The following is a 922,746-nucleotide window of genomic DNA, read 5'->3' on the forward strand; positions in this document are numbered from 1 at the left end:
GGTAGGAGCGGACGTGTTATTGGGCGATAGCAGCTATTATACTGTGGAAAGAAATGGACAAACTGTTGATATCTATATACCTGGTGACTTTATTGATAAATTATCTGACAAAGAGTCAGCTACTAATTTTATTGATTACAGATTTCCTTATCAGGTTACAAAAGTAGAAAAAGATAGTAACGCTGATAAAGCAGGACTTCAAGCAGGAGATAAAATTATCAATGTCAATGGTCAATCCATCACATATTTTGATGAATTACAAAGTGCATTACTTCAAAATGCAGGGCAAGAAGTTTCTCTAACAGTAATGCGCAATGATAATCCTGATCAAGCGCAAGAGGCAAGCGTACCAGTCACTCTAAATGCTGAAGTAAATGAAAATGGTACACTAGGTTTTTATACAGAACGTCTGGTGGATCTTGCTATGACTGATTATACACTGGCAGAGGCGATACCAAAAGGAACTACAGAAGCTTTTGAAGTAGTCTGGATCAATATCAAGGCATTAGGTAAGATTTTTAGTGGTGAGGTTTCAGCTTCTAAGTCACTAAGTGGGCCTATCGGTATAGCCCAGATATTTGGGGGAACATGGGATTGGTACCGCTTTTGGCGAATCACCGGTTTATTATCAATGGTGCTGGCTTTTATGAACTTTTTACCCATACCTGCACTGGATGGTGGACATGTTACATTCCTAACCTATGAAATCATATCTGGTCGTAAACCATCAGATAAGTTCCTTGAAGGTGCTCAAAAAGTTGGGATGGTACTTTTGCTTTCGCTTATGACATTCGCAATTTTTAATGATATTTTTAAAGTCATCTTTTAGTATTAATTCTTCCTACTTTATAACCTTTAGCCGGCTTGTCCGGCTTTTTTTATTTTCAATAAGGAAATAAGAATCTTTACTGATTGGTATTGGAAAAAATAAAACTTATAGGTTAAAGGTTACCTTTTTGCATGATATGTGTACAAATATATGTAATGAAAAACACAGGTTCGCCAGATTATACATGTACAGTCAGTGTTATACTTTAATATCATTTACTATGCGTATTTAATCTGATGAAGTATAATTAAACAGTTGAAATTAAGAATAACTCATTAGGAGATGGCGAACTATTGCAACTATCAATTAAATTTTTTTCTATAAAATGATGTGTTGAGTAAAATTATTTAATTGATCTGGATGTTTTTTTAACAAGTTTTTATGGTATGTGTTTTTATAGTGCAAACGATTTATTTTTTGCTAGTTATTTGAAGCTCTTTTTGATGATATTCATTTATTAAGACACTAAAGTACTTTATTGTATAATTATAATATTTTTATTAAAATTTTTTACAAAACATGATGTAATATTCTTCTTTTTTTTTATTTTTGTCTTAAATCAATGCATTTACAGTTTTTAAGTATTGTGTGAGATGAAAAATGTTAGCTCTAAATCATATAATTTATTTGGTAAAAAGTTAACATATTTTTTGAAAGCCAATTTTGATATTTTTTTAACTAATAGTATTAACCCTTTTTTTCAATGAACATGATCAGTAAACTAAGGCCAAATCAATATTCAAAGACTCTTATTGTACTGCTGGTTATAGTAGAAACATTAGCTATTGTTTTTTCCTATCAATTTATCTTTTGGTTTTGGCAGGATATTTTGGATTATTCTCAACCAGCGTATAAGTCTTATACATTAGCTTGGTTGCTTTTATGGGTAACTGTTAGCTTACTTACAAACGCTTATACTGTTGAAAACCATAGAAGGATAAAAAAGATATTCGCTTACACTTTCAAGTTAGCGCTCATCCATTTGCCACTATCTGCTGCAGTGGCTATCATTATGGGATTGGATCAGTTATCATTTACCTTTCTGGCTGATTTATATTTGTTATTCATTATTTTCTCCATAGGCATTAAGAGCATTGCTTTATTGTATTACAGGTACATCTGTAACCTAGAAAAGAATAAGCAGAGAGTGGTAATAGTTGGATATACTCCTGCAGGAATGAGTTTACACAAGTATTTTACTGACGGTAAATCATCAGGCTATCACTTTGCCGGTTTTTTTGATAATAATATTAGCAGTCCTCTTGTCGTAGGAAACCTTAAACAACTAAAAAATTACTGCACGCGTGAAAAAATCAACGAAATCTTTTACGCTTTACCTTATGATGATAAATTAATTCAGGACATTTCAAGTTTTGCTGATGAAAACTTCATCCGTTTCGGAGTATTACAGGACATAGGGGGTGTTAAAGTGAAGTCTTTGCATTCTGATATCTATGGTAATGACCTGCCAGTATTGTCAATCAAAACGGAAACTGAAGGGAAGGAAAGTCTAAAATCTGGATATTTAAAAGCAATAAGTGTACTTAGGTCCTTGAACCTTTGAATGATCAGGTAGTAAAAGGCCTTCTTTCATCTCAATGAGAAAAGATATTGGTGATATGATGATATTAAAAAAAGGCTGGATTAAAAATTTTAATCCAGCCTTTTTTTAATTGCTAATTGATTTTCTTTTCTATCTTATTTTAGAACAAGTAGATACAAGTACAGACGTTCATGAAGCACTCTAAGCGCGTAAGTTTACTTTATTTCAATTTCAAACGGTAATCTGGCCTGGGTCCCTTGTAAATTCTGTAGTTCTTTAAGTTGCTTGACAGCGGGGTAAGCAATACCTAACTCTCTTTTTAATCTATAAGCTGAAATTTCCTGATCAAATTCTGACATTATCTGCTCAAGAAAAGTCTTTTTCCTGGGATAGTATTTCACCTGGTAATCGTCTTCAAGTTGGGCCTTCTCCTTCGCGATAGCAATGGCTACATCTAAACCACCGAACACATCAATCAGGTTTTTTTCCATAGCCTCAACACCGCTCCAAACTCTTCCTGATGCAACCGACTTAAGCTGATTTATTGACATATTTCTACCCATTGCGGCTTTTGTGGTAAAATCCTCATACCCCTGTTCTACTTGATTTTGGATTACCTGCTTTTCTCCTGATGACAAAGGACGAGTAAGGCTGAATATGTTTGCAAACTCCCCGGTTTGGACATAATCAGTGGTAACGCCAATATTATTTAATAGCTCTTTTGCATTGGGTATAATACCGAAAATACCTATAGAGCCAGTAATTGTATTAGGTTGTGCAACAATAGTATCACAGCCCATGGCCATATAATACCCCCCAGAGGCTGCTACATCTGACATAGAAGCAATGATAGGTTTTACCTTTTTAGCTAATTGAACTTCTCTCCACATTACATCAGAAGCTAAAGCGCTACCTCCACCTGAATTTATCCTGAGCACTATAGCCTTAATGTTATCATCAAGTCTGGCTTTTCGTATTTCTTTAGCAAAGGTTTCACCACCGATTACATTATTTTCACCTTTACCATTGACAATTGCACCACTGGCTACAATAACTGCAATTCTGTTTCTGGAGTAGTCATCAGCTGTCTGCGCAATAGCCTTTTCATATTTCTTGAGAGATATGAAATTAATATCCTCTGCATCCAATGGTTCATCATCATCAGACTCATGACCAAGTTCTTCAGCAATTTTTTCTATTACCATATCATAATATGCCGTATCGGTTATCAGTTGATAATTTTTAGCTTCAACTGGAGAACTAACTTTCATTGAGTCAGCAATCTGGCGTAAGACAGGTATGGAGATATCTCTCTCACTGGATATCTCTTCTAATATGATATCATATAGATTATTAATATATGCTTGGGACTGTAGACGACTAGAGTCGCTCATATTTGTCCTGAGCAAAGGTTCTACTGCACTTTTAAAGTCGCCTACCCTGAATACCTGTGGTTCAACTCCTAATTTGTCTAAGGTATTCTTGATAAAAGTAACTTCAACCACAAAACCGTTGAATTCAATATTGCCTTGGGGATGTAGATATATATCATCTGCTACAGAGCTTAAGTAATAAGCTTTTTCAGATAAAATCTCACTATAAGCTATGATAAATTTACCTGATTCTTTAAAGTCTAGAAGGGAGTTTCTGATTTCTCTGAGAGAAGCTAAACCACCTAAAGTTATGCCAGCATCTAAGTAAATTCCTTTGATGCGATCATCTTCTTTTGCTTTTTTTAGTGCTTCATTTAGTTCTATCAAACCAATATTCCCATTATTGTTACCTGGAAATAACAATGTATTAAAAGGGTCCTCAGTTTCTCTTTCCACTATGGGCTGGTTTAATTCTATTTTTAAAACAGAGTTTTCTTCTACTTCAACCTCTTGGTCAGAAGCCGCGCTACTGGCAATTCCGATGATTACTAGCGTGATGATTCCGAAAAAGACTAATAAGCCAACAACAGTCCCTAGTACAATTCGTAAAAACTTCATATTAGTTTAAATTTGTTATTCAGATGAATATGAACATTCTTTAAGATTTAAATATATAAGATTTATCCCTAATCTCTCGTGAAGTCAAGCATAGGAATATATTTATTGTTAGGTAGTAATCTCGGTGACCGATTACAAGTTTTAGCCGATACACAAAAAGAAATAGAAAAAACAGTAGGAGCAATCACTAAGGCTTCTAATGTTTATGAAACAGAACCCTGGGGAGTAAGCAATCAACCCTCTTTTTATAACCAGGTTGTGAAAATTGATAGTGAATTATCTCCACACAAGTTGCTGAACTCTATTCAGCTTATTGAGTATAAAATTGGCAAAATAAAACTCGGTAAGTGGAGAGAAAGGCTAATTGATATTGATATTCTCTATTATGATCAATTATTGATTGATGATGAAGAATTAACGCTACCACATCCTGAGATACAGAACAGAAGATTTACTTTAGTGCCTATGTGTGAACTAAATCCGGATTTTATCCACCCTGTGTTTAATAAATCACAAGTAGAACTACTGGCTAATTGTCCGGATGAGCTTAAAGTTTGGTCATTAGATACGACCTTAATATAAGGTTTAGTGTGAGAAAGGTATAAAGAGCTAAAGCATTTGCAAAAATGGAAAGTTCCTAGGCAGAAAAAATGGAAATTAATTTTTCAAGAAGGACTGATATGGGGGCTGATTACATCAACTTTTGCATATTTATGGAAAATCAACTTTGAGCTTTCAAAATTAGAATGGGAAGAAATATTTATCAGTTGGATAATTTTTTGAATCGGAGGTTTGATCATGGCCTATTTTAGGTTTCATGCTCAGGAGATGCGCTCTCAAGAAGTCTTAAAAGAAAATCCAGACCAGAGGATAAATTTTATTTCTCTAATACTTAGCCATTGAAAGGTCAATTGTATCAGCCCAAGCTAAAATGCCGCCCTTGAGATTCAGGAGATTTTTAAAACCATATTTTTCATGAAGTAATTTGATGGCCTGTGCACTTCTTTTTCCCGTACGACAATGAATTACAACCTTTTTACCTTTGTCAATTTGGTTGATATATTTTTCAATTTGATCCAAAGGTATTAGCTGGCCCCCAATATTGGCAATCTCATATTCATAGGGTTTACGGACGTCAATAAGCTGAAAATCTACTTCCTTCTGCATCCATTGGTATAGATCACTGACACTGATATCTTTAGTAGAAAAATCCTGCGAACGGTTTAAACCACAAAATTTGTAATAATCAATGAGTCCCTTCTGGGATGGATGCTCGCCATTTAGAGGGTTTTTCGGATTTCGTTTGAATTTTAAGGTCGTAGTTTCAAAACTAAGGGTATCCAGAATGAAGAGTTTTGCTGACAATGGCGCTCCTATGCCTGTGATGACTTTAATAACCTCATTGGCCTGTAAACTTCCCATGATCCCAGGTAAAACGCCTAGCACGCCCCCTTCAGCACAACTTGGTACTGCATCAGGTGGTGGAGGCGTTGGAAACAAGTCTCGATAATTTGGCCCTAAATTTTTTTCTTGGTCAGTAAAGTTGAAAACTGATAATTGTCCTTCAAAACGATAAATAGAGGCGTAAACATTTACTTTATTTAATAAGACACAGGCATCATTTACGAGATAACGTGTCGGGAAATTATCAGTACCATCAGCTACTACATCATAGGACTTGATGATGTCCAGCGCATTTTCAGAAGTTAGTTTCACATTGTACTTGATGATATCTACAAATGGGTTCTGAATAGAGAGTCTGTTAGCCGCCACTTCAACTTTGGATTTACCCAAATCTTCCTCCGTAAAAAGTACCTGACGTTGTAAATTAGTATGGTCCACAACATCATCGTCTACAATGCCTATAGTCCCTACACCTGCAGCTACTAAATAGGAAAGGAGAGGTGCTCCCAAGCCTCCACAGCCAACCACCAATACACGGGCGTTTTTTAGTTTTTTCTGCCCCTCTATATTGAAATCAGGAATAATTAAGTGTCTACTGTATCGTTCTAGCTCTTCTTTAGAAAACATAGGCATAAGCAGGTTAGTTTATTCAGCTTCCAAACCTTTTTAAGGCGAGCTCCGATACAGTTTGACCAATGGAAAGTGAGGAAGTTGCAGCAGGTGATGGTGCGTTGCATACATTTATGGCTTCATTCTCTTCCAGAATAAGAAAATCGTCTATAAGACCTCCTTTACGGTCGCAGGCTTGCGCACGCACCCCAGCCTCTGCTGCTAGCAAATCATCCTCCTGGATTTCGGGAATAAGTTTTTGCAGTGCTTTGGTGAATGCACTTTTTGAAAAAGACCTGTACATTTCTCCAACACCTGTTTTCCAGTATTTCATAGCAACTTTCTGAAAGCCGGGCCAACTGAGTGTCTCGGCCAACTCTTTAAGGTTGATATCTGATTTGGTGTAACCTTCACGCTGAAATGCAAGTACCGCATTGGGACCTGCCTCCACACCACCCTGAATCATTCTTGTGAAATGTACCCCCAAAAAAGGAAAATTAGGGTCAGGGACTGGGTAAATCAGATTTTTTACAAGGTACTGTCTTTCAGCTTTGATTTCATAATACTCACCTCTGAATGGAATGATCTTAAGGTTCAGCTTCTGAGAAGTTAAACTCGCGATTTTATCAGAATAGAGTCCCGCGCAATTCACAACCAGACGTGTTTGAAATGTACTTTGATCGGTAACAACATGTGTCTCACCTGCCTGGCTAATAATGTCTACTACTTTCTGTCCGGAGTAAATTTTACCGTCATAGTCCTCAATCAATTTTGCGTAGGTTTCAGCGACAGATTTGTAATCTATAATTCCTGTCTGAGGTACAAATATTCCATCAATTCCATTGACATGAGGCTCATGTTCTTTGAGCTCAGCCTCAGAAATTCTCTTGAGGTTTTTGAGTCCATTTTGCCCCCCCCTTTCATAAATTTTATCCAGCTGAGGTACTTCATTCTGGTTGGTAGCTACAATCACCTTACCACATAATTCATAAGGGATATCGTTATTATCGCAGAACTCAAGCAGCATCTGATAACCGCGAATACAATTATTGGCTTTGAGGCTACCTGGTTTGTAGTAAATGCCGGAATGTATCACACCACTATTATGCCCGGTCTGATGTGTAGCAATTTTTTTTTCTTTGTCTATAAGTGCCAGTTTTATTGCAGGCTTTTGTTCTTTTATCTTTAAAGCTGTGGCAAGGCCTACTATCCCTCCACCGATCACAACAATGTCGTATTTCAAGTTTGTTAATATTTATGTCAGACAAGTAAACTTCATTACAATATCATTGAATTAATATTGGTAGAAAAAAATGTTTATACAAGTTTATATCAGTTTAGAAAATGGAATTAGCTCATGATCAATTTTATTCTTGCTTTTCACAATACTAAGCGTACAGATAGTAAACTTATGATTTGTTCGTAGAAAAAGTAGAATGTCAAGTCATGATTGTAGAACTTTCTTAAATAACATACATTCTGTTTAAATAAATGGAATATTTAAGGCTAAGAATACGTTAAGTGATCGGCTTATTGCTAATTTTGACTATGTCTTTGAAGGTAAATCAACTCACAAAAGTTTTTGGAAAACAGGTAGCAGTAAATGCGATCTCATTTGAGGCTAAGGCGGGAGAAATTCTAGGTTTTCTTGGCCCAAATGGAGCGGGTAAAACGACTACCATGAAGATTGCCACTGCTTATTTGCCCCCCACCAGTGGAAGTGTTTCTGTATGTGATCTTGATGTTGTAGAATCGTCTCTGGCAGTAAGAAAACATATTGGCTATTTGCCTGAACACAACCCCTTGTACCTGGATATGTACGTTTGTGAATATCTTCAGTTCATTGGCAGTATGTACCGCTTGTCGGGTAAAACACTTCGTGAGAGAGTAGGGGAGATGATTAACTTGTGTGGATTAGAATTGGAACAAAACAAATTAATAGGCTCTTTGTCCAAAGGTTATCGTCAACGCGTGGGACTGGCCCAGGCATTGATTCATGACCCCCAGGTCTTAATCCTAGATGAGCCTACTACAGGTCTGGACCCTAACCAACTATCTGAAATCAGACGTTTGATCAAAGACATCAGCGCACAAAAAACGGTCATTTTTTCCACTCATATCATGCAAGAAGTGCAGGCTCTTTGTGACAGGGTAGTGATCATCAATCGGGGAAATATTGTGATTGATAGTGATATTAAAGACCTGCAGTCTAAAGAGACTGTTTCAGTGAGTCAGCAACAAATTGTTAGTCTGGAGTTTGCTATCCCACCCGATGTAAAATTGTTAAATCAAATTCCGGGTGTCACAGGTATTGAGACTTTGGATACCAACGCTTTTTTACTGAAAGGTGAGTCAGGTTTTGAAGACTTACGACCTCATATATTTCAGTTTGCCTGCAATCACCAACTTGTTCTGCTGGAAATGAAGCAGCATAAAAATGAAGAGGTCAGTGTGTATGGTAATTCTCTGGAGGAAATATTCCGCAACTTAACCTTAAATTAGGAATCATCCATGTGGCAATTGTTCGTAAAAGAAGTCAATTCCTATCTTAACTCGCTCATCGCTTATATCGTAATCGCTGTTTTTCTCACTGGTACAGGTTTACTGATGTGGGTGTTTCCGGAAACCAGCATTTTGCAGTACGGTTATGCTGATATGTATACTTTATTTTCCTTAAGTCCCTACGTATTTATGTTTCTCATACCTGCGATAACCATGCGAAGCTTTGCGGAAGAGAAAAAAGCCGGCACTATGGAATTGTTGTTAACACAGCCTATCTCAGACATACAACTTATCATGGGGAAGCTCTTTGCTTCCTGGCTTATTGTGGTTTTTGCGCTTATCCCAACTTTGATTTACTACTTTTCAGTGTATCAGCTGGGAAGTCCGGTAGGTAATGTAGATTCAGCAGGTATTGTAGGTTCGTACATTGGATTAATATTATTAGGGGGTGTTTTTACTTCCATCGGAATTTTAGCATCTTCAATCACTGAAAATCAAGTCATTGCATTTATCCTGGCTGTGTTTTTCTGTTTTTTATTATTTAGTGGACTTAGTTCACTGGCTTCATTAGACATCTGGGGAGAAGCAAATTTTGTAATTAGTCAGTTGGGAATTCTTTATCATTATGATGCTATGAGCCGTGGTCTGATTGATTCACGGAATCTGATTTATTTTCTTTCAGTGATGATTCTGATGATTTTGTTGACGCAGTTGATATTAGGAAGCAGAAAGTGGTAAGCAATGCAAACAGTTAAAAAACAGCAATCCAATAAAATAGTGCCTGACAGAAAAGCTATGTGGAAAGACCTTTCTAAGTTAGGCATTGGTCTTGCAATATTGATCGCTATTAATGTAGTAGCACAGCAATATTTTTTTCGTCTGGATCTAACTGAAGAAAAACGTTATAGCATAACAGCAGCTACTAAAAGCTTACTAAAAGAACTAGAGGATAAGGTAGAAGTCATTATCTATCTTGATGGAGAAGTAAACGCAGGCTTCCAACGTTTGGAAAGAAGTGTGGAAGAAACGCTAGAAGAGTTTAATGTATATGCAGGAGATGAGTTGCGTGTTCGTTATGTTGACCCTTTGACAACCGTTGCCAAAGAAGAGCAGCAGGCATTTTTTGCCAGACTTGCTGACTTTGGTATAGAACCTACCTATGTATATGATGAAGAAGATGGACAAAGGAGGCAGAAGCTGATAGTTCCCGGAGCTATCATAAATTATCAGGGAAAGCAGGCGGGAGTGATGCTACTGAATGGAGACCGTGCAGCCGGTTCTGAGGAAGCTCTTAACCAATCCATTGAAAATGTGGAATACGAACTTGCGAAAGGTATCCGTAAGCTTATGGGTACCCAAAAGAAAAAAGTAGGTTTACTGAAAGGTCATGGAGAACTGGAAGGTGTGGATATTGCTGGCTTACTCAATGTGCTCACTGAATATTATGATGTATCGGAGATCAACCTCCCTGAAGTGACCTCAATTCCTGATGTAGATGTGGTGATGATTAACAAACCCTCTGACCACTTTGACAAGGATGCTCAGTACAAAATAGATCAATACATCATGAGCGGTGGTAAAGTGATGTTCTTTATTGATCCTCTACGTATTGAAATGGATAGCATAGGTGAAAATGGATCCATCGCATTTCCTTATGACCTGAACCTTGACGACCAATTGTTTCGCTATGGAGTTCGCATCAATAAAACCTTGGTGCAGGATATCAAGTCAGGTGTATATCCGTTTGTTGTGGGAGAAGTTGGGGGACAACCTCAGATAGTCTCCTTACCCTGGCCTTTTTTCCCAATCGTTAATAAATACGGGGAACATCCGGTAGTAAAAAATATGGATGCCAATTTCCTGCGTTTCACCAGTGAGATAGATACTGTAGCTACAGCGGGAGTGAAGAAAACACCATTAATTTTCACTTCTCAATACTCAAAGGTCTTGCAGACACCCATGATTGTGGATTTAAATCAGTTGAGGCAGGCCCCTCAGCCTGAAAATTTTACGTCAGGTTCCCAAGTCATAGCTTACCTGTTGGAAGGTAGTTTTACTTCATTATTCAAAAATCGTATTCTTCCGGATATTGCTAATCAAAGCAGCTATAAAGATGAGAGCGTCCCTACCAAACTTGTTGTTGTGGCTGATGGAGATTTGATAAGAAATGATATCAACCGAAGCAATGGCAATCCTCTACCCCTTGGCTATGATCCCATAACTGAGAGGACTTATGCCAATAAAGACTTTGTGGTGAATACCTTATCGTATCTGACAGATGAGAGTGGGTTGATCAATGCAAGAAAAAAAGAAATTCAGATACGTCCGCTTGATCAGGTAAAAGTACAACAAAGTGCACTTTTTTATCAAATACTAAATCTGGTTGGTCCTATCCTTTTGATAATTATTTTTGGGCTTTTTAAAGCTTATTTAAGAAAGAGAAAGTACAGTAGATATTAATAAAAAAAGGCATTTCGATAGCGAAATGCCTTTTAATTTTATGTTTTGACTTGGCTAAGCTAAGCCAAAGATAGCATCCATATTTTTAGAGATACTTGATAATCTTTCACGGCCACCTCCTTTAACTTCTGCTGAAGCCCAACCTTCATAACCAATTTTCTCTAAAGCCTTATTAACTTCAGGCCAGTTACAATCGCCCTTCAACAATTCTACATCAAAGCCCTTCCAAATACCCTCATTTTGTTGTTTGGTTCTGCTATATTCTTTTATATCCAGTTTTAATATTCGGTTTCCCAGCGCTTCTATCCAATGTTCTGGCCAGCCGTAACGTACGATATTACCCACGTCAAAATACCAGCCTACCATATCACTATCAAACTCATCAACATATCGGGCTGCCTCTAAGGGACTAAGTAAAAAGTTATTCCAGACATTTTCAAAGGCTATCTTAACACCCGTTTCTTCAGCTACAGGAATAATTTTCTTTATTTCTTCCTGAGAACGTTGATAGGCATCCCGATAACTTACCTGCTGATTAACTACACCTGGCACTAGCAAAACAGTAGTACCACCGTAGGCTTTGCAATCTTTCAAAGCAGTTTCGGTTGCTTTACGACATTTTGCTCTAACTTCGGGATCCGGATCAGAGAGAGGCGCTTTCCAGTGCATAGAATTTATTACGCCTGGTATCTCCAAACCTGATTGCTCTTTTGCCTTGAGTACATCATCAACCTTCAGTTCACTGGGGGAGTCCATTTCAACTCCATCAAAACCAATGTCACGTAGCATTTTAAACTGATCCACAATAGGCATTTTTACATCTACCATGCTGTACTTTAAACTCTTCTTGATTTTTAGTTTAGGAACTACAGCTGATGATGTTGCCTTACTATAAAAAGGAATGCTACTGCCAATTGCAGCAGCACTACTCAATTTCACAAAATCTCTTCGTCTCATACTCATTAGATCAACTAAATTCTGTAATGCCTGGCATGGCCACTTCTGGGGTAGGATACTTAAGATTCCAGCTGTATTGCTCTGTGTCCGGCCCTAGTTTTTCCTGTGAATTCATAGCTTCATCCCAGGTAATTGTTTGCCCGGTATATGCAGCCATTCTTCCCATAATAGCTAACATGGTGCTCTGTGACATATAATCACCATCATTTACAGCTTGATCCTTCCTAATAGCGGCAAACAGTTCATCATGCTCGGTCTGATACATATCATTTGCATCACCCCGGTAACGCCAACGCTCATCGGCATTAATTTCATGGACATTACGAATACAATCCACAACCGCTTTACCTTTGTCTCCCATCACTTCAACAGCATAGCTATTGGCACAGTTAAATTGCTGACGGCTAAAATGAAAACCTTTTTTTCCTCCCTCAAACTCATATACAATAGCAAAATGATCGTAAACATGACCAAATTTAGGGTCGGTTCTTACCTGCCTGCCACCAGTACCCATGCAACTTATTGGTTTTTCATCTCCCAATGCCCAGGCCATCATATCTAAACTATGAACAGCTTGTTCAGCGATATGATCTCCAGAAAGCCAATTATAGTATAACCAGTTACGCATCTGATACTCCATTTCAGTCCAGTCAGCTTGTCTTTCTTTAGACCAGAGCGTCCCTGTATTATAAGTATTGTATACTGTATTGATGTCTCCTACTGATCCATCAAGGATACGACTGAAAGTCTCTCTCTTAGGGTAATGATAGCGCCAGCAGAAGCCACCCATCAAAGAAGTATTTTGCTCCTTTGCCTTTTTTGCTGCATCCATTATTTTTTTAATACCAGGTACATCTACTGCCATTGGTTTTTCACAGAAAACGTGTTTACCGGCATTGACGGCTTCTGTCAGGTGATCGGGACGGAAACCAGGAGGGGTAGCCAGTAATACTACGTCTACATCAGAGGCGATAAGTTTTTTGTATGCATCAAAACCAATAAACTGATGTTCCTGATCAACCTGAACTTTATTGCCGTGAGCCTTAGTCAAGCTTTCCATGCTTTGCTGCATTCTGTCAGGAAATACATCTGCCATCGCTGTAATGACTACATTATCATCTGCTTTAAGTGCCTGATTTGCAGCACCCGTACCACGTCCCCCACAACCAACCAAGCCAACTCTTAGTGTATCTGCATTGATGTTTGCCTTAGCTTCACGGGGGCTGATAAAATTAAGCGCAAGGCCACTTCCAACTGCAGCTGCACCAGTGGATTTGATGAACTTTCTTCTTGAACTGTGAAGAGTGTCGCTATTCTTCTTTTTCATGAGATTTTGTTTATACATATTAATAAGCTGAATATACGAAATTATAGGGAATAGGCTTAAATACAACGCTTATTCTCATGTTTATGCTATTTTTTGAAAGCAAGTAAAAAGCTTACAGAATATCAATTTGAGTAAAATTGCATTATATACATAATTTATATTGCATAATTTGGTAGTGTTTATTGTCGTCTCTAAACATCACTTTATGATACAAAGGTTTACTCAGTGGTACGGTACACGATGGCTTACACTTTGGATGAACTACAAGGCAGAAGTTAGAAAAAAGGGAATAGCATATTATTTAAAGCTGAACAAAAAAAGAGCTAACATCGTAACCTCAGGATTAGCATATAGTAAGCTAAGGGTAAAAGGAGGAAATAAGTTATTAAGCTATTTAAGGTCCAAAATTGATGTTGTGAGTCAACATGAAAATGATTATATGCTAATCAAAAATGCAGATCAGGAAATACTACAGATGGAGGGGATGTTAGGTAAATTGCAAGCAATAAACGAGGTAATTAGTACTGAACAGCCACTATCTGAATTTAAAATTGATTGCGTTATTAATTCCATTCTCAATGACTTGCAGGAGCAGATTATTTCCAGAAATGTTTTTGTGAGAATCTATGCTGAAAACGGTATCAAGCTAGTCTCCAAGCCCAAACTGATTCGCCTGATCTTGGAAAATTTGATTGAAAATGCCATTAAGTATAGCAATATGAGCAATTGCCAGTCTTATGTAGAGATTAGCATCCATAAGGATAACAACAATTTCAGATTTATTATTGAGGATAATGGAATCGGTATAAGAAAGCAATCATTTGACAAAATTTTTAATCTATTTTATAAAGATGTTACGAAGGCTGAGGGAGCAGGCTTAGGCTTATATATTGTTAGGGAGGCTTTACAAAAACTTAATGGTAGCATTGGCCTTGATAGTGAGGAGGGGTGCTTTACCAAAGTTGAAGTGCAAATACCAAATTCAGATATTCAAAAGAAGAAAGCACCACTATATAATAACACCCAATCCATATCTCATGAAAATATTCAGAGTGTATAATAATTTTCTTTTTCGTGATCATGCATTCTGATTGCTCCTTTTATTGTAAGTTCGGTAAGTAAACGGTGGGCCCTTCTCTTTGAGATATTGACGATTTGCATGAACTGTTTTTCAGTAATTTTTTCATGTTTTTGAAGAAAATCCAGGAGTTTTTTTTCATTAAAGCCTGCCCCTTTTAATATATGAATAGCAGAAGGTGAAGCAGGAAGACTACCCTTTTGCATGAGTGTAATCATTTGTTTACTGGCCGGAATACTTTTATCTCTTTGTCTGATGTATACCAGATGTTGATGGTTTTCATCCCTTACCTGATGAGGCTTCTGTTTACTTTCTTTGATACTGACTATCAATACAGTTTTCTCTTCTTCTTCGTCTTCAAACTCTTCGTATGAGAGTCTGATAGGAGGTGAGCAATAGAAGTCAGCAGCAGTATCCAACACATATTTTTCTTCTTCAGGATCAATACCCATAATAGTCTTGTCATCTCTTACCCCAACCAGTATTTTTCCACCTTTAGTATTCGCAAACGAACTTATTGTTTTCGCAATTTTATAAGGATCAGAAATGGTTTGTTTGAAATCTACTTTTTCGTTCTCTCCTTTGTAAATCAGTCTTTCGAGTTTATTCATGCTTTTATAGCTACTTTTCTCAGCTTAAGGATGCTTTCAATATTTTGTTCCTACAACTACTTTAGATTTTAGAATCTGAACTACTCCCTCTGTGTTAAAAACCTCCATCCAGACAATATAGTATCCCGTTTTTACTCTTTTTTTGTTGTCATCTGTACCATCCCAGGTGACAAAACCACTCTCACCCAGAGAATAGTTTGAAACTAATTGTCTGACCAGTTTACCACTGGTGTCGAAAATTTTAAGGTTTCCAATACTCCCTGCTTTTTCAATATTAAAATTGATGGTAGTATAATCACTATGACCGGATTGATCAGGGTAGAATATTGGTGGTATGATGGATAAACTTTTTTGGGAGAAAGTGTTATGAAATCGTTGAGAATTTTGAAACCCAGGGGTTGCATATCCAACTGTGGAAGCAGCAGATTGCCAATATTCAGGATTGTTTTCGTTATCATTCCAGCTGATTCTCTCTAAGGAAACACCCTTACTTTCCTGAATCAGGGGATGGTGCATATCTGGAGAAAACTGTATTTTTTGCATGATGCTATCATGTTCATCTAGCAGCAAAAGTGTTCCTCCATCCACCAGTAAAGGTGGAAAGGTATGACTTTTCCATAGGTGCTCATTCTTTGAGTGGGGATAGTCCCCCTTTAATATTTTTGTGTCTTCCGTGATGGCAAGATAATTTCCAGGAGCAATGACCAGGCTTTCATCGCTAATCAGGCTCTTATTCACAACCTGATCATCCTTTGAAGTAGCTAATGACCAATTTTTGAGATTCAGGTGTTTTTCTGATTTATTGAATAGTTCTACAAAATCAACACCTCCACTTCGGGGATGAAACAATATCTCACTGATTAAAATATCATTTCTTTGATGCACATCCGCTAAGATAACCTTTGCAGTTTCTTTCTGTTGCACATTGCCTGAGCAATCTGATACAAATTTGATGGACAATGTATATTCGGTCCCTGCTTCAAGTGCATTGTCTAGTGTTAGTTTGATCTGATGTAGATTTGGTAAAATAGCAATATGATTGACTCTAATGTTTTCTATCTGAAAATTACTTGGATGATACTCGGCCATGCTAAGTATTTCGTTGTAGGTAAGTATGACAGTCACACTATCGTCAGCTACAGCTTTTAAAAGATGGGGGGCTTGAAGGTCAGGATTACTTTGTTGAACAGAATTTTTACTGCCGGGAGTACCTCCCTTAGGATCTACTGAGGCTGTCCAATTAGACTCTTGCTGACAAGGGAAATCAGTGTCTATCATTTCTAAAGACCATCCTCCCTGATTTTTGTAAGTATCATTATACCAATCTTTATGGTAAGCCATTTCGTGAATCACATCGCCTTCCGTGCTCAACAATCTAAGAGTGTCAGTATTATCATTTAGATTGGGAAACCCAATAACGCCCAAGCAATTGCCAAAATCAGACATTGCGCTTACCTTATTGTTATTGCATAAAATCAAATACTCTCCGGGTGCTATCCATTTATCACCTAATCCTGACTTTTTCTGTGGATCAGCCAATTGTACATCCTTAAGTTGTAATGGGGAGTCACTTGCATTATAAATTTCAACATACTCAGCGTCTGGCAAACTGCTGGTTGAAGATGGTGCTGCCATAACTTCAGTGATAAGTAGCTGCTGAAATTTAGGAGAATTAATTTTTCCAAAAAGATGCTCTGATTGGGGAATTATGTTATGGTCAATGTCCCTTAAGTGCTTGAGAGTAATTGTTTGTAAACTAGTTGGATCAATAGTACTATCAAATAGCAGTTGAACAGATTGTATTTCAGAAAGGTATACTGCTGCCAGTGGTTGTACAAGTGAGTTAAGGGAGTAGTTTTTACTATTTTCAGCATTACTGCTTTCCAATGGTATATCAAAAGAAATGGTAACTGTTGATGCACCGTTCAGTGATACACTTTCCACATGATCCTGAAATGAAAAGGAGATTTTTTGTTGCTTCCCTTCATGCTTGAAGTTGAGTGAATAATCAGTAAACTCATAAAAAGCTTCTGCAAATTCTAGTTCAAGCTCACAATTAGATATTTTCTTTACAGCCTCCGGTACGTACCCATTATTTACAGTAAAATTGCCTGATTTAAGATTAAGCGCTGAGATATCTGACGTGAAACTAAGCAATATATGCTGGTTTGATAATAGCACAAGATGACCGACTTCTGGTGGATTATGTTTAATAGAATGTTCGACTTCAGTTTCCATTTGATTGGTCTGAATGTCACTAAAGTTTTTAATACGGATATTAATGTCTTCAACAATTAAAGGGACATCAAACGTAAATAAAACCTTTTTGGGGCTTAGCTGGTAAAACTTAACTTCTTTTGCCTCATCAGCAGGCTTAAGCATTTCTAAGAAATATTCAGGGGGATAATCTTCAATCAGCAAAGGTTCGTGAAAAACCAGCATGAGCTGTTTTGGCGAATATACATAAGCACTGTCCAACTTTGGTGGAAGCTGATCCAAAAGAAAATCAAAACTTTTTTTTGGGTCGGAGGAATTGGATTGCAGATCTAAGAGTCCATCAAATGCGATTTGATGATTCTTTTCCTGCTCCAAAGCATTTACTAGCGTAAGGTGAAGCTGGTCTTCGTACCAAAAAACATTGGAGTAATTTGCGGTGTCACCATTGATCAAAACAATTAGGTTTTTGAGTGAAACTGTATCAATCATCTCATCAAAATGTACAGCTATCTGATGTGCATCAGTTATTCGTACTTGAGTAAGAGCGGGGCCTTTTGTGTCGTAAAAAAAATGCTCATTAGGTGTGGATAACAACTTATCACTCGAGCTATAAAGGTTATTGATACTCAGTGTATGTGCTTTATTTGGAGAAAGAGAATTTTTCAAAATGAGATGAAATAATCCCGGGTTATCTTTATTTCTGACGACCTTAGAGGGGTTACCTATCTCTCTGTCAATAAAATAGTTAAGAGTTTCAGTAGCTGAACTTTCAGTGGGTACATTTTCAAATAATACATCAATCTGATATGCATTGATGATACTCAGCTTCAATATCTCTGATACATAAACAAATGGTGCTACTTCAGGTGACGCTGAAAGAATTTGATTCTGGTAAATGTCTTCAATCAATACAATACTTAGTATTAAAGTATCATGTAAATCAAAATTTGAAGAAAAGCTTAAGTGCACGCTTAAACTATCTTCACTCAAAACTGCTTTCTTTGGATGTTCATCAAGGGAGAGAATCCTAAAATTACTATCCTTCTCAGCATTTTCCTTCAGCAGCTTTTCTGAGAATTGTACCAGAATTTCGGTGGTATCAATTACTATAATTCTTTCAACTTCAGGGACATGAAGGTCAAGATAAAAACTCTTTTCAATCTTACTGTTATTTCCATTACAGTCATATGCATCAGGTATATAGATTGTATGAAATTGATCTGATCCCAGTTCATTTTCAAAGACAAGTAAGAGTTGAGTAGAATCTTCAGAAACATAGTCGATATGCAGAGGAAATATATTGTTATCTACATTGATCCTTGAAGTATAAGGCTCATTCAGGTAAACTTTTTCGTCAAAAGAGAGTAGCAAGCTATCCTCATTTATTGCTTTAACATGAATAAGTACGGGGCCAATAATGTCTGTTTTATCTGAGAATATACTATTCTTTTCTCCAGGAGTAGCTCCGTTCACATACTGGGAAACGGCCACATTTGCTTGTCCTCCACATGGAGAAGTGATATAAATTCTTTCTAAAGAAGTCCCCTCTTCTAATACCGTGGAAGTATAGCTAATACTATCTATTATGTCCATTGCATCATCCTGCAGTAGAATGCTCCCTCCGGAATTGGATAATGTAGGCCAACTACTTAGGCTGATCACATTGCCATACTGTTCATAAGCATCACGATATTCTGGCTTACACAAAATCACGTACTCATTTGCATGTAAAATAAAGTTGGGTAGTATTTTATCATTGAGATTCCAACCAAGTAAGTCATAAGGATGAGGACCCGGATTATAGATTTCGATAAACTCAGCATCACTCTCGTCAGGAAATTCCCCTAAGCTTGGCGTAGGATCAGGAAAGATTTCATTAATCACTAAGCTCTCCCAACTTGCTTTTACTTTTTCAAAGTAAAATATTTCTATTAAGGTATCTGCAATTGCATTTTGATGCACATCTTCAATATTTTTGATGTTTAGCTGCTGCTTAACAGCATTCGGAAAATCGGATATAAATGTCAGCTTTACCGTATCATTCTCATATGCAATGGCTTCTACTTCATTTCCATTTAGCTGGTAATTGCTTTTTGCTAATGCTGTAGCAGGCTCCAGGGGTTCAGAGAAAATCAATTTAACCTCACTGGCAGAACTTGTAAGCTGATTTTTTAAAACTGGTGCTTCCTGGTCGGGAATCGGTCCCCCGTCAACGATTACATCATCAAAATAAAAAGCATTGGAGCGTGTGGAGGTATACTTACAATAAAAGCCAAAAAACGATGATTGCGTATGCGTGTCATCAAAAGCACTTCCTTCTTCAACGAAGGTAGAAGAGCCGTCAGGTTTAACTTGTAACGACCAGTTACCCTCCAGGTCACGGGTAACTCTTACCTGAATCTTTACTGGTTTGGTATTAACTCTGTCATCCAGGCCATCAATGATTAGGGTTTCATTCAGTCCATCCTGACGGAAGAGACTTACTTCATCATTTGTTCCTCCAATTTTAACAAAATAGCCATTCAAGCTACCATCAAGTTCATGTTGATCAGAGACCAGGTATGTTTTCAGGTAATTTGTTGAAGAAGGGTTCTCGCTTATCTCAGTATGCCAAAGCCACTCACTCTCGCCTATCGCATTTGAGGATGTGCTGATGTAAGCAAAACTTGTTTCTGCCGGTGCATTGAGATGTAATTTTTGAGCACCATCAATCTCATACTTGTCAGTATTTCCTATCCAGGCTGGATTGGCTGTATGATCTCCATCACCGAAGTCATCACTAAATTGTGCTTTAAGTGTACTGTAGGTACACACACATATAATTAGACAGCTGTACAGACTTTTCATTTCGTTTTCATAATACGTTTGTCAGAATCATCTAACAATTTACAAGAAGCCTACTAAATAATAGAGTACATTCACTCAGTAAAACTTACTTAGATGAATATGCAGGGTTTAAAAAAAATTATAATTACGCTATTATTATTTGGGCTTTTTAATGCTGGTAAGTTAAATGCTCAACATATTACTATGGGGGCTGAAGCTGCTGGTTTGGCTTATGCCACCGCTGCCTTAAAGGGGCGCAGCGGGATTTTTGCCAATCCTTCAAGTCTTTCTGCTGTAAGAAATAGAGAAGTATTTGCCGGCTATTACAACAAATATGGTTTTATAGAAGGCATTACTTCTGTAAGTGCAGCCTATCTGCACCCTTTAGCCAATTCTACTGCCGCAGTGAGTTTTACAAGGTTTGGCGATCAGCTTTTTAGTCAGCATATCGTCAGCCTTAGTTATGGACATAAGATTGACCAATTTAGTATGGGAGCCAGATTAAGTGAGCATCAGTATCAAATGGAAGGTGCGGATACACGATTTGTAACCGTAGTGGATATTGGAGGTATCATGCAACTGCTACCCAGTCTTGGATTTGGTATGATGATTACTAATATCAATCAAGCTTTAGTCTCTCGTGAGACTGAAGAAAAAGTGCCTACCATATTAAGTAGTGGGTTTTGTTATCGTCCGGATGAAAAGTTAAGCACTTTGATGGAATTAAGTTACGAACTTGATGAAAGGCCACTTTTCAAATTTGGTTTAGCATACAGTCCCTTAAAAAGCTTTATCATCAGAAGCGGAGTAAATACTGAAAGCATAGGTCAGTTTTTTCTTGGCTTAGGAATGAATCATAATGTAATTGATTTTGATTACGCGTTAGAGACCCATGCATACTTGGGAATATCTCAACAGCTAAATGTGGTATATCAACTCAGGGATCATGGGAAGAAATAGAAGGTGGTGGTTAATTTTTCTGATTATTGGTAGAGGATTTACAGTTTATGCACAGGAATACTCAAGTCTAAACCTCGAAAAGGTACTGGAAAATGTTTTGCAAAACCAATATGAAGAGGGCGTTGAGGGTGAGCAGTTGTATGAAAATCTGATCCAATTCTACCAGGAGCCACTGAACCTGAATAGTGCATCTGCCAGCGATCTGAGGAGGTTTTTCTTCTTGTCAGAAAGACAGATCAACAATATTATTAAGTACAGAGAGTACTATGGGCTATTACTGAGTAAATATGAACTAGCAGTTATTCCGTCGCTTGATGAAGAGGTAATTAATGCTTTATTGCCTTTCATACACATCAAACCACCAGAAAATAGACGCTTGAGCCTGCTGAGCAGATTAAAAGGTGCAGACAACCGGTATTTTATCATTCGGCAGTCATCAGTGCTAGAGGCCAAAAAAGGGTTTATATCAACTGACTCAATTTTAGATAATGATGGTAAAACATATTACGAAGGTAGCCCTGAGCAATTATATACCAGGCTGCGTATTTCAAAACCAGGCAGTATAAGCTTGGGGATTACTATGGAGAAAGATGCTGGTGAAACAATTGACTGGAATCCTGCTCAAACTAAGTATGGGGCAGACTTTGTTTCCGGACATTTTCAGATTGAAAGAGCAGGGCCTTTTGAACAGATTACAATAGGCGATTACAGCTTTCAGTCTGGTCAGCAGTTAGTATTTGGTGGTGGCTTAGGCTTGGGAAAAGGAGCAATGACAGTACGGTCAGTGGGTAGAAGTCAATATGGTGTAAAGCCATATACCTCTAGCACTGAAATGGGCTATTTTCGGGGCGGTACATTAAGCTGGAAATTACCTCTCAGAAAAAAACATCTTCAACTCACGGCACTCTATTCCTCACATGCACAACATGCCAAAATACATTCAGACTTAAGCAATCAGACAAAGTACTTCAATAGCTTTGATCTTAGCGGCATGCATAGAAACAGAGATGAGTTGCTGGATAAAAATTCAGTACATGTTACTTCAACAGGGACAAATTTGCATTACGCCAATCGTTTTCAAAATCTACAGGCTGGTATAAATCTATTGTTTACAACTTATTCTTTACCCTTAATACCTACTTCATCACTCTATAAAAAATATGATTTTGAAGGAAATAACCATGAAATAGGAAGTGTATATTATTCTTATCAGTACCAACATTGGTATTCTTTTGCCGAATTTGCTCTTTCCGGCACAAATCAATATGCTTTTCTGGCGGGAGTGAGCGGAGCACTAAACTCTTACGTTGAAAGTGTTTGGTTATACCGGAATTATAGCAAAGGTTTTTACAGTCAATATGGAAATGCTTTTGGAGAAAATACCAGAAACGTAAATGAAGAGGGTTTGTACTGGGGGCTAAAAATAGAACCTTTGGCAAAACTTACCCTCGGCGCATACTATGATGTTTTCCGCTTCCCCTGGTTAAAATATAGAGTTGATGCTCCTTCAACCGGATATGAGTATTTACTGAGAGCAGATTATCAACTGAATCGTAATACTAAGTTTGTATTGCAGTTTAGAGAAGAAAATAAAGGAATAAATGTAAGTTCAGATACACTGCTTTTCAGAAGTGTGGGTGAAGGTGTTAGAAAAAACATGGTATTTTTATTAGATCACGATATCAATGAAAGATTCGGACTTAAGACACGAATTCATTCCAGTAGCTTTAGTTTAGCTGATTCCTTAACGAATGGGTGGGTAGTAGCCCAGGATATAAGCTATAGTTTAGGACGCTGGAAAGCAGACTCCCGAATAGCGCTTATCAATACAGATGATTACAATAATCGGCAATATCTTTATGAAAATGATCTGCTTTACACGTTTTCAGTGCCCGCTTATGCTGGACACGGTATTAAGTACTATCTGTTATTACGTTACAAAATTAACCGCCATATCAGTAGCTGGGCACGATTAGATAGAATCATGTATGATGATCGTGAAGTGATCGGGAGAGGAAAAGAAGAGATTCAAGCCAGACATCGTACACAACTAAGGACACAGATCATGATAAATTTCTGATGAAAAAATGGTTTAGTGTACAATTAATTTGCGAATGATATGCTTATCATCAATTCCAATTTTTAATAAATAAATCCCTGAAGGTAAATCGGTTACAATTTCACCTGAATAGTTTATACCGCCTTTAATTTGCTTGACAATTTTACCAGCTGCATCATAAATAATGATTTCCTCAAAGGCTTTATTAAGCCTGAAGCTGCCATGTGTAGGGTTTGGAAAAACCAGTAAATCAGCATGTTTTTCTACTACTGGCTCGTCAATCGCATTGACATTCCTGTTTTTGTCAAAACGGGGACGCATCATCAGACTACCATTAAGTGTACTGTCTTGCGCCCATGCACCGGTCACATTATAAAAGATTTTAGAAGTAGCATCGGTATTTTTGTCAAATCCTATAGCAATAAATGATTCGCCCTGCTGCTCGTATCCGATATAAAATGTATCTTCCACCACCACTGGTGATGATAATTCAATTGAAATAAATTCGTTTAACTGATCAGCTGTGGACTGTGACTGTTGAGCCCTCAATATAACTTCCTCCCCAATACTATCTTCCAGTGTTTTCCAGACCATAAGCTGAAAAGGGACTGAAGCCTGATTTCTTGTCAAAGGTGGAAAGTAAATATCTACATGGGTGAGTAAATCTTTTTGGGGAGCATTGAACTGATAGGCAACTTTACCACCGTTTTGATTAATTTCTACACCAAATTCTGCTTCTCCATCATCATAGGCGAAATATTCATCCAGAACATAGGTTGTTCGGACAGTGTCATTCACCCGATAGTCTACCTGCGTATTAAAAACCGTATCTCCGGGAAGGATTTCCTCAATAAGATAGTTATCTCCTGAAGTAATATGAAATTCGGTTTCTATAAATAAAGAATCTTGATCCAGACTTAGAATATTATTTATATCTAATGGATCGGCGGTGATAGTTCGTCTTTCTAAACCCGGAGGAATTGGGCTGAGTGCATTATCATCATTTAACACCTGAATAATATTACCACTCATCTGATCTCTCAACAGTGCCGTAAATCGTACCGGCTGGAGTTGAACGTTTAGATTATAAAACTCAACAGAGGTATTCCCAAGGTAGCTTTCCGGTGAAGCGGCAAACTGCTTCATCGGGACGGCAGTATACTTTCCGAATGGAGATTCGGGTAAGCTCGCCAGTGCCCGGTCAAGATAGGCTGTGTTGGAAGGAGTCCGGCCGCTATTTAGGTAAACATAATCAATATTCCAGGTATCATACGCTCCTGATAAACGGCTGTAGGACTGAAATCTGAATTGGAAGCCACTATGATAAAAGCCAGGATTGATTACCTGTATCATTTCCTGCTCAAAAAGTTCAGTAACAACCGTATCCCCCCCCGACATGGACCATTGGGTTATCCATTGGTTTTGAGCGTTTTTAAATTGCAAACGGATAGAATCTTCAGGGTCGGGAAATTCACCCCTCCCAAATCTTTGCCAGAAGAAACTGAAGTAAACTGACTGTCTTTCATTTGTTGGTATTACAGCTAAATTAATAGGTAAGGAAACCAGAGAGTCAGCAAGCCCTTCCTCTGCTTGAACCTGGCTATATGGCATACCATTTTGATCAACACCATCAAATGTAGCAATACCTACTGTTGGGGGATTAATAGCCAGCCCGGTATTGATTCTTACCGTTTGGCTACCGTCTGCCCAGAGGCTTGAATCTGCTACATAGCGTTCTATGCGGGTGGAATTGGTGTTGGCATATGAAAAGTCATCCCAAAAGGGTAACACCAGTGTGTCTGCCGTCAGTTTTTTTACACGGCTATTGATATTATTTTGAGTATTGCCATTTACAAGATGAAAATAATTCCAGACCTTTTTTGAAGAAGTTTGGGCATTTGCCAGTCTGATACTCCCTAAACACAGGAGCATCATTACAATCATAGGATAAGTTTTACAAAAGTATAGGTTGAACAATTGAATATTATTCAGTTTCACTAATGTCAGTATTCTCTTCCTCTTCTTCATTATCTAGTATGCTATCCTCCTGATCTTCAAGTAAGTTAAGCCATATATCAATTTCTTCTCCTATTCTTACTTTTTTCTCAAAAGTAGGGTTTTGCCGGGCAACCACATAACGTTCTCCAGGTGCAGCGTTTTCTACAATTTCACGCGCATCTTGTCCTGAAAGTGACTGATCCTGGAATAACACGCTCCCCACTTTTAATCCTGAGCCCACTATGATAAATTCTGCTTCTTCCAGGTCCATTCCCTTAACGTCGGGAACTTCCAATACTGTATTGCCTAAACCATCACCCACTACCAGGTCAATTTTTGATCCTTTAGGAATAAAGGTGCCGGGTTCTATGTTATCACCCTCATATTTCTGTTCAAGTACTGCGTTTTGGGCAAGATCAGGTACATATTTAATATTTCCTCTTGTCAATCCATAACTTTCCAGCACAAGTTGGGCATTTTTGACAGAACCATCCACCAGATCAGGCATTTTTACTTTAGGAGGGTTGATCGCGTTAAGGGTGAGGAAAATTTTACGGTTTTCCTTTACCTTAGAGCCAGGTGCTGGATACTGATTGAGTATAGTGAAGGGCTCATATTCAGCAGTAAAACCAGAATCTGCCAGAACTTCGTATCTCAGGTTTCTTTTAGTAAGAAACTCATCTATGTCGTCCTGATGAATGCCCTCAAGATCGGGTACAGTTACTGTTTCACCATGATTGGTTGAATTGGGAAGGTATACATAAAAAAACAGTACGAGTAATGTAATGCCCAATATGATTACAATGCTAAGATGAATCAATACATCTTTTAACGAGTTCACTTTGAACAGATTCATGATATAATTTTTACTTTGTAGTTTCTGATAACGGCCAAATCAAACGATTATTTGCTGATTTACGATCTGATTAATATCCAAACCGGCTGCGCTTATTTGCTGGGGGATAATGCTTTCTCGGGAAAATCCAGGTGTAGTATTCGCTTCTATAAAATAAAATACGCCTTCTTTTACCAGATAATCAATCCGAACCAGCCCCCGACAATTGAGCAAGGTGTATATCTGTTCAGTCAAACGCTGACACTCAGCAGTTTGTTCTTGACTGATTCTGGCTGGTGTTATTTCTTCTGAGTCGCCTTCATATTTGGCTTTGTAATCAAAAAAAGCATTTCTGGACACGATTTCAGTGATTGGAAGTGCTTTCGCCTGACCTTCTTTCAGGTAAACTCCACAGGTCATCTCGGTACCTTTGATATATTCTTCAATCAGAACTTCTTTGTCATGCTCAAAGGCCAGTTGGATAGCAGACGCTAACTGGGATGCTTCATCCACTTTACTGGCGCCAAAACTTGACCCCCCATTATTGGGTTTCACAAAACACGGAAAGCTCATTTCTTCAGCCAGTTGATTTATATTATAGTCCATCTGCTGGTTGAGCATTATCGATTGGGGCGTAGTGATTCCGTAGCTGGCGATTATCCGCTTACATAGGTTTTTGTTGAAAGTAATCGAGCTGGTTATTACATCACAACCAGAATAGGGGATGCCTAATAAATCCAGATACCCCTGAATTTTACCATCCTCACCCGGAGTGCCATGAATTATATTGTAAACAAAGTCAAAAGTGATTTCTTGCCCATCCATGCTAAAGGAAAAGTTGTCTTTATTGATGGGGAACTTTTGTTCACCCACATGGGCAAACCAGCCATCTTTGCTGATGACGATCTGGTAAGGATTAAGTTTTGTTTTATCAATACATTCCATGATAGTGGTGGCACTTTTCATGGATACTATATACTCGTGAGAGGTTCCTCCCGAAGTAACGGCTATATTCTTCTTCATCTTGTGGTTTTTGCGGCAATTTACACCTTTTGAATTACAGCAAAAAAGTTACCATATTCTTATGTAAAGTTTTTTCCCAAGCGAGATGTAAGGTAATCAGAAAAATATTTAGCCCTGGACAGGCATGATCTGATTGGCAATATGTTGCGCCCGCTGAAAAGCTTCCTGGTCAATCCCGGTTTGAGCACGATGTTCCTCAAAATAGGAATGCAAATCAGCGGTTTTAATATTTCCTACCAGCTCCGGTCCGGCCATCGGGCATCCTCCCAAACCATTCAATACCCCATCAAAGTGGCGGCAACCGTTCTGGTAAGCTGCGTCAATTTTTTCATACCAATCCACTGAAGTGGTATGCAAGTGAAGGCCAAATTTCACTTCCGCGAAGTTTGGAATGATGGTTTGAAAAGCTTCAGTTATGGTAGAAGCATTCCCCATCCCGGTCGTATCCGCCAGGGCGATATGGCGCACACCCGCCCAGTGCAATTGATCAATCCAGTGAAGAAGTAATTCGGTATTCCATTCGTCACCGTAGGGATTGCCAAAAGCCATAGAAATATATACCCTTAAATGTTTGTTGTTTTGCCTGCACAGATCCAGCAGCTCCTTTAGCATGTTAAAAGATTTATCAACAGTGCTGTTAATGTTTCTTTCCAGAAAGGTAGGTGAGAAGGAAAAAGGGAAACCAATATAGTAGATTGCTTCGTGCTGACAGGCTTCCTCTGCGCCTCTCAGATTACCCACTATAGCCAATAATTTAGAATATGAATGGGATAGATCCATTTTTTTCAACACTTCTTTTGTATCTCGCATCTGAGGAACTGCCTTAGGAGATACGAAGCTGCCAAAATCCAGCGTGTCAAAGCCTACTTTCAGCAAAGCATTCATATACCTTACCTTATCTTCCGTAGGTATGAAGGCTTTGATGCCCTGCATCGCATCCCTCGGACATTCCGTTATTTTGACAGCATTAGGTGCAGACATAAAATTCAAATTTTAACAGCCAATATGCCTGGAAATAACCATACGTTGAATTTCCGAAGTACCTTCGCCAATCTGAAGAATGCGTTGGTCTCGATAAAAGCGTTCAATGTCGTATTCTTCCATCAGGCCATAACCCCCGTGTATTTGTACAGCATCATCGGCTACTTCTTTGGCTATTTCGGAGCAGTAGAGTTTAGACATGGCTGCTTCTTTTCCAAAAGGTTGATCATTGTCTTTGAGCCAGCAGGCTTTATAAAGTAAGTTTCTAGCCAGCTCTATTTTGGTTGCCATATCCGCAAGCTTAAAGGCTATAGCCTGGAACTTACTGATAGGCTTCCCGAACTGCTGACGTTCCTTGGCATATGCCAAAGCCATTTCATACGCTCCCTGAGCAAGACCTAATCCCATAGCCGCGATAGATAGCCGTCCGCTGTCCAGCGTTTTGAGCATAATTTTAGAACCCTGTCCTCTTTCGCCTAACAGGTTATCTTCAGGTACTTCACAATTGTCAAAAAAGAGCTGGGAAGTGTTAGAAGCACGCCAGCACATTTTATCGTGCATCTCACTGGCCTCAAAACCGGGCGTGTTGCTCTCAACAATAATGGTAGAGAACTCCTTTTCACCACCCTTTTCTCCGGAAACTGCCTGTACAGTAGTTCCGGCAGTGATTTCAGTGGCGCCATTGGTAATAAATATCTTGGAACCATTGATGATCCATTTTCCATCCTTGAGCTTGGCAGTAGTTTTACTGCCTCGTGAGTCAGAACCGGCCTCAGGCTCGGTAAGTCCGAATGCCCACAGTGCTTCACCACTGCAGAGTGCAGGCAAGTACTTTTCTTTTTGTTGCTGGGTTCCGAAGTTATCCAATGGACCAACTCCTAATGAATTGTGGGCAGCGATGGTAGCAGCTTGAGAGCCATCTATGCGCGCCAGTTCTTCTACTGCAATTATGTAGGAAAGGTTATCCATGCCTTGTCCGCCATACTCTTCGGCGATGGTCATGCCACAAAGGCCCATCTCAGCCATTTGTCGGGTAAGCGCTAATGAAAATTTTTCCTGTTTATCCAGTTCTCGGGCAACAGGCTTAATCACCGTTTCGGCAAAATCCCTTACCGAATTTCGCACCATTTCGTGTTGCTCTGTAATATACATGGGTTTCTGTTGTTTGCTTTACTTCATTAAAATCTTAATGCAGCTAAGAAAGTTTTAGGAGGGGCATATTGCGGTCAACCATAGCATCCGGTTCTACATACACTTCATCCACTGTGGCATCATGCGGAGCAATGATGCTGTTTTCCATTTTCATGGCTTCCACTATGAGAAGCACATCCCCTTTTTTAACTTTGTCACCGTTTTTTACATTTAACTGAATCACTTTGCCTGGCATAGGAGAAGAAAGCTTATCAGCAGCTCCTTCTTTTGCACCTTCTTCTATAATCAGCTCACTATCAGCTAATTTGTCAAAACGTCGCATATGAAAGAGCATGCCCTCCAACGAAATCTGTAAGCTTTGGTCTTCCTTTAAAGAAACGTAAGCGGTATGCTCAACTTCATTTAATTGATAAACAATTTTTCCTTCGTCTTTGTGCAGAATTTTAAAGGGAATAGGCTCATTCCCCGACAAAAGCTCATATTCGCCCCCTCTTATTTTCCATACTTCTACATCCATTTCTTCATCTTTTACCGAGACATGAATCGCGGGTAAATGTCGCCAGTAGCCTATTTCCCGCCAAATGCTTTGAGGCTTGTGTGCCGCTTCATGCTGAGCTCTTAACTCAAAAGCTAAACCTGCGGCAATGATGGGTAGAAGAGGAAAATCTTTTTTCTGTACATGCATTTCTTTCAAAAGCCTGGGTGTTTCCTGATCGCAATACTTGGTAGAGATCTGATTCTGTTGAAAGTCTTCTGATTGAAGAAGGTGCAATAAATAATGAGTATTGGTATCAATGCCATGAATTGCACAGTTCTTCAAAGCAGACATACTACCTTTTCTTGCCTGCTCCCGATTTATGCCATACACAATAAGCTTGGCGATCATGGGATCATAGCTGCTTTGGATACGGGCAGAGCCTTCCAGAAAAGTGTCGAGTCGATATTGAGAGGCTTGTGGAGGAGAAAAATACGTAATATCTCCCGGCGAAGGCAGAAAGTTATTCTCCGGACTTTCCGCATAGATCCTGCATTCTATGGCATGTCCTTTTTGCTGGATATCTTCCTGCACGAAGCGCAAAGGCTGACCCGCAGCAATCCTGATTTGTTCAGCCACAAGGTCAACGCCGGTAGTCATTTCAGTGATCGGATGCTCTACCTGAATGCGGGTGTTCATCTCCAGAAAATAAAACTGCTGCTTTTTATCCAGCAAAAACTCAATGGTACCCGCATTGGTATAGGGTATCGCTTTGGCAAGTTGCACGGCCGATTCACATATGGCTTTTCTGGTTCGTGCATCCAGACTGGGAGAGGGGGATTCTTCAATGATTTTCTGATAACGTCTTTGCAGAGAACATTCCCTTTCAAATAAATGCACGAGATTACCCTGCTGATCACCCAGAATTTGAACTTCTATGTGGCGAGGTTCATCCAGGAACTGCTCAACATAAATTGATTCATCTCCGAAATAAGATTTGGCTTCCCGGCTGGTGGATGCTATGGCCTGCTTCAACTGATCAGCTTCCTGTACGATGCGCATGCCTTTTCCTCCCCCACCTGCTGCTGCCTTGATGAGTAAAGGAAAAGGGAGGCCAGAAGCTTTCTCAAGTATTTCCTCTGTGCTCCCCGTAAAGCCTTCAGTGATAGGGACGCCTGCCTCTTTGGCGAATTTGCGGGCGGCAATTTTATTACCCATCAGTTTGATAGCTTCTGAAGAAGGACCTATGAATACGATCCCTGCATCTTCACAGGCCTTCACAAAAATTGGGTTTTCCGACAAAAAGCCGTAACCGGGATGAATGGCATCACAAGCGTACTGCTGGGCAATCGCAATAATTTTATCAATATTCAGATAGGTATCACTGAGTTTGCCTTCTCCCAAAGATACTGCCTCAGTAGCCATGCTGGCATGCAAAGAGGCTTTATCATCTTCCGCGTAAATGGCTATTGTGGAGATGCCCAAAGTATGAGCTGAGCGACAAATACGAACCGCTATCTCACCACGATTGGCTATAAGAATTTTATTGAACATTATGCTTGCAGTGCTTTTATTTTTCAAACGGAAAAATTATTTGTTGATGACATTCTCCCTTTTCCTGATCCAAGAAGGTTTACGTTTTTCCAGAAAGGCAGCCATGCCTTCCTGACCTTCTTCAGAAGCACGTGCATCGGCAATCATTCTGGCGGTGTAGTCAATAGTTTCGTTAAAATTGCTGCTCTTACAAATGTTGAAAATCAGCTCTTTGGTGCTGGCCATCGCCTGAGGAGAATTTGCTCTGAATTCGTTAAAAAGCTGTTCCAGTGCTTCCTCGATTTCTTCATCAGGATAAATATGGTTGACCAAACCTTTATCAAAAGCCTCCCGGCAGGAAAAGCGTTTTCCACTCAGCATCAACTCCCTAGCGTTAAACTCTCCGCTTCGTTTGATCACATAAGGAGAAATTGTGGCGGGTATAATTCCGATTTTGACTTCGCTAAAAGAAAAAGTTGTTTCGGCTGCGCAATAGGCAATGTCGCATGCAGCTAAAATGCCATTGCCTCCCCCAAAAGAAGCACCATGGGCGATGGCTATTGTGGGTTTGCTGAAAGTATAGATCATATAGAAGCAGCGGGCCAGATGCATATTCTCCTGATAATCTTCTTCGTACGAAAGCTTGGAAAAACTTTTCATCCAGTGGATATCCGCTCCGGCACAAAACACCTTACCCCTACCTCTGATCACTAAGGCTAATATGTCAGGGTCATGTTCAACAGATTCCAAACAGTCGATAACATCGGCAATCATGTGATTGTTAAACGCGTTTCTCACCTCTGGCCGATTTAGCCAGAGTGTTCCTATTCCATCTTGAACTTCAAATTCTATATTGTCGTATTTATTCATTTTAAAGATTTGATTGTATCTACATTCTGAAAACGCCGAACCTGGTGTCTTCATATTTTTTGTTGCATGAGGCAGCTATGCCCATCGCCAGCACTTTTCTGGTGTCCAGCGGATCTATGATGCCATCGTCCCATAGCCTGGAAGTGCTGAAATAGGGCGAACCTTCCCGCTCATACTTTTCCATGATTTCCTCTCTCAGTTGACTGGATTCGCTTTCAGGAAACTCTTTTCCTCTGGCCTTGTACTGTGCTTCTTTTACAGTAACCAATACATTAGCAGCCTGCTCACCTCCCATAACTGAAATTCGAGCGTTGGGCCACATCATTAGCAGGCGAGGATCATAAGCCCTGCCTGCCATCGCATAATTTCCGGCGCCAAACGAACCACCAAAAACGATGGTATATTTGGGTACATTCGCATTGGCAACTGCATGCACCATCTTGGCACCATCACGAGCAATGCCATTCCGCTCATATTCTTTACCTACCATAAAGCCAGTGATATTTTGCAGGAAAACCAGCGGAATCTGGCGGTGACAGCAAAGTTCGACGAAATGAGCTCCCTTTAGGGAACTGTCAGAAAATAGAATGCCATTATTAGCAATGATACCTATCGGATAGCCATGTAGATGGGCAAAACCGGTAACCAGGGTAGTACCATATTTGGCTTTGAATTCATGAAAGCGGCTCCCGTCTACGATACGCATAATAATTTCTCTTGCATCTACCGGCTTTTTAAAGTTGAGGGGAGCTATACCGTAAAGTTCCTGTGGATCATAGTAAGGGGCTTCACTGGGCTGTTTTTCTATTATTTGGCGGTAACCTTTGGGTAAAGTTTCAAAAATATTGCGGCAGATTTGTATGGCATGCACATCATTTTCTGCCATATGATCGGCTACGCCCGACATGCTGGTGTGTACTTCGGCCCCTCCAAGTTCTTCCGGGCTTACTTCTTCTCCAGTAGCAGCTTTTACCAGCGGTGGACCTCCGAGGAATATGTGTCCCTGATTTCTGACGATAATGACTTCATCGCACATGGCAGGCACGTAGGCGCCGCCAGCTGTACTGGAACCCATAACTACAGCAATTTGAGGAATTCCTGCCGCTGAAAGCCTTGCCTGATTGTAGAAAAAACGACCAAAATCAAAGCGGTCGGGAAAAACATTGGCCTGATCGGGAAGAAAAACACCACCTGAATCGACCAGATAGACGCAGGGCAGATGATTTTCCATTGCAATCTCCTGTGCACGTATGTGTTTTTTGATAGACTCCTGAATATAGGTTCCGCCTTTTACCGTAGCATCATTGGCTGAAATAATGGCTTCCCTACCATGAATAATACCGATACCAGCCACTACGCCAGCAGCAGGAAATTCATTGTCATACAGGCCGTAGGCGGCCATCGGAGAAAGTTCAAGAAAAGGAGTTTCGGGGTCAAGCAGCAGATTGATACGTTCTCGCGCCAGTAATTTGCCGCGCTTTTTATGTTTGGCTCTGGCACTTTCACTTCCTCCCTGGCTGGTAGTTCGGAGGATAGTTCTATATTCAGCTATTATTTTACGATAAGATGCCTGATGATTCTTAAATTCTTCAGATGAAGTATCGATCTTACTTTCTAAACGGTACAAATCCTAAAAATTAGAGGTTAGTCATATCAACATAATACATGAGAGAGAACGTGCAAATTAACAAAGAGTTAATAAGCTTTGATAAAAAATTGCTACGATTGAATAATCAGTAATATTTTAATAAAATTTTGCGAAAAATACTAAAATATTTGCGTCTAAAGTCTAGGTAAATATGCTTAAACTCTACTCTTTGAGTACTTTATTTGTAGTATTGATGCTGTTACTCAATACTTTGATAATGTACATGCCGCTGGGGAGCGAGCTGAGATCAAATTCGTAGGTCTGATTTAGGGTATATGGATAAAGCTGATTACTTAGTAGTTTACCCTGACTATCCATCAAAAGGATCGTTACATCATCTCTTTCTCTTAGATTAAATGCTACTTTTAACAAGCCATCATTCTCAACACTGCTGACCGAATTATAAGGGTTAGGAAATACCCGGTAAGAATTTTCGTCTAACTTACGGGCTACCGGCTGATCATCTGCTGAAATGTAAAATTCAATATCATCCAGATAAAGGTTGTTGCCATAGGCATTGACTACTTCAAAGGCTATTCGTACATCTGCCATCCCTGCATAATCAGATAGATTGACAAATTCCTGACGCCAATCGGCTTCCTGCTGGGGAACCCAGGCTTCAGTAGAGGTGGTAATTGCCAGGTCAGCACCTGCTCTTTCGTATGCTGTTTGGTAGGATTGTCCGCAATCGGTAGACACTAAAAGGCGAAGCGTATCAGCGTATGACTCGCTAAGTAACGCATAGGATATCTTAAAGAAGACGCTAACTTCATCTACTGTAGTAAAATCAAGGGTAGGGCTTACCAGCATGTCTTGCGCGCCAATGTTTTGGTACTGATACAGATCAATATAAGCAGATAAATTACTAAGGCCTAAGCCCTGCGTGTTAGTCAAATTCCAGCTACGTTCACCATCAGGATTAACTACCTGCCAGGCATTATCAGGGGCTGATGATTCACCAGTCAAGACATCAGCTAAAACGTTGATATCGCCAAATTCCTGAACCAGCGGAACAATATCTGTTTTATCATCCACATAAAAATCAAAGTCAATTTGATTGTCAGATGGCTCTTCATCACTTGCCAGATTGGGATTGAAAATGTTTACCGAAAGCGTATGTAAGCCGACATCCAGGCTAAGTTGCTCCAATGTAAATATTTCACGATCTCCAGGGTTTAGTGGAAATGCATCATATACAAAACTAGTAAGCTCCTGCCCATCAACTTGATAGCTCAGTTCAAAGCTGTTAATAGTAGATGTTCCCTGGTTGACAACTTCTATGGTAGGGGTGGGGGATGGGTTACAGGAGAGATATGCTGGTGAACTTATTTCAGTGATGGCAATATCTAATGCATTTGCTTCTTCAACCCTTAAATGAATATCATCCAGATAAAGATTATTACCGTAATCATTGGTGCCGATAAAAACAAGTTGGACATTATTTTCACCCTGGTAATCGTCCAGAGAAAAATTTAAATTACGCCACTCAGCCCGACTTTCAGGTACGAAGGGAGTACTGCTAGGTGAAACCGTTGCTAATTCAGATCCGCTAGCCTCAAAAAGCACTTCTTCTATCGTGGCACCACAGTCTATTGAAATACCTACCAACAATCCATCTTCTTTTACTTCATTGTCTTCTTCGTAGGTAGCGTAAGCATACCTAAAACTAAGCTGCGCTTCCCTTATACCATTCAGATCGTAAACGGGAGTGTAAAAATAGTCTTTTTCTCCAATTCCGGAATCGTAATCATAATAGTTAAGATAAACAGCCTGATTATCTGGTCCATCAAAGCCCGGAGCTTCAGTAAGTGACCAGGTTGTCAAGTCATCATCATTTTTTATGATTCCTGTATTGATCAGTGAGCTTTCATTGATCTCTTCAAAATCTTCGTGCAGTGGAAGTGATGCTGACTGAGGGACAATAAAATTAACGCTGCTCAAATTATTCAGCGCATTTTCGTCTTCCATATTATTTACCTCAGAAATAAGAAAACTCAATTCGTATGGATTAACATTGGGGCCAAGCTCAAGGCTGGTGAAGTCAAGAATCGTTGATTCACCCGTTTGTAGTGAAGTGTTTGCTTGTAATTCTGTCACAAAATTACCCTGAAGGAAAAGTTGTATACTCAGGCTATTGATCGTATTGGAGCCAGCATTGAAAACTTCAAGAGAAGGCGTAAGCTGACCAGAGCATTCACTCTGCCGAGGAGATATTATTTGTTCTATACCTGCGTCATTGTCAGCCATTTGTGGCGGTTGCAGGGCAGGGGAAGTAAGGAGTGAAGCCCTTCGTGGACTGTTTAGCAGTACAATACGCATGCGCTCTTTCTGGTTCTGCGTAAAAAGATTCATGCATACATCATCTGTATAGTCCATATAGTTCTGATACATGTCAGGACTTCCGCAGCTTATCGGATCAATGGGACAACCGTCAGATTCAGACGATTGTAAAGGAGTGTCTTCTACAAAGTCATCGGCACTACAGTCTCCGTCACCCCAGATGTGTCTCAATCCCAGAAAGTGCCCAACTTCGTGGGTAGTAGTCCTTCCTAAGCTTCCACTTACGGCATTGCCACCACTTCCAAAATAGCGGTAGTCTATCACGATACCATCTGTTTCACGATTGTTGGAAGCATCTTCCAGTCCTTCCAGGTCTGAAACGGGGAATTGAGCAAAACCCAGATAACCATTTCTTAATGGCGCTACCCAGATGTTAAAATAATTTTCTGCTGCCCAGTAGCTGAGTTCACTAAGCGTTCCGGCACTATTGATCCCATAAGAAAGCTGGTTGCCCTCGGTGCGAGTAACGCCATTGGTAACAAAACCATCAGGTGTTTGTTTGGCCAATACAAATTCTATCATTATATCAGCAGCTACCGGTTCAAAGATTGGAAGGGTGGCAACTGTGTCAGCATTTTGCCTCCGAAAGTCTTCATTCAATATTCTGATCTGCTCTTTAATTTGCTCCAGAGGTATGTTGGTGCCTTCACCAACTGCTTCGCCGCGGTGAATGACATGCACAACTACAGGAATTTGTAGCACTTCCAAATCCTGTTGGGTACCCAAAGTTCGTAGTGCGTCTTTGACAGTTTTTTCCTTTTGACTACTGATCCAGCTTTCAAACCTGCTTTTCTTCGCATCCGGCTGTATTCCTGACTTGAGCTGTAGTTGATCGTTGTAAGGAACTGTGCCACACCTATCCTCAGCTAGTTGTGCAAATGCAGGTGTGATGTTAACGATAAATATACATAGACAAAAAAACGCAGGCAGCAGAAATACAGGGAATGTGGTTTGCTTCATATCCAAGGTTTAGCCAGTCAGCTAAGAGGTGCTAAGCACAACAAAAGATAAAGAATTGATTTATGACTGATAACGTCAAGGATCAGGCCATATTGTCAGGAAGTTTAGCACGAGGGTCGTCAGGGCTTGTAATGTTCACCGCCTGTACATCGGTAACTTCGGGCACCTGACGCTTAATGGTTTCTTCAATACCAGCTTTCATGGTCATGACTGACATTGGGCAGGAGCCGCAAGCACCTAAAAGCTCCAGCTTAACGACCATATTTTCATCAACGCCCAACACTCTGACATTACCCCCATCAGTTTCCAAATAAGGTCTTATGTCGTTCAGGGCTTTCTCTACGCGCGTAATGATTTCTTGATTCTCCATTTTGGGCTTATTCTACGTTGATATCAACTTTTTTTGTCTTTCCTAAATTCGCATTTCTGATGGCTACCTGACGGGCAAACTCCTGGGCAAGCTTTTCAAAAGACTGCTGCTCGGGTTTAGGCTCCGCACCTTCTGTATTTAAGACTGCCGGATAACCCCGGTCACCACTTTCACGAATGCTTTGTACCAGCGGAATTTCTCCCAAGTAAGGTACCTGGTTTTTTTCTGCCAGCTCCTTTCCTCCACCTTGTCCAAAAATGTAGTATTTGTTGTCAGGTAGCTCAGCAGGTGTAAAGTAAGCCATATTCTCTACAATACCCAGAATAGGGACATTGATTTGTTTTTGTCTGAACATGGATAATCCTTTACGGGCATCTGCCAAGGCTACTTTCTGAGGAGTAGTCACGATCACTGCTCCGGTAACCGGTACAGATTGGACAAGTGTAAGGTGAATGTCACTGGTTCCCGGAGGAAGGTCAATGATCAGATAGTCCAGTTCTCCCCAGTCCGAATCTCCTAAAAACTGCTGAAGCGCTTTGCTGGCCATGGGGCCTCTCCAAACTACAGCATCATCCTGCGACATAAGAAAACCGATAGAAATAAGCTTGACTCCATACTGGACTAGCGGCTCTATCACATTTTTTCCGTTGATATTCTTAACCTGAGGCTGTTCATGCTCACAGTTGAACATGGTGGGAATAGAAGGCCCAAAAATATCGGCGTCAACCAGGCCTACTTTAGCACCAATTTTTGAAAGTGCTACTGCAAGGTTAGCCGCTACTGTAGATTTACCAACGCCACCTTTGCCTGAGGCTACTGCGATGATATTCTTAACCTGAGGAAGCATTACTGCATTTTTACGCGCAGTGGTGACACTTGAGCTCATGTTGATCTGTACCTGAAGCTCTGAAGATACTTTATCATAAATAGCATCTAGGCAGGCATTCCGGATCATTTCTTTCAAGGGACAAGCTGGCGTTGTCAGCTCTACGGTGAAGCTGACATGCTTACCATCTACTTCCAGATTTTTGATCATGTTGAGGGTAACAAGATCCTGCTTCAGGTCAGGGTCATCTACCGTACTAAGGGCTTTTATAATATCGTCTTTGGTGACAGGCATGTTTATATGATTCTGATTCTTGCAAAATTAATTTAAATGCGGACATTTACATTCTAACTACAAATTTGCACATTGATTAGTGCGTATTGGTAAATTAACTACAAACATACACACTCACAATTACGAATAAAAGGATTCATTGTTGACAGATGATCAGGAAGGAAATCATAGACGAAATTAAGGCAAGGATAGATATCCTTGATGTGATTGGGGATTACGTAAACCTTAAAAAGCAGGGAAGCAACTTCCGTGGGTATAGCCCTTTCAATCAGGAGAAAACACCCTCCTTTTATGTAGTGCCTTCCAAGGGTTTTTTTAAAGATTTCAGCTCAGGAAAAGCCGGAGATGCGATCTCTTTTTTGATGGAATCGGAGGGTATGAGCTATGTAGAGGCGCTCAAACAACTGGGCAAACGCTATGGCATTGAGGTAGAAGAAGAAAACCTCACCGATGAAGAGATGGAAGCCCAGAGTGAAAAAGATAGCCTTTATATCGTGATGAAATATGCTTCCGAGTATTTTCAGGAGCAATTGTGGAAAAACGATGAAGGAAAAGCTATCGGGCTCACTTACTTTAAAGAGAGAGGATTTTCTGAAGATACGATTAAAGCTTTTGACCTGGGCTATAGCCTGGATGAATGGGACGGACTGCTTACCACAGCGACCAAAGTAGGACATAAGCAGGAAATGCTGGAAAAAGCCGGACTCATCATCAGCAGAGAAAGGAAAGAGGGAGTTCGGCACTATGATCGTTTTCGTGGCAGAGTGATGTTTCCCATCCATAATATCAGCGGTAGAGTGATCGCTTTCGGGGCGCGTCTGCTAAAAATTAATCCTGAGGTAGAGCAGCCTAAGTATCTCAATTCACCGGAAACACCAATTTACCACAAAAGTGACGTACTTTATGGTATTTATCAGGCCAAGCAGCAGATACGACAGGACGATAACTGCTTTTTGGTAGAAGGTTATACCGATGTAATTTCGCTTTATCAGGCCGGGATACAGAATGTGGTGGCTTCATCTGGTACGTCACTTACCCAGGAGCAGATTCGTCTGATTGCCCGCTATACCAAAAACGTAACGGTGCTATTTGATGGTGACCCTGCCGGCCTGAAAGCATCCTTCCGGGGAATAGACATGATACTGGAAGGAGGCTTGAACGTAAAAGCGGTGGTTTTGCCGGAAGGGGAGGATCCCGATAGCTATGTTCGAAAACTAGGGGGCAGTCAGTTCCGTGCGTTTTTAGAGGAAAAGCAACAGGATTTTATCTCTTTCAAAACGGCAGTCTTTCAAGAGGAGACCGAGCGTGATCCTATTCGTAGGGCAGAGGTGATACGGGAGATCGTGCAGAGCATTTCTAAGATTCCCGATCCCATCCAACGGCAGGTTTACATCAAAGAGACCAGCGTAAAGCTGGAAATGGATGAGAGCACACTTTTTGCAGAACTAAACAAAATTTATCTCAAGCAGCAGCGCTCAGCTTCCCGTCAGCAGTATTTTGAAGAGAATGAGCAGGAAGTTGCAGATGTGGATTTTGTGCATCCTGATGAGCCTTCGCTTAACGAACCAGCTACGGTAGGCTTGGAAGAAGGAATTCTGAGAAAGGAGCAGGAACTCATGCGGGTACTGGTGATGTATGGCCATCACCCGGTGAAAGAAAACTATATGGTATGCCATTACATCAAAGATGAGCTGGATGATATACAGCTAAAAAATGAGACGCATCAGCAGATATTCAACACCTACTTCCAGCATATAGATGTGCAGAAGAGCCTGATGGAGAAATTTATGATAGAGCAGACTGAGCAGCAAATCTCAAAGCGGGTCATTGATCTGATCGTAGATCATTATATGCCCAGCCCGAACTGGGAAGAACGTCAGGTGTATGTGCCTAAAAAAGATGAGAAGATTCAGAACGTCATTACCCGCAGTATTGATCAGCTTAAGTTTGATGTCATCAAAGACCTGATTGAACAGAAGCGGCAGGAATTAAAACAAACCCAGGACGAAAGTGATCTCATCATCCTGATGACTGAAATCCAGCACCTGATAGCCGTAAAGAGACAGATTGCTGAAAAGTATGGGATAGTGATTTCTTGAGCAGGAGATGGAAGTTGGAAGACCGGATCGCACTGACTAAACTTGGTAAAAGGTAAAACAGGTTTCCTTCTGAATGAAATACAAACACTTCATTAACTTCATTTGTCATTCAGGAGGAATCTTTTTTACTTTAACTACACAGACAGCTTGTATATATGCTTTACTAATATCCGGGCAGCCACCATAATTTTCCTGCGCAATGCGTATGTCTTACAATGCATTGCATTAAACGCGCGCCAGTTAAGTTTTAGTAAAATGTAAAGCCACCCAAAATTCCAAAGGAGTTGGATATAGAGTCAAAGGAATCTTGAATGGGTACATATCCTACTCCTGCTACAAACCTTCTTGAAGAAGTAAGGTGATTTCCATTATACATTCCATACCTGAGTTCAAGAAAAAGACCATAATTATCATTGATACTTTTGCTAACTCCTGCTACCGCTTCCAACCCATATTGTATACTACCTGATTGTAACCACTTAAGATCAAGCTCATCATATATACTCTGGTCTTTTAAAGAAAGTAGAAAGTTAAAAGCAGGTCCCAGGCTAATATAAGGTTTAAATTTACCATTAGGTAAAATCAGATATTTGTAGGCTGGAGTAACTCTTAGTATATTGGTACTTAAACTTAAAGTAGGGTTTGAGTAAAAAGCACTTTGATACTGGAATGCTATTTTGTAAGCCGAATGTCTGGATTCAACGGGTTGAGCCTCAGTAAAAAAACCAAAACTAAAGTTACTACTATTACTGAATGTAGGCGAGAGATAACTTTCTAATTCTTCTGTCCCAGTGAATTTTATTGAAGAGTACTGCAAACCAGCTATTATACCCCATGCTAAAGCAACATCTCTCCTTTTTGTGAAATTAACTTTAAGGGGTTGATTAGTAAGCTCATGGTATTTTTGAAATAAATTGATGAGTGCTATATCCGAATACTTAAGTTTATCAATCTCGTTAAACAAATCAGGCTGATCCCTGAATACATTTTTTAAGATACCCTTATAAGTGTTGGTATAACGAATATATTTTTTCCCATCTCTTTTTGATTCTAGTTTCACATTTGAAAGGGCATAAACGTTGCCATCTTTATCTTCAACCCAGTAGGCATATTCTTTATTATTGGGTAGTCTGAAAAGGCTAGTATTTCCCTCAACCAATTGCTGCAAAAATTTCAATTGCTTTTCATCATTCAAATCAATCTCTTTTGATTTAATTATTTCGTTTTGATTGATAATTATGGTTTTGATACGGGCAGGAGAAAGAACATTCCCCTTCTGATCAATTTTTTGGGTAAACACATACTCGTCTTCGCGTGAAATGTGTACATAACCTTCTAAAGTATCAGCACTTTGGGTTATAATTTGGGCTTCGGAATTTTCAGTTTGGGTATATGCTTTGGTGTTAGTAAGTAGGACTAAGACAAATAAGGTTGCAGTAAGCAGGTTCTTCATTATTCGTGACTAAGATTAATGGGGTTAATGATCATAGTGTTAGCGCATTGCCAATCATAATTGGTACTTCTTCCTAACAGAAGCTATGAAAGACTCACGGCAAAAATAAAGAAACTAATAAAAATTACAGCTAAAAGATTATTTTACCTGAAGTGTCATTTATGATTAAGCTCCCTGATCACCTTACAGGGATTGCCGGCGGCAAATACATCGGAAGGAATATCTTTAGTCACCACGCTGCCCGCCCCTATAATGGTGCGATCTCCTATGCTTACTCCCGGACAAATGATCGCGCTGCCACCCACCCATACATCTTCTCCTATGCTGATGGGCTTGGCAAACTCTACGCCTGAGCTTCTTTCCTTGTAATTGGTAGGGTGGGTAGCCGTATATACCTGTGCGTTGGGACCAAAAAGTGTTCGGCTGCCAATCTTCACTTCCATCACATCCAGCACAATGCAGTTGAAGTTAAAAAATACCCTTTCCCCCACAATCATGTTGCTGCCATAATCACAGTAAAAGGGAGGCTGAAGCCATAAACCTTCGCCAGCATGAGGGATGAGCTCTTTGAGTATACGATTGCGGGCATCCACCTCATCTTCCCGGCTGTCATTGAGCTCTTTGATGAGTAAGCGGGTCCGCATTCTTTCTTCCACCAACTGAGGGTCTAGGGGATCATACAGTTCACCGGCAAGCATCTTTTCCTTTTCGGTTTTCATGCTATAATATTTAGAATTTGATTGAGCTTAAATATACTTAATATCGCATTACAAATACTTACTCAAACTCATACTGCACACTGTCAGGTAGGGGAGTGACATTGAGTTGCATCCATTCTCCGTCAATTTTGATGACGACCATGTGCCGGTCCTTATCGTAAAAGATCGTGCCATCATCACTTTGCTGGAGGGCTTTGTAGTTAACATACTTAGCGCTTTCTTCATAGTTTCGCTCATCATCTCCTTCTGGCTGTACTTTTTGTAGATTATCCTTTCCTATGCTGCCCAGTGTAAGAGCATTGCTCAGTTTTAACGATCCGTAAAAGATGGCTTCGTCCCGGCTAAACATAAAGGAATGCTGGCGAACGTCAGAGCCTATACGAAACCAGTTGTAGGCTGGTGCCGAATGATTGTATACCGTGCCGTAGTAATACATTTCGGCTACGGGCTTGTCCTCCTCCACATGCTTGTTGACCAGCATGGTAATGCGGGATTTGTCATCTGTGGCGTAACCCTCAAAAACATGATAGCCCCAGCGTTTCTTATTCTTCTCATCTTCATTGCCCCGCACCTGTATCATAAAGGGCGTGCTCAGTATTCCATTGACGTTGGTGTACATGGGGGTGAGACTGGTATTAAAACCAAAGCTATACCCTCTGTTATCCCACTTGCTCCAGGTTGAGTCTGTATCTGAATACAGTTCTACCCGCTTCTGCTGCGAGTTTTCCGAACCATCAAGCAGACGGTAATATTGATCTGTTATGGTTTGGGCATGTACAGTTTGTAGTACCGTTAAAAAAAAGCAAAGGAGCAGCAGGTTCTTCATGGGAATTTGTTTGGTTTTTGATGTAAGAGTTATAATAATTATTTTCTTTATTACATACTAATCATCCACTTTTTATCTCATAGCATTGGAAATATCAATAAGAGTAAGCTGCAAAAATGATAAAATAATATATACCTATTATTGGGTATTGTACAGCTATCTATTCTTGCGTAAATTGATTTAAGAATAGTATTTTATAGAAAAACAGTCTAACACTACTGTTTAAAGATTGAAACAAGACTGTTTATATTATTTTTTGCTATACGTATTTGAGGGGGCAAGCCAATTTTATTCTAGTTAATTTGAGAACAGCTGCAAGTAAATTACAGATTGCTAATGAGCTCTAAAGCGCTTGCAGGTTTTTATTAATACTCAGTACTGGCGCATTGAACATTCAGCAAATTCATTCATAAGGTAATTTTTTAATACCCTTTTGACTAAGAATATAGGGTAGCAAAATCAAGCCCCTATCTAATTTCTTCTCCGGGATATGTACCAATATATCTGCTGACAGCAATACATCATTTTCTATAAAAAAGTAATTGCTGATAAGTAAAAACAGCAGGTTCAATACTCTTACCCAAGGCTTGCGCTATCGTGTTACAGCTAAGCTTTGATGCAATAAAAATATTATCCTTTACCCTTTAACCTGAAATTATATGAGGTCCCTTAGACACTATCTGAGTTTTGGAGTGATGTTAATTCTTTTCTCATCAGGAATCAAAGCACAAATTCCCTCAAAAATTGAAAATCATTTGCCTCAGCCATTGCCTTCTAAGTTACAAAAACAAACTATGGGACCTGCTGCCAGAACTTCCAGCTTAACCCCTAAAGATACGAAAGTATCTCAGGTATTATGGGGCTTGCATCAGGCACATCAGCAAGTTTCCCGGGGAGGTTCCTGGAAAGAGTATTGCGAACAACAGGGCTTTAACCAAACGCTGATTCTGGTAGAAGAAAAGGTGGTAATTGAAGCTACTGCGGAACAAGATGGAGAACTTTTGAAATCCACATTAGAAAAGTTGGGGCTGGAACAGGCATCTGCTTTTGGCCGAATGGTATCCGGACTGTTCCCTATTTCCAGAATAGATCAGCTGGAAGAGGTTAGTGGACTTCGGTTTGTTCGTACAAGTTATCGCCCACAAAAGAGAATAGGTTCTGTTACATCTCAAGGAGATGTGGCACAAACTTCTGTCCTGGCAAAGAATGCCTGCGGTATCAACGGGGAGGGTACAATCGTAGGAATATTATCTGATAGTTATAATGCTTTAGGAGGCGAAGCCGAGGGTATTGGCACTGGCGATTTGCCTGGTCCTGGAAACCCGAATGGACATACCACCCCTGTAAATAATCTTCTGGATCTTGCTCCGGGTCAGGGCATAGATGAAGGCCGTGCTATGGCTGAGATAATACATGATGTAGCTCCTGCTGCAGGATTAGCTTTTCATACCGCATGGCTGGGGCAGCCCAGCTTTGCCAATGGAATTCTGAGCCTCGCTGATGATGCCGGAGCCAATGTCATTGTGGATGATATTGGTTACTTAGACGATCCCTTTTTTCAGGATGGGATCATCGCCCAGGCAGTGGACATGGTAGAAGAAAAAGGAGTTACCTATTTTTCTTCAGCGGGGAATAGTGCGCGACAGTCTTATGAGAGTGAATTTCGTCCGGCGCCTGAAGTTCATACACTGACCGAAGGTGATGGATTTCCTATAGGAGACTATGTATTGCATGACTTTAATCCTGGTCCTGATATAGATGTGTTTCAACGGGTAATCATACCGTATGATGCTACTATCACTTTCCAGTGGTCGCAGCCTTATGCCTCTATTTGTCCTACAAGTACGGGGGCGATGAGCGATATGGATATCTTTATTTTTACCGAGGCGGGAGATTTCAGTAGCGCTCTTTTTGGAAGCATTGATGGTAATATTGGTAATGATCCCTTTGAATTTCTCAGTGTGGGAACGGATTTTTATGTGGAGGCCTATATTGTAATCGGCAAATGGGTAGGGACTCCTGAGTTTGATGTAGAACCTGAAGGTCCTAACCCTAATCCTGAGCGGATAAAATACATGTATTTCGGAGGTGAACTACAGGAGGAATATGCGACTTACAGCAGTACAATATTTGGGCACCCCAATGCTTCCGGGGCTATAGCAGTAGGTGCGGTACCCTATTATTACACTCCCCCCTTCGGATCACCGGAACCATTTCCAGAGTTCTTTTCTTCAGTAGGCGGAACGCCCATCTTACTTAGCCCCTGTGGAGATCCTCTTGCGCCTGAAGTACGTGAAAAGCCTGAAGTTTGTGGACCTGACGGTGCCAATACCAGCTTTTTCTATCCCGGAAGTGATGATGAAGGTGATGGCTTTCCGAATTTCTATGGCACATCCGCTTCTGCGCCTCATGTAGCCGGGATCGCAGCTCTGATGAAACAAGCCTCGGCAGCCCTTTCTCCTTCAGAAATTGAGGAAATTCTACAAAAGACTGCGATAGATATGGATGATCCCTTCACCCCCCTGCAAGATACAGGTTTTGACTTTGGTACCGGCTATGGATTTGTTCAGGCTTTTACAGCCTTGTCAACGCTGACTACTTGTACAGGCATTGCAAGTCTGGAGTTATACAATGCAGAATATGACTACCCGATCAAGACATTAAGCGATGGCGCGGTTATTTCTTATTATGAGACTCAGACCAGAAAGCTGGCGATCAGGGCAGTCACCGTGCCCGACAAAGTGGGAAGCGTCGTGATAATGATTAGCGGAGGCTTAAGTTCGCAAGTGATAGAAAATAGTGAACCTTATGCATCTTTTGGAAATCAGGGCTACAACTTTCACGGACGTAAATTTAACTTTGGCGTTTTTGAGGGAGAGGAGTATACTGTAGAAGCCACCGCTTACTCTCTACCCAATGCACAGGGAGAAGTATTAAATACGCTAGCTCTCTCGTTTTTTCTACTGGACGATCCACTACAATCATTTAGCCTGATTAATGCCACCACTGATGAAGAGATCACCACGCTATTTGATTTTGAAATTATTGACATGAGTTTTACTGGCCCTAATCTGAATATACGTGCCAATGCCAGTGATGAAAAGGCAGTTGGAAGTGTGGAGTTTAGCCTGGTAGAAACTGATATCAATATTATTCCTACAGAATTGGTACTAGAAACCGTTGAAAACACACCTCCCTTTGCTCTTTTCGGCAATGTGAATAATGATTATCGAGATGGGTCATTTGAGGAAGGCTTTTATTTCTTGACGGCTACGCCCTACAGTGAAAAAAATCTACAGGGAATGGTGGGTAGATCATTATCACTGATCTTTGCTGTGAGTGAGGATGGCATGCTACCTGAAGAGGTGTCTTCCACTCAGCAGCTTAGCTCCTGGATGGTGTTTCCTAACTCATTAGAGGATCGCGATGTGGGACTTCAGGTTAAGGCAAAAGAAGTTGGAGTTAATGATGGAAAGGTTACTTTTAAGCTGCTCAATCAATTTGGTGATCAGGTATACCATGAACAAACCCAATACTCCAGCACCCAAGGTTACCATCAGATCAATACGCAAAGCCTGAATTTGTCACCTGGCTTATACTATCTGCGTGTAGAAATTCCGGATAAGTCACCGGAGGTCTTTCGGATATTAAAAAATTGACGATACGATTATAATATCATTATTAAGTGCAAAGTAAGTAATACTTAAGTCTAACTGTAAGGCAAAAGCAATTCGTAGTAAAGATGTAGGTTTTGACTATGATGGAGTATTTCAGGCAGAAACGGAAGAAGAAGTCTTTTAGATGGCTGCCGAACATGCGCAGCAAGTGTATGGCCTATTCATGTCTTATAAAAGTTGTAAATTAGGTTGAAAAAAAAAGGGAGGTAAACAGATGGAAGAGAGTTGGGGCATGCAAGAGTTTATGGGAAGTGCAGTAGAAGATAAACGCGAGGCAAAGAGTTTGTCACTGATGGCTGATCGTCTTTTAGCTAACCCTGAGCTTTCCTTTAGTAGTGCAGTAGGAGAGAATTTCCGTAAATCAGCCTGGCGGATATTTTCCAAACAGGAAGTAGACGTCAGCTACGGCCACTATAGGCAAACGAGCAAGCGCTGTGCCGACCAGGATGTGGTTTTGGTGAGTCAGGATACAACAGACTTGAATTATGCCAGTCATGTCGCTACTGAAGGTCTGGGCGACTTAGGCGGCAGTCATGTAAATCCAGGGCTTTGCCTGCATACGGCCATGGCTCTGAGTGAGCAGGGAACGGCTTTGGGCCTGGTAGGACAAAAGCTGTGGCCTCCCCAATCCACAGGACGTACAAAGCAGGTGCAGTTTTATCCTTTAGAAGAAAAAGAGAGTTATCGGTGGGTAGAAGCCCTACAGTGGGTGGATCAGCATTTAGCTAAAGCCAAGAAGGTGATCGTAATCTCCGACAGAGAATCTGATTTTTATGAGTACATGACTGCTCGCCGCTCCAAACATGTAGAATTACTCTTCAGGGCACATCATCTCAACCGAAAGGTGCATTATGAGCAAGAAAAGATGCTTCTTAAAGAAGTGGTTTTTCCCAATACTACTAAAGTAGAAGTTTACCTGCCCAGGACCAGCAAGAGAAAAGAGCGTAATGCTAAGCTGCAGGTAAGCTGGGGTAAGATCACATGCCCTGTCCCTACTTATAAAAAAGGAGAAGATATTGACTTATGGGTGGTAGTAGCTCAAGAAACACATACTCCGGCAGGAGAAGAACCGCGCAGCGAACCGCCTCTGCTATGGTATTTACTCACTACCATCAATATAGAAGATCAAGCTGCTGCTTTGCTGATGATAGATTATTACCGGAAACGATGGGTGATTGAACGCTGGCATATGGTGCTGAAGAGTGGTATGCAGATAGAAAAGCTACAGTTTGATACTTTCACACGACTATCTCATGCCATTGCTATGCTCTGTATTGTAGCCTGGCAATTGATCTGGCTTAAGCATCTGGCAGCAGAAAGTGCCCAATTAGCTGCAGAGAAAATATTTGAACCGCTACAAATAGAAGTCTTAGAAAAGCATAGTGGCAGAAAAGAACTCAGTGTACAGCAGGCATTGATCATCATCGCTGCCCTGGCCGGGTTTACGCCTACTAAAAAGCAGCCCTTCCCTGGAGAAAAAACCATGTGGAGAGGGTGGGCCATCTTCTCTCAACTCTGCCATGGATACCTTCTCGCTTCGCAGATAAATTATGAGACAGGATAAGGTGTATGGCTTGCAGGAGATTTCTCCCGAAGTAGTAAGCCAAAGTAAAGTCCGTGATGCGGGATGAGCCATTAGAAGAGGCTTGAATTTAGTGTGCTTATTTATGCATTGGGCAGAGTAGTTATCATCTGAACGGATTGGCTACGCAAAAATCTGCTCAGAGAGCAAACCAATTGTCTATAGCTTTTGGTTTGCTTCTTTTCTAGTTCGCAGCGTTATACCGGATTAGCTTTGCCGTGACGGTTAAACGGTCTCCATTCTGATCATTCTCCCGCGTGGTCACCAAAATCTGAAAACACAATAGCGTCTGCTCCCCTCATTTTAGCGGCTTTAATCATCTCCTGCTTGATCACTTCCACCGAATAATCCAGAAATTTATCATGGGTCATCTTACCTATGGTGACATACGCTCTGCCAACGTCCTTTTCGTCATAAAATATCTCTAAGTCAGTAGTAGGAGGGTAAGTGTCTCCCAGATAATATATGGAGGGGGCACAGGCTGTCATGAACATGAATATCAAAATGGCAGTGATATGGCTTATGTGTGAGCTTGTGTTTTTTGCATTATTAGTAGTATGAGAATATAGCATTGTCTTTTTAGCTAACAGATTAAAACATTTACAATAATTCACACCCAGAATTAATACGATAACATTTCTTCAGGTGTTGCTCGTTATACACTGAAATGCTTTTTATAAAGCCTGAATACCCCATGACTTATGGTCACCATCATATAGTGAGTACCTATGAATTTGGGGAGTGGGCAGCCAGGGGGTGAAAGATGGAAGTTACAGTCGTCCTGCCTAAACACCCTGAATGTCAAAATAACTTTCCTCTGCTGTCATACCGGAAGCCAGCCGCGCTAGAATATCCAGCAGTGCAATAGTAGCCCCGCTAATTAGGCTACTCAAAGTGGTAATCAGGGCGGGTGGGTTTGCAAAACCTTAACACATTATATGGTGCATGCCTTGATAGTCCTTTTAAAGTATTTACCTATCACCTTCCTTCTTAGGGAAATAGAGAAAACTGATGCATTTCATCACTTTCTCCGCCGGGGAAGATGAAATATCGCGCCGATGGTTCGCTTTCCCTACAGGGGAATGCGATGATTCATGTACAAAGTATGACTTTCCCCTGCGGGGAATGTAATAATTCAGACCAATCTATGATCTGCCCCATAGGGGAAGGTAAGGTATAAGGCCAAAACTTCATATTCCCTTTACACCCCCCTCATAGTCAAGTCCTTAACTGAAGCATTTAAGCCCATTCTCAAAGCTTATTGCTTATTTTATACAACTGCTTACATCGGTGCTTTTGCGATCTGCAAACCGTGGTTTGCTGGCTTTCGGCTCACCTATCTTTGTATAAAAAGCGTATTGCTTATGAGACAGACCATTGTACAGAAGATGAGTCGGATGAGTACTGCTATTGACAATAGCATGAAGTATCCTGAGATTTTAGCGGCACTCAAAAAGGTGGGCTATAACCAGCAAATGATACTGGCAGGTAAGGCAAGCCTTGAAGAGTTTCGCATGTTGCATGAGAGTCAGAGCCAGAAATACGGAGATCAGTTTGAAGTTGGCAAGGCATTCAAGGAAGACATAAAGCAGGCCAAGCAGATACATGCAACCCATCGCAAACTTGCCAAGATTGCCTATGCGTCTGACATATCCATGTATACCCGGCTAGGACTGGGGAAATTTGAAACCGCAGTAGATAGCTGGCTTAATTACGCTGAGAATTTTTATAATGTATTGATCAAAGATAGCAGCACACTACAGGAGTATGGCGTGAGTGAAGAAGAAGTGGCCCAGACCCTGGCTTCCATACAGGCACTGTTTGATGCACGTCATAAACACTTTGCCTGCAAAGGTGAGGCACAGCATGCTACGCATAAGCGCAATGAGGCCATGCGTAAAATGGACGCCTGGATGAGTGATTTTAAGAAGGCCGCACGCTTCGCACTGAGAGATGAACCTGAGTTGCTGGAAGTGTTAGGAATATTTGTGCGTACACACGTTTAATGTAGAAGGTCAAAGATCTGCTGCTGTGGCTTTGGCAGGCCTTTGACCTGTTTTGTATGTAGAAAATAAAATGATGAGCAACAGAAATGACCGAAAAAGTAATAACATCTTTGTGTATGAATCCCCCATTCAGAGCACATGACTAAGGGAGGTAAGCATTAAAATCAATCCCTGAGCCGCAGATTATCTACACTGCTAGTCCACATCACGATCAGGCTAAGTAGGATCAGCGCTAATAAAGTGATTTCGTTGCCGGCAAGGGTGAACGTAAAATGGCTGAAGTCAAGACCGGAGCTTATTTGTAAGAAGCCAATGACAAGCAATAGGGTGAGCAGAAGTCGCATATTTTTGACAACTCTCCTGTCTTTTAACCTCTCAGCAGTACGTTTACTCCAAAGGGTATAAGCCGCCAGCAGTAGCGCGGCGCTTTTTGTCATGCTGAAAGCAGCACGCTGAAATGTAAAATTGCTAAGATCTATCTGGCTAAGTGCTGAAATTAACAATAGCACGATGCCCAGACTCATTACATACCTCAGGTTGTTCATAATATATGGTTTGGATACCGCCTAATATAAAAGGTGTATACACTAAAAGCAAGCTAAGTGTATACACCTTATGGAGGGGTTCTGCTGATGCAGAAAATAAAGGTGAGCTGTTTACAAAAATTTGAACTCGTTTTTCATAAAACCTTAGTTGAGCACCTTATCCTTGCTGGCCATTTTCTCATAATTATAACCTTCCGCCTTACTTAAATGCTGAGCAACTACGGTCAGTAATACACCATAGACCACTTTTGAAGATACATCAGCAAGCGTATAGATAATCTCACGGGCTACTACTCCGGTTTCATTAAAGAGCGCGCCATTGATTCCGGCCAGATGTGGCATCAGGTAGGCACCGGGATAAAGCATCCAGGAGACTACAAACAGCCACCAGATGGCATTTAATGTTTTTTGGGCAGGCAAAGGGATCCCTTCTTTCCCTCGTTAATTACTTTGCGCATCAGCCAGAGGATATGCACGAAGAAAACCGTAGATACCGCACCCCAGATGGCAAATCTTGGGAGGTTAGTTACCTCATAAAATTGTCCGATGTATCCGGTAATGATCATGAATCCTCCTGAAATCCAGAACTGGTTACGTACGCTGGAGAACTTGCTTTTAGTAAGAGAGACTACAAATAAGACCTGAAACAGGAGCATAGGTACATCTATCAACCAATTGAGATAGCGATAGCCGTTATTGAACAGATCCGCACCCGGAGCTAAAAGTACTTTCCCCTTTCCATGTCAAAAACAAAAGCCGTAGTCCAGTTCTGTGCCTGAACGTACAGCAATAGCGAAGCTGAAACCATCACTACTACAGAAAGGATGGAGGAGGTTCTGTAGCGGGGCGCTACCTGTTTGATGGTAAGTACAAAGTACAAGAGACCCGCAAACATCACGGCATAACCTAATGTGAGTACGTGTGATACCATTTGGTAAGCCATCTCTGAATATCCCTGCTCCAGTCCTACATAATTTTCAAAAGTCGCATTACCTAATTGTTCCATATTTGTGTAGATTATAGTGGTATTAGTGAATCATATCAATAACATACAATGGTATTTTGCTTATTTTGTTTAATTAAAATAATTAAAAATGAAACAAAATAAGCATGATTATTCTCAGCGATTAGCTGATATTGAACTTCTTGCGAACTATACATACTAACAAATTGGTGGCTAAGCGCTCGTTATTCACCATAAAAGGCTGCCCTGACATAGTACTGCTTTGGAGAATACTTAGTATCTTCATCAAGCAATGCAATTACCATTATGAATGAGTAAAAACTAACCAGCGCCCATGTTCGGATTAGAAGTACTGGAAGTAGTTATCGGATTAATCTTTGTCTACCTGCTGCTAAGTCTCCTGGCCACCACCCTCAATGAGATGGTGATGAAGTGGCTCTATTCCCGAGGCACTAACCTGAAGATTGCTTTGCAGACGATGCTCAATGATGATGGCAATGAAGATGTACTTTGTCATAAGTTTTTTGAGCATCCACTGATCCAAAAGCTCAGGAGGAAAGAAAAGGGAAGCTTTCCTTCTTACATCAGTAACCAATATTTTTCAAAAGTAATACTGGAGTTACTCTACGCCGAAGAGGGAGGAACTCTGGATAAGGTCAAAGAAGGTATTGGTCGTCTTCCTGAGGGAAAGACCAAAGAAGTATTACACTCATTTCTGTCAGAGGCAGAAGGAAATCTGGAGCAATTCAAGAAAAATCTGGAAGCATGGTATGAGGAAATGATGATGCAGGCTACCTCCTGGTACAAGGCAAGAGTACAGGTCATACTTTTTTTCCTGGGGCTGGTCATCAGTATAGTACTCAACGCTGATACTTTTAAGGTAGCCAAGAAGCTGTCGGTTGATCCTGAAGCCAGAACCGCTATCATCACGCAGGCAGAAGCATTTATGGAAAGTCAGGAGGGGCGACGAGTAGCTGCAACTGAGATGAACATGGATAGCTTACACAGACAAATCTATTATCTTATTGAAGAAGAAATCAGTATGAGTTCGTCGGCACTAGGTATGGGCTGGAATAAAGCGAATTATCCACCCATTATGTTAGGTGAACTAGCGCTTTGGGGATGGTTACGTGCGATTCCTGGCTGGATCGTAACTGCCCTTGCCATTACTTTAGGCGCTCCCTTCTGGTTTGACTTACTCAAACGGCTGATGACAGTACGTGCGGATGGGAAAGCTCCTAAAGAAGAGTAATGTAATGATGTTAAGACCCTGCTTTTATAGGCCTCATCTTGTACGTGCCAGTAGTTTAATGCCGTGAAAACACCACACCAGAATCAAATAACCCAAATACCAAACTATGATATTTCAAATCAAGCTTAAAAGTATTACCATTATTGAAAATGGGAAAGTGAGTGAGGGTGAAGGAAATAACCTGCTTTCTATGTCACTCATTTATCCAAATCCACAAATGCAGGCACCTACCACTGTTATGGAAGTGCAATTACAAGACAATAAAACATTAGATCTGGCAGGCATACCTCTGAAAGATCAGGTCATTTTTAAGGGGCCTATCGTTGGAGAGTCAGGGATAGATGTGGAGATCAGTGCTATTGAAAAGCAGGATAAAATCGCAGCATTGCTACACAGGGTTTTTGGCCAGGCAGTAAATGGTGCCCTAAACCTCATTCCCGGAGGAGGGGTTGTTTCATTAATTACCTCTGCTGCGCGGAATACACTGGCATCGGTTTTTGATCAGACAGCTCCCAAAGAAAGGCTTCATAAGATTGGAAAAGGGTATATGTCTCTTCATAAAAATACCCCTGAAGGGGATTTTGTAGTACAACTTAGTGTACCGGAAGAAGTGAAGCTCATTCAATCATTCATTAATGAACAGGGGCAGCGGGCAACTAAAACCATCACCTTACCTAAAGGCTTTGCTAATGCAATGGTGGTTTTTGATATCAAAAAATTTCCTCTGAGTCAAGGCAGTGGTTCTGAAGGAATGATCGCATAAGTGTGCTGGGCTTAAAATAAGTATGTAAAAGCTAATCTTGTTTTTTTTACTCTTTGAAGAAAACAAATGCTCAAGCTGAGGACTTGTATTAACAAATATTTTTTTATGACAACACTATCCAATTTTTTGTTAAAGTCTTTAAGTGCGGTAGAAACCGTATATGACCAGTCTTCATTTTACGTCAAGAAGAAACTGAGCTTACTAGATCCGCTCATCATTCAAGCATATTTTGGTTTTGGCAATACTGAAAAAGTACTCATTACCGGCCGTGTGCTGGAGGCGGAAGGACAAAAACCACCGCAGGAAGGCGCTAGCCTATGGGAAAATATTCAGACCATGTATCGCCGCTATGAAAGTGATGAGATTCCCCATGTACGCGTGAAAATCTTCTTTCAAGGGCTTGAACAGGTTGTAAAGACTGATAGTGAGGGCTATTTTCATGTGATGCTGGAAGGTTTTGAATTAGAAGATAGCCCGGAGGAGTGGTACGATATATACTTTGAATTACTGGATGAGGTGTATCCGGAACAGGGTGAAGTAAAAGGGCAGGGCAAGGTGCTGATTCCCAATAAGAGTGAATACGGTGTCATATCAGATGTAGATGACACTATTCTGGTTTCCCGCTCATCTGATTTAATCAAAAAAGCCCAGCTTACCTTTTTCAATAATGCACGCACGAGGACACCCTTCAAAGGAGTCTCAGCCTTTTATCAGTCATTGTATGCAGGAAGTGACGGAAAACAGCATAATCCAATCTTTTATGTATCCAGTAGCCCCTGGAACCTGTATGAGCTTCTGGAGTATTTTTGTGAAGTTCATGAGATCCCTAAAGGGCCGTTCTTGTTAAGAGGAATTGGTATAGACAAGGATACTTTCATCAAAAGCGGACATGGAAAGCATAAGATCATCCAGATTACCACACTTTTCCTGCTTTATCCTGACATGCAATTCATACTGATAGGTGATAGTGGGCAAAAAGACCCTGAGATCTACGAATTTTTGAGTAGAAAGTATCCTTCTCACATCAAAGCCATATATATTCGTGATGTTACCCATGACAAAAGGGATAAAGAGGTGCGCGAAATTGCAAAGCAGGTAAAATCCAGAGGCATTGATATGGTGCTGGCCGAAGATACCAGCGTGCCGGCAATCCACGCTTTAGAGCAGGGGTTAGTTACTCAGGAGAGTGTAGAGCATTTGATGGATGCTATCAAACAGGAAGATAAATAAGTGTGAATCCAAAAAATATTTTTCTAAAACTACTTAATCAGTCGGAATCACATTTTGACAGTTGGAGACTGAACCGAAGAATTCGTAAAGGGAAGCTGGGGGAGGTAGTCATTTTCCCGTATTGCGGTTATGGTAATGAAAATAAGATTACCATCAGGGGTAGAGTGATGGAACACAATGGTTTGGCAAAACCTGATTTTAACGATAGTACCTGGACCAACATCAAAGCGATGGTCCGTCGCTATATGAGTCGTGAAATTCCTTTTGTCAGTATCAAAGCTCATTTCCAGGGCTCTCAAGAAATCATCAGAGCAGATGATGAAGGATATTTTCATCTGGAGACCAGCTTTCATGCACCTATAGATGATAATCGGCTCTGGCATACAGTCAACTTCAAGTTATTAGACGAACTTTATCCCGAAACCCGAGAGATCACTGGTGTAGGCGAAGTGATGATCCCTGATAAAAAGTCTCATTTCGGAGTAATATCAGATATAGACGATACCATTCTGATTTCTAAAACTACGCATAGAATTGAGATCATACGCATGGCGATGACAAATAATGCTAAAACAAGAATGCCATTTAAAGGTGTTTCCGCATTCTACAATGCATTACAAAAGGGTAAAGATGGTAAGCAACATAATCCCATTTTTTATGTGTCTAGCAGCCCCTGGAATATGTACGACATGCTAGCTGACTTTTTTGCCCATAACAATATACCCAAGGGGCCGATTCTTCTCAGGGATATTGGAATTAGTGAAACTAAGTTCATCAAAGAAAGACATGCAAGCCATAAACTGGAAAAAATCAGGAGGATACTTTCATTCTATCCCAGACTGAAATTCTTGTTGATTGGTGATAGCGGGCAGCATGATCCTGAAATTTACCAGCAAGTAGTAGAAGAATATCCTAACAGGGTATTGGCTATCTACATTCGTGATGTGAGTACTGCCAGGCGCAATGAAGAAGTGAAACTAATTTCTTCACAGCTCGCTAAGAAAGGGGTAGATCTTATCATGAAGCAGGATACCAGCCAGGCTGCTACCCATGCAGAGCATAATGGCTATATACAGACAGGAAGTAGTAAAATCATCAGGAGAGAACTTGCTAAGGACTTAACCGGTCTATCGTGAGATTACAGTGGGAAGCTTATTGATTACCAAGCCTGTCTTTTACATATTCTATATTTGTCTTCCCATGAGGAGTAGGTTTTCCCTTTTCATCAAGATTAACCATCACTATTTTATCAATAGAGAGGATTTCCTTTCTGGTCATTTTATTACGAACCAGGCAGCGCACCGTTAGTGAAGTTTTACCGAAAGACACAGGTTCTATCCCGATCTCAATAATGTCGCCGACAATGGCTGAGCTTATGAAGTTGATCTCAGAAATATACTTGGTTACCACATGCTGATTTTCCAGCTGTATGATCGCATAAAGGGCGGCTTCCTCATCAATCCATTGGAGTAACCTGCCTCCAAAGAGTGTTTTGTTAGGATTTAAGTCTTCAGGTTTTACCCATTTTCTGGTATGGAAATTCATTCAATCTTTAATTTAAGCGTATAATGATTTTAATGAAGCATGTCTGCATTTAAAAAAAGGATAAGCAGCTTCACTGCTTAATTCTACGTCCTAATAGCCAGATTCGTTTCTCCTTTACTTATAAGTTTAAAAGCTTTACAGTCATGAAAAGACAATTGCGATATAGGTTATTACCCATTTCACGCTTGATTTACTACTTTAATAAATTAAAATAAATAGCTGACATTCAATGTTTTAAACAGTAGATGCTAAACTCTTTATGCAAATAGTAGTTTAATAATCGTCTTGCAAAAAATGGAAAATGCTGATCCTATGTTGTTTTGCGATATGATATCTAGAAGCATTGAATTAGATTCAATAAATAATTAAACTCAGCACTTAAATTTTTAGCCACCCTTTTACCAATACTAAACAATCATGGATGTATTTGAACTCATCAGAAAAGGTGAATTAGAAGGTATAAAGAAATTGATTGAGGAAGACCCAAACCTCATTGAAAAAAAAGACAATAAAGGCTTTCCACCCCTGATTATGGCAAGCTATAGCGATCAGTATGAAATAACTCTTTTTTTGCTGAATGCGGGAGCAAAAGTTGATGCCCGAGATGCTGCGGGAAACACCGCATTGATGGGCGTATGTTTTAAAGGAAACCAGGATATAGCAAAGCTACTGCTGGAGCGAGGAGCTGACGTTAATGCCAGAAATCTGAGTGGAGGTACCGCATTGATCTATGCAGCTACTTTTGGACAGGAGGGAATTGCTGAGCTCCTACTGGAAAATGGGGCTGATAAAACGATCAAGGATTCTCAGGGACATACAGCTTATTCCTACGCCAATTCTAAAGGATTGTCACGTTTAGCTGAAGTACTAAAGGTATAGAATTATAAAATCAGGCTCATGCCTATTAAACCAAATTAATACTGATGAGCCTGATTTTGCATGCTAAAATTTACTGATTATAAGTTGTTAAGTGCTTTTTCAACTTCCATCTTACCACCTCCGATAATTTCAAATGTCTTACGGTAGGTATTCGGGTTTTCAATAGATTCTACAATAGATAGGGCGACATCAGAACGTGAGATCTGTCCTATTTTACCTTTCAGGCTTTCCTGAGCAATAATATGGTTAGTTTCCGGATCATTATTGAGCATGCCGGGGCGAACTATGGTATAGTTAAGATTGCTTTTTTCTAATCTCTCTTCCGATTCCGCCTTAGCTTTCAGATAATGTTGAAGCTTCTCAGGACCCTCTTCGGGATGATCTGTTCCCACGGAGCTTAAAAGAATAAATCTTTCAACACCATTTCTTTCGCATGATTCAATCATTTTGACTGCTCCATCTCTATCCACAGAGAGTGTTTTATCTTCACCGGTGTTGGGACCAGAACCAGCTGCAAATATGACTGCCTCAGCTCCTTCTACTGCAAACTCTATGTCTCCTTCCAGATTCGCAACAAATGGTGTAGCGCCTAGTTTCTCCATTTCGTCAGACTGAGCGTCATCTCTGATCATGGCTAACACATTATGTTCTCTTTCAGTTAATAACTTAACGATTTGTAGCCCGGTTTTACCGTGTGCTCCTGCTACTAAAATATTCATAATACATTGGTTTAAATAAAAAAATAGCTATCTCAAAAAAATGTTTGTGAGATTTATGGTGTAACACGAAGTTGCTTGTAATGTTAAAAGAAACTTCATAGATATTTATTTAGCCCGGAAGCTTAATGGAACATGCAAGGTCTTCTTTTTATTGTTACTGGTAAATAGAAGGAGATAACTCGTTTGTGGAGGGGGAATATAAAATATGAGATTGATTGGACTTTTTATCAAATTTGGGCACAAACAGATAATGTTCTTAAAAGATTGCTCTTACTAAAAATATATCCTGTACAGGATCATCACTTATCAATACATATTACATTTTGTATATTATCATGAGAATTAGCAATAGAAAATTATCAATACTTTTGGCATCTGTCACATATATATTATTTGTCTCCTCAGTAGTACAGGCACAAGAACAAGCTAACATAGAGAAACTTGGTGTTGAAAGGGTAAATCCGGCAGATGTAAAGGCAGCAGAAGACATTGCTGATCAGATACTCACTAAAATGGCTGAAGGAAGTTATTATGAATTTAAAGAGGGTGAGGCCATACCTGAAATTGTACAGTTGTTTACCAAGGACACCCAAAAGCAGGCATATCAGCAAATCAAAGCTCAGGTGGGCGAATATCTCTCTTCATTAGAATTCCAGGAAGCCTATTCTCTCTCCCAGGGTGGCATGGAAGCAACCATATTTCGCTTCAAAGGTGATTTCTCCAAATCTGAGCCTGAAGTAAGGGTAGTTTTAGATCGTGATGATAAACTAGCAGGCTTAAGAGTGTTGCCCTGGACTGATCAGTTGTAGGAGTATAATTTTGCGCAAAAGATCTCTACATTTCGGGTCCAGTTTGTAAGCTTCGTACTTACCAACCGTTAAAGAGTACGGCTTATTCACCAAAAGCAGCGTAGGCTTCTAACTCAAGCTGCATCTTGCGTACCCGATCTTCTAAAGTCTCGGAACTGATCTTCTCTCTTAATCGGTCTACCATGATGGGAAAAGCGAAAGGTGTTGGATAGGAGGGATGCTCAATAATAATACGCTGCTGCCTGATATTTTGCATCACTTCTGCCAATGTAGACTGCTCAACCTGCTGGTACAAAGCTTCTTCCATGGCCTGGGCAATGAGTAGGTTTTCTGGATCATACTCAGTAAATACATCATAGATAATCTGGGCGGTAGCCTGTAAATGTTTGTTGCCTATGGGTTTACCGGGAAAACCCTGAAAAACTAAGCCTGAAATAGCAGCAATTTCTCTAAAACGACGCTTGGCCATCTCAGTACTGTTGACACTCTCCAATATATCTTCCATCAGCCTTTCTTGTGAAAAGAGGTCTAATTCCAGTGCTTCTTCCAGTGGAATTTCTGTATCTGACAGCAATTCAAAGCCATAGTCATTCATGGCAATGGAAAATGAAATGGGTTGAATCTGACTGATCCTCCAGGCTACCAGCGTAGATAAAATTTCATGTACAGCCCTTCCGGCAAAAGGATACATATACACATGATAGCCTTCGCTGGATGTTAACTTCTCAATCAGGAAGTTATGCCGGTCAGGCAGGCATGACCATCTGTCCTGCAAGGCCAGTAGGGGTTGGATGGCCTTCAATTCAATGTCCTGATAAGCTCCTTCAAGAAATTCGTCCAGTTTAAAGCGAATCAGCTCCGAAAGTTGTGAAGAAAGCGGCATCCTTCCGCCAGACCAGGAAGGAATAAGACCACTGGTACCCCGGGCTTTATGCACCAGCACGGTAAGGTCTTTGATGCGCTCAAACCTGAGGTTACGACCGGCAAACCAAAAATTGTCGCCCTTCTTTAGCCGGGCAATAAAGCTTTCTTCAATGGTACCGATAAAGCCACCGCTGGCATACTTTACTTTGAGTACCGGATCACTCACGATGGTTCCCATTGACATACGGTGACGCATGGCAGTCTTCCGGCTCTCTACTTTATAGATGCCTTCCTTAAGGATGACTTTGGCAAACTCATCATATTGCCCTAAGCTATCCCCACCGGTAGTGATAAACTGCAATGCCCACTGCCATTCCTTTGGCGTAAGGTCTTTGAAGCTGTGTGTTCGTTTTACTTCCGGATATACTTCTTCTTCCAGAAATCCTTCACCTACTGCCAGCGTGACAAGGTACTGAACCAATACGTCAAAGGATTTTTCCAAAGGCCTGCGTGATTCATATATTTTTTGCCTGATAGCTTCCTTAATGGCAGCTCCTTCCAGCAGCTCTAATGAGTGGGTAGGTAAAAAATAAATTCTGCTGACAGCTCCCGGCTGGTGTCCACTTCGTCCCGCTCGCTGAATAAAACGGGAAATCCCCTTGGGACTTCCCACCTGTATTACCGTTTCTACGGGACGAAAATCAACGCCCAGATCAAGGCTTGAAGTACATACGACCAGCTTAAGGATGCCCTGATGTAACGCGTCTTCTACCCAGCTTCGTACTGAGCTATCCAGTGAACCGTGGTGCATCGCCATCTGACCGGCAAGCTCAGGCACCTTTGACAACAGCTTTTGATACCAGATTTCAGTCTGGGCACGGGTGTTGGTAAAGAGCAGGGTAGTCTTACTTTGCTCTATAATGGGGATTACCTTATCCATCATCTTGATGCCGAGATGTCCTGCCCAGGGAAATTTCTCAATCTCATCGGGCAGAATGCTTTCTACCACAATTTTCTTTTCAATATTAGACCTGACAATTCGGTTAGGCCTTGGATGGTCGGGGCCAAGAAGAATATCTTTAGCTTGCTCCAGGTTACCAATTGTTGCTGAAACTCCCCATATTTTCAGCTCTTTTTGAATGACTTTGAGCCTGCTTAAACCCAATTCCAGTTGTACCCCTCTTTTGGTTCCAAGCAGCTCATGCCACTCATCCACAATGACACACTTCAGTTTTTTAAACAGTTGAGAGTGCTGCTTCTGACTGATCAGCAGATGCAGGCTTTCAGGGGTAGTGATCAGGCATTCAGGCATTGAGCGCATCTGCTTTTGCCTTTGACTGCTGCTCGTATCGCCGGAGCGGACTTCTACTTTCCAGGGTACCTGCAAAGCTTCGCAGGCCCTCTCCATGGCTTGCCGGATATCTTTGGCCAATGCTTTCAGCGGAGTGATCCAGAGAATTTGCAGGCCGTTACTTTTTTTCTCCTGGAACCGTTCCGGGTTATCCTGAATAAATTCTAATAAAGCAGCCAGCCACAGCGCATAAGTTTTACCACTACCGGTAGGAGCATTTAACAAACCACTTTCTCCCCTCAGATAAGCCTCCCAAACTTCACGTTGAAAAGCAAAAGCTTCCCATCTCTGCTGCTTGAACCATCTAAGTGCCGGGGCTAGTGATTGAGGCTGATCTTTAGGAGTAGGCATGGATATTTAAGGCAAAATAGAAAGGAATGGTTTAGGGCTTGCGGTAATATTAGTTAATTAAATTCCATATATTCCTTTCTGAGTGATCTCCGCATTAACTTGTTGGAAGCTGTACGGGGTAAGGTATCTTTTGCAATTACTTCTTTAATCCTGAAAAGCGGGTTAAGCTCACTGTTCAACATCATTTGCAGATCATTCTTCAACAGTTCTTTATCCATATTTTCATCCTGAGGGATGAAGAATATCAACAAAACTTCCGGCCCTCCACCTTTGGGAGCTACTGTGACAGCGGCACTTTCGTAAACTGCTTTATGTGTATTTATGATTTTCTCTATTTCTACTGCGCTCACTTTAATTCCGCCAAGGTTCATGCTATCATCCGCCCTGCCACGGCTTTTGTAAAAAGTAGTATCCTCTAATAGCTTATGGTATAGCTGGTAATTATCTCCGTGTTTTCTAAGTAGTGTACCATCTTTCAAGCTGGGAGAATCTTTATAGTATTCTTCATGGTGATCACGGTTCAGTAAGTGTTGAGAAAGTCCGATTGAAGGCGGTACGATGAAGACCTCACCATCCCGTTTGGCGTCTATTTTACCACTTTCTTCTTCCCTAAAGATAAGGTCCATGCCTAAAGCTGGGGTGGTGAATGTCGCAGGGGAGGCTGGCTGCACTACAGTTCCTGTGAGGTATCCTCCACCAATCTCAGTACCCCCACAGTATTCAATAATGGGTGCTTTGAATTTTGCTAACCACATCAGGTATAGGTAGTCTTCAACTTGTGAAGGCTCGCCGGTGGAGCTGAGAACACGAACATTCCAATGATATTGCTCCATCATTTGGGTTTTGCGCCACACTTTTACCAGGGAAGGAATAGTTCCCAGTATGCTGATACTCGCTTCTTGCATAAAACTTCCGAAAGCGGTACTGGCGGCTGAACCAGTAAAAAGTGCCAGTGTCGCTTTGTTCATCAGGGCAGCAAAGATTGTCCATGGTCCCATCATCCAGCCCATGCCTGTTGTCCAGGTGAGCGTGTCGGTGGGCTGAATATCATGATGATAGTAAGCATCAGCAGCACACTTTATCGGAGTAAGCTGAGTCCAGGGAATGGCTTTAGGCTCACTGGTGGTTCCTGAAGAAAACAATATACTGATCAGCGTATTGGGTTCGCCGATTACAGGAGAAAAGCTGTCCTTTGCCAGAAAATCTTCCCATAACACATCCTGGGTACGCAAATCTGTTTTTTCCTTTCCAGGAATAATGATTGATGGAGGCACATCTGCCTTTTTAAGTTTAGGATATATTGAAAGATCTTTTCCACCGTAGGTATAACTATCAAAAGCAATTACTGATCGGGCTTCACTACTTTCTACTCTTCTTTTCAGCTCCTGTGGCGAAAAACTGTCAGCAACAAGTACCGCTATCATTCCTGCCTGTATTATTCCCAGATAAGCGGTGACTGCTTCTGTACAAAGAGGCAGGTAGAGTACCACTTTATCACCCTGTTTAAGCCCCTGCTGTAAGAGGCCATTGGATACCCTGTTGCATAATTTCTTTAAATCTAGATAAGTGAGTGTTCGGGTTTCTTGATTTTCATCAGAAGCAATGATAGCTGTCTTTTGCTCATTTGCTTGAAAGCAGCTGTTAATAATATTCAGACGTGCGCCTTCCAGCCATCTTGGGTCTTCAACCCCACCTTGGGAAATATCCAGCACCTGATCATAATGCTGATCAAGTTTGATCTGCAGGGTTTGTATCGTATGATCCCAGAATTGTGCACGATTTTGTACTGACCAGTTATGAAAATCCTGATAACTACTCAGCTTTAATGAACTGATGGATTGATTAATATTGGCGTAGTTCAGCGTACGCTTATCAGGAAGCCATGCAATTCCCAAGGGGTCATTGGCAAAAATACTGTAGTAAATATCTTTGAGCTGGTCAAAGCTTAATAATTCAATGGCTGAGCTACTTATTTGTTGCCAGAGCCTAGCTTTTTGAAGAAAGGTATTTTTAGTTTCATCCTGCATATTTATAGGGTAGTAGGTTGTGTTAGAATTAACTTAATGGAAAGTTATTATCCAAACGCTTAGTAAAGAACAGTAATATTTACTTTATGTATTAAGTTATTGTAGGCACGAAATATTTTATTTAGCTTGAGGTGTTCAATACTGTGATTTTTACAACGACCCAACACCTTTCAATTTCTCTATGCATATCAAACTATTCCTATGTTCACTTATTATGCTTGTCTTGATGTCGTTTAATAAGAAAGATAAGAAGAAAGTAGTTTTTTTTGGCGATTCTATCACTGCAGCAGGTGAAAGTGATCCTTCCGGATATATCAATTTACTAAGAGAGCACATAGATACTGCGGAGTTTCAGCTTATTGGCAAAGGGATAGGGGGTAACAAAGTCACGGATCTGGAAAACAGAATTGAAAAGGATGTACTTTCGCTTGATCCCGACATTGTATTCGTATATATAGGAATCAATGATGTGTGGCATTTTTATGAACCCGAAGGTGCTGTAGGTACTACTATTGAACGCTACGAAGAAGGATTATTTACTATCGCCAAGCGATTAGAGGAACAGGGGAGCAGGATTATCTTCTGTACTCCCACTGTGATAGGGGAAAACCCTTCTTTTGATGGACAAATCAATCAGGAACTAGATCAATACGCTCAAGTAGTGAGAAAAGTCTCTATGGAGACAGGCGCAGAGCTATGTGACCTGAGAAATAAGTTTAAATCTTATTTGAAGAAAAATAATGCTGATGCCCGGAACAGTGGTGTACTCACTTCTGACAGAGTTCATTTGAATAGAAAGGGCAATGAATTTCTTGCAGAGCAAATGTTATTTTATTTGAACCAATGACAAGTAAATTTGCTTGTTTATATTTAATTTAACTAAAGCATTTCATTAAACAATTTTAAATTTCAGTTTAATTTTTTAACAATTTAATTGGATACTTAAAGCTGAATAACACTCGTTATTTTTATAAACAATTTTTTAAACTTGCATTATGATAAAATTTAATAAAGTGCTGTTGGTGGATGACGATGAAGTTTCAAATTTTATCACTACCGAAATCCTCAACACTATAAATCTAGCGGATACAATTCTTGTGGCTTCTAACGGGCAGGAAGCTTTAGATTTGATAGGTCAAGTCACTGATGATAAGGCTGGACAAAATGATAAAGATTGCCCTGACCTAATATTTCTTGACCTTAACATGCCGGTGATGGACGGGTTTGAGTTTCTAGAGGCCTGTGAGCCCTGCAATAAAAATAAACTCAATGTAGTTGTGTTGACATCATCTACCAACCCGAAAGACATTGAAGAAACAAGAAAATTTTCCCAGGTTAAGGGTTACCTAAGCAAGCCACTTACTGCTGATAAGGTAGAAAAAGCAATTCAAAATATATAAAACAGCTTTATCTGCGCACTATTTTGTGTCCAGAATTTTTATGATTTCAATCTCGGTACGGCGGTTGAGTGCGCGTCCATTTTCTTCAAATTTGTTAGAAGCGATGGGTTTGCTTTCTCCAAAACCTCTGGCTGTGATGCGGTCGGCTGATAAACCATAATTCAAAAGATAGTCAGCTACAGCCCTGGCTCTTTTTTCTGATAATTGCTGGTTATACGCATCATCCCCTATATCATCAGTATGCCCATTGATTTGTATTACGATATTGGGTTGAGCTTTGAGTAGGGTATAAATCTGGTTTAGTTCAACCAGAGATTCTTTGCGTATATTAGTTTTGTTAGTGTCAAAAAAGATATTTTTCAAAATACCAATCGTACCTACCTTACTTTCCTGTAAGGCAATATCTATCGTATTATCTTTGTATGACTCCAAGGCTGACGATCTTATATTCTGTGAATAGAACAGATAACCATCACTCTCTACAGTAAGTCCGAGGTTGGTGCCTTCCGGAATGGATATTCTGAATGTACCTGTTTCGGGATCTGAAAAGGTACGTGTCATGACGATGTTCTTTTCATTATCAGAAAGTATAATTTCCGCTTCCAAAAAGTCACCCGTTTCAATATTACGTACTTTTCCTACCAGGAATGTCTCTTTGTCTTTTTTTCTTGACAGCGTCATCAAAGGCGCGTCTTTCTTTTCCTGAATAAAATCTCTTTTATCCATCAGAATAGCATAGATGTCATTTCCGCCCAAGCCATCTTCGCGGGCGGTGGCGTAGTATCCATATTCATTATTTTTTGTGATCACAAAGTAATTATCGTCTTGCGCCGTGTTGATAGGAAAAGCCAAGTTGATAGGAGTGGTCCACTTTTCTCTGAGATATTTGCTCTTGAAAATATCAAATCCCCCCATTCCAAGATGGCCCGTAGAGCTAAAGTACAATGTCTCACCATCAGCATGGATAAAAGGAGCATCTTCGTCCCCTGAAGTATTTATTTTTGGACCTAGGTTGATAGGTTTTCCCCATCTGCCAAAGTCATCTAAAGTAGAGACATAAATATCAAAACCACCGTATCCTCCAGGGCGGTTGCTGGAGAAATACAGTTTATTGCCTTCACCGTTCATGGATATGGAAAGTTCCCGGTAGGGTGAGTTTACTCCTCCTACTGCCTTAGGCTCCCCCCAGCTTTTACTGTTAAAGGTGGAAACGTAAAAATCACCATCTCCTTCATCCATATAGATGAAAAGCTGCTTACCATCAGGTGAGATAGCTGCTCCACACTCATGAAAATTGGTATTTACGGCACCCTTTATTTTTTCAGGGGCAGCCCACTGATTATTTTTTTTGTGTGCGATGTAGATATCCTCATAATAGTTGTTGTCATAAGCCATATCTCCACCAGTAGAGCCTTCTCTTCTGGAAGTAAAAATTAACGAATTGCCATCCGCTGTTATCAGTGGTGCGTAATCCTGATTATCTGAATTAATACTTTTAAGGTTAGTTATTTTTACATCTTTAGGGTTATTGAAATACTCAATGCCAATAGCGCACTGCATAATATGTTGATCAGCAGCAAAAGTATTATCTGTGATTTCACGGTAAGCAGTAAAATGATCTAGCGCTTCCATAAACTGATGGTTGTACTGGTAAGCCAATGCCAGATTGTATAATAGCTGACCTTTGGGGTTGGATATGTTTTCGTATACTTTTTTAAGATAAGGTAACGCTCTGTCTTTATACTTACTTTTCAGGTAAGCCTGACCAATCCTGTAAGCGAGTTCCAGATCACCGGGCTCTTTTTCATCTGCCAGAAGGTAGGTATTGACAGCTTCAGTATAAAAACCATCTTTATAGTATTTGTCAGCCATTTTGATCAGTTTATTGAATGACTGAGCATGGCAATTTATTGAGATTACAGAAAGGAGAACTATGCCTATTAGGTGTTTCATAAACCGTATGCTTTTAAAAAAACGCATACAGCAAGTAGATCGAGTGCTTATAGAATAAAAACTCAGATTTGTTTACAACCTATGGATGTACAATAAGCGATAGTTTTGTAGTACAATTGCTTTCAAAATGTATTCAGCAAAGGGTAACTATTCGTTTCCTTTGAGCCACATTTTAATCAGTGAACGATAGTCAGTGTAATGAATATAACGTTCGTTGGTTAAGAAAAATACCTGAAGCGGGTTTCCTTCTTCAGCATTCAATACCGCGTAAGGGCGTATGTTATCCAGTGTTGATGAAGAAGTGATTTGTTGTGCTTTCCACCTCCCTTTTTCTAATCTTTTCCACTGTTCAATTTCAAATATTCCGTTTTGCTCAGTGGATAAATAGACTATCTCAGGATTCTCATGATCCAAAACCACTCCTCCTGAATAATTCATTTCTCTTTCTACGGTTCCGGCCAATGTTTGAGGAAACCACTTGCCGGCATGAGTGAGGAACTGGCGTTCCCATTGCTTTCCGTTCCATCGTGCATAGTGGTAATAGTGGGAGGAGTCATCAGGAAAAGAGGCATAGGTAAGTACAGGGTTTCCATCATCATCCGCAGCGATATCCCAGATCCAGGCTTTGTTGGATGTAGAACCATCATGCACCATCTCTGCCTGTTGTGGACTGAAGGGCACCTCAGATAAAGATATTATTTTTTCTCCACTGGCTTTATGAAAGTCACCATCCTCGTAATAGGCATAGTAGATACTGTTGGTAGTTTCATTTCTTGGGTGACCATCCGTAAAAGCGATATGAAGCCTTTCACCATCACTATAGACTTTTACATAAGGCCTCCGGTTTCGGTATATTCTTTCAGGCAGAATCAGGATTTTACCTTTCGTCCAAGTCTTTCCGCCATCCTTTGAGATAGAGTAGTTAGGTTTAAAGTCCATACCCCTCCATAATAAAAAGAGCTCATCCTTAACTTTCCATACATTTACATAAGTGTAAGTTTTGGAATAGCCAGCGTAGGTTGTGGTATCATTTAGTGTTAAAGAACGCCTTTCTTCCCAACTGTTTATATTTTCAGGCTCACGACTAACTAGCTGGTAGATAGGTGTTTCACGAGAGTGTTTAGCATAAAAAACCATGATACGTCCATCCTCAGTAAAGTGCAATGCGGGATTATCATGGTCGTCTATTTCCAGATTTTCGTGCAGTACTTCGGTTTCAATTTGATCACTGTTATGATCATAATAGCCAATCAGGATATTGCCGGTTGAGTCTACCCAGGAGGCATAGGTCCTTTGGTGCTTACCTTCATAGTAAACTGCCCTGGGGTCAGAAAACCAACACCAGGCACCATCATCACTAAAGGTCTTTACGGCTGATGGTTCATCAAGTGTTTGTGCTGAAACTTTAATGCAGATAAGGCAATAAGCCCATAGCAGGAAAAGAGAAAATGCTGATAATTTTTTCATAGGTTGTTATAAAACAGTAGAGCACATGCCCGCTACCCTACGTCTCAGTAAAATAGAAAGAGCATGATGCTCCCAAAAATATAAACATCTTCTTAATAGTGAAACCTATGATAATTTAAATGCCAGCTATGCTAATGTTTAGAGAAGTAGTTTTAGCTTCTAAGATGCTTTAGGTGCTCTGCGATAGCAGTAATAGCTGAGTACTTCAATGATTGCTAACCTGATCGCTTGATTGATAGGATAAAACTTATCTGTAAGCCTGTGGTCAACATTGCACAAACGATAATAATAGTTGCGCATAACCGGACTTGCCTTTCCTTCTTTTACCCAATGTTCCGCTTTACTGTATATTTCTGGGAGCTCTGTTTTGATGACACTGCAAGTAGAAAGTCTTTTTACTCCGTATTTATCAAATGCTGCAGAAAATCCGAAAAGGCGACAGATGAGCCCTCTCTGTGGATAAGAGGTGCATTTTCCCTGTCGGCTGTCAACACTGAATGTCTGAAGGATCGCACAAACCTGATCTTCCTGATAGCTTCTTAATTTTTCTAACCACTGTTCAGCCTGATTATTCACAAATAAATGATAGGCAAGTGGTAAAAATTCAAGCACGGTTGCCTCTATATCTGACTTAAAACAACATTTACCACAACCTGCTATGCAGTGCATACCGGTATCTTGACGAAAGGCCTGCATCTCCTGATCCAGTTCCTTATAAAGCTTTTCAACTGCTTTTACTTTTTTCTTGATGGACATATATAATTTTAAACTGAGATTAATACTGTAAATCAGGAAGAAGAGTTGCAGTTAGTATGAAAATAATTTTAGCCTACAAAGAAGGCTGGCGAGAAGCATCTTTCATCTCTTCAGCAATATAGACAAGCTGGACTGAAAGACTACATAAATGTTTAATTTGCTCAATGATTTCGGAAGGCTCATCAAGTATAGGCAGGTTGAATTGAGATTGATTTTTCTTCTTTTTACGCTGCCATTTAAGGAGGTACTCTAAATAGTGTGCAAAAGGGTAGCGCCCATCAAATTGATACTTCCAGACCTGATTCGGGATATTACTTAACGTAACTGATTTGTTCTGCTCTGTTAATATGATAAGCCCTCTTTCTACATCAAACTGATAACTAAAATATTTGCTGATTTTCTTTTCGTGTATTTCTTCCTTCATTTGTATCGCTGAAGGTATGCTGCTTTTATTGTGTTCAGTAGTGTGGGCTACAAATATTAGTTTTCCCCATGCTACCCACTGCCTGAAACCGGGGTACAAGGGGACTCTGGGAAGCTCTTTCTCTAAAAATTCCTGATATTTATGAGGGTATTCAGGATCATGTAAGACGGCAAAGGTATAGTAAAAAATGTTTTCTTTATTGACCGCTTCTGCATCTTTTTTGGCATCGTCATGCGCACGTGTGAGTATCGCAAGCTGATCTTTGAGCTCTTCTATGTAGGCTTTTACCTTTTGATAAATTACTTTTCTTTCAATCGCATCTCTTTCAAGGCGAAGCACTTTTCTCTTGAACTCATCAATTTTTTTGTAGGGTGGGGTAAGTAATTCTACATCAGAAGTAAAGTGGCGTGCTTCTTCTAACAAGTTATTGATTTGTGTTGGATATTTACTGATCACCGGGAGGTCACGGCTCACGCTTTCAATCTTATCAAGGGTTTGTGTAATACCTTCAGGCGGGAAAACAATGAAAGTCTGGTTGTGGGCTTTGGTTTTTTTTTGATAGTGTTCTTTGAAGTTTTTTAAAGTACTATCGCTAATATTTAGCGATGAGGGACCGCTCAGATGCTGACTGTTCAATGGAAAAACAAAAAACTTGTTCCAAAATTTGCTGCCCCACAGATTGACCAGCGGGTATACGTATTGATGTCGTTGACTATATGCTATTGCTGGAATACCTGTATTTTCCTCAGCAATCAGCTTTTCTTCCACATAAGCAAAAACTGAGACATAAGGTTCAAGCTCAATTTTTTTGATTTTTTGTTTGTCAAAAGTCAGCGTGACTCCTTCTTCAGCCATATTGAGTAAATGAGCAGGCCAGTTTATCAAAGGGTCGGAAACATCATTTTTTTTGTGGAGCTTCGCATATTGCCTGAGCACAAATTTAACCTTTTTTTCAAGCAGTTTAGGGTTGATATCAGTAAACCAGGCCTCCATCAGGCGTGCACTTCCCTTTTGGTAGCTGTCAAATATGGACGATTTCTGATCGTAAATAGCAAGATGTTGAAAAAAATCGCTTTCCGGTAAACCTAACCAATAATCCTGTTGATCGGTATAAACGTTTTGCCATTTTAGCTCTTCAAAATCTTTTGTTTCCTCCTGGTTAAATTTTAGGAGGGAAACATCAGTATGTTGAATGTTGGTAGTTTTTGTAGCTTTTGCCTTTTTGATGAGGTACAGCACAGCCAGTCCATCATCTTCATTTTTCAATTCAAGAATGTATATTTCCTGAAAAATATATTCCAGAAATCGTCTGAAATCACTGTGTTTTGAATCGCTCAAAAAATATCCGGGCAATAAACACATTATGATTCCTTGCTCACCCAGGTGGTTTGCAGACCATAAAATTAGTCTTTCCTTTTCTCCTGAAACTTTAGTTTCCAGCTTAAGCTCTTTTTTTAGATTTTAAAATTTGCTGGTCCAGGATGGGAATAGCCTTTTTAATATAAGGGTAAGGATGAGGTAGCCTGAGGTCAAGACAGATAGCGGTAAAGTCATGATCATTTAGCTGTGTTGCGACTACTTGTTTACCCTCTTTTTCAGTAAATAAGTTCGTTTGATGCCCCAGGCCTTGTACATTCAACGGATCCTGCCATTGGGCAGGAAGATGAATTTCACTTTCAGTTTCATGAGCAGATTCGGAAAAACACTTTTGCAGGTAATCAAACAAATCAGTAAAACAGTAAAGACTTCTTTTTTGCTTTACTTCTTCCTGTACATCCTCCTCTACAACCGATAGCAAACTTTTCTCCCAATAGCTTTCCTTAGTATTGATGAACAGAATTTCAATATCTTTATCGTTTATGCTTTTGCCAAGCTTCCGTTTAAGCAGATAATTATTTAACTGATGAAGTTTTGAAATTGCTTCCTGAGAGAGGAGAGGGGGGAAAGTAGCGTATCTGAGGTAATGCCAAGTCGCCTGCTGTATTTCAAGCGGAAAAGCGGAGATCCCTTTATTGATAAAATTATCTCCCAAAGTATTGCGTTGAGAACTTTTTTTCAGATGCTGAATGATATCCTTCAAACTATATAAGGCAGGGGCATTCCTAATCTTCTCCCATTTAGCTTCGTCCTCTAAAAATGAAAACAGGAAAGCGTCAGCAAGAATAATGTGTATGTCTTTTTCATCAAGTTTTGCCGACAAACAGGCTCTGACTTGATCTGTAAAATGTACAAGAAGGGATTGAAAAGGTCTGGACTGTGCTTTTTCCTTTTCAATGTACTTAGTGACTGAATGATTAAGTTGATTGTACTCATTTTTCCATCCGTCAAGCTTTTTTTGTAAGCCGTGTAATGATTCCTCGTCCAGTGCGTATGCAATCCGGAGTTGGTTAAGAAAAGCAATGTGTCTTTTATCTAAAGGCATGTTGAGCAGAGACAAGCGTAGGAATAGCTCAAGAAAATGAGATAATAGGAATAAAAAAAGTTCGGCCATTAAGCCGAACTGATCAATTAAATTATCTTAAGAGGGATTATTGCCATTCATGCCAAGTTTTTCTTCAGCATGTTTGCGTGCTTCTTCCATCTCTGATTCTAAGTCAAAGTGTCCGTTTTCAGTCAAAAAAAAACTACTGATTCTATCTCTCAGCTTGTCGCCAGACTCCGGCGCCAGCAATAAGGCCATGATGCCCCCGGCAATTAAACCACCTGCCAGACCGGCAAAAATAGCAGTGTTGTCATCAGTCTGCTTTCTTTTTGGTTTCAGCAGTAAATGCTGTTGTTCTAAAAGTTTTTCTTTCAAGACTTTATTCATGGCCAGTGCTGAACCGGTCACGTAGCTTATTGTTTTAAGGGCTTCTAAAGAAGGAAACTTTTTTTTCTTCTTTTTGCCGAATGTAAAGTTACTGCTTCCAAATTTCATAGATGAAAAAGTTTAATGGTTTAAAATGTATTCTTTAAATGTAATTTACGATGATTATAAAGATATACAAACGATATCCGAAGGCTGATGTTATGCCTGTTTGAAATAACTGTGTCAATAAATGATCTCAGGCTCTGCATCACTTAGAGCCTGCTCATTAAGTTTCCAGAATTGCGCAGCTACAGCATCAGGATGATACTTTTCATCACTTTTTTGTACAATGCCGTTGACTGTGACAGTAGCCACATGAATGTTAAGCGGCTTGAGCTGTTCATGAAGGCTATAAGCCAGGTTACGGAGACCAGCTTTACCAATTGCTAATGATCCGTAGCTTGGATTAGGATGTATAGACAATCCTCCACCTGTAAAAAATATTTTGCCTTTGCCTGAGTTTTCCATCTCCTGGCTAACTGTACGGCTCGCGATAAGGGCGCCCAAGGTATTAACCCTGAAATCCATCATAAGGTCATCTTCATCCATGGTCATCAGATCCACTTCCCTAACGGCGGCAGCATTGTATACCAGCACTTCAGTGGGGCCTAATGATTCACGAATATATGCAAGGCAGGAGATAAGTTGTTGACTGTCAGATACATCAGCGATGTAATAATAGGCTTCAACCTTGTCCCGCTGCAATTTTTTCTGGTATTGACTTAGTTTTTCATCAGATCTGGAAATCATAGCGATGGTAAAGCCCTGATGACCAAATTTACTTGCAATAGACATGCTGATGCCTTCTCCCATGCCTACAATTGTAAGAATCTTGCTGCTAGCCATATAGTTAAGTATGCATTTTCCCTAAAATAACTTAAAAAGAGTGCTAAAGTTATAGGCCCAAGAGAAGGAATACTTTGCTTTATTGCTGGCAATAATAACAATATCCTGGTTCTACCACATTGATCAAAATCTGGCTATCCACTTGGCTTACTATTAAAAAAGTTACTGAAAAAAAGAAATTGGTACTGAACAGCATTGTCCCAGTAAGCCCAATTATGTTTTCCTGGCCTTTCTATATAATCATGGGGTATATCGTTTTCCAGGAGTTTATGATGGAGACGCCGATTAATTTCAAAAAAGAAATCATCAACCCCACAATCTATGATTATTTTCAACTGAGCTGACTTGATCAGGTCAATCATATTGATCACGGATAGAGAATCCCATCGGGCCGGATATTTTGAATAAGGCCCAAGTTTCTCATCTATTTCCCAGCCGTTGATGTCATAAGTAAGATCAACGCCCCCGCTCATGCTTCCCGCGGCACCAAAGGTTTGCTGATGCCTGATGCCCAGAAACAAGCCTCCATGACCTCCCATACTTAATCCGGTAATTGCTCTGCTGTTTGCTTCCGGTATTGTGCGATAGGCGGAATCCACAAAGTGAACCACCTCATTTGCGATATGGGTTTCGTACTGACTCTGAGGGTCAATAGGGCTATCAATATACCAGCTATTATAACCTCCATCCGGCATCACAACGATGAGCTGGTACTGATCCGCCAGGGAAGGCACTACACTTGCTTTGGTAGTCCAGCCTGCGTAACTGTCACTATAGCCATGCAGAAGGTAAACAGTAGGGTAATGATCAGTAGATTCTGCATATCCCTCAGGGGTGATGACAATGGCTGGAATGTTTTTGTTCATCGCCTCACTATAAATCTCCACTGTATCAATCTGCGCAGCATGTAAAGTGCTAAGCTGGGTGAGTAGTATAAAACTTCCTAGCAGACAGCGAGTCATTTTGTGCATATCCTTTTTTTGCTGTCAATTTAAAGGCTTTTCATTCAATATGGTAGAAAAATGCAATATCTCTTATCCATTGCTTAGTACACTGTAAACTAAATTATACGATATTTTCCATTTGTGTTACATGGCAGTTGTCATTCAGTCGGACGGCCGATGCCGAGGAATCGCAGCGCTCCACGCCGGACGGCGAACCGCCTTTTTAAGACTTTCAAAGATATAGCTAAAGAACCTTCATGCGCTAAGTGCGATGGAGTAGCTTGAAATTTTTCTTCAAACTATTAACAAGATCCCTCCTGGAAGACAAAGCTAAAAATACTGTGTAATTTAGTTTACAAACCACTTTGCCTTCAAACCTAAGCCTATGAGGGGAGAGAGTATAGCCCTATCTTGGTGCCTCAGGGCTAGGGATACTTTGGTGTTCACTTTCCCTTCACCGTCTTGCCCAGGGCTTCCAGGTACTGGGGACTGTCTTTGAGGGCCAGCTTTGCCACGTACATAAATTCCCTCATCCACTGGTCTAGCTCGCGGCTATATTGATCACGTTTTTGCGTAGCCTCTTGTGCGCGTGAGCGGCTCAGTGACTGCTGCACCCGATAGTCCTCAATCGCCTCTATCATGGCGATGGTTTGGTCTACCTCCGACCGGCTGATGTTGTATTTCTTCAGGATGTCGGCCGCCCTATCGTAATGATAGTAGAAAGCCTTCACCTGTCCCAGCCATTCGGGCAGCGATAGTTTACGCGGGCCTTCTATTTTGAGCAGGTCCCAAAGATCGCTACGGCCTTCCAGGGCTATCCGGGCTACTTTCCGGTGCTTCAAATAGCGGGTATTCACCTCACGGCGGGCCTCTTTCATGTCCCGGGTTGCCTTTTTCTGACCGCCCAGATGTTCAAAGTAAAGTGAATCCCACTTTTCAACCTCTCCCAGCAGGTTATCTGCTATGCCCAGTTTGGCCTCATCGTAGCCAAAGCCCTGCATGGAGGATTGAATCTCCGCATGTTGGCGGGTAGCTTCCAGGGAAGTCTGTACCCAACCTTTTTTGTAGTCTTTCTTATTTCGTATCATAGACTGTTGTATGAATTAATAAAGCTGTTGCGGCTCTTTAACACGGGTATAAAGGGGATAGAAGGGCACTCCTTCCTTTTTTTTCCACCAAGCCGGCACAGCATTGAACAACTGCTCAACAAGTCAAAGCTAATTAATAAAATATAATTATATTTTTAAAAAATATAAATAAAATAACTTAACGCTTTAATGAATTTACTTTCTTACATCAGGGCATTGGGGAGCGGAATCAAGGTTTAGTCTTTTGTACAAAAGACAGATCAGTACTGATCTATGACTTGTACGGCCAAAAAACTTGTAGATCAGCACTGATCTATTACATGCGCGGTGAAAAAACTTACAGATCAGTATTGATCTATTACATAGACCGTGCGCCAATGGACAGATCAGACTTGATATATACGTTGGACGACAAAATAACTTATAGATCACTACCGATCTATGCGTTGAACTACCAAATAAACCATAGATGAGTACCGATCTATATGTTGAACCAGCGGAATAAGTATAGAAGGGAAAGTTTCTATAGGTCGGAGTATAGAAAAAAATAGGTATAGGCTTTATATCAGCTTTTGTCATGCTTTGAAAAGTCAACCCTCCTCAGAGTTCCTTACAGGTAACTGAGGGAGGAGGAAGCTGGTAATTCAGTGTCCTCTGCGACAGTTCCACTACGGGGTAACTCTAAGTGAGGCAGAGAAACCCTTTGTTATCGGAGTCATTCCGGAGCTTGTGAAACTTGCAAAGGAATCTTTACCACCTTGTAAGAAGTACAGCCCTGCTGCATGGCCGCCACGGAGTGGTAAAGCCTTCCTGGCCGGACCCTCCAGGCCGGACCTTCCAGGCCGGAATCCCTACGGGGTGACTGAAAGGTTTGTTGCTTTATTTTGTTTCTTGTCCCTTAACTCCCGGCAAACCTCAAGAAAGAAAATTCAGGCATGAACAAATGAGGAAGGTTAAGGCATCCCGGGCAGCTTCTGTTTAGGCCCCCTCTAGCGCGCATCTTCCTGCTGGGGTAACGCGCTTGCATGATGCGTGCTTCAAGTCAACGGGCGTAAAATCACAATTATTTTACATAAAAACCTATAAAAATTAAATATAAAGTCTTTACATTAGATGAGGTATTGCGGATAAAATGCACTGTGCACTTTATACAGATGTTGTAGCAAATAAAAGATAATCATGAATTTCGAACAGATTAAAGAACGAACAAGACCCATAGTCAACAAAATGTCACCTGTATCGGAGGGGTCATTAGATCTGATGAGTGACTTGATTTTAGTTGAAGTTTATGAAAAAGGTGATGTGTTTATTGATAGAGGGAAAAAAAATAACAAGGAATACTTTGTTTATGAAGGCGTCTGCCGGAGCTTTTTGCTAAGCCCGGAAGGTGAGGAAATAACTATATCTTATTTTCTTGAAGGCAGTGTACTCTCTCCGAATAAAACGAGAACAGCTAATCAAATATCTCACCTCAATTTTCAAGCGCTTACAAAGCTAACCGTAGCTAGTTTAAACGCTGACAAGTTTGAGCAGCTAATGATAAATCACATTGACATACGCGAGTTTGGAAATATGGTTTTACAAAATGAACTCCTTGCAAAAGTTGAAAAAGAAATTGCCCTCGCCTCGCTGAACGGGAGAGAAAGGCTCATTCTTTTTAGAGAAAAATATCACTTTCTGGAAAATCTAATCTCACATGTTGACATTGCCTCCTATCTGGGAATTACAAATATTTCCCTAAGCAGGCTCCGTAAAGGACTCTTGGAGTAAAAGATCATCCTTTAACAAATGTTAATGGATTCGAAATCCGCATCATCGATCTTTGTTGTCAACTTAAAAACAAAGAAGGATGCAAGAATTATCAAGTACCCCCGCACAAGGATCTTATGTAGATAAAATTAATCCACTTTGGTATCTCGCAATTGGAGTAGTTACCATGGCCCTAACTCACATGACCTTTAGTATTGAAGTCATGGCTTGGGTTTCAAGTGTTCCATTTTTAATTTATCTAAGTCTCACACTAGGTTGGAAGTCAAGATTAACCTTTTTTCTCGCTTTAGTTTTGGCTTGGTCCTTTGTAGTAACGAAGATTATCAGCGATCCAATTCCATTGGTGCTGGTCTTCCTCTACTCGATCCCAATAAGTTTATTTCACCTGCCGGGATACTTGATCTGGAGTAAATTTAAAAATCAAAAATATGCACTGTTTCTATTTCCTGTCATCATGGTTATTATGGAATGGATTCAATACACTTTTACACCTATTGCCAGTTGGGGAGTAGCAGCATATACCATGCACGATAATGTATCGCTTATTCAAACAGTATCCCTGTTTGGGATGGCCGGTCTAAGCTTTCTGATTTATTGGGTTAATGTCTCAATTGCCAATATCATAATCAAAAGAAAAATCTCTATTCCAACATTTCAGCTCCCGTTAATTGTGCTGTTCCTTTTAATTGTTTTTGGCTCCATCCGATACGACATGAGCAAAGCCAATGGTATTGACACTGTAATTGTTGCAGCAGCTGGAACAGACTCGGAGGCAAGTGGTTTACCATTGCCAACTAAGGAAAGAACTGAACAGACTAAAACGGCATTATTTAAACGAACCAAAACTGCAGCGGACGGTGGTGCTAAAATAATATCATGGAACGAAGCCGCTATATTTATAATGCCTGAAGATGAGAAGGAATGGATTAACTCCATCAAGGAACTAGCTGCTGAACTCAATATCACTTTGGTAGCTTCTTATGTGTCACCCATTTCACAATCTCCCTTGAGATATGAGAACAAGTACCAGTTTATCGATTCGTCAGGAAACATTACGCATACATACCTCAAGCATCAACCCGTACCCGGAGAACCTGCAGTACAGGGAAAGTCACCTTTAAAAGTGGCTGATATAACAGGAACAAAAGTCGGAGCCGCAATTTGCTATGATTATGATTTTCCATATCTGGCAAAAGGGTATGGTGAATTAGGAGCAGATATGGTTATTCTTCCGTCAAGTGATTGGAGAGGCATTGACCCTGTTCATACAGAAATGGCAGCCTTTAGAGCAGTTGAGCAAGGTCACTCGGTACTTCGTTCAACGCGTTTTGGGCTCTCCGCAGCAATTACACCATACGGTGAAATGGTTTCACAAATGAGCAGTTTTGACAATAATGATAAAATCATGTATTCACAACTGCCTACCAAAGGTGTCACTACATTATACTCAGTTATTCAAGATAGTTTCGTCTACCTGTGTATTGGATTCTTGCTGTTATTTATTGTGCTTATGGTTCGATCAAATAAAAGTAAATCAACTATTCAGCCATATTAGCTAATTGAATAAATATGTCGATTTATAAAAACCTGTAATTCATTGCAGGTTTTTATGTTTATCATATTTCCCATACTGTTTTTGAGATGAATGCTTTATATTACTTGCTACAACAACACCCCTCTAGCGCGCATCTTCCTGCCGAGGTAGCGCGCTTGCATGATGCGTGCTTCAAGTCATCGGGCGTAAAATCACAATTATTTTACATAAAAACCTATAAAAATTAAATATAAAGTCTTTACATTAGATGAGGTATTGCAGATAAAGTGCACTGTGCACTTTATACAGAAGTTATGCACTAGGTAAAATTTAAAACCATTTTATGATAAAAGCCAGATGATAAAGCTAAGTATGACAATTCTACTTGTTTTGCTACTATCTGCTTCGCATTTGGCTTTTTCACAAAATTTAGAATTAGCAATTGATACATTAAGAATTTCTAGAGTTATTCAGGAGGGAACAGGTGAGATCACCTTTCATGAAGATGGTCCAGTTCTCGAGATGAAAGTGTCGATCTATAATGACGAAGATTCATCAATATCAATTTATCCTAGTGAAGCTAGATATTTGGTCACTTTCAATTATGCTGGAAAGCATTATCAGAAAGAAATATTTCCGCTTGGATTTATGGATAACAAAAAAATTCAGTTGCCACCAAAAGAAAAGATTAAATTTAGAATAGCAGAAAGACTCTTTTATGGAACACCAGTATTTTCGCCAAATAAAACAGATTACTCAACCGATTTATTGAAAGTTCTACCAACTTTAGAGTTTAAGTACATAGACATAAATTTTTCTTTGGTGGCTTCAAAAGCAGAAATTGTAGAATTAATTGAAAATTAAAACCCAGTGCATAACATTCCATAGCCTCTATGCTTCGGCCGATGGCCTCGCCAGCGGCTATGGTAGCCGTTCTATGCCATTAGGAAAATCAAATGCTGTGAAAGAAGTAAAGATCAAAAAAGGACAAATAATTCAGAGAAAAGGAGACTTGAACAGTAAGGTATATCAAGTTGAATCTGGATTGCTACGCAGCTATACCATTGATACCAAAGGCAAGGAACACATCTTCATGTTCGCTCCGGAAGGTTGGATTATTGCCGATAATGTTCCGCCAGAACAGCCATGCGACCTATTCATTGATGCGTTGGAAGATACGATTGTTATTCAAAGAGTAAAAGACTTTGACTCAGAGCTTGAAGCAAAAAAAATAATCAAACGTCTTGGAGTACTTCAGAAACGGGTGATCATGTTGATGAGTGCTCCAGCCATTGAGCGTTACGAACTTTTCATTCAAACCTATCCGGACATTGTCCAAAGAGTACCTCAAAAAATGATCGCATCTTATCTTGGTATCACACCACAGGCACTGAGTACCCTTCGAGCGGAACTCGCTAGGAAATAAACCATCCTTAAGTCATTTATTCATCTACATGAATGCATTTCCACTTTGGATAGCGGAATTTGGTGCATCATAAAACTTGAAAAAATGGAAATAGGAATTGACAGCTTTGCGGGGGCTCATATTGATCCTAAAACAGGAAAAGTTCTGAATCCAGAATTAGAAATTCAGCAACTTTTGGACAGAATGGTCTATGCTGATGAGATGGGGCTTGATTCGTTTGCTATTGGCGAACATTACAGAAAAGAGTTTTTGGACTCAGCCAATATTGTAATCCTTGCCGCAGCGGCCGCACGAACTAAAAGAATAAAGCTAAGCAGCGCGGTGACTGTTTTGAGTTCTGCTGACCCGGTAAGGGTATTTCAAAATTTTGCAACACTCGATCTAATCTCTAATGGTCGGGCCGAAATCGTGGTAGGCAGGGGTTCATTTACAGATTCATTCCCACTATTCGGTTACAACCTGAATGATTATCACGAGTTGTTCGAAGAAAAACTTGAATTACTCTTAAAGTTCCGGGAAGAAGAAGTACTTACCTGGAACGGAAAATTCAGGTCACCTCTTGTTAATCAAGCCGTTTATCCTCGCCCCTTGCAGCAGGAAATCCCAATTTATAGAGGTGTTGGAGGGAGTAGTGAGTCATTTCATAGAGCAGGAAAACTTGGGATGCCATTAATGGCGGCAGTCATCGGAGGACAGACAGAGAGATTCCGGCCAATGATAGATCTCTATCGGCAATCCTATCTTGAGCATGGTCACCCAAAAGAAAAAATGAAAATTGGCCTTCATTCTTTAGGCTTTTTAGATGATGACCATCAGAAGGCACTGGATATCTATTATCCAGGGTATGCAAAGATGTTTAATGATGTCAGCAAGGAAAGAGGGTGGCCACCAGTGACCCGCGAGGGGTACGATCATCAGACTGACAAACGAGGAGCATTAGTGGTTGGTGACCCGATAGAGGTAGCCGACAAAATCTTGCGACACAGTGAAGCATTAGGAGGAATTGACCGCTTTACTTTCAACATGGATAATACCTTCCTCAGTCATGAACAACTGATGCATGCTATCGAACTAATTGGAAAAGAAGTAATCCCAAGAGTAAATGAAGGCATTCAATCAAAAAAGGGAGCCCCAAGTCCTTCCATTTCTTAATCTACATGAATGCATAGGGGTTCATTATTGCTTTAGTTTGAACTAAATGAAAAAATTAAAAATGACGTTTTGCCAGTGCTTGTTTTTTGTGTTCTAATTATTTCGTGCACCAATGAAAAACAAGCAAAGCATAAGGGTAATACAATAAAATTGGATATGAAAAAGGAAAAGCAGACAGAACTTCATTCAAAATTGGAAAAGCTAAAAGCAAATTTTGCGCTAAAAGCTGATGACAACAGAAAAAGAGCCATCGAGGAACTGATAGAAACTGTTGAGAAAAGTGGAAGCACAACTATTGCAAAACAGGTAGGGGCCATAGCACCAGATTTTACGCTAAACAATGCCTTGGGAAAACCGGTGAAATTGTCCGATTATTTAAAAAAAGGAAAAGTAATTTTAACCTGGTACCGTGGCAACTGGTGTCCATTTTGCAATTTGACACTTCATGCATTACAAGAAGAATTATCAAACTTTAAAGCACATGGAGCTAACTTAATTGCATTGACTCCAGAATTGCCTGATGAATCAATTAGTACTTCAGAAAAGCATGGTTTACAATTTGAAGTTTTAAGTGATGTAGGAAATAAAGTTGCCAAAGAGTATGGAATCGTATTTGAACTTACAGATGAAGTGGCAGGAATGTACAATCAGTCATTTGACTTAAATAACCATAACGGAGATGAGTCTAACGAACTTCCATTAGCTGCCAGGTTAAACGCATTAAAAGTACAAGAATAACATGTAAAGCGTAGCTTTGCCGGATGAATTGGCAAAAGTTTTTTGATAGTGTGCCTGATTTCAGGATAAATCGGCGTAAGAAGCACCAATTGGTGGATATTTTAGTGATAGCCTTATGTGCTATTGTAAGCGGGGCTGACGATTTTGAAGAGATTGAGGCTTATGGGAAACGTAAGGAGTCATTCTTAAAGGGGTTTTTAGATTTACCCAATGGTATTCCATCTCATGACACTTTTAATCGGGTGTTCAAATACATGGACAAAAATGCCTTTGGTGAATGTTTGTATAGTTGGTCTAAAGAATTGTTGAGGTTTATTTACAGTCATATCACCCAAATAAATGTGGATGGTAAAGTGCTCCGAGGTACGGCCAAGGCAGGGTTCAAGAAAAGTGGCATCTGTATTATTAGTGCTTGGGTGGCTGAACAGCATCTGGTTCTAGGACAAGAGAAGGTAGATACTAAAAGTAATGAAAAAATGGCTATTCCCGAACTGTTGAAGTCCTTAGCTCTGGAAGGCTGTTTAGTGAGTAGTGATGCGGCAGGCTGTCAAGTAAAGAATGCCGACCTGATTGTTGAAAAGGGTGGAGATTATTTGATAGCCATCAAAAAAGATCATAAGCATATTTATGAGCAGATCACAGATTGGATGGATAGAAGAAAGATATATTTGCCAGTGGATGAGTGGGTAGATTTTGGCAGTGGCAGGATAGAGCGCAGAAACTGCTATGTTGAATCTAACCTTAAATTACTTGATGACTTGTCAGCATGGAAGCACCTAAAGTCAATCGTAATGATAGAAGCCCACAGAGAAAAAAATGGCAAAACGACCTTAGAGAAACGTTTCTATTTGAGTAGCCTGAAAGCCTCTACTAAAGAGTTTAACCAATTAGTCAGAAATCACTGGAGTATCGAAAACCAGCTTCATTGGAAGTTAGATGTTATCTTCCGAGAGGACAGTAGCAGAACTAAATCGGGGAATGCGGCCGAAAATTTGACTACCGCCCGTAAGCTAGCCTTGCAACTTCTCCATCAGATCAAAGATAAAGAAAGTATTAAGAACAGAAGGAAAATAGCAGGGTGGGATGACCATTACCTAATTCGAATCCTCCAGAGATTAAATCAAAATTAAATGCGTTTAACCTGATTAGCTGCTACTTATATAATTAATGAAGAAGGTGAGATTATCTACGCATTCTTGGATGCAGATTACAGGAACAGAGCTGAACCTTCTGAGATTACTAAATTTTTGAAAGAAAATTAACGATTCAGAAGCGAGTGATCATGTTAATGAGTGCGCCTGCTATTGAGCGTAACGAACACTTCATTCAATCCTATCCCGACATTTTCCAGCGAATACCTCAAAGAATGATCGTTTCTTATCTGGGCATAACACCTCAAGCATTAAGTATGCTGAGAGCTGAGATCGCTGGAAACAGTCCTTGATCTTGCATTTGTTAATCTACATGAATGCACAGGGATTGAGAGCGCCCAATCTTTGCATCAAAAATCAAATTTTAGAATTATGAAAACAAAGAACGTTATAGGCTGGGTAATAGCCGTTTTACTATTTGCTGCCTTCTTAATGGCAGGAATTTCCAAAATTAGCGGACAAGAGGAAATGGTCCAGAATTTTCAAAAATGGGGGTTCCCTTTGGCCTTCATGTATTTTGTAGGTGCGTCTGAGATAGTTGGGGCGATTGGGCTACTTATCAAGAAATTTAGGGGATTGGCGGCTATTGGCCTTGTGCTTCTCATGATTGGTGCCATAGGTACACATATCCTCAATAGTGAAGCATTTGTACCTTCCTTGGTATTGCTGCTATTAACCGGCACTCTTCTGTGGGTAAGAAAAAATAAACTGTCCGGACTTATCCCAAAAGCTCAGACTGCAGATTGAAGGGGCTCCATAAAATGAATTAACAACAAAATTTGAAAAACATGAATAGGTTATAACTCAACAACAAAATAGCAGTGATCACTGGTGGAACCACAGGAATCGGTTTCGCCACAGCCAAAAGGTTTGCGGACGAAGGAGCTAAGGTCATTCTCACAGGAACCAATCCCAAGACTCTCGAAGCCGCCAGATCCGAACTGGGGAGTAAGGCGGAAGTCATCGCTTCGGATGCGGCAAACGAGGGCGACATAAAGAGGCTGTTCGAACAAGTGGTCAGCAAGCACGGAAAGATCGATGTTCTGTTCCTCAACGCCGGTATCGCGTGGTTTTCCCCTTGGGAGGAGCACAGTGTAGAGAACTATGACAGGCAATTTGCTATCAACGTGAAGGGACCGTGGCTGTCCATCAAGCACGGTATCTCAGCTCTCAAGGAAGAAGCTTCAATCATCGTTACTACCGCTGTCGCGAATCAGATGGCAATGCCCGGCTCGAGCGTGTATTCAGCGGGCAAAGCTGCGGTTAAGCAGATGGTTCGAGTAGCAGCAGCAGAGCTATCGCCTCGAGGCATCCGCGTCAACGCAGTGAGCCCCGGCCTAATCGAGACGCCCATCTATGAAAAGTTGGGGTCGTCGGATGCTGAAACGGAGCAAAGGCGTGAAGGTGTTCTGACTCAAATCGCCCTTGGGCGGGTTGGTCGAGCCGAAGAGGTTGCCAATGTCGCTCTGTTTCTCGCGAGCGATGAGTCGTCATATATTCAGGGGCAGGAGCTTGTTGTCGATGGTGGTATGACAATCTAATCCGCATCGCAAGATGCGAAGGAGTGTAATGTAGCTAGTGAACTTGTAGGAGTCTCTCAGCTTAAAAATTGCATGGGAATCACCGGTTCACGTGGCTTTGAAGGAAGCCCTTGAAGGTGTGTGTTGTTGTGGCTGGCGGCCAATTAGACCGCAATAGCATGAATCCTTGACACCGAAAAACCGAGGGTTGAGAGTTAGTCGCGGCTTGGCGAGATAAAGCAATAAAAAGAATTAACAACAAAATTTGAAAAACAATGAATACAGCACTTTGGATTGTTCAAGGACTATTGGCCGCCATGTTTCTCATGGCTGGCCTGATGAAACTGGCTAAATCGAAAGAAGAACTCAAGCCCAAAATGGGTGACTGGGTAGATGCCGTTTCGACACCTGGATTCAAAATCATTGGGTTATTAGAATTTTTAGGTGCAGTTGGTGTCGTATTGCCTATGGCGATTGATGTGCTACCGATACTAACACCTGTTGCAGCCATCGGTCTTGTCATGACTATGCTAGGCGCAATGGGTTTGCATATCCAGCGAAAGGAATATGATGCCATCAAGAAAAACATACCACTCTTGTTGTTTGCACTTTTTGTAGCAATCGGAAGGTTGATACTGCTTCCAGTCAATTAAGAGAAGATAAAGTCAATACAAAAGTTTAAAAAATTAACGCATGAATATCATTATCACAGGCGGACACTCAGGAATGGGATTTGATCTGACCAAAAAACTACTAGCAGAAGGTCATCTAATCGGTCTTATTGTAAGAAGCGAAACTAGAAAACAGGAAACAAAAAAGCTATTCCCCAATGATAGCCAAATAGAAATATTTGTAGCTGACCTTAGTAACCGAAACGAAATTAAAGAAGTAGCCAAAGCCATTAATTCTAAATGGAATCATTTGGATGGGCTATTCAATAATACAGGGGTTTTATTAGATAAACTTTACACTTCAGATTACGGTAACGAACTTCAGTTGGAAATCAATGCCATCAGTCCTTACTTATTGACATTGGAGTTATTGCCTCTTCTAGAAAAATCAGATAATCCATTTGTTGTTAATACGGCTACCGGAAGTTTGGAAAGGAAAAAGTCATTAAACATTCCTTCATTCAAAAAACCAAAAAAGTTCGTGAAGTTAATGGGGTCTTATATGGATTCGAAAATAACTATGGTTACCCTTATGAATCACCTAAGCGAGCAACACCCTAAAGTTCATTTTGTAAGCGTAAACCCAGGATTAATAAAAACAAAAATGTCATCTGGAAGTGGTATGCCTTTCTTCCTTAAACCTATCCGTAATCTTTTGTTCAAATCACCTGAATTTGGAGCGAATAACTTATACAATGGTGCCTTCAACAATCAGTACAAAGACAATGGGTTATTTGTTTCTGATAAAAAGATAAGACCTATTCAAGTAAAAATTACTCAACCCGAAATCGACCTTCTACTTCAAACTTCATAATTATGAAGAAGATATTGGTTTTCGGTGCTTCTAATAGCAAGAATTCTATAAACAAGCAATTAGCGCAAATGGCAGCAGATCGATTGTCGAACACCGACAACTTGCTTGTTGATCTCAACGATTATGAATTACCGGTTTATTCTCTCGACCTGGAGAGAGAACATGGCGTACATGAAAATGCGCTGAAGTTTTATCAATTGATCAAGGATAGCGGTGCGATTGTAATTTCAGTTGCCGAATATAATGGTTTGCATACTTCAGCATTTAAGAACCTATGGGATTGGCTATCGAGAATTCCAATGGAAAAACCCATGAATATTTGGGACAGCAAACCGATGCTTCTATTGTCTGCCAGTCCAAGTAGACGGCCGATGAATAATGTGCTGAAAGTGTCAAAAGAGCTATTCCCTTATTTTGGTGCGGACATTATTGCAGATTTCTATATGCCTTCATTTAACCACTATGTACAGGATAATGAAATCGCTGATCCTCAGTACAAGGAGAAGCTCGATAAGGCCGTTGAACAATTTCAATCCTACATAAACAATTAACTAAATGATTCTGAAAAGTTTTAACCTTATCTTCAAAGTATCAGCTGTCCTATGGTTCATCTGGGGTGCAGTACACATGTTCGCTGGAATAATGACGGATAATTTCATTCTGAGTGGAGACATAGCTGGCGCTGTTAGTGGCGTAGCAGATGCGATCGATCCAGAAACCCTCCAAGCAGATTATCCGGATGCTGCTGGCGCGCTAATTGGCCAGCACGGATTTAACCTTCTTTGGGTCGGACTAGTAACCTTGATCTGTTCATTCTTCATATGGAAAGGAAATAAAAATGCCATTTTCCTGGCAGCTATCGCTGGAGGTTTAACCGACCTGGGATATTTTCTATTTATGGATCTAGGAGGATATGTAAACTTCATGCCTGGTACGGTAATGACAATAGTTTCTTCTTTAGCGATAATTACAAGTTTTTACGCTCACTTTAAAATGAGAAAACAATGAAAGAAATGTGGAACGAACGGTACCGTTCAGCATCCTTTGCTTATGGGAAAGAACCAAATGATTTTTTCAAAGAAGCATTAAATAAATACAATTTATCCGGCAAAGTATTGTTTCCAGCAGAGGGAGAAGGAAGAAATGCGGTTTATGCAGTAAAACAAGGATTAGATGTTACAGCATTTGACATTAGTCAAGAAGGTAAGAATAAAGCTCTTAAACTTGCTGCGTTAGAAAATGTAACTATTGACTATAGAGTAGGCGACTTTTTAACCATGGATTTTGCCGAACATAGTTTTGACGCTTCAGTCTTGATTTTTGCACATTTTCCTCCAAATATCTTGTCTGATTACCATAAAAAGATAGCGAGTTTAATAAAACCTGAGGGCTTGGTTATACTTGAAGGGTTTAGTAAAAACAACTTAACTCTCCGAGAGAAAAACCCAGAAATCGGTGGCCCAAATAAGTTAGATATGCTCTTTTCAAAAGAAAGTATTGCACATGATTTTTCAGACTTTGAAATAATAAAACTAGAAGAGGTAGAAATTGAATTACATGAAGGTTCTTTCCACAACGGAACAGCAAAAGTGATTAGGTTCATTGGAAGAAATTAAAAAAATAAACGGCATACAACAATTAAGGAATCGTGTGGCCGGCACGGCCCAACATGAATCCTGTGTTGACTGCCGCAGTGGAACTGAACCTGCTCGAGGATGTTTGTATGGGGATTAGGTATGATTTAGAGAGGATGCATTGTAGAAGGTAATAAGCCTTCTTTTTTTGTGTTTGGGGTATTAGCGTGTCATTTTACTGGAGCCACCAGATCAGGCCTCAATAGAGCAAGGAAAAAAGTAATGTTTTCCACTAGATAAGACATAGCTTTCCTGTTACGCTCAATAATGCCGTTTTTTCACTGATTGTTCTGTTGTTTTGCGATGCATTCCAGCCTGACTTTCGGCGGAGCCTTCCAGGCCGGACCCGACCATAAAACATACTCATTGTTTGCAGTGTACCAGAACCACAGGCGCAGCACTTACGGTGAGATACCGGTTCTTCCTGATCATCAGAAGAGGGAAGGAGGCCAAGCATTTGCTGGAGACTAGGTAGCTTTTCAGGCTTCCAAAAACTAGAAAGGAAGCCGTAGTGTCTCATCCTGACAAATCCCCTGGGTAGGATATGTTGGCTGAAGCGTCTGATAAACTCTTTATCAGAGAGACTCATCTGTAGCTTCTGTGCTCCCTTACGATAATCCTTGTAGCTGAAAGTAACCTGCCCATTATCCAGGTTAAGTATCCGGTGATTACTGTCGGATCGCCGAGCGATAGCAATTTTGTGGGTGTAACGCCCCAGATACTCAACAACCGATTTAGGATGCTGAAAGGGACGCTTAGCATAAACCACCCACCCCTCTAGCGCGCATCTTCCTGCCGGGGTAGGGCGCTTGCATGATGCGTGCTTCAAGTCATCGGTCTATGGAAATGGCAAGTACATCCTCACCCACTTAGCTGCATTTACAAACCTAAGGTCCACTGGGGGCAAGGCTGAGGAGGTATAACTATTCATCTGCACCGTATCAATCTGAGCGGCATGCAGTGCAGGAAGGCTAAGGAAAGAAAAAAGCTGGCGATTAGCCAGCTTAGTATTGTTATTATAGCCTTGTAGCTCTAGGTTTTAGATCTGTTAAAGTACCAATTTTTACAGGCTCACCGCTTTCTACGCTGTTACGGGCAGCCACACCCAGTAACACTGACATCGCACCATCTCTTGAGCCGGCAGACTGACGGTAGGGGTCAGCCATATCAGGATTTTTGAAGATTTTGTCTTTCAGGCGCGTATCTCCACCTCCGTGCCCACCTCCTGCGTGAGGAATCTGGATCAGCTCAGTATCACCAAAGTTTTTGGTGAGGCGTAGCTCATCATAATCTTTCATTTCCCAGGGTTGAGATTCCTGAATCCAGGCTTCCAGGCGGCCTCCTGTACCATTGAATGCTATGCGGTAGCCTTCATAGGGCGAATAGGTGGTAAGTGAGTAGCTAACCTGTACGTCATTGGCATAACGAATGGATGCTGCCATCTTATCGTAGATGTTTACATCTTTGCGGAAGAGACAATTGTCGCGTATGTAGCCATCATATTCTTCATTGGCTACATAAAGGTTCATGTAATGCTCGTTTTTAGTGATGTCCCAATAAAAGTTACAATCGTCTTTATGTTCACAGGTTCTACACTTTGGACCACGGAATTCGTTGTTTAATCCATAATGCTCAAGTTTTCCGTACGCAAATACTTCTTCAGGTTCGGACTCCAGCCACCAGTTTAACAGATCAAAGTGGTGTGTAGCTTTATGAACGAGTAGGGTACCACTATGCTCTCTTTCACCGTGCCAACGGCGGAAATATGAAGCGCCATGGTCAGTATTGAGGTACCAGTGAAAATCTACAGATGTAACATCACCAATTTCACCCTTCCGAATGAGTTCATACATTCGCTGGCGGTGGGGAGAATAGCGATAATTGAAAGTAACCGTGACATTTTTGCCGGTACTTCTTTCAGCATCCAGAATTGCCTGTACCTTGCGCTCATCTGTTGTCATGGGCTTTTCAGTGATGATATCCGCGCCCATTTCCATTCCTTTAATAATAAATTCGTGGTGCGTGGCATCTACGGTAGTAACGATGAGCGCTTCGGGTTTTTGCTCCGTCATCATTTGTTCAAAATCAGTGTAGGTTTTACAATCCACACCAATGTATTTTTTACCGTAGGCCAGGCGGCCGGGATTAGTATCACATAAACCAACGAACTCTACATTGTCTTTGTACTCCTCTGCAACGCTCTTACCCCACATACTGATACCTCTTACGCCAGTACCTACCAGCGCTATTCTCATTTTAGCTTTAGGTCTGCCGAAAGCAGAAAAACTTGGAGCCATCATAGTACCTGCCATCGCAGCGCCGGTGGTGGCCAGAAACTGCCTTCTATTCGTATTCTTTTCCATACTTAGGTTGTCGTTAAACATATAAAATTTTTAAGGTCAAATGAAGTTGCAATCTTTATACTTACTCAACTGAGACAAGCTAGAAAACTTAAATTTTCATCAAAAAAATAGATTGAAACATTGATTTTGCTGTTAATTTAATGGTTTTTAACTAAAATGCTGAAGATTCAGCAAATAAGTTAAGCACCAAAACTTAAAAAATGAAACCGATTACATTAAAAGCTATTTTTATTGAAAAATTTATTTTAGTCAGGCTGCTTTTTAGTTGTACGCTCATGTTGCTCACAGCCTGTGACACCAGAGAAGGTGAGCAGCTTCCGCCAAATGTAATCGTGTTCTTGGTAGATGACCTGGGCTGGTCTGATTTAGGGTGTTATGGAAGTGATCTGCATGAGACGCCAAATATCGACAGACTTGCGAACATGGGTGTAAAGTTCACAAATGCCTATTCGGCATGCACTGTATGTTCACCTACCCGGGCTGCGATTATGACCGCAAAGTATCCGGCCCGCCTCAATATTACGGACTGGATTGCAGGAAGCATTAATGAATATGGGAAAGTTAAAGTCCCGGATTGGCAAAAGTTTTTACCGCTAGAGGAAGAGACAATTGCTGAATATCTTAAGAATAAAGGTTATCAAACCGCACATGTAGGTAAATGGCATCTTGGTGAAGACTCAATTTACTATCCTCAGTACCAGGGTTTTGATGTAAATATCGCTGGCTATAGCAAAGGCTCACCCCCTTCCTATTTTTACCCCTATGTCAGACCCGGCAGAGAACCCATCCCATACCTGGAAGGGGGTGAAGCAGGTGAATATTTAACTGATAGATTAACCGAAGAAGCGCTGACTTTCATCAAACAAAATCAGAAGGAACCCTTTTTCCTTAATTTTGATCATTATTCCGTCCATACCCCCATACAGGGTAAAGATAGTTTGACAGCATATTATGAAGAAAAGGTGCAGCAAGATTTTATACATAACAATCCTGAATATGCCGCGATGGTGAGTAGCACCGATCAAAGTCTGGGACGAATTGTAGATGCATTAGATAGTATGGATATTCTTGATAATACCATCATCTTTTTTACCAGTGATAATGGTGGTTTGATTCTCTGGGACATCACCTCAAATGCTCCCTTACGTTCCGGAAAAGGTTCTCCTTACGAAGGGGGGACCAGGGTGCCCATGATTGTTAAACCTGCTGGAACATTTGAAGGGGGAACAGAAGTAGATGAGCCGGTAATTTCTATGGATATATTTGCTACGGTCAGAGACCTGTTTAAAGACAATGAAGTTGAAGAGGGATATCATGACGGACAAAGTATACTACCGCTTTTAGAGCAGAGAGAGGAGTCGTTATCCAGAGATGCCCTCTACTGGCATTATCCTCATCATCATGAGGGAGGCTCGCACCCGCATAGTTCTATTAGAGAAGGAGATTATAAGCTAATAGAGTTTCATGAAGACGGTCATCTTGCGCTTTATCATCTCACTGACGACATAGGAGAAACGAATGACCTGAGCAGCGAAATGCCGGAGCGTACTCAGGCAATGTATCAAAAGCTTCAAAAATGGAAAGAAGAAGTGCAGGCCCAGATGCCATTACCCAATCCGGACTATGATTCAATCAGGGCCAAAGAATATTATCCGACCTGGTAAGAGTTAGAAATCAACGATAATCCCTAGTGTGGGTAAAGCTGAACTGTTATCAGTACCTGCTACCTGAATCAGACGCTCAGGAACCAAAATTTGTCCTTCGTCAGATCGCTCCAGCGTGTAAGTGGGTGCATTAGGTAAATTACTACCCAACACATTGGTTACTTCAAGGAATAGATTAAATGTCCAGTTACTAAAGTTCCACTTTTTGTCCACTCTGATATCTGCCTGCTTGTAAGCACTCAGTCTTACTTCACCTAGCTGATCATACTCAAAGATGAAAGTAGGATATGTATCTAGTGAATTATCCAAATCTACCGGAGGGTAGGGGGTAGGGCCCAGGTAACGCACTCTGAGACCAATCTCCCAGTTATTAGGGAGTTTGTATCCTCCGGTAAAGGTGAGCAGATGCCGGTTGTCCCAGATTGAGGGTGAATATTCGTCACTGTTCAAACCTGTAAACTCGCTCCAGTATAGTGTATAAGCGAGTATACCATAGAAGTTACTGGTAAGTTTTTGTTGTAATAGAAATTCCATACCATAACTTCTTCCCAGACCCACACTAGCAATATCTTCATTGCCCAGCACTTCAAAATCACCCCCTAAATTGGCTAATGAAACACCATTACGCATAGACACCGGATAGTTTTCATACTTTTTATAAAATCCTTCCAGGGTAAGGCGCGTGGATTTTCTGGGTAAAAATTCCAGCCCGGTAACCAGATGATCACTTTGAATATATTCGCTGTCCTTATTGGCATAATTTCCGTCATTATCCTTATAGCCAAGAATAGTGTAGGGGGGGATTTTGAAATAACGCCCTACTGACGCATTAAGTGTCCAGCGGGGTGCTACGCTATAAGCCAGAGACATTCTGGGTGAAAGTGTATTGATGAAGTTCATGCCCTCATCCAGAAATGTGTTTCCGTCAACCCTAAATCCAAATGATGGAGTCAGCCTTTCTCCAAAAAAAGGTTTAGATACCTGTCCAAAAATACCGAAGCGATAAAACGATGTGTTTGTCTCATAGTTGAGCTCATTGACAGCATCAGTTGTATTATTAGTATATCGAGAATATTGTGCCAATACACCACTGCTGATCGTCCAGTCACCAGTGAAGTTGGTCATCTCAAACCGGAATTTATTTTCATCTTCTTCAGATTCATTGCTGAAGAGAATTCCCTGCTGATTGACATTATCTTCGTATTGGGTAAAAGTATTATTGAGGATGTTTCCACTTAAGGTAGCTCTGAAGAATCCATTGCCTCCTCTCAGGCGATGCCGCCAGCTCAGCCCGATAGTGCTGGTCCATTGCTGAATTACCGGTACCTGATCCAGCGTTGCTTGTTGTTCCAAGCTATAGTCTTCCGGAGAGTTGATCTGAAAATCATCTATGGAGCCTACGCCAATGAGGTTCAGCTCATTTCTGTCATCTATCTTATGGTTTACTTTGTATTGATAATCCCAGTAATCCGGCAGAAAGGGCAGGCCGATAACTTTAAACAAAAATTGTAAATATGATCGCCTTACTGAGGTGATAAAGGTAGTCCTGGCCAGTTCCCCTTCATCAGGTTTGACCAAAGGCCCTTCAAACGTAAAAGCTGCCTCACTGGCACTGACCCTGATGTTTGCTCTTCTTTCTTTTGCGTTGCCGTTTCTCTGATCAAACTGTAAAACTCCGGAAAGCACATTATCATATTGTGCAGCAAAAGAACTGGTACTTAGGGTAACGCCTTCTATAAATGAAACATTTAACAAACCTACCGGACCACCCGCACTTCCCTGGGTGGCAAAGTGATTGATATTTGGGATTTCCACTCCATCCAGATAATATACATTTTCGTTGGGTGCCCCTCCTCGTATGATCACATCATTTCTAAAGCCTACTGAGCCGGAAACCCCCGGTAGAGATTGCACTACTTTTGCAATATCATTATTACCTCCCGGATAAGTAGCGATTTCTTCCTGCGATAAGCGTTGAATGGAATTGGGTGTCTCAGTAAGCTTTTCAAAAGGACTGGCCTCTACGATTACTTCGCTCAGCTCATCCACCGTTTCGTTCAGTTCAAAGTTAAGTTCAGGATTGCCCCCTGAACGAACAATTATATTGTAGCGGGTAAGGGATTGATAGCCCACATAAGAAGCGGATACATTATAGCTTTGGGTAGGTATGTTATTGATTGTATAGTAGCCATTTACGTCGGTAGTTCCTCCCAGATCTGTGTTTTCAAGTTTGATAGTTACCCCGATCAGTGGTTCTTCTGTTTTAGCATCTATTACAAATCCGCTCAATTGCCCGCTGCTTTGTGCCATTAGATGGTATGAAATGAAAAAAGGCGCAAGCAGAATTGGTATAAATATCTTCATCGCAAAGAATTTGCTACAAATACGTATTAATTTTATTACAATATTGTTATACCTTTTTCTATCCTATTTGTTCAGTAATTATGGGAAAAGAAACAGAAAAAATATTGCAACTACTGAATTACTGGCAAGCGTTCACACGGCAGAATGAGGGGGATATATTTTCATTTGCTAAGTGGCTTACTAAAATAGCAGAAGAGCAGGAGCAAAAAGTTGAAAATGATAGTTCAAGAGATTCTCCTTCGCAGAAATATATACATCATACCTACTCTATTGATGATCAGCTCACATTACTATGGGGCCGTCTGATCAGGTATACACATTTATGGTCACGGAAAGCACTTCAAAATTTGCATATCAATTCAGTAGAAGAATATGGCTTATTGAAGTCAGTTCAATTATTGAAAAAAGCCAGGAAATCTGAATTGATAAAATTCAGCTTACTTGAGAGTACTACATGCTTTGAAATGATCAAAAGGCTTGAAAAGGCCGGCTACCTTAGAGAAACTGTTGATACGCTAGATAAACGATCCCGACTCGTCTCACTAACAGCAAAAGGGAAAAAAACTATTGTTGATGCGGATTTACAAATGAAAAAACTATCCAATCTTTTGATGGGCGATTTAGACGAAGTGCAAAAACACGAGCTATTGGAGATGCTCAGGCAGCTCAATGTATTTCACGAAAACCTTTATCAGGCTGATAAAAACGCATCATTGGATGATATGCTTAATCAAAAGCAACGCTAAGCGGAAGTATCTTGAGGTATACCAAACTCTGTGCTGTTTCTACTGTTAAGATTATATAATCAAACTTTTTAATCTTATGAAAATTACAGGAATTGTTTTTTTGGTAATCGGTTTTTTGGCACTGGCCTACTTAGTTTTTGACTTGTTTGATCCCAACGGAAGAAATGAAGTTTTGCCGTTTTTAAGTCAAACCTGGTCGGCTATTCTCGCTAGCTTTCTGCTAGGAGCAGGCGCAGCATTGCTCGTTGCATCTCAGCCAAAATATAGAAGTAAAAACAAAGAAAAGATTAACTCTTAATCATTTTTTCTTTCTCTTTATACAATCGCCACCAGGGCACGCCCGGGGCATTGTGGTGTTCATAATGGTATCCGAAAAAATAGCAGCTCACAAAAGCCCATACATGGTTTTTTGCCTGAGTAGATGAGTGGTGTTTATTGTTTTTTATGCCTCTATGGGGTAAATACGTGCCAAAATAGAAGAGTTGCAGAGTAGCTAAGATTGAAGGTAATATATAAAAAAGGATTACATTGGGTTTTGGGAAAGCAAGCAGTAAAAGCTCATAAGTAGCTGCCATCAAAAGTATTTGCCAGAGACTTACATATTCCAGCGCAAACTTGATGTACCAGCTAAGGAAATTTCCCTTGTGATAGTCGGGATCCTTTTCAGTAGCTACGAAACGATGGTGCAAATGATGTTTGGGAAATAATTTACGGTATGAGTTAAACGCAAACATACCTGCTGCTATTTTCCCCAGGGTATCATTTACTTTTTTGTGCTTTGAGACCGCTCCGTGCATAGCATCATGAGCGGTGATGAATAATCCAGTGTAGAGATGAGCCTGGATCAGCATAAAAAGGTAAGTGAACGGATTTTTCCAGCTTACTTCAAAAAAGTGAAGAAGACAGAATAAGCTTATAAACCACATAAAAATGATAGACAAACTTATGAATACACCTTTTTCACGATACCAAACCATACCTGTTTTATAGACTTAACAATTTTACTTTCACTTCTTCCATGAGCCACATTGGTGTTGAAGTAGCGCCACAGATGCCTACTGAGTTGGTGGTGGTAAACCAATCAGGGTCAATCTCCTGTTTGCTGGAAATAAAATAAGTGTTAGGGTTTCTATCTTTGCACACACCATATAATACTTTCCCATTGGAAGATTTTGTCCCTGATACAAATAAAATGACATCATAGTTGCCAGCAAAATCTCTTAGTTCTTTATCCCGATTAGATACTTGCCGACATATGGTATCATTTGCATTTACTTCAATTCCAGCATCACGAAGTGTACTGGTGATTTCGTAAAATTTATCTGTACTTTTAGTAGTTTGGCTGTATAAGGTAAGGTTCCTCGGCAGGTCAGCTATGTTCAACTCATTGATATCCTGAAAAACGATAGCTTCCTGTTCGGTTTGCCCCAATAAGCCTTCCACTTCAGCATGTCCGTGTTTTCCGTATATATAAATTTTTTCATGCTTATCGTAACTGTTTCGGATACGGTTTTGAAGTTTTAGCACAACTGGGCAGGATGCATCAATTAACTCCAGCTTATTCTCCAGTGCGATCCGGTAAGTAGATGGAGGTTCACCATGCGCCCTGATCAGAACTTTTTCATTATGTAAATTTCTAAGTGCATCATGGTTAATTATCTTAAGCCCTTTTTTTTCCAGGCGACGAACCTCTTCATCATTGTGAACGATATCTCCTAAACAGTACAAATGCTGATACTCATTTAGAATGTCTTCAGCCATTTCAATAGCGTAAACGACGCCAAAGCAAAAGCCTGAATTCTGATCAATATCTACTTTGAGATGTAACATGACTTATTACTGTTTACTTGAGAACAACAAAAAAATCTTACTTTTAGGTCTAATAATAGTTGAAACGAGCTCTGAAATAAGTGCTTACCAGCAGTGCAAACTTCTGATTGTCTGGTATCCTTATTCTTTGCTCAGCAATTTTATCAGCGGAACAGTTCTTTATTTTCTTGAACAAATTCAGATAATAGATATATGCCAGATAGACACCAAGTTTAGCACCATTGGGCAGCTTCAGGATTCCTCTATAGGCTGCATCAAAATCATCTTGTATATCTTTTTCAATATCACATTTGGCATTTGTAGAAAATGTACTGAAATCCACTCCCGGAAAATAGACTCTGCCTCTCTCAACATAATCAGATTTGATATCCCTTAGGAAGTTTACTTTCTGAAAAGCTGAACCTAATCTTCTGGCAGGATCTTTTAGCTGTTCATAAAGTGCTTTATTGCCTTCACAAAAAACACGGAGACACATCAGGCCAACGACCTCAGCTGACCCATAAATGTATTCTTCATATTTATGATCATTGTAATTCTGCATGTATAGATCCATCTCCATACTCCTCAGGAAAGCTTCAATCAGCTCATTCTCTATCAAATACTCATTCACAACATTTTGAAAAGCATGGATTACCGGGTTCAGACTTATGCCTTCTTCTATAGCCTGAAAAGTTTCATGACTGAACCTATCTAAAAGCGTCTTTTTATCATGAGCATGAAAAGTGTCAACAATTTCATCAGCATACCTTACAAATCCATAGATGGCATAAATTGGATAATGGAAGCGCTTATGTAGAGTTTTTATACCGAGGGTAAAAGAAGTACTGTAATGTTCGGTAATAACTTTACTACATTTAAATGTTGTCAAGTCAAAGAGGGTCATAAATATTGGGCATATTGTTTACTTAAATATAGTCTAACTATAATCTTTGGCAATTTCCTCCGCTACCACTTTACCCGAGATTAGTGATGGAGGGACTCCCGGTCCGGGAACTGTTAACTGTCCTGTATAATACAGATTTTTCACCTTTTTACTCTTTAGATTAGGCTTTAAAATGGCGGTTTGCATCAATGTATTTGCCAAGCCGTAGGCATTGCCTTTAAAGGCATTATAGTCTTTTACAAAATCATTGTGTGCGTATGATTTTTTGAAAACAACCGCGCTTTTCACTTCCTGTCCAATCAGATGTTCCAGTCTGTCCATCACAATATGGTAGTATTTTTCCCTTATTGTTTCACTATCCTTTAGTCCCGGTGCTACTGGAATAAGAAAAAATAAATTCTCATGTCCTTCCGGAGCTACACTAGAGTCTGTCTGAGAAGTTACAGAAAGATAAAATAATGGTTTCTCTGGCCATTTCCTGTTTTGGTAAATATCTTTCGCATGAGGGGTGAAATCTTCGTCAAAGAAGAGATTATGATGTTTGAGCTTATCCAGCTTTTTGTTGAGACCTACATAAAATAATAGGGAAGAAGGAGCCATTTTTCTACTTTCCCAATACGAGTCGCTATAACTGCGGTAATTTTCAGGAAGTAAAGAACTTTCAACGTGATGATAGTCAGCCCCAGCCACAACGACATCTGCAACAAACTCATCACGCTCAGTAATTACCTTATTAATTCTACCCGCAGCAATATCAAATTTTATTACATTTTGATTTAATGCCAGTTTAACTCCTTTATCAAAAGCAACCTCAAGCATACCTTCTATGATTTTGTGCATACCTCCCATTGGGTACCAGGTTCCCAGCTTGATATCTGCGTAATTCATGAGACTGTAGAGTGCAGGGGTATTCTGGGGCAAGGCTCCTAATAGTAATATAGGAAATTCCATGATACGTATGATCCTGTCATCATGAAAAAAAGATCTGATATGCTTATGGAATGACTTAAAAACATCCATCCGGAGTATGTCATAAAGCAGCCGTAAACTTAAAAATTCGTAAACGGATCTACTTGGCTTATACACCAGGTTGTTGATACCCACCTCATATTTATAAGCAGCCTGCTTTAAGAATTTGGCAAGCATGGTGCTGCTTCCTTTTTCAAGGGTCTCAAATAAATCTGCCAACTTATCCAGAGAAGCTGGCAGATCTAAATAGTCTTCCTTACCAAATATTACTTTATAAGAAGGGTCTAACCTTATGAGATCATAAAACTGAGAAGTCGAGTAGCCAAAACTTTCAAAGTATTTGTCAAATACATCGGGCATCCAGTACCAACTGGGCCCCATATCAAAAGTGAAACCTTTTTCTGAGAAAGAACGAGCCCTCCCACCGGCGGATTCGTTCTTTTCAAGAATTGTGACTTCGTGACCTTTCTGTGCTAGATTGGTGGCAGCAGAGATGCCAGAAAATCCTGAACCTATAACTACTACCTTACCTTTTTTCATTCATTTACTAACGCTTCCGTATTATTTAACAGCGTAGTTTTTTAATGTGGATTTAAGTTCTTTCCTGGCTATGTGGATTCTGTTTTTTACAGTACCAATTGGGATGCTCAAGCGATCAGCAATTTCATGGTATTTAAATCCACGATAATGCATCATAAAAGGAGTTTTGTAAGCATCATCCAATTTCGTAATGGCACTTTTAATATCCTTCATTGCGAAACTGGAATAAGCCATATTTTCTGTAATACTACTGGTACTGTTTATATAATGTAAATTATCAGTAGTATCAATGAAAGTATTCCGGCGAACCATTCTCTGGTAATTGGTGATAAATGTGTTCTTCATAATGGTATATAACCAGGCTTTGAGATTGGTACCATCTGTGAATTTATCACGATTAGTAAAAGCTTTAAGAATAGTCTCCTGAAGAAGGTCATTTGCTTCTTCCATATCTTTGGTAAGCTTCAGTGCGAAGGGCTTCAAAGACTTAGACATTTTGTCGAGCGAGTAACTAAATTCAAGTGCTGTCATGGTTAAAAAATTTGCTTGGTTTTGTTTAAGGAAACGTTTAATATATTAAACGTAATTAGAAAAAAATGTTTAATTAAATATATAAAAAAATTAAACAGAATAAAAAAATTAACAAAAAAATTTCAAAACATGCCTTTGCAGGTAGTTGAAAGCGATTTTGTAAAGCTAAAAAATTTGTTTTTTGAATATTATGGAAGTCAAAAAAACAAATGTTTAGGATTAACAATAATTAAGATAAACAAAATAAAATTAAAATGCCAATGAATTCAAAAAATGCATCAATCAGAAATTGAAGTTTAAAAAATAAACAATGCTGTTTACCTGTTATACGAAGAAAATCCACATGTGTTTTCTATGAGCTTGCATATCTTAAAAAAGGTAAAAATTGAATCGTTAATTTTTATTGATGTGAAAGATTTTGCACGCTGTTTTCTTCAACAAATTTAATGATGTGATCAATACGCGTAAACATTTTTACGTTCTGAAAACTTTGATAATTTTTGCCAATGACTTGGTATCCGCTAAGCAGTATTTCAGTCGTTGAGAATGTTTTTGCTAGTTTTTCTACGTATTCATCTACTTGATTTTCAGGAGGTTTGGTTGTAAAAATAGTAAGGATATAATCTGGTTTATGATGTTTATATATTGATTTTAAGTCTTCAAAAGGAAGATTCTGACCAAAATACAGTACTTTGTTCTTCCTTGCTTTTATGATGTAGCAAAGGAATAACAGTGTTAGCTCATGTAACTCCCCTTCAGGCAAAAATAAAAGGTACTTATCTTGGCTTTCAGAGTTTGATACAAATTGACCATCAATAGCTACGATAAGTTTTTGGCGGATTAAGTTAGCGATGAAATGTTCTTGGGAGGGACTAATCGCACCCGTTTGCCAAAGCACGCCTATTTTGGATAGGAACGGATATATAATATTGATCATAGTACTCTCAAATCCAAGTTTGAGAATATTAGTAGCCATTATTTTTTCAAAGCGGTCTTCGTCCAGATCAATCATAGCCAGCGTTAATGCATGAATTTGATCAGGATAACGTAAATTTTTTTCAGTAAGCCTGAACACCTCCTTCAACATTTCATCCTCAGTCATGCCAGCTATTTTGGATATTTTAAATCCATTGTCTTTTAGCAAGGCAATATTAAGGATGAGTTTGAGATCATTGTCATCATAAAAGCGAATATTGGTTTCGGTACGTTTAGGTTCAATAAAATGATATCGCTGTTCCCAAATTCTGAGGGTATGTGCCTTTATCCCGGATAGCTGTTCTAGATCTCTGATTGAATAGTTACTCACTTTTATGGACGTTTATGTATATAAAGGTTTTGTTTTCATTTCTTAAAGAATCTGAATGGTACAATAAACAAACCGAAGGAGACCGCCTTGTCTTTTTGATTCGATTTATGGTGAGCCCTGTGTGCTCTGCTTATTCCATTCAGGTATTTTCCTTTAGGTTTCTTTTTTACCTTAACTCTTCTGTGAATAAGAATGTCATGTAATACAAAGTATGATATACCATAAAGTGATATACCACAACCTAGCCAAAATCTATAATCTAAACTTTGAACGCCTGAGAATATTAAAATAATTGCTATACTTCCAAAGAGAATTGAGAAAAGGTCATTCAGTTCAAAAAAACCTTTTGTATGGACATGATGTGTCTTATGTATATTCCACAAAGGGCCATGCATGATATACTTATGGATAAACCATGAAAAAAATTCCATTCCAGCAAAGCCTACCATCAAAAATGAAATATTACTTATTATATTCATCCTTATTGAACAATCATTAAACAAATATGTTGAAGAAAATTGTTATTTAATAATTTGTAAAATGATAAAAAATATTGCTTGAACAAAAATTACATATTTTGCAAGTACGTTATTTTTATCAAACCTGAGTGAATGAAATAATATCTGTAGCACAAAGGAGATAATAAACCAACCCACATAGTTCTTCAGAGGAATCAAACCTCCGGACCAATTCCAGAAATCCAGGGCAATTGCTACGGGTTCTATCAAGATATCTAAGCCAACCATCAATACACTACCTACCAAGCTAGCGATGAATAGTGATTGGGAAAGAGACCTGGAGATCACTCCACAAGCGTAGGTAAGTATGAGCCAATTAAGCCCGATGATGACGGGTACCTCCATCACTTGAAACCCCAAAGCTTCTCCGTAATTGTATGAACCAAAAATCAACGCTGTTTTTACGCCAATCACTTCAATGCTATATCCCACCAAAAAGGTAGTACATGCAAAAAATACGAAGGGTATGTTCCATTCCCTATGAAAGAAAAATAGTATTAATGAAGTTGTGATTAGGCTGAAAGGGGTAGCTGAAACGAAAAAAGGGTTGGTAGGAGGATAGGCAATACCAAGAATCCCAAAAAAATGCACAGTGGCCAAAGTATATACAGCAATTTTTTTTTGTGCAGCCTCATCTATATTTATTGTTTTCTTATTAAATGGTTGATGCCGAATTTTCATGGTTTATGTCAGAACTATGCTATAAATGGAATATTAACCAATTTTGCCAAGCTTATTATTTTAAAAGTTTAATATCAGGCATGAATCTTTTTTCAGCCAAAAGTCTTTTTTAAGGTATAAGAAAATAAAAAAGCTGCACTTAAATATAGGTGCAGCTCAAAAAAATATTTTATAATAACAGACTGTCAAACATTTACATGTTTTTCTGCATGGTAAGACGAGCGTACCAGGGGACCGGATTCTACATATTTTAATCCTCTCCTGAGACCTTCTTCTCTGAAGTGATCAAACTTATCAGGATGAATAAATTCCGCTACCTCAATATGCATTTTGGTAGGTTGCAGATATTGTCCCAATGTGAGTATGTCAAGCTGGTTTTCTACCAAATCATCCATTGCTTTATATACCTCATCATCAGTTTCTCCCAGCCCAAGCATAATACCCGACTTGCTTCGCATGCCATATTCTTTGATTCTTTTCAGTTGTTCAAGGCTTCTGTTGTATTTAGCCTGAGGCCTAACTCTACGGTAGAGGCGTTCAACCGTTTCTACATTGTGAGAAACAACTTCCTGTCCCCCTTCCATCATGCGATACAGGGCATCCCAGTTGCCTTTAACATCAGGAATAAGGGTTTCAATCGTAGTATCGGGGCTAAGCTTTTTGACTTCTTTTACTGTCTCAAACCAGATTTCCGCACCTCGGTCTTTTAGTTCATCTCTGTTGACTGAAGTAATTACCGCATGCTTGACCCCCATTAGCTTAATTGCTTCTGCAACTCTTTTGGGCTCTTCATCATCATATTCCGGTGGGCGTCCGGTAGCAACCGCACAGAAAGTACAACTGCGGGTACATACATTTCCTAATATCATAAAAGTTGCGGTCCCTCTACCCCAACACTCACCCATATTTGGGCAATTACCACTTTCACAAATTGTATGAAGTTTATATTTATCTACCAGCTTGCGAACATTTGCGTATTCTTTACCAACCGGTAGTTTCACTCTCAGCCAGTCAGGTTTACGCGATTTTTTAGTAGATTCTTCAGGTATTACAGGTAATTCAATCATACTAAATTCTCTATCTTAATACTGTGTAATCATTTCTTTGTCAAAAACAAAGTAAGGCTATTAAAGATTCGGCTGCAAGGATTATGTAAGTAAAACCTAAGATTACTTACGATTACCGTAGAATAACATAATAAAAGCGGAAGGGAAAATTCTTCTGGGGTTGGAGACAGGTACAATATCAACATCGCTGGTAAAGGCTTCTAACTGAAAACCAGCTTCAAATCCGGTCACATCATTTTTAAATGTTCCGAATTCAAAAGACAGCGAAGCTTTTATGTTAGCGCCTACCGCTATACTTGACTCACTGAATCCTTTCAAAAAGGGGCCAGAGCCAATGATCCTGCCGGGATCTAAATCATCACGGTAAGGACGGGTAGTGGTACGGTTATTCGTTTCGGCATATTGTACATAATAGGGCATAACAATACCAAATGAAGGGCCACCGGCAAGTATGGCATTAACCTGCACACCTTGTTGAGGAGCTTTCTTGAAGACTATCCACTCACGTCCATACTCAGGACGAATTGAAAAAAGGTGATTGGTTTTACCTAGAATAAATGTGTTTCCACTGGTACGAGATACTCTTCTTAGTTCTTTTGGGTGCTTCACATTTACGATTTCCAGGCCAAAAGTTTGAAAACGATTGTCATCTATTAAACGGCTAAATTTAATAGCTCCTCCGGCGATTAAACCTGAATTTGTATTTTTGCTGATTCCCCAGGTGAATTCTCTGCTATATGCATAGGTGTCATTTTGTTGCTGAGCCATAAGCGTATTACTTATAGCCAAGAAACAAAGTAATGAGAGTATGATACCTTTATTTTTTTTGTAATTTTCCGCAGCCATATAAATAAATGTAATCAAATTCAATTAAATCACAAATATACTAACGAAGATGCATAGCATAAAGTCTACATATCTTGGAGAATTACGTTGCGAGAATATTCATATCAAATCTCAGAACAAAATTCACACCGACGCACCTACTGATAATAATGGCAAAGGTGAAGCATTTTCACCCACTGACCTTGTCTGTGCATCACTATGTAGTTGTATGATGACGATTATGGGGATCAGAGCACAAAAGAACGACATTGTTCTTGAAGATCTTGAAGCCGATGTTACGAAAGTGATGGCTTCAAACCCAAGAAAGATATCTAAAATCAAAATTGATTTTCGCTTAGGAAAAACCAATGCAACTGAAGAGCAGATTCAAATGCTAAAAGAAGCTGCACTTACATGCCCGGTGGCCTTGAGTTTAAACCCTGAAATTAAACAAGATGTTTCTTTTGCTTTCTGATCAGGCCACGCTGGCTAGTTGCTGACTGATCTCCTGAAAAGAAATACCCATATGTGAATTATGGTAAACACACTTACCGTCTTTGATGACTAATACCTGAGGCGACTGATGGGCTACATCAAAAGTGCTGGCCACGGCATTGGAAATTTCCCTGTTCTTAATCAGATCCAGTAAGTAGGCCTCTGAGCTTTCTGAAAGTTCGGCTTTCCAGGCTCTCTCCAAGCGGTTAAGCGCCATACTACTAATACTACAGCGTGTGCTGTGTTTAAAAATCAGGATTGGGTATTCGGCTGATTTAGTTTTAATTTCTTCTACGATGTTCAGTTTATCTAATTGCTTCCAGTTCATATTTCTCTAATAATACCAAATTTCACTCTCTTTTTTATCATATCTGGGCTTACGATCTTTTTCCTTGATATTTTTAGGTAGATCATTTTGCTTAAAGATATGAGAAATTATTAACCTCCAACGTCTGTATTTCTCTTTTTGTTCATAAGAGGATTTAGTTTTTCCTTTTAGATGAAATACACTGGGGTGCATATCTTTACCCGGCTTGCGATAACGGATATCGCCATCAAATTGGTGCACTTTTTCGGATAGCTTTTTATAATGGCTGGTTCTCACCTTAAGGGTAGGTACTTTGATCTGCCCCTGGTATGATGTGTAGCCAGCGGCTTTATTTTTTTCTTTTTTTACTTTGTACATACCGATAGTTTGCACATAATCAGCATGTTGTTTGGATTTTTTTTCTTGCCTTTTAGGTCTGTATACCTTTTTAGCACCCGTGTATAAGAACATGTATTCAGCTTTATACTGAAATTGTCTTTTTACCATCTTATGGGGAGCTCTCTTTATTTTACCTTGAAAAAGGTGCTGATCTTTGGCAATCTGCTCATAGTCTGTTTTATGCTGTTTGACTTTTAGCGCATACTCAGTACCTACTGCGCCTTCTTTTTTCTTTCTCTTCAGCTTACCTTCAAATTCTGATTCTGCATTAGGGCGAAAAAGTCGTTGCCATAGCGAGCGTTTTGGTAAATGCTGTCCATCTTTAGCCGGAGACCTGGGATATTGATTTGCAGTATGACCGGAGTTGTCAAACTTTGCAGGTTTACTTGCGGGACGTTGATATTTAACTTTTCTCTTAGCTTTTTTTAAAGAAGCGGGACGCCTGTAGTTGTCCCTAGGCTTTGCGTTACTATCTGATGTTTTGGGCCGAGAGTAAGTGTCTTTAATTTTTTTAGGTTTTCTGACAGGCTTTACCTTTACAGGCTCTTTTTTATGCTTTGAAATTTTGACAGTAGGCAGTTTATCTTTTTTGGATTGAGCCATCGCATGCCCGGATAGCAGTAATATCAGCAAGAGACTGAATAGTACAGCTAATAAATGAATAGAATGTAATAATGATGTGGTAATTCTCATTTTCAGAGGTGGTAGCCATTTTTATAGCTCAAAAAATCAGTTTTTTACCCTGCCATTTTTATCAAGCTTTAATTTTTCACCACCTCCTAATTGTCCGCTTTCTTTTTTGATGAGGTGTGAAAAAGAGGGGCACGGCATTACGTGACTTCGGCAGGAACTCAAACAGGTAAAGAATAAAAGCAGTATAATGAGTATTTTAGTGTTGTTTCTGAAGATGGCTGAAGCTTCTTTAGCAAGATGATAATAGCTCATTTTGATATAATTACATATTAAAATAATTATTTAAATATATGGTGATTATACCATTTTGTTTTTGTGAATTGCATGTATTAGTACATCCATAGACTATTCCTGGAAAATGTCTTTTTTATATATCTCTTAAAAATATTTCTCTGACTGTAATGATTTCATTTTTAGCTCGTCTATAAGATTGAAATGAATATTCAAAGTTTTAAAAGCGCGGTCTTTCCGATACAGGGAAAATTGTATCGCCTTGCTAAAATGATGCTTGGCAATGATGAAGAGGCTGAAGATGCCGTTCAGGAGGTCTTGCTGAAACTATGGCTCAATCGTCAGAATCTGAAGAACTACAGAAGTATTGAGGCCTTGGCCATGATCATCACTAAAAATCAATGCTTGGACAAGCTTAAATCAGCGCACTGGAGAAAATCAGAAGTCGGAGAACCACCGGATACAACGCACAGCTGGGACTCCCCCTATAAAACCACTGAACTTAATGATAGTAAGGAAATTTTGATAAAGTTGATGCATGAACTTCCCGAACAACAAAAACTCATCATGCATTTGCGTGACATAGAGGAGTATTCATACGAAGAAATTGAAAAAATTACTGGTTTATGTATCAATAACATCAGAGTAAGCCTATCAAGAGCCAGGAAAAGTATCCGCGAACAGTTTACTAAAGTTAATGCTTATGGAAGCGCAGGAAATTAAATTATTACTGGAAAAATTTTATGAAGGAGAAACCAGCCTGAGTGAAGAGGCTCAATTGAAAAGCTTGTTTGAATCAGATGAGGGTATGGAGGAATTCAAAAAAGATCAGTCTTTTTTTTCAGGGATTAACAGTCTAAAAGAAGAAAAAGAAGGTGATTTTTTTATGCCGGATCGCTTTCTACAAAAAATTGACCAGGAAGAAGAAAAAGTTACAAAGCAAAAAAGTTTGCCCCGCCAAAGGTTGATAGGCATTGCTGCTAGCATTGCCATTCTATTAATTGGTTTTGCCGGTGGAGTATTGTACGAAAAGGAATCTACACCTACTTCAGAAGTTACCGCTTTAAAAGAAGAGGTAGGGGAGATGAAACGTATGCTGATGTTCAACCAACTCAATCAGGTTTCAGCAAGTGACCGTATTATGGCTGTAAATGCTGCCAAATCAATGGATGAGGTAGATACCCAGATTTTAGAAGCTCTTATCTATACCGTAAACGCTGATCCCAATGCGAACGTACGATTAGCAGCGGTAGAGGCGCTAGCGCACTTTGCTGCGGATTCTACTGCGAGTGATGCACTCAAAAGGTCACTCAATACACAATCAGACCCTCTGGTTCAGATTGCAATTATAGACGTATTGGTAGCACGTCAGGAAAAAGATGCTATACCCCAGATCCAACAATTTTTACAACAAAATAACCTTAACCAACTGGTAAGAGAGCAGGCTGAATACGGTTTGAGTCAGCTATTATAGTTAACATTAACCCTAGTTTTTAAGCGTTCATTATGAAAGTACTACCTATATTATTGATGACTTACTTTGTATTTCACTCCGCTATTGCTCAGCAGTACACTGCATCTTTTGATAGCAATACAAATAGTAACATTCTTCATCTCATGATTGAAGGTGGAGAAATCATTGTAGAAGGATATGCCGGTAAGGATGTAGTGATTGTTGCGGATGGATACGAAGCTCCTCCTGAAAAAGCCCGGGGCTTGACCGCACTATATGCTAACGGTAGGCAGGATAATTCCGGACTAGGATTGAGTGTGACCCGAGAAGGGAGCAAGATGCAGCTCATCAGCGTGGGGCATCAGGATATTGACTACACCATAAAAATTCCGGATCAAACTTCTATACTACTTCAGGCAGGACCTCAAAATGATGATATTATTATTCGTAATCTCAAAGGTGAAATTGAGCTAAAAGCTCATTCTGATGATGTTGAACTTGAGGGGATAAGTGGGCCTGTTGTTGCCAATAGTATTAGTGGAAATATCAAACTCAGTTTTGATGAGGTCAATACACATAAGCCAACCGCCATCAGTGTAGTGAGTGGAGATGTAGATATTTTTTTACCTTCTCAGACCAAAGCTGACTTCAAATTAAGTTCTGTCAGTGGAGAAGTATATACAGATTTTGACCTCAGCATGAATTCTGAAAGAGATGAAAACCGTAAACGTAATGGCATGAGAAAACCAATTCATGGTTCAATCAATGGGGGAGGAGTTCCCATTCAAATCAGTACGGTTAGTGGTAATATTTATCTCAGAAAACAAGAATGAGCATTTGTAAGAGAGTAAAACCACAGAAATGATAAAGCAAAAAAAATCCCACGCAATTGCTGGGAATTTTTGTACTTGAATTATTACTACACGACAGATTACTAAGCATTTTCAGTTATATGCAGAAGTACGATGATAATCAAGGTTTACTGAACCTCCTGAAGTTTTCATTGTCACAGGTATTCCTCCACCGTTCATACTCCCTTCGATGTTATTTTTTTCTGCTTCACCAGTAAAGTTGCTCAGCTTGGTATTTACCCGGTTACCGCTTAGATCCAGATCAACTCCTATGTCATGAGGAATAACAGCGTTAATGCTGCCTCCGCTTGTTTTAAGTGTCAGGTAATTATCCAATTCATTAACGTAGGCTTTGATACTTCCTCCGCTCGTACGGGCGTCTATACTACCACTTACGTCTTCTAGTACAATACTTCCTCCTGAAGTATTGAGCCTAAGCTCACCTTTAGCATTATTTGCCCGTATGGATCCTCCGCTGGTTTTGCCATCCATAACACCATCATATTGATTAATATTGATACTTCCTCCTGAAGTGTGAGCCTCGGTATAGCCAGTAATTTCATCAAAATTCAGGCTGCCTCCACTGGTTTTCACATTGTGTTCTCCCTCTATACGAGCCATGCGAATTGAACCCCCACTGGTATTAAGTTTGGCTGATACCTCGTAAGGGACATCCAGCTCAAAAGAAATGCTAAGGTTGTTATTTCCCCAACCACTACCTTTTCTTTCGGATTCAGCGATTATGGTATTTCCTTCCTTACGAATTGATATATTGTAATCTTCCAAAGCTTCTTCCAGATTATCATCATTGCCAAACCAACTAGTTGCTCCGTTCTTCTTTACGTACATCCTAACTTCGACTTCGTTGCCACTGTGTCCGGAAACGGATATGCTCCCTCCAGAAGTGCGAACCATCACTTTAGCAGGAGTATTAATAGAAAAAGTTTTAACCATATACGGGTCTTCTCCTAAAACTTCAGCCTGAGATGAAACAGTCAGACACAACAAGAAAAGCAATGTTATTGCATAAGTACGGTAAGCTTTCATTTTTCTATTTGGTTAAGTTTGAGTTTTAGGTTTCATAATACATGCCATCCTATTAATAGTCTGTATGTCAATGACTTATAATAAAAAAGTAATGTTTTTTTTGTTCATATATGAACATACACGTTCATTAGCGGACAGTAGGTGTTGTGTGTATTTCGGCTTTTGAGGCAGCCTGGCTTTCTCTATTGGAGAAAAAAACCACTAATCCATAAATTCCTATGGCCGTGCCCAGGGGAAAAAAAAGTAAGTAAAAACAACCTAGTGGAAGGATTAAGTCGTTTGCCCATTGCTTCTTCCTGGCCAGACCAATCCCTATTATTAATGAAGGTAAAGCCAATAATAAAAACATCATGACACTTCCAGCCAGAGATATGAGCTTGAACAAGCCGGGCACGTCAAAATACGAGGATGTAAATGGCGCTACAGGTATCGCAAAAAGTACAGCACTGATGAAAGTAAGGAAAACGATCAGTAAAGCTCCGGCAATGATAAATATGATGCCAAGTATTTTTTTTTGGTAGTCCATAATTATAAGCTTTTGACAAATATATGCTAAAGTACTATGCTTTGCAAGGTACTATATATTTTGAACGGTGTAATTTCATTCAAGTTAACATTTGGTACAAAATTTTTTTCAGTATTTATTGCTTGTCTAAAAGTTTATGAAAGTGATGGTCTTTTCATTTACTTCGCCAACAGGAATACATTGATTATTGATTTTGATATGAATGATAAGAATGAAATAGAAAAAGGCGCATCAGAGCGTCTGATTCGTTATTTTGATTTGGTAGAGATAAGAAGTGAGACAAATAGTCCTTTTGAGTACATACAGGAAAAGCTTACAAAAGCGATTGAGTATTTTTTGGCGCATGATATTGAGAAGCTACTCAATATATTATATAGAATAGATGTAGCAGAGAAGGAGGTTAGAGAAGCAATGCTGGACAAAAAACCGGCGGAGCGTCTTTCAAAGTTAGTGATATTAAGAGAACTGCAGAAGGCAGAAACCAGAATAAAGTACCGTAACAATAATCAGCATGGAAGAAATAAGCTGGGATGATTTCAGAAAAGTAGACATCCGGATAGGAACCATAGTAGAAGCAAAGGAATTTCCTGAAGCCAAAAAGCCGGCCTATCAGCTATGGATTGACTTAGGAGAACTAGGCATCAAAAAGTCCAGTGCACAGATAACAGATCATTATCAACTAAATGCCCTGCCTGGTAAACAGGTCATCTGCATCTGTAACTTTCCACCCAAGCAGATTGGTCCATTTATGTCAGAAGTACTGGTGACCGGCTTTGAAGATTCAAAAGGGGCAATCATCTTAGCTACTGGAGATGAAAAAATTCCTAACGGAAAAAAATTACATTAATCCATGACATTTCATGAGCTTTGCGAGCAGGTAAATGGTGCCGTTTTACAGACATACGATCCAGCGCTTAATATATACTATCTGTTGACTGACAGCAGACAGGCTATCATTCAGCGTGAATCTGTTTTTTTTGCGATAAAAGGGAAGAGGCACGATGGACATCATTTTATCAAAGAACTCTATGATAAAGGCTGTCGTCAGTTCGTGCTTGAAAAAGAGCCTGAATCTGAGTTATCCGAAGCAAATATTATTAAAGTCGGGAATAGTGTTGAAGCCCTACAGCAAGTAGTAGCATTCCACAGAAAATTATTTTCCATACCTGTCATAGGGATTAGCGGGAGTAATGGTAAAACCATTGTTAAAGAATGGTTGAGTCAGATTCTGACGCATAAGCATAATGTAGTCAAAAACCCTAAAAGTTATAACTCTCAGATTGGTGTACCCCTATCAGTTTGGCAACTTAATCAAGTGCATGAAATAGGTGTGTTTGAAGCAGGAATTTCAATGTCCGGAGAGATGGAAAAATTACAGAAAGTAATTTGTCCAAGTCTCGGAATTTTCACCAATCTGGGGCCAGCGCATGACAAAGGCTTTACAAACAGGCGTCAAAAAGCTGTAGAAAAAGCAAAACTCTTCTCAGACTGTGAGTACATCATTTATCGGGAAGAGTATGCCTTAATAGCTGATGTCCTAAAGTCTCAACATAGCCCGGATCATTTATACAGCTGGTCCACACAAAATACAGAAGCTGATTTGTGGGTAGCTTTTTCAATGGATAGTAATAAGCCCACGATTATTGAAGTAAAAGACAATGGCAGGGAACAAGGCTTTCGGTTTACCTTTGATTTAAAAGATGCTGCTTCACTTGAAAATGTCATGCATTGTATTGCAGTACTGATCAAATATGGGTGGGCTGAGAATGAAATTCAAGCCGGGATAGATCAGTTGCGGCAGGTAAATATGAGGATGGAGTTGAAAGAGGGGATCAATCAATGTTTCATTCTGGATGATAGTTATAGCAATGATCTGGCTGGCCTCAAAATAGCTTTGGATTATTTGGAACGCCAGACACAGAATCAAAAAAATACGGTTATCATTTCTGACTTGCTCCAAAGTGGATATTATGACAGAGACCTATATGCTGAAGTCGTAAAATTGTTAGAAAATCACTCCATACAAAAAGTAGAACTCATTGGTCCGGGGTTAAAATCTTATCTATCCCATTTTAGAAGTAGTGCCTGGGTATTTGAGCATTACAATACTACTGAAGAGTTTCTGAGTAGTTTTCAACCAAAATCCTTTCAGGGCGAAAATATTTTGGTCAAAGGGGCAAGAGCCTTTGGTTTTGAGCGCATCGTGAAAAAGCTTCAAAAGAAAATTACTGGCACCACTTTAGAAATCAATCTTGACAACATCATACATAATTTAAATTACCACAGGTCACTGCTCCGACCTGAGACCAGGATGATGGTGATGGTAAAAGCTTTTTCATATGGAGGGGCGTCTTTTGAGATTGCTAACCTCTTACAATACCATCGGGTAGCTTATTTGGCAGTTGCGTATGTGGATGAAGGTGTAATGTTGCGAGAGCATGGCATCAATACGCCAATATTGGTGCTTAATCCTTCAGCGGATGCTTTTCCGCTCATGCAAGAGTTTCAACTAGAAGCTGAGATTTATAGCTTCAGGTTGCTAAATGCCTATTCATTGTACTGCAAAAATAATCAGGCCGCTATTCCAATACACTTAAAAATAGATACCGGAATGCATAGGCTTGGGTTTGTACAGGAAGAAACCGAAGCGCTTAAAACCTTTTTCAATGCAAACCCGGAAATCATTGTCAAAAGTATTTTCAGTCATTTGGTAGCTTCCGAAGATGACCAAGAAGATGCCTTTACCCAACAACAAGTACATGAATTTGGGCAGGTATATGATCAATTAATAAGTGTTTTAGGCTATGCACCCATCAAACATATCTTGAATAGTGGTGGTATACAGCGTTTTCCTGAATATCAATTTGATATGGTACGACTGGGCATAGGGCTGTATGGTGTGGATGTAAGCAGTAAAGCACAAGATCAACTAAGACCAATCAGTACACTTAAGACCATTATTTCTCAAATTAAAAGCCTTAAGGTAGGGGAAACGGTAGGCTATAATCGTAAAGGAAAAATAGAAAATCCAAAGCGAATAGCAACGATTGCGATTGGATACGCAGATGGCTTAGACCGAAGGTTAGGAAATGGAAATTTGAGGGTATTTGTAAATGGCTTTCAGGCTCCAACAATTGGTAATATTTGCATGGATATGACAATGATTGATATCACCGGAATTGAAGCTGAAGAAGGAGATGTTGTAACCATATTTGGACAAGAACAATCCGTTTCGGTGCTTGCAGAGGCTATGCATACTATACCTTACGAAGTGTTAACCAGCATTAGTGCACGTGTCAAGCGCATTTTTTACTCAGAATTATAGCATCTCTTCCAGATTGGAAGCGAATGATTCAGACGGTGATCACTCCCATTAACAGCATCAAAAGCTATTTACAGTGCTATACAAAATATAATATTTTATTATATATATGGCTTATAAATAAAATGCTTATTAAATATTCCGCATAAAATATTTTAAACAAAATTAAATATTTATTTAGCAGGCTAATTATTTAATAATATTTTAATAAATCATCATTTCATTTGCAACTATTTAAAACCAAACAGAAAATTTCAGCTAATTATTTTTCAAGCCATATAAGCATGATGTAATAAATTGTGAAAAAACTTTAAATTACAATATTATATTTTGAAAATTAGTTTAGTTTGTTTTAGATTTGATTAATTAATTCTAAAAAGTCAGTATAAAATAAGGTTTTTAGCTTTTATTTATTTACCTCTCATTCATCACGGGCTACAAAATGCTTAGGCTTTTAGAAACTGTTCAATTGATTTAACTATAACTGGTAAACGTATGAGGAACAACTCTACCACTCAATGTTGGGGTGGCATTATCCGGCTTAAACACTACGGGCTGTTGATCGTCACTCTTCTCATGACGAATTTACTCTTCGCACAGGACCGGAAAATTACCGGAACAGTAACATCTGTGGAAGACAAAACTCCATTACCAGGCGTAAACGTCGTTGTGAAAGGAACCAGTGTTGGTACAATTACCGACATTGAAGGAAATTTTACTTTAAATGTTTCGCCTGAAGCCCAGACACTAGTTTTTTCTTTTATAGGATTGTCTATGGAAGAAATTGTTATTGGCAATCAAACTCAGTTCAATATTGCAATGAAGCAGGATGTACAATCTTTATCTGAGGTTGTAGTCACTGCTTTTGGACTTGAAAGAGAGAAAAAAGCACTTGGGTACTCCGTTCAGGGCATCAGCGGAGAAGAGGTTGCTCAGGTACCTACCCAAAGTGTCGTCAACAATCTTTCAGGAAGAGTTGCCGGCCTGCAAGTATCAGGTAATAGTACTCCCGGAGGTAGCCCTGAGTTTGTAATTCGCGGATTTTCTTCAGTGGCTGGTAATAATCAGCCTCTTGTAGTAATTGATGGGGTGCCTATGCAGCAGACTGTCAACAGTACTTCGGGAGAAAGATCCGATAATCAGCAATATGGAGGAGGTATCTCAGAGATAGATCCTAATAACATTGCTGAAATGAGTATATTAAAAGGACCTAACGCTGCTGCACTTTATGGCTCTCGTGCTGCAAATGGTGTAATTCTAATCACTACCAAAACGGGCAAGGGTACTGAAGGAATTGGGGTTGACGTAAATTTCAGTACAACATTTGAGCGTCCGCTGGTCAAGCCTCAGTTTCAGAATATTTATGGCGGTGGGTCAGGCTCTACCTGGTATGCAGATGGCTGGAGTGGAACAGTTGACGGCTATAAAGGTACCGCAGGTACTGATGAAAGCTGGGGGGCACCTATGGATGGGCGTATGGTACGTCAGTGGTGGACCGGTACAGAAGAAGCTCCTTTAGTGCCTGAACCTGACAACTGGGAACAATGGTGGGAAACCGGCCAGACCCTTAATGGAAGTGTGGCAATAAGTTCTGCCAATGAAAATGGTTCTTTCCGTCTTGCTATCGGTAGAATAGAACAAAAGGGGATTGCTTACAATAATGACTACTATCGTAACAATTTCCGCCTGAACACTAATTATCAGTTTACTGATAAACTGACAGTTACTGCATTAGGTGAATACATAAAGTCAGGCTCCGACAACAGAGGTTTTCAAAGCGGATCTCAGTTTATCTGGCATCAGCGTCACGTGAATTTTGACCAGCTGGAAAACTACCGTGACTATGAAGATGTACATATCCAGCCCCCTGGAAACGACGAGCCACCCAACTGGCAACATACTTACTTTACCAATCCTTATTTCTCGGAAGAAACCATGGTGAACCCTAACGAGAAAGACAGATTCCTGGGAAATATTTCCTTGAACTATGAATTTGCCGACTGGTTAAGTCTGATGGTGCGTAGTGGTACAGATATATGGACTGATACACGTATTAATGTAACAGGCTACGCACGTACTCGCTTCTCATTTGACTATGGCAGTTACAATGAAGAAGTACTACGCAGACAAGAAAATAATTCTGACTTTATCTTCTCACTGGATAAAACTTTCGGCGACTTTTCAGTCGTAGGTCAGTTTGGTGGGATTCATCGTACCAATTTCTACAAGCGTAATTATTCTGACGTTAACGATCTTACAGTGGATGGCGTTTATGCGCTGGACAACAACGCGAGCCCTAATACCGATGAGAGTGCTATTGAGGAGTCTGTAGTCAATAGTGTATTTGGTTCCGCTCAGTTTGGATTTAGAAATTATCTCTTCCTAGATGTTACCGGTAGAAACGACTGGTCAAGTACCCTGCCTACCGGATATAATTCTTACTTCTATCCTTCTGTATCACTGAGTGCAGTAGTGACCGATATGCTGGATATCCAAAGTGATGTATTCTCATTCGCTAAGTTACGTGCTAGCTGGGCACAGGTTGGTAATGATGCTGATCCTTACCTACTCCAGCAGGTCTATGATCCTCAGGGCCTATGGGATGGAAGCGTTCCCAAGTTTTCTGTCAGTGATCAGATTGCCAACTCAAACTTAAAACCTGAAAGAACAACAGGTATAGAAGTAGGTGCAGATTTACGTTTTCTTAACGGAAGAATAGGTTTAGATGTAACATACTATGATCAAACCACTGAAGATCAAATTCTTGCAGTAGATATTTCCAGAGCATCGGGCTATGAAAGCCGTGTATTAAATGCTGGTAAAATCACTAACAAAGGGGTAGAACTCATGTTGAGTGGTACCATTTTACAACTTCCCGGTGGATTAAGCTGGGATGCTAGTGTCAACTTTGCTAAAAACGAAAATGAAGTGGTTGAGCTTGCTGATGGGCTAACCTCACTCACACTTTGGAGTATCCGGGGAGCATCGCTTGAAGCAAGGGTAGGAGAGGCTTATGGTAATCTGTATGGTAATAAGTTGGCACGGACTGAAGCAGGTGAAGTGATTTTCCGTAACGGATATCCTTATAATATCCCGGGACAAAGTGTGATAGGAAATATCACGCCCGACTGGATTGGTGGAATCTCCAATACAGTTACCTACAAAGGACTTTCTGTTAGCGCGTTGATTGACATCAAGAAAGGTGGAGATATATATGATATGGGAAGTAGCATTGCTCGTATCACAGGGGTACTGGAAGAAAGTGCGGTAGGTAGAGAAGAAGGAGTGATTGGTCAGGGTGTAATGAACATCGGTACTGAAGAAGCTCCTGAATATATTACCAATGATGTTGTTGCCTCTGCACGTACTTTCTACGGATACTACAGTGGTCGTCAGTACCATGAAGCAGCGGTATTTGATGGCAGCTATGTTAAACTTCGTGAGGCAAGAGTAAGCTATCAGCTTCCGAGTTCATTGTTTAACAACATTTTCTTGAAATCAGCAAGGATATCAGTAATCGGAAGAAACCTGGCTATTTTCCATAGTAATAATCCTCACATTGATCCTGAAATAAGTGCTGCATCTCTTGGATATAATTATGGTCAGTTGCCAAGCACAAGAAGTGTTGGATTTGACATAAATCTGAAATTCTAAAACAGCAGAGAACAATGAAATTGACTATATATACAAAAATAACAAGCCTGGCAATTGCATTTATACTATTGCTAGGTGCTTGTACCGACGATTTTGAGGAAATCAATACCAATCCCAATAAGCCGGTAGAGGTGGATGCTCAGTACCTGCTTCCCTACGGTATTCAGGAAGCAGTGGATAACTACTGGGGTAACAAATCTCGAAACCAGCGGCTCAACTTTGACCATGCCATGTCATGGGTACAGTATCTTACCAGAAATATCTATGAAAATGAAGGTGACAACTATAATGTACAGCCTTCGGTGAATAGTACAAACTGGGAAGTGTTTTATTCTGATGCGCTGGTTACATTTCAAACAATGGAGGAGCTTTCAATAGCTGAAGGTGAAAGCCCCCATACTAACTATGAAGCAGTGGGCATCGGTATGCAGGCATGGATTTTCTCTCTCTTGACAGATGTTTGGGGTGCCATTCCCTATACGCAGGCACTGTCCGGCACTGCGGATGAAGCAATCTATTCACCAGAATATGACTCTCAGGAAGCTATTTACGCAGGTATCATTGAAGACTTGAAAACCGCTAATGAAAAGTTAGATGTTGAGGGGCCTGCCATCCGAGGAGATATCATGTTTGGAGGCGACGTATTGATGTGGAAGAAGTTTTTCAACGCGCTTCGTTTCAAGCTTTTAAACCGTCAGGCTCATCTAGTAAGCTCATCTGCTGCTGAAATGCAAGCAATGCTCGCTGATCCGGCTACTTACCCTATGATTGAGAGTAATGATGAAATAGCCGCATTGAACTATGGTGCTGTGCCTACTAACAACCCCTGGCATGATATCCTTGTGAATCAGGGACGTACTGACTGGAATATCAACAGTACGCTGGTAGATAAGCTAAAAGAACTACAAGATCCTCGACTTGAAGTTTACGCGACCCCCGGCAGTCAGGCTGAAGGAGAATATTCCGGACACCCCAGTGGATTACCAGGAGAAATTGCGACGACTTACAATGGCTACAGTGCAACCATCAACCTGGATGTATTTGCCCAAACTACATCTCCTGCGGTATTGGTAAGCTACGCAGAATTACTTTTCACACAGGCGGAGGCTGCTTTGGAAGGCGATATTAGCGGTGACGCACAAGCTTTTTACGAAGCCGGCATTGAAGCCGCATTCAGCCAGTACGGACTAGAGATGCCAGCCGGATATCTTGACCTGGCTGGTCCTGCTAGCAAAGAGAATATTATGACGCAGAAGTGGATTGCACTTTTTGGACAGGGTATTGAAGCCTGGACAGAATTAAGAAGAACTGGGTATCCGGTATTGCCTGCGGCAGATCCTAGAGCTCAGTTTCAGAATGATGGAGTTCTTCCGACAAGGATTGTTTACCCCTCAACTGAATATTCTTTAAACCAGGCTAGAGTAGAGGCAGGTGTGTCAATGCTCGGAGGAGCAGATGACATGAAAACTTCACTTTGGTGGGTAGAATAAAAACGATAGAAAAAAATATTTTACTATCGTTTGATGTACAAAACTTCAAATAGATAAAAAATGAATAAAATATTTCATATATGTATCGCACTAAGCCTGACAGTACTATTACTCTCAGCTTGCGAAGAAGAATCTGATATGGCATTTGACAGGGTAGCCGCTCCTGTGGTATTACAGTACGATAGTATTGCTCCTGACCAGGCTCAAGCTACTTTTTTTGAACTGGATAAGTCAGGAATCCTTGATCAAAATGTAGGTATTATATACAATCCTGTCTCTAACTTAGAAGTTGAAGTCAGCCAGGCTGGAACAGTGCTGGGAACTTTCACTACGGGTAGCGATGGTACAGTTGTAATTCCTTTCTCCGGTGTACTGCCCAATGAATTTGCTGGCAAGTATGATGGCGTTGCCTTCAGGATTTTCAAGAACGATTTTGATTGATTTTTGTAAGTAATAGGTTGTTTGCATGGAAAAGAGAGGCGTATTTGCGCCTCTTTTTTTATGTCAATTTTGGTAGCCATCAGGAATAAATTAAACGTTTATTGGATAAGCATTTGGGAATGAAATCTATTCATTATACCTTTGCGTCAGACGGGTACAACCAGCTCCTGCTGAACTCCCCCAGGACAGGAATGTAGCAAGGGTAGGCGGTCGTAGCGGTGTGATACCCGTTTTTTTATTTCCATCCCCTAATTTCTCTAAGAAATTTTTTCGTTTTATAAACTCCTGTATCTTTAAGCCATCTTTAGCGCTAAACAAAAACACTATGGAATTTTTTATTGACACTGCAAATCTTGACGAAATCCGTGAAGCCTATGATCTGGGCGTATTGGATGGAGTGACTACAAACCCTTCTTTGATGGCAAAAGAGGGAGTAACTGGACATGAAAATATCATTCAACGCTACAAAGACATCTGTAATATTGTTGATGATAATGTAAGTGCAGAAGTTGTTGCTACAACTTTTGACGAAATAGTAAGTGAAGGCATGGCTCTGGCCAAAATTGACGACAAAATTGTGGTTAAAGTACCTATGATTAAAGACGGTGTGAAGGCTATCAAGAAGCTTACCTCAGAAGGAATTCGTACCAACTGCACCCTGGTTTTTTCACCGGGACAAGCCCTTTTGGCTGCTAAAGCAGGTGCTTCTTATGTTTCACCTTTTATTGGCCGCCTTGATGATATCTCTACTGATGGCGTAGAGTTGATAGAGCAAATCGTGAATATATATCAAAACTACGGCTATGAAACCAACGTTCTTGCGGCTTCAATCAGGCATACAATGCACTTGATTCAGTGTGCTGAAGTGGGTGCGGATGTAGCAACCTGCCCATTAAGCGTTATCACAGGCTTACTTAAACATCCACTTACTGATAGCGGCCTTGAAAAGTTTTTGAGTGATTATCGTAAAGGTAATGCTTAAGACCTAAATTTTTGACGGGTGAATTCAATGTATATCATAAAGGTTAAAGGCAAAGCTAAAATCCCCGATTATATTCAGTTGCGTGACGATAATTTCGTGCTGGTTGCATATTTCAGAGCTGATCGTGAGTTAAAAAAACTTGAGAAATACGGCCTTGAAGGTAAGGATGAAGCACTTAAAGAAGTTATTGAGCGTTTACCTTATGGAAAGCTGCAAAAGCTAGAAATCTAGATGTAATTATGTCTGAAGATTCTCAATTCTTTGATAGTACACCAGTCGTGACAGTAAATAATGCGTGCATCTTCCAGGAGCATAAAGTGGTACTGGAAGATGTGCATTTTAAAGTAGACAAAGGGGAGTTTGTATATCTGGTAGGTAGGACTGGCAGTGGTAAAAGCTCTCTCTTAAGGACACTTTATGCTGACCTCCCTCTTCAACTTGGTGAGATGGAAGTTGCTGGATATTCCATCAAAAATATTAAATCCGGTGAGGTACCTTTCCTCAGGAGAAGGTTGGGTATCATTTTTCAGGATTTTCAGCTTTTTTCCGACAGAACAGTGGATGAAAACCTGTTATTTGTAATGAAAGCAACAGGCTGGAAAGAGCGTTCAAAAATGAAACAACGCCTCAGTGCAGTTCTGATGAAAGTTGGTTTGGGTTCTTCCGGAAACAAAATGCCTCACCAGCTATCAGGAGGGGAGCAACAGCGAGTAGTGATTGCCCGTGCACTGATCAATGAACCTATATTACTTATCGCGGATGAGCCCACGGGAAACCTTGACCCTGAAGTATCATCTGGTATATTGGACCTTTTTCGTGAGATTAATCGCAGTGGAACTACAGTAATGATGGCGACTCACAACTACCAGTTTATCAAGCAGTTTCCAAGTAGAGTGTTAAAATGTGAAAATAACAGCTTATTAGATTCTCAAAAAGAAAACTTTGAACTGATCAACTACTAACGTTACTGTAATAACAGGCTTATAGCATAAACTTGTTGTAAGATTTTTGATCATTTTGCACTTTCTTCTTTACCATGAATGTGATTAAAATTTATCATATTGTTGGTGTTTAAGCAGTGAATTCAAAGACTTTAGAGGATGAAAAAGCGTACAGCACGCAAATGGATTTGGAGTATTTTGGGTACGATGCTTCTTGTCATACTCTTACTGCAGGCTACGCTTTATTTTTTTGGAGACGAAATTCTCAAAGAATCAATTTTATTAGGCTTCAAGCGATACAGCGAGCAAAATTTTCAGCCTGATAAACGCCCTTCACTTGATTTTGATAACCTGAGCATCAATATTTTTACGGGTAATTTTACTGTAACCGGACTTTATTATGCTGGTTACATGAGCAAAGATAGCAGCCAGAATGCTAACGCGGACCATATAAAAATGATGGTGCATGAGGCGAAAGTAAGTGGGATAAAATTTTTAGCGCTCTATAATGAAAGTAAATTAAAAATTAATGAAATAAATTTCTATAAGCCTGATATTCAATGGGTTATTGGTGAGAAAATAGATGCCATTCGTCTAAGTCCTAAAAGCAGAATTGAGCTCATTTCTAAAAATATGGAAGAGCATCTTACCCAATATGTTGACGAAGTATCATTTAAAGCGCTTAATATCGTAGATGGAGATCTGTTTATTACTCAGGAGAATTCACAAATAAGTCCACAAGCGCAAAATTCAGGAATTAGAAATAAGTTTCATGCCCAGGAAGTAAATATCAGCCTGTTTGATTTTTTACTTGATACTTTAAGTTCAGGTAGGAAAAACCGTTTTTTCTTTACCAAAGATATAGACATACAACTGGCAAACTATCAGTTTCTCACTGATAGTCTCTATTTGTTTAAAGCGGATACTTTAGGCTTTTCAAGCAAGAAACAACGGATTTATCTTAAAGATTTAGCCTTACTACCGCTATCTCATCAGGCGAAAAATGGATTAAGTGTATATGTACCGGAAGTGATGCTGACACAGATTGATTGGCGTGATTTATACTTTGATAGTTTGCTCATGGCTGATCAACTGATATTTCAAGAGCCCTTGTTTCATTTTGAAACCAATGAAGATAGTCTAAGCGATAATACACTAGACAAGCTCAAGTCCTTAAACCTCAAGCACTTGTTTGACAGTTTTTCTAAAAAGCTTATCAGATTACAGATTAGTGATATTATAGTAAACAATGGACAGGTTCAGCTAAACAAACTTGATGGAGATACACTCAACCTACTACATGCTGATGGCGTAAACTTATTGCTTGCGAAAATAGATTTTGATAATTCACGAATGCAGGAGGATACGCCGGTTCAGGTAATGCCGCTTGATACAGCCCAAGTAAGTATTCGGAATCTTAAGGTATATCTGCCCGATAGAAGACACTATTTTACCTCAACACATGCATCCCTTAATACTGATCGCATTAGTGACTTTGCCTGTGATATCCATTTTGACTCTTTGATGTTCAAAGCCGGAGTGGATTCATTGCAGCAATTGTTGCAGGCTCCTCCTTCAAAGCCTTTAGCATTTGACATAGGAGTGCCCAAAGTTTCATTTTTTGGGGTACATCTCGCAGATTTTATCAATAAAAAGGCAGCAATATTGGATAGTATATACATCAAACAGCCTGATGTAAAAATTGCTAATTTTTCAAAGCAATCATTAGGAAAGCTTGCTTCGGGTATCCATGTAGAGGATGAGGAAGACCAAGAGAACGTAAAATCGCTACTTTACGATTGGAGTAATGCGAAATTAAACCTTATGCCTGTAATTGCTCCTGGTGATTCAAGTGCTCTTTTTCAATGGTTAAAGGCAGGTCGATTACATATTGATTCTGGTCGTCTGCATATTTTTAAAGCCAATGAAGATTTAAGCGGATTTACACAAATTACCGCCATTGATACTTTTTATGCATATTTGAATGATATAAGTATCGATAAGCTCACAAATGATTCTATATATATTTCTGAGGGGAAAGTAGCGGTATTAGCCAATGAAGTAGATATATTCCTTCAAAAAAGTAAGTTCTTATTGCCGGGAGAAAAAGGTGAAGGTGGAATGCTGGAGGTTGAAGATATGAGAATATCTACCCTTAGCAATGAAGCATATTTTAAAAATATATATTTCTGGACAAACCCTCAGAAGCCACCTTCAACCGAGGTTTGGTTACATAAAATGTACATACCTTATGTGGATTTCAAGCAAGTTAACCTAAAGAAGATCTATATAGACCAAAATGCTGAGATAGCCAAACTGTCCGTATACTCACCCCACATTACACTCAACTACAAAAAAAATAATCTACCCAAAAAGGAGCTGAAGTTTGACTTTAAAAACCTGTATCCACAGTTATCGTCATACTTAAATCAATTATCTGTCCCAAACATACAAGTTCACAACGCCAAGCTTAGGCTTCAGAAAATTAGTAAAAATGGTGTGGAGCCACTTTTTACTACCCAGAAGTTGAACATCAGCCTAAGAGGGTTCTTTTTGGATTCACTTACTCGTATGAACCGTTTGCGTCCCTTTTACGCTGATGTACTGGATGTAAGTGCAGAAAACTATCAGTGGAATTTTTATCCCGAAGATGAGACATATCCTTTGTTAGGAGTAAGAGGAAAGAGTATCAATTATAATTCTTACGAAGGCCAATTAGGGGCTAGTCAGATTACTATGCTCACCAATACCTCCGGTAGACCAGATTTGCAAAGCTTACAACTTTATTGTGAAAAGATCATGGCAGACGATATCAGTCCTTATCATTTGATCCATGATAAGTATTTGCAGGTAGGTAGAGTGATGATCATGAAGCCCGCATACAAGGTACATGAGAAAAAAAGTGTTGAAGACAACCATAATGAAAAGGCAGTAACTAGAAAGTATCTCCAGCCAAATTTAAATCAACTACTGAATAAAAATCTGCAAAAAATTCATCTTCGTTATGTAAGTGTGGAAAAAGGAGAGCTAGATTATGCGCTGAAGCTTGCTCATGATACCCTTAGTTTTGTCAAGGTAGACTCTATAGATTTTAAAGCTAAAGACCTTATCGTGAATCATCAGAAAAGCAGACATCTCCATAATATTCTGTACGCAGATGAAATTGATTTCAGTTTCTTCGCTGATAAAATTTTATCAGACAAATCAGATGAAGGAAAGCAGAAAGTGCTCATTGAAGATGCTTACTTTTCAAGCGGAGACTCCCACCTTCAGATAGCAAAACTTCAGTTTAGTCCACCTCAAAATGTATTTGAGTATAAGGACAAAACACATTTCAGCTTAGATGCACATCAACTGGATGCAAATGGATTAGATTTCAAGAGGGCATATTTGTACGGTGAATTTAAAGTACAAAACATAGATATAAAGCAATCTGATCTTAATGTCTATCTGGGAAGCAGGTCATCTGAAAAAGAGCGCGATGAACTAGGTTCAATACATGAGTTGATATCGCCTTACTTAGAGGAAATAAGCATAAGAACGATTCAATATCCCCAAAGTACACTTAAAGTCTACGACAAGAAAAACGGAAAGTTGAAATTCTCTTCCAACAAGCTTAAAGCTGATATCTCAGATTTTTTTGTGGATCAATCCTCATTTACGCTGAACTTTGGTTCCAATCAATCAGCAACCGCTCAGATGTTTTTTTCAAAAGATATCAATATCAGCATTCAAGATTACAGCCGTTCTCTTGATGACGGGTTGTACATAATGTCAGCTGAGGAAGTAAACATTGAATCAGGAAAGAGCAGGATAGAAGTAAACGGTTTGAAACTTGAGCCTCAGTTGAGTAAAGAGCAAATGTTGAATAGATTCGCTTACAGTAAGTCCGTTGCTAAGTTGCAAGTTGATCAGCTTGAAATGGAAGCAGTTGATTTTGAAGCATTGTTTGAGCGTGAAAAACTGTTGGTAGGAGAAGTAAATATTTACGATCCACGCTTACACGTGTTTAAAGATAACCGTCTGCCAAGAGATGATACAAAAAGGCCCGGTCTTTATCAGGATTTACTTTTCAATCTTAAGCATTTTATCAAAATTGATCAATTGAAAGTAAGAGATGGTGAAATTACTTACGCTGAAAGGGTTGAAGGAGCTATGAATGATGGTAAAATAAGCTTTGACAAGCTCAACCTGACTGCAACGAATATCACTAACGATCCGGTATCAATTAGAGATAGTGTGATGACTACATTAGATGTTAGCGCTAAAGTGATGGGATCAGGTGATCTGAATGCTTCTTTTAAGTTTTTTAACGCCAGCGAAAATCTGGATTTTAGTGTAAATGGTTCATTAGGAAATATGGAGTTAACTGCTTTTAACCAAATACTAGAACCCGTCGCGTTTGTACATATAAAAGAAGGTGTAAATCAGGAGATGAAATTTAATTTTAAGGGTGATAAAGATATGGCTACCGGAAAAATGGAGTTCAGGTACAACAATCTAAGTGTACAGATGATAGACAAAGAAAAGGGCAAAAGTGGGCTAGATGAAAAGCTAGGTTCGTTTATCGCTAATGCATTTGTTGTAAAAGCTAACAATCCAAAAGCAGTATTCCTAAGAATAGGAAATATTGAAAATGAACGGGATAAATCCCGGGCTATGTTTCACTATTGGTGGAAAAGCCTGCTTTCTGGTGTAAAATCTAGTATAGGTTTGGAGAAAAATATGGAAAAAACCAAAGACTTCGCTGAATTAGAAAAAGACTAATGACTATTCACTGGCTTGAGCCCCTTCTGTTGTGCGAGCTTCAACATAAACTGATACGCTTCATCTCTGGAGTTATTTATTTTCCCATCCAGAATCGCTTCCCTGATTTCATTTTTAATTTCACCTACTATTTTTGAAGGCTTCAGCCTGAATATTTCCATAATGTCCTCACCTGAAACTGGAGGCTGAAAATTTCTCACCTGGTCTTTTTCTTCAACTTCAACCATCTTAGCCACTACTTTATCAAAGTTCTGCAGGTATTTCTGTACTTTATTAGGGTTCTTAGAGGTAATATCAGCGCGACATAGTTTCATCAGATCATCCACATCATCACCAGCCTCATAAAGCAGACGTCGTATCGCTGAATCTGAAACCTCATCTTTCACCAGGGCAATAGGACGAAGGTGCAACCTGACTAACTTCTGTACATATTTCATTTTCTGGTCCAGGGGTAGCTTTAATTTTCTAAAAATTTGTGGCACCATACGAGCTCCTTTATCTTCATGTCCATGAAAAGTCCAACCAGCATTTTTATCAAACCTTTTGGTCGCGGGCTTAGCGATATCATGTAAAATAGCTGACCAGCGGAGCCATAGGTCATTGGTGCTTGTAGAAATATTGTCCAGCACCTGTAGTGTATGATAAAAATTATCTTTATGCGCTTTTCCGTTAATAGTGTCTACTCCTTTAAGCTCAATCATTTCGGGAAAAATTAGTGGTAAAAGCTGCGCATGTAAGAGTAGTTTAAAGCCATAGCTGGGCGTTGAAGTAAGAATAATCTTATTTAGTTCATCTGTGATTCTCTCCTGAGATACAATTTTGATTCTTTCCGCGTTATTTATGATAGCGTCAAAGGTATTGGCAGTAATATCAAATTTAAGTTGGGCTGCAAAGCGAACCGCCCGCATCATCCTCAGTGGATCATCAGAGAAAGTAACCTCAGGGTCAAGGGGAGTCTTGATTTGTTTTCTTTTTAAATCTTTGACTCCATCAAAGGGGTCAATGAGCAAACCAAAATTGTCTTTATTCAGGCTGATCGCAAGTGCATTGATTGAAAAGTCTCTTCTTAATTGATCATCTTTCAGACTACCTGAAGTCACATTGGGTTTACGGGATTCTGAGCGGTATGATTCTTTGCGGGCACCTACAAACTCTACTTCAAGATCCTGGTAGCGCAACATGGCTGTCCCAAAATTTTTGAACACAGCTACAGGCGTAGGGATGTGTGACTCTTTTTCTATAGATTTTGCTACATGATTGGCCAGCATTATACCATCTCCAACGCAGACAACATCAATATCTTTTGATGGCCTTTTCAGTATCAAGTCTCTTACAAATCCTCCTACAATATAAGTTTCAAGATTCAGTTCAGTGGCTGAACGCCTAATGATTTTAAAAATTGGATTGTTTGCCAGTGTAGAATTGAAATTCATCATTTTATTGCATCGTCATGGTATGCAAATGTAAGAAGAAGGATTACCTTAGAAAAGTAAAACTACCATCGCTAAAAAGCTTCATAGTTTTAACCTGATTATAGGGGTTATTTTTTTCACTACAATTAATTTCTTTATTGATAGTTAGTGAATTGTCACGCTTAAGTAAGTCGGCAGAAATGGTGATTAACGGCCCGTATTGCTGAACAACTTGCTTAAGCTTCGGACTTTTTACTACTCTGATGCTGATGAACTCATCTCGGTCTAAAGCATTTTGATACTTCTTTTTCGGATAAAGTAATTCAAGAGGTTCCTCAGCATATTCTAACATCTCCCAGGCTAATTCAGGAATGTTGGTCACGAAGCTATGCAAATCTTCTTCTCTACTAATTAATATTGTATAGTGTGGGAGTGTAGAATTATTATCAATGTTTAAATTTTGAATAATTGTGTCAATGCTATCATTGGCAAAAGCATGAGTAGCAATAACGTCTAAAGGAGTATTCCTTAATAGCAAAAGTGCGGTAGATTTGACCTTCAAAACAAAAAATAGTTGATGAAAAATTAAGAAATAGTAATCTTACTTCCTGTAAGAGAAGGGAGAAGTATAATGATTTCTGTACCAACATCAACTTTACTCTTAATTTTAATTTCTCCCCCGAGTTTCTCCACATTAGATTTGGCGATAAAAAGTCCGAGGCCACTTCCTTTAGAGACTTCATTCCCCCTATAAAACATGTCAAAAGCACGTGCAAGGACATGTTTATCCATACCCATACCGTTATCTTCAAATGAAATAGAAATGCTTTTGCCTTGGGTTGAAGCTTTTATTTTAAGTTGAGAAATTTTATTATGCGTAGCCCTGAAATTAATTGCGTTTTCAATAATATGTTGAAACAAAGATATTAATAGTTTTTTACCAGTCATGAGAGATAAACTGGGTAGAATATCTAAGTCAATTTTCATATCACTCATGCCGGGATAATTAGCATAACTGCTCAAAACTTCTTCCAGTAAAGTCTTAAGCGTAACCGATGACACTTCAAAGTTGGGTTGAGAAGAAAGTGAATATTCAAACAAACTCAGAATAGTATGATTGAGTTTGTAAAGGCTCTTTTTGATATGATCCAGGTAGTTTTTAATGCTTTGTAGATCATCTCCAGCCATATCAACCAATTCAAGTAGACCCATTACAGATGCTACTGGTCCTTTCAGGTCATGAGAGACTTTGTAAACTAATGTTTGAAGTTCAGTATTTTTCTGTTTTAAGGCATCAGCAGTAAGTAATACATGCTTTAAGTCTTTAGCGATAAGAATAAATCCTTTCTCAGAATCATTATTATCCTTGAGCAAGGATAGTGATATTGAAACGGGGATGTTATCACCGTTCACATTTACAAAAGAAGTCTCCTGATTATATAAAGACCCTTTATTTGCGATACCTTTCTTTATTTTTTCAATCACTTTAGTATCATCTAAAGTGAAGAGGTTTTCAATGGGTTGACCTAATAGTTGCGACTCATCTATTCCAAGAATTTCTGTGACTTTATTGTTAACTTCTTTAATTAAAAAATGCTCATCAAAAATGATCAGCATGTCTACTATACCTTCAAAAATACTTTTAAGATAATTTTTTGCGATAACGGTAGCTTTCAACTCTTCGCCTAGCATATTAATACCAGAAACTATCGCATCTATTTCATCAAAAGAATCAGATATTTCTATTTTATGATCAAAATCACCACTGGCGATTTTGATAATCATGTTATTAATATCTTCTATCCTGCTTTTTTGAGGCATGTTATAAAAACTTTCTCAACCACTTGATCGCATCTTGATTGTCAGAAAAAACCTTATGCGGAATTTTAGGTTTATTGAAGTTAAAAACAATGGTTGTTAAAACTTTTTCTACTGTACTTGTTTCTACAAGTGCAATTGCTGTAATATTAATCAAGCCCTCACTAAAAAGATATTCTCTAGCTTGTTTATCAATACTTTTAATCCTGGAGCTTTTAATGAGTACTGGTGTCTTCAGGTCGCCAAAATATTCTAATCGTTCTGAGACTATGCGTTTGGCATCATCTAATTTTAAATGAAGATTAGGTTTGTACTGTACAGTGACAATATCATCATTCAATTCAGCATAAAAGTAGTCATTTTCAAATTTTTTATGATTCATTAAACTGAGATTGTGTTATCCTATAATGTATTATCCATTTTTTTGCACTTGAGGTATCCTTAAAAAGTTTAAAAGGATATTTTGGTTGATGGAATTTAAGAAAAAAATTACCCATTATTCTGGTTACAGGGTTACTAATTATTACTGCTAATGCACAAAGATCATCACCTGCTTCCTGAGAAAAATATTCTCTCGTTTCTTTAGGCACTTCTTTTACAAGTGAAATATTAGCAATGGAAGGTAGTTTTCTTCCCTGGGTTATTTGCTTGCGAAAAAAGGTCGCTTTTTTTGCAGCCATTAAATCAATCTTGGAAACTTTATACTTTCCGAAAAGTATACCATCCTCAATTTCAAATTCAACTACATCGTTATCGTATTGTAAAGCGTTCATCTTACAAATAAACAACCTATTCATAGGTATTAACAAATGGGAGTTTCAGGAAACTTACATAGATTTAATAATGAAATTAATTGAACGGTTTAACTACAATTTTGTCTAACTTTATTAAACATATTGTATACAGAAAATTAAGAAAACCAAGGAAACGATAAAAAATGTTATAGATAATCTTCTGTAGATACATAAATGGAATTTTTCTCAATTTTTAGGATTACCGCTATCCATAATTTTATACTTTTTTATTTGCTAAGTACCTCAATCTCAACCCTTATGTTATTACTTGCCATGGGAGAGTCTTTGTCAATAAGCATTTTTTCCCCACCCCAACCTTTGGTTTTTAAACGCTCTTTTTCTATGCCTCTTGATACCAAATAGCTCTTAATCGTTTCGGCTCTATAATGTGAAAGCTTGGTTGAGCTCACTCCTCTTTTACGGTACTCTTTTGTACGTATTATTTCAAAGAAATTTCGCGTTTCCTCTAAAAATAGATAAGCAAGTCCTCTTGAGTTTCCATTGGTATGTCCATGTAAACATATCCTTATATTAGGATTAGCCTGCAAAAACTGATAAACATTTTCTAATTCGTATTTTGATAGCGCACGCATCACTGTTGAGTTTCCATAAAAATAAGTATTATACATGACCTGGTAATCTCCCACTCCCAGGCTCTTCAATCCTATATCAACAAATAGTGTGTCTTGCTTTAAGTAATAGTTTGAAGGTACCAAACTATCAGATTGTTCTTTGATATTCAGGTCTATTTGTGTTTTTCTATAGCCTACCGCTTCAGCAATGATTTGAATAGTATCAATATTAAACGCATTTAAATCAACAGCCCATCCTCTTTCGGAGTCAGTTTTTTCAATCAACTCTGCATGTTTGCCATCCACTACCTGAACTTGAGCGTTTACATATACAGTATCGGAACCTGTTGTATCAAAGGTCCGAAAAGCTACATTTAATATATCAACTGATTTCCGGCTAGTTTTAGTAAGCTCAGTTTTTGATGTTTCAGTTGTTTTTGATTTGGTGTTTTGAGAGGTTGTAGAATCTGCCCGAACAAGATCAACAATAGTTACATTATCATCAATATTCAATATCCAAGCATCCTTATACTGAGTACTCTCTCTCAATTGGTGATATTGGGGGAGAAGATTGTTTTTGGTTTCCCCATAGTGCGAATACACATATATTAGCTGATTATGCTGATGATATTTATAACTAGCCTGTAAACCTTCTTTAATAGCATTCTCAGTAAATCTGCTTGCGTTAGTTTCATATTGAAATACCCCAATCACTAAATATGAGCCAGTATGTAATACTTCAGGCTCTTGATGTAGGCTTTTCAAAGAAGTTGTGATATCAGATGTTGCAGCAGAGCAAATCAAGGAAGAAAAACAAAAAAGTAAATAACCTGATGCAAGTTTAAAATATGCCCTTGTCAATTTCATGCCATATATAATTTGGTAAAAATGAAAGTTTGCAAATACCTTTCTTAAATGGCTTTTTTTTAAGGCTTACTTTATTAGAAATGTAGCATAGGTAATAAATTAGTGGAAATTAGAGCTCTAAAAACATTACGATTCAAAGTTTTACATAACTTTTTTCATACTTGCTTATGAACACTAGAAAAAATATTACCGCATCTTTTTTAATGCTAAGCATCGCTTGTGCTTTAACATTGATATTAGGTTCCTGTAATTCACAAAAAAAAACGGATAAGGACTTCCTCACTGGTATTGATATCAGTTCAGATGATATAAGACAGCATATTTCTATTCTTTCTTCTGACGAATTTGAAGGGAGAATGCCTTTTTCAACGGGAGAAGAAAAAACTGTAGCCTATTTGGAAGAGCAGTTTAGAGAAATGGGACTGCAACCTGGAAATAAGGATAGTTTCCTACAGGCTGTTCCATTGGTAGAGATTGATGCGCAACCTACCAGTGATTTGGTCATTGAAGCAAGCGATGAAACATTAAATCTATCATATCGCAATGAATTTGTTGCGCTTACAAGAAGAGTGACTGATCAGATTGATGTCAATGACTCTGAGTTGGTGTTCTGTGGATTTGGGATTGTAGCGCCGGAATATAACTGGAATGATTATGAGGGCATTGATATGCGTGGAAAAACTGCTGTTGTGCTGGTGAATGATCCTGGATTTGGTTCTGAAGACTCTACTTTCTTCAAAGGGAATACCATGACATACTATGGGCGATGGACTTATAAATATGAAGAAGCAGCTCGTCAGGGGGCCGAAGGGGTGATTATCGTCCATAATACTGCTCCTGCAGGATACCCTTGGGGGGTGGTTAGAAGTAGCTGGACGGGTAAAGCACTTTACCTTCAGCCTGATGATGACAACATGTCTAGGTGTGCTTTTGAAGGCTGGATAGATATTCGCTCGGCACAAAAAATTTTTAAAATGGCTGGCATACAAAATTATTTAGGCATTGCTCGCCAGCAAAGTTTTAAGCCAGTGCCATTGGGAATGTCAGCATCACTATCCATAAATGTTGCGCATAAGTTTGCTACTTCACAAAATGTAATAGCCAAACTTGAAGGTAGTGAATATCCGGACGAATACGTGATTTATACCGCTCATTGGGATCATATAGGGATTAATGAAGCAGTAGATGGTGATTCTATTTATAATGGAGCACTTGACAATGCCAGTGGAGTAGGCGTAATGCTTGAAATTGCTAATGCGTTTGCACAGCTAGAACAAAAACCTGAGCGCAGTGTCATTTTTTTGGCTGTAACTGCCGAAGAGCAAGGACTTCTAGGCTCAGCTTATTACGCAGAACACCCCATCTACCCTTTAGATAAAACTGTAGCCAATATCAATATGGATGGTATCTGGTTTCTGGGACCTATGAAGGATGTAACGGTAGTGGGGTATGGTCAATCAGAGCTAGATGAATATGTAGAAGCAGTAGCAAAAACACAGAACCGATACATAATCCCAGATCCTCAACCCGAGAAAGGCTATTTTTTCCGTTCTGATCATTTCAACTTTGCCAAAGTTGGTGTGCCTGCTCTCTACGCCAGTGGTGAATCTGAACAGGCTGAGCAGGGAAAAGAGTGGACCAAAAATAAAAATGCGGAATGGACACAAAAGCATTATCATCAACCCTCTGATGAGTATCAGCCAGGAGAATGGAATTTTGAAGGAATGGTGCTTGATGCCGAATTATTATTTAATGTAGGTTATCAGTTAGCCAATGAAAGGAATTTTCCTGAATGGAAGAGCGGGTCTGAGTTTAAAGCTGTTCGTGAAGCTTATATGCCTTAGTTCAGATTATAACAATACGCTGAAGGTTATGGGAACTTTTTACAAGTAAAATCCTTAATTAGTTGTCACAGAATATAGAACTTGCTATTTTTGCGGAAAATTAGGGGCCAGTTTCCTAGTTTTAAATAAATAATGTATAACCAAAACTGCTAACCCTATCGCTCTAAGGTTAGTATGTAACTAGAGCTATAATATTAGTATGGCAGAAGAACAAAAAGAAAAGTTTGATTGGGATCAGGCTGATTTACGTGGATTCGGTGAAGAGTATACCGCTGAAGAAAGAGCCAACATGGCTTCCATGTACGATGATACACTGACCCAAGTCAACGAAAATGAAGTTGTTACTGGTACCGTTGTCGGTATCAACGATCGCGACATTATCCTGAATATTGGTTTCAAATCTGACGGATTGGTTTCCTCTTCAGAATTTCGTGATATGCCTGACCTTAAAGTCGGTGATGAAGTTGAAGTATATGTAGAAGAACAGGAAGACGCTCAGGGGCAATTAATTCTTTCCCGTAAAAAGGCTAAAATAGTTAAAGCTTGGGAAAAGATTCAACATGCTCTTGACCATGATGAAATCATTGAAGGTACAGTAAAACGCCGTACTAAAGGTGGTCTTATCTGTGATATATATGGAGTGGAAGCATTCTTGCCCGGATCCCAAATAGATGTTAAGCCTATTCGTGATTTTGATGTATTTGTAGGCAAGAAAATGGAAGTGAAAGTTGTGAAAATCAACTATGCTAACGACAACGTAGTTGTTTCACACAAAGTACTAATTGAGAAAGACCTTGAAGAGCAAAAAGCTCGGATCCTGAATAACCTTGAAAAGGGACAGGTACTTGAAGGAGTGATCAAAAATATGACCAATTTTGGTGTATTTATTGACCTGGGAGGTGTTGATGGTCTGTTGCACATCACTGATATCTCTTGGGGTAGAATCAACCATCCTGAAGAAGTACTGAACCTGGATCAGAAAGTCAATGTCGTGGTACTTGACTTTGACGATGAGAAAAAACGTATTTCTTTGGGAATGAAACAACTTACTCCTCATCCTTGGGATTCACTTTCTGAAGAAATTCAGGTCGGATCTAAGGTGAAAGGTAAGATTGTAAATGTGGCTGACTATGGTGCATTCCTGGAAATTATGCCGGGTGTGGAAGGACTGATTCACGTGTCTGAAATGTCATGGTCTCAGCACTTAAGAAATCCTCAGGACTTCATCAGCATCGGAGATGAATTGGAAGCAGTAGTTCTTACCCTGGACCGCGATGAGCGTAAAATGTCATTGGGTATCAAGCAACTTACCGAAGACCCCTGGACAAAGCAGGATTTACTTACTAAATACGCAGTAGGCACTGTTCATAAAGGTATCGTTCGTAATTTGACCAACTTCGGCTTGTTCATTGAACTGGAAGAAGGTATTGATGGTCTGGTACACGTGTCTGATCTGTCTTGGACTAAAAAAGTAAAGCACCCATCTGAGTTCACAAAAGTAGGTGAAGAACTTGAAGTACAGGTATTGGAACTTGATGTAGACAACCGCCGTCTTGCACTTGGACATAAGCAATTGGAAGAAAATCCTTGGGATACTTTTGAAGACCTTTTCCCAGTCAACTCAGTACACAAAGGTACAGTAATGAGTAAGATTGACAAAGGGGCTTTGGTAGAGCTTCCTTACGGAATTGAAGGTTTTGCTAGTTTCAAGCATCTCAAAAAAGAAGACGGAACAGAACCACAAGTAGGTGAATCTTTAGATTTCAAAGTTGTTGAGTTTTCTAAGGAGGATCGTAGAATCGTACTTTCTCATTCTAATGTACATGCTGAGGTTGAGGAGAAGCCTGCTACACCAGCCCCTTCTTCATCCGGTAGTGGTGGAACTAAGAGCAAGAAGAGTAAAGGTAAACCTAGTGGTGGAGGTGATGCCGGTGATACTCTTGGTGATTTAGAAGCACTTTCAAGTCTAAAAGAGCAAATGCAGGAAGAGCAGAAAAAAGCTGCTCAGGAAAAAATGGACAAGAAAGAGCAGGAGCAAACTAAATCCAAAGAAGCAAGTTCAGAAGATGAGGATGAGTCCTCTGAAGAAAAATAAGGATAATCAGGTAGAGGGATATTTATCCCTCTACTTCCTTAAAACTTTTGTATAAATCATCAGGATTTATACCTTTGCACCCCAGATAAATATTAATGTAAAAGGTCGCGTGGCCGAGTGGTTAGGCAGAGGTCTGCAAAACCTCCTACAGCGGTTCAAATCCGCTCGCGACCTCAAGCCGGGATTTACCTCCCGGCTTTTTTATTGCATATACATAGATCAACCAGTGAAATACCAAATTTAAGATGCTTTAAGAAGTTGTGATGACATGCTTAAATAAAAGTAAAGACACTGAATCAGAAAATATTAACTTTTGGTATAGCAAGAAATTGTTCCTGAGCGCTTCTATTTATACTGATTCTAAATTTGCCCTCTCAGTATATTTTGCTTTTGCTAAAATATTGGTAATCAATTAATTGTGTGTTAAGATTGCACACTATCAAAGCATGTACCAATTTGGTTGAAATATGTTTGAAATCAATTGTTCGCGTATTACTTTTGTGGGTGTTTAAAATCACGGGAAATAATGTTGAAAAATAGATTAGACTGGCATTTTTGTAAATCTTACGTACTTAGTTACCTCTTTATTTGTCTCGCCTTCACTTTTTGCTTTTCCGCTTCTTACGCCCAGGAGGATGCTTCTCAGGAAGCCCCGGCTGAAGCTGCTGCATCTGCTGATGGAATCCCTACTGACGAGGCTGCTATAAACGAAGGTAAAACCTTATTTAATAATAACTGTACCGTTTGCCACGCCATCAATGATAGGCTTGTGGGCCCTGCATTAAAAAATGTGCATGAGCGTCGCGACTTAGCCTGGCTACAGCAATTCATCAAAAATTCTCAAGCAGTAATTCAGAGTGGAGATGATTACGCAGTAAATCTTTATAATGAATACAATAAAACGCTGATGCCTGCTTTTGATTTTTCGGATGAGCAGATCGCATCAATTATTGGGTATATAAAGAGTGAATCTGCGGCACCAGCTCAGGCCGCTGATGCTGAAACTGCTGATGGACAGGTGTCAGCTGATGGAAGTCAGGCTGGTGGAGGGATATCCTCCGACTCTCTTACTATTATTCTGGTAGGATTGTTAGTTGTGCTGGTACTGATACTCGTTGTATTAATACTTATCATCTCAGTATTAAGCAGGTTTTTAAGTCAAAAAGAAGACCTGGATGAAGAGGATAGAGAAATTCTCAGCCAAAAAACAGACGTAAAAAAGGTAGTCACCAGTAAGCCTTTCATCGGTATATCTCTGTTTCTTTTTATGGCAATTGCTGTAAAGCTGGTGATTAACGGATTGTACTCTGTAGGGGTTCAGCAAGGGTACCAGCCTAAGCAACCTATTGCTTTTTCCCACGCACTTCACGCTGGTCAATATGAGATTGATTGTCAATATTGCCATACTGGTGTAATGAAAGGTAAGTCAGCCAACATACCTTCGGCCAATATTTGTATGAACTGCCACCAGCAAATTAAACCAGAGTCGCCAGAAATTCAGAAAATATACGCTGCAATAGATTTTGACCCTGATACACAAACTTACGGTAATAATCAGCAGCCTATTGAATGGGTAAGAATACACAACTTGCCTGACCTGGCTTATTTTAATCACGCACAACACGTTAACGTTGGTGGGTTAGAATGTCAAACCTGTCATGGGGAAATACAGGAGATGGAAGTGGTTTACCAACAGTCTCTGCTTACGATGGGATGGTGTATCAACTGCCACAGAGAAACTCAGGTAAATGCTGAAGGAAATGATTACTACGATAAACTCTTAGAACTACATGAGTCTGCTGAGGGTAATGAACCAATGAGAGTTGAAGACATCGGTGGTCTTGAATGTTCTAAATGCCACTATTAATCTTCTTCTTACTTAAAACGAAAAGACTTTATCAACAAGATGGCAAATAATAAAAAATACTGGCAAGGGTTAGAACAACTCAGAAATGATAGTGAGTTTGTTAAACATGCTAATAAAGAATTTCCGGAATACTTGCCTTTAGATGAAAAGAAGCGTAATGGTGAAGTATCAGATGGTAGTTCCAGGCGCGATTTTCTTAAAATGATGGGGTTTGGTATTAGTGCAGCTACATTGGCCGCCTGCGAAGCACCCATCAGAAAAGCTATTCCTTATGTAGTTAAACCTGTAGATGTAGACCCATCAATCCCAAATTACTATGCTTCTACATATTTGGATGGTGGTGAATATTGCAGTGTTGTAGTTAAGACAAGAGAAGGTAGACCGATAAAACTAAAAGGTAATGAGCGCTCCAATGTTACTTTAGGAGGAACCAATGCTCAAGTGGAAGCCTCTGTTTTATCGTTATATGATAAGCAAAGATATAAATCACCCCTGGCTAATGGTGAAGCTACCACCTGGGAGGAATTAGATAATGCAATTAAAGCTGAGCTGAGAAAAGGCGGAAATAAAGCACTGGTAAGTAACACAGTGTTAAGCCCTTCTACGCAAGCCGCAATCAATGGTTTGTTGGATGCTTATCCGGGTTTGAGTCATATAATGTATGATAATCAGTCCGCTGATGGGATTTTAGATGCTTATCAGTCAACCGTGGGTCAAAGAATTCTTCCCACACATGATTTCAGTAAAGCCAATGTCATCGTAAGCTTTGGGGCTGATTTTTTGGGAACCTGGATAGCGCCAATATCTTTTGCTAAGCAATACGCACAAACAAGAAAAGTAAGCCGAAGTAATACTGATATGTCTAGGCATTATCAGTTTGAAGCTAACTTATCTATGACTGGTGCAAATGCAGATTACCGTACCCAGATTAAACCTTCACAGGAAGGGTTAGTAATTGGTAAACTCTATAACTTGTTAGCAGCCAAAGCGGGAAGAGCAACTGCATCTTTTAATGATGCTGGAGAAATAGCTCATTTGGAAGCAGCTGCGAATCAATTGTGGACCAATCGTGGAAAGTCTATCGTTGTTTCTGGCTCAAATGACGTCGCTATCCAAAGATTAATCATAGCCATCAACGATATGTTGGGAAGCTATGGCAGCACTTTGGATATTGATAGACCATCTTACTACCGCAAGGGAGATGACAAAGCGATGGCCAAGCTCATCACTGATGCCAATGCCGGAAGAATTAACGGTTTAATATTTTTTAACTGCAATCCTGTTTATGATTTTCATCAGGGAGAAGCATTAAGTGCTGCTATGGAAAAAGTAGCGCTTAAGGTCACTACTGCTGAAAAGCCGGATGAAACAGCAGTTTTATGCGAGTACATTGCTCCTGATCATAACTTCCTGGAATCATGGAATGATGCCGAACCACAGAGAGCAAGGTTTAGCCTGGCCCAACCTGCCATTTCTCCGATATTTAATACCAGACAGGCGCAATCCTCCTTTTTAAGCTGGGCTAATGCTCCTGAGACAGATTATTATTCATATATAAAGAACAACTGGAGAGAAACCCTATTTCAAGCTCAAAACGATGAAAATGATTTTGATCGGTTTTTCGATAAGGCGCTCTATGAAGGTGCACTTGAGTTTGACAGCACGGTTCCTTCTCCCGGTATACAGTCGGTAGGTTTTCCAAATGAAAACCTTGCAGTAAATGTATCCGGTGTTACTTCCAGTATCAATAGTACCTATCAGCCCAGTGAAGGTATTGATTTAGCTTTCTATCAAAAGGTTGCTATCGGCAATGGACGTCAGGCAAATAACCCCTGGCTACAGGAAACGCCAGATCCTGTTTCAAAAGCCTGCTGGGATAACTACCTTACCATGTCTCAGAAAATGGCAGAGGAGATGGGGGTAGAATATAATGAAGGAAAAACGAATTATGCTAAAATAACAGCGGGTGAACAAACTGTGACCCTACCGGTATTGGTGCAGCCTGGACAGGCTGAAGGTACAGTTGGTGTAGCTGTGGGTTATGGCAGAAAAGTAGCCGGGAAAGTAGCTGAAGGTGTAGGCGTAAATGTTTATCCGTTAGCTCCTCAGATAAATGGTTACTTCGCTAACTATCACCCAGATGTGCAAATTGAGGTAGTGGATGAGATTTACAAAATAGCTCAGACACAAACGCATAATACATATATGGGGCGTGAGACCATTCTACAAGATGCTTTGTTGAGTGAGTACAAAGAAAACCCCAAGGCTGGACGTTTCGAGCCCATGATTGCAACGGCTGAAGGTAAAAAAGAGCCAAGTTCAATTTCATTGTGGAAAGGGCATAAATATCCTAACCATCATTGGAATATGATTATTGACCTCAATAGTTGTATCGGATGTAATGCCTGTACAGTATCGTGTCAGGTAGAAAATAATGTTCCAGTTGTTGGAAGACAGGAAGTGATCAACCGTCGTGAGATGCACTGGTTACGCATTGATCGTTATTACAGCAGTGATGCGGTAGAAGACCTGAAGGATATGGAAATTGCTTCAGCAAATCCTGAAGTAACATTTCAACCGATGCTTTGCCAGCAATGCAACAATGCACCTTGTGAAACAGTTTGTCCGGTAGCAGCTACTACGCATAGCACAGAAGGGCTTAACCAGATGACTTACAATAGATGTATTGGTACTCGTTATTGTGCAAATAACTGTCCTTATAAAGTAAGAAGGTTCAACTGGTTTAAGTACCATGATAACGAGCAGTTTGCCAATGTTAATACGGCAATGAACAATGATCTGGGCAAGATGGTATTAAATCCTGATGTTACTGTGAGAGCACGTGGTGTGATGGAAAAGTGTACTTTCTGTGTTCAAAGGATACAGTTGGGTAAACTTGAAGCCAAGAAAGAAGGCAGAAGACCTACAGACGATGATATAAATACTGCGTGTGCAGAAGCCTGTCCTACGAATGCAATTACTTTTGGAGATATAAATAATCCGGAAAGTGAAGTCTCCAAAATGTTGGCGGAAGAAGTTGAAGGACGAGCGTATCGCGTTCTTGAAGAAATTAATACCAGTCCTAACATCTGGTATCTAACTAAGATAAGAAATAAAGACGAAGAGTCTCCTAATGCATAAAGCCATATAAACAAGAGATTATGGAAATTACTTCTTCAGTAAGAAAACCTCTGGTAACAGGAGGTAAAACTATACATGACGTAACAGAAGATATTTGCCGACATGTTGAAGGTAAACCAACTGTAAGTTGGCTGTTAGCACTGGCCACTTCTTTGGGCGTATTGGTCATTGGGGCATACGCTTTGGTTATGACTTTGTGGGATGGAATTGGAATGTGGGGGCTTAACAAGACGGTAGGTTGGGCCTGGGATATCACAAACTTCGTTTGGTGGGTTGGTATCGGTCATGCTGGAACATTAATTTCAGCAGTACTTCTTTTATTTCGCCAGAAATGGAGAACCTCTATCAACAGAGCTGCTGAGGCCATGACAATTTTTGCGGTAATATGTGCTGCGATGTTTCCAGTTATTCACATGGGACGTCCCTGGTTAGGATTCTACTGGGCTCTACCTCTGCCTAACACGTTTGGATCTTTATGGGTTAATTTTAATTCACCCTTGCTATGGGACGTATTTGCGATTAGTACTTACTTCTCAGTCTCATTAGTATTTTGGTATATTGGCCTGGTTCCTGACTTTGCCAGTATTCGTGATCGTGCAAAGGGAATTGTTTCTAAAACTGTTTATGGCGCATTAAGTCTTGGGTGGACAGGTTCCGCTAAAGCTTGGGAACGTTATGAGTCAGTTTCACTTATTCTTGCTGGTCTTGCTACTCCGCTTGTATTATCAGTGCATACCATAGTATCATTTGACTTTGCCACTTCTGTAATTCCAGGATGGCACACTACGATTTTTCCTCCCTACTTTGTGGCAGGAGCAATTTTTTCTGGCTTTGCTATGGTACTTACACTTATGTTGATCACCAGAAAAGTTTACAAGCTGGAAGATTATATCACTATTAATCACATTGAGCTGATGAATATCATCATCATTGTTACAGGCTCAATTGTAGGTGTTGCATATCTGACAGAGCTTTTCATGGCTTGGTATTCTGGGGTTGAATATGAGCAATATGCGTTCTTAAACAGGGCTACTGGCCCCTATTGGTGGGCTTATGCCACTATGATGACTTGTAATGTGATATCTCCACAGCTATTCTGGTTCAAAAAGATAAGAACGAATATCGTAGCTACCTTTATTTTATCTATCGTAGTGAATATAGGTATGTGGTTTGAGCGTTTCGTTATCATCGTTACTTCTTTACATAGAGACTATCTACCATCCAGCTGGGCAATGTTTACACCTACCTTATACGATGTTGGTGTTTACCTTTTTACTTTTGGACTGTTTTTCACCTGTTTCTTCCTGTTTGCTAAATTTTTCCCAGTAATTAACATGGCTGAAGTAAAAGCAATTCTGAGGTCATCGTCAGAAAAAACAACAGGTAAAGATCCTGTAGAAACAGGCAATGTCCTAAAACCAACTCCTAAAGAAGCTTAATCAATATCATGAAAAATAATAATTATCTGATTGGTGTTTTTAGCGATGAAGATGTACTGCTTAAAGGGGTAAAGTACGTCAGAGAGGCAGGCGTTAAGATACATGAATGTTATACTCCTTACCCTGTACATGGTTTGGGCCATGCCTTAGGTTATAAAAGGTCTAGATTACCTATCGCTGCTTTTATTTTCGGTGTACTTGGTACTTCGCTTGCTTTGCTCATGCAGTATTATATGATGGGCATAGATTGGCCTATGATTATCGGTGGTAAAAATTACACTTCATTGCCAACGTTCTTTCCGGTAACTTTTGAGCTTACCGTGCTGCTTTCAGCTTTTGGAATGGTGATCACATTTTTGGTAGTGAGTGACCTTCGTCCTTATGGGAAAGCAAAAGTATTTGACCTGAGAGCAACTGACGATAAACATATCATGGCTATTGATCTGGGTAAAAACAAACAAACAGAATTCAGTCAAATCAAGAAAATATTGCAAGATTCAGGAGCAGTAGAAGTAAACGAAAAAAGCCTGTAATTTAATGATGAAAATGACACCTAAGAAGAATATAATCATACTGGTACTTGCAGTAGTGTTGGGGGCTTGTTCTGCTGAAGGAGAATTTCCAGGATTAGAATATGCTCCTCAAATGTATCATTCTATCCCTTATGAGCCACTAACTCAGATTAGAGATACAGAACAAGGGGCATGGTTAAGCTCAATTGATAATGAGGTAGGTGAGTTTTATAACTCTAATCCTAACAATCCATTTGGTATGACAATGCGAGAGCCTGCTGCAAACACTGTGCGTAGAAATTCTGGAGATTATCTGCCTTATCGTATTCCTAAAGATAGTATAGAGCTAGCATCGCGGGTTTTGACCAACCCCCTTGACTCATCGGATGCTGTGCTGAAAGGAGGACAAGCACTGTATAATAGTTATTGCTATCCTTGTCATGGAGGAGCAGGGCAAGGTGATGGTCCAGTCGCTGCAGTTTACCTGGGAGTTCCAGCTTACAATGTAGGAAGATACGCAGAACTGACAGAAGGGCATATTTTTCATACGATTACATATGGCAGAGGAAGAATGAATGCCCATGGATCACAGATAGACATCGAAGATCGCTGGAAAATTGTTCGTTATGTTCAGCAATTGCAGAAACAATAAAATAATACAACTCTAAAGTCACGCTTAAAGATGACAGCAGAAAACTTTAATTTTAATGCCGGCCTAAAGAAGAAGATCGTCACTTTAGGTGTAGTGGGAGTAGTACTGTTGATACTGGGGATCATAATTTTGATTTTCAGTGGAGGAGGAGATCATGCTGCTGAAGCAGCTCATGGTGCCCAAGCTGCTCATGGTGGAGGACATTCTGAGTTCCACTGGTACGACCGTTTATACACGAGCTTGTGGATAAATAATGTCTTCTTCACCGGACTGGGAGTAATAGGCTTATTCTTTGTTGCCTTACAGTATGCTTCACAGGCTGGATGGTCAGCCGGAATTAAAAGAATTCCTGAAGCTTTTGGTGCATGGTTACCTTTCGCTGGTATATTAATGTTAGTCGTATTTCTGGTAGGAGGACACACCATTTTTCATTGGACACATGAATACCTGTACGATGAAAGTGACCCTCGTTATGATGCTATTATCGCTGGCAAAAGAGGTTATCTTAATACACCTTTTTTCCTGATCAGAATGGCCATTTACTTCGGGGTGTGGTACTGGATGTATCGCTTGATTCGTAAAGAATCGTTGGCTGAAGACCTGAACGGAGGAGTTACTCATTATCATAAAATGGTTAAGTACTCTACCATCTTTATTGTGTTCTTTGCTATCACCTCTTCCACTTCTGCTTGGGACTGGACTCTATCAATTGATACGCATTGGTTCAGCACAATGTATGGATGGTATAATTTCGCTAGCTGGTTTGTATCTGGTTTAGCAGCTATCACATTATGTGTGGTTATATTGCGCGAAAACGGTTACATCACCATTGTTAGCTCAGAGCATTTACACGACCTGGGAAAATTCGTGTTTGCATTCAGCATTTTCTGGGCATACATATGGTTCGGGCAGTTTTTGTTAATCTATTACGCAAACATCCCTGAGGAAACCATTTACTTCTTAGAAAGGCTTGAAAGTGATTATTATTCACCCTTCTTTTTTGGGACATTAATCCTGAACTTCTTCTTTCCTTTCTTAGTTTTAATGACGAGAGATTCAAAACGTCATACTATATTTTTAAAGATGGTTTGTGTCGTAGTTATGGTAGGGCAGTGGCTTAACTTTTACCTAATGATAACCCCAGGTATTTTAAAAGAAAATGGTAGTTTAGGCTTTGTTGAGTTGGGCACAACTATGATTTATTTGGCAGGATTTCTATTTGTAGTACTGAACAATCTTTCAAAAGCGCCTCTCGTTGCCAAAAATCATCCTATGTTACAAGAAAGTATCCATCATCACACTTGATTTATTAAAACAGCATAGCAATTATGTTTGAATTATTCATAGGTATTGGCGTAATCTTAGTAATCGCCATCATTCTTACCATATTAAGAATATTAAGGTTGGTTAACGTAGCAAGAGGGTCTGATAAAAAGCCAGAATCTTCTTCTTCAAGCAACAAAATAAATGCATTACTTCTTTTTTTATTTCTATTGCTTTCAGCAGCAGCTACCACATGGTATTCTGTAGCAAGGTTTGATAGTTATCAGCTTCCAATCGCTTCTGAACATGGAGTGGTAACTGATAGATTGTTTTGGATAACCATGATAGTGACAGGGATCGTATTCATTATTACCCAGATACTCCTGTTCTATTTTCCTTATAAGTATCAATTCAAAAAGGATAGAAAAGCTCTCTTTTATCCCGACAATAGTAAACTTGAAGTGGTATGGACTGTAATACCCGCAATTGTCTTGTCCATTTTGGTATTTTCTGGATGGAAAGCCTGGTCAGATATTACGGAAAAGGCTCCTGAAGATGCTGAAGTTATTGAAGTTATGGGCTATCAGTTCGGTTGGGAGTTTAGATATCCAGGTCAGGATAATGAATTAGGCGATCACGACTTTCGTTTAATTGACCCCTTGAATATGTGGGGAATGGACTTCACTGACCGCGCATCTTTTGATGACTTTTCATCAAGTACCAAAATGGTTATACCAAAGGGTAAGCCCGTACTATTCAAAATCAGAGCTAGAGATGTATTGCACAGTGTATTCATACCTGAATTTCGTTTGAAACAAGATGCAGTTCCCGGGATGCCAACTCGTTTCTGGTTTACGCCTAACAAAACTACTGCTGAAATGCGCGAGGAATTAGGTGATCCTGATTTTAACTACTATATCTACTGTACAGAGGTATGTGGTAGAGGACACTTCTCAATGAGAAAAATGGTAGAAGTAGTTGAAGCTGCTGAATACGAACAATGGTATGCAGATCAGCAACCCTGGCTTCAAAAAAATCCTGATTATTTGGCCAAAGTGCCAAGCGATATGAAAGAATTGGCGGTAATCAGCGCTGGTTTAGAAAAAGAAGTTGAAGGAAATTAAGCAATAAGCATTTAACAACTTACCTGTATGGCTACAGCAAATATAAGTAATGATTCTTTGGCACATGATAATCATGGGCATGATGAAGAGCACCATCATGGAAATTTTATCACAACCTATATTTTTAGTACTGACCATAAAATGATTGCCAAGCAATACCTGTTATCTGGTATTCTCTGGGCATTTGTTGGTGGTTTATTATCTGTTATTTTCAGACTTCAATTAGGGTTTCCAGATATGAATCTGGAATGGCTTAGGCCTTTATTAGGAGATTGGATCAGTAATACAGGGAAATTAGATCCTGAATTTTATCTGGCTTTAGTGACCATGCATGGTACCATTATGGTATTCTTTGTTCTTACAGCCGGGTTAAGTGGTACATTTAGTAATTATCTGATTCCTCTTCAAATTGGAGCACGTGATATGGCGTCTGGGTTCATGAATATGCTATCATATTGGTTCTTTTTCCTTGCCAGTATCATCATGTTCATATCTCTTTTCTTAGAGACTGGCCCAGCGGCTGGTGGTTGGGTGGTTTATCCACCTTTGAGTGCTTTACCTCAAGCCATACAAGGTTCTCAGGCAGGCATGACATTATGGCTTGTCGCCATGGTATTCTTTATTGCTTCTCAGTTATTAGGAGGTATAAACTATATCACGACCGTTATTAATCTGAGAACTCAGGGGATGTCGTTTTCCAAGCTTCCCCTTACAATCTGGGCTTTCTTTTTAACGGCCGTAATTGGTTTGCTTTCATTCCCTGTGTTATTTGCAGCCTCTTTGTTGCTGGTTTTTGACAGAAGCTTTGGTACCAGCTTTTACTTATCTGAAATTTATATTGGAGGAGAAGCTCTTCCCAATGTTGGTGGGAGCCCAATCCTGTATCAGCATTTATTCTGGTTTTTAGGTCACCCTGAAGTATATATTGTACTTTTACCCGCATTAGGTATCACATCAGAAGTTGTGGCTACCAACTCAAGGAAACCTATTTTTGGCTACCGTGCAATGGTAGGCTCAATGCTAGGTATTACAATACTTTCTTTTGTAGTATGGGCACACCATATGTTTGTCTCAGGACTCAATCCTTTCTTAGGATCAATATTTATGTTCCTTACATTGATTATTGCTGTGCCTTCTGCGGTAAAAGTTTTTAACTACTTAACCACGCTTTGGAAAGGTAATATCATTTTTACGCCTGCCATGTTATTTTCAATAGGTTTGGTGTCTGTATTTATTTCCGGAGGGTTGACAGGTATCTTCTTAGGTAATTCAGCCATCGATATTCAGCTTCATGATACTTACTTTGTTGTCGCTCACTTTCACCTGGTAATGGGTAGTGCATCATTTTTCGGTCTGATGGCAGGTGTATACCACTGGTTTCCCAAAATGTATGGAAGAATGATGAATAGGCATTTAGGATATGTTCACTTCTGGTTAACCTTTGTGGGGATTTATCTGGTTTTCTTTCCAATGCATTATATTGGAATTGCCGGATTTCCAAGAAGGTACTATTCATTCACAACATTTGATCTTTTTGGTACCTTCACTGATTTGAATATGTTCATCAGTGTTGCTGCCATACTTACCTTCTCCGCACAAGCAATTTTTGCTTATAATTTCTTCCATAGCATGTATCGTGGAAGATTGGCACCAGCTAATCCCTGGAAGTCAAATACTTTGGAGTGGACAACCCCTCGTTTTCCTGAACATGGAAACTGGCCAGGGAAGATACCTATGGTTTACAGATGGCCTTATGATTATAGTAAGCCAGGGGCGAAGGATGACTTTATTCCTCAACATATACCCTTCTCAGCTACCCCTGAGTCAAATCTTCCTCATGAGAATGAATTAATAGCAGAGGAAAGAGAAGAAGCCAAAGTGGATTCAAGCACAAATGAGGCTAAAGCCTAACATAACATTCTACAGGAGGCTAAGCTTAATCACCTTAGCCTCCGTTTATTTTCTGATATTCGTTGGAGGAGTAGTCAGAAGTACTGGCTCCGGTATGGGATGTCCGGACTGGCCTAAATGTTTTGGGCAATGGGTGCCTCCAACAACTATAGATGATTTGCCTGAAAACTATAAAGAGATCTATGCTGAGCAAAGAGCAGTTAAAAATACACGCTTTACGACTTATCTAGATGCTTTAGGTTTTTCAAATCTGGCTGATGAAATTAGAAATGACGATAGTATTTTGGTAGAGGCTAACTTTAATGTTACAAAAACCTGGACCGAATATCTTAACCGTTTAGTAGGTGTAATAGTAGGTTTTTTGATATTGGCTACTTTTGTTATTTCTATTAGTTTTATTGGTACAAACCCAAAAATTTTTATCGTTTCTCTACTTTCGTTAGTCGCTGTTGGCTTTCAGGGATGGATAGGATCAATTGTAGTATCAACAAATTTACTACAGTGGATGATTACTGTACATATGCTTTTAGCGCTAATCATATTAGCATTATTGACCTATCAATATGTACTTGCTAGAACGGACAAGCAAGTTTCGCGTACATTTGCACCATCCAAGCTCATTAACCTCATTTTACTGGTGCTGATTACTCTTACTGTTGTACAGGTTGTTATGGGAACTCAAGTACGGGAAGAGGTAGATCTCGTAGCGGAAAAGATGAATTTTACATCCAGAGAGGCCTGGATAGACCAGTTAGGAAGCACCTTCTATTTTCATAGATCTTTTTCTTTGCTCATCGTTTTAGCCCATATTTATCTCCTCTTCAGAGTAGTGAAATATTATGGTAATCAGGGAAACTTAATGAATAATACTTTGGTATTGTTAATAGTCATTTTAGCTGAAGTTTTTACGGGAGTAATTATGGCTTATTTTGCAATACCACGTTTGGCTCAACCTCTACATTTATTATTTGCCTCACTGGTATTTGGTATCCAACTTTATATTTGGATGAAAATTCAAGTGGGTGGGGCAAATGTTAATGTCCGATTTTCTCATAATAAAGATGAAGTAATTAATAATGATAGCCACCAGGTCTACAGTTAAGTTTGGAATCAACGAATTACGTGAAAAGTTAAGTGCGTACGTAGCGCTAATGAAGTTTAGACTTTCATTTTTGGTTGCCTTTTCTTCAGCATTTGGTTATGTGTTAGCAAGTCAGGGCCCGATTGATTTCTTCACACTTGCGGTTTTGAGTTTAGCCGGCTTCCTTATATCAGGTGCTTCTATAACTATCAACCAGATTATAGAGAGAGATTTGGATAAGTTGATGAGCAGAACAAAAAACAGACCGCTCCCTACTAATAAGGTAAGCATAGCAGAAGCAAGTCTATTTGCGCTTCTTAATGCGACTGCCGGACTTTGGATGTTATTACAATTCACCAATATATTAACTGCGGGCTTATCCTTACTTTCTTTGATAGCATACAGTTTTGTGTATACTCCCTTAAAGAGAGTAGGCCCAGTGGCTGTTTTAGTTGGTGCTTTTCCTGGTGCTTTGCCTCCACTTTTAGGGTGGGTTGCATATAGTGGCCAAATAGGGCCAGAAGCTTTGGTATTATTTGGCATTCAGTTTATTTGGCAATTTCCTCACTTCTGGGCAATCGCTTGGGTTGCAGATGAGGATTATAAAAAGGCTGGGTTTAAACTCTTACCTTCAGGAGGAGGGAAAGATCTAAAAACAGCTGTCCAAATTATGACTTATGCGCTTTTCTTAATCCCGTTAGGATTATTACCTCTGAAATTTGGGATCACAGGTATTGATTCGGCAATTGTTGCTACCCTTTGCGGAGCATTATTTCTATTCCAGACATTTCGTTTGATGGTGGATTGTTCACGAAAATCCGCATTGAAGATAATGTTTGGCTCATTTATCTATTTGCCTGTTGTGCAGATAGCATTTCTCTTGGATAAAATTTAGTAGGGATGGAAAATAAGATAGATATAGATAACCTTAATATACGATCTATAGAAGAACCCAGGCAGACGCTTTCAATGCATCCAAAAAAGTTTGCATTGTGGCTATTTATTGTGACTGTAGTAATGATATTTGCCGCACTGACTAGTGCTTATATCGTGCGTCAATCAGAAGGTAACTGGCTTGATTTTGAATTACCACAAAGACTATATATTACTTCAGCAATTATTTTTCTTAGTAGTATCAGTATGCACTGGGCATATGCATCTGCCAGAAAAGATAATCTTGGAAGCTTAAAGGTAAGTATGAGCTTAACTGCTATATTAGGTTTAGCTTTTTTGGTTGGGCAGGTACTTTCCTGGCAGGATATGGTGGCAATGGATGTTTATTTTGTTGGTAATCCCGCTGGTTCTTTTCTTTATGTCCTGACAGGACTTCATGGATTACACATACTTAGTGGTGTAATATTTCTTTTGGTTGTATTAGTAAATGCTTTCCGTTACAAAGTTCACGCAAAGAGCATGGACCAAATAGAAATGTGTGCAACTTATTGGCACTTTTTAGATGGACTTTGGCTCTATTTATTCATATTTTTGCTCCTTAATCATTAATTCACGAGTATACAATGGCTACAACTGCAACAAGCGTAGATGAAGTAAAGCAGAAGAATATCTGGAATGGGGGGGTATCACCTCTAAAAGCCAGCTATGGAAAACTAATGATGTGGTTTTTCCTCTTATCTGATGCCTTCTCTTTTTCATCACTACTTATTTCTTACGGACTAATCAGATATTCATATCCTGCTTATACAGGAGAAGTTGAAAATTTTGAATTCTCACAGGAGTACTGGCCTATTCCTGAAAAAGTTTTTGAAGCTGTACCTTTCCTGCATGGAGTAGAACTCCCACTGGTATTTGTAGGTATCATGACTTTCATTTTGATTTTAAGTAGTGTAACGATGGTACTTGCTGTTGAAGCTGGGCATAGGATGGACCGTAAAGCTGTGGTGAAGTGGATGCTCTGGACTTTAATTGGTGGAATTACTTTCTTGGGCTGTCAGGCATGGGAATGGTCACACTTCATACATGGTACTGATGCAGGCGGTTTGTTTCCTGATGGTTCTGTATTTTTTGGTGCCAATTTAATGCAAAATCAATATGGGCCACCTCTTTTTGCCTCTCTATTCTTCTTTATTACAGGATTTCATGGATTCCATGTATTTAGTGGAGTAGTTCTTAACTTTATTATTTTCTATCAGGCAGCAGTTGGGGTTATGGAGAAAAGAGGTCATTATGAAATGGTAGAGAAAGTAGGGTTATACTGGCACTTTGTTGACTTGGTATGGGTATTTGTATTTACATTTTTCTATTTGATATAATAAGTAATAAGACATGGGTGAATTAGACGAAACCAGTTCCGTAGCCTATCAACCGGCGGATAAAAGTAAAATCAGAAAACTCTGGATGATTGCTCTGATCTTAGCAATTGTGACCGCAATTGAATTTGTACTGGCTACTGTACTTCCCAGAGGACCGTTATTATACTTTACATTCGTAGCACTTACGATAGTAAAAGCATTTTATATTGTTGCTGAATTTATGCACCTGAAAGGTGAAGTCAAGACATTAATTTGGTCAATATTAATTCCTATCATTTTTGTTGTTTGGCTAATTATTGCTTTGTTGGCTGAAGGAGCATCTATCTTTGAGTTAAAGTTCTAAATTAATTTGATCATTAAAATGTACATCTAAGCTAGCAACTGATGGACAATAAACTGAAGACCGGTATTCTGCTTCTAACGTTAGCGATACCGGTTTTTATTTGGCTTTTTCTTAAGTTTTTTGGTAACAATAACTTTGAGTTACCTGTCTATTATACTGAAGGGATAACTACGGTTGCTCATTGCACCTCTAACACTTCACCTCATACTTTACCGGATTTTCAGATGCAAAAAGCTAATGGTGAAAGTTTTAGTTCAAAAGTCCTTGAGGATAAGATATTGTTAAGTTTCTTTTTACCAGACCGTTGTGCCGAAAATTGTGAGTTGGCTCTTGAAATGTTAGCCAATATTCAAAGTGTTTTTTCACAGGAACAAGCATTTCAAATCTTAGTTATTGCAAATGGACAGTACACTACTGATGAGCTTATGTCTTTAAAGAGTCGTTTTAATGCTGTTACTGGGAAGTGGAATTTCATACAAGGTGACAGTCAAAAGGTTGATCATTTAAAAAAATGTGGGTTTGTATTATCATCAGATCAAGAAAACACATTGATCCTTACGGATTCATCACAGAGAATCAGAGGTTATTACAACGGAATTGACCCGGAAGATATTGACAGGTTAAAAGGAGAAATTAAAATTTTAGCGTACATGCAAGAAATTGCTTACCATGATTAATAAAGCCAAAGAAAACAACTATCTGGCGCTTATAGGTATACTTTCAGTTGCGATACCTGTAATAGTGGCTGTACTTATGTTTTCGCCAACGAAGCTGGGACTAGATAGTGACTGGGTTGATTTTTTGCCTCATCTAAATGGACTGATTAACACTGCTACTTCTTTTGCTTTGATAGCGGGTTTAATCTTTATTAAACAGAAGAAGATTAAATACCACAAAACAGCTATGTTAACAGCTTTCGTGTTAGGTTCAATCTTTTTGATATCGTATGTGATATACCATTCAAGCTCAGCATCAACGATATATGGAGACGTGAACGGAAATGGAGTCCTGGAAAGTGTGGAAGCGGAGCAATTAGGTGTTATGAGAATGGTATATTTGGGAGTACTCATATCTCATATAATTTTAGCAGCGATAGTGGTCCCATTCGTATTATTTGCACTGTATTACGCATTAACTGATAAGCTAGTGAAGCACCGTAAAGTGGTTCGTTTTGCATTTCCTATCTGGTTATATGTGTCCATTACTGGTGTGATTGTTTATTTGATGATTAGTCCTTATTATTAGCCATCAACTTAAGACTGCAGAACTCTCAGAGAAATATAAATGTTCTGTCTGAAATGAGCTAGCGTTATGAAAAAGTTATTAAGTCTAATAAGTATACTGACACTTACAGCTTTGCAAGACCTTATGGCGCAATGTGCTATGTGTCGGACTACGATTGAAAATAATGTAAGCGCCGGTGAGACTGCTTTAGGCTCAGGTTTGAATTTCGGAATATTGTATCTTTTCGTAACCCCGTATCTTATCATTGCTGTACTAGCTTTTTTGTGGTACAAGAAAAGTAAAGAGAATGCCAAACAAAACACTGCTTTACGCTTTACTAAATCATAAATGTCCCCGATGTAGACAGGGAGATCTTTTTAAATATAGCCTGTTTGAAAAGCCTCTTCATTTTACTGCAACCAATAAAACTTGTCCTCATTGTCAATTAATTTTTGAGCGTGAACCAGGGTTTTTTTTCGGTGCTATGTACGTAAGCTATGCCCTTACCATGGGGGTATTACTCAGTACTGCTTTTATACTATACAATGTTTTCGGAGATCCTGAACTTTGGGTCTATATCGTCACAGTACCATCAATTGTTTTGCTTCTATTACCTGTTATATTTCGCTACTCACGAACGATTTATCTTCATGGCTTTGGAGGAATAAGCTATAATAATAAGTACCAGGGCTCAGCTGATTAACCAGGTAATTTTGCATTCTATAGCTCGTGCTCTAATTTTAAGTCTCTTCAAATAAATATTTGCGTAAATCAGCTATTCTAATGGCTAGAAAATTTGTTTTGTAATTTTTCGTTCTCATTGCATTTTGACCATGCTGATATATCTTGGAAGATAAAACCTTTAGAAAAATTTATGGGTCATTGGCATAGGTACTCTGGATTAAGGTTTTGAAGGAATATTTCTGAAGAAATGACTTCTAGTTACTTACACGAAGCGTTTTAATATCAAAAAATGCATAGATTTTGAAGTCAGTAATATAACCATGAAGCTGGATCCAACATTATTTCAATTCTTTAAAATCAAGAAGCTGTCATTATTTACAGCGCTTTTGCTTTTACTTTTTGCCTTGGTTTTAAGATTATTTTTTATTGGAGGATTTAGAAGTGAGTCCCAGTATCATCGTGATATCTCAAATAACGTAGAAAGTGCTTTAAATGAAGTAGAATCTGAGTCAGAAGATATCCGGGATGAGATAGTAAATATGGACAGCCTGATGTTTAGTAATTTTGATGAATCCAGGGCCTATCCTTACTATGTATTTCAAGATGGGAGACTTCTTTACTGGTCGGATTATCGGCAAGTTCCAAATTACAAAGACTTAAGGGGATACTATACATATCAATATCGCAATCTGGAAGGTGGCAGCTTTGTTATTCGCAGAGATACTGTAACACATAAAAATGATAAGCTTGAGTATTTTATACTGTTACCTATTTATTATGAAAACAAAATTAATAATAAGTACATCAGTTCAGGATACAATACCAACATTTTCCCTCAAGGTGCAGTAGCAGTTAGCCCCAAAATTAATAATAAAGAAAATCTCATTTCTTATGAGGGCGAACCCATTTTTTCAGTAGAACTCAATAAACCTGCAAGAGGATATAGAGAGCATAAAACCGCTAAGTCCTTTCAAACGCTGCTGAGTGTTCTTATTATATTTTCAATAATACTGGTTTTGTTCAATGTATTCCGCAGTGTTCATTACAACATCACAAAGAAGCATTACGATATCGCTATTACGCTTGTGATGCTGAGCCTTTTAGGGCTACGGTTTATGATGTTATATTTTGAGTTTCCATATAGCATAATGCCCCTTAGATTATTTGATGGAAGGTTTTATGCTTCATCGGGTCTTAACCCATCACTGGGCGACTTACTTCTCAACTCACTCAGCTTACTTCTGATCCTTTTTTATCTCTTTCTATATTACAGGAGGCTTATATTATACCAACAATTGTTTCTACTCAAGCCCAAACTGATTTCCGGTATAGTAGTGTTCCTTATTGTTGCGGGAGTATATGCCCTACATATTCATTATTATACAATTAAATCCATCTACTTCAATTCGCAGTGGACCCTTGATATCACTGAAAGCCTTGATTTTTCATCACTCAAAATTATTAGCCTTGCAATTTTCGTAATCAATACTGTAAGTTTTTTTCTATTTGCACACATTATCTTTCGTACTTTTATTAGCCTGATACCTCGTTCTTTTCTTGAAATGAAGTGGTTGGTAATTATAGCAGGAACATTACTTGGAACCAGTTACCTGGTTTGGAGCGCACCTACATTACCAATCATCCTTGTCAGCATCTTTTACCTCTCACTTTTATACACCTTTCAGTTTCCAAGGTATTTAACCAGGCTAAGCTATATCACTTTTTTGTATCTCTTCAGCTGTGCACTGATTAGTGGCATTACTGGGGCACTAGCGGCATATGATATCAACCAGGTTGACACTTTGGATAATAAACAGAAATTCGCCAATCAGTTACTGGTAGATAATGACGTTTTAGGAGAGTATCTGCTGGATGAAGTTGCTGAAAAAATTAAAGAAGACAGGTTTATTAAAAACCGTATTTACAATACACTTGCGTCAAAAGAAGCTATCCGACAAAAGATCAACCGTATCTATCTTAGTAATTACTTTGACCGATATGATATAGACATTTACCTGTTTAACAGCAGAGGAATTCCTTTAGAAAACGCAGATACGAGTAATTACAAACAGTTTGTAAAGATCACTGATGATATTCGCTTTGAGACAGAATATGACAATATATTTTTCATTAACGAAGCCAGTGATCAGCGTATTTCGCAGGGCGCCCCCAAACGATACATTAACCTGATAGAACTAGAAGATTTTAATACTACTATTGGCTACATAGTTATTGATTTATCTCTAAAGCGTTTCATACCCAATCGCGTTTATCCGGAATTACTCATTGACAGAAGGTATCTACAGTCATATCCCAGTAACGATTATGATTATGCTATTTTCAACGGTGAGGGAGAGTTAACCTATAGCAATGGGGATGACGTACCTTTTCTGAATCTCAATGGATATAATTTTAAACAAAATGTAGATAATGATAAGACAATAAAGAGAGGAGGCTTTGATTATCTGATTGTGAAAGGTAAGGTAAATGAATACATCGTGATTGTTTCCGAAACCTATGCTTTTATCAATTTAGTATCTAATTTTTCATTTCTTTTTCTGCTGCTCGTATTCACAATACTTATCGTACTAGGAGGCTATTCAGTATATTTTTTATTAAAAAATGAGAACTTAAACTTTGCGACCAAAATACAGCTCTACCTGAATGCGGCTTTTTTCATGCCATTATTAGCACTAAGCATCACTACATTAAGTGTAATTAGTAAATCATACAGTGAGGAAGTTGACTCCGAATATTTAAAGAAAGCTGAGCAGATCGGCAGAAATATTATTGATATACTTGACAACTATTTTCAGGGTGAATTGAGTGATGATGTACTGGCAAACACACTTTCGCAAATGTCTAAGTATGCGGAGACCGATGCTAATATTTTTGACATAGAGGGAAAACTGATTGCAACCTCACAGCCGCTGATTTATGAAGATAGCTTGCTTTCTTCTTATATAAACCCCAGGGCTATTGCTAATATCAAGGAAAGTGAAAACAATAAACTTGTCCTGGAAGAGTCGGTAGGAAGTCTTTCTTATAAGTCCTCTTATATCGGGCTAAAATCAGAAAACACCGGTGAGCTTATGGGAATGTTAAGTTTACCTTTTTTTGAATCCAGGAGTCAACTGGAAGAGCAGGTGATTCAGGTCTTAACGAATATTATGAACATCTTTACGATGGTATTTATCGTGTTCCTGATCATTTCCTATCTCGCCTCCATACTACTCACATATCCTCTCAAATATATTACTCAGAAAATTAAGCGAACATCGCTTGCTGATTATAACGAACCACTCTCATGGGATGCCAATGATGAAATTGGACTTATGATAGGAGAGTACAATAAAATGCTGGTAAAGCTGGAAGCGAGTAAGGCTGCACTAGCAAGAAGCGAAAAAGAATCTGCCTGGAGGGAAATGGCAAAACAGGTAGCCCATGAAATTAAAAATCCTTTAACTCCTATGAAACTAAGTTTACAGCATTTAAAGCGTAAACTTCAGGTAGATTTCAAAAAAGGGATGGATGCAACTGAAGTGGTAGAAATGGGAAAGCCTTTTGACAACCTGCTACACCAGATCGATACATTAAGTGATATCGCCAGTTCATTTTCTGACTTTGCCAAAATGCCTACTCCAAAGAGTGAGTACTTTGATTTTGCTGCATTGGTAAATAAAATTACAGGCTTATATACAGAAGAAGAAGGTAACTACATTAGCTTATGTGTTCAGGAGGGCAATTATGCCATTGTTAGTGACCAGCAACTGATGGGGCGTATTTTGAGCAACCTGATTATCAATGCCCGGCAGTCTATTCCCAAAGATCGAACCCCTAAAATTGATATTCATCTTCAGCAGGTAGGGCGTGATAAATTGATTTTGAAAGTTAGTGATAATGGCACCGGTATCGCCAAGGAAATTCAGCATAAAGTTTTTTTGCCAAATTTTAGTACTAAATACGCAGGTTCAGGTATAGGACTGGCAATTACCAAAAGAGGGATAGAGCATGCCGGAGGACGTATTGCATTTGATACACAGGAAGGAAAAGGCACTACCTTTTTTATTGAGCTTCCTCTCGCCATTGATCAGGAGTCTGTGAGCTTCAAAGAATGATCTTTATTAGATTATATATTGCAATTTTTTTGTGTTTTTTTTCCTATGCGCTGATGGGGCAAAATAGGGATGAACAGTCAATAACTAACTCAAGAAGTATTACCCTGCACTCAGCCGTAGATTCTGTCAGGCTGGATAGCCTTTCCATAGTACCGGGTTCTTTGCAAATTTTAGCAGGTGATCAAATACTGGATAATGCCTCATATCATTACGATTACAATACCCATTATCTGCATTTTCATCCTGATGCATTACCAAATGAAGTGACAACAATTCATTACCGGCTACTTCCTTTTTCATTACGACAGACACATGCTCATAAAGATATTTCTATTTATGATTCGACCGCATTTTTCAGGGATGCAGTTGATCATGGAAGCTATAATCTGTTGGGACGGGAAGAACTATTTAAAACACCTAAGCTGTACAAAAGTGGTAGTATCAGCCGTGGAATTTCTATTGGAAACCGACAAAATGTTTTTCTTAACTCCTCACTAAATCTTCAAATAGAAGGTGAGCTCACCGATGAGCTTTTGATACGAGCCTCCATCACTGATCAAAACATACCGGTACAGCCGGAAGGAAATACCCAGCAGTTACAAGATTTTGATAATGTCTATCTGGAATTGTATAATGACGACTTTTCGTTGCTTGCCGGAGATATTGTACTTCAGCAAAGTGGAAATCAATGGCTAGGTAATAGCAGGGTAGGTAATGCTTTGAATACCACCCAAAAGGCCCCTTATTTTTTGCGCTATCGTAGAAATGTTCAGGGAGGAAGACTAACAAATAATTATTCGTTTTCAGAAAATAGTAATGCTGAAACTGAGGTTGGCTTTGCTATTTCCAAAGGTAAATTTACGTCAGTCAATCTGAATATACAGGAAGGCGTACAAGGGCCTTACCAAATCAATTCCCCTGAAAACAGAAATACTGTCAATGGAAACAATCAGTTGATGGCCGCATACTTCATCATAGCAAATAGCGAAAAAGTTTACCTTGATGGTAGACTGTTAGAAAGAGGATATAACAAAGATTATACAATAAACTACAACTTAAGTGAAATAACCTTTACCAGCAGAGTGCTGCTTACCCGATATTCCAGAGTTTATATAGATTACGAGTATGCAGACAGGAGCTTCAGTAGAAGTGTTGTTACTGCCAATCATCGGCAGAATTTTAAACGCTTTAGTTTTTATGTATCCTATTTTCGCGAAAAAGACAATTCCAATCAGGCTCTCGGTTTTACATTAAGTGAAGAGGATAAAAATGGTTTGCGTAAGGCAGGAGACCAGACTAACAATGCATTTGTCCCGGCAGTTGACTCAGCTATTCATTTTCAACAACAGCCTCAATATCAAACGAATAGAAATGCCGAAGTTCCGGGAGTGGGCAATCTTTATCAGATCTTCTATAACAGATTGGATACTGTGGTGAATGGTACAAACTACCAGATATATGAATTTTCTGGTAAAGAAGGAGATTTTAAAGTCGATTTTAGCTTTGTGGGTGAGGGCAAAGGAAACTACGTACTTGCTGGCTCAGCTGTGAACAGTAAGGTTTATGAGTGGGTTCCGCCTGTAGATGGTGTACAAGCAGGAAGCTATGCACCAGTTCGTTTAGTGGTAGCTCCTCAGACGCAACATATGCTCGTGTTCGGTACCGAAACTGAATTAAGCAAAAAAGATCAGTTGAAGGTAGAAGCAGCATTTTCTAAAAATGATATCAACACGCTTTCACATCTGGATGCTGAAGACAATCATGGGAGAGGAATTTTTATTCAATATTCGGGAGATGATAGAAAGTTATTTGAGACCGACTATCATTGGGGAAGTAGCATTAGTTATGAGTATAGGCAAAAGTTCTTCAAGGAAATAGACCCTTATCGGACTATAGAGTTTGAGAGGGACTGGACGCTTAATACAGTTGGTTTTTCAGATACCTCTTCCCTTTATGATGATCACAATTTTACATCCAGAATATTTATTGAGAAAGATGCGCTAAATCAATTTTCATATCAGTGGTTCGCAAGAAATAATGGGGAAGCACTTGCAGGAATCCAGCACCGATCTACTGCAAATAAATCCTTGGGTGATTTTCAGTTTAGAGGGCAGGCTTTTTTCTTACAGAGCAATCAATATGATAAAAAATCCCAGTGGGATAGGTGGTCGCTTGATGTACATCATAGAGGAAAATACATACAGCCGGGTTACAGATACAGTGTAGATAAGAATCAGCAACACTTCCAGGAAGATGATTCAGTAGTTTTCTCATCAATGAATTTTGAAGAACATCTTTTCTACATCAGAAATGCAGACAGCCTGAAAGGTACATTTCAACTGGAATACAGCCTCAGAAAAGATTTTTTGCCTTATCAAGGTAAGCTATTTCAATCTGATCTGGCACAAACCCTCACAGCCTCGACAGATTTACCCTTGAACGAAAAGCATCAAGTCAGTATGCAATTGGCTTATCGTCAACTTGATATGAGAAACGACTCTTTATTCGTAGAAAGTAACATTAGCGGAGGTACTCTGGAAAGCAATACACTGATGGGGCAGTTAAATTGGTCAGGCTCAATGGCTGATGGTGCAATCCATACGGACTTAAATTACAGTCTGGCGAATGGGAGAGAGCCTAAAAGAGAGTTCGTGTATATAAGAGTACCCGTGGGTGAGGGGGCGTATACCTGGAGAGATGATAATGGAAATGGAATAGAAGAAATTGATGAGTTTTACGAAGCACGCTACTTTGACGAGCGAAATTACATGAGGGTTTTTATTCCTACTAACGAATTTATATTGGCTTATACCAACAACTTTAATTTTCAACTAAACATGACGCCCCCGCTTAACTGGTTAGAAAAAGGAGGCGTAAAAAGCTGGTTAGGAAGATTCTCTACGATTACCGCCTGGAGTATAGATAAGCGAATCAATGCGGAAAGTATCACCCAAAGAGTGATACCCTGGTTAGATGCTGAAGATGAAAGTTTACTCTCTATACGCGAAAACTTACGCACTACGCTTTTTTTTAACCGTAGGGAAACATCTTTTGGCGCTGAACTAGGTTTTAGGAATCAAAGAAGAAAACAGCTCTTAAATGGAGGCTTTGAAGAGAGAATCAAGCAAGCTGTACTCATAGGCACAAGATGGAATATTAACCGTCAATGGGGATTCAAGTGGCAGGGAGAAAAAGGCAGCGAGGTTCAGAAATTACAACTCACCCAACAAAATAACAGAAATTTCAATATCAATTTTTTTCAAATATGGCCAGAAATATCATGGCAAGCCGATATGAAAACTCGAGTCTCAGCCAAGTACACCTACATTAATAAGCAAAATCAGGCAAGCAGCATGCATGAAGAGGGCGATGATCATGCAGTGCATCATACTATTGGCCTGGATTTTCGACACACACAGCTAATGAAACATAATATTAATGCCAGTATTGAATACATTGATATCCATTATGACGGTGAAATAAATTCAGCTCTTGCATACGAAATGTTAGACGGACTAAATAGCGGATCAAATGTGAGATGGACAATAAACTGGCAACAATATGTTTTAGAAGGACTTCAATTGGTACTTAATTACTATGGAAGAAAGTCTGAAGAAAAGCCAAGCATCCACTCCGGAAGTGTCATGCTTAGAGCTTTATTTTAAATTTTGCGCTATTCCAAGCCTCTTTTTTTGTAGAAATAATCTCTTGTGAATAAAAAAATACACCTGGAATCGTAGAAAAAATCATTAATATTTTTTTAATATTCTACAAACTCACGCTGCGAATCTACAAATACGTAAACCAGAACTCTTTATGTTTCGTTTAAAGTTGTATAGCTAAACATTAAACAAATTTTTTAATTAGCCATAATCTATTTTCAATGTATAAATATAGTTTTACTTTTTTATTCCTCTTTTGTAGCATTTCGCTCTTGGCACAAGATAAATATCGCGTAGTAGGTACTGTGGTTGATGAAGATAATGATGAAGCCGTAGCCTATGCACAAGTGGCTTTATATGAACCGGGCAGTAGTTCACCCTATGCAGGCGGTATTACACAGGACAATGGTAAGTTCATGATTCAGGCTGAAGAAGGTCAATATGAACTGAAAGTCATTTTTGTTGGGTATGAGGAAAAGAGACTCACTGATATTGTGGTAGAAGACTCACCAGTCAAATTAGGGAATATTATTTTGAGTGCAGATGCAAAACAGCTTGAGGAAGTTGTAATTGAAAGTAATAAAATACGTCGTCCTGTTTCAACTGACTTAGAGGGGTTAAACATCAGACCAGATCAAACCCTATCCAATGTCGGAGGTAGTTTGCTGGATGTACTGAGAAATACTCCTTCTGTAAATGTAAGTCAGGACGGTACAGTATCAATCAGAGGGAGTAGTGGTACCAATGTGTTGATAGACGGAAGAAACTCTGCCCTAGCCTCTGACCTTGAGCAGATCCCCGCCAGTGCTATTGATCAGGTTAAAATCGTAAACAATCCTAATGCAAAATATGATGCCGAAGGAGCAGGGGGAGTAATTAATATTCAGCTGAAAAGAGGAAAGGACCAAGGGACTAATGGTAAGGCTGAAGTCACTTTGGGCACAAGATATAGGCTTAATACTAACCTGAGATTGAACCATAAAACTACTGACTACAATGTGTACGGGGGATACAGTTTCCGCAGTTGGCCTAGAGTAGGTCGTTCTCAGACTACCAGATTAACTTTTGACGATAATCAAAGACTAGAGCAGTACAGCGACCGTGAGAGTCAGGATAAAGAGCATACTATTAATATCGGTGGCGACTATTTCTTAGGGAAAAATAAAATCAGCTACGAAGGAGCTTTCAACATGGAAGATGAAAGCGATTTTGAGAATAATTTCACACAGGTTTTTGACACTGAAACAGGGAATACGCTACTGGAATATAACCGTCAAAACAGAGAGACAGAAGATAATTTTTCAATGGATAATGCCCTGATTTATGAACGCTTGTTTGATCAGAAAGGAAAGGAATTTAGATTTTCTATCAGCCATTCTTTCAGAGACCAGTTAGAAAACCAGGATATTAGTGTGTTTCGTGGAACAGTTGATCCTGAAGGTGAAGTGCCTAATGGTGAAGAACGTTCATTAAATGATGAATACAGAAAGACTATTGTAGCGCAGGCTGACTATGTACAACCTCTGGGTGAAGGAAAGCTGGAAGCGGGCTTAAAGTCTACCTATCGCTCATTTGATAATGATTACCTATACGAAGTATTAGATCAGAATACTGGTGAATGGGTCAATCAGGAGACCGTAAGTAACCGGTTCCTATATCAGGATCAGATTCATGCAGCTTATGCAATATACTCACGGAGTTTTGACAAATTAGATATCTCACTTGGTTCAAGATTGGAACAAACCATCGTGGATACAAAACTGTATAATACGGGTGAAGAAAACGAACAGCAGTACCTGAATTTATTCCCTAGTTTACAGACACTTTACAATATTAATGATCTGAACTCTATTAAATTCACCTATAGCAGAAGAATAGATCGTCCGAATGGTTGGAGGTTGAATCCTTTTCCTGATATTTCCGACTCATTGAATGTAAGAATAGGTAATCCTAACTTACAGCCAGAGTTCATTCACTCTATAGAGTTAGGGCATATGGTACGTTTTGAGAGCGTAGATATTACCTCTAACCTTTTCTATCGTCATGTTGATGGGCAGGTAGACTATATTGTCAGAATTGAGGATGGTATATCGTATCGTCAGCCTGCTAACCTGAATACAAGTCAGACTTACGGTTTTGAATTGATTACAACATCTCAAATTACGCCCTGGTGGAATGTCAACGCAAGTTACTCAATTTTCCAGACAGAGGTAGATGGTAGTAATTTGGGGACAGACCTTACGAACAGTGGACTTTCCTGGAATGCTAAACTAACGACAGATGTAAATCTTCCCTATGGTGTGGATTTTCAACTGACTGGTAATTATACGGCCCCTGAAATAGAAGCACAGGGTAAAGATCTTGCACGTTACTATGCAGATATAAGCTTACAGAAATCACTTTTAAGTGACAAAGCTAATCTCAGTGTAACTTTAAGAGATGTATTTGATACAAGAAGATTCGCTGGAGAGAATTATGGCGAAAGTTTCAGACAAAGTTTTGAATACAAAAGGGAATCCAGAATTCTTCTGGTAAGTCTTGGTTATAATTTTTAAAGAAATTTGATTCATAATAGATAGTATAAAGCTGCTTGAAAAGGCAGCTTTTTCTATTTATATGTATAATAATAAGTGTATATACATATATGCCTGCCGTTAGTGAGTGATTTTGGGATTTGAAGAGATCTTCAAGTATGTTATGTACAAAATTAGCGTAAATTCTGATACAGGATAATGAGAAAGTTATATCTACTTAAGTATTATATGGCTTGCTATTACCAGAAAAAGCTCAGGTGTTTTTTTAATTGATTGAAACTAATACTCATTTTTTTTAGTGTATTTTGTTGAAATGACAAAAGCAAGTTTGATAAATGTGATTCTTTAACTACTTCAATGTTATTTCAGGTACTCATAATCTAAGCATCATATCTACCTTTTGAGGGTGTAATTATTTTACTTTTTTTGAACAAAATCATAATTATTAACGTATTTATAGTGTTATTTTTGTCATTTTTATCTTATATTAATGTACTGAGATATTTTTTTTACTTCTTTTTAAGTGTTTACACTTCAGGTGCGCATCATTTAATTAGCTTGTGTAATGGTAACTTAAGTATTTGTTCAATCGGGTGGTATAAACAGTAAATAATATGCATAGAATTATCAATAGTTTGGCAGTAGCTGAGTATAACAGAAATCTAAAAGCAGTAGAGATTAATTTTAATGGACAGGGTCCTTCCCATCTTTATCACGATACTATGGATATTGCTATGAATATTGCCATGATCCATCAGATTAACTCCTGGCTATTCATAAAAGATGATTTTACTGACATCAGCCATAATGCATTTATTGCTTTTGTGAAAAAGTGGTCAAAAAAGGCTAGTGAGATGTATGAAGCCAATTCTATGAATTATTTATGTAAAGTTGCTCTGATTACATCAGCAGAATCCCATTTGTACCTCCTTTCGGAGCATGAGTGGCTGCAGGATTCAAGAAAAATATTTAAAAACCTCCATATCAAACTATTTACCGAACGCGAGCCTGCTAAGAAGTTTTTAAACAATGATTACTCCACCAGAGTATTAATAGAGTCATGACTTGAGTAGGTCATTCTTTGATTTTTTTACCTTTTGTTAACCCAAATTTTTTATAACATGAATACACTAAATAACTATGATGACCTCATTCTTTGGAAACGAAGATTAGATGAGTGGAAGACTAAGGTAATAGAGCAACAACATTTTCATGAAAACGTGAGCTCTCATCTCAAACATGTATACAGTCGGGCCGAAAAGCATACCAAATCAGAAGTTCTAGCTACAGACCGCTAACAAACTTACTGTACCACCTGCCTGAACTCTTAATGGTACGTTTTTGAGTAGAGTGATCTACATGAACCAATCCAAAGGTAGGCTGGTACCCCTCGGCCCATTCAAAATTATCCGTTAAAGTCCACACAAAGTATCCGGCCAGCGGGACTCCTTCTTGCTTTGCCCGAAGACATTGGGCAATGTACTGCTTAAGATAATGCTTTCGTTGAGGGTCCTCAATCTTACCATTTCGCCAGAAGTCCTTAAATGCTGCCCCGTTTTCAGTGATGATGATTTTATCCAGATTGTATCTTTGATGAAACAATTTCAGAATGTGATAAATTGATTCAGGATATACTTCCCATCGCATGAGGGTTGTCGGAACCCGTCTTTTTTCAGCATCTACCTGGCGGGCGTGGATATAGGGAGTAAAGAATGAGTGACGAATGATTTCACGGGTATAGTTTTGTAGACCTATGAAGTCAAATTCAAACTGAAGGGCTATTTCATCATCGGGGCGCATATACTTTTCTATGCGGTGAAGCGAATGAAAGTAATCTACTGGATAGCCTAAACCTAAGGCCGGTTCAATGAATAACCTGTTGAGTAGAGCATCCACTCTACGCGTAGCACTTAAATCTTTATGGTGATTAGACATCGGCTCTACCATTGTACAAGAGAATGTTGTACCGATTTCCGCTTTAGGGAGGTTTGACCTTAACACGCGTCCTCCTGCCGCCTGGCACATGGCTGCATGATGAACAGTTGAAAGAAAGGGTAACAATCCCTGCATGCCTGGAGCATGTATTCCTAAAAAGTATCCTGCTCCCGTAAAAACCAATGGCTCATTAAGCACCATCCAGTGATTAACCTGATCGCCATACGCTCTGCTACAGGTATCCACAAAATCTGAGAACCAGCCAATGATATCACGATTGGTCCACCCCCCTTTATGGCTAAGCGCAAGCGGTAAGTCCCAATGGTATAAGGTTATCCAGGGCGTGATATCATTTTCCAAACAGCTATCAATCACTCTTTTGTAAAAATCCAGTCCTTTTTGATTTACTGTACCTGAACCCTCAGGAAAAATACGAGGCCATGAAATTGAAAAACGAAAATTATCTATGCCTAATTGTTTGAGTATACCAATATCCTCAGCATAGCGATGGTAAAAGTCACAGGCAGTATTAGCATGTTGATTCTGATAGATTTTACCTTTTTCACTGACAAATTTATCCCAGATGGATAGACCTTTGCCGTCTTTGATATAAGCGCCCTCTGTTTGGTATGCAGCTGAAGATACCCCCCAATAAAAAGAGTCACCGAAATCCTGTACTTGCAACTTAAACTGGTTTTTCTTCTGCTTTTACCCTTAAATGTTTTGTCAGAACCATATCAATGACGTCTTCAGTGATGTCTGGATAGTTGATCTCCAGCGATTTTCCATGACTTACCCACTCCTCAATTTTTGGAACCTGCTTCTTTTTTAAGTTTTTTAGGACAGGTATACCCAGCGTTTCAAGGGCTGCGGCATTACAGTGCTGTTCATACTGGTTTTTCATGGGGATCACCATTAGTTTTTTATTAAGGTACAAAGCTTCTGCCGGGGTTTCAAAACCAGCACCACAAAGTATTCCTTTGCACGAAGCCAAACTCTTAATAAAACTTTCATTATTTATAGGCTTAATTCTCAGGTTTTTAACTTTATGTTTCTGCCGGGTGTGTTTGGAGAAAATGTGCCATTTGACATCACTGATTTTCTTAAGCCGCTTGATCAATTTTTCATCATCGTAGGAGGGAAGGTAAACTGTATAATGGCCTTTGTCTTTAACTTCAGCTTCCCTGATCTCTTTTCGGATTACCGGAGTAAATATATTTTCGTCAAAGGCAGCGAAATGAAAGCCGTACTTCATGGCAGAAGGGGCGTATCGCTTTAGTATCATTTTACCAAAAGCATCACCCTTCTTGGGCTGGGGAGAATGAGCCGCTAAAATAGCACTTTGGTGACTAAGGCTGATGCAGGGAGCTTTTTTCAGATAAGAAGCCCAGGCTGTGACCGGTTCAAAATCATTGATGATGAGATCGTACTTCTCCACCGGAAATTGCTGTATATCTTTCCATAGCTGCCGGGTGTTTGTTTTCTTATAGGTCTCAAGCAAATCAACCCCACCAGATTTTCCAAAAATAAAGCTCATCCCTTTCATCTGATATGCGACTGGATAGGGCAGGCTGACATCAGCCTGTATCCCGCTGATCAAAATATCCAATTCTGTTTTTTGTTGAAGGAGTGGAATGATATCTCTGGCCCTGCTCACATGTCCATTACCTGTCCCCTGGATGGCATACAATACTTTCATGCTTTTTTGAGTTGAAACTCCTGTAATAAATTGGTATATAAAACTGAAATATCCATACTATTATCATCTTCTTCATGATCGTCGTTTTGAAGAATATGGTCATCACCGTATTTATAAAGTGACCATTGACAATTCTGATATTCCAGCGCAGTCAGGTTTTCTACCCAGTCTCCACTGTTCAAATAAGTGACCTCTCCTTCATCAGTAGTGATTTTTCTAATTTCAGGATTATGTATATGACCACAAATCACATAGTCATAACCGTTGGAAATCGCGATGTCAGAAGCGGTAGTTTCAAAGTCATCAATAAATTTGACGGCACTCTTTACACTATTTTTTATCCTCTTGCTGAAAGAAACCTTGCCTCTGCCCACTTTTTCAGAACAGAAATTGACCATTGCATTAAGAAGTATCAGAGAATCGTAACCAATAGCGCCAAGCTTTGCCAGCCATTTGGAGTGTTTCATGGTAATGTCAAAGACATCTCCATGAAATATCCAGGCTTTCTTGCCGTCTAAGTCCAAAACCATTTTATTCACAATTTTGAGGGTCCCCATCGTAAAGCCTTCAAATTTGCGAAGCATCTCATCATGATTACCGGTAACGTAGTAGACATGCACTCCTTTAGACGCCATACTAAATATCTGCTTGATGATTTTCATATGTGTGGTAGGAAAATACCGCTTGCTGAACTGCCAGATATCAATGATATCACCATTCAGGACGAGTATTTTAGGTTGGATACTTTTCAGGTATTTATGTAATTCACGGGCATTGCATCCGTAAGTGCCCAGGTGTACATCAGAAATGATGGCTACATCCAATTGCCTTTTTTTTGAAGACATACTCATTAGTTTTAAATACTGAATTTTTTACAGCTGGCTGTACAGTAAAAGCAGTAAGGCGCGAAAAGGTAGCAGTAAGGGAAAAGTCAGGGTAGACGATATTTTGATTTAGTCTGTAATTCAAAAGTTATCTTTAAAATGAAAAAATCTCCAGTTGAGTTTTTCAAGATCATTTAAATTGATTGCTTAAAGTAATCAAGAAAAAATCACATTCAGGTTAACCCAATTTTATCCTTTGGTTACTAAAAGATGAATATTGATCAGGATTTGACGGCTGGTTTAACAATTATTTAACAGGAGCCATTACACGTAAACTTCCTGCTTTGATGCTGACTCTGATATTTTCATCATTACTCAGATATTCACCATCAATGTGAATAGGAGCCTGGTCTATATTTTCTATACTAAATTCTGTGGTTTGAATAATACGCACATAAGGAGAGTGATGGAGATTCCGGAATAGCGCCATCATGGTGAAGGTAGGAAGGTGAAATGGAGGAAAAGGTCTCACAAGCACAATGTCAAGCAGGCCATCGCTGGCACTGGCGTGAGGAGCGATGATCGCGTTATTGCCGTACTGTGTGGTATTGGCAAAGGCGATGAGGAAATAATCTTCTTCTACAACTTGACCCTGAAATTGATAACGAAATTTTTTGGGGGCAAAAGTTTGAAACTCTTCTATAACACAACGAGCGTACGTCATGTATCCCCGCTTAAGCTGTTCAGCAAAGGTCTTGCTGATCTGCCCATCAAAGCCTACACCAGAGACATTGAAAAAGGTTTTGTCATTGAGCAAGCCTGTATCTAATTTTTTTACCTTACAACTGTTGAGTTGGGCAATAGCCTTACTTACCTGCATTGAAATATCCAGGTACCTTGCAAAGCCATTACCTGAACCGGAAGGAATTACTGCCAAGGTAGTGGGTGAATCTACCAGCGCAGTAGCCACCTCATTGACAGTACCATCACCACCTACCGCAACGACAATATCAAAATCAGCTTTGTTTTCGTCAGTAAGCAAGGGGGCATGGCCGGCATATTGGGTGTACGCAATGTCATAGCTATATTGAAGATGATCAAGGTGTCTTTTGATCAGTTGGGGTAGCAGTTTTTGTTTTCCAATACCAGAAATTGGGTTAATAATAAACAGGCAGCGCTTTTTATTCATTTCCATATTGACTAATTCGCCACAATAATACAACATCACGAATCAGTACTTCTAATGATAGTATAACTAAATATGAATTTTTACAATGTATTTGTTTACGGTACTCTACGCAAGGGAGGTATTAATCATCATATAATCAAGACTTGTGAATGTATAAGTGATCAATATGTGTTAAAAGGATTTAGTCTATATGATTTTGAACAATGGTACCCTTACATGATCAAAAGTGCAAATGATGATTTTGTCATCGGTGAAATATATCAAGTGGATGAGAAAGTAAAACGTAAGCTTGACATTTTAGAAGATGTAGAGAACAACTTATATAAATTTATATATTTGCCATCAGACGAGTTTTATACCTATATAAAGTATGATAAAAATGTTAAAAATTATCAGAAAGTTCACAGTGGTGATTGGATAGCTTATGTACGATTGATAAGTAATGCTGGCTGACCAAAGAATAAGTGTTGCTCTTTTTCTACAAAATTCGTAGAATTTTATACCTGAAATGCTGTGCTTTGCGATTGTCAGATTTATTTTTTTGCTCATGAACTTTCAATTTGTTGGTTTGACCAGATAAGTTGAAGCATGATTGAATTCAGGTGCGCTTTTTGAAAAGGTTATAGGTTAAGTTCGTATTTTTTACCGTTATTGAGTGTAGTTAAACTAATGAAAGGGAGGAAAATTCTTATTGTAGATGACGAGAAAGAAATTTGCTTTTTACTCTCCGCGCTATTAAAACACATGGGTTATTCAACTGATCAAGCCTTTTCTATTGAGGAAGCCATGGCTAAGTTGAAAAAGCAGTCATATGATTTATTTTTTTTAGATTTGAATCTTCCTGATGGTTTAGGCTATCACTTGGCGCCAGTGATTAAAAAATATTGTAAAAATGCAAGAATTGTTATGATTAGTGCTCATGATGGTATGCTAAAACAAATACAATCTGAAGTAGATGGAATTGACCATTTCATAGACAAACCTTTTAATAAGGAAAAAATCAATGAAGCGTTAATAAAACTTAATATGTATAATTATTCCTCAGGTTAGGAAATGAAAATTCATTCTTTTTTTTAAGGATGACTTTATATATTGTCTCAATTTATTGTAAATTAAAACTACTTTTACCTACTATTCTCCTGTTCAATGGCTAAAAAAATTCTAATTGTTGATGATGATCAGGATATCCGCCTATTATTGGATAAGTTTCTAAGCAAAAATGGTTATGAAACCAAAACCGCTTATGACAGCTCATCTGCCATAGAAACACTCAAATCAGGCAAATGTGATCTTGTATTATGTGATTTCAAGTTACCTGATATAAACGGATTGGAGCTTATCCAAAAAATCAAAGTAATCAATCCCGAAGCTGCGCTAATTATAATTACAGGATACTCAGATGTGAAGGTGGCTGTTAAAGCTATTAAACTTGGCGTATATGATTACGTAACCAAGCCCCTTTATCCGGATGAGATTCTTATCACTATAGAGCAAGCGCTTAATAATAAAAAGGATCAGAGCAAACCGAAAAAACCTAAGCAAAAGAAATTTATCATAGGTGACAGCCCTCAGGCAAACCAAGTGATGAAGCATATCAAGCTTATTGCACCGACTGATATGTCAGTGATAATTCAGGGTGAAACCGGTACCGGAAAAGAATTTGTCGCAAATGAAATTCATAATTACAGCAAAAGAAAAGCAGCCCCCTTTGTTGCCATAGACTGTGGCGCACTACCCAAAGACCTGGCTGGCAGTGAACTCTTCGGACATGTAAAAGGTGCATTTACAGGAGCTCTTAATGATAAAGAGGGTAGTTTTGAATCTGCCAATGGTGGAACACTCTTTCTGGACGAAATCGGTAATTTATCTTACGAAAATCAGGTCAAGCTGCTAAGGGTTATTCAGGAAAGAAAAATCAAGAAGATAGGAGGTACCAAGGATATTCCCATTGATGTCCGGCTGATTGTTGCTACCAATGAAAATCTTTCAGAAGCAGTCAAGCAAGGAGATTTCCGTGAAGATTTATACCACCGATTCAATGAATTTAAAATTTATCTGGCTCCGCTTAGAGAGCGTAGCACTGATGTAAAAGTGTTTGCCCGCTACTTCCTGGATAATGCCAATCAGGAACTTGGTAAAGAAGTAAAAGACTTTGAGCCTGAAGTTTTGGCTAAGATGAAGGATTACTACTGGCACGGAAATTTAAGAGAGCTTTATAATGTAGTAAAACGGTCGGTCCTATTGGCACAAACAGATAAAATAACGCTGGAATGTTTGCCTGAGGAAATTAAATCTCCTGTCTATTTTGAACAAAGTGAACCTGTTAGTCAGGAGGCACAAGGTGAACCTTCAAACTTGAAATCAGTCTCTAAAATCGCGGAAAGAGAAGCCATTATCAGTGTACTTGAAAAAACCGGATATAACAAGACCAAGGCTGCGGATGTTCTCAATATAGACAGGAAGACCCTTTATAATAAAATGAAATCTTACAACATAGATCTCTGACATTAGCATTTTTATCGAGTCTTACTGTATATGCATCAAACTTTTGAATATTCTACCCAACTGGTAGAGACAATCATGGATAATACTGATGATGGTATTATTCTTTTTTCGCCTGTTTTCGATCAACAAAATGAAATTGTCGATCTGAAATACATTTTTGTAAACCGTGCAGCTGAAATACTTATTGGTATTGATAGAGAAGCGCTGTTGGAGAAAACTATTCTTAATACCTACACCACGCATAATTTCTCCAATCTATTTGAAGCCTATAAGCAGGCCTACCTGAGTGAGAAAGAGTATCGTAAAGAGAAATATTTTACAGAAGACGGTCTTCAAAAATGGTATAACATTAGCGCGAAGCGGTGTGAGTCTGTCCTTTTGGTGACCTTCAATGATATATCCGGTTTTATGGCATTGATCAATGAAAAAAGCCGGAGCGAAAGCTTATATAGAACATTGATCAGAAGTCTTCCTCACGCAGAAGTTGCCTTAGTAGATGAAAAGTTGAACTTACTACTTTCTGACGGAGCCGCGTTAAAGGCTTTCGGACATCAGCAAAAACTTCAGGAAAAAACGAATTTGGTAGACATCCTTTCTGCCGAAGAAAAAGAGGAAGTGCTGCCGGTACTTAAAGCATGTCTTAAAGGAAAAACAAAGAAGCTGGAAATGGAAAGAGAAAGCGCTCTTTACAGACTCCACTTTATTCCAGTAAAAGATGATGAGCATAGAATTTTTGCTGTGCTCATCGTATCTGAAGATATCGGTATTTTTAATTTTTCCAATGATGAGCTAAGAAACAAAATTTATGAACTAGAAAACGCTAATGAAAGCCTGGAGCAGTTTGCCTATGTTGCGTCACACGACCTTCAGGAACCCTTGCGTAAAATCAGAGCTTTTGGTGACAGGTTGCAATCCAAATATCAGGAGCAGCTAGATGAAACTGCGCAGGATTATATCAACAGAATGCAGAATGCCGCAGGCCGTATGCAGAAACTGATTGATGACCTTCTAAAATACTCACGGGTTGGTCGTTTTCAGGACCCCTTTCAGGAAGTTAATCTTGATGAACTCTTCAGTAACATTATTGAACATCTGGAAGAAAGAATCAATGATAATCACGCGCGGGTAGAAGTCAAAACCTTACCTACTGTACTGGGTGATGTAAGCACACTAGAACAGTTGTTTACTAACCTGCTTACCAATGCGCTCAAGTTCAAAAAGGCAGACCAGGCTCCTTTGATTAAAGTTTGGTCCGAAAATGTTCATGAAGAGGGGGAGGCCAGGCACCAAATCTATTTGCAGGATAATGGAATTGGCTTTGATGAAAAATATTTAGATAAGATTTTTAATATTTTTCAGCGCTTACACGGCCGCAATGCCTACGAAGGCACCGGCATTGGCCTCGCCATATGTAGAAAAATTACAGAGATGCACGGAGGTAGCATAAGTGCAACTGCTAAACTAGGAGAGGGAGCTACATTCATAGTTACCCTACCGGTAATAAGTAAATAAAAATATATAGAAATGAGTACTAAGCAGGCAAAGACAATCACAATTCTGATGGCAGATGACGATCCTGATGACAGGATGCTAACCAAAGAAGCATTAATGGAAAATAAGCTGGCAAACGATCTGCATTTTGTTGAAGATGGAGAAGAGTTGATGGATTATTTGCTTAAAAGAGGAAAGTATAACGAAGATAATGCTCCCAAACCCGGTTTAATTCTTCTTGATCTCAATATGCCTAAAAAAGATGGTAGAGAAGCCCTCACCGAGATAAAAGCTGATCCTACCTTAAGACGTATACCAATTATAGTATTGACAACTTCCAAAGCAGAGGAAGATATATTGAGAACATATGACTTAGGCATAAGTTCTTTTATCACCAAACCTGTGACCTTTGATGATCTGGTAGAAGTGGCGAAAGCCATTGGAAATTATTGGTTTGGCATTGTGGTTTTACCAAATGATAAAGATTAGTGAAAGAAATGCTGAGTGAAGAAATTGAAATATTGGTAATTGATGATGATGAAGATGATTTTGTGATTGTTAATGATCTTCTTTCAGATATTAAAACTGGTAAGTTCAATATACATTGGGAAGCTGATTTTACGCTGGGATTGAAAGCTATTCAGAAGCAGGCTTTTGATATATACCTGATTGACTATCGCCTGGGGGAAAAAAATGGATTAGAGCTCCTTAAAGAAGCCGTAAAATTTAAACCCGGAAAACCAGTCATCATGCTGACCGGACAAGGTGAACCGGAAATAGATTATCAGGCCATGCAGATAGGAGCCGCTGACTACCTTGTTAAAGATGCGATTGATTCTCAGAGCCTGGAAAGAAGTATCAGGTATGCGCTTAGTAATGCTTTTGCGGTAAGAAAACTGTATGAGCAAGAGAAAAAATACAGGGTACTTTTTCAACAGTCTCTAAATGCCATTTTTATTACTGACAGAAACCAGGCGTTGGTGGATGCCAATCCTTCAATGATTTCACTTTTTGGGTTTCAAAAGCATGAGCTTACTCAAAGCCAGCTTGGTGACTTTTTCGTCCGCGATGACTCATACTTAGCTTTACAGCATAAAGTGAATCAGGAAGGGCACGTAAAGGATATGGAAGTTCTCTTGAAAGATAAAAAAAACAAAGAGCACATATGCAATATCTCAATCACTAAGCTTTTAAGCCCCGAAAAAGATTTATTGGGCTATCAGGGTATTATAGAGGATATCTCAGAAAAGAAAAAGGTACAACTGGAACTCATTCAGTTAGAAAAACTCATCATGACTGGTAATATTGCCCGGAGTATTGCGCACGAAGTACGTAATCCACTGACCAATATTAATCTTGCGCTGGAACAATTTTCCTTTGATGATCTGGACAATGATACTTTTGAAGTTTACCTGGAAATTATCAAAAGAAATACAAAGCGTATCAATCAGCTGATCACACAGATGTTACAGTCTTCCAAACCTTCTAACCTTACACTTACCTCTACATCAGTGAATGAAGTATTGGAAATGGCACTGAAACATGCCAAAGATCGCCTCAAGTTACAGGAAATTAAGGTGGTCAAATTATATGACCAGAATTTACATGATATACCATTAGACCAGGAAAAGCTGAGTATGGCTTTTCTGAATATCATCACAAATGCCATCGAAGCGGTAGAGCCGAAAAAAGGAATAGTCACACTAAAAACCACTAAAAACGGCTCTAAACAACTGGTACAAATCTGTGACAATGGCTTAGGTATAAAATCCGACGAAGTTGGAAAGTTGTTTGATGCCTTTCATACCGGCAAAAGAGGAGGGATGGGACTAGGGCTGACATCAACCCAGAATATCGTTCATGCGCATGGTGCTAAAATTTCAATTGACAGCACTCCCGGAAAAGGTTCATGTTTCACAATAATCTTTGATGAGCATTAGGCTTCACTTTTATTTTGTGTGATTACATATGTCAATGCTCAAATTCAAATATATACTGCATATTGTATAATCACTTGAGGAGAGCTATTGTAAATAGCTGTCTAATGAAATATGGATTGACATGAGTTTTACACTGTTACATCTAACATAAAAGGTTCAATCCTTTTTTTGACCTCAGATGAAAGTCCTGCGGATAAGTCAGTTTTTATAGAGAGGGATTTCCCATGCCTGAATTCCATTTCATTAGTGGAGGTATTAATGAATAGCTCCACGATAACAATCGACCTAAAAGTATAAGCACAGATGTATTGTGGAGCTTGCAGCCCTTCAGAAAAAAATGTGTGGGAACGAATGCTGAGACTTAGACAGGAGTGTATATGCTCAAACTTCAATTTTTTCTTAGCAAGCACCTTTAGTTGCTTCTGCCTCAGAACATTGTTGAAGTTGGCACTTCGCCTTACTGATAAACAATTGTTATGCTGAAATAAGGAATCAGGAACTTAGCTTGAAATATTCATAAGGATCAGTTTGTCCCGGCTAGAAACTAATTTTGATCAGAATTATGAGCTTTTTAATTTGAAAAAAAATTAGAATACAATTCATATGAAACTAAGCAACATCCTGACCCTAATCATAGGAGCTATTTTCCTATACGCATGCCAGAATAAGCAGCAAGAAGAAGTAGCGGAACGTGAAGCACGGCAACCCAATATCATTTACATTTTGGCTGATGACCTGGGTTATGGCGATCTGGGGGTTTACGGACAGGAGAAAATTGAAACACCTAATATAGATGCTTTAGCTAAAAATGGCATACGCTTTACACAGCATTATGCTGGCGCACCGGTTTGTGCTCCTTCCCGCTGCGTGTTGCTTACCGGAAAACATATGGGCCACGCATATATCCGTGGTAATGATGAATGGAGAGAAAGAGGAGAGGTTTGGGATTATGTAGCCATGTTTGAAGATTCAACCCTGGAAGGGCAACGGCCGCTACCGGATACCATCACTACATTACCCGCCTTGCTCAAAGAGGCAGGTTATGCTACCGGAATGATTGGTAAATGGGGATTGGGAGCACCTAATACGTCATCTATTCCTACCAAGCGGGGATTTGATTTTTTTTATGGCTACAATTGTCAGCGACAGGCGCATACTTATTATCCATTACATCTCTATGAAAATGAACACAGGGTACTGCTGAACAACGATACAGTACCCCCTAGTGTAGGCTTAGCAAAAGGAGCTGATCCTAACGCCCCATCTTCTTATGCCAGATTTACACTCAATGAATATGCCCCTGAACTTATGTTCAAGCAGATGACAAAATTCGTAGATGAGCATCAACAAAAACCCTTTTTCTTTTACTGGGCTAGTCCAATACCACATATGCCATTGCAAGCGCCCCAAAGATGGGTAGATTATTATGTGGAAAAATTTGGAGGTGAGGAGCCCTATCTGGGAGATAGATCCTACTATCCTCATATGCATCCTAAAGCGGCATATGCGGCGATGGTTTCTTATCTGGATGAAAATGTAGGTAAGCTGGTGAAGCAGTTGAAAGATCTTGGGATTTATGAAAACACACTCATCATTTTTACCTCTGATAATGGTCCCTCCTTTAATGGAGGGACAGAGTCACCCTGGTTTGATAGTGGCGGGCCCTTTGATAGTGAAAGGGGAAGAGGCAAAGGGTATGTGTACGAAGGAGGTATTCGTGTACCCATGATCGCCAGCTGGCCAGCTGAAATAGCCGCTGGAACTACCTCTGATCATATTTCTGCCTTTTACGATGTCATGCCTACCCTTTGCGATGTGGCGGGAATTGAAGCTCCTGAAGATAGTGATGGTATCAGCTTCTTACCGCTGCTCAAAGGTAATGATGCAGAGCAGCAGGCTCATGAATTTCTGTACTGGGAATTTCCCGCTTACGGCGGGCAGTTAGCCATCAGAATGGGTGACTGGAAGTTTGTGCAGAAAAATCTAAATGAAGAGCCTACGCTTGAACTGTACAACCTGGCTATTGATCCCCAGGAAACAAAAAATGTAGCCGAAGAACATCCCGAGCTGATAGAAAAAGCAAAAACTATATTTGAGCAAGAACATACGACTCCTGCTATTGAAAAATTCAGAATTCCTGCGCTGGAAGCAGCTCAGCTTGGTGAATTGTGAAGTCTTTTGTGCTTACAAATTTGTGCTGCGTGGAATGTTTGCAGAACTTAGCATTTTAAAAATCTGAAATACAAAAATGAGTAAACCTACATTACTGGTAATGGCTGCAGGGATGGGAAGCCGCTACGGCAGTCTAAAACAAATAGACGAATTTGGACCATCCGGTGAAACCATCATAGATTATTCTATTTATGATGCTATCCGTGCCGGTTTTGGCAAAGTAGTCTTTGTGATCCGTGAATCTATCCTGGCAGATTTTAAAGTGGTTTTTTATGGAAAATTTTCCGGTAAAATTGAAGTAGACTATGCGCTGCAGGAACTGGATCGTGTTCCTCAGGGGGTAGAAGTGCCTCCTGAAAGGGTAAAACCATGGGGAACTGGCCATGCGGTTTTGGTCGCTGCAAATAAAATTAAAGAGCCGTTCGCAGTTATCAATGCGGATGACTATTATGGTCAGCAGTCTTTCCAACTGATGGCAAATTTCCTTTCTAATCTGGACAAAGAAGTGCATACGCTCATAGGCTATCGCCTAAAAAATACATTGTCCGAGCATGGTTACGTTTCTCGTGGTATTTGTGAAGTGGATCAAGAAGGCTATTTGAAAAGTGTAACAGAGCGGACCCATATTTATATCAAGCCTGATCAAGCTATAGTATACAAAGAAGATGAGGAGGAAGTAAGCCTTAGTGGCGACGAGATTGCTTCTATGAATCTTATGGGATTTACACCCGGTGCATTTGCCCAGTTTGAAGCATCCTTCAAAGCTTTTATCAAAGAAAACGCGGGTCATTTGAAGAAAGAATTTTATTTGCCTACGGTAGTGAATGAAATAATCAATGCGGGTGAAGCTAAAGTAAAAGTGTTGAATACATCAGACAAATGGTTTGGAGTTACTTATAAGGAAGATAAAGCAGTAGCCCAGCACAGGCTGAAAGAACTGGTAGAAGCAGGTGTTTACCCAGAGAATCTTTGGGGAAGTTGAAAAGTCAAATTCAATTTATTTAGTATGGGTATTGGGGATAAATTTCAGGTGGATGAAATCATCAGCAAGTTTAAGGTAGGGGATGATGATTTTGACTATAAGCCTTTTGGTTCAGGCCATATCAATGATACTTTTTTAGTCTTTGATAATCAACACGGAGAGGCAGATGAGGCCACGCAGCGTAAATACCTTCTCCAGCGGATCAATCATGAGGTGTTCAGAGACGTAGATGGGCTCATGCGGAATATGAATTTGGTGACCACCAGACTCCAAAGTGAGTTGGGAAAATCTGAGGAAATGGATTTTACCACGGTGCGCATCATACCTGCACATGACGATAAGCTCTACTACCTGGACTCATGGGGTAACTATTGGAGAATGCAAACTTTTATTCCCAATAGTACGACTTACGATAGGGTTACCTCTGAAAAGCAGGCTTTTGAGGCAGGTTATGCGTTTGGTAAATTCCAGCTCTTGCTGGAAAATATAGATGTCAACAGCTTAAAAGAAACCATACCTGATTTTCATAATATGGAGTACCGCTTCAAAAATTTTGAGGCAGCCCTACAAAAAGATGCGGTCAGCAGAAAGGCCTCCGTTGAGAAAGAGATCCTATTTGCTTTAGCGCGGCAGGAAGAGATGGAAAATCTTTATGAGCAGGTAAAAAACGTAAAAGTCCCTATCCGAATAACGCATAATGATACCAAGTTCAACAATGTACTTCTGGATAAGCATACGCATAAAGCAATTTGTGTCATAGATCTGGACACCGTGATGCCAGGGGTAATTTGGTATGACTTCGGGGACTCTATCCGTACAATCGTCAATACTGCGGACGAAGATGAAGTTGATTTAGCAAAAATTGAAGTAGATATAAATTTTTTTGAAGCTTTTACCCAGGGATATTTACAGGAGACTGCTCTTCTTCTCACCGAACTTGAAGTAAACCAACTTGCTTTTTCCTCTCGCTATATGACCTTCATCATGGGCCTGCGATTTTTGACAGATTATCTCTCGGGTGATGTCTACTACAAAACGAAACATGAGCATCAAAATTTGCAGCGAGCCAGAGCCCAGTTTAAGTTGGTAAGCCAGATGGAAAGAAAATCAAATGAGATGGAAGAAATTGTGTTGAAAACCTATCACCATTTTACGGATCATTCTGTTTCATCTGAATGACATTTTTGAGATAGACCTCAACAAGAAAAGATGTGTTTTGTTTGCTGCATATCAAATTAAAAAACCTTTATTTGTAAAATCTAATTTTACCACAATAACGATAAAATGATTTTAGGCACACTAGACTGGACCATTATCATAGGTTTCTTCATCATCTCTCTACTCATTGGTATTTATGCTTCACGCACTGCCGGCAAAAGTGTCGCGGACTACTTTCTCTCCGGGCGAAATATGCCCTGGTGGCTGCTGGGAGTCTCAATGGTAGCGACTACCTTTTCCTGTGATACGCCCAATCTGGTTACCGATATTGTAAGGCAAAATGGTGTAGCCGGTAACTGGGCCTGGTGGGCTTTTTTGCTTACAGGTATGCTCACCGTGTTTGTGTATGCTAAGCTATGGCGTCGTTCTGATGTAACCACCGACCTGGAGTTTTATGAACTGCGATATAACGGTAAGATGGCCGCTTTTCTCAGAGGATTCCGGGCTTTATATCTTGGCGTATTTTTTAATATTATGGTAATGGCTTCAGTTTCACTGGCAGTGATCAAAATTGGTGCGGTGATGCTCAACTGGCCGGCATGGCAGACTTTACTAGTACTTTTAAGCATTACCGGTCTATACAGTACCATCGGTGGATTAAAAGGTATCCTGCTTACCGACTTCTTTCAGTTCATCATTTCTATGATTGGTACGATCGGCGCGGCAATTATACTGATCAATTTACCGGAGATCGGTAGCCTGGAAACTTTGGTGAATCATGAAAATGTAGTGCCTAAAACCAATATTCTGCCTGATTTTTCAAATATGGATATGGCGATTACATTGTTGATACTTCCTATCGCCGTACAATGGTGGAGCGTGTGGTATCCGGGCGCAGAACCCGGTGGTGGTGGATATATCGCCCAGCGTATGTTGTCTGCCAAGAACGAAAAAGAAGCGGTAGGAGCTACCCTGTTTTTTAATGCCGCGCACTATGCACTCCGTCCCTGGCCCTGGATTCTGGTGGCATTGGCATCATTGATCGTATTCCCAACACTTGAGAGTATGAGAACGGCTTTCCCTGGCATTGATCCTGAAATTATTCAAAATGATTTTGCCTATCCCGCTATGTTGAGTTTTTTACCTACCGGATTTTTAGGTCTTGTGGTGGCTTCCCTGATTGCCGCTTTCATGTCAACCATCTCTACCCAGATCAACTGGGGGTCATCCTATGTGGTGAATGACTTTTACAAGAGGTTTGTCAATCCGGATGCATCTGAAAAGCAACTCGTTTACGTGGGTAGACTCTCCACGGTATTGTTATTGGTGGTTACCGGCTTATTCGCATTATTACTCAGAAATGCGCTGCAGGCATTTGATATCCTGTTACAAATTGGCGCCGGTACAGGCTTAATCTTTATACTACGCTGGTTCTGGTGGCGTATCAACGCCTTTAGCGAACTTGCTGCGATGGTCATTTCGTTTATGGTAGCTTTATATTTAGAGTTTATTCATCCCTATACTGGCTTAGAACTGCCCAGCACCGGAGGAAAACTCCTGCTTGGCGTCGGTATAACTACCGTGGGCTGGTTGATTGTTACTTTTCTCACCCGCCCTACCGATACACCTACCCTAAGAAGTTTCTATAAAAGAGTATATCCAGGTGGGCCGGGATGGAAAAAAGTAGTTGAGGAGGCCGAAAAAGAAGGCGTGATGCTGGATCAAAACCAAAAAGGCTGGGATGTGCCTCAGGGCATCATCTGTATGATATTAGGGGTAATCGCAGTATACAGTGCCCTGTTTGCTACCGGACAGTGGTTGTATTCCAATACAGGCTTAGCATTACTCTTTACAGGACTGGCCATTGTTTCCTCTTTCTTCTTATTTAAAGTCTGGGGAAGAATGAATAAAAAATCATCAGGCGTATTAGCCAAATAAGCTAATTCAAAATTGTAACGTATCCGCTGCGCTTTTTGAGTGTACAGGAGATGCCGAGCGTGTACACGTACGACGTGTACACGTACGGCATGGCAATGCAGGGTGCGAAAGCTAAAAATTTTGTTCAGGCATCGGAAAGCGCTTTCCTGCTTTCAGGATTTTTGTTTCTTGCCCCGGCAGTCGGAGATACTAGGTAAAGTGGTCAATGCTAAGCGCTGTAAAGTTAAAACGTACATATTTCTAAAAGAAAGTTCTGCTTCAGTATACGCTATTGCATGACTTTTTTATTTTTCAACGACATAATGTCAAAACTACCCCCTAGCTATACCTGAGATTGTAAAATTTAAAATAATGTACTAGCTTATTTTTCTAATCAAGGACCGAAGGATTTGGAAGAGTTTGAAATTAGTCTGCTGGTAAAGAAAATAGCCAAAGGGGATAGTGCCGCTTTCAAGCTTTTTTTTGATAAGCTTTACCCCCGAATGTATCGTCTTGCTTTCTTCTATGTCAAATCGGATGTATTAAGTGAAGAACTGGTATCGGATATTTTTTTAAAGGTATGGAACAATAGGAAAAAGCTACCTGAAGTTAAAAAGCTTGATTTTTATCTGTACCAAGCCGTAAAAAACCAATCACTAACCTATCTGAAAAAAGAATCCCAGCTTTCAACCATTGACCTTCCTGCGCTCAAAAGTATGCGAATAGAATATAGTGAGCCGGAGAGTATTATGATTGCCAGAGAACTAGCTGTAAAAATAGAAAGCGCAATCAGTGAACTGCCAGATAAATGTGAGATGATATTCAGGCTTGTGCGTGAGGAAGAAATGTCTTACAAAGAAGTGGCAGAACTCATGGACATATCCTCCAAAACTGTAGAAAACCAGATGAGCATTGCCATCAAAAAATTGAAAGCCACCCTGGATGCTTACCAAAATTCAACATCTGATTCCTCACATATTTCTTTAATGTTTTTGCTGCTTCTCTTAGATATCTTATCCCGTAGCAATTAGTAATTTGGAAAAAACATGTCTGATTGTAGCCTGTAAATAGATTTTTTGTTCTATTTCTACGTATTATTTAAATTTTTTTTATCATCCTTTGGGGGTGCTTGGCTTTTTCATGGTCTATTCTTAAAAAAGCCTGAGAGTGAACTCGTATCTGACACTAATTGCCAAAAAGCTTTCCGGAGAAATTGAACCGGAGGAAGATAAAAACCTTCAGTCCTGGATAGATGCTTCTACAGAAAATAAAAATCTATTCCATAAGCTTAAGGATATCTGGCAGAATGGAAAGCTTGAGCCTAGAATCAGCGGACAGGAGCAGACCTTCGCGAAAATTGCTGATCAATTAGGCCTAGCGAGTCATGAAAATGTATCCCATAACAATCAGCCTGCAAGTTTTAGAAGGTACTGGTTCTCTGCAGCTGCTGTACTACTTCTGTGCTTAGGTACTGCATTATTTTTCTTTTGGCAGGCTACAACTGATCTGCCTGAGGCGGAAACCCTGGTTGAGAACAATTCGGTGGAGCGGATCACAAAAAGTAATTCCCGAGGCCAAAAATCCATCATTCACTTACCGGATGGTAGTGAGGTGAGGCTAAATGCTGAGAGCTATCTGGAGTACACCAAAGATTTTAAGACCTCTCGTGAGATAAAACTAGTAGGTGAAGCTTTTTTTGATGTCGCAAGAGATACCACGCACCCATTTACCGTCACCACAGGTGATATTAAAGTCAAGGTTTTAGGCACCTCATTCAATGTACGGGCTTTTCCTTATGATGAAGAAATGAGTGTGGCAGTAGCCAGCGGAGTGGTAGAAGTGGAAAAAAAAGAAAATCGTAAACAAAGAAGGTTAAGTCAGTTGCATCCTCTTGAAATGGTGGTAGTTAACCACAAACGAGGGGATTTTGAAGTAAGCAGTTTTGATCCTGATAAAATACTTGCCTGGAAGGAAGGGGTACTGGTTTTCCAGAAAGAGTCGTTTGAAGAAATCATCCATAAGCTTGAGCGGTGGTATGGAGTAGATTTTATCATAAAAAGAAGCATGCCGGTCACTGATGGCTTCACGGGTCGTTACAATAATCCCAGCTTAAAAGTGGTGCTGGAAGGCATGAGTTACTCCTCTGATTTTACATATACCATTGAAGGAGATACAGTCATTATTCAATAACAAATAGATCAATGATGAAATACGATAGCAGTTAACATTACCTCTTTGCCCGAAAGTTTACTAAGCGACTATGCGAACATATTAGCAAAAGTAAGCCTCTTAAATTTATTATTCATTAATACAACCTAAGCAATGAAAACAATTTACTACTCTCTACTGGTCAAGTGCTCCAGACATATATTGTTTGGACTGGTCTTGCAGTCTGTACTCTCATGCATGCTTGTCGCCAATGACTTGCATGCCCAACGCGAAAAAAGGAGCATAGAAGATATTTATCTATCTATGGATGCTGAAAACCAAAGCCTCTCTGATGTTTTTCAAAAGATAAGCCAGCAAACGGGCTTTTCATTTGCCTATAATGAACAACTTATTGACCTGAGGAAACGCATCAGTCTGGATGCTGAAAATGCCTCATTGGCAAATATTCTTCGTGAAATATCCCGTCTGGCTGAACTAAAATTCAAAAGGGTAAATGAATACATTCATGTGGGTAAGCTGGAGCGAAATGAAAAAAATACAGTGGAGGAGAAAATAGTCAGTATGAAAATCGGCATTACCGGTAAAGTGACCTCAGATGAGGATGGTGAAGGTCTTCCCGGGGTCAATGTTTTAGTAAAAGGAACCACTACCGGAACCGTAACTGATGTAGAGGGAAATTATAAAATTGACGTGCCTGATGAAGCAAGTGTATTGGTTTTCAGCTCAATTGGTTTTGTGAGCCAGGAAGTAGTGGTGGGCAACCGTACAGAAATTAATGTTACCATGTCGTCTGATGTACAGTCACTGGAGGAAATTGTGGTGGTAGGTTATGGTACTCAGAAGAAGAGCAACCTGACCGGTGCCGTTTCTTCTGTAAAAGCTGAAGAAATTCAGGAAGCACCTTTTACTTCCATTGACCAGGGCTTGGTTGGCAGAGCTTCCGGCGTAATGGTGACGCAAACCTCAGGCATGCCAGGGGCAGTAGCATCCATACGTATCAGGGGAAGCAGCTCGCTTCAGGGCGGAAATGAGCCGCTTTATGTCATAGATGGTTTTCCGGTGTACAATGGAGGAGGCTACGGAAATACTGGCGGTAACGCAAGAATGAGTGGTTTGGCCACAATCAACCCCGCTGACATTGAATCCATAGAAATCCTGAAAGATGCCTCGGCTACCGCAATTTATGGAGCGAGAGCAGCCAATGGCGTAGTTTTGATTACGACCAAAAGTGGAAAAGAAGGTAGGGATCAGATCACTTTTGATGCGTACTACGGGACGCAAAACGTAGTCAGAAAAATTGATGTGATGAATGCCGCGCAATACGCTGATCTGGTCAACGAGGCTTATACCAATGACGGACTGGCGCCGGTTTATGATGCTGACCAACTGGCAGAAATTAATGCTAATCCTGAAGGCACAGACTGGCAGGATGAAGTTTTCAGACCAGCCCCAATCCAAAACTATCAGCTCACCTTTTCAGGAGGGGATAAAAAAACCAACTATTCAATTTCAGCCAATTATTTTGACCAGCAGGGCGTCATTGTCAATTCAGGCTTTAAAAGATATTCCGGAAGGATTAATATATCCCGTAATCTACAGGATAACTTCAGAGTAGGAACCAGCCTGAATGTGAGCAGGACAAATTCAAATGCTGTACGTACCGATGCAGGAGGAACGGCAGGTGTGGTAACTACTGCCATGAAGTTCAACCCCATACAGCCGGTTTATCAGAATGAAGCCCTGGGGGAATATACACCAGTAAACACACCCGGAATTATTCTGGCGAATCCCGTCGCAACTGCCAGAGAGCAGGTGCGAGAAAGTACCATGCTTCGTCTTCTCGGAAATATCTACGGAGAGTGGGAGTTTATTGAAGGACTTACCGCTAAAGTATCTTTTGGTACTGACCTGGTCAATACGAAGTTTGATACCTTTGTGCCTTCCAATATTTTTGAGTCAGGGGGTGTAGCTACGGCAACGGTCAATGGTGGTTATACGACCAACTGGCTGAATGAGAATACCTTACGCTGGGATACTGAAATTATGCCCGGACATTCGCTTTCTGTACTGGGGGGTATCACCTTCCAGCAAAACCTGTTTGAAAATTTATCCGCTTCTTCACAGGACTATGTGAACAATGTGCTGGAAGAAAATTCACTGGGTGCAGGTGCGATTTATAATCAGCCTAATTCATCCAGAACAGAGTGGAGTCTGGTGTCTTACCTGGGAAGAGTGAACTATAACATCGATGAGAAGTACCTGATTTCATTCAATGCACGTGTGGATGGTTCCTCCCGCTTTGGTGCCAATAATAAGTACGCATTCTTCCCCTCAGGGGCAGTAGCCTGGCGCCTCATTGAAGAAGATTTTATTAAGGACATGGACCTGTTCTCAAACCTTAAAGTAAGAGCGAGTTACGGTGTAACCGGTAACCAGGAAATAGGCTTGTATGAGTCTTTGCCTACTTTAACCAATACCACTTATACCTTAGGCAGATCATTGGTGACCGGATTCTATCCCAATAAAATCCCCAATCCTGATTTAAGATGGGAAAAGACATCTCAGTTTGACCTGGGACTGGACTTTGGCTTCTTTCAGGAAAGGTTAAGGTTTACCGCGGATTACTATTACAAAAAGACAACCGACCTCATTTATGATGTTGCCGTACCTTATGTCTCAGGCTTTAACTCTTCACTACAAAATATTGGAAGTATAGAAAATAAAGGCGTAGAGCTATCTGTTGAGAGTGATGTTTTTACCAGTGGTGACTTCAGATGGACAACAGCTTTTAATATCTCATTTAACCGTAATAAGGTGCTGGAACTGGGAGGAGAAGATTATAAAGACGTAGGAGGAGGAGATGGTCACCTGAAGACAGGATCTATACACAGGCTGATTGTAGGGGAGCCCATTGGTCTTTTCTACGGTTATGTTTTTGATGGCATCTTTCAGGATCAGGCTGAACTAAATGCCGGACCTACCAGCCCTACCAACTGGATAGGAGGCCGTCGCTACCTAGACCTGGGCGGACCAGAAGGCACGCCTGACGGAAATGTCAACGCGACTTATGACAGAACAGTAATTGGTGATCCTAATCCGGACTTCTTTGGAGGTTTTACCAATAACTTTTCCTACAGAGGGGTAGAGCTCAATGTATTTATGCAGTATTCGTATGGCAATGATATTTTCAATTACAATGCGATGGAGCTTGAGTTGCCTTCTGGCGGTCAAAATGTATATGCTGACATGGTCAATCGCTGGACACCAGAAAATCCCAGTGATAAATATCCGGTAGCCACTACCAATCGTTCTGCAGTTTTTAGTGATGCTTATATGGAAGATGGATCATACCTCAAAGTGAAAACGCTTACCCTGGCCTATACTTTCCCTAATCTAGTCAGTACTAAGCTTAGTGGACTTAAGGTTTATGCCACCGCGCAAAACCTACTCACTTTCACTGATTATACCGGTTATGATCCTGAAGTAAGCTACCGTGGGGCTACTAACTTACAGTTGGGAGAAGACTTTGGTGGCTACCCCCAGTCACGGACATTTATGTTAGGTGTCAAGATGAACTTACAATAACAAAATTGCAACAAGCATGAAAAAGATATATATATCACTAATAATGTTTATAGGAACCGGTTTTTTGGTTTCCTGTAATGAAGAGTTCCTGAAAGAATCACCTGAAGACCGCTTTGTAATTGACAACTTCTACAGCAGCCGTACTGATGCAGAGGCTGCAGTCACAGCGGTTTACCAGCAGCTTTACAGCATTTATGAAAGACATATTTTTTTACTCAACGCTTTGCCCGCTGATGATGAGAAAAATGGATTGGGAATGCCCAACCAATACCTTCAGAACCTGGAGTATATGCGCTATACTTCTGAAAATCAGTTTACCCGCGAAATGTGGCAGAGGAACTATTCGGGGATTTCACGTGCCAATACGGCCATCATTAACATTCCTAATATCAATATGGATGAAAACTTAAGATCCAGACTGGTAGGTGAGGCTAAGTTTCTACGTGCCCTGTATTACTTCAATCTGGTACGTTTCTATGGCGATGTGCCTTTGATCCTTAAGCTGGAAACGGTGGAGGATGCGATGGGAGAACGCACCCCGGCGGCTCAGGTATATGAGCAAATCATTCAGGATCTCATGGAGGCGGAAACCGTACTGCCAATCTCATACAGCGATTCTGAAATTGGAAGAGCAACCAAAGGGGCAGCGAAAATCCTGCTGGGCAAAGTATACCTGACCATGCATGAGTACCAGAAAGCTACGGATAAGCTGGCAGAAGTAGTAGAAAATGAAGGTACTTACGGCTACGGTCTGCACGAAAACTTTGGCGACAATTGGGAACCTGCTACAGAGAATGGAATGGAGATGGTATTTTCTATAGAGTTTATGGATCCCCCGGGCAATGGAAATTCAGCCATGATACTTCAGGGACCTAAATATTCATTACCCGGTGGTTTCGGTGTATTGGGGCTTACCAACTCCAATGAAGCGGACATACCAACCCGCGATTTATATGACCGCTTTTCTGATGAAGATGAGAGAAAGGCAGCCACTTTTACGACTGATTTTGTAAGTCTGATTGACGGAAGTGTACATACTTCCAGTATTCCGATCTTCACCAAATACTGGGAAGAAGGAGAAAATAATCCGGCCAATAGTGATGCCAATATGCACGTCATCCGTTATGCAGATGCTTTATTGATGTATGCTGAGGCACTCAATGAAATTGGTCAGACGCCAAAAGCACTTACATACCTGAACCGGGTGAGAGAACGAGCTTTCAATAATAGCGAGCACAATTATGTAGGGCTTTCGGCGGATGATTTCAGGACAGCAGTCTGGCTGGAGCGCAGACTGGAACTGGCAATGGAAGGACATCGCTGGTTTGACCTGGTTCGTACAGATAGGTTTATTGAGCGAATGATTGAACATGCAGCCTATGAAGCCTCGGTAGCGGAGAGTAACAAAGTTGAGATTGCTCAAAACATCAAAGACTATATGATACTCATGCCCATTCCTCAGCGGGAAGTTGACTTAAACGGGGATTTACAACAAAACCCCGGTTACTAGAAAAGCCCTGAATTCTTTAAGGAAAGTGTGCTGAAAAGCGACACTTTCCTTTTTTCATATAAATTTGAGTTTATGCTTAGTTTTAAACAAATTCTATTCTTCCTGCTGTGCACACTCGTGGTAAACGTTGTAATCGCCCAAAATACAAAGTCCAGTCTACCGAATATAGTATTAATCTATGCTGATGATTTGGGCTACGGTGACCTGGGAACTTACGGGGCACTACAGTTTCAGACACCCAATCTGGATAAACTCGCTGCTGAAGGCATGCGCTTTACTAACTTTGAAGTAGCGCAGGCCGTTTGTTCTGCTTCACGAGCAGCCATCCTTACCGGATGTTACTCCAACAGAGTAGGTATAGGAGGTGCTTTGAATCCTCATGCAAAAATCGGCTTGAATCCTGAAGAGGAGACCATCGCTGAATTGGTAAAGAGAGCGGGTGACTATTCCACTGCGATGTATGGCAAATGGCATCTGGGGCATTTAAAACCTTTTCTGCCTTCACAGCAAGGCTTTGATGAGTATGTAGGTGTGCCCTATTCAAACGATATGTGGAAGTGGACGTATGATATGCAACTTGCCACAGAAGAAACACATGCCCGCAAGGCAAGTTACCCTGAGCTACCCCTGATGGCAGGGGATACTGTCTTTAAAACGATAGAGGACCTGGAAGATCAGGCGGAATTAACCACTATTTACACTGAGCGTGCCGTTGAGTTTATTAATAATAATAAAGACAATCCTTTTTTGCTATGTGTACCCCATTCCATGCCTCACGTTCCGCTGGCGGTATCCGACAAATTCAAAGGCAAAAGTGAGCAGGGCTTATATGGCGATGTCATCATGGAAATAGACTGGTCGGTAGGGGAGATCATGAAAGCGCTTGACCAGCATAATTTGACTGAAAACACACTTGTGATCTTTACCTCAGACAATGGCCCATGGCTAAACTTTGGTGATCATGCCGGTTCTACCGGAGGGCTGAGAGAAGGTAAAGGAACCAGCTTTGAAGGGGGACAGAGGGTACCCTGCATCATGAGATGGCCTGCACAGATTCCCGGCGGTAGTATCTGCAATCAACTGGCTTCGACCATTGACCTGCTACCTACTTTTGCGGATATGGTAGGCGTAAGCCTACCTGATAAGAAAATTGATGGCGTAAGTATATTGCCGCTTATGAAGGCTGAAAAGGATGCCAAACCTCGTGATATTTTCTATTATTACTATCAGGGTAATGCTTTGGAAGCGGTAAGAAGAGACCACTGGAAGCTGGTGTTTCCTCATGTACACCGTTCGTACGAAGGCTTAGTGCCGGGTCAGGGGGGCGTTTACGGAGATACTCGACAGGTGAAAACAGAGCTGGCGCTTTACGACCTGCGACGTGATCCCGGAGAACGTTATGATGTGCAGCACACTTTTCCGGAAATCGTAGAAGAATTGAAGCAAATCGCAGATGAAGCAAGAGCTGATCTGGGAGATAAGCTGCAAAATGTAGAAGGAAAAAACGTGCGCGAACCGGGAAGAATCAGCAGTCCGTAATCATAATTTAAGTATTATTGAAAGTTGAAAATATTCAGCAAAGTATTGAATTAGGAAAATACATAATTGACCGATAAACAATTTATTAAACTATGAAATCATCCAAAGATTATCTTTTCTGGGTATCTCTATTTTTTGTAGGCTTATTCACTGCTTCCTGTAGCAATGAGACCCAGCAGACACAAGAAAATGAGGGCCCTCCCAATATTATTTTTATCATGAGTGATGATCATGCCTATCAGGCGATTAGTGCGTATGGTCACAACCTCAATGAGACTCCTAACATAGACAGAATTGCCAATGAAGGCGCTCTCTTTACCCGGGCAACGGTTACCAATTCAATCTGCGCCCCCAGCAGAGCGGTGGTGCTTACCGGTAAGCATAGCTTTGTCAATGGTAAGGTAGATAATGTACAGCCTTTCAATTGGGATCAGCCTAATTTTGCCAAGCTGCTTCAGTCTAATGGCTATCAGACAGCCTTGATCGGTAAAATTCACCTGGATGGCTTACCGCAGGGCTTTGACTATTCTATGGTTCTTCCCGGCCAGGGACATTACTATAACCCTGACTTTCTGGTAAACGGAGAAAGACAAAGATTTGAAGGTTATGTTACAGATATCACTACCGATGCCGCGTTAGATTGGCTGAAAGAGAAGCGTGAGCAGGACAAGCCCTTTATGATGATGTATCACCAAAAGGCACCTCACCGTAACTGGAAACCAGCACCCGAATACCTGACACTTTATGACGACAAAACTTTTGATCCACCCTCAAATTATTTTGACGACCTCACAAATTACGAGGGTAGAGGTACCGCTGCCAAAGAGCAGGAAATGGAGATTGACGGTCATGCCAGGTGGGGACATGATTTTAAAATGGTGGTTGATCCTAATGGTGACAGTACAGGTTTTGACCGTGAGCTGGCTCGCTTCAACGAAGAACAATTGCAGCAATGGAATGCGGCTTATGAGCCTAAAAATGAAGCTTTCAAAAAAGCTTTCGCTCCTACCAGTGAATTGGATTTTACCAATGATCAGGCCAAAGAGAAGGAGAAAGAGGTAGCCATATGGAAATTTAACCGTTACATCAAAGATTATCTAAGAACCATTAAATCAGTAGACGATGGAGTTGGAGAAGTATTGGATTATCTGGAAGAAAACGGACTGGCAGATAATACCATTGTAGTATATACTTCTGATCAGGGCTTTTATCTTGGTGAGCATGGCTGGTTTGACAAGCGATTTATGTACGAGCAATCGTTCCGTACGCCCTTGTTAGTCCGCTACCCTAAAGAAATTGAGCCGGGCACCAAGATCAGCAAGCTGGTTCAAAACCTTGACTTTGCGCCCACACTATTAGATTATGCAGGAGTGGAAGCGCCCGAAGAAATGCAGGGAGAATCCTTCCGCAGGCTGGTAAGTGGAGAAACTGAGGATTGGAGAGACGCGGTGTATTACACCTACTACGAATACCCTTCGGTACATATGGTAAAGCGTCATCATGGCGTGGCCACTGACCGCTACAAACTGATGCATTTCTACTATGATATTGATGAGTGGGAAATGTACGACCTGGAAAAAGATCCAAATGAGATGAATAACATTTATGATGATCCTGAATATGCTGAGGTGCAGGAAATGATGCACCAAAAATTTGATGAACTGCGTAATTACTATGGTGATAGCGATGAAAATGATCAGAAATTTCTCAAAGCTTATTTAGATGTGATTGAAAAAAGAAATAACAATTAGTTGTTCTAGTTCTTCTATTATCAACTCTTAAGATAAGGTCATGGCACAAACTTAACTGTTAGCCATGACCTGTTTTTTTTGCTTTTACTTTCAAGATAAAAATCCGCATAATAAAATTTTTAATTAAAAAGCTATTCAATGCAAAAATTTGATAATTAGCTTTAAAAGATGTATTGTTACTACAAACAAGTCAATATTTTGCAGGCCAGGCATGATCATATAGAAAATGAAGACATTTGGTTACAAATGAAACAGGGCAATGGTAAGGCCCTGGTTGAAATTTATGACCTTTATGCAGACTTATTATACAGCTACGGAAGAAAGTTTACGGCTAAGTCTGAGATCATTGAAGATGCTATGCAGGATTTACTCACCGAGCTTTGGGTGAAAAGAGAGAAGTTAAGTGTTCCTCATTCTGCAAAAGGCTATCTTCTGAAAGCATTCAGGCAAAAACTTCTGCGACAGTTATCTAAATACAAAAAGATCAGCTTTCTGGAAAACTACCCGGAAACTATGACAGGCGAAAGTAAAAGCAATGGAATGGCGGAAGAAGATGCAGAACAGATTGTAACGCTAAAAGCCCACCTTAAAAATTCACTCTCGTATTTGAGTCCCAAACAAAGAGAAGCGATCCTGCTAAAGTACACCGAGAATTTAACACATGATGAGATTGCTGAGGTCATGGAAATAAAAAAACAGAGCTTATATAACCTTTTGCATGGAGCCATTCAGAGGTTGAGCGAAACTATGAAACACGAGAGAGCTTCTAATTTTGTGTATTTTCTTTCAGTATTGCTACTTTTTAGCCATTCAAACCCAATTATTTTTTAACAATTTTTTCTTCTTCTGCCGTAGTCAGTATTCGTTGATAAAAAAAATTTTTAATTTTTTTCCTTCATAAGCAGTAGATTTTTATTCCGGCTGCTTCTTGTAATTGTGCTGATCATATAGCCCAATGAACAAACAAGAAACTATAGCTGATCTGATGCTGGATGATTCTTTCCAGGCTTGGGTATATTCCGGAGAGAAAAAATATGATGAGAAATGGCAGAGATGGATACGTGAACATCCTGACAAAGTGGAGGTATTAGAAGAGGCTAAAGTCTTATTGCAGGGATTGAGGGAAGAAAAACACCCATTGCCTGAAGTTCGCAAAGACATACTGCGCCAAGAGCTGATCCGGATTACGCAGCATGCTGACCTGCGAAAAGATGAAAATATTCCTGCGTTTGAAAGTACAGGAAGTCATAAGCGTTTTAAACTGGGCATTGCGGCCTCAATAGCCTTTTTAATCATGATCTCATGGGCTTATTTTCAATATCGGGGAGGGCAATCACAATCGATACACTATAAAACTACTTTTGGCGAGATAAGTTCTTTTGTGCTTCCTGACTGTACTCAGGTTACGCTTAATGGAAATTCTCAACTAACTTATCGTTTCAGTGCATCAGCAGAAAAAGGGAGAGAAGTATGGTTGGCGGGTGAAGGTTTTTTTGATGTAAGTCATATGAACGCAGACGGAGAAGACAAAAACCAGGGGGCGGTAAAATTTACTGTTCATACCGACAATCTGTCGATAAAAGTGCTGGGAACGCGCTTCAACGTAAAATCACGGCATGAAAAAACCCAGGTTGTTCTGGAAAAAGGAAGCATACAATTGGATATTGGCGAGCAGGGAGACCCACTCTTGATGCAGCCCGATGAATTGGTAGAAGTGAAAAGTGGAGAGAGACAAATTAATCAGCAGTTTGTTGAAGCACTTGCTTATACTGCCTGGAAAGAAGGTGTGATCAATTTGGATGCTGCCACTTTTGAAGAAATAAGCAGTGTATTAAAAGACAATTATGGCTTGGAAATTCTCTTTGTAAATGAAAATGTCGCAGACGAAATTAAGTTGAGAGGATCTTTCCCAAGCAGCAACATAGATATACTTCTGGAAGCTATTGCTAATGTTACCCATACTACTATGAAGAAAAAAGGAAAAACTATTGTCTATCAGTAAGCAATGTGCCACTCTTCAAGGGCCCTGAAGATCGCTGGCAAACAACAAACGAATTTATACTACTAATTACAACGCTATGAAAAAATACACTAACCTAATCATTTGGGCCTTGGTGATCATGCTCAGTCCATTGTTTTGCTACAATTTGGCTGCTCAGAATCTCGCCCTTACCACGACCGGAATCAAAATTGGTAACAATGATCATCAGGGTGTAAAAAGCCTGGCTTCAGTGCTTAAGGAATTAGAAAAGAACTATCATGTCAGTTTCTACTATCAGGTTGGGGATGTAGAAAATAAGTTTGTAGAAAAAGACAATCATTTGGTACTTGAAGATGACCTGGAAAAAACGTTAAAAAATTTACTTCAGGACTATGCTTTGGATTTTAAAGAAGTACAAAAGGACTATTACTATGTATTTAAGAAAGTTGAAATAGATTTGCCGGAAAAGGTAAATAAAAAACCTGCATCACAAAGCCAGTATAAAGAAGATAATCAGCCCATACATGCGATGGCATCTCTGCAAAGCTTTATAGCAGATCATACTTCGGCTTTATTACAAAAAACTATCACAGGAAAAGTAACGGATGCTGAAGGTAATCAGCCCTTACCAGGTGTCAATGTACTGGCAAAAGGTACGCTAACGGGCACAGTAACAGATATAAGTGGCAATTATCAAATTACAGTTGCCGATAGTATTACTACATTGGTATTCTCTTCCATTGGTTTTCAAACCACAGAAGTAGCGATAAACAACCAGAGTACTGTCAATGTCTCACTGTCGCCAAATATTCAGGCATTGGATGAAGTTGTGGTAACCGCGCTGGGTATCACGAAAGAAAGCAAAACCCTGGGTTATGCAACAGCCAAAGTAGAACCTAAGGAATTTAACGTAAATCGCACCCCCAATTTTGTTAATTCCCTGCAAGGAAAAGTAGCAGGCTTGAATATTACTTCACTGAGCTCAGGCCCTCAGGGAAGCAGCAAGATACGAATCAGAGGGGTATCCTCATTTGGAGGCAATAACTCTCCTCTCATTGTGGTAAATGGTGTTCCTATCGATAATACCAACTATGGGGTAAATGGTGATGTGTCTGAAGTGGGTAGTAACCGGCGGTCAGATAGTGGTGATGGCCTAAGTAGTATCAATCCCGATGACATTACCTCTATGACTGTCCTGAAAGGAGCGGCTGCCTCCGCATTGTATGGTGCACGTGCTAAAGATGGAGTGATCATGATCACCACCAGAAATAGGGCCAAAGGTTCAGGTATTCAATTGGAATATAATACCAATTACACCATTGATACGCCATTAGATTTTACCGATTATCAATACGAATATGGCCAGGGAGAAGGAGGAATTCGTCCCAATGCACCGCGTCCGGTGTCAGGGGTGTGGAGCTTTGGTGAAAAATTTGAGCCGGGCATGACGCAGATATTGTTTGACGGAATTGAGGTGCCCTATGTTCCCCAGCGCAATAAAGTAAGAGATTATTATCGTGATGGATCTACCTTCTCAAATACGATTACAATTTCATCCGGTAGTGAAAACGGTGGTTTCAGCCTTTCAGCTTCAAATATGGATAGCAAAGCGATTCTACCTGGCTCTAAATATAACCGTAAAACAGTAAACTTAGGCTTTACCCAGAACATCAAAAAGCTCAGTGTATCCGGTAATGTCAATTATTCGCATGAAGAAAGAAAGAACCCACCCAATATAGCAGAGCAGGATTATAGTCCGGTGGTCATTTATACGCTGGCGTCTTCCATGCCTTTAGATCTGCTGGAAAGATACGCATTTGATGAGAATGGAGATGAATTCCCCTATTCCAGGTTTACTAACCGTACCAACCCTTATTTTGCTCTTTCCAGATTTGAGAACAACGTTAGAGACCGTATTTACGGTAACCTGACAGCGCGATATGACTTCACCGACTGGTTGTATCTGCAAGGCCGTGTCGGACAGGATTATTACTCTCGTGATCAGGATTATAATTTACCTACCGGTTCACAGAGACAGTCATCACCTCCACCCGGATTTGTCAACGGTCAGTATGTGCAGGACATACGTCGGGTAAGAGAAATTAATGCCGACTTTTTGATTGGCGCCAACAAAACATTTGGAGACATTGGCATTTTAATAAACGCCGGAGGAAACCAGATGTATCGTCGCTCTGATGTTAATACGATTCTGGGTGAGAACTTCTTCACCAGAGGCTTATATACCATAAGAAATGCCAGCAAGGTGACACCCAATTACGCGATCTCTGAACGTCAGGTAAACTCTCTCTACGCCAGTTCAGAAATCTCTTTCAGGGAGTTTGTATATCTGAATGCCACCGTCAGAAATGATTGGTTTTCAACCTTATCCCCGGAAAACAGAAGCATTCTTTATCCGTCTATCACTGGTAGCTTCGTTTTCTCCCAGGCATTTGCCAATTTACCCAATTGGTTTTCATTTGGTAAGATTAGGCTAGCTTATGCTGAAGTGGGCAGCGATACGGATGTACAACCCTATTCTAATAATCTGTTCTATGATATCAATGCTCAGCAGTTTCCAAATTCTCTAGGTATCGCGCAGCCCGTTGGTGGTATCAGCAATTCGGTTGTACCCAATGCGGACCTTAAGCCGATGCGGGTAACTGAGAAAGAGATTGGCTTGGAAATGACATTATTTGATCATATCAGGTTTGAAATTTCATACTATGATAAATTATCATCTGACCAAATCCTGCAGGCACAGGTGTCTGACGGTTCTTCTTATATCAATCAGCTGATCAATGTAGGCGAAAGTGAGAACAAAGGGGTAGAGATGTTTGCCGCTTTCACGCCAGTTAGAATGAATGCGTTCAACTGGACTGTAAGTGCCAATGCATCATACAATACCTCTAAAGTGCTGAGCTTGGGTGATGATGTAGAAGGGACTTTTATCACCGTTGGCAATGCAGAGTTTCATGGAGAACTAAGGCAGGTGGTAGGAAAACCTATGGCGCAATTGTATGGTTGGGGCTACCTGAGGGATGAGCAGGGCCGGCAGGTCTTTGACTCCAGCAATGGACGTCCCCTGCGTTCTAATGAACAGTTAAACTTTGGTAGCGCCATTCCGAGATGGGTAGGTGGGTTTACCAATATGTTCAGCTACAAAAATGTCAATTTTTCTTTCCTGATTGATTTCAAACTTGGGCACAAGATGATCTCAGGTACGCATACCAATGCTTATCGTCATGGTCTGGACAAAGCTACACTGGTGGGGAGAGAACAGGGCTATGTTGTAGGTGTAGGTGTCAATGAAAATGGAGAAATTAATACCGCACAGGCCCCAGTACAAACCTTTTATGAAACCATAAGAGGTGGTAGAATGTCTGAACAGTCTGTATTTGACGCCGGCTCATGGCAATTACGTCAGATGACCCTGGGCTATGATTTTACACCCATCCTGCCTGCCAACAAATACATTGAAGGATTACAACTCAGCCTGGTAGCTAATAATGTAGCGGTGATCAAACAATGGGTGCCTCACATACACCCTGATCAAAACGGTATCATCTCTGATAATCAGGCAGGTCTGGAAGCAACCGGATTGCCGGTCACGCGAAGCATAGGATTTAACCTAAATGTAAAATTCTAAGAAAAAAACGAACTGATGATGTCATCTTTAAATCAATACGCAATGAATAAATTTAACCTATACTTCTTCAGTACCCTGATGGTTTTTCTCACCTTCAGTGCATGCGATGACGGCTTTGATGAGATGAATACCAATCCTGTAAGATTGACTTCTCTAGACCCGACATTTCAGCTTAACAATGCGATTATCAACAGTGCACCAGTATATAATAACCTTACCTACGAGACTACAATCGTAAAACAAATGATTACTCCTTTTCAGGGGGTAGGCACGGGTGGAAATCTTAATCAGGACAACCGTTCGGCTACACAGGGCAACTGGCAGGATGGCTATCGAAATATTCTCAAAAATATTATTGACGGAATTGCAAATACCGAAGGAGATCCTGAAAAATCAAATTTGAATAACATATTAAGAATCTGGAGGGCTCATGCCTTTTTAACTCTGACCGATACCTACGGAGATATACCCTATACTGAAGCGGGGCGTGGTTATCTGGAAGGGATTATCCTTCCGAAATATGATGATCAGGAATTCATTTATACGGACTTGCTCAATGAACTGGAAACAGCCACCCAGGGCCTGGATGAAGCTAAAGATGCAGTACCCCAGGAAGTCCTTTACAGTGGAAACATTGAGCAATGGAAAAGGCTGGGTAATTCACTTCTCCTGAGAGCTGCCATGCGCCTTACAAAGGTAGACCCTGCTATGGCTGAGCAATATGCTGGTATCGCGATTTCCGGAGGCTTAATGCAGTCTAATGATGATAATGCAGTTGTTCGTCATGATGCTAACTTCAGAAATAACGTAGGCACTAACTTAAATGGTGGGCAGGCACCTTTCTATTATCTGGACGAAGATTTCGTAAACTTTATGCAGGATAATGATGACCCCAGGCTCGCCTCCATTGGGGTAAGATATATAGGAGCCTTAAGTGGTGGGGAACAGACGGAAGAGATCGCTGACCGTACAGCCGATGCTCAAATTGGAATGCCTCAGGGCTATGACAATACTACTATTATTCCGGTAGCGGAAGCCGCGGGTCTGGCCAGTTTGTATAGCTACAGTCAGCTTGACAGAACCAGGCTGGGACATCCTGAAGCCCCCAGTTATTTGGTGACCTATTCTCAAACCTTATTACTTCATGCTGAAGCCGTTGTCAGAGGATGGGCAGCAGGAGATGCGGCAGCATTATTTGAAGAAGGCATTCGTGCCCATATGGAGCAGCTTGCCAGCTGGCCGGGAGATACTGAAATCGCCCAGGCTGATATTGATGCCTATATTCAGGCGCATCCTTTACAGAGTGGGAGTGAGTTAGAACAGATCAATACGCAGTACTGGGTTTCATCCTTTTTGATAGGACCCGAAACCTGGGCGAATTTCCGCAGGAGTGGTTATCCGGTGGTCAGTCCAAATCCTTATCCTGGCAGTGACCTGAAAACAGAAGAGTTTATTCGTCGCCTGACTTATCCGGATTCTGAGCTGACAGTCAACAAAGCACATGTAGATGAAGCTACGAGCCGGCAAGGCCCCGATATTCTGGATACCAGAGTGTGGTGGGATGTAGAGTAGAGAATGCAGGGTCGGGAGTCCGAAGACCGGAGCTGTAAGCTTTCTCCGGACTTCTGCCTTCCTGCTTTTTTACTGATAAAACAGAACAAAACTTTGTAAATGAAAAACTTAAAGCAACGACTGAAGCAGGGAGAAACCCTGAATGGCTGCTGGCTCAATCTTGGAAGTTCGGTTACGGCTGAGATCGTCGGGCTTTCCGGCTTTGACTGGGTACTGATTGATCTGGAACATGGGGCGGGAAGCGAGAAGGATGTATTGCATCAGCTGCAAGCCCTGGAGCATACGCCTGCCGCTCCCCTGATCAGGGTAGAAAGTTATGAGCGGCAACGCTTCCATCGGGTACTGGATATGGGCGCCGAAGGCGTGATGTGTCCAAGAATCAACAATGTGGAGGAAGCAAAACAGGCATTGAGCGCAATGCAGTATCCTCCGGAAGGAAGCCGTGGTGTAGCCAAGATGGTTAGGGCAACCAATTTCGGGAAAGATTTTGATGCTTACCGTAGTGGTGCGAAAGACAATATTTTAGGCGTACTGCAGATAGAAACCCTGGAAGCCCTGAATCATCTGGATGCAATCGCAGCCCTTGCTGGCTTAGATGTACTCTTCATCGGTCCGGCTGACCTTTCCATGGCTTTGGGGATATTTGGACAGTTAGATCACCCTACATTCAAAGACGCACTGAAAGCCATCGTGAATGCTGCTCAAAAGGCAAAAAAGGCAACTGGGATTCTCCTGTTCAATCCTGATGATTATGCTACTTATCATGAAATGGGCATCAGAATGATCGCCTGTGGCGCTGACGCTACTTTTGTCGCCAACGGTGCCCGAACTATGGCTGAAAAACTCAAATCAATGAGAAAGGGTGAAAAATGAAGGATAAACTTAGCATTCCCGAAATCAAAACTCCAACTCCTAAACACTTTATCTTTTCATGACTGACCCCTTATTTATTCTTTTGATTGGAATACTGATTGTTGTAGGAGGTATTATCGGGTTGCGTTTACATCCTTTTCTGGCCTTACTTTTAGGCGCCTTTGTTGTAGCGATGGTGACGCCTACAACTGCGATAGAACAGTATGTATTGAGCAGAGGGGGGACAGCCGCAGCAGCACAGGCACTGGCTGACAAGGCGGTGGGAGAACGGATTGCCATGCAGTTTGGATCTACCTGCGAGAAAATTGGCATCCTCATCGCTATGGCTTCTATCATCGGGAAATGTATGCTGGAAAGTGGCGGTGCCGAACGCATTGTTCGTTCTACTTTGAAAGTTACCGGCATAACTAAAGCGCCACTTACATTTTTGGGGAGCAGCTTTTTTATAGGGATTCCTGTCTTCTTTGATACCGTTTTTTATCTGATGATTCCGTTGGCGAAAGCGATGGCGATCCGCATCGGCAAAAATTATCTGCTTTTGGTGCTCTGTGTCACTGCGGGTGCGGCTATGGCGAATTCCCTGGTACCGCCTACACCTGGACCATTGTTCCTGGTCAGTGAGATGCAAATTCCCATTGGAATGATGATGATTGGAGGTATCCTGGTTGGGATTGTTACTATTATTGTGGGCTATATATTCGCCGCATGGGCCAACAGAAAATGGCCGGTTCCACTAAGAGACTCCATAGAAGCTCCGCTGGAAAAAATAAAAGCATTATCAAGCGGAAAAAGTCAGAGTCTGCCGCCCATTTGGCTGGCTACCCTTCCTATTTTGATACCGTTGGTATTTATCAGTGCCAAAGCTGCGCTAAACACATTCGCAAATGTTCAGACGGATAGCTCTCCGGGAATATTGATTACCATTGTGGATTTTTTGGGAGAGAAAAATATCGCCCTGGTTGCCGGAGCATTGTCAGCGCTGATTATGCTTGCTTTGAAAAATAAAGGGGACAAAAAAGCATTACTCGCATCTGTACAGGCTGCTTTGATGAGTGGTGGTATCATCATACTGATAACTGCAGCCGGGGGGGCTTTCGGGGGTATGTTGCAACAAACAGGTATCAGCGAACGGATAGGCATCCTGACCCAGGATTTTCAAATGGCTTTGATACCTCTTGCATTTATTATCACTGCGGTAGTCAGGACAGCGCAGGGCTCTGCTACGGTAGCCATGATTACGGCATCCGGCATATTGTCAGGCATGGCGATTTCAGGTAACCTGGAGTATCATCAACTCTACATTGGGCTAGCGATCGCCTGTGGTTCTAAACTGATTCCCTGGATGAATGACAGTGGCTTCTGGATTGTATGCAAAATGAGCAATCTCACCGAGAAAGAAGCGCTGAAAACCTTTTCACCATTACTTACCATCATGGGTATCAGCGGACTCATCGTCATTCTTCTTGCCGCCAAAATATTTCCACTGATATGATTTAAAACAGAGCAAATAAGCAACTACTATACATTGACAGACAAATAAATAATTGATTATGGAAAAAATCGGATTTATTGGACTTGGCATCATGGGTAAGCCAATGGCACTCAACCTGGTGAAAGCAGGCTACTCTTTATCAGTACTAAAACAAAGCGGTGCTGCCGATACATTAACTGAAGCTGGAGCCAAAACCTATGCTTCAGCCAAAGAACTGGCTCAGGAAAATGACGTAATCATCACCATGCTTCCGGATTCAGCCGAAGTGAAAGAAGTGGTATCCGGAGCGCAGGGTGTTGGGGAAGGCATCAGAAAAGGCTCACTTTTTATAGATATGTCTACCATCGCGCCTTCTACAGCAAAGGAAATCTATGCTCTGATGCAGGATAAAGGGGTAGAAGCCCTGGATGCTCCTGTTTCAGGGGGACAGGTAGGTGCTGAGTCGGGTACTGTATCTTTTATGGTGGGTGGAAATGAGCAGGCGTTTCAAAGGGCAAAACCGCTCTTTGAAATTATGGGTAAAAATGTAGTCCGCATTGGAGAGACGGGAGCAGGACAAACTACCAAAGCCTGCAACCAGATCATCGTAGGCATGACCATACAAGCGGTAGCGGAAGCTTTTACCCTGGCCAAAAAAGCCGGCGTGGATCTCGTGAAGATGAGAGAGGCATTGCTGGGCGGTTTTGCCCAAAGCCGCATTCTGGATTTGCATGGACAAAGAATCATTGATCAGAACTTTAAGCCTGGTTTTAAAATCAAACTACATCGCAAAGATATGAACATTGCCTTGCAGGCAGGTAAGGAGTTCTCCGTTCCCCTTTATGGTTCTGCCCAGGTGGCTGCCCATATGGATGCGATACTGGCACAAGGAAATGGAGAACTGGATCATAGTGCTATCGCACAGTTTATGGAAGAATTGTCAATTCACTCAAAATAACCTAAAGGGCTAATATCATGAAACGTAGAAATTTTGTTAAAGTCACAGCCGCTGGCTCGGTAGGAGCTTTGGGCTTAAGCGCCGGGCAAAATAAAGCCAAAGCATCTGCCCAATCCACAAAAGAAGTATTGATGAAAGTGGGGTGTCAGCATGGAGGCACGACCAAAGAAAACCTGGAATTTCTTGCCCGTCATGGTGTTTTTCATATTGACGGGGGCTCCCCCAAAGAGATAGCGGGAGTAGGCTGGGACCTGGAAGATTCACTGGCCAAAAAAGAAGCCTGCGAAAAGTATGGCATCACCCTTGAAGCCTATCACCTGCCTTTGTCATCGGCGGGTATTGACAGGATAAGTACGCCTAATATTATGTTGGGCAAAAGTCCTGAGCGTGATCGTGAAATAGAAATGATACAGCAGATGATAGAAGTTGCCGGCAAGACAGGAGTTCGTTTGCTGCTTTACAACACCATCATACTCCCAATACTACGTACTGGCAGAACTGTGGACCCCAGCCGGGGCAATGCCTCTTACAGTACCTGGAATTATGAGGAAGCGGTAAAGCAAGGCTTGGATAAAGAATCCATCACGGGTGGTGGAGCTGATATTGATGAGATTTATGAAAGAATCACCTACTTCCTGGACAGAGTGCTTCCTGTGGCTGAGGAGTATAATGTAAAATTAGGAAATCATATCGCTGACCCTCCCGCACCAGTGGCTTATCGTGGTGTTACCCGCTGGAATAGCCCAGATGTATTTGCCGGTATCAAACGTTTTGCTCAGCTCTATGACAGTCCATCCCATGGTTTTAACCTTTGTCTGGGTTCAACCGCTGAGGGGCTCAGAGATCCCAAAACGGAAATAATACCGATCATCAAATGGGTTGGTGAGCGTAAGCAGATTTTCAATATCCACCTGCGTAACATCAAAGGCGGCTGGAATAACTTCCAGGAGGTCTATCCTGATAATGGAGATATGGACTTTGTACAGGTGGTAAGAGCTTTGAGAGATGTAGGCTATGACGGTATGCTCATGCCAGATCACATTCCTCAGCATGAAGATCCTGCCAGCGGACTTCAGGGACATGCTTTTGCTTTTGGCTATAATAAAGCACTCATCCAGGCCATCGCTGCCGAAGGCATTGAGTAAAAGATTATACTATGGTAAGCCCAGGGCGTGTATGCCCCGGTTGGTGGAGACCGCAGCCGCGGCGGCACGGAGTGCCCCGCACAAACCGGAAATATACCGTAGTAAAGTAAATGACATCAACTAATTTATACCCACCTCAGTGTCAACTGCATCAATGTGCAGGAAACACTCAGAAATTAATAATGAAATGAACAAAATATTTTATGTTTTTCTGTTCGTACTTCCACTGAACCTGGCTTTTGTCCAAAATACTGCTGAGGATGAAGTACTGGATATTGAGAAAAGGCGCTTTCAGGCGATGATCAACGAGGATTTTGATCTGCTGGAAAATTTAATGGATGACCAACTGGTGTACATCCATTCCAATGGCAACATAGATAGCAAAGCTTCTTTTATCAATGCCATCAAGGCGGGGAAAACAGCTTATGACGACATTAAGCTGGAAGAAAGTAAAGTCAGGATTTATGACAAGACCGCGATCATCAATGGGTTATGTGTTTTCCACCAGAAGAATCCGGATGGAAGCCCCAGACAAACCAGGCTCCGTTATACCAATGTGTACATCAAGCAAAAAGGGCACTGGAAAATGGTGAGCTGGCAATCTTATAAAATGAGTTGATAGACCTAAGTCATGTTAAAAAGAAGAGGTTTCGTAAAAGTAATGTCTACCGCTGCCCTGGGAGCTTTGGCCTCAGACCAAAAGCTGACCGCAGGAGAGCCCCACAGCTTATTGAATCATCATATGAAAAAGAAGGAAGAAGTAATTGAGTGGAACGCCCATATCTTTAGCCCTGACCTTAAGAGGTATCCATTTCATCCCAAAGCCACCTACCAGCCGGATGTATCGCAGCAGCCTGAAGATCCACTGGCAGCCTATATGAGCAGATTGGATGAAGAAGGTATTGATAAAGCGGTCATCGTACATCCTGAGCCCTATGGCGATGATCATTCATTAATGCTTGACTGCCTCAAACGTGAACCCGACCGGCTGAGGGGGACAAGTCTTTTTTACCCCAAAGATCCCGATGCCCCGCAAAAACTTGCGGCACTGGTGAAGCTGGAACCACATATCATTTCTACCCGCTTTCATGCCCACAGAGGAAAAGAAAACTACCTGGACAGCTTTGCCGATTCAGGGGTTCGGGCACTCTGGAAACAGGCAGTTGATTTAGGGCTCATCATAGAGCTGCATATTAGGGCCAAATTATGCGAGGCAGGCAGGCGATGCGATAAAAGCTTTCCCGGGCAGTAAAGTACTCATAGACCATCTTGCAGAGCCAGACATGGGTACGGGGGTAGAATTTGCTGATGTATTGGAGCTGGCCAGCTTTCCTGAAGTCTATATGAAACTATCGGGCCTCAATCATTTTGCAGAAGATGCACCACTGTATGAAAGCGCCATCCCATTTACCTCCCGTGTCATCAAAGAGTTTGGTCCGGATAGAATGGTGTGGGGCAGTGGGACACCGCGGATTGTTGATGCACATATGCAAGGCTACAGCAATGCTGAAATCGCTAAAGTGAAAGGAGAGAATCTGAGTAAACTGCTCAACTGGTAATAAAAGCTTCGGCAAAAAGCATTTTGTATTAGAAAAACTTAATTTGAATGTCACATAACCTATATACCTGTATTCATGACCAGCGGAAAATATTCAGACAAAAAAGGACCTAAAATTAAAGAAATCAATATCACTCCTATTGCGGTAGTAGACCCTCCCTTACTCAATGCTGCCGGCTTACATGCACCTTATGCCCTGCGTACCATCGTAGAACTGATTACCGATGACAACATCTCGGGCATCAGTGAGATTCCTGGTAATATCAGCATCAACGCCGATCTGGAAGAGGCCAAAAACCTGGTCATCGGAAAAGATCCTTTTCAACTCAATACGATCAAGCGGGTGCTGGAAAACCATTTTGGAAAAGAATCCGCCAAATTAAGAGGCGATGCGCCCTGGGATCAGAGAAAACTGGTGCACATTTTTAGTGCTATGGAAGTCGCCTGTCTGGATATCATGGGTAAGGTGACAGGGAGACCTGTGGTGGATCTGCTGGGAGGTAAAATGAGGGATAAGGTTCCTTTTGCCGCTTATCTTTTCTACAAATACGAAGGGGCAGGGGGAAAGCTGGAATTCGGTAAAGACCCTTCTGCTAGCGGCTGGGCAGCAGCAAGGCAGGAAGCTGCCATTGATCCGGCAGGTATAGTGGCTCAGGCTCAAGCCATGTGCAAAGCGTTTGGTTTTCAGTCTATCAAGTTAAAAGGAGGCGCTTTTGAACCTCAGCAGGAAGTGGATGCCATGTTTGCGCTTAGAGACACATTCGGTCCGGAGGTGCCCTTGCGTTTTGATCCCAATGCCATCTGGAAACTGGAAACCGGTATAGTGTACGGCCGGAAAATGGAAGGCATACTGGAATATCTGGAAGATCCGGTGAGAGGTCAGGAAAATATGGCAAAAGTGAGAAAAGTGTTGAAGACACCGCTGGCCACCAATATGTGTACTACTTCCTTTGATGACATTCCTTCCAGTATAGCCCTTGGTGCTGAGGATATTATCCTGAGTGACCATCATTTCTGGGGTGGCTTAAGGGCAAGCATGGAGCTGGCAAAAATCTGTGAAACTTTTGGCAGGGATTTGTCCATGCATTCCAACAGTCATTTAGGAATTTCTCTGGCGGCAATGGTACATCTGGGAGCAGCCTTGCCTAAACCTCCCTATCCGCTGGACACACATTATCCCTGGCAGTCGGACGAAGTGATCGTTGGAGGAAGGTTTAAGTTTGAGGAGGGAGCGATTCAGGTGCCCAATGAGCCGGGACTGGGAGTGACACTGGATAAAGAAGCCTTGGCAAAGCTGCATCAGAACTTTCTGGACTGTGGGCTTACCAAAAGGGATGATCAGCTAGAAATGCAAAAAGTAGTGCCCGGCTGGGAGTTCAAAGCGGTACGATGGTAAGAAATTTTATGGAATGGATAGCGTATTTATCCAGAGGTAGCAAAAAGTAAGTGAACTGAATGATTTGGAGAGAAGAAGTGATGTCTGGCAGAAAACTGTATTGAATATGTAGTAATTACATTAATATCCTCTTAAAGGTGGACAGAGCCCGGCAAATAATAAAAAAATGCATTGTTTGACCTATGCATTGAATTCAGTAAACATGTTTAACTGGACTTTGTAGATTCATGCATTACTAAGGGCTTTTTCAGCAATATAAAATTAAAGGATATGCTGATACAGTTGTAATTCTGCTAAATTTTATACTTTTTAAATAAGTAAATGAGTGAAAGCAAGTGCTTTTACATAAAACTAACACAACCTAAGCTATGAAATCATCCTTACACTATCGTCTGGACTTTTTGTCCAGGCTTGTACTGGTGGGGTTTGTCCTTCTATCTGTATTCTCTAGCATGACCATTGCAAAAAATCTGCATTTCAATGAATCAGAGTTAATCAGATCTACCTCACCCAAAATACCTGAAAATGTAATTCCCTTGGAGATAAGTATAAGTGGAAAAGTGACTGACGAAAACGGTCACCCACTTCCTGGAGTGAGCGTCCTTGAAAAAGGAACTACCAAGGGTACCATCACAGATATTGAAGGAGATTATACGTTAAGCGTGACTAATGAGAACAGCATACTTATTTTTACTTTTGTTGGATATTCAAAAAAGGAAGTCGCAATAGGTTCTTCGCTTACCCTGGATGTACAATTGGAATTAGATTCAAAACAACTGGAAGAGATAGTTGTAGTAGGGTATGGCACACAAAAAAAATCTGAAGTAACAAATGCGGTTGTTCAAACTACAGGAGAAGAGATAAAAAAGTCCCCAGCCGTATCTTTGTCAAACTCACTGGCAGGCAGAATGGCTGGACTTTATGTGAACCAAAGGAGTTCTGTACCTGGCTTTGATGATGCACAAATTCTGGTCAGAGGTTTTAACACCTACCGTGATAATTCTGCATTGATCGTAATTGATGGAGTAGCCAATGCAGACCCTGATGGACTAAATAGATTAGATCCTAATGATATTGAGTCTATTTCCGTTTTGAAAGATGCATCAGCCGCCATTTATGGAGCTCAGTCAGCAGGAGGAGTTATTCTTGTGACTACTAAAAGAGGTAAAGTCGGTAAGCCAACCTTCTCTTATACAGGTTCACAGGCTTATCAGTCCCCGACCTCAAAGGTAAATACTGCTGATGCATTAGAGTATATGGGGGTCTTAAACAGTAGCCGAGCGCTAGATGGTACTGATCCGGACTTTCCTGATGAATTGATAGAAAGTTATAGAAACGGAACACTACGGTCTGAAGATTGGTGGGATGCTTTGATAGATGCACCTGTTCCACAAGGCAGGCATTCTTTAACCATGCGGGGAGGAACCGATAAAATAAAGTATTTTACATCGGTGGGAACGGCCTTTCAGGGGGGTATTCTTATAGGGGATGACAAAACCAAACTTAGGCAGTATAACGTAAGAAGTAATCTGGACCTTTCTGTTGCGGACAACTTAAACGTGGGGCTGGACTTGTCACTTAGACAAAAATATACACAGACTCCTCAAACGTCTCCTGGAGGAGATTTACACTTTGCTGTACAGACCAGTCCGCTTAGGGAAGCTTTTATAGATGGGGATACGCGTTATCCTTCTGAAGGTTGGTCACACCTTAATCCTGCGGCCAGGGTACATAGTCCCGGATACCGGAAGTACACTGCCAATGTTATCAATGGTACTTTCAGATACAACTATGACATCCCCTTTATTGATGGTTTGTTCCTAGATGGATTTGCCTCGCTTGTAAAAGTGGTAAACTACGATAAATCTTTCAATTACATTTGGGATTATTATGAGAAAAATACTGAAGGGGAAATCATAAGAAAAGACTCCAGGACTGTAGAAGACATAGGCCTAAGAGAAGACTTCTATCAAAGTCAAAGAATCACCTTAAATACAAAGCTTAATTACAATACGACTATCAATGAAAAACATAATCTAAGTACCTTCATCGCCTATGAGCAGATGGAATATAGTGACAATTACTTTTGGACAGAACGCCTTGGGTTTGACTCACCTCAGATAGATCAACTTTTTGCGGGTAGTACTAACCGTAGTAACTGGAATAATGACGGAGGAGCCAGCGAATCTTCCAGACAGAATTTCTTTGGTCGTGTTACCTACGACTTTAATTACAAATATCTTTTCGGGTTTAATTTTCGCTACGACGGTTCTCCTATTTTTCCTGAAGAAACGAGATGGGGATTTTTTCCCGGCGTGTCTGCAGGATGGGTGGTTTCGGAAGAGGAATTTATGCCAGACTTGTTTAGTAATCTAAAACTCAGAGCCTCATGGGGACAGACAGGCAACGATAGAGTTGATCCGTTTCAATACATCGGTATCTATTCTTACAGCGATGGTACTGTTATAGATGGAGTTGATGCTCGAGGTATTGCAGCTACAACCACCCCTAATCCTAACATTACCTGGGAGGTTTCTGAAAATACCGACATAGGTCTGGAACTCGGATTCTTAGAGGGTAGATTAAACTTTGAGGTAGATGTCTTTAAAATCAGAACAACGAATATTCTGGGGCAAAGGCAAGCCTCCATTCCTGCTTATACGGGGCTGATTCTTCCCGATGAAAATATTGGTGAGATGGAAAATAAAGGGATTGAATTTCAGGCTGCTTTTAGGCAAAATTTTGAAGATTTTACTTTTAGGGCGCAAGGAAATGTGTCATATAACAAAAATACAATTATCTATTTTGATGAAGTGCCTCAGGCTGAGCCATATCAGAAACTAGAAGGTATGCCTTTTGGGTCTACGCTTGTTTATAAAGCTATAGGCATATACAGAACGCAGGATGACCTTGACAACAATGTGAACTACAATAATGCTGGTCTCGGAGAGCTGATATTTGCTGACTTAAATGATGATGGAGTCATAGATGGTAATGATAGGTACAGGTTTGACAGCAATGTCTTTCCAAATATACAATTTGGATTAAACCTAGGTGCTGATTATAAGGGCTTTGACCTGAGCATATTATTTCAGGGGCAGGAAGGAGCAGAATGGAGATTGGACAATGGTTTCAATACCAGCGCGGGCGGAAATGGGCTTGTCTATGTAGCTAATAATAGCTATTCATTGGGTAATATAAATGCTGCTCTCCCTAGAATTCGCCCAACAGGTATAGCATCTGAAGACAGTGATTTTTGGTACCATGATGTGTTCTGGGTGCGATTAAGAACTTTAGAATTAGGATATACTCTTCCTGACTATTTACTATCCAGTCTTAAACTCACAGGCTTGAGAGTATATTTTACAAGTCAAAACCTTTTTATGGTTTATAATAATTTAGAAAAATTTGGATCAGGAGATCCTGAATTTACTAACAGTGGAAAAGGAGCCCAATATCCAAATATGAGGACCTTAGGTTTTGGGCTTAATCTTACTTTCTAAACAGAAAAAGATGAAAAATATAGAATTAAGTAAAAGAATAACCGGCATAACTTTTATACTCTTAGTCGTAGGGTTTATTAGTAATTCATGTAATGATGACCTCCTGAATAAAGAGCCATTGAATGCGATTTCTGAAAATAATGTCTTTAATGACCCCGTTTTCTTACAAAATTATGTTTACAATATATACAATGGAATGCGGCCTCACTGGAACCCTGGCACTGGGACATATATCGGACTAACAGACATTGCCGTAGCACAAGAAACTCATGATAAACTTAGTGGGATCAGGGAATATCTAGCGGGAAATATAACTCCTGATAATATCGCAGATTTAACTGATGTGTGGAATTACCAATATGATTTTATCAGTAGGGCTAATACTTTTTTTGAAATGATTGAAGACTCTGAGATCAAGGAAGCTGATCTTGATCCTATGAAAGGAGAGGTGCACTTTTTAAGAGCCTGGATGTATTTTGACCTTTCCCGTCATTTTGGAGGTGTACCTATCATTACAAAAAGTTACAATCTAAATGATGAATCTTTTGATGAAACTAGAAATACCTACGATGAAGTAGCCCAGTTTGTGATTGAAGAATGTGATAAGGCAATCGGCTTCCTTGATGGAATTTCGGCTGTTCCAGGAAAAATCAGCAAAGAAGCTGCCATGGCGCTAAAAGCAAGAATGCTTCTGTATATGGCAAGCCCGCTTAACAATCCTTCAAATGACCCCTCAAAATGGCAGGCTGCTGAAACTGCCACTAAAGCGGTAATTGATGCTGGATTTTCACTGCACCCAACACATGAAGATTTGTTTTTGCAACCTATCAAAGAAGATGAAACTATTCTTGCCAGATCATTTACTTCTGAAACAAGAATACCCGACTGGGGATACAACTATGATTATTGGCCAAGTGGGTTTGATGCTCGCCAAAGGGTTAATCCAACCCAAACTTTTGTGAATATGTTTCAAATGACTAATGGAGAATATCCTTTCCTTGAAGATGGTATAACTGTAAACACAGCATCCGGCTTTGATCCACAATATCCAAATGTAAACCGAGACCCCAGGTATTATAGTTATATCGTATATCCCGGAGCAGGTCCTTTTAATATCATTGATGGGTCCAAAAGTACCGAACGACTTTATGAATACTGGGAAGACGCAAATCCAAACCCGGACAATCTTCCACCCTATCAAAACCCTAATAAGGTTGATCCTTTGAATGGACAAGAGCTTTTTGATTTTGGAAGAGACTCAAAAACGTACTGGGTTAAAGGATTGACTCCTTTTCATTGGAGGGTACAAACTGGTTATACTTTCAGAAAGTTACTGGATTTTTCAGGCCCCAGAGCAAGTTTTGACTTTGATTACAATCAGATGGTTGTTTTTATGCGATTGGCGGAGTTTTATTTGAATTATGCTGAAATTCAAATCGCCTTAGGAAATGAAGATCTTGCACGTGAGTATATTAATAAAGTAAGAAGAAGAGCATCCGTCAATATGCCAGATATAACAAGTACAGGCGATGAATTGCTACGCGAATACAGAAATGAACGTGCAGTAGAACTTCATCTGGAAGACTCTCGCTTTTTTGACCTCATGAGATGGAAAGCAGCGCCTGGAAAAGTTGACCTTAATCCTATTCGTGGACTTACAAGTGTTACCATGGATTGGACAGGCGCAGAAGAAGGAGATCTGTTAGGAACGCTCAATTATACCTATGGTGATATAACGGCAGCTGATCCCAGGGCACCCTGGCCCGGTGATTATTACTACTTACTCCCTATACCTAGGGAAGAAGTTCAAAGAAGTAATAATAATATTACTCAAAATCCTGGTTACAGTAGCAATTAATATTTCTTGGTATGGCTAACCTTCCAATATTTCACAAAACAAAAGCATAGAATTGAAAAGCAGGTTCACCTGCTTTTCTGCTTCACTATATCTTCCACAATATTAGCTTATTGAAGAAAACCCTAAGCAGGCGATATTATTCATCACTTTTTCGTACGTCTCATTTTCATTTCAGAAGGTATCTATGGAACTAATACTTTTTAAGTTATAGACCATATGCTTGTGTTAAAAAAAATCTGATGAATACTTTATCTCGCATCCAAAATGCACACGGATAAAGAGCTCAGGAACTGATTTAACCCCCAATAATTCAAACTTATTAAATTTGTAAAGTGCTAATCATAGTATTCTTAAGCCATGATGTTTATATTCAAAAGTTTTATCATTAATAGAGAAAATGATAGTGCATTTGATTCTTGAACGCTTAATGTTAGCGGTCTATCCAAGCATAATTCCTATACATACAATAACCTAATACTTAAATAGTCAAATCATGAATGAACGAAAATCTGAGCAGCCAGCTAACTCCCGCAGAACTTTTATCAAACAAAGCGCGGCAGCATCTTCCTTTTTTCTGGTACCGCGCCATGTGCTGGGTGGAGCGGGATTTACAGCTCCCAGTGATCAGCTCAATCTGGCCGCTATCGGTGCCGGAGGTAAAGGTAGAAGTGATATCCTCAATGCGTCCGTAAAAGGCAGGGAAAGGGTAGTGGCACTTTGCGATGTGGATTTCTCCGGCTCGGCATCGGCTTCTGTCAAAGAGTTTCCCAAGGCAAAACGCTATGCCGATTATCGTGAAATGCTGGACAATGAATCTGATATAGACGCGGTTACCATTTCCACACCTGACCATGTACACGGACCAGCGGCCGCTTATGCGATGGAAAGAGGTAAGCATGTATATGTGCAAAAGCCTATGACGCACAATATTCGTGAAGCACGTATGCTCACTCAAATGGCCAGAGATAACAAGATTGTGAGCCAGATGGGTAATCAGGGAGGGTCTAACCCTTTGCTGGGAATGGTGCAGAAATGGATAGATTCCGGCAAGCTGGGAAACATTTCAAAAGTACAAATCTGGACAAATCGGCCCGTATGGCCGCAGGGAGGAGCTATGCCTGAGCCAGAACCAAGCAAGAAACCTCAAGACCTGGATTGGGATCTGTGGCTGGGGCCTGCAGAGTATATGGCTTATACGCCAAACCTGCACCCCTTCAATTGGAGAGGCTGGTGGGATTATGGTACCGGTGCGCTGGGTGATGTAGGTTGCCACCTGATTGATATACCCTTCAGAACATTGGGACTCAAATATCCGACAGATGCTGAGTGTAGCGTAAGCTCAATTTACTCGCAGATGTGGACGCCGGACTACCACCCCAAAGGTTGTCCTCCGTCTTCTTTCATTACCCTGCATTTTGATGCTACTGACAAGAGTAAAGCGCCTATAGAGATGACCTGGAGTGATGGAGGAATAAGGCCTTCCCATCCTGAAATTATACCTGCTGACCATGATATAGGAGGTGCCAATAGTGCAAATGGAGTATTGATCATTGGTGACAAAGGCTTAATTTCTACCAATATCAACGACAGTTCACCTCTTAAGCCAAAACTGTACCTCAATGATGGTACTACCGAATTTGGCCCAGAGTCAGAAGATAACGAAGAACCCGAATATGGCCATCAGCGTATGTGGGTAGATGCCTGTAAAGCAGGTTTTGATAGTGCTGAACATAAGGCGCTTACTTCTTCCTTTGATTATGCAGGCCCTATGACCGAAACCGTTTTGATGGGCAATCTGGCTATCCGTTCATATATGCTACGAAAAGGAAAGAATGACTATTACGGACGTAAAAAGCTGCTATGGGATGGCGAAAATATGGTGATCACAAACCTTAAAGAGGCCAATCAATTTGTAGGTAGGGAATACCGTAAAGGTTGGGAGGTTTAGGAAACATGTGAAAATCAGCCTTAGGCAGAAGTGCCCTATTCTCCTTAAGAGGTTGATACTTTGATTTAAATCCGGCTTACTAATAGTATCTCAATAGATAAATATGTTGTATGCCGGATTTTTTATGCTCTCCTCGGTGTACTATTTTTGCTCCATGAAAAACAGTAAGGAACTTACTAAACGATGGGTAGCTTTAGTGATCAGCCTAATCATACTTATCGTGAATGTATATACACTTGTTGATGCTCTCAAAACCGATGCGGGATGGAAGACTGTCGCTTCATTGATTGCAATAGTAGGAGCACTTGCCTTTGGACTGATTACACTAAAGCAGATCAGAAGCCTGTATACTAAATCAGAAGAAAAATAATCTATTCGGCTTTCATGCAAATATAATCGGAGATTGTCGCTGGGATTATGTTAGAGCAACCACAGACTGACACTCAATCATACTGTACGTTCTATTTGACAAAATGTATCCATTAACCGTATTTCTTTAATGCGTATCACATATATGTATTTTAAAGGTTAAAGTGCCTGTTAATCCGACAAAATAATAATACTGTCTTGATCCGTAAGCGTGAATCTAACTAACAGAAATGACGTATGTACAGAAACAGCTTGTTGCCCCACTTTTAGTTTAGAAGCTCATACAAAGAATTGGCCGTATTAAATACTTAATCCAATAACTATACACCGTGACTTCTATTTTTTTTGAAACCTTTTTATGAGCTTTGCCATACTCACAGGTTGATTTAGTTCATATATTTTATTTCTGATTGGCTACCCTAGCTATCAGTTTGAGGCTTTTGCCAGCTGGTTTTGAATAGAAGTAGGATTGACACTTATCAATGGTTTAATATTACAGGTATACTATAAACATAATGGCTATAGTTTGGTATATAAGCATACCCTCAGCAGTATCATCGCAAATATTTTGTGTATGCCTTGAGTTAGATGTTTGTGATCCTGATCCTGACAATTTACTCTGATTTTAAACTATTCGCCGGATTAAGCAAAGCTGCTTTGATGGTCTGAAAGCTCACCGTGAGCAGCGTAAGCAGCAAAGCACCTGTACCCGCAGCAGCAAATGTCCACCAGCTTAAGTTGGTCCGGTATTCGTAATTATCTAACCAGCCTTGTAAAAGGAAATAAGCCAGGGGGGCAGCAATAATACATGCAGACATCACCAGTACCATAAATTCTTTGGACAGTAATTGCCAAAGCTGACTGACTGAAGCACCCAGCACTTTACGAATACCGATTTCCTTGGTACGCTGCTCCGCTACATATGAAGCAAGACCAAATAAGCCGAGAGAACTGATGAATATCGCCAGCAAGGCAAATAAAGACGCAAGCTTACCAATTCGCTCTTCGGCACGAAACTTTGTATTGTATTCGTTATCTACAAATTTATAATCAAAAGGGGCAGAAGGCACTAACTCGCTGAAGACCTCTTCAATTATTGGTAAGGCTTCCTGGGCTGGAAAATTAGGCTTGATTTTGACAAACAACCAACTGGCAGCATTATCATCATTGAAAATGACAGAAGGGTGAGTAGCTTCATAAGGTGACTCCTTCACCATATCTCTGGTTACTCCTACAATTGTATACTCCTTACGTTCTGCCCAGGAAGGGTCAAAACTGACGACTTCTCCTATGGGGTTTTCCAGCCCCATAAGCTTTAGCGCAGTTTCGTTTACGATAATTGCCGCGGAATCTGTCGCAAAATCATGGGAGAAATCACGACCCTCAACAATATCCCATCCCACTGTATTGCCATAGTCGGATGACACCCAGATCGTGTTAAAAGCCGGGCTTGTATCCTGGGCTTTACCCGGCCAGTTGAATCCTTCATTCCATCCCAGGGCACTGGTAAGAGGACGTGATGACTTTGCGACATCAGCTACAGCATTGGTGCGTATCAATTCGTTACGTAACTGTTCGTAGTTTCGGTAATACTCTGGAGAATTCATCGGGAAAGTGAGCAAGCCTTCACTTTCATAACCTAGCGAGCGATCTTTTACAAATTGAATCTGTTGATAAACGGTGATGGTACCTATAATGAGCGCAATAGAAATGGTAAACTGAAATACCACCAACATTCTCCGGGGAAGCGCCGCCAGCCGTCCGCTCCTGAAGCTGCCTTTCAGTACGCTGACGGCCTGAAAAGAAGACAGATAAAAAGCGGGATAGCTACCGGCAAGTAAGCCAGTTACCACAGTAAATAAAATGAGTAGCCCCCAAATTTCTGGACTGAGCCATTGTAATTGTATGTCCTTACCAGACAATTCATTGAACCAGGGCAGAGTAAGCCATACCATTCCTACCGAGACAATACATGCTATGATAGCAATCAGTAATGACTCACTGAGAAACTGGCTCACCAACTGATGACGCACTGAACCGATGCTTTTACGTATGCCCACTTCTTTGGCTCGCTTTTCTGAACGGGCAGTACTCAAATTCATGAAATTGATGCATGCCAACAACAAAACGAATAGGCCGGTAATGCCGAAGAACCAGACAAACATATACGCTTTGCTCCTGACTTTTGCACCATTTTCAAACTGTGAATGCAGGTGCCACTGGGACATAGGGTGCAGGAATATTTCTGGTTTTTCCCTTGCAGCATCTTCAGGTGCGATATGGGCAGACATTACATCTTCAACGGCTTCCGAGGCTTCCCTGATCGTTACTCCGGATCGGACCTGGGCGTAGGTTCGCATGAAGAAGTTATCCCATACATCTGGTCCCGTCCATTGATTTGTCGAATAAAATAGGTCAAGGGGCATGATAAATTCCAGTTCATAAAATGCTGAATTTGCCGGTAAGTCTTCATATACACCACTTACTTTTACTTCCAAATTAGCGTTGATCGTAATGAGCTGATCTATAGGATTAGCATCGGCAAACAGCTTTTCAGCTAAGTTGGTAGAAATCAATACGGAACGCATATCCTCAAGAGCACGCTGAGTGCCTTTTTGCATTCTTAGACCTAGCATTTTGGGAGCATCAGCTTGCATAAAGCGTCCGGCTGCAGTCAACTTTTTATCTTCCGTGGCTACAACAAATTCTGAAGTCTGAGTCGCAGGTACTACATATTCAAAGTAGCGGTCGTAGGTAGATGTCAGAGTCGTTCCCATGCCAGGGGGCTGGCTGTTATTCGTTTTACGCTCACCCTCATAGGTTGCGTGGTACATGACCTGAACGATTCGTTCATAATTGTCATGATACTTGTTAAAAGATAACTCATCATAAATCCACAGGGCGATCAGCAATGCGACCATCATGCCAGTTGCCAGTCCTCCTATATTGATACACGCGTACTCTTTGTGACTGCTGATGTTTCTCCAGCCAATTTTAAAATAACTTCGGTACATAGCGTAGTGGGTTGGGGTATATGTTGATTTTCTGATGGCAAAAGGTCGCAAATATTGCAGTACCTGATACCAGTAATTGAGCTTTGCGTAAGTAGGTGAGCTTCCTTCAAGCTTGATGTAAAATTTCTCTTGCAGGTCACCCTCTACCTCTTCTTTGAGGTCTTCCCGCAGGAACCAGTGCAGGAAGCGCCGGGCTAATCTGGGAGGTATGGTTTGCTTAGCTTTCATTTTAGTGTTGTTTATATCTGACCACCAAAATTCAGAAAGTCAGGTGCGAATGCAGGGTACTGCTTCCATAATGAAACTTTGAGGTCTCTGGACAATTCCAGGGCTCTGCGCCCATAGGCAGTAATGGTGTAGATCCGCTTTCTTCTCCCACCTCTTTCAGCAGTTGAAGCTCCCATTTCAGAAGTCAAAAAGCCTTTGTCTTCCAGCCTGCTGAGGGTTGAGTGTACTGCGCCGATAGAGATAGACCTCTCAGTTTGCGCTTCAAACTCCTCAGCGATATTAAAAGCATAAGCTTGTTCTCCTAAGATGCCAACCAGTAAGAGCACTACTTCTTCAAAGTCTCCTAAACGTGTTTCTTTCATATGATACTAAATTGTAGAACTAATATAAGCATAGATTTTTATTTGTTATACAATTTAGTAAGAAATCATTAAAATGAATTTATTGATAGTACAGATAATATACAGATAGAATCCCCGAAGCATTGTAAACTGCATGGGCTAGCATGGAAGCAGTAAGTCTACGGGTGTAAATAAATAAAATTGTATATGCAAGCGTTGGTACTAAAATATCAAACCATTCCACTGCATTGGATGGTAAATGTCCGGCTGCAAAGAATAGGATAGACAAACTACTTGCTATCCATAGTCCTAATTTCTGATTTTTGAAAGTACTTTTTAACACATTGATAAAATAGCCACGGTTGAATATTTCTTCGGTAATGCCACCACCTATGATTCCGAGTGCGAGATAAGAGAACAGGCCAATAGCTGTCCCATCCATCACTTCAATCATACCGGAAATATCGCCTCTTTCCGCGCCTCTGGTTTGAGGAATAATCCATAAAAATTGCATCGCCGTCCAGCTAAATCCTGTGAGAAGACCTAAAAAACAATCTACTTTCCAATGGTTACTGCTCAGCCCGATAAAGCTGAAGTCCTTACTCATTAACTTAAGGGAAAAGTAAATGAGGGTGCATACAGTGAAAAACTGAAATAGAGCAATCAATAGTAGATTGATACCGCTCAGCCCTGCGTTCCACTTGCTGATACCTAACAACAGATTGGGAAAGATAAACAATACAAACCCTCCGATGATGGTAAGTACGAAAAGCAGGAGGCTTTTTCCTTTTGAAAGCGTATTTCTTTCAGTGAGTACCTCTGACATTGAAGTGTATGGTTTAGTTTTCAAAGCAAAACCCTTAGTTTCATTCGTCATTAAGACAGTCCACCGGCTTGGCATGGGCTGCTTTAAGGGTTTGTAAGCCTACGGTGAACCAGGCAATCAGCAATGCGATAATACCCGCACCAGCAAAATACCACCAGCTAAGCTCAATCTGAAAGGCATAGTTTTCTAACCAGCGGTGGGTTATCAAATAACTTAAAGGTAAAGCTATACCGATGGCGATCAAAACCATTTTGGTAAAATCAGAGGACAAAAGATAAATGATACTAAAATTGCTTGCTCCCAGGATTTTCCTGACGCCAATTTCTTTAAGCCTCCTTTCTGCGGTAAATGCCGCAAGACCAAAAAGCCCCAGACAGGAAATAAGCATTGCTAATCCGGCAAAATATTTTGAGAGTGTCGAAACTCTTTGTTCCGCTTCATACAATGCCTGATAATCGTCATTGACGAATTGATAATCAAAAGCATAAGCGGGATTAAAGCTTTTATAGAAGTCCTGTATTTGAGCTAAAGTTTGTTGTTCATTGCCCGCCTTTAGTCGTGCTATCACTGTCATCATATCAGTTTTGTTAAGCTTGAAGAAGATTGGCTTTACTTCTTCACGCAGGGACTCATAATGGAAGTCTTCAACAATGCCTATGATCTGGCGTTCTTCGCCCCACAAATTGATGGTAGCGCCTACGGGCTTTTCAAGCCCCATTAATGCGATAGCAGTCTCATTAAAAATAATAGCAGCCGTATCGGCAATGGATGCGGTCCTGAAGCTACGACCTTCCAAAATTTTTAAGCCAAGAGTTTCTATCATATCATAGCCCACACTAAAATTCTGAAACTGTACCACCTGTTCAGGATCTTTGCCAGGCCAGTTTAACCCTATCGTTGAGGATTGATTTCCGATAATGTTCTGTCGCATCGTAGAAGCATTCAATACACCAGGAATACGCCTTAGCTCATCTACAAATGTGTGCATTCGCTTAGCTGTTTCTCCCTCTATAGGAAATGAAATCAAATTCTCTTTTTCAAAACCCAGGTTCTTTTGCTGCACAAAAGTAATTTGTTGGTAGACGACCCAAACGGATACGATCAGTATTACCGAAAGTACAAATTGGAATATGACCAAACCTTTTCGGGCCCATACTTCACCCACATTGCCGTTAAGCTTTCCTTTCAATACTACTGCCGGACTGAAGCCTGATAAGAACAGGGCAGGATAACTACCGGCTAGCAAGCCGGTAAAAATTGTAATGATGCATAGCGTAACCGCCACTGGTAAGCTCAGCTCAAATGAAAGTTGCTTAGCAGTGATGATATTGAACTGGGGTAATAACAATGACACCAATAGTATGGCAGTCATAAGTGAGAGTAATGTCATAAAAACGGATTCGCTCAGGTATTGAATGATTAAGCTGTTGCGGCCGGCACCCACTGCTTTTTTTATCCCTACCTCTTTCACGCGACGGGAAGCCTTGGCAGTAGAAAGGTTCATGAAATTGATGCAGGCAATGAGAAGGATAAAGATGGCGATAATTGAGAAGAGCCTGACATATTCAATTCGGCCCCCGGCTTGTTTACCATCTTCATAGTTCCCGTAAAGATAGGCATCTGAATAGGGGCGTACAAACAGCTTGCGGTGGGTAATGGTCTCGTCTTTTACCTTGAGGTAGTCTTCTATTTTTTCATGAAACCCATTGATATTTGTGCCTCTCTGCAAAGTGATATAAGTATTTGGCCCGGTATTTCCCCAGTTCATCTCCCAGGGACGGATATCCCCAAAAGCCTCAGTTGTCAGCACAATATCAAATTGAGCAGTAGACTGTGCTGGTATATTGCTGAACACACCGGTAATCAGGGCGGGCTTGCTATACTGCAAAAGATGCCATTCCAACGACTTTCCTACAACATCGTCCGTAGTCCCAAACAAACTGATGGCTAATGCCTCTGAGATAACAATTCCTTTTTTATCTTTCAGCACCTGATCTTTGTTACCCAGCAGCAAATCGTAGGAAAAGACAGTGAAAAAGTCTTGACTTACGAATTGGCCTTTCGCTTCTATGCTTTTATTTCCATCAGCATTGTCACTAGTTAAGCTGAAGTTATCGAACCATTCAGCCGGATAAACAGTCACTGCCTGTTCTATTTCCGGCAATTCTTCCAGCATGCTTTGTGCCAGCAGATCGGGAGTAGCCTCAGAAGTATTGATATCACCGGCATGCTTCTGATTTTCCATTACCTGGTACAATTGACTGTCTTTCTCATGAAATTTATCCACTTTGAGCTCATCATTTACCCAGAGATAAATCAACAGTACACAAGTAAGCCCTGATGAAAGCCCGATCAGGTTAATGATGAAAGTACTTCTGAAACGTTGGAAATTTCGGTAGAATAGTAGTAGGTGGTGTCTGAGCATAGGTAAAAATTAAAGCAGCTGATAGTAGAATAAGACTTTCCAAATGTAATGCCATCAGAGAAATAAGCCTTGAAAAGCCATGGTTAACGCATGCTCGGTAAGTAAGTGTTCGTAATCGGCCATGTCATGCCCGATTGCGGGCACATAGTGCGTTTAATGGGATGAACAATCCAGCAGGGTTGAAGTATAGAATTGAATGCATAACCGCCGGCGCTACTGGGAGCAGAAGAGATATGAAACAAAGGTTGTTAAGCTTCCTAGCCTGACTTGACCATGCGAAAGGGAAATAAAAGAACTGCTTTGATAAAGCTGAAAAGTACATTTAAAGTGAAGCCTACAATTCTGAAAGGAAGCAAAATCAGCCAGATCAGGGGAAATAGAAATAGTAAGATTAAGGCCAGTGGCCAGCAGATTGCAAGCAGTATGAACCAAAGGATGATTGCTATGAATGATTTCATAATAGGATAAATTTATCAATTTTTACCCAAATGTCTAGCCAAAGCGGTAAGTCGCTGTAAATGTGCATAGTAAAAGGTGTTCTTTAAATGATAACTGTCCTCATTCGTACAGTTAATGTTCAAATGTGTACGTTTAGGTATATCAATTATCATTCACTTACATGTTTAGATGATTCTTCATACGGTTAATAATACTGCTGAATAGTGACAAGGGTCATAGCGACAATAAAGCAAGTTGGGGATCTCACTCAGCATTTGCGAATTTTTTCAGTTCATTAGTTCCGGCACGTACATCCGCTTTGATGAGACCTGTAAAATGGAGGTAAAGTGTTGATAGGTTTTATTTACGCAAGTGATGGATAGGAGCCATGCCCAGCCCCTTCGGCAGTAATAGTCCTGATGCATGTGCTCACTCATGAGGAGGGCTTGTTTCGTTTTACTTAAAGTTACAGAGGTAAAATTTAGTCTTTTGTCTAAGCTGTCATTCGTAGGACTTGTAAACCTCTGTCTGTACAGCCTCCGCAATTTTGTTTACTTTGCTCAGTAATTTTTTTTCACTGCGATGCTCTCCTACAAATAAACTTTGATTTCCATCTATTTCTATTGCTGCTGAGTACACCTTTTTGCGACCCCTTACCCGTGAAACAAAGCCGTATTCAATACTTTGTGTAATGTGTTTGATATGTATGTCAATGATTTGTTTATAAGGCAGTTTCTCTCCCTTTTTGAAGCCTGTTATCCATAGGTATTCCCGGTATTTTTTATTTTCGGTATCAACAGATAAGCGGTAATGCGTACTGACTAATAAAATACCCAGCATAAATAATACAATGGCTACTACAGGGTACATCATGCTGATGATAACTGACATCAGTAAAAAAGCTAGACCTAAGACAATCATGTGAAAGGGAAAGTAATGATGAGTGTAAATGTCAATTTTATTTTTCATTTTAGAAGTTTCAAGATGCTTTTGTTGTAAAAACAGAGTTGAATTTAACCTTTTTTATACCTGAAATCATTTTATATTCAGTGGGAGTTTGACACATATGAAAACGTATGCCCTTTGCAATTAAAGAATTCCTTAATTAGGTAGCTTATAGAAGAGAAATACCCTGATCAGAGTAAGAGACAGGTATCTTATGCTTAAGAATATTGGCTGTAAGCCATACTTTCTTTAGGAGTAGAATAATGTATATAGATTAATATATGTACCGTCTTATTGAAATCGGGTATAGATGCCGGAATCTAATATTTCTTGCGTATTAGGGCTAATGATATACATTTTAAGCAGGTCTTTCGCTAAAAATTCGTACTTGTACGATTGCTCAAAAAGCGAGTCGTAAATATTTACCTGTCTCAAACCACCGCGCTCATCAAGATAATAATTAAATGAAAATGCGGTGTGTGAACTGAATTTCACAGTAAAATTATGATGGGCATCAAAAGTGATGGAGTTTTCATGATCCACATTTTTCCATGAACCAATGAGTAAATCATCTGCAGCTTGCTCTTCAATGGCATAGTCACAAGCCGATACGAAGGTAGAAAGAATGAGAATGAGGATAGTAATTTTCATACTGAAACAACTTAAGATGTCAGTGGATTACGCATTGATGACAGATACTAAGCTGTAGTTTTTATAGATTTCTATTTAACTGATAAGTATTGCTCTATCAACATTTTTAATTTGCTTTATAGGCCTAAACCACTAAAAAACACCTGTTTTCAGCATGCTATATATTCAATTAACTAATCATTGGAGATTTTATTGGACGTGGAATGAATTAAGTGAAGAAATCAGCGAAAATCAGGTTGTAACTCCTTCCTTTTTGGAATTGAAATGAGAAAGCCTGTATGCTGATCAAGGTCAAATGTTTCAAGTTTTCCCTTATGCTTCTCAATAATATCTTTCGCGATAATCAGCTCAAGCATACCTCGGAAACGATTACCTTTCACATCTTTTAATTCCAGCCTGCCATTATGTTGCAGTACTCTTTCCACAATGCTGATGGGTAATTTGATATCCGCAGATGTGATAGCAATAGAAGTCAAATCATCTGCTGCTTCTTCCGATAGGTGCATCTTTATTTCTTCATCACTATATTTATGTTTTTGAAGATATAATAGTAACTCTTCTATCGCTCTACTGAACTGGTCTTCCTGCACCATGATGATCAAGTCATCAGGAATATCATGCAAATCAACTTCATAAGTTTGATGATATTTATTGTAGATCATATTGCGGCTGCAGTTTTCCAATAAAGCCTTAAGGTTAGTACGTTTTAGATTAATGGAATCCTGATATTTTTGTAACTCTATCAGGCCGATCAGCCCCCGGGTGATGGTTTGTATCTCGCTACCCAAATCAAAAATGGTATCGTAAAAGTTAAGGTGATTTTTATGCTCACCGTTCTTGCTCTCATATTTTAGTACCTCGCTCAGGCCCATGATATTGGCAACTGGAGCGCTCAGTTCATGCGCCATCAAAAAAAGGACGGTATCTAATCCCTTGACCTGGTTTTCTAAAACTTTGGTGTAAGCCTTGTCTGATGTAATGTCACTAATATGTCCTGAGATAAAGTTTACCTCCTGCTTTTTATTGACTACCGGATAAGTACTTAGTTCCATCCACTTGATATCGGGTAAATTATCCGCAGCCTTAAGTTCTACTTTATCATGAAAGTTATTTTTTTCAGACAAGAAGAGGAAAAAGTTATCATACAATTCTTGATAGTCAGAATGAATATATTGCCTTAAATCATCCTTAGATTTATCAGGTACAAAATATGAACCTGACTTATAGTCAAAGAATTTTTTGCTGATAAAAATAGTCTCTTTCTTTTTTCTATCCCATAGGAAAAAAAATATTGGAATTGTATCAATAATACTTTTGTACAAATTGTGCATGCAAAAAAAATTAGGCTTTTAAGCTAATACAGATTCATTAAGCGCTAGCATGAACCATTTATTGTTATGAGTGATATGCTTCTCTAGTGACTTACTTGATTGGGAATGATCATACTGAATGTAGTACCATGATTGGCATTGCTGATGACATCCAGCTTGCCTTGATGAGCCTCAGCGATACCCTTTACCAGGGTAAGTCCTAATCCCCAACCATTAGATTTATCATTGTTGGCGCGAAAATAAAGGTCAAATAGCTTCTTCTGCTGATCTAAGGGAATAGGATTTCCTTCATTGTGCACAGAGAGGATGGTTTGTTCCCCTTCCTGCTGCAAATTTAAAGTGATCACACTGCCTTTAGCACCATATTTATATGCATTGGAGATCAGATTGTCCACCGCCCGACAAATAGCTCCCGAATCCCAGTAACCCATCACTTTATGCTGCAGACACTGAAGAGAAATGCGTTCCCTGACCGAGGGCTTCAGAGAATCTATAGAAACTCTGATATCCTCAAGGAGGTCACTTTTTTCAGGGTGAATCGGAACAGGGTTGCCTGCCTGTATAAGGTTTACATCCAGCAGATTGCTGATCAGCTCATTACCCTTAGCAGTACTTTTAGCGATGCCTTTCAAAATATGATCCACAAACTCATCTTTTACGGGCGAAAGATGCTCATCCAGCAATTCAACCAGTTGAATTGTATTATTAAGTGGGCCTCTGAGGTCATGAGAAAGACTGGCGATAAAGTTATCCCGCATTATACCTTGTTTTTCCAGGTCAGAAAGCAGATTCTCAGCTTTGTCCATAGCTTCTTTTCGCTGGTCAGTGCGAATCTGATAGAAAACCTCGCAGGCTTGTTCTATGGCCTGGTCAATCGCAAACATGATTCCGTCACGTTCTCTTGTTTCTATGTTGTCCCCATATTCATCTATCACATCAAAGATAGTATCTTTAAGCATATGATATTCTTTGATGATATGTATGATGGTATATTGTGTTTTGTGGGCCCTTTCTCTCCCGTGAGATTCACTCTTAAAGACAGGGTTACGGGCATCATCAGACTCTAGGGCTATGATTAATGCTTCAATAAGATTGGGAATATTATTTTTCAGGACAGGTAAGTTATACTGATGAGCATCCGGAATCTTATTACGAACAGAGGTAGTCCAACGTTCAATGATGATCTTTTTGTTAACACTGAGGATATTAGCAGCGCTCATTTTTGTGGTGTGAGGTTATGTTTTTAAGATTGCTAATGTAAAACAACAATTATTAATTGTGCCAAAAAACTGTTCATTGCTGTTTTGAATACTTCAATATCATTTCACTTGAGTATTACCCTTTAGAAAAAAGGATTAATCATAACATAAAAAGATAAGTAAAAAATAATCAATCTCCATTTTTTAGGCATAAAAGCCTTACCACGTAAATAAAATTTGAAGCAATTTACTTACCAGCGAATAGTTAATTTATCCTAAATGAAAGCATGATATGTAAATTAGTAGTAGCATACAATCCAGCCCTGGAGGCTATCTCTTTTACATAGAATTTAACCCATTTCGTCTTGAGGCATCATCGTAATAGCTAGCAGGTCACTTATATGATAACTCTAGACTTTAATAAAGAGCTTGAGCTTTACGATGCGACTAAATGAATGAAAGAGTATACTATTGAATTCTAACTTATATGCGCGTAGAATGCACTAAAACCAGTAGAAATCAGTGTTCTGCAGAGGATCTATCTGCATCTGATTGTACAAATCTGTGCTTTGAGAGTCTAACCACCAGTTTTGATAGGCTGTAGCCGCGGCTTCCTGGGCCTCTTCAAGCTCTTCTGGATTAAAGACATGCTTGCTACGCCTTGCTAGATTAGGGGTCAAAGAAGGAAAACCACCGCTTAAAGCTTTATCCGGCTGGGCATACCTTAGCCGTATGGACTCAACAATCCAGAGGGTGTACAAACCTACTGTACAATTAGGATTATAGAGTGAAGAAATAGGATTACGCGGAAAGTCTGTGATCAGATGCTTATTATTCCTGTAATTGAGTAGAGTAGGGATAGCTTCGGTCGTAAAAGCAGGAAGTTCCACGGCATTATCATATTTACCCGCCTGTAAATCAAACATGTATTGCTCTACCTCGTTTCTGAGCTGCTCACTTTCATTTTTCTCACAGCTGAGATAGCTAAAGCTGAGAAAAAAAAGCAGGATAAAGGAAGAAAAATTTTTCATGCAGTGGGGGGGGTAAAGGCGTTGGTTCTCATGATTTGACTTAGTCTTTTTTAATGATAGCGTATAGAAGATAAAAAAATTTGTTTATCTCACACCTACTCTTTTTGTCATTCTGGGAGAACTTTTTTTTAGTCAAAAAAAGGAAGTTATAGTATGTTCAGCACTGCCTCATACATGTAGCAGGCCTTTACCCTTTAAGTACATGTTTTTTTCTTTTTGGTAAAGATTCCTCATCCTTGCTACGGAATGACACTTGCGCATTTATTGTGGTTACCACTTAAGATTTTTTTTATCTATTATGATAAACAGAAGCCAAATCTTTAATAAAGACACAGGAAATAAGCTGAAGGTTGTAAGTATGAGCAGCTGCATAAATTGAGAAAGATTAAGCATTAAAATGTTCCTCTATTGAGAGTTTTCTGTAAAAAAAACACCTGAGTTGGATATTGAAAAGCAGGTAGCCATTGGTCTGTTGCTTTATTGTAGAAAGTCCTTTGGGACACAGGGCTTGGGATAAGAAAATACAGCTGAAAAGAGATATATGCTGCCGGATGAAGTTCTAAGAAGATAATTTTACCTCACAAACAAAGCTAAGCCGGATGGTTTTAATATCTAAAAAAAAGCTTAACTTTATGATAGCCAGTGAGATAGATGCGTGGAAAGTTAGGAATAGTGATATGATACATAAAATTACTACACAATTCATATGTACAATATAAACCTATAACGCTATGGAAAAAGTCATTCACTGCCGTGATCTGGGCTTCAACTGTGATGGTATCATACGTGCTCAAACAGAGAAAGAAGCCTTACAATTAGCCGCTGATCATGCTCAGAAAGCCCACGGATTGGGAGAAATCACACCCGAGCTTGAGGAGAAATTAAAATCAGTTCTCAGAGAAGAGCATACTGCTACTTTGCTCATGAGATAATTTTTAAACGAGATAAAGCTAAAGCAGGATATACAGGAATATTTGAGCATAAGCTATTCATCGCTTGCTAGAGTAATTTTTAAGTCAAGCAGAAATCAATGAACATAAGCCCCGGCACTTGTGGCTGGGGCTTTTCTCGATTTTACTTATTTGCTCAACATTAAAATCTTCTACTATAAGACAGAGATATAAGATAATCAGCAAATGCGGCGTCACCGTGTCGGGGAATACCCAGCGCATCTTCGGTCTCCTTGTCAGTTACACTTTGCAGTCGGTTTCTTTCCAAAGCGACGGGTATACTCAGGTTGATATTATGCTGTCCTTTCATAAAATTGATGCCAGGTTCAATAGATAGTACATATCCGGGCCTTCTAAAGCCTTCACTTCCTCCTAGGAGGTCTCTCACCGGCACACCTTCAAAACGTGCACCTACTGAAAAAGATAGGCCCGCAAGCCGCATGATGCTTCTGCTGATTCCACCTCTTAGCATATATTGGTCAGGTACGCTCATAATAGCTTCATTGTCCAGCACATTGGCAACCAGCGTCTCACGGTAGGTACGTGCCCCATTTGTCTCTCGCGGATTGATTAAGTAAAAACCAGCGGCATAAAGGTAGGTATGGCTGAAAGCTTCTTTATAAGCATTAAACTCAACAGTCAATCCAAAACCACCATCACCAGGCTGTATAGACTGATCCACGGTACGACTTTCATCCCCTCCATCAGGACCTACATTATAAAAAAGATCTTCAGCTTGATAGTTTCCGGTAGGTAATTTGATTCCGAAACCAACCGCAATATTGCCTCCAGGGTTCCGGTCAAAGTCCAGCAGCCAATAGTTGGCCGAAAGCCGAACATCACTTATTCCGGAGGCATAAGTCTTCTTCCTTTCCTGCTTTACATACTCTCCATTGACCAGTCCGTGTTCATAAAGAGACGAACGGCTGTAGTGGACATAGGGCAGTACCAGGTTGAAGCTTAGGCGGGGGTTGAGTGCGTAGGTCAAAGTCACATCTACTGAATTTGAGATGTTAATTACTTCAGTGTTATTCACCTGACGGTCTACTTCCTCCTGCGTACCTCTGAAATGACGGTCTGATTTGAAGTAACGGTAGGCAGCACCTATTTGCCACTGCCCCTCATGGAGCGCAACATTAGAGCCATCATTTATTGCGCTACAAGTAGAAAAGTGACGAATGGCTACACAGCCCTGGGCATGAATATGCTGAATAGTAATGACTCCCAGCGTGGATAAGCATAGTATTATGAATAAAGATTTTTTCATCTTGATTGGTATGATTGAATAGTTGAGCGATCCTATGATCTTCGGCTATCTTATAGATTTTTTCTAATGTAAGCTGAACATTCAATAGGAAAGCATAAATAGATTAAAAGGCTGTCAAGAAAAGAAAGGGAATAGAAAATCGCACAGTGAATAGCGCATCATACATTATTGCATAGCTACGTTAAGCAATAAATAATACTACTCTCTCAAAAAAACTGTATTGACAGGCCAGGCTGTCCGTATTTTATCTATTTATGATCTTGGAGGCGGGGAAGGAATTGAGATATGATACCTGTATTCTACAACTATTTCTTGCTGATAAGGCTGCGAAGCCAGTAAGCGTTTTGGTTGAACCAACACCCAGAATTCATCAATAATGAAATCTTTGGCAAGTGTTTTCCAGCGTTGAATGCCTTGATGATCCGAATTTAGTGGCTTTTGAATCATGGAAGCTATCCATTCATCTACAGAAGCATCCAGATCAGTTTGTAAGCTATCATTTACATACAAAATGTGTAGTGTATCCTGAGCATATCTTTGCTTTACGATCCGGTAATATTGACCATTGATTTCTACTTTTCCACTGTGGGGCTCATAATGCTGCTGGTCAGGCTGGTAGGGGATTGACAATGGGATTGAAGTATGCTTTAACTCTTCGGCTGTCAATGTCAGATATTCAGAATATACTTTATTGTTCCACTGCTTATCAAGTTGATGACTGAGCGCTAAATAGAAACCATAATAGCCCAGGTGATAAAGGAAAAAGACAAAGAGAAGTGTTATGGCGGCAAACCTACGCATACCTTAGAAATCAATATTAACCGAAATGTAAGGTTTTTTGACTAAAAAATAAAGACTTAGAGCATAGTGTTTAGCAAGTCTCAGAACATTATTTTCCCAGAGGAACTACAAAGCCTAACCAGGGGACGATAATTAAACCATCAACATCATTAAATGGAACAAAACCACCATAATCAAGTGAAAAACGGTTCCATACCGTTCTTCCGCCAATGGAAAATGCTCCAAATGCGCTTCCATCAACGACCACAAAATAGTTTTCTGTGAGCAAATAGCCTTTGGGACTCAGGCGTAACATTCCACCTATGTTGATGAGTGGAGTATCAGCCCATCCGCCATCGGCAAAGCCGTATCCAAGTCCAATGTTAAGGTTTTTATTTCTATCTCCCACTGTCAGCACGCCATAGGCCATTCCAAAGCCCGTACTCCCTTCACCAATTACGGTCCCTACTAATGCACCAACTCCCAGGTTGAGTTTATCTTTCTTTACCGGTACTGATAATTTTGGTGTGATCCAGATAGGTGTAGGAGCGCCAGCAAAAAGGAAGAGTGGAACCATTCCCAGGCCCACTGAAAAGTTATCGCTTACGCCAAAGCTGAGCTGATTAAAAAATATCCAGACATTCTGATAATAGCCTTCTCCCTTACGAAGGCCATAACCATTAGGGGCAAAAAAGTAGCGGGTGGCCTGTGCGTTTTCTGGCCATATTTCTCCATCCTTTACCTCATTTTCACTGAGTTCACGTATACTACGAATGTTTTCAACGGGAATAGTGAGTATCCCCAGGTTTTCAGTTTCCAGTCTCAGTATTTCCTGTGACTGAGAAATGATCTTACCATAATACACATTGCCATCTTTTGTCTCAATCTGCCAAAGTATTGGGCTGGCTTTTTCCTGTGCATTCACGATTTCATAACGATAAAGCATCAGCGTCAAAAGTGACAAAATAAAAGTGAGCTTTATTGAATTTTCCATAATCAATATTACTCAAAAAATATATCATTTATAACAGTTTATAATAAATCGTCTTAAAATTATTTTTTATGATATTCGCAATATTATTGGCTATATGGGAACCCTTTTTTCAAACAGGCATGCTAATACAATTTCATTGCTGAAGCTGAAAAAAAGCCTAGATTTGCCTCAATTTATTGGTTCATACTTAACGCAAATCCTATTGAAAGCCTTACAATTGCTGCTTGTAAATCTGTTACTACTCAGTATTCCTCTTTTTGGTCAGAAAAAAAACGCCGATTACCGCCTTCAACTGAAAAAATCAAACACAGCAATTATTGTTGATGGAAGCATCAATGACGTAGGCTGGGAGCAAGCCCAGGTAGCCAAGGATTTTCATATGATACTACCCATGGATACCAGCCTGGCGAAAGTTAAAACAGAAGTCAGGATGACGTATGATGATAATTTTCTTTACCTCATTGCGGTGTGTTACCATTCTGAACCCGGACCGTATATTGTTGAGTCATTACGCAGAGATTTTTCATTTGGGAAGAATGATAATTTTTTGCTTTTCATGGATCCTTTTGATGATCAGACCAATGGTTTTTCTTTTGGGGCAAATGCTGCTGGAGCACAGTGGGATGGCCTGATGTACGATGGTGGAAGTGTAGACCTCAGCTGGGATAATAAATGGACATCAGAAGTTAAAAATTATGAAGACCGTTGGGTTTTTGAAGCAGCGATTCCATTCAAAACCATTCGCTACAAAAAGGGTATCACAGAGTGGGGCATCAATTTTAGCCGTCTGGATTTAAAAGCTGGCGAAAAGTCTTCCTGGACGCCGGTGCCTCGTCAGTTTCCTTCAGCCTCACTTGCCTATACAGGTACGCTGGTTTGGGATCAGCCTCCTCCCACCGTTGGCGGAAATGTATCTATTATTCCCTATGCACTGGGAGGTGTAAGCCGAGATTTTAACAATGACCTGGATACTGATTACAGGGGAGAGGTTGGGGTAGATGCTAAAGTTGCCATTACCTCCTCTCTCAATCTGGACCTTACAGTAAACCCTGACTTCTCTCAGGTGGAAGTAGATCAGCAAGTGACTAACCTGGATCGTTTTGAACTTTTCTTTCCGGAAAGGAGACAGTTCTTTTTAGAGAATGGCGACCTCTTCGCCAATTTTGGTTATCAGAACATTCGCCCTTTTTTCTCAAGGAGAATCGGCCTGGGCGTGCCCATTCGTTTTGGAGCCAGGCTGAGCGGCAAGGTCAACAAAAACTGGCGAATCGGAGTGATGAATATGCAGACTGGTAAAGTAGAGGAAACGGGTTTGCCTGCACAGAATTTTGCGGTGGCAGCGGTGCAAAGAAGGGTATTTGCCCGCTCCAACATCGGCCTCATTGTGGTAGATAAAGAATCCCTTAACTATACGCCCAGTGATGATCCCCAGATGCCTGAATATTCTCAATACAATCGCAACATCGGACTGGAATATAACCTGGCTTCATCCAATAACCTCTGGACCGGTAAAGCACTTTATCTGCGTTCTTTCAGCCCTGAAGAAAGAGAAAATAATGTGGTGCATGCCGCTAACCTTAATTATGAAAGTAGAAAACTTTCTCTGCGGTGGCAGCATGAATATGTAGGGGAGGGCTATACCGCTGAGGTAGGCTATGTACCCCGCAGAAATTATATCAAGCTCAACCCGGAGGCGGAGTATCGCTTCTTTCCCGATAATAGCTCAGTCGTTAGCCATGGACCTACGATCAGTTCCACCTACTTCTTCAATCACGCTTTTGAGCAGACTGATAATGAGTCTTACTTAGCCTATAATGTCGTATTCCAAAACCGCTCAAACATGAGTGCCTGGGTGGCTCATAACTATGTACAGCTATTGCAGGCGTTTGATCCTACAAATTCGTCGGGAGATACTTTAGCTACTTTTTCCGAACATCACTGGAATGCCTGGGGTACTGAATATGAGTCTACGCCCAACAGTCTGTTCACTTATTCTTTTTCAACACGCTATGGAGGGTATTTCGCCGATGGAAAACGATTAAACCTGACTACAGAAATGGGCTATCGCTTTCAGCCCTATGTAAGTATTTCATTGAGGGCCAGTTACAACAACATACTCTTACCTGAGCCATGGAACAGGAATGAGTTTTGGCTGCTGGGGCCTCGTTTGGATGTAACGATGACCAACAAGCTCTTTTTTACCGCTTTCATGCAATACAACCAGCAGCTGGATAACATCAATCTGAACACGCGTTTACAGTGGCGCTATCAGCCTGCCTCAGACCTGTTTATTGTTTACACAGATAATTACTTTCCAGAACCTTTTGGCGTTAGAAACCGGGCGCTGGTCCTTAAGTTTACGTATTGGTGGAATGTGTAGTTAAAGAAAAGTCCGTTGTGTTTCAACGGACCTTCCCGATTAAGCCTTTATGATGAAGTTACTCAATTAGTGCTTTGATTTCTATCAATTGCTGGTTAAAGCCTTCCAGGACTTCGGCCAGCACCTCTATCTGCGCATCAACTGTCTCCCACTTTCTCTGCTCAATGGCTTCCCTGACTTGTGGTAGTGTTTTGACGCCATAGCCGGTATAAAAGCCTGGGGCATAGATCTGGTGGCGAAACCAGTTACGTCCCGGTAATCCCTCCTCTATGGTAAGTGCTCTTTCGCTGGTATATAACAGTGTATTGAGTTTTTTCAATTCATCATCATCAACATCAGCGGGATTGATATTTTTGAGTTCCATGCTCAGCTTTTCCAGTTGTTCCAGTTCATTCATCAATGGTGCGAAGTTGAAGTGCGGTACTTCTTCTTTAGGTTCAGGGGCTACAAATGGCTTTTGGGGATCTGCTGCTGCTGCGTATATCCCTTCTTCGGCCATTTCGTTTTCTTGATCTGTTTGTTCCCGTATATCGTCTGCCAGCTTCATCACTTCTTCTGCGTAACCCTCTACTGTATTGTAAAAATGAGTAAAGTCAAAGGGTAGTACTTCCGCATTGGCCAGGCGAAGAGAAGTTCTTCCTGCTACTTTGATCAGAGCAATGCCGTAGATAAAATCAGGGTCTTTGAAGCGGGTGTAATGATCATAGGAATCATAAATGGAGTGGTACTCACCTCCCGCGTTTTCACCCCCAAATCCTATGTTCAAAGATGCTATTCCCGCATGCTGGATGAATGGGGTATAATCTGAGCCTGAGCCAAGGGCAGATAGTTTGATGCCATTGCTTTCATCTTCTCCCTGCGTCATGAGGCGCGCGTTTCTTCTCTCCGCTACTGTTAAATCCGTTTGTGGGTCATCCACATCCCGGGCGATCTGGCCAAAAAACTTCTCCAAAGTATGTGAGCCTCCCGCATAAAGAAAACCTCTTCCGTTAGAATCAGAATTGATGTAAGCCACTGCCTTTTCCTTTAACTCGCGCAAATGATCTTCAACCCATTCTGTAGAGCCTAATAAGCCTGGTTCTTCAGCATCCCAGCCGCAGTAAATTAATGTTCTTTTAGGTTTCCAACCCATTTTGACCAGCTCTCCTACCGCTCTGGCTTCTTCCATCACCGCTACCATACCGCTGATGGGGTCATTGGCGCCATTTACCCAGGCATCATGATGGTTTCCACGGATGATCCATTCGTCAGGATACGCGCTTCCTTCCATTTTTGCGATCACATTATAAGCGGGCTGAAGCTGCCAGTCAAATTCAAGCTTGAGATGTACTGTGGCAGGGCCTGGACCTACATGATAGGTAATGGGTAAAGCCCCTTTCCAATCTTCAGGAGCTACCGGACCTTCAAGTGCTGCCAGAAAGGGCTGCGCATCACTATAAGATATGGGTAAGACCGGGATTTTCATCAGGGTAGGGGCTTCACTGCGGTCCAGCCTTTCCGCATTTTCAGTAGCGGCATAGCCGGGGGTCAAGGGATCTCCGGGATAGAGTGGCATGTCCAATACGGAGCCACGCTGTACCCCATGTTTATTTTTGAAAGGCCCTTCGGGATATACATCTCCACGGTAAAAACCATCATCTTTGGGGTCAGAGTAGATGATACAGCCAATGGCTCCTTTTTCAGCTGCCAGTTTGGGTTTAATACCTCTCCACGAACCTCCGTATTTGGCAATCACAATTTTGCCTTCTACATCAATACCCAGCTTTTCCAGTTCTTCGTAATCCGAAGGTATACCATAATTGACAAATACTAGTTCCGCAGTGACATCTCCATTCGCTGAAAAACTATTATATGTAGGAAGTTGCTCTTTCTTCTGCCCTGAAGTCGCATCCTCTTTAAGTGCAGGTTCTTCTAATCTGGCTTTAAATTTTGTTGGTGAGGTCATTTCCAGAATTCTGACCTTCGGCGTAGGGAAGAGTACCTGATACTCAGCCAGCTCAGCATCAAAACCCCATTCTTTAAATTTTGCTACCATGAATTCCGCGTTTTCTTTTCCGTAAGCAGAGCCTACATGATGCGGACGTGCAGCCAGACGTTCCATCCACACATCTAAATTTTGTGATTTCAGATAGCTGTCAAATTTTGCTTCCAGTTTATATTGCTCTTCGGAACTTTCGTTTGTAAAGCCCATAATTTGCTCCTGTTGAGCGAACAGAGAGTTTGATGATAGCAGCATAGCTATCCATAGTGAGGCTAATTTGTGCATATTTATTTGGTTATTTGTGGTTATTTTAGATGAAGAGCTAACTTACTGTGAAATTAAAGTAAAAATATTTGGTGAATATTTATTATTGAAATATTTAATGCTAAAATTTCAAATCTGTTACGGTCACATCATCAGCCGTAATTTGTATTACCTGTTTGGGCGTATCCTTAGAAGAAGAGATGCTTATCAAAGCCAACACATATGTACCGGGTAGAATATTGGTGATTACCGCAGTGGGGACTTCATCCTCATCTACATCTAATTCTACCCTTGCCTTCTTGAAAGCAAGAGCAGGGATAAATTCATCCGTCAATAAACTTTCAGTAGGAAAAATACCCACTTCTACCTCCTCAATCAGAGGATTATCCGGCAATGATGTGGAATTTAGCAGGTTAACGATCAAATCACCCAGCGGATCATAATCGTCATTTGCACAGCCACTGGCAAAAATTATTGCGATGCAGAAGAGGATAAAAAAAATGTTTTTCATGGCTATTTCATTTGAATCATACGAATTTTTAATATAGACCTTACACTTCTGATAGTCTATTTTCCTTATCAAAAACTCACTATATAGAAATATGAATAAAGAGTTTTGAACTTTACACGCCATTTTTCGTTTTTATTTTGTAAATTGGCGTATTATTTATCAATACCGCTTATGTATGCACATGAAATAAGCTCCATCGTTGAGTTGGATGAACTGGCAAAAATTGAAAGCCCTTATGATCTGGTTCGTCTGGCACGTCGAGGAGTGACACGCAATACCTTAAAGACTGTAAGTCAGATTTTAGGTGTTCCCCTCAAAGAGTTGATACCTAAGCTTCCGATTGGCGAACGCACCCTACAGCGTTATACGGAGCAGCAGTATCTACCTTCACATGTAAGTGAACAAATCATTCAGTGGGCGCAGGTAGCGCTCTTTGGCAGGTCGGTTTTTGCTACTCCCTCTGTCTTTCAGCATTGGATGCAGACTTCCAATCGTGCACTGGGAAATGTAAAGCCTGCAGACTTGCTGGATACCCGGCAGGGGGCTGAATTATTATTACAACTTTTAGGACAGATAGAACACGGGGTATATCGTTAATGTATATTTATAGATTGTGTAAAGCGCAGTTCACTGCACTAGACGGATACGGAGCATTTCTGTACGGAGGACGATGGAATTTACCCGGCAAAGCTGTGGTCTACACTGCAGAAAACAGGGCATTAGCAGCATTAGAATTTCTGGTAGGAGTGGAACACCACCGGCAGTTGGGAGAACTTACGATGCTCACCATTGAAGTGCCTGACAATGTAAAAAAAGAGACCATTGGCATAAAAAATTTGCCCGATGGATGGTGGGAGTTTCCTGCTCCGCAAAGTGTAGCCAGGCTAGGGGAGGCCTGGTTGGAAAAAGGAAAGTTTTGCGTGCTCAAGGTGCCTTCAGTTCATATTCCTGATGAGTATAACTATTTGATCAACCCGCGCCACCCTGATTTTGGAAAGATATCAGTAGCAGAACAAAAACCATTTGGTTTTGACCACCGACTGATGCGATGAAATAAAAAGTAGTGATTGATGAAGAATGAATAGGCTGAAGTCACTATCTAAACTTAAAATAGCAAATTTGTAATCTGCAACTATCAATTCCTATCATGAGAAAACTATACTCCTTAATCTTACTATTATTTCTGATTCATACTACCCAGGCACAGAAATCAACCGTAGCACAGGTAGAAGCCTTTACTGCTGAAAACTATGCCTCACTGGATCAGCTATATAAACATTTACACCAAAACCCGGAGTTGTCATCCCAGGAGGAGAAGACTTCAAATTTAATTGCTGAAGAGCTCAAAAGCCTGGGTTTTGAAGTCCAGGAAAAACTGGGCATGCATAACCTGGCAGGAGTTTTCAAAAATGGAGATGGCCCAACGGTTCTGATCAGAGCAGATATGGATGCTCTGCCATTGGAAGAAAAAACCGGTTTACCCTATGCCAGTACAGCGAAAGGAAATAATCCTGCGGGAGAAGAAGTATCAGTCATGCATGCCTGTGGACATGATATTCATATGACTGTCTTCATAGGTACGGCACGTGCGCTGGTAGAAATGAAAGACCAGTGGAAAGGCACCCTAGTAATGGTTGCACAATCAGCGGAAGAGACGGGTTTTGGGGCGGATGCATTGTTTAAAGCCAATTTGTACGATAAAATTCCACTACCAGACTATGCCATTGCCCTGCATGACAATGCTTCTTTGCCTGCGGGTACTATAGGGTATCGATCCGGCAACTTTATGGCTAGCGTTGACATGGTAGATATTACTGTGCATGGTGAAGGAGGACACGGAGCAGCGCCCCATACTACCAAAGATCCTATTGTACTCAGCGCCGAAATGATCACGGCTTTTCAGACTATTGTCAGTCGGGAAATTAATCCGATTGAGCCGGCGGTAGTAACGGTAGGATCAATCCACGGTGGTACAGTACATAACATTATTCCCGACCAGGTGAAAATGCAGCTTACACTTCGTTCTTACTCACAGGAAGTAAGAGATCAGACGGTGGCAGCATTGCAGCGTATTACAAAAAATATGGCTGGCATGGCAGGTTTACCTGAAGAAAAATATCCTGAAATCAGCATACGTGACCCTCAAACACCCGCCACTATAAATGACCCTGCACTTACGGAAAGGTTGGTAGGTGTTTTCAAACAGAACTTTGGTGAAGAAAATGTGGTGGAGACTGCTCCCAATATGGTAGGTGAGGATTTCAGTCGTTTTGGCCTGCAGGAAAAAGATGTACCCATCTGTATGTTTTGGTTAGGTGCTGTAGATCCGGCCAAAGTAAGAGCAGCACAGGAAAATGGTACTTCTCTGCCTTCGTTACACTCACCAAATTACGCGCCTTTACCTGAGCCTACGATCAAGACTGGCGTTAAAGCCATGAGCGCTGCTGCTTTGGAACTATTGAATTGAATGGTGTTTTGGTTCTTGGGTTGATGGTTCTTGATGTTATTGTTGTGATTTTAGGATACTGCATTTGTTCTCAGGATTTTAGGCCAACATCAAAATATGCAGCAGTGTAATAATGTCGCTCAAACGACAACACCTAAAACTATAACTTCATAAAACCCAAAACCAAAACACTTAGAACAAAGAACCAAACACCAAGAACTATATTTTAAACAAATGAAAAACACATTGGCACTAATGCTGTGCCTTACAGCAGGAGGGCTGTGGGCGCAGAATAACGAGCCTGATGAAAATCGCTGGACTCCCGAAGACATCATCAATACCGAACGGATGCAGGAAGTACAGATCTCTCCGAATGAGCAGATGGTGGTCTGGACCAAGGAGAAAGGGGAAAAGGAAAAAGATAAGTTTGTCAGCGATATTTACCTCACCCGACTGGATGTACAAAAGGATGGGGAATATCTCACCATTCCCATGACTAATGGAGATGAGGATGATTATTCCCCCTTGTTCTCTCAGGATAGTGAAACGCTCTACTTTCTTTCTTCCCGAGAAAAAGGTAAAAAGCTGTGGTCCATGAGTATCTATGGGGGTGAACCAAAAGAAGTGCATGAATTTGAAAATGGAATTTCCGATATCAATTTGCTGAATGACAGCACACTCACTTTCACTTCAAACGATGGTAAAACACTGTACGAACAAAAGCTGGAAGAGAAAAAAGACAATACGATCATCGTAGAAGATACGGTACACTGGACTAACCAAAAAGTGTATGCGTTTAACCTAAAAGACAAATCCATAAAGAGACTGACTGACAACGAGCATCCTGTAAGCCAGTACGCGATTTCCAGGGATGGACGTTGGATGATTACTGGTTTGACAATGAGTCCACACTACGCGTCTGATGCCCAGCCCAAAGGTGAGTATTATTTATATGACCTGGAAAGTGGAGAAAAGACCAAAGTGCTGGAGAATTTACAAACACCTGGCAATTTTAAATTTACTTCTGACCATCAGGGATTTTATTTCACAGCCGAACATTCTAGTGACCCTGAGTGGAATGGAGCAGGGATAACTGAATTGTATTATTATTTATTGGATGAGCAAGCGTACGATAAGGTAGATTTAGATTGGGAATGGGGCTTAGGAGGGGACTTTGCATTGACTTCCGACGGTTTGCTGGCTCATCTGGCTCATGGAGCTACCCGTAAACTGGCTTATTTTCAAAAAGATGAGAGTAGCTGGAGTCAGCAACTCATCACACTGAATGGCATGGAACAACACCTGAGCTTCTTTGAAACATCAAAAGATGGTAAAAAACTGGTTTTTGATTATTCTACCGCATCTAAGCTGCCCAAATATTATGTGGCTGACATTCAGCATAAAAGAAACAAGGCTGTTGTCGCAAATTATGATGAGCTGGTAAAGCTGAACCAAAAACTACAAAAAAAGCCAATTGCGCGTGCAGAGATCTTCCGCTGGCAGGGTTATAATGATGAAGAAGTAAACGGCATACTGATTTACCCGGAAAATTATGAAGAGGGTAAAAAATATCCTCTGGTACTTTCCATTCATGGTGGCCCCTCCGGTGTAGACCTTGACCTGTGGACCGAACGCTGGTCTACCTATCCCAACATCATGTCGCAGCGAGGTGCTTTTGTACTCAAGCCTAATTATCATGGTTCTTCCAATCATGGTCTGGCGTTCGTGGAATCTATCAAGAAGAATTACTATGAGCCCGAACTGGTAGACATTATGAATGCGGTAGATGAACTGGTTGACAAAGGATTGGTGGATGAGGACAAACTAGGGGTGATGGGTTGGTCCAATGGAGCTATTCTAACTACCATGCTGACCGTTCGCTATCCAGATAAGTTCAAAGTTGCTGCTCCCGGAGCCGGTGATGTAAACTGGACCTCCGATTTCGGTACCTGCCGCTTTGGCGTTTCTTTTGACCAAAGCTATTTTGGTGGCGCCCCCTGGGATGATGTAAATGGTAAATTTTACAATGAAAATTATATCATCAAGTCACCACTTTTTGAGATGGAAAAGGTGAAAACCCCAACCATTATTTTTCATGGAAGTGAAGATCGGGCAGTACCTCGGGATCAGGGCTGGGAATATTATCGCGCATTACAGCAGAATGATAAAGCTCCTGTTCGCTTTGTCTGGTTTCCTGACCAGCCACATGGCTTAAAGAAAATAACACATCAGTTAAGAAAAATGAATGAAGAACTGGATTGGTTTGATCAATATCTCTTTAAGAATTATGAAAAGAAAAATGAAGCACTCAAATCCGAAAGTCCTATAGCTATGCTCCTGAAGAAGGAAAAAGTAGCGAAAGAGGGCGCGTTGTACGGTAAGCTTTACCAGGACAAGTTGATACCGGAAGTAGTGTCTCTGGGTGAAGATACTATCTCATTGGGTCGCTTTGAAGTAACCAATGCTCAGTATCAGGCATACAAAACTGACCATAAGTTTGATCCAACGGAATCCAACTTCGCACTACATAACGTAAGTAAAGGGGAAGCAGAAGCTTACCTGGCATGGTTGAGTGAACTAACGGGGGAAAGTTATCGTCTGCCCAATGTCAAGGAGGCGACAAAGTGGCATGAATTAGGCCGTAAAAATGCTGAGAAGGAGAATACATTGAACTTTTGGGCAGGATTTGACATTACGCTTGAAGAAGTTTCACTGCTTCAGGAAAAAATTGATGAAGCTAAGCCCTTGCTGCTTAAAGCAGTCGGGAGTCATCCTCCTCTCAAACTTGAGAAAGCAGAAGTATATGACCTCGGGGGAAATGTATCAGAATATCATTCGGAAGGAGAAACCTACGGGTATAGCGCTTATGATTATGCTGACCCTAGTAATGTAGAAGTACATTCCGATCAAGCATATCGCGGTTTCAGGATCGTGAAAGAATCTCAATAATGCATGACTCTTTTAGGGTTATGTTATGTGTCGTAAAGCCAATTAGCCGAGTGGTTGATTGGTTTTATTTTTTAAGAGTAATTTAATGTGCATCTGCAGATAGTGTATGGCACATCTATAAAAAAAGATGCAGGAGGGAGGAGCACAAAAAAAGAACCTGCCAAAAAATCAGCAGGTTCTCTGATGTAAAATAATTGTTGAGCGTAAATTGGTCTTGTTTGATATTTTTGTTAGGAAAGCTCGCTGAATGCTTCCGCAAAAGTTTCCATATTTTCTTTGGTACCAATACTCACACGGCAGTAATGCTGGTTACGGAAATGAACCCGCTTTAGACCAACACCTCTCTTCATCATTTCCAGTACAAAACGATCTCCATCCATACGGATAGGGAAGAGCACAAAATTGGTGTCAGAAGGTATGTATTCGTATCCGGCATCAGTTAAAGTTTTGTACAGCATGTCTTTGGATTCAGCATTCATCTTACGACTATAATCCATAAACGCCTCATCTTTGAGTGTCTCAATTGCTCCATAAGCTGAAGGGCGGGCTAAGCCATTTCCGTCAGTAGCAAAAAGCTCTAGTTTCTTGATATTTTCAGGCGAAGCGATACAATAACCAATGCGTAAACCTGCCATAGCATGAACTTTGGAAAAGGTTCTGGCAACAATCACATCTTTTCCTTCTTTTACCAGGCTGATCATAGATTTTGATGGAGCATCTTTCTGATAATCGATGTAGGCCTCATCAATAAAAATCGGCTTCTTTTTGGAGGCTTCAGCGCAAAAAGATTTGAGTGAAGCGGTATCAGTCAGTCTACCCGTTGGATTGTTAGGGTTACAAATATACACCAGGTTAATATCGTCCTTCACCTGATCCATCATCCTGTTGAAGTCATAGTCCAGATCAGTGTCCAGAGGAGCGGTCACCAGTTCGGCACCATAGTCATTGCAGGCACGACGAATAAGTGACATATAGGTCAGGTCAGCTCCTAATATTTTATTGCCTTTTTTTCCATAATACTGAGCGGCAGCCATCAGTAGTTCAGTAGAGCCCGCCCCTAGAATCACATGATCTTCGGTAACCCCCCACATATCCGCAATCATTTTCTTCAACTCGTCTTTGCCAAGCTTAGCGTACATCCAGCTGTCTTTGATTGCATCCATCATCACTTTTTGCGCTTTTGGAGAAGGACCAAAGGGATTTTCGTTAGAAGTTAGCCGTGCCTTCATGTTTTCAAAATCCCAGGGAGATGCATTTGGAGAGGCAAGCTTACTTACCGTAGCAGCATGGGCAGGTTGTGTAAACTCAAACGGATTACCTAAGAAGGCTCCAGCCATAAGTGCACTAGATTTCAACCAGTGACGGCGGTTAATATTGGTTGACATAGTGAAGAAGTTTGGTGATGAAAGTAAAGTTTAACGTATTGATATGTTATTTATGCAAATAGAAAAATAATATTTGGTAAATAAAAGAAATTAGAGAATAAAAATTAATTTTTATTTTGAGTTTTAGCATATTACGTAACCTATTTGCTTGTGAAAAGTCGCAGCCAGGGCGGCACAGATTGTCCCGCACATACTGAGGCATACAGGCGGTGGACTAATCCCGAGCTTGCACCACTGCTCACCTTCAGAAAAAGTAAGCTGATTTTTTTCAGATATGAGAACCTTCTAAATTACTTGCGGCAAATGCGAGGGCTCGCTTTTCAGACCAGTAATTGTCATTAGCCTTTGCACCTCTTGGCATGAAGCCTACATGACCTCCCTGGGTAGGTGTTTCAAGGAAAATATAGGGATGAGCAGCAAGCATTTGCTGAGGATAGCACTTGTCAGAGAGAAAAGGATCATTCTTCGCATTAACCAGTAAAGTGGGTATACGGATGTCATTCAGATAATAAAGACTGCTACAGTGACTGTAATAGTCCAGCGCATCCTGAAACCCATGAATAGGAGCGGTATAAAAATCATCAAAATCCAAAAGTGTTTTGATCTTATCAAAATGCTCGGTAGAAATGTCATCAGGCATCTTTATTACCTTCTGGCTGACTTTAAGCTTAAGATTACGAAGGAAACGACGATTGTAAATGAAGTTGGCAGGCTCACTGATTTGTTGAGAGCAGGAATGTAAATCCAGAGGTACGGAAAATGCAACCCCTGCCTTAATCACAGGTCGCAATTGACTGCCTGATTCTCCAAGGTATTTGAGGGTAAGATTACCACCCAGACTGAAGCCTACCAGTACAATATTTTGATAGCTTTTTTTTCTCAATGCATGGGCAATTACCAGATCAAGATCATCAGTAGCGCCGCTATGATAAAATCGGAGGGTATGGTTAATTTCTCCCCCACATCCTCGGAAATTCCATGCCAGGGCATCCCATCCGGCACGGTTAAAAGCTCTAACCATTCCTTTGATATAGGGCCGCTGACTATCCCCTTCCAGTCCATGAGAAATAATGACTAGTTTGTCTGACTGTATCTCAGACCAGTCTAGTAATAAAAAATCATCATCCGGAGTAGCAAAGCGTTCTCTTTGGTAAGATATATCCTGTACTTTTCTAAACTGAGAAGGAATAATGGTCTGAAGGTGACCATTAAAAAGCCAGTAAGGTGCTTGGTAATCAGAGTGTTGAATCCAGGGCATGCTTGACTAAATTGGTGTTTTTTCAGTTAAAGAGAATGTTTTATAACTTTGTGCTTTTAGAACTGAGAGACAAGGTAAGTATTTTTAATTGGTTGAATAGTTCAAATTGACCAAACCTTAGCATCTTCTTCCTGTTAAATATTTAGCATGCATATTATTGATATCCTTATTTTTGTAGTCTACATGGTCGCCATGTTGGGCGTTGGTTTTTTCTTTTTTTCCAAAAACGAAGGTACTGACGATTATTATGTGGGAGGTAGAAATATGAGTAGCTGGCATATTGGATTGTCAGTGGTGGCTACCGATGTGGGCGGTGGGTTTTCTGTAGGCCTGGGCGGCCTGGGTTTTGTCATGGGATTATCGGGAGCCTGGATGCTATTTACCGGATTAATCGGGGCCTGGCTGGCTGCGGTCTTTCTCATTCCTTTGATCAAAGGAAATCCAGCTTTTGCGAAATTCTATACCTTTCCTCAGATATTCGGTCATTTCTATGATAAGAAAACCGCACTCTTGGCAGGGTTGATTTCTGCTGTCGGCTATACTGGTTTTACCAGTTCCCAGATACTGGCAGGTGCCAAATTAGCTTCCGGTACTTTTGTTGATTTAGACATGAACATGGCGCTCTGGATCATGGGTGCAGTAGCAGTGATTTATACCGTACTGGGAGGTATAAAAGCTGTGATCTATACAGACACAGTGCAATGGATCATCCTTATGTCGGGGTTAATTTTTATTGCCTTACCAGTTGCTTACACTGCTGTAGGAGGCTGGGAAGCAATTACAGCTACAGTGGCTCCTGAGATGCTGACCTTTACTAACATAAGATGGCAGGACTTGGTGAATTGGGGTGTCACTATCATCCCTATTTGGTTTGTCGCTATGACATTATACCAGCGTATATACGCCTCCCGGGATGAGAAAACTGCCCGAAAGGCATGGTTTCTTGCAGGATTATTTGAGTGGCCAATCATGGCATTTATGGGAGTGACTTTAGGCTTGCTCGCCAAAGTTGGGGCTGACCAGGGCATGTTTGATTATCTGGGAGCTGCGAATGTGTCAGCTACTGATCCCGAAACCGGCCTGCCTATGTTACTGAGAACAGTACTGCCGGTGGGTTTGATGGGACTGGTGATGTCAGCTTATTTTTCTGCCGTACTTTCTACTGCGGACAGTTGTCTTATGGCAGCCTCCGGAAATATAGTTTCTGATCTTCTGTGCCGTCTTCTACCCATCAATGAAGAGGGAAAATCATTCTTACTGATCTCGCAGGGAGTGACTTTTATTCTCGGCGTTTTAGCCGTAGGATTGGCCTGGAAAATGACCAATGTGCTCAACCTCATGCTTTATTCATATGCGTTCCTTGTATCTGGCTTGCTGATACCAGTATTAGGGGCATTGTTTTGGAACAGAGGTAACCCGACTGCGGCATTCTTTTCAATGTTGACAGGAGGATGTGTCACGGTAGGGCTCTCGCTGGTAGTTTCAGCTGAACAAATGCCTTTCGGGCTTGATGCCAACGTATTCGGAATATTCGCTGCATTACTAATCTTTGTGGTGCTCTCCTACGTTGTTCCTAGTAACCAAACTGAAAACAAATCTTTGAAATATTCATAACACATGGAATTTAAATTTATAACAGCCATAGACCGGGCGACAATATTGGTAAAAAATGAAATCGCTGAATTTTTGTATGCCCATTTAGATGAGTTTGGCGATAATATTCTTGACATAAAAAAATGCCTGGACTATGCCCTCAGCAATTACCCTCACCAAGGTGGCTTCGCACTTCTCTCCAAGGAAGGAGATCAGATCACCGGGGCGGTGATTATGTGTCAGACAGGTATGGAAGGCTATGTACCTGAAAACTTACTGGTATACATAGCCGTTCACCGTGACCATCGCGGCAAAGGCTTAGGTAAACAGCTTATGCAGAAAGCCATTGACATGGCAAAAGGAAATATTGCGCTGCATGTAGAGCCAAATAATCCTGCCAAATTCTTGTATGAGAAGCTGGGATTTACCAACAAGTATTTAGAAATGAGACTAGAGAAGAAATAAAGCGTCATGGCCTATATAAAAATGAATAGAGAAAGTCTCAGGCATAATTTCCATTTCCTGAAAGACCTGTTTGATTCAAACGAATTGCACTGGGGAGTGGTATCTAAACTATTATGCGGAAATGAGCTCTTTCTTAAAGAACTGATCAATATGGGAGTAAGAGAAATTCATGATTCCCGCATCAGTAACCTAAGAAAAATTAAATCCATCAACCCAGAGGTACAGACAGTATATATCAAGCCTCCGGCCAAAGAAGCGGTAGAAGATATCATCAGTTATGCTGATGTGAGCATGAACACTGAATATTTTACGCTGAAGCTGCTTTCTGACGAAGCGGTTAAGCAAAAAAAGATTCACAAGGTGATCATTATGATAGAGACAGGGGATCTGAGGGAAGGCGTAATGGGTGATCATCTGATAGATTTTTATGCCCAAATTTTTGAATTGCCCGGCATTGAAATTATTGGAATCGGAACCAATCTGAATTGTCTGCATGGAGTGATGCCTTCACAGGACAAGCTCATTCAGTTAAGCTTGTACAAGCAAATCATTGAACTCAAATTCAACCGAAAAATTCCCTGGATTTCCGGAGGTACTTCGGTGACCATTCCTTTGATTATCAATAAGCAGATTCCAAAAGGTGTTAATCATTTTCGGGTAGGAGAGACTTTATATTTTGGAGTTAATCTCTTTGAAGAGAAGCTCATACCCGGTATGAAAGATGATGTGTTTGAGTTTAGCGCGCAAATCATTGAAATCACTGAAAAGCCCATGTTGCCCATAGGTGAACTGGGGGCAAATCCCCAGGGTGATGTCATGGAAGTTGATTCTAAACTTTATGGACAGACCCATTACCGTGCTATTTTAGATGTGGGCCTGCTGGATCTGGATCCCAAATATATCATTCCGATAAAAGACAACTTTGAAGTGGTAGGTGCCAGTTCTGATATGCTGGTACTGGACTTGAAAAAAAATGAAACGAAGCTTAAAGTTGGGGATATGCTGCGCTTCCGTCTGAAATACATGGGGGCATTGCAGCTTTTAAACTCAGATTACATTGAAAAACGTATAGAATAAATATTCACTTTTGTGTATTGAGTGACCTTGTTTCAGGTCGCTCAATACACATATGATATTATTAACCCTTCCGTACGCCAAAGATTCATAAAAATTAAAGAAGACATTTTTTATGGAGAAATTATCTCCAATCATAGACAAAGTAGTTCCACTACGCCATGAATTACATGAGCATCCCGAACTGTCTGGTCAGGAAATCAATACTGCGGATGCTATCTTAAATTTTTTGAAGCCTACTCAGCCTGATCACATACATACCAATGTAGGAGGGCATGGCATTATCATGACTTACGAAAGTGGAAAGCCGGGACCACACCTGATGTTTAGAGCCGAACTGGATGCATTAAGAATTGAGGAAAAGAACGATATAGCCTATAAGTCTCGCTTTTCTGAAAGGGGCCACCTCTGTGGTCATGACGGTCATATGTCAATATTGGCGGGTTTAGGTTTTTACTTATCCGAATCAAGGCCAGCCTATGGAAAAGTCAGCTTGCTTTACCAGCCGGCTGAAGAAACAGGTGAAGGAGGATCGCAAGTGATTGAAAGTGATGCATGGCAAGAGCAGAAGCCTGACTATTTATTTGCCTTGCATAACCTACCGGGCTTTCCGCTGAACAAACTGTTATTAAAGCCAGGAATTTTTGCTGCTGCTTCTCAGGGCATGAAAACTATACTGAGGGGAAAAACGGCTCATGCAGCAAGACCCGAGCAGGCCAAAAGCCCGGCATTGGCATTAAGCCATATCATTCAGGATTTGCACGATTTCAAATCAGCAAATACTGAATATGATGACTTTGTACTGCTTACAGTAGTGCATGCAGTTCTGGGCACGCCTAGTTACGGAATCACACCAGGACTGGCAGAGCTGGGAGTAACCTTACGAAGTTTTAGAAACGAAGACATGACTACACTGCAACATTGGGCAGAGAGTGTAATCAGCAGATGGGCAAATTCTGAAGGGCTTACTTATGATTTTCAATATTCAGAAGTTTTTCCCGCTACCATCAACCATCCGGAAGCTTATCAGTTCCTCACCGACGCTGTCGCAGGACTTGATGTTAGTAGTGAAGTGTTAGATACTCCATTCCGCTGGTCAGAAGATTTTGGCTATTATACACGCGATTGTAAAACCTGTTTTTTTGGATTAGGCGCTGGCAGAGATACACCTGATCTACACCATGAAAATTATGATTTTCCAGACGAGATTATAGCAACCGGATTACAAGTGTTTACAGCTATAATCAAGAATATTTTAGGTTAATTAATAGCAGGATTTCAATGGTCTAAGTAAGTTGCTTAAGGGTTTTATTTTTTCAACGAACACCTATTGCTATGACTGAACACTTCTTTTACAGTCTTGAACAAGGTTTTATAGATTATATGACTAATCGGCCCTATTGGACAGTTGTATTTGTGTTTTTTCTATCAATATTGGTAGGTTTAGCAATACGATGGGTTTTTGTCCGCTCTTTGAAAAATTACAACCGACTGAAGCCTGGTGTATTAATAGAATCATTCCTCAGAAATCTGAACCGAAGAACGAAAGTCTTTTTTCCGCTACTGGTCTTTTATATTGCTCAGCTCTTTATTGATTTGCCGGATGAAACCACTGATCTTATAATCACTAAAGTTGCTCAGGCAGCACTAATTTTAGGTTTTGGCTGGGTATTATTGAGCTTAGTCAAAGTAGTGGAAGAGGTAGTGTTTGAGCACTACACTGTAAAAAGAGGAGATAGTCTAAAGAGTAAGAAGATACAGACCCAGTTACAGTTTATCAGAAGAGTATTGGTTGTAATTATCGTTGTACTGGTATTATCGGCCATTTTGCTCACTTTTGATTCGGTTCGTAATATTGGTGCTACACTCTTAACGTCTGCCGGAGTTGCCGGAATTATTGTCGGATTTGCTGCACAAAAGTCAATTGCAAATTTTCTGGCAGGGCTTCAGATTGCTATTACGCAACCGATCAAAATTGATGACTCGGTAATTGTGGAAGGAGAGTGGGGGTGGATTGAAGAGATTACCCTTACTTATGTAGTTATCAAAATCTGGGACAAAAGGCGTTTGGTATTGCCTATTAATTATTTCATAGAAAAGCCCTTTCAGAACTGGACACGTACCTCTACCGAACTATTGGGGCCCGTCATGTTATACCTGGATTATACGCTACCTTTAGACGAGCTACGCAATGAACTGGATAAAATCCTTGCCAGGGAAAAACTTTGGGATAGAAAAACCAAAGTGGTCCAACTGGTAGATACTACAGAAAAATGTATTGCGGTAAGAATACTGGTAAGCGCGAAAGATGCACCCACCGCATTTGATTTGCGCTGTATTGTTAGAGAAAAATTAATAAATTTCGTCAGGGAAAAATATCCTGATGCATTGCCAGTGCATAGGATGTTTATGTTAGAACAGTCTACTTAATCCATATCTGTTGAAGAAAAAATTACCATCAGGCCTGAGTACCAAAGAGCGCTTGTACCACATCATTTTTGAATCGGATACACAACCGGGTAAAGCCTTTGATGTTGCCTTACTGATTGCGATACTGCTTAGTGTACTTACTGTAATGCTTGAAAGTGTAAATAGTTTTGCCAGCCAATACGGGAGCACAATCCGTACGGTGGAGTGGATTTTTACTGTAATGTTCACCGTAGAATACATTTTAAGAATCTACTGTGCCAGAAGAAGAACTGGTTATGTGCTTAGCTTTTATGGAATTGTAGATTTGATTTCTGTGATACCAACCTATCTGAGCTTAGTAGTGGTAGGGACACAGTACGTGTTGATGATCCGTATATTAAGATTGTTAAGAGTATTTAGAGTACTGAAGCTTTATCATTTTCTGGGAGAAGCAGAAGTCCTGGGTAGGGCACTCCGCCAAAGTGCTGCCAAGATTACGGTTTTTATCGGGACAGTAATCACTTTAATCTTTATTGTAGGCTCTCTCATGTACCTGATTGAAGGCCCGGAAAATGGTTTTACCAGCATTCCTGTTAGTATTTACTGGGCAATCGTAACCCTGACAACAGTTGGCTACGGGGATATTGCCCCCCAAACAATAGCTGGCCAAACCCTGGCATCAGTGGTCATGATACTAGGCTATGGTATCATCGCAGTACCAACCGGTATTGTATCGGTAGAGATCTCAAAAGCAGACACCAAAAAGCGCAGTGAGAAAAGTAAAGTGAAGTTAGTAAAGGCTGATAGAAAAGCCTGTACGCCACAAAGCCTGACCTGGAAAAAAATAGAGGCCAGGTGATATACTAAAAAATTTGACCAGTAAAAAAATAAGATTTCTTAGCGTAGTTTGATTCCACTTTCGGTAAAGGTGATTTTCTTTTCTTTAAACAGATTGCCGGCAGCTTTCTTAAATGCTTTTTTGCTCATCTGGACAGCTGCCTGTACCTCTTCTGGGCTACTTTTATCATGAATAGGGAGAAACCCTCCTGCCTGCTGTAAAGCTTCCAATAAATCGGTTCGGGCGTTTTTCATTCCTCTTACGCCCTGTTGCTGTAAGCTAACATCTACTTTCTCATCCTCACGTATCTTTTTGACAAATCCCTGCATAACCTCACCAAGACGCACCTCCTGAAAAAGCTCATTATTATAAAGAAGTCCTTCATTTTTACGGTTGATCAGCACTTTATATCCCAGGGGTGTTTGGTCGTAAACCATTAGTTCTACTTCCTGTCCTTCTGACAGATCATCAAGTTCTCTCTGGATAAAAGCCTGAATTTTGGAAATCGCTATAACTCTATCGGTTTTCGGGTCAGTAATAACCCTGACAATTACCTGATCGCCAACTTTTACAGGATGTAATTGCTCCCGATAGGGTAGGAGTAAGTCTTTGTTAATCCCCCAATCCAGAAAAGCACCTACCGTAGTCACATCTTTGACCAGCAAACTCGCAAATTCACCGGAAGTAGCTTTGGGCTGTTCAGTAATGGCAACCAGACGATCTTCAGAATCAGTATAAACAAAAACATTAACGGTATCACCAGGCTTTAATTCACCAACATAACGGTTGGGCAGGAGGATTTCTCCCTGTGAAGATTGAAGGTACATTCCATGGGGAGATTCCCTGTTGACTTCCAGTTCATTATATTCGCCGATCTTAAGATTTGTCATTATTTATAAACTCTAGGGACTTTTTTAAGTTCTATTGTAAACTTTACAAACCCAATGTCGGCAGAAAAATTCTATAGACAAGGAAAAAATCTATTTGATCAGGAAAATTATATCGAAGCGCTGAAAAACTTTCAGCTAGCCCTTAAAGAAAATCCTCAGGATCTGAACAGTTTGTATGCTCGTGCGATGAGCTATTTCAAACTCACTGAATTTGAAAAGGCCATCAAAGATTTTGACCAGCTGGTGATGCAGGTACCTGATAATGCTACTTTCTGGAGCGAGCGCGCAGTGGCATTACATCTTTCCGGGCAAAATGAAAAAGCACTTATAAGCTTTAATAAAGCATTGGCGCTGGAGCCGGAAAATCCATACCGCTACTCCAGCAGAGCTTATGTAAAAGACCATATGAAAGATTATCAGGGAGCTATAGATGATTATACTAAAGCCATTGAGCTTGACCCTGAAGATGCGATCTCATACAACAACCGTGGGTTGGTTGAAGAAAAGTTAGGATACCAGGATAAAGCTAAAAGCAGCTTTAAGCGGGCTGATGAATTAGCCATCCCATCAAAAGAGAATATAGCAAATCAGCAAGCTTCAAATGTCGCTGATCATGCTAATCAAACAGAGTATAAAGATCAGCAAATCATCATAGAGTCAGAAGGGGAAGATACAAGGCCTGCTTTTAGCGAATATGTAAAAGTGATAGCTTCAGTATTCTCCAGCAGGCAAGGCTGGAAAGAGTTTTTGGATTTTGTAAGTAGCAAGTTCAGAAGAAATAATTGATTTTAATTTCAAACCATGTTCATCAATATGTTTAATTTATTTAAGAAGAAATCAGAAGTAGAAAAGCTGCAGGATAAGTATAAGAAACTGTTAGCCGAAGCACACAGTCTTTCACAGAGAGACCGCAAAGCTGGGGATATGAAAATGGCTGAAGCTGAAGAGGTTGCACAGAAAATTGAAAGAATAAAAGATAAGAAGTAAGTAATTTTTTTTGATGCCAGCAGACTGTAAAAATAGGCTCAAAGTAACCATTTGTCAGTTCAGAGGTTAAAACAGTGTATCTAAATTTTTTAAACTATGATGAGGCTTAAACGCTTATTTTCTTATCTGAAAGAATCTTATCTGGAGTGGCAGGGTGATGATGCGTTTCGTCAGAGCGCAGTGATCGCCTATTATTCTATTTTTTCTCTGCCGGGATTGATTATCATAATTGTCAATGTGGCAGGGATATTTTATGAGCAGTCAAAAGTCAGGGGTGAAATTACAAACCAAATTAGTTCTATCATAGGCCCTGAATCCGCACAGCAGGTACAAACTATATTAGAGAATAGTACACAGCAGGGCAGCTCTACAATAGCAATCATTGCTGGTATCGCTACCTTAATATTTGGTGCCACTGGATTATTCTATCAATTGCAATTGTCATTAAATACAGTTTGGGATGTAGAAGCCAATCCTAAAGCTGGGATCAAAAAAATTGTGATTGACAGAGCTACTTCTTTAGGAATGATATTGGCTATCGGCTTTTTGATGATCGTTTCTTTACTGCTTACAGCTTTGATAGGGGTGCTGAGAGACTGGATCAGTGAGATGCTGCCTCCTTTCTTGCTTTATGTATTTTATTTCGCTAATGAAATAGTAGCGCTGGGTATCATCACTGTTTTGTTCGCACTGATCTATAAAATATTACCTGATGTTCAACTCATTTGGAAAACTGTATGGATAGGTGCTTTCGTAACGGCGCTTTTGTTTACGCTGGGTAAATTTGCGCTGGGTTTGTATTTCGGACAAACTGATCCGGCTTCTGCCTTTGGCGCAGCGGGTTCACTTATCTTGATTTTGCTCTGGGTAAATTACTCGGGACTGATATTTTTGTTTGGGGCAGAATTTACCAAGATATATGCGCAAAGGCACCAGCACCCTGTGAAAGTCTCAGGTCATGCGCAGCGAACTGCTGAATATCGGCTTAAGCATGATCAAGTTACCGCGGGTGAATAAAAAAATAATAAAGGTCAATTGGAAGTTACTAACCTTATAGCGTTCGAAATTCTGAACTGTGCAGATAAGCCCAAAGGAAATAATACTCAAGAGTAGCGATTTACCCAAAATGCTCAACTTAATTTTACTTAAAAGTTCAGTAATTAAGTAGTATACAAATGAAAAACAAAACACCCGTTTTAGGCGGGTGTGAAATGATTTATCTGTAAACGATACTATGACGGTTAAATAATCGCCGAAATTTTCCATTTTTTAGCTCAGATAACGGCTTTGGATATCGTTGAAGTCTCGTCTTGTTGATATGGATACTTTCATCACTTTATTTGATATTAATATGCTCACGGTCATATAGTAAATGATCTATGGATTGAATTGAAGATGTCATGGCTAATAAATTTTGGGTAAAAAAATGTAAATGTTGTTTTCAATACACCATAAACAAGGGGGATGCCAAAAGAAAAAAGTAGCAATATGTTGATTAGAAGCTGTTTTGCTGTTGTATATGCGTTCATGAACGGACACTTGATGTGCATGAGTGGACAACCTAAAGAATAATTGTTTTTAATAATATCATGAGGATTTATCGATATTAATTATTGCGGTGTGACCGGTATGTACGTATGATATGTGAGTGTTAAGCTCATGCGATAAGTTTACGCATGACTTTTTAATTTCATACCTTAATCGGATGCGGATTGGAGGTTTGGATTTATTCTCAAATCTTGAAGTAAAAACTTCCATTACTATCCATATGACTACCCACGAGTATCAAAATTTTTCACCAGCAACTTTGAAAATTTATTTACAAAAGAAAGAATAAAATCTCCGGAGCATGCCCGGAGATTGATGGCTCATAAGCCTGATTTCAAATTTTTATCCAAAAAGTCAGTATACTGTTGATATAGCAAAACATAGCTTTCGCCATTGTAGGCGACACCATGTGCCCCCGGAGGATAAATGCGGAGTTCATGGTCAATACCAGCATCTATGAGCGCTTTTACAAACTGAAAGGTGTTCTGTGCATGCACATTTTCATCCATCATAGAATGAGCTATAAACAGCTTTGCTTGAGTGTCGGCAGCATATGTAGTAGATGAACTTTCAATATAGTTTTTTTCATTATCAGACAATAGCCCCATATAGCGTTCGGTATAAATGCTGTCGTATAATCGCCAATCAGTTACCGGCGCACCAATGATAGCCGCTTTAAATACGCCAGGACGATACACAGAAGTAAAGCTTGCCATATAACCACCATAACTATGACCTCTTATTGCCATATTACTACCGTCAATCCAAGGTTTCTCTGCCAGGTAATTGGCAGTAGCGATAAAGTCAGCACTTTCATGCTTACCCAATTGCTTGTACACAACTTTTTCAAATTCACTACCATAGCCACCGCTTCCCCGGTTGTTTACACTAGCTACTACATAGCCTTGTTGTGCCAGGTATTGTTCCCAGCCATTAGCACCAAACTCATTATACACTGACTGCGCTCCCGGACCACCATAAATATTCAATACGAGTGGATAGGTCTTGTTTTCATCAAAATCCTTCGGTTTCACGATATAGCCATCCAGCTTTATACCTTCTTCGGTCGTAAAGCTGAATAATTCCTTTGGACTGTAAAAGTGATTGCTGATAAAGGTATTTACAGATGCATTTTCTACAAGCGTATTAATAAGCTCTCCTTCTTTATTGTACAGCCCGACTTGTTTAGGTTTGTCGACACTTGAATAGGTATCAATGTAATACTTTCCATTAGGAGCCATATCAATAAGGTGTCTTCCGCTTACTTCTGTCAGCTTTTGCTTCTTTTTCCCATTGTAGTTCACACCATATAGTTGCCTTTCCAAAGGAGAATCTTCTGTAGAAGAGTAATATATCTTTTTAGCCTTAGAATCTACCGCGTGTACCAGCACAACTTCCCACTCACCACTGGTAACCTGATTGACTAAATTTCCTTCGTAGTCGTAACGGTACAAATGACTCCAACCATCACGATCTGATATCCAAAAAAACTCATCTGAATCTTTTGGAAAGTAAAAAAGGTCCATAATACCGGCAAAGAAATCAAATACGTCAATCCATGCATCAGATTGTTCTTCCATGATCAGCTTCCCATCTCCTGTAATGGCATTGTGGAAGAATAATTTCAGATGATTTTGAGCACGGTTTAAGTGTACAACTGCTAGTTGCCCTGTCTCTGAGGTCCAGTAAAGTCTTGGGATGTAGCCTCCGTCCAGATCAATTTTCATCCATTGCTGACTATTATCCTGTAGATCAATTACACCCACTTTTACACTGGGGTTTGTATCTCCCACTTTAGGATAAGGAATCTTGTCGTATTTGGGGTGTTGATCACTGTAATCTGAAATCTGGTATATAGGAACTTCTGATTCATCGGTTTGCCAGTAGGCGATGAAGCGACTGTCAGGTGACCATTTCCAGGCTTGTACCAGACCAAACTCTTCTTCATAAGCCCAGCCGAAGCGACCGTTATAGATTTGCCCTTCAGCATCAAATGTCAGTTGAGTATTTTCATTCGTAGCAAAATCATATACAAAGAGGTTCCCATCATGCCCATACGCCACTTTTGAACCATCAGGGGATACTTCGGCCGTAAAAGAATCTTCGGCTACAAGTTTCAGACTTTTGTCATCTACAGAGTAATAATAATAGTCTGCATTACCAGAGTTTCTCCAAATAGGTCTGAACTTAGTCTGAAACAAAATGTATTTAGCATCTCTTGTCCACTGAAATGAGTGGTAGGTAAATGCTTCATCACTACCGGGAAAAGTAAGGTTAGTAGCGTCAAAAACTACCTTTTCATCTCCATTTTTTGGATCATAGGATTTGATAATTTGCTGGCCTTCCTCTGTAGTTTCTATAAAAGAAAAGCGGTTTCCATTTTCAATCCAATTGACACTCCGGGGACCGGATTCACCTACTAATTGAGAAGATGAGAAGAGTGCTTCTCTCAGGTTTTGATAATTTTCTTTCTGTGCAAACAGGCCGTGCTGACTGCTCAGAAAAAAAATAATTATGTAAGTTAAGAGCTTTTTGTATTTTTTTGTGTTACCCATGCGTTAATCACTTTTATCATCATGTAAATTGCCAAGTTAATTTCAAAAACTCAGATATAAAGGCAATAATTTCATGCTGTAAAAAAATGACTAATTTTTTTTCTTATTTTGTGCTTTAAAAAATATTATACGAATGAAGATCAAGCAATTATTACTAGTATCAGTATTTAGCTTCACAACTTGTTTTGCATATGCTACTGATCCTGTTACTGACTCACTTAAGGCAGCACCTACAAACTGGTTTAATCTGGACGCAGAAAATTATTATGTTCAGGGTGTTAGTACTGAAAAAGCTTATGAGTTTTTGAAAGGGCGTAAGTCTGAAAAAGTAATTGTAGCAGTTATTGATTCCGGAGTTGACATTGAGCATGAAGATTTGCAGGAGAAAATTTGGATAAACAGTGATGAAATCCCGAATAATGGAAAAGATGATGATGGGAATGGATATGTGGATGATGTACACGGCTGGAATTTTATCGGAGGAGCTGATGGAACCAATGTAGATCACGATACCTACGAGGTCACCAGAGAATATGTGAGATTGAAAGAAAAGTACGAAGATGTCGCATTGGAAGATATTCCCAAGAAAGAGCTTGCCTACTATGAGGAAATCATGAAAGCCTATGAGCAGAAAAGGTCAGAAATGGAGCAGCAGTATTCAGGTTTTGAGTTTTTTGCTAATAGCTATTTGCGTTCATCCAAGTTGTTGGAAGCATATCTGGACGTTGAAAAAGTAACTGCTGAAATGCTTGGAGAGATCAGTACAGAAGACGAAATTATACAAACTTCTATTTCAATTATGGAATATGCTTTGTCTATGGGCTTTTCTAAAGAGCAGCTGCAAGAGTATGAAGATCATTACAAAAGTGCATTAGAATATGGTTATAATACTGATTTTGATCCACGTCATATTGTAGGTGATAACTATGATGATGTTAATGAAAAGTATTACGGTAACAATGATGTTGACGGTCCTGACTCAAATCATGGAACGCATGTGGCAGGGATAATTGCTGCAAACCGAGAAAATAAATTGGGAATGGAAGGTATTGCGGAAAATGTCGTAATCATGCCCATCCGCGCAGTTCCTAATGGAGACGAAAGAGACAAGGATATTGCCAATGCTATTTATTACGCTGTAGATAATGGCGCGAAAGTGATAAATATGAGTTTTGGAAAGTCGTATTCCCCTCAAAAAGAAGCCGTGGATAAAGCCGTGAAATATGCAGAATCTAAAGGTGTATTATTGGTTCATGCAGCCGGTAACAGCAGTGATGATATTGATGAAGTTTCTAATTTTCCTACCCGCCATTTCAAAGACTCAAGAAAAGAAGCTGAAAACTGGATTGAAGTAGGTGCATCTTCCTGGAAAGGAGAAGAGGAATTTGTTGCTGACTTTTCAAATTATGGAAAGAAAAGCGTAGATGTGTTTGCTCCCGGCGTTGATCTATACTCAACCACACCCGACCAGAAATATGAAAGCAACAGCGGCACAAGTATGGCTTCCCCAGTAACCGCTGGAATCGCAGCACTTTTAATATCATATTACCCTGAGCTTGATGTAGAACAAATAAGAAAAATCATTCTTGAGTCAACTGTAAAGTTTGATAAATTAAAAGTTATGCGTCCAGGTGAAGAAGGCAAACTGGTAAGCTTTGACAGCTTAAGCGCTACCGGAGGTGTTGTAAATGCTTACGAAGCAGTAAAATTAGCTGAATCTTATCAGATAAAAATGGAAGGTAAGTAGTTATAATTTTTGAACTTACTTAAAGCCACTTCTGAAAAGGAGTGGCTTTTTCTTTTAGCAAAATACTCTATCTTTAGATTTTGATCATAAACTAAACAAACTAATGCACAACCTATGAAGCGAAGAGATTTTGTCAAATCCAGTATAGCACTTGGTAGTGCTGTCACTACCAGTGCGGTAACTCCTTTAATAGCTGCGAATAGTCCAATTGTATCCTACGATAAAAGTACTGTCTCTCCTGCTGAGAAACATGATTTTAAGCTCAAGTATGCACCTCATTTCGGCATGTTTAAAAACCATGCTGGTGATGATCCTATTGACCAACTACAGTTTATGGCAGATACTGGTTTTACAGCTTTAGAGGATAATGGTATGATGCGAAGAACTCCGGAAATGCAGTCTAAAATTGGAGAAATGATGTCAAAATTAGAGATGGAGATGGGAGTGTTTGTAGTAGACAAAGGCGGAAATTCACAAAATTCTCTAACAGAAGGTAAACAAGAATATGTAGACATTTTTCTGGATGGATGTCGCAGGGCAGTGGATGTTGCCAAGCGCGTAAATGCAAAATGGATGACAGTGGTACCCGGCAATTTTCAGCGAAATTTGCCCATCGGAATTCAAACAGCAAATGTAGTTGAAGCACTTCGCAGAGGTGCTGAGATTTTAGAACCTCATGGTTTGGTGATGGTGCTTGAGCCACTTAGCGATACGCCAGATTTGTATCTCCGTACTTCCGACCAGACCTATTTGATTTGTAAAGCAGTCAATAGCCCTTCATGTAAAATACTTTACGATATCTATCATATGCAAAAGAATGAAGGACATATCATCCAAAACATAGATTTAACCTGGGATGAAATAGCTTATTTCCAAATAGGGGATAATCCTGGCCGTAAAGAGCCTACCACTGGTGAAATCAATTACAAAAATGTATTCAAGCATATTTATGATAAGGGATATCGTGGTATCATGGGAATGGAGCATGGTAACGCTATGCCGGGAAAAGAGGGAGAGCAGAAACTAATAAATGCTTATGTAGAGGTAGATAGTTTTAACGTATAAAAAAAAAGGTTGCCAGATATGGCAACCCTTTTCGTTTCAATTAAACGCACTCAGTTGAGTATCTTTAAGCTTTGTCCTTCTTTAATCATTAGATAGTTCAGAAAGAAATTTTCATCCTCTTCAGAAACATTTTTTCCATTTTTATCAGCACTAAAAGAACCGCTTAATATTGTCTTTTTCTCTTTTTCGCCTGCATTTAAGCTTTTGAGATGAAAGCTAACCTGAGGGTGGTTACCATCGTTCCAGATATCCACAAAATACTGTTCCTGATCTACAACATTAGTAATCGTTACTTCCTCAAATCCACTATCATTATTGGCCGAAATCAGTTCTTTATTAGGGAGTTCAATGAACATATTTAAATCAATTAATTCTGGAGCATCCCACTCTAAAAATAATTTATAGTCGTTTTCGATAATTTCGTGGCTATAATGTAACATATGTAAATTAGGATGCAGAGTGGCATTACCACTTACAATTCTGTCTAGTCTTATGCTAAAATTCTCTAGCTCTTGCTCAAAATGACTGTCTTCAAGTATCTTTACCTCGATATATGCGTTGCTTTCACCTTTTTTAATTGTAAAAGGAGATTCAGTAAGTAGTTCAAAGTCAGGTTTTTCCACATTAGCATCAGCTTGTACAGCATTTCCACTAATAGTGAAATGAACAAGGGTTTCAGCATTTTGTGGTTTATCCATTTGAATTGGAATTTTTATGAGTCCATCATTTTCACTGCTATACCCATCATTATGATGAAATGATATTGTTGACGGTTCTCCGGAAGCGATATCTTCATCTTTACAAGAACTTAACAATAGTATTGCACAGAAAGAAATACTGAAGAATCTTACAAAATGAATTACAATCATGATAAATGAAATTATTTTTTTTTGTAAAATTCTAATTTTAAATTATACTTTTCAAGTATTTTGTGTGCCGATTAAATAGATGTAATAAAAGTGTTGAAATTGAACTTGCTTACATGAGCAAAAAGAAATTTAAGTTTCCTAGCTGGATGTTTCAAAAAATCTTTTCTTAAGTGAACTTCAACATTGCATCTTTACAAATACCTTATATTAATATGTATCCAGGCCAATTAATTGCCCATATATGCATAGTTGTGATACTTGTGGCCCTAAGCGTATTAAGTAAAAAAATTACGGTTCGCGGGGCTTTACTAGGAGGCTTTATTACATTTTTATTATGGTCAGCATTCGGACTAATCGGATTAGCTACAATTGTAGTATTTTTTATTTTCGGCACTGCAGCTTCAATTTGGAAAAAAAATGAGAAAAAGAAATATAAACTAGAGCAACAGAATGAAGGTAAGAGAGACTATCATAATGTTGTAGGAAATGGAGGAGTAGCAGGTTTATTGTCACTTTTAACATTTTACTACAAAGAGCCAACCCTGCTTTTAACACTTATGGCAATAGCCAGTTTCGCTGCGGCTTTGTCTGACACATTTTCCTCAGAATTTGGGAATATTTATGGAAGAAAATTTATTAATGTACTTACCCTAAAAACAGGGAGTAGGGGGCAAGACGGCGTAATTAGTCTGGAAGGAAGTGTATTTGGTTTTATAGGTAGCCTATTGATAGCTATGATCTTTTATCTGTTTTACAGGAAGTTTAGTTTAGCAACAATAATTCTTCTTTCTGGAATTTCCGGAAACTTCATTGACTCTATTTTAGGCACCAGTTTGCAAAAGAGAGGCTGGCTTAATAATCACTCTGTTAACTTTTTGAGTATTATGTTAGCTTCACTCTTTGCTCTTTTACTATATTACTTATTTACAAAGTGAGTCTCCATTAATATTTTTGTAAGAGGATCAAGGTTGACTTTTAATGGTTGTGCTTTCAATTTAATTTCAAAGCTTTCTACTCTATCATTTAAACTGACTTTAAAGATTTCTAGATCATCTCCTTCATCATAGATTACTCCAACTTCAATAGGTAAGTGGTAAATTATTTTGTTCTCCTGAATTTGTGCTAGCTCAAATTTTAATTTTTTCCCAAACCCTGAATATTTCCACTCTCCTTCAATGATTGGATGTCCTGCAGAATAAATCCAGGTGTTAAAAAACTGATCAAGCTGAATTCCTGAGGTAAGTTCCATTGTTTCTTTGAAATCTTCTGAGTCAGCTATATTGTGACAATACTTTGTATAAAAAGCCTTAATGCCTGCTTTAAAAGCTTTGTCACCAACTTTTTGCCTCAGCATATGTAATACCCATGAAGCCTTTTGGTATGAGTTTGCATTTAAATGTTGAAATAGATTAGTTTCAGATGTGTTCACAATCGGTGAATCAGGAGACTTTCTATAATATGAAAAAATTCTATTTTTGTCATTTTCAAGCATATTTCTCATACTATCAATTCCGTAAGTATGCTCAATATACATATGGGATAGATAGGTAGAAAAGCCTTCGCTTAACCAGATATGCTCCCAATTTTTCTCAGAAACTGCATTACCAAACCATTGATGAGCCACTTCGTGAGCAATTAAACTTTCGATATTTCTGTTCCCATCAACAACTCGCTCATTATAAAATATATTAGAGGCATTTTCCATGCCTCCATATTTTGTTTTTGATTCAACATTGGCGAGCTTCTGAAATGGATATTTACCAATCATTAATGTCATGAAATGCAAAATGTTGGCAGTTGGTTTGAAATCTTCAAAGCTAACATTTCTGTTGTCCGCATATACCCAATGTTGTATCGGAATATTTTGTACGGGCTGATCATACAATACTGCAAATCTTGCGGCTCCAAACACCATTACTTTGGTAGAGATAGGCTGATCATTCACCCAATGCGTAATCTTTTTTTCTTCATTATGATACAAGCCTAAAGAAGATTCTTCTCTTAAGAGTCCGTTTGCAATCACCTTGTATTGTTCAGGAGCAATGATTTTGAACTCACAAGTAGCTTTATCGGAAGGATGGTCTATTACAGGTATCCAGTTTCGTGCACGGTTTGGCCAGTTATCACCAAAAAAAGTTCGCTCTCCATATTCATTTTTTGAGATGATAAGTCCATCACCAGGAATTCCTTTGTAACTAATATGCAATGTACCAAGGTATTCTTTTTCTAAAGGCTTATCTAAAATAATGATCAAGTGTTCTTCTACCTGACGAAAATTTACTGGTTGATTGTTAAGTTTTACTGCAGCTACGGCCATCCCAACACCCTCAGTATCTGATTGTATAAAATCTAATAAGATGGAATCAATTGAAGTTTTTTTAACTTTAAAAAGTAGGTCTGTTTTGCCCGAGATTTGATTATTGAAATCAGAAATTTCAATTTCAAATGTATAATGAAGGGCATCAATCCTGTTCAAACTATTTAGTTCTTGTGCAGTAGAAGCATAAGATCCAATAGACATAAAAAGGAAAAAAGAAAGTAGTTTTTTACTCAACACAAAAAGATAAATTTGGCTTCAAGTTAACCATTAATCTTTATTTATAAGGGCCTTTTTTAAGGGATAGAACTGATAAAATTACAACTGCAATGCTTTTAAAAAAAATACGTAAAAATATTGATTGGATACTTTTGACTGTTTTTATATCGGTAGTCTACCTGGGTGGATGGCAGGCAGAAGTTTTTGGATTTTTGCAGAGAGGAATTTTAGCGACTGGTGTATTTAATGCTTCTGTAGATAAAAAAGATATTTCAGATCAAACGCCACAATTAAACTTTGTTTTGGCAGATATAAATGGGGAAAAAATTCAGCTTGAGGATTATAAGGGAAAAACTGTATTTATCAATTTTTGGGCTACCTGGTGTCCACCTTGTAGGGCTGAAATGCCGGGTATCAAGGCTTTGTATAGCCAATTAAATCAAAAAGATGATATTGTTTTTATAACTATATCTGAAGATGTAGATAAACAGAAGGCAGTAGATTATATATCCAAACAGTCTGTTCAACTTCCGCTTTTTTTTCCCATTTCAAAATTACCTGAGGGTTTTTCTCATCAATCAATTCCTGCAACTTATGTAGTGTCACCTGAAGGTCACATTGTTTACGAGCATGAAGGCATGGCTAACTATGATAATGATACATTTAAGGAATTTTTAGAAAAACTCTAATTGATTACTTTTTTCTTTGTTGGGTGATCTACATTGTCAAAATATTTCTTTGCGGCATCTCTTACTTTGGGTGCTAAAAGTAGGGCTGAAATCATCGTTGGAATTGCCATAAGTCCGTACATTCCATCCACAAGGTTGATAATTGCTGAAATAGAAGCCACCGATCCCAGAATAATGGAAAAAACATAAAAATAATTAAAATAATGTGCTCTATGGGCACCCGCTATGTAAGAGAAACATTTAGTACCATAATAGGATAAGGTAAATAGAGAAGAAAGTGAAAATGTCAACACGCTCAACACCAAGAGGTATCCTCCCAGGTTATTAGTGGGAAGGGCTTTATTAAACGCATTGACAGTTAATGTTACACCATCTGCATCAGTTGTTCTCCAAACATCTGTTATTAGGATGGCAAGTGCGGTCATCGTGCAAACGATTAATGTATCAATGGCCGGACCTAACATAGCAACTAATCCTTCACGAATTGGCTCTTTGGTTTTAGCCGCACCATGGGCAAGTGGAGCTGTTCCTATACCTGCTTCATTGGAGAAAGCAGCCCTGCGAGCACCAATAACGATTACAGCTCCCAATGACCCGCCCAGGACAGCCTTACCTGAAAACGCATCAGTAAGAATTAAGGCGAAACATTCAGGAAGGGCCTCCAGATTAGTAGTAATAATATATACCACAGAAAGCACATATATGACGACCATACCGGGCACCATTTGACTAGCTACCCTGGCAATTCTTTTAATACCCCCAAAAATCACTATTGATACTAAAAATGCAATTACTATCCCCGAAATGAGATTGACAATTAAAGTTTCTTCAGCAATGATATCATTGGGAATTAACACTACATCACGGAAAATCTGTGTGAGTTGATTTGCCTGGAAGACTGGCAAAGGGCCAAAAAGACCTGCAATGGCAAAAAACATGGCAAGAGGTTTCCACTTTTTTCCCAGCCCCTCTTCAATGACATACATGGGGCCTCCCTGTAGTTTGCCAGCACTATCGTGTCCTCTGTACATAATAGCCAAAGAACAGGTAAAAAACTTAGTTGCCATCCCTAGAAATGCACTGACCCACATCCAGAACAATGCACCGGGGCCTCCCATCGTAATAGCAACGGCCACACCACCAATATTTCCCATTCCTACAGTTGCTGCTAGCGCACTTGAAAGCGCTTCAAAATGACTGATTTCCCCGGGTTCGTCAGGATCATCATATTTACCTCTTAACACATTAATTGCGTGCCCTAAATAGCGAAAGGGAAGGAACCTGGAATAGAGCATAAAAAACATACCCCCACCCAGAAGGAGGATTAATAAATGTGTTCCCCAGGCGTATTCACTAAATTTTGAAAGGATTAGCTCTATTAATTTCAATTCGGACTTTTTTTAGTGTTAAATTGATAAGAAGTCCGGTAAATTAGACAATAAGTCAAATAAATGAAAAAATCTTTCAGGCGATTAGTGCTCTCCAGTCCTCAAATCGCTTATATATTTGGCCCGCCATTTTATCATATGATTCCCAATCATCATTGACGTGATATATAGAAGGCAGGTTTTTCGCAAGCAGCGTTTCATAATCTTTATGATAAATACCTCCACCATAATAATAATAAGTGAATAAGTTTCCATTTTCACTAAAGAGCTCATATCCTAAGTAGCCATCCCATATTTCTGAAAGAATTGTACAACTAATCTGACGATTTTTGAATCGGTAAATCTGAGTCTCAGCTTCTTCTTCAAAGTATGGAGAATACAAATCCTGCTCAATGATCCAACCCAGATACATGCCTATGTGTACGTATGCTTGTTCAATAGGTAGTTGCTTAGGGAAATTACCAAGAAAGTGATTTTTAGCATTATCATAAATACTTTTCTTGCTTGATGTTTCTAACTCACTCATGGATATTTTTATTAAAGGTTGTAATGGTTTTGACAAATCTAAATCTAAGAATAGTCTAAAAAGAAGTCTTATTCGGTGTTTTATTACTTTAGTGGAAAATACAGGGACAAAGTGGTATCTTTTGCGTGCCTAAGATGATTTTTTGTAATATGCGGTAAATAATTTCAAAACACATTTATCATAAATGAAACATCCGCTGGAAAACTTTATCAGAGATGTACCAGATTTTCCCAAGCAAGGTATACTGTTTAAGGATATTACCACTTTATGGGAAAACCCATATGCATTTAAACAAGCGATTGAAGCACTTTATGATCCTGTCCAGGATCTAAACATTGACAAAGTAGTTGGCATTGAATCACGTGGATTTATATTTGGTTCTGTCTTAGCGGAGAGGCTTTCGGCGGGTTTTGTCCCTGCACGAAAACCCGGGAAATTACCATCACAAACGATAGCAGAACATTATGCGTTGGAATATGGTACTGATAGTTTGGAAATCCACCAGGATGCTATTAAAAAAGGTGAAAAAGTACTAATACATGATGACCTGCTTGCAACCGGAGGAACAGCAAAGGCAGCTTGTAAGCTTATAGAAAAATCGGGGGGACAAATAATAATGATTTCTTTTTTCCTGGAACTCACATTTTTAAAAGGAAGAGAAAAGCTAGCAAACTATAATATGAATTCAATAATTAAATATTAAAATTGACCATAAACTTTTAAGGTAATATCCCTTATAGGATTTGAGGCATTCTCAGCGATAAACAGACTTGCTTCCGCAATTTGATTGGGAGGTACCCATGCACTAAAATCTGCATCAGGCATGGCATCCCTGTTTTCTGGTGTGTCAATAACACTGGGTACTATCACTGAGGCTGAAATGTTATGTTTTGCGCCCTCAGTGTTTATATGCTCAGCAAGTTTGATAACCAGGCTTTTTGATAAGGCATAAGCTGTTAACCCCTCTGATGCTCCTTTTTCAACCGCAGGTTTTGCGCCTATGAATAATATCTTGCCTCTTTCGGTCTGTTTTAATAGCTGTTTGTAAATCTGTTGTGCACTAATGAATGCAGTTTCAAAATTTAACTGAAACATCTTATGAATTTCTTCCAAAGATGTATCTTCAATTTTGTTCATCCCAAAGCCTCCCACTAAAAGCGCAGAAAAGTGAATATGATGTAGTTTATTCGCGGTGTAATGAACAAATGCTTCAGTCGCTTTTTGATCATTTAGATCCAACGTATACTTCTCAAAATTAGGATGATCTTCAAATTCATCAATCGCTTGTTCAGTTCTAACTGTACCGATCACATAATAATTGGTTTGCAGGAGTTTGCGAATAATTGCTTTTCCCAAATTTCCGGCAGCACCAGTAACAATAGCATTTTTCATAATATATCTTTTTTAATATGATTTAATTCAATTCACACCCTTTACTTACGTAGTAGAAATTACCAAGAGAAACACAAGTATATTGTTTAATTTATGTGAATATTTAATAATATTAATTGTTTTATTGAAAATTAATCAATAAACTAAAGTTAGTGTTTTGTTTACTTCTTACTTCAGAATGTATACATAATTGAGTATAATTTCGTTATGCTTTCGTGTTGGCTAAGGTGATAAGCTGAACTAATTTATCACACAATAGCTTTTAACAATAGACTCCTATCGTATTCTAACATGGTAAAAAGTAGCATGTTATCCTTAATTCCTGTATCCAAGAAATCTTTGATGTTATGAGTGTTTTAGATAAGATTAAAACGAATTACAGTACTTCTTTCAACGAAATGAGTGTATCGGAGTACTTAAAAGAATGCAAAAAAGATCCTCTTCTGTATGCCAAGCCTTCAGAAAGGATATTACAAGCCATTGGAGAACCAGAATTGATAGATACTAAACGGGATCCCAAACTGAGTCGTATCTTTTCAAATAAGGTCATAAAAGTTTATCCTGCTTTTAAAGAGTTTTATGGTATGGAAGATACTATTGAGCAGATAGTGTCTTTTTTCCGTTATTCAGCACAAGGTTTGGAGGAGAAAAAACAAATTCTCTATCTCATGGGACCTGTTGGTGGAGGGAAGAGTTCACTAGCTGAAAAACTTAAGCAGCTTATTCAGGTGATGCCGATTTATGCCTTAAAAGCAGGCGGTCAAATCAGTCCTGTATACGAAAGTCCCTTAGGCTTATTTGCTGACTACAAGAAGGAATTAGAAGATGAGTATAAAATTCCCAGCAGATATATACCTGCATGTATGAGTCCCTGGGCTTCAAAAAGATTAAAAGAATTTGATGGTGATGTAAATAAGTTTACAGTTGTTAAGCTTTACCCCTCAGTTCAAAATCAGATCGGTGTTGCCAAAACAGAGCCTGGTGATGAAAATAACCAGGACATATCTACGCTAGTAGGTAAGGTTGATATTCGTAAGCTGGCGGATTTTCAACAGAGCGATCCAGATGCCTACTCTTACACAGGAGGTCTTTGCCTGGCAAACCAGGGAGTATTAGAATTTGTAGAGATGTTTAAAGCACCTATCAAAGTACTCAACCCTTTACTTACTGCTACTCAGGAAAACAATTATAAAGGGACAGAACCTATAGGTGCTATACCTTTTGATGGTATTATCCTGGCGCACTCCAATGAATCTGAATGGGCAAAGTTTGCTAACGATAAGAAGAATGAAGCCTTTCTGGATAGGATTTACAAAGTTCAGGTTCCCTATTGTTTACGTGTCGATGAAGAGATCAATATTTACAAAAAGCTTATTAGAGAAAGTTCTTTAGATGAAGCGCCTTGCGCGCCGATGACGCTTTCATTGCTTGCCCATTTTTCAGTAATGACCAGGCTAAAAGTGCCTGAGAACTCCAGCCTGTATTCTAAAATGAGGGTATACAATGGAGAGACATTAAAAGAAACAGACCCAAACGCTAAATCCATTCAGGAGTATCGTGATGATGCTGGGATCAACGAGGGAATGAAAGGTGTTTCTACTCGCTTCGCATTTAAAGTACTTTCCAAGGTGTTTAATTTTGATAACGAAGAGTTAGCTGCCAATCCGGTACACCTGCTCTATGTACTTGAGCAAGAGGTGATAAAGCTTGAAATGGATAAAGAAACTGAAGAAAGGTATCTGAATATCATCAAGTCAATTCTTGCTAATAAGTATGCAGAATTCATTGCTGATGAAATACAAAAAGCATATATAGAGTCTTATGGAACTTATGGCCAGAATATTTTTGAAAAGTATGTCATTTATGCTGATTACTGGATTCAGAATAATGATTACCGTGATCCTGATTCCGGTGAGATATTGGACAGAAGTATGCTGAATGAAGAATTGGAAAAAATAGAAAAGCCTGCTGGTATAGCTAATCCTAAAGACTTCAGGGCAGAGGTTACCAACTTTACTTTAAGGTATAAAGCCAATAATGGTGGTAAGACTCCCCGCTGGGATGCATATGAAAAAATTAAAAACGTGATTGAGAAAAAAATCTTCACTAATACTGAAGATCTTCTTCCAGTGATTTCTTTCAATGCCAAAAGCAACGATGAGGATGAAAAAAAACACCGTGACTTTACTAAAAGAATGATGGAAAGAGGTTATACGTCTAAGCAGATTAGAATTCTTGTAGATTGGTTTATGAGAGTGAGAAAGACAATGGCTTAAGACTGATGGTCTAATCCTGATAACTGCACTTATGTATGAGTAACATTATTGATAGACGTAAGAATACGAAAGGTAAATCTACTAACAATCGTCAGAAATTTTTGAAGAGGGTTGAAGATCAGATTAAAGAAGCTATTCCAGATATAATCAGTCAGGAAAGTATAAAGGATAGCAGTGGGGGAGGTAAAGTAAAAGTCCCGATTAAGGGGATAAGTGAGCCCAATTTCAGACATGATCCCCGTTCAGGTAAAAAACATTACATAAGGCCTGGTAACGACAAGTTCTCAGAGGGAGACCAAATACCCAAACCAGAAGGTGAAGGTAAAGGCTCTGGAAAAGGAAAGGGATCCAATAGCCCTGAAGTTACCCAGGATGATTTTGTAGTTATATTGAGCAGGGAAGAATTTCTTAAATACTTCTTTGAAGATCTAGAATTGCCAAATATGGTTAAAAAGTACATGGAGAGTACCACTACTTTTAAAAATCATAGGGCAGGCTATACAAAAAATAGTGTGCCATCACGCCTTAATGTAAAAACCAGTTATCAGCAATCATTAGCACGACAGATCTCAATTGGTGGTGTGTATGCACAAAAAATTAAGAAGCTTCAAGAGCAACTTGCACACGAAAAAGATGAGCAGGTACGCTTAGACTTAGAAACTGAGATTAAAAGGCTGGTAAAATTAAAAGACACTATACCTTTTTTTGAAGATGTTGACTTAAGGTATAATAATTTTGAACGTGTACCACAGCCCGCAACTTCCGCTGTCATGTTTTGTATTATGGACGTATCAGCCTCAATGGGTTACCACGAAAAAGATATCGCCAAGCGTTTTTTCACTTTGTTATATATCTTCCTTACTAAACAGTATACCAATGTAGATATCGTTTATATTAGACATCATACCGAATCTAAAGAAGTAGATGAGGAAGAGTTCTTCAATTCCCGGGAAAGTGGAGGTACAGTAGTAGCTCCATCTTTGAAATTAATGCATAAAATAATGAAAGAGCGGTATGATCCCCAGGTGTGGAATGTATACTGCTGTCAAGCCTCGGATGGAGATGTGTGGTCTAATGGTGATGCAGTAGAGTGTAGCCAGATCTTGAAAAATGATGTTCTTACAGAGATTCAATACATGGCCTACATTGAGATCAAAAACCGTGGACTGGAAGGTTACTTATGGCATGCTTATAAAAAGCTTAGAAAAGTAGAAAACTTTTCAATGAAAAACATCAACGATGTAAGCCAAATATGGCCGGTATTTAAAGCTCTATTTAAAAAGAAAAGTTTGGTAAATGATGATAACTAAACTATGCATCAGCTAAAATAATAGATTTATTTACTATGATGGATAAGGAAAAATTTAAAGAAATGTTTAGCAGTCCTAATTGGGACTTTGAAACTATAAAGGCAGCTGACGAACTGACAAGCTGGGTTGGTAAAGAGTATTTTAAACTGGATACTTATATCAACCAGATCGAGATTGTTACATCTGAGCAAATGCTTGATGCCTATTCTCTTATTGGTTTGCCGACTTCTTATCCTCACTGGAAATTTGGTAAAGATTTCGTTATTAATCAAAGTAGCTATAAGAAAGGCCAGATGGGACTTTCCTATGAGATGGTGATAAATTCCGACCCCTGCATCAGTTACAATATGGAAAATAATTCTACTTGTATGATGCTTTTGGTGATTGCGCATGCCTGCCAGGGACATAATGCCTTCTTCAAAAATAACTATATGTTTAAAGATTGGACTTCAGCTGACTCCATTCTTGATTATATGGTATTCGCCAGGGATTATATTATGATGTGTGAAGAAGAGTATGGGGATGAGGAAGTTGAAAAGGTATTGGATGCCTGCCATTCACTGATGGACCATGGTGTTGATAAGTATAAAAAGCCCCCTAAACTATCTGCTGAGAAAGAAAGAGAGCGGTTAAAACGCTTGACAAAAGCAAAAAAAGAAAACTACAATGAATTACTCAGAACGCTTCCAACCGAAGATGCTCTACTAAAGCAAGAAAAATACAGAAAGCAAAAAAAATATCCACTAGAACCAGAGGAGAACCTTCTTTACTTCATTGAAAAAAATGCTCCAACGCTTCCTATCTGGAAAAGAGAGATTATCAGGATTGTGCGAAAAGTAGCGCAATACTATTATCCACAAACGATGACCAAGGTAATGAATGAGGGGTTTGCTACATTCATGCATTATCATATCATCAATAAATTATTTGACCTAGGTTATCTAGGTGATGGTTTTATGTTGGAGTTTCTCAAAAGCCATAGCGGTGTAATTTTCCAACCAGATTATAATAGCAAGTTCTTTTCTGGTCTGAATCCCTACACCTTGGGCTTTAATATCTTTATGGATATTAAACGAATTTGCCAAGATCCTACTGAAGAGGATAAAGCCTGGTTTCCAGATTTGATTGGTAAGGATTGGTTGGATGAGGTTCATTATGCCATGGAAAATTTCAGGGATGATAGCTTCATCGCTCAATATTTATCACCTAAAGTAATTCGCGATATGAAGCTTTTTGGGATTTTTGATGATGAGGATAATGAATATTATGAAATTAAGGCCATCCATAATGAGAGGGGGTATCGTAAAATTCGTGAGATGTTAAGTAATCAGTATGATAGATCAAATCGTGTACCTGATATTCAGGTTGATCAGGTTGATTTGCATAAAACAAGTAAGCTGACACTTATACATAACATACACGATGAAAAACTTTTGGATGAAGATGAAGCTGATAGCACTGTGAGGCACGTAAGGCATTTGTGGGAGTTTCCAGTAGAATTACATTCCAGAAATAAAGCGGGTATAGACGAAGATTTTTACGAATGTTAAAGCCGCGTATCACTTAGCTTAATTCTTTGTGCTTTTCTAAGAAACTCTATTAGGTGCGAACTCATTTGTGATGAAAGCCTAGGGTCAAAAGTGACTCTTTCAACATTATTAATAAATATTTGTCTGCTTTTGATATCAGCGTTTTTAACGATGTGGAAAATTATTTTCAGGAGTGACTCCAGCGTTTCATGCTGTAGTCTCATGTCAAAAATGATTTGTTTAGTTTTTTCCTGAAAAACAAGTGACGTGTTTTCTATATGTCTGAGTAGTTCTAGTTTCACCTCAAAGTTTGTCCAATATGCCTGTTCACTCATGCTTATGCATAGAATTCAGCCGCTGTATTACCAGCTTCTTTATAGTCTCTGAAGAGTTCGTGTACAGCTTCCGGTCCGGATAAGCCGCTGCATAAAATACAGACTGTCCCTCCATTACCATTAGCAGTTACTCTGGCTCCATGCAATCCTTTTTTATCGCCTTTATCTTTAACCATTTGTACTATCAGATCGGTCTTGTCATTGCCTAATCCGCATGCAGAATAACTCTGATGAGACTGATACATAAGCTCACCCATGAGCTGCAGCCTATTGGAATAATTCTGAAATTCTGTAGTATAATTTCTTAGAATCTGAGCGAATAATTTTATCCTGAAGTTTTCATAAACTGGATGTTTAGTAATGTTTTTGAGAAGATAATTTTTATCCCTGTCAATAAAGGAAATCGGATCTATAATTTTTTTGTATTTCTCTAAAAACTCTTGCCCGTTGATAGTATCTGGCAATGAAGGAAGATGGTTTTTTTCAAAATCGGATGGTGAAATATTGGCAAGGTATCCACCATAGGGTAATTTACTGAAGTCTTGTGTTTCTTTTGCCACTTCCAGATCCCTCAGCGTAGCACCACTATTCAAAGCAATCATCGTATACCCCATAAAAGATGCAGTACGTACATCAGATGATATATCCAGTTTTGTTTCCTGATTTTCACCACTATTGATGCCAACAAAATAGACCTGGTCGGGAAGGTCAATAGGATGATATACCTCATGGGGCTGGCAAATAAGTGGTATTAGCTTGTTTTGCTTACTATGGTGAGCTACGAGCTGATCCATAATACCATTCGCTGTACCAGCTACCAGGTTTTCAGCTTTTTGGGCAATAATCGGGATTTCATAAGTGCTCATATTAAGATTAAGACAGCTAACTATAGCCTTCAATACTGCTACCTGCAAGGAGGCAGATGAGCCAAGTCCTTTACCAATAGGCACATCTGTAGTGATAAGCATATCTATGCCTTCAGGCTTCAGCTTACGGCTATCGTTAAGTATAAGTAGACAACCTACAATATAAATTGCCCATTCTCCACCTTCTTTTTGTAGAATTTGCTCCCGTGTATAATCGTAATTAGGCACTTTAAATTCACCTATCAGCTCTTCATATATTGCTGAAAATGTTTTAATTTCTCCCTGAATGATTGTTTTGATGTTTATTTCGGTATCATCACGATAAGAAATATAGGCAGATGTTTCTTCCATTAATGGTTTCTGGATTAGCAGCGATCCAGAAAAATTTGCTATTCCTCCCATCACATCTAATCTTCCGGGTGCTGTACCCTGAAATACTTTTTGCTGATGAATGGAATAAAATTCTTTTAATATACCTGCGATTTTACTCATACTATTTGGTCCAGTTATTTTTTCTCAGGATGTTCTTTAATACAGGTTCTACCTGCTTTTGAATGTATGCATTAGCATAGGCTATCCAACATACGGGTGTATGTAAATCTAGTGGGACATTCAGATTTTTCCCTTCTATATCCGTAATAATTATACCAGCTTCTTCTCCTATCAGTGATGCGCATACATCGTATGGGTGACATGTTAACCCACTTGGTGTACCATTTTTGCTTAGATTCTCATAAAGTGGCGGACGAAGGTCAGCTGTAAAACGATCATGACCCATGAGCAATTCGTAAAGCTGACCACCACTAGAAATATACTGATCTTCAAAAACGATAGCTTTACCCTCCTTAATTTCAGATAATTTTGAAATAAGTTCTTCCTCCATTCTTGCTAGAATGTCCTTGCCGGGAGGAAAAAATCTTGAGATCTGTGCAAATCCTCCAATGATACTGGATGCATTTGAAGGCTTAAAGTTAAGTGTTGAAATTTCGTTGTTAAACAAATTCCTGCGGAAACCAAAAGCCCCTTGGTTTCTGATCGCATAAAGGGAATCGCTTAAATATGCTTTTGAAGTGGGTATCTCAGTCATAACCGCCACCTCTAAATCTTGTAAATACAAAGGATCACCAAAATATGGGGCAGCAGCAGCCAGAAAAAAAGCGGATCTCTTATTGTACATGATGCCTCTGGTACCATCTATAGGATCCATAATTATGAGCACTCTAACTTGTTCTTCATTAAAGTGAGAAGGAAATACATATTTATCTTTTTCACTACTTAAACCCTCAGCTATTAACTTGATGCCCCCTAATGCTTTAGCATTTTCCTCTAATAATGGAATAATGATTTTTTCAACATCTTTATCAATCTTGTAAATAGTATCTTCTTTAGTTTCTTCAGCTACCTCCCGCAATTCTGTATGCTCGTTATCTTGCAGAGACTGATAAACATAGTCACATACAGCATTCCCTATGGTTGATAATAACCTTTGTACTTCTTCATGATTCATAGTTAAACAATAAAACTGCTTAATTTTGGATTAAAAAATTCATAAAATAGCTTATTAAAGACGTGTCTAAATTTGCTTAGAACCTGCACAAACTAAACCCAATAAGCAACTATTGGATAAGATAAAAAAATTAATAATCTCTTAGCTAGGTAATGATTTTTGATTTAAAGTGCTATTGTTACATCTTTGACCTCTATGAATCAACCAAATATTCAAAATATCATTTTTGATCTCGGCGGGGTTATTATTGATATAGACCCACAGCGATCATTTCAGGCAATTTCTAATTTTAGCCTGGGAAATAAAGGTCATGAACAACAATTATCACTGGACACTCAATTGTTCATAAACTATGAAAAAGGCCTGATTGACAATGACGCATTTAGGGAAGGAATTCGTAAGCTTACCGGAAATACTTCAGTCAAAGACGAGGAAATTGATGAGGCCTGGAATTTAATGCTTTTACAGATCCCATTAGAAAAATTACAAATTCTGGAAAAGTTGAATAACAGGTATAACACATTTGTGCTGAGCAATACCAATGCCATCCATGTAAATGCTTTTAACCAGATCATTCAAAAAAATAGCGGCAAAGCTACCATCAACCATTACTTTAATAAAGTTTATTATTCTCACGAATTAAAACTTAGAAAGCCAGAGCCTGAGATTTACCAATATGTAATTGAGGATATGAAGCTAAGTAGTGGTGATACATTATTTATTGACGACAGACTTGAAAATATAGAAGCAGCCTCTGCATCTGGATTACAGACCTTTCATGTGCAGACAGGCAAAGGTATTGTTGAATTTTTTGAAGATATATGAACCCCAGAACGAAGCGATTAAGTATACACCTCGGATTATTTATTCTTACTTTAATAACTACAACATTGGCCGGAGCTGAGTGGCAGCTTGGCCGGTTTTTATTTTGGGATAAGGATGTATTGACCTGGGATTATTTTGCGAAAGGGCTGGCTTTTTCGCTGCCATTTCTTGGCTTTCTTACTGTGCATGAGTTTGGGCATTACTTCACTGCCAAATTTCATAAAATTAAAGTTACATTACCTTACTACTTACCCCAGTGGTTTGGCTTTTTGCTGGCTCCATCTATCGGAACTTTTGGTGCCTTTATCCGAATAAAAGACTTTGTAAATAGTCGTAAAATATACTTTGACATAGGAATTTCAGGCCCACTGGCAGGTTTCGTGGTTGCGTTGGGAGTCTTATACTATGGGTTCACTCATTTACCTCCTCCTGAGTACATTTTTGAGATACATCCCGAATATGAACAGTACGGCCTAGATTATGCTGAGCATGTGTATGAAGATAATCCAGGGACATTGAGGTTAGGCTCAAACTTAATTTTTGAGTTTTTTAAAGAATATGTCGCTGATCCGGAACGCATGCCAAACGCCTTTGAAATCATCCATTATCCCTGGTTATTTGCTGGTTTTTTAGCGCTTTTCTTTACGGCGATTAACCTTCTACCCATAGGCCAACTTGATGGGGGACATATTTTGTATGGATTAATAGGTAGCAGATTGCACCGTAAGGTTTCCGCTACCCTTTTTGTAATTTTTGTTTTCTATGCAGGTTTAGGTACAGTAAATCCATTTGAACCTATAAATGATATGTTATTTAATGTGCCTTTATATTTAGGTTTTCTTTATATCATATTTTCAAGAGTTACCACTTCTGTACAAACAAATTTTTTAATCGCCCTCTCGGTACTAAGTACGCAATTTATTATTGCCAGCATTGATCCTACGCTAAGTGGCTACCCTGGTTGGTTAGTTTTTGGCTTATTGATAGGAAGGTTTTTAGGCATATACCATCCGCCCGTAATGATCAATTATCCGCTTAGCAGCGGACGAAAGATTTTAGGTTGGATAGCACTGATTGTATTTATCCTTTGTTTCAGCCCATCACCATTCATAATAGAATATTAATTATTTGTGAATTATGAAATATAAGTTGGTGCTTGTTGATAAAGTCATTAGATTTAGGTTGTATATTTTAAAATATGCAAGATATTTATCTGACAACCTATAGTCTTTACTTATGAGAATTGAAATTCCCCGTGAAGTAGAAAGATTCGGTCCAATCATGTTTCATGATGTTCAAAAAGTATATGAGCTGGATGCAGGTCTGAAGTTTACCAAAAATGAAGGAAAAGAAAATTCAACTATTGTCAGACTCTCTTATGAGTCTCTACATGAGATAGAGGAGCAAATGGTCATCGTAGTTCCAGTGATGGAAGAACGTATTAAACTAATTGAAGGTGTACTATCTGGTATTCCCAATGGTTGTCTGGTCGTTATAGTATCTAACAGTCCTCGTGAGCCTATAGATCGGTTTTATATTGAAAAAGATGCAATTGAGCATGCCGCCCGTTTTATGGGCAAACAAGTGCTGGTCGTACATCAGAAAGACCCTGTACTTGCCAAAGCATGTGAGGCTTCAGGATACAAATATATTCTTGACGAAGAAGGTAACATCAAAAATGGAAAAGCTGAAGGCATGATCCTCAGCACCATTATCGGATACCTTACAGGTAGAAAATATATTGGCTTTATAGATTCTGACAATTTTTTCCCTGGCGCTGTGCTTGAGTATGTAAAAGAATACTGCGCGGGCTTTATTCTTACCAAGTCAAAGTACGCGATGGTAAGAATATCATGGCATAGTAAGCCTAAGATTGTAGAATCAAATCTATTCTTTGCCAAACGGGGCAGGGCATCTGAACATACTAATCGAGTATTGAACTCTCTGGTAAGCAATTATACAGGTTATGGAACTGAGATCATCAAGACAGGTAATGCCGGAGAGCATGCCATGACCATGGATTTAGCAGCTAAATTAGACTTCTCATCAGGATACTCTATTGAGCCCTATCACTACATCAACATGCTGGAGCGATTTGGGGGAATTATTGGTAATCCAGAGAAAGATGTACTGAAGAACAGAATTGAAGTCTTTCAGATTGAATCCCGTAACCCTCACCTGCATGAAGTAAAGGGTGATGAGCATGTGAAAGATATGAGTCGCGCTGCTATGGAAGTTATTTACCGTTCTCCCATCTGTCCGGACCCAATCAAGCAAGAGATCATGGATGACCTTTATAATCGGAAACTTCTCAAGCGAGGAGATAAATTATCTGAAACGCTGTCATATTATCCAGCCATCGTAAATGCTGACCTCAAGAAGTTTTTGAAAACTGTAGAGAACCAGCCCTATGCGAAATTTTTGAAGGCTGACCTGAGTAAAAAAATAAAGAATGCCCAGCCCGGATTGATCAGGGACAAGGCAGACCAAAAAGGAGATCATCTGCCCGATCAGGGTAAAGTGCTGGAAATGAAATAGTTACTATAGACAGTTTCAGTAATTAATTCTTCAACCATTATCTTTAGACGTGAAGTGGATCGTATACACCGACCTTGATGGTACCCTCCTGGATTTTCAAACTTATTCATATAAGGTAACTGAGGATACAGTAAAAAAGCTGATTGAAAGAGATGTTCCTGTGATATTTTGCTCATCCAAAACCAGAGTAGAGCAGGAAGTCTACCGTAAGGCTTTACAATTGGATTATCCATTTATTGTTGAAAATGGAAGCGCTATCATTATCCCCCGGGATTTCTTCGGATTTGAGCTGGAATCATTGCACTTTCTTGAACCCTATAAACTTACAACGATAGGAGAGGAGGCGCACTTAGCGTTAATATTAGGAGAGAGTTACCAGTATATCAGATCAATCATTGTATCAGCCAGATCGGAAACTGATGCACATGTTTTTGGCTATGCTGATCTTACATTGGCAGAGATTATGAGCCTGACTGGCCTCGACAAAGCTTCGGCGCTACGCGCATCAAACCGAGATTTCTCTGAGACTTTGCTTAAAGGTATTGATGACTCCAAAAAGTGTAAATCTCTATTTCACATATTGGATGAACAGAACTTACTATGTGTTTCGGGAGGCAAGTTTCATACGGTGATGGGCAAAGGCGGTGATAAAGGTAAAGCCGTAAACATACTTGACCAGCTTCTGACACTGAAGTATGGTGAATTACAAACTATAGGCCTGGGAGATTCAGCGAATGACTTACCCTTGCTAAAAGAAGTAGATCGTCCTTTTCTCGTACAAAAACCTTCGGGTAAGTGGCAGGAAATAGAAGAAAATAGCGTAACCAAAGTAAATGCTATCGGGCCGGAAGGGTGGAACCTGGCGATACAGTCAATCTTTGACATTTAATTCAGCCTCCATAAACATTCAGGTTAAACGCATTTAATTTTTAGTCAAGTTTTTAAGAATGTTTAGCAGATAATTATCATCCCAACCTGCTGTCTTTCTTCTGTTCTTCACGCTTTCCTTATCTTGAACTTGATTGAGCAGTTGCAGAGCTAACTTCCGAGCGGTTGTCATATTCTCAGCAGCATTGCCTGTTTTAGTTCTACTCATATCTTCTCGGAATACAACATCAAGTTTCCAATGCAGATGATTTTCAATGCTCCAATGATTTCTAATGAGTTTATTAAACTCTTTAGCAGTAACCTCTAAACTGCTTAAATAGAAGCGGTTTTCATAGGTAATTTTTCCACCCTTTTCCCGGTTTGCTTCCACCATTATGATTGACTTTAAATGTTTCCATTCTGATAAATCATCTAGTAATGCAAGCTGGGTTTCCACATAACAGACTCTCTTCTCAATGCGGCCACTACCAAAATCTATCCACTCATCAAAGCACATATGCTTTTTTCTTTTACTCATCCAGTCTGTAATCTGCTCATACATATGCTTATGATCTTTCTTGATAGCTATCAAATAGTCTCCTCCTTTCTCTATAATTAAATCGCACGGCGAACCGTCTGCATTCTTGAGCTGGCAACCGGCTGCATCACTGCTCACTAAGGAGCCTTCCAAATCCAAAGACTTCAACAATTCAGGAATAGCGGTCTTTTCATTGCTTTTAGCATCTACTTTTTCCTGACCTAATATCAAGTGGTGTTCGGCTACCCAGGCACTTAATATACAAATGCCGCTCTTCTTAAAGCCTGACTTTGCTGTACCGCAAAGCACCTTACCATCCACGTTGATTTGGACAATACTACTTTTGATAAACCCTAATAACTCCTTAGACCAACGATACAGGCAACCTCCAAAAGCTGATTTGTCCATATATTTGAACACGCGATTAAAAGTGTCATGAGAGGGAATACCATTCGGTAGCTCTAAAAATCCTCTCAAGAATACCTCCTTTCGTTTACCATAGGCTTCTATCTCTTCAAAATCATCTGCTCCACTTACTATCGCACATAAGGCTATGACTAAAATATCTACCAGATTATGCTTCTTGCGCCGATTTATCCTAAAATCAGGAACGCTTCCAAAAACCTTTTGCCAATTCATCTGGCAAAGTTAGCTCTCTCCTCTTTTTTTACATACGTTTAAATGCGTTTAACCTGATAAACATTTAATAATGCGTTTAACTCTTCCAAAGAATTTGCGTCTTCTGCTTTTTTATCATGTCTCCATCGCAACATTCTGGGGAACCTTAAGGCTACACCTGATTTATGTCTGTTAGACTGTTGAATGCCTTCAAATGCGATTTCAAATACCAGTTCCGGTTTTACTGAACGTACGGGCCCAAACCGCTCTTTCGTATTTTTTTTAATAAAATTATCCACTTGCCGAAATTCAGCATCCGTAAGGCCGGAATAAGCTTTAGTAAATGGAACTAAGGTGGCTTCATCTTGTGAAAAGTCCCATACTGCAAAAGTATAATCAGTGTACAAACCCGCCCTGCGTCCTGAGCCCCGCTGCGCGTTTATCAGTACGCCATCAATGGTAAGAGGGTCAACTTTCCACTTCCACCAATCTCCTTTTTTGCGCCCCACCTGATATTCGGATTGTTTACGTTTGAGCATAAAGCCTTCGGCAAAGTATTCCCTGGATTGTTCTCTGAGAGATATCAGCTGAGCTTTGCTGGTGGTTTCTACTATGGTAGAGAGTTGAAACACATTTAGCGTATTACTGATATTGGCATGAAGGCTTTCTAAAATATTACGTCTTTCTGATAAGGGAACATTACGTATATCCTGACCTTCCCACTCCAAAACATCATAGGCTCTGATGACGACAGGAGCGTTTTTGAGTATAGATTTGCTTATGTTTTTTCTGCTAATGCGTGTCTGTAATGCAGCAAAATTTAAAAGTTCTCCGTTTTTATAAGGTAGTATTTCTCCATCAATGACAGTGCCGTCGGGCAGAAATTCTTGCAAGGGATGCAGTTCAGGAAATTTTTCGGTCAGTAATTCCTCACCTCTTGACCAGATAAATAATTTTCCGTTTCTCACTATACATTGCGCTCGTATGCCATCCCATTTCCATTCTATTTGCCAGTCGTCAATACTTTCCAGTTCTTCAAAATCTTTTGTATCCAGGGCATGTGCTAAAAAGAATGGATAAGGTCGGGAAAGTAAATCCTCTTTATTTTCTTCAACTATTAACTTTTGATAGCTCGTAGTATTAGGATTCCAATTACCCATCAAACGATGCGCTACTATGGTTTTATCAATGTTTTCTACTTCAGCAATAGCTCGGATCACATTATTTTGTGAAACGCCTATTCGAAATCCGCTGGTCATAAGTTTGTTAAAAACAAATTTTTCAGCGCTGGTCATTTTTTTCCAGGCAGTGGTGATCTGTTCTTTTTTTTCTTGGTCACTTAGGTCTTCCAAATTCTGCAAAAATGCAATCCAGTAAGACAGACCTTCATCTTGCTGCTCCTGGGCTTCAGGTAATAACAATGCCATAGTCTCCGCAAGGTCACCTACATTAGCATATGATTCTTCAAATAACCAATAGGGTATTTCCGCAAACTCAGTAGTCCATTCCTTTAACAGTGAAGTTCTTACCTGTTTTTTGGGTCGTTTATGCGTAAAAAGTGCTATGGTCCAAAGTTTATCTTTGTCAGATGCTTCCTGGAAGTACTGTTTAAGGAGGGCTATTTTATTATTTGTCTTATTTGTCTGATCTAATGCAGTGAAAAGTGCAGCAAACTCTTTCAAGGCTATTTGTTTTTGTTATTTGTACCACAACTCTGAAAACCTGATAAGGTTATGCATCAATGTTTACATCAGGCTTCTTATCTCACGCCTACCGCATAAGATAAGCACCTTTTTACTGATTCACTTTTTTGTGAAAAATCAACCTAATTCAGTGAGCAGGGACTAGAAATAAATATAAATTGTTATGGATTAATTAATATTTATTAGTAATCGCTCAAAAGATGACTTGATGTCTGTATTCCAAAATTTGATAAATAGTGATATTTAAAAAATATAGAAAAACATTATATCACGAAATAAATAAGCAAGTACAAAGTTCTGGAAACGAATTGATTATGTTCATTTTCTTAGTTTAAAACTTTAAGCATATCCTGGATACAAAAAAGGTGATATCTTAGAATACTTATAAATTTGATAGAAATAATAACTTATCGTTTTGTAACTAAATCAACTGTGTGTAATAAAATTCATAAATAAAAAAGGTAATGTACAATGTATTTGCTGAATATTTGTGCTGTATTCAAGGTATACAAATATTGCCAGTAAGGCCCAGGTACCTTTTAATATTGCTGATGAAAATATTCGGCTCAACCATAAAGTACATTATCATCATTAGTTTGATTTCATCTGCTTGTAATCGCGGAATGATATGTCCTGCTTTTCAGAGTAGTTTCATACTTAATGATAGTATTCGTGACATCACCTTTTCAGTATTAGGCACTGATTCTCTTCCCAGGGAGTACGTGACTGCAAAAAATCGTTTTGGAATAATGGAAGATGTCTCTTATCGTCAAAAGAAAGGTGAACTGAAGACCATTGAGATGATAACCATTTATGATCCCATGTTTCCCCCTGACAGTGTATTGACTGTACCTCAATATGAGGAAGATTCCCTAAAATTAGCTGATCCACAATTAAGCAGTGCGGTAAGCAAATAAAAAAAGCGCTCATAGAAAAGCGCTTTGTTATGGTAGGAATATTGCCTTTATACTACAATATTGACTATTTTCTTCGGCACTATAATTACCCTTTTAGGGGCCTTTCCCTGGGTCCACTTTTGAATCTGCTCTGCAGCAAGCACCTCTTTCTCAATATCTTCTTTAGGCATGTCAAGTGCAAATTTCATCTTGGCACGTACTTTTCCATTCACTGATATAGGATACTCATGAGATGCTTCAATAAGGTACTTTTCTTCAAACTGAGGGAAGCTTTCATGGGTTACACTATGTTCATTGCCCAAACTACGCCACAGCTCCTCAGCAATGTGGGGAGCAAATGGAGAAATAATGAGAACCAGCTTATCCAACACTTCTCTTTTATAACACTTAAGGCTACTTAGCTCATTGACACAGATCATAAAGCTACTTACTGAGGTGTTGAATGAAAGGGTTTCTATATCATCCTGCACTTTTTTTATCGTCTTGTGAAGTATCTTCAGTTCAGCTTCAGTAGCTTTTTCATCTTTGACCAGTAAATTATTGGCATCATCATAGAACAGACGCCAGAGTTTGCGAAGAAATTTAAATACGCCGTCTATTCCATTGGTATTCCAGGGTTTGGATTGCTCCAAAGGTCCCAGGAACATTTCGTACATTCTCAAAGTATCTGCTCCATACTGCTCAATGACATCATCAGGATTAACGACATTGAACTTGGATTTTGACATCTTTTCAACCTCACTACCGCACACATATGCTCCATCTTCAAGAATAAACTCAGCATTCTGTGCATCAGGACGCCACTTTTTAAAGGCCTCAATATCTAGTTTGCCGTCATATACAATGTTGACATCAACATATATGGCTGAGGTGTTATAGTCTTTTCTCAGATTGTAAGAAACGTATTTATTTTCACCGCTAAGTCTATAAACAAAATTGGATACTCCCTGAATCATGCCCTGATTTACCAGCTTTTTATAGGGCTCATCCACAGTTACATAGCCTCTGTCATAAAGAAATTTTGTCCAGAAGCGAGAATAAAGCAGGTGGCCGGTAGCGTGTTCTGTACCCCCTATATACAAATCCACATTTTCCCAGTAACTCTGCTTGGTCTTGCTTACGATTTCCTCTTTGTTATGCGGATCCATATAGCGGAAATGGTACCAACTGGAACCGGCCCAGCCCGGCATAGTTGTAAGCTCATATTCATATTGACCATCATATTTCCAGTCTGCTGCTCTTCCCAGAGGTGGTTCTCCGGTAGGGGTAGGCTTGTATTCATCTACTGAAGGAAGGGTTAAAGGAAGCTCATCACTACTCAAAGGGTGGGGGACACCATTATTAAAATACATAGGCACCGGTTCACCCCAATAGCGCTGACGACTGAAAACCGCATCGCGCATCCGGTAGTTAACCTTAGGTTTACCGACTCCCGACTTTTCAGCCTTCTCATTCACCGCTTTGATTGCTTCCGTAGATTCCATACCATTTAAAAAGCCTGAATTGATCATTTTTCCATGCTTCTTTTCGGTTGGATCTTCCATATCCTCTGTGCCTTCAATCACCGGAATGATGGGAAGGTCAAAATGCTTGGCAAAACGAAAATCACGATCATCAGAAGAGGGTACTGCCATGACAACCCCAGTGCCGTAACCGGCTAGTACGTAATCTGCAACCCAAAGCTGTATTTCTTCTCCATTGATAGGATTGATGACATAACTGCCGGTGAATACTCCTGAAACGGTTTTGACATCTGCCATACGATCTCTTTCAGATCTGTTTTTGGCGATTTCTACATAAGCTTCTACTTCAGCTTTGTGTTCTTTGGTAGTCAGTTGTTCAATTAACTCATGTTCTGGGGCAAGGGTAACATAGGTCACGCCATAAATAGTGTCAGAGCGTGTTGTGAAAGCGGTAAGGACGATATCACTATCTTTTACTTTAAAGTCCAGTTCACACCCAAAAGATTTCCCTATCCAGTTACGCTGCATTTCTTTGAGTGAGTCTGACCACTGTATAGTCTCCAGTCCAGCTAATAAGCGATCCGCATAAGCGGTGATGCGCATCATCCACTGACGCATCTTACGTCGCTCAACAGGATACCCCCCACGTTCTGAAAATCCGTCTTTTACCTCATCATTAGCCAATACAGTACCCAGTTCAGGACACCAGTTTACCACAGTGTCTGACACATAAGTGAGGCGGTAGTTCAGTAAAATTAATTGCTGTTTCTGCTCATCCATCTGCTGCCATTCCTCAGCATTAAAAGTAGGAGTATCTTCATCACAAGCCGCGCTTACGTTTTGGTTACCTTCTTTCTCAAATCTGCTAAGGAGTTCTTCAATAGGTTCTGCCCTGTCTGTTTCCTGATTGTACCAGCTGTGAAAAAGCTGAAGAAAAATCCACTGCGTCCACTTATAGTATGCCGGATCACAGGTTTGCACTTCTTTATCCCAGTCAAAAGAAAAGCCTATATTATCAAGCTGCTCTTTATAGCGTTTGATATTGTTTTCTGTAGTAATAGCAGGATGCTGACCGGTCTGTATGGCATATTGCTCAGCAGGAAGTCCAAAAGCATCAAAGCCCATCGGGTGAAGTACATTGTAGCCTTTCAGGCGCTTATAGCGAGATACTATATCAGAAGCAATATAGCCTAGAGGATGACCAACATGTAAACCTGCTCCAGAAGGGTAGGGGAACATATCCAGCACATAATATTTAGGCTTGCTGGTATCTACATTAACTTTGTAAATCTCTTTTTCTTTCCAGTATTTCTGCCACTTTTTTTCAATCTCACGAAAATCGTATTCAGCCATTACTACGGTTATTTACTTTATATGATAAGTCCGACAAAATTAGAATAATTCGCTAAGAATGTGCACCCGCATTCAAAAAAACAATCAATTTACACGATTAAACATCTTGTCAGTCAATTGTAATTTCTTTGTGTTTTTGTTTCCAGTAATCAGAAAGACGTGCTACAAATTGTTCGGGTGATTCAGAGAGAATTTTCTTACCCAGTGGTTTGGCTAATGATTGGAGTTTTTTTCGTTTTTCGCTCATGATAGAAAAAAGTGCCGCTTCTTCGTCTTTGTTTTCTAAGTTCATACTTTCCGCATAAGTTCGCAAAACTGCTAAATCGTGATCTTCGCCCAGGTAATCTGTGAGCTGATGCAATTCTTTTTCCAATGCTTTCATGGGCTTCTTCCAGATATGCCTTAAAAAACCTATTTCGTAGCGCAGGTATTTACTACGTTTTCTCCACTCATGGAAATTTTCAGTAGTGGGCTTTTTGATGGCTTTTTTCATAGCCTTCTGACATTTGCCGTATGTAATAGCAATGCCTTTAGAAAAAGCAGAAAAGTCATCATTTTTAATTTTCCACCTGGCATGAACCGTTTCTCCCTCTTTCAAATCTTCAAGCAATTTATCCAAAAGTTTCTCCTGATTAATTTGAATCCTGCTGATAGCTGCTTTGCGAGAAGTAAGGTGATTCTTAATGTGTTGGATGGTTTGACCACATAGAGCCTGGTCAACTTCTTCATTGATTTTATTAACGGTATCTAACATAGCAGAAACATCTCTCTCTCCTGAAATTTTACGTGCTATGTCACGATAGTACTTATTGGTACTACGATATTTTTTGTTGCCTATTTCTCCACGAAATAAACGGCTGAAAGCCCGCATTTTTTTCATGGTCTTACGTGCTTCATGAATTGCTTGATGAGGGTCGTCATTCTGCAAAGAGGCTCGACATTCATCCAAAAAACTTTGTAGGATACGTTCAGCATTTGAAGGGACAGTCTCTTTGGGATCAATTCTTAAGCTCATAATAGGGTTAGGTAATGTTCAATAGAAATACTATAAATGAAATATAATAAATGTAGTATAAATATTTTGATGCTAGGGTTAAAGCCCTATAACTTTTAACAAAAACGCATATTCAAAAGCTATTTCTTTAAGGTATTCATACCGCCCGGAAGAACCTCCGTGTCCAGCATCCATATTGGTCTTAAGCAGCAGCAGGTTATCGTCAGTTTTCAGCGCTCTTAGCTTTGCTGCCCATTTGGCAGGTTCCCAATAGCTTACGCGGGGGTCATTGAGTCCAGCAGTGATGAGGATGTGAGGGTATGCTTTTGGACTTACATTGTCATACGGTGAATAAGATCTGATGTACTCAAAAGAGCTTTTATCCTGCGGGTTGCCCCATTCTTCATACTCAGTTACGGTCAGTGGGAGGTTCGGATCAAGCATAGTATTCAGTACATCAACAAAGGGAACTTTAGCCACAATCGCATTGAAAAGCTCTGGTCTTAAATTGATGACTGCACCCAGTAACAATCCGCCAGCGCTTCCCCCGATTGCACAAAGGTGTTCAACATCAGTATATCTTTTATCAATAAGATGTTTTGCACATGCGATAAAATCATAGAAGCTGGTTTTCTTCTTCAACAGTTTACCTGATTTATACCACTCTTCACCCATATCCGCGCCGCCTCTAATATGTGCGATAGCGAAGATAAATCCTCTGTCTAGTAAGCTAATCCGATTTGCATTAAAGTAGGGTTCTGAGTTGATGCCATATGCTCCGTAGCCATACAGGAGTAAAGGGTTTATGGATTGAGGGTTGATATCTTTTTTGTAGACTAAAGAGATAGGCACCCTCGTCCCATCCTCTGATCGTGCAAAAATTCTCTCAGAAGTATACTGCTGTTCGTCATAACCTCCAGCAACTTCGGTTTGCTTAACCATTATTTTTTCACGCTTCTGCATTTCATAGTCATAGACAGTGTTGGGCTTCAGCAGTGAAGTATAATGGAAACGCAGTGTAGTGGTTTTGAAAGTAGGGTTATTGCCACCAAAAACATAAAAGGCAGGCTCGTCATAGGTTATCTGATGGGTATTGAGAGGATCGATAAGGTCAAGCACTTTAATCTGGGTTAGCCCATCAACTCTTTCGTAAATGGCCAGGTGGTTTTCAAATTCATCAATCCCTTCAATTTTAATTGTTGGGTCATAGGGGATCACCTCAGTCCACTGACTTTTATCATGGGCATCCACTGATGCTTTCATTAGCCTGAAATTGGTAGCATTCCAGTTTGTTCTGATATAAAAATCATCATGATGAGGGTGAATTTCATACTCATGATGTTCCTCTCTGGGGTTAAATACAATGAATGTCCCCTCCGGTTGGTGTGCAGGAAGAATCCTTACTTCAGTAGTAATTTTGCTTCCGATATCAATCAGTAAATATTTTTGATTTTTTGATAGGCTAATCGATACAAAAAAGCGCTCATCAGCTTCTTCAAAAACAACCAAATCATCCTCAGGACGAGTACCCAAAATATGCTTCTTTACCTGATAAGGTCGCATAGTATCGTCTAACACTACATAAAACAAAGTTTGGAAGTCCATGGCCCAGGCTGCCGAATCTGAGATATTATTGAGTTGATCTACCATGATCGTATGATCATGCAGATTTTTAAAATACAAGCGATACTGCTCAGACCCATCAGTATCTATGGCATAAGCCAAGGTCTTATGATCAGGACTGACTTCAAATATTCCTAAATGGAAATAGTCATGGCCTTCTGCAAGATGATTAGAGTCCAATAATACTTCTTCTTTCGCTTTTAAAGAACCAAATTTTCGGCAGTAGATACGATAATCTTTATTTGCTTCAGTTCTGGAGTAGTAGTAGTAATCATCTATGCGAACCGGTGCGCTCTGGTCATCCGGAACGATACGCGACTTCATTTCATCATAAAGCTGTTGCTCAGTTTTTTTCTGATGTTTCATGACTTCCCGGGCGTAGGCATTTTCAGCATTGAGGTAGGCAATTACATCAGGATTCTCTTTTTCCTGTAGCCAGGCATAGTTATCAATGATAGGTATATTATGTACTTTTTTAACACTTGCCTTTTGAGGCGCAATTGGAAATTGCTTCATAAAAAAATTGCTTTTAGGCTAAAATAAATAACAGACAGTATGCATCCTATCGGCAATACATCTGCTTGTCTATTCAACTGAATAAAGGCTGATTGAAATGATCAGGGACTAATAATACCGATGATGCGCTAAATACTGCTGCACATAATCACTTACACCCTCTTCCAGGCTATGAAAAGGAGTATGATAACCGATTGATTTGAGCTTGTGCATATCAGCTTCAGTAAAATACTGATATTTTTCTCGTATATCTTCGGGCGTATCTATGAAAGAGATATTTTCTTCTTTGTCAATCGCTTTAAAAACCGCTTTGGTAAGGTCCAGGAAGGTGCGTGCTTTACCACTTCCCAAATTATAGATACCTGAATCCTTCCGGTGCCTCATCAAAAAGTAGCAGACATTTACTACATCCTTGACATATACGAAATCTCGCATTTGCTCACCGTCTCTGTAATCTGGGTTATGAGAGCGGAATAGCTTCATCTCACCTTTTTGCTTAATCTGACCATAGGCGTGCCATATCACAGATGCCATTCTTCCTTTATGGTATTCATTGGGACCATAAACGTTGAAGAACTTGAGTCCAGCCCAGAAAAAAGGCTTTTGCTCCTGGGCTAATGCCCACTTATCAAATTCATTTTTGGATATTCCGTATGGGTTGAGCGGTTTTAACTTCGGAATGATACTCACATCGTCTTTATAACCTAATTCACCTGCGCCATAAGTAGCTGCCGAAGAAGCATAGACCAAAGGAATCTGGTAATTCACACAGCGTTTCCATATCTCTTTGCTATAGTTAACATTAAGCTTGTCAAAAACTGCGGTATCAAACTCCGTAGTATCAGTACGCGCACCGATATGAAAGATAAACTCAACTTCTTCATAATTTAGATCTAACCAGGCAAAAAACTCATCTCGCTCCACTTTTTTCTGAATTTTTTTACCTTCAAGGTTCTTTATTTTTTCCTGTGCTTCGGAGAGGCCTTCCTTGGGGTGGCCCTCTGCAAACTGGTCAACAGCGATGATATGATTAAAATTTTCCTGATTGAGTTTGGCAATTAAGCAGCTACCGATAAAGCCTGCGGCTCCTGTGACAATGATCATAGTTTAGGTTTTTTTGTTTAGTGACTTAATATAGGGAAGGATTCATCTTCTCTTCTTGTTATCAGACTGATATTTCGCGTGCTATTAATTATATTTGCGGCAAAATAAGCAGAGTCTATGATTTATGTAAGCAGAAGAGAGCATTTTAATGCTGCTCACAAACTATATAACCCAAACTGGACCAGAGAGAAGAATGAAGAAGTGTTTGGTCCCTGTGCTAACGATAATTGGCATGGACATAATTTTGAGATGATCGTAACGGTAAAAGGGAAGCCTGATCCCGAAACAGGATTTGTAGTCGATCTTAAAAAATTGAGCACACTGATCAGAGAGAGGGTCATTGAAAAGGTGGATCATAAAAACCTGAACCTGGATGTGGATTTTATGCAGGGTAAAATGGCCAGTTGTGAAATTCTGATTGAAGAAATCTGGAAAATACTGGCACCAGCGCTTAAAGATATCACTGATCGTGGGGTTTTACATGCTATCCGTTTGTATGAAACACCCAACAATTTTGTTGATTTCTTTGGGGAAGGCGTAGAGCCTCATGATTATCTTGCCTACCAAGAATCCAATATGGCGCAAGCTACCCATTAATGAAATTTTATATTATTGCCGGAGAGCGTTCAGGAGATCTTCATGGTGCTAACCTGATTAAGGCATTAAAAAAAGAGGCCACCGCTACTGCTGATGAGATACATATACGGTGCTGGGGTGGAGATGAGATGCAAAAAGCGGGTGGAGACTTGGTGGTTCATTATCGTGAAATGGCCTTTATGGGCTTTTGGGAGGTTTTTACCAATCTTACAACCATCAGAAAATTTATTCAGCATTGTAAAAAAGACATACTGGAGTTTCAGCCGGATGTCCTTATTCTTATTGATTATGCGGGCTTCAATATGCGCATGGCACGCTTCGCCAAGCAGCATAATATACTCACTTACTACTATATCTCACCCAAACTTTGGGCATGGAATCAGGGAAGGGCAAAAAAAATAAAAGCGAATGTAGACAAGATGTTTGTCATTCTGCCTTTTGAAAAGGAATTCTATCTCAAGTTTGATTACCAGGTGGAATATGTAGGAAATCCACTGTTGGATGCCATCAGAGATTTTAAGCCTCAAAAAGGTTTTCGCCAACAATTTGGTTTGGATGAAAGACCAGTGATAGCAGTTCTTCCGGGAAGTCGTAAGCAGGAAGTGAGCAATATGCTCAAAACCATGTTAGGTTTATCAACCTTTTTTCCGGATTATCAATTCGCAGTAGCAGCGGTAAATAACCTTCCTGATGATATGTACAAGGATGCCAGGCAGCAGGAAAATGTGCACGTCATTGAGGGAAAAACATATGATATTCTTCATCAGGCGCATGCGGCGGTGGTAACTTCAGGTACGGCTACCCTGGAAACTGCTTTGTTTGAAGTGCCACAGCTCATCTGCTATAAAACCAGCTTCATTTCTTACCAGATTGCAAAATCGCTCATTAAAGTACCCTATATAGGACTGGTTAACCTTATTGCCGATGAGGAAATTGTACCGGAACTGATTCAGTCCGACTTCAATACAAGCTCTTTACAAAGTGAGTTGCGTAAAATTGTTGCCGATACCCCTGAAAGGAAGGCACAGCATAATGCATATCAAAGGATCAAAAAATTATTGGGTAATGAAAGAGCCTCGGAGAAAACCGCCAGGCTTATGATGCAAAATCTAAAAGAAGGAAAAGCTGTAAAACAATAGAAAAAGAACGACAATTCAAGCCGTTCTTTTCAGTTGAAAATTGTGTTTCTTTTTTAAGAGTTTCTGGCTTTGTTCATCACATAATTTATGCTTACTTCCGAACCATCCTGTCGTTTACTTTCATCAGCGGCTTCCATAAAAGCATAAATTTCTAAAGTTTCCTGAGGTGATACCGGTGGAGTACCGCTTTCAAAAAACTCTACAATTTTGTAAACAAGCTTCTGATATCCTTCAAATGGACCTAAATTTACGGTTTGTTCAGTCCCAAATGCAATGCCACCATAGTCATGCTTACCGGTTCTGCTGCCTCTAAAGGTTCCGAGACGACCATCATTCCAGGTGCCAACCACAATATCTGTATCAGGAGTAGCAAAACGTTGCACCCTACGACAACCTGTACCCATAACAGTAAATAATATCTCGACGCCATGTATGCCGTACCAGTATAAATCAGGGTGGTGCTCTTCCAGTGAAGCCGGGCTAAAGGTCATGGCACCAGTAACTTCACCAGCTAGTTGTTTGTGTCTCACATCCTGTGCTTTTTGAAGATAGCGTAAAGAAGAAGAAGAGAAGATAGGTGTATTGTATTCTTCAGCTGCTTCATATAAAGCGATCGCATCGTGAAGAGAAGCTGTCACCGGTTTATCCACAAACATCCTTTTGCCAGCTTTGAGTACCTGCAATCCTTGTTCCAGATGAGGACGGCCATCATTGGTTTCCAGCAGTATAAAATCTACTTTTTCCAGCAATTGATCAATAGAATCAACAATTTCTACGCCCAGTGCTTTAACCTCTTCCGTATATTTTGGAATACGCTCCACGCTACTGGGAATATCTTTGCTTCCGTAGGGGTAGGCCGCCACGACCTGATATCCTTTTAGCTTTGAATCCTGTGTTTTGTGATTAAACATTTTGGTGAAAGCCGGGCTATGTGATGTGTCCAGGCCTATGATACCAATTTTCTTTCCTTCTGGGGCAGTGGGCTTTTGATGCATATTAAAGTTGGGTAAACTTATTGATAATCCAGCTACACCGGCCTTTTTCATAAAATCTCTTCTGGTGTCCATTGATAGCAAGCGGTTTATGTATTAAACAGAGGGTGCCCAGCCTTCTTCGTATTCCCGCCCCCAATATTTCATAGCTTCGGGATCGTTGATGATAGCACCATTCGCTGGATTGATTTGCAGGCTTCTGCCGACGCGTTGGGCTACATTCCCCAGGTGGCAGATGTGTACACTTTTGTTAGCATCTTCAATATGGGTCCTGGGCTGAATACCATGTCGGATGGCATCTACAAAATTAATGATATGTGCTTTGTCCAGATCAAAGCCGGGGCCTGAAGTATCCAACGCATCTGAAGTAGATTCGTTGACTTCTTTGACAAGCTTATTTTTAAGGTCAAATACTTTGTATCCATTACCTCCATATATTTCCAGGGTGCCATTTTCGCCATGAAAAGATGCGCCCACATTAGAACCATTTATGCTACGACCGTTACTGCTGCGGCTCTCCCAGAAAATAGATTTACCATAAGGAAACTGATAGGTCACGTTTTGAGTGTCTGGTGTTTCCCAATCATCATGATAATGGTAACGCCCGCCACTGGAATCTACTTTTTCTGGATAATCTACACCCAAGCCCCATCGACAGAGGTCAACGAAATGTGTTCCATTGTTCAATAGTTCTCCTGTTCCCCAATGCCAGCGCCAGTGCCATTCATAGTGTACCAGATTATCTAAGTAAGGACGGCGGGGCGCAGGGCCTTGCCACAAATCAAAATCAAGATGACTGGGAACAGGGACCTGTTTACCATGTCCGATTGAGCCTCTTGTGTTTGCGTACCAGCCTTTAGCAAGGTATACCTCACCTATACTACCGGTATGCAATTCATTGATGGCTTCAATAACATTTGGCCAGGACCTACGCTGATTCCCCATCATAATCACCTTAGCGTGTTTTTTGGCGCATGAAACCAGCATCTCTCCTTCTGCCAGGTTGTGACTGCAAGGTTTTTCTACATAAACGTTTTTCCCTGCCTGCAGTGCTAACATGGCCGCGGGAGCATGCCAATGATCCGGGGCAGCAATGACCAGGGCATCTACTTGAGGATCTTCCAATGCCTTTCTAAAGTCTTTTACACCTTGGGGAGCTTCTTCCTGTCCAGCGTCTTTTGTAGCATCAATGCCTTTTTTGATAGCATTATCATCAACATCACATATATAGGCTACTCTACAATCCGGGTTTTGCGCAAAGCCTCGGGCGAGCGCAGAGCCTCTGCTGTTGGTACCCATTATGGCGACATTAATTACTTCGTTTGCTGATGTTTTCAGATAAGTAAATGGAGAAGGAGACAGGCTGATTCCTAATCCGCTCATGCTAGTGTTTTTGAGAAAATCTCTTCTTTTCATACCGCTTTTCATAGGTTGTTTTATGGTTGAAATACTAATTAGCGTTTGCGCCAATATAATTATAAATCAACAAATGGAAGAAAATAGAATATGAGAAGAGATGCATAGAAGCACTATAGCTAGCCATTTCCTAAAAAGCTAAAGGCGGAATGGAATGTTGGTCAGTCTGTAAAAACTTTTTTTTGCATTATTTATGGTAAACGCACATTGCTTGCTTCACAAGTACTAATACTTAAGTTTAACCAGGGGTATTTAATTGTTTCCCTTATAAACTCTATAAGCTTGTACTATTTTTGACCATTTGGATAATAAGGGTTGCCTATAAATATTAATAATTTATAAGTGTAAACCTTTAGCTAACCTGATAAACAAGACGGATGAAAAGTTAAACAATGAATGACGAAAAGGCCTCTTTCATCCTAATTTCCAAATATTATTCTCCTTACCAAGAATGACTTAGGTAGAGGCATGTAAAAAATTAATTACAGCTATCTTGGAATATAACAAATGTGTTGGTCAAAAATTTTACTTTTTTTTATTCCTAAAACTTTAGCCACAATTATTAAAAATTAATTCAGCGGACTATTTAATAGTATATTTTTATAATTATTTAAATAATTACTTTTAACATTTTGGTAAAAATGTATATAAATAAGAATAAATGGTACATATTTTTTGATATGAATATCCTTTCTTAACATATTGCTTGATGCCAGTCAGTTTAGTCTGGCCAATAGTCATTTTATACACTTAATTCCTTAGTTTTTTATGAGAAAAATTCTACTCGGAATGTTGTTTGGCTGCAAAGCCAAATCAGCATTGTATCATGGGGCTGGAATGCTCGCCATTGTGCTTGTTACTTCCAGTATGGTACTGGCGCAAAGCCGAACTGTATCAGGAAAAGTTACCGATGAAAATGATGCGGGACTTCCTGGTGTCAACGTATTAGTACAGGGTACTACTGTAGGTACAGTTACTGATATAGAAGGAAACTACAAAATATCAGTTGATGGAAGTGATGCTACACTGGTGTTTACTTCAGTAGGTTATGAATCCGCATCAGTGGAAGTTGGCAATCAATCCACTATTGACGTAAATCTACTTCCTGACCTAACCCAATTGAGTGAAGTGGTAGTCACCGCACTTGGTGTTGAAAAAGAGAAGAAGTCACTGGGATACTCCGTAAGTGAAGTTGAAGGAGAATCATTGGTACAGGCACGTGAGATTAACCTTGGCAATGCACTATCAGGAAGAGTAGCTGGTGTCAATGTGAGTAGCAGTGCTACCGGTCCGGCAGGTTCCTCTCGTGTAGTGATTCGCGGAAATAGCTCACTAGGAGGCAATAATCAGCCATTGTACGTCATAGATGGTGTGCCTATTGATAACTCTCAGCTGGGGTCTGCAGGAATGTGGGGTGGTACGGACTCAGGAGATGGTCTATCCAGTATCAACCCTGATGATATAGCTGAAATTAGTGTCTTAAAAGGAAACACTGCTGCTGCACTATATGGTTCCCGGGCTTCTAATGGTGTAATCCTGATTACTACTAAGAAAGGAAGTGCCAGAAAAGGGATAGGAGTTGAAATCAATTCAAACCTGGTGTTCGAAAATATCATCAATAATTTTGACTGGCAGCAGCAGTATGGACAGGGTAACAGAGGTGCTAAGCCCACCAGTCAGGAAGAAGCGCTTGCGTTTGGAAATAGTTCTTGGGGTGACCGCCTGGATGGAAGCAGTGTAGTACAGTTTGACGGTGTAAGCAGGCCTTACTCCTACACTGGTGATCCTTATGATGCATTTTACAACACAGGGATGACTCTCACCAACACCCTCTCTCTGTATGGAGGAAATGAAAATGCAAATTATCGTTTCTTCCGCATCTAATCTGGATAACGATGCAGTAATGCCAAACGCTGGCTACAATCGTAAAAACTTTACCATGAACGTTAATGGTAAATTTGCGGAAAGACTTACGTTCTCAGCCAAAGCACAGTACAGCATTGAAGATACTGATAACCGACCTCGTTTATCTGATTCACCAGGAAACGCAAATTTCGCGGTATCTACTTTGCCTGCCAATATTGATGTTACTGATCTGAAAGGAAATCCTGACAAATTAGGGGCGAATGAGGAAGGGGTAGAGCTGCCTTTTAGTGACAATATTTACTTGACAAACCCTTACTGGGGAGCTTATCAGTTCGTCAATAGTGACGAAAGAAATCGTATCATCGGTTCCGCTTCAATTCGTTATGAATTCACGGACTGGTTGTACTTACAAGGCCGTGTAGGTATAGATAACTATACTGTAAGAGGTACTAACCTGGAACCTTACGGTACAGCATACAAGGTTTTAGGTGGAATGAATGAAAATAAAAGAACAGTACAGGAAGTTAATGCCGACTTCTTACTGGGTGCTGACAAACAATTCGGTGCTATTGGGCTGAATGCCTTTGTTGGTGGAAACCAGATGAGAAGATATGACGAAAACATGTCTATCAACGGTCAAAACTTCAACATTCCTTTCTTTCATGCGGTTAGCAATGCGGCTAACCAGAGTCCTTCTTTAGGCTATAGCGAAAAAGGTATCAATTCACTTTATGGCTCAGTAGAGGTGAACTATAATGACTTCTTGTTCCTGACAGTGACAGGTAGAAATGACTGGTTCTCCACCCTTGCAGCGGATAAAAACTCAATCTTTTATCCTTCCGTAGGTACAAGCTTTGTCTTCTCAGATGCTTTCACCATGCCCAACTGGATTTCATTTGGTAAAGTAAGAGGTTCATGGGCGCAGGTTGGTGGTGATACTGATCCTTATAATATCAACTTGACTTATGGATTAGTTGGTCAGGGTCACCAGGGGGCAGCATTAGCTTCAATTACTCAAGGCAATATTCCAAATGCAAATCTACAACCATTGACAGTAACAGAAACGGAAGTTGGATTTGATGTTCGTTTCTTTAATGACCGTTTAGGTATAGATTTCGCCTACTATGATCGTTTAACTGAAAATGATATTGTTAGCGCAAGTATTTCCAGAACTTCAGGGTATACCGGAGTAGTCGTCAATGTAGGTGAAATGCGTAACTCAGGAATAGAGTTATTAGTAACTGGTCAACCGGTAGTAACACCAAACTTTACCTGGGAAGTGATGCTTAACATGGCAAAGAATAACAATGAGGTACTGCAGTTAACTGAGGGTATTGATTTCTTAGCAGGAGACCAGGCACGTTCAAGAAATGTATTTGTACGTCATGCGATAGGTTATCCTTATGCTTCAATATGGGGACGGACTCACAAAACCATCAATGGTCAGAAAGTTTATGATGCGGACGGCCTACCTGTAAGATCAGATGATATTGAACTCTTAGGTTCGGGTGTGCACGACCTTACAGCAGGTATCACCAACTCACTTCGTTATAAAAACTTCACATTCAGCGCTTTAATTGATATTAAAACAGGTGCTGACTTATTTTCTGGAACTAATCTGAATGCCTATTCTTTAGGTTTGCATCAGAATACACTGGAGGGTAGAGAAAATGGCTTAACGCTTTCTGGAGTAGATGAAAGTGGTGAAGCTACCACTTTTGAAGTAGCAGCAGAAAATGTTCAGGATTACTATTCAAGGTTATCATCTGACATCACTGAAGAGTTCATCTATGATGCTTCATTCGCCAAGCTTCGCTCAGTACAATTGGGTTATAACCTCCCTAGCTCGCTGCTTGGACCAACTCCTTTTTCAGCAGCTACTGTATCATTTGTAGGTCGTAACCTGCTGTTATTATGGAGCAATGTAGAGAATATTGATCCTGAGTCTACCTACAATACGTCCAACAATAGTCAGGGACTTGAGTGGTTAGGTGTTCCACAGTATCGCTCCTACGGGTTTAATGTTAATATTAAGTTCTAAGCATATCATTTAAAATGAACTGAAACAATTGAAAAGTATGAAAACAATATCATATAAAATATTTAGTTTGATGCTGGCAGGGCTTCTGGTCGTATCTTCATGCGATACAGATGAGCTGATAGAGTTGAACGAGAACCCTAATGCGGCTTCAGAGATTGACCCTTCTTATTTGCTGGCCAACTCTATGTTAAGAATTTCTGGTGACCGCTATGAAAGCTGGAGAGGGATATTGATTTATTCTTCTACCATGATACAGCACAATGCTGCTTTACAGACTTACTGGTCGGGAGATAAATACCTTTACAATAGCCAATACTCTGGAGCTCTATTTGAAGCGGCTTATCCTAACTATGTAAAAATGCTAGCTGCTGTAATTGAGCAAACCAAGGAAGACCCTACTAAAGGTAATGTGTACGGAATAGCCAGAATTTTATGGGTTTTTGGCATGTCTCGTTTGACTGACATGTACGGAGATATTCCTTATTTTGAAGCAGGTCGTGGATTTTATGATAACACCTTTTCTCCACAATATGATCCGCAGTCAGAAATTTATGCGGATATGCTGATGCAACTGGAAGAAGCTCCCAGTACATTCAATGCATCGCTCACTGATTTAGGTAACAACAGTGTGCAGGATATAATTTACCAGGGCGACCTTGATAAATGGGAAAAATTTGCCAACTCGCTGATGCTTCGTCTGGCGATGAGGTTGACCAAAGTCGATCCTGCTATGGCACAAGAATATGTAGCCAAAGCGATAGCCGGAGGAGTTATGGAAAGTAATGCTGATAATGCGTATGTACAACATACTGATGGTCCAGTTGGTATCAATCAGAATGGTATCGGCCAGGTATTCCTCGCAGATGGAAACCAAAGACTGAGTAAGACTTTCATTGATTTCATGATGGAAGGTAATGACCCACGCATTGAAGTGATTGCTACCCTTAATCAGGATGGTATTTACAATGGCTTGCCTAACGGATATGATGTTAATACCATCAAAGATTATGAAGGTACAGGTGAAGAGGCAGTTCCCTTAGAGTTGTATTCAACTACTAATCCAGCGCTGGTAACGCTTGACGCTCCAATGTTCTTTCAAACGTATGCTGAGGTGGAGTATTTATTGGCTGAAGCTGCAATACGAGGATGGCATAGTGGCGATCCCGAAACTCATTATAACGAGGGTGTGAGAGCTGATATGGAGCATTTTACAACATATGATGAGGGATTAGCCATTTCAGAAGACGCTATCAACCAATACCTTGCTGATAATCCTTATAATGCTGCTGAAGGCTTGGAAATGATTGGAGAGCAGTATTGGGTTGCAACTTTCCTTAATGACTATGAATCCTGGGCTAACTGGAGAAGAACCGGCTTTCCTGAACTGACGCCGGTTACATATCCTGGTAACATAACAAACGGGCAGATTCCCAGAAGACTGAGGTATTTTGAAGGTGAATATGGAAATAACGGTGAGCAGTTACAATCTGCACTTAGCAGACAGGGGCCTGATGAATTTACCACCCGCATTTGGTGGGATACTGAATAGGCCCTTAACAATTAAATGATATAAAAAAAGTGGAGTTCATGCTCCACTTTTTTAGTTTTGGTGCAAAATAAAAGTAGCGGAAATAAACATTAGCAAAACCATTAAAATTATAAATCAGTGAAAATAGAAGTTTGTATAGATTCGGTACAGTCAGCCATCAATGCTGAAAAAGGAGGCGCAGTACGGGTAGAACTTTGCGATAACCTGTTTGAAGGAGGAACCACTCCAAGTGCCGGAGCAATTGCCATAGCCCGAAAGCAAATCAGCATTGGTCTTCAGGTAATTATTCGCCCTCGGGGAGGTGACTTTCTGTATTCTGATATAGAAATGGAGATCATGAAGCATGATGTGCAGACCGCTAAAACTTTAGGAGCAGATGGTGTAGTGATTGGAATCCTAACGCCTGATGGGAAAGTGGATAAAGCACGATGTGCTGAGCTCATCGCGATTGCCCGCCCCATGAATGTTACTTTCCACCGGGCTTTTGATATGACAGTAGACCCTTACGAAGCACTGGAAGATGTCATTGCGTTGGGTTGTAATCGTATCCTGACTTCAGGACAGCAAAAATCAGCCATAGAAGGAAAAGAATTAATTGCTGATTTACATAAAAAAGCAAATGGACAGATTATCATTATGCCTGGAGCGGGTATTGATGAATACAACATCAGTGAGATGAAAGCCTGTGGGGTGGAAGAATGCCATATTTCTGCCCGCAAAGCAGAAAAAAGCGGGATGCAGTACCAGAATCACAGAGTATTTATGGGAGGAACTTTAAGAATGCCTGAATATGAAGTGTTGGTAGCGGATAGTGAGCGAATCAATAAAATGACTAAATAATCAGGCTAATTCCTGGTGTGAATACGCCAGGCCTTTAATAATATTAAATTAAAAAATCACCAGCTTCAGCCCAGTCGGAGGACCGATTATATCTGAAGCTTTCAGATATAATCAATGCTAAGATTTGAACAAACCTTTCGCTTCAATCACATACTGAAGCGGGGTGCTTGCCAATCATATATCAGATGAATAAATCTATAAAATCACAACCCAATGCTTAGAACTTTTCTTTATTTTTTAATTGCAACCTTAGGCATCACTACTGCCTGTGAATCTACCCAAACTGAAACTAATGCCGAAAATATGTCAGCCCAGTCTCCTGAAATCTTCAATGTGATGTCATTCAACATCCGCTATGACAATCCCGGAGATAGTGCGCATGCCTGGCCTTATCGCAAAGAGATGGTCGCCAGTACAATTAAATTTCATGAAGCGGATCTATTAGGCCTGCAGGAAGCACTTGAACACCAGGTACAGTATCTGGATAGTGCACTTACAGAGATGGATTGGGTAGGAGTGGGCCGTGATGATGGCAAATCTCAGGGAGAATTCTCACCGGTTTTTTATAATAAGAATAAGTTTGAACTATTAGACTGGGGAACCTTTTGGTTATCAGAAACTCCCGATGAAATTAGCGTGGGCTGGGATGCCGCTTTACCCCGTATCGCTACCTGGTCAAAATTGTTACTCAAATCAAGTGGAGACTCTATGCTATATATAAACACGCATTTTGATCATAGAGGAGAAAAAGCCCGTGAAGAAAGTGCAAAGCTGATCAGAGCGAAAGCCAATGAGCTTGCTGGAAATTTACCCGTGGTGATTACCGGTGACTTTAATGCCACCCCTGATTCTGCTCCCTATGCCGCCATGACTGAAGGAGAAGATATGGATGATGCTTATGCATTGACCGTACTTCCTCATCATGGGCCTGGCAGTTCTTTCAGTGGATTCGTAACAACTGAACCCCTGCAGGAAAATCGTAGAATTGATTACGTATTTGTAAGTCCTGATGTCAAAGTACTCAAGCATGCGATTCTTACTGATTCAAATAACAATGCCTATCCATCCGATCATTTGCCGGTTTTTGCTGAAGTCAGCCTTAAATAACAAGGGCTACACATCCATGAATTGTACTTCATCTTCATTTGCTGCGAGTAGAGTAGTTTGGGTAAAATGATTAAATTCTCATGCTTTTGATCATCATAATGGCTTAAATTTCATTTGAAACAAACCAGCATAACCCATGAAGCCTTATTACCTACTCCTCTCTTTGCTTGTGTTATGTGTAAACTGTAACTCTGAGCAGCAGGAAACTGAACCCACTGAAGGAGTAAGCAGTGTTAATGCACCTTTTGACTGGAGAAATGCCACGGTCTACTTCCTGCTAACAGACCGTTTCCATAATGGAAAGCCAAACAATGATGTCAACTTTGATCGCACTCGTGAGGCTGCCAGGCTTAGAGGCTTTCAGGGAGGGGATATAGTCGGTATTACCCGAAAAATAGAGGAAGGATATTTTGATAGCTTGGGCGTCAATGCCATTTGGTTTACCCCGGTGGTAGAGCAGATACATGGGGCTACTGATGAAGGAACCGGACTTACCTATGCCTATCATGGTTACTGGGCAAAAGACTGGACGACCCTGGACCCTAACTTCGGCACCATGGAAGAGCTTAAAAAACTCGTTGACACTGCCCATGAGCATGGTATCAGAGTGTTGCTGGATGTAGTTGCCAATCATACCGGTCCGGTGACTGAAACAGACCCGCAATGGCCTGATGCATGGGTGAGAATAGACCCTGCCTGTACCTATCAGGGCTATGAAACTACTGTAGAATGTACGCTGGTTGAAAACCTGCCCGACATCCATACCGGGAGTTTGGAACGTGTGAATCTGCCTCCTTCTTTGGTAAAAAAATGGAAGGATGAAGGACGATATGAACAAGAGATACAGGAGTTAGAGGAGTTTTTTGAAAGAACTGGATACCCCAAAGCACCCAAATACTACCTGATCAAATGGCTAACTGATTATGTGCGGGAGTTGGGCATTGATGGATTCCGGGTAGATACTGCCAAACATACCGAAGCTGAATTATGGGCAGCATTAAAATCTCAGGCAATGGCAGCACTTGTTGGTTGGAAAGAAAAACATGCCGGTCTAAAATTAGACGATAACCCTTTTTGGATGGTGGGTGAAGTTTACAATTACAGTGCGGGAAGCGGTCAAGCTTACGATTATGGTGATACCCTGGTCAATTTTTATGATCATGGTTTTGAATCATTAATCAATTTTGATTTTAAATATGATGCTGAAAACGACTATGAAACTATTTTTAGTAAATACGATAGTCTTTTACACCTGGGTCCATTACAGGATGTCAATATACTCAACTACCTTAGTTCTCATGATGATGGTTCTCCTTTTGACCCCTTAAGACAGAAAAGTGAAGAAGCGGCAAACAAACTCTTACTCAGCCAGGGAGCAGTGCAAATCTATTATGGTGATGAATCAGATCGTCCGTTGGTAATTGAAGGTACAGAAGGAGATGCTACGCTTAGGTCTTTTATGAATTGGGAAGCTATTGCTGAAAACGACAGTGTTCAGCAGGTGCTCCGACACTGGAATAAACTAGGAGTATTCCGCAAAAACCATGTGGCGATAGGAGCAGGGAGGCATAAGCAGTTAGCTACTCAGCCCTACACCTTTTCTCGTACATTTGAGCAAAACAACAATACTGACAAAGTTGTCATTGCCTTGCATAATGATACTGGGAAAAAGGAAATAACCGTAGCATCAGTATTTGAAGATGATACCCCGCTCAGAGATTATTACTCAGGACAGCAACTGATAGTTGTGAATGGAAAAGTAAGTATAGATTCACCTTATCAATACGTGCTTTTGGAAAAAGATTAGGCATAGCTGACTTACAGTACCGCAGTGTTACTGATGGTTCACTTGGGCATGTTTGTTTAACGTTTCTAATTGCAGGGTAAATTCTGTGCCCTTACCATAAATTGAACGAACTTCTATATGTCCCTTTATTTTTTGTAGCGCCTTCTTGGCAATGTATAAACCTAAGCCTGCGCCAGAAGAATTTGAGGAAGACCTGTAAAAAATTTGAAAAATTTTTTCTAACTGTTCAGGCTTGATACCCAAGCCATTGTCACAGAAAGATACATATAAAAGTCCATCTTGTTCTTTGACTTTAATCAAAAGGTAAGGTCTAGGATGTTGGGGTTTTTTAAAAGCAATAGCATTAGCGATAAGGATTTCAAAGATTGTTTTTAATCTTTCAACATCAGAATAAAATATTATATCCTCAGGAATAATGGAATGAATTTCAATTTGAGGATTGTTATCTGAGTCATCAAAACTCTCTTTTACTTCATTGATCAACGCGCTGAAATCAACATAATCAACCTTAACTTCTTGCTTATTATTCTTTTCATATAAGACAACATTATGAATAGACCTGTCTATTTTTTCAAGACATTGATCAATCATCTCCAGGATTTTTGAAGTAGATTCTGAGCTTTTTCTCAACATTTGCGTAAGCCCCATCATCGTGGCTAAAGGTCCTCTCACATTGTGAGAAGCCATATATAAAAAGTGATCTATTTCTTCCTTTGATTGCTTAAGTTGTACATTTAAAACCTTTTCCCTTTTTAGCGCATGTTTAACTTTGAGTTCTTCCTGTTTTCTTTGTGTGATATCCAGGGCAGTGAATTGTATATAGTCCAACTGATTGCGCTCATCGTATTGATAAGCACATTTTAATTCCATCCATACATACTTACTTCGGTGATTCTTTAACCTCACTTCGCAGGCGCTTTGGTTGTTTTCGTGTTGATTGCCGTCAGACAACCTTTTTATTTTGCTTATATCTCCGGGATGTGCTAATGAGAAGATAGTCCTTTCACCGTCCTTATAAAAGTAGATACGGTCAATAGCTTGAGATACTAACATTTGTTTTCAAATTATTGCCGCGTTACAGCAAGTGTGTTTGAGTACAAATGAGCATATACTTTTCATTTCCTCCATCGCTTTGAGCTAAATTAGTGTAAAATTCAAAGCCCAAAGGGGTGCTATTATTAAGTAAAGGCTGTATTATTAATCTATAAACATCTACCAGCATCTATGAAAAGAAGATCCTTTCTTACCCAATCCAGCCTGGGATTACTATCACTTAGCGCTCTTGAGCTTAAGCCTTTTAACAATAGCATAAGTTTCTTTGACGGTAAATCTCAAGAATTAGCTGAAAAAATACTTTTCCTGGGGGATAGTATAACACAAGCGGGCGATTATATCAATTTCATTGAAAGCCAATTGCGCATTGCACAGCCCCAGGCTTCAATTGAAGTTCTTAACCTGGGACTTGGAAGCGAAACTATATCGGGTTTGTCTGAAGATAAACATCCTTACCCTCGCCCTTATCTACATGATCGCCTGGAAGATGTACTTAATTACACACAACCGGATTTGATTTTCGCTTGTTACGGTATCAATTGTGGGATTTATCATCCTTTAGACGCCAGACGTTTTGAGGCCTATCAGCAGGGAATCAGGAAATTAATAAACGCTGCGAAGCAGATACAGGCTGAACTGATCCTGCTGACACCACCTACCTATGCTATAGCCATAGATGACTGGATAGACGCCCGCAATGACCAGCATCGCAACGACTATAGTTATGCGAAACCCTATGCTGCCTATGATGATGTGATGCGCAAGTACGCAGAGTGGATCATGAGTATTCAGGAGGTACCAACCATTGATATCCAGACCCCATTGCGACAGTTCAGATCGGTATGCTATGGTAAAGATGTCATTCATCCCAACCAATGGGGACATCAATTAATGGCACATACGATAATAAGGGATTACAAAAACGTCAACACTATAGTACTGGATCAGCAATGGCAATGGCCTGCCCAAAAAGCAGCTTCTCAGACTCCATCAAATACCTTTACTACCCAGGTTCCAGCGATCAATCATATCGTATTATCTGACAATGAGCGATATAATCAATTCATTAGCGCTCCCCAAAGTTTTAAATGCAGTATAAAAGAATGCCCCGCCGCTTCGTATCAGCTCTATGATGATAACTTTTATCTGGGACAATTGAGTGAGCAACAATTGAAGGCAGGATTTCATATTAGCCCACTCTCCAAAGAAGTGCAGTACCATCAAATTTCCTTTGCAAAAAAAGCTCAGCGTTTATACGAATTAATAGCTGCCAAGAGACAGACATACGATTATGCTTTGTTGCAGCACATTGGTCATCAGCGACCCATGAGCAGAGAGGGATTACCTATCGCTATGGCTGAAGAAAAGAAGAAAGCACTGGAAGAGGAAATGTACAATTTGCTGCAGCAGAACAACTGGATAATTGAGGCTATTCAACTGCCTTGATTTCCATCGTCTATTGCTAGCATCTTCTGTTTGCCGGATGAGTTTATGCCACTGTAGGCTCAGGCAGACTTTGATGATAGCAAAGACGTTTAGGTTTACCTTTAGATTCATTTAGCTACACCCAGGCATTTACTTTATACATAGACTCACTCATACGTACAAAAACAGCAAAGGCTTAGGTTTAGCCAATGACGAAGATTTACAGAATTACCAAGCCCAATTTTATAGAAAATATGCGATGCTGTAATAGCTAAGCCTGTTATGCAATTGAGTATGAAACTACTTGTGAAGAAAAAGTTTAACTAACCTATTTAGAGAATTCAGTTAGAGTATTTAGAAACCAACCATGGTAAAACTTCCTGTAGCATTGGCAATGAACCGTCTACATGATTTGTCGCATTGCCCAATTCAAAAAAACTCACTTTGGATGGTTGTAACTCTTCCATTCTGGAAAAAAAATGCTGGCTGTTACTTATCGGTATTACTTTGTCAGTAGGAACATGATATCCTCTTATTATTGATTCAGCTTTCCAGGGCTGTATGCTGTTAATGGATAATGCTTCTTCCAAAAGAGTATGATTACCTTCTCTTAAAGCAGTGAGAAAATCTGGCTGTACTAACTGCTGTAGATCTTTTGTCAACTGACTTTTAGTTTGTTCTAAGCTTAGCTGGTTGTCAAAAGTATTTTGAATAATTTCTGCATATGGAGATCTAAAATATTGATTAAAGGATCCCGGCCACTCATAGTATAAATGATAAGCAGAAATTAAGTATACCAATAGTTCAGGAGAAGTATATTGCTGATGAGAAGTGATTTCTCTACACAGTGATTGAAGATCAAAGGGACATGCCCCTATTGCGATTACCTCCGCAGTCCAGGGGGGGAGGGGCGAATTCTCCAAAGCTTCCAGGGTAGCCATTGCCTGGTGAGCACCCTGAGAATACCCCAGCATTATTAAAGATGGAAGATACGGTTGTTTGATCGCTTCTAGCATTTCTTTTGAAGCATTAAGCATGTCCATACTATTCTGAATAGTCGCTTCTTTAATAAGATAAGGTAGAACCTGTTTATCTGAATCTCCAAAGCCTACAAAGTCCGGAATAAGATTAATAAACCCCAAGCTTGATAACAATTCAGTACGTGCTGAAAGGTCATCTTCATTTTGATTTATATCAGCATTTGACGAAAGACTTGGTCTAAAACTTAATAGCACAGGTACATCAGTATTTTTTACTGATGGAAGAGAAATATATCCTATTGCCTCTTTAGATTCACCTTTAATGACTGTTTGATAGGTTATTTGATAAACTTCAATATCAAATTGAACAAGGCCGGAATCTATATCATAACCGGATAGAATAATTAAACCTTTAATACTTTGAGCATCTAAATCCCACACCTTTTCATAATGTAAAAGACTCTGAAATTCAGAAGGAGCATCAGTTAGCTTGTCATCCTGACAACTAAAACAAATTAAAATACTCAACAGCAGGCATAAACGCAGCTTGATTGATGACTTAATTACTAGCATTGTTATCAAGTAAGTAGTTAGTAAGGATACTTCAATCGTCTATGACTGATGGTATAGGTCTTTGATTTTATATCCAGTTATATTGAATATAGGACTTATAATTTACTTTAATAAATAACTAACTAAAAGTAGTATTTTCAAAGGGAAGTGTAAATGAGAATTAGTCTAAAATTCAGGGCGCTGTGCAATGAGACTGTGCTTATACTCTTATATAATGATAAGTACGCAACACATGTCTTAGCTTTGGAAAATTTAAAGCCATATGCTGTCCCATGATGCCATAAGGATGAATTTTACGTCCATTTGAAGTTGAGTGATTGGGGAAATAAATTTCTTTTGAACGCATCTATTTGGTGACTGTTTGTTTTTTTCCGAGATTTCCAATACTACATTTTTTAGCGCAAAAGTATCCACAATGCATTGGGAAAAATACCCTCACAAGAAGATAAAACAGACTGTATTTGATGCTCTGAAGAAAAACCTGGACTATCGTACTGAGGATGTATTGGGTTTACCCGCAACCTACCTTGATCCAGAAGTATTTTATCAGGATGCGCCTTTTCTCAAAGATGCTCCCTATATGCAAACCATGGTAGCTAATCCCAATCATATAGGTTGTCATACATTAGGTGATGCTGAACCAGCTTTTTTAGGTACGCAAGCGATAGAAAAAGAACTGATCGGTATTTGTGCTACCCAGATTTTTTCAGCGAAAGAACAAAATTATGATGGCTATGTAGCTTCGGGCGGGACAGAAGCCAATATTGAATCTCTATGGGTACATAGAAATCTCTACATGCGTGAGTACGGAGCACAGGCTCATGAGATCGCTGTAGTTTATTCTGCAGACACCCATTATTCAATCCCTAAAGGTGTAAACTTGCTTCAGCTACAGTCAGTACTTTTGCCGGTAGAAGACGACACCCGAGAAATTGATTTTGATGCTATGAGAGCGCGTATGCACAAAGCACAATCTGATGGGCTAAAATATTTTATATTGATCATGAACATGTCAACCACCATGTTTGGATCGGTGGATAATGTAGAGCAGGCAATGGAGATCATGGAAGGGCTGCCATGCGAATATCGGATTCACGTGGATGGAGCTTATGGAGGCTTTATCTATCCATTTACCAGAACCAATGAGTCTTTAACCTTTAAGAATCCAAAAATCAACTCTTTTTCCATAGACGCACACAAGCTGGTACAGTCCCCCTATGGTACCGGAATTTGCTTGCTTCGCAAAGGACTGATTGAGTACGCGCTCACGGATGAAGCAGAATACGTAAAAGGAAAAGACTATACTTTGGTAGGCAGTCGTTCCGGTGCCAATGCTATTGCGGTCTGGATGATATTGCGTACCTATGGTTCAGAAGGCTGGAAAGCAAAAATCCTCAAACTAATAGATCGTACCGACCGTCTATGTGAAAATCTGGACGAAAGAGGAATCCGTTATTTTAGAAATCCAGCGATGAACATCGTGGCAATACGAGCAGAAGATATACCTGAAACAATAGCCCATGAGTACTTATTGGTACCTGACACCCATGAATCAAAGCCAAACTGGCTTAAAATTGTGGTTATGGAGCATGTTACCCAGGGTAAAATTGATAAATTTCTGTTTGCTTTGGATGGCTGGAAACAGTAAATGATAAAAGTTAAATTAACACCACAACCAAATTTTATCTTATGAAGAAATTAATTTTTGCATTAATGGTATTTGTGTTTGCCTGTCAGAATAACAGTGAGGACGATACCGACACTTCCGTTCAGCAGGAGCCAATTGCTGAAGAAGAAACACAGGAATGGACCACTGTTACAACTGCAAATGAGCCAACTGCTCGTCACGAAAACGCTTTTACTGAAGTTGACGGTAAATTTTATCTGGTAGGAGGCAGGGGCGAACGTCCGGTTGATATTTATGATCCTGCAACCAATCAATGGTCTAAAGGGCAAACACCACCTATTGAGATGCATCACTTTCAGGCGGTATCCTATGATAATAAATTGTATGTAATGGGAGCCTTAACAGGTGGCTTTCCTGATGAAACACCTATTCCTAATATTTACATCTACGATCCTGCTACTGATGCGTGGACACAAGGACCTGAAATTCCTGAAGATAGAAGGAGAGGGGCTGCCGGAGCTTTTGCCTATAACGATAAACTCTATCTGGTAGATGGCATACAGAACGGCCATACAGATGGCTATGTAAACTGGTTGGATGAATATGATCCTGCCACTGATACCTGGACTACTTTAGCCGATGCACCACATCAGCGTGATCACGTGCAGGCTGTTGTAGCTGATAATAAAATTTTCGTTGCCGGAGGAAGAACTACTTCTGCTGCAACCGGGCAGACGATGGAGCTGACAGTACCCGAAGTAGACGTGTATGATTTTGATACCGGAGAATGGTCTACTTGGGAAAATGACATACCTACCGAGAGGGCAGGTACCACCTCGGTAACTATCGGGGATCAGGTGATCGTTATCGGAGGAGAAAGCGGCGCGATGGAACCGGCGCATCACCATGTAGAAGCACTTGATATCAATACCGGAGAATGGACATCATTGCCTTCTTTAAATAAAGGCAGACATGGTACTCAAGGCTTTGTCTTTAACGGTAAAATATACATCGCTGCCGGTAGCGGCAACCGGGGTGGTGGACCGGAACTGACCAGTATGGAAGTGTATGAATAAATAAAGCGGCTGGCTCATCAAATGGGTCAGCCGCTTTAATTTTATAGGTAAGTTCAGGATGTTTATTTCCAGGCACGTCCCGGGTTTGGGGCCTGAAATGTTTCAATACACCCACGGTCCTGTAACGTAACGTAACAAGTTTTGCCGTCGGGGCCACCAAAAGCGATGTTTGATGGAAGCTCACCTTGCATTTTAATTTCATCCAGTATTTTACCGGATGGTGAAACGATTACCACTGTACCTTTACCATGCCTGGTAATGTACAAGTTACCTTCCTGGTCTGTGCGCATACCATCCATACCAAAGTCAGGAAATTCAGTAAGCAGACGCTTGTTACTGATATCACCTTCAGGACTTAGATCATACACCCAGACTTTGCGCTGTACACTTTCATTAATGTACAACTTAGTCTGGTCAGGACTGATTTCTATACCGTTGGTGGTACCCATATTATCTTCTAGTAGGTCTACGGATCCATCGGTATTAATACGCCATAGGTTACCGGTGTTTTCCGACCAATTGGGGTCGCTGGCAAACAAGATGTCATTATCCATGATCGCAATGTCGTTGGGCTGATTCATGCTTTCCTCATGCGCATAGATACTAATGGTCTGCTCATCCATATTTACCTTTAGGATGTTATGTTGGGGATAATCCGCGATGAGCATTTCTCCTTTACTATTAAAGCGGATACCATTGCCGATACTTCCTTCAGGCAGAGAAACAAATAATGAAGCATCCCCATTGGGCGTGACTTTACCAATGGTACCCTGTTCCTTAAAATTGACCGCATATACATTTCCATCATCATCTACTGCCGGACCTTCAATTCCCCGGGTAAAGCTTCCCACAGCAGTAAGGTCTTCTGTATCGTGCTGCGCATTTTCTTCAGAGGGCTCCACCACAATTTTTACACTATCTAAAATTTGTTCATTGGCACTGATCAGCATGCTGACATAGGTTTCTCCGGCATTGATGCCCCTAACAAGGCCCTCTTCATTGACTTCGGCCACCATAGTATTGGCAGAACGCCATGATAGATCTTTTTTATCTACAGCACCAAGTACCGTTATTTCTTTTTCTTCACCTTTTTTTATGGAATAACTCCTCTCATTGATCTTGACTCTTTGACAATTTGCGAGTATTAATAAGAGTAATATGAATCTGATTTTCATCGTATGTAAATAGTAATTAAGTTAGATGAATAAATGCATTGAATGCTGAAAAGTACAGGTTTTATACGAAATACCATAGACTTGCACACATTAGGATTTTTTAATAACAGCGCCACTATTCAAAACGGAAAGTGAAAAAACTAATCTGTATGGGGTATTCAAAATTTTTCTTCAACCTTTATGAAGTGATCAAATAGTTAAGTTATACGCTAATTTAATTTATAAAAGATGTTCAATTACAATTTATCAACGGATATATCTGATCAGATTAGGTTCTCTATCTTGCTTTTATTTGTTTGTTTACTCTCATCCTGCAATCGGAGTCAAATTACTACACCTTTATTTGATGGTGAATCTCTACAGGGCTGGGAAGGTAATCAGGACTTTTTCAGGGTAGAGAATGAGGCAATAGTAGCAGGAAGCTTAGATAAGCTTATTCCCCAGAATGAATTTTTATGCACCACAAAAGAATATGCTGACTTTGACTTAAGGCTCAAAGCAAAACTGGTGGGAAAGGGCGATAATGGGGGTGTTCAATTCAGAAGTAAAAGAATCCATAATAGCTCAGAAGTTTCTGGTTATCAGGCAGATATTGGATTTATCCCTGCAGCCTGGGTGAAAAACTTTGATGAATTCAAGGGTAAAGTTTCTTCTCTTGCAGATGATACTCCATATCCACTGTGGGGAAGCCTGTATGATGAGTCAAGAAGAGCAAAAGTACTTGCCTTAGGAGAGTATAATGACATTTCTGAAGCACTTAAAAAAGAAGATTGGAATGAATTAAGAGTCAGGGCTGAAGGAAACCATATCAAAATCTGGGTCAATAACCAATTGATCACTGCCTATACCGAAAATGAAAATATGCCTCAAAAAGGAGTGATTGGTTTGCAGGTACATTCAGGCCCGCCTCTGGAAGTGTGGTACAAAGATATTGTTATTCAGGAATTGTAAAACAGTTTTTGCTTTTAATAGGATGAGCTCTACTTCAAGATAAAGAATAACCTCAATCTTCAATTATCAGCGCATAATCATCTGAAAAACAGGTGGTTATATGCATTTTGTTAATGATAACTTAAATCGGTATCCTGAGGTATCTATCCAGCTATTGATTACAAAAAAATAAATGAAAACGCGTGGCATAAGCGAGCAGCGCATTTAATTGGAAATGATCAACCAAACTTCAAACGTATTTTATGGACCAAGAAAAAACCATTTCTTATGCAGCTTTTTTGAGAGGGATTAATGTGGGTGGACATAGAAAAATCAAAATGCAGGAATTAAAATCCAGCCTTACAAAAATAGGCCTGCAAGATATAGAGACGTATATCCAAAGTGGGAATGTGGTTTTTAAATCAACTGAGTCGAATTTGTACGTGCTAAGAAAGCAATTTGAAGCCTTAATTTTAGACCATTTTGGGTTTGAGGTAAAAGTTTTACTGAGAAACCAAAAGCAGGTAAATGAGGTTCTTCTTAACAATCCCTATCTGAAAGGTGAAAATAATGAACTCTCTAAATGCTATGTTACACTGCTCACAGAAGTACCAGAATCAGAGAGGGCAGAATTACTAAATGCTATCACTTTTTCTCATGATGAGTTTTATCTTATGAAAGACACAGTATATCTGCATTGCTTGGATGGATACGGCAGGACCAAATTGTCCAATGACTTTTTTGAGAAGAAACTGACGCAATTTGCCACCACCAGAAACTGGAAAACCATGTTGAGAATACAAAACATGCTCAGCGCATAGCTGCTAAGAATTTTGCTCATCAAATTCCATTACAATGCTAAAAACAGAACTCCCCTATATTCCGGAATTTTACGATACCTACATCAATCAGGTTGAAGATAAATATGACCTTCAATCTGCTTTGAAAGCGTATGGTGCAGATTATCTTAATGTTGAAAAGGAGAAATTTACTTTATTAGGAGCTATAACGTATGCTCCGGGAAAATGGACGGTCAATGACATATTGCAACATATGATAGATACCGAAAGGGTCTTTACTTATCGTGCCTTACGTTTTGCCAGAAACGATCATACTGAATTAGCAGGCATGGATCAGAATATTTTTGCTGCGCACACGACTGCAAACGAACGAAGTTTGGCAGAACTTCTGGTTGAGTTCTCGGTGCTTCGTCAATCTACATTACTTCTTTTCCAAAGCTTTAACGATGAGATGCTAAAGCGTGAAGGCGTGTGTTTTGGCAAGAGGATTACAGTTGCCGCCCTGGGCTTTGCCATTGTTGGGCATGGCATTCACCACATGAATATTTTGAAAGAACGTTACTACCCCTTGTTAAAAGGTTAGAAGCGATCTCTTACAAAAGGCTTTCTATTTCATCAAAAGAGGCTCCTACTTTAATGTCATCCTCCAATACAACTACGGGTAAGCTGATATTTCCACGGAAGCCTACCTGCTGTAGCTTGAGTAACATTTGATCCGCATAGCTTTGGTCTTTATCTACATCATAAAATGTATAGGTATATCCGGCAGAATCAAGTTTCTTCTTGAAGTTTACACAGTGGCTACATTCATCACTTCCGTAAACCAAAATTGATTTTTGTGTATCCTGGCTTGCTTCAGCTGTTTCACTTTCTTTATTACTATCAACCATGCATTGCTGCAGGGAGAAAGTGATTATTATCAAAGTAATTATTCTAATCCATTTCATGCGGCAAAAATACTAAGCAATTTTGGCATTGCCTTGATTAAAAGTTTTTTTCTTGAGGAATTCTTAAGCGCTCAATGTATTAAGTGCCGAGATTAACTGTTCCAATTCATCTTTACTGGTATATAAATGCGGTGTAATTCTGCAACCTTTCACCGCCTCAGTGTTAATGGCTACCGTGAAAATATTAAAGTTATCAAAAAGCTTGTCAGCTAGTTCGGCAGGAGCTAAGCCTTTAACACCCACATTGGCAATACCAGATGAACGTTTTGCTTCGTAGGGAGTATTGATGATGATGTTATGGTTATCTTTTACCTTTTCAAGCCAGTAATTTTTTAAGTATCGTAATCTGGCTTGCTTATTGGCGATTCCAATGGTTTTTTGAAACTCAAGCGCATCAATGATGGACAGTTCGGTAGCGCAGGGGTGGGTGCCGATATGTTCAAATTTTCGGATATCATCATCGGCATAAGTATCATCACCAAAAAGAGGCCATACCTTTTCAATTCTGTCTTTACGGATGTACAAAAGTCCCGACCCTAAAGGAGCACCTACCCATTTGTGCAGGCTGCTGCCCAGATAATCACAGTCAAGCTCAGGAATTTTGAAGTCAAGCTGTCCTACGGCATGGGCAGAGTCAGCAATGATCTCTATACCTTTACTGTGTGCCATTTCAGCAATCTTTCTAACAGGCAGTACCTGCCCGGTGATGTTGATCAGGTGCGTCACCAGTATGACTTTTGTATTTGGAGTAACTGCTTTTTCATAGGCATCCACAATCTCCTGATCACTGATGGGATGGAGAGGAAGTGAAATGACTTTATTCACAATCCCGTCACGTCTCGCTCTTTGATTAAAAGTAGCCAACATACTGCCGTAATCCTGATTTGTCATGATTGCCTCATCACCTGCATTCATTTTCAGTCCCAGTATCACCGTATCTAAGGCTTCGGTAGTGTTGCGGCAGATGACGATTTCCTCCGGGCTAACCCCCACAAACTCAGCCATGGCTTTTTTGACTTGCTTATGATTCTCCCATTGCTTTTTTCGCATGTAATAGGAAGGAATCTGATTGATCATCCTGATGTGGGCTTCCTGAGCACTGATGACTGGCTCAGCGGCCAGACTATAATAGCCATTTTCCAGGTTGATAAAATCAGGAGAGACTTTGTATGCTTTCCGCACTTCATCCCAAAATTTTTCATCTGTAGCTACTTGCACAGGCGACCGTTGATTTATTGAAGCGATATAGCTTTTAAAATTCTGGCTATGGGTAAATGGTAGTGTAGCTGCAAAAGCACTTAAGCTTCCCGCTTTTTTTAGAAAGGCACGTCGTGGGTAATACATCATTGTCAGTGGAGTAGGTAAAAAGAGTTGTTAAGGAAATCTAACACCCAGGATTCGCAATTTCAAAAATAAATAGAGAGTAGGGCTAAGCCTTATCTGTTTATAGTTTCTCAGTACAAAGCAGGTACTTTTTTCTCAATAGCTCAACTATCCGAAATATATTTGTTTAAGTTCATGAAGGTTTCTTTTGGATGTAATTCATTGCGCACCTGCGATGCAATTGTCTGTCGGAAGTGGGCTAATGCAATATCGTAAGCAGGGCAGAGATGTGGTCATGCATTGGGCAGGGAGCTAATTGGCTAGGGAAAAATACAATTTACATTGAAGGAGTTTTTGATCTTTATCCAAAAAAGCACTTATTTTCCATTTCTTTCTTGATTTGACTGTTAGATAAGACACCCTATTCCTATGAAGCATTTTACTTCTGTAAATGATGTGCCTGACCTTAAAAGCTTGCTTGAGTCTGCCGCTCAGGTAAAGACTTCACCCTTTTCGGATAAAAACCTATCTACCAATAAGGCTATGTGCCTTATCTTTTTAAATCCCAGCCTCAGAACCCGACTGAGTACCCAAAGGGCAGCGATGAACCTGGGCCTGGACACCGTGGTTTTTGATATGAACCAGGGGGGATGGAACCTGGAGTTTCAGGATGGAAGTGTCATGAATATGGACAAGCCCGAGCATGTAAAAGAGGCTGCCGCCGTAATCGGACAGTATTACGACATTATTGGCATCCGTGCCTTTGCGTATTTACAGAACAGAACTGAAGATTATGCGGAACTTGTCATCAAACAGTTTCAAAAGTACGCAGGTGTTCCGGTGATCAGTCTGGAGTCTCCGGTAAGGCATCCCTTACAGTCACTAACCGATCTGATTACCATTGAAGAGCATAAAAAAGTTGAACAACCTAAAATCGTCCTTAGCTGGGCGCCGCATCCCAAAGCTTTGCCGCAGGCAGTAGCCAATTCATTTCTGGAATGGATGGTCGCTTACGGTCAGGATATTACCCTTACCCATCCACAGGGATACGAACTGGATGAGCAGTTTACGCAAGGCGTAAAGGTTGAATATGATCAGCAAAAAGCATTTGAAGGGGCGGATTTTATCTATACCAAGAACTGGTCATCGTACCAAAGCTACGGTGAGATACTGGAAAAAGGAGATCAATGGATGGTAACTGCCGACAAAATGAAGCTTACCAATAATGCCAAATTTATGCACTGTCTGCCGGTTCGTCGTAATGTAATTGTGGCCGATGAAGTGATAGACAGCGAACAATCTATTGTCGTTCAGCAGGCTGCTAACCGGGTGGTAGCTGCCCAAGCGGTGATTAAAAGTATTTTGCAATCCTAAAAATGTAACTGTGGAAAATATCAAAATATTCAAAATAGGAGGAAGAGTCATTGAGCAGCCCGAACTGCTCAGAAGCTTCCTGAAAGACTTTGCCGGCCTACCGCAACCCAAAATTCTGGTGCATGGCGGGGGGAGATCAGCCACTACGCTGGCCGAAAAAATGGGCATAGAAACCAAAATGGTAGAAGGGCGTCGGGTTACGGACGAAGCTATGCTGGAAATAGTACTTATGGTCTACGGTGGGTTAAACAAAAAAATCACCGCTTTGCTTCAGGCTGAAAACTGCAATGCTCTGGGCCTTACCGGCGCTGATATGAATGCCATGAAAGCCCACAAACGTGCTCCTGATCCAGTAGACTACGGCTTGGTTGGAGATATTGATGAAGTGAATGCATCCGGAATTATAGGGCTTTTAGAGCAGGGCATTGTGCCGGTGATGGCGCCGCTCACCCACGATGGTGAAGGACAGATACTGAACACGAATGCAGATAATATCGCGGGCAGTATCGCACGTGGCTTAGCGAAGCATAAGACCGTTGAGCTATATTACTGCTTTGAGAAGAAAGGGGTAATGGCTGATCCTGAGGATGATACGAGTCTGATTGAAAGAATAACTGCAGATGAATTTACCCAACTTAAAGCGGACGGAATAGTGGTGGAAGGAATGATTCCTAAGCTGGAAAATGCTTTTAAGACGATAGATGCTGGGGTTGAAAAAGTTTGCATTATGCATTACGAAGGTTTACAACATGTGGGAGGTGATATGTTTGAAGGAACAACTTTATGCCTGAAGTAAATACCTCAGCAATTGACTTTCTCACTGACCGGGCGATCGTACTGCTGCAAAAGCTGATCACTACGCCTTCCTTAAGCAGAGAGGAAGATAATACCGCCAATATACTTGCACATTACCTGGAACAGCAGGGACTGAAAGTAAATCGTTTGATGAACAATGTGTGGGTAAGATCCAGCAATTTTGATGTTCAAAAACCCACTATTTTACTGAATTCTCATCACGATACGGTAAAACCGGCTTCCACCTATCGCCGAAACCCCTTTGCTGCTGACATTGAAAGCGGAAAGCTCTATGGGTTGGGTAGCAATGATGCCGGAGGTGCACTGGTCTGTCTACTCCACAGTTTTCTGGCACTGAATGAGCTGCCAGATCGCTCATATAATCTGATCTTTGCCGCCAGTGCGGAAGAGGAGATTTCCGGGAAATATGGAATTGCTGCCTTGCTGCCTGAGCTGGGGAATATTGACCTGGCCATCGTTGGCGAACCTACGGGTATGCAGATGGCTGTGGCCGAAAAAGGCTTGATGGTGATTGACGGTGAAGCCCAGGGGAAGTCCGGGCATGCCGCCCGGAATGAGGGTATTAATGCCATCTACATCGCTCTGAAAGATATTCAAACACTCAAAGATTTTCGTTTCCCTCTTAAATCAGAAACATTGGGCGAGATCCATATTTCAGTAACGCAAATTCAGGCAGGCACGCAGCATAACGTAGTCCCTGATTCTTGTACCTTTGTAGTAGATGTGCGGACACATGAGCAATATACCAATCAGCAGGTACATGAAATTTTACAAAAGGAAGTACATTCCGTACTGACGCCTCGTTCTTTCCGGCTTAATGCTTCTGGCATTTCAATGGAGCACCCCGTGGTGATGAGAGGCAAACAGTTAGGACTAACTGCCTATGGCTCTCCCACATTATCCGATCAGGCATTGATGAGCGGGTTTCCGAGTCTCAAAATAGGACCGGGTTTATCAGAACGCTCTCATACCGCTGATGAATATATCCTGACGGATGAGGTCAGAGAGGGCATACGTATTTATTTGGCACTTTTAGAAGGACTAACAATTTAAACTAAGTAGACCGTGAAAATCTGGGACAAAGGTTTCTCCATAGACAAACGTATAGAAACATTTACCATCGGCAAAGATCGTGAGCTGGATGTATGGCTGGCTCCTTTTGACATTCTGGGCTCCATGGCTCACAGCCGTATGCTGCACAAAATTGGCCTGCTGGATGAAGTAGAACTTCAGCAACTGCTACAAGGCCTGAAAGATATTTATGCAGAAGTAGAAAAGGGTGAGTTTGTGATTGAAGAGGGGATAGAAGATGTACATTCTCAGGTGGAACTCATGCTGACTCGCAAACTGGGTGACGTAGGCAAAAAAGTGCATAGTGGTCGCTCCCGCAATGATCAGGTGCTACTTGATTTGAGATTATATATTCGTCAGGAAATAGAGACTCTGGTTCATCTGACTGAACGGTTGTTCAATACCCTCATCAAGCTTTCAGAAAAGCATAAGGAAGTATTGCTACCTGGTTATACCCATACGCAGGTGGCCATGCCTTCTTCTTTTGGCTTATGGTTTGGAGCCTATGCAGAAAGTCTGGTAGATGACCTTACCGTATTACAGGCCGCCTACAAAGTCTCTAACCAGAATCCACTGGGCTCGGCTGCGGGCTATGGGAGTTCATTTCCGCTTGACCGCAGTATGACCACCCAGTTGCTGGGTTTTGAATGTATGAGCTATAATGTGGTTTATGCGCAGATGGGTAGGGGTAAGGTAGAAAAAACTGTCAGCTTTGCGCTTGCTTCTATTGCGGCTACACTCGGAAAATTGTCGGCTGACGTATGCCAGTACATGAGTCAGAATTTTGGTTTTGTCACTTTACCTGATCACCTCACCACCGGTTCATCTATCATGCCGCATAAGAAGAACCCCGATGTTTTTGAGCTGATCCGTGCGAAGTCTAACAAGCTGCAGGCATTGCCCAATGAGATTTCCCTTATCATTACCAACCTTACTTCCGGTTACCATCGTGACTTGCAGCTGGTGAAAGAAAGCTTCCTGCCTGCTTTTGAAGACCTCAAAGACTGCCTGAGCATCAGTGAATATATGCTCAATCATGTGCAGGTTAATACGCAGATTATGGATGATGAAAAATATACCTATCTGTTTTCAGTAGAGGCAGTCAATCAGGAAGTGCTGAATGGTGTACCCTTTCGTGATGCGTACAAAAAGGTAGGCGCACAGATTGCCGATGGTACCTATCAGCCGATGAAGGAACTGAAGCACACCCATGAGGGCAGCCTGGGCAATCTTTGCAATGATAAGATCACAAATAAGATGAAAGAGGTGCAATCCGCATTTAAGTTTGATCAAGTGCATATAGCCTTAGATTATCTGTTGAAGGATTGACCCATGCTATCAGATGAATGAACCCTATACAGCTAATTTTTGATAAAATCTCCGCTGCCCATTTATGGGAAAAAAAACTATGCTTAAAGCGCAATGAATTTTTACACAAACAGGGGAGTATAGATACTAAACTGTATTATGTGCAGCGTGGCAGTCTGAGGATCTTTGTCATTGATGCCTTGGAGGAGCATACCATTCGTTTTGGTTACCGAGGAAACCTGATCGCTGCGCTGGATTCATTCATTACCGAACAACCTTCTGAACTCTACATACAGGCATTAAAAAGTACTGAACTGCTGGTGATTGGTAAGGCTGCCTTTATGGATATGCTAAACAGTTCTCCAGACAACCTTCAGCTTTGGCATAAGATGCTTGAGCAGATGGTGTATCAGCAGATGGAAAGAGAAAGGGACATTCTCACTGCCAGCCCGTTGGAAAGATATCAACGAGTTTTAAAAAGAAGTCCTCAGCTCTTTCAGGAAGTCGCCCATAAATACATCGCGTCATATTTGCGAATGTCACCCGAAACTTTGTCGCGCCTCAAAAAGTCTTGATTTCAATCAATGTTTTTGCCGTTTGAGATGCTGACCTTTGTCATACAATAAGGTTTGAACAAAAAACTATACTACTGTACATTTCCGGTTTGTGGAGACCCTCCAGGCCGGACACAAACCAGGGCAAACACGCCGTGGGCTAGTGCGGGCCCCCCCGTGCCACCGTGGCCCGCAGTGGCGACTGCCGGTCGCACAGCCCACTAGCAGGCAGTGTACTGTTGTATAATTAAAAAAAATTAGCCCATGAAAATGAAATCAGAACAGTTGCGCATCGATCTTATGGAGTGGACCCATCAACATCTGAATGAAGCGGAAACACTGAAAAAGATGCCTCTTAAGACATTGCGGTGGAAAGCATCAGCCGAGCAGTGGAATGTGTTGGAGTGTATAGAGCACCTGAATCTTTACGGAGATTACTATCTGCCAGAAATTGACAGACAGATCAACAGCAGCAAGTATCCGGCGGAGGAGTTTTTTAAAAGTGGACTGCTGGGTAATTACTTTGCGAAGACGATGCTGCCCCGGGAAAAGCTGAATAAGATGAAGACTTTCAAAGACAAAAACCCTTTGGACAGTATGTTGGACAAGGCCGTACTGGATCGCTTCATTGAACAGCAAAAACAAACCTTAGCACTGCTGGAGCAAAGCAGGCAGGTAAGCCTGAGTCGTACCAAAACCGGCATCAGCATTTCTAAATGGATAAGATTAAAGCTGGGGGATACCTTTAGAGTGGTAATTTACCATAATCGTCGACATATGGTGCAGACGGAAAAGGTGCTGCAGGCTTATAGGAAAGTTGAAAAGACTGCCGTATTCATCAAGTAGAAGCTTTCCGCCAGGTCCTGTGTCTCACAGTACTTTTTTTGCGCTTAAAGTCACCCTTAGTAGCTTATCTAAGCTGGCCCATTATTGAGTAGACTTTATTACATCATGGGCGCAAGAGATAAAAACAAGCTTTGTAGCATCGTCCCAATGACAGATAAGCACTTATACATTACATGTACAGCTAAATAACTTGCAGATGAGTACTTACCCGTTACATAAAGTGTGAAATAAATAGCAGATGAATGCATATCTGTTGTCTGAACCCTCTTACGGACCATTGATAGGCACTTATCTATAGGCTGTTGTATAAACAAACCACAGATGGCATTACTTTCACAGCTTGAGGAAAAAATAAATTGTATTTTGATGATAATTTGCGTCAAAATCGCTCATCAGATGTAAGTAAAGCGCATTAAGGAGAAATAATGCAGTTGACAGGAATGGAATTTGGTATTAATCAATCAGCAAAGCTTCCATCAGCAGTTTAGAGCAAGGGTGATAAAGGAGAAAAATAGAGGAATTAAGCTTATATTGAAGGCTGTATATAGTAAATAGCCGCAATGTGTGCTATCTCGTTGTTGTGCTCCATCGAGAGAAACAGATCAATTTAAAATTTCGTAACTTTAAGATATGGAAAATCCACTAATAAATAGAATCACCGTTAACCCCGAAATTTGTCACGGGAAACCCACCATTAGGAATAAGCGGTACACAGTAGATTTAATTCTCGACCTTTTGTCCGCCGGATCAACTCATGCTGAAATATTGGAAGATTACCCTAATCTGGAAGAGGAAGATATTTTAGCATGTTTAGCCTACGCAACGAAAGTAACGAAGTATTCGAGCTATACTAAAATTTCAGTATGAAGCTGATTGTGGATGCTCAACTTCCAGCAAAGCTTTGTGAAGTACTGAACCAGCTTGGATTAGAATCCATCCATGTCGATGAACTCCCAAAAGGGGATGAAACCCCCGACATGGAAATTACTAAATTTGCTGATCGTGAAAACCTTATTGTTGTAACCAAAGATTTTGACTTTTACCACTCACATATGACTCTAGGGAAGCCGAAGAAGTTATTCCTAATCACAACTGGAAATCTGAAAAATAGACAGTTATTTAACCTATTCAGAAACAACACTTTAATCATTAAGAATGCTTTGAATAGAAGTAGTTTCGTAGAACTAAGTAACGAAGGTATAACCGAACATAAATAAGACGAGAGCACAACATTGCATATAGCTTATGGCGGGTGAACGGCTACCCGCAAGGTTTTCGGCACTTAGCTAAGTTTGTCACGGATGGAAAGGGAAGGGCTTCGAAAATCGCCACAAGTCATATGCTAGGCGTTGTATATCAAAAGGTACGATATACAAACATCCTTTACAGAGTTATAGAAACATCGTTTACACTTTTTAAGTCGCAATTTGAACTCAAATTCAGATTGCCATGCCTTGGAAAGAAACAACGATAATGGAACAAAAAATTGAGTTTATCTGTGAATGGCGTATCGGACAATATACGCTCGCGGAACTTTGCAGAAGCTTTGAAATATCTAGGCCTACTGCCTATAAAATCATAGCCCGATTTGAAAACGAAGGATATGAAGGGCTCAGAGAACTTTCAAGAAAACCTCGTGGAATGCATCCGAATGCGACCGATCAAAAGGTGGTGGAAGACATTCTTAAACTGAAAGAAAGACACAAGTTGTGGGGAGTAAAAAAGATCCACAAACTGTTGTATAACGATTTTTCAGATGAAATGGTCCCAAGTATTTTGACCGTACACAATATCCTGAAAAAACACGGTTTAGTAAGTCCTCAAAAACGTTTGCGAAGAGTCAAACCCATTCGCCCCATTTTTGATCCAAAGCACTGCAATGAAGTGTGGAGCGCGGATTACAAAGGAAAGTTCCTGATGGGCAATAAAATCTATTGTCATCCACTAACCATAGCTGACTCAAAAAGTAGATTTGTATTTACAGCAAAAGGACACTATGACACTATAAAGAAAACCTGGCTTCAGCAAAGGCTGAGTTCACAAAGGTTTTCAGAAAGTATGGTATCCCCAAACAAATCCATACCGATAATGGTAGTCTGTTTGGGTCTGTAAAAGCAATACAACGATTTACCAGGCTATCTTATTGGTTCATTGACTTGGGTATTATGCCGGTGTATTCTGATCCTTCGCACCCTGAACAAAACGGACGGCATGAGCGCATGCATCGTGATTTGAAAGCTGCTTGCGCCAAACCTTCAGCTTATGATTTAAGAGTACAACAAAGACGTTTAAATTGTTTTGTAAAGGAGTATAATCATGTAAGACCCCACGAAGCTTTGGAGATGCAAACGCCTGCTTCCGTGCATGAATTTTCTACGCGTCCTTTTCCGGAAAGAATCTCCAACTTTGATTACGACTCAGAACTGAAAGTCTTGAAAGTAAGCAGGAACGGCTCTGTACGATGGGGCTCTTACAACTGGGTGTATGTATCCGCATCATTGCAAGGAAAATACATCGGAGCTTTGGAGATGGGCAACGGAATTTGGCGTGTGTTTTACAGAAATGTATTTTTAGGATACTTTAATGAAAATGAATTAAGAACTAAAGAACAATCAGTAAGGCTTGAAACGAATCTAGTGTAAACCTTAATCTATAACTTGTGTAAAGGATGTATCTTAACGAACAGCTGGAAAATCTTTATTTGGAGTATTTCTCTACCACATAATCACCCCAATCCGCAATAGATTGTATCAACGGAATTAAGGTTTTACCAAAATCTGTTAAGAAATATTCGACTTTCAAGGGTGGTTTAGATGTGTAAACCTTTCTTTTTATCAAACCATCTTCTTCTAAAGCTTTAAGTTGTAAACTCAATGTTCTTTCTGTGACCGTAGGCATTGATTTTCTTAATTCGCTATACCTCTGTTTTTTACTCATCAAATGATAAAGGATTACTGTTTTCCATTTTCCTCCAATGATACCCATTGTTAAGCTTGCACAACAAGGATATTCTTTATCTCTGAATTTTAATTTTTTGGGAGTAGTCGTATCCATAAATATATACTATCATTTTTGACCGTTATTGCAAAGGTAAATCACTATACTTAGTTTTGCAACTATAATTTTTATAGTAAGTTAAAACACCATTAATATGGAAGCAATGATGATTAATAAATACGGAGAAGATTCTGTATTTGAAAAACAAAAAACAGTAACTCCATCCTTAAAATCTGGAGAGCTACTCATTAAGATAGCAGCATCAAGTGTAAATACAGTGGATACCATGATTAGAAAAATGGGAGAAGATCTACCCTTTTCACCAGACACACCAGCCATTTTAGGAATGGACTTTGCCGGAACCATTGAGTCTATTGCAGATGATGTTACTGATTTTTTTCCTGGTGATGATGTGTATGGATGTGTAGGTGGTCTAGCAGATTTACCGGGTACTCTGGCAGAATATGTTGCCGCTGATCGTAGGCTTATCGCCAAAAAACCAAAAAATATTTCAATGCGGGAAGCTGCGGCTATACCATTAGTTGGTATTACTGCTTATGAGGGATTAATGCGTGCTGGTATCACATCAGGACAAAAAGTTTTGGTGCATGGTGGTTCAGGTGGTGTTGGTCACATAGCCCTACAATTAGCAAAACACTTTGGAGCAGATGTTTACGCTACTGGTAATGGCGAAAATCAAACGAATCTTATCGAACAACTAGGTGCCACTGCAATCAATTACAAAACAGAAGCTGTGGAAGCCTATGTTGAAAAACATACCAATGGTAGTGGCTTTGATATTGTATATGATTCCGTGGGAGCAGAAAACCTAATTAATTCGTTTAATGCCGCTACTCTTAATGGCCATATCGCTACTACAGTTTCTTTATGTGAATTAGACCTCACAATAGCTCATTTTAAGGGGCTTTCGTTGCACGTAGTGTTCATGCTAATTCCAATGTTGCATGATTATAAACGCGAAGAACACGGTGAAATACTCAAAAAGTTAGCAGAAATAGTAGAAGAAGGTGGCTTAAAACCTATTCTGGACGAGCACTTGTTTTCACTTGAAGAAGCTGGAAAAGCACATGCACGCCTGGAAAGTGGGCAGGCTATGGGTAAAGTAGTTGTTGTAAACCACAAAGCGTAATATGCATTCAAGAATCACATATTTCGCACTGGTTTGTACTTTTCTAATAGTGACTTCTTTTAAAGGAGACCAAAGTTCAGAATGCGCTACAAATCCAACCAATAAAGTAGTATTAAGCTCAGAAATCGCCTGGGAGAAATTAAATCCTGCCAGAGGAGACCAAAGTCCACTGGCAGGTACACTTTGGGGCGACAGAAATGGAACGGAAGCTACAGGTTTTTTGGCCAGATTTGCAGATGGATTTTCATCGCCGCCGCATATTCACAACGTAACCTACCGAGCGGTGGTCATCAAAGGTTTAGTTCACAATGACGACCCGAAAGCAGAAAATATGTGGATGGGAACCGGATCATTCTGGACACAACCGAAAGGAGAATCACACATCACTTCCGCCAAAGGAGAGGAAAACATTGCATTGGTGGAAATTGACAATGGACCCTATTTAGTTAGGCCAACAGATCAAGCATTTGACAATGGAGAACGCCCGGTAAATATCGATGCTTTGAACATAGTATGGTTAGACAGTGAAATAACTGATTGGGTAGACCAAAATAGTAATGCGCACATTAGCATCCTTTGGCAAATTAATGAATCAAAAGGGCTTTTTCTGAAACTGCCTGTTGGATTTAACGGGACCATTAAAAGCGATGGCGATGTGATGCGTTCGGTTATTATAAAAGGAGTAATCGACTACGAATTACCACAAACAGAAGAAATAAAAACATTAAATGCCGGAAGTTATTTTACTTCAACAGGCCAAGCCATACATACAATTACTAATAACGCTATTAGTGAGATTATCATGTACATAAGTACTAACGGACGTATTAAAGTCGAGCAGTCATGAAAACTATATTCATAACAGGAAGTACAGATGGCATTGGCAAACTAACTGCTATTCAATTAGCAAAGGATGGACAGCACCTTCTGTTACATGGAAGAAATAGCGAAAAGCTTCAAAAAACAGTGGCTGAGATAAAAGCGCTTTCAGATAATGAAAGCATAAGTGGGTTTGTATCTGATTTATCAGATTTCGGAAGCATCAAAAAAGTGACCACTGCATTGATTGATCAAATTTCAAAAATTGATGTCTTAATCAACAATGCCGGGGTTTTCAAAAGTAGTGTTCATCCGATTCAAAAGGGATTAGATTTACGGTTTGCTGTCAATTTTTTTGCTCCTTACCTGTTGACCCACGAATTAATACCAATACTTAAAAAGAGCAGTTCGCCGAGGGTAATTAATGTAAGCTCAGCAGCACAATCGAGTGTTTCATTAGCAGCATTGAAGGGCGATGAAACACTATCAGCACAAGAAACATACGCACAAAGCAAGCTGGCTCTAACCATGTGGAGTTTTCACCTCGCACAAACATTAGATTTCTTAAATGTAATTGCTGTAAATCCAGGTTCATTGTTGAATACGAAAATGGTGCAGGAAGCGTATGGGCAGTTCTGGTCCTCAGCGGATAAAGGGGCTGAGATTTTATATGACTTAGCTATTTCTGACCAATATTCTAAAAGTAGCGGAAAATATTTTGATAATGATACTGGAGATTTTTCTGAAGCACACAAGGATGCGTATAACCAAAACATGATTGCACGGCTGATTGCTGAAACCGATAAAATTCTTGGTTTGTAAATGAGTGTGTTTTCAAAAAATAGCAAACAAAGAAAAGTAAACCCTGGGTATAATATTTCCATTAGAAACGTAGAGTGTTTCAGTAGCTGTGCCTTTACTGAATCTCGGACCGCTGTAAAATAATATAAAGTCACTACATCAAGATAGTTCACGCATAAGATTTCAGAGCGAAACGCCTGTATGCTAAGTGAGTTCCCGAGCTACACATAGCAGGTAGAATATTCAATAGTTATATTACCTATGAGTTGACGTTCAGTACATTTAAAGTACTCACCCTTGCCAAAAGAAGTTTAGGCAAACTGAATTTTACAAGCCTACCAATCTGCATACTAAGCCTGTAATACAATTATTTCTAACTGCCTGGATTGAAAACCAGATACAGAGGTTTTATGGATTATTTGATTCAATCTATATTATCATACCCAGAAATGGATAGAAAAACTGCCAAGTACATTCTATAAATAACCAAAAGGTAATTTTTAACACACCAGCGAAAATTAAACTAGATCGATAAAAAAAGATTAAGCCAGGTGATGGAAGTAACGAAATCTTAAAAGCAACTGAGCCCACAAATGTGATCTTGAAGTAAACTCATAAAGAATATGAAAACGTCAGGTATTAATTTACATATGCATAAGCTCTCTGATTAGCAGACAAGAAAAGTTTTGTTGTCCGGTTACAAATAAGATAAAAATATGCTTGGATGTTAGTATATTTTTTGTAAAAATTAAATATGATTGAGTTTCCTGATGAAAATCTTTACACTCCGGTAGGTTCAACTAACATAGCCTGGTTATGGGAACAAATGCTTGCCGGGGATAAAGAATCATTTGGGAAAGTTTATCACTACACTTTTCAAAAGCTATATCGCTATGGCTGTAAAATGACTTCGGAAGAAATTGTTGAAGAAGTAATTCAGGAGTTATTTATTAAACTTTGGCATAAGAGAGAACGCTTACCTCAGGTATCTGCCCCCCTGGCTTATTTATTTCGGGCTTTTCGTAATCAGCTATTTAACCAGCTCAGCAAAACGAAGAACAATAACTTTTTACCTTTAGACCAAGTCATAAATTTCAGTTATCAGATCAGTGATGAATCACAATATGCCCAGCAGCGAGAAATTTTACAGCAGGCTATAAATAAGCTCTCTGATCAGCAACGGGAGGTAATTTATCTGTTGTACTTCAATGATCTTAGTGCTGCTGAAGTCGCTGATGTCCTTTCACTTAAAATTCGTACAGTCTATAATACAGCACAACAGGCAGTGAATATGCTGCGCAAGCATTTACAAAAAGATTCATTTGCGTTTCATATGTTTCCTATTGGTTTTCTGCTTCTCTATTTTTTATAAATTTCGCATATATTCCTGCCAGAGAATATTATTTATCTACTGTTTATCTAATCTTTTTTGATAAAATGTAATCTTTAATTTTTTTCTACAACCGGCTGGTAAAAAATCCATCATCCCTTGTCTTAAAGGTGAGAACAAAATACGATGGAAGATCACATAAAAACAGTTGACCAATTACTCAATGATCCAGCTTTTAGAAAGTGGGTGCTTTCACCGGAGTCCGAAGAAGCCCAAGGCTGGCAAAGCTGGATAGACTCCCACGCTGAGCATCGGGCTATTGTAGAAGAGGCAAAAGAGCTTTTGCTGGGGATACAGCCAAAAGTTGAGCGCCATAGACAGGCAGAAGAAAAAGTTTGGTCTGCCATCAGCGAAGGAATCCAAGAAAAAGAGGCTAAGCAGTATACGTTTACTTCCCACGCAAAGTCCCCAGTTTGGAAAGTGGCAGCCAGTATTACTATAGGTTTGTTAAGTACAGCTATACTTTATCTTTGGTTATCCTCTTCCTCCTACATTTCAGTGACTACTACTTACGGAGAAATGCAAGAGGTTAAGTTGCCTGACAGTTCCTGGGTTGTTCTAAATGCCAATTCTTCTTTAAGGTATGAAGCGGATTGGGAAGAAGGTATTGACAGAGAAGTATGGTTAGAGGGGGAAGCCTTCTTCAAAGTGGAAAAAAAGCTTTCAGGCTCAGCTACTCAATCATCAGCAAATTCTTATATCAAATTTACTGTACATGCAGATCCTTTGGATGTAGAGGTTATAGGGACTGAGTTTAGTGTGAATCACAGAGCTGAAAACACCCAGGTGGTACTCAATGAGGGGATAGTACGGGTGAAAGATATGCGGGAAAAGCAGGAAGAAATTATGTTGAAGCCTGGAGAAATGCTCAGTTATAATAATAAGGTGTTGCAACTTAGTCAGGTAGACGCCAGCACCAAAATATCATGGAAAGATGAACTGGTTATTTTTAATGATGAACCTCTGTCTAAAATATTTAAAAGGATAGAAGACACCTATGGTTATACGATCAGGGTATCAGACAAAGCTATTCTGGAACGTAGGTTCTCTGGCTCTTACCCTCGTGATACTGTCAAAGTATTATTAGATAAAATGGAAAAACTGTATCAACTCAACATCACGGAAAATGATAGACAAATAATAATAGATAAGTAGTCCTTTACCCTGAATGGCGCCCGGAAGGTTAGAGGACTACAGCTTACTCAATCGACTTTAAATAAGAATGATATGAAAAACCTAATACGCAACCTAAGTCTGCTCTCGGTGCTACTATACATTTTAGTAGTGCAATCAAAGGCGCAGCATCTTGCGGGTGTATATGATGATACATTGATGCCACCTCTGCAAGATAATAAGAAAACTCTTCTGGAAGTACTTGACAAACTAGAGGGTAAATATGCTATCATATTTGATTATGACCCGCAGTTGATCAATAAAAAGATAGTGGAGCAGGAACTACTGGATAAATACGAAAAAAGCAATAATATAGAAGAGATTTTGAAGAGCTTACTGATACCTCTTGAGCTCAACTACGAGAAATATTCCAGTAATTCTTTTCTCATTTATCCTATTATCAAGCCGATTCAGCAAATCCCTGAGAAGGCTGGTGACCCATCTGGACACTCTCCGGGCAATATTAGAGTCATTGAGAGAATGGGAACTAGTATGTATCAAATTCGCTATGTACAACAAAATATTAGTGGAACAGTGACTGACGGGCAGAGCGGTGATCCTCTTCCTGGCGTCAATGTACTTGCTAAAGGTACTACTACCGGTACAGTAACCGATATAGATGGCAGCTATCGTTTAAGTGTAGAAGATGATGTAAATACTTTGATATTTTCCTCCATTGGATATTTATCTCAGGAAATACCTATAAATAAAAGATCTGTCATCAACATCGCCCTGGAAGAGGATGTTCAGAGCTTAGAGGAAATCGTCGTCGTAGGTTATGGTACGCAACGTTCACAAGATGTAACGGGATCTGTAGCAACCGTAGATCAGAATTCAATAAAAAATGTGCCTGTATCTACCATTGATCAAAAAATGGTGGGGCAGGTAGCCGGGGTTCAGATCCAGCAAGTATCAGGGGCTCCAGGAGCTGGAACTTCGGTAAAAATCCGTGGTAGTGGCTCTCTCGGTGCGGGTAATGAACCCTTATATGTAGTGGATGGTATGCCTTATTCTTCGGGCATGAACCAAACCCTGAATCCGTTAACTTTTATTGATCCCAATAATATAGAATCTATCACTGTGTTGAAAGATGCCTCATCAACTGCCATCTATGGCTCACGTGGTGCGAATGGTGTGATCATGATCACTACTAAAAAAGGGGAGTATGAACAGACTCAAGTAAACTTTTCTTCTATGTACGGAATACAGCAGGTTCCTCAGAAGGGTAGACCTGAGCTTTTGAATCAGAGGGAGTTTGCACAGTTTCAAAGAGACCGAATAGATATTGCTGTAAGACAGACAGAAAACAGAGAGCCTACGCTTGCTGACTACCCTGAAGAATACAGAGACCTGGAGAGACTGAGCGGTAAAGGAACGGATTGGTATGACCTGGTCTTACAGGCTGCTCCCGTTCAGGACCATAATTTCAGTTTATTAAAAGGCACTAAAGATTCAAGAATTAATTTGAGTGTAGGATATTTTAAGCAGGATGGCGCACTCAAATACACTGGATTGGAAAGGTTTAGCGGCAAGCTGGGGATAGAATCCAATATTAGTGAAACCTTCAGGATTGGAGCCTCCATTCAACCTTCTTATATAGAACAAAATCGTGCAAGCACCAATCAGAATAGAAATGATGTCCTGGGCGTAAGTTTATGGGCCAACCCCATATCTACTCCTTACGATGAAAATGGTGTGTTGAAACCATATATCGTCGCTCCTCAGAGTAATTTCCATTCAGCTTGGAGTTTTGCTAATCCTTTGTTTATTCTGAGAGAGACTACGCAGTCTCAAAAGACTTTTCAGAACCTGGGAATAGCTTATGCTGAATGGGAAATTCTGCCCAACTTAAGCGTAAAATCCTCTATCAACACTATTTTAGAAGCCTCAAAATATTTTGGGTATTTCCCCAGTACTGTCGGCTCTCCTAACAGACCTCCGACAGCAGGAACAGGAAGTTCTAGCAATAGCAGAGGAAATAGCTTCAATTGGTTAATTGAAAATACGCTTAACTATGATAAGACCTTTGGTGATCATAGAATCAATTCATTAGTGGGATATACAAGTCAGAAGTTTACATCAAATGGCATTAACCTCAATGCAAGTCCTTATCCTAATGATTTAATTGAAACAATAAATGCTGCACAAGCCATAGATTCTTGGGGAGAAAATGTCAATGAATGGAGCATGATATCTTATTTGGGAAGAATAAATTATGCATTTAAGGATCGTTATCTGTTAACTGCTACTTTCCGATCTGATGGATCATCACGTTTTGGGGTTGAAAAAAGATATGCGTTCTTTCCCTCGGTAGCTGCAGCCTGGAGAGTTTCAGAGGAGTCCTTTTTTAAGGAAAATGATCTGCTTAGTGATATGAAAGTAAGGCTAAGCTATGGAAAGAGTGGGAATAATAATATTGGGAATTATGCCCATCTGGCTTCTATCAATGCCGGCTCATACATTTTTGGTAATACTCAGGTGACAGCAGCAAGCGTAGGTTTATCCAATCCCTTCCTTACCTGGGAAGAATCGCATCAAATTGATGCAGGTATAGACCTGGGGTTATTCAATAACCGTGTCTCTTTGGCAGTAGATTACTACAATAGAAAGAGTAATAATATGCTGTTAGATGATGTGATTCCTGCGATTACAGGCTTTAATTCACAAACTATCAACCAAGGAAGTGTGCGTAATTCGGGGGTTGAAATTGCCCTGGGAGGCTCACCGGTGGTGGGAGATTTTAATTGGAATGTAAATTTGAATCTGGCGTTTAACAGAAACGAAGTACTTTCTTTAAATGATAATTCTGTTCGCATTTTAGCGGGAAATAATGATGGAAATCCTACGCATATCTCAGTAGTAGGCAAACCAATTGGTCAGTTTTTTGGATTTGTATTAGAAGGAATCTACACGGCTGAATATTTAGAAGATCCTGAAGTCATCAATTCACCCCAAGTTTACGAGGGCAATGTAAAATATAAAGATGTAAATGGAGATGGGGTAATCAATGATGTATTAGATTATACGATAATCGGTAATCCTCATCCTGACTTTATTTTCGGATTTACCAACAATTTCAATTATAAAAATTTTGATTTGAGCGTGATTGTCAATGGTCAATATGGAGGTCAGGTGATGAATGGCTTACGTCAGACTACGGATAACTTACAAGGATTTTTTAATGTAGATCGTGACTGGGAAAATCGTTGGAGAAGTAGGGAACAGCCGGGGGATGGCATACATTCCGGCATTCCTCAGGTAAGACCAAGCTGGGGGCACAGGGTTTCTACTCTATGGGTAGAAGATGCCTCTTACCTAAGAGTAGCTAACCTGACATTTGGCTACACTTTTCCTCAAAACCTGATGGAGAATACTGGTTTTATCAAAAATTCACGGATTTATTTTACCGTTCAGAATTTAGCCATGTTTACAAATTATAAGGGAGCTAACCCAGAAGCTCAAGCGGTAAATAGAGACAATACTTTAGCTCCTGGCTTTGATATGACTTCTTATCCTTTAGCTAGAACTACCTCTGTAGGAATCAATCTTTCATTTTAATATTTGAGGGCGGATGCTGCTTATGCAGCCTTTTTTGATGCTTAACAGAAAGCTTCTAATACAAAACATAAGACTATCATGAAAAAATTAATATATATACTCTTCCTATTTCTGATAACTGCTTGCTCAGAAGATTTTCTAACAATCTATCCGGAGTCCACCCTGAATGAAGGTAATTTTTATCAATCGGAAGAAGAAATTATACTTTTGGCTAACGGTTGTTATGTGCCTATGAGAGAATACGAAAAGAATATCCATTGGGTAATGGCAGAACTCATATCAGACAATACGAGCTTCCAGTACAACATTCGTACAGGAGAAGCGGTAAGAGGTGTAATTGACCAGTTCATCATCACATCAGATAACCGTGGGTATTCTGAGTTCTGGGACTTATCATCACAATGGTATTACCCGCACTAACAAACTGCTGAATGAGATTGACAGACCCGGAATAAGCTGGTCAAAAGAGTCCTATAAACATCGTTCTAAAGGAGAGGCTTTATTTCTGAGGGCATTGTATTATTTTAACTTGGTAAGGCAGTTTGGAGGAGTGCCACTGGTACTTCAGCCCATTACCTCTCAAGAAGCCGTCAATATCAAACGGTCAAGCGAAACAGAAATTTATGAAAGTATTATCAACGACCTGAAAGAAGCCTCAATCAGCTTTTCTATGGCTAAGGATGTAGAAGAAAACGGAAGAGCCAACGAACAGGCAGCAAACGCCCTGTTGGGCAAAGTTTATTTAACTCTGCATCGGTACGATGAAGCAGAAGCTGCATTGAACCTGGTGATTCAATCAGGTAAGTATCATCTCCTGCCTGATTATGCTGACCTCTTTGATCCGTCCAATAAAGATTATGAAGAAACAATTTTTGCCATTCAGTACTCAGAAAATAATCGTGAGCTCAGCAATCGTTTTATCTTCATGTTTGCCCCCTGGAGTTCGGGTGGTGAAATTACCAATCGCCCGAATGTTAATATGATATCAGCAGGATGGAACCAGCCCACAGAAGATTTAATCAATGCTTTTGAGCCTGGGGATTTGAGAAAAGATGTTTCTATTAAATTTTGGAATGGAGAGGACTGGGACGGAGAAGTCCGGGATTTGCCCTACTGCGGGAAATATAAAGCCCCTTTAGCCGCCCCAGATGACCGTTCAGGGGATAATTTTCCGGTAATACGTTATTCAGATGTGTTGCTGATGTACGCTGAAGTATTGAATGCGTTAGGACGTACCGGCGAGGCCATACCCTATGTAGAACAGGTAAGGGCCAGAGCAGGCCTCACTGATCCATTAGAAGATTACAGTGCTTCCGCACTGGAAAATCTTATCGCCAGGGAAAGACAGGTAGAGTTTTGCTTTGAAAACCAGCGCTGGTATGATCTGAAAAGAACCGAGAAAGCCGTTGAAGTGATGTCAGCACATGGTATTCGTGAAAATGAAAGAAAACCTTTTCTTTATAATAATGCCTATGAGATAGATCCCCATAAACTTCTGGCTCCTATTCCAGCTGAACAAGTTCTAATCAACAAGCTTGAGCAAAATCCGGGATACTGATCATGGTAAACAAAGATATGATGAAAAACATAAAAAAAAGAGGCGTAAATACCAGACAATCCTTATGCTTTGTCTGCCTTCTTCTGTTAGGATCAATGGCATACGGACAGGCATCAAAGCCCAACATCATCTATATCATTTCAGATGATCAGGCTTGGAGTGATTACAGTTTTATGGGTCATCCCTTTATAGAGACTCCCAATATTGATAAACTGGCTCATGATGGCTTGACGTTTACCCGTGGGTATTCTACTGCGCCTTTGTGCAGTCCTTCGCTGGCCTCTATTATAACAGGCTTATACCCACATCAGCATGGGATTACAGGAAATGATCCCACATTTACTTCTGATAAGAAGCAATATAGTAAGGGATGGCAGGTGGAAAGGTCAAAGCACTATAAAGCATATCTGGATGAGTTTCAAAAACACCCCACAGTTCCCGCCTTATTGAAAGAAAACGGGTACCTTTCCTTTCAATCGGGAAAATGGTGGGGTGGCCATTGGAAGGAAGGAGGCTTTACCCATGGCATGACACACGGAGATCCAGCGAAAGGAGGGCGTCATGGGGACGAAGGTTTGAAAATTGGGAGGGAAGGAATGCAGCCGATCTTTGATTTTATGGATTTGGCAAAAAATCAGGATAAACCATTTTTTCTGTGGTATGCTCCTTTTTTACCCCATTCTCCACACAATCCGCCTGACTTCTTATTGCAAAAGTATTTACCACAGGCACCTACAGAATCTGTTGCTGCATATTGGGCAATGTGCGAGTGGCTGGACATTACCGTCGGACAGCTATTGGATCGGATAGAAGAAGAAGGTTTGACCGAAAATACGATGGTGGTGTATGTCACTGATAACGGGTGGATTCAGGACCCCCATGTTGCCAACAAGTATGCACCGGGCTCTAAGCAGGCCCCACAAGACATGGGGATCAGAACGCCAATCATATTCAAATGGCCGGCTAAGATTACTGCCAAAATGGATACAAGCACCCTGGTCAGTAGTATTGATATGGCGGTGACCAGCCTGGTAGCTGCCGGATTGGACCCTCTGCCGGAAATGCAGGGAATTAATGTGATGGATACCAAAGCATTGCAGGCCAGGGACAAGGTTTTTAGTCTGGATTATTCGCATGATATGATCCATGTTGACAAACCGGAGAAAAGCCTTGAAAGCCGGATGATTATTACAAACCCATGGAAACTGATAGTACCGGATGTTGCCAATTTGCAGGACAAAGAAGTGCAATTATATAATGTCTTCAAAGATCCCTACGAGAAGGAAAATTTAGCGGCTAAACATCCGGAGGTTGTCAAAGAATTAAGAAAAGAACTGGATAAATGGTGGAATCAGGATTTGTGATGATACAATTTTCAACTCATCCCTTGGTGCTGGACAATTAGCTAACATAAAATATAAACCTACAAACCAAGCATTATGATGCAGGCAATAATCTGCATCATAATGCTATCTTGTTTGACCTACAAAAGAATTTTTGTTTTTCGCGATAGATGAGGCTCATTCTAGATCTGATAATAAGATAACACACTTATTCCTACTGTAAGACACTACTGTTTAAGCCGATTGAATCAATGTCCCCAAGCCAATTTATAAAGCAGGGTGGGGAGAAGTACAGCACACGGTAGTTTTTTAGCACCGGCATAGTCAAAACTTTTAATAAACTTCTCGGGCTTATTCTGACCGACATGACCGACAACTTCATGATCAGAACCAATCAGTAATTACATAAGGCATAAACTTTTAAACGAGGCTACTGCTTATGTGGAGCTACTTCATTTGTTGATTAAAAAAATTGAATAGTGCTAGTAATGGTTTTTTAGGAAACGGTACTGCTGATTTATAGAAGGTTGCTTTTGGTTTCTAAAGATAACTTGGATTTCAGCAACCATGATAAAAACAGAAAGATGAGTAGTGGACCTAGCCCTTATCAGAACAAGGTGAGCCAAAAATAAACTTGGAGTAACCCAAGCATTTAGAACTAAAAACTATCCATTTGCAGTAAATATGATAAATAATGATTCAAAATTACTAACCATAGTTTGCTGTATTGATAAGCTGCAATAACAGGTAATAAATTTACTAATCAGTGTAATAAGCTTAATAACACTCACTTAGGAAGGCTATTTAGATTTCAGGCATTAGAAAACATACTAAATCTAGTGCTATGAAATTCATAATAATTCTATCAGTCCTGCTTCTTAGCTGCTCACAAAAAATTAATGCACAACCCATTGTGAAAGTATGGGCAAATGAAGACTCTACTGCGGTAGTTAATATGGTCTTGAAGTATCTGGATCATCTTGATGTACATGAGCACATCTACATCCATATTAGTTTTTCTAAACTGATGCCTAAAAAGCTGGAAGGCTTTACTATAAAACAAACTGCCTTATTGTCATTTCAGGGAGATAAAAAAGGTAAAGTATTCAGAGTAAAGATAGATGCTCAACTGAATCCATTACGACAAAAGTATGTGTTGGCCCATGAGATGATTCATATCAAGCAATATGTTAAGGGTGAACTTCAGCTGCTCTCAGCAAAAAAAGTATTATGGAAACGTAAGCTCTACAGGCAAAGTGACTTCAATCGGCGAAATAATCCATGGGAACAGGAAGCCTATCGCTTAGACAGAACAGTGGTAGAAATATTAAAAGGTCAGCCAGAAGTTGTCCCTCTTACTGCTCTTCAGGATTTCCAATAGGTAGAAGCAATATATTAAGCGATAAAAACACACTACGCTGTTGCTGAAGAAGAACTTTGTTACAAAACCACCAGGGTTTGTAATAATAATACTAACTGGAATTCATGTAAACATTTAGTTTAACGGCTGTAAGTATTTGATTTCCTTCCTATTGAAAAAAGAAGATCAATGGATGTTAATTGTAATATTTACTACCTTCTGCAAAGATTTTCTTGTCGAGGAAGAGAAGTTAAATAGAGCATGATATACATACCAACGCTAAAATTTCTGGCCTATGAAATCCAGGATTGCCCCGATAACAATTTCGTTACTCTTATTTTACCTTCATCCCTGCACTTGTCATGCACAAAATGAAGACTTTCACTTTGAGCAACTAAGCGAGCGCCAAGGGCTTTCCAACAATAATGTTTGGAGTATTATCCAGGACAGTGAAGGCTTTATGTGGTTCGGTACGCTGGATGGATTAAACAAATATGACGGGTATAGTTTTACTGTGCTAAAACCGGATCCGGAGGATCCGGAAAACACATTACATCATAACATCATTTCTGATATCCATGAGGACCGAGAAGGAAGATTATGGGTGACTACGTTTGGAGGTGGGTTCCACCAGATAGACAAATCTACCGGTAAGGTTACCCGCTTTGAAATCAGGGCTAATTATACCGGCTTTTGGAACACTTTAGGTTCCATTTATGAAGATAAAGAAGGTTTTCTGTGGATTAGTGCCGTTGGAGGGGTAGCTCGTTTTGATCCAATCAGCCATCAATTTATGCTCTACCCTCATCCAGCCAGACATGGGATGAACCTGACTTCAATTGAAGACGAAAAGGGCCGGTTTTGGGCGGGTCATGAAAGAGGAGTTTATTTGTTAGATCGGAAAACTGGCGAATACATGCCCTTTTTACTGGATAGCACGTTAGCTCAACAGCCCGGAGTGTGGTCCCTTTACATTGATAAGAAAGGTATACTATGGGCTGGAACAAATGGTGAAGGCCTGTTTTGCTTAGATACTCAGCAAGAACCAACGCGTTTTGCTCGTTTTGATCCTGAAGGGTTAATAAACAAGACTTTTTTTTGGAGTTTTAATGGCATCTATGAAGACCTTCAAGGTTATCTATGGATATCTACTTTTGAAGGCTTGCAACGTATCAATAAAGAAACCCAAGAGGTTTTTACGTTCCCGTATGACCCAATGAAACCGGGAAGTATAAGCCACGAACGAGTTAAGACAGTCTATCAGGATCGTACAGGTGCTTTTTGGATAGGTACTGAGAATGGCGTGAATGTAGCCCATGCAAAAAAATTCCTGACTTACCAGATAACTCCCACCTTACCGTCAGTTTGGCTAAAGGAAAATGAGATTGGTTCACTAGTGGAGGATCACACCGGTATGATTTGGCTGACCAATTCATTGTTTTCCATAAACAAGGAATTGTATCAGTTTGATCCTGAAACAGGCCAGGCTAAACATTTTCCAACCTACCTTTCCCATTCAAGTGAGCGAGCTGCTGGCAATGTATTGTCAGTTTACGAAGATCGTGAAAAAAGACTTTGGGTAGGTACATCAGAAGCTTTGCTACTCCTGGATAGAAATACAAAGAAATTTACCCAGTACTTGACTGATATAACTGTGCAGTGTATTGATGAAGATACATCAGGTATGTTGTGGCTCGGGGGTAACATGGGCATCTCCTCATTTGATCCTGAGTCAAGCCATTTCGAGTATTATCTTTTTGACATAAATGACTCTGCCAGCTTGGCCCCTCAAAGTAACTCCGTAATTCATAGCTTTGATGTAATTGATCTCATCGTCAGTAGTACAGGAGAGATATGGATAGGTTACTTGGGCGCAGGAGTAGATCGCTTTAACTCTCAAACCGGTACATTTACGCACTATTTGCCTGATTCTGATTCACCCAAAGGTAAGCTAAATGATAGAGACTTGAGGGCACTTTACGAAGATAAAGATGGGATCATCTGGATAGGTACTATGCTGGGAGGATTGAACCGCTTTGATCCACTCACCAATAGTTTTGACTATTACACGGAACATGATGGGCTACCCAATAATCATATTGCAAGTATTATAAGCGATAACAATGGCAATTTATGGCTAGGTACAAATCAAGGAATAAGTCGGTTTAACCCTCAAACAAAAGAATTCCGTAATTACGATATCACAGATGGACTGCCTGCCAATCATTTTCAAGGAGGGGATGCATATCGTTGCAACGATAAACTGATGTTTGGAAGTCTCAACGGCTTCACCATATTCTATCCTGATAGTATCAAGAGCAATACGAAAGAACCTCCGGTTTACATCACGAACTTCCAAGTGATGGAAGAAGAAAGAGAAGTTCCCTCACACAGCATCAATCTGCCTTATGATGAAAACTTTATCTCTTTTGACTTTGTAGCACTCAACTATGATGCGCCTGAGAAAAACCAGTATGCCTATATGCTGGAAGGGTTAGATAAAGACTGGGTCCACAGTGATACTCGCCGCTTTGCCAGCTATACCGATCTGGATCCCGGAGAATATACCTTTAGAGTCAGAGCTTCCAATAATGATGGGATCTGGAACGAGGAAGGTACTTTCCTGCAAGTCATCATCCTCCCACCCTGGTGGCAGACCGGCTGGGCTTATGCTTTGTATACTATTTTGGGCTTGGGCCTTTTGTACAGCCTCAGGCAGTACACCGTCAAAAGAGAAAGACTCAAACATGAGCTTAACATACAGCGCCTGGAAGCTGAAAAGATGCATGAGATAGACAGGATGAAAAGCCGGTTCTTTGCCAATATCTCTCATGAGTTCCGTACGCCTCTTACTTTGATTCTCGGCCCTCTGGACAAGCTTTTGACAGAAGCTGATGAATCCAGGAAAGAGCTTTACCAGATGATGGGTCGTAATGCTGCCAGGCTGCTGAACCTGATTAACCAACTACTTGATCTAGCCAAGCTTGAGGCAGGAAGCCTGGAGCTGAACCTTCAGCCTTACGCATTGCTCCCTTTTCTCAAAGGAATTGTCCTTTCTTTTAGCTCACTGGCTGAACGCAAAAATATCAAATATAATTTTCAGTATCCTTTAGAAAACCCAGTCCTGTATATTGATGCGGATAAACTGGAAAAAGTCATCACGAACCTGCTTTCAAATGCCTTTAAGTTTACGCCTACAGGGGGAGAAGTCCTGTTCTCAGCTTTCCTTAAGCAGGAAGAAGGCAAGACAAAAAACTGCCTTCTTGAAATACAGGTAAAGGATTCAGGTATGGGTATTACCGAAGCACAGCAATCCCGGATATTTAACCGCTATTATCAGGCTGACACCACCAAGGAAGAAGGAAGTGGCATAGGCTTATCTTTGGTCAGTGAACTGGTTAATCTGCACCAGGGAAATATATCAGTTGAAAGTGAGCCAGATAATGGCAGTTGTTTTTATGTGACAATACCTCTGGAAAAAGCAGACTTTGAAGAAGTGCAGATCCATGAACATGAAGAACCAATTTCCAAAAAAATTTCAGAAGATACGCTACCCCTTCAAACTACTGAAGACATAGTAGAAGCTCCTCATATTTTGCTGGTAGAAGACAATGAAGATGTGAGAAGTTTCATCAAATATATTTTGCAGGATATGTATCAGGTGAGTTGGGCAGGAGATGGTCAGGAAGGCTTACAGAAAGCAATAGAATATATTCCTGATCTGATCCTGAGTGATGTGATGATGCCTCAGATGGATGGAATCACTTTATGTGAGAAGCTCAGGCAGGAGGAGAAAACTTCGCACATTCCCATCATCATGCTTACGGCCAAAGCCAGTGGTGGTGATAAAATTGAGGGGCTTAAAACCGGAGCGGATGATTATATCATTAAGCCTTTCCAGGCTGAAGAGCTATTGATAAGGATAGAGAACCTGATTACGAGCCGACAACAGTTGAGAGAACAATTAGCCGACAGGTTAGCCTGGAGCCCATGTCTTTGAATATCAACTCAACAGAAGAAAGGTTTATTCAAAAAGTAAGAGAAGTCATGGAAGAGCATATGACAGACTTTTCTTTTGGTGTAGAAGCATTTGGAGAAGCTCTGAATATGAGCAAGATGCAGCTCTACAGGAAATTGAAGGCTCTCACTGACTATACTCCCTCAGAATTCATCAGAACCATGCGGATGAAAAGAGCAGCTGAATTACTGGAGAAAGGAGCAGGGAACATAGGAGAAATCGCTTATATGGTAGGGTATCAGGATCATGCCTACTTTACAAGAAATTTCCATAAATATTATGGAGTGACTCCTTCAGAATATATAATCAGTCATGAGAAACAGTAATAAATTGAATTTACCATGAAGTTGTAGCCTAGATTTGTATCATCGTAAATAAGCATTCAATTGAGTTGCGGCGATAAGCTAGCATAACCAACTTGAGCAACCATAAGTAAGCATGGGTAGTCCCAGAATTAGAAACAGCTTCGGGGCTTTACAACACAGTGAGTAAACTAGTATTAGCAACTACCCGGATATTGCAGCCAAAACGCAATTATGGTAAAAACTGAAAACCTTGTAACAGATAAGATTTATAAAACAAAAGCAGAATTCTAAATGTTAAGCATGATTTAGAATTCTGCGAGCGATCGATTTCCCTAAAGTAATTGTCATCTCATCTCATGATTTAGCTGAGTAAATCAAAAGCAGCTTTATAATAATTTCATGCCTTCAACTAGAAGATAAATGAAAATATATAACACTATAAGTGTGGCGTAAAAACTACGCGATTTCTTTTTTGTTTTACCAATTAATAAACGTTGTAAACTGTACTTATATGTTTTTTCATATGGAGTTTTCATCTTTCTTTTATTTTATCTTAAAAATTATATGCTACAAACTTCTTTTAAGAACCTTATTTGACAGATGTTAAAAAAATAATAGTTCTATTTGACTGATAAACAGAAAACAAATGTCAAGCAGAATGTAATCTTATGCGTAACATAAAGTTAATGATTTCTTAACATAAAATTAACGCAAATGATTTTGGAAAGTTAAATTTGAGTAAAATATCTCATCTAAAGCGAAATATTTACTAATAAAGTTTAGCCTGAAATACATTGAGGAGATTACCCAAATTAAGCCCTATAAAGAGTAGAGGCAGCAAACCCCAATAAGGCGTGCCCAATCAGAACGTTTCGTACCCGCGGCAAGACATCTGATACAGCATTATCATGACAATCGCCATAAATGATCATATCTCTAAGTAAATCAACCCTCAGCGTATATTGTGTATGCTTTGCGTACTTAGTGATCAATAATAATTCTCATGTAGTAAAGCCTGATACCTTAGGTTTGCCTTTACTCAGGCTTGTATAAGTGGTTGATGATTCAGGTTCATCAAATCCACTATGGTTTTCTCTTTTGTTACGATGCTTTGCTATTGTTAGCTGCGACCCAATAAAGAACAGACCTGCTTTTCAAGAAATCCCTGAGGATAATGACTAGAGCCGCAAGTCATTAGATGAAGTAATAATCTCCATTAATATGGGTATAAACCTGTATTTTTTTGCATCAACAAACTAATTAGAATGCAACACAGTTTAAGGTGAGTTGTATTTTTTAAACTACTAGATCTTACACCTTTGCTAAATCCTGAATTATGCACCACCCAGCCCGATGAGCAGTTACAGCTTTCGGTGATTATACCTGCTAAAAATGAAGCACCCTCTATTTTTTCAACATTAAAGGCATTATATGATCAGGTAGATGCTGATGGGAAGCCATTGAACAAACGTCATTACGAGCTTATCTTATTGGTTAATAATTGTACGGATGATACTGCCAGGATAGCCCGCCAGTTTGCCTACAATTATCCTGATCTAGCCTTGCACATCATAGAAAAACATTTTCCGCCAAAGCAGGCGCACATCGGCTACGTTCGACGTATCCTAATGGATGAAGCTTTTTTTCGTTTTTCCCTGTTGAGACGTCCCCGAGGTGTTATCGCTTCTACTGATGGCGACAGTACGGTGGGATCTACCTGGATATTTTATATATTAAAGTCATTTGCGGAAGGTTTAGATGCGGTAGGAGGGCGAATCCTGACTATTCCCCAGTCCTCTGATTATCGATGGTATCACTTGATGGACGTAAAATACAGATTCTTATTGGCCCGACTGGAAACCTTAATTGATCCTTTACCTCACGATCCCTGGCCAAAGCACTTTCAGTTTTTTGGGCCCAGCCTGGCAGTAAGTGCTAAACTTTATGAGCAGGCAGGGCGCCTGCCGGTAGTCCCCTACCTGGAAGATCTATATTTTTACCATGCGATTCAAAAGGTAGATGCAAGGATTCGCCATTGCCCACAGGTAGAGGTATATACCTCTACTCGCCAGCAGGGCCGAGCCAGCCTGGGATTTTCCAGACAGTTACAGGATTGGGCTAGCATGCGACGCCGGGGCGAATTACCTGAAGTTGCCGGAGCACCGGAATGTCAGTTTCGCCTGTACTTACGAAATCGCCTGCGCACCATTTGGCATGATGCTTCATATGCACAATTAACAAATCTTTCTCAGCATATTGGAGTTTCCCTACATGAATTCTACGAGCAGATGATCAGTACGTGCTATTTTGGTACTTTCTTAGATGGGGTGATGCAATCGGAGAAAATACAGGACTATCTGCTGCGTCATTTTCATCCAGTACCGATAGACCAAGCCATCCGACAGCTAAGCCAGCAACTTCCCTTAATTTACACCCGGTCTGCAGTCAGAAGTTCGCCTCCCACAGATCCAGCCTGTATTGCTCATGCCGCTGGTGACGAAGGTGCGTTAGCTGTTGGCTAGTTTGCGCAAAAACGCTAAATGCTTCGTGAACCTCATCGCCGGTTAGCGGATAGTCTTCTACATAGGGTGTCCAGTGTACCAGTAGCAGGTGCCCCCCCGGTAAAAGGGCTTTGCTAATATAAGCCTGTACAGCAGCCAGGTCCTCATGAGACCAGTAGTACCCTACTTCTGAGATCAGAATGAGATCAAAAGCTTGTTCAGGCAGGACTTCGGGGATGCGCATGGGAGCTATACACACATGTGGCTGATCTTTCAGCCGCTCACGGGCCTGCCGCAAAGGAAGTTCGCTGGCATCTATTGACAACAGCTGCTTGCAATAAGGAGCCAGCATTTCGGTAAGCACACCAATAGAGCAGCCTACTTCCAGACCGTAGTCATAGCGGGATTTAGGAAGCGCGTGAATCGTTTCTAAATACTTTTTACGTTCATAGTCGCTGCTGGCAAACTGCCAGGGATCTGGGTCTTGCTCGTACATATTATCAAAGTACTGAGGGGGTAAAGATTGTTTAGGCATGGAGGTAAACTTCAAAGGGTTGTGTGAAATGTGTAATGACTTCGGGCTTGAGGATAAAACCTTCCGGATCATCATCAATCATCCGGGTAGTTTGTGATACGTGTGCCTCTATGGCTTTTTTCTTTCGTTCCAAAGATTCTTCTACTGATAAGCGCCATAGTTTCCCTTCCTCAGGTCGGGGAAGATCTGCTGCCTGTACTGAAGCCCAGGTCCAGATAAAGTATTCCTGCCAGAGGGTTTTCATCCTGCTTTCAGTGAGTGCGGCACGAAGGATTTCCCAGCTTGCCCGGTGGTCGCAGTGAGGATCTCTTCGCCAGGGAAGCAGGATAGTATCTGGTTGGATTCGCTCCAGGTAGGCACGCACTGCTTCCACGGCAGATGCAAATTCAACATGGCCTGGAAAGGGTACCTGTGTATCGGGTAAGCGTAAAAAAAGACTTAATTCCGGATCGGCTCCCAATAGTTTCAAAGCCCTACGGGCCTCTTTTTCCCGTATCACGATTCGTATCGGTGCAGGAAACTTCTCAGAACGTGGGTGTGACATGCTGCCATCACTGACCATCAGAATATGAACCGGCAATTTGCGCCGGCACAGTGCCGCTATTGCCCCTCCACACCCCAGTGTTTCATCATCGGCATGGGGAGCAACTACAAGCGTCTTACCCCACTGGGCTACGGTATCGGTGGGGAAGAGCGGAGCGCGCTCGAATAGTTCTTTAGGACTGAGTAGACCAGTGGTCATGAGCTGGTTGATTTTGTTTGCTTACGTACTCGCCTACCTTTGCCAACGCCTGGTCTGGGGCAGGTTGACGTAAGTAGGTTGTTAGATCCGTATGCAGACGTGCAAAAGGTTGTGGAGGCAACAGGCCTCGTGCCCCTACGCAACGTTCTGAAAGGCGCATTACCTCCAGACTGATCTTCTCAATGGCCATCCGGGTCATGTTTGCGTAATTAATCTGTTGGTCAGTCGTGAGGGGCTGATCCGCTTTTGCTCCGGCTTGTTGTATCCAAAGGTTACCTGACTCTATTAATACAGCTATTTCACCCAATCGCATCTGCTGATAAGGATCTTCTGTACGCTTAAGGTCTTTCAAAAACTTTCTGCAGGCATCATAAATGGCTTCAGCTCCCCCTAAGTGTACTGCTGCAAAACGAATAGCACCCCCACTAAAACAGGGCTGCCTGTGGTAATCGTCAGGGAGGCCCAATAAGTTCTGTTCTTTGAGTTCCACGCCGGTAAAGTCTATTTTGTAGCTCACACTGTCCTGCATACCTAAGGGGTTCCAGAAAGAAGTATCTATCGGTAGATCAAGCTGGTCCAGAGGTACCAAGCACATTTGCCAACCGTCTTCCTGACCGCTTTTCCGGATGAGTCGACCAGTAACAATGGGTCGTCCTACATGCGCGGCTCCGGAGCAAAAAGTTTTGGATCCGCTTAGTACATATCGGCCGTCATTCGTTTCGCGAATGACAATGCCGTCCTGAGCTTGCGTATTCCAAACGCCAAACAGTTGCTGCTCCTGGTAGACTTCCTTATACATATGTTCCTGCTGCGATGCACTGCCAAACCGATGGATCAGGTATAAGGCATTGATGTGTCCTTCGTAAATTCTGCCTACACACAAATTACCCTTACCAATCAGTTTGAGTAGCTGAAGTAAGTGAGGAGTTCTTCTTTCACGAAAATCTAAGGGTTGATTTGGCAGACTAATGTTTAGCAAGCCAGCTTCTCTAAGCAGAGCAAACTCCTGCTGAGGAAATTTTCCTCTGGGAGAACAGGTCGGTGCCCGCATCGCATCCAGCTTTGCACTTACTTCTTCTATCTTTGGCCAGGGTTGATAGGGTGGAGAAAGCAGTATTTCAGTGGGTAGTTCCATTTAATAAGTTTAAAAAATGTGATTACTTATTAATCAAATAAATGCATCACTTGTTTTTAAGAATTGAGTAACTCACTTATTCAGGTATATTCGGACTCAGTATTTACGAAATTATGTATGGACTGCTTTGCCAATAGCGACAAAATAAAATTGTGCCGGACTGGTCTTTTGTGGTATGTGAATAAACCTGATCGTATTTATTCCGATCGTTCAAAAACTTGTTTCTCAATGCCTGATCTGAGAAAGTCGGTACTTCTACTTTTTTGTGTGTTAGCCGAAATCATGCTAGTTAACTATTCTTTTACGTGGCAAACGAAAGCCGTATCGAGGGTTACATTGTCTTTGAAGCTTCTCAGTACGCTTTAGCCAAGTCATAATCTTTTCCATGAGGGACTTTTCTGAGCTTGCGTATGATCCATAAAACCAAAATGCTCATGATGGCAGCAAAGAAACACCATATTGAAATAAGATGGTCCTGGAAATAGATTTTGGTGATAATAAAAGAGGTAATAATCGTAATTCCTAAGAACCAGATCTTTTTGATGCTTGAAACAAATGGAGATAGTGCTATGGGTATAAAATAAAAAGCACTTGTAATCCAACTAAAAGGCTCGTCATACCGAAAATCCTGCGTATAGGTAATATGATTACCGGCTATGCTAGCTTCAGCATGATGAAAAATCAAGATATAAGCAAAGCAAAGCGACACAAATGATCCCACTCCAATCAGTAAAGCAAGCCACTTTCTTCGTCTTGGGTCTTTTTCAAGTAATCTGATGGCGAAAGGAATATATACCGGCCAAACTACCCAGGCAAATAGAAGAAAACCATAAGTGCCAATTTGCTGCCAAAGTAAATATTCCAGATGATGTATTGTTATCCACAGCATCCCTTCCAGACATTGTTGAATGGCAAAAAATAAAGGTATAGCGGCAAGTCCACCTTGTGATGCGGTTGAAGCTTTTTGCATGGCAAATGCACCCACTACTGCAATTACTGCACCTGCTCCAAAACTTGCCTCTGCTGAAAAACACATATCATATTGGGTATCAGTTTGTTAGTTTTTTCGTAATAAAATTGATTATTGTAGTTTAGTAGGTAACGCTTTGTAAAATGACATGAACTATACATCCTTCGGGAAGAGTAGTCATTATTGATTGAATGTAAGGAAAATAAACAGGAATCATCTATGAAGCACATTTATTAAATATATTCATAGTCGGTTATTTCCTGGAATTCATTCCATTCAGTGATTTAGCAGACCATGGTCACTAACCATCGGATAGGTGACTCACCCTGGATTGCTAATTTCTATTTTTTTTAGCAGGTTCAAAGGCATAAATTACTTCCAGCAGTTTAATTAAAATGAACTTTCCTTCAAGCTAAGCTGTCCTTTTGTTTATAGTTAACAGCATGTTGAAAGCATCTATTCACAAATCTACATTGCGTGCTGACCTATCGGTTATGTTTAAAAGTACTATCTAAGATAAAGTGATCCTGCAAGGAAGTCTTACCATTTATTGGCTCCTTCAAGATACAGCCTGACCAGTTCTACTGTATTATGTACATTGCACTTTTGCAGCATATTTGCCCGATGATTAGCAATTGTACGGTCACTTAAGAATAGTTTTTTACCAATTTGCTTTGAATTGAGTCCTTTCGTCAGATAGTCTAATACCTCTTTTTCCCTGGGAGAGAGGTGACTGATTGGGTCCTGATTGTCAATGTGCTGCAGGTTTCTGTTTTTATATCCTTTAATAATAATCTGTCTGATAGAGTGGCTATAGTACTCTTTTCCTTTCCAAATCTGCTTGATGGCCGCTATTAATTCGTCACTTTCAGCATTTTTAGTAAGGTAGCCAGCTATATGGCTATTGAGCGCTTTATACACATAAGCCGGGGAGTCATGCATGGTAAATATGATAGTCTGAGTAGGCAAACCTTTTTGCTTAATTTCCTCTGAGATATCAAAGATAGATGTGCCGGGCATGCTGATATCTGCAATGATAACATCTGGCTGGAGTTCATTTACTTTTAAATGAAGCTCTTCCCCATTGGCGGCGGTTCCAACAATTTCTATTTCATCATCATCAGAAAGAATTGAGGCAGTGCCTTGAGTGAGAATAGCGTGGTCATCTGCTAAAACAACTCTACAATTATCCATCTTGTATGTATTAAATTAAAAAATTGGGTTTAAACAACTTGTCTGAGTTAAAAAAAAGGTTCCTGAATTATTAACTTAATGTTTTTCAGGGGAAATTACAATTATTTAACAAAGTACGTTAAATATGACTGCTCAAGGTGTAAAAGTGTCACTTTGTTATTGAGTATTTATATTAAGCAAAATTGAGCCTTTTTACCTTTTCATAGTATGAAATGAACAGTTCAATAACTTTAATACTTAGCATAATTTGACTGATTCTAACGATAATATAGGCCTTGCTTCCATGCAATATATAATTCACGGACTAACAGAATGTGCATTTCAGATGCACCTGACATCTATCCATGCTGTGTGATGGGTTAAAATAACCTTATGTAAGACCACTTGTTAAATAGAAACATTCAAAAAATGGATAAACCACTTAATCAAATTTGATCACTAACCAAGCATTTTTATGACTCCAATTCCTAATGACCCTAAGCTGGATAGCACAATTGCTTTACTTGCTGATGGCTATACATTTATTTCTAAGCGGTGTCAGCGTTATCAATCTGATGTTTTTCAAACAAGGCTCCTTTTTCAGAAGACGATCTGTATGCGTGGGAAGGAAGCCGCTAAGGTTTTTTATGATACTGAACTTTTTAAGCGAAAAAACGCCGCTCCCAAACGCTTTAACAAGACACTCTTCGGCCAGGGGGGAGTACAGGCTTTGGATGGCCAGCCTCACGCACATCGCAAGCAGATGTTCATGTCACTGATGACCCACGAAGGCTTGGAAGAATTAGTCAATTTAACAGCGAAGCAGTGGGAGAATTATATCAAAAAATGGGAACAGCAAGATCAGATTGTTCTATTTGAGGAGGTAGAGGAAATTTTATTTAGAGCTGTTTGTAGTTGGGCGGGTGTTCCTTTGCAGGAGCCTGAAGTGAAACAAAGAACAAAAGAAATGGCAGCCATGATCAAAGGTTCAGGAGCCGTAGGATTGGAACACTGGCAGTCTCGCTTGTCCCGCAAACGAGCGGAGCAATGGATAGAAAATATGGTGGAAAAAGTACGTGAGCATAAGATGGAGGCTAAGGAAGGCGCTGCATTGCAAGTATTTAGCCAGCATCGCACTCCTGAGGGGGAATTATTAGACAAGAAAATCGTGGCAGTAGAGGTGCTCAATGTACTTCGGCCAACCGTTGCTATTGGAAGGTTTATCGTTTTTGCTGCATTGGCCTTGTATCAATATCCTCAATACCGGCAAAAGCTTGCGGAAGAAGATGGTTTTGTTAAACTTTTTGTTCAGGAAGTTCGGCGCTTTTACCCTTTTTTCCCTTTTGCAGCGGCACGTGTAAAAAGTGAGTTTAGCTGGAAAGGATTTCGTTTTCCATCCGGACAAAGAGTGCTGCTGGATTTGTATGGCACCAATCATGATCCGCGCTTGTGGGAAAAACCGGAAGAATTTAAGCCCGACCGATTTCGTCATCGGGATGAAAACCCCTTTGATTTCATTCCCCAAGGTGGAGGCGACTTTTATACAAACCATCGCTGTGCGGGTGAGTGGGTGACTATTGAGCTGATGAAAGTTGCCTTGCGAAATTTAGTAAGCGCAATGAGCTATCAGGTGCCGGATCAGGATTTGCGGATTAGCCTCTCGGATTTGCCAGCCCTACCGAAAAGTAGGTTTATTATAAAAGATGTGAAACGAATTTGATACTTTTGGGGCCAAATGGCTCATTTTTATCTTGTAAAGATTACTATTGTATATGTATGAATGTCATCTTATTGCTAGGTAGTTATCATTAAGCTGATTTTAGTAATATTTTTACTTCTGACTATCATAAATACCCTCAAACTAAGTCCCTCATCTTTATTTTATAAGAGAGGAGTGTTTCTTTACAGCAAGAAAAGTAAATACGCTCAAGTAGCAAGAACAAAATGCTGGGCGTCAGGTTGATACCTAAACTGATTTTTTGCCTAACAATTTATTTATGGTATCTCATACAAAAACAGCGCTGATCTCTGGTGCTACCAGCGGATTCGGAAGAGAGTTTGTCAAACTTTTTACTCAGGATGGTTATGATGTAATCCTTGTAGCACGCCATGAGCAAGATCTACAGAAGGTAGCTAATGATGTGAAAGCTAAACATCCTAACCGCAATGCCACAGTGATTGCCAAAGATCTATCTGTTCCCGGTTCGGCACAGGAGCTATATGAGGAAGTTAATGCTAAGAATTTGATGGTGGATGTGCTTGTAAATGACGCAGGCTTTGGCAGTCACGGAAATTTTATTGACACTGATCTGGAAAAAGAGCAAAAGATCATGCATTTGAATATGCTTTCTCTTGTAGAGCTCACCAAGCTTTTTTTGAGAGATATGGTCAAACGAAATGAAGGAAAAATACTGCAGCTCGCCTCTGTTGTATCTTTTATGCCGGTGCCTAAAATGGCGGTTTATGCTGCATCCAAAGCTTTTGTGCTTTCTTTTACCGAAGCTTTACAGTATGAACTGAAAGATACCAAGGTCACGATGACCGCTTTATGTCCTGGCGCTGGCGATACCGAATTTTTTGAAAGAGCCAATGCCGAAGATACTCGCATGGTTCAGGATACCAGCTTATCAGATCCGGCCAAAGTAGCCAGAGATGGATATGAAGCGCTGATGAATGGTGATAAGCGGGTTGTATCAGGGGCCAAAAATAAGATACAGGCTTTTATAACAAATTTTGTCCCCGACATTTTTTTGCCGAAGGTATGTCCAAGATGATGAAAGATAAGTCATAAGCATCATTTGGTGATATACTGCTGAGCTACACAAACAAAGAAAAAAGGATGCAAACAAATCATGATCAAGCTATTATTCAGCCGAGGCGTTCATTTTGGACAACTTTCCTGATTGGCGTGGGTATCATGGCGGCAGTGGATGAAATAGTTTTTCATCAGTTGTTGTCATGGCATCATTTCTATGACCAGGCTACACCTGCCATCAGCTTGATGAGCGATGGCCTGCTGCATGCGGCGGAGTTGATTGCGCTGGTGGCAGGCTTCTTTATGCTGGCAGATTTGCGACATCGTCATGCCTTCTCTGTCAAGTATGCCCAAGCTGGGTTTTTCCTGGGCTTAGGTTGCTTTCAGGTTTTTGATGGTCTTGTAGATCATAAAGTACTGCGCCTGCACCAGATTCGTTATGGCGTAGACCTGTTACCCTATGATCTGGTCTGGAATCTGGTAGGGTTTATATTGATCCTGATAGGAGTAGGGTTGCTGTCTCGGGCCAGGAAGTTTACTGCTATCAAAGCTACGGATCAAAACCATTGAGATGTTAGAACACGCACCGCAAGAAAATTTATTTACCTACCTTCCCTGGCTGTTTATATCTTTGATGTTGTTGGCCTATCTCAGGGCAGCCATTGGGCAGATTCATCAGGGGCGACAGTGGAGCCGATGGAGAATCCTCAGTTTCATAAGTGGATGTTTGCTTCTTTATGTAGGGCTGACCCCCTCTCTACAGCCAATGGCGCATCACGACATTCGGTTGCATATGGTGCAGCATCTGCTGATTGGGATGTTTGCACCTCTGGCATTGGTGCTGGCTGCTCCCGTCACTTTGGCTGTGCGTAGCTTGCCCACTTCTACTTCCCGCTTTATCATGCAAGTCATGGGCAGTAAGCCGGTCCGTTTGATAAGCCATCCGCTAAGTGCATTGCTGCTCAATATCGGAGGGATGTACGTTTTGTATCTGACGCCATTGTATGCCACTACTTTGTCAAACCCTTACATGCACCACTTACTTCACCTCCATTTTCTACTGGCTGGCTATCTGTTCTGCTGGTCCATCGCTGGTCCTGATCCTGCTCCCCATCGCCCTGCAATGCGGGTACGACTAATCGTACTTTTTCTCAGTATGGCTACGCATGCTTATCTGAGCAAACTGATGTATGCTTACGAATGGCCAAAAAATACACCTCATCCTACTGAACAAATACAGGCGGCTGCCCAGCTTATGTACTATGGTGGTGATGTGGCAGAAATACTTTTAGCCATAGCCTTCTTCGCCGCCTGGTTCAGGTTTTCCCAAAGTCAGGTAAAAAAACATAAAAAAAGATGGTTTAGCATTTCTAAACCCTTTGCCTATTTATTTTCTAAAAACTAGGCTTGCACTTTAGTAACTTCTGAATGCTCTTATTCCCATTTTAAGAAAGCAAACTGATTGTACTAATGCTGCATATTTCAAAACAAAAGACGCTCCTCCCTATTTATTTTTTTAAATCTTCACATATTAAAAACAGCTTATGAAAAGTACTTCGTTATGGAAAGATACTGCTCAGGAGCAAGCGACATATCCTTCGCTAGAAGAAAACATCTCCGCTGAAATCGTAGTGGTGGGAGGGGGGATAACCGGGCTAACGGCTGCTTATGAGCTGGTGAAAGCCGGAAAAAAAGTGGTGGTGGTAGAAGCTTTCTCCGTGGGTGATGGTACTACCGGCTTATCCAGCTGCCACCTCAATACCCAGATTGACTATGGTTACCAGCATGTGAAGCAATCTTTTGACCAGGAGGTGATGCGTCTGGTAGCCGACTCACGCTTTTCAGCTATCAATTATATAGAAAAACAGTGTACCCAGGAAGGGATGAGCTGTGATTTCAAACGGCTGCCGGGCTTCCTCTATGCAGAGACTGAAGCGCAAGCGCAGTTTTTGCTGGAAGAATATAAGCACGCTCAGGAAGCAGGATTATCAGTGACTCTGCATGATCAGATTCCTTTTCCCTCCACCATCAAAAAAGCTATTGAATACCATGAGCAGGCGGTGTTTAATTCCCAGAAGTATGTCAACCATCTGGCAAAATGGATTTATGCTTCGGAAAATGGACAGGTTTTTGAAAATACCAGAGTAAAGGATATCTCACTAAAAAATAAAAAGGTATTGACAGAGAAGGGGGAAATCAGTGCGCATCAGATTATACTGGCTACGCATCTGCCACTTTTCTTTGACGTATTGCAGACCATGGCAGCTCCCTACCGTAGTTATATACTGGTAGGTGAAGTGGAGCAAAGAGATATGCCGGAAGGTCTATATTGGGATTTGCAGGAGCCTTATCATTATACGCGTTACTATCATCAGGGAGAAAAAACCTGGCTGGCCGTAGGAGGTGCCGACCATAAAACCGGGCACAATGAACAGAATCAGGACAGCTACGAAAAGCTCAAGCAGTATATGCAGGAGCATTTTAACATCAAAAACTTTACATACCAGTGGTCTTCACAGTACTATGAACCGGCAGATGGTTTGCCTTATATCGGATTGAGCCCTTTTAAGAATGTGTATGTGGCCACGGGCTATAGTGGTGATGGGCTGGTATATGGCACTGTGGCAGGTCTGCTGCTGAAAGATTTGATTTTGAAGCAGGATAATGCCTGGGCCAAGGCCTACGATGCACGGCGCTTCAAACCTGTGGCTTCGTTTGGTGAATGGGCCAAGGAAAATATGGAGGTAGTCACTGATTTTGTAAAAGATTATCTGGGTAGCAAGGAAAAGGAGGCTGAAAATATACCCAGAGGTGAAGGAAAGGTAATTTCCAAAGACAACATCAAGTATGCGGTGTACCGCAATGAGCAAAACCAGTTCATTTCACTTTCACCCATTTGTCCTCACCTGAAATGCGTGGTACACTGGAATACTGAGGAAAAATCATGGGATTGTCCTTGCCACGGTAGCCGTTTTACTCCCGAAGGGAAGTTGCTTGTAGGCCCGGCGGTTAGTGATTTGGAGAGAAAAGATTATAATGACAAATAAAAAAGCAGTAATAACAATACATCTGCTTTTTCAGGTATGCATTGTTATCTGCTTTAGAAATTCCCTCATCTACTGACCATCCATTTGCTGGAGTTGGGCATGTACTTCAGGGACTTTAGCCATACCTAGTTCGGGTTCCTGCCCATGAGGCTTGGCAATGCGGAAAGAAAATTTTCCTTTACCATCTATGGACTTACCAGTGGTCCAGCGTGTTTTAGGGTCAGTAGCTTCTGTTGCATCCTTCTTGGTAGACATAAATGCATAGCTGAATTCTGAAGCTTCTTTTTCCTGGGGGAAGCTGTTAGGAATCGGATGTACTTCACCCATTTCTTCCAACACAGCCAGCCACTGGTTCTGGTGCATGGTATCGCGGGCAATCAGGAAAGAAAGCATGTCTTTCATACCAGGGTCATCGGTTACTTCATACAAACGTGTCGCCAAAGCTCTTCCCCCGGCTTCAGCCGTTACATTGGCATGCATATCGGCAGCGATATTGCCGGTGCCTACCACATAAGCACCACTAAAAGGTGTACCTGTACTGTCCACCGCCATCGCTCCCAACCCAGAGGAAAGGATATGACGGGGGTTCATTCCTCCCAGTACCGCCTCTACCACAGGGTTTTCTCCTGCCAGCTTTTCTTTCAGGGCGTAATCAGCACCTTCAAGATTGAGTGCCACTGCGGTGCAGAGCATTTCAATATGCGCCATCTCTTCAGTGCCAGTTTCCAGCAGCATGTCGCGGTACTTCTTAGGTCCACGGGCATTCCAGGCCTGGAATAAATACTGTAAACAGACGCGGATCTCGCCCTCTATTCCACCGATTGCCTGCTGAAGCATTTTGGCAAAGATAGGATTAGGCTTTTCTACCCTTACAGGATACTGTAATTTACCGTCATGATAAAACATAAAAAAATTAGTTAATTGGTTAAAAAATGGTTTGCTGAATATTAAGCATATTACAGTGGTTTTGTCTTGACAAAACTGATAATTGATAAATATTCACTACATAAATGAGAGTAGTAAACTAAGTAGATTGAAAGTTTCAGGTTTCAGGTTCAAGGTATTTTATTTGAAAATTAGATATTCATCATCCTTGTAAATCATAGTAAATTATGTTTCAGTACTTACCAGCCTAACTATTTCTCCATTTGTAGGTTGATAAATCTAATGACACCAAGCTTCTGAAAGCAAAAAATATGAATGTTGCCCCATAACCATTTTTTAAACTTATGAAAAAGAGATTTGACAGCGTGTTAAAAAGGATAATGTATCCTTCCATAGCTGCTACTACTAACATGACGCTTTTTAGTTATGCTGCTTCCTACCTGGTCAACGATCAGTTTAAAGAGCCTAAATTACTGAGTTATTTCTTTTTTACGCCGGGGAAGAAGAAAGCAAATCAACCGCCCATAGGTGGGTTTTTGCTTCATTATCTGGTAGGCGCAGGTTTCGCTGTCGCATATCAGTTTGTATGGAAAAGGTTTTTCAAGTTTCCTGAATGGAAGGATGGCTTAAGCTATGGCGCTTTATGCAGCCTTGTAGGCATGCTGACCTGGAAAATTGTTTTTGCTACCCATCAATCCCCTCCCAGAATCCAGCTCAAATCTTACCTCTTTCATTTATTTATTGCCCACCTCATTTTTGGTGTCACGCTTAGCAAGACAAAAAAATGAGCAGTTATACTTGGATCAAGCGTTGGTGAATTAAAAACTACATTTCCGGTTTGTGGAGACACAAACCGGAGCTTAGACGCCGTGGGCTTGTGCGGGGCACCCCGTGCCGCCGGGGCCCGCAGTGGCGACTGCCGGTCCCACAGCCCACTTTCAGAAAATGTACCGTAGTATGATTAAAAACATTACCTCAGTGGCTTTCTACCCCTTTTTCTTGTGCCTTTGATTGCTCTCTGGATGTATTATTAACAGGGGTCTCAATCATTTCTTTTACTTCCCACATCGTCACTACAGGTACATATCTGATAAAAAGCAGGAACAGAAAAAAGAACAGGCCGATAGAAAAAATAAAGACCCCAACATCATACATACTCGGAAAAAACAATGCCCATGAGGAGGGTAAATAGCCTCGGGATAGGGTGGTGACAATGATCACAAAGCGTTCTAACCACATCCCTATATTGACAAGCAGGGATAAGCAGAAACTGAACATTAAATTTCTTCTGAGGCTTTTGAACCACAACAATTGCGGTAGTAATGCATTAAAAAGGAGCATAAGATAAAAGAATGTCGCATAATCACCGCCCATGCGATAGAACATCATAAAGCCATCAAGCTTGCCTATGTACCAGGCTTTAAAGATTTCAATGAAGTAGCTGATCCCGATTAAACCTGAAGTTAGTATCACCAGCTTGTTCATATTTTCAATATGTCGTACTGTAATATAATCTTCCAGATTAAGAAGTTTTCGTAGGGGGATCAGTAGGGTGAGCACCATAGCAAAACCTGATAAAATGGCTCCAATGACGAAGTAGGGAGGAAAAAAAGTAGAGTGCCATCCTTTAAGTATGGATGTGGCAAAGTCCATAGCAACAATGCTATGTACGGAGATTACCAGTGCAGTTGCCAAACCAGCAATGGTAAGCATAATAGACTCATAGCGTCTCCATTGCCAGGTAGAATTTTCCCAGTTTAAACTAAGGATCTTATACATCCTCTTTTTGAACCCACTACTCATCTCACGTAACTGGGCAAGATCAGGAATTAAGCCAAGGTACCAGTATAGCATTGAGACCAGGAGGTAGGTGAGTATAGCAAAGGCATCCCAAACCAAGGGAGAATTAAAATTCACCCATAAATCTCCGTAAGTATTAGGGATAGGAAATACCCAGTAAAACAGCCATGGACGCCCAAGATGGGCAAGTATGTAAAAACTGGAACAGCTTACGGCGCAGTGCGTCATGGCTTCAGCAGAGCGGTTGATGGAAGTCCTCCATTTGGCCCTACAGAGTAACAGAATGGCAGATATCAGGGTGCCAGCATGCCCAATACCAATCCACCATACAAAATTCGTAATATCCCATGCCCAGTTAATGGATTTGTTTTCTCCCCACATGCCTATGCCATCCCACCAGGTGCGGTACAGACAGTACCCTCCGGCAAGAAGTAAAAGTCCGGAAAGCCCAAACCCAATCATCCAGAATTTCTTTTTATCCTTAATACCATTCAGGATATCGTGGGCAACATCTTTTTTTCTCTTGTTGCCTGCTAGCAGGGCTTGCCTTAAAGAAGATGCTTTATGCATATGAAGATTTACCTAATGTGATGCCTAAAACGCTTAACCAAGCCTCCGGGGGATGGTTTGGCAGCCTAAAGAATTAAAAGTGAAAACAAATTTATAGTCACTTGCTTTAGTAATTAATGAAATACTAGGGCTTATGTTAGAAAGTTTCGGAACTCTGGCTACAATTCTTTTCATGTTTTTACTGCTGACCTTTATGAGTGTAGGAGCAGTAGTGTTTTATAAAAAAATGAGCCATAAAATTGATCGTTGGTTTACCACTATTCAACCCTACCTTTTGCTCGGGTTCCTGCTTTTATTTATTATTTCTGTTACTTACTCAAGCTATCATTACTCTGGCAACTTTCTGCCTTCACCAGCCTCTGAGGAGGGAAGCATGATCGTCCCCTTGTTTAATACCACCTTTATTGTGACTGCCTGTGCCTTTTTTTTGACACAGGTACTGTTATTCTTTTTTGCATTCTTTTACAGAACAAAACAGGGTAGAAAAGTAAGGTTTTTAAAAGGGAATTTTAAGCTTGAATTATTCTGGATTATAGTACCGGCAGGTGTTTTTATTTTCCTGTTTTTGTGGGGGCAAATCCTCTGGTCCCGGATACATGAAGCACCCCAGGAAGAGGTGCTTGAAATAGATGTAATGGCCCAGCAGTTCAGCTGGAAAGTAAGATATCCCGGAGCAGATAAAATATTAGGGGATTCTGATTTTCGCTTTATAGATCAGGTAAATACCATGGGTATTGATATTACTGCTGCAGAAAGCCAGGATGATTTTATTCCTGTCCAGATGCACATTCCGAAAGGCAGGCCTGTGAGGCTTTTATTGCGCTCAAAAGATGTGATACATAGCTTTTACATACCGCACTTTAGAATAAAAATGGATGCCTTGCCCGGCATGCCTAGCAGGGTACACTTTACGGCCAACACCACTACTGCTGAGATGAGGGAAAAGCTTAATGATCCGGACTTTAACTATGAAGTAGCCTGTGCTGAACTTTGCGGAAGAATGCATTTTGCGATGAAGTTAATTTTGGTAGTAGATGAACCGGAGCAATTTGAAGAGTGGTATCATACGCAGCAAAGTTGGGTAGAAAAACATGAGCAATACGCTATTTTTTAATACGTGATGAACCGATTAAATTTTTTTTGTAATGAATTCGGAAACGGAAGGAGGTACTGAGTTTGAAGAAGTTTCATTCCTGCACGGAAAAGACCATGGAAGTAAATTCCTGGTCTTCATTTTTACCTATGTTTTTAGTACCGACCATAAGACTATTGCCAAGCAGTACCTGTTTACTGCAATTTTTTGGGCTTTATTGGGTAGCCTGCTTTCTGTTGTTTTTCGCATACAGTTAGGCTTTCCGGAACTGGACCTGAGTTGGCTTCAACCCGTATTAGGAAACCGGCTAAGCAATGGCCGCTTAGACCCTGAGTTTTATCTTTCTCTGGTGACCTTGCATGGTACCATCATGATGTTTTTTGTGCTTACAGGAGGTTTTCTGGGTACTATGGGTAACCTGCTCATTCCTCTTCAGATAGGGGCGCGGGATATGGCTTCCGGCTTTATGAATATGCTGTCTTACTGGTTGTTTTTTATCTCAGGACTAATCATGTTTTGTTCCTTTTTTGTAGAATCAGGAGCAGCTTCTGCTGGCTGGACCGCCTATCCGCCTCTCAGTGCCCTTAAGGATGCATCAGCAGGTTCCGGGGCAGGCATGAGCCTCTGGATATTGAGTATGGTCATTTTCATTATATCCAATCTATTAACTTCCATTAATTTCATTGCTACTACTGTTAATTTAAGGACACTTGGGATGAGCTTCAGGCGTTTGCCGCTTACCATTTGGGCTTTTCTGTTTACCACCATTCTAAGTTTGCTCTCTTTTCCTGTATTGTTTGTCGCTTTGCTTCTCCTGTTTTTTGACAGGGGCATGGGTACCAGTTTCTACCTGAATGATATCTTTATTGATGGTGCCCCTTTACCTAATAGCGGGGGCAGCGTACTTCTGTATCAGCATCTTTTTTGGTTTTTAGGCCATCCGGAAGTGTATATCGCCATTTTTCCTGCCTTTGGAATCACTTCTGATGTGATAGCTACTAACGCGCGTAAACCCATTTTCGGATATCCTGCCATGGTAGCTTCAATATTTGCGATCATGATACTTTCGTTTTTAGTGTGGGCACATCACATGTTTGTTTCAGGTATGAGCCCGTTCCTGGGGTCCGTATTCAGCCTCACTTCCTTCATAATTGCTGTGCCTTCTGCCATTAAGGTGTTCAATTGGATTACCACATTGTGGAAGGGAAATATACATTTTTCTGCTGCCATGCTTTTTGCTATAGGGATGGTGTCTTTCTTTATTACCGGTGGTCTTACCGGCTTATTTGTAGCTAACCCTTCAATAGATATTGAGGTGCATGATACTTATTTTGTAGTAGCGCATTTTCATTTGGTCATGGGAAGTGCCGCTTTCTTTGGCTTTTTATGTGGTGTATATCACTGGTTTCCCAAGATGTTTGGCCGGATGATGAACAGGACTATGAGCTATCTGCACTTCTGGCTTACCTTCATAGGCGTATACCTTATATTTTTTCCTATGCATTTTTTAGGCATGTCAGGCTTTCCCCGTCGCTATTATTCATTTACCTACTTTGATACTTTTGATACATACATGGATCTGAACGCATTTATCTCAATTGCAGCATTTATCACATTCGCTGGTCAGGGAATATTTTTGCTCAATTTCTTCTATGCGATCTTTTTTGGAAAAAAAGCTCCTGAAAACCCTTGGAGGGCTACCACACTGGAGTGGACTACTCCTGTTAAGGTGAAGGCTGGTAATTGGCCGGGGGCCGTGCCGGTGGTCTACAGATGGGCTTATGATTATAGTGTTCCTGGTGCAGAAAATGATTTTATTCCTCAGCATGTTTCTGATAAAAAGTTGCTTGAAAAGAAGCTGACCAATGAAAGCTAACTCTAAAACCTTTTCTTTAACGCTCTTTATATCACTCGTTCTCGGGTGCCACTTCTTAGCGTATGCTCAAAGAGATAGTACTGAAATATATACTTCGGGAAGAAATCTATTTAGAACCCATTGTAATCCCTGTCATGGGGTACGCCAGGAGAAACTGGGACCGATGTTGGCTAGCATCACCCATAAAAAAGAAGAAGACTGGCTGCTTTCTTTCATCAACAACTCTCAGGATGTAATCCTTTCAGGTGATGCCTATGCTAATTTTCTATTTGAGCAGTATAACCATGTAGTGATGCCTTCTTTTAGTAAACGCATATCTGAAAGAGAAATAAAAGATATACTCTTGTTTATTGAAAATGAATCGCTAAAGCCTGAAGGAGAGACATACGCTTATCCGAAAGTAAGCGATAGGAGCAATAAAGTGATCATGAAAGGTAAAGCGCTATTTAATAAACACTGTATCACCTGTCACTTTGTGGATAGTGAAAATATAGGGCCAGCATTAGGAAGTTTGACCAGAAGAAGGCCTCTTCCCTGGCTTATCGGTTTTATCAGAAATTCTCAGGAAGTGATTAGATCAGGAGATAGCTATGCAGTACATCAGTACAATAGTTTTGATCAGAAAGTGATGCCGGATTTTGAATATTTAAGTAGGGAGGAAATTATAAGCATATTGGATTTTGTGGCTTATTCTTCTGGCTCGCCTTATCCGGTAGCGGGAACCAACAGCAGCATGAATCAAGATGGCGATACTGTGCGGGCAATTTCAAGCATAAGCAAAGCACCGAAATCTGTGAAGCAGGAGAAAAAAATACCCTTTAAAATCATATTGATTGTATTTTCATTAGTGGGTGCTTCGGTTCATGTGTTTATTATTGTCAAACTGTATCTATATCTTAAAGGAGGTGACTATAGTAGAGACCAATAACTTAGCACAATGTATAAGACAAAGGCCTTGAAAGTATGTATAAGAGATTAGGTGATGTAGTGTACGGAGTTTACATCACTTTCATTGAAGCAGCCTGAAAAATATCCTATGTCGAAAGAGGCACAGGCTGATTTTTTTTTATATCCTTCCATAAACTGATAGCTTCTTCATAAATAGATCCTGGCATAATACTTTTTTGCAGCTACTGCTCTTGCATGTCTATTCAGCATAGGCTATTGTGGAGATCAGGGCGTTTTCACTCTGTCGAGAATCCAAACGCGTATGTTGAACAACGATTGGCACATCTGAGATGATCGTACTGGCGTAACTTTTGCCTTTAGGAATCGGTTCCGGATCTTTTAAGTCGTCAAAGCGAATGTGGCTTGTCCGCTTTGCCAGTATTGTAAGCTTGTAAGGCCCGATAGGCTCCCGATCAGGAAAGTATATGGTAATTTCTACGCTTGCATTCTGCTCAGTAGTGTTGAGTATACAGGCAGTTTCATGACTGATAAGTTCTGGTTCAGGTCCATTGCTCCATGAAGGGATATAACCTTCGGCAATTGCCCAAGCTTTTTTTCCTATAATAGTATTCATATTAGTAAATATTTTTCCGCTTAAGATTTTTCACAAAAATGTAGAGATAATAATTCCTGCTTCTCCACCGGATTAATGATATATTGGTTTTTTGCGGGCTCGTTTTTTGGTTTCCATTAAGCAATGTTCTTCTTTTCAGGCTTACACTGAGAAGAAGAACATTACCTTTATATCCCTGCATGATACACCCTTTATGTCAAAATTGACATGATCAGTCTTTGTGGGGAATTACACTCTGTAGCATTTCCTTAAACGTCTGCCTGATAATGCCTTTTTCCTTAGGGTCACCTTTGATCAACGTTTTGCTGTATTTTATCATTTGCTCAAAGGTAAAATGGGGAGGGATAGTGGGTACATTCGGATCTGTCATCACTTCAAATACCACTGGCCGGTCAGCAGATAGTACTTTTTCCCAGCTTCTGGCTACATCTTCGGCCTTATCCACCTTGACTCCCACCAGTCCCAGCATTTCAGCATATTGAGCATAAGGGAAATCAGGTATATCCTGTGATGCTTCATATTCGGGATCGCCAGACATCACTCTTTGCTCCCAGGTTACCTGATTAAGATCGCGATTATTAAGTACCAGAATGATCAGCTTAGGATTAGTCCAGCGCTTCCAGTATTTGGCAATGGTGATCAGTCCATTATTGCCCAGCATCTGCATGGCCCCATCACCCATCAAGGCAATAGCTACACGCTCGGGATAAGCAAATTTAGCAGCGATGGCATAAGGTACTCCCGGACACATAGTCGCCAAATTACCCGATAAGGAAGCCATCATGCCTTCTCTGACCTTTAGGTCGCGGGCAAACCAGTTGGCAGAGGAACCTGAATCGGCGGTAAGTATACATTTCTCCGGCAGGCGAGGGGATAGCTCCCAGAATACACGCTGTGGGTTGATGGGGTCAGCATCATTCATGGCACGAGCTTCTAGCACTTTCCACCAGTCTTTGATCTCTTCAATGAGTTTTTCCTGCCAGGAGCGATCTGCTTTGCGCTTTAAATAAGGAATCAGCGCCTTTAGAGTTTCCTTACTATCTCCCTGCAAGTTGACTTCCATAGGATAACGCAGGCTCAACATACGCCCTGAGATGTCAATCTGTACTCCTCTTGCCTGTCCTTCATCGGGCAAAAACTCAGAATATGGAAAACCTGAACCGATCATCAGGAGGGTGTCGCACTCATTCATCAACTCCCAACTCGGCTTGGTTCCTAGCAGGCCAATAGATCCGGTCACATAAGGAAGATCATCGGGTAGGGCCGCTCTACCCAGCAAGGCTTTGGCGACACCCGCACCCAGTAGTTCTGCCACTTCTTTTACTTCTTCGGCGGCGCCCATAGCTCCTGCTCCGATGAGCATGGCTACTTTTTTACCATCGTTCAGCACTTCGGCGGCCCTGCGGAGCTCATCATCCGAAGGGAGCATGCGGGGAGAGGTGTGGCCTACACCTGTAAACACTGAACCATGTTTCTTGGGTGGTGATGCTACCGCATCCATTTCCTGCACATCGTTGGGAACGATCACACAGGTTACAGTTCTTTCGGTTTTGGCAATACGAATAGCCCTGTCAATGACCTGGCGCATCTGCGCAGGCTCAGTTACCATATGTACATACGCATGGGCGACATCTTTGAAAAGTGAGCTAAGGTCTACTTCCTGCTGATAGTCACCGCCTAACGACATACGCTTCTGCTGGCCCACAATAGCGACTACCGGCTGGTGGTCCATTTTGGCATCATAAAGCCCATTCAGCAGGTGGATGGCACCGGGACCGGAAGTGGCCAGACACATACCCACTTCTCCTGTAAATTTGGCATGCCCACAGGCCATAAAAGAAGCCATTTCTTCATGCCGGGTTTGAATAAACTCTATTTTACCATCGGCACGATCCAAAGCCCCCATAATACCGTTGATGCCATCACCGGGATAACCGTAAATACGTGATATTCCCCATTCATGGATACGGTGAATTAAAAAATCACCTACTTGCTTGCTCATATTTAAATTTTATGGTGAGATGTATATTTCAAAAAATAACCTATCTCTTATAAGTTAATAATTTGCTTTTTGTGTTGTGAAGATAAGAATTGATCATTCTTGCTCGCCTAAATAGGTGAAATGCACTATTTGGCATTGTGTATATAATCTTAGTTGAGATAAAGCTTTATTAAACTCAACCCCTATTTCAAGTCTATATAGCTCATAAAGAGAGTTAAAACTACATCCCTTTAAGGTTTGTTTGGCTAATGGCTTTGGGGCTGGGTCGGAGCGGAAGGTACTGGGGACAAAATGTATGGCTTGAACACCATTGCAGTCCAAATGGTGCTTGCAGCCCATAACGGTTTATTGAACTTGAATTACCAAACTCCTTATCATCAGATAAAATTTAATGTGTGCTATACACAATCTTAAAAACATTTAGCACTTGGTGCTTTGTTATATAAAAAATATGGATGCAATAATTGTGAAAGCGATACTGAGTTTAAGATTTTATATATTAGTATTTTATTTGCTCATTAAAAAAGGCGCCGGACTTTTAGAAAATGACTTTGTTTAATTACAACATTGTTACTGTAAGTATATTCCTGGTAATATGGGATTTGATCATAGTATATTAAAACATAACAGAAAATCAGGCTGATAGCAGTAAAATCGTAAATGATTATTGTTGTGAGTAAGGATATAGAGATAGAAGAAATACAATATACTTCTGCTGTCAGGCAAAAAATAATCGGAATAAAGACGAATTTTTTCAACTATATAAAAATATTATGCAGACTGAAATTAATAAAAGTAAGTATCAGCTACCTATAACAAATTATTTAGCTGCCGGAGGAATCGCAGCTTTGATAGCTATTGTCCTTAATAATATTTACCATTTATCTTACACTGAGATCACCGGAGTAAGTGTAGTGGAAGTAATTAATGTCGCTTCTGTAAGCATCGTAACTTTCGTTACTTTAATGTTGGCATCTCTAGTCTATTATGCTCTTGATCGTAATACCAATAAAGCTACAACAATTTTTATCGTATTAGCTATTTTTCTGACGATCTGTAGCATGGGTACCATGGCTATACCTATTTTTCCTAATAGAGATGAAGTTCCTGAGGGATTTTATGGACTCAGTCTGCCCATGCATTTTATTGCGGGTATTGTTGCCGCGGTGGTTATTCCCGCCTATATAGCTTATAAAGAAGGTAAAGCTAAAGAACATGAACATGCTTAAATGAAACCGAATATGTACCAGTCAGACAGATAAAACTGGCAATTTCAAAATCAATAAGCTGCTTGATAAACACTGAAGAAAGTCATGATTTTCAATTAAAATCTCAGCTACAGCTAAAAAAGCTTATATAGTTAAATGTATGCTTAATCTAATCCAGTGGGCAAGTCACATACATAAAGGCTCTATCAGTCGTTGTTATACCTAGCTTATAGTTGGACTATCATTCCACCACAAGTCATCTTTGTATTGTCACTCTGCAAATCTTCCATCATTTTTATAATGGTTGTGTACAATTTCCTTCCACCTCTAACATACCGACTCCATTTGCCAATCATATTAACATCCCTCAGGAAGCGCTTTTCATTGAGGTAAATCATCTTATACACTGACGTAAGTCATTGTGATGACGAGGGGAACATTCTACCTTAATAAGTATGATGGAAACAATTATTCTTGTCCTCTTATTAGGGGTGGTCATTATTTTGGTCGTAAGAGCATCCAAATCACACCGGCAAAAATCATCGGGAATATCAGATGGACACAAAGTTGAAAAGCTAAAAGAGAGCATTCCTTCTCGTTTTCGGCGGGGTTTACAGGGCGTTGCCCGAAGTGTTGAATATAAGGATATTTCGGATGATGAGGTGGGTTTGGATGAATTCCTGGCTTTTCGTTTGGAAATTGTAGACAAGGAAGGCAATGTACTAGAACTTATTCCAGTAGAAACCCGGGCAAAAAAAATTGTGGGTAGAATAAAAGAAGGAGATACTCTGCTTGTTTTGGGTAAGATCAATCGTCATGGCTTGCTGAAGCCTAAGGAAATCTATAATGTGTCTACTCATTTGGAGATCAGATTAAAGGGATATACCTTTTTCGGAACAGCAATAGGGTGTCTGATGGGATTACTTTTTACGGCTTCTGTTTTTGGCCTGATCGGAGGGGGAGTCTTGTTATTTGATCAAGACCCAAGCTATGGCATTATGATTCTGATAGCCTCTGCAATTTTGATGATTTTTAGTATTTATAGTGGTAATAAATACAGAGGAGGATAAGTGTTTAGGTCACTTATCAGTGCCTCTGCATTTTTTGTGAGGTGAACATCAACTTAAATAATTCGTCAAAATGATTTCTCAAAACCTCTCTACTCGGCATATAGATTATATTGAAAAAGATTTTCTTGATGATACTGGGCGCAGGATTGATACTGACTCCCTGAATATTTCTGCACTGGAGGACGTTCAGCTTTTAAAAGTAAACAGTCTTACTGACTTTTGGATATCTTCCTATGGAAAAAACATTACGCCCCGGCTTTTTATGGAAGACATTCTGGCTGGACTTTATGAAGAAGGGATTCCTTTGGTTTTTGCCATTTTTGCCAGCAAAGATCGGGTTGAAGTACTCATAGGTACCTACGGAGCAGGAAAAGTTTCTGCCAATGATAATTTAGCAATTGTACAAACTTCCCTACTTAGTTCATTCCAAGGAATAGAAATGGAAGTGCAACCTGCTGAAGCTCTCAGCAATAAAATTGATCAATTTAATTTTTCAGGTCTGGTTACGGGAATTCCCTCTTCCAAAAAAGGTTCAGAAGAAAATGGGTATGAAAAAGGTGGTATTGAGCAAATCGAGCGATTGATCAGAGGGTTATACGGAAAGGAATGGGGGTATGTGCTTATTGCCGCCCCAACTACAAATGACGAAATCAATACCCAGTTTAATGCTGTGCTGAATGAAATGCGGGTGATTCTCAATGCCGAAAAAGGAGTAGGTATGGAAAGCCCTATCTGCAAAAGATACAAGAAATTGCTGGAGGTATATTTAGATAAATTGCAGTTGGCCAAAGCCCTGGGCTTATGGCATACTTCTGTGTTTTTATATTCCCGGGATGCTGTTTCACTCAGTCATGTAAAAGCAGTGGCAAAAGCAACTCTGGCCGGGAAAGCATCGCTACCTGACCGAATCAGAACCCATACTTTCCAAGAAAAAATCAACTACCCCGGCCTCATATTAAATCCACCATCCGAAGCTCCGGGATATGTCAGCTATCCTTACGCTTTATCCAGTACCATTAATTCCTCAGATCTGGCTTCTTATGTGCAATTGCCCAGCCAGGAAATGCCAGGGTTTCAAATTAAACCTTATGCACGGTTTAATGTATCTCCCGACCCTAAAAAAGGAGAGAGCATTAACATCGGTAAAATCATCGATCAGGGGAATGAAACAGAAAGCACTTATAACATTGTGCTCAAGCAACTAAAAAAGCATGGACTAATTGTGGGAGGTACCGGTAGTGGAAAGACCAATACTCTTTTCTATTTACTGAAAGAAGCTTGGAAACATAAAGTTTCTTTCATGGTGATCGAGCCAGTGAAGACGGAGTACCGAAAGCTGTTACTGAGCAAAGAAATGGGAGAGGAAGTCCAGGTATTTACCTTGGGTAATAATAATGTTTCTCCTTTCAGAATCAACCCATTTGAAATTATGCCGGGGGTATCTGTCCAAACGCATATTGACCTGCTGAAGGCAGTATTTAATGCTAGTTTTTTCATGTGGGGGCCGCTACCTCATGTATTAGAGCGCTGTATACACGATATATACACCGACAAAGGCTGGGATCTTACCTCCAACCAAAACCCCCGGGGAGTACATAAAAATGCGCATCCTACCTTAACGGATCTGTATCATAAAGTAGATCAAATCGTAGCAAGCCTGGGGTACAGCTCAGAGACGACCATGGAAATCAGCTCTGCTTTGAAGACCCGCATTGACAGCCTGAGAATCGGAGGTAAAGGACTTATGCTCGATACCAGCACCTCTATCCCTTTTGAAAAGCTGATTAACCAACCCACAATTTTGGAACTTGAACCTATTGGAGATGATGAAGAAAAGTCTTTTATGATGGGCTTGATACTAACCATGATGTATGAACATCATATGGCAAAAGGCATCACAGAAGACAAAGGGCTAGTACACCTTACAGTAATTGAGGAAGCCCACCGGTTGTTAGGCAACTATATGTCCGCTAATGCTTTTACTGCCAATGCAAAAGGGAAGGCGGTTGAAACTTTCACCAATATTTTGGCTGAGATTCGGGCTTATGGGGAAGGCTTTCTTATTGCCGAACAGATCCCTACCAAGCTGGCTTCGGATGTCATCAAAAATACTAATTTAAAGGTGATGCACCGGGTAGTGGCCGAAGATGACCGGAAGGTGATGGGAGCCACCATGAATATCGGGGAGCGGGAAACAAAAAAAATCGTTTCCCTAAATGTCGGGGAAGCGGCCGTATACAGTGAAGGTGATGACGGAGCATTTCATGTCAAAGTACCTTACAGTAAGATAGAAGGAGAAGAAAGCTGGAAAGGTAAAGGAGATGAGCTTGTCATCAAAGCCATGGCAAACCTAAAAAAAAAGGTGAAGTATTTTACACCTTTCGTGGGTTGCCAGCAATATTGCGAGGCGATTTGTGAATACAAGAACAGGGGCAATGCTGTTGCGCAAAAACACAGGTTTTATTCGCAGATTCCTCCATTGGTACTTTCATTGATCTCTGAGGTAAATACAGTTGATTCCTTTGTATTACAGATCCTGGAGACGGTAGAAGGAAACACTCAAGATTCAAAGGGTTTACGAGTTTGCAGTATGATTCAGGGCGCTGAAAGTTATTTTAAAGTTTTGGGAAACCGATATCAATGGCCCTTTGAGGAAGCAGTACGTTTAAAAGAACTTTTTTTGGATATCTACTATGATATGATCTGCCAGCACGAGACTTTCGGTGCACAATTACCATCCAGTGCCCTATACCCGGACAAAGTGGATAAGTTCAAGCGTTTGTATGAGCGCTTATGTCAGGGGCAACAACCTACTCCTTTTTGCAGTAAGATTTGCCCCGACAATCGTTGCCTTTACCGGTTCAATATGCAGGAAGCTTTGAATGACGAATATTTTCACCGGAATTTTGTGGAAACCGTCAACCAGGGAGGAGAGCAGCTATGGAAAAACCTGGATAACCTTTGTAAGGAAGCTGCCAGGGAAGCCATATTTCCTAATGGGGGTGAACAAACCAACAAAAAAATAGCGCTGTGTTTTGCTTTACAAAAAAGCTATTCCATAAAGAGTTTTAGCAGGGTGCACATACGGACCATTCTGGAGAAACTCATTGAGACTGAAAAAGATACTGTTATTCATGAAAGCAAAAAACTGAAGTAAAAATGCTTAAAAGAACAAAAACACCAAGAATTTCCAGAGCGGGATTGAATAATATTTCAAGGCGGGGTGATAAGGAGGAAAAGTTTGTGGGGATCAATGGAAATCTGGTCATAGTGAATAGAGCATGGGCTAAAAAAGTATATGACAGCCTCTCCACACAAGCACGTACACTGGTTGACGAAACTGTTAATCATATTTTTTGGCTAAAAAAACCGGAAAGGTGGAATAAAAAGCTTGATCCAAGTAAACCTTCCGATAAACCCTATGTAAAACATTGGCTGGAAATAAGAGACGAGTTGATGGGGAATACTGGACAGAAGTATTGGCGGACAAAAGTTTCGGAATACAAAAAGCTGCGGAAGGATGTGCACAACGAGTTAAGAAAGGCGCCGGTGAAAGCAGAGTTTGGTAGAAGTGCTCAAGTAAGTCAGGTGCGTATCATGGGAAAATCAGACCCTGGTGATATTAAGCAAGCTATTCAAGAGGGAATGAATACCCATGGAGTAGATAAGGTTAAGTTTGCCCTTAACATTTGCAATAATCTTTCTACTGATCATATTAAAAGTCTGTCTAAAACCTCTGATGGATTAGAAGCAGTGTTGTTGTTACAAGGAGCTCTTTTTACTAAGACCAATAAAAAAGTTTTGCAAGAGATTGAAAGAATTGCAAGTACTTTTTCTACTGATTCTTTCCCTGGCCCAACACTTTCAAAGCTTAAGTTGTCACAGGGAATTTTGAGTGAAGGTATGAATGGTAAGCAGTTTTATAATTTTGTCAGAAATAGATTTCTTTTTCCTGGAGCAGATAAATCAGTGACTGCACTTGAATTAGCAAAGCGTCTCTTGAAAAAGCATATCATGGTGGCGAAACAAACTCCCGAAGGTTTGCAAGCCTTGACAGAAATCCGTAAGCAATTGACCATAGGCTCTTATGATGAAGAGAAACAAAAAGAAGCCGAGCTACAATTAAAGCGGATGGGAGAAATTTTGTGTCCTGGATCTACCGGTGAATACAAAAAATCAGCATATGGTATAATAGAAAGATATGGGTACGGCAAGAAACTACGTGTATTTGTTGAAAATGAAATTAGTATAGGAAAAGATAAGGCAGCAATCAGGATTATAGAAGGTTTTTCTGACAAGGATTTGATCAAGGTAGCACATAATGCTGAAGGGAGGAAATCCTTACTTTCTGCCTACAAGATATTAATAGAAAGTAATGAAAAAAATACACCAGAGCAATCAGTTAGGATATTGGATGCCCTGCAGGCAATAAGTAATCTTGATACAACAGAACGAAGAATAGCTAAACAAAACATTCCAATTTTTCCGGTGAGGCATACCTTCTTTTATAATGCTCCTCCTTTTGCCACCATCACAAAGAATGGACAGATACAGGTAAAGTTATCTAATAGGGTAAGGACCTATGAAAAGTTCAAAGCAGAAACCAAATCAATTCCTACTGCTGTATTTCTTCAGGGGAAAAATTTTAAAGCTGAAGAAATAGTAGGCTTTAAACTCTATGATGAGGGTGGGGTTGTAATCTATCGCCCTGCCGCCTATTTACTTGCTGTGAACAAACAAAGTGTGGACTATGCAATAAAAAAAGCAGGAGATATGGCGATGCTTGCACCTGGGAGTATGGGAAGCACTTTCGCAGCAAGAGGATCGGCTAGATTGGTTGAAAAAGCGCTTGATATGTCGGCCAGGGTTATCATTGCCAGTAATCTTTTTGTCATCAGACAAAACCGGGGTTGGCTAATCAAAAACTATGGAGATGATGGTCGGGCCTTTGCCGAAGTTATGGATAGAGCGGAACGTTACGCACAAATCTATGGGCAAGGTAAAATGATTGTTTCACCCATACTTGGTAAACTTCATCAGGCCTGGAAAAGGATACAAGATAGTAATCGTTCATTTAACAAGTCAGATCAGATCAGATATAGAAAAGTCAATGAGGCTACGCAAAAGTTTATGGAAGTTACTGATGATGCCCTTGGCAGAGTAAGAAGACCTAAATCAGAAGGTATTGAAAATCAAGCGTCTTTGAAGCAACTGGATAGTACGAACAAAACGACATCACGGGCATTGATTGAAGCGGAACAAAGGTTCAAAAAATTAGAGCAAGTGGTCACCGACCGGCAGAATCAGGATATGTTAGAGGCCGGTATTGCTTTCAGAATTGACAAGGACAATATCATCATTCATTCCATTGATGAAGATGGATTGGTGTTACACATCGAGAACAAATCAGGCCTGGTATTACCCAGGTTCAATGCGGAGAAAGAATTTACCAGAATGGTAAGAACCTATCCAGAAAGAGAATGGGAACTGATCAAGGATACAAAAGGAAAAAATTTTTATCTGGTGCATGGAGTGGGTGCCTGGGACCGGGGGCAAGTTTGCCAACGAACGATAAAAAGCGAATTTATTGATAAAGGGATCAAGACCCGGTCTATACAACATTATCATCCAAGGAAAGGACAAATAGACTATATTACCATTTTTCCTTCAAAGGATGATTGGATAGTATACTATGATCAGAAAATACACCCTGAAACTACAACTTTTAGTAAAATAAAATATTTAGACTATACTAGCGGTAAGTTAAACACAACTTATTTTACTAAGATCCCCACTCATTATGCAGATATAAGTCCAGCAAAAAGAAAAGTGTTGGAAAAATGGTTTGGGCATCCCCCTGATTCAGATGCTCCATATCTATTAAGATATAAAGATCCCATGCATGGAGAATGGGTGAGTAAACAATTTAAAGATCTAAACGTGTTTCAGGGGTATATCAAGAAACAAAACTTCAGGTGGGTTGAAAAACACACAAAGTTAACGTCAATCAGTAAAGAAAAAACATCTCAAAAAGAATTAAGTGTTAAGAAAGCTCCACTGACTGATAATGTTTCAGAAAGTCTAAAACGGGTAGCAGAGCGGGAAAAGCACCGACTGCAAAATCAAGAAATAATAAAAGAACAAAGAGAAAAGAGATTGAAAGACAGCTTGTAAAATGATCAAACCTGAATTTGTAGCGGTACCCGGAAGCCTTGAGCAAAAAAAAGTTTTAGACGCTCGCTCGAGAAGTTTGAGCATTGCAGCAAGCAGAGAAATATCATCCTGGTCGATGAAGGGTAGGTTTTCTGCAGAATTTTCAGATTCAACTTATAAAAAAAACAAGTGAGCCAAAGAAAGTAATGCTTTTTGACCTTCTAGACATGAGGAGTATGAAATTTTCCTGGGCTTGACTGTAAGTCGCTTGATTGAGTCATTAGTATCTTCCTAATTATTGACCGCGCTGAGGCGACCATCCTTAGCTTATTCTTATTTATTTTAAGATTTTTCTGGCATCCTTAATGACTATTATGTGAAATAGCCCCACTTCTGAAGGACTTCATTGGTTTTTCAGCTTCATAAACTTGTATAAATCAGAAAATAAAAGATAGCAAAACGATGACCAGAATGTAAACAACAAGCCTTATTGCTTTCAGTATCTGAGGCACATACTCATTTTAGTTAGACGTTACTTTCACGTTCTGTTACAGTCAAAAGTCTATAGGTTGATAAACAAATCAAATCCTTTATGTTTGTATTACTATGAATAAAGAACAACTTGAGCAACTTTCAGATGAAGAGTTAAGGGCTTCATTCAGGAAGCATAACATTAACGGTATCATCATATCACTGGCGCTTCTTGGAATTTTTTTACTTGTCTACTTCATCCCCCTGGGTATCAGCCCGGAGCTGATGTATTATCTGTTTTTGGGGCTGATTGTATTGTCAGCGGGTTTCGGCTTATGGTATAACTTCAGTAAACGCAAATATTTTAAAGAATTTAGGGAGCGCGACATTCGTTTTTAAGCATTATACATATACTCATCATTATTTATCCATAATTATCCTTCGTTTCTAAGGCTATCCACAGGGTTTCTTCTGGCAGCAGTAAAAGATTTATAACCTACAGTAAACCAGGCTATTAGCATTGACAATATGAAGGTTATGATGAAGAACCATGCTGATAGTGGAATACGGTACTCAAATGTTTCCAGCCAGGCCTGCATGGTATAGTAGCTTAAGGGAGCCGCGACTAAAAACGCAAGCAATACCAGCATGCTAAACTCTTTTGAGAAAAGGTAGATGATATGATCAATGGTAGCCCCCATCGTTTTTCTAATACCGATTTCCTTTTGTCTTTGGAGTGCCAGATAGGATACCAATCCGAACAAGCCTAAACAACCGATAAAAATAGACAGGAAGACAAAGATTTTGAACGACTGATACATCACATCCTCTATGACATAAAAAGCATTCATTTCAAAGTAATCATCCAGCGATACAGCGGTATAAAAATGATCAGGAAACAAAAGCTCCCATGCATCCTGTACAAATGTAAGTTCATGTGCTGCTTTGGGTTCGTGAAGACTTATAGCTACTGTCTCAATTCTGTCATTGCTATAGTAAAGTAAACAGGGATGAATCTCTTGCTGTAAGGGGGCATTAAAAAAGTCTTCTACTACTCCTGCGATAACAGCTTCTCTTTCACCATCCGTTTTAACCGTATGTCCGACCGCTGCCTCTATTAAGGGAAAACCCAGCGTTTTTACAGCTTTTTCATTTAGGAGAACATTATATGTTTTTAGGCTATCATCAAGAGTTACCAGGTCACTTTCACGAAGGTTTCTCCCGGCTACTAAACTGATGTTAAAGGTTGACAAATAGTTTGGGTCGGTTGACTTACGCTCAATGCCATATTTTTCAGCATCACCAAGCTGTGGATTGTAAATGGAAGTCCAGCTTGTACTGCCTGACAAGGGCGGTCCTGAGCTGAATGAAACTTTATCTACAATACTCTGACTGGTGAGCTGGTTTTTGAAGGATTCAATTTTTTGAGCATCACTTTCCGGAATAAATATGATGTTCAAGTCGTTCTTCCTGAAACCCAAATCTCTTTCATGAACATAATTCATTTGGGTAGCTACTACTATTGTTCCAAAAATCAGTACCTGAGAGATCACAAACTGCACGACAACCAGAGATTTTCTAAGGGAAAACCTCCCGGCAAAGCCAGTGTTTTTTGCATTGATGGATTGCTTAAGTGCTTCAGCAGGACGAAAACCAGCCAGTACATGGGCTGGATAGTAGCCGGCAAGAAATGTGATGAGAAGAGAAAGGCCGATCAGAAAATAGACTACCGAATTTTCAATCTTTAACCCAAAATCAATGACAACTGAGAGGTAGTCATTGAAAGCCTGCACAAATTCTTCAGCGAGATATAGCCCGATCAATGAGGCGGTAACTGTCAGCAGTAGCGTTTCCATCATATACTGGACAACCAGCTGAATTTTAAGGCTGCCTAAAGCTTTTCTGATACCAATCTCTTTGGCCCTTTTTACGGATTGTGCGGTAGCCAGATTGATAAAGTTAATGCAAGCGGTCACAAGCACAATAATTCCCATGCTTACAAAGGCGATGATCAGTACACTTGGCGTAGCGTAAGTTGTCCCTCCATAAAGTTCATCAGTATGAATTTCAGCTAAAGCCTGTAGACGATAGGTTTTTCTCGCAGCAGTTTCTTCATCAAAATATTTTTTTACAAAGCCTACTAATTGTTGTTCCAATCTTTCTTTGGAGTAGCCTTCCTCCAGCCTGACAAAGGTATAGCTACCAGAGCTGGTATTGTTCCATGACGAATACCAGTCTGGAAATATCTTCTCAAACGCTACGAATGGTAATAACACCCGAAAGGTAACATTGGTATTGCGGGGTATGTCTTCCAGAATTGCTGAAATCTGATAAGGCTCTTTTTCAACCATGATCGTTTTACCAATCAGTTCTTGATAGTCACCCCGTTCTGTATAACCGAAGTATTTGTCTGCCAAGGCTCTGGTAAGCACCACCTCATCAGGAGTACTCAGCAAACCCTCTTTCTGACCAGCTAATAATTTGTAGTTAAAAGTAGTAAGATAGTATTGGTCAGCATATGCGAGATCATCTTCTTCAAACATCCGTTTATCTCCGTTTTCTTCAGGGATTTTGACCACTACATTTAGCTGATTAAAAATTTGAGTCACTCTTTTTATTTCGGGGAAATCATTTCTCAATGCCCTGGCCAGGGGAAAGGTAGTATAGCCTTGATGACTTATTCCTTCAGCGCCTTTATAGTCTTCAACTATACGATAGATACGCTCTGAATTCGTATGAAAAGCATCAAAGCTATATTCATGCTTGACAAAGGCATAAATAAAAACACAGCATGCGATGCTCAGTGCCAATCCGGAAATATTTATAAGCGTATTGAATTTATTACGCTTAAGATTTCTCAAAGTGGTGGTCAGAAAATTTCTCAGCATAGGAATAGATGATTAAAGTAGGTATAAGATGGGGTGTTTTGGTTTTAGTTATTCCGTTCTTAAAGTTTCAGCGGGATTAGCGTGTGCTGCCCGGATGGACTGAAAACTCACAGTAAGCCAGGCAATCACCAACGCTATGATACCGGCAAATAAGAAGATACCTAAGCCTAAATTTATGTGGTAGGCAAAATCCTGAAGCCACATGTTCATTGCCAGATAGGAGAGGGGCACTGCTATGACAAATGATATGAGTACCAATCTGGTAAAATCTTTAGAGAACATGTAGACAAGCTGAGATTCGCTTGCACCCAATACTTTTCTAATCCCTATCTCCTTTGTTTTTTGCTCGGCTGTAAACGAAGCCAGCCCGAATAATCCCAGACAGGCAATGAAAAGCGCCAGCCCGCAAAATATCGTAAAGATTTTCCCTATTTTCTGATCTGTCTGATAAAGATTGTCAAATCTTTCATCCATAAAGCTGTATTCAAAAGGCAGTTCCGGGACATACTTTTTCCATTCTGATTCCAGGAAAGCAATACTTTCTTTAATATTTTCCGGCTTGATTCTGAAGGAGATAGCAGCGGTGCTCTTTCCCATCTGATGTTTATCACTGCCAATGACCATTACCATAGGTGAGATTTTTTCTCTCATGGTCTGATAATGAAAATCCTGTACTACACCTAGGACGTGGAAAGAATAAATTTTGTCCGGCTGTTCTCCAAAAGAACTTAATAATTTGCCAAGCGCACCCTCACCGTCATTATTGAGTTCAAATTGTCTGACAAATGACTCATTGACGATAATTCCCATACTGTCTGTACTGTATTCACGGGAAAAGTTTCTGCCTTCTACGATATGCATCCCCATGGTTTCTATATAGTCATAGTCAATACTCCACCAGGGTACGGAAGTGGTATGCTCATCATTGGGGTTTTTGTCTCTGAAAATCGCATTGCTATTATTGCTGATACTATTGGCAGGTAAAAAAGAAGAGATAGTAGCATTTACAATATTGGGGTTTCTTAACATTTCCTGTTTGAAAGCATCAATCTGCTCTCCCAGGTAAAAGGTATTATGTAGCACCAGCACATGCTCCTTGTCATAGCCAAGTTTCATGTCTCTGATAAACTCCAGTTGCTGGTATACGACTATGGTACCTACGATGAGGATGATGGAAACCCCAAACTGAAAAACGACTAAGCCGCCCCTCAACCACGTATTACCAACACCCTTTGAAATTTTACCCTTTAATACTTCTATAGGCCTGAATGAAGATAAAATGAAAGCAGGATAACTACCGGCCATCAGCCCAACCGTAAATATGGTACATATGATAGCTAGTGCTACCCACTCCCAATTGAAGTTAGTAAACTTAAGTTGCTTGGCTGATAAATCATTAAAGTAGGGGAGCATAACTTCAGCCAGGAGCAGTGCAATTACCATTGAAATAGCTGTAAGCAGCATGGCTTCTACCAAAAACTGGAAAATTAACTGCTTACGTTGAGAACCCAGGGTCTTACGAATTCCAACTTCTTTTGCTCTCCCGGCTGAGCGGGCGGTAGACAGGTTCATAAAGTTTACGCAGGCAATAAGCAATACGAAAAAAGCAATGGCCGCAAATATGTAAACGTACTTGATGTCTCCATTGGCTTCCATTTCAACGCGAAGGTTTGAATATAAATGGATATCCAGCAAGGGGTGCAGGGTGTACTTAAAGGTATTACCAGCTTCCATAAATTCATCCATGCTGATGTTGGCAAACTGTTTTAGTTGTGGTGCCGCATAAGTCTTAAAGGTTTCGTTAAGTTTAGCTTCTAATTGCTGAGGGTTAGCATCCTCACGGAGTAAGAGGTAGGTATGAAAATTATTGCTCAGCCACATATCATTTCTACTTTCCTCCAGTGAGGCCATAGAAAACATCACGTCAAAATGGAAATGTGAATTGCTGGGCATAGTCTCAAAGACGCCGCTTATAGTGTATTCAACTTTTTCTCTACCCACTTGAATATTTTTTCCTATAGGAGGATTTTTTTCCCAATCTGCCCCAAAGTATTTCAATGCATTATCTGTACTGATCACAAGGTGGTTTGGCTCAGTCAGCGCGGTTTCGGGATTACCATATAGCATCGGGATGTTAAAAACCTTAAATACGGTAGAGTCAACATAGACCACTTTATTTTCTTGGTAAACCTGATTACCATTATACAGGTTAGTGCCTCCTCTCTGACGGAAACGTACTGCAGAAACTACTTCTGGATAGTTGTCATTTACGGTCTGGGCAAAGGGAGCAGGCACTACCGCATAACTACCTTCCTGTCCGCCCATTTTATAGTATCCATGGATTCTGTAAATCCGATCCGCTTTCAGATGATGTTGATCATAGCTGAGTTCATCTAAGAGGTATGCACTGATCAACAGACAGGTTGCTAACCCAATGGAAAGTCCCAGGACATTAATCAGGGTATAAAATTTCTGTTTGAGTAAATTTCTGCTGGCGACGCTCAGGTAGTTTTTGATCATGATCAGGCTTGTTGGTTAATCTTTCAATTGAAAAAATGTGCCAGCTATGAAAAGCGCCTTTTTTTATCAAAATCAGGCTTTTTGTAGTACTTGACTGTACATTTACGAACATCCTTGTCCAGGAATGAACACAAAGGGGCAATTTTATGATGAGTTTACTCTTTCAGTATATGCCTTAAGATCAGCCTAATTCCAGACATGCGTAGGAAAATCGGTTATTATCAAATTTAATATTTTTACGATTGAATAAATTTTATTAATTTGAGTTAATTGGTATAATTTATTCAATAAATAAGCTATTTAGTTGCGTATAGCGAATCAAAAAGAGTTAAACATTAAATTTTGGATTATGAACACTGTTGAAGTTGAAGGCCTGCATTTTTTTTACTATTTGACCTGGCAATCTCATAATGATGCATCCAGCATAAGTTTTATTCCCAGAGACGAAAGCCTTCAATTAATACTTGATGAGAAGCTCGCTGCTGACAAAGTTCTCTATGACCTTTTTTCTTTTATGGATGAATACTTTTATGAGCTGCGGGATCGTTTTGATTTCATTCCTCTTTTTCAGCAAAGTGTAGAATTGTTTGAAATTAAGATCATTAAGAAAGATATCAGCTCAAAAGAGCTTTCCGGCGTGATTCATGAATATTTGAAAGCAGCATAGGTAATGTTCATCTTTTTGCACTGGCAGATCACATATTGGTCTCGGTGAGAAAGCCTGTGACATACTGATATTCACATTTTCTATTCACCATTTGTGTAACTTTTCCCCACACTGTAGTAGCAATTGGCTTCGCATCTTTGCTTACTTAAACTTTCTTACTTCCTTAAATTTGATTTATAAAAGAAATAATGATACAAACTTTGGATAATTAGGTGAATTAATCATTATGTTCATCATTTAAAGATGCTGGTATCAGGCTTGACATTATGCTAGTAGCATAACCGAAAGCCTATGAAATTTTTAAAATTTACAATTGCATTTTTAGTTCTGACGAGTTCCCTGATTTTTATCATTTCCTCTGAGAAATTCTACATTGATTTGATTCAGTCATTTACGTTTCATGCAATGTTAGGCTACATATTTTTGAGTGCGCTATTTGCGCTATTCCGTTGGAAATATGTCACGTTCGCCGCTTTTTCAGCAAGTTTACTTTTAGCTGTTTATTTACTACCCCATATCAGCGGTGAGTCAAATCCTGCTTACTCAGTAAGTGGAGAAACGTTAAAAGTTGCTCATTTCAATGTATTAGGAAGTAATAGGCATTTTGATGATATCATTAACAATTCAATTGATCTGAATGCTGATATCCTGTCATTTCAGGAAGTAGAAAGAGCCTGGGCGCTTAAGCTAATGGATGGGCTTGAAATGCAGTACCCTTATTTTGCTATTACAGAACACGAAAAGCATGGCGTAGCCATTTTCTCAAAATATCCATTGAAAAATCTTAAAACCTACAAATGGACCGGAGAGCCTACCTTAACCGGTGATGTAGTTTATCAGGATAAAAATGTACATTTCATTACTACCCATACTCTATCGCCCAGAAATCCTGAGCGTTACAAAAACAGGAATGAGCATTTGAGTAAAATTGCTGAATATGTCAAAAATATAAACGGTCCTGTTTTAGCGATAGGAGATTTTAATGCTGTACCCTGGAATAAATATATTGTAAAAATTAAGGAAAGCACTGATCTGGTAGACAGCAGAAAAAGCATTGCTTCTACTTACCCTGCTAACTATCCGCTTGGACTGCCCATAGACTATATTTTACATTCTGACGAACTTAGCTGTGTCAACTTCAAAGCTGTTAATGCGATGGGTTCTGATCATAAGGGGATTGTAGGTGAATATGTATTCAATACACCTACTATGCTGGTAGATATGAATTAATTCGTACGCTGGTAGAGAATTTTACCACCGACTATGGTCATGTCAGCCTGAGTCTTGAGGATTTCATCTTCAGGAATAATCATGATGTTTTGTGAAAAAACAGTAAAGTCTGCCAGTTTACCTACTTCTATACTACCTTTGATATCTTCTTCAAAAGCTCCATAGGCGGCATCAAGCGTATAAGATCTGAGCGCCTCTTTTCGGCTCATCTTCTGTTCGGGTTCAAAACCACCTTCAGGCTCGCCTGCTAAGGTTCTACGGCTTACAGAAGCATAAAAGCTTGGTAATGGATTGAGTGGCTCTACCGGAGCGTCTGTTCCATTCACAATTTTTGCCCCACTGTCCAGTAATTTGCGCCATACATAGGCACCTTCAATGATCCTTTCTTCTCCTAATCGTTCAATTGCCCAGGGACGGTCTGAGGCCATATGTATAGCCTGCATGGCAGGAACGACACCTAGCTCACTGAATCTGGGAATATCTTCAGCACTCAAATGCTGTGCGTGTTCAATTCGGAACCTGTGATCTTCAGCAAATTCAGGCTTTTCGTTAAAGGCTTTCTCATAGTTATTAAGTACTTCGCGGTTAGCCCTGTCGCCGATGGCATGCGAACACAGCTGTAATCCACTTTCTAAGGCTTTAAGTGATGTCTCATAAACACGACTCATGGGTGTAGTATTGTGGCCAAACTGACCAGGCATATCAGCATACTCTTCAAGCAGCCAGGCACCTCTTGAGCCTAATGCTCCGTCCATATAAAGTTTAATGCTGCGAATAGTAAGGAAATTGTTTCCCAGTCCTACAGCAGGTCCATTTTCGTAGTATTCTTTTAGAAGTGTGCTGTCGTTTCCGCTTATCATAGCCCAAAGACGTACTTTCATATTACCTTCTTCTGCCAATTTGCGGTAAGTTTCTTCAATATCTTTGGTAATGCCCGCATCCTGAAAAGAGGTAATGCCATTTACCAGACACTCCTGCATTGCCAGTTCCGCTGCTCTTTCATAACCTTCAGAAGTTGTTTCAGGAATTTTCTCGGTGATTATTCTCATGGCGTTTTCATTAAAAATTCCAGTGGGATTCCCTAATTCATCTTTAATGATTTCGCCCCCTTCAATTTCTATGACCTCAGGTCCTTCCTTTTGTATGTTGACTACACCTGCAATTTCCATCGCTTTGGCATTGGCTAAGGCGGCATGACCACTGGCATGTTTCAGATAAACCGGGTGATTGGGAGCCACTTCACTTAAACCTTGATGGGTAGGAAAACCCTGGACCATTGTAGGGGCCAGGGAATCCCATTTGTCCTGATGCCAGCCTCTGCCGATAATCCATTCTCCTTCAGGGGTATTTTTTGCTGCCACTGCTATCTTCTCCAGCATTTCCTCATAACTCTTCACCTGCAATAAATCCACGTTCATCTTATTCATACCCACACCGATAAAATGGGCGTGCCCTTCTATAAAACCGGGTGTGATGGTTTTTCCTTCCAGGTCAACTACTTCAGTTGCTTCACCAATCCACTTCTGCACACCCTGATTATCCCCTACATAGACGATGGTATCATTGATGACAGCTACCGCTTCTGCTTTGGGCTGAGCCTCGTTGACTGTATATATCTGACCATTGTGGAGGACGAGCGTAGCTTTTTCCTCAGGGTTATTACAGGAAACTGCAATGATGAAAAGCGAAAATATTATGAAATGAGAAAAGAAGCGCATCATATAGTTTGTTGGTAGTGTCATGAAAGATGAAAATACGTTGAGTCTGCCTTTTTGCCAAATTTTATAGCAAAAGCCTGTTAGTGTTTGCTGTGGCAAAAAAAATGGGATCAGGTTTTTTTAACTTACTGTGAGTTAAACATACCTATTTATATCATTCACTCACCCGGGATTATGCTTGTTTCACAAGAAAGATATTGTCGTTCACCGGGCAAATCGTGAAATTAGCACAAAATCAATAATATCAGCATGCAAAAACCAAATCGTTTTTTTTTTACTTCTCTGGGGAGTCATTCTTCTCCTTTTAGTGCTTTTTGCAGGTACTATTTTTTGGAACTAGAAAAGCACTGCTTCCTACATATCCAAAGCACAATTTGACGATATACTGATGGAAGGAATAGCAAGTGAAGTAGTGCTGGTAAGGAATGAAAAACTGGCAGAGATTACGCTTGAGCAGGAAGCTTTGAATAGTGGTAAATATGAAGATCTCCTAAATAATCAGACCTCATTTTCCGAAGTCAATGGCCCACATCTTAAGTTAAAAATTTACAATCTTGATAATTTTGATCAAGACTTTCGAGATGCCCAGAAAAATATCCCTTTAAATGAAAGAATTAACTTTAGCATTGAGGAACGTTCGGGCATAGGAAGTTTTTTGCTGAATTGGGGATTTCTTTTTTGGTTGCTGACAGCTATTCCTATCCTACTTTTGTGGTTAGTTTTCAAATTATTCTGGTCCACCAAACCAAGTAAAAAGTCCGTTCAAGCTGTAAAACAGCAAAATTTAAACGGTTCAGAGTCTGCTGAATACCATCAGCTAAATTTTCCAGTCAAGATCGGGGACAGAACCATTTTTCTCGAAATGTATAACATCGTTTCTTTTCAGGCAAAAGACAAATATGTAAATGTGCTGGATACCGACGATAATACCTATCTGATTGAGCATACGCTCAATGATTTGGAGAATAAGCTACCCCAACAATTTATTCGTATTCATCGCTCGTATATCGTAAACAAGCTGCTGATCAAAGAAATCCGAAAGCATTCTGGCAATAGATTTACTGTACTTCTGAAAAGCAAAAAATCACAACAGCTTGTTTCCAGCCAAAGTTATGCGCCTAAAGTGAAGGCACTGATGAAGTTTTAGGCAAATTCGTAGCCATCTACGTCATCGTAGCTGACGCCTAATTTATCCATCACTTCCTGAGGGCTGCCTTTCCATACATTGGCGGTATTTCCCATGTATTTGAGATCTTCAATACCCATCTTGCTGGTGAAAAATCCAGTAGCCACAAAGTCTCTAAAGTTATTAAAAAAGTTGCCTCCCTGGCTCATTTCAGGCTTAGCGATTTCAGGATAAGCAATCTGATCCAGAATTTGCTTTTGTTGCTTTTCACTTAAGTCAAAAAATGATTTTTCAAACTGATGCATGCTCTCTATGTCCAGCCAGCGTAGACCTCCCCGCATACCGGTTTGGTGCCACGGCTGATCTTTCATCATAAATTCAATGAATTCAGGAACACCCGCATCAGCAGCATTGCCAGAGCGCTCATCAGCGGGAATAATGAGATTGGCTAATACCGTCACGGTTTGCATCTCGTGGTCGGTAAAAAACTGCTGCTCCATCAGCTTTTGATCCGCTTCGCTAATATTCATTTCCTCATTAGCGGCATGCTTATGCTCAGTAACTTCCGCTGTTTCTTCGGGAGTTTCGCAGCCGACCCAGGTTAAACTCGCTAAGGAGGCGGCGGCTCCACTCATATATTTAAGAGAGGTACGGCGGTCCATACCATTTTTATTAGGCTCTTCCATAATTCAAGTATTAGATATTACCTTTCTTTTTCTGGTCAATGATATATTCAGATGTACGCAGTGACAGGGCTAAAATAGTCCAGGTAGGATTTTTGTCAGCCATAGACACAAATGAGGCACCATCAGCGACGAAGAGGTTTTTACAGTCAAATGACTGACAGTACTCATTTACCGGAGCTTTTTTAGCATCCTTACCCATTCTTGCTACGCCTACCTCGTGTATGATTCGCCCGGGTGCGTGAAGTCCATAGTTGGATTCTTCACCAGCCTTGTTCCACAGAAGCTTTCCACCCATGCTGTCAATGATCTCTTCAAAAGTATCCTGCATATGTTTTGCCTGCAGTATTTCGTAATCACTCCATTTGTAGTTGAAACGAAGCACCGGAATACCCCACTGATCAACTACACCGGGATCTATCTCGCAATAGTTGCTTTCCAGTGCAACCGGCTCACCACGTCCGCTGAAGCCCACCATAGCACCGTAAAAACTCCGATAATCGTTTTTCAGTTGAGTGCCATAGCCACCACCACCTTTGGGGCGCTCAGCACCGAAAGCAGCATTATAATTTTGAATGCCTCCCAGAAAACCATAGGAAGGCATGTTCTTGCCTCCCCAGATTTCAATATGATAACCTCTGGGAAAATTTAACTTGGCCTTTTGATTGTCTATCCACCAGGGCATATACATGTGCATGCCTCCGACACCATCTTCATTATATGGGATTCCGTCCATCATCTGGGGAAAGACTCCCGCAAGGTCGCCACCGGTAGAGTCCATCAGGTATTTTCCTACCATGCCACTGGAATTGCCCAGACCGTTAGGATGGCGTGATGATTTGGAGTTTAGCATCAGGCGAGCCGTCTCACAGGCACTGGCAGAAAGCACCACGGCTTTTGCCCTGACAGTATATTCCATATTGTCATCCTTGCTTATATAAGAAACACCGGTTGCCAATCCTTCATCATTGGTAAGTACTTCTCTGGCCATCGCGTTGGTAATCAGGGTAACGTTACCGGTCTCCAGCGCTGGAGGAAGAAGTACAGAAGGTGAAGAAAAATTTGAATGGGTAGAACAACCGCGATTACACTGTGAGCAATAGTGGCAGGCTGCCCTTTTTCCCAAAGGCCGGGTAAGGATTGAAAGCCTGGAAGGGACCACGGGGATATTAAGGGGGTCACAAGCTTTCTTCACCAGCATTTCATAAGCACGGGGTTTGGGAGGAGGGAGGAAATGACCATCCGGCTCATTGACCAGTCCTAAACTGGGATCAAAATTAACCCCAAATACACCAATCATCTTATCTATTCGGTCGTAATAGGGTTTGATATCGGCATAGCTGATCGGCCAGTCATCGCCCAGACCATCAACACTTTTTCTTTTGAAATCCTTTTCCCCAAAACGCAATGATATTCTTCCCCAGTGATTGGTGCGTCCACCGAGCATGCGGGAGCGGAACCAGTCAAATTCAGTGCCTGCCACCCTGGTATAGGGTTCACCCTCAATCTCCCAGCCTCCAAAGGCAGCGTCAAATTCGCCAAAAGGTCTGTGGGTATTCGCTCCTCTGCGAGGAGATTGGTAAGGCCATTTAAACATATCTCCCTGAGCGGAGTCAAACATAGGCCCTGCTTCAAGCAAGGCGACTTTAGCACCGGCTTCAGCTAGCGTTTTTGCTGCCATTCCACCACCAGCACCTGAGCCTACAATACAAACGTCGTAGACTGTTGAACTTTCTTTAATCTGCATTGAGCTGTTTTTTGTGCATAAAATAGGCAGGCACAAAATACAACGCAACCATTTGTACTAAACTTGTTTTGTTTAGAATGAAAATATATAAGCTGAGGAGTGAACCTATATTAGTTACAAAAATGTATCAGAAAATTTTAAAACTGATAACGCAGCTGTAGCACATAATTTCTGCCCAGGTCATCGGCAAAATAGCGAAGACGATCAGTATAGGTACGATAAGAAGTATTCAGTACATTTTTGACCCGGAAACCGATGTTAAAGCGATTGACCTGAGCATTCCAGCCCAGATTGAACATCAGGTAGCATTCAGGAGGTGGTAACAGGTCAAAATTAGATGCGTTTTCGTCAAATATATTAGCATCATTTTCCTGCGCTTCAAGAATTTCTTCAATGCTAACTACAGGGGGTGCCTGAAATTGCTGAAAGGTATAAGAGAGAGATGCATTCCAGCTATGTTGATCTATAAAAGCAAACTTTCGCAGGCTCTGATGATACGAATATTGTATGTTTAAGGGGGGGATGCCCACAAACTGTTCATCATTCGCAATATCTTTTGCCCACACATAACTAAGCATGGCCTGAGAATGAATGTTGGAAGTATGGTAGTACTCAATACTGGCATCCAGGCCTGCAAACAAGGCATCATCCTGATCGTAAATGAAGAAAGGAAAAGCCCCCCTTACGGTCTGGGTAATCCCCGCTGGTTTTGTATAAATATAATTGCGGATATAATTAACATAGCCAGTGAACTCTGCTCTTACCAATTCGTGATTGATCTCATAGGTATTGATCCATTTAATGCCCATTTCAGCAGGAGCGGCCTTATCATCCTGATCCAGAATCTGATCGTTGATAACATCATTGCTTTCATCCATCTGATATCTCCATAAGCCATATTCAATGGAGGCCTGATGTTTACCAAAACTATAAAGCTCTGAAACATTAGGCGGACGCCAGGCTGTACCAATGTTGCTTCTAAAAAGATGATCATTTTGCAAAGGTTTGATCAAACCAAGCGTGGCAGTCATATTTTGGAATGAAAGCTCATTGCGGTATATTTCATTATCAGTCGCTCTTCCACGAATTGAATTGTACTGAAAATCATACCTGAGTCCCCATTCCAGACGCATTTCATCAAGGTTTTTGCTTTCAATCAGGTAAAAACCAATACGGGAGAAATTGTAGTTGGGGATGAAAGGGATGGTATTAGTACCGGGGAGGTTATTGTTGTCCTGGTAAATGGTTTGGATACCCAGGCTTCCTTCCCAAGCAAATAAATCCGGATGCTTCCACTCCAAATCTAGCGTCTGACTCATTAATTCCAGATTAATGGCAGGACTTTCATTATTAGCACCTCGTCTCACATCAAACTCCAGGCGTTGGTTTTTTTGGAAGGCATAGATAAGCTCAAGTGACTGGTTATCACCACTAATCACTCCTTTCAGTTTGAATACATCATGCTGTACCTGCTGCCGGGGGTTATCAATCTGGTAATTGAAGTCAGCCGTATACAGAGGAGGAGATGATTTGATGGCTAAAGCCAGATCTTCCAGATTACCAGTTACTGATCCTCTTAATATGCCCAGGTTTTGGTTAAAATGACTATAGGAAGCATAAAGGTCAAGAGTTTTCCAGTGGTAGCGCGTACCCAGTGACATGCTCGTTTCTCTTTTGCCAGTATTTGAAAGCACATAATCAGGAGCATGTACATCTCCCTGATACGTGTTGGATGCCTGCGCCTGAACACTAAATTTATGAAAGCCCTTTTGCAATCTGATATGTCCATCGGCTGAGCGGCCATTAGACTTTCCTACCAGGTTTACTTCACCGGAAAAAGGGGTAAGTAACTCCAGCTTGTTTGGGTTAATGATCAATACTCCTCCCAATGCATCAGGACCGTAACGAACTGTTGCGGCACCTTTTACCACACTGATCTGATTTGCCATAGATGGGTCAATTTCAGGCGCATGTTCTACTCCCCAGTTTTGAAATTCATGTCTTACGCCATTGTTGACGATCAGTACCCGATTGCTGTGCAAACCGTGAATAATAGGTTTTACTATGTTTTGTCCTGTTTTAAGTGTAGATACACCGCTGATATTACTGGCGAGATCTCCTAATGATTCAGATTGATTCTGTCTAAATGTGTTTGAAGAAAGCTGGCTGACTGTACCGGAAAATAATGCGCCTTCCTGTATATCTCCTTCTACGATCACACTCTCTAAAGTCACACTGTCGGCTGCCATTAAAATCTTCGGAACTTCATGATAGGTATCATGGTGGTGTATCACCTTTTTATAGCCTACATAAGTAACGATCAGGTCAAATTCTTTTTGACAAAGTTTATTGATCATAAAATGGCCATTCTGATCGGTGAAAGTACCTGTTTTGCTCTCTTTCACCTGTACACTGGCATAGGGGAGGGGCTCCTGGGTACGTAGGTCTAACACATAGCCTTCTACATGATACAGACAGCTATCTTTGTTAGCAGCGTTTTCTGGCTGCGCAATAACATTGATAGCAGCAAAAAAAAATAATGGCAGACTTAATAAAAAATAAAGTGGATGCTTCATGAGTGGCTACAAGATTTGCAATAGCCCTTGACCACCATTTCAACCTCCTGCACCTGATAACCTTGTGGAAGGCTTACTTTGGGTATCATTTGTTCGGGAAGGCATGAGGTTTTTCCGCAGGCATTACAAGTAAAATGGATATGTTCCTCATGTATGGCTTCTATACTGCTTTGGTCTGCAGCAGTGAAGTCTTCAGAAACAGTAGTTTGATCCAGTACTTTTCTTATGTGTTCAGATAAGCCATACAAAGCCGCACCGCCATCACTGGGAATAGGATGTATGATGTTTTTCTCTATGAAAGAATTTAATGTACGATATATAGTGACCCTGTCATACTGAGGCAATCTGGTTTCAAGATCTTTAGCCGATAAGGCGAAAGATGCATCAAAAAAGAACACAATAATATCAGTTCTGCACTTGGTAAAGCGCAATTTATGCTGGTGAAATAAGCTTTCCAGAAATTGTTGGTCCATGCCGCAAGTTACTTAATGTGCAATAAAGTTGCATGTAATCAACTGCAAAAATATGGTATTAATTCATTTTAACGCTATCTAAGTAAGCAACATGGTATTGGTAAGGTTGTGAATAGCGATATGTAATTTAATGTACACCCATGAGTCTTAGCGCTGATGATGTAATGATTTATACTAAATGTGATCAATGATGTCCACTACCTGATCTATTTCTTCAAGCGTATTGAAATAATGGGGAGATAACCTGACTACCCAATCTATTCCTTTTTTGTCAAAATCTAGTAGCGCACTGCTCCTGTTTGCAGTAGAATAAATCACATTTTCGGCATCTAGTTTAGCCTGGATCTGCTCCAGGCTTTTACCTTCTTTTTGTAAGCTTATGATATTGCACTTGCGAGTCCCCTGGTCAAATAATCTTACTCCTGATAGTGCAGAAAGCCTTTTGCGCAGATGCCGAGAAATTTTCTGGTTGTATATTTCAATATCCTTCAAGCCAATAAGGTTAGCATACGCTACGGCCTCTTTCAATCCTAACAACAAGGCATAGGGCAGTTCCCAGCTTTCAAACCTTCTGGCATTTTCAAGCATTGAATAATGATTATCCGAATCCCAGTTTGCCCCCCTTAGGTCAATATATAAAGGAGCATATCCCTTCTTCAGGAGTTTGTCGGAAACATATAAAAAGCCGGTTCCTCGTGGACCTCGCAGATACTTTCTGCCGGTAACACTCATGAAGTCACACTTTATTTGTTGTACATCTACGACCATTTGCCCTACAGATTGACAAGCGTCCAGGAGATAAAGCACATCATATTTTTCACAAATTTTGCCTATACCTGCTGCATCCTGCACTAATCCTGAGTTGGTAGGTACATGGGTGATAGCGACAAGTTTGGGATGATGTTTCTGAATTTGCTTTTCCAAATCTTCCAGGTCAATGTCTCCGCTGTTCAGGTTTTTAGCTCTTACAATGCTGATCTTAAATCTTTGCTGTAGCGAAATGAAATGAATCTGGTTGGAAACATAGTCGTCATCTGAGGTTAAGATAACATCTCCTGCTTCAAATGAAAGGGAAGATAAAGCTTTGGCGTATGCCTCAGTAGCACTAAAAGCAAACGCAATTTGATTGGATTCAGCATTGATAAGCTTTGCCACGTCCTGATAAAATGTATTTATCGCATGCTCCTGTAAATCAGCTACTTTATAACCTCCAAGTTTTGCTTCTTCTTCCAAATACTGTTGTATGCCAGCCACTACTTTAGCAGGCATCAAAGAAGAACCAGCACTATTAAGAAACAACTTATTTTGACATGCCGGAGTATCTTTTCTGATTTGCTCAATATTAAACTGCATATCTAAAAATAAAAACTCCTGTCTCAGGAACCAACATTCTTGTAGCCATGCGCTGAAAATCAAGTGGCATAGCAGACTAAGTTTGATAATCCAATCAAACCCCGTATTAGGACTTAAGTGTATTTTCAGGATGCCTTAGTCTGTACCTGATATTTCTTCCTAAGTAACAGTTCAAAAACAAACTAAAAATTTTATGCAATTCGTAGGAACATTAGTTATATTTAGTTGAAGCAGGTTAAAGTCCTTAAAATTGACATGAGGGGAAAATTTCTAAGGGTGCATTGAGATGTCTAATATGATTAAGCATATGATCTTATAAAACGCAAATAAATATTGTTTTTCTGGTCTGATTCAGGAGAATGAATTTTTTACAACTAACACCTAAAACTATGAAATCTATCCTAACGATGCTTGTATGCATATTTCTAGTTCATCCCACTTTCTCTCAATCTTCCATCGGTATATTTGATGAAAACGAAGATATTGGTCAGCCAAGCAAATCAGGAAGTACAAGTTTTGATGAAGCTTCACAGACATATACGCTGAGTGGAGCGGGATATAACATCTGGTTTGAAAGAGATGAGTTCCAGTTTCTTCACAAAAAGCAAAGTGGGGATTTTATCATTACCGCCAATTTTGAATTTGTAGGCGAAGGAGTTGATCCATTGCGAAAGGCAGGCCTGATGATCAGGGAGTCAGTAGACGATGACGCATCCCATGTCAGCGCTGCTGTACATGGTGACGGCTCTACGGTATTACAAAGGAGAGTGCTAAAAGGAGCTTATATGAGAGATCCTGAAGATGACATTTCTGCACCTAAAAAGGGGTATGAAATATTACAGTTGGAAAGAAAAGGAGATATAATTACCATGCGAGCAGCGCACTGGGGAGAGCATTTGCAGGAAATTGGTTCTTATGAAATGTCATCCCTGCCGCATGAAGTGTATACAGGATTGTTTATTACTTCACACAATGAAGATATGGTAGAAGAAGCCAGGTTTTGGAATGTACGTATCACTGAGCCTGTAGAGAATAACTACGATGGTTTTATGGCTTGTCGGCTCGAGACAATGAACGTAATGGATGGTAAAAGAAAAGTGATATATGAAACCTCTGCCGAAGATCGTATTGAGTCACCTAGTTGGTCACCTGACGGACAACACCTACTTACTACGATGGATGGCTTATTGTATACCATTCCTTTAAATGGAGGTGAACCGGAAAAGCTTAATACAGGTGATATTGTCAGAATTAATAATGACCATGGCTACTCTTTTGATGGTGATCAGTTAGCGATCACGAGTAGCCAGAATGTAGAACTTGGCCCCCGGGTTTATGTGCTACCCGCTGAAGGTGGAACCCCCAGACTTCTTACCGAAAAAGGGCCCTCTTACTTTCATGGCTGGTCAGCCAATGATCGAGAAGTTTACTATGTAGCTCAGAGAGACACTACAATTTTTAATATTTATAAAATCCCAGTGAAAGGAGGTGAGGAAGAGCAAATAACAGACAATACCAGTGGATATGTTGACGGGCCTGAAGAGTCTCCTGATGGTAAATATATTTACTATAATGATAATCAAACCGGGACTATGCAGATTTGGCGTATGAAAAAGAATGGTACAGAAGAGGAGCAACTTACTTTTGATGAGTACAACGACTGGTTTCCCCATGTTTCACCCGATGGAGAATGGGTAGCTTTTCTTTCCTATGAAAAAGATGTGCCACCAGATGCGCACCCTTCATACCGTAGGGTGATGATCAGGCTGATGTCATTATCGGGGGGGGCGCCCAAAGTAATCGCAAATATATATGGTGGTCAGGGAACTATGAATGTTACCTCATGGTCTCCTGACAGCAAAAGCATTGCTTTTGTGAGTAATTCAAAGAAATAGATTCAATAGGATTGCAAGCTTTAGATCGTTTATACTCATTGTAAAGGTCAAATACATATTACCCATCAGTAATTTTTCTTCGCAGCCAAATTGCTGATGGGTCATTTTTTCATGCTGTTGTTTGTAAAGCAAAAGGGTCAGATTAAATCAGGTCGTCACCAGCTTTTATTGATGCAGGTGCAGGGTGTGAATAGCTTTAAGATACTTACCGAATTTTATATTAAGCTGTAGTGCGATTTGTATTAACTTTCTGGATGATTGTGTCAACCTTTATTTCAGGGTATAGATCGCTGAGTTGGAACAAAGCTTATTGTTAAAAGGAGAAAGCCTGATCTCTTTGGTACAACATTTTGCAAAGGAAACCAAAGCACAGTTAAGCCATTTTTTTAGGGGCCACCGCCCAGACAGAGGCAGCAGCATTGATCAGCCGGCTGGGTCAATCTTGCCACCAGCTTGGTATAGGTTTTAAGTGCTTCACATTTGATCCATGAGATGAGTAATATTGTTCATTTAGCCAAATGCATCAACCGTGAACAGAAAGGATAAGCAGCCCAGGAGTTTTACCAATTCAACGCTTTTCTTTTTTTGCTGAGGAGCCAATTGATGACAATCAAATCTATTGGGAGATTAGCTGTCTTTTCGGCACAAAAAGTTTTCAACTGTTCAAAAAAATGTCCGCATCCCTAAGCTTGGGAAGCTGAACGTTCCTGAATTCATCCGCTTAAGATCTGTGATACTTTTGTGATACTTAATCCCTAATATTGAGTAAATTAAGTGATATGAAAGAGGTACTTATCGTTGAAGACGATTCTGAAATAGTAGATCTTCTTGAAATTCACCTTATTGATCTGGAATGTAAAATAGAAAAAGCACATGACGGAAATCTGGGCCTGCAAAAAGCCTTGAATCATTGCTTTGATCTGATCATCCTGGACATCATGCTGCCTGGAATAGATGGGTTAGAAATTTGCAGAAAGATCAGAGGAAAGGAGAAATACACCCCCATATTGATGCTTACCGCTAAATCTGAAGAAATTGATAAGATTCTTGGATTGGAAACAGGAGCTGACGACTATCTCACGAAGCCCTTCAGTGTACGTGAATTTATTTCCCGAGTGAGAGCTATATTCAGAAGGGTAGAAATGATACAGGGAAATCAGCAGGAAACCGATAAAAAGAAAGTACTTAAAGCAGATGGTTTACATATGGATGCAGAAAAAAGAAGCGTTGAGATTCATGGGGAGCGTTTAGCGCTTACTCCCAAAGAGTTTGATCTTTTATGGATCATGGCTGCGCATCCGGGAAGAAGTTATAGTCGGCAGGAACTACTCAATCTCGTATGGGGCTACGAATTCAGTGGTTATGAGCACACCGTTAACGCGCATATCAATCGTCTGCGCTCCAAAATTGAAAGAAATGTCTCTGAGCCACAATACATATTGACGACCTGGGGAATAGGTTATCGTTTTAATGACGAATAAATGCCAGTACAACATCAAGCGCACTCACTTAGGCAAAGCCTTTTTTGGCGGATTGCCATTGTGTTATTTATCCTTTTTCTGTTGTTGGGAATATCCTTTATACTTATTACTTCCTTTGCCTCCAAGCGTTATTATGAGGAAACCGCCCAAAGGCTTAATGCTCATGTTGCAGAAGAAATGCTTCTGGAAGTAAATCCCTTTGTAGAGGGGGAAGTGAATGATGAAGCTTTGGGAAAGATCATGCATTCTATGATGGCAGTGAATCCCAGTATAGAAGTATATCTGCTTGCCCCCCAAGGAGATATACTTTCATATGTTGTTTTAGATAAAAAAGTGAAGTTAAAATCAGTGGATATTGGTCCGGTAAAGAATTTTTTGAATTCTGATGGTCAAACTTATACGCTGGGCGACGATCCCCGTAACCCGGGCCGCAGCACTATCTTTTCAGCGGCAGAGGTAAGAGAAGAAGGAAATTTGCTCGGCTATGTCTATATGATCCTTGCCAGCGAAGAATATGATAATGTAATGGCTTCGCTCTGGCAGAGCCATATTTTAAGGATTGGCGCTTGGTCTTTTTCACTGGTTTTGATAGCCGCGCTTATGATCAGCCTTTTGGTTATCTGGTGGCTTACCCGCAGCCTGAGACGGATACAGTATATGATAAGAAAATTTGAGGAGGGAGATTTATCCGCCAGGGTTGAAGTGAGGCAGGATGATGAACTGGGGCAACTTAGCTATTCCATTAATAATATGGCTGATACAATTGTCCGTAATATTGATGAACTCAAACAGGTAGATAAGCTGAGAAAAGAACTGATTGCCAATGTATCTCACGATCTGCGCACACCGCTCTCTGTCATTCAGGGATATGTAGAAACACTAAATATCAAAAAGGATAGCCTTAGCGAAGAGCAGAAGCAGAAATATATGGGTATTATCCTGAACAGTTCCAACAAACTAAAGCGTTTGGTAAATGATCTGTTTGAACTTACCAAGCTGGAATCCAGGCAGATAGAGCCTAAGCCTGAAACCTTTGCTATGCAAGACTTGCTACATGATATCGCCATGAAATACCAGTTCCTGGCGGAAGAAAAATCGCTGAAGCTAGAGACCAAACTGAAGAATACAACTGCGCTGGTATACGCTGACCTGGCCATGATAGAAAGGGTCATGCAGAACCTTCTGGACAATGCCTTTAAATATACACCTCCCAATGGCACTATTAAGATTCATGCTGAGCAATGTGAAGAAGAAGTGTGTATAATGATAAATAATAGTGGCTCTGTCATTCATGAGGAAGAAAAAGAATTAATCTTCAACCGCTACTTCATGGGCAAAGAACCGCGTGTCAATGGTAGTGGTCTTGGCCTGGCTATTGTGAGAAACATTTTGGAGATTCATCACACTAGTATTAAGGTAAAAAGCGATCAGGATGAAGGCACAACTTTCTTTTTTAGCTTACCATTGGTTAGCGGCCAGTAGCCGTTGGATAAATTAAGATTCTGTGGTCAAAAAATGAAATTCGCCCTCTGCTTTCTGCGCTACTAGCTGCTATTCAATGTTTATATTTTGTTAAAACTTATGTGATCTTTTCGTGACAATTGGCGCCTACTTTAGGTAAACCAAACAAAATCATAAACGTCATGAAAAAGATTATTTTATTCGCAACACTCCCTTTCTTTTTTCTTTTTGCCTGTGAGGACAACAGCACAGAAACTGTAACCATTGACAGTAGTGAACCTACTGGTGACTTTATGTCGCAACGTGCTGGCACATTTGTAGAGCAGAATGGTACTGGCACGATGGGTATGGCTGAACTGGGTACTGATGAAGACGGTGAGCAATTTTTATATTTCGGACCGGATTTTCAAACCAACTTGGGTACAGGTACGGTAACCATTTTTCTTTCTACCAGTGAAGAGTTTATGGCTGATCCTGCGCAGGGCAATCCTGATTTAAGGTTAGTGGGTAATGTCAGTATGAACGGAGAGTCCTATTATAAAATATCGCCTGTGGCTGAAAGTAAGTTTACGCATGTCATCCTATGGTGTGCTTCAGCTTCAATACCTTTTGGTTATGCACCTCTTCAGTAAGCCTAAGCGACATGGTCTGGATCCTAAGATACGGACTATGTTTTCATCAGCTGTCTTACTGCTTGTTTGGCTTATTTTATGCAGTTTGTTAATTGCAGAAGAGGCGACTGCACAAAGCGGTTGGGTTAGAAATAAAGGAGAGACATTCACTCAATTGAGCGTTTCTTCTTTTCAATCTGACCGCTACCATAATTTAGAAGGAGAGCAGCTTACTACTACTGATTTTGCTCAGCATCATTTGAATTTCTACGCTGAGTATGGCATTACAGAGCGATTAAGCATTATCGCCAATTGGCCATTCGTGAGGGCACATGGGTTTTCATCTACAGAAACCATTTGGGGAATAGGTGATTTGAGAGTAGATGCAAAGTATGGCTTCTTACAAGAGGTGCTTCCTATTGCCATAAGTTTTGCTATGGAAGCGCCAATTGCCAGGCCGAATCGCTTTGCTGAAAATGAAGACGGATTAGGAAGTATAAATTTGCCTACCGGAGATGGTGAATGGAATTTTTGGTCAGGTATAGCTATCTCAGGCTCACTTGATCCTTTACCAGCTTATATAAACCTTTCGGCAGGCTTTAATAAAAGGACTTCATTTGAAGGCCAGAAGTTTAATGACCAATGGGTAGCGAATGCTCAGTTCGGATACCAGTTTTTTCAAAAAATCTGGTTCCAGCTTTCACTGGGTGTACAAAATACAATAGGTGAGCCCAAAGGTGTGGTGTCTTTTGTAAGAGGAGATGGTACTGCTTTTACCCAATACGGACTAAACTTATCTTATGAGCTGAATAAAGCATGGGGGATTGGGTTGCAATATTATAACAACGCTGACTTTTTAGTAGACAGGGTGAATGTGTACGAATCTCCAACCTTAGGTATCAGCGTATTTTTCCAGGGACAGCTATAGAAGTAGCTCTATCCATCAACAAGTAATTCTTATCCATATGTTAAGCCAAGATCTATATCAAGACCATATACACATACCGGAAGTAATTTCCGCAATGCAGGGGAAGCTGCAAGCATTTAATAAATATGATTTTATCTACCTGGATAGTGCCTCTTCTCAAAAAATATATTATCTGCAGGAAGGTTTGCTAAGGTTAGGAACATATACTGAAACCGGTAAAGAAGTTACGTTCTGCCTGGTTCAGGAAGGCGCGGTTGTCGGAAATTTTTCATTGCAGGCGCAGCAGGGTAGGCCTTTTGCACAGGCATACTCAGAAGTAAAACTTATAGCGTATGCTGAGTGGGAAATCAAATCACTTTTTCAGTCCGATCTCAGTAGCAGTTTTGAAGTATTTAAATTAATGGGCGAACATCTGAGAACGATGGAAGAGCAATTTAAAATGTTAGCATATTGTGACGTTCATGAGAGAATTATACGTTTTGTCCTTTATCTGGCGGATTTGTATGGATATCGCCATCAAAGGGTAACATTTATTCCCCATCATTTCACCCATGAAGACATTAGCAGAGTCATACATACCAGCAGGCAAACTGTCACTGTGTCATTAAGAGAACTTCAAAGGCAAGGCTATCTGAGCTACCGCCGGGGGGAATTCAGGATTTACCGTTATGAAGAATTGATGAAGCTCGTGAATAAGTGTATGAACTGAACATAAGTGCAATTCTACTCCGTGCATATGGTTTGTTTCTCAAATTTTTTACTACCATAAGTATCTTGATATTTATGTTTACCTCCTTTAGTTTTCTTTTGTTTATTGCTTATAAGAATGTTTCAATAGTAAAAAAGAGGGAATATGTTAAATTAATATTCCCTCTTTTCTTTCATTTACATATGATCATTTTTGAGCGTAGCCAGTAAGCTTACCAGATCACGTATTTCCTTTTTGCTAAGAAAGTTTTTCATATCAGGCATGCTTGAGGCAGCATTATTTCGCTTCACAATCTGATCTTTTATGATGGTAGTATCAGGCTGATTACCAATTTTCAACGTAATTTCATGGTCTGTCTCCCCCTGGTAGATACCACTAACCGTTGCTCCACCTTCCATTTCAAGCGTTACTACGCCAAAGCCGGGGGCCAGGCGAGCACTCGGATCAATCAAAGCCTCCAGTAACTGTTCACGGCTGAGCCTTTCACCTACACCATTTAAGCGGGGACCAGCACTGCCCCCATAATCTCCATAGGCATGACAGCGTAGACATTGCGCTGTAGGATGTCGGTAAAGTAATCTGCTACCACGGTCAGGGTCTCCTCCATATAATGCTGCCTGGTATGATGCTAATTGTTCATTTGGCGACATAGATGATTGAATCTCCTCAAACCTCATCTTCAATGCTTCGGAATGAGTACTGTCTATGGCTTCCGCCAATTCTAATTGTACTCCCGGGTGTAAGTTTCCATTTTCTAATTGTTTAAGTAATTGCTCAAAAGTAGCCTGAGTTTCACTTACAGGTAAGCTTCCTAAAGTTAAAAGCGCAGCCTGTTTTTCTTCCACCGTCCTTTTATCAATGACTTCGGAAAGCAATACTACTTTTAAATTATTCGAAATGTCCATCTGCTTCATCAGGTCCAGGCCTGCAATTCTGACCATTTTTTCATTGTCGGTAAGGGCCTCTTCTATGGCCTGATCCATCTGCTCAGTGTTCATGTTGGCCAGCGCCCTGAGGGCTGCTACTCTGACCTCAGGGTCAGCATCATTTTGCAGGACTGCCATCAGGCGGGTAGTCCCTGTTTCAACCTTGAGCTTACCTATGGCCTGGGTAGCACTTAATCGGATAGAGTTTTCCTGATTTGCTGTCAGACTGATCAGGGCATCCCCGGCTTTCATTTTTAGCTCAGAAGCATCTCTTTGCATCTCTCCTCTGTATCGGCCAGTCACCCTGTCCAGCACCGAGGGCCTGGCCCAGGTACTCAGGGTGGCTATGGCTTCTGCCCTCATCTCAGCAGGGGCAGAGGCGCTCAAAGCATAGTCAATCAGGTTCTGCATGGCCTCATCAGTACCTACCCTGAGGTTGGCGTTGATGGCTCTTCTGATCAGCGCCTCATGGGTAAACCTATCTTTTTGCAGCACATCGCCCAATGCGGGCAGGGCTGCTTCAATAGAAAAGTCATCATTGATAGCGCGGGCCGCTTCGGTGACGATGAGTTCATCTTCATCCTCTAAGAAGTTGGTGATCCCCGCATCACCCATTCTTCTGAGTGCCAGCACAGCGCCCATTCTGACAGCACGGGAAGGGTAATCATGTAGCTCAACGATTGCTTCTACATTATTGATTCTGGCGAGTGCTAAACTGGCGGCATGGCGGATGTAGGCATCTTCATCGGCATTGGCTTCCAGCAAGCTGATCAGCGGCTGTACCGCCTCAGTGTAGGCGATTCTTCCCAGGGCTTCGGCAGCGAAGAAACGGGCACGGGCAAAATCATCATCCAGCAGAGCGATAAGCTCATCCCCGGCTTCCTGGTAACGGATATCCCCCAGCCAGCGGGCGGCCTGAGCTCTGATCTCGGGGTCCTTGTCCTGCAGCAGCGGAACAAGGGGTTGCGCAAAGCTGAGGTCCTGCATGCGCGCGATTTGTGCCAGCCCCCAGATGGCATGCACGCGGGCGAGTTGGTTATCGGTTTGAGCGATGTTTTCCTCAAAGGTGGCAGCGCCCTGCTCACCCCGCCTGGCCAGCTCAAACTGGGCTTTCTGGCGAACACGCTGGTCAGGGTTTTTCAGGAGCTGGCTGAGTTGATCCAGAGGAAACTGGGAAAAGTCCTGAGGGAGGATCTCAGCGGTTTGTTTACGCTCCTCCCAGTTGTCACCCCCGGGAGCATCCAGCTTCCAGACTCTGCCATAGTCTTTGGTACCCCAGCCGTCAATCCAGTCGGCCACATACATGCTGCCATCAGGACCGAAGTCCAGCCCGGTAGCCAGCACATTACCCAGAATCTTTTCGGTCTCAGCCAGTTCAAAAGTTGCGCCTTTAGCCTTGAGTTTAAAGGCATGAATCCCGGAACGGGCTGGATTGCCCACAAATTCCGCAACAAAGAAAGTATTTTTCCATTTAGGACTGAGAGCTGTACCAGGATTGTAAACCATACCCGTAGGTCCATTCACAAAATTTTTGATGGTAGGGGTGATGTAGGCTGCCTGACCTTCAAAACGAGGTTTATATAATTCCTCATCCATCCAGACTTTGTATTCATTGTTATCCGGATCACGATATTTACCAAACTGCCAGTTAATGCGCCATCCGGTATCTGAACCGTTCACAATGTAAACCAGTCTTTCGCTTTCTCCCGGATGGTCGCCATCGTTATCCTGGCTAATCAGGTTTCCATATTCGTCAAAAACAAACTCATGCGTATTACGAACGCCCATGGCAAAGACTTCAAAATCGGAGCCATCAGGATTGGCTCTCACAATCACGCCCCGGTTAGGATACTTCCATTCTTTGCCGTCAGGGCCCACTCCATTAAATCCGATATCACCGATACCCCAGTAAATTCTTCCGTCAGGGCCCATTTCCAGGCCTGACATACCATGTGCGCCAAAACCAATATGGATACCGTAACCATGTGAAATAGAAGTTTTTTCGTCGGCAATACCATCTCCATTTTTATCCATCACCCTCCACATATCAGGACCAACTCCTACATATATATCATCTTCATAAGCCATTACGGCACCCGCCACATCGGTGACTTCATCATGAAAATCCTCAATCATCAGTTGTGAAAAATCAGCCAGTCCATCACCATCCTTGTCTTCCAGCCTGAAGATATTTTCTTTTTCAATGGTCATGTCTTTCCAATCATGTGAACCATCACCATTCAGGTCAGCCAACCACTCATTTTTATCGCTGTTTTCTGGAGAAAGGGTCTTGTGTAGAAATGCCCTCTTATCTTCAACGGTTTGCAAGGAAATAGATTCAATCTCCCAATCCTGATGTCCGCGAATGTCAAATTCAGAATTTTCTTGACGGTTAGTACGGGCGTAGAACAGGCGTCCCTGATCATCTACATCAATGGAAATAGGATCAGCAACCAGAGAATCAACCGCCCACAATTTTAAAGTTAGTCCTTCCGAAAGTTCGGGGCTTACCAGAGATTCAATTTTACTGGCCATTTGAGAAACTTCCTGAGCGTTCATTTCTTTGATTCTCAAATCTGTTGGCTCTTCCTTATTGCAGCCGCCTAGGATGAGCAGAAAAAGAAACCCGGAAGTAAATAAGCTAAACAGAAACCGTGATTGAGGAGGGATAAATACTTTTTTCATTTAGATTGTCGTAAAGTTAAATTTGTTGAATACCGATCATTTAACGGTTTAGTAATCAGAGCGTTCTATGCTTTATCAAGTCAGAATATTAAAGCTTAAAATGCTCATTTCCCAAAGTTTTAAAGCTTTTGTCAGGATTAAGATTCTAGGCTGACTGAAAATAATATTCAGTAAGTTGAACATAGTTTCTTGTATTGAATAGTAAGCGAGTCCATTCCGAAAGCTGCACTTTCAATAAAATTGTTATCTTTTGAATTGAATTTTCAATACTTAGACCTAAAGCTACTTTAATTAAACTGAAACCATGAGTATCGTTACCAGAGTGTTTGTTCTATTGATCTTTTTTGTTTTTGCTTCCCTGAATGTATTTGCCCAAAAGAGCTGGAAAGAAATAGTTACAATCAAAGACCTGCATGAAACCTATCCGGAGACCATTGATCGTTTGTTGAGCCATCTTGATCTTGATTATCCGGGGCTGGAAAAAGTAAAAAAGGCGAAAGAAAATGATAAACTTGTAGAGGCAGGTAATTATTTGCTTGATTATTACAGGAACAATACTTCTGCTCAGGATTACAGAAGAAGGCAGCCTGAGCTAACAAATAAAAGTATTGCTGAGGCAGATACAATTTTAAAGAATGTCTTTATCATTCAAAATGTAAGAGGGGAGGTGCCATACGGAGATGATGGTCACAGGGACTGGTATTATAAGGGACCAAATAACGATAGGGAATGGGCCTGGCTATCCAACCGCCACAGTCAGATCAGAAATGTTCTCGATACCTATTTTGAAACAGGAAACCCGAAATACGCTGCATATATTGATACGTTTCTCAGAGATTTTATCATCAAAAGCAGACCTTATCCCGCAGAAAAAAGTAGTACTTCAGTCTGGAGGGGGCTGGAAGTTGCCGCAAGAGCCAAAGTATGGACACAAGTTTTTTATAGTACGATAAACAACGAGTACCTGTCTCCCGCCACTCATTTATTGATCTTAAGTAGCTTGCCTGATCATGCGCATTATAATAAAAACTTTCATGCTGGAAATAACTGGCTGACTATGGAAATCTCTGCGCTGGCTACAGTTGCCGCATATTTTCCTGAATATAAGAAATCAGATGAGTGGATGGATTATGCTATTGATCAGATGGTTGAGAGTATGAAAGATCAGGTATATCCTGACGGTGTACAAACAGAACTGACCTCACACTATCATAATGTATCCCTGCATAATTTTGAGCTCTTTCAGGATATTTGTAAAAAGGCAAACAAAAAATTACCTCCTTTTTTCAACCAGACCATTGAAGCTATGTACAGTTACATAGCGCATGCAGTACGTCCCAGCGGGTTACGGATTTTGAACAATGATGGAGACAAAGGCAGTGATCGTGAAATCATTCTTAGAGGTGCTGAGAAGTTTCAGCATCTTGATTGGGAATATATCATTACCAATGGAGAATCAGGGAAAGAACCGAAAGATGGTCCTTCATACTTTTATCCCTGGGCAGGACAGTTAATTTCCAGAAGCGGGTACGAGGCCGATGCGCATTGGTCATTTTTTGACATGGGACCCTGGGGTAGTGGTCATCAGCACAATGATAAGTTACATATTTCAGTTTCTGCCTATGGAAAAGACCTTCTGGTTGATGCCGGAAGATTTGCTTATACCGGAGAAGTCGCTGAAAAATTCAGGCCATATGCGAAAGGTACTGCAGGACATAACATTTTATTGATTGATGGTAGGGGGCAAGAGCCTGGTCCGACGCATGCACAAGAACCAGTCAAGGAAAAGTATTTCAAGATCTCCGATGATTTTGACTATGCTTCCAGTTCTTTTGATAGCTTTAGCGGTATTGATGGCGACATAAACCACATAAGATCAGTATTTTATGTTAGAAATGAATTTTGGATCGTTGTGGACAAAGTAATTACTGACCGGCCCAGAAAGGTTGATGTCATGTGGCATTGGCATCCCGATTCTAAAGTCGTTCAGGATAACTCAATGGTTAAAACGATTAACTCCGTTGGCAATCTTGGGGTCATTCCGATTGGTGAGCAGGCATTTGATATCCGCTTTGTAAGTGGTCAGGAAGAGCCTGAAATTCAGGGATGGTATAGTCCGGAGTATAATATTTTTAGTCCCAATACAACAAGTATCTATAGTACTAACATTAATGAAAGTAGTACAATGGCATGGCTACTATTACCCTCAGCGGGTGAAGTGCCAAATGTTAAAACTAAAATCATATCTGAGGGGGAAAATGAAGTAATACTGGAAGTGAGTCTGGAAGGAAAAAAATGGCAGTTAACGGTTCCATACCTGAATAGTGAAGAGGCGAATTTGTTGAAGCAGTAGGTACAACAAGTAATTGACCAATAAACTGATCAATCAATCCAAGGAAATAAATTTTGTTCCGTATTAGAATAAGGATACTTCCTGATACTCCAATGCAGTATGTAGGTAAATAAGATTAGAAAAATACTATTACTGTTGGATTGCCAGTTACAACAAAAGCATATTATTTCTAAATTATTTTTATGTTTTAATCCATTTTAATATGTTTGGCGCAAATAAATCAGTTAATTGTTATCAAAGTCAAAATGTAGGGTGATGAAATAGGCAAACATGCCCTCCTGTCTCGAGGGTGGAGAGTACGGGATAAATGCTGAGTCAAATTAGCACCAACCGCTCCTTGGAGGTTCGAGCCCTTCCCCTACAGCACTACCATGAAGGCGAGCTAAATAGCTTGCCTTTTTTTTGGCTAATTTCCATTCAGATTGCATGTTGAGCTTTCTTTTTAGGAATTCTCGTATTGTATTTACGAATGGCAATAAAGAAATTGTTGCTTTTAATACTGCAACCGAAAAATATCAATCTAAAAATGCAAACTGATTACAGACTTCACGCTTTTACCGCAAAAAGTAGAGTATTTAAAGTTTCAATGCTGCTAATTTTAATATTAAGCTGGGGTTGTAATCAGCAGCAGCAAAAAGATAAAAGTGTTGATCTGGAAAAGGCGGATAAAGAGGAATGGATTCCACTTTTCAATGGTAAGGATATTGATGATTGGACAGTGAAAATACATCATCATGAGGTGGATGAAAATTATGCGAATACTTTTAGCGTGGAAGAGGGTATCCTGAAAGTAAGGTATGATGAATATGAAGGAGATTTCAATGATCAGTTTGGCCACCTGTACTATCATCAGCCATATTCATACTATAAACTTCGCTTAGAGTACCGTTTTGTGGGTGAATTACATCCCGGAGCCCCAGAATATACCCTTAGAAACAGTGGAGTAATGTTTCATTCCCAAGACCCGAGAACCATGCCAAAAGAACAAAACTGGCCAATATCTGTAGAGATGCAATTCCTGGGCGGCTTAGGTGATGGAAACCCACGACCGACTGGCAATATGTGTTCCCCGGGAACAGAAGTTATTTTTCAGGGAGAAATGGATCCAAGACATTGTATCAATTCCTCTTCTGAAACTTATGAAGGCGATCAGTGGGTAAAAGCAGAACTAATCGTTCTTGGAGATTCTTTGATTACTCATTTAATCAATGGTGACACTGTTTTACGGTATTCAAAACCGCAAATAGGAGGGGAAGTCGTTAAGGGCTTCAGAGATGAATACAAGCAAGATGGAAAGCTTTTGAAAGAAGGATATATCGCATTACAAAGCGAAGGTCAGCCCATTGACTTCAGGAATATTGAACTGCTCAATCTGGAGGGTTGTATGCATCCTCAGTCTCCAAATTTTAAATCATATTATGTGAAAAATGCTCCTGAGGAGTGTCAGTAATTGTAACTGTTTGGAGCATCAGCAATCACAGGTGAAATCGTCAATATGAGCATAAGAGGGAGCATAGAATTCATCTATTTTAATAACTTTATCAAGTAGGACTTCTTCTCCGGTATTGGTGGATAAGTAGGTAACACTTTCTTTGTTTATCATGCCAGTGATAATGCACGAAATGCTCATAAACTCATGAATGTCAGTAAAATACTGAAGGTTTACGAATCTTTTTTGACTTATGGAGTCCTCTAGGTAGGCTTCAAATTTCATCATTATTTCCGTTTATCTCATCAGTAAAAAAAACCTGTTTTAACGTTAATATTTAACGATAAAACAGGTAATCCGTTTTTCAGTTCAGACTAATTTTCTATCCAGTCCAAAGCCTTATACTTTTCTGAAAAATGAAATACTTTGAGATTAATTTCTTTTGAATGGTCAGCTAGCTTAGCAGCCTCTTCCAGCCAATCTTTAGATGTAACTACTGCTACCTTACTAAAGTCGTCTAAAGTTCCGAGATTTACTTCTAAGAAATCAAATAAAGTATCAACGGTAAAATCATTCATCTCGACATGCTCAACAAACAAATTAAGCTTTTTGCAGGCCTTGAGTTTTTCTTTCATATCGGGAAGCATCGGAATGACGTCACCTTCACTGAAATTTTCATCGAGGCGAAAACCTACAACATTGTCTTTTTGAGACTTGATAGATTCAAGCATATTTTAAGGGTTTAATCTACAGGTGATACAGTTTAAAAAATAGTTTATTAAATTTAAGTTAATGTACTATAATTATTTAAATTTTTTTAAAAAAAGAATGATATATGTCATTTTTATGAGTAATTTTTATTGTTAGTCCGTAAACTGCTATCCTTTATTATAAAATAAAACCCTTGACTACGCTTTATTTTACAGAAGAATTATCGTTATCCTCTACTTTTTCTTATTGGAATGAATATCAAAAAAACACAAATCCCAATTAATAATCGCTTATAGTGTAGAACTGCAAAATAACTGAAATTTTGGCAACACGACTTCATCAGGGTCATGTAAGCCCAACCTTAACAATACATATTCAATCATTACCTAATCAATATTGAAGCGCTTTCTTGACTTTTGTTTTTGTTAATTTACGCATTGAATGACGTTTTATTTTGTAGGAGTGCATCTATTTTAATCCTTTTGCTGGTAATGGACTTAAAATTTTTTATATGTTTGGCACTTGTTTAATTTCAACAGTTTACTGACTATACTACATGAGAAAAATTATCCTTTTGTGTCTAATGGTTTTTTCAACGACCAAAATTTTTGCCCAAAATTCTGGTAACTTAACGGATATAGAATTTATCGCAGGCCACTGGCAAACCAATAAAGACGGAAGTACGATTGAAGCGTTCTGGACTGAAGCTGAAGGAGATAATATGGTAGGGGTTGTGCGTATGATCAAAGAAGATAAAGCTACACTCTATGAAATGTTCGCCATAGAAATGACTGATAGCGGTCTTGAAGTAAAAGTGAAACATTTTAAACCTGGCTTAATCGGTTTGGAAGCCAAGGACAATTATGATCATTATACTTTTTTGGAAAGTAGTAAAGGAAGAGCGGTTTTTGAAAAACAGGGTAATGATATAAGAGTATTGTATGAAAAACGCCCCGGTAATAAATTTGCGATAGCCATCGGTAAGCCAGTGAATGGGGAGTGGAAATTTGAAGATTTCTGGGTATTCACTGAAATGAAGTAAAAATATTCATTTGGAAGGAATTAGAGGCTCAAATCAAAATAACAGAGCCTCTTATTCTGAATTTATATGAGTTCGCCTAGCGCTAAAATACCAGTGTAAGAGATGATGCAGGCGAATATCAATGCAGTAAACAATCCGATATTGAGTCCGATACCTGCTTTATGTTCGCCCATAAGCTCCTTACGATTGATAAGAATCAAGATACAGGCTATCACAAGCGGCAATACAAATACTCCTGCTACCTGTGTCACAATTTGTGCAGCAATGGGATTAGCACCAAGAATGGGAACAGTAAGCCCTAGAAGGCAAGCTATACCAGTCAGAACCCTGAACCTGCTAGAAGCAGTATCTAACTCACCATCACGATAATCAGCTATTAAAAGAGGGGCGACCATCAGAATGGGAAAGATAGAAGAAAGACCAGCACTTAAGGCTCCAACCATAAATATCACCACTGCAAATCTCCCGGCTACCGGTTCTAATGTATTAACCATGTCCAGCACTTTTTCAATGGTCTTACCCTCATAATACATGGCTCCTGTAGCTGCTGCCATGATTGCCATGTTGATGATAAACATGAGTATGGCTGAAGTAAGTGCATCTTTTGACTGTTCCTTTGTATGTTCTCCTGTCCAGCCTTTACCTTTCATAAGCAGCGGACGGACCACAAATGTAGGCGCAGCCATCGTAGTACCGACAAAGGCTGCCACAAGCAGTTTACCTCCGCTAACCTCTGGAACACTAGGTACTAAGCCTTTTACGATATCCGTAGGTTGGGGAAAGACTACAAACAGTGAAATCAAGAAAGACAGCCCCATCAGGGTGACAAAGATAATTAGTACTTTCTCAAAGAAAGAATATTTACCAACCCATAATAAGGAGTACATGACGAGGATAATTACGATGGCGATGCCTAACACTACCCAATAATTCTGTTCCGGTAAGTCTGGATAAAAAATATGAATGGTTTCATAAATGGCATTTGCGCTCAACCCTAATATACCAGACAGAGAATTCCACTGAGCAACCACAATACCAATGACAACCAACATGGCAATGAGTTTACCTGCTTTGAGCTTGGTTTTGAAGCTATAAATTGAAGTCAGGCCGGTAACTACAGCAAAACGTCCATATGCCTCCATAAGTATCCAGGAAAACACACAGCTAAGCAAGAGTACCCATACGAGTTGCATACCAAACTGACTACCAGCCTTTGCCATAGAGGTAACGCTACCGGTACCAACAGTATAACCTATACAAAATATTCCAGGCCCTATACTCAGCATGCCAAGCCAGATTTTCTGAATAAGCGAGGGCTTACGCTCTGAAATGGTTTTTTCGGTTGACATAGCCTTAAGGATTAGTGATGAAGCCCTGATTGCTCAGATAATCAACACTCATTTGCATATTTTTAAAGGCTTGCTCCTTATTATCTACTGCCTGTAGCTCAATGGCTACATATGGTACTTTGTGGGATGACATCACCTGGAATACTTCAGTGAAGCTAAGAGGATTTTCCATCAGTGTAGTTTGCGCCTGTCCGGCTTGGGCAGATTTTAAATGGATATAAAACAAATTATCGGCATGTGCTTCCAAGAACTTGAGAACGCTATCTGCGGGCGGGTGTACACGAGAAACACTAAAAGGATTGGCTGTATCAAATTGCCATCCAACATATGCATTGGTACGGTCAAAGAGATCAGCAATGCCAAAATATGCGGTATCTTCACCAAAGAAAGCTTCAGATGCATTTTCAATGACATATTGTAAATTGTTTTCTTTAGCGATATTGGCAGCTCTATCTGCATACAAAACCAACTGATTGAGTTCATCTTCTGTCCAGCCCTGTTTATCAGGATCGGCAGTGAATTCAGCGAAGCTACCCAGTGAACGAAACGTTCCAGGCCCTTGGAATACAGCAGCATTTTTTACTCCTTTATTAAAGGTTGGCCAGAAGTCATCATCCAGAATTCCTTTTTGGATCGCATAGCTTACTTCTATTTCTTTTTGGCGGGCATAATCAGATAATTCCTGTGCTTCTTCAAGACTGAGATCCGCTTCGGGATCTCTTAGTTCTATCCAAGCGTAGCCTTCATTTGCTGCGTAATCAATCAGTGTTTTTGTGTTCTCCACATTTACTGGCATTACCTGCAAAAAATTCTGAGTTGTAAACCCTAGTTTTAAATTTTGGAGCTCAGTAAACTGCATCTTTTGATCGGTCTCACTGATTTCTTCCGTGGATCTGCTCCCCGATTGACAAGCAAATACTGATAGGACAAGACTTAAAGAGATAGCATTAATTAAGTAAAGTTTGTTGTGTTTAGCTTGGTAGTTCATAGGTTGTTTCATAGTTAAAAAAGAAATATACATCAGTTTGTCCTAAATTCCCCTGAACACATCATAAATTCACATGATCAGGCAGAATTATGATTTCTTATGACGGATACATTCCCAGTATTTATTTGGTTTTTTTAGCTAAGTGGCTATTTTTTCTTTGTGAAGAAGAAATTTTTCAGGCCTGATGGGCGGAAGTGGAGATGCATTATTCATCAAAAGGTATTTCTTGAATTTCTATAAAATGGAGTAACACATGATAGAAACGCATAGGCTTAAGCGCTATTTAATACTGATGATGCCGTTTTTAATGGCATATATGACCAGGCCAATTCTGTTTTTGACTTGTAACTTTTCAAATAATGATTCCCTGTAACCATCTATGGTTCGGGGCGATAGACACATGATATCGGCAATTTCACGGTAGGTTAGCTCAGTAGCGATGTGTTGCATAAACTCTATTTCTCTTTCGTTGAGATGAACGCTGTTTTTTTCTAACCGGGATTCATTATGGATATTATTGATTAATACTTGGCTTACAAATGCAGAATGATAGAAGCCTTCTTTTGAAATCTGCTCAAAAGCTGCATAAAGTTCTTTAGGTTCTGCGTCTTTTAAGACATAGCCTATCGCTCCGGATCTGAGCATATTGATGATGGATATTTCATCATCATTCATTGATAAGGCGAGTATTTTTATATCAGCGTAGTTGTTTTTTAACCATTCAGCAGTTTCGTATCCATCCATGACTGGCATACTGATATCAAGCAGCACAATATCAGGCACTTGTATCTGCTGTACTTTCTCGATGAGTTGTTTCCCATTGTCAGCTTCATAGCAAACATAATAACCTGAAAACCCATTGATCAACTCCACAACACCTTTACGAAAAAGCGTATGATCATCTACAAGAGCTACTGAAATTTTATCACTCGCTGGATTCATAAGGTAATGTTATAATGATTAATGTTCCTTGTTGTGAGGGTGGGGCAGTAAACTTAATATCCGCCCCTATGAGCCTGGCTCTATGAATAATATTTCCCAGCCCGGTGCCTACGTTTTCCCTGGCGATATCAAAGTTGAAACCGATGCCATCATCCTGAAAAAATAGTGAAATATTATTAACCATATAATGAAAGCGCACCAGAATTTTTTTAGCAAAGGCATGTTTGATAATATTATTCAAAATCTCCTGCGAAATTCTGAAAAGTATCAGTTTTTTCTGATCATCTAAAGCTTGAGCTTGACCTTCTGTTGTGATGTCAGTCTCATAAAGACCGGTTTTGTTGATATACTCGAGTTCTCGTTCTATAGCCTGGGGTAGACTTTGTTTTATGATAAATTCTGAATTAAGACGCTTGGAAAGTTCTCTTAGATCTTGAATAGACTTACTGATCAGTTCTTTGGTCGTCTTTAGTTTATCCTCAAACTGGACTTCGTTGATCTCATGTTGTTTGAGCGTACTTAAGTTTAGCTTGGCAAGGGATAAAATCTGGCCTATATTGTCATGAATTTCCTGGGAGAGCGAATTCATCGTATGCTCTTTCACTTCTAGTTGAGCCTTGAGAATTTCCTGTTTGTAGTTGTTTTTTATTTCTTCTCTCTCTCGCACATACTTATGATGTTGAATCTGATGAATAAATATAAAAGCAATAACAAAGGAAGTAACGAGCAATAAAAAAAGTGTTGCAGCAATTACAATTTGTAATTCTCCGGCAATGGCTTGCATAAAAATCCAATAAATAAATAAATACACATAAGGAGGAAAATAAAATTATGTATTTGCCAAAGTAGGTATACTCCTTCTATTTTTTGAACTGTTAAATAACTATAAGTGATAAAGATAAAAAAGCTTCCAGAGTAATATGTAAAAATTCCGGTTACATACCAAAAAAATCTTGATTTAGAGATATTTGAAGCAGCCGGATTTTTTAGTTTTTTCAGGTAGTACATGAAACAGTATACTACAATGATAAAACTCGACACCCCATAAGTCATACTATTAAAGGTATTTAATCCGTCTCCCCAGTACAAGTTTGTCAGAAAAAAAACAATAAAGAATATCAGGTTAAGCCGTGTGATGAACTTTAATTTTCTTGAAATAAACAGTGAATGGAAAAATAAGGATATGATCACAAAAGATAAAATACAGTTGAGGTCATACAAAAAAAGATTATTTCTGATTAGGAACTGATCATAAACGATAGCAACAGAATTGAGTACTGCCTGAACCAGTATATACCATAAAATATAATCTCTTCCCCAGGTCTCACTTTTCATAAAAAGAATAAATAAAAGAAGGACTATAGGAGAGATAGTATCAAGGTAAATGAAAATCTCACTAATATTCATACTTGATTACTTACTACAAATGCACTTGATCAGGGGCATCCGGGAGGACGTGGACACCCTAACTTAAAAATATTGCCAACTTGTTGTCCGGTGCTGTCAATTATAGTTGCTTTTACCTTTGCACTAAATACTTTCTCTTCACCGGGAGTATGGGTAAAACCAAGTGTAATTGAAACAGAATGATCATTTCCCTGAACCTGTAGAGCATTCACTAAGTCTCTGATGTCTTCTAAAGAAAATATATACTCTGAATGATCAGCCATGATTAGAGTAGTTTGAGTAGAATTTGTAGTAATTAAGATTAAAAAAATGGAATATAAAACTGATCAGAAGTACATGCATTCTTTAGTGAAGGGTAACTATCTGGCACACAATAAATAATAAGTTGATTGAATTTCAGAAACGGATTTTTTCTCATAAAATAGGGTAAAACCATTAGCTAATATTGGGGATTTTACCCTAATTTTTAGGTCTTTTTTGCCCTTGATTAAACCGTTTGAAAAGTAGAAATTTAGGTACATTAAGCATTTAACAGACCGGTGAAGGTATTAGTGAAACAGCAAAAAAATATAGCTGGCTAGTAGTTTAATATTTATGTTAAAGTGAATTTAATTGTATCTCAGAGGTGATAAAATTCCCTCAAATGAGATAAAGGTCACCTTTAGTAAGTGCAGGGGCTTGCTGTTTGGTGACCTTTAATTTTTTAGTCAACATAAGGTTTCAAAACCTGATGCCAGATTTCATACCCCTTCTCATTCATATGTAGGTTGTCCTCTATAAAAATGTCATCCATCACTTTGCCGCTATCATCTAATGCCGGATTCCAGACATCTGCATACTCTGTGTTTTCCTGACTTTCCGCATATGCTTTAAGCATAGCATTCAATTCCTCATACTGCGCCTTTAGGTTCCAACGTGCTACGCTTGGTTTTGGGGATATAAAAATGACAGGAGTATCTCCCAGATTTTTTCTGATTTCTTTTCTGAGTTTTTTTGCTCTTTTCAGTATTTTTTTTGGTTTCTCTCCTTTCGCTAAATCATTATCTCCTTCGTAGATAAATATTTTTGATGGTTGGTAAGGATAAATAATACGATCTGTATAATACAAAAGGTCTTGAAAGTCTGATCCTCCAAAACCTCGGTTAAGTACTTTTTTAGAAGGAAAGTATTCGTTTACGTTTTGCCATTTGGCTATTGAAGAACTACCCACAAAGAGAATAGTTCCCGGTTCTATCTCAGTCTTATCGTCCTGCATTTCAAACTTTTGAATAGCAGACTCCCATCTTTCAGGTCCCTCTGCCTGTGCATAGGCATGTATATTGATAAAAGTGATTGTCAAAAAAATTGAAAGGGAATAGATTAGCTTGTTTAACATGTTCATAATGATTTGAAATTAGAATAACATATCGCCTTTGTTAGTTTTACTTGAGCATATTATTATTTTTGAACATACACCTTTTGAAGGTAAAGCACAAACATCAAAATTTTCTATTTACTCATTCTACCTGCTAAAATGAACCATCAACCTAAAGAAATAAAAATACAGGATACAGACTCTAATTTTGAACGAGAAAAACTGACTCGTCCTTTTGGTTTTAAAGGGGGCTATTTGACCGAACTTTGGCAAACGATAGTCGGTTTGGAAAGTTCATCAGGATCTAAAAGTTATGGACTGGCTACCCAGAGTGTGCTTTATGGAGATGCAGACTTATTTGCCTCACATTCAGAGTCAAGTGGCAATTCGCTGATGTATATTCTTACAGAAAAAGCCCTCCAGCTTACCAAACGTACACCCTTTGGCGATCCTGTTGCATTGCAGGACAAAATTATTCCAACGCTTATGGAAGAGGGGCGTGAGCTTACAAAAAAGAAGAACCTTAATAAGAACTTCCTTTATAATGCATTAGTTAGTGTAGATAATGCGGCCTGGCTTGCATACGCTTCTGAGCATAATATTCATAATTTTACTTCAATGATCCCCTCTGAATATCGTGATGCTTTGGCCGTAAAAAACGATAGAATTGCCATCATGTACCAGGTGCCATATGGAATGCCTCTTAACGAAGTTGAAGAAGCAGTGGATACTGGTTATTTCGTAATCAAGATAAAAACCGGTCAAGCGGGTGATGAAGCCGAAATGCTGGAAAAAGATATTCAACGCTTTACCGAAATTCATGAATTGCTAAAAAACAAACGCACTGAACAAACCCCGGATGGTAAACTTATTTACACCTTGGATGCAAATGGGCGTTACCGCAAAAAAGAAAGTATTGAGCGCTTTGTAGATCATGCCAAAAAGTTAGGTGCCCTGGATCAGATTCTAGTTTACGAAGAACCATTTCATGAATCTAATGAAGTGAATGTTGCTGATTTAGGGCTTAGAATTGCTGCAGACGAGAGTATTCATGATGAAAGTGATGCGATTAAAAAATTAGATCAAGGTTACTCTGCTTTTGTTTTGAAAGGTATAGCCAAGACACTTAGTCAATCTTTAAAAATGGCCAAACTGGCCCATGAAAGGAATGTTCCCTGTTTATGTGCTGACCTTACGGTAAATCCTATACTGGTCAATTGGCATAAAAATTTAGCGGCACATCTTCCTCCTTTCCCTGGCTTGGAGAAAATGGGTATGATGGAGACCAATGGAGATATGAATTATATTAATTGGCAGCAAATGTTTGAAGCCCAGCCTTATGCTGATGCTTCTTGGAATGAAAGAAAGCAAGGTGTATTTCAGTTAAATGATGATTTTTACGACAAGAGCGGAGGGATCTTTCAACCTATGCCTCATTATGAAAATATGTTGACGCTAAATATGAAATAAAAAAATCCCTCATCGGCTGAATGATGAGGGATTATATATTGAGCGTGATAAACTAATTAGCCTCTTTTTTCAGCATTTGCCATAAGCTGTGCAGGGATTTTCTCAGCTTTAGGGGCATAAAGTCCGTGTACGGTAAGGTCAATATTTCTCTCCACGGCATTGATTTTAAAATCTTCTATGATTTCATAGACGTCATAATGCATATAGTGCGTTTTGGTCGCATCTATTTCTACAATAGAATCATTAGGGATTTTTGCCAGGTATTGTAGGATGCTTGCTTTGTTTAAGAAAGTCACTTCCTGTGCAAGCTCAATTTTGATCACCGGTTTATTATCCTTATTCATGGTCTTCATGATATAAGGGATACGGAAGTTATTGTAGATGATGAACAATATTGACACCACCAATCCAATACATAGACCTATCAGTAAATCAGTAAATACAATTGCGACGATAGTAACTATGAAAGGAATAAACTGACCTCTGCCTTGTTTTGACATTTTCTTAAATAAAGAAGGCTTTGCTAATTTATAACCTACAACAAATAAAATGGCAGCAAGTGTAGCCAGTGGGATCAGGTTCAATAAATTGGGAATCAGTATTATACTACCCAGTAGAAAGAAGCCATGTAATACTGAGGAAGCTTTGGTCTTTCCACCCGATTGAATGTTGGCAGAACTACGAACAATCACCTGTGTGATTGGTAAGCCACCTATAAGACCTGAAACAATGTTTCCAACTCCTTGGGCTTTCAACTCACGATTGGTGGGAGTTACTCTTTTATAAGTATCCAGTTTGTCAGTAGCTTCCACACACAGTAGTGTCTCTAGACTAGCTACAACAGCAATTACGACAGCTGTTATATATATTTGAGGATTCGTAAGCGCATTAAAATCAGGGAACGAAAAATTTCCAATAAATCCGCTAAAGCTTTCTGCTAAAGGTACATTTACGACTTGCTCAGTAGTAAGTCTTAAGGATGGAAATGATTCAAAAAATATATTAAGCGATACACCGACAATTACTGCGACTAGCGGTCCGGGCAAAAGCTGAAAGATCCTTTGTTTCTTCATAAAGCTCATTTCCCATAACAGTAGAATGGCCAGAGAAACCACTGTAATAATAATTGCTCCGGGAGATATATAATTGAGCATGTTAATCAGTTCTGAAAAGGTATTTTCACCATCTGGTTGTTGAAAAGCCAAATCTCCTTCATAATCAGCATCATATCCAAAAGCATGGGGGATTTGCTTAAAGAAAATGATAATACCAATTGCTGCCAGCATACCCATAATAACTGAAGACGGAAAATAGTAAGCAATAATTCCACCCCGGGCAAAGCCCATTAAGATTTGAATAACACCTGCAATTACTACCGCCACCAGGAATACCTCAAAAGAGCCTAAATCCTCAATTGCTGTTAATACAATAACTGCTAGTCCAGCAGCAGGCCCACTTACACCTAAGGGTGATCCACTTAACGACCCAACTACTATACCTCCGACAATTCCCGCGATCAGTCCTGAGAATAGTGGTGCTCCTGAAGCTAATGCAATACCCAGACAGAGAGGCATTGCAACTAAAAACACCACGATACTTGCCGGAATGTCTTTATTAAAGTTTTTAAATGGATTAAAATTTCTTTCAGTTGAATTCATGTGATTACTTAATTACTAATTATGACATGATGATTGATACGTCATCCAATCTATTCACCATAATGGTAAGATATGTCAATGACTATTCATTGATAATGTGGCAATACTCTCTATTTACAGTATATGCCATTAATAAGAAATAATAGACTGTTCCTCTTATATTTTGGGGGGAGGGGTGATGAGCTTAATTTCAGTACCTATCAAATGATTCAGGTATATAATACATAATGCTGATTCTTCTAGCGCTGATAGGTTTACTGAGAAAACATCGGATAGAGTAAATTCTTTTAAGGCGTCATTCTCCTCTTTTTCTTTCTCCTTTTCACCCTTATTTTCTTCTCCTTCTAAACTTATATCTTCTAATTCCATAAGTTCGGAGTGCTCATAATCATAATTTAGATTAGCGAGTACGCTTGAGGAAATCGCATGAAAAGCCGGACCAGTGAAAACGAGCACCAGTATAATAGATAAAACGTTAGTCAGTAGCTGGCTAAGTTTATGATTAATTAACTTGGTCAGTTCCATTCACTTAAAGTTCTGAACATTGTCCAGTATAAAATACAATTGTAAAAAGATACGAAAACGTAGAAAAAATTTCAAAAATCTTTCCAAAGATTAGAAAATAATAATAGATGTTACGAGATATTTTATCAATTTGTTAAGAAATAATGCATTTTTCTTTCTAAACTTCTTATAGCCTACTTTAAAACCACTGGTCCAACATTTTCATTTCTGATTAAAATAATAACAAATGAATGCCATTACTTCTTCCTGTCATTCATTTGTTTTAATTTTAGTATTATATTGAATTATAACATAAGTAAAACGCATTTTTGCATACGGACTGTTCTTGTTTGATCTATTTTAAATTTTCTGCTACTACTTTAATTCAATATTATATTGATCTCCTTAAAAAGTATAAGCCAATTTAGTAATATCTAGTTCATTTTTTTTTGGACAACTAATGCAGTCTTACGATCAGATTATGAGTAATAAAAATACGGCAACTCAAAAGGTGGGTGTCAAAGAAATTGCAAGAAGGGCAAATGTATCCATAGCGACTGTTGACAGGGTAATTCATAATCGCAATGGAGTATCTGAAGAAACAAGAAAAAAGATACAGCATATCATCAAAGAATTTGATTATCAGCCCAATCTTTTGGCAAGCCGACTGGCATCAAAAAAGGTTTACGAGCTTGCAGTTTTGATTCCTGATGTTTCTACTGATACACTTTACTGGAAGGCACCTCTAAACGGAATAGCAAGAGCTGAATCTGAAATTGCCAAATATGGCATCAACATCAGTAAGTATTTTTATGATTTGAGTGATAAGAGTTCATTCGTTGATTTGAGTGAGGATATACTGAGCAAAAAGGTAGATGGTATTCTTATGGCACCTTCATTTAATGATGAAGCCACTGATTTTTCCATGAAATGTAAAGCCAGGGAGATTCCTTTTGTTTTCATTAATTCAGACGTACCCAATTTGCAAAGTCTTTGTTATATCGGACCTGAATTGTTCAGGAGTGGCTATCTGGCAGCTCATCTACTAAGTTATGGTGTTCATGATGAGGCCAAGATTTTAGTAGTTAATATATCAAGGGAAATAGATCACCATCATCATTTACTACGAAAGGAAGATGGTTTTAGAAAGTATTTTGAAAAACATAACAGAACGAATACGATTATTAAAATTGATGTGCTGGAAACAGAGTTTGTGGCAATTGAACGTTCATTACATAACGTATTCAATAAACATCCTGATATCAAAGCCATATTTACGACCAACTCAAGGGTAGGGGACGTAGGTCATTATATGAAAGCCAACAAAAAACAAAATTTATTATTAATAGGATACGATTATCTGCAAGAGAATATTGACCTATTGAAAAGTGAGGTGATTGATTTTTTAATCTGCCAAAAGCCTGAAGAGCAGGGCTATAGAGGAATAATGTCTTTATATCAACATTTGGTATTGTCTGCTGATGTTGAAAAAAATTATTATATGCCAATAGATATCATTACAAAAGAAAATTATTCTTTCTACACGAATTAATTGAATCTCCGTATTTCGCAAAAGTTCTTCAACTGTATAGCTTTCATGGGAAAAGAATTCAGGGGTGATAAAATGCGATGCTTATAGTAGCTACGGTGCCATTGTCTAATTAATTTAAGCGATACACCGTACTTTTCACAGGCTTGATACTCAGTAAGTAAGCCAATATTTTTTCTCAATAATTTGTCGTTTGAGGCGATAAGGTAAATATAACTTTTTGGATAAAGTCCCTAGTTTGTTCTGTTTCATCCGACGTGGAGCGTAGTCTTATGAGGGGTATGTAAAGCTATATCAGGGAATGACCATTTGTTATATAACTTTAGTTATGTTAAACAAAGAATTTCGTTCATTTACATAATATTCATATGTTGCAGAAAAATTAGGATGAGAAATGCTAGATAGAATTGAAGAAGCGATTGAGAGTATCAAAAATGGAGAAATAATTATTGTGGTAGACGATGAGAATCGTGAAAATGAGGGCGACTTTATCTGTGCTGCTGAATATGTTACTCCTGAAATTATAAACTTTATGGCCATGCACGGCCGGGGATTGATATGCGCTTCCCTGACTGAAGACAGATGTGAAGATCTTGGCCTTGAATTAATGGTAGGAAAAAATACTTCTTACTTTGATACTCCCTTCACAGTTTCTGTTGACCTGATTAGTAAAGATACGTCGACTGGTATTTCTGCAGCAGACAGGGCTAAAACTATACTCGCACTTACCAACCCCAATACTAAACCTGAACAACTGGGTAAACCAGGTCATATTTTTCCACTAAAAGCTAAAAAAGGTGGGGTTTTGAGAAGGACTGGCCATACCGAAGCAGCTGTAGATTTTCCACGTTTGGCAGGACTTAAGCCTGCCGGAGTACTGGTGGAAATTATGAATGAGGATGGCACCATGGCTCGTCTACCTGATCTTAGGAAAGTCGCGGATAAATTCAATCTTAAGCTAGTTTCTATCAAAGATCTAATTGAATATCGGCTTAATAATGAAAGTCTGATACACGAAGAGTTTACCAACACCGTGCTTACTGCCTATGGAGAATTTCAACTTCACGTTTTCAAGCAAATTAACTCCGAAGATGTACATTTGGCTCTTGTAAAAGGGGAGTGGGAAAAAGATGAGAACGTCCTGGTAAGGGTGCATTCAGCGAATCTGTTTGAAGATATATTTGGCACTCATTCACAAAACAGCTCTATACCTAAAGTACTAGAAAAGATCAATGAAGCTGGAAAAGGTATTCTACTATACATGAACCAGGAAAGCATGGGAAACAGTTTATTAAATAAGCTCAAGTCGTTCAGCGGGAAATTACCGGAACATGAAAGCACACTAGATCAACGAGACTTCGGAGTGGGTGCTCAAATACTAAGGCATTTGCAAGCTAAAAATTTATTGTTACTTACTAATCACCCCCGAAAACGAATAGGTTTGTTAGGGTATGGTATCAAAATCATAGATAATGTACCTATAGAAGAGTGAACTGACACACTTTTATTTAAACTTTTGTGTTAATATAGTAAATACAAAGTTTTGATTATGAAGATAAAATTCAGCATACTGTTCTTGCTCTATTTTACTGTGCTTATTGGTTCAGTGAATGCTCAGTACTTTCCTTCTGAAGTATGGCATGAAGGTAAATTGACTTTACTCTCTGGAGATGAAATTAGCGGTAAAATCAAATACAATTTTGAAGCAGATCTGGTACAGGTCAATCTTAATAATACTTTACAAACTTATAGCGCACGTAAAATATTATTCTTTGAAATTTACGATGAAGAAGTGAGTAGATACAGGCAATTTTATGCCTTACCCTATAATGTTCGTCCTAATTATAAAGTACCCATGTTGTTTGAAGTATTGTATGAAAATACGATGACCTTACTTTGTCGAGAATCTGTGGTACAGGAGACAGTTCCTCAATATGGCTATTACAGTTATTACGGTAACAGATATGCAACAAGGTATCGTCTGTCATTTGATTACTTCTTCTTAAACCCAAAAGGTGATATTATTCCTTACTCCCAAAAAAAGGATGATTTATATAATATCTTGTCACAGAATAAAGATAATTTAGAAAAATACGTTAAAGAAAACCGCTTGAAATACGATCGCCATCGTGACTTGGTTCGTATTACTGCTTATTATAATTCATTATTAAATTCTTAAATTTTTCATGGGTAAACCCTTAATTCTGGTTTCAAACGATGATGGCATAACCTCACGAGGTATTAAAGTCCTGGTAAATCTGATGAAACAACTGGGTGAAGTTGTTGTTGTTGCTCCGGATAGTCCACAGTCAGGTATGGGCCACGCCATTACAATCGGTAATACCCTTCGGCTCACCGAAACGGATATCTTTGAAGATGTCATGGCATATAAATGTTCAGGTACTCCTGCTGATTGTGTGAAGTTGGGAAAGTTTCATGTACTCAAGGACCGGAGGCCTGACCTCGTAGTAAGTGGAATCAATCACGGAAGCAATACCTCTATAAGCGTTCTATATTCTGGAACGATGTCCGCAGCAGTTGAGGGTGCAATAGAAGGTTTACCAGCCATAGGATTTTCATTGTGTGATTATGATTCAGATGCAGAATTTGCACATGCGGAAGAAGCGGTAACAAAAATAGCCAGTCAAGTTTTAGAAAAAGGTATGCCTCAAGGCATAGCGCTTAATGTAAATATCCCTCCAAAACAACACGAACGCTTGAAAGGCATAAAAGTATGTCGACAGGCCCATGCCAAATGGCAGGAAGAATTTGACCAGAGGTTTGATCCAAATGGAAGAAAATATTTCTGGCTTGCAGGTAATTTTGTGAATTTTGATAAAGGTGAAGATAATGATGAATGGGCAATCGCTAATAACTATGTCTCTATCGTTCCTTGCCAATATGATTTAACTGCTCATCACGCGATCAGCACTTTGAATGAGTGGTCGTTCAGCTAAAAAGTTTACTTTATTTGATACTAAATTTGATAGCCAAAAAATCATTAGTATTTAACATTAGCACAAATTTTTAAACTCCTTATAATCAGCTATTTATACCCACGACTTTATCAATTGATTTAATTAGCAATGATTCATAATTTTCCCAAAAAATATCCTTTGGGGTTCCATGAGTATAAAATGAACTTCGCATCCTGGGGGCAATCCCAGCTGAAGAAAAATCATTGAAATCCAGTTTTATTGCGCACTTCCAGGGGTCACAAAAGTTTGTCCAGTAAGCATGATCCTGTAAAAAGAATGGCTTTTGTAATGCCATATATTCAAAAATACGGGTAGGAAAGCAGTTCCTAATGCTTTCAACGGGCTGATGTGCTACGATACCATAATCAGCAATTGATACCATTTTTAATATCTCCTGATGCGGCAATGGAGTATTATTAATACGAGCATAGATGTTTTCTTTTGCTTCAGTCTCTATTAATAAATGATTTAGCAAGTTAGTATCAGTAACGTGTCCAATAATTATTAATAGCAAATCTGGATAATGTTTGCTCAATGCATTAGCAAAATTTAACGTTTGCCGAATACCATATATTTCACTAATTGTGCCGTTAAATACTAGCTTAGGTGCCTTATGTCTAAACTTTTCCGGTAAATCGGGGGCTCCAAACTCAAGTTCTAAACATGGCTTATAAGCATTAGGAATCACAATTGAGGGCTTGCTAAAAAAACTAATTTCTTTAGTATATCCTTTTTCTGCTAAAATATTTAGGGAAATATAAGATTGACTGGTTTTTTCAATACACCGAATACCAAAAGCCAATAATCTGATAAGGAATGTATTTTTTTTGTTGGTCAATAAATTTAAAGCATAGTTTTCTCGCACATCATATACCAACTTGATATCTTTATCGAAACAAATGATTTTGTAGGCCATTGCGGCGACCAATACTTCAAAAGTAGTGGCTATTATCAGGGTGGGAGCAATCTTCAAAAGATGGATTAAAATTGATAGAGGAGCAAATAAACGTCTCCAACTCATGTTTGAAAAAGAAAAAAGAGGGTGAAAAACAATTTCCGAGCTGAGAGGTAGATTTTTTGAATTAAAACCTATGATATTAACTTCATATCTATTTGTTTGCTGAAGTGATAGCCCTATTTTTTCGTACATTCTTGTGTCATCCACTGGTTTAAGTACTGAAGCTATTACCGTTTTAATTTTATTACCCATATATATTTAAGTAACAATCTGCATGGAACTCAGAAATTTGATTGAAAAAGCATGGGATAACCGCCATTTGCTTAATGACAAAGATGTAAAAATTGCGATTAAATCAATTATAGACGAGCTTGATAGTGGCACCAAGAGAGTCGCAGAACAAATTGATGGTGAGTGGGTAGTGCATGAGTGGATAAAAAAAGCAGTTATTTTATACTTCCCGATTCAGAAAATGCAGCTTCTTGAATTGGGGCCATTTGAGTTTCATGATAAGATGAAACTTAAGACTGGATATGATAAGATTGGCGTTAGGGTTGTACCGCATGCTGTAGCACGATATGGAGCCTATCTGAGCAAAGGCGTCGTGATGATGCCCTCCTACGTTAACATTGGTGCATTTGTAGATGAAGGCACTATGGTAGATACCTGGGCTACAGTGGGAAGTTGTGCCCAGATCGGAAAGAATGTTCATTTAAGTGGTGGTGTCGGTATCGGTGGGGTACTCGAGCCCTTACAGGCAAAACCAGTTATCGTGGAAGATAATGCCTTTATTGGTTCTCGTTGTATTTTGGTTGAAGGCGTTCATATTGAAAAAGAGGCAGTTTTAGGTGCTAACGTAACACTCACTGCAAGTTCTAAAATTATAGATGTTACTCAGGAAGAGCCTGTGATCTATAAAGGAAAAGTGCCTGCTCGTTCAGTAGTAATTCCTGGCTCTTATACCAAAAAGTTTCCCGCTGGTGAATACCAGGTTCCCTGCGCGCTGATCATTGGAGAAAGAAAAGCCAGCACTGATCTAAAAACGTCACTAAACGAAGCATTACGTGAAAACAACGTAGCGGTTTAAGTTAACAATGGCATTTATTTTGTCACTTACATACTAACAACTTCTAAATAAATTTAAGAGGAAATTGCAGTTGTAAATAAACCAATTATTATAGGTTTGTGTTAACTTATCAATTTCGCAAAAAAAACCATTAAACTATGATGTTTGGAAAATGGATGCTAAGTTTTAGTGTCATTTCAATATTATTTTTTGCTTGTAATAGCAATGAATACAAAATGGCTGATCGCTATTTTGAGCAGGGAGAATATAAGAAAGCAATAGAGCAATATAATGAATACCTGGAATATCAACCCACGCATGTCGAGTCCATGTATAATCGCGGGCGAGCATATGAGGAATTAGGAGAGTTTAAGAAATCTCTAGCTAGCTATGAGGAGGCATTAGAGGTAGATCCCAAAAATGTAAATGCCCTGATGAGCATTGGTAAATACCATTTTAGAAACGAAAACTATCAGGATGCGGCTTTTTATTTTGACAAAGCTTCTCAGATTCACAAAAGTGACGCAAAAGCGCATTATTTAGCGGGGCGTGCATTTCATAAGTCCGGTAAAACCAAGGAGGCCATGGATGCATATAACTCAACAATTAGCCTGGATGACCAGTATGGCGAGGCTTTCCTTTACCGTGGAGCACTTAAAGTATACGAAGGTAAAAAGTCAGCGGGTTGTGAGGATTTCCGTTTAGCAAGCGCGCTAAATGTAGCTGAAGCTCAGGAAGCAATTGATCAGTACTGCAACTAATTCTAATAATACATTATATTCCCCGATTTAAGCAAACTGCGGTGCTAATTGGGGATTTTTTCTACTCATACGATAGTCATAAAAACCAACGCCACTTTTAACGCCTAAATTTCCTGCATTCACCATATTAACGAGTAATGGACAGGGAGCATATTTAGGATTTCCAAATCCATCCTGTAATACTCTTAAAATAGATAAACATACATCTAAGCCGATGAAGTCTGCCAGTTTAAGGGGGCCCATTGGGTGAGCCATGCCTAGCTGCATAATCTGATCTATCTCCAAAACACCGGCTACTCCTTCATACAAACTATAAATGGCTTCATTAAGCATAGGCATGAGTATTCTATTTGAGATAAAGCCAGGATAATCGTTTACAACCAGAGGGATTTTATTTAAGGCTTCCGCAAGCTCAACTATTATATGAGTAACTTCTTCAGAAGTTTTATATCCCTTGATGACTTCCACTAATTTCATCACAGGCACCGGGTTCATAAAGTGCATTCCTATTACCTGCTCAGGTCTTTTGGTATATGAAGCCAGCTTTGTAATTGAAATAGAAGATGTGTTTGTTGCCAGGACCGTATCCTTAGAGCATAACTCGTCAACATTTTCAAAAATTGATTTTTTCACTTCAAAATTTTCACTTACAGCTTCTACTACCAAGTCTGCTTTTTTTACACTTTCAGCTAAATCCGTAGATAAATTAATGTTTTTTAGTGCTTTATCCCTTTCATCCGGCATTATGATTTCTTTTTTTATCTGCCTGTCCAGGTTGTTCTTGATTGTTGATAGTGCATTTTCAAGTATTTTATCATTTAAATCAAAAAGCGTAAGCTTGAAACCATGCTGCGCGAATACATGAGCAATTCCATTCCCCATAGTACCGGCACCTAGCACACATATTTTTTTCATAATACACTGACTTTTAGATTTTTAAGCAAAAAAAATGGAATCTATGATTTAAGGTTACTTTTGTTCAATAATAACCATATTCAATACTTAGAACGAATCTTGCTCGTTATTTTTGTCTGGAATATTTACTTTATCATTTGTTCCTTTGTCATCTGTTAAATACAAAAGAAAATTAATGCTTCGCTACTGTTTTACTGCTTTTTTCATATTAGTCTATACTGGAATCATTGCCCAGGGATACAATCCTGGATTTGGGCTAGAACAACGACACCCATATCCTGTGAGAGCTTTTTTTAATAAATTTTCCATAAACCTCAGTTCCGGATACGGGAGAACTTTTTATAAGCATGAATTCACAGACTTTGACTATGTCAGAAATCAGCAGGGATCATTTCTTATCAATTCAGAAGATTTTGTAGAAGGGGGTACCATTTCTGGCCTGAGTAATTGGTTTTCTGGTATTAGCAGTAGCAATAATATACTTTTAAGTGACGAATATAAGGTAGTGCACTTTGATTCTACTGACAGTCCATTAAGAAGTGGAGGATATAGTATTCCTATTAACCTGGCCGTATACTTTAATATTTTCAGACTAAGATTGGGTGGAGGCGCGAGTATGGAGTTTTTGACTGCCAACGTCCCTGAACCCAAAGATTTCTTGTCTCAATACCCGGACCCGGCACAAGTCAAAAGTCGGATGACCCGCTATTATTTCCTGCTGGGCTATAGTGTGTATGAGTATTATGATTTGGCTTTGGGCGTAGATATTCGTGCTGGTAAAATTAATCGAGGAAGTGGATTTGATGATTATAATATTCAATCTAATCCTTTTTTCAATATAGGAGTAAGCTTTGAAAAAGTATATTCCGAATATTTCAGACTATACCTAAGACCTTCTTACGAGTTCAAAAGTTATCAGATAAGTCTGCCAGCAACCGCAGCCCAACCGGATCTAACCATTACTGACAATGCCTTTCAGCTCACCTTGGGGATAAGCATTAACTATCCTGACATTCCAAGATCACCTATTCCTAATGACAAAACTCAAATGAAGCATTATGTCTCTGATTCTCAAGGAAATAGAATACTAGTAAGAGGTCAGCCATTTTGGAGAAAGCAGGATCCAAAAATAGGAGAGTTATATCCGGAACTACAAAAAAGTAAAAGAAAAAGAAGTATACGCCTCCCATTCTTTAACAAAAAGAAATAAAATTGGATGATTCTTATCAATTTATCCTTTTCCTGCGCTTTCATTCTAGTTTATTAGCACATAAAGGCTATGTGTATTGAACATTTTTTGGTAAATTGCGCTCTTATAATGAGGGCGATTTTTACAAATTTACAAGTAAAGTACCTTTCTAATTAAGAAATAAGAGTTTTAATCCGATTATGGCAGAAGGCGCTAATGAAAATATCATCCCTATTAATATAGAGGATGAAATGCGAGGAGCTTACATTGATTATTCAATGTCTGTAATTATTTCCCGAGCATTACCAGATGTAAGAGATGGACTTAAACCTGTACACCGCCGTGTTCTTTATGGTATGCTTGATTTAGGTCTTACACACACCAAGTCCCACAAAAAATCCGCAAGAATTGTAGGAGAGGTGTTAGGAAAGTATCACCCTCATGGTGACTCTTCAGTGTATGACTCTATGGTTCGTATGGCTCAGCACTGGTCCATGCGCTATATGCTGGTAGATGGGCAGGGAAATTTTGGTTCTGTAGATGGCGATTCACCAGCCGCCATGCGATATACCGAGGCACGACTCAGGAGGTTGGCTGAGGAACTACTTGCCGATATAAATAAAGATACCATTGACTTCCAGGGTAACTTTGACGACTCACTGACTGAACCTGTGTGTCTGCCGTCAAAGTTGCCGAATATCCTGGTGAATGGAACTTCAGGAATTGCAGTAGGTATGGCTACCAATATGGCGCCTCACAATTTAACTGAAGTTATAGAAGGTATTAAGAAATACATTGATAATGAAGAAGTTAGCATCGAAGAGCTCATGCAGTCCATTACCGCTCCTGACTTTCCCACGGGTGGTATCATTTATGGATATCAGGGAGTTAAAAGCGCTTTTGAGACAGGTAGAGGAAGAATAGTATTACGTGCTAAAGCTGACATAGAAGAAACAAAAACTGGCAAGTCTCAAATCATTGTAACTGAAATTCCTTATCAGGTCAATAAGGCCTCAATGATAGAAAAGACAGCTGCTTTTGTCAATGAAAAGCGTATTGAAGGAATTTCGGATATACGTGATGAATCAGATAGAAACGGGATGCGGATTGTCTATGATCTGAAAAAAGATGCTGTTCCCAACGTAGTGCTTAATAACCTTTATAAATATACCCAGCTACAATCTTCTTTTGGCGTAAATAATGTTGCGCTTGTAAAAGGCAGGCCACAGACGCTTAACCTCAAGCAAATAATTACGCATTTTGTGGATCATCGCCACAATGTAGTAGTACGCAGAACACAGTATGAGCTGAATGAGGCAGAAAAAAGACTTCACCTTTTAGAGGGCTACCTTATTGCACTGGATAATATTGATAGGGTTATTGAAATCATCAGATCATCACAAGACCCTGAAACTGCCCGCAACAGCCTGATGGAGTCCTTTGAACTGACTGAAATTCAGGCGAGAGCCATCCTGGATATGCGACTTCAGCGTCTTACAGGTCTGGAAAGAGATAAAATCCAGAAAGAATATGAGGAAGTACAAAAGCAGGTAGAATATTTGCGCCAGATTTTAGCGGAAAGAGATCTTCGTATGCAAATCATCAAAGATGAGCTTGATGAGCTTAAAGATAAGTATGGAGACGAGAGACGTACAGAAATAGTCCATAGTGCTGAAGATCTAAGTACTGAAGACATGATCCCTAATGAGGAGATGTTAATTACGATCTCTCATAATGGCTATTTTAAGCGGACTAATCTCGGCGAATACCGTACGCAGGGTAGAGGAGGAGTAGGCTCAAGGGGTGCTTCTGCAAAAGACGGCGATTTCACCGAGCACTTGTTCATTGCTCATACACATAACTATCTTCTGATTTTTACTGAATTAGGAAAAGTTTTCTGGATTAAAGTCTATGAAATTCCTGAAGGCAGTAAAACTGCCAAAGGCAGAGCCATACAAAACTTGATTAATATAACTCCTGATGATTCTGTTAGAGCAGTTATAAATGTTTCTAATTTAGATGATGCAGATTATATCAATAATTCATTTCTAGTGATGTCAACTAAGAATGGCATGATTAAGAAAACATCTTTAGAAGCATATTCAAGACCTAGAGTAAATGGTATCAATGCTATCACTATCAATGAGGGTGACCGTTTGTTAAACGTAGCGCTTACCAATGGTAAATCAGAAGTCATACTCGCTGTAAAGTCTGGAAGAGCTATTAGGTTTAACGAAAGTGAAGTAAGATCAATGGGACGTACTGCTGCTGGTGTCAGAGGCATTGCCTTAGATGATGATCAGGATGAAGTAGTGGGAATGGTTTGTGTAAATGATCTAGATAAGCATTTGTTAGTAGTATCTGAAAATGGTTTTGGCAAGCGGTCTTTATTGGAAGAATACCGCATTACTAAAAGAGGAGGCAAAGGTGTCAAAACCATGAACATTACTTCTAAGACTGGAACTTTAGTGTCCATTGCCGAAGTTACGGATGAAAATGATTTAATGCTGATCAACAGGTCTGGCATTATGATACGTTTATCTGTTTCTGAGTTAAGAGTGATGGGACGAGCTACACAGGGAGTAAAACTGATCAGGCTTAATAAAGACGACATCATTACTTCAGTAGCCAAAGTTGATAAGCTTCCGGATGATATTGAAGAAGATAATTCAGAAGAAGAAGAAACTAAATAACTATAAATTTTAATTACCTTTTGTAACAAAAGTTGTCACCTATACTGCACAATTATGAAAAAGTACACTTTAAGTTTAATTCTTTGTTTGGCTGTAGTTGTTACATCATTCGGCCAAAATAAAAATGTCAGAAAAGCTGAACGAGCTTTGGAAGACCAGGAGCTAGCTGAGGCGAAAACCTTAATTGACCCTACTATCACTGATGAGCAGACCAAAGATGATGGAAAAACATGGTATATCTATGGTCAGGTTTATCAGGCAATAGCCGAAGATTCCACCAATTCTGTACAAGCCGATGAGCCTTATCAGACTGCACTTGATGCATATCGTAAAGCCAAAGAGCTAGAAGATGAGGGATCAGTTCATTATACTTTTGCGGATCAAAAAATTCAGGAAGTTTGGGCTAAGAATATCAACGCTGGAGCTGAAAAGTATCAGGAACAGGATTTTGAAAGCGCTATACGTAATTTTGATATTGCGAAAATGGCTATGCCTGAAGATACTACTGCTTATATCTATGGTGGCATTTCTGCCCAGCAATCGGGTAACCTTGACATTGCAGCCGAAAATTATGCTTATCTCGTGGATGAGTTAGATTATAAAAGCGAAGACTTTTATAACAGCCTTATTTACATCTATCTGGTTGAGAAAAAAGATAATGACAAAGCGGTTGAATATTTGAGAAAAGCTCAGGAAGCTTATCCTGACAATTCAGACTTTCTGAAAAGAGAGATCAATGTTTTGATTCAGGAAGAAAGCTTTGATGAAGCAGAACAAAAACTCTCACAGGCTATTGAAAAAGAAGATGATAACGCTATTTTATATTACAACCGTGCCTATCTGTATGAGCAAATGGAACGGGGAGAAGACGCGATAGAAAATTATAAAAAAGCCATTGAGTTAGATCCAAATTACTTTGATGCAAACTTCAACTTAGCAGCTTATTACTTTAATCAAGCAGCCGAGATACTTGCAGAAGCTAATAATATGGATCTCAAAGAATACCAGGAACGTGGAGAAGAAATAGAAGGCAATGCAAAAGTATTTTTTGAGAAAGCACTTCCTTACTTAGAAAAATCAAAAGAGATCAAGCCTGATGACGAAAAAACACTCAACACACTACAGACAGTGTACACTCGCTTAGGCATGGATGATAAAGCTGCTGCTTTAGAGTCTGAACTTAGTGGACAGTAATACAGAAACTCTTTTAATTGTAGAGAATATAGCAAAGGAGCCACAAGGCTCCTTTTTTTTGTACATATACATGAGTTTCTTAGCGTAACCTACAACCTTCATTTGATCGGGTATAAGCGAAAGACATACTTATTTAACATAATATAAATTATACAACATTTAGTAATACCCTGAAATAGCTCTACACAACCATTAAAAAGCTATGAAACAGAGCAACTTAGGGACTTTATCCAAAAAGTTATATTTTTCTTACCGCCTCAGACGACAAATTATTGAGAAAATAAATATTGGCCTGCTCACTGAGTATCAGGTCTGTGAAAAGTACGGTGTATCGCTTAAATTGATTAGGCAATGGCGCCGTAGCTACTATAAGCATCGCATTTTATCACCGCTAAATTCTTTTCCTATGAAAGCTAAAAAGTCTCCCCAGGAAGAAATTAAAGCACTCAAAGCCAGATTAGCTGCTACTGAAAAAGCTTACCAAGATGAAAAAGTAAAAGCCAGAGCTTATGAGATTATGACGGTCGCCGCGCGATCGAGATCGCTGAAGAACAGTTCAAGATTCCAATCAGAAAAAAGTCTGGTCCCAATCGGATCGCCGAGCGACAGCCAATGAAGTGATCCGAGAGTTTCCTCTGCATAGTGTAGAGAAAACTTGTCGGCTGTTTGGGGTGTCAAGGAGTGCCTTCTACAAGGCCGAAAAAAGGGTCAACGAACGTTGTCTTCAGGAAGCATTGGTATTAAATGAAGTACGTCTAATAAGGAAAGATCAGCCAAAGTTAGGCACCGAAAAAGTATACCTAAAGATTCAGCCATTTTTGAAAGAGCATGCCATTAAAATGGGTAGAGATAAGCTCTATGATTTGCTGAGAGCCTATCATTTGCTGCCTAAAAGAGGCAGATCTGGCAGCAGAACTACATATTCTAAGCATCACTTTTATAAATATCCGAACCTGGTGAAGGATATGGATGTGCTCAGGCCTAATCTGGTCTGGTGCAGCGACATCACGTACATAAGAACAGGAAATGGATGGAGTTATCTAAGCTTAATTACCGATGCTTATTCTCACAAGATCATGGGATGGTCTTTGCAGCCCAGCCTGAGAGCTGAAGGGCCGGTTGAAGCACTCAAAATAGCTTTATCTTCCATTCCCAGGCGCATCAGAGCTGACTCCCCTACCCGATTGATTCACCACTCAGATCGTGGAATACAATACTGCTGTAGAGAATATGTGAGTCTGTTAGAAAAGCACCAGGTAGATATCAGCATGGCTAAAGAGTCGTATGAGAATCCGATAGCCGAGCGAATCAACGGTATTCTTAAGGATGAATTGCTCCGCCCTGGATATCCCAGGTTTGAACTGGCTCAGAAAGCCATTAAGAAGGCAGTCCGGATTTATAACACTGAAAGACCGCACAGAAGCATCAACATGATGTATCCTGTGGATGCTGAAAACTTAACAGGTCCTATCCCAAGGGTCTGGAAGAAAAATGGCTATAGGGTAAAGAAGAAATCTCAAAGAAATGCAGCCGGTGAAAAGAAAAAAATGACCATAAATCTATCTTAAATCTGTGGAGTAGTTTCAGGGAATCACCATTTTTACTGAGCTGCTTATACTCATTGCAACTTTCTCGACAAATATGAAGACGAAGAAATTATTGTAAATGTAAACTGTTACAGTTTAAAATATGTGAGATGAATTACAGATGCCTCCTTTCGCGAAATTACATGACGGCTTCTTCATCGAGGCTATACCAAACAAATTTTATATGGCTCTCAATAAAAAATCAATACACAATAGAGTTTATTACGGTTAGTTTTTTATGTAGCCCAGCGCTGACATCTGAGGTTGTGCAATCCACAGGCGATATACATCATCCTATCCCTTTTCTGCCATCCGTGTATTCTGACCTGATTCCTAATAATTTTTAGTCTTTTTACTCCAGCAATAGCATGCTCCACCTTAACCCTAATACTTGCAATGAGTGTATTCAGCTCTTTTTGGAAGTTGGAAAGTTCTTTTCCTTTGGGCTTCTTCTCAGGCATGTAAACTTCTACGCCTTCTGCCTTAAGGCCCAGGAAACCCAAGTCCACCCATAGACTATGCCATCGCTCGGCGATCCGATGGTCAGGAAACTTAAGTTCTGCCTGATCATACATGGATTTATCATGTACGCTACCTTCAAAAGTTTCTCCTAAGTAAATAAGCTCTCCTTCAAGGTTGGCAATCAACAGATTTTTCAAAGTATGGCACCCTTTTTTTCCGCTATAGTGATCTTTCTGAACTTGGTAATCTGGTGAACGGCCTATCCTGCGTTCCACTACATCCATAAACATAACCAATTCAACGTAGGCATAGAGGAAATTATAGAACTTATTCACTTCACGATGGGGCATTTTACCCATTTTCTTTAAAGCTTCTTCAAGTAAAAAAGATAGCTGATTTACCCATAAACTAACTTTTCCCTGACTCATAGAGAACATCACTCCATGGTATGCTTGGTTGGGATTTTCTTTCATGTAGCTAAGAATAAAAAGTAACTTATTGACCGGACCGGTCAAACTACTGTCACTTCGTTCCTGATAGCGTACCATCTTGCGACGTTGCCCTTTCATATCGTGATGACGATAATGTTCTTCAACTATTGGCGCAAAATGGTATAATAAATCCATGAATTCCTTTTGGCTTAAGCCAGTTATTGCGTTAAATTGTATAGGGCTGTTCAGTAAGCTGTTTGTTTTTGTCATAATTAATTGACAGCGAATAGCCCTTTTTCATTCCCCTGTAAAATCAACCGTAATATTCTCTAATGGTTATTTTGATAATTTCCTAAATTTTCAAACTCTATCACCTGTACAACTCAATATGAAAATAGAGCCAAAATAGCTTCATAAATAATAAGATTGGATTAAATCAAATATATATGTAGTTGGTTCAGCAATAGAAAGGTCAAATAATTTATAAATAAAAAACTTATGAATAGCTTAAAAAGGTTTGATATGCTTACTTATCAAAAAAGAAGGCAAAAGTTGTCTGAGCAGTTTCAGGATGGTTTGGTCTTGTTGTTTGGTAATGGTGAAAGTAGCATGAATTTTAGTGATAATTGGTATCCCTTTCGGCAGGATAGTACTTTTTTGTATTATACAGGCATAGATACTCCTGACCTGGTAATGCTGATCGATCTGGATGGTGAAAAAGAAATTTTGTTTGGAGATGATGTCTCTATGGATCAAATTATCTGGACCGGTCCTCTCCCTACTGTTGCTGAAAGAGCTAAAATGGCTGGGATTAAGCATTCATCATCTACAAAAGATTTGAAAGTATTTCTTCAAAAAGCTCAAGATAAATCACGTAACATTAGATTTTTACCGCCCTACCGAGAAGAAAGAATTCATAAACTTCATCACTTATTAGATATACCTATTTCCTCCATAAACCAAAAGGTAGCGCAGGACTTAATTCGGGCAGTCATTGCTCAACGTTCCTACAAAAGTAATGAGGAAGTTAATGAAATGGAAAAAGCTATTAACATCTCTAATCAGATGCATCTATTAGCCATTCAATCAGCAAAAGCTGGAATGAGAGAGTATGAACTTGTAGGAAAAGTGAAAGGAAAGGCAATTGCCTGTGGAGGCGATGTTGCCTATCCCGTCATATTGACCATCAACGGACAGACTTTACACAACCACTATTATGGCAATAGCTTGAAAGATGGTAATATGGTTTTAATGGATGCCGGAGCAGAGAATACAATGCACTATGCCGCTGACCTGACCCGCACTTTTCCGGTTAGCAATAAATTTTCTTCATTACAAAAAGATATGTACAATATCGTTTTGGATGCTTATGAGCATGCTGTAAAGTCTTTAATACCTGGAAAACCATTCCGAGATATCCATTTGCTGGCTGCTGAAAAACTGGTCAGTGGATTGGTAGCGTTAGGGTTTATGAAAGGTAAATCCAAAGAGGCAGTTGAAGCCGGTGCGCATACCATGTTTTTTCAGTGTGGCCTGGGTCATATGATTGGCTTAGATGTTCATGATATGGAAGATCTGGGTGAAGAATATGTAGGCTATGATGAATCCGTAAAAAAGAGTAGCGTCTTTGGTCTTAAATCTCTTCGCTTGGGCAAAGCGCTTGAAATTGGACAAACAATTACTGTTGAACCGGGGATTTATATTATCCCTGAATTGATTGACCGCTGGCAGGCAGAAATGAAGTACATTGATTTTATCAATTACGAAAAGTTAAACAGTATTCGTGATTTTGGCGGAATCCGCATTGAAGATAATTTTCTCATCACAAAAGAGGGAAGCCGCAAATTAGGGGACTATCTTCCATTAAAAGCAGAAGAAATAGAGGATTTAAGAAGTTGAATTAAAAAAAAGGAATAGCCCCTGATTCTGGATTTTGACAACATGTTTATGTTAAGCTTATTTAACAAAGACAAGCGTGTCGCTCTGCCATTTCTATTCCTATCAAATTTAGATATATTTATACTTGAGGGTTTTTAAGAATGATTTAAAACCTTAACCCACTATAAATACGCTAACCGTACATTCTAATGTTTTTGTTCAAGTCACCTAGCCTACTCTTTAAGCGCTGTAAATATGCGCTAAGTGTTATATTTTTATTAAGTTTTATTCTTTTTCCAGCTTTTGCGCAAAAGCAAAACGCAACTGAAAACATCATCCTGATCACATTGGACGGCCTTCGCTGGCAGGAAGTTTTCAGAGGAGCAGACCCATTACTCATTGCCCATGCCGATTATGTAAGCGACAGTAGCGAGCTTAAAACTTTATTCTGGAAAAATGCCATCAATGAAAGAAGAGAGGCGCTGATGCCTTTTTTTACCAAGGTGATTGAAAAAGAAGGACAGCTTTATGGGAACCGTGATGCAAACTCAAAGGCTAACCTTACAAATACCTATTGGTTTTCATATCCAGGCTATAACGAAATATTGAGCGGTTTTGGGGATCAGCGTATTGATAGCAATGACAAAAAGCCAAACCGGAATCAAACTGTTCTGGAATATATCAACCAAAAAGAAAGGTATAAAGATAAAGTTGCTGCCTTTGGATCCTGGGATGTATTTCCATACATCATCAACGAAGCAAGATCAGGAATACCGGTCAATGCAGGCTACGAAAATGTAGAGGGTAATAATCTTACCGAACTTGAAAAAATTCTGAATAAACTTCAGCCACAGCTTCCCGGACACTGGTCGACAGTACGGTTTGACGCCTTTACGCATCATTATGCCATGGAGTATCTTCAAAGAGCACAGCCCCGCGTCCTCTATATGGCCTATGGTGAAACTGACGATTTTGCCCATGATGGTAAATATGATGAATACCTTAAAGCAGCGCATCGTACTGACATGTTTATCAGGCAGTTATGGGATTTTATTCAATCTACTGAGCAATATAAAGATAAGACCACGCTCATCATCACCACGGATCATGGAAGAGGTACTGTTCCGTTGGATAGCTGGAAAAGTCATGGTGATGATGTTAAAGGTTCTGATGAAGTCTGGATAGCGATAATGGGTCCGGATACGCCAGTTCTCAGCAAAGAGGAAATTGCCGGACAGTATTACACAAACCAAATAGCTCCCACCCTTGCCGAATTTCTGAAAGTAAATTATCAGCCAGCGCAAAAAAGTGGATCGCCTTTAAGTAAAGCCTTTAAAAGAAATATCAGGACTGGTAAATGATAGCCTTTCATCTTGATTTATAAATAAGCAGCAGGCTATAAAAAGAAAAATTTATTTCCAGCACTCTTACATATTTCACTATTAGTCATTTTTCATCCAAACGGGTTTAGTTTTAGATTGATGAGCGGCACTTAATATTTCACCATATAGTTCGGGCTTTCTTGCGTTACGGTAGCGATATCCACCCGCAAGAGTCAACTTTTCTTTGGTAAGTGTGGCTGTTGTTATTGCATCCTCAAAACTTCTGACTTCGCTTAGAATTTCCCCATAGGGATCAAGGAGCATAGCATTACCATTTTTAAGATGTTCTCCATCGTAACCTATTGGGTTGGTAAATGCATAATAGACACCATTATCGTAAGCCCGAGCAGGAAGCCACCTTAGCAACCATCCCCTACCCTTGGGGCCATCAAACTCCTGACGGAGTGGAACCGGATCTTTTTTTCTGTTTTGCCATAACTTGTCATCAACATAACCTCTACCTGGCATGGCTGATGGTGTGCAGGCTGTTACATGAGGCGCAAATATTATCTCCGCCCCCAATAATGTGGTAGCTCTTACATTTTCAATCACATTATTGTCGTAGCAAATCAAAATACCACATTTCCAACCTTTGATCTCAAAGACCACATACTCATCTCCGGAAGCTAAATATTTGCTGATGAAAGGGTGTATTTTTCTGAATCTTGCTTTTAGTCCTGCGCCATCCACGCACACATATGTATTGAATAATGACTCATCATCATTTTCTACCAAACCGGCGAGAATGGTTACATCATGCTTTTTAGCAATATCAATTAGCGCCTGACAACTTTTTCCATCTGGTACTTTTTCGGACAAAGATCTGATTTGAACTAGCGTCAGGTCTTTCAAAAAAGTATAAGCGGTAATTGATAACTCATGAAAACAAACGACTTCTGCGCCCTTGCTCTTAGCTTCAGATGTTAGCTTGTCTATTACCGATAAATTATAAGTTTTATCACCATCTTTTGGCTCAAACTGTGCTACCGCAATACGAATATCAGACATGGTTTGAATATTATTTCTTAGTGTTCTTCTCCCTTATTTTTGATGTTTACTTTATTTCGGCTACTTTTTGCAGCAATTCTATATCATTATTACTAATATGACTTACGTTTTGCGTAATCTTTTCTATATCCCAATCCCACCAGCGAATTTGTAAAAGTTTATCAATTTGCTCATTAGGAAATCGTTTTTTAATGAATTGGACAGGATTCCCACCTACAACCGAATAAGGAGCTACATCTTTGGTAAGCACTGATTGTGAAGCAATTATAGCTCCATCACCAATTTTTACACCTGGCATTACAGTTACCCCATACCCTATCCATACATCATTACCAACCACAGTGTTTCCTTTATTTGGATAGGTTTTTCCCTCCATTGCTCCTTCCCAGCCATTCCCAAAGATAGCAAATGGGTAGGTGGAAATTGCATCTGTTAAATGGTTGGCACCATTCATAATAAAGGTAACATCAGAGGCGATCATACAAAACTTGCCGATTATCAATTTGTCGCCGATAAAATCAAAAAGATATTTAACATTTTTTTCAAAATTTTCTACATTTTCAAAATCATCATAATAAGTATAGTCCCCCACTATAATGTTAGGATTTGTAATGATGTTTTTCAGAAAGCAAAGGCGATGATAATCCTTGAGAGGAAACTTAATATGTTTATCAGGTCCGTTCATCTTACAAAAGTTTATAGTACTTTTTTAGCTTCCAGCCAAAATAAGAAAGTCAGGGGTAAGTTGGATTTAAATAAATCTAATTATTTGTAACTTTTATAGAGCGATATTCTCATTGAAAATATAAATGAATAAACTTAGCTGTCACTGAGCATTAATATAGCATCTGTCCAGCCTTTGGGAGGCTGAGCGATAATCAACTCATTTTCAATGCTTACTTCTACAGCTTGGGTATACGTTCCCCTCACAGTATTGTACCACTTCTTATAAACAGGCTTAACGGGTTTGAACAATTGAGAGACATTTAAACTAGCAGCAGTATTATCAGGAAAATAAATATAAAGCTGATTATTTTTTTTGGACCTCACCGCCACTTTTCTCAATTCTCCTTCATCTTCCTTCTGCCCTATAATTCCATGAATTGGTTTCCAATCTGGCCAATGGTTATCAAGGCAAAAATTTTTGAAATGTACCATGGTTACTGCACCTTCCATTTCCAACATATCCTGCCAACCTTCAAAAGGACTAAAAAGTGGTCCATTGTTTAAAGAGTCACGAAATCCTCCATATGTATAACCCGCAGCGCCAGCAAAGATAGATTGATATGCCTGTCTACGTATCTGAACTGCAGAAATCACAGCATCGCTATTTTTGATAGGAAACCCCTCGTAGCCCGGTTCACCCATTACCGTAGGCTTAATAGGGTCAGTGATTCTATAGTCTTCCAACACAGATGCATATACATCATTAACATTGGTAAAAGTCTCAATCATATTAAAATCAAGCCAGGCGTCTTTATGAAACCAATCGGAGGAGTTAAGGTAAGGTGCGCCATCCGGATGATAGCTCATCAAAGCAAAATCCCAAAGTGGGCTTTCTTCGTTCCAGGAAACAGTCTCGTCTGTGATTCCATTAAGTATTCCTTCCACCATTGCACGATAATGACCAAGATAATCACCCCCATCATCAGCTTTGACATCTCCTCCCATAAGCCAGATCAGATGGTTTTCATTACGATATCTTTCCCCTAAAAATTTGCCGTAAGCATGCATATCACTGGCAGTAAATACTTCAGCTGAAAATTTACTATGACTGGCATTTACATACCTTCTACCCCAGACCGGCAGTATTGCAAGCATGATATCTCTTTCACTTGCTTCCTTAATAATGAAATCTACATGGTCCCAATAGTCATTTGGATTTGCAGGGCTTCCCCCTTCAACTACCCATGGTTTTGTAGGATCAGGTTTCCCATCAACTTCAGCAAAAGCTTTATGTCCGTATGCATTCTGTGGATTGGTCGTAAAATTGACCGGATCATCTTCACGCTTCCCCCAGAACAGACAAAGCTGTATTACATTATAGCCCTGAGCCTTTCTCTGATCCATATACGCTACTACATCCTCACGATTGAGCCACTCTGACATGCCCCAGCTTGTGTCACCGAGCCAGAAAAACGGGTCTCCGTTGTGGTATTCTAAGTACCTTTGATTTTCAGAAACTTTTAGTATGGGTAAATGATCGTTTTCAGAAAAGAAACTGCTGCAGCTACATACAAAAAAAGATAATGATACGAAAAAATAGTAAATAGCGCTTTTGTCTAATAGGTTATTGTTAATCATTGATTTCTAATCTAGCATCAGGTAAATTGATTAAGATATAGAATAATGAAAACCTAAACAATCACAATAAGGCTAAACAATGCAATTATTAAAAGCTAGAAAATCACAACAGCAGGACATGATTGCAATTCTCACTCAGGCATGCTAAGAAGTCAGATCAATGTACCGGTTACACTCTTCTTAATTACCACAGTATTCTTTTCTCAGTTGATTTGTAATGCTTACGCCTCCCAGCATTCTGGACATCTCCAGCGCATTACAAGCCTCTTCACTGTTTTCGGTTTCAATATGAATCAGCGCCAGATTCTTGTAAGCATGTGAATTGAGGGGATAATAAGATAATGATGTTTTTAGCTCCTGTACCGCTGTTTCCAGGTTTCCGAGCTGAATATTAGCAAAGCAGCGATTATTCCAGGCTGCACCAATTGTCAATGAATCTTGAGCAAGTTGCAAGGTGCTATCAGCGTAAGCTATTGCTTTTTCGTGCATACCCAAACCATTGTTGTAATAGGATAAGTTAAGGGTACCTACCGGATCGTTTGGGTGGTATTTTCTCAATTTTTCTAAAAAATAGAAAGCTGTGTAAAAATTTCCGGCTTCACCAAACATATATCCCAAATGAATGAGTGTTAATCTGTCAGATGGATATTTTTTTAAAATATCAACGTAAGTGTAAAAAGAATAATTGTATTCTTCCAGATATCGGTGAGCTCTTGATTTTAAATGGAGCAGCTTAAGCTGAACAGTATCCACCGGTGGGTTTACATGTAAATAAGCTTCAGTGAAGTTGATTACTTTTCTATAATTTTTTGCTTTGAAAGCTGCTTCAACATCTAATAATACTTCTTGTTGAGCTTGTACAAATGAAACACTGAAAAAGAAAAGACTAAAAGCTAAAACTCTCATAAACACCTCTTAATACCATTAAACTTGCGGTTTGTATCAACAACAAACTGATCATTGTTAATTGATAGATGCGTCTCAAGGTAGTATGATGCGTATTATTATTTACTGGTAAGAAAAGGCTTTACATACGTATGTAGTATTATACAGCCTTGTAAAACAAAAATGGAAGCATACCATCCCTGCAGAACATAAAATTGAAGCCTTATTAAGTAAATTGTAATTATAGACTTATTCCTGTTTTGTCATTGCGCTCTCTTTCATGGCTGTACTATAGATTGCGTTTAATAAACTTTTTTCGCCTTTGGTGTCACTATCTAATTGCCAAAACATAATCCCCCCCAGTTCATTCTCAATAGCAAACTCGGTTTTAAGCTTTAGAGAAAGTGTATCATCATAGGAAATAAAAATGCTGTCCGTAGGATTGTATAAGTAAGGTGCTTTGGCCGTTTCATCCCAATAACGAGTGAAACCATTTTTATTTTCGTATTTATCACGAATAATCTCATAGGTCGCCCAGCCGGTATGTACGCCTTTGTTGGGCTGATAAAGTCCATGATTTTGCGGTGGAACCCCTTTCCAGGCTCTGCCGTAGAATGCACCACCAATGACAATCTGTTGTGGGTCTACCCCTTGTTTGATACAGTAGTTGATTATCCTTTCTGCTGAACGGGGCTGATATAAACTTTGTCCTTCATCTGCTTGAGCTCTTCTTTCCACCACATATTCGTAAAATGGCTGGTCTTTAATATCATCATCAGTGATCATTCCTAACCCGGTATGATGGGCGGTATAGGGTGTACTTCCCCCTACCGCATCATAGGTCATCACATTCATATAATCTGCATACTTCATTACCTCGCTAAGCTCAATGTGATCGTAATAGCGCTGCCAGCCCGCTGATGCAAAAGTCAGGATAAGCTCGGGATTTATATCGTCCATCGCTTCTCGCAATTCTTTCATGAGCAAGGTAAAATTTTGTTTGTCCTCCCGCCTGAAGTCTATGCCGGCAGAACCGATAGCGGGATACTCCCAGTCCATATCAATACCATCCAGTTGATATTGATTAATTAATTCCATTGTGCTGCGAACAAACTTTGCTCTTCCTTCTGCTGTGACTGACATATCAGAGAAGCCTCCGGCAGTCCATCCTCCACAGGCAAGCATTACTTTCAGATGAGGATGATTTGCTTTAGCAGCAACCAGTCTGCTGAGTTTCTCAGGAGCGCGTTCATCAGTAAAGCCCATTTCACCATCTACTACTTTGGAGAATGAGTAGATGATGTGTGTGAGTTGCTCAAGGAGAAGATCTTCTGCTTTAAAATCATCTCTGGGCACATAATAAGCCATGATATTGATAGGTGAATGATGTACCGAAGCTTCCTGCTTTTCAGTTTGAGAAGAATGACAAGCTGAAAGCCAAAAAATAGCAAAGGTCAGAATAAAACAAGATACATATTTTAACATGTTTGAAAACTAGTTTAAGTTACATGATCATTGTGCCTGACGAATTAAATAGCGACAGGGCTTATTACCAATACCGGATTGATGGCAAATGGAGGATTTTTTTTCTACCTGAATGCCTCTGCCTAAAATTAAGATTAAAGCAGTAGTCATTCTTTTACAAAGTTTATAATCACTAACTTGAAATTATATAAATATCAGAGTTATTCTATATCCCTAAATAATATGATTGTCAGTTCACCAAAATACCAGAATCTTTTAATCCATAATAATGACTGATGATATTTTAGTAGTAGGTATCGGATATTCAGCCGGAGGAATACCGCCTCTGAAGCGTTTATTTGAAAATATACCGCTGGGTAGCGGACTATCATTTGTAGTGGTACAACATCTGCAACGTCGTCAACGAAACCGCCTTAAAGATATACTTGAGCCCTCTACTAATCTTGATCTGACTTATGTTGAGGACAGTATCATTATCCAACCTGATCATATTTATTTACTGAAATCTAACCAGTACGTGAAAATATGGGATAATCATCTGTACTTACAGGATCGTAGAGAAGAGGAAGTAGTAAATTATGCAATTGATACTTTTTTTACATCACTGGCTGAGGAGCGGCAACATAAAGCTATAGGAGTTATACTTTCTGGTGGAGGTAATGATGGCACGAAAGGATGTGTCCGTATTTATGAAGAAGGAGGAAAAGTATTAGTACAGTCTCCACAATCAGCAGAGTTTCAATTTTTACCCGCCAATGTCATTGACGCAGACAACCCAGTAGCGGTAGAGAAACGAGAAGAACTGGCAAAAATACTTTTAGAAATTTCTCAAAGTTTGAGATAAAACAAGTGTTTTTATTATCAATTTAATCGCCTGAAAAAACACAAATAGCCATTTTTTGTTCTTCAGTCAAATCACATTAAAGGATAGTTAGGCTATTCTGATTCCGCAACACTAGTATTAAAAATTCATTTTTCTGACTGACTAAATTTATGCATCATTTTTATGTCGTAGGTATCGGATGCTCCAGTAGCAGCATTGCTGATATCAGGGCCTTTTTTTCTAAGCTAAATAGTGAGCCAGAAATGAGCTTTATCATCATTCAAAATCTCGCTCAGCATGCAACCCCTATAGACACTAAAATCCTAGCTGACTGCACCAATTTAGCTATAGTCAATGCAGAACACGGAATTTCCATAGAAAAAAATAAGGTATACCTGATGCCTATTGATCGTAGCCTAAGCCTGCAGCAAAAAAAATTTTACTCTAACGCCAAAGCCAGTCATGTGACACTTTCACATGCTGTAGACACCTGCTTTGCTGACCTGGCAAATGAATTTGAAAATAAGGCAGCGGGTATCCTCTTGTCTGGTAAAGGTACCGATGGTACGCTAGGGATTAGCAGGATTAGTAAAGCAGGTGGTATTGTGATGGTACAAAGTCCTGATTCTACCTCTAACTCAGAAATGCCACAGGTGGCTATCACCAGTGAGTATGCTGAATCAGTAATGCCCCCGGAGGATATGGCTATTTACCTTAATAAATTAATAAATGACGCAAAACAAAATCATGAAGTGGATGATCAGAATAGCATTTCTATAGATGAAGAGCAAATAGAAAGTATTATTAAATTATTAAGCGAGTATTCAAATGTTGATTTTAGTCACTACAAGACCAACTCCTTTATTCGTAGAATAAGGAAGCGCATCTCAATCAATCAAAAAAAGAGTGTTGAAGAATATTATTCTTTTTTGAAAGAGAATAAGCATGAACTGTATACGCTTTATAACAATTCTCTCATTGGAGTTACTAGCTTCTTCAGAAACAAAGAAGCATTTGAAGCTATTGAAAAAGAAGTCATTCCTCGTATATGCGAACATAAAGATTCCTATGAACAAATAAGAATATGGGTGCCGGCATGCGCTACCGGAGAAGAAGCTTATTCAATTGCCATACTAATTGAAGAATACATTCGCGATAACCATTTAAAAGTAGACTTTAAGCTATTTGCCACTGATCTGGATGATAGCGCTTTAGATTTTGCAAGCCAGGCTTGTTATCCTAAAGAAGCACTTAAGAATATATCAGATTTAAGGATAAGTCGTTTTTTTCAGCAGGAATCTTCATTTTATATAGTTGCTCCATCGCTTCGGAAGAAAATACTCTTTGTAAAACATAACCTTTTAAAGGATCCTCCTTTTATCAGGCTTGATTTGGTGAGTTGCAGGAATCTGTATATTTACCTTAAACCCAAAGCACAGCAGAAGATCACGAATATATTTCATTACGCCCTCAAGCCGGGAGGTTTTTTGATGTTAGGTAACGATGAATATTTGGTTGAAACCGAGACTGCTTTTGAAAAAGTAAATAGTAAACAAAGCATTTATCGTAACCTTGCCTCAGTGGAGCATCGTCCCTTAAATTTTGATAGTGACATCAACCTTCCCAACAGAGGATTTATACAAAAATCACTCTCCGAGCCAAGGGGATCAAAGCACACATTTCAGTTTGAAAATCATATGGCCAGTCTGGTCTTGGATGCCTATGTACCCGCTGCCATAGTGGTAAACCTGAAGATGGAAGTAGTTTACCTTCATGGTGAGCTTGAAAGGTTTTTACAACTACCACGGCGGGCAATGAGTCCATCTCTGGAAAAAATGCTTAGTCCTCAACTGCTGATCATTATTAAGAACGGGATTGTAAAATTAAAAGAAGGTAGTATTTATGTGCGTATCAAGGATGTCCCTTTAGAAATTAATAAAGAGAAAAGCCATACAAATATTAATATACGCTTGCTTGGCGGAAGGCATAAGCGACAGCATTTTTTTCTAATTGAATTTGGAACGGAGTCCCATGCAAATGAAAATACGCCTCGGATCAGCAAATCACGAAGTGACATAGAATCTATTGACTATGTTAGCAATCTGGAGACAGAGCTGAAACTTTGTAAACAGGAGCTTATCTCAATTACTCAGGAGCTGGAGGCGAACCAGGAAGAGTTGCAGGCTTCGCATGAAGAAATGCTTTCTTCCAATGAGGAGCTTCAGAGCACCAATGAAGAGCTTCAGTCATCTAACGAAGAGCTATTTACTGCCAACTCTGAGTTAAAACGAAAAATTGAAGAACTGACCCTTCTCAATCATGATATCAATAACCTCTTTGAGAGCACCGATATCGCTATTCTTTTTCTGGATAAAAAACTCAACATCCGTAAATTCACTCCTTCCGTTAGCCAGCATTTTAAAATCAGGGACTTGGATGTTGGAAGACCGCTGACCGACCTGAACCGTAGCTTTAAGGACCAGCATTTTGAAAAAAATCTATATCAAGTCCTAAAGGATGAATCTGTTCTGGAAAAAGAGGTATTGAACCATAATGGTCATTATTTCCTGTTAAGGATTATACCCTACCTTAAAGACAATAAAGGGGGCTCAGGGCTGGTTATAACCTTTGTTGACATATCTGACTTACGGAACGCGAATAAACAATTAGAAAAACTTACCACTGACCTTAAACATTCTGAAGAAAATCTACAATCACTGCTTGATAACTCTCCGGATGTTATCATACGCTTTGATCCACAACTCAACCATTTATTTTTTAATCATACCGCAAAATATTTTTTCAAAAAAAACACGATACAGTTTTCAAATTTTAATGATTACAGTTCTCTACTTTTTGATAAAGCTGAAGGACAAAAGCTGAAAGACAAATTGCTTCAGGTGCTCAGTGATGGTAAAGATAATGAGCTCTATATTACAACTCATCTCAAAAACGTGCCTATCCATTTTTATGTGAAGCTGGTCGCAGAGTTCAATGAAGGAGATATCAATCCGCAAAGCATACTGGCGATTGCCAGAGATATCACGTCTATAAAAAAGGCTGAAGCAGGCCTATATGCCAAAAATAATGAGCTGATTAAAATCAATGAATACCTTGATGAATTTGTCTATGCCATTGCCCATGATTTACGTGCACCTGTAGCTAACTTACTCAGTATCATAAAGCTTTTTGAATCCGATGATCCTCATAATCAGGAACGGCTATTTAGCTTGCTTTCAAAAACCGTTTACCGGCTTGATGCTACGCTTAACGGTCTTATTGACATGATAGAAGTGCAGGAAAAAGGAAGTCAGGAAGGAGAAAACTGTTTGTTTGAAGAAGTAGTTGATGAAATAAAAAAAGAGCTTTTCAGACAGATTGAAGAGAGCGGTGCTGTGGTAAGCTGTGATTTCACCGAAGTATCCAATATAAAGTATAACAGAACATATCTGTACAGTATCATTTTCAACTTACTGAGCAATGCCATTAAGTACCGTAGAAAGGATCATACTCCCATGATTAATATTCAATCTAACAACTTAGATCAGCAGGGAGTCATGCTCAGTATATCGGATAATGGTAAAGGGATAGACCTTGATGCCAATACTAAAGAACTCTTTAAGCCTTTTAGAAGATTTGATAACAGCTCTGAGGGCATGGGTATTGGTTTACACATCGTCAAGAATATGATAGAGAGAAATGGTGGAAAAATTAAGGTAGAGAGCGAACTGGATAAAGGGAGCACTTTCAAACTCTACCTTATTGCTTACTGAACATATAAATGACAGTAGTAATCGCTTACGACAGTTTACTATATAATATAACGATTAATACTCATCAAAATAGCTTTACTAATCATTCTAAAAAAACTAATTTCATATGATTTTTTTACAGTAAACCTACTACTTTTTAATTTGCTATTTATGGAAACCAAACCTGTACTTATTATCGATGATGATGAAATATCTCAGATGGTTTTGTCAGTTCAGTTGGAAAAAATAGTCAACACCGATGATATTATTATTAAAGATGATGGTGCCAAGGCACTGCTTTTTTTAGATAATATTCTAGCGCATCAAAAAGAGAAACCCTGTCTTATTTTTCTAGATTTGAATATGCCGCAAGTTAGTGGCTATGATTTTATCAAAATCTACGAAGAAGTGTATGCCCCTTTGTTGCCAAATGCACAATTAATGATTTTGACCAGTTCAGTTCGTAAGAAAGACCAGGAAATGGCAAAGCATTATCATTCCGTAAAAGGCTATTATAAAAAACCACTTGAAGAATTTCAGTTAAAAGAGATCATGACTATCGTAGAAAGTGTATAAAAGTAAAATAATTGCACATCCAAAGTATGGTAGTAACGCTAATCTGGTGGCTGTGCTAAAATAAAGCAGAACAGACTTACTGGTAGTATCAAGTACTTTTGCTGAATTAGCTTTACCCTCAGTCAATTCCCCTCAAATATGGGGAAAGACTTAAAAAAAACTGTCAACTCATTTAGTAGCATGCTGCTCAGGTGGCCATGTCTCCTATATTTTTATGTGCATTACTACGTTGTGCCCGGGAAATATAAAATAGTCATAATGCACAATTTCTCCTATATTGAAGGCATTAAATACACTTATACGATCACCTCTAACCAAAGCTTATATGAAAATTATCGTACCTCCAATAAAGCTCATTTACTTTACTGCTATATTACCTTTTCTCTTCTTATTTGTATCAAATAATCTCATTGCTCAAAACGGGGTCGGGGTATTAGCCCCCAGCACTGCAGAAGTATATTTTGATGGCAGCCGTGAAATGCTGGAGGACAAATGGACGTATTGGGAGGGGCCCAGGTTAGCTGCAGAGCTTCCTATCAAGTGGAAAATTGTAGAAGATCCAGTAGATCAGGGTACTGCCGTAAATAGCAACGATCCTGCTGCGGCAGGTGGAAAGTATGGTGCTGCTGACATCGTCACGAAAGACAAATTCAGGGATTTCAGGTTACATATAGAATTTTTGATTCAAAATGAAGGAGGCAATAGCGGCGTATATTTACAAAACCGCTATGAAATTCAGGTGCTGGATGGTGACACAACTTCTCACGGAATGGCAGCAGTAATCAATGAAACACCTTCCCCTTACCATGCTTATAATGGTATAGGTAATTGGAACGCCTATGATATAGTTTTCCGTGCCGCTCGCTTTGAAGATGGAAAGCGTACTGAAAAGGCAATGCTCACCATGTACTTCAATGGAAAAAAGGTCCATGAAAATCAAACTATTAACCAGGTATGGGGAGGGCCGAACTCTGGCATAGATGGGGGAAATGATGGCGGCAAAGGGATAAGCGATACCCCTGGTGGATTAAAGTTACAAGCTGAAGGTCATAATGTGCTTTATCGTAATATCTGGATTGAAGAACTTAATCTTGAAAAAGCAGATACTGATTTTTAAAAGGAATACAAAGTTACATATGAATCATTTTTCCTATAAACGGAAACATGTATTTATAAATAATTAAATATCAAAAACACCTTAATCACTTCATACAAAGAGGATTTATTAAATTTTTAGCCAACAATTACTAATTTTACCTGTTCATAAAGTATATTAATACATATATTTTTTGAACTAAATTAATTAGGATATGAAGTTTTTAAGCATATTGTCAGCACTATTGATTTCCACACCATTAGTATACGGACAAGAACGTGAGGTATTTGACAAAGTACTGGATGATGCGGCTCTGGACGAGTACCAAACTTATGCAATTGGCGATGCGTTTACAGGACCAGAAAATAAAGAGTGGGTAAAGTATAGTTCTTTATTGAATAATATGGTTGAAAATTCAGTAGTATATGAGTTTGATACCTATAATTATGATATGATGAACGCAGATGCTGAGCTACTCGTCAATTTTATGATTTTTGATGAAGCTTATGATGATAAAATAGGTTATATGCCAGGCTTCAGACTAGAAAATGAATCTGGTTTTGATGAAACAATTTTAGACAAGCTAGGTGATGGAAGTCTAGTAATCAGCATTACTGATATCTCTGAAGGAAAAACCATATGGAGTGGATTTGTTCCCAATGCGGTACAAAGTGATGCTTCATTAAGAGAGCAACAAAAAGATATACGTCAGTCAGTAAATGACGCCATGGAGGTATTTATCGCGAAAACAAATTTTGCAGATGCTTCAGAAAATCGTTTTGAAATGGCAACTGAACCCGTAAATGATGTTGATCCCGACGAAGACGATAGTAACAATGAACGATAATCAATAAAATGTAATTAAGCTAAGCCGGATTTTATCCGGCTTTTTTTATGGAATAAATTCCTGTTCAGTGTATGGATCTTTTCTGCCTATGGTCTGCTCTCTTAATTTTTTAACGGTTCCTGGCTTGACAGGGTCAGCGGCATTGCTCCACGAATTTCGTATGTAAGTTAAGACCGCCGCAAGTTTCTTATCTGTAAATTCAGGATTGGCTTTCAGACCGGGCATAATTGGCTGCACCATAGGTTCCTGATATACTTTTCCTTTCACAGTTACCGGTCCCTGCAAACCATGCAAGGCCACCAAAATCAGTCTTTCTTCTGATCCGGTAACCCATTCAGACCCATCAAGCGGAGGAGCAATTGGGGTTACACCTTTTCCATTTTCCTGATGACATCCCGAACAGGTATGCTCATAAAGAGATTTTCCTAACACAAACTGTTCTTTTTCCGATTTGCTAAAAGCTTTTCCTTTCATTTGCCGACTGAGTTCAGCATTTGCGATGACTTCTCCCAAAGCATTTAATATCTCGTTATCATCAGAGTTACTTTTTGCAATCATGGCCTGATATTCCTTTTCTTTGCCATAAGTACTACTCACCAATGCTTCTCTGATCAAGGGATCTTCCCCATAGGTTAGTGCAATGTCTCTTAATAAAGGCAGAACTGTAGGTGAGTCATATTGCAAATATTCACCTAAGCTTAAAGCCAACTGTAATTGAATTTGCTGACTGTCATGAGCGGCTAACCCTTTATAAATACGCAATGTTTCATCAGCGAAAGGAGTATGCACATTTCTTTCACCTATCCTTATTGCGGTGGTTTTGACCTTGATATCTTCAGATTGTAAACCGAGCTTAATTATCTCAGGATGAGTTTGTTGAAGCCCCTCCAATGACCATAAGGCATGCATTTGAGTCACCGCATTTCCCTCTTTTACCAAAGCTTTTAGTTGGGGAATTACCGCTGCCTTTCTTTCTACCAAAAGTCTTTGAGCCTCATCACGCCACCAGCCATTAGGATGTGAAAGATACTCAAGCAGTTCTTCATCGCTCACTTGGTTCAGATCAGTATTTTCATTACCCTCAAAAACGTCAACGAATTCATCAAACCAGCTTTTTTCATGGACAATCCTGTAGATTCTTCCCAGTCCTATAGGTTTTTCAAGCCCCCTGGACAAAATCTGCTCTCTCAGGTAATCAGTTACATAGGTTTCGTGCTGGATGATTCCCCTGTACATGTCCACCAGATACAGATTGCCATCAGGACCATTATACATACTTACCGGCCGGAAACGTTCGTCGGTTGAAGCCAGAAACTCTTTACCCTCATATGCAGGTTTTGCTGAAATGTATGCCCCCTCTTCTGCTAAAATATTTCTTTTGACCAGATTACCTGAAGGCTCTGGTACAAATGCATTAGCGTGATATTCTTCTGGAAACTGGTCTCCACGATAAATTACCGGGCCGCTGGCAGCGGTAAATCGTGTTAATCTCCCCTGCTCATCGAGCATCTCATCTTTATACCCTCTGTTGATACCCCGGTTAGGACGGATAGGATATACCTTCTGGTCACTGGCGATTTCCACATTAACGCTCTGTTCGGGATTCATATGTGGATTTCTATTCATCATATTCGGGGGCACGAGGTCTCCTCTCAGCTGGTTGGAATTGGTATTGTAGAAGAGTCTTCCATAATCATCCTGTGCAATACCCCACTGTCCTCTAAATTCTGTTTCCTGTTTTTCCCATACTTTGGATTGAGCATCATACCGATAACGAGCTCTGGATTTTGCGTTATAATACCAGTTGTCCATAGCCCTCAGCATTCCGTTTGGCTGATGCTCTACATTCCCTCCAACAGCATAGACAGAGTCTATCAGGACTTTCTTACCTGCTTTATCGTTGTTATTTTCAACAAACCACAGATTGGGAGGCTCCGCATAAACGATCCCATTGTCTACCATTCTGATCACACGCGGCAGTACCAATCCATCCAGAAACACTTTAGATTGATCCATGCGGCCATCATCATCTGTATCTTCCAATATGACAATCCTACCAGTAGGCTGATCTTCCCCATTTCCCTCAACATCCGGCATGTAACTTTGCATTTCAGCAACCCAAATGCGGCCTTTGCTGTCAAAAGTCATGGCTACAGGATCCTGTATGAGTGGTTCACTGGCAACCAGCTCTAAACGAAAGCCATCTTCCAACTGAAAGGATTGTAAAGCTTCCTCAGGACTTAGCACGGGTGCGGCATGAAACAGCACAGAATCCGGAATCGGCATGGTTTTATGCTCGTCAAAAAGTGAAATGCTACCGGAACTGATGAAAGAAAAGAAAATGATAGAGATGCCAAGAATGGTAATAATCACTGAAAATAATGTTCTTCTTTTCATACGAGAAAGATGAGATGCTTTGGTTGTAATACTAAAATCATATTAGCGCGGGAGAAACGCACAAATAAACTTCTAATATAAGCATTGTGCTAAGCTAATGCGAAATCAAATAATGTTTCTTTGTGAAAATTAAGAAATTCTTTAAGCTCAAGTCAGTTATTAAATTAAAATAGTAGTCAACATGGGAAGGGATTTATCAATATTATTTCAATGGCTTACTTCTTAGTAGTTACTTTTTTATTCTATATGTCTGCCGTTTAATAATTGTTCGTCTAATCTTGAATATCAATTATTTCTTAACTTTTGAGCATATTAACGATGCTTTTATAATGCGTAGCAGAATTTTTTGATATTAAAAAAGCTTAAAAATGGAGTTAAGAAAAATCAGCATAATTGTCATAATAATACAGTTTGCCATGCAATATGTGCATGCGCAAAATACAAACACCTTTCAGCTTCACCCTGAAAACCCTCATTACTTCTTATACCTGAATGAAGCAAGTATCATTGTGGGTTCCGCTGAGCATTATGGTGCCGTGATCAATATGGATTTTGATTATGAAAAATACCTGAATACACTTGGTAAAGAGCAACTCAACAATACCCGGCTTTTTACAGGAGCGTATGTAGAAAAGCAAGGTGATTTTGGCATTCAAAAAAACACCTTAGCACCAGCTGAAGAACGCCTGATTCTACCCTGGAAACGTTCTTCTGAAGCTGGATATGCTTTGGGCGGGAATAAATTTGACCTTAGTCAATGGGATGACGCTTATTTTCAAAGGCTCACAAATTTCATGAAGCTGGCGGCTGAGAATGAGGTGATCGTAGAAGTCACCCTTTTCTCTGCTCATTATGGTAACGGTTGGAGTTACAGTGCCTTTAATCCTCAAAACAATATTAACCAAACTTCAGATGTGCGTTCTGCACTTGTCAATACCTTAGAAAACGGTAACATACTTATACAGCAGGAAAACTATGTCCGTAAAATTGTCAGAGAGCTAAACGCATTTGATAATCTTTATTATGAAATTCAAAACGAGCCCTGGGCAGAAGAGCCAGATATGGTTTTTAACAGAAACCCCTATGGGCCCGATGATGACTGGCGGTCAAAAACACAGGTGGTCTCTCAAAAGTCAAATGCATGGCAAAGCCGTGTGGCTGAATGGATCAGGGATGAGGAAAGTAAGTTACCAAAGCAGCATCTGATCTCTCAAAACATCAGTAATTTTGAGTATCCCATTACAGAACCAGATCCAAATATTTCAATTTTCACCTTCCACTATGCTTTTCCCGGAGCTGTTTACCAGAACTATTACCTGGACCGGGCAATTGGATTAAACGAAACCGGTTTTGCCGGTAAGGCAGACTCTACCTACAGTAGACAGGCCTGGCGTTTCATGATGGCAGGTGGTTCAATTTTCAGTCATCTGGATTATTCATTTTCAGTAGGCTCAGAAGATGGAACAGATACTACCTATGATGCTCCCGGTGGAGGAAGTCCTGCTTTGAGAGAGCAGCTTTTAGTCTTAAAATGCTTTTTTGAAAGCATTGATTTCGTTAAGCTAGCCCCAGATTTTATGACCATAGAATCTTCACCGGGTGCTAAAAGTTTGGCCTTGAGTGATCAGCAATCGCTATGGGTAATGTATATAGAACCCATGGCGTTAAAGTCATACCCTTTAACACTCAACTTACCGGCTGGTGAGTTTCAGGCCGAGTGGATAGCGGTTGAAAGCGGAAAAAAACTGGAAACAACAATGGTAGAAGGCAATCAATTGAATGTACCTGACTTTCCAGGAGAGAAAGCTGTAGTAATTCGTAAAAAGTAAGCAAAATAAATATTCACATAAAAATAACTAATTCTAGTTTACTCAACCATCAAGCTTTTTATCGGTCGGAATTTATTGCTTTTACCCACTGCTATCCCCAGTTTGTATTAATATTATTCCGGTAAAAAAAGTTATTAGACAAGTGCTCTAGCTTTTATTAGGTTTACAGGATCTACTAGCGTACTCAATAGTTTTGGAGAAGGTTTATTTACAGTCAATAAGCTAAATTTTAGCTGACTTTGTATAAATTTACTTATTCACATTGATATAAAGTACTGTTTGTCTTTACAACTTTTTGAGACACATTAATCTTTAAAACAACCTATGCAAAGCCCTAAAGACTATTCAATTGATCATCAGCCTGTTTCTCAACTATTCAGTCAACCACAAAGTGCTGATGAATGGGAACAATACAGGCTTTCTGATGAGCAGGTCACTTTTTTTCATGAAAATGGCTACCTCTCTAATGTCAAATTATTAGAAGAGTGGCAGGTTGACCAATTGAATGAAGAGCTGGCTGCTATCGCAGAGCCTTCACATCCTGGAAATGCTCTTTTTTATGAGTTTCATTCCAACGAATCTTCTGACCCTGATGCAGTACTATTTCATTCTTTAGGACACTGGAGAATTACGCCCGGCTTCCACGATATTCTTTGGAATCCGGCATTTGTGATGGCTGCCAGTCAGTTGCTGGGTAATCAGAGCGTTCGTTTCTGGCACGACCAATTGTTTTGTAAACCCGCATTGCATGGTGGTGTAGTCGCCTGGCATCAGGATTATTCTTACTGGACCCGCACCCAACCCATGCAGCACCTTACCTGCTGGACTGGCCTGGATGATGCCAATATTGATAATGGTTGCCTTTACTACGTTCCCGGAAGTCATAAATGGGGTTTGCTTGATAAGCCGGAGCTTGCCGGTGATATGGAAGGTCTCATGGACTATCTAAATGAAGAGCAAAAGGCTGAGTTTAATCCTGTGCCTATAGAAATGAAAAAAGGCTATGGAACCTTCCACCATCCTTTGATGGTACACGGCTCATATGCTAATACATCAGAAAGATCACGTCGTGCTTTTGTAATCAATGTATTTGCCGATGGAACACTATCTAATACAGATGATGTTTTACTTGAAGGGGTTCCGGTTGTGCACAGGGGAAATAAAATGGAAGGGCAGTTTTTTCCGCTCTTGTATGAGGCTGAAAATTCAGCATCATGACAGAGAGTGATTGGATGTCTTAATTTTTAATATTTCAGCATCCTGTTAACAATCACTAAAACAATTGTATGGTGCTCTGAAAGCAGCATTTGCATTCCAGTAGAAAATATATTAAATATAATGCTAACAGGTTTATTAAAACCAATTTTTTGAGATGGCTTTATCCAATGTTTATATGTGCCTTAAAACTTCAAATTGGCTGGCTTATTTTCTTATATGTTTAATGGGGAGTGTCTTTTTTCTTCCCAGTTGCCGTGGATATGAAAAACCAGCTGAATTCAAGGAAGTAGAAGCGCAACTTCCCGAAAAAGTTGATTACAATCTACATGTCAAGCCCATTCTATCCGATAAGTGTTTTTTCTGCCATGGTCCCGATGAGGCCAGTCAGGAGGCGGGACTTGAACTGGCTACTCCCGAAGGTGCATTCGCTGCGCTTAAAGACAAACCAGGTGAATTCGCAATTGTAGCTGGCAAGCCTGGTAAAAGTGAAATGTTTCACCGTATCACCAGTGAAGATGCTGAATACATCATGCCCCCTCCAGCATCTAACCTCAAACTTACTGTCTACGAAAAAGCCGTGCTTACCAAATGGATAGAAGAAGGGGCTGAATACAAACCACATTGGGCTTTTATCAAGCCGGAAAAACATGACTTGCCCAAAGTAAAACAAGAGGAATGGATACAGAATCCTATTGACCAGTTTGTACTGGCTATGCTGGAACAAAAAGGGCTGCAGCCTTCACCGAAAGCTGATAAAGAAACTTTACTCAGGCGCCTTAGTCTGGATCTCACCGGATTACCTCCCACGATTGAAGAAATTGATGGGTTTTTAGCCGACCATTCCGATAAAGCTTATGAAAAAGTTGTAGACCGATTGCTGGACTCTCCTCATTATGGAGAACGGATGGCGGTAAACTGGATGGATGCTTCTCGTTATGCTGACACCCACGGTTATACGGTTGACCGCTATCGTCCCATGTGGCCCTGGAGAGACTGGGTAATTAAGGCTTATAATGAAAACATGCCTTTTGACCAGTTCGCAAGCTGGCAATTGGCTGGAGACCTGCTTCCCAATGCCAGCCGGGAACAAAAACTGGCTACGGCATACAATCGTAACCATGCCCAGAATATGGAAGGAGGCATTGTGAATGAAGAGTTCAGGGTAGAATATGTGGCAGACCGAACCAATACTTTAGGCACAAATTTTTTGGGCTTGACTGTGGAGTGTGCCCGATGTCATGATCATAAATACGATCCAATTTCGCAAAAGGACTATTATCAGCTATTTGGCTTTTTTAATCAGGTAGACGAAGCCGGGCAGATTTCCTGGGATGATGCCATGCCTGTACCAACTATTTTACTCACTGATGAAAAAGAAGACAGTTTGCTGGCTTTCATTGATCAGAAAATTGCTGAGACGGAAAAAGGCATTGAAAAGATAAAAAAAGAGAAGAAAAATGAGTTTGAGGAGGCTTATAAAAACAGAGCTTTTCCGAAAATTAATAAGGTAAAGGAAGGCTTACAAGCTCATTTTACACTTGATCAATTAAATCAAGGTCAGTTTGCAAGCAGTATTTCTCCTAAACACAAAGGAAATTTAGCAGATCCGGTGCTGGTGGAAGGCAAATTTGGAAAAGCGGTAAAACTTAATGGTGATGAAGCACTAGATCTGGGAGAAGTAGGCGTTTTTGGGCGGGCCAACCCATTCTCTATTTCACTTTGGGTCAATATTCCAGAGCAGTTGAAAGAAGGTGTTATATTTCATAAGGGAAATGGTGCCATACTTTACAATTTCAGAGGCTATCACCTGGCAATACGAGATCATAAATTTGAGCTGTTGATGGCGCATACCTGGCCTTATAATAATATTATCAAACTCTCAACCAGTGCTGCACCCAAAAAAGAATGGATACACCTTGCCGTGACTTATGATGGCAGTAGTAAAGCCAAAGGCTTAAAACTATATGTAGACGGTCAGGAACAGCAAATGCTGACCGAAAAGGATAATCTTTACAAAGACATCCTTTTTCCTGCAATGGACAAAGAACCCGGCTTACAGTTAGGTGCCCGGTGGAGAGGAGTAGGTTTTAAAAATGGCCTGGCAGATGAGATTAAGGTATATGAAAGAGCGTTAAGCGCTCCAGAGATTGCGAGTCTGGCAGGAACAATCAATATTTCAAAAGAATCAACAAATAATGCTGTTAAACAAGGATATTATCATTATTACCTCTCACATCAAGTACCAGCTTACAAAGTTCAGCTGAAAAGGCTGGAAAAACTTAGGCAGCAGAGGAACGATATTGTGGAAGAAGTGGATGAGATGATGGTCATGGATGAGCTGGAAGAAAATCGGCCTACTTATTTGTTGGAAAGAGGTGCTTATGATGCGCATGGAGAAAAGGTAGAGCCAGGAATTCCTGAAAAAATTCTTCCTTTTCCTGACTCACTAAGTCGAGATCGTTTGGGTTTGGCTCAATGGCTTTTTCATAAAGATCACCCTCTTACCTCCAGGGTAATAGTAAACCGCTTCTGGCAGCATTATTTTGGTAAAGGTCTGGTAAGCACAGCCGCTGATTTCGGAAATCAGGGAAATCTTCCCTCCCACCCCAGGCTGCTGGATTGGCTGGCTGTAAAGTTCAGAGAATCAGGCTGGGATATGAAAGCAATGCAGAAGTTAATTGTCATGTCTGCGACCTACCGCCAATCTTCATTGGCGACCCAGGAACTGCTGAAAAACGATCCGGACAATCTATTGCTAGCCAGGGGGCCATCAGGCCGACTCAGCGCTGAAATGTTGCGTGATCATGCGCTGGCTTCCAGTGGTCTGCTGGTAAAAGATATTGGCGGCCCCAGCGTGAAACCCTATCAGCCAGAAGGCTTGTGGGCTTTCAACGGAGCTACCTATATACAGGATCAGGGTCATAAGCTTTTTCGTCGTAGCCTTTATACATTCTGGAAACGTACTGTTCCTCCTCCATCTATGGGAACGTTTGACGCACCCAGCAGAAGCTATTGTGTCGTGGAAAGGCAGCAGACCAGCACGCCCTTACAGGCATTGATTTTGCTCAACGACCCGCAGTTTGTAGAAGCCAGCCGTAATATCGCTTACCGGGTTCTTACCGAAAAAGAAAGCCAGGAGGAAAGAATAAATTTAACCTATCGTCTGCTTACGGGCCGTGAAACTCAAGAAAGTGAAATGAAGGTATTGAAGAAGCTGTTAGAGAATGAAAACGCAAATTTCAAAGACCACCCTGACAAAACAGCAGGCTGGTTGAGTGTAGGAGAAAGCGATCAAATGCCCGATGTATCTCCTCAACTGCTGGCCAGTTATACGGTAGTTGCCAGTGCCATAATGAATTCTGATGCTTTTATCACCAAAAGGTAAATTATCAACAATGTCAAAGAAGAAAGATACTATAAACATTGCAAGTACATTGAACCGCAGAACGTTTCTTTCTAAATCTGCTATGGGTCTGGGAGCTGCTGCATTAGGTTCTATGCTTAATCCTTCAGCGACATTTGGCAAAACTACCTCCGGGGGTATTTTGTCTTCTCCCCATTTTGCCCCTAAAGCAAAAAGAGTCATCTATCTATTCCAAAGTGGAGGTCCTTCTCAACTGGAAACTTTTGATTACAAGCCAAAGCTGGAAAAAATGAATGGAGAAGAACTTCCTGACTCCGTTAGACAAGGACAGAGGCTCACCGGGATGAGTGCCGGACAATCATCTCTGCCATTGGCAGGATCAACCTATTCATTTCAACAATACGGAAAAAGTGGATCCTGGGTGAGTGAGCTTTTACCCTACACCAGCCAGATCGTAGATGAGCTCTGCTTCATCAAAAGTATGCACACTGAGGCCATTAACCATGATCCGGCGATCACATTTTTCCAAACTGGTTCGCAACTTGCCGGTCGCCCCAGTATTGGCTCCTGGCTTGACTACGGGCTGGGTTCTGAAAATGAAAACTTACCTTCTTTTATTGTATTAGTATCTAAAAATGCCGGAGGACAACCGCTTTATGCCCGACTTTGGGGCAATGGTTTCCTGCCTTCCCGACATCAGGGGGTGCAATTCCGTTCCGGCAAAGATCCTGTCCTTTACCTCAATGATCCCAATGGTTACCACAGCAGTGATCGGCGTAGCATGCTCAATTATCTGAAAGAACTAAACAAAGCACAATTAAGCATCTATGGAGATCCAGAAATCCAAAATCGTATCGCTCAGTATGAAATGGCGTTTCGTATGCAAACTTCTGTACCTGAAGTAACAGATATGTCAGATGAGCCAGACTGGGTATTTGATATGTATGGACCTGATTCACGGGACCCTGGCACATATGCTGCTAACTGTCTTATGGCCAGGAGGTTGATAGAAAGGGATGTCAAATTTGTGCAGCTCTATCATCAGGGCTGGGATCAGCACAATGACCTGCCTGCCGGTATTAAAAGTCAATGTAAAAAGACTGATCAGGCCTCTGCCGCATTGGTCAGGGATCTCAAACAAAGAGGTTTACTGGAAGATACGCTGGTCATCTGGGGTGGTGAATTTGGCCGTACCAATTATTCTCAAGGTAAGCTGACCAAAGATAACTATGGGCGTGACCATCACCCCCGCTGCTTCACTATGTGGATGGCTGGTGCGGGAGTAAAAAAAGGCTTTACATATGGGGAAACAGATGAGTTTGGTTATAACATTGTCAAAGACCCTGTTCATGTTCATGATTTTCAGGCTACCTTACTCCATCTATTAGGGATAGATCATGAACGATTGACATTTAAACATCAGGGAAGAAGATACAGGCTTACTGACGTACATGGAAAAATAGTGAAACAGATTCTCAGCTAGGTGACATTTCCAGCTATTTATTGCGTCTATGGGGCACAGCGTGCTCTATACGCAAGCCACTTTATCAGCACAGGGTAACTCGTAACCTAACAAAAATTTTAATCTGGTTTAGCCTGTAAAGAAGCAGTTCGTCAGTAAGATCAGAAATCATTACTTTCTTAAGGGGGAACTGATATTTTTTGTATTTTGATTGATTCAGATATAACAACAACCTATCAATTTTTATGAAAAGAATTTTTCCCCATTCCGGTTTAAGCCGCCGTAATTTTATCAAAAACTCCGCTGCACTAGGAGTTGGATTGGGTTTTACCGGTACTTCAGCTTTTGCCTCATCTTTCAATAAAATTCAAAATGTTCTACCCCGCTGGAGGGGTTTTAACCTGCTGGATTTCTTTTCTCCTGATCCTGACAATTCAAGGCCTCAGACCAAAGAAGATTATTTCCGCTGGATGTCTGACTGGGGATTTGATTTCGTAAGAATTCCGATGGCATATCCTACCTATCTTGATATTGACCATAGCCAGAAAATCACACCTGAACAGGTGTATCACATTGATGTACAAAGAGTAGATCGGATTTCCAGCTTAATTGACTTAGCGCATAAGTACAATCTGCATGTCAGCCTGAATTTACACCGGGCACCCGGCTATTGTGTCAACGCCGGTTTTTATGAGCCCTACAACCTTTGGAAAGATCAGGAAGCGCTGGAAGCCTTTTGTTTTCATTGGAACATGTGGGCCACGCGCTACAAAAATACTTCTTCGGATAAGATCAGTTTTGACCTGGTGAATGAACCCAGCATGCGGGAAGATATGAACGACCAGCACTCTCGCCGTAGTTCTGTACCGGGTGAACTTTACCGCAAAGTTGCCAAAGCAGCTTCAGCAACCATTCGTAAAGCTAATCCTAATCACCTGGTCATCGCAGATGGTAATGATGTGGGTACCAGTGTGATTCCTGAAATCACTGACCTGAACATAGCACAGAGCTGTCGCGGTTACTATCCCGGAATTATTTCTCACTACAAGGCTCCCTGGGCTAATAAAGACCCTGATAGCTTACCGGAGCCTAAATGGCCGGGTACAATAGAGTTTACGGTTCAGGATAGCACCGGCCAAGAGGTTAAGAAACCTATGGTTTTGAAAAGAGAGATGCTGGAGACTTTTTACCAGCCCTGGATTGAATTGGTAAAAAGCGGTGTAGGCGTACACTGTGGTGAATGTGGCTGCTGGAATAAGACTCCTCACGATGTTTTCCTGGCCTGGTTTGACGATGTGCTGGACATACTTACCACCCATAACATAGGCTATGGTATCTGGGAGTTCAGCGGCAGCTTCGGCTTACTGGATTCTGGTCGTGAAGATGTAGATTATGAAGACTGGTACGGACACAAGCTAGATAGAAAAATGCTTGACCTTTTGATGAAACATTAATCCATAAGCTTCTTAAAATCAGACGTTTATATCTAAATTTTCTATCAATCAGTTGATGTGTTGTTACTTTATTTAACAGCCTCAAAATTTGGTTGTATCTCATTTAAAGCTTGGTCCACATCAATGTATATTTCAAGATCTTTTAATGCAATTACCTGGTAGTTGTTATCATGTAAAAATTTCAGATAAATTTCAAAAAGTTTAGGAGGAGTAGTCACCCAATCATGTGCATAGTCTGGTACACCATGTACAGTTAACACGACTACTTTTCCATCTTTTGCCTGCTTAATAGCATTGATCACGCGCTCCTTATCCTCACCAGTAGTGCTAAAACTCGGTATGAGGTAAGGGTGATGAATTAATGGGTCGTAAGCCAGACTACCTCCTGCCCGGGCAAGTCGGTATCCCTGTTTTTTAAGTGTTGTGATAACTTCTTCGTCGGTTTCATAAGCAGGATAAGCGAAAGTAATAGGTTTTTCAAGGCCTAATGCCACACATTTTTCCTCAATATACGTAAGTTCTTTGATCAGTTCAGCTTCATCAATCCGGTTCACATGGGTGTGGTGATGGGTATGATTGGCAATTTCAAATCCCATCTCTCCAAGCTTCTGTATCTGCTCCCAGGACATGTATTTACTTTTATCCTCAAAGTCAGGTGGAAATTCACAAACAAAAAATGTAGCTCCAAATCCATATTTTTTAAGCAATGGACCTACATAAGTAGCATGGGTACTTACTGCATCATCAAAAGTGAGCACCACCAATTTATCAGGGATTTGCTGTTTGAAGAACTGGGAAAACACAGGACCCGCTGATAAACAATGGATCAACAATAGTACGATAATCTTAGGCTGTATTTTGATCATTCTATTGATAAACTTTTCATAATGCCATACAGCTTTCATATCAATAAGTATAAAAAATGAATACTTGCATTCATTATTTTGTGATTCATTCAAAGATACATTTGGCATTTTCAGACAATACTAGTCAATATGAAAAACTTCCTGCAACGCTTTGGTTACAGGTGAATTATCAGGATTGGTTTCCATAATATCTGCCATATAATCCCACCATCTTCTCACCACAGGATGAGATGCCAGCTGATTTCCATCATAATGATCGTCTACTTTTTGAACGGCGAAAAGTGTAAGACTTTCCTCATCCAGATAAATTGAATAGTCATGGATCCCTGCTTCTTTCAGGCTTTGACTTAGCTCCGGCCAGATTTCATCATGTCTTTTCTTATACTCTTCTTCAAAACCAGCTATCAGTTTCATTGTAAATGCTTTGCGCTTCATATCTTATATAGGTTAGCTCTAAATAGTTTTTGCTCTTCTAATTTTTGCAAAATTCACAAAACGATGGCTTCGCCAAAAGACCATAAAGCCTATGCTATCCAGGCAGCAGATCACCTTTCATAATCATCTGATTTTCAGGTCTGTATAAATATTGATTTAAGTAAAATCTAAAACCAGTCTGGATATGTTTTATGGCATACCGTATTCATAAAAATGCAATGCCACTTCTGCTATTCCGTCCTGTTCTATCTGCTATGTATAATGAAAGCAGTACTTATTTATGCCGCAAATAAAGTTTGTTGATCTTCTCTTTGGCTCTCTTTAAACGCATTTTCACCGCACTTTCTGAAAGATTAAGCGTTTGCTGTATATCTTTAATTTGGTGTTTTTCTTTGTATTTGAGTAATAAAAGCATTTTTTCTTCCGGGGTCATTTGCTCTAAAAGTTCCATCAAAACTTTTTCACTTAAAGCTTCACTAATTTCTTCTTCGCTTTCAATGATATCTCCTACTTCATCGCTCAGCTTCTCAGTGATGACACTGTGCACGTTTTTTTTATGCTTCCTCAGGTAATCAATGCAGGTGCTGTGTATGATCGTAAACAGCCAGGTAGAAAATTTGGCCTCATTCCGAAAGTCTTTGATACGTAAAAAAATTTTAATGAGAATTTCCTGCATCAAGTCTTCACTAGCCGCATCCTGCTTTACATAAGAGTTGCATTTTTTAAGAATTTTCTTCTCATGCCTTCGGGTCAGCTCCGCAAAAAACCTTTGATCACCGCTCTCCTTTAACTGATTCGCTAAATCTTCATCACTTAATTTTTCTAATCCAATCATTGTATCATAAGAGTCATTATTTTTTAAAATATAATTAATCATATAATTATCACTCATACATGTGACTTTTGATTTCAGTGCCGTCAAAGTAGTAAAATTATTGAAATCAAGCATGGATGATAATAAACATGTACTTACTGTCAATATAAAGCCCCAGCCAGACGATGTTACCTGTGGACCTACTTGTCTGCATGCGCTGTATAATTACTACCAGGATCACTTAGACATGGAAGTAGTGATCGGAGAAGTACAGCAATTAAAAAGTGGTGGTACTTTGGCAGTTTATCTGGGCATTCACGCTTTACAACGTGGCTATCAGGCAACTATCTATACCTATAACCTTCACATATTTGATCCCACCTGGTTTACCGAAAACACTCAGCTGCATGTTAAGCTGAGACAACAGGCTTCTGTGAAAAGACAATTAAGGATAAAGCTGGCTACGGATGCATATGTTCAGTTTTTAAGCCTTGGCGGTAAAATTTTGTATGAAGAACTTACTCCCAGGCTTTTGAAAAAATATCTGGTAAAACAGATTCCTATTTTGACCGGCTTGAGCGCAACCTATCTGTATCAGTGCGCACGAGAAATTGCTGAGACCAATCAGTATCATGATATCAAAGGGGAACCCAGCGGTCACTTTGTGCTGATCAAAGGTTATGACAGGGACAGCCGTATGGTTCATATTTCTGACCCTTTGAATCCGAATCCGGTAGCCAAAACCGAACAACATTACCAGGTACCAATTGACCGACTTATCAATGCCATCTTACTGGGCATTGTCACTTACGATGCGAATTTATTAATCATTCAGCCGAAAAAAAGTTAAGATGTCTAAACTAATCGTTACAGAAAACCCAAATAACTGGAAATTTAAAATTGAAGGCGTTCAGGTGATTACTCCCGCTGACTATTTCGGAGAGACACAATTATTGAAAGCTAAAAACACAAAAATTCTCAATTTCTGCCGTTCCTATCAGTACCAAAGCCTTGGTTATTATGTATCGCTTCTAGCAGAGGCCAGAGGGCATAAAGTAATGCCTCGTATATCAGCGATTCAGGATTTTCGTTTCCCTTCCCTGATCCGCGAAGACAGCTTAGATTTTGATGAACTGATACAGGATACTTTTAAGCAGGTAAACGAAAAAACAGTTGAGATGCGCATTTATATGGGTAAAACTCAGAATGAGGCTTTCCTGAAACTTGCTTCTTTACTATTCAATCTCCTGCAAACGCCTTTGCTAAAAGCACGATTTGTAAAGAAAGAGAAAAAATGGTTGCTCCAGTATATTCAGCCGGCAAACAATTCAGATATTCCTGATGAGGATAAACCTATACTCCACGCATCACTGCAGGCTTACTTTGAGGGCAAAAAAACATTTGGAAGCAACATATCCCGCAAAAAGTACGACCTGGCAATCCTGGTAAGTCAGGAGGAAAAAACACCCCCTTCCAATGTTAAGGCGATTCAAAAATTCGTGAAGGCGGCGGACAAGACCGGTTTTAGTGTAGACCTCATCACCAAAAATGATCTGAGCAAACTGATCCAGTATGATGCCTTATTTATTCGTGAAACAACGAATGTAAACCATCATACTTTTCGTTTTGCGAAAAAAGCAGAGGCAGAGGGTTTAATCGTCATTGATGACTCTGATTCCATTCTTAAATGCACCAATAAAGTGTATTTAAACGAGGTACTTCAGGCCAACCAGATTCTTACCCCCAAATCTATGATGGTGCGTAAAGAAACCCCCTTGTCTGCATTATATGATTTTGGCTTTCCTCTGGTATTAAAACAACCGGACAGCTGTTTTTCCAAAGGGGTAATCAAAATCAATTCAGAGCCGGAACTGGTGCCGGCCATGCAAAGCCTTTTCCAAAATTCTGAATTACTGATAGCCCAGGAATTTATGCCCACAGCTTTTGATTGGCGTATTGGTATCATCAACAATGAACCACTGTATATCTGCAAGTATTTTATGGCTCGCAATCACTGGCAGATTGTTAACTGGTCAAAGGCTAAGGATAAAGATGGCAAAGCTGAAACATTGACTTTGAGTGAAGCTCCCAAAGCATTGATAGATACCGCCGTAAAAGCTACCAGGCTCATTGGTGATAGTCTTTACGGTGTTGATATCAAAGAAGTAAACGGCCAGTACTTCGTAATTGAAGTAAATGATAATCCGAGTATAGATAGTGGCATAGAAGACAAGATGATTAAGGATCAACTGTATTTAAGCATTATGGATACTCTTTTACAACGTGTCAAATCTAACTAATATGCAAAACCGCAAACCTCTTCATCTTTTCCAGGCCTACGGTGTGGAACTGGAATACATGATCGTTGATAAAAACACACTGAACATAAAACCCATTGCGGATGAGTTACTGAAAGCCGCGGCAGGTGAATATGTTGACGAGTATGAGAACGGATCAGTTACCTGGTCTAATGAACTGGTAAGACACGTAATTGAATTGAAATGTACCCAACCTACTGCTGATCTGTGGAGACTGGCAGACGATTTTGCTACGAATGTAAAGCAGATCAATCATTTGCTGGCCCAATTTGATGCCAAACTCATGCCTACCGCAGCTCATCCCTGGATGAATCCTGCCCAGGAAACTCAGCTTTGGCCTTATGGTAACAAAGAAATTTATGAAACTTATGATCGGATTTTCAATTGTAAAGGACATGGATGGTCAAATTTGCAAAGCACACATTTGAATCTGCCTTTTGCTGGGGATGAAGAATTTGCCAGCTTACATGCTGCAATAAGAGTGCTGATGCCCATTATGCCAGCATTAACCGCCAGTTCTCCTATCCTGGAAGGTGAGTATACCGGTAAAATTGACAAAAGATTAGATTACTACCAGCTCAATCAAAAGCAGATTCCGCTGATTACCGGCAAAGTAATTCCTGAGAAAGCTTTTTGTCAGGCTGATTATCAAAAGCTTATTTATGATCCTATCACCTCGGCTATTAAGCCTTATGATAAAGATAATATCCTGGAAGCCGTATGGTTAAATTCAAGGGGGGCAATAGCAAGGTTTGACCGTGGATCCATTGAAATCAGAATATTGGATATTCAGGAAAGCCCGCTTGCAGATTTGGCAATTCTTAACCTGATTATCCATGTGCTAAAATTACTGGTAGAAGAAAAACTAAGTACTTTTAATGAGCAAAAGTCCTGGTCAGAGGATGCGTTATTCAACATATTTAGCAATGTAATTGAGCATGCAGAAGATACGCTCATAGAAGAAAATAATTATCTTAAACTGCTTGGATGGGATAAAAAAAGGGTAAAAGCAAAACAAATTTGGCTGCACTTGTACAAACTCGTGTTATCCCATTATCCTGAAGCAATCGCGAACTGGGCTCCCACCCTGGATACGCTACTTCTACGAGGTTCATTGGGTAACAAGATTCTCCAACTTACTGACGGCATTTACACTCAAGAGAACCTAAAATTAATTTATAGCGAATTGAGTGACTGTCTGGATGAAAATGAAACTTTTGAAACATGGCAAACTACGCATGTTTCCTGAGCTGTGAGCACGGAGGTTATGAAATACCTCCCACCTATCAACAATATTTCATCGGTCAGGAAGCTATTCTTCAAAGTCATCGCGGATGGGACCCGGGAACACTTGATCTTGCCAAAGTACTTTCAGCAAAGCTGGAGCTTCCTTTGGTGTCCTGTACCATAAGCAGGTTGCTGATAGAGATGAATCGCTCATTAGGACACCCACAGCTTTATTCAGAGTTCACAAACTATCTTTCCTACGAGGAAAAAGCACTACTTATAAAGGAGTTATATCTTCCCTACAGAAATAAGATCACGTCAATTATTGAAAAGAACATAGAAGATAAGCAAACGAACGTACATTTTTCTATACACTCATTTACACCCGTTTATGATGGTAATATTAGAAATCTGGATATAGGAATTCTGTTTGACCCGGGACGAAAGCTTGAGTTAGGTATTGCCAAACAGATAAAACCCGAATTGGTCGATTTATTACCCAGAAGCAAAATATTTTTTAATGAGCCTTACCGGGGAATTGATGATGGACTTACTTCTTACTTAAGAACAAAATACAAGGATAGCAGATATGCAGGTATAGAAATTGAAATCAACCAAAAATGGGTAGGCACTGATCATTTTATAGATATTACCAGAGCAATGGAAATTATATTGAATGGTTTCAAAACCAGAAAGCCAGTGACAAAATAATCACTGGCTTTACTTATTACAAGCACTGAAAACACTGTTAATCAATTCATTCTAATTCATTTTTTTCACTCTCAATATTATCCGCCATCAGCATATTGAGTAATTGATGTAATCTTGTTTTGGTAGCACTGAACTTATGCATCAATTCATAATACTCTTTTTCAAGTAGCATCTCGTTTGTGATTTCAAGATGTTCTCTAACAAAAATTGCAAATAACATCATGCTTTGACGGTTTGCTTTATTGTCCACAAAAAACTTTCTGATCGCATTATTCATGTTATACATGCTGTTCTTTTCAGAAATGAGATACTTATTAAAATGTCTCTGAAAATCATCACATGCCTGAGCAAAAGAAAAGCCTTTTAGTAGTTTCTCTTCAGAAAGCTTGTCTTTATATTCATTATAAAATGATTCAGCCCCATTAGGTTGGATTTCAAGTTCTGGAAAGCGCATCATATTTTTAAGTATTTAAATTTCTATCTTTAATATATATGCAATATAAATAAGAATATTGAAGTTTCAAATTAAAATAGTTCAATTTTATAATTTTTACATTTATTCTTACATCGGTTTTTTACCGTTTTCACATCACGAATTATCCAAAAGGATAATGATCGCGGTTTTGCACAAAAAAAAAGTAGATATTCTTACTGATATAATAGAATTGAGAAGAAGGGCTTTTAGATGTTATATGTGTCCTTATTTAGTTCTTGGGGTGAACCCATTCATTTAAAAAACTAAAGGAGGGTAAGATACCCTCCTAAGTCCATTTCCATCAAGTAAACAGCCCAATTGTTTTTCCAGCGACCGCCGAAGCGGTGTTTCAGTCAAAAAAATTAAAAATGGTCAAGTCAAAAAAATCTGGAATAACAATTTGCAACAGGTATTTCTAATTTCGTGCCTATCCTAATCTGTGCTGATTTTTTAAGATTAGGTGGACATTTTAAAGCGAGATTTCCCCATCAGTGTAGAAAATACGCATCAATTCCACATTGATTTTCCTGATAAATGAAGTCATTCTTAAGTAACGAATTGCTCAATTATGGGTTATAGCATTAAGGATTTGAAAATTTTTTAAACATTAATGATGAATTAGGAGCAAAACCATATAGATCAAAAAAAATCAAAGCATGGGAGACCTAATAATTCATGGATAAGAATGCTATTCTTAGGGCTTCTCATCATATTTGGTTTCTATTTTTTCGGGCAGACCAACAGTAGCACTCAGGTTATCACCTGGCAACAATTGGAAGAAAAGTATTTACAAAAAGGCCAGGTTGAAAGTATTGAGATTATCAATAAAAAAATCGCAAATGTTTATTTGAAGGATAGTGTTAACAAGGCTGATGAAAAGGACACTGGCATATTTGACCAAGGATTAAACAACCCTGATTATCAATATACCCTGGGTTCAGTAGAAACTTTTGAAGATAAAGTGCAAAAGGCTGAAGCCGAATATAACCTTAGTCCTGTCAATGTAAGTTATGTGTATCGTACAAACTGGCTGGAAAACCTGCTTCCCTGGTTATTGCCAATCTTTCTTATTGTGCTTTTCTTTTATTTTATGCGTAAAAGGGCTCAGCAATCTATGGGCGGAGGAAATAACATCTTTTCCATCGGTAAGTCAAAAGCCAAAATATATGATGAAACTAACAAACCTTCTGTAAGATTCAAAGACATAGCAGGACTGGACGAAGCCAAAACTGAAGTTCAGGAAGTAGTGCATTACCTGAGAGATACGCGTAAATATGAAGCTGTAGGCGCTAAAATTCCTAAAGGCATGTTGTTAGTAGGCCCTCCGGGTACTGGTAAAACGATGATGGCTAAGGCTGTAGCCGGTGAGGCGAATGTTCCTTTTTTATCCATGTCAGGATCTGATTTTGTAGAGATGTTTGTCGGTGTGGGTGCATCCCGGGTAAGAAACCTTTTCAAGCAAGCCAAAGAGAAAGCTCCCTGTATTATCTTTATAGATGAAATTGATGCCATTGGGCGATCCCGGGGTAAGGCTAAATCTATGCAAAGCAATGATGAACAGGAAAACACCCTTAACCAATTACTTCAGGCGCTTGACGGATTTGAGACCAATTCAGGCGTAATTGTAATGGCAGCTACCAATCGCAGAGATGTACTGGATAAAGCTTTGCTGAGGCCGGGCCGGTTTGACCGTGAAATATACCTTGACCTTCCAAATCTGGAGGAAAGGAAGGCTATTTTTAAAGTTCACCTTGATACAATCAATGTAAAAAATGACATTGAGGTAAATATATTGGCTGCACAAACTGCAGGATTTGCTGGTGCTAATATTGCCAATATTTGTAATGAGGCTGCGTTGATGGCTGCACGTAACGAAAGAGATTATGTAATTAACTCAAGTTGCGAATTAAAAGGTTAAATGAAGCATAGTCTGCCAAAAGATTGTTAAAGTGAAGTTACCACACTTTACCTAACAATTACATGACAGACTATACTATTGCAATATATTGTTTTATGGACGATTATTTAAAAATCAGCCAACCCCACATAGACATTCGTCGCAAAGTAAGTGATGCGGAGATATTAACTACTGCCCTGCTCTCAGCCCAGTACTTTTATGGCAACCAGCACACTACTTGTCAATACATGCAGCAACATCATGGGATGGCCAAAATAGACAAGTCTAACTTTAATCGCCATCTGCATCGCCTATCAAATACTTTAATCAGGATCTTTTTAGCATTGGGGGAGAGTCTCAAGCAACTCAACACTGCAAGTCGCTACTTAATAGATTCGTTCCCAGTAGCTGTTTGTAAAAACATTCGTATTGGGAGGTGCAAGCTACTAAAACATGAATCTTATCGGGGATACAATGCCTCCAAACGACAGTATTTCTATGGTTTTAAGGTACAGGTAGTTACCACCGCCGATGGTATACCAGTGGATTATTTGATCACGGCTGGTTCTATTCACGACAATACAGCTTTACAAGCTATGTCCCTATCCTTACCTCAAGGTAGTGAACTTTATGCTGACAGTGCTTATACGCATTATGAGTTGGAAGACCTTTATGAAGAATGCGATCAGGTGCGCCTATTGGTAGAGCGAAAATCTAACTCAAAAAGGCAGGATAACGCAGCTATGCGTTTTTTAAAAAAGCATTACAGAAAGCGTATTGAAACCTGCTTCAGCCAAGTTACTGCTCGCTTTCCCGGAAAAATCCATGCAGTTACCCCACAGGGGTTCTTGCTCAAGGTCGTTCTGTTCCTATTTGCTTTTACTTTTAACAAAACATTATCCACAACTTAAATTAATTAATGAAGATATGATAAATGCGTTGGACCGCACAGTGGCTGGTCTGGAGAAAAAGAGCAGGAAGAGATCTGAAGAAGAAAAGGAAATCATTGCTTATCACGAAGCAGGCCATGCGGTAATCAGCCATTTACTTAAAAATGTTGATGATTTAGTCAAAGTAAGCATTATCCCGCGCGGCAGGTCCCTGGGTGCGAACTGGTATATGCCGCAGGAAAGAAATATTGTCACCAAAAAACAACTCTTTGATAAAATGTGTACTACCCTGGGGGGAAGAGCAGCTGAAGAAATTGTTTTTGATGAAATTTCCTCCGGTGCATTGGATGACCTGGAAAAAGTAACCAAAATGGCTTATAGCATGGTTTCCATGTATGGGCTAAGTGAAAAAGTCGGCAATCTTAGTTTTCATGATAGTTCGGGAGAAAATCAACAATCTTTACAAAAACCATATAGTGAATACCTGGGAAAAAAGATTGATGAAGAAGTGCAGCAGGTAATATATAATGCTTATCAAAGAGCAAAATTACTGCTTAGCGATGAAAGAGACGCACTGAATAGTGTTGCTGAGCTACTCTTAGAGAAAGAAGTAATTCTTAAAAAAGATGTTGATAAGATTTTAGCAGAAGAGACTGTATAAGGTTGTTTTATTTTTAGCAAAGATAAACTAAAAAAAGCCTCTGAAACAGAGGCTTTTTTTTAATATAACTGATTCAGACTAATATCTTCAATGTATGGATTGAGGCGTGCGGTTTGAATAAAACCCTCAATCTTATCAACCTGCCCCAGTTCAAGGTTATAAATAATTTCTACAAAAAAATCATTCAATGCATATAGGTCGTGATGGTAGCGAAAACCATCTTTCCTCGCCAAATGACTCCCATGTTTCCAGGTATACTGCGCCTGCCGAGAGATGGTCAGCTTTGAAAAAATATCTATATCCACACAAAAGTATTTAGTAATGCCTCCTCATTTGTCTATTTGTAAAACGAAGATTAAAATTTAATATTCCTATAGTTTCAATAATCTTAATCCGCGTTTCGTAAATTGTTGATTTACTGCTAAGTAAAATAGCTTAGTGTAAATGATCATCCTGCAATATGCAAGCTGCAATATTGTCTTGCTTTGTGATAATTTATTGCTCCATCAAATAAGCTTTGATAAAGTCATCTAGATCTCCATCCAGCACCTGATTAACATCTGTACGTTCTATTCCTGTCCTGGTATCTTTTACTAATTTGTAAGGATGTAAAACATAATTTCTGATCTGAGAACCAAAATCAATCTTATCCTTATTACTTTCTATTTCAGCTCTTTCTGCATTTTTTCTTTCTACTTCTACCTGGTATAGCCTGGATTTCAGCATTTTCATGGCTTTATCCTTATTCTGAAGCTGAGATCGTTCCTGCTGACACTCTACTACTATTCCGGAAGGAGCATGCCGTAAACGAACTGCGGTCTCCACTTTATTTACATTCTGCCCCCCTGCACCACCAGAGCGAAAAGTCTCCCAGGTAATATCTGCAGGATTGATATCTATTTCAATGGAATCATCTACTACGGGATAGACGAATACCGATGCAAAAGATGTTTGCCGCTTACCATTAGCATTAAATGGCGATATTCTTACCAAACGATGTACTCCATTTTCAGACTTTAAGTTACCATAAGCGAACTCACCATTAAACTCAAGCGATACGCCCTTGATACCTGCCGTGTCTCCTGGCTGATAGCTTAGCTGTTTTACATTATAGTGGTGGCTTTCTCCCCACATGATGTACATACGCATCAGCATTTCGGACCAGTCCTGACTTTCGGTCCCCCCCGCACCTGGGTTTATCTCCAAAATAGCACTTAGTTGATCTTCTTCTCCAGAAAGCATTTTTTTGAACTCTAGATCCTCTATGATCTGGAGCGCCTTCTTATATTCTTTATTAATATCACCTTCACTGACCTCATCCAGTTCATAAAACTCATAGAGGGTCTCCAGGTCTTCGTAAGCAGCCTGAGCTTTTTCAAAACTATTGGTCCACACTTTTTTGCTCTGAATGGACTTCATGGTAAGCTCTGCCTCTTTAGGATCATTCCAGAAATCCGGCTGAACACTTATGGCTTCCTCGTCTTCTATTTCACTTTTCTTCTTATCGTAGTCAAAGATACCCCCTCAAGGCATCTACTCTTACCTTTAAATCCTTCAACTGATCTTTAGTCATGGTATTAATGATCAAATAGGGTTAAACAAAAAAAATCCACTTTAATCGGAAAGTGGATTACAATATAATTTTATGCACTAAATTTTATGAATCCATCCAAAACGGTCTTCTTTTTTTCCTCTTTTGATGGCTTCCATTTCCAGCAGCGCTTTGTTAGAAAATTCTCTGGTTTCAACTGGAGGAAGTTCATAGTCAATCCCTTCGTAACCAATGGCTGCAATATGGGCTACAGTAGCAGCAGTACCAGCACCAAAGGCTTCCTCTAAGCTACCTGTTTTAATCGCATCAATAATTTCAGTTACGGTTACTTTTCTCACTTCTACTTCCATACCCCAGTCATTCGCCAATGCTAAGATACTATCGCGCGTTACTCCTTCCAATATGGTTCCACTGGTAGGAGGAGTGATTAATTTACCATCAATCACCAGCATGATGTTCATGGTGCCTGCTTCCTCGATCAGCGTATGAGTTTTGCTGTCTGTCCAGATAAGCTGATCGTAGCCTTCCTTTCCGGCAAGTTGTGCAGGATATAAAGAAGCGGCATAATTACCGGCTGTTTTCGCAGCTCCGGTGCCTCCTTCCGCTGCTCTCACAAATTTGGTCTCTATCTTTACCCTCACCGGTTTACTATAATAGCCTCCTACAGGACAGGTAAAGATCATAAACTTATATGTGAGTGACGGACGCACACCAATATACTCGTCGGCAGCAAACATGAAAGGTCTGAGATAAAGTGAATTTCCCTCTTTATCGGGAATCCAGGAACGGTCCAGCCTAACGAGTTCGTCTAGTCCACCAATAAAAATTTCTTCAGGAAGCTCCGGCATGCACATTCTGATAGCTGAGCGATTAAAACGCTGAGCATTTTTTTCGGGGCGAAAGATTAGGGCGCTACCGTCATCTCCTTTGTGGGCTTTCATTCCCTCAAAAATAGACTGCCCATAATGCAATGCTGCATTTGCCGGACTTAATTTCAGATGCTCAAAAGGCACTATTCTTAAGCCTCCCCATTGCCCATCCACATAATCTGCAATGAACATATGGTCGGAATAAACTTTGCCAAATGGAATATTGTCAAAATCAACCTGATTGATTCTTGAGTTCTGTACTTTCTGAATGGCAATATCAAGTGTTCCTGTCATGACCTTTCACTTTGCTAAAAACAATATTAGTAATAGAGTAATCTAAATCTTTTCAAAACAAAGCTATTGATTTTACGGAATTAATCAGTCTTTATAGATTAAGAAATAGCTTATTTGGAAAAATTATATCATATATACGTTCAGCTAAATAGGCAGGTTTTTAATATTTCGTCTACCCAGATTTTATACATGCTTCCGGATGGATGTAACTGATCATCCACCAGATAATCTTTATTTTGCTTAGCTTTCAAAGATAGCTGAGTGATATCACAATATTGAAAACCATGTTGAAAGGCAAAATTCTTATTGATCTGGTTGTATTGACTAAGTTCCTGGCTGATTCTTTGAGGGTTTTTATCTCTTGCAAATGGTGTAATTCCATAATCAGGAATGGAAATGACAAATACCTGTTGAGATTTATGTCTTACCAATGGCAGCATTATGTTCGCCAAAATTTCCAAATCACTCTGGTAACTTTTGATGCTTTGTCCCCGGTACTGGTTGTTAACACCTATCAGAAGAGAAATCCAGTCATAAGATGTATCAAGTTCACTTATAGAAATCCCATCTATTAACTCAGAAGTTGTCCATCCTGTAGTGGCAATAATTTGGGGAGTCTGCCAGTCTAGCTTTTGAGCAAGTTGTGTTGGCCATCTTTCATTCTCCCGCACCCCTTCTCCAAACGAATATGAATCGCCTAATGCCAGATAGCTGGGTTTACTATCATCCATAAAAACGCTTATTGATTTAGTTCTGATTGAAGTTTTTTAGGCAGCCCCTTTACAACTAATGCATAAGAATCATCAACCCACTTTTGTAAAAGCTTATCTCCTATGCTCCCGGTGAGTAATACTGTATTCCAGTGCTTTTTATTCATATGATAGCCGGGTATGACTTCCTGATATTGCTCCCGAAGTAATTCGGCCTGATCAGGATCACATTTGAGATTTACACTTTCAAACGAATCCACATGGGTGAGTGCGAACATCTTACCTGCAACCTTGAAGACCAAAGTCTGCTCGTCAAAAGGAAATTCCTCAGTTACACCTTTTTTAACGAGACAGAAAGCACGAAATGATTCAATATCCAATTAGAATAGATTTTTGACCACCAGATAAATTACGCCAATTAAAAACATAACAATGGAAATCTTATTGATGCCATGCATCATTTTAAGGTTTACATTATCTGTCCGATTTTTCTCTTTGCTGCGAAAAAAATATCCTCCCACTTCTCCTAATGAGAAAAAATTTTTCCATCCGCTTTTCTTATTATCACTCATAGTTAATGTTTATTTAATTAAGCAGCAATACCAGTAAAACGTTCAATAAGCAATTTGGTCGCTACTCAGGACGTGAAGTAGGCTCGTTCCAACGATCATCTTCTTTGATTAATTGGATGAGTTCATCCACTGCCTGCTCAGAAGGTACACTTCTCTTCACTACATTCTGCCCACGATACAGAGTAATTTTCCCTTTACCCGAGCCCACGTATCCATAGTCCGCATCAGCCATCTCTCCGGGTCCGTTTACGATGCATCCCATGATACCGATTTTGACTCCTTTCAAATGATCTGTTCGCTTACGAATCATCGCCGTGGTTTCCTGCAGGTCAAACAAGGTACGTCCACAGGAAGGGCAAGAGATGTATTCTGTTTTAGACATTCTCGTCCTGCATGCCTGAAGAATACCGAAAGAAATGCTGTTGTTACGCGCAATCATTTCTAATTGTATCTCTTTAGGCTTGGGGGTACCCAGATCCATGCTTAATAAGACGCCATCTCCAAAACCGTCAATCAGCAAGCCTCCCATATCAGTGGCACTATAAAGTTGCACTTTTTCATCTTCTATATCTTCGTACTTGCGCTTGATGATGACTGGAATATTGATTTCACGATTCATCAGCTCATAAAAGAACCTGCGCTGCTCAGGCATGGCATGCGCATTATCAGTATCCAGAATTAATATCAGCTTTTGATCATCAGCAATTTGTTGCCAGAAGCTTTCATCTGTTTCCGGTAAGCTGATTTCTAAAAAATTGGTTTGCCGGTGCGAAGTTTCTCTGTTCTGATATTCATGCCAGCTAAAAAGAGGCAGCTTGTTTAGCTTATCATTGCTGATTAACCATGCCTGATAGTTCAGAATCTCTTTTAGCCCATTAGGTAGCATAAAATCTATAGGCTGATTACCTGAATAAATGTAATCACATCCGATCTCATTCATGGTCCACTTATCGGGCTCAGGTAAATAAAAATGGCCTATACCTTTGAAGTCTTTGTATGTCCAATCTTTTACATTTCGTACGTCCGTGATTACTCTGGGAACATTGTCTCCCCCGATATTACCTACCTCAAAACTCTCCCGCCTGCTATAACTATAAGGATCTTTGGGCACATGCTCAACCGGAAGTATAAGCTGATGCCCCGAACGTTTATCATATCTTTTCACCAAATTATAAGCTACCGGCACCTCATACTCAGGCTCTTCAGTGAGCGAAACCCTCACAGTATCACCCAGTCCGTCTTCCAGCAGCGTTCCTATGCCTACTGCGGATTTGATGCGACCATCTTCACCATCTCCGGCTTCAGTTACTCCCAGATGTAACGGATAAGGCTGCAATCCTTCTTCATCCAGTTTCTGGACAAGCATACGGTAAGCCTGCACCATTACCTGTGTATTACTGGCTTTCATGGAAATGACAATATCATAGTATTTCATCTCCTCACAGATACGGATAAACTCTAAGGCTGACTCAACCATACCCAAAGGCGTATCTCCATAACGGCTCATGATCCTGTCAGACAGAGAGCCATGATTAGTACCGATACGCATAGCTGTACCATATTCTTTGCAGATATGAATCAGGGGTTCAAACTTCTCACGAATACGCTCAATCTCCAGCTGATAAGTATCATCGGTATATTCAATCAGCTCAAATCTTTTCTTGTCCGCGTAGTTTCCAGGATTGATCCGCACCTTTTCCACCAGACGTGCTGCCAGTTCGGCTGCATTGGGGGTAAAATGAATATCTGCTACCAAGGGCACCTTGTAACCTCTCTTCAACAGTTCTTGCTTGATGTTTTCAAGGTTTTGTGCTTCTTTGATACTGGGAGCGGTAATACGGACATACTCACAGCCAGCATCCACCATACGGATGGTCTGCTCTACCGAACCCATAGTATCCATTGTGTCCACTGTGGTCATTGACTGTACTCTGATCGGATTCTCACCTCCCAATGGAATATCCCCAATATAGACCTCACGACTTTGACGTCGGTTGTATTCAGTAAGACTCTGACAGTATTTTTTGAAGGGCTGTACTTCTGATGCTAATATGGACATATGATTATAAGATGAATCTTAATACCATCGCAAAATAACGAAGAATGTATAAATTTTATAAGTAAACTTTGCTACTAATGAAATGTTGTAAATAATGTTTCTAAAGATCGCCTAACTGTGGTCTGATCAACACTTCTTCCATCACTGCCCGGTCAGATAATTTGTAAGCGGTGAGAACAGTTTCGGCAACATCTTCTGACTTCATAAAGCGTTCTTCAGGCAAATCAGTTCCTTCCCAACTGGCGGTATAGGTGGCTCCGGGCAATACTGAAGTTACTCTTATATCGTAAGGCTTCATTTCCTCACGCAGCACTTTACTCATACCTAACATCGCGAACTTGGCAATGCAGTACGATCCGCCATTGGTATAAGGAACGATGCTGGCTGTTGAGCAAATGTTAAAAACATGTCCTTTCTTTCTTTCCATCATGGGTTTAATAAGTGAACGGGTAAGATGGTAAGCGCTGTACAAATTAGTATCTATCATTTGTTCCAGTGCCCCCTCTTCTTCCTTATGAATTTGGCCGGGAATAAATAATCCACTATTATTTACTAAAATTTCAACCGCTATATCAGTAGCATCAATCATCTCAGCAAAAGCTTTGACTTGCATTTTGTCGGACATATCCGTCTGTTGAATGAAGAAGTCAATTGCTGGAAATTTCTCTCTGATTTCTAGCTTTAGTTTCTCTAAGTCACTTTTAGTTCTTGCACATGTAGCAATAGAAAAGCCCTCGGCAGCAAAGCTTTCAATAATCGCTTTTCCAATCCCTTTGGTTCCTCCGGTGACAACTGCTAATTTTTTCATAAAATCCTGTTTTTTACTAACAAAAAAATCTTTTTACGTTATTCCTTTATGAGTTAATGCATATTAATAATAACTATGCAATATCCATATCTAAATCACTTTTATGAGAAGTCTTGGTAAATACGTAATTTTTATCGGTACGCTATTCAAAAAAATGGAAACATTCGGTACTTATGTGAAGCGTACACTTGATGAAGCTATTATCATCGGTATTAATTCATTGGTACTGGTAACCATAGTCTCTACATTTATTGGAGCGGTAACTACGGTACAGACAGCAGCTAACCTGGTCAGTCCTTTTATTCAGGATTTCATCATTAGTACCGTTGTCAGGGACATGACTGTTTTTGAGTTAGCCCCTACGATTACTTCAATCGTTCTGGCTGGGAAGGTAGGCTCAAACATAGCCGGAGAATTGGGTACCATGCGTATTACTGAGCAGGTTGATGCGCTGGAGGTTATGGGAATCAACTCGTCTTCATATCTGGTTCTCCCTAAAATAATAGCTGCCATGCTCATGTTCCCCATGTTATGTGTACTGGCAGGATTTTTATCTATTTACGGAGGTTATCTGGTAGGTACCCTTACAAATATTGTTTCCGGTGAAGATTATGTGTATGGTTTGAGATTTGACTTCAGGCAATATTTTATCTTTATCGCACTGGTAAAATCATTAGTATTCGCATTTTTGGTAGCATCTATCTCAGCATACAAAGGGTTTTATACTAAAGGTGGTGCATTAGAGGTAGGTCAGGCTAGTACCAGCGCTGTTACTAACAGTTGTATTGCGATTTTATTAGCGGATTACCTTGTCGTTGAAGTATTACTTTAAGCTTGTTCCTTTTATGATAGAGATAAAAAATATTTCAAAGTCTTTTGATGGAGCTTCGGTACTGGAAGGTATTAGCGGGACTTTCCAGCAGAGTAAAAACAACCTTATTATTGGTGCCAGTGGTACAGGTAAAAGTGTTTTGCTTAAATGTATAGTAGGGCTGATTCCTCCGGATGAAGGGACTGTTTATTATAACAACAGGGATTTTACCAATGCTGATAAAGATGTAAAAACCGAGATCAGGCGAGAGATAGGCATGCTGTTCCAGGGGGTAGCACTATTTGACTCTCTGAATGTGGAAAACAATGTGAAGTTCCCCATGAATATTCTGACTGACCTTCCGGAAGATGAAAAGCGGGACAGGGTCAATTTTTGCCTTAAAAGAGTCGGCCTGGAAAATGTGAACAAAAAAATGCCTTCTGAGATAAGTGGTGGTATGAAGAAAAGAGTGGGCATTGCCCGTGCCATTGTGAACAATCCCCGGTATTTATTTTGTGATGAACCAAATTCAGGCCTGGACCCTCAAACTTCAATTCTGATAGATGAGCTCATACAAGAAATTACTTATGAGTTTGATATTACAACTGTTGTGGTTACCCATGATATGAATTCTGTAATAGGTATCGGTGATAATGTGATGTTTCTTTACAAAGGTAAAAAACTGTGGGAAGGCAACAATAAGGTAATCCTTGACACAGAGGTGCAGGAACTTAGAGATTTTGTATTCGCAAACAAATTGATAAGCTCTTAATTAAGTAAGTAAACTGTAAATAATATTTTTTTATATATGGAGTCATTACAGCTAGAAGCCACTGACAAAAGTCCGGAGGTAAAACTGAATTCAGAAGATGGAAAAATACTCATTCACGGAATTTCAGACCTGGAAGACGCACTTGCTTTTTACTTTCCTATCATCCAGTGGATAGATACCTATATCAATCATCCTGCAACGCATACTGAGGTAGTCTTTGAGTTTAAATACTATAATACCGCTTCCGCAAAATCTATTTATGAAATTCTGAAAAGGTTAGCAGAAATCCATAAGAGCGGCAATTCTATAAAATTGCGTTGGTTTTACGCTCAGGGAGATGAACACCTATTAAGCGAAATTGAAAACTTCAGCGATATTTCTCATTTACCCATTCAAGCCATTGAAAAATGAATCAAAAGTTTTTTATCAATTGCTTAGACTGCGTTATGCGCTAAGTATAATTACAATTTTTGCTCTATTTTTTCCTTTTATTATGCAGCAAACTTTTTTTCCATTTTTTCGCTTTGGTATGTTTGCTGAACCGGTTACCCGAAAAATTCAGACTGAAACTTTTCATCTGATAGGAGTAAATGAAAAAGGAATGGTGGAGAAGCAGCTTGGCGAAAAAGTCGGAGTGGATCAAAGCAAGCTTAATTACCTTTTAAGAAATTACTATTATCGCGGGGAGGCAGATAAATTCACCAAACAATTTTATCAGCTCTTGCCAGAAGATTTACATGTCGATACTGTTTTAGTCTTAAGGAGCATGCTCAACGATAGTAGTATAATTGCCAGATACCCTAATGGTAAAGGTTCTCCGAAATAAAGTTATTGTTTATACATTTATCTTAATACTGATTCTCTCAGCAGTTTATATTTTTTTCCTGAGAGATTTGGTAATACTGGCATATGAAGACAATGCTCCTTACTGGCTGGAACATCTTATCGAAGTACTGTATCCCAGATTTATTGTTGAAAAGCAACGCTTTGAACTATCTTTTTTTCTGTATAAAGCTGATCAAATACTGATCAGAACACTTTTGGTAACTGCTGGATTAACTATCTCATGCTACTGCATTAGCCCTATCAGCCTGATACGTTACCAGATTCAGTCATTTCCTATCAAGCAGTACAACATACTAATCTTTATTTTCTATGCCGGGCTGCTTTACTTTAGCTGGCGATGGGTATTTGCATTTGATGAAATTGTAAAGCTCGCCCCTTTTTATAAGGGTATATTAATATATAGGTTGTTGCATCTTCCAGTTCTTCCCCTAGGCCTTTTTTATACGCTTTATACCTTTTATATCATTAGTATCCTTAACATTCTTAGGGGATCACGTAAAGTTATCTGGCCTGCCTCAGTAGCATTAATATTAGTGCTTTTTCAAGGCTATATCAACTCATTTGAAAAGGTAGAACACGGACAAGTGACACTAACATACGCAGTCATGTTGATGCCTTTCATGTTCCTCGAAATAAATGATCAGATCCGTTATCGCACTCAACAGAACGATAAAGTACAATCCTGGACGCTATTTCTAATTCAATTCACTATTGCAGCGGTTTATTTTCTCTCCGGATTAGAGAAAATGCTCACCAGCGGGCTGGCATGGGCTTCATCTGACACTTTCAGGACTTATATCACACTTCATGATCAACCATTGGGGATAGAGCTGGCCAGAAATGATGTTATTGCGAGTATACTACCTTTAGGAGCCCTTTTTTTTCAGCTTACCTTTTTTATCATACTGATCAAGCCAAGGTGGAAATATATTTATTTACCCATGGGTATTTTCTTTCATCTAGGCACCAAAATTCTTATGGATATTGGCCCCTATTTCTCCTCCTGGATATTTGTGTATATTTTCTTTATAGACTGGAAAAGGCTGTGGAATAAAGTACTGTCTGCTATAGATAAAAGGCACATAAACAACCAGAAAGGAGCATAAGCCACTTTGTAACGGCTTAAGCTGCCAAAATTGGGTGAAGCTATACTAAGTAAACTAGACAATAATACCACATAAACGACGCAGATGAGCACCAATTCTGGATGAGTTATTTTTCTAAGCTTGACTATTGATATTAAAGCTAATAAACTTATTGATAATACAAGTAAATTTTCAATTCCTGCTACCGTATGTAAAAATGTGCTCCCCTCTCCTGGCAAAGGTCTAAACAAACCACTAATAAATGCTTTTGGAAAATGAGCCAAAAAGCTGCTTACTTTTGGCTTGAGGTTTTCAAAAACGATGTAACCATTATTATCTGAAGCGTATACGCTTAAATTATGGTTTTTAACAATAGCCTGTAAAATGCTATCAGGCTTCAAGTTAGGATGGCTTAGCATTACCCCCCAGAATATTCCTAATGCTAAGACAAAACACGTAACACCCACAAACCATTGTTGTAAAGCAGATAGATTTTTGAAGTATCTTTTGATAGCTTGAAAGAGCAATAGTATCAACATCAAGGGTAGCAATACAGCGGCATAGTAATATTTAAGTAACCATAACAAGCTTGAAGCAAAGATCATAAGTATTGCCACTAAGTATGATTTAATATGCGTATACCTATTGAAATACAGCTCAAGAAATAAGCCACACAATATAAAGATGAGTGACATGCTAACCGACTCTTTCAACAGGCCTGAACTCCAGAAAACTACTGAAGGGAAAAAAATAAATGAAGCAGCGGCAATTTTTACATAAACATGTAAATGTCTAATTAGCTTAAGCACAAACCACCAACTACAAAAGAAACTAAAGAGTGAAATACTGACAGTCATTAGCCAGTAATTTTGCAGTGAAAATATGCTTAGCAAACTTGCTAACTTTGAAAACAACAAAGCACGATCTTGATCTGCGTACTTTAATCCTTCAATCATGTCCGCACTAAAAAGTAATTCAAAATACTTAGATGGATTTGTTAAAAAAAGATGTGATAACAAAACTGAATCTTCGTAATAAGCCAAAGTATCCCCACCCTGATAAAACTGGGTATACAAAAGGCCTAAACTTAAACCCGCAATCACTTTAATTATTAATCCTGGTACAAAAATCCATTGCAGATGTGATAATGCCGCTTGTAAATAAAAACGGCGAAATATTAAAAAATAGATTGTACACTGAATAATGAAAAGTAGGACAAACAATTGACTAACTTAAGTAATAAGGAGGTTGTGATTTTTCATAATGGCACAACCAACTCCACAATTTAGACACTTTTTTGGCGTACAATAGAATTTATAATGTTCTAAAACACCCTGTGATTCAAGCGCAGAGTTGATCCTGAACCCATATTTGATAAATTGTTGTGTGACCCTGTTTTTTTCTGAAGCTATTGATTCTAGTAAATTAATACTATTCTCCATGAATTTTTCATCATTATGATAAACTCCGTATGCGTATCTGATGGGCACAATTGCATTAACAATAATGCTTTCAATACTACTTTTTCCTAACAAGCTAGCATGATTGAATAGGCTATAATGTTTTTTAATTATATGATTAGCTTGGTCAAAAATTTCCCAAATTGCCTTTGCTTCATGTTCATAGATGATAAAATTAAGCAAATTTACTTCCTGCTTAAGCAAAGCGGCAAACTGAGCAATTCGGATTTCAGGGAAGTTAGCTGGCCTAAGGCGTGATTTACGAAACTCGTTCCCATTCATCTTAAACTCATGCATTTTGTATTTTTTGTTCAAATATTCAAGCTTAGTTTTTGCTTCTCTTGTATATTTAAAACTTAATTGGATACTAGAGATCAGGTATAGATATGATAACAGATTAATAAAGGAGTACCTCTCTTTATGAATATGTTTAAAACTAATCTTACTTCCCAATATCGAGAAAGCATCTGCATTGACGTTAAAGCCAAAGGCTTTGCATAAGGAATGTACAGCAATTTGATTCCAATCTTTTTGCTTATGATGCCATAAACTTAATATTTCATTTGCTTTCCTTTCTACTCTTTGCATAGCTGACTTCTGTATTACTGAAAGTCGAACCAGTTCAGAAACATGACTTAATTGTGGAGCACATGTAAGTGTATTGTTAATGCTATTTGCAAAGAAACGCTTGTAGTGTTGCAATATGGTTGGAGCAATTAAAGTATGTAATTTAAGCATAGGAACCAATGTTCCGTCCTGGTGTGATACTTCGGCCTGCCCATCCCACACTACGTGTAGAATTACGTTTTCATAGTTTACATCATTGTGATGATTATGGGTTTTCCAGTCTTTTGGATTGATATGAATTTCAACCGCACCAAACCAAACTAAATCACCAATTTTTACCTGAGCATTATAAAAATCGGGACCAGCATTGTCATTCCTGATGCCAGGATTAATTATGTTTAATGCCTCTCCCTCTGAAGTCTCAAGGTTATTTTTTTCAAAAAGCTGAAACTGCCAAATATATTGTAGTAAATCTTCTTTCATCAACCTCAATTTCTACAATAGTATAAGATTCAGGAAAGAACTTTAGTGCAGTTTTTATAAATTAAAACTTAAGTAATATCGAAAGTATATATTAGTAAAGCGGTAGCGAATTAATCTGCATAAGCAAAGCAAGTACTACCACTTATTTACATTATCAAGATACAGCTTAACTAATTCAACAGTATTGTTAACCTTACATTTTTGTAACATATTAGCCCTGTGGTTGGATACTGTTCGCTCACTTAAAAAGAGCTTTTCGGCTATTTGCTTGGAATTGTACCCTTCAATTAAAAGTAATAATACTTCTTTCTCTCTCTTAGATAATACATTCAGTGGGTTCTGGTTATCAGCGTCCTTTTGTTTGCGATTTTTAAAACCCTTAACAATGATTTGTGTGATGGGTTGACTATAATATTCATCTCCTTCCGCCAGCGTTTGTATCGCTTTCACAAGTTCATCTTTTTCGGCATTTTTAGTCAAGTAACCGGAAATATTACTGTTAAGCGCTTTATAGACATAGTCGGGGGATTCATGCATCGTGAAAATGAGTATCTTAGTCGGTAGCCCTTTTTTCTTAATTTCTGTGGAGATATCAAAAATTGACTTTCCTGGCATTGATATATCAGAAACTAAAACATCAGGCTGCTCAGTTTCAACCAATTTGAAAGCCTCTTCTCCATCTGAAGCTATACCTACTAGCTCTAAAAAATCGTATTCAGAAAGAATTGAAGATGTGCCTTCAGTGAGTATTGCATGATCGTCAGCCAGAACCACTTTATATGTATTCATTCGGTAGTATTAGTTGAAATTGAAAAAAAGCTATTTATGTGTTATCCTTAAGCATGTGATAAAGCTGATAAGATATTTTTTGGGTACAACTTACTAAATTATACTAGAAAAGCTTAATTAAATATAATGAAAGATGCTAGACCGATGTAAATCAAATTGTAAAAAAAGAGTAGATAAGTAATAACTTATTTTAAAAAATTTATTTTGATTTAATGATAAATGTAATCTTACCGGTTGACATTGGTGCTGGTCTTACATTATCAGCAGTTCGACTAAAAGTCACTCTCTCTATCGCTTCCTGATATAACCTTTCTATTGCAGGACTTACCGTTTTTTCTAACGTTTTGACACCAATTACTTCTCCCTGATCATCTATGGTAATTTGAAAAACGATTTTACCATTTTCATTGGATGAATCATCAGGTTTAGGAATATAATCCCAGTTCCAACCCTCCATCTGGAGAGAAGCCCCTTGCCCTGAACCCTTCGCCCCATATATGGCGCGCGCATCAATTTCTCCGGTTTCTTTACCCTTGTCACCTGCTTTATCTTTGTCATTACCTTCATTTGAAGCAGCCGTTTGCTTGGTTTGCTCTTCGGCGGGTTGCTTTGCAACTTCTGCGACTTCATTTTTTTCTGTCACCACTTCAGTGGTACTTTCAGGGACTTTTTCAATCACATCGGGGCTAGGCTCTGGCTGAGTCACGGTTTCTTCAGGCCTTATTTCTTCAATTACCTCAGCGGCTTTTGTTTCTTCCACTTCCTCTACTTCAGCCTCTTGTATTTCTTCCTGTTCTATTTCTTCAACAATAGCGGCAGGTTTAGGCTGTGGGGACTGGCCTGAGCCCGTATTGTCAAGCCCAAAATTGAGTTCAATCCCATACTCAGGAATTGGAGGATCAGGTTCTCTCCAGGCAAGCATAAAAAAAAACAGGAGGAATAGTACTGCATGCACACCAAGTGTCACGAGCATTCCTATTTTTTTGTTTTTACTTTCTTTGTTAGCTGCCATTGTATTGTGTTTCCTTAACAACAATTACTACAGAAGGATAATTCTACTCAGGAATAGTTGCTACTGAAACTTTAGCATTTAATGAACTCGCAATTCCCGCAACTTTCACCAGATGTTCCACTGGAACCGATTTATCTACGTTCAGCACCACTACCCCTTGTTCACTCTGTGAAAGACTACTCGCTATTGCAGCCTCTAATTGAGCAGAAGGTACTAGCTTATCATTAATATAAAACCGAATATCTGGAGTAATTGTTACGCTAACCTTCTGCATAACTATATTTGAAGATTTGCTAGAGGGAAGGTTGACTGGCAAACCAGAAGGGGTAACGAATGAAGAAGTTAACATAAAAAATATAAGCAGCAGGAATATTATATCTGCGATGGAAGAAAAATTGAACGAGGTCTCAATTTTATGTTTAGAGTCAAGATTCATAAGCTTATGTTATCTGGGTTCCTGCAAAAGGTCAATAAAATCAATGGAAGTATATTCCATTTTGTGCACTACTTTGCTCACCTGTGAGACCAGATAATTGTAACCTAGATAGGCAATGATACCAACAGCCAAACCTGTAGCAGTAGTAATCATCGCTTCATATATCCCTGTTGAAAGCAATCTGGGACTTACGTTCCCTTCTTCCTGCGCAATAGCGATAAAAGCCTGAATCATCCCCGTGACTGTACCCAAAAAGCCAATCATAGGAGCGGCACCACTGATGGTAGCCAGTAGATTTAAATTTTTTTCTAATCGGTAAAGTTCTATTTTACCCACATTTTCAATGGATACCTCAATGGTCTTGAGTGGGCTCCCAATCCTGCTGATCCCTTTTTCAATCATTCGTGCTATTGGAGTATCAGTCTGAGAGCAGATCAATCTTGCAGAATTGATATCACCACTAGAAACCAGGTTTTTAATTTTGTCGGTAAACTGCTCAGGTACCTTTGAAGCTTTTTTGATCGTCAAAACTCTTTCCACAAAAATATAAACTGCGAGGATTGACAGTAAGATCAGAGGGACCATTACATATCCACCCTTTAATAATAAATCCCAAACGGTCACTGTTTCATTACCAGCATTGGATAAGGTATCAACAGCAGCCGTGTCTAATTCGGTCTGAATTTGAAGTAATATCATATTAATATTTAAGAACCCAGGTATTGTCTCCATATTGATCTCTGAACTGCTGCACCTGCTGCATGGCTGTATTGAAATCAGTAAAATCAGCTACTGCAATACGGTGCATCAATGGCGCTCTGTCAGTAGGTGATAAAATTCTGGTGCCTATGCCCTCTTCCATTAACTTATTAGCATAGTCCATGGCCAGATCTTCATCTACAAAACTACCAATCACGATGAATGAACGTCCGGTGGGTTCAGAAATTGTAGAGATATCACTATAAGGTATGAGAGAGTTTACTTCTGTCACTGGTTCTTCAGGTGCAGACTCCGGTGTGTCCTCAATAATGGGCTCTGGCTCAGGTTCTACATAAGTGGTAGTTGGTGCTGGTTCCTCTCCAAACCAACTACTTACTTGAGCCATACCATCAAAGAGAAAAAGATAAACTACGAGGCCAACAATAAGAACCAGGCTTAGGATTCCGAATACTATTAAGCCGGTGGATTTTGAATCTTTCTCATCTTCATCATCCTGGTAGTAGTCTTGCTGTTCATTTACAGGGGAATACTCCTCTTCACGTTGCAAAGGGCTGTACTCTGGCTCGGGCAAGCCAAAATCATCTTGATCTTCCTGATTGTAAGACTGTCTTTCATTGTCTTCCATCATCTAATATTACTTTGTGATTATAATTATTATCTGCGAGTTAATGCAGTATTTTCAAAATCACACGCCAAAAATTAAAAATTAATTACGTAGGTATATAAAGTATGAATTCATTACAGGTAATTATTGATTAAAAACTGTATGTGATACCACCCATAACCATTATACCTCTTGAAGGATAGTTTAAATATCTTTCATAGTTTTGGGCAAATATATTTTTTAATTGTAAGAAAGTAGAAAATCTAGGGGAAAATAAATAATCTGCTTTGAAGCTCATGTCAGCGATGGTACCCAGATCTTTTTCAGTGCCAGATGCGAGATTAAGACCTCTAAGCCCTCCTAAGACCATCAATTCAGCATTTATTAATAATTTATCATAAATGTTATATGAGCTTAGTAAACTCAATTTTACATCCGGGCGATGCCAGGGGTTTTCCAACTTGCCCATACTATAGGCAAAATAGTCTCCTCTGATGGTGGTCCGAAAACGATCCTGGCTATTAATATTTAATTCAGCAAAAGCATTGAAAATAAAAACATCGCCGGTATCGTAGAGTATATCAAATTTTGTTGAATCTGAGGCACTGTTAACAAAAAAATACAAGTTTTTGTAATTATTTGCTGAAAATCCAGCATTAAAGCCCAGCAAACTACTTGCTCTGCCTGCTACCCCTCCTCCGAAACTAAAGTTTCTATTGGTATTTGCAAGAGGAACATCCGGTCTCATCCATGGATTTTCGTTGGTAAAATCAAGTAAAGATTTTCTTTCTATATCTCCTGAAAGAGAGGCATATAGCTTAAGTGAATTAGTTAGATGTAGTTGAGCTTCAGCATAAGGATACACATGGAGTTTTTCAGCATTAACAATTGTATCATTTTCATAAACAAAATTTACCCCCGCCTTGACTTCCAGTCCTTCCTGTGGCTCAGTACTTGTGCTGTACTTAAAATATGGCTTAAACCTGAATAGATTTCTACTTATGCTCGTGGGTTCATTCGGAAAAATATCAGCAATATCCTGACGATTCATTGCCCAGATATCCGTCTGAAGCACGAAAGTTAATGGTTCCGCGATGTCCAGACTGGTCAATAAATTGATCCCAAACTGGTTTTCAGTTGCTTCATATGCATCACTCAAACGCTTATAATTAAGCTTTAAACGATAATCAAAAGCGGCATCTACTTCACTTCTTTCTACTCCACCTGATAATGAAATTGTATTAAAAATCTGCTTTATTGAATCTCGGCTAAGCTCTAAGCCAGGCGTATATCCATAAAAGTGATAGCGCTCCCGCTGGTAAGATGCTTCACCAAATAAAGTATGCCCACCTGCAAAATATTTCCCATGCAAGGACAATTTGGTATCACTATTACCTGAGTTACCACCATCTACCGGCCCTTGTCGTGAAGACAAATGCTTAAAATGTACTCCGTAGCTATAGTCTTCACTTCTGGCACTATTTGCATACACTTCCAAATAAGGACTGAGGTAATTGCCAAAACCGGCTTTTATATAATTAGAATATAGTTTTGGCAAAGGGGGTTCTTTAACTTTTAACACCCGGATTGAGGGACTCAAGGGCTGAAGTTTAGGCAAAACTTCTACAAACTGATAATTGATGTCAATTGTTGATTCCTGAACAGGCAATGGAGGGACACGCTCAAATTTTCGGCTCGCTGAGGGAAGTTCTATTTCCCTGCTTTTTTCAATGACAACTTCTGCTTCTTCAATTTCACCTTCTTCCTCCCAGTTCGGATTCTGTTGGGCAAATCCTTTAAATGAATGACTTAAGCTTACTACCAAAAAAATTAATAAAGAGAAGTTTTTTATCATTGAGTTCATAATGTGTGGTATTCCGCATAACTAACGGTCATAGTTACTAAAACGTATGCAGAGAGACAAGAAGCAACAAAACAAAAAAGGTATCCCATAATCCGTGAATTAGTAGACATACCTTCTAAAAAATTATATATGGTTATTAAAGATCCTCTTCTCGTTCTAGCATGAGAATGGAGGCCTGAGGAACGATATAATACTTTTCGTCACCATACATCACTTCAAATGCCCCTTTTTGCAGGAAAATTGCCATATCGCCTTCTTTTGCCTGTAATGGAATATATTTAATTGACTCTTCACGTTCTTTCCAGGGTTCATCTTCTTCTGCGGGTAAGGGAATGGGATAACCTGGTCCGGTCTTCATCACATAGCCATACTGTACTTTTTCCTGTTCATGTACTCCCGGAGGTAGATAGAGTCCGCTTTTGGTTTTTTCGGAGGCTTTCTTAGGCTTTATTAATATTCTATCCCCTACTATTATTAGTTTTTTCAATTTATTATCCGTAGTCAACTCCATTGTAAGTGTTATTAAGCTTATGAAAGATTTCTCAATATCTATGCCTTCAGTGTTTTCACTGCCAATATGACATAAAAAAAGCGAAGAACATTTGCTCCTCGCTTTTTACTGATATAACCCTCAACATAATTACCAACGAAAAACCGCTGCCATTTCAGCATTATCCACGTTTTCAGGCAACATTTCTTTTTCAACAAAGTAAGCATGTCCACCATTAAGTACAGTTTCTACTGCTGATTTGCTGACTAAATCCAAAACATTTGAATCATTATCCTGACGTAGTTTTACAGAATTATCTTCATTATTGATAAATCCCCACTTATGTGTTCCTTTGAGGATAAATAGGGTATCAATTCTTCCATCAACTGCTGCGGGTGCAATATCATCAATCTGATATGATGTTTTTCCGGTTCCTGCCAACTGTTGATACTTTTGTTTAAGCTCATTTTTCAATGCTTCATGCTTAGGATTAATTACGCTTAAACTTTCCTTATGAATTTTATCAGGTTTGGCCTTATCGTAATTCCCAGTCAAGCCCTTTTCGGTAAACTTAAGCTTCTTACTTGCGCTTTTAAAAATAGGGTGTAAATAATCTACACTGGCAAGTACAACAGCTATGCTTTTGTCCTCAATTACCTGCTCCAGAGAATCTTCCAGATGACGGAAATATTCTTTGACGTATGCCTCGTTGAATTCTCCATCACCACCGTGACCATGATAAATAGGTTCTTTACCACCACCCAGCATTGATCCGGAATGTTGTTGTAAATTTTTCTCAAAATCATAGTAACTCAACGCATTCTCAGCGCCCTGAGGCAGACTTTCAGGTAAGTTAACCTCATAAATTTCATTTAGTGAAGCTTCAAACAGCCTTACTTTTCCTAAGCTGGCCGCCAATACATAATACTGCTCTTCCTCCTGATAAGCAGGGATCAACTGCTCTAAATGAAAAGAGTTGCTTAACAGACTAAATTCTTCTACTGAGTAGGGCAACCGGAAGTATTCAAAAAAATCTTCCGCTAGAAAAATTGCCAATCCATGTGATTGGTGGTGCCAAAACTCTGTATCATCAATCAATTTGTTCAATGGGGATAAATACTGAATAGCTTCATCCTCGGGTATATCTTTATTGTTTTTTAGCTGGTTCTTTATGTCTTGCACATGATTTTTGAGAAGCTTGGCATCTTGCAATTCATTAACTTCTTTTCCCTTTTTATGCGTGGGAATATATATACTAATACAGTTAGTCTTTTGAAAATCAGATAATTGTTGAAGTGTTTCTTTACTAACAGTTTCCATATCAAAAAATTTATTTATCTCTTAAAAATATCTACCTTATTAACTTTTTGTAGTATCCATATGTTTGAATGAATCTGATAATTAACAGAAATGAATGAGCTTATTTATAAAAGTCAATCAAAATGTGGATGTACTTTTAAAAATAAAGCTTTGAGAAACGCTGGCAATTATATTTGTATTGCATTGAAAAGCCTCAACTGATCACTAATAAAAGTTAATAAGGACAGTAGTATGATTGGATAAGGGTACAAAGCGTATTATTTTGCGCCACCCATGGAAACATTTTTGATTTTTTTGCACCTTGTTCTGATCTACACAGTTTTTGCGGTCTACGCTGAACGTAAAATATCCGCTTTTATACAGGACAGATACGGTCCTATGGAAGTAGGGTATCATGGCTTATTACAGACTGTTGCTGACTTATTGAAGCTTCTTCAAAAGGAAGATATTAAACCTAAGTCGGCTGACAAAAAGCTGTTTAAAATTGCACCAGCGCTTATCTTCGTCGCTATTTTTTCTGGATTTGCAGTTGTTCCCCTTACTCCTAGTCTGAGCGGGTCTATGGCTGATGTAGGTGTATTTTATCTGCTGGCCATTGTCTCATTAGATGTCATTGGTATCCTTATGGCAGGATGGGGTTCAAATAGTAAATTTTCACTCTTTGGAGCTATCCGTTCGGTCGCTCAAATTATTTCTTATGAAATCCCCCTGGGCCTTAGTGTTTTATGTGTTGTGATGATTTCTCAATCATTGAGTTTACAGGAAATTTCTTATCAACAGGGCATCTGGTGGAGTACCATCAGTGATCAGTCAAATTACTTATTTGGCATTCGTGCCTGGGATATACAGATTACAGAGATCGGAGGTATCCTCACCTGGAACATCTTCAGAGTTCCTATTCTTTTCTTTGCATTTATCATCTTTCTTATTGCTTCTTTGGCTGAAGCGAATCGCGCTCCTTTTGATTTACCTGAATCTGAATCTGAGCTAGTGGGAGGTTACCATACTGAATATTCCGGTTTCAGATGGGCACTCATTATGCTCTCTGAATATGGTATGATGTTACTGGTCAGTTTTTTAGCGGCCATTCTATTTCTAGGTAGCTGGAACACCCCTTTCCCAAACATAGGAAGCCTGAAACTAGCAGCGTGGACAAGTGGTGTACCGGGCACGTGGTTAGCAAATGTATGGGGAGCATTCTGGTTAATTTCAAAAGCAATACTATTGGTATTATTTCAGATGTGGGTGCGCTGGACCTATCCCAGGTTAAGAGTAGATCAGCTGATGATACTCTGCTGGAAATACCTTGTTCCAGCAACGCTACTCCTGGTCTTGCTTTGCGGGGTATGGCGTCTGATGATGATATAAGATAAAGTGGATGAAAATCAATCCCTATATTGAGGTCATACTAGCAGTATGTATCATGGGCTCATCAGGTTTGTTTATCAAAATCCTGAATCTCCCTCCTGTCAGCTTGTCTTTTTTTAGAATGGCGATACCTGCGACGCTACTCTTTATTTATTTTTCTTTTCAGGGAAAGAACCTGTTCAGAGGTTCGTTCAGGCTTATGTTGGTTGGCTCTGTAATGAATGCCGCACGTATCTTCTTATTTATCACCAGTTATACCTATACCAATATCTCCAATGCAGTCATCATACTCTATACCTGGCCTGTTTTTGCAACCATATTTAGCATGATTTTTTTAAAAGAAAAAGTTGCCATTCGCAACCAAATTTTACTATTGCTCCCTATTACTGGTATAGTGCTGATGTTCATTAACCAAACTTTTTCAACTAAGAATGACGATTTTATTGGGATGTGTGCCATGCTGTTATCAGCTATTATTTACGCAATGACAATCATCATATTCAAAAAAGAATCCCATAAGTACAGTGGATATGAAACCGTTTTTTTTCAGAACCTCGCCGGGGGATTTATATTTCTACCCTTTTTTTTACAGACTGACTTTAGCTTCAATTTAAATCAATTAATACTGATTCCTTTGTTTGGAATTATTATCGGCATTGGTGCATTTGGTCTTTTCTTCTCCGCCCTAAAAAAAATCAAAGCTTCAACGGTATCATTTCTCACCTATCTGGAAGTAATTATCGCTACAATGTACGGCGTATTAATTTTTGACGAAAAGCTGAGCTGGAATATCATAGCGGGTGGATGTCTCATCATTATATCCACCATATTAATCAAGAAAAATTAACCGATATACAGTGGGCTAATGTACCTCATAAACTGTTTCCGCCTCTTCCACTTCCATAAGTCCGTCTTCATTGAGCTTCGTTAATTTTACTGGCTTCAGTTCATTGATCAGCAGAGGGTCATATTTGGCGGTCACTCGTACGTAATTTTCGGTAAAGCCATGCATTTGGCCATTTTGTACATCATCCTCAAACAGTACTACACCACTTCTGCCCACATTTTCCTCATAAAATTTTCTTTTCTTTTTCTCTGAAAGTATCCTGAGCATTTTTGATCTTTTGCTACGTTCTTTTTTAGGTACCACGCCATCCATTTCAACTGCTGGGGTATTAGCTCTTTCAGAATAAGTAAAAACATGCAGATAAGAGATGGGCAATTCGTTGAGAAACTGATAGGTTTCCAGAAAGTCTTCTTCAGATTCACCCGGAAAGCCCACAATTACATCAACCCCTATGCAAGCCTGTGGCATAAGTTGTTTGATTTTCTGCACACGGTCTACGTATAGCTCACGTAGATAACGACGACGCATCAACCGTAAGGTCTTGTTTGAGCCAGACTGTAAAGGGATATGAAAGTGAGGAACAAATCTTTGAGATTGCGCAACAAATGCAATAATTTCATTGCTCAATAAATTCGGTTCAATAGATGATATCCTGATTCTGTCAATTCCGGCTACTTCATCCAAGGCTTTTACAAGATCTATAAAACGTTCTTCTCTTTTACCGTTTACAATACCAAAATCACCTATGTTGACTCCTGTTAAAACCACTTCCTTCACATCCGTCTGAGCAATTTCATGAGCTGTATCCACTATATTGTCAATCTTATCACTACGGCTTTTTCCTCTTGCCAGTGGGATAGTGCAGAAAGTACAATGGTAATTACAGCCGTCCTGCACTTTTAAAAATGTACGCGTACGATCGTGTATTGAGAACGCATGCTGATAGGTATTCGCTTCACCTACATCTGAGGCAAGTACTTGTACTGTTTCGCTACGTTTAAAACCATCCAACAGATCCAGTAACCTGAATTTTTCAGCCGCACCCAAAACCGCATCTACACCAGGTATTTCAGCAATCTCTTTAGGTTTAAGTTGAGCATAACATCCCAAAATACAAATGTAAGCATCCGGAGAAATGCTCCTTGCTTCTCGTACTACCTTCCTGCACTTTTTATCTGCATTGTCGGTTACAGAACAGGTATTGATAATATATATATCTGCTTTTTCATGAAAATCCACCTTTTGATACCCACGTTTTTCAAACATACGACCGATGGTAGAAGTCTCTGAAAAATTAAGTTTACATCCTAATGTGTAAAATGCTACTGAACGTCCACTATTCTTCATGCGGCAAATTTAGTCAAATTGAAGAAAGCTTAAAAACTCTTCTACTGAATCTAAAGTTTCCACTCATTTATTTGTATTTCATGCTCAATCAGAACACTTCCTTTACACCAGGGTGATTGCTAACATAATTATGTTGACGAGTAAAGCAAAGAAAAGTGCTATGCTAGCTTTTACTTTAAGGTACATTGACGTTTTCATACTGATCAAATTTAATTTCCTATTGGACATCTCATTTGACAGATGGTTTAAGACTAAGCAGAAATTTATTAATCACGATTGAAAGGTGTTTATAAATTTACGTACGTAATTTTTTTTCTTGTTACGTAATTTTATTTTATTTTAAAAAATTACTAAATAGCAAAATATTATTCTGTTACATGAATTTATATTATCTGTTGTGCGAAATAATATTTTGTATAAATTCTCAAATAAACAGATTGTATTTTAATGAAAAACATAATATTTCTTTAGTTTTATTAAAACATACCAAAAAATATTATATTCGCAACTAATATTATCAATCTACTGTAAATTTAATTAACAATGACAAAATCAAAGCTTGAGTACATTTGGTTAGATGGATATCAGCCAACACAAGAACTGAGAAGTAAATCTAAAATCGTTGATGAATTTGACGGCAAACTGGAAAGTTGTCCCATGTGGTCTTTTGATGGTAGCTCTACTCAGCAGGCCGAGGGAGGTTCTTCAGATTGTATACTTAAGCCAGTCGCTATATATCCTGATCCTGACAGAAACAACGGATGGTTGGTAATGACAGAGGTCATGAATCCGGATGGTACTCCTCACCCTTCAAATGGAAGAGCCAAGATAGATGATGATGATAACGATTTCTGGTTCGGCTTTGAGCAAGAATATTTCATTATGGATACTGAAACTGACCTTCCTCTAGGATTCCCCAGAGGTGGATTTCCCGGCCCTCAGGGACAGTATTACTGCTCTGTGGGAGGGCGTTATACCTGGGGTAGAGATCTGGTTGAAGAGCATCTGGACATGTGCCTCTCAGCCGGATTAAATATAGAAGGTATCAACCAGGAAGTAGCCCCCGGCCAATGGGAATTTCAAAACTTCGCCAAAGGAGCTAAAAAGGCAGGAGACGAAATCTGGGTGGCCCGTTATCTTCTAAACAGACTTTCTGAAAAATACGGATATTATATTGAACTGCACCCCAAACCTGTTCATGGAGACTGGAACGGTTCTGGTATGCATGCCAACTTCTCTAATAGCACATTGAGAAATGCGGGCAGCAAGGAGATCTATGAAAAAGTTTGTGAAGCATTCAGACCTGTAATGGAACATCACATAGAGGTATATGGCGCGCATAATGATCAGCGACTGACCGGATTGCACGAGACACAATCTATCGATGAATTTTCCTACGGTATATCTGATAGAGGAGCCTCTATTCGTATTCCTATTGCTACCGTAAAGAGTGGCTGGAAAGGTTATCTTGAAGACAGAAGACCTGCTTCCAATGCGGATCCTTACAAAGTTGCTGCAAGGATTGTAAAAACAGTGAAGAACGCAGTTTAACGTATAATTGCTTAATACTCTATATAAAAAAGCTGTTCTTCAATTGAGAACAGCTTTTTTATTGTTACTAATCTCATACACTAGAAACTATATTTTGGGATATATCATTGGTCTTGTCATTTCGTAGCGCATCCATCGTGGAGCGACGGATAAATCTTTGACATGTTTATGATCAGCCATGTGGGATAGATTTACAGGGTGAAACTCCTGACAGGATGACTAGTACGAATAAATTCAGTTTACCGTATGCTCAACTATTTATCTTTAGAGTTTCATGCCATTTTATACTTACCGACACATTAATTTCATCATTTTTCACATCAAATATACAGGTAATTAGTAAGTAATATTTCATAATAAACTTTAAAGTTTCCTACACACCTAATTCATAGTTTTGAAAAAGTTCAATTTATTCAACTATGAAACATATTTTACTAATTGTTACAATTGTTTTTTCCCTTCACTATAAATTAACAGCTCAAGTCAATCCAAGATTACTTTTTGATGTCAATCCTTCAGGTGCTTCAAGTAATCCTGAAGATTTTGTTCACATTGATGGATACACATTTTTCATTGCAGATGACGGCTTACACGGACGCGAATTGTGGAAAACAGATGGTACTGAAGTAGGGACGGTGCTGGTCAAAGATATTAATCCTGGATCACATCATGGTTTTAGAGAAGATCCCTACAATAATATTACATATTTGACAATATTTAAAGAAGAGATTTACCTGATTGCAGATGATGGCATACATGGATTAGAACTCTGGAAATCAAATGGTACTGAGGTGGGGACCGTAATGGTCAAAGATATTAATAATGGGAGTAATGAAAGTGGTATCAGTGAGTGGACAGAATTTAACGGAGAACTTTATTTTTCGGCCCAAGATGGTGACAATACTTACGAACTTTGGAAAAGTGATGGTACTGAAGATGGTACATTGATGGTAGAAGGAGAAAATGCAAAAACAACCTTAAGTGAAAGTCCAGAGCACCTTACAGTAATGGATGGTACACTTTATTTTTCGGCCCTTGACCATAACGATTATAAAGTCAAATTATGGAAATATAATGGAAATACAACTTCTATAGTATATGCAGTTGATGCCTCTTACTCATATATGTTAGCAATTGATTCAACTTTATACTTCGTGGGGAATGACGAAATTAATGGTTTAGAAGTCTGGAAAACGGATGGTACAGATTTAGGAACCAAGATTGTTAAAGATATCAAACCTGGAACATCTAATCCAAGAGATAGCTACCCATATTATTTAACTGAATTTAATCAAGAATTGTATTTTCGTGCTAATGATGGAACAGGTTATGATCTATGGAAAAGTGACGGAACTGATCAGGGTACTACAAAGGTCAAAGATTTAGCTTCTCAGCAAAGTGGAATAGGTCCAACCAACTTCGTAGTTTCAGGTAACACATTATATTTTGTAGCTAGCAATGATACCGATGGAGCTGAAGTCTGGAAAACAGATGGTACTGAAGTTGGAACTCAAATGATTAAAAATATTAATTCTTTTGGAGGGAGTCGTCCTGAAAATCTAACTGATATTAATGGGCAGTTGTTCTTTTCAGCATTATCTGATGATGGAACTTACTTATGGAAAACAGATGGTACAGAGATAGGTACTACTTCAATCATAGAAATTTATCAACTCCAAACCTCAGATAAATCAGGTAATTTTACCAATGTGAATGGGCAGCTCTTTTTAGCACATCGGGATAGCTTAAATGGTGTGGAACTCTGGAAAAGTGATGGAACTGAAGAAAATACTAAAATTATTAAAGATATTAATAAAAATGGCTCAGGAAGCAATATTGAACATTTGACCTATAGTCATGGGTTTATTTATTTTTCTGCAAATGGTGAATATACTAAGGAATTATGGAAGACTGATGGGGAAGATGTAAATAGAGTTCATCAAGATGTATGGGTAAACTATATGCATGAATCAAATCCAATAGTTAATTTTAACAAACTTAATAGAATATATATCACTGGAGGATTTAAATATTCTAATGATTTATCTACTATTAGCCCGAATAGTGGTAAAAGCTTTACTATTAAGCATATCTACCCTGAAGTGGGTGGAGCAAGGGTTGAGAATTTGTTTAGTTTTAATGACACAACCTTATTATTTACCGCCGCTGACAAAAATGGACGTGCATTATGGAAAAGCGATGGAACACAACAAGGTGAAGGCACTGTGATGGTAAAAGACATTGCATCCTCTACACATGCATTCACTGACTTTCATAGCTTTACCACTGCAAATAATCTATTATTTTTTGTCACTGAAGATGAGGTTCATGGTATGGAACTGTGGAAAAGTGATGGTACTGAAAATGGTACACAGCTAGTTAAAGATATCAAATCAGGCTCAGGATATTCAGGAAGTAGCAACCCTCTTTATCTTATTGACTATGATAATACTCTCTTTTTTCGTGCTGATGATGGTAGCGGGAGTGAACTGTGGAAAAGTGATGGTACTGATAAGGGTACAGTTAAAGTTACTGACCTCTCAGATAGTTACCTTGGAGGGAACCCAAAGGATTTGGTAGTTTGCGGGAGTTCTCTTTATTTTTCTGCATTTAATGAAATTTCTGGTCGCGAGTTATGGAAGACTGATGGGACAGAAAATGGCACTATACTGCTTAAGGAAATTAAAGCAGGAGTAGATTACAGTAATGGACCGGAAAAACTCTTTGATGCTGATGGCACCCTATACTTTGTAGCAGACAATGGTGAAGATGGAAAAGAGCTATGGAAAAGTGATGGAACAGCGGAAGGCACTTTAATGGTCAAAAATATTAACCTTAATGGAGATAGTAATCCGGAAGACTTTATATTTATAAACAACCGACTATATTTTACTGCAAATGACGGGGTACATGGAGCTGAATTATGGGTTTCAGATGGTACTGAAACAGGTACTGTGCTTGTTGGAGATCTTTATCCCGGAACGTTAGGCAGCGCACCCGCAAATAAAACTCAGCTAAATCAGCAACTATTATTTAGTGCCAATTCCAATGTTGGTGAAGAATTATGGGTATATGATTTGCACAATGAGTTGGCAACTTCAAAAGATAATTGCATTAGTGGTAAAGAAGATCGTCTTCTGTATTTCTCAAAACAGCATTTTACATTCATTGATGAGGATATTATTGACACATTATCAGCTTTAATGATCAGTAGTGATGTTCAGCAAGGTATTTTATTTTTGGACAAAAACCTCAACGGTGCCGTTGATGCAGGAGAAACTATTTGTAATCAACAAGCAATATCTGCTGATGATATCACTAAGCTATGTTTTGTAGGAGAAAGAAATGAATGGGGTGAAGCTCAAGCATATTTTTACTTCAAAGTAAGTGACGGTAAAAGCTTTAGTTATGAAAGTTATCAAATGACAATTGATGTTCTTCCCATTCCTGATGAACCTGTTGTGAGCACTGCAAACACTACCTATGGTCAGTTTAACAGCTCTGGTCTCATTATCAGTCCAAATGAAATTGATATAGGAAGTGATGTCAGTCATTTTAAAATTACTAACATAAAACATGGAAAACTTTATGACTATACAGGAAAATTAGAAATTACTGAGGACTCTTTTATTGACGCCAATACTGCATCAAGAGGCTTATTATTTATGCCTGATACAGTAGGAATTGTACACTTTGATATACAGAGTGCTACAGGTGCTGATAATGATTTATTAGGAGATGGCATAGCAAGAGCTAGTATATTTGTTGAAAAGGCTACGCAAAAAATTTTTCTCCCAGATTATAGCAACATAAATGTAGAATCCAAAATAGTACTTCCAGATACAAGTAATATAGGGATTAAAGTAAGTTATCGAACTGAAGATCCAGCAATACTAAATGAAAACCAGCTTACTTTTAAAAGTAGTAGTGATAGCATAACTATTATTGCAAATAATGAAGGGAATGCTTTCTTTAAAGCATTAACACATACCATTACTTTTAAAGTAGCTAAGCTAGACAACTTTATTACTTTTGAGGGTCCCGATGAAATTATTGTAGGTGACACATTAATACTTATTGCTGCGGCTTCTTCAGATCAAAAGGTACTATTAAAAGCAGATGATCCAGAATTAGTCAAATTAAATAATAATATACTTATAGCTTTAAAGGCAGGCAGCTTAACAATTACCGCTTCCGATAAAGGAAATGAGTTTTTTCAACCAGCTTTGGATGAAATAATGTCAATAAATATCATTGAAAATGAAAGTAATAAATACCCTATTACTTCTATTCATGAGCAAACACTTCCTCAAGCCATTGAATTGTTTCCTAATCCAAGCAATGGAAATATTAAAATTAAGTTAAATGAATATCATTATAAAAATGCAAAAATCAGAATTTATAATGTGATTGGAGAACCTATTTACAATACATCAGTAACATCTAACATTATTGATATTGATATAGTAAATGAAAAAAATGGGATATTTTTTGTGGAAATTTCCCTATCACATAAAGTAGAAATATTTAAGATCATAAAGAATTGAGGTACAAACAAGGCTACTACAAGGTAGCCTTGTTTGTAAATAATTTAACCATCTTCATATTTTAAGAAAACAGCTCCTAGAGGTGGTAAAGTAAGGTTCACTGAGCGAGGCTGGCCGTGCATCGGGATAGGTAAAGTTTCTAAGGAACCGCTATTCAAAACTCCGCTTCCATTAAACTCAACATCATCAGTATTAAATACTTCCTTCATATACCCTTTATTAGGCACACCGATACGATAATTTTCCCTCACAACCGGTGTGAAATTGATGACCACATAGACATTATTTTGTTGCTGATGTCCTTTTCTTACAAAGCTGATCACTGAATTTTGCCAGTCATTAATATCTATCCACTCAAACCCTTCGGGCTGAAACTGAAATTCATAAAAGGCAGGTTCTGAATGGTAAAACTCATTGAGTTGTTTAACCATCCATTGCAATGAACCATGCGGTTTGTACTGGTTTAAGTGCCAATCCAAACTATGGTCATGTTTCCACTCTTGCGTCTGTCCGAATTCCCCTCCCATAAACAAAAGTTTGGTACCCGGATGTGCATACATATATGCATACAAAGCACGTAGGTTAGCAAACTTTTGCCACTCGTCACCTGGCATTTTGTCAATAAGAGGACCCTTTCCATGGACAACTTCATCGTGTGATAATGGTAACATGAAGTTTTCTGTAAATGCATACATCAGGCTGAAAGTAATTTCTCCCTGATGATGGGCACGATATATAGGTTCTTTGGTAAAATAATCCAATGTATCATGCATCCACCCCATCATCCATTTCATTTCAAAGCCTAAACCACCAATTTGTGTGGGCCTGGAGACCATGGGCCAGGCAGTTGACTCTTCCGCGATAGTATGCACATCAGGAAATTCTTCGTCTACCGCGTTATTGAAGTCTCTTAAAAAGTTAATGGCTTCAATATTCTCTCTTCCTCCAAACTGATTGGGGATCCATTCCCCTTCTTTCCGTGAATAATCCAGATAAAGCATGGAGGCAACAGCATCTACCCTAAGACCGTCTGTATGGTATTCCTTAAGCCAGTATAGCGCACTACTGAGCAAAAATGACCTGACTTCATTTCTTCCGTAGTTGAAAATATAACTGCTCCAATCAGGATGATATCCCTGGCGTGGGTCTTCATGTTCAAAAAGGTGTGTACCATCAAAATAATGCAAGCCATGAACATCGTTGGGGAAGTGAGAAGGTACCCAGTCCAGGATAACGCCTATGCCCTCCTCATGCAGGCGATCTACCAGGTATTTGAAATCCTGAGGGGATCCGTAGCGACTACTGGGAGCAAAGTAACCTGTACATTGGTATCCCCAGGAACCATAAAACGGATGCTCCATAATCGGTAAAAACTCTACATGCGTATACCCCATCCATTTGAGGTAGCCTGGAAGATCTTCTGCCAGGTCCCGGTAACTTAAAAACTCTTTGCCATCTTCACCTTTTCGCTTCCACGATCCAATATGAACTTCATAAACTGACATAGGATTATCTTCACCTACATTCTTCTTTCTTTCTTCCAGCCATTTTCCATCATTCCACTGGTAATCTCTATCCCACACTACAGAAGCTGTAAGAGGAGGTACTTCCCAATGAATTGCAAAAGGGTCGCCCTTCTCTACTTCATAGCCATTATTATTAGAGCGGATAAAATATTTGTAGCGTGTCCCTTTACCAATATTCGGTACAAAAACTTCCCAAATTCCCGAATTGTCCCATCGGGATAGCATAGGATTAGCTTCTCTGTTCCATTCATTAAAATCGCCAATTACCGTTACTTTCTCGGCATTGGGTGCCCAAACGGCAAAATATGTACCGTCAACACCATCTTTGTTCATCAGATGCGAACCGAGCTTATCATACAAAGTATAATGCTTGCCTTCATTAAAAAGATAAATATCAAACTCTGTAAGGCGTGTAATATGAGAAGATTCCATAAAAAAAATATTTTTAATCTTATTGTGTTAAAAAGAAAATTGCTATGCCCTGCTACTTAGAACTTTTTTTGGCATCATCTTCCATGAATTTTTTCATGATGTATTTGATCCCTTTCATGGGGATGATTGCCCATGAGGGGCGGTTATTCAACTCATAACCTAATTCATATACTGCCTTTTCAAGAAGAAAAGTCTGAAGAAGTATATCCAGATCTTCCTGATTGTCAGGCAAAAAGTTACTTCCCTTACACCGTTCAATGTATGCTTTCATAAAGATGCCACTCATATAATGATACCATTGCTCAGCCCAGTCATCCAGATATTCAGCTTCACCTTTGGTGAAAGCCTCAGTTCTGAAAAGTCCGTTATAGGCAGCATAATGATAAGAGCGTATCATTCCGGCCACATCTCTAAGTGGAGAGCGCTTCAGCCTTCTTTCACTATAAGCACGTGCCGGTTCACCTTCAAAATCAAGTATGATGAAATCTCTTCCGGTAAAGAGCACCTGACCAAGATGATAGTCCCCATGAGCACGAATTTTCATGGTATCTATCTTATGTGAATATATCTGCTGCATACATTTAAGGATATCCTTGCGCATAGCCTTGATGTCTTCTGCCTCTTTACGTACCGGCTCATCCAGCTTCTTAAGTGTTTTGTCTAATACCTGGAAGGTACCACGTACAGAAGATTGCAAGGAAGAAAAAACAGATCTTTGATAGTGCAATGAAAATGCTTCAGGCTTAAAATCCTTAAGCTCTGTTGAAGAAGCCAATGCCAGGTGCATTTCAGCAGTTCTCAGGCCTAATAAGGATGATCTCTCAGTGGCAGCGCCCCCCATAAACTGCCTGATTTTCTCAGGGATTTTATCATATCCTACCGGATTAACCAGGCTACCCTTCATGGCAGGAGCGTTCTTTTGCTCAGACTGTTCTATTAATACCCGCTCAAAGTACCTTCGTACAACATCACTCATGTATGTCCAGGCATCTCCCTGATTATCTACCAATTCCTGCATCATCCCCAGAACCATATTGTCCTGTTTATTGATATCAAGCTCCAATGCTCCTACGAAACGAGGTACATTCATAAAATTAGCAGTTTCGGTCAGGAAGCGAGTGATCTCAAGGTCAGGATTGATAGCGGCATCCAGCTTACGATACAGCTTGAAGAAATAATCCTTTTCATATATGATAGATGTATTACTTTGTTCGGCACTAAGGACTTTAGAGTTAATATCTTTATTCTTCTCTTTCCAAAGCTTGGCGGCAGATTTATCAGCACTTCCGATGAGGTTAGAGGCATTCTCTTTGCTTTTCTTCTTCTTAACCATAATTTGGAAAAGCATCTGACGAAAAGCCTCATTGTATACAGCATCATACAGATAACCTTTTTGTCCGTCAATTTGAATGGGAGCAATCAAGCCCTGAGAGAAATTGCTTCTTAAAAATCCACTAAATTCATCCGCTATAAACGATACAGGTAATTGATAGTATTCATTTAAGCCTTCGTTATAGCTTACTTCAATCACAAGGAAAGCCCCTACTGAACTTTCAAGAGGGACATTCGCATGATGTTTTACACTTACATTCTGGATCACTCTCGCTTTACCTCCAAACCAACGACATTTAACCAGATAGTCAGGAAGCATACTTTCAATAGAAGCTAAGGTCTTGGGCTTTAAGATGTCTGTCCAGGTACTAATGTTAGCTACTAATTTTTCTTGCACCCCATCACCGGTAGACTCCATAAGTTGAGGTTTCTTAAGCAAAAACCATTCGTAACCATGAGGTGCCAGGGTAAACAAATACGGATTTTCACCTATTCTGGGGAACTTATTGCGGCTAAAAATTTCTATAGGCACATGATCTTTAAACTCTTCCAGGTCCAGTTCCACAGGTTGAGAAAAGCGGGATAAATTCGCTAATACCAGAATTGACTCATCTTCATAAGTACGAGTAAATGCTAGTACTTTAGCGTTTTCAGCCGAAAGAAAATCAATAGTCCCTCTGCTGAATGCCTTATGCTTTTTACGCATACTGATATGCCGCTTCATCCACCACAGTAAGGAATTGGAATTCTTCTGCTGTGTCTCCACATTAACAGCTTCATACTGATACTCGGGATCAAGGATGACTGGCAAATAAAGTTTCTGAGGATTAGTTTCTGAGAAGCCTGCGTTACGATCTGGCGTCCATTGCATGGGTGTGCGTACACCATCACGGTCACCCAGGTAATAATTATCTCCCATGCCTATCTCATCACCATAGTAAATCACCGGGGTACCGGGAAGAGACAGGAGCAAATGATTCATAAGCTCTATCTTCTTACGGTCATTATCCAATAAGGGGGCCAGTCTATGACGAATACCCAGGTTGATTTTTGCCAGCGGATCTTTGGTATAGACTTTATACATATAGTCTCTTTCCTCATCTGTCACCATCTCCAGGGTAAGTTCATCATGATTACGTAAGAACATTGCCCACTGACATGTTTCCGGAATTTCAGGGGTCTGATCCAGTATGTCTGTGATCGGGTAGCGATCTTCCATCCTTACCGCCATAAACATACGCGGCATAATCGGAAAATGGTAATTCATCTGACACTCATCTCCATTGCCAAAATAGGATGCTGAATCTTCTGGCCACATATTTGCCTCAGCTAACAAAAGCGTACCCGGTTTCTTTTTATCAACGTGCTTGCGAAGTTTCTTAAGAAAAGTGTGTGTCTCGGGAAGGTTTTCACAATTAGTACCATCGCGCTCAAATAGATAAGGAACAGCGTCCAGCCTGAAGCCATCTACGCCCATATCTACCCAAAAGTCTAATACCTTGAAAATCTCTTCTACTACTGCAGGGTTATCATAGTTCAGGTCAGGCTGATGGTAAAAAAAGCGGTGCCAGTAATATGCCTGTGCTACCGGATCCCAGGTCCAGTTAGAAGCTTCGTAATCCTGAAAGATAATTCTCACATCACTATACTTATCAGTATTATCGCTCCATACATAGAAATCTCTCTCTACTGAACCGGGCTTAGCCTTACGTGCTCTCTGAAACCAGGGATGCTGATCTGAGGTGTGGTTGATTACTAACTCAGTAATCACACGCAGCCCTCTTTTTTTGGCCTGCTTCATGAATTTTTTAAAATCCTGAATGCTGCCATAATTAGGATTGATATTATAGTAGTCCATAATATCGTAACCATCATCGCGAAGAGGTGAAGGATAAAAGGGTAAAAGCCAGATGGTAGTTACACCCAGATCTTGCAGGTAGTCTAGTTTTTCCAGTAAGCCTTTAAAATCTCCTATTCCGTCACCATTGTTATCTTTAAAAGCTTTAATGTGCAGTTCGTAAATAACAGCATCCTTATACCAATGTAGGTTGTCATCCAATTGAATTGTTTTGGCCATATTTGTTGTGTAGTACTAATTATTGTTCAACTCTAAATACATGGGCTGGCATCTGATACGGGTCTAATTCTACATAGTTCCAGTCACCATGCCAGGTGTAGCGGCTGTAACTTAACATGTCATACACTACATAGGGTGCATGTGGATTTATCCCTATTTCTTCCACAGGAATCCTCACTGAAGCACCGTGTCGGTTGTAAGGATCCATGTTCACAGCAACGATAATTTTGTTGTTGGTCTTCTCGTCGTACTTTCCAAAACACAAAATGTTAGGATTACCAGATTCTGCGAAGTGAATGTTAAATGTATGCTGTAAGGCAGTGTTTTCTTTTCTAATTTTATTGATCCTGGTAATGATCTCTTTTGTCCTGGTTTCTTTATGCCATTCCCAATGTTTGATCTCATATTTTTCTGAATCCAGGTACTCTTCTTTTCCGGGATAAGGTGTATTAAGTCCAAACTCATATACCGGGCCGTAAAGACCATAGTTGGAAGAAAGGGTTGCTGCCAGTATCAGTCGCATGATGAAAGCCGCTTCACCTCCATGTACAAGGACTGGGGGCAGAATATCTGGTGTGTTAGGCCAGAAGTTGGGTCTGAAATAGTCTCTCATCGGCCCCTTGGTGAGTTCCAAGAGATACTCTCGCATTTCCCAGGGATCATTTCTCCAGGTGAAATAAGTATAAGATTGATTAAACCCAATTTTTGCAAGCCTTTCCATCACCCTCGGGCGAGTAAATGCCTCAGCTAAAAATATTACTTCAGGATGAGACGCTCTGATCTCTCCTATGGCCCACTGCCAAAAGGCAAAAGATTTGGTATGGGGGTTATCTACTCTGAAAATTTTGATTCCATGGTCTACCCAATATTGTATCACACTCTTGAGCTCTTTCCATAGGTTCTGCCAATCATCATTCTCAAAATTGATCGGCAGTATATCCTGGTATTTTTTCGGAGGATTTTCAGCATATTGAACCGTACCGTCAGGCCTCCATTTAAACCATTGTGGATGTTCCTTTACGTATGGGTGGTCAGGTGAACACTGAAAAGCAATATCTAAAGCAAGCTCAATTCCATGATTTTCTGCTTCATGAATCAGATGTTGAAAATCATCCATATTCCCCAGTTCAGGATGAATTGCTTTGTGTCCTCCTTCTTCTGCGCCTATTGCCCATGGGGAACCGGGGTCGCCGTGATTAGCGTTAAGCGCATTATTAAGCCCTTTACGAAACTTTCTACCTATAGGATGAATAGGGGGCAAGTAAATTACATCAAAGCCCATCGCTTGAATTTCGGGTAAAAGCTTCACCACATCATGAAAGTTACCATGGCGGCCGGGCTCTGACGCTGCTGATCTTGGGAATAATTCGTACCAGGTGCTGAAGATCGCTTTGTTACGTTCTACCTCTACTTTCAGATATTCAGGATACGTACTTGCATCAGAACGGTCATAATGCTTGTCCATCATCCCGGTAACATCATCACTCAATGCCAGCGAAACCGCCTGATCAATAAAGTCCTGGTGATCGTGCCTCCTGAGGGTATCAGCCCAAGCATAAAGTTGATCTTTGTCCGCATCGTTTAGCTGACTAGCTGTCTTCTCAAGCATCTCAGCCCCTATCAGCAATTCAACATGGATATCCTGCTGGGCCTCATATTTTTTCTTGATACCGTACTGCCATGTAGCAAAATGATCTACGTAACCTAAAATGGTAAACTCAAAAAAGCCGATCCTATCTGGTGTAAAGCTAGCTTTCCAACGATCGTTGATAATAAACTGCATTGGGATCTCCTGCATTTTTTCATCATCTACATGCTTGTAGAGCAATATTGCTTTTACAATGTCATGTCCGTCAGAATATATATCAGCCTGTACTTCAATAGATTCGCTAAGCGCTCTTTTCGCCGGGAATTGACCATTTTCTACTTGAGGTGAAAGGTGTTCTATGACAACTCTTTGTCTTCCTGGTATATTTTGCAAAGTGATAAGGTTTGGTTAGTTATAAAAAAATAAAAAAATCTCTGCAATATTACGTAAACAGCAGTAGATACTAGATTGTTATTTATACATAAAGTATATCTTAATTAATTTATTTTTGATCACTGAATTGCAGAATTAAGCATAAATTTCACCCATCTCTATTCTTTTATCGTATCAAATTCGGTGAGTATTCAGTTATATATTACATATTTCCTAATATGATAAAAAATTATTCGCGAACAAGGAAATATACTACCTAAGTTATTAATCATACGTATATTTCACAACTTACTTTGGTTTTAAGAAAGCTGTTTTTAAAACCAGTTAATCAGATTTTTTTATGGAAAAATTAGTCGGTGCTTATTATCAGGCCAATTCATGCAACTTTTCAGTCTGGGCACCTCATCGCAATCAGGTAAATATTATCATCAACAAAGCAAGAAAAATAGCGCTTGCTAAAGATAATAAAGGATATTGGGAGGCAAATGCACCTGATGTTAGCCCCGGAGATCTGTATGCTATTGAACTTGATGGTGAAATCACTCGTCCTGATCCGGCTTCTATTAGCCAGCCTAAGGGCGTACATGGTCAAAGTCAGGTGCTTGACCGGCAGTATTCCCATTGGACTGATGATGAATGGAACGGCCTGTCTATGAATGAAATGATCATTTATGAACTTCACGTAGGTACCTTTACCGATGTAGGCACCTTTGAAGGTATCATTGATAAGCTTGATTATCTGCTGTCGCTGGGCATAAATACAATTGAAATAATGCCGGTATCCCAATTTCCCGGCACACGAAACTGGGGCTACGATGGTGTATTTCCATTCGCTGTACAGGATTCTTACGGTGGGATGGATGGACTTAAAAAACTTGTAAATCATTGTCATCAAAAAGGCATAGCCTTTCTGCTGGATGTAGTGTACAACCATATGGGACCTGAGGGAAACTACCTTTCTGAATACGGACCTTATTTTACAGATAAATACAGTACTCCCTGGGGCAAGGCCATCAATTTTGATGACGCTTATTCCGATCATATCCGTTCGTTTTTCCTGCAAAATGCGCTGATGTGGCTGGATAATTTTCATCTGGACGGTTTAAGGTTAGATGCAGTACACGCGATCAAAGATTTTGGGGCGAAACATTTTCTACAGGAACTGGCAGATGAAGTAGAAGCTTTAGAAAGAAGGCTGCAAAGACCACTAACTTTGATTGGAGAAAGTGACCTGAATGATCCCCGCTACATAAACCCTTCTGATAAAGGAGGTTATAAGCTTACAGGACAGTGGATAGACGAATTTCACCATGCTTTGCATGCAATAGCCACCACTGAAAGAGATGGTTACTATAGCGATTTTGGTGAGATGCATCATCTACATAAAGCATTTGAGAAGACATTTGTATACGATGGTATTTATTCACCGCACAGAAAAAAAACATTTGGAAGTAGTGCAGAAGAAAACCCTTTCCACCAGTTTGTAGTGTTCAGCCAGAATCATGATCAGATTGGGAATAGGATGATGGGCGATCGGCTAAGCCAACTTGTCTCTTATGAAACACTCAAGCTTTCCGCGGCAGCAGTACTTCTTTCCCCCTACGTGCCTATGCTTTATATGGGTGAAGAGTATGCTGAAGAAAAGCCTTTCCAGTATTTTGTCAGTCATACTGACCCTGAACTGGTAGAAGCAGTACGTAAGGGTAGAAAAAGTGAATTTGCCTATTTTCAAAAAGAAGGCCTTGAAACCCCTGACCCACAATCTGAACAAACGTTCAAAAACTCAACATTAAGCTGGAACTTAGAAGGAGAAAAGCATAAGATGATGCTTCAGTTTTATCAAAAGTTGATAGGCATACGCAAACAACATCCTGCCATGCATGTAACTGAGCGTGATTTCTGCGATTTCATCCTACAGGATAAACTCATCATCATGCACAGACGTGATGATGAGGGCCATCTCTTAATTGCATTGATGAATTTTGGCAGTCAGGAAACTAAGTACCAACTCAAAAATCAACCTGAGTTGTATAAGCTGCTTGACTCATCTGCCTCAAAGTGGTTGGGTCCGGGTGAGAAGCCTTCTTCAAAAAAAGAAGGGGAGGGACAACTCATACTTAACCCGAATTCCGTACTAGTATTATCCAATATCACGCTTTAATTTGTATCGCCCAATAAACTGACTCAGATATTTACAGGTATGAGTAAAAATAAATTTGTTTGTATACACGGTCACTTTTATCAGCCACCCCGTGAAAACCCCTGGCTGAACACCGTTGAAGTTCAGGATTCCGCTTATCCTTTTCATGACTGGAATGAAAGAATCTCTTCCGAATGTTACTCCCGAAATTCAGCAGCCAGGATTCTGGATGGTGAAGGGAGGATTGTAGATATCGTAAACAATTACAGCCGGATGAGCTTTAATTTCGGTCCAACGCTGATGCAGTGGATGAAAAATAAAGATCCTGAAACTTACAAGGCTATTCTGGTTGCGGATAAAGAAAGTCTGAAAAGATTCTCAGGCCATGGTTCAGCGATTGCTCAGTCTTTTAACCACATAATCATGCCATTGGCTAATCGTAGGGATAAGGAAACGCAGGTAATCTGGGGCATTAAAGACTTTGAACATCGCTTTAAAAGAAAACCTGAAGGCATGTGGCTTAGCGAGACAGCGGTAAATACAGATACCCTGGAAGTCATGGCAAAGTATGGCATTAAATTTACAATTCTCTCTCCCTATCAGGCAAAAAATGTGAGGAAGATTGGGGAGAAGGAATGGATAGATGCCAACGGAGCTAAAGTTGACCCCCGCTGCCCTTATCTTTGTAAATTACCTTCAGGTAGAAAAATTAACTTGTTTTTCTATGATGGTCCTGTCTCTCAGGGAATAGCTTTTGAAGGACTACTTAATAACGGAAAAATTTTCGCGGACCGGCTCACCGGTCAGTTAGATATGCAGGATGAGACAAATACCCCTCAGCTCATGCACATCGCTACTGACGGAGAGACTTACGGACATCACCACCGCCTGGGTGAGATGGGACTCTCTTACTGCTTGCATCATATTGAGCATAATGAAGAAGCAAACCTGACGGTATATGGAGAGTATCTGGAAAAATTTCCTCCTGAATATGAAGCCCAGATCATTGAGAATACTGCCTGGAGTAGTACACCTCACCTGGAAAGATGGTCAGAGGATGGGGGTGGCAATACCGGAGGACATCCCAACTGGCATCAGAAATGGAGGAAACCACTACGTGAAGCTTTTGACTGGCTTAGAGACGAAATGATTATTTTCTTTGAACAAGAAATGAATACGCTGGTACGTAAACCCTGGGATGTCCGTAATGCCTACATAGATGTCATTCTGGATCGCTCACGTGAAAACACTGAAAAGTTTGTGAAATTTCATGCAAAGAAACCTCTAAGCCATAAGGAGCAGATTAAGTTCTTTAAGCTATTGGAGATTCAGTATCACTGTATGTTGATGTACACCAGTTGTGGGTGGTTTTTTGATGAAGTAACAGGGATAGAAACCTTACAGGATATTTTATATGCTGCCCGCGCGATACAGCTTGCACAGGACCTTGGTGAAAAGAATTATGAAAAAGAATTTATCAGGCTATTGAAAAAGTGTCCAAGTAATATTCCTGAGTATGGAAATGCTGCCGCTGCCTACGAAAAATTTGTAAAGCCCTCTATTGTAGACATGCATCGGGTGGGGGCGCATTTCGCGATTTCCTCCCTCTTTTTTGAGTATCCTGAAAAGTCTAAAGTTTATAGTTTTGATGTGGACTCCGAGCATTATGAGTTTTACGAAGCCGGAAAATATTCCCTGGCCATTGGTAAAGCAAAGCTAACTTCTGAAGTAAGCTGGGAAGAAAACCTGATCAGCTACTCCATACTTCACCTGGGTGATCACCACTTGTTCGGCGGTGTGCGCGAATTTAATAACGAAGCCTCCTACGAAAGTATGATGAATGAAATTCGTGATGCATTTGAAAAAAGTCGCGTACATGAAGTGGTTGTATTGATGGATAAACATTTTGGCAACCATAACTATTCATTCTGGCATCTCTTTAAAGAGGACCAGAAAAAGATACTGGACAAGGTAATGGGGCATACCATGAAATCAATTGAAAGCAGTTTCTCCGATATTTATGAAGATAATTATTCTTTGATGCAGGCCATGAAAGAACTTGGGTTAACTCCCCCTACCCCACTGAAGTTTTGCAGTGACTTCACCATCAATGCCAAACTTGAAGAAATTTTTAAAGAAGACGATATTGATTATAAAGAGCTGAATGCGATTGTAGAAAGCTTCAAAAGACTGGAAGTGAAAGTGAATAAAGTGGGATTAGACTTTCTGGCCGCAAAAAAAATAAACGGGCTGATGAGCAGGCTTAAAAATTCTCCAGAAGATGTACTCCTGATGAGTAAGATCAGTAAATTTATGGAGGCTACGAAAAAAGTCCAGCTCACGCCCGATTTGTGGCAGGCACAGAATTTCGCATTTCAGCTAAGAAGAAACAACTATCAGCATTATCTGGAAAAAAGTGAAATAGGAGATCAAGAGGCCACTGTGTGGATTGATAATTTTAATGAACTTTTTTCCCACCTGAATATTAAAATTACTGAAGGATCGCTGATGGCTACATAATCAAAATTACAGTTTACTTGTATTTTTTAACCTAAATCAAAATAAGCTATGTATTTACCCAGAGCTACCTACCGGGTACAGCTCCATAAGGATTTCAACTTTCAGCAACTGAAAGAAATTATTCCTTATCTGGATCGCTTGGGAATTTCTACTATTTATGCTGCTCCATTTTTTACGGCAAACCCGGGAAGCATGCATGGATATGATGTACTTAATCCCTTGGAGATCAATCCCGAGATCGGGACAATTGATGAATTTAAAGCCATCGGTCGTGAGCTAAAGGCAAGAAACATGGATTGGCTTCAGGATATAGTGCCCAATCACATGGCATTATCTTCTAATAATCCCTGGATCTACGATATCTTAGAAAAAGGCCCCCACTCCTACTATTACCGCTTTTTTGATATCAACTGGCACTATCATGAAGAAGAGTTTTTCGGCAAACTGATGCTTCCTACACTCGGCGCTCCATTGCAGGAGGTCCTGGAGGCAGGAGAAATACAACTCAAGTTTGATACGCAGGGCTTTTCCATCAATTACTATGATCATAGCTTCCCACTTTGTATGCGAAGTTATGCATACTTGTTATCGCAGGTTTCTGAATTAGTCAGCAAGCAATCTGAGGATGAAGTAATGACCAAAGCGTATTTTTCACTGGCTAAAAGCGTTGAAGAATTTATCAACACGCTACCTGAGGAAGGAAAAAAAGTAGATGGCTGGGAAAATTATAAGCATAAGTTGATCAGCTTAAGTCAAAAGTATCAGGCAGTAGAGGAAGCTTTACAAAGTATAACCCGTGATGTAAATAGCAAGAGTGTGATGCTGAGCAATTTACTCAACGAACAGTATTTCAGGTTATGCCACTGGAAAATCACTGAAGAAAAAATCAACTATCGGCGATTTTTTACTGTCAATGACCTGATTTGTCTGAATATGCAGGACCAGCAGGTTTTTGATGAATATCATCAACTGATCAAAAGACTGATGGATGAGGAATTGATTCAGGGGCTAAGAGTAGATCATGTGGATGGCCTGTTGGATCCAACTTCTTACCTGGAACGCTTGCGAAGCTTAGTCGGCGATGATGCATATATCGTCGTTGAAAAAATTCTTGAAGGTAATGAACTGATGCCCGCTTACTGGCCTATTGAAGGTAGCAGTGGATATGATTACCTGGCACTTTCAAATCAGGTTTTTACGAATAAAGAGGGAGGGCATGCGTTACTATCTCAATACCAAAAAAGTATCGCTGACACCGATTATGAAAGGCTGGTCTATCAGAACAAAAGCTTTATTCTCAACAAGCGGATGTATGGTGAATTGGACAACCTTTTCCGGCTGATGCAGCACTTGGATATCATCCCTGCTCGTGATACGGTTAAAGACGAAACGAAACTGAAAGAGGCACTCGGCCATTTTTTGATTGCCTTCCCGGTGTATCGCATTTATGACCGAAAGTTGCCTTTTTCTGATGAAGCGTTGAAACTTCTCAAAAGCACTTTTGAAACTGCTGAAGATCATGCTCCGGAATTAGGAATTTACTTTCAGCGTCTTAGAGATATTTTTAATGGCGTTGATGACAGGGATGCGAAAAGCAACAGCGACAAATTGTACTTTAATATGAGGTCCCAACAATTTACGGGTCCTTTGGCAGCTAAGGGAGTTGAGGACACTACTTTTTACCAATATTTCCCCCTGATTTCACACAATGAAGTAGGAGATACGCCTGCTCACTTAGGTATGAAGGTAGAGGAGTTTCATACTCTTATTCATTCCCGCGACTTACGTACCATGAACACTACGGCAACCCACGACACGAAGCGGGGTGAAGATACCCGTATGCGCATAAATGTAGTGAGTGAGATACCCGAAGTGTGGCATACAAAAGTAGACAACTGGAGAAAGCTGAACGAAGAATTTCTCTCAAAGGAGGCTGGCTCCAGGCTTCCAGATAAAAATGATGAGTATTTTTTATACCAGACGCTAGTAGGTACATATCCCTTCCATATCTCTCCTGAAGCGGATGAATATCCTCAACGTTTGGAAGCATACCTCCAGAAAGCCCTACGCGAAGCTAAGGTTCATACAAACTGGGCAAATCCTAATGAGGATTACGAAAACGCACTCTTAGATTTTGCAAAGCAGATCATGAAAAATGATGCTTTTATGCAGGACTTCACTTCATTTGCCAAAGATATAGCTTTGAGCGGAGCAGTTAATAGCATGGGGCAAACGCTCCTTAGGTTGACAGCCCCAGGGGTAGCTGATACTTATCAGGGTACTGAATACTGGGACCTAAGCATGGTAGATCCTGATAATCGCAGGCCCGTGAATTATCAGGAAAGAGAGGCTAGCTTTAAAGCGTTAGAAGCCAAATGGCAAGTACAAGCCGAATCACTTCTTGATGAGCTTTGTGATGACCTACTTCACCCAAATATCAAGCTATTTACAATGTATCAGGCACTCAATGCCAGAAAACAGTATAGGCCTATCTTTGATGAAGGTAAGTATGAAGCGGTAGAAGTGAGTGAAGCGCATAAAAATCAGCTATTAGCTTTCCGAAGAGTCACTGGTCAAGGGGAAGCTTTAGTATTGATTCCGTTAAATACGCGCGGTTTACCAACTAAAAACCACTTGCCAATAGGTACAGATTGTTGGAAAGATAGTACGTTACATATGGGTGATGCCCAGGGTGAATGGCATCATCTGTTTACAAATAAAAAAATGATACTTCATGAGCATGCTTCAGTAGCTGAGATTCTCGCTAATTTTCCTGTAGCATTGCTGATTAAAGACTAAACCAAATTATGCTAAAAAATAGAAGTTGCGGAGTACTTCTGCACATTACATCTCTACCCTCAGCTTTCGGAATTGGAGACCTTGGGCCTGAAGCTTATAAGTTTGCTGATTTTATGCTGGAGTCAGGACTCACTTACTGGCAGATTTTACCACTCAACCCGGTTGAAGGAGATAGTGGATATTCTCCTTACAGCGGACTCTCCGCTTTTGCTGGTAATCCCATGCTCATCAGTCCGGAATTACTTATGGATGAAGGTTATCTGGAGGTTCAGGACTTAGAGCATAAGTACAACTTCAGTGAAAGTCAGGTAGAGTTTGAAAAAGTGATTCAGTTAAAAAAACAATTCCTTGACAAAGCATTCATAAACTTTAGCAAAAACGCTACTCCCCGACAAAGCGGGCTGTTTAAAAAGTTTTGTCATGAACAGGCGTATTGGCTGGAGGACTTTGCTGATTACATGGCCATTAAGAATTTTTTCGGATCACAAGCCTGGTATGATTGGCCAACAGACCTCAGAGATAGAGATAAAAAGAGCCTGAAAAAATTCAGGAAAGAATTAAAGAAGGAAATTTATAAAGAAAAATTCCTTCAATTTGTATTCTTCCAGCAGTGGGAAACGCTTAAACTATACTGCAAAGATCGGAGCATTTTATTTTTTGGTGATCTCCCTTTTTATGTAGGTCAGGATAGCGCCGATGTTTGGTCACATACAGAAATTTTTAAATTAGACGATGATAAATCACCTAAAGCAGTAGCTGGTGTACCTCCTGACTACTTTAGTGAAACCGGCCAGCTGTGGGGGATGCCTGTATTTGACTGGAAAAAATTAAAAAAGCGAAATTACGATTGGTGGGTAGACAGAATAGACCATAATCTTAATATGTTTGACCTGATCCGCCTGGATCATTTTCGTGCCTTCTCAGACTACTGGGAAGTTCCTGCCGGCGAAAAAACAGCAATTAACGGCAGTTGGAAAAAAGGGCCGGGTAAAAGGTTTTTCAAAAAATTAAATAAAAAGTATCCTGAGCTGCCTATTATCGCTGAGGACTTAGGTGACATTGACCAGCCAGTTTATGATCTGATGGAGCAGTTTCAACTTCCTGGCATGAAAGTATTACTTTTTGCCTTTGGAGAAGGCATGGCTCAAAATGCATATGTTCCTCATCACCATGTTCCAAATTCAGTAGTATATACGGGTACTCATGATAATAATACCTGCCTGGGATGGTATAGTGAAGCTGCTCCTGAAGAGCAAAAAAACTTTAGCAAGTACATCAACCGTACGGTAAATGAAAAAAACGCGGCCAGTCATATGGTACGTCTTGCGATGTCCTCTGTGGGAAAATTATGTGTTATCCCTATGCAGGATTTTCTGGGTTTAGGAAAAGAAGCGATTATGAACGTTCCTTCAACCGCGCAAGGAAACTGGCTTTGGAGAATGAAACCCCAACAGGCAGATGGCAAGCAAGCCAGAAAAATAAAAGAATTACTAACCCTTTATGACAGGCACCGACCTAATGTTGATCCAGTAAAAATGCCTTGATATTTTGATACACTTTATTGAGGAGCAGAGTCCGGCTTTCAACACTTGCCCACGCTATATGTGGAGTAAGCAGAATTTTGTGGGGGTGCTTAAGCTTGACGAATGGATGCTCTCTGGCAATGGGTTCCTGGGTAAACACATCCATAGCAGCTCCTCTGATAAGGTTCTGGTCTAATGCTTTGCACAGATCAACTTCATTGATGATACCACCTCTTCCGGTATTGATCAGGATGGCATCTTTTTTCATCATTTTGAGCTTCTCGTAATTGATCAAATCTCGTGTGGCATCATTCAGCGGCGCATGTACAGAGATAATATCTGCACTGGTCATCAGGTCTTCTATCTCCAGTCTTTGATAGGTTGAATGCCGATTTTTTCCTGAACTAGAATAGTATACGATTTCACAGTCAAATGCCTCAGCGATTTCCGCTACTTTTTTACCAATATTTCCTAATCCTATGATGCCCAATCTTTTGCCCTGAAGCTCCCAAAATGGAAAACCCAGATAGGTGAAGATATCACTTTTACTATAAGCTCCTGATTTTACATATTCATCATGTAACGTAGGCTGATTTAGCAGGCTTAGTATCATGCTGAAGGTGTGCTGGGCAACGCTGGCCGTAGAATAGTCCTCAACATTTTTTACGGCTATATTCAGTTCTTTTGCAGCTTCCAGGTCAACATTATTGGTACCGGTTGCCGCCACACAAATCAGTTTCATGTCAGGGCTTTGTTCCATTACCTCACGCGGTATTTTCACCTTATTCGTAATGATAATGTCCTGTCCTGCTAACCTCTTTTTTACTTCATCAGGCTGGGTAGTTTCATAGGAAGTATATCTTCCAAATTCCTCAAATATGTTCAGATTGGGGAGATTTCCCACAGTTTTGGTGTCTAGAAAAGTAATATTCATGTCAAAAATATGATGGTGATTAGCATTAAGCTGTTATTAAGGTTTATTTTAAGAATGGGACAGTATTTTTCACCTTGCCGTTCAAAAAATTGTTTTAGTACAACTTAGTATTTATATATTCTAATAATAATTTAAATATTTTCTCTTTTATCATTAATCTCTCTTGCGATTTGTGTCTTTTTTGCAGTTGTCTATAGTAATAAAATACTATATAGCTCCGAGTATAATGCTTTGGGCTGTAATTTTTAAAGCTATAATCATGATATCTACAAAAAAAATATTAATGATTGATGATGATGAAATCAATAATTTTTTAGCCTCAGAGTGGATAAAGATGAATCATCCAGAGTTAGAATTACAAATATTTACTGATGCTTCTTCAGCTGTTAAATATCTGGATGCCTGTTCTTCTGAAAATTTCCCTGACATCATCATATGCGATTTGCTTATGCCAGGATTTGATGGATTTGATTTTCTAAATATATACGAATCGTTTTTTTTCCAGAAATATCTCATGACAAGAATCATTGTACTAAGTGCAAACATTGCTGAAAGAGATAGACATAAATTAGAAGCTTTTGCATGTCTGACTGATGTGTTTATTAAAAAAACTGCTCAGGAAAATTTTCAAATAATTAAAAAGAAATATCTGGATGAGCTTTAGTAAGCTGCTTCAAATTCATCATAACTTGCATTAAGTTCATCACTGCTTAATTTTTTTCCATGATGAATCACAATACGGTAAGTGAAAGTAGTTGATTTTCCAGGTTCCAATTGGAAATTCAGCTGCTCTCTGCCTTCCGTATAGGCCGCACTTCCCAATGGATTTGCTGCAAACAGTCCATAACCTCTCGCCATCCAATGTGTTGGGTGATTTACATTTGAAGGATGATCCATTATGCTCACTGAATAGTTCGTACTATCCTGATCTGAATTTAGCATCACCCATTTTGCTCGGGTACCCCATACAGCATCACCCTCCTGTCCTTTGCTACTGTAATACATACCATTGACCGCGGTATTGTCAATAATTTCCTCCTCATTGATCTGCCCTTCATCTCCAATGAGTTGCTGAGGTTCATCATAAGGCTGCTCCATAAAGCGAGCAACTCTGAATGCCATCATACCTTCTTTAGAATCCTCAAATGTAACTGTATCTTTTAGTGCGCTCAGGGTTGTAATTCTATCTATTGTCCTGAAGTTTCCGTCTCCGCCAAATACTAACCTGGTTTCCTCCAGCAGTAGCGTATCTCCCTCATCACTGATCCAATCAGCAACATAAGTGAGACTGCCTTGCTCCCCTTCCTCCATAGCTCCAATATCGCGATGAACGATTGAACCGTATATTTTATCAGCCCTGCTTTGTGTTTCAGCTGTGCTTGCCCAGAAATCAACCTGATTTACAACACCATGATTCATCCAGTGTCCTACATGATGCAGATGATCGACCTGCTCACCTTCCCTGGGCTCAAGGGGATAACCTCGGGTGACCGTCACGCCATTCGCAGCTCTTACTGGAAAAAGAACAGGTTTTTTCAGTGCAGAATCGTAACGATAAGCAGTGAAAGGCCTACCATCAATGCTGACTTCTACAATTTTTTGGGTTTCATTATGATCAAAACTGACTTTGCTGTTTAGCTTGTCAGTACTTCCCTCTGTTTCCTGCTCAGCGTTTGTGGTTTCTGATTGACAGCTGAATAAGAGAAAAATGATAAGGCTAAGGGAGGAAAAGGCTATTTTCATGGCATAAAAAAAATAAGGCTGAGTAAGCTAATCCTAGCTTACTCAGCCTTAATGAATAAATAGGTATTAAGAAGCTGGTAGCTCTCTTACTTTAATATTTTTATAAAACACTTGATTACCATGATCCTGTAAAAGAATGTGTCCGCTTTCCCATACACCAAATCCATCCCAGTCCTTATACTTGCTGTTGTTAATTTTTTCCTTGAATTCTTCGCTAAAGCGGTCATATTCCAACACTTTTTCACCATTTAACCAGTGCTCTACCTGTCCATCTTTTGAAACGATACGCGCATGATTCCACTCTCCTACAGGGTTAATAGGTTTTGACTGAGGAGCAGCGATCAGATCATACAATGATGATACAGTACGTGTTCCGGGGCCGTTGTTTCCTTTTTTAGCATCAGGATGAACATCATCATCTAGAACTTGATACTCCAGGCCGATAGCAGATTTGTCAGAACTGTACTGCTCTGTCACATAATATTTAATACCACTATTTGCGCCTTCAGTCAGTTTGAAATCCACTACGAATTCAAAATCAGTGTACTCATCCAAGGTAACGATATCACCACCATTACCAGATTCAGCACCGGAAGCTTCCTCCACAACCAGCATGCCATCTTCCACGTACCATCCTTTCTCAGGAAAATTCTCTTTATGTACACCTCTCCAATGATCTACCGAATTTCCATCAAACAATAGTTTCCAGCCGTTTTGTTGCTCATCACTGCTGAGCGTATTTTCCTGAGCTTCTGTACTGGCAGTATTCACAGCTTCAGTCTCAGTAGTTTCAGTCTCAGCGCTTTGCTGGCCGCTGTTTCCGCATGAAAACAGAAAAGTGGCGGCAAAAGCTAAAGTAAAATAGTTTAAAATTTTCATTGTCTTTAAGTTAGAAAGTTGGGTTTTAAGAAAGATTTGTGTTGTCTAAATTAAACTAAAGATTTGATACTTATAATATAAGAATTTTAAGCATGCTTCACCAAGTTCAGATAATGATCTGATTGTTGAAAAATACCCCCGCTTTTATCATAAAACGCTTTTCCAGTAGGAAATAAGCCATTTTCAGCATGCACCCAATCAGCATCAGGATACGGCAAATAATTTATCATTTCCTCCCAATCCCGGTAGTTTTGGTGCCCGTTATTTTCCATAGCATTCATATTTGTAAAACCGGGAAATGTAGGTAAACGAGCTGCCACATTCTTATTCCAGTCAACCAAAACAGGGTTTACCGTAAGGTCTGCGCAAAGGCAGGGAATATTTTTTTCAAAGGCTAGCTGAGCAATTTTAAAAGTCATGCTCAGAGTTTTGGCAATAGGTTTTAATGCTATGCCTTTGTATCCCATTTCTATTCTTTCTTCCGCGTCTTTGTCGGTATGTGCGCTTTCATCCGAAACCAAACGTGCTTCAAATTCGCTCACATCCACCCGATAATCTTCAGGAAATGGCTCCTCCACCACTACGATCTGATCATAAGCACCTATTTTATTGGCATGATCCAACAGTTTTTTTAGTGTATCTTTATTTTCATAACGCCCATTCATGTCAAAGTAGTAAGGAATTTTGCCGTTGGCCGTATGCTGTGTTTCTCCCTTTCCAATAGCATTATGGATCTCAGTTAGCTTCGCTATATCCTGCGCTAACATTTCTTCCTGATTTCCGGGATGTCCTAATTTTATTTTCATGAAAAAATATCCCTGGTCAGCAAGTTCTTTCATCTGGGATACCGGAGTGGCAAAAGAAAAAGAGGGCACACTAATTACATGTTCATGATGCTCAGACATACCCTGACGATATTGTTCAGGAATAAGATCATCAAAATTGGTGATGTTATTAGCATCCGCATAAAGCAACCAGGCCGCATTGTCAAAACCCACCAGCGCATTGAGCACAAAGGTTTTTCTCAGATCTGACAAACCCGTAATTTTTTTTCCATAGGCATATACATCCTCCAGGATATCGTCCAGCAAATCAACCGGAGAAGTGAAGCTCCTCCCCCTGGCAAGTTGCAATGCGTATTCGCCGATGGCATACATAATCGCGTTTCCACCACTTTCAGAATGCATAGCGAATACTCGCGCATCACTCCAAAGTGTGTTTTGTGTACCTAAACCAATCTTGTAGGTCCCATTCTGGTCCTGCATTCCCGCAATGCTTTGCCACACATTGGTCATATAACCACCTTTGAAGCCATATGGCGTAGCGAGCGGTTCACGCTCGAAGTTCGCCCCTACATTTTGTATCGTAATGGTAGCTTTTTTTGAATTGTTGGTATTGAACAGACCTGATCCGGCAAGAGGAGCCAGTCCGGCGATGGTTGCTCCCTGTTGTAGAAACTCTCTTCTGTTTAGGCGTTGCATAATTGGATATAAACAAGTACAGCTGAAAACTAGTAAAGCTGAACCTGTTAAGCAAACATAAACTTCAAGTTGCAGTCAATTTTTTATATCATTGTCAAACAACACTTAAACAGCAAAACCTATGATTCGTGTAGCATTAGCCTCATATGGCATGTCGGGAGAAGTTTTTCATGCGCCCTTGCTGGCCGTTCATCCTGACTTTCAACTCTACAAAATTCTGGAAAGAAACCGGAATAAGTCTCAAGAAAAGTACCCTGAGGTTACTGTGGTCAAAAAGTATGAGGACATACTGCAAGATGAACAAGTAGATGTGGTACTGGTCAATACGCCTAACCCTTTTCATTACGAGATGGCAGAAAAAGCGCTCAATGCTGGGAAGCATGTGGTCATGGAAAAGCCTTTTACCAATACCAGTGAAGAAGCCAAGAAACTTATTGCGCTGGCTAATAAAAAAGAAAAGCTGCTGACAGTCTTTCAAAACAGGCGACTGGACAGTGATTTTTTGACGGTAAAAAAAGTAATTGAAAGTAAACTGCTGGGTTACCTGGTAGAATACGAAGCGCATTACGACCGCTACCGAAACTTTATTCAAGCCAATACCTGGAAGGAAGAAAGCGGTCCTGGTTCCGGAATATTGTTTAACCTGGGTTCACATATGATTGACCAGGCACTTACGCTTTTCGGCCTGCCCGAGCGTCTATCTGCTAAACTGGCTATTCAAAGAGAAGGGGGAAAAACACATGATGCTTACCATCTGATTTTTACCTATGAGAAATTTCAGGTAGTGCTCAAATCCAGCTATCTGGTCAGAGATGAAGGACCTCGATATAAAGTTTTGGGTAATCTGGGCACCTTTACCAAATACGGACTCGACACCCAGGAGGATTGTTTGAAAGCCGGTCAACTACCTCAGGGAGATGATTGGGGAGCCGAGCCACCGGAAATCTGGGGGATGCTGGAAACTGAAATAGATGGTCTTCACTTCAGAGGTGAGGTAGCATCTGAAAATGGAAACTATAATCTGTTTTACGATAACCTATCGGATGCCATACAAAATGGCGCTGAATTGTTGGTAAAGCCAGAAGAAGCCATGCAGGTCATCAGCCTGATTGAACTTGCTGAACAAAGCAATAAGGAAAGAAGAGAGGTGGAAGTAAAGATTTAATTCAACGAGCGCAAATGAAAAAAATCATTTGCGCTAATTTCATCCTATCATTTTTATTCAGCCAAAATAGCAGCCCCAAAAACACCGGCGCTATCCCCCAGTGCTGGTTTAAAAAACTTAGTGTCAAGGCGGTTATTGAATACAAATTTACGGGTTGATTCTACTCCTTCTGTGTAGAGTAAATCAATATTCCCTACCCCTCCTCCTAGCACAATCGCATCGGGATCAAGCAAATTGATCACCACAGAAATTCCCAAACCAAAAAAAATGGGTAAGCCTGTTCATGGTCTTTTTAGCCGCTTCATCTTTTCCTTCCTTATAATTCTGATAGATCTCTTTCAATGACTTGTTTTCATCCGTAAGTGATCTGTAAAATTTTTCAAGCGCAGGCCCGGATAAAATAGTTTCTACTACTCCTTTTCGCCCGGTATAAGCAACACCTCCGGATTCATCCAGAAAATTATGCCCCCACTCTCCCGAGATTCCCTGTCTGCCTCTGAGTACTTTTCCATTCACTACTACCCCTCCTCCTACACCTGTTCCCATAATTACACCGAACACCACATTGGCTTCAGGCATTTCTTTATTCACCACTCCCATTCTGGCTTCTGCCAGCGCAAAACAGTTCGCGTCATTAGCCATCACCACAGGTAGACTTAAGGCCTTCTGCAAATCCTCATGAAAATGCTTACCGTTGAGGCAGGTTGTATTGCTGTTTTTGTGAAGCCCTGACAGCGGATCCACCGTACCGGGAGTACCAATACCGATTTTATCAGCTTGAATGCCAGCCTCTACTGCCATCTGATCAAGCAAGGTTTTAATGCGGGAAATGATATGTTCATAACCTTTTGCCTGTTCAGTAGGGATTCTTTTCCTGAGAATTACCTCGGGATCATTTACACTTTTCAAGATTACTCCTTCTATTTTCGTCCCTCCAAGATCAATTCCCCAAAGTGGTTTCATCATTTTTAGTTTTAGTGTAGTGTTACATAATTTTAAAACTGAAAACCGTAGTCCGTAAACTGAAATGATCAGCTACAAACCCCAACCTCCCCCTTCCCTATACCAATTCCTTCTCTATCTGTTCCAGTGACTTGCCTTTAGTTTCGGGTACAAAGAACCAAACGAATATAAAGCTCAGCGCACTGATGATCGCAAATATTCCAAAGGAGAAAGCGCCCCCTTTATTTTCCAGCATCCAGGGAAAAGTTTGCGTGACCAGATAGGTAGAGCTCCAATGCAAAAACAATGACACTGACATGGCAGATCCACGGTATTTGTTAGGAAAAATTTCGGAAACCACCACCCACATTACGGCAGCATGAGTAGCAGCGAAAGAAGCGATATAACCTAATATTGAAAATAAAACACCATAACCTCCGGCAGTATCTGAAAGAAATGAAAACACGAGGAAGGTAAGTGAAACAGTCATACCTACTGACCCGGCTAGTAAAAGAGGTCTTCTACCAATCCGGTCAACCATATAGATGGCAACGAAAGTAAATGTTAAATTTACTGCTCCGATTGCCACTGTCTGGGCCAGAGCAGATTCAAGACCGGCACCTGCACTGGCAAATATATTGGGCGCATAGTAGATAATCGCGTTGATACCTACCAACTGCTGCAACATAGCAAGGACAATCCCGATCATCATTATTTTGCTCATCTTACCTTTGAACAAATCACCAAAAGCAACTTTTTCGTGCTGATCGTGCAGTGTTTCTTCTATCTCTTTAAGTTCTTCATTTACCTGCCCTTCCCCCTCTAGCTTACGGAGTACTTCACGTGCTTTTTCAGGTTGGTTATTCTTATAAAGCCAGCGAGGGCTTTCTGGAATGAAAAAGAGTAAAATAAAAAACAAAGTTGAGGGAATAGCTTCACTACCCAACATATATCGCCAACTTTCATCACCAAATGAGCTGGCAAACAGCAGGTTGGTAAAGTAAACGACCAAAATACCAATCACAATGGTAAGTTGATTGATTGAAACCAACCGACCTCTCCTATCAGCAGGAGAAATTTCGGCAATGTATGTAGGTGAAAGTGCTGAGGCAGCTCCTACTCCTATTCCACCCAATATTCGCGCGAAAACGAAAAAGGTAAAACTGGTAGCCAGTGCAGTGCCTATGGCTGAAAAGGTAAACAGAACGGCAGTAACGATCAGCACCTTTTTTCTTCCCAGTAAATCACTGGTAAAACCAGCTGAAAAAGCTCCGAGTATACACCCCACAATAACGCTAGAAACGGCCCAGCCTAGTGATACGGAATCAAGGTCAAAATATTTTTGAATGAAAGGATTTGCTCCTGAAATTACAGCGGTGTCAAATCCAAAGAGGAAGCCTCCCAATGCTGCTATAAAAGTGATTGTAATCACATAGGTGTGCTTTTTCATAAATAAAGATTAGGCGTTAGTTAGTTTAGCATTTTCAAAAACGCTTCCAATTTGCAAAAAATAGCTATCAGTGCAAAGCTTAGTTTTTATGCTTTTGATATTTGCTCCATAATGAATGCATTCTTTTAACTCTTTAGTAATTCTTTATATTTGTCAGCCATTAAGTATATTCTTCGTCCTTTTATTGATTATGACCTACAGGTTTGTCCGTGCTTGCATTCGCTGGTTTATACGTTCTTTCTCACCAACAACGTTGATCACAGCTAAGGATAGTCTTCCCACTGATGCACCTTTCATATTAATTTGTGATGCAGATAACCCATATAAAACAGCCTTATTTCTGACCGCCCATGCGAATAAACCACTAAGGTTTATCAAAGCTGTGCATAGGCCACTTAGCTATTTCAAATTACTGGCTTTCAATATTTTACATATTGAACCATTGCTAAAAATCAGTAAGCACCCTAAAGCCAAGGCATATTCACATACTTACTGGAAAGGCGCTAGAGAATTAATCATTCAGAACCAAGTGCCAGTATTTTTTACGTCTCAAAAACATGAGACTATATATGTGGATAAAAGCGTTGCTAAATTAGCCCTTCAAACCTCCTCTGTTTTTGATTTCACCCTTTCTTTAAAAATTATTCCTGTTAAAGTATACAGCCGTTCTGATGGTTTTCTAAGCATAAAATTTCTAAAAGGGATTTCAATAGCTGCTTACGAAAAAGAATATAAACAATGCCCGGCTCGTGCTATTAATGAGATTACCGGCAAACTTCAGGAGGCTTTCACATTATCGGCTTATGCAGATGATAACAAATCTCCTGATTTAACTGCTGAGCTGGTATCGTAATTAATTTTCTTTCATTTATCTGGGCATCTGTTACAAATTCCGAAGAAGATCTATGTAGATGCACAAAAAGTAATTATAATTATTAGTTTTGTAATGCAATCTATTGCATTGCAACACCTATTACGAAAATTGACATATGAAGGCATTTTTAGATAAAAATTTTTTACTGCAATCTGATGTTGCACAGCAACTTTACCATAAGCATGCTGCGGACACCCCCATCATTGATTACCACTGTCATTTACCCCCCGACCAGATTGCCGCTGACAAAAAATTTAAAAACTTAACTGAGATCTGGCTGTACGGTGACCATTATAAATGGCGTGCCATGAGGACCAATGGCATTGATGAAAAATACTGCACCGGCGATGCGGATGATTATGATAAATTTCTGAAATACGCTGAAACTGTACCTTATACACTGCGCAATCCTCTGTATCACTGGACGCATCTGGAATTGAGAAGGTATTTCGGGATTGAAAAAATTTTGAATGGAGATACTGCCGGAGAAATTTATCATCAATGTAACGAACAGCTACAGGAAGATAAGATGAGCTGTAGAAACATTCTGAGGAATATGAATGTAAAAGTGGTTTGTACTACCGATGATCCGGCTGACAACTTAGCGCATCACGCAAAACTCAGAGAAGATGGCTATGAGATCAAAGTACTTCCTACATTCAGGGCAGACAAATCTATGGCAGTTGATGATCCTGAAACTTACCTTGCTTACCTGGAAAAGCTGGAAAAAGCTTCAAATGTAAATATTGCGAGCTATGATGACCTACTGCAGGCTTTGCGTAAAAGACATGACTTCTTTGCGGAAGCGGGCTGCCGCCTTTCGGACCACGGTATCAATAACTTTTTCTCCGAAGAATACACAGCTGAAGAAGTAAAAAAGTATTTTGATCAGCTGAGGTCAGGTAAAAAATTAGATGCATTAGCAGTTGAAAAGCTAAAGTCAGCTATACTTTACGAACTTGCTGTTATGGACCATGAAAAAGGCTGGACACAGCAATTTCATGTAGGTGCCATGCGCAATAATAACAGTCGTATGTTGCGTCAATTAGGCCCTGACACTGGTTTTGACTCCATAGGAGACTATCGTATTGGCGCCCCGATGTCTCGTTTCTTTGACCGTCTGGATGCTACTGACCAGCTGGCCAAAACCATTATTTACAACTTAAATCCCCGGGATAATTACCTGGTAGGTACTATGACTGGGAATTTTAATGATGGCTCTACTCCCGGCAAAATGCAGTTTGGATCAGGCTGGTGGTTTCTGGATCAGAAAGAAGGGATGGAGATGCAAATGAACGCTCTTTCTAACCTTGGATTACTAAGTCGCTTCGTTGGTATGCTTACCGATTCAAGAAGTTTTCTTTCTTACCCCCGACACGAATATTTCCGCAGAATTCTCTGTAACTTGTTGGGCAATGATGTTGTCAACGGTGAGCTGCCCCATGATATGGAGCTGCTTGGACAAACTGTTGAGAACATTTGCTATTATAACGCAAAAGCATTTTTTGCTTTTGATTGATTTTCTTAGACCAATAATTAAATAATAACTAATCACATCCTGTAAAACCTATGCGTAAAAAAGTAGTAACTTTTGGAGAAATCATGTTGCGACTGGCCACGCCCAGCTACCAACGCTTTATCCAGGCCACTGATTTTGAAGCTACCTATGGTGGCGGAGAAGCCAATGTCGCAGTATCGCTCGCCAACTACGGCCTTTCGCCTCAGTTTGTTACCCGACTGCCTCAGAACGATATCGGCAAAGCTGCCCTCTCTACTTTAAAAAAATACAATGTCGGTACCGACTATATCGCTTTTGGCGGAGACCGCCTGGGCATCTACTTTCTGGAATCCGGCGCTGTAAGCCGGGGCAGCAAAGTGGTCTATGACCGAGCCAACTCTGCGCTTTCTGAAATCCAGCCCGGCATGATTGACTGGGACAAAGCCCTGGACGGTGCCGAGTGGTTTCACTGGACAGGCATCACTCCAGCCGTTTCTCAGGGCGCAGCCGATGTCTGCCTGGAAGGCGTAAAAGCAGCCAATGCCAAAGGGATCACCGTTTCTACTGACCTCAACTACCGCAAAAACCTCTGGAAATATGGCAAGAAAGCTTCTGAAGTAATGCCTGAGCTGGTAGCAGGCTGTGACATCATCCTGGGCAATGAAGAAGATGCGGAGAAAGTGTTTGGCATACATCCTGAAGGTGTAGACGTCACCAAAGGCCATGTGGAAGCAGCAGCATATGAGTCGGTCTGTAGCCAGCTGATGGAGAAATTTCCCAGAGCCAGGAAGGCGATCATCACCTTAAGAGGCTCTATCAGTGCCAGCCACAACAGCTGGTCGGGCGTGCTCTACGATGGCAAGCAACTGTATGAAGCCCCTACTTACCAGATCACGCACATTGTAGACCGCGTAGGGGGAGGAGACTCATTCATGGGCGGCTTGATCTATGGCTTGCTCACTTATCCGGATGATGACCAGCAGGCACTCAACTTTGCGGTAGCCGCTTCATGCCTGAAGCATACCATCCACGGAGATTTCAACCTTGTAACTGTAGATGAGGTAGAGAAGCTCATGAGCGGAGATGCTTCGGGTAGAGTTTCACGTTAAATTTAATGGCTGATGAGGAATGACTAATTAATCATTCCTCATTTTTCATCATTCATTCATCAATAAACATTATTCATTACTAAGCAATGGCAAGATTTTCTAGAATTGAAGTGGCGCTTAAAATGAAAGAGACTGGTATTGTACCAGTGTTCTTTCACAAAGATTTAGACCTGTGTAAAGAGGTCGTAAAGGCCTGTTACGAAGGAGGTGTGAGGGTATTTGAATTCACAAACCGGGGTGACTATGCTCATGAAGTATTTTCTGAGCTTAATAAATTTGCCGAAAAAGAGGCTCCTGAAATGATCATGGGAGTGGGCTCTATCAATGAACCCGGTACGGCTTCACTTTATATGCAACTAGGCGCTAACTTTATCGTTTCTCCTGTGCTGAATCCTGAAATGGCTAAAGTATGTAACCGACGCAAAGTTTCCTGGTCACCAGGTTGCGGGTCATTATCTGAAATCTCATATGCTGAAGAATTGGGTGCCGAAGTGGTAAAAATATTTCCTGGCACCGAAGTGGGTGGCCCCAATTTCGTGAAAGGTGTTAAAGCACCACATCCCTGGACGAGCATTATGCCTACCGGTGGAGTTTCACCTACGCAGGAAAACCTCTCTGCCTGGTTCAATGCCGGTGTACACTGTGTGGGTATGGGGTCAAAGCTGATCACCAAAGAAATCATCGCTCAAAAGGATTTTGCCGCTCTACAACAGAAAGTGAAGGAAGCGATGGATATTGTGAAAAGCTTGAGCAAATAAGTAGAGGAAGCAAGCATACAATAACCGAAAACAAGCAATGACAAAACTCAACTTTAGTTCTTATAAAATTCTATTACTATTATTAGTTCTTAGCATTTTCACATCTTGTAATCGTATCGGAGGAGTGCGCACCTTAAAAATTGCGCATTCTAACGATGCCTCACACCCTGTACATCATGGCATGCTTTACCTGGCGGAAAAAGTTGAAGAGAAATCCGGTGGTAAACTCTTGGTAAATGTATATCCCAGCGCACAGCTTGGTCAGGAAAGAGAATGTATTGAGCTACTTCAGATTGGCAGCCTGGCCATGACGAAATCCTCAGCGGCAGTGATGGAAGGTTTTGCTCCTAATTTCAAGGTACTTTCTTTACCCTACATCTTTAGAGACAAAGAACATCAATTTAATGTGCTGGATGGAGATGTAGGAAAGGAACTGATGCTTGAAGGTGAAAAATACTGGCTCAGGGGAGTTACCTTTTATGATGCCGGTAGCCGAAGCTTCTATACCAAAGATGCCCCGGTAGAAGAGCCTGCGGACCTGATAGGAAAAAAAATCCGTGTAATGCCCAGTAACACCGCTATCAATATGGTGCAGGAGTTAGGGGGCTCTCCTACCCCGATTTCTTACGGAGAACTGTATACTGCCCTTCAGCAAGGTGTGGTAGATGCTGCTGAAAATAATCCACCCAGCTTCTTTTTCTCCCGTCATTATGAAGTTTGTAAATACTATTCTTTGAATGAGCATACTTCTATCCCTGATATTTTATTGATCAGTACGATTGTCTGGAATACATTAAATGAGCAGGAGCAACAATGGCTACAGGAGGCTGCTGAGGAGTCAGCAGTGTATCAAAGGGAACTTTGGGCTAAATCAGAGAAGGAATCAATTGAGGCGGTAAAAGCTGCGGGAGTCACTGTTACCTATCCTGACAAATCCAAGTTTGCTGAAAAGGTAAAACCACTTTATGAAACATATAAGGATCAGCCTGAAGTATATGATTTCATTCAAAGAATTCAAGCAGTAAATTGATTGAAATTTCCTATTTACAAAGCTGATTACACAACCCTATGAAATTTAAACATACCCTAGACAAAATCCTGGAAATTGTATTGGTGGGCATCATGGCGATTATGGTTATCAATGTATTGTGGCAGGTTGGTAGCCGTTTTATTCTTCAATCACCCAGCTCTTTTACTGATGAACTAGCACGATACCTCTTGATATGGTTGAGTATTTTGGGAGCAAGTTATGTCACCGGTAAGAGAATGCATCTGTCGATTGATTTATTAGCTCAGAAGGTAAGTGTTGAAAGAAGAAAGTCATTAAACACACTTATATACAGTATTGTAGCCCTATTTGCATTCTTAGCCATGGTCGTAGGCGGTGCAAATCTGGTATACATAGTTTCTTCACTCGGACAAACCTCTCCCGCGCTGGAAATACCACTTTCAACCGTATACATAGTGCTGCCTATTGGAGGAGCAATCATCATTTACTATAGCATCCTCAATATACTTCATCCTGTCAAAGAAGAAGACAGTTCCATTTCAGAGACAGTAGAATAAATACACTGACCTACAACCAGCTTTTTATGTACCTTTTAGAAATCATCATACTTGTTTTAAGCTTTGTCATTTTGTTAGGGCTTGGTGTCCCTATCGCCTTCAGTATTGGAATCTCTGCAATGCTCACGATGATGATAAGCATTTCCGCCATGCCATCATTTACTACCATAGCACAAAGAATGGCTACCGGCTTGGACAGTTTTGCCTTATTAGCCATTCCATTCTTCATACTAGCCGGACAGCTCATGAATCGAGGGGGAATCGCGGCAAAGCTCATAGATTTTGCTAAAGTATTAGTTGGGAAGCTTCCCGGTGGATTGGCTTATGTAAATATTATTGCTGCCATGTTATTTGGTGCTATTTCAGGCTCAGCGGTAGCAGCCGCTTCTGCGATTGGAGGGATTATGAATCCACGCATGGCAAAAGAAGGTTACTCTAAACCTTTTAGCGCAGCTGTCAATATCACAGCTGCTACTACAGGAATGATTATTCCTCCCAGCAACATACTGATCGTATACTCACTGGCCAGTGGTGGCGTATCCATCGCAGCACTTTTTGTAGCGGGATATATTCCAGGGCTTATTGTAGGGCTCTCCTTAATGATCGTTGCCGGTGTTTTTGCTTATCGCAAAGGCTATCCGGTGGGCGAAGGAGCAAGCCTGAAAGAAGCTGTTTTGAAGTTTCTGGATGCAATTCCAAGCCTCGTATTGTTGGTTTTGGTCATTGGTGGTATTATCGCAGGCATATTTACTGCAACTGAAGCTTCTGCGGTTGCGGTATTATACACTTTAATACTATCCATGGTCTTCTACCGCAAAGTAGGCTGGAAAGATCTTCCTGGCATTTTCCTTCAGACAGTAAATACTACTTCCATCGTTATGATTTTGATAGGCACCTCAGTAGGAATGTCCTGGGTGATGTCGTATGAAAACCTCCCCCAGGGAGTAAGTAATGCCTTATTGTCCATCAGCGACAATCCTATCATTGTACTATTACTTATCAACCTCATTTTACTTTTTGTCGGGGTATTTATGGATATGACACCTGCAGTACTGATTTTTACTCCTATTTTTCTTCCGGTGGTCACCGAGTTAGGTATGGACCCGACCCACTTTGGAATCGTGATGGTGCTCAATCTATGCATCGGCTTATGCACCCCACCCGTAGGCTCAGTATTATTCGTCGGATGTAGTGTCGCTAAAATTGGGATTGATAAAGTAATCAGACCGTTACTTCCCCTGTTTATCGCGATGGTAATTGCGCTTATCATTGTCACTTACATTCCGGCCTTAAGTTTATGGTTACCTTCTTTCTTTGGCTTATGATGAATAACTTTAATTTAATATTCTAAGCGCTTACCTTATTCATCATATTGACCAGTTTTTATATTTCAGTTTGTAAATGCCTCTTGTTAATCTAGGAGGCATTTATTATTTTGAGTAAATTTACTCAGAATAACTAGTACAAAACTGAAGAACTTTTCTAATCCCATTTTTATGAGCTTGTAGATTGTTGGTAATCAGCAACTTATGGGCGTATTCCTGCCTGAATAATTTTTCTCGTATTCAGTTTTGAAAATTTTTAATGCTCATACATGTAATATTTGTCCTATTTTATTAAGTAAAAATCAGAAAAAGTAGCATAATATCTTATCAAACGCTTTATTATTCTGTTTTTTCTAAATATTATTCATAAATTTACATGTAAGAATATTTTAATATTATAATATTTTTTATAGATTTAGCGCTCAGTCATCATATCTAATTCCAATTACCCTATGAAAGAGATTCGTCAGTTAGTAAGAATCGTTAGAAAAAAAGGCCAGAGAAGTATACAACTTGTCAACCAAAATTTCAGAAAAAATGAAACTTCAAAAGACAATTTACTATATGAAGGCATTACCAATAACAAATTTCTAAATGATGAATCAGCAGCGCGTGAAGTTTTTGACACTGACCCAGGAAATAGAAACTATCGGAATGCAAAGGGTAAGCTAAAAAACAAATTATTCAATCACCTCTACTTTCTGGATTACGACAAAGAAAGCTATACAACTTATCAAAAAGCTGAATATGAGGCACTTCACAAACTGCATCAGTGCAATATTCTCATCAGAGAAGGTGCCGCAAAAATAGCCATTCGTAACCTACCCCATCTCATCAAAACTGCGCAAGCTTATGAGCTGAGTCTGGTTGCGATTGAAGCACTTACATTATTAAGAAATGAATACGCCAGGCTTGGCAAATTAACTCCTTATAAAGAAACCAACGATGAACTTCAAAAGTATAAAAAGTTTCATGAAGCCAAACTAAGGTGTGAGGATGCTTATTTTGATGTAATGGTTCTAATCAACAAGTCAGTCAGTGCTCAAAACAGGGTGATTGGCCGTGTTCCCAAGGTGATAGATATGATTAGAGGGGAAGCGAAGAAATTCAACAGTCACGGACTGCAAATTCTGGCCGCGAAGCTGGAAATCACTTTTAATAATATTAAGTGGAACTTTAAAGAAAATATTAACCTATGCACTGAGCTGGAGAAAAAGTATCTCAACAAGCCCAATAACGAGATTGAGGTTGATCTGAACCAGAATGCTGTGATCTTTTCAAAACTCCAGGCTTATTTATACCTCACAGATATCAAAGCAGGAAAGGCTTATGCATCACAAAAAATAGATAGAGTAAAAACAGGAAGTAAAATCTGGTTCAGATTTAGTGAATACTACTTTCTTTTGCTCATGAAAGGCCAAAAGTTTAAAGAGGCTAGTAATCTTTTCAGAGCTGTAAGAACCAATAAAAATTACAACTCACTGCCTGATCCGGAAAAAGACCGCTGGCATATTTACAGAGCTTACCTTATTTTCTTTCATGATACCAAGATACTTCGTTGGGGCTTTAACCTGGAAGAGTTTTTAGGTTCGCGTCCGTGTTACGAAAAAGATTATAATGGGTACAACGTAGCTACTTTAGCGATTCAGTTTTTATTCCTGATTCAGGAAGGAAATATCAGCGCAATTAATGCTTGCGTAGATGAAATTGTGAAGTACAAATCGGCTCATCTTGATAAAAGACACAATTATCGCAGTAGCATCTTCATTCGCTTATTAGAAATCGTAATTGATAAGGAATTTGATTACGAACAGATACAGGAGAAAGGAGAAACGTACCACAAAAAATTAGTGAAAACGCCTATTCCTAGCGATTTAAGGCAGGATACTGAAATTGTGCCATATGAAGTATTATGGCAACATATTTTAGATATCATCAAGACAAACAAAGCATACATACATTTTCGCTTCTATAATATGAGTGCCATGTAAATATGTGCTATAATTTTTATTAATTTCTTATCCATTACCTGCCTTTTCTAGTAGATTTGCACTAATGGGTAACGAAAGTTTCTTTCTTCAAATTTTAATCTGGCGTATCAAACACATCAGCAATCGTAATTTTGTGCTGATACTCAGTATTATCGTTGGATTTCTTTCCGGGCTGGCCGCAGTGCTTCTCAAAGAGAGCGTCCACCTCATCCAGTACGCTCTTACTTCTCATTTTGATTATGAATATTCAAACTATCTTTACCTTGCGTACCCGCTCATAGGGATACTAATAACGGTTTTGCTGGCGAAGTATTTTTTTAGAGAACCCTTTGGGCATGGTATCACTGGTATTCTATATGCAATTTCAAGAAAGTCAAGTAACATCAGCCGGTCCAAAACCTATTCAAACTTACTAGGAAGTGCAATCACGGTAGGTTTTGGTGGTTCAGTCGGATTGGAGGCCCCGATTGTGGTTACCGGTTCCGCCATTGGTTCAAATATCGGAAGGCTGGTTCATTTACAGGCCAAGAAAAGGGCATTGCTAATTGGTTGTGGTACTGCTGGAGCAATTTCCGCGATATTTAATTCTCCTATCGCAGGCGTGATATTTAGCATTGAAGTGATTTTGACAGATATCAGTATCAATGCTTTTATACCCTTGCTGATTTCATCTGTAACAGGTTCTTTAACCTCTTTACTACTTTTGGGCGATGAAATATTGTTTTCGTTTACCTTAGAAGACCCTTTTACCGCAATGGATACGCCTTACTATTTCTTTCTGGGCATCTTTTGTGGACTCGTCTCACTTTATTTTACTCGTATTACTTATCAGATTGAAAATTTTTTAAGCAGTATCAGAAACCAGTATAAACGAGCGGTATTGGGAGGACTGGCGTTAGGGTTAATAATTTTCATCTTCCCTCCTATGTATGGAGAGGGTTATAATTTCATCAAATTAATGCTGGAAGGTAATGAGCAGGCTATTTTTGATAATAGCATGTTTTTTCAACGTTTTGGAAATGTAAGCATACTCTTACTGTTTATCCTGGGGCTAATCTTAATCAAACCAATCGCAGCTGCCAGTACAATCGGGGCCGGTGGAAACGGTGGAATATTCGCACCTTCATTATTTATAGGGGCAGTGACAGGCTTCTTTTTTGCCAAATTGGTGAATACTATGGGAATATTTGGCACTGTTAGTCTTAGCAACTTCACCCTGGTAGGCATGTGTGGACTTATGAGTGGAATATTGCACGCACCACTTACCGCCATTTTCCTGATTGCGGAAATCACCAGCGGCTATACCCTTTTCGTACCCCTGATGCTTGTGTCTGCATTATCATATAGTACAATTCTGTACTTTGAAAGATATTCTCTCTATCTCAAATCACTGGTAAAAAAGGGATATCTGAATCCTGACGATCGCGATTTACAAGTGTTAAGCCTCATTGATATCAAAAAGCTGCTGGAAACTGATTTACTTACGATCCGGCCCGATGCCTCTTTAGGGGACTTAGTAAACCTTGTCAGAGTATCCAAAAGAAACATATTTCCGGTGGTGAATGAACAGAAGGAATTGGTGGGGATCGTGACGCTGGACGATATCCGTAAAATCATGTTTGACCATGAGTCTCAGGAAAGCATCAAGGTCTCATCGCTCATGCATGCCCCCCCTGATAAGATATCCACTACCGAGACGATGCAGGAAGTCATGGAAAAATTTGAGAAAACTGGAGCCTGGAACCTTCCTGTTCTCAATGAAGGTAAATATATGGGCTTGATTTCCAAGTCCAGGATTTTCAACGCATATCGTAACAAACTGATGCGCCAGCGTAAAGAATTTTAATTATAGCCAGGCAATCCCATTGTAGCTTTCATATTTTTTTGCTTAATTTTATTAAGACAGAATAATTACATATATGAAGAAGCTTTTATTCATTTTTTGTTTTTCAGGTTTATTTTTTAATGGAAAAGCTCAGGATATCCCTTCTTATTCCTTTGAAGAACTGGAAGAAAAAATTATAACTGAATCTGAAGAACGCGCATTGGTCGTAAACTTCTGGGCAACATGGTGCGCACCCTGCATCAAAGAACTTCCATATTTTGAGAGCTTAACAGAAGCATATGCCCCTGATAAATTAAAAGTATTACTGGTAAGCTTGGATATGGATAAGGAAAGAGCCGTCAAATTTAAAGAGAAGAAAAAATTACAGTCGGATGTAGCTTATCTTGATGAGGTAGATTTCAATAAGTGGATTGATAAAATCAGTCCTGATTGGAGCGGTGCTATTCCTGCTACATTGATGATATCTCCTGAAGGAAACAGCTCCTTTTACGAAGGTGAGTTTACAAAAGAAGAATTATATGAGCAAGTAAAACGTTTTTTCAACAAAACAGATTAGCTATGAAAAGATATGTTGCATTTTTCTCTGTGCTTACATTGATATTTACCATCAGCGCAAATACTGCCAAACAGGAAGGCTATGAGGTTGGTGATTATGCTACAGACTTCAACCTGGAAGGCGTAGATGGCAAAAAAGTATCGCTTAGTGATTATGAGGACGCTGAAGGCTTTATTGTAATATTTACCTGCAATACCTGCCCATATGCCAAGATGTATGAGCAACGCATCATTAAATTACATAAAACGTATGCTGACAAAGGCTATCCTGTTGTTGCCATCAACCCTAATTGTTCAGAGCGATCTCCCGGAGATTCCATGAGCGAAATGAAAAAGCGCGCCCAAGAAAAAGGTTTTGGTTTCGCGTACCTTCAGGATGAAACCCAGGACATCACCAAAGCTTATGGTGCTACCAATACTCCGCATGTTTATATACTGGATAAGGAAAACAGTGGTAAACTGAAAGTGGCTTATATTGGTACGATTGACAATAATTACAAAGATGCTGATAAAGCAAACGTACATTATGTTCAGGATGCTGTTGATGCTTTAATGCAAGGTAATAGTGTACCTGAAACCAATACTAAAGCAATAGGCTGCACAATAAAATGGAAAATGAGCTAATGATTTAAGCCCGCTTGTCGGGCTTTTTTTATACCTTTGAAGTTTATTACTTACAGGAATATTTGATCTATACAGAGACCTATCTATACATTCTATGAAATTTGGTATTGTAATCTTTCCCGGTTCCAATTGTGATGAAGATTTATATTATGTCTATAAAGAAATTCTGAAACTGGATGTTGTAAAACTTTGGCATAAAGAAAGAGATTTAAAAGGCTGTGATTTTATCCTGGTTCCTGGTGGTTTTTCTTATGGTGACTACCTACGTTCCGGAGCCATTGCACGCTTTTCGCCTATAATGGATGCTGTGATTGAACACGCAAATAAAGGTGGATATGTCTTAGGAATATGCAACGGATTCCAGATTCTTACCGAAGCAGGATTACTTCCCGGCACCTTGCTCAAAAACAAAGAGCAAAAATTTATTTGTAAGAATGCATATATCAAACCAGTGTCAAAAACAGCGCTGATGACAGCTAGCCTTGATCACCACAAAGCATATAAAATTCCGGTAGCTCATGCCGATGGTCGCTATTATGCGCCTGAAAATGTGATCAAAACACTGGAAGATAATGATCAAATTCTTTTTCAATACTGTAGCGATAAATGCGAACTTGATGAGCTGAGTAACTTTAATGGTTCAATCCATGCAATCGCGGGTGTCTGCAATAAGGAAAAAAATGTATTTGGATTAATGCCTCACCCTGAGCGAGCATCTGATGAAGCATTGGGCAACACTGATGGAAAAGCCTTACTAGCATCTTTACTTGAAAAAAATCTGGTATGACGCATCCCAATTGCGTAATGGAGATGCGAATGATAAAATTACTTTAGGTAATCGGTCCGCTACCCCCTTGCTGAGGTGCATTGTAATTTTGTTCAAAAGTAAGCAGCATTTTGTGGGTCTGAGAATTTAGTTTCTTCCTGAAGAAGGGCGTCCACCCAATGAAAAAGCCTGTAATCCCTAGTACTTGTCTGGACCATTGGTATAGGTCAAAGCTGTCTTTATGCTGAATTATTTTATCATCTGAATTCAAATTCAACAGAGACGATATTATGTACTTTCCTGACAGTCTTGCTAAAGGTATAGAACGTTTCCCAACGTGCGCTTCTCTTTTAATCAGTAGTTTTTATAATCTGATGCTTTTACACAAAAGTCTGTGCCTTGCTGAGACTGGCAAAGTATCCGCCACAAATGAGTCAGTTAAACTAGGCGGAAGTTGGAAGCCGATGAACCGAATAAGTCAGCCTGATTGCCCTACGGTTTTTTATGCTCTCGAGAAAACTGCGTTAGTCATTAATAGCAGTTATTTACCTTGGAACTACAGATTAGCAGAATAACCTCAACAATGTTTGCATTTTTGAAAACATTCGTGCAGTTTTGGTCGTACTATACCATGAATGTTATTGCTAAAAGAACACTAAGAGAGTTTTGGCTCAAACATCCTGAAGCTGAAGTGGCTCTTAAAGAGTGGCACCATACCGCTGAAAAAGCTACTTGGGAAAAGCCTAGCAAAATAGTAGAAGCTATTGCCAATACGCGTTTTATTGGTAATAACCGTTTTGTGTTCAAAATCAGAGGTAACAATCATTGCTTGGTTGTGAAAATCTTATTTCCGTTTCGGCAAGTGTATGTTCGTTTTGTAGGTACACATGCTGAATATGGTCAGATTGATGCTAATACTATTTAATGAATGCCTTATGGCTCAATTACAAATAACTCCGATTCGTAGCGAGAAAGATCTCAACAAGGCTTTTGCCCGTATTGATCAGCTCATTGAAGCTAAGCCTGATACTGTTGAGTACGAAGAATTGGTCATTCTAGGGGACTTGGTGTATGCCTATGAACAAAAACATCATGCTATCGGTCTTCCCGATCCAATTGATTTGTTAAAAGCTAAGATTGAGGATGGAGACATTAGCCTGGAGGAGCTTAAAGAAATCCTGCCTAACCGATCTACCCGCTCTCTGGTATTAAGTAAACAAAGGAGAATTCCCGTGAAGGCTATGTATGAAATGGTATCCAGAGGATGGTTTCCTGCAGCATCTGTTTTTCTGCCAGCCTATTTTGAAGGCTTTGAAGCTGCTTCTTGATGGGGGGGGGATACGTTCGATATTTTACACTATGTGGGTTAGTTTGACTGCAATCCTACCAACCTTTACCCCCTCTCTAACTCGCAAGAGGCGTAACATATAGTTGAACTAGCGGGAGGAGAGCAGAAGATGTTTGATCAGCTGAATAGTGCATTACAGGAAGGTCATTATCAGTGGGGATTACGATTAGCCGACTATCTACTCCCAACAGACTATGAAAAAACGATAGTTGTTGAAGTGAAGATAAAGTTGTTAAGAGCGTTAGTAGCACAACAAATAAATGCTCCCGCCAGAAACTACTATCTCTCGTATACTTACGAATTGGAGAAAAATATACAGTAGGACATTTAGTTAAGTAATAGCAGCGTATCATTTCTCATTTTTACCATTTTTAGGCGTAGTTTCATCTATCACTCCTATTCTCTTTAGCCTATCTTTGACGAAGTAGATAGTGAATTAGTAGTAATTCAAAACCTGGATAACCATGAATATAGCCGTCACCTCCGCCAGCGGACAACTGGGATCGGCCATTGTTTTGCGACCTAATAATGGCCAGAACGAAATGAAATCCTATAGATCCAATCTGCTTTACTCACTGATACTTGTTTCTTTAGTGATGGTGGGCAAGCTAGAAGCACAAGCTCAACAGTCAGAAAGAAATACAACAATCGCATCAATCGGTGATGCAGTTATGGAAAAGATCGATCTGGCTTTACCTGACGAGCTATATGAAGGTTACCTATTTTGGCACCAGGCAGATGAAATCGACACCGATGTAGTTAATTACACAATGCTTCTTGATACTGAGGGAAAGGTAGTTCATCGCTGGGATAGCGATTTAAATGGAGGAGGGCATACCTCCTACCTGCTGGAGTCCGGTGGTCTGTTACGTACCGGTATTAGGGATCGGGAATGGGTAACGGGGCAGCCCGTGGCCGCTACCGACATTCTACAGATCACAGACAAAACCGGAAAAGCGATCTGGGAGTTAAGTGCCAAGAATATTGATATTAATGGTAACAAAATCACCTTTCACCACGATATGCTACCCATGCCCAACGGCAATATCCTGGTTTTATTCTACGAAGAAATTAGCCTGGAAGAAGCAGCGGCGGCTGGTTGGACTGCTGGCAAGGGCAAAACGGTTTGGTCAGATGGGGTGTTGGAGATCAAACCCGACCTGAAGGGGGATTCCCATGAAGTAGTCTGGTATTGGCGCTTTGTTGACCATGTCATTCAGGATCAAGATGCGAATGCGGCCAACTACGGTGTGATTGCCGATCATCCGGAAAAGATCGATGGTCACTTCCCCAAAAGCTATATGCCAATGAATGCTGTGCGGCAACATTTAAATGGTCTAGACTATCACCCGGGCATGGATCAGATCGTTGTTAGCTCCTTTATCTATAACGAAATCTGGGTGATCGATCACAGCACGACCATCGAAGAAGCCGCAGGCTCCACCGGTGGTCGAAGGGGCATGGGGGGTGATCTACTGTTCCGATACGGTAATCCCGCTGTCTACGCGATGGGCACCGAGGAAGACCGCCTATTCCAGAATCAACACGACGCCAACTGGGTTGATGAAGGTCTCCCTGGAGCCGGCAATATCTTGGTGCTTAATAACAATACCGGCATGGGCGCCATAGCCAGAGTAGGCACTAATGGGGCGGCAGCCGCTGTTACCCAGGAACAGTTGCAAGGTATTAGCAACGTCCATGAAATCAGCCCCACTGTTAATGATGATGGACATTACGTCATAGCCAAAGCTGGAGCCTTTGAAGCGGAGCAAATCTGGTTTTGGGAAAACGATGACTTTTTCGCTCCCTTTCAAGGTGGGGCTCGTCGCTTGCCCAATGGGAATACCCTTCTGACCGATACGGTAGGAAGAAGGGTCTGGGAAGTTGCGCCTGATGGGGATGTAGTCGTTCGATACAAAGGTCCTGCGCCTGCCTTTAAAGCGTTCAAATACTCTGCCGAGCAAGTAGCAGGTTTGCTTGAGTAGTTAAAGTAGATATTGAAATAGAAATATCAAATCATTGGAGAAAAATTATGAGTCAATTATCTCCTTGCCCTACCTGTGGCAGTAAGTCAAAAATAAAAGAAAAAGCAGAGGCTTTAGAAAAAGAATTAATGACGTTAACGAACAGTAAATAAGATGGATTTTCTTAAAAAAAATTACGGCTGGATACTGGTTGCCATGCTGGCAGTACTACCCATGTTCATCATCTTGAATATGGTGAATATTGATTTTGCCAACGGCTTATCCATTACATTGGTTGAAGGTGCCAGTGGTGAAGGTAGAACAACGTTAGAGTTGTTATATCACATCTCCGGAGAGTTTGCCATACGATGGATGACTGCTGTTCTAACCCTAACACCTTTTTTTATCCTTTTTGGTATTTCTAATCTTTTTGTCAGGCAGGCCATGGGGATTGCGACCGCCGTTTGGAGTTTCCTGCACTTTATCATTTTTATCTGGGGGGAAGGTTTTTTAGAGACGTTTACCCAAGTAAACTATATCGCCGGGTTTGTAGCTGTCTTAATTTTAATTCCTCTATTTTTTACCTCCAATAGAAAATTAATGAAGCGGCTAAAATCAAAATGGAAAAAACTACAGAGTCTGGCTTACGTGGCCATCATTCTAAGCTTATTGCACGTGGCTATTTTAGAAAAAACCTGGATAGTTTATGCGGTAATCGTAGGCATTGGCTTTGTGATTAGAATGCCATTGATAAAAGAAAAAGTAATTGCGTTTCGAAAAAACAGAAGAACTGCTACAGCTTAGATAATTAAAAAAATTGATAATTTTCAAGAGGAAATAGTATGAAAATCGCAGTAACATCCGCCAGTGGCCAATTGGGATCGGCTATTGTCAAACAATTGATAAAAGAAATTGGGAAAGAAAACGTCATCGTCATCGCCCGCACTCCGTCACATGCCGAATCCCTTGGCGTGTAAGTTAGAGCCGGAGACTACACCCAAAGAGAACAATTTGACATAGCCTTGCGGGGTGTGGATGTGCTGCTGCTCGTTTCGGGGAACGACGATCCTGAGAAACGGAAGCAGCAACACGCCAATGTGATTGATGCTGCCCGAGTAGCCGGGGTGGGCAAAGTGGTATACACCAGCATTATTGGGCCGGTACAGGATTCTAACTTTTCGCCGATTGTGAAAAGCAATCGCCATACGGAAGAGTATCTAAAAAACAGCGGACTAACCTGGTCGATCGGACGCAACGGAATTTACCTGGAGCCCGATCTGGAATACCTGGATCACTACCGAAAAGACGGTAAGATTACCAACTCTGCTGGAGACGGTCGCTGTGCTTACACCACGCGGGCAGAACTGGCCGACGCTTACGCCCGGATACTCACCGAAGATCAGCACAACGGGCAGATCTACAATCTTACCGGTCCAGCCATCACGCAGTACGAACTAGCGGACTTGATGAACGAGGTGTTCGACACCCATCTGCACTACGAACCGATGAGTGTTGAAGCGTATCGTCAGCAGCGCATCAATGAATTGGGCGACTTTATGGGCACAGTCATCGCGGGCATTTACCAGGGCATCAGAAACGGTGATATGGACGGTGCCCTCCGACTATCAAAAAGCCACGGGTAGAGAGCATATCAGCCTTCTAGAAGCGATGAAATACTTTCAAGCGCAGGCATTGACCTAACATCCACGAACACAAATTTTTTTACTTTAACTCAGCATAATTATGAACCAGTCCTATAAAACATATATCGTATTGATCAGCCTGCTGCTCGCCAGTTTTCCGCTACTGGCGCAGCAAGAAACGGAAGCGACCCGCAAATTAAAAGCCCGAAATGAAGAATTTCGTCCCGACATTATAAAGATCACCGATAATGTATACACCGCGGTGGGCTACAGTGTCTCCAACGTTTCTATGATCATTGGGGAAACCGGATTGATCATCGTAGATACCGGACAGAAACCGGCGGATGCCGAGAAGATACTGGCTGAGTTTCGCAAAATTACCGACATACCGGTGAAGGCTATCGTTTATACCCACGGACACGGGGACCATACCGGGGGAGCCAGCGTGTTTGTAGGAGATGATGCGCCGGAAATCTGGAGTCGTTCCGGTCATTATCGGGAGCAGGAGGGCTTTGACCTAGAAACTCGTACCTTGAAAGAAGCGGGACTTACCATCAATGGGAAACGTGGAATCCGGCAGGCGGGCCTCACCTTGCCCGATGAGTGGCACATCAACAACGGGATTGCTCCGGCCCCTTCTTTTTCAGCCGAAGGGGTTAGCAACCCTGCCGGTAACGTGGGACTTATCGAGCCGACCCGCACTTTTGAGGAAGACCGAGTGAATCTGGACATCGGCGGGGTTCAACTGGATTTAGTAGCGGCTACCGGGGAAACCTACGACCAATTGTACGTCTGGCTACCCCAAGAAAGAGTGATTTTTGCAGGTGACAACTTCTACAAGTCTTTTCCCAACCTGTATACCATTCGGGGGGCACCCTACCGTGATGTACAGGACTGGTATAAAAGTATAGATCAGATGTTAAAAGAAGGGCCAAGACATGTGGTGCCGGGGCATACGCGCCCGATCGTAGGGGAACAGGAAACCGTACAGGCACTAACCAACTACCGGGATGCCATTCAATTTGTGTTTGATAAGACCATTGAAGGAATGAATAAGGGTATGACCCCGGATGAACTGGTCACCTACGTGCAGTTACCCGATTCGTTGGCCGATCAAGACTATCTTACCGAGTATTATGGGGCGGTAGCCTGGTCGGTGCGCTCTATCTTCCAAGGTTACCTGGGTTGGTTTGATGGTAATCCTATTAATCTTGACCCGCTGACACCAAAAGAAGAAGCCCAGCGAATGGCAACCTTAGTGGGCGGAGAAGATCAGCTGTTGGCCACGGCTCAGCAAGCACTCGACGAGAAGGATTACCAGTGGGCGGCCACTCTTACCGATTACTTGTTAGCGTTGGACCCAAATGCGGATGAACCCAAGATAATCAAAGCCAATGCGTTGATTGGTATTGCCGAAAATATGCTGACGGCGACCGGAAGAAATTATACTCTCTCGTATGCTTTGGAACTGAAAAAAGAAGCTGAGGCGAACAGTAAAAAGTGATTGGCTAGCTACCCGCCACTTATCACCACGCTGTATTGACAAATCAGAATTTTATCGTAGCGAGCACTTTGTCATACCGGGTGTTGGCTACCGATAATTTCACCCGTTTGTGTTGACAGCCCCTACTTATTAAAAACACTCATTTCCAGTCAGTTTACGCAAACATTTCTGACTTTTTCAACTTCTTCTTCGCAAACCATACTGGCTTGATTACCAAAATTCTGCCTGATAAAACTAAGGATTTCTGCAATATCCTTATCGCTCAAAAATCTATGTTGCGGCATTACACTGTTATACATTTCACCATTTACTTCAATGCTTCCTTCCAGGCCATTTAGAACAATTTCAATCAACCTTTGTTTGTCACCTTTGACCCACTCTGTGTCTACCAATGGCGGGAATCGTCCTACAGCGCCTTTACCATTTTGCTGATGACAGGTTGCACAATATGTATTGTATAATTTTTGGCCGCTGAGCAATTCTTTTTGTAAATCATCCTGTATTATATCAGGAGTTTTAATATGTGACAACAGCTTACGTTTCTCCATTTCCGCTAAATGTGATTCGCCAAACTTATCTTTTTCTCCTTTGTACATCACTCGCCATATTTTTCCCTGATTGGATTCAGTAATGTATAAAGATCCATCCGGAGCTTCAGCTAGTCCGACGGGACGATATTGGGCATCACTGGTATTTACCAAGGTATCAGTGCCAGTAAATCCATCAGCAAAAACTTCCCAACTACCTTGAGCTATTCCATTTTTGAAAGGGACAAACACCACGATATAGCCCGACTGTGGATAAGGGGCCCGGTTGGTAGAACCATGAAATGCGATAAAGGCTCCATTTTTATACCGCTCAGGAAAATGATCTCCCTGGTAAAATAACAGATCATTGGGAGCCCAGTGTCCGGGAAACCCCATTTCCGGTAAGTCCATATCCTCACATCTACCAACGATCTTGCCATCACCGCCATATTCAGGGGCTAGAACTTTCTTTTGTTGTAACTGGTCATAATAGCAGTAAGGCCATCCGTAGTCTGCCCCTTCTTCAATTTTCAGAAACTCTTCGGAAGGAAGTACTGCACTTTGCCATGCCGTATAACGATCGGGATACAGGCTGTGCAGGTTATCTCTCCCATGCATCATAATATACAAGTGCTCATCAATGGGGTTCCAATCCATAGCCACAACACTTCGGATACCAGTAGCATAGCGCTCACCATCCTTTTGTGTTAAACCAATTTTATCTGCTGTAAAACGCCATATTCCACCATGCTCTTCTAGTTCAGGGCAAGGATCCAGGCCTTCACCATTGGTTGCTCCATTAGGCGTAGCGCTTAGTTCCTGACAGGCATTTGAAGGTGCTCCAAAAGGCACATACATAAATCCATGATTGTCAAATGTTATAGGTTTGGTAATATGCCAATGTACTCCATGCGAATGTTCATCCTTTAACACTGTCTCCTTTTTACCCTTAGGAATCAGATCTCCATTCGTTATTTCCTGACGATAAATTTCAGTAGCAGTGCTGTAGTACAAATAATTATTATGGATAAGCATACCAGTGCCATAGGTAGTCCGCTTACTTCCCTCAGTCCCAAATCTTTGTATGATATCTGCCCTACCATCACCAGTAGTGTCACGAAGTGCGATATTTCCACCCCGGAGGCTGTCTGTAGAGCTCAGTTTGACATAAATATCACCATTATCATTTACCGTAAGATGTCTTGCCCGACCAATGCTGTCAACCACCACCAATGCTTCAAATCCTTCAGGTAAAAAAAGACCTCCATTACCCGGATCAGATGCAGGCATTTGTGGTGATTGATTGCAGGCGTATAAGCTCAATATCAAGCCTAACCAAGTGATTTTTTTCATTTATTATTCATCTATAAATGTTTTCATATTCCGCGAAATCTCCTTTAACATAAAGACTTACTTTTCAGTAAAAATCTGGGCAGAAATTCCATTTAAGTCCCAGGCTATTTTACCTTCACGGATCGTCAATTCAGCTTCAAACTTTTGTTTACCCATTATTCTATTCCCACCAGCATCCACAAAACCAAATTTACCTTCGCGGAGACTCAGTACAGCAATATCTGCTACTGAACCTTCAGTCAGATGGCCCAGATCATCTCTTTGAATTGACTTTGCGGGTTTCCAGGTAGCCCGAAGCAGTACTTCATCGGTAGGCATACCCATGCTTAAATATTTAGACATCACATTCAGCATATCTTTCATACCGGCGTTCATACTAAAACGGTGCAGGTCTGTACCGAATGAGTTGGGCCACAAGTCTTGCTCCAGTGCGGGCATGGCTTCGCTAAACCAAAAACCGGCACCACCGTGTCCCAGATCAAATAAGACACCTCTTTCTTTCGCTGCCATCACAAAGGGGCGTACTTTGTCCTGATCGTCAATGACAGACATACGTTCATCAACTCTTTCAAATGCATGTGTAATGATGTCACCGGGCCTCATCTGTTCAAGTTGGTCTTCCAAAGCATATTGTGGTAAATGACATTCTACAAAAAGAGGCTTATCTACCTGTTTTGCTGCTGCCAATGCCCTTTCAAAAGGAATCCAGGATTCACCTTCATAGTGCCCGATTTTTACGCCTACTATGATTTCTGAATAGCGCTGCATCATTGCTACGGTTTTTTTCACATCCATTTCATCAAGTAGTTGCTGTTCGGGATTCCCACTCATACCCGGACCAGCAATGTTCAAAAAAGCCAGCACCCTGGTTTTGGATTGGTCAATAACTTGTTCTTTAAATTTCGGGAAATTCTTCCATCCGGAGGTACCCGCATCTACTACTGTTGTGACTCCCGCTTTCAGCGTAAAATCATCAGGTGATAAGCTGTAGATTCCGTCAGCGAACTGGTTCATTTTACTGCCAACAAATACGTGGGTGTGGATATCAATCAGCCCAGGACAAACATAAAACCCTTTTACATCAATGACTTTGTCTGCTTCATTTTCAGATATATGGGGGGCAACATGATAAATTCTGCCATCAGCTATGGCAACATCCATAACCGTATCAATTTGATTTTTGGGATCAAACACATGGCCTCCTTTTAGCAGTATATCAATTTGTTGTGCGTGAGCAAAACTCACTAAGCCCACCAGTAAAAAGGCTAAAAGTGCTCTATTACAAGTTGTTAAGAGCGTTGAACTATGGATGTATGTGCTATTCAAGAGCTTCACCTCCCGGAGTTTTCTTTTTCACTTTTCCAACCCTGCATACTGATGCCGTTCAAATCCCAGACTACCTTTCCTGCTCTTAAGGTTAGTTCTGTTTCCAGTTTTTTGTTTCCTGTGAGACGTGAACGTCTTACATCCACAAAACCAAAATCACCTTCATGTAAGTTAAACACGGCAACATCCGCATCCGCTCCTACACTCAAGTGTCCTAATTCCTCACGATCTATTACCTGCGCAGGTGCCCAGCTTGCCCTTAAAATTGCATCCTGAAGACTAAGTCCCATAGCCATAAACTTAGACAGTACATTGCTTAAATCTTTCATTCCCGCATTCATGCTTTGCGTATGCAAATCGGTGCTGATGACATTAGCGACAAAGCCTTGTTCCATCGCTGGTATGGCCTGTCGCCAGGAGAAAGCACCTCCCCCATGTCCTACGTCAAATACAATCCCTCTTTTCTGTGCTTCAAATACAAATGGCTTCACCTGATCATTCTCATCCACAATAGTTTCCCTTTGGCTGGGCCCATAAGAATAAGTATGCGTGAAAATATCTCCGGGACGTAAATGCTCCATGTATAATGATTCAATAGAGAGTGGAGGATCATGTTCTCCGAAATCCACCATCACAGGAACGTCAGCCAGTTCACCTGCTTCAACCGCTTTATCAACCTGAGTGAAATCACCCCAATAATGCGCGGCCTTGATTCCTACCAGTATATCGGGATACAATTGATTAATCATATGGGCAGTCATAACTGGATTCATATCACTAACATCCTGCTCTTCAAAACGCCCATACATACCCGTACCAACGATATTCAAGAGTGCCAAAATTCGTGTTTCCGATTTATCAATGGTTTGGGCTTTGAACTGACGAAAGTTTCTCCATCCGGACGATCCTGCGTCTACTACAGTTGTAACTCCCGAGCGGAATGTAAATCCATCAGGTGCAACACTAGTAGGGCCATTCGCGATGTAGGAACCAGGTTCATTACCGTGGAACACATGGACGTGCATATCAATTAAACCAGGCGTGACATACAACCCACTCACACTGATCACTTTTTCAGCCTTGCTTTCGTCAATGTCAGCTGCTACCTGAGCTATTTTGCCATCTGCAATGCCAATGTCCAGGACAGCATCAATCTTATTTTTGGGGTCAATGACATGCCCTCCTTTCAATAATATGTCAAGTTCCTGAGCGTAAACTGACAGCGGCAATATTAAGCCAAGAAAATAGACTACGACAAACGCTTGCTTATGCATTTCTGTTTAGGTTGCTAATGATATTTTTTAGAACAAGAATTAGGACGATATAGAAGTGATATGTTGACTGATCAGGTTGCCAAGGGAGGTCCTCCAGGAATTACTACGGGGCGGCGTTCTTGATCGTATTTGGCACGTTTGGCAGAAAATTCAGCGGTCAGATATTCCCCCAGATAGATTGAACCTTTAAACATATCTCCTTCAACTTTTCCTGAAAAAAGAAAGCTTATAGCATCTCCTGAAGTACGTTGCCTGCTACTGAGCTTTACCACATCATTTTCTACCATACCTACGATATCCTGCATGCTAAAATCAGCCTTGTGTGTGCCCTGAATCCAGTTCCCATCCTGCTCCAGGAACAAGGCATGATTACTAATACTTGTGAAATAGTTTACTTCTACTTCCCAATGACCACTCACATCTGCTTTGGCGGCAGCAAGATCAGTTTTTCTGGGGCCTCGCTTTTGTGAGAGTACGCCATAAATACGATTAGCGACAACCTCTACATCCTCATCCTTCATTTGATTGGGAGTCACATTGACAGAAGTCATTCCATCACGATCGCGACTTCCGATCGCCACTCTGGGTTTGTTTCTGGCTAGTTCCTCTGCGAGTTCAGCCCCTGTAATATTGAGCTTATCAGGGTCCCAGCTGATATGAAGTACCGGAGCATGGTTAGAAAGACCGCTCGGTTCGGTTACATTACTACTCACTCCTTCAATTTTAGTTACTTTTTTTGCAATCTCATCCAGCCAGCTAAGCCAGGTATTCCATTCCGCTTTGTGGTCACGGGTGGTCCAAGCCTCTACAGCTGCCAGCATGCCCATCATTTCTTCTTTTCCCACTTTATTATCTCGCCCTGGGCCATGATGTGGAGAACTCGCCTGCCAGGCAGACATCAACAAATCTTTATCCCCAAGCAACAAGCCTGCACATTGTGGACCGCATATGGCTTTGCCACCACTGTAAGCAACAATTGTTGCCCCTTTGTCCAGATGAACACAAGGTATGGTAAGGTCTTCAGCGGCTGCATCTGCCAGAATAGGGATATTTTTCGGCTTGGCGATTCCTGCAATTACTTCTAGAGAGAGTGGCTGTCCACTTTCTGAGTTTCTTCCTGTCATGATATAAATCATAGCGGTACGTTCATTGATCGCTTTCTCAAGCTCTTCAGGAGTTTCTACTTCAATCACCTTAACACCGACATTGCGTACTGCATGATCGTATACATTGCGGGAATAGCGAGGAATGATGACTTCAGTTTTTTCAAAGCCGGCAAGGTCAGGGATACGTACCAGCTTTTCCGGATTACCACCAGTTACGCAGGCAGCTGTGACATGTTTGAGACCGGCAGCACAGCCGGAGGAGACCATCCCCCACTCTGCTTTGGTAATTTCTGCCAGGCGTTTACCAATTCCATACGCCAATTCGTCATACTGCACAAAATAACCGGAAGCAGCTTCCATGGCTTCTAAAACTTCCGGTCGCTCAATAGAGCCCCCGATAATGGTGAATGTGCCACGACAGTTTACAATTGTATCTACGCCTATCGCTTTGTAAATATTTTCCTTGCCCTTTTCGGTAGCTAAAGTAGATAGTATACTTTTAGAAGATGAGTTGTTAAGCATTGCTTCATGAGGTAGCACAGTCCCTGCCAGGGGGAGAAGTGAAAGTTGCTTGATAATTTCTCGACGATTCATAATAGTCAGTGCATGTTAAGATTAGGTAGTAAAATTTCCAGCTTTCTAAAAATAGTAAAAGCTGGAGTTAGCAACAATGCTATCTGAAAATAAACACCTGCATCAAACACTTCAGGAAAGCATAATCTTTTTCTGAGGATAATTTTATGTATTAACACCCCAGAAATTAATACATTAGATGAAGCAGACCTGATGAGCATAACTTTCGCAGCGCTGATGATGTATCTGCTGCTAACGTTAAAAGCTACAATAACTATGATGAATATTCATCATAGACACTACATACACAAGCTAAAATATTTTAAAATGTACAAGTACGTTTTTCTGATTTGTTTTTTGATGATGTCTTATGTTGGAAATAGCCAGAAGTTGTATGATCCGGGCCCCAACTCAAACAGCTACAAAGGGATACCCAAAGGTACGCTGACGCAACATTCCTGGGAAAGTAAAATTTATCCCAATACTAGCCGTGAATATTATGTATATGTGCCCGCTCAATACAATCCTGATGAAGCAGCCGCTTTAATGATTTTCCAGGATGGTCACACGTATATTCAAGAAGATGGTGACTTTAGGGTGCCGACTGTCTTTGACAACCTTATCAGTCAGGGCAATATGCCGGTCACCCTGGGATTGTTTATCAATCCGGGACATGATATTAAGCTGGAAAAGCCAGAAACCCCGTGGCGGGCAAGCAACAGAAGCCTGGAGTATGATGATGTATCTGACACCTACGCGCGCTTCCTTATAGAAGAAATGATTCCTGAGCTAAAAAAGCAGTACAATATTTCAGATGATCCCAAGATGAGAGCAATCTGTGGCATTTCATCGGGAGGTATAAGTGCTTTCACTGCTGCCTGGTTTTATCCGGAGCAATTTCACAAAGTGCTGAGCCATATCGGAAGTTTTACGGATATCAGAGGCGGTCACAATTATCCCTCCATGATCAGAAAAAATGATAAAAAAGCTATTAAAGTTTTTCTTCAGGATGGTGAAAATGACCTGAATAACCAATTCGGAAACTGGTGGCTGGCCAACCAACAGATGGCATCCGCCCTGGCTTTTAAAAACTATGAGTATAGATTCGCTGAAGGGAAAGGCGCTCATGACGGCAATCATGGCGGTGCTATTTTGCCGGAATCACTGACCTGGCTATGGAGGGATGTGTCTCCTCAAATCATTAAGTCACAAGTACATCATTTTCCCAAACATACCGAAGATAGTGTGATGATAAGCGGGGAGAGCATGCACTTCAAAGAGATAGAATTTAAAACTGTTTATATGAATAGCGCAGGAGAAGAAGCTGATATTTATGATGAAGAAAGAGAGCAGATATTTATCATCAAGAACGGTGAAGTAAATGTCAAGCTGAAAGGTCGTAGCAAAACGATTGGAAAAAACAGTGTACTGGTATTACTTCCCGGTGATAAGGCTACATTAGCATCTGCTACACCAGAGGCTATCTTTTATACGATGAATTATATTTCCAAGAAAGAAATGGATACTCGCAGAGGCAGGAAAGCTGGTGGATCTGCAATCATTGATTTTGATGCACTAGAATTCAGAGCACATGATAAAGGAGGTGTTCGCAACTTTTTTCACCGGGCAACCAGCATGTGTCCCTATTATGAAATGCATGTCACGAACCTAAATCCGGGAATCAAAAGTCATGAACCCCATACCCATGAGGCTAGCGAAATTATTTTGATGATAGAAGGAGAAAGCGAGATGGAAATAGGAAACGACATTTTCCCGGCCAAGGGAGGAGATGTATATTTTATTTCTTCCAATGTTGCCCATGCGATTAAAAATATTGGGGAGAAACAATGTAGGTACTTCGCTTTTCAATGGGAATAAGATAATGTTCTTTAAAATGATTGTTGCACAAAGTGTATAATATCAATATTTTGCTGATTGCAGTTTTATGCTAACTCTCCTGAAGCTGTAAATAACCTAAACGAACTTTTTACTATGAACTCACGTCGCAATTTTCTGCAAAAATTTTCCAGCGGAGCTTTAATGCTTCCACTTCTTCCTTCTGCCCAACTTTCTGGATTGTACAATGAGGCCTACGAAGGCCCGGTGCTGAAGGTAGCTATCATGGGGCTGGGTAGTTATGCTAACCGGGTAGCTCGAGCCATGGAATCCTGTAAGAAAGCAAAAATTACAGGGGTCATCAGCGGCACGCCCTCTAAAATCAAGGACTGGCAAAGCAGATACAACATTCCTGATAAAAGCTGTTATAACTACGAGAACTTTGACCAGGTAAAAAACAATCCTGACATTGATGCCATCTATGTCATCACCCCTAATGCGCTGCACCACGAGGAGGTAATACGAGTAGCCAAGGCCGGCAAACATGCCATTTGTGAGAAACCTATGGCAATTAATGCGCAGCAGGGACAGGAAATGGTAGATGCCTGTAAACAGGCTAATGTAAAGCTTTTGGTAGGCTATCGCATGCACTTTGAGCCCCACACATTGGAGATAATTCGCATGCGTGAGGCCGGTGAGTTTGGTAACATTAAATTTTTTCAGGGACTTTCAGGTTTTAAAATTGGTGATCCTAGCCAGTGGCGACTGGACAAAGAACTGGCAGGTGGCGGAGCCATGATGGATATCGGTATCTACTCTGTCAACGGAGCACGATACATGGTGGGTGAAGAGCCGGTTTGGGTAACCGCGCAGGAAACCAAAACTGACCCCGTAAAATTTAAGGAAGGGGTAGATGAAACCATACAGTTTCAATTTGGCTTTCCCAGCGGTGCTGTAGCATCCTGTTTATCTACCTATGCAATGAGCAATTTGGATCGCTTTTTTCTAAATGGCACAGAAGGTTTTGGCGAACTACATCCGGCTACGGGTTATGGTCCCACCAAAGGTAAAACACATAAAGGTGAATTAAATCAGCCTGTGGTTACTCACCAGACAGTACAAATGGATGAAATGGCAGGGATAATTTTAGAAGGTAATAAAGCTCCCGTCCCGGTTGACGGAGAAGAAGGCGTAAAAGATCTTAAAATTATTGATGCTATTTACAGGGCTGTAAAAACAGGTAAAAAGGAAGAGCTTAACCTTACATAATACGTATACAATCATGTCTGAATTTGAAAAAAGGGGTAAGTAGCGAACACCTCTTTTTTCTCATTTATTATCTGAGTTTTTTTGGTGTTGATTTGACCTAGATCAATGTGTTAACCCATACCCAACTGCATTTCATGCTTTTGAACAGCTTACCGAAGCCGAAGTAGTCAAAAAGCACAATGCGATCGGTTTCGAGATTATGATAAACACTCATTGTCGTAAGTTTCGCCTGGATATGTTATGGCTGGAGATAGTGAAATAGCAAAAATTTACCTCTCAATTACCAAAGAGTGCTGATTTTGAAAATTGCTACGGCTCTGGAAAATCTGTTAAAGTTGAGCTCCCGGTAAAGTTTGCGTTTTCATGGATCAACCTGGCTATTATAAAAGGTGCAGGCAGAAAAATTGGTTTAAAGTTCTTACACGATAACCTTAACATTAGCGGTAATAAAGTGAGCTGTCCTTTATAGGTTAGGTATTAAGCTTTTTCTGAAGTACAATCATGTGTTTACACAAAATTCCGTTTTCATAAATTGGTTTTGGGTAGTTATCAGTGAAAAAGTTTTTCCTGATCCCTACAATTTCAAAACCTTCTTTTTGATACAGGTATAACTGCATGATTGAGCCATTTGCAGTACCAATGAGCATGTCTTCATAACCCATTTCCTGCGCAATTTTTGCGGCTTCACTCAGTAAATATTTTCCAATACCTTTTCCCTGATATGCTTCAGCAACAGCTATATTTTTGATTTCAATGCTTAGACTTGTTATTTCCTGAAGTACGAAAACAGCAATTATTATATCATCTTTTTCTAACACAAAAATCCTGGCACTATCAATGTATTGCTGAATAGCTTCTCTTTTTTCATCTGCAAGCAGCAAGAGTTCAAAAGGTTTTTCCTCATCTTCATATAACTCCCTAAGCCTGGTATATTGTAATATATCATCGTCCATGGCAAATTGATCATTAAGCTTGAAACCAGTTTGTTTATATACGTGTACCAGGGAATGATGTTAACATGTCTTATTTAACATTAGTCGGTTATATTAGATTTTTTTTTAGATATTTCTGAGCTTAAAATGGTAATTCTGAAACCGTACATTTACTACTGACATCAACTACGACTGCAACACATGACATTAAAAAAATTGCTGGCTAGACTACATTTGATCATCGGACTGGGCGTTGGACTTCTTTTTTTTATCATTGCTTTATCAGGAGCGATTTATACCTGGGCACCCGAGATTGAGCGCATCATTTATAAACAAAAAATAGCAGCCAGGGATACTTCCTTCGTCCCCATCTCAGCACTTAAGTCTACATTAGATCAAGTGTTTCCTGAAGGTGATTTTCGTACCGCCTTCTACCGAAATAAGAGTAGCACTGCTGAGGTCTTACTCTATGCTCCTGGTACTTATTATATTGCTCAGATGAACCCTTATTCCGCTGAGTTAGTACATCTGCAAGATATGAATCAGGGCTGGCTGAATTACATCAAGTTTATCCACCGTAACCTTATGCTGGGAGATATAGGGCGAGAAATCGTACATTGGGTTACGCTTCTTGCCTTACCCATGTTGCTCACGGGTTTGGTCCTCTGGTGGCCATCAAAGCGAAAAGTAAGCAAGCATTTATTCAAGATTAAGTGGAATGCTTCACCAAAAAGGCTCAATTATGACCTCCATAATGTGTTAGGCTTTTATGCTACCTGGATACTTATCTTTAGCATCCTTACCGGAATTTTTTGGGGGTTTGATGCGGTAAAAGAAATACTCAGGGCTGGTACCGCTGAAAATGAAAGCGTGTATGAGATTCCGAAGTCAGATATTAATAATTCAGGAGGGGAAACAGATCAGTTCTTGGTCATGGATAGTTTAATGCAACTGTATCAAAGCCGTTTTCCCAACAAAAATATAAGTGTCAGCAATCCCCATCAGGAAGATGAACCTATTCGTGTGGCACTAATTGACCCCGCCATGCTGGTGTATAATGTTGATCATCATTACCATGACCGTTATTCCGGAAAACGAATTACGGGACACTTTGAACATGGTGTCTATGATCAGAACAGCACTTTTACAACGCTAAATGGACTCGTCTATGATATTCACTTTGGCAACATTTTTGGCTTTCCCGGGAAAATGTTGGTGTGCCTGGCGTCTCTTATTGCTGCTTCCTTACCCGTCACAGGATTTATCATATGGTGGAACAAGAAAAAAAAGAAAATAAATAGGCAGCCTGTTTGATGTAGTTCATACCGGAAGTGTATCCCAAGCATCCTTTTAATATTTAATATATAACATATTTTCAAATCAGATTAGGATCATAAGTCCTTATTTAATCAGCCCTTTGCTATCACTGACGCTGTTGCTAAAGTCATGTTCTGGCATCATTTAAATATTTAAAGGCAGCAAAAGATCTAAACAACCAAGCCATCTGAATACTGTGCATTAATTATGCGAGACGCCAGCGGATGAACCAGATTTTATTATTTCACTTCCAGCCATCCCATACCACTGAAGTATGCATATCAGACTTGACGCAAAGCAATTACTCTGGGGTAATCCATGTAGGGCAGTCTTGTAAATCTATTTTGTAAAGGATATTAATTTCTATTAAGCATTAATTTTTTTATTCATTTCTATTGTGATTCTCTTCAATCACAAAATTATTTAAGCTTTTCAGTCAATCACCTTGTATTTTGTTAAATTTTCCTATTTTTAGATTCACTGCACAACCCTTATTAATATTATGGATCAAGAAAACAGCCTGGGAGACCTCTTTAAAAAATATCCTTTTGATCCGCAGCTTTTGGATGAAGTTTATGGAAAGGATAAAAGCGTAAGAAATCACTACCAGCAGGTACATCAATATCTTTCACAAATAAGCCTCAAGGATTTTAAAGATCTGATTGAGTATGCTACAAGTGCTTCCTTTGATCAGGGGATTACATTTAACGTTTATTCTGATAAAGATCAGGGGGTGGAACGTATCTTTCCCTTTGACCTCTTCCCCAGACTAATTCCCAATAAAGAGTGGGAAACCATAGAAAGAGGAATCATACAAAGGGGCAAAGCTTTGAATCTTTTTCTTCAGGATTTATATAATGACAAAAAGATTCTAAAAGATAAAGTTGTCCCTAAAGAGCTCATCTACTCTTCCAAGCATTACTGTAAGCATGTACATGATTTTTATCCCAACAAAGATATATTTGTTCATGTCTCCGGCACCGACCTGATCAAACACTCTGACGGAAAATTTTATGTATTGGAAGATAACCTCAGATGTCCATCTGGTGTTAGTTATGTACTCTCTAACCGTATAGCCACCAAGAAAACACTGCCAAATCTTTTTTTTAAAAGTGATGTGCAGCCCGTTGTAGATTATCCTGAGATTTTATCAGAAGTACTCACCAGTGTGGCGCCTCATGGTGTGGATGATCCTGTATGTGTCCTTCTTACGCCAGGCATGTATAATTCTGCTTATTATGAGCACTCATTTCTGGCTTTGCAGATGGGCGTACAACTGGTAGAGGGCCGTGATTTATTCGTGGAGAATAATTTTGTGTATATGAAGACTATCTACGGTCCTAAGAAAGTAGATGTGATTTACCGTAGGGTTGACGATGATTTTCTGGATCCCATGGTGTTTCGTAAGGATTCTCTGCTGGGTGTTCCGGGACTGATCTCAGCCTACCGAGAAGGGAATGTCAGCTTAGCCAACGCGATAGGCACCGGCGTAGCCGATGATAAGGCTGTTTACACCTATGTGCCGGATATTATCAAATATTATCTGGGTGAGGACCCAATACTAAATAACGTACATACATACCGCTGTGAGAAAGATGAGGACCTGGCTTATGTGCTGGACAATATTGAGAACCTGGTGGTAAAGCCGGTGGACGAATCAGGTGGCTACGGTATTTTTATCGGAAATATATCCAGCAAAGACGAAATATCGCGATTTAAAGAAGTCATCAAGTCAGAACGGAGAAAGTATATTGCACAGCCTATTATGTCATTATCAGTGCACTCTACCTACATTGAAGACACTAATTTGTTTGAGCCCAGACATATTGATTTAAGAACGTTCTCCCTGACAGGTGATGATATAGAATATGTTTGTAAAGGAGGCCTTACACGGGTAGCCCTACGAAAAGGTAATTTGATTGTAAACTCATCCCAGGGGGGAGGATCCAAAGACACCTGGGTATATCAGGATTAATAATATGATGCTATCAAGAACAGCTAACAGCCTTTTCTGGACAGGAAGGTATATTGAAAGACTGGAACACCTGTCCAGGTATCTAAATGCACAGTACCTTTCATCTGCAGATGCGCCACGAGCACTGAATAAACATATGGCGCTGGAGTCTATGTTGAGCATGGCTAGAGCCACCGATGCGTATTACGAAAGGTATAACCAGATAGAAGACGAAAAAGTCATTCTTTTTCTCACCATCGACGATGAGTATCCATTTTCTATGAAAAATTATCTTTCCCTGGTGAGAGAAAACTCAAGGGGCTTACGGGATAACTTATCTACTGAAATCTGGGAGACCATCAACCGGTTTTATCATTCTTCGGCCAAGTACACCGCTGATACATTTCAAAAAAAGGGGCCCTATGACTATTGTAAGCATATTCTCAACCATGTAAATATCATCAAAGGAGTAGCTGACAATACACTGCTTAGAAACCAATCCTGGTCATTGATCAGAGCGGGAATTAATCTAGAAAGAACCCTGCAAATCTGTAAAATTTTAATTACGAAACTTGAAGATATTAATAAACTTGATACAGATGAGCTGAGCCCTGCTGTGGTTGGCTATCATTGGGCCTCATTACTCCGCAGCGCAGGAGGGTTTGACATGAGCCGCCATTATTACCATGAATCACCAAACCGTGAAAGAGGTGTGGAATTCCTGATACTCAACAACAAATTTCCTAAATCTGTACTTTTTAACCTTAAAGAATTACGACAAAACCTTAAAATTATCAGTGACCATCAAACTGTAACTCCTGATTCGGCAGAGTTTTTTACCGGAAAGCTCATCGCTTATATGGATTACCTGATGATAGACGATATCGTAGAGGAAGGTGCTGAATTTCTTTATAAGCTAGAAAATCAGATAATCCATATTGGTAAAACCTTAGAGAAGCAATATCTGCAATACTAGATGATTGAATATCTCATCACTTATGAAAGTAATAACCGATATGAAGAGCAAGTGCAAGAAGCTTTTTTTGAGTTTCTGGTAGCTCCCCATGAAAATGATACCCAGCGCATTGTCAATGAAAAAAACACGCATTCTGTAGAGGGAACAAGCTTTTACACCAAAAATATCTTTAGCTACAAAAGATATTGCCTGAGGTTGGCAACCCCTTTCAACACTTTAGATTTCCGGTATGAGTGCGTTATGCTAAAGAAACAGGATACATATTTTCCCAGCATGTATGACATGTTACCTCCTGAAGACGAAATTCAGATGCTTGATTCTGAAACATTTCAGATTGAAAACTACCCCTTCCTTAATCAAACCTATTTGACGGATATTTCTAAAAGTGAAGTCCCGGAAAACATGTTGAAAACTTCAGCTATGCCTTTACTTGAATATATACATCAACTCAATCAGCGCATCCATTCATATCTAAATTATCGGTCAAATGTCACAACCCCTTTTACAAGTGCCCGGGAGACACTAATCCGACAGCTAGGTGTGTGTCAGGATTACGCACATTTTATGATTGGTATATTACGAAGCCAGCTTATCCCCTGCCGCTATGTTTCTGGCTATTTACATCAGGGTCAAAACACTATTGGTGCCGGCCAGATGCATGCCTGGGTAGAAGTTCTGTTTCCTAAGTATGGCTGGCTTGGTTTTGACCCCACCAATAATTTATTAGCAGATCATCATTACCTCAAAATCTCAGATGGTCAGGATTATCAGGATTGTCGTGCCATCAATGGTTTTATCAAACCCGGAACAGTTAATTATACAGAGTACGCTGTTAGTGTAGTAGATCAATGAAAGAAACTAGTGCTACGCCTCTGCTATTTTCCGACAGTTTTAATCAACATGCCTTGCTCTACCCTGTCATTTAGGTTTATCCCATTAAGAATTGCCATTTCTTCAAACCGCTCCCGCTCAACATTCAATTTACTGAATACACTGGATAAAGTACCACTTGCAGGAACTTCACGTATGATAATTCTCTCTGCTTTCATATCCAACATTTCAGGATCTCTCAATTCGCTAAAGTTGCGCATACTACTCATAAAGGTGTCACTGTATCTGCTAAAATCTTCTGCACGGCTGATACCCATCAGATAATAGATATTTCCATCATATTGTATCAAATAGGTCAGTGTTCTTATGGATCCTCCTTCCTGGTTTTGATCAGCAACCATCGCAATTGCAGGTAAACCATTGACAGTTAACTCTTTAGACTCTGCGAGCTCAAGTTGATTCTGTGCAAGCACCTCCTTTGCGGTTTCTTCCAATGAAGCGCTTTGCGCTAATCTTAATAGCATTAAAGCATTGCCGTTTCTTTCAGCCAATTGAACTTGTTGGGGAGTATTCTGTATTGTCCATTGATTGGGTATGGGGAATTTAAATTTTAAAACGGGGTGAAAAAATGTGCCGTTTTCCACAAACCCTTGTTTAGGATCTTTTCCATAGACCATCCCGTCAATCATTTTCAGATAACTGTCTCTTTCTACCTTATAGTCAGTTCCTTCCAGTTTACTTTTCCATTTTTCAGCCAGTCTTTGTACTCGCTGCTCTCTGTCCTGAGGGTCAGGATGAGTAGATAAAAAGGTGGGCGTGGCTTCACCACCACCTTGCTGCCTGATATTATCCAGGGTTTGGAAGAAACCGGCCATTTCTGCAGCATCATAACCTATTTTAGTAGCGTATTCTACACCTAATTTGTCGGACTGCCTTTCATGGTTTCTGCTAAACTGAAGAAACAGCAAGCTTATGCCTTGCTGCGCGATGTCCGCAAACTGAGCAAATTCTGGAGATATAACCATGCCTGCTGCTAATCCTACCTGTGCCAACATAGAGTTACTGTACTGCTTGGCTGAATGTCGAGCCGTAATATGGCCTATCTCATGGCCTAATACACCGGCAAATTCTGCTTCATTATTAAAATGTGCCATGATACCCCTTGTAAAATAAACATAACCTCCTGGCACAGCAAACGCATTGATTACCGGGGAATCAACAATTTTAAATTCATAGCTTAGCTTGTCCCTGTGCGATACTTCCACCATTTCCTGGCCGCGCTCCTGAATCATTTTTTGCATCTCGGGATCATCGTAAAGACCAAAGAAATTGACTATTTCAGGATCTGACTGTTTTCCCATAGCGATTTCCTGACTCTTGGAGAGAAGCATCAATTCTTTTTTTCCGGTTACCGGATTGGTTGCACAACTTTCCGATAGTAGAAAAATCATTAATATTATTGCAGTCTGAAATAGCCTCTGTGTTTCCATTATCTTTCTATTTTTCTAACTAATGTTCCAAAATCAATGCAAAGGCAGCGCAGGACCAATGAGAGGGTTTCTGAGGGTAAGGCAATAAGAATGATGTAGACGATTTTCTACATCTTTCTATGAAAAGATGAATAGATAAAACTTTATTTGAACAGGTATATTGAAAAAAATGCTATCACGATTTCACATTTTAAGCCAGAAATGAAAGGAAATGATCAGTTCATACGCGCTAATAGCAGGATAAGGAAATGAGTAAAAAAGAAACTGCAAAAAAAAAGCTGCCAGTAGGCAGCTTACAAATGTTGAAACGAAAATGGGTTATTTCTTCTCATCTAGCTTAATACCATTTTCAACTTCGTTCTTAATTTCTTTGGTTGCGTCTTTAAATTCACGAATACCTCTTCCCATTCCTCTTGCGATTTCAGGAATCTTATTGGCACCAAAAAATACGAGAACAACCAGGAGAATTACCATGATTTCCCATCCTCCCAATCCACCGATGAATAATAACGTTGCTAACATAAGTGTATCTGTTAATTAAATTGTATCTCAGTTTTATCTCATCACAAATAATCTTCTAATGTAACCTTTTTCAATAAAATAAAGTGCTTTGTACGCATAATTTTTACGGTAAAAATACATTCTGGCAGCTCTACCTGTCACCTGCCTAACTGTAAGTCATATGATGCTTACTAATTGTTTAGCTGAAGGATGTGCTCATATATAATAGAAGTTAACACTCATAAGAATCTGAATGTCAATATATTAAGGAGAAAATTATTTTTTCAGATATGGCACTATTTATTTTTTCACTGCGTTACATAATTGTTCTAACGCTTGAATGAAATATTACCGAGAAAATCAAGAATTTAGGAATAAAATTTACAGGTATTGAAACGTTCTTTGGAAGAAAAGATGTTATCAATATGATAAAGAGAAGAAAATAAAAATGTAATAAATTGAAGGAATAGCTTTTTCTACCCCTCCAATTTAACTGAAAAATTGAACAAATTTATACATAGCATAGTTTGGTTTGGTTAGTTTAGCAGAAAGCTCAGGAGCAAGTGTTCTTGAGCTTTTTTTACGTTTTATCTCTATCCAGCCATTGTGATAAATGTTCAGGTACAAAGCTGCACATTTTATTGAATAAATGCTCTGGATTGCTATCAAAAATTGCGATTTTTCTTGTTTCTTCGGCTAGGAAGCCCTCTTCATACATGTGATCAAAGAGTTTTTCCATATGGTCATAGTACCCTTCAGTGTTTAAAATTCCAATGGGCTTTCTGTGCAATGCCAGTTGAGACCAGGTTAGCATCTCAGTAAGTTCTTCCAGTGTTCCAAAGCCTCCGGAAAGTGTGATCACTCCCTCAGATAGCTCTGACATTTTCATCTTGCGCTCGTGCATGGACTCTACTTTAATTAATTGAGTCAAGCCTTCGTGCCCAACTTCTTTTTCATCCAGAAAGTAGGGAATTACTCCGATCACTTCCCCTCCGGCTTCTAGGGCGGCATCAGCCAATGCGCCCATCAAACCTACATTACCTCCACCATAAATAACTTTGATATTTTTTTGAGCCAGCATCCTGCCTACTTCGGCCGCTGTTTCCTTATAAATTAGCTTATTTCCTATTCTGGAAGCACAAAAAACTGCAATACTTTTCATTAATTAGTGTTTCAGAAATCCATTCATTGCGAAGCTACAACTTATCTGATGTACAAGAAAAATTTATTTTGCTTAATTACCATTTTTCTCCTTGGTCTGAGCTATTTGCAGGTATCCGCACAAGCAGCTGATAAGGAGATTATTTCAACCATACAAAAACTTTTTGAAAGTATGCGGAAGGGTGATACATTATTGATTGAGAAAATTTTTGCGCCCAACGCTCAACTGCTTACCGTAATAGAAGAGGCTGGCAAGGTCAGCTTACATGAAGTGTCAATAGAAAAATTCAAGACCGCAGTGGCCAGCCCTCGTACAGAGGTATGGGATGAAAGAATTAAATCTTACGAAATCAAAGTTGATGAAAGGCTTGCTTCAGCATGGACACCTTACGAATTTTATCTGGGGCAAAATTTTAGTCATTGTGGTGTCAATGCGTTTCAGCTCTATAAAGCTGATGATGGGTGGAAAATTCTGGTCATTACCGATACCCGAAGACTGGAAAACTGCCCATGAAGACACACTATATATTTTTTTACTAAAAAAAGGCTAAAAAGCATTACGAACTACTGCCTGTGGATTAAAAATTACTAATATTACATTTCTCTTAAGTTTTTTAAACACTACTAAATCCTTTTTTACTATGAGCACCCCTATCAATGTATTAGTTGTAGGATGTGGAAATATGGGCGCATCACACGCAAAAGCCTATCATAAAATGCCTGAGTTCAATATTGTAGGCCTGGTAAGCCGTGGCGCTGCCAGCCGTGAAAAACTTGCAAACGAACTGGGTGGAGATATTGCTTTGTTTGACAATATAGATACTGCTCTTGAAACCGCTCAGCCAGATGCAGTGTCTATCAATACCTATCCCGACACGCACTATGATTATATACTGAAAAGCTTCAAAGCAGGGGCACATGTTTTCTGCGAAAAACCCCTGGCTGAGACTGTAGAAAAATGCGAAGAAATTGCGAAAGCCGCGCTAGACTACAATAAAAAATTATTGATCGGCTATATCGTAAGGGTACATCCTGCCTGGAAGAAGTTTATAGAGATTGCCAAAACATTAGGAAAACCACTGGTAATGCGAATGAACCTGAATCAGCAAAGCAGCGGCACAACCTGGGAAACCCATAAAAATTTAATGAAATCAATGTCTCCTATTGTAGACTGTGGTGTCCACTATGTGGATGTAATGTGCTTGATGACAGAAGCCAAACCGATACGGGTAAGTGCTATCGGCGCTCGATTGACAGATGAGATACAGGAGGGTATGTATAATTACGGACAGTTGCAGGTTACTTTTGATGACGGATCGGTAGGCTGGTATGAAGCAGGCTGGGGACCTATGATCAGCGAAACAGCTTTCTTCGTAAAAGATGTAGTGGGTCCTAAAGGATGTGTAAACATAATGGACTCTCAAAGTGCTTCTGACGATGTAGATGCACATTCCAAGACCAATGCATTAAAAGTCCATAAAGCTGATCGTGACAACAATGGAAAATTTACTATTCCCGATGAAATTGTCAGTACGGCAGATGAGCCCGATCATCAGGGACTATGTGACCTAGAGCAAGCGCTCTTTTTAAAAGCAATCAAGGAAGACCTGGACTTATCTCAGCACCATCAGGATGCTATCAATAGTATGAAAATAGTACTGGCCGCTGACAAGTCTTTTAAAACAGGAAAAACGATTGAGTTACAATAATCAATGTAACCCATTTCTTGTTATTGGTACATGATTTACATGTTTAACTATTTCGCCAGCTTAGCCTTATTTTTGGCTGTTTTCCTAATCTCACAAACTGAAGACACTGCTTCTGTTAACATCACTGTAGAGGGGCTGAAAAATGATGTGGGAAAAGTAAGAGTAGCAATCTTCAATGACGAAGCCACTTTTCCTAAGAAAAAGCCTTTTAAAGCACAGTTGAAAGCAGCTCATGCATCAGGAACGGTAAAGCTATCATTTGATAATGTTCCCTACGGGGAATATGCCATCGCCGTTTATCATGATGAGAATGAAAATGAAGAGCTGGACACGAATTTTATGGGCATTCCCAAGGAAGCATACGGTTTCTCAAATGAGCACAGGCCCAAGTTTTCAGGACCTGATTATGCGGCGGCCAAAGTAAAAATAAATCTGCCAGAGGTGAACCTTAATGTTACCGTAAAGGAATTCTAATGAAATGTTTGTCCTACGCGAACGATTTCGTTAAATTTTGCAAATTATGTACCTATTACTTTATTAACAGTTTTTAAAGATTATCAATTGAATGAGAAACCTCTTAAATAAAGCTAAATTTGCTTTTTTGCTCTCTATAAAGCCCTTTTTCTTCCGACTCAATCTGCTCAATAAAGGATTGACCTTACTTATCATTGCCATTTTCATTTTACCTTCTCATAAAATCAAATCCCTATGGAATAATGCGAAGTCAGGAGAAGCTTTTGAAGCTTATACCGAGACTATTCCCGGTAGTGAAGTTTCATTTGAAATGATCCCTATCCAGGGAGGTGAATACCTAATGGGAAGCCCTGAGAATGATCCCAATCATCTAGCGGATGAAGGACCTCAGGTAAAAGTAAAAATTGATCCATTCTGGATGGCCAGCACCGAGACAACCTGGGACATGTTTGAAATTTTCGTATTTCAGGAACAGGAAAAACGACTCGCCATGGAATCTGGCGGCCTGGAAAGTGCCAATATTCCTTCTGTGGATGCGGTATCCCGGCCTACCCCACCCTATCTGGATATGAGCTTTGGGATGGGTAAGTATGGTTATCCAGCCATTTGTATGACACAGTACTCAGCTCAGATGTTTTGCAAATGGCTCAGCGCCAAAACGGGAGTTTTTTATCGCTTGCCTACTGAAGCTGAATGGGAATATGCGTGTCGAGCGGGTACTACCACCGCTTACTCATTTGGTGATGATGCTTCTAAACTGGACGAATATGCTTGGTATTATGGCAATACCAGTAATGGCTACGAAAAGATAGGTACAAAAAAGCCTAATCCATGGGGCCTGTATGATATGCATGGTAACGTCTCAGAATGGACTTTGGATCAGTACAATGCTGAATTTTATGCCTCCCTGGAAGATGGTGTCGCAGTACCCTACAATCCACCTACTGAACTATATCCCCGCACTGTGAGAGGTGGGTCTTGGGACGATGACCCTGAGGTGCTCCGCTCTGCCTCCAGAATACCTTCAAATCCACGTTGGAAGCAACAGGATCCTCAGATTCCGAAAAGCGACTGGTGGCATACTGATGCCCGTTTCGTTGGTTTCAGACTGATTAGACCCCTGAACCCACCTTCTGAAAAACAAATTGAAGCTTTCTGGCCTGAACCGATAGAAGATCTTTAATACATATTTACAACAAACCTATTTTCTAATGAAAAATCTGGAATTTAATAAAAGTATTAATCGCCGAAAATTTGTAAAAAGCTCGGCGGCTGCAGCTGCAGGTGGTGTATTTTTAAGTCAGCTCCCCTCGGCGGCAAGTGCTTATGTAGGGGGAAATGAAACCTTACGCGTTGCGGTGATAGGCTGTGGAGGTAGAGGAACTGGTGCCGCAGTACAAGCGCTTAGTGTTAAAGAAGATGTAAAGCTTGTCGCGATGGCAGATGCCTTTAAAGACAGATTAGACGAGAGTTACGATAACATTATGAAAAAGCACGGAAAGTCGGGCCGTGTGGATGTTCCTGAAGAAAACAAATTTGTCGGCTTTGATGGATATAAAAACGCGATAGCTTTAGCGGATGTAGTCTTGTTGGCTACCCCTCCCGGATTTCGTCCCATTCACTTTGAAGAAGCAGTCAATCAGGGAAAGCATGTCTTCATGGAGAAGCCTGTAGCTACCGATGCCCCCGGAGTGCGCAAAGTGTTGGAAGTTGCTCAAAAGGCAAAGCAAAATAAACTCAATGTAGTTGTGGGACTTCAGCGCCATTATCAGCCCAGCTACCTGGAACTGATGAAACGAATTCATAATGGTGAAATCGGTGATATCGTTGGCGGACAGGTATACTGGAACAGCAGCGGCGTATGGGTACGTGAGCGCCAGCCCCAGCAGACGGAAATGGAATATCAGATGCGTAACTGGTACTACTTTACCTGGCTTTGTGGTGACCATATCATGGAACAGCACATCCATAACATAGATGTTGCGAACTGGGCAAAACAGTCTTACCCTGTCATGGCCCAGGGCATGGGAGGGCGTGAAGTACGAACCGGCCCGGATCACGGTGAAATTTTTGACCATCACTTTGTAGAATTTCACTATGAAGATGGGACGATGATCAATAGCCAGTGTCGTCATATTGAAGGTTGTATGAATAAAGTGTCAGAAAGCTTCGTAGGAACCAAAGGTAGAGCAACTACTGACGGGACAACCATGATCACTGATACCAAAGGAAATACACTCTGGAAACACAGAGATAAAAACGACCCCAACCCTTATCAGGTTGAGCATGACAGATTATTTTCAGCAATCGTAAATGGTAACGAATTACTTGCGGATGCCGAAAATGGCGCTAAGAGTACGATGACCTCATTGCTGGGAAGAATGGCAACTTACTCAGGAAAAGTAGTAACCTGGGATGAGGCGCTGAATTCAAATATGAGCCTGATGCCACAGAAATTTAGTTTTGATGCCACCCCTCCGGTTGTGCCCGGTGCGGATGGTAAATATCCTGTACCCGTACCAGGAAAAACCAAAGTGATATAATTATTAATCTTTATTACTGCAGGAAGGTCTTGTCACTACGATAAGACCTTTTTTTGTGCGAAAGCGGACAATAGCGAACGGAAATGAACAACCTTTCTCGTCTGATTCACTTATAATAGCCTCTAATAGCAGTTTTTAAAAGTGGCATATTGATTGGAATCAACTGTTACATATCCTAAACTGATTGAAGCATGAGAACTTTATTATCTTCCTTGGCATTATGTGTAATTTTTGGAGTGCATGGTTATGCTCAACAGACAATTCAGGCTGAAGAAATTCTCAGCCAAATTAACCGAGGAGAAGCAATTGAATACAATAATGTAAAAATTGTTGGTGTGCTGGACTTTACCAATCTTGATAATCGTAGCTCCAAAAAGAAAGGAAGTAGCTGGTTTGGAAGTAACATGCAATATGAAAGTAAGGTAGAAGCTAGTGTCATTTTTCGCAACTGCATTTTCTTGGATGATGTGATTGCCTATTACAATGAGAATGATGACACATATATCGCTCATTTTGAAGATGATGCGATTTTTGAAGAATGTGTGTTTGAAAGCGCCAGCGAATTTAAATATTCAGAGTTTGACAAGCATGCCAGTTTTGCCAAATCATTGTTTGAAAAAGAAGCAAATTTTAAATATTCCGAATTTTCAGATGGCCCGGATTTTAGTGGCTGTGTATTTGATGAGGATGCAAACTTTAAGTATGCTGATTTTTCGGATCAGCCCCAGTATGCCAATGTAGTATTTGAAGATGAAGCCAATTTTAAGTATGCAAAATTTCCTGAGGGTGTGACTTTTCAGAGTGCTGTTTTTAATGACCTGGCTAACTTCAAATATGCCGAGTTTTCATCACCCCTAATTCTGGATCATGTATCTTTTAATGGTGATGAGGATTTTAAGTATACGGAAATAGATGGTAAAGATTTTACCAGCTACCTTATCAAAAACCGATAGCTCATTATTCCAATTCAAGTAATCCCCTAATAAGGCAGCCCAGAGATGAAGCCAGCTGAAATTTCCAGCTGGCTTTTTTTATGTTATGATAGTTTCAGGTCAAAAAGAGAGTTAACCCCCAGTTGCTTATCATTGGTAAAGCCTTCGCCATATGCTGCACCTATGGCATGACCATACTCCTGCCCCCGGGCTTCAACAAATTTCATAAATAAGGGAGTGGTCAGAAAAGTTCCTGGCTCATCACCTTCAGATGCATCAAATTGTGATTTAAAACATCTAATCGCATCCATCTTTGTCTTCCAGTGATCGCTCACATCAACTACGATATCAGGTGCGATATAAACGCTTTGAACCATATGCCAAAGCTGAGCAGGACGCCAGGCTTCTTGTCTCTTACCCTCCTCATCTGTCTCTATCATCCTGAGTCCTGATAGAAAACACGCATTTCGCGTAAGTTCTGCAGCTCTTCCATGATCTGGATGACGATCTTTAATGGCATTGGCAATCACCAATTCAGGCCTGAATTTTCTAATCTTCTTGATCAGCGCTAATTGATGCTCACGATCATCAACAAAAAAACCATCGGAAAAACCAAGGTTTTCTCTTACTGATATTCCTAACACCTTACTGGATGCTGCTGACTCACTGGCTCTGATTTCGACTGTGCCCCGGGTACCAAGCTCTCCGGCTGTCAAATCAAGGATACCCACTTTTTTTCCCATGGCTACATGAGAAGCAATAGTTCCTCCACAGCCGAGCTCCGCATCATCAGGGTGAACAGCTATGACTAGTATATCTAATTTCATTGGAATTTTTCTTAGGTAAAGGGGATTAATAGGCTAAACTTTTACTCAATTTGTAAAGGTAAATGATTAATTATGTTACAAAAAATATCTACTGTGGAGTTCTCACTCTAACAAAAGGTGATATATTAAGTTCGGAAATACAATACAATTATAACTAAAAACCCTTACTGTTAATGCCCCAGAAGAACCCGCTGACCCGAGAGGAGCTTAAGGTATTTGAAACTGTTCCGGATTTATATTTGATTCTTTCCCCAGATCTACACATTCTCACCGCCAGTAATGCTTATCTTTCAGCCACACTCACCCTACGACAAGAGATCGTAGGCAGGCATCTCTTTGAAGTATTTCCTGATAATCCCGAAACACCTGAAGCTAATTCAGTAAAAAATCTTTATGCTTCATTAATAGAAGTGCTGACAAAGATGCAAACCCATCAAATGAAACTCCAGCGCTATGATGTCCCCCGCCCCTCTGCACTAGGAGGAGGTTTTGAAGAAAAATACTGGAAGCCAACGAATACACCTGTGCTGGATGAACTGGGAGAAGTCCGTTACATTATCCACAAAGTTAGTGATGTTACTAAACAAATTAGTGATCATCGTCATATTCAGGATCTTACCGATCGTGAGCAGGCAGCACTGGCAGAAGCTGATTGGCAGCAGAAAAGGCTTATTGATTTTTTTATGCAGGCTCCTGTCGCTATCGGAATATTTGAGGGTAAAGAGCATGTCATTGGGCTTGCAAACCCTCTGATGTGCAAAATCCTGGGGCGCGACTCCAACGATTTACTGGGTAAACCTTTTTTCAATGCAATGCCTGAGCTAAAGGGACAAGGCTTTGATGCTATCCTTTCTCAAGTCTACAACACCGGTAAACCTTTTGAATTTGAAGAATCCCCAGCTACTTTTTTAATGCATAACGGAAAGTTAGAAGAAGGTTTTTACCATACGGTTTATCAGCCTCTCATGAATGTGCAGGGAGAGATCACCGGAATCATCAATATAGTAACTGATGTCAGCGAGCAGGTTAAGGCCCGAAAAAAATTAGAAGAAAGTGAAAATCGCTTTCGCACCCTGCTGGAAAGTATTCCGCAAATGGCATGGACTAACCTGCCAGATGGATCTGTTAACTTTTATAATAAACGATGTCATGAATATACCGGTCTTAGCTTTAATGAAATCTATGGTTGGGGATGGCAACCTCTAGTTCATCCAGACGATTTGGATAAAAGTCTGATTGCTTATAAGGGTGCACTGGAGACTGGGAATGAATTTATAATAGAAAACCGGCTTAAAAGGCACGATGGCCATTATCGTTGGCACCTCAACCGTTCTATTCCCATACAAAATGAAACTGGTGAAGTTATCCTCTGTGTAGGAACATCCACTGACATACACGAGCAAAAGCTGCTTACCCAACAATTGCTGGAAAGCGAACAGTACTTTCGCATGATGGCCGATAATGTGCCAGCTATGATCTGGGTTACCGACCCTGATGGTCAATGTACTTATCTGAATAAACAATGGTACGATTTTACCGGACAGACAGAAGAAATTGGTCTGGGCTTAGGCTGGCTTAAAGCCGTTCATCCTGATGATACCAGCAATACTGCAAACATTTTTTTAAACGCTAACGCAAAGCAGATACCCTTTGACCTAACTTATCGCCTGAAAAGTGAGAGTGGGGACTACCGCTGGGCTATTGATGTGGGTTTACCAAAATTTGATGCTGAAGGTAAATTTGAAGGTTTTGTAGGAGCAGTATATGATATTCACGAACGTAAACTTGCGGAAGAGAGACTGCATCAAATGTCGCAAGAGCTTGTAGCTACCAACGATAAATTGATCGCGGCAAATGAACAGATACAGGCTAGTAATGAAGATTTAGCACACACCAATCAACAGCTTAGCTATATCAATGCAGATATGGATAATTTTATCTATACAGCTTCACATGACTTACGAGCACCTATCACTAATATTGAAGGGTTGATGGACACCTTAATGAGCACCCTTTCGGATGAAAGCAGACAATCTCCTATGATTAATAAATTATCCGGTATGATTACTAGCTCAATTGAACGTTTTAAGAATACCCTAAATGATTTAACTGAGATTACCAAGGTGCAACGCGAAGGTAAAGTGGAAGATTTAGTTGAAATAAATCTCACGAAAGTAATCAGTGAAGTACAACTTGACCTGTCTCAGCAGATTGAAGAAGCTGAGGCTCAGTTTGACTTGAACTTGAAGAACTACACTCCTATCCGCTTCTCCCCCAAAAATGCCCGTAGCATTGTTTATAACTTAATTTCCAACGCCATCAAATACCGATCGCCTCAAAGACAAGTGCTTATCCGGATCAGCTGTTCCATTGAAGACAATTACCTTGTTTTATCAGTATCGGATAATGGACTCGGCATGGACTTATCAGACGAAAGTAAAATATTTGCGATGTTCAAACGTCTGCATGATCATGTTGATGGCACTGGAATAGGACTTTACATAGTCAAAAAAATCATTGAAAATGCAGGTGGAAAAATTGAGGTGCGGAGCAAATTAGGACAGGGCACTACCTTTAATGTTTATTTCAAACAAAATGGTAGCAACAAATATCAATGTTAGCAACTCACAAAACCAATACAGCATGCCGGAATCCTTACTGCTTGATATCTATATGCCTGTCTGAAGGGTCTAAACTTCCCTGATGCATTTCATCAACAGGGGTGGATGTACAATACTACAGATATGATGCAACCAATTCAGGTAAAGGAGCCAAGACTAAGCTGCTTTACCTGAATTTCATTTTTTCATCTCTTAGAATCCCGCCGCCGCATCATCACCACGAGGATCAGCCCCTCCTTCCAAACTTCCATCAGGTAGTACAAGAATAGCATCTACCCTACCGATTCTACCTCTATCAACCAGTGTATGTCCCATCTTCTCTAATGATTCAATGGTAAGGCTATCAAAAGCATTAGTCTCATGATATACGGTATCGGGTTTCCACTGATGGTGAAAACGCTTGGCAGCTACCGCAGCCTGCATACCCATTCCATGTTCTAACACATTGAGGATCGTTTGGTAAACAGAAGTGATGATAGTGGATCCACCAGGAGTACCTACTACCATGAAGAGCTTATCATCTTTCTCAACAATAGTAGGTGTCATTGAGCTCAACATCCGTTTTTCAGGTTGAATCGCATTGGCTTCGCCACCCACCAAGCCAAACATATTGGGATATCCAGGTTTGATGCTAAAGTCATCCATTTCATTATTGAGAAAAAAACCGGCACCGGCAACCACCACTTTGTTGCCATAGCCCCCATTTAGAGTGGTGGTCACGGAAACTGCATTACCTTCAGGGTCAACCACTGAAAAATGGGTAGTTTCAGTAGATTCAGCCAGGGCAGGCTGACCTTCTGATATTTCAGCTGTGGGGGTAGCATTGTCGGGATCAAAACTGCTCATCCGGCCTACATTGTAGGATTTGGTTACCAGTTCGTTCAGGGGAACCGGATAAAAATCCATATCTCCCAAATGGGCCGCACGGTCAGCATATACTCTTCTTTCTGCTTCCACCATCAGATGGACAGTAGGCGCGGTATTATGCCCCATACCATCAATGGCAAACTCCTCAACACTCTGTAGCAGCTGGACTAAGGCAATCCCCCCGCTGGAAGGTGGAGGCATAGAAATCACTCTATAGTTATCATACATGGATTCTACCGGAGTACGGAATTTCGCTTCATACTTAGCAAGGTCTTCCATACTGATGATCCCCCCTCCCCTTTCCATTTCAGCAACGATTTTTTCAGCCGTTTCACCGGCATAAAAGCCTTCTCTTCCCTGATCACGTACCAGTTCTAAAGTTTGTGCAAGCTCTTTCATATAGATAACATCCCCTGCTTTCCATCCCCCTTCTTTTACCAAAAATTTAGGAGTAATCGTATTGGCATCCATGTGCTTTTCCTGATAACGATTCAGGCCATTGGCTTCTTTTTCAGTGAGTTCAAACCCTTCAGCAGCCAGGTCAATAGCGGGCTGTAATAATTCCTCCCAGGGTAGTGAACCATACTTTTCATACGCTCTGACCATACCATCTACTGATCCGGGAACACCTGATGCCAGATGTCCTTTGGTGCTTAGTCCGTCAATCACATTTCTATCTTCATCAAGGTACATGTCCCGTCCTCCCCTTAAAGGTGCCTTTTCTCTGAAGTCCAAAGCATCGGTAGTGCCGTCTGTATTTCTGATCACCATAAAACCACCACCGCCAATATTTCCGGCAGCAGGATATACCACAGCTAATGCAAACTGCGTAGCGATGGCTGCATCTACGGCATTTCCACCTTTTTTCATGATATCTGCTCCGACCTGAGACGCTAATGGATGTGCACTCACTACCATCGCGCTATCGGCAATCAGACCGATGGGAGATGGTTCTTCAGTAGGAATTTCCGGTGCACAGGCAAAAAAGGCAAAAGTCAGGGTAGTGTAAAAGAGAAGTAGGTATTTACCAATCATATCAAATTAATTTTTGTGGTAAATATGATAGTAAAAACTTTAAATTCAAATGATTTGCTCCCTACCTTCTTAATTTTGCCTTGAGCAATACCAAATTAACAGATTTTTATTTTGCTCTAATAATTAAGTGCAAAATTTTCTTCAAGCAAATCTATTGAATTTCCTCCTATAAAAACTTTAAACTGGCCAGCTTCAGCATCATAGCTAAGGTCTCGTTGATAAAAAGCCAGGTCTTCTTGTTTGATATAAAACGTTACTTCCTGAGTTTGCCCTGCCTCTAGATATATCTTTTTAAAAGCCTTCAATTCTTTTACCGGACGGGTTACATTACCTACCAAATCTCTAATGTATAACTGAACCACTTCATGACCAGCTAAATTTCCACTGTTTTGTAGCTTTATGCTCAGCTTAATGGAATCTTGCTGAAGTAAAACTTTACTGCTTAAACGTAAGTCACTGTAAGTGAAGTCAGTATAACTTAGCCCATAGCCAAAAGGATAAAGAGGTGTATTGGGCACATCTAGATACTTGCTGGTGTATTTATTCTCAGCTAATGGTCGGCCAGTCATTTTCTGATTATAGTACAAAGGTATCTGGCCTACATTTCGGGGAAAGGTCACAGGTAATTTACCGGAAGGATTGTAATCTCCAAAAATAACATCAGCAATTGCAGGCCCTGCCTGATGACCAAGAAACCAGGTTTCCAGTATGCTGTCTACATTTTCATCTAGCCAAGAAATCGTTAATGGTCTACCGTTCATTAAGACTACAATGGTAGGCTTACCAAGCTTGTGGATTTCCTTGGCCAGATCCAGCTGATTCCCTGGCAGGTCAATCGTGGACCGACTGGCTGCTTCTCCACTCATTAAAGCTGCTTCACCCAAAGCCAGAATTACAACATCTGCACGCTCTGCGGTCTTTATGGCTTCTTGAAAATACTGTGTAGAATCATCGTTAATATTGGTTCCTTTAGCGTACAATATTTCATGCTGATTTCTCCCTGATTGTTGCAAACCTTCCAAAAGAGAGACTGACTTTTCCCAATCTCCTGCTGCAGACCATGAACCAATCAGCTCTTTTTTATCATCTGCCAGCGGACCTATCAGGGCAATAGTTTGGCCTTCATTCTTGAGCGGTAAAATATCATTTTCATTTTTTAGCAATACGATGGATTTACGGGCAATATCCCTGGCAGCCTCCAGGTGCTCATTAGTCATTACTTCATTCTGCTCTCTCTGTTGGTCAATATACCGATAAGGGTTATCAAATAAGCCGAGCCTGTATTTGGCTTCCAGGATTCTTCTTACTGACTGATTCACTGTAGCCACATCTACTTTTCCTTCTTTTACCAAATCCGGCAGGTATTCGTAATAAACGGCTCCCTGCATATCCATGTCAACACCGGCAGTAATGGCCATTTGTCCGGCATCTTTCAGATCAGCAACTACCCCATGCGCTACCATTTCATTGATGGATGTATAATCAGAGACAACGAAACCTTCAAAATTCCACTCATCACGCAAAATATCAGAAAGTAGAAACTCACTGCCGCTGGCAGGCACACCAAATATTTCATTAAAAGATGTCATGAAAGTTGCAACGCTAGCATTGACTGCCGCTTTGAAGGGTGGCAGGTAAGTATCACGAAGCTCCAATTCAGAAATATCTACCGTATTGTAATCTCGCCCTGCCTGTGAGGCGCCATATGCTGCATAATGCTTGGCACAGGCAAGTATGGTATTCACAGCGGAAAGGTCATCTCCCTGAAAACCCTTGATGCGTGCTAATGCAACCTGCGTTCCCAAATATGTATCTTCACCGGCACCTTCAGCAATTCTACCCCATCTGGGATCCCTCGCCACATCTATCATGGGAGCATATGTCCAGTGCAAACCTTCAGCTGAAGCCTCAGTTGCGGCAATCCGTGCTGATTTTTCCATAGCCGCTAAATCCCAGCTTGCGGCTTCTGCCAGCGGAATCGGAAAGATAGTTTTAAAACCGTGAATAACATCATAACCTAAGAGCAGAGGTATGCCTAAGCGAGTTTCTTCTACTGCGAGTTGTTGTAACTGACGGGTAAATGCAGCACCATAAGCATTGAAAATTGCCCCTACTCTACCGGCTTGTATATCTTCCTTATACCCCTCTCTCATGCTGGGTCCGGTAATATCAATATCACTGGTAAAAAGCGTAAGTTGTCCCACTTTCTCTTCCAGCGTCATTTCATTGATTAAAGAGTCTATCATTTGTGTTGCTTCCCCAGAAATGGGTTTAAGTCTTTGAGCAGCAACTTCTTGAAAGGGAAAGACAATCAACAAAATACCAACGAAAGCAGCATATCGTATCATAAGCGTCTAATAAAAGGTTCAACAAGTTTCAATCAATCATTTTGTCCTTATTTAAGTAAAAATGGATAGCGTGAATACTATAGCATTTCAAATACAGCCTTAATATTGAAAGCCCAATTTGTCCAGTCCTTCCTGAACCTCCGGTGCGGACATAAATAGTTCCCAAAGCAAGCCTGTCCTATGATTTTCTATCATTACGGGAATTGGCCCCTGGTCAATCGCCAGATAGCGAGGTACATACCATTCATGTTCAAAACTGAAAGCATCAAACGGGCCGTATTCTCCTACCAGAGAATCATGCTCGTGATATAAAAATTTTAACATCTGCATACTTTCATCGGGAGTAAAGGGAAATGAAGATAAGGCGGCAGTGGGAGAAATGACTCCTAAATCATGACCAGGGCGATGCCCTGCATAGCCATTGATAGAATAACTGGAGGTCAAGCCCCAACAGTTTTCTCCATAGCCCTCATAACCTTCAGGATTTTGTAGCGCATATTCATAATTTACCAAGGCATGACTTTGGTTTAGCTTCCAATAGTTACCATATCGGTCTTCCAGCTTTCTGGGATCTAAACCCAGATACGAGTAATGCGCCCAGAACAATGGTCCAACCGGGGCGTCATTATTTTCATAATGATCAAGTACAAGATCATATCCTAAATATTCTCTATCTGTCTCAAGATTGCCTGACCTTGCCCATCCTTTGTGATATACCTCTGGCTGTATTCCATGCGTAGGCGATGCTGCAGCCAGTATGTACATGATCAGGCATTCGTTATAACCTCCCACCGGAAAATTCATATCCCAGCCATAGTTGGGTGACCAGTGCCAATACAAAACTTCTTCTCCCTGGGTATACCAATCCCATTCTACGGATTTCCACAGCTCATCTATTTTTGCTGCCAGCGCCTGCTCCGCTTCGCTGCCGTCAATAAAATATTGCCTTACGGTAAGCAGCCCCTGAACCATAAAAGCTGTTTCAACCAGGTCCCCGCCATCATCTTTCTGGCTAAAGGGTTTAACCTTTGCGGTTTCTCCATTGAGCCAGTGGGGCCAGGCTCCATGAAAGCGATCAGCAGTATCCAGGAAATTGACAATCTTATCTAAGCGCTCAAAGCCCTCTTCCCTACTGATAAAACCTCTCTCAATGCCTACAAGAATAGCCATTACCCCAAAACCTGTCCCCCCTAAAGTTACAATGTGTTTATCGTTTTGCGGATATACATCATCGGTGTGGAAGCGCTCTCTCGCCATACCCGAATTAGGTTCGGCACCTTCCCAAAAATAGTTGAAGGTTTGGTATTGTACCTGGTTCAGCAAGGAAGAATCTGTGAGCGTTTTAAGATCATTGACGTCTACGGGTATATCAACACTATTACCGAACTGCTCACTGCTTGTACAGGAAAAGTAGAGTAAAAAAAGCCCCAAAGAAAGGGCTATTGCTGGTTTTTGCATAATCAAATGAAGTTAAGTGATTGCATTACTCCGGTTCTGTCTAATAGCCGGGATTTTGACGCATGGCCCCTTCGGTGATATCTATTTCACTCTGAGGTACAGGAAACAACTCATTTCTACCTGCCTGAAAACCCAGTGGACCAAGCACTTCAACGGCTCTGCCGGTACGTACCAGATCGTAAAAACGCTCTCCTTCCAGTGCCAGCTCGGCACGGCGTTCATCATAGATAAGCTGACGTAATGCAGACTGATCTGTTTCTGTGATTGCCGCTGATGCATCACCAAATGCTCTGCTTCTTACCTGGTTTAGATATTCCAGCGCCTGGGCGGTATTTCCATTTTCATTGGCCGCTTCGGCAGCTATCAATAATACCTCAGCATAGCGCAATATTTTTCGGTTGTAACCAAACTGGGCATCCTGAATGCCAGGCATAAAGACTTTTTGATTATAGGTCTCCAACTGTTCAATCTCTCCACTTTCGTTATAAGTCGTATCGGGTGTTCCTCCATCGCCTACGATTACTTCACCATAGATCGTATCTCCTAAAAAAATGATTGAAGCATCCATGCGAGGATCTCCTTCTTCGTAAAAGTTGATGAGGTCTAAGGTTGGACGTCCAAAACCCCAGCCTTTTCCTACAGGCTCACCATTTACCAGCACAGTACCTCTTACTCCCTGTGTTTGTCCGTACTGGTTACCGCCATTGCTGAAATTGTCCTGGATTGCACTAATTTCAAACACAGCACCCGGCCCTTGTACCTGCGTGGGTGCGAATTCTTCTGCAAATGAATCGGGGAGACTATATTCTCCTGAACTGATTACCGCTTCTGCCAGTGCCTGAGCTTCGCTAAAGTTTTGGCGATACAGGTACACCTTAGCCAGCAAAGCCTGTGAGGCTCCCTGCGTGGCACGTCCTAAATCAGCGTCACCATATTCTGATTTTCTAGGCAAATTCTCTATGGCATATTGCAGGTCAGGAATGATGATCTCATTATAAATCTCATCTCGCGGTACACGAGATAAATTTCTCTCAGGTTTGGAAGACAACACCTTTGGTAAATCTCCATAGGAACGTGCCAGTTCAAAGTAAAAAGCAGCTCTCAGGAAGCGCGCTTCAGCTAACAGACGGCTTTTCAAATTTTCGTCCATTTCAATATCAGGAACCTCTTCAAGTACGATATTGGCTCGGCGTACCCCTACAAATAAGGCTGACCAAATGTTAGAAAAGGCGCCTTCACCTGGTGTGAAGTTAAAATTGTTAATATCTGAAAGAAAAGCAGCATCCGCCGGACTACTACCTTTTACCATGTCATCTGACATGATATCTGCAATGGGAAATCCACCGGTGACAAACCAGGCACGGTAAGCATTATAGATAGCGTTGGTAGCCAATACTGCGTCGTCCTGACTTTCATAAAAAGCTTCGGTGGTTAAATCTCCCAACGGTTCTTTTTCCAGAAAATCTTCACAACTACTTAATACCAATAAGCCTCCAGTTACTAATAATATGATAAATGATTTTATAGTATTCATAATACCTTGATTTCGTGATTATAATGTTATGTTGATCCCTACAGAATAAATGGATGTGACAGGATATTCTCCCAGATCTATTCCCGCAGCAGTGGGACTACCTACTCCAATTTCAGGGGTATAGCCAGAATAATCAGTAATGGTAAATACATTTGTCCCTCTCACATACACTCTGGCCTGCGTGAGGCTTAGATTTTCAGCCATGGCAGCCGGTAGGTCATACCCCAGGGTGACAGTACGCAGCCTGAGAAAGCTTCCATCTTCAACAAAAAATTCTGAAGGCAAAAAATTGACTCCTCCTGCGCTGGCGCGTGGCACACTATTGCTGGTTCCAGGTCCTGTCCAGCGGTCAAGCCATAGTGCCTGATAATTTGCCAAAGCGAAGCGCTGGGCGCGTTTACCGTTGTAGATTTCATTACCTACTTGTCCCTGAAAGTCCATGGCAAGATCAAAGCCTTTATAGCCAAGATTAAAATTGAAGCCATAAATAAAATCGGGTATGGGCGAACCTATAAAGTTACGATCCGCTTCGGTTAAGTTTCCATCTGCTTCTCCTATCAGCTCCCCATTTTCATTTAACCCATTATTATCAACATATCTAAAGTCACCTATTGTCTGGCCTCCAATAGCAGGATAAGTATCTACTTCATCCTGATTCTGGAAAACACCGGCGATCTGATAGCCATAAAATGAGCCCACGGGTTGCCCTACTTCAGTTCTGGTCACCAACTGCCCATTGTTCAAACTACCCCCGGTAATAAATGAATTAACACCGGATTCAGATCCTATTTCTAACAATTCGTTATTTACTGTGGTACCATTGGCGCCAATACTATAGCTAAAGTCACCAATCTGTTCTCTCCAGTTGATATTGAATTCAAAACCACGGTTGAGCACTTCAGCAGTGTTAAACACTACACTTACGAAAGGTCCGTTTCCATAATATCCGGGAACGAAGATGGGAATCAATATATCGCTGGTAGTACGGTCGTAGTAGTCCGCTTCTATATTCAGCCTTCCATCCAAAATACCGATTTCCAGTCCCACATCATATTGTGTGGTTTCTTCCCAGCGTAGGTTTTCATTTGCGGCGACACCTACAGTAGCACCGGGCGAGAGATTTTCCCCGGGTCCAAAGACCGCATCCAGCCCGGTATTGATCAAGGGGAAACGTGCTTCAGCACCTATTCTATCATTTCCGGTTACTCCCCAGCTACCACGTAGCTTTAGCGTGGTAAAGAAATTACTGTTTTCAAGGAATGCTTCCTGGGCGATGTTCCAACCCACCCCTACTGAAGGGAAAAAACCGTATTGATAATTTTCTCCAAAAACAGATGACGCATCCAGGCGACCTGTTACAGTGAGTAAATAGCGGCTGTCATAGGCGTAATTCGCACGAAAGAGAAAGGATTGGATAGCCTGCTGATTACCATTTCCATCGGTCTGTTCCTCATCAACCTGCCCACCGTCAATAAAGCGAAGCGCTTCATCAGCTCTGAGTAGCCCTTCAGTACGGCTCTCCAGAAACTCAAAGCGTTCTTCCTGAAGCGTAAATCCTACTAAACCATCAAAGCGATTAACTCCAATTTCTTTTTGGTAGTTAAGCGTACTTTCCCAGAACCAACGGGTGTCTTCCTCCCTACGCACTGATAAATCACTTAACTGATTTTGCTGGACGGATGACACAAAGTATTCAGGAGTAAAGTTGGTGGATTTGTAAAAGTCAGCGCTCACGCCAAAGCTGCTGCGAAGTCTGAAATTTTCCAGAAAAGTGACTTCAGCAAATATATTACCTACCGTACTCAGTCCGGTGGAATTACTGTTATTGTATTCAATGGCGGCTAATGGATTGGAAAGAGAAGGGACTTCAGAAAAACCACCTTCGGCATTGTAAGGCGCAATGTCCGGACGGGCACGGTAAGCGGAAGCTATGATTCCTCCCGGTTCATTGTTACGCCTGGTACGGGCTACTGAAATATTATGGCCTACCTCAAAGAAATCTGAAAGTTCGTAAGTATTATTTAGACGAAGCGATATACGCTCAAAATCTGATGAAGGGACTACACCTTCCTGGTTAAAGTATCCACCTGCCACATAATACCTCACTTTATCGCTTCCTCCGGAAATAGATAGGTTAGCATCTAAAAGTCCTGCAGGTTCATCAAAAATCAAATTCTGCCAATCCGTATTGGGCACATCCTCAATTGGATATGCAGAGGGATCAATTTCATTGGCAAGAGCTCTCCACTGCGGACCATTGAGCATGTCAATCTTATTGGGTATTGTCTGAAAACCATAGGATACATCGGCATTGATTCTCGCATCCCCTTCTTCCCCTTGTTTTGTCGTGATGATTACTACACCATTTGCTCCTCTCGCGCCATAGATAGCTGTAGCAGAAGCGTCTTTTAATATCTCCATAGAGGCGATATCATCTGAGTTCAGATAATTGATATCTTCTGCTTCTCTTAGAAGAACCCCATCTACGACAAAGAGCGGTGAAGCATCATTCAAAGTACCCGTACCCCGGATACGAATGGAAGGAGCAGCGCCCGGAGCTCCGGAGCTGCTGGTAACCTGCACGCCTGCTACCTTGCCCTGAAGCCCCTGTAAGGGGGATTGTGAAGGAACAGCATTGAGCTCTTCACCATCCAGCTGGGCAACAGATCCTGTCAAATCACTTTTTCGCTGGGTACCATAACCTACCACAACCACTTCCGAAAGTTCTTCCACATCTTCCTGAAGTGTAACATCAATCGTGGAGCGCCCATTGATAGGTACTACCTGATTGGCATAGCCTACAAATGAAAAAATCAAGGTGTCGTTTCCACTGGAAACTCCTATACTGTAATTTCCATCAATATCAGTGACTGTACCTTGACTTGTACCTTTGACCACAACATTTACACCTGGAATAGCGGTTTCGTCCGGCGCTAAAACCTGACCCCTAACGCTCACCTCCTGGGCTAAAACGGGAGTAACAAATGTTATTAAGCATATCAAACAGGATAGGAATCCCCGAAATAACTTTGAACATACTGTAGATATATCCATAAAAAAAATGTTTAAAAAATAACTTAATGGTAAAAAAACGCATAGTGATGCTTACCTATCAAAAAATTAAAAGGAAATAAGTTTAAAAAAAGAATCTATTTTTTTCATATTTATTAAAATTATATCGTTTGAATTATACTTAATTTTCAACTAAGGGTAGACTTAACACCAAGGAATTTAATAAACCTCATTTCTGTTGAAAAAAATAACTTCAATACTGCGAATTCTTAATTGAATTGTAATATTTACATTTATCAAACGAATGTTTTTTTACATGCTGCACTTTCTTCCAATTTTATAGGAAACAGGAAACTGCAATTCAAGCTATGCTAGTTAAATGGCTAAAAAAGGTGACAGCGTTTTCCTTCCTAAACTTGTGATCATAGACATTTTATTAAAGCTTTGAAATTCAAGTATTTATGAATTTTGCTTGAATGAGTTCATTATGTAAATTTGAGTGATGAAAATGGACTTTTTTTCCTATCCGTTAAATACTATTTTTTATGGCCCTCCAGGTACTGGTAAGACTTTACACTGTATTCGTCAGGCAGTAAGAATTGTAGAAAAAATGGATAAGGAAGCCTTCAATAAGGCTTATCCTGCAAATCATGTTCAACTCCTGCAGGAAAGATTTGAAAAGTACCAGAAAGAGGGAAAAATTGCTTTGATAACCTTCCATCCCTCCTTCGCTTATGAAGACTTTGTAGAGGGACTCAAACCTTTCAAAAACGAGAAAGATGACCTTTATTACGATATAGAAGATGGAATCTTCAAGCAGATATGCCTTAATGCTGCTTATTCATTATACCAAAGTCAACAGAAAAGACTCTTGCAGGATAGCGAGGGCAAATACAAGAGAAACTTTGACGCGATCTATTATGAGTTTCTGGATTATCTCAAAAGAAACCTGAAAGATGATAATCAGGAAGTGATATTTGAGACTAAATCAGAAAAGCCACTTTATCTGATAGATATCAATAAAAACGACACACTCCAGTTTCGCTATGGCAGTGGTAGTCGCTCCTATGGCGTCACGAAGTCCAGTATGGCGTTAATGTACAGACGGTTTAGTTCAGTGGAGGAAATTGAGCATGTCAATGAAGATATTCAGAAAGTAACCGGCAAAAGTAATTCAAGCCTCTACTGGTCGGTATTTAACCGTCTTAAAATCTTTGAGCAAACCCGGAATACGACCTACAATTATCTGCTTAGCAATCGTAGACTTATGGGTAAGCCGGTTAATGATGAGCTTTACCAGAATATGAAGCGTGAAATCAGCAATTTCACCTATCACCAACTCAAGCAAGCGGATTTTCAGAAAGCAGGAAATTTTGTGTTGATAATTGATGAGATCAACCGGGGAAATGTACCTGCTATTTTAGGTGAACTGATCACCCTGCTGGAAAATGACAAAAGAGCGGGAAACAAACATGCTCTGAGTACGATTTTACCCTATTCAAGAGAAAGGTTTAGTGTGCCACCCAATCTTTTTATACTGGGAACGATGAATACCGCCGACAAAAGCATTAGTAGTCTGGACAGCGCATTAAGACGTCGTTTTGATTTCCAGGAAATCCTACCCAATGAGAACCTGTTAAATGCCGATAATACTCAAAATCAAACTTCACACGCTTTAGCTGCTGAAGAAAAAGAGAAGTACCAGGCTAAGGGGAAAGAGATTTTTGAGCAGCTTGACTTAGAGAAGATGTTACGCCTGATGAACGCCCGTTTAGTTCGCTTACTGGATAGAGACCATACAATTGGTCATGCTTACCTTTTGCCAGTATTGAGCGCGAAACAGCCAGTATTCAAACTAAAAGAAATATTTTATCAGCAGATCATCCCGCTCTTACAGGAATATTTTTTTGACGATTATGGTAAAATTCAATGGGTAATTGGTCAGTCCTTTTTTGATGATACCCATGATGAGAAAGATTTTTTCTTTCCAAAGTATGATACTGAATATCCGGTACCTGATGACAGTTACGAAAAAAAATCGTATGTTTTACGTCCTTTATCCGATGAAGCATTTTTGGAAGCTGTAAAGAAGATTTATGAGAAAGAGCGGTAACTATATTCAGATATTTGAACATCAGACTTTACGCATCGGGGATGTACAGCATGACATAATATTTACCGAGCAGCACTGGAACCAATTACTTCAACTCAATGAACGTCAATACCCCCCCTATTTTCAGATCATCCACCAGGGCATCAAAGCGCTACACTATGTAGGAGTAATCGCATTAGAAGGCCTGACCTTGGAGATATTGCCCAAGACCAACTCGCAAAGTAGTACTCAGACCCGCCTGCTTTTATTGGATATGTTAAAGGTGAGTGGAAAAATACCTTCCGGAAGCACAAACAGCAGCCTAGCAGATACCAAAGGAAACCTGTTTGATTTTTTTCTCTTCAGCTTCGTCAGTGAAGTAGAAATGCTTGTTTCAAAAGGATTGATCAATCAATATCGTAAGGTAAAAAGAAATGAACCCTCGTTCAAAGGCAAGATTTTAATACAAGAACAGGTGCGAAAAAACTGTGTTCACAAAGAAAGGGTATTTACTGAACATCAGGTGTTTGACAGCCACCACATGCTCAATGCTTTCATTCGCATCGCCCTTGAAAAAACGTTAAAGATAACTTTCAATCAGCAATTGATTTCAAAAGTCAAAAGGCTACTCCCTTACTTTCCGGTAGTTTCACCTCAAGTTGATTTTTCAAAATTGAACCGACTAAGGCTGAGCAGGGAAGAAGCACATTACGAAGAAGCTTTAGATTGGGCACAATTTATTCATAAGCATCTTAAGCCAAAGTTCAGTCCTGGCAAACTGAGATGTCAATGTTTTCTGGTCAACATGCAACAACTCTTTGAAGATTATGTGGTGATCACACTACGTAAGTCAGCAGCCGAATTCGGCTGTAAGATTGAACCTCAAGCGCGCAGCAGGTTCTGGAAGCAAAGAAGTATAAGGCCTGATATGGTATTAACCACTGCTGAAGGTGAAACAGTCATTCTGGATACTAAATGGAAAATGCTTAAAAGCCATGAACCTGATGATGCTGACCTTAAGCAAATTTATATTTACAATCGCTTTTTTAAGGCCAGGCGTGGTATTTTACTTTATCCCCAACAAACCAAGGCAATAAGTTACGCTGCAGATTATCATCATACAGGAGAGTCTCCTATCAGCTGCGAAGTGGCATTCATAGACATGTATACAGAAAATGATTTTCTCCCGGAGGATTGGGCCAAAAAACTGTTTCAGCGCATCATCAATAAAACAACGGTGAGTAGTGAGGCATGATGAACCCAACTCATTTTATACGCTATCCTTTTTTCTCCAGCAGCTTACCAAATGATCATCTACCATGCCGGCAGCCTGCATAAAAGCATAACATATGGTTGAGCCTACAAATTTAAATCCCCTCTTTTTCAGGTCTTTACTTAGTACATCCGACACAGCACTTGTTACGGGAACATCACTGAGTTTTAGCGGATGGTTGACGATTGTTTTATGAGCCGTAAACTGCCATATGTATTGATCAAAAGTACCAAACTCTTCCTGAACTCTTAAAAAGGCCTGGGCATTGGTAATGGATGCTTTGATCTTGAGTTTATTACGTACAATGCCTGGATTATTCATCAGTCGGTGAAAATCTTGATCACCATAGGAGGCAATTTTTTTTACATCCCATTGCTCATAGGCCTTTCGGTAATTTTCTCGCTTCACCAGTATAGTATACCAGCTTAAGCCTGCCTGGGCACCATCCAGGCTAATCTTTTCAAACCATTGGGTATCATCATGAATAGGAATACCCCATTCGTGATCATGATAGTCTTTATAAAGCTGGTCTTTGAGGCACCAGTCACAGCGTTTGGGTTCTTGCTCTATTACCATTTTGATATTTAGTGTTGTTTCCAATCCCATAGCAGTATATCCCAGTCTTCTCCATCCGCCTGGAAATTGTGGATACTTTTAAAACCCACTTTGACATGGGCGCGAACAGACCTCAGGTTTCTGGTAGCAACTTCTGTAATCAAATAATCAAAATCTTGGGATAAATGTAATTTCATGTGTGTATAGAGATCATAAAATATGCCTTTCCCACGAAATGATTTTTCAACACACACCTGCCCCATTACCAGGTAGTTAGTATTATTTATGGCCTTATTTCTGTAATGCAGCGTATTGATCTTTTCAAACATGGGCACCAGCACAGGTACATGGTTGCTATATTCTTTAAGCATTACCAGCGCATAAGCAATCACTACTCCATCTGCTTTACCCACCATATGCCCGTACTTACCTCCGATATCAGCCAGCAGTTGCTGGTCATGATGTACAGTAACAAAGCCTTCATTCATGAGCTCTACCTTGCTAATACTAGATTCTAAATTTTTGTACTGCAAAACAAGAATCTGTTGCAGGGTCTCATCTGTTTTACTCAGTTCATAAGAAATCATCAACAAAGAAAAATAATCTTGTAGATAACAAGATTATAATTTGGCAAAAATTTAAGTAAGCTTAAAAAAATAAGTTAAAGCGGTGCTGTCATACAATTTTAGAGTTGCTTATGAATCCTTTTACCTGTGAAATGCCAGGCACAACATCAGCTCCATTTTATGCTGCAATCAAACTTCTCAAATGGCCTTTTCATTAGGAAAAATAGTCACAAATGCTTAGCTTAAGCAAAGCAGGGCTGGCTTGTGAAAACGATTCATCTATATACTACCTTTCTGCAACCTTAAACAAATTGATCATGAGCGTCTCGCCTGAAGAATACATTGGGACACGGCTGGAAGACCAGATTGAATGGTATAATAAAAAGAGTTCTTCAAACCAGCGCATGTATAAACGTCTTCAGCTTATTACGATCATTTCATCATCCTCTATTCCCTTTCTTTCAGCCTACATCGCTGAGAATAATTACATCGCTATTTTTGTAGGTATCATTGGGGTTACAGTGGCGGCCATCACAGCTGTGAATAGCCTATATAAGTTTCAGGAAAACTGGATTGCTTACCGAAGTACCTGTGAGTCTCTTAAACTTCAGAAATATTTATATCTCACGGGCACCGAACCTTACCATGAAAAAGAAACTTTCAACCTTCTTGTTCAAAACGTTGAAATGATCATTTCCAAAGAAAATGGAAGTTGGTCTAAACAGATGGATAAACAGCCAGACAAATCACCTATTACATCTGCGCCATTAGAAACAAGTGTGGTTTAACATTTAAGGGTCATCAATATTCTTTAAAACCTCATCACAGCCTATTACCCTATTACTATGAAATTTGAGAAACACGCGTTTATCAGTTACGCACACATAGATAACAAACCTATCAGTGATGAAGATGAAGGTTGGATTTCTGATTTTCATGCCTCTCTGGAGTCACTGGTTAGCATGAAGCTTGGTGAGAATGTCAAGATCTGGAGGGACAACAAATTGAAAGGACTTGATATTTTCAGTGATGAAATCGTTGGTCAGTTTCCAAAAACCGCTCTTTTTATTTCTGTTATTTCACCCCGTTATATCAACTCTGAATGGTGCACTAAGGAAATCAAAGAATTTTGCAGAGTCGCCTCAGAAAATCTGGGCATTAGAGTGGAGAATAAATCGCGTATTCTCAAAGTCATTAAGACGCCGGTGAATAGAGAGAAAATGCCTGAAGAAATTGCCGAATCCCTCGGCTATGAATTCTACAAACTTGATGAAAATGGTCGTCCCAAAGAATTCAACAAAATTTTTGGAGGCGAAGCTGAACAGGCATACCTCAATCGGGTAGATGACTTAGCCTATGACATCCAGGAAATCATAAATATGCTTAATGAGTCTCGGACTGACGAGTCTCGGGCTGAAGAGTCTCGGACTGAAGAATTGTCAGTGGATAAGGAAAAATTGACTATTCCACACAGGAAAATCAGTACCATTTATGTAGCACAAACCAGCTATGAACTACTGGAAGCAAGAGACCAGCTTGTAAGAGAACTCAAAGATCATGGCTATCAGGTATTGCCTGATACGAGTCTTTCAATGAATGCTGATCAATTCAAGCAGGAAGTCAGTGATTCTCTGGACAAAAGTCAGCTGGCAATACATTTTGTAGGTAAATTATATGGAGGTATACCCGACGGTCCGGAGGAGAAATCTGCGATCATCTTACAAAATGAAATCGCCGCTGAAAAAAGTAAGTTAAACGGATTGGCACGCATGATCTGGATTGCCAACCTTTTGGGCGTTGAGGATGAACGGCAGAAGAGATTTATTCAAAGCATAAACGAAAGCGAAGAAAGCCAGCAAGGTGCCGAGGTCATTGAAGGAAGCCTTGAAGTATTTAAATCTACCGTGTTTGATAAACTTAGACAGCTTGAAAATCCCTCTCTGACTCCTTTAATAGATGATACCGCTTCTGACAAAAAAATATTTCTGATCTGTGATGCTAAAGACAGGGCAGCCACTCTACCTCTTCGCAAATTTTTGATTTCTAAGCAGTTAGAAGTGAACATACCTCTTTTTGAGGGGGACAGCAGCAGTATTCGCAAAGATCTGGAAGAGAACCTGACTAGATGTGATGCCATTTTGCTTTTTTATGGTAAGGGTGATGAATACTGGAAAAGGAGTAAAATGAGTGAGCTCAGGAAAATAAACAGCTATCCTAGAGAAAAACCTTTGCTTGCCACCTATACCTATCTGGCTGATCCTGATACAATAGACAAGATAGAGATGATTGAACTGGGTATGGAAAATGTCATTAATGGTATGGGTGGCTTCTCCCCTGAACTGCTGGATGAATTACTGAATAAAATAGAACATGTGTCTGTATCATGATATTAACTTCTGTCAATACCAATCCTTTTCCCGGTCTACGTCCATTTAATGAAGAAGAAAATTATCTTTTCTTTGGTAGGGAAACGCAGGTTGATGAACTGATCAACAAGCTGAGTACACACCGTTTTCTGGCGGTAGTAGGTACTTCAGGGAGTGGTAAATCCTCATTAGTGAACTGTGGACTTTTTCCTGCATTACACGGAGGGTATATGCCCAAGGCAGGTAGCAGATGGCGCATAGCAAAGTTTCGTCCCGGCAATGATCCTATTCGGGAAATGGCATTGGCTTTGGCTAAACCTGGCATCCTTTTTCCTACCGCCAGAGTAGGGAAACTCCCCCTTTCAGCAATACTTACGACAAATCTGCAACGCAGTAAGCTGGGGCTGGTAGAAACCTATAAGCAGGCACGTCTGCCATCAGACAATAACCTACTTATTGTAGTAGATCAGTTTGAGGAGCTCTTTCGTTTTCAGAAATTGAGAACTCAGGGAAGAGAAAATGAAGACAATGCCATCGCCTTCGTCAATCTCCTTTTAGAAGCTGTGAAACAAAGCGCACTCCCCATATACATTGTCATTACCATGCGTTCTGACTTTCTGGGAGATTGCTCCAGGTTCAGGGGTTTACCTGAAATGATTAATGAAGGGCAGTACCTGGTCCCCAGGATGAAGCGTAAAGAACGTAAAAGCGCAATCACCGGACCTATTGAAGTAGCAGGAGGTAAAATTACAGATCGTCTGCTCATGAGGCTGATCAATGATGTAGGGGATAATCCCGATCAACTGTCCATTTTGCAACATGCGCTGAACCGGACCTGGGCAGCCTGGGAACAAGAAAAAAAGCCTGAGCAAGCACTGGATTTAAGACATTATCAGGAAATAGGGACGATGTCAGAAGCCCTGGACCAACACGCTGAGAGAGCCTATAAAGAATTGCCAAGCGGTAGGTTAAAGATCGTTTGTCAGAAAATTTTTAAGGCGCTTACTGACGTGGGTACTGAAAGCAGAGGGATTAGAAGACCAACCAAACTTAGTGCGCTCTGTGCGATTGCGGAAGCTTCTGAAGATGAAGTCAAAGAAGTAATAGAAATCTTTCGTAAGCCCAGCCGCTCATTTCTGATGCCTCCCGCAGGGCAAGCACTTGAATCAGATACTATCATTGACATCTCACATGAAAGCTTTATGCGTATCTGGAAACGCCTGATCAGATGGACTAATGATGAACAGGAATCCGTACGCACCTATCAGCGCCTGTCTGATGCGGCCATGCTTTACAAGGAAGAAAAAACCTCTCTCCTTACTGAACCGTATCTCCAGTTTGCATTGAACTGGAGAGAGGAACAAAATACCAATCAGCCCTGGGCAGAAAGATATGATGATAACTTTGATGAAGTACTTGGCTACCTTAGAAAAAGCCGGAGAGAACAACAGCTTAAAGAAGCTGAAGAAAAAGCCGCAATAGAAGCAGAATATAAACGAAAAGAAGAAGAGCAAAAACAAAAAGCAAGACGGGCAAAAAAAATCAATTTGATCGTAGGGATTGCTGGAGGCATCTGCTTTCTACTGTTTATAGCAACCCTTTATTTTTATAACAAAGCAGACGGAAGCTTGCAAACTGCTGAAAACGCGCGCAGAGAATCGGACTCTTTGAAAGCAGAAATTCTGAGAAGAATGGGTTTTACAGATAAATCCGTTTCACTCAATGATATTGAACAGGTGTTCAAAGTCAAAGACATTCAGGATACTGTGAAAATGATTGAAAGTGGAGTAATCAATAGCAGCGATGCTGTATTGTTATCTGAGTATCAAAAACTTATGGGTGACGGAAACAGTAAGTTTTTGAATGAGGATAGTCTACTATCCATAGAAAGAAAAATTGGTATTCTTGAAAGTTATGAGCATGCGCAACAACTGTCAGGTGCTGGGGATGTCACGGTCAGTCAACACCTTAAAGCCTGGCAGAAGGCTGCTTCGCTTAGAAGAAATACTGATGAGTTTAGAGCAGTAAATACTAAACTTAAGGAATATACTGATATCGTTAATAAGTACGCTAACATTAGCAATCAGGATGATATACGCTTTTTGATGCATGAGCCAACGAGAGACGAAATTACCAATCCACCACTCTCACAGGATACTTTTAATGTAGGAAATGGCATACCGATTTATCTCTGGTTTAATGCGAATGATGCACCTAACAATACCGTAAAACTCGCATTTTATTCTGATGGAAAAAAAATTCTATATTCGGATAAGACTAAATCCAGCTTTCCTACCTGGACAGTACAATACTTTAATCCTGAGCAAGCTGAAAAACCTGCTGAAGTAAGGCTCTATAATGGAAGAGGAGATTTAATCGGTAAAAAGTCATTCACCTTAAGTCCATAAATAGCTTCCTTAATTTTTAATACTACAGACTACAGCCTTTCAAATGGATTAAAAACCGATTGATAAATATTTTCAGTTGATCGTTTTATTTCCACGCAGTGTTTTGATCTGATCAACCATGATGTGAACCTTTTCTTTAAGCAATGCCAAGGGTATATCCTCTGTTTGCATGCTTGTGAAAATCCAGTTGAGCATATCTTCCAGATGTATCGAACTAAGTTCTCCATCATCAAGATATCGCATTGACCATCCTAAAAATTTGCGCTCCTTAATACTACCGAAATGAATCAGGTTAATTACCTGATGCCGAATATCCATTTCTATTTCATTCATCAGGTCAACTACCTCTGTCTTGCTACCTTCCAGATATTGAAAAAACATGTTATGCATGAAGCATAAATACCCACTGATGTCTAATCTTTTGTTCTTTTGGATGGCATGTTGGGCAAGTGCTTTGAGCTTTGGCTCATCAAATTCTTCTAAAGCGATGCTGATATATGACAGCGCATAGATATCATTTAACATTGATGTGGCGTTTAGCTATATTAATATAGCCAAACCATTTCAATGATATGCTAGAATTGGTTAAAATGTTTGATCAAATAGCGTCAATAAGGTGACTACCCACGTTTTCAGCATCAAGCATTTTAATGACTTCATCTGTTCATGGATCCTTGCAATTGGTATATCCTTTCCTTTAACGGCATTAACCAGATCAATTTCTGTGTTTAGCACCTAATTGATATTCCATGGCGTGCCTACGCGTAACGGAATAAATTCTCCTTCCGGGCCTCCAATTAGTTCTGCAGGAATTGCCTGCACATCAATTTACCAGTAATGATCCAGCTTGGCATTGGCAGGTAAATCCGGTACGAGCTGTTTGTAGGCATTTTGCCTGAGAGCTTTAGAAGTTTTATTTTCTAAAGCCTTGGCTTGCAGTAAAGCATTATGTTTTAAGCCATAAGAAATACTGCTTTCCAAATCAAAAACCTGCTTATGCTGAGGCTTGCTGGATAAATCCCCTTAAATATTTTGAGTATTTGGGATTGAAACCTCTGACAATAGCAGAAAGAGCATGATAAGTTATCTCATGGCGAAACAGATTTCAATCAAATCACTTATCATGTCTGATTAGTTCTGTACATACAGAACTAATAATGTAAATTTTTAAGTTTCTCTTTTCTTTTTAATTTCTTCCCAGCGCTGAAACATACGCGGTATCTCGGTTTCAAAATAAAGATACATATCTCTCACATCTTTAAGCCCCGGGGTTAATTCGTTTTCCTTACCCGTACGCATTGCTAATACCTGGTTTAAAATATTTACCATTATGCGAAACTTTTCATGAATATTGATTTGTGCCATCCATCTTTCAGGAGCGACTCTGAAATACCTTCTTCTATCTCCGGGAAATGTCTTATAAGTTACCATCTCAGTCTGGTCCAGCGATTTGAGAGTGGTGCTTATTGAACTTTTGCTCGCCTGGAGATGATCCACAATTTCGTCAAAAGAACGGTAGGGAGGGTCTGAAAGCATTAAATATGCCAGCACTCTCCCTGCCATAGGTGTTAAACCAAGTTTATCAAATGACAAGCCTATGTTTTCCGTTTCATGTCTTAATTCTTCTTCAGTCATAACCTATAGTAATCCTGTACGATTATGATTCTATATACGAAAGAAACACAAGTTAGTTTTTTCAGTTCAATAAGTTCTGAACTAAAAACTATTCTATGTTTATCCATTTGTTTTCCTGGGAAGACTTAAATAAAGCGTCCAGTACTTTCATATTTGCGATAGCATCGCTGGGTGGAGTAGGAACTTCGGAATCTTCTTTGATAGCTTTCGCAAAGGCTTCAAATTCAAGAATATACTGATCTTCAGGAGCCAGCAATACTTCTCTGGTACCTACGCTATTGGTCACGCTTACTCTTGTTTCAACATCGGCAGGAGTATTAAAAGGAATTTCAATAGAAATCACTCCACTTGATCCATGTACATTTACCCGCTGATAAGGAAAAGTCTGGGTGCCAATGGTATATTCAGCTCTACTGTCACCAAAATCCAGGATACCGGTAGATAAAGTGTCAGTTTTAAATTCTTCATCATAATGCGTGAGGCTGACCACTCTTTTGGGTTCCGCACCTATCAGGAATCTGCTGGATGAAACCGCATAACATCCGATATCCAAAATAGCTCCTCCCCCGGCCTTGGCCTGGTTGCGAATATTTGAAGGATCAGTGTTGTTGTAAGCAAAAATGCACTGTACCAACTGCACTTTCCCAATTTCTTTCATTCTGATCAGTTCTCTGGCATGCTGCCATTGAGGATGAAAACGATACATAAAAGCTTCCATGACTTTTACTCCTTTTTGATGAGCATAAGCAATACTTTCCGCCGCTTCTTTCGCATTTAAGGCGATGGGTTTTTCACAAATGATATGTTTACCTGCATCAGCAGCCTGCTTGATAAACTGCGCATGAAGGTGGTTTGGTAGAGGAATGTATACAGCTTCCACATTATCATCTGATAGGAGGGCTTCATAGCTCCCATAGGCTTTAGGAATGCCATATTCTCTGGCAGCATTTTTTGCTTTTTCTTCAGACCGTGAAGCGATGGCTGCAATATCTACAAGGGGAGATTTGGCAATAGGAATAGCTATTCTCTTTTGAAAAAATCCTGACACGCTTAATATGCCTAGTTGTAAAGCTTTCATAAAGGTTTGGTATTAGATGAAAAATTGTTAAAAATTGAACTAGTGAAATTAGACAATCGTGTATAATAAGCAAATATGAAAATCGCTATCGTGGGTATGGGACATGTAGGGGCTACAATTGCCTACACTTTGGTTCTTAAGGAAATCGGTGAAGAGTTGATACTGGTCAATAGAAATTTGCAGAAGGCAGAAAGTGACGCCATAGACTTAAGACACAGCCAGGCATTCACTGAAAAATCAATTAAAATCAGCGTAGCATCTCTTGATAACCCGCCAGCGGCAGACGTTTATGTGCTTTGTCTTTCAGTGCCATATGAAAAACATTATAAAAGCCGCTTTGAAATGGCACCCGGAAACTACCGGATCTTTCGTGAAATTATCCCTAAGCTAAGTGCAAAAAACCAGAAGGCGGTCTTTTTGATAGTGACCAATCCGGTGGATGTGATGACTTATTTAACCCTTCAATTGAGCAAACTTAAAGCTGGCCAGGTGATGGGCGTTGGCACGCTCATCGACAGTGCCCGGCTTAGAAAGCGGCTTTCTGAACAAAAAGAAATCCATCCGGATGATATCCGTGCCTATATATTAGGTGAGCACGGGGACACGCAATTTCATGCTTTGAGCATCGCTTTTGCGGGAGGAGAAATTATTACCAATGCCAAGGAGTCTGCTGCCCTCATCAAAGAGTCGGCCAGTTCTGGCTATGAGATTGTGAGAGGTAAAGGATACTCAAATTTTGCCATTGCCATGGCTACTACCCTGATCATAGAAAGTATTTATTTAGACAACCATCGTACCATACCCGTAAGTACACTGATTAACTCATATTTAGACGAAAAAGATGTCTGCCTGTCCCTACCAGCAACTATTGGCAGAAATGGGATACAAAAAGTTTTTCAACCTCAACTTTCTGATGAGGAAATAAACGCATTCAAATATTCTGCAAGTGTGATCAGGAAGGTTATCCAAAAGGTAAAACAAAGCTGACAAAGACCAAAGATACTATTCGCTTAATTGACCTTTTATGAGTATTTTCTAAAGTTCATAAGTATCTTGCCACACTACTTGAATAGAATAAATTATATGCCATTTTCATTAAAACATATTAAAAGAGATCCTCAGATAAAATCAGACAAAAATCCTCCCATGCTAGTGTTATTGCATGGGCTGGGAAGTAATGAGCAGGATTTATTTTCCTTCGCTCCCCTGCTTGATCCTAAATACCTGATATTAAGTGTCCAGGCCCCTATTTCCTATGGCTTTGGTGGATATGCATGGTTTAACATTGATCTGACCAGTGGCATCCCCAGTGCAAATATTCAACAGGTGATGCATGCCCGCAGACAGTTACATAGCTTTATGAATGAAGCCATAGCAACCTACCAACCAGATCTGGATCAGATTTACCTATGTGGCTTTAGTCAGGGAGCGATCATGAGTTATGCTACTGCATTTAGTGAAGCTTCCAGGGTAAGGGGTATTGTGGCTATGAGCGGTTATATTCTTCGGGAAATCACACCACAACTCAGTTTTAAGCCAGAATTAAGAAAACTAAAAATATTTGCAACGCATGGCACAGGGGATCAGGTGCTTCCAATATTTTTGGGTAGAGCGACCAATGACTACCTCAGAACATTAAAACTTGACTATACATACAAAGAGTATGATATGGCGCATGAAGTAAACATGGACTGCTTTAATGATGTTAAAGCATGGCTAGCCGAACAGGTTAACTAATTCTATATAGGGAGGTCAGCAAATTTTGTTTAAAAGGAACCAGCTATCATATATTTTTCGCTTGCCTTCTTTTTTTTCTCCGTAACTATTTTGTCGTCAGCAACTGTCGTTTCTGGCTCATGAGCCTCTAAAGACTCAGCGGACTTGTTGATTAACTTATAATATTTTTCCAATAGCTTAAGCGCTCTTTCCAAAGGTATAGAAGTGTTGCAGCCGTTAATGTTTTTGACAGTGATCACCGGATTCATTGTCTCTTGCGCGTTGAGAATCTTTTCCTCATACTCTTTACCCAGATGCATAATATAGGCAACTTCTGAATACATGATCAGATTTAGCTTGTCATCTGCGTTAAGTGGTTTTTCCATAGGTATTAAATTGATGTAGTGCTGAACCGTATAATCTAAATCCTGAAAGTAAGCTAAAATTGCTTCTTTAGTTAAAAATAATCAATCAGCTTAGGTATAATTTAGCAGATATATAAGCTAACACTTTTTTTTGGCATTTACTTGTATATCAGTGACTTTTTAAGGTCCACTCACCGAAAAAACTTTACCCCGGCGGAGAAAAAAATGATGCCAAGTATCGCTGGAATAATTGCTTTCATAGCGGTCACTTCCGTTTCAAATATCACAATAGGTCCGGAGATCATTGCGTAAACAGATAACATGAGAATAGCAGTACCTAATAATGTAAAAAATATGCCGAATGCTTTTTGAATGTTCATTGAGTGTTCATCTTAGTTTAATACCCTAACTGTTATTCTAGCTGAGTGTTAAGCCTAAACTAATAAGTCTTCTCGGTTTTTATTTACTTCTTATTCTTTATTTTTAAGCAAACACATGTTGCTTTATGAACTATCAACATACCATTGGTCAACATCGCTATCACTTTGCCGACCTCAAAACACTGATGGCTAAAGCAAGCCCTCTTCGTTCAGGTGATCAGATGGCTGAAATTGTAGCTGGGAGTGCAGAAGAAAGAGTTGCTGCACAAATGGCTTTGGCTCATGTGCCCCTAAAAACTTTTCTGGAAGATTTTGTGATCCCTTACGAGAAAGATGATGTCACCCGACTGATTATTGATACGCACGACAGAGAGGCTTTTTCAACTATCAGTCACTTAAGTGTGGGTGACTTCAGAAACTGGCTTTTGGCCTATGAAACGGATGCTAATATATTGGCTAAAATCAGCCCGGGCCTAACTCCTGAAATGGTAGCCGCAGTGAGCAAGCTCATGCGGATACAGGATCTTATTCTGGTTGCAGATAAATGTAAAGTAGTTACAAAATTTAGAAACACCATTGGTTTAAAGGGACATTTCTCTACGCGACTACAACCCAATCATCCTACGGATGACCTCAAAGGAATTGCTGCCAGCTTGTTGGATGGCCTTTTTTATGGAAGTGGAGATGCCGTCATCGGCATTAACCCTGCCACTGATAATGTGCAGACTGTCATACAATTGTATGAAATGCTGGAAGCGGTGATTTTTAAATTTGAGATACCCACACAGGCCTGTGTACTTTCTCATGTGACCACCACAATTGATGCCATACAAAAAGGAAGTCCTGTTGACCTGGTTTTTCAATCCATAGGAGGCACCGAAAAAACAAACCAAAGCTTTGGGGTTAGTATCTCATTACTTCAGGAAGCATACGAAGCAGCGCTATCATTGGGTAGAGGTACTCTAGGCCAGAATGTGATGTACTTTGAAACCGGACAGGGTAGTTCACTCTCTGCCAATGCTCACCATGGCGTAGACCAGCAAACCTGTGAAGCCAGAGCATATGCGGTAGCACGTCATTTTAATCCGCTATTGGTCAATACTGTAGTTGGATTCATCGGACCGGAGTATCTTTTTGATGGTAAACAAATCATACGAGCCGGATTAGAGGATCATTTCTGCGGCAAATTACTGGGCCTGCCCATGGGCTGCGATGTGTGTTATACGAACCATGCCGAAGCAGATCAGGATGATATGGATAACCTTTTAACCTTGCTTTCCAGTGCTGGATGTAATTACTTCATGGGTGTACCCGGTGCGGATGATATTATGCTCAACTATCAGAGCACTTCTTTCCATGATGCCTTATACATTCGCCAATTGTTCGACTTAAGGCCCGCTCCTGAATTTGATGCCTGGCTTCAGAAATGGGGTATAATGAACGATCAACTGAATTTAACTCATAAACCGGAGACACAGCAACTGCTGAATGAAAACCCTTTATTTAACTAGCAATATGTCTCATAGCCCTACTTACCAAGAAGATTTCTGGCAAAATCTCAGACAACATACCGGTGCCCGAATAGCTTTGGGTAAGGCTGGAAGTAGCATTAGTACTGAAGAACTCCTTAAATTTCAGTTGGCACATGCTCAGGCCCGCGATGCTGTACATACATCATTCAACAGAACTGAGCTTATAAAAGAACTAAAACTCATTCATCATGAGGCTATTGAACTGAATACATTGGCTAAAGACAGGCAAAGCTACCTCCTCCGTCCTGACTGGGGAAAAGTTTTGAATGATGAGAGTAAAGCTAAAGTGAGGTCAAATGCAAGTCAGTACGATATATCACTCATCATTGGTGATGGACTCTCAGCGCAAGCCATACACCGTCACATTCCACCACTATTCAAAATTTTGATTCCAAAACTGCGTAAATTAAACTTTAGCTTAGCTCCCATCAGCTTAGTCAAACATGCCAGAGTGGCGATTAGTGATGAAATTGGAGAAGCCTTAAAATGCAGGATGTCAATTATATTTATAGGTGAACGTCCCGGCCTTAGCTCCGCTGATAGTCTGGGTATTTATCTGACCTACTCTCCTGTAGTAGGAAATACCGATGAAAAAAGAAACTGTATTTCTAATGTCAGACCAGAAGGTATGCCCTACATTATGGCAGCAGAAAAGTTGACTTATCTTATAAATGAATCGATCAGGAAAAAGATATCAGGAGTTCAACTTAAAGATGATTTACAAATCAGTTTGAAGAAATAAAATATACATATTCTTTATTCATGATCACGAAATGGAATCATGTGGACGGGTATTTTTAATATTTCTTCAAAATCCTCACCTGATTCACGCATATCATCATCTTCATCATCATAATGCCACTCTAACACCACATCGTTTCCATCAGTATATATTTTTTCGAGTTTTCTGAGTATATCAACCAGACACTTGGAGGAACTCGTATTAAAATATTCTAGTTTTATAACAAATTTGGTATGTGAGTTAGGCTCTTTACGGTACGCATCCATCCATTGCATCACCTTTTGATAAAAATCAACTGAATTTTCAGGAATAGAACGGCCTTCTATTTCAAAAATACCATTTTTAGGATCCAGTATGATTTCAGGCGTTCTGGGAGTCTTGGATTGATATAGACTATTCATGCAATAATTATTAGTGCAGATATAAAAAATGTTTGTGTACCTCTTAATGCCATAAAAGCAATTTAGGTAAGCAAATAAATATAATATTTTGAGCTTTTCTCACTAAAATGTATCCATATCTCTAATAAATAGTTAATGTAAAGAGAAAATGCTAAATATCAATCAACTGTTTTGGAAAAAGCACGTAAGCTTATGACGACACTTTGTTTATGTTTATTTTATAAAAAGTTAAACAACATTTATTATATGCAGTTAGCGAATCATGAAAGTTAGTGTATTTAGAAAAGAACATTTTAATGCCGCTCATCGCTTACATAATCCCGATTGGTCTGATGAGAAAAATAGAGAAGTATTTGGGAAATGTAACAACCCCAACTATCACGGACATAATTATGAATTAATTGTAAAAGTAAGTGGATATCCTGATCCCCAAACTGGTTACGTATGCGATATGAAGTGGCTGAGTGATTTAATCAAGGCAGAGGTAACCAATAAATTTGATCATAAAAACCTAAATTTGGACGTTGAGGAGTTTCAGAAGCTAAACCCTACTGCTGAACATATTGCGATTGTTATCTGGAATAAGCTCAGAGATCAAATTGAAGAAAAATTAGATTTAAAAGTAACACTATATGAAACTGAAAGAAACTTTGTTGAATACCCATCCTGATGAAGAATACAATAATGCTGAAGATATAGGTGATAATCATATTTCTACCTCTACTGACACCCCACTCAGGCCCGATGCATTTGACAGAGATGATAATCTGAAGATTGAGTTAATTGCCAAGCATTTTCGCGAGATCATGCATATCCTTGGACTTGACCTCAACGATGATAGCTTAAAAGGGACACCTCAAAGAGTTGCCAAAATGTATGTAGAGGAAATCTTTAGCGGTATCAAACCTGAAAATAAGCCAATAGCCACACTTTTTGAGAATAAGTATCAGTACAATGAGATGTTGGTTGAGAAGGACATAACCTTCTTTTCAAGTTGTGAGCACCATTTTGTACCCATTACTGGTAAAGCACATGTGGCTTATATTTCCAATGGATACGTCATTGGTTTGTCAAAGATCAACAGAATAGTTCAGTATTACGCCAAACGGCCTCAGGTACAGGAGCGCATGACCGTACAGATCGCTCAGGAGCTAAAAGAAACCTTACAGACTGAAGATGTGGCAATTGTTGTAGATGCAGCCCATATGTGTGTGTCCTCAAGAGGAGTGCAGGATGTAACCAGCAAAACCATTACTTCCTACTATGGCGGTAAATTTGAAAAAGAGGACAAGAAAAAAGAATTTTTGAATTACTTAAAGCTTGAATAAAATGTCTGACTTTAGTGATAAAAATATATTGATTATCGGTGGGACTTCCGGTATTGGGGCTGCCCTGTTTGAAAGGCTGATGGAGACTGAAGCAATTATCTTCATGGCTTCACGCAAACCACCTGATGAAAGAGTAAACAAAAAAGTTAAACATATATCCCTGGATGTTTTGTCATTGGGTGATGAACTGGATGAAGTACCCGATGAATTACACGGTCTGGTTTACTTACCTGGCACCATCACACTCAAACCTTTCCAGGGTTTGAAAGCTGAAAACTTTCTTCATGATTATGAAATCAATGTATTGGGAGCAATTAAGGTAATAGAAAAATGTATCAAGAAACTCAAAGGTGCCGGTGGTTCAAGCATTGTCCTTTTTAGTACCGTTGCAGCTCAGTTAGGCCTTAATTACCATACTTCAGTCGCTGCTGCTAAAGGCGCTTTGGAAGGTTTTGGACGTTCTTTGGCCGCTGAATTTGCTTCTAAGCAGGTCAGAGTTAACCTCATTGCTCCTTCCCTCACTGATACCCCTTTAGCCAAGAACCTACTTTCCTCAGAAGACAAAAAAGAAGCTTCGGACCAACGCCATCCCATTGGCAGATATGGACAACCGGGTGATATCGCAAATATGGCATTTTACTTACTTTCTGACCAAAGCAGTTGGATTACCGGTCAGGTACTGCACGTGGATGGTGGCCTATCTACTCTTAAAACACTCTAAACAGTAGCATTCGTATATAAGAAAAGTTTAACTTTTGAAAATAAGAGTTAAACTTTTTGTATTACCGCATAGTTATTAAAACAGATACTATCAGTGCCTGCCTACGTTATTTTAAATTAATGTTGTATAACGAACGTTTATGATGAGGACCCCACCCGAAGCATACTTGATTTTCAAAGAGGAGCTCAAGAAAGCTGAGATAGAGAAAGCGAAGCTTAAGGATAATTATGAGAGAACATTGAGCGAAATGAAAGATGAACTCAGTTTCCTCAAGGAACAAATCAGTTCTCAGCAAGATATGATGAAAACAACAGTTGAATACGCCACCAGATTGGAAAATGAACTCTCTAAACTGAAAAACCAGATAAGCAATGACCGTTTGAATAGTAACAAAAGCTTTCATTAAACAGAAGTTAAGTCGTACTTACCCAGACAAAGTTTAATCATGAATAATATTGCTGATAATCAACATACAAAATATCAATTTGAAGATTACGCTACTTCAAGATTTGCGCAGGTATCATTTCTTAAGGATAAAAAAATCGTTTTATGTACATTAAAATCCGATTATGTACCTATAAAACACTTTAAAGATACTTTCAGTAAAATCAGTGAGCTCGTTGATCAGGGTTTTAATCAAAAGTTTATTTTTGACAAAAGGTCTCTTAAAGCCTTTCATCAACCTTCCATGGAATGGTATTTTGTGGTTTGGAAGAAAGTAATGTTTGAAAAAGGACTCAAAATTCACCGCAAAATTCTTCCGCCTGAACCATGGTTCAAAAAATCAGTTGAAATAGCAAAACTACAGATCAATCGTGAACATGAGGATTTAATCGTTGACCTACTGGATATTAAGTATTGTAATACAATAGAAGAGGCAGTGGAAAATTAATGGTATATATTAACAGTAATGATATTGCGAAGTACGACAAACGATTTCGTACCAATTTGATTAACGCTTTGACCGGATTTAAGAGTGTATCTCTGCTGGGTACCATCAATGCTGAAGGGATAAGCAATCTTGCCATTTTTAGTCAAATCATTCATGTGGGAGCTAATCCACCTCTGATCGGCATACTTTTTCGCCCACATACAGTAGAGCGACATACCCTCGAAAATATTTTAAGCAATAAAGAATTTACCATTAATCATATCCCTGCATCCCACACTAAAAATGCGCATCATACCAGTGCCCGCTGGGATAAGTCCGAATTTGAGGCTTGCGGTTTTACACCTGAGTACACAGAAATGTTCAAAGCACCCTACGTTAAGGAGTCCAACATCAGACTGGGTTGCTCATTTGTTGAGAGGCAAGACATACAGGCTAACGATACAGTCTTTATCATCGGAGAAATCAAAGAAATATGCCTGGTGGATAGCGTGTTACAGGATGATGGTTTTGTAGATCTGGAAACAGCCGGTTCTATCACCTGCTCCGGCCTGGACAGTTATCATACAACCAACAAAATTGCTCGCTATACTTATGCCAAGCCTGACAAAGAACCAGAGGAACTATAATTTTTTAATATGCCTCAACTTATTGAATTTACATCTGACGGGCTCTACTGTCCACAGGGTGATTTTTTTATAGACCCCTGGAAACCCGTTAAAAATGCGATCATTACACATGCACACGCTGACCATGCCAGATGGGGACATCAACACTATCTTGCGCATGGAGACTCTGCTACAATATTAAAATATAGGCTAGGTACAGATATTAAGCTTGAAACATTGACTTACCATCAGTCAATCCAGATCAATGGCGTAAAGCTTAGCCTTCATCCTGCCGGCCATATTTATGGCTCAGCCCAGGTCAGGCTGGAATATAAAGGTGAAATCTGGGTGGTTTCAGGGGATTATAAACTTGAAAATGATGGATTCTCACCTGCATTTGAGGCCGTCAAATGTCATAATTTTATCACAGAATCTACATTTGGACTTCCTATCTACCGCTGGAAACCACAGCAGGAAGTTGCTGATGAAATTAATCAGTGGTGGCAGGCTAATCAACTTGATGGAAAATCGTCCGTAATCGGGGCATATTCTTTAGGTAAAGCACAGCGTATTCTTCAAAGCGTTGATCAGAGCATCGGTCCAATACTACTCCATGGTGCAGTATTTAATACCAATGAGGCATTGATCAAAGGAGGTGCTAAACTTTCACACCATCCTAAACTTAACGCGAATACCAATAAAGAAACCATTTCTAAAGCATTGGTCATCGCTCCACCTTCTGCACTTAACAGTAGCTGGGTCAGGAAGTTAAAGCCATTTTCCACAGGCATTGCTTCTGGCTGGATGCTCATTCGTGGAATGAAAAGACGAAGAGCGGCAGACCGTGGGTTTGTAGTTTCTGACCATGCCGACTGGCTTGATTTAAACCAGGCCGTAGAAGCTACTGGTGCAGAAAATGTTTATGTGACGCATGGCTATACCTCCACTTTCGCTCGCTGGCTGAGAGAAAAAGGGATCAATGCACACGAAGTTGAAACCCTGTATGAAGGAGAAATGGCTGAGATGAATGAAAGAGAAAATAGTATAGAATAAAAATCAGCTAGCTTTTAAGCTTTCTTTTAATAAGAAAATATGCACCGTCTAAAAGTGCACCCAGAATATAACTTCTTACAGAACGCTGTTGCATCACTTTTAGAACAAGATAACTTATACCTATTCCTACCAATAATCTTATTAATCCATTCATATTTTAAAAATCTTTATTGTTCAAACCCTAAAAAATACTAATTGTTAGAAAGTGATTAAATAAATAGCTTATTCTTTATTAAAGCCTCAATATAAATAAGCTGGAAGAAATCTAAAAATCATTTTTAAAAAGGTCGGGTTATCCTATATTTGCACCGCTATTCGTTAAAAGTCAATATTGAACTTAAATTAATTCATATTTATGCATAGCATTGTATACGTTGTTCCGGCTTTAGGAATTCTGGCTTTGGTTTACACCGCTGTTCGTTCAGCATGGATAAAGCGACAAGATGCCGGTGATCAAACAATGAAGGAGTTAGCTGAATATATTGCCAATGGTGCTATGGCATTTCTAAAAGCAGAGTGGAAAGTCCTCACTTACTTTGCTATTATTGCTTCCATTGTTTTAGCATGGTCAGGTACTTTGGTGGAGACCTCAAGCCCGGTCATTGCCATTTCTTTTGTAATCGGAGCCTTCCTCTCAGCCCTGGCTGGTTACATTGGAATGAACATAGCCACAAAAGCTAACGTACGTACCGCCCAGGCTGCCCGTACAAGCCTTTCTAAAGCATTGAGTGTTTCTTTTGCCGGGGGTACCGTCATGGGACTGGGTGTTGCCGGTCTGGCTGTTCTTGGTTTGGGAGGCTTATTTATTTTCTTTTTTCAGATGTATGTGGTTAGCACCGGTGCCTCTGTCAATGGAATAGAAATGGAAAAAGCGCTTGAAGTTCTTGCCGGGTTCTCATTAGGGGCAGAAAGTATAGCACTCTTTGCGCGTGTAGGTGGAGGAATTTATACCAAAGCAGCAGATGTTGGTGCTGACTTGGTAGGTAAAGTAGAAGCCGGTATACCGGAAGATGATGTCCGTAATCCTGCAACTGTTGCGGATAATGTTGGTGATAATGTAGGTGATGTGGCAGGTATGGGCGCTGACCTTTTTGGTTCTTATGTAGCCACCATTCTTGCGACAATGGTTTTGGGAAGAGAGATAGTATCTGATGACAACTTTGGTGGTATTGCCCCGGTCATACTCCCCATGTTGATTGCTGGTGTAGGATTAGTTTTTTCTATTGTAGGAACTTTGTTTGTAAGAGTGAAAAATGAAACAGACAGTGTTCAACGTGCATTAAACCTGGGCAACTGGTCTTCCATTATATTAACCGTTATAGCCTCGTATTTTATCGTGGATGCTTTGCTTCCTGAAAGTATGGAAATCCGTGGTTTTAGCTTTTCATCTTCGGATGTGTTCATGGCTATTTTTGTAGGCCTGGTCGTTGGTGCGTTGATGAGTATCATTACCGAATACTATACTGCCATGGGACGACGTCCGGTAAATTCTATCGTCAATCAATCTTCTACTGGTCATGCGACTAATATCATCGGTGGTCTTGCAGTTGGCATGGAATCTACGGTGATGCCGATATTTGTACTAGCCGGAGGTATTATTGCTTCTTACAGCTTTGCTGGTTTATATGGCGTAGCCATTGCAGCGGCCGGTATGATGGCAACAACGGCTATGCAATTAGCGATTGATGCTTTTGGTCCTATCGCTGATAATGCCGGAGGAATTGCTGAAATGAGCGGACTTCCTGAAGAAGTCAGGGGACGTACCGATAATCTGGATGCAGTAGGAAATACAACCGCTGCGACCGGTAAAGGATTTGCTATCGCTTCCGCTGCCTTGACAGCATTGGCACTCTTTGCTGCCTTTGTGGGAGTCGCCGGTATTGACAGTATTGATCTTTATAAAGCTCCTGTTCTTGGCGCTCTGTTCGTTGGTGCTATGATCCCCTTTATCTTTTCATCGCTAGCCATTGCCGCTGTAGGTAAGGCCGCAATGGACATGGTACAGGAAGTGAGAAGACAGTTTCGTGAGATTCCCGGAATTATGGAATATAAAGCGACCCCCGAGTACGAAAAATGCGTGGAGATTTCTACGCGTGCTTCTATACGTGAAATGATCGCTCCCGGAGCTATTGCGCTGCTTTCACCCATTATTGTAGGATTTGGGCTCAAAGGCGTTTTTGCTGACACCTCATCAGCTGAAATCCTGGGAGGAATGTTAGCAGGTATAACTGTTTCAGGAGTGCTAATGGGAATGTTTCAGAATAACGCTGGTGGCGCCTGGGATAATGCCAAAAAATCGTTTGAAAAGGGAGTAGAAATTGATGGCAAAATGGAATACAAAGGTTCTGAAGCGCACAAAGCATCAGTTACCGGAGATACAGTAGGAGATCCTTTTAAAGATACCTCTGGTCCTTCCATGAATATTCTAATCAAGTTAACGTCAATAGTGGCTTTGATTATTGCCCCCCATATTTCCGTAAATGAAACCGTACATATGGGTGATCAATTACCGGATGAACCTGTTAAAGAAATTATCTTAACTGCAGAAGAGGTTGAAGCTGAATAGCTTCAACCTTTTTTTAAGATTTTTCAGCTAAATTCCAGATTTTTTCAGCTTTTCTTCCAATCAGCCAGAATGAAGCCCCAAGGATAATAAAGAAGATAACCTTGTGAAGGCTATCCCAGAAATACTCAAAATAACGGGTGTAAATATCAATCAACAAGAATACGATTCCGATATCCCGAGTCATCTTCTTATCGTATTTAAGACCGTATATGATTGCTCCTAATGCCATCAAGGCTAAGGCTATCGCCCAAAAAATAAATTTCAATTGGGAAACTTCTCTCCATGCTGACAGATCCACGTAGTTTCCGAATATTGAAAGTAACCACAAAGACGAAAAAAATGACACCAGGCCAACCATGTAAGTGCTCTTTAAGAACTGCTCAGGCCAGTTCAAGTACCTGAAGATTCGGTATAAGCCAAGAAGGATGATGCCAAAAAATATGAAACGCATGGGATAGTTCATGCCAATAAAAAGATCATCTCCGCCTGACCAATAGGTAGTGGCCGTTCCAAACCAAAGCGCAAAAGCAGCAATGGCCAGATACCAGTTGACACCTGATTTTAGGTATACTCCCACAAAGCCGTAAATCAGTGCAGCCAACAAAATTAATACTGGATAATAACCATCATACATTCCCAGGCTGAATCCTATATAGGTGATCGCAAATGCTGAAATAATTGCTCCAAAAAGGAAAAGTGACTCATTACTAAAAACCTTCTGAGGGTAAGCTTCTCTTCTTTTTACAGCCAGGTAATACAGAAAAGCAGCGAGTACGAAAAAAAGCAGGCTTTTGATCCCATCATGAACATCAAAGACCAGGTTAACTATTCTTTCCAGCCAGTCATCAGTGATCATCAAAGTAGTAGCTAATATGATACACATTACCGCGAAGAAAAAGGCAAGAAATGAAAGGTTCTTCCAATCAAAACTTCCAGATGAGGATTCAGACAAGGCTTCACTTTTGATCAGTTCTTCCACTTTATCGGGGCTTAGCCTTCCTTCATCTTTCCATTTTAGTAGTAGTCTTTTAAATTTTTCTTTTTCTGCTACATTTAAATCCATTGACAATTATTCTTCTATTCAAAATTAGGGTTGAAAGTATTTTCCAATCAATCCAGCCATGAGTCCTGCTGGCAAATGCTTGCTTAAAAAAGAACCAAGGCGATTTGAAAAGCCAGGGATAATTACCGCTTTCTTATCCATCAGTCCCTGTATGGCGGTCTCTGCTACTTCATCCGCTTCCATTATTGCGCCCTTGGAATATTTAATTTTGTCAAAACCCGCTCTCTGAAAAAAAGCGGACGCTGTCGGGCCGGGACACAGGCAGGAAACATTAATCTTATCAGGTTTAAGCTCTTGACGTAAAGCCCGGGAAAAAGTGAATACAAAATTTTTGCTGGCAGCATATACACTAAAATATGGGATAGCCTGGAAAGCCGCCGTACTGGAAACATTCATAATATGGGCATAGGGTACTTCTTTAAGCATAGGTAGAAAAAAATGGCACAATTCAACCAAAACTTGCTGATTTAATTGCATCATTTCAACCATATGTTCTAATGACATATCCTGAAATTTACCCCATAACCCAAAGCCTGCATTATTGATTAAAATCCGGATTGGCCAGTTGTTTTTTTGACAGTGGGTATACAAATGATATGCGGCATCAGGAGATAGCAGATCCGCTGTATAAACCTTAACCACTACTTTGTGTTTACCTTCAATCTCCTTGGCTATTTTTTCAAGTGCTTCAGTTGACCTGGCTACTAATATCAGATTAAAGCCTTCCTGCGCACATCTACGAGCCAGGGCCTCTCCTATCCCACTGCTTGCCCCTGTAATAAGTGTGTAGTTCATGCCTCTACTACTTTCAAATCCCATGCCTCATTCTGATCATAATACAGATGACCTTGATTTATTCGTAAAGGGGATTGAATGTTATTATGGTACAATTGGCCAGTACCTAATCCCTGAGGGATAATTGTGTGATATGTGGCACAAAGTTGAGCAATGGCATTTAGTCCAATATTAGATTCCAGGGCTGAAGTAATCCACCAACCTATATTTCTTTTTTCTGCTAAGTTGATCCACTCCTTCGTCGCTGCTATACCTCCTAATAATGTGGGTTTCAAAATGATATAAGCCGGATTGATCTTGTCTAACACGTCTGTTTTATCCTCTAGTGAATTTTTGCCAATGAGTTCTTCATCCAGGGCGATAGCTACCGGACACTGAATACTCAACTGACGCATTAAATCATGTTGGCCTGGCTTTACGGGTTGTTCAATGGAATGTACATCAAACACTGACAATCTTTGTAATTTCGGGTAAACATCGTCTTCAGTAAATGCACCATTAGCATCTACTCTTATGGTAATCTGATTAGCATCATAGTGCTTTCTGATATATGCCAGCAATTCCATTTCTTTCTTAAAATCAATCGCACCGATCTTAATCTTGATGCATGTAAAACCACTTGCTACTTTTGCTTTTAACTGTTCCAGCATCCAGTCTTTCTCACCCATCCACACCAATCCATTGATTTCAATGGGCTGAAAGGGAGCCTGAGACCATGAATTGGGAAGAACCTGTCTCGTTCCTCCGTTTTTAAGGTCAAGCAATGCTGTTTCAACACCAAAGCGTACTGATGGAAGGTTGATAGCTATATTTTTATCTATCCAATGCAGTATTTCATCTTCAGATTCTAAGCTCAAGTCACTATTATTAAGCAGTTGGCACACGCGGCTTAGTATTTGCTCCATATCATTCCGATCATCCTGACTCAGGCCCTGCAGTGGAGCACATTCACCTATTCCATAAACCTTTGCAGGATATGCTTGGGAAACTTTGATAAAAAAAGAATCTTTGTACTTAAGAACACCACGAGATGTACCTGCTAAAAACTTAAAATTAAGCGTATATTTTTGAAAGGTACTTATCATTTTTACCAGTGTGTTATGTTGTAAATTTTTGCCATCAAAGATATTCCAAAATTAATTAAACAAAGATCATGGCCAACGCTAAAGACGAATTCACCATAGATGCGATCATTGAAATTCCAAAAGGGAGTCGTAATAAGTACGAGTATGACCGCAAGAAGCAAATGATTCGCTACGATAGAATGATTTTCTCTTCTATGTTTTATCCCAGTGATTATGGCTTTATCCCCGAAACACTAGCCGAAGATGGTGACGAAATTGACGTACTTGTTTTAGTCACCGAACCGACTTTCCCCGGCTGTCTGATGGAAGTAAAACCTATTGGTCTTTTCAAAATGTATGACGAGAAAGGTACCGACGATAAAATCCTCTGTGTACCAGTAAGTGATCCAATCTGGAACAAGGTCAATGCCTTGGAGGAAGTTAACCCTCACCTCAAAATGGAGATAGAACACTTCTTCCAGGTATACAAAGATCTTGAGAAAAAGAAGGTGGGCGTTGAAGGCTGGGAAGATAAAGCTGCTGCCTTACACGCAATTCAGGATGCGAAGAAAAGATTCCAGGAAAATGGAATAGGTTGATCGCATTTAAGAGTAATAACCTGGTTTAGGTGCGTCTTTCATGAAGATGCGCCTGAACTGGCTTCCGCTAAGTGCGGCAAAGCCACCGGCTACTCCTCCCACCAGTCCACTAGAGGCTATCATAAATGAGCCGTTAGGTAAGCTGAAAAGATCCGCTATGCGCTCAGAAAGTATACTTGAAGTATCAGCATCTATCAGCCAGGCATAAGTCAGCCAAAGTAATCCTACCCCCAGAAAACCACTTAAAAAATCAATAAAGCCTTTACTTGGCAACCACATATTGACAAGAAAAGCAGCAATTATGACTGACCACCAGGGTAGATAAAGTTCCAGTAAATAACTGAAAGCGATAATTAATATGATCTTGAATAAAAACTTCATAGTTAATCTTCTGAATCTGAGCTTGGAAAAAGGGATTGCTTAAACATAATTCCCCCGCTTTGTTGAACGCCACTTTTCATGAAAAGTAATGGGTAATAAGTCCCATTGGCCCAGTTACCTACCATATTATCATAATAAGGACTGCCGGGGTTACCGGACTGTCCTCCCGGATAAACCGCCCATGCCCTGGGTTGATCCCCTAATGCCACTACCATTTTCCATGACTGTCCGTGACTTCCACTATTGGCAGCGACTATGCTCCTGCCCCCTCCGATCATGAGTTTATCTATTGAGAAGGGTTCTATTCTTAGCAAGTGACGTAATGTGGTATTTTTATAGTTCCCCCAGAAATATTCTTCTTCATGCTCTTCTTCCCATGCGGAAAGTTCTTTTACCGTTTGGGAGAATGACGCTCTCACTACATCCGGCAGCGTTTCAACCACGGTGGTATTTTGCATGTCAAAAAACGCATTGTCAGGAAAGTTCTGCATAATGTACACTGTAGTTTCCTTATTCGGTTTCCTGAGTTCCATAGCTTTTCCATCAAACTCATCCCAGGTGATTGCGTTCAGATTACTCCACCACAGATCAAAGATGCTGGGGGCCTTATAATTGGTATTGTTATAGTAATTCCATTTTTGTAAAATATCATAAGCCTCTTTTTCTTCAGGACTTAAAGTTGCCAGGTCCAGGGTATCCAGCATGACAGGAAGTGATTCAGCAGCAAGGAGGTTGTACGTATCATTCTGTAAGTCCATAAAATCTTTAGGAGTGACATTTCTCATCCTTTTTAGCCTATCATTGATGCGGCGGTTTCTATAGTGCTCATAGGTGATATCGTATACGTAATACGGATAGTTATCTGCTACGGGAACCTGATTCGCAGAGCTGACAAAGCCCCGTTCTGGGTTCAATACATGGGCATTTTGTGTAGTAGGAATATCATATTGCCATTCCAGGGCTGAAGTACTACCATCCATCAGGAACTTACCCTGCTCTTTCCATTTAGCGGGAAACTTTCCCTGCACCCACATCGCAATGTCTCCTGCTGAGGAGGCAAATACAAAATTCTGTGCAGGGCTTTCATACGTCTTAAGTGCCTGGACGAACTCTTCGTAGTTATCTGCCCGATTGAGATTGTAAAAAGTAAGCATTTCAGAAGAGGCATCCAGCGCAGTCCATTTCATAGAATAGCCTCTTTTTTGATTGAGTACTGAATCCGTAGGAAAATTCTGGTCGTAAACCACGGGGCCAAAATGCGTATAGGTTACAGTATCATAAAATGTGCTGCCGTCTCTGATTTTAATTTCCTCTACTCTCTTTTGTACTTTCAAGCGGTTGCCATCATAATAATATTCGTTTTGGAAGCTATCGGTGAAGTGGATCTTATACCAGTCTTTCACATCTCTTCTGGCATTAGTCACTCCCCAGGCAATAGAGTCGTTGAATCCAATAATCACATTGGGCGCACCGGGCAAGGCAACACCCATCACATTCACTCCGGGAGCATTAAGTTGCATGGCATACCAGATGGAAGGCAGATTAAGTCCCAGGTGAGGATCGTTTGCCAAAATGGGCTTACCTGACCTGCTCATATCCCCCGATACTGCCCAGTTATTACTCCCGTTGTCTGGATCTGGCTTATCAATCACCTGTAAAATAAAATCCGTAGTATCAGCAATGGCAACCTTTGGTGTATCCAGTGGAGCTGCTTTAAACCCCCAGCTTCGGCCTGGCGGAATGATAGGTTCTTCCTTTTCTACTGAATCGGGAAATAAAAAATCAAAATGCTCCCTGCCCAGAAGTTTGAGTGCGTTTGTATTTTCAAGATCGTTGTCATAGCCTGAAAGGTCGTCTGCCATGTAGGAGAGCAGTAAAGTTGTTTTAAGCGGTGTCCAGGCCTCTGGGTAATAGTCCAGCAATTTATATTCTATAGGAATATGATCGTAGTTGAGACTATTGATATAGGCATTTACTCCTGAGGCGTATGCTTCTAACTGACTCTTTCCCAATGTAGTACGCATCAACTCTTTAAGTGAATTCTCAGCACCATAGGTAAGCCCCTTACGCCTTTGCATACGGTCATATTGGAGCGCCTGCTCACCTATTATTTCAGAGAGCCTGCCTGCAGCCACATGGGTGATAAATTCCATCTGCCACAAACGATGCTTCGCCATGATATATCCCTGAGCACGATACAGATCAGTTTCGTTTTCTGCGAATATGTGGGGGATCAGTAAAGAATCATAATGTACACTTACAGGTGCTTCCAGAATATCAAGCGTCAGCGAAGGTCTGGTTTCGGGTATGGTTGTTTCAGCATTCTGCCAAAAACCATGAAATGGATCAAGAAATTTACCAAGAGGAGGTACACTATTAATTTTGATAGATAAGGCTACCGTAATGGCAATCGTAATGATGATTGAAAGAAGAAATTTTACGACCTTCATATAGAATTAAGCCTGTATACTCAGCATAGTTAACAAATTAATTTTCTACTATAAAAGTGGAAATGGACTTCAATAGTACTGTAGACGATGTAAAAGAAAAATTAGCAAAAATGTTGTGATTTGCTCAGATTTCTTCACGAAATTAATCATAATCTAATTACGCCAAAATATTTTGCACTAAAAGCAGATGTATTTTAAAATCAACTGAGACTATAATCTTCATATATGCAAATTCAAGGAAAGTCTGAAAGATAACTGTCATTTCTTGGGGTTTCTTTTTTGCATCCCTCCCATGATATAACCATAAGGTTTCAGTAAATCAACTTCATCAAATATCTGTTTCAACATAGCGGTGAACGGGATAAATAGTATCATTCCAGCAATACCCCAAACCAAATTTCCAACAAAGATTGCCAGTATCGTAAACATAGGATTTACACTTACCTTTCTCCCTACGATGTTGGGCGTTATCATGTAACTCTCAAAAGATTGAATAATGATAAAATAGATGACTACGCCAAAAGGATACCATAGTGAATCTTTCATCACCAGCGCAAACAAAGCGGGTAAAATTGAGCCGACCAATGGGCCTATGAAGGGCACAATATTCAGAATAGCCGCGAAGACTGCAAAAAATAATGCGTGCTCTATGTCCATTGCCCACAGCGCAATACTATTACAAGCTGCCAGTATCAAAATAACCAGAAATATCCCTATGATGTAGTTTCTGACCACTTGCTTCACCTTCAGTATGATAGATTCAAGATGATCATCATCTCCCTGAATAGCTTTTAGTGCGAACTTTAATATCTCATCACGGTAAATCAGAAAGAGTACCACAAGTGACATAAAGAGCATAATCTGAATAAAGCTTGCAGTCATCTGGCTGAGTCCCTGGGTGAGAATTTCAGTGTTATTTTCAAGTAGCATACCTAATGCTTCCTGCACAGTATTCATTTCTACCAGGTTAGAATTGCCGGTAAAAGTGTTAAAACGTTCAGCAAACTCAGCAACTAACTCATTTAAACTTTGCCCCAGACTTTGCAGGTCACTTGCAAAACGCTGTGTTTGAGAATAAAAAAAGGTGATGATTCCTCCAAAAATAATGATGGAAAGTAAAAGGCTTATGATAGCGGTTAACCACCGCGGGAAATGGTATTTTTCCAGCCATGTACAGAGAGGTGAAAACAAAATGGCGATAAATCCGGCAAAGACTAAGGGTATCAGCACGGGACGTGCTACCACAAGGATATGGGTAATCAGTGTTACAAGTAAAAAAAATGCAGCCCAGTTAACAATCCTGCTTTGCGATGTAAAAGTTTGCATATAAGTTAAAAAAATGTTCTTCTAAAGAATAGAAGCCTGGTTGAACCATATTGTTCAACAGCTAGTCTTTTTTAGAATAATTTGAAGTTCAGTAATAAATATTTCCCGCAATGTACAAATCAGTTTATCCAGCTAATGCAAAACCTCAGATCATTTGTAAGCTAAGCGGGATATACTGTCTCGCTTAATGAGACGCATGCACTAAATGCAGGAATTGCGACTTAACAGCGTCACTAAACAAATACACTCTACTGTCAGCTTGTATGGAAAACAAGCAATCCTGCCCTTTTCTCCCGCCCTATCTTCACTAATGAATACTTATCTTTGCAGTTTAATTAGGATCGACAAAATATTCTCAAAAGCCTGGCACTGCTGACTTTTATAGGTTTACTTCCATTCTCTTGAAACCGTTTGATTCTCAGTAGGAAAATCATCAGGTACTTCCTGACTAACTTTTCCGGTGGCTACCCATTCAGCGCCTCTCTGCAGCGTAGTGATGAATCCCGCGCATTCCATAGAATAGTCAAAATGCCCCAGCGTAGTATGAAAAATACGCCCTTCTCCATAATTGATTGCCATCAAGGTAGGTACATGCTGTCCCAGACCTTTAACAGTAGGGTCCCAGGGGGGCGCATTGGCCTCTACGTCTGAGTAAGCCGTAGCCAAAATTGTAGCGTTTTCAAATGGCCCTCTCATCCGTTCATATAATTCATCCTGCGTGTGCATCCATGCCTTTGGTAATCCTTTCATAACAGGATGCTCGGGTGCACGAGTAGTAATGAGATATTCAAATTCCGGTCCGTGTGAACCCCCTATGCCGGCAGAATGGTCTTTTTCCAACTCACCTGCTTCATTATAATATACATAAGGACCGCTGGTACTGTCGCGGCCGTCCCAGGCCCCAAGTGCTATCATTTGATTAAATGCCTCCCAGTCGCTCCATAGATTGTTAGCTGCATGTACAATGACCAAGCCACCGCCCTCACTGATGTATTTTTCAAAATCTCTTTGGGTTTCCTCCGGCCATATCGGTGATTGGGCACCAAGATTAGACACTAGTATGTCATACTGGCTGAAGTCAATGGAAAAACGTGATGTTTGTATCGGTTGGTGGGATATCCCATAGGCTGTGGAATCCAAGGGATATTTCTCTATGAAATAAGTATAGGGCTCTGGTCTGGATTTGTTGTATTTAATTCCCAGCCAAACGGAGTCCATGCGGTGGATTTCCACTTCAAACAGTCCTGTCTCCTCCAGATAATCCTGCATCATCATAGTGGTTTTGGGCCATACATAATGGTTATTCTGACCATCAATAATCAAGGCTTTCAGTTTGGATGGAGGAGCTTTTTCTGTATTGCCCTGGCTACAGGCACTCACCAACAGGAAAATTATTAGTATCCAATTCAGATTTATCATATACATGTAATAATAGGTGTAATCAGAGGGCTGTTGCTAAAATTAACCTATGCATAGCATACCCGCAACGTTTTCGTACTAAACTATCTTCTTTATAAGCGTTCGGATTGGATTTACAGCTTTCTTGTAAATGCACTAAGCGAGGGTTGAAAATGATGCTAACGCTTTGTTTCCCTTTAAGCGGTCAGGTGGATGCTAGTTAACCCCTGAGATCTGTAACAACCTAGCTGTCAGACATTTCTTCAGTCCCATTTCACATAATTTTTCCAGTTATGTTGTTCTTTGAATCCCAGCACTTCACGGATTTTACGATTTGAAAACAATGCCTCATGTTCGCCCATTTCTCGGGAAACCGGCACCCCCGGAAAAAAGCGCTCTGCCAGTTCTTTGGTGGGAATGACCGCACCATTATGATCGTTTCCGGCATTGAAAACCTGAAAACCGAGTTCATCTTTTTGTAAACATAAATCCACAATCTGTCCCAGGTCACGCGCATCAATGTAACAGAAGGCATTCCTGCGGCGCACTTCAGGGTGTTTGAAATAATGTGGAAATAATTCAGTGTATTCGTGAGGTTCAACTACGTTTCCAATGCGAAGGGCATAAATATCAAAGCCTGATCGTCGCTGAAAGCTGCGGGCTGTTTTCTCGTTCACCACCTTGGATAATCCATAGCTATCCATGGGATCAACATCATAATCCTCCTCCAGAGGCAGTACTTTTGGGTCAGTTTTGCCATCCGAAAAACAAATACCATAGGTAGTCTCCGAGGAGGCTATCACTATCTTCTGGATGCCTAGCTTTACTGCTGCCTCAATCACATTGTAGGTGCCCATGGTGTTGACCCTAAAAGTTTCATTATCAGCTTTGATTAAAATTCTGGGGACTGCGGCAAAGTGTACTACCGCATCAAATTTTGGTACGCCATTACCCTGTTCCAACTCGTCTAAACCGGCATAGGAACGCATAGCATTAAACATTTGACCAGAATCTGTAATATCAGCGAGCAGATTATCTACCCCCGGGTAATTGAGAGGCTGAAGGTCTACATTCAATACTCTATGTCCCTGTTCTAGCAGGTAGGGAATTACATGCTTTCCTGCCTTTCCTGACCCACCTGTAAAAAAAATTCGCTTTTTAGTCATTTATTGATCTATAGTTTCATGATTGAAATGTTTATGCACTAAGCATTAGTGTACAGCACCTAGCCATCAAATTGGAGATTTATGTTTTCCTGCTGAGCTAAACTACTCCTCATCAATATACTTAACATAAAATAGTCAATCCTCGTTACTCCAAACAGCAGTTTTGTATAATCTATTGTCAGACATAGGGATCACAACAATGCTCCATTTAAATGAACTATGTGCAGACAAATATAATCCGTGTTGCCTGACAAATGTTTTGCAGCAAAAGCCGCAAAACCGAATTGATTGACTATTAAAACCTTAATAAAGATCCAAATATATGGAATCATACGTTTTCCAGTGCATAGCATCATAGCTGTTGTGGCTTCGGTATCACCATTTGAGGTAGGATGTAAGTATGAAAAAATCACTATGCTGTAGATCGTAAGGCTATAACATCTTTTCAGTTAGATTCTGTATCTAAACCTTTTGCTTGTTTACTCTCTATCAGGAATATCAATCACTAAATCTGCATTTAACCCTGTAGCTAAATTTCTGGCATGTTGAACTGCCTTTGCTCTTTTCGTATAAACAAATGACAGTATAGGTTCAGATGCATTTGAATATAATACCAGCCTGAAGTCAGTTACTTTTCCTGAAAAGGTGGGACTAATACCATTGGGATTATTTGTATGCATAAAGCTGATTGAAACAACCTTTACTGTATTGATCAGGGGAAGTGTAGTCCACTCACCAAATTTGAAACCGCTAATAGATGTATACTCCCTGTATCTTTTTCCGGAAAAATCAATAAGTGTCCCACTGTAAGAAGATACGATTGCAAGTCCAAGACCAAGTGCGCCGATACCTAGGCCTAATACCCTTGTCATCGTGTTTTCGTTTGAAAACAATAGCGGGCTTGCCAATACAAAAAGCCCGGCAATGATCAGAAGTACTCCTGGTAGATGCGGGCCTGAAGTAAGGCTTCGCCTTTTAAAGTTGAAAATATTCATTTAAGGAATCATGTGTGGTGCATCATCTTCGCTTGCGACTCTTCTAAATAGTTTAATTGTTTTAATATCTACATTACTCAGACCTTACCCCTCCTAGCTAAACTACTTTCAAGCTCCCCTGTTAATGTGTAATCGCGATGTTTTAGGTGTACGATGTTTTTACATTATATTTAGCGAAAATAGAATAATACAACAACAATTATTGGGATGAACATATACAATAAAATTAAATGGGTACTGAGTATATTATTGGTTTTTGTAATTGTATTGACCACAAACCTGATTGACAAAGATAATTTCAACAGGTTAAGACATTCCATTGTAACTATTTATGAAGACAGACTAATAGCGAATGACTTAATATATGAATTGACTTTGCTGATACAGGAAAAACATATTGCGCTACTGACCTCGGATTCTATATTTTACAAGCAAGAGCGCCTTGAAACCAATGATAAGATTCAGGCCATAATAAGGCGATATGAACAGACAAAAATTACTGAGGAAGAAAGAGAAATTTTCAATCGTTTTAAGAATAATATTGATCGCCTCACCGCTTTAGAAAAAGCATTTATTGCTTCAGGCAAGCCCCATCAGGAAAATTTACTGCATCAAATTAATGCTTTAAAAGAAAACCTCTATAATTTAACTAAGATCCAGCTTAAAGAAGGAAAAAGGCAGATGGTATTTAGTCAGAGAACTATGGATACCATTGAATTATTTACGCAAATTGAAATCATTTTTTTGGTAGTAATGGCCGTACTTATTCAAATCATCATTTTATACAAGCCTCCAAAGCATTAGTTTGCATAGACCAGATGTATAGGTAAAGGAGCTCTAACACCTTTTTTTTGATGCTATGTGCTGATGTTATTTTTCAGAATTTTCACAATACGGTTGTATACAATTTCCGACTGATTCCAGTGGTCCTCTTTAAAAATTAGTGGTATTCATAAACTGAATGACTACAGCTTCAATATCTTTATGGTATTTGGCAATACTCTGGTAGCCAGGCATCAGATCGGTATGCTCGTAAAAGTAGATAGAGGAATAGATTTTCTGCTCTCCTTCTTCAACCAATGAACCATCGTTCAGTGCCCGCAGTAAAATACCTACATTCTCTGCTGAAGCGATCTTGGAGGTAAGCTTTGTGCCATATTTATCCGCCCTGATATCTTCCTCTATGCACACGTATTAGCCACTCATCACTTCATCAACATCTACTTCATGGATAGAACCGAATGTATTTCTGAGTGCAAGCGGGATTAATATACTTTCCTTTATGTACTGAAATTTGCTGTAGCCCGTTACCTCTTCTATAAGTTCTGAGATCAGCAAATAGTTGGTATTTGAATACGCATATTTTGCACCAGGTTCAAAATCAGCCGGCAGATCCAGTACACGTTCCAGCGCTTCTTCACTGTTCTCTGGCGGGTTTATCCAGAAGTTCGGGGTGTCCGTTAAATTAGGAATGCCAGACCGATGCTGTACTTTCATCCTTAAAGTAATTCTTTCGGCATTTTCAATTCTTCCCACCAGTTCTGGAAAGTAATCGGCCATTGTTTTATCCAGATCCAAACGACTGTCACTGACCAGTTTGGTGATTGCTACCGCATCGTACAATTTGCACTAGTCATAAACAAACTATAGCAAAGCGGAGGAATAATCCGAGAAATCAACCATTGACATGATGAAGCAGGTTTCATCATGTCAATGGTTGATTTGTTCCTTACCAAAGTTAGGTTTTTTTATGGATTCATATGCTTTGTTAATACCTTCCTGATTGTCAGATATCACTATCAGTGTGTCCTTGGCATGAATTTCTGTAGAACCACTGGGCGTGATGTATTTTTCACCTCTGATGATCATGGCAATAATGGCTGTTTTAGGGAACTCCAGCTCTATGATCTTCTTGCCCACCGCATAGCCATCCTTTTCTATGGTAATTTCTTCCATAGCAGTCTTGGCGGTTTCTGACAAGAATACATCAAGAGGCGCCCTGGGTTTGGCTTTTTCAGGCAGGGAAACGTGCAGCCATTTGGCGATTACCGAAAGTGTGGTCCCTTGCAAAAGCACTGAGGTTAAAGAAATGAAAAATACAATATTGAAAATCATATCCGCTTTTTCAATGCCTGCCAGTAGCGGATAGGTAGCAAATACGATGGGTACTGCACCTCTCAGACCTACCCAGGAGATATACCACCTTCTTCTCCGTTTCATTTTAAAGGGTAAGAGACTTAAAAAGACACTAATAGGGCGAGCCATAAAAATCTGGAACAGTGCAATGAGCAGGCCAATACCGACTACAGGTAATATGTGTGAAGGAAAAACCAGCAGTCCCAGGGTAAGGAACAATACTATCTGCATCAACCAGGCCAGACCGTCAAACATTTTCATGATGGTTTTCTTATGGATCAGTTCCTGGTTACCCAGATAGACCGCACAGAGATAAACTGCCAAAAAACCATTCCCTCCTACAAAATCAGTAGCTGAAAAAGTGATGAACATCAGGGCAATCACCAGTACCGGATAAAGACCCTCAAAATCCAGCATTATCTTGTTGATGACCAATTTGCTTAGCTTGCCAAACAGGAATCCCGCCAATCCCCCAATGATCATCTGCCGTAAAAAAAGGGGGATGATAGAGACCAAACTTTGATCAGGGTTGATTACCAGCCCCAAAAAAGCAATGGTAAGTACATAAGCCATAGGGTCATTACTACCGCTTTCCAGCTCCAGTGTGGGACGCAGATTGGTTTTAAGTGCAAGACTTTTGGAACGAAGGATAGAGAACACAGCCGCGGCGTCGGTGGAGGAGACGATAGCTCCCAGCAGCATTCCCTCATAAATCGTAAAATCCGTAATCGCCCATACAAAAACCCCTAAGGATAAAGTAGTTAACAAAACACCCAGCGTGGAAAGGGATATCCCCTGCCACAAAATCGGCTTTATGGACCCCCAATGGGTATCAAGTCCACCGGAGAAAAGAATAAAATTAAGCGCAATGATGCCAATAAACTGAGCAGATTTAGGATCATCAAAATAGATCCCCCCTATCCCTTCCGAGCCAGCTAGCATGCCGATGATTAGGAATAATACCAAAGTAGGGACGCCAAATCTGTAGGAAGTCTTACCCGCAATAATGCTAATGAGTAGTAAGAGCGATCCTATCAATAATATATTCTCAATGGTAATGGTCATGTATATACAATCTTAAAAAATTCTATCAGCAGGCAAAGATATAAAGTTAAGCATGAAAGACTTTGTAGTTCGGCAGATACTAAAATCTTTTTAGCGAATATTAAAGCAGCCTATACACAACTTACTTTTTGTAAATAATTCTTCTGCTTCTAATTAATAAAATTGCTTTTTTTTGCTTTCAAACGTGTAATATATAATTTTGTGTGCATTAATTTCAAATCCAAAAACTACTTTTACCGCATATATATTGATTTGAAAAGACAGTTTTTCAGAAATCGTTGCTATCAGATTAGTGGTAGATATATTTACATAATTTACTTTTGCTCAATTGATGGGGCAATGCCAGGCATGTAGGTATTATTCTATCCGACTCTATGCTGAGCAGTATCAAATCCTTTTATCAGCATATAGACAATTAGCTCTCACTGATCCTTATTGGCGTTAGAATCATTATTCCAAAATTTCGTTTACATGCTTTGTTTCATATGCTATTGTGCAACGACATTTAACTATTTTGCAGTGGGGCCGAGCCCGCCATGAGTCTCCTAAATTGTAAGCGTTTGCATTTTATTTTCTTGAGTAAGTCGCTATTCTGAAACCTAAATCGTCTATTCTAAAAGAGTAAGGGTGACTTCTTCTTCGAGTTGTCGCCATTACACTCCTTTCCTGGTCGCACCAACCACCACCCCGAAAAACACGATAGGTTCCGTAAACAGTTTCATCATAAATGTCTGAACACCATTCCCAAACATTTCCTAACATATCATACAGTCCCCAAGCATTAGGTTTCTTTTGTGCAATTTCTTGCGTCCGATGATTGGAATTGTCTTTAAACCAGGCAATTTCATTCAATTCTCCGTACCTAATGCCTGGAGTTCCCGCTTGACAAGCATATTGCCATTCAGCTTCTGTTGGTAATCGAAACCCATTAGCATTTGGATCAAAGGCAACTTTTTCGGTGGCTAAGTCACTGGTATAGCATTTGTTTTTCCCTAAAAATTCAGACAGGCGATTGCAAAAATTTATCGCTTCTAGCCATGAAACTGTCTCAACTGGTAATTTATCCCCTTTAAATGCCGATGGGTTTTCGTCAGTAATTGCTTTAAACAATGCCTGGGTAATTGGATATTTGGAAAGTTCAAAGCTTTCGATAGTAACTGACCAGGATTTCTTTGTTCGGTCGTCTTTCATTTTTACAGTACCTGACGGAATAGTCACAAACAATTCGTCAATTTCTGCTCTATCTATCTTTTGGTTTACCTTTTCCACCTTGTTTTTTTTATACCAACTGACCTTTCTGCCAAACGAAGAAGCCGGGTTCGGGTTTAGCTTTTTAAGCTACGGATAGAGATAATTTACCCCCCCTTCACTTACAGCACACAGGACCGACATTTCCATTTACTTTGAGACTGAAGCCGTCTATTTTATCATATGCAGGTTCCGCAATACTGTTTTGGTAATTTCCTTTCTACAATTTCCAAAATCAGGATTGATGGTATTACGGTCTTTAATCAGGCGAGTGGCAAAAAAATATACATCATCCTTTTGCTCAATATATCCAATCCACCAACCAGTATCTTTTCCACTATCCCTTGTCCATCCTGTTTTTGCCCTTAAGACATACTCTTCTGTTTTTTCCTCTATCATTATTTCTTTCAAGGCCTTGAATGAGCTTTTAGAAAAAGGGAGTGTCTCTTCATACAGTCCGATTAATAGCTCAATCTGATTTGCAGGAGAAATAGCAAGCTTACCGAAATTCCAAAAGTCTGGATCATCTATGGATACATCCGCGTTCCCATAATGGGCCTGAGTTAAAAATCTTTTGTACTGCTCCTTACCAATTTCTTTCGCTAATTCTACATATGCCCAACCTGCAGATAAACGGAATGCCTCTTTCATGTTCATGTCATGATAAATGTCTGGTCGATATCCATATTTCACAGTATCTGTTTTGCCAGGCCATTTAATAATTTCATTCACATCAGCTACGACGCCTGATTCAAGAGCAATCAGTGTATTGATTACTTTAAAGGTAGAAGCTGGTAAAGTCCCCTTATGACTGTCATGAATGTCGTTGGATATCCATTTTTTGGAATTATAATCATATAGGGTGATACTTCCATTGATGTTACAATCTTCAAATGGTTTTGCTAGGTTCAACTGCCCGTAAAGTGGGCCAAAAGTAAAAAGTAGCAGGAATAAGCTTGCTGATTTCATGTATAGTCTGGTTAAAATTGTTTCTTTTGACATAGCTGCCTGCCGACGCCGGAGGGTGAACTACTATTATTTTCTTCCTAGCGGTTAATAATTAAATCTTATTTATATCTATTCAGTCAAGATGTAAAGTTAATAAGCCGCGTTCCTATCTGTATGCAAAGCTTAGTAAATATTTATTATCTCAGTGGCTTTCATTTCCCCCATGATTTCCGGTTTGTGAGACACAAACCGTAGTGTTGGCCGTAGGCTTGTGCTCCTCCTCAGCCTTAGCTGCAAGCGGCCGCTGTTGTGGGAGAGCTAAGCTTTATAATATTATTCATTGTCTTCTGGCGACACTTCCATTGGGGCTGTTCCACAGAGACAATTCCATTGTGCGTGACACTGAGGTTGGTTAATGACAGACGTCCCTGCAGTTCATTCCGTAGCACGGCGGAGGAATCTTCTCCCCCCCTACAGTTCCATGTCTTTCACAACGTACAAGATCCCTTCGGGATGAAAGGAGGAGCTAGTGTGGCGAGGCCAGCAACAGCAATCTACCGTGTGATGAAGTACTGAACGTATATTAAAGTATCAGACCTGAACAAAGCTTCCATTTCAATTACAGACTGCGCGTCCCGGACTACGCGTCCCGGACTGTAGTGAGTTTCTCAGTGAGCTTAACTTAATACCATTGTCAAACGCTTGCCAGTCTATAACACATATGCCCACAGGTAAAGGCACAAAAGGTCTCTTTTGTAATGTAATCATAAAAAGTAAGCATTTGTTAGTGATCTATGCAGTAGGTGACCATCAATTAGTAAGTATATCATTCATCACGCTCCGCTTTGTTTTTTGGAAAGGAATGAATGTATCAGGTTTAAGTTTGGAATAAGGAGTGATCATTTTTAAAGCATTTCTCAGCACGGCAAACCTGGAATAAAATCTCATTTCCCAATCTTCCGTACTACTCATCAAGGAGGCTTTAGTAGGATTTAGGACGGGTCCGTAATAAATGGTGTCTATTTTATTTTGCTGGGCATAGTGCATTGATTCTAATATCATATTTTCATAGGCATGGTAGTTTGATTTACGCGTACGATCAAAAGCACCAGATAGGCAATGCAAATTATTTTGGCATTGAACAAAAGAATGATAACCTACCATCGCCCCATCTAATGTTGCGATCAGGTGCACTAGATTGGAATCCTCAAGGCTTCCGCTTTTATAAGCCATATTTACATAATTGTCCTGATAAGGAGTCTGTACCTGTAACTTTAGCGTAGCTAAAAACTGCATTGCTTTATGTAAAGTATCCTTATCCAGCGCTCCACGGACTGTACTTATTACTCCTCCTTTGTTTTCAAACTTACGTTTTTTCTTTCGTAAATTTTTGTGCTTTGCGAGCATCAGCTCAACCGGAGTGTAGGAATCAATCTCCACCAAACCACAATCGCATAAAGGCGAAGAAGTATAACCAGCTGCGGGACGTTCTACACTACTTTCCAATACCAGCCCATATAAGTATTTCTCGTTTAGGTATGCAATTGCCTGTTGATAAAATGTAAACAGATCCAACTCGTCGCTCACAAAGCCCCTGTTCGTATTGCTGTCCACCATTACTCCATTCCTGGTCCAGAAGTATATAGGAATTTGCGGGGCATTGATAAGCGTAGCCAAAGGATTGTCAAAGAAGGAATGGGCTGGTTTTCTGCATTCAATAATGTAAGCTACACCTACTAACAGATTATCATAGTACCCACGTAAAACTTTGGGGATGGTGTAAGCCGTAGAAGTTTCCAGCATACCATTAAGGATAAGCCAAACAGTTTCATCCCACTGGTTGGCGTTCAGGTAAGTAGTGAAATGCATTTGTTCTCTGGGGCTCACTAAATTTCTGTCCAGTGTAAAGCGAAGACTAGGTTGCTTAAGTGTCATGATTGATAGGGTTGAGCTTAAAGATTTGATTCAGTTGGTATTGATGAACAGACAATATGATCTGCTTAAGAAATATTGTCTTTATCGCTTCAAACGCTCACTTTTTCTGTCGCTCTCACACAGTCCGGGATATGGAATATTAACTTCATCCAGTTGGGCATGCTACCCATTCCCCATTCTTTTAAGTTAGGAGATATGCGCTAAAAGCTCAAGACAAATATGTGAATTTAACTTTCTGCTATTCAGCCCTAAGACATTTGGAAAGGGTATTTTGTCTCTGTACTACATCGACTGTGAAGGGATGATCTTAATTCACTTAGCATCATCTCCCTTTTCTTTTTTCGGATTACGGCCTGCTTCCTTCAAGGCCCGGTCAATGATCCACTCCAGCTGACCGTTGACGCTTCTGAACTCGTCAGCGGCCCACTTTTCTACCGCTTCCTTCATTTCCGGACTCACCCGCAACACAAATGGCTTCTTCTTGGCCATAAAATATAGTTCATTATTTATTGATACAAAGTACCAGTATTGACCACCGGAGATACATCTTTATCCGCGCAGAGCACTACCATAAGATTACTCACCATAGAAGCTTTTTTCTCTTCATCCAGTTCAATGATCTGCTTCTGGGCCAGCTCTTCCAATGCCATCTCTACCATACTCACCGCACCTTCCACGATTTTCTCTCTTGCCGCCACAATCGCGGTAGCCTGCTGACGGCGTAGCATGGCGCTGGCGATCTCTGAAGAGTAGGCCAGATAACCGATGCGGGCTTCGATCACATGTATACCTGCCATCTTCAGCCGGTCAGACAATTGATTTTCCAGTGCTTCATTCACCTCATCTACCCCCGATACCAAAGTAATCTCATCTTCCTCATTAAAGTTATCATAAGGATAAGAATAGGCCAGTTTTCTTACCGCCGCATCCGACTGCACCTTCACGAAATTCTCAAAGATATCCACTTCAAAAGCCGCTTTATAGGTATCTTCTACCTTCCATACCAGTATCACGCTAATCATAATCGGGTTACCCAGTTTATCATTCACTTTTACCCGTTCACTGTCAAAATTTCGGGCCCGCAAGGAGATCTTCTGACGGCTATAAAAAGGATTGGTCCAGAAAAAGCCATTCTTTTTAACCGTTCCTACATAGTCGCCAAAGAGTACCAGTACCCTGGATTCATTGGGATAAACCATAAAAAAGCCTCTGACAAAGAAAGCAATGCCTACAATTGATAGCGCAAATAACAATGGGTTTTTGGTGATGGCCGCAGCCAGCAGTATTACACTTACTAAAATGAAAGCAACGACTGCCATAACATAACCTGAGAGGGCTGATACTTCTTTTTCCTGTTTCATGGGTGTATTGTTTATTGTTGATGGTCAAATCGTGCTGCCGATGCAGTAAATAGTAGCTTGATTCATCATCCCCGCTACTCGTATCAGATCATACCAAAATAAAATGGTCAAAATTAATATTAAAATGATATCATTAATATATCAAAATAAATTGATATCAACAATACTTTTATCTTTCTCTCTTACCCCTCTCAGTGTATTCCTTCCTCAGGATTAGTCGCAGAAAACGCTGAGATTTACCAAATGTCCTAAAACTTTTTTCTTCTTCCGCAATGCTCAATACGCGCAATAATCATCAGAATATTGTAAAATGAAGTGTGGAAACTGGGAGTTATAATGCTGCTTAGTGCGTTACCATGCCTACAAAAAAAACCACCGCATTGAATGTGGAACACAAACAATACGGTGGTTAGCATTTCGGGTTAACTATTCAGTTAACTTATGCTTAGGGATTCACCGGACTAGCTTCGTCTTTCAAGCTTACGGCACTGACGTTTTTCTCCTGTACCATGCGGTTAAACTCAGGAACTTCCTGGTTGACTACCTTTCTGAACTTCTGCAACTGGGCATCAATCTGTTCGGTAATCTCATTTTTAAACGCAACAGCCTGCTGTGTAGGGCGGAAATGTCCGTTGCCCACCTGTAAACCTACGTTAGCCAGTTTATTATTCAGCTTTATCGGGAAATTTAGCGGATCCTGACGGCTGCGGTTCTTGGTCTGATACAGTTCTTTTTCTATTTGTGTAATCTGCTGGTCAATCGCCTCTGCTTTATCCACGATCTCCTGCATATTTTCCTTTCCTTTTACTCTTTCTACAACCGTATTCATCTGCTCCCTGATATTGCGGATACCCTCAATAGTCTGATGGGTTTCGGTCAGCTTGTCTCTTACCGAGATCAGAAAATCAAACTGTGCCTGCAGGTCGGCAGGGGTAGAAGTCCAACGTGGATCAGCCAGAATTTTAAAACTCTGCCCCGTCACCTGACCATTGACTGTCAATTCTACCTGATAGGTACCAGACAGCGCTCTTGGTCCGTTCATGCCCCCTCCCCAGAGTATCATACCTTCAAAGCTTTTGGCATCAGGATAACTCATATCCCAGTTGAAAGTATTGAAACCCTGCTCAGCTTCCAGCTTTGCTTTGCTAAGATCATCTTCATTTTCAGCATAGTCAGTGCTAAATTCTCTGATTAGTTTACCATTGTTCTCCTTAATCTTCAGGCTTACAGTAGTAGCTGAATCTACTTCATTTCTGAGGTAGTAATGGATCATCACGCCTTCCGGATGGTTAGTACCCTCTGTAGGTGAGTCCCCGCGCTGACCGCCATCCATCAGATAGCTGTCCATCGGCTTATAGAGGTGATAATTACTGCTGGCCACCTGCTCATTCAACTGATGCAAGGGGGTAAGGTCATCTATGAGCCAGAAACTACGTCCCTGGGTAGCGGCAATCAGATTGTTTTCCTTTACTGTCAAATCAGTAATCGGCACAATGGGCAGATTTAACTGAAATGGTGACCAGCTTGCACCATCATCAAATGAAACATACATACCTGTTTCTGTACCGGCATACAACAAGCCCTGTCGTTTGGGGTCTGCTCTAACTACCCGGGTAAAATGTTCGGACTCAATGCCATTCACTATCAGCTCCCAGCTCTTGCCATAGTCTTTGGTCTTATACAAATAGGGCTGAAAGTCACCTAACTTATATCTGGTACCTGCTACATAAGCTCCTCCCTCAGTAAAAGGATCAGCTTCTAAGCTGTTGATCATCATCCACTCCGGCATATCGGGGGGAGTTACGTTTTCCCAATTGTCACCTCCATCTTTACTCACATGAATCAGTCCGTCATCAGAACCTACCCAAAGCAAGCCTTCTTCATAGGGAGATTCTATGACCGCGAAGATGGTCGCATAATATTCCACGCTGGTGTTGTCTTTGGTGATAGGACCACCGGAAGAGCCCAGTTTGGTGGTATCATTACGGGTAAGGTCAGGACTGATCTCTTCCCAGCTTTGTCCTTCATCGGTAGTGACATGCAGATGGTTGGAAGCTGCATACATCTTATCAGGATTATGTGGTGAGAAGAAGATCGGATAGTTCCACTGGAAGCGGTACTTCAGGGACTTGGCTCCATAACCCATGGGGTTATCCGGCCAAACATTAATCAGTCGGATCTGATTATTATCATGGTTAAGTCGGGACAAAAATCCTCCATAACTACCGCCATAGACGATATCGTTATTCTCAGGATCTATGGCCAGGTGGGCACTCTCACCACCGGCAGTTTCCTCCCAGTGATTTTCATTGATGCTATAATCGTCCGTACGGTGCAGGATACGGATGGTAGAATTATCCTGCTGGGCACCATAGATGCGGTATGGGAAATGATCATCGGTAGTTACCCGGTAAAACTGTGCGGTAGGCTGATTGTGGTAAGTAGTCCAGTTCTCCCCGCCATCTTTACTTACCTGCGCTCCCCCATCATCAGCGATGATCATCCTTTGGTTATCTTCGGGCGCTATCCATAGATCGTGATGATCTCCGTGGGGTGCGTTAAAGGATTCAAAGGTTTTACCTCCATCTTTAGACTTGTGATAGCTTACATTTAGCACATACACTAAGTCTTCATCTTCAGTATCGGCGTAGATACGGGTATAGTACCACGCCCTTTGGCGCAGGCTACGGTCATCGTTGGTTTTGGTCCAGCTTTTACCGGCATCATCAGAACGAAAGACTCCCCCATTGTCGGCTTCAATAATTGCAAACACCCTTTCGGAATTGACCGGTGAAACTGTTACCCCTATAATGCCCAGTGTACCTTCAGGCATACCTTCATTATCCGAAATTTCTGTCCAGCTATCACCGGCATCGGTGCTTTTCCAGAGTGCGGAGCCTTCTCCCCCACTTTCCAGGCTGTAAGGTGTACGCTGAATTCTCCAGGTACTGGCGTACATGATACGAGGATTGTTAGGATCTAACACCAGATCAACTGCTCCGGCATTGTCATTGGCATAGAGCACTTTCTCCCAGCTTTCTCCTCCATCTGTAGAGCGAAACACACCTCGCTGTTCATTGGAAGCAAAGAGATTACCCATAGCCGCCACATAAACGATGTCAGGGTTTTGCGGATGAATTCTGATTCTACCAATCTGGCGGGTTTCATTCAGTCCGATGTTCTTCCACGTCTTACCGGCATCCGTAGATTTCCATACGCCATAGCCGAAAGAGACATTACCCCTTACGGTTTTCTCTCCCCCTCCTACGTAGATTACATTGTTATCATATTCGCTAACGGCAACTGCTCCGATAGAACCTCCGAAATATCCGTCAGTAATATTTTCCCAGCTCTGTCCTGCATCTTCAGTTTTCCATACGCCACCACCCGCTGCGCCAAAGTAAAAAAGATCCGGATGTCCGGGTACACCCGTTACCGTCGCGGAACGACCTCCTCTGTAGGGTCCGATAGACCTCCATTCCAATCCGTTGTAGAGCGCGGTATCATAAGAAAGCGTGCCTGCCTGTGCACGATTTCTTCTTTGCGCGCTTAAATCATAAGAAAAAATAAGCGTAAGGAAAAGTAAAAGCACAATTCCTCTACCGCCCCATCCTGCGTTGTAGCTATGCATCATTAATAAAAAGTTAGGTTAATATAGTGAGGCCTGAATATAAGGCTATTTGCCTAGATTGTGGAAATGAACAAGCTAAAAAGTCAAAAGGACAGAATTATATATATATAAAGGGATACTATAAATCTTTACTTAGGGTAAAGCTAAAAATACTTCCTTTCTGGAAAGTGCTTTCTCCCTCTAAAGTTCCTCCATGCTTCTCCACAAACTCTTTGCATATCATCAAACCTATTCCCGCTCCTTTTTCTCCCACAGTACCTCGTGTACTAATTCGCTTGCTCCAGTTGAATAAGTTTATAATTTGCTCTTTTTTCATCCCTACGCCACTATCTTTGATACTAATTTTGTGGAATTGATCATTTTGTGTGACTGTGATTTCAATGACACCCTCATCTGTGAATTTGTTAGCGTTTTGAAGGAGATTACGGATAATAAATTTCAGCATGACATGATCTCCAAGGATCATATAGGGTTCACTGAGATGACAAATGACACTATTCTTCTTATGTAAAGTGATGAGTTGCAAATGACTGATGACTTCCTGAATCAGACTGTCCAGTTGTAGAGGTTGATAAACTACCCTACTTTCCTTCATGTGCATACTACCCCACTGTATGAGGTTTTCCATCAGGTCCAGCGTAGAATTCAACATTTCAGTAATACCCTTTCTAAACTGTATAGATTCTATTTGATCAAGGATATTGAGATTAGAGACTTCTATAAAACCTTTGAGCGTAGTCATAGGACTTCTCAGGTCATGGGAAATAATAGAAATCAATTTGTTACTGACCAAATTTAAGCGTTTGAGTTCTTTATTTTGCTTATGTATCTTTCCTATTGATTTTGTCAGATCCAATACCTGTAGCTTAAACTCTAATTGCTGCATTAGCTGCTTTGCGATTACTTCCAGCCCAAAAATCTGATCCTTGGACAGGGTACGTGCTACCGTATCTAATACGCATAAATTACCCACCCTATATCCTTCAGAAATAAAGATGGGTATTGCTAAATAAAAGCGTATTTTTGGTACACTCAGTACCATTGGGAGTTGTGCAAACCTTTCATCCGCACGGGTATCCTCTACCAGCACAATATCGTTTGTATGCAGAGTCTGCATACAAAAGTCTATCTCAAAAGGGGATTCTATAAAATGTATATCCGCTTTTGCTTTGAACCATTTTCTTTCCTTTTCAAAGATGGTAAGAACAGCATAAGGGGCATTACAATGCAGGGATGCTAGTCTGAGCAGATCATCAAAATCATTCTCCGGGGAAATGTATTGATGATCACGTAAATGCTTACTGTTTAAAGTTTGTGACTCTAATGTAAGATCAGAATTTCTATTCATTTTAAGTGTAGAATCCGGCATATGGCTGGATATATTTGTAAATAAATCATTTAATATTAGACATATTAATGATTTATGACAAGCAAGCGTTTTATACGCTCTGTAACATTTGTGAAATAAAGAGCAAAAATTTAGAGCATTACTTAATACTTAAGTAATGTTGCCAGGTATTGATCATTATGGTCTTCTGTGATCAACTGGAATTTCCATCCTTCCTGCCCGGCTATTTTCTTCATCGTCATCGGATCAATATAGAGCCAGGAAAACCAATCGCCTTTTTTTCCCTTGTATTCGTACTGATAGCGTATTTCCCCATTGTAAGGATGATGTTGGTCTCTTATGTCCGGATAGAGGTAAGAAAGATCGCTGGAGTCAAAAATGATTTTTCCATTGGGTATTAGCCACTGATGTGCCTCACGAAGAAATGTACGAAGCCCTTCCATGTCTCCTACAATACCTATCCCATTCATCATCATGAGTAAGGTGTCGTATTGATGTGCTATGGGTTCCCAGATGGATTGACATAATAAGTTACTCAGCCCCCGGGCTTTCATGATCTCAATGCAGGATGAGGACTGTTCAAGACAATGTACTTCCTTGCCTTTTTCGTATAAATATATCGCATGACTACCCACCCCCGCCCCGATATCCAAAATCTTCCCTTTACATAAGTCCAGTGCACGAATTTCTATGGCAGGAAAATCTTCTTCTTCCCGGAAGAACCAATCTACCGGCATTTCTTCAACTGCATTATAACTGGTATGAAGATAAAGGGTGGCAGCTTCTCCTTTTTGGTAGTAATCTAATAGTGCTTTTCCGTAGACATCGGATGTATCAGGGCTTGATCTTGCCATTGCGGGTTAAAATAAAGAACGACTTTAAATAAAGCCGTTCTAAAGAAATAATAGGTATGGTTTTAAAAATCCGCTGACTTTCCAATTTCCAGCAGTTGTAGTTCTTTGCCTGCATTTTTAAAAGTTTCAATCGCTTTCTGATGATCAATTCTGATGTTGGGGAATGTGTCATAATGAACCCCCATCACTTTATCACACTGGATGAAATCGCAGCAGGTGATCGCATCTTCTATGCCCATGGTCAGGCAGTCGCCGATGGGTAAAATTGCCAGGTCTAATTTAGCGAAACGTGGAATCAACTGCATATCAAGCGTAAGCGCAGTATCGCCAGCATAATAAAAATTTGTATCATCTGACATGATGATGAAGCCTCCTGGATTACCACCATAGGTGCCATCGGGAAGCACTGAGGAATGTATCGCATTAACATATTTTATCTTACAGAAGTCCAGGCCAATGGCTCCCCCGTGATTCATGGGTATGGTATCTTCAATTCCTTGCTCCCCAAACCAGGTTACAATTTCAAAATTTGAGATGATGGGCGCATTCGTTCGTTTTGCGATATCCATAGCATCTGCCATATGATCCTGATGTCCGTGACTTACTAAAATATAATCTGCCTCAACTTTTTCGGGATCCACATCTTTTGCTAGCTCATTGGGGGTGATGAAAGGGTCAAAAAGAAGCTTTTTTCCTTTGATTTCAACTGCAAAACAGGAATGTCCATAATAGCTAAGTTTCATAAATTACAGGTTTAGTTAAAAAATTAGTGATCTACTTATGCTTAACCACTAAACATATATATGGTTGGTTAAAAAAAACGTGAAGAGGAATGTACAATTGATGCAGTTCATGCATAATTTAAAACAAGATTGAAACTAATACTCTTCAGTTTCTTCATCATCAAATGCCTTCTGAATTTTGTTATCAGTATCATTGAGTTTCGCACGACAGTAATTGATCAAAGTAAGGGCACGTTCAATCTTTTCGGAAAGAAGGTCCACGTCCATACTGTCACTCTCTACTTCATTAACGATAGTTTCTAACTCATCCAGGGCTTCCTGATATTTCAGTTCTTTACTTTTTTTCTTTGGGCTCATTTTTTTCTCGGTTCTTGATATATTCAACCTTACTTTGCAAGAGATGTTTCTCGCTTATGGTTTCCAACAGATCGCCTTTCTTTAGTTCATGCACTTGGGATAAAGACGTACCATTTACTGATGTGTAGGTGAACCCCCTTTTCAGGATTTGTTCGGGATCTGAAGCGATAAGAAACTTCTGATAATGGCTTAGTTTTTCGCTGATATTTCCTAAGCGTTTCTGAGAATCTGAGTGAAGTTTTTTTCTCATCATTGTCAGCTTTTCCGACTCTCCTCTGATTTGCTGTTTGCTGAAGTACTTTAAACGCTGCTGCGTCTGAGCTAGCTGATGACTTTCGTGCTGCATGATATTGTGAGCGGCAAACTTCAAGCTATTGCTAAGGTTATCCAGCATGTAGCTGTTTTCCTTAAGGCTAAACTGGGCCTGCTGTGCAATGCGATACCAGAGGTTTTCCAGTTTCTCATCAAAACTCAGGGCACCATTGATCAGAAATTCAGCGACGGCAGTAGGAGTTTTCATTTGTGTATGGGCTACCAGGTCAGCCACTGTCTCATCTCTTTCATGTCCTATGCCGGTAAATCACGGGCAGTGGAAACTGAGCTATATGGGCAGCAATTCCGTAGGTATCAAAACAGTCCAGGTCTACCTGCGCCCCTCCTCCCCTGATGATGACCAGTACATCAAAAGCATGCACATCATCTTCCAGTCGCTGAAAAACTTCCACCATAGCACTGACGATACTTTCTTCGGCCTGATTGCCTTGCATCAGTGCTTTGAACAGTTTGATATCAAAACGATAGCGATACCGATTTTTTGCCAGCTGATCCAGGAAATCTCCCAGGCCTGCCGCTGTAGGAGAACTGATGACTGCGATTTTCTGTGGAACCAAGGGTAGCGCTAAGCTTTTATTCATCTCCAATACACCTTCCACTGCCAGCCGGTCCAGCACTTCCTGTTTCTTTCTAGCCCTTTCTCCCAGGGTGAACTTTGCATCTATGTCTTTGATATTCAGGCTTAGCCCATAGATTTCGTGATAAGCGACTTCTACCTGGCATAAGATGTTCATTCCGGCTTTCAGCGTTTCTCCTGTTATGGCTTCAAACCAGCCGCTCAGGTTACGATAGGTATAGCTCCAGATGGTAGCTCGCGTTTTAGAAAGCAGATATTGATTATCTTTTTCAATCAGTTCCAGATAACAATGTCCTTTTTGAGTAAGCCGTATTTCACCAATCTCAGCAACAATCCAGTATGCAGGTTCTAGCTGAGAAGATAGGGCTTGTTTAACGAGTTTATTCAGCTCTGTGAGTGATAGGTAGCTCATGCGGCGAAGTTGAAAAAAATTGAGCTAAATCTTTAAACTCAGCTATCATTTTTCTCTGGGCTTCCAGGGAATTTCTTCTACCTGATGCTCTCTACCAATAAAACGAGCCAGTACAAACAGATAATCTGAAAGGCGGTTCAGATAAATTATTATATGAGCATCAACTGTTTCTTTGTCGTTTAGCCTTACCACTCCCCGCTCGGCACGGCGGCACACAGCTCTTGCCAGATGACATTGAGACACATCAGGATGACCACCAGGAAGGATAAAATATTTCATTTCAGGAAGCTCACGCTGCATTTGGTCAATCTGATGCTCCAATGCCAGCACTTCATTCTCCTGCAGATCAGGAAGATAGCCAGGTTTCTTACCGGGATCAGCAGCTAACAATGAGCCAATTACAAACAAGTTTTCCTGTATATGCTGGAAAATATCTTGTCGCTTTTTGTTCACCGGCATATCTCTTACTACGCCAATAAATGAGTTTAACTCATCTACTGTACCGTAAGCTTCTACCCGCTCATGAGATTTTGGCACACGACTTCCTCCTATCAATGAGGTATCTCCCTTGTCACCGGTTTTGGTATAGATTTTCATATTTGTCCCATTTTTTTCAAAGGGAGAAAGTTACATAATCCTGATTTAAAAGGACGGTGTATACACAGCTTTCAATGAATCGTAGGTATTCAAATAATCCTGAAATGCCAATGAAGACATTAAGGGGCGTAGATTATCCAGTCCACTTTCGGCGTAATTTTCCAGGCCAGCTTCCAGACTGGTTTCGATGTATGCTTTATGTAAAGCAGGTGCGTAGGGATTTGATTCTAGCGCTTCCAGCAATAGATTATATTTCTCCAACGGGTCAGTATTTTCCAGTTGATTGAGCGCAAAGAGGAATCCTTTTACAAAGAAGGGGTTACCCAGCAACTTTTTATTCTCAGCCTGATAAATTTCGTTGTTCATCTGAGCAATCCTGGCCTGGTAATACAAAAGTAGCTGATCATGCCAACGGCTGATACTGGACAACTCATCAAGCAAAGAGGATAAAGTAGGCCAGTCCTGCTCATTTTCCAGCATAAAAGCCTTCAGCCAGCTAAAATACTGCTCTCCGAGCTCATTCAGCTGAGGATTTGCAGATATGAGTGTTTGAATTTGTTCAGAAAGTAAGTCGTTGTACAGTGCAGGATACTTAAGCCATAAGTCATGCAGTATCAGTACTTTGTAGTTAGTGTCTTCCAGTGAAGAATATATTTCTAAAAACGTCTCTTCATTAATATCCGGAAATCTATAGCGTAGCAAATTATATTTGTATGCATCATCCTTTTCTGTCCAGTTCAGCTCAGAACTGCTTATTATTTGACGCATATTTTCTACTACAGGATTTTGTGCTCTTATCCCCTCTTCCGATAAACGGTACAGTGAGTCCCAGTTACTATGGGCGCTGCTTTGTAGTTCACTTTCAAAAGGTAATGCTTCGCTCATGCTGATTGCTTTTCTATACAACGCATCTTCATAACGTGACTGCTCTGCTTTCTCAAAATACTGAGTAGCAACCTGGGGAGCATGCTGTTCCATTGCCCAAATTCCTAATACATTATTGTAATAGCCTCTCTGAAACGGATTTAGCGCTTGCAGATTATCAAGGATTCGCATTGCGTCATCCACCTGGTTTTGTTGATAGAGCACATAGGCTTTGATCAATAGCAATGCTTCATAGTAATTTGCATTTGCCATAACTTCCGGTAAGCTTTCCAGTTGACTCAATTGCAGGCTATCCAATGCCTGAGGCCGGTTGTAGGCATAATTGAAGACATAGGCGAACTCAAAGCTATTGAGTACACTATCTTTACTTTCTATCCATTGAAAGTTTTCTCCAGCTAAAGGATGCTTACCGACGGCATACTTATTTGCCAGCATAAAAGTATTCACCAGACTCGGCATATAGGCTCTGTCGCTTACTACTTCACTAAAAAGTGAATCCAGGTCAAAAGAAAGTAAGGCTTCATTTTTTCCAATCAGGCCTAATATATTGGTTTCGGCTGCCTGTCGCGTTACATCTGCCTCATCGGCCAGAGAAAGAAAATACAGTGCGGAATCCAGCAGCGAAGTCTTGCCATATGTCACCGCCAGATTATTATACAGGTAAGGATCAGCCTCAAATTTTCTAAGGCCCTGATGAAAGCTAAAGAGGGCATCAAAAAACTGATCACTGTTCAAGAGCTCATAACCCAAATTTACCTGTGCATAGGGCGTAGGTTTTCTTCTTAATAGCCTCGCTAAAATAAAAAGGAGCCAGTGAGTGATCGCCCTCTGCCCTGGCAAGTGTGCCTAAGCTGTAATTGGAGCGGTGATTGTTATAACCATACTGATCACCCAGCTTGTAATATTGTTCAGCTACAAACTGATCCTCTCTCTCCCGATAAACATCTCCTATTCCGTTGTAATAGCCGGCCACTGCCTGATTTAGTGGAAACATATTGGCATTGAGGAAGAACGCCACCACTCCGATCAGGCCTACTATCTGTACGGTACCGTAGGGAAAAGTCGGGGGCTTGTACATAATCTTATGCACTTGCATATTTTCCATCAGAGGATTGATGAAGTTGGCGATGATATACAGCATGAAAAGTGTCCCGAAACTCAGCTGGCTGAAAACCACTGCATCTTCAAAAGTCTCTACCAAAGGGTCATTAGCAGTAGCATATAGATAGCTAAGCGTAGAGAAGCAAATGATCGCTAAGGTAATATAGAACAAAGCTCCTATCGGCGCAAAACTCATCATGCTCTGGTATTGAATTTCCCTGTCTTTAAAATCCCAGATGCCCAGCAACGTTAGAGCAACTAATATGAGGTAAGCATTCAAGTAAAGAATATCCCAGTCTATGTAACCGGCATTTTTTGCATAAAGCAGGGCAACATTCACCAGATAAATAATTGAAATGGTCAGAAAGTGTAAGAGTGAGTTTTTGTTGCCTACCGTATTGCCTCTGGTGATGATTTTTAGGAAGAAACTGATCAACACATTCCCTAAGAGTAGTATAAAAATCAGGCTGAGCACCAGTGGAGTTACTAATCCATAATTGACCAGGTTGATCATAGGGGTGCTGACTTCGGTGAAAACAAAGATCAGCGCACCCAAAAAACAAGTGATAACAGCGAAACCGAGCAATCTGACTAAAATCCCTGCGCCCGGCTTAAGATGGTTGAAATAATAAAATGCAGGTAAATAGAGCGCTAACGCGATGATCAGTGTGGTTTTATCAGCTTGACCAAAGAGTAGTAACTGTTCAAACTTGAAGCTGATCAGTATACCGGTAAACACCAAAGCACCGAAGTAAAACCAAAACCCTTCAAGGGCTGAAATGACTACCGACAATACAATCAGACTTAAAGCCACTGCCAGAAGCTGAATCAAGATTGTTGCCTGACTGATCTGAATATCACTTCCGCGATATACTTCGGTGATCAGGTAATTGTCAAACTCATAGGATAAATCAAACAGGCCCACGCGAAAAGATTCGGTGGGGACTTTGATTTTCTCAATGTTAGAGATCTTTTGCCAGTCAATGACATTGGCAGGGCTTACAAAAAAGTTGTACGTAAAATAAATTAAAAAGAGGCCTAGAATTACTATTAAGCCCCAATAAATAGACTTAGTATGTGGATGCCAGGATTTCCAGAAATACCACCTGTTCATAGGGTCAGGAAGATTTGTTTAAGGTAAAGTAATGGGATAACGCTGGCTGCTAAGTTGTAGTATTGCGCTTACAGTAAACACCGAAATAGGTGATAAAACTTACATCGTGCAAAATTTATTCAATAACCTTGGGCACACGAATATAATCTTCATCACGCCTGGGTGCCTGAGACAACCCTCTGTCATGAGAAAGTGTATCTTTAACTTTATCCTCCCGCCATACATTAACTTCATGCGACATGCTGGTGAGCGGCTCCACCCCATCCGTATCTACTTCTTTTAACTGATCCACCCAATCCAGAATTTCACTCATGCTCTTAATCATTTCTTCCTCGGCATCATGTTCAAATTCCAGGCGGGCAAGATGGGCTATCTTCTGTATGGTAGAACGGTCAATCTTCATATGGACTTATTGTTTATGTTTGGTCAAAGCTAAAAATCATATGCTTGATGCGGCATTTTTTTCATGAAAAGAGGTCGCATGCTTAAATGCTAAATTCGGATAATAATTGGAAAGTTCCTCCTGTATGATATGAAAAACTCTATCTCTTAACGCATTTGCATCTTTTAGCTGCATGTCTTTGGTTTCAATCGCCTCGTGGATGATCATTCTGGGCCTTAGCGGATACATCAGCATCTTATGATTCCCCGGCTGAATTTTCCAGTTGTGTGGATAAGTAACGGGAACGATCGGCACTCCTTTTTCAATTGCGAGCTTAAAAGCTCCATTACGGAAGGTGGCAAGTTCCGGCGGGTTTTGAGAGCGTATACCTCCTTCGGGAAACATCACCAGACTATAGCCATTTTCCAATACCTCAGCCCCTTCGTGTAATACCTTATAGCGGCTACGTGGATTTCTTCTATCTACTGTGATGTGTAGCTTTTTAAACATATACCCGAAGACCGGGACTTTCGCCAATGAAACTTTACCGACAAATACACAGGGCTTAGCTACATAACCCATCAGTACAATATCCAAAAATGAAGAATGGTTGCCCACAAAAAGATAGTTCTGACCAGGCTTTAATTTAGTTCTCCATTCCTGAAGCGGAGGTATAAACGAAAGTGTAAGGAATGCCCTTGCCCAAATCTGGTTGAGAAACAAGGCATGCTTCAGCCATGCCTTTCTGACCATCAACAGTAAGAAGAAAGGGTAAAGGAGCAGCAGCACTCCAGCAAAAATCAATAACCCATAGGTAGAGTAAATCCTAATCCAGATTCTTTTCATTGTAATTAATGAAATTTAACGCTTATGGCTGTGAAAAAACCTGCTCAATCCTATCGAGACCAATGCCTAAAATTTCACGCGCCAACTGATCTAATGTTTCATAAGAACCGCGAAAATGAATCGTAGTATGGGTATGTTGTAAAGAAGCTCCTGCTGCCAGAGCTTTAGCAGGAGAAGAGCTTTCCAATTCATAAAATGGGCCCAACTGATCATCGCCACCCTCCAATGGACCATCATTATAAGCATTCACCGCATCCCCGCCATAGGGTAGCTTCTGTATTTCCCACATAGAATTCACATAATCACTCACATTTTCCGGCAATGTGAACTTTACGATGGTCAATACCTCATTTTCCGCATCATAACTGCCTAACACCGGCAGGGCACGTTCAGGGGATACTCCGATTTTACTGCGATATGCTCCATCTCCTTTAAAAAAGATAAAGCCATTTTCCACTTTCAGTCTCTCCTCAGGTACTTTCCCAAAATAACTGTCGTTGAGGACAGGCACATCATCACCTATAGTCTTATCATAAGGAATCACAATGGTTGTGCGGGGCGAATGTTTAAACATTCCCAATATCCAGATGGACAATAAGCCGCCCTCTTTGGTCCAGGCAGCTTCACCCGCATTGGTAATACGATTTTCACTGGCAAAAGCCACGTAATTCATCGCCTGTGCCGGCAGGCGCACATTGAGTTCACTTTCAATCTCCTCTCTCCCCAGCAACCGTATGGTTCGGTCTACTTTGACCTTGAAAGTAGCGCCGCTATAATTTTTTACGTCAAAGTCATGGGTAAAGACCACCTGTGTCTGACTTTTCTCTACCACTTCAAAAGCCTCTGTATCCAGGGCAGAAGGCGTCTGCCAGTCTTCAAAAGCAAACTCATCCCCTTCCTGAAAAAAGATTGCGTACTGACCGCCTTCGGGTCCCATCCAGAAACGATCTTCTCCTCCGTAGGGATTAAACTGCGGGCGGCTTTCACCACTGGAAATTAAGTCGTAATTGATCCATCCATAACTGGGACCATCCTTTCCCTCAGAAGTACTGCTCATCACTCTGCCCTGATACTGCGGGGCCACAATGACCTGAGCACTGCCCTGTTTGTTGCTGAGGATAATCAGATCATCCAGGTGATTCTGCAAAAACTCAATATCGTATCCGAAGTTGTTCACAATTTCCTTAATATCATCAGGATCAGCGCTATCGCGATCCTGTACAGGTTGATATGCTATACTACATCCTAATAATATCAATAGTACTTGTACTTTCATAATTTTCATCCTCATACATATTTTCTGGCAATAGATAAAGCCTGACTGCCGTAGTGTCCTCCAAACAGATGATAGTGATTGAGATAATGATACAGCATATACAGGTCGTGTCTTTCTTTCCATTCGGCAGGTAGTGGATATTCCTCCTGATATGCTGCCCATACGGTAGATGAAAAACCACCGAACATACCCATCATCGCCAGGTCAAATTCACGATCGGCAAAATAGCTGGCAGGATCAATCAGTGCAGGACCACGAGACGAGTACATATAATTTCCCGACCATAAATCGCCATGATTGAGCGAAGCCGCCGGTTGATGGCTGATCCACTGCTCCATATTCTGTAAAAGCTGATTGTACACTTTGTTTTCTTCACTGCTGAGTCCCCTACTCTGCTCAATCATTTTCAGTAATGCCCCTATCCTTTGGTCTCGGAAGAAAATCATCCAGTCCGACTGCCAGTTATTATGCTGAGGAGTAGCGCCACAGTAGTTATCATGGGCAAAACCATATTTTTCATGCTGATACCGATGAATCTGGGCGATTCCACGACCCAAAACCTCATCCTGCACGGACGATGAACTGTTAGAAGGCTCCAGAAACTCCGTAAGCAGCATCGCTGGAAGTCCGTTTTGTGGAACGGTTTTAATGAACACTTTCGGAATCTGTAGATCAGACTTCGCTTCTACCAGAGCTTCCAGGCATTCGGCTTCCCTCAGAAACATATCTTCCGGCCCCTGTGCATTCCATTTGAGAAAAAAGTTACCTTCATTGCTTGTCAACTTGCTGGCATGATTAATACAGCCTCCCCCTAATGTCTTGACCGACTTGATTATAAAACGCTGGCCCAGCTTCTCTGTAAGGCTTTCTTCTACAAAGTTCTTCAGATCTTCTCGCATAGCATGATGCTTATTTTCCGATATTTTCTTTAAAAACTTTCTTGATCAGCGCATATAAACCTGCCACTACTACAATAAAAATAGCCAGGCCACTATAGCTTCCTCCGGGAGGGTTTTCAAATACTCTTAGTGACGAAAGATCAGTGACGACTATGCCAATCGCGATAAATATTCCCATCAAAGCCTCTCCGGTAATCAGGCCGGAAGCCAAGAGCAGGCCAGCATTGGAAGCTTTTTCTGTGGCTTCGGCATGCTGCGCGTCCCCAGTTCCTCTTTTGGTCATAAAACGGCTTGTCATCCAGGCAATGATACCACCAATAAAGATAGAAGTATCCAGTTCCAGAGGGAGGTATAAGCCTACGGCCACTGCCAGCACCGGCATTCTGAATTCTGAATTTTGTTTTTTCAGGTATTGATCAATGATAATGATCACCACTGCGATTGCGCCACCTATTGAAACCATACCCCAGGGCAGTCCTTCTCCAAAAATACCCGATGCCACGCTCTGCATCAGGGTTGCCTGCGGGGCTGCCAGGGCCTCAGGCTGCTCAGGCGTAGGTGCGCCTATGCCATAACCTTGCAGGAGATAATTCAGCACTGGCGCGATTGCCAAAGCACCCGCTACTACACCTACCACCTGCATCACTTGCTGTTTGTAGGGGGTTGCTCCCAGGATATATCCTGCTTTCAGATCCTGCATATTGTCTCCGGCTATGGCGGCTGCGCAGCAAACTACTGCGCCTATCAGGATAGCCGCGGCAGCGCCTCTGGCAGGTTCACTCGCACCCAGTAAAAAGAGTAAAAGCAGTGCCGAAGCCAGAATAGTGGCAATGGTCACTCCTGAAATTGGATTATTAGAGCTTCCTACCAGTCCTGCCATATAACCGGCTACTGCCGAGAAAAGGAATCCGGCTATCACCATGATGAATGCCATCAGTCCGGTAATGCCTACATCGTGAATCTCCCGCAGGTAGATCGCGAACACTGGTACGATCATCACCCCTATGGCAATAATGACCCATGACATGGGTGTATCCATCTCGGTGCGTAGCTGATCTTTGAAATTTGTGCTCCCCTGCTTAAAAGCTTCAACACCTGACTTGAAAGCTGTGCCCAAGGAATTTTTGAGACTGATCAATGCCCACAAGCCACCCACAATCATGGCCCCTACCCCCAGGTAACGAATCTGACTACTCCAGATCATGATCCCCATCTGCTCAGGGTCGGCTGCTCCTTCGGGCGGCCCCAAAGCAGCGATATAGACCGGAATAGCAATGTACCAGCTAATTGCCCCTCCCAGGAAGACCAGAAAGGCGATGTTTAAACCTACAATATAGCCTACCGCTACCAAAGCGGGTGATAAGTTGATCCCCAGATATAAATAAACGCGATTATTGATCAGTGTGGCCTGCTCAAAAAGGCCGTTCCATAGATTCAGGGCAGATTCGCTTAATTTGAACAAGCCACCTACCAATGCCCCCCATACCAGGTATTTTACTGACTGTCCTCCGGTCTCCCCGGTTTTCAATACCTCAGAAGTAGCCACACCTTCAGGAAATTTTAAGTTCTCTTTGACGATAAGCGCCTGCCGCAGGGGAATGGTAAATAGCACGCCTAATATACCGCCTGTCATGGCGATGAGGGTAGTCTCCCAATAGTTAAACTCATCCCAGTAACCCATAATAATGAGGGCAGGAATGGTAAAAATAACACCCGCAGCAATCGATTCACCGGCGGAGGCGGCGGTTTGCACCAGGTTATTTTCCAGAATGTTGGAGTTTTTAAACAAACGAAGCACCGCCATAGAAATTACCGCCGCAGGGATAGAGGCTGAAACCGTAAGTCCGGCAAATAAGCCGAAGTAGGCATTGGCAGCAGATAAAATAACGGATAGCCCTGCTCCCAGCAGTATCGCTTTTAAGGTAAGTTCTGGTAATTTCTGGTCGGCACCTATATAAGGTTTATCGGGATCAGTAGCTGTTGGCTTAGCTGGTTTAGCTTTGTTCATGTGCTTCGCGTTAGGTCTAAAACAAACATACCAAGCTTTAGCCTAAATAGCACGCCCCCATAAGATTTTTAAGAAGGAGGTAGTCAGAAGCCAGGAGTGGTACGTAAGCATTATTTATGCTTCCATCCTCAGATTTACACCTGCTAAACTTTTTGGGTTTTAACGCTTGTGCCAAGCGAGTCCAGTAATTGCGGACTGTCTTTGAGCGCAGCCTGGTAGTAGTAAGGAACTCACTCATCCATCTTTTGAGGACTTTCACCGACATATCTTTCATTTGGATAGTTTCTTCAGCCTCACCTTTAGTAAGTAGGCGCTGATTACGGGCATGAGTCACCGCTTCCACCATTGCTTTCCCTTGGGCAAGGTCTGCAGCAGTAAGTCCATGCTGGCTCAGCTGCTCTATATATTCTCCGGTTTTGCTGGAGAAATAGTTGGCCTGCATTGGCCAGGCATAACTTTTATTAGATACTTTATCTACATTGAACTGAGCCAGGTTAAGCGCATCCTTGCGAAACACAAATTTCACAATTGTTACATGATCCAGAAAAGCCTCACGCTACTGCTGCTCATTCTGTTTCAGTTGGGCCGCAATGATAGATTTCTCCCCATATTTTTGGACTTTCTGCGTGTGAAGCGTCATGGCATTGTTTAATAGCGTATCACCTTCCTGCATGCGATTGGCGTTAAAGCCATGCTGACTCAGTGACTTAAAAATATCAGCTTATGCGTTCGCGTTTTGCAGATAGGCGTTCCCTCTTCCTGATCGTAAATGTCAATCATTTTATGAGGATCTTGTTCTTCAGCTAATGCCCTTTCCAGACGTTTGTTCTGCTGAGTTGGTGTTTCTTTGAAGCGAAGTATGGCAGTTTGTGGATTTCTCCAGCTTAAGATACCATGTTTTCTTAACCAACCCAAAACTTTATTTTGTCTTAAATCCCATAGGCTGTCTCAGCTTGTTTATAAGTCATCTCGCATTTTTCACCTTATATACAACAGTCAATTTAAAGCTTAGGAGGTAATCCCATTCGGTTCGCTTTATCGGATGGATTAAATTTTAAGTCCTTTTTTTTATAGTAAGTCAATTTTTCGCCAACTTATTTTAAGACAATACATACAAATAATTATAATAGAGAATATTACGGTTGATTTTACAGGGGAATGAAAAAGGGCTATTCGCTGTCAATTAATTATGACAAAAACAAACAGCTTACTGAACAGCCCTATACAATTTAACGCAATAACTGGCTTAAGCCAAAAGGAATTCATGGATTTATTATACCATTTTGCGCCAATAGTTGAAGAACATTATCGTCATCACGATATGAAAGGGCAACGTCGCAAGATGGTACGCTATCAGGAACGAAGTGACAGTAGTTTGACCGGTCCGGTCAATAAGTTACTTTTTATTCTTAGCTACATGAAAGAAAATCCCAACCAAGCATACCATGGAGTGATGTTCTCTATGAGTCAGGGAAAAGTTAGTTTATGGGTAAATCAGCTATCTTTTTTACTTGAAGAAGCTTTAAAGAAAATGGGTAAAATGCCCCATCGTGAAGTGAATAAGTTCTATAATTTCCTCTATGCCTACGTTGAATTGGTTATGTTTATGGATGTAGTGGAACGCAGGATAGGCCGTTCACCAGATTACCAAGTTCAGAAAGATCACTATAGCGGAAAAAAAGGGTGCCATACTTTGAAAAATCTGTTGATTGCCAACCTTGAAGGAGAGCTTATTTACTTAGGAGAAACTTTTGAAGGTAGCGTACATGATAAATCCATGTATGATCAGGCAGAACTTAAGTTTCCTGACCATCGGATCGCCGAGCGATGGCATAGTCTATGGGTGGACTTGGGTTTCCTGGGCCTTAAGGCAGAAGGCGTAGAAGTTTACATGCCTGAGAAGAAGCCCAAAGGAAAAGAACTTTCCAACTTCCAAAAAGAGCTGAATACACTCATTGCAAGTATTAGGGTTAAGGTGGAGCATGCTATTGCTGGAGTAAAAAGACTAAAAATTATTAGGAATCAGGTCAGAATACACGGATGGCAGAAAAGGGATAGGATGATGTATATCGCCTGTGGATTGCACAACCTCAGATGTCAGCGCTGGGCTACATAAAAAACTAACCGTAATAAACTCTAATAATTTCATATTTTGCTCTTTAACAAAAAGGAGGCTGACGAAAGTCTTGAACAGAATAGGCACAACATAAGAATCCTAAAGACGAAAAGAATTAACTTACTGATTTTATTAATGAGTATATATACACTAATGTTCTTTAGAGAATCGTGTACAGAAGATTAAGGATGTCCTACTATTAACTGTACGAAGGAACAGTAGATGGTAAAACTTGAAACTGTGATTGCCTTGATGGATATTCTGGTACCCATTGCGAAACCTGCGATTTACTCGCGTCTAACTCGGAACGGGCAAAAATTTTAAGCTCATTAACCTCAGTTTTCCTTTAATGCATCCGCAAGCCTGCCGATAAAGTTACTTAAAGACTGTTTTGATCATCATAATTGCTTCATTGCAAGTATCACTGTATATTTCCTGAGCTCCCCGCAGTAGCCGGCATCACAATACCAGTTATCTATTACTGCTTGATCACTAAAAACATAATATTGCCTTGGTTTTTAAGGTACTTTTGTTTTCCGACCAATTGATAACCTGACTTATCTGCTTGGGTTTTTCGCTAATCTGCTATTCTTTTTATATCTTTAAAATAGCTGGTTACCCGTCTCTTTCGTTGGGGTGATAAAAGTTTCAGCATCAGCCCAGATTATACATTTTGCCTCTCAGCTAATAGCCCTAAATTACTCATTCATTAACTAAACCTATGCTAATCGTAATTATTATTTGTACAATTCTGACCGTTCTCGTAACGGTTTTGCCTTTATCGCAACAAACACATTGGATTATCAGGGGTATGGACTTTCCACGACTACAAATAATGATCTTTTCAATAGTCTTGTTGATTGCTATTGTTTTTTTTCTCGATGAACGGTTACCTCTTACTTTAATATTGATTTTTACAACTGTCCTTTGCTTAATTTGGCAGTTGTGGTGGATATTACCTTATACCCCACTATGGCAAAAAGAGGTCAAATCTTGTAATGAATGTGAACCTGAAAGGAAGCTCAGCATCATCACTTCTAACGTCCTTACACCTAATAGAAATGCTGACGCTTTGATTGAATTAGTAAACAAATATCAGCCAGATATTCTTGTTACTTTAGAATCAGATAAATGGTGGGAAAAGCAACTCAAGGGTTTGGAATCAGTTATGCCATTTACTGTAAAATGTCCACTTGACAACCTCTATGGCATGCACCTCTATTCAAAATTGAGATTACATGACCAAGAAATTTCATTTCTAGTTGAGAATGATGTTCCTTCCATCCACGTATCTTTAGAATTGCGAACCGGTGATAGAGTTCGTGCGCATTTTATTCACCCAGCTCCACCCAGCCCTACTGAAAATACGGAATCAGCAGAGCGCGATGCTGAGTTGATTGTTATTGCGCGAAGTGTCGTCAAAAGTACACAACCTATATTAGTAACGGGTGATCTAAATGATGTGGCTTGGTCTTCAACAACTCGTCTTTTCCGTAAGATTAGTGGTTTGCTAGATCCACGTATAGGGCGAGGTATGTTCAATACTTTTCACGCAAAATACCCATTATTGCGATGGCCTCTAGATCATTTATTTCATAGTGATCATTTTACCTTACTTTCTATTAAGCGATTACCATCTATCGGATCGGATCATTTCCCTCTCTTTACATCGCTAGCATTCACTCCTGTAAAGGGTGCCAGTCAAGAGGGGCTTGAAAGCGACTCAGAAGACCATGACAGAGCAAAGGAAATTGCTGATGAAAAAGGGGTAAGTAAGAAGGATGTGCCACAACCTAACGAAAAGAATTAACCATAATTTTTCAATCACAATTCATTGCATTACACTATTTAAAAAGCTTTTTATATTAAATGTTACCATATGTAGAGAATGAAAAGCTTGAAATTTATAATACTATCAATGGTAAATACATGAAGCAGTTGAAATCAGCATTATACAATAGTGAAAGACGAAGTATTTGATGATCCCCATTTAAGAAAATATTTACGATAATGCGGAATTGAATAAGTTTGTGCTAAAAAGTAAACTGAAGACCTACCATAAGCTCAATGAAGAGTTAAAAGATCACCTTGAAAAAGAACAAAAGGCGACTTAAGCAATGACTGATAGCTCAAAAGAAAGCGAATAGGTATCTGCCAGATTTTGAAAATCTGGCAGGCCTAGCATTACATTAACATAAATTACCATGATATTGGTCAACCTCAGAAGCCATGGCCGGACCTCACTAAATCCAGCGATTGAAATTGGTCACTATACCTCGTTTCAAACAGTCTATACTTTTTCCTTCACTTTTTCTTTAATCTCCTTTACATTGCCTAGCTCCGACTTGTCTTCTTCATTTATGGGATAACCTAGTAAAAAGCCATAAGGCTTTAATGGATCTATCACATCAAAAATTACTTTTAGAGCTGCAACAACTGGAATGGCCATGATCATCCCGATGGCACCCCAAACCATACCCCCAACATATAAAGCGATGATGACGGCAAAGGGATTGAGCGAAACCCGGTTTCCCACAATATTGGGGGTAATGAAGTTTCCTTCAAGGAACTGTACCCCCCAAAACATTAGCGCAACACCTAAAGGATACATCAAAGAATCTTTGGTGAGAAAGGCAAATATAATAGGTAGAATGGAGCCTATAAATACTCCGATATAAGGAATGATCGTCAGCATGGAGGCAAGTAGACCAAAGAACATGGCATGCTCTATCCCTATGATCATCAAACCGGTGGTATTCAAGACTGCCAGGATGATAATTACTGTAAATACTCCCAGCACATAGGAACGCACAACTGAAGAAACTTTATAAATTGTACTGCTCAGTTTATCATGATACCTGGACGGAAAAGCTTTGTATAAAAATTCCACAAAAAAACTTCTGTAGTACAATAGAAAAAACAAAGCGATAAAGATGAGGACAAAAGAGGTAAAAAAGTCGGCTGTAGCCGAAAGTGTTGAGGTAAGTATTGAAGTACTGCTTTTTACAAAATCATTGATAGAGTTTTTCATATAAGCAGTCTGCTCACTCTCTTCAAGCCCGAAATTCATCTCCAGCCAGTCATGTCCTTTGTCAACAAATCCCTGAAACTTCTGTCCTATTTCTGATAAATCATCAGTAATAGCTCGTACCTGAAAGGAAATGAAGTAAAAAGTAAAAAATAAAAAGACAAAAATAGTGATAATTGAAATGATGGAGCTCAGTCCTCGGGGTAAGCGCCAGCTTTCTAACTTTCCGCAGAGTGGCTTGAGGATAAAAGCAAAAATTAAAGCTACCAGCAGTGGTATAAAGAGAGCTCTTCCGATGATGAGAACAAAAAAGATCATGATCAAACTGAACATGACAACAAAAAACTTCACATAAGCGGGTAGTTTGAGCATAAATTTTAAAATGTATAGGTGTATTAATACAAATAACTAAAATGGTTTATCGTTAGTTAAAAAATATCTACAATATATCATCCATATCACGTTATTTAAATTACAAATTTACACGTTGATGCTATGAAAATGAATCCAAATGTATGCTTCAGTGTTGTGTGAAAAATTGATATTTAATTTTCAAGTGTAAATATAATTATTGTATGAATAAATATTGGCTAGCAATACTTGCTTTCCCACTTCTCATTTTCACCGCATGTCAGGAGGAAGATGTAATAAAGGAGCAGGAGGAGGTGAATCCCGACCCGGTATTAGTTAAAGAAATAGATACTGTTAAACTCGCGGTATATGATATCATGCATGAATGGTACTTATGGAATGTGTTAATACCTGAAGTAAATATTGAAGACTACGCTTCGGCTGATGAGCTGATGAAAGCTATGATGAATAAGACACTGGATAAGTGGTCTTATATAGAGGATGAAGAAGAATATAACGCGCTTTTTGAAAAAGGTGAATACCAGGGTTATGGCTTGAGGATGGCTTTTGATGAAGATGGAAACCTAAGAGTTGCATTTGTTTATAACGATTCACCATTTGGACGAGCCGGGGTACAACGCTCCTGGATTATCAATAAGATTGATGGTAAAAATGTGAAGGATCTTAGTGCAGCGGGTACATTAGCCCAGGCATTGGAAGGCACTTCACACGACTTTGAGTTGATTCGTTCTGACGGAAGCAAAGTAAATGAATTACTGACCAAGACGACCATCGGCATAAATACAGTGCTTAATGATGATATTTTTCAACTGGGACAAACCAAGGTAGGTTACCTTGCATTCAACAGTTTTCTGGCTACCTCAGAAGATGAACTGAGGGTTTCTTTTCAGAAATTCAAAGATGAAAATATTCAGGAGATGATCATTGACCTGAGATATAATGGAGGTGGCAGAGTAAACATTGCGGAATGGATGGCCAGCAACATCATTGGAGACTTATCAAGTGGCAAAAATTTCATTCAATACAGGTTTAATCAAAACAAAGCTGCCGAGAACGACGCACAGGTACCTTTTAATACGCCAGAAATTCCCCTGAACCTGGACAGAGTGATTTTCATCACTTCAAATGGATCGGCTTCTGCCAGTGAACTCCTTATCAATGGCTTACGTCCTTTTATTGACGTTCAACTTATTGGGGATGATACCTACGGCAAACCAGTAGGGAGCTTTCCATTTAAAGTGAACGGATACGCTATCAATCCCATTAGTTTTAAAGTGTTGAATGATCAGGGTGTGGGGGAATATTTTGAGGGCTTGCAGGCGGATGCCTATATCAAAGATGACCTTACCCATGATTTGGGGGATCCTAATGAGGCCAGACTTAAAGAAGCGCTGTATTTTATTGAAAATGGCACTTTTTCCGGACTAAGTGCTCGTCAATCTCTGCCTGTCAAAGAACAGCAAATTGAGATGAAAGGTTTCCGTATGGAAATTGGCGCGTTTTAATTGATGACAATAAAACTTAAGAAGAGGGCCCACCGCCCTCTTTTTTTTGATTACTATAGGCTTACCGTTAGCATTGATAACAATTTCAGCATTTTTCTCTATTTTAAGCTTTAATTTTAAGCAAAACTTCGCTTACATTACCAGCAATCCATGAAAGCTATATTCTTGAATAAAAGAAACCGGGTACAGTATTACTGCTTCATATTTCTTTTCTTTTTACTGGCATGTGAAGAAAATGAACCGGTATCAGAAATAAATGAAAATAAATATCTCCTTGAGTTTGAGCAGATCAGTAGCATTGATGCTAATCAGCTAAGAGGCGTAGCGCAGATTTTTCAGCCCTCCTTTGATGTTTCTGCTATACAATACAATTCTGATATTTACAAAATCACTTATCAGTCTGAATACAGAGGTGAAGATGTCGTTACTTCCGGGTTGGTTTGTATTCCCGCAGCTGCCAAAACTACTGACTTCCCTCTACTATTAGGATTTCATCCATCTATTAGCAGCCAGGATGAGGCTCCTTCCAGCTTTAGTGATAATCTGCAAAGTGGGGTGGAGCTATTTGGTGCGTTGGGCTTCATTACGGTAATACCTGATTACATTGGGTTTGGCAGCTCATCATCACTCCCCCACCCTTTTTTGGTACGCGAAGCAATGAGCAAAAATAGTGTAGATATGCTCCTGGCCGTAGAAGAGTTGCTCGCAGAGCTGGAACAAATATATCGTAAGGAAGTCAGTATGATAGGTTATTCTCAGGGAGGTTACAATGCTGTGGCAACGCTTAGGCATTTTGAAAACGAACAACCTCTTGAAGAATGGCAGGTGGTAGCAACTGCTGCTGGAGGGGGCACTTACGACCTGGATGAAATGAAGCAGCAAATTTTTCAGCAACAAAGGTATGATGCTCCTCAAAACATTGCCTTTTTGATTTATAGCTATCATGAATATTATGATTTTGACGGGAGCTTTGATCAGTATTTTCAGGAAGCCTATACTGATTTCATTCCTACAGCTTTTGGCAATGACCTTACATTGGGACAAATAAAGGGACGTCTGACTAGCGATTTGGAACAATTATTAGAACCATCCTTTCTCAATGAACTCAGGACAAATTCTGAAACTGATTTCAATGATGCCCTTTCTGAAAACAGTATTATTCCATGGCAGGTACAAAGTCCTTTGCACATTTATCATGCGACCAAAGATTCAGTGATCAATATTGAAAACAGCCGAAGCTTTTATAAGGAAATTGAAGCTATGGGAAGCCAGCAACTAAACTATACTGAGCTTACTGAGCCAAGTACACATACCAATGCCGGAGCTCCCATGTTGCTGGATGGTATATTGTGGATACTGGAGAACCAGAACCTTTAGCTATTCAGATACTTTTGCGTTGCTGGGAGCGAGAAACATAGCCTGATCAGGTTCTCTTTCTTCAAGTACCACATTTCTATAGCCTGAAGCATACCGGAAATCACCTAAAGAGTCTGTCTCCCACTTGTATCGTTCGCTTACGAGTGGTACCAGTAGGCCATTGACGTGTTGCCATTCTGCATATAACCTGGCACCATAGCCATCCGTATCTTCACCACTAAAGTAAGTAACTGTGTATAGCAATAACTCCATACGCTTATTCTCAGGGTTGATGTAAATGATGTATTCGTCTTCTGGTGAATCTCCGATACCATTTCCATAGGTAAAACGCATCACTTCATACTGTTTTCCCTGGAATATTCTGGATTCTAAAATTTCATAATTGACTCCTGGGTCAGCAAAGACGAAGGGAAGTGCAAAAAAATAAAACTGAAGGTTATGATAAAAACGAGCAGAGCTTCCGGGAAATTCACTTTCTTCTCCCGTATACCAAACCTCATCTCCATCATAGCCGATAGTATATTGATCACTGCTAATCAAAACTTTACGGCTATCAAGATCCACAGTTTGATGGTCAACTTTAGTGCTATCGGAATATAGGTCAAATTCCAACAAATTCATCTGTTTCCATTTGTCCAGCCCACCATGTGCTTCAAGTACTTCCTGAAAAAGGTCAGGATAAGAAGACTGTGCAGCCAAATCATCACTTTCGTAATCCTGATGTTCAGGGTTTGAGCATGAGGCCAATGCAAAAAGCAAACAAATTAGCTGGAGTGGTCTTTGATAATAACCCATCTACTATTAATTTTTTTGAAAAGTAAGCTGAAATATCCCTGCAGGTTATCTGTTTCTCTATCTAGGTTCCACTGACCAATCATCGCATAATATTCGGGAGAGAGCCGGTTGAGGTGTAAGATGTTAAAACTAAGTGTTCCCATCGTTTGCCTGTCAGGATAATTCTTATGGTAGCGATCAAGGGTATTTTGATAGCCGTAGGTGATACCATTTTTTCCAATAAACATCAGAGAATCAGATTGCAGATAACCTTCCATAAAGCCGTCCAGATCACCTTCATTCCAGCAGTTTACCTGCTTATCCATGATGGCAAGAATGGACTTTTCATCAGCAGTGGGACTTTGAGGGGTACAGGAAACTCCTGCACCTAAACAAAAAAAAATAAATAGAACTCTATGCATCAGAGTTCTTTAATTTTGATCTCCTTAAACCATACGGCATCGCCATGACCTTGCAATGCGATATGTCCAGACTTTGCTTTACCATAGTCAGGCATATCTTTGAATTTAGTTTGCGTAACTTTTTCTTGCCACTCAGGTGTCCATAGTTCATAATCAACTACTTTCTCGCCATTGAGCCAGTGTTCCACTTTACCTTTATTAACTACTATTTTAGAATGATTGTACTCACCGGCAGGTTTTGTAGGCTGGCTGGTAGGCACATGAAGCGCGTAGTTTGCCGCAGTTACCTGAGTCTCTTCCAATTCATAGTCATGAACTTCTTTGTAATTTTCCGCATCAATCAACTGATACTCAGGTCCGGTTTCATAAGTACTCCCGTATTTTTCATCCTCTACCACATTGTATATCACCCCGCTATTACCGCCTCTTTCAATCTTCCAGTCAAATTCAAGAATATAATTCTCGTAAGTATCTTTGGTAATGATGTCACCACTACTTCCATCCGTAGTCAGCTCACCATTGACAACATCCCAATTGAAACCCTCTTCTTTATAATTTCTCCAATGACTGACGTCCGAGCCATCAAAAAGCATGATCCATTCATCGGAACTTTCCTGCGCAACAGGCTCTGTCTGGGGAGTATCTGTAGCTTCCTGTTTTTCCTGGCTTTGACAAGCAATACAAAATGCCAAGGAGAGTATAGTCAGTATGAGCTGGGTTAGTTTCATTATAGTGTGAATTATTGTGAGTGAAAAATTTTAAATTACTGGAACCATCAGTCTGTTTTACTGTGATTGCTTATTGATATAAATTCAATGTTCACCTTAAACAAAGAATTTCAGCATCAGGCATTGATAATTTGCATCTTATCCGGATCCCAGTTAACAATTTTGTTTTCGTACAAACTAATATTTGAGGCAAGAGCAGGGCCTGCTGTTCTAAGGCCGAAGACAGGGTCCTCAATCGGTTGACCACCATTCCGGATCGCATTGAACCAATCAGCAAAATGATCCTGTCGCATGTCATATCCATCGGGTGCCCGATAAGTCATCTCTCCGGGAGGGATCATTTCAGCTTGCTCACTTCCATATTTTTCATAATATTTTTTCTTAAAAACTTCCTGGGTTGCTTCAGGGAAAGTTTCGTAGGTGTCCCAGCCCCCAAAGCCGGGTGCTTTTGATAATTTTTTTCTTCGTATGGTTACACTATTACCTCCCAGCACCATTTCTCCTTCATTACCCACCAATCGGGTTTGGTCACCCCCTCCCGATCCATCTACAAAGTTGACCCTGAGAGACATGTTGAATGCGGGATGCTTATCTGTTTCAGGATAATCAAACAGGCCGAGCATAACATCTGCCACATCTCTTCCATCTTCCCAGTATCTTAGTCCGCCGGTAGCGTAAATTCTATTCGGTCCATGTGAACCAGTGATGGTATGCAAACGGGTAAACAAATGGACAAAAAGATCGCCCGCCATGCCTGTTCCATAAGCCTGATAGTTTCTCCATCGGAAAAAACGCACAGGGTCAAAAGGGATGTCAGTGGCATCGCCCTCAAACATCTCCCAGTCACAGGTCTGAGGGGAAGCATCGGGCGGAATTGAATATTGCCAGGCTCCTCGGGCATCAAAACGATCAGTATATACTTCAACAAAATTAAGCTCGCCAATTTCACCTGCTTCAAAAAGCGCTTTCGCTTTCTGCATCACAATAGAATTAGCCCACTGACTACCTACCTGAAAGGGTACTTTAGTTTGCTGATGGACTTTGATTACCTCATGCCCTTCATTTATCTCCTGCACCATAGGTTTTTCACAGTAAACAGCTTTCCCCTTCTTCATAGCTTCAATGGACATCCGGTCATGCCAATGATCAGGTGTGGCTATAATTACAGCGTCTACCTCAGTATTATCAAGAATCTCATGATAGTTCATGCTAGTCTTCACCTGATTACCATACACTTCCTTGATTTTGGTGATATGTCCCTGATAGCAGTCAGCGGCCGCGATAAACTCCACTCCATCTTGTGTCAGCGCAGTATTTACATCACCAAAGCCCATCAGCCCCATACCGATGCAGGCAACATTGATACGGTCATTCGCAGGGGTAGCTTGACGGCGGTTCAGGATTTGAAAAGAATGGTCGGAGGCAAACACGGAAGAACCTCCAGCTACCAATGCGGCGGAACTTCCAAGCTTCTTGATAAATTTTCTTCGTGAAGCTTTATTGGAATGCTTTTCCATCAACGTATATGATTAGGTAATGCAATAGTTTGTCAGCAATAAAACTAAGAAAAAAAGAAAGAACAATAAATAAATTCAGCAGGCAGGAGCAATTTAAGAAGAAGAAAATACTGACAACATTTTTCAAAAAACTTTAGAAGTCAAAAGTTTGTCTTATTAGAGAGATTATCTATTTTTGCGTTCCCAATAAGCCGAGAGGCACTATAAATCTCGGTAGGGCCCTTAGCTCAGTTGGTTAGAGCACCTGACTCATAATCAGGTGGCCGCTGGTTCGAGCCCAGCAGGGCCCACATTTTCTTAGAAATAAAAAAGCACTTACCATGATAAAATGTAAGTGCTTTTTTTATTTTCAGACCCGCTTGAAAGTTTTATACTTCTTTCTTTCTGCTTTGAGAAAGGCGTTAGTTTGTGACTTTATTCACCATGAATTTTTCTATTCGTTGATGAGATGAAGTGAACCTCTATTATTTCCATCCACCACCCAGGCTTCTGTATAATTCAATATTGGCTAGAAATAGCTGACGTTTGAGGTCTACCAACTCCAGCTCACTTCGCAGCGCATCTTCCTGCGCATTGATCACTTCCAGGTAGTTGGCAAATCCACTTTGAAATAAAAGTGAAGCATCCTGTACACCTTTGCTCGTCACGGCGATGCGTTCTTCAGCGATACCATATTCTTCCTGAAGTTTTTCAATTGTGATCAAAGCGTCAGATACATCTCTAACGGCGAGAATAAACTTATCTTTAAAATCCAGCTCTGCGATCTGCTTTTCAGTGACTGCGATCAAATGATTAGTCTTCAGTTTTCTGTTTTGAAAAAGTGGTTGAAATAAAGCACCATTGATCAATGCAAATCCAGACCCCATGGGGTCCAGAAAATTTTGGAATTGAAAAGAATTAAGACCGGCACTACCTCTGAGAACAATAGAAGGGTATTTCATCGCCTGCGTGATTCCTACCTTGGCATTACTGACGATCAATTGATACTCTGCGGCAGCAACATCTGGTCGGTTATTAATAAGATCAACAGGCACACCAGTGCTATAGCGATCCACAAAAACTACATCTTCCAGATTTTGCTCAATATCAATAGGCTGCGGATAACGCCCCAACAACTGGTTAAGTTGGTTTTCCAGGATGATGTAATCTCTCTCAAGTCGGGGAATCAAGGACTCTGCCCTGAGTATTTGGGACTCCGTTTGCTGAATGGCCAAGGATGTAGTCTCATCGGCATCAAATTGCAACTTCACTATGTTCAATGTCCTCCTACCCAGTTCCAGATTCCTCTCAGCAACTGCTATTTGTGACCTGATCATCAACATATTGTAATACGTAGATGCTATGTCTGCTACCAGGGCTGTCTGAACTGCTTTTTGAAACTCTTCGCTTTGCATATAAGAAGCACGGGCTGCTTCTTTTTGCCATTTAAATTTTCCCCATATATCAATTTCCCAACTCGCAAAAAAGGCCAAGGCATAGGCTGAGCGCTCAGTGTATAAAGTAGTAGGTACATCCTCACCATGGTTACGCCTGGCCCTGTTTGAGCCATAATTATTGTAATTTTCAGAATAATACTCCCGGTTATACTCCAATGGAGAAAATCCAAAGCTGGGATAAAAATTAGCTTTTGAAAGTTGCAAGTTCTGGTAACTTATCTCATTTTGTTTGGAAGATTTTCGCAGGTCAATATTGTTGGTCAGAGCAGTATCAATCAAAGAAATTAAAGTAGAATCCTCAAAATAATCCCTCCAGTTGATATCTGATAAATTACTCTGATAATCCAACACGCTATCTCTCTGATTATTTAATCCATAATAACTATCTGCTTTTCCGACATCCGGCCTTTTATAACTTTCACCCACTTTACAACCAATGGCCGTGATCAAGATCAAACTGAAGGGAATTATTTGTTTTGAAAATCTCATATTGATCAATTTTCTTATGTGGTTTTAATGTTAGACCGTTCGTTTAACTGTATAAATAAATAAGTCAATACCGGTATGATGAGAATACCTAAAAAGACGCCCGATAACATACCACCCGCAGTTCCTATACTCACTGACTTATTTCCAATTGCCGAAGAACCTTCAGAAAACATGAGAGGCACCAGACCGGCAGTAAAAGCAAGAGAAGTCATCACGATCGCACGGAGACGCAGCGCGCTGGCATCCAGGACAGCATCCAGGACATTGACACCGGCCTGCCGTTTTTGAGCGGCAAACTCTACAATTAAGATGGCGTTTTTGGCCAGCAAACCAATCAGCATGATAATACCTACCTGTACATAAATATTATTATCAATACCGGCGATATTAATGAAGGCAAATACACCCAAAATTCCGGTAGGAAGAGACAGCATCACCGCCATGGGTAACCAAAAACTCTCGTACTGCGCTGCCAGGATAAAATATACCAGGATGATACTAATGATAAATACGATGGTGGAGTCTGAACCTGATTTTTTCTCTTCCAAACTCATCCCAGTCCATTCAAAGTTTAGACTGGCAGGTAATTTCTGCTCACTCAATTCCTCAATCCTATCCATGACATTACCGGTACTGTATCCTTCAGCGGGTGTGATATTGATTCTGGCCGCGTTGTATAGGTTATATCTTGTCACTGTTTCAGGGCCGTAGGCTTCTTCCAACTGCACAATGGTATTCAAAGGGACCATGTCATTTTCGTTGTTTTTGACGTAAATGGAATTAAATGCTTCAGGACTATCACGGAATGGGATATCTGATTGCATATATACACCATACTGACGCGTAAATCTGTTAAAATCCCCTACCCTGGTTCTACCGAAATTAGACTGAACGGTGAACATCATATCTTTAACACTCACCCCTAAAGCTTTTGCTTTTTTGTAGTCAATATTCAAACTGTACTGAGGAAAGTTAGTATTGTATGAGGTAAATGCATTGTCGATCTCCTTCTGCTGTGAGAGTTCAGCGATAAACTCATTTACCAGGATGCCGAATTCACTCAGGTCACCATCAGAGAGGTCCTGTAGCATGATCTGTACTCCGTCAAAATCACCAAATCCCTGAACTGTAGGCCTGGGATACATATTCATCCCCTTTACTTCACTAATGACCGCCAGCTTATTCAACAGATGTTTGATCAGCTCATTAATATCCTGCACTTCTCCTCGCTCATCTTTTTCTTTGAGCAGTACGTATCCCATCCCTGATGAAGGGCTTTCTGAACCACTCACCACATTATAGCCTGAAACGGTATTTACACTGGAAACGGCTGTTTCCAGCTGAAGGATAGAATCTGCTTGTATCAAAGCCTGATTGGTTCGGTGAAGAGATGCACCTTCAGGCATAGAGACCGTAAAAATCAGGAAGTTGTCATCTTCTGTAGGGATAAAGGCACTTGGCGTCCGATTGGCAAGAAAAACCGTTATTCCAATGACACCCGCCAGCCCGATTAAGCTTATCCACTTATACTCTATTGCCAGTCGTGCCAGCTTTACATATTTGCGGGTAAATTTATCAAAAAGCCTGTCAAATACACGTAAGCCCTTAGTACCATAAACCTTAGCAGTTCTGACCTTCCTGGACTTTTGTATTTTACCGACTACCTTGTTTTCCTTACTTTTTTTGGTCTTATCCTTATAAAGTAAAATAAACAATACCGGACCAAGGGTAAGCGCAATTACTGCTGAAATCACTACCGCGATAATAATGGTATAGGCAAACTCCTGATAGAACACTCCCACCGGACCCTGAAGAAATCCTACGGGTAAAAATACTGCTGCAATAACCATAGTAATGGATACGATCGCGCCAGTAATCTCACTTAAGGCGGAATTCACAGCTTCTCTGGCAGTCATCTGATAATGTTGAATTTTCTCAAAAATAGCTTCTACCACCACAATGGCATTATCTACCACAATACCGATGGAAAGCACGATAGAAAACATACTCAGTACGTTCATAGAAACACCAACCAGGGAAAGAAAAAAGAACGTACCAATCAATGAGATCGGAATGGTAATGGCCGTAATAAAGGTGGCTTTAAAATCCTGAAGGAAAATAAATACCACCAGAAATACGAGTATAAAGGCCTCAATCAACGTTTGTTTCACATGCCCCATTGACTCATCAATCTGGTCTCTGACACTGTAGGTAATTTCATAACTGATGCCTTCAGGAAAAACCCTGGACTGTTCCTCCAATATCTGACGCACATTTTTGTCAATTTCTACGGCATTCGCACCACTCTGCTGTACTATGTCGATAGTGACTGAAGGACGACCATCCAGTCGGTTCTGGCTGGTATAGTTACTAGCACCAAATTCAATACGGGCTACATCGCGAAGATGTAATTGTAAACCATCCTGTTCTGATTTAATTACAATGTTTTCGTATTCTTCCGGCTCATCAAACCTTCCCGAATGCTTAAGGGCTATTTCAAATACCTCATCAGAATTTTCACCAAATTTACCCGGTGCCGCTTCAAAACTTTGATCGCGAATCTGAGAGTATACATCTCTTGGGGTAAGGCCGTACACAGCCAATCGCTCAGGATTTAGCCAGATGCGCATGGCGTAATCTCTGGAACGCAAAATGGCTGCTTCAGCCAGGCCTTCTACCCTTTTAAGTTCACGCCGCACATTCATTCGGGTGTATGCATTCAGAAATGTCTCATTATAAGGAGAGTTTTCATCCTCAGCGAAGATGTTGATGGTCATGAGCGTTCCCTTCATTCTTTTCATAACCGTAATGCCTGACTCAATCACTTCGGGGGGGATCTGCTGCACTACAGTTGATATACGGTTTTGTATATCCACCGCGGCCAGGTTAGGGTCTGTTCCCGGCTCAAAATAAACTGAAACCCGGCCTCTACCTGAATTAGTGGCAGTTGACCTGGCATAGGTCATATTTTCAGTACCATTGATCGCCTCTTCAATAGGAAGCAAAACTGACTTTGCTACGGTTTCAGCATTACCACCAGGATAATATACCTGTACACTTACACTGGGGGGGGCTATCTCGGGAAAACGTTCTACCGGTAGTTGTAAAATACTGGCGGCACCAGCAAGTACCAGCACAATTGATATAACCAGCGTTAGTACCGGCCTGTCTATTATCTTTTTTAACATAGTATCTTATAACTTATTCGAGTATTTTATGAGATTGAGAACTTGTGTCTTGTCCTTATTGAGTTTTGATGATAGATTAATTACTGAGAATAAAGTTTTAGCTGGAGAGTAGCAGATTAATCGCGTATGTACATATTGATACATTAGACCAGTAATGGAATCGACAGGTCTGGAATATGCTACTGGTATTGAAATAGAAAATATTTGAAATGACAATACTGGAGTACTACTAACTATAGGATCAAACAATACCTTCTTACCATTACTGTTATCTCCATAAATTGTAAGCGGGATACCGGTTAGCTTTTTAGAAATCATGACAGTTAAAACAATTAGAAAGCTGCTAAAAAATAAAAAAGCAGACTTTACACACGACTCTTTGAAATAACTATCAAGGTGATCATCAGCTATAAGCTATATGATTGATCACCTTGATTATATTATCTATCTAATTCTAAGCGCTGTGTATTACTGTACTGAGGCAGTGGTAGTATTATCCACTACTAATTGACCGACTTTCATTGGATTCACCTTAACTCCGGTGGTGAGTTTGTTAAGCCCTGAAACCACAATTCTATCGTCAGAATTAAGCGTTTCGCCACTCACGATATACTGTTTTCCTGTTCTACCTTCAATTTGAATTTCTTTCTTTAAAACAGTACTATCAGTTTCCTGAAACTTAAACACAAATCGCTTGTCCTGAATAGAAGTAGTAGCACCCTGAGGAACCAGGATCGCATTTGGGTAGATCTGTTCCATGATAATCTTACCGGTACTTCCGGATCTCAGCAAGGTGTCAGGATTATCAAATTTTGCCCTCAGATTGATTGAACCTGTTGACTTATCTATTTGTCCTGAGTTAGCATCAATTACTCCCGCTCTTTCGTATTCCGACCCGTCAGACAATACTAATTTCACTTCATTATTCATTTTTTTGGAAGTTGAGTCTCCTTTCATCCGTTCGTAATACAGATAGTCAGACTCACTCATAGAGAAGTAGACATAAACATCTTCCACGTTTGAAAGAACTGTAAGGGGTTCTTCATCAGTCTTTTTAACCAAGTTACCAATTGATTTGGGAATTCTACCGATAAAGCCGCTAACCGGGGCATTAATTGTAGTAAACTCTAGTTTGATACGCATGTTGGCAGCAACAGCCTGTGCCCTGTCCAGAGAGGATTGTGCTACTTCATAGTCCGCCATGGCTGTTTCCATCCTCACTTCAGAAATTACTTCGTTATCGATGAGGGGTTGAATACGGTCAATCTCGGTTTTAGCTTTCTTAAGCTTGGCTCTTTCTACTTTTACATTAGCCATTGCGTTCTTAAGATCTTCCTGATAGGGTTGGCTATTAATCTCAAATAGTGGTTGGCCTTTCTCAACATACTCTCCCTCATCCACATATATTTTTTCTAGTATACCATCTACCTGAGGGCGGATACCAACATTTTCTACTCCTTCGATAGATCCGAGATATTGGAATGACTTTGCGGCTTTCTCTTCTTTAAGTGTTAAAACCGGCAGAGGAAGACCTTCATCTTTTTCTTCTGCCTCTTGACAACTTACCATAAAAACCACTAATAAAGTAGCAATTAGGAATGGGTAATTTCTTTTGTTTAGGTAAAGACTGTGTCTCATTTTCATTCGTTTATCTACTTTAAATAACTTTTACCCGGGTCTCAATAACTATACTAGTGAGAAGAAATTACTAGGCTGATCTGATATAATGATGAATATTATGGTTTAAAGCACGTACAGATCAGTTTTGGCATTAAAATTTATCTTTTAACACATATCATATGTAGAATGTTTATCCAATTAATAAACAGATTGTAGAATAATTCAGCAGTTAATTATTGTAGCAGTCGATAATTCCAATGTAAAACGTCTGATTAGTTCGCTTCAGAAGTATTCATAGCATAGGCAATAATTTTTAATATTATCTATCCTGTCTTATGTTCTATATGGTCAGAGTTTGTACTTTCATCATGATATATAGTCAGTAGAGTCACTTTTCTCTTTGCATTTTTGGAAAATAATAAGGTAGTAATTCAAGGGCAGCTTTGGTGACTAATGCTTATATAAGGATTGGGCTACCTTTGTAAATTAACCAAGAGAAAATTGAGCAATATGAGGTAAATAGGAAAAATAAAGGATAGCACCCATGTTACTAAATACATTATTACGCTGCCGGAGAGCATAACTGATAATTACAATGTGATAAAGTGAGTAGCTTTATGAGTAGTGAAATTCAATTGATAATGTAAAAGATCCTTGGTTTAGAATTATGTATTATTTTTGGCATTCAGGATTTTTGCTTAGTTTAAACTTAAAATATTATATCGAAATCTATTTTATGAAATTACTCTTGATTTTTTTCAGCTTGATGATTTCTTGTGTCATTTTATTTTCTGCATTTGTTGCCAAACATGATGTTGAAAATGAAGCTAAGATTCAGATTGTAAACTTAAGTAAAGGGGATACCACTGGTTTCGCTGCTATGAGAACTTCGTTTATGCAAAGAAATCCCGGTTATGACCTAGATTATTTTTATCAGAAAAAATCTATTCCTCCTAAAGATGCTTACCGACTTGTATTCATTCAAACGGGTGAGGGCCAAGTAAGTATTACTGAAAACAGCTCAGACTTTTCTGTTGGTGACATTATTTATTTGGCGAAAGGAGAATCATTGCAAAGTGATACAAAACTAGATGCTTTGGTTTTTGATGTCCCTGATCCGTTGCCTAAGGATGTGCCTCAGTTTATACGACCCGATTGGGATCCGAATATTACAGATGTGCCAGGTGGCTGTGCCACCGAAAGGAATGCTTACCGGAGAATTTTGCTTACCTGGAAAGATGAAGTTGGAGAGTACTTATATCATGCACTCAATGCACACAGGGTGAGAATTATGGACTCTTTTACCCACTATCATCCGGTTGATGGGGGCTTTGATGAGTTCTATTTGGTTCAGATGGTGCTTCCTGAAGCCCGCTTAATCACATCTACTCATGTAGACTTGATAGAACAACCTCAACAGGTTAAAAAATCTAAAGCTGGTGAATTATTAGAAACACACAAGCTTCATGTAGGCGACCTGGTATACATCCCCCGAGGGATCGCTCACCGTGGACTGGGGGGAGTGCTCACACAAGTGATTACGGTACCCGGATTTATTCCCGGTTCTGAAATAGGCATTGACCACCATCTCAAAGCCATAAACGAACGTCTCAATTTAGAAGGAGAAAACGTGCTTCCCTTAAATAAGGATGCTTCACAACAGGTTGTAATAAAATAAACAGGTTAATAAGTTCTCTTTACACTAAGAAGTATCAAATGTCGGTGTCCGCTTTACATAAATGACTTCCACTTATTTATTTTTTTACCTATTAATTCTATTGACCACACTTTTTGTTAATTGATCATTGCTGTTTAATAGTTTTTTATTGAGTACTTGAAATGGAAAAGTAAAGAGCTAAATTTGAACCCAATAGCAATGAGGTAAATACTATGGCAACATTTGAAATGGTTATGCCCCGTATGGGCGAAAGTATCATGGAAGGAACAATCCTGAAATGGTTGAAAGCGGAAGGTGAGTTTATTGAGCAGGATGAATCTGTTCTGGAAGTAGCGACTGATAAAGTTGACACTGAAGTGCCAGCCACCCACAGTGGTGTTCTAAAAAAAATATTGATACAAGAGGGAGAGATTGCAAAAGTAGGTAAGGTAATAGCCATTATTGAAAATGAGGCTAATAACGGAAGCGATCTTAATTTTTCCGAAATAGAACCTAAAGAAGATCCTACTAACGAAACTATAGTCGCAGAAAAACCTAAAGTAAAAGATGCCTCATCAGATGCTACTTCTTCTAAGCGAGGGGCTAACCAATTTTATTCTCCCCTTGTCAGGAATATTGCCAAAGAAGAAAATATTTCTGAGGATGAACTGCAAAAAATTGAAGGAAGTGGAAAAGATGGAAGAGTAACCAAGAAAGATATAATACAATATCTTGAATCAAGAAAGCAGAAATCCCCATCACCAACGCTCTCCAAAGCTGAAAGTGTTATTAAAGTAGGTCCGAATGATGAAATAATTGAAATGGACCGCATGCGAAAAATGATCGCTAACCGTATGCTGGAGTCCAAAGAAATTTCTGCACATGTATCATCATTTGTTGAAGCAGATGTGACCAACATTGTAACATGGAGAAACAAATACAAGAAAATTGTCAAAGAAAGGGAGGGTGAGCCTTTTACTTTCATGCCTATATTTATTGAAGCAATAGCTCAGGCTATTAAAGATTTTCCTCTGATCAATGTCTCTGTAGATGATCACAGAATCATCAAAAGAAAAGACATAAACATTGGAATGGCGGTGGCCTTAAAGAATGGAAATTTAATAGTTCCGGTAATTAAAAATGCTGATCAATTAAGCTTACTGGGTTTAACAAAAAAGGTAAACGAGCTTGCTAATAAGGCTAGAAATAACCAATTAACTGCTGATGATTTGTCCGAAGGAACTTATACTATATCTAACATTGGTTCATTTGGCAATTTGATGGGCACCCCAATTATCATGCAGCCTCAGGTTGCTATTCTAGCGTTAGGCTCCATTGTAAAAAAACCAAGTGTAATTGAAACACCCGCTGGTGACGCAATTGGTATACGACATAAAATGTTTCTTTCACATTCCTATGACCACAGAGTAGTAGATGGGGCTTTGGGAGGGATGTTTGTAAAAAGAGTAGCTGATTTACTTGAAAGTTTTGATACGAATAGAGTGGTATAAAAAATAAGAAAGGCCTCAGCAATGATGCAGATGCAACTCGCCGAGGCCTTAGCTCAAACCACAAAGTAAAAAACTACATCAATAAGTCTTTTTAGCTAAACCAGCAAGAGAGCTTGAAACTTTCAGCCCTGCGCTTTCAGCTGATCCACTATTTAATTCAAATCCTATTTTAGAATCATCAGTGATGATAAAGTTAATATGAGAGCCATTGGCAGCCATATTATCGTGTTCTGTTATAAGTAAAGTACCCTTATTATGTAACATCGCGGTCAACTCATTCTCTTCTACTTTTTCATACTTTGTGACAAACACCACATCGCTCTGTTCAACTTCTGTAAGGTTAGCACATTTTTTAACTACCAAATTACGGTTCTTTATGGTTTTCTTTTTTTCCATAATTCCTAGCATCTCACGGTATGCTGTATTGTTTCCTACTACACTGATCACAAAGTCTTTACTGGCATTATCTGGTGGCCATTCTATGTATTTGCTGAAATTGTAAATAAAAATGGGGTGATACTTGTACTCCTGAGCGAAGCTGAGCGAAGCAAAGCTGAGTAAGAAGCAGATCAATAATAACTTTTTCATGTAAATGGTTTTAATTTTTAATTAGCTTTTTCCCTGTAGTCTTTTACAAATATGAACTTACATATCAGAATAGTAAAACTAAATATACTAAAAATATTACTTTGATGATATTTTATGCTTCCCTGACGAATCTCAGCCAATCTGGCATTAGAAAAATGCAATAATGACCATACATCAGTTAAATTTATCTTGAAAAAGTAATATTACTGTTAGAAAGAAACAATTCTTACATGAAACACTGTTTAATTGAAGTAAGTACCTGAATTTATTTGTCACGATCAGTGACAATTCTAGTTCTATTAGTTTACAGCCATGCTCATAGATATTGCCATTGTATTTATTGCTTTCCTTTTTTCTATTCCTGCTGTCACAGGATATTTTGCATATAGTCATGGCAAGCCTTTCTGGAAATGGTTTCTGATAGGATGCATTTTACCAATTATCGCCAATTTCTTAATCGCATACATTTGTAGAAAAGAAGCACTCAAAGCCCAAAGAAGAAATACCGTAGAACTTAGCCGTTTTGAGGATGAATGGATGGATAATTATGTTACAAAAATCATCCATAATAAATCATCTGAAAAAAAATTTTAGTGATAATCGTTGATATTAAAAATTTCAACTTCCTATTATTTATTATATTGGAATTTCTTCAATTCAGATATAAGATGATTAATAGAATAACGAAAAGTCTACTCATACTTTCAACCGCTTCAGTTTTTATCATTTCCTGCTCAGACAATCATGAGCTGCAACAGACGGTCAAAAATACATTACCTTTTACAACTGTTACTTTTAGTTCATTAGAACCATTTGATAAAACAGAAGCAAAAAATTGGCATACTGTAGGTGGAGTGTATGTCAACCGCCATAAGGAAGGTCATTTGGAAACTAAGGATGGTTCAGGAATTTTGGCTAATCTTCCTGATGAAAACAACAAAGCTGAGCTTGTTACTTCCTTTGATCATCAAGATATTGAATTGGAAGTGGATTTTATGTTACCCAAAGGATCTAATTCAGGCATTTATTTGCAAGGAAGGTATGAATTACAACTGCTAGACAGTTGGGGTAAAGATTCATTAACATACGGTGATTGTGGAGGTATTTATCAAAGATGGAACAAGCAATCAGATAGTGGATATGAAGGTACTGCCCCTCGGGTTAATGCATGCAAAGCACCTGGACTTTGGCAACATCTTAAAATCGTATTTCAGGCACCCAGATTTGACGACAAGGGCGGCAAAATCTCCAACGCTCGTTTCAAAAAAGTGATACTTAATGATGCGATTATCCATGAAAATGTCGAAGTAAGTGGACCGACCAGAGGTTCTTTTTTTGAAGATGAAGCCGCAAAGGGTCCTATTATTATTCAGGGTGATCATGGACCAATTGCTTTTCGTAATTTACGCTATAAATTATATGAGCAGGATAGAATTCAATTGGCAGATATGCGTTATAAATTTTATCAAGGCGAATTTGATGATTTTGACACACTTTCAACCCTTACCCCTACTAAAGAAGAACCTACGGATTCTTTAACGTTCAAAGCCGCAGGCGACTTTGATATATACGCTATTCAATTTGATGGGTTGATTTCCGCACCTAAGCAGGGAAACTACCTCTTTGACATCAGAGGTTACGGTCCGGTAAGGTTGATGATAGATGATCAACTTGTTGCAGAAAACAGGCTGTCTCAGGATTTGAACGACCCTGGATTTGGTGAAATTATCCTTACTGAAGGAAACCACAATTTTCAGCTTACATTTTTAAAAAATGAAAGACCGTGGAGACGAGGACTGAGTGTGGCTTATGAAGGTCCTGAAATACCAAAAACATTTTTACAAGCCCGTTCTTCCGTTCCAAAACGACCAACTCCTGATCCAATAATCGTTAGTGCTGAACAGCAAGTTGCCCTACAGAGAGGTTTTTTAATGCATAAAAATATAAAAAGGACCCATGCTATTACAGTAGGCACACCAGACCATATTAATTATGCCTTAGAAATAAGTAATGGAGCCCTTCTTGAAGGATGGCGAGGTGAATTCATTGATGCTACTGATATGTGGCACGAAAGAGGTGAAGCCCAGTTAATTCAACCTTTGGGAAGTGCACAGGAGTTTTCTGCTAAGCCATGTTTTGCTACCTTAACTTCATCCTCCTCTGATTGGCCTGATTCATTAGAAGCTGATAATAGCCCTTTCGTTTATAAAGGATATGAACTTTCCTCGCTAGGCATTCCAACTTATCAGTATAAGTATGACGGAATATTAATTAAAGACAGGATTTCACCTGATACCAATATCCACGGTTTGACAAGAGAAGTAAATATATCACCTTCCACCAGTACGATTTATTGTCTTTTAGCTGAAGGTAAAAATATTGAGAAGCTAGATGATGGTAGTTATGCTGTTGATGATAAAACCTACTATTTGAATGTAGTAGAAAATGAAACAGAACCTATTTTAAGAGAAGCGGGAAGTAACCAACAACTAATCATAGCTCTTGGCAATTCTAATAGTGAGAGTACACTCAAATACAGTTTAATCTGGTAAACTATCAATCATGAAACGTAAAATAACATATACTCTAATCAGCTTACTCTTTCTAACCTGTACCTTAGTCTGTGCTCAAGAAGATATTGGTGATAAAGAAAGTGAATATTATAAAATTACAACGATTCCAATTCCCGAGGATATTGTATTAGAAGTAGGCGGACTGGCTTTTTTACCAGATAACCGGCTGGCGGCTGCCACCCGAAGAGGGGAAATCTGGTTGATAGATGACCCATATATGAAAAGTAAGCAGCAGCCAAAATTCACAAGATTTGCATCAGGTTTACATGAGCCTCTTGGACTTGCATATCATAATGGAGCATTCTACACCACACAAAGAGCTGAACTAACCAAAATTATAGATAGCAATAATGATGACACAGGAGATAAATTTGAAACTATTTTCTCCTGGCCCTTATCCGGAAATTATCACGAATATTCTTACGGCCCATTATTTTTGCCCAATGGCGATATGTTGATTACTCTGAATCTGGCATGGGTTGGATATGGTGCCAGCTTAGTAAAATGGAGAGGTTGGATGCTAAAAGTAACTGAAGAAGGTGAAATGACACCCATCGCAACAGGATTACGATCTCCGGCTGGCTTTGGATTTGACAAAGAGGGGGAAGTTTTTTATGCTGAAAATCAGGGCGACTGGATTGGTTCAGGAAGGATTACACATTTAGAAAAAGGTGATTTTGCAGGAAACCCCGCTGGCTTGCGTTGGAGTGGCGAACCATTATCTCCTCTTGACCTGAAACCAAATGTAATACCAGATTCTGTTGGTCTGATGCATGAATTTGCTGAAAGTGTGTCAAGTTTAAAAGTACCTACCGTATGGTTCCCTCACACTATTATGGGGATCTCAACGTCTGCGATACTTACTGATACAACCGGAGGCAAGTTCGGTCCTTTTGAAGGTCAAATGCTTGTTGGAGATCAGGGACATAGCAAGATCATGAGGGTAGCCCTGGAAAAAGTGAATGGTGAGTACCAGGGTGCTTGTTTTCCTTTTAAAGAAGGTTTCTCTTCAGGGATACTACGTTTTGCATGGGGTACAGATGGCTCATTGTTTGTTGGCATGACCAGCAGAGGCTGGGCTTCTACCGGTGAAGAAAATTATGGATTACAGAAACTCTCCTGGACAGGTAAAACTCCTTTTGAAATTAAAACTATGAAAGCGATGAGTAATGGGTTTGAGCTGGAATTTACAGAGCCCGTTCAAAAATCTACTGCTGAGAATCCCGACACTTACGCCATGACCAGTTTTAACTATAGTTATCACAGAAGTTATGGCAGCCCTATCATTCAACAACAGAACTGTTCTATCGTAGGCGCCAGCCTCTCTGAAGACGGAAGAAAAGTAAAACTATATGTAGAAGGCTTAAGAGAAGGTTATATACATGAGCTCAAAGCGAACGGCATACTTTCCCACCAAGGAAAGTCATTATTACATCCTGCGGCTTACTATACTTTAAACAATATCCCTGAAGGTGAAAACACTGCCCCGATGATTGCTCAGGCATCTTCATCCACTGAAAGTCAGGATACAGAAACAAGTTGTGGCTGGGATGCTTCAAAAAGAATGATTGAAATGCCACCTGAGTGGAAAGACGGCCCGGACATTGTAATTAACATAGGTACCGAGCCAGGCCTGAAATATAGTGTGACTAATTTTGAAGTACCAGCCGGAGCTAGGGTTCAACTCACTTTTAATAACAATGATGATATGCTTCATAACCTTGTCATCACCAAGCCAAATACAATTGAACAGGTAAGTGATGCATCTATGCAAATGGGCTTAGAAGGTCCTCAGCGAGGATATATACCTAAATCAGATAACATATTGTACCATACCTGCATCCTACAACCTGAAACTAGCGAAAGTATTTATTTCGTAGCTCCGGAAGTAGATGAGTATAAATACGTTTGTACCTTCCCAGGGCATTCCAAAGTGATGCGAGGAGTGATGAAAGTGGTGCCCTCAAATACTGCTTCCCGCTAGCATGATATAAGCCCTTTCATATGCGAAAGGGCTTTTAAATTTATCTCAATTTCCTATTTTTCTGTTGGCACCCTGCCTCTCCAGCATCCAGCCAGGATACTCAGCCGGTAATTGACTTATCTCATCCAGTTTATTTAATTCAACTTCAGTAAAATCAATATCTACTGCCTTGAGGTTATCGTCAAGCTGATCTCTATTTTTTGCACCGATGATCACTGAAGTAACCACATCCTGTTTTAACAACCAGGCTAAAGCTAATCTCGCAATGGAGCAATTTCGCTCTGTTGCCATTGGATTAAGGGCGTCAACAACAGAAAATGCTCTTTCTTTATTTACCGGAGGAAAATCAAAGTCTACTCTGCGAGAACCATCGGGGCCAGACTTATCTTTACGATACTTGCCACTGAGTAGTCCACCTGCCAGAGGACTCCAAACCATTAGGCCCACTTTTTGATCTTTAAGTAAAGGCACGAGCTCTCTCTCTAAATCTCTACCTGCAATGGTATAATAGGCTTGTAAAGACTCAAATCTGGCTAATCCCGTATGCTGAGAATATGCCAAAGCTTTCATGATTTGCCAGGAAGATAAATTACTGCATCCTATATATCTTACTTTTCCACTTTTCACCAGATCATCCAGCGTCCTCACCGTTTCTTCTAGGGGGGTAAGTGGGTCAAATCCATGAATTTGATAAAGATCAATATAATCAGTCTGCAGACGTCTTAAAGATTCTTCTACTTGATGCATGATATGAGAACGGCTTAGACCTACCTGATTGGGTCCTTTACCCATCCTTCCCCTTACTTTAGTTGCCAATACTATTTCATCTCTATTAATACCTAAGTCTCTGAGTGCTTTGCCCGTTATCTCTTCAGAAAGCCCTTCAGAGTACACATTGGCAGTATCAATAAAGTTAATACCAGCAGCAATTGACTGGGAAATAATATCATTTGCAACATCCTGCCCAGACTTTCCTATCGCTTCCCAAAACCCTTTCCCACCAAATGTCATCGTACCTAAACAAAGTTCAGAAACCTGCAAGCCAGTATTTCCCAAAAGATTATACTTCATGGCTTAAAATTTTTGTGATTGAAACAATTACTCCTTAAATACCAGGACGGGATAAGTAGCAAAATATGCTATTTCATTGGTAGTGCTTTCATTGAATATGCGCTGTATATAATTTCTTGGTTTATACAACATAGCCAGTAGATCAGCATTTTCTCGTATTACATATTCATCTATGCCTCTTGCAGGATTTTCGTGATGCTCAACGACAAAATTGAGCTTGTCATAATTCAGATAAGAATTTGTCTCTTCTACATATTCGTTATACATCGCCTCCTCAAACTGATTTTCCCCATGACATACATGCACTATATCAAGCTGAGCATCCGTAGCTGCGGTAAAAGCAATCAACTTATTCAAAACATTTTTATCCTCCATCTGATAATCTGATGCATAGACTATTTTTTTGACTTTATGATATTTGGCGTACTGAGGGATACACATTACCGGACATTCTGCCAGTGAAATAGTACGAACTGTATTACTTCCGATGTATTTTTCTACTACATCCTTTACGCCAGTGGTTCCCATTACGATTAGTTCATACTCATGTTCATTGGCATAATTAGTAATCTGCTTATCTAATGGACCATAGGTAAAATGGTAATCACAGAGCTTCATACCTTTGGGCTTACTTAGCTTATTTACTTCGTTAGTAAGATTCTGAAGCACATTTTCAGCTCGCGCCACCAGCTTATCCCACTCCTTATTTTCTTCAAGATCACTTAATAATCCTTTTGATAGCGTTTCATTAAATTCTGCTTCAGTGAAAACATGGATTAGAGTCAGTGTAGAATTGTGTTGCTCAGCCACATGCGCAGCAAACTCTAGTGCATGAATGGAATCAGAAGAAAAATCAATTGGGCAAAGTATTTTTTTCATCTTTAAAAAATGTTGTTATTAACAATGAAGTTAAAAAAAATAGCCTAGCTTATCACCTATTCAATACTCTTTATCCGGATCTATCTGATTAAGCGGCGCTTGATTATTCAAAATTCGCCTGTGATTTACAACAATTTGTTGGGCTGCAGATGCAGTATCTGTAATACTAGCGATGTGGGGCGTGACGGTAATATCAGGATGCTCCCAAAAAGGATGATTGCGGGGTAAGGGTTCATCGCGAAATACATCGAGTAAGGCGCCACTAAGCTGCTTCTCCTCCAAAGCTTGTATTAAATCTTCTTCTACCAAATGCTCACCGCGTGCCACATTGATCAGGTAACTCCCTCTTTGTAGTTTTAAAAAAAGAGAATGATTTAAAATGTTCTTTGTTTTAGTTGTCAAGGGGAGTAAACACACAATCACATTAACTTGCTTTAGCATATCTTGAAGTTCTTTCTCACCGGTGAATGTATTGATTCCCTTGAGCTTCTTTGGGCTTTGAGAATAACCGTATACTGCAAAGCCTAGCTGAGTTAGCTTCATAGCTACATCCTGCCCCAACGCTCCTAGTCCTAAAATTCCGATTCTGATTGAATGCGCAACAGGTAAGATTTTATCCCAGACTTTATTTTGTTGGTTCAACCAGATCTGCTTCAAATTTCTTTGAAAATTTATGGTTCCTGCAATGATGAAGTTACTCATGTCAGCGGCTAGTTTATCATCTATAATTCTACAGATGTTAGCTTGTGGCAAATCGGGGTCTGATAAAATGTGGTCTACTCCAGCTCCAAGTGAGTGAATTAACCTCAAATTAGAAAACTGATGCAATGTCCCTCTAGGATGTTTCCAAACGACAGCTGTAGTGTAAGATGAAGGGTCTTGAACTTCAGGCCAGACATCTATCCTGAGATTAGGGTCAATTTTTTGTAGTTCGTTTTTCCAGGGCTCAGCAGCTCTCTCATTAAAAATTAAAACTATACTCATTTATTTAGCTTTGGAAGTCCAGCGATTACCTTTTACTCTAAACCTCCAGGGTAGCAAAGCATCATCTCCTGCATAGTCAATTCCCACCCTGGGACTGGCAATAATATCACCTTCACTCACATTTGTTTGTCTGTCTTCTATCCAAATCTGCTCCGCTTTTGTCAGTTCGGCACCGTACATGGCTTTGCTAATTCCCAATGCCTGGCTTAACATGCCCGGACCTGCGGTTAGGCGTACTGAAAAATCATGTAAATTGCGTCGATGCTGCATAAGCTCAATACCATCAGTAGGTTCAATCGCCCTTACAAGTACCGCATCTGCTTTACCTTCTTTATTGGTGATGATATTGAAAAGGTCATACATACCGTAAATTTTATATATATAAGCGACACCACCTTCGTGAAACATGATTTCAGTACGGGGGGTACGTTTCTTCATATGGGAATGACAGGCTTTATCGTTGATATGTGAATACGCTTCCGTTTCCACGATTTTGCCTCCACTGATGTGGCCGTTCACTTTGGTGAATAAATATTTACCCAAAAACTGCCGACTTAAAGAAACTACATCATCTTGAAGATAAAAGGCCTTAGGTATAATGTTCATTGATAAATTCTTATTAAAATTGTCAAAATAAATCAGATTTTTTGAAAACCACTAATTCGTAAAAAATGAAAAAGTTAAGTGTATTGTTTTGTTTTTTATTTGTTGGCATTACCCAGCAAACATATGGGCAGTTGAGCACCCCGGCACCGAGTCCGTATTCAACGGTTAGTCAGGTAGTTGGCCTGACTGAGGTGGAGATTGCTTATTCTCGTCCCGCAATGAAAGGCAGAGATATATATGGAGAGCTGGTTCCCTTTGGGAGTTTATGGAGAACAGGTGCTAATGCAGCCACTAAGATCAGTTTTCCTGAGCCTCTGAGTATAGAAGGAAAAGAATTAGCTGCCGGTGAGTATTCCATTTTCACAATACCGGGCAAGGGTGAGTGGACATTAATTCTGAATAAAGATGCCAAAGTTAGTGTTGCTAATTACGACCAGTCCAAAGATGCTGTGCGATTTACGGTTAAGCCTCAGAAAACCAAAATGGACTTTGAGTCATTCACCATTATGTTTTCAGACATCAAGGACAATTCCGCTAAAATCAATATCATTTGGGAAAACACACTGGTTCCAATCAGCATCACTGATCCTGATGTAGATCAGAAAGTAATGGCTCAGATTGAAGAGCAGATACCTACGGCAGGTAATAATGATAATGTATACTTTGCAGCCGCAAGCTACTACTTTGAGAATAACAAGGACTTAGAGCAGGCTGTTGAGTGGGTGGATAAAGCCGTAGAAATTAATGACGAGAAATACTGGGTGATGCACCTTCAGGCTAAAATTCATGCAAAGTTAAATAACAAGGAGAAGGCGATAGAAGCCGCAGAAAAATCTAAAGCCTTAGCGGATAAAGCAGGGAACCCAGATTATGTAAAACTCAATAATCAGCTCATCGCAACTTTAAAGTAAGCAAAAAGCCCGCTTTGTCGGGCTTTATTTCTTTTAACAAAGCTGACAGATCGGGGTTTAGCTTGCATGAAGCAGATCAAAAAATATGACTTGCGTGAAGGTGATGTAGACAGGATTGTGGAAATGGCCTGGGAAGATCGTACTTCATTTGATGCCATTGAAGAACAATTTGGTGTGCCTGAAAAAGATGTTATCCGCATCATGAAAAAGGAAATGAAAGAAAGTTCCTGGAAAATGTGGCGGAAAAGAGTTCAGGGTAGAGCAACTAAACATCGCAAAAAAAAGCATTCATTTCGTTTTAAAAGCAGTCGCCAGAAAAATATCTCATTGAACAAGATGAGCAAGCGTTAATTTTTAGACCTAAATTTACTTATTCCTATCATAAAGCCTTTGGCTGTGCGTTGCTCTTGTATTAACTTACCCTAGCTTATTGCAAATGAGATAATTGGAATTTTCATTTGTAGAGGCTAATCTTGCAAAAAATATTTTATAACAAAGCGTGCTCATTAAGCATGACAGTCTTATCACAAAAATACAAGCATAAGTCAATGCTGGATAACTACAGGAATATAAATAATCTGGTAGGTTGGTTGGTTTTTATCATTGCGACAATCACCTACGCCCTTACAGTAGAAGAAACAGCTAGCTTTTGGGATTGCGGTGAGTTCATTGCCGTATCTTATAAATTAGAAGTCCCCCACCCTCCCGGCGCTCCATTCTTTTTGCTCCTGGGCAGAATGTTTTCCTTTCTTGCCCTCGGTAATGTTGAACTAGTGGCTTACTGGATCAATATGCTTAGTGTGATAAGTAGTGGTTTTACTATTCTGTTCTTATTCTGGAGTATTACCATGCTGAGCAAAAAAATATTAAAGGTAAAGCATGGTGAAGAAACTCCCGGTCAAACAGTCTTGCTGATAGGGAGTGGCCTGATAGGTGCTCTGGCTTATACCTTTTCTGATTCATTTTGGTTTTCAGCAACTGAAGCGGAAGTCTATGCTTTATCTTCCTTTTTTACCGCTTTTGTTTTCTGGGCAATTTTGAAGTGGGAATTGATAGAAGACACATCTGCCGCAAACCGCTGGCTGATACTTATTGCCTATATGATGGGACTTTCCATCGGGGTTCACCTGCTGAACCTGGTAACTATTCCTGCTTTGGGTCTGATTTACTATTTTCATAATTACCAAAAAACCAACACCAAAGGTGTTGTGGCAACACTGGTTATTAGCTTGGTGATCATTGGGCTGATTATGGTGGGCATCATTCCCGGGTTACCGTCCCTTGCAGGTACGCTGGAGGTTTTCTTTGTCAATAACCTGAGTATGCCTTTCGGGTCAGGTGTTGTATTCTTGCTCATCGTAATCGGTGGTGGACTTACTTATGGGCTTTACTACTCTTACCAGCATGGCAAATTGATAATGAATACCGCCTTGATCTGTCTTACTTTTATTTTAATTGGTTATAGTTCATATTCTCTAGTACTCATTCGCTCGGCTTATGATCCTCCTATTGATGAAAACGACCCTGAGACTATCATCAGCTTTGTATCGTATCTTAAACGTGAACAATACGGCAGTCGCCCACTGCTCTTTGGTCAGTATTTTACAGCTGAACTGGTAGATCAGGAAAATGGAGCGCCTATTTACGAAAAAGGGGAAGACAAATACATCATCACTGATTATAAACTCGAAAATACCTATGACCCCAAAGAGAGTACTATTTTTCCAAGAGCATATAGTACACAGGACAATCATGTAGAATTGTATAGAAGTTGGATGGGCTTACGGCCAAATGAGAAGCCGAATTTTGCTGACAACCTCTATTACTTTTTCCGCTATCAGGTAGGACATATGTTTATGCGTTACTTCATGTGGAATTTTGCCGGTAGAGAAAGTGATATTAAAGACGCAAGTTGGCTTACGCCCTGGGAAAGTAATGAGGACCTACCTTACACCATCGCTACCAATAAGGCAAGAAATAACTTTTTCATGCTTCCCTTAATATTGGGATTGATAGGCTTATTCTACCAGTACAAAAAAGACCTGAAGGGCTTCTCTGTGATTGGGCTTTTATTCATTTTAACAGGCATTGGCTTAGTAGTTTACCTGAATTCTCCCCCAGTAGAGCCCCGGGAACGGGATTACATTTATGTGGGAGCATTTTATGCCTTTGCCATCTGGATTGGTTTTGGAGTAATTGCAGTGGCCAAGTTCATTGGTCAGTTTATGAAGAACAAGATGGTTGCCGGTGCCATTGCCACCCTACTTTGTTTAGCAGTACCTACAGTGATGGCAGCTCAGGGTTGGGATGATCATGATCGCTCTAACCGTTTCTTTTCCGTAGATTCCGCAAGAAATTTCCTTGCCTCATGCGCTCCCAATGCAATCTTGTTTACCGGAGGTGACAATGATACTTTCCCCCTATGGTATGTGCAGGAAGTTGAAGGTTTTAGAACAGATGTAAGAGTAATTGTATTGAGTTACTTCAATACCGATTGGTATATTGATCAGATGACAAGGCCTGCTTATGAGTCTGAGCCACTACCATTCACCCTTAGCAAAGAAAATTACAAACAGGGAGGTCCTAACGATTATCTACCTTATGTTGAACGTCCAAATATCAAAGGAGCCATTAATCTGGAGCAGTTTTTAAGGTTAGTAAGAGAAAATTCTCAGGCCCTCAAAATCCCCAATGCCAGAGCAAGCTATAATACTGTACCTGCTAAAACCTTCTTTCTGGATATTAATACATATGATGTAAGTGAGGCTGAAACTTCCGGTGTTGCCGATACTACAGCCACTGCCAGTACGCAAATACCTGCGCATCTGGCATCCTTAATTCCAGCAGATATGCAGGAAAACTACATTGACAGGATGTACCTTGACCTGAAAGGACGTGCCCTGGAAAAGAAAGACCTGATGATTCTTGATTTGTTAGCGGCTAACAAATGGGAGCGTCCTATTTATTTCAACAACACCTCTCTCATGGGTGTTAATCTTGACTTCCGTCCTTACGTAGTACAGGAAGGAAATACATTCCGTCTTTTGCCTATTGAAAATCCTAGTCCAAACAATGAGTTTGTAAACACAGAGGTAATGTATGAAAACATGATGGATAACTTTTTCTGGAGAGAGTTAAGTAATCCGGATGTATACTACAATGAAGATTACCGTAATTTTGCCCTGAATCATCGCTCAAGTTTTAATACACTTGCCAGAAATCTGATTCAGGAGGGTGATATTGAAAGAGCCAGGGAAGTATTGAACAGAAGCCTTGAAGAAATACCTGATAAAACCATACCATTTGACTATGTGTCATCTCAAACCCTTCCCCTTCTGTTTGAAGTAGGAGAAGAAGAGAAAGCTATAGAAATGGCTCAGGTACTGGGAGACAGAGCCGATGAGATGCTAACCTATCTTTATCCAAGAGCTCAGGGACAAAATGTGGAAATTCAGAAGCAATTAATTATATTAAATGGTGTTACGCAGGCACTCAATCGTGCCGGTCAAACTGAGTTAGGTCAAAAATATGATGAAATGCTCAATCGCCATTATAATCAAATTAATACTTTATAATTCAGGATGACCGTAGCAGCACGATTGATCAATTGCAGTTACTGAGACAACAATATTATTAAAAAAACTTGCTGTACAATTGGCAAGTTTTTTTAATGAACATAGTTAATATTTCAAAATCACTATGGCAAAATCAACCTATATTTTGGTATTAATGCTAAGTCTAACGGCCTTCCATTCGGCAATCGCCCAGCGTGAGAATAGCAGTCCATCAGACTTTAACCGCGCCTTTTTATATGACCTTAGCTCACCTGTTTATGGAGAATATGAAGTAGCTGTAGGTAGTAATGAAGCTACTATCTTCCTGAAGCTTACCCAAAGAACTAATACCATCAATATCAATCGTATGCATTACGAAGTAAGAGAAAATTACGAGGCTGATGATGTAATTCGTAGTGCCGACCTTAACGAAAGCCATTTTATCAAACAGAAAGAAAATTCTTCTTACTATCGTTTTGAAATACCTGTAAGCGATGAAAGCCATTATGTATTTGTATTCATAGAAGGAGTTTCAGCGGGTGCAAATTTTAACTACCGCTATGACATTTCGCTCAATAATGATCAAAACTTTCCCTTAACGGATTTGATAGTGATGGAAGCGGAAGAGGAAATTCCTGTTTTTACCAGCTCTATCCCTAACAATGCCTCTTTTCGTGTAGTATCAGTTTATGGAGAAGATAGTCTTAACGCATACCTGTACTACTATTCTCATGAATTTCCTCCTAACCTTCCTCCAATGGCTGAGACGGGAGCTGATATTCAGAAAAGCCTTAAAATTGATACCATTTTGTCAGTACAACTTAACCAATCGCTCTCGTTTGAAAATGAGGGATTATACTTTTGTCAGTTAGACACCACTTCATTATCAGGCATTTCTTTTAGAATATCCAGTAAATATTATCCTCGTTTCGTAACTCCAGAAGCTCTGATTGCCCCCCTTCGCTATATCAGTACTTCTGAAGAGATGGAAAATTTGACAGAAAGTGATGAGGCGAAAGCAGCTTTAGATCGCTATTGGATAAAAGTGACCCGTTCACAAGAAAGGGCAAAAGATGTAATTAGAAATTACTTTCGCCAGGTGACCAATGCCAATATTCTTTTCACTACTTATAAAGAAGGTTGGAAGACTGGTCAGGGAATGGTGTACGTGCTTTTCGGCCCACCTGATGAAGTTTACAGCACTGGAGCAGAAGAAAGATGGATATATAATTCCGAAAATGATTTGATGGAAAATCTGGCTTTTACTTTTGTAAAGGTTCGTAACATTTTCACTACCCGTCATTACAACCTGTTAAGAGACGAGGAATACCGGAAATTCTGGTACAGAAATATTGACCTCTGGAGGAAAGGCAGAAAACAAATATGAGTATATCTAAAGCAGAAGTAATTTTTGGCACTCGTGCCATCATAGAAGCAATACAAGCCGGTAAAGAGCTTGAAAAGGTGTTATTACAGAAAGGGGTACGCAATGAACTATCCGGAGAACTCCTCTCTTTGTTAAAAGAAAGGCAAGTTCCTTTTTCAACTGTTCCTATTGAGAAACTCAATAAAATCACCCGTAAAAACCATCAGGGAAGCATTGCCTTTTTATCAGCCGTCATTTATGCTTCACTGGACAATATCATTAACGAAGCATATTCAAAAGGGCAGGAACCGCTATTGATTCTTTTGGACAGGGTAACCGATGTGCGAAATTTTGGTGCTATCGCACGTTCCGCTGAATGTTTAGGTGCCCATGCCCTGCTGATACCTTCAAAAGGAAGTGCCCGAATTAGTGGAGACGCGGTAAAAGCTTCTGCTGGTGCTTTGCATCATATTCCCGTATGCAGAGAAGATAATCTTAAATCAACCATAGAGTATCTTCAATCTAGCGGCATCAGGGTAGTTGCCTGTAGTGAAAAAGCTGAAACGCTTACTAATGAAGCAGATATGACGGGCCCTTTGGCGCTTCTGATTGGGTCTGAAGAAGATGGTGTTTCACCAGCTTACTTAAAAATGACCGATGCTCAGGTTAGCATCCCGATGCGAGGCAAGATCGCTTCACTGAACGTATCCGTAGCAACTTCCATATGTTTGTACGAAGTGGTCAGGCAACGTAATTCGGTAAAAAACTGACTTACAAATACTTGTCTCCTTTGTTGTTCTTCACATCGTTCATTACGCTTTTCAAAGAGATATCTTTGTCTTTGGGATAAATTAACAATACGTCTTCACTATCAGCCACAAGGTAGTTTCTTAGACCATGCACAACGATTAATTTTTTAGAATCACTCTTTACATAACAATTTTTGCTTTCCATCATCAGGGCATTGGCCTCTACCACATTTTTTTCCTCTTTGGGATCTTTCAAGTCGTATAATGACTGCCAGGAACTCACACTTGACCAATCAAAATTTCCCATGATTAAAAAAACATTATCTGCTTTCTCTAAGATAGCGGTACTTATTGATACATTTTTACATACCGAATAGGCTTTGATAATACTCTGGTCTTCATCTTCTGTAAAAAAGTAAGGCATACATTCTCGGTATACCTCTGCTACATCAGGTAAATAGAATTCAAAAGCTTCTAATATAGCATCTACATGCCAAACAAAGATTTTGGTATTCCAGGCAAAATCACCGCTTTCCAGAAAAAGTTTTGCGAGCTCTGATTGGGGTTTTTCCATAAATGATTTTACCTTCTTTACCAGCCCCACATGATCAAAATGGTATTGAATATAAGCGTATGAAGTCTCTGCCTTATGGGGTTTTATACCCATGATGAGCAATGCATTTTTATCAATTTGGGCAACCTCCACTGCTTTTCTCACATCCCGGACATAGGCTATCTCTCCAAACACGGCATGAGAAGCAGGACAGACTACAATCACTGCATTTTTGTTAAGCTTTTTTATTTTATAAGAAGCATAAGCAATACAAGGCGCTGAATTTCGCCTTACCGGCTCAGTAAGTATATTCTCCTCGGGAAAGTCCGGCAACTGATTTTTGAAAGTAGAATGGTATTCTTTAGGTACAGAGATAAAAATATTCTTTTCAGGACAAATTCCCTTACTTCTTTCATAAGTTAATTGAAGAAGTGATCGCCCATTACCAAATAAATCCAAAAATTGTTTAGGAAGATGCTTACGGCTAAAAGGCCAAAAGTTTGTACTATTACTGCTGAATAAAGTAATTAATACATAGGTATCTTCTTGCGTCATATGTCCAAATTAAAACCAAGCATAAAACTTAGCACAACAACTATTCGTAGTATTTGAATTACACAATCAAATTCGTGCATTGCAAAGCAATAATTTTATTTTTTATAATTTAATAATATAAGAACGTTTCTAAAGAATAATTTGTAGTGATTTGTGGAATTATTTTAATCCAATTTTTTTCGCTAACTTCATTAACATTTTTCACGAGATTCAATATGTTGTATTTGTGGAAGAAAAAAAATAACATTGATTAGATAATGGTGGAACAGCAAACTAACCTCAAAGTATATCTAAAAAAGTATTTTGGATATAGCCAGTTCAGAGGGAATCAAGAGCTAATTATAAGAAATATACTAAACAGAAAAAACACATTTGTAATAATGCCTACTGGAGCTGGTAAATCGCTCTGCTATCAATTACCAGCTATTATACAGGATGGAACTGCTATCGTAATTTCTCCTCTCATTGCCCTGATGAAAAATCAGGTAGATCAATTGAATGCGCTGAACATCAACGCTCAATTTTTAAATTCTACGCTTAATAAAACTGAGATCAACAGAGTAAAAAAGGAAACACTCAGTGGAGAGGTTAAGCTCTTGTATGTGGCCCCCGAATCTCTTACCAAAGAGGAAAATATTAAATTTCTACAGGAAGCCAATATTACTTTTGTGGCAGTAGATGAAGCTCATTGTATTTCTGAATGGGGCCATGATTTTCGTCCTGAATATAGACGAATAAAAACCATCATCGGACAATTAGGTGAAAACGTACCCGTAATCGCTTTAACGGCTACCGCAACGCCTAAAGTACAGCTTGATATCCAGAAAAACCTTCAGATGGAGGATGCTGATTTGTTTAAATCATCATTCAACCGGGAGAATCTGTATTATGAAGTTCGGCCAAAAAAGCAAGCCAAAAAGCAGCTTGTTCAGTTCATTAAAAAGCATAAAGGTAAGTCCGGAATCATCTACTGCCTCAGCAGAAAAAAAGTTGAAGAAATAGCTGAGTTTTTGCGAGTAAACGATATTAATGCCGCTCCCTATCATGCGGGTCTGGATCCTTCGGTCCGTATGCGTAATCAGGATGCTTTTCTGAATGAGGATCTAGATGTTATCGTAGCTACTATCGCGTTTGGAATGGGCATAGATAAGCCAGATGTACGCTTTGTTATTCATTATAATGTTCCTAAATCCTTGGAAGGATATTATCAGGAAACAGGCCGGGCAGGTCGTGACGGACTGGAAGGAAATTGCCTCATGTTCTATAGCTATAATGATATTCTAAAGCTTGAGAAATTCAATAAGGATAAGCCGGTTACTGAACGTGACAATGCCCGCATGCTACTGCATGAGATGATTGCCTATTCTGAATCTTCAGTATGTAGAAAAAGGCAGCTTCTTCACTATTTTGGTGAAATCCTGGAGAAAGATTGTGGATACTGCGATAACTGTATCAAGCCCAAAGAACAATACGAAGCGCAGTCTTATGTTGAAACAGTGCTTCAAACCGTTCAGCTTACCGATGAGCGTTTTGGCATACAGCATCTAGTAGATGTAATCAGAGGTTCAGAGAACCAGTATGTGATGAGTTATGATCACAATACACTTTCAGTATATGGTAAGGGTAAAGAGCAGGATAATTTCTTTTGGAACTCGGTAGTTCGTCAAACCTTACTCTTCGAGTATCTGGAAAAAGATATTGAAAACATTGGTTCTCTTAAGTTGACTGATAAAGGCAAAGAGTTTATCCTGAATCCACATCCGATCAAACTATCAAAAGATCATGTTTACGAAGATCTGGGTGAGGAAGAAGAGTTTGAAACCTCCGCACAAGGCGGGAACGGAGCTCAGCATAATGCTAAATCTTACGATCAGAATTTATATGATATTCTTAAGAAGCTTCGCAAAGACGTCAGCAAGAAAAAAAACGTACCTCCCTATGTAGTGTTTCAAGAGCCTTCACTGGAAGAAATGGCCACTACCTACCCTACTACCAAAGACGAACTTGCTGCCATCAATGGAGTAGGTATGGGCAAAGTCATGAAATTTGGAGGGCCTTTTATTGAAGTGATCAGTAAATATGTTGAAGAAAACGACATAGTAACCGCTGCTGATGTTGTCATTAAATCTGCTGTTAACAAATCAAAGAACAAGATTTTTATCATTCAGCAAATAGATAAAAAAGTAGATCTGGAAGAAATAGCAGATTCACGTTCAATAACAATGGATGAACTCATGGAAGAAATTGAGCTCATCTGTAACTCCGGTACAAAGCTGAATCTGGACTATTATATTGATCAGATATTAGATGAAGATCAACAGGATGAGCTTTATGACTATTTTCTAAGCGCGGATTCTGACAGTATAGATTTAGCATTAGAAGAGTTTGGTAGTGATTTTTCAGAAGAAGAATTAAGACTCATGCGCGTTAAGTTTATGTCTGAATACGCCAATTAATAATTTCACCTTACTTTCAGGAGATGGTTGCGGGTTGCAGTGCTTTTTTATTAGCTTTACGGGCTATATGCAACTCCTAACCATCTTTTTTTTATGAATGTACTCATTCTTGGCTCCGGAGGCCGTGAGCATGCGCTAGCTTGGAAAATCAGCCAAAGTCCCGAATGTGATCAATTATTCGTTGCCCCCGGCAATGCGGGTACTTTACAGGTAGCCACTAACATACCTGAGCTTGGAAAATCCTTTGATAGTCAAGGGAAACACCAGATTGGAGAGTTTATTACTAAGCATGATATTCAGTTGCTTGTAGTTGGCCCTGAAGCACCATTGGTTGCTGGAATCACTGATTATTTAAAGGAACATGAAGCTTTTAAAGAATTAGCGATTGTGGGTCCTGATATGAGAGGCGCTACCCTGGAAGGGAGTAAGGACTTTGCAAAGGAATTTATGCTCAAAAATAAAATTCCAACTGCCGCCTCCCGAACTTTTACCATAGATAATATAGAGGAAGGGCTGAAGTTCATTCAAAGCAAATCCCTTCCTATTGTACTTAAAGCAGATGGACTTGCTGCTGGCAAAGGAGTGATTATCAGCCAAACCTATGAAGATGCTCAGGCCAATTTGAAAGATATGCTTCTGAACGACAAGTTTGGAAGCGCAAGTAATAAGGTCGTTATAGAGGATTATTTAAAGGGCATTGAGCTTTCAGTCTTTGTACTTACTGATGGTAAAGACTACCTGATTCTTCCTGAAGCAAAGGATTATAAAAGAATAGGAGAAAACGATACTGGACCGAATACCGGAGGTATGGGCGCAGTAAGCCCAGTACCTTTTGCTGATGAAAATTTTCTTAAAAAAGTAGAAGAACGTATAGTTAAACCTACAATAAAAGGATTACAAGCAGCGCATATTGACTATCGGGGATTTCTCTTTATAGGTCTGATGAACGTCAATGGAGATCCTTTCGTGATAGAATATAATGTGCGTATGGGTGACCCTGAGACTCAGGTAGTTGTACCTCGTATTGAAAATGACATTCTCCCCATACTTTTCGCCACTGCAAACCAACGTCTAGCATCTGAGCGTCTCAAAATATCTAAAGAGATTGCTTCTACCGTGGTTATGGTAGCAGAGGGTTATCCTGATGCTTATCAAAAAGGAAAAGAAATCACCGGTATTACTGACGTATCTGAGGCACTAGTCTTCCATGCCGGTACTCGTGATGAAAATGAAAAAGTATTGACCAATGGGGGGAGAGTATTGGCAGTAACTGGTACTGGTAAGAACATACAAGAAGCTTTAGATAAAAGCTATAGTTCCGTTCAAAAAATTGTGTGGGATGGCTATTACTACCGAAAAGATATAGGTCAGGACTTGCTGACACTTTAAATGAAACCTTACCTTCTGCTACCTTACGCCTGACTTGCATGAAGAATGACAACGTTCAGGCTTTTTTTATTTTTTATTGCTAATCCGGTTAGACTTAATTTGATTGTAAAGTAATTTTTACTTAATATCTTCGCTATTCTATTTAAGCTCAAAGTTCTAATTATACTTTTTTATTAAGTAAGAATACATTGAGCTTGAATCATTTTTTTACAAGCGAAGAAGTGGTTAGTATCATAAGGATGCCTACTACTTCTGATAAATATATAGATTAAATTATGGGATGCAGCACTTGTAGCTCAGGTAATGGCGCAAGCGTCGGCGGTTGTCAAAACAACGGTGGATGTGGAACCGGAGCCTGCAATAAAATGAATGTGTTTGACTGGTTGTCAAATATGGACCTACCCGGTAATAACACATTTGATATAGTTGAGGTTAAATTTAAAGGCGGAAGAAAAGAGTTTTTTAGAAATACAGATGATTTAGAATTAGTCACAGGTGATCCGGTAGTGGTTGATGTACCTAATGGGCATCACATTGGCTATGTATCTTTGCAGGGAGAACTTGTGAGACTGCAAATGCAGAAAAAAAAGATCGCCAATAATGATGATATCCGAAAAGTTTACAGAGTAGCCAATGAAAAAGACATGGAAGCCTTCCACAAAGTGCTTAACCGTGAGATGCCTACTCTGTATCGTACACGCAAAATAATTGAGGAGTTAAAACTAACAATGAAACTCTCTGATGTAGAGTACCAGGCTGATAACAATAAAGCTACTTTCTATTATTCCGCTGACAGCCGTGTTGACTTTCGTGAACTAATCAAGATTCTGGCTGGTGAGTTTAAGATACGTGTTGAAATGAGGCAGATCAGCCTGAGACAAGAAGCGGGAAGACTTGGAGGTATAGGCTCGTGCGGAAGAGAACTTTGCTGTTCTACCTGGTTAAGTGATTTTAAGAGCGTCTCTACATCTGCCGCTCGTTATCAAAATTTATCGCTCAATCCCAGCAAACTTTCAGGCCAGTGTGGAAGGTTAAAATGCTGCCTGAATTATGAGCTTGAGACATATATGACAGCCCTAGAGGATATTCCTGAATTAGATGCTCCGCTTCAAACTAAAGCCGGTCCTGCTACACTTCAGAAGACTGATATCTTCAGAAAAATCATGTGGTTCAGTTATGAAAAAGAAAATTCCTGGATACCACTCAAAGTAAACAGAGTAAAAGAGATATTGGAGTTAAACAGGAAGAAAATTTCCCCAGATACACTTCAGGATAATGCGGTTTCTACCCAAAGCGAGCAAGATGTATTGAATAATGATCTGGTTAAAATGGATAAAAAATACCAGAACCAGAAGAAGAAGCGGAAAAAGAAGAAGTCAGGCAAGAGAAAGAACAGAAACAGAAAAAATGATTAAAAAAACTTACGCATCCTGGGAGATTGTCTGTCAGGATGCATTTTTTTTTTAGTTTTGAATCATCATTTGTCCCTAAGAAATTTTCCTATTGAAAGCGCTTAAACCACAAGTTCAAATACTCCCGATCGTAATTCTATTACTTTTTTCTGCTTGTGATAGCAATCGGCTATTTGAAGAAAACTACAACTTTGCAAATAAACAGTGGAATGTAGACACAGTACCATCATTTCGCTTTGAAATTAGCAATCCGGATGAAGAGTATAATATCTACTGGAATGTTAGAAATACGATAAGTTATCCCTACCGCAACTTATATCTTACGTATTACCTTGAAGATACTTTGGGCAGAACTATTTCAACTGATCTTCATAATATGTTACTTTTTGATCCCAAAACGGGGAAACCCTATGGTAGCGGAAGCGGAGACATATTTTCTCATCAAATCATGGCAATGCCAGAATATGAATTTGATAGCGCTGGCGTTTACCAAATAAGACTTGAGCAATACATGCGTACCGATACTATAAAAGACTTACTATCAATAGGAGTCAGAGTAGAAAAAGTGGAATAAACCAAAATATCTTTTCCCAAATTATACTTGATAAATTATCGCTTTAGCTCAAACTATTGTGAAACAGACTTTCTGAAACCCAGCTCTTCTAGCAGCTGCTCATTATCCTTTAAGGCGAGGAAGGCGGCATCACGATAATGATGCATCCATTGCTCCAATTCGTTAAAAGCCAGGTTCTTTTGGTCCAAATTATTAAGCGTATTATCCTTGACAGACATTTCTTTATTTCTGTTTTCCAATAAGGCTTGAACTTCCGTTTTCATTTGGAGAACTTCTTCTTTTGTAAGTCCATACACATCAACCTCTCTTTCAAATAATATAGTATAAAATTTATTAGCTCTATCTAACCAATGTTCGCTCAGCCCACTGATTTCTGAAAGCATAAGCGACTGATTCATCTCTGGATTTCCATGAAAGGTTAGGCGAGCAAGTTGTAAGTGTTTGGTATAAGCTTGTTGCGTTACTTCATAATGTTTGCTGGGTTTTTGAGAGATACTCTCATCCCATTTATCGTTTGAAAGCATCTGCATGATTGTAGCTTTCTCATTTAAAGCTTTTCCTTCCTTTAATTTTGACAAATCATACCCTACTTTTTTCAACTTTTCAAGAATTGCTTTTTTCTTCATTGCGGTTTCTATCGCTAATCGTGATGAAGAAAGAAAGTATACAATGGGGTGCTTCATAGAATATATTTTTTCAATTGCAGCAAATGTACTTTCAATCTTTCAGGCGGGTTTATATAAAGCAGTAACAAAGGCACATATGTGTGAAATTTTAAAAATGCATCAATAGCTAAAAAACGATATGATATAGAGATACAGATTGATAAATTTAATGTCTGATTAAGCTTGATTTCTTTACTTTACTGCTGCTACCATTTGAAGTAGATATACCGATAATTAAAGAAAAAATAACTAATATAACACAGAAAAATACCTACCTGAATAAGTAATAATAATCATAAAAAAATCGTAATTAGCCCTTTTAATAGCACTTTATTTACCTTAATTTTAAGAGTGATTTACACATAATCACATCTATTTTTTTAACAATAATTATATTACTTTTTAATTTTAAAGCACATGTCTGAAAACCAAAATGTCGGGAAAGGTGGAGAAATTCATCAAACCACAAATGATAAAAACCGCATATTAACTACACAACAGGGTATCCCGGTATCTGATGATCAAAATTCCTTAAAAGTAGGAAGCAGAGGCCCAACTGCACTGGAAGACTTCCACTTTCGTGAAAAAATATTCCACTTTGACCACGAACGTATTCCTGAAAGAGTAGTACATGCCCGTGGTTTTGGAGCTCATGGTTTTTTTGAGCTTTATGATTCATTGGCCGAATATTCTAAAGCAGATATTTTCCAGCGTAAAGGAGAGAAAACTCCCGCATTTGTTCGCTTTTCTACTGTTGCAGGGAACAAAGGATCATTTGACCTGGCCAGAGATGTACGAGGGTTCGCAGTAAAACTATACACCCAGGAAGGCAACTGGGACATTGTGGGTAACAACATTCCTGTTTTCTTTATTCAGGATGCTATAAAATTTCCCGACCTGATTCATTCAGCCAAACCTGAGCCGGACCGTGGCTTTCCTCAGGCGCAAACTGCCCATGACAACTTCTGGGACTTTGTCTCATTAATGCCTGAGAGTATGCACATGATCATGTGGATCATGTCGGATCGTGCCATCCCCCGTTCCTTTAGATTTATGGAAGGCTTCGGCGTTCATACTTTCCGATTGGTAAATGCTGAAGGGAAATCTACATATGTGAAATTTCATTGGAAACCAAAACAGGGTTTACAATCCGTAGTATGGAATGAAGCTGTTAAAATTAATGGTGCCGACCCTGATTTCCACCGTCGTGACCTATGGGATGCTATTCAGAGCGGAGATTATCCTGAATGGGAATTAGGTATGCAGCTATTTGATGATGACTACGCTGATAAGTTTGATTTTGATATATTGGATGCCACTAAAATCATTCCTGAAGAAGAAGTACCGGTTCGTCCTGTAGGAAGGCTGGTCCTTGATCGTGTGGTGGATAATTTCTTCGCGGAAACCGAGCAGGTTGCGTTTTGCACGCAAAATATTGTGCCTGGCGTAGACTTCACCAATGATCCATTGCTACAGGGACGTAATTTCTCTTACCTGGATACTCAACTAAAGCGTTTAGGAGGCCCTAACTTTACACATATCCCTATCAATGCTCCTAAATGTCCTTTTATGAACTTCCAGCAAGATGGTCATATGGCAATGACAAATCCTAAAGGCAGGGCAAATTATGAACCGAATTCCTGGGGCAGTGAAGGAGGGCCTCGTGAATCTTCTGAAATGGGGTACCATTCTTATCCCAGTAAAGAAAATGGTGTCAAAGAAAGGGTAAGATCAGAAAGTTTTGCTGACCATTATAGTCAGGCAAGACAATTCTACATTAGTCAAACCCCTGTTGAGCAGAATCATATGGCTGATGCTCTGGTTTTTGAGCTGAGTAAAGTAGATAAAATAGAAGTAAGGGAAAGAGTTGTATCTCATTTGTTAAATATTGACAATAGCCTTGCTGAAAAAGTAGCTAAAGGTTTGCGCATCAAAGAGATGCCAAAACCTGTTGAAGCTGCCAGACCTACTAAAATGGATTTAAAAGAATCACCAGCACTAAGCATTTTAAAGAATACACCCAAGAGCTTTAAAGGCCGCAAGATTGGGGTATTCCTTTCTGATGGTGCAGATATTAATATTTATAAAGCCCTGAAAGATGAAGTTGAAAAAGAAGGGGCTATGCTAGAAGTAGTAGCGCCAATGGTCGGAGGAGTTGAAGCCAGCGATGGCAGTTGGATTAAGGCTAAGCAAAAAATAGATGGAGGGCCCTCTGTACTTTATGACGCAGTTGTCATTTTACTTTCTGATGAAGAAGTAAAAACTCTACAACAAGAATCTACTGCCAGAGATTTTGTTGCTGATGCTTTTGCGCATATGAAATTCATTGGCTACACTTCCTCAGCGATGCCATTACTAGAAAAAGCCGGGATAGCTGAAAACCTGGATGAAGGTTGTATAAGCCTGGATAATCCGAATGTTGCTTCAGATTTCATTTTGGCCTGTCGTAAAATAAGATTCTGGGATAGAGAAAGTAAGGTAAATGCTGTATAAATAATAAAAAAAGCATGGGTTGATTTAATGCCCATGCTTATCTTTTTAGATACTCTTATCTCAGTTTACAATTCAGCAACCATAATATTACGGAATTCAATATCCATGTCTCTGTTGGGATGTAGTTGTAAACCAATCTGACCTTTTTCAGGTACATTTTCTGAAGTGTAGTTCATCACTTCCTCTCCATTGAGCCAAACTGTATACTTATTCCCTACTGCTTTTACCTTCATCGTATTCCAGTCATCCATTTTTAGTAAACTTTTCACACCTTCAGCTTCCACAGGGTAGCCTTTTCCGGGTATATATGGAGAAGCAGTCATATCTCTTTTTAATGAGCCCGATTCCCCTATTTGGATTTGCTGATCTTCTGAGCGGATAAAAATTCCCGAATCTACTGTACCTTCACCCATTTTAAAATCGGCCTGAACGATAAAGTCTCCATATTCCTTCTTGGTCCATAGAATTGATCCTTTCTTGTCCGGGCCACTTTTAGCAGTAAGTATACCATCAACTGCGCTCCACCAAATGTTATTTTCAGGAATTACCCAGCCTTTGAGATTTTTCCCGTTAAATATTTTTTTCATCTTCGGTTCCTTGGCAGGTACCATCGCCAAGATCATACTGAGTACAAATACCCCTAGCAATTTAGTTCTCATGTTGTTGTGTTTAGTTTTATTATTGGTTCACTTTTAGAATAAGCAGTTTACTGAAAATTATTCTTTATTACATCACAGTATCAAGGTATTTGTAAGGATAACTATGGTATATTCACCTGTTCACTGCTTTGTAAATAGGCTATCAGATCTATTACCTCCTTATCGGTTAAGGTCTCAAACAGACCAGATGGCATCATAGAATTTGGAGTAGTTTCTCTGGACTGAATTTCTGACTTATTGATTTGAACTGCCTCCTGTCCTACTACCCTTAGTGTAAGCTGTCGCTCATTTTCAGCAGCTATATTTCCGGTGTACGTTCTCCCATCGCGGGTGGTCACCACTACCATTTTGTAATCATCCTGAATTTCCCCGCTGGGATTCAAAACATTGCTGAGTAGGTAATCAAGGTTAGTCCGATTTGAACCCGTAATGTCCGGACCTAAGTTACCACCCTCATCGTACATTTTGTGGCAAGGAGCGCAAGTACGCTGAAATAATACTCTCCCATTTGCCAGATTGGCATTGGTCAATGCTTGATTAGAAAGTAGAGCCTGATACTTATCATATGATTCACTCAGATTAGCATTTAACGCATCAATAGGCCCCCAAACTTCTACAAATCCGCTCCCTACCACCCGGCGTAGTTGCCGGACGACATAAGCAGGTATATCTGACTTTGGAATATTATTTTCTTTTATGGCCTGAGTCAACATCCATCCGTATGCGGGGCGAGATGCTAATGCCTGCACAACTTCTAACTGTTGCACTTTGCTATAATCATCATACTGCTTTAGCAGTAATTTTCCCAAAGGTACATGGTCATACTCAGCTATAGCCCGGATCGCATCTGCTCTAAGGTTTTCATCATTCAGTAGTGAGGGTAGTTCAATGATTAATTCTTCCCTTTGCTGACGGGCGAGATTGTTTAGTGCACTTCGCTTTTGCTCAATCGGGGCATTACTGTTTTTTAGGGTGGCCAGATATTGTTGAGCAGCTTCAGTATCTCCAAACTGCTGGGCAATTTCCAAAGCCAATTGCTTTACCTCCTGTTTAGGAGATGCTTGCAGTTCAGCGTAGACCGACTTCCAGTTCACGGGGGCTGACAAGTCTACTCTTCCTTCCAATCCATCACGCATCCCTGCCAGTAAATCAAGCCTTGATTCCGGAGCCTCACCAATTTTCACGATAAGCGGCTCAATGACATCGGCATCTACTGCTCTTCGGGCTATAAATTGTGACAGCATTGGAATATTACTTTTACTGGCCATATCCAGTGCAAGTTCAGGATTTAGTTCAACCAGTGGCTCAATACCATACCAGATCATTTTGGGTAAATTATGGTCTTCGGCATCCTCTGCATGTAGTGTCAATGCTTCAGCAATTTCCCATCGCCCTTCAAATTTTATTCTTTGCAGTGCTGAGGCCAGATAAAGCCTTACCACAGGAGATGGATCCTTAATCGCCATTTGTTTAAACTTATCTAAAGCTTTTAAAGAAGGAGATTTATCTTCACAAAGCAGTTGTATAGCCCAGCCCCGTATATATTCGTCATTATCATTCAATGCTTCAATGAGTTGTTCACCGGTAAATCCTCCTGTGACATGCAATCCCCACATGCTCCGGAGGCGATGGTCAGGGTTTGCGTTTTGTAGAAAAAGCTGGCGAAGTTGTCCATGGGTTTGTTCATCCAGCGCATCTTTACTAGCTCTGTTTTGTAAAATTACCCTTGCTCTTCTCGCATGCCAATTGCTTTTGCTGGTCTGAAGCTTGACTAATTCAGCATCCGTCATTTTTGTTAAATCATCATATCTTCCCTTCCATTGTTCTGCCTGTGAGTTTTCAGGAGAAATCTTAAAAATCCTACCTGTCTTACTATTGAGCACCTCCTGTCCGCAAATATCCGCATCGTGCCAGTCTAGCACGTATAATGCGCCTTCGGGTCCTACTTCCATGCTGAAACCCACCCACTGCGCATTATTAGCCATCAGAAAATCATCTCCATGATGAGCAGTGAAGCCTGAACCTTTACGCTCCAGCACATCTGAAAGAACAGCATGCTCATGAATATTAGCCATAAAAATTCTGCCCTGGTGTTCATCCGGAAAAGCATCTGACTGATATATTCTAGCCCCGCCATGGGCTGAGCGGTGACGATGATCGGCAATTGTCTTGATGTCATTATAAACGAAGGGATTAAAATGTTGTCCTCCCTGACGATGATAAATCCCTCCCGGAATAACATGCCACATATGCGGAATCACACAAGCACTGATGAATAATTGTCCTTTAGCATCATAGTCTATGCCCCAGGGATTGCTGAACCCATGCGCCACTACTTCAAAGCGATCTTTGGTAGGATGGTATCTCCAAACGCCTCCGTTGATATCAGTTCCTATTCCTTCCAGCAAATCCTCAGGGAAGGGGTCATTGTGTTTATATAATTTCCCTTTTCCTACAGGCTTTCTGACTTTGGAAGGTGTAGCAAAGCCCTGTAAACCATACAGCCAGCCATCCGGTCCCCAGTGCAGACTGTTTAAGGTTTCATGCCGGTCGCGGATTCCCCAGCCGGTAAGACGCACTTCTATGTCCTCCATATCAGCTTTGTCGTCACCATCCCGATCGGGCACGAAGAGTAAATTGGGTGGTGCTCCAAGAAAAAGACCGTCAAAACCAACTGCCAGCGCAGCGGGGAAAGCAATTCCCTCCAGAAATACTTTGCGTGTATCTGCCTTACCATCCTGATCGGTATCTTCCAGAATCAGAATACGGCTGTCACCGGAATTGGAGAATCCGCTTCCCCTGGATTCATAATCCAGGTTTTCAGCAACCCAGAGCCTCCCTTTGTCATCCCAGCAGAAAGCCATCGGTTGCGACATCATAGGCTCAGAAGCCCATACATTGGCCTTAAAACCATCTTGTACTGTCATGCTCTTGACTGCCTCATCCGGTGTGAGAAATTTAGCTTCTCTTCCCTCCTTCTGAGCAATTTTCCAAAGCGAAGCTGTTGAATACATGGATTGCCCGCCCTGGTATTCTTCCCACAGATTGGTAAGTTCCACATCATTGAGATCACCAGTGTAGACCACTATTTGGTGATGAATCACTTCGGTTTCACCTTCCTCAATGGTCCAATCTCCCATACGAGCACGTGCTGGCCCCACGCCAAATTGTCCGTCTACCCGCCAGGTCTGGGGAAAACCTTCATTCTCAGGATGATCAAAAATGGCAATGTGGGCAAAATCTTCACGCCCTTCTACCTGCATTCCTACATCCAGCCACATGGCCCTTTGCCCTTCTGCTTTTTCATCCCGCTGACGTGCGGCGTTTATTACCTCAGCCGGCATACCTTCTTCCCAGGGCATGCGAAGAAATAACCCGCCATAATCATATTCACCAATTGTAATAGCCTTGAGAGCTTTTCCTTTCCATTCCAGCTCCAGCAGATACTTATCATCTTTTGCTCGCATGCTCCAGTTTTGCGTCTCTTCCATAACAGCCTCCCCTTTTTCATCCAACAGATGATATATCGTTTGCCACTCCACTTCTTCTCCTTCAGATGTCATAACTTCAGCAGACACTCTCTGCCAGTATTCACTTTCAGGATGATGAAAATAATCTCTACCATTTACCCTGGTAAATCCCCAATATAAGCCTGTTTGGTGTTTATGATGGCCCGGGCTGTATTCAGTCAAAATACTTTTTCCATCAGGAGATTTGATGGGATGCAGGTAGGGGCGAAAATCTTCTTTAGCGTTCTGTACTAAAATAGGTTCTGAACCCTTCTTAGGAAATACGGAAATTGATGCTTCATTTTGCTCAATCCTAAGCTCACCAAGCTGCTGAATCATTGTTTGGTTTTCCCTGGAATTTGAGGATTGCTTACTACAGCTAAGGCAAACTATTGCCAGTAAAAAGGTTGTTGTGATAGTTTTGATCATGGTGATTGTCTGGTAAATCAGTAGGCTAACAACTAAGATAATTTTTTACTGCTGATTTGAAAAAGTTTAACCTGTGAATGGCTTAGCACCAGTATATTATTTTATTATTTAAGATTTTGTAAATAACATAAAGCGAAAATTTACGTATATTAAAGCGACAAATTTAATGACCTATGCAAGTAGCCCAAATACTAGGAGAAGAATATCACGAACCGCTGGACCTGATTCATCTGGCAAGAGAAGGCGTGTCCAAAACCGCTATGCTGCAAGTGCAAAGACTTATGGAGCTTTCACAAAAGGAAATGGCTAAGCTGTTGCACCTCACCCCTCGTACCCTTCAGAGAATGAAAGATGAAGATAAACTTCCTCCGTCAGCTTCCGGGCAGCTTTTAGAGCTGGCAAGAGTATACAGCAGTGCAGTTGAGGCCCTGGGAGATACTTCCTTGGTAAGACAATGGCTTCGCACTCCCATTCGTGCTTTGAATGATGAAATTCCTATCCACCTTTTAGATACTCCGGTGGGAATACAATGGGTAAACACTATACTCGGCAGGGCAACTTATGGTGTCTATTCCTGATGCTGGTGTTTAGACTTGTGCGACAGGCCTATGCGCGGCAATTGGATGGAAAAGGTGCGGCTTTGTTTGGTGGAAGGTGGAACTCGGTCGGCAGACCATTACTCTATACAGCGGAGCATAGGTCGCTGGCAGTACTTGAGTATAGAGTTAACAACCCTTTACCGCTCAAAGACCTGATCATGGTTACACTGGAAGCTCCTGAACATGCTATCAAAACTGTTAATACGCAAGATCTAAATTCACATTGGCGAGCATATGCCCCTGAAAATGAGTGTGCGGCAATTGGAGATCAGTGGTTGGAAAGTCAGGAATCATTGATGCTAAGAGTACCGTCAGCGATAGTACCTCAGGAAAATAATGTGTTGATCAATCCCCTGCACAACAGTATGAGAGAAGTTAAAATTTTAGATGCTACACCTTTTCTTATTGATCACAGATTGTATGGGCGGTAAACAGCGCTTATATTCAGGTCATAATTTGAAATACTTTACCAACAACAAGCTAAATTTACTCCATGAAAAAAGGCCCTTTCCTATTAATTTGCTTCATTCTCATTGCATTTGAAACCTCACAGGCACAGACCAAAAGTCTTTTTAACGGTGAAAATTTAGATGGATGGCATGTAGATGTTCCTGAAATGGATAAAAACCCTGATGCCATAAACCCATTTATTGTAAGGAATGGTATGCTTGTCAGCTTAGGTACTCCTGCTGGACACCTGATTACAGATGAAGAACATAAGGATTACAGGCTGGAGGTAGAATACCGTTTTGCAGACGAGCCGGGTAATTGTGGGGTATTGGTTCACGCTTCTACGCCAAGAGCTTTGTACGAAATGTTTCCCAAATCCATTGAAGTACAGATGATGCACGAAAACGCTGGTGATTTCTGGTGCATCGTAGAAGACATCAAAGTCCCTGACATGGTGAAACGTAGAGGACCAAAGAAAGACTGGGGCATTACCGAAGGAAAAGGCAGAAGAATATTGAACCTAACTGATGGAACCGAAAAGCCACTGGGAAATTGGAATAGCATGCGGATTGAGTGTTTCAACGATGAGGTGAAAGTCTGGCTCAATGGTGAGCTGGTCAATCATGGCTACGACTGTACTGCCAGTTCAGGACAAATCGCATTACAGGCAGAAGGCGCGGAAGTAGAATTCAGGAAAGTAGCAATAACACCTATCTCGGGATTAAGCGAATGATTTTTATATTCTCATAAGGATATGTTAAAAAACTGTGCTTCCATCACTCAGCTTTGATTTTGTGCTATCATCTGAAAACCAAAATACGCTTCAAGTTTCTGTTGAAAATCCTGTTCATCTTTCACCTCTATTTCAGTTCGCTTATTATCTTCGGTAATGATCAAGTGATTGGGTGTAAGAGTTATTCTTCCGTTTGACTTGGCGATGGAACATAGTTTCTTCTGATACAAAGGAGATTGTTCTGATGTCTGATGAAATGTGCACATTTCCTGAAAATCTGAAAGTTTTCTAGGCTTCATGGTAAATTTATACATGGGAGTAAATGTCTCACCATCGTCAAAAGAGCGATTAAGTGAAATTTCCGTATCATTGATCCTTTGCATGCAGTAAATAACCCCATCCAGCTTTTGGGGCTTCTCAAATTCTAACTTTAGCGGCTCAGGAAAGCTGCTTCCAAAGCCCACATCTACCAACCATTGCTCATGCTTATATTCTACAACAAGCGCCACATGAGCAAAGTATGGCCCAAAATTCTGCAACGGCTGAATGTAAACGCTACAAGCGATAAAGTAAGTCTCAAAGCCTAATGTTTGTAAGACTTCGTAAAACAGACCGTTTAATTCATAGCAGAATCCACCACGTTTACGATCCACGATTTTAGCATAAAACTTATCATGATCCAGTGAAATCCACTGCTTGTAGTGTATATCCAGATTTTCAAAAGGTATGTGAGAAACATGCGCCCTGTGCAGCTTACTGAGCGTAGCAAGCGTAGCGTCTAAAGCTCCGTCATATTTAATACGATGCAGATATTTTTGTAAGTCCATGCTTGTTAAACTTTAGTATTGAAGACGATGGTTGAAAGAAAAAAAAATTTACAAAACACAAAATTCAAGATTTTTGAATTACAGCTTAAGCTTATGTTTTCTAATCAATTCATTTTGTCAGCTGGCTCTTCTCCGTTTTTCATTTCATAAGGTAGCCGCCAGTAGTTGCCCTGACTGTCGCCATAATACATTCTTGATATACTCAAGCTATCCGGATTTCCATCTGCCCAGAAATAGAGAAATGGATCTTTTCCATTAACAACCCTACGCACATAATTATGATTCCGCTCACTTAACCGGGTCACCTGCTTGACCTTATTCCAGCTGTTCCCTTCATCATTACTTTTCCAGATTACTACTTCTCCACCCCCACCATAGGGTTGCGGACTATTTTCTGTAGGAGCAACGACGATCCATTCACCCTTATCAATGAAAAGACTTCCCATATCATAGTTATGATCAGAAGTGCCCACCACATGATCTTCCCACGCACTGCCATTCCATCGGATCACGTGCCATTCACGAGGATCGTTGGAAGGTCCGGGTTCATGTCCACCACTGGTGATATAGAGGCCAATGGGATTGCCATCCGTATCAAAATTTACATCTTTCAGATACACATTTTTTTCCTGGCTGTAATAATCTCTAACTCGTGCCGCATTATTCAGTTGCGTTAATGGAAGTTGCATCATATTGCCTTCAATATCAGTCCAGGTTTCGCCTAAATCTGTGGTTTGTAAATAGTACAGATTGGTTCGCCGGTCTACATTTCCATTGGGATGCCAGTTAAAAAAGGTAACTATTTTATCTCCCAGCCTATTGCTCATCTGGTAGTGTCCTCCTTTTTCATCCTCTCCTTCTTTGATGCCGGATAGCTTACGATCTCCTGTCCATTTGATACCATCAGGACTACTTTCGTAGTACAGTTCTCTTACACCACTATATTTGGTGAATAGGTGTAAAAATCCTTTACCGGCTACATACCAGGGCTGGGGATAAGTCATCTCTTCCTCTGAAACCTGTTCAAAGCTCTCAATACTATAAGGAGATGCACTTCTATACTTAAAACCCGGACGACTGGTCCCCCTACCACTTACGAATACCCATAGATAACCTTCTTCATCAATGGAAAGGCTGGAGTTATCATGGGGATCATCAACCCCCTCTTTATCGTGCACTACAGCAGGCCTGGAAACTGTGTTATTCTCATGATCATAACTACCAATCATACAAAGAAGGTAGCGATCTTTTTCTCCAGTAGTTCCGCCATACACAAAGAATGTCTTATTGACTTCAGGAGCATAGATAGAAAGCGGAACATGCTTGGCTGTGTAGGTTCCTAAGCCTCCTGAATATTTGTCGCCGTACTCATAAAACTGATTTAGTGTAAACCATATGCCCTTATAACCATCAATTTTAACTACTTCTGAACTGTCGGCCGGTGCATTTACTACCTCATTGTTTTGAAGCGAAGCAGAGCAACCGTATAAAAAAATGATCCATAAGAATAGCAGACCAAAAGAGTGTAAATTCAAGTACATGAGGGGATTTGTAACTTTCATACCTAAAAAAAAGGACAGTTGTATTAATTAACCTACTAAGCTTAAGCATTTTTTCTGAAACAAACTTCACTACTTCCCATTGATCTTGGAAAAGAAGTTCATAATTTGATGACTAATAAGCAGGCTGTAAATATTCAAATATTTTTACTTGTATTTTTCAATGCAGTCAACAACAAAGATTTATCACGTATTTTTTCACTTTATAATTATTTGATTTTATGAACATTTCACTAGAACAAGCACAAGCACTCGTAGCTGCTGCAAAAAAGAAATCTGAAGATATGAATCTAAAGATGAACATTGCGATAGTGGACGGGGGAGCTAACCTGGTAGCCTTTGCGCGTATGGACGGTGCATGGCTGGGATCCGTTGACATTGCCATAAAAAAAGCGAAAACTGCCCGTTTCTTTGACATGCCTACCGGAGATATAGGAGGATTATCTCAACCAGGGGGTGCGCTTTACAATATTGAACACTCCAATGGAGGCCTGATTACTTTTCCTGGCGGATTACCTATAAAAAATGCTCAGGGTGAGATTATAGGTGGCATCGGCGTTTCGGGAAGTACAGTTGAGAATGATCATACTGTGGCTGAAGCGGGACTTTCAGGATTGAACTAAAGATAAAATCATGTTCTAGCCTTTGCTATTTTTCCAAGTAAAGGCTTTTTTTATGTACAAGCATACTACTTCTCCTCTGGATTAAGTTATAAATTGCAGCAAGTAAATAAACTCCGAGTATACATATGGCAATAAGATTCAGAGGTCTTTTTTTTATAATTTCTCTCTTATTCACAATACCTACAAATGGTCAAGCGATTGTACAACCTACCTTATCCCCTCAAGCAGAAATCAGTCTGATCACCTGCGCTCCCGGCTCTGCTCTCTTTGAAGCTTTTGGACATTCCGCCATTAGGGTCAATGATCCGGTTTCCGGTTTTGATATGGCATATAATTATGGCGTTTTTGATTTTGACCAACCCAACTTCTACCTAAATTTTGCCAAAGGATATCTGCTTTACAAACTTGGCACTGCTGAATTTGATCGTTTCCTTTATCAATATATGTACTTTGACCGAACGGTTGAAGAACAAATTCTTGACCTGACTCACGATCAAAAAAATGCTGTCTTCAAATTTCTACAATTAAATAGTCTTCCTGAAAACCGGGAATATTATTACGATTACTTCTTTGACAATTGTGCTACACGTCCCCGCGATGTATTTATAGAAATTTTGGGAGATTCTTTGCGATTTGACTATGGATATGCAGATACTCTGGACTATACGATTAGAGGTCTGATTGATCGCTACATTGAAGACAAAGACCAGTTCGCTTGGGGTGATCTGGGGATAGATTTAGGCCTGGGGGCTAACATAGATCGCCTTGCCACTCCTTTTGAGTATATGTACCAGCCTGAATTTCTGTATCTTGCCTTTGAAGGCGCTACGCTTGCTCAGGCTGACGGCAGCATAAGTCCGTTGGTAAATCAAACAAAAACGCTTTATCAGGGTGCCCCCCAATCAGATCAAATCTCTACTACCTTTACCCCCAGCTTTGTGTTCTGGACATTACTGGTACTTCTTGCAATAGCTTCAGCTTTTGAGCTCTGGAAACAAAAATATCAACTGTTGGCCTTTGATTTTCTTTTTTTTGCGTTTTTAGGCTTATATGGTTTATTGCTTGTTTTCCTTTGGTTCTTTACCAACCACACGGCAGCAACTCATAACTGGAACATGCTATGGGGATGGCCTACCCATGTGATTGCCGCGTTTTTAGTTTTGATCCGGAAGCCTCCTAAACTATTAAAATTCTATTTCATACTGACTGCCTTGCTTACCAGCTTTTTGCTGTTTTTCTGGGCATGGTTACCTCAGGATTTGCACGACTCTTTAATTCCATTTCTAATCCTTATAGTCATGAGGTCTTTGGTGGTTATCAAGCTCAAACTTATGCCGAATAAAGCAACTCCTGTACAGGCTTGATTTTTAATTTATTGCGAAGCTCTATATCCAGTCAGGCTCAGCAATTGTAAAACGAGGAATAAAAACTCAAAAAAACCCGTTGTAGTTAAGAATGAGCAATTGAAAATCTTAATTGCTATAAGTTTTGCAAAATGTGTTATAAATTAAACGCTAATTCTTTGAATCAAGTAAGTAAGTAAAGCATGAAAATTCTTATTCATATTAAGCTCAGCAGTCTGTTTCTGGTATGCCTGCTTCTAACCAAATGTCAGGAGGCAACTGTAGACAGAAGGATCAAAGCGCTGGCACCCGAAAAAACCGCCCAGATGTCAAAAGATATTGAGGCCAGCGTTAATCCTGAGCTTGCTGAAGGTATTACTTTAAACATTTGGGGTGTTGACTCACTCGTTGCCGATCCCATAGCGATTGATATCAATGATCAGGGGCATCTATACTATACAAGAACCACCCGTCGCAAAAGTACAGAGCTGGATATTCGGGCCCACCCTAGCTGGGAGACAGCTTCAATTAAAATGCAATCGGTTGAAGACCGAAGAGAATTTTTGCGCAATACGCTTTCAGCTGAAAATAGCGACCAACATGAATGGCTTGATGATCTGAACGGCGATGGTTTAAATGACTGGCGGGACATGACAGTAGAAAGTGAGCAGATATATCGTCTTGAGGATGTCAATGGAGATGGCGTGGCAGACCTTTCACAATTAGTGGTGGAAGGATTTAGAGATGAACTCACAGACATAGCCGGAGCGGTATTGACCCATAACGATGACCTTTATGTTGGGGTTGCTCCTGATATGTGGAAAATTAAAGATAGTGATGGAGATGGTGTTGCCGATGAAAAAACTTCTATTGCGCAGGGATTTGGGGTACATATAGGATTTGGTGGCCATAATCTTTCCGGCCTGGAAATGGGCCCTGATGGAAGGATTTACTGGGGTATCGGTGATATCGGATTTAATGGAGTGGGTCCTGACGGCAAAGAATGGAAGTATCCTAACCGGGGCGTGATTGTGAGAGCCAATCCTGATGGCTCTGACTTTGAAGTCTTTGCCATGGGCTTGCGCAATACCCATGAATTTGTATTTGATGAATATGGTAATCTTATTAGTGTAGATAATGATGGTGACCATCCGGGTGAAAGCGAAAGACTGGTTTACATTGTGAACGGTTCAGATACCGGATGGCGCATTAACTGGCAGTTTGGTAAATATCGTGATCCGGATAATAATGAATACAAAGTCTGGATGGATGAGGAATTATATAAACCTCGTTTTGAAGGTCAGGCAGCCTACATCACCCCTTGTATTCAAAACTATGTCAACGGCCCTACCGGCATGCTATACAATCCTGGTACAGCATTAAGCTCCAAATGGAAAAACACTTTTTTTGTAGCAGAATTTGCCGGCACTCCTACTAGATCGGGCATTCATGCTTTCAAATTGCAAGCCGAAGGAGCCACATTTAAGTTAGGCAATACTGAAAAGATTCTGGGCAATGTGCTGGCTACCGGGCTGGACTTCGGTCCTGATGGCAGCATGTATGTGGCCGACTGGATTGACGGCTGGAATACCAAAGACTATGGCAGAGTCTGGAAGCTGGATGCTCCCGGGGGTGACAACTGGGAGGAGCGTAAACAAACCGCTGAGATCCTCCCTCAGGACTTTTCCCAGTTTCCTCTGGGTCAACTCAGCCAGCTCCTGAAAAACCCTGACCAGCGTGTTCGCCAGAAAGCCCAGTTTGAGCTGGCCAGGCGGGGTGAGCAGGGCGCTGCCACCTTTGAGGAAAACATCGCTCAAACCGATAACCAACTCGCCCGCGTGCATGCCATCTGGGGGCTGGCACAAATCGCGCGCATGCAGGACCTCAGCTTTGCGCAACCCCTTGTTCCGCTGCTGCAGGACAAGGACCCCGAGATCAGAGCTCAGGCCGCCCGCTGGCTGGGGGATATCCGTTACCAGGAAGCCGGGGATGAGCTTATCGCTCTGCTGGATGATGATTTTGCCCGTGCCCGTTTCTTCGCTGCCGAAGCCCTGGGAAGAATCGCCTACACTGAGGCGGTACAGCCGCTGATCAGCTTGCTGGAAGCCAATGCCGATGAAGATGCCTACATCCGCCATGCCGCCAGTTTAGCACTCGCCAGAATCAATAATGTAGAAGCAATCGTTGAGCTACATGATTACCCTTCCCGTGCTGTCAGAATGGGCGCTGTGCTGGCACTCAGAAGAATGGGTGATGCGGGGATCACCAACTTCTTAGAGGATGAAGATGAACTCATCGTCACCGAAGCGGCCCGCGCTATCAATGATGACTTTTCTATTGAAGCAGCCCTGCCCGCATTGGGCGATGTGCTGCAAAAAGATAGGTTTACCCATGAGGCGCTGATCAGAAGAGCCATCAACGCCAACCTCAGGGTAGGTACTGATGAGGCCATGCAGAACCTGATTGACTATGCTTTGAGCGCCTCTGCCCCTGCTGAGATGAGGGCAGAAGCCATAGCCACCCTGAGTACCTGGGCCAGGCCCTCGGTGCTGGACAGGGTGACTGGCCGATACAGAGGAGAGATGCAAAGAGATGCTTCTGAGCTAAAAATGAAAGCCGGGGATGCCCTGATCAGTCTGACAGCAAATCAGAAAAACTCTATCCGATTAAGTGCTACCCAGGCCATAGGTAAGCTCAAGGTTGAAACAGGGACTACCCGCCTGATGGCAGTCCTGCAAAATGATGCTGACCCTGAGGTCAGAGTAGCAGCCCTCAGGGCGCTGGCCAACATGAACACTGAGCAGATGGATCAGGCCATAGAAGAGGCCCTTACCGACAATGAAAAAATGGTCAGAATTGCAGGCCTGGACCTGATGAAGCAGATGGACATTTCGAATAATTTAAAAGTAGTATTGCTTTCCGAAGTCATTGATAAAAGGACAGTGGAAGAAAAACAGGCCGCGCTTTTAACTTTAGGAAGCTTACCTGTAAGTGAAACCCAGGCTACTTTTGAGCAATTACTTAAACAATTAGAAAATGGAAACTTACACCCGGGAGTACAATTAGAATTGGCGGAAGCCATAGACAGTACTCATTCAGCGGGCTTACAAACCCGCTTAAATGACATACAGGCATCAATGTCTCCTGACGAGCTTTTGGCTTCCTATCAGGGTGCCCTATACGGTGGTGATCCCGAGCAGGGACAGAAGTTGCTATACAGACATCCTACAGCCCAATGCATGAAATGCCATGCGATTGAAGATTATGGGAGCAACGTTGCCCCTAAATTAGACGGGATTGGAAGTAAATTAAGCAGGGAGCAGATATTGGAAGCAATTATAAATCCTAGTGCGCGAATCTCTCCTGGTTATGGTTCAATCACCTTAGAAATGCAAAACGGCAATACGTTGAGCGGTATATATCAGGGAGAAACTGATGAAAGCATAACACTCAAAATCGGTAACAGACCTGATACGGTAATAGTAAAAGAACAAGTGATCAACCGTAATTTTGCTCCTTCCAGTATGCCTGATATGAAGAATTTTTTAACAAAAAAAGAAATCAGAAATCTGGTCGCTTTTCTCTCTGCTCAGATCAAAGAAAATATTTGATTTTAAGCAAGCCACTCATTTACAAGCGCTAACAGGTGAAAAACCTGTTGGCGCTGTTATTTTACTCCCTCTCCTTTTTGCCCTTCTTCTTGTTAATTCATTTTGATTTAATTGTGCTTTTACTAAACTTTTACACATGAATGGCAAAGAAAAAAAATGGAAAATCTGGGTTGATACAGGAGGCACCTTCACCGATTGTATCGCTACTGATCCTGAAGATCATGTAAAAAGAATTAAAGTTCTCAGCACCAGTGCTTTAAGAGGAAGAATCTCAGAGAAAACTGAAGCAAATACTATCAGAGTGACTGTACACTGGCCAGTATCCAAAGATATCTTTCATAGATATCAATTTCGTGTACTTGGAGAAGATCATCCCACCCTGTTTATAGATTCTTTTGATTTTAAAAACCAACACTTAAAGCTAAGTAATACATTAGAACTTGAGCAGCTTGAAGGTAGAGATTTTGAGATCTTTTCTCAGGATGAAGCGCCAATACTTGCTGCAAGGCTAGCTACTGAAACACCCCTGACACAGACACTTCCACCCATGGAAATGCGACTCGGGTCTACCAGGGGTACCAATGCTTTGTTAGAACATAAAGGAGCTAAAACAGCACTACTCATCACCCAGGGTTTTGCTGACCTTCTTGCCATTGATACTCAACAACGCCCTGATATTTTTATGCTTAATGTAATTAAACCCAAGCCTTACTACCATGAGGTAATTGAAGTTAAAGAAAGGATTGATGCTAAAGGAAATGTACTGACAACACTTTCACAGACTGATATTGATGACGTTATTCTAAAACTGAAAAAAGGTAAATCTGAAACTGTTGCCGTTGCATTTATGCACAGTTATCTCAATAATACTCATGAAACTATGCTGGCGAAAGCTCTGAATGAAGCTGGCTTTAACTATGTTTCTCTTTCTTCTGACTTAGCGCCATCCATCAAAATTCTCCCCCGGGCCAAGACCGCTTTAATAAATGCATACCTATCTCCACTGGTCGGTGACTACCTGAAGTCTGTGAAAAGTAAGCTGGACAGTAGTTCACTGAAAGTGATGACCAGTGCCGGGGGCTTGGTGAGTTCGGAGCTTTATCATCCTAAAGATAGTTTGTTAAGTGGGCCAGCAGGTGGTGTAGTGGGTGCATCTCATTTCTGCAAGCAGGCGGGAAAGACAGAGCCTGATATACAAAGAATACTTGCATTTGACATGGGGGGGACCAGCACCGATGTATCCCGTTATGATGGAGAATTTGATTATCGCTACGAAACTTCAGTAGGAGATATCAATCTATATAGCCCAGCCCTTGCCATTGAAACCGTTGCGGCCGGAGGTGGCTCATGTTGCACATTTGATGGTCACAAGTTAAGTGTAGGACCTGAAAGTGCAGGCGCTCGTCCCGGACCTGCCTGTTACGGTTTTGGAGGTCCCCTGACGATTACCGATGTTAATTTATTATTGGGAAGAATAAACGAAGACCGCTTTGGAATTCCTATCAGCAAAGATAAAGCGAAAGAAGCCTTACATGCTTTGAAGCAGCAAATGGTAAATCATAGAAGTGATACCTACAGTGATGAGGATATACTTCTCGGTTTACTGACTATCGCAAATGAAAAAATGACTGATGCTATTCGCAAGGTTTCCGTTCGCAAAGGATATAATCCACAGGATCATGCCTTACTGGCTTGTGGTGGAGCAGGTGGTCAACATGCTTGTAACATCTCACAAATATTAGGCATAAAAAAAGTAATAGTTCCTTACGAAGCGGGGTTATTAAGTGCTTACGGTATGGGACAGGCAGCGATAGAACGTTTTGTCAGTAAACAAATTCTTCTTCCTCTTGATGCGATATCTGATCTAAACAACATTTGTACTACGCAGAAACGTGAAGCACTTGATTTACTACAATCCGAAGGCTATAATTTCCATGAGACAGAAATACGTTTCGTCAAATTATATTTACGCTTTGAAGGCCAGGAAAGCAAGCTGGAAATAGATTATAAGGATAACATAAATGTATCTGAGGCTTTTCGGGAAAAATATACCAAGTTATTTGGGCATTGGCTGAATGATCAGATTATTGAACTTGAATCCATCAAAGTGGTAGCTTCTACTACATCTTTGAAAGAAGAGTCAACTGCTGAGTTCATAGATAAATATACACCTGATACTAATACTTTTCAGCAAAGTTGGGTGGTTGATCAATGGAAAGAAATTCCTGTTTATTATTGGGAGTCTCTACATGAGGGGGCAACAATAAATGGCCCTGCTCTACTGGTCAGTGATAATTGCACCCTGAGCGTTGATCAGGGTTGGTCATTATTTATTGATCAGGAAAATACTGCCATTCTGAACCATCAGCCTTCTGAAAAAAACCATACATCCGATCAGCCGGAGGAAGTTCAGCTAGAACTTTTTACCAATCGCTTTGGAGCTATCGCTGAAGAGATGGGTGCCTTGCTGGAAAGAACTTCATTTTCTGTAAACGTAAAGGAAAGGCTAGATTTTTCATGCGCTCTTTTAGATTCGGATGGTGAATTGATCGTCAATGCCCCACATATTCCTGTGCACCTGGGAAGTATGGGAATCTGCGTTCGCAGTGTAAGGGATACTTTGAAACTTGAAGAAGGCGATGTTGCCATTACGAATCACCCACGCTATGGAGGCTCTCATCTTCCAGACATCACCTTGATCAGTCCTGTCTTTTATGATCATAAACTGGTAGGCTATGTGGCCAACCGGGCACATCATGCAGAATTAGGAGGTAAAAGACCCGGCTCTATGCCTCCCGATGCCAAATCTCTGGCTGAAGAAGGTGTTGTAATTTCTCCTACCTATCTTGTCCGAAAAGGTGAAGTAAAATGGGAGGAAATACGAAAAATATTATCTTTTGCACGCTACCCTAGCAGAGCGTTAGAAGAAAATATTGCAGACCTCAATGGTGCCTTGGCATCTGTTAAATTTGGGGTTGAGGGACTTTCAAAACTCTGTCATGAATATGGTTTAGAAAAGATTCAATATTTTATGAATGCAATTAAAGAATACGCGCATTCTTGTTTACTAAGTAGTCTTAAAAATATTGAAGCAGGTTTTTTTGATGCCATAGAATTTCTGGATGATGGCACTCCTATTCAGGTGAGCCTTCATATCAAAGACAGCAAGGTAAATATTGACTTTGCCGGAAGTGGCCCAGTCCATCCTGCTAACCTAAATGCTACTTCAGCGATTATTACCAGTGCTGTTATCTATGTACTTCGTTTACTTATCAGGCAATCCATCCCCCTGAATGAAGGTCTGATGCAATCTGTAAATTTACAAATACCACCAAACTCATTTCTGAACCCCAACTTTAATGATGATCCTTTCCAATGTCCGGCTGTGGTAGGTGGCAATACTGAGACGAGTCAGCGTGTGGTTGATACATTACTAAAAGCATTGGGAATCGTGGCATGTAGTCAGGGCACTATGAACAACCTTTTGTTTGGCAATGATCAGTTCGGCTATTATGAGACGATCGGTGGGGGTACCGGTGCTGGTAAAGGTTTTCATGGTACTGATGGTGTTCATCAGCACATGACCAACACCAGAATTACTGATCCTGAAATATTTGAATTTCGTTACCCGGTGAGGTTAGAAACATTTGGTATCAGAAAACTTTCAGGAGGTAACGGAAAGTGGAAAGGTGGGAACGGAATTATCCGGCAGATGACCTTTTTGGAAGCGGTATCTTTGACAATCCTCTCTCAACACCGTATTCAGGCACCTTATGGTATCAGAGGAGGTAAAAATGGATATATTGGCAAGCAATATGTTACTCGTACAGACGGCAAAATTGAGCAACTTAAGGGTATTGATCAGACAGAAATCTTTGTTGGTGACCGGATTACTATTGAAACTCCGGGAGGCGGTGGCTATGAACCAAGGTAGTTTTAGTTTACCTTTTTAATATGTAAGTATCACCTTGCTTAGTAATTATTGGAGAATCAAAATTATTAAATGGCGTAATACCTAGTGCTTCAACTTGTTGAATTGCTCTGATGAGTTGCTCCACCGCTTCTCTTCTTTTATTTTCTAATGAAGCATATTCTCTTTCCTGATTGCTTTTTAAACAAAGCTTACCATTCTTGATGGTAAACAATTCCCATCTAATTCCTTGTGGTGGTTTTCTTTTCTCGTAAAATGACACCATACGCTCAAATGTCTCTAATTCTTCACTTGAATTAATGACGGAAGCTAATCCCAGGCTTTCGGTATCTGATGGAAAGTTATTCTCCATAAATGATTTTCGTACAGATTCCACATCTTCCAGTGCACGACGTAAATCATCAATGCTGCCCAACTGACCTATGTCCAAAGCTTGATAGCTTTGATTGACCAGGGTAAGTAAATCATACTCTTCTTTTGTTTGATTTCTATGCCCTTGTGCTGACGCTGTGGGTTGCTGAAAAACCTGCTGACGATCTGAAAAAGTTTTTGTTGCACTCATCTTTGTACAGTAAAAATTTGCAATAAATAAATTTACTAATCTTTTCTGCCCAACTCATTAAATAATTGTTAAGAAAGTTTAGGAAATATTACTCTTTCATTAAGTAAGTATTAATCATTAAAAATATACACTCAAACAAGTGTATACTCAAGTAATATATTATTCATTAAACTTACAGTAAATTTATTTTAAAACAACCTTTTAATCCAAAAAAACACACCTTTTTCGCTCAATTTTAAGCATATACTTCCAAAATATCACTCCAATTTGAGGTGTATTTTTTAGAAAGTCTTCCCTGATTCGTCTCACCACAACTTTTAAATCCCATAGAAGCAGAACGTAACTTAAAGCGTCCGTACTTACGGTTAATTTTATCCATTACCAACATAGCTTTATGGTGTTTTGTCCTATTTACTTCATCAAATAAATGTTGCTGACACCGGTAAGAAGGTACAAGTCCTTGTACTAAAACCCCTGCCTTCTTATAATTCAAGCCATCGCGATAAATTTTTTCCAATGCTTTGAAAGCATAACTAATGAGTTCCGGAGTACTATCAGTAGGTACAGGCAAATGCAGGGCTAAGGCATTTGCATATTGTTCAGCTTTACTGTTAAAACGATTTGTTCTTATATATACAGTAACCATACTGGCACAGCTATGCTGGACTCTCAGTTTCTCTCCTACTCTGCTACAATAGGTCGCTACAGCTTCCTTTAGGTCCGATAACTTAGTAATCGGCTTGACAAAAGAGCGAGAAGAACCGATCATTTTCTTATTTTCAGTGCCACTAATTGTTTCAAGAGACAGACAACTGATTCCTCTGAGTTCATGGTGTAGCCTAAGTCCCACTACGCTCATATGTTTTTTTACCCAGCTTTCATCCAGTCTACTAAATTGAAGAGCATTCTTGATTCCGGATTGATAAAGAAAGGCTGCATATTGCCTACCAACGCCCCAAATATCTTCCACGGATGTCGACGCCAATGCCTGTTCAAGTTGTGCATCATTTTCAAGGATACAAATTCGCAAGCCGCTTTTTTTTGCAATTCGGTTCGCAATTTTCGCCAATGTTTTGGTAGGTGCAATTCCTACACAAGTAGGTATGCCTGTCCATTGGTAAACGGTGTTCCTGAGGTAATTTCCCAACTGCTCCCAACTACGATATTGTAAGCTATTACCACTCAGCTGTAAAAAAGCCTCATCAATTGAATACACTTCAATATCAGGCACAATCTCACGAAGTGTTTGCATCACCCTTCTGGACATGTCTCCGTACAGAGGGTAATTAGAGGAATAAACGGTGACACGATGTTTGTTTAGAAGGTGTTTTACCTCAAATACCGGAGCCCCCATTTTGATTCCTAAAGCTTTGGCTTCAGGAGAAATGGCGATAATGCAACCATCATTGTTGGACAATACAACTACTGCCTTGTGATTAAGGTGAGGTTTGAAAACACGTTCACATGAAACATAAAAATGGTTACAATCTACAAGAGCAAACATCTAAGGTTTATGTATAATGTAGGTCACTACGCCACAGATATTCAAAGTTTCATCTTCGATAGTGTACAACATGTACAAAGCTTCATCTTCAACACATAAGTTTTCCCTCTTTTCTAACAAATGAATTCTTTTTACTGTAAAATACTCATCAACCTTACAGACTACTATATCATTTTCTCTAGGTGTCAGGGCACGGTCAACAACCAGAATATCACCATCATCTAAATCAAGTTCTTCCATTTTTTCTCCTCTCACACGGGCATAAAAGGTAGCGGCCGGATGTTTGATCAGATGTTGATTAAGATCTAACTTTAACACCACACGATTGTCTGCAGGAGCAGGATGACCTGCAGGAATATCAGATTCAAAAAATGGTAGTGTAAGTATTTCAGAAATATCAGCTGAAAATAGCTCCAGCGTTAGCATATGATTATTACTATCATTTCTATTCATAGTATAATTATTTTCAAACATCTTGAAAGTAGAGACATAAAAATACTTAATAAAAGCATAATCACAAAGCTTATATACTTTTATTGAGTATACAATTATTTCCCACAGTTAGCGTGAACGTTATCGAAAACACTCAAGTAAATTTTTGACTTATCATATGTGAACTGGACATTTTGAACTATTTCTAAGAAAAAAAGGGTTGAATAAGAATGCTTGAAAAGTGCCAAGACTAGCGAATCCACACAAAATGTGAGTTACTCATATTTTTCACATTGTATCTATGTTGGAGTAATAAAAATGTTAAAATAAGTCGTGCACAGCAATAAATCTGTAAGAAATATTACATAAACACTATAAGATATTGAACGCTATTAGAATTGACCCTACTTTTAATCAAATCAAAAAGTGTCAAGAACTATGATCAATATCTTGTGCCAAAAGTATAATTTAAGAGAAGGGGAAGATTTCTTTATCCAAGAAAAAGGACTACTCACTTTCTTGTATTTTAACAAACTATCAGACGCTGAGACCTTACGTAAAGATATCTCTCAACATGCAATTTTAAGAAATTTCTCACTCTCAGTGATATCTGATATCATCCACAAAAAAGACCCATTTAGTTATTATTTCTTTGTATCACAAGAAAGAGTAATTTAAGTATAAACCCACTAAAATACCAGATAAGAATGGCAAAGTCTAAACACAATAATATACTTGACACAATTGGTGATTTAATTCTTAATGCAAAAAAGGAAGGTCTAGCACATCTATATACTGAAGGAGAATATTTTGACGGAAGACATATACATATCAATGGCAAGCAATTATATCATTTTGGTACAACAGGTTATTTGGGGCTAGAGCAAGACATGAGATTAAAGGAAGCTGCTTGTGATGCAATTATGCGCTATGGTACGCAATTTCCTTTATCTAAAACGTATGTGTCTTTTGTAATCTATAAAGAACTGGAAGGAGCATTAAAACAGATTTACCGCAAGCCTATCGTAATCACGAAAAACAGTACGCTAGCGCATATTGGAATAATACCAAGTATTGTAAGAGATGAAGATACTCTGGTGTTGGACCAGCAAGTACATGCCAGTGTTCAAAACGCTGCACAGTTGCTAAAACCCAGAGGTATTCCGGTGCAGCTGATCAAGCATAATAATATGAATATGCTGGAAGACATACTAAAAAAAGCACGTGGAAAATTCAATAATGTATGGTACGCTGCAGATGGTGTGTATTCCATGTATGGTGACACTGTTCCCATCCAGGAGCTACAATATTTACAGGAACTTTACCCCCAGCTGCATTTATACATTGACGATGTACATGGTATGAGTTGGGCAGGTAAGCATGGTGCTGGCTATGTGATGAGTCAGGTGGGTGACCTTTCAGAAAAAATGGTACTGGTAGGTACGCTCAGTAAAACTTTCGGCGCCAGCGGGAGTGTAGTCGCCTTCGGCGATGAGAAATTATATGAAACATGTAAAATCTTCGGTGGTCCACAGACATTTTCCGCTCAACTGGAGCCCTCTAGTGTGGCAGCAGCACTAGCATCTGCAAAAATCCACCTTTCAGAAGAGATATACCAATTACAAGATGAGTTAAGGGAAAAAGTAGATTACTGCAATAGTCTGATTAATCAGACGAATCTGCCTCTGATACAAGAAAACAAATGCCCGGTTCACTTTATAGGTACAGGCCTACCGGAATTGGCATACAATTTTGCTAAAAGGCTTATGAATGAAGGCTTCTATATTAATGTGGCAACATTCCCAGTAGTACCAGTAAGAAATACCGGGATAAGATTTACAATATCAAGGCATAACCAGAAAGAAGAAATCAAAGCTCTGGTTGATGCGATGGTGTACCACTATCCTAAAAGTTTGAGTGATGTAGGAACCAGCCTGAATAACATTAGAGCCACTTTCAAACTACCGTTAGTTGATGAAAACGAAGGTATACAACATCAAGCTCAAAAGTTGAGTATTCAACTAGAACGCTCAATAAATAAGGTAGATCAGCCAAGCTGGGACAGATGTTTTGATGATAAAGGAATATTTGATTACGCCGGCCTGAAAGCTTTAGAAAAAGCATTTCAATCGAATGAAAGAGAGGATCAAAACTGGGAATTCATCTACCTGATGGTCAGGGATGAAGTAGGAGAAATTGTGTTGGCTACATTTTTTACAGTGGGTTTATGGAAGGACGATGCATTATCAAAATCCAGTGTTTCAGAAGAACTTGAGTTAATCAGAGACAACAATCCATACTACATGATGAGCAAAGTGTTGTCAATGGGTTCATTGATCACAGATGGTGAGCACCTTTTTTTGGATCGCCAGCATAGAAGCTATCAGGAGGCACTCAAGGTGCTCTGTAATCAGATTGAAAAACTTAAATTACAGTATGAGACCAAAATGGTGATGATCAGGGATATTCAAACAGAAGATGAAGAACTAAAGGAGTTTTTCTATAAACAGGGATACCTGAAGATAGACTTACCAGAAGGTTCAGAACTGACTGCACTTGATTTCAATGATCCTGAAGATTATATATCCAGACTATCTCCTAAGTCAAGAAGTCATGTTAGAAAGGATATTCTTAAAAATTCAGATAAAATTAGGATTGAGATAAAAGACAGCTTGACAGAAGAAGAAATACGTATTGCATATAATTTGTATTGGCAAGTACACAAAGCTAATCATGCATTCAATAATATTGCCTATCCCCAAAAGCTGTTCAGCGTATTGAATGAAGATGTAAACTGGGAAAGTATTTGCTATTATCACAAAGCAGAAAACAAACTAATAGGTGTGGCCTTTAATCACAAGGGAAAGGATAGCTATCAGGGTGTTATTCTAGGCCTTGACTATACATACTCTGAGCTTAAAGTATACAAACAGGCACTTTTTCAAGCCATAATGAGGGCAAAAGCTTTGGGAAAAAGTAAAGTGCAACTGGGGCTTACTGCCAATACTGAAAAGAAAAAACTTGGCGCAGCATTAATTTCACGAATAGGATTTCTACAGGCAGATAGTAATTATAAACTGGAACTCTTAGAAAGCCTGGAAGGGAACAATATACTCACAGTAGAATAAAGCTGAAGCTAGTCTTCTTTAGACTTTTTGACACAGATGAAGCCGGCAAGAACAGCAGCGACACCAAGTGCATAGGGTTCAATAATTAACTGATGGTTATTTACAGAAACATAACTTGCTACCAGCAATACGGCACATCCCAGAACTAAAGCAAAGATGCCTACACTTTTTATCAGATTCATGAATTAGGATATTTCAGAGCCCAACCCATATTTAGGGTTGGGTAATCTTTCCTCAATTGATACGGGTTTTTTCATTTTTAAAAAACAGCCTTTGGTGCACCTTTACCATGGCAGTCGTCTCAAGCAATAATTGATGCAGTTCTTTCAGATCATCACGAGACATCAGATAATCGGCACAAAGTGGCGTAAAATAAATGAAAGCCAACTCCTCATGTGGAGTAGCAAACCAGGTTTCCGGATTTAATTTTTCCAGATAATTTTTTAGGGCGTGGAGTTGCTGAGAAGTAAGAATCAGCACTATTCCTTTGAAATGAAGTTTGTAAGCAATTCCACTGTTCAAAATACTTACTAGTCCGTTCTCAGATTCACACAAAATAGTATTCTCTTGTTGTGACATGATTAAGCTATTCAAAAATTGTTAAAAACTGCTGCATAGAAATCCTTTCAGTTGTGATATAGGGAGTAACAGTATTTCTTCAAAAAACATTGATTTCAACACTATATTTTTTTCTTTTTTTCTTTCCTTAGCACACTTATATCATTAAGAAAGAAGTAATTCGTTTTGGGTACGCTTTATGTATATTAAAAGCTATTTTATAATTTTAATACTTGATTGGGAGATCTAATTTAAAGGTATGGCAGAGAAAACATACAAGTCAAATACATACAAAAAGGCAAAGAAAAATAAGCAGCAGAAGAAGAAAAGGGTGATTTTTTACCAGGATAAGAGATTTCACATTGCTGGGGGATTCTTCCTGATTGTACTCGCATTGTTTCTTACCATAGCTTTCATTTCTTTTATATTTACAGGCAAAGCTGATCAAAGTGTGGCAGAAGCAGTATTTGATACCGAGCTGAAAGCTTCAGGCCTGGAAGTAGAGAACTGGTTAGGCTTAATAGGTGCAATTTCCGGCTATCTGTTTATCTATCGCTGGTTCGGAATTGCTTCTATGCTCATTCCTCCCCTCCTCTTTATCATTGGCGTAAAAATCGTATTCAAAAGAGAGATCGCGTCTCCTTATAATGCATTTAAATTTGTTGCTTTTTTTCTTATTTGGACAAGTATTCTGCTGGGTTATATAGTTTTTCGACAGGAAGGACCATCACCCTGGGGTTTTCTGGGAGGGGGTGTAGGATATGAGTTAGCTTTTCTTTCAAACAGCTTGATGGGTTGGGGAACCATATTGTTACTCATCTTTTCATTACTGGTATTTATCATCTATTTCTTTGATGCCACTACATTCTTTCACCTCAAACCTAAAACAAAAAATGAAACACAGAACAACAGTGTAGAAAGCTACACCCAAGAAAGCCTTCCTGAAAATCCCCCTATACAGAATAGGGAAGAGCCCAAAGAATTGGATGATACCTATTCATTTGATTTGGACAGCTCATCAGATCAAAAGTCATCCAAAGAAAAGAAAACAACGAATGAAACACCTGAATTGGAGGTAAACCTGCCAGAAGAGGAAATCTCTAAAGACAGTTTTCCTAACACTCCAGACACGCATGCCGATTATGAATTGGAAGTAGAAGAACAAAAGGAAGAGAAGTTTTCCAGTCAAATGGAAAATTATGATCCCACTTTAGATTTATCAGGGTATCGTTACCCAACCCCTGATATGCTTGAGAAATATGATATGCAGAAAGTTAAAGTCACTAAAGAGGAACTTGAAAACAATAAAGACAATATTGTAGAGACGCTAATTAACTTCAAGATTGGGATTTCCTCCATTAAAGCTACGATCGGTCCTACTGTAACCCTTTACGAAATCGTACCAGAAGCAGGAGTAAAAATATCAAAAATCAAAAACCTTGAAGATGATATTGCACTCAGCCTTGCAGCCTTAGGGATCAGGATTATTGCTCCTATACCCGGAAAGGGCACAATCGGTATAGAAGTTCCTAATAAAAACCGGGAAATTGTCAGTATGAATTCTGTGGTTACGACTGACAGATTCATGAAGAGTAATAAGGAGCTACCCATTATTCTTGGTAAAACTGTTAGCAACGAGTTATACATTGCTGATCTTGCCAAGATGCCTCATATCCTCATCGCCGGGGCTACCGGACAAGGTAAGTCAGTGGGGTTAAATGTATTGATAACTTCCTTAATTTTTAAGCGGCATCCTTCTCAGCTTAAATTTGTACTGATTGACCCGAAGAAAGTTGAGCTTACCCTTTATAATAAAATTGAGAGGCATTTCCTGGCCAAACTACCTGATAGTGAAGACGCCATTATCACTGAGACCAAGAAAGTGATATATACGCTCAATTCACTTTGTATTGAAATGGATAACCGCTATGACTTACTAAAAGACGCAGGATGTAGAAATATTAAAGAGTACAACCATAAATTCGTTCACCGGAAGCTTAATCCCCAACAAGGCCACCGTTTCCTACCTTACATAGTGCTCATCATAGATGAGTTGGCTGATTTAATGATGACTGCCGGTAAAGAAGTAGAGACTCCTATCGCTCGTCTTGCGCAGCTGGCCAGGGCCATTGGAATTCATTTGGTAGTAGCAACGCAAAGACCTTCAGTGAATGTTATTACAGGTATTATCAAAGCTAATTTTCCGGTAAGGCTTTCTTTTAGAGTTACGTCTAAAGTTGACTCCAGAACGATTTTAGATACCGGAGGGGCAGAACAGCTTGTAGGACAAGGCGATACTCTTTTATCGCTAAACTCCGAACTGATTCGTCTTCAATGCCCTTTTATTGATACACCTGAGGTGGACGAGATATGTGACTTTATAGGCTCTCAACGTGGTTATGACTCTGCCTATAACCTTCCTGAATTTGTAGGCGAAGATGGTGATAGTAATGATATTACTGAAGTAGACTTAAAAAACAGAGATACAATGTTTGAAGATGCCGCACGCCTCATTGTACATCATCAACAGGGTAGCACTTCACTCATTCAACGTAAACTTAAACTTGGGTACAATCGGGCCGGAAGGATCATTGATCAACTTGAGGCTGCTGGGGTCGTAGGTCCTTTTGAGGGAAGTAAAGCCCGTGAAGTACTGGTTCAGGATGAATATAGTTTGGAACAGTTATTGAATAATATTGATAATAAATAATCAATCTAATTACGAATCTAACGAATGAAAAAAATAGCTATAAATAAAGGATTGGGGAGCCTGTTGCTGTTAATGGTGCTTTTGGTACAATCCACTTATGCACAGTATGACCCTAAGGCCAAAGAGGTATTGGATGCCATGAGCGAAAAATATCAGAAAATCGGCTCTTTTGAGTCAGATTTTGCCTATTCCATGGAGAACACTACACAGTCAATCAGTGAAGACTTTGAAGGCAAAATTATCGTCAATGGTGACAAATACCGCTTAAAAATGGGTGGGCAGGAAATTATCAATGATGGTAGCACGGTTTGGACATATCTTGAGGAGGTAAATGAAGTTAATATTGATAATTACGATCCTTCCGAAGGTGATATTTCTCCTACACAGATTTACAATGCTTACCAAAGAGGATTTAAGTATGTGTACGTTGAGGAAGAAACTATGAATGGTCAGACTTATGATGTAATTGACCTGCTTCCTGAAAATACCAACAATCAGTTTTTCAAAATTCGTCTGCACATCAGTCAGGATGACAAAACATTAAAACAATGGCAGATTTTTGATAAAAATGGTACCATGTATACCTACGAGATCAGCAATTTTAATCCTGACGCAGAGATATCTGATGCGGTTTTTTCATTTGATACCAGCAACTATGAAGGAGTAGAAGTGGTAGATCTTCGTTAAAAAAATAATAAGTTCTAAATTGCGGCCGGTAGCATATGCTACCGGTTTTTTTATTGCCTGATATGACACGACAAACACTTATAGACCAGATCAGAAAGAAGAAATCCTTCCTCTGTATTGGCTTGGATACTGATATTCAAAAAATCCCTACTTATTTACTTAAAGAAAAAGACCCTGTGTTTGCATTTAACAAGCAGATCATTGATGCAACCTCAGAGCTTTGCGTAGCATATAAACCTAATCTCGCGTTTTATGAGAGTCAGGGCATAAAAGGTTGGGAAAGTCTACAAAAAACGATGGATTACATCCCCAAAGAAATCTTTACCATTGCTGATGCTAAGAGGGGAGATATCGGAAACACCTCGGGTATGTACGCCAGAGCCTTTTTTGATGAGATGAACTTTGACGCTGTAACCGTAGCACCTTACATGGGAGAAGATAGTGTCGCCCCTTTTTTACATTTTGAAGGAAAGTGGGTCATATTGTTAGCGTTAACTTCTAATAAGAGCAGCAATGATTTTCAGCAGTTAACCCTTCAACCTCATGGAGAAAAGCTTTATGAAAGGGTACTAAAACAAAGTAAGCAGTGGGGTTCTGATCAAAATCTTATGTATGTGGTAGGTGCTACACAAGCGAGTGCGCTTGCTGAGATACGTAAAATTGTACCTTCACATTTTCTCTTGGTACCAGGCATCGGAGCACAGGGAGGAAACTTAGCTGAAGTAGCAAAATTTGGTTTGAATGATGATGTTGGCTTGCTGGTAAACTCTTCCAGGAGTATCATTTACGCTTCTCCAGGTGATGACTTTGCACAGCGGGCACAAGAAGAAGCAGAAAAATTACAAAAAGAAATGTCAGAATATTTATAGCATCCTAGTTGTGCATATTCAGTATACTTTGAGAAAGCAGCTTGTAAATTTTTGCGAGCTGTTTATCTGATTTTTTCAAGAATTTTTCCTGTAGCTTAAGTATATCAAAGTCTTCCCGTATCGCGGGTCCGGTCTGAGCGGCTTTAGGCCCGGCAGATAAGCTTTTATTCATTGTTTCAACAATCAAAGGTTTGAGTAATTCAAAGTTGATATGATGGGTATCAGTTAAGTCTTCTGCAATACTGATCATATGATTTGTGAAATTACAGGCAAATACGGCTGAAATATGTAACACTGCCCTTTGCCCAGAAGTCATCGGTTCCACATGTTTACTGATGCTTTTACTGAGTCTAACGATCAAATCCTCAACATCGCTGCTGCTACCTTCCACTAAGCATGGCACTTCTTTAAAATTTACTGGCATACTTTTACTAAAGGTTTGAAGTGGGTACATAACACCATAACCCTTTATTCTTTTATTCTTAAGTACTTCCATAGGTTTACTGCCTGAAGTATGTAAAAGAATAGCGTTTATTGGTAATAATAGTTTATCGGTGACTTCCTGAATACTATCATCTGGTACCGCGATCACAAAAATATCAGCGTCACTCTCAGAAAAATCAAAATCATACTTAACCTCTGCTTCGTATAGCTGATCGCACAACGCTTGCGCATTATTTAAATGTCTGCTGTAAACTTCACTTATCGCATGTCCTGCGCTTTCTAAGGCAGGGGCAAGCTGAGACGCAAGCTTGCCAGCCCCTATCATTGATACTTTAAAGTGAGATTTCTTTTTCTTTAAAATTGACATACAACTATTTAAATAAACATGCTAAAAATACCTACTAAATTGCCATCAAAAGCAAAGGTCTTTTAACTTTGCGAATTATCAGCAAACATTTTCTGTGTATAGTTTAGCAGGAAGAAAATTCAGAATGGATTCATAAGCAATGGAAGATAAAATAAACGCATTACAGGAAGAAATTAATCAATATTCCGTTCAAAGCGAAGAAGAGCTTGAGGCCTACCGTATGCGCTTCATCAGCCGTAAGAGTGTAATTGGTGACCTTTTGGGAGCCATCAAAGATGTAGCGCCGGAGAAACGGAAAGAAGCTGGGATGATGCTCAACCAGCTTAAAAACGATGCTCAGGCTAAGTTCAAAGCATTAATTACAGAACTGGAATCCCAAAAAGCGAGTGCACAAGCAATAGATGTTCCTGACCTTACTTTACCACCCATTCCTGATGAATTGGGAGCAATTCATCCCCTAACCCAGGTACGGAACCGAATAGTAGAGATATTTGAGAGGATTGGCTTTCAGGTTGTTGATGGCCCTGAGATTGAGGATGATCGTCACAACTTTACTGCGCTTAATTTCCCACCCAACCATCCGGCCAGAGAAATGCAGGATACGTTCTTTATTGAAAAGAATCCTGATATGGTGCTACGGACACATACCTCTTCTGTGCAGATTCGTATGATGGAGGACGGTAACCCACCTTTCCGAGCCATAATGCCTGGCCGTGTATTTAGAAATGAAGCTATTTCTGCCCGTGCTCACTGTGTCTTTCATCAGGTTGAAGGTTTGTATGTTGATAAAAATGTGAGCTTTGCCGACCTTAAACAAACTTTGCTTCACTTCGCTAAAGAGCTTTTCGGTCCTGAAACAGGTATACGCCTGAGGCCCTCTTATTTCCCTTTTACAGAACCCAGTGCAGAACTAGATATTTGGTGGGGGAACAAGACTGAAGCCGATAAAAGAATTACCAAAGGTACCGGATGGCTTGAAATTGGAGGTTGCGGTATGGTAGATCCGTTTGTGCTGGAGAGTTGCGGCATTGATCCTGAAGAGTATACCGGCTTTGCCTTTGGTATGGGCATAGAGCGTATTGCAATGATCAAATACCAAATTAAAGATCTACGCTTATTTACTGAAAATGACATTCGCTTTCTAAAACAATTTTCTCAATTCAACTGATACAATTCCGGCATTATTTGCGTTTGCTGATTAAAGCACTTGCAAATTCATAGAATATGTTTATCGATAGCCTAAAGGCACCCTTATTTTTGATTTTAGTATTGTCTGTAATACTATCGTTCAGTAGCTGCGAACAAGATAACTGGATTTCTCCTATTCCATATGTGTTAGTTGATACGACTATCAATTTAAGTAATCAACAATATTTACCGCTTAGAATTGACGGGGGCTATGTAGAAATTTTGGGAGGTTACAAAGGAATAATCATATACAGAGAAAATGCCAGCACGTATCGCGCATTTGAAAAAGCCAGCCCTTACCGAACTGATGAAGCCTGTGCGTATATGTATGTTGATCCCTCTGGGCTATTTTTAAGAGAAGGTTGTGCTAACTCGGTTTATGATTTTAAAGGAAATCCAAGTGGAGGCTTATCACAGTATCCTTTACGGCAATACCAGACTTATTTAGAGGGTAACTATCTCAATATATACAACGAAGGTGGATTATAAGAAAAAAAACCGGAATATTCTCCGGTTTTTTGTTTCTCAATAATGGGTAAGATTATAATATTTTTTCTATGATACTATCAATCGTAACACCCTCGGCATCTGCTTTGAAGTTACGTACGATTCTATGCCTTAGTATGGGTTTCGCCACTGCCTGTACATCTTCAATATCAGGAGAATATTTACCGCTTAACAAAGCATTACATTTTGAGGCCAGCACCAGATATTGAGAAGCTCTTGGCCCTGCTCCCCATTCCAAAAACTCATTCGCGACTTCACTTGCACTTGATGTTTGAGGGCGTGTTTTGTGAACCAATGAAACTGCATATTCTACCACATTATCGGCAATAGGAACTCTTCTGATCAGTCTTTGATACGCTACTATCTGCTCACCGGTCAATACTTCCTGTATCAGATAATTTTTATCAGAAGTTGTATTTTTTACAATATCTACCTCGGATTGATAAGCTGGATAATCCAAGAGAATATTAAACATAAAACGGTCAAGCTGTGCTTCCGGCAAAGGGTAGGTCCCCTCCTGCTCTATCGGGTTTTGCGTAGCCAACACATAAAACGGCCTTTCTAATGGATAATGAACGCCAGCAACCGTTACTGAGTATTCCTGCATGGCTTCAAGCAAAGCAGCCTGCGTCTTAGGAGGAGTACGGTTGATCTCATCAGCCAAAATGATATTGGCAAAAATGGGCCCTTTGATGAACCTGAAATTTCTTTCTTTGTCAATAGTTTCAGCTCCCAGGATGTCAGAGGGCATCAGATCAGGTGTAAACTGAATACGATTAAAGCTAAGATTTACTGCAGAAGCAATCGTATGAATCAGCAAAGTTTTGGCCAGCCCTGGTACACCTACTAGTAAACTATGGCCTTGGCAAAAAATTGAAGTGAGTAAAAGCTTTACCACCTCATCTTGTCCTATTACTACTTTTCCGATTTCATTTTTAAGATTATGATAGTCTTCGTGTAGCTTGTCAGCTAGTTTAATTTCTGTATTCTGCTGATCCATTGTTTAGGTTTGGTTTAGAAAAAATTTAAGGAATCAAGGTACATGTTATGAATTAGACCAGCGTCAAATACTGCCCGTAATATCACAGCGGCCATATTCAGGATCAATTTCTATAAAAACTTCATCTCTGGCATCGTTGAACCACCTTCGAAGTGCGTCAGTCTTGCGCTCCTGCAATGCAGCATCATAAATTTTTTGATAGTCGTCCTTAAGATTCGCCTGATGGGGACGTGTTCTGTCTTTATAGTAAAGCATACGAACTGCCTTTCTACCATCCGGCATACGATACTCCAGCGGCTGTGTGATGTCGCCTACCTGCATGGTATCTATTACAAAAAAAACAACCGGATCTATCTGATCCGTTGAGACACGATTGGAACCATCCTGACTCATAAAAAAGCCTCCGCTACCCGCTGTTTCTTTATCGTCGGAATGCTCTTTTGCTGCTTTGGCAAAGTCGAGCGTATCGTTGATAATTTTTTCGCGAAGACTATCCAGAAAGACTTCAGCATTTTTAATGTCTAAATCCGACGAATTAGGCTTTAAGAGAATATGGCGGCTGTTATAGCGATTTCCTCTCCTTTCAATTAGCTGTATCAGGTGAAAACCAAATTCTGATTCCACCGGTTGAGAAAGCTCTCCCGGCTGCATCTGCAGGGCCGTTGCCTCATACTCAGGTACCAATTGCCCTCTTTCCATAAATCCAAGTTCACCTCCCTGTACCGCTGAACCCGGATCTTCTGAATATTCTTCAGCGAGCTCCGCAAAACTTTCACCGGATAAAATCCTTTCTCTGATATCCAGAAGTTTTTTACGGGTGATGTCTTTTTGATTTTTGCTAACCGTGGGTAATTTCACAATCTGCCCTACGGTAACTTCAGTGGAATAAAAAGGAAGGCTATCCTGAGGGATATTATTGAAAAATTGTCTGACCTCAGAAGGGGTAACTTTGACATCCTGTGTAATGGTCTGTTGCATCTGTTGTGCAGTGAGTTGATCACGGATGTCACCCCGAAGCTCATCCCGAAATTCTTCAACAGACTTACCAAACTGCTCTTCAATATTTTCTCTTCCGTAGCGGCTGATGAATGCCTGAAGACGACGGTCTAGGTTTGCATTCACCTCATCGTCAGATACTACCACTGAATCTATTTCAGCCTTGGCGAGAAGTACTTTTTCAATGACTAACTGACGAAGGACGTCGCAGCGGTCTATTTTGATGTTAGGATCTCGCTGTGACTCAAGGTAGGCGGCTTCAAGATCAGAGCGGAGTACAATGTAGTTGTCAACTTTCGCGACAATTTTATCAATTGTTGTACCTCCACTATACTGAGCCTTGAGCTCCTGAGTAAAGGAAAAAGATATGATTAATGCTAAAAACGCAATGGCACTAAGGTTCCCCTTGTGCAAGATTTCTTTTATCATGGGTTGTGGGTGTGTATATCTCAAACTCATTATTTTCACTAGCTTCCTGGAATATCTCTTCTTCCAGTTTTTGGGTCAACGCTACCTTACGTTTATTGGTGATGATTTTAACAATATCATCCCTTACAAACTCTAAGGGCGAAATCTGGTCAGTAATTTTGTAATCAGTAACTTTAACAAAATACACATAAATGTCGTCGGAGGTTTCAATAAACTCATTTTCTCTTAAAAACTGAACTTTATTGGGTATACTCACGAGAGGAGTGTTTTTTATGACATCCTCAAAATCATACCATATTGAATCATCCAGAGAATATGAAGCAGCAAAACTAAGACAATATGACTTGATTTCCTCTCTCACAGCTTCATCCATCGTACTTTGAAAGAGCTTTTTCAAGCGGCCGGTTCTGGGAGCTTCCAATGGTACTTTGGCAAATATACCCTTGATGATATTCTGCTTCAGCTCAAAGTTATCTTTATTTTCCTGATAATACGCTTTTATTTCCTCTTCTGAAACTTCGGTATCTACTCTTTGATTAACGTAATTTTTTTCAAACTCATATACCATCAAGGCATATCGGTAATCTAAAATTTTTCTTTCCAGCTCAGCTTCATCAAATTTTATCTGCGTGGCAGCCTCCGCAATTAGCAGTTGTTTACGCACCCAGGAGTCAATATAGCGACTGATTATGCTGGCACTGTCTACTGAATTAACATTATTGTCTAAGATTCCTTCTAAATCCTGCTGGTACAAATAATTATCATAAACTCTAGCAACCGGTACCAATACCACACCCTCCTCAGCCTCTTGATTTTTAAAACGTAAAAAAGACGGCAGATTTCGTTCTTTACAAGCACTCATGATCAGAAAGAACCCTAAAAACAAAGCTAATTTATTCATTTTCGGCTATTAATTGTTGTATCAATTTTGTTAATACTTCTTTATCAACGGAAACTGGGTAGGTACTTCTGAGCGTCACGATCCATTCCCTATCTAATGCTTGCTGCAAATCAGAGATCACTCTCCCTTTAACTTCTTCAAATTCTTTCTGTGATGGAGGTATCACTTCATGCACCACAACTTTGTAAACGCGATCGTTAGCTTCCGTCACATAGCTGCCGACTTTCCAGTTGATTTGATCAATAACTTCTTCAGCACCGCTTCTACTTTCTCCTTCTTCGTATATGTCCTTAAAAATTTGAAGATTCAATGCGGATTCCTGGTTTACTTTCTCTTCTACTTCCTCAATCAGCCTTTTATTTATCTTTTGTGTTCCAATGATTTGATCAGCTCTTTGGATTGTTTTTTCGTCTATTGCTTCAAAAATAGTTGCATCAAGCCTTTCTTTCCAACGATAGTTCTCTTGATGATGTTGGTAATACTCCAGTAATTTACTTTCATTTTCACTGGCTTCTCCCCAAACTTTATCTTCCATGATATCAAATAACAGAATTCCTTCTTTATATTCCTGAGCCAGACGACGATAGTCAGGATACTTGTCGGCCAAGTGAGATTCTTCGTATGACAAGATTTTATCTTCTTCAAAGGCTGCATACAGCTGCTTCGCACGGCTACTATCCACCGGCAATGTGATCTGCTTTTCTTCTAAATAACCTTCCAAGGCTGAAAAGGCAAACACTGTATCACTGATTGAAAATAAGACACCTAAGCGATGAGGCTTTGCAATTTCAGGCGTGGCACTCAGGTAATCAATAGATTGCCTGATGATTGCATTATTAGGCTCGTATTGATTTTCTTCCTTCAAAAGAGCTACTGTCTTATCCTCAACTTTCATCTGTTGTAAATTACTTTCTATCTTCCGCTCAATCAGCGGACGGAGCATTTCAAAGGGCTCTAACCCCTTTCTGTCCACCAGTTTGATAATATGCCAACCGTATCTGGTCTTTACTGGCTTGGAAATATCTCCCACCTGACTTAATCTAAAAGCTGTCTCTTCAAAGCTATTCAGGGTGCCACCGGCAGAAAAATAGGGAAACTCACCTCCACTAGAACGGGTAGATTGATCCTCTGAATAACGCTCGGTCATTTCATTCCAATCCGCTCCCGCCTGTAATTTATTATAAATTTCTAACGCCTTCTGATAAGATTTTGAACCTTCATTTTCCCCCTCATCATTCTGAAACCTGATCATGATATGTGCCACTTTCACTTTTCCCTGATAGGGTCTGCGGTCATGAACTTTGATCACATGATAGCCAAAATTGGTTCTTACCGGCTTAGAAATTGACCCCGGAGGGGTTTGATAGGCGACGCTTTCAAATGGATATACCATTTGTAATCCTGAAAAATAGCCAAGGTTTCCTCCATTCTGTTCTGCCGAGGGGTCATCAGAATACTTTTCGGCAAGCATAGAAAATGACCTTCCCTCTAAGGCAAGCTTCCTCAGGCTATCTGCTTTCTGAAAATATGCTATGGTATCTGCACCGCTAGTTTTTTCGGGTACATTGATCAGGATATGCGAGGCATGGATTTCTTCCTTCAGCCTATCATAGGCTTCCTTGACCAGCATTTCCTTAAAGCGATTCTCCACCATAAAAGGTTTTGCCAGCTGTTTTCGGTATTTTTCAAACTCCTGCTGAAATGCTGGTTGCTGATGAAATCCAGCAGCATAGGCTGCCTTTACCTTTAACTTAAAATTGATATACAGATCTAGATAGTCTTGTACAGATTTCTCTATCTCCTCTTCATCCCATTTATCCAGAGAGTCTTTATGGTTCTTCAGGTAGATGTACTGGAAGTCATCCGCGATCACAGAATCCTGACCATAAGTAAAAATAGCCTGTTCGGATAAATTCAGGGGAGTTGGGGCATGAATTTCAGTAACTTTCTTCTTGCTGGCACATGCGTGCAGAAAGAAAATAACGAAACTGAAAAAAATAAGCCTGGCAGAGAGAAACTTTGTGGTTTTAATGGGCCTCATTTTTTAATCCTCAGTATTCTATTATACAGAATTAGTGCAATGTTAACGAATTTTTATTAGCCTATGTGCCAATATCCTTTGTACGTACCAGAATCGGTTAAATTGCAAAAATTTGTCAAGTCAAAACATCAATAATACTTTTATAATTCTCTCATGTCCGTACAAAAAGTTTATAACAAACCTCCTCTCTGATCTCTTTTAGAGTTAATTATCTTACAAATAATTGGAGTACCGTAAGGATAAGGCTAAGGATACCTTAATTCAACAGTATTTATCCTATCACTTAGGTTTATAGATTGAGGATTAATCTTTATTTTTGCGCCTCTTAACAAAATAACCATTATGCCTTTAAGCGATCAAGAAATAAGAAGAAGAGAAGAGCGTGAAGAGCTCATGAAAATGGGAATCAATCCCTACCCTGCCGAGCCTTTTGAAGTGAATGTAAGTATCAATAATATTCTGCGATATTACGAACAAAGAAAAACTGATTACAAAGATGTAAGTCTGTCCGGAAGACTGATGAGCCGAAGGGTAATGGGCTCAGCCTCTTTTGCTGAGATCCAGGATGCGACCGGCCGCATGCAGATTTATGTCCGCAGAGACGATATTTGTGAAGGAGAAGACAAAAGTCTTTACAATACTGTATTTAAAAAACTTCTTGACATCGGCGATATTGTTGGGGTAAGAGGCTATGTTTTTACCACACAGGCTGGTGAGATAACACTACATGTGACAGAGCTCAAGCTACTCACTAAATCATTGCGACCTCTTCCTATTGTAAAAGAAGTGAAAGGTGAAGGAGGCAATAAAACTTACGATGCATTCAAAGACCCTGAACAAAGGTACCGTCAACGTTATGTAGACCTGATTGTTAATCCTGAAGTAAAAGAAGTGTTTAGAAAACGAAGCATGCTGGTAAATTCTATGCGCTCTTTTCTTAGCAACCGAGGTTATATGGAAGTAGAAACTCCTATTCTACAACCTTTATACGGTGGTGCTGCTGCTCGCCCCTTCAAAACGCATCACAATACCCTTGATACTACGCTTTATCTGCGTATTGCCAATGAACTGTACCTGAAGCGACTGATCGTGGGTGGTTATGACGGTGTTTACGAATTTGCCAAAGACTTTAGAAATGAAGGTATGTCCCGCTTCCATAATCCTGAGTTTACGCAAATGGAGCTTTATGTGGCCTACCGTGACTATGAGTGGATGATGGATTTGGTAGAAGAAATGGTAGAGAAGATCGCTATGGATATTCATGGTACTACCGAAGTACAGGTGGGAGAACATGTGATCAATTTTCAGCGCCCATGGAAGCGCTTCACAATGTTTGAAGCTATCAAGCATTTCACTGACATTGACATCAGTGAGATGGAAGAAGAAGAAATAAGGCAAACAGCCCATGATTTAAAAGTGCCGGTGAACGAAACTATGGGTAAGGGCAAGCTAATTGACGAAATCTTCGGCGAAAAATGTGAGCCCTTTTTAATCCAGCCTACATTTATTACCGATTACCCAGTTGAAATGTCGCCATTAGCCAAAAAGCACAGAAGTAAGCCCGGCTTGGTAGAACGTTTTGAGGCCATCTGCAATGGAAAAGAAATTTGCAATGCTTTCTCTGAGCTCAATGATCCTATTGATCAGCGCGAACGTTTTGAAGATCAGATCAAGCTGGGCAAACGGGGAGATGAAGAAGCCATGGTCCTGGATGAGGATTTTCTGAGAGCCCTGGAATATGGCATGCCCCCCACTGCCGGTTTAGGTATTGGTATTGACCGCCTGAGCATGATCATGACCAATCAGCCTTCCATACAGGAAGTACTCTTTTTTCCGCAGATGAAGCCGGAAGTAAAAGCAAAAACTGCTTCAGACGAAGATTTCATCAACAAAGGAGTAAGGGAGGAGCTGATCCCTATTCTACAAAAGCTAGGCATCCTTACGATAGAACAGTTACAGGAATCTTCTCCTAATAAGCTTTTCAACGATGTATGCGGAATGCGGAAAAAAATGAAGCTTAAGGAAGTGAAAAACCCTACCAAAGAAGAAGTAGAAAGCTGGATAAAATAGTTTTGAGTGCTAAAGTGTTATAGTTCATATTGTTTTAGTTAAAGACTTTTTAAAAACTATTGCACTTAGGAACATAACACTTAAACTATACTATGGTACACCTCATGAAAGTGGGCTGTGGGACCGGGCCACGGCGGCACGGGGTGCCCCGCACAAGCCCACGGCGTGTATGCCCTGGTTTGTGTCTTACAAACCGGAAATGCATCGTAGTATACACTAAAACTAAAACTCTGAAGCATCATAACACCAAAACTATAACACTATCAAAACATTATGAAAATAAGAATCGGTTATGGCTATGATGTACACCAATTAGAAGAAGGTCGTGAATTTTGGCTGGGTGGAATTAAATTAGAGCACTCTCACGGAGCTAAAGGGCATTCGGATGCTGATGTGTTGATCCATGCCATTTGCGATGCCTTGCTTGGTGCCGCGAATTTGAGGGACATCGGTTATCATTTTCCGGATACTGATCCGCAATACAAAGGGATTGACAGCAAGAAATTACTGGCAAATGTCATGTCATTGATCCGAGATCATGGCTATAAATTAGGCAATGTTGATGCTACGGTTTGTCTTGAAGCCCCAAAAGTTAATCCACATATTTCTCAAATGATCAGTGTAATGGCAGATGTAATGAAGGTAGATGAAAATGACATCTCAATCAAAGCGACTACTTCGGAAAAGATGGGGTTTGTGGGAAGAAAAGAAGGCATAGCAGCCCATGCGGTAGCATTAATTCAGCAGATATAAAATCATAATCAGATGGCAGAGGAAATCAGGCTCATGGGTACAGGGGATGGCTCTCATACTTTACTTAATGTAATGCTCAATGAAACCTACCACTCACGTCATGGTGCCCTTCGTGAATCTCAACATGTTTTTATTAAGGCTGGTCTAAGCCATTGGCTAAATTTACACGCTGATGTACAAAACATCAAAATATTTGAAATGGGTATGGGTACTGGCTTGAACCTTATACTGACACTTCAGCAGGCTCTACAGCTTCCTAAGCTTAAATTTGACTATCTCAGCCTGGAAGCTTACCCTCTTAAAAGCAAAATTATAGCTCAGCTCAACTATGTGGAATTACTTCAGGATCCATCATTGATAGCTCTATTTAAGAAAATACATGAAGCGGAATGGAATAGCTGGCAAGAAATACTGCCTAATTTTCAGCTAAATAAAGTGCATCAAAAACTGGAAGACTTTCAGATTTCAGAAAAGAGTGCGGACCTGATTTACTATGATGCATTTGCACCCAACAAGCAAGCTGAACTTTGGTCTTTAGATACGATTAAAAAAGTTTGCAGCATGTTAAAAGAAAATGGCGTGTTTGTAACTTACTGTGCAAAAGGGCAGCTTAAACGAGACCTTAAATCGTTGGGATTAAAATTAGAAACTCTTGCCGGACCACCTGGAAAAGCGGAAATGGTAAGAGCAACAAAGTAAACGCTTTATTCCTGATACTATTTCTTCCCCCTCCTTTTACTGGCAGGATAATATTTATAAATTATCATCTTTATATAGATTAATCTTGAACAACCTAAATCTATGGATCGCAGAAATTTTATTAAAACTTCAGCTGCCAGTAGCATGGCTCTTTCAGCCTGGTCTTTTCAACCTTCTTTTCAGCAAAAAAAATACACCACAGCGCTTATAGGAAGTGGCTGGTGGGGCATGAATATCCTCAGAGAAGCTATTGCCTCTGGTTCATCTAAGGTGATCGCTCTCTGTGATGTAGACCAGAATCAACTGGACACTGCTATGGAAGAAACTTCCAAGCTAACCAGTGATCAACCCAAACGCTACAGCGATTTTCGTGAGCTGATCGCCCAGGAAAAACCTGATATTGTGATTGTCGCCACTCCCGATCACTGGCATCCTTTGATTACGATAGAAGCCGTTAACAACGGAGCACACGTCTATGTTGAAAAACCTATCGGGCATACTGTAAATGAAGGGGTTGCGATGATCAAAGCTGCCCGGGCCAACAACCGTAAAGTACAAGTAGGTACGCATCGCCGGGTTTCTCCCCATAATATTTCCGGTATAGAGTTTCTCAAGTCAGGCAAAGCAGGTAAGATCGGTATGGTGAGAGCATTTGTTCACTACGGAGGCGGGCCTGGAGAACCTACGCCTGATGCTGAGCCGCCAGCAGGCTTGGACTGGGATATGTGGTGCGGTCCTGCGCCATTGGTTGATTACAATCCTCGCATTCATCCCAAAGGCTTCAGGCAGTTTCTTAACTTCGCGAATGGGCAGATCGGTGACTGGGGCATTCACTGGCTGGATCAGATATTATGGTGGACTGAAGAGAAAGCCCCCAAGTCCATACATTCTTTTTCTGCCAGGCATATTAAGGAAGACAACACTACGGCACCCGATACTCAGGTGGTCAATTATGAGTTTGAAGACTTTACTGCTGTTTGGGAACACCGCCAATATGCCGCTAATAATGCTGAAAAACATAATATTGGCTGCTATTTTTATGGTACAGAAGGTACTTTTCACATGGGTTGGCTTGATGGGTGGAACTTCTACCCTGCTGATAGTAAAAAGCAGATAATCCACCAGGAACCAACACTTCATGACCCAGACAAGCAAAATATCAAAGAGCTATGGGCTGATTTCCTGCATTCTATTGAGAATGACAGGCTACCTGTCTGTGATATTGAGATAGGGCATCACTCTACAAACATGAGCTTGCTGGGCATGCTTTCCAGTAAATTAGGCAGAAGCATTAATTGGGATGTTGCTACGCAAACTATTCCTAATGACCCTGAAGCTAACAAATTACTTTCTCGTGAATACAGAGATCCATGGAACTATCCTTCAGTTTGATTTTCCATTTTTCTTTCAGGGGAGCAGTATGAGTTCCCCTATTTTTCTACTTCTCTAGTTTCTACTTTTACAGAATGCTTTTTGGGTACTATCTCTCTTCCAATATTGGCAGCGTAAACTTTGGTAAACATCGCTCCAATCAATACAATAATGGATGAGTAAAAAACCCAAATTAATATACCAGCCAATGAGCCAGCAGCACCATAGGTAGAAGTAATATTAGTATTGGAAAGCATTAAGCCAATCAGCAATTTACCAATTGTAAAAAGTAAACCGGTGACCAGGGCTCCTACCCCTACATCTCTCCACCTTACTTTAGCATCTGGCAGAAATTTGAAGATAAGCCCAAAGATGACAGATATGACGATAAGAGAAATAAAGTAATTGGCTACTTCCATTACATATACGGTGTAGTCAGAAAGTATTCTTTCCATATAACTACGTGCAAAGGATAAGATAGCATCTAATGCCAGTGAGACCAGCATTAAAAAACCTAAAATGATGATCATGGAAAATGAAAGCAACCTGTCACGTGCAAACTTCAGTGCTCCGGTCTTTGGCTTTGGCTTAACATTCCATATAGCATTCAATGCTTTCTGGAGAAAAGCAAAAATTACAGTCGCACTAAAAACCAAAAAAACAATACTGATTATCCCAAACAGGAGTCCTGACTCGGAAACTGATCTGCTTTCAATGATACTAATGATCTCTTCAGCGCTAGCAGGACCTATCAATTCTTCAATCTGATTGGCCAGGTTCTGCTGTATTTCTTTTACTGAAAGAAAATCCCCTATTACCCTGACAATGATAATTAGTACAGAGGGTAATGAAAAAACAGTAAAGAAAGCAATCGCCGCAGCATAAACTACCGGATCGTTTTTTTGGAAGGTTTTTACTGTCTCACGTATCAGGAAATAAGTTTTGCTGAAAAAGTTAGAGAGCATACTCTAGGTTTAATTTAGACTAACTAATATAACCTAAAGAATGTTTATTTAGTAAAAAACCACTTCACAATCAGGGTGCTCTTCAGTAAATTTTTCTACGTCCTTGCTGGACACCCGGGTATTGTAGCAGGCAAGTCTTTCAAGCTGATAAAGGCCTTTGAGTGATTTAAGCTTCTTTACATTAGTGTTGAAACATTCCAGTACCCTGAGATTTATCAGGGATGAAATATGTTTCAGTTTACTAACTTGTGTGCCAGAGCAATTTAGTACTTCAAGTTCTATCAAGTTTCTGAGAGGCTTCAAATCCTCAATCGGAGTATTTTGGCAGTCCAAATACTTGAGGTTTGTCAATTTACTTATAGGCTCCAAAGACCTGATAGGGTTACGAGAACAAGTCAGTTTTTCCAGAGAATACACCTGGCTCAAAGGAGATAGGTCTTTAACTGCGGTATTCGTAATTTCAAGCTCTCTCAGGTTTACAAATTCCCTGATCGGTGAGAGATCCCATATTTCATTATTGTTACTTATTACCAGCTTTTCAGTAAAAGCGATTTCGTGCAATTGATCCTTACTGGGTATACCTGAAATTGCCATCTGATTTCTCATGGCTTCTTTCCAGGCAGGAGACAAAGCTTCATTCCACCACAAGCTTAATTCATCTGATTTGTAAATAACCAGACAGCCAGGATGACTGCGGATAAACTCTAATATTTCAGGTTCCTGGAGTGATGTATGCTCACAACTAAGATGCTCAATATTATTTAAATCACTTAGGGGCGATAAACTGCTTACAGCAGTCTTATCAATGTTCAAAATACTCAAATTTGATGCTTCGCTCAATGCGCCCACACTATCCACCAAAGTACCTGAACAGTCCAGATATTGCAGGTCCAACAGTTCACTAAGCGGTTGCAGGCTTTGTACACTTGTATTCGCACAATTAAGTTTTCTGAGGTTACGCAGACGGCTTAAGGGATCTAAAGAAGTGATTTCCTTTTTGTTGCTAATATCAATACTTGTCAGGTTCGCGATTTCCGCAAGTTTTTCTTTACTCAGCGAATCAAAAGATACATACTGCGTAAAAATTTCTTTCCAATAGTTATCCAGATCATCCCACCAACTCTGTAAAGCTTCTGATTCATAAATGACCAAAACACTGTTATTTACCATCATAAACCTGGTGGCATCCTGCTGTGTGATGGGCGTCTCATCGCAGTAAACCTTTTGCAAAGCGGGCAAACCCGCCAATGGATCAAGCGATTTGATAGGGGTATTATTACAATATAATATCTCTAAATTGATGAGTTCAGACAATGCACTTAAATCATCTACAGGAGTGTACTCAATATTCAGTGTCTGTAAACTAACTGCACCTTTGATTGGCGCTAAGTTTTTAACATTTGTGCTGGAACAGTCAAGGTGCACAAGTCCGCTAAGACTGGTAATGTCATCTAGCGTAGTAACCGCAGTATTGGCAAATCTTAGGTCCTTAATGCCGGTTAAGGGTACTAACTCATATACTGATGTACTGTTGATGTATAGTTTTTCCAGTCGGGAAAAATTTGTGAGAATGCTCAGATCACTAATTTTTGTGCTGTTAGCGATGAGTTCTCTCAAATCCGTTGAATATTTTAATGGCTCCAGGCTATTTACAGCAGTACGACTGCAAATTAGTGTCTCCAGTTTAGTAAGGTTACGCAAAGGGACGATATCAGTGATACTGGTGCCGGAGATATCAAGGTAAGTAAGATTATTCATCCTGCTCAGCGGTTCCAATGTCTGTATATAGCGATTACCTGATACATCTAACCTTTCAAGCGCGGCAATCTCCCTGAGCATTCTGTAATTGACGGAGTCTATACTTACATCTATTTCTTCTTTAAAAATTTGCTGCCAATCGTAAGGCACTTCGTTCCACCAGTTAGCAAGCTCTTCCCTTTCACTGAGCTTGGTCGTATAAATGCTGGCTATTTTAAGCTGTTTCTCAGCTTCATTTAAATTTACCTCTATATACCTCAGTTGATTGGCATTGATGGTATCTTTACTGACGGTTACCCCTTGTAAATTACGGTTGGCAGTTAGCCTGAAAAATATTTTTCCTTCATCTGAGACGTAGTAGCTAACATCGTCCACATTAAATTCAAATGTGACGTTTTTGAAAAAGAAGTCAATATCCTTGAGATACGCCTGAACATTTTTATTAGTAACAACCACTCTCTCTTCATCAAGGTCATCCTCTATTTGTACTTCTTCATCTACAAACAGTTTTTTATAGCTTTCATTAATAATGGTCTCTTTCTGCTGGGTAGTAGCCTTCTCACTTCCCAGTATATTCATCATAGATTGCAGGAAAGAGACCATCTGGCTTGCCTGTTCTTTGTATTCATCAACCTGTTCAGAAGATAGTTCTTTTACTTGTGACTGGGCGTAAGCAGTTGAAGAAAAAAGGATAAATACCAGGCTAAAGCAGGAGAATGTGTAGTAAAGCTTATGCTTTTTCATTTTTCGTAATAGATGTACTTGGTCAATATCCCTCTTTCTTTAGGGCTAACTTTGACAAGGTCTGAGATCAGCCAACCCCGGTTATAGCCAGGACGATTAAATTTAGATAACTGGAAATACCAGCCATCTACCTGAAAGAAGTGAAACTTCACGTTTGATACCGTTTTAAACCTTAGATTAGAATTTTTAATTTCATAAAGCATAATAGACAGATAATCAGGCTGGTAGCCCCGAGCAGTGAACTGGTCTACCTTTTCTTTATTGTCCTGAAAAACTTTGCGAAGGTTCATGAAGTCTAATTCATGGCTCATAGGGTGTAGAAACTCAACTCCCCCGGTGGTATCGCTACTGAATAATTTTGCAAAAGGGGCAAAGTAGGCTCTTGTGATAATCCATTTTGAACCTACTTTTTCTTCCTGTAACCTCAGAAAAAGAATGGCATTTTCCTCACGGCCATTGTAAGTAAAGCGAGCGTTCACTTCCGCGAACCATTCTCCCCCGTGAAAATCCAATATTACCGGATCTGATTTACTGTTAACTTTATCAATAAATTCGCTTTTCAGGGTATTTGACAAACTTGGATTCTGGTTGTCAAATAACATCTTGAGATATTTATCTCTTAATTTAGGCTCTTGGAAGTTTTTGTCGCCAGTATAATAGCGATTCCCCTCCTGGTCTTCCTCACCATTGAATCTGCGAAAAAACTGATTTATCTGCTTCGTTTCTGCGTATAATACACTTTCATCTCCTAAGTATTCTCCGATGCCCTGAGCCTGAGCAGCCCATGACAAGAGTATCAATCCCAGCAATAAAGAAATTCTCGTCATTATGTTGTGGTTTCTGACACGCGAATGTCTCCTAAGAGCACATCCCAAAAATCAATTACTCGCCCACCTATTTGGGTTTCTTTCTTTTGAACAAATACAGTAATATCCTTCTTAGTAGTATCCTTGTATTCAAGACCATCATCTGACCTGCCTTCAAAACGCTGATAGATGGTAATTACCCCAACATAGGTACCATCAGGTTGCCTTTCCAGGTCACTGATATACTGAATATCATACCAACGAATAGTCACCTCATCATAGTTCAAAGCCATGAGATGTTCAAAGTAAGGTCTGATACCATAATATTCTATTTCAGAGCGATTTAAAGAACTTACTCCAATTTCCGCACCGGTTGCAAAAAGCTCTTCAGCACGATCAATAACCCTGTTAGCTTCTGAAAAAGGGGTATCTTTATTACCCACTATGCTGATATATTTACTCAGATCGCGTACTTTTTCCAGCGCTAATGAGTCAATAGCTTGTTTCCTTTGTGGGCTGATGGATTCACTCTGGGCCTGGGCGGCAAAAACGAATACATTTAGCATCAGTAATGATGCTAGTATAGATTTAAGGTTAAGCATTATCGGTAGTTTTTAATAAGTTCAACTTCTTTGATTTTACCATTTGCATCAACTTCTAAGTTGTGTATGGCAGCAGGCTGGCTTTTGGTATCTTTCAGATACTCAAGGTATTTTTTGATGGTGGTCGGTTCATCATAGTCAGTAGTACCTCCGCTCTGGCTGATAATAATCAGTACAGGCGTGTCAGGCGAGGAAAACATACTTAGGGCCTCACGAATACGATAGTTGGCATCAGAAGTACTTCTAGATGAAGAAAGTTCATTGAAAATATTTGTCAGTTGGGTATTGGCATCTTCAGCTATCGCCTCTTTTCTGCCTCCTGTGGCTTCTCTTACCCTGTCTGCAGCATTACGTTCACGAGTGATGATAGCCTCAGCTCTGGCTATGAGATCCTGAATTTCAGCATCATCAATGTTCATATCTTTGATACGATTCAACTCACTTTCTTTTTCCTCAAGAGTCATTGAACCATTGTCATTAATAATCGCAAGCAGTGTAGCCCTTGCCTCAGCAATGCGCTCAGCTTTGGCAGCAGCAGCAGCTCTTGCTTCTTTTTTAGCTTTACAACCAGAGGTTCCTACCGCGGCCCCGCCGATTAGCAATATCATTATGATATGGACAATACTTATTGACTTGAGAAATCTGACCGGAAGCATAGATTTATCCGGTTGTTTTTTTTGTACAGTGCTGATCTTCATAGTTTGATCAATTAATAATTATTAGGTTATGCGAATGTAATATGAGCCTGTAATTGAATTTATTTTAACAGAAAGACAATAGATTTGACTTAAAAAGCAGACTAAAACACAAAAGTACTGCATGATGATAATACAATTATACAAACATATTTTCGTGCAATTGCCAAAAGAAGATACGTTTTTTCGGGCAGTTCTTGAGTTTCACCCTTCTTATAGGCTGATTATCAATATTTTTAGCGCCTAAAAATAAGAAAAATCTAACACCTATGCTTATTGCCTTTAAACAACACAAATTCAGGTAAAGATAGTTATACAAAATGCTTGCCGAAAACTCAGAGAAGGGAAAAGTGCGTTTGAGATTTTTTTATTCGTCTTTTAAAGACAAAACGGGATTAGTTTGTGTAATATGCAAACTATGATAGCAGGAGGTGAACATTGCCAGCAAAAATACTATGCTACCCGCAATGAAAAGTTGCATCCAGTCAAAAGTCACATGGTACTCAAATAAGCTCAGCCAGCGGAACATGATCATTCCTGCCAGTGGCAGTGAAATTACGATTGCGAAGCCTACATTGGTCAGTGTATCTTTACTCAACAGATAAAATATTTGCAAACGCCTGGCTCCCATCACCTTGTGTATACCCATAGCTTTGGTTCTAAGCTGTGCGTTCATGGCACTCATCCCAAAAAGGCCCATGCAGGAAATAACAATGGTAAGAATTGAGAAAAAAATAAACAGATCTATCATATGCTTTTCAGTTCTGTACTGCGCGGCAAGCTCCTGTTCTAAAAAACTGTAGCTGATAGGAATATCCGGAAGAAAAGTCTGCCATGCAGATTCTATTTCTCCTACTTTATCGCCTTGAAGTTTTACCAACGCATGAGTTCCACCTTCAGGATTGAGGATAATGATCAAAGGTTCAATCGCATAATGGAGCGATTGGTAATGAAAATCTTTTACCACCCCAATAATTTCTCCCTCACCATCAAAACTGAGGCTTTCTCCTACTGCCCTATCCCATTGAAGTCGTTTACTTAAAGCTTCATTAATAATATACTGATGTTCACAGTCGCAAGCATCCCTGTAAAAATTATTACCCTCCACCAGTGAAATTCCTAGTACTTCCAGATAATCTGCATCTGCATAGATTGCATTAACAGTTACCTCAATATTGTTCCCATCCATCTCCTGAATAACTGTCCCCTTTAAGTATAGATTACCGGGCTTAGCACCCAATGTGACGCTTTCAGCATAATTCTTATCCAGTAGATACTGTTTAAAGCTGCTCATTACTTCACTTTTTTCAGGTACCTCAGGTATAGATAGTACCATTAGCCGTTCTTCGTCATAGCCTAATTGCTTGTTCAGCATAAAGTCTAACTGCTGATATAGAATCAAAGTACAAAGGACCATCCCTGTAGCGATAGAAAACTGGATCAGCTGTAGTACTTTATGAAAGCTCTTAGGTGAACTGTTGCTAAAATGATTCTTTAGAGCTTTTACAGGATCTGAAGAAGCCAGAAAAAACGCAGCATAACTACCAGCAAAAATGCCAATCAATAACAAGGTCATAACAAGGTACAAAAAGATGTTTTCGTACAACAGACTGTTGATATTCAGACTTATGTTTGTCGAAGCATACCAGAAGGGTTCCACTGCCTGTATCAGGAGAATAGCTATTACAGTAGAAATTAGCGTAAAAAGCAAAGACTCACTTAAATATTGAAACACAAGTTGGGATTTACGAGCTCCTATTACTTTGCGAATACCTACTTCAACATTTCTTTTGATGGACTGGGCTATAAACAGATTGATGAAATTGATCGCTGCAATCGTTACCAGAAATATGGCGATAATACTGAGCACAACGATAAGACTCATATTCCCTTTTTCTTCAGTATCTCCGATCAAATCATTTGTAAAATGCAGATCAGCTATCGCAATAGCTTTATGATAAACATAAGATTCTTCTGTACCCCACTCTTCCTGCAATACAGGTGTAAACCAATGTTGATCAAAATTTTGCAAACTCAACTGTAAATCTGATAGTGCTGTATTTTTCTTTAGTAGAATGTACGTATATGCCTGAAAGTCTAGCCATTCATACTGACTATCATTCAATGATACCAAGGCTTCAAAGCGCAAGTCTGAATTTTGTGGTATGTCTTTGATCACCCCTCCTACTGAGTAGATTTTACGATTCAGCATCAAGGGTCTTCCCAGCATATCATCATACCACACATCTTCAAAAAATTTGTCCGCCAGACTTTGGGTTAAAATTACGGTGTTTGGCTTTTTTAAAGGATTATTATTTTCTTGTGCCAGCCATTCTACCTCAAGTATATCAAAAATCTCAGGGTCCGCCTGGTAAAATTTGTGTTTACTATTTACCTGATAGCTGCCCAGTTTCACAACGGCTTCCATTGGTACAGCGCGGGCAGCAACTTCTATTTCATCTATTAACTTTTGTACCTGTTTAGCTACCGACATCGCAGTTGGAGCCAAATACTCACTTTTAGCACCAGCGGAAAGTATACTGCTAAGCCTGTATATCCTTTCGTGCCTAGGATGATAATTGTCAAAACTAAGTTCAAACTGTATGTAACGGAACATTAAAAACGCAGCGCTGATCCCTATTGCCAATCCAAAAATACTTATCCCGGAGGAAAGCTTATTCCTGCTGATGTTTCTGATAGCGGAGAGCAGATAGTTTTTTAGCATGAAAAGAAGTATTTAAACTATTTCACTTTAAAGACTGCATTAGTTATCTCTCAATGACTTAACCGGATTTGCAGTAGCTGCTTTCAATGTATGAAAACCTACTGCCAGGATGGTTATTAAAGCAGTAAGTAAAACTGAGACGATGAATGTAAATACTTTGATATCCGTCTGATAAGCAAAGTCACTTAGCCAATCTCGCATCAAAAAGAATGCGAGTGGAAAAGCAATGATTACCGCAATCCCTATTAATATCGCGAAATCTTTGTATATGAGCAGGATAATATGTTGTACGGTGGCTCCAATCACCTTCCGAATTCCAATTTCCTTATCTCTTTGTTGTGTAGTGTAAGCAGCAAGCCCTAACAAACCTAAACAGGCAATAATGACGGTCAATGCTGAAAATAAAGTAAAGATCTGCCCTCTTTTGATATCAGCCTGGTATTGCTCATCAAAATCTTCCTCAAGAAAAGAATACTGAAGAGGTTTGCCAGGATTTAACTCAGCCCAGTTTTCTTCTAAAGCTTCTATGCCCGCACTCAGGTTATCTCCTTTTAGCTTTACATGAAGTTGAAAGTTACTTTCTCTGAAAAATATTGCAAGAGGCTCAATTGTGTTATAAAAGGATTGTTGATGATAATCTTTTACCACACCCACTACGGTATATACCGGATCAGGAAGAGAATCGCTACTGTTTGGCAGCGTAAATGTTTTTCCGAGAGGCTTTTCCCATGCCATGCGAGCCACCATTGCCTCATTCACCAGGGCTGCAGCAGTATCTGTTGCGAATTTCCTGTCAAAATTTCTACCATCTACAATTTCAAACCCCAGGACATTCACAAAATCGTAATCTGCAAAAAAGACATCTATGCCCTTTTCTTCATCACCCTGCTTCTCAGTCTCAACATTCATGATATTTTTTGAAATCCCTTCACCGGGTTTACTATTGGATGATGCTACATCGATCACCTGTGGATTGTCCAGCAATCTGTTTCTCAATACTTCATAATTGTTTCTGAGTTCTTCTTCCGGCATCTTTACAGATACGACATGCTCTTTATCAAACCCCAGGTCTTTACTTCTGATAAATTGAAGTTGATCATAAACTACCAGCGTACTGATCACCATTGTGATAGAAATAGCGAACTGGGCAACTACCAGCACTTTTCTGAGACCGGCATTACTTCTTCCGCTGCTTTTCTGGCCTTTTAATACTTCAGCAGGTTCAAAACCTGAAAGATAAAAGGCTGGGTAGCTTCCGCCTGCTGCCCCAACTATAAGGATAATGGCTAAGAGGCTGAGCATGACTTTGGGTTGGAGTAAATAAGAAAATAAAATTTCCTTGCCCGATATATAATTAAAGCTGGGCAATAAGATAGCAATCAGTACCAGGCTAATAATCAGTGCGATGACAGTTATAACAATGGACTCAGTAAGAAATTGTCTTATGAGTTGCCAGCGAGATGAGCCCGAGGTTTTTCTGATACCTACTTCTTTGGCACGACGGGCAGCTCTGGCAGTGGCCAGATTCATGTAATTGATGCTGGCGATAAGAATCATAAAAAAGGCAACCGAGGCGAAGATATATATGTAGGAGATATCTCCTCCTCCTGACTCCCCTGCCAGATTGGAGTATAAATGTATACTTTCCAGAGGTTGAAGTTCGTACTCCATCGTCACCCCAAAATCTTCAAATATAGGCCTCAGATGCGTTGTATAAATCTGCTCACTAAAATTTACTTCAAAAGACTTATCATCAGCATTTTTGTTGAGCAGCACATAGGTAGGTACGCCCCAACTCCCCCAGGAACCTATTTCATTGGGTAGTGTGGTACGTGAAATTAAAGCATCAAATTCAAGATGGGAGTTATAGGGTAAATCTTCTATAACCCCCGTAATTTCATATGTCTTGTCTCTGTTTTGTAAGCTTTGACCGATAGGGTCTTCATCGTCAAAGTATTTTTCAGCAGCAGAGGCGGTTAATACCAATGCATTGGGTTGCACTAATGCCGTAGATGCATTTCCGCTGATAAAATCAAATGTAAATACGTCAAACACTGACGAATCCGTATAATAGAAACTTTCCTCATAAAACCTTCTGTCTTTTTCAGGATTAACAAAAAGCTCACGGCCTGTCCTGATAAATCTAACCGCCCTGCTCACCTCACTGTATTTTTCTTCTAGTTCCTGAGCGAGAGGTATTTGGGCATTCGGCCAGCTAAAAGCATTGTCAGGTTCCTGGAAATGGGTTACTACACGATAGATTCGCCCCTTTTTCTCATGAAAGGTATCATAGCTTAACTCATCTAAAATATACAGCACTAAAAAAAGGCTACAGCTAATACCAATCGTAAGGCCTAGAATATTGATCAGGCTGTAAATCTTTTCTTTGGTAATGTTTCGGATGGCTACTTTGATGAGGTTACGGAACATAGCAGATTGACGTTAAGGTTGTTTCACAAAAATATCAAAGGCTGTGCCCTATAGCTTTAATACTGATAATCAACAACTTATAATGAAAACTCAATCTTCCGTTGCCCGCATTCGGACAATAAGTGTTCAGAATTGCACACGCTTCATCCCAGGCCATAAAAAAAGCGGCAAGCTTTTCAGCCTCACCGCCAGTATATATGCTAATAAACTTGTTTACACATGGAATTTCTCTTTGATGTTTTCAGTCACCACCATACCATCAAATAAGTTGATCACCCGGTTGGCATAAGTTGCATCATGTGGAGAGTGTGTTACCATCGCTATCGTAGTTCCTGCCTTATTCAGTTCAGATAACAGGCTCATCACTTCTTCACCATTGGTGGAATCAAGATTACCAGTCGGCTCATCCGCGAGTATGAACTTAGGATTGGCGACTACGGCTCTGGCGATGGCTACACGCTGCTGCTGACCACCGGACAACTGCTGAGGGAAGTGGTTTCTGCGGTGCATGATATTCATATGCTCCAACGCGTCTTTCACTTTTTTCTCACGCTCAGATGAGGGTACTTTCAGGTACAATAATGGCAACTCCACGTTCTCATGTACAGTAAGCTCATCAATTAAGTTAAAGCTCTGGAACACGAAGCCTATATTACCTTTGCGAAGCTGAGCTCTTTGCCTTTCAGAATACCTGGATACTTCATGATCCATAAAATGGTATTCACCGCTACTTGGATTGTCAAGCAGGCCCATAATATTAAGTAATGTAGATTTACCACAGCCTGAAGGCCCCATAATGGCTACAAACTCTCCGGTTTTAATTTCAATATTGATATCGTTAAGTGCTGTAGTTTCTACTTCATCTGAGGTAAAAACTTTCTTGAGGTTACGCGTACGAATCATAGTGTTGAATTTTAGTTTTTTGGGATTAGGTATAGGGTACTAGGGTTTAGTATTTTTTTGGTGATCGTTTCTTGATTTTTTTGATAAAAATATTTAGCATTTTTTTTGCAACCACAAGCTCTTCACACAAGATTTCGTATGCTGCTAATGGTAAATAACCTAAATCTTTGGCTAATAACAACTGATACTCTAACTCACTAGCCGATCCCATTGTAATTATTATAAACCTTTGTAATTCATTATCTGAATATCTTCCACACCCTTCAGCGATATTAGTTAGCACAGCGAATATTTTCTTATTTGTAATATCAAGCCATATTTTTCATCATCGGGAAAAGTTTGAGAAATTTCGTATACTTTTAATGTCATTTTATGAAATGCTTCCCAAACCCAAACGAAGTGATTTAAAGTCAATTATATAGAATGAGCATCCTATTAGTATTGTGTCCTAAAACCTAATATCTAATCTTACAACTCCTAAAAAACCAGAACCTCATTGTCTCCGAAGTTCTCATATGAAGATGTTATTACTTTCTCACCTGCTTCGAGTCCTTCCAGCACTTCGTAGTATTCAGAATTTTTTCTACCTAAGCGAATATCTCTTTTGTAAGCCCGGCTTTCATCATTGTTCATTACAAATACCCAATTCCCACCTGTATCCCTGAAAAATCCACCGGTAGCAAGCAGTATCGCTTCTTCAGAACTTCCCAGTTCCAGACGTATTCTGAGCGATTGTCCGCGACGAATTCCAGCAGGAACTTCACCGATAAAGCGCATATCTACTTCAAAATTACCTTCCGAAACCGTTGGATATTTTTTGTAGATCTCCAGGCGATATTCCTGTCCATCAGATAAGGTACCGGAAGCTTGCTGCCCAACCTCAATCCGGGGTAAATACAGTTCGTCAATGGCTACCCTTACCTTAAAGCTATCTAATAAGGCTACCTGACCCAAACGTTCACCCGCATTGATGGACTGCCCAGGTTCCCAATCCGGAGAAGTAAATAACCCCTTGGTTGGGGCGGTAATGATCAGGTTATTCAAAAGATTACTTACAGCATCTAGACTTTTGAGCATTCTTTCTTCAGACATACTGATTTGCTTAAGCTGCATTGATCGGGATATAGAGTCAGATTTATAGGATGCGTAAGTCAGTTCCTGACGACGTTTGTTGTATTCAAATTCCTCTTCAACTTCTTCCAGCTCCCGTTGAGATATCAGTTTTTTATCTGCAAGCTCTTTAAAACGGCTGTATTGAGGCTTCAATAGCTGAAGTTGATAATCAATTTGAGCAAGTTGAGCTTTTTGATTTAAGTCATTCTGATCCAGTTGTAAGCGAGTTTGACGTAGAAGGTTTAGCTGTTCGTATAACTGGCTCTCTCTTTCCATCACACTAAGCTGTAAGTTAGAATTGTTCAATGTCATGATGGTATCTCCTTCTTCAACCAGGGCTCCTGACTCTAAGATAATTTCATCAACTACGCCACCTTCAACCGCATCAAGATAAATCGTTTGGCTGGGCATTACAATTCCTGTCTCAGGAATGTACTCTTGAAATATCTTCCTTGAAACATCAGATACCGTAATTTTCTCTTTTTCCACGTTTAATTTTGACCGATTATCCGCGAAGAGAAAACTATATAAAATGAATGAAAGCAGACCTACTCCCAGTACCAGGCCTACGATTCTGCTCGTCGTCCATTTCTTCTTTTTTATTTTACGATCCATTCCCATATGATGAAGATATTTTGCGGTTGTGCTTCCGTTAAAATCCGGACTTTGTGCATTATTATGAATTAATCAAGATTTACACAAATGATTGCTCCTTTTCATTCTATAACTTTACGAACACTGTGCCAAAGGGAAAAAAGCCGTAATTCGTTATTATTTGCCTTTTAAAAGCAAAGAGAGTGTACGTTAACGAACAATTTTTGTACGTTTGTGTACGATTAACATTCTAATTAGTATTAATTTAAACGCTGAGCTTTTTTAAAATTTATATCCCTTAGAAACCTCCAAGGTACTTTAAAAGGATATTTCACCCTTAACGGTACCATTATTAATTGTATCGGTACAGTCTTTGAATTTTACGTTTAGTGAAAACAACTTCACTCCAAATTAGTATGAGCAGAAAAATTAATAAAACCGGTAAAATTCTCATCATCGATGATAATGAGGATGTGCTCCAAGCCGCCAAAATATTTCTCAAAAGACATTTCCTGCAGGTAGATACTGACAAAAACCCTGGTGCTATTCCTGCCCTGATCAGTAACGAGCAATATGATGTCATTCTGCTGGACATGAATTTTACGAAAGATGTCAGCAGTGGTAAGGAAGGCTTCTTCTGGCTGGACCAAATCTTAGAACGAGATCCTTCAGCAGTAGTCATTATGATCACTGCTTATGGCGATGTAGACATGGCGGTAAGAGCCATTAAAGAAGGTGCCACTGACTTTGTACTCAAGCCCTGGAATAACGAAAAGCTACTCGCAACAGTATTAGCAGCGATGCGCCTCCGTGAATCTCGTCATGAAGCCCATCAGTTGAGATCTCAGCAGGAAATCATGAATGAGGATATCAATTCAAAGTTCAAAGACATCATAGGTAGTAGTCCTTCCATGATGAAAGTTTTTGAAACGATTGAGCAGGTAGCCAGCACCGATGCCAATGTGCTCATACTTGGCGAGAACGGTACTGGTAAAGAAGTAATTGCCCGAGCGATTCACCGTCGTTCCAAAAGAGCTGATAAGGTATTCATCAATGTTGACTTGGGGGCGGTGACAGAAACCTTATTTGAAAGTGAGCTCTTTGGTCATACCAAAGGAGCCTTTACAGATGCAAAACAGGATCGGGTAGGTCGTTTTGAAGCAGCATCAGAAGGAACCCTCTTTCTAGATGAAATTGGTAACCTTTCACTGCCCTTACAGGCCAAGATGTTGACGGCTTTACAAAGCAAAAAAATCACACCTGTAGGCACGAATAAAATGATTGATGTAGATGTCCGCTTAATTTTCGCGACCAATATGCCACTTTATGATATGGTCAAGAAGAATGAATTTCGTCAGGATTTACTGTATCGTATCAATACCATTGAGATCCATTTGCCTACCTTACGGGAGCGTTTGGATGATCTTGAACCCTTGGCTATGCATTTTCTGAGTTTGTATTCTAAGAAATACAACAAATCCATTCATTCAATCAGCCCCAGTGCCATCAAGAGGATGCAAAAATACCACTGGCCCGGCAATATTCGTGAACTCCAACATTCAGTAGAAAGAGCCGTCATATTGAGCAGCAAACCTACCTTACAGGCAGAGGACTTTTTCTTCAATGCGGAAAACAACAAACAGGCCGACGGGCAGGAAGAACTTCATATAGAAAAATATGATTTGGAAGAGGTGGAAAAGCTGTTGATAAGAAAAGTATTGAAAAAGCATAATGGAAATATTTCCAAAGCTGCAGGAGACCTTGGACTGACCAGGGCCTCATTGTACCGTAGGCTTGAAAAGTATGATATATAATCGTTTTGAATGGGCGCTACTGGTCAGGATTATCCTCCTTTCAGCCAGTATGCTGCTTTGTTTATATTTTATTTTTTATACCAACCGCATTGCCAGTGGTGTTATAGTATCTCTTCTGGTTACATATCAGATTTACGAGCTTTACCAGTATGTGCTGGAAACCAACAGGAAACTGACCCGCTTTCTTGAAGCCGTCAAGTATTCAGATTTTACCGCTGGCTTCAACCGGGACAGCAAGTTAGGGGAAAGTTTTGGAGACCTTAATCGTATGTTCAATGAGGTATTTGATGCTTTCAGGAAAGCAAGAGCTGAAAAAGAAGAGAATTGGCAATACCTTAAAACTGTAGTTCAGCACGTAAATGTGGGACTGTTGTCCTATGATGAAACCGGTAAAATTGAGCTGGTCAACAACACTGCCAAACGATTCCTTAAAACCAACCAACTCAACAAAATCAGCGATCTGGCTAAGGTGAATTATGATCTTTACAATATCATCAATCAGTTGCCACCTGGTTCTAAGACACTTTATAAACCAAGTCCTGACTTACATTTATCCATCAATGCAACTGAACTCAGGCTTAGGGGCAGTGCATATAAACTGGTTTCTATCCAAAACATTTTGTCGGAACTTCAGCAGCAGGAAATTGAGGCATGGCAAAATCTTACCAAAGTACTGCGCCATGAAATCATGAACTCTATCACCCCGATTGCCTCCCTGGCCGGAACTGCAATTGATATAATTCAGGAAGATGTGGTTTGTGAAAACGGCATGGTTTCTTTTAATGAAGAGTCATATGAGGACATCACCATGAGTCTGAGAACGATTGAGAACCGGACAAAAGGGCTGGTAACTTTTGTTGAAGCTTACCGTAATTTTACCAGCATTCCTCAACCCGACTTTGAAAGAGTACAAATTGATGAAATCATAAGAGAGGTAGTTCAGCTGATTAAGGCAGGTGGTGTAGCTAAAGCTCATGTTCAAATTGATGTAAAAATCAATCCTCCTCATCTGATTGTAAGGATAGATCCTAAGCTGATAGAAATGGTGCTGATCAATATTTTGAAAAACGCGGCTGAAGCCCTGGAGGAAACGGAGGAACCTGCTATTATTATTTCTGTCTTCACTGATCATGAACAGCGGGTTTTTATTGAAATAGCGGACAATGGACCAGGCATTGAACCTGAGGCGCTTGAAAAAATCTTCATCCCATTTTATACTACTAAAAATCATGGTTCAGGCATCGGACTCAGCCTTTCTCAGCGTATCATGCAGATGCACCACGGTAATTTAACTGCCAGATCTGTAGTAGGGCAAGGGACTACTTTTACCCTACAGATATAAAAAAAAGCAACCAAAATGGCTGCTCAAATTCATACACCTAATTTTCAGCAAATTATGAGGTTTTCTCAACTTCAAGTTTTTCTACCTTTACAGTTTTTTGAATTTCTTTCTTTTCAGGATTAACGGTATAAGTTGGACAAATATGCGCATAACACCCACTTAGGAGCACTCCTGAAACCAAAGCAATTGCAATTTTCTTCATATTCCTGTCAGTTAAATTTTATTCAAATTAATAATTTGTGTTAGAAAAATACAATTTTAATCAGCCCAATATATTACATCGTAAGAATGAAAGGATGAGCATATTCTTATCACAAAATTCATTGAAGTCAGGATCAAATGTTCATTTTTTCAATGAAGTTTCATTATCAATTTTTAAGCCACTTTGATTTAAATGAAAATAATTTGATTTTTTAATATCATAACTCTATTGGTGTATTGTGTACGAAAATGAACACACTATATTCAAAAACGGACGCTCATGTATAAGTAATATGCCATTTAGCCCTGAAAAATGGCGTTTTTCCATTGGCATACTTATTGGCAAAACCTATGTACAACCATAAACCCTAACTTCTCCTATGTTAAAGCTCATTGATATTGACAAATATGTACAATCTCGTTTTAAGAAAACCTTTATTCTCAAAGGGATAGAATTAGAAGTAAGAGAAGGTGAATTCTTAACGATTATGGGGCCTAGTGGTGCGGGTAAATCTACGCTGCTAAACATTATAGGACTGCTAGACCCACCTTCTGCTGGAGAATATTTTTTATTGGACCAGCCGGTACATAAGCTTAAGGAAAGACACAGAAGTGAATTACAAAAACATACCATTGGATATGTCTTTCAGGCATATCACCTCATTGATGAGTTAACTGTTTTTGAAAACATTGAAACCCCACTGCTTTACCAAAATATGAAGGGAAAAGAACGAAAGGCAAGGGTAGCTGAACTACTTGACCGTTTTCAGATGGTGGCAAAAAAAGACCTGTTTCCTGAGCAGCTTTCCGGAGGACAGCAGCAACTGGTAGGTGTGGCCCGGGCGATCGCTGGAAAACCTAAACTTCTGCTGGCCGATGAACCTACCGGAAACCTTCATTCTGAGCAGGGCAAAGAAGTAATGGAGCTTTTTAAACAGCTTAATAAAGAGGGAATGACCATTATTCAGGTAACACATTCTGAAGATAATGCCCAATATAGCGACCGTATCATTCAGATTGTAGACGGTGCACTTGAAAGCGATGAAAAAGTAACAAGAGAACAAGAAGCATAAATATATGTCAATTCGTATATCAGCATTAGCCTTAATATTCACTTTTTTCTTCTCCTTAATAGCAAAAGCTCAGGAGGAAAACCTAGTACTCACCTATGAGGAGGCAGTAAACATTGCCTTACGAGAAAATATTCAGATCAAACAGCAGGAGAATATTCTGGAAACCAGCAGAGCAGAGCGCTCAGAGGCTTTTGCCAACCTTGCTCCCAATGTAAGCTTTAATGCTACGGGTCAGCGTATTTATGGAAGGCAGTTTGACCAAACTTCAGGTGATTTTACCGATGAACAGGTTAACCGACTAAATGGTGGATTAAGCGCCAATATTACCCTTTTTAATGGATTCAGAATTATCAATACCATCAAGCAAAGACAACATGCTGCTGAATCTCAGCTTTATCAGATTAATCAAACAAAGCAGGATGTAGTCTTTAATGTGTCACAGCAATACTTACAGGTATTACTGAACCAGGAATTACTTAGAATAGCAAAAGCGAACCTTGAACAACAAAATGAATTGGCGGAAAGCATCAGGATATTTGTAGAAGCGGGAACCAGAAATATCGCGGATCAGTACAATCAGGAAGCTGAGGCCAAACGCGCAGCGCTAACTGTTGTAGAGAGTGATAACCAGCTTAAAATTAGTCGGGTTCAGTTAATTAGGCTATTACAAATTGACCCTTTTAAAGACTGGATATTTAGCGAACCGGCACTTTCACAAGCAGAACTTTTACAGGAGAACATCTCTCTGGAACAAACTTATAATACTGCCATTGCTAACCGTCCTGATATCAGACAACAGGAAACCAGTATTGAAGCCAATAAATACGGCCTTAAAGCTATGCGAGGCTTGTACTATCCACGACTTATATTGGGCTATGAGCTTTATTCTCAATATTCAGACCTAGAAGTCAGGTATGGTTTCAGTGAGCAATTATTTGATATTAATCAATCTCAGGTTTTATATCTTAATTTGAGTATTCCAATATTCAATAATCTAAGTACAAAAACACAGGTACAGAGAAGTAAGCAGTTACTAAATAATTCCATGCTGGATATGGAAGATTTAGAAAGAAACATTTTTGAGCAGGTACAGACCGCAATTGCTGATTATGAAACTGCGCAGGAAAGAATTGTTGCCGCGGAAGCACAAGTTAGGGCCGCGGAGAAAGCTTTAGAAGCTGAAAAGGAAAGATTTAGACTGGGTGTTGGAAATATACTTGACCTTACTCGTGTCAATGCAGCATATGTAGAAGCGCTTTCTACCAAAGCACAGGCCGATTACCAGATTATCTTCCAAAAGGCTGCGCTTGAATATTACAAAGGCAAACTTCAGTGATCTCTGGAAGGTTATGAACTGACTAACTACAGTAAAGCTGTTTTACGCAGCTTTTTTAGTATAAAACTTTTTGCAATGTTTCCATTTTGATGGAGGTTTCCATCCATTCTTTTTCAGCCTCAGAGTCAGCAGTGACGCCTGCACCGGCATAGATTAATGCTTTTTTTCCTAGCAATTGCATGCACCTCAGGTTAACGAATACATTGACCTCATCATTGATATTTACAGGTCCCAGAAAGCCCGCAAACAATTCTCGGTCATAGTGCTCATGTTCGGCGATAAATTCTAAGGCTGGTTCTTTGGGAAGTCCACAGACTGCGGAGGTCGGATGAAGCAACTTTAGCATCACAGAACCTAACTCATAAAAATTCACTTCATCCATATTCACCGTAAAATCTGTTCGTAAGTGGAGCAGGTTACCCGCTTCCACTGTATGAGGACCATCCTCATCAAATTCACGAAGGCGGATTTTTTTGAAACAATTGATGATATACCGGCTCACCATCGCCTGTTCTTCTATTTCTTTACTTCTCCAGGCAGCATTTTTTATGTTATTTTCTGCATCCAGCTTTTGGGTCCCTGCCAATGCCATGGTGCTAAAAATTCTTTTGCCTTCGTTGATAAAAGTCTTGACGAGTATTTCAGGAGATGCGCCTAACCACACTCCCAGGCCGGGCATAGCAATCGCAGATACAAAGGCATGGGGGTACATTTTACACATGCGCTGGAACGTTGCAGCTATACTAAAGCCTTCAGGCAATTGTACATACTGACAACGGGAAGGTACCACTTTTTTAAAACGCTGTTCCTGAATCTGCCGCTTGGCGGATTCCACAAGTTTTATGAACTGATCTTTATTCATTTCCTGCCTGCCAGTATGAGCCTGTTCCGGGTCACCAGGTTTCGCAGAAAGTTGATAGCCGTCTTCTAAATCATGTAATATCTGAGCTTTGATATCTTCTACTGTACTTATCCAATGTTGTTCAGTAGCGTTTGATACAATCTCATTATGATGACTATTGTAATGCAGGTCAGCGTGGATATAATTGGCTTTGCTAACCTGGGTATAATCTTCTTCAAAAGCGCTCACAATGAAGCCGGGAGGCATATTTTCCAACTCAACATCTACCAGCTTGACCTCACCTGAAACATCCATGATGATATGCTGCACATTGTCATCTGGTAACTTCCAAGCGGCAATTGGTAATTTTCTTTGTTTTCCAACTTTCAAAAAATGCGCATGAACTGCTTGTGTATCAAACAATAAAGTCTGTTTAATATCTAATGCTTCTTCCATAAATCTTTAAACCTGTTTATCTAATACCGCAACGGTCAATCGGCTTATACAAATCAATTTCTCCTGCTCGTCCACAATCCGAACTTCCCAGATATGCGTTTTCCTTCCTATATGAATTGCTTTTGCCTTACCATACACATACCCTTCTTTCACAGCTTTGATGTGGTTCGCATTGATCTCTAACCCTACACAAAATTGCTTTTCTTGATTGATACACAGGCTGGAAGCAATGCTACCCAGTGTTTCAGCCAAAACTACCGATGCTCCACCATGTAACAAGCCCATGGGCTGCTTAGTGCGATGATCAACCGGCATTTTACCACTTAAACTCTTATCACTTACATCTGTTATTTCTATATCCAGATGCTCACACATATTCCCCTTACCCAAGGCATTGATCGAAGCCAAACTGGCACTACTATCTATCATAATTTTCTTAACTTCGGAATTTTGAAATTAATACTATCAGATGCAAAAGAAGAAAATATATTTAATAAGACACGGACAAACCGAATATAACAGAAAAGGAGTAGTTCAGGGCAGTGGTATTGATGCCCCTCTGAATAATTTTGGGAGACTTCAGGCAAAGCATTTTTATGAGAACTATAAAGAGATTCCATTTCAACATGTGTATACGTCTGTTTTGCAAAGAAGTATACAGTCTGTAGAACACTTTTTGGATATGGATTTACCCCACACCAAACTTCCCGGCTTGAATGAGATTAATTGGGGTGAAAAAGAAGGAAAAGTAGCCAATGCGGAGGACAGTGAGTATTACGCATCAATTATTAAATCATGGACAAATGGTGAATTGGACCGTGCTATTGAAGGTGGCGAAAGCCCAAACATGGTTTTGGAGCGACAAAAACCTGCACTTGAAAAAATTATCGCGAATCAGCACGAAGAAATCGTGTTAGTTTGCATGCACGGAAGAGCCATGCGTATCTTCCTTTGCTTAATGCTTGGTTATGACCTCAGCAGGATGGATGAATTTGGGCATGCCAACCTGGGCCTTTATTTGATTGAATATGATTACGAAAGCACAACTTTTGAAATTATTTTAGCCAATGAACAATCTCATTTGCCTGAAATACCCGCTTTTGCTAAAGAAGATAAAAAACCTTAATTCACATATTTAGTTATTAACTTTATACTTGTTAAACCATTTTTTACAGCAAGAACTATTTTTATGGAATTTGACCCTAAAGAAATCACACTCATTTACAACTTTGACAAGCAAGGTGATCGGGAAGCTATTGCTTATGCCAAACAAATGGCATCTAATGTAAATGAAGTGGATATATCCAAAAATCCCCTTACCGAAAGACAACTAGCGCAACTTATTGATAAGTTGGGGGTAAGTGTTGAAAAACTAATTGATGTCAAATCAGATGTGTACAAAGAATCGTATGAGGGGAAAGATATGGATGAAGCTGACTGGCTGGGTGTATTAAAACACAATCCTAATCTGATGAAAACTCCCATTGGCATCCTGGGTGAAAAGTCAATCATCTGTGATTTACCCAGTCATATCCTTAGCCTTGATGAAGGTCAAGGGTACGATCAGGACATGAAGACTTAATTTATCAACCTGTAAATTTTTTAAAAAGCGCTATTCCGGCGCTTTTTTTATGTTCATTTACGAACAAGCCTGTTCATTAATGAACATAAATTGTTAGCAAAACCTTTCCATTTAAGTAAATTTCAGGCTTTATCAGCATGGCATATGTATTGACAAGTATGTGTTAATAACTTTAGTCTGCCCTAATCAACCTTAAACACATTTGCTATGTGGAAAAATTACCTGAACATTGCCCTCCGTAATTTGTGGAAGTATAAGCAGGTTACCTTCATTAATCTATTTGGTCTCACCATCGGCATTACTGCTTTTCTGCTGATCTTTTTATTTGTGCAATATGAGCTAAGCTTTGATGCTTATCATGACAAATCAGACCGTATTTATCGGGTTTCCAGAGAATGGCTTAATCAGGATATGGAAAGCAGCCTTCATTTAGGACATGTAGCGCCTCCTTTTGGTCCCTTGCTGGAAAATGACTTTCCGGGTATCGTGGAAGAAGCCGTAAGATTTTTAGAAGACAATCCAATAATCACTTATGAGGAAGGTGATATTAATATAGTTGAAGAAAACTTCTTCTTCGCAGACGAAGAAGCTTTTAGTCTCTTTTCCTGGAAACTTCTTGAAGGTGAAGCCGAGGCGGTGCTAAGCGAACCTAATAGTATCGTAATCTCTGAAACTGCCGCTAAAAGATATTTTGGGAATACAGACCCTATAGGGAAAACACTGATCTACAATGGAGAAGCTGAGTTTCAGGTAAGTGGAATTATGGAAAATGTGCCTGCCAACTCTCACTTCCATCCCGAACTCATTGCCTCTTTTAAGGCAGTAGAGAATTTTTTTGGCAGAGAGCAACTGATGCAACAGTGGGGCAGTAATAATTACGCTACCTACCTCCTACTTCCGGAAGGATACAGTCCTGAAAACTTAGAAGCACAATTTCCAGACTTTATCACCAAGCATTTGGGCACACACAATGGTATTCCTGCGGGTGTATTTAATCTTCTTCACCTCTGGCCCCTAACCGATATACACCTTTATTCTCACCTGGATAGTGAAATTGAAGCCAATGGAGATATCAAATATGTGTACATCTACAGCATCATAGCGATTTTCATTCTGGTCATTGCCTGTATCAATTTTATCAACCTGGCCACCGCCCGTTCAATGCGCCGTGCCCGTGAAGTTGGAGTCAGAAAGGTAATGGGAGCGCTGCGTATTCACCTGATTCGTCAGTTTCTCACCGAATCCGTCATCCTTTCATTGGTCTCATTAGTAGTGGGTTTAGTACTGCTGTCCATCTTCATCCCTGATTTCAATAATTTTGTTCAGCGGGGCATCACTATAGATTTGAGTAATAATGGGGTTTTTATAGTCGTGATTATACTCACGATAACATTGGTCGGTATCATCGCAGGTAGCTATCCGGCCTTTATATTATCGTCCTTTCAGCCCAGTACCATTTTAAGAGCAAGCCAGCAGCCTAAAGGTAAGCACCCTTATTTGCGTTCGGCGCTGGTTATCATTCAGTTTACCATCTCCATAGCCCTCATTATAGGAGTGATTACAGTAGAAAAGCAATTGGCCTATGTTAAAAGTAAGCCACTGAATTTTAATGATAATCATGTGGCGGTTCTTCCAATCAATGACGATATCTACAGACAATATGAAAATATTAAAGACCGCCTCTTACAACAATCAGGCATTACGGATGTGAGCATGAGCAGCCGGGTGCCTTCCGGTAGACTGCTTGATTCTCAAGGTATTTCTGCTGAGGTGGAAGGAGAAATGCAGGAGGTTAACTTCCGGGTAGCAGACATCCATATTGATCATGATTACCTCAACACCTTACAAGTGAATGTCCTGGCAGGACGTAATTTTGACAGAGACAGAGTCAGCGATTCTACCGAATCTTTTATCATTAATGAGTCTGCAGTAACAGCCATGGGTTGGAAATCAATAGATGAAGCTATTGGCAAAAATGTAGATTATGGCGAAGGCAATCGCCGTGGTAAAGTTATAGGAGTGGTAGAAGACTTTCATTTTGAATCACTCCATCAGCCTATTGCTCCTATCATATTCCTGATTACAGAAGGAAGGGCTAACAATATTATTGTCAGAATAGCTGAAGATCAGTGGGACAAGAGCATCGCATATCTGCAGGAACAGTGGTCGTACCTTATGCCTGCTTATCCATTTGACTTTTATACCATCCGGAGCCGCTTTGAAGAACAATATACCGCTGAAGACAGGCTAAGCAAGGTGGTGAGTTATTTTTCATTGCTGGCGCTTTTTATTGCTGCACTAGGCCTTGTTGGCCTGGCCTCCTATACCGCTGAGCAGAGGTTTAAAGAAATTGGAATCAGAAAAGTGATGGGTGCGTCTGCGATTCAGATTCTATTACTCCTGGGTAGAAAGTTTACCTTCTTGGTCATCGTATCTTTTGCTGTGGCCAGCCCTATTGCGTACTGGATCATGAACCGCTGGCTGGAGTCCTTTGCCTATCATGATGTGCTGCCCTGGTGGAGTTTTCTGACGGCAGGTGTTTTCGCATTGATCATCGCCTGGGTTACAGTGGGCTCTCAGACCTACAAAGCTGCCAATAGTAATCCAGTAAAAATACTGAGAGAACATTAATCCAATTATTTGCAATTTTGAAGCTTGGTGTCAACATAAAAAAATCAAATGAACAGCTTATGCTGAAGGTACTAGATGATCAAAAATTATATAATTCTGGGTTTTCGCAACTTACTGAAACAGAAGTTTTATACCCTGCTCAATGTGTTAGGATTAAGTATCGGCGTAGCCAGTTTTATGCTCATAGTCCTTTATGTAGTAGATGAAGTCAGTTATGACAGATTTCATGCTAATTCGGAGCAAATATATAGGGTTGGTTTACAGGGTAGGATCTCTGGTCAGGAAATAGCAGTAGCGGTCACCTGCCCCCCCTTGGGACAAGCTGCCCAGCATGAGTTTCCTGAAGTAGACAAATATACCCGTCTATATAGATTGGAGAGTGAAGTTGTGCGCTACGAAGACATTGTCTTCACTGAAAAAAGTGTCTTTTTCGCTGATTCAAGCTTCTTTGACATATTTGATTATGAATTGCTGGCCGGTGATCCGGCCACTGTCCTAAGGGAACCCCATACCATTGTCATCAGTGCATCTACCGCCATAAAATACTTTGGTAATGAATCCGCGCTGGGAAAAACGCTTAATGTGGGCGACTTCTTTTCCAATTACGAAGTGACAGGCATAATAAGAGATACACCTCAAAATGCCCATTTTCACTTTGATATGCTCTACTCTATGTCTACCCTTTCCTTTAGCAGAGAAGAGTCCTGGCTTTCCAACTCATTTTATACTTATCTTTTATTAAATCCAGAAGCTGATGTAGATCAGTTAGAACACAAAATGAAAGCCCTGGTGGAAAAGTACGTAGGTCCGGAAGTACAACAGTTTATGGGCGTCTCTCTGGAAGAGTTTGAGCAAGAAGGAGGAAAGTATGGGTACTTCCTTCAGCCCCTGACTGATATCCACCTTCACTCCCATCTGGATGCAGAAATTGAGCCCAATGGCAATATTACTTACCTCTACATTTTATCGGCAGTAGCACTCTTTATGATCATGATAGCCTGTATCAATTTCATGAATCTGGCTACTGCAAGATCAGCCAACAGAGCGAAAGAAGTGGGTGTCAGAAAGACATTAGGTTCTGTCAAAAGCCATCTGATCACGCAATTTCTTACAGAATCTATTCTGGTGAGCGCTATTGCCACGCTTTTTGCGATTCTTTTGATAAGCCTAAGCATTGAGCCATTTAATCAAATTGCAGGAAAAGGTATCAGTTTCAATATCATGGATCAAGCCTGGCTATTCTGGGTATTTATCCTGATCATACTTGGGGTGGGCTTACTGGCAGGCAGTTATCCGGCTTTCTATCTTTCTGCTTTTCGCCCGGCAGAGGTGCTCAAGGGCAAGATAAGAGCAGGGTTTAAAAGCAGCCAGATCCGAAATGGTTTGGTTGTATTCCAGTTTTTCATCTCTATCGCGCTAATTGTTTGTACCATACTCGTTTATAAACAGTTAGAATATACCCGAAACATCCATCTTGGTTTTGATAAGGAAAATGTACTGGTGATCAAAAATGGCAGGCGCCTGGGGGATAAAATTCAGACGGTCCGTCAGCAATTCACCAATATCGCAATCGTAGAAAACGCATCTGTATCAACCCATGTACCTCCGGGTATCAATAACAACTCGGTGTTCCGGTTAAAAGGCTCAGAGGAAGATCATCTACTGAGCTGGTATTTTGGCGACTACGAGCACATTCCTACCTTAGCCATTGAGCTCACCGAAGGTCGCAATTTCTCCAGGGCCTATCCAAGTGATACCGCGGCCGTAATTCTCAATCAAGCTGCTGTTAAAGAGTTTAACCTGGAAAATCCGATTAACAGTGAGATTTCTTTCTTCGGAGACAGTGAAGGACGATTGCTCAAGGTAATCGGGGTCATGAAAGACTTCAATTATCAAAGCCTTAAACAGAATATCCGTCCTATGGCTATGTTGCTGACCCAAAATGGAGCGTATCTTTCGCTAAGACTACAGAAAGGTAAGCTCTCCGAAAATCTGTTGAGTATAGAGCAAATGTGGAAGGAACAGGCTCCCGGAGAACCTTTTGAATTCACATTCCTGGACGAAGATTTTGATGCGCTCTTCAGAGCAGAGCAGCGTTTGAGTCAGGTCTTCACCATCTTCACTGCGATGGCAATATTCATCGCCTGTCTGGGATTGATGGGGCTGGCAGCATTTACGGCTGAACAACGCACCAAAGAAATCGGCATTCGCAAAGTTATGGGCGCCTCCGTAGCAAATGTATGTGTATTACTTTCTAAAGATTTTACTAAATTAATTGGAATTGCTTTCCTGATCGCTGTACCAGTAGCCTATTGAGTGATGGAAAAATGGCTGGAAGGCTTTGCATTTCGGATACCGATAGATGTAGCTACTTTTGTGTTAGCTGGCCTGTTGGCGATCACGATAGCGCTGATTGCCGTAAGCTTTCAATCCCTCAAAGCTGCCCGAACTGATCCAGCCAGATCATTAAGAAGCGAATAAGCCTAAGGCCTCTCCTATATCGGAGAGGTTTTTTTTTACGCTTTTAGTAAAGCCGCTTCCTGTAATTTTTCAACCAGTTTTTCACTGTATGAAACCATTCTGACGATTTCTCTGGGGCTGGTAAGGCGAAGATGGCGAAAAATTAATAGTTCTTTTCCATTACTTTCCAGATGGTATATTTCACTTCTTTCAAAGAATTTTACCAGGCTGGGACTAAACAGGTTTCTAATCGCAGCTTCATCAGGCCCTTGTACCAAATATTTTTTAGAGAAATTCTTATAAGCATCAAAATCTATATCCTTATGCTCGGCAATCAAAGACATACGGTCCAGTAGAGACTCTTCTTCCATAGAAAACCTGGGTATTTCAAAAGGAAGCGTTAGCACTTCAATCGTAAGTCTATAGTCTTCAAAGGCTACAAATGCATTTTTAAGTGCTATATCACAAATTTTCCAGTTTACCCCTAACATTTCATTGTCACCATGCAACTGATTTTTTTGGTATTCAACCGGTCTGGATATAAAGAACTGAAAGCGTTGCAGATCAGTGACATTCCATTCTATTTCAGGATCATAGGACCACGATTTATTTTTGGCAAGCTGATTGAGTTCATTTTGCCTGCGTGTCAAACGTATTTTTTTAGGTTTTGGAGCCTTCAACACATGTAAGGCATAGGGATGATGAGAGGAAGTCATATGTACATCTAGCCCGGTAAAATGAAACTCGCCTCCATTCCTATTATACTTTTCCGCATGTTCGTGCAAATATTCAAGTACGGTAAAATCTACAAGACGGGCATGCGAGAAGTCCATAATAATTTTTGTATCAGGACTCACTTTCTTAATCTTATTTTGGAGCTGTAAAATATTCGTAAAGTTTGCGATGCCTTTTACTTTGAACAGATAGGTTCTTTTTTTCTCTTGTACAATTTTCACCATTGGGCTTTTGGTGTATCTGGCAAACAAGCTCAATGGCATTCCACTCCTGAAATAATGGAGTACTATGGTAAATATAACACCCACAAACAAGCCAGTTATTAGACTAATACTTAAGATAGCCACTACAGTCACACAGACGATTGCAAGCTGCTCCCACCCCTGCTGATATGCTTTTCTGAATACTTTAGGAGAGGCTAGCATATAACCGGTATATACCAATATGGATGCGAGTGCTGCTAAAGGTATCATTTGTATAAAACCTGCAAATGCTACGATGAAGATCAGCACAATGACACCATGAAAAAAATTTGACCAACTGGTTTTCGCTCCATTATTGATGTTTACAGAACTACGAGCGATTACCGTTGTGACGGGTAAGCCCCCCATCATACTTGAAATTACTGTAGCCACCCCTATACCCACAAGATCTTTGTCTAAATCAGTTTTTCTCTTGTAAGGATCTAGCTTATCAACAGCTTTAGAAATGGCAAGTGATTCAATGGACAGTACTACCGTTACTAAAAATACCGTAAGCCAGAAAACAGGTTCATCTATTCTTGAGAAATCCGGTAATAATAAGTTCTCAGTTAATTGTTCCGGCAATTGTACGAGAAAACGGTCATCAAGCATCCACTGATTAATATTGATATTTTCAGTGACGTATTTGAAGAAATAATAAAGAGGTATGGCCACAAAAAGCACCCAAACTGGTGCGGGGAGGTATTTTACATAACGATTTCTGATGTCAGAATAAAAAACCAGGATCAAAATACATGCTACAGAGATAAAAAGGATGAACGGATTGAGATGAATGATATTCTCAGGAATACTCATAAATATCTCTATGGTAGAATTGGTATCTGATTCTACCCCTAGGACAGTGTGAATCTGGGTGCCTAATATGATAATACCAATAGCGGCCAACATACCATGAATCGCACCCGATGGCGCTAAATTAGCGAGTTTTCCCAACTTAAAAAACCCCATGATAATCTGTATGCCTCCTGCAATTACAAAGGCACCCATAGCGTAAGGATACCCACTTTCTCCCGGAAGGCTTAAGTTTTCAGCGGCAACCAGTGCCACTACAATTAAGGCATTTGCTGGCCCATTGATACCTACGTGGCTACCTCTGATAAATGTTGTTACGATTCCCCCTACTACTACTGAGATCAGACCTGACATAGGTGGAGCACCGGCAGCGACGGCTATACCTAGTCCAAGGGGCAGGGCAACAAGCGCTACACTGACAGCTGCTACTAGATCATTTTTCCAGAAATGTACGAGTCCTTTCCACCCTTTGGGTGGTGCTTCATCAAGGTTAATAGTTGTCATTCGTATTGTTTAAGTGAGGCGCTTAAAATATAGAAAAATTGATGTAAGTCAAAACCAGTACAGTTTACTTAAGCGCCCTTAAACCCTACATTTTCACTTGACTTATAAAAACTATACATAAAAAAAATTGAGATTAAAAGTAGCATTATCGCTCCTGTAGTTGCTAAAATCAAGCTGTCTTCTGTTTGACTTTCATTCTTCCCGATGGCAAAATAAGCCCATGCAAACACCAATGAAATACTTGCGTTTCTACTCCATTTACTAATTAGTATAGCCAGTATAAAACCTAATGCGAGCGTAATCCAAAGCCACATCTGCTCATCTATGCTCCCGATGCTGACTACAGCATATTTTATTACTACTGTAGTATTGACAATGGTAGCCACAGCTATCCATCCCAGAAACAGCCCAAAAGGTATTTTTAACCAGATGCGCCAGCTTCCAGAGATAGTTTTATCTTTTACCAGGATACTGCTAATTCTAATGAGGGAGAACAAGATCAAAAACATAATAATCAGGCTGAGTAGCAATAACTCATACTGAAATGCAGGCAGCCATAAACTAGTGGTTATAAAACTGGCAATGAGCCACTTAGCCATATGATTAAATACCTTAAGTTCAACAGGAGCCCACATAGCCTGGTAAAAAACATATATCCCCAATGCCAGAAAAATTACCCCCCAGATGGAAAAAGCATAAGCAGCAGGAGTGATGAGCGTGCTGTACTTCGCTGATACTTCTCCATTAGTCTGACCGTTAAATGGATTTACCTGAGCGATATAATTTGTGATGATGGTAAGTAAGAAAAAAAGGATCACTAACCATCTGATTTTGCTAACTTTGCTTAATTGATTCATATATGGGATACCTTCAATGGAATTCTTCTTTTCTTATTTTTGAAGCTGACATTATTTTATTCATTTTAAATAACAACAACCAACTGTAACATGCTAAAAAAACTTAACCTAATTGTCATACTGGCCTTTCCACTACTAGTTTATGCCCAGCCTCAGCAGGAAATGGTTCAGCTAATTATTTCACCTGATCATGATGACTGGGTGTATAAAATTGGTGAAAATGCAGACTTTCACATACAGGTGCTTCGGAATGGTAATCCCATAGAAGATGTGGAGCTCACCTACGAAATTATGCCTGAACTCATGCCGGTCAGAGTAAAAGAAACCATCACTTTAAAGAAAGGCCAGACCAAACTTAAAGGAGGCACATTGGAAGAAGCAGGTTTTTTGCGTTGCCAAGCTAGTGTAGAGATTGACGGAAAAACATATGAGGGTAAAGCAAGCGCAGCATTTGAACCGTTGAACATTCAACCTACCGTAAAAGAACCCGATGATTTTTGGGAGTTCTGGCAATCTGCTTTGGAAGAATCTTCTCAAATTCCTTTAGAACCAGTTATTAGCCTGATGCCTGAGCGCTGTACTGATAAAGTAAATGTATACCATGTTAGCTTTAACAACTACAATCAGAGAGGCAAAATTTACGGCATACTTTGCGTTCCAAAAGAAGAGGGCAAATATCCCGCTATCCTGAATGTACCGGGGGCAGGTGTAAGACCTTATCAGGGAGATATCGCGATGGCGGAGCAAGGTGTAATTACGTTTCAGATTGGTATTCATGGTATCCCTGTGAACCTTGATCGTGAAGTATATGATAATCTCCGCTACGGAGCACTCAATGGCTATTGGACCGCAAACCTGGACGATAAAGATGATTACTACTACAAAAGAGTTTATCTGGGCTGCGTACGTGCAATTGACCTCATTGAAACTTTAGATAAATATAACGGCAAACTAGCATTGGAAGGTGGAAGCCAGGGGGGCGCCTTGTCTGTGATTACAACAGCGCTGGATGACCGGGTGCAGTTTTATGTATCCTACTATCCTGCGCTTAGTGATATGTCCGGTTACCTGCATGGAAGAGCCGGAGGCTGGCCACATATGTTTGCTGAATTCAAAGAAAACCCATCTGAAGCGGATCCTAAAGAAGTAGAAACCGCCAGCTACTATGATGTAGTGAACTTTGCCCGGCATATTAAAGTACCCGGCTACTTCTCATTTGGCTACAATGATCACGTTTGTCCTCCTACCACTACATATTCAGTATACAATGTGGTAGATGCCCCAAAAAAATTACTGGTGGCACAGGAAACTGCGCACTGGAGGTTTCCAGAACAGACAAAAAAAACAGACCAATGGTTGCTGGAACAATTAGATGTGAAAAAGACCGCACTTAAATAATATAGTTTTAGATTTACCTGAGAAGTTTTCGTCACATTTATTTATGTCACGATAGCTTCTCTTATTTTTTGTATTCTTAAGTTTCCATTCCTTCCCTTTTTTTTTAAATTATAAGTACTCCCGCTAAAGAGGGTTTAGCAACGTTATCTTTCCTATTTGTTTATCACTAATCCCTTCTTCACTATGAAAGTGTACGACAACCAACACATCAAAAATGTAGTCCTGTTGGGTAGTCCGAAGTCCGGCAAGACCACCCTGGCTGAAACCATGTTGTTTGAGGCCGGACTCCTCAACCGCAGAGGCTCGGTAGAAAACCATAACACCGTGTCTGATTTTCATGAGATTGAACATCAAAGAGAAAATTCCATCTATGCCACACCCCTGCATACAGAATGGCGAGGCTATAAAATCAATATCATTGACACTCCCGGTCTGGATGATTTCATTGGAGAAATTGTCTCTTCAGTGAGGGTTGCTGACACCTGTGTTTTGACGATCAACGCACAACACGGCGTAGAGGTAGGCACTGAGATCATCTGGAATTACATAGAACAGTTTCAAAAACCTACCATTATCGCCATCAATCACCTGGACCACAATAAAGCTGACTTTGACGGAGCCCTGGATTCTTTGAAAAACAGCTATGGTGACGCAGTGGCGCTCATGCAGTACCCCTACAACCCGGGAGACGGCTTCAACGCCATCGTTGACCTGTTAAAAATGACAATGTACAAGTTTCCTCCTGATGGCGGTAAGCCGGAAAAGCTTCCAATTCCTGCCTCAGAAAAAGAGAAAGCGACTCAGCTACACAATGAATTGGTAGAAAAAGCAGCGATCAACGATGAAAAGTTAATGGAGCTTTACTTTGAAAAAGGAAATCTGGATGAGGATGAGTTAAGACAAGGTTTGAGAGTAGGCATGTTAAAACATGATATCTTTCCAGTGTTCTGCATATCAGCGAAACAGAATATGGGCAGTGGCCGCATGATGGGTTTCATAGATAATGTCGCGCCCGGAGCAGCGGATATTTTAAGTGAAAAAACCGAAGATGGTCAGGATTATGAGTGCAAAGCAGACGGAAAGCTTAGCCTGTTTATTTTTAAAACTATGATTGAACCTTATCTGGGCAAAGTCTCCTTTTTTAAGGTTTGCTCGGGAGAGATCAGTACAGGGATGGATATTGTAAATGCTCAAACCGGTGCTACCGAAAGGATCAACCAGTTATACATTATGGATGGTAACGAGCGTCATCCGGTACAAAAGCTTGTTGCAGGTGACATAGGAGCCACGGTAAAGCTTAAAGACAGCAGTACCAATCATACACTTAATGAAATAGGCCACGATGTTAAACTGGCTCCTATGGTTTTCCCCGAGCCCAGAATCAGAGTAGCGATTGTGGCAGAGAGTAAAAATGATGAAGAGAAACTGAGCGAAGTAATCAAAGACCTGCATGAAGAAGATCCTACCCTGAGTATTGAATTTTCAAACGAGCTCAAACAGCTTATATTATCAGCGCAGGGTGAGTTACATTTATCGATTACGCAATGGAGGCTGGAGCATGTGTACAATTTAAAAGTCCATTACGAAGACCCAAAAGTATCTTACAGAGAAACCATTCAAAAGCAAGCTACATCCGCTTACCGCCACAAAAAACAGTCAGGAGGAGCCGGTCAGTTTGCTGAAGTAACCATGACGATCCTGCCATACACTGAAGGTATGGATGACCCTCAGGGATTTAACATAAGAGACAAACAAGTAATTGACCTCAGCTGGGGAGGCAAGTTAGTTTTTTATAGTTGCATCGTAGGAGGCGTCATTGATGCTCGTTTTATGCCTTCTATACTAAAAGGGGTTATGGAGAAGATGGAAGATGGCCCTATCACTGGCTCTTATGCCCGTGATATTTGTGTGTTAGTGCATGATGGTAAAATGCATGCCGTTGACTCTAATGACATTTCTTTCAAGATAGCAGGCTTGCAGGCATTTAAAAAAGCTTTCTTAGAGGCAGAGCCAAAAATTATGGAACCTGTCAATGAACTGGAAGTAATGGTGCCAGAAGAACTTTTGGGAGAAGTGATGACTGACTTGCAAACTAGACGAGCGATTATTCAGGGTATTGACAGCAGAAATCAATATCAAATCATCAAAGCTAAAGTTCCGCTTAAGGAGATCACCCACTATTGTAGTGCTTTGAAATCCATTACGCAGGGTAGGGCTAGCTTTAGTACCAGTTTTTTTGAATTTGCGCCTGTTCCTTACGAATTACAAAAACAATTGATTGCTAATCAAATGCTTGTAGAAGCTTAAATAAAATTAAGGCTACCAAAATTGGTAGCCTTTTTATTTTTACTTGCAATATTTTTGCTGTTATTCAGCGCTTACATTAGATCCTATATTTCCTTGTGAAACAATGGTGGCCAGGTCTAATGGACTCAAGTGAACATTTATATATCCATCAAATTCTAACAGCTGAGCATAAGTAATGTCTTTATTGTTATTCTGAGCTACAATGCTGGTTCTGCTGATTCCGGTATCCCCATCAACATTGGTCAGGTCAATGGCTATTCCTCCTCCCTCTTCAACAGCGTTAAAATGTATGTGTGCCGGATGATTACCTAGTGCAGGAGTACCATCCACCATAATTTCTACTAAAGTGTATCCATTATTTCTTTCAAAGAAGGTTGCGGTTCCACTCACGCCTGATCCGTTTACTTCACTAAGTGTGTAAACAGTGGAGTTTCCGTTAAACGCGTTTTGACCCATATCTCCCTGAGCTACGATAGTTCCCAATGCACTAGAACTCAGATGAACATTGATGTATCCATCATAATCCAAAAGTTCTGTATAAGCCACGGGAGTACCATCATCAAACTGACGGATGGTTGTCATACTCTTACCTGTAGTTCCGTCAACCGGCGTAAGGGAAACCTCTATTGAACCACCCTCTGCGGCAGTATTCGCATGGATATGAGATGGATGACTTCCACCTTCAGGAGTACCATCAAGCTCAACTACCATAAGTGAATTTCCACTCTGTCGCTGGTAAAGTGTGGCGGTACCGCTTATCCCTTCTACTGCTCTTTCGTCAAGATTGTAGGTTACTGACTCACCTGTTAGTTCATTAGCACCAATATCACCCTGAGCTACTATTACCCCAAGTTGTTCGGAACTCAGGTGAACATTAACGTATCCATCATAATCCTCCAGGGCATCAATTGAGATTTCAGCTCCATCATCAAAAGATATGATGTTCGTTCTACTCATACCCGTATTCCCATTTACCGGATTAAAGGTCAGCACAATTCCTCCTCCTTCTACGAAAGTATTTTGGTGGATGTGCGCCGGATGTGAGCCATCCTCAGGGGTACCCTCCAGCATAATTGTGGCTAATATTTCTTCATTCACTCTTTCTTCAAAAGTTATGGTACCTGAAATTCCTGCAACCGCTCTTTCTTCCAGATCATAGGTAATGGACTCACCACTTAATTCATTTTGACCAATATCTCCCTGAGAAACAACGATACCCAGTTGATCAGCACTTAGGTGAACATTGACATATCCATCATACTCAAGCAGTTGCTCATAAGTAACAGCGTCGCCATTGTCAAATGCTCTGATATTTGTAACACTCATTCCGGTGGAACCATCAACTGCATTAAATGAAATAGCGATTGGACCACCTTCAGCAGCAGTATTCTGGTGGATGTGTGCGGGATGAGAACCACCATCAGGGGTATTGTCTACAGAAATTGTGGCTTTGGTTGAACCATTTTTTCGTTCTTCAAAAAGTATCGTGCCACTAATGCTATCTTCAGTCATCAGATTGAGGTCGTATCCCTGCGCATTGCCGGTAAGCTCATTACTTCCGATATCAGACTGCGCGATTACCGTAAGGTCGCTTTCACTCAAATGCACATTCACGTAGCCATCATAGTTTTCAATATCTTCCAGGCTAAGGTTAGTCAAAGTCGTAATGCTCTCACCTGTCCTTCCATCCACTGGTTCAAAGGTAACTTCGATGTCTCCGGTCTCTACCGCGGAGTTAGCGTGGATGTGTGCAGGATACATATTTCCTGATTCTGTCCCTGCAAGTTTAATTTGTGCTTCAACCGCACCCTCAACTTCATAAAATTTGATAAAACCGTTGATTCCTGAATTGTTACGTTCTGCTAACTGGTAAGTGATAGCACCCTCAATAGGAGGATCTCCGATATCTACTTCATCATCCTCACATGACCATACGAAAAGCAGGCTTAGCAGTGCCAGTGAGATCCTGAAGTAGGAATTTGATTTAGAAAAGTAATCTTTAAACATGAATAGATTTTTTTTGGGTTAAAAAAGTAAAAAATGAAATTAATTATAAATGTATTGGTATACAATACTGTGACATCTATTTAGATATTTGCAATGATAAATTTATAAAACTAACCTTTTATAAATTTACGAATTTTAATGTTCACAATTTTACTGTGTATTAATTTAGCATTATTCATCTAGCAGTGAACTAACAATATATTCCCATTCTTCATCCAATGTGCCTTTGAATTCGTCTTTATCTGCCCTGGAATACCAGTATCTCGCATTAAAAAGATCACCTTCTTTTCTATGCAAATATGCGTGTATCCACGAGCCATCCTGCGTGTGAATATCCTGAGCTATATCGTGAGCAGCTTCCCAATTATCTTTGGCGTCATGCCACATCGCCTGTAGCCCTGGATCTAGTTCATTGGGTGGAGCTTCACCCTGGGTAGAGGCTTTAAATTGTTCAAGTGTCATTTGGTTTAATTTAGTTAACTTAGTTTCAAACTTGTACGAAAAAGCAATCTTAGTTATTTCCATTAAATACACCTGAAGTTTCAAATTGTTTTGTTTATCTATATCAATATAAAGTTTGACACTTTAACTTTATTAACCCGCGATGAAATACCATATCCTAAATGGAGATGCTCTCAAAATGCAGTTTGAAAAAACCGCATTGGAAGGAGAAGCTTATATTATTCGTGAATGCCTGATTGAGGGAGATGTTTCGAGCAATTCATTGCATAAGTTGTGGAAACTCAGGGCTGAATATTTGAAAAAGACTTACAATGTTTCCTTGCAGGAATATGCTGAAAAAACGAAAAGCGAGTTTGAGGCTATTTCTAAAATCACTGAAAACGCTTCGGTATATCTTTGGTTTGAAAGAGATCTTTTTTGTCAGCTTAACCTTTGGTTTACTGTATACTTCATTTCAGAAAAATTAGGTTATGAAAACCATTACCTCTTCCTTGTTCTTCCCAATCATTATGAATGGACGGGTTTTGGAAAGATGAGGACTGATGAATTAATGCATACATTTGAACAAAAAATTCAACTTCGTAAAGATGACATCAGACTATTTAAAGACTTATGGATCGCTTATGCTCAGAATGATCATGCTGAGTTAAAGCAGCTTTCTCTGTTGATGAAAGATCGCTATCCCTATCTCCCGGAGGTTGTTCAGGCTCACCTGGACCGTTTTCCTGAAGAGGCAAAGCGTAGCCGTCCGGAAACTGCTACGCTGCAGATAATTCAGGAGTTACAGACAAATGACTTTGGTCGAGTATTCAGAGCCTTTTCAGAGCGAGAGGGTATCTATGGTTTTGGAGATTTACAATTCAGGCAAATCTATGAACGTGTCATGAAGGAGAACCCGGACCTTTAACCATAAGCCTCAGACAAAAAAAGCATAGCCATTTATATCAACAACCGAACTGGTTATGAGGTAATTTGAGCAATTTGATTTGCTCACAAAAATCAGATTCATTGTCTAGTTTTCCTTCATCTAAATCATCTAATAAGTTTTCCAGTTTTTTGGTATACTCATCGAAGGTTGCTCCCTCATGTTCCTGCTGATAGGTATCAAAATGTGCTTTTGCACTATGTGGCGTAGCAAGAAACCTTCTCAGCTTATCTCTATATTCATTTTTTAGCTCAGTATCCATCTTTTTGCAATTAAGATTAAAAAATATATTTCTATGCTGTTAACAGCATGAAGCCGCACTTGTTTGGCATATTTATATTGGTGCAAACACACCATTTTTTCATAAACAATTTTTAGCCTGTAGGCTTATTAGTATAAGCTCAATTTTTAATCATTAAATCAATCTTTTTAATCTTTCCCTATGTCAAAAGAAGAGCTTGCAGAAATCTACGCGTTTGAAAATAAAGAGTGGCTTGCTTCACTAGAATACCTACTTGAAAATGAAAGCCCTGAGCGTGTTAGAGAAATACTCGATAAACTAAAAGATAAGGCACAATCCGAAGGTATAGCTTTACAGGATAGTGTTAACACGAATTACGTTAATACCATACCTGCTGAACAGGAAGAAGAATATCCCGGTGATTTGGAGACTGAGCGCACACTTACTAACCTGATCCGTTGGAATGCGCTGGCAATGGTAGTTAAAGCAAACCGTAATTCCAGTGGAATTGGAGGACATATTTCAACCTACGCTTCTGCCTCTACTTTATTTGAGGTAGGTTTCCAGCACTTCTTCAGAGGGCCGGAGGATAAGAGCGGTGGTGATTTTGTGTACTTCCAGGGCCATGCATCTCCCGGAGTTTACGCCCGCTCATTCCTAGAAGGCAGGTTCAGCGAAAAAAACCTGGAATACTTCAGAAGAGAGCTTGCCAGCAAAGATGGACTTTCCTCCTACCCCCACCCCCGTCTGATGCCCGAGTACTGGAGTTTCCCCACCGTGTCAATGGGTCTTACTGCGGTTCAGGCCATCTACCACGCACGTTTTATTAAATACCTGGAAGACAGAAAGATTAAAGAAAAAAAAGATCAAAAGGTTTGGGCATTTCTGGGTGATGGAGAAATGGACGAGCCAGAATCAATTGGTGCTCTACCCAATGCAAGCCGAGAAAAGCTTGACAACCTGATTTTTGTAGTCAGTTGCAACCTTCAGCGTCTTGACGGACCAGTAAGAGGTAATCATAAGGTCATTCAGGAGCTGGAAGGTATCTTTAAAGGAGCAGGATGGAACGTAATCAAAGTGGTGTGGGGTAACAAATGGGATCCGCTGTTGCAGAAAGACCAGCATGGAGCCCTGGTTAAAAGAATGGGTGAAGTAGTGGATGGCCAGTTTCAACTTTATACAGTGAAAGGTGGAAAGTTTGTCAGGGAAGATTTTTTCGGAAAATCAGATGCACTCAAAAAGTTGGTGGAGGACATGTCCGATGAAGAAATTAATGATCTTAATCGCGGTGGACATGATCCGGTAAAAGTATATAATGCTTATAAAAGAGCCGTTGAACATCAGGATGGCCCGACCGTAATACTGGCACAGACCATAAAAGGCTACGGATTGGGAGAGGCTGGAGAAGCCAGTAATGTAACCCATAAAAGGAAAAAACTGGATGAAGATGAGTTGAAAGCCTATCGCGATCGTTTTAACTTACCTATTTCCGATAAAGAAATTGCTGATGCCCCATTTTACCGTCCCAAAAAAGATAGCAAAGAAATTAAGTATTTGCTGGAAAGACGTAAAAAATTAGGCGGTTTAATTCCGCACAGAAATCCCAAAACAGTAGGTATCAAAGCTCCCGATGACAAAGCCTTTAAAGAATATCGTGAAGGCGCCGGAGATCGGCAGGTAGCCACGACTATGGTGATGGTACAGATGATGTCAAAGTTGATGAAGGACAAAAATATTGGTAAGCTTATCGTGCCGGTGGTACCCGATGAATCTCGGACATTCGGTATGGATGCCCTTTTCCGTCAGTTTGGAATTTATTCTCACCTCGGGCAACAATATGAACCGGTTGACAAAGACAGCCTGATGTATTACAAAGAATCCAAAACCGGAGCTATTCTGGAGGAAGGTATCACCGAAGCGGGCTCTATTTCAACCTTCATTGCGGCCGGAACGGCATACTCCAATCACCAGATCAACACCATTCCTTTTTACTTCTTCTATTCGATGTTCGGCTTTCAACGGACAGGAGATTTTATATGGGCAGCCGCCGATGCCCGAGCGCGCGGTTTCCTTATTGGCGGCACATCAGGAAGAACAACACTGCCTGGTGAAGGACTACAGCATCAGGATGGGCAAAGTCATTTATTGGCCTACCCTTATCCTAACCTGAAAGCTTATGATCCTACTTTCGCTTATGAGTTGGCAGTGATCGTGAAAGAAGGTATCAGACGTATGTACCAGGAGCAGGAAGATATTTTCTACTACATTACCATTATGAATGACAATTATCAGATGCCCTCCATGCCCCAAGGTGTAGAAGAAGGCATATTAAAAGGCATGTATCGTTATCGTACTTCTACTAAGAAAAGTAAGAAAAAAGTGCATTTGCTGGGCAGCGGTGCTATTCTTCAGGAGTCTATCAAAGCTGCTGATCTATTAGAAAAAGATTATGGAGTATCTGCCGATGTATGGAGTGTGACAAGTTATAAAGAGCTATACCACAATGCATTGGATATAGAAAGACATAACCGCCTTCATCCGGATGATGAGTTAGTCAATTATATTCAGGAATTGACCAGTGATGAAGATGGAGTATATGTTGCTGCCTCAGATTACATGAAAGCACTGCCGGCATCTGTAGCTGGCTGGTTTCCGGAACCATTTATCTCCTTAGGAACGGATGGTTTTGGTCGGAGTGATAATCGTCCTGAACTACGTGACTTTTTTGAGGTTGACCACCGACATATCACGCTTGCAGCACTGTATGGATTGCTTCAGGATGGTAAAATTAAAAAGAACACTTATCAAAAGGCGATGAAAACCCTCAAGATAGAAGCTGATAAAATTAAGCCTGACTCTTATTAATCATTTTATTGTAATCGTTAGCAAGCACAGTTTACCCTTGCATAAATCATTAAACCTAACTTTTTAATCTATAACTCATGGCGAAAGAAATAAAAATGCCCCAAATCTCTGAGGACGCCGAATCAGGCACCATCGTAGAGGTTATGGTGAGCGAAGGTGATACGATTGAAGAAGAACAGTCCATTATCGCTGTTGAAAGTGATAAAGCCTCAGTGGAAGTACCCGCGGAAGCCGGAGGAAAAGTGAAAGAAATCAAAGTCTCCGAAGGAGATGAAATCAATGTTGGAGATGTCATTCTGATTCTAGAAGCCGGAGAGAATGGGGAGGATGACCAAGCCGAAGATGAGGAGCAGGAAGAAAAAGAGGATGAACAACCTGAAGGCAAAAAGAAAGAAAAAGCTGAGGAAGAGGAAGAAGATGATGGAGATACTGAGGCCAAGGAGAAAGATCCAAAAGAAGAAGTGGATAAGGATGAGGTAGAAGATGAAGAAAATGAGGACGCAGACCGAAAGGAAAAGGACAAAGAAGCTGAAGGAAAAAATAAAAAAGAGGCAAATAAAAAAGGGGAAGTTCCTGCTGCGCCTTCGGTGCGACGAATGGCCAGGGAGATGAATGTAGATATTTATGCCGTCAAAGGGACAGGGCCAGGTGAGCGCATCACCGCCGATGACGTCAAAGCTGCTGCTGACGGAAAATCCGGAGATCAGAAAAAGTCAGCTTCCGAACAATCTCAGGAATCTTCTCTTCCTGACTTCTCGCAATGGGGTGAAATTGAAAGGAAGAAAATGAGTGGCATTCGCAAAGCTACCGCTAAGAGTATGGGGAACGCCTGGAGAACTGTACCTCACGTCACGCAGTTTGACAAAGCGAATATTTCCACGCTACAGGACTTTATGGAGCAGTACGAAGCTAAGGCGGCCAAAGCGGGAGCTAAACTCACGGTTACTGCTGTGTTGGTTAAACTTTCAGCTTCAGCCTTACGGGCATTTCCTAAATTTAATGCCAGTGTGGATATAGAAAATCAGGAGATTATCTACAAGAAATACATCAATATAGGAGTAGCGGTAGATACAGAAAATGGCTTACTCGTACCTGTCATCCGGGATGCTGATCGCAAATCGGTAACCAGTATTGCTCTGGAACTGGGTGAAATAGCTGAAAAAGCGCGGGAAGGAAAGCTTTCTATGGATGAAATGAAAGGCGGTAATTTTACTGTTTCTAACCTTGGTGGTATTGGGGGCACCAACTTCACGCCTATCGTATATCATCCCCAGGTTGCAATCCTCGGAGTCTCCCGGAACCAGATTGAGCCGGTTTATGAAGATGGTGAGTTTAAACCTAAGACAATGCTTCCTCTTTCGCTTTCATACGATCACCGTGCTATTGATGGCGCCGAAGCAGCACGTTTCCTTCGCTGGATGTGTCAGGTGATGGAAGATCCTTTTGTCATGTTAATGGAGGGGGGGATATAATGGCAGAGCAAAAATATGATGTAATCGTGATTGGAGGTGGTCCGGGAGGATATGCCGCAGCATTTATGGCCGCTGACCTGGGTATGCAAGCCGCATTGGTTGATCCGGAAGAGAACCCCGGAGGAGTCTGCCTGTACAGAGGTTGTATTCCTTCCAAAGCCCTGCTGCACGTAGTCAAACTAAAGCAGGAGGCATTGGAGGCTTCAGAATTCGGATTGAGTTTTGATGAGCCTGACATCAACGTGAAAAAAGTCAGAGAATGGAAAAATAGTGTAGTGCAAAAACTGGTAGGAGGCTTAGGTCAGCTCAGTAAGAAACGGAAAGTGGAACATATCCGAGGTGTCGCAAAATTTACAGACGCTAATACACTTGAAGTAGAACACGATGGCAAAAGTCAGGAAGTAAGCTTTGAGCATGCCATTATTGCTACCGGCTCAGAACCTGCTTCAATTCCCGGACTTGAATTCTCCAAAAATATCATGAGTTCAGCCAGCGCGCTTGATTTACCTGACGTACCCGATTCGCTATTGGTGGTTGGTGCAGGTTACATAGGTTTAGAAATTGGTTCTGTATACGCGGGTATGGGGAGCAAAGTATCTGTAGTAGAGATGACTGATATGCTGATGCCGGGCGCAGATCGTGATCTGGTAGATGTATTTGCCAAGCGTAATAAAGAGCTCTTTGAAGAAATTATGCTGGAAACCAAGGTTGCGGAAATTTCCGGCAAGCGAAAACTTAAGGTAAAACTGGAAGGTAAACACGAAGGCGAATATAAATTTGACAAAGTTTTGATCGCCATTGGTCGTAAGCCAAGAACCAAAAACTTAGGTTTAGAAAACACACAAGTGGAAACTGACGACAAAGGTTTCATCAAAGTGAACGAGCAAAGACAAACCGCTGAGTCTAATATATACGCCATCGGTGATGTAAGCGGCGAACCTATGCTGGCGCACAAAGCAAGTCATGAAGGCAAAATAGCTGCTGAAGCTATTGCGGGAGGAAAGGTAGCATACGAACCCAAAGCTATTCCTGCGGTTGTGTACACTGACCCGGAAATAGCCTGGTGTGGAATTACTGAAAATGAAGCTAAAGCACAGGATATTCCCATCAAAGTGGTGAAATTTCCCTGGGCAGCCTCAGGAAGAGCTGCAACTTTGGGAAGAAGTGATGGATTGACCAAGCTTATCTTTGACCCTGATACTGAACGCATACTGGGGGTAGGGATTGCCGGAAAAAATGCTGGGGATCTGATTCCGGAAGCGGTATTGGCGGTGGAAATGGCAGCGGTCGCCAAAGACTTTTCGCTAAGCATTCACCCCCATCCTACCCTTTCTGAAACCATTATGGAAGCTGCAGATGTGCTCTATGGCCAGGCTACGCATATTTACCGTCCGAAAAGGAAAAAGAAGTAGTTTTAATAGCAAAGGCTGACACTTACTGTCAGCCTTTGCTAAAACCGTTTATCAGGAAAATCTTATTAAAATAGCAATACCTATCTTTTATGCCTTTACCAGTTTTCCACTGTACAGTTGATCCCTCTGAGAAGCAATGTATTCGTCTTCCATGTACTCATCAAAAGTCATGAGCTTATCCAGTATTCCATTCGGCGTAATCTCTATGATACGATTAGCGATGGTCTGAGTAAATTCGTGGTCATGAGAAGTAAAAAGAACAGTGCCCGGAAAATCTTTTAAAGCATTGTTGAAAGCAGTAATTGATTCAAGATCCAGGTGGTTGGTAGGCTCATCCAGCATCAGCACATTTCCTCCTGTCAGCATCATGCGTGAGATCATGCAGCGTACTTTCTCACCCCCTGATAGTACATTGGCTTTTTTCAGGGTCTCTTCACCCGTAAAGAGCATTTTACCCAGAAAGCTACGGATATAAACTTCATCTTTCTCCTCTTCCGAATACTGTCTTAGCCAGTCGATCAGGTTTAGATCAGTGTCAAAAAACTCAGCGTTCTCATTGGGCAAGTAAGCCGGGGTAATGGTCTGCCCAAACTTAAACTCCCCTCCATCAGCCTTTTCATTACCCGCCAGAATCTCAAAGAAGGCAGTAATTGCCAGGCTTTCTCTGCTTAAGATCGCTATTTTGTCCCCCTTATTTACCCGTATGTTTACATCGCCGAAGAGTGTTTTGCCATCCAGCTTTTTACCGAGATTTTCAATCAATAGGATCTGATCGCCGGCTTCACGGTTCTGATTAAAGATTATCGCCGGATACTTACGGGAGGAAGGCTTTATCTCTTCCACATTTATCTTGTCTAACAACTTCCGGCGGCTGGTTGCCTGCTTGGATTTGGAGGCATTGGCACTAAAGCGCGCGATAAACTCCTGCAACTCTTTCTTCTTCTCTTCTGCTTTCTTGTTTGCGGAACTACGCTGGCTCAAAGCCAACTGACTGGATTGGTACCAGAACGAATAGTTTCCGGTATACAATTGTATCTGACTGAAGTCAATATCTGCAATGTGTGTACAAACAGTATCGAGAAAGTGACGGTCGTGAGAGACTACAATGACGGTATTTTTAAAGTCCAACAGAAAGTCCTCCAGCCAGGAAACGGTTTGAATATCCAGGTCGTTAGTAGGCTCATCCAGGATCAGAATATCTGGATTACCAAAAAGGGCCTGGGCAAGCAGTACACGCACCTTATGTGTACCGTTCAGCTCTTTCATCAGTTTATAATGATTTGCTTCGGTAATTCCTAAGCCAGATAACAAAGCAGCCGCATCAGATTCCGCGTTCCAGCCATCCATTTCAGCAAACTTTTCTTCCAGTTCTCCGGCACGTATGCCATCTGCATCCGAGAAATCAGGCTTGGCATACAACTCATTTTTTTCCTTCATGATGTTCCACAGCACACTGTGTCCCATCATTACTGTATTCAATACCTGCTCCTCATCAAATTCGTAGTGGTTCTGTTTGAGCACAGCCATGCGTTTGCCGGTATCTATGCTCACACTTCCACGGGTAGGCGTAACTTCTCCGGAAAGGATTTTCAGGAAGGTTGACTTACCAGCACCATTAGCGCCTATGATTCCATAGCAATTGCCCTGGGTAAACTTGATATTAACTTCGTCAAACAATACTCTTTTCCCGTATTGTAGGGATATATTATTGGCTGTGATCATTGATTTTTATTTTGAAATGCGAAGGTACAACAATGAATCAGGAAGAAACAATTCCCTGTCTAGATATTTAAGTTTCTTTCTTTTTTTCTATATCCCTTTCAAACGCAATTTTTATACTTATTCAGTAGCACTTTAATTTTTCAATTATACACCTGCACCTGTGAAGAAGTATAACTATCACTTTTTTTTCACTAAACTTTTCAGTCTTCCATTTGAAACATATTACTCCTTTAACCTTTAGCTGCATTGCCCTATATTTATAGGTATGAATAAACTATCCAAGCTCAGCCCCCTCCCTTACTTATCTTTTCTTTTACTTGCATGTAGTCAGGAGGCAAAAAATATCTCTGATCAGCTGCAAATTTCAGCTGCTCCTATTCAGCTCAAGTACTCTGATACTTATCAGCCCCCACAGTTTGAGTCAGATAAACGCATAGAAAATATTCATAAGTTAGCACCAGAAATCACCAGTATCTTCAACACGCATGCTGAGGAACAGCATTTTCCCGGCTATGTATATGGAATCGTGGTAGATGATTCACTTGTCCTTTCAGGAAGTTATGGTGTAATTAATCTGGATAATCAGGTAAAGGTCAATGAGCAGTCGTACTTCAAGATTGCATCCATGACCAAAAGCTTTACTGCTATGGGCATTATGAAGCTGAAGGAAGAAGGTAAACTTGATCTGAATGCCCCTGCACAGCAGTATTTACCTGAACTTTCCACTATTGAATATCCCACCCGGGATGCTGCTCCTATTACGATATTCAATCTGCTGACTATGACCTCCGGCTTTCCTGAAGACAATCCTTGGGGGGATCGGCAATTAGAAGATACCAATGAGGAGTTTCTGAGCTTTCTAAGCAATGGCATCAGCATGTCTAACGTACCCAACGAAGCTTTTGAATACAGCAATCTGGGCTACGCCATGCTGGGCAACATCATCAGCAGGGTATCAGGGAAGCCTTATCAGGAATATATCCGGGAAAATATTTTTCTACCCCTAGGCATGGAAGATACCTACTGGGAATATGAGGGGCTACCTGATGATCAGCTAGCGATAGGCTATCGCTGGGAAGATGAGCAGTGGAAGCCTGAACCCATGCTTCATGATGGTGCTTTTGGCGCAATGGGTGGTTTGATTACTTCACTGAGTGATTTTTCTAAATACGTCTCTTTCCATCTCTCTGCCTGGCCACCCTCCAATCCGCTGGATAATGGTCCGGTGAAAAGAAGTTCTCTCCGGCAAATGCAGCAAATGTACCACCCTCACCTCTTTACCGATGCCCGGGACGGGCAGGGCAATGACTGTCCCGTAATGATAGGCTATGGGTTTGGGCTAGGCATCCGCAAAGATTGTCATGGAGATATCCGAGTAAGTCATAGCGGAGGACTGCCAGGTTACGGTAGTGAATACCGCTTTTATCCTGAATATGGGGTGGGCATCATCTCATTTGCCAATCGTACTTATTCACCTGCGGGTAGTGCCAATGCCCGGGTAATGAATTTGCTGATTCAAAAAGCAGAACTTCCCCACCTGCTTTTACCCGCTTCTGAGATATTGAGTACCCGCAAAGATCAGGTAGCTGAACTAATCCAAAGCTGGGATGAAGGACTGGGTGAACAAATACTGGCCGAAAACTTTTATTTAGATCAGTCCAGGAGCCACCGTATGGCTGCTGCAGAGGAGAATTTTCAGCAGATAGGAAATGTTCAAAACATAGGTGAGCTCAAAGCTATCAATCAGCTTAGAGGAACGTTTGTACTAGAAGGAGATAAAGGAAATGCCGAAGTTTTCTTTAGTCTATCGCCTGAGAAAAACCCTAAAGTACAGGCTATCAACATTCGACTTTTAGACTAATTGATTCGGTTAATAACTAAATCGTTACGCAATGCTCATGAAATTATCCCGAAGAAACTTCCTCCAGCGCAGTGTGTATTTGTCCGCCGCTACCGCTTTGCCTCTGCCAACACTATCTTACGTGCTTAAGGCCTCAAAGGTCATGACGGTGGGTGGCTCCATCAAAGCGAGCCATATGGGCATGTCACTCATCCATGAACATGTTCTGGTAGATTTCATTGGAGCAGAAAAGATAAGTTTTGACCGTTGGGACAGAGTGCAGGTGGTAAAAAAGGTTTTACCTTATCTTAAGGAGATCAAAGGCCTGGGGATAAAAACATTGGTAGAATGTACTCCTGCTTATCTGGGTAGAGATGTGCACCTGCTGGAAGAACTTTCTGAGCAGAGTGAACTAAATATCATCACAAACACCGGCTATTATGGCGCACGAAATAATCAGCACCTACCACAACATGCCTTTACAGAAAATGCCGAACAACTGGCAGACCGTTGGATCAAAGAATTTGAGAATGGCATAGATGGTAGCAGCATCAAACCGGGTTTCATGAAGATTGGCGTGGATAATGGTCCGCTATCAGATATGCATCGCAAACTGGTAAGAGCAGCAGCGATCACCCATAAAGCCACCGGACTTACCATTGCCTCTCATACCGGTCCGGCACTACCTGCATTTGAAGAGATGGAAATACTCAATGAAGAAGGCATTGCCCTCAATGCGTTTATCTGGGTACATGCCCAGCATGAAGAGGATAGCCAAAAGCATGTGGAAGCTGCTCAGCAAGGAGCCTGGGTAAGTCTGGATGGCCTCAGTGAAAGCAGTGTAGAAAGATATACGGAAATATTAAAGCTACTCAAAGCCAATAAGTTGTTGGATAAAGTATTGCTTTCCCATGATGCCGGTTGGTACAGGCCCGGGGAAGTTGAAGGCGGACAATTCAGGGCGTACACTGATATTTTTGAATTTATGCTGCCTGCCATGCGTGAGAACGGCTTCAGTGAAAAAGAAATCAGAACCATTTTCGTCAGCAACCCTTCTAAAGCTTTTACAATTTCTAAACGGCTGGTTTAATTTTTCTCACATCATGAAAAATTTTCAATTCTGGATAATATTTCCTTTGACTTACTGTCCTTCTGGGCTGCACCCCGGGGAGGAAACTTGTTTGGACTTGTATAAAAATTGGAGATGAACGCGAAAAGGGTGGATTGAGGCAGGTATTTTAAACAACCCTTTGTTTTGGTTTCTATACTTAATTCATTTTACTAAAAAGGCCCATTCGCGACACGCAGTGTTGGATGACATGAAGTGGGTCACAGTGTAGGTAATAAGTTCGCTTGACCGTATACCTATTCTTTTTGAACTATTGATTTAACACAAGTCTTAGCCAACTGCTTTTGCCGTAATACTAAAGCAAAGTACTATTTCCCAAGTTACTGCTATAGCTTCTGCTGAGCTTGCCGGACCGGAAGAATGGATTATCATATTTCTTTCAAGCAAGACTGGAAGGTAATGGCAGAGAGAAAGTGATGAACTCACATATTCGGCAAAGCGATCTGCTGGCTGAAATGCAGAATAAGCATGCGCTCTTGTAAATTTTCACAAAGCGCATATAAGCAATATGTGAATCATAAAGGCTTAAGCAGTTAAGACATGGCTTTGTAGCAAATTTTACTCTTTGATTACACACTTTGTTCCATTTCCTCTACCTGACGAAATAACCATCATAATTGTTGACCCTTGCATTCTTGATGGGGAACTCATCTTCAGGATGATCGGTATCTAGAAAATCTACCAGAGGTTCCCACTGATTACCCTCACATAGATTTACGACCAACAGATCATCTTCTCTGTTTTTAAAGTAATCAAGCACATCTTTGTGATGTCGATGATATGCTTCCCTAAAGAGCTCTTCGTCAAATTTGACTGTCCTGTAAATGGTTTGTCTGAGTTTAATAACCTTAAAAGGGACCTTATGTAGTGGCCAGTTGAAGCGTGGATACTTACTACAGGACTCCAGCCATTCGTCTATATCTCGGATAGTCAGTATAAACTTACTGCCAGGATATGATTTATCCAGTTCTTTGTAAAAAGGGATGACCGAAATATCAGTAAAAGCATCATATTCATCTAGAAGATGTTTTTTAATGCCGTAAAGTTTGTGGGGAAAATATTTTAATGAAGGATAATCATTGGTACGATACTTTAGGATTTTTAAAGCACTAGCCAGACTTGTAGTCGCAGTTTTGGAAAGTCCCAGGCCAAATATCTTGTTTACAGTCAAAGTTTAGGATGATTTATATTATTAAAATTCATCCTCCTAACAAGATAAAACCATACCAGACCTTTAGTCGGAAGTAAGTTTTTTTAAGTTTTATCATTGAATTGAAACATAAAATTATGATTTACAGATGTTTATACCACTTAATTCAGTTAAAATTTTGACTTTTTAAATGGGTTTCTGTTAAGCGCTGAAAAATATTTTTTCTCACTACTACTTTTTTTCTAACAATCACAGCGATTATCAATTTTCTATATTTAGCCAACACAAATTTATTATTATGGACAGTACCCTACTCATAGTCATCACCTGCGTCATCCTACTCTTGCTAATCGTTCCATTATTATTTTTTGTAAGAAGAAGGGTGGACCTGAGTACGGAAAATGATGTGCTGGTCATGAAATATCCTTTGAGTACAAATAAAATTGACCTCAATAGTGAATTACAAAGTTGGGAATTACAGGAAGCTAATTATCTTTGGTGGGGAAAATTTCATGCTGTACATATGATTTTTAAAAGTGGAAAACAAAGAAACATTAGCTCTATCTTCAATCAATCTAACTTTGATGTGCTTTATCGCTTCCTGGAAAGCAGGTTTGCCGAGCGAAAAATTACTAAAACGTGATTTATTTAAACTACATTATTGCTGCACAAGTAGCATTTACCAAAGCCGAATCACTTGTTTATTATTTATGACCGATGCGCAACAATTGAACTGAAACCCAGTTTTACTTGTAGTCATTAGTTATTAAACATCAAAGGCTAAGGATCTTTTTAACTACCTCTCTTTTTTACTTTTATGCTAGTTTACAATAGTAAATTTTAAGGAAACTAGCTAGTTAGGATTATCTACCTAAAGTGCTTATGTTTAACCAATTCAATTACTTTGAATAAGTCTTCTTTTTAACTTTTCTATGAAATTCATTAATAAAGACAATTCCATTTTCTTCTCAACTTTAAGAACAAGAGTAAATCAGTATTTCACTGAAAATAACATTTCCCGCTATGGCAATAGAGAAATGGTTATTAAATCAGTAGTATTGATCAGCCTATATCTCGCTGCTTATATTTGTATACTTACCCTCCCCTGGGCTGCTTACTTACTCATTCCTTTCGCGCTTATTATGGGCATCGCAAAATCTGGCATTGGTATGACAGTTATGCATGATGCTTTGCATGGTTCTTATTCTAAAAATAAAGTTGTCAACAAGCTAATGGGTAATAGCATATACCTACTGGGAGCCAATGCCAACGTCTGGAAAATACAGCACAACCTACATCACCATACCTACACCAACATACATGGAAAAGATGAGGACATCAATACCAAAGTTGTAATCAGATTGTCTAAGCATGCACCTCGTAAAGCTTTTCATGCATATCAACACCTTTACGTCTGGTTCTTGTATGGACTGATGACCTTATTAATGTTCAGCAATGATTTTTATAAGCTGCTGAGATATCACAAAGCAGGAGAGTTTAAAGGAAAACGCGCCAGCATTGATCGTGAATATCTGAATTTGATCGGCCTGAAGTTAGTTTACGTGTTCTTCATGTTAATATTGCCGGTACTCGTAACTTCGCTTTTGTGGTGGCAGGTTTTGATTGGTTTTCTCATCATGCATCTGACAGCAGGCTTTATACTCTCTACGATATTTCAGATGGCCCATATTGTAGAAGGTACTGATCAGCCTCTGCCCAATGCTGAAGGAAATATGGAAAACGAGTGGGCAATTCATCAATTAAATACCACCGCTAATTTTGCACGTGATAACCGGGTATTGAACTGGTTTATTGGTGGACTGAATTATCAGATTGAGCACCATCTATTTCCTAATATTTGTCATGTGCATTATCGTAAGATTTCAGAGATTGTTGAAGAAACTGCCGCTGAGTTTCAACTCCCTTACAATGTAAAACCTACCTTCAGTGATGCTATTTTCTCACACATTAAAGCCCTGAAGCAGCTTGGTACTTATCCTGCGTAATTCTAGCTAGCTAACTTTTCTGGTCAGTAAATATACGATATAGAAGCTATCATTTTGTTTAAGGAATAGTGCACGGCACGCTGAGATTATCCTGCAAGAGTCCATCTAATTATCTATATTGTTAGATAGATAATTAATGATTTTTGCAAATGAGGAATATAATAATACTCATAACCTATTTTCTACTATTCTCCCATTTAGGATTCTCTCAGGGCATAAGTATAAATGAAGAAAATCCTCGTTTCTGGTCTTACAACGGACAGCCAATTGTACTGTTGGGAGGATCAGTAGAAGACAACCTATTTCAGTATCGGGAACTGGAGCCTCATCTCGACTTATTACAAAAGTCAGGAGGTAACTATGTCCGTTGCACCATGTCTAGCCGGGATGAAGGAAATCTGTGGCCCTTTGCCAGAAATGAAGAAGGCCAGTACGACCTGGATAAGTTTAATGAAGCATATTGGGAGCGTTTCGCTAATTTTCTGCAACTAAGTGCAGAGCGGGATATCATCGTACAAATAGAGCTGTGGGCAACTTTTGACTTTTATAGAGAGATCTGGGATATTAATCCTTTTAACCCTAAAAACAATGTCAACTATGACATTAAGCGGAGCAAGCTTAGTGTAGAAGTAGACTCACATCCCATCTACACCGAGAATAACTTCTTCCGGTCTGTACCTTCTCAAATGAGCCTTTTTAGAGTACTGGAGTACCAGCAGAAGTTTGTGGATAAGCTGCTTGAGCATAGCCTGCAATATGATCATGTTTTGTATTGTATGGACAACGAAACCAGTGTCACCGCTGATTGGGGAAAGTTCTGGTCGGACTATACCAAAAAGGTAGCGCAGGAAACACATAACAAAAAAGTGTATACTACAGAGATGTGGGACCCCTGGGACCTGAACCATGTGGCACATCGCTCTACCATGGACCATCCTGAGATTTATGATTTTGTTGATATTTCTCAGAACAACCACAATAAAGGGCAGCTTCACTGGGATAATGGGCTAAAGCAAATAGAACGAATCCACCGGTCTGAGCATCCCCGACCGCTTAATAATGTAAAAGTCTATGGAGCGGAGGGCAACAAATTTGGTCACAACAATCAGGACGCAATTGAACGCTTTGTGCGAAACATACTGCTGGGTGCTGCCTCTACCCGTTTTCATCGTCCACCTTCCGGCCTGGGGCTTAACGACACCGCCCAGATAGTGATTCAGAATATGCGCAAGGTGATCAATAGTTACGACCATTTCAATGCTGAAACATGTTCGCACCTATTGAAGGAAAGAGAAGAGAACGAAGCTTATCTGAGAGCCAATGCCAATAAAGCTTATGCACTATACTTTACACAAGGCGGTGAGGTAAAGCTGGATCTAAGCAAAATGGGTAAAGAGGCTACAATCCAGTGGGTCAACCTGCTTGAAAAACAATGGCCAAAGCCAGAGCGCCTGACCTTAAATGCCAACACAAGTATCACTGCTCCCGATGCAGGAAACTGGATAGCCATCATCAAAGCAAATCTATAAGCGAAAAACCCTTAAAGCGGTGAAATTTAGTCTGATACTTATTTTGACGGTTTGTTCACTCACCACTTATGCACAACGCAGGATCAGTCTTTATTATGATTCTGCCTGGGCACTCAATAGTAAGGCGCAGGCCAGTTACTTCAGAAATGCCTGGATAGATACTACTTATTATGTCTTTCTGGGCCCGGTGCTGGATTATTATGTAGAAGGTAAACTTGCGATGCAAGGCAAGTATGTGGCAGGCAAAAAGTCAGGAACCTTTACCTTCTACTACCTTAATGGTGAGAAAAAAATCCAAGGGGATTTTCAGGACAACCAAATGGTAGGCATTTGGAATTACTTTTATCCTGATGGAATTCCTAAACAAAGTATAGCGTATACAGATAATGATTTTAAGGTACTTTCTTATCATGATAAAGGTGGCACGCAAAAAGTGAAAGATGGCAATGGACTCTGGGAGGGATTCTACTTTTCACATACTATAAAAGACACCATACATATCACAGGTAATGTAAAAAATGGCTTTAAAGATGGCTGGTGGGTATATTTTGACGACAGTGGAATAAGGTTATATGAAGAAAAGTACAAAGATGGTAAGTTCAAGTCAGGAAAGACTTATACTTCATCAGGTGCAGTAACCGGAAAAATTAACACTCCTTTGGGGAAAAAGGTCCTTATGCCTCATAGCATTAGCTATACAGAAAGATTTGTCTACGCACCCAATGTCATTAAGAATGAATATCCTTACCTGAAGTTTTTACCAGATGAAGTAAAACAATATTTTGATCAAAATTGGAAGAAGTGCGATAAAGATAAAGCTACTTATTACCGCATTACTAACGAAGTGAATGCCGAAAGCACCAGTGGAAATATTACTGATTTCTGGATGAATGACAATATCTACCGTAAAGGGAGGTATATCAATGGTAAAAAAAAAGGTTATTTTGTCTATTATCATGAGAGTGGGAATACGAAATCCGAGGGCAGATACAGTAATGACAAAAGAGTAGGTGCATGGAAGTATTATTATGAAGATGGAAGCCCATGGCAAAATGTATATTATGAAAAAGGACAGCGCTATGTTGATCAGTACTGGAATGAGCAGGGCAAATTAAAAGTTGATCTGGGAAGTGGAGAGTATGAAGATATCTACGAGTATAATTCAATCACACTCCGGGAGATAGGCAGTTTTACAGAGTATCAAAAAGATGGTATCTGGAAAGGCTATACCCAGGAAGGAGAGTTGTATTTTGAGGAGCGGTATAAAAATGGAGAGCTATTACAAGCCCATAGTTTTGACGAAGAGGGTAATAAAATACCTTATCAGAAGAAAATTGAATACGCGGCCCCGAGCGATGGACTGGATGCTTTTTATAAATTTGTTGAAAAAGAAATGAAATATCCTACTTATACACGCCAGAAATATATTCAGGGTAAAGTGCTGATTAAGGTTGTAGTAGATAAAAATGGTAAATTACTGGAGGCAAAAGCCATCAGCTCACCTCATCAAGTCCTTAGCGAAGAAGCAGTAAGTGTGGTTAAAAAATATAATAAATGGAAATCAGGTAAAGAAATGGGAAAGCCTGTTCAGATGTTTTTTATTATACCGCTTACCTATGATCTTTCAGGAAGTCCTGCATCAACATTCAATTAAAATTAATCATTATGCCAGTTGATCCTACACCATGCGAACATTTTGACAAAGAGCAAATCAAGAGCGCTTCAAAAATGGAGTGCCAGGAGTGCGTAAAAACCGGTGATCCCTGGGTACACCTGAGGGTGTGCCAGACTTGTGGCGGTGTACATTGCTGCAATAGTTCTGTCAACAAGCACGCCACTAAGCACTATCATGACACTGGTCATCCGGTAGTGATTTCAGCTGAACCGGGAGAACATTGGGCCTGGTGTTATGAGGATGATAAATTTATGCCTTATTGAACGAAGGTGGTAAACTGAAATCCGGAGACCGGGTACTGCTTTGAACTATCCGGTCTAACGAAGCCTCCAATTAATGTTTAAGGATAGTAAACTCGACTCTACGATTGATCTGACGGTTTTCATCACTGTCATTAGGAACTTTAGGTTTGCTTTCTCCATAACCTTTTGCTTTTACCCGTTGTTCGTCTATCCAGTGGTCAATCAAATATTTTACTACAGACTCTGCCCTGCCCTGCGACAATTTTTCATTGTACTCATCAGTGCCCTTATCATCTGTATGTCCGGCAATTTCAACTTCCAGTTTAGGATTTTCCTGTAAAAACTCTCCTATCTGGTCCAGTTCAGGAAATGACTCCGGACTAAGTGTAGATTCGTTGTTGTCAAAAAAGATATTATTTATCCTTACAGATACACCAACTTCAATAGGTTTTAGAAAGATTTCCTTATAAAAAACAGTATCTGATTGAATATCACCGTAAACCATCACACTGTCTTCATATTTGAAAAATCCTTCAGCATTCACCTCAAGATGGTATTTTGCAGTATCGGAGAGCGCAGTACCAAACTCTCCATTATCAGGGCTACTTTTTAGTACACCTACTACTTCCCCCGCTTTGCTATATCTTATATTGGCCTGCACCGGTTCCCAGCTTTCTTTATGCATGACAAAACCTTCCAACCTTATTTTGGGCTCTTCTTTGAAAATTCGTTTTAATGAAAATATGTCCAGATGACCGCCATCGGCAGACATAAAAGCTCGAGTAGTGAATACAAGTGTATCATTCAGCCCCACCGAGTAGTAGGCGTCAAACCCACTAGTATTGACCGGGGCACCAATATTTTGGGGTTCAGACCATTTTAACCAGCTATCGTCTAATCGCTGCGCTTCATACACATCCATATTGCCAAATCCCCCTCCACGGTTGCTCGCAAAGTATAAGGTTTTATTGTCGGGAGCGAGATAGGGACCAAACTCATCCATGTGTGTATTCAAACTTTTGATCAATGCCGGGCGTGTCCATTGCATATCACCCTGATTGTAGCTGATGTACAGGTCACTGTATTTGCTTTTGGGTCTTTCACTAAAATATAATAGCAAAACTTTGTCATCATAAGAAAGAAAAGCTCCATTGAACTGACCTTTGCACATATTTTCAAAGTCCGGTATGTCCAGCGCTTCCGGTTTTTGCCAGATCCCGTTTTCTTTTTCACAGATTGAGAACCCTAGATCCTCGCTCCCATTACCCCCACGAATCAGCAAACGGTTGCCATCCAGCGACACACTTAAAACCTGATTGTATCGGTTTTTATTGAACGGCTTATCCATATGTATTGATTTAGACCAATTTCCGGATGAGTCTTTTACAGCGTACCAGATATCCTGACTGCCTTCCACACCTTTAGTATTTTCAGGATGATTAGTTATTGTAAAATAAAGTGTATTTCCGTCAGGACTCACAATGGGAGTAGAATCATGGTAAGTACTATTTACATCTCTTCCAATATTGACCAATTCATATTCTACTACTTTTTGGGCATTGACCTGAGGTAAGCCATACATCATTAATACCAGGTACAAGTAAAAATTCTTGAGCATCATGTACTTCAATTGGTTATCCAGCTAAAGTACTGATATTAAAATTATACGAATTATTAAAATAATTATATTCTTACACTAATGATTTTTCCTCAATATCAGCGCCCTTGAATATTAGCTCTCTGCAAACAGCTTTTATTTAATATAATATGGGTGAATTTTATTTGTACAAGCATGTAAAAATTGTAACTCAAAGTCCTGGCAATGCACGTGTTCAACAGCTTTTTAAAAAAAAATTATTTAGAAAAAAAGGAATTAATTTACTAAAGCGTAGCTATTATTTAGCTTCAATTTCATTAATAGTGATAAACTATCTGTACAATTTCACAATTCTCAACGCACCTATCATTAGAATAAAATTACGATAAAACTATATTTTGCATTATTATTTTTATTTAGTTAACTTAAAATAAAGAATTTAATTCTTTAATATCATTACAACTGATGCTTTGATTGTAGCAAATAAATAATTTATAAGCATGTTTTTGGAAATATTTTTTCGGTATACTTTTTTTTTCAGCTGCAACGAATGTTAGGTATAAAATATAACAACTATGGATTTAAGTGATTTAAGGTTAGTATCGTACAAGCAGAGAGTCAAGATGTTAAGAGAAAAAGGTAATTACCTTGCCACCAGGACATTAGAAAATTACTACATTAAGCTTTACACAATCAAAGGGGTTTATTTTGAAGTTTGGTCTTCCAGCCACCTGCCCTGGCAAAACATAGTGAAAGTAAAAGTTTTTAAAGACCAAAAAATGCTAAAACCTTATCTTCCGGAGATTTACTTTGCCGAGAATAAACTGGTATTATAACCTTTAAAAGTCTACGCTTACTTTTTTTCTTTTTTTCCAATCTCCTCTTTTGAACCACACAAAAGCAAAAATGGCAGCGATGAGGTTAGAAACCGGAAACGCCCACCATATACCATCATAAGATAGCTCCGTATTGTGGGATAATAAATATGCCAGAGGAAACCTTATGATCCATAAGGATAAAATAGATACTAAAAGCGATGCTAAAGTGAAACCAGCTCCATTGAAAACACCGTTAATGACCTGCTGAATACCCAAAAGGCCAAAGCTCGGAGCCATAATTTTGATAAACAAGGCACCGTTTTCAATTACCTGAGTCTCACCTGGCACAAAGAAAGCTGTAAGGGGTTTGGCAATTAAGAACAGTACAAACCCAACGATAGTCAAACCAAAAAAAGCCACTTTAACACTGAGTATTCCCACATCATCAGCCTTGTTGATACGATTAGCGCCAACATATTGTCCTACTAATGTGGTCGTAGCCGCAGACAAACCAAGCGCAGGAATAATGACAAAGCTAAGTATGCGTGCTCCAATTCCATAAGATGCTACTACAATGCTGCCAAATCCTGTTACCAGGGTAACCAGCATCGTTAATCCTAAAGCTCTGGTGGACATTTCCAGGCTTGATGGAATGCCAATTCTTATCAGCTCTTTAGACCAGTTGAGGTTAAATTTAAAGTCGCTCCAGTGAAGTTGTATACCAAATTTCCCATTTGATAATATCAGGATTCCCATCAAGGCTGAAAGCCCCTGCGTCAAAACGCTTGCCATTGCCGCACCTGATACGCCCATAGGTGGCAGGGGCCCCCAACCATAAATGAATAGTGGGTCCAGGAATAAATTTAATATCACAGTAGAAAGAACCACATAAGTTGGTATCACTACATTTCCAATACCTCTCATGAGCGACTGGAACACAAAAAATAGAAACAAAAAAATGAAACCTATGGAAGAAACCTTAAAGTAACTTACAGCTTCAGTCAACACCTCTCCTTTTGCCCCTATAATTATCATAAGTGGCTTAGAGATAAAATATCCTAATAATGCTAATAGAATAGATATAAAAAAGAGTACAAAGAAAGTTTGAGCACTTGAGTAATCTACCATCCGCTGGTTCTCCATCCCTTTATATTGGGCTACCATGATGGAACCTCCCAAAGTCAGCCCAATGCCCAGAGAGATGATAAGAAATAGCACCGGAAAGCTCAATGAGACAGCGGCAACAGCATTGGCACCTAACCTCCCTAACCAAAAAGTATCTATTAATTGATAAGCCGTTTGAAGAATATTGGCTAAAACGATCGGACCTGATAATTTTAAAAGTGATATTAATGTATCTTTCTGACTATCAGTGTGAAAAAATTTCATCAGTAAAACTAAAAATTAGTAGCGTTAAAGAAAGCAGACTTATCTTAATATCTTATATTTTCAAATTGCTAATATCAACTATAACATACCTTTAAATGAGGCCCTATCAATTGTCGTAAAAACTACTTACTTGGCAAGGGTTTATTAACGAAATAGTCACAAAAGCGCTCTACCTACTCAAGCTTGAATTAGCTAATAGAAAGATGTCAGGTCTAAGAAATATATAAATTAAAGATTGATGAGAATATAAAATTAGGGGGTATGGTTATCGTAAACTATTGACAATAAAGCTTTCTGAGATCAATCAGAAGGTTTTATTTTATTTTTCTAAAATGGTAAATTCTACTCTTCTATTTTTCTGCCTTTCTTCCTCAATGGCATTGCTGGCAATAGGTTTTGTACCCCCATAGCCTTTTTCCTGAATACGCTCACTCTTGATACCCTGCTCCACTAAATATCTTTTTACTGCCTCTGCCCTTTCCTGTGATAGTATCAAATTGAGATCAGGGCGCCCCCTGTTATCGGTATGGCCAGAGACTTCAATTACTACATTGGGGTTTTCATTTAAAAATTCTACAACCTCGTCAAGTGTTTCAGAGGAACCACTAAGCATTTCAGAAGTTCCCCTGTCAAATAATACATTTTCTAAATTTACTGTCGTACCCACTTCAATAGGAGATAGTGAAAAGTTTCTGACGATAATATCCGAATTATCTATGGGTGCCTTCTGACTCAGGAGTATTTTATCTTTTTTTCTAATAAAACCATCAGCTTCAACTGAAACTTCATAGTCCTGTTCTGCAACAAGGTTTACAGTAAAAAATCCATCATCATCAACACTACTGCTTTGGTTTAGTGAAAAATCATTTTTGAGCGAAGTCAGGATTATTTCAGCATTGATAATTTCACCAGTTTTCTGATTCATTACCTGTCCTCTAAACTCCACAAGATTCGTATCTTCCTCTTCTTCAGCTTCACTGGTCGCTACTTCAGTTGTGGCTACTTCCTCTGGCTCATCTTCAATAGTAACATCTTCTTCAGGAATTTCAGGAATATCTGCCACCTCTTCTAACATTTCTACTTCTTCCGGTATGACCCGGACGCGATTCAAATCACCCAGCCCATCACTGTTTTGGGTAGAAGAAAGGTAAGCATATTCACTTTCAGTAGGCAAATAATAGTATAGCTCTGTGCCTTCTGTATTTACCCTTGCGCCTAAATTCTTGGGATTTGACCATTTGTTCCAGCCTTCTCCCAGCCTGACCGACATAAAAATATCTCTACTGCCAAAGCCTTCGTATCCATTGCTGGCAAAAAATAATGTCTTCCCATCGGGAGCCAGATAAGGCGTCATTTCCTGATAGGGCGTGTTAATGTCACTTCCAAGATTTTTAGGTTCAGACCAGCTGCCATCACCTTGTCTAAACAAAACATAAAGGTCTTCCGCTCCTTTGGTATCATAAGATTGCAGTGTAAGCACCATGATCTGACCACTACTGTGAAGACTAGCGCTTAGATGCTCTGACTTAGTATAGAAATATGGAATCTTAAGTGCTTTGGGTTTACTCCATGAGCCTCCTTCTTTTCTGGCATATGAAACCCCTTGCGTCATGGGCTTTTTATCATTGTCCAGATAATGTCCTACCAGATATACTTTATTACCTCCCTCAGCAAAACCGACTATGCTGTTAAAAAACTGATTGTTTAATGCGCGTTCATTTTTAGGTTCAGACCAGCTGCCATCCGCCTGTTTCTGGCTGGACCAGATATCTCCTGAGTCACGGCTCTTACCTTCATTTTCGGCGTGGTTTTGACGTACAAAATATAGCGTTTGGCCATCAGGACTCAAAATTGGATTTTGTTCATTGGCCTGAGAGTTAATAGGTAGCTTTTCTAATTCATTTTGAGCATTAACGTGTATACATACAAGTACGAATGCAGAAAATATCCAATACTTCATAAGTGTCATTTTTGATAAGGTACCAGTCAATACAAGCTTATTTGTGTCTTTCCTCTAGTACCTCAATAATATCAACTAGGCTAAAGCCTTTTGCCTCTAATAAAACAAGATAGTGAAAGAGTAAGTCAGCAGCTTCGTTCTTAAACAATTCTGCATTATCATCCTTGGCTTCAATAACCAGCTCTACAGCCTCCTCTCCTACTTTCTGGGCTATTTTATTAATTCCCTTCAGGAAAAGTGAAGCTGTATACGATGGAGTATCTTTATTGCTCAAGGCATCCTGATGTCTGCTGTTGATAATTTCCAGCAGTTGGTTGATAAATGCTAAGTTTTTCTCAGTAAGTTTATTATTACGCATAAGTCAGACTGTAAGTCTCATTGGAATCTGGTGTCCTACCAGATAGTTTTTAAGTTCTGGTACTGGTATTTCTTTGTAATGAAATATACTCGCTGCCAGGGCAGCATCGGCTCTGCCCAAGGTAAACACATCTACAAAATGGGCCTTAGTACCGGCTCCTCCTGAGGCAATGATAGGAATGCTGAGTTCAGATGAAAGCTGCCCGGTAAGAGCATTGGCAAAACCCGCTTTGGTACCATCATGGTCCATAGAGGTAAGTAAAATTTCACCCGCACCTCTTTCCTGCACCTCATGGGCCCAGGCAAATGTCTCTAAGCTGGTTGGTGTCCTTCCTCCGTGGGTATGTACAACATGCTTTCCGTCTACAAAGCGAGTGTCAATGGCAACGACTATGCATTGGTTACCGAAATTTGCTGCCAGTTCGTTAACGAGCTCAGGACGTTTTACCGCGGCTGAGTTTACCGACACTTTATCAGCACCAGCATTAAGCATCGCGGCAACATCTTCCACTGAACTGATACCGCCACCCACAGTAAATGGTATATTGACCTGCTCAGCTACCTTTCTTACCAGTTCAACCAATGTTTTTCTTTTCTCAACTGTAGCTGTTATGTCCAGAAAAACCAGTTCATCCGCTCCTTCTTCAGCATATATTTTCGCGAGTTCTACCGGATCACCGGCATCTCTTAATTCTACGAAATTTACTCCCTTTACCGTACGACCATCCTTTACATCCAGGCAGGGTATGATTCTTTTTGATAACATGAATTTTTATTAAAAGCCTGTATAGCATCAAAATCTAACAAACGTAGATATAACGCTAAGGTAATTGCTTTATGAAAATGAGTGAACAAAAACTATAAAAAAGGCTTTAAATCTTTCAAAGAGATATGCCCTTCATAAATTGCCTTCCCTATGATCACTCCGTGTACACTAATTTCTTTCAGGCGATGTAAATCTTCAATACCAGATACACCACCACTGGCTATCAGTTTTACTTTTGGGGCTACTGCTAATATTTCCTCATAAAGCTCAATGGATGTACCCTGTAACACTCCATCCTTAGCTACATCGGTACAGATTACATATTCAACACCTTGCTCATGATAATCTTTGATAAACTCAAGAATATCGTTTGTCGTGGATTCCTGCCATCCTCCGATGGCTATTTTTCTATCTTTCGCATCCGCTCCTAAAATGATTTTGTCTGCCCCATAATTTTTTAACCAACTTATAAAAGTTTCCGGTTCTCTGATGGCAATGCTTCCTCCGGTAACCTGCTGTGCGCCCATTTCAAAAACTATCTTGAGATCAGCGTCAGACTGTACCCCACCTCCAAAATCAACTTTCAGTGAGGTATGCCGAGTGATTTGCTCCAACACAGGATAGTTAATGACTTTCTTCGCTTTGGCACCATCCAAATCTACCAGGTGTAGTCTTTTAATACCATGGTCTTCAAACTTCTTCGCAACTTCTAATGGATTAGTGTGATACTCTTTTTTTTGAGCATAGTCACCTTGTGTTAAACGTACGCACTTTCCGTCAATAATATCAATCGCGGGTATGATTTCCATAATATTTATAAGGCTAGAAAGTTTTTAAGAATTACTTCTCCATCCTTTCCACTCTTTTCAGGGTGAGCCTGTATCGCATAAAAATTATCTTTTTCCATCACCGCGCTGAAAGGTAGAATATAATTGGTTTCTCCTACGGTATCATCACCTACTTCTGCATAATAACTGTGCACATAGTACAGATAAGCATCATCCCTGAGGTTTTCTAAAAGCATCCCTTTTTTTGTCTCCAGCGTGTTCCAGCCAATATGCGGGACTTTGTCTTTTGGCGGAAATTTCTTCACTTTCTCCTTAAAGATACCCAGGCAGGGGGTATTTCCTTCTTCAGAATGAGAACACATGAGCTGCAATCCAATACAAATACCGAGCACCGGCTGCTTAAGATTAACAATGAGTTCATCCAGTTTTTTACTTTTCAAGTAACGAATCGCTGAACTTGCCTCTCCCTGCCCCGGAAATATCACTTTGTCTGCATGCTGGATGTACTCAGTATCATCGGTAAGTACAGGCTCTATTCCAAATCGTTGTAACGCATAGATTACCGACTGCACATTGCCCGCATTATATTTTATGATGGCTATTTTCATCTCTGTTTAAAATTCCTGGAATAAGCGATTTCCCATTCTTATAAAATGATTCCCAATAAATAATAGGTCCGCCAACTACTTCATTCAGCTCATAACTATATGATCAGGCTGATTGAAATATTTAAAGGGGAAATACTTTCCATAGTTGTACAAGAAAGAACCAGCAAATTAAAAAGCTAACTGCACTAAACCAACTTAAATCATTTATATAGCTTGTACTTAGCAAGAGTGACACTAAGCATAACAGAAGTTTGTTTGATAGCTATACGATTAAATCAAAAGAACTTATCATCTGAAAAATTAGTGGGATGTAGTTCTTTGGATGAATTCATCGGCTGCTTTTAACAGTCTATCTTTTTTTTCACCTTTCATTTTATCGTACATAGATACCATCATTGACATGCGGGGATTGGAACCAAACAACTTTCTGTTCCTGTCAATAAACCTCCAGTATAAGCCATCTACTTCATCCGACCACTTACCTTTTTTAGTGTAGTCACTCATTTTTGAAATATAGTTAGCTCCACCGATATAAGGTTTGGTCGCGAAAGTACCTCCATCAGCAAATTGACTCATACCATAAACATTGGGGACCATCACCCAATCTGATGAATCAATGAACATTTCCATAAACCACTTATACACTTCGTCGGGGTGAATCTCTGAAAGAAGCATAATGTTTCCTAACACCATTAATCTTTCAATATGATGGGTATAGGCATCGCGTACTACTCTTTTGATACTGTCATCAAGCGGGGGTACTTGAGTGGCACCTTCGTACCAGCAGGCTTTAAGCTTTCTTTTATGATTAAAAAAGTTGCCTTGCAAATTATGGGTATGGTACATTCCTCTCATAAACTCTCTCCAGCCAATTATCTGCCGCACAAAACCTTCCACACTGGGCAGATGCACATTATGTTTTTCAGCATAAGCCAAAGTTTTGTCCATTACCTCATCAGGAGTAATCAGGCCGACATTAAGATAAGGGGAGAGCACCGAATGAAACAAGAAATTTCTTTGGCGATCTATAGCATCCTCGTATGGGCCGAAATGCTGAAAGCGGTTTTCCAAAAAATCATTCAGGCGGTAAAGTGCCTGTCTTCGGGTGGTAGCCCAGTGGAAGTTTTCAGTATTTCCCGGATGATCATGAAATAGTTGATCCACGACTTCTATCACTGACTGGGTATGAGAAGTATGATCACTTTCTATTGGTGGTGGAATGCGAATATCTTTAGGAAGTTTCTTACGGTTTTCCTGATCATATGACCAGCTCCTGCCAACCGGATGAGACTCATCATCCATCAAAATATTTAGTTTTTTTCTTTGCGCCTTATAAAAAGTCTGCATGAAAGGCTTTTTTGTGTCATCCAGATAATTTTGAAAGTCCTGTATAGTATTGATAAAGCCCGGAGATGCATGCTGGGTAAACTTCAGCGCACGCTGCTGACAAAACTTCTTAATTCGCTCCTCAAAAAAATGATCTTCTATTTGGTAACTAACTATTTCTTCTATTGAAGCATACTGACTGAGCGTTTTATCTAGTTTGTCTTCATAGCTCAATTTGATATTGCTTTCGGTGAGTTTCCAGTACTGCAGAGGATGTTCTTTTTCAATTTGTTCAGCATGCGAGCGCATGGCAGAGAGAAAAAAAACCAGCTTATGCTTATGATATTTGAAGTGAGTACATAAACCCGTGTCTTCAGCCATATAGAATAATGTCTGCTTATCCAGATTCAGTACACCATGATCGGGAAATAGACAATTGCCGAGAATCAGGGCGATTTTCTTGTAAGCCATTCAATTTTTTACTTATGAATTCTGAAAACAACAAAATGTTTTACAGCAGCAAAAAATAAGCGGTTGAAATGAATGACATCACAATGATGAGCAAATACAACCAGGGTTTACGAAGAATAATAGAAACTACACCAAAAGAAACGATCAGGCCATAGATTGTGATAAAACGCAATACAAACTTTGCGTAAGCCTCGGCAGACGTTTTAAAAAAGGGCTGATCATCACCAAACATATACTTGTCCTGTATATACTGAGTAGATGCATTTTGTACTGTGAGGTATTCGTTGATCATGTAAATAAGCATGACCGATACTAGTATTATAGCTATTAGAAGAGCAGTAAACAGAATTCTGACTGTTTTATTTTTTTCTTGCAAAGACTTGTCAGTGTATTGCTCAGCGTATTTCTGTCGGGTATGATGATGTTCAATATCCAATGAATTGTTATTCATATTAAACTACAATCAACATATAATTATCACAACCTTTAAATTCTTAACATAACAGAAAAAGTCAAAACACTAATTCCTTGTTATAGTTGTATTACTAAAGAATTAAACTTTTTTAAACTAAAAATAAAAGGATTTTTATGGATAAGTTAAGAGAACAGAAGGAGTATGATGGCAACCCGGTTGGGTTAGATAAAGATGTAGCAAAAGAAATAGCAGAGCAGTTAGACCGCCATCTGGCCTCTTTCATGACACTCTATCATCAATATCATAAACATCACTGGCTCGTGGAAGGTCCACAGTTCCGTGACTTACATTTATTTTTTGAAGAAAATTACGACGAATTACATAAGGGATTTGACAAACTTGCCGAGCGATTAACAGTGATGGGTTATGCACCGACAAGCAATCCGGCTGACTTTGCGAAGCTTTCTTATGTGGAACATGAGCAAAAGGGAGTTTTTAGAATTCGTGAGAGCCTGGAGAATGATATGCATGCCGAGAAAACAATTGCCATTGAATTGAGGAAGTCTATTAAAAAGGCATTTGAACTTGGCGATTACGCTACTAAAAACTTATTAGAGAAGCTACTATTCAAGACTGAAGACAGAGCTCACCATATTGAGCATTTCCTGGGAGAAGATTCATTAGCAATAGGGTTCTTGCATACAAGCAAAGAAGCTGAAGCAGCAGAAGTATAATCATCCAAGTAAATGCAAAAAAAGAGAAGGAGGTTTTTACCTCCTTTTTTTTAGTTGGTTGTCTCGTCCTAAAATAAGTTGACAGAAGCTTGACTTATTTATGAAAAGACATCAAAATGCAGAAGAATCTCAAAAAAAGCGCACGCAACGGGACTATACACTGGGCTTTAAATTATCGGTATTAGATCAGGTAGAAAAAGGCGAACTGAGCTATAAACAAGCCCAGCAGAGATATGGTATTCAGGGAAGGAGCACAGTTTTAGTTTGGTTAAGAAAGCATGGGAAGCTAGATTGGAGTAAACCTTCACACAACATGCATCCTATGCCTAAATCCAAAGAAACTCCTGCCCAGCAGATTAAGCGTTTAGAGAAGGAGTTGGCCGATGAGAAGGCCAGAAACCTGATTCTGAATAGGATGATCGACATCTCTGATAAAGAATATGGGACGGCGATCCGAAAAAAGTTTTCCCCCGGGCAACAAGAGAACGCCAGCAAGAGCGCCAAGTAAGCCTGGCATCCTCTTGTAGTTTGTTCGGGGTAAGCCGTCAGGCTATCTATCAGGGAGAGAGACGATATACCCGGCGTACATCAGTACTGCTGAAGGTAAAAGAATTAGTAGTTGATACGCGTAGACGTATGCCTCGCATAGGTACCAGGAAACTGTACCTTGCTTTCCGGTGCGTTTGATACTATGGGCGTCAAGATTGGTAGAGATGGGCTGTTTTCTTACTTGCGCCAAGAGCGTTTGTTGATAAAACCCAGGAAGAAGTATACCAAAACCACTGACTCCAAACATTGGCTCAAAAAATACCCTAACTTGTATCAGGACAAGGTGTTTATCAAGCCGGAGCGTTGTTTTGTCAGTGATATAACCTATGTGAAGTCATCGGAAGGGATACATTACTTATCGCTGGTCACCGACGTCTATTCAAGAAAAATTATGGGGTATCATCTCAGCAAGGACATGAGTAGTGAAAATGTAGTAAAAGCTCTTCAAAAGGCTGGCAGTAACAAAATGAGTGATCAGAATACTATCCACCATTCAGACAGGGGGCTACAGTATTGCTCAGAAGTATACCAGAAGGAACTACGAAAAAACAAAATGATACCCTCAATGACAGAAGGATATGATTGTTATCAGAACGCACTGGCTGAAAGAGTGAATGGAATTTTAAAAGATGAGTTCTTACTTCATAAGTGTAACACCTTCAATGAACTCTCCCAAGTCATAGACGAATCCATAAAAACGTATAATCATGAAAGACCACACTTAAGTTTAGGGTATCAAACACCTGAATTTGTACATCAAAATGCCACTGAAGAATATCTCCAGTGGTCTTAATTTTAACACTAAAAAGTGTCAACCTATTTTAGGACTAGTCAGGTTAATCAGCTTTCAGCGTAATAGCTGGTTTTTTGTTAGCAGTTTTGATGGTTTGCAGAATTACTACTGCTACGGCTACAATTAAACAAATAAATCCCGTGAACAGGAAAATCCAGATATTCACATCTATACGGTAGGCAAAATCAGAAAGCCAACGATTAATAAAGATGTAAGCAAAAGGTGTGGCGATTACAGTGGCTACGCCAACCAAAAAAATAAATTCTTTGCTAAGCAACATCAATAGTTCAAGTACTGAAGCTCCCATTACTTTTCGTATGCCGATTTCACGGGTTCTTAGGCTAACCAAATAAGCTGACATTGACATGAGGCCCAAGGTAGCAATGACAACAGCGATGATACTAAGATAAAACGAAAGGGACGCTACGCGTTGTTCCTGTTCGTACAGATGTTGTAAACTGTTTTCTAAAAAACTGATTTCCAATGGTGTATCCTGTACTATATCTGCATAAACTTCTCGCAAGATAGCCAGTGACTCAGAGAGCTGCTCCGCATCCACTTTTAAAATTACCCAATACACCATATCAGGCGTCTTATCAATTTTGATTAACATGGGACTGATTTTCTCTTTGAGAGAAAGCAAATGCAACTCTTCTACAAAACCACCTACAACATATTCTTTTCCGTATGAACCTTCTTCATTCTGATACTCCAGGTGCGTCATTATGCTCCTTCCCAGAAGCTCATTTTTATCTTCTGCTCCAATTTGCTGCTGCAAATTACTCGCTGAGGCCTGGTTTAGGATGATCACCTCATCGGGCGCGGTTTCTTCAGAGATATCTGAGATATCAATTCCTAAAACTTTTACCGCATCCCAATCCATATCCCAGAAACCCGCGTTGTCATGTACCGTTTCACTACCGCTTATTTTATAAGAAGTGTTGTCGCTCATCTCCAGACCGGGAACCATTCCCTGCCCTATCTGTGAAAATTGAGGATACCTGAGCAGTCTGTTTTTTATTCTTTGATAGTTAGAAGAACTTATGGGATTAAAGGTTACAATACCCTCCTTGCGAAAACCCAGATTCTTGTGATTGATAAAGTTTAGTTGACGGTTTACAAGTATTGTTGCTGACCCCAATGCAATCAAGAGTGTAAACTGAAACACAAACATGACTCTGCGTAAGGCAAATCTTTCTTTTATCCCTCCTGTTTGGTTCCTGATCAAATCAAGAACATTTTTGCCGGAAAGAAGAAGGGCAGGATATAAACCGGAAATCAGTCCAACGATGATTGTAAATAAAAGCACAAGCATAAAGCTACTCAAGGACTGGACAAATTGGTTTTCCAACTCAAGGTCCATGATCTGATTGAAGTAAGGAATTCCCAACTCCAACAAAAGTAATGACAAAGGCAAGCTAATAGCGCAAAGCAGTATGGCTTCTGAAAGAAACTGCCAGGTAATACTCACACGGGCAGCTCCCATCACCTTTCGCATACCAATTTCACTTTTCCTTCTGGAGTAGAGTGCTACCGAAAGATTGATATAATTGGTTACAGTGATAGACAGGATAATCAAACCGATTACTCCAAAAATATACACGTATTGAATATCTCCCGACGGACTTAGCTCAAATAATATATTATCAGAAAAGTGTATGTCTGAAACCTCCTGCAAATAGCTTCCTTTCTCATCAGGATCATCTTGAATAGAAGGTTCCACAAGTTCAAGCTGCTCATTTACAGCTATACTTACATCATGTAAAGAAGCCGAAGGCGAAAGTTGGAAGTAGACATATGCTCCCCAGGATGGTATCTCCGGGGTTAGAAGTATCACATCAAAACTAAAATGAGTGTTATTGTCGTCATTTTCAATTACAGCAGTAACTGGATAATCTTTTTCCTTCCAACTTAAGGTCTGGTCACGTATTTTTGAATTCCAATTTTCACCAAAATATCTTTCAGCAGTTGCTCTACTGAGTATTGCTGCATAGGGTTTGCTGAAGCTGTTTTCTTTACTTCCATACAGAATCTCCCATTGGAAGATATCGTAAAGATCTTCTCCCGTATTAGATAGCAGCACTTCTTTCTCCGTAAATTTCTCTTCCTTACTGCCTGACTTTTGTAAATTCAGGTACACAGGTTGTTTCTCCATAGTAGCCCCGTGTGTGGCATTAAACTGGGCTACGCTTTCAACGCCTTTTATTTCTTTGAAAGCAGCTACCTTGAGAAGCTGTTCGTCTTTATCTGCATCCCACCAATTTACAAATCCAGTAATGGCATAAATTTCATTTTTATACTGATAATTCAGGCGGTAGATCTGATCAGCATCAGGAAAATGTTTATCATAAGATAGTTCATCAAAAATGTACAAGAGTACAAGCAAGCTACAACTGATCCCCAGGGTAAGTCCCAGCAAGTTAATCAACGCATAAGCTTTATGCTTCAGAAGATTACGCCACGCAAGAATTAAATGACTCCGGTACATGAACTTAAATTGAACAATAACTTAATTTATAAATATAAGTGTTGTGAAGATTTGAGAAAATCAACGATAACAACTATAATTTTGTGTTTTCTTATATTTATGATATGTTTAACTGACAATAATAATAATTATTATTAAATATTTTCGTATAAATAAAATAAGCACACTAATAATAGTGTGCTTATTTTTATATAAAAAGTTTAAATTTCAATTTAAACGAGTGACTTGGCTTTATTCACAACATTATCTACAGTAAAGCCAAAAAATTCCATCAGCTCACCACCAGGCGCAGATTCACCAAAAGTATCCAATCCTATGGCTATTCCTTCGCCTCCAATATACTTCTGCCAGCCCAAAGTAGAACCTGCTTCAATTGAAACACGTTTTTTTACACTTGCAGGTAGCACACTTTCCTTATATGACTCATTTTGTGCATCAAAAAGTTCCCAACTTGGCATACTTACTACGCGTGCGGCTATGCCTTCTTGCGCTAACACTTTTTGCGCAACTACTGCTAGTTGAACTTCCGAGCCACTGGCGATCAAAATGATTTCAGGCTCTCCATCCGCTTCCTTCAAAATATATGCTCCTTGTTCTAATTCTTCAGCTTTGGCATATATTTCTCTATCTAAAGTGGGGAGCCCCTGACGGGTAAGCGCAAGGGCAACCGGACCATCATGATGATCTAATGCTACTCTCCATGCCTGAACAGTTTCATTTGCATCTCCTGGTCTGATCACAGTTACACCCGGAATTAATCGCATAGCCATCAGGTGCTCAACAGGTTGATGCGTAGTGCCGTCTTCACCTAAACCTATGCTATCGTGCGTAAACACCAGTATGCTGGGGAGCTTCATAATTGCTGCCAGCCTCAACGAAGGCTTCAGATAATCGGAGAAAATCAAGAACGTGGCTCCATAAGCTCTTACACCTTCTGTCAGATTCATGCCGTTTACTGCCGCTGTCATAGCGTGTTCTCTCACGCCAAAATGGAAGTTACGTGCAGCATAGTTTTCTTTAGCATATGACTCAGATGATGAAAGGTTTGTATTATTGGAAGGAGCAAGGTCAGCAGATCCTCCAATTAGCCAGGGACATTGTTCAGCGATAAAATTAAGCGCTTTGCCAGAAGCTTTACGTGTGGCCACTGCACCATCTTCTGGCTTGTATACTGGCAGCTTTTCGGCAATACCCTCAGGCAATTTACCATTTCTGGAGGCTTCCCATAGTACTGCTTTATCAGGATAGGATTTAGCGTAAGCATTCCACTGATCCTGCCATTCCTGATGCAGCTTCACTCCTTTTTCTTTCAACGCCTGGTATTGACTCCTTACTTCATCAGGCACATAAAAATACTTGTCGGTAGGCCATCCTAAAAACTTTTTGGAAGCTAAAACTTCTTCATCACCAAGTGGGGAACCGTGAGCCCCGGCGGTACCTACTTTGTTTGGACTGCCAAATGCAATCTGTGTACGAACCTTGATCAAACTAGGACGACTACTATCCGCTTTAGCTTCAGCAAGTGCTTTTTCAATCGCATCCAGGTCATTGCCATCTTTGACCTCCAAAACCTGCCACTGAAATGCTTCAAATCTTTTCTTTACATCTTCAGTAAAGGCAATAGCCGTATCCCCTTCAATGGAAATCTCATTATCATCATACATGAAGATCAGGTTTCCCAGTGCCATATGCCCGGCCATAGAAGCAGCTTCAGAAGAAATCCCTTCCATTAAGTCACCATCACTGCAAATCCCGTAGACATGATAATCAAAAGGATTAAATTCATCGGCTTTGTAAATCGCTGAGAGGTGTTGCTGAGCGATAGCCATACCTACAGCATGTGCGAAACCCTGACCCAATGGTCCGGTTGTGACTTCAACACCGGGTGTGAGGCCATACTCGGGGTGCCCCGGCGTGATTGAATGCATCTGACGAAAATTTTTCAGATCATCAATACTTACTTTATATCCTGCCAGGTGAAGAAGACTATACAATAACATACAGCCATGACCAGCGGAAAGTACGAAGCGGTCACGACCTACCCAATTTGGGTCCTCAGGGTTAAATCTTAGGAAACGGCTCCAAAGCACATGCGCCATAGGTGCGGCTCCCATAGGCATACCCGGATGTCCTGAATTAGCTTTCTGTACAGCATCCATGGACAGGGTACGGATGGTATTAATACTTAACTGGTCTAAAGTTTCTGTTTGGTTCATGATCGTTGATAAATGGTATCAATAACAAAATTGAGAGGCAATTAACAAAAAATCCCCAAGTGCATCAACGAAACTTATATCTACTTCTACTTTTAGATGAAGGGCTGGCAGAATCAATAAGTTACTGAAACTTCCTCTCCAATTTTAAGCTCGTATAAATGTTTGATATCTTTTATGCCTACTCTGATATGATCTGACCAGCCTTCTTCGTGTCGTAATGTGATCTCCAGCTTGCTAATATGCACATGAAGACACTGTCCACGGAAACGCAGCGACAAAGAAATTGTATCAATTTCATTCGGTAAAGAAGGATTGAGCCATAATACGCCCTTTTCGTCTACGTATGCACCAGTGTAGGCTCTCTGCACCATATCTACCGTACCTGCCATAGCACCTAAATGTATACCTTCAGCAGTGGTTCCTCCCTGGATATCTTCAAAATCACTACGTAGCGCTTCCTCAAAAAATTTCCAGGACATTTTACGATGCGCTCTTGCCATCACCCATGAATATACCAATCTGCTCAAACTTGACCCATGAGAAGTTCTTTTTTCGTAATAAATAATATTCTTCTTGATATTGATCGGGTCAAAAGGATAATTAAGCGTATCAAAAATTTCTTTTAGTTCAAATGATGTAAACAAGTAAAAGAGCATTAATACATCCGCCTGCTTGCTTACTTTATAACAATTAGGCGTATCACCTTCACTCTCCAGGATACGGTCCAGCCTTTGGATATTACCATATTTTTCCTTGTACGCCTGCCAATCCAGTTCTTTCAATTGAGCGTAACCCTCAAACTGTTCAATGATTCCATCTTCAATAAAGGGGATGAACATTTGCTCAGAAATCTCCTTCCACCTCTCCAGAGTATCAATTGTGATTCCCAGTTTTTTGTCAAGATTCTTAACTACAAATTCAGGGAGCCGTTCATGCATCTTCAGCGATTGTCTCATGACCCAGGCCACCATGATATTGGTATAAGCGTTGTTATTTAAGCCGGGCTCATCAGAATCCGGATACGAAGTATGGTATTCATCCGGCCCAACTACATTACGTATTTCATATCTTTTTTTCTCTTCACTGTAATTGGTGATGCTAGCAAGAAATAAAGTAATGGAAAACATCATTTCAGCCCCATAATCTTCAAGAAAGATCCGGTCATTAGTAATTTTATAATAACTCCAGATATTAAAAGCAATGGCAACATTGACATGGCGTTGCAGATGTGTATTGTCAGGTATCCAGCGGCCCGACTCCGGATTGAGGTGGATTTCCTGGGCATTCTCCTCTCCATTGCTTCCGCTCTGCCAGGGAAACATAGCTCCCTGATGACCATCTGATTGTGCTGATCGTCTTGCTTCTCCCATACGGTAAAAGCGATACTTCAGCATATTTTGGGTGATAGAGGGCTTCATGTAATTGATGACGGGAAAAATATACAGCTCATCCCACATCAGGTTACCACGATAAGCCTCTCCATGTATTCCTCGGGAAGGCACACTAACATCTAAGTCCATGGTATTGGGTGATGCTACCTGTAGCAAATGAAAAATATGTAGTCTCAGTAAGACCTGTACGTTGTCTTTCCCTTTTACCTGAATATCGCAACGGTTCCAGATCGTTTCCCAGGCCAGGTAATGGCTATCCATTAATTCCTGTATGGAAGGGGCAGACTTAACCTTTTTTTGTGCATCTTCTACAATATTACCAACCCCTGCATCTTTACTGGTATACATGGCAAGCACTTTACTGACATGTACTACCTCCCCTTTTTGGACACTAGCCTTATAATGATGGGTTAATAAATGATCGTGACTAATAACTTTGCTGTCAAAGGCTGGGTCTTCATTATTGATTGAAACATCGGTGAGAACCGCCTGAGACACATATACTTCGGTATTATTTGTCTTGGAATACATAAATAGCCCCTCTTCCTCTTCATCCTCAAATACGCCAGACTCAACTATCTTAAGGTGATCCCCATTGAGGTCATCATAGCGAGGCACTCCTTTATTTTTTACATTACCATCAATACCTGAAACGATAGTGATTTCACCACTCCAGTTTAGAGGAGTCAATTCCCATTTGAGAGCCGCTAGATGACAATCATCCATGGAAACAATTCTTATACTCTTCAGCTTGGTTTCTCTACCTTTTTCGTCTCTGAAAGTAAGCTCATTAATGAGTTGTCCTCTTTTCAAATCCAGGACCTGACGAAAATCCAGGATATCTACCTGGTCAATTTGAAATGCACTACCATCCTCATGGTGAAAGCTCAGGTATAACCAGTTTGGCCAGTTAACGATTGACTCATTTTCAATCTCCTTATCAGCGACTCTGGATTTTAGCTTGTTAAACACTCCGGCGATATAGGTGCCCGGATAATGTGCGTTATGCTTGAAATCATAGGAAGCCTCAGCAAACTCAAAAGCGCCTCTGCTGGCAAAATATCCATTGCCTAAAGTGCAGAGAGACTCTCTCAGATGTTGTTCTTCTGGTTTATATTGTTGATAGATGATTTGCCAATCATTAAGTTCAGACATAAGATAGAATTTGTTTAATAAATTCAGCTACTTGCTTTTGATCATTCAGCCCGTATTGTGCATGGGTTTTCTGCTCGTGGTCTTCTATCATCACACTCACTCCAATATCTCTAAGTTCTTTAAACGCATCTTCATCCGTTGTATCATCTCCCAGATAAATAGGTAAGCACTTTTCAGCGCTCATATCCAGTTCATCCATGATCCACAACACAGCTTTACCTTTGTTCCAATTAACGGCGGGCTTGATTTCAATAATGCTTTTCCCTTTATCCCACTTTAAATTTTCACTCTGACTTATTTTTTCTTTTACCTTATCTTCTACCTCGTTTACAAGCGCTGATGAAGCACCCCGATGATGTACTGCTATAGCAAACTTCTTCTTTTCTATCTTCACAAATTCCTCATCTTTAAACAGTTCCTTCAAGCTATTTGATACAGACTCTAATTCTGGCAATATTTCGTCTGCTTCTGGATATTGGTGATTCAGATCGTCAGGGCCGGCAATATCAAACCCATGGCTACCGGCATAATAAAGGTTAGCGAGATTGACTTTATTTTCTATATCCAGGCGATCTCTGCCACTCACAATCGCTACTTTATAAGTGTCGGCAAGCTTTTGTAAGAGTACACGGTTTTCATCAGTCAAGGCAGCTTTTTCAGGCTTATCAACGATAGGCGCAAGCGTACCATCAAAATCAAAGAAAAAAAGAAATGGTCGTTCACCTTTTTTGTTCATAATTGTATCTACATGATCTAATGCAGAAGGAAGTTCATGTGGTTCTTGTAAATTCATCTGTTTAGTTTATGGCAAATCATTTAAACTGTTAATGACTAGATCGGCACCGACTTCGTGCATTTCCGAAGCATGATTATTTCGGTTAACGCCTATCACACAGGCGAAACCTCCTCTTTTAGCAGCATCTACACCTGCAATGGCATCCTCAAAAACAACCGCATCTTTGGGATCAACATGAAGTCGGCGGGTAGCTTCGATAAAAATATCAGGATCAGGCTTTCCTTTTAAAGATTGCCTTTTGGCGTCTGTACCATCTACAATGGTATCAAAGATATCAATGAGGCCAGCACGTTCCAAAACAGGACGGCAGTTTTTACTTGATGATACAACAGCCAGCTTTTTACCCTCCTTTTTCCATTTATTGATATAGCTCACAGTATCATCATACACTTCAGCGCCATGGGTTTCCAGTAAAGCAAGAAAACGCTCATTTTTTCTTTTACCCAGCCCATAGACCGTTTTAGCCTGCGTATCATCTTCTTCAGTACCTTCATTTAACTCAATATCACGTGATGCCAGGAAACTGCGAACTCCATCATACCTGGGTTTACCATCAACATACGTAATATAATCACTTTCACTGAACTGATCTTGCTGGGGAAATTCCGACAGAAAGTCATCAAACATTTTTTTCCATGCTTCCTGATGCAATTTCATGGTATGTGTAATGATACCATCTAAATCTAAAATAATAGCTTTACTTTGCTGAATTTTAGTATTTTTCATGGGTGGAGGTAGCCTTTAATATCTGTTTTACCAAGTCAATTTTTTACAAAAAAATGAAAGGAACATTCATACCTGACTTAGCCACACTCTTGCATCCTCTTTATCGTTAAAAACTTTAAAGTGAGCTTGGTCAAGCTGCCCCATTTCTTTTATACGATCAATATCTTCTATTCTTTTCCCAGCTGTATAAACTGCAAGTCTGCTAATATCAAGATGTATAGCTTTGTTCCCATCTAATATTACTTCCTTCACCTGACTAAGATCATAGAGTTCAGGAAGAGGATCATGCGTAAGCATAAATGCTTTCCTTTCCATATCTACCTGATTTAATACAGTCTGGTTTAAGGTAATATCAGGATGAAAATTGATTTCCAATACTTCCTTCAGTATGAGAAAATTAGCGTACGTACCATTGCTACTTCTATTCATAATCTCTGTCAGTCTAGTACTAGCTGTTAACTGTTAAAAAAACCGATTAGGATACAGTCAATTTTTTATTAAATGCATATGTATAAATCATCAGTTTAAAAAATTTACTATAGTAACAAGCCAAAGCTTAGCATGTTTTAAAACGCTTTCATCTAAGAGAGTAGTAGAGATATTTTCGCTTTGAAGCAAAAAAAAAAGAGACTATTTATCAATAGCCCCTTTCATAAACATACCAAACAATTGGTATTATTCCCTTACTGCTTAGTGATTGACACCAGCGGTTTTTGCTTTTTCATTTATCCCCTCCTTAGCTAAACGATTTAACTTATCATCAGCCATTTTTTCTTCTTCTTCAATTTGACTGATGATTTCGGATACTTCAGTCAAGCCTAACTGGCGCGCAAAATTATTGGCTGTTCCATAGCCAGCAATTTCATAATGCTCAACACGCTGGGCAGCACCAATCAGTCCCGCATCTTTTATTTCAGGAGTAGATTTTGATTTAATGATCTCTTGGCCTTCTTTGATCAAGCCTGCCATAGCTTCACATTTTTCACCCTTCATATCTATTTCAAGCATGCTACCTATTTTGTCCAGTCTTTCTCGTTGAGCTCTGGTTTCGTTAAGATGATCTTGAAATGCTTGTTTAAGTTGAGGGTCACTTGCAGCTTCGGCCATTTTCGGTAATGCCTCAATCAACTGCGTTTCTCCACTATACAGGTCTCTTAGCTCATAGTGAAGTAGATCTTTAAGATTTAAAAGTTTTTCTGAATTACTGAAAATTCCCATAACAAAAAATATTTAAGTTAAAAAAAAATCTCTGATCAAGGTATAAAAAACCTCTACCAAGACAGTGCTAAATGTCGTAGTAAAAATTGGAAATATTGAATATAAATACTGCTAAAATATATAGTCTATTTTACTCATTTTATCCGAGTCACACAAAATTTTACCCCAGCATAAGGTTACGTCCGGCATGCGTGATGCCCTGAGTGGGTAATGCAGTAACTTACATTTCTCCAGGCTGATGATCTCTGCTTTCTAACTCTCCACAGCCCTCAAACTCACCCAAATGGTTTTGTACATTGACACGCATTCTGTACCGGATACCCGACATACTGTCCATGCAGTCATTTTCTGAAATATGAGCAGTCAACTCATGTCCATCCTGCGATGTTTTGTATACCCATGCACTATTTTCCCACTTTGGCTTTACATAAGGGTAAGCCAACTCCTCATGTTCAAAATGATTAAAAATGATGCTATCGGAGGAAATTGTGAGCGACCAAAAAGGCTCACTTCCACGAAAAGTAAAAGTTTTGCTTTGAGGCAACTGACACGCATTTTGCCCCTCGTATAAAGCTACTTCTATAACTTTAGTTACTGTAATTAATGGCCTGGCTGCTGCTGAAGCACGCTGAGCAGATTGATCTGCTGATCCATTGATGCGAACAAACATTGCTTCCCCGGAACGCAACCCCAGGCTATCAAAGGCGGCAGATAGTCTATTTTCACTCGTCTCTACTGCATAAACCTGCCAGGAACTACAATCTTTGAACTCGTTATAGTTATTCCTTTCACGATATATACCTATAAAATCAGCTTCTACTCTAGTGCCAGATGTATCTGGGCTGTGCATATCAGTAGTTTCTGAATGCTGAGAAGCCTGCTGATTTCCCTGGCAGCTGACCAAGGCGAATAGCAGAAAAAATGTGACTGTTAATAGGTTAAAAAAATGCATGATCTCTTTTTTGTTAAAACAAACAAGTTACCATCTACACTTTTTAATTCGTATAATCATAAAATGTTAGGTGAAAATTAATATTCCTTTTTTATCATATCCAGCAATTGCTGAGGCTGGTCGGTTGTAATAAAATCAAAGCCTTGCTCCAACAACCACTGCATAACTTTCTTATCGTTTACGGTCCATGAATTTAAGGTAAGTCCTAAATCCTGTGCTTCTTTTATCCATTCAGGATTTTGTTGAAACACCTTAAAATGGTAGTCTAATCCCCAGAAACCAGCGTCTTTGGCCTGCTGAGGGTTCAAGTCTCCACTCAGATATGCCACCCTGGCATTTCCATCCATTTCCACAATTTTTTTGCAGGCATCCAGGTCAAATGAAATGTAATCTACCCACGCTTCAGCCCCCAGCTCTTGAACCAGTTCAACCGATTTTTCAGTCAGCTCCAAAGTTCTTTCCTTACTTACCTCTGAACTTTTGATCTCAAAAATCAACTTCGTTTTATTTTGCTTCATCCCTTCACGGAGATAATCCTCTACCCTGGGCAAAGCTTCACCATTGGGCAACTTTATACCAAGCAAATCGCTATAGGTATTTTCTTCTATAGCCATGCTTTCAAGTTCAGCATCGTGATTGGCTACTAGTACACCATCGGCAGTCATCCAGACATCAAACTCACTACCTTCGCAACCTAATGCAATTGCTTTTTGCAATGAGGCTATAGAGTTTTGGGGGAGTTTATTGGCTTTCCAGGCGCCCCGATGGGCAATCACCTTATTCTGAAGAAATTGAGCATGTATGGAATTACTCATGAATACCAAACTAAAGGTTAAGATAAATATCAGGCTACTTTTCATTTCTATGATTGATGTAAATTTCTACAAAGTATTTCAGAAAATATCTTCATAAAGCTAGTGTATAGCAGTGCGATCTACAACCACTTTGTTTTAAGAAAGTGTTAAGCCCTTATATTCGCTTTAGCGCTCAGCCTTAGTGTTCGCAATCATTTCCACATTATTTACGTTTAAAATTATTCTCAATTTAAGTATCTTACACCTTGGCAAGCATAATAGAAAATGAATTTGTTTGTATGAATAAGTCAGAGAAGAAACTGTACAATCATTTGTATTACCGCAGAAAAAAAGAACAGATAGATAGAGAAAGAGATGCAGGTAATATCTCTAAAGCCATTCTCAACCTGGAAGCTATTCAAAATGAGGTTACCAGCAGACATTTACAGGCGCCTTCGGAATACAGCAAGATGATACTGGAAAATCTGGAACGCCCCATTAAGGTGCTCCGGCAATACAAAAATTTAAAAGATCAGTTTGACAGGCGCATAGAATATATTTTAGGTCTTGTAAAATCTGCGATTATTTTCAGTGAACAGGAGCAAAAACAAAAAGACGAAGATGATGAGCTGTAAAGCATAAAGAATTTTCAGTCTTTGAGTCAAAAACAGCATGAACTTACAAAAAACATTTAGCCCTAACCCTAATCTTGAAAAGCTCTCCGGGATCGTAAAGCGGGTAACTTTTCATAGCCCTGAGACCGGCTGGTCAGTTCTAAAAATCAACTCATTTGAACGTCCTAATGAGGATATTGCCGTTACAGTACATCAATCTAAAGTTTTTGCCGGGGCTACCATGAATTTTTTTGGCATCTGGGTAAATCATCCAACTTACGGAAGGCAATTTAAGGCAGAACGTGTTGAAGAAAGAAAACCAGCTACTGCACACGCACTTGAAAAGTACCTCGGCTCCGGACTTATCAAAGGAGTGGGGCCAAAGACTGCCAAACAAATTGTCAAATACTTTGGAAAAGATACCCTGGATGTATTTGAAAAGAAGATAGACCGCCTCACGGAAGTGCCCGGTATTGCCAAAAAAAAGCTGGCCTCCATCCAAACCGCCTGGACTGAACATCAGGAGATTCGTGAAGTAATGATGTTCTTACAGTCTCATGGCATCAGCACATTGTTTGCCGTCAAAATTTACAAAACCTACGGACAACAGGCTATTTCAGTGGTTCAGGAAAATCCTTATCGCCTGGCTCACGATATTTTTGGTATCGGGTTTATGAGTGCCGACCGGGTGGCGCTTAGCCTGGGCCTGGCCAAAGATTCATCCGCACGCGTACAGGCCGGTATAGGTCATATATTACATAATGCACGTGAAGAAGGCCATTGTTATTTGCTGTCTGACCAGATTGTAGAGCAAACCACTGACTTGCTGGGGCTGGATAGCACACAAAGGGTCACGGATGAGTTGCAGCTCATGGAAAAAGATGATGAACTCAAGATCAGGAACTTACCTGGTCCGGAGGGCATACAAACTGCGTATTACGCTCACTCCCTATATTTTGACGAAAATTATCTGGCCAAGAAAAGTTTGATTATGGCCAATGAGCAGGTAGAAGTTGACCCACAAAAAGTCAGGCAATGGATCACTAAATATTGCGAATACCACGAAATTCAGTTAAGTGAAGAGCAGGAGGCTAGTGTTCAGCTAGTCATCAGCCGAGGTTTATGCATTTTAACCGGTGGGCCTGGTTGCGGAAAAACCACGACCACCAAAGTCATTGTAGCATTGCTCAAAGCTATGCGCAAAGAGGTATTGCTTGCTGCCCCTACCGGCAGAGCGGCCCAGCGAATGAGCGAAGTGATCGGTCAGGAAGCAAAAACTATTCACCGCCTGCTGGAGTGGGAACCCATGAAAGGAGGCTTTAAGAGAAATGAAGAAACACCCCTGGACTGTGATTTTATCATCGTAGACGAATCCTCCATGCTGGATGTTCACCTGGCGGCCTCTTTGTTCAGAGCGGTACCCCAGCGAGCCCAGCTGCTACTCATTGGTGATGCTGATCAGTTACCCTCAGTGGGTGCAGGTAATGTGTTTAAAGACCTGATAGAGTCCGACAAAATAATCTGTGCACGTTTGACCAGGGTGTTTCGTCAGGCTGCCAAGTCAAAAATCATTCAATATGCGCATCAGATAAATCAGGGACAGGTTCCAAAAATCGCTACCCCTTTTCAGTACCCAGACCTCTGGAAAAGAGGAGAAGATTGTCTTTTTATAGATTCAGAAGAAGCTACCAAAGAACAACTACGCTTCATTCAGAAAGTAAAAAAATATGCTGATCGGGATGTAGAAGAAAACAGGGTAGCCGCTGAGCCCGAGGCTGGATATGAGTTGTACAAAGACAACCTCCAGATTCCGGAAAAATTCGCACACGTTGACATAGATAAGCTCCTCTCCGCCAATACCCATACCCATGAGCTAAAAGAAGTACTGCGAAGGGTAAACCCCTGGTCATCCTTGCATTGGGGCTTCTCCGCGGTAGACATGGTAGAAAAACTTTATCAGGAGATCATCCCCAGATACTTTGGCAAAGAAGTGGAAATACAGGTCCTAAGTCCGATGAGTAAAGGAAGCCTGGGTACGCATCATCTCAACGAAATGATACAAAAAGCTGTCAATCCCGAGCGGGCGGATAAGGCACAATTAGACTTCGCGGGAAGGACATTCAGAGTCAATGACCGGGTAATACAGCGGAAGAACAACTATGACCTTAATGTATTTAATGGAGACATCGGTAAAATTCTACAGATTGACAATGAGGAAATGAGCTGTACTGTCCTCTTTGGCTCGGGTGATGACGAAAAAGAAGTGATTTATGAAAAAGCACATCTTACGGAGTTGGACCATGCTTATGCCATCACCATCCATAAATCTCAGGGAAGTGAGTTTGCGGTAGTTATTATCCCTCTGCTCACGCAACACTATAATATGCTTTTCAGAAACCTGATCTATACAGGTCTTACAAGAGCTAAGAAAGTAGCGGTGTTTGTTGGAAGTCGCAGAGCATTAAGAAGAGCTGTTTCGCAACGCAATTCTTCTCAGCGCCAAACAGCTCTCCAGTGGCTTATCAAAGAAGGTGAAAGCGAAAATTTATTCTGATTTATACATCGCCGGCTCACCTTTACCAGGTAACGTTCTAAGGATAAACTCCCTTATGTCTTCATTCGCAGATTGCAAATCTTCTTTTCTCAGATACATCATATGACCGCTACGATAGCCTTTGAAGCTTAGTCGGTCCTGTAACCTTCCGCTGGGGTCAAGATGCCACATCGTGTATTTAGCATTAAAATAAGTGGTAGCTCCATCAAAATAGCCGGATTGAATCATTACATTGAGATAGGGATTTTGAGCCATCGCCTGCCTAAGATTTTCACCGGTCTGATCATTACTCCTATCCCAGGGATGCACTGGCCCAAACATATTGTATTTAATGTCTGTGATATAATTTAGCTCATTTCTAAAGTAGTAATTGATTGGGGGAGTAAATGAATGCAACCACGAAGTCAATTCAGCATTATAGTCAGGCTTTTCCCCTAGTAACTGGCGGTCGATGCCGAGGTAACGAGAGTCTAACCTTCCAACAGTATAACCTCCATTGTCTCTCAATAATGCTTTCCAAAAGTATGAGGTGGGTACATCCAGATTCTGCTGTAGTATCTCTTTTTCCGTAAGCCCTGAATATTCTGACATTTTCGCAGCCATCTCCTGCCGGCGATCTTCAGCGATAAATCCCCCTTTTGCCAGGGCAGGAAGCAGCTCATTGATGGTAAAAGCTTCCACCTCAGGAAGTAGCTCATCCAGGTCTTTTTGCTGATGCTCAGCGGCTAAGGCTTTCTGGTACCAGGCAGCGGCAGCAAAATAAGGCAGGCGGTTGGCTGCATCCACTGGGCCGTCTCGCTCAATTCCCAAACCTGTAGGTGAAACCAATATCACTCCATTCAGGTACATCCACTGAGCGTTTTGCAGTTCTAAAGCCAGACCGGAAACCCGGGTAGTACCGTAACTTTCGCCTATAAGATATTTAGGTGAGGTCCAACGATTTTTGCGTGTTACAAAAGTATTCAGCCATTCCCCCAGATATGCGATGTCAGCATTCACGCCAAAAAAAGTTTCTCTATCTTCTTCTTCATCCAATATTCTGGAGTAGCCGGTATTTACTGGATTCACGTATACGATATCGGCAACATCTAAGATTGAATAAGGATTTTCTTTAATTCCGTAAGGCTGTACAGGATAGCCTTCATCGTCAATAGCTAATATCCTAGGGCCGGTATAAGCGATATGCATCCATACGGAGGCTGAGCCCGGTCCACCGTTGAAAGAAATAACCAGCGGACGCGCATTACGATTTTTTACTCCCTGTCTTTCGTAATAGGTATAAAATAATGCGGCAATGGGTTCTCCATCTTCATTCCAGACCGGCTGCGTACCTGTAGTAGCAGTATATGAAAAACGCTCTCCTTTCACGCTCACTTCATGGGAAGTAGTGACGGTAGAGTCAGCAGCTAAGGCTCGTTTCTGGGCAATGGCATGGCAAGTGATGAATAACATCAGCCATAGTGCAGCTAATATTCGCTTCATATAATATAGGTTAGAGGTAAATGCGCGTAAAAAATTTAGAAATAGAGCAAACGCTCAATTACTAAAAATGCGAAGATACGTATTGAGAAATATGAAGCCAATTTAGCCTTAAAAAAGAAAGTGCCAGGATTACTTCACTAAGTGAAGTATTAAACTTTGTAAATCATTACTGGTATGTCCAGTGTTTTAAGGAGTTCTACAGATGGGCCATAGAAAGATTTCATTAAGCCAAAAAACTTATCTTTTACCATGATTACCAGTAAGTCAGGCTTAGTGATTTTTTTACGCTGATGAGGGTAAATGCGGAGTTCAGCTTTGTCAGTACTGGCCGCTCTCTTTTTATCGGAGTTCAGGTTTTCAAAGAGCTGAGCATTCAGATCTCCAATGTCGAGGATTTCAAAGGTGGAAGAAAAAATATTTGCTATTTGAAAAGCATACTTTGAGGCATAGTCCGCTGTTTTATCATTTAGATCGGCAGTGATAAGCATATGTTCAATATTTTTATATTGAACCTCTTTAGGTAATAAAATAAGCGGGCAGTGTATTCTGTCTATAAATGCGTACAAATCATGAACCTGCGCCTTGTCCATCAGAAATAAGTCAGGCAAATAGGCGGTCAGAGTTTCATCGGCATTATCACATATATCCGTCTCACATGAAACTAAGCGATAGCTTACATTGGCCTGATCAAGGTAAGCTTCTTTTACAAACTGAAAAGCATTCTTTATATGATTCTCTTCCTGATTAGCGGAAATACTCATCACACTGTTTTCCGCTGGATAACATAAACCAATGGTTAGTTTAGCTTTCAGCTTTTCGGTGAGCTTAAGCGCATACTGAAGTACATTGTCAGAATTACAATTTGCTTCTTTTGCCAGAACAACATTTCTTATCGTTTCCATGATTAATAGATATTGTACATTAATAATATAGTCTATTTAGCATGGAGAAACAATGATATTTGTCATATCCCATGTAATTCTATATGCCATTATACTGATTCCTTTACAAATATATCTCCTTTTCACCAATAAATTTATAGATAAGGATGCCCTTTTAACTAGTAATTAATGCATAGTAAAATTGGCAGCTATAAATTGTGCAAAACCCATTTGTTAGATAGAAATCCCCTTCCCTTTTTTTCCTTAAGTTATCCTCACCAATAATGCAGTCGCAAGTTTAATCTCTCAGTCAACTGGAGGAAATTCCACTTAATAAAGAGTAGAACTGAGTACGTCAGATAGCGGGCATCATCTTGCCTATTGCCTCGTACCCCAAGCTGCTAAGCCCAATGACGTAATCATCAGTTCAGCCATACAAGCACGGAGAAATAGTTTGATTACTAATTCGGTGATCCAATTCAATATTGCTTATATATACCATCTGATTCAGGTATAAAGATAAGCCCAATATATGAGTAGAAATTGCAGAGGTAAGCGAATCAGGGTTAACCATACCCCTTTTCCCTTCCTTCTGCTGCGTTGAAAATGATGAATGTTAGCGGGAAATATGGCAATCAACAAAATGATGATTCCCCAGGCTGCCAATGGTCTATAGGTTGATGACAACAGTACAAAACCCAGAAACACCTCAGCAACGCCTACAAATAAATTTACCATGATTGGGTATGGAACCCACTTGGGCATGATTTTCAGGTAAAGCTCAGGCATAATAAAATGATTGATCCCTGCCAGTATATAGAGGCCTGACATCATATACAAACTGATATGCACCAATTCCATAATTATAAACGCTTAGTCTTCTGCTATCAGGCTGATGACAAAACCTCCACCAGCTGCCATGCTGAAAGAGTGTTCAGCACCATGCTCCAGCGGGATTTCTTCTATAATAATGCTGTTTGGATTATCATTCCAGTGGGCATCATCTCCATCACGATACACCCTTACTTTGTATATTCTACCCTTATCCAGAAAATCAAAATTGAGGGTTACATTTCTTTCATTTTCATCAGTGATCCCTCCTATAAACCAATTGCCAGTACCTCTCTCCTGCCGGGCTATGGTCACATAGTCTCCCACTTCTCCGTTCAAAACTTTTGACTGTTCCCAGTCTACTCCTACATCCCTGATAAACTGAAAAGCAGACTGCCCCTGATAACTTTCTATCAAATCGGCTGCCATTTGCACCGGACTATAAATCACCACAAAGAGGGCCAATTGCTGAGCAATCGTAGTGTTTACCTGATTTTCTTCTTTATAAGGTGAAAGTTTAATGTTAAAGATTCCGGGAGTATAATCAATGGGCCCACCCAGCATCCGGGTGAAAGCGATAATAGGCAGGTGTTCCGGAGGGTTACCTCCATCAGACGACCAGGCATTGAACTCCTGCCCTCTAAGGCCCTCCCGTGAAATCATATTGGGGAAGGTTCTTCTTAAGCCGGTGGCTTTGATAGGTTCATGTGCATTTACCGCAATTTGGTACGCTGAAGCTTTGATCATCGTATTATTATAATGATTTACCATCCACTGCCCATGGTGGTATTCACCTCTGGGGATAATTTTACCTACATAACCTGTTTTGACAGTATGGATTTCCAAAGTTTGCATGAGTGAATATGCTGAGTCCATCTGCTGTTCGTAAGTACGAGGCGCTGCAGAAGTCTCATGATGCATAATAAGATTTACCCCTTTCTCTTTACCATATCGTACCACTTCTTCGAGATCATAATCAGGATAGGGAGTGATGAAGTCAAACACACCTTCACGTTCCTCAAAACCAATCCAATGATCCCAACCGGTATTCCATCCCTCTACCAGTAGGCCTTTGATATTATTCTGTGAAGCAAAATCTATATATTTTTTTGCGTTTTCTGTGGTTGCGCCATGTTTGCTACCACTTATCTTTTTTTTACCAGACGTTGACATGTCCTGGGTAGCTTCTAAATCCCATGTGGATATTCCCAGGTGCATTTCCCACCAGATGCCCATGTATTTCATAGGGCTAAACCAGCTTATATCTTCAAGTTGGCTGGACTCATTCAGGTTAACAATCAAATTAGATTCTATCAGGCCACCAGCATCTTCACTGATCTGTATACTTCTCCAGGGTGTGCTGAAGGGCAAAGCACATTTTACTTTATAACCCAGACGATCAGAACCCACCAGCTCACTTTTCATCCTTAGATTTTCAGTATCTACTTTCAGGGTCATTCCCGCATAATTGATCAGGCTGGCTTCATGAAAACTCAGGTGCAGACCTGTGTCGGTACGCATAGTAATGGGAGTATTAACAGCATTTTCAGGAATGTAAGTCTGGACAAGGTCTGGATGATCTCTTTTGGAAAGCGCATCAATCTCAGAAAAAAAGCTAGTATAGTACAAATGCTCATAGATGTCCCAATCCCCTGGCGTCCACCAGCATTGATGATCTTGGATAAGCTTAAATTCAGTGTGCTCATCCATGATGATCAGATCATCCACTCCTTCCTGCTTCGGAAAATAATATCGAAAAGCTACGCCATCATCATAAACGCGAAAGTAGATATGCAACTCTCTCTGAAGAGCGTTTACTTCTATAAGACTGACCTTGAGCTCGTTATAATGATTCCTTACACTACGCTGTTCACCCCAGGGCATTTCCCAGGTCTCATCTAATGAAGATAGGTAAGTCCCAATGATCTCAAAACCATTCCTCATAGCTGCTTGGTCCTTGAATTCAAAACCCATTGTGGAAGTGTCAATGATAAGTGTTTCCTGATGACTTACGGAATAAGCAGGATATCCACCTTCAAGCAAGCTGAAATTAACTTCAATATTACCCGAAGGAGAGCTTAGTTGTGTACGCATTGGCAACTGCTGTTTTAACTGATCAATACAAGCCAATCGACTGCGCTGAAAAAGATGAAAAAAGAATACAAGCGAAGTTTTTTGGCTGTTGCTTTTTGCTTAAAGCCATTTCCTTTCAATATGTTTGCTGATGCTGCTTTACAAAAAAATATGATAAGGTCTCAACTTAGTAACCAAAACTAAAATTATCATTTACTCCACGGAATAGTGATAATTGAAGCATTATTATGAATACTTCAATACTGGACAAGGCTCAAACAATGAGAGGCAACCCTACTCCCATATTTCAGTGTATCAACGAAATATGCAAGAATTTAGTCATTATTAGCAAAGTTATTAAGTCTCCAGACACTCCAGAATTTTAGAAATGAGGATAATATAACTATGAGTGGAGCCCCATTACGATATAAATAAGTATGATCAGCCCCGATACATGAGCAGATAAAATACCCAGAGAAGCTTTTCATTAGCCTATCCATCATCAGATCACCACTTATAGCCTTTTTAATTTAATTTACAGTATGCCTCTTGTCAAAGTTTGAAAGTGATTCTGCCTGTTTTTATTCTAAGCTATATCCTCTCACTGCATATTATTTACCTCTCGCTGCAAAACTCTTGAAAATCATAAATAAATGAGGAATAATGCATTAGTTTAAATATTGAAAAATCATGTTTTGGGACAATACCACCATCGCTTACCGTAACCTGATTAAGCATAAGTTTTATTCCACAATAAACTTACTGGGACTTGCCATAGGTACAGCAGCCTGTCTGATGATCTTACATTATGTTCGTTATGAATTGAGTTACGAAGATTTTCATGACAAAGCAGCAAATATTTACCGGCTAACCCTGGATGCGTATAAGGATGGCGAGTTGCTGGTTCAGGATGCTGAAATGTATCCACTGGCAGGTCCTGAGCTTAAAGCACAAATGCCTGAGGTAATTGATTATGTCAGGCTACACGATGAAAACCAGCTAGTAGTAGGACATGATGATTACCGCCAACATGAAAGTAGCCTTTACTTCACTGATCCTTCATTTTTTTCAATTTTCAGCATTGATGTACTGCAGGGAGATCCAAACACTGCTTTGGATGATCCTTTCGAAATTGTGATTACTGCATCCAAAGCCCGGCAGTATTTCGGCACTACCGATGTAGTAGGCAAGGCACTGGATCTTTATGGAATGGGTAGAGAAGTGAAAAATGCCAGGATATCTGCGGTGATTAAAGATTTACCTCCGAATACTCACTTAAAGATTGACTTCCTTCTCTCTTTCATATCTCTACAGGATGAAGCACTTGCTTATCAACTGACTTGGAATGGCAATAATGAATTTACCTATCTTCTGATGGACACCAATTTTGATAAAAAAGCATTTGAGGCTAAACTGAACACGTTTACAAAAAACCTGAAAGATGAAATTGGTGATGAAAAGTTTTCAATACAAGCTATCCGAGATATTCACCTCCATTCACACAAAACCTATGAACCTGAAGTGAATGGTGACGGTAAAACCGTGTCATTTCTTTCAATAATCGCGTTTTTTATACTAATCATTGCCTGGGTAAATTATATCAATTTGGCCACTGCACGCTCAGTAGAGAGAGCCAAAGAAGTGGGCATAAAAAAAGCATTGGGCTGTACCCGTGTTCAGCTAATAAAACAATTTATGCTTGAAGCACTCCTCACCAATATTACAGCCATGCTGCTCGCTATGCTCATCGTATACTTAGGTTTTTCTGCTTTTCGTCAACTTAGTGGTCAGCCGCTGGAATTTCGCTTATTTAATGACCCATACTTCGGTCTATTACTCGTTGGCATGGTGATTTTTGGCACCTTGTTATCTGGCCTTTATCCTTCATTCGTATTATCATCTTTCCGGCCAACATCAGTATTAAAAGGAAAACTAAGAAGCAGTTCACATGGCCGCTGGCTGCGTCAGAGCCTGGTAGTTTTCCAATTTCTGGCTTCTGTAGTATTGATGGTGGGTACTTTTACCGTTTATCAGCAGCTTAACTTTATGCGAGATCAGGAACTGGGGCTGAATACTGAACAGCTACTGGTAATAGAATTACCAATGGATTTAAGGTATGACTCTCAAATTGGAAGTAAACTTGTGTCTCTTCAGGAAGAGTGGAAACGGATTTCTAATGTAGAAGTCGTAGCAGGAGCACAAGCTATGCCCGGCTCAGGCTATGATCTACTAAGCTCTAGTTCGGGTATATATCTTGAAGGTGATGATAAAAGAGACAGGTCTACCACTTACTATCATTATGGCATGGATGCCAATTACCTGCAATCCCTTGGTTCCGGTATGTTGGCAGGACACACCTTTCGTAAGGGTACGGACAATTCACATAAGATCGTAATCAATAAGAAAGCTGCCAGCATGCTTGGATTTGAAAATCCTGAGGAAGCTATTGGCCAAAAAATCACTTTTGATAGCATTTCAACCATTATTGGCGTGGTAGAAAATTATCACTTTCACTCTTTAAAAGAACCCATCACGCCATTTATTCACTGGTATAGTGATCTGAATGTATATCAATATATTCGTTTAAACATAAGTGACATACAGTATAGCCTTAGTCAGCTGGAATCCACATTTAAAGGAATTTTTCCCAATAGCACCTTTTCATATTCCTTTTTAGATGATACTTATAATCAGCAGTATTTGGCTGAAGTAAGGTTTGGAAAAGTTTTTAGCTTATTTGCCGCGCTGGCTATTGTAGTCGCATGTCTGGGTCTGCTGGGACTATCTTCTTATACCAGTATTCAAAGAACGAAGGAGATCGGAATTCGCAAGGCATTAGGTGCTTCGGTGGGAAATATATTGTTCTTACTCTCTAAGAGTTATTTTCAGCTCATAATAATTGCTCTCTTTATTGCTGTACCTATTGCCAACTATTTTATGAGTGAATGGCTACTCCAATTTGCCTACCGGATAACTATAAATTGGTGGTTATTTGTGTTACCGGGCATATTAGTCATTTGCATTGCCCTCCTGGCCATCAGTGGTCAAACCGTAAAATCAGCCAGAGCCAATCCTGTAAAATCGCTCCGCTATGAGTGAGAGATGATGAGTAAGTAGATGCAGACTGCTTAAATCTGCTATTACTGATGCAATGGGTATTTACCTAGCTTAACCTGGGTACTTCCGTCAGCATCTATGCTTACTGAAAAAATATAATCATAGTCCTGATCGCCAATTTGATCTATGGGCGGATTTGCTCCCAACGCTTCTATGATGGGCAGTATGGTATTGCTATGACCTGATACCAAAACAGTTTGCCCTGAATGCTTAGCTTTGATCTTTTCTGCTAAGCCTTGATAATTACGCGCTTCGTAAATGTTAATTGGCAATTTAAACGCTTCTGATATCGGTTCTAGGGTAGCCCGGGTACGCTGAAAATCAGTACTGAAAAGGGCATGGATAGTATCTACACCAAGATTTTCCCAAAGCTGTGCAGCCCTTATTTTCCCTTTTTCTGTCAGCGGAGGATCGTCTTTGGGAATAGATACCTTTTCAGCATGACGAAGAAGAATCACCTGAGTCTCATTATCTCCACCTGAATTACAGGAGAAGCTTACGAGCAACAAAAAGCAGAAAAAAAAGAAATGTCTAAGCATTAACTTTTTGATTCTCAGCTTCCTTTATCTTGATCTGTTCCTGTATCTTTTTAAAATCCACAGCATCACAACTGCCACATCCTTTCGGACAGGCTTTGTCAGATGCAAAACTCTTATATACCAAACGTCCCAGATAGTAGAGCGCTCCTAAAAATATCGCGATAAGGATAATTTCATGTAGCATAAATATCGTTTTAAGAAAAAAGTTGGAAAACCAGCAAGGCCGACACATAGGCCAGCATTGTCATGTATACTGTTTGTATAACAGGCCACTTCCACCCTTTAGTTTCACGATATACCACTGCGATGGTACTCATGCACTGCATCGCAAAAGCATAGAAAACCAACAGGGAGAATGCAACAGCCGGACGAAAAACCTGCTGCCCGGTATCAGGGTTTCTTTCAGAACGCATGCGCCCGATAATCGTACTTTCGTCATCAAAATCTTCTCCTACACTATACAGTGTTGCCATGGTTCCCACAAAGACTTCCCGGGCTGCAAAAGATGTTATCAGGGCAATACCGATTTTCCAATCGTAGCCCAGCGGCCTGATCACCGGCTCAATCCACTTTCCAAATTTTCCCGCATAAGAATTTTCAAGCCGGGAAGTAGCTATTTCTGTCTCCAGTGTTTCCAAAAACTCAAGATCATTTGAGCCTTCAGCCTGTTCACGTAGCTGTTGTTCTGCCTGGGCTATATCATCTCCCGGTCCGTAGGAAGCCAATACCCAGAGGACAATAGAAACCGCAAAAATGATTTTACCTGCCTCAAATACAAAAGTCTTAGACTTTTCAAGCACGGTGAAACCCACATTTTTCCAACGAGGCCAGCGATAAGCAGGCATTTCCATGATCAGAAAACTTCTTTCTTTGGTCTTAACAATCAGCTTCATGATCCAGGCAGAACCAAGTGCAGCCATGAATCCCAAAAGATACATGCCCATTAATACGATGCCCTGCAGGTTGATCACACCCCAGATATAGGTAGAAGGGACTACCAGGGCAATCAGAACTGTATATACTGGCAAGCGAGCAGAACAACTCATCAGCGGAGTAACCATGATAGTGATCAGGCGGTCTTTCCAACTGTCGATACTACGCGTAGCCATTATCGCAGGTATCGCGCAGGCCAAACCTGAAATCAAGGGCACTACACTCCTGCCATTAAGCCCCACTTTACGCATTACTTTGTCCATCAGAAATACCACTCTGGACATATACCCTGACTCTTCCAGCAATGCGATAAAGGCAAATAAAATGGCAATCTGAGGCACAAAAATAACTATGCCACCGATTCCAGGCACAATACCTTCAGCCAGAAGGCTTGTCAGGACGCCTTCAGGAAGGTTATCCTGTATCCATCCGCTAAACTCTGCGAAAATATAATCTATGATGTCCATGGGTACGCTTGCCCATGCAAAAATGGCCTGGAAAATCAGGAAAAGTATAGCGAAAAAAATCAGGTAACCGAAGACCTTATGCGTTAGTACCCGGTCTATGCGGTTTGAAAAAGACTGTTGTCCTGCTGCATCAGGCGTACTGATGGTATCCTGCAGAACCTGCTGGATTTTACGATACCGCTCCGTAGTTTCCTTGATCTGAAGCTCATTGGCCTGAAACCCGAAAGAGTCACGTGTTTTTTTGATTTGTTCCTGTTGCTGCTCATCTATGAAAAGGAGCCTCTCTGCACTTTGTAACCACTGATAGGCCTCATAATAATTATTTACTCCATACATATGCTTTACCTCAGCAATACATTCCGGAGCCAGCGGAAGAACATCAAGAAACGGCTCTTCCTGATTGACTATTTCCTGACTTAACACTTTTTTCAGCTTATCCAGGCCTTCACCATTCCGAGCATTCATGCGCACTACCGGCACATTCCCCAGTTGTCTGCTAAGCAATTCGCTATCTACGCTCACACCTTTTTTGCGGGCGATATCTGCCATATTTAGCACCAGTACTGCAGGAATGGCCAAATCACGAATCTGCGTAAAAAGCAGTAGGTTTCGCTCAAGATTATTCATATCTGCGATGACTACCGCAATGTCAGGCCTTTTGTCTTTTTCGGGATGCATTAACACATCCAGCACAACTTTTTCGTCTGCCGAACGAGGATAGAGACTATAGGTACCAGGAAGATCAATAATTTCAGCAGTCGTATCACCCGGCAGTTTTGTCCTCCCCGTTTTTTTATCAACGGTCACTCCAGGATAATTACCTACCTTTTGATTCAGCCCGGTGAGCAGATTGAAAATTGTAGATTTACCGGAATTAGGATTACCTACCAGCGCAATGCTACGGTTTGATTTTATAGATGGACTTTGAGGTAAAGTTTCCGCAGGATAGTTCATATGATTTCAACTAGACTCGCTTCGTCAATTCTAAGAGATAAATTATAACCTGAAATTCTTACTGAGATGGGGTCTCCCAGGGGAGCTCGGTAGTTAAAGCTTACCTCTTTGCCAGGTAACAAACCCATTTCCAACAATTTAATTGTCAATGACGATGGTTTGATATTTTTTATCACAGCTTTTTCGCCGGGTTTTAATTGATCCAAAGTTTTCATTAATAGCATCTCAGCTTCATTGATGGACGACAGCCGCAATTTAATAGTTATTTAGATAGAGTCTAATTAAAAAAAGAAAAAAACAAGAAAGGTTTCATAAAACTGAATTGTTTTTTCACCAATCCAATTCACAGAGATTTAAGGAAAACGTAAAGTGAGCATCAGCTCATCTTCTGGCAGATGATATTTTTGGTAGAGGATATGTTCATAAATGCCCTCAGAGTAGTGGTTGGCGGCAATGATAAGGACAGGAAATAATCTTTCGACATTAAATTCTGTGATCTGTTGATACTTCCATTCATTCTCCTCATTGAGATAAGGTAGAAGAAAATCCAGGGCCTTACGAATTATCTGATCGTTATAGTCCCAGACTGCTTTGCCTACCTTTTCCGAAAGAATTGCATAATAGTAGATCGCCATCAAATTCATGCTACTGTAATCCCATGTACGGGTTCTAGCCAGTTCTTCCGGTTGGCTTCCATCAGCTTCAATTTGGCTGTCCAGGATTAACTTTAGCCCATTGGCTTGTAACTCCTGCGCTAAGGCATGCTGTTCAGTGAAAAGCGCCATGCTCATGGTCTGTACAAAGTACCAGGTGGTATGATTATTTCCGTTTACCGCTTCATTTTTGCCGTGTTGGCTGTTGATCAGCCAGTCCAGATAATCTTTTACCCAACTGATCAAGCTCTCATGCTGTTTCTGCGTCATGGCTTCAGAAGTTGAAAGCAGTGTAATCGCATCCAGAAGATATCCAAAATCACGGGTTTCAATGATGCCTATCCCTCTTCCTTCTGTTCTACCGGGAATAGCCTGCCCAAAGTTCAGGTTTGGATTCATACGGGTAGCAGGGTCAATAAACCAGGTATGGAGTAAATCAGAAGCTTTCTTAGCGTATTTCTCATCTTCACTATAGAAGTATGCAAGCCCTAATAGGTCCACAGCATCAATCAGTTTATGAAGGTTTTTCTTGTCTGAGATCAGCTCAATTTCAGGATTTTTTTCTCCATCACGCCTGATGTAGGGTAATCCGTCTGGCTTGTCAGGATCAGGCCACCAGTAGGGCCCCTGACTCATATAGTCATGCTTATCACCACTGCTGGCTACCATTTCTTTATCCATTACCGATACAGCCTGCATATCCAATAATGCATCGGCCCGCTCCATTAGCTCGCTGATTTCATTCTTGAAAAAGAACTTATGCTCTTTGACTTCCCGGATATGCTCCAAATCAATAAGTGTAGTATTTTGACTATGTGCATTTATAGCCAAGAGCAATATACCAATCAGAGGTAAAACTAGTTTTTTCATAGAAGAACGATCATTCAAATTTGAGTTTTATTTCATCACAGATGTTTCTCAACCTGCTCATCTTTGGCAATGGTGAAACGCCACTGATCATTTTTTTTGGGATCTTGGGCAGTAAAGTGCATCCTGTAGATTGTGTCTGGCCACGATTTCAGAAGTTTCTTATCGGTAATCTTAATTTCCTCAGTATTTAAAGAGAATTTCTCTGCATCAAAGAAAAGGAAAGCTACTACATCACTAGCGTCTTCGCGCCCCTGTAATCTGAGCTTTCCATCCGCTACTTTTTCTACATCAAATGCAGTCATCAAGGTAAAATGCATTTCTCCTTTAAGCTCATCAAGTTCATATTTATCATTGATCTGTACCCAGGTATCGCGGACAAACCGAATGTCTCTCTGCCAGAAATTAATCGCTGCCTCTTCAGGATAAGCGCTGGAGATGTCCAATGAAAAGCTTACCTCCTGCTCGTTCTTTTCAAACTTCACATCACGGGCAGCATACTTTCTTCCGGGAAGCTGCATAAATCCATTGATGGTAGGTACATTATGATAAGCAGACTGCATGGTCCAGATTTCGTAGCGCTGAGGGCTGAAAGTTTTAGCCGTATATTCTTCTACACCAACATCAATAATTGCCGGTTGGCCGTCCACATAAACAATAAAATTTCCCACATCATTATGGTTATGACTTTCGGCATTATGGCCCCCTTGTGCGGCAAGAAATAAGCCTTCGGGAGTACCCTGTTCAGTTCGGGCAGTCATCACCTGTAAGTCAGGAAACCAGGCATCGGAAATATAAGGGGTTTTGGTTACTGGGTATTGCTCAATATTTTCACGGTTGAAGATCGCATAAAGATGGCGGCCCAGGCTACGGTCATCAGTAGGTAAATCTTCTTCTACATCCCGCTGAGAAGCTTTACTGGCTCCCAGGGCTTTCATATTGCTGTCATTGATACGTTCTCCATACCGAAATACCAGGTCTTCCTGTATGGTATTGAGCGCCGCCGCGTCAGCAAAATTTACAAAATAATCATCATCTATGTAGGTCTTATATATGTATGAGCCCATTTTCTGAATGAGCGCCTCATCATATACATCAATACGCTGCGCGGAGGCACTGTACAAAATTTCCAGACAGTCAAATAATGAGCCCGCCGCACGGCTCCAATAGCTGGGACCTTCATCACACCCACCATCAGCAGGATAATGGTTCAGGAAGTTATCCAGACTGCGCAATGACTTGTGGGCAATCGCTGACTTTCTTTTAGGGTCTTCCAGGTGAAGTAGGCTAGCTGTTAAAATATTGGAATTGATCCACGGGTTCCAGTTGTTTACATGCCTGTCTCTGTCAAAGCCCATCCACCAAAAGTCATCCCGCACCTCAAAGGGCTCAAAAACACGTCTATCAAACTCATATGAAAGCCTTTTACGGATCAATGGAGAAACCTCATCCAGTTGGTCTCCCAGCAGATATTCTGTCCAGGCAAGCAGCGCCGCGGTTTCGGCAGCAAACAGGTCTATGGTAGGCTCTTCCACATCGGGTAATCCGGGACCGGCTTCCTGTAAATACAGATGAGCTGGCACACCCCAGTACGACTCTTCACAAATGGACCAGACGGCATTTACAATGGCTTCAGTAAATCTGCCCTGGTTTTCAATACATTCACCTAACACCAGATCAAGTAGCGCATTTCTACGGGATGAACGCAGCGCCTGGAAGTTCGAGCGATTACCATTGCGGGCAAATTCTAGAAAGACTGTCGCAGGGAGCGACTCCCATTCCTGCTGAAGTGCTTCTTCTGCTTTTTTAATATAACCAGATCTTATTTTTTTATTTACACTTTCCCATTCCTGTCGCTCACTACTTTTTGGGAAAGGATGCCACTCATTTTCTGGGATCAGTAGGCTTGAAAGTTTTTCTCTTGGAAACGACTCACTCAGAAAGTTATGTCTGATTAGATTTTCACTCGATTGCTGAGCCCTTAAGGGGGTGCAGAATAATGTAAACAACAGACAATAGGTCCATAAATAAATTCGCATAGGTTGTAGGTATTAGTCAGTAAATGCAAATTGATGCTTAAGTAAAAGAAATCAAAATTGTAAAATTAAGCCTTTTTATAAAGTAATTATTATTATTTCTTCTCGATTATGGGTAGGTTAATTTACAAAATGTAGCATGGAGCGATAAAAAATATGATCAAGCAAGCGGCAGTGATGATTGTAAAATTACAGTACTTTTTATAAATTATGCACATTGCTTGGCTCTTCAGGATACTTTTCAGCCATTCAATTTTACAGCATTTATGATACTAAATAAGACGCCTATCCATCGTATTTTTTTTCTGTCGCTATTCATTTTTTCCAATGCATCATTAGCTGCCCAACCCAAATATGATTTTATTGAGGATATTCGCCCTGTTTTAGATCAGCACTGCTTTAGCTGTCATAATGTTGGAAAAGTAGCAGGTGGTATCAACCTGGAAAAATATGAAAATCAGGGTAGACTTCTTGACGATGGTCATATATGGCTGAAAGTGGTGAAACAATTGCAATCAGGTCAAATGCCTCCTGACACCAGACCCAGACTGACCGAGAATGAATATCATATACTGGTAGATGGCATCAATGACATATTGATAAGCTCACTTACTGAAAATAATCCTGGCCGGGTAGTAATTCGCAGGTTAAGCCATAGAGAATATCAATATACAGTCAAAGATTTAATAGGGGTGGATTTTGATGCCGAGGCTTTTTTTCCTGCTGATGGCTCCGGTGGAAGTGGCTTTGATAATTATGCCCGAACTTTGTTCTTTACCCCACTAAAGCTGGAGCGCTATTATGCAGCAGCAGACCAAATCGTGGATGCAGTATCTAAAGACCCTAAGCTATGGACTGCCATCGTAGCTCAGCCATACGATCCTTCAATCTGGCAAAAAGCAATACGCTGGATAAAAAGTTTTTTTGTGGAATTAGATCCTTTGCACCACCCTAGCCTGGCCGCTAAAGAAGTGCTTTTCCCCTTTGCTACAAAAACCTATCGCCGCTTTGTAAAACCCCAGGAAAAAAATGATTTGATCAGGCTTTTTCAGCAGGTCTATGCTGGTTCTGACAGCCTTAACACTCCCGAACGCTTTGATACAGCTATCCAGGAATGCCTGAAAGCGATGATGATTTCTCCGCAGTTTCTGTATAAGGTTGAAGATGAACAACCGGTAGATATCCCCTATCCTCTTAGTAATTTTGAACTGGCAAGCCGGCTTTCTTATTTCTTATGGTCCAGTATGCCTGATCAGGAACTGTTTGAAGTAGCCTATCGCGAAAACCTCCATGATACTCAGGTACTCAACGAGCAGGTAGAACGAATGCTAAAAGACCCTAAAGCAGCACGCTTTGCCGAAAGCTTCATTTCACAGTGGATGGGCATTACTAAGTTAAAAAGTAGCAGCCCTGTAGATCCTGAAAAGTTTCCTGAGTTTGATGAAAACCTCAGGCAGGCTATGTACCAGGAGACTGTGGAATACTTCACGCATATCATCACAGACGGCCACAACTTACTTGAACTGATTGACAGTGACTACACTTTTCTGAATGAAACTTTGGCTGATCATTATGGTATAGCTGATGTGGAAGGGGAAGAATTTCGCAAAGTCCAGCTCGCCAATCGCAGCCGTGGAGGTGTTATGGGAATGGGCAGTGTACTTGCCTCAACTTCTCTCCCGCTCAGGACAAGTCCGGTACTCCGTGGCAAATGGGTTTTAGAAGAAATATTAGGTACTCCGCCACCACCACCACCACCGGACGTAGGGGAGCTTCCCGAAGAGTCCTCGCATGAAGGTACCAGCCTAAGAAATTTATTGGAAATTCACCGTGATAACGATGCCTGTAGAAGTTGTCACCAAAAAATGGATCCGATAGGCTTCGGACTAGAACACTATGATGCTATCGGTCGCTGGAGAGATACCTATGGTTCAACAGAACCTATCATAGCCTGGGATACGCTGGCGAGTGGAGAGCCGTTTAACGGGCCGATAGAATTGAAAAAGATACTTTTTCAAAAGCAGGATAATTTTGCCAGAACCATCTCAGAACGGATGTTTACTTATGCTATTGGTCGCTCCATTGAGTTTGTAGATGAGCCTACCATGCAAAACCTCTCCAAAATACTCATTGAAAATAACTTCAATTCAACCGCCCTTATAAAAGAACTTGTAAACTCATATCCCTTTCGTTATCGCACCAATGATTACGGGAGAAAACTTGATGTACTATGAAAAAGTCCTGGCAGATTTCGCGTCGTAGAATGTTAAAAGGTCTTGGAGCCAGTATTGCTCTGCCATTTCTGGATGCAATGGTTCCCAATAGCCTGATATCTTCTCCTTTACAAAAACCTCCATTAAGAGCTGCCTTTATGTTTATGCCCAATGGTGTACATCCTGACAAGTGGACTCCCATGCAGTACGGCAGAAACTTTGAGCTCTCTCCCATCCTCTCTCCATTGCAAACTGTCAAAGACGATATACTGGTACTAAATGAGCTGAGAAACAGGCTTAGCAGCTATCGGGGGGATGATGGGCATTATACCAAAACTGCCAGTTTTCTAACCTGTCTGCCCATTTTTAAGACTACGGGTGATAACCTGCATAGTGGAGGTACATCAGTGGATCAAATGATCGCTAAACACATCGGGCATCAAACTTTATTTCCTTCGCTACAATATGGTATGGAAAGAATTAGTTCTGGCATAGATGCCAATGTCGGCTTCACCCGCCTGTACGGATCATCTATTTCATGGCAGACTCCTACCCAACCCTGCTCCAAGGAAATTAACCCACGCCTGGCTTTTGACAGGCTTTTCAGAAATTTTGTTCCTAGTTCCAAAAAGGAAGAAGATCCCTGGAAGCAAAGTGTGCTTGACCTGGTCATGGATGATGCAAAAGGGCTGCAAAGGAAACTGGGTCGTAGCGATCAGGATAAGCTTGAAGAATACCTGGAGTCAATTCGTTCGGTGGAAAAAAGGATTCTGAGTTATGAGCAACAAAAAGCTTTTGAAGCAAAGATAACAAATGATATTCGTGAAGAAATTGTAAGGCTCAACGTTCGTATTGACGAATATTCTGAAATGAATCTTGGTGTTGATATTACTGAAAAGGTAAGACAGATGATGGATATAATGACTCTTGCCTTCTGGAGCGATGCTACAAGAGTAAGTAGCTTCATGTTTGGTAATTCTGTTAGCAACAGAAACTTCACGTTTCTTCCCGGTGTCTTTGGTAGTCATCACCAGATCTCACATCATAAAGACGACCCCAGGCATCTTGATGAATACGAAACAATTAACCGTTGGCATGTAGAACAATATGCCTATTTTCTGAACAAACTCAAATCAATACCTGAAGGTGATGGTAATATGCTGGACAATTCAATGGTGCTTCTGGGCTCAGGCATCAGAGATGGAAACCGGCACTCTCCGTATAATTTACCGGTACTGTTGGCTGGTAAGGGAGGCGGTGCGATAAAGACAGGGCAAAACCTTAAATTTAAGGAAGAAACACCCCTGGCAAATCTTTACCAATCCATGCTCAATATTTACGAAGTACCTCAGGAATGTTTTGGGGATAGTACCGGAGAATTATGTGAAATTTATGCATAGCGATAAGAATATGTCCAGTAAATTAAATGCGCTGCTGAAGAAAACCACCTTATTTAACCAAGTATTTCTTTTTTTCACATTGCTCTCTTTATTCTTACTTTCTTTCCCATTCTGGCCGGTCACTGAAGAGGACGTTTCTCAATGGGTCTTATTCAGCGGACGTTTCCACCCTCTGATCATCCATTTCCCTATCGTACTGCTTTTTGTACTGTTATTTTGGGAATGCATGGTACGGCTCGGATGGATAGAAAGGCAAATTTCCTTTCAAATTCTTTTACTCATTTTATCTGCGATTTTCAGTGTATTCTCCGTTATCATTGGCTTTGCTTTGTTTCAAAGCGGTGGATATAGCGGTGAGACAGTATATTCTCATTTATATGCTGGAATAGCAGTCGCAATAGGAGCACTTACTGCCTTGCTTTTCTGTTGGAAAGCCTACCAACTGAACTTTAAGAAATATACGAATGGGTATTTAATTATTCTTTTACTCACCAACCTGCTGATAGTTTACACCAGTCATCTGGGAGGATCCTTAACACACGGAGAAGATTTTTTAACTGAGCATTTTCCGCTGAAATCTGTTCCTGTCAGTGCTTATGACCAAAAGCCTTTAGATGAAATGCTGGTCTTTGAAGATATTATCCAAAATACATTGGATGCTCGCTGTTATTCATGTCATAATGAAAATAAAACGAAGGGAGGATATCTGATGACTAGCTTTGATGATTTTCTCAAGGGAGGTAAAAGTAAAAAAACAGCTATTGTGCCTGCTAAGCCTTACGAAAGTGAGTTATTTCAGCGAATCACCCTGGAAGAAAGCCATGATGATCATATGCCTCCGGAAGGTAAAACACCTTTGACGAATCAGGAGATTCTGATGTTAGAAAAATGGATTGAAAAAGGAGCATTACAAGGAATTTCGCTTTCGGACATACGAGCAGACAGTGTGTATTTTACACTTTTGAGTAGTCAGGCTCAGCGCCTTCAACAAGAGATGCGCATACAAGCTCAAAGAGAGCAGGAATTGGATGGGCTGATACAACTAGTGGCTCATCAAGAGCAGTCTTTCTTATTGGAAAAAGACAAAGAAAATAAGAATGGACTTGTGCTCAGCATGCAATTTCCCGGTACCAGCTTTGATGATAACCAGTTGGCTGAGCTTCAGGCAGTTTTCTCGCATATTCATAGAGCTTCATTTAATGCCAGTAACATTAGCGATGACGCATTTTATCATATCGGCCAGATGAATAACTTGAGGGCGCTTTTTTTACAGCAAACTCGTATCAAAGGCAATGGGTTGATTTACCTCCAGAATTTAGAGTCATTAGAGATACTAGATCTATCGGGTACAGAAGTTGATGATGCAGAGCTCTTGCATGTACTTAAGATTAACAGTTTACAGCACTTATATCTTTATGAGACACACGTTAATCCGGTCATCGTAGATGCTATCGCTAAAAATAATCCTCAGTTAGAAGTTCATTTAGAAAGAGGAACCTTATTTTAGTATCTGAAAGGTTTCCAGGCATTTTCAGAAACATGCAAAATGAACAAGACCTTAACTAAAATAGGAGTTGTCCTTTCATTAATCTTTGTCTTACCAGCGGTCTTTTTTTCCGTGTATCAGATCAATTCGCTTAATAAGCATGAATTGATTATTGAAGAGATCTATAATAATCAGCTGGATGCAATTCTTTTTTCTGTAAATCAGTACTCGACCGATGTACTTAGCGCATGGGCTTCTGAAGTTGACTTACTTCTGGAAGACAGCACTTTTTTTAACAGCCAGAGGCTGGCTACTTTTTTTGCTGAAAAAAATTCAATTCAATATCTCATTGCAATAGATAGTGCTGATTACGCCAACATTTACCTTTTCAACGAAGGTAGTGGGCGCCAGGTGAATGATTCGTTAGGGTTACATATCAGTGAAACATTGAATCAAAGAAAGGCATTGATTGAGAGGTTATTCTCTTATCTGGATAATGGTTATAGAAAAATAGAACCTATTTCTATTCTGAAAGAGCAAGATGCCATGCTGCAAATTTTCTTACCTCAGGGAGACTTGCCCACCAACTACATTTGTGGCTTCATCATAACGCCCTCCTCATTTATTCAAAATGTACTGGGGCCCAAAATACAGGCTATATCCCAAGAAAAATTTGTGATATCTGCTTTTCGAGGTCAGGACAATTCACTTATTTACACATCTGATGGTGCGAATAACAACATGCATCAGCTCAATCCTCTTCCTTTTTGGCTTTTCCCAGACTATTATCTATCTATCAACCTTAATGGACAAACCATTGAGACACTGGCTCATAGCCGATTAATAAATGATATTATTTTAATTATTGGGCTTGATTTCATCCTTTTACTTGGTGTTTGGTTTGTTTACCGTAATGTGAAAAGGGAAATAGAACTTGCTCAAATTAAGTCAGATTTTGTATCCAATGTATCCCATGAGCTCAGAACTCCCCTTTCCTTAATCAGTATGTTTGCCGAAACACTTATGCTTAATCGCATTAAAACTGAAGAGCGTAAGCAGGAATATTATAAAATAATCAGCCAGGAAACAGTGAGGCTCACTGCCATGGTCAATAAAATACTCAATTTCTCCAAAATTGAAGCCGGCCAACGGAAGTACAATCTTAAAACTTTGGATTTGAACGAGCTAATCAGAGAAGTAGTAGAGGCGTATGAGTTTCACCTCAGCAGCCAGGGCTTCAAGTATGCTTATTTTTCAAAAGATGATGAAATGCTAATAAACGGAGATGCTGAAGCCATTACTGAAGCACTAATCAACTTACTAGATAACGCAATCAAATACAGCCCTGAGCACAAAGAAATCGCTGTATCTACTGGCATTACTGACCAGTATTTCTACGTTGAGGTTACTGATAAAGGGCTGGGTATCTCTGATGGTAATCAAAATGTAATATTTGATAAATTTTTCAGAGGCAGTGGTTCCCAAAGTGTTAAAGGTACCGGTTTAGGCTTGAGTTTAGTCAAGCATATCATGGAGGCACATCATGGAAAAGTAGAATTAATCAGCAATTTAGGTGAAGGAAGTACTTTCAGGCTCTGCTTTCCGATCAGGTATAAAGTCACTAAACTTTTAGAGAATTCATGAACCGGATTTTGGTAGTTGAAGACGAACCAGCTATGGTAATGGGTTTGAGAGATAACCTAGAATTTGAAGGTTATCATGTTGAGACCGTAACTGATGGGCAAATAGGATATGAGCTGATTATGCAAAGGAAATTTGACCTTATCTTATTGGATGTGATGCTGCCAAATATGTCGGGCTTTGATATTTGTAAGCAAGTCAGAAATCAAAATAACCGTACGCCCATCATATTGCTAACTGCCAAAGGTGATGAAATAGACAAGGTACTCGGTCTTGAACTAGGAGCAGACGATTATATTACCAAACCGTTTAGCTTAAGAGAATTACTGGCACGAATAAAAGCGGTGCTCAGGAGAGGAGGAAATACAATAGCTACTGAAGATAAAAATATACAAATAGGTAGATTGAAGCTCAATTTATTGAGTTATACAGCACATGAAAATGATAAGGAGGTTAAGATGACTTATCGTGAATTTGAAGTGCTAAAATATCTTTGGGATCATCAGAATGAGATAGTAAGCAGGTATGACCTATTGGACAATATATGGGGATATGAAGATGAACAACCTACTACCAGAACCATAGATAATTTCATTGTCAAACTAAGAAACAAGATTGAAGCCAATGCTGCCAATCCAAAAATCATTCTGACAGTACATGGTATTGGCTACAAAATGCTTATCCGGCGGTAGCGTGTCTTTTCTTATTTTCAGAAGATGACTCACGCAACTCTGTAAGGTAACTAGATACCAGTACTCTGATATTTTGAGGACGACCGTATCTTTCGTTTTCCAACTTATCCCGATAAAGTGTTTTAGTTTCCATTATCTTAATTTTTAAAGTTGATAATGCTAATATACACAATTGTACTTAAAAAGAGAATTATTTTATACTTTTTTTAAGTACTTACTATTCTATATATTTGCTTTCTGTGCATAATATATTGATTTACAGTTATTTATACAGGTGACATCTTTTTACATTCAATTACTGAAGCATGGCAAAATCTTCTGAATCATCTACTAAATTGAGTATGTTGTAAAATCAATAGAGATGAAACCCATACTAATAATAACCTGCATCATGATTGCGAGTTGTTCTACTCAGCTCCAAGCGCAAGCTTCAGAAATTGAATATATTGAGTTTGTACATCTGGACAGGAAACCGATAGTGGCCGCCAGGGTAAATGGTATTGAAACTTACCTGATGGTAGATACAGGCTCAGATATTTCTGTATTAAATCAAAATGTTTCTGATGAGTTCGGTTTCGTTCCTTCAGTCAACAATGAAGTTTCTTATAATATTGAAGGGCTTAATGGTGAAAAGAAAAGTATTAGCTGGGCAAAAAAAGTAAAAGTAAGCCTCGGCAGCAGTGAAATCAGAGCCCGCTTTTATAGTATGGATTTAAGTAATTTAGTGAATTCTGTAAAAAAGAAAACTCATATTACAATACAAGGAATTATTGGTTCTGACATTATGAAAAAATACGACTTCAGAGTAGACTATAGAAACAAAAAAATTGGCTTCTCTACTAAGCATTTAATATCAGCTACAAAAACTGATAAACAGCATACATATTATTCTGTATTGAAAAATGGTTTATCAATAATTTCGTCTAAGCAAATATTCTAAATTTTTAATTCTGATTATCTGATTTTACGTCAAATTCTGCTGATGCCAGTAACCTACTTTCATAAATTTTCCTTTTGGTTTGTCGTATTTTCTACTTTTACCATTGTAGTTGCCAATGCGTCTTCCTGGGAGTTGCGCCTTGACCTCCAAGGTGAATGGAAATTTCATATAGGAGATAAGCCAAATTGGGCGGAGGTTACTTATAGAGATGATCACTGGGAAAAAGTGCAGGTACCTTCAGCCTGGGAGACCCAGGGATTTCATGCTTACGATGGATTTGCCTGGTATCGGAAAACATTTGATTTAACAGAAGAGCAAAGTGAAGAAAACCTTTACATTTCTCTGGGATACATTGATGATGTAGATGAGGTATATATGAATGGTAAACTTATCGGATTTTCTGGTGCATTCCCCCCTTACTTCCAGACCGCATACAATGCATTCCGTCGCTACCCTATACCGCTTGAATACCTTAACCCTCAAGGAAAAAATACTATTGCAATCAGGGTATATGATGCTAAAATTGATGGTGGAATCCTCTCAGGAGTGATAGGCATAGTAACAAATGCTGAATACAACAAGCTTGATGTAGACCTGGGTGGATTGTGGAATTTTAGATTGGGCGACAATATGCAATGGAAAGAGGAGAACGATAAATCCACTCATTGGGTAAGCGTTATGGCTCCATTATTTTGGGAGAAGCAAGGCTTTGCAAGTTATGATGGTTTTGCCTGGTATCGTAAGGTTTTCTATTTACCCAAAGCACTTGAGAGTAAAGACCAAATACTATTGTTGGGAATGATAGATGACTACGATCAAACCTATGTAAACGGGCAACTGGTAGGTAGCACCGGCTTTGACGATAATGGGCAATATATCGTAAATGATAATTATGCGTACACCAGCATTCGTAAATACGATTTAAGTTCGGAGATACTTAGATATGGCGATTACAATACCATAGCCATTCGTGTGTATGACAAAATCATTGATGGAGGAATTTATAAAGGTCCTCTCGGTATTCTCAGTCAGGATAATTACACTAAATTCTGGCGCCGCTGGTGGCGTTAAATAGCGGATTGGCATTACATAAATATTCTTTCTACCACCTGTAGCATATTACCTTCAGGATCCTGAAATGAACGGACTTTCCCCCCTCCTATCGCTTCAACCATTTCGCCCATCCATTGAACATGATGTTTATCCAGCTCCTGAATGGCCTGATCAATATTATTTACTCTCAACGCAAGATGTGACCATCCTGGTGTCCATGTAGTACGTGCAGGGCGGGGAGTCTCATCTATCGGCATAATCTCGATTAAGCTGGCGTCAGGAGCTTTCAACATCCATACTGGCTTGTCATCCCGATAATATTTTTCATAACCAAGCACATTGCAGTACCAATCAGCTAACTTATCTACATCTTGTGCAGCTACGGCAGGATGGTCAATGCTTTTCAAGAAATTGCTCATATCAATCTAAATAATTATATCGTTTAAAATGGGCATTATTCCGGAAATTACAGAATTATGGTTTTCACTTCCAAACGATCTAAGCGTTAATTAGACGATAGATGAGCTTAAGTTTAAAAAAATTGCATATACAAAGCTGCTAATTAGAGCTGCTGATGTTCGCTGGCAGAGAAAAGTTAGGAATGGTTAGTTAGAATAAATATTTCTGCCCCCTTAAAAAATTAAATGTCGAAGTAAACTTATTACTTAGGGTGAATATTGTCTTAGGATAGCCAAACACTGGAGTCCATCTCATTAGATTTGATAGCCACACCTTCAGCTTCCAGATATAAGCGCAAGTCATCAGGGAGAAACATCAGCTCTTTTCTCAGATCCGCATTTGAAACATGTAAGCCGATAACCTTAAACACTGCTTTTACTGCCTGTTTGATAGCGTCGCGATCTTTATAGTCATTTTGACATAAACCGGGATCTAACCTAAATACTTCATCAATAAACTCATTCATTGATTCAATTTTCTCAGGAACACGATCGTCAATATGCCAATCCTTAATATAAATTGCCTTAAATGGTAATGGCAGATAATTTAAAAATTTGATAGACTGTTCAAAGTTTAAACAATTCCTTACAGAAAGTAGCACTGCATTGATTGCGCGCTCAGCACAATTAACATCATCTGGATGTTTAAGATTAGATGCTACCTGGAGAACCAATTCATTCAGGTAAATAACATGTTTGTCTAGTTTTTGAAGTGTTTTCATGGCTTTTTCCATTTTATATTTTTAATAAGTTAACATTTCAGGGAAAAAAATAACATGATAAAAATCATAGTAAAAGATGACTTTTAGCAGTATATTTATAAAAAGACCTTCTTTATATTGGTACTTATTATAAGTTAATAAAAATTTTTTAATTATGAAGGCGATTAACAACTATCAGGACCTTGCCTTTACACTTTTGAGTAAAATGTACCGGTCTGAACACCAGTATATTACCTACTTACAAGTATTTGATCACAAAGCAAGTAGTACAAAACTCAAGAGTCTGCTTTTTGACCTGAAGCAAAGCACCAATTACAAACTATACTTACATCACCAGTTAATTCGTCGCCTTAAGTCTCCACTAAATTCCTCCGCCGGAGAAGGCATGAATGGAATTTTCAAAGAAGCATTCTTAGTATTAAATGATGTAGGAACAAAAAACATTACTGAAACTATAATTCTTAATACACTACTGCTTGCCAGTCATTATAAGCTCGGTAGCTACCTCACGCTTATATTGTATCTGCGAGCCATTGGATTTGAGAATGAAACAAAAATCTTACAAAAAATCATCAATACTGAAGAGTCTGTACTCGGAAGAATCAATACTCGGATTAATGAGGAAGCTATGCTAAATGCATATCAACCTCAATACGGAGAGTCAGTTGCATAAAGTAAATTTTATTCGCCATGAAAACTATCAAGAAAATTTTAGCCCCTACTGATTTTTCTAAAACTGCCAATAACGCTTTACAATACGCAGTAGAGCTTGCCAAGGAAGTTGACGCAAAACTAATTGTTTTGCATTCTTACAGGGTGCCCGCCATATCAGATACTGCGTATCCTTTGGGAGGTATGTATCCTGAGGGAATGGTAGACATAGAAGATGTCAAGAAAGAAGTAAGTGTAGAAATGGATAAAATCAAGGAAGATTATCTATTCAGCAAAACACTAAAATTTGAGACTGTATTGCAGGCAGGATTTGCAGAAGAAAATATCTTAGAAATCATTGATAACGAAAGCATTGACCTCGTTGTGATGGGTACACGCGGAGCAAATGCCATTCAAGAACTTCTGGGTAGCACTACCAGCCACATTATTGAAAGTTCCAAAGTCCCCCTGCTGGTTATTCCTGAAGATGTATCTTTCGGGCAGCTAACAAATATTGTGCTGGCTACCGATTATCAACAGGTGCACAAGCCCGAAGATTATAGTATGCTGCTCAATATGGTAGATATATTTCATGCAGAAGTAGATGTACTTCATGTTAGCAAAGGGGCATCAAAATTAAATGAAACTGAACTTGAAGTGGGAGAAGAATTAGACCGGATTCTGAAAAAAACAAGGCATAAATACCATTACGATATTGAAGATGAAAATATCAATGAAGGCATAGAAAAGTTTCTGGAAAAACACAGTGCATCCATGCTTGCGATGATACCCAGAAAACATAGTTTTTTCGATAAGTTAATACATGGTAGCAAAACAAAGCATATGATTTTCCATACCCACAGACCTCTATTGATACTCAAGGCCTAAGTATTAGTAATCATATTTGAAGTGGTACAGCGTTGTATAACTTCATTTGTGTAATCGTTCAGCGTATTTTTCTACCAGCCTGATGTATTTTTTTACATTCTCCATATGTGTGATATACTCATCCCGGCTAGGATTTTTTTCTAAACCAATAAGTTCAACTTTTGCCCTCACTGAAGCTCTGTACATTTTATAATAAAGAAGTAAATCCTCATCATCTAACTGACCCAAGCCTGCTTCATTCATACGATTTAAATAATTTGTATAGAAGCGTTTACCCAATTGATCTGCTTCATAAAAATCCAGATCCATGAGAAAAAAAGCAACCTCATTTAGTAGATCAATTTGACGTAAGTCATCATCAAACTCAATACAATCAAATAGCACCGGAGGGTTTTCTAGAAATATATTGTGGCTATGCAAGTCACCATGAACATCTCTGATCAACCCTCTTTTACTTCTATCATTGATTTTGTCAATATTTCGCTCAAGGTACTTATCTGAAACTTTACACGAATGCTGAATTATATTTTTGTACTCCTGACCTAATTTCTCTCCCGCTAGTAGACTCCACTCAAGAATTTGCGAATAGGTCATTTTTAAATAGTGTAAAGGCCAATCCTTGTGAACCTCATCTGCAACTATGTGAAAATTGGCAATTTCTTCAGCGAGTTGATCTATTTGCTCATTTGTTACTTCACCCTTTTTCAGTAAGATGTCCATCTCTTTGTTATTGTCCATCCTCTTAAGAAGCACGCAATAATCTACCACTTCTCCCACTGTACCATTAATGATGAGTTGCTTATTGCTTGATCTTATTTCATGCACATCCAAATAAACAGAAGCTGCAGTTCTCTTATTCAGCATTAACTCTTTATCGCAAAAATGTTTTCTGTCAGTAAGGCTAGTGAAGTCCAAAAAAGGTAGCTTCACAGTTTTTTTTATTTTATAAACGCGATCAGTTAACAGAATGAGATAGGAAATATGGGTTTCCAGATATTCTGCCTGCAAGGCATCAATTGGCCTGTCTCCTATCTTTCCGTTTTGCTTAAGTTGAAAAAACTCTTCTTTATTCATGAAATAAATATTGTTTAGCCTTTTCTAATAATTTATGCACAGAATTATTAGAAGAGACAAGCACCAAATGAGGCTCTTTGATAGGATCAAACTCATTTTTAATTTTTTCATATATGTCAAAGCCAGCCTCAGAATATTTTCGCTTTTTACTGATTCTTTCTTTTATGGTTTGCTCATCAGCTTTCATTTCAATCAGTTTAATTTCTTTTCCCATATTGTAAGCGAGCTCTTTTGCTTCAGCTAATTGCTTGTGATCACTAAATGTAGCATCCAATATGATGTTCTTATTACGGCCTAAAAGTTCTTTAGCTTTTTGAAAAATAGCCTCATACACCTTTTTTTTATCGCTTGCTTCGTACTTGCCTCTCAAATTTAATGCATGGCGTATTCTATCACTATTAATATATTCCCAGTCAAGATGTTTGGATAATTTTTCTCCAAAAAATGATTTGCCTGTTCCAGGTAAGCCAAATATAATTACAAGCATAGGGTTAGCGCTTTACTATAAAAAGGAAAATTAAGCACGAACTTAGGCCATTTTTATGATTAAAATCATCTTCAATGATGAGCTAGCTCATATTTTTTTTTTGAAAAATGTTAGATCTTAGGCTATGACCAAATAATTATCATCATGAGACCACATATTCTTCACAACGGCTTACATAGAATCGGTGATGAGCCGGCTCGCTTTTTCGATAATGAGAGATTTCTTTCTAGAGACCCCTTTGATGACCTCTGGTTGACCCGTCCTGAAACTCCACCTACAAATATCAAAGCACAAACTGATGCTTATGATTTAGAAATTGCATTACCGGGATTTACCAAAGATGAGATAAGTATAGAAGTTAATAATGAAACCCTAAATATTGTCGCCGAGAAAAAGGAAAAGGATGAGGGCGAGAATAAGCTTAAGTACATTAGAAGAGAATACAATACCAAGTCACTTTACAGAGGTTTTAGTATTCCTAAATATGTAAATAAAGAAAATATAGAGGCTTCTTTTGAAAATGGATTACTTAAAATCAGACTCCCCCATGAGAAGCAAGAGCAAAACAACTACAGTGTTAATGTTGAATAATTCTTATTTACTTAGCTTGTAAAAAGAACTATCTATTCTTTATTAGATAGTTCTTTTTTTGAGTGTACTGCTTTCCACTTATTTTCAGCTACTGGTATACTAAATTTAAAAGTACTACCCTCTCCCTCTTCACTTTCAATACTGATTATCCCTCCATTCTTCTCAACAAAATCTTTACAAAGCAACAAGCCTATACCTGTTCCTTTTTCATAAGCCGTACCCAGGGTTGATTTAGCTTCGTTAGTGAACAATTTGACCTGGTCTTCTTTTGAAATTCCTTTGCCTGTATCTTTTACAATCACAACCAGATGCTCATCCTTCACTATGGATTTAATGAAAATTTTATCTCCCGCAACTGTGAATTTAATGGCATTGCTTATTAAGTTTCTAACCACCAGCTTAGTCATTTCATAATCGGCAAACACTTCCTGATGATGAACTACTCTATTATAAATTCGTATGTCTTTTTTCTCAGCCTGTGTAGATAGTAAATGAATTGTATCGCTGACAAGCTCCTTGATATCAAAATAAGTTGGATTGGTGTTGATTCCCTGCATCTGGCTTTTTGCCCAATTTAAAAGGTTATCCAGTAAGCATGTTGTAATATTAACTTTCACGCGTAATTCTTTGGATACCATTTTCATCTCATCTGGAGAAATTCTTCCTTGAGTTATTAAGTCTAGTATGCCCTCAAGTGAATTTAGAGGGCTGCGAAAGTCATGAGATATGATGGATAGCAGTTTATCTTTAATCTGATTAGATTGCTGTAGCTCATTTTTTTGCTTATTGATGTTGTCATTTAAAGTAGTCAGCTCTCTGATAATTTTTTCTATTTCCACTTTTTGTTTTATGAGCTTTTGGTTCGCTAAATTTTTATCTTTATTGGAATTAACCAGAACAGAAACTGCAATAAAACTCAGTACTAATCCCAGAGAAACGAATATTACTGCATAGGTCTGCTTTTCAATTAATATTTGTTGATCGTCCATAATAGACGCTTTGTACTCATTTTCAGTTAAGAGTGCAGCATTCTCCACCTCTTTCTTGTTGAGTTCCAGCAATACTAATTGCTTGCTCTTGATGTCATTATAGATACTATCCTTGTAGGTATTACTCAAGTCTGAATAAAGTAACGCGCTTTTAAAATTTGATAATTTCCGGTTTATGTCACTTAAAATTTCCGCTGCTTCTCTAATCTGATCTTTGGTATTTGACTCTTGGGCGAACGCTAATGCTTTTTCACTATACAATATGGCTTTGGGATAGGTTTCTGTTTCATAATACAGTTTACCCAGCATTGTAAGTGTATTGGTTTGTTCGTATTTGTCTCCTATTTCTGTTAAGATATCCAGGGATTCAATCAGGTGTGATTCTGCCTGCTCATACTGTCTTTGGGCAATATACACCTTACCCATTGATTGTAGATTAATGGCTAAACCCTGTCTGTCATTTAGAGAATTATCAACTTTATAAGACTTAAGAAAATAGTGAAGTGCACTATCATATTTTCCAAAATTCAGATAAGCATCTCCCAGATTATGCAAAGGGAAAGTAATAGCATCCTCCAATTGATGTTGAACGCCTAATTGATACGCTTTATTTAAACTTTCTAATGCCTTTGTTTCTAATCCATTTGTAATATATATTAGGCCTATGTTATTGTATAATTTTAATTCACAGTCAGGAGTATTTAGCCCTTTAATAGTCTGTAAAGCTTGAATGTAATATGATAGCGCTTCATTATAATCTCCCAATTCATTATATACTACTCCTATATTATTGAGCGTATTACCTACTTCCAGCTTATCGTTTAAAGTTTTATACTTATCAAGTGCTAAAAAAAAGTAATTTAAAGCTAACTGGTCTTCACCTAATACATCATACGCTAATCCAACAGAATAATAAGCTTTAGCAAAACTAGGCTCATCACCAATATATTCAGCCTGTGTTAATGCCTCAAGCGCCAGCTCTAATGCTACGGAAGGCTCCGAGTTACTCTTTACAATACTTTTTTCAATTAAGCCATTTATACGCGCTAATGAATCTTTGTCAACAGATTGCGCATATCCAAACGAATAATTGGCAACTACTGAAAATAGTAGCAAAAACAGATAAATAGGCGATATACGGAGAGAAGTGAGCAAATATTTAATTGATTTATTACCCAAACGTAACATAAACACCGGGCATTGTATTGTGTAGATTATGTTCATCATTTTGTACATGCTAAACACTAAAGTCGCCCTTTATTTGTTTATTTTTATCTTGCACAGCATTACTTTCTTACTCAAGTAGGTTTTGCTCTCTATTCGAGCAATTAGCCTAATCTATTAATTAAGTCATGCCAATGAATAGAAAACTAACGCATCTAGAGTAAAACAAAATCATTTTTCAATATGATTTCATTCGCTTAACTATAAAACAGGATAATTTCTTACGTTAATAGGCTAAAGTAAGATAGTTTGATAAATTTTGTTAATCGATTACTGATGAAGACGCTGATCTGAATAAAAAACCCAGCATTGTGGAAGGAAAGTATGTTGTCAAAATCCATGATGTGTCATTTCAGGAAAAACTATGAGCATGTTGACAGCAGTAGAGTTGCATCTTAACTTAAAACCTAATGTAATCAGCCAAGTTTAAATTATAGGATCAAATAAAATTTTTTTAATGATCATACTGTTTCTCTTGCATGAAAGTATTAATAAACGTATGCTTATTCCTTTTTTCTGTGCTAAGTTTACCTGCACAAGATCTGAAAGAAAGGCCAAGTGAACTGTATGAACAAGCGAGCATATTTTATCAAAATAATCAGCTAAGCTCCGCTTTAGCATGTTTGGACCTGGCAGTCGCCAAAAGTAGGGAGTACGTTGATGCCTATCTGCTTAGAGCACAGGTCAAAGAAAAAATGGATGATCTATCAGGAGCTATTACTGACTATTCAATTTCTATTTTTATCAAACCAGATTTAATAGACGCAAGATTCAAAAGGGCTCAGCTTTATTTTGAAAAAGCGCGTTATCATGACGCATTGGAGGATTTTCATCTCTTACTTCAACTCCCCCCAGGCGAAACTTCAAAGGTGTATTTTAAAGGTAAAAATGACAACTCAGGTTTCTCTGTAACCGGCATCACAACACTTCAGTCCCATATTAACGCTGAAATTTATAATTATTTAGGTTTGACGCATTTGAAACTTAATAATATTGATAGTGCCAGATTTTATATTCATCAGGCTATCACCATTGAGCCTGAAGAAGCAGATTACCATGTTAATAAAGGTCTTTTGATGGAGACTGATTTGGATACGCTTTCCGCGATAACGGCTTATCAGAAAGCGCTAAGTTACCAGAATGACCATACAGTTGCTTTGGCAAATTTGTCCAAGCTTACAAAAAAATCGCAGTACCATGAACTTGTAAGAGCGTCTTACGACTTGGCAGTAAATGAGCAAGGCTCTTATCAAGCTTTTTTTAACAGGGGCGTTTTACGTCAGTCCCTAGGTAAAAACGGAAAGGCAATAGATGATTTTACCCAAGCAATCAGTATCGGTGGTACAAATGCTGAGGTACTGTTGTTGAGAGCATACAGCAAGGAAAAAGAGTTAAATTTGAAAGGAGCAATTGAAGATTACACTGTAGCAATAAAATTTGATCCTTTACTTATTAAGGCTTTTATCAACAGAGGAAATGCATATTATAAATTAAAAAAATATACTGAGGCAGTTACCGATTACAATACGGCACTTCAATTGGATGCAAGTCTCGCAAAAGTTTACTATAATCGTGGTTTAGCTTTGTATTTAAGTGGTAAACCACAGCAAGCCTGTAAGGATTTAAATAAAGCTTTAGAAATGAATTTCTATTCGGCCGAAGCTCCTATTCAGGCGTATTGTCTTTCATCAAATTAAAAAAGGGTGGTTTGCATTAACAAAAAAGGCTCTAATGAGCCTTTTTATTTATTGAGTGTTTACTATAATTAAGCATTTGCATACTTACCAAAAAGTTCGTCTTCCAAACGTTTGATATATGCTTTTACTTCTTTTAGTGAATTTTTGTCTTTCTGCTGAATAGTTTTATTCACTGCAGATACAATATTTGCTTTTATTCTTTTGATTCTATCTTCTTTATTAGTGAAAACAGGCTCATTACCTTTTATTGTTTCAATCGCCTCATTGACTCTTTGATCCATTTCACTCTGCGCTTTTTCAGCCTTTTGAGCTTCTTTTTCTTTTCTTATGCTCTTGGCTTTGTTGTAGAGATCAGCCTCGTTTTTAATTTTTCCGATCTGTCTCATATCTTTCACCTGTGCCAGCGTTTGCACGTCACTTTTCTTCACCTTAATTCTTCCCAGAAGAATATCATTTTTCATCTTTGGGTTGCCTTTGGCAATGATCTCAATCCCTTTGGCAAACTCTGCATCACGAAGAATTGTACGGTCACTGACATTAAACTCTCTTGCCAGCACTTCAGACGTCTTATCGCCACTTTGCCCACTAGAGAGGACTTTATCATACCCTCCCCTCTTCTTTTTCATGCGCTCATACTTGAGCCCACGAAAATAGCTTAACTGATCAGGGTTTAGATTTCTGCGGCCAAGCTGGTGATTAATCATCCAATCCTTGGCTTCTTCTTCCGAGCCAAACCTAATGACCCTAACTCTAAATGGAATATCATGTTTAGAACAAATTTGGTATCGGTTGTGACCATCCACCAAAACCAAGTCTCCGTTCTTTTTATCCCACAATGTTAATGGGTCCAAACAACCGTTAAGCTTAATATTTTCTTCCAACTGTTCGCGGCTGTCTTCTGATAAAGGAGTTATGAAATTCTGCAATTCTGACTTTACCTTGATGTCATTGTAATGAATAGACTTGTCATTTCCATTGTCAGATATTACTTGGATTTCGCTTAATAGGCTTTCTTCCATAATAAAAGTATAAATAAAATAAATTCTAACTCTGCTAAATATTTCTGTTAAGATCGTTGACGATAATAAAAACTAATTATGTTAACCATTTCTTTATACTAAAAACTCTTAATTAAGTTTATTATTTTGTGGAAATAAATATCAATTCAAGGGTTAAAGTCATTAAATCAAACACAAATTTGAAATTGTTAACATCGTTTTATAGTGATAAAAAGCTATAAAATATGATCGGTATGTATCAATTTTATTAATCTTTAATTTATTCATCATTCAAAACATAAAAAAAAGAAGTTTGATGATAGTGAATGATTGTCACTTTTAAAGACACATAATTAAATAAAAGTTCATTCAAAATTAATTAAAAATACTCATAAAACCCACATAAAAATACGCTACGATGTATCCGCGATAAATAATAAAAAAAATTCTAAACTTAATTGATGTTTTTGAAAGCATATCAAACTAATGAAAAAAAATATTATTTACCTTTATACCGTTGTATAGTTAATAATTTGTTGAATTTTCAGTAAAAAACGATACTTTATTTTTTCTTATGTAGAATATTTTAGTAATTTTTTAAAATATTATAATTTAATCTTCTGCTTATATTAAGTGAATCATAAATAAGTTATGAAAAATTATTATACCAAAAATGGGATAATTTTTACAAAAAAACTTATGTCTTAAAAAAAAATATCATCTTTACAGAAGATAATAGCATTTGGTCAGGACTAGAAAACTGATACAAAAGAATTGTTATTCATTTGGTACATATTCTAGAAATGATTACTTCTGTTTGTTATCGTTTAAAAATTTTAAAAAAATATTAACACTAGCGTAATTGATCACAAAGTAAAAAAGCGTGAGCCGATAGCAGATCACTGCTTATCTACATAAATATCATGCTTTTTTAACCAATCCTCCCAGGAAGGTATTTTTCGGGCCAGGGGATGCAGGCAAGGATCATAAAGTATTTCTTTATACTCTTCGTAAGATCGGGTAAGCAGTCTCTGAAAACCTTCAGGCAACTCTGACCATTTTAGTGGTTCTTTTTCTTTCTCCAAAATAATTTTTTCTGATTGTAAATTCATATTCAGTTTAATCAATAAGAATCTGAAAATGTTATACGGGAAAGAGATTTTTTAGATTTATTAACTGGATATTGAGGAATATCTTGTTCACATTTACTTTTGAAATACTTGAATAGCAGTTATTTTCTATTGATACTGATTTCAGAAACTATTATTGTCTCGTAAAACATTATAGAAAAAAAATTCATGATGAATTTTCATAATTTCCCAGCAACTGACATCCCCTCTATCTTTCATCCATTTGAGAAAGATGAGCCTTTCAGTCATTGTGTAAGCTGTAATTCCCTTTTACTTGAGAATGAAACTGAGTATGTTATTGAGAAAGCTATTAGGCAATATCCGGAGTATGGTACAACAGATGTGATATTCGAGTATGCAATGTGCCTTGAATGCGCGCTAAAAATGAGAAATGAGCTATCTAGAGAATCTTTGGAAAGAGTACAGGCATATATGACCGAAAAAAGTAATTTGATTGAACAAAGCCAAAAATTAAGAGCTTCTCATAACTGGGATATCAACGAATGGATTGGTAACTGCGCATTCACCGGTCAATCTATCAAAGATCAAAATGAATATCAGATATTTGCCCACTGCCGAGGCAATCAGATGGTTTTCTCTATGATGCCATATATGATCAGCAGTCAGGCCATGGATGAAATGGCTGAGCTTTTGTCTGAAAAGACTCAGGACGAACTCAATCGTTTTGTCAACGATAATTTTGGTATTCCGCCTGAGTTGAAAAAGCCAATACTAGATAATCCAGTGATACTGCTTTAATACGATTGAATTTAATAGGTAGAGACATCAAAAAACGAGCATTTTCTTAAGGTCAGCAAGCTATTGCATTTCCTGCTAATTGCCCAGCAAATCCTTTCAAAACGCTGCTTTGATTACTAAAGTAACAGTGTCACTTTCTTCCCAATAAGTGTGTATTGCATTTGTATCTGAAAAGGCAGCCAGATAGTGTCTACCTTTTTTCAGATGCTGTATGCATTTACCTGACCTCAGGATTAATATAAAACCTATCTGTAAATGGAGGATATTAAAACATGATTAATATTAGAAGCTTCCCAGACCACAGCATTTCCCTCTGCATACTCGGCGAAAAAAAAAGTTTGATTTATTTATGACAGTCTGCTGTTCTGTTGATTGTCTCAAATGAGTGTTTGAATCTACTTTATGGCCGGCTCTCTTTTCCTTCTTTCTCCAAAGCAGAAAGAAAATAAATAAGGCTTGCGGTACCATCCATTGTAGGCTCATTGGTAGAGTAGTCTCCAAAATCATCATGGTAGACCACCAGATCTGATTGAAAAGCAGCATAAGGATCTTCATCCATAAGAGTGAGCCCTTTCAGATTGTTAAAGATAGAGCCATATACAGGCCCGTCTACTAAGCCACCAGTAAGTGCATAACCATCAAGCAAAGTAAGTGAAGAGTGAGGTTTGGTAGGGAATTTTCCACTTTCCGGTAAACCTACCACCATGCTTACTCCCCAGGGATTGCAGCCAAAAAGCCAGTCACGTAGTGCTGATTCCATTTCTGCAAACTGACGATCTCCGCTGACCTGTGCATACAGATGAGCCTGTGAGGCGGCGGCTGCCACAAGATTGTTAGAACACCAGATAAATGGTACGCCCATCAAAAAAGGATTGTCTTTTCCTCTATCGTAATTTTTTTTAAGACCACTTCTCATATAGAATTGAAATTCTTTGCGTACTTTTTCTTCTCTGGAATTGGCCAATTGAAAATGCCCAACATTCCAGAACGGATACCACTGATAATGACGAGCAGTATCTGCTCCCATCCAGGGAGTGATCTTTTCAAGCCGCCCGTAACTTCTTCCTTTATTTAACCACTCATTTTCGCCATTAAGTTGATAAAGCTGGGCAGCAGCCAGTTCCATATCATCTACCCAATTGTCTTCTTCATAAAAATAAGGTGCATTTCCGGGTGCGGTCTGGCATACACCCAAATCTGATTCGCCAAAATTAAATGCTTCAACTGCCTTTTTTTCTAGCTTTCCAGCAAATTCAGGGTCATCCTCGCTAAAGACTGCTGCGCCAATGGCAAAGGCAGATGCAAATTTTCCGGCAGTAGAAGAAACTCCTGTAGTCCTATTTTTATATTTTAAACCCTGAGGTTTTCCGGTTATGAAATATATGGGCCTTTCCTTCCCTTTTCCGTATGACACTGAATCATGATTAGGCAAACGAAAACCCGCATGATCTCTATCATCAGCAATTTGGTTATACATTTCTCCGGGGGACGGATTCATTTTCATGAGCCATTCCAGGCCCCATCGTGCTTCATCTAAAACATCAGGAATACCGTTACTTCCTTTTAAACCGGCAGCATCAAATTCATCGCCGAAGGATTCCGGATTTTGCTGATAAGCAAAAAGCATTTGGTAAACTGCATTGGATGATGTTGCTGTATATTGCAGATAGTCAGTAGCATCATGCCAGCCTCCGCTTACATTGACGTGTGCAGAATCGCCTGAAGGATGGTAAACCCTGAACCCATCATGTACATGGCATGAGTCTTTCAGGAAAGGATTGAAACCACATCGCTGCTGCCGCATATAGTGGAGCAACACATCAGCTGCACCTTCATACACATCATGATCTATACTAAAAACAGGGGATTTGGTCTGATTGGCTTGCAGGTAATAGCTTCCCGGCCGTTTGAAATTTGAAAAATTAAGTCTATGACCGGTCTGAAATGCGGCATAAGCACCAAAAGACTGTACATCCTCTCCCTGCCAGACCACTTCATGTGTCGTAGCATTATGCAAGGCAAACGCATTGATTTGTATATCCTCTTTTGAAACCAGCACGGCTACTTTCTGAGATGCAGGTAAATAACCCAATTGGTTGATCCGAATCCAACTTTGTGCGTACAATTTGCAGCTAGAAACAGTGATTAATAATACTAAAAAGCAGTAACGAAGCATAAGCACAGATTAAGTAGTTTGGCTAATCAAAACTACAATCATCTATATTTTCCTGAAAATTTACAACTACTAAACCTGACTTTTTACAATCTTAACAAAGCTTGTTAAAGCATCTAAACTTTTCTTCTCCTGCTCATACATGCCCATATGCCCACAGTTTTCCAAACTCACAAATTCGGAACTGCCTGTAGGAAGTTTGCTCTGCTGCTGCAAATCCTCGTAAGGAACTGCCTGATCTTCTTTACCAGCGATAAACATACAGGGAAATTCTGCTTTCCTTAAAACATGTAGTCTTTCAGGACGATCACGCATCGCTTCTGTATAGGCTACTGCCGTTTTATCATTGGTCTGGGCTACCATTTGCTTTACAGTAGCTATTTGCAAAGCCAGTTTCTGGTGGTTTACAGGAGCAAAAAGTGAGGGTACAAAATTTTGAGCAAAAGGCTCAGTCCCATTCTTCTCCAGAAATAAAGCCGCTTTATCGCGATTAGTCTTTTTCTCTTCACTATCGGCTTTTGCGGTAGAATGAAAAAGACAAAGCCCCTTGCATAGCTGAGGGTATCGTTCTGCTAAAGCCAGAGTGACATATCCTCCCAGTGAGTGGCCTACCATCACAGCTTCCGGGATATCCATCTCTTTTAAAAAATCTGATATCTCTTCAGCAACACTATCTATGCTGATATCTCTGGAAATGGCCAGATTACCTCCAAATCCAGGCATATCAATCGCGATTACCCGGGCTTCCTTAGATAATGCAGAAATACAATGATTCCAGATTTCTTTCCTTTCGCAGAAGCCATGAAGTAATAAAAGGGGAATTCCACTTCCCTGATGAATGTATGCAAGCTTATTTTCCATTTTGATAAGGTCAAAAAATGATAAATATTTTTACAAACCTGTATTGAGCGTGAAAAATCGCTATCAATCAACCAAACATTGTCTAGCAAGTGTCTCCACAGCAATCTTTACCTTTAGCCTTTTCAAAAGCTTCTCTTCCCTCTTTAAAGGCAAAGTAAGCTATTCCCAGTGCTCCAATTGCATCAATATACGGAATCTGGAATAACTCGTAGAGGCCACTGGAAAGAAGCAAAAGCAAAGAAAGATAAAGGCAGGTTTTGGTACAGTTAGCATCAGAAATAATCGGAGGTGAATTCAGTTTTTTCCCGGCTTTTATTTTGTAATGTACCAACGCGTACATCGTAATAATTGAAATTGTAGAAATGATTATTCCCACCCTGGTAGTTTCAGGTTGTCCTCCGGCAATAATGGTCAGTACTGAACTGGCCACAATTCCTACTGTCAGTAGGTAAAAACTGAAACCAGTGATACGCAATGCCTGACGTTCAAAGCGGTCTTTTTCAACATTTGGATTGCTCCGCAGTCGATACACCATATGGGCAATGCCTATTCCGGAGATCACCTCAACAAAGGAATCTACTCCAAAGCCAAATAATGCCAGTGTTTCATCCTGCATCCCAAAATAGGTAGAGACTATTCCTTCTATCATATTATAGAAAATGGTAATCATACTCAGCCAAAAGGCTATCTGAAGCCATTTACTTCTTTCAGTTTCCTGTTTAATTGTAGATGTTTTCATTGATTAATGCTTTTCTAATTCACACACTTCACCCGGCACTTCAAACTGAGTTGTGATGTGATCTATATGAAAGTTTTTTAACACATGATTGACTTTAGCCCTTAATTCAGCAAGTTCAGTAAGTCGCATGTTTTTTTTAATCACCAGATGTATTGACAATATATTATAATCACCATCCAGGGTCCAGATATGGGTATCATGCATTTCCTGTATATCCTCTATTGAACTCAGTGCAGCTTTTACTTTTTCTATATCAATATTATCAGGTGTGGCCTGTAGAAAAATGTTCATCACCTGCTGTAGATTCCTGAATGCATTCCACAGGATGTATACTGCAATGCACAAGGACAAAATCGGATCAATTACAGGTAAATCGGCAAATATCATCACAATACTTCCTATAAGTACGGCAGCCCATCCTAGTACATCTTCAAGAAGATGTAACATTACTGTCCGCTGGTTGATTGACTTTCCACCTTTTTTTAAACGAAAAACTGCTGCTCCATTAAATACAATGCCTGCGATCGCCAGATACAGCATTCCCTGCGCATTTACTGATTCAGGGTTAATTAGCCGTGGTATAGCTTCAACAATAATTATTACTGAGCCTGCCAGCAAAATCACTGAATTGATAAGAGCACTTAAAGGGGAAAAACGTTTATAACCAAACGAATACTTTTTACTTCTTCCCTTTTGCGAATAATTTTCAAGGAACAGAGATGAGCCAATAGCAAAAGTATCACCGAGATCATGAATGGCATCGGACAAAATTGCCATTGAGTTTGTAAAGATTCCACCAACAAACTCAATGATCGTAAAACTCAGATTCAGAAAAAAGGCAACTTTCAGATTGCTGCTTATTGCATGATGGTGATGCCCTTCTTCATGATCATGATGATCCCCCTGATGATGATGACCCATTAATTATTTATCGTTTATGTTTAAAAATAGCAATTCTCACCATATTGTTAATTTTAATACTATATACTAAACATAAAGAACATAAGAAGTTTCACTGTATCTACTTTATTCTGGATTCACCCTCCCATAAGTCTACATTCTTTCCTAACTTCTGCTTAAGTGGTTCTGTCGCTTTGTTAAGTTGTGCTAATACATCATCATCCAGTTTAAGCTCGGCAGCTTTTATATTTTTTTTGACCTGCTCAGCATTTCTGCCACCTACAATCACTGAACCTACTGCGGGCTGAGCCATAAGCCAGGCAATGCTTACTTCCACCATCGGTTTGCCAATCTGGTCAGCTATGGCCTTGATTTGCCTCAAAGTTTCAAAGGTTTCTTTTTCACAGCCCTCCTGTCCGTGCCTGCTCTGCGGTCTTTGAGAAGAAAAATGACGGGTTCTCGCTCTATCATCCGGCACTTCTTCAGGAGTAGTAAATTTTCCGGTGAGCAAGCCCTGCATGATGGGAGAATAACAGAGAATAGGGACATGACGATGTTTACATTCAGGTAATACTTCATACTCAATTGCTCGCCAGATAAGGTTGTAAGGAAGCTGATTACTGCTGATTTCATCAGTATATTTAAATGCTTCGGTCAAATCATTCTTCCCAAAATTGGAGACGCCAAAGGCCCTGATTTTGCCTTCTTTCTTTAATTCTACCAAAGCTCCCATAGTCTCTTCAATGGGTATTTCAGGATTTGGCCAATGCAACTGTAGCAAATCCAGCCGATCACTATTCAGCGCTTTGAGACGTTCTTCAGTAGCTTTTTTTACATCATTAAAAGAAAAATCTGCCGGTTTGATCTTGGTGGCGATGATTATCTTTTCTCTCACTTCCTTTAACGCCTTGTCTATCAGGTTTTCAGAAGCCCCGCTGCCGTACATTTCAGCTGTATCAAAAAAATTAATGCCCATCTCGTAGGCAGTTCTCAGGGCATCAATGGAATCTTTTTCATCCTGGTGCCCCCAGTTAAACCCTCCTACAATTGCCCAGGCTCCAAAAGCGATTTCTGTTACTTCAAAATCGGTGTGTGGTAGTTTAATACAAATCATAAAAAATCATTTTTGCTTGAAATTAAGGCTTTTAGTAGAATAGACAACTTAATGACAATATTTCAGAAAAAATACCCAGGTTCCAACGTTCTTGCAGTTCCTGGTGTCTTGATACTACCAATTTCACCATAACCCTTCTGCATTATGGAAACTCTTGCCATCTCCCCCAAAACAAAAAGGAAGTTACTACTCTATCTGAGTTTTAACCTTACTGCCATTTTCTGTGTATTATTGCTAAATCGGTGCACTGATAAGGTTGAGGTAACCCGCACGTATAAATATATGACACCGGTTTACATGACTACCGCAGAGCTTAGAGCATCAGTAGATGTACTTCCTCCCCGCACTATCAAACAGGCAGGAAAAATTTACTTTCTCGACAACCACCTATTTCTTAATGAGCCGGGAGAGGGTATCCACATAATTGACAATTCAAACCCCGTGGATCCTGAGAGATTGGCTTTTATCAACATTCCTGGCAACTATGACCTGGCAGCGAAAGGTAATTATCTGTATGCAGATAGTTTTATAGATTTGTTGGTATTTGACATCAGTAAGGTTGATAACATACAGGAGGTGAAGCGAGTAGAAAATGTATTTCCGCTCAATACTTCTTATAGCGGTTTTCCTGTAGAAGAAGGTCAGGTCATTACCGAATGGGTTCAGCAGGAAACTACTGAGGTCATTGAGGGAGAAATGGACCCGCTGGCTGCTGGCATGTTTTATTACCGGGGAGGAATAGCCTTTACGCAGACTGCTGATGTAGCCAATTTTGCTTTAGAAAGCAATTCAGGTTCATCAGGCACACAGCAAGGTGTAGGAGGTTCAATGGCACGCTTTGCCATTGTTGGTGACTTTCTTTATACCATTGACGATTATTATATGCAGGTTTTTGATATCACCCAACAGGCTGACCCTCAAGAAAAAGGGGACGATATTAATGTCGGTTTTATGATTGAAACTATCTTTCCGTATGAAGACAAACTTTTCATAGGCGCTCAAAACGGTATGCATATTTATGATAATTCTGATCCGGCTAGCCCACAACATGTATCTACCTATGAACATATCACAAGTTGTGATCCCGTGGTGGTAGAAGGGAATACCGCATATGTCACCTTAAGAAATGGAACTGAATGTCAGGGCTTTGTCAACCAACTGGAGGTTATAGACATTGAAGATCCTTATCATCCACAGCTACTCGAAACATACGCGATGGAGCACCCCCATGGCCTGGGCATTGACGACGGTACACTATTCGTATGTGAAGGTGAGTTTGGTTTGAAAGTTTTTGACGCCACAGACATCAAAGCCATCAGTGAAAATCAGATGGCGCATTTTGATGACATACATGCATACGATGTCATTCCTTTGAACAATGTGCTGATGCTTATCGGCGATGATGGCCTTTACCAATATGACTATAGTGACCCCACAAATATTGAGCTATTAAGCATTATATCTGTGCCATCATTATGAGGATAATATGGATTATACTGCTACTCTTTATGTCATGTGTAACGCTTCATGCGCAACAGAAAGTGAATGTTGTGTTGAAAAACGGAAAGATAGTATATGGTACTTTAGTCAACTCAGTTTTTGAAGATTTTATCACACTGGAATACAGCGCATTGGACAGAGAAAATATTCCGCTTAATAAGATCAGTAGCATTCATTTTGGTAAATATCAGGCTAAAGAGGTTGAAGAAGCAAATAAAGCCTTTTTCCGAAGGGAAAGAGGCTTTTTCCATGACATCAACTTTCAACTACTTTTTGGGCAGGATAGCGAAGGTTATGGCTATACCAATGTATCCTTCCATACGGTAAATGGTTTCGCCTTCGGTCCCAGACTTATGCTGGGCGGCGGTGTAGGACTGGATAAGTATGGCGATTTTATGGTTACCCCTCTGTATGCCAGTATACGGGGGCTTATCATTGAGCGTAAAGTTAGTCCTTACTATTACTTTAATGGCGGCTGGGGCTTTATGTGGAAGCCCAAGGATCAGGTTGACTGGATAGATTATCAGGAAGCAGATGGTGGGTATCACCTGCAGGGAGGTTTAGGCTATCAGATTAACATGAAAGCATCTGCCTTAACTTTGAGTGCCGGCTATCGTCTGCAAAAAACACATATGACCTATATTATGAACGGCTGGGACTGGGGAGGTGCTACTGAAACTGTTATCGATGAAGATCGCTTACTAAGACGTTTTGTTTTGAGTTTCGGCTATACCTTTTAGGAGTGATCATCATCTGAACTCCGTTTTTAAACGGTCAATCTATATTTATTTTCATCCACTATTTATCAAATTGTGATAACACATTGATGGCTTTCTAGTTAGTATCAATGTGATTTTTTAATTGTATTAAATATTCTTTATGAATTTACAAATAGAAGGAAAAACCGCAGTAATTACCGGTGCTGATTCGGGCATAGGTAAGGCTACTGCAATTATTCTGGCTCAGGAAGGGGTCAATATCGTTGTCAGTGATATTGATCAAGAAGAGCTGGAAAAAACGGCAGAAGATATTCGTCCTTACCTGGTGAATGGAAACCAAGTGACTGACATCGTTGCTGATTTAAAAAAAATCAGTGAGGTGGAGCAGCTCGCGGAAAAAGTAAAAGCGAATCACGGAGGCGCTGATATCGTAGCCCATTGCGCAGGAGCAAGAGGTGCAGCCGGTAATTTTTTGGAGCTTACAGATGATGACTGGCAGGAAACTGTAGATATAGACCTAATGGGAGCAGTAAGAGTTTCTAGAGCTTTTATTCCGCAAATGCAATCCAAAGGCTGGGGAAGGTTAATCCTGATTTCTTCTGAAAATGCCTTGCAGCCCTACGAAGACGAAAGCCCCTATAATGCCTGTAAGGCAGCAATAGTCAATCTGTCTAAATGTTTATCCAGGGCTTTTTCTAAAGATGGCTTACTCATAAATTGTGTGTCTCCGGCTTACATTGAAACGCCCATGACCAATAAAATGATGGAGCAATTGGCAGAAGAAAGAGGCTCCTCTGTAGATGAAGCAGTGCAATGGTTTTTGAAAAATGAAAGGCCTCACATCGAAGTACAAAGGAGAGGTAAAGCTGAAGAGGTGGCTAGTGTGATCGCTTTTCTATGCTCTGACCTGGCGAGCTTTGTTAACGGCAGTAATTACAGAGTAGACGGAGGTTCAGTAGAGACCGCATTTGGATAAAATTTATCTGGCAAAGACATATATCTCTGCCAGATAAAACCACGAGCCTCCTCTTGTGGGGACTTCAAACAAATATGGTTTTTGGTTATTGTTTAAATTTGAATGAAGCCTGTAGCCAAAACCAATTCGCAATTTCATCTTTACTCCCTTCTCCCTTAAGCACTTCCATACTTTCAGTGGCAAACATTTGAGAATACCCTCCTTTGATTTTCACATTGTCGTATGCAAGATATTCAAATCCTAAATCCAGTTCTTCTCCAAGACGGCTATCCACTGGGGACTGTAGATCACTAAGCGGAGCTAAAGTTGACTGAGCATAAAATGTATGTAGGTCAAATTTGGTAGTCAGGCGAGGAGTAGCTTTATATTTAAAACTGAAAACAATGTCCTCAAGACCTGTACTAGGAGTAAAATTCAAATAGAAGTAATCTAAATGACCATAATACTTATGCCTGTAACCGTAAAGTACATCAAATGAGTTGGTTTCCTGATTGAGAGGGTTCATTGCTTTTTCTGTATCAGTACCGGATAAAATGTCTGCTTTAAGTAGAAGTTGAAATTTCTTGCTCAGATAATAGCCTGCCTGCGCAGATATCATATAAGCCCTTTTACGCTCAACTTCCCTTCCTTCACCAATTTGACCATAAGCCAATCCTCTGAATGATAATTTGTTTTGTTGAAAATACAGATTACCTCCTATGGTCTGGTCGTAAGCAATTGTTGAATCTGCTCGCTGTAATCCTCTGTTTATAGCCTTAAAAGAAGCTGTCCAATGATTGGAAAAATCTTTGTTCAACCATATCATTTGTAGGTTTTTGTAATAATCTTCCTGCTCGTAAAAACTATCAAAGTTTTTAGCCCTATTCTGGCTGTAGCCAGCTACGAGATGAGCCTGAAATGTAGAATCAATAAATTTTACTACCCCTACATCATGGGTTCTCCCGGTCTGGCCCCAATTACGTGGATTAAAAAGATGACCGTCGTCATAATCCAACTCCTGTCGGCCAATTTTTACCTTCCACCGATCAGTCAGGTTCACTTGTGCCCAACCTTCGTAGAGGTTAAAAGTAGAAGCATCTCCCCTATCTCCCTGCTCACCCCATACCCTTATATCCTGAACAGACAGATAAGCCTCCCATTTTTTCTCGAAAGTATAACTGAGGTTCAATCTGCTACGCTGAGTAATATGAACAGCCGCTTTATCATCGATGCCAGGTAAGTCTCTCGCTCCGTGCCGATATTCAAAACGAGGACGGATTTCACCGCCTAAGTTGAACTGTGCCTGTAGGTGTGAATAACCCATACATAAGTAAAATATGATGAATACTTTTGATCTCATTTTGATGGATTTTACGCTGTTTCTGAAGATTTCAACTGGCGCTTAAGTGCTTCAATTTCCTGCTGTTGCTGGCTGTTTATCTGCTCAAGTTCTTTCTGCTTGCGTGCCATTTCTTCTTGTGTAGCCTGCATCTCTTCCTGGTTCTGGCGTAACTCTTCTTCCTGCGCTTGCAATTGGTTGGACATACCCTGACTTTCTTCTAAGAGCATCTTAGTACGAATATTCACTCTTAGTGAGCTAACAGTGGAAGAAATGCTCTGACAAAGCTGCTCCAGAAAATCAAACTGATAGTCTCTTAGTTCATGGAAACTTGCGATTTCCAGGATCCCCATTACTTCTTCATCATGAATAAGTGGCAATATTGCGATAAAAGAAGGAGGAGCATCTCCTAGCCCTGATGTTATCCTGATATAATCATTAGGAATTTCAGTGAGTATAATCTTTTCTTTTTCTAAAAAACATTGTCCGACAAGGCCTTCACCTACTTCGATTTTACTGCTTATGAATTTTTTCTTTCCATATGCATAAGTAGCGATCTGTTTGAGATAAGCTGTATCAGATTCTTCTTCATCCAAAATATATATAGCCCCCTGGTTGACCTTCATGTAATCAGCAATGTGTTTAAGTATTTCATCTCCCAACACTTCCAAATTTTCACTGTTCTTCCTAAGAATTTCAACAAACTTGGCTAGCCCACCCGTAATCCAATTTCGCCTTTCATTATCTTCGGCATTGGCTTTTAGCTTATTGCGCATCTGTATCAGTTCATTCCCCAACACATCTTCCTCACTCAGCAATTGATAATCTGAGTCTAGCGTACCCTCACCTATTTGTTTAGCAAATGTGGTATAACGATTCATACCCGCTACCAGATTGTTCATGGACACCATCATCATTCCCAGTTCATCATTACGCTTTACTTCTAGCTGATCTGTCATTTTACCTTCTGATAGGAGACGAAGACGGTCTTGAATTTTGTTTATACTCTTTGCCAGATTATCACTAAATCTGAAAGTAAGTACATTCCCAATGATTAGTAGTATCGCCGCGACTACTATATACCTGATGATGATGCCTATGATCTGATTTTGAACTGCAGCTTTTTTTGCTGCTACCATTGCTTCTACCTGATCAATGTATATTCCCGTGGAAATAATCCATCCCAGTGGTTTGAATAGTTTTGAATAAGAGAGTTTATCAAATGTTTCTTTTGTATCTGGCTTTTCAATAATGTACTCTACATACGCTTCTCCATTCTTTATACAACCTTCCGCCCTTGCCTGATAAATATTTTTTTGCTGGTGCTTCTCGGTATTATACTTGGAGTCGTTCATTATTTTGCCCTCATTTTCAGGCTTGGCAGCGTGCATCAGCATCTTAGGAAATGGCAAAGCATTATCAGTTATCCAAAAATAGCCTTCTTCTCCATCAAAACGAATGGTTGACAACTCGCTCATTAGCTCATGCATCATTCGCTCCTTTGCCTGTTCACCATAGGTAGCCATCAGATCATCGGTATTCATACTATCAGATTCCAACTGTATGCTTTCCCCCTCACTTGACATTCTGCTTTCTGTATATGCTGGTATGCTGTAGATATTGCTGAGCAACTCTTCGGTATCTTGTGTTTTTTCGTATTGTGTTTCAATCATGCCATAGGCTACGTCAACTATATCAACCAGATAATCTTTCTTGCTGGCGATTTGAGTCTTTTCAAAATCCTGAATTTCTTTTTGCCCTTTTGTCCATATATTATAAATAGACATAAAACAGATGATCAGTATGCTCAAACTCAACAGCAGAGATACTGACAAAATTATTTTCTTCTTGATCTTCATAATTGTGCTACAAAAAAATGATTGGTGAATAATCGTAAGATTCTGCGACACAATGTTCCAAAAAAAGAAATTTCAATTAACCGTAATTGCCAGCGATTGCTTACACTGATACCTAATGGTGCTATTGTTTTCTTATAGGAAAAGGGATATGTTTAAATTATTTCAAAGTGTAAAACAAGCACCCTATGTTATTATTATATTTTTAATAAAAATTGAAAATAATGTAAAAAAATCAACAGGCTCAAGATTTTCACCACAGTCCTATCCATGTACAATACCAAGTATACATCAGTAAAATGTATTTCTTAAGCGCTAAGAACGCTTTTAATGGAATTACATGTATTTCCTTGAATAAAGTAATTTAGGGTGATTTGACCCTTGTAGGCGCAGCGTTCTGAAATTTAAAGCAAAATGAATAGAGTTTTATCGTGCAGCCAAAAAGTACATGTATCAGGCAGCTCTCATCTGGTCTTCTTTGATTTTGCGTCTCGCCTTTTCTTGTATTACCTCCTGTACACTTCTTTTCTGAATTTTGCTTTCCAGCCAGGAGATAATGTCAAAGTAACTGAATGAACGGCTTTCATATGGGTTATTGATAAGCGTGAGCAGTTGTGACCTTAAGTTTTCAAATCTTTTGACCAGTTCACTTTCAGTAGTTTCTTTGGTAAGGTTCTTAAGAAATTTAAGGATATATTTTTGATAATGATTCAAGTCATCCTTTGCAAGCAAAAAGCGATAGGTAGATTTGATATAGTAATCAATAATATCAGTATTCCCTAACTCAAAATGGCTAATCAAATTAAGAATACGGGCAAAACAGTGAACATCTTCCCGTAAGTCAACATTTTGCTCATTGATAATTTTCTGCAACCAATACACGGCCATTTTATGATTACTATCTCCCACATACATACAGGCAATTTTGTAGTAAAAGATAATGGTAGAATGCTTACCCAGTTTATCTACAAACTGATCCAGGTCACGTTCAATTTTAGTCACTAGAGAAATACCGCCACTAAAATCGCCGGTAAGAAAATAACGGTTAATATCATGAATGGTGATGTATTTGAATAGCATCGCCCTGATGTTCTCATTAAGTTCTATACCCGGTATTTGATATACATTCTTGAGTTTCTGTGCTGAGGCTACAAACTCTCCGTACTTCATCAATTTATTTTGTGAAATCATCAGACTGTGGATACCCCTGATATACATAATGGTCTTAAGCGGTATAAACTCTGGTGTTTCTTCAAAGAGATTCACCCACTTATTTGCATAAGCATAGGCTTTGTCAAACTCTTGAATAAAGAGATAATAAGCTACATATACATTGTAGAGGTTAAGCTTTTCATTAAAAGATAAATTTTCCTCATCAAAACTTGGCATACTACTTTTGATAAACTGTTTGACCTCCTCCAGGTATTCTTCCTTTCTTACAAAACCAGTTTTGGTATACCAGTTATTTAAGCGTACCAGAATGTTAGAAAGTGTGTTGATGTTGTAAATGCGGGTATTGACATCTTTCACTTCGTTAATAATGTCGTTGACCTTTTCCGGATTTTCATTTCCGACTCCCTGGGCGACAACCTGTTTTTCCATTTTCAGGATTTCAAGCATAAGCTCCAGATTGTCATTTTTATGAGCCAGCCTTCTCGCTTTCTTAAGCAACTTATTACACTGTGAATACAATCCACGGTCAAATAGTAATTGGGCGTGGTCAATCAACTCTCTGATGCTGATATCTTTATTTTTTTTGAGATGGAAAGAGCGCATCGCATGAAGAAGCCGGTGATAAACGTGAGCCTTTAGGTTAGAGAATTGTTGGGGACTTAAATCAGCTTCCTGTTTTAAGATTATATCCTCATTGTAGGCTTTTTGCTGATCAATGGCTTGAAAAAGTTTTAGTGACTTTTGTTCTTCACCATAAACCTGCATCTGGAGTTTAAAATATCGCTTCTCACTCGGTGATAAAGATTTTATGAGATGAAATAAATCTTCTGACTTATGCTTAGACATCGTATTTATTTATTAATAAATCTTCAATTATTAAGCTATTTAAGCAATAACCTAAGCTATTCAAAGCTTTCAGACATGATAAAAATAATTTTTTTTGACTTTTTTACACAAAATCATTGTTCTATTTTTCCAGCAAAACATAAAAATAAATAAAATTAAATTTTATGGCGGACCAAGTCTATATTTTCGATACTACTTTGAGAGACGGTGAGCAGGTACCCGGCTGTCAGTTGAATACTGAGGAGAAAGTAATCATCGCCAAGGCACTTGAGCAGTTAGGAGTAGACGTTATAGAAGCCGGTTTTCCAATATCCAGCCCTGGAGACTTTAAGTCAGTAATTGAAATTTCAAAAGCGGTATCTAATCCGGTAATTACTGCTCTATCCCGAGCAGTTGAGAAAGATATAGATCGGGCTGCTGAAGCCCTGGAGTATGCCAAAAGAGGACGTATTCATACCGGTATTGGGACCTCCGATCAGCATATTTATACCAAGCTTCGTTCCGATAGGGATAAAGTGCTTGAAAGAGCTATAGCCGCTGTAAAACATGCCAAGAAATATGTTGAAGATGTAGAGTTCTATGCCGAAGATGCTGGCAGAACTGATCAGGAATATTTAGCCAGAGTACTAGAAGCGGTCATCAAAGCCGGAGCTACAGTATTGAATATTCCTGATACCACAGGATTTTGCCTGCCCGACATGTACGGTGAGAAGATCAAATACCTCAAAGAAAATGTAACGGGCATTGATAAAGCTATCCTTTCTACCCATTGCCATAATGATTTGGGCCTGGCCGTTGCCAACTCTATTTCTGCTGTCAGACATGGTGCCCGTCAGATTGAGTGTACCATCAATGGCATTGGTGAAAGAGCGGGAAATACTTCACTGGAAGAAGTTGTGATGGTGATGAAAAAACATCCTGAAATCAACCTCACCACCAATATTGATACCCGCCAGATTTATCCGACAAGTCAGTTGGTTTCCAAGCTGATGAACATGCCGGTACAAGCCAACAAAGCAGTGGTAGGAAAAAACGCTTTTGCCCACTCCTCAGGTATCCACCAGGATGGTGTGATCAAGAACCGCGAAAATTACGAAATTATTGACCCCGTAGAAGTTGGCGTTGATAAGTCTTCCATTATCCTTACTGCCCGTAGCGGCCGTGCCGCCCTCAACCACAACCTCAAGAGTATTGGCGTTGACCTCTCCAAAGATGAGTTAGAAGTAGCTTATGAAAAGTTTCTTGACTTAGCTGACGAACTCAAAATTGTGCAGGATGATGACCTGCGCAAATTAGCTGACGAACTTTCTTCCAAGTCAGTTTAATTATTTCTACTTATTACAAACACTACTTTCTGGAATAACAGCAATCATAATCTTATGTCTGGTAAAACATTATTTGATAAAATTTGGGATAAACACGTAGTCAGCAGCATTGAAAATGGCCCTGACGTACTCTATATAGATCGGCACTTTATCCATGAGGTTACCAGCCCTCAGGCTTTTGCGGGTCTTGATTCCCGGGGAATTAAGGTTTTTCGGCCTAAACAGACCATTGCTACAGCTGACCATAATGTGCCTACCAAAGATCAGCATTTACCGATTAAAGAAGCGCTATCCCGTACACAGGTTAACAAACTTACTGAGAATTGTGCGAATCATGGAATAGAGCTTTACGGACTAGGTCACCCTTATCAGGGAATAGTTCATGTGATCGGACCTGAACTAGGCATCACTCAACCCGGAATGACCATGGTGTGTGGAGATAGCCATACTTCTACTCATGGAGCCTTTGGCTCAATTGCTTTTGGCATTGGCACCAGCGAAGTTGAGCAGGTTTTAGCAACGCAGTGTATACTGCAATCTAAGCCAAAAAAGATGAAAATTGAGATCAACGGTTCTTTAGCAAAAGGTGTTACCTCAAAAGATATTATCCTTTATATCATTTCTAAAATTTCAGCCAGTGGCGGCACTGGGTATTTTGTGGAGTATACTGGCTCTACCATCAGAAGCCTCTCTATGGAAGCCCGCATGACCATTTGTAATATGAGTATAGAGATGGGGGCACGGGGTGGTATGATTGCTCCGGATGAAACAACCTTTGAGTATGTAAAAGGAAGAAAGTTTGCTCCTCAGGGAGAAGAATTTGATAAAAAAGTAGCCTACTGGAAAACACTCCCCAGTGATCCTGATGCGAAATACGATTTAGAATATCATTATGAGGCCGCTGATATTGAACCCATGATCACTTATGGTACTAATCCCGGTATGGGTATCAAAATCACGGAAAGCATCCCTGCATTAGAATCAATAGAGAAGGATGAACAGGTGTCTTTCAGCAAGTCATTGGATTATATGGCGCTATCCCCTCAGGAAAAGTTGTTGGGGAAAGCCGTTAACTACGTATTTATAGGCAGTTGTACCAATGCCCGTATAGAAGACCTTAGATTGGTTGCTTCTTTGGTAAAAGGCAAACAGAAAGCACCTAATGTTAACGCTATGATCATTCCCGGTTCACGGCAAGTTGAGAAACAGGCTCGGGAAGAAGGGCTGGATAAGGTTTTGGAAGCAGCGGGTTTTGAACTGCGTCAACCCGGTTGTTCAGCATGTTTAGGTATGAATGAAGATAAGGTGCCTAAAGGAGAGTACTGCGTTTCAACTTCAAACCGGAATTTTGAAGGCCGGCAAGGGCCCGGGGCAAGAACTTTTCTGGCCAGTCCTATGACTGCTGCGGCTACCGCTCTTAAAGGCTATATTACTGACGTGCGAGAAATGCTTGAAGAACCCGAATTGGTATCATGATGAATGACAGCATGATAGCCGGTATTCCTACCGCTTTAGATCTGATAGAAGACAAAGCTAAATCCATAGGATTCTATATGTCTTCTGATCGGCAAGTGGGTTCTTTATTGAGAACTCTGGTGGCTTCAAAGCCTAAGGGAAATTTCCTGGAACTGGGTACAGGCATAGGTTCATCACTCTCCTGGATCATTGAAGGTATGGACAAATTCTCTACTGTGACTTCCATAGATAATGATCCTGATCTAGTCAATTTTGCCAGTGAAATTTTCAAGTCTGACCAAAGGGTACAGCTACTTTGTGGAGATGGAAGTAAGTGGATCAATGAATACAGTGGAGAAGCATTTGATCTGATATTTGCTGATGCCTGGCCTGGTAAATATAGTGATTTGGAAAAGACACTTAACATGTTAAAATCAGGTGGTTTTTATGTGATTGATGATATGCTTTCACAGTCCAACTGGCCTGACGGACATCAGGAAAAAGTTACAATGCTTATTGAGCAACTTGAGCAACGTAAAGATATTCACTTAACCAAAATGAATTGGTCTACCGGACTGATCTTAGCAACTAAAATTTAGCATAAGTCCTTTGTCATGCGAAAGCAAAGTTATATGAAAAGAACACTATCATTTAAAGAACCTGAAGTTTACCAGCTAACGGAGCTACTGTGCGATCATATTTGGGAAGTAATTCATATTTCTATCGGAACAACACATAATTCCAATACCAAACAGTACACTTCGGTCAAATAATAAGTGATTAATTACTAAAACTCATGGATAAATTTTCAACACTGACATCTACCATAGTCCCTATTCCTACACGGAATATAGATACTGACCAAATTATTCCCGCTCGTTTTCTTAAAGCTACTACGCGGGAAGGCTTTGGTGATAACCTTTTCAGAGATTGGCGGTATGATGATCAGGGCAATCCAAAAGATGACTTTATTCTTAATGACACTAAGGTATCTGGCAAGATATTGGTGGCAGGAAAGAACTTTGGCTGTGGATCAAGTCGTGAACATGCAGCTTGGGCTATCCATGATTATGGCTTTAAGGTAGTCGTCTCCAGTTTCTTTGCTGATATCTTTAAAAATAATGCATTGAATAATGGTTTGTTGCCTGTACTGGTTTCAGACCCTTTTCTACAAACCATTTTTGAATTGTATGCTGAAAATCCTGATTTACAATTGAAAGTTGATCTTTCTCAACAGACAATCAGCATTGAGGGCACTGATAAGCAAGAAATATTCGAGATCAACGACTATAAGAAATACTGCCTTTCCCAAGGCTATGATGACATAGATTACTTACTCAGTCAACAAGAAAAAATTGAGGCTTACGAGCAAGAAAATTCTTACTAAACATCATTTATCTAATTAAAATATGCAGAAGAAAATAGCAGTTTTAGCTGGCGATGGAATTGGTCCTGAAGTAACAAAGCAGGCACTAAAAGTATTACGTGCGGTTGCAAAAGCCTACGATCATCAATTTACGTATGAAGAAGGTCTGGTAGGAGCAGCAGCCATTGACGCAACCGGTGATCCTTTTCCCATAGAAACTGAAAAACTATGTGTGGATGCGGATGCAGTCTTATTCGGGGCCATTGGTCATCCTAAATATGACAATGATCCTAATGCTAAAGTAAGGCCAGAGCAGGGCTTGCTGGCTATGAGAAAAAAGTTAGGGCTTTTTTCTAACGTACGCCCTGTAAAGAGTTACGAGGCGATCAGCCATATCTCTCCATTAAAAGAACATATTGTCAAAGATGTTGATTTTGTGGTTTTTCGTGAACTTACTGGCGGTATATATTTTGGTGAACCCCGAGGGCGTAATGAAAAGGGGGATACTGCATTTGACACTTCTATTTACACTAAAGAAGAGATACTGAGAATCAGCAAACAGGCTTTTGAAGCAGCTAAGAAAAGAAAAAAACATGTAACCCTGGTTGACAAAGCTAATGTATTGGCTACCTCCAGGTTGTGGCGTGAAACGGTAAGAGACTGCTGTAAAGAAAATCCTGATATCAAGCTGGACTATATGTACATAGATAATGCAGCAATGAAGCTGATCCAAAACCCGGGGTATTTTGATGTAGTCCTTACAGAAAATATGTTTGGTGATATTCTTACCGATGCTGCATCAGTGATTACCGGTTCGTTGGGTATGCTTCCATCAGCTTCTATGGGAGAGAATGTGAAGCTATTTGAACCGATTCATGGCTCTTACCCTGAAGTAGCTGGTTTGTCAAAAGCCAACCCGATTGGTGCCATTCTTTCTGCTGCCATGTTGCTCAACTATGCTTTTGGTATGATAGAAGAAAGTAACGCCATCAAAAGCGCAGTAGATCAATCTTTGAAAGAGGGTTACGTCACTGAAGATATTAATTCCGAAAAATATCATAGCACTGAAGAGGTAGGTGACAAGATCGCTACCCTGGTTTATATGTCTAAAAAAGTCCATGCTTAGCATTAGACTTTTGAAAGAGATGATAAAAATTTCTCAACAAGTTTGAAACAATTAGTAAGATTACTTATGTTTACTTTCATAACTGACACTGAGTTTTATCATGAAGACAGTAAATTCTATTCTTTCTATCGTCCTTATTATTGTAGTGGTCACTCAAAAGACGGGGTGAGAATAGAATTATATTATCATATGTAAGCTCTTCTCACTCCTGAGAAGAGCTTTTTTTATTCGAGAAATTAAAAGCACAGCCTTACTTATCAATGGAAAACAAACTAAATAAATACAGCCAGACCATCACTCAGGATGAGTCATTACCTGCTGCACAAGCCATGCTTTATGGTGTAGGTTTAAAAGAAGAAGATTTTGAAAAAGCGCAAGTAGGCATCGTTAGCACGGGTTACGAAGGAAATACTTGCAATATGCACCTCAATGGTTTTGCCAAGGAGGTAAAAAGCTCCGTTTTAGCTAATGATCTTGTAGGTCTGATATTTCATACGATAGGCGTTAGCGATGGCATGTCTATGGGAACTAAAGGCATGTCTTATTCCCTCCCCTCTCGTGATATCATTGCTGACTCTATTGAAACAGTAGTAAATGCGCAATGGTACGATGCTGTTGTGCCTATTGTGGGCTGTGACAAAAATATGCCTGGTGCCATGATGGCATTAGCGCGATTGAACCGTCCTTCCATTTTGGTGTATGGAGGAACGATCAGCCCGGGACATTACAAAGGCGAAGACCTCAACATTGTTTCTTCCTTTGAAGCTTATGGCAAAAAAATCACCAATCAGATTACGCCAGAAGATTTTAAAGAGATTATCAAACACTCCTGCCCTACTGCTGGTGCCTGCGGAGGTATGTATACAGCTAATACAATAGCTTCCGCCATAGAAGCCATGGGTATGAGTTTGCCTTATAGTTCTTCCAATCCGGCCACAAGCTCTGCTAAAAAAGAAGAGTTGAAATTAGTCGGCCCGGCTATTTACAATTTGCTCAAAGAAGACATCAAACCCAGGGATATCATCACCAGAGCCTCCCTGGAAAACGCTCTAACTCTTGTCATGGCCCTGGGAGGTTCAACCAATGCGGTACTTCACCTCATTGCGATTGCCAAAGCTACGGAGATCAGTCTGAACCTTGAAGATATTCAAAGAATAAGCGATAAGACACCTTTCATTGCCGATCTAAAACCGAGCGGAAGATACCTGATGGAAGACCTGCATAACGTTGGAGGCATACCCGCAGTCATGAAAATCTTGTTAGAAGAAGGTTTTTTCCATGAAGATTGCCTTACTGTCACTGGCAAAACTATCAAAGAAAACCTGGCAGAAGTAAGCGGCTTGAAGGAAGGTCAAAAAGTTATCTATCCGGTATCAAGCCCGTTAAAAGAAAGCGGCCACCTGCAGATGCTTTATGGAAATCTGGCTCCCGAGGGCTCAGTTGCTAAAATTACAGGAAAAGAAGGACTGCGCTTTGAAGGAACCGCCAAAGTGTTTGAAAGTGAAGATGAGGCCAATACTGCCATCACCAACAATGAGGTGAAAGCTGGTGATGTGGTGGTCATTCGCTACGAAGGCCCCAAAGGAGGACCAGGTATGAGAGAGATGCTTAAACCTACTTCTGCAATCATGGGCGCCGGGCTAGGAAAAAGTGTCGCTCTGATCACTGATGGACGTTTTTCAGGAGGCACACATGGGTTTGTAGTAGGTCACATTACACCCGAAGCTTATGAAGGTGGACCTATTGCGCTTCTGAAAAACGGAGATAAGATCATCATTGACGCTAACAATAATCAGCTTAGTGTTGAACTAAGTGATAAAGAACTTCATTCAAGACTAAAGGGATGGCAACAGCCTGAGCCCCGTGTAAAAAACGGAATACTTTACAAATACATGAAAAATGTTTCGTCCGCTTCCGAAGGATGCGTAACGGATCAATTTTAACTCAAATTTATTGACGAATCTATAATCCAGTAACTATGTCAATAGCCACCGAAAATGCACAACAATTAGCTGTTAAGGGTAATAAGCCTAAACACGAAAAGACCGACAAAATTGTGAGCGGGTCTGAAGCCGTCATCCTTTCACTCATTGAAGAAGGAGTAGATACTATTTTTGGCTATCCGGGTGGTGCTATCATGCCCATCTATGATGCACTTTTCCATTACCGCCATGCCCTGAATCATATACTTGTGCGCCACGAACAAGGTGCGACACATGCTGCAGAAGGATATGCACAAATGGCAGGTAAACCCGGAGTTTGCTTTGCGACTTCAGGGCCTGGTGCTACAAACCTGGTTACTGGTATTGCAGACGCCATGCTGGATTCCGTCCCTATCGTTTGTATCACAGGTCAGGTGCCAGAAAAATTTCTTGGTACGGATGCTTTTCAGGAAACTGATGTAATGAGTCTGGCTATGCCTATCACAAAATGGTGTTATCAAATAGCCGATGCCGATGAGATCCCATATATACTTGCTAAAGCATTTTATATCGCACGCTCTGGTCGCCCCGGTCCCGTACTCATTGATATTACCAAGTGCGCTCAGTTTGATAGTATGACCAAGCCCTTCAGGTATGAAAAGCGTAAGCAGATCAAAGGATATAAACCCGCTTGTAAACCTCGGGAAAAGGACATTACCAAAGCTGTTGAGCTACTAAATCAAGCCAAACGACCTTTTCTTTTTGTAGGTCATGGCGTATTGCTATCTAAAGCTGAAAATGAACTGTTAAAGTTTATTGAGAAGACCGATATTCCGGTAGCAAGTACCCTCCTAGGCCTTTCTGCTTTCCCTTCAGACCATCCAAACTATAAAGGGATGCTGGGAATGCATGGAAATTATGCCCCTAATAAGCTTACTAATAAAGCCGATGTGATTATAGCAGTGGGTATGCGCTTTGACGATAGGGTAACCGGTAACCTGGATACTTATGCTAAACAAGCCAAAGTAATCCATATTGATATTGATCATGCTGAGATGGGCAAAAATGTGATTCCGACTGTAGCTATGATTGCCGATGCTAAAGAAGCTTTACAGGCATTAATACCTGCTGTGAACGAGAACAAGCATGAAAGCTGGCATCAGGAATTCAAGAAGCTTTATGATGAAGAGTACGAAAAAGTCATTGAAAAGGACTTTACTGCTCATGATGAGCTGATAAAAATGGGTGAAGTGATTCGCAGGCTTTCTGAAAAAACCAAGGGTGAGGCGGTTGTAGTGGCAGACGTTGGTCAGCACCAGATGTCCGCTGCTCGCTATTCCAAGTTCCGTAAAACGGATAGCTGGCTCACTTCCGGTGGTTTGGGAACGATGGGTTATGCTCTCCCTGCTTCTTTTGGTGCTAAAATGGGTGCCCCCGACCGTGAGGTAGTCGCTGTTATTGGTGATGGCTGTTTCCAGATGACTATCCAAGAGCTAGGCACAATCGCGCAGAGTGGTTTGCCTGTCAAAATAATTGTACTTAATAACAATTATCTGGGCATGGTAAGACAGTGGCAGCAGTTGTTTTTTGACACTCGCTACTCATTTGTGGAGCTTTCAAATCCTGACTTCATCACCATTGCCAAAGGCTTTGGTATCAAAGGACATCGCTGTATGCATGCAGATGATTTGGACAGCTCTTTAGATACACTCATCAACTCAACGGAGGCATATCTCTTAGAGATTTCTGTGGAAAAAGAAGCTAATGTATTCCCAATGATGCCATCAGGCATGGGTGTAGATGACATTCGTCTTGATTAAGTCAAGCTGTTTATTGATTCAAAGCATTTAATATAATATGAAAAGGCGTTACACAATCATCGTTTTTACTGAGAATAACTTCGGTTTGTTGAATAGAATTACCATCATATTCTCACGTAGAAGAATCAACATTGAAAGCCTGACCGTCTCAGAAACTGAGCGCAAAGGTATATCACGCTTTACGATCGTGATTGACTATGATGAAACTAAAATCAGAAAACTGATTCAACAGATCCGAAAAATCATTGGGGTACTTGTCGTATTTGAGAACGAAGATGATCAGGTGTTTTTTGGTCAGATTGCCTATTTCAAAGTAATTACATCTTCCTTTGAAGAAAGAGAAAAAGTGATGGAAATAGCTCACCGGCATCAGGCAAAGATCGCTTTTTCTTCTGACGATTATATTGTCATAGAGAAAAGTGGAAAGGAAGAAGATATTTCTACAACTTTACACTTATTAGAGCCTCATGGCGTAGTTGAATACTGTAAATCAGGTAGGATAGCGATCGTTAAAGACCAACATCGTTTTAGCAAGTATGCAAAAAATATGGACCCGGAAGGTTGGTATTCTGATGAGGAGTTTCATGAACTTCAATCCAACGGTAGACATTCATTTTAATCATTCAATACAACCAAAATCAAATTAAAAAATGGCAAAAATCAATTTCGGTGGCGTAGAAGAGGAAGTGGTAACCAGAGAAGAGTTTCCTCTGGAAAAAGCCAGAGAAGTACTCAAGAACGAAACCATCGCGGTACTTGGATATGGCGTTCAGGGACCTGGCCAGGCACTTAACCTTAAAGATAACGGATTCAATGTAATCGTAGGACAGAGAAAAGATTCTAAAACCTGGGATAAAGCTGTAGCTGACGGATGGGTACCGGGAGAAACTTTGTTTGAGTTAGATGAAGCTTGTGAGAAAGGGACTATCCTTCAGTACTTGCTTTCTGACGCTGGTCAAATTGCGCTTTGGCCTAAAGTAAAGTCATACCTGAAACCTGGCAAAACCCTTTACTTCTCTCATGGTTTTGGGGTTACTTACAAAGATCAGACGGGCATTGAGCCTCCTTCAGATGTTGATGTTATTCTGGTTGCTCCTAAAGGATCAGGCACCAGCTTAAGAAGACTATTTCTGGCAGGCAAGGGCCTGAACTCTAGTTTTGCTGTCCACCAGGATGCTTCTGGCAAAGCACGTGAAAAAGTAATCGCTTTAGGAATTGGCGTAGGTTCAGGCTACCTTTTTGAAACTAACTTTCAAAAAGAAGTATATAGTGACCTGACCGGCGAAAGAGGCAGTTTGATGGGGGCTATTCAGGGACTTTTCGCTGCTCAATATGATCTACTTAGAAAAAGAGGCCATTCTCCTTCTGAGGCTTTCAACGAGACGGTGGAAGAAGCCACTGAATCATTATATCCACTAATCGCTGAAAATGGGATGGACTGGATGTATGCCAACTGCTCTACTACTGCTCAAAGAGGCGCTTTAGACTGGTGGAAAAAATTCAGGGATGCAGTAGCGCCAGTATTTGAAGACTTGTACGACAGTGTGGCAAGTGGTAATGAAGCTAAAATCACTATAGAAGCAAATTCTAAATCTGACTATCGTCCTAAATTAGAAAAAGAGCTAGATGAGTTAAGAGAGTCTGAAATGTGGAAAGCCGGTGCACAAGTGAGAAAGCTTCGTCCGAAAGAATAAAATTTATGAAAGATACAGTTGAGTCCGATAAGAAACTGATACCAGTTGAAAATATCATCAACGCAGCACAAAGAATAAAAGGGGTAGCTTATCATACCCCTTTTATGCATAGTATCAATCTGTCTGACAAATATCAGGCAAATATATACCTTAAAAGAGAGGACCTGCAGGTAGTAAGATCGTATAAACTACGCGGTGCTTATAACAAAATCAGCAGCCTGGATACTTCTACCCTTTCAAATGGGGTAGTGTGTGCAAGCGCAGGGAATCATGCGCAGGGAGTAGCTTATGCCTGCAACAAGCTGGGTATCAAAGGTATTATCTTCATGCCAAATCCTACACCTAAACAAAAGGTGAAACAGGTAAAGATGTTTGGGAAAGACAGTGTGCAAATCCAACTTGTTGGCGATACCTTTGACGATGCTTACGTAAAAGCTCAGGCTTTTTGTAAAGAACAAAATGCTCAGTTCATTCCCCCTTTTGATGATGAAAAGATTATTGAAGGACAGGGTACGGTAGGTTATGAGATATTATTGGACACTGAAGTGCCTCTGGATTATGTTTTTGTGCCTATAGGTGGTGGTGGTCTATCTGCCGGGCTAGGCAGCTATTTTAAACAAGTCAGTCCCCACACGAAGATTATTGGGCTGGAGCCAGAGGGTGCTCCCGCAATGATTAAATCGTTAGAGCAGGGAGAATTAGTTACCCTGGATAAAATTGATAAGTTCATTGATGGTGCAGCTGTTAAAAGAGTTGGTGAGCTTAACTTTGAAATCTGTAGTCAGGTATTAGACGATGTAACTACTATTTCTGAGGGCAAGGTATGTGATACCATTCTTAAATTATATGATGAAGAGGCCATAGTAGTAGAACCTGCCGGGGCTATGTCAGTCGCGGCGCTTGACTTTTATAAGGATAAAATCAAGGGTAAAAATGTATGTTGTGTCATTAGTGGTGGTAACAATGACATTACCCGCATGGAAGAAATCAAAGAAAGAGCCCTGCTGTATAAAGGTTTAAAGCACTATTTTATCATTCGCTTTCCTCAGCGAGCCGGTGCACTCAAAGAATTCGTCGCTGAAGTCTTAGGGCCTAATGACGATATTACACATTTTGAATATACTAAAAAGAATAACAGAGAAAGAGGGCCTGCTATGGTAGGAATTGAACTTCAGTCAGCTGAGGATTATGAGGGATTGATTGGGAGGCTTGACGCTCACCATATTGCTTATCAGGTGCTTAATGATAAATTTGAGTTTTTTCATTTTCTGATATAAAAAAAGGCTTGTCACTTGACAAGCCTTTTCAATTTTTTAGTAGAAGAATTTATTCACCAGCAGATGCACTTGCATCAGTTTTGCTAGCTCTGATAGCTTCAACTATTTCAGTATATCTGGCTCTCACTCTTGCATCAGAGGCAATAGCTTTTTTCACTGAACTGTAGTCTTTTGCACCCAGCACTCTTTTGATCAAAGATTTATAAGCTTCAGTAAACTCCTCTTTTCTATCAGATTCCATAGATTTAACCTGACCAATAAATTGCTTTTCTGCATCATTAGCAGGCGTTTCTCCACCAGCTAGTGCATTGTAACGATTTTTGATAGCAGGATCCTGTCCTTCAACATATTCGGTGATTTGCGCAGAAAGTTCATTAGCAAAAAGTTGCTTTGTTTCCTCAACAATGGCAAACTTATAAAGTTGCTGATCTGTAACTTCATCCTGAGCGTATACAAAACTTGTCGAGATAGCAAAGACCATAGATAAGGTTACAAAGACTCTCATAATTGCATTTTTCTGTGTCATTCTTTTAATATTTTAATTAAAATAACAAATTAATAATAGTAGAATAAGTAACTAAAGTAAGATTAGCGAATAAAGATTTATAGTTTTATAAATAAAACGTATTGAATCCATTATAATTTCTCAAATATGCTAAAAATTATGCCCAAAAGCCACAATATTTAGTATTAATTGTTGAAAAAGTGAAAAAGTGTAATTTTTCAAGATTTGTAAGAACTCATTTTTTTTTGACAAAAAATACTGCAACGCCATAAAAATTTAAGCCTACTATAAACGAACTAAAATGACTGCCATTTTGTCACGTATTTTGAATAATAATCAATACCTTTGCTCCATCATAAATAGAAAAGAGCTGCATGCAAGAACTTATTAAAGACTTAGATATCCTTACTGAAAAACAGGAAAAAGAAAACTGTGAAGTGGTTAAAACCTCTCCTGAACAGAATACAGGTAAGCAAAGAAAACTTTATGTAGAAAGTTATGGTTGTCAGATGAATTTCTCAGATAGCGAAATCGTCACTTCTATCATGCAGAAAGAGGGTTTTGATACAACTTCTGATTATGAAAATGCAGATGTGATTCTGCTCAATACCTGTTCTATACGTGATAAGGCAGAACAGACCGTACGCAAGCGCCTTACTCAGTTTAACAAAATAAAGAAATCAAAACCTGAGCTTCTGGTTGGTGTATTGGGCTGCATGGCCGAGCGTCTGAAGAGCAAGCTTTTAGAAGAAGAAAAGATTGTGGATTTGGTTGCTGGTCCAGATGCTTATCGTGATTTACCCAATCTTGTTAAACAGGTTGATGGAGGAGAACGCTCTGTCAATACATTCCTTTCCAGAGAAGAGACCTATGCCGATATCAATCCTGTCCGTCTAAACTCAAATGGAGTCACTGCCTTTATTTCTATCATGCGTGGCTGTGATAATATGTGCTCTTTTTGTGTGGTACCATTTACTAGAGGACGTGAGAGAAGCAGAGACCCTTATTCCATTGTGAACGAAGCAAAAGTATTGTTTGCACAGGGCTACCGGGAAGTTACTTTACTTGGCCAAAATGTTGATTCCTATAAATGGTCTCCTGAAGTAAATAATAAGGCCCGGCTGGAAAAATCAGAAGTATCTGAAGTAATAAATTTCGCAAACCTCCTGGAAATGGTGGCTTTGGTACATCCTGATCTACGTATTCGTTTTTCAACCTCTCATCCCAAAGATATTACTGATGAAGTGCTTCATACAATGAAAAAGTATGAGAACATTTGTAAATACATACATCTACCAGCCCAAAGTGGAAATACCAGGGTGCTTGAACTTATGAACCGTACCTACTCACGAGAGTGGTACATCAACAGAGTAGATGCTATTCGTTCCATTTTAGGGGAGGATTGTGGTATTTCATCCGACATGATCGCTGGTTTTTGTACTGAAACTGAAGAAGAACATCGGGAAACCTTAAGCCTGATGGACTATGTAAAGTATGACTTTTCATACATGTTTTACTACTCAGAACGTCCAGGTACACTTGCAGCCAAGAAATTTACTGATGATATTTCTTTAGACATAAAAAAGAGAAGGCTGAAGGAGATTATTGAAAAACAGCAGCATATTTCTTTGGAAAGAAATCAAAGGGATGTCGGAAAAGTATTTAAAGTACTGGTGGAAGGAACCTCCAAGCGCTCAGACGCTGACCTGCAGGGAAGAAACTCCGCCAACAAAGTAATTGTATTCCCACGAGAATCATTTAAGAAAGGTGATTACGTCAATGTTAAAGTGAAAGATTGCACTGCGGCCACTTTAATCGGAGAGGCTGTACTGGATGAAGAATATTTTTTAAATAAGTAATCATTTTTTGTATGTTGGATCCATCTGAACTTCAGAGCATTAAACAACGCTTTGGTATAATTGGAAATTCACCACGCCTGAATCACGCAGTTGCGATAGCTGCTCAGGTAGCTCCCACAGACATGTCTGTGCTTATTACTGGTGAAAGTGGTAGTGGAAAGGAGTCATTTTCAAAGATCATCCATAACCGCAGCGTTCGTAAACACGGTCAGTTTATTGCCATCAACTGTGGTGCTATTCCTGAAGGAACAATTGATTCTGAATTATTTGGTCACGAAAAAGGTGCATTTACCGGGGCTATGGATGCAAGAAAAGGCTACTTTGAGGTAACCCATGGAGGCACTATATTCTTAGATGAGATAGGTGAAATGCCAATAGGCACGCAAGCCAGGCTACTGAGGGTATTAGAAAATGGTGAATTCATCAAGGTGGGGTCATCAAAAGTATTGAAGTCTGATGTAAGAGTAGTGGCTGCGACCAATGTGAATCTCTTAGAAGCTGTTGAGAAAGGTACTTTTCGCGAAGATTTATATTATCGTCTTAGCTCGGTTCCTATTCATATTCCTCCGCTCAGAGAAAGAGGCAATGATATTGATCTGTTGTTTAGAAAGTTCGCTGCTGATTATTCTGAAAAATACCGGACTAAGCCTATTAGTTTAACTGAAGACGCAAAAGAAGTACTCTTAAAATATCGCTTTCCGGGTAATATCAGAGAGTTAAAAAATCTTGTAGAGAGAATTTCTACCCTTGAGATTGAAAGTAGGGAAATAGATTCTGACAAATTAAGAAGTTATTTGCCTCCCAGCACCAGTAATTTACCCGCCCTTTATGCCAGGTCAGGAGAAAGTGAAAAATTTTCTGAAAGAGACATTCTTTACAAGATTTTGTTTGAAATGCGTCATGACATGACAGAGCTAAAGAAACTGGTGCATCAGGTACTACAAAACGAAAATTACGGTTCTAATATACTAGAGCAGCATCAGGACTTTTTTAATGGTGTAGAAGATGAGATCAAGGAAACAGAAGAGTCATTCAAAACTGCCAACGAAATAGCAAATAACCGTTACCTGCTTGCTAACCCTAACAAGAACAATGACGATGATACTACTTATGAATTAGCGAATATTGAAGACATTACCCATGAGGCTGAGGAAAATGATGACTTATCGCTTGAAAAGAAAGAAAAGGAAATGATCATAAGAGCGTTGAAAAAGAATGATAGGAAAAGAAAATATGCAGCGAAAGACCTGGGTATTTCTGAAAGAACACTATACAGAAAAATTAAGCAATATGAAATTGAGTAGTTTTCTTGTAAATATAGCTTTATTTGTAAGCCTTGCTTTTCTTTTTCATGGCTGTAGTGTGTATTCTTTTTCGGGTGCATCACTTGGGCCTGAGATCAAAACGATTACAATTCAGAATTTTTTTAATGACTCAGGTGGCGGCCCACCTAACATAAGTCAGGTTTTCACTGAAAAGATCAAAGATTATTACCAGCAAAACACTAATTTAAGCCTTGTAGATGATAATGGTGACCTGCTCCTAGAAGGGAGCATTACCCGATATGATTTTACACCGGTAGCACCCAGGTCATCCGGCAGTGATGAAGTAGCGGATGTAGCAAGTCTTATGAGACTCAACATCACAATAACTGCATCTTATATCAACACGCAAGATGATGAGTTTAACTTTGATAATAGAAGTTTTACTTTTTTTGCTGACTTCAATGCAGAACAAGACCCTTCTTCTGTGGAGGATGAACTCATTGTTGAGATCTTTGATCAGATCATTTTTGATATGTTCAATGCTTCCGTTGCCAACTGGTAATTAAACATTTTGAATCGTTAGATTAACATACTTGAGTTATGGGTTTAAATAGACAGACATTAATCAATTTGATGTCATATCCGAATGATATTTCTGAAAGTGAAGTTGCTGAACTTGTGGAAACAGTAGAAAATTTTCCATATTTTCAGTTAGGCCGTTCCTTATTCGCTAAAGCCTTACACGATAAGCAGGCGCCAAATGCATATGAGGCACTGAGTAAAGCCTCTATATATGCTCCCAATAGAAAACTGCTTAGGGCGCTTTTTTACGAAGACCTTCATATTGACAGGGAAGCATTTCAAACTCAATCTCATGTTGACGAAAGTAATGAAGAAAATGCACCTTCAGAAGACCAAAGTTTATCTAAACAAGATCCTTTCAATGCACCTGAAAAATATGAACCGCCTGTAGAATTAAATAATGAACAAGAAGATGAAGTAATTCAGGCTGACGAAGTTTACAATGAGCTTGAGGAAAATCTCAGGAAGCTTCGTGAGAGTAAAAACAGGTTCTCAGAAGAAGAAGAAGAAGAAGAAAAAAAAAAGATAACTGATTCTTCGGATTCAAACCTTCAAAATAATGACGCTTCCAATCAACAAGATTCAGGTTCTCCTGATAATAGTTCTTCCATAGTCCTTGAAGAATTAGCCGAACAAAAAAATGTACCTCCTCAGTTAGATAATAATCAGCAACAACAAAATGAACTAATTGATAAGTTTATCAATTCTCAGGATAACTTGAGTTTAAAAATAAAGTCTACTTCAGAGGAAAAAGGAGAAGTTGAGGATTTATCTTTATATAGTACGGAAATAGCAGACAATATTATTTCTGAAAATTTGGCTAAAATCTATACCCAACAGGGGAAAAAAGATAAAGCTATTGAAATCTATCAGAAATTAATTTGGAAATTTCCTCAGAAAAAAGCGTATTTTGCGGAAATAATAGAATCTTTAAAAGCTGAATAAATGTTTACTTTCATCATATCACTTGCCTTAGTAGCAGCTGTATTACTCATTTTGGTCGTATTATCTCAAAACTCAAAAGGAGGTGGTTTATCATCTCAGTTCGGAGGGGCGGGTTCTTCTAACCAAATGATAGGCGTTAAACGTACAACTGACCTTTTAGAAAAGCTGACCTGGGGGCTGGCCATTGGACTTATTATCCTGTCTTTATCCTCTAGCTTTTTAATAGATACACAAGCATCAGAAAACGGTAGCATTAGTCCTAACATTGATAGAGCACAAGACAGAAGCGTGCTTCCCAATATGAATACGGATGTACCCGCTGGTGATGAAGACTCAACTTCTACGCTTGACCTTGAAGATCTATCAGAAGAAGACGTCAATCCGTAAGTAAGGAATACTTACACTTCTGAATTAATTGAAGCCGGAAAGTTCCGGCTTTTTTTAGGCAGCTTGCCCTATTTTTTGGATTAATTTTCTTTTTGTGATCGGCAAAAGTGTTTCCTCCATTGGACAGTGAAGCTTTGCTATTGCAGCAAAAGCTGCTGGATTAGGCATTGATTTATGGGTGCGAATCAAATCAATTTTAATCTTTTCTAGGGTATTTACAAGATTTCTCTCCTTCACTTCCAGGAACTCAGTATGAATGCCTTTGTATTGCTCATCAGGCGCCTTAAAAGTAGTAATGTGGTAACGAAAAATCTGTATTGAATTTTTGTTCAGCTCACAGATAAATAAAATAACCATTATCGTTTTTTAAAGGAGCTATTCCTATAGGTTCAATGACAATATGTCTGGCTACCTCCTCATAAATGTCAGCACCTATATTCAAACCTTCCTCTAACTTTGGAATCGCGAAACAAATAATTTCTTCTAAAACCTTCATTAATTCACTATCCTGTATTATTTGCTGATAAGTCAGTTTAAGCTTTTCAAAATCAGCTCGGCTCAATTGTTTTGGAAAATTTTCATAGAGAAGGTTCTTGTTTTCTTTTAAGCGAACTAAATTATTGTAGTGAAAAACCAATTCTGAAAGAAAAGGATAAAGTTTTTTCTCTTCAAAATAATCTAGTATCTCTTTCAGATAAGCCATTAAGAGATATTTTTTGTACTCAAAATCAATGAGTCCGTTCGTTAGCCAATCTTCATTAAGCTTCATGTAGGGATATTTTTTTTTGACATAGTTTACATTCTTAAAATTTAAATACTGAAGGTAAATTATGCAAGTGTGAAAAAATGTCAGTGACAAAAATCGTTACTACTGCCAGTAAATTGGTAAAACTGAAAAATTGACGTTAAAACAGGCCAAATAATGAACTTTTAGAGCTTGGCATAAGAAATGCAATAGGCACAATGCAGATTATGATTAAATCTTGAACAATAAAAACTAATTTTTAAACAACATGTCACAAGTATCATTCAAACCTAATGAGGACAGAGTTCTGGTAGAACCTGCCGCAGCTGAAGAAAAAACAGCGTCTGGTATCATCATTCCTGACACTGCTAAAGAAAAGCCACAACAAGGTACAATAGTAGCTGTCGGACCAGGTAAAAAAGATGACCCTCTTACTGTCAAGGTAGGCGACAAAGTTCTCTACGGTAAATATGCAGGAACTGAAATTACATTTGATGGTAAAGAGTATCTTATTATGCGTGGATCAGACATATTTGGTACCCTTTAATCTCAATTACTAACCTAAAAAATTAACAAAATGGCTAAAGAAATATTTTTTAATACGAAAGCAAGAGACAGAGTTAAAAAAGGAGTAGATACTCTGGCAAATGCTGTAAAAGTGACTTTAGGACCTAAAGGTCGTAACGTTGTTATTGATAAGAAATTTGGTGCTCCAACCGTAACCAAAGATGGTGTTTCAGTTGCAAAAGAAATTGAACTGAAAGATGCTATCGAAAACATGGGAGCTCAGCTAGTTAAAGAGGTTGCCTCTAAAACTGCAGACGATGCTGGTGATGGTACAACTACCGCAACCGTGCTGGCTCAGGCGATGTTCTCTCATGGAATCAAAAACGTAGCTGCCGGCGCTAATCCCATGGATCTAAAGCGTGGTATAGACAAAGCTGTAGAAGCAGTAGTGGCTGAACTTAGAAAACAGTCTAAGACTATCAGTAGCTCTAACGAAATCTCTCAGGTTGGATCAATTTCTGCCAACAATGACGAAGAAATCGGTAAAATGATTTCTGATGCGATGGATAAAGTGGGTAAAGATGGTGTAATCACTGTTGAAGAAGCTAAAGGTACAGAAACTGAAGTGAAGCTGGTAGAAGGAATGCAGTTTGACAGAGGTTATCTTTCACCTTACTTCGTTACTGACACCGAAAGAATGGAAGCCAATATTGAGAATCCTTACATCCTGATCTACGACAAAAAGATCTCAGCGATGAAGGAATTGCTTCCTGTACTTGAAGGCGTTGCTCAGACTGGTCGTCCATTGTTGATCATTGCTGAAGATGTTGATGGCGAAGCATTAGCAACTTTGGTAGTAAACAAAATCAGAGGATCACTGAAAATCGCAGCTGTTAAGGCTCCCGGATTTGGAGATAGAAGAAAAGCTATGTTGGAAGACATCGCTATCCTTACCGGAGGAACAGTAATTTCTGAAGAAAGAGGTTACAAACTGGAGAATGCTACGCTTGATTACCTGGGTACTGCTGAAAAAATCAACATTGACAAAGATAATACTACCATTGTTAATGGTGCAGGCAAGCAGGAAGAAATTCAGGCTCGCGTAAACCAAATCAAGCAGCAGATTGAGAATACAACTTCTGATTACGACCGTGAAAAGCTTCAGGAGCGCCTTGCTAAACTCTCTGGTGGTGTAGCTATCCTTTACATTGGTGCTGCCACTGAGGTTGAAATGAAAGAGAAGAAAGACCGTGTTGATGATGCTTTACATGCAACCCGCGCTGCAGTACAAGAAGGTGTAGTCGCTGGTGGTGGTGTAGCATTAGTTCGTGCTATCTCTTCTTTAGAGTCTATCGCGACTGATAATGAAGATCAAGCTACTGGTATTAATATCGTACGTCTGGCACTTGAAGCTCCTCTTCGTGTAATCGTTGAAAACGCTGGCCAGGAAGGTTCAGTTGTAATTCAGAAAGTACGTGAGGGTAAAGATGACTTTGGCTACAATGCACGTACTGACAAATACGAAAACCTATTCAGCGTTGGTGTGATTGACCCTACTAAGGTAACTCGCCTAGCGCTTGAAAACGCAGCTTCTATCGCATCTCTGTTGCTCACTACTGAGTGTGTAATTGCTGATGAGCCAGAAGATGAAAAAGGTGGCGGCGGAATGCCTGCCGGAGCTCCTGGAATGGGAGGAATGGGCGGCATGATGTAATCCTCCCACTTTTAAAAATTATAAAAGGGGTAGCAAAAGCTACCCCTTTTTTTGTCTTAAAACAGAAAAGGCATCCCCTTAAGGACGCCTTAACTAACTTCAACATTGATTATAAACTTTACTTCACTTCTATTTCAGTTGAACCTGCTTTTGCTTTCAAAAATTCACGGTTCATACGAGCGATGTTAGCCATATCAATTTCTTTCGGACATTCGGCTGAACAAGCTCCAGTATTAGTACACGCCCCAAATCCTTCAGCATCCATTTGTGCAATCATCTTCTCCGCACGCTTCTGACGTTCTACCTGACCTTGGGGCAAAAGCGCAAGCTGAGATATTTTTGCGCTTACGAACAACATAGCTGAAGCATTTTTACATGCTGCTACGCATGCGCCACACCCAATACAAGTAGCTGCATTGAATGACTCATCAGCAATTTCTTTAGAAACAGGAATCTCATTGGCATCAGGCACTCCCCCAGTATTAACTGAGACATACCCACCTGCCTGGATGATCCTGTCAAATGCAGAGCGGTCAACCATGAGGTCCTTAATAACAGGAAAAGCCTTAGCTCTCCAGGGCTCAACCACAACGGTTTCACCATCTTTAAAGTGCCTCATATGTAGCTGGCAAGCTGTGGTACCCTTTTGTGGCCCATGAGGCCTGCCATTGATATACATGGCACAGCTACCACATATACCCTCTCTACAGTCGTGATCAAAATGAACAGGCTCTTTACTTTCCTGCTCTAATCTTTCGTTAAGTACATCTATAAGCTCAAGAAAAGACATATGTGTATTAATGTCTTTCATCTCATAAGTTTCAAATTTTCCTTTATCGTTAGCGTTTTTCTGACGCCAGATTTTTAAGGTAACATTCATAATTCTGTTTTATTTATAACTGCGTTGAGTCAGTTTTACATTTTCAAAAACAAGAGGCTCTTTATGTAAAGTCTCGGCTATATCATCACCTGTGTATTCCCAGGCAGATACATAAGAAAAGTTCTCATCGTCACGCTTAGCTTCACCCTCAGGCGTTTGATATTCTTCGCGAAAATGCCCACCCGCAGATTCTTTACGATTAAGTGCATCTTCAATCATCAGTGCACCCAGCTCAATAAAATCAGCAAGCCTGCTGGCTTTTTCAAGGGTCTGATTCAACTCTTCTTCAGCGCCTAAAACTTTTACATCATTCCAGAACTCTTCTTTTATTTTCTTCACTTCCTCACGAGCTTCTTTCAAACCTTCTTCGGTGCGAGACATACCGCATTTGTCCCACATTACTCTGCCCAGTTTTTTGTGCAGTTGATCAACGGTCTGACTGCCCTTAATACTTACAATCTTCTTCAGCTTGGCTTTGACTTCCGCTTCAGCACTTTTAAAAGCTTCATGTGAAGTAGGTATTTTATCGTATGAAGTCCCGGCAAGATAGTCTCCAATTGTATAAGGGATTACAAAATACCCGTCGGCAAGGCCTTGCATCAGCGCGCTGGCACCCAGTCGGTTGGCTCCATGGTCTGAGAAATTGCACTCTCCCAAAGAATAAAGACCCGGAACGGAGGTCATCAAATTGTAATCAACCCAAAGTCCACCCATAGTGTAATGAACGGCGGGATATATCATCATTGGCGTCTTGTATGGATTATCACCCGTTATTTTCTCATACATTTCAAACAGGTTACCATATTTGGCCGAGATCACATCTTCCCCATCTCTTTTGATTGCATCAGCAAAGTCGAGGTATACTGCCAAACCTGTTTCACCTACCCCACGCCCTTCGTCACAAACAGCTTTTGCATTTCTTGAAGCTACATCACGGGGAACGAGATTACCAAAAGAAGGGTATTTTCTTTCCAGGTAATAATCTCTTTCCTCTTCAGGAATATCTTGCGGAGCTCTGTCATCTCCTTTCTTTTTGGGTACCCAAACTCTACCATCATTTCTCAGGGATTCTGACATAAGCGTCAGTTTAGACTGGTATTCGCCTGAGACGGGAATACAGGTGGGGTGTATCTGAGTGTAACATGGATTAGCAAAGTAAGCTCCTTTCTTATGAGCTCTCCAGGCCGCTGTAGCATTACTACCCATAGCATTGGTAGACAGGAAGAAAACGTTGCCATAGCCACCGGTAGCCAAAATTACGGCATGTGCGCTATGGGACTCAATTTCGCCAGTGAGCAGATTTCTCGCTACTATACCTCTGGCTTTTCCGTCCACTGTCACCAGATCTAACATCTCAGTACGCGGGTACATCTTTACTTTACCATTGGCTACCTGACGGCTAAGGGCACCGTAGGCTCCCAACAGCAATTGTTGTCCTGTTTGCCCTCTCGCATAAAATGTCCTGGATACCTGTGCTCCACCAAAAGAACGGTTGGAAAGTAAGCCTCCATACTCTCTTGCAAAGGGTACACCCTGGGCCACACACTGGTCTATAATGTTAACACTTACCTCTGAAAGCCGGTAAACGTTTGCCTCACGAGAACGATAGTCCCCACCTTTTACTGTATCATAGAAAAGTCTGAAAATGCTATCTCCATCATTTTGGTAGTTTTTAGCCGCATTTATTCCGCCTTGAGCAGCAATGCTATGAGCCCTACGGGGGCTATCCTGGAAGCAAAAAGACTTAACATTGTAGCCTAACTCCGCTAATGAAGCAGCGGCTGATGCTCCTGCCAGGCCTGTTCCGACTACAATAATTTCGTACTTACGTTTGTTAGCCGGGTTGACTAACTTAAGGTTAAATTTATGTTTAGTCCATTTTTCTGCAATAGGACCTTCAGGTACTTTAGATTCAAGCGTCATATGAATGGTAATTATATATGATCATAAACTTTGTAGATAAAAATATACGGGCATGGAAGCAAATAACAAAGGGACGACTATTGCGAAAATAAGTCCAACAGTCTTGATAAATGGTGTGTATTTTTTATGACTCAAGCCCAGGGTTTGAAATGCGCTCCAGAATCCATGAGATAGATGAAATGCCAAACCTAGCATCGCAAGTACATACAATAATGAATACCACCACTCTGAAAATGCTGCCTGCACGATCGTATATAGGTCTTTAACTTCACCTCCAGCATAAGTTTTGGTAGGTAATTCACCAAAATGCATCTCATACCAGAATGACCTGAGGTGAATAATCAGGAAAATCAAAACAATAGTACCCAGGATTCCCATGTTTCTTGAACGCCAACTACTATTTTGGTTGGGGTTAGCCAGTTTATATCCTACCGGACGTGCATTTTTGTTTTTGACAGACAAAACCAGCGAATAAACAACATGTAAAATTATTCCTGTATAAAGAATATAAGAGGCAATTTGTATTAAGGGTGAGGTTGTCATAAAATCTGCGTACAAATTAAAAGCTTCCCCTCCATCACTCTTGAACAATAACATGTTTCCTGAAAGATGAACGATTAGAAACGTGATAAGAAACAAGCCTGTCAATGACATAATCACTTTCCTACCGATCGTGCTGGATAATGCTTTAGTGAACCAACTCATATTGTTGTACTGCTATAAATATTAAAAATGTTGATAATTGATTGGCATCAAAAATATACTAGGAATTCTTAGCATCCAAAGAGGTCATCTCTATTTTAATTGCTTCTAAATAATACAAATTTTTTAATATTTTTCTTGATATTTCAACCATTCAAAATCAAAAGAAGTTTATGAAACACTTTAATTTGTTTAATTATTTTTACCAGTTCTTTAAACATACTACATGTTTAGAATATTGAAGTTTTGGGAGTCTCATTTCTGTCAGGAGCGAAGTAATTTTTACAGTATCAAATCGTTATTATTTTATAAATAAAGCACTCAAACAGAAAAATCATAATATTTATTTGTATATTTATATTAATTATACATGTGGAATTTTAGATATCTGCAATTACTTATATAAGTTTAAGTTGCTTAAATTTCCTTGATTCCGAACCATTAAGTCATACTGTTTTGAAACATCCTATACTTAATTTATTTGTTGTGGTTCTGCTCTCATTAATCACAGTCACAGCAGAAGCTACCCATATTAGAGCCGGTGAGATCATCGCGGAATTAATCAATTGTCAGACCAATACCTATCGCTTCAGAATTATTGGATATGAAGATACCGGTTCTGATGTTGAGTTCGGAAATGGCGAAATTTATTTCGGACATGGCGACCCGGTGGATCTAAGCACAGAAAATGATTTTTTTGTACGCGAAGTCATTGACAATGAAAAACTAATCAGGGTAAGTGAGTTTGTGATTGAACATACATTTCCTGGTGCAGGAGAATATACCATTACTTTCCGAGAGTTTAACCGTAATGCGGATATTCTCAACATGAGTAATTCTGTTCAAACTCCATTCTATGTTGAAACTAAACTATTTATTGACCCATTCATAGCTTGTAATAACTCCCCGGTACTCCTCAACCCTCCAGTTGATGGGGCGGTAATAGGAAAACAATTTCTTCACAACCCCGGTGCTTATGACCCTGACGGTGATAGCCTAGCTTACAAATTTGTGGTGCCCAAGCAGGATGTTGATGAGTCTGTTGATGGGTATCAATATCCTGATGAGTATGACCAAACTGCTGGACTAAATCCGAATCCCATCAAACAAGATGGTTCACAGCCAACTGAAATTACTTTAGACCCTCTTACTGGTGAATTATTATGGGATTCGCCTGCAAATGCTGGTGAATACAATGTGGCTTTTATCGTGGAAGAATGGAGACTCATTGAAGGAGAATGGCGTCTTTTAGGGTATGTTACTCGGGATATGCAAATATTAGTAGATGATGCTGAAAATGATCCTCCTGAACTGGCTATCCCCGCTGATACATGTATTGAAGCCGGATCAGAGCTACTCGCTGAAATAGTTGGTACTGACCCTGATGGTGACCGGGTCGTACTCACAGCTTTCGGTGGTGTTTTTGAACAGCTTAGCTCTCCTGCTACTTTTTTACCTGACCCTCCCACACCACAAAGTAGTCCTGCTACCGGCAACTTTAGCTGGCAAACAGATTGCTCGCATGTAAGAGAAAAGCCTTATCAAATCAATTTTAGAGCTGCGGATTATGAACCTGCCACCGGACCATCTTTGGCTGACTTCAAAATCTGGAATGTAACGGTAGTTGCACCTGCTCCTACTGGCTTGGCAGCTGAAGCTGCTCCAGGCAAATCAGTAAATCTTAGTTGGGATAATTACAGCTGCGCTGAGCAAGCTGAAATCATTCAGATCTGGAGAAAAACAGACAGTACTGATTTTGAACCTGCCAATTGTCAGGTTGGCATACCAGAAGGTTTAGGTTATGAACTTGTGGCCGAAGTTGATGCAAATGTAGTTTCTTATAGAGATGAAGGGCTAAACCCCGGCGCCAATTATTGTTATCGCTTGGTCGCCGTTTATCCTCAACCCGGAGGAGGGAAAAGCTATGCTTCTGAAGAAGCATGTGCTCAGATGTTAGCCGATGCTCCCATCATTACTAAAGTCAGTATTGATCAAACCGATATGGAAAACGGAGCGATTAGCATAGGCTGGCGTTCACCTTTTGAAATTGACGAAGCATTATTCCCTCCCCCTTTTACCTATGAGGTGGTAAGAGTTAATCAGCAAAATCCTGAGGGAGCAGGAGAAGTAATTTCTCCAAGGATAGCGGATACTACTTTTGTAGATACTGAACTGAACACGCTGGATGATGTGTATGGTTACAAAATATATCTATACGATGCCAGTGATGATTTAATTGACTCATCTGCGGTGGCATTCTCTGTTAGGCTAGAACCCACTCCATTGGTAGGTAGTATAGCATTAGAGTGGTCAGCTGATGTTCCATGGTCAAATAATTCACCAGAATTTCCATACCACTATATTTATAGAAATAATGTAAATGCAGATGACGAAAGTCAATTTGTACTTATTGATAGCGTAAATGTGAGTGATGGTAACTTCTCATATCTTGATGATGGAAGTTTTAATAATATTGAACTTTCTGATGAAGAAGAGTACTGCTACTATATACTTACCCAAGGTAGCTATGGTAATGACCAAATCAACCCTCCTCCACTGATCAATTTATCACAAATAGCCTGTGCACAGCCAAATGACACTATTCCACCTTGTACGCCATTAGCTTTAAGTATTCCTGATGGATCATTAGAGAGCTGTGAAGTTATCGTAGGTGAAAATTCATGTGATTTTCAAAACTTTGAAAATATATTAGTCTGGGAAGAAGACACTGAAGCATCATGTGACGATGACATACGTTTTTATAATGTTTATTTCTCGGAAAGTGGTGAAGAAGGCACTTTCAATATTATAGGAACTACTGATGAAGCCCGCTATGTACATGGTCCTATATCGTCTTTGGCAGGTTGCTATCGCATTTCAGCAGTTGACCGTTCAGGGAATGAAAGTGGGTTAAGTGAGCCAATTTGTAACGATAACTGCCCATATTATGAACTGCCAAATGTATTTACCCCCAATGGGGATGGCGTAAATGATACTTTCAGACCTATGGATGGCTCTAATGGCGATTTTAGCAGGTGTCCCAGATTTGTAGAAAGTATAACGCTTAGAGTTCATAACCGCTGGGGGAAAGAAGTTTATGCGTATCAATCAGGTAACGAAAATAGTATTTACATTGATTGGGATGGGAGAACTGAAAGTGGAGACTTACTTGCTCCCGGAGTTTATTATTATGTAGCTGATGTTACTTTTATTACCCTTGATCCTGCCAGAAGCCAGCAAACCATTAAAGGTTGGGTAAACATCGTTTATGGAAGAGAACAACTCTGATATTTACCATGATATCGTATTATTTGATGGCGTGTGCATTCTATGTAATCACGCCGTCAGTTTTATTATTAACCGAGATAAACACAAAAGATTTAAATTTGCTTCTTTGCAATCTAGCTTTGGTATAGAAATACAAAAAAAGTATTGTCTTCAAACTCACACTATGGATAGCTTGGTACTTTTCAGTAAAAATAAATCTTATCTAAAAAGTAGAGCTGCATTAGAAATAGCTAAAAAGCTAAACGGGCTCTGGCCCATTGTATACATTTTTATCCTTGTTCCTCCCCCAGTTCGTAACACGGTTTACGATCTGCTTGCCAAATACCGTTATAATATATTTGGAAAATCCGAAAGCTGTAACTATCCTTCGGACGAACTGAAAGAGAGGTTCATAGAATATTAACCAACCTATTTTTTATATGAAGGCTTATGTATTTCCCGGACAAGGGGCCCAATTTCCCGGTATGGGTAAAGATCTTTATGAAAATAATTTAAAAGCCAAGGATTATTTTACTAGGGCTAATGATGTACTCGGCTTCAAGATAACCGATGTAATGTTTGAAGGTAGCGAGGAACAACTCAAACAAACTAAGATTACTCAGCCTGCCATCTTTTTACACTCTGTGGTCTTAGCTTTGACAACAGATGAATTTCATCCCAATGCGGTAGCAGGCCATTCATTGGGAGAGATCTCTGCACTTGTCGCCAATGGAACTCTCGCATTTGAAGATGGGCTGACACTTGTATTAAAAAGAGCACTTGCAATGCAGCATGCCTGTGAGATCAACCCTTCATCAATGGCTGCTGTATTAGGCTTAGAAGACGCTATCGTAGAGGACGTATGTAGAAGCATTGAGGAAGAAATAGTGACTCCGGCTAATTACAACTGTCCCGGACAAATTGTGATCTCCGGAACCCACAAGGGTTTGGAGATTGCGGGAGAAAAGCTTAAAGAAAAGGGTGCAAAAAGAGTAGTGCCATTAGCGGTTGGGGGAGCATTTCATTCTCCTTTAATGCAACCTGCTCATGATGAACTAGAAGAAGCAATCAATGCTACAAATTTTAACGCTCCTAAGTGTCCTATCTACCAAAACGTAGATGCTCTACCTTATAATGACGTTGAGTCCATAAAGAAAAATTTGATCGCACAACTTACCGCACCAGTCAGATGGGCACAGTCAGTGGCTAACATGATTAGTGAGGGAAATGACCATTTCGTAGAATGTGGCCCCGGTAAAGTGTTGCAGGGACTTATCAAAAAAGTTGACCGGTCGGCTAAAACAGAAAGTATTTAATCAAAACAGAACCTTAGAAGAGTACTAATCATTAGTATTCTTCTAGGTATTACTATGATTAATTAGAATATTTGTTCGTCCTATCTATAAGATATTTTCTGGAGAAACATTGATTTACTTGCTTGGCATTGACTGTTTTTTCAACTTTTCTATGTTGAATCAGCTGTTTATCAATATCCTCAATAAACGATTTCATCCGCTTAATTTGCTCAGCCAAGGTCTTATTATATTCTTTTAAAGCCTCAATGAGATCGCTGGTTTTGTTATTTTTCATAGTTCAGACGTTCAAAAAAATTACATTCTAAAATAAACATTACATAGGCATTATTACAAGTAAAATTAAGGATTTATTTATTAGAAGTGTACAATATGATATTCATTTTATGAATATAAAGCACTCTTAATAGACTGATAAATTCTTAATACACAGATAATCAAATACTTATGCTTTGAAAATAATTAGACGTTCACATAACTCAAGAAAAGACCAAAAAATTCTCCAATAATGAAAAAAGCCTGGAACCCCAGGCTTTTTTTGTTTTGGAACAATATGATTATTTAAAGGACATCTATTAAAATAAGGACCAGGCCTACAACGAGTAAAATTGCACCTATAGGATAAAGGACTGCCCCTCCTATGATAAGTAGTATTAAACCTACAGCTCCAATGATAATTCCGGTTCTGGTATTTCCAGAGACAGCCATTTGCTGTTTTACTTCTTCAGGTGCCTTTTTATATTCTTTGGCCAACGCTTTTATTTCTTTTTTCAACTCTCTTTTTTCTTGCCTCTGTTCTTTTCTAAGTTCCCTTTTTTCTTCTTTACTTAAAGCTGACTGACTTTCTTCAATCTTTGTCTCAAGTTCATTTAGCGCTTTTACTTTTTCAATCCTATTCTCTACACTTTCAATTTTTTCCTTAATCGATTGTTTCGCTACGATGGCTTCTGCAGATGCATATACTTTTGCTTCCTTTTCAAGGGGATTTTCAATTTCTATAGGTTTATCATCATTTGTAGAAGTAATTTCTTGAGAAGTTAATGCTTCATTTGTTTGATTTACTTTCTTAGGGGTTTGCTTAAAATAATAAGAATTTCCAAAAGCAACTTTACTGGATTCACATGATGAGAAAAACACTAACGACACGAGTGAAAGCGATAAGCCCAATGTAATCTTGATACTTTTCATAGAGTAATTGATTTGGTTAGTAGACTATTTCGAAGAACAATAAAAAACTTTTAATGGAGTTTTGCTTTATTTTTCTCCAATATATGGTGTAAATAGTCTTAATAGTGAACATTTTGTTGATAAAACGCACACTAGTGAAAAGTATGTATTTACTCTTAATCTCCAGAAAGGTTCAGTAGATTATTTTGATAACGCTTCAGGTATATTAATACTTACTTTTTTCAATTCATTCATTTTGATCTGATTATTCATCTGTCCTTTGGCTTGAAGGTAGGTGTCTGAATAGCCGCCAAAGAGACTTTTTATCTGATTCCAATGTTTTAGTGGACGAAGCATGTAACTATCCGGTAGATACGGCTTAGGAACATGCAAAATGTCCGCAATTTTATCACCCAGCAGAAAGCGCATATATTTTGGTGCTAGCCATTGGAGTGTGCTATCAGTATTAGTATCTATGTAAGCCAATAATGCTTTAGTCAAACTAATCCCCGCCTCAGAAGTCGCAAATTGGCGATTAGAGATCATCTTATCTAAAATAAAAGCTTCCTTTGAGGTATCAGCCAAAAGAATCTCGTCTACGCCCATGATGTAACTTGCTACATTCCACAAATGAATATAAGCTTCACTTTCAGCTTTTGTAATATTGTAGCCTAGTTTTCTCATTCCACGGATAGGAATTAGTGAAAATGACAGATTTGTACCTGCCATGTCTTCCTGATTTATTGGTTCCCCCCACTGTTTATTCCACCTGGCACTCCTACTAATATGATATCTGATAGATGCGTGAATGAGCCTCACTTTCTGCACGCTGGAGATTGCACTTCCATCAGTTTCAAAGCTGCCCCTACTTGCTACATCAAAAACAAATTTACCTGTTTCAAGCAAGCGTTTTGCGGTATCATGCTGCATCCTTTCAGACATCAATAGTACCTGGGCACCATTTGCAGCAGCATAATCATAAGGAAGAGACATGAACGCTAACATCAGGCTCAATGTAGATGCGTGTTTTTTAAAGAAAGTTTGAGCCTGCTCAATGCGTTGATAATCAGCCCATATTGGTAATTTTCTACTTTGCTTTAAAAACAATTTTACTTCGGAGGGCAGGTTTTCAGGGATATCGTAATTATTTTGGTTAAGATTATTTACCAACTCCCGAAAAAGGGATGATTGTTCTGATTTGAAGATGGCTGCTACGGCTTTATCAGCAGGAGGATCAGTTTTCATCCTCATATGATCCAGATATGTATTCTGATAATATTTAATTTTTTTCTGCATCCTATAAATTTATACATTAACAATCTGCACTACTCAGAGTTTTGTTTCGCAGCTAAAAATAAACCTTACTCCATGTTTGATATTAACAATTTGATCGCTCATCCCCATAATCAGATTAAGCTAAGTGATTATTCAACTCAATATGTAGGAACTTTTACAGATAAGTCAGATTCAGGGCCTGTTAGAAAGCAAAACCTGGAAAGGCTAACCCAACTTCAGGATATGCTTTATGCATTTGACAAGCACGCAGTCCTGCTTATTTTTCAGGCAATGGACGCAGCAGGCAAAGATGGTACGATTAAGCATGTGATGTCAGGCGTAAATCCACAGGGCTGTGAAGTAGTTAGTTTCCAGGCACCTTCAACCAATGAGCTTAAGCACGATTTTTTATGGCGTACCTACAGAAGACTCCCGGAAAGAGGAAAAATAGGAATCTTTAATCGCTCTTATTATGAAGAAGTTTTAGTCACTAAGGTGATGCCCCAGTTTATCCTCAAACAGAGAATTCCCGGAATCAGGAGCCTGAAAGATATCAATCAAAATTTTTGGGAAGAACGCTACCGCTCTATCAATGAAATGGAAAGGCATCTTCATCAGAATGGTACAGTTATTCTTAAATTCTTTCTCCATGTATCCAGAAAGGAACAAAAGAAAAGATTCATGGATAGAATCCTTAAAGCTGATAAGCATTGGAAATTTGATATGAGCGATATAGAGTCAAGAGACAATTGGGATAAGTTTCAAAATGCATACGAGACCATGATCAATCATACTTCAACCAATTATGCACCCTGGTATATCATTCCAGCCGACCATAAATGGTTTATGCGCACCGCTGTAAGCCAAATACTGGTGGACAAACTGGAAGAACTGGATTTACATTACCCGAAGGTTACAAAACTACAGCAGGAAAATATTGAAAAGGCAAAGCAGATATTATCTACGGAAAAAAAATAAGCATTACAATCTTTCCAGATAATCAATACTGTTGCTGATATCCTTAAAAATATCATCTGACTGCTGTAAATTCAAAAAGTAATACGGAACATCGCTCAAGGCTTCAACTTTTAGGATTGAATCAAAATTGATCTTACCCTCTCCTATCGCTTTAAAAGTTTTTTGGGGCAAGCTAACTGCGCGATAAATTTGGGCAGTATCATCGCTTATATCTCCTAGATGAAGTAATGAAATGTAATTATCATACTTGGAGATAAAATCTTCAATATTAATATCTGCTATACCACACCAAAAAATATCAAGTTCTAGCTGCACCAGCTCCGGATTGAGTACATTCAGCATTACTTCAATAGGGGATGTATTTTCAGTAGGCTGAAATTCAAATGAATGGTTATGATAACAGAGTTGAACGCCCATGTTTTTACATATTTCCCCCCCTTCATTCAGTTGACTTGCAAAATTTTTATACCATTCCAGATCACCTCTGTCCTGAGGAAAGATATTGGGAAACACCAGGTAGGGAATTTCATATTTAACGGCTTCATTAACTAATTCTTTAAAATCTTTAATGTTTGAGGGTTTAGCACTACCAAAAGCTGTGAATGGCTGCCAATTGCCGGTTAAATAAGGGCTTGGAAAGTGAGTTGCATGTAGCTGAAAGCCCATGCCTATCAATATGGGGTGCAGTTGTTTGAGTAATGCAGGGTCGGAAAGTTCCAAATGCCTAATACCTGCTGTGTGGATAAACGCCAAGGTTTCCTGAGGTCGTTTTATTAGTTCATCTACTATGCAACCCAAATGGAGTCCTACTTTGTCCATAATATTTTCCTGCCTGAAAGGCTTTTTTGTGGCCGCAAAATGAAGAGGTACCACGGATAGCATACTGGATAAAAAGCTTCTTCTGGAAAGATATGCCATAACTTATGCTTTAAGTGGTATTTTTTAAAGTGAATAATTAACCTACAAAAAATGAAAATAGTATAATCAAATAAAAAAATGGTTTGAAATATTAGTTTAGGGCTGATGCTTACATACTGTTGATCATGAGTGTAGAGCCAAGCAAACTGGAATATCAGTAGATACTAAAAAAATCACCAATTTAGTATTGACCAAGTGCTCAAACCATGAGAATAGCTATCATAATCTTTTTAGTCTTTTTGACTCATTGCGTCTTTGCCCAAACCCCACCCTTAAGCCATTATCCACTTAGCCCTTCGTTATTTAACCCTGCATATATAGGGCAGAAAGGCAAAGCAGAAATAGTACTCAATCATAAACAGCAGTGGGTAGGAATCAACAATGCTCCTTCAATCTCTAATTTCCAGTTAAGCTTACCAGTAATAAAGCCCATTAGCATAGGAATACGTGCTCAACGATTCACTCGTGGCGCAATTAACACTAATAATGTCAATGCACTATTCTCTTATCACGTTCCTTTTGGGATCAATACCGGCCTCACATTTGGATTGGCCGGCGGTATACAAAAGAGCGGAATTGAAAAAAACAGCACTTTCAATCTCTCAGATCCGGCAGTAGTGGCCTATTCTGATACGCCCATACTTCCCGATTTAAAGTTCGGGCTAAGTTATCGTTACCAACAGTTAAATTTAGGTGTTTCATTTACTGAAATGCTAAAATCTGATATTTACGGATCTACATTAGCAGAAAACAAGGATGTAAAATTTTATGAAAATTACATTGTAAATTTAGATTACAAATTTAAGTTTCCTGCCTCAAAATTAATTGTGCAACCCTTTATGCTGTATACGGCAAGCCCAATTAGTAGATCCTATTTTGAAGCAGGGAGCCTGCTACGTTTACAAGACCTGATTTATATCGGTGGTTCATTTCGTGAGGACTACGGGATAAGCATACTTACCGGCTTTGAAAATGAAAAATTTAGCTTTGGGTATGCCTATGAACTTGCTTCAAACCTCGTAAATAGCATAGGTCAAGGTTCACATGAACTCCAAGTGAGCTATCGCTTTGGTAAGGCTCTCCCCATTAAAAAAGAGAAAAAGAAAAAAGAAGAACCTCAGATTGAGAAAGAATCCGAGCAAGCAGCCCCAACAGAAGAGGATAATACCCTGGCAGAGGCTATACCCACGAATGAAGAGGATGTAACAACAAACGAAGATGAGTTTTATTTATTAGAGAATACTACGGCCCACACGGTTTACCACAGGGGTAAAGCTGGCAATGAGTTGCCGATTGGCTTTTACGTGATTGCCGGAGCTTATCATTCAAAGGAAAGTGCTGACAACCGAACTGTTCAATTGAGCAGGCAGAACCTGTTTGCTGCCAATGCCTACAATTCAGAAAGCAAGCTCTACCTTGTTTTTGTGTATCGTACTGAATTTTTGGAAAAAGCTAAAACCGCCAGGGATAGTTTCATAAAAAAGGCATCTTTAAAAGACGCCTGGTTGCTTGAGATCAGAGAAAAAGATTAAAAGAAATTACGCAATGATCACCTTCTTTTGATACTCTTTCCACGTCGCATTCCCCAGATATCAAGGTACATGGCATACGCAACAGAAACACTTAATTGTGAATGCCCGAAGCTATAGTTTTCATCAACATCAGTGGTTCCGATAGGCAAGTCTAGATTGCTACCCATAAAAGTGCTTCCCCAGGTATAACGGAGGTCAAACTGAAAGATATCTCCTCTCCTGTTTACAGGAACTTCAATACCTGTACCTGCACTTAAGCCGAACTGTAATCGATTAGCATCTTCTGCATACAATATATTTTCCTGGCTATTTGGCGCTAAGAACTGTATTTGGTATTCAGTTTTTACCAAATCAGTTGAGCCATAAGTTTCAAGACTCGTCAAATTACCTTTACCTCCTAACCAATACGCGATGTGTGGACCTGCATTCACATATATTCTGGGAGACTTAGGCTCTTTTCTAAGGGGAAAGGTCAATCTTAGCATCAGCGGCATTTCCAGAAAATGATAGCTGGCATCGTGTATCCTTTTTAATGTAATTAATTCATTGGTTTTCTCTTTTTTCCCTCTTTGCGCATAGTATAACTCACTATAAAAAGAAAGCTGATCACTCAACTTAAAGCTATACAGAGCACCAAATTGTGGAGAGTAGGCCATGCCGCTGGTATAATCTGCTCCTTCAAAGAGTTTTGCATAACGAGCCCAGTTCGTCTGATATCCGAGCTTTGGGCCAAAAAGTATTTGAGAACTGGCCTCATTGCTCATAAATAAGATAAGAATCAGTACATAACCGATTGTTTTTAATTGCTTAGTCATAATCAAAAACGCCAATTAGGAAAACATTTAGTTCCGCTGAGAAAAGATTCATAAAACGAAACTACAAAATAGCGTATTTCAGCTATGTCTTAATTGATTTCAATCACAACAGTGTAAGATATAGCCTATGAAAACATTTTAAAATCCCCTAATAAGGTTCAAAGTTTGCCATTGATTATAAGTAGCTACAAATCACAAAATGGCGCGATTTTACAGATTATTTTTACTCTTCTTTATTACTGCAACATATTGCAATGCGCAGGTTCAACTGACCAACTTTTATCCTCATGCTGCCAACTATTATGATACGCTCTTCATCGTTGGTAGTGGATTTGGTAATGACGCTAATCAACTGAAGGTTCACCTTGGAGCTGGTAAAGCTCAGATTTCAAGTGTCAGTGATCAGCTAATAAAAGTAGTTGTGCCCAATACTGCTACATTTGGGAGTGTAGTGGTTACCGACTTGTTAAACCAGCTTAGCTTATCATTTCCTGTACCGTTTTCGCCTACTTATCAATCCTCAAGCTTTGACAATTCCAACCTTAGCCTGAATAACAAAATTATCAACGAAGAAGCCGGCCTTTATGATCTCTGTAGTTGTGACTTTGATCTGGATGGAGACATTGATATTGCGACTGTAAATAATGATGAGTCTGCTAAAATTACTTCAGTAGATGTATTTACCAATACAACAGCTACTCCCGATAATGTCAGCTTTGTTAATGTTACTGGCTCAAATTTTAATATCAATGCACCCGCAAGAAATGTAAAATGCAGTGATCTTGATGGCGATGGTATGGCGGAGTTGATTGTGAGTCAGGGTGGTACTGTAGCAGAAAATATTTATGTATTCCAGAATTTAAGTTCGCCTTCCTCTATCAGATTTTCTTCCCCAATTGTGCTAAGCACTAACTTTGAAGGACTTACCAATGGCACTAGAAGAATTGAGATACATGATCTGGATGGGGACCATAAGCCTGAAATAGTAGTAAGCAATCAAACAGCCAAGGTATTAATCGTTTTTAAAAATGAAAGCAGCGGTGGGATCATCAAATTTCCAACTGACAAAAGACATTTTATCAACGTGCCTACAAACACACTCGGTTTGGTTATCAATGATATTGATGGTGACAATAAAGCGGATATAATTGCTTCTAATAATCTGGGAAGCAATTTCTACGTCATAAAAAACAAGAGTACGCCAGGCATATTTACATTCGCACCTCCGCTAACCATAAATATTAGTGGGCAATTGGTCAACTTAGCATCAGGAGATATAGACAAGGACGGTAAACAAGATATTGTACTCACTGATTTTGATGATGGTGCTATTATTTTACTATTGAATCAAAGCACTTCGTCGGAGATCACTTTCGCTACACCAATACGCATGAATGCCGCGTTTCAACCCTGGGGTATCACACTTGCCGACATAAGCGGTAATCAGCAAACTGATATCATTGTTTCTACGCAAGCCTCTACTGACAAAGTGCTCATCTTAAAAAATAATTCTCTCCCCGGTGACCCGAATTTTGAATTGATCCATGCAGGCTACCCTGCCGCCTACAGAAATATCAATGTTGCAGATGTGAATAATGATGCCAAACCTGATATACTTGTCACAGAAAAAGATGCTTTTGGAAATCATACCATTGACTATATCCAAAACACCAGTTGTCAGGAAGTAATCATATTTCCTGAAAATCCTCCGGCAATATGTGAAGCGAGTCCTTTAACTTTACACACCTATCAAAATACTAACCTGAGCTATCAATGGAAGAAAGATGGGTCACCCATTACTGGAGAAACCAATACATCATTAGTTGTCAGTCAGGCGGGAACTTATACATTGGAAGTCACAGATATTTATAGTACCTGTATCACAAGTTCTGATGACATTGTGATTACTGAAGATAGTGGTGAAAAACCAGAGGTACCTGACATCACAGCACCTGCACAGGTCTGTGAAGGTGATGATATAGTAATGTCTGTCGCATTTGAACCTGACCTTACTTATCGCTGGAGTGGACCTAATGGTTTTAAGTCTACTGAAGTGAATCCCGTAATCCCTAATGCAGGAATACAGCATGCCGGTGAATATCTCTTGGAAGTAAGAAAGGGCCTCTGTAATAGTAGCCGGAAGTCAGTAATAATCAATATCATAGAACAGCAAACATTGAGTGTTTCTGTAAATGGTTCGTTAAATTTATGTCCCCAGGATTCAGTAACATTGCTACTTGATGATGCAGGTCTAACCAATATTCAATGGTTCAAAAATGATGAGCCAGTAAGTGGAGCTACGACAGGTTCAATCAAAATATCTGAAAGTGGAAATTTTTATGCGAGTGCAAAAAACTCAAACGGCTGCACTGCCATTACAGACATATTTGTGATTGAGAAAAATATACTTGATGCAACATTTGACATTGATGCCACTTCTATTTGTGTAGGTGATACCCTTACGCTTAACAGCAATAATTCTAGTCATAATAGTTCTGAATATACCTATCAGTGGGAATTTGGAAACGGAACTCTTACAACGGGAACAACTACTCAATACGTTTACAACTCAGCAGGTACTTATTTAATTACACATACAGTGATTTTAGGAGATGGTATTTGTTCTAACCAACTGACAAAAAGCATTACTGTGCTACCCTCTCCCTCTTTTCAAATAAATACTTCTTCTGAAATAATATGCGAAAATGATACGGTCAGCTTAAATATTACAGGAGAAACCGGTTCTCTCGTGTGGGAAGATGGCAGTACGCAAACCACAAGACTCATCACCGAGGAAGGTACATATAGCGTGACCCTAATCAATGAAAGTGGGTGTAGTACGACCAAATCAATCCTCATACATCAAGGTTCATCGCCTGAAGTAAGCATTGAAATACTAGGCAGCGATCATATTACAAGAGGCGATTCCATACAAATTTCAGCTAGTGGTGCTGAAGCGTATTTCTGGTTTGCTGCCGATGGGCTAAGAGATAGCACAATAGCCAACCCTTTTGTAAAACCAACGCATACTACCACCTATACATTGCAGGGAACCTCTGAAGATGGCTGCAGCACACTCAGTGAGGTAACGATATATGTAGAGATAGATCAAATAACCCTGGATGCACTGGACATATTTTCACCAAACGGCGACGGTATAGAAGACCGTTGGGTAGTAAACAATTTTGATCAATATCCTGAGTGTTATTTCATAGTATTTGATATTCAGGGTAGAGAGGTTTACAGATCAGGTTTACCTTACCAGAACGACTGGGAAGGCCAAAACTCACAGGGCAGCCCCCTCCCTGAGGGCGTATACTATTACGTGGTGAGGTGTGATGGAAAAAATAACAAAGGTAGCGGTAGTGTAACAATACTTCGCTAAACCCCATTTGTACAATTCATAAACAAAAACTTTATGTTCTTTGGTTTTTGTACATGGTAATGCTCTAGACTTTTTCAGCGATTGAAATTCAAAATATCTGCACTTTTTTTGTTTATGAGATTCAATGATAACCATAAGTAAAAACCATGATCAATAAGATTAAGTGGCTTGCTCTACTTGCCTTTCTTTTTACTTTTTCGACTTCTTTATATGCACAATTTGAGAATTGTAATAATGGCATTGACGACGATGGGGATGGGTATATTGACTGCTTTGACTCCAATTGCAGTACATCACCTTTTTGCCAAAGCTATGAAACAGATTGTACTGATGGCGTTGATAATGATGGGGATGGCCTGCCTGACTGTCTGGACTCTGATTGTATCTATTCAGGGGTCTGTCCATACGAAACAGATTGTGCGAATGGTATAGATGACGATGGGGATGGTTTTTTTGATTATTATGATGGCGACTGTCTGGATTCACCTACTAACCCAAATTCTTACATTACACATATAGCAGACTGTGAGGTCAAACCTCTGGAAAATGTTTTTGACATAGAAAAAGAATGGGACTCCCCTATGCAGACAAGTGCCACCAGAGGGATGTTCGCATTAGCAGATGTTGACAATGATGGCACCCCTGAAGTTGTCTCCTATAATGACGAAACGGGCTACATGTACGTACTTGACGGGAAAACCGGATCTATTGAGCAACAAAAAAGAATAACCAGTAATGAGCAGTATGCATCATACCCGGCAGTAGGTGATGTTGATAACGATGGGTATGCTGAGATTTTTCATATTGACAGGAAAGGAAAAATAAGGGCATATACGCATGACTTGAACGAATTCTGGGCTCCCAAAGATGCTGATGAAAAAAAGCCCAGACCTCCACTTCTTGCTGACTTTAACTATGATGGAGTATCAGAACTTTACTATGTAAATGAAATACGTAATGCCAGAACAGGCGATATGATCATAGAGGGTAGTCATGGTACAAGCAAATACAGCGGAGGCAATGACTGGAATAACGAGCTGGCAGGCGTACCGGTGGCTGTTGATATTCTCCCGGATGGTGCCTGCGGAGCCTGTCAGGGATTAGAGCTGGTCTTAGGTCATGTGATTTATGCAGTAGATATCGCCAGCAATAGCATGTATGAGGTGAAGAACATGGATGATGCGGTCTCCAAAACATCAGATTATCATCCCAATGGTTATCGCCCTAAAAGATTCAGTGGTGAACATATGTGGAGTTCCACCTCAGTCGTGGATTATAATCAGGATGGTTACCTGGACGTGATTTCTAGTGGGACTACTGGCTCATTAAGTGGGCCAACTACGATATTCTTTTGGGATTTGCACAATGATGTGGTCAAAACCTATATTCCTTCCCGACCTTTTGCCACCATTCCCGGTGGGTTTGTCAATAGATACCAGGTATATAATGGAAAATATGTTTGGGCACTAGGTGTAGGCGCACTGAATATAGCCAACATTGATAGCGATCCTGAACTGGAGTGTAGCTTTATGTCCGGCTCCACCCTCTATGCCCTAGACGAAAACTGGAACCTGGAATGGGCTAATTACGATGATTACTGGGAGGGCTCCTCCGGTTTTACCAGTACTGCAGTATTTGACTTTGATGGCAATGGTGCTTCTGAAATTGTTTACCGTGATGAAATCAATTTGTATATCGTAGATGGAACAACCGGCAAACCACTGAACCAGTTTGTAAGTGCTGATTTTTGTAGCTCTAACACGCATGCTGAATATCCCATTGTTGCCGATGTTGATGGTGATGGTGAAACCGAAATAGTAGTAGTTTGTGGTAGAGATAGAAATGAAAAATTTAAAAACGCAAATACCTCAGGAAGCAATCAGAAATATGGCTTTGTGAGAGCATACAAAGCGGCGAATAATAGCTATTGGGTTCCTTCCAGGAGACTTTGGAATCAGTTTGTGTACTTTAATGTCAATATTAATGATAACCTGTCAATTCCACGTTTTCAGCAACCTCATCACCAAGGATTTGCCCAAAAATGTAATTTACTTGGTGGTAATGTCCCTAAGTTTTCCCTTAACAAATTCTATAATCAGTCGCCGGTCATTAACTATTGTGGGAACCTTACATTTCCTGCGGCAAATCTTGAATTTGCTGACAATCCAATTCAGGTTAACCCTCCTACCTGCCCGGACGAAAGATTCCAGGTCAGACTGCGTTTCATCAATACTGGTGATCAGGTAGTCTTTAAAGACATTCCGGTGTCATTTTACGCGGATGATCCCGAACAAGGATATAGTAATACTGAACCAAACCCTTTCTTAGAAACTACTTATATCAATGTTCCCGGTGGATTAAAGGTAGACCAGCTTCTGGATACTACAATCTGGGTTAACGGTAAAGCAGGTGATTTTACTTTGTATGCTTCTTTAAATGATATAGGCCCCTACGACCTTAGTGGCAGCTCTTTATCCAATGAAACCTTCTATCCTATGGATTCTCTTAACGGAGTGATAAGAGAATGTGATGGCACCCCTACTATTGTAAATATTGATGTTAACCCCTACCCTTTTAATGCCACAGCAGTCCTTCTCAAGGACAATGACAACTGTCCGGGTTCTTTCAACAGTAATGGCGCAATCACAGCTCATATTACTGGTGATACGCTAGGCTATGTATTTAGATGGTTCAAGGGTAGTAGTACTTCAGGAAGTCCTGATTTTATAGGAGCTACTCAAAAAGGCTTAACGGGAGGAAAATATACGGTCGTAGCGACGCACACCCTGGCTAACTGCACAGGAAACGCATCTACTGTAGACGTAAGCGATTTATCCTCACCTCCAGTGATTGATGCTGAAGTAGTATCACTTCAACGCTCATGTGACCCTAACAAACCATCAGGAGAACTTACTGCCTATGTATTACAAGGAACTAATAAGGTCAATGCTGGCTATAATTTTTTCTGGTATAAAGGTCAAAACACCGCTATTCCCGCTCGCGTAGGCTATACTGGTGGTGCAAGTGTTGATCAGTTATCTGCCGGAATATACAGACTACTGGTGGAACATGCTGCCACTGGTTGTTCTGCTACGATGGATATTGAAATAGAAGAGTCTTTAACTGACCCGCAAATTTCTCTGGTTTCAAAGAACGATCAAACCGTTTGTGATCCTTCTCATTATGATGGGCAGGCTAGCGTAAATGTTGATGGTAATACCAGTGATTATGATTTCTACTGGTTTGAAGGAAACGTTTCAAGCCTAGACACAACATCCAGCAGTGTAATTGTGAACAATAATATAATCACCGGAATAACTAGTGGTACATATACTGCTTTTGCTATAGATAAAATCACTCGCTGTACCTCAACTCCCCTCTCTGTGATCATAAAGGATCAGACCTGGAAGCCTGTGGTAATAACTGAAATCGTAAATCCTCAGGAAGCGTGTGACCCTAGCTTAGCCAATGGTTCTCTCCGTGCCTCTGTGGACGAAAGCACAAAAGGGGGAAGCACTAACGTTACTTCAGGATACACATTTGAATGGTATCTTGGTAATTATGGCGCTTCCAGCATACCGGCAACACCTACAGCAAGTGGAAGTTTAGTAAGTGGACTGGTAGAAGGTAAATACACGCTTGTGACACGTAACACAACGACCGGATGCCAAACCATTGCTTATGTAACACTACCTGCACAAAAGACAAGGCCTACACTAGATACTCCAAGCATAACACATGCTGTTAATTGTACATCCCCCTGGGGCAGTGAAATAGTTGTAAGCGCAGACGGAGGAATGACCGCCACTGATGGTTACATTTTCCAATGGAGACGAATCAGTGACAATACTATTTTGGCTGAGACCAGTGAAACGCTTACTAATATTCCCCCTGGTAAATACGGCATCATGGTTACAAATCCATACGGGTGTACGTCACTCAATGAAGTCAATGTTACCATAGAGGATAAAGGGTCAGAACCAATTGTCAACCTACAAGCTGTACCCAATTCAAGCTGTGATGCCTCTCAACCCAATGGGGTACTAATCGCTAAGGACTTTGTTGGAAATGCGTCTGATTATACTTTTGAGTGGTTTAATAATAACCTGAGTGGAACTCAACTTGCCAGCCTTAACGATACGGTTGCCCTCTTGCCGGCCGGGCAATATGCTTTAAGAATTACTGACAACACCACCCAATGTTTTCAGGTGGCTTACGCTAGTATCGGGAATCAAGCAGGCGTGGCACCTACTATTGATACCCTTTATACCTCAGCCACTACAGATTGTAAACCAGTTTCTGCAGATGGAGAAGTTGCCTTTTATCTTCCCGCTGGCTTGGCACAATTACCTCCTGGCTTTACGCAAGATAGAACGTATACTTTTGAGATATATAATGGCACCTCTGTTTCTGGCTCACCGGTTCAAACCAATGATCATGGGATTTTCAGTGGGTTAATTGCAGGCTCTTATACGGCTATGATCACAGATGACTATAATCATTGCCAGTCACCACCGATGACCATTGAAATCCAAAAAGCTCCGGGTATTGCGATAAACCTCGATTATTATATTCCTTCCTCAGCCTGTTCTTCTAATGATGGTGCAATGGGAATAAGTGTATCATCAGCAAGTAACAGTGCTCCTGGTGGTGCTGGATACACCTTCCAATGGTATTATAGGGCTGCAGGAGATCCGCGACCAGGCACTCCTAATCCCGGAACATTAGCAACCGAAACCAACTTTATTTCAGAACGCATTGATTTGCTTTCCGGCTATTATACCATTGAGGTGTATGACAATTTCAGCAACTGTGTTGAAACTTCTGAATTTTTCTTACCCAATGCTGATCCCCCTCAGGTAACCAATCAAAGTATTGTAGGTACCTCACAATGTTCATCTGGAGACGGTTCCATTTATATAGAAGTTACGTCCCCCAGCATATTGCTTAATCTATTTCAGGTATTCCTGTATGAGGGGAATAGCATTGATCCTGGTAATCATATTCAGGTATGGACTCCATTAGCACTCCCTACTGATGATCATACATATCAGGATTTGCCTGCTGGAAACTATACTATTGCTTTCAGAGAAGTATTTGGCGGGGGTTGCTTTAGCACAGTAGAGAGTTTCACCGTACCTGACAATACTCCTACTTTTGAGCTTACTACATCAAACTCAGTAGATTATAGTTGTAGTACAAGTGGTAATGGAAGCCTGACCGTAACTGATATAAAGCAAAATGGTACTTCTGAAAGTTTGAGCGATTTTAGTTATACCTGGTATGAAGGTATTGGTACTTCAGGTGGCGTAGTAGCAAACTCTCCTAATATATCTAATCTTTCATCAGGAAACTATACCATAGAAATAACTGATAATGCCTCAGGAGATGGCCAGGGCTGTACTTACACTAAAACCGTATTTCTGAATAACGTACCCAAAGTGTTGGCCGTCAGTGATTTTCAATCCGTCCCGAATACGCTTTGTAGCGGTGCAAATGGTCAGATAAGTATTACTGAATTGAGCGAAGATGGTATTGCGCTTCCCAATACCGCAGACTATACTTTCAGCTTACAGTACTACGCTGGCAATGCTTTGTTGAACCCTGGGTCGGGACAAATTGGAGATCCATTTGTAGACTTGCCTGAAGGTACATACTTTGTGCTGGCAGTGAACAACAATACTGATTGTAGCGTACTCTCCCCTCCTATTTCCGTTGAAACAGATACCTACGAACCTCAGATCAGTCTACTGGCAGACTTTCCTGACTTCAGCTGTTCCGGCGGACAAACCACTGGTGTCCTGGAGATAAGTGCCAACAGTCCGGCAGGCAGTACTCCTTCAGATTTTGATTATGTCTGGTACCGTGGCACTGTGGTCGACCCTTTAAATCAGTTGTCAGCGACTTACATAGATCCTGTAAATTCTGCCAGAGCCATTAACCTAGAAGCAGGCAAGTACATAGTAGAAGTTACTGACAATGCAGGTGCAAGTTTCGCTTGTTCCAGTACCGTCATATTTGAAGTGCTGGATGCTGAGGACCAAAGAGAAATTTTTCTCACAGGTACTGGTACTGATCCTACTTACTGTGATCCGGCAAACGGAGATGTTAGTGTTGGTACTATTAGTGAACGTTATTTCCATAATGGTGCTACAGTGACAACTCCTCAGAGTATCAATGATTATCAATATACTTTACTGGATGATGATCTGAATGTGCTAGAGACGAATACTGACGCTAGCTTTACCGGTTTGGATGAAGGCTCATACTATGTGCAAGCACAAAATATAAACACGGATAACTGTTTGTCAGACCCGGTAGGTTTTTCATTAGAAAACCTTTGTGTACCACCTTTGGTGACTATCAATCTGAATAGTCCTCAATACAGTAATAATCCAGATCCTGCTAGCTGGACAGGTTCTATTTCAGTCATTGTTAAGGAATCAACTGATAATCCGGTAGACTCAGCAAGTAATCATTTCACCTACACTTATGAAATCTATAAAGCTGATGAATATGGGGCTCCGGGAGCTACTACGGTAAATTTCAGTAACCAACCCTATGCGAATAGGCTGGATTCGGGTAATTATGTCATATTTGTTAGAAATAATGTGACCGGTGCTGTCACCACTTCTTCGATTTACTTAGAAAAAGTGATCGTTGAACCTGTTTTTGCTGCTGAGGGGCTCCCACAGACAGTCTGTTATCCTGATGGTAGCATCAGCTTATCAGATATTTCCTTCAATAATGTACAGGATGATCCGGCAAAATATACTTTCTACCTCTACGATAACAGCAGTCTATCCATCATCACCGATTCTGTGCAAGTCACTCAAACCGGAGAAGTGTTATTTGAAAATATGGCTCAGGGCAATTTTTATTTACAAGCCAGACATGATAGTTATTATCTTACTTCTGAGATTTACGAAGTTGAGATTTTGAATATTGCTCAAGCACCAAGCATTGACCTGGATGTCAACAACTTATACCCTCAGCTCAGTTGCCAACCCGAAATTATGGCGACAGGCAAACTGGCAGTGATTGCCAGCGAGTCTGATGGGAGTACAGAGGATTATCAGTATCAGTGGTACAGAGGCAATTCCACACTTGCTGAAAACCTGATTCGGGGAGCTACTTTTTCTCAACTGGATAGCATTGCTTCAGGTTTTTATACGGTTGAAGTACAAAATAGCCTTACAAAATGTGTCTCAACACGTACATTTTATGTAGAAGATAAATTTGAGACACCTACTGTAAAGTTGAAGTCTGAGTCCTCAACCGTTTGCGACCCTGAACTTGCAAATGGTTTTCTAAGCGCTGATGTAGTTCAACAGGGTAACTATTTATTTGAATGGTATCATGGAGAAACTACTGCTGGCCTACCAGCCCATACCGGAAGCAGTTGGGGTGGGTTGGCAGCTGGTACCTATACAGTGGTGGCAACAGATATGATTACCGGAACATGTTCGTCTTCACCAGTAAGGGTAGAGGTTGAAGATGCATCTGTAACTCCTGTCTTATCTATTGAGAAACTTGCTGATAACAGTGCTTGTGACCCTACATTGTCTAATGGAGTATTGGCTGCAAATGTCCCTTTCCCAGTGTCAGAATATGAGTACAAATGGTACGATGAAGCAGGTAATTTGATTGGGGAGGAATCCCGGATTACAAACCTCTCTGAAGGTAGTTACACCTTAGAAGCTCAATATAAACCTACCGGTTGTGTAAATACTGCGGAGGCGGAAATTGAGCTGGTGCCAATGCGATATGAACCCCTAACTGTTTCCATCAGCTCTCATATGACCAACTGTGCTTTTCCTGACGGCTCCGCTACGGTCTATTTGTACGAGAACAATGAAACACTTGTCTTTACCTGGTTTGACCAGGCAGGAAATCAGCTGGCTGATGAAAATGTTTTGATCAATGAAGCTGACTTATCATCAACAGTAGTAGATCTGACTGCTGGAACATATTATGTTGAGGCATTTGATTTAATTACGGGTTGCAACATACCACGGACTTCGGTAATGATTAAAGACGAATCGTATACAGCGCAACATCAAATTGAAGCTAGTCCTGCAACTTGTGAACTAGCTGATGGTACCTTAAAAATCATCCCTCAGGAGAGTATGAACATACTTAATGTAAGCTGGACGAACTTACATACCTCTCAAACATTTGAGACCAATTATCAGCTTGATGAAGCTCCCGCAGGGGAATATACCTATGAGATTGTTTGGGAGAATGGCTGTACCTCATACGGCAGCACCACCCTTACTTCGGATATCAATGTATTCAATGGTATTTCACCTAATGGTGATGGGGATAATGATATATTTCGCATTGATTGTATTGAACAATACCCTCATAGTTCAGTCAAGATTTTTAATCGTGCCGGAGCATTGGTCTATGAAGTCAAGGGCTATGATAACCGTTCTATCTTTTTTGAAGGGCTTGGTAACAGAGGTCTTTACATTGGCAATAAAGAATTACCGGACGGAACATATTTCTATGTAATTGAAAAAAATAATGGAGATAAGCCTTCAACAGGTTACCTGGAGTTGTTTCGCTAATACTTATTATTTACTTGATTAACATTTCTGAAGAGAAGTATCTCTAGGGTACTTCTCTTTATTTTTATATAGAACAAGAACTTGTGTATAAGTTTTTGCCCTGGTTGCTTTTACTCTATTTTAAATAAAAGAATTATCTTAAGATTGAGTCTAAGAAGGCTTTCTCATAAGAAAATTAGCCCCTTAGTTTAGAAGAGAAGCCATTTCACTCAAAATATTATGTTGGCTTTTAACTCAAATTAGCTCCAATGTATCAATGACTTAATTTAGCTTCCTGAATTCTTAAACTTTATTCCTTTTGGTTAACCAAAAAGTGTTACGGCTCAGGAATAAAAACACGAAAATATTTTCCTCAATCGGCTGATTTATTAACTAAAACACAAGCTGCAAGAATCCCAAATGTGTTCCTCTCCGCTCATGCCTTCACCTGTCATTTGATATATCTATCAAATGTATAACAGTAAATGACAGACCTTTCACACCAGACTTACTGGAAAGTAAGCATACTTGAGTTGTTTTCTTGAAAGTAGCTATAAATGCATTGGATTAAAAGAATGTAACCTGACTGCTTTTATGCATATTGATAGCTTGGCAGGATAAGGATAATATACCAGAAGCTATGCACTTTTCTCTATCAAGCTAAGGTTAAAAAATATACCCCCTTTAAAAAAAATACCAGCCAGAAGCCGGTACTTTTTTCTTATTGTTAAGCAAAATTCATTTACTAAAAGTAAGTATGACAACGTTTAGAGTACGGAATGCGGTAGTTTAACATAAACTCATGTGTGCCATCTGAATATTTTCCTATAACTGAAGTATTAATGTCGTATGAATATCCCATGCTTAAATTCTCACTCATCTTTAGGCCCATTAGCACTGAAGCAGCATATTCTGTTCTGTAAGTAGCTCCAATTGTCAGAATGTCACTCAACACAAGGTTAGCATTAATATCCATACCTACAGCATTTCCTTCCTGAACCCTTAATAAGGCTGAAGGAACCAGTTTAACCTTGTGGTTGATGTCAAACACTACTCCCGTGCTCAACAGATAATAGCGAGACTCCTTAGCCTGTGATAAAGCTTCTTCCGCACTTGAAAGTTTGTTATTCAACATGTATGGGATGGAAAAACCGGCAAAAAATTTCTGATTACTGAAGTAAACACCTGAACCAAAGTTAGGATTGAAATCACTTCTAAAACCACTCATTTGCGCATCTGTTTCGCTTTTGAGGTTAAGCTTATTGAAATCAGAGCTCAAACGACTAAAACCTCCCTGCAAACCCATTGAAAGTGTTCCCATGCTGGTTTTGATCTTATACGCATAAACGAGGTATACCCTGTTATCGGTATGTATACCGATTTGATCGTTGCTGGCAAGCATTCCGATGCCAATATTTTTTTCTTTTAGATAGGTATGAGCGCTTACCCCACTGCTTGTAGGAGCACCATCAAAATTTTCCCATTGTCTTCTATGAAGTGCAGTGATGTTTAATTGGTCCTGGCTTCCCGCATACGCAGGATTTATTGCCAGTCTGTTGAACATAAAGTGAGAATAAATGGGACTCTGTTGAGCGTTCGCATGAAACACTATTAATAAAAACAATCCAAATAATACAAACTTATTTACCTGACGATTTTTGATCATTGCCTTCATGGCTTTTGCTTTAATTTCTTTCTGCTTAACAATTTTAAATTATACAAAAACAATATTAAATATGTCTTATGTACTAATTTTAAATAAATGTACAAAAAATATTTATAAAGTTAAATTATATATTGGATTAGTTATATGTAAGAAAATAACATTGGTACTCGTAATTTGTCATATATTCAAAAAAAATATTTATTTAACATTAAGAATATTACCTTCCTATTTCTCAGTATTGTATAATTTTATAGCAATATGAATTTGTTATTGATTAATTTACAATCACTTACACTATTTTTATAATTAACTCAGCTTTATAAATATTACATGAAGCGCATGTGAAATAAAAATGAGACAAAAAGCTAAAAAAAATTATATTTCATTCATGTGTTGGTGTAAAGACACATCCTTTTTTGATTGGTAAATGAATCTACTTAAGGGTAATACCTTGGACAATGCGCTAATTCTTGACTGTTCCAATCAATCTAAACTACTATACGAAGGGTAAAAATCTTTTAGCTGAAGCAACAACGGGTTGTATATAAAGGGTAAAGATTTACCTGCCGGTACTTATTTCTATGTAATTGATAAAAGAGATAATATATCCAAACTTAAAACCGGCTATCTGGAATTAACCTGCTAGGTTGATCAATTTTTTATAATAAATATAGTATTATTCAATTCAAAGTAGTTTTCTCAGGATGGATAGTCCTATTTTGATAGTAGAAGGCTACTATAAGAAATTAATAATTTTTTTAACTTGAAGGGAAAGAAAGCGTTACCTAAACATGAGAACTATTTTTTTGAGCTGGATCAGACTGCTTTTCATTTACTTTCTTTTTGTCTCTCCCCTCCATGCCCAGGTTAATCCGGCAGAGCAGTATGGTGAGTTATTTGAAGCGGTGCAACTGTCAGCTATTTTTCCTGATTCTAAAACCTTTCCGGATTGTATTCCTCTGCATGAGCCACAGGCAATAATGGAGGATTATCAGCAAAGTAAAGGGCAGGCTGACTTTGATTTGGAAGATTTTGTGCTTGAACATTTTCAATTGCCCAAAAGCCCATCTGTAGACTTTCAAACTGATACTGCCAATACTATTGTAGAACATATAAACGCACTCTGGCCAGTCCTAACGCGTAGCCCCTCAGAGAGCGTTAAAGGCTCGTTGATCTTACTACCTGAGTCTTATATAGTTCCTGGTGGACGCTTCAGAGAAATTTACTACTGGGACTCATACTTCACTATGCTGGGCTTACAGGTATCGAAAGAGTATGACCTGATCCGTAATATGGTAGATAACTTTTCATTTCTGATTGAGACTTTAGGATTTATTCCCAATGGCAACCGAACTTATTACACCAGCCGGTCTCAGCCTCCATTCTATTCATTGATGGTACGCCTGCTGGCGGATATTGAAGGAGATAGTGTCTTGGTGAGATACTTGCCGCAGCTAGAAAAAGAATATGCTTTTTGGATGAATGGTACAAAAAGCCTTGACGAAAATACCCCTGCTTATCGCAGAGTGGTACGCCTTGATGATGGCACCATTCTGAACCGTTATTGGGATGATAATCCTGCCCCTCGCCCCGAATCTTACAAAGAAGACTATGAACTGGCACACAGCATTGAGCGTGACAATGAGGACCTGTACCGAAACATTCGTGCTGCCTGTGAGTCAGGCTGGGATTTCAGCAGCCGCTGGCTCCGCGATGGAGAAAGCCTGGCCAGCATACACACCACTGAAATCATTCCCATAGATTTAAACAGCCTGATGTATCATCTGGAAAGGACACTTGTCGCCGCTTATGCCGAAGACGGGCAACTGGAAAAGCAGATGGACTTTAACCAAAAGGCTGAACAAAGGGCAGCGGCCATTCGCCGCTATTGCTGGGATAAAAAGCAAAAATTTTTTCTGGATTATGATTTTGTAGCTGAAACTACGGTTAACCAACCTTCACTTGCCGCAGTATTTCCCCTGTTTTTTGAGATTGCCAGTAAGCAGGAGGCGGTAAGGGTAAGTAGAAAACTTCGTAAAGAATTTATGGCCCCCGGAGGCTTATTAACTACTTTAGCAAATACCGGACAACAATGGGATGCCCCCAATGGCTGGGCCCCTCTGCAATGGGTGGCCTATCAGGCTTTGCTCAATTATGATCAGAATAAGCCGGCAAAGATGTTGGCTGAGAGATGGATTGACAATAATGTCCGGGTATTTCAGAATACCGGTAAAATGGTAGAAAAATATGTGGTCACTGACATCAGCCTGGAAGCTGGTGGTGGAGAATATCCGGTACAAGACGGTTTTGGCTGGTCCAATGGTGTCTTGCTGAAAATGATGTCAGCACAGGACATGGAGTAGTCCGCTAGGAAAGCGAACTTCCTACTTTTTCTAATAACTTTTTGGTGGATGCTACTCCGTCTTTATCACTGATCTTCTCTAATTCACCCCCAAACTCTATGCCCACATACCCTTTAAACCCGGCATCTTTGACCGTTTTCATCAGCTTTGAGATATCCATACTGCTTTCTCTTCCCTTTTTATCAAAGGCAAAAGTTTTGGCACTCACCCCTTTGGCATAGGGCATCAGCTCTTCAATTAATAAATAGCGATCATACTGCTCATCATCAGACACTTTAATATTACCAAAATCAGGTAGCGTACCTACATTATCTGTGTTTACTTGCTTCATGACCCCGGCCAGCCATTTTCCATTGGAAGATAACCCACCGTGGTTTTCTACTATGATGCTAATGTCAGCCTGTTTTCCGTAGTCAGATAATTTGGTTAATGTATCGGCAAAAGTATCTGCGGCTTCTTCCGGTTCCAGACCTTCGTATCCATTGGCATTGATACGAATAGCATGGCAACCCAAGGTTTGAGCCGCATCTATCCAGGGTTTGTGTTTGTCAATGGCAGTTTGTCTTTCCTGCACATCGGGACTCGCGGTTTTAAAGTCCCACAAATCTACCATGATCAGTACATTCTTCACTCCCTGATCATCAGCTCTTTGATTAAGTTCTTTAAGATAGTTCTGGTCTTCTTCCCTACCCTCAAAGAAACCACTAACATATTCCACTGCTGAAATTCCATATTTTTCCCTGGCGATCTGAGGAAAATCAAGATTACTCATATCCCCATTCCGGATAGGTTGTCTTAGAGACCATTCGGCCAATGAAATATCAAAGAATAGCGGTTTTTTGATAAGCGTGGAAAAATCAGGCATTAATGCCACACCTGTTCCAGCCTGCATCAATTTGACAAATTCTCTTCTGTTCATGCTAGTAATTTTAGATTGGGCGTTCTCTTTACAGTTTAGGATGCATATTATTAAGTATAATAATAAAATTTCACTCAGAATGAAATATTAAATACTGCTATTTATGCAAAAAGTCTTTTGACTGTGCCCTCTGTATTACATTTTTATTGCTTATCTGTTATACTATTTTTTAGTCGGCTGTCAGCACCAAGAATCAGAAAGTAAATTTGAACAAGCTGAAATCAAGTTTCAACACATAGTCGTTATCAGATTTAGTTAATGATCCCAATGCAACTACTAACCAATATTCAATTCCGAATATATTGAGGAGGTCAAAAAAAGCAGGAAGTGATGCTACAGTGGTTTCAAAATACACACACTAAAGCCGATACTATACCAGATGAGCGGGAAGTGGAAAGACGTTTGATCGCTTTATGTGAGTCCCCGGATAAGCAGGCAAATATTAGCGTAAGATAAGAGCATGAAGGCTGAAGACCGAAGGAGATCAAAATCTACTTCAGTTTTCGGTCTCCTGACTTCTGACTATTCACTGGTAACCAATTGATAAGTCTGCTCGGCAATAGACAGTTCCTCATCAGTGGGAACTACCAGAATCTTGACTGTGCTCACTTCATCCTGAATTTCCTGTATACCTTTTTGTCGTTGAAAATTCTTTGCCCTGTTAAGAATGATACCCAGATGTTCTAAACCTTGACAGGCTTTTTCTCTGACCACTGTACTATTCTCACCTACTCCTGCGGTAAAAATGAGTGCATCCAGTGGTCCGGCAATCGCCAGATATGCTCCGATATACTTTCTAATGCGATAGGCATACATTTCCAGCGCCAGGCTAGCCTCCTGATCTCCTTCTTCTACCCTTTCAATGATGGTTCTCATATCGTTTTCACCAGCTACTCCCTTAAGTCCGCTTTGCTTATTAAGTTCCCGGTCAATTTCTTCAAAACTCATATTGAGCTTGTTGCCCATATAAAAAATAATGGCGGGGTCAATGTCACCAGAACGAGTACCCATAATAAGTCCGGGCAAAGGACTTAGTCCCATGGAAGTATCTACACTTTTTCCATTTTTGATTGCAGTCATGCTACAGCCGTTTCCCAGATGTATGCTTACAGCATTTAATTTATGAGGAAGTACGCCCAGATGAATAGCCGCCTGATGTGCAACATATTGGTGAGAAGTACCATGCATGCCATAAACTCTGATTCTGTGCTCCTGATAGTATTTTTTAGGTATAGCATAAAGAAAAGCATAATCGGGCATGCTCTGATGAAAAGCAGTATCAAATACTGCTACCTGCTTTGCCTGAGGAAATACTTCTTCAGCCACGGCAATGCCTTCCAGATTCGGAGGATTATGTAAGGGTGCCAGGGTAACTAAACTGTGGATAGCATCTTTCACTTCAGCATTGATAATCACAGCCTCACTAAAACGGCTTCCTCCATGTACTACCCTGTGTCCTACCGCCTTGATTTCATTAGGATCTTTGATCACTCCCAGCTGCTCATCCTGCAATAAGTTCCCCACCATTTCCAAACCCACACGATGATCTTTAATAGCTAAATCTTCAGTTTTTTCTTCTACTTTGCCATCAGAAAGGAAGCGTTGATGCTTAATGCGACTTTGCTCCTCTCCTATCTTTTCTACCAATCCGGCACTCATTACTTTTTTCTCTTCCATTTCAAAAAGTTTGTACTTAATGGAGGAGCTTCCGGTATTGATGACAAGTAATTTCATATGGGTATATTTAAGCAATTGGGTTAAAATAATATTTTATCTTCTGGCCTGAAATACTAAATAGACAATTTGCTTGAAAAAAGTATAATTTGAGAAGTATCAAAAAACTAACTTAGCAATAAAAATGCCTGAACACTTTATAAGCTGTGATTGGGGAACTTCTGCTTTCAGAATAAGACTGATTGAGACAAGTTCGCTGGATGTCATTCAAATGATTGATGATCCAAAACTTGGTTTTGGTAAGCTAACATTGACTCAGCATGAGTATTTACAGTGCTTCACAAAACATTGCCGGGTACTTTGTAAAGCTGCTGGATTTAACACTATTCCACTATGTATCATATCCGGTATGGCCTCATCCTCTATAGGCATCAAAAACCTCCCTTATGGCAAATTACCTTCGCCTCTAAAAGACATACGAATACCTTTTGAAGTGCTGAAAGGAACAGAAAATATAACTTATCTGATTTCCGGTTTAGCCACTGAAGAGGATGTAATGAGAGGTGAAGAAGTACAAGTGCTGGGCGCTATTCAAGAGACTCATTGCTTTAATAAAGATGCTATAATTCTACTTCCCGGCACACACTCCAAGCATGTTATCATCAAAGAAGAGCAAATACTCACTTTTCAAACCTATATGACAGGAGAACTTTTCTCTCTACTGCAAAGTCATAGCATTCTCCGACATTCTGTAGAAAATGGAAAGATACATTTACAAAATACCGATGTGCTGAAAGCATTTGACCAGGGTGTAAATCAGTCCGCATCCCCATTGCTTCAAGAACTTTTTACGATAAGAGCAAGACAAATTTTACAACATACAATTCCCGCCAGAAATAGTGCTTTTCTCAGTGGGTTGCTCATCGGAAATGAATTAAGAAGCCTGGCAAGACATCAGTCAGACACCCTTATCCTATGTGCGGACATGCCGCTCCTGGACTTATACGAATATGCCATCCTTAAACTTTTCCCAAACAGGGAGCTGCGCTTGGTCAGTACTGAGAAAGCTACGATATTGGGACATTATCAGCTATTACAACAAATCCATTCATCATGAGTAAGCCTTTTTCCTGGAAGCGATTTAATGAAATACCAATCGTTGGGATATTACGAAAACTACCAGCCTCTAAACTAGATAAGGTTGTTAAACTGTATCAACAGAGCGGCCTCACTACGCTGGAAATTACCATGAATACAGATGGTGCTGATGAAATGATCCGGCAAATCAGTGAAGCTTTTCCCAACTTAAATATTGGCGCGGGAACAGTCTGCAATGAAAGCGATTTGCAGAAGGCTTTAAATGCAGGAGCCTCATTTGTAGTCACTCCTATCCTGGATGAACGTATCATCCATGCCTGTAATGAGGCGAATGTACCCATCTTTCCCGGAGCTTTTACTCCTTCAGAAATCTACAAAGCCTGGAGCGCCGGTGCGCAGATGGTCAAACTATTTCCTGCCGGTCTCCTGGGACCAAAATACATCAAAGATGTACTTGCCCCGCTCGATCAGATCAAACTGATTCCTGTGGGTGGGGTAGACTTACAGAACTTCACTGACTTTCTGGATGCCGGAGCCTCCGGTTTAGGGCTGGGCAGTCAGCTTTTCCTTAAAGATGCCATCCAAAACAATGAGTGGAAAACTTTGGAAAAGCACTTTATGGCTTTTGTAGATAAGTACAGGATGTACATCCAGAAGAAAACGTAGCTCCAGCCCCCCCCAAGCAAGGCCAGGGTTACATATGGATATCCATGAAAAATTTTGACTTTTCTTTTACTTACCTAGTTGTTTTCCGAAATGCTTTCCGAAAGTAGTAAGGAAAGCCAAAACTTTCTGAAAGTCTTTGTCATTCAACTGCCGCAGCAAGGCGAATACCCCTCCTATCTTTTTGGGCGATTCTTCCAGTGTCTCATGCAAAGCTGTGTTGGCAGCGACCAGCATTTTTTGTCCATTTTCTAATGCGGTATAAACATCAAAACCTTGTGCATGCAGCTTATTCATGCTATCATCAATTGCGTCAGCTCCCAGGCCGACCATATCGGTGCCTTGTTCGGCAAAGTCCAGCAAAGCATTAAGTTGCTCCACCATCTTAGGAGAAGATAAGCGCTTGAGCAAGTGCAGCATTTCCTTACTTCTTTGCATCACATCAATGCCACTGCGATGTGCTTCATCCATAGTTTCATCAACTACATTTACTGCATCCTCAACAAAGTCAGGGAGCTGCTCCGTCAAATCTAGCAGAGCATTCAGTTTGTTCATGGTTTTAGGTTGACTCAGCCTTTCCATTAGATGCAAAGCCATCTCTCCTCTCTGTTCTATATCTATTCCTCTGGTTCTCGCCTTGATAGCTAAATTATCAATAGCATCAGTAGCTATCTCCATCACCTCGGGCGCCTGTTTCATACCCGTAGAAAGTTGTTCCACACTGCTGCGGATCGAGTCAAGCTGTTGCAGAATGTCATTTAGTACCTTCTCATTTTGCTCTTCATTCAGATTTTGAACAGCTGCTTTGCCATTCTTTTCGGTCTGTATTTTATGAGAGTTGTTCATATCTATTTAGGCTGTGCCTTTTAGTATTTTGTTCCAATACAACCAGGGGAGTACATATCTTTTAAGCTGATACATGCTAAACCTTTCTTTGGCCTGATCAAAAGGGAAACTCTCCATAGGTTCGTTATTGTAGTCAAATTCAGCCAATACCAGTCTGCCTTTTCCGGTTACTAACGGACAGGAACCATAACCGCTATAATTTGCCTGAGGGCTTTTGTTTGTCATAACTGCCAGCAGGTTTTCCACCAGTACCGGAGCCTGTTTGCGCACTGCTGCCCCGGTTTTGGCGTTAGGTGTACCTGAAGCATCGCCCAAACCAAAGATGTTGGGATATTTAGTATGCTGTAATGTATATTTATCAAGGTCTAGCCAGCCGGCTTCATTTGCCAGCGGACTTTGCTTGATAAAATCAGGAGCACTCTGTGGAGGGGTGACATGGATCATGTCAAAAGTTCTTATTTCTTCAGATACGTTACCATCCTTATCGGTGACTTTAAAAATTGCCTGGTGATTCGGACCGTCTATTTTGATCAGGTCATGCTTGAAGTTCAAATGTATTCCATAGTTATCCACTACTTCCTGCAATACTTTGGCGTATTTTTTCACCCCGAAAATGACACTTCCCGGAGAGAAGAACTCTACTTTGGATTTGCTCAGTATTCCTCTTCGCTGGAAGTGGTCACTGGCCATATACATAATCTTCTGGGGTGCACCACCACATTTTACCGGCGTGGAGGGTTGTGTAAATAATGCCGTTCCACCCACCTTAAAGTTTCTGACACAATCCCAGGTATAGGGTGCCTTGTCAAAACCATAGTTGCTGCATACACCATTTTTTCCTAAGGATTCTTTCAACCCCTCCACTTTATGCCAGTCTAACTGTATGCCGGGGCATACGACCAGGTAATCATAGGTGTAAGTGTTACCCTCAGCAGTTGTCACACTATTATTTTCGGGCTTAAAGGTATCTGCCGCTTCTTTTAACCAGCTAACCTCTTCAGGCATTACTTCCGCTTCAGTTTTTTCGGTATCCTTCACATCATAGTCTCCCCCTCCTACCAGTGTCCAGGCGGGTTGGTAATAATGTTTTTCGGAGGGTTCAATAATTCCGATGTTGAGATTTTGATCTTTGAGTAGCAGTTGGGAAGCTACCGAAATACCGGCATTTCCTCCACCTACGATCAGAATTTGATAATGGCTCATTTTTTTCGGTTTTTAAAGTTGATATTATTTTTTTGCGGGGCAGGTATTGGTACCCGTAAGAATATACAATGGGCAGAACCCCATGATGCTGGTGATTACGAAAATACCACCAATAGCACCCAAAATGATGGCCCAGGCACCACTAAGTGTTCCGCTCATTATTAGTCCAAAGATCAATAAGACGATAGTTTTATGGCTCTGTCAGGAATTCCCATATTGCGTTTCATAGCGATTGCTTATTAAGTTGTGCTACATTAAAATGCTTTTCCTTAATGGATTAATTAAATTTAGCACTACCCAGCATAATTATCAGTGACATAAGTCACACAACAGCTTTTTAGTATGGAGATAGATCTGAAGCTCATCAAACAAGTCTTTCATATCAGCCATCCCGAGCTGCTAAGGGAGATACAGCATTATGGAAAGTGGCTTCCGTTTGCTCCCGGAGACACCATCATTAACTATGGGAATTTTATCAAGACCGTTCCCCTCATCATTAGCGGTACTGTTAAGGTGATTAAGGAAGATGAAGAAGGTAAAGAGGTCTTTTTGTATTACCTCAAAAGTGGCGAAACCTGCGCCATGTCACTAACCTGCTGTAGCACTTATCAGCCCAGCCAGATTAAAGCGATTGCGGAAGATACTACCGAACTGATCGCTATTCCAGTGAATAAACATGAGGAATGGATGAACACCTATCGTGAGTGGAAAGAGCTGGTAGGAAGAACTTACTCCAACCGTTTTCAGGAGCTACTCAATACCATCGAAAGTATTGCCTTTAAGCGTATGGATGAAAGACTGCTCAATTATCTGGAGAACAAGTTCTCTCAATTACAGACCAATATGATCAATGTAACCCATCAGGAAATAGCCAATGAACTGGGCACATCACGGGAAGTAGTTTCCCGACTTTTGAAGCAGTTAGAAAAGAACGGTAGAATCGTATTGGGTAGAAATAAAGTAATGCTCAAAGAAATAGTTTAGCCTATTACAAACAAAAATATATAAGATCAGCCTGATTCGTTTTTTTGTAAAATTTATTACCTGCTGTGACAAAGGTCACTGACTATAGGCGTTTCAACAGTTATTTTGTAGACAAAAATTGATGCTACTATGAAAACGTCTATAAAATTCAAAGATCTGATACAGGGAGAGAAAGCTGTTTTGGTTGGTTTCTATGCCAGTTGGTGTGGTCCCTGCAAAATGATGCCACCCATTCTGAAGGAGGTGGCTTCCATGATGGGAGATCAGGAAAAAATCTTCAAAGTAATTGTGGAAAAGAATCCTAAAGCAGCAACTGACCTACGCATACAGGGAGTACCAACCCTCGTACTATTCCAGAAAGGTAAAATCCTCTGGCGGCAATCCGGTGTGGTACAGGCCCAGCAACTCGCCCAAATCATTAACACTCATCTGAAAAAAGTAGCTTAGCAGGAAAATTTGATTCAAAACTCTTCAGACACAGAATTCATATAGTGCATACAATTGCATGCTTATGTTTACCCGTTGAAATCTTTGCTCTTCAATTTTAAGATCTCTCCCCTCTCGCTTCAGTGTTCCACTGAAGCTTTTGAATACATGCAAGTTTAAAACCTATTCATGTCTTATAAAAGTTGTAAATTAGGTTGAAAAAAAAAGGGAGGTAAACAGATGGAAGAGAGTTGGGGCATGCAAGAGTTTATGGGAAGTGCAGTAGAAGA

Annotated in this window: 750 protein-coding genes, 2 tRNA genes, 1 other RNA gene and 3 pseudogenes (2 of these 756 running past the window's edge); 413 read left to right on the top strand and 343 right to left on the bottom strand. The window is 40.0% G+C overall.

The annotated features are described in order from the left end of the window. Positions 1-829, top strand: the 3' portion of a protein-coding gene (gene rseP, locus OKW21_RS09935; RefSeq protein WP_277479265.1) for an RIP metalloprotease RseP. The gene continues 515 nt to the left of window position 1, outside the view; only the last 829 of its 1,344 coding nucleotides appear in the window; its start codon lies off the left edge, out of view; it ends in the stop codon at positions 827-829. Between the two features lie 703 nt (positions 830-1,532). Beyond that, the gene (locus OKW21_RS09940) at positions 1,533-2,393 is read left to right on the top strand and encodes a nucleoside-diphosphate sugar epimerase/dehydratase (protein WP_277479266.1); all 861 of its coding nucleotides are present in this window, start codon (positions 1,533-1,535) and stop codon (positions 2,391-2,393) included. Between the two features lie 194 nt (positions 2,394-2,587). On the opposite strand, the gene sppA is transcribed toward OKW21_RS09940, so the two are convergent. After that, positions 2,588-4,363 (bottom strand): signal peptide peptidase SppA, encoded by a 1,776-nt coding sequence (sppA, locus tag OKW21_RS09945; RefSeq protein ID WP_277479267.1) that lies wholly within the window; start codon positions 4,361-4,363, stop codon positions 2,588-2,590. Positions 4,364-4,441: 78 nt separating this feature from the next. On the opposite strand from sppA, the gene folK reads away from it, so the two are divergent. Beyond that, entirely contained in the window at positions 4,442-4,945 is a 504-nt protein-coding gene (gene folK / locus OKW21_RS09950; protein ID WP_277479268.1) for a 2-amino-4-hydroxy-6-hydroxymethyldihydropteridine diphosphokinase, read from the top strand. A gap of 303 nt (positions 4,946-5,248) precedes the next feature. Here the strand turns inward: folK and moeB are convergent, their stop codons facing one another. Further along, on the bottom strand, positions 5,249-6,394 hold the full coding sequence (gene moeB / locus OKW21_RS09955; RefSeq protein ID WP_277479269.1) for a molybdopterin-synthase adenylyltransferase MoeB: 1,146 nt from the start codon (positions 6,392-6,394) through the stop codon (positions 5,249-5,251). Between the two features lie 22 nt (positions 6,395-6,416). Then, positions 6,417-7,619 carry an L-2-hydroxyglutarate oxidase gene (gene lhgO / locus OKW21_RS09960; protein WP_277479270.1) on the bottom strand — a complete coding sequence of 401 codons (1,203 nt, stop codon included), beginning with the start codon at positions 7,617-7,619 and terminating at the stop codon, positions 6,417-6,419. Positions 7,620-7,924: 305 nt separating this feature from the next. Between lhgO and gldA the strand changes: the two genes are divergently transcribed. From gldA to gldG, 3 genes are read left to right on the top strand one after another with little or no spacing between them, the layout of a single operon-like run. After that, the gene (gene gldA / locus OKW21_RS09965) at positions 7,925-8,878 is read left to right on the top strand and encodes a gliding motility-associated ABC transporter ATP-binding subunit GldA (RefSeq protein ID WP_277479271.1); all 954 of its coding nucleotides are present in this window, start codon (positions 7,925-7,927) and stop codon (positions 8,876-8,878) included. Positions 8,879-8,887: 9 nt separating this feature from the next. After that, a complete protein-coding gene (gene gldF, locus OKW21_RS09970) occupies positions 8,888-9,616 on the top strand; it encodes a gliding motility-associated ABC transporter permease subunit GldF (RefSeq protein ID WP_277479272.1) in 729 nt (242 codons plus the stop codon). A 3-nt stretch (positions 9,617-9,619) separates the two neighbouring features. After that, positions 9,620-11,338: a gliding motility-associated ABC transporter substrate-binding protein GldG gene (gene gldG / locus OKW21_RS09975; protein ID WP_277479273.1), complete on the top strand. Its 1,719-nt coding sequence runs from the start codon at positions 9,620-9,622 to the stop codon at positions 11,336-11,338. Positions 11,339-11,392: 54 nt separating this feature from the next. On the opposite strand, the gene OKW21_RS09980 is transcribed toward gldG, so the two are convergent. Further along, complete coding sequence (locus OKW21_RS09980) at positions 11,393-12,295, bottom strand: sugar phosphate isomerase/epimerase family protein (RefSeq protein WP_277479274.1); 903 nt, start codon at positions 12,293-12,295, stop codon at positions 11,393-11,395. 10 nt (positions 12,296-12,305) lie between these two features. Further along, positions 12,306-13,622: a Gfo/Idh/MocA family protein gene (locus OKW21_RS09985; RefSeq protein ID WP_277479275.1), complete on the bottom strand. Its 1,317-nt coding sequence runs from the start codon at positions 13,620-13,622 to the stop codon at positions 12,306-12,308. 205 nt (positions 13,623-13,827) lie between these two features. On the opposite strand from OKW21_RS09985, the gene OKW21_RS09990 reads away from it, so the two are divergent. Then, the gene (locus OKW21_RS09990; RefSeq protein WP_277479276.1) at positions 13,828-14,682 is read left to right on the top strand and encodes a sensor histidine kinase; all 855 of its coding nucleotides are present in this window, start codon (positions 13,828-13,830) and stop codon (positions 14,680-14,682) included. Here the strand turns inward: OKW21_RS09990 and OKW21_RS09995 are convergent. Continuing rightward, entirely contained in the window at positions 14,670-15,311 is a 642-nt protein-coding gene (locus OKW21_RS09995) for an RNA-binding domain-containing protein (protein WP_277479277.1), read from the bottom strand. The two genes, OKW21_RS09990 and OKW21_RS09995, sit on opposite strands and share 13 nt — an antisense overlap. Positions 15,312-15,347: 36 nt before the next feature. Continuing rightward, the gene (locus OKW21_RS10000) at positions 15,348-20,342 is read right to left on the bottom strand and encodes a lamin tail domain-containing protein (RefSeq protein ID WP_277479278.1); all 4,995 of its coding nucleotides are present in this window, start codon (positions 20,340-20,342) and stop codon (positions 15,348-15,350) included. Between the two features lie 126 nt (positions 20,343-20,468). Between OKW21_RS10000 and OKW21_RS10005 the strand changes: the two genes are divergently transcribed. Then, positions 20,469-21,314: a PorV/PorQ family protein gene (locus OKW21_RS10005; RefSeq protein WP_277479279.1), complete on the top strand. Its 846-nt coding sequence runs from the start codon at positions 20,469-20,471 to the stop codon at positions 21,312-21,314. After that, entirely contained in the window at positions 21,301-23,394 is a 2,094-nt protein-coding gene (locus tag OKW21_RS10010) for a helix-hairpin-helix domain-containing protein (RefSeq protein WP_277479280.1), read from the top strand. Before OKW21_RS10005 ends, OKW21_RS10010 begins: the two co-directional genes overlap by 14 nt. A 12-nt stretch (positions 23,395-23,406) precedes the next feature. Here the strand turns inward: OKW21_RS10010 and OKW21_RS10015 are convergent, their stop codons facing one another. The 11 genes from OKW21_RS10015 to OKW21_RS10065 form a co-directional block, all read right to left on the bottom strand. Then, entirely contained in the window at positions 23,407-25,317 is a 1,911-nt protein-coding gene (locus OKW21_RS10015) for a T9SS type A sorting domain-containing protein (RefSeq protein WP_277479281.1), read from the bottom strand. Between the two features lie 40 nt (positions 25,318-25,357). Then, a complete protein-coding gene (locus OKW21_RS10020; protein WP_277479282.1) occupies positions 25,358-26,227 on the bottom strand; it encodes a PASTA domain-containing protein in 870 nt (289 codons plus the stop codon). 39 nt (positions 26,228-26,266) lie between these two features. Then, positions 26,267-27,229, bottom strand: coding sequence for a D-alanine--D-alanine ligase (locus OKW21_RS10025; protein WP_277479283.1), 963 nt, complete (start codon positions 27,227-27,229; stop codon positions 26,267-26,269). Between the two features lie 108 nt (positions 27,230-27,337). Further along, the gene (locus tag OKW21_RS10030; RefSeq protein WP_277479284.1) at positions 27,338-28,210 is read right to left on the bottom strand and encodes a hydroxymethylglutaryl-CoA lyase; all 873 of its coding nucleotides are present in this window, start codon (positions 28,208-28,210) and stop codon (positions 27,338-27,340) included. 12 nt (positions 28,211-28,222) lie between these two features. After that, positions 28,223-29,362 (bottom strand): acyl-CoA dehydrogenase family protein, encoded by a 1,140-nt coding sequence (locus OKW21_RS10035; protein ID WP_277479285.1) that lies wholly within the window; start codon positions 29,360-29,362, stop codon positions 28,223-28,225. A 43-nt stretch (positions 29,363-29,405) separates the two neighbouring features. Continuing rightward, positions 29,406-31,391 (bottom strand): acetyl/propionyl/methylcrotonyl-CoA carboxylase subunit alpha, encoded by a 1,986-nt coding sequence (locus tag OKW21_RS10040; protein ID WP_277479286.1) that lies wholly within the window; start codon positions 31,389-31,391, stop codon positions 29,406-29,408. A gap of 36 nt (positions 31,392-31,427) precedes the next feature. Next, the gene (locus OKW21_RS10045) at positions 31,428-32,240 is read right to left on the bottom strand and encodes an enoyl-CoA hydratase-related protein (protein ID WP_277479287.1); all 813 of its coding nucleotides are present in this window, start codon (positions 32,238-32,240) and stop codon (positions 31,428-31,430) included. Between the two features lie 19 nt (positions 32,241-32,259). Next, positions 32,260-33,867 (bottom strand): carboxyl transferase domain-containing protein, encoded by a 1,608-nt coding sequence (locus tag OKW21_RS10050; RefSeq protein ID WP_277479288.1) that lies wholly within the window; start codon positions 33,865-33,867, stop codon positions 32,260-32,262. 183 nt (positions 33,868-34,050) lie between these two features. Continuing rightward, positions 34,051-37,188 carry a T9SS-dependent choice-of-anchor J family protein gene (locus OKW21_RS10055; RefSeq protein ID WP_277479289.1) on the bottom strand — a complete coding sequence of 1,046 codons (3,138 nt, stop codon included), beginning with the start codon at positions 37,186-37,188 and terminating at the stop codon, positions 34,051-34,053. 82 nt (positions 37,189-37,270) lie between these two features. After that, complete coding sequence (locus tag OKW21_RS10060; RefSeq protein WP_277479290.1) at positions 37,271-37,558, bottom strand: NifU family protein; 288 nt, start codon at positions 37,556-37,558, stop codon at positions 37,271-37,273. A 7-nt stretch (positions 37,559-37,565) separates the two neighbouring features. Further along, positions 37,566-38,678, bottom strand: a complete 1,113-nt coding sequence (locus OKW21_RS10065; RefSeq protein WP_277479291.1) for an Mrp/NBP35 family ATP-binding protein — start codon at positions 38,676-38,678, stop codon at positions 37,566-37,568. A 149-nt stretch (positions 38,679-38,827) separates the two neighbouring features. Between OKW21_RS10065 and dnaG the strand changes: the two genes are divergently transcribed. After that, a complete protein-coding gene (gene dnaG, locus OKW21_RS10070) occupies positions 38,828-40,777 on the top strand; it encodes a DNA primase (protein ID WP_277479292.1) in 1,950 nt (649 codons plus the stop codon). A 247-nt stretch (positions 40,778-41,024) separates the two neighbouring features. On the opposite strand, the gene OKW21_RS10075 is transcribed toward dnaG, so the two are convergent. From OKW21_RS10075 to OKW21_RS10085, 3 genes are all read right to left on the bottom strand, one after another. Continuing rightward, a complete protein-coding gene (locus OKW21_RS10075; RefSeq protein WP_277479293.1) occupies positions 41,025-41,972 on the bottom strand; it encodes an outer membrane beta-barrel protein in 948 nt (315 codons plus the stop codon). 413 nt (positions 41,973-42,385) lie between these two features. Then, positions 42,386-42,949, bottom strand: a complete 564-nt coding sequence (locus OKW21_RS10080; protein ID WP_277479294.1) for a sugar O-acetyltransferase — start codon at positions 42,947-42,949, stop codon at positions 42,386-42,388. A gap of 58 nt (positions 42,950-43,007) precedes the next feature. Further along, complete coding sequence (locus OKW21_RS10085) at positions 43,008-43,775, bottom strand: hypothetical protein (RefSeq protein WP_277479295.1); 768 nt, start codon at positions 43,773-43,775, stop codon at positions 43,008-43,010. A 659-nt stretch (positions 43,776-44,434) separates the two neighbouring features. Between OKW21_RS10085 and OKW21_RS10090 the strand changes: the two genes are divergently transcribed. Together OKW21_RS10090 and OKW21_RS10095 are read left to right on the top strand one after the other, a co-directional pair. Further along, positions 44,435-47,434 carry a S8 family peptidase gene (locus OKW21_RS10090; protein ID WP_277479296.1) on the top strand — a complete coding sequence of 1,000 codons (3,000 nt, stop codon included), beginning with the start codon at positions 44,435-44,437 and terminating at the stop codon, positions 47,432-47,434. Between the two features lie 232 nt (positions 47,435-47,666). Then, positions 47,667-49,016: an IS4 family transposase gene (locus tag OKW21_RS10095; RefSeq protein WP_277478160.1), complete on the top strand. Its 1,350-nt coding sequence runs from the start codon at positions 47,667-47,669 to the stop codon at positions 49,014-49,016. A 263-nt stretch (positions 49,017-49,279) separates the two neighbouring features. Here OKW21_RS10095 and OKW21_RS10100 read toward each other — a convergent pair whose 3' ends face one another. Next, on the bottom strand, positions 49,280-49,606 hold the full coding sequence (locus tag OKW21_RS10100) for a hypothetical protein (protein WP_277479297.1): 327 nt from the start codon (positions 49,604-49,606) through the stop codon (positions 49,280-49,282). 792 nt (positions 49,607-50,398) lie between these two features. On the opposite strand from OKW21_RS10100, the gene OKW21_RS10105 reads away from it, so the two are divergent. Continuing rightward, positions 50,399-51,040, top strand: coding sequence for a PQLLE family protein (locus tag OKW21_RS10105; RefSeq protein ID WP_277479298.1), 642 nt, complete (start codon positions 50,399-50,401; stop codon positions 51,038-51,040). 164 nt (positions 51,041-51,204) lie between these two features. Here OKW21_RS10105 and OKW21_RS10110 read toward each other — a convergent pair whose 3' ends face one another. The 4 genes from OKW21_RS10110 to OKW21_RS10125 all read right to left on the bottom strand — a co-directional run bounded on the left by OKW21_RS10110 (position 51,205) and on the right by OKW21_RS10125 (position 52,591). After that, on the bottom strand, positions 51,205-51,585 hold the full coding sequence (locus tag OKW21_RS10110) for a hypothetical protein (protein ID WP_277479299.1): 381 nt from the start codon (positions 51,583-51,585) through the stop codon (positions 51,205-51,207). Positions 51,586-51,729: 144 nt separating this feature from the next. Further along, positions 51,730-52,005, bottom strand: a complete 276-nt coding sequence (locus tag OKW21_RS10115; RefSeq protein ID WP_277479300.1) for a bacteriorhodopsin — start codon at positions 52,003-52,005, stop codon at positions 51,730-51,732. Next, entirely contained in the window at positions 51,984-52,289 is a 306-nt protein-coding gene (locus OKW21_RS10120) for a bacteriorhodopsin (protein ID WP_277487651.1), read from the bottom strand. Before OKW21_RS10120 ends, OKW21_RS10115 begins: the two co-directional genes overlap by 22 nt. 14 nt (positions 52,290-52,303) lie before the next feature. Next, entirely contained in the window at positions 52,304-52,591 is a 288-nt protein-coding gene (locus OKW21_RS10125) for a bacteriorhodopsin (RefSeq protein WP_277479301.1), read from the bottom strand. A 292-nt stretch (positions 52,592-52,883) separates the two neighbouring features. Here OKW21_RS10125 and OKW21_RS10130 point away from each other — a divergent pair, with 292 nt between their 5' ends. The 4 genes from OKW21_RS10130 to OKW21_RS10145 all read left to right on the top strand — a co-directional run bounded on the left by OKW21_RS10130 (position 52,884) and on the right by OKW21_RS10145 (position 56,930). Next, positions 52,884-53,801 (top strand): hypothetical protein, encoded by a 918-nt coding sequence (locus tag OKW21_RS10130; protein WP_277479302.1) that lies wholly within the window; start codon positions 52,884-52,886, stop codon positions 53,799-53,801. Between the two features lie 106 nt (positions 53,802-53,907). Further along, complete coding sequence (locus OKW21_RS10135) at positions 53,908-54,564, top strand: hypothetical protein (RefSeq protein WP_277479303.1); 657 nt, start codon at positions 53,908-53,910, stop codon at positions 54,562-54,564. A gap of 105 nt (positions 54,565-54,669) precedes the next feature. Next, the gene (locus OKW21_RS10140) at positions 54,670-55,794 is read left to right on the top strand and encodes an App1 family protein (protein ID WP_277479304.1); all 1,125 of its coding nucleotides are present in this window, start codon (positions 54,670-54,672) and stop codon (positions 55,792-55,794) included. Positions 55,795-55,796: 2 nt separating this feature from the next. Beyond that, the gene (locus OKW21_RS10145) at positions 55,797-56,930 is read left to right on the top strand and encodes an App1 family protein (RefSeq protein ID WP_277479305.1); all 1,134 of its coding nucleotides are present in this window, start codon (positions 55,797-55,799) and stop codon (positions 56,928-56,930) included. Positions 56,931-56,946: 16 nt separating this feature from the next. On the opposite strand, the gene OKW21_RS10150 is transcribed toward OKW21_RS10145, so the two are convergent. Beyond that, a complete protein-coding gene (locus tag OKW21_RS10150) occupies positions 56,947-57,339 on the bottom strand; it encodes an acyl-CoA thioesterase (RefSeq protein WP_277479306.1) in 393 nt (130 codons plus the stop codon). A 417-nt stretch (positions 57,340-57,756) separates the two neighbouring features. On the opposite strand from OKW21_RS10150, the gene OKW21_RS10155 reads away from it, so the two are divergent. Continuing rightward, positions 57,757-58,218: an ankyrin repeat domain-containing protein gene (locus tag OKW21_RS10155; protein ID WP_277479307.1), complete on the top strand. Its 462-nt coding sequence runs from the start codon at positions 57,757-57,759 to the stop codon at positions 58,216-58,218. Between the two features lie 77 nt (positions 58,219-58,295). On the opposite strand, the gene OKW21_RS10160 is transcribed toward OKW21_RS10155, so the two are convergent. Further along, positions 58,296-58,937, bottom strand: a complete 642-nt coding sequence (locus OKW21_RS10160) for an SDR family oxidoreductase (RefSeq protein WP_277479308.1) — start codon at positions 58,935-58,937, stop codon at positions 58,296-58,298. A gap of 368 nt (positions 58,938-59,305) precedes the next feature. Here OKW21_RS10160 and OKW21_RS10165 point away from each other — a divergent pair, with 368 nt between their 5' ends. Then, on the top strand, positions 59,306-59,746 hold the full coding sequence (locus tag OKW21_RS10165; protein ID WP_277479309.1) for a hypothetical protein: 441 nt from the start codon (positions 59,306-59,308) through the stop codon (positions 59,744-59,746). 82 nt (positions 59,747-59,828) lie between these two features. Here the strand turns inward: OKW21_RS10165 and OKW21_RS10170 are convergent, their stop codons facing one another. Next, a complete protein-coding gene (locus OKW21_RS10170; RefSeq protein WP_277479310.1) occupies positions 59,829-62,312 on the bottom strand; it encodes a ligase-associated DNA damage response DEXH box helicase in 2,484 nt (827 codons plus the stop codon). Positions 62,313-62,365: 53 nt separating this feature from the next. Beyond that, on the bottom strand, positions 62,366-64,339 hold the full coding sequence (locus tag OKW21_RS10175; RefSeq protein WP_277479311.1) for an AMP-binding protein: 1,974 nt from the start codon (positions 64,337-64,339) through the stop codon (positions 62,366-62,368). A 226-nt stretch (positions 64,340-64,565) separates the two neighbouring features. Between OKW21_RS10175 and OKW21_RS10180 the strand changes: the two genes are divergently transcribed. Together OKW21_RS10180 and OKW21_RS10185 are read left to right on the top strand one after the other, a co-directional pair. Beyond that, positions 64,566-65,186, top strand: coding sequence for an SGNH/GDSL hydrolase family protein (locus tag OKW21_RS10180; protein WP_277479312.1), 621 nt, complete (start codon positions 64,566-64,568; stop codon positions 65,184-65,186). 148 nt (positions 65,187-65,334) lie between these two features. Then, on the top strand, positions 65,335-65,739 hold the full coding sequence (locus OKW21_RS10185) for a response regulator (RefSeq protein WP_277479313.1): 405 nt from the start codon (positions 65,335-65,337) through the stop codon (positions 65,737-65,739). An 18-nt stretch (positions 65,740-65,757) separates the two neighbouring features. Here the strand turns inward: OKW21_RS10185 and OKW21_RS10190 are convergent, their stop codons facing one another. From OKW21_RS10190 to OKW21_RS10230, 9 genes are all read right to left on the bottom strand, one after another. After that, on the bottom strand, positions 65,758-67,692 hold the full coding sequence (locus OKW21_RS10190; protein WP_277479314.1) for an OmpA family protein: 1,935 nt from the start codon (positions 67,690-67,692) through the stop codon (positions 65,758-65,760). A 147-nt stretch (positions 67,693-67,839) separates the two neighbouring features. Next, complete coding sequence (locus OKW21_RS10195; RefSeq protein ID WP_277479315.1) at positions 67,840-69,159, bottom strand: BNR-4 repeat-containing protein; 1,320 nt, start codon at positions 69,157-69,159, stop codon at positions 67,840-67,842. 159 nt (positions 69,160-69,318) lie between these two features. Continuing rightward, positions 69,319-69,915 carry a YkgJ family cysteine cluster protein gene (locus OKW21_RS10200; protein ID WP_277479316.1) on the bottom strand — a complete coding sequence of 199 codons (597 nt, stop codon included), beginning with the start codon at positions 69,913-69,915 and terminating at the stop codon, positions 69,319-69,321. A gap of 73 nt (positions 69,916-69,988) precedes the next feature. Then, positions 69,989-71,677 (bottom strand): type ISP restriction/modification enzyme, encoded by a 1,689-nt coding sequence (locus OKW21_RS10205; protein WP_277479317.1) that lies wholly within the window; start codon positions 71,675-71,677, stop codon positions 69,989-69,991. Between the two features lie 103 nt (positions 71,678-71,780). Next, the gene (locus OKW21_RS10210) at positions 71,781-72,761 is read right to left on the bottom strand and encodes a hypothetical protein (RefSeq protein WP_277479318.1); all 981 of its coding nucleotides are present in this window, start codon (positions 72,759-72,761) and stop codon (positions 71,781-71,783) included. Positions 72,762-72,857: 96 nt separating this feature from the next. Then, on the bottom strand, positions 72,858-73,256 hold the full coding sequence (locus OKW21_RS10215; protein WP_277479319.1) for a hypothetical protein: 399 nt from the start codon (positions 73,254-73,256) through the stop codon (positions 72,858-72,860). Between the two features lie 114 nt (positions 73,257-73,370). Next, positions 73,371-74,033 carry an SDR family NAD(P)-dependent oxidoreductase gene (locus OKW21_RS10220; RefSeq protein ID WP_277479320.1) on the bottom strand — a complete coding sequence of 221 codons (663 nt, stop codon included), beginning with the start codon at positions 74,031-74,033 and terminating at the stop codon, positions 73,371-73,373. A 134-nt stretch (positions 74,034-74,167) separates the two neighbouring features. Next, positions 74,168-75,004, bottom strand: a complete 837-nt coding sequence (locus OKW21_RS10225) for an alpha/beta hydrolase (protein ID WP_338130040.1) — start codon at positions 75,002-75,004, stop codon at positions 74,168-74,170. A gap of 416 nt (positions 75,005-75,420) precedes the next feature. Next, a complete protein-coding gene (locus tag OKW21_RS10230; RefSeq protein WP_277479321.1) occupies positions 75,421-76,065 on the bottom strand; it encodes a PQLLE family protein in 645 nt (214 codons plus the stop codon). 1,179 nt (positions 76,066-77,244) lie between these two features. On the opposite strand from OKW21_RS10230, the gene OKW21_RS10235 reads away from it, so the two are divergent. From OKW21_RS10235 to OKW21_RS10305, 15 genes are all read left to right on the top strand, one after another. Further along, positions 77,245-77,835 (top strand): Crp/Fnr family transcriptional regulator, encoded by a 591-nt coding sequence (locus tag OKW21_RS10235; protein WP_277479322.1) that lies wholly within the window; start codon positions 77,245-77,247, stop codon positions 77,833-77,835. A 79-nt stretch (positions 77,836-77,914) separates the two neighbouring features. After that, a complete protein-coding gene (locus OKW21_RS10240) occupies positions 77,915-79,390 on the top strand; it encodes a nitrilase-related carbon-nitrogen hydrolase (protein ID WP_277479323.1) in 1,476 nt (491 codons plus the stop codon). Positions 79,391-79,741: 351 nt separating this feature from the next. Continuing rightward, on the top strand, positions 79,742-80,233 hold the full coding sequence (locus OKW21_RS10245) for a hypothetical protein (RefSeq protein ID WP_277479324.1): 492 nt from the start codon (positions 79,742-79,744) through the stop codon (positions 80,231-80,233). Beyond that, positions 80,223-80,795 carry a Crp/Fnr family transcriptional regulator gene (locus tag OKW21_RS10250; RefSeq protein WP_277479325.1) on the top strand — a complete coding sequence of 191 codons (573 nt, stop codon included), beginning with the start codon at positions 80,223-80,225 and terminating at the stop codon, positions 80,793-80,795. The genes OKW21_RS10245 and OKW21_RS10250 overlap by 11 nt, the downstream gene beginning before the upstream one ends. Before the next feature lie 84 nt (positions 80,796-80,879). Continuing rightward, positions 80,880-81,947 carry an Atu2307/SP_0267 family LLM class monooxygenase gene (locus tag OKW21_RS10255; protein ID WP_277479326.1) on the top strand — a complete coding sequence of 356 codons (1,068 nt, stop codon included), beginning with the start codon at positions 80,880-80,882 and terminating at the stop codon, positions 81,945-81,947. 156 nt (positions 81,948-82,103) lie between these two features. Then, a complete protein-coding gene (locus OKW21_RS10260) occupies positions 82,104-82,685 on the top strand; it encodes a peroxiredoxin-like family protein (protein WP_277479327.1) in 582 nt (193 codons plus the stop codon). A gap of 23 nt (positions 82,686-82,708) precedes the next feature. Next, positions 82,709-83,815 carry an ISAs1 family transposase gene (locus OKW21_RS10265; protein WP_277478228.1) on the top strand — a complete coding sequence of 369 codons (1,107 nt, stop codon included), beginning with the start codon at positions 82,709-82,711 and terminating at the stop codon, positions 83,813-83,815. A 152-nt stretch (positions 83,816-83,967) separates the two neighbouring features. Further along, entirely contained in the window at positions 83,968-84,129 is a 162-nt protein-coding gene (locus tag OKW21_RS10270) for a hypothetical protein (RefSeq protein WP_277479328.1), read from the top strand. Positions 84,130-84,208: 79 nt separating this feature from the next. After that, positions 84,209-84,583 (top strand): DoxX family protein, encoded by a 375-nt coding sequence (locus tag OKW21_RS10275; RefSeq protein WP_277479329.1) that lies wholly within the window; start codon positions 84,209-84,211, stop codon positions 84,581-84,583. 68 nt (positions 84,584-84,651) lie between these two features. Next, a complete protein-coding gene (locus OKW21_RS10280; RefSeq protein WP_338130115.1) occupies positions 84,652-85,377 on the top strand; it encodes an SDR family oxidoreductase in 726 nt (241 codons plus the stop codon). A gap of 254 nt (positions 85,378-85,631) precedes the next feature. Beyond that, positions 85,632-86,009: a DoxX family protein gene (locus OKW21_RS10285; RefSeq protein WP_277479331.1), complete on the top strand. Its 378-nt coding sequence runs from the start codon at positions 85,632-85,634 to the stop codon at positions 86,007-86,009. A 40-nt stretch (positions 86,010-86,049) separates the two neighbouring features. Beyond that, a complete protein-coding gene (locus OKW21_RS10290; protein ID WP_277479332.1) occupies positions 86,050-86,841 on the top strand; it encodes an SDR family NAD(P)-dependent oxidoreductase in 792 nt (263 codons plus the stop codon). Between the two features lie 2 nt (positions 86,842-86,843). After that, complete coding sequence (locus OKW21_RS10295) at positions 86,844-87,392, top strand: NADPH-dependent FMN reductase (RefSeq protein ID WP_277479333.1); 549 nt, start codon at positions 86,844-86,846, stop codon at positions 87,390-87,392. Positions 87,393-87,396: 4 nt separating this feature from the next. Continuing rightward, positions 87,397-87,849: a hypothetical protein gene (locus OKW21_RS10300; RefSeq protein ID WP_277479334.1), complete on the top strand. Its 453-nt coding sequence runs from the start codon at positions 87,397-87,399 to the stop codon at positions 87,847-87,849. After that, entirely contained in the window at positions 87,846-88,457 is a 612-nt protein-coding gene (locus tag OKW21_RS10305; RefSeq protein ID WP_277479335.1) for an SAM-dependent methyltransferase, read from the top strand. Before OKW21_RS10300 ends, OKW21_RS10305 begins: the two co-directional genes overlap by 4 nt. A gap of 296 nt (positions 88,458-88,753) precedes the next feature. On the opposite strand, the pseudogene OKW21_RS10310 reads toward OKW21_RS10305, so the two are convergent. Together OKW21_RS10310 and OKW21_RS10315 are read right to left on the bottom strand one after the other, a co-directional pair. Further along, positions 88,754-89,247: pseudogene (locus tag OKW21_RS10310) on the bottom strand (IS91 family transposase); the annotation flags it as partial. 244 nt (positions 89,248-89,491) lie between these two features. Next, complete coding sequence (locus OKW21_RS10315; protein ID WP_277479336.1) at positions 89,492-90,838, bottom strand: Gfo/Idh/MocA family protein; 1,347 nt, start codon at positions 90,836-90,838, stop codon at positions 89,492-89,494. A gap of 200 nt (positions 90,839-91,038) precedes the next feature. Here OKW21_RS10315 and OKW21_RS10320 point away from each other — a divergent pair, with 200 nt between their 5' ends. Next, positions 91,039-92,502 (top strand): sulfatase, encoded by a 1,464-nt coding sequence (locus tag OKW21_RS10320; protein ID WP_277479337.1) that lies wholly within the window; start codon positions 91,039-91,041, stop codon positions 92,500-92,502. A gap of 3 nt (positions 92,503-92,505) precedes the next feature. Here OKW21_RS10320 and OKW21_RS10325 read toward each other — a convergent pair whose 3' ends face one another. Next, positions 92,506-94,791: a TonB-dependent receptor gene (locus tag OKW21_RS10325; RefSeq protein ID WP_277479338.1), complete on the bottom strand. Its 2,286-nt coding sequence runs from the start codon at positions 94,789-94,791 to the stop codon at positions 92,506-92,508. A 155-nt stretch (positions 94,792-94,946) separates the two neighbouring features. Here OKW21_RS10325 and OKW21_RS10330 point away from each other — a divergent pair, with 155 nt between their 5' ends. Next, positions 94,947-95,612 (top strand): MarR family winged helix-turn-helix transcriptional regulator, encoded by a 666-nt coding sequence (locus tag OKW21_RS10330; protein WP_277479339.1) that lies wholly within the window; start codon positions 94,947-94,949, stop codon positions 95,610-95,612. 76 nt (positions 95,613-95,688) lie between these two features. After that, the gene (locus OKW21_RS10335) at positions 95,689-95,910 is read left to right on the top strand and encodes a hypothetical protein (RefSeq protein WP_277479340.1); all 222 of its coding nucleotides are present in this window, start codon (positions 95,689-95,691) and stop codon (positions 95,908-95,910) included. On the opposite strand, the gene OKW21_RS10340 is transcribed toward OKW21_RS10335, so the two are convergent. From OKW21_RS10340 to OKW21_RS10385, 10 genes are all read right to left on the bottom strand, one after another. After that, positions 95,900-96,589 (bottom strand): fatty acid desaturase, encoded by a 690-nt coding sequence (locus tag OKW21_RS10340; RefSeq protein WP_277479341.1) that lies wholly within the window; start codon positions 96,587-96,589, stop codon positions 95,900-95,902. The genes OKW21_RS10335 and OKW21_RS10340 overlap by 11 nt on opposite strands. A gap of 7 nt (positions 96,590-96,596) precedes the next feature. Further along, the gene (locus OKW21_RS10345; protein WP_277479342.1) at positions 96,597-97,442 is read right to left on the bottom strand and encodes a 4-hydroxy-3-methylbut-2-enyl diphosphate reductase; all 846 of its coding nucleotides are present in this window, start codon (positions 97,440-97,442) and stop codon (positions 96,597-96,599) included. 49 nt (positions 97,443-97,491) lie between these two features. Further along, complete coding sequence (locus OKW21_RS10350) at positions 97,492-98,325, bottom strand: phytoene/squalene synthase family protein (RefSeq protein ID WP_277479343.1); 834 nt, start codon at positions 98,323-98,325, stop codon at positions 97,492-97,494. A gap of 33 nt (positions 98,326-98,358) precedes the next feature. Then, the gene (locus tag OKW21_RS10355; RefSeq protein WP_277479344.1) at positions 98,359-99,834 is read right to left on the bottom strand and encodes a phytoene desaturase family protein; all 1,476 of its coding nucleotides are present in this window, start codon (positions 99,832-99,834) and stop codon (positions 98,359-98,361) included. Between the two features lie 21 nt (positions 99,835-99,855). Further along, positions 99,856-100,365: an RNA polymerase sigma factor gene (locus OKW21_RS10360; RefSeq protein WP_277479345.1), complete on the bottom strand. Its 510-nt coding sequence runs from the start codon at positions 100,363-100,365 to the stop codon at positions 99,856-99,858. A 400-nt stretch (positions 100,366-100,765) separates the two neighbouring features. Then, positions 100,766-101,671 (bottom strand): MerR family transcriptional regulator, encoded by a 906-nt coding sequence (locus OKW21_RS10365; protein ID WP_277479346.1) that lies wholly within the window; start codon positions 101,669-101,671, stop codon positions 100,766-100,768. A gap of 35 nt (positions 101,672-101,706) precedes the next feature. After that, a complete protein-coding gene (locus OKW21_RS10370; protein ID WP_420870099.1) occupies positions 101,707-102,150 on the bottom strand; it encodes a sterol desaturase family protein in 444 nt (147 codons plus the stop codon). A gap of 42 nt (positions 102,151-102,192) precedes the next feature. After that, positions 102,193-102,870, bottom strand: coding sequence for a carotenoid biosynthesis protein (locus tag OKW21_RS10375; RefSeq protein WP_277479347.1), 678 nt, complete (start codon positions 102,868-102,870; stop codon positions 102,193-102,195). Positions 102,871-103,055: 185 nt separating this feature from the next. Further along, positions 103,056-103,937 (bottom strand): lipoyl synthase, encoded by an 882-nt coding sequence (gene lipA / locus OKW21_RS10380; RefSeq protein WP_277479348.1) that lies wholly within the window; start codon positions 103,935-103,937, stop codon positions 103,056-103,058. Positions 103,938-104,039: 102 nt separating this feature from the next. Further along, entirely contained in the window at positions 104,040-104,705 is a 666-nt protein-coding gene (locus OKW21_RS10385) for a hypothetical protein (protein WP_277479349.1), read from the bottom strand. Positions 104,706-104,832: 127 nt separating this feature from the next. Between OKW21_RS10385 and OKW21_RS10390 the strand changes: the two genes are divergently transcribed. Further along, positions 104,833-105,237 carry an OsmC family protein gene (locus OKW21_RS10390; RefSeq protein WP_277479350.1) on the top strand — a complete coding sequence of 135 codons (405 nt, stop codon included), beginning with the start codon at positions 104,833-104,835 and terminating at the stop codon, positions 105,235-105,237. On the opposite strand, the gene ytxJ is transcribed toward OKW21_RS10390, so the two are convergent. Further along, complete coding sequence (ytxJ, locus tag OKW21_RS10395) at positions 105,238-105,585, bottom strand: bacillithiol system redox-active protein YtxJ (protein WP_277479351.1); 348 nt, start codon at positions 105,583-105,585, stop codon at positions 105,238-105,240. It abuts the gene before it with no gap. 6 nt (positions 105,586-105,591) lie between these two features. Continuing rightward, positions 105,592-106,656, bottom strand: a complete 1,065-nt coding sequence (locus tag OKW21_RS10400; protein ID WP_277479352.1) for a hypothetical protein — start codon at positions 106,654-106,656, stop codon at positions 105,592-105,594. 435 nt (positions 106,657-107,091) lie between these two features. On the opposite strand from OKW21_RS10400, the gene OKW21_RS10405 reads away from it, so the two are divergent. Genes OKW21_RS10405 through OKW21_RS10415 form a run of 3 tightly spaced genes read left to right on the top strand, consistent with a single transcriptional unit; the run spans position 107,092 to position 109,173 of the window. Beyond that, entirely contained in the window at positions 107,092-107,610 is a 519-nt protein-coding gene (locus tag OKW21_RS10405) for an RNA polymerase sigma factor (protein WP_277479353.1), read from the top strand. Continuing rightward, the gene (locus tag OKW21_RS10410; protein WP_277479354.1) at positions 107,591-108,361 is read left to right on the top strand and encodes a HEAT repeat domain-containing protein; all 771 of its coding nucleotides are present in this window, start codon (positions 107,591-107,593) and stop codon (positions 108,359-108,361) included. The genes OKW21_RS10405 and OKW21_RS10410 overlap by 20 nt, the downstream gene beginning before the upstream one ends. 32 nt (positions 108,362-108,393) lie before the next feature. Continuing rightward, complete coding sequence (locus OKW21_RS10415) at positions 108,394-109,173, top strand: DUF4097 family beta strand repeat-containing protein (RefSeq protein ID WP_277479355.1); 780 nt, start codon at positions 108,394-108,396, stop codon at positions 109,171-109,173. 111 nt (positions 109,174-109,284) lie between these two features. On the opposite strand, the gene OKW21_RS10420 is transcribed toward OKW21_RS10415, so the two are convergent. Both OKW21_RS10420 and OKW21_RS10425 read right to left on the bottom strand, forming a co-directional pair. Then, on the bottom strand, positions 109,285-110,238 hold the full coding sequence (locus tag OKW21_RS10420; RefSeq protein WP_277479356.1) for a DUF4097 family beta strand repeat-containing protein: 954 nt from the start codon (positions 110,236-110,238) through the stop codon (positions 109,285-109,287). Positions 110,239-110,365: 127 nt separating this feature from the next. Further along, positions 110,366-110,764: a hypothetical protein gene (locus OKW21_RS10425; protein ID WP_277479357.1), complete on the bottom strand. Its 399-nt coding sequence runs from the start codon at positions 110,762-110,764 to the stop codon at positions 110,366-110,368. A gap of 198 nt (positions 110,765-110,962) precedes the next feature. Between OKW21_RS10425 and OKW21_RS10430 the strand changes: the two genes are divergently transcribed. The 11 genes from OKW21_RS10430 to OKW21_RS10480 all read left to right on the top strand — a co-directional run bounded on the left by OKW21_RS10430 (position 110,963) and on the right by OKW21_RS10480 (position 126,361). Next, complete coding sequence (locus tag OKW21_RS10430) at positions 110,963-111,298, top strand: hypothetical protein (protein WP_277479358.1); 336 nt, start codon at positions 110,963-110,965, stop codon at positions 111,296-111,298. Continuing rightward, entirely contained in the window at positions 111,276-111,611 is a 336-nt protein-coding gene (locus tag OKW21_RS10435; protein ID WP_277479359.1) for a tRNA-binding protein, read from the top strand. The genes OKW21_RS10430 and OKW21_RS10435 overlap by 23 nt, the downstream gene beginning before the upstream one ends. A 3-nt stretch (positions 111,612-111,614) precedes the next feature. Next, the gene (locus OKW21_RS10440) at positions 111,615-114,089 is read left to right on the top strand and encodes a bifunctional UDP-N-acetylmuramoyl-tripeptide:D-alanyl-D-alanine ligase/alanine racemase (protein ID WP_277479360.1); all 2,475 of its coding nucleotides are present in this window, start codon (positions 111,615-111,617) and stop codon (positions 114,087-114,089) included. 492 nt (positions 114,090-114,581) lie between these two features. Continuing rightward, the gene (locus OKW21_RS10445; RefSeq protein WP_277479361.1) at positions 114,582-117,740 is read left to right on the top strand and encodes a SusC/RagA family TonB-linked outer membrane protein; all 3,159 of its coding nucleotides are present in this window, start codon (positions 114,582-114,584) and stop codon (positions 117,738-117,740) included. A gap of 14 nt (positions 117,741-117,754) precedes the next feature. After that, positions 117,755-119,230, top strand: a complete 1,476-nt coding sequence (locus OKW21_RS10450; protein ID WP_277479362.1) for a SusD/RagB family nutrient-binding outer membrane lipoprotein — start codon at positions 117,755-117,757, stop codon at positions 119,228-119,230. Positions 119,231-119,290: 60 nt separating this feature from the next. Further along, positions 119,291-119,671: a hypothetical protein gene (locus OKW21_RS10455; protein WP_277479363.1), complete on the top strand. Its 381-nt coding sequence runs from the start codon at positions 119,291-119,293 to the stop codon at positions 119,669-119,671. Positions 119,672-119,816: 145 nt separating this feature from the next. Next, positions 119,817-119,910: signal recognition particle sRNA small type (gene ffs, locus OKW21_RS10460), an RNA gene on the top strand. Between the two features lie 86 nt (positions 119,911-119,996). Continuing rightward, on the top strand, positions 119,997-120,653 hold the full coding sequence (fsa, locus tag OKW21_RS10465; RefSeq protein ID WP_277479364.1) for a fructose-6-phosphate aldolase: 657 nt from the start codon (positions 119,997-119,999) through the stop codon (positions 120,651-120,653). Between the two features lie 27 nt (positions 120,654-120,680). Next, complete coding sequence (locus OKW21_RS10470; RefSeq protein WP_277487659.1) at positions 120,681-120,884, top strand: fructose-6-phosphate aldolase; 204 nt, start codon at positions 120,681-120,683, stop codon at positions 120,882-120,884. A gap of 8 nt (positions 120,885-120,892) precedes the next feature. Beyond that, complete coding sequence (locus OKW21_RS10475; RefSeq protein WP_277479365.1) at positions 120,893-121,615, top strand: cell division ATP-binding protein FtsE; 723 nt, start codon at positions 120,893-120,895, stop codon at positions 121,613-121,615. A gap of 138 nt (positions 121,616-121,753) precedes the next feature. Next, positions 121,754-126,361: a hypothetical protein gene (locus tag OKW21_RS10480; protein ID WP_277479366.1), complete on the top strand. Its 4,608-nt coding sequence runs from the start codon at positions 121,754-121,756 to the stop codon at positions 126,359-126,361. Here the strand turns inward: OKW21_RS10480 and OKW21_RS10485 are convergent. The 6 genes from OKW21_RS10485 to OKW21_RS10510 all read right to left on the bottom strand — a co-directional run bounded on the left by OKW21_RS10485 (position 126,358) and on the right by OKW21_RS10510 (position 131,824). Further along, the gene (locus tag OKW21_RS10485; RefSeq protein ID WP_277487661.1) at positions 126,358-127,794 is read right to left on the bottom strand and encodes a CCA tRNA nucleotidyltransferase; all 1,437 of its coding nucleotides are present in this window, start codon (positions 127,792-127,794) and stop codon (positions 126,358-126,360) included. The two genes, OKW21_RS10480 and OKW21_RS10485, sit on opposite strands and share 4 nt — an antisense overlap. A 43-nt stretch (positions 127,795-127,837) precedes the next feature. Further along, on the bottom strand, positions 127,838-128,335 hold the full coding sequence (locus OKW21_RS10490; protein WP_277479367.1) for a Sua5/YciO/YrdC/YwlC family protein: 498 nt from the start codon (positions 128,333-128,335) through the stop codon (positions 127,838-127,840). 23 nt (positions 128,336-128,358) lie between these two features. Then, positions 128,359-129,594, bottom strand: coding sequence for an ATP-binding protein (locus OKW21_RS10495; protein ID WP_277479368.1), 1,236 nt, complete (start codon positions 129,592-129,594; stop codon positions 128,359-128,361). A 1-nt stretch (position 129,595) separates the two neighbouring features. Beyond that, positions 129,596-129,973, bottom strand: coding sequence for a DUF7793 family protein (locus tag OKW21_RS10500; RefSeq protein WP_277479369.1), 378 nt, complete (start codon positions 129,971-129,973; stop codon positions 129,596-129,598). Next, the gene (locus tag OKW21_RS10505; protein ID WP_277479370.1) at positions 129,963-130,364 is read right to left on the bottom strand and encodes a DUF7793 family protein; all 402 of its coding nucleotides are present in this window, start codon (positions 130,362-130,364) and stop codon (positions 129,963-129,965) included. Before OKW21_RS10505 ends, OKW21_RS10500 begins: the two co-directional genes overlap by 11 nt. Before the next feature lie 248 nt (positions 130,365-130,612). Next, entirely contained in the window at positions 130,613-131,824 is a 1,212-nt protein-coding gene (locus tag OKW21_RS10510; protein WP_277479371.1) for an OmpA family protein, read from the bottom strand. A gap of 167 nt (positions 131,825-131,991) precedes the next feature. Between OKW21_RS10510 and OKW21_RS10515 the strand changes: the two genes are divergently transcribed. The 25 genes from OKW21_RS10515 (at position 131,992) to OKW21_RS10630 (ending at position 164,886) form a co-directional block, all read left to right on the top strand. Beyond that, positions 131,992-133,668, top strand: a complete 1,677-nt coding sequence (locus OKW21_RS10515) for a M28 family metallopeptidase (RefSeq protein WP_277479372.1) — start codon at positions 131,992-131,994, stop codon at positions 133,666-133,668. Between the two features lie 199 nt (positions 133,669-133,867). Beyond that, complete coding sequence (gene rpsA / locus OKW21_RS10520) at positions 133,868-135,763, top strand: 30S ribosomal protein S1 (protein WP_277479373.1); 1,896 nt, start codon at positions 133,868-133,870, stop codon at positions 135,761-135,763. Positions 135,764-135,866: 103 nt separating this feature from the next. Then, positions 135,867-135,937 (top strand) — tRNA-Cys (locus OKW21_RS10525). A gap of 352 nt (positions 135,938-136,289) precedes the next feature. Then, a complete protein-coding gene (locus OKW21_RS10530) occupies positions 136,290-137,630 on the top strand; it encodes a c-type cytochrome (RefSeq protein ID WP_277479374.1) in 1,341 nt (446 codons plus the stop codon). A gap of 39 nt (positions 137,631-137,669) precedes the next feature. Then, entirely contained in the window at positions 137,670-140,771 is a 3,102-nt protein-coding gene (locus OKW21_RS10535; protein WP_277479375.1) for a TAT-variant-translocated molybdopterin oxidoreductase, read from the top strand. Positions 140,772-140,791: 20 nt separating this feature from the next. Further along, positions 140,792-142,210 (top strand): NrfD/PsrC family molybdoenzyme membrane anchor subunit, encoded by a 1,419-nt coding sequence (gene nrfD / locus OKW21_RS10540; protein ID WP_277479376.1) that lies wholly within the window; start codon positions 140,792-140,794, stop codon positions 142,208-142,210. A 5-nt stretch (positions 142,211-142,215) separates the two neighbouring features. Beyond that, on the top strand, positions 142,216-142,743 hold the full coding sequence (locus tag OKW21_RS10545; protein WP_277487664.1) for a DUF3341 domain-containing protein: 528 nt from the start codon (positions 142,216-142,218) through the stop codon (positions 142,741-142,743). A gap of 4 nt (positions 142,744-142,747) precedes the next feature. After that, positions 142,748-143,374, top strand: coding sequence for a c-type cytochrome (locus tag OKW21_RS10550; protein WP_338130042.1), 627 nt, complete (start codon positions 142,748-142,750; stop codon positions 143,372-143,374). 30 nt (positions 143,375-143,404) lie between these two features. Next, positions 143,405-144,679 carry a quinol:cytochrome C oxidoreductase gene (locus OKW21_RS10555; RefSeq protein ID WP_277479377.1) on the top strand — a complete coding sequence of 425 codons (1,275 nt, stop codon included), beginning with the start codon at positions 143,405-143,407 and terminating at the stop codon, positions 144,677-144,679. A 23-nt stretch (positions 144,680-144,702) separates the two neighbouring features. Then, positions 144,703-145,761 (top strand): cytochrome c oxidase subunit II, encoded by a 1,059-nt coding sequence (gene coxB, locus OKW21_RS10560; protein WP_277479378.1) that lies wholly within the window; start codon positions 144,703-144,705, stop codon positions 145,759-145,761. 27 nt (positions 145,762-145,788) lie between these two features. Further along, entirely contained in the window at positions 145,789-147,672 is a 1,884-nt protein-coding gene (locus tag OKW21_RS10565; RefSeq protein WP_277479379.1) for a cytochrome c oxidase subunit I, read from the top strand. Beyond that, complete coding sequence (locus tag OKW21_RS10570) at positions 147,656-148,774, top strand: COX15/CtaA family protein (protein WP_277479380.1); 1,119 nt, start codon at positions 147,656-147,658, stop codon at positions 148,772-148,774. The genes OKW21_RS10565 and OKW21_RS10570 overlap by 17 nt, the downstream gene beginning before the upstream one ends. Next, positions 148,749-149,648, top strand: coding sequence for a heme o synthase (gene cyoE / locus OKW21_RS10575; protein WP_277479381.1), 900 nt, complete (start codon positions 148,749-148,751; stop codon positions 149,646-149,648). Before OKW21_RS10570 ends, cyoE begins: the two co-directional genes overlap by 26 nt. Positions 149,649-149,653: 5 nt before the next feature. Then, positions 149,654-150,256: a cytochrome c oxidase subunit 3 gene (locus OKW21_RS10580; protein ID WP_277479382.1), complete on the top strand. Its 603-nt coding sequence runs from the start codon at positions 149,654-149,656 to the stop codon at positions 150,254-150,256. A gap of 14 nt (positions 150,257-150,270) precedes the next feature. Then, positions 150,271-151,023, top strand: a complete 753-nt coding sequence (locus tag OKW21_RS10585; RefSeq protein WP_277479383.1) for a cytochrome c oxidase subunit 3 — start codon at positions 150,271-150,273, stop codon at positions 151,021-151,023. Positions 151,024-151,036: 13 nt separating this feature from the next. After that, entirely contained in the window at positions 151,037-151,366 is a 330-nt protein-coding gene (locus tag OKW21_RS10590; RefSeq protein ID WP_277479384.1) for a cytochrome C oxidase subunit IV family protein, read from the top strand. Between the two features lie 41 nt (positions 151,367-151,407). After that, entirely contained in the window at positions 151,408-152,043 is a 636-nt protein-coding gene (locus OKW21_RS10595; RefSeq protein ID WP_277479385.1) for an SCO family protein, read from the top strand. Continuing rightward, on the top strand, positions 152,036-152,611 hold the full coding sequence (locus OKW21_RS10600) for a DUF420 domain-containing protein (RefSeq protein WP_277479386.1): 576 nt from the start codon (positions 152,036-152,038) through the stop codon (positions 152,609-152,611). Before OKW21_RS10595 ends, OKW21_RS10600 begins: the two co-directional genes overlap by 8 nt. 66 nt (positions 152,612-152,677) lie before the next feature. Further along, positions 152,678-152,938, top strand: coding sequence for a hypothetical protein (locus tag OKW21_RS10605; protein WP_277479387.1), 261 nt, complete (start codon positions 152,678-152,680; stop codon positions 152,936-152,938). After that, positions 152,898-153,293 (top strand): DUF983 domain-containing protein, encoded by a 396-nt coding sequence (locus OKW21_RS32710; protein WP_420870100.1) that lies wholly within the window; start codon positions 152,898-152,900, stop codon positions 153,291-153,293. Before OKW21_RS10605 ends, OKW21_RS32710 begins: the two co-directional genes overlap by 41 nt. Positions 153,294-153,594: 301 nt before the next feature. Beyond that, entirely contained in the window at positions 153,595-157,392 is a 3,798-nt protein-coding gene (locus tag OKW21_RS10610; protein ID WP_277479388.1) for a sensor histidine kinase, read from the top strand. A 53-nt stretch (positions 157,393-157,445) separates the two neighbouring features. Beyond that, a complete protein-coding gene (locus OKW21_RS10615; RefSeq protein ID WP_277479389.1) occupies positions 157,446-161,057 on the top strand; it encodes a hypothetical protein in 3,612 nt (1,203 codons plus the stop codon). A 269-nt stretch (positions 161,058-161,326) separates the two neighbouring features. Next, a complete protein-coding gene (locus OKW21_RS10620) occupies positions 161,327-163,609 on the top strand; it encodes a TonB-dependent receptor (RefSeq protein ID WP_277479390.1) in 2,283 nt (760 codons plus the stop codon). 593 nt (positions 163,610-164,202) lie between these two features. Beyond that, positions 164,203-164,652, top strand: a complete 450-nt coding sequence (locus OKW21_RS10625; protein ID WP_277479391.1) for a hypothetical protein — start codon at positions 164,203-164,205, stop codon at positions 164,650-164,652. A 57-nt stretch (positions 164,653-164,709) separates the two neighbouring features. Continuing rightward, a complete protein-coding gene (locus OKW21_RS10630; protein WP_277479392.1) occupies positions 164,710-164,886 on the top strand; it encodes a hypothetical protein in 177 nt (58 codons plus the stop codon). Here OKW21_RS10630 and OKW21_RS10635 read toward each other — a convergent pair. From OKW21_RS10635 to OKW21_RS10650, 4 genes are all read right to left on the bottom strand, one after another. Continuing rightward, positions 164,873-166,207, bottom strand: coding sequence for a GH1 family beta-glucosidase (locus OKW21_RS10635; protein ID WP_277479393.1), 1,335 nt, complete (start codon positions 166,205-166,207; stop codon positions 164,873-164,875). The genes OKW21_RS10630 and OKW21_RS10635 overlap by 14 nt on opposite strands. A 1-nt stretch (position 166,208) precedes the next feature. Then, a complete protein-coding gene (locus OKW21_RS10640) occupies positions 166,209-167,222 on the bottom strand; it encodes a glycosyltransferase family protein (protein WP_277479394.1) in 1,014 nt (337 codons plus the stop codon). After that, positions 167,219-168,067: a UDP-2,3-diacylglucosamine diphosphatase gene (locus tag OKW21_RS10645; protein WP_277479395.1), complete on the bottom strand. Its 849-nt coding sequence runs from the start codon at positions 168,065-168,067 to the stop codon at positions 167,219-167,221. The genes OKW21_RS10640 and OKW21_RS10645 overlap by 4 nt, the downstream gene beginning before the upstream one ends. A 286-nt stretch (positions 168,068-168,353) precedes the next feature. Then, the gene (locus tag OKW21_RS10650; RefSeq protein WP_277479396.1) at positions 168,354-169,235 is read right to left on the bottom strand and encodes a diacylglycerol/lipid kinase family protein; all 882 of its coding nucleotides are present in this window, start codon (positions 169,233-169,235) and stop codon (positions 168,354-168,356) included. A gap of 72 nt (positions 169,236-169,307) precedes the next feature. Here OKW21_RS10650 and OKW21_RS10655 point away from each other — a divergent pair, with 72 nt between their 5' ends. From OKW21_RS10655 to OKW21_RS10810, 32 genes are all read left to right on the top strand, one after another. After that, complete coding sequence (locus OKW21_RS10655) at positions 169,308-169,688, top strand: gamma-glutamylcyclotransferase family protein (RefSeq protein WP_277479397.1); 381 nt, start codon at positions 169,308-169,310, stop codon at positions 169,686-169,688. A 216-nt stretch (positions 169,689-169,904) separates the two neighbouring features. After that, positions 169,905-170,285, top strand: coding sequence for a response regulator (locus OKW21_RS10660; protein WP_277479398.1), 381 nt, complete (start codon positions 169,905-169,907; stop codon positions 170,283-170,285). A 96-nt stretch (positions 170,286-170,381) separates the two neighbouring features. Next, positions 170,382-171,740 (top strand): sigma-54-dependent transcriptional regulator, encoded by a 1,359-nt coding sequence (locus tag OKW21_RS10665; protein ID WP_277479399.1) that lies wholly within the window; start codon positions 170,382-170,384, stop codon positions 171,738-171,740. 30 nt (positions 171,741-171,770) lie between these two features. Beyond that, positions 171,771-173,252: an ATP-binding protein gene (locus OKW21_RS10670; RefSeq protein ID WP_277479400.1), complete on the top strand. Its 1,482-nt coding sequence runs from the start codon at positions 171,771-171,773 to the stop codon at positions 173,250-173,252. 12 nt (positions 173,253-173,264) lie between these two features. Continuing rightward, entirely contained in the window at positions 173,265-173,720 is a 456-nt protein-coding gene (locus OKW21_RS10675; protein ID WP_277479401.1) for a response regulator, read from the top strand. 8 nt (positions 173,721-173,728) lie between these two features. Continuing rightward, positions 173,729-175,171, top strand: a complete 1,443-nt coding sequence (locus OKW21_RS10680) for a hybrid sensor histidine kinase/response regulator (protein WP_277487668.1) — start codon at positions 173,729-173,731, stop codon at positions 175,169-175,171. Positions 175,172-175,774: 603 nt separating this feature from the next. Next, the gene (locus OKW21_RS10685) at positions 175,775-177,343 is read left to right on the top strand and encodes an arylsulfatase (RefSeq protein WP_277479402.1); all 1,569 of its coding nucleotides are present in this window, start codon (positions 175,775-175,777) and stop codon (positions 177,341-177,343) included. A 76-nt stretch (positions 177,344-177,419) separates the two neighbouring features. Continuing rightward, positions 177,420-178,325: a nucleotidyltransferase family protein gene (locus OKW21_RS10690; RefSeq protein WP_277479403.1), complete on the top strand. Its 906-nt coding sequence runs from the start codon at positions 177,420-177,422 to the stop codon at positions 178,323-178,325. Positions 178,326-178,349: 24 nt separating this feature from the next. Next, positions 178,350-179,504 (top strand): phosphotransferase enzyme family protein, encoded by a 1,155-nt coding sequence (locus OKW21_RS10695; protein WP_277479404.1) that lies wholly within the window; start codon positions 178,350-178,352, stop codon positions 179,502-179,504. Positions 179,505-179,609: 105 nt separating this feature from the next. Next, positions 179,610-181,421, top strand: a complete 1,812-nt coding sequence (locus tag OKW21_RS10700) for a sodium:solute symporter family protein (RefSeq protein ID WP_277479405.1) — start codon at positions 179,610-179,612, stop codon at positions 181,419-181,421. 389 nt (positions 181,422-181,810) lie between these two features. Continuing rightward, complete coding sequence (locus OKW21_RS10705; protein ID WP_277479406.1) at positions 181,811-182,431, top strand: RNA polymerase sigma factor; 621 nt, start codon at positions 181,811-181,813, stop codon at positions 182,429-182,431. A gap of 136 nt (positions 182,432-182,567) precedes the next feature. Next, entirely contained in the window at positions 182,568-183,590 is a 1,023-nt protein-coding gene (locus tag OKW21_RS10710) for a FecR family protein (protein WP_277479407.1), read from the top strand. Between the two features lie 132 nt (positions 183,591-183,722). Continuing rightward, on the top strand, positions 183,723-187,154 hold the full coding sequence (locus OKW21_RS10715) for a TonB-dependent receptor (RefSeq protein ID WP_277479408.1): 3,432 nt from the start codon (positions 183,723-183,725) through the stop codon (positions 187,152-187,154). 16 nt (positions 187,155-187,170) lie between these two features. Further along, positions 187,171-188,664, top strand: a complete 1,494-nt coding sequence (locus OKW21_RS10720; protein ID WP_277479409.1) for a RagB/SusD family nutrient uptake outer membrane protein — start codon at positions 187,171-187,173, stop codon at positions 188,662-188,664. 72 nt (positions 188,665-188,736) lie between these two features. Further along, positions 188,737-190,203, top strand: a complete 1,467-nt coding sequence (locus tag OKW21_RS10725; protein WP_277479410.1) for a sulfatase family protein — start codon at positions 188,737-188,739, stop codon at positions 190,201-190,203. A gap of 92 nt (positions 190,204-190,295) precedes the next feature. Beyond that, a complete protein-coding gene (locus OKW21_RS10730; protein ID WP_277479411.1) occupies positions 190,296-191,954 on the top strand; it encodes a sulfatase family protein in 1,659 nt (552 codons plus the stop codon). A gap of 168 nt (positions 191,955-192,122) precedes the next feature. Then, positions 192,123-192,785 (top strand): RNA polymerase sigma factor, encoded by a 663-nt coding sequence (locus tag OKW21_RS10735; protein WP_277479412.1) that lies wholly within the window; start codon positions 192,123-192,125, stop codon positions 192,783-192,785. Positions 192,786-192,909: 124 nt separating this feature from the next. Further along, complete coding sequence (locus OKW21_RS10740; RefSeq protein ID WP_277479413.1) at positions 192,910-193,956, top strand: FecR family protein; 1,047 nt, start codon at positions 192,910-192,912, stop codon at positions 193,954-193,956. A 76-nt stretch (positions 193,957-194,032) separates the two neighbouring features. Further along, positions 194,033-197,581: a SusC/RagA family TonB-linked outer membrane protein gene (locus OKW21_RS10745; RefSeq protein WP_277479414.1), complete on the top strand. Its 3,549-nt coding sequence runs from the start codon at positions 194,033-194,035 to the stop codon at positions 197,579-197,581. 42 nt (positions 197,582-197,623) lie between these two features. After that, the gene (locus OKW21_RS10750; protein ID WP_277479415.1) at positions 197,624-199,153 is read left to right on the top strand and encodes a SusD/RagB family nutrient-binding outer membrane lipoprotein; all 1,530 of its coding nucleotides are present in this window, start codon (positions 197,624-197,626) and stop codon (positions 199,151-199,153) included. A 99-nt stretch (positions 199,154-199,252) separates the two neighbouring features. Continuing rightward, positions 199,253-200,026, top strand: a complete 774-nt coding sequence (locus OKW21_RS10755; RefSeq protein WP_277479416.1) for an HpcH/HpaI aldolase family protein — start codon at positions 199,253-199,255, stop codon at positions 200,024-200,026. 58 nt (positions 200,027-200,084) lie between these two features. Next, positions 200,085-201,518 carry a GntP family permease gene (locus tag OKW21_RS10760; RefSeq protein WP_277479417.1) on the top strand — a complete coding sequence of 478 codons (1,434 nt, stop codon included), beginning with the start codon at positions 200,085-200,087 and terminating at the stop codon, positions 201,516-201,518. A 58-nt stretch (positions 201,519-201,576) separates the two neighbouring features. Beyond that, positions 201,577-202,455 (top strand): 2-hydroxy-3-oxopropionate reductase, encoded by an 879-nt coding sequence (locus OKW21_RS10765; RefSeq protein WP_277479418.1) that lies wholly within the window; start codon positions 201,577-201,579, stop codon positions 202,453-202,455. A gap of 17 nt (positions 202,456-202,472) precedes the next feature. Next, positions 202,473-203,600, top strand: a complete 1,128-nt coding sequence (locus tag OKW21_RS10770) for a mannonate dehydratase (protein WP_277479419.1) — start codon at positions 202,473-202,475, stop codon at positions 203,598-203,600. A 187-nt stretch (positions 203,601-203,787) separates the two neighbouring features. Continuing rightward, positions 203,788-204,219 (top strand): nuclear transport factor 2 family protein, encoded by a 432-nt coding sequence (locus OKW21_RS10775; protein WP_277479420.1) that lies wholly within the window; start codon positions 203,788-203,790, stop codon positions 204,217-204,219. Positions 204,220-204,231: 12 nt separating this feature from the next. Further along, on the top strand, positions 204,232-204,852 hold the full coding sequence (locus OKW21_RS10780) for an amidohydrolase family protein (RefSeq protein WP_277479421.1): 621 nt from the start codon (positions 204,232-204,234) through the stop codon (positions 204,850-204,852). Between the two features lie 7 nt (positions 204,853-204,859). Further along, positions 204,860-205,159: an amidohydrolase family protein gene (locus tag OKW21_RS10785; protein WP_277487670.1), complete on the top strand. Its 300-nt coding sequence runs from the start codon at positions 204,860-204,862 to the stop codon at positions 205,157-205,159. Positions 205,160-205,234: 75 nt separating this feature from the next. Next, on the top strand, positions 205,235-206,554 hold the full coding sequence (locus OKW21_RS10790) for an enolase C-terminal domain-like protein (RefSeq protein ID WP_277479422.1): 1,320 nt from the start codon (positions 205,235-205,237) through the stop codon (positions 206,552-206,554). 368 nt (positions 206,555-206,922) lie between these two features. Further along, positions 206,923-210,057 (top strand): SusC/RagA family TonB-linked outer membrane protein, encoded by a 3,135-nt coding sequence (locus OKW21_RS10795; RefSeq protein WP_277479423.1) that lies wholly within the window; start codon positions 206,923-206,925, stop codon positions 210,055-210,057. A gap of 10 nt (positions 210,058-210,067) precedes the next feature. Continuing rightward, the gene (locus OKW21_RS10800; protein WP_277479424.1) at positions 210,068-211,915 is read left to right on the top strand and encodes a RagB/SusD family nutrient uptake outer membrane protein; all 1,848 of its coding nucleotides are present in this window, start codon (positions 210,068-210,070) and stop codon (positions 211,913-211,915) included. A gap of 493 nt (positions 211,916-212,408) precedes the next feature. Further along, positions 212,409-213,863: a Gfo/Idh/MocA family protein gene (locus tag OKW21_RS10805; protein ID WP_277479425.1), complete on the top strand. Its 1,455-nt coding sequence runs from the start codon at positions 212,409-212,411 to the stop codon at positions 213,861-213,863. Positions 213,864-214,017: 154 nt separating this feature from the next. Beyond that, positions 214,018-214,233 (top strand): hypothetical protein, encoded by a 216-nt coding sequence (locus OKW21_RS10810; protein WP_277479426.1) that lies wholly within the window; start codon positions 214,018-214,020, stop codon positions 214,231-214,233. A 613-nt stretch (positions 214,234-214,846) separates the two neighbouring features. Here the strand turns inward: OKW21_RS10810 and OKW21_RS10815 are convergent. From OKW21_RS10815 to OKW21_RS10855, 9 genes are all read right to left on the bottom strand, one after another. Beyond that, positions 214,847-217,474 carry an ABC transporter permease gene (locus OKW21_RS10815; protein WP_277479427.1) on the bottom strand — a complete coding sequence of 876 codons (2,628 nt, stop codon included), beginning with the start codon at positions 217,472-217,474 and terminating at the stop codon, positions 214,847-214,849. Positions 217,475-217,485: 11 nt separating this feature from the next. Continuing rightward, the gene (locus OKW21_RS10820) at positions 217,486-217,836 is read right to left on the bottom strand and encodes a PadR family transcriptional regulator (RefSeq protein ID WP_277479428.1); all 351 of its coding nucleotides are present in this window, start codon (positions 217,834-217,836) and stop codon (positions 217,486-217,488) included. A gap of 79 nt (positions 217,837-217,915) precedes the next feature. Next, positions 217,916-218,641, bottom strand: coding sequence for a CPBP family intramembrane glutamic endopeptidase (locus OKW21_RS10825; protein ID WP_277479429.1), 726 nt, complete (start codon positions 218,639-218,641; stop codon positions 217,916-217,918). 40 nt (positions 218,642-218,681) lie between these two features. Then, positions 218,682-221,066, bottom strand: a complete 2,385-nt coding sequence (locus OKW21_RS10830; protein ID WP_277479430.1) for an ABC transporter permease — start codon at positions 221,064-221,066, stop codon at positions 218,682-218,684. Between the two features lie 939 nt (positions 221,067-222,005). Continuing rightward, complete coding sequence (locus OKW21_RS10835; RefSeq protein ID WP_277479431.1) at positions 222,006-222,395, bottom strand: hypothetical protein; 390 nt, start codon at positions 222,393-222,395, stop codon at positions 222,006-222,008. Positions 222,396-222,740: 345 nt separating this feature from the next. Continuing rightward, positions 222,741-223,100, bottom strand: a complete 360-nt coding sequence (locus OKW21_RS10840; protein WP_277479432.1) for a hypothetical protein — start codon at positions 223,098-223,100, stop codon at positions 222,741-222,743. Positions 223,101-223,321: 221 nt separating this feature from the next. Next, complete coding sequence (locus tag OKW21_RS10845; RefSeq protein WP_277479433.1) at positions 223,322-224,431, bottom strand: sensor histidine kinase; 1,110 nt, start codon at positions 224,429-224,431, stop codon at positions 223,322-223,324. An 83-nt stretch (positions 224,432-224,514) separates the two neighbouring features. Then, positions 224,515-225,651, bottom strand: a complete 1,137-nt coding sequence (locus tag OKW21_RS10850; RefSeq protein ID WP_277479434.1) for a sensor histidine kinase — start codon at positions 225,649-225,651, stop codon at positions 224,515-224,517. A 482-nt stretch (positions 225,652-226,133) separates the two neighbouring features. After that, complete coding sequence (locus OKW21_RS10855) at positions 226,134-226,661, bottom strand: DUF4943 family protein (RefSeq protein WP_277479435.1); 528 nt, start codon at positions 226,659-226,661, stop codon at positions 226,134-226,136. A gap of 731 nt (positions 226,662-227,392) precedes the next feature. On the opposite strand from OKW21_RS10855, the gene OKW21_RS10860 reads away from it, so the two are divergent. Beyond that, a complete protein-coding gene (locus OKW21_RS10860) occupies positions 227,393-227,593 on the top strand; it encodes a DUF1059 domain-containing protein (protein WP_277479436.1) in 201 nt (66 codons plus the stop codon). A gap of 160 nt (positions 227,594-227,753) precedes the next feature. On the opposite strand, the gene OKW21_RS10865 is transcribed toward OKW21_RS10860, so the two are convergent. The 3 genes from OKW21_RS10865 to OKW21_RS10875 form a co-directional block, all read right to left on the bottom strand. Further along, a complete protein-coding gene (locus OKW21_RS10865) occupies positions 227,754-228,878 on the bottom strand; it encodes a transporter (protein ID WP_277479437.1) in 1,125 nt (374 codons plus the stop codon). Between the two features lie 252 nt (positions 228,879-229,130). Further along, on the bottom strand, positions 229,131-229,679 hold the full coding sequence (locus OKW21_RS10870) for a hypothetical protein (protein WP_277479438.1): 549 nt from the start codon (positions 229,677-229,679) through the stop codon (positions 229,131-229,133). An 88-nt stretch (positions 229,680-229,767) separates the two neighbouring features. After that, positions 229,768-230,652, bottom strand: a complete 885-nt coding sequence (locus tag OKW21_RS10875; protein ID WP_277479439.1) for a hypothetical protein — start codon at positions 230,650-230,652, stop codon at positions 229,768-229,770. Between the two features lie 202 nt (positions 230,653-230,854). Here OKW21_RS10875 and OKW21_RS10880 point away from each other — a divergent pair, with 202 nt between their 5' ends. Continuing rightward, the gene (locus OKW21_RS10880) at positions 230,855-233,032 is read left to right on the top strand and encodes a DUF5916 domain-containing protein (RefSeq protein ID WP_277479440.1); all 2,178 of its coding nucleotides are present in this window, start codon (positions 230,855-230,857) and stop codon (positions 233,030-233,032) included. A gap of 58 nt (positions 233,033-233,090) precedes the next feature. Here the strand turns inward: OKW21_RS10880 and OKW21_RS10885 are convergent, their stop codons facing one another. Both OKW21_RS10885 and OKW21_RS10890 read right to left on the bottom strand, forming a co-directional pair. Next, positions 233,091-235,298, bottom strand: coding sequence for a M28 family metallopeptidase (locus OKW21_RS10885; RefSeq protein ID WP_277479441.1), 2,208 nt, complete (start codon positions 235,296-235,298; stop codon positions 233,091-233,093). Positions 235,299-235,398: 100 nt separating this feature from the next. Then, positions 235,399-235,788: a hypothetical protein gene (locus tag OKW21_RS10890; protein ID WP_277479442.1), complete on the bottom strand. Its 390-nt coding sequence runs from the start codon at positions 235,786-235,788 to the stop codon at positions 235,399-235,401. Positions 235,789-235,959: 171 nt separating this feature from the next. Between OKW21_RS10890 and parS (OKW21_RS10895) the strand changes: the two genes are divergently transcribed. From parS (OKW21_RS10895) to OKW21_RS10910, 4 genes are all read left to right on the top strand, one after another. Further along, positions 235,960-236,385, top strand: a complete 426-nt coding sequence (gene parS / locus OKW21_RS10895) for a type II RES/Xre toxin-antitoxin system antitoxin (RefSeq protein WP_277479443.1) — start codon at positions 235,960-235,962, stop codon at positions 236,383-236,385. Beyond that, complete coding sequence (locus tag OKW21_RS10900) at positions 236,385-236,840, top strand: RES family NAD+ phosphorylase (RefSeq protein ID WP_277479444.1); 456 nt, start codon at positions 236,385-236,387, stop codon at positions 236,838-236,840. Before parS (OKW21_RS10895) ends, OKW21_RS10900 begins: the two co-directional genes overlap by 1 nt. 95 nt (positions 236,841-236,935) lie before the next feature. After that, entirely contained in the window at positions 236,936-238,255 is a 1,320-nt protein-coding gene (locus OKW21_RS10905) for an amidohydrolase (protein WP_277479445.1), read from the top strand. 213 nt (positions 238,256-238,468) lie between these two features. Further along, the gene (locus OKW21_RS10910; protein ID WP_277479446.1) at positions 238,469-241,183 is read left to right on the top strand and encodes a S9 family peptidase; all 2,715 of its coding nucleotides are present in this window, start codon (positions 238,469-238,471) and stop codon (positions 241,181-241,183) included. A 230-nt stretch (positions 241,184-241,413) separates the two neighbouring features. Here OKW21_RS10910 and OKW21_RS10915 read toward each other — a convergent pair whose 3' ends face one another. Next, complete coding sequence (locus OKW21_RS10915; protein ID WP_277479447.1) at positions 241,414-242,568, bottom strand: pyridoxal phosphate-dependent aminotransferase; 1,155 nt, start codon at positions 242,566-242,568, stop codon at positions 241,414-241,416. 268 nt (positions 242,569-242,836) lie between these two features. After that, positions 242,837-243,826: a YheT family hydrolase gene (locus tag OKW21_RS10920; RefSeq protein ID WP_277479448.1), complete on the bottom strand. Its 990-nt coding sequence runs from the start codon at positions 243,824-243,826 to the stop codon at positions 242,837-242,839. A 147-nt stretch (positions 243,827-243,973) separates the two neighbouring features. Between OKW21_RS10920 and OKW21_RS10925 the strand changes: the two genes are divergently transcribed. The 6 genes from OKW21_RS10925 to OKW21_RS10950 all read left to right on the top strand — a co-directional run bounded on the left by OKW21_RS10925 (position 243,974) and on the right by OKW21_RS10950 (position 250,226). Beyond that, entirely contained in the window at positions 243,974-245,440 is a 1,467-nt protein-coding gene (locus tag OKW21_RS10925) for a sodium:solute symporter family protein (RefSeq protein ID WP_277479449.1), read from the top strand. Positions 245,441-245,443: 3 nt separating this feature from the next. Continuing rightward, the gene (locus OKW21_RS10930; RefSeq protein ID WP_277479450.1) at positions 245,444-245,884 is read left to right on the top strand and encodes a GNAT family N-acetyltransferase; all 441 of its coding nucleotides are present in this window, start codon (positions 245,444-245,446) and stop codon (positions 245,882-245,884) included. 6 nt (positions 245,885-245,890) lie between these two features. Then, on the top strand, positions 245,891-246,961 hold the full coding sequence (locus OKW21_RS10935; RefSeq protein WP_277479451.1) for an alanine/ornithine racemase family PLP-dependent enzyme: 1,071 nt from the start codon (positions 245,891-245,893) through the stop codon (positions 246,959-246,961). 112 nt (positions 246,962-247,073) lie between these two features. After that, positions 247,074-248,222, top strand: coding sequence for an amidohydrolase (locus OKW21_RS10940; protein ID WP_277479452.1), 1,149 nt, complete (start codon positions 247,074-247,076; stop codon positions 248,220-248,222). 71 nt (positions 248,223-248,293) lie between these two features. Next, a complete protein-coding gene (locus tag OKW21_RS10945; protein WP_277479453.1) occupies positions 248,294-249,388 on the top strand; it encodes a mechanosensitive ion channel family protein in 1,095 nt (364 codons plus the stop codon). Between the two features lie 10 nt (positions 249,389-249,398). Then, on the top strand, positions 249,399-250,226 hold the full coding sequence (locus OKW21_RS10950; protein WP_277479454.1) for an ion transporter: 828 nt from the start codon (positions 249,399-249,401) through the stop codon (positions 250,224-250,226). Between the two features lie 38 nt (positions 250,227-250,264). Here the strand turns inward: OKW21_RS10950 and OKW21_RS10955 are convergent, their stop codons facing one another. Next, on the bottom strand, positions 250,265-251,095 hold the full coding sequence (locus tag OKW21_RS10955; protein WP_277479455.1) for a CvfB family protein: 831 nt from the start codon (positions 251,093-251,095) through the stop codon (positions 250,265-250,267). Positions 251,096-251,149: 54 nt separating this feature from the next. Between OKW21_RS10955 and OKW21_RS10960 the strand changes: the two genes are divergently transcribed. From OKW21_RS10960 to OKW21_RS10970, 3 genes are all read left to right on the top strand, one after another. Next, a complete protein-coding gene (locus OKW21_RS10960; protein ID WP_277479456.1) occupies positions 251,150-251,881 on the top strand; it encodes a tetratricopeptide repeat protein in 732 nt (243 codons plus the stop codon). 27 nt (positions 251,882-251,908) lie between these two features. After that, positions 251,909-252,082 (top strand): Lacal_2735 family protein, encoded by a 174-nt coding sequence (locus tag OKW21_RS10965; protein WP_277479457.1) that lies wholly within the window; start codon positions 251,909-251,911, stop codon positions 252,080-252,082. Positions 252,083-252,178: 96 nt separating this feature from the next. Next, positions 252,179-253,099 (top strand): YihY/virulence factor BrkB family protein, encoded by a 921-nt coding sequence (locus OKW21_RS10970; protein ID WP_277479458.1) that lies wholly within the window; start codon positions 252,179-252,181, stop codon positions 253,097-253,099. An 851-nt stretch (positions 253,100-253,950) separates the two neighbouring features. On the opposite strand, the gene OKW21_RS10975 is transcribed toward OKW21_RS10970, so the two are convergent. Further along, positions 253,951-256,185 carry a S9 family peptidase gene (locus OKW21_RS10975; protein WP_277479459.1) on the bottom strand — a complete coding sequence of 745 codons (2,235 nt, stop codon included), beginning with the start codon at positions 256,183-256,185 and terminating at the stop codon, positions 253,951-253,953. Between the two features lie 133 nt (positions 256,186-256,318). On the opposite strand from OKW21_RS10975, the gene OKW21_RS10980 reads away from it, so the two are divergent. Both OKW21_RS10980 and OKW21_RS10985 read left to right on the top strand, forming a co-directional pair. Further along, positions 256,319-257,932: a S8 family peptidase gene (locus OKW21_RS10980; protein ID WP_277479460.1), complete on the top strand. Its 1,614-nt coding sequence runs from the start codon at positions 256,319-256,321 to the stop codon at positions 257,930-257,932. Between the two features lie 114 nt (positions 257,933-258,046). Continuing rightward, positions 258,047-258,997, top strand: coding sequence for a hydroxypyruvate isomerase family protein (locus OKW21_RS10985; RefSeq protein WP_277479461.1), 951 nt, complete (start codon positions 258,047-258,049; stop codon positions 258,995-258,997). 50 nt (positions 258,998-259,047) lie between these two features. Here OKW21_RS10985 and OKW21_RS10990 read toward each other — a convergent pair whose 3' ends face one another. Further along, positions 259,048-259,866 carry a Calx-beta domain-containing protein gene (locus OKW21_RS10990; protein ID WP_277479462.1) on the bottom strand — a complete coding sequence of 273 codons (819 nt, stop codon included), beginning with the start codon at positions 259,864-259,866 and terminating at the stop codon, positions 259,048-259,050. Positions 259,867-260,036: 170 nt separating this feature from the next. On the opposite strand from OKW21_RS10990, the gene OKW21_RS10995 reads away from it, so the two are divergent. Further along, positions 260,037-260,801: a DUF92 domain-containing protein gene (locus tag OKW21_RS10995; protein ID WP_277479463.1), complete on the top strand. Its 765-nt coding sequence runs from the start codon at positions 260,037-260,039 to the stop codon at positions 260,799-260,801. Here the strand turns inward: OKW21_RS10995 and OKW21_RS11000 are convergent. After that, positions 260,783-262,420, bottom strand: coding sequence for a M1 family metallopeptidase (locus tag OKW21_RS11000; RefSeq protein WP_277479464.1), 1,638 nt, complete (start codon positions 262,418-262,420; stop codon positions 260,783-260,785). The two genes, OKW21_RS10995 and OKW21_RS11000, sit on opposite strands and share 19 nt — an antisense overlap. A 92-nt stretch (positions 262,421-262,512) precedes the next feature. On the opposite strand from OKW21_RS11000, the gene OKW21_RS11005 reads away from it, so the two are divergent. Continuing rightward, on the top strand, positions 262,513-263,091 hold the full coding sequence (locus OKW21_RS11005; RefSeq protein ID WP_277479465.1) for a TlpA family protein disulfide reductase: 579 nt from the start codon (positions 262,513-262,515) through the stop codon (positions 263,089-263,091). Here the strand turns inward: OKW21_RS11005 and OKW21_RS11010 are convergent. After that, on the bottom strand, positions 263,088-264,479 hold the full coding sequence (locus tag OKW21_RS11010) for an alanine/glycine:cation symporter family protein (RefSeq protein WP_277479466.1): 1,392 nt from the start codon (positions 264,477-264,479) through the stop codon (positions 263,088-263,090). The two genes, OKW21_RS11005 and OKW21_RS11010, sit on opposite strands and share 4 nt — an antisense overlap. Before the next feature lie 76 nt (positions 264,480-264,555). Further along, positions 264,556-265,005: a DUF7832 domain-containing protein gene (locus OKW21_RS11015; RefSeq protein ID WP_277479467.1), complete on the bottom strand. Its 450-nt coding sequence runs from the start codon at positions 265,003-265,005 to the stop codon at positions 264,556-264,558. Positions 265,006-265,189: 184 nt separating this feature from the next. Here OKW21_RS11015 and OKW21_RS11020 point away from each other — a divergent pair, with 184 nt between their 5' ends. Further along, the gene (locus tag OKW21_RS11020) at positions 265,190-265,708 is read left to right on the top strand and encodes an adenine phosphoribosyltransferase (RefSeq protein WP_277479468.1); all 519 of its coding nucleotides are present in this window, start codon (positions 265,190-265,192) and stop codon (positions 265,706-265,708) included. Here the strand turns inward: OKW21_RS11020 and OKW21_RS11025 are convergent. Beyond that, positions 265,705-266,397 carry an SDR family NAD(P)-dependent oxidoreductase gene (locus tag OKW21_RS11025; RefSeq protein WP_277479469.1) on the bottom strand — a complete coding sequence of 231 codons (693 nt, stop codon included), beginning with the start codon at positions 266,395-266,397 and terminating at the stop codon, positions 265,705-265,707. The genes OKW21_RS11020 and OKW21_RS11025 overlap by 4 nt on opposite strands. A gap of 347 nt (positions 266,398-266,744) precedes the next feature. On the opposite strand from OKW21_RS11025, the gene OKW21_RS11030 reads away from it, so the two are divergent. From OKW21_RS11030 to OKW21_RS11040, 3 genes are read left to right on the top strand one after another with little or no spacing between them, the layout of a single operon-like run. Then, on the top strand, positions 266,745-268,673 hold the full coding sequence (locus OKW21_RS11030) for a PrkA family serine protein kinase (RefSeq protein WP_277479470.1): 1,929 nt from the start codon (positions 266,745-266,747) through the stop codon (positions 268,671-268,673). A 35-nt stretch (positions 268,674-268,708) separates the two neighbouring features. Continuing rightward, the gene (locus OKW21_RS11035; RefSeq protein ID WP_277479471.1) at positions 268,709-269,983 is read left to right on the top strand and encodes a YeaH/YhbH family protein; all 1,275 of its coding nucleotides are present in this window, start codon (positions 268,709-268,711) and stop codon (positions 269,981-269,983) included. Positions 269,984-270,021: 38 nt separating this feature from the next. Further along, positions 270,022-271,533, top strand: coding sequence for a SpoVR family protein (locus OKW21_RS11040; RefSeq protein ID WP_277479472.1), 1,512 nt, complete (start codon positions 270,022-270,024; stop codon positions 271,531-271,533). A 316-nt stretch (positions 271,534-271,849) separates the two neighbouring features. On the opposite strand, the gene OKW21_RS11045 is transcribed toward OKW21_RS11040, so the two are convergent. Both OKW21_RS11045 and OKW21_RS11050 read right to left on the bottom strand, forming a co-directional pair. After that, entirely contained in the window at positions 271,850-273,205 is a 1,356-nt protein-coding gene (locus OKW21_RS11045) for a GHMP family kinase ATP-binding protein (protein ID WP_277479473.1), read from the bottom strand. 1 nt (position 273,206) lies between these two features. Then, a complete protein-coding gene (locus OKW21_RS11050) occupies positions 273,207-274,220 on the bottom strand; it encodes an FIG domain-containing protein (RefSeq protein ID WP_277479474.1) in 1,014 nt (337 codons plus the stop codon). A 195-nt stretch (positions 274,221-274,415) separates the two neighbouring features. Here OKW21_RS11050 and OKW21_RS11055 point away from each other — a divergent pair, with 195 nt between their 5' ends. The 4 genes from OKW21_RS11055 to OKW21_RS11070 all read left to right on the top strand — a co-directional run bounded on the left by OKW21_RS11055 (position 274,416) and on the right by OKW21_RS11070 (position 278,472). Then, positions 274,416-275,045 (top strand): HAD family hydrolase, encoded by a 630-nt coding sequence (locus tag OKW21_RS11055; protein ID WP_277479475.1) that lies wholly within the window; start codon positions 274,416-274,418, stop codon positions 275,043-275,045. After that, the gene (locus tag OKW21_RS11060) at positions 275,042-276,169 is read left to right on the top strand and encodes a site-2 protease family protein (RefSeq protein ID WP_277479476.1); all 1,128 of its coding nucleotides are present in this window, start codon (positions 275,042-275,044) and stop codon (positions 276,167-276,169) included. The genes OKW21_RS11055 and OKW21_RS11060 overlap by 4 nt, the downstream gene beginning before the upstream one ends. A gap of 112 nt (positions 276,170-276,281) precedes the next feature. Beyond that, positions 276,282-277,583: a mannosyl-3-phosphoglycerate synthase gene (gene mpgS / locus OKW21_RS11065; protein ID WP_277479477.1), complete on the top strand. Its 1,302-nt coding sequence runs from the start codon at positions 276,282-276,284 to the stop codon at positions 277,581-277,583. Between the two features lie 49 nt (positions 277,584-277,632). Beyond that, positions 277,633-278,472 carry an HAD-IIB family hydrolase gene (locus tag OKW21_RS11070; protein WP_277479478.1) on the top strand — a complete coding sequence of 280 codons (840 nt, stop codon included), beginning with the start codon at positions 277,633-277,635 and terminating at the stop codon, positions 278,470-278,472. Between the two features lie 33 nt (positions 278,473-278,505). On the opposite strand, the gene OKW21_RS11075 is transcribed toward OKW21_RS11070, so the two are convergent. Together OKW21_RS11075 and OKW21_RS11080 are read right to left on the bottom strand one after the other, a co-directional pair. Then, positions 278,506-279,627 (bottom strand): ISAs1 family transposase, encoded by a 1,122-nt coding sequence (locus OKW21_RS11075; protein ID WP_277477362.1) that lies wholly within the window; start codon positions 279,625-279,627, stop codon positions 278,506-278,508. Positions 279,628-279,665: 38 nt separating this feature from the next. Then, positions 279,666-281,288, bottom strand: a complete 1,623-nt coding sequence (locus OKW21_RS11080) for an ATP-dependent DNA ligase (protein ID WP_277479479.1) — start codon at positions 281,286-281,288, stop codon at positions 279,666-279,668. A gap of 572 nt (positions 281,289-281,860) precedes the next feature. On the opposite strand from OKW21_RS11080, the gene OKW21_RS11085 reads away from it, so the two are divergent. Then, complete coding sequence (locus OKW21_RS11085; protein WP_277479480.1) at positions 281,861-282,226, top strand: hypothetical protein; 366 nt, start codon at positions 281,861-281,863, stop codon at positions 282,224-282,226. A gap of 47 nt (positions 282,227-282,273) precedes the next feature. On the opposite strand, the gene leuS is transcribed toward OKW21_RS11085, so the two are convergent. The 4 genes from leuS to rfaD all read right to left on the bottom strand — a co-directional run bounded on the left by leuS (position 282,274) and on the right by rfaD (position 289,279). Next, positions 282,274-285,042: a leucine--tRNA ligase gene (leuS, locus tag OKW21_RS11090; RefSeq protein ID WP_277479481.1), complete on the bottom strand. Its 2,769-nt coding sequence runs from the start codon at positions 285,040-285,042 to the stop codon at positions 282,274-282,276. A gap of 109 nt (positions 285,043-285,151) precedes the next feature. Beyond that, positions 285,152-286,057 carry a CHAD domain-containing protein gene (locus OKW21_RS11095; RefSeq protein WP_277479482.1) on the bottom strand — a complete coding sequence of 302 codons (906 nt, stop codon included), beginning with the start codon at positions 286,055-286,057 and terminating at the stop codon, positions 285,152-285,154. Between the two features lie 78 nt (positions 286,058-286,135). Beyond that, positions 286,136-288,175: a S9 family peptidase gene (locus tag OKW21_RS11100; protein WP_277479483.1), complete on the bottom strand. Its 2,040-nt coding sequence runs from the start codon at positions 288,173-288,175 to the stop codon at positions 286,136-286,138. Between the two features lie 108 nt (positions 288,176-288,283). Then, on the bottom strand, positions 288,284-289,279 hold the full coding sequence (rfaD, locus tag OKW21_RS11105; RefSeq protein ID WP_277479484.1) for an ADP-glyceromanno-heptose 6-epimerase: 996 nt from the start codon (positions 289,277-289,279) through the stop codon (positions 288,284-288,286). A 117-nt stretch (positions 289,280-289,396) separates the two neighbouring features. Between rfaD and OKW21_RS11110 the strand changes: the two genes are divergently transcribed. Beyond that, a complete protein-coding gene (locus tag OKW21_RS11110; protein WP_277479485.1) occupies positions 289,397-289,876 on the top strand; it encodes a 6-pyruvoyl trahydropterin synthase family protein in 480 nt (159 codons plus the stop codon). Further along, a complete protein-coding gene (gene lpxB / locus OKW21_RS11115) occupies positions 289,876-291,015 on the top strand; it encodes a lipid-A-disaccharide synthase (RefSeq protein WP_277479486.1) in 1,140 nt (379 codons plus the stop codon). The genes OKW21_RS11110 and lpxB overlap by 1 nt, the downstream gene beginning before the upstream one ends. Positions 291,016-291,068: 53 nt before the next feature. Here lpxB and OKW21_RS11120 read toward each other — a convergent pair whose 3' ends face one another. Both OKW21_RS11120 and OKW21_RS11125 read right to left on the bottom strand, forming a co-directional pair. Then, positions 291,069-292,082 carry a Gfo/Idh/MocA family protein gene (locus OKW21_RS11120; RefSeq protein WP_277479487.1) on the bottom strand — a complete coding sequence of 338 codons (1,014 nt, stop codon included), beginning with the start codon at positions 292,080-292,082 and terminating at the stop codon, positions 291,069-291,071. A 21-nt stretch (positions 292,083-292,103) separates the two neighbouring features. Then, positions 292,104-293,423, bottom strand: a complete 1,320-nt coding sequence (locus OKW21_RS11125; protein WP_277479488.1) for a Gfo/Idh/MocA family protein — start codon at positions 293,421-293,423, stop codon at positions 292,104-292,106. A gap of 768 nt (positions 293,424-294,191) precedes the next feature. Between OKW21_RS11125 and OKW21_RS11130 the strand changes: the two genes are divergently transcribed. From OKW21_RS11130 to OKW21_RS11155, 6 genes are all read left to right on the top strand, one after another. Beyond that, positions 294,192-295,307 (top strand): carboxypeptidase-like regulatory domain-containing protein, encoded by a 1,116-nt coding sequence (locus tag OKW21_RS11130; RefSeq protein ID WP_277479489.1) that lies wholly within the window; start codon positions 294,192-294,194, stop codon positions 295,305-295,307. Next, positions 295,264-297,330, top strand: coding sequence for a SusC/RagA family TonB-linked outer membrane protein (locus OKW21_RS11135; protein WP_277479490.1), 2,067 nt, complete (start codon positions 295,264-295,266; stop codon positions 297,328-297,330). Before OKW21_RS11130 ends, OKW21_RS11135 begins: the two co-directional genes overlap by 44 nt. A gap of 37 nt (positions 297,331-297,367) precedes the next feature. Then, positions 297,368-298,879, top strand: a complete 1,512-nt coding sequence (locus OKW21_RS11140) for a SusD/RagB family nutrient-binding outer membrane lipoprotein (RefSeq protein WP_277479491.1) — start codon at positions 297,368-297,370, stop codon at positions 298,877-298,879. A gap of 117 nt (positions 298,880-298,996) precedes the next feature. Continuing rightward, positions 298,997-299,719: a copper homeostasis protein CutC gene (locus tag OKW21_RS11145; RefSeq protein ID WP_277479492.1), complete on the top strand. Its 723-nt coding sequence runs from the start codon at positions 298,997-298,999 to the stop codon at positions 299,717-299,719. 213 nt (positions 299,720-299,932) lie between these two features. Then, entirely contained in the window at positions 299,933-300,826 is an 894-nt protein-coding gene (locus OKW21_RS11150; protein ID WP_277479493.1) for an endonuclease/exonuclease/phosphatase family protein, read from the top strand. Between the two features lie 136 nt (positions 300,827-300,962). Next, entirely contained in the window at positions 300,963-302,633 is a 1,671-nt protein-coding gene (locus OKW21_RS11155; protein ID WP_277479494.1) for an alpha-amylase family glycosyl hydrolase, read from the top strand. A gap of 27 nt (positions 302,634-302,660) precedes the next feature. Here the strand turns inward: OKW21_RS11155 and OKW21_RS11160 are convergent, their stop codons facing one another. Then, positions 302,661-303,686, bottom strand: coding sequence for a PAS domain-containing sensor histidine kinase (locus OKW21_RS11160; protein WP_277479495.1), 1,026 nt, complete (start codon positions 303,684-303,686; stop codon positions 302,661-302,663). 171 nt (positions 303,687-303,857) lie between these two features. On the opposite strand from OKW21_RS11160, the gene OKW21_RS11165 reads away from it, so the two are divergent. Continuing rightward, a complete protein-coding gene (locus tag OKW21_RS11165) occupies positions 303,858-305,132 on the top strand; it encodes an SGNH/GDSL hydrolase family protein (protein ID WP_277479496.1) in 1,275 nt (424 codons plus the stop codon). A 320-nt stretch (positions 305,133-305,452) separates the two neighbouring features. Here OKW21_RS11165 and OKW21_RS11170 read toward each other — a convergent pair whose 3' ends face one another. Continuing rightward, positions 305,453-306,664, bottom strand: coding sequence for a hypothetical protein (locus tag OKW21_RS11170; protein ID WP_277479497.1), 1,212 nt, complete (start codon positions 306,662-306,664; stop codon positions 305,453-305,455). A gap of 415 nt (positions 306,665-307,079) precedes the next feature. Here OKW21_RS11170 and OKW21_RS11175 point away from each other — a divergent pair, with 415 nt between their 5' ends. Both OKW21_RS11175 and OKW21_RS11180 read left to right on the top strand, forming a co-directional pair. After that, positions 307,080-308,312 (top strand): aminotransferase class I/II-fold pyridoxal phosphate-dependent enzyme, encoded by a 1,233-nt coding sequence (locus OKW21_RS11175; protein ID WP_277479498.1) that lies wholly within the window; start codon positions 307,080-307,082, stop codon positions 308,310-308,312. A gap of 41 nt (positions 308,313-308,353) precedes the next feature. Beyond that, positions 308,354-309,367, top strand: a complete 1,014-nt coding sequence (locus tag OKW21_RS11180) for a Kelch repeat-containing protein (RefSeq protein ID WP_277479499.1) — start codon at positions 308,354-308,356, stop codon at positions 309,365-309,367. Positions 309,368-309,429: 62 nt separating this feature from the next. Here OKW21_RS11180 and OKW21_RS11185 read toward each other — a convergent pair whose 3' ends face one another. After that, complete coding sequence (locus OKW21_RS11185) at positions 309,430-310,542, bottom strand: SMP-30/gluconolactonase/LRE family protein (protein WP_277479500.1); 1,113 nt, start codon at positions 310,540-310,542, stop codon at positions 309,430-309,432. Positions 310,543-310,770: 228 nt separating this feature from the next. On the opposite strand from OKW21_RS11185, the gene OKW21_RS11190 reads away from it, so the two are divergent. The 3 genes from OKW21_RS11190 to OKW21_RS11200 all read left to right on the top strand — a co-directional run bounded on the left by OKW21_RS11190 (position 310,771) and on the right by OKW21_RS11200 (position 312,855). Continuing rightward, on the top strand, positions 310,771-311,493 hold the full coding sequence (locus tag OKW21_RS11190; RefSeq protein WP_277479501.1) for a 3-keto-disaccharide hydrolase: 723 nt from the start codon (positions 310,771-310,773) through the stop codon (positions 311,491-311,493). Positions 311,494-311,735: 242 nt separating this feature from the next. Beyond that, positions 311,736-312,293 (top strand): DUF1697 domain-containing protein, encoded by a 558-nt coding sequence (locus tag OKW21_RS11195; RefSeq protein WP_277479502.1) that lies wholly within the window; start codon positions 311,736-311,738, stop codon positions 312,291-312,293. 34 nt (positions 312,294-312,327) lie between these two features. Next, the gene (locus OKW21_RS11200) at positions 312,328-312,855 is read left to right on the top strand and encodes a DinB family protein (protein ID WP_277479503.1); all 528 of its coding nucleotides are present in this window, start codon (positions 312,328-312,330) and stop codon (positions 312,853-312,855) included. Between the two features lie 10 nt (positions 312,856-312,865). On the opposite strand, the gene OKW21_RS11205 is transcribed toward OKW21_RS11200, so the two are convergent. Together OKW21_RS11205 and OKW21_RS11210 are read right to left on the bottom strand one after the other, a co-directional pair. Further along, on the bottom strand, positions 312,866-313,162 hold the full coding sequence (locus tag OKW21_RS11205; protein WP_277479504.1) for a glutaredoxin family protein: 297 nt from the start codon (positions 313,160-313,162) through the stop codon (positions 312,866-312,868). Between the two features lie 120 nt (positions 313,163-313,282). Further along, entirely contained in the window at positions 313,283-314,437 is a 1,155-nt protein-coding gene (locus tag OKW21_RS11210; RefSeq protein WP_277479505.1) for an aminotransferase class V-fold PLP-dependent enzyme, read from the bottom strand. Between the two features lie 534 nt (positions 314,438-314,971). Between OKW21_RS11210 and OKW21_RS11215 the strand changes: the two genes are divergently transcribed. The 10 genes from OKW21_RS11215 (at position 314,972) to OKW21_RS11260 (ending at position 323,153) form a co-directional block, all read left to right on the top strand. Further along, positions 314,972-315,916 (top strand): N-acetylornithine carbamoyltransferase, encoded by a 945-nt coding sequence (locus OKW21_RS11215; RefSeq protein WP_277479506.1) that lies wholly within the window; start codon positions 314,972-314,974, stop codon positions 315,914-315,916. Between the two features lie 10 nt (positions 315,917-315,926). Continuing rightward, positions 315,927-316,712 (top strand): acetylglutamate kinase, encoded by a 786-nt coding sequence (argB, locus tag OKW21_RS11220; RefSeq protein WP_277479507.1) that lies wholly within the window; start codon positions 315,927-315,929, stop codon positions 316,710-316,712. Further along, positions 316,700-317,785 (top strand): M20 family metallo-hydrolase, encoded by a 1,086-nt coding sequence (locus OKW21_RS11225; protein WP_277479508.1) that lies wholly within the window; start codon positions 316,700-316,702, stop codon positions 317,783-317,785. The genes argB and OKW21_RS11225 overlap by 13 nt, the downstream gene beginning before the upstream one ends. 12 nt (positions 317,786-317,797) lie before the next feature. Further along, complete coding sequence (argH, locus tag OKW21_RS11230; RefSeq protein WP_277479509.1) at positions 317,798-319,132, top strand: argininosuccinate lyase; 1,335 nt, start codon at positions 317,798-317,800, stop codon at positions 319,130-319,132. A gap of 17 nt (positions 319,133-319,149) precedes the next feature. Then, positions 319,150-319,686 carry a Crp/Fnr family transcriptional regulator gene (locus OKW21_RS11235; RefSeq protein ID WP_277479510.1) on the top strand — a complete coding sequence of 179 codons (537 nt, stop codon included), beginning with the start codon at positions 319,150-319,152 and terminating at the stop codon, positions 319,684-319,686. A gap of 243 nt (positions 319,687-319,929) precedes the next feature. After that, positions 319,930-320,511 carry a DinB family protein gene (locus tag OKW21_RS11240; protein WP_277479511.1) on the top strand — a complete coding sequence of 194 codons (582 nt, stop codon included), beginning with the start codon at positions 319,930-319,932 and terminating at the stop codon, positions 320,509-320,511. A gap of 630 nt (positions 320,512-321,141) precedes the next feature. Next, positions 321,142-321,378, top strand: coding sequence for a DUF433 domain-containing protein (locus tag OKW21_RS11245; protein WP_277479512.1), 237 nt, complete (start codon positions 321,142-321,144; stop codon positions 321,376-321,378). Further along, the gene (locus OKW21_RS11250; protein ID WP_277479513.1) at positions 321,375-321,728 is read left to right on the top strand and encodes a DUF5615 family PIN-like protein; all 354 of its coding nucleotides are present in this window, start codon (positions 321,375-321,377) and stop codon (positions 321,726-321,728) included. The genes OKW21_RS11245 and OKW21_RS11250 overlap by 4 nt, the downstream gene beginning before the upstream one ends. Positions 321,729-321,960: 232 nt before the next feature. Beyond that, a complete protein-coding gene (locus OKW21_RS11255; RefSeq protein ID WP_277479514.1) occupies positions 321,961-322,623 on the top strand; it encodes a helix-turn-helix domain-containing protein in 663 nt (220 codons plus the stop codon). 53 nt (positions 322,624-322,676) lie between these two features. Then, a complete protein-coding gene (locus OKW21_RS11260) occupies positions 322,677-323,153 on the top strand; it encodes an integrase core domain-containing protein (protein ID WP_277479515.1) in 477 nt (158 codons plus the stop codon). Between the two features lie 55 nt (positions 323,154-323,208). Here OKW21_RS11260 and OKW21_RS11265 read toward each other — a convergent pair whose 3' ends face one another. After that, positions 323,209-323,565, bottom strand: a complete 357-nt coding sequence (locus OKW21_RS11265; protein WP_277479516.1) for a winged helix-turn-helix transcriptional regulator — start codon at positions 323,563-323,565, stop codon at positions 323,209-323,211. A gap of 97 nt (positions 323,566-323,662) precedes the next feature. On the opposite strand from OKW21_RS11265, the gene OKW21_RS11270 reads away from it, so the two are divergent. From OKW21_RS11270 to OKW21_RS11330, 13 genes are all read left to right on the top strand, one after another. Then, complete coding sequence (locus OKW21_RS11270; protein WP_277479517.1) at positions 323,663-324,658, top strand: zinc-dependent alcohol dehydrogenase family protein; 996 nt, start codon at positions 323,663-323,665, stop codon at positions 324,656-324,658. 1 nt (position 324,659) lies between these two features. Further along, complete coding sequence (locus OKW21_RS11275) at positions 324,660-325,505, top strand: DUF4437 domain-containing protein (protein ID WP_277479518.1); 846 nt, start codon at positions 324,660-324,662, stop codon at positions 325,503-325,505. Continuing rightward, a complete protein-coding gene (locus tag OKW21_RS11280) occupies positions 325,502-326,299 on the top strand; it encodes an SDR family NAD(P)-dependent oxidoreductase (protein WP_277479519.1) in 798 nt (265 codons plus the stop codon). The genes OKW21_RS11275 and OKW21_RS11280 overlap by 4 nt, the downstream gene beginning before the upstream one ends. Positions 326,300-327,032: 733 nt before the next feature. Further along, positions 327,033-327,650, top strand: a complete 618-nt coding sequence (locus OKW21_RS11285) for an RNA polymerase sigma factor (protein ID WP_277479520.1) — start codon at positions 327,033-327,035, stop codon at positions 327,648-327,650. A 144-nt stretch (positions 327,651-327,794) separates the two neighbouring features. Further along, positions 327,795-328,823, top strand: a complete 1,029-nt coding sequence (locus OKW21_RS11290; protein ID WP_277479521.1) for a FecR family protein — start codon at positions 327,795-327,797, stop codon at positions 328,821-328,823. 72 nt (positions 328,824-328,895) lie between these two features. Beyond that, positions 328,896-332,399, top strand: coding sequence for a SusC/RagA family TonB-linked outer membrane protein (locus OKW21_RS11295; RefSeq protein ID WP_277479522.1), 3,504 nt, complete (start codon positions 328,896-328,898; stop codon positions 332,397-332,399). A gap of 78 nt (positions 332,400-332,477) precedes the next feature. Beyond that, positions 332,478-332,819, top strand: a complete 342-nt coding sequence (locus OKW21_RS11300; RefSeq protein ID WP_277479523.1) for a hypothetical protein — start codon at positions 332,478-332,480, stop codon at positions 332,817-332,819. Next, positions 332,767-333,957, top strand: coding sequence for a RagB/SusD family nutrient uptake outer membrane protein (locus OKW21_RS11305; protein WP_277479525.1), 1,191 nt, complete (start codon positions 332,767-332,769; stop codon positions 333,955-333,957). Before OKW21_RS11300 ends, OKW21_RS11305 begins: the two co-directional genes overlap by 53 nt. A gap of 17 nt (positions 333,958-333,974) precedes the next feature. Further along, positions 333,975-335,321, top strand: a complete 1,347-nt coding sequence (locus OKW21_RS11310; RefSeq protein ID WP_277479526.1) for a sulfatase family protein — start codon at positions 333,975-333,977, stop codon at positions 335,319-335,321. An 823-nt stretch (positions 335,322-336,144) separates the two neighbouring features. Further along, positions 336,145-336,681 (top strand): hypothetical protein, encoded by a 537-nt coding sequence (locus tag OKW21_RS11315; RefSeq protein WP_277479529.1) that lies wholly within the window; start codon positions 336,145-336,147, stop codon positions 336,679-336,681. A 274-nt stretch (positions 336,682-336,955) separates the two neighbouring features. Beyond that, complete coding sequence (locus OKW21_RS11320; protein WP_277479532.1) at positions 336,956-340,660, top strand: hybrid sensor histidine kinase/response regulator; 3,705 nt, start codon at positions 336,956-336,958, stop codon at positions 340,658-340,660. Beyond that, positions 340,651-341,004 carry a helix-turn-helix transcriptional regulator gene (locus OKW21_RS11325; protein WP_277479533.1) on the top strand — a complete coding sequence of 118 codons (354 nt, stop codon included), beginning with the start codon at positions 340,651-340,653 and terminating at the stop codon, positions 341,002-341,004. The genes OKW21_RS11320 and OKW21_RS11325 overlap by 10 nt, the downstream gene beginning before the upstream one ends. Positions 341,005-342,302: 1,298 nt before the next feature. Next, positions 342,303-343,505, top strand: coding sequence for a glycosyltransferase family 2 protein (locus OKW21_RS11330; RefSeq protein WP_277479534.1), 1,203 nt, complete (start codon positions 342,303-342,305; stop codon positions 343,503-343,505). On the opposite strand, the gene OKW21_RS11335 is transcribed toward OKW21_RS11330, so the two are convergent. The 5 genes from OKW21_RS11335 to OKW21_RS11355 form a co-directional block, all read right to left on the bottom strand. Further along, positions 343,429-344,019 carry a class I SAM-dependent DNA methyltransferase gene (locus OKW21_RS11335; RefSeq protein WP_277479536.1) on the bottom strand — a complete coding sequence of 197 codons (591 nt, stop codon included), beginning with the start codon at positions 344,017-344,019 and terminating at the stop codon, positions 343,429-343,431. The genes OKW21_RS11330 and OKW21_RS11335 overlap by 77 nt on opposite strands. After that, positions 344,012-344,761, bottom strand: a complete 750-nt coding sequence (locus tag OKW21_RS11340) for a PIG-L deacetylase family protein (RefSeq protein ID WP_277479537.1) — start codon at positions 344,759-344,761, stop codon at positions 344,012-344,014. Before OKW21_RS11340 ends, OKW21_RS11335 begins: the two co-directional genes overlap by 8 nt. Next, positions 344,736-345,896 carry an acyl-CoA dehydrogenase family protein gene (locus tag OKW21_RS11345; protein ID WP_277479538.1) on the bottom strand — a complete coding sequence of 387 codons (1,161 nt, stop codon included), beginning with the start codon at positions 345,894-345,896 and terminating at the stop codon, positions 344,736-344,738. Before OKW21_RS11345 ends, OKW21_RS11340 begins: the two co-directional genes overlap by 26 nt. A gap of 352 nt (positions 345,897-346,248) precedes the next feature. Beyond that, positions 346,249-346,932: a DUF6629 family protein gene (locus tag OKW21_RS11350; RefSeq protein WP_277479540.1), complete on the bottom strand. Its 684-nt coding sequence runs from the start codon at positions 346,930-346,932 to the stop codon at positions 346,249-346,251. 474 nt (positions 346,933-347,406) lie between these two features. Next, positions 347,407-348,060, bottom strand: a complete 654-nt coding sequence (locus OKW21_RS11355) for a response regulator transcription factor (protein WP_277479541.1) — start codon at positions 348,058-348,060, stop codon at positions 347,407-347,409. A gap of 454 nt (positions 348,061-348,514) precedes the next feature. On the opposite strand from OKW21_RS11355, the gene OKW21_RS11360 reads away from it, so the two are divergent. From OKW21_RS11360 to OKW21_RS11380, 5 genes are all read left to right on the top strand, one after another. Next, on the top strand, positions 348,515-349,759 hold the full coding sequence (locus tag OKW21_RS11360) for a CYP152 family fatty-acid peroxygenase CypC (protein WP_277479543.1): 1,245 nt from the start codon (positions 348,515-348,517) through the stop codon (positions 349,757-349,759). A 277-nt stretch (positions 349,760-350,036) separates the two neighbouring features. Further along, positions 350,037-350,813, top strand: coding sequence for an SDR family NAD(P)-dependent oxidoreductase (locus OKW21_RS11365; RefSeq protein ID WP_277479545.1), 777 nt, complete (start codon positions 350,037-350,039; stop codon positions 350,811-350,813). Between the two features lie 65 nt (positions 350,814-350,878). Then, positions 350,879-351,364 carry a DUF2243 domain-containing protein gene (locus OKW21_RS11370; protein WP_277479547.1) on the top strand — a complete coding sequence of 162 codons (486 nt, stop codon included), beginning with the start codon at positions 350,879-350,881 and terminating at the stop codon, positions 351,362-351,364. A gap of 1 nt (position 351,365) precedes the next feature. After that, complete coding sequence (locus tag OKW21_RS11375) at positions 351,366-352,199, top strand: cytochrome c oxidase assembly protein (protein WP_277479549.1); 834 nt, start codon at positions 351,366-351,368, stop codon at positions 352,197-352,199. Positions 352,200-352,338: 139 nt separating this feature from the next. Further along, complete coding sequence (locus OKW21_RS11380) at positions 352,339-353,841, top strand: FAD-dependent oxidoreductase (RefSeq protein ID WP_277479552.1); 1,503 nt, start codon at positions 352,339-352,341, stop codon at positions 353,839-353,841. A 69-nt stretch (positions 353,842-353,910) separates the two neighbouring features. On the opposite strand, the gene OKW21_RS11385 is transcribed toward OKW21_RS11380, so the two are convergent. Then, a complete protein-coding gene (locus OKW21_RS11385) occupies positions 353,911-354,747 on the bottom strand; it encodes a manganese catalase family protein (RefSeq protein ID WP_277479556.1) in 837 nt (278 codons plus the stop codon). A 323-nt stretch (positions 354,748-355,070) separates the two neighbouring features. Here OKW21_RS11385 and OKW21_RS11390 point away from each other — a divergent pair, with 323 nt between their 5' ends. Then, positions 355,071-355,514 (top strand): hypothetical protein, encoded by a 444-nt coding sequence (locus tag OKW21_RS11390; RefSeq protein ID WP_277479558.1) that lies wholly within the window; start codon positions 355,071-355,073, stop codon positions 355,512-355,514. A 187-nt stretch (positions 355,515-355,701) separates the two neighbouring features. Here the strand turns inward: OKW21_RS11390 and nrfD (OKW21_RS11395) are convergent, their stop codons facing one another. After that, a complete protein-coding gene (gene nrfD / locus OKW21_RS11395) occupies positions 355,702-357,096 on the bottom strand; it encodes an NrfD/PsrC family molybdoenzyme membrane anchor subunit (RefSeq protein ID WP_277479561.1) in 1,395 nt (464 codons plus the stop codon). Between the two features lie 133 nt (positions 357,097-357,229). Between nrfD (OKW21_RS11395) and OKW21_RS11400 the strand changes: the two genes are divergently transcribed. The 3 genes from OKW21_RS11400 to OKW21_RS11410 are packed head-to-tail and all read left to right on the top strand — an operon-like array spanning position 357,230 to position 360,993. Further along, positions 357,230-358,210, top strand: a complete 981-nt coding sequence (locus OKW21_RS11400; protein ID WP_277479564.1) for a cytochrome c oxidase subunit II — start codon at positions 357,230-357,232, stop codon at positions 358,208-358,210. 31 nt (positions 358,211-358,241) lie between these two features. Further along, positions 358,242-360,065, top strand: coding sequence for a cytochrome c oxidase subunit I (locus tag OKW21_RS11405; protein WP_277479567.1), 1,824 nt, complete (start codon positions 358,242-358,244; stop codon positions 360,063-360,065). Continuing rightward, complete coding sequence (locus OKW21_RS11410) at positions 360,055-360,993, top strand: cytochrome c (RefSeq protein ID WP_277479570.1); 939 nt, start codon at positions 360,055-360,057, stop codon at positions 360,991-360,993. The genes OKW21_RS11405 and OKW21_RS11410 overlap by 11 nt, the downstream gene beginning before the upstream one ends. Before the next feature lie 219 nt (positions 360,994-361,212). On the opposite strand, the gene OKW21_RS11415 is transcribed toward OKW21_RS11410, so the two are convergent. Then, the gene (locus OKW21_RS11415) at positions 361,213-361,587 is read right to left on the bottom strand and encodes a sensory rhodopsin transducer (protein WP_277479572.1); all 375 of its coding nucleotides are present in this window, start codon (positions 361,585-361,587) and stop codon (positions 361,213-361,215) included. Between the two features lie 211 nt (positions 361,588-361,798). Beyond that, positions 361,799-363,589: a thiamine pyrophosphate-requiring protein gene (locus OKW21_RS11420; protein ID WP_277479574.1), complete on the bottom strand. Its 1,791-nt coding sequence runs from the start codon at positions 363,587-363,589 to the stop codon at positions 361,799-361,801. A 773-nt stretch (positions 363,590-364,362) separates the two neighbouring features. Between OKW21_RS11420 and OKW21_RS11425 the strand changes: the two genes are divergently transcribed. The 5 genes from OKW21_RS11425 (at position 364,363) to OKW21_RS11445 (ending at position 372,890) form a co-directional block, all read left to right on the top strand. Further along, on the top strand, positions 364,363-364,818 hold the full coding sequence (locus OKW21_RS11425) for a DUF6069 family protein (protein ID WP_277479576.1): 456 nt from the start codon (positions 364,363-364,365) through the stop codon (positions 364,816-364,818). A 434-nt stretch (positions 364,819-365,252) separates the two neighbouring features. After that, a complete protein-coding gene (locus OKW21_RS11430; RefSeq protein ID WP_277479578.1) occupies positions 365,253-365,867 on the top strand; it encodes a hypothetical protein in 615 nt (204 codons plus the stop codon). Between the two features lie 70 nt (positions 365,868-365,937). Then, complete coding sequence (locus tag OKW21_RS11435; RefSeq protein WP_277479581.1) at positions 365,938-369,024, top strand: ATP-binding protein; 3,087 nt, start codon at positions 365,938-365,940, stop codon at positions 369,022-369,024. 2 nt (positions 369,025-369,026) lie between these two features. Further along, a complete protein-coding gene (locus OKW21_RS11440) occupies positions 369,027-372,041 on the top strand; it encodes a hypothetical protein (RefSeq protein ID WP_277479582.1) in 3,015 nt (1,004 codons plus the stop codon). Between the two features lie 585 nt (positions 372,042-372,626). Continuing rightward, positions 372,627-372,890 (top strand): hypothetical protein, encoded by a 264-nt coding sequence (locus OKW21_RS11445; RefSeq protein ID WP_277479583.1) that lies wholly within the window; start codon positions 372,627-372,629, stop codon positions 372,888-372,890. 35 nt (positions 372,891-372,925) lie between these two features. Here the strand turns inward: OKW21_RS11445 and OKW21_RS11450 are convergent, their stop codons facing one another. Further along, positions 372,926-375,379 carry an ABC transporter permease gene (locus OKW21_RS11450; protein ID WP_277479585.1) on the bottom strand — a complete coding sequence of 818 codons (2,454 nt, stop codon included), beginning with the start codon at positions 375,377-375,379 and terminating at the stop codon, positions 372,926-372,928. A 48-nt stretch (positions 375,380-375,427) separates the two neighbouring features. Further along, positions 375,428-377,899, bottom strand: a complete 2,472-nt coding sequence (locus tag OKW21_RS11455; RefSeq protein ID WP_277479586.1) for an ABC transporter permease — start codon at positions 377,897-377,899, stop codon at positions 375,428-375,430. A gap of 349 nt (positions 377,900-378,248) precedes the next feature. On the opposite strand from OKW21_RS11455, the gene OKW21_RS11460 reads away from it, so the two are divergent. Together OKW21_RS11460 and OKW21_RS11465 are read left to right on the top strand one after the other, a co-directional pair. Beyond that, positions 378,249-378,566 carry a hypothetical protein gene (locus tag OKW21_RS11460; protein ID WP_277479588.1) on the top strand — a complete coding sequence of 106 codons (318 nt, stop codon included), beginning with the start codon at positions 378,249-378,251 and terminating at the stop codon, positions 378,564-378,566. Between the two features lie 291 nt (positions 378,567-378,857). Further along, positions 378,858-379,796: an endonuclease/exonuclease/phosphatase family protein gene (locus OKW21_RS11465; protein ID WP_277479589.1), complete on the top strand. Its 939-nt coding sequence runs from the start codon at positions 378,858-378,860 to the stop codon at positions 379,794-379,796. Here OKW21_RS11465 and OKW21_RS11470 read toward each other — a convergent pair. Then, a complete protein-coding gene (locus OKW21_RS11470; RefSeq protein WP_277479590.1) occupies positions 379,793-381,538 on the bottom strand; it encodes an amidohydrolase in 1,746 nt (581 codons plus the stop codon). The two genes, OKW21_RS11465 and OKW21_RS11470, sit on opposite strands and share 4 nt — an antisense overlap. A gap of 364 nt (positions 381,539-381,902) precedes the next feature. On the opposite strand from OKW21_RS11470, the gene OKW21_RS11475 reads away from it, so the two are divergent. Further along, positions 381,903-382,661 (top strand): LytTR family DNA-binding domain-containing protein, encoded by a 759-nt coding sequence (locus OKW21_RS11475; RefSeq protein WP_277479591.1) that lies wholly within the window; start codon positions 381,903-381,905, stop codon positions 382,659-382,661. On the opposite strand, the gene OKW21_RS11480 is transcribed toward OKW21_RS11475, so the two are convergent. The 5 genes from OKW21_RS11480 to OKW21_RS11500 all read right to left on the bottom strand — a co-directional run bounded on the left by OKW21_RS11480 (position 382,658) and on the right by OKW21_RS11500 (position 389,472). Then, positions 382,658-383,326 (bottom strand): gluconate 2-dehydrogenase subunit 3 family protein, encoded by a 669-nt coding sequence (locus tag OKW21_RS11480; protein WP_277479593.1) that lies wholly within the window; start codon positions 383,324-383,326, stop codon positions 382,658-382,660. The genes OKW21_RS11475 and OKW21_RS11480 overlap by 4 nt on opposite strands. Before the next feature lie 10 nt (positions 383,327-383,336). Next, positions 383,337-385,070: a GMC oxidoreductase gene (locus tag OKW21_RS11485; protein ID WP_277479594.1), complete on the bottom strand. Its 1,734-nt coding sequence runs from the start codon at positions 385,068-385,070 to the stop codon at positions 383,337-383,339. A gap of 137 nt (positions 385,071-385,207) precedes the next feature. After that, positions 385,208-387,646 (bottom strand): TonB-dependent receptor, encoded by a 2,439-nt coding sequence (locus tag OKW21_RS11490; protein ID WP_277479595.1) that lies wholly within the window; start codon positions 387,644-387,646, stop codon positions 385,208-385,210. Further along, on the bottom strand, positions 387,643-388,119 hold the full coding sequence (locus OKW21_RS11495; protein ID WP_277479596.1) for a Fur family transcriptional regulator: 477 nt from the start codon (positions 388,117-388,119) through the stop codon (positions 387,643-387,645). The genes OKW21_RS11490 and OKW21_RS11495 overlap by 4 nt, the downstream gene beginning before the upstream one ends. Positions 388,120-388,293: 174 nt before the next feature. Then, entirely contained in the window at positions 388,294-389,472 is a 1,179-nt protein-coding gene (locus OKW21_RS11500; protein WP_277479597.1) for an aminotransferase class V-fold PLP-dependent enzyme, read from the bottom strand. A gap of 389 nt (positions 389,473-389,861) precedes the next feature. Here OKW21_RS11500 and OKW21_RS11505 point away from each other — a divergent pair, with 389 nt between their 5' ends. The 6 genes from OKW21_RS11505 (at position 389,862) to OKW21_RS11530 (ending at position 396,557) form a co-directional block, all read left to right on the top strand. Then, complete coding sequence (locus tag OKW21_RS11505; protein WP_277479599.1) at positions 389,862-391,367, top strand: TolB family protein; 1,506 nt, start codon at positions 389,862-389,864, stop codon at positions 391,365-391,367. 779 nt (positions 391,368-392,146) lie between these two features. Next, positions 392,147-392,848, top strand: a complete 702-nt coding sequence (locus tag OKW21_RS11510) for a response regulator transcription factor (protein ID WP_277479601.1) — start codon at positions 392,147-392,149, stop codon at positions 392,846-392,848. Further along, on the top strand, positions 392,849-394,330 hold the full coding sequence (locus OKW21_RS11515; RefSeq protein WP_277479603.1) for a sensor histidine kinase: 1,482 nt from the start codon (positions 392,849-392,851) through the stop codon (positions 394,328-394,330). Positions 394,331-394,491: 161 nt separating this feature from the next. Then, on the top strand, positions 394,492-394,941 hold the full coding sequence (locus OKW21_RS11520) for a DM13 domain-containing protein (RefSeq protein ID WP_277479605.1): 450 nt from the start codon (positions 394,492-394,494) through the stop codon (positions 394,939-394,941). 85 nt (positions 394,942-395,026) lie between these two features. Continuing rightward, a complete protein-coding gene (locus OKW21_RS11525) occupies positions 395,027-395,848 on the top strand; it encodes a hypothetical protein (RefSeq protein WP_277479606.1) in 822 nt (273 codons plus the stop codon). A gap of 37 nt (positions 395,849-395,885) precedes the next feature. Beyond that, the gene (locus tag OKW21_RS11530) at positions 395,886-396,557 is read left to right on the top strand and encodes a Crp/Fnr family transcriptional regulator (protein WP_277479607.1); all 672 of its coding nucleotides are present in this window, start codon (positions 395,886-395,888) and stop codon (positions 396,555-396,557) included. 176 nt (positions 396,558-396,733) lie between these two features. On the opposite strand, the gene OKW21_RS11535 is transcribed toward OKW21_RS11530, so the two are convergent. Beyond that, the gene (locus OKW21_RS11535; protein WP_277479608.1) at positions 396,734-400,168 is read right to left on the bottom strand and encodes a HEAT repeat domain-containing protein; all 3,435 of its coding nucleotides are present in this window, start codon (positions 400,166-400,168) and stop codon (positions 396,734-396,736) included. A gap of 304 nt (positions 400,169-400,472) precedes the next feature. Here OKW21_RS11535 and OKW21_RS11540 point away from each other — a divergent pair, with 304 nt between their 5' ends. Further along, positions 400,473-402,521, top strand: coding sequence for an alginate lyase family protein (locus OKW21_RS11540; RefSeq protein WP_277479609.1), 2,049 nt, complete (start codon positions 400,473-400,475; stop codon positions 402,519-402,521). A 586-nt stretch (positions 402,522-403,107) separates the two neighbouring features. Then, positions 403,108-403,971 (top strand): 3-keto-disaccharide hydrolase, encoded by an 864-nt coding sequence (locus tag OKW21_RS11545; RefSeq protein WP_277479610.1) that lies wholly within the window; start codon positions 403,108-403,110, stop codon positions 403,969-403,971. 18 nt (positions 403,972-403,989) lie between these two features. Here the strand turns inward: OKW21_RS11545 and OKW21_RS11550 are convergent, their stop codons facing one another. Further along, positions 403,990-404,238 carry a hypothetical protein gene (locus tag OKW21_RS11550; protein WP_277479611.1) on the bottom strand — a complete coding sequence of 83 codons (249 nt, stop codon included), beginning with the start codon at positions 404,236-404,238 and terminating at the stop codon, positions 403,990-403,992. Positions 404,239-404,324: 86 nt separating this feature from the next. After that, entirely contained in the window at positions 404,325-404,681 is a 357-nt protein-coding gene (locus OKW21_RS11555; protein WP_277479612.1) for a SpoIIAA family protein, read from the bottom strand. Positions 404,682-405,217: 536 nt separating this feature from the next. Here OKW21_RS11555 and OKW21_RS11560 point away from each other — a divergent pair. Next, positions 405,218-405,703 (top strand): DUF6265 family protein, encoded by a 486-nt coding sequence (locus OKW21_RS11560; protein WP_277479613.1) that lies wholly within the window; start codon positions 405,218-405,220, stop codon positions 405,701-405,703. 62 nt (positions 405,704-405,765) lie between these two features. On the opposite strand, the gene OKW21_RS11565 is transcribed toward OKW21_RS11560, so the two are convergent. From OKW21_RS11565 to OKW21_RS11590, 6 genes are all read right to left on the bottom strand, one after another. Next, positions 405,766-407,052: an Nramp family divalent metal transporter gene (locus tag OKW21_RS11565; RefSeq protein WP_277479615.1), complete on the bottom strand. Its 1,287-nt coding sequence runs from the start codon at positions 407,050-407,052 to the stop codon at positions 405,766-405,768. Between the two features lie 4 nt (positions 407,053-407,056). Continuing rightward, complete coding sequence (locus OKW21_RS11570; protein WP_277479616.1) at positions 407,057-408,052, bottom strand: sugar phosphate isomerase/epimerase family protein; 996 nt, start codon at positions 408,050-408,052, stop codon at positions 407,057-407,059. A 267-nt stretch (positions 408,053-408,319) separates the two neighbouring features. Continuing rightward, complete coding sequence (locus OKW21_RS11575; protein ID WP_277479618.1) at positions 408,320-408,982, bottom strand: response regulator; 663 nt, start codon at positions 408,980-408,982, stop codon at positions 408,320-408,322. Then, entirely contained in the window at positions 408,966-409,766 is an 801-nt protein-coding gene (locus tag OKW21_RS11580; RefSeq protein WP_277479619.1) for a sensor histidine kinase, read from the bottom strand. The genes OKW21_RS11575 and OKW21_RS11580 overlap by 17 nt, the downstream gene beginning before the upstream one ends. 652 nt (positions 409,767-410,418) lie before the next feature. After that, positions 410,419-410,652, bottom strand: coding sequence for a hypothetical protein (locus OKW21_RS11585; RefSeq protein WP_277479620.1), 234 nt, complete (start codon positions 410,650-410,652; stop codon positions 410,419-410,421). A 440-nt stretch (positions 410,653-411,092) separates the two neighbouring features. Continuing rightward, positions 411,093-411,764 (bottom strand): SGNH/GDSL hydrolase family protein, encoded by a 672-nt coding sequence (locus OKW21_RS11590; RefSeq protein WP_277479622.1) that lies wholly within the window; start codon positions 411,762-411,764, stop codon positions 411,093-411,095. A 138-nt stretch (positions 411,765-411,902) separates the two neighbouring features. On the opposite strand from OKW21_RS11590, the gene OKW21_RS11595 reads away from it, so the two are divergent. Next, entirely contained in the window at positions 411,903-413,213 is a 1,311-nt protein-coding gene (locus OKW21_RS11595; protein WP_277479623.1) for an enolase C-terminal domain-like protein, read from the top strand. Positions 413,214-413,269: 56 nt separating this feature from the next. On the opposite strand, the gene OKW21_RS11600 is transcribed toward OKW21_RS11595, so the two are convergent. Further along, entirely contained in the window at positions 413,270-414,871 is a 1,602-nt protein-coding gene (locus OKW21_RS11600; protein ID WP_277479624.1) for a SulP family inorganic anion transporter, read from the bottom strand. Between the two features lie 156 nt (positions 414,872-415,027). Further along, the gene (locus tag OKW21_RS11605) at positions 415,028-415,396 is read right to left on the bottom strand and encodes a hypothetical protein (protein ID WP_277479625.1); all 369 of its coding nucleotides are present in this window, start codon (positions 415,394-415,396) and stop codon (positions 415,028-415,030) included. A 460-nt stretch (positions 415,397-415,856) separates the two neighbouring features. Here OKW21_RS11605 and OKW21_RS11610 point away from each other — a divergent pair, with 460 nt between their 5' ends. The 4 genes from OKW21_RS11610 (at position 415,857) to surE (ending at position 419,881) form a co-directional block, all read left to right on the top strand. Continuing rightward, positions 415,857-416,927 carry a LacI family DNA-binding transcriptional regulator gene (locus OKW21_RS11610; RefSeq protein WP_277479626.1) on the top strand — a complete coding sequence of 357 codons (1,071 nt, stop codon included), beginning with the start codon at positions 415,857-415,859 and terminating at the stop codon, positions 416,925-416,927. Positions 416,928-417,318: 391 nt separating this feature from the next. After that, positions 417,319-418,416 (top strand): 3,4-dihydroxy-2-butanone-4-phosphate synthase, encoded by a 1,098-nt coding sequence (ribB, locus tag OKW21_RS11615; RefSeq protein ID WP_277479627.1) that lies wholly within the window; start codon positions 417,319-417,321, stop codon positions 418,414-418,416. A gap of 57 nt (positions 418,417-418,473) precedes the next feature. Beyond that, positions 418,474-419,103 carry a hypothetical protein gene (locus OKW21_RS11620; RefSeq protein ID WP_277479628.1) on the top strand — a complete coding sequence of 210 codons (630 nt, stop codon included), beginning with the start codon at positions 418,474-418,476 and terminating at the stop codon, positions 419,101-419,103. A gap of 7 nt (positions 419,104-419,110) precedes the next feature. Further along, complete coding sequence (gene surE / locus OKW21_RS11625) at positions 419,111-419,881, top strand: 5'/3'-nucleotidase SurE (RefSeq protein ID WP_277479629.1); 771 nt, start codon at positions 419,111-419,113, stop codon at positions 419,879-419,881. Between the two features lie 85 nt (positions 419,882-419,966). Here surE and OKW21_RS11630 read toward each other — a convergent pair whose 3' ends face one another. Beyond that, positions 419,967-421,112 carry a glycosyltransferase family protein gene (locus tag OKW21_RS11630; protein ID WP_277479630.1) on the bottom strand — a complete coding sequence of 382 codons (1,146 nt, stop codon included), beginning with the start codon at positions 421,110-421,112 and terminating at the stop codon, positions 419,967-419,969. 22 nt (positions 421,113-421,134) lie between these two features. On the opposite strand from OKW21_RS11630, the gene OKW21_RS11635 reads away from it, so the two are divergent. Both OKW21_RS11635 and OKW21_RS11640 read left to right on the top strand, forming a co-directional pair. Then, complete coding sequence (locus OKW21_RS11635) at positions 421,135-421,947, top strand: 2,3,4,5-tetrahydropyridine-2,6-dicarboxylate N-succinyltransferase (RefSeq protein ID WP_277479631.1); 813 nt, start codon at positions 421,135-421,137, stop codon at positions 421,945-421,947. Positions 421,948-422,084: 137 nt separating this feature from the next. Beyond that, on the top strand, positions 422,085-422,687 hold the full coding sequence (locus OKW21_RS11640) for a tetratricopeptide repeat protein (RefSeq protein ID WP_277479632.1): 603 nt from the start codon (positions 422,085-422,087) through the stop codon (positions 422,685-422,687). 27 nt (positions 422,688-422,714) lie between these two features. Here the strand turns inward: OKW21_RS11640 and OKW21_RS11645 are convergent, their stop codons facing one another. After that, positions 422,715-423,602, bottom strand: a complete 888-nt coding sequence (locus OKW21_RS11645; protein ID WP_277479633.1) for a 3-hydroxyacyl-CoA dehydrogenase family protein — start codon at positions 423,600-423,602, stop codon at positions 422,715-422,717. Between the two features lie 175 nt (positions 423,603-423,777). Between OKW21_RS11645 and OKW21_RS11650 the strand changes: the two genes are divergently transcribed. The 5 genes from OKW21_RS11650 to OKW21_RS11670 all read left to right on the top strand — a co-directional run bounded on the left by OKW21_RS11650 (position 423,778) and on the right by OKW21_RS11670 (position 430,246). Further along, a complete protein-coding gene (locus tag OKW21_RS11650) occupies positions 423,778-424,812 on the top strand; it encodes a hypothetical protein (protein ID WP_277479634.1) in 1,035 nt (344 codons plus the stop codon). A 179-nt stretch (positions 424,813-424,991) separates the two neighbouring features. Next, a complete protein-coding gene (gyrA, locus tag OKW21_RS11655) occupies positions 424,992-427,484 on the top strand; it encodes a DNA gyrase subunit A (RefSeq protein ID WP_277479635.1) in 2,493 nt (830 codons plus the stop codon). A gap of 54 nt (positions 427,485-427,538) precedes the next feature. After that, on the top strand, positions 427,539-428,678 hold the full coding sequence (locus OKW21_RS11660) for a tetratricopeptide repeat protein (RefSeq protein WP_277479636.1): 1,140 nt from the start codon (positions 427,539-427,541) through the stop codon (positions 428,676-428,678). Positions 428,679-428,880: 202 nt separating this feature from the next. Next, positions 428,881-429,294 carry a transposase gene (locus OKW21_RS11665; protein ID WP_277479637.1) on the top strand — a complete coding sequence of 138 codons (414 nt, stop codon included), beginning with the start codon at positions 428,881-428,883 and terminating at the stop codon, positions 429,292-429,294. Between the two features lies 1 nt (position 429,295). Further along, positions 429,296-430,246, top strand: coding sequence for an IS3 family transposase (locus OKW21_RS11670; protein ID WP_277479638.1), 951 nt, complete (start codon positions 429,296-429,298; stop codon positions 430,244-430,246). Between the two features lie 254 nt (positions 430,247-430,500). Here the strand turns inward: OKW21_RS11670 and OKW21_RS11675 are convergent, their stop codons facing one another. Continuing rightward, on the bottom strand, positions 430,501-431,352 hold the full coding sequence (locus OKW21_RS11675) for an HARBI1 family protein (protein WP_277478775.1): 852 nt from the start codon (positions 431,350-431,352) through the stop codon (positions 430,501-430,503). Between the two features lie 303 nt (positions 431,353-431,655). Between OKW21_RS11675 and OKW21_RS11680 the strand changes: the two genes are divergently transcribed. Further along, entirely contained in the window at positions 431,656-433,056 is a 1,401-nt protein-coding gene (locus OKW21_RS11680) for an aminopeptidase P family protein (RefSeq protein ID WP_277479639.1), read from the top strand. Between the two features lie 188 nt (positions 433,057-433,244). Further along, complete coding sequence (locus OKW21_RS11685) at positions 433,245-434,396, top strand: alkaline phosphatase family protein (protein WP_277479641.1); 1,152 nt, start codon at positions 433,245-433,247, stop codon at positions 434,394-434,396. An 81-nt stretch (positions 434,397-434,477) separates the two neighbouring features. Here OKW21_RS11685 and OKW21_RS11690 read toward each other — a convergent pair whose 3' ends face one another. From OKW21_RS11690 to OKW21_RS11710, 5 genes are all read right to left on the bottom strand, one after another. Further along, entirely contained in the window at positions 434,478-435,425 is a 948-nt protein-coding gene (locus OKW21_RS11690; protein ID WP_277479642.1) for a nitrilase family protein, read from the bottom strand. A 46-nt stretch (positions 435,426-435,471) separates the two neighbouring features. Further along, positions 435,472-436,110 (bottom strand): CatB-related O-acetyltransferase, encoded by a 639-nt coding sequence (locus OKW21_RS11695; RefSeq protein WP_277479643.1) that lies wholly within the window; start codon positions 436,108-436,110, stop codon positions 435,472-435,474. Positions 436,111-436,244: 134 nt separating this feature from the next. Beyond that, a complete protein-coding gene (locus OKW21_RS11700) occupies positions 436,245-437,729 on the bottom strand; it encodes a glycoside hydrolase family 140 protein (protein WP_277479644.1) in 1,485 nt (494 codons plus the stop codon). Between the two features lie 180 nt (positions 437,730-437,909). Continuing rightward, positions 437,910-438,635 carry a tetratricopeptide repeat protein gene (locus OKW21_RS11705; protein ID WP_277479645.1) on the bottom strand — a complete coding sequence of 242 codons (726 nt, stop codon included), beginning with the start codon at positions 438,633-438,635 and terminating at the stop codon, positions 437,910-437,912. A 228-nt stretch (positions 438,636-438,863) separates the two neighbouring features. After that, positions 438,864-440,099 carry a glycoside hydrolase family 18 protein gene (locus OKW21_RS11710; RefSeq protein WP_277479646.1) on the bottom strand — a complete coding sequence of 412 codons (1,236 nt, stop codon included), beginning with the start codon at positions 440,097-440,099 and terminating at the stop codon, positions 438,864-438,866. 268 nt (positions 440,100-440,367) lie between these two features. Here OKW21_RS11710 and OKW21_RS11715 point away from each other — a divergent pair, with 268 nt between their 5' ends. The 5 genes from OKW21_RS11715 to OKW21_RS11735 all read left to right on the top strand — a co-directional run bounded on the left by OKW21_RS11715 (position 440,368) and on the right by OKW21_RS11735 (position 447,193). Continuing rightward, positions 440,368-440,943: a chemotaxis protein CheB gene (locus tag OKW21_RS11715; RefSeq protein ID WP_277479647.1), complete on the top strand. Its 576-nt coding sequence runs from the start codon at positions 440,368-440,370 to the stop codon at positions 440,941-440,943. Positions 440,944-441,092: 149 nt separating this feature from the next. Then, complete coding sequence (locus tag OKW21_RS11720; protein WP_277479648.1) at positions 441,093-444,695, top strand: CheR family methyltransferase; 3,603 nt, start codon at positions 441,093-441,095, stop codon at positions 444,693-444,695. A gap of 150 nt (positions 444,696-444,845) precedes the next feature. After that, positions 444,846-445,250 carry a response regulator gene (locus OKW21_RS11725; RefSeq protein ID WP_277479650.1) on the top strand — a complete coding sequence of 135 codons (405 nt, stop codon included), beginning with the start codon at positions 444,846-444,848 and terminating at the stop codon, positions 445,248-445,250. Positions 445,251-445,575: 325 nt separating this feature from the next. Continuing rightward, complete coding sequence (locus tag OKW21_RS11730; RefSeq protein ID WP_277479652.1) at positions 445,576-446,367, top strand: 3-keto-disaccharide hydrolase; 792 nt, start codon at positions 445,576-445,578, stop codon at positions 446,365-446,367. A gap of 193 nt (positions 446,368-446,560) precedes the next feature. Continuing rightward, positions 446,561-447,193: a DUF4136 domain-containing protein gene (locus OKW21_RS11735; RefSeq protein WP_277479653.1), complete on the top strand. Its 633-nt coding sequence runs from the start codon at positions 446,561-446,563 to the stop codon at positions 447,191-447,193. A gap of 45 nt (positions 447,194-447,238) precedes the next feature. Here OKW21_RS11735 and OKW21_RS11740 read toward each other — a convergent pair whose 3' ends face one another. Continuing rightward, complete coding sequence (locus OKW21_RS11740) at positions 447,239-449,590, bottom strand: PVC-type heme-binding CxxCH protein (RefSeq protein ID WP_277479655.1); 2,352 nt, start codon at positions 449,588-449,590, stop codon at positions 447,239-447,241. Positions 449,591-449,958: 368 nt separating this feature from the next. On the opposite strand from OKW21_RS11740, the gene OKW21_RS11745 reads away from it, so the two are divergent. From OKW21_RS11745 to OKW21_RS11765, 5 genes are all read left to right on the top strand, one after another. Continuing rightward, complete coding sequence (locus OKW21_RS11745) at positions 449,959-451,419, top strand: hypothetical protein (protein WP_277479657.1); 1,461 nt, start codon at positions 449,959-449,961, stop codon at positions 451,417-451,419. Positions 451,420-451,743: 324 nt separating this feature from the next. Further along, entirely contained in the window at positions 451,744-452,637 is an 894-nt protein-coding gene (locus OKW21_RS11750) for a phytanoyl-CoA dioxygenase family protein (protein WP_277479661.1), read from the top strand. 223 nt (positions 452,638-452,860) lie between these two features. Continuing rightward, positions 452,861-456,022 (top strand): DUF1553 domain-containing protein, encoded by a 3,162-nt coding sequence (locus OKW21_RS11755; protein WP_277479662.1) that lies wholly within the window; start codon positions 452,861-452,863, stop codon positions 456,020-456,022. A 10-nt stretch (positions 456,023-456,032) separates the two neighbouring features. Then, the gene (locus OKW21_RS11760; protein ID WP_277479663.1) at positions 456,033-457,484 is read left to right on the top strand and encodes a DUF1501 domain-containing protein; all 1,452 of its coding nucleotides are present in this window, start codon (positions 456,033-456,035) and stop codon (positions 457,482-457,484) included. A 224-nt stretch (positions 457,485-457,708) separates the two neighbouring features. Continuing rightward, the gene (locus tag OKW21_RS11765) at positions 457,709-458,917 is read left to right on the top strand and encodes a glycoside hydrolase family 5 protein (protein WP_277479664.1); all 1,209 of its coding nucleotides are present in this window, start codon (positions 457,709-457,711) and stop codon (positions 458,915-458,917) included. A 68-nt stretch (positions 458,918-458,985) separates the two neighbouring features. Here the strand turns inward: OKW21_RS11765 and OKW21_RS11770 are convergent, their stop codons facing one another. From OKW21_RS11770 to OKW21_RS11780, 3 genes are all read right to left on the bottom strand, one after another. Then, positions 458,986-459,822 carry a polysaccharide deacetylase family protein gene (locus OKW21_RS11770; protein ID WP_277479665.1) on the bottom strand — a complete coding sequence of 279 codons (837 nt, stop codon included), beginning with the start codon at positions 459,820-459,822 and terminating at the stop codon, positions 458,986-458,988. 81 nt (positions 459,823-459,903) lie between these two features. Next, a complete protein-coding gene (rhaM, locus tag OKW21_RS11775; protein WP_277479667.1) occupies positions 459,904-460,218 on the bottom strand; it encodes an L-rhamnose mutarotase in 315 nt (104 codons plus the stop codon). A 274-nt stretch (positions 460,219-460,492) separates the two neighbouring features. Then, positions 460,493-461,110 (bottom strand): RNA polymerase sigma factor, encoded by a 618-nt coding sequence (locus OKW21_RS11780; protein ID WP_277479668.1) that lies wholly within the window; start codon positions 461,108-461,110, stop codon positions 460,493-460,495. Between the two features lie 55 nt (positions 461,111-461,165). Between OKW21_RS11780 and OKW21_RS11785 the strand changes: the two genes are divergently transcribed. Genes OKW21_RS11785 through OKW21_RS11800 form a run of 4 tightly spaced genes read left to right on the top strand, consistent with a single transcriptional unit; the run spans position 461,166 to position 465,288 of the window. Continuing rightward, positions 461,166-461,882: a cysteine peptidase family C39 domain-containing protein gene (locus OKW21_RS11785; protein WP_277479669.1), complete on the top strand. Its 717-nt coding sequence runs from the start codon at positions 461,166-461,168 to the stop codon at positions 461,880-461,882. Between the two features lies 1 nt (position 461,883). Beyond that, a complete protein-coding gene (locus OKW21_RS11790) occupies positions 461,884-463,332 on the top strand; it encodes a RimK family protein (protein WP_277479670.1) in 1,449 nt (482 codons plus the stop codon). Between the two features lies 1 nt (position 463,333). Beyond that, complete coding sequence (locus tag OKW21_RS11795) at positions 463,334-464,599, top strand: carboxylate-amine ligase (RefSeq protein ID WP_277479672.1); 1,266 nt, start codon at positions 463,334-463,336, stop codon at positions 464,597-464,599. Continuing rightward, positions 464,575-465,288, top strand: a complete 714-nt coding sequence (locus OKW21_RS11800; RefSeq protein WP_277479675.1) for an N-formylglutamate amidohydrolase — start codon at positions 464,575-464,577, stop codon at positions 465,286-465,288. Before OKW21_RS11795 ends, OKW21_RS11800 begins: the two co-directional genes overlap by 25 nt. A 46-nt stretch (positions 465,289-465,334) precedes the next feature. Here OKW21_RS11800 and OKW21_RS11805 read toward each other — a convergent pair whose 3' ends face one another. Further along, positions 465,335-465,745 (bottom strand): hypothetical protein, encoded by a 411-nt coding sequence (locus tag OKW21_RS11805; RefSeq protein ID WP_277479677.1) that lies wholly within the window; start codon positions 465,743-465,745, stop codon positions 465,335-465,337. A gap of 703 nt (positions 465,746-466,448) precedes the next feature. On the opposite strand from OKW21_RS11805, the gene OKW21_RS32525 reads away from it, so the two are divergent. From OKW21_RS32525 to OKW21_RS11825, 3 genes are all read left to right on the top strand, one after another. Continuing rightward, complete coding sequence (locus OKW21_RS32525) at positions 466,449-467,681, top strand: ATP-dependent metallopeptidase FtsH/Yme1/Tma family protein (protein WP_338130043.1); 1,233 nt, start codon at positions 466,449-466,451, stop codon at positions 467,679-467,681. Between the two features lie 62 nt (positions 467,682-467,743). Further along, positions 467,744-468,571: an IS982 family transposase gene (locus OKW21_RS11820; RefSeq protein ID WP_277479678.1), complete on the top strand. Its 828-nt coding sequence runs from the start codon at positions 467,744-467,746 to the stop codon at positions 468,569-468,571. 16 nt (positions 468,572-468,587) lie between these two features. Continuing rightward, positions 468,588-469,211, top strand: a complete 624-nt coding sequence (locus OKW21_RS11825) for an ATP-dependent metallopeptidase FtsH/Yme1/Tma family protein (protein WP_277479680.1) — start codon at positions 468,588-468,590, stop codon at positions 469,209-469,211. Between the two features lie 59 nt (positions 469,212-469,270). Here the strand turns inward: OKW21_RS11825 and OKW21_RS11830 are convergent, their stop codons facing one another. From OKW21_RS11830 to OKW21_RS11865, 8 genes are all read right to left on the bottom strand, one after another. Then, positions 469,271-469,516 (bottom strand): hypothetical protein, encoded by a 246-nt coding sequence (locus OKW21_RS11830; protein ID WP_277479681.1) that lies wholly within the window; start codon positions 469,514-469,516, stop codon positions 469,271-469,273. A 190-nt stretch (positions 469,517-469,706) separates the two neighbouring features. Beyond that, a protein-coding gene (prfB, locus tag OKW21_RS11835) for a peptide chain release factor 2 (RefSeq protein ID WP_277479682.1) occupies positions 469,707-470,784 on the bottom strand; the annotation gives its coding sequence in 2 pieces (ribosomal slippage) (positions 469,707-470,723 and positions 470,725-470,784; 1,077 coding nt in all). Between the two features lie 77 nt (positions 470,785-470,861). Then, entirely contained in the window at positions 470,862-471,926 is a 1,065-nt protein-coding gene (locus tag OKW21_RS11840) for a branched-chain amino acid aminotransferase (protein WP_277479683.1), read from the bottom strand. 140 nt (positions 471,927-472,066) lie between these two features. After that, positions 472,067-472,657: an SGNH/GDSL hydrolase family protein gene (locus tag OKW21_RS11845; protein WP_277479684.1), complete on the bottom strand. Its 591-nt coding sequence runs from the start codon at positions 472,655-472,657 to the stop codon at positions 472,067-472,069. A gap of 8 nt (positions 472,658-472,665) precedes the next feature. After that, positions 472,666-473,016 (bottom strand): MmcQ/YjbR family DNA-binding protein, encoded by a 351-nt coding sequence (locus tag OKW21_RS11850; RefSeq protein WP_277479685.1) that lies wholly within the window; start codon positions 473,014-473,016, stop codon positions 472,666-472,668. Next, positions 473,017-473,208: a DUF6728 family protein gene (locus tag OKW21_RS11855; RefSeq protein WP_277479686.1), complete on the bottom strand. Its 192-nt coding sequence runs from the start codon at positions 473,206-473,208 to the stop codon at positions 473,017-473,019. A 61-nt stretch (positions 473,209-473,269) separates the two neighbouring features. After that, entirely contained in the window at positions 473,270-475,267 is a 1,998-nt protein-coding gene (gene ispG / locus OKW21_RS11860; protein ID WP_277479687.1) for a (E)-4-hydroxy-3-methylbut-2-enyl-diphosphate synthase, read from the bottom strand. A 100-nt stretch (positions 475,268-475,367) separates the two neighbouring features. Further along, on the bottom strand, positions 475,368-476,075 hold the full coding sequence (locus OKW21_RS11865; protein WP_277479688.1) for an SDR family oxidoreductase: 708 nt from the start codon (positions 476,073-476,075) through the stop codon (positions 475,368-475,370). Between the two features lie 103 nt (positions 476,076-476,178). Between OKW21_RS11865 and OKW21_RS11870 the strand changes: the two genes are divergently transcribed. The 5 genes from OKW21_RS11870 to OKW21_RS11890 all read left to right on the top strand — a co-directional run bounded on the left by OKW21_RS11870 (position 476,179) and on the right by OKW21_RS11890 (position 479,610). Continuing rightward, the gene (locus OKW21_RS11870) at positions 476,179-476,907 is read left to right on the top strand and encodes an MlaE family ABC transporter permease (protein ID WP_277479690.1); all 729 of its coding nucleotides are present in this window, start codon (positions 476,179-476,181) and stop codon (positions 476,905-476,907) included. Between the two features lie 13 nt (positions 476,908-476,920). Beyond that, on the top strand, positions 476,921-477,658 hold the full coding sequence (locus tag OKW21_RS11875) for an ABC transporter ATP-binding protein (RefSeq protein WP_277479691.1): 738 nt from the start codon (positions 476,921-476,923) through the stop codon (positions 477,656-477,658). Positions 477,659-477,694: 36 nt separating this feature from the next. Beyond that, on the top strand, positions 477,695-478,069 hold the full coding sequence (locus OKW21_RS11880) for a DUF1987 domain-containing protein (protein WP_277479692.1): 375 nt from the start codon (positions 477,695-477,697) through the stop codon (positions 478,067-478,069). Beyond that, entirely contained in the window at positions 478,059-478,484 is a 426-nt protein-coding gene (locus tag OKW21_RS11885; protein WP_277479693.1) for a hypothetical protein, read from the top strand. Before OKW21_RS11880 ends, OKW21_RS11885 begins: the two co-directional genes overlap by 11 nt. A gap of 67 nt (positions 478,485-478,551) precedes the next feature. Next, a complete protein-coding gene (locus OKW21_RS11890; protein ID WP_277479694.1) occupies positions 478,552-479,610 on the top strand; it encodes an HTTM domain-containing protein in 1,059 nt (352 codons plus the stop codon). Here OKW21_RS11890 and OKW21_RS11895 read toward each other — a convergent pair. The 10 genes from OKW21_RS11895 to OKW21_RS11940 form a co-directional block, all read right to left on the bottom strand. After that, positions 479,496-480,812: a hypothetical protein gene (locus tag OKW21_RS11895; protein ID WP_277479695.1), complete on the bottom strand. Its 1,317-nt coding sequence runs from the start codon at positions 480,810-480,812 to the stop codon at positions 479,496-479,498. The genes OKW21_RS11890 and OKW21_RS11895 overlap by 115 nt on opposite strands. A 9-nt stretch (positions 480,813-480,821) precedes the next feature. Continuing rightward, positions 480,822-482,099, bottom strand: coding sequence for a DUF2851 family protein (locus OKW21_RS11900; RefSeq protein ID WP_277479696.1), 1,278 nt, complete (start codon positions 482,097-482,099; stop codon positions 480,822-480,824). A gap of 135 nt (positions 482,100-482,234) precedes the next feature. Next, positions 482,235-482,888, bottom strand: coding sequence for a response regulator transcription factor (locus OKW21_RS11905; protein WP_277479698.1), 654 nt, complete (start codon positions 482,886-482,888; stop codon positions 482,235-482,237). Positions 482,889-483,087: 199 nt separating this feature from the next. Further along, on the bottom strand, positions 483,088-483,900 hold the full coding sequence (locus OKW21_RS11910; protein ID WP_277479700.1) for a hypothetical protein: 813 nt from the start codon (positions 483,898-483,900) through the stop codon (positions 483,088-483,090). 43 nt (positions 483,901-483,943) lie between these two features. Further along, a complete protein-coding gene (locus tag OKW21_RS11915) occupies positions 483,944-484,336 on the bottom strand; it encodes an ExbD/TolR family protein (protein WP_277479701.1) in 393 nt (130 codons plus the stop codon). A 9-nt stretch (positions 484,337-484,345) separates the two neighbouring features. Then, complete coding sequence (locus OKW21_RS11920) at positions 484,346-485,035, bottom strand: MotA/TolQ/ExbB proton channel family protein (protein ID WP_277479702.1); 690 nt, start codon at positions 485,033-485,035, stop codon at positions 484,346-484,348. A gap of 1 nt (position 485,036) precedes the next feature. Next, positions 485,037-485,684: an SPOR domain-containing protein gene (locus OKW21_RS11925; RefSeq protein ID WP_277479703.1), complete on the bottom strand. Its 648-nt coding sequence runs from the start codon at positions 485,682-485,684 to the stop codon at positions 485,037-485,039. Positions 485,685-485,811: 127 nt separating this feature from the next. Then, a complete protein-coding gene (locus OKW21_RS11930; protein ID WP_277479704.1) occupies positions 485,812-487,524 on the bottom strand; it encodes a TonB-dependent receptor in 1,713 nt (570 codons plus the stop codon). Between the two features lie 136 nt (positions 487,525-487,660). Then, a complete protein-coding gene (locus OKW21_RS11935) occupies positions 487,661-488,035 on the bottom strand; it encodes a co-chaperone GroES (RefSeq protein WP_277479705.1) in 375 nt (124 codons plus the stop codon). Between the two features lie 129 nt (positions 488,036-488,164). Beyond that, a complete protein-coding gene (locus tag OKW21_RS11940) occupies positions 488,165-489,334 on the bottom strand; it encodes a baeRF7 domain-containing protein (RefSeq protein WP_277479706.1) in 1,170 nt (389 codons plus the stop codon). A 273-nt stretch (positions 489,335-489,607) separates the two neighbouring features. Here OKW21_RS11940 and OKW21_RS11945 point away from each other — a divergent pair, with 273 nt between their 5' ends. Both OKW21_RS11945 and OKW21_RS11950 read left to right on the top strand, forming a co-directional pair. Further along, positions 489,608-490,702: a complex I subunit 1/NuoH family protein gene (locus tag OKW21_RS11945; protein WP_277479707.1), complete on the top strand. Its 1,095-nt coding sequence runs from the start codon at positions 489,608-489,610 to the stop codon at positions 490,700-490,702. A gap of 10 nt (positions 490,703-490,712) precedes the next feature. Then, positions 490,713-491,549 carry a DMT family transporter gene (locus OKW21_RS11950; protein ID WP_277479708.1) on the top strand — a complete coding sequence of 279 codons (837 nt, stop codon included), beginning with the start codon at positions 490,713-490,715 and terminating at the stop codon, positions 491,547-491,549. A gap of 15 nt (positions 491,550-491,564) precedes the next feature. On the opposite strand, the gene mtaB is transcribed toward OKW21_RS11950, so the two are convergent. Beyond that, a complete protein-coding gene (mtaB, locus tag OKW21_RS11955; RefSeq protein ID WP_277479709.1) occupies positions 491,565-492,896 on the bottom strand; it encodes a tRNA (N(6)-L-threonylcarbamoyladenosine(37)-C(2))-methylthiotransferase MtaB in 1,332 nt (443 codons plus the stop codon). Positions 492,897-493,439: 543 nt separating this feature from the next. Here mtaB and OKW21_RS11960 point away from each other — a divergent pair. Then, complete coding sequence (locus tag OKW21_RS11960) at positions 493,440-494,447, top strand: glutamine synthetase beta-grasp domain-containing protein (protein ID WP_277479711.1); 1,008 nt, start codon at positions 493,440-493,442, stop codon at positions 494,445-494,447. Between the two features lie 419 nt (positions 494,448-494,866). Then, positions 494,867-498,994 carry an ELWxxDGT repeat protein gene (locus OKW21_RS11965; protein ID WP_277479713.1) on the top strand — a complete coding sequence of 1,376 codons (4,128 nt, stop codon included), beginning with the start codon at positions 494,867-494,869 and terminating at the stop codon, positions 498,992-498,994. Between the two features lie 44 nt (positions 498,995-499,038). Here the strand turns inward: OKW21_RS11965 and glgB are convergent, their stop codons facing one another. Genes glgB through OKW21_RS11980 form a run of 3 tightly spaced genes read right to left on the bottom strand, consistent with a single transcriptional unit; the run spans position 499,039 to position 506,342 of the window. Next, positions 499,039-500,952, bottom strand: coding sequence for a 1,4-alpha-glucan branching protein GlgB (gene glgB, locus OKW21_RS11970; protein ID WP_277479714.1), 1,914 nt, complete (start codon positions 500,950-500,952; stop codon positions 499,039-499,041). 52 nt (positions 500,953-501,004) lie between these two features. Continuing rightward, positions 501,005-504,361 (bottom strand): maltose alpha-D-glucosyltransferase, encoded by a 3,357-nt coding sequence (gene treS / locus OKW21_RS11975; RefSeq protein WP_277479716.1) that lies wholly within the window; start codon positions 504,359-504,361, stop codon positions 501,005-501,007. Positions 504,362-504,380: 19 nt separating this feature from the next. Next, positions 504,381-506,342, bottom strand: a complete 1,962-nt coding sequence (locus OKW21_RS11980; protein ID WP_277479718.1) for an alpha-1,4-glucan--maltose-1-phosphate maltosyltransferase — start codon at positions 506,340-506,342, stop codon at positions 504,381-504,383. 340 nt (positions 506,343-506,682) lie between these two features. Here OKW21_RS11980 and treZ point away from each other — a divergent pair, with 340 nt between their 5' ends. From treZ to malQ, 4 genes are read left to right on the top strand one after another with little or no spacing between them, the layout of a single operon-like run. Then, complete coding sequence (treZ, locus tag OKW21_RS11985; RefSeq protein ID WP_277479720.1) at positions 506,683-508,503, top strand: malto-oligosyltrehalose trehalohydrolase; 1,821 nt, start codon at positions 506,683-506,685, stop codon at positions 508,501-508,503. Between the two features lie 39 nt (positions 508,504-508,542). After that, positions 508,543-511,002, top strand: a complete 2,460-nt coding sequence (locus OKW21_RS11990; RefSeq protein WP_277479721.1) for a DUF3536 domain-containing protein — start codon at positions 508,543-508,545, stop codon at positions 511,000-511,002. Between the two features lie 48 nt (positions 511,003-511,050). Then, complete coding sequence (treY, locus tag OKW21_RS11995) at positions 511,051-513,801, top strand: malto-oligosyltrehalose synthase (protein ID WP_277479722.1); 2,751 nt, start codon at positions 511,051-511,053, stop codon at positions 513,799-513,801. A gap of 8 nt (positions 513,802-513,809) precedes the next feature. Then, positions 513,810-515,345, top strand: a complete 1,536-nt coding sequence (malQ, locus tag OKW21_RS12000) for a 4-alpha-glucanotransferase (protein WP_277479723.1) — start codon at positions 513,810-513,812, stop codon at positions 515,343-515,345. Here the strand turns inward: malQ and OKW21_RS12005 are convergent. After that, complete coding sequence (locus OKW21_RS12005; protein WP_277479724.1) at positions 515,317-516,258, bottom strand: D-2-hydroxyacid dehydrogenase; 942 nt, start codon at positions 516,256-516,258, stop codon at positions 515,317-515,319. The genes malQ and OKW21_RS12005 overlap by 29 nt on opposite strands. A gap of 259 nt (positions 516,259-516,517) precedes the next feature. Between OKW21_RS12005 and OKW21_RS12010 the strand changes: the two genes are divergently transcribed. After that, the gene (locus OKW21_RS12010) at positions 516,518-516,922 is read left to right on the top strand and encodes a response regulator (RefSeq protein WP_277479725.1); all 405 of its coding nucleotides are present in this window, start codon (positions 516,518-516,520) and stop codon (positions 516,920-516,922) included. Here OKW21_RS12010 and OKW21_RS12015 read toward each other — a convergent pair. From OKW21_RS12015 to OKW21_RS12025, 3 genes are all read right to left on the bottom strand, one after another. After that, positions 516,919-518,001 (bottom strand): DUF6807 domain-containing protein, encoded by a 1,083-nt coding sequence (locus tag OKW21_RS12015; protein WP_277479726.1) that lies wholly within the window; start codon positions 517,999-518,001, stop codon positions 516,919-516,921. The two genes, OKW21_RS12010 and OKW21_RS12015, sit on opposite strands and share 4 nt — an antisense overlap. 66 nt (positions 518,002-518,067) lie before the next feature. Next, positions 518,068-518,880: a 3-keto-disaccharide hydrolase gene (locus tag OKW21_RS12020; protein ID WP_277479728.1), complete on the bottom strand. Its 813-nt coding sequence runs from the start codon at positions 518,878-518,880 to the stop codon at positions 518,068-518,070. An 86-nt stretch (positions 518,881-518,966) separates the two neighbouring features. Next, positions 518,967-520,361, bottom strand: coding sequence for an enolase-like domain-containing protein (locus OKW21_RS12025; RefSeq protein ID WP_277479729.1), 1,395 nt, complete (start codon positions 520,359-520,361; stop codon positions 518,967-518,969). Positions 520,362-520,482: 121 nt separating this feature from the next. Here OKW21_RS12025 and OKW21_RS12030 point away from each other — a divergent pair, with 121 nt between their 5' ends. Further along, complete coding sequence (locus OKW21_RS12030; RefSeq protein WP_277479730.1) at positions 520,483-521,526, top strand: Gfo/Idh/MocA family oxidoreductase; 1,044 nt, start codon at positions 520,483-520,485, stop codon at positions 521,524-521,526. 53 nt (positions 521,527-521,579) lie between these two features. Here OKW21_RS12030 and OKW21_RS32530 read toward each other — a convergent pair whose 3' ends face one another. From OKW21_RS32530 to OKW21_RS12040, 3 genes are all read right to left on the bottom strand, one after another. After that, positions 521,580-521,783 (bottom strand): ROK family protein, encoded by a 204-nt coding sequence (locus OKW21_RS32530; RefSeq protein WP_338130044.1) that lies wholly within the window; start codon positions 521,781-521,783, stop codon positions 521,580-521,582. After that, positions 521,752-522,492, bottom strand: coding sequence for an ROK family protein (locus OKW21_RS12035; RefSeq protein WP_338130045.1), 741 nt, complete (start codon positions 522,490-522,492; stop codon positions 521,752-521,754). The genes OKW21_RS32530 and OKW21_RS12035 overlap by 32 nt, the downstream gene beginning before the upstream one ends. Positions 522,493-522,586: 94 nt before the next feature. After that, positions 522,587-523,918 (bottom strand): sugar porter family MFS transporter, encoded by a 1,332-nt coding sequence (locus tag OKW21_RS12040; protein WP_277479731.1) that lies wholly within the window; start codon positions 523,916-523,918, stop codon positions 522,587-522,589. A gap of 253 nt (positions 523,919-524,171) precedes the next feature. On the opposite strand from OKW21_RS12040, the gene OKW21_RS12045 reads away from it, so the two are divergent. The 12 genes from OKW21_RS12045 (at position 524,172) to purQ (ending at position 536,851) form a co-directional block, all read left to right on the top strand. Then, positions 524,172-524,771 (top strand): hypothetical protein, encoded by a 600-nt coding sequence (locus OKW21_RS12045; protein WP_277479732.1) that lies wholly within the window; start codon positions 524,172-524,174, stop codon positions 524,769-524,771. Positions 524,772-524,907: 136 nt separating this feature from the next. After that, entirely contained in the window at positions 524,908-526,311 is a 1,404-nt protein-coding gene (gene uxaC, locus OKW21_RS12050) for a glucuronate isomerase (RefSeq protein WP_277479733.1), read from the top strand. Between the two features lie 50 nt (positions 526,312-526,361). Next, positions 526,362-527,399 carry a sugar kinase gene (locus tag OKW21_RS12055; RefSeq protein WP_277479734.1) on the top strand — a complete coding sequence of 346 codons (1,038 nt, stop codon included), beginning with the start codon at positions 526,362-526,364 and terminating at the stop codon, positions 527,397-527,399. Positions 527,400-527,485: 86 nt separating this feature from the next. Continuing rightward, the gene (locus OKW21_RS12060) at positions 527,486-528,157 is read left to right on the top strand and encodes a bifunctional 4-hydroxy-2-oxoglutarate aldolase/2-dehydro-3-deoxy-phosphogluconate aldolase (RefSeq protein ID WP_277479735.1); all 672 of its coding nucleotides are present in this window, start codon (positions 527,486-527,488) and stop codon (positions 528,155-528,157) included. 37 nt (positions 528,158-528,194) lie between these two features. Continuing rightward, positions 528,195-529,187, top strand: coding sequence for a TRAP transporter substrate-binding protein (locus tag OKW21_RS12065; protein ID WP_277479736.1), 993 nt, complete (start codon positions 528,195-528,197; stop codon positions 529,185-529,187). A 38-nt stretch (positions 529,188-529,225) separates the two neighbouring features. After that, a complete protein-coding gene (locus tag OKW21_RS12070; protein WP_277479737.1) occupies positions 529,226-529,723 on the top strand; it encodes a TRAP transporter small permease in 498 nt (165 codons plus the stop codon). 26 nt (positions 529,724-529,749) lie between these two features. Beyond that, entirely contained in the window at positions 529,750-531,048 is a 1,299-nt protein-coding gene (locus OKW21_RS12075; RefSeq protein ID WP_277479739.1) for a TRAP transporter large permease, read from the top strand. Positions 531,049-531,500: 452 nt separating this feature from the next. After that, positions 531,501-533,039, top strand: a complete 1,539-nt coding sequence (locus OKW21_RS12080) for a hypothetical protein (protein ID WP_277479740.1) — start codon at positions 531,501-531,503, stop codon at positions 533,037-533,039. Between the two features lie 64 nt (positions 533,040-533,103). After that, the gene (locus OKW21_RS12085; RefSeq protein WP_277479741.1) at positions 533,104-534,885 is read left to right on the top strand and encodes a chloride channel protein; all 1,782 of its coding nucleotides are present in this window, start codon (positions 533,104-533,106) and stop codon (positions 534,883-534,885) included. A gap of 73 nt (positions 534,886-534,958) precedes the next feature. Beyond that, positions 534,959-535,441 (top strand): TlpA family protein disulfide reductase, encoded by a 483-nt coding sequence (locus OKW21_RS12090; protein WP_277479742.1) that lies wholly within the window; start codon positions 534,959-534,961, stop codon positions 535,439-535,441. Between the two features lie 2 nt (positions 535,442-535,443). Further along, positions 535,444-536,064, top strand: a complete 621-nt coding sequence (locus tag OKW21_RS12095; protein WP_277479743.1) for a thioredoxin family protein — start codon at positions 535,444-535,446, stop codon at positions 536,062-536,064. Positions 536,065-536,158: 94 nt separating this feature from the next. Further along, positions 536,159-536,851: a phosphoribosylformylglycinamidine synthase subunit PurQ gene (gene purQ / locus OKW21_RS12100; RefSeq protein ID WP_277479744.1), complete on the top strand. Its 693-nt coding sequence runs from the start codon at positions 536,159-536,161 to the stop codon at positions 536,849-536,851. 43 nt (positions 536,852-536,894) lie between these two features. Here the strand turns inward: purQ and OKW21_RS12105 are convergent, their stop codons facing one another. After that, entirely contained in the window at positions 536,895-537,107 is a 213-nt protein-coding gene (locus tag OKW21_RS12105) for a hypothetical protein (RefSeq protein WP_277479745.1), read from the bottom strand. A gap of 354 nt (positions 537,108-537,461) precedes the next feature. On the opposite strand from OKW21_RS12105, the gene OKW21_RS12110 reads away from it, so the two are divergent. The 8 genes from OKW21_RS12110 to OKW21_RS12145 all read left to right on the top strand — a co-directional run bounded on the left by OKW21_RS12110 (position 537,462) and on the right by OKW21_RS12145 (position 543,289). After that, positions 537,462-537,755, top strand: a complete 294-nt coding sequence (locus OKW21_RS12110; protein ID WP_277479746.1) for a type II toxin-antitoxin system HigB family toxin — start codon at positions 537,462-537,464, stop codon at positions 537,753-537,755. Between the two features lie 10 nt (positions 537,756-537,765). Further along, positions 537,766-538,158 (top strand): helix-turn-helix domain-containing protein, encoded by a 393-nt coding sequence (locus OKW21_RS12115; protein ID WP_277479747.1) that lies wholly within the window; start codon positions 537,766-537,768, stop codon positions 538,156-538,158. 129 nt (positions 538,159-538,287) lie between these two features. After that, positions 538,288-538,500, top strand: a complete 213-nt coding sequence (locus tag OKW21_RS12120) for an alkyl sulfatase dimerization domain-containing protein (protein ID WP_420870102.1) — start codon at positions 538,288-538,290, stop codon at positions 538,498-538,500. A 142-nt stretch (positions 538,501-538,642) separates the two neighbouring features. Further along, positions 538,643-540,163, top strand: coding sequence for an aryl-sulfate sulfotransferase (locus OKW21_RS12125; RefSeq protein WP_277479749.1), 1,521 nt, complete (start codon positions 538,643-538,645; stop codon positions 540,161-540,163). A 153-nt stretch (positions 540,164-540,316) separates the two neighbouring features. After that, positions 540,317-540,946, top strand: coding sequence for a ferric reductase-like transmembrane domain-containing protein (locus tag OKW21_RS12130; RefSeq protein ID WP_277479750.1), 630 nt, complete (start codon positions 540,317-540,319; stop codon positions 540,944-540,946). 38 nt (positions 540,947-540,984) lie between these two features. After that, complete coding sequence (locus OKW21_RS12135) at positions 540,985-541,119, top strand: hypothetical protein (protein ID WP_277479751.1); 135 nt, start codon at positions 540,985-540,987, stop codon at positions 541,117-541,119. Between the two features lie 54 nt (positions 541,120-541,173). Further along, positions 541,174-541,785, top strand: a complete 612-nt coding sequence (locus OKW21_RS12140; RefSeq protein WP_277479753.1) for an NAD(P)H-binding protein — start codon at positions 541,174-541,176, stop codon at positions 541,783-541,785. A gap of 100 nt (positions 541,786-541,885) precedes the next feature. Then, positions 541,886-543,289 (top strand): alkyl/aryl-sulfatase, encoded by a 1,404-nt coding sequence (locus OKW21_RS12145; RefSeq protein WP_277479754.1) that lies wholly within the window; start codon positions 541,886-541,888, stop codon positions 543,287-543,289. A 149-nt stretch (positions 543,290-543,438) separates the two neighbouring features. Here OKW21_RS12145 and OKW21_RS12150 read toward each other — a convergent pair whose 3' ends face one another. The 4 genes from OKW21_RS12150 to OKW21_RS12165 all read right to left on the bottom strand — a co-directional run bounded on the left by OKW21_RS12150 (position 543,439) and on the right by OKW21_RS12165 (position 549,469). Then, positions 543,439-545,169 (bottom strand): PQQ-dependent sugar dehydrogenase, encoded by a 1,731-nt coding sequence (locus tag OKW21_RS12150; RefSeq protein ID WP_277479755.1) that lies wholly within the window; start codon positions 545,167-545,169, stop codon positions 543,439-543,441. Positions 545,170-545,226: 57 nt separating this feature from the next. Then, positions 545,227-546,414, bottom strand: a complete 1,188-nt coding sequence (locus OKW21_RS12155; protein WP_277479756.1) for an amidohydrolase/deacetylase family metallohydrolase — start codon at positions 546,412-546,414, stop codon at positions 545,227-545,229. 86 nt (positions 546,415-546,500) lie between these two features. Further along, positions 546,501-547,769: an amidohydrolase/deacetylase family metallohydrolase gene (locus OKW21_RS12160; RefSeq protein WP_277479757.1), complete on the bottom strand. Its 1,269-nt coding sequence runs from the start codon at positions 547,767-547,769 to the stop codon at positions 546,501-546,503. A 71-nt stretch (positions 547,770-547,840) separates the two neighbouring features. Beyond that, complete coding sequence (locus OKW21_RS12165) at positions 547,841-549,469, bottom strand: aminotransferase class V-fold PLP-dependent enzyme (protein WP_277479759.1); 1,629 nt, start codon at positions 549,467-549,469, stop codon at positions 547,841-547,843. 306 nt (positions 549,470-549,775) lie between these two features. On the opposite strand from OKW21_RS12165, the gene OKW21_RS12170 reads away from it, so the two are divergent. Together OKW21_RS12170 and OKW21_RS12175 are read left to right on the top strand one after the other, a co-directional pair. Then, a complete protein-coding gene (locus OKW21_RS12170) occupies positions 549,776-551,326 on the top strand; it encodes an alpha/beta hydrolase-fold protein (RefSeq protein WP_277479760.1) in 1,551 nt (516 codons plus the stop codon). A 114-nt stretch (positions 551,327-551,440) separates the two neighbouring features. Then, a complete protein-coding gene (locus OKW21_RS12175; RefSeq protein ID WP_277479761.1) occupies positions 551,441-552,553 on the top strand; it encodes a Gfo/Idh/MocA family protein in 1,113 nt (370 codons plus the stop codon). A 470-nt stretch (positions 552,554-553,023) separates the two neighbouring features. On the opposite strand, the gene OKW21_RS12180 is transcribed toward OKW21_RS12175, so the two are convergent. Next, positions 553,024-553,506: a GNAT family N-acetyltransferase gene (locus OKW21_RS12180; protein ID WP_277479762.1), complete on the bottom strand. Its 483-nt coding sequence runs from the start codon at positions 553,504-553,506 to the stop codon at positions 553,024-553,026. Positions 553,507-553,686: 180 nt separating this feature from the next. On the opposite strand from OKW21_RS12180, the gene OKW21_RS12185 reads away from it, so the two are divergent. From OKW21_RS12185 to OKW21_RS12200, 4 genes are all read left to right on the top strand, one after another. Beyond that, on the top strand, positions 553,687-554,799 hold the full coding sequence (locus tag OKW21_RS12185) for a PepSY-associated TM helix domain-containing protein (protein WP_277479763.1): 1,113 nt from the start codon (positions 553,687-553,689) through the stop codon (positions 554,797-554,799). Positions 554,800-555,304: 505 nt separating this feature from the next. Further along, on the top strand, positions 555,305-556,777 hold the full coding sequence (locus OKW21_RS12190) for a circularly permuted type 2 ATP-grasp protein (RefSeq protein WP_277479765.1): 1,473 nt from the start codon (positions 555,305-555,307) through the stop codon (positions 556,775-556,777). A gap of 4 nt (positions 556,778-556,781) precedes the next feature. Continuing rightward, a complete protein-coding gene (locus tag OKW21_RS12195) occupies positions 556,782-557,732 on the top strand; it encodes an alpha-E domain-containing protein (RefSeq protein ID WP_277479767.1) in 951 nt (316 codons plus the stop codon). Continuing rightward, positions 557,733-558,584, top strand: coding sequence for a transglutaminase-like domain-containing protein (locus OKW21_RS12200; RefSeq protein ID WP_277479769.1), 852 nt, complete (start codon positions 557,733-557,735; stop codon positions 558,582-558,584). Between the two features lie 23 nt (positions 558,585-558,607). Here the strand turns inward: OKW21_RS12200 and OKW21_RS12205 are convergent, their stop codons facing one another. The 3 genes from OKW21_RS12205 to OKW21_RS12215 form a co-directional block, all read right to left on the bottom strand. Next, positions 558,608-560,053: a M48 family metalloprotease gene (locus OKW21_RS12205; protein WP_277479771.1), complete on the bottom strand. Its 1,446-nt coding sequence runs from the start codon at positions 560,051-560,053 to the stop codon at positions 558,608-558,610. Positions 560,054-560,371: 318 nt separating this feature from the next. After that, positions 560,372-560,575 (bottom strand): Sec-independent protein translocase subunit TatA/TatB, encoded by a 204-nt coding sequence (locus OKW21_RS12210; RefSeq protein ID WP_277479773.1) that lies wholly within the window; start codon positions 560,573-560,575, stop codon positions 560,372-560,374. 559 nt (positions 560,576-561,134) lie between these two features. Next, positions 561,135-561,716 carry an LOG family protein gene (locus OKW21_RS12215; protein WP_277479774.1) on the bottom strand — a complete coding sequence of 194 codons (582 nt, stop codon included), beginning with the start codon at positions 561,714-561,716 and terminating at the stop codon, positions 561,135-561,137. 48 nt (positions 561,717-561,764) lie between these two features. Here OKW21_RS12215 and OKW21_RS12220 point away from each other — a divergent pair, with 48 nt between their 5' ends. From OKW21_RS12220 to OKW21_RS12245, 6 genes are all read left to right on the top strand, one after another. Further along, positions 561,765-562,229 (top strand): nuclear transport factor 2 family protein, encoded by a 465-nt coding sequence (locus tag OKW21_RS12220; protein ID WP_277479775.1) that lies wholly within the window; start codon positions 561,765-561,767, stop codon positions 562,227-562,229. A 127-nt stretch (positions 562,230-562,356) separates the two neighbouring features. Further along, a complete protein-coding gene (locus tag OKW21_RS12225) occupies positions 562,357-563,424 on the top strand; it encodes a Gfo/Idh/MocA family protein (protein ID WP_277479776.1) in 1,068 nt (355 codons plus the stop codon). A gap of 72 nt (positions 563,425-563,496) precedes the next feature. Next, a complete protein-coding gene (locus OKW21_RS12230; RefSeq protein ID WP_277479777.1) occupies positions 563,497-563,898 on the top strand; it encodes a DUF2141 domain-containing protein in 402 nt (133 codons plus the stop codon). A 91-nt stretch (positions 563,899-563,989) separates the two neighbouring features. Beyond that, positions 563,990-565,081, top strand: coding sequence for a formylglycine-generating enzyme family protein (locus OKW21_RS12235; RefSeq protein ID WP_277479778.1), 1,092 nt, complete (start codon positions 563,990-563,992; stop codon positions 565,079-565,081). 28 nt (positions 565,082-565,109) lie between these two features. After that, a complete protein-coding gene (locus OKW21_RS12240; protein WP_277479779.1) occupies positions 565,110-566,441 on the top strand; it encodes a Gfo/Idh/MocA family protein in 1,332 nt (443 codons plus the stop codon). A 191-nt stretch (positions 566,442-566,632) separates the two neighbouring features. Beyond that, a complete protein-coding gene (locus OKW21_RS12245; protein WP_277479780.1) occupies positions 566,633-567,394 on the top strand; it encodes a pentapeptide repeat-containing protein in 762 nt (253 codons plus the stop codon). A gap of 83 nt (positions 567,395-567,477) precedes the next feature. Here OKW21_RS12245 and bshB1 read toward each other — a convergent pair whose 3' ends face one another. Next, the gene (gene bshB1, locus OKW21_RS12250) at positions 567,478-568,200 is read right to left on the bottom strand and encodes a bacillithiol biosynthesis deacetylase BshB1 (protein WP_277479781.1); all 723 of its coding nucleotides are present in this window, start codon (positions 568,198-568,200) and stop codon (positions 567,478-567,480) included. Positions 568,201-568,373: 173 nt separating this feature from the next. Between bshB1 and OKW21_RS12255 the strand changes: the two genes are divergently transcribed. Continuing rightward, the gene (locus tag OKW21_RS12255) at positions 568,374-570,821 is read left to right on the top strand and encodes a PAS domain-containing sensor histidine kinase (protein WP_277479782.1); all 2,448 of its coding nucleotides are present in this window, start codon (positions 568,374-568,376) and stop codon (positions 570,819-570,821) included. A gap of 192 nt (positions 570,822-571,013) precedes the next feature. Here OKW21_RS12255 and ggt read toward each other — a convergent pair whose 3' ends face one another. The 5 genes from ggt to OKW21_RS12280 all read right to left on the bottom strand — a co-directional run bounded on the left by ggt (position 571,014) and on the right by OKW21_RS12280 (position 581,021). Continuing rightward, entirely contained in the window at positions 571,014-572,723 is a 1,710-nt protein-coding gene (gene ggt / locus OKW21_RS12260; protein ID WP_277479784.1) for a gamma-glutamyltransferase, read from the bottom strand. Between the two features lie 116 nt (positions 572,724-572,839). After that, complete coding sequence (bglX, locus tag OKW21_RS12265) at positions 572,840-574,969, bottom strand: beta-glucosidase BglX (protein ID WP_277479785.1); 2,130 nt, start codon at positions 574,967-574,969, stop codon at positions 572,840-572,842. A gap of 201 nt (positions 574,970-575,170) precedes the next feature. Beyond that, positions 575,171-576,529 (bottom strand): glucoamylase family protein, encoded by a 1,359-nt coding sequence (locus tag OKW21_RS12270; RefSeq protein WP_277479786.1) that lies wholly within the window; start codon positions 576,527-576,529, stop codon positions 575,171-575,173. A gap of 40 nt (positions 576,530-576,569) precedes the next feature. Further along, positions 576,570-578,063, bottom strand: a complete 1,494-nt coding sequence (locus OKW21_RS12275; protein WP_277479787.1) for a RagB/SusD family nutrient uptake outer membrane protein — start codon at positions 578,061-578,063, stop codon at positions 576,570-576,572. Between the two features lie 18 nt (positions 578,064-578,081). Next, a complete protein-coding gene (locus tag OKW21_RS12280; RefSeq protein ID WP_277479789.1) occupies positions 578,082-581,021 on the bottom strand; it encodes a SusC/RagA family TonB-linked outer membrane protein in 2,940 nt (979 codons plus the stop codon). 556 nt (positions 581,022-581,577) lie between these two features. Here OKW21_RS12280 and OKW21_RS12285 point away from each other — a divergent pair. Both OKW21_RS12285 and OKW21_RS12290 read left to right on the top strand, forming a co-directional pair. Then, on the top strand, positions 581,578-583,188 hold the full coding sequence (locus OKW21_RS12285; RefSeq protein ID WP_277479790.1) for an AAA family ATPase: 1,611 nt from the start codon (positions 581,578-581,580) through the stop codon (positions 583,186-583,188). Next, positions 583,172-584,422, top strand: a complete 1,251-nt coding sequence (locus OKW21_RS12290; RefSeq protein WP_277479792.1) for an McrC family protein — start codon at positions 583,172-583,174, stop codon at positions 584,420-584,422. Before OKW21_RS12285 ends, OKW21_RS12290 begins: the two co-directional genes overlap by 17 nt. A gap of 15 nt (positions 584,423-584,437) precedes the next feature. Here the strand turns inward: OKW21_RS12290 and OKW21_RS12295 are convergent, their stop codons facing one another. Next, entirely contained in the window at positions 584,438-585,040 is a 603-nt protein-coding gene (locus OKW21_RS12295; RefSeq protein ID WP_277479793.1) for a DNA-3-methyladenine glycosylase I, read from the bottom strand. Next, positions 585,025-585,588, bottom strand: coding sequence for a GNAT family N-acetyltransferase (locus tag OKW21_RS12300; RefSeq protein WP_277479795.1), 564 nt, complete (start codon positions 585,586-585,588; stop codon positions 585,025-585,027). Before OKW21_RS12300 ends, OKW21_RS12295 begins: the two co-directional genes overlap by 16 nt. 290 nt (positions 585,589-585,878) lie before the next feature. Between OKW21_RS12300 and OKW21_RS12305 the strand changes: the two genes are divergently transcribed. Genes OKW21_RS12305 through OKW21_RS12315 form a run of 3 tightly spaced genes read left to right on the top strand, consistent with a single transcriptional unit; the run spans position 585,879 to position 590,335 of the window. Next, positions 585,879-586,349, top strand: coding sequence for a DUF4231 domain-containing protein (locus OKW21_RS12305; RefSeq protein WP_277479796.1), 471 nt, complete (start codon positions 585,879-585,881; stop codon positions 586,347-586,349). Between the two features lie 57 nt (positions 586,350-586,406). After that, positions 586,407-587,948 (top strand): TIR domain-containing protein, encoded by a 1,542-nt coding sequence (locus OKW21_RS12310; RefSeq protein ID WP_277479797.1) that lies wholly within the window; start codon positions 586,407-586,409, stop codon positions 587,946-587,948. After that, positions 587,945-590,335: an ATP-binding protein gene (locus OKW21_RS12315; protein WP_277479799.1), complete on the top strand. Its 2,391-nt coding sequence runs from the start codon at positions 587,945-587,947 to the stop codon at positions 590,333-590,335. The genes OKW21_RS12310 and OKW21_RS12315 overlap by 4 nt, the downstream gene beginning before the upstream one ends. Positions 590,336-590,407: 72 nt before the next feature. On the opposite strand, the gene OKW21_RS12320 is transcribed toward OKW21_RS12315, so the two are convergent. From OKW21_RS12320 to OKW21_RS12335, 4 genes are all read right to left on the bottom strand, one after another. Next, complete coding sequence (locus OKW21_RS12320; protein ID WP_277479800.1) at positions 590,408-590,860, bottom strand: BLUF domain-containing protein; 453 nt, start codon at positions 590,858-590,860, stop codon at positions 590,408-590,410. A gap of 303 nt (positions 590,861-591,163) precedes the next feature. After that, positions 591,164-591,316, bottom strand: coding sequence for a hypothetical protein (locus tag OKW21_RS12325; RefSeq protein WP_277479801.1), 153 nt, complete (start codon positions 591,314-591,316; stop codon positions 591,164-591,166). 186 nt (positions 591,317-591,502) lie between these two features. Further along, positions 591,503-591,970 (bottom strand): GbsR/MarR family transcriptional regulator, encoded by a 468-nt coding sequence (locus OKW21_RS12330; protein ID WP_277479802.1) that lies wholly within the window; start codon positions 591,968-591,970, stop codon positions 591,503-591,505. 88 nt (positions 591,971-592,058) lie between these two features. Further along, positions 592,059-593,048: a Gfo/Idh/MocA family protein gene (locus tag OKW21_RS12335; RefSeq protein WP_277479803.1), complete on the bottom strand. Its 990-nt coding sequence runs from the start codon at positions 593,046-593,048 to the stop codon at positions 592,059-592,061. A 75-nt stretch (positions 593,049-593,123) separates the two neighbouring features. On the opposite strand from OKW21_RS12335, the gene OKW21_RS12340 reads away from it, so the two are divergent. Both OKW21_RS12340 and OKW21_RS12345 read left to right on the top strand, forming a co-directional pair. Next, positions 593,124-594,035, top strand: coding sequence for a malate dehydrogenase (locus OKW21_RS12340; RefSeq protein ID WP_277479804.1), 912 nt, complete (start codon positions 593,124-593,126; stop codon positions 594,033-594,035). Between the two features lie 96 nt (positions 594,036-594,131). Then, positions 594,132-594,785, top strand: coding sequence for an alpha/beta hydrolase (locus OKW21_RS12345; protein ID WP_277479805.1), 654 nt, complete (start codon positions 594,132-594,134; stop codon positions 594,783-594,785). Positions 594,786-594,814: 29 nt separating this feature from the next. Here the strand turns inward: OKW21_RS12345 and OKW21_RS12350 are convergent, their stop codons facing one another. Both OKW21_RS12350 and OKW21_RS12355 read right to left on the bottom strand, forming a co-directional pair. After that, positions 594,815-595,150, bottom strand: a complete 336-nt coding sequence (locus OKW21_RS12350; RefSeq protein ID WP_277479806.1) for a hypothetical protein — start codon at positions 595,148-595,150, stop codon at positions 594,815-594,817. Positions 595,151-595,320: 170 nt separating this feature from the next. After that, complete coding sequence (locus OKW21_RS12355) at positions 595,321-595,509, bottom strand: hypothetical protein (protein ID WP_277479807.1); 189 nt, start codon at positions 595,507-595,509, stop codon at positions 595,321-595,323. A gap of 125 nt (positions 595,510-595,634) precedes the next feature. On the opposite strand from OKW21_RS12355, the gene OKW21_RS12360 reads away from it, so the two are divergent. Together OKW21_RS12360 and eutC are read left to right on the top strand one after the other, a co-directional pair. After that, on the top strand, positions 595,635-597,020 hold the full coding sequence (locus OKW21_RS12360; protein WP_277479808.1) for an ethanolamine ammonia-lyase subunit EutB: 1,386 nt from the start codon (positions 595,635-595,637) through the stop codon (positions 597,018-597,020). Positions 597,021-597,024: 4 nt separating this feature from the next. Next, a complete protein-coding gene (gene eutC / locus OKW21_RS12365) occupies positions 597,025-597,783 on the top strand; it encodes an ethanolamine ammonia-lyase subunit EutC (RefSeq protein ID WP_277479809.1) in 759 nt (252 codons plus the stop codon). Between the two features lie 14 nt (positions 597,784-597,797). On the opposite strand, the gene OKW21_RS12370 is transcribed toward eutC, so the two are convergent. After that, positions 597,798-598,184, bottom strand: coding sequence for a DUF1987 domain-containing protein (locus OKW21_RS12370; protein WP_277479810.1), 387 nt, complete (start codon positions 598,182-598,184; stop codon positions 597,798-597,800). Between the two features lie 262 nt (positions 598,185-598,446). Between OKW21_RS12370 and OKW21_RS12375 the strand changes: the two genes are divergently transcribed. The 8 genes from OKW21_RS12375 to OKW21_RS12410 all read left to right on the top strand — a co-directional run bounded on the left by OKW21_RS12375 (position 598,447) and on the right by OKW21_RS12410 (position 605,349). After that, positions 598,447-598,854: a 6-pyruvoyl trahydropterin synthase family protein gene (locus tag OKW21_RS12375; RefSeq protein WP_277479811.1), complete on the top strand. Its 408-nt coding sequence runs from the start codon at positions 598,447-598,449 to the stop codon at positions 598,852-598,854. Continuing rightward, positions 598,817-599,512, top strand: a complete 696-nt coding sequence (gene folE / locus OKW21_RS12380; RefSeq protein WP_277479813.1) for a GTP cyclohydrolase I FolE — start codon at positions 598,817-598,819, stop codon at positions 599,510-599,512. The genes OKW21_RS12375 and folE overlap by 38 nt, the downstream gene beginning before the upstream one ends. 1 nt (position 599,513) lies before the next feature. Beyond that, the gene (locus OKW21_RS12385; protein ID WP_277479815.1) at positions 599,514-600,233 is read left to right on the top strand and encodes an SDR family NAD(P)-dependent oxidoreductase; all 720 of its coding nucleotides are present in this window, start codon (positions 599,514-599,516) and stop codon (positions 600,231-600,233) included. 139 nt (positions 600,234-600,372) lie between these two features. Further along, positions 600,373-600,639, top strand: a complete 267-nt coding sequence (locus OKW21_RS12390) for a hypothetical protein (RefSeq protein WP_338130046.1) — start codon at positions 600,373-600,375, stop codon at positions 600,637-600,639. Between the two features lie 39 nt (positions 600,640-600,678). Continuing rightward, positions 600,679-601,125, top strand: a complete 447-nt coding sequence (locus tag OKW21_RS12395; protein ID WP_277479817.1) for a hypothetical protein — start codon at positions 600,679-600,681, stop codon at positions 601,123-601,125. Next, positions 601,125-601,751 (top strand): flavin reductase family protein, encoded by a 627-nt coding sequence (locus tag OKW21_RS12400; RefSeq protein WP_277479818.1) that lies wholly within the window; start codon positions 601,125-601,127, stop codon positions 601,749-601,751. The genes OKW21_RS12395 and OKW21_RS12400 overlap by 1 nt, the downstream gene beginning before the upstream one ends. A 9-nt stretch (positions 601,752-601,760) precedes the next feature. Then, a complete protein-coding gene (locus tag OKW21_RS12405) occupies positions 601,761-602,783 on the top strand; it encodes a ligase-associated DNA damage response exonuclease (protein ID WP_277479819.1) in 1,023 nt (340 codons plus the stop codon). A 355-nt stretch (positions 602,784-603,138) separates the two neighbouring features. Next, entirely contained in the window at positions 603,139-605,349 is a 2,211-nt protein-coding gene (locus OKW21_RS12410) for a sodium-translocating pyrophosphatase (RefSeq protein WP_277479820.1), read from the top strand. Between the two features lie 13 nt (positions 605,350-605,362). Here OKW21_RS12410 and OKW21_RS12415 read toward each other — a convergent pair whose 3' ends face one another. From OKW21_RS12415 to OKW21_RS12425, 3 genes are read right to left on the bottom strand one after another with little or no spacing between them, the layout of a single operon-like run. Then, on the bottom strand, positions 605,363-606,412 hold the full coding sequence (locus OKW21_RS12415) for a hypothetical protein (protein WP_277479821.1): 1,050 nt from the start codon (positions 606,410-606,412) through the stop codon (positions 605,363-605,365). Positions 606,413-606,436: 24 nt separating this feature from the next. Continuing rightward, a complete protein-coding gene (locus tag OKW21_RS12420; RefSeq protein WP_277479822.1) occupies positions 606,437-607,207 on the bottom strand; it encodes an SDR family NAD(P)-dependent oxidoreductase in 771 nt (256 codons plus the stop codon). Next, entirely contained in the window at positions 607,204-608,292 is a 1,089-nt protein-coding gene (locus tag OKW21_RS12425; protein WP_277479823.1) for an o-succinylbenzoate synthase, read from the bottom strand. Before OKW21_RS12425 ends, OKW21_RS12420 begins: the two co-directional genes overlap by 4 nt. Before the next feature lie 68 nt (positions 608,293-608,360). Between OKW21_RS12425 and OKW21_RS12430 the strand changes: the two genes are divergently transcribed. Further along, the gene (locus tag OKW21_RS12430) at positions 608,361-608,870 is read left to right on the top strand and encodes an inorganic diphosphatase (RefSeq protein WP_277479824.1); all 510 of its coding nucleotides are present in this window, start codon (positions 608,361-608,363) and stop codon (positions 608,868-608,870) included. Between the two features lie 6 nt (positions 608,871-608,876). Here OKW21_RS12430 and OKW21_RS12435 read toward each other — a convergent pair whose 3' ends face one another. The 6 genes from OKW21_RS12435 to OKW21_RS12460 all read right to left on the bottom strand — a co-directional run bounded on the left by OKW21_RS12435 (position 608,877) and on the right by OKW21_RS12460 (position 616,463). Beyond that, positions 608,877-609,251 carry a hypothetical protein gene (locus tag OKW21_RS12435; protein ID WP_277479826.1) on the bottom strand — a complete coding sequence of 125 codons (375 nt, stop codon included), beginning with the start codon at positions 609,249-609,251 and terminating at the stop codon, positions 608,877-608,879. Positions 609,252-609,253: 2 nt separating this feature from the next. Continuing rightward, positions 609,254-611,701, bottom strand: a complete 2,448-nt coding sequence (locus tag OKW21_RS12440; RefSeq protein ID WP_277479828.1) for a penicillin acylase family protein — start codon at positions 611,699-611,701, stop codon at positions 609,254-609,256. A gap of 258 nt (positions 611,702-611,959) precedes the next feature. Then, a complete protein-coding gene (locus OKW21_RS12445; RefSeq protein WP_277479830.1) occupies positions 611,960-613,027 on the bottom strand; it encodes an AI-2E family transporter in 1,068 nt (355 codons plus the stop codon). A gap of 387 nt (positions 613,028-613,414) precedes the next feature. Then, positions 613,415-614,446 carry a ThuA domain-containing protein gene (locus OKW21_RS12450; protein WP_277479832.1) on the bottom strand — a complete coding sequence of 344 codons (1,032 nt, stop codon included), beginning with the start codon at positions 614,444-614,446 and terminating at the stop codon, positions 613,415-613,417. Between the two features lie 242 nt (positions 614,447-614,688). Next, positions 614,689-615,591, bottom strand: coding sequence for an NAD-dependent epimerase/dehydratase family protein (locus OKW21_RS12455; RefSeq protein WP_277479833.1), 903 nt, complete (start codon positions 615,589-615,591; stop codon positions 614,689-614,691). A 479-nt stretch (positions 615,592-616,070) separates the two neighbouring features. Then, on the bottom strand, positions 616,071-616,463 hold the full coding sequence (locus tag OKW21_RS12460; protein WP_277479835.1) for a hypothetical protein: 393 nt from the start codon (positions 616,461-616,463) through the stop codon (positions 616,071-616,073). 330 nt (positions 616,464-616,793) lie between these two features. Here OKW21_RS12460 and OKW21_RS12465 point away from each other — a divergent pair, with 330 nt between their 5' ends. Beyond that, positions 616,794-617,390 carry an MCP four helix bundle domain-containing protein gene (locus tag OKW21_RS12465; protein ID WP_277479837.1) on the top strand — a complete coding sequence of 199 codons (597 nt, stop codon included), beginning with the start codon at positions 616,794-616,796 and terminating at the stop codon, positions 617,388-617,390. Between the two features lie 129 nt (positions 617,391-617,519). On the opposite strand, the gene OKW21_RS12470 is transcribed toward OKW21_RS12465, so the two are convergent. From OKW21_RS12470 to OKW21_RS12590, 25 genes are all read right to left on the bottom strand, one after another. After that, entirely contained in the window at positions 617,520-617,777 is a 258-nt protein-coding gene (locus OKW21_RS12470) for a hypothetical protein (RefSeq protein ID WP_277479839.1), read from the bottom strand. Positions 617,778-617,780: 3 nt separating this feature from the next. Continuing rightward, positions 617,781-618,209 (bottom strand): serine hydrolase domain-containing protein, encoded by a 429-nt coding sequence (locus OKW21_RS12475; protein ID WP_277479841.1) that lies wholly within the window; start codon positions 618,207-618,209, stop codon positions 617,781-617,783. Positions 618,210-618,296: 87 nt separating this feature from the next. Beyond that, the gene (locus OKW21_RS12480; RefSeq protein ID WP_277479842.1) at positions 618,297-619,787 is read right to left on the bottom strand and encodes a potassium/proton antiporter; all 1,491 of its coding nucleotides are present in this window, start codon (positions 619,785-619,787) and stop codon (positions 618,297-618,299) included. A 567-nt stretch (positions 619,788-620,354) separates the two neighbouring features. Further along, positions 620,355-621,056, bottom strand: coding sequence for a formylglycine-generating enzyme family protein (locus tag OKW21_RS12485; RefSeq protein WP_277479844.1), 702 nt, complete (start codon positions 621,054-621,056; stop codon positions 620,355-620,357). A gap of 150 nt (positions 621,057-621,206) precedes the next feature. Further along, positions 621,207-622,004: a penicillin-binding transpeptidase domain-containing protein gene (locus OKW21_RS12490; RefSeq protein WP_277479846.1), complete on the bottom strand. Its 798-nt coding sequence runs from the start codon at positions 622,002-622,004 to the stop codon at positions 621,207-621,209. 789 nt (positions 622,005-622,793) lie between these two features. Continuing rightward, on the bottom strand, positions 622,794-623,918 hold the full coding sequence (locus OKW21_RS12495) for a GNAT family N-acetyltransferase (RefSeq protein WP_277479848.1): 1,125 nt from the start codon (positions 623,916-623,918) through the stop codon (positions 622,794-622,796). A 312-nt stretch (positions 623,919-624,230) separates the two neighbouring features. Further along, a complete protein-coding gene (locus OKW21_RS12500) occupies positions 624,231-624,407 on the bottom strand; it encodes a type II toxin-antitoxin system antitoxin (protein WP_277479850.1) in 177 nt (58 codons plus the stop codon). A gap of 17 nt (positions 624,408-624,424) precedes the next feature. Next, complete coding sequence (locus tag OKW21_RS12505; protein ID WP_277479851.1) at positions 624,425-625,279, bottom strand: SPFH domain-containing protein; 855 nt, start codon at positions 625,277-625,279, stop codon at positions 624,425-624,427. 445 nt (positions 625,280-625,724) lie between these two features. Further along, on the bottom strand, positions 625,725-628,913 hold the full coding sequence (locus OKW21_RS12510) for a VPS10 domain-containing protein (protein ID WP_277479852.1): 3,189 nt from the start codon (positions 628,911-628,913) through the stop codon (positions 625,725-625,727). Positions 628,914-629,028: 115 nt separating this feature from the next. Continuing rightward, positions 629,029-630,258, bottom strand: a complete 1,230-nt coding sequence (locus tag OKW21_RS12515) for a GAF domain-containing sensor histidine kinase (RefSeq protein ID WP_277479853.1) — start codon at positions 630,256-630,258, stop codon at positions 629,029-629,031. 143 nt (positions 630,259-630,401) lie between these two features. Then, complete coding sequence (locus OKW21_RS12520) at positions 630,402-631,112, bottom strand: class I SAM-dependent methyltransferase (RefSeq protein ID WP_277479854.1); 711 nt, start codon at positions 631,110-631,112, stop codon at positions 630,402-630,404. Positions 631,113-631,174: 62 nt separating this feature from the next. Further along, positions 631,175-631,855, bottom strand: coding sequence for a metal-dependent hydrolase (locus tag OKW21_RS12525; protein ID WP_277479856.1), 681 nt, complete (start codon positions 631,853-631,855; stop codon positions 631,175-631,177). Positions 631,856-631,990: 135 nt separating this feature from the next. Continuing rightward, entirely contained in the window at positions 631,991-632,212 is a 222-nt protein-coding gene (xseB, locus tag OKW21_RS12530; RefSeq protein WP_277479857.1) for an exodeoxyribonuclease VII small subunit, read from the bottom strand. Continuing rightward, on the bottom strand, positions 632,190-632,732 hold the full coding sequence (locus OKW21_RS12535) for an exodeoxyribonuclease VII large subunit (protein WP_277479858.1): 543 nt from the start codon (positions 632,730-632,732) through the stop codon (positions 632,190-632,192). The genes xseB and OKW21_RS12535 overlap by 23 nt, the downstream gene beginning before the upstream one ends. A 40-nt stretch (positions 632,733-632,772) precedes the next feature. After that, positions 632,773-633,534, bottom strand: a complete 762-nt coding sequence (gene xseA / locus OKW21_RS12540; RefSeq protein WP_277479859.1) for an exodeoxyribonuclease VII large subunit — start codon at positions 633,532-633,534, stop codon at positions 632,773-632,775. A 45-nt stretch (positions 633,535-633,579) separates the two neighbouring features. After that, on the bottom strand, positions 633,580-634,131 hold the full coding sequence (locus tag OKW21_RS12545; protein WP_277479861.1) for a cob(I)yrinic acid a,c-diamide adenosyltransferase: 552 nt from the start codon (positions 634,129-634,131) through the stop codon (positions 633,580-633,582). A 45-nt stretch (positions 634,132-634,176) separates the two neighbouring features. Beyond that, positions 634,177-635,766, bottom strand: coding sequence for a tetratricopeptide repeat protein (locus OKW21_RS12550; protein ID WP_277479862.1), 1,590 nt, complete (start codon positions 635,764-635,766; stop codon positions 634,177-634,179). Beyond that, complete coding sequence (locus OKW21_RS12555) at positions 635,756-637,231, bottom strand: hypothetical protein (RefSeq protein WP_277479863.1); 1,476 nt, start codon at positions 637,229-637,231, stop codon at positions 635,756-635,758. Before OKW21_RS12555 ends, OKW21_RS12550 begins: the two co-directional genes overlap by 11 nt. 115 nt (positions 637,232-637,346) lie before the next feature. Beyond that, entirely contained in the window at positions 637,347-637,634 is a 288-nt protein-coding gene (gene gatC, locus OKW21_RS12560; RefSeq protein ID WP_277479865.1) for an Asp-tRNA(Asn)/Glu-tRNA(Gln) amidotransferase subunit GatC, read from the bottom strand. 36 nt (positions 637,635-637,670) lie between these two features. Next, entirely contained in the window at positions 637,671-638,459 is a 789-nt protein-coding gene (locus OKW21_RS12565) for a lysophospholipid acyltransferase family protein (protein WP_277479866.1), read from the bottom strand. 22 nt (positions 638,460-638,481) lie between these two features. After that, a complete protein-coding gene (locus tag OKW21_RS12570; RefSeq protein WP_277479868.1) occupies positions 638,482-639,735 on the bottom strand; it encodes a DUF6786 family protein in 1,254 nt (417 codons plus the stop codon). Positions 639,736-639,746: 11 nt separating this feature from the next. Then, positions 639,747-640,634: a fructosamine kinase family protein gene (locus OKW21_RS12575; RefSeq protein WP_277479869.1), complete on the bottom strand. Its 888-nt coding sequence runs from the start codon at positions 640,632-640,634 to the stop codon at positions 639,747-639,749. 10 nt (positions 640,635-640,644) lie between these two features. After that, complete coding sequence (locus OKW21_RS12580; RefSeq protein ID WP_277479872.1) at positions 640,645-642,642, bottom strand: OPT family oligopeptide transporter; 1,998 nt, start codon at positions 642,640-642,642, stop codon at positions 640,645-640,647. Between the two features lie 37 nt (positions 642,643-642,679). Then, positions 642,680-643,186, bottom strand: a complete 507-nt coding sequence (locus OKW21_RS12585; RefSeq protein WP_477099980.1) for a PQLLE family protein — start codon at positions 643,184-643,186, stop codon at positions 642,680-642,682. Positions 643,187-643,341: 155 nt separating this feature from the next. Then, complete coding sequence (locus OKW21_RS12590) at positions 643,342-643,557, bottom strand: hypothetical protein (protein WP_277479874.1); 216 nt, start codon at positions 643,555-643,557, stop codon at positions 643,342-643,344. Between the two features lie 349 nt (positions 643,558-643,906). On the opposite strand from OKW21_RS12590, the gene OKW21_RS12595 reads away from it, so the two are divergent. Together OKW21_RS12595 and OKW21_RS12600 are read left to right on the top strand one after the other, a co-directional pair. Then, positions 643,907-644,758 carry an HARBI1 family protein gene (locus OKW21_RS12595; RefSeq protein WP_277478775.1) on the top strand — a complete coding sequence of 284 codons (852 nt, stop codon included), beginning with the start codon at positions 643,907-643,909 and terminating at the stop codon, positions 644,756-644,758. A 721-nt stretch (positions 644,759-645,479) separates the two neighbouring features. After that, a complete protein-coding gene (locus tag OKW21_RS12600) occupies positions 645,480-646,568 on the top strand; it encodes an endonuclease/exonuclease/phosphatase family protein (RefSeq protein WP_277479876.1) in 1,089 nt (362 codons plus the stop codon). 480 nt (positions 646,569-647,048) lie between these two features. Here the strand turns inward: OKW21_RS12600 and OKW21_RS12605 are convergent, their stop codons facing one another. Continuing rightward, positions 647,049-648,158, bottom strand: a complete 1,110-nt coding sequence (locus tag OKW21_RS12605; RefSeq protein ID WP_277479877.1) for an AI-2E family transporter — start codon at positions 648,156-648,158, stop codon at positions 647,049-647,051. Positions 648,159-648,361: 203 nt separating this feature from the next. On the opposite strand from OKW21_RS12605, the gene OKW21_RS12610 reads away from it, so the two are divergent. Continuing rightward, positions 648,362-649,663 (top strand): S41 family peptidase, encoded by a 1,302-nt coding sequence (locus tag OKW21_RS12610; RefSeq protein WP_277479878.1) that lies wholly within the window; start codon positions 648,362-648,364, stop codon positions 649,661-649,663. Between the two features lie 150 nt (positions 649,664-649,813). Beyond that, complete coding sequence (locus OKW21_RS12615; protein ID WP_277479879.1) at positions 649,814-651,040, top strand: alpha/beta hydrolase family protein; 1,227 nt, start codon at positions 649,814-649,816, stop codon at positions 651,038-651,040. Here the strand turns inward: OKW21_RS12615 and OKW21_RS12620 are convergent, their stop codons facing one another. The 4 genes from OKW21_RS12620 to OKW21_RS12635 all read right to left on the bottom strand — a co-directional run bounded on the left by OKW21_RS12620 (position 651,041) and on the right by OKW21_RS12635 (position 654,481). Beyond that, complete coding sequence (locus OKW21_RS12620) at positions 651,041-651,799, bottom strand: DUF6503 family protein (protein WP_277479880.1); 759 nt, start codon at positions 651,797-651,799, stop codon at positions 651,041-651,043. A 5-nt stretch (positions 651,800-651,804) separates the two neighbouring features. Continuing rightward, the gene (locus OKW21_RS12625) at positions 651,805-652,236 is read right to left on the bottom strand and encodes a YybH family protein (RefSeq protein ID WP_277479881.1); all 432 of its coding nucleotides are present in this window, start codon (positions 652,234-652,236) and stop codon (positions 651,805-651,807) included. Further along, complete coding sequence (locus tag OKW21_RS12630) at positions 652,236-652,964, bottom strand: 3-keto-disaccharide hydrolase (RefSeq protein ID WP_277479883.1); 729 nt, start codon at positions 652,962-652,964, stop codon at positions 652,236-652,238. The genes OKW21_RS12625 and OKW21_RS12630 overlap by 1 nt, the downstream gene beginning before the upstream one ends. Positions 652,965-653,080: 116 nt before the next feature. Further along, the gene (locus tag OKW21_RS12635) at positions 653,081-654,481 is read right to left on the bottom strand and encodes a Gfo/Idh/MocA family protein (RefSeq protein ID WP_277479884.1); all 1,401 of its coding nucleotides are present in this window, start codon (positions 654,479-654,481) and stop codon (positions 653,081-653,083) included. A 216-nt stretch (positions 654,482-654,697) separates the two neighbouring features. On the opposite strand from OKW21_RS12635, the gene OKW21_RS12640 reads away from it, so the two are divergent. Next, positions 654,698-654,771: transfer RNA gene (locus tag OKW21_RS12640), tRNA-Ile, on the top strand. 174 nt (positions 654,772-654,945) lie between these two features. On the opposite strand, the gene OKW21_RS12645 is transcribed toward OKW21_RS12640, so the two are convergent. The 3 genes from OKW21_RS12645 to OKW21_RS12655 form a co-directional block, all read right to left on the bottom strand. Beyond that, positions 654,946-656,406 carry an efflux transporter outer membrane subunit gene (locus tag OKW21_RS12645; protein WP_277479885.1) on the bottom strand — a complete coding sequence of 487 codons (1,461 nt, stop codon included), beginning with the start codon at positions 656,404-656,406 and terminating at the stop codon, positions 654,946-654,948. A 14-nt stretch (positions 656,407-656,420) separates the two neighbouring features. Beyond that, entirely contained in the window at positions 656,421-659,594 is a 3,174-nt protein-coding gene (locus OKW21_RS12650; RefSeq protein ID WP_277479886.1) for an efflux RND transporter permease subunit, read from the bottom strand. Positions 659,595-660,062: 468 nt separating this feature from the next. Next, positions 660,063-661,232 (bottom strand): efflux RND transporter periplasmic adaptor subunit, encoded by a 1,170-nt coding sequence (locus OKW21_RS12655; protein ID WP_277479887.1) that lies wholly within the window; start codon positions 661,230-661,232, stop codon positions 660,063-660,065. Positions 661,233-661,950: 718 nt separating this feature from the next. Between OKW21_RS12655 and OKW21_RS12660 the strand changes: the two genes are divergently transcribed. Both OKW21_RS12660 and OKW21_RS12665 read left to right on the top strand, forming a co-directional pair. Next, complete coding sequence (locus OKW21_RS12660; protein ID WP_277479889.1) at positions 661,951-662,892, top strand: hypothetical protein; 942 nt, start codon at positions 661,951-661,953, stop codon at positions 662,890-662,892. A 212-nt stretch (positions 662,893-663,104) separates the two neighbouring features. Beyond that, positions 663,105-664,382 carry a dihydrolipoamide acetyltransferase family protein gene (locus tag OKW21_RS12665; protein ID WP_277479890.1) on the top strand — a complete coding sequence of 426 codons (1,278 nt, stop codon included), beginning with the start codon at positions 663,105-663,107 and terminating at the stop codon, positions 664,380-664,382. Between the two features lie 78 nt (positions 664,383-664,460). Here the strand turns inward: OKW21_RS12665 and OKW21_RS12670 are convergent, their stop codons facing one another. Then, a complete protein-coding gene (locus OKW21_RS12670; protein WP_277479891.1) occupies positions 664,461-664,970 on the bottom strand; it encodes a YfiR family protein in 510 nt (169 codons plus the stop codon). A gap of 312 nt (positions 664,971-665,282) precedes the next feature. Between OKW21_RS12670 and OKW21_RS12675 the strand changes: the two genes are divergently transcribed. The 3 genes from OKW21_RS12675 (at position 665,283) to OKW21_RS12685 (ending at position 669,527) form a co-directional block, all read left to right on the top strand. Continuing rightward, positions 665,283-665,564: a hypothetical protein gene (locus OKW21_RS12675; protein WP_277479892.1), complete on the top strand. Its 282-nt coding sequence runs from the start codon at positions 665,283-665,285 to the stop codon at positions 665,562-665,564. A gap of 74 nt (positions 665,565-665,638) precedes the next feature. Next, positions 665,639-667,522, top strand: coding sequence for a 3-keto-alpha-glucoside-1,2-lyase-like domain-containing protein (locus tag OKW21_RS12680; RefSeq protein ID WP_277479893.1), 1,884 nt, complete (start codon positions 665,639-665,641; stop codon positions 667,520-667,522). Positions 667,523-667,532: 10 nt separating this feature from the next. Then, on the top strand, positions 667,533-669,527 hold the full coding sequence (locus OKW21_RS12685; RefSeq protein ID WP_277479895.1) for a plastocyanin/azurin family copper-binding protein: 1,995 nt from the start codon (positions 667,533-667,535) through the stop codon (positions 669,525-669,527). 45 nt (positions 669,528-669,572) lie between these two features. Here the strand turns inward: OKW21_RS12685 and OKW21_RS12690 are convergent, their stop codons facing one another. Genes OKW21_RS12690 through OKW21_RS12705 form a run of 4 tightly spaced genes read right to left on the bottom strand, consistent with a single transcriptional unit; the run spans position 669,573 to position 673,067 of the window. Continuing rightward, on the bottom strand, positions 669,573-670,598 hold the full coding sequence (locus OKW21_RS12690; protein WP_277479896.1) for an aldo/keto reductase: 1,026 nt from the start codon (positions 670,596-670,598) through the stop codon (positions 669,573-669,575). Between the two features lie 27 nt (positions 670,599-670,625). Then, positions 670,626-671,477: a universal stress protein gene (locus tag OKW21_RS12695; protein WP_277479898.1), complete on the bottom strand. Its 852-nt coding sequence runs from the start codon at positions 671,475-671,477 to the stop codon at positions 670,626-670,628. Positions 671,478-671,537: 60 nt separating this feature from the next. Further along, on the bottom strand, positions 671,538-672,461 hold the full coding sequence (locus tag OKW21_RS12700) for a 2-hydroxyacid dehydrogenase (RefSeq protein ID WP_277479899.1): 924 nt from the start codon (positions 672,459-672,461) through the stop codon (positions 671,538-671,540). Further along, positions 672,462-673,067, bottom strand: coding sequence for a DNA-3-methyladenine glycosylase (locus OKW21_RS12705; RefSeq protein WP_277479900.1), 606 nt, complete (start codon positions 673,065-673,067; stop codon positions 672,462-672,464). 65 nt (positions 673,068-673,132) lie between these two features. On the opposite strand from OKW21_RS12705, the gene OKW21_RS12710 reads away from it, so the two are divergent. The 5 genes from OKW21_RS12710 to rlmB all read left to right on the top strand — a co-directional run bounded on the left by OKW21_RS12710 (position 673,133) and on the right by rlmB (position 679,668). Continuing rightward, positions 673,133-673,978, top strand: a complete 846-nt coding sequence (locus tag OKW21_RS12710; RefSeq protein WP_277479901.1) for a DUF2911 domain-containing protein — start codon at positions 673,133-673,135, stop codon at positions 673,976-673,978. Between the two features lie 66 nt (positions 673,979-674,044). Then, positions 674,045-674,329 (top strand): TIGR03643 family protein, encoded by a 285-nt coding sequence (locus tag OKW21_RS12715; protein ID WP_277479902.1) that lies wholly within the window; start codon positions 674,045-674,047, stop codon positions 674,327-674,329. 161 nt (positions 674,330-674,490) lie between these two features. Then, entirely contained in the window at positions 674,491-677,553 is a 3,063-nt protein-coding gene (locus OKW21_RS12720) for a glycosyltransferase family 117 protein (protein ID WP_277479903.1), read from the top strand. Positions 677,554-677,677: 124 nt separating this feature from the next. Continuing rightward, positions 677,678-678,919, top strand: a complete 1,242-nt coding sequence (locus OKW21_RS12725; protein ID WP_277479904.1) for a GWxTD domain-containing protein — start codon at positions 677,678-677,680, stop codon at positions 678,917-678,919. Then, positions 678,916-679,668 (top strand): 23S rRNA (guanosine(2251)-2'-O)-methyltransferase RlmB, encoded by a 753-nt coding sequence (rlmB, locus tag OKW21_RS12730; protein ID WP_277479906.1) that lies wholly within the window; start codon positions 678,916-678,918, stop codon positions 679,666-679,668. The genes OKW21_RS12725 and rlmB overlap by 4 nt, the downstream gene beginning before the upstream one ends. A gap of 1 nt (position 679,669) precedes the next feature. Here rlmB and OKW21_RS12735 read toward each other — a convergent pair whose 3' ends face one another. After that, positions 679,670-680,755: a mannose-1-phosphate guanylyltransferase gene (locus OKW21_RS12735; protein WP_277479907.1), complete on the bottom strand. Its 1,086-nt coding sequence runs from the start codon at positions 680,753-680,755 to the stop codon at positions 679,670-679,672. 257 nt (positions 680,756-681,012) lie between these two features. Here OKW21_RS12735 and recQ point away from each other — a divergent pair, with 257 nt between their 5' ends. From recQ to OKW21_RS12755, 4 genes are all read left to right on the top strand, one after another. Then, complete coding sequence (gene recQ / locus OKW21_RS12740; RefSeq protein ID WP_277479908.1) at positions 681,013-683,211, top strand: DNA helicase RecQ; 2,199 nt, start codon at positions 681,013-681,015, stop codon at positions 683,209-683,211. Positions 683,212-683,304: 93 nt separating this feature from the next. Beyond that, positions 683,305-684,600: a phosphoribosylamine--glycine ligase gene (gene purD, locus OKW21_RS12745; RefSeq protein WP_277479909.1), complete on the top strand. Its 1,296-nt coding sequence runs from the start codon at positions 683,305-683,307 to the stop codon at positions 684,598-684,600. Positions 684,601-684,875: 275 nt separating this feature from the next. Continuing rightward, entirely contained in the window at positions 684,876-686,015 is a 1,140-nt protein-coding gene (locus OKW21_RS12750; RefSeq protein WP_277479911.1) for a PSP1 domain-containing protein, read from the top strand. An 88-nt stretch (positions 686,016-686,103) separates the two neighbouring features. Beyond that, a complete protein-coding gene (locus OKW21_RS12755; protein ID WP_277479913.1) occupies positions 686,104-686,586 on the top strand; it encodes a gliding motility lipoprotein GldH in 483 nt (160 codons plus the stop codon). 53 nt (positions 686,587-686,639) lie between these two features. Here OKW21_RS12755 and OKW21_RS12760 read toward each other — a convergent pair whose 3' ends face one another. Continuing rightward, on the bottom strand, positions 686,640-687,269 hold the full coding sequence (locus OKW21_RS12760) for a PQLLE family protein (RefSeq protein WP_277479914.1): 630 nt from the start codon (positions 687,267-687,269) through the stop codon (positions 686,640-686,642). A 399-nt stretch (positions 687,270-687,668) separates the two neighbouring features. Between OKW21_RS12760 and katE the strand changes: the two genes are divergently transcribed. Beyond that, the gene (katE, locus tag OKW21_RS12765) at positions 687,669-689,744 is read left to right on the top strand and encodes a catalase (protein WP_277479915.1); all 2,076 of its coding nucleotides are present in this window, start codon (positions 687,669-687,671) and stop codon (positions 689,742-689,744) included. 65 nt (positions 689,745-689,809) lie between these two features. Here katE and OKW21_RS12770 read toward each other — a convergent pair whose 3' ends face one another. Continuing rightward, the gene (locus OKW21_RS12770; protein ID WP_277479916.1) at positions 689,810-690,403 is read right to left on the bottom strand and encodes a 3-keto-disaccharide hydrolase; all 594 of its coding nucleotides are present in this window, start codon (positions 690,401-690,403) and stop codon (positions 689,810-689,812) included. Between the two features lie 101 nt (positions 690,404-690,504). Then, positions 690,505-694,251, bottom strand: coding sequence for a PVC-type heme-binding CxxCH protein (locus OKW21_RS12775; protein WP_277479917.1), 3,747 nt, complete (start codon positions 694,249-694,251; stop codon positions 690,505-690,507). Positions 694,252-694,514: 263 nt separating this feature from the next. On the opposite strand from OKW21_RS12775, the gene parS (OKW21_RS12780) reads away from it, so the two are divergent. The 3 genes from parS (OKW21_RS12780) to OKW21_RS12790 all read left to right on the top strand — a co-directional run bounded on the left by parS (OKW21_RS12780) (position 694,515) and on the right by OKW21_RS12790 (position 696,123). Further along, positions 694,515-694,919 (top strand): type II RES/Xre toxin-antitoxin system antitoxin, encoded by a 405-nt coding sequence (parS, locus tag OKW21_RS12780; protein WP_277479918.1) that lies wholly within the window; start codon positions 694,515-694,517, stop codon positions 694,917-694,919. Next, positions 694,871-695,371 (top strand): RES family NAD+ phosphorylase, encoded by a 501-nt coding sequence (locus tag OKW21_RS12785; RefSeq protein ID WP_277479919.1) that lies wholly within the window; start codon positions 694,871-694,873, stop codon positions 695,369-695,371. The genes parS (OKW21_RS12780) and OKW21_RS12785 overlap by 49 nt, the downstream gene beginning before the upstream one ends. Before the next feature lie 62 nt (positions 695,372-695,433). Next, positions 695,434-696,123 (top strand): 3-keto-disaccharide hydrolase, encoded by a 690-nt coding sequence (locus OKW21_RS12790; RefSeq protein WP_277479920.1) that lies wholly within the window; start codon positions 695,434-695,436, stop codon positions 696,121-696,123. 47 nt (positions 696,124-696,170) lie between these two features. On the opposite strand, the gene OKW21_RS12795 is transcribed toward OKW21_RS12790, so the two are convergent. Both OKW21_RS12795 and OKW21_RS12800 read right to left on the bottom strand, forming a co-directional pair. Next, entirely contained in the window at positions 696,171-696,950 is a 780-nt protein-coding gene (locus tag OKW21_RS12795) for an arylamine N-acetyltransferase family protein (protein WP_277479921.1), read from the bottom strand. A 104-nt stretch (positions 696,951-697,054) separates the two neighbouring features. Then, entirely contained in the window at positions 697,055-698,485 is a 1,431-nt protein-coding gene (locus OKW21_RS12800; protein ID WP_277479923.1) for a BNR-4 repeat-containing protein, read from the bottom strand. Positions 698,486-698,730: 245 nt separating this feature from the next. Between OKW21_RS12800 and OKW21_RS12805 the strand changes: the two genes are divergently transcribed. The 4 genes from OKW21_RS12805 (at position 698,731) to OKW21_RS12820 (ending at position 708,020) form a co-directional block, all read left to right on the top strand. Then, positions 698,731-699,132, top strand: coding sequence for a GlcG/HbpS family heme-binding protein (locus OKW21_RS12805; RefSeq protein ID WP_277479924.1), 402 nt, complete (start codon positions 698,731-698,733; stop codon positions 699,130-699,132). Between the two features lie 125 nt (positions 699,133-699,257). Continuing rightward, positions 699,258-700,496: a lipoprotein N-acyltransferase Lnb domain-containing protein gene (locus OKW21_RS12810; protein WP_277479925.1), complete on the top strand. Its 1,239-nt coding sequence runs from the start codon at positions 699,258-699,260 to the stop codon at positions 700,494-700,496. A 182-nt stretch (positions 700,497-700,678) separates the two neighbouring features. Continuing rightward, positions 700,679-704,086: a HEAT repeat domain-containing protein gene (locus OKW21_RS12815; protein ID WP_277479926.1), complete on the top strand. Its 3,408-nt coding sequence runs from the start codon at positions 700,679-700,681 to the stop codon at positions 704,084-704,086. A 136-nt stretch (positions 704,087-704,222) separates the two neighbouring features. Next, a complete protein-coding gene (locus tag OKW21_RS12820; RefSeq protein ID WP_277479927.1) occupies positions 704,223-708,020 on the top strand; it encodes a hydantoinase B/oxoprolinase family protein in 3,798 nt (1,265 codons plus the stop codon). A 7-nt stretch (positions 708,021-708,027) separates the two neighbouring features. Here OKW21_RS12820 and OKW21_RS12825 read toward each other — a convergent pair whose 3' ends face one another. The 3 genes from OKW21_RS12825 to umuD form a co-directional block, all read right to left on the bottom strand. Further along, positions 708,028-708,579 carry a hypothetical protein gene (locus OKW21_RS12825; protein ID WP_277479928.1) on the bottom strand — a complete coding sequence of 184 codons (552 nt, stop codon included), beginning with the start codon at positions 708,577-708,579 and terminating at the stop codon, positions 708,028-708,030. A gap of 235 nt (positions 708,580-708,814) precedes the next feature. Further along, positions 708,815-710,083 carry a Y-family DNA polymerase gene (locus OKW21_RS12830; RefSeq protein WP_277479929.1) on the bottom strand — a complete coding sequence of 423 codons (1,269 nt, stop codon included), beginning with the start codon at positions 710,081-710,083 and terminating at the stop codon, positions 708,815-708,817. Next, entirely contained in the window at positions 710,084-710,536 is a 453-nt protein-coding gene (gene umuD / locus OKW21_RS12835) for a translesion error-prone DNA polymerase V autoproteolytic subunit (protein WP_277479930.1), read from the bottom strand. It lies immediately after the preceding gene. 686 nt (positions 710,537-711,222) lie between these two features. On the opposite strand from umuD, the gene OKW21_RS12840 reads away from it, so the two are divergent. After that, positions 711,223-713,643: an aminotransferase class I/II-fold pyridoxal phosphate-dependent enzyme gene (locus OKW21_RS12840; protein WP_277479932.1), complete on the top strand. Its 2,421-nt coding sequence runs from the start codon at positions 711,223-711,225 to the stop codon at positions 713,641-713,643. A gap of 8 nt (positions 713,644-713,651) precedes the next feature. On the opposite strand, the gene OKW21_RS12845 is transcribed toward OKW21_RS12840, so the two are convergent. Both OKW21_RS12845 and OKW21_RS12850 read right to left on the bottom strand, forming a co-directional pair. Beyond that, complete coding sequence (locus OKW21_RS12845) at positions 713,652-713,825, bottom strand: hypothetical protein (protein WP_277479934.1); 174 nt, start codon at positions 713,823-713,825, stop codon at positions 713,652-713,654. A gap of 52 nt (positions 713,826-713,877) precedes the next feature. Then, the gene (locus OKW21_RS12850) at positions 713,878-714,222 is read right to left on the bottom strand and encodes a DUF6686 family protein (protein WP_277479935.1); all 345 of its coding nucleotides are present in this window, start codon (positions 714,220-714,222) and stop codon (positions 713,878-713,880) included. A 238-nt stretch (positions 714,223-714,460) separates the two neighbouring features. Between OKW21_RS12850 and OKW21_RS12855 the strand changes: the two genes are divergently transcribed. The 3 genes from OKW21_RS12855 (at position 714,461) to pyrF (ending at position 718,467) form a co-directional block, all read left to right on the top strand. Next, positions 714,461-716,911 (top strand): DNA translocase FtsK, encoded by a 2,451-nt coding sequence (locus OKW21_RS12855; RefSeq protein ID WP_277479936.1) that lies wholly within the window; start codon positions 714,461-714,463, stop codon positions 716,909-716,911. Positions 716,912-716,935: 24 nt separating this feature from the next. Then, positions 716,936-717,598 (top strand): outer membrane lipoprotein periplasmic chaperone LolA1, encoded by a 663-nt coding sequence (gene lolA1, locus OKW21_RS12860; protein ID WP_277479937.1) that lies wholly within the window; start codon positions 716,936-716,938, stop codon positions 717,596-717,598. A 62-nt stretch (positions 717,599-717,660) separates the two neighbouring features. Further along, on the top strand, positions 717,661-718,467 hold the full coding sequence (gene pyrF / locus OKW21_RS12865; protein ID WP_277479938.1) for an orotidine-5'-phosphate decarboxylase: 807 nt from the start codon (positions 717,661-717,663) through the stop codon (positions 718,465-718,467). Positions 718,468-718,471: 4 nt separating this feature from the next. On the opposite strand, the gene OKW21_RS12870 is transcribed toward pyrF, so the two are convergent. Beyond that, positions 718,472-719,278: a Rossmann-like and DUF2520 domain-containing protein gene (locus OKW21_RS12870; RefSeq protein WP_277479940.1), complete on the bottom strand. Its 807-nt coding sequence runs from the start codon at positions 719,276-719,278 to the stop codon at positions 718,472-718,474. A 139-nt stretch (positions 719,279-719,417) separates the two neighbouring features. On the opposite strand from OKW21_RS12870, the gene pheS reads away from it, so the two are divergent. Together pheS and OKW21_RS12880 are read left to right on the top strand one after the other, a co-directional pair. Then, the gene (gene pheS / locus OKW21_RS12875) at positions 719,418-720,446 is read left to right on the top strand and encodes a phenylalanine--tRNA ligase subunit alpha (protein ID WP_277479941.1); all 1,029 of its coding nucleotides are present in this window, start codon (positions 719,418-719,420) and stop codon (positions 720,444-720,446) included. A 101-nt stretch (positions 720,447-720,547) separates the two neighbouring features. Beyond that, positions 720,548-720,955, top strand: coding sequence for a hypothetical protein (locus OKW21_RS12880; protein WP_277479942.1), 408 nt, complete (start codon positions 720,548-720,550; stop codon positions 720,953-720,955). A gap of 52 nt (positions 720,956-721,007) precedes the next feature. On the opposite strand, the gene OKW21_RS12885 is transcribed toward OKW21_RS12880, so the two are convergent. The 4 genes from OKW21_RS12885 to OKW21_RS12900 form a co-directional block, all read right to left on the bottom strand. Next, a complete protein-coding gene (locus OKW21_RS12885; protein WP_277479943.1) occupies positions 721,008-721,973 on the bottom strand; it encodes an AAA family ATPase in 966 nt (321 codons plus the stop codon). Between the two features lie 63 nt (positions 721,974-722,036). Then, positions 722,037-723,398 carry a peptidylprolyl isomerase gene (locus tag OKW21_RS12890; RefSeq protein ID WP_277479944.1) on the bottom strand — a complete coding sequence of 454 codons (1,362 nt, stop codon included), beginning with the start codon at positions 723,396-723,398 and terminating at the stop codon, positions 722,037-722,039. After that, positions 723,364-724,299 carry a peptidylprolyl isomerase gene (locus tag OKW21_RS12895; protein WP_277479947.1) on the bottom strand — a complete coding sequence of 312 codons (936 nt, stop codon included), beginning with the start codon at positions 724,297-724,299 and terminating at the stop codon, positions 723,364-723,366. The genes OKW21_RS12890 and OKW21_RS12895 overlap by 35 nt, the downstream gene beginning before the upstream one ends. Next, entirely contained in the window at positions 724,292-726,340 is a 2,049-nt protein-coding gene (locus OKW21_RS12900; protein WP_277479948.1) for a peptidylprolyl isomerase, read from the bottom strand. The genes OKW21_RS12895 and OKW21_RS12900 overlap by 8 nt, the downstream gene beginning before the upstream one ends. Positions 726,341-726,682: 342 nt before the next feature. Here OKW21_RS12900 and lysS point away from each other — a divergent pair, with 342 nt between their 5' ends. The 4 genes from lysS (at position 726,683) to OKW21_RS12920 (ending at position 731,254) form a co-directional block, all read left to right on the top strand. Then, positions 726,683-728,410, top strand: a complete 1,728-nt coding sequence (gene lysS, locus OKW21_RS12905) for a lysine--tRNA ligase (protein WP_277479949.1) — start codon at positions 726,683-726,685, stop codon at positions 728,408-728,410. A 273-nt stretch (positions 728,411-728,683) separates the two neighbouring features. Then, positions 728,684-729,163 (top strand): 2-C-methyl-D-erythritol 2,4-cyclodiphosphate synthase, encoded by a 480-nt coding sequence (ispF, locus tag OKW21_RS12910; RefSeq protein ID WP_277479951.1) that lies wholly within the window; start codon positions 728,684-728,686, stop codon positions 729,161-729,163. Positions 729,164-729,175: 12 nt separating this feature from the next. After that, positions 729,176-729,862 (top strand): tRNA (5-methylaminomethyl-2-thiouridine)(34)-methyltransferase MnmC2, encoded by a 687-nt coding sequence (mnmC2, locus tag OKW21_RS12915; RefSeq protein WP_277479952.1) that lies wholly within the window; start codon positions 729,176-729,178, stop codon positions 729,860-729,862. Between the two features lie 102 nt (positions 729,863-729,964). Beyond that, a complete protein-coding gene (locus OKW21_RS12920) occupies positions 729,965-731,254 on the top strand; it encodes a Gfo/Idh/MocA family protein (RefSeq protein ID WP_277479953.1) in 1,290 nt (429 codons plus the stop codon). A gap of 38 nt (positions 731,255-731,292) precedes the next feature. Here OKW21_RS12920 and OKW21_RS12925 read toward each other — a convergent pair whose 3' ends face one another. The 10 genes from OKW21_RS12925 to OKW21_RS12970 form a co-directional block, all read right to left on the bottom strand. Then, entirely contained in the window at positions 731,293-732,198 is a 906-nt protein-coding gene (locus OKW21_RS12925; RefSeq protein WP_277479954.1) for a YihY/virulence factor BrkB family protein, read from the bottom strand. Between the two features lie 48 nt (positions 732,199-732,246). Continuing rightward, on the bottom strand, positions 732,247-734,700 hold the full coding sequence (locus OKW21_RS12930) for a leucine-rich repeat domain-containing protein (RefSeq protein WP_277479955.1): 2,454 nt from the start codon (positions 734,698-734,700) through the stop codon (positions 732,247-732,249). Further along, entirely contained in the window at positions 734,697-735,527 is an 831-nt protein-coding gene (locus tag OKW21_RS12935) for a hypothetical protein (protein ID WP_277479956.1), read from the bottom strand. The genes OKW21_RS12930 and OKW21_RS12935 overlap by 4 nt, the downstream gene beginning before the upstream one ends. Continuing rightward, positions 735,527-736,072, bottom strand: coding sequence for a hypothetical protein (locus tag OKW21_RS12940; protein ID WP_277487675.1), 546 nt, complete (start codon positions 736,070-736,072; stop codon positions 735,527-735,529). The genes OKW21_RS12935 and OKW21_RS12940 overlap by 1 nt, the downstream gene beginning before the upstream one ends. Before the next feature lie 35 nt (positions 736,073-736,107). Next, positions 736,108-736,806, bottom strand: coding sequence for a hypothetical protein (locus tag OKW21_RS12945; RefSeq protein WP_277479957.1), 699 nt, complete (start codon positions 736,804-736,806; stop codon positions 736,108-736,110). A gap of 364 nt (positions 736,807-737,170) precedes the next feature. After that, complete coding sequence (locus tag OKW21_RS12950; RefSeq protein WP_277479958.1) at positions 737,171-739,528, bottom strand: ABC transporter permease; 2,358 nt, start codon at positions 739,526-739,528, stop codon at positions 737,171-737,173. Between the two features lie 39 nt (positions 739,529-739,567). Further along, positions 739,568-741,958 (bottom strand): ABC transporter permease, encoded by a 2,391-nt coding sequence (locus OKW21_RS12955; RefSeq protein WP_277479959.1) that lies wholly within the window; start codon positions 741,956-741,958, stop codon positions 739,568-739,570. A gap of 213 nt (positions 741,959-742,171) precedes the next feature. Further along, positions 742,172-742,861, bottom strand: coding sequence for an ABC transporter ATP-binding protein (locus OKW21_RS12960; protein ID WP_277479960.1), 690 nt, complete (start codon positions 742,859-742,861; stop codon positions 742,172-742,174). Between the two features lie 46 nt (positions 742,862-742,907). After that, complete coding sequence (locus OKW21_RS12965; RefSeq protein WP_277479961.1) at positions 742,908-743,144, bottom strand: four helix bundle protein; 237 nt, start codon at positions 743,142-743,144, stop codon at positions 742,908-742,910. Positions 743,145-743,338: 194 nt separating this feature from the next. Next, complete coding sequence (locus OKW21_RS12970) at positions 743,339-744,595, bottom strand: efflux RND transporter periplasmic adaptor subunit (RefSeq protein ID WP_277479962.1); 1,257 nt, start codon at positions 744,593-744,595, stop codon at positions 743,339-743,341. A gap of 389 nt (positions 744,596-744,984) precedes the next feature. On the opposite strand from OKW21_RS12970, the gene OKW21_RS12975 reads away from it, so the two are divergent. Both OKW21_RS12975 and OKW21_RS12980 read left to right on the top strand, forming a co-directional pair. After that, positions 744,985-746,382 (top strand): sigma-54-dependent transcriptional regulator, encoded by a 1,398-nt coding sequence (locus OKW21_RS12975; protein ID WP_277479963.1) that lies wholly within the window; start codon positions 744,985-744,987, stop codon positions 746,380-746,382. Next, positions 746,372-747,724, top strand: coding sequence for a sensor histidine kinase (locus OKW21_RS12980; protein WP_277479964.1), 1,353 nt, complete (start codon positions 746,372-746,374; stop codon positions 747,722-747,724). The genes OKW21_RS12975 and OKW21_RS12980 overlap by 11 nt, the downstream gene beginning before the upstream one ends. Before the next feature lie 52 nt (positions 747,725-747,776). Here the strand turns inward: OKW21_RS12980 and OKW21_RS12985 are convergent, their stop codons facing one another. Next, on the bottom strand, positions 747,777-747,926 hold the full coding sequence (locus OKW21_RS12985) for a hypothetical protein (protein ID WP_277479966.1): 150 nt from the start codon (positions 747,924-747,926) through the stop codon (positions 747,777-747,779). Positions 747,927-748,305: 379 nt separating this feature from the next. Here OKW21_RS12985 and OKW21_RS12990 point away from each other — a divergent pair, with 379 nt between their 5' ends. Both OKW21_RS12990 and OKW21_RS12995 read left to right on the top strand, forming a co-directional pair. Then, positions 748,306-748,998 carry an ABC transporter ATP-binding protein gene (locus OKW21_RS12990; RefSeq protein ID WP_277479967.1) on the top strand — a complete coding sequence of 231 codons (693 nt, stop codon included), beginning with the start codon at positions 748,306-748,308 and terminating at the stop codon, positions 748,996-748,998. A gap of 4 nt (positions 748,999-749,002) precedes the next feature. Beyond that, positions 749,003-750,334, top strand: coding sequence for a TolC family protein (locus OKW21_RS12995; protein ID WP_277479969.1), 1,332 nt, complete (start codon positions 749,003-749,005; stop codon positions 750,332-750,334). 55 nt (positions 750,335-750,389) lie between these two features. Here the strand turns inward: OKW21_RS12995 and OKW21_RS13000 are convergent, their stop codons facing one another. Next, on the bottom strand, positions 750,390-751,631 hold the full coding sequence (locus OKW21_RS13000; protein WP_277479971.1) for a chorismate-binding protein: 1,242 nt from the start codon (positions 751,629-751,631) through the stop codon (positions 750,390-750,392). Positions 751,632-751,637: 6 nt separating this feature from the next. Further along, on the bottom strand, positions 751,638-752,060 hold the full coding sequence (locus OKW21_RS13005; protein WP_277479972.1) for a hotdog fold thioesterase: 423 nt from the start codon (positions 752,058-752,060) through the stop codon (positions 751,638-751,640). Positions 752,061-752,100: 40 nt separating this feature from the next. Here OKW21_RS13005 and OKW21_RS13010 point away from each other — a divergent pair, with 40 nt between their 5' ends. The 5 genes from OKW21_RS13010 to OKW21_RS13030 all read left to right on the top strand — a co-directional run bounded on the left by OKW21_RS13010 (position 752,101) and on the right by OKW21_RS13030 (position 758,325). Then, positions 752,101-752,757, top strand: a complete 657-nt coding sequence (locus tag OKW21_RS13010) for a histidine phosphatase family protein (protein ID WP_277479973.1) — start codon at positions 752,101-752,103, stop codon at positions 752,755-752,757. A gap of 63 nt (positions 752,758-752,820) precedes the next feature. After that, entirely contained in the window at positions 752,821-753,213 is a 393-nt protein-coding gene (locus OKW21_RS13015; RefSeq protein WP_277479974.1) for an arsenate reductase family protein, read from the top strand. Between the two features lie 207 nt (positions 753,214-753,420). Beyond that, the gene (locus OKW21_RS13020; RefSeq protein WP_277479975.1) at positions 753,421-755,844 is read left to right on the top strand and encodes an ABC transporter permease; all 2,424 of its coding nucleotides are present in this window, start codon (positions 753,421-753,423) and stop codon (positions 755,842-755,844) included. Positions 755,845-755,919: 75 nt separating this feature from the next. Beyond that, positions 755,920-758,160 carry an ABC transporter permease gene (locus OKW21_RS13025; RefSeq protein WP_277479976.1) on the top strand — a complete coding sequence of 747 codons (2,241 nt, stop codon included), beginning with the start codon at positions 755,920-755,922 and terminating at the stop codon, positions 758,158-758,160. A gap of 3 nt (positions 758,161-758,163) precedes the next feature. After that, positions 758,164-758,325 (top strand): ABC transporter permease, encoded by a 162-nt coding sequence (locus tag OKW21_RS13030; protein WP_277479977.1) that lies wholly within the window; start codon positions 758,164-758,166, stop codon positions 758,323-758,325. Between the two features lie 35 nt (positions 758,326-758,360). Here the strand turns inward: OKW21_RS13030 and OKW21_RS13035 are convergent, their stop codons facing one another. Together OKW21_RS13035 and OKW21_RS13040 are read right to left on the bottom strand one after the other, a co-directional pair. Continuing rightward, on the bottom strand, positions 758,361-760,598 hold the full coding sequence (locus tag OKW21_RS13035) for a SulP family inorganic anion transporter (protein WP_277479979.1): 2,238 nt from the start codon (positions 760,596-760,598) through the stop codon (positions 758,361-758,363). Positions 760,599-760,666: 68 nt separating this feature from the next. Continuing rightward, positions 760,667-761,455, bottom strand: coding sequence for a hypothetical protein (locus OKW21_RS13040; RefSeq protein ID WP_277479980.1), 789 nt, complete (start codon positions 761,453-761,455; stop codon positions 760,667-760,669). Between the two features lie 90 nt (positions 761,456-761,545). Here OKW21_RS13040 and OKW21_RS13045 point away from each other — a divergent pair, with 90 nt between their 5' ends. Continuing rightward, the gene (locus OKW21_RS13045; protein ID WP_277479981.1) at positions 761,546-762,853 is read left to right on the top strand and encodes an acetylxylan esterase; all 1,308 of its coding nucleotides are present in this window, start codon (positions 761,546-761,548) and stop codon (positions 762,851-762,853) included. Positions 762,854-763,036: 183 nt separating this feature from the next. After that, positions 763,037-765,160, top strand: coding sequence for an elongation factor G (locus tag OKW21_RS13050; RefSeq protein WP_277479983.1), 2,124 nt, complete (start codon positions 763,037-763,039; stop codon positions 765,158-765,160). A 60-nt stretch (positions 765,161-765,220) separates the two neighbouring features. On the opposite strand, the gene OKW21_RS13055 is transcribed toward OKW21_RS13050, so the two are convergent. Next, a complete protein-coding gene (locus OKW21_RS13055; protein ID WP_277479984.1) occupies positions 765,221-767,167 on the bottom strand; it encodes a CHRD domain-containing protein in 1,947 nt (648 codons plus the stop codon). Between the two features lie 171 nt (positions 767,168-767,338). Next, complete coding sequence (locus OKW21_RS13060; protein WP_277479985.1) at positions 767,339-767,629, bottom strand: hypothetical protein; 291 nt, start codon at positions 767,627-767,629, stop codon at positions 767,339-767,341. Between the two features lie 142 nt (positions 767,630-767,771). Here OKW21_RS13060 and OKW21_RS13065 point away from each other — a divergent pair, with 142 nt between their 5' ends. Further along, positions 767,772-768,536, top strand: coding sequence for a DUF1835 domain-containing protein (locus tag OKW21_RS13065; protein ID WP_277479986.1), 765 nt, complete (start codon positions 767,772-767,774; stop codon positions 768,534-768,536). Positions 768,537-768,573: 37 nt separating this feature from the next. Here OKW21_RS13065 and OKW21_RS13070 read toward each other — a convergent pair whose 3' ends face one another. Further along, positions 768,574-768,816, bottom strand: a complete 243-nt coding sequence (locus OKW21_RS13070) for a hypothetical protein (protein ID WP_277479987.1) — start codon at positions 768,814-768,816, stop codon at positions 768,574-768,576. A 180-nt stretch (positions 768,817-768,996) separates the two neighbouring features. Here OKW21_RS13070 and aceE point away from each other — a divergent pair, with 180 nt between their 5' ends. The 3 genes from aceE (at position 768,997) to lpdA (ending at position 774,544) form a co-directional block, all read left to right on the top strand. Then, a complete protein-coding gene (aceE, locus tag OKW21_RS13075) occupies positions 768,997-771,660 on the top strand; it encodes a pyruvate dehydrogenase (acetyl-transferring), homodimeric type (RefSeq protein ID WP_277479989.1) in 2,664 nt (887 codons plus the stop codon). Positions 771,661-771,737: 77 nt separating this feature from the next. Beyond that, positions 771,738-773,132: a 2-oxo acid dehydrogenase subunit E2 gene (locus OKW21_RS13080; protein WP_277479990.1), complete on the top strand. Its 1,395-nt coding sequence runs from the start codon at positions 771,738-771,740 to the stop codon at positions 773,130-773,132. Beyond that, positions 773,132-774,544: a dihydrolipoyl dehydrogenase gene (lpdA, locus tag OKW21_RS13085; RefSeq protein WP_277479991.1), complete on the top strand. Its 1,413-nt coding sequence runs from the start codon at positions 773,132-773,134 to the stop codon at positions 774,542-774,544. Before OKW21_RS13080 ends, lpdA begins: the two co-directional genes overlap by 1 nt. A gap of 87 nt (positions 774,545-774,631) precedes the next feature. Here the strand turns inward: lpdA and OKW21_RS13090 are convergent, their stop codons facing one another. Beyond that, complete coding sequence (locus OKW21_RS13090; RefSeq protein ID WP_277479992.1) at positions 774,632-776,266, bottom strand: ABC-F family ATP-binding cassette domain-containing protein; 1,635 nt, start codon at positions 776,264-776,266, stop codon at positions 774,632-774,634. 265 nt (positions 776,267-776,531) lie between these two features. Here OKW21_RS13090 and OKW21_RS13095 point away from each other — a divergent pair, with 265 nt between their 5' ends. From OKW21_RS13095 to OKW21_RS13105, 3 genes are all read left to right on the top strand, one after another. Further along, on the top strand, positions 776,532-778,127 hold the full coding sequence (locus OKW21_RS13095) for a serine hydrolase domain-containing protein (RefSeq protein WP_277479993.1): 1,596 nt from the start codon (positions 776,532-776,534) through the stop codon (positions 778,125-778,127). 31 nt (positions 778,128-778,158) lie between these two features. Beyond that, a complete protein-coding gene (locus tag OKW21_RS13100) occupies positions 778,159-779,196 on the top strand; it encodes a phosphotriesterase family protein (protein WP_277479995.1) in 1,038 nt (345 codons plus the stop codon). Between the two features lie 383 nt (positions 779,197-779,579). Then, entirely contained in the window at positions 779,580-779,717 is a 138-nt protein-coding gene (locus OKW21_RS13105; protein ID WP_277479997.1) for a hypothetical protein, read from the top strand. Positions 779,718-779,827: 110 nt separating this feature from the next. On the opposite strand, the gene OKW21_RS13110 is transcribed toward OKW21_RS13105, so the two are convergent. Next, complete coding sequence (locus OKW21_RS13110) at positions 779,828-780,406, bottom strand: sulfotransferase family protein (RefSeq protein WP_277479999.1); 579 nt, start codon at positions 780,404-780,406, stop codon at positions 779,828-779,830. 277 nt (positions 780,407-780,683) lie between these two features. On the opposite strand from OKW21_RS13110, the gene OKW21_RS13115 reads away from it, so the two are divergent. From OKW21_RS13115 to OKW21_RS13135, 5 genes are all read left to right on the top strand, one after another. Further along, positions 780,684-781,028, top strand: coding sequence for a hypothetical protein (locus OKW21_RS13115; protein WP_277480000.1), 345 nt, complete (start codon positions 780,684-780,686; stop codon positions 781,026-781,028). A gap of 289 nt (positions 781,029-781,317) precedes the next feature. Beyond that, positions 781,318-782,391, top strand: coding sequence for a fatty acid desaturase family protein (locus OKW21_RS13120; RefSeq protein WP_277480001.1), 1,074 nt, complete (start codon positions 781,318-781,320; stop codon positions 782,389-782,391). A 149-nt stretch (positions 782,392-782,540) separates the two neighbouring features. Beyond that, on the top strand, positions 782,541-783,920 hold the full coding sequence (locus tag OKW21_RS13125) for a hypothetical protein (protein WP_277480002.1): 1,380 nt from the start codon (positions 782,541-782,543) through the stop codon (positions 783,918-783,920). Positions 783,921-783,939: 19 nt separating this feature from the next. Beyond that, complete coding sequence (locus OKW21_RS13130) at positions 783,940-785,574, top strand: energy transducer TonB (RefSeq protein WP_277480003.1); 1,635 nt, start codon at positions 783,940-783,942, stop codon at positions 785,572-785,574. An 11-nt stretch (positions 785,575-785,585) separates the two neighbouring features. Beyond that, positions 785,586-785,858, top strand: a complete 273-nt coding sequence (locus tag OKW21_RS13135; RefSeq protein WP_277480005.1) for a UBP-type zinc finger domain-containing protein — start codon at positions 785,586-785,588, stop codon at positions 785,856-785,858. A 70-nt stretch (positions 785,859-785,928) separates the two neighbouring features. Here OKW21_RS13135 and OKW21_RS13140 read toward each other — a convergent pair whose 3' ends face one another. Beyond that, entirely contained in the window at positions 785,929-787,458 is a 1,530-nt protein-coding gene (locus tag OKW21_RS13140) for an OmpA family protein (protein ID WP_277480006.1), read from the bottom strand. Positions 787,459-788,009: 551 nt separating this feature from the next. Between OKW21_RS13140 and OKW21_RS13145 the strand changes: the two genes are divergently transcribed. Next, complete coding sequence (locus tag OKW21_RS13145) at positions 788,010-788,270, top strand: hypothetical protein (RefSeq protein WP_277480007.1); 261 nt, start codon at positions 788,010-788,012, stop codon at positions 788,268-788,270. Positions 788,271-788,273: 3 nt separating this feature from the next. On the opposite strand, the gene OKW21_RS13150 is transcribed toward OKW21_RS13145, so the two are convergent. The 8 genes and pseudogenes from OKW21_RS13150 to OKW21_RS13185 all read right to left on the bottom strand — a co-directional run bounded on the left by OKW21_RS13150 (position 788,274) and on the right by OKW21_RS13185 (position 796,368). Continuing rightward, on the bottom strand, positions 788,274-789,641 hold the full coding sequence (locus OKW21_RS13150) for an MATE family efflux transporter (protein WP_277480008.1): 1,368 nt from the start codon (positions 789,639-789,641) through the stop codon (positions 788,274-788,276). Positions 789,642-789,960: 319 nt separating this feature from the next. Next, a complete protein-coding gene (locus OKW21_RS13155; RefSeq protein ID WP_277480010.1) occupies positions 789,961-791,601 on the bottom strand; it encodes an OmpA family protein in 1,641 nt (546 codons plus the stop codon). Positions 791,602-791,638: 37 nt separating this feature from the next. After that, positions 791,639-791,929 (bottom strand): annotated as a pseudogene (hisE, locus tag OKW21_RS13160) (phosphoribosyl-ATP diphosphatase); the annotation flags it as partial. A gap of 33 nt (positions 791,930-791,962) precedes the next feature. Further along, positions 791,963-792,724, bottom strand: a complete 762-nt coding sequence (gene hisF / locus OKW21_RS13165) for an imidazole glycerol phosphate synthase subunit HisF (RefSeq protein WP_277480011.1) — start codon at positions 792,722-792,724, stop codon at positions 791,963-791,965. A 92-nt stretch (positions 792,725-792,816) separates the two neighbouring features. Beyond that, entirely contained in the window at positions 792,817-793,533 is a 717-nt protein-coding gene (gene hisA / locus OKW21_RS13170) for a 1-(5-phosphoribosyl)-5-[(5-phosphoribosylamino)methylideneamino]imidazole-4-carboxamide isomerase (protein WP_277480012.1), read from the bottom strand. 5 nt (positions 793,534-793,538) lie between these two features. Then, positions 793,539-794,120, bottom strand: coding sequence for an imidazole glycerol phosphate synthase subunit HisH (gene hisH / locus OKW21_RS13175; RefSeq protein ID WP_277480013.1), 582 nt, complete (start codon positions 794,118-794,120; stop codon positions 793,539-793,541). 300 nt (positions 794,121-794,420) lie between these two features. Next, positions 794,421-795,917 carry a cryptochrome/photolyase family protein gene (locus OKW21_RS13180; RefSeq protein WP_277480014.1) on the bottom strand — a complete coding sequence of 499 codons (1,497 nt, stop codon included), beginning with the start codon at positions 795,915-795,917 and terminating at the stop codon, positions 794,421-794,423. Between the two features lie 40 nt (positions 795,918-795,957). After that, positions 795,958-796,368, bottom strand: coding sequence for a hypothetical protein (locus OKW21_RS13185; RefSeq protein WP_277480015.1), 411 nt, complete (start codon positions 796,366-796,368; stop codon positions 795,958-795,960). Between the two features lie 137 nt (positions 796,369-796,505). Between OKW21_RS13185 and dpsA the strand changes: the two genes are divergently transcribed. Continuing rightward, positions 796,506-797,066, top strand: a complete 561-nt coding sequence (dpsA, locus tag OKW21_RS13190) for a DNA starvation/stationary phase protection protein DpsA (RefSeq protein ID WP_277480016.1) — start codon at positions 796,506-796,508, stop codon at positions 797,064-797,066. A 100-nt stretch (positions 797,067-797,166) separates the two neighbouring features. Next, a pseudogene (locus tag OKW21_RS13195) lies at positions 797,167-798,408 on the top strand (IS3 family transposase). 43 nt (positions 798,409-798,451) lie between these two features. Here OKW21_RS13195 and OKW21_RS13200 read toward each other — a convergent pair. The 9 genes from OKW21_RS13200 to OKW21_RS13240 all read right to left on the bottom strand — a co-directional run bounded on the left by OKW21_RS13200 (position 798,452) and on the right by OKW21_RS13240 (position 810,165). After that, on the bottom strand, positions 798,452-800,896 hold the full coding sequence (locus OKW21_RS13200) for an ABC transporter permease (protein WP_277480017.1): 2,445 nt from the start codon (positions 800,894-800,896) through the stop codon (positions 798,452-798,454). A 212-nt stretch (positions 800,897-801,108) separates the two neighbouring features. Then, complete coding sequence (tkt, locus tag OKW21_RS13205; RefSeq protein WP_277480018.1) at positions 801,109-803,112, bottom strand: transketolase; 2,004 nt, start codon at positions 803,110-803,112, stop codon at positions 801,109-801,111. Positions 803,113-803,225: 113 nt separating this feature from the next. Continuing rightward, positions 803,226-805,658: a glycoside hydrolase family 65 protein gene (locus tag OKW21_RS13210; protein ID WP_277480019.1), complete on the bottom strand. Its 2,433-nt coding sequence runs from the start codon at positions 805,656-805,658 to the stop codon at positions 803,226-803,228. After that, entirely contained in the window at positions 805,651-806,451 is an 801-nt protein-coding gene (gene otsB / locus OKW21_RS13215) for a trehalose-phosphatase (protein WP_277480020.1), read from the bottom strand. The genes OKW21_RS13210 and otsB overlap by 8 nt, the downstream gene beginning before the upstream one ends. A 9-nt stretch (positions 806,452-806,460) precedes the next feature. Further along, complete coding sequence (locus OKW21_RS13220) at positions 806,461-807,180, bottom strand: HAD family hydrolase (RefSeq protein WP_277480021.1); 720 nt, start codon at positions 807,178-807,180, stop codon at positions 806,461-806,463. Between the two features lie 66 nt (positions 807,181-807,246). Beyond that, complete coding sequence (locus tag OKW21_RS13225; RefSeq protein WP_277480022.1) at positions 807,247-807,609, bottom strand: hypothetical protein; 363 nt, start codon at positions 807,607-807,609, stop codon at positions 807,247-807,249. Positions 807,610-807,870: 261 nt separating this feature from the next. Then, on the bottom strand, positions 807,871-808,398 hold the full coding sequence (locus tag OKW21_RS13230) for a YciE/YciF ferroxidase family protein (protein ID WP_277480023.1): 528 nt from the start codon (positions 808,396-808,398) through the stop codon (positions 807,871-807,873). Between the two features lie 220 nt (positions 808,399-808,618). After that, positions 808,619-809,350 carry a COG3650 family protein gene (locus tag OKW21_RS13235; protein WP_277480024.1) on the bottom strand — a complete coding sequence of 244 codons (732 nt, stop codon included), beginning with the start codon at positions 809,348-809,350 and terminating at the stop codon, positions 808,619-808,621. A 77-nt stretch (positions 809,351-809,427) separates the two neighbouring features. After that, the gene (locus tag OKW21_RS13240) at positions 809,428-810,165 is read right to left on the bottom strand and encodes a glycerophosphodiester phosphodiesterase (RefSeq protein ID WP_277480026.1); all 738 of its coding nucleotides are present in this window, start codon (positions 810,163-810,165) and stop codon (positions 809,428-809,430) included. Positions 810,166-810,443: 278 nt separating this feature from the next. Here OKW21_RS13240 and OKW21_RS13245 point away from each other — a divergent pair, with 278 nt between their 5' ends. Beyond that, complete coding sequence (locus tag OKW21_RS13245; RefSeq protein ID WP_277480027.1) at positions 810,444-810,779, top strand: hypothetical protein; 336 nt, start codon at positions 810,444-810,446, stop codon at positions 810,777-810,779. A 37-nt stretch (positions 810,780-810,816) separates the two neighbouring features. Continuing rightward, a complete protein-coding gene (gene recD2 / locus OKW21_RS13250) occupies positions 810,817-813,312 on the top strand; it encodes an SF1B family DNA helicase RecD2 (protein WP_277480029.1) in 2,496 nt (831 codons plus the stop codon). On the opposite strand, the gene OKW21_RS13255 is transcribed toward recD2, so the two are convergent. The 4 genes from OKW21_RS13255 to OKW21_RS13270 all read right to left on the bottom strand — a co-directional run bounded on the left by OKW21_RS13255 (position 813,304) and on the right by OKW21_RS13270 (position 818,600). Next, on the bottom strand, positions 813,304-814,794 hold the full coding sequence (locus tag OKW21_RS13255; RefSeq protein ID WP_277480030.1) for a S10 family peptidase: 1,491 nt from the start codon (positions 814,792-814,794) through the stop codon (positions 813,304-813,306). The two genes, recD2 and OKW21_RS13255, sit on opposite strands and share 9 nt — an antisense overlap. Positions 814,795-814,943: 149 nt before the next feature. After that, positions 814,944-815,696, bottom strand: a complete 753-nt coding sequence (locus OKW21_RS13260; protein WP_277480031.1) for a hypothetical protein — start codon at positions 815,694-815,696, stop codon at positions 814,944-814,946. 486 nt (positions 815,697-816,182) lie between these two features. Next, complete coding sequence (locus tag OKW21_RS13265; RefSeq protein ID WP_277480032.1) at positions 816,183-816,536, bottom strand: DoxX family protein; 354 nt, start codon at positions 816,534-816,536, stop codon at positions 816,183-816,185. Positions 816,537-816,548: 12 nt separating this feature from the next. After that, entirely contained in the window at positions 816,549-818,600 is a 2,052-nt protein-coding gene (locus OKW21_RS13270) for a glycoside hydrolase family 97 protein (RefSeq protein ID WP_277480033.1), read from the bottom strand. 669 nt (positions 818,601-819,269) lie between these two features. On the opposite strand from OKW21_RS13270, the gene OKW21_RS13275 reads away from it, so the two are divergent. Continuing rightward, a complete protein-coding gene (locus OKW21_RS13275; RefSeq protein ID WP_277480034.1) occupies positions 819,270-821,678 on the top strand; it encodes an ABC transporter permease in 2,409 nt (802 codons plus the stop codon). A 41-nt stretch (positions 821,679-821,719) separates the two neighbouring features. On the opposite strand, the gene OKW21_RS13280 is transcribed toward OKW21_RS13275, so the two are convergent. The 6 genes from OKW21_RS13280 to OKW21_RS13305 all read right to left on the bottom strand — a co-directional run bounded on the left by OKW21_RS13280 (position 821,720) and on the right by OKW21_RS13305 (position 828,148). Beyond that, entirely contained in the window at positions 821,720-822,235 is a 516-nt protein-coding gene (locus tag OKW21_RS13280) for a histidine phosphatase family protein (protein WP_277480036.1), read from the bottom strand. Beyond that, on the bottom strand, positions 822,228-822,419 hold the full coding sequence (locus tag OKW21_RS13285) for a FeoB-associated Cys-rich membrane protein (RefSeq protein ID WP_277480037.1): 192 nt from the start codon (positions 822,417-822,419) through the stop codon (positions 822,228-822,230). The genes OKW21_RS13280 and OKW21_RS13285 overlap by 8 nt, the downstream gene beginning before the upstream one ends. 10 nt (positions 822,420-822,429) lie before the next feature. After that, complete coding sequence (gene feoB, locus OKW21_RS13290; protein WP_277480038.1) at positions 822,430-824,589, bottom strand: ferrous iron transport protein B; 2,160 nt, start codon at positions 824,587-824,589, stop codon at positions 822,430-822,432. Continuing rightward, positions 824,586-824,813 carry a FeoA family protein gene (locus OKW21_RS13295; protein WP_338130116.1) on the bottom strand — a complete coding sequence of 76 codons (228 nt, stop codon included), beginning with the start codon at positions 824,811-824,813 and terminating at the stop codon, positions 824,586-824,588. The genes feoB and OKW21_RS13295 overlap by 4 nt, the downstream gene beginning before the upstream one ends. A gap of 129 nt (positions 824,814-824,942) precedes the next feature. Further along, the gene (locus tag OKW21_RS13300; RefSeq protein ID WP_277480040.1) at positions 824,943-826,112 is read right to left on the bottom strand and encodes an alginate lyase family protein; all 1,170 of its coding nucleotides are present in this window, start codon (positions 826,110-826,112) and stop codon (positions 824,943-824,945) included. A gap of 35 nt (positions 826,113-826,147) precedes the next feature. Next, a complete protein-coding gene (locus OKW21_RS13305) occupies positions 826,148-828,148 on the bottom strand; it encodes a heparinase II/III domain-containing protein (protein WP_277480041.1) in 2,001 nt (666 codons plus the stop codon). A 263-nt stretch (positions 828,149-828,411) separates the two neighbouring features. On the opposite strand from OKW21_RS13305, the gene OKW21_RS13310 reads away from it, so the two are divergent. From OKW21_RS13310 to OKW21_RS13330, 5 genes are read left to right on the top strand one after another with little or no spacing between them, the layout of a single operon-like run. Then, positions 828,412-830,379 carry a DUF1592 domain-containing protein gene (locus tag OKW21_RS13310; protein ID WP_277480042.1) on the top strand — a complete coding sequence of 656 codons (1,968 nt, stop codon included), beginning with the start codon at positions 828,412-828,414 and terminating at the stop codon, positions 830,377-830,379. After that, a complete protein-coding gene (locus tag OKW21_RS13315) occupies positions 830,376-831,758 on the top strand; it encodes a DUF1552 domain-containing protein (RefSeq protein ID WP_277480043.1) in 1,383 nt (460 codons plus the stop codon). Before OKW21_RS13310 ends, OKW21_RS13315 begins: the two co-directional genes overlap by 4 nt. Positions 831,759-831,768: 10 nt before the next feature. Further along, the gene (locus tag OKW21_RS13320; RefSeq protein WP_277480044.1) at positions 831,769-833,265 is read left to right on the top strand and encodes a c-type cytochrome domain-containing protein; all 1,497 of its coding nucleotides are present in this window, start codon (positions 831,769-831,771) and stop codon (positions 833,263-833,265) included. A 39-nt stretch (positions 833,266-833,304) separates the two neighbouring features. Beyond that, positions 833,305-834,888, top strand: coding sequence for a sensor histidine kinase (locus tag OKW21_RS13325; RefSeq protein WP_277480045.1), 1,584 nt, complete (start codon positions 833,305-833,307; stop codon positions 834,886-834,888). Further along, positions 834,885-835,577: a response regulator transcription factor gene (locus OKW21_RS13330; RefSeq protein ID WP_277480046.1), complete on the top strand. Its 693-nt coding sequence runs from the start codon at positions 834,885-834,887 to the stop codon at positions 835,575-835,577. The genes OKW21_RS13325 and OKW21_RS13330 overlap by 4 nt, the downstream gene beginning before the upstream one ends. On the opposite strand, the gene OKW21_RS13335 is transcribed toward OKW21_RS13330, so the two are convergent. Further along, on the bottom strand, positions 835,564-835,710 hold the full coding sequence (locus OKW21_RS13335) for a hypothetical protein (protein ID WP_277480047.1): 147 nt from the start codon (positions 835,708-835,710) through the stop codon (positions 835,564-835,566). The genes OKW21_RS13330 and OKW21_RS13335 overlap by 14 nt on opposite strands. Before the next feature lie 228 nt (positions 835,711-835,938). Between OKW21_RS13335 and OKW21_RS13340 the strand changes: the two genes are divergently transcribed. Beyond that, positions 835,939-836,517, top strand: coding sequence for an aspartyl protease family protein (locus OKW21_RS13340; protein WP_277480048.1), 579 nt, complete (start codon positions 835,939-835,941; stop codon positions 836,515-836,517). Between the two features lie 42 nt (positions 836,518-836,559). Further along, a complete protein-coding gene (locus OKW21_RS13345; protein WP_277480049.1) occupies positions 836,560-837,588 on the top strand; it encodes a beta galactosidase jelly roll domain-containing protein in 1,029 nt (342 codons plus the stop codon). A gap of 14 nt (positions 837,589-837,602) precedes the next feature. Here the strand turns inward: OKW21_RS13345 and OKW21_RS13350 are convergent, their stop codons facing one another. Beyond that, the gene (locus tag OKW21_RS13350; protein WP_277480050.1) at positions 837,603-837,989 is read right to left on the bottom strand and encodes a VOC family protein; all 387 of its coding nucleotides are present in this window, start codon (positions 837,987-837,989) and stop codon (positions 837,603-837,605) included. 263 nt (positions 837,990-838,252) lie between these two features. Continuing rightward, the gene (locus tag OKW21_RS13355; protein ID WP_277480051.1) at positions 838,253-838,762 is read right to left on the bottom strand and encodes a DUF2267 domain-containing protein; all 510 of its coding nucleotides are present in this window, start codon (positions 838,760-838,762) and stop codon (positions 838,253-838,255) included. 142 nt (positions 838,763-838,904) lie between these two features. On the opposite strand from OKW21_RS13355, the gene OKW21_RS13360 reads away from it, so the two are divergent. Together OKW21_RS13360 and OKW21_RS13365 are read left to right on the top strand one after the other, a co-directional pair. Then, on the top strand, positions 838,905-839,423 hold the full coding sequence (locus OKW21_RS13360; RefSeq protein ID WP_277480052.1) for a DUF892 family protein: 519 nt from the start codon (positions 838,905-838,907) through the stop codon (positions 839,421-839,423). Positions 839,424-839,440: 17 nt separating this feature from the next. Further along, positions 839,441-840,289, top strand: a complete 849-nt coding sequence (locus OKW21_RS13365; RefSeq protein ID WP_277480053.1) for a universal stress protein — start codon at positions 839,441-839,443, stop codon at positions 840,287-840,289. 42 nt (positions 840,290-840,331) lie between these two features. Here the strand turns inward: OKW21_RS13365 and OKW21_RS13370 are convergent, their stop codons facing one another. Continuing rightward, positions 840,332-841,363, bottom strand: coding sequence for a phosphotransferase (locus OKW21_RS13370; protein ID WP_277480054.1), 1,032 nt, complete (start codon positions 841,361-841,363; stop codon positions 840,332-840,334). Further along, positions 841,356-841,850 carry a P-loop nucleotide/nucleoside kinase family protein gene (locus OKW21_RS13375; protein ID WP_277480055.1) on the bottom strand — a complete coding sequence of 165 codons (495 nt, stop codon included), beginning with the start codon at positions 841,848-841,850 and terminating at the stop codon, positions 841,356-841,358. The genes OKW21_RS13370 and OKW21_RS13375 overlap by 8 nt, the downstream gene beginning before the upstream one ends. 144 nt (positions 841,851-841,994) lie before the next feature. On the opposite strand from OKW21_RS13375, the gene OKW21_RS13380 reads away from it, so the two are divergent. Next, entirely contained in the window at positions 841,995-842,441 is a 447-nt protein-coding gene (locus OKW21_RS13380; protein WP_277480056.1) for an Hsp20/alpha crystallin family protein, read from the top strand. Between the two features lie 32 nt (positions 842,442-842,473). Here OKW21_RS13380 and OKW21_RS13385 read toward each other — a convergent pair whose 3' ends face one another. Continuing rightward, positions 842,474-844,618: a tetratricopeptide repeat-containing sensor histidine kinase gene (locus OKW21_RS13385; protein ID WP_277480057.1), complete on the bottom strand. Its 2,145-nt coding sequence runs from the start codon at positions 844,616-844,618 to the stop codon at positions 842,474-842,476. A gap of 515 nt (positions 844,619-845,133) precedes the next feature. On the opposite strand from OKW21_RS13385, the gene OKW21_RS13390 reads away from it, so the two are divergent. Further along, the gene (locus OKW21_RS13390) at positions 845,134-846,351 is read left to right on the top strand and encodes a tetratricopeptide repeat protein (protein WP_277480058.1); all 1,218 of its coding nucleotides are present in this window, start codon (positions 845,134-845,136) and stop codon (positions 846,349-846,351) included. A 68-nt stretch (positions 846,352-846,419) separates the two neighbouring features. On the opposite strand, the gene OKW21_RS13395 is transcribed toward OKW21_RS13390, so the two are convergent. Continuing rightward, positions 846,420-847,370 carry a ParB N-terminal domain-containing protein gene (locus OKW21_RS13395; protein ID WP_277480060.1) on the bottom strand — a complete coding sequence of 317 codons (951 nt, stop codon included), beginning with the start codon at positions 847,368-847,370 and terminating at the stop codon, positions 846,420-846,422. 878 nt (positions 847,371-848,248) lie between these two features. Beyond that, entirely contained in the window at positions 848,249-848,461 is a 213-nt protein-coding gene (locus OKW21_RS13400; protein WP_277480061.1) for a hypothetical protein, read from the bottom strand. Positions 848,462-848,863: 402 nt separating this feature from the next. Here OKW21_RS13400 and OKW21_RS13405 point away from each other — a divergent pair, with 402 nt between their 5' ends. Further along, complete coding sequence (locus OKW21_RS13405; protein ID WP_277480063.1) at positions 848,864-849,238, top strand: hypothetical protein; 375 nt, start codon at positions 848,864-848,866, stop codon at positions 849,236-849,238. Positions 849,239-849,638: 400 nt separating this feature from the next. Here OKW21_RS13405 and OKW21_RS13410 read toward each other — a convergent pair whose 3' ends face one another. From OKW21_RS13410 to OKW21_RS13430, 5 genes are all read right to left on the bottom strand, one after another. After that, the gene (locus tag OKW21_RS13410; protein WP_277480064.1) at positions 849,639-851,363 is read right to left on the bottom strand and encodes a glycoside hydrolase family 9 protein; all 1,725 of its coding nucleotides are present in this window, start codon (positions 851,361-851,363) and stop codon (positions 849,639-849,641) included. A gap of 120 nt (positions 851,364-851,483) precedes the next feature. Next, a complete protein-coding gene (locus OKW21_RS13415; RefSeq protein WP_277480065.1) occupies positions 851,484-852,272 on the bottom strand; it encodes an alpha/beta fold hydrolase in 789 nt (262 codons plus the stop codon). A gap of 82 nt (positions 852,273-852,354) precedes the next feature. Further along, on the bottom strand, positions 852,355-853,011 hold the full coding sequence (locus OKW21_RS13420; RefSeq protein ID WP_277480066.1) for a cation efflux transmembrane domain-containing protein: 657 nt from the start codon (positions 853,009-853,011) through the stop codon (positions 852,355-852,357). 3 nt (positions 853,012-853,014) lie between these two features. Then, complete coding sequence (locus tag OKW21_RS13425) at positions 853,015-853,932, bottom strand: cation diffusion facilitator family transporter (RefSeq protein ID WP_277480067.1); 918 nt, start codon at positions 853,930-853,932, stop codon at positions 853,015-853,017. 100 nt (positions 853,933-854,032) lie between these two features. Next, a complete protein-coding gene (locus tag OKW21_RS13430) occupies positions 854,033-855,025 on the bottom strand; it encodes an aldo/keto reductase (RefSeq protein ID WP_277480068.1) in 993 nt (330 codons plus the stop codon). A 144-nt stretch (positions 855,026-855,169) separates the two neighbouring features. Between OKW21_RS13430 and OKW21_RS13435 the strand changes: the two genes are divergently transcribed. The 3 genes from OKW21_RS13435 (at position 855,170) to OKW21_RS13445 (ending at position 858,220) form a co-directional block, all read left to right on the top strand. Further along, positions 855,170-856,504: an LVIVD repeat-containing protein gene (locus OKW21_RS13435; protein ID WP_277480069.1), complete on the top strand. Its 1,335-nt coding sequence runs from the start codon at positions 855,170-855,172 to the stop codon at positions 856,502-856,504. A gap of 29 nt (positions 856,505-856,533) precedes the next feature. Further along, entirely contained in the window at positions 856,534-857,265 is a 732-nt protein-coding gene (locus OKW21_RS13440) for a hypothetical protein (RefSeq protein ID WP_277480070.1), read from the top strand. Positions 857,266-857,404: 139 nt separating this feature from the next. Next, positions 857,405-858,220, top strand: coding sequence for an SDR family NAD(P)-dependent oxidoreductase (locus OKW21_RS13445; protein ID WP_277480071.1), 816 nt, complete (start codon positions 857,405-857,407; stop codon positions 858,218-858,220). Positions 858,221-858,305: 85 nt separating this feature from the next. On the opposite strand, the gene OKW21_RS13450 is transcribed toward OKW21_RS13445, so the two are convergent. The 3 genes from OKW21_RS13450 to OKW21_RS13460 form a co-directional block, all read right to left on the bottom strand. Then, positions 858,306-859,559 (bottom strand): alginate export family protein, encoded by a 1,254-nt coding sequence (locus OKW21_RS13450; protein WP_277480072.1) that lies wholly within the window; start codon positions 859,557-859,559, stop codon positions 858,306-858,308. 11 nt (positions 859,560-859,570) lie between these two features. After that, positions 859,571-861,397 carry a cache domain-containing protein gene (locus tag OKW21_RS13455; RefSeq protein ID WP_277480073.1) on the bottom strand — a complete coding sequence of 609 codons (1,827 nt, stop codon included), beginning with the start codon at positions 861,395-861,397 and terminating at the stop codon, positions 859,571-859,573. A 450-nt stretch (positions 861,398-861,847) separates the two neighbouring features. Further along, positions 861,848-863,413: a hypothetical protein gene (locus OKW21_RS13460; protein ID WP_277480074.1), complete on the bottom strand. Its 1,566-nt coding sequence runs from the start codon at positions 863,411-863,413 to the stop codon at positions 861,848-861,850. A gap of 164 nt (positions 863,414-863,577) precedes the next feature. On the opposite strand from OKW21_RS13460, the gene OKW21_RS13465 reads away from it, so the two are divergent. The 11 genes from OKW21_RS13465 (at position 863,578) to ilvA (ending at position 875,398) form a co-directional block, all read left to right on the top strand. After that, complete coding sequence (locus OKW21_RS13465) at positions 863,578-864,738, top strand: 2-isopropylmalate synthase (RefSeq protein WP_277480075.1); 1,161 nt, start codon at positions 863,578-863,580, stop codon at positions 864,736-864,738. A gap of 54 nt (positions 864,739-864,792) precedes the next feature. Continuing rightward, positions 864,793-866,214, top strand: coding sequence for a 3-isopropylmalate dehydratase large subunit (gene leuC / locus OKW21_RS13470; protein ID WP_277480076.1), 1,422 nt, complete (start codon positions 864,793-864,795; stop codon positions 866,212-866,214). After that, positions 866,211-866,792, top strand: a complete 582-nt coding sequence (locus OKW21_RS13475) for an O-methyltransferase (protein ID WP_338130048.1) — start codon at positions 866,211-866,213, stop codon at positions 866,790-866,792. Before leuC ends, OKW21_RS13475 begins: the two co-directional genes overlap by 4 nt. Positions 866,793-866,825: 33 nt before the next feature. Then, a complete protein-coding gene (locus OKW21_RS13480; RefSeq protein WP_277480077.1) occupies positions 866,826-866,966 on the top strand; it encodes a hypothetical protein in 141 nt (46 codons plus the stop codon). A 23-nt stretch (positions 866,967-866,989) separates the two neighbouring features. Continuing rightward, a complete protein-coding gene (leuD, locus tag OKW21_RS13485; RefSeq protein ID WP_277480079.1) occupies positions 866,990-867,580 on the top strand; it encodes a 3-isopropylmalate dehydratase small subunit in 591 nt (196 codons plus the stop codon). 22 nt (positions 867,581-867,602) lie between these two features. Continuing rightward, positions 867,603-868,685, top strand: coding sequence for a 3-isopropylmalate dehydrogenase (leuB, locus tag OKW21_RS13490; protein ID WP_277480080.1), 1,083 nt, complete (start codon positions 867,603-867,605; stop codon positions 868,683-868,685). A gap of 260 nt (positions 868,686-868,945) precedes the next feature. Continuing rightward, complete coding sequence (gene ilvD, locus OKW21_RS13495; protein WP_277480081.1) at positions 868,946-870,628, top strand: dihydroxy-acid dehydratase; 1,683 nt, start codon at positions 868,946-868,948, stop codon at positions 870,626-870,628. Between the two features lie 35 nt (positions 870,629-870,663). Next, positions 870,664-872,427: a biosynthetic-type acetolactate synthase large subunit gene (gene ilvB, locus OKW21_RS13500; RefSeq protein ID WP_277480082.1), complete on the top strand. Its 1,764-nt coding sequence runs from the start codon at positions 870,664-870,666 to the stop codon at positions 872,425-872,427. A gap of 37 nt (positions 872,428-872,464) precedes the next feature. Further along, positions 872,465-873,046 carry an acetolactate synthase small subunit gene (gene ilvN / locus OKW21_RS13505; protein WP_277480083.1) on the top strand — a complete coding sequence of 194 codons (582 nt, stop codon included), beginning with the start codon at positions 872,465-872,467 and terminating at the stop codon, positions 873,044-873,046. Between the two features lie 31 nt (positions 873,047-873,077). Then, the gene (gene ilvC, locus OKW21_RS13510) at positions 873,078-874,121 is read left to right on the top strand and encodes a ketol-acid reductoisomerase (RefSeq protein WP_277480085.1); all 1,044 of its coding nucleotides are present in this window, start codon (positions 873,078-873,080) and stop codon (positions 874,119-874,121) included. 5 nt (positions 874,122-874,126) lie between these two features. Further along, positions 874,127-875,398, top strand: coding sequence for a threonine ammonia-lyase (gene ilvA / locus OKW21_RS13515; RefSeq protein WP_277480086.1), 1,272 nt, complete (start codon positions 874,127-874,129; stop codon positions 875,396-875,398). A gap of 49 nt (positions 875,399-875,447) precedes the next feature. On the opposite strand, the gene OKW21_RS13520 is transcribed toward ilvA, so the two are convergent. Beyond that, a complete protein-coding gene (locus tag OKW21_RS13520) occupies positions 875,448-875,924 on the bottom strand; it encodes a hypothetical protein (protein ID WP_277480087.1) in 477 nt (158 codons plus the stop codon). Between the two features lie 353 nt (positions 875,925-876,277). On the opposite strand from OKW21_RS13520, the gene miaB reads away from it, so the two are divergent. From miaB to secG, 5 genes are read left to right on the top strand one after another with little or no spacing between them, the layout of a single operon-like run. After that, on the top strand, positions 876,278-877,762 hold the full coding sequence (gene miaB / locus OKW21_RS13525) for a tRNA (N6-isopentenyl adenosine(37)-C2)-methylthiotransferase MiaB (protein ID WP_277480088.1): 1,485 nt from the start codon (positions 876,278-876,280) through the stop codon (positions 877,760-877,762). An 11-nt stretch (positions 877,763-877,773) separates the two neighbouring features. After that, positions 877,774-879,066, top strand: a complete 1,293-nt coding sequence (locus tag OKW21_RS13530) for a sigma-54 interaction domain-containing protein (RefSeq protein WP_277480089.1) — start codon at positions 877,774-877,776, stop codon at positions 879,064-879,066. After that, on the top strand, positions 879,053-879,589 hold the full coding sequence (gene lptE / locus OKW21_RS13535) for an LPS assembly lipoprotein LptE (protein ID WP_420870104.1): 537 nt from the start codon (positions 879,053-879,055) through the stop codon (positions 879,587-879,589). The genes OKW21_RS13530 and lptE overlap by 14 nt, the downstream gene beginning before the upstream one ends. 38 nt (positions 879,590-879,627) lie before the next feature. Then, positions 879,628-880,554 carry a tetratricopeptide repeat protein gene (locus tag OKW21_RS13540; RefSeq protein ID WP_277480091.1) on the top strand — a complete coding sequence of 309 codons (927 nt, stop codon included), beginning with the start codon at positions 879,628-879,630 and terminating at the stop codon, positions 880,552-880,554. Continuing rightward, on the top strand, positions 880,555-880,941 hold the full coding sequence (gene secG, locus OKW21_RS13545) for a preprotein translocase subunit SecG (protein WP_277480092.1): 387 nt from the start codon (positions 880,555-880,557) through the stop codon (positions 880,939-880,941). A 54-nt stretch (positions 880,942-880,995) separates the two neighbouring features. Here secG and OKW21_RS13550 read toward each other — a convergent pair whose 3' ends face one another. Both OKW21_RS13550 and OKW21_RS13555 read right to left on the bottom strand, forming a co-directional pair. Continuing rightward, on the bottom strand, positions 880,996-881,298 hold the full coding sequence (locus tag OKW21_RS13550) for a hypothetical protein (protein WP_277480094.1): 303 nt from the start codon (positions 881,296-881,298) through the stop codon (positions 880,996-880,998). Next, positions 881,276-881,710 carry a hypothetical protein gene (locus OKW21_RS13555; protein WP_277480096.1) on the bottom strand — a complete coding sequence of 145 codons (435 nt, stop codon included), beginning with the start codon at positions 881,708-881,710 and terminating at the stop codon, positions 881,276-881,278. Before OKW21_RS13555 ends, OKW21_RS13550 begins: the two co-directional genes overlap by 23 nt. Positions 881,711-881,954: 244 nt before the next feature. Here OKW21_RS13555 and OKW21_RS13560 point away from each other — a divergent pair, with 244 nt between their 5' ends. Then, complete coding sequence (locus OKW21_RS13560; protein WP_277480098.1) at positions 881,955-882,233, top strand: co-chaperone GroES; 279 nt, start codon at positions 881,955-881,957, stop codon at positions 882,231-882,233. A 30-nt stretch (positions 882,234-882,263) separates the two neighbouring features. Continuing rightward, a complete protein-coding gene (gene groL, locus OKW21_RS13565; protein WP_277480100.1) occupies positions 882,264-883,907 on the top strand; it encodes a chaperonin GroEL in 1,644 nt (547 codons plus the stop codon). Between the two features lie 118 nt (positions 883,908-884,025). Here groL and OKW21_RS13570 read toward each other — a convergent pair whose 3' ends face one another. The 3 genes from OKW21_RS13570 to OKW21_RS13580 are packed head-to-tail and all read right to left on the bottom strand — an operon-like array spanning position 884,026 to position 887,415. Then, positions 884,026-884,787, bottom strand: a complete 762-nt coding sequence (locus OKW21_RS13570) for a succinate dehydrogenase/fumarate reductase iron-sulfur subunit (RefSeq protein WP_277480101.1) — start codon at positions 884,785-884,787, stop codon at positions 884,026-884,028. Positions 884,788-884,796: 9 nt separating this feature from the next. After that, positions 884,797-886,710: a fumarate reductase/succinate dehydrogenase flavoprotein subunit gene (locus OKW21_RS13575; RefSeq protein ID WP_277480103.1), complete on the bottom strand. Its 1,914-nt coding sequence runs from the start codon at positions 886,708-886,710 to the stop codon at positions 884,797-884,799. 21 nt (positions 886,711-886,731) lie between these two features. Then, positions 886,732-887,415, bottom strand: a complete 684-nt coding sequence (locus tag OKW21_RS13580; RefSeq protein ID WP_277480105.1) for a succinate dehydrogenase cytochrome b subunit — start codon at positions 887,413-887,415, stop codon at positions 886,732-886,734. Positions 887,416-887,868: 453 nt separating this feature from the next. Between OKW21_RS13580 and OKW21_RS13585 the strand changes: the two genes are divergently transcribed. The 3 genes from OKW21_RS13585 to fabD are packed head-to-tail and all read left to right on the top strand — an operon-like array spanning position 887,869 to position 891,995. Next, on the top strand, positions 887,869-890,700 hold the full coding sequence (locus tag OKW21_RS13585) for a T9SS type B sorting domain-containing protein (protein ID WP_277480107.1): 2,832 nt from the start codon (positions 887,869-887,871) through the stop codon (positions 890,698-890,700). Then, a complete protein-coding gene (locus OKW21_RS13590; protein WP_277480108.1) occupies positions 890,681-891,103 on the top strand; it encodes a thiol-disulfide oxidoreductase DCC family protein in 423 nt (140 codons plus the stop codon). Before OKW21_RS13585 ends, OKW21_RS13590 begins: the two co-directional genes overlap by 20 nt. A gap of 16 nt (positions 891,104-891,119) precedes the next feature. Beyond that, the gene (fabD, locus tag OKW21_RS13595; RefSeq protein ID WP_277480109.1) at positions 891,120-891,995 is read left to right on the top strand and encodes an ACP S-malonyltransferase; all 876 of its coding nucleotides are present in this window, start codon (positions 891,120-891,122) and stop codon (positions 891,993-891,995) included. Positions 891,996-892,053: 58 nt separating this feature from the next. On the opposite strand, the gene OKW21_RS13600 is transcribed toward fabD, so the two are convergent. From OKW21_RS13600 to OKW21_RS13610, 3 genes are all read right to left on the bottom strand, one after another. Beyond that, the gene (locus tag OKW21_RS13600; RefSeq protein WP_277480110.1) at positions 892,054-892,269 is read right to left on the bottom strand and encodes a hypothetical protein; all 216 of its coding nucleotides are present in this window, start codon (positions 892,267-892,269) and stop codon (positions 892,054-892,056) included. A gap of 284 nt (positions 892,270-892,553) precedes the next feature. Then, positions 892,554-893,180, bottom strand: coding sequence for a hypothetical protein (locus tag OKW21_RS13605; protein WP_277480111.1), 627 nt, complete (start codon positions 893,178-893,180; stop codon positions 892,554-892,556). A 180-nt stretch (positions 893,181-893,360) separates the two neighbouring features. After that, positions 893,361-894,404: an oxygenase MpaB family protein gene (locus tag OKW21_RS13610; RefSeq protein ID WP_277480112.1), complete on the bottom strand. Its 1,044-nt coding sequence runs from the start codon at positions 894,402-894,404 to the stop codon at positions 893,361-893,363. A gap of 123 nt (positions 894,405-894,527) precedes the next feature. Between OKW21_RS13610 and OKW21_RS13615 the strand changes: the two genes are divergently transcribed. Next, positions 894,528-895,412: a polyphosphate kinase 2 family protein gene (locus OKW21_RS13615; RefSeq protein ID WP_277480113.1), complete on the top strand. Its 885-nt coding sequence runs from the start codon at positions 894,528-894,530 to the stop codon at positions 895,410-895,412. A 3-nt stretch (positions 895,413-895,415) separates the two neighbouring features. Here the strand turns inward: OKW21_RS13615 and OKW21_RS13620 are convergent, their stop codons facing one another. Next, the gene (locus tag OKW21_RS13620) at positions 895,416-896,330 is read right to left on the bottom strand and encodes a sugar phosphate isomerase/epimerase family protein (protein ID WP_277480114.1); all 915 of its coding nucleotides are present in this window, start codon (positions 896,328-896,330) and stop codon (positions 895,416-895,418) included. A gap of 206 nt (positions 896,331-896,536) precedes the next feature. On the opposite strand from OKW21_RS13620, the gene OKW21_RS13625 reads away from it, so the two are divergent. After that, positions 896,537-897,862, top strand: coding sequence for a PorP/SprF family type IX secretion system membrane protein (locus OKW21_RS13625; protein ID WP_277480115.1), 1,326 nt, complete (start codon positions 896,537-896,539; stop codon positions 897,860-897,862). A 17-nt stretch (positions 897,863-897,879) separates the two neighbouring features. On the opposite strand, the gene OKW21_RS13630 is transcribed toward OKW21_RS13625, so the two are convergent. After that, positions 897,880-898,677 (bottom strand): outer membrane beta-barrel protein, encoded by a 798-nt coding sequence (locus OKW21_RS13630; RefSeq protein WP_277480117.1) that lies wholly within the window; start codon positions 898,675-898,677, stop codon positions 897,880-897,882. A 199-nt stretch (positions 898,678-898,876) separates the two neighbouring features. On the opposite strand from OKW21_RS13630, the gene OKW21_RS13635 reads away from it, so the two are divergent. Then, positions 898,877-902,062 (top strand): FG-GAP-like repeat-containing protein, encoded by a 3,186-nt coding sequence (locus OKW21_RS13635; RefSeq protein ID WP_277480118.1) that lies wholly within the window; start codon positions 898,877-898,879, stop codon positions 902,060-902,062. Between the two features lie 146 nt (positions 902,063-902,208). Next, a complete protein-coding gene (locus tag OKW21_RS13640; protein ID WP_277480119.1) occupies positions 902,209-910,635 on the top strand; it encodes a T9SS type B sorting domain-containing protein in 8,427 nt (2,808 codons plus the stop codon). 724 nt (positions 910,636-911,359) lie between these two features. Here OKW21_RS13640 and OKW21_RS13645 read toward each other — a convergent pair. Further along, positions 911,360-912,280 (bottom strand): PorP/SprF family type IX secretion system membrane protein, encoded by a 921-nt coding sequence (locus OKW21_RS13645; RefSeq protein WP_277480120.1) that lies wholly within the window; start codon positions 912,278-912,280, stop codon positions 911,360-911,362. A gap of 791 nt (positions 912,281-913,071) precedes the next feature. Between OKW21_RS13645 and treF the strand changes: the two genes are divergently transcribed. Next, positions 913,072-914,643 carry an alpha,alpha-trehalase TreF gene (gene treF, locus OKW21_RS13650; protein WP_277480122.1) on the top strand — a complete coding sequence of 524 codons (1,572 nt, stop codon included), beginning with the start codon at positions 913,072-913,074 and terminating at the stop codon, positions 914,641-914,643. 4 nt (positions 914,644-914,647) lie between these two features. Here treF and OKW21_RS13655 read toward each other — a convergent pair whose 3' ends face one another. Next, the gene (locus tag OKW21_RS13655; protein WP_277480123.1) at positions 914,648-915,562 is read right to left on the bottom strand and encodes a sugar phosphate isomerase/epimerase family protein; all 915 of its coding nucleotides are present in this window, start codon (positions 915,560-915,562) and stop codon (positions 914,648-914,650) included. 330 nt (positions 915,563-915,892) lie between these two features. Between OKW21_RS13655 and OKW21_RS13660 the strand changes: the two genes are divergently transcribed. Beyond that, complete coding sequence (locus OKW21_RS13660) at positions 915,893-916,018, top strand: hypothetical protein (RefSeq protein WP_277480124.1); 126 nt, start codon at positions 915,893-915,895, stop codon at positions 916,016-916,018. 66 nt (positions 916,019-916,084) lie between these two features. On the opposite strand, the gene OKW21_RS13665 is transcribed toward OKW21_RS13660, so the two are convergent. Continuing rightward, on the bottom strand, positions 916,085-917,296 hold the full coding sequence (locus OKW21_RS13665; RefSeq protein ID WP_277480126.1) for an acetate kinase: 1,212 nt from the start codon (positions 917,294-917,296) through the stop codon (positions 916,085-916,087). Between the two features lie 124 nt (positions 917,297-917,420). Between OKW21_RS13665 and OKW21_RS13670 the strand changes: the two genes are divergently transcribed. Together OKW21_RS13670 and OKW21_RS13675 are read left to right on the top strand one after the other, a co-directional pair. Beyond that, positions 917,421-918,353, top strand: coding sequence for a 2-dehydro-3-deoxygalactonokinase (locus tag OKW21_RS13670; RefSeq protein WP_277480128.1), 933 nt, complete (start codon positions 917,421-917,423; stop codon positions 918,351-918,353). Further along, positions 918,350-919,000 carry a bifunctional 4-hydroxy-2-oxoglutarate aldolase/2-dehydro-3-deoxy-phosphogluconate aldolase gene (locus OKW21_RS13675; protein ID WP_277480129.1) on the top strand — a complete coding sequence of 217 codons (651 nt, stop codon included), beginning with the start codon at positions 918,350-918,352 and terminating at the stop codon, positions 918,998-919,000. Before OKW21_RS13670 ends, OKW21_RS13675 begins: the two co-directional genes overlap by 4 nt. Before the next feature lie 66 nt (positions 919,001-919,066). Here OKW21_RS13675 and OKW21_RS13680 read toward each other — a convergent pair whose 3' ends face one another. The 3 genes from OKW21_RS13680 to OKW21_RS13690 are packed head-to-tail and all read right to left on the bottom strand — an operon-like array spanning position 919,067 to position 921,223. After that, on the bottom strand, positions 919,067-919,843 hold the full coding sequence (locus tag OKW21_RS13680; protein ID WP_277480130.1) for a DUF1641 domain-containing protein: 777 nt from the start codon (positions 919,841-919,843) through the stop codon (positions 919,067-919,069). 6 nt (positions 919,844-919,849) lie between these two features. Then, positions 919,850-921,046 (bottom strand): NAD(P)/FAD-dependent oxidoreductase, encoded by a 1,197-nt coding sequence (locus OKW21_RS13685; RefSeq protein ID WP_277480131.1) that lies wholly within the window; start codon positions 921,044-921,046, stop codon positions 919,850-919,852. A 24-nt stretch (positions 921,047-921,070) separates the two neighbouring features. Continuing rightward, the gene (locus OKW21_RS13690; RefSeq protein ID WP_420870105.1) at positions 921,071-921,223 is read right to left on the bottom strand and encodes a YgaP family membrane protein; all 153 of its coding nucleotides are present in this window, start codon (positions 921,221-921,223) and stop codon (positions 921,071-921,073) included. Between the two features lie 165 nt (positions 921,224-921,388). Between OKW21_RS13690 and OKW21_RS13695 the strand changes: the two genes are divergently transcribed. From OKW21_RS13695 to OKW21_RS13705, 3 genes are all read left to right on the top strand, one after another. Next, positions 921,389-922,030 carry a Crp/Fnr family transcriptional regulator gene (locus tag OKW21_RS13695; RefSeq protein ID WP_277480135.1) on the top strand — a complete coding sequence of 214 codons (642 nt, stop codon included), beginning with the start codon at positions 921,389-921,391 and terminating at the stop codon, positions 922,028-922,030. 129 nt (positions 922,031-922,159) lie between these two features. After that, positions 922,160-922,477: a thioredoxin family protein gene (locus OKW21_RS13700; protein WP_277480136.1), complete on the top strand. Its 318-nt coding sequence runs from the start codon at positions 922,160-922,162 to the stop codon at positions 922,475-922,477. Positions 922,478-922,696: 219 nt separating this feature from the next. Continuing rightward, positions 922,697-922,746, top strand: partial view of an IS4 family transposase gene (locus tag OKW21_RS13705; protein WP_277478160.1) — the beginning only. Its footprint extends 1,300 nt past the window's final position; only the first 50 of its 1,350 coding nucleotides appear in the window; its start codon is at positions 922,697-922,699; its stop codon lies off the right edge, out of view.

It is taken from the genome of Catalinimonas alkaloidigena (genome assembly GCF_029504655.1).
Taxonomy (GTDB): Bacteria; Bacteroidota; Bacteroidia; order Cytophagales; family Cyclobacteriaceae; genus Catalinimonas; species Catalinimonas alkaloidigena.

Coding starts and splice junctions, on each gene's coding strand:
- OKW21_RS12570 (WP_277479868.1), bottom strand. CDS start 639,735: ATGAAAGTACAAGTACTATTGATATTATTAGGATGTAGTATAGCATAT.
- OKW21_RS11155 (WP_277479494.1), top strand. CDS start 300,963: ATGAAGCCTTATTACCTACTCCTCTCTTTGCTTGTGTTATGTGTAAAC.
- OKW21_RS12110 (WP_277479746.1), top strand. CDS start 537,462: ATGAATGTTATTGCTAAAAGAACACTAAGAGAGTTTTGGCTCAAACAT.
- OKW21_RS11290 (WP_277479521.1), top strand. CDS start 327,795: ATGGAAGATCACATAAAAACAGTTGACCAATTACTCAATGATCCAGCT.
- OKW21_RS11335 (WP_277479536.1), bottom strand. CDS start 344,019: ATGCCTAAACAATCTTTACCCCCTCAGTACTTTGATAATATGTACGAG.
- OKW21_RS12995 (WP_277479969.1), top strand. CDS start 749,003: ATGTCAATTCGTATATCAGCATTAGCCTTAATATTCACTTTTTTCTTC.
- OKW21_RS10910 (WP_277479446.1), top strand. CDS start 238,469: ATGAAAAACACATTGGCACTAATGCTGTGCCTTACAGCAGGAGGGCTG.
- OKW21_RS13035 (WP_277479979.1), bottom strand. CDS start 760,598: ATGACAACTATTAACCTTGATGAAGCACCACCCAAAGGGTGGAAAGGA.
- OKW21_RS11365 (WP_277479545.1), top strand. CDS start 350,037: ATGGTATCTCATACAAAAACAGCGCTGATCTCTGGTGCTACCAGCGGA.
- OKW21_RS13460 (WP_277480074.1), bottom strand. CDS start 863,413: ATGTCTAAGCATAAGTCAGAAGATTTATTTCATCTCATAAAATCTTTA.
- OKW21_RS13400 (WP_277480061.1), bottom strand. CDS start 848,461: ATGAATTTACAATCAGAAAAAATTATTTTGGAGAAAGAAAAAGAACCA.
- OKW21_RS12495 (WP_277479848.1), bottom strand. CDS start 623,918: ATGACACTTAAGCAACCTAGTCTTCGCTTTACACTGGACAGAAATTTA.
- OKW21_RS12435 (WP_277479826.1), bottom strand. CDS start 609,251: ATGAAGTTTTTATTCAAGATCATATTAATTATCGCTTTCAGTTATTTA.
- OKW21_RS13360 (WP_277480052.1), top strand. CDS start 838,905: ATGAAGGCGATTAACAACTATCAGGACCTTGCCTTTACACTTTTGAGT.
- OKW21_RS11085 (WP_277479480.1), top strand. CDS start 281,861: ATGAAAATATTCGGCTCAACCATAAAGTACATTATCATCATTAGTTTG.
- OKW21_RS10690 (WP_277479403.1), top strand. CDS start 177,420: ATGAGTAAACCTACATTACTGGTAATGGCTGCAGGGATGGGAAGCCGC.
- OKW21_RS10435 (WP_277479359.1), top strand. CDS start 111,276: ATGGAAGAAATAAGCTGGGATGATTTCAGAAAAGTAGACATCCGGATA.
- OKW21_RS11920 (WP_277479702.1), bottom strand. CDS start 485,035: ATGATATTACTTCAAATTCAGACCGAATTAGACACGGCTGCTGTTGAT.
- OKW21_RS10350 (WP_277479343.1), bottom strand. CDS start 98,325: ATGACCCTCTTTGACTTGACAACATTTAAATGTAGTAAAGTTATTACC.
- OKW21_RS11125 (WP_277479488.1), bottom strand. CDS start 293,423: ATGAAAAGAAGAGATTTTCTCAAAAACACTAGCATGAGCGGATTAGGA.
- OKW21_RS13355 (WP_277480051.1), bottom strand. CDS start 838,762: ATGGAAAAAGCCATGAAAACACTTCAAAAACTAGACAAACATGTTATT.
- OKW21_RS10650 (WP_277479396.1), bottom strand. CDS start 169,235: ATGAATAAAAAGCGCTGCCTGTTTATTATTAACCCAATTTCTGGTATT.
- OKW21_RS12630 (WP_277479883.1), bottom strand. CDS start 652,964: ATGAAACTAACCCAGCTCATACTGACTATACTCTCCTTGGCATTTTGT.
- OKW21_RS10445 (WP_277479361.1), top strand. CDS start 114,582: ATGAGGAACAACTCTACCACTCAATGTTGGGGTGGCATTATCCGGCTT.
- OKW21_RS10335 (WP_277479340.1), top strand. CDS start 95,689: ATGAAAATTACAGGAATTGTTTTTTTGGTAATCGGTTTTTTGGCACTG.
- cyoE (WP_277479381.1), top strand. CDS start 148,749: ATGATAGCCACCAGGTCTACAGTTAAGTTTGGAATCAACGAATTACGT.
- uxaC (WP_277479733.1), top strand. CDS start 524,908: ATGAAGGCATTTTTAGATAAAAATTTTTTACTGCAATCTGATGTTGCA.
- OKW21_RS11180 (WP_277479499.1), top strand. CDS start 308,354: ATGAAGAAATTAATTTTTGCATTAATGGTATTTGTGTTTGCCTGTCAG.
- OKW21_RS13295 (WP_338130116.1), bottom strand. CDS start 824,813: ATGCTATTAATGAAAACTTTGGATCAATTAAAACCCGGCGAAAAAGCT.
- OKW21_RS11915 (WP_277479701.1), bottom strand. CDS start 484,336: ATGAATCTTGACTCTAAACATAAAATTGAGACCTCGTTCAATTTTTCT.
- OKW21_RS10990 (WP_277479462.1), bottom strand. CDS start 259,866: ATGATTGTAATTCATTTTGTAAGATTCTTCAGTATTTCTTTCTGTGCA.
- groL (WP_277480100.1), top strand. CDS start 882,264: ATGGCTAAAGAAATATTTTTTAATACGAAAGCAAGAGACAGAGTTAAA.
- OKW21_RS10295 (WP_277479333.1), top strand. CDS start 86,844: ATGAAGAAGATATTGGTTTTCGGTGCTTCTAATAGCAAGAATTCTATA.
- OKW21_RS12395 (WP_277479817.1), top strand. CDS start 600,679: ATGAATAATATTGCTGATAATCAACATACAAAATATCAATTTGAAGAT.
- OKW21_RS13675 (WP_277480129.1), top strand. CDS start 918,350: ATGAGTAAGCCTTTTTCCTGGAAGCGATTTAATGAAATACCAATCGTT.
- OKW21_RS10790 (WP_277479422.1), top strand. CDS start 205,235: ATGACCAGCGGAAAATATTCAGACAAAAAAGGACCTAAAATTAAAGAA.
- OKW21_RS12015 (WP_277479726.1), bottom strand. CDS start 518,001: ATGAAAATAGCCTTTTCCTCCCTTAGCCTTATCATTTTTCTCTTATTC.
- OKW21_RS12455 (WP_277479833.1), bottom strand. CDS start 615,591: ATGACTAAAAAGCGAATTTTTTTTACAGGTGGGTCAGGAAAGGCAGGA.
- OKW21_RS13420 (WP_277480066.1), bottom strand. CDS start 853,011: ATGAAAACATCTACAATTAAACAGGAAACTGAAAGAAGTAAATGGCTT.
- OKW21_RS12935 (WP_277479956.1), bottom strand. CDS start 735,527: ATGACGAGAATTTCTTTATTGCTGGGATTGATACTCTTGTCATGGGCT.
- OKW21_RS11990 (WP_277479721.1), top strand. CDS start 508,543: ATGAGTAAAAATAAATTTGTTTGTATACACGGTCACTTTTATCAGCCA.
- OKW21_RS12700 (WP_277479899.1), bottom strand. CDS start 672,461: ATGAGTATAGTTTTAATTTTTAATGAGAGAGCTGCTGAGCCCTGGAAA.
- OKW21_RS10385 (WP_277479349.1), bottom strand. CDS start 104,705: ATGGCTCAGCAACAAAATGACACCTATGCATATAGCAGAGAATTCACC.
- OKW21_RS10485 (WP_277487661.1), bottom strand. CDS start 127,794: ATGAATTTCAATTCTACACTGGCAAACAATCCAATTTTTAAAATCATT.
- OKW21_RS11940 (WP_277479706.1), bottom strand. CDS start 489,334: ATGGAAACTGTTAGTAAAGAAACACTTCAACAATTATCTGATTTTCAA.
- OKW21_RS10725 (WP_277479410.1), top strand. CDS start 188,737: ATGCTTAGTTTTAAACAAATTCTATTCTTCCTGCTGTGCACACTCGTG.
- OKW21_RS12710 (WP_277479901.1), top strand. CDS start 673,133: ATGAAAAAGTTAAGTGTATTGTTTTGTTTTTTATTTGTTGGCATTACC.
- OKW21_RS10530 (WP_277479374.1), top strand. CDS start 136,290: ATGTTGAAAAATAGATTAGACTGGCATTTTTGTAAATCTTACGTACTT.
- OKW21_RS12315 (WP_277479799.1), top strand. CDS start 587,945: ATGATATTAACTTCTGTCAATACCAATCCTTTTCCCGGTCTACGTCCA.
- OKW21_RS13465 (WP_277480075.1), top strand. CDS start 863,578: ATGGCGGACCAAGTCTATATTTTCGATACTACTTTGAGAGACGGTGAG.
- OKW21_RS12405 (WP_277479819.1), top strand. CDS start 601,761: ATGCCTCAACTTATTGAATTTACATCTGACGGGCTCTACTGTCCACAG.
- OKW21_RS13120 (WP_277480001.1), top strand. CDS start 781,318: ATGAAATTCATTAATAAAGACAATTCCATTTTCTTCTCAACTTTAAGA.
- xseB (WP_277479857.1), bottom strand. CDS start 632,212: ATGAGCCCAAAGAAAAAAAGTAAAGAACTGAAATATCAGGAAGCCCTG.
- miaB (WP_277480088.1), top strand. CDS start 876,278: ATGCAAGAACTTATTAAAGACTTAGATATCCTTACTGAAAAACAGGAA.
- OKW21_RS12680 (WP_277479893.1), top strand. CDS start 665,639: ATGATTAATAGAATAACGAAAAGTCTACTCATACTTTCAACCGCTTCA.
- OKW21_RS10200 (WP_277479316.1), bottom strand. CDS start 69,915: ATGTCCATCAAGAAAAAAGTAAAAGCAGTTGAAAAGCTTTATAAGGAA.
- OKW21_RS10920 (WP_277479448.1), bottom strand. CDS start 243,826: ATGCCCTGGATTCAACACTCTGATTACCAAGCACCTTACTGGCTTTTT.
- OKW21_RS12360 (WP_277479808.1), top strand. CDS start 595,635: ATGAACTATCAACATACCATTGGTCAACATCGCTATCACTTTGCCGAC.
- OKW21_RS12940 (WP_277487675.1), bottom strand. CDS start 736,072: ATGCTAAATGTATTCGTTTTTGCCGCCCAGGCCCAGAGTGAATCCATC.
- OKW21_RS11235 (WP_277479510.1), top strand. CDS start 319,150: ATGAACCCTATACAGCTAATTTTTGATAAAATCTCCGCTGCCCATTTA.
- OKW21_RS11935 (WP_277479705.1), bottom strand. CDS start 488,035: ATGGAGTTGACTACGGATAATAAATTGAAAAAACTAATAATAGTAGGG.
- OKW21_RS11240 (WP_277479511.1), top strand. CDS start 319,930: ATGAAAATGAAATCAGAACAGTTGCGCATCGATCTTATGGAGTGGACC.
- OKW21_RS11635 (WP_277479631.1), top strand. CDS start 421,135: ATGGAACTCAGAAATTTGATTGAAAAAGCATGGGATAACCGCCATTTG.
- ilvN (WP_277480083.1), top strand. CDS start 872,465: ATGAAAAGGCGTTACACAATCATCGTTTTTACTGAGAATAACTTCGGT.
- OKW21_RS11495 (WP_277479596.1), bottom strand. CDS start 388,119: ATGGACCAACAATTTCTGGAAAGCTTATTTCACCAGCATAAATTGCGC.
- OKW21_RS13025 (WP_277479976.1), top strand. CDS start 755,920: ATGATCAAAAATTATATAATTCTGGGTTTTCGCAACTTACTGAAACAG.
- OKW21_RS13260 (WP_277480031.1), bottom strand. CDS start 815,696: ATGGAAACGATAAGAAATGTTGTTCTGGCAAAAGAAGCAAATTGTAAT.
- purQ (WP_277479744.1), top strand. CDS start 536,159: ATGAAATTTGGTATTGTAATCTTTCCCGGTTCCAATTGTGATGAAGAT.
- OKW21_RS11435 (WP_277479581.1), top strand. CDS start 365,938: ATGATTTCTCAAAACCTCTCTACTCGGCATATAGATTATATTGAAAAA.
- OKW21_RS10850 (WP_277479434.1), bottom strand. CDS start 225,651: ATGAGCGCTGCTAATATCCTCAGTGTTAACAAAAAGATCATCATTGAA.
- OKW21_RS13100 (WP_277479995.1), top strand. CDS start 778,159: ATGCTCATGAAATTATCCCGAAGAAACTTCCTCCAGCGCAGTGTGTAT.
- OKW21_RS12635 (WP_277479884.1), bottom strand. CDS start 654,481: ATGGAAAAGCATTCCAATAAAGCTTCACGAAGAAAATTTATCAAGAAG.
- OKW21_RS12825 (WP_277479928.1), bottom strand. CDS start 708,579: ATGAGTGCAACAAAAACTTTTTCAGATCGTCAGCAGGTTTTTCAGCAA.
- OKW21_RS10700 (WP_277479405.1), top strand. CDS start 179,610: ATGATTTTAGGCACACTAGACTGGACCATTATCATAGGTTTCTTCATC.
- OKW21_RS11760 (WP_277479663.1), top strand. CDS start 456,033: ATGTCAAAGAAGAAAGATACTATAAACATTGCAAGTACATTGAACCGC.
- OKW21_RS10695 (WP_277479404.1), top strand. CDS start 178,350: ATGGGTATTGGGGATAAATTTCAGGTGGATGAAATCATCAGCAAGTTT.
- OKW21_RS11460 (WP_277479588.1), top strand. CDS start 378,249: ATGAACACTGTTGAAGTTGAAGGCCTGCATTTTTTTTACTATTTGACC.
- OKW21_RS12610 (WP_277479878.1), top strand. CDS start 648,362: ATGAATAAATATTGGCTAGCAATACTTGCTTTCCCACTTCTCATTTTC.
- OKW21_RS10810 (WP_277479426.1), top strand. CDS start 214,018: ATGAAAAACAGTAAGGAACTTACTAAACGATGGGTAGCTTTAGTGATC.
- OKW21_RS10875 (WP_277479439.1), bottom strand. CDS start 230,652: ATGGAAAATTCAATAAAGCTCACTTTTATTTTGTCACTTTTGACGCTG.
- OKW21_RS13435 (WP_277480069.1), top strand. CDS start 855,170: ATGGAAACTCTTGCCATCTCCCCCAAAACAAAAAGGAAGTTACTACTC.
- OKW21_RS12870 (WP_277479940.1), bottom strand. CDS start 719,278: ATGTCAATTTTAAAGAAAAAGAAATCTCACTTTAAAGTATCAATGATA.
- OKW21_RS09990 (WP_277479276.1), top strand. CDS start 13,828: ATGATACAAAGGTTTACTCAGTGGTACGGTACACGATGGCTTACACTT.
- OKW21_RS13095 (WP_277479993.1), top strand. CDS start 776,532: ATGAATAAACTATCCAAGCTCAGCCCCCTCCCTTACTTATCTTTTCTT.
- OKW21_RS13340 (WP_277480048.1), top strand. CDS start 835,939: ATGAAACCCATACTAATAATAACCTGCATCATGATTGCGAGTTGTTCT.
- treZ (WP_277479720.1), top strand. CDS start 506,683: ATGGAAAAATTAGTCGGTGCTTATTATCAGGCCAATTCATGCAACTTT.
- OKW21_RS10670 (WP_277479400.1), top strand. CDS start 171,771: ATGCATCAAACTTTTGAATATTCTACCCAACTGGTAGAGACAATCATG.
- OKW21_RS12160 (WP_277479757.1), bottom strand. CDS start 547,769: ATGCATAAGCAAGCGTTTGTCGTAGTCTATTTTCTTGGCTTAATATTG.
- OKW21_RS11370 (WP_277479547.1), top strand. CDS start 350,879: ATGCAAACAAATCATGATCAAGCTATTATTCAGCCGAGGCGTTCATTT.
- OKW21_RS10905 (WP_277479445.1), top strand. CDS start 236,936: ATGAGAAAACTATACTCCTTAATCTTACTATTATTTCTGATTCATACT.
- OKW21_RS11295 (WP_277479522.1), top strand. CDS start 328,896: ATGAAAAACCTAATACGCAACCTAAGTCTGCTCTCGGTGCTACTATAC.
- OKW21_RS12715 (WP_277479902.1), top strand. CDS start 674,045: ATGAAGCAGATCAAAAAATATGACTTGCGTGAAGGTGATGTAGACAGG.
- OKW21_RS32525 (WP_338130043.1), top strand. CDS start 466,449: ATGCTATTCTTAGGGCTTCTCATCATATTTGGTTTCTATTTTTTCGGG.
- OKW21_RS11800 (WP_277479675.1), top strand. CDS start 464,575: ATGGCAAACTACGCATGTTTCCTGAGCTGTGAGCACGGAGGTTATGAA.
- OKW21_RS11520 (WP_277479605.1), top strand. CDS start 394,492: ATGAAAAAGATTATTTTATTCGCAACACTCCCTTTCTTTTTTCTTTTT.
- OKW21_RS10370 (WP_420870099.1), bottom strand. CDS start 102,150: ATGAATATAATAAGTAATATTTCATTTTTGATGGTAGGCTTTGCTGGA.
- OKW21_RS13005 (WP_277479972.1), bottom strand. CDS start 752,060: ATGATAGATAGTAGTGCCAGTTTGGCTTCGATCAATGCCTTGGGTAAG.
- OKW21_RS11505 (WP_277479599.1), top strand. CDS start 389,862: ATGAAATCTATCCTAACGATGCTTGTATGCATATTTCTAGTTCATCCC.
- OKW21_RS12660 (WP_277479889.1), top strand. CDS start 661,951: ATGAAATTACTCTTGATTTTTTTCAGCTTGATGATTTCTTGTGTCATT.
- OKW21_RS11790 (WP_277479670.1), top strand. CDS start 461,884: ATGTCTAAACTAATCGTTACAGAAAACCCAAATAACTGGAAATTTAAA.
- OKW21_RS12725 (WP_277479904.1), top strand. CDS start 677,678: ATGGCAAAATCAACCTATATTTTGGTATTAATGCTAAGTCTAACGGCC.
- OKW21_RS11755 (WP_277479662.1), top strand. CDS start 452,861: ATGGGGAGTGTCTTTTTTCTTCCCAGTTGCCGTGGATATGAAAAACCA.
- OKW21_RS12275 (WP_277479787.1), bottom strand. CDS start 578,063: ATGAATACTATAAAATCATTTATCATATTATTAGTAACTGGAGGCTTA.
- OKW21_RS12750 (WP_277479911.1), top strand. CDS start 684,876: ATGGGATGCAGCACTTGTAGCTCAGGTAATGGCGCAAGCGTCGGCGGT.
- OKW21_RS10805 (WP_277479425.1), top strand. CDS start 212,409: ATGAATGAACGAAAATCTGAGCAGCCAGCTAACTCCCGCAGAACTTTT.
- OKW21_RS10355 (WP_277479344.1), bottom strand. CDS start 99,834: ATGAAAAAAGGTAAGGTAGTAGTTATAGGTTCAGGATTTTCTGGCATC.
- OKW21_RS13440 (WP_277480070.1), top strand. CDS start 856,534: ATGTCATGTGTAACGCTTCATGCGCAACAGAAAGTGAATGTTGTGTTG.
- OKW21_RS11445 (WP_277479583.1), top strand. CDS start 372,627: ATGAATAAAGAACAACTTGAGCAACTTTCAGATGAAGAGTTAAGGGCT.
- glgB (WP_277479714.1), bottom strand. CDS start 500,952: ATGGAATCTTCTCATATTACACGCCTTACAGAGTTTGATATTTATCTT.
- bglX (WP_277479785.1), bottom strand. CDS start 574,969: ATGATAGACTCTTTAATCAATGAAATGACGCTGGAAGAGAAAGTGGGA.
- pyrF (WP_277479938.1), top strand. CDS start 717,661: ATGACACGACAAACACTTATAGACCAGATCAGAAAGAAGAAATCCTTC.
- OKW21_RS10505 (WP_277479370.1), bottom strand. CDS start 130,364: ATGAACGCTTTACAATACGATAACGATGTAGTTGAATTTGAAATTGAG.
- OKW21_RS12845 (WP_277479934.1), bottom strand. CDS start 713,825: ATGAATCTGATAAAAAGTGTAGGCATCTTTGCTTTAGTTCTGGGATGT.
- OKW21_RS10245 (WP_277479324.1), top strand. CDS start 79,742: ATGACAATTCTACTTGTTTTGCTACTATCTGCTTCGCATTTGGCTTTT.
- OKW21_RS10655 (WP_277479397.1), top strand. CDS start 169,308: ATGAATTTTTACAATGTATTTGTTTACGGTACTCTACGCAAGGGAGGT.
- OKW21_RS12085 (WP_277479741.1), top strand. CDS start 533,104: ATGGGTAACGAAAGTTTCTTTCTTCAAATTTTAATCTGGCGTATCAAA.
- OKW21_RS11015 (WP_277479467.1), bottom strand. CDS start 265,005: ATGAGTGAGTTAGAAACATCAAGCAAGAAAAGTATTTATGATAATGCT.
- OKW21_RS10455 (WP_277479363.1), top strand. CDS start 119,291: ATGAATAAAATATTTCATATATGTATCGCACTAAGCCTGACAGTACTA.
- OKW21_RS10480 (WP_277479366.1), top strand. CDS start 121,754: ATGAAAAAGCGTACAGCACGCAAATGGATTTGGAGTATTTTGGGTACG.
- treS (WP_277479716.1), bottom strand. CDS start 504,361: ATGGCCAAAACAATTCAATTGGATGACAACCTACATTGGTATAAGGAT.
- OKW21_RS11680 (WP_277479639.1), top strand. CDS start 431,656: ATGAATAGCTTAAAAAGGTTTGATATGCTTACTTATCAAAAAAGAAGG.
- OKW21_RS11805 (WP_277479677.1), bottom strand. CDS start 465,745: ATGATGCGCTTTCCAGAACTTGAAATCCAACCTAATGGGGCTGAATCA.
- OKW21_RS13000 (WP_277479971.1), bottom strand. CDS start 751,631: ATGGAAGAAGCATTAGATATTAAACAGACTTTATTGTTTGATACACAA.
- lysS (WP_277479949.1), top strand. CDS start 726,683: ATGCCTTTAAGCGATCAAGAAATAAGAAGAAGAGAAGAGCGTGAAGAG.
- OKW21_RS11380 (WP_277479552.1), top strand. CDS start 352,339: ATGAAAAGTACTTCGTTATGGAAAGATACTGCTCAGGAGCAAGCGACA.
- OKW21_RS10760 (WP_277479417.1), top strand. CDS start 200,085: ATGACTGACCCCTTATTTATTCTTTTGATTGGAATACTGATTGTTGTA.
- OKW21_RS12655 (WP_277479887.1), bottom strand. CDS start 661,232: ATGAGACACAGTCTTTACCTAAACAAAAGAAATTACCCATTCCTAATT.
- moeB (WP_277479269.1), bottom strand. CDS start 6,394: ATGTTTTCTAAAGAAGAGCTAGAACGATACAGTAGACACTTAATTATT.
- rpsA (WP_277479373.1), top strand. CDS start 133,868: ATGGCAGAAGAACAAAAAGAAAAGTTTGATTGGGATCAGGCTGATTTA.
- OKW21_RS13350 (WP_277480050.1), bottom strand. CDS start 837,989: ATGAGCAATTTCTTGAAAAGCATTGACCATCCTGCCGTAGCTGCACAA.
- OKW21_RS10515 (WP_277479372.1), top strand. CDS start 131,992: ATGAACACTAGAAAAAATATTACCGCATCTTTTTTAATGCTAAGCATC.
- OKW21_RS10400 (WP_277479352.1), bottom strand. CDS start 106,656: ATGAGAATTACCACATCATTATTACATTCTATTCATTTATTAGCTGTA.
- OKW21_RS11465 (WP_277479589.1), top strand. CDS start 378,858: ATGAAATTTTTAAAATTTACAATTGCATTTTTAGTTCTGACGAGTTCC.
- OKW21_RS13200 (WP_277480017.1), bottom strand. CDS start 800,896: ATGTACCGGAGTCATTTAATTCTTGCGTGGCGTAATCTTCTGAAGCAT.
- OKW21_RS11710 (WP_277479646.1), bottom strand. CDS start 440,099: ATGTTAAAATATGTATCTTGTTTTATTCTGACCTTTGCTATTTTTTGG.
- OKW21_RS10955 (WP_277479455.1), bottom strand. CDS start 251,095: ATGACAAATCTTAAGATCGGCGAATATAATGAACTGGAAGTCAACAGG.
- OKW21_RS10960 (WP_277479456.1), top strand. CDS start 251,150: ATGTCGGCAGAAAAATTCTATAGACAAGGAAAAAATCTATTTGATCAG.
- OKW21_RS10840 (WP_277479432.1), bottom strand. CDS start 223,100: ATGAAAATTACTATCCTCATTCTCATTCTTTCTACCTTCGTATCGGCT.
- dnaG (WP_277479292.1), top strand. CDS start 38,828: ATGATCAGGAAGGAAATCATAGACGAAATTAAGGCAAGGATAGATATC.
- OKW21_RS12840 (WP_277479932.1), top strand. CDS start 711,223: ATGGCAAAGTCTAAACACAATAATATACTTGACACAATTGGTGATTTA.
- OKW21_RS13265 (WP_277480032.1), bottom strand. CDS start 816,536: ATGGAATTGGTGCATATCAGTTTGTATATGATGTCAGGCCTCTATATA.
- OKW21_RS13235 (WP_277480024.1), bottom strand. CDS start 809,350: ATGCATTTTTTTAACCTATTAACAGTCACATTTTTTCTGCTATTCGCC.
- OKW21_RS12040 (WP_277479731.1), bottom strand. CDS start 523,918: ATGAAAAAGCACACCTATGTGATTACAATCACTTTTATAGCAGCATTG.
- OKW21_RS11565 (WP_277479615.1), bottom strand. CDS start 407,052: ATGTCAACCGAAAAAACCATTTCAGAGCGTAAGCCCTCGCTTATTCAG.
- OKW21_RS13380 (WP_277480056.1), top strand. CDS start 841,995: ATGAGACCACATATTCTTCACAACGGCTTACATAGAATCGGTGATGAG.
- OKW21_RS11275 (WP_277479518.1), top strand. CDS start 324,660: ATGCATTCAAGAATCACATATTTCGCACTGGTTTGTACTTTTCTAATA.
- OKW21_RS12980 (WP_277479964.1), top strand. CDS start 746,372: ATGATATATAATCGTTTTGAATGGGCGCTACTGGTCAGGATTATCCTC.
- OKW21_RS10625 (WP_277479391.1), top strand. CDS start 164,203: ATGCATAGAATTATCAATAGTTTGGCAGTAGCTGAGTATAACAGAAAT.
- OKW21_RS13425 (WP_277480067.1), bottom strand. CDS start 853,932: ATGGGTCATCATCATCAGGGGGATCATCATGATCATGAAGAAGGGCAT.
- OKW21_RS12520 (WP_277479854.1), bottom strand. CDS start 631,112: ATGGCAAGATCAAGCCCTGATACATCCGATGTCTACGGAAAAGCACTA.
- OKW21_RS12795 (WP_277479921.1), bottom strand. CDS start 696,950: ATGGACTTACAAAAATATCTGCATCGTATTAAATATGACGGAGCTTTA.
- OKW21_RS10185 (WP_277479313.1), top strand. CDS start 65,335: ATGATAAAATTTAATAAAGTGCTGTTGGTGGATGACGATGAAGTTTCA.
- OKW21_RS10450 (WP_277479362.1), top strand. CDS start 117,755: ATGAAATTGACTATATATACAAAAATAACAAGCCTGGCAATTGCATTT.
- OKW21_RS10680 (WP_277487668.1), top strand. CDS start 173,729: ATGCTGAGTGAAGAAATTGAAATATTGGTAATTGATGATGATGAAGAT.
- OKW21_RS11705 (WP_277479645.1), bottom strand. CDS start 438,635: ATGAGAGTTTTAGCTTTTAGTCTTTTCTTTTTCAGTGTTTCATTTGTA.
- OKW21_RS12525 (WP_277479856.1), bottom strand. CDS start 631,855: ATGAAACTTAGCTATTATGGACATTCCTGTTTTGCAGTTGAAATCAAA.
- OKW21_RS12720 (WP_277479903.1), top strand. CDS start 674,491: ATGACAGTCTTATCACAAAAATACAAGCATAAGTCAATGCTGGATAAC.
- OKW21_RS12490 (WP_277479846.1), bottom strand. CDS start 622,004: ATGAAATCAGCAAGCTTATTCCTGCTACTTTTTACTTTTGGCCCACTT.
- OKW21_RS10210 (WP_277479318.1), bottom strand. CDS start 72,761: ATGCCTTTAGATAAAAGACACATTGCTTTTCTTAACCAACTCCGGATT.
- OKW21_RS11055 (WP_277479475.1), top strand. CDS start 274,416: ATGAATCAACCAAATATTCAAAATATCATTTTTGATCTCGGCGGGGTT.
- OKW21_RS12080 (WP_277479740.1), top strand. CDS start 531,501: ATGAAAGAGATTCGTCAGTTAGTAAGAATCGTTAGAAAAAAAGGCCAG.
- OKW21_RS12010 (WP_277479725.1), top strand. CDS start 516,518: ATGATATCTACAAAAAAAATATTAATGATTGATGATGATGAAATCAAT.
- OKW21_RS11880 (WP_277479692.1), top strand. CDS start 477,695: ATGGAGTCATTACAGCTAGAAGCCACTGACAAAAGTCCGGAGGTAAAA.
- OKW21_RS13155 (WP_277480010.1), bottom strand. CDS start 791,601: ATGAAGTATTGGATATTTTCTGCATTCGTACTTGTATGTATACACGTT.
- OKW21_RS10345 (WP_277479342.1), bottom strand. CDS start 97,442: ATGTTACATCTCAAAGTAGATATTGATCAGAATTCAGGCTTTTGCTTT.
- OKW21_RS13570 (WP_277480101.1), bottom strand. CDS start 884,787: ATGAATGTTACCTTAAAAATCTGGCGTCAGAAAAACGCTAACGATAAA.
- OKW21_RS12370 (WP_277479810.1), bottom strand. CDS start 598,184: ATGAATAGTCTATATCAATCCAAGACTCCCAGAACGCCTGAAATCATA.
- OKW21_RS13135 (WP_277480005.1), top strand. CDS start 785,586: ATGCCAGTTGATCCTACACCATGCGAACATTTTGACAAAGAGCAAATC.
- OKW21_RS12820 (WP_277479927.1), top strand. CDS start 704,223: ATGAATGGCAAAGAAAAAAAATGGAAAATCTGGGTTGATACAGGAGGC.
- OKW21_RS10580 (WP_277479382.1), top strand. CDS start 149,654: ATGGAAAATAAGATAGATATAGATAACCTTAATATACGATCTATAGAA.
- OKW21_RS12330 (WP_277479802.1), bottom strand. CDS start 591,970: ATGACTGAAGAAGAATTAAGACATGAAACGGAAAACATAGGCTTGTCA.
- OKW21_RS11865 (WP_277479688.1), bottom strand. CDS start 476,075: ATGAAAAAATTAGCAGTTGTCACCGGAGGAACCAAAGGGATTGGAAAA.
- OKW21_RS10255 (WP_277479326.1), top strand. CDS start 80,880: ATGGAAATAGGAATTGACAGCTTTGCGGGGGCTCATATTGATCCTAAA.
- OKW21_RS12090 (WP_277479742.1), top strand. CDS start 534,959: ATGAAGAAGCTTTTATTCATTTTTTGTTTTTCAGGTTTATTTTTTAAT.
- OKW21_RS12095 (WP_277479743.1), top strand. CDS start 535,444: ATGAAAAGATATGTTGCATTTTTCTCTGTGCTTACATTGATATTTACC.
- OKW21_RS12920 (WP_277479953.1), top strand. CDS start 729,965: ATGGATCGCAGAAATTTTATTAAAACTTCAGCTGCCAGTAGCATGGCT.
- OKW21_RS10055 (WP_277479289.1), bottom strand. CDS start 37,188: ATGAAGCAAACCACATTCCCTGTATTTCTGCTGCCTGCGTTTTTTTGT.
- OKW21_RS12900 (WP_277479948.1), bottom strand. CDS start 726,340: ATGAGGCCCATTAAAACCACAAAGTTTCTCTCTGCCAGGCTTATTTTT.
- OKW21_RS13045 (WP_277479981.1), top strand. CDS start 761,546: ATGCTAAAAAAACTTAACCTAATTGTCATACTGGCCTTTCCACTACTA.
- OKW21_RS12785 (WP_277479919.1), top strand. CDS start 694,871: ATGGGTAAACACTATACTCGGCAGGGCAACTTATGGTGTCTATTCCTG.
- OKW21_RS10240 (WP_277479323.1), top strand. CDS start 77,915: ATGCAAGAATTATCAAGTACCCCCGCACAAGGATCTTATGTAGATAAA.
- OKW21_RS12195 (WP_277479767.1), top strand. CDS start 556,782: ATGATGCTATCAAGAACAGCTAACAGCCTTTTCTGGACAGGAAGGTAT.
- OKW21_RS09985 (WP_277479275.1), bottom strand. CDS start 13,622: ATGAAAAAGAAGAATAGCGACACTCTTCACAGTTCAAGAAGAAAGTTC.
- OKW21_RS10430 (WP_277479358.1), top strand. CDS start 110,963: ATGAATGATAAGAATGAAATAGAAAAAGGCGCATCAGAGCGTCTGATT.
- OKW21_RS11130 (WP_277479489.1), top strand. CDS start 294,192: ATGAGAAAAATTCTACTCGGAATGTTGTTTGGCTGCAAAGCCAAATCA.
- OKW21_RS11100 (WP_277479483.1), bottom strand. CDS start 288,175: ATGAAGCAATTTCCAATTGCGCCTCAAAAGGCAAGTGTTAAAAAAGTA.
- OKW21_RS12650 (WP_277479886.1), bottom strand. CDS start 659,594: ATGTTAAAAAAGATAATAGACAGGCCGGTACTAACGCTGGTTATATCA.
- OKW21_RS10090 (WP_277479296.1), top strand. CDS start 44,435: ATGAGGTCCCTTAGACACTATCTGAGTTTTGGAGTGATGTTAATTCTT.
- OKW21_RS13145 (WP_277480007.1), top strand. CDS start 788,010: ATGGATTTAAGTGATTTAAGGTTAGTATCGTACAAGCAGAGAGTCAAG.
- OKW21_RS11165 (WP_277479496.1), top strand. CDS start 303,858: ATGAAAAGAAGATCCTTTCTTACCCAATCCAGCCTGGGATTACTATCA.
- OKW21_RS10775 (WP_277479420.1), top strand. CDS start 203,788: ATGAACAAAATATTTTATGTTTTTCTGTTCGTACTTCCACTGAACCTG.
- coxB (WP_277479378.1), top strand. CDS start 144,703: ATGTTTGAATTATTCATAGGTATTGGCGTAATCTTAGTAATCGCCATC.
- OKW21_RS12685 (WP_277479895.1), top strand. CDS start 667,533: ATGAAACGTAAAATAACATATACTCTAATCAGCTTACTCTTTCTAACC.
- OKW21_RS12955 (WP_277479959.1), bottom strand. CDS start 741,958: ATGTTCCGTAACCTCATCAAAGTAGCCATCCGAAACATTACCAAAGAA.
- OKW21_RS10940 (WP_277479452.1), top strand. CDS start 247,074: ATGGAGAAATTATCTCCAATCATAGACAAAGTAGTTCCACTACGCCAT.
- OKW21_RS12020 (WP_277479728.1), bottom strand. CDS start 518,880: ATGAAAATTTTAAACTATTTTACTTTAGCTTTTGCCGCCACTTTTCTG.
- surE (WP_277479629.1), top strand. CDS start 419,111: ATGGGTAAACCCTTAATTCTGGTTTCAAACGATGATGGCATAACCTCA.
- OKW21_RS12005 (WP_277479724.1), bottom strand. CDS start 516,258: ATGAATATTACTTTTCTAGACACCAAAACTGTGGGAAATCTCCCCAAT.
- OKW21_RS12545 (WP_277479861.1), bottom strand. CDS start 634,131: ATGAAAATCTATACCAAAACCGGTGACAAGGGAGATACCTCATTGATA.
- OKW21_RS13080 (WP_277479990.1), top strand. CDS start 771,738: ATGGCGAAAGAAATAAAAATGCCCCAAATCTCTGAGGACGCCGAATCA.
- OKW21_RS12595 (WP_277478775.1), top strand. CDS start 643,907: ATGGATTTATTATACCATTTTGCGCCAATAGTTGAAGAACATTATCGT.
- OKW21_RS11215 (WP_277479506.1), top strand. CDS start 314,972: ATGAAGCATTTTACTTCTGTAAATGATGTGCCTGACCTTAAAAGCTTG.
- OKW21_RS11185 (WP_277479500.1), bottom strand. CDS start 310,542: ATGAAAATCAGATTCATATTACTCTTATTAATACTCGCAAATTGTCAA.
- OKW21_RS13225 (WP_277480022.1), bottom strand. CDS start 807,609: ATGAATAGAAGTAGCAATGGTACGTACGCTAATTTTCTCATACTGAAG.
- OKW21_RS10290 (WP_277479332.1), top strand. CDS start 86,050: ATGAATATCATTATCACAGGCGGACACTCAGGAATGGGATTTGATCTG.
- OKW21_RS11660 (WP_277479636.1), top strand. CDS start 427,539: ATGAAAAAGTACACTTTAAGTTTAATTCTTTGTTTGGCTGTAGTTGTT.
- OKW21_RS11580 (WP_277479619.1), bottom strand. CDS start 409,766: ATGCAAGCCATTGCCGGAGAATTACAAATTGTAATTGCTGCAACACTT.
- OKW21_RS11420 (WP_277479574.1), bottom strand. CDS start 363,589: ATGAGCAAGCAAGTAGGTGATTTTTTAATTCACCGTATCCATGAATGG.
- ggt (WP_277479784.1), bottom strand. CDS start 572,723: ATGATTGGTAAATACCTACTTCTCTTTTACACTACCCTGACTTTTGCC.
- gldA (WP_277479271.1), top strand. CDS start 7,925: ATGTCTTTGAAGGTAAATCAACTCACAAAAGTTTTTGGAAAACAGGTA.
- OKW21_RS10975 (WP_277479459.1), bottom strand. CDS start 256,185: ATGGGTAACACAAAAAAATACAAAAAGCTCTTAACTTACATAATTATT.
- sppA (WP_277479267.1), bottom strand. CDS start 4,363: ATGAAGTTTTTACGAATTGTACTAGGGACTGTTGTTGGCTTATTAGTC.
- umuD (WP_277479930.1), bottom strand. CDS start 710,536: ATGAATAGAAATGATAGTAATAATCATATGCTAACGCTGGAGCTATTT.
- treY (WP_277479722.1), top strand. CDS start 511,051: ATGTATTTACCCAGAGCTACCTACCGGGTACAGCTCCATAAGGATTTC.
- OKW21_RS11690 (WP_277479642.1), bottom strand. CDS start 435,425: ATGTCTGATATTCGTATTGCGGTAGCACAGTTTGAGCCAAAAGATGGT.
- OKW21_RS10630 (WP_277479392.1), top strand. CDS start 164,710: ATGAATACACTAAATAACTATGATGACCTCATTCTTTGGAAACGAAGA.
- OKW21_RS10925 (WP_277479449.1), top strand. CDS start 243,974: ATGCATATTATTGATATCCTTATTTTTGTAGTCTACATGGTCGCCATG.
- OKW21_RS11385 (WP_277479556.1), bottom strand. CDS start 354,747: ATGTTTTATCATGACGGTAAATTACAGTATCCTGTAAGGGTAGAAAAG.
- lpxB (WP_277479486.1), top strand. CDS start 289,876: ATGAAATTTTATATTATTGCCGGAGAGCGTTCAGGAGATCTTCATGGT.
- OKW21_RS12580 (WP_277479872.1), bottom strand. CDS start 642,642: ATGAACAAAGCTAAACCAGCTAAGCCAACAGCTACTGATCCCGATAAA.
- OKW21_RS12535 (WP_277479858.1), bottom strand. CDS start 632,732: ATGAAAACTCCTACTGCCGTCGCTGAATTTCTGATCAATGGTGCCCTG.
- OKW21_RS13325 (WP_277480045.1), top strand. CDS start 833,305: ATGAACAAGACCTTAACTAAAATAGGAGTTGTCCTTTCATTAATCTTT.
- OKW21_RS10030 (WP_277479284.1), bottom strand. CDS start 28,210: ATGTCTGCACCTAATGCTGTCAAAATAACGGAATGTCCGAGGGATGCG.
- OKW21_RS11120 (WP_277479487.1), bottom strand. CDS start 292,082: ATGGACACCAGAAGAGATTTTATGAAAAAGGCCGGTGTAGCTGGATTA.
- OKW21_RS10570 (WP_277479380.1), top strand. CDS start 147,656: ATGAGGCTAAAGCCTAACATAACATTCTACAGGAGGCTAAGCTTAATC.
- OKW21_RS12855 (WP_277479936.1), top strand. CDS start 714,461: ATGGCAGAGAAAACATACAAGTCAAATACATACAAAAAGGCAAAGAAA.
- hisH (WP_277480013.1), bottom strand. CDS start 794,120: ATGAAAATAGCCATCATAAAATATAATGCGGGCAATGTGCAGTCGGTA.
- OKW21_RS10010 (WP_277479280.1), top strand. CDS start 21,301: ATGGGAAGAAATAGAAGGTGGTGGTTAATTTTTCTGATTATTGGTAGA.
- OKW21_RS10135 (WP_277479303.1), top strand. CDS start 53,908: ATGATATTTCAAATCAAGCTTAAAAGTATTACCATTATTGAAAATGGG.
- OKW21_RS10060 (WP_277479290.1), bottom strand. CDS start 37,558: ATGGAGAATCAAGAAATCATTACGCGCGTAGAGAAAGCCCTGAACGAC.
- OKW21_RS10180 (WP_277479312.1), top strand. CDS start 64,566: ATGTCGTTTAATAAGAAAGATAAGAAGAAAGTAGTTTTTTTTGGCGAT.
- OKW21_RS12320 (WP_277479800.1), bottom strand. CDS start 590,860: ATGTTAAATGATATCTATGCGCTGTCATATATCAGCATCGCTTTAGAA.
- OKW21_RS11020 (WP_277479468.1), top strand. CDS start 265,190: ATGAAACATCCGCTGGAAAACTTTATCAGAGATGTACCAGATTTTCCC.
- OKW21_RS11405 (WP_277479567.1), top strand. CDS start 358,242: ATGAATTCGGAAACGGAAGGAGGTACTGAGTTTGAAGAAGTTTCATTC.
- OKW21_RS10815 (WP_277479427.1), bottom strand. CDS start 217,474: ATGAAAGCTAAGCAAACCATACCTCCCAGATTAGCCCGGCGCTTCCTG.
- OKW21_RS10035 (WP_277479285.1), bottom strand. CDS start 29,362: ATGTATATTACAGAGCAACACGAAATGGTGCGAAATTCGGTAAGGGAT.
- OKW21_RS12775 (WP_277479917.1), bottom strand. CDS start 694,251: ATGATTCAGCAGCTTGGTGAGCTTAGGATTGAGCAAAATGAAGCATCA.
- OKW21_RS11225 (WP_277479508.1), top strand. CDS start 316,700: ATGCCTGAAGTAAATACCTCAGCAATTGACTTTCTCACTGACCGGGCG.
- OKW21_RS10970 (WP_277479458.1), top strand. CDS start 252,179: ATGATGAGGCTTAAACGCTTATTTTCTTATCTGAAAGAATCTTATCTG.
- OKW21_RS11820 (WP_277479678.1), top strand. CDS start 467,744: ATGACAGACTATACTATTGCAATATATTGTTTTATGGACGATTATTTA.
- OKW21_RS11640 (WP_277479632.1), top strand. CDS start 422,085: ATGATGTTTGGAAAATGGATGCTAAGTTTTAGTGTCATTTCAATATTA.
- otsB (WP_277480020.1), bottom strand. CDS start 806,451: ATGAATTTACAAGAACCACATGAACTTCCTTCTGCATTAGATCATGTA.
- OKW21_RS12165 (WP_277479759.1), bottom strand. CDS start 549,469: ATGAATCGTCGAGAAATTATCAAGCAACTTTCACTTCTCCCCCTGGCA.
- OKW21_RS11200 (WP_277479503.1), top strand. CDS start 312,328: ATGCTAAAAACAGAACTCCCCTATATTCCGGAATTTTACGATACCTAC.
- OKW21_RS12890 (WP_277479944.1), bottom strand. CDS start 723,398: ATGATAAAAGAAATCTTGCACAAGGGGAACCTTAGTGCCATTGCGTTT.
- OKW21_RS11440 (WP_277479582.1), top strand. CDS start 369,027: ATGCTTAAAAGAACAAAAACACCAAGAATTTCCAGAGCGGGATTGAAT.
- ilvB (WP_277480082.1), top strand. CDS start 870,664: ATGTCAATAGCCACCGAAAATGCACAACAATTAGCTGTTAAGGGTAAT.
- OKW21_RS12125 (WP_277479749.1), top strand. CDS start 538,643: ATGAATATAGCCGTCACCTCCGCCAGCGGACAACTGGGATCGGCCATT.
- OKW21_RS10330 (WP_277479339.1), top strand. CDS start 94,947: ATGGGAAAAGAAACAGAAAAAATATTGCAACTACTGAATTACTGGCAA.
- gatC (WP_277479865.1), bottom strand. CDS start 637,634: ATGAAGATTGACCGTTCTACCATACAGAAGATAGCCCATCTTGCCCGC.
- OKW21_RS11950 (WP_277479708.1), top strand. CDS start 490,713: ATGAAAATCAATCCCTATATTGAGGTCATACTAGCAGTATGTATCATG.
- OKW21_RS12190 (WP_277479765.1), top strand. CDS start 555,305: ATGGATCAAGAAAACAGCCTGGGAGACCTCTTTAAAAAATATCCTTTT.
- OKW21_RS12150 (WP_277479755.1), bottom strand. CDS start 545,169: ATGAAAAAAATCACTTGGTTAGGCTTGATATTGAGCTTATACGCCTGC.
- OKW21_RS12670 (WP_277479891.1), bottom strand. CDS start 664,970: ATGAAAAAGTTATTATTGATCTGCTTCTTACTCAGCTTTGCTTCGCTC.
- OKW21_RS11845 (WP_277479684.1), bottom strand. CDS start 472,657: ATGGATGATAGTAAACCCAGCTATCTGGCATTAGGCGATTCATATTCG.
- feoB (WP_277480038.1), bottom strand. CDS start 824,589: ATGAACTATCCTGCGGAAACTTTACCTCAAAGTCCATCTATAAAATCA.
- leuD (WP_277480079.1), top strand. CDS start 866,990: ATGGATAAATTTTCAACACTGACATCTACCATAGTCCCTATTCCTACA.
- OKW21_RS13245 (WP_277480027.1), top strand. CDS start 810,444: ATGAATAAGTCAGAGAAGAAACTGTACAATCATTTGTATTACCGCAGA.
- OKW21_RS10315 (WP_277479336.1), bottom strand. CDS start 90,838: ATGGAAAAGAATACGAATAGAAGGCAGTTTCTGGCCACCACCGGCGCT.
- OKW21_RS11510 (WP_277479601.1), top strand. CDS start 392,147: ATGAAAGAGGTACTTATCGTTGAAGACGATTCTGAAATAGTAGATCTT.
- OKW21_RS12060 (WP_277479735.1), top strand. CDS start 527,486: ATGGCAAGATTTTCTAGAATTGAAGTGGCGCTTAAAATGAAAGAGACT.
- OKW21_RS11390 (WP_277479558.1), top strand. CDS start 355,071: ATGAAAAAGAGATTTGACAGCGTGTTAAAAAGGATAATGTATCCTTCC.
- OKW21_RS11600 (WP_277479624.1), bottom strand. CDS start 414,871: ATGAATTCAACTGAAAGAAATTTTAATCCATTTAAAAACTTTAATAAA.
- OKW21_RS10275 (WP_277479329.1), top strand. CDS start 84,209: ATGAAAACAAAGAACGTTATAGGCTGGGTAATAGCCGTTTTACTATTT.
- OKW21_RS13395 (WP_277480060.1), bottom strand. CDS start 847,370: ATGGAAGAAAGCCTATTAAGCGAAATCCAAGTAATATCTGACAATGGA.
- OKW21_RS11035 (WP_277479471.1), top strand. CDS start 268,709: ATGAGTAACATTATTGATAGACGTAAGAATACGAAAGGTAAATCTACT.
- OKW21_RS13575 (WP_277480103.1), bottom strand. CDS start 886,710: ATGACGCTTGAATCTAAAGTACCTGAAGGTCCTATTGCAGAAAAATGG.
- aceE (WP_277479989.1), top strand. CDS start 768,997: ATGTCAAAAGAAGAGCTTGCAGAAATCTACGCGTTTGAAAATAAAGAG.
- OKW21_RS12425 (WP_277479823.1), bottom strand. CDS start 608,292: ATGATAAGTACCTTTCAAAAATATACGCTTAATTTTAAGTTTTTAGCA.
- OKW21_RS13625 (WP_277480115.1), top strand. CDS start 896,537: ATGAGAATAGCTATCATAATCTTTTTAGTCTTTTTGACTCATTGCGTC.
- OKW21_RS13640 (WP_277480119.1), top strand. CDS start 902,209: ATGATCAATAAGATTAAGTGGCTTGCTCTACTTGCCTTTCTTTTTACT.
- OKW21_RS12770 (WP_277479916.1), bottom strand. CDS start 690,403: ATGAGAACTAAATTGCTAGGGGTATTTGTACTCAGTATGATCTTGGCG.
- OKW21_RS13635 (WP_277480118.1), top strand. CDS start 898,877: ATGGCGCGATTTTACAGATTATTTTTACTCTTCTTTATTACTGCAACA.
- OKW21_RS12030 (WP_277479730.1), top strand. CDS start 520,483: ATGATTCGTGTAGCATTAGCCTCATATGGCATGTCGGGAGAAGTTTTT.
- OKW21_RS12925 (WP_277479954.1), bottom strand. CDS start 732,198: ATGCTCTCTAACTTTTTCAGCAAAACTTATTTCCTGATACGTGAGACA.
- ilvC (WP_277480085.1), top strand. CDS start 873,078: ATGGCAAAAATCAATTTCGGTGGCGTAGAAGAGGAAGTGGTAACCAGA.
- OKW21_RS12070 (WP_277479737.1), top strand. CDS start 529,226: ATGAAATTTAAACATACCCTAGACAAAATCCTGGAAATTGTATTGGTG.
- OKW21_RS10890 (WP_277479442.1), bottom strand. CDS start 235,788: ATGAAAAACATTTTTTTTATCCTCTTCTGCATCGCAATAATTTTTGCC.
- OKW21_RS11740 (WP_277479655.1), bottom strand. CDS start 449,590: ATGAAAAGAAGAACATTATTTTCAGTGATTATTACCATTCTTGGCATC.
- OKW21_RS10265 (WP_277478228.1), top strand. CDS start 82,709: ATGAATTGGCAAAAGTTTTTTGATAGTGTGCCTGATTTCAGGATAAAT.
- recQ (WP_277479908.1), top strand. CDS start 681,013: ATGGTGGAACAGCAAACTAACCTCAAAGTATATCTAAAAAAGTATTTT.
- OKW21_RS10550 (WP_338130042.1), top strand. CDS start 142,748: ATGATGAAAATGACACCTAAGAAGAATATAATCATACTGGTACTTGCA.
- OKW21_RS12310 (WP_277479797.1), top strand. CDS start 586,407: ATGAAATTTGAGAAACACGCGTTTATCAGTTACGCACACATAGATAAC.
- OKW21_RS11255 (WP_277479514.1), top strand. CDS start 321,961: ATGCCTTGGAAAGAAACAACGATAATGGAACAAAAAATTGAGTTTATC.
- OKW21_RS11745 (WP_277479657.1), top strand. CDS start 449,959: ATGGAGTTAAGAAAAATCAGCATAATTGTCATAATAATACAGTTTGCC.
- OKW21_RS13015 (WP_277479974.1), top strand. CDS start 752,821: ATGGAATTTGACCCTAAAGAAATCACACTCATTTACAACTTTGACAAG.
- OKW21_RS13370 (WP_277480054.1), bottom strand. CDS start 841,363: ATGAATAAAGAAGAGTTTTTTCAACTTAAGCAAAACGGAAAGATAGGA.
- OKW21_RS11375 (WP_277479549.1), top strand. CDS start 351,366: ATGTTAGAACACGCACCGCAAGAAAATTTATTTACCTACCTTCCCTGG.
- OKW21_RS11960 (WP_277479711.1), top strand. CDS start 493,440: ATGACAAAATCAAAGCTTGAGTACATTTGGTTAGATGGATATCAGCCA.
- OKW21_RS32710 (WP_420870100.1), top strand. CDS start 152,898: ATGCCAAACAAAACACTGCTTTACGCTTTACTAAATCATAAATGTCCC.
- OKW21_RS12605 (WP_277479877.1), bottom strand. CDS start 648,158: ATGCTCAAACTACCCGCTTATGTGAAGTTTTTTGTTGTCATGTTCAGT.
- OKW21_RS12120 (WP_420870102.1), top strand. CDS start 538,288: ATGTTTGATCAGCTGAATAGTGCATTACAGGAAGGTCATTATCAGTGG.
- OKW21_RS11700 (WP_277479644.1), bottom strand. CDS start 437,729: ATGATTAACAATAACCTATTAGACAAAAGCGCTATTTACTATTTTTTC.
- OKW21_RS12220 (WP_277479775.1), top strand. CDS start 561,765: ATGTACAAGAAAAATTTATTTTGCTTAATTACCATTTTTCTCCTTGGT.
- OKW21_RS10795 (WP_277479423.1), top strand. CDS start 206,923: ATGAAATCATCCTTACACTATCGTCTGGACTTTTTGTCCAGGCTTGTA.
- OKW21_RS10730 (WP_277479411.1), top strand. CDS start 190,296: ATGAAATCATCCAAAGATTATCTTTTCTGGGTATCTCTATTTTTTGTA.
- OKW21_RS13605 (WP_277480111.1), bottom strand. CDS start 893,180: ATGAAAAGTATCAAGATTACATTGGGCTTATCGCTTTCACTCGTGTCG.
- OKW21_RS10440 (WP_277479360.1), top strand. CDS start 111,615: ATGACATTTCATGAGCTTTGCGAGCAGGTAAATGGTGCCGTTTTACAG.
- OKW21_RS12500 (WP_277479850.1), bottom strand. CDS start 624,407: ATGGCCAAGAAGAAGCCATTTGTGTTGCGGGTGAGTCCGGAAATGAAG.
- OKW21_RS10740 (WP_277479413.1), top strand. CDS start 192,910: ATGAACAAACAAGAAACTATAGCTGATCTGATGCTGGATGATTCTTTC.
- OKW21_RS12945 (WP_277479957.1), bottom strand. CDS start 736,806: ATGAAGATCAGCACTGTACAAAAAAAACAACCGGATAAATCTATGCTT.
- OKW21_RS13680 (WP_277480130.1), bottom strand. CDS start 919,843: ATGAACAACTCTCATAAAATACAGACCGAAAAGAATGGCAAAGCAGCT.
- OKW21_RS12075 (WP_277479739.1), top strand. CDS start 529,750: ATGTACCTTTTAGAAATCATCATACTTGTTTTAAGCTTTGTCATTTTG.
- OKW21_RS10360 (WP_277479345.1), bottom strand. CDS start 100,365: ATGACAGCACTTGAATTTAGTTACTCGCTCGACAAAATGTCTAAGTCT.
- OKW21_RS10305 (WP_277479335.1), top strand. CDS start 87,846: ATGAAAGAAATGTGGAACGAACGGTACCGTTCAGCATCCTTTGCTTAT.
- OKW21_RS10935 (WP_277479451.1), top strand. CDS start 245,891: ATGGCCTATATAAAAATGAATAGAGAAAGTCTCAGGCATAATTTCCAT.
- recD2 (WP_277480029.1), top strand. CDS start 810,817: ATGAACTTACAAAAAACATTTAGCCCTAACCCTAATCTTGAAAAGCTC.
- OKW21_RS13210 (WP_277480019.1), bottom strand. CDS start 805,658: ATGTCTGAACTTAATGATTGGCAAATCATCTATCAACAATATAAACCA.
- OKW21_RS12240 (WP_277479779.1), top strand. CDS start 565,110: ATGAAAAATCTGGAATTTAATAAAAGTATTAATCGCCGAAAATTTGTA.
- OKW21_RS13430 (WP_277480068.1), bottom strand. CDS start 855,025: ATGATTTGTATTAAACTACCACACACCGATTTTGAAGTAACAGAAATC.
- OKW21_RS10015 (WP_277479281.1), bottom strand. CDS start 25,317: ATGATTGTAATGATGCTCCTGTGTTTAGGGAGTATCAGACTGGCAAAT.
- OKW21_RS10425 (WP_277479357.1), bottom strand. CDS start 110,764: ATGGACTACCAAAAAAAAATACTTGGCATCATATTTATCATTGCCGGA.
- OKW21_RS10045 (WP_277479287.1), bottom strand. CDS start 32,240: ATGAATAAATACGACAATATAGAATTTGAAGTTCAAGATGGAATAGGA.
- parS (WP_277479918.1), top strand. CDS start 694,515: ATGCAAGTAGCCCAAATACTAGGAGAAGAATATCACGAACCGCTGGAC.
- OKW21_RS11360 (WP_277479543.1), top strand. CDS start 348,515: ATGACTCCAATTCCTAATGACCCTAAGCTGGATAGCACAATTGCTTTA.
- OKW21_RS10195 (WP_277479315.1), bottom strand. CDS start 69,159: ATGAAAAAATTATCAGCATTTTCTCTTTTCCTGCTATGGGCTTATTGC.
- OKW21_RS12345 (WP_277479805.1), top strand. CDS start 594,132: ATGCCATTTTCATTAAAACATATTAAAAGAGATCCTCAGATAAAATCA.
- OKW21_RS11160 (WP_277479495.1), bottom strand. CDS start 303,686: ATGTTAGTATCTCAAGCTATTGACCGTATCTACTTTTATAAGGACGGT.
- hisA (WP_277480012.1), bottom strand. CDS start 793,533: ATGGAAATCATACCCGCGATTGATATTATTGACGGAAAGTGCGTACGT.
- OKW21_RS11855 (WP_277479686.1), bottom strand. CDS start 473,208: ATGAGTGATAATAAGAAAAGCGGATGGAAAAATTTTTTCTCATTAGGA.
- ilvA (WP_277480086.1), top strand. CDS start 874,127: ATGAAAGATACAGTTGAGTCCGATAAGAAACTGATACCAGTTGAAAAT.
- OKW21_RS10845 (WP_277479433.1), bottom strand. CDS start 224,431: ATGCACAATTTGTACAAAAGTATTATTGATACAATTCCAATATTTTTT.
- OKW21_RS11665 (WP_277479637.1), top strand. CDS start 428,881: ATGAAACAGAGCAACTTAGGGACTTTATCCAAAAAGTTATATTTTTCT.
- OKW21_RS11430 (WP_277479578.1), top strand. CDS start 365,253: ATGATGGAAACAATTATTCTTGTCCTCTTATTAGGGGTGGTCATTATT.
- OKW21_RS12340 (WP_277479804.1), top strand. CDS start 593,124: ATGAAAATCGCTATCGTGGGTATGGGACATGTAGGGGCTACAATTGCC.
- OKW21_RS11925 (WP_277479703.1), bottom strand. CDS start 485,684: ATGATGGAAGACAATGAAAGACAGTCTTACAATCAGGAAGATCAAGAT.
- OKW21_RS11050 (WP_277479474.1), bottom strand. CDS start 274,220: ATGAATCATGAAGAAGTACAAAGGTTATTATCAACCATAGGGAATGCT.
- OKW21_RS13540 (WP_277480091.1), top strand. CDS start 879,628: ATGGGTTTAAATAGACAGACATTAATCAATTTGATGTCATATCCGAAT.
- OKW21_RS10095 (WP_277478160.1), top strand. CDS start 47,667: ATGGAAGAGAGTTGGGGCATGCAAGAGTTTATGGGAAGTGCAGTAGAA.
- OKW21_RS12975 (WP_277479963.1), top strand. CDS start 744,985: ATGAGCAGAAAAATTAATAAAACCGGTAAAATTCTCATCATCGATGAT.
- OKW21_RS10665 (WP_277479399.1), top strand. CDS start 170,382: ATGGCTAAAAAAATTCTAATTGTTGATGATGATCAGGATATCCGCCTA.
- rlmB (WP_277479906.1), top strand. CDS start 678,916: ATGAGTATATCTAAAGCAGAAGTAATTTTTGGCACTCGTGCCATCATA.
- OKW21_RS11595 (WP_277479623.1), top strand. CDS start 411,903: ATGAACCATCAACCTAAAGAAATAAAAATACAGGATACAGACTCTAAT.
- OKW21_RS11075 (WP_277477362.1), bottom strand. CDS start 279,627: ATGAATTGGCAAAAGGTTTTTGGAAGCGTTCCTGATTTTAGGATAAAT.
- OKW21_RS12960 (WP_277479960.1), bottom strand. CDS start 742,861: ATGATTCGTACGCGTAACCTCAAGAAAGTTTTTACCTCAGATGAAGTA.
- ribB (WP_277479627.1), top strand. CDS start 417,319: ATGCTAGATAGAATTGAAGAAGCGATTGAGAGTATCAAAAATGGAGAA.
- OKW21_RS10125 (WP_277479301.1), bottom strand. CDS start 52,591: ATGGAACAATTAGGTAATGCGACTTTTGAAAATTATGTAGGACTGGAG.
- lptE (WP_420870104.1), top strand. CDS start 879,053: ATGAAATTGAGTAGTTTTCTTGTAAATATAGCTTTATTTGTAAGCCTT.
- OKW21_RS11780 (WP_277479668.1), bottom strand. CDS start 461,110: ATGAGTGATAATTATATGATTAATTATATTTTAAAAAATAATGACTCT.
- OKW21_RS10025 (WP_277479283.1), bottom strand. CDS start 27,229: ATGAAGAAGAATATAGCCGTTACTTCGGGAGGAACCTCTCACGAGTAT.
- OKW21_RS13455 (WP_277480073.1), bottom strand. CDS start 861,397: ATGAAGATCAAGAAGAAAATAATTTTGTCAGTATCTCTGCTGTTGAGT.
- OKW21_RS13300 (WP_277480040.1), bottom strand. CDS start 826,112: ATGAAAAAACTAGTTTTACCTCTGATTGGTATATTGCTCTTGGCTATA.
- OKW21_RS10040 (WP_277479286.1), bottom strand. CDS start 31,391: ATGTTCAATAAAATTCTTATAGCCAATCGTGGTGAGATAGCGGTTCGT.
- OKW21_RS11900 (WP_277479696.1), bottom strand. CDS start 482,099: ATGAAAGAAGATTTACTACAATATATTTGGCAGTTTCAGCTTTTTGAA.
- OKW21_RS11605 (WP_277479625.1), bottom strand. CDS start 415,396: ATGGAACTGACCAAGTTAATTAATCATAAACTTAGCCAGCTACTGACT.
- OKW21_RS11480 (WP_277479593.1), bottom strand. CDS start 383,326: ATGGAAGAGCCTAATAAAAATGGTATGGACCGCCGTACCTCTCTTAAA.
- OKW21_RS12760 (WP_277479914.1), bottom strand. CDS start 687,269: ATGAAGCACCCCATTGTATACTTTCTTTCTTCATCACGATTAGCGATA.
- OKW21_RS10320 (WP_277479337.1), top strand. CDS start 91,039: ATGAAACCGATTACATTAAAAGCTATTTTTATTGAAAAATTTATTTTA.
- OKW21_RS11135 (WP_277479490.1), top strand. CDS start 295,264: ATGGAGGAAATGAAAATGCAAATTATCGTTTCTTCCGCATCTAATCTG.
- OKW21_RS11620 (WP_277479628.1), top strand. CDS start 418,474: ATGAAGATAAAATTCAGCATACTGTTCTTGCTCTATTTTACTGTGCTT.
- OKW21_RS11750 (WP_277479661.1), top strand. CDS start 451,744: ATGCAAAGCCCTAAAGACTATTCAATTGATCATCAGCCTGTTTCTCAA.
- OKW21_RS12450 (WP_277479832.1), bottom strand. CDS start 614,446: ATGATAAATCTGAATTGGATACTAATAATTTTCCTGTTGGTGAGTGCC.
- OKW21_RS10965 (WP_277479457.1), top strand. CDS start 251,909: ATGTTTAATTTATTTAAGAAGAAATCAGAAGTAGAAAAGCTGCAGGAT.
- OKW21_RS10420 (WP_277479356.1), bottom strand. CDS start 110,238: ATGAAAGCTTACCGTACTTATGCAATAACATTGCTTTTCTTGTTGTGT.
- OKW21_RS11675 (WP_277478775.1), bottom strand. CDS start 431,352: ATGGATTTATTATACCATTTTGCGCCAATAGTTGAAGAACATTATCGT.
- OKW21_RS12480 (WP_277479842.1), bottom strand. CDS start 619,787: ATGACCATTACCATTGAGAATATATTATTGATAGGATCGCTCTTACTA.
- OKW21_RS10595 (WP_277479385.1), top strand. CDS start 151,408: ATGGACAATAAACTGAAGACCGGTATTCTGCTTCTAACGTTAGCGATA.
- OKW21_RS12175 (WP_277479761.1), top strand. CDS start 551,441: ATGAACTCACGTCGCAATTTTCTGCAAAAATTTTCCAGCGGAGCTTTA.
- OKW21_RS12445 (WP_277479830.1), bottom strand. CDS start 613,027: ATGCAAACTTTTACATCGCAAAGCAGGATTGTTAACTGGGCTGCATTT.
- OKW21_RS11945 (WP_277479707.1), top strand. CDS start 489,608: ATGGAAACATTTTTGATTTTTTTGCACCTTGTTCTGATCTACACAGTT.
- OKW21_RS12885 (WP_277479943.1), bottom strand. CDS start 721,973: ATGGATCAGCAGAATACAGAAATTAAACTAGCTGACAAGCTACACGAA.
- OKW21_RS10065 (WP_277479291.1), bottom strand. CDS start 38,678: ATGCCTGTCACCAAAGACGATATTATAAAAGCCCTTAGTACGGTAGAT.
- OKW21_RS10415 (WP_277479355.1), top strand. CDS start 108,394: ATGAAAGTACTACCTATATTATTGATGACTTACTTTGTATTTCACTCC.
- OKW21_RS11270 (WP_277479517.1), top strand. CDS start 323,663: ATGGAAGCAATGATGATTAATAAATACGGAGAAGATTCTGTATTTGAA.
- OKW21_RS12695 (WP_277479898.1), bottom strand. CDS start 671,477: ATGAAAAAAATACTTTGCCCAATTGATTTTTCTTCTGATTCCATTCAT.
- OKW21_RS11630 (WP_277479630.1), bottom strand. CDS start 421,112: ATGGGTAATAAAATTAAAACGGTAATAGCTTCAGTACTTAAACCAGTG.
- fsa (WP_277479364.1), top strand. CDS start 119,997: ATGGAATTTTTTATTGACACTGCAAATCTTGACGAAATCCGTGAAGCC.
- leuS (WP_277479481.1), bottom strand. CDS start 285,042: ATGGCTGAATACGATTTTCGTGAGATTGAAAAAAAGTGGCAGAAATAC.
- OKW21_RS10405 (WP_277479353.1), top strand. CDS start 107,092: ATGAATATTCAAAGTTTTAAAAGCGCGGTCTTTCCGATACAGGGAAAA.
- OKW21_RS12665 (WP_277479890.1), top strand. CDS start 663,105: ATGGCAACATTTGAAATGGTTATGCCCCGTATGGGCGAAAGTATCATG.
- secG (WP_277480092.1), top strand. CDS start 880,555: ATGTTTACTTTCATCATATCACTTGCCTTAGTAGCAGCTGTATTACTC.
- OKW21_RS13375 (WP_277480055.1), bottom strand. CDS start 841,850: ATGCTTGTAATTATATTTGGCTTACCTGGAACAGGCAAATCATTTTTT.
- OKW21_RS11355 (WP_277479541.1), bottom strand. CDS start 348,060: ATGGATAATTGTAGAGTTGTTTTAGCAGATGACCACGCTATTCTCACT.
- OKW21_RS10855 (WP_277479435.1), bottom strand. CDS start 226,661: ATGAAAAATTTTTCTTCCTTTATCCTGCTTTTTTTTCTCAGCTTTAGC.
- OKW21_RS10825 (WP_277479429.1), bottom strand. CDS start 218,641: ATGTCAGAGGTACTCACTGAAAGAAATACGCTTTCAAAAGGAAAAAGC.
- OKW21_RS12415 (WP_277479821.1), bottom strand. CDS start 606,412: ATGGATTTAAATGTAGCAGAAAAAGAAAAATTTAAAAGACTACTACTA.
- OKW21_RS12035 (WP_338130045.1), bottom strand. CDS start 522,492: ATGATGAAACCACTTTGGGGAATTGATCTTGGAGGGACGAAAATAGAA.
- OKW21_RS11045 (WP_277479473.1), bottom strand. CDS start 273,205: ATGAGTAAAATCGCAGGTATATTAAAAGAATTTTATTCCATTCATCAG.
- OKW21_RS10130 (WP_277479302.1), top strand. CDS start 52,884: ATGTTCGGATTAGAAGTACTGGAAGTAGTTATCGGATTAATCTTTGTC.
- OKW21_RS11590 (WP_277479622.1), bottom strand. CDS start 411,764: ATGTTAAACAAGCTAATCTATTCCCTTTCAATTTTTTTGACAATCACT.
- OKW21_RS10495 (WP_277479368.1), bottom strand. CDS start 129,594: ATGCCTCAAAAAAGCAGGATAGAAGATATTAATAACATGATTATCAAA.
- OKW21_RS11650 (WP_277479634.1), top strand. CDS start 423,778: ATGCTTCGCTACTGTTTTACTGCTTTTTTCATATTAGTCTATACTGGA.
- OKW21_RS10235 (WP_277479322.1), top strand. CDS start 77,245: ATGAATTTCGAACAGATTAAAGAACGAACAAGACCCATAGTCAACAAA.
- OKW21_RS10020 (WP_277479282.1), bottom strand. CDS start 26,227: ATGAATCTGTTCAAAGTGAACTCGTTAAAAGATGTATTGATTCATCTT.
- OKW21_RS12420 (WP_277479822.1), bottom strand. CDS start 607,207: ATGAACTACACACTTATTACAGGGGCAAGCAGTGGGATAGGAGAGGCC.
- nrfD (WP_277479376.1), top strand. CDS start 140,792: ATGGAAATTACTTCTTCAGTAAGAAAACCTCTGGTAACAGGAGGTAAA.
- OKW21_RS13090 (WP_277479992.1), bottom strand. CDS start 776,266: ATGATCACAGCCAATAATATATCCCTACAATACGGGAAAAGAGTATTG.
- OKW21_RS13670 (WP_277480128.1), top strand. CDS start 917,421: ATGCCTGAACACTTTATAAGCTGTGATTGGGGAACTTCTGCTTTCAGA.
- OKW21_RS11320 (WP_277479532.1), top strand. CDS start 336,956: ATGAAATCCAGGATTGCCCCGATAACAATTTCGTTACTCTTATTTTAC.
- gldG (WP_277479273.1), top strand. CDS start 9,620: ATGCAAACAGTTAAAAAACAGCAATCCAATAAAATAGTGCCTGACAGA.
- OKW21_RS10860 (WP_277479436.1), top strand. CDS start 227,393: ATGGAAAAAGTCATTCACTGCCGTGATCTGGGCTTCAACTGTGATGGT.
- OKW21_RS12460 (WP_277479835.1), bottom strand. CDS start 616,463: ATGACAAGGGTATTAGGCCTAGGTATCGGCGCACTTGGTCTTGGACTT.
- rhaM (WP_277479667.1), bottom strand. CDS start 460,218: ATGAAGCGCAAAGCATTTACAATGAAACTGATAGCTGGTTTTGAAGAA.
- OKW21_RS12430 (WP_277479824.1), top strand. CDS start 608,361: ATGGCCAACGCTAAAGACGAATTCACCATAGATGCGATCATTGAAATT.
- OKW21_RS11195 (WP_277479502.1), top strand. CDS start 311,736: ATGGACCAAGAAAAAACCATTTCTTATGCAGCTTTTTTGAGAGGGATT.
- OKW21_RS11470 (WP_277479590.1), bottom strand. CDS start 381,538: ATGACACTACCAACAAACTATATGATGCGCTTCTTTTCTCATTTCATA.
- gldF (WP_277479272.1), top strand. CDS start 8,888: ATGTGGCAATTGTTCGTAAAAGAAGTCAATTCCTATCTTAACTCGCTC.
- OKW21_RS12385 (WP_277479815.1), top strand. CDS start 599,514: ATGTCTGACTTTAGTGATAAAAATATATTGATTATCGGTGGGACTTCC.
- OKW21_RS11645 (WP_277479633.1), bottom strand. CDS start 423,602: ATGAAAAAAATATGTGTGCTAGGTGCCGGTACTATGGGGAATGGAATT.
- OKW21_RS11340 (WP_277479537.1), bottom strand. CDS start 344,761: ATGACCACTGGTCTACTCAGTCCTAAAGAACTATTCGAGCGCGCTCCG.
- OKW21_RS11535 (WP_277479608.1), bottom strand. CDS start 400,168: ATGAAAAAAGTATTTATCCCTCCTCAATCACGGTTTCTGTTTAGCTTA.
- OKW21_RS13030 (WP_277479977.1), top strand. CDS start 758,164: ATGGAAAAATGGCTGGAAGGCTTTGCATTTCGGATACCGATAGATGTA.
- OKW21_RS11490 (WP_277479595.1), bottom strand. CDS start 387,646: ATGAAGCATCCACTTTATTTTTTATTAAGTCTGCCATTATTTTTTTTT.
- dpsA (WP_277480016.1), top strand. CDS start 796,506: ATGGATAAGTTAAGAGAACAGAAGGAGTATGATGGCAACCCGGTTGGG.
- OKW21_RS10565 (WP_277479379.1), top strand. CDS start 145,789: ATGGCTACAGCAAATATAAGTAATGATTCTTTGGCACATGATAATCAT.
- OKW21_RS11140 (WP_277479491.1), top strand. CDS start 297,368: ATGAAAACAATATCATATAAAATATTTAGTTTGATGCTGGCAGGGCTT.
- OKW21_RS12950 (WP_277479958.1), bottom strand. CDS start 739,528: ATGCTAAAAAACTATCTGCTCTCCGCTATCAGAAACATCAGCAGGAAT.
- OKW21_RS11515 (WP_277479603.1), top strand. CDS start 392,849: ATGCCAGTACAACATCAAGCGCACTCACTTAGGCAAAGCCTTTTTTGG.
- OKW21_RS11170 (WP_277479497.1), bottom strand. CDS start 306,664: ATGCTAGTAATTAAGTCATCAATCAAGCTGCGTTTATGCCTGCTGTTG.
- OKW21_RS12985 (WP_277479966.1), bottom strand. CDS start 747,926: ATGAAGAAAATTGCAATTGCTTTGGTTTCAGGAGTGCTCCTAAGTGGG.
- OKW21_RS11450 (WP_277479585.1), bottom strand. CDS start 375,379: ATGCTGAGAAATTTTCTGACCACCACTTTGAGAAATCTTAAGCGTAAT.
- OKW21_RS13475 (WP_338130048.1), top strand. CDS start 866,211: ATGATGAATGACAGCATGATAGCCGGTATTCCTACCGCTTTAGATCTG.
- OKW21_RS10155 (WP_277479307.1), top strand. CDS start 57,757: ATGGATGTATTTGAACTCATCAGAAAAGGTGAATTAGAAGGTATAAAG.
- leuB (WP_277480080.1), top strand. CDS start 867,603: ATGCAGAAGAAAATAGCAGTTTTAGCTGGCGATGGAATTGGTCCTGAA.
- OKW21_RS13550 (WP_277480094.1), bottom strand. CDS start 881,298: ATGGTTATTTTATTTATCTGTGAGCTGAACAAAAATTCAATACAGATT.
- OKW21_RS11150 (WP_277479493.1), top strand. CDS start 299,933: ATGCTTAGAACTTTTCTTTATTTTTTAATTGCAACCTTAGGCATCACT.
- OKW21_RS11795 (WP_277479672.1), top strand. CDS start 463,334: ATGCAAAACCGCAAACCTCTTCATCTTTTCCAGGCCTACGGTGTGGAA.
- nrfD (WP_277479561.1), bottom strand. CDS start 357,096: ATGCATAAAGCATCTTCTTTAAGGCAAGCCCTGCTAGCAGGCAACAAG.
- OKW21_RS12600 (WP_277479876.1), top strand. CDS start 645,480: ATGCTAATCGTAATTATTATTTGTACAATTCTGACCGTTCTCGTAACG.
- ytxJ (WP_277479351.1), bottom strand. CDS start 105,585: ATGAACTGGAAGCAATTAGATAAACTGAACATCGTAGAAGAAATTAAA.
- OKW21_RS10110 (WP_277479299.1), bottom strand. CDS start 51,585: ATGAACAACCTGAGGTATGTAATGAGTCTGGGCATCGTGCTATTGTTA.
- OKW21_RS09980 (WP_277479274.1), bottom strand. CDS start 12,295: ATGAGACGAAGAGATTTTGTGAAATTGAGTAGTGCTGCTGCAATTGGC.
- OKW21_RS11785 (WP_277479669.1), top strand. CDS start 461,166: ATGGATGATAATAAACATGTACTTACTGTCAATATAAAGCCCCAGCCA.
- OKW21_RS13590 (WP_277480108.1), top strand. CDS start 890,681: ATGGAAGAGAACAACTCTGATATTTACCATGATATCGTATTATTTGAT.
- OKW21_RS13270 (WP_277480033.1), bottom strand. CDS start 818,600: ATGCGTACACAACTAAGCTCTCCTTCGGGTAATATTGAAGTTAATTTC.
- ilvD (WP_277480081.1), top strand. CDS start 868,946: ATGGAAAACAAACTAAATAAATACAGCCAGACCATCACTCAGGATGAG.
- OKW21_RS10085 (WP_277479295.1), bottom strand. CDS start 43,775: ATGAAGAACCTGCTGCTCCTTTGCTTTTTTTTAACGGTACTACAAACT.
- OKW21_RS11175 (WP_277479498.1), top strand. CDS start 307,080: ATGCATTGGGAAAAATACCCTCACAAGAAGATAAAACAGACTGTATTT.
- OKW21_RS13150 (WP_277480008.1), bottom strand. CDS start 789,641: ATGAAATTTTTTCACACTGATAGTCAGAAAGATACATTAATATCACTT.
- OKW21_RS12355 (WP_277479807.1), bottom strand. CDS start 595,509: ATGAACATTCAAAAAGCATTCGGCATATTTTTTACATTATTAGGTACT.
- OKW21_RS12815 (WP_277479926.1), top strand. CDS start 700,679: ATGAAAATTCTTATTCATATTAAGCTCAGCAGTCTGTTTCTGGTATGC.
- OKW21_RS12895 (WP_277479947.1), bottom strand. CDS start 724,299: ATGAATAAATTAGCTTTGTTTTTAGGGTTCTTTCTGATCATGAGTGCT.
- OKW21_RS09995 (WP_277479277.1), bottom strand. CDS start 15,311: ATGAATAAACTCGAAAGACTGATTTACAAAGGAGAGAACGAAAAAGTA.
- OKW21_RS10610 (WP_277479388.1), top strand. CDS start 153,595: ATGAAGCTGGATCCAACATTATTTCAATTCTTTAAAATCAAGAAGCTG.
- OKW21_RS10870 (WP_277479438.1), bottom strand. CDS start 229,679: ATGCGTAGGTTTGCCGCCATAACACTTCTCTTTGTCTTTTTCCTTTAT.
- OKW21_RS11455 (WP_277479586.1), bottom strand. CDS start 377,899: ATGATCAAAAACTACCTGAGCGTCGCCAGCAGAAATTTACTCAAACAG.
- OKW21_RS10715 (WP_277479408.1), top strand. CDS start 183,723: ATGAAAACAATTTACTACTCTCTACTGGTCAAGTGCTCCAGACATATA.
- OKW21_RS11500 (WP_277479597.1), bottom strand. CDS start 389,472: ATGCAGTTTAATATTGAGCAAATCAGAAAAGATACTCCGGCATGTCAA.
- OKW21_RS13630 (WP_277480117.1), bottom strand. CDS start 898,677: ATGACTAAGCAATTAAAAACAATCGGTTATGTACTGATTCTTATCTTA.
- OKW21_RS11725 (WP_277479650.1), top strand. CDS start 444,846: ATGGAAACCAAACCTGTACTTATTATCGATGATGATGAAATATCTCAG.
- OKW21_RS10985 (WP_277479461.1), top strand. CDS start 258,047: ATGAAGCGAAGAGATTTTGTCAAATCCAGTATAGCACTTGGTAGTGCT.
- OKW21_RS12205 (WP_277479771.1), bottom strand. CDS start 560,053: ATGGAAACACAGAGGCTATTTCAGACTGCAATAATATTAATGATTTTT.
- mpgS (WP_277479477.1), top strand. CDS start 276,282: ATGAGAATTGAAATTCCCCGTGAAGTAGAAAGATTCGGTCCAATCATG.
- OKW21_RS11345 (WP_277479538.1), bottom strand. CDS start 345,896: ATGGAACTACCCACTGAAATACTGCTTTCTCCACCCTATCAACCCTGG.
- OKW21_RS13480 (WP_277480077.1), top strand. CDS start 866,826: ATGAAAAGAACACTATCATTTAAAGAACCTGAAGTTTACCAGCTAACG.
- OKW21_RS10885 (WP_277479441.1), bottom strand. CDS start 235,298: ATGCACAAATTAGCCTCACTATGGATAGCTATGCTGCTATCATCAAAC.
- OKW21_RS10640 (WP_277479394.1), bottom strand. CDS start 167,222: ATGAAAGTATTGTATGCCATCCAGGGGACAGGTAATGGACATGTGAGC.
- OKW21_RS13450 (WP_277480072.1), bottom strand. CDS start 859,559: ATGAGATCAAAAGTATTCATCATATTTTACTTATGTATGGGTTATTCA.
- OKW21_RS13390 (WP_277480058.1), top strand. CDS start 845,134: ATGAAAGTATTAATAAACGTATGCTTATTCCTTTTTTCTGTGCTAAGT.
- OKW21_RS11030 (WP_277479470.1), top strand. CDS start 266,745: ATGAGTGTTTTAGATAAGATTAAAACGAATTACAGTACTTCTTTCAAC.
- OKW21_RS13580 (WP_277480105.1), bottom strand. CDS start 887,415: ATGAGTTGGTTCACTAAAGCATTATCCAGCACGATCGGTAGGAAAGTG.
- OKW21_RS13445 (WP_277480071.1), top strand. CDS start 857,405: ATGAATTTACAAATAGAAGGAAAAACCGCAGTAATTACCGGTGCTGAT.
- OKW21_RS10190 (WP_277479314.1), bottom strand. CDS start 67,692: ATGAAACACCTAATAGGCATAGTTCTCCTTTCTGTAATCTCAATAAAT.
- OKW21_RS10945 (WP_277479453.1), top strand. CDS start 248,294: ATGACTGAACACTTCTTTTACAGTCTTGAACAAGGTTTTATAGATTAT.
- OKW21_RS10555 (WP_277479377.1), top strand. CDS start 143,405: ATGACAGCAGAAAACTTTAATTTTAATGCCGGCCTAAAGAAGAAGATC.
- pheS (WP_277479941.1), top strand. CDS start 719,418: ATGGAAGATAAAATAAACGCATTACAGGAAGAAATTAATCAATATTCC.
- OKW21_RS13010 (WP_277479973.1), top strand. CDS start 752,101: ATGCAAAAGAAGAAAATATATTTAATAAGACACGGACAAACCGAATAT.
- OKW21_RS12850 (WP_277479935.1), bottom strand. CDS start 714,222: ATGTCACAACAAGAGAATACTATTTTGTGTGAATCTGAGAACGGACTA.
- OKW21_RS10745 (WP_277479414.1), top strand. CDS start 194,033: ATGAAAAAATACACTAACCTAATCATTTGGGCCTTGGTGATCATGCTC.
- lolA1 (WP_277479937.1), top strand. CDS start 716,936: ATGAAAAAAATAGCTATAAATAAAGGATTGGGGAGCCTGTTGCTGTTA.
- OKW21_RS11485 (WP_277479594.1), bottom strand. CDS start 385,070: ATGCAGATTAAAGAAAGTTCAACAGTCTACGACGTTTGTATTGTAGGC.
- OKW21_RS12270 (WP_277479786.1), bottom strand. CDS start 576,529: ATGCAAAAACCAGCAATAGCCCTTTCTTTGGGGCTTTTTTTACTCTAC.
- katE (WP_277479915.1), top strand. CDS start 687,669: ATGTCTGAAAACCAAAATGTCGGGAAAGGTGGAGAAATTCATCAAACC.
- OKW21_RS11325 (WP_277479533.1), top strand. CDS start 340,651: ATGTCTTTGAATATCAACTCAACAGAAGAAAGGTTTATTCAAAAAGTA.
- OKW21_RS12375 (WP_277479811.1), top strand. CDS start 598,447: ATGAAAGTTAGTGTATTTAGAAAAGAACATTTTAATGCCGCTCATCGC.
- OKW21_RS11005 (WP_277479465.1), top strand. CDS start 262,513: ATGCTTTTAAAAAAAATACGTAAAAATATTGATTGGATACTTTTGACT.
- OKW21_RS11715 (WP_277479647.1), top strand. CDS start 440,368: ATGACTGATGATATTTTAGTAGTAGGTATCGGATATTCAGCCGGAGGA.
- OKW21_RS11735 (WP_277479653.1), top strand. CDS start 446,561: ATGAAGTTTTTAAGCATATTGTCAGCACTATTGATTTCCACACCATTA.
- rfaD (WP_277479484.1), bottom strand. CDS start 289,279: ATGATCATTGTCACAGGAGCCGCAGGCTTTATCGGTAGCTGCTTAATT.
- OKW21_RS13610 (WP_277480112.1), bottom strand. CDS start 894,404: ATGAAAACTGATCCTCCTGCTGATAAAGCCGTAGCAGCCATCTTCAAA.
- OKW21_RS12285 (WP_277479790.1), top strand. CDS start 581,578: ATGAAAATGGACTTTTTTTCCTATCCGTTAAATACTATTTTTTATGGC.
- OKW21_RS10170 (WP_277479310.1), bottom strand. CDS start 62,312: ATGCCTACTCCTAAAGATCAGCCTCAATCACTAGCCCCGGCACTTAGA.
- OKW21_RS10285 (WP_277479331.1), top strand. CDS start 85,632: ATGAATACAGCACTTTGGATTGTTCAAGGACTATTGGCCGCCATGTTT.
- OKW21_RS10535 (WP_277479375.1), top strand. CDS start 137,670: ATGGCAAATAATAAAAAATACTGGCAAGGGTTAGAACAACTCAGAAAT.
- OKW21_RS10160 (WP_277479308.1), bottom strand. CDS start 58,937: ATGAATATTTTAGTAGCAGGAGCACACGGTAAAACCGGGCTACAAATC.
- ispF (WP_277479951.1), top strand. CDS start 728,684: ATGAAAATAAGAATCGGTTATGGCTATGATGTACACCAATTAGAAGAA.
- OKW21_RS11695 (WP_277479643.1), bottom strand. CDS start 436,110: ATGAACGGACCTGATAAACATATTAAGTTTCCTCTCAAGGATTATCAT.
- OKW21_RS13305 (WP_277480041.1), bottom strand. CDS start 828,148: ATGCGAATTTATTTATGGACCTATTGTCTGTTGTTTACATTATTCTGC.
- mtaB (WP_277479709.1), bottom strand. CDS start 492,896: ATGAAGAATAGTGGACGTTCAGTAGCATTTTACACATTAGGATGTAAA.
- OKW21_RS10270 (WP_277479328.1), top strand. CDS start 83,968: ATGTTAATGAGTGCGCCTGCTATTGAGCGTAACGAACACTTCATTCAA.
- OKW21_RS11400 (WP_277479564.1), top strand. CDS start 357,230: ATGTTAGAAAGTTTCGGAACTCTGGCTACAATTCTTTTCATGTTTTTA.
- OKW21_RS11905 (WP_277479698.1), bottom strand. CDS start 482,888: ATGAATACATATAAAGTGGTTCTGGCTGACGATCATGCAATACTCACT.
- OKW21_RS12930 (WP_277479955.1), bottom strand. CDS start 734,700: ATGAAAAAGCATAAGCTTTACTACACATTCTCCTGCTTTAGCCTGGTA.
- purD (WP_277479909.1), top strand. CDS start 683,305: ATGAATGTACTCATTCTTGGCTCCGGAGGCCGTGAGCATGCGCTAGCT.
- tkt (WP_277480018.1), bottom strand. CDS start 803,112: ATGAACCAAACAGAAACTTTAGACCAGTTAAGTATTAATACCATCCGT.
- OKW21_RS11310 (WP_277479526.1), top strand. CDS start 333,975: ATGATGAAAAACATAAAAAAAAGAGGCGTAAATACCAGACAATCCTTA.
- OKW21_RS13020 (WP_277479975.1), top strand. CDS start 753,421: ATGTGGAAAAATTACCTGAACATTGCCCTCCGTAATTTGTGGAAGTAT.
- OKW21_RS10410 (WP_277479354.1), top strand. CDS start 107,591: ATGGAAGCGCAGGAAATTAAATTATTACTGGAAAAATTTTATGAAGGA.
- OKW21_RS11315 (WP_277479529.1), top strand. CDS start 336,145: ATGAAATTCATAATAATTCTATCAGTCCTGCTTCTTAGCTGCTCACAA.
- OKW21_RS11965 (WP_277479713.1), top strand. CDS start 494,867: ATGAAACATATTTTACTAATTGTTACAATTGTTTTTTCCCTTCACTAT.
- bshB1 (WP_277479781.1), bottom strand. CDS start 568,200: ATGAAATTAGATATACTAGTCATAGCTGTTCACCCTGATGATGCGGAG.
- OKW21_RS10930 (WP_277479450.1), top strand. CDS start 245,444: ATGGAATTTAAATTTATAACAGCCATAGACCGGGCGACAATATTGGTA.
- OKW21_RS12235 (WP_277479778.1), top strand. CDS start 563,990: ATGAGAAACCTCTTAAATAAAGCTAAATTTGCTTTTTTGCTCTCTATA.
- OKW21_RS12200 (WP_277479769.1), top strand. CDS start 557,733: ATGATTGAATATCTCATCACTTATGAAAGTAATAACCGATATGAAGAG.
- OKW21_RS10105 (WP_277479298.1), top strand. CDS start 50,399: ATGAGACAGACCATTGTACAGAAGATGAGTCGGATGAGTACTGCTATT.
- OKW21_RS12805 (WP_277479924.1), top strand. CDS start 698,731: ATGAACATTTCACTAGAACAAGCACAAGCACTCGTAGCTGCTGCAAAA.
- OKW21_RS10175 (WP_277479311.1), bottom strand. CDS start 64,339: ATGCAGGATGAAACTAAAAATACCTTTCTTCAAAAAGCTAGGCTCTGG.
- OKW21_RS13665 (WP_277480126.1), bottom strand. CDS start 917,296: ATGAAATTACTTGTCATCAATACCGGAAGCTCCTCCATTAAGTACAAA.
- OKW21_RS11555 (WP_277479612.1), bottom strand. CDS start 404,681: ATGCTTGAATCTATCAAGTCTCAAAAAGACAATGTTGTAGGTTTTCGC.
- OKW21_RS12810 (WP_277479925.1), top strand. CDS start 699,258: ATGGCAATAAGATTCAGAGGTCTTTTTTTTATAATTTCTCTCTTATTC.
- OKW21_RS11870 (WP_277479690.1), top strand. CDS start 476,179: ATGAGAAGTCTTGGTAAATACGTAATTTTTATCGGTACGCTATTCAAA.
- OKW21_RS10585 (WP_277479383.1), top strand. CDS start 150,271: ATGGCTACAACTGCAACAAGCGTAGATGAAGTAAAGCAGAAGAATATC.
- OKW21_RS12465 (WP_277479837.1), top strand. CDS start 616,794: ATGAACATATACAATAAAATTAAATGGGTACTGAGTATATTATTGGTT.
- gyrA (WP_277479635.1), top strand. CDS start 424,992: ATGGCAGAAGGCGCTAATGAAAATATCATCCCTATTAATATAGAGGAT.
- OKW21_RS12690 (WP_277479896.1), bottom strand. CDS start 670,598: ATGAAGTATAATCTTTTGGGAAATACTGGCTTGCAGGTTTCTGAACTT.
- OKW21_RS10260 (WP_277479327.1), top strand. CDS start 82,104: ATGAAAAAGGAAAAGCAGACAGAACTTCATTCAAAATTGGAAAAGCTA.
- OKW21_RS13530 (WP_277480089.1), top strand. CDS start 877,774: ATGTTGGATCCATCTGAACTTCAGAGCATTAAACAACGCTTTGGTATA.
- OKW21_RS11245 (WP_277479512.1), top strand. CDS start 321,142: ATGGAAAATCCACTAATAAATAGAATCACCGTTAACCCCGAAATTTGT.
- OKW21_RS11110 (WP_277479485.1), top strand. CDS start 289,397: ATGATTTATGTAAGCAGAAGAGAGCATTTTAATGCTGCTCACAAACTA.
- OKW21_RS11770 (WP_277479665.1), bottom strand. CDS start 459,822: ATGAAAGCTGTATGGCATTATGAAAAGTTTATCAATAGAATGATCAAA.
- OKW21_RS11610 (WP_277479626.1), top strand. CDS start 415,857: ATGAGTAATAAAAATACGGCAACTCAAAAGGTGGGTGTCAAAGAAATT.
- OKW21_RS12970 (WP_277479962.1), bottom strand. CDS start 744,595: ATGGGAATGGATCGTAAAATAAAAAAGAAGAAATGGACGACGAGCAGA.
- OKW21_RS13185 (WP_277480015.1), bottom strand. CDS start 796,368: ATGAATAACAATTCATTGGATATTGAACATCATCATACCCGACAGAAA.
- malQ (WP_277479723.1), top strand. CDS start 513,810: ATGCTAAAAAATAGAAGTTGCGGAGTACTTCTGCACATTACATCTCTA.
- OKW21_RS11300 (WP_277479523.1), top strand. CDS start 332,478: ATGAAAAAATTAATATATATACTCTTCCTATTTCTGATAACTGCTTGC.
- OKW21_RS12510 (WP_277479852.1), bottom strand. CDS start 628,913: ATGATGCATAGCTACAACGCAGGATGGGGCGGTAGAGGAATTGTGCTT.
- OKW21_RS13415 (WP_277480065.1), bottom strand. CDS start 852,272: ATGGAAAATAAGCTTGCATACATTCATCAGGGAAGTGGAATTCCCCTT.
- OKW21_RS11475 (WP_277479591.1), top strand. CDS start 381,903: ATGGAAGGAATAGCAAGTGAAGTAGTGCTGGTAAGGAATGAAAAACTG.
- OKW21_RS12170 (WP_277479760.1), top strand. CDS start 549,776: ATGTACAAGTACGTTTTTCTGATTTGTTTTTTGATGATGTCTTATGTT.
- OKW21_RS13055 (WP_277479984.1), bottom strand. CDS start 767,167: ATGTTTAAAGATTACTTTTCTAAATCAAATTCCTACTTCAGGATCTCA.
- OKW21_RS12990 (WP_277479967.1), top strand. CDS start 748,306: ATGTTAAAGCTCATTGATATTGACAAATATGTACAATCTCGTTTTAAG.
- OKW21_RS11575 (WP_277479618.1), bottom strand. CDS start 408,982: ATGAATCCAGCGAGTGATAAAATTTCAGTAGCTCTTGTAGATGATCAT.
- OKW21_RS10900 (WP_277479444.1), top strand. CDS start 236,385: ATGTATATTTATAGATTGTGTAAAGCGCAGTTCACTGCACTAGACGGA.
- OKW21_RS10390 (WP_277479350.1), top strand. CDS start 104,833: ATGCATAGCATAAAGTCTACATATCTTGGAGAATTACGTTGCGAGAAT.
- OKW21_RS12055 (WP_277479734.1), top strand. CDS start 526,362: ATGCGTAAAAAAGTAGTAACTTTTGGAGAAATCATGTTGCGACTGGCC.
- OKW21_RS11875 (WP_277479691.1), top strand. CDS start 476,921: ATGATAGAGATAAAAAATATTTCAAAGTCTTTTGATGGAGCTTCGGTA.
- OKW21_RS10470 (WP_277487659.1), top strand. CDS start 120,681: ATGTATATCATAAAGGTTAAAGGCAAAGCTAAAATCCCCGATTATATT.
- OKW21_RS10675 (WP_277479401.1), top strand. CDS start 173,265: ATGAGTACTAAGCAGGCAAAGACAATCACAATTCTGATGGCAGATGAC.
- OKW21_RS10140 (WP_277479304.1), top strand. CDS start 54,670: ATGACAACACTATCCAATTTTTTGTTAAAGTCTTTAAGTGCGGTAGAA.
- folE (WP_277479813.1), top strand. CDS start 598,817: ATGAAACTGAAAGAAACTTTGTTGAATACCCATCCTGATGAAGAATAC.
- OKW21_RS11570 (WP_277479616.1), bottom strand. CDS start 408,052: ATGAAACAACCTATGAACTACCAAGCTAAACACAACAAACTTTACTTA.
- OKW21_RS11720 (WP_277479648.1), top strand. CDS start 441,093: ATGCATCATTTTTATGTCGTAGGTATCGGATGCTCCAGTAGCAGCATT.
- eutC (WP_277479809.1), top strand. CDS start 597,025: ATGTCTCATAGCCCTACTTACCAAGAAGATTTCTGGCAAAATCTCAGA.
- OKW21_RS11280 (WP_277479519.1), top strand. CDS start 325,502: ATGAAAACTATATTCATAACAGGAAGTACAGATGGCATTGGCAAACTA.
- OKW21_RS13230 (WP_277480023.1), bottom strand. CDS start 808,398: ATGGGAATTTTCAGTAATTCAGAAAAACTTTTAAATCTTAAAGATCTA.
- OKW21_RS12215 (WP_277479774.1), bottom strand. CDS start 561,716: ATGAAAAGTATTGCAGTTTTTTGTGCTTCCAGAATAGGAAATAAGCTA.
- OKW21_RS11425 (WP_277479576.1), top strand. CDS start 364,363: ATGCAGACTGAAATTAATAAAAGTAAGTATCAGCTACCTATAACAAAT.
- OKW21_RS13335 (WP_277480047.1), bottom strand. CDS start 835,710: ATGGAAACTAAAACACTTTATCGGGATAAGTTGGAAAACGAAAGATAC.
- OKW21_RS11585 (WP_277479620.1), bottom strand. CDS start 410,652: ATGGCTGATCATTCAGAGTATATATTTTCTTTAGAAGACATCAGAGAC.
- OKW21_RS12245 (WP_277479780.1), top strand. CDS start 566,633: ATGAGAACTTTATTATCTTCCTTGGCATTATGTGTAATTTTTGGAGTG.
- OKW21_RS10080 (WP_277479294.1), bottom strand. CDS start 42,949: ATGAAAACCGAAAAGGAAAAGATGCTTGCCGGTGAACTGTATGATCCC.
- OKW21_RS12575 (WP_277479869.1), bottom strand. CDS start 640,634: ATGCGAGAAGATCTGAAGAACTTTGTAGAAGAAAGCCTTACAGAGAAG.
- OKW21_RS13555 (WP_277480096.1), bottom strand. CDS start 881,710: ATGAAGCTTAATGAAGATTGGCTAACGAACGGACTCATTGATTTTGAG.
- OKW21_RS13615 (WP_277480113.1), top strand. CDS start 894,528: ATGTTTGATATTAACAATTTGATCGCTCATCCCCATAATCAGATTAAG.
- OKW21_RS10150 (WP_277479306.1), bottom strand. CDS start 57,339: ATGAATTTCCATACCAGAAAATGGGTAAAACCTGAAGACTTAAATCCT.
- OKW21_RS13040 (WP_277479980.1), bottom strand. CDS start 761,455: ATGAATCAATTAAGCAAAGTTAGCAAAATCAGATGGTTAGTGATCCTT.
- OKW21_RS10300 (WP_277479334.1), top strand. CDS start 87,397: ATGATTCTGAAAAGTTTTAACCTTATCTTCAAAGTATCAGCTGTCCTA.
- OKW21_RS10590 (WP_277479384.1), top strand. CDS start 151,037: ATGGGTGAATTAGACGAAACCAGTTCCGTAGCCTATCAACCGGCGGAT.
- OKW21_RS11730 (WP_277479652.1), top strand. CDS start 445,576: ATGAAAATTATCGTACCTCCAATAAAGCTCATTTACTTTACTGCTATA.
- OKW21_RS13685 (WP_277480131.1), bottom strand. CDS start 921,046: ATGAGCCATTATCAAATTCTGATCGTAGGTGGAGGAAATGCCGGTATT.
- OKW21_RS12410 (WP_277479820.1), top strand. CDS start 603,139: ATGCATAGCATTGTATACGTTGTTCCGGCTTTAGGAATTCTGGCTTTG.
- OKW21_RS10340 (WP_277479341.1), bottom strand. CDS start 96,589: ATGGTTTGGTATCGTGAAAAAGGTGTATTCATAAGTTTGTCTATCATT.
- OKW21_RS10615 (WP_277479389.1), top strand. CDS start 157,446: ATGGGGCAAAATAGGGATGAACAGTCAATAACTAACTCAAGAAGTATT.
- OKW21_RS12735 (WP_277479907.1), bottom strand. CDS start 680,755: ATGACGCAAGAAGATACCTATGTATTAATTACTTTATTCAGCAGTAAT.
- OKW21_RS13600 (WP_277480110.1), bottom strand. CDS start 892,269: ATGAAAAATAACAAAACCAGCGATCTCATTGAGGCTTTAAAAGAATAT.
- OKW21_RS13140 (WP_277480006.1), bottom strand. CDS start 787,458: ATGATGCTCAAGAATTTTTACTTGTACCTGGTATTAATGATGTATGGC.
- OKW21_RS13255 (WP_277480030.1), bottom strand. CDS start 814,794: ATGAAGCGAATATTAGCTGCACTATGGCTGATGTTATTCATCACTTGC.
- OKW21_RS12350 (WP_277479806.1), bottom strand. CDS start 595,150: ATGGAAAAACCACTTAACGCAGATGACAAGCTAAATCTGATCATGTAT.
- OKW21_RS11285 (WP_277479520.1), top strand. CDS start 327,033: ATGATTGAGTTTCCTGATGAAAATCTTTACACTCCGGTAGGTTCAACT.
- OKW21_RS11410 (WP_277479570.1), top strand. CDS start 360,055: ATGAAAGCTAACTCTAAAACCTTTTCTTTAACGCTCTTTATATCACTC.
- OKW21_RS13115 (WP_277480000.1), top strand. CDS start 780,684: ATGGACAGTACCCTACTCATAGTCATCACCTGCGTCATCCTACTCTTG.
- OKW21_RS12675 (WP_277479892.1), top strand. CDS start 665,283: ATGCTCATAGATATTGCCATTGTATTTATTGCTTTCCTTTTTTCTATT.
- OKW21_RS13050 (WP_277479983.1), top strand. CDS start 763,037: ATGAAAGTGTACGACAACCAACACATCAAAAATGTAGTCCTGTTGGGT.
- OKW21_RS13520 (WP_277480087.1), bottom strand. CDS start 875,924: ATGACACAGAAAAATGCAATTATGAGAGTCTTTGTAACCTTATCTATG.
- OKW21_RS10865 (WP_277479437.1), bottom strand. CDS start 228,878: ATGAAAAAATCTTTATTCATAATACTATGCTTATCCACGCTGGGAGTC.
- OKW21_RS10660 (WP_277479398.1), top strand. CDS start 169,905: ATGAAAGGGAGGAAAATTCTTATTGTAGATGACGAGAAAGAAATTTGC.
- OKW21_RS10500 (WP_277479369.1), bottom strand. CDS start 129,973: ATGAATCATAAAAAATTTGAAAATGACTACTTTTATGCTGAATTGAAT.
- OKW21_RS10605 (WP_277479387.1), top strand. CDS start 152,678: ATGAAAAAGTTATTAAGTCTAATAAGTATACTGACACTTACAGCTTTG.
- OKW21_RS12305 (WP_277479796.1), top strand. CDS start 585,879: ATGAGCGTCTCGCCTGAAGAATACATTGGGACACGGCTGGAAGACCAG.
- OKW21_RS10820 (WP_277479428.1), bottom strand. CDS start 217,836: ATGAAAGAAACACGTTTAGGAGACTTTGAAGAAGTAGTGCTCTTACTG.
- OKW21_RS11190 (WP_277479501.1), top strand. CDS start 310,771: ATGTTCAATTACAATTTATCAACGGATATATCTGATCAGATTAGGTTC.
- lipA (WP_277479348.1), bottom strand. CDS start 103,937: ATGATTGAATTACCTGTAATACCTGAAGAATCTACTAAAAAATCGCGT.
- OKW21_RS11260 (WP_277479515.1), top strand. CDS start 322,677: ATGCCGGTGTATTCTGATCCTTCGCACCCTGAACAAAACGGACGGCAT.
- OKW21_RS12625 (WP_277479881.1), bottom strand. CDS start 652,236: ATGCATAGAGTTCTATTTATTTTTTTTTGTTTAGGTGCAGGAGTTTCC.
- OKW21_RS13345 (WP_277480049.1), top strand. CDS start 836,560: ATGCCAGTAACCTACTTTCATAAATTTTCCTTTTGGTTTGTCGTATTT.
- OKW21_RS13330 (WP_277480046.1), top strand. CDS start 834,885: ATGAACCGGATTTTGGTAGTTGAAGACGAACCAGCTATGGTAATGGGT.
- OKW21_RS10720 (WP_277479409.1), top strand. CDS start 187,171: ATGAAAAAGATATATATATCACTAATAATGTTTATAGGAACCGGTTTT.
- OKW21_RS13700 (WP_277480136.1), top strand. CDS start 922,160: ATGAAAACGTCTATAAAATTCAAAGATCTGATACAGGGAGAGAAAGCT.
- OKW21_RS12400 (WP_277479818.1), top strand. CDS start 601,125: ATGGTATATATTAACAGTAATGATATTGCGAAGTACGACAAACGATTT.
- OKW21_RS10980 (WP_277479460.1), top strand. CDS start 256,319: ATGAAGATCAAGCAATTATTACTAGTATCAGTATTTAGCTTCACAACT.
- OKW21_RS11350 (WP_277479540.1), bottom strand. CDS start 346,932: ATGTGTTTTTCAGCAGAGGCAAGTTTTGGAGCAGGTGCAGTAATTGCA.
- OKW21_RS10100 (WP_277479297.1), bottom strand. CDS start 49,606: ATGCTATATTCTCATACTACTAATAATGCAAAAAACACAAGCTCACAC.
- OKW21_RS12115 (WP_277479747.1), top strand. CDS start 537,766: ATGGCTCAATTACAAATAACTCCGATTCGTAGCGAGAAAGATCTCAAC.
- OKW21_RS12185 (WP_277479763.1), top strand. CDS start 553,687: ATGACATTAAAAAAATTGCTGGCTAGACTACATTTGATCATCGGACTG.
- OKW21_RS11415 (WP_277479572.1), bottom strand. CDS start 361,587: ATGAATACTATTATAGGAAAAAAAGCTTGGGCAATTGCCGAAGGTTAT.
- ispG (WP_277479687.1), bottom strand. CDS start 475,267: ATGTCCATATTAGCATCAGAAGTACAGCCCTTCAAAAAATACTGTCAG.
- OKW21_RS10750 (WP_277479415.1), top strand. CDS start 197,624: ATGAATAAATTTAACCTATACTTCTTCAGTACCCTGATGGTTTTTCTC.
- OKW21_RS13070 (WP_277479987.1), bottom strand. CDS start 768,816: ATGGATACTGAGCTAAAAAATGAATATAGAGATAAGCTGAGAAGGTTT.
- OKW21_RS13405 (WP_277480063.1), top strand. CDS start 848,864: ATGAGAAATGAGCTATCTAGAGAATCTTTGGAAAGAGTACAGGCATAT.
- OKW21_RS13180 (WP_277480014.1), bottom strand. CDS start 795,917: ATGGCTTACAAGAAAATCGCCCTGATTCTCGGCAATTGTCTATTTCCC.
- OKW21_RS11545 (WP_277479610.1), top strand. CDS start 403,108: ATGCTGCTAATTTTAATATTAAGCTGGGGTTGTAATCAGCAGCAGCAA.
- OKW21_RS12335 (WP_277479803.1), bottom strand. CDS start 593,048: ATGAAAGCTTTACAACTAGGCATATTAAGCGTGTCAGGATTTTTTCAA.
- OKW21_RS10685 (WP_277479402.1), top strand. CDS start 175,775: ATGAAACTAAGCAACATCCTGACCCTAATCATAGGAGCTATTTTCCTA.
- OKW21_RS13645 (WP_277480120.1), bottom strand. CDS start 912,280: ATGATCAAAAATCGTCAGGTAAATAAGTTTGTATTATTTGGATTGTTT.
- OKW21_RS10645 (WP_277479395.1), bottom strand. CDS start 168,067: ATGTCTTCAAAAAAAAGGCAATTGGATGTAGCCATCATTTCTGATGTA.
- OKW21_RS12440 (WP_277479828.1), bottom strand. CDS start 611,701: ATGAAGGTCGTAAAATTTCTTCTTTCAATCATCATTACGATTGCCATT.
- OKW21_RS10830 (WP_277479430.1), bottom strand. CDS start 221,066: ATGCTCAGACACCACCTACTACTATTCTACCGAAATTTCCAACGTTTC.
- OKW21_RS10510 (WP_277479371.1), bottom strand. CDS start 131,824: ATGAAATTGACAAGGGCATATTTTAAACTTGCATCAGGTTATTTACTT.
- OKW21_RS12135 (WP_277479751.1), top strand. CDS start 540,985: ATGAAAATCGCAGTAACATCCGCCAGTGGCCAATTGGGATCGGCTATT.
- OKW21_RS11095 (WP_277479482.1), bottom strand. CDS start 286,057: ATGAGCTTAAGAATTGATCCCAAAGAGACTGTCCCTTCAAATGCTGAA.
- OKW21_RS11530 (WP_277479607.1), top strand. CDS start 395,886: ATGTTAAGCCAAGATCTATATCAAGACCATATACACATACCGGAAGTA.
- OKW21_RS11550 (WP_277479611.1), bottom strand. CDS start 404,238: ATGATGAAATTTGAAGCCTACCTAGAGGACTCCATAAGTCAAAAAAGA.
- OKW21_RS12565 (WP_277479866.1), bottom strand. CDS start 638,459: ATGAAAAGAATCTGGATTAGGATTTACTCTACCTATGGGTTATTGATT.
- OKW21_RS12515 (WP_277479853.1), bottom strand. CDS start 630,258: ATGAATAGAAATTCTGATCTTACATTAGAGTCACAAACTTTAAACAGT.
- OKW21_RS12505 (WP_277479851.1), bottom strand. CDS start 625,279: ATGAAACAGGAAAAAGAAGTATCAGCCCTCTCAGGTTATGTTATGGCA.
- parS (WP_277479443.1), top strand. CDS start 235,960: ATGTATGCACATGAAATAAGCTCCATCGTTGAGTTGGATGAACTGGCA.
- OKW21_RS13315 (WP_277480043.1), top strand. CDS start 830,376: ATGAAAAAGTCCTGGCAGATTTCGCGTCGTAGAATGTTAAAAGGTCTT.
- OKW21_RS11025 (WP_277479469.1), bottom strand. CDS start 266,397: ATGAAAAATGCTATTGTTACTGGTGCTGCCGGAAATTTGGGAAAAGCA.
- xseA (WP_277479859.1), bottom strand. CDS start 633,534: ATGAGCTACCTATCACTCACAGAGCTGAATAAACTCGTTAAACAAGCC.
- OKW21_RS13560 (WP_277480098.1), top strand. CDS start 881,955: ATGTCACAAGTATCATTCAAACCTAATGAGGACAGAGTTCTGGTAGAA.
- OKW21_RS13620 (WP_277480114.1), bottom strand. CDS start 896,330: ATGGCATATCTTTCCAGAAGAAGCTTTTTATCCAGTATGCTATCCGTG.
- OKW21_RS13310 (WP_277480042.1), top strand. CDS start 828,412: ATGATACTAAATAAGACGCCTATCCATCGTATTTTTTTTCTGTCGCTA.
- OKW21_RS11930 (WP_277479704.1), bottom strand. CDS start 487,524: ATGAACTCAATGATAAAAAACTTCTCTTTATTAATTTTTTTGGTAGTA.
- OKW21_RS12255 (WP_277479782.1), top strand. CDS start 568,374: ATGCCCCAGAAGAACCCGCTGACCCGAGAGGAGCTTAAGGTATTTGAA.
- OKW21_RS10215 (WP_277479319.1), bottom strand. CDS start 73,256: ATGAAATTTGGAAGCAGTAACTTTACATTCGGCAAAAAGAAGAAAAAA.
- OKW21_RS13285 (WP_277480037.1), bottom strand. CDS start 822,419: ATGCTACATGAAATTATCCTTATCGCGATATTTTTAGGAGCGCTCTAC.
- OKW21_RS11825 (WP_277479680.1), top strand. CDS start 468,588: ATGATAAATGCGTTGGACCGCACAGTGGCTGGTCTGGAGAAAAAGAGC.
- OKW21_RS10735 (WP_277479412.1), top strand. CDS start 192,123: ATGTATTGTTACTACAAACAAGTCAATATTTTGCAGGCCAGGCATGAT.
- OKW21_RS13220 (WP_277480021.1), bottom strand. CDS start 807,180: ATGAAAAATACTAAAATTCAGCAAAGTAAAGCTATTATTTTAGATTTA.
- OKW21_RS12290 (WP_277479792.1), top strand. CDS start 583,172: ATGAGAAAGAGCGGTAACTATATTCAGATATTTGAACATCAGACTTTA.
- OKW21_RS09940 (WP_277479266.1), top strand. CDS start 1,533: ATGAACATGATCAGTAAACTAAGGCCAAATCAATATTCAAAGACTCTT.
- OKW21_RS11765 (WP_277479664.1), top strand. CDS start 457,709: ATGAAAAGAATTTTTCCCCATTCCGGTTTAAGCCGCCGTAATTTTATC.
- OKW21_RS13065 (WP_277479986.1), top strand. CDS start 767,772: ATGAAATACCATATCCTAAATGGAGATGCTCTCAAAATGCAGTTTGAA.
- OKW21_RS12830 (WP_277479929.1), bottom strand. CDS start 710,083: ATGTTTGCTCTTGTAGATTGTAACCATTTTTATGTTTCATGTGAACGT.
- OKW21_RS12130 (WP_277479750.1), top strand. CDS start 540,317: ATGGATTTTCTTAAAAAAAATTACGGCTGGATACTGGTTGCCATGCTG.
- OKW21_RS13240 (WP_277480026.1), bottom strand. CDS start 810,165: ATGAGTAATTCCATACATGCTCAATTTCTTCAGAATAAGGTGATTGCC.
- lpdA (WP_277479991.1), top strand. CDS start 773,132: ATGGCAGAGCAAAAATATGATGTAATCGTGATTGGAGGTGGTCCGGGA.
- OKW21_RS12645 (WP_277479885.1), bottom strand. CDS start 656,406: ATGAGATTTTCAAAACAAATAATTCCCTTCAGTTTGATCTTGATCACG.
- OKW21_RS12210 (WP_277479773.1), bottom strand. CDS start 560,575: ATGTTAGCAACGTTATTATTCATCGGTGGATTGGGAGGATGGGAAATC.
- OKW21_RS12555 (WP_277479863.1), bottom strand. CDS start 637,231: ATGAACAGGTGGTATTTCTGGAAATCCTGGCATCCACATACTAAGTCT.
- treF (WP_277480122.1), top strand. CDS start 913,072: ATGAGAACTATTTTTTTGAGCTGGATCAGACTGCTTTTCATTTACTTT.
- OKW21_RS13695 (WP_277480135.1), top strand. CDS start 921,389: ATGGAGATAGATCTGAAGCTCATCAAACAAGTCTTTCATATCAGCCAT.
- hisF (WP_277480011.1), bottom strand. CDS start 792,724: ATGTTATCAAAAAGAATCATACCCTGCCTGGATGTAAAGGATGGTCGT.
- OKW21_RS10915 (WP_277479447.1), bottom strand. CDS start 242,568: ATGTCAACCAATATTAACCGCCGTCACTGGTTGAAATCTAGTGCACTT.
- OKW21_RS13060 (WP_277479985.1), bottom strand. CDS start 767,629: ATGACACTTGAACAATTTAAAGCCTCTACCCAGGGTGAAGCTCCACCC.
- OKW21_RS12225 (WP_277479776.1), top strand. CDS start 562,357: ATGAGCACCCCTATCAATGTATTAGTTGTAGGATGTGGAAATATGGGC.
- OKW21_RS11910 (WP_277479700.1), bottom strand. CDS start 483,900: ATGGCAGCTAACAAAGAAAGTAAAAACAAAAAAATAGGAATGCTCGTG.
- fabD (WP_277480109.1), top strand. CDS start 891,120: ATGAAGGCTTATGTATTTCCCGGACAAGGGGCCCAATTTCCCGGTATG.
- OKW21_RS12180 (WP_277479762.1), bottom strand. CDS start 553,506: ATGGACGATGATATATTACAATATACCAGGCTTAGGGAGTTATATGAA.
- OKW21_RS12615 (WP_277479879.1), top strand. CDS start 649,814: ATGAAAGCTATATTCTTGAATAAAAGAAACCGGGTACAGTATTACTGC.
- OKW21_RS10230 (WP_277479321.1), bottom strand. CDS start 76,065: ATGATACGAAATAAGAAAGACTACAAAAAAGGTTGGGTACAGACTTCC.
- OKW21_RS10220 (WP_277479320.1), bottom strand. CDS start 74,033: ATGGCTAGCAGCAAGATTCTTACAATTGTAGGCATGGGAGAAGGCATC.
- OKW21_RS10835 (WP_277479431.1), bottom strand. CDS start 222,395: ATGTCAGTTATCATCAGCATGATGTACCCTGTAGTAGCCATTGTATTA.
- OKW21_RS11205 (WP_277479504.1), bottom strand. CDS start 313,162: ATGGTTGATAGTAATAAAGAAAGTGAAACAGCTGAAGCAAGCCAGGAT.
- OKW21_RS10375 (WP_277479347.1), bottom strand. CDS start 102,870: ATGAAAATTCGGCATCAACCATTTAATAAGAAAACAATAAATATAGAT.
- OKW21_RS13655 (WP_277480123.1), bottom strand. CDS start 915,562: ATGAACAGAAGAGAATTTGTCAAATTGATGCAGGCTGGAACAGGTGTG.
- OKW21_RS11060 (WP_277479476.1), top strand. CDS start 275,042: ATGAACCCCAGAACGAAGCGATTAAGTATACACCTCGGATTATTTATT.
- OKW21_RS13280 (WP_277480036.1), bottom strand. CDS start 822,235: ATGCTTAGACATTTCTTTTTTTTCTGCTTTTTGTTGCTCGTAAGCTTC.
- OKW21_RS11560 (WP_277479613.1), top strand. CDS start 405,218: ATGAGAAAAATTATCCTTTTGTGTCTAATGGTTTTTTCAACGACCAAA.
- OKW21_RS12390 (WP_338130046.1), top strand. CDS start 600,373: ATGATGAGGACCCCACCCGAAGCATACTTGATTTTCAAAGAGGAGCTC.
- OKW21_RS13275 (WP_277480034.1), top strand. CDS start 819,270: ATGTTTTGGGACAATACCACCATCGCTTACCGTAACCTGATTAAGCAT.
- OKW21_RS10770 (WP_277479419.1), top strand. CDS start 202,473: ATGAAACGTAGAAATTTTGTTAAAGTCACAGCCGCTGGCTCGGTAGGA.
- OKW21_RS13365 (WP_277480053.1), top strand. CDS start 839,441: ATGAAAACTATCAAGAAAATTTTAGCCCCTACTGATTTTTCTAAAACT.
- OKW21_RS12705 (WP_277479900.1), bottom strand. CDS start 673,067: ATGAACATTATACCTAAGGCCTTTTATCTTCAAGATGATGTAGTTTCT.
- OKW21_RS10225 (WP_338130040.1), bottom strand. CDS start 75,004: ATGCACAAAATGACTCGCTGTCTGCTAGGAAGTTTTATACTACTCACC.
- OKW21_RS11040 (WP_277479472.1), top strand. CDS start 270,022: ATGGATAAGGAAAAATTTAAAGAAATGTTTAGCAGTCCTAATTGGGAC.
- leuC (WP_277480076.1), top strand. CDS start 864,793: ATGTCTGGTAAAACATTATTTGATAAAATTTGGGATAAACACGTAGTC.
- OKW21_RS11540 (WP_277479609.1), top strand. CDS start 400,473: ATGAGTATCGTTACCAGAGTGTTTGTTCTATTGATCTTTTTTGTTTTT.
- OKW21_RS12790 (WP_277479920.1), top strand. CDS start 695,434: ATGAAAAAAGGCCCTTTCCTATTAATTTGCTTCATTCTCATTGCATTT.
- OKW21_RS11685 (WP_277479641.1), top strand. CDS start 433,245: ATGTTTTTGTTCAAGTCACCTAGCCTACTCTTTAAGCGCTGTAAATAT.
- OKW21_RS11840 (WP_277479683.1), bottom strand. CDS start 471,926: ATGACAGGAACACTTGATATTGCCATTCAGAAAGTACAGAACTCAAGA.
- OKW21_RS10765 (WP_277479418.1), top strand. CDS start 201,577: ATGGAAAAAATCGGATTTATTGGACTTGGCATCATGGGTAAGCCAATG.
- OKW21_RS10755 (WP_277479416.1), top strand. CDS start 199,253: ATGAAAAACTTAAAGCAACGACTGAAGCAGGGAGAAACCCTGAATGGC.
- mnmC2 (WP_277479952.1), top strand. CDS start 729,176: ATGGCAGAGGAAATCAGGCTCATGGGTACAGGGGATGGCTCTCATACT.
- OKW21_RS10800 (WP_277479424.1), top strand. CDS start 210,068: ATGAAAAATATAGAATTAAGTAAAAGAATAACCGGCATAACTTTTATA.
- OKW21_RS12025 (WP_277479729.1), bottom strand. CDS start 520,361: ATGCAACGCCTAAACAGAAGAGAGTTTCTACAACAGGGAGCAACCATC.
- OKW21_RS13385 (WP_277480057.1), bottom strand. CDS start 844,618: ATGTTACGTTTGGGTAATAAATCAATTAAATATTTGCTCACTTCTCTC.
- OKW21_RS11265 (WP_277479516.1), bottom strand. CDS start 323,565: ATGGATACGACTACTCCCAAAAAATTAAAATTCAGAGATAAAGAATAT.
- OKW21_RS13660 (WP_277480124.1), top strand. CDS start 915,893: ATGCTACAGTGGTTTCAAAATACACACACTAAAGCCGATACTATACCA.
- OKW21_RS10780 (WP_277479421.1), top strand. CDS start 204,232: ATGTTAAAAAGAAGAGGTTTCGTAAAAGTAATGTCTACCGCTGCCCTG.
- OKW21_RS13320 (WP_277480044.1), top strand. CDS start 831,769: ATGTCCAGTAAATTAAATGCGCTGCTGAAGAAAACCACCTTATTTAAC.
- OKW21_RS12065 (WP_277479736.1), top strand. CDS start 528,195: ATGACAAAACTCAACTTTAGTTCTTATAAAATTCTATTACTATTATTA.
- OKW21_RS10475 (WP_277479365.1), top strand. CDS start 120,893: ATGTCTGAAGATTCTCAATTCTTTGATAGTACACCAGTCGTGACAGTA.
- OKW21_RS11250 (WP_277479513.1), top strand. CDS start 321,375: ATGAAGCTGATTGTGGATGCTCAACTTCCAGCAAAGCTTTGTGAAGTA.
- OKW21_RS12145 (WP_277479754.1), top strand. CDS start 541,886: ATGAACCAGTCCTATAAAACATATATCGTATTGATCAGCCTGCTGCTC.
- OKW21_RS13125 (WP_277480002.1), top strand. CDS start 782,541: ATGAGGAATATAATAATACTCATAACCTATTTTCTACTATTCTCCCAT.
- OKW21_RS10600 (WP_277479386.1), top strand. CDS start 152,036: ATGATTAATAAAGCCAAAGAAAACAACTATCTGGCGCTTATAGGTATA.
- OKW21_RS10005 (WP_277479279.1), top strand. CDS start 20,469: ATGAATATGCAGGGTTTAAAAAAAATTATAATTACGCTATTATTATTT.